This is a genomic window from Ruegeria sp. L11 (genome assembly GCF_056531755.1).
On record NZ_JBQFMI010000002.1, the window covers coordinates 1 to 650,930 of the forward strand.

Annotated in this window: 636 protein-coding genes, 12 tRNA genes, 1 other RNA gene, 6 pseudogenes and 2 riboswitches; of the genes and pseudogenes, 353 read left to right on the forward strand and 302 right to left on the reverse strand. The window is 58.6% G+C overall.

All coding sequences use genetic code 11. From position 1 onward, the window contains the following. Positions 1–14 precede the first annotated feature (14 nt). A tRNA-Met gene (locus tag ACR0CE_RS04890) sits at positions 15–91 on the forward strand. A gap of 242 nt (positions 92–333) precedes the next feature. Here the strand turns inward: ACR0CE_RS04890 and ACR0CE_RS04895 are convergent. From ACR0CE_RS04895 to ACR0CE_RS04905, 3 genes and pseudogenes are all read right to left on the reverse strand, one after another. Beyond that, a pseudogene (locus ACR0CE_RS04895) lies at positions 334–1,498 on the reverse strand (IS3 family transposase). A gap of 452 nt (positions 1,499–1,950) precedes the next feature. Beyond that, on the reverse strand, positions 1,951–2,865 hold the full coding sequence (locus ACR0CE_RS04900) for an ATP-binding protein (RefSeq protein WP_480484836.1): 915 nt from the start codon (positions 2,863–2,865) through the stop codon (positions 1,951–1,953). Between the two features lie 80 nt (positions 2,866–2,945). Further along, positions 2,946–3,582: pseudogene (locus ACR0CE_RS04905) on the reverse strand (IS5 family transposase); the annotation flags it as partial. A 340-nt stretch (positions 3,583–3,922) separates the two neighbouring features. Here ACR0CE_RS04905 and ACR0CE_RS04910 point away from each other — a divergent pair. Next, entirely contained in the window at positions 3,923–4,675 is a 753-nt protein-coding gene (locus tag ACR0CE_RS04910; protein WP_480831237.1) for a hypothetical protein, read from the forward strand. 74 nt (positions 4,676–4,749) lie between these two features. On the opposite strand, the gene ACR0CE_RS04915 is transcribed toward ACR0CE_RS04910, so the two are convergent. The 3 genes from ACR0CE_RS04915 to ACR0CE_RS04925 all read right to left on the reverse strand — a co-directional run bounded on the left by ACR0CE_RS04915 (position 4,750) and on the right by ACR0CE_RS04925 (position 7,911). Continuing rightward, a complete protein-coding gene (locus ACR0CE_RS04915) occupies positions 4,750–5,397 on the reverse strand; it encodes a response regulator (protein ID WP_480540016.1) in 648 nt (215 codons plus the stop codon). Further along, positions 5,394–6,719: a sensor histidine kinase gene (locus tag ACR0CE_RS04920; protein ID WP_480831239.1), complete on the reverse strand. Its 1,326-nt coding sequence runs from the start codon at positions 6,717–6,719 to the stop codon at positions 5,394–5,396. The genes ACR0CE_RS04915 and ACR0CE_RS04920 overlap by 4 nt, the downstream gene beginning before the upstream one ends. Positions 6,720–6,948: 229 nt before the next feature. After that, positions 6,949–7,911, reverse strand: a complete 963-nt coding sequence (locus tag ACR0CE_RS04925) for a zinc ABC transporter substrate-binding protein (protein WP_480540018.1) — start codon at positions 7,909–7,911, stop codon at positions 6,949–6,951. A gap of 57 nt (positions 7,912–7,968) precedes the next feature. On the opposite strand from ACR0CE_RS04925, the gene ACR0CE_RS04930 reads away from it, so the two are divergent. The 3 genes from ACR0CE_RS04930 to ACR0CE_RS04940 are packed head-to-tail and all read left to right on the forward strand — an operon-like array spanning position 7,969 to position 10,027. Continuing rightward, positions 7,969–8,481 (forward strand): Fur family transcriptional regulator, encoded by a 513-nt coding sequence (locus tag ACR0CE_RS04930; RefSeq protein ID WP_480484831.1) that lies wholly within the window; start codon positions 7,969–7,971, stop codon positions 8,479–8,481. Positions 8,482–8,483: 2 nt separating this feature from the next. Continuing rightward, positions 8,484–9,230: a metal ABC transporter ATP-binding protein gene (locus ACR0CE_RS04935; protein WP_480831241.1), complete on the forward strand. Its 747-nt coding sequence runs from the start codon at positions 8,484–8,486 to the stop codon at positions 9,228–9,230. Next, entirely contained in the window at positions 9,230–10,027 is a 798-nt protein-coding gene (locus ACR0CE_RS04940) for a metal ABC transporter permease (protein ID WP_209598077.1), read from the forward strand. The genes ACR0CE_RS04935 and ACR0CE_RS04940 overlap by 1 nt, the downstream gene beginning before the upstream one ends. 120 nt (positions 10,028–10,147) lie before the next feature. Here the strand turns inward: ACR0CE_RS04940 and ACR0CE_RS04945 are convergent, their stop codons facing one another. From ACR0CE_RS04945 to xdhA, 7 genes are all read right to left on the reverse strand, one after another. Next, positions 10,148–11,221, reverse strand: coding sequence for a BMP family ABC transporter substrate-binding protein (locus ACR0CE_RS04945; RefSeq protein ID WP_480488997.1), 1,074 nt, complete (start codon positions 11,219–11,221; stop codon positions 10,148–10,150). Between the two features lie 32 nt (positions 11,222–11,253). Further along, positions 11,254–12,174, reverse strand: coding sequence for an ABC transporter permease (locus ACR0CE_RS04950; protein WP_209598075.1), 921 nt, complete (start codon positions 12,172–12,174; stop codon positions 11,254–11,256). 2 nt (positions 12,175–12,176) lie between these two features. Next, on the reverse strand, positions 12,177–13,259 hold the full coding sequence (locus ACR0CE_RS04955) for an ABC transporter permease (RefSeq protein ID WP_480831244.1): 1,083 nt from the start codon (positions 13,257–13,259) through the stop codon (positions 12,177–12,179). 63 nt (positions 13,260–13,322) lie between these two features. Beyond that, on the reverse strand, positions 13,323–14,840 hold the full coding sequence (locus tag ACR0CE_RS04960) for an ABC transporter ATP-binding protein (protein WP_480488998.1): 1,518 nt from the start codon (positions 14,838–14,840) through the stop codon (positions 13,323–13,325). Then, positions 14,837–15,772 (reverse strand): xanthine dehydrogenase accessory protein XdhC, encoded by a 936-nt coding sequence (xdhC, locus tag ACR0CE_RS04965; RefSeq protein ID WP_480831246.1) that lies wholly within the window; start codon positions 15,770–15,772, stop codon positions 14,837–14,839. The genes ACR0CE_RS04960 and xdhC overlap by 4 nt, the downstream gene beginning before the upstream one ends. Continuing rightward, positions 15,772–18,174 carry a xanthine dehydrogenase molybdopterin binding subunit gene (gene xdhB / locus ACR0CE_RS04970; protein WP_480489002.1) on the reverse strand — a complete coding sequence of 801 codons (2,403 nt, stop codon included), beginning with the start codon at positions 18,172–18,174 and terminating at the stop codon, positions 15,772–15,774. Before xdhB ends, xdhC begins: the two co-directional genes overlap by 1 nt. Beyond that, positions 18,171–19,532, reverse strand: a complete 1,362-nt coding sequence (gene xdhA, locus ACR0CE_RS04975) for a xanthine dehydrogenase small subunit (protein WP_480831248.1) — start codon at positions 19,530–19,532, stop codon at positions 18,171–18,173. Before xdhA ends, xdhB begins: the two co-directional genes overlap by 4 nt. Positions 19,533–19,877: 345 nt before the next feature. Between xdhA and dnaE the strand changes: the two genes are divergently transcribed. From dnaE to ACR0CE_RS04990, 3 genes are all read left to right on the forward strand, one after another. Further along, positions 19,878–23,378, forward strand: coding sequence for a DNA polymerase III subunit alpha (gene dnaE / locus ACR0CE_RS04980; RefSeq protein ID WP_480560754.1), 3,501 nt, complete (start codon positions 19,878–19,880; stop codon positions 23,376–23,378). A gap of 85 nt (positions 23,379–23,463) precedes the next feature. Then, on the forward strand, positions 23,464–23,682 hold the full coding sequence (locus ACR0CE_RS04985) for a YMGG-like glycine zipper-containing protein (protein WP_480831250.1): 219 nt from the start codon (positions 23,464–23,466) through the stop codon (positions 23,680–23,682). Positions 23,683–23,693: 11 nt separating this feature from the next. After that, entirely contained in the window at positions 23,694–24,065 is a 372-nt protein-coding gene (locus ACR0CE_RS04990) for a hypothetical protein (RefSeq protein WP_480831252.1), read from the forward strand. Between the two features lie 4 nt (positions 24,066–24,069). Here ACR0CE_RS04990 and ACR0CE_RS04995 read toward each other — a convergent pair whose 3' ends face one another. Continuing rightward, positions 24,070–24,264 (reverse strand): SlyX family protein, encoded by a 195-nt coding sequence (locus ACR0CE_RS04995; protein WP_209504826.1) that lies wholly within the window; start codon positions 24,262–24,264, stop codon positions 24,070–24,072. Positions 24,265–24,395: 131 nt separating this feature from the next. Between ACR0CE_RS04995 and hisS the strand changes: the two genes are divergently transcribed. The 3 genes from hisS to hisG are packed head-to-tail and all read left to right on the forward strand — an operon-like array spanning position 24,396 to position 27,661. Beyond that, complete coding sequence (gene hisS, locus ACR0CE_RS05000) at positions 24,396–25,883, forward strand: histidine--tRNA ligase (protein WP_480831254.1); 1,488 nt, start codon at positions 24,396–24,398, stop codon at positions 25,881–25,883. Positions 25,884–25,886: 3 nt separating this feature from the next. Continuing rightward, complete coding sequence (locus ACR0CE_RS05005) at positions 25,887–26,975, forward strand: ATP phosphoribosyltransferase regulatory subunit (protein WP_480831255.1); 1,089 nt, start codon at positions 25,887–25,889, stop codon at positions 26,973–26,975. After that, complete coding sequence (gene hisG / locus ACR0CE_RS05010; protein WP_480484818.1) at positions 26,972–27,661, forward strand: ATP phosphoribosyltransferase; 690 nt, start codon at positions 26,972–26,974, stop codon at positions 27,659–27,661. The genes ACR0CE_RS05005 and hisG overlap by 4 nt, the downstream gene beginning before the upstream one ends. Here hisG and ACR0CE_RS05015 read toward each other — a convergent pair whose 3' ends face one another. Next, positions 27,662–28,093 carry a DUF1489 family protein gene (locus ACR0CE_RS05015; protein WP_480831258.1) on the reverse strand — a complete coding sequence of 144 codons (432 nt, stop codon included), beginning with the start codon at positions 28,091–28,093 and terminating at the stop codon, positions 27,662–27,664. A gap of 114 nt (positions 28,094–28,207) precedes the next feature. Here ACR0CE_RS05015 and ACR0CE_RS05020 point away from each other — a divergent pair, with 114 nt between their 5' ends. Then, entirely contained in the window at positions 28,208–30,490 is a 2,283-nt protein-coding gene (locus ACR0CE_RS05020; protein WP_480831259.1) for an adenosylcobalamin-dependent ribonucleoside-diphosphate reductase, read from the forward strand. 320 nt (positions 30,491–30,810) lie between these two features. On the opposite strand, the gene ACR0CE_RS05025 is transcribed toward ACR0CE_RS05020, so the two are convergent. Then, positions 30,811–31,197: a hydroxyisourate hydrolase gene (locus tag ACR0CE_RS05025; RefSeq protein WP_480482332.1), complete on the reverse strand. Its 387-nt coding sequence runs from the start codon at positions 31,195–31,197 to the stop codon at positions 30,811–30,813. A 201-nt stretch (positions 31,198–31,398) separates the two neighbouring features. On the opposite strand from ACR0CE_RS05025, the gene ACR0CE_RS05030 reads away from it, so the two are divergent. The 6 genes from ACR0CE_RS05030 (at position 31,399) to uraH (ending at position 36,569) form a co-directional block, all read left to right on the forward strand. Next, positions 31,399–32,328: a LysR family transcriptional regulator gene (locus ACR0CE_RS05030; RefSeq protein WP_480831261.1), complete on the forward strand. Its 930-nt coding sequence runs from the start codon at positions 31,399–31,401 to the stop codon at positions 32,326–32,328. A gap of 131 nt (positions 32,329–32,459) precedes the next feature. Next, on the forward strand, positions 32,460–33,029 hold the full coding sequence (gene uraD / locus ACR0CE_RS05035) for a 2-oxo-4-hydroxy-4-carboxy-5-ureidoimidazoline decarboxylase (protein ID WP_480831263.1): 570 nt from the start codon (positions 32,460–32,462) through the stop codon (positions 33,027–33,029). Next, positions 33,019–33,516, forward strand: coding sequence for a tripartite tricarboxylate transporter TctB family protein (locus ACR0CE_RS05040; RefSeq protein WP_480831264.1), 498 nt, complete (start codon positions 33,019–33,021; stop codon positions 33,514–33,516). Before uraD ends, ACR0CE_RS05040 begins: the two co-directional genes overlap by 11 nt. Before the next feature lie 2 nt (positions 33,517–33,518). Next, complete coding sequence (locus tag ACR0CE_RS05045) at positions 33,519–35,048, forward strand: tripartite tricarboxylate transporter permease (protein WP_480831266.1); 1,530 nt, start codon at positions 33,519–33,521, stop codon at positions 35,046–35,048. 20 nt (positions 35,049–35,068) lie between these two features. Next, positions 35,069–36,019, forward strand: a complete 951-nt coding sequence (locus ACR0CE_RS05050) for a Bug family tripartite tricarboxylate transporter substrate binding protein (protein WP_480831267.1) — start codon at positions 35,069–35,071, stop codon at positions 36,017–36,019. 196 nt (positions 36,020–36,215) lie between these two features. Continuing rightward, the gene (gene uraH / locus ACR0CE_RS05055) at positions 36,216–36,569 is read left to right on the forward strand and encodes a hydroxyisourate hydrolase (RefSeq protein ID WP_480831269.1); all 354 of its coding nucleotides are present in this window, start codon (positions 36,216–36,218) and stop codon (positions 36,567–36,569) included. 420 nt (positions 36,570–36,989) lie between these two features. Here the strand turns inward: uraH and ACR0CE_RS05060 are convergent, their stop codons facing one another. Continuing rightward, complete coding sequence (locus ACR0CE_RS05060) at positions 36,990–37,484, reverse strand: MarR family winged helix-turn-helix transcriptional regulator (protein WP_480482318.1); 495 nt, start codon at positions 37,482–37,484, stop codon at positions 36,990–36,992. 78 nt (positions 37,485–37,562) lie between these two features. Between ACR0CE_RS05060 and ACR0CE_RS05065 the strand changes: the two genes are divergently transcribed. Next, a complete protein-coding gene (locus tag ACR0CE_RS05065; RefSeq protein WP_480831270.1) occupies positions 37,563–38,471 on the forward strand; it encodes an EamA family transporter in 909 nt (302 codons plus the stop codon). Further along, positions 38,468–39,109, forward strand: a complete 642-nt coding sequence (locus ACR0CE_RS05070; RefSeq protein WP_480546154.1) for an NAD(P)-dependent oxidoreductase — start codon at positions 38,468–38,470, stop codon at positions 39,107–39,109. Before ACR0CE_RS05065 ends, ACR0CE_RS05070 begins: the two co-directional genes overlap by 4 nt. Positions 39,110–39,121: 12 nt before the next feature. Here ACR0CE_RS05070 and ACR0CE_RS05075 read toward each other — a convergent pair whose 3' ends face one another. Next, a complete protein-coding gene (locus tag ACR0CE_RS05075) occupies positions 39,122–39,565 on the reverse strand; it encodes a hypothetical protein (protein ID WP_480831272.1) in 444 nt (147 codons plus the stop codon). Positions 39,566–39,843: 278 nt separating this feature from the next. On the opposite strand from ACR0CE_RS05075, the gene ACR0CE_RS05080 reads away from it, so the two are divergent. Continuing rightward, on the forward strand, positions 39,844–40,287 hold the full coding sequence (locus ACR0CE_RS05080) for a hypothetical protein (RefSeq protein ID WP_209504820.1): 444 nt from the start codon (positions 39,844–39,846) through the stop codon (positions 40,285–40,287). Between the two features lie 271 nt (positions 40,288–40,558). Further along, entirely contained in the window at positions 40,559–41,179 is a 621-nt protein-coding gene (rpsD, locus tag ACR0CE_RS05085) for a 30S ribosomal protein S4 (RefSeq protein WP_170374584.1), read from the forward strand. Positions 41,180–41,237: 58 nt separating this feature from the next. Here the strand turns inward: rpsD and ACR0CE_RS05090 are convergent, their stop codons facing one another. Then, positions 41,238–41,519 (reverse strand): DUF1330 domain-containing protein, encoded by a 282-nt coding sequence (locus ACR0CE_RS05090; protein WP_480482308.1) that lies wholly within the window; start codon positions 41,517–41,519, stop codon positions 41,238–41,240. A 93-nt stretch (positions 41,520–41,612) separates the two neighbouring features. Here ACR0CE_RS05090 and ACR0CE_RS05095 point away from each other — a divergent pair, with 93 nt between their 5' ends. Beyond that, complete coding sequence (locus ACR0CE_RS05095) at positions 41,613–42,485, forward strand: LysR family transcriptional regulator (RefSeq protein ID WP_480831274.1); 873 nt, start codon at positions 41,613–41,615, stop codon at positions 42,483–42,485. Here the strand turns inward: ACR0CE_RS05095 and ACR0CE_RS05100 are convergent, their stop codons facing one another. Then, positions 42,486–42,947: an Lrp/AsnC family transcriptional regulator gene (locus ACR0CE_RS05100; RefSeq protein WP_209504817.1), complete on the reverse strand. Its 462-nt coding sequence runs from the start codon at positions 42,945–42,947 to the stop codon at positions 42,486–42,488. A gap of 102 nt (positions 42,948–43,049) precedes the next feature. Here ACR0CE_RS05100 and ACR0CE_RS05105 point away from each other — a divergent pair, with 102 nt between their 5' ends. The 4 genes from ACR0CE_RS05105 to ACR0CE_RS05120 all read left to right on the forward strand — a co-directional run bounded on the left by ACR0CE_RS05105 (position 43,050) and on the right by ACR0CE_RS05120 (position 47,380). Next, on the forward strand, positions 43,050–44,465 hold the full coding sequence (locus ACR0CE_RS05105; RefSeq protein WP_480831277.1) for an aminotransferase class V-fold PLP-dependent enzyme: 1,416 nt from the start codon (positions 43,050–43,052) through the stop codon (positions 44,463–44,465). Between the two features lie 64 nt (positions 44,466–44,529). Further along, a complete protein-coding gene (hisC, locus tag ACR0CE_RS05110; RefSeq protein WP_480831279.1) occupies positions 44,530–45,615 on the forward strand; it encodes a histidinol-phosphate transaminase in 1,086 nt (361 codons plus the stop codon). Beyond that, complete coding sequence (locus ACR0CE_RS05115) at positions 45,612–46,532, forward strand: prephenate/arogenate dehydrogenase family protein (protein WP_480475416.1); 921 nt, start codon at positions 45,612–45,614, stop codon at positions 46,530–46,532. Before hisC ends, ACR0CE_RS05115 begins: the two co-directional genes overlap by 4 nt. After that, entirely contained in the window at positions 46,529–47,380 is an 852-nt protein-coding gene (locus ACR0CE_RS05120) for an extensin-like domain-containing protein (protein ID WP_480519183.1), read from the forward strand. The genes ACR0CE_RS05115 and ACR0CE_RS05120 overlap by 4 nt, the downstream gene beginning before the upstream one ends. On the opposite strand, the gene ACR0CE_RS05125 is transcribed toward ACR0CE_RS05120, so the two are convergent. Further along, positions 47,377–48,378: a DUF2125 domain-containing protein gene (locus ACR0CE_RS05125; protein ID WP_480831281.1), complete on the reverse strand. Its 1,002-nt coding sequence runs from the start codon at positions 48,376–48,378 to the stop codon at positions 47,377–47,379. The genes ACR0CE_RS05120 and ACR0CE_RS05125 overlap by 4 nt on opposite strands. A gap of 67 nt (positions 48,379–48,445) precedes the next feature. Here ACR0CE_RS05125 and ACR0CE_RS05130 point away from each other — a divergent pair, with 67 nt between their 5' ends. The 3 genes from ACR0CE_RS05130 (at position 48,446) to ACR0CE_RS05140 (ending at position 51,970) form a co-directional block, all read left to right on the forward strand. Beyond that, on the forward strand, positions 48,446–48,976 hold the full coding sequence (locus tag ACR0CE_RS05130) for a gamma-glutamylcyclotransferase (RefSeq protein ID WP_480487542.1): 531 nt from the start codon (positions 48,446–48,448) through the stop codon (positions 48,974–48,976). A gap of 69 nt (positions 48,977–49,045) precedes the next feature. Further along, positions 49,046–50,224: a biopolymer transporter ExbB gene (locus tag ACR0CE_RS05135; protein ID WP_480505885.1), complete on the forward strand. Its 1,179-nt coding sequence runs from the start codon at positions 49,046–49,048 to the stop codon at positions 50,222–50,224. A 3-nt stretch (positions 50,225–50,227) separates the two neighbouring features. Next, positions 50,228–51,970 carry a peptidoglycan -binding protein gene (locus ACR0CE_RS05140; protein ID WP_480831284.1) on the forward strand — a complete coding sequence of 581 codons (1,743 nt, stop codon included), beginning with the start codon at positions 50,228–50,230 and terminating at the stop codon, positions 51,968–51,970. Positions 51,971–52,216: 246 nt separating this feature from the next. On the opposite strand, the gene clpA is transcribed toward ACR0CE_RS05140, so the two are convergent. Continuing rightward, positions 52,217–54,541: an ATP-dependent Clp protease ATP-binding subunit ClpA gene (clpA, locus tag ACR0CE_RS05145; RefSeq protein WP_480493588.1), complete on the reverse strand. Its 2,325-nt coding sequence runs from the start codon at positions 54,539–54,541 to the stop codon at positions 52,217–52,219. 174 nt (positions 54,542–54,715) lie between these two features. After that, positions 54,716–55,483 carry a hydroxyacylglutathione hydrolase gene (gloB, locus tag ACR0CE_RS05150; protein WP_480505889.1) on the reverse strand — a complete coding sequence of 256 codons (768 nt, stop codon included), beginning with the start codon at positions 55,481–55,483 and terminating at the stop codon, positions 54,716–54,718. A gap of 61 nt (positions 55,484–55,544) precedes the next feature. Here gloB and ACR0CE_RS05155 point away from each other — a divergent pair, with 61 nt between their 5' ends. The 7 genes from ACR0CE_RS05155 (at position 55,545) to ACR0CE_RS05185 (ending at position 61,902) form a co-directional block, all read left to right on the forward strand. Further along, positions 55,545–56,279, forward strand: coding sequence for a class I SAM-dependent methyltransferase (locus ACR0CE_RS05155; protein ID WP_480831821.1), 735 nt, complete (start codon positions 55,545–55,547; stop codon positions 56,277–56,279). A gap of 302 nt (positions 56,280–56,581) precedes the next feature. Beyond that, the gene (locus tag ACR0CE_RS05160; RefSeq protein ID WP_209598051.1) at positions 56,582–57,142 is read left to right on the forward strand and encodes a F0F1 ATP synthase subunit delta; all 561 of its coding nucleotides are present in this window, start codon (positions 56,582–56,584) and stop codon (positions 57,140–57,142) included. Continuing rightward, on the forward strand, positions 57,143–58,681 hold the full coding sequence (atpA, locus tag ACR0CE_RS05165; RefSeq protein WP_209504804.1) for a F0F1 ATP synthase subunit alpha: 1,539 nt from the start codon (positions 57,143–57,145) through the stop codon (positions 58,679–58,681). It begins immediately after the preceding gene. A 12-nt stretch (positions 58,682–58,693) separates the two neighbouring features. After that, entirely contained in the window at positions 58,694–59,569 is an 876-nt protein-coding gene (locus ACR0CE_RS05170) for a F0F1 ATP synthase subunit gamma (protein WP_480487549.1), read from the forward strand. A 20-nt stretch (positions 59,570–59,589) separates the two neighbouring features. After that, positions 59,590–61,014 carry a F0F1 ATP synthase subunit beta gene (gene atpD / locus ACR0CE_RS05175; RefSeq protein ID WP_209504802.1) on the forward strand — a complete coding sequence of 475 codons (1,425 nt, stop codon included), beginning with the start codon at positions 59,590–59,592 and terminating at the stop codon, positions 61,012–61,014. A 12-nt stretch (positions 61,015–61,026) separates the two neighbouring features. Beyond that, positions 61,027–61,437 (forward strand): F0F1 ATP synthase subunit epsilon, encoded by a 411-nt coding sequence (locus tag ACR0CE_RS05180; protein WP_209504801.1) that lies wholly within the window; start codon positions 61,027–61,029, stop codon positions 61,435–61,437. Positions 61,438–61,551: 114 nt separating this feature from the next. Further along, complete coding sequence (locus ACR0CE_RS05185) at positions 61,552–61,902, forward strand: H-type lectin domain-containing protein (protein ID WP_480831286.1); 351 nt, start codon at positions 61,552–61,554, stop codon at positions 61,900–61,902. Positions 61,903–61,930: 28 nt separating this feature from the next. On the opposite strand, the gene rpiB is transcribed toward ACR0CE_RS05185, so the two are convergent. Beyond that, a complete protein-coding gene (gene rpiB / locus ACR0CE_RS05190) occupies positions 61,931–62,380 on the reverse strand; it encodes a ribose 5-phosphate isomerase B (RefSeq protein ID WP_480482278.1) in 450 nt (149 codons plus the stop codon). A 105-nt stretch (positions 62,381–62,485) separates the two neighbouring features. Then, positions 62,486–63,505, reverse strand: coding sequence for a ribose-phosphate pyrophosphokinase (locus ACR0CE_RS05195; RefSeq protein WP_209504798.1), 1,020 nt, complete (start codon positions 63,503–63,505; stop codon positions 62,486–62,488). 107 nt (positions 63,506–63,612) lie between these two features. Here ACR0CE_RS05195 and ACR0CE_RS05200 point away from each other — a divergent pair, with 107 nt between their 5' ends. Beyond that, on the forward strand, positions 63,613–64,215 hold the full coding sequence (locus ACR0CE_RS05200) for a DsbA family protein (RefSeq protein ID WP_480487552.1): 603 nt from the start codon (positions 63,613–63,615) through the stop codon (positions 64,213–64,215). Positions 64,216–64,229: 14 nt separating this feature from the next. Next, positions 64,230–65,045 (forward strand): alpha/beta fold hydrolase, encoded by an 816-nt coding sequence (locus ACR0CE_RS05205; RefSeq protein ID WP_480528837.1) that lies wholly within the window; start codon positions 64,230–64,232, stop codon positions 65,043–65,045. On the opposite strand, the gene ACR0CE_RS05210 is transcribed toward ACR0CE_RS05205, so the two are convergent. From ACR0CE_RS05210 to ACR0CE_RS05220, 3 genes are read right to left on the reverse strand one after another with little or no spacing between them, the layout of a single operon-like run. Then, positions 65,032–66,066, reverse strand: coding sequence for a threonine aldolase family protein (locus tag ACR0CE_RS05210; RefSeq protein WP_480831289.1), 1,035 nt, complete (start codon positions 66,064–66,066; stop codon positions 65,032–65,034). The genes ACR0CE_RS05205 and ACR0CE_RS05210 overlap by 14 nt on opposite strands. Continuing rightward, positions 66,066–66,539: a YcgN family cysteine cluster protein gene (locus tag ACR0CE_RS05215; protein ID WP_209504795.1), complete on the reverse strand. Its 474-nt coding sequence runs from the start codon at positions 66,537–66,539 to the stop codon at positions 66,066–66,068. The genes ACR0CE_RS05210 and ACR0CE_RS05215 overlap by 1 nt, the downstream gene beginning before the upstream one ends. Further along, entirely contained in the window at positions 66,536–67,468 is a 933-nt protein-coding gene (locus ACR0CE_RS05220; RefSeq protein WP_480475451.1) for a bifunctional riboflavin kinase/FAD synthetase, read from the reverse strand. Before ACR0CE_RS05220 ends, ACR0CE_RS05215 begins: the two co-directional genes overlap by 4 nt. A 261-nt stretch (positions 67,469–67,729) precedes the next feature. Here ACR0CE_RS05220 and ACR0CE_RS05225 point away from each other — a divergent pair, with 261 nt between their 5' ends. Both ACR0CE_RS05225 and ACR0CE_RS05230 read left to right on the forward strand, forming a co-directional pair. Further along, entirely contained in the window at positions 67,730–68,311 is a 582-nt protein-coding gene (locus tag ACR0CE_RS05225) for a methylenetetrahydrofolate reductase C-terminal domain-containing protein (RefSeq protein ID WP_480519165.1), read from the forward strand. Continuing rightward, on the forward strand, positions 68,308–69,297 hold the full coding sequence (locus tag ACR0CE_RS05230; protein ID WP_480475455.1) for a methylenetetrahydrofolate reductase: 990 nt from the start codon (positions 68,308–68,310) through the stop codon (positions 69,295–69,297). The genes ACR0CE_RS05225 and ACR0CE_RS05230 overlap by 4 nt, the downstream gene beginning before the upstream one ends. Positions 69,298–69,372: 75 nt before the next feature. On the opposite strand, the gene ACR0CE_RS05235 is transcribed toward ACR0CE_RS05230, so the two are convergent. The 5 genes from ACR0CE_RS05235 to ACR0CE_RS05255 all read right to left on the reverse strand — a co-directional run bounded on the left by ACR0CE_RS05235 (position 69,373) and on the right by ACR0CE_RS05255 (position 73,419). Further along, positions 69,373–69,816, reverse strand: a complete 444-nt coding sequence (locus ACR0CE_RS05235) for a MaoC family dehydratase (protein WP_267362989.1) — start codon at positions 69,814–69,816, stop codon at positions 69,373–69,375. Positions 69,817–69,917: 101 nt separating this feature from the next. Continuing rightward, entirely contained in the window at positions 69,918–70,793 is an 876-nt protein-coding gene (locus ACR0CE_RS05240) for a TIGR01459 family HAD-type hydrolase (RefSeq protein ID WP_267362988.1), read from the reverse strand. A 97-nt stretch (positions 70,794–70,890) separates the two neighbouring features. Next, positions 70,891–71,268 (reverse strand): hypothetical protein, encoded by a 378-nt coding sequence (locus tag ACR0CE_RS05245; RefSeq protein ID WP_480831292.1) that lies wholly within the window; start codon positions 71,266–71,268, stop codon positions 70,891–70,893. A gap of 139 nt (positions 71,269–71,407) precedes the next feature. Further along, positions 71,408–72,328 (reverse strand): manganese-dependent inorganic pyrophosphatase, encoded by a 921-nt coding sequence (locus ACR0CE_RS05250; RefSeq protein ID WP_480539337.1) that lies wholly within the window; start codon positions 72,326–72,328, stop codon positions 71,408–71,410. A 110-nt stretch (positions 72,329–72,438) separates the two neighbouring features. Next, on the reverse strand, positions 72,439–73,419 hold the full coding sequence (locus ACR0CE_RS05255; protein ID WP_480482262.1) for a TraB/GumN family protein: 981 nt from the start codon (positions 73,417–73,419) through the stop codon (positions 72,439–72,441). Between the two features lie 110 nt (positions 73,420–73,529). Between ACR0CE_RS05255 and ACR0CE_RS05260 the strand changes: the two genes are divergently transcribed. From ACR0CE_RS05260 to ACR0CE_RS05285, 6 genes are all read left to right on the forward strand, one after another. Further along, positions 73,530–74,204: a DUF2161 domain-containing phosphodiesterase gene (locus ACR0CE_RS05260; RefSeq protein ID WP_480482260.1), complete on the forward strand. Its 675-nt coding sequence runs from the start codon at positions 73,530–73,532 to the stop codon at positions 74,202–74,204. Positions 74,205–74,356: 152 nt separating this feature from the next. Beyond that, positions 74,357–74,644 (forward strand): co-chaperone GroES, encoded by a 288-nt coding sequence (gene groES / locus ACR0CE_RS05265; RefSeq protein WP_170536247.1) that lies wholly within the window; start codon positions 74,357–74,359, stop codon positions 74,642–74,644. 53 nt (positions 74,645–74,697) lie between these two features. Continuing rightward, entirely contained in the window at positions 74,698–76,335 is a 1,638-nt protein-coding gene (gene groL, locus ACR0CE_RS05270) for a chaperonin GroEL (protein ID WP_267362982.1), read from the forward strand. Between the two features lie 245 nt (positions 76,336–76,580). Beyond that, a complete protein-coding gene (locus ACR0CE_RS05275) occupies positions 76,581–77,432 on the forward strand; it encodes a DMT family transporter (protein WP_480482255.1) in 852 nt (283 codons plus the stop codon). A gap of 29 nt (positions 77,433–77,461) precedes the next feature. Beyond that, positions 77,462–78,235, forward strand: coding sequence for an alpha/beta fold hydrolase (locus ACR0CE_RS05280; protein ID WP_480831294.1), 774 nt, complete (start codon positions 77,462–77,464; stop codon positions 78,233–78,235). Next, the gene (locus ACR0CE_RS05285) at positions 78,232–79,383 is read left to right on the forward strand and encodes an alpha-D-ribose 1-methylphosphonate 5-triphosphate diphosphatase (RefSeq protein WP_480831296.1); all 1,152 of its coding nucleotides are present in this window, start codon (positions 78,232–78,234) and stop codon (positions 79,381–79,383) included. The genes ACR0CE_RS05280 and ACR0CE_RS05285 overlap by 4 nt, the downstream gene beginning before the upstream one ends. 65 nt (positions 79,384–79,448) lie before the next feature. Here ACR0CE_RS05285 and ACR0CE_RS05290 read toward each other — a convergent pair whose 3' ends face one another. The 4 genes from ACR0CE_RS05290 to ACR0CE_RS05305 all read right to left on the reverse strand — a co-directional run bounded on the left by ACR0CE_RS05290 (position 79,449) and on the right by ACR0CE_RS05305 (position 82,057). Continuing rightward, positions 79,449–80,516, reverse strand: coding sequence for a 5-(carboxyamino)imidazole ribonucleotide synthase (locus ACR0CE_RS05290; protein ID WP_480622114.1), 1,068 nt, complete (start codon positions 80,514–80,516; stop codon positions 79,449–79,451). 2 nt (positions 80,517–80,518) lie between these two features. Beyond that, positions 80,519–81,274, reverse strand: a complete 756-nt coding sequence (locus tag ACR0CE_RS05295; RefSeq protein ID WP_480487573.1) for an NAD(P)-binding domain-containing protein — start codon at positions 81,272–81,274, stop codon at positions 80,519–80,521. Beyond that, on the reverse strand, positions 81,271–81,756 hold the full coding sequence (purE, locus tag ACR0CE_RS05300; RefSeq protein ID WP_480831298.1) for a 5-(carboxyamino)imidazole ribonucleotide mutase: 486 nt from the start codon (positions 81,754–81,756) through the stop codon (positions 81,271–81,273). The genes ACR0CE_RS05295 and purE overlap by 4 nt, the downstream gene beginning before the upstream one ends. A 76-nt stretch (positions 81,757–81,832) precedes the next feature. Continuing rightward, positions 81,833–82,057 carry a YdcH family protein gene (locus tag ACR0CE_RS05305; RefSeq protein ID WP_267362973.1) on the reverse strand — a complete coding sequence of 75 codons (225 nt, stop codon included), beginning with the start codon at positions 82,055–82,057 and terminating at the stop codon, positions 81,833–81,835. A gap of 163 nt (positions 82,058–82,220) precedes the next feature. Here ACR0CE_RS05305 and ACR0CE_RS05310 point away from each other — a divergent pair, with 163 nt between their 5' ends. The 3 genes from ACR0CE_RS05310 to ACR0CE_RS05320 all read left to right on the forward strand — a co-directional run bounded on the left by ACR0CE_RS05310 (position 82,221) and on the right by ACR0CE_RS05320 (position 83,844). After that, entirely contained in the window at positions 82,221–82,634 is a 414-nt protein-coding gene (locus ACR0CE_RS05310; RefSeq protein WP_058275530.1) for an Hsp20 family protein, read from the forward strand. 5 nt (positions 82,635–82,639) lie between these two features. Beyond that, the gene (locus tag ACR0CE_RS05315; RefSeq protein ID WP_209504776.1) at positions 82,640–82,864 is read left to right on the forward strand and encodes a DUF1150 family protein; all 225 of its coding nucleotides are present in this window, start codon (positions 82,640–82,642) and stop codon (positions 82,862–82,864) included. A gap of 92 nt (positions 82,865–82,956) precedes the next feature. Continuing rightward, on the forward strand, positions 82,957–83,844 hold the full coding sequence (locus ACR0CE_RS05320; protein WP_480831300.1) for a PhzF family phenazine biosynthesis protein: 888 nt from the start codon (positions 82,957–82,959) through the stop codon (positions 83,842–83,844). A 102-nt stretch (positions 83,845–83,946) separates the two neighbouring features. Here the strand turns inward: ACR0CE_RS05320 and ACR0CE_RS05325 are convergent, their stop codons facing one another. From ACR0CE_RS05325 to trxB, 4 genes are all read right to left on the reverse strand, one after another. Beyond that, positions 83,947–85,665 carry a bifunctional sulfate adenylyltransferase/adenylylsulfate kinase gene (locus ACR0CE_RS05325; RefSeq protein WP_480831301.1) on the reverse strand — a complete coding sequence of 573 codons (1,719 nt, stop codon included), beginning with the start codon at positions 85,663–85,665 and terminating at the stop codon, positions 83,947–83,949. A gap of 196 nt (positions 85,666–85,861) precedes the next feature. Then, entirely contained in the window at positions 85,862–87,553 is a 1,692-nt protein-coding gene (locus ACR0CE_RS05330; protein WP_480831302.1) for an adenylate/guanylate cyclase domain-containing protein, read from the reverse strand. An 80-nt stretch (positions 87,554–87,633) separates the two neighbouring features. After that, positions 87,634–88,083, reverse strand: coding sequence for an RES family NAD+ phosphorylase (locus tag ACR0CE_RS05335; RefSeq protein WP_480505925.1), 450 nt, complete (start codon positions 88,081–88,083; stop codon positions 87,634–87,636). A gap of 3 nt (positions 88,084–88,086) precedes the next feature. Continuing rightward, a complete protein-coding gene (gene trxB / locus ACR0CE_RS05340) occupies positions 88,087–89,028 on the reverse strand; it encodes a thioredoxin-disulfide reductase (protein WP_480553929.1) in 942 nt (313 codons plus the stop codon). Positions 89,029–89,255: 227 nt separating this feature from the next. Between trxB and ACR0CE_RS05345 the strand changes: the two genes are divergently transcribed. Next, positions 89,256–89,756: an Lrp/AsnC family transcriptional regulator gene (locus ACR0CE_RS05345; RefSeq protein ID WP_209504770.1), complete on the forward strand. Its 501-nt coding sequence runs from the start codon at positions 89,256–89,258 to the stop codon at positions 89,754–89,756. Positions 89,757–89,875: 119 nt separating this feature from the next. On the opposite strand, the gene ACR0CE_RS05350 is transcribed toward ACR0CE_RS05345, so the two are convergent. From ACR0CE_RS05350 to lgt, 5 genes are all read right to left on the reverse strand, one after another. Further along, positions 89,876–90,658, reverse strand: a complete 783-nt coding sequence (locus ACR0CE_RS05350) for a Hint domain-containing protein (RefSeq protein WP_480475489.1) — start codon at positions 90,656–90,658, stop codon at positions 89,876–89,878. A 329-nt stretch (positions 90,659–90,987) separates the two neighbouring features. Continuing rightward, complete coding sequence (locus ACR0CE_RS05355; RefSeq protein ID WP_267362961.1) at positions 90,988–91,116, reverse strand: hypothetical protein; 129 nt, start codon at positions 91,114–91,116, stop codon at positions 90,988–90,990. Positions 91,117–91,386: 270 nt separating this feature from the next. Further along, on the reverse strand, positions 91,387–92,145 hold the full coding sequence (gene pgeF / locus ACR0CE_RS05360) for a peptidoglycan editing factor PgeF (protein WP_209504768.1): 759 nt from the start codon (positions 92,143–92,145) through the stop codon (positions 91,387–91,389). Beyond that, a complete protein-coding gene (locus tag ACR0CE_RS05365; RefSeq protein WP_480475493.1) occupies positions 92,142–93,209 on the reverse strand; it encodes a class I SAM-dependent methyltransferase in 1,068 nt (355 codons plus the stop codon). Before ACR0CE_RS05365 ends, pgeF begins: the two co-directional genes overlap by 4 nt. Continuing rightward, positions 93,206–94,096, reverse strand: coding sequence for a prolipoprotein diacylglyceryl transferase (lgt, locus tag ACR0CE_RS05370; protein ID WP_209598029.1), 891 nt, complete (start codon positions 94,094–94,096; stop codon positions 93,206–93,208). Before lgt ends, ACR0CE_RS05365 begins: the two co-directional genes overlap by 4 nt. Before the next feature lie 97 nt (positions 94,097–94,193). Between lgt and ACR0CE_RS05375 the strand changes: the two genes are divergently transcribed. From ACR0CE_RS05375 to ACR0CE_RS05395, 5 genes are all read left to right on the forward strand, one after another. Further along, entirely contained in the window at positions 94,194–94,442 is a 249-nt protein-coding gene (locus ACR0CE_RS05375) for an accessory factor UbiK family protein (RefSeq protein ID WP_050604795.1), read from the forward strand. A gap of 321 nt (positions 94,443–94,763) precedes the next feature. Continuing rightward, positions 94,764–95,264 (forward strand): type III secretion system chaperone family protein, encoded by a 501-nt coding sequence (locus ACR0CE_RS05380; RefSeq protein ID WP_209598027.1) that lies wholly within the window; start codon positions 94,764–94,766, stop codon positions 95,262–95,264. Between the two features lie 39 nt (positions 95,265–95,303). After that, positions 95,304–96,119: a pyrroline-5-carboxylate reductase gene (gene proC / locus ACR0CE_RS05385; protein WP_480831306.1), complete on the forward strand. Its 816-nt coding sequence runs from the start codon at positions 95,304–95,306 to the stop codon at positions 96,117–96,119. Further along, the gene (locus tag ACR0CE_RS05390) at positions 96,112–96,450 is read left to right on the forward strand and encodes a tRNA-binding protein (RefSeq protein WP_267362951.1); all 339 of its coding nucleotides are present in this window, start codon (positions 96,112–96,114) and stop codon (positions 96,448–96,450) included. The genes proC and ACR0CE_RS05390 overlap by 8 nt, the downstream gene beginning before the upstream one ends. Next, positions 96,450–97,400: a 2-hydroxyacid dehydrogenase gene (locus ACR0CE_RS05395; protein ID WP_480831309.1), complete on the forward strand. Its 951-nt coding sequence runs from the start codon at positions 96,450–96,452 to the stop codon at positions 97,398–97,400. The genes ACR0CE_RS05390 and ACR0CE_RS05395 overlap by 1 nt, the downstream gene beginning before the upstream one ends. Here ACR0CE_RS05395 and ACR0CE_RS05400 read toward each other — a convergent pair. Continuing rightward, positions 97,397–97,975: a thymidine kinase gene (locus ACR0CE_RS05400; protein ID WP_480475503.1), complete on the reverse strand. Its 579-nt coding sequence runs from the start codon at positions 97,973–97,975 to the stop codon at positions 97,397–97,399. The two genes, ACR0CE_RS05395 and ACR0CE_RS05400, sit on opposite strands and share 4 nt — an antisense overlap. A 355-nt stretch (positions 97,976–98,330) precedes the next feature. On the opposite strand from ACR0CE_RS05400, the gene ACR0CE_RS05405 reads away from it, so the two are divergent. Then, the gene (locus tag ACR0CE_RS05405; protein WP_480475505.1) at positions 98,331–98,792 is read left to right on the forward strand and encodes a hypothetical protein; all 462 of its coding nucleotides are present in this window, start codon (positions 98,331–98,333) and stop codon (positions 98,790–98,792) included. A gap of 159 nt (positions 98,793–98,951) precedes the next feature. Continuing rightward, entirely contained in the window at positions 98,952–100,754 is a 1,803-nt protein-coding gene (locus ACR0CE_RS05410; protein WP_480831311.1) for a hypothetical protein, read from the forward strand. Positions 100,755–100,780: 26 nt separating this feature from the next. Here ACR0CE_RS05410 and ACR0CE_RS05415 read toward each other — a convergent pair whose 3' ends face one another. Beyond that, entirely contained in the window at positions 100,781–101,905 is a 1,125-nt protein-coding gene (locus tag ACR0CE_RS05415; protein WP_480482230.1) for a beta-ketoacyl-ACP synthase III, read from the reverse strand. A 159-nt stretch (positions 101,906–102,064) separates the two neighbouring features. Here ACR0CE_RS05415 and ACR0CE_RS05420 point away from each other — a divergent pair, with 159 nt between their 5' ends. Genes ACR0CE_RS05420 through ACR0CE_RS05430 form a run of 3 tightly spaced genes read left to right on the forward strand, consistent with a single transcriptional unit; the run spans position 102,065 to position 106,625 of the window. Next, positions 102,065–102,532, forward strand: coding sequence for a MarR family winged helix-turn-helix transcriptional regulator (locus ACR0CE_RS05420; protein ID WP_480831313.1), 468 nt, complete (start codon positions 102,065–102,067; stop codon positions 102,530–102,532). Next, complete coding sequence (locus ACR0CE_RS05425; protein ID WP_480831315.1) at positions 102,529–103,566, forward strand: efflux RND transporter periplasmic adaptor subunit; 1,038 nt, start codon at positions 102,529–102,531, stop codon at positions 103,564–103,566. Before ACR0CE_RS05420 ends, ACR0CE_RS05425 begins: the two co-directional genes overlap by 4 nt. A gap of 11 nt (positions 103,567–103,577) precedes the next feature. Further along, positions 103,578–106,625, forward strand: coding sequence for an efflux RND transporter permease subunit (locus ACR0CE_RS05430; protein ID WP_480831317.1), 3,048 nt, complete (start codon positions 103,578–103,580; stop codon positions 106,623–106,625). 65 nt (positions 106,626–106,690) lie between these two features. Here ACR0CE_RS05430 and carB read toward each other — a convergent pair whose 3' ends face one another. Next, the gene (gene carB, locus ACR0CE_RS05435) at positions 106,691–110,044 is read right to left on the reverse strand and encodes a carbamoyl-phosphate synthase large subunit (protein WP_480831319.1); all 3,354 of its coding nucleotides are present in this window, start codon (positions 110,042–110,044) and stop codon (positions 106,691–106,693) included. A 178-nt stretch (positions 110,045–110,222) separates the two neighbouring features. Between carB and ACR0CE_RS05440 the strand changes: the two genes are divergently transcribed. The 4 genes from ACR0CE_RS05440 to aspS all read left to right on the forward strand — a co-directional run bounded on the left by ACR0CE_RS05440 (position 110,223) and on the right by aspS (position 114,475). Beyond that, positions 110,223–111,350, forward strand: coding sequence for an aminodeoxychorismate synthase component I (locus ACR0CE_RS05440; RefSeq protein WP_480831321.1), 1,128 nt, complete (start codon positions 110,223–110,225; stop codon positions 111,348–111,350). Then, complete coding sequence (locus ACR0CE_RS05445) at positions 111,305–111,952, forward strand: aminotransferase class IV family protein (RefSeq protein WP_480831322.1); 648 nt, start codon at positions 111,305–111,307, stop codon at positions 111,950–111,952. The genes ACR0CE_RS05440 and ACR0CE_RS05445 overlap by 46 nt, the downstream gene beginning before the upstream one ends. Beyond that, positions 111,949–112,620 (forward strand): CPBP family intramembrane glutamic endopeptidase, encoded by a 672-nt coding sequence (locus tag ACR0CE_RS05450; protein ID WP_480831324.1) that lies wholly within the window; start codon positions 111,949–111,951, stop codon positions 112,618–112,620. Before ACR0CE_RS05445 ends, ACR0CE_RS05450 begins: the two co-directional genes overlap by 4 nt. 79 nt (positions 112,621–112,699) lie before the next feature. Continuing rightward, positions 112,700–114,475: an aspartate--tRNA ligase gene (gene aspS / locus ACR0CE_RS05455; RefSeq protein ID WP_480546128.1), complete on the forward strand. Its 1,776-nt coding sequence runs from the start codon at positions 112,700–112,702 to the stop codon at positions 114,473–114,475. 180 nt (positions 114,476–114,655) lie between these two features. Here the strand turns inward: aspS and ACR0CE_RS05460 are convergent, their stop codons facing one another. Continuing rightward, positions 114,656–115,375: a response regulator gene (locus ACR0CE_RS05460; RefSeq protein ID WP_480505952.1), complete on the reverse strand. Its 720-nt coding sequence runs from the start codon at positions 115,373–115,375 to the stop codon at positions 114,656–114,658. A 136-nt stretch (positions 115,376–115,511) separates the two neighbouring features. Here ACR0CE_RS05460 and mce point away from each other — a divergent pair, with 136 nt between their 5' ends. Continuing rightward, on the forward strand, positions 115,512–115,916 hold the full coding sequence (mce, locus tag ACR0CE_RS05465; protein ID WP_480519118.1) for a methylmalonyl-CoA epimerase: 405 nt from the start codon (positions 115,512–115,514) through the stop codon (positions 115,914–115,916). Between the two features lie 24 nt (positions 115,917–115,940). After that, positions 115,941–116,213 (forward strand): DUF1467 family protein, encoded by a 273-nt coding sequence (locus tag ACR0CE_RS05470; RefSeq protein WP_480487606.1) that lies wholly within the window; start codon positions 115,941–115,943, stop codon positions 116,211–116,213. A 6-nt stretch (positions 116,214–116,219) separates the two neighbouring features. Here ACR0CE_RS05470 and ACR0CE_RS05475 read toward each other — a convergent pair whose 3' ends face one another. Beyond that, positions 116,220–116,918: an EI24 domain-containing protein gene (locus tag ACR0CE_RS05475; protein ID WP_480831326.1), complete on the reverse strand. Its 699-nt coding sequence runs from the start codon at positions 116,916–116,918 to the stop codon at positions 116,220–116,222. Continuing rightward, positions 116,915–117,493 (reverse strand): nitroreductase family protein, encoded by a 579-nt coding sequence (locus tag ACR0CE_RS05480; protein ID WP_480831328.1) that lies wholly within the window; start codon positions 117,491–117,493, stop codon positions 116,915–116,917. The genes ACR0CE_RS05475 and ACR0CE_RS05480 overlap by 4 nt, the downstream gene beginning before the upstream one ends. Before the next feature lie 134 nt (positions 117,494–117,627). On the opposite strand from ACR0CE_RS05480, the gene ACR0CE_RS05485 reads away from it, so the two are divergent. Further along, positions 117,628–117,903, forward strand: coding sequence for a DUF167 domain-containing protein (locus ACR0CE_RS05485; protein WP_480482204.1), 276 nt, complete (start codon positions 117,628–117,630; stop codon positions 117,901–117,903). Here ACR0CE_RS05485 and ACR0CE_RS05490 read toward each other — a convergent pair. Continuing rightward, entirely contained in the window at positions 117,900–118,139 is a 240-nt protein-coding gene (locus tag ACR0CE_RS05490) for a hypothetical protein (protein WP_480539288.1), read from the reverse strand. The genes ACR0CE_RS05485 and ACR0CE_RS05490 overlap by 4 nt on opposite strands. A gap of 121 nt (positions 118,140–118,260) precedes the next feature. Here ACR0CE_RS05490 and ACR0CE_RS05495 point away from each other — a divergent pair, with 121 nt between their 5' ends. The 5 genes from ACR0CE_RS05495 to ACR0CE_RS05515 all read left to right on the forward strand — a co-directional run bounded on the left by ACR0CE_RS05495 (position 118,261) and on the right by ACR0CE_RS05515 (position 120,197). Next, entirely contained in the window at positions 118,261–118,968 is a 708-nt protein-coding gene (locus ACR0CE_RS05495) for a M48 family metallopeptidase (protein WP_480831330.1), read from the forward strand. After that, positions 118,965–119,333: a YigZ family protein gene (locus tag ACR0CE_RS05500; protein ID WP_480831332.1), complete on the forward strand. Its 369-nt coding sequence runs from the start codon at positions 118,965–118,967 to the stop codon at positions 119,331–119,333. Before ACR0CE_RS05495 ends, ACR0CE_RS05500 begins: the two co-directional genes overlap by 4 nt. A gap of 68 nt (positions 119,334–119,401) precedes the next feature. Further along, the gene (locus tag ACR0CE_RS05505) at positions 119,402–119,653 is read left to right on the forward strand and encodes a DUF6455 family protein (RefSeq protein WP_267366457.1); all 252 of its coding nucleotides are present in this window, start codon (positions 119,402–119,404) and stop codon (positions 119,651–119,653) included. Between the two features lie 14 nt (positions 119,654–119,667). Next, positions 119,668–119,937: a DUF6455 family protein gene (locus tag ACR0CE_RS05510; protein ID WP_267366459.1), complete on the forward strand. Its 270-nt coding sequence runs from the start codon at positions 119,668–119,670 to the stop codon at positions 119,935–119,937. Beyond that, a complete protein-coding gene (locus ACR0CE_RS05515; protein WP_480539282.1) occupies positions 119,937–120,197 on the forward strand; it encodes a DUF6455 family protein in 261 nt (86 codons plus the stop codon). Before ACR0CE_RS05510 ends, ACR0CE_RS05515 begins: the two co-directional genes overlap by 1 nt. On the opposite strand, the gene ACR0CE_RS05520 is transcribed toward ACR0CE_RS05515, so the two are convergent. Next, a complete protein-coding gene (locus ACR0CE_RS05520) occupies positions 120,198–120,440 on the reverse strand; it encodes a CDGSH iron-sulfur domain-containing protein (RefSeq protein ID WP_480539280.1) in 243 nt (80 codons plus the stop codon). Between the two features lie 226 nt (positions 120,441–120,666). Here ACR0CE_RS05520 and ACR0CE_RS05525 point away from each other — a divergent pair, with 226 nt between their 5' ends. Beyond that, complete coding sequence (locus ACR0CE_RS05525) at positions 120,667–120,855, forward strand: hypothetical protein (protein ID WP_209504738.1); 189 nt, start codon at positions 120,667–120,669, stop codon at positions 120,853–120,855. A gap of 137 nt (positions 120,856–120,992) precedes the next feature. Here the strand turns inward: ACR0CE_RS05525 and rimO are convergent, their stop codons facing one another. Then, positions 120,993–122,381: a 30S ribosomal protein S12 methylthiotransferase RimO gene (rimO, locus tag ACR0CE_RS05530; RefSeq protein ID WP_480831334.1), complete on the reverse strand. Its 1,389-nt coding sequence runs from the start codon at positions 122,379–122,381 to the stop codon at positions 120,993–120,995. Between the two features lie 95 nt (positions 122,382–122,476). Between rimO and ACR0CE_RS05535 the strand changes: the two genes are divergently transcribed. Beyond that, positions 122,477–124,432, forward strand: coding sequence for an AsmA family protein (locus ACR0CE_RS05535; protein ID WP_480831336.1), 1,956 nt, complete (start codon positions 122,477–122,479; stop codon positions 124,430–124,432). Positions 124,433–124,479: 47 nt separating this feature from the next. Here ACR0CE_RS05535 and ACR0CE_RS05540 read toward each other — a convergent pair whose 3' ends face one another. The 4 genes from ACR0CE_RS05540 to ACR0CE_RS05555 are packed head-to-tail and all read right to left on the reverse strand — an operon-like array spanning position 124,480 to position 129,051. Then, complete coding sequence (locus ACR0CE_RS05540) at positions 124,480–125,976, reverse strand: phosphomannomutase/phosphoglucomutase (protein WP_480831338.1); 1,497 nt, start codon at positions 125,974–125,976, stop codon at positions 124,480–124,482. Positions 125,977–125,991: 15 nt separating this feature from the next. Then, complete coding sequence (kdsA, locus tag ACR0CE_RS05545; RefSeq protein ID WP_480557762.1) at positions 125,992–126,825, reverse strand: 3-deoxy-8-phosphooctulonate synthase; 834 nt, start codon at positions 126,823–126,825, stop codon at positions 125,992–125,994. A 5-nt stretch (positions 126,826–126,830) separates the two neighbouring features. Further along, entirely contained in the window at positions 126,831–128,414 is a 1,584-nt protein-coding gene (locus ACR0CE_RS05550) for a KpsE/RkpR family capsule polysaccharide export protein (protein ID WP_480831341.1), read from the reverse strand. Next, positions 128,392–129,051 (reverse strand): ABC transporter ATP-binding protein, encoded by a 660-nt coding sequence (locus ACR0CE_RS05555; protein WP_209504732.1) that lies wholly within the window; start codon positions 129,049–129,051, stop codon positions 128,392–128,394. Before ACR0CE_RS05555 ends, ACR0CE_RS05550 begins: the two co-directional genes overlap by 23 nt. Positions 129,052–129,299: 248 nt before the next feature. Between ACR0CE_RS05555 and ACR0CE_RS05560 the strand changes: the two genes are divergently transcribed. Beyond that, entirely contained in the window at positions 129,300–129,887 is a 588-nt protein-coding gene (locus ACR0CE_RS05560; protein WP_480831343.1) for a uracil-DNA glycosylase family protein, read from the forward strand. Further along, positions 129,880–130,668: an SseB family protein gene (locus ACR0CE_RS05565; protein WP_480831345.1), complete on the forward strand. Its 789-nt coding sequence runs from the start codon at positions 129,880–129,882 to the stop codon at positions 130,666–130,668. Before ACR0CE_RS05560 ends, ACR0CE_RS05565 begins: the two co-directional genes overlap by 8 nt. Positions 130,669–130,727: 59 nt before the next feature. Here ACR0CE_RS05565 and yghU read toward each other — a convergent pair whose 3' ends face one another. Further along, positions 130,728–131,606: a glutathione-dependent disulfide-bond oxidoreductase gene (gene yghU, locus ACR0CE_RS05570; RefSeq protein ID WP_480831347.1), complete on the reverse strand. Its 879-nt coding sequence runs from the start codon at positions 131,604–131,606 to the stop codon at positions 130,728–130,730. Positions 131,607–131,854: 248 nt separating this feature from the next. Between yghU and ACR0CE_RS05575 the strand changes: the two genes are divergently transcribed. Then, positions 131,855–132,373: a YHS domain-containing (seleno)protein gene (locus tag ACR0CE_RS05575; RefSeq protein ID WP_480475567.1), complete on the forward strand. Its 519-nt coding sequence runs from the start codon at positions 131,855–131,857 to the stop codon at positions 132,371–132,373. 49 nt (positions 132,374–132,422) lie between these two features. Here the strand turns inward: ACR0CE_RS05575 and ACR0CE_RS05580 are convergent, their stop codons facing one another. After that, entirely contained in the window at positions 132,423–133,088 is a 666-nt protein-coding gene (locus ACR0CE_RS05580) for a DnaJ domain-containing protein (protein ID WP_480831349.1), read from the reverse strand. Positions 133,089–133,317: 229 nt separating this feature from the next. Next, positions 133,318–134,184: a methylenetetrahydrofolate reductase [NAD(P)H] gene (metF, locus tag ACR0CE_RS05585; protein WP_480831351.1), complete on the reverse strand. Its 867-nt coding sequence runs from the start codon at positions 134,182–134,184 to the stop codon at positions 133,318–133,320. Between the two features lie 94 nt (positions 134,185–134,278). On the opposite strand from metF, the gene ACR0CE_RS05590 reads away from it, so the two are divergent. Together ACR0CE_RS05590 and ACR0CE_RS05595 are read left to right on the forward strand one after the other, a co-directional pair. Beyond that, a complete protein-coding gene (locus tag ACR0CE_RS05590) occupies positions 134,279–135,184 on the forward strand; it encodes a LysR family transcriptional regulator (RefSeq protein ID WP_480482174.1) in 906 nt (301 codons plus the stop codon). A gap of 98 nt (positions 135,185–135,282) precedes the next feature. Beyond that, positions 135,283–136,068, forward strand: coding sequence for an inositol monophosphatase family protein (locus ACR0CE_RS05595; protein WP_209598002.1), 786 nt, complete (start codon positions 135,283–135,285; stop codon positions 136,066–136,068). 18 nt (positions 136,069–136,086) lie between these two features. Here the strand turns inward: ACR0CE_RS05595 and ACR0CE_RS05600 are convergent, their stop codons facing one another. Together ACR0CE_RS05600 and putA are read right to left on the reverse strand one after the other, a co-directional pair. Then, a complete protein-coding gene (locus tag ACR0CE_RS05600) occupies positions 136,087–136,830 on the reverse strand; it encodes a rhomboid family intramembrane serine protease (protein WP_480519086.1) in 744 nt (247 codons plus the stop codon). A gap of 42 nt (positions 136,831–136,872) precedes the next feature. Next, a complete protein-coding gene (gene putA, locus ACR0CE_RS05605; protein ID WP_480831354.1) occupies positions 136,873–140,271 on the reverse strand; it encodes a bifunctional proline dehydrogenase/L-glutamate gamma-semialdehyde dehydrogenase PutA in 3,399 nt (1,132 codons plus the stop codon). 108 nt (positions 140,272–140,379) lie between these two features. Between putA and ACR0CE_RS05610 the strand changes: the two genes are divergently transcribed. From ACR0CE_RS05610 to ACR0CE_RS05625, 4 genes and pseudogenes are all read left to right on the forward strand, one after another. Next, complete coding sequence (locus tag ACR0CE_RS05610; protein WP_480475581.1) at positions 140,380–140,862, forward strand: Lrp/AsnC family transcriptional regulator; 483 nt, start codon at positions 140,380–140,382, stop codon at positions 140,860–140,862. 30 nt (positions 140,863–140,892) lie between these two features. Further along, the gene (locus tag ACR0CE_RS05615) at positions 140,893–141,459 is read left to right on the forward strand and encodes a tetratricopeptide repeat protein (RefSeq protein ID WP_480773740.1); all 567 of its coding nucleotides are present in this window, start codon (positions 140,893–140,895) and stop codon (positions 141,457–141,459) included. 197 nt (positions 141,460–141,656) lie between these two features. Next, positions 141,657–141,860, forward strand: a pseudogene (locus ACR0CE_RS05620) (integrase core domain-containing protein); the annotation flags it as partial. A gap of 58 nt (positions 141,861–141,918) precedes the next feature. Next, positions 141,919–142,056: pseudogene (locus ACR0CE_RS05625) on the forward strand (hypothetical protein); the annotation flags it as partial. Positions 142,057–142,061: 5 nt separating this feature from the next. Here ACR0CE_RS05625 and ACR0CE_RS05630 read toward each other — a convergent pair. Both ACR0CE_RS05630 and gph read right to left on the reverse strand, forming a co-directional pair. Beyond that, positions 142,062–143,675: a SulP family inorganic anion transporter gene (locus tag ACR0CE_RS05630; protein WP_480831356.1), complete on the reverse strand. Its 1,614-nt coding sequence runs from the start codon at positions 143,673–143,675 to the stop codon at positions 142,062–142,064. Between the two features lie 416 nt (positions 143,676–144,091). After that, complete coding sequence (gph, locus tag ACR0CE_RS05635; protein WP_480831358.1) at positions 144,092–144,751, reverse strand: phosphoglycolate phosphatase; 660 nt, start codon at positions 144,749–144,751, stop codon at positions 144,092–144,094. 217 nt (positions 144,752–144,968) lie between these two features. On the opposite strand from gph, the gene hemP reads away from it, so the two are divergent. Both hemP and ACR0CE_RS05645 read left to right on the forward strand, forming a co-directional pair. Next, the gene (gene hemP, locus ACR0CE_RS05640; RefSeq protein ID WP_209504713.1) at positions 144,969–145,136 is read left to right on the forward strand and encodes a hemin uptake protein HemP; all 168 of its coding nucleotides are present in this window, start codon (positions 144,969–144,971) and stop codon (positions 145,134–145,136) included. Beyond that, positions 145,133–145,609 (forward strand): hypothetical protein, encoded by a 477-nt coding sequence (locus ACR0CE_RS05645; protein ID WP_480475589.1) that lies wholly within the window; start codon positions 145,133–145,135, stop codon positions 145,607–145,609. Before hemP ends, ACR0CE_RS05645 begins: the two co-directional genes overlap by 4 nt. Positions 145,610–145,658: 49 nt before the next feature. Here the strand turns inward: ACR0CE_RS05645 and ACR0CE_RS05650 are convergent, their stop codons facing one another. From ACR0CE_RS05650 to ACR0CE_RS05685, 8 genes and pseudogenes are all read right to left on the reverse strand, one after another. Next, the gene (locus ACR0CE_RS05650; RefSeq protein WP_480831823.1) at positions 145,659–148,724 is read right to left on the reverse strand and encodes an aminotransferase class III-fold pyridoxal phosphate-dependent enzyme; all 3,066 of its coding nucleotides are present in this window, start codon (positions 148,722–148,724) and stop codon (positions 145,659–145,661) included. A 107-nt stretch (positions 148,725–148,831) separates the two neighbouring features. Beyond that, positions 148,832–149,710: pseudogene (locus tag ACR0CE_RS05655) on the reverse strand (NAD(P)-dependent oxidoreductase); the annotation flags it as partial. 95 nt (positions 149,711–149,805) lie between these two features. Then, positions 149,806–150,195, reverse strand: coding sequence for a Cu(I)-responsive transcriptional regulator (gene cueR, locus ACR0CE_RS05660; protein WP_480831360.1), 390 nt, complete (start codon positions 150,193–150,195; stop codon positions 149,806–149,808). Further along, positions 150,192–152,660 (reverse strand): heavy metal translocating P-type ATPase, encoded by a 2,469-nt coding sequence (locus tag ACR0CE_RS05665; RefSeq protein ID WP_480831362.1) that lies wholly within the window; start codon positions 152,658–152,660, stop codon positions 150,192–150,194. The genes cueR and ACR0CE_RS05665 overlap by 4 nt, the downstream gene beginning before the upstream one ends. 79 nt (positions 152,661–152,739) lie before the next feature. Beyond that, on the reverse strand, positions 152,740–153,504 hold the full coding sequence (locus ACR0CE_RS05670) for an SDR family NAD(P)-dependent oxidoreductase (RefSeq protein WP_480831364.1): 765 nt from the start codon (positions 153,502–153,504) through the stop codon (positions 152,740–152,742). Beyond that, positions 153,501–154,433: an SDR family oxidoreductase gene (locus tag ACR0CE_RS05675; RefSeq protein ID WP_480831366.1), complete on the reverse strand. Its 933-nt coding sequence runs from the start codon at positions 154,431–154,433 to the stop codon at positions 153,501–153,503. Before ACR0CE_RS05675 ends, ACR0CE_RS05670 begins: the two co-directional genes overlap by 4 nt. Beyond that, the gene (locus ACR0CE_RS05680) at positions 154,430–155,332 is read right to left on the reverse strand and encodes a bile acid:sodium symporter family protein (RefSeq protein ID WP_480831368.1); all 903 of its coding nucleotides are present in this window, start codon (positions 155,330–155,332) and stop codon (positions 154,430–154,432) included. The genes ACR0CE_RS05675 and ACR0CE_RS05680 overlap by 4 nt, the downstream gene beginning before the upstream one ends. Continuing rightward, positions 155,329–156,645 (reverse strand): flavin-containing monooxygenase, encoded by a 1,317-nt coding sequence (locus ACR0CE_RS05685; protein WP_480831370.1) that lies wholly within the window; start codon positions 156,643–156,645, stop codon positions 155,329–155,331. The genes ACR0CE_RS05680 and ACR0CE_RS05685 overlap by 4 nt, the downstream gene beginning before the upstream one ends. Positions 156,646–156,710: 65 nt before the next feature. Here ACR0CE_RS05685 and ACR0CE_RS05690 point away from each other — a divergent pair, with 65 nt between their 5' ends. After that, complete coding sequence (locus ACR0CE_RS05690) at positions 156,711–157,373, forward strand: TetR/AcrR family transcriptional regulator (RefSeq protein ID WP_480487655.1); 663 nt, start codon at positions 156,711–156,713, stop codon at positions 157,371–157,373. A gap of 13 nt (positions 157,374–157,386) precedes the next feature. On the opposite strand, the gene ACR0CE_RS05695 is transcribed toward ACR0CE_RS05690, so the two are convergent. From ACR0CE_RS05695 to ACR0CE_RS05705, 3 genes are read right to left on the reverse strand one after another with little or no spacing between them, the layout of a single operon-like run. Then, a complete protein-coding gene (locus ACR0CE_RS05695; RefSeq protein WP_480487657.1) occupies positions 157,387–157,545 on the reverse strand; it encodes a hypothetical protein in 159 nt (52 codons plus the stop codon). A 48-nt stretch (positions 157,546–157,593) separates the two neighbouring features. After that, on the reverse strand, positions 157,594–158,214 hold the full coding sequence (locus ACR0CE_RS05700) for a pyridoxamine 5'-phosphate oxidase family protein (RefSeq protein WP_480587823.1): 621 nt from the start codon (positions 158,212–158,214) through the stop codon (positions 157,594–157,596). Between the two features lie 11 nt (positions 158,215–158,225). Then, positions 158,226–158,690, reverse strand: coding sequence for a nuclear transport factor 2 family protein (locus tag ACR0CE_RS05705; RefSeq protein ID WP_480831373.1), 465 nt, complete (start codon positions 158,688–158,690; stop codon positions 158,226–158,228). Between the two features lie 303 nt (positions 158,691–158,993). Here ACR0CE_RS05705 and ACR0CE_RS05710 point away from each other — a divergent pair, with 303 nt between their 5' ends. The 3 genes from ACR0CE_RS05710 (at position 158,994) to ACR0CE_RS05720 (ending at position 162,305) form a co-directional block, all read left to right on the forward strand. After that, on the forward strand, positions 158,994–159,557 hold the full coding sequence (locus ACR0CE_RS05710) for a TetR/AcrR family transcriptional regulator (RefSeq protein WP_480831375.1): 564 nt from the start codon (positions 158,994–158,996) through the stop codon (positions 159,555–159,557). Positions 159,558–159,699: 142 nt separating this feature from the next. Then, positions 159,700–160,857 carry an acyl-CoA dehydrogenase family protein gene (locus ACR0CE_RS05715; RefSeq protein ID WP_480831377.1) on the forward strand — a complete coding sequence of 386 codons (1,158 nt, stop codon included), beginning with the start codon at positions 159,700–159,702 and terminating at the stop codon, positions 160,855–160,857. A gap of 176 nt (positions 160,858–161,033) precedes the next feature. Next, complete coding sequence (locus ACR0CE_RS05720) at positions 161,034–162,305, forward strand: NAD(P)/FAD-dependent oxidoreductase (RefSeq protein WP_480831378.1); 1,272 nt, start codon at positions 161,034–161,036, stop codon at positions 162,303–162,305. 2 nt (positions 162,306–162,307) lie between these two features. Here ACR0CE_RS05720 and ACR0CE_RS05725 read toward each other — a convergent pair whose 3' ends face one another. Both ACR0CE_RS05725 and ACR0CE_RS05730 read right to left on the reverse strand, forming a co-directional pair. After that, on the reverse strand, positions 162,308–163,009 hold the full coding sequence (locus ACR0CE_RS05725; protein ID WP_480482134.1) for an SDR family oxidoreductase: 702 nt from the start codon (positions 163,007–163,009) through the stop codon (positions 162,308–162,310). A gap of 131 nt (positions 163,010–163,140) precedes the next feature. Continuing rightward, the gene (locus ACR0CE_RS05730) at positions 163,141–164,043 is read right to left on the reverse strand and encodes a LysR family transcriptional regulator (RefSeq protein WP_480831380.1); all 903 of its coding nucleotides are present in this window, start codon (positions 164,041–164,043) and stop codon (positions 163,141–163,143) included. A 75-nt stretch (positions 164,044–164,118) separates the two neighbouring features. Here ACR0CE_RS05730 and ACR0CE_RS05735 point away from each other — a divergent pair, with 75 nt between their 5' ends. From ACR0CE_RS05735 to ACR0CE_RS05755, 5 genes are all read left to right on the forward strand, one after another. Further along, positions 164,119–167,331: a reductive dehalogenase gene (locus ACR0CE_RS05735; RefSeq protein ID WP_480831825.1), complete on the forward strand. Its 3,213-nt coding sequence runs from the start codon at positions 164,119–164,121 to the stop codon at positions 167,329–167,331. A gap of 125 nt (positions 167,332–167,456) precedes the next feature. After that, complete coding sequence (locus ACR0CE_RS05740) at positions 167,457–168,323, forward strand: FAD binding domain-containing protein (protein WP_480831382.1); 867 nt, start codon at positions 167,457–167,459, stop codon at positions 168,321–168,323. After that, a complete protein-coding gene (locus tag ACR0CE_RS05745; RefSeq protein ID WP_209597982.1) occupies positions 168,320–168,799 on the forward strand; it encodes a (2Fe-2S)-binding protein in 480 nt (159 codons plus the stop codon). Before ACR0CE_RS05740 ends, ACR0CE_RS05745 begins: the two co-directional genes overlap by 4 nt. Continuing rightward, positions 168,799–171,054, forward strand: coding sequence for a xanthine dehydrogenase family protein molybdopterin-binding subunit (locus ACR0CE_RS05750; protein ID WP_480831384.1), 2,256 nt, complete (start codon positions 168,799–168,801; stop codon positions 171,052–171,054). Before ACR0CE_RS05745 ends, ACR0CE_RS05750 begins: the two co-directional genes overlap by 1 nt. Further along, the gene (locus ACR0CE_RS05755) at positions 171,047–171,292 is read left to right on the forward strand and encodes a MoaD/ThiS family protein (RefSeq protein ID WP_170346142.1); all 246 of its coding nucleotides are present in this window, start codon (positions 171,047–171,049) and stop codon (positions 171,290–171,292) included. Before ACR0CE_RS05750 ends, ACR0CE_RS05755 begins: the two co-directional genes overlap by 8 nt. Here the strand turns inward: ACR0CE_RS05755 and ACR0CE_RS05760 are convergent. After that, positions 171,289–171,993, reverse strand: a complete 705-nt coding sequence (locus tag ACR0CE_RS05760) for a lysophospholipid acyltransferase family protein (RefSeq protein ID WP_480831386.1) — start codon at positions 171,991–171,993, stop codon at positions 171,289–171,291. The genes ACR0CE_RS05755 and ACR0CE_RS05760 overlap by 4 nt on opposite strands. 141 nt (positions 171,994–172,134) lie before the next feature. Between ACR0CE_RS05760 and ACR0CE_RS05765 the strand changes: the two genes are divergently transcribed. Beyond that, positions 172,135–172,210: transfer RNA gene (locus tag ACR0CE_RS05765), tRNA-Trp, on the forward strand. A 164-nt stretch (positions 172,211–172,374) separates the two neighbouring features. On the opposite strand, the gene ACR0CE_RS05770 is transcribed toward ACR0CE_RS05765, so the two are convergent. After that, positions 172,375–172,593 carry a hypothetical protein gene (locus ACR0CE_RS05770; protein ID WP_480514514.1) on the reverse strand — a complete coding sequence of 73 codons (219 nt, stop codon included), beginning with the start codon at positions 172,591–172,593 and terminating at the stop codon, positions 172,375–172,377. A 437-nt stretch (positions 172,594–173,030) separates the two neighbouring features. Between ACR0CE_RS05770 and lptF the strand changes: the two genes are divergently transcribed. Continuing rightward, positions 173,031–174,170, forward strand: coding sequence for an LPS export ABC transporter permease LptF (lptF, locus tag ACR0CE_RS05775; protein WP_480831389.1), 1,140 nt, complete (start codon positions 173,031–173,033; stop codon positions 174,168–174,170). Between the two features lie 2 nt (positions 174,171–174,172). Here lptF and ACR0CE_RS05780 read toward each other — a convergent pair whose 3' ends face one another. After that, entirely contained in the window at positions 174,173–175,006 is an 834-nt protein-coding gene (locus ACR0CE_RS05780) for a LysR family transcriptional regulator (protein WP_480831391.1), read from the reverse strand. A gap of 101 nt (positions 175,007–175,107) precedes the next feature. Here ACR0CE_RS05780 and ACR0CE_RS05785 point away from each other — a divergent pair, with 101 nt between their 5' ends. After that, positions 175,108–175,698, forward strand: coding sequence for an HD domain-containing protein (locus ACR0CE_RS05785; RefSeq protein ID WP_480605317.1), 591 nt, complete (start codon positions 175,108–175,110; stop codon positions 175,696–175,698). On the opposite strand, the gene speB (ACR0CE_RS05790) is transcribed toward ACR0CE_RS05785, so the two are convergent. The 10 genes from speB (ACR0CE_RS05790) to ACR0CE_RS05835 all read right to left on the reverse strand — a co-directional run bounded on the left by speB (ACR0CE_RS05790) (position 175,695) and on the right by ACR0CE_RS05835 (position 186,726). Beyond that, positions 175,695–176,537 (reverse strand): agmatinase, encoded by an 843-nt coding sequence (gene speB / locus ACR0CE_RS05790; protein ID WP_480831393.1) that lies wholly within the window; start codon positions 176,535–176,537, stop codon positions 175,695–175,697. The two genes, ACR0CE_RS05785 and speB (ACR0CE_RS05790), sit on opposite strands and share 4 nt — an antisense overlap. Further along, positions 176,534–177,703, reverse strand: coding sequence for a carboxynorspermidine decarboxylase (gene nspC, locus ACR0CE_RS05795; protein WP_480831395.1), 1,170 nt, complete (start codon positions 177,701–177,703; stop codon positions 176,534–176,536). The genes speB (ACR0CE_RS05790) and nspC overlap by 4 nt, the downstream gene beginning before the upstream one ends. Before the next feature lie 85 nt (positions 177,704–177,788). Further along, positions 177,789–179,012 carry a saccharopine dehydrogenase family protein gene (locus ACR0CE_RS05800; RefSeq protein ID WP_480831397.1) on the reverse strand — a complete coding sequence of 408 codons (1,224 nt, stop codon included), beginning with the start codon at positions 179,010–179,012 and terminating at the stop codon, positions 177,789–177,791. A gap of 22 nt (positions 179,013–179,034) precedes the next feature. Continuing rightward, positions 179,035–180,924, reverse strand: coding sequence for a biosynthetic arginine decarboxylase (speA, locus tag ACR0CE_RS05805; protein ID WP_480831399.1), 1,890 nt, complete (start codon positions 180,922–180,924; stop codon positions 179,035–179,037). Positions 180,925–181,024: 100 nt separating this feature from the next. Then, entirely contained in the window at positions 181,025–182,110 is a 1,086-nt protein-coding gene (locus tag ACR0CE_RS05810) for a DUF1513 domain-containing protein (protein WP_480831401.1), read from the reverse strand. Between the two features lie 3 nt (positions 182,111–182,113). Next, positions 182,114–183,124, reverse strand: coding sequence for an imelysin family protein (locus ACR0CE_RS05815; RefSeq protein ID WP_480831403.1), 1,011 nt, complete (start codon positions 183,122–183,124; stop codon positions 182,114–182,116). Positions 183,125–183,127: 3 nt separating this feature from the next. Further along, on the reverse strand, positions 183,128–184,675 hold the full coding sequence (locus ACR0CE_RS05820; protein ID WP_480831405.1) for a di-heme oxidoreductase family protein: 1,548 nt from the start codon (positions 184,673–184,675) through the stop codon (positions 183,128–183,130). Next, a complete protein-coding gene (gene bfr / locus ACR0CE_RS05825) occupies positions 184,635–185,120 on the reverse strand; it encodes a bacterioferritin (RefSeq protein WP_267365109.1) in 486 nt (161 codons plus the stop codon). The genes ACR0CE_RS05820 and bfr overlap by 41 nt, the downstream gene beginning before the upstream one ends. Further along, the gene (locus tag ACR0CE_RS05830; protein WP_480831407.1) at positions 185,068–185,361 is read right to left on the reverse strand and encodes a (2Fe-2S)-binding protein; all 294 of its coding nucleotides are present in this window, start codon (positions 185,359–185,361) and stop codon (positions 185,068–185,070) included. Before ACR0CE_RS05830 ends, bfr begins: the two co-directional genes overlap by 53 nt. A 93-nt stretch (positions 185,362–185,454) precedes the next feature. Further along, positions 185,455–186,726, reverse strand: a complete 1,272-nt coding sequence (locus ACR0CE_RS05835; protein WP_480831408.1) for an imelysin family protein — start codon at positions 186,724–186,726, stop codon at positions 185,455–185,457. A 248-nt stretch (positions 186,727–186,974) separates the two neighbouring features. Between ACR0CE_RS05835 and ACR0CE_RS05840 the strand changes: the two genes are divergently transcribed. Then, complete coding sequence (locus ACR0CE_RS05840; protein WP_480831410.1) at positions 186,975–187,532, forward strand: ZrgA family zinc uptake protein; 558 nt, start codon at positions 186,975–186,977, stop codon at positions 187,530–187,532. 68 nt (positions 187,533–187,600) lie between these two features. On the opposite strand, the gene ACR0CE_RS05845 is transcribed toward ACR0CE_RS05840, so the two are convergent. The 3 genes from ACR0CE_RS05845 to ACR0CE_RS05855 all read right to left on the reverse strand — a co-directional run bounded on the left by ACR0CE_RS05845 (position 187,601) and on the right by ACR0CE_RS05855 (position 190,201). Continuing rightward, positions 187,601–187,677: transfer RNA gene (locus ACR0CE_RS05845), tRNA-Met, on the reverse strand. A gap of 55 nt (positions 187,678–187,732) precedes the next feature. Continuing rightward, positions 187,733–188,734 (reverse strand): alpha/beta fold hydrolase, encoded by a 1,002-nt coding sequence (locus ACR0CE_RS05850; RefSeq protein ID WP_480831412.1) that lies wholly within the window; start codon positions 188,732–188,734, stop codon positions 187,733–187,735. Continuing rightward, positions 188,735–190,201, reverse strand: coding sequence for a flavin-containing monooxygenase (locus tag ACR0CE_RS05855; protein ID WP_480831414.1), 1,467 nt, complete (start codon positions 190,199–190,201; stop codon positions 188,735–188,737). It abuts the gene before it with no gap. Between the two features lie 228 nt (positions 190,202–190,429). Between ACR0CE_RS05855 and ACR0CE_RS05860 the strand changes: the two genes are divergently transcribed. The 4 genes from ACR0CE_RS05860 (at position 190,430) to ACR0CE_RS05875 (ending at position 194,629) form a co-directional block, all read left to right on the forward strand. Continuing rightward, positions 190,430–191,977 (forward strand): trimethylamine methyltransferase family protein, encoded by a 1,548-nt coding sequence (locus tag ACR0CE_RS05860; protein ID WP_480831416.1) that lies wholly within the window; start codon positions 190,430–190,432, stop codon positions 191,975–191,977. 71 nt (positions 191,978–192,048) lie between these two features. After that, a complete protein-coding gene (locus tag ACR0CE_RS05865) occupies positions 192,049–193,152 on the forward strand; it encodes a mandelate racemase/muconate lactonizing enzyme family protein (protein WP_480831418.1) in 1,104 nt (367 codons plus the stop codon). A 14-nt stretch (positions 193,153–193,166) separates the two neighbouring features. Further along, positions 193,167–193,898, forward strand: coding sequence for an SDR family NAD(P)-dependent oxidoreductase (locus tag ACR0CE_RS05870; RefSeq protein ID WP_480831420.1), 732 nt, complete (start codon positions 193,167–193,169; stop codon positions 193,896–193,898). Then, complete coding sequence (locus ACR0CE_RS05875; RefSeq protein WP_480831422.1) at positions 193,895–194,629, forward strand: SDR family NAD(P)-dependent oxidoreductase; 735 nt, start codon at positions 193,895–193,897, stop codon at positions 194,627–194,629. Before ACR0CE_RS05870 ends, ACR0CE_RS05875 begins: the two co-directional genes overlap by 4 nt. Before the next feature lie 2 nt (positions 194,630–194,631). Here ACR0CE_RS05875 and ACR0CE_RS05880 read toward each other — a convergent pair whose 3' ends face one another. The 4 genes from ACR0CE_RS05880 to ACR0CE_RS05895 are packed head-to-tail and all read right to left on the reverse strand — an operon-like array spanning position 194,632 to position 199,106. Continuing rightward, positions 194,632–195,972, reverse strand: a complete 1,341-nt coding sequence (locus ACR0CE_RS05880) for an NAD(P)/FAD-dependent oxidoreductase (RefSeq protein ID WP_480831424.1) — start codon at positions 195,970–195,972, stop codon at positions 194,632–194,634. Further along, positions 195,969–197,465: an aldehyde dehydrogenase gene (locus tag ACR0CE_RS05885; RefSeq protein WP_480475664.1), complete on the reverse strand. Its 1,497-nt coding sequence runs from the start codon at positions 197,463–197,465 to the stop codon at positions 195,969–195,971. Before ACR0CE_RS05885 ends, ACR0CE_RS05880 begins: the two co-directional genes overlap by 4 nt. Positions 197,466–197,470: 5 nt before the next feature. Further along, complete coding sequence (locus ACR0CE_RS05890; RefSeq protein WP_480831426.1) at positions 197,471–198,388, reverse strand: dihydrodipicolinate synthase family protein; 918 nt, start codon at positions 198,386–198,388, stop codon at positions 197,471–197,473. Positions 198,389–198,395: 7 nt separating this feature from the next. Beyond that, positions 198,396–199,106, reverse strand: a complete 711-nt coding sequence (locus tag ACR0CE_RS05895; RefSeq protein WP_480557693.1) for a GntR family transcriptional regulator — start codon at positions 199,104–199,106, stop codon at positions 198,396–198,398. 166 nt (positions 199,107–199,272) lie between these two features. Between ACR0CE_RS05895 and ACR0CE_RS05900 the strand changes: the two genes are divergently transcribed. Then, positions 199,273–200,223 carry a GlxA family transcriptional regulator gene (locus ACR0CE_RS05900; RefSeq protein ID WP_267365279.1) on the forward strand — a complete coding sequence of 317 codons (951 nt, stop codon included), beginning with the start codon at positions 199,273–199,275 and terminating at the stop codon, positions 200,221–200,223. 890 nt (positions 200,224–201,113) lie between these two features. Here ACR0CE_RS05900 and ACR0CE_RS05905 read toward each other — a convergent pair. The 6 genes and pseudogenes from ACR0CE_RS05905 to ACR0CE_RS05930 form a co-directional block, all read right to left on the reverse strand. Further along, positions 201,114–201,623: pseudogene (locus tag ACR0CE_RS05905) on the reverse strand (ABC transporter ATP-binding protein); the annotation flags it as partial. Next, entirely contained in the window at positions 201,620–202,651 is a 1,032-nt protein-coding gene (locus tag ACR0CE_RS05910) for a FecCD family ABC transporter permease (RefSeq protein ID WP_480831827.1), read from the reverse strand. The gene ACR0CE_RS05910 and the pseudogene ACR0CE_RS05905, both read right to left, overlap by 4 nt. A 14-nt stretch (positions 202,652–202,665) precedes the next feature. After that, entirely contained in the window at positions 202,666–203,670 is a 1,005-nt protein-coding gene (locus ACR0CE_RS05915) for an ABC transporter substrate-binding protein (RefSeq protein WP_480831429.1), read from the reverse strand. A 153-nt stretch (positions 203,671–203,823) separates the two neighbouring features. Next, positions 203,824–204,016: riboswitch (cobalamin riboswitch) on the reverse strand. 161 nt (positions 204,017–204,177) lie between these two features. After that, positions 204,178–204,252, reverse strand: a tRNA-Gln gene (locus tag ACR0CE_RS05920). Positions 204,253–204,342: 90 nt separating this feature from the next. Continuing rightward, positions 204,343–205,332: an NADPH:quinone reductase gene (locus tag ACR0CE_RS05925; RefSeq protein WP_480831431.1), complete on the reverse strand. Its 990-nt coding sequence runs from the start codon at positions 205,330–205,332 to the stop codon at positions 204,343–204,345. A gap of 111 nt (positions 205,333–205,443) precedes the next feature. After that, positions 205,444–205,905 (reverse strand): SH3 domain-containing protein, encoded by a 462-nt coding sequence (locus ACR0CE_RS05930; protein ID WP_480482350.1) that lies wholly within the window; start codon positions 205,903–205,905, stop codon positions 205,444–205,446. A 198-nt stretch (positions 205,906–206,103) separates the two neighbouring features. On the opposite strand from ACR0CE_RS05930, the gene ACR0CE_RS05935 reads away from it, so the two are divergent. From ACR0CE_RS05935 to ACR0CE_RS05960, 6 genes are all read left to right on the forward strand, one after another. Beyond that, positions 206,104–207,090 (forward strand): 2-hydroxyacid dehydrogenase, encoded by a 987-nt coding sequence (locus tag ACR0CE_RS05935; protein ID WP_480482079.1) that lies wholly within the window; start codon positions 206,104–206,106, stop codon positions 207,088–207,090. Between the two features lie 20 nt (positions 207,091–207,110). Then, complete coding sequence (locus tag ACR0CE_RS05940) at positions 207,111–207,500, forward strand: GFA family protein (protein ID WP_480831433.1); 390 nt, start codon at positions 207,111–207,113, stop codon at positions 207,498–207,500. A 111-nt stretch (positions 207,501–207,611) separates the two neighbouring features. Next, entirely contained in the window at positions 207,612–209,402 is a 1,791-nt protein-coding gene (gene ggt / locus ACR0CE_RS05945; RefSeq protein ID WP_480831435.1) for a gamma-glutamyltransferase, read from the forward strand. Positions 209,403–209,495: 93 nt separating this feature from the next. Continuing rightward, positions 209,496–210,905 carry an FAD-binding oxidoreductase gene (locus ACR0CE_RS05950; RefSeq protein WP_480831437.1) on the forward strand — a complete coding sequence of 470 codons (1,410 nt, stop codon included), beginning with the start codon at positions 209,496–209,498 and terminating at the stop codon, positions 210,903–210,905. 86 nt (positions 210,906–210,991) lie between these two features. After that, positions 210,992–211,270 carry a hypothetical protein gene (locus tag ACR0CE_RS05955; RefSeq protein ID WP_480831439.1) on the forward strand — a complete coding sequence of 93 codons (279 nt, stop codon included), beginning with the start codon at positions 210,992–210,994 and terminating at the stop codon, positions 211,268–211,270. Positions 211,271–211,412: 142 nt separating this feature from the next. After that, complete coding sequence (locus ACR0CE_RS05960; protein WP_480831441.1) at positions 211,413–213,920, forward strand: GcvT family protein; 2,508 nt, start codon at positions 211,413–211,415, stop codon at positions 213,918–213,920. A 41-nt stretch (positions 213,921–213,961) separates the two neighbouring features. On the opposite strand, the gene ACR0CE_RS05965 is transcribed toward ACR0CE_RS05960, so the two are convergent. The 3 genes from ACR0CE_RS05965 to ACR0CE_RS05975 form a co-directional block, all read right to left on the reverse strand. Next, entirely contained in the window at positions 213,962–214,297 is a 336-nt protein-coding gene (locus ACR0CE_RS05965; RefSeq protein ID WP_209504659.1) for a carboxymuconolactone decarboxylase family protein, read from the reverse strand. Between the two features lie 69 nt (positions 214,298–214,366). After that, positions 214,367–215,020, reverse strand: coding sequence for a DUF938 domain-containing protein (locus ACR0CE_RS05970; protein ID WP_480831442.1), 654 nt, complete (start codon positions 215,018–215,020; stop codon positions 214,367–214,369). Continuing rightward, entirely contained in the window at positions 215,017–216,090 is a 1,074-nt protein-coding gene (locus tag ACR0CE_RS05975) for an NAD(P)/FAD-dependent oxidoreductase (RefSeq protein ID WP_480831444.1), read from the reverse strand. Before ACR0CE_RS05975 ends, ACR0CE_RS05970 begins: the two co-directional genes overlap by 4 nt. A gap of 162 nt (positions 216,091–216,252) precedes the next feature. Here ACR0CE_RS05975 and ACR0CE_RS05980 point away from each other — a divergent pair, with 162 nt between their 5' ends. Then, positions 216,253–216,681 (forward strand): hypothetical protein, encoded by a 429-nt coding sequence (locus ACR0CE_RS05980; RefSeq protein ID WP_267364708.1) that lies wholly within the window; start codon positions 216,253–216,255, stop codon positions 216,679–216,681. Next, positions 216,678–217,910, forward strand: a complete 1,233-nt coding sequence (locus ACR0CE_RS05985) for an HlyD family secretion protein (RefSeq protein ID WP_480506169.1) — start codon at positions 216,678–216,680, stop codon at positions 217,908–217,910. Before ACR0CE_RS05980 ends, ACR0CE_RS05985 begins: the two co-directional genes overlap by 4 nt. A 62-nt stretch (positions 217,911–217,972) precedes the next feature. On the opposite strand, the gene ACR0CE_RS05990 is transcribed toward ACR0CE_RS05985, so the two are convergent. From ACR0CE_RS05990 to ACR0CE_RS06020, 7 genes are all read right to left on the reverse strand, one after another. After that, entirely contained in the window at positions 217,973–219,118 is a 1,146-nt protein-coding gene (locus ACR0CE_RS05990; protein ID WP_480773132.1) for an iron-containing alcohol dehydrogenase, read from the reverse strand. A gap of 67 nt (positions 219,119–219,185) precedes the next feature. Next, on the reverse strand, positions 219,186–220,568 hold the full coding sequence (locus ACR0CE_RS05995; RefSeq protein WP_480831446.1) for an aldehyde dehydrogenase family protein: 1,383 nt from the start codon (positions 220,566–220,568) through the stop codon (positions 219,186–219,188). Between the two features lie 94 nt (positions 220,569–220,662). Continuing rightward, the gene (locus ACR0CE_RS06000; protein ID WP_267364712.1) at positions 220,663–222,024 is read right to left on the reverse strand and encodes a glutamine synthetase family protein; all 1,362 of its coding nucleotides are present in this window, start codon (positions 222,022–222,024) and stop codon (positions 220,663–220,665) included. A 57-nt stretch (positions 222,025–222,081) separates the two neighbouring features. Further along, complete coding sequence (locus tag ACR0CE_RS06005) at positions 222,082–223,119, reverse strand: TRAP transporter substrate-binding protein (protein WP_209504652.1); 1,038 nt, start codon at positions 223,117–223,119, stop codon at positions 222,082–222,084. Between the two features lie 57 nt (positions 223,120–223,176). Then, complete coding sequence (locus ACR0CE_RS06010) at positions 223,177–224,502, reverse strand: TRAP transporter large permease (protein WP_267367377.1); 1,326 nt, start codon at positions 224,500–224,502, stop codon at positions 223,177–223,179. Continuing rightward, positions 224,502–225,023, reverse strand: a complete 522-nt coding sequence (locus tag ACR0CE_RS06015) for a TRAP transporter small permease subunit (RefSeq protein WP_480831448.1) — start codon at positions 225,021–225,023, stop codon at positions 224,502–224,504. Before ACR0CE_RS06015 ends, ACR0CE_RS06010 begins: the two co-directional genes overlap by 1 nt. A gap of 16 nt (positions 225,024–225,039) precedes the next feature. Then, entirely contained in the window at positions 225,040–225,825 is a 786-nt protein-coding gene (locus ACR0CE_RS06020) for an N-formylglutamate amidohydrolase (protein WP_480831450.1), read from the reverse strand. Between the two features lie 103 nt (positions 225,826–225,928). Here ACR0CE_RS06020 and ACR0CE_RS06025 point away from each other — a divergent pair, with 103 nt between their 5' ends. The 5 genes from ACR0CE_RS06025 (at position 225,929) to ACR0CE_RS06045 (ending at position 231,911) form a co-directional block, all read left to right on the forward strand. Next, complete coding sequence (locus tag ACR0CE_RS06025; protein WP_480482048.1) at positions 225,929–226,801, forward strand: MurR/RpiR family transcriptional regulator; 873 nt, start codon at positions 225,929–225,931, stop codon at positions 226,799–226,801. Between the two features lie 103 nt (positions 226,802–226,904). Continuing rightward, positions 226,905–226,978 (forward strand) — tRNA-Gly (locus tag ACR0CE_RS06030). Positions 226,979–227,105: 127 nt separating this feature from the next. After that, complete coding sequence (locus ACR0CE_RS06035; RefSeq protein ID WP_480831452.1) at positions 227,106–228,926, forward strand: ABC transporter transmembrane domain-containing protein; 1,821 nt, start codon at positions 227,106–227,108, stop codon at positions 228,924–228,926. Between the two features lie 159 nt (positions 228,927–229,085). Beyond that, on the forward strand, positions 229,086–230,975 hold the full coding sequence (locus ACR0CE_RS06040) for an acyl-CoA synthetase (RefSeq protein WP_480773136.1): 1,890 nt from the start codon (positions 229,086–229,088) through the stop codon (positions 230,973–230,975). A 12-nt stretch (positions 230,976–230,987) separates the two neighbouring features. Then, positions 230,988–231,911 (forward strand): alpha/beta hydrolase, encoded by a 924-nt coding sequence (locus ACR0CE_RS06045; RefSeq protein ID WP_480831454.1) that lies wholly within the window; start codon positions 230,988–230,990, stop codon positions 231,909–231,911. Positions 231,912–231,921: 10 nt separating this feature from the next. Here ACR0CE_RS06045 and ACR0CE_RS06050 read toward each other — a convergent pair whose 3' ends face one another. The 14 genes from ACR0CE_RS06050 to ACR0CE_RS06115 form a co-directional block, all read right to left on the reverse strand. After that, positions 231,922–232,758 carry an alkaline phosphatase family protein gene (locus tag ACR0CE_RS06050; protein WP_267364868.1) on the reverse strand — a complete coding sequence of 279 codons (837 nt, stop codon included), beginning with the start codon at positions 232,756–232,758 and terminating at the stop codon, positions 231,922–231,924. Positions 232,759–232,914: 156 nt separating this feature from the next. Beyond that, positions 232,915–234,552: an ABC transporter ATP-binding protein gene (locus ACR0CE_RS06055; RefSeq protein WP_480506186.1), complete on the reverse strand. Its 1,638-nt coding sequence runs from the start codon at positions 234,550–234,552 to the stop codon at positions 232,915–232,917. Next, on the reverse strand, positions 234,549–235,364 hold the full coding sequence (locus ACR0CE_RS06060; protein ID WP_480831456.1) for an ABC transporter permease: 816 nt from the start codon (positions 235,362–235,364) through the stop codon (positions 234,549–234,551). Before ACR0CE_RS06060 ends, ACR0CE_RS06055 begins: the two co-directional genes overlap by 4 nt. After that, on the reverse strand, positions 235,364–236,320 hold the full coding sequence (locus ACR0CE_RS06065) for an ABC transporter permease (RefSeq protein WP_209504642.1): 957 nt from the start codon (positions 236,318–236,320) through the stop codon (positions 235,364–235,366). The genes ACR0CE_RS06060 and ACR0CE_RS06065 overlap by 1 nt, the downstream gene beginning before the upstream one ends. Before the next feature lie 15 nt (positions 236,321–236,335). Next, entirely contained in the window at positions 236,336–237,919 is a 1,584-nt protein-coding gene (locus ACR0CE_RS06070) for an ABC transporter substrate-binding protein (protein WP_267364865.1), read from the reverse strand. Positions 237,920–238,153: 234 nt separating this feature from the next. Next, positions 238,154–239,257, reverse strand: coding sequence for a glycerate kinase type-2 family protein (locus ACR0CE_RS06075; RefSeq protein ID WP_480831458.1), 1,104 nt, complete (start codon positions 239,255–239,257; stop codon positions 238,154–238,156). Next, positions 239,257–239,694 (reverse strand): D-aminoacyl-tRNA deacylase, encoded by a 438-nt coding sequence (dtd, locus tag ACR0CE_RS06080; protein WP_480831460.1) that lies wholly within the window; start codon positions 239,692–239,694, stop codon positions 239,257–239,259. The genes ACR0CE_RS06075 and dtd overlap by 1 nt, the downstream gene beginning before the upstream one ends. A 42-nt stretch (positions 239,695–239,736) precedes the next feature. Continuing rightward, positions 239,737–240,405, reverse strand: a complete 669-nt coding sequence (locus tag ACR0CE_RS06085) for a nitroreductase (protein ID WP_480831461.1) — start codon at positions 240,403–240,405, stop codon at positions 239,737–239,739. 65 nt (positions 240,406–240,470) lie between these two features. Next, a complete protein-coding gene (locus tag ACR0CE_RS06090; protein ID WP_480831463.1) occupies positions 240,471–241,574 on the reverse strand; it encodes a TFIIB-type zinc finger domain-containing protein in 1,104 nt (367 codons plus the stop codon). A 47-nt stretch (positions 241,575–241,621) separates the two neighbouring features. Continuing rightward, positions 241,622–242,767, reverse strand: coding sequence for an SPFH domain-containing protein (locus ACR0CE_RS06095; RefSeq protein ID WP_480831464.1), 1,146 nt, complete (start codon positions 242,765–242,767; stop codon positions 241,622–241,624). A 22-nt stretch (positions 242,768–242,789) separates the two neighbouring features. After that, positions 242,790–243,746, reverse strand: coding sequence for a DUF2927 domain-containing protein (locus ACR0CE_RS06100; RefSeq protein ID WP_480831465.1), 957 nt, complete (start codon positions 243,744–243,746; stop codon positions 242,790–242,792). Between the two features lie 13 nt (positions 243,747–243,759). After that, entirely contained in the window at positions 243,760–244,950 is a 1,191-nt protein-coding gene (locus ACR0CE_RS06105) for a toxic anion resistance protein (protein ID WP_267365964.1), read from the reverse strand. 30 nt (positions 244,951–244,980) lie between these two features. Continuing rightward, the gene (locus ACR0CE_RS06110) at positions 244,981–245,895 is read right to left on the reverse strand and encodes a 5-bromo-4-chloroindolyl phosphate hydrolysis family protein (protein WP_267365963.1); all 915 of its coding nucleotides are present in this window, start codon (positions 245,893–245,895) and stop codon (positions 244,981–244,983) included. Positions 245,896–246,070: 175 nt separating this feature from the next. Further along, positions 246,071–246,886 (reverse strand): pseudouridine synthase, encoded by an 816-nt coding sequence (locus tag ACR0CE_RS06115; protein ID WP_480831467.1) that lies wholly within the window; start codon positions 246,884–246,886, stop codon positions 246,071–246,073. 61 nt (positions 246,887–246,947) lie between these two features. Between ACR0CE_RS06115 and ACR0CE_RS06120 the strand changes: the two genes are divergently transcribed. After that, complete coding sequence (locus ACR0CE_RS06120; RefSeq protein ID WP_480831469.1) at positions 246,948–247,406, forward strand: nucleoside deaminase; 459 nt, start codon at positions 246,948–246,950, stop codon at positions 247,404–247,406. A gap of 25 nt (positions 247,407–247,431) precedes the next feature. On the opposite strand, the gene ACR0CE_RS06125 is transcribed toward ACR0CE_RS06120, so the two are convergent. Then, on the reverse strand, positions 247,432–248,403 hold the full coding sequence (locus ACR0CE_RS06125) for an adenylate/guanylate cyclase domain-containing protein (protein WP_480831471.1): 972 nt from the start codon (positions 248,401–248,403) through the stop codon (positions 247,432–247,434). 7 nt (positions 248,404–248,410) lie between these two features. Beyond that, positions 248,411–249,103 (reverse strand): metal-dependent hydrolase, encoded by a 693-nt coding sequence (locus tag ACR0CE_RS06130; protein WP_480486404.1) that lies wholly within the window; start codon positions 249,101–249,103, stop codon positions 248,411–248,413. Between the two features lie 59 nt (positions 249,104–249,162). On the opposite strand from ACR0CE_RS06130, the gene ACR0CE_RS06135 reads away from it, so the two are divergent. Then, on the forward strand, positions 249,163–249,834 hold the full coding sequence (locus ACR0CE_RS06135) for a ceramidase domain-containing protein (protein WP_480831473.1): 672 nt from the start codon (positions 249,163–249,165) through the stop codon (positions 249,832–249,834). A gap of 75 nt (positions 249,835–249,909) precedes the next feature. On the opposite strand, the gene ACR0CE_RS06140 is transcribed toward ACR0CE_RS06135, so the two are convergent. Both ACR0CE_RS06140 and ACR0CE_RS06145 read right to left on the reverse strand, forming a co-directional pair. Then, complete coding sequence (locus ACR0CE_RS06140; protein WP_480831475.1) at positions 249,910–250,473, reverse strand: DUF4202 domain-containing protein; 564 nt, start codon at positions 250,471–250,473, stop codon at positions 249,910–249,912. Positions 250,474–250,630: 157 nt separating this feature from the next. Next, a complete protein-coding gene (locus ACR0CE_RS06145) occupies positions 250,631–250,789 on the reverse strand; it encodes a hypothetical protein (protein WP_209504628.1) in 159 nt (52 codons plus the stop codon). A 228-nt stretch (positions 250,790–251,017) separates the two neighbouring features. Between ACR0CE_RS06145 and gatC the strand changes: the two genes are divergently transcribed. The 5 genes from gatC (at position 251,018) to rnpB (ending at position 254,732) form a co-directional block, all read left to right on the forward strand. After that, positions 251,018–251,305 (forward strand): Asp-tRNA(Asn)/Glu-tRNA(Gln) amidotransferase subunit GatC, encoded by a 288-nt coding sequence (gene gatC / locus ACR0CE_RS06150; RefSeq protein WP_267365979.1) that lies wholly within the window; start codon positions 251,018–251,020, stop codon positions 251,303–251,305. A gap of 3 nt (positions 251,306–251,308) precedes the next feature. After that, entirely contained in the window at positions 251,309–252,796 is a 1,488-nt protein-coding gene (gene gatA / locus ACR0CE_RS06155; protein ID WP_480831476.1) for an Asp-tRNA(Asn)/Glu-tRNA(Gln) amidotransferase subunit GatA, read from the forward strand. A 39-nt stretch (positions 252,797–252,835) separates the two neighbouring features. After that, a complete protein-coding gene (locus tag ACR0CE_RS06160) occupies positions 252,836–253,540 on the forward strand; it encodes a hypothetical protein (RefSeq protein WP_480831478.1) in 705 nt (234 codons plus the stop codon). After that, positions 253,497–254,210: an N-acetylmuramoyl-L-alanine amidase gene (locus ACR0CE_RS06165; RefSeq protein WP_480831480.1), complete on the forward strand. Its 714-nt coding sequence runs from the start codon at positions 253,497–253,499 to the stop codon at positions 254,208–254,210. Before ACR0CE_RS06160 ends, ACR0CE_RS06165 begins: the two co-directional genes overlap by 44 nt. A gap of 124 nt (positions 254,211–254,334) precedes the next feature. Next, positions 254,335–254,732: RNase P RNA component class A (rnpB, locus tag ACR0CE_RS06170), an RNA gene on the forward strand. 6 nt (positions 254,733–254,738) lie between these two features. On the opposite strand, the gene ACR0CE_RS06175 is transcribed toward rnpB, so the two are convergent. The 3 genes from ACR0CE_RS06175 to ACR0CE_RS06185 form a co-directional block, all read right to left on the reverse strand. Continuing rightward, positions 254,739–255,071, reverse strand: coding sequence for a GYD domain-containing protein (locus ACR0CE_RS06175; RefSeq protein WP_209504623.1), 333 nt, complete (start codon positions 255,069–255,071; stop codon positions 254,739–254,741). A gap of 66 nt (positions 255,072–255,137) precedes the next feature. Then, positions 255,138–255,980: a DUF2182 domain-containing protein gene (locus ACR0CE_RS06180; RefSeq protein WP_480831482.1), complete on the reverse strand. Its 843-nt coding sequence runs from the start codon at positions 255,978–255,980 to the stop codon at positions 255,138–255,140. Positions 255,981–255,994: 14 nt separating this feature from the next. After that, a complete protein-coding gene (locus ACR0CE_RS06185) occupies positions 255,995–256,630 on the reverse strand; it encodes a DUF1326 domain-containing protein (protein ID WP_480482006.1) in 636 nt (211 codons plus the stop codon). 278 nt (positions 256,631–256,908) lie between these two features. Here ACR0CE_RS06185 and ACR0CE_RS06190 point away from each other — a divergent pair, with 278 nt between their 5' ends. The 3 genes from ACR0CE_RS06190 to ACR0CE_RS06200 all read left to right on the forward strand — a co-directional run bounded on the left by ACR0CE_RS06190 (position 256,909) and on the right by ACR0CE_RS06200 (position 258,643). After that, positions 256,909–257,625, forward strand: coding sequence for a DUF533 domain-containing protein (locus ACR0CE_RS06190; RefSeq protein WP_480486393.1), 717 nt, complete (start codon positions 256,909–256,911; stop codon positions 257,623–257,625). 127 nt (positions 257,626–257,752) lie between these two features. Then, a complete protein-coding gene (gene rpmG, locus ACR0CE_RS06195; protein ID WP_037309480.1) occupies positions 257,753–257,920 on the forward strand; it encodes a 50S ribosomal protein L33 in 168 nt (55 codons plus the stop codon). Between the two features lie 216 nt (positions 257,921–258,136). Further along, positions 258,137–258,643 (forward strand): hypothetical protein, encoded by a 507-nt coding sequence (locus ACR0CE_RS06200; RefSeq protein ID WP_480486391.1) that lies wholly within the window; start codon positions 258,137–258,139, stop codon positions 258,641–258,643. 183 nt (positions 258,644–258,826) lie between these two features. Here the strand turns inward: ACR0CE_RS06200 and ACR0CE_RS06205 are convergent, their stop codons facing one another. Then, positions 258,827–259,603, reverse strand: a complete 777-nt coding sequence (locus ACR0CE_RS06205; RefSeq protein WP_209504618.1) for a Bax inhibitor-1/YccA family protein — start codon at positions 259,601–259,603, stop codon at positions 258,827–258,829. Positions 259,604–259,786: 183 nt separating this feature from the next. Next, the gene (locus ACR0CE_RS06210) at positions 259,787–259,996 is read right to left on the reverse strand and encodes a DUF1127 domain-containing protein (RefSeq protein ID WP_480831484.1); all 210 of its coding nucleotides are present in this window, start codon (positions 259,994–259,996) and stop codon (positions 259,787–259,789) included. A 127-nt stretch (positions 259,997–260,123) separates the two neighbouring features. Between ACR0CE_RS06210 and ACR0CE_RS06215 the strand changes: the two genes are divergently transcribed. Further along, a complete protein-coding gene (locus tag ACR0CE_RS06215) occupies positions 260,124–261,005 on the forward strand; it encodes a LysR family transcriptional regulator (RefSeq protein WP_480482000.1) in 882 nt (293 codons plus the stop codon). Positions 261,006–261,011: 6 nt separating this feature from the next. On the opposite strand, the gene ACR0CE_RS06220 is transcribed toward ACR0CE_RS06215, so the two are convergent. Beyond that, positions 261,012–261,968 carry an NADPH:quinone oxidoreductase family protein gene (locus ACR0CE_RS06220; protein WP_480481998.1) on the reverse strand — a complete coding sequence of 319 codons (957 nt, stop codon included), beginning with the start codon at positions 261,966–261,968 and terminating at the stop codon, positions 261,012–261,014. Positions 261,969–262,308: 340 nt separating this feature from the next. Between ACR0CE_RS06220 and ACR0CE_RS06225 the strand changes: the two genes are divergently transcribed. The 3 genes from ACR0CE_RS06225 (at position 262,309) to ACR0CE_RS06235 (ending at position 264,966) form a co-directional block, all read left to right on the forward strand. Continuing rightward, a complete protein-coding gene (locus ACR0CE_RS06225) occupies positions 262,309–262,680 on the forward strand; it encodes a helix-turn-helix domain-containing protein (RefSeq protein ID WP_267365354.1) in 372 nt (123 codons plus the stop codon). A gap of 45 nt (positions 262,681–262,725) precedes the next feature. Then, positions 262,726–263,517: a histidinol-phosphatase gene (hisN, locus tag ACR0CE_RS06230; protein WP_480481996.1), complete on the forward strand. Its 792-nt coding sequence runs from the start codon at positions 262,726–262,728 to the stop codon at positions 263,515–263,517. A gap of 114 nt (positions 263,518–263,631) precedes the next feature. Further along, positions 263,632–264,966, forward strand: coding sequence for an 8-oxoguanine deaminase (locus tag ACR0CE_RS06235; protein WP_480481994.1), 1,335 nt, complete (start codon positions 263,632–263,634; stop codon positions 264,964–264,966). Here the strand turns inward: ACR0CE_RS06235 and guaD are convergent. Then, the gene (gene guaD, locus ACR0CE_RS06240) at positions 264,963–266,249 is read right to left on the reverse strand and encodes a guanine deaminase (RefSeq protein ID WP_480831485.1); all 1,287 of its coding nucleotides are present in this window, start codon (positions 266,247–266,249) and stop codon (positions 264,963–264,965) included. The two genes, ACR0CE_RS06235 and guaD, sit on opposite strands and share 4 nt — an antisense overlap. Before the next feature lie 139 nt (positions 266,250–266,388). On the opposite strand from guaD, the gene mgtE reads away from it, so the two are divergent. Further along, complete coding sequence (mgtE, locus tag ACR0CE_RS06245; protein WP_267365362.1) at positions 266,389–267,783, forward strand: magnesium transporter; 1,395 nt, start codon at positions 266,389–266,391, stop codon at positions 267,781–267,783. After that, positions 267,780–268,337 (forward strand): 5-formyltetrahydrofolate cyclo-ligase, encoded by a 558-nt coding sequence (locus ACR0CE_RS06250; protein ID WP_480604533.1) that lies wholly within the window; start codon positions 267,780–267,782, stop codon positions 268,335–268,337. Before mgtE ends, ACR0CE_RS06250 begins: the two co-directional genes overlap by 4 nt. Before the next feature lie 3 nt (positions 268,338–268,340). On the opposite strand, the gene ACR0CE_RS06255 is transcribed toward ACR0CE_RS06250, so the two are convergent. Then, positions 268,341–268,568 (reverse strand): putative hemolysin, encoded by a 228-nt coding sequence (locus tag ACR0CE_RS06255; RefSeq protein ID WP_480475791.1) that lies wholly within the window; start codon positions 268,566–268,568, stop codon positions 268,341–268,343. A gap of 130 nt (positions 268,569–268,698) precedes the next feature. Between ACR0CE_RS06255 and ACR0CE_RS06260 the strand changes: the two genes are divergently transcribed. The 3 genes from ACR0CE_RS06260 to ACR0CE_RS06270 all read left to right on the forward strand — a co-directional run bounded on the left by ACR0CE_RS06260 (position 268,699) and on the right by ACR0CE_RS06270 (position 272,214). Next, a complete protein-coding gene (locus tag ACR0CE_RS06260) occupies positions 268,699–269,514 on the forward strand; it encodes a TIGR00282 family metallophosphoesterase (protein ID WP_209504607.1) in 816 nt (271 codons plus the stop codon). Between the two features lie 87 nt (positions 269,515–269,601). Next, the gene (locus tag ACR0CE_RS06265; protein ID WP_480481988.1) at positions 269,602–271,380 is read left to right on the forward strand and encodes an SLC13 family permease; all 1,779 of its coding nucleotides are present in this window, start codon (positions 269,602–269,604) and stop codon (positions 271,378–271,380) included. Between the two features lie 96 nt (positions 271,381–271,476). Further along, a complete protein-coding gene (locus ACR0CE_RS06270; protein ID WP_480831488.1) occupies positions 271,477–272,214 on the forward strand; it encodes a YbaY family lipoprotein in 738 nt (245 codons plus the stop codon). A gap of 13 nt (positions 272,215–272,227) precedes the next feature. Here ACR0CE_RS06270 and ACR0CE_RS06275 read toward each other — a convergent pair whose 3' ends face one another. The 4 genes from ACR0CE_RS06275 to ACR0CE_RS06290 form a co-directional block, all read right to left on the reverse strand. Continuing rightward, entirely contained in the window at positions 272,228–273,889 is a 1,662-nt protein-coding gene (locus ACR0CE_RS06275; RefSeq protein ID WP_480831489.1) for an FAD-binding dehydrogenase, read from the reverse strand. 11 nt (positions 273,890–273,900) lie between these two features. Beyond that, a complete protein-coding gene (locus tag ACR0CE_RS06280; RefSeq protein ID WP_480557642.1) occupies positions 273,901–274,026 on the reverse strand; it encodes a hypothetical protein in 126 nt (41 codons plus the stop codon). 67 nt (positions 274,027–274,093) lie between these two features. Further along, complete coding sequence (locus ACR0CE_RS06285; RefSeq protein ID WP_480557641.1) at positions 274,094–274,828, reverse strand: glutamine amidotransferase; 735 nt, start codon at positions 274,826–274,828, stop codon at positions 274,094–274,096. A 16-nt stretch (positions 274,829–274,844) separates the two neighbouring features. Beyond that, the gene (locus tag ACR0CE_RS06290; RefSeq protein ID WP_480773158.1) at positions 274,845–276,617 is read right to left on the reverse strand and encodes an SLC13 family permease; all 1,773 of its coding nucleotides are present in this window, start codon (positions 276,615–276,617) and stop codon (positions 274,845–274,847) included. Positions 276,618–276,727: 110 nt separating this feature from the next. Here ACR0CE_RS06290 and ACR0CE_RS06295 point away from each other — a divergent pair, with 110 nt between their 5' ends. After that, positions 276,728–277,468, forward strand: coding sequence for a YebC/PmpR family DNA-binding transcriptional regulator (locus tag ACR0CE_RS06295; protein WP_480481976.1), 741 nt, complete (start codon positions 276,728–276,730; stop codon positions 277,466–277,468). Positions 277,469–277,613: 145 nt separating this feature from the next. After that, positions 277,614–278,894 (forward strand): MFS transporter, encoded by a 1,281-nt coding sequence (locus ACR0CE_RS06300; RefSeq protein WP_480537391.1) that lies wholly within the window; start codon positions 277,614–277,616, stop codon positions 278,892–278,894. A 25-nt stretch (positions 278,895–278,919) separates the two neighbouring features. Here the strand turns inward: ACR0CE_RS06300 and ACR0CE_RS06305 are convergent, their stop codons facing one another. Together ACR0CE_RS06305 and ACR0CE_RS06310 are read right to left on the reverse strand one after the other, a co-directional pair. After that, positions 278,920–279,609, reverse strand: coding sequence for a nitroreductase family protein (locus ACR0CE_RS06305; RefSeq protein WP_480486373.1), 690 nt, complete (start codon positions 279,607–279,609; stop codon positions 278,920–278,922). 27 nt (positions 279,610–279,636) lie between these two features. Then, positions 279,637–280,530 (reverse strand): LysR family transcriptional regulator ArgP, encoded by an 894-nt coding sequence (locus ACR0CE_RS06310; RefSeq protein ID WP_480481970.1) that lies wholly within the window; start codon positions 280,528–280,530, stop codon positions 279,637–279,639. Between the two features lie 87 nt (positions 280,531–280,617). Between ACR0CE_RS06310 and ACR0CE_RS06315 the strand changes: the two genes are divergently transcribed. The 6 genes from ACR0CE_RS06315 (at position 280,618) to ACR0CE_RS06340 (ending at position 286,543) form a co-directional block, all read left to right on the forward strand. Further along, entirely contained in the window at positions 280,618–281,217 is a 600-nt protein-coding gene (locus tag ACR0CE_RS06315; RefSeq protein ID WP_480475813.1) for a LysE/ArgO family amino acid transporter, read from the forward strand. A gap of 40 nt (positions 281,218–281,257) precedes the next feature. After that, on the forward strand, positions 281,258–282,166 hold the full coding sequence (locus tag ACR0CE_RS06320; protein ID WP_480831492.1) for a DMT family transporter: 909 nt from the start codon (positions 281,258–281,260) through the stop codon (positions 282,164–282,166). A gap of 83 nt (positions 282,167–282,249) precedes the next feature. Beyond that, complete coding sequence (gene betI / locus ACR0CE_RS06325) at positions 282,250–282,822, forward strand: choline-binding transcriptional repressor BetI (RefSeq protein ID WP_480831494.1); 573 nt, start codon at positions 282,250–282,252, stop codon at positions 282,820–282,822. Then, complete coding sequence (gene betC / locus ACR0CE_RS06330; RefSeq protein WP_480486369.1) at positions 282,819–284,327, forward strand: choline-sulfatase; 1,509 nt, start codon at positions 282,819–282,821, stop codon at positions 284,325–284,327. The genes betI and betC overlap by 4 nt, the downstream gene beginning before the upstream one ends. A gap of 66 nt (positions 284,328–284,393) precedes the next feature. After that, positions 284,394–286,052, forward strand: coding sequence for a choline dehydrogenase (gene betA, locus ACR0CE_RS06335; protein WP_480481964.1), 1,659 nt, complete (start codon positions 284,394–284,396; stop codon positions 286,050–286,052). 251 nt (positions 286,053–286,303) lie between these two features. Next, a complete protein-coding gene (locus ACR0CE_RS06340) occupies positions 286,304–286,543 on the forward strand; it encodes an HP1242/YdcH family protein (RefSeq protein ID WP_480481962.1) in 240 nt (79 codons plus the stop codon). Positions 286,544–286,617: 74 nt separating this feature from the next. On the opposite strand, the gene ACR0CE_RS06345 is transcribed toward ACR0CE_RS06340, so the two are convergent. After that, on the reverse strand, positions 286,618–288,018 hold the full coding sequence (locus tag ACR0CE_RS06345; protein ID WP_480831496.1) for a helix-turn-helix domain-containing protein: 1,401 nt from the start codon (positions 288,016–288,018) through the stop codon (positions 286,618–286,620). Between the two features lie 63 nt (positions 288,019–288,081). After that, positions 288,082–289,287 (reverse strand): multidrug effflux MFS transporter, encoded by a 1,206-nt coding sequence (locus ACR0CE_RS06350; protein ID WP_480486367.1) that lies wholly within the window; start codon positions 289,285–289,287, stop codon positions 288,082–288,084. 183 nt (positions 289,288–289,470) lie between these two features. Here ACR0CE_RS06350 and ACR0CE_RS06355 point away from each other — a divergent pair, with 183 nt between their 5' ends. The 3 genes from ACR0CE_RS06355 to ACR0CE_RS06365 all read left to right on the forward strand — a co-directional run bounded on the left by ACR0CE_RS06355 (position 289,471) and on the right by ACR0CE_RS06365 (position 292,089). Next, a complete protein-coding gene (locus tag ACR0CE_RS06355; RefSeq protein ID WP_209597857.1) occupies positions 289,471–291,003 on the forward strand; it encodes an acyl-CoA carboxylase subunit beta in 1,533 nt (510 codons plus the stop codon). A gap of 113 nt (positions 291,004–291,116) precedes the next feature. After that, positions 291,117–291,602, forward strand: a complete 486-nt coding sequence (locus ACR0CE_RS06360; RefSeq protein WP_209504587.1) for a DUF6497 family protein — start codon at positions 291,117–291,119, stop codon at positions 291,600–291,602. A 133-nt stretch (positions 291,603–291,735) separates the two neighbouring features. Further along, positions 291,736–292,089, forward strand: a complete 354-nt coding sequence (locus ACR0CE_RS06365) for a hypothetical protein (protein ID WP_480831499.1) — start codon at positions 291,736–291,738, stop codon at positions 292,087–292,089. 86 nt (positions 292,090–292,175) lie between these two features. Here ACR0CE_RS06365 and ACR0CE_RS06370 read toward each other — a convergent pair whose 3' ends face one another. Next, positions 292,176–293,327, reverse strand: coding sequence for a DcaP family trimeric outer membrane transporter (locus tag ACR0CE_RS06370; protein WP_480582922.1), 1,152 nt, complete (start codon positions 293,325–293,327; stop codon positions 292,176–292,178). 650 nt (positions 293,328–293,977) lie between these two features. Here ACR0CE_RS06370 and ACR0CE_RS06375 point away from each other — a divergent pair. Together ACR0CE_RS06375 and ACR0CE_RS06380 are read left to right on the forward strand one after the other, a co-directional pair. Then, on the forward strand, positions 293,978–294,181 hold the full coding sequence (locus ACR0CE_RS06375) for a hypothetical protein (protein ID WP_480831500.1): 204 nt from the start codon (positions 293,978–293,980) through the stop codon (positions 294,179–294,181). A gap of 116 nt (positions 294,182–294,297) precedes the next feature. Beyond that, positions 294,298–296,343, forward strand: coding sequence for an ATP-binding protein (locus ACR0CE_RS06380; protein ID WP_480537393.1), 2,046 nt, complete (start codon positions 294,298–294,300; stop codon positions 296,341–296,343). A gap of 76 nt (positions 296,344–296,419) precedes the next feature. Here ACR0CE_RS06380 and ACR0CE_RS06385 read toward each other — a convergent pair whose 3' ends face one another. Further along, positions 296,420–296,866: a DUF4174 domain-containing protein gene (locus ACR0CE_RS06385; RefSeq protein ID WP_267365674.1), complete on the reverse strand. Its 447-nt coding sequence runs from the start codon at positions 296,864–296,866 to the stop codon at positions 296,420–296,422. A gap of 168 nt (positions 296,867–297,034) precedes the next feature. On the opposite strand from ACR0CE_RS06385, the gene scpA reads away from it, so the two are divergent. The 6 genes from scpA (at position 297,035) to ACR0CE_RS06415 (ending at position 302,496) form a co-directional block, all read left to right on the forward strand. Further along, the gene (gene scpA, locus ACR0CE_RS06390; protein WP_480831503.1) at positions 297,035–299,161 is read left to right on the forward strand and encodes a methylmalonyl-CoA mutase; all 2,127 of its coding nucleotides are present in this window, start codon (positions 297,035–297,037) and stop codon (positions 299,159–299,161) included. Between the two features lie 103 nt (positions 299,162–299,264). After that, positions 299,265–299,867 (forward strand): VOC family protein, encoded by a 603-nt coding sequence (locus ACR0CE_RS06395; RefSeq protein ID WP_480831505.1) that lies wholly within the window; start codon positions 299,265–299,267, stop codon positions 299,865–299,867. Beyond that, on the forward strand, positions 299,864–300,352 hold the full coding sequence (locus ACR0CE_RS06400) for an N-acetyltransferase family protein (RefSeq protein WP_480831507.1): 489 nt from the start codon (positions 299,864–299,866) through the stop codon (positions 300,350–300,352). Before ACR0CE_RS06395 ends, ACR0CE_RS06400 begins: the two co-directional genes overlap by 4 nt. A 45-nt stretch (positions 300,353–300,397) precedes the next feature. Beyond that, the gene (locus ACR0CE_RS06405) at positions 300,398–301,078 is read left to right on the forward strand and encodes a molecular chaperone DjiA (protein WP_267365678.1); all 681 of its coding nucleotides are present in this window, start codon (positions 300,398–300,400) and stop codon (positions 301,076–301,078) included. A gap of 4 nt (positions 301,079–301,082) precedes the next feature. Next, positions 301,083–302,084 carry an endonuclease/exonuclease/phosphatase family protein gene (locus ACR0CE_RS06410; protein ID WP_480831829.1) on the forward strand — a complete coding sequence of 334 codons (1,002 nt, stop codon included), beginning with the start codon at positions 301,083–301,085 and terminating at the stop codon, positions 302,082–302,084. A gap of 37 nt (positions 302,085–302,121) precedes the next feature. Next, positions 302,122–302,496, forward strand: coding sequence for a hypothetical protein (locus ACR0CE_RS06415; RefSeq protein WP_267366000.1), 375 nt, complete (start codon positions 302,122–302,124; stop codon positions 302,494–302,496). A gap of 12 nt (positions 302,497–302,508) precedes the next feature. Here the strand turns inward: ACR0CE_RS06415 and ACR0CE_RS06420 are convergent, their stop codons facing one another. From ACR0CE_RS06420 to ACR0CE_RS06440, 5 genes are all read right to left on the reverse strand, one after another. After that, positions 302,509–304,053, reverse strand: a complete 1,545-nt coding sequence (locus tag ACR0CE_RS06420; RefSeq protein WP_480481944.1) for a Ppx/GppA family phosphatase — start codon at positions 304,051–304,053, stop codon at positions 302,509–302,511. Between the two features lie 49 nt (positions 304,054–304,102). Beyond that, on the reverse strand, positions 304,103–304,792 hold the full coding sequence (locus tag ACR0CE_RS06425) for an HdaA/DnaA family protein (protein WP_480481942.1): 690 nt from the start codon (positions 304,790–304,792) through the stop codon (positions 304,103–304,105). Beyond that, positions 304,793–305,866: an AI-2E family transporter gene (locus ACR0CE_RS06430; protein ID WP_480481940.1), complete on the reverse strand. Its 1,074-nt coding sequence runs from the start codon at positions 305,864–305,866 to the stop codon at positions 304,793–304,795. Positions 305,867–305,955: 89 nt separating this feature from the next. Further along, positions 305,956–306,930 carry an isopenicillin N synthase family dioxygenase gene (locus ACR0CE_RS06435; protein ID WP_480831509.1) on the reverse strand — a complete coding sequence of 325 codons (975 nt, stop codon included), beginning with the start codon at positions 306,928–306,930 and terminating at the stop codon, positions 305,956–305,958. Next, a complete protein-coding gene (locus ACR0CE_RS06440; protein ID WP_480831510.1) occupies positions 306,930–308,294 on the reverse strand; it encodes an FAD-dependent oxidoreductase in 1,365 nt (454 codons plus the stop codon). The genes ACR0CE_RS06435 and ACR0CE_RS06440 overlap by 1 nt, the downstream gene beginning before the upstream one ends. Before the next feature lie 169 nt (positions 308,295–308,463). Here ACR0CE_RS06440 and proS point away from each other — a divergent pair, with 169 nt between their 5' ends. Continuing rightward, positions 308,464–309,804: a proline--tRNA ligase gene (proS, locus tag ACR0CE_RS06445; RefSeq protein ID WP_480537397.1), complete on the forward strand. Its 1,341-nt coding sequence runs from the start codon at positions 308,464–308,466 to the stop codon at positions 309,802–309,804. A 128-nt stretch (positions 309,805–309,932) separates the two neighbouring features. Here proS and ACR0CE_RS06450 read toward each other — a convergent pair whose 3' ends face one another. Continuing rightward, complete coding sequence (locus tag ACR0CE_RS06450) at positions 309,933–310,292, reverse strand: hypothetical protein (RefSeq protein WP_267366022.1); 360 nt, start codon at positions 310,290–310,292, stop codon at positions 309,933–309,935. A gap of 355 nt (positions 310,293–310,647) precedes the next feature. Between ACR0CE_RS06450 and ACR0CE_RS06455 the strand changes: the two genes are divergently transcribed. Both ACR0CE_RS06455 and ACR0CE_RS06460 read left to right on the forward strand, forming a co-directional pair. Then, positions 310,648–311,943 carry a lipoprotein-releasing ABC transporter permease subunit gene (locus ACR0CE_RS06455; protein WP_480545762.1) on the forward strand — a complete coding sequence of 432 codons (1,296 nt, stop codon included), beginning with the start codon at positions 310,648–310,650 and terminating at the stop codon, positions 311,941–311,943. Next, positions 311,936–312,622, forward strand: a complete 687-nt coding sequence (locus ACR0CE_RS06460) for an ABC transporter ATP-binding protein (protein WP_480831513.1) — start codon at positions 311,936–311,938, stop codon at positions 312,620–312,622. Before ACR0CE_RS06455 ends, ACR0CE_RS06460 begins: the two co-directional genes overlap by 8 nt. Here the strand turns inward: ACR0CE_RS06460 and ACR0CE_RS06465 are convergent. Then, positions 312,606–313,043, reverse strand: coding sequence for a DMT family transporter (locus ACR0CE_RS06465; protein ID WP_267366019.1), 438 nt, complete (start codon positions 313,041–313,043; stop codon positions 312,606–312,608). The two genes, ACR0CE_RS06460 and ACR0CE_RS06465, sit on opposite strands and share 17 nt — an antisense overlap. A 97-nt stretch (positions 313,044–313,140) precedes the next feature. On the opposite strand from ACR0CE_RS06465, the gene ACR0CE_RS06470 reads away from it, so the two are divergent. Next, a complete protein-coding gene (locus tag ACR0CE_RS06470; protein ID WP_267366018.1) occupies positions 313,141–313,554 on the forward strand; it encodes a c-type cytochrome in 414 nt (137 codons plus the stop codon). Here ACR0CE_RS06470 and ACR0CE_RS06475 read toward each other — a convergent pair. Both ACR0CE_RS06475 and ACR0CE_RS06480 read right to left on the reverse strand, forming a co-directional pair. Then, positions 313,551–314,237: a hypothetical protein gene (locus ACR0CE_RS06475; RefSeq protein WP_480831515.1), complete on the reverse strand. Its 687-nt coding sequence runs from the start codon at positions 314,235–314,237 to the stop codon at positions 313,551–313,553. The two genes, ACR0CE_RS06470 and ACR0CE_RS06475, sit on opposite strands and share 4 nt — an antisense overlap. Before the next feature lie 42 nt (positions 314,238–314,279). Further along, complete coding sequence (locus tag ACR0CE_RS06480; RefSeq protein ID WP_480831517.1) at positions 314,280–314,942, reverse strand: DNA-3-methyladenine glycosylase I; 663 nt, start codon at positions 314,940–314,942, stop codon at positions 314,280–314,282. A 418-nt stretch (positions 314,943–315,360) separates the two neighbouring features. On the opposite strand from ACR0CE_RS06480, the gene ACR0CE_RS06485 reads away from it, so the two are divergent. The 5 genes from ACR0CE_RS06485 to ACR0CE_RS06505 all read left to right on the forward strand — a co-directional run bounded on the left by ACR0CE_RS06485 (position 315,361) and on the right by ACR0CE_RS06505 (position 320,797). Next, the gene (locus tag ACR0CE_RS06485) at positions 315,361–316,311 is read left to right on the forward strand and encodes an ABC transporter substrate-binding protein (protein ID WP_209504562.1); all 951 of its coding nucleotides are present in this window, start codon (positions 315,361–315,363) and stop codon (positions 316,309–316,311) included. Positions 316,312–316,321: 10 nt separating this feature from the next. Next, on the forward strand, positions 316,322–317,371 hold the full coding sequence (locus ACR0CE_RS06490) for a quaternary amine ABC transporter ATP-binding protein (RefSeq protein ID WP_480537400.1): 1,050 nt from the start codon (positions 316,322–316,324) through the stop codon (positions 317,369–317,371). Then, complete coding sequence (locus tag ACR0CE_RS06495; protein WP_480831519.1) at positions 317,368–319,434, forward strand: ABC transporter permease; 2,067 nt, start codon at positions 317,368–317,370, stop codon at positions 319,432–319,434. The genes ACR0CE_RS06490 and ACR0CE_RS06495 overlap by 4 nt, the downstream gene beginning before the upstream one ends. Positions 319,435–319,539: 105 nt before the next feature. Then, on the forward strand, positions 319,540–320,205 hold the full coding sequence (locus ACR0CE_RS06500; protein WP_480831521.1) for an NnrU family protein: 666 nt from the start codon (positions 319,540–319,542) through the stop codon (positions 320,203–320,205). A 70-nt stretch (positions 320,206–320,275) separates the two neighbouring features. Beyond that, entirely contained in the window at positions 320,276–320,797 is a 522-nt protein-coding gene (locus ACR0CE_RS06505) for a DUF2478 domain-containing protein (protein WP_480831523.1), read from the forward strand. A gap of 231 nt (positions 320,798–321,028) precedes the next feature. On the opposite strand, the gene ACR0CE_RS06510 is transcribed toward ACR0CE_RS06505, so the two are convergent. After that, positions 321,029–321,112 (reverse strand) — tRNA-Tyr (locus tag ACR0CE_RS06510). Positions 321,113–321,228: 116 nt separating this feature from the next. Here ACR0CE_RS06510 and rlmB point away from each other — a divergent pair. From rlmB to ACR0CE_RS06530, 4 genes are all read left to right on the forward strand, one after another. Then, on the forward strand, positions 321,229–321,999 hold the full coding sequence (gene rlmB / locus ACR0CE_RS06515) for a 23S rRNA (guanosine(2251)-2'-O)-methyltransferase RlmB (RefSeq protein ID WP_480831524.1): 771 nt from the start codon (positions 321,229–321,231) through the stop codon (positions 321,997–321,999). A gap of 69 nt (positions 322,000–322,068) precedes the next feature. Then, positions 322,069–322,296 carry a hypothetical protein gene (locus ACR0CE_RS06520; protein ID WP_480831526.1) on the forward strand — a complete coding sequence of 76 codons (228 nt, stop codon included), beginning with the start codon at positions 322,069–322,071 and terminating at the stop codon, positions 322,294–322,296. Between the two features lie 98 nt (positions 322,297–322,394). Continuing rightward, the gene (locus ACR0CE_RS06525; RefSeq protein ID WP_480831528.1) at positions 322,395–322,853 is read left to right on the forward strand and encodes a YHS domain-containing (seleno)protein; all 459 of its coding nucleotides are present in this window, start codon (positions 322,395–322,397) and stop codon (positions 322,851–322,853) included. 196 nt (positions 322,854–323,049) lie between these two features. Further along, positions 323,050–323,520 (forward strand): CoA-binding protein, encoded by a 471-nt coding sequence (locus ACR0CE_RS06530; protein WP_480831529.1) that lies wholly within the window; start codon positions 323,050–323,052, stop codon positions 323,518–323,520. Here the strand turns inward: ACR0CE_RS06530 and ACR0CE_RS06535 are convergent. The 3 genes from ACR0CE_RS06535 to hisF all read right to left on the reverse strand — a co-directional run bounded on the left by ACR0CE_RS06535 (position 323,517) and on the right by hisF (position 325,234). After that, on the reverse strand, positions 323,517–324,089 hold the full coding sequence (locus ACR0CE_RS06535) for a hypothetical protein (protein WP_480481908.1): 573 nt from the start codon (positions 324,087–324,089) through the stop codon (positions 323,517–323,519). The genes ACR0CE_RS06530 and ACR0CE_RS06535 overlap by 4 nt on opposite strands. Positions 324,090–324,158: 69 nt before the next feature. Further along, a complete protein-coding gene (locus tag ACR0CE_RS06540) occupies positions 324,159–324,476 on the reverse strand; it encodes a phosphoribosyl-ATP diphosphatase (protein ID WP_480481906.1) in 318 nt (105 codons plus the stop codon). Next, positions 324,473–325,234, reverse strand: a complete 762-nt coding sequence (hisF, locus tag ACR0CE_RS06545) for an imidazole glycerol phosphate synthase subunit HisF (protein ID WP_209504552.1) — start codon at positions 325,232–325,234, stop codon at positions 324,473–324,475. Before hisF ends, ACR0CE_RS06540 begins: the two co-directional genes overlap by 4 nt. Positions 325,235–325,351: 117 nt before the next feature. On the opposite strand from hisF, the gene ACR0CE_RS06550 reads away from it, so the two are divergent. Continuing rightward, positions 325,352–325,798 (forward strand): DUF302 domain-containing protein, encoded by a 447-nt coding sequence (locus ACR0CE_RS06550; protein WP_267363290.1) that lies wholly within the window; start codon positions 325,352–325,354, stop codon positions 325,796–325,798. A 4-nt stretch (positions 325,799–325,802) separates the two neighbouring features. Here ACR0CE_RS06550 and hisA read toward each other — a convergent pair whose 3' ends face one another. Next, positions 325,803–326,522, reverse strand: a complete 720-nt coding sequence (gene hisA / locus ACR0CE_RS06555) for a 1-(5-phosphoribosyl)-5-[(5-phosphoribosylamino)methylideneamino]imidazole-4-carboxamide isomerase (protein ID WP_480773177.1) — start codon at positions 326,520–326,522, stop codon at positions 325,803–325,805. 134 nt (positions 326,523–326,656) lie between these two features. On the opposite strand from hisA, the gene ACR0CE_RS06560 reads away from it, so the two are divergent. Then, on the forward strand, positions 326,657–327,058 hold the full coding sequence (locus ACR0CE_RS06560; protein ID WP_209504550.1) for a DUF2147 domain-containing protein: 402 nt from the start codon (positions 326,657–326,659) through the stop codon (positions 327,056–327,058). Positions 327,059–327,061: 3 nt separating this feature from the next. On the opposite strand, the gene hisH is transcribed toward ACR0CE_RS06560, so the two are convergent. Both hisH and hisB read right to left on the reverse strand, forming a co-directional pair. Further along, positions 327,062–327,700 (reverse strand): imidazole glycerol phosphate synthase subunit HisH, encoded by a 639-nt coding sequence (hisH, locus tag ACR0CE_RS06565; RefSeq protein WP_480831531.1) that lies wholly within the window; start codon positions 327,698–327,700, stop codon positions 327,062–327,064. Then, positions 327,701–328,288, reverse strand: coding sequence for an imidazoleglycerol-phosphate dehydratase HisB (gene hisB / locus ACR0CE_RS06570; RefSeq protein WP_480831533.1), 588 nt, complete (start codon positions 328,286–328,288; stop codon positions 327,701–327,703). 154 nt (positions 328,289–328,442) lie between these two features. Between hisB and ACR0CE_RS06575 the strand changes: the two genes are divergently transcribed. Continuing rightward, the gene (locus ACR0CE_RS06575) at positions 328,443–328,682 is read left to right on the forward strand and encodes an Lrp/AsnC family transcriptional regulator (protein ID WP_480482339.1); all 240 of its coding nucleotides are present in this window, start codon (positions 328,443–328,445) and stop codon (positions 328,680–328,682) included. On the opposite strand, the gene ACR0CE_RS06580 is transcribed toward ACR0CE_RS06575, so the two are convergent. The 3 genes from ACR0CE_RS06580 to ACR0CE_RS06590 all read right to left on the reverse strand — a co-directional run bounded on the left by ACR0CE_RS06580 (position 328,679) and on the right by ACR0CE_RS06590 (position 329,813). Further along, the gene (locus tag ACR0CE_RS06580) at positions 328,679–329,608 is read right to left on the reverse strand and encodes a GNAT family N-acetyltransferase (protein WP_480528528.1); all 930 of its coding nucleotides are present in this window, start codon (positions 329,606–329,608) and stop codon (positions 328,679–328,681) included. The genes ACR0CE_RS06575 and ACR0CE_RS06580 overlap by 4 nt on opposite strands. 22 nt (positions 329,609–329,630) lie before the next feature. Continuing rightward, positions 329,631–329,705: transfer RNA gene (locus ACR0CE_RS06585), tRNA-Gly, on the reverse strand. A 33-nt stretch (positions 329,706–329,738) separates the two neighbouring features. Then, a tRNA-Gly gene (locus ACR0CE_RS06590) sits at positions 329,739–329,813 on the reverse strand. 150 nt (positions 329,814–329,963) lie between these two features. Here ACR0CE_RS06590 and ACR0CE_RS06595 point away from each other — a divergent pair. Further along, entirely contained in the window at positions 329,964–330,116 is a 153-nt protein-coding gene (locus tag ACR0CE_RS06595) for a hypothetical protein (RefSeq protein ID WP_209597812.1), read from the forward strand. Between the two features lie 15 nt (positions 330,117–330,131). Here the strand turns inward: ACR0CE_RS06595 and ACR0CE_RS06600 are convergent, their stop codons facing one another. The 4 genes from ACR0CE_RS06600 to ACR0CE_RS06615 form a co-directional block, all read right to left on the reverse strand. Continuing rightward, complete coding sequence (locus ACR0CE_RS06600) at positions 330,132–330,515, reverse strand: MAPEG family protein (protein WP_480773180.1); 384 nt, start codon at positions 330,513–330,515, stop codon at positions 330,132–330,134. A 78-nt stretch (positions 330,516–330,593) separates the two neighbouring features. Then, positions 330,594–334,031, reverse strand: a complete 3,438-nt coding sequence (locus tag ACR0CE_RS06605) for a pyruvate carboxylase (protein WP_480831534.1) — start codon at positions 334,029–334,031, stop codon at positions 330,594–330,596. Between the two features lie 154 nt (positions 334,032–334,185). After that, positions 334,186–335,313 carry an alpha-hydroxy acid oxidase gene (locus ACR0CE_RS06610; protein ID WP_480831536.1) on the reverse strand — a complete coding sequence of 376 codons (1,128 nt, stop codon included), beginning with the start codon at positions 335,311–335,313 and terminating at the stop codon, positions 334,186–334,188. Positions 335,314–335,352: 39 nt separating this feature from the next. After that, positions 335,353–337,128, reverse strand: coding sequence for a sensor domain-containing diguanylate cyclase (locus ACR0CE_RS06615; RefSeq protein ID WP_480831537.1), 1,776 nt, complete (start codon positions 337,126–337,128; stop codon positions 335,353–335,355). A 180-nt stretch (positions 337,129–337,308) separates the two neighbouring features. Between ACR0CE_RS06615 and ACR0CE_RS06620 the strand changes: the two genes are divergently transcribed. After that, positions 337,309–339,705 (forward strand): ATP-dependent helicase, encoded by a 2,397-nt coding sequence (locus ACR0CE_RS06620; protein WP_480831538.1) that lies wholly within the window; start codon positions 337,309–337,311, stop codon positions 339,703–339,705. A gap of 4 nt (positions 339,706–339,709) precedes the next feature. Here the strand turns inward: ACR0CE_RS06620 and ACR0CE_RS06625 are convergent, their stop codons facing one another. Further along, a complete protein-coding gene (locus ACR0CE_RS06625) occupies positions 339,710–340,000 on the reverse strand; it encodes a DUF1330 domain-containing protein (RefSeq protein WP_480831540.1) in 291 nt (96 codons plus the stop codon). Positions 340,001–340,370: 370 nt separating this feature from the next. Continuing rightward, positions 340,371–340,595: a DUF1127 domain-containing protein gene (locus ACR0CE_RS06630; RefSeq protein WP_480486302.1), complete on the reverse strand. Its 225-nt coding sequence runs from the start codon at positions 340,593–340,595 to the stop codon at positions 340,371–340,373. 924 nt (positions 340,596–341,519) lie between these two features. On the opposite strand from ACR0CE_RS06630, the gene mraZ reads away from it, so the two are divergent. The 10 genes from mraZ to ACR0CE_RS06680 all read left to right on the forward strand — a co-directional run bounded on the left by mraZ (position 341,520) and on the right by ACR0CE_RS06680 (position 351,585). Further along, the gene (mraZ, locus tag ACR0CE_RS06635; protein ID WP_480773186.1) at positions 341,520–341,987 is read left to right on the forward strand and encodes a division/cell wall cluster transcriptional repressor MraZ; all 468 of its coding nucleotides are present in this window, start codon (positions 341,520–341,522) and stop codon (positions 341,985–341,987) included. A gap of 4 nt (positions 341,988–341,991) precedes the next feature. Next, a complete protein-coding gene (rsmH, locus tag ACR0CE_RS06640; protein WP_209504536.1) occupies positions 341,992–342,984 on the forward strand; it encodes a 16S rRNA (cytosine(1402)-N(4))-methyltransferase RsmH in 993 nt (330 codons plus the stop codon). Continuing rightward, positions 342,981–343,349, forward strand: coding sequence for a cell division protein FtsL (gene ftsL / locus ACR0CE_RS06645; protein ID WP_209504535.1), 369 nt, complete (start codon positions 342,981–342,983; stop codon positions 343,347–343,349). Before rsmH ends, ftsL begins: the two co-directional genes overlap by 4 nt. After that, entirely contained in the window at positions 343,346–345,133 is a 1,788-nt protein-coding gene (locus ACR0CE_RS06650; RefSeq protein ID WP_480831542.1) for a peptidoglycan D,D-transpeptidase FtsI family protein, read from the forward strand. The genes ftsL and ACR0CE_RS06650 overlap by 4 nt, the downstream gene beginning before the upstream one ends. 22 nt (positions 345,134–345,155) lie before the next feature. Continuing rightward, positions 345,156–346,655, forward strand: a complete 1,500-nt coding sequence (locus ACR0CE_RS06655; protein ID WP_480831543.1) for a UDP-N-acetylmuramoyl-L-alanyl-D-glutamate--2,6-diaminopimelate ligase — start codon at positions 345,156–345,158, stop codon at positions 346,653–346,655. Further along, positions 346,652–348,046, forward strand: coding sequence for a UDP-N-acetylmuramoyl-tripeptide--D-alanyl-D-alanine ligase (locus ACR0CE_RS06660; protein WP_480831545.1), 1,395 nt, complete (start codon positions 346,652–346,654; stop codon positions 348,044–348,046). The genes ACR0CE_RS06655 and ACR0CE_RS06660 overlap by 4 nt, the downstream gene beginning before the upstream one ends. Positions 348,047–348,082: 36 nt before the next feature. After that, positions 348,083–349,165, forward strand: coding sequence for a phospho-N-acetylmuramoyl-pentapeptide-transferase (gene mraY / locus ACR0CE_RS06665; protein ID WP_480506250.1), 1,083 nt, complete (start codon positions 348,083–348,085; stop codon positions 349,163–349,165). Beyond that, positions 349,162–349,707: an AAA family ATPase gene (locus ACR0CE_RS06670; RefSeq protein ID WP_480481873.1), complete on the forward strand. Its 546-nt coding sequence runs from the start codon at positions 349,162–349,164 to the stop codon at positions 349,705–349,707. Before mraY ends, ACR0CE_RS06670 begins: the two co-directional genes overlap by 4 nt. Then, entirely contained in the window at positions 349,704–351,101 is a 1,398-nt protein-coding gene (murD, locus tag ACR0CE_RS06675; protein ID WP_480537417.1) for a UDP-N-acetylmuramoyl-L-alanine--D-glutamate ligase, read from the forward strand. Before ACR0CE_RS06670 ends, murD begins: the two co-directional genes overlap by 4 nt. A 109-nt stretch (positions 351,102–351,210) precedes the next feature. After that, entirely contained in the window at positions 351,211–351,585 is a 375-nt protein-coding gene (locus tag ACR0CE_RS06680; RefSeq protein WP_480475937.1) for a glycine zipper family protein, read from the forward strand. Between the two features lie 23 nt (positions 351,586–351,608). On the opposite strand, the gene ACR0CE_RS06685 is transcribed toward ACR0CE_RS06680, so the two are convergent. Next, complete coding sequence (locus tag ACR0CE_RS06685; RefSeq protein WP_480831547.1) at positions 351,609–352,790, reverse strand: BaiN/RdsA family NAD(P)/FAD-dependent oxidoreductase; 1,182 nt, start codon at positions 352,788–352,790, stop codon at positions 351,609–351,611. Between the two features lie 839 nt (positions 352,791–353,629). On the opposite strand from ACR0CE_RS06685, the gene ACR0CE_RS06690 reads away from it, so the two are divergent. The 19 genes from ACR0CE_RS06690 to ACR0CE_RS06780 all read left to right on the forward strand — a co-directional run bounded on the left by ACR0CE_RS06690 (position 353,630) and on the right by ACR0CE_RS06780 (position 375,281). Next, positions 353,630–355,453 carry an adenylate/guanylate cyclase domain-containing protein gene (locus tag ACR0CE_RS06690; protein WP_480831548.1) on the forward strand — a complete coding sequence of 608 codons (1,824 nt, stop codon included), beginning with the start codon at positions 353,630–353,632 and terminating at the stop codon, positions 355,451–355,453. Positions 355,454–355,481: 28 nt separating this feature from the next. Further along, on the forward strand, positions 355,482–356,645 hold the full coding sequence (locus tag ACR0CE_RS06695; protein ID WP_480481865.1) for a phosphatase PAP2 family protein: 1,164 nt from the start codon (positions 355,482–355,484) through the stop codon (positions 356,643–356,645). Positions 356,646–356,666: 21 nt separating this feature from the next. Beyond that, positions 356,667–358,268 carry a S8 family serine peptidase gene (locus ACR0CE_RS06700; RefSeq protein ID WP_480831550.1) on the forward strand — a complete coding sequence of 534 codons (1,602 nt, stop codon included), beginning with the start codon at positions 356,667–356,669 and terminating at the stop codon, positions 358,266–358,268. Between the two features lie 188 nt (positions 358,269–358,456). Next, positions 358,457–359,620, forward strand: a complete 1,164-nt coding sequence (ftsW, locus tag ACR0CE_RS06705; RefSeq protein ID WP_480475947.1) for a putative lipid II flippase FtsW — start codon at positions 358,457–358,459, stop codon at positions 359,618–359,620. Then, entirely contained in the window at positions 359,620–360,717 is a 1,098-nt protein-coding gene (locus tag ACR0CE_RS06710) for a UDP-N-acetylglucosamine--N-acetylmuramyl-(pentapeptide) pyrophosphoryl-undecaprenol N-acetylglucosamine transferase (protein WP_480831551.1), read from the forward strand. The genes ftsW and ACR0CE_RS06710 overlap by 1 nt, the downstream gene beginning before the upstream one ends. Further along, the gene (gene murC / locus ACR0CE_RS06715) at positions 360,714–362,123 is read left to right on the forward strand and encodes a UDP-N-acetylmuramate--L-alanine ligase (RefSeq protein WP_480831553.1); all 1,410 of its coding nucleotides are present in this window, start codon (positions 360,714–360,716) and stop codon (positions 362,121–362,123) included. The genes ACR0CE_RS06710 and murC overlap by 4 nt, the downstream gene beginning before the upstream one ends. A gap of 75 nt (positions 362,124–362,198) precedes the next feature. Next, positions 362,199–362,447 (forward strand): DUF2484 family protein, encoded by a 249-nt coding sequence (locus ACR0CE_RS06720; RefSeq protein WP_480537424.1) that lies wholly within the window; start codon positions 362,199–362,201, stop codon positions 362,445–362,447. After that, positions 362,444–362,710, forward strand: a complete 267-nt coding sequence (locus tag ACR0CE_RS06725; protein WP_209504520.1) for a DUF2484 family protein — start codon at positions 362,444–362,446, stop codon at positions 362,708–362,710. The genes ACR0CE_RS06720 and ACR0CE_RS06725 overlap by 4 nt, the downstream gene beginning before the upstream one ends. Before the next feature lie 24 nt (positions 362,711–362,734). Next, positions 362,735–363,028: a hypothetical protein gene (locus ACR0CE_RS06730; protein ID WP_209504519.1), complete on the forward strand. Its 294-nt coding sequence runs from the start codon at positions 362,735–362,737 to the stop codon at positions 363,026–363,028. Then, positions 363,025–363,963: a UDP-N-acetylmuramate dehydrogenase gene (murB, locus tag ACR0CE_RS06735; RefSeq protein WP_480831556.1), complete on the forward strand. Its 939-nt coding sequence runs from the start codon at positions 363,025–363,027 to the stop codon at positions 363,961–363,963. Before ACR0CE_RS06730 ends, murB begins: the two co-directional genes overlap by 4 nt. Before the next feature lie 108 nt (positions 363,964–364,071). Next, positions 364,072–364,989 carry a D-alanine--D-alanine ligase gene (locus tag ACR0CE_RS06740; RefSeq protein ID WP_245222549.1) on the forward strand — a complete coding sequence of 306 codons (918 nt, stop codon included), beginning with the start codon at positions 364,072–364,074 and terminating at the stop codon, positions 364,987–364,989. Further along, positions 364,977–365,984: a cell division protein FtsQ/DivIB gene (locus ACR0CE_RS06745; RefSeq protein WP_480831558.1), complete on the forward strand. Its 1,008-nt coding sequence runs from the start codon at positions 364,977–364,979 to the stop codon at positions 365,982–365,984. The genes ACR0CE_RS06740 and ACR0CE_RS06745 overlap by 13 nt, the downstream gene beginning before the upstream one ends. A gap of 8 nt (positions 365,985–365,992) precedes the next feature. Next, entirely contained in the window at positions 365,993–367,327 is a 1,335-nt protein-coding gene (gene ftsA / locus ACR0CE_RS06750; protein WP_480475961.1) for a cell division protein FtsA, read from the forward strand. Then, positions 367,314–367,733 (forward strand): hypothetical protein, encoded by a 420-nt coding sequence (locus ACR0CE_RS06755; RefSeq protein ID WP_480481847.1) that lies wholly within the window; start codon positions 367,314–367,316, stop codon positions 367,731–367,733. Before ftsA ends, ACR0CE_RS06755 begins: the two co-directional genes overlap by 14 nt. A 348-nt stretch (positions 367,734–368,081) precedes the next feature. Next, a complete protein-coding gene (gene ftsZ, locus ACR0CE_RS06760; protein WP_480831560.1) occupies positions 368,082–369,686 on the forward strand; it encodes a cell division protein FtsZ in 1,605 nt (534 codons plus the stop codon). 213 nt (positions 369,687–369,899) lie between these two features. Beyond that, positions 369,900–370,820 (forward strand): UDP-3-O-acyl-N-acetylglucosamine deacetylase, encoded by a 921-nt coding sequence (gene lpxC / locus ACR0CE_RS06765; RefSeq protein ID WP_480831562.1) that lies wholly within the window; start codon positions 369,900–369,902, stop codon positions 370,818–370,820. A gap of 126 nt (positions 370,821–370,946) precedes the next feature. Next, complete coding sequence (locus ACR0CE_RS06770) at positions 370,947–371,810, forward strand: outer membrane protein assembly factor BamD (RefSeq protein WP_267363885.1); 864 nt, start codon at positions 370,947–370,949, stop codon at positions 371,808–371,810. A 36-nt stretch (positions 371,811–371,846) separates the two neighbouring features. Then, positions 371,847–373,496, forward strand: coding sequence for a DNA repair protein RecN (gene recN, locus ACR0CE_RS06775; RefSeq protein WP_480831564.1), 1,650 nt, complete (start codon positions 371,847–371,849; stop codon positions 373,494–373,496). A 99-nt stretch (positions 373,497–373,595) separates the two neighbouring features. Further along, positions 373,596–375,281: a chloride channel protein gene (locus tag ACR0CE_RS06780; RefSeq protein WP_480831566.1), complete on the forward strand. Its 1,686-nt coding sequence runs from the start codon at positions 373,596–373,598 to the stop codon at positions 375,279–375,281. Positions 375,282–375,340: 59 nt separating this feature from the next. Here ACR0CE_RS06780 and ACR0CE_RS06785 read toward each other — a convergent pair whose 3' ends face one another. From ACR0CE_RS06785 to cobS, 5 genes are all read right to left on the reverse strand, one after another. Beyond that, positions 375,341–375,682 (reverse strand): DUF427 domain-containing protein, encoded by a 342-nt coding sequence (locus ACR0CE_RS06785; RefSeq protein WP_480831567.1) that lies wholly within the window; start codon positions 375,680–375,682, stop codon positions 375,341–375,343. 63 nt (positions 375,683–375,745) lie between these two features. Continuing rightward, positions 375,746–377,536 carry an aminopeptidase P family protein gene (locus ACR0CE_RS06790; protein WP_480831569.1) on the reverse strand — a complete coding sequence of 597 codons (1,791 nt, stop codon included), beginning with the start codon at positions 377,534–377,536 and terminating at the stop codon, positions 375,746–375,748. An 81-nt stretch (positions 377,537–377,617) separates the two neighbouring features. Then, entirely contained in the window at positions 377,618–379,495 is a 1,878-nt protein-coding gene (gene cobT, locus ACR0CE_RS06795) for a cobaltochelatase subunit CobT (RefSeq protein WP_267363892.1), read from the reverse strand. Positions 379,496–379,653: 158 nt separating this feature from the next. Then, positions 379,654–380,136 (reverse strand): hypothetical protein, encoded by a 483-nt coding sequence (locus ACR0CE_RS06800; RefSeq protein ID WP_480826228.1) that lies wholly within the window; start codon positions 380,134–380,136, stop codon positions 379,654–379,656. Between the two features lie 39 nt (positions 380,137–380,175). Next, positions 380,176–381,162: a cobaltochelatase subunit CobS gene (gene cobS / locus ACR0CE_RS06805; RefSeq protein WP_209504507.1), complete on the reverse strand. Its 987-nt coding sequence runs from the start codon at positions 381,160–381,162 to the stop codon at positions 380,176–380,178. 143 nt (positions 381,163–381,305) lie between these two features. Here cobS and ACR0CE_RS06810 point away from each other — a divergent pair, with 143 nt between their 5' ends. Continuing rightward, positions 381,306–381,470: a hypothetical protein gene (locus ACR0CE_RS06810; protein ID WP_480514522.1), complete on the forward strand. Its 165-nt coding sequence runs from the start codon at positions 381,306–381,308 to the stop codon at positions 381,468–381,470. A 139-nt stretch (positions 381,471–381,609) separates the two neighbouring features. After that, entirely contained in the window at positions 381,610–382,500 is an 891-nt protein-coding gene (locus ACR0CE_RS06815) for a Hint domain-containing protein (RefSeq protein ID WP_480831571.1), read from the forward strand. A gap of 157 nt (positions 382,501–382,657) precedes the next feature. On the opposite strand, the gene ACR0CE_RS06820 is transcribed toward ACR0CE_RS06815, so the two are convergent. The 3 genes from ACR0CE_RS06820 to ACR0CE_RS06830 form a co-directional block, all read right to left on the reverse strand. Then, positions 382,658–383,446: a hypothetical protein gene (locus ACR0CE_RS06820; RefSeq protein ID WP_480831572.1), complete on the reverse strand. Its 789-nt coding sequence runs from the start codon at positions 383,444–383,446 to the stop codon at positions 382,658–382,660. A 101-nt stretch (positions 383,447–383,547) separates the two neighbouring features. Further along, positions 383,548–384,096 (reverse strand): NYN domain-containing protein, encoded by a 549-nt coding sequence (locus ACR0CE_RS06825; protein ID WP_480482335.1) that lies wholly within the window; start codon positions 384,094–384,096, stop codon positions 383,548–383,550. A 131-nt stretch (positions 384,097–384,227) separates the two neighbouring features. After that, entirely contained in the window at positions 384,228–384,854 is a 627-nt protein-coding gene (locus ACR0CE_RS06830; RefSeq protein ID WP_480475989.1) for a J domain-containing protein, read from the reverse strand. 106 nt (positions 384,855–384,960) lie between these two features. Here ACR0CE_RS06830 and ACR0CE_RS06835 point away from each other — a divergent pair, with 106 nt between their 5' ends. Further along, entirely contained in the window at positions 384,961–385,215 is a 255-nt protein-coding gene (locus ACR0CE_RS06835; protein WP_209597754.1) for a BolA family protein, read from the forward strand. Between the two features lie 9 nt (positions 385,216–385,224). Here ACR0CE_RS06835 and ACR0CE_RS06840 read toward each other — a convergent pair whose 3' ends face one another. The 7 genes from ACR0CE_RS06840 to pepN all read right to left on the reverse strand — a co-directional run bounded on the left by ACR0CE_RS06840 (position 385,225) and on the right by pepN (position 394,338). After that, the gene (locus ACR0CE_RS06840; protein ID WP_480831574.1) at positions 385,225–386,301 is read right to left on the reverse strand and encodes a PLP-dependent cysteine synthase family protein; all 1,077 of its coding nucleotides are present in this window, start codon (positions 386,299–386,301) and stop codon (positions 385,225–385,227) included. Between the two features lie 161 nt (positions 386,302–386,462). Next, positions 386,463–386,894, reverse strand: a complete 432-nt coding sequence (locus ACR0CE_RS06845; protein ID WP_480557538.1) for a DUF4177 domain-containing protein — start codon at positions 386,892–386,894, stop codon at positions 386,463–386,465. A gap of 80 nt (positions 386,895–386,974) precedes the next feature. After that, the gene (gene pepT, locus ACR0CE_RS06850) at positions 386,975–388,231 is read right to left on the reverse strand and encodes a peptidase T (protein WP_480557536.1); all 1,257 of its coding nucleotides are present in this window, start codon (positions 388,229–388,231) and stop codon (positions 386,975–386,977) included. 147 nt (positions 388,232–388,378) lie between these two features. Next, positions 388,379–389,890, reverse strand: coding sequence for an Asp-tRNA(Asn)/Glu-tRNA(Gln) amidotransferase subunit GatB (gene gatB / locus ACR0CE_RS06855; RefSeq protein ID WP_480831577.1), 1,512 nt, complete (start codon positions 389,888–389,890; stop codon positions 388,379–388,381). Between the two features lie 81 nt (positions 389,891–389,971). Next, the gene (locus ACR0CE_RS06860; protein WP_480831579.1) at positions 389,972–391,231 is read right to left on the reverse strand and encodes a hypothetical protein; all 1,260 of its coding nucleotides are present in this window, start codon (positions 391,229–391,231) and stop codon (positions 389,972–389,974) included. A 129-nt stretch (positions 391,232–391,360) separates the two neighbouring features. Beyond that, on the reverse strand, positions 391,361–391,789 hold the full coding sequence (locus ACR0CE_RS06865) for a hypothetical protein (protein WP_480486259.1): 429 nt from the start codon (positions 391,787–391,789) through the stop codon (positions 391,361–391,363). Beyond that, entirely contained in the window at positions 391,786–394,338 is a 2,553-nt protein-coding gene (gene pepN, locus ACR0CE_RS06870; protein ID WP_480831581.1) for an aminopeptidase N, read from the reverse strand. The genes ACR0CE_RS06865 and pepN overlap by 4 nt, the downstream gene beginning before the upstream one ends. 206 nt (positions 394,339–394,544) lie before the next feature. Here pepN and ACR0CE_RS06875 point away from each other — a divergent pair, with 206 nt between their 5' ends. From ACR0CE_RS06875 to ACR0CE_RS06885, 3 genes are all read left to right on the forward strand, one after another. After that, entirely contained in the window at positions 394,545–396,680 is a 2,136-nt protein-coding gene (locus ACR0CE_RS06875; protein ID WP_480831583.1) for a malate synthase G, read from the forward strand. Positions 396,681–396,737: 57 nt separating this feature from the next. Then, positions 396,738–397,163: a GlcG/HbpS family heme-binding protein gene (locus tag ACR0CE_RS06880; protein WP_480476007.1), complete on the forward strand. Its 426-nt coding sequence runs from the start codon at positions 396,738–396,740 to the stop codon at positions 397,161–397,163. Positions 397,164–397,384: 221 nt separating this feature from the next. After that, positions 397,385–398,164, forward strand: a complete 780-nt coding sequence (locus ACR0CE_RS06885; protein ID WP_480476009.1) for a gamma-glutamyl-gamma-aminobutyrate hydrolase family protein — start codon at positions 397,385–397,387, stop codon at positions 398,162–398,164. Between the two features lie 59 nt (positions 398,165–398,223). Here ACR0CE_RS06885 and ACR0CE_RS06890 read toward each other — a convergent pair whose 3' ends face one another. Together ACR0CE_RS06890 and ACR0CE_RS06895 are read right to left on the reverse strand one after the other, a co-directional pair. Next, complete coding sequence (locus ACR0CE_RS06890) at positions 398,224–400,464, reverse strand: xanthine dehydrogenase family protein molybdopterin-binding subunit (protein ID WP_480831585.1); 2,241 nt, start codon at positions 400,462–400,464, stop codon at positions 398,224–398,226. A gap of 3 nt (positions 400,465–400,467) precedes the next feature. Next, positions 400,468–400,932, reverse strand: coding sequence for a (2Fe-2S)-binding protein (locus ACR0CE_RS06895; protein ID WP_480481813.1), 465 nt, complete (start codon positions 400,930–400,932; stop codon positions 400,468–400,470). A gap of 98 nt (positions 400,933–401,030) precedes the next feature. Between ACR0CE_RS06895 and ACR0CE_RS06900 the strand changes: the two genes are divergently transcribed. Further along, positions 401,031–401,609 carry a TetR/AcrR family transcriptional regulator gene (locus ACR0CE_RS06900; protein WP_480481812.1) on the forward strand — a complete coding sequence of 193 codons (579 nt, stop codon included), beginning with the start codon at positions 401,031–401,033 and terminating at the stop codon, positions 401,607–401,609. Here the strand turns inward: ACR0CE_RS06900 and kynU are convergent. Beyond that, positions 401,602–402,795 (reverse strand): kynureninase, encoded by a 1,194-nt coding sequence (gene kynU / locus ACR0CE_RS06905; RefSeq protein WP_480831587.1) that lies wholly within the window; start codon positions 402,793–402,795, stop codon positions 401,602–401,604. The genes ACR0CE_RS06900 and kynU overlap by 8 nt on opposite strands. A gap of 172 nt (positions 402,796–402,967) precedes the next feature. Between kynU and ACR0CE_RS06910 the strand changes: the two genes are divergently transcribed. The 6 genes from ACR0CE_RS06910 (at position 402,968) to ACR0CE_RS06935 (ending at position 409,690) form a co-directional block, all read left to right on the forward strand. Continuing rightward, positions 402,968–403,417 (forward strand): methyltransferase family protein, encoded by a 450-nt coding sequence (locus ACR0CE_RS06910; protein ID WP_267364290.1) that lies wholly within the window; start codon positions 402,968–402,970, stop codon positions 403,415–403,417. Between the two features lie 129 nt (positions 403,418–403,546). Continuing rightward, positions 403,547–405,118, forward strand: a complete 1,572-nt coding sequence (locus tag ACR0CE_RS06915) for a Re/Si-specific NAD(P)(+) transhydrogenase subunit alpha (RefSeq protein ID WP_480831589.1) — start codon at positions 403,547–403,549, stop codon at positions 405,116–405,118. Between the two features lie 13 nt (positions 405,119–405,131). Next, positions 405,132–406,586, forward strand: a complete 1,455-nt coding sequence (locus ACR0CE_RS06920) for an NAD(P)(+) transhydrogenase (Re/Si-specific) subunit beta (RefSeq protein ID WP_209504484.1) — start codon at positions 405,132–405,134, stop codon at positions 406,584–406,586. Between the two features lie 155 nt (positions 406,587–406,741). After that, on the forward strand, positions 406,742–407,098 hold the full coding sequence (locus ACR0CE_RS06925; RefSeq protein WP_209504483.1) for a VOC family protein: 357 nt from the start codon (positions 406,742–406,744) through the stop codon (positions 407,096–407,098). A 109-nt stretch (positions 407,099–407,207) separates the two neighbouring features. Beyond that, a complete protein-coding gene (locus tag ACR0CE_RS06930; protein ID WP_480831590.1) occupies positions 407,208–408,485 on the forward strand; it encodes a DUF3422 family protein in 1,278 nt (425 codons plus the stop codon). 107 nt (positions 408,486–408,592) lie between these two features. Further along, positions 408,593–409,690, forward strand: coding sequence for an MFS transporter (locus tag ACR0CE_RS06935; RefSeq protein ID WP_480831592.1), 1,098 nt, complete (start codon positions 408,593–408,595; stop codon positions 409,688–409,690). A gap of 6 nt (positions 409,691–409,696) precedes the next feature. Here the strand turns inward: ACR0CE_RS06935 and ACR0CE_RS06940 are convergent, their stop codons facing one another. The 3 genes from ACR0CE_RS06940 to ACR0CE_RS06950 form a co-directional block, all read right to left on the reverse strand. Beyond that, positions 409,697–410,677 carry an ABC transporter permease gene (locus ACR0CE_RS06940; protein WP_267366742.1) on the reverse strand — a complete coding sequence of 327 codons (981 nt, stop codon included), beginning with the start codon at positions 410,675–410,677 and terminating at the stop codon, positions 409,697–409,699. Further along, positions 410,670–411,677 carry an ABC transporter permease gene (locus tag ACR0CE_RS06945; RefSeq protein ID WP_209504480.1) on the reverse strand — a complete coding sequence of 336 codons (1,008 nt, stop codon included), beginning with the start codon at positions 411,675–411,677 and terminating at the stop codon, positions 410,670–410,672. The genes ACR0CE_RS06940 and ACR0CE_RS06945 overlap by 8 nt, the downstream gene beginning before the upstream one ends. 93 nt (positions 411,678–411,770) lie before the next feature. Next, complete coding sequence (locus tag ACR0CE_RS06950; protein ID WP_209504479.1) at positions 411,771–413,477, reverse strand: peptide ABC transporter substrate-binding protein; 1,707 nt, start codon at positions 413,475–413,477, stop codon at positions 411,771–411,773. A gap of 285 nt (positions 413,478–413,762) precedes the next feature. On the opposite strand from ACR0CE_RS06950, the gene ACR0CE_RS06955 reads away from it, so the two are divergent. The 5 genes from ACR0CE_RS06955 to ACR0CE_RS06975 are packed head-to-tail and all read left to right on the forward strand — an operon-like array spanning position 413,763 to position 420,331. After that, positions 413,763–415,583, forward strand: a complete 1,821-nt coding sequence (locus ACR0CE_RS06955) for an ABC transporter ATP-binding protein (protein ID WP_480583127.1) — start codon at positions 413,763–413,765, stop codon at positions 415,581–415,583. Positions 415,584–415,587: 4 nt separating this feature from the next. After that, positions 415,588–416,754 (forward strand): acetylornithine deacetylase, encoded by a 1,167-nt coding sequence (gene argE, locus ACR0CE_RS06960; RefSeq protein WP_480831594.1) that lies wholly within the window; start codon positions 415,588–415,590, stop codon positions 416,752–416,754. A 43-nt stretch (positions 416,755–416,797) separates the two neighbouring features. After that, positions 416,798–417,964, forward strand: coding sequence for a M20 aminoacylase family protein (locus tag ACR0CE_RS06965; RefSeq protein ID WP_267362903.1), 1,167 nt, complete (start codon positions 416,798–416,800; stop codon positions 417,962–417,964). Positions 417,965–417,979: 15 nt separating this feature from the next. Then, a complete protein-coding gene (locus tag ACR0CE_RS06970) occupies positions 417,980–419,143 on the forward strand; it encodes a M20 aminoacylase family protein (RefSeq protein ID WP_480481803.1) in 1,164 nt (387 codons plus the stop codon). A gap of 24 nt (positions 419,144–419,167) precedes the next feature. Then, entirely contained in the window at positions 419,168–420,331 is a 1,164-nt protein-coding gene (locus ACR0CE_RS06975) for a M20 aminoacylase family protein (RefSeq protein WP_267362899.1), read from the forward strand. A gap of 42 nt (positions 420,332–420,373) precedes the next feature. Here the strand turns inward: ACR0CE_RS06975 and ACR0CE_RS06980 are convergent, their stop codons facing one another. Both ACR0CE_RS06980 and moaA read right to left on the reverse strand, forming a co-directional pair. Then, positions 420,374–421,696, reverse strand: a complete 1,323-nt coding sequence (locus ACR0CE_RS06980) for a 3-deoxy-D-manno-octulosonic acid transferase (protein WP_480831597.1) — start codon at positions 421,694–421,696, stop codon at positions 420,374–420,376. A gap of 3 nt (positions 421,697–421,699) precedes the next feature. Continuing rightward, entirely contained in the window at positions 421,700–422,707 is a 1,008-nt protein-coding gene (moaA, locus tag ACR0CE_RS06985; protein WP_480831598.1) for a GTP 3',8-cyclase MoaA, read from the reverse strand. Positions 422,708–422,797: 90 nt separating this feature from the next. Here moaA and ACR0CE_RS06990 point away from each other — a divergent pair, with 90 nt between their 5' ends. After that, positions 422,798–423,229, forward strand: coding sequence for a hypothetical protein (locus ACR0CE_RS06990; RefSeq protein WP_480831600.1), 432 nt, complete (start codon positions 422,798–422,800; stop codon positions 423,227–423,229). Here ACR0CE_RS06990 and ACR0CE_RS06995 read toward each other — a convergent pair. From ACR0CE_RS06995 to glmU, 4 genes are read right to left on the reverse strand one after another with little or no spacing between them, the layout of a single operon-like run. After that, the gene (locus ACR0CE_RS06995; RefSeq protein WP_480831602.1) at positions 423,217–423,903 is read right to left on the reverse strand and encodes a DNA alkylation repair protein; all 687 of its coding nucleotides are present in this window, start codon (positions 423,901–423,903) and stop codon (positions 423,217–423,219) included. The genes ACR0CE_RS06990 and ACR0CE_RS06995 overlap by 13 nt on opposite strands. 5 nt (positions 423,904–423,908) lie before the next feature. Next, positions 423,909–424,451 carry a pyridoxamine 5'-phosphate oxidase family protein gene (locus ACR0CE_RS07000; RefSeq protein WP_480831604.1) on the reverse strand — a complete coding sequence of 181 codons (543 nt, stop codon included), beginning with the start codon at positions 424,449–424,451 and terminating at the stop codon, positions 423,909–423,911. A 3-nt stretch (positions 424,452–424,454) separates the two neighbouring features. Continuing rightward, on the reverse strand, positions 424,455–426,278 hold the full coding sequence (gene glmS, locus ACR0CE_RS07005; RefSeq protein WP_480506295.1) for a glutamine--fructose-6-phosphate transaminase (isomerizing): 1,824 nt from the start codon (positions 426,276–426,278) through the stop codon (positions 424,455–424,457). Between the two features lie 3 nt (positions 426,279–426,281). Further along, positions 426,282–427,634, reverse strand: a complete 1,353-nt coding sequence (gene glmU / locus ACR0CE_RS07010; RefSeq protein ID WP_480831606.1) for a bifunctional UDP-N-acetylglucosamine diphosphorylase/glucosamine-1-phosphate N-acetyltransferase GlmU — start codon at positions 427,632–427,634, stop codon at positions 426,282–426,284. A gap of 134 nt (positions 427,635–427,768) precedes the next feature. Here glmU and ACR0CE_RS07015 point away from each other — a divergent pair, with 134 nt between their 5' ends. From ACR0CE_RS07015 to ACR0CE_RS07025, 3 genes are all read left to right on the forward strand, one after another. Continuing rightward, complete coding sequence (locus tag ACR0CE_RS07015) at positions 427,769–428,440, forward strand: HAD-IA family hydrolase (RefSeq protein WP_480486227.1); 672 nt, start codon at positions 427,769–427,771, stop codon at positions 428,438–428,440. 39 nt (positions 428,441–428,479) lie between these two features. After that, positions 428,480–429,670: a DegT/DnrJ/EryC1/StrS family aminotransferase gene (locus ACR0CE_RS07020; RefSeq protein ID WP_480486225.1), complete on the forward strand. Its 1,191-nt coding sequence runs from the start codon at positions 428,480–428,482 to the stop codon at positions 429,668–429,670. A gap of 164 nt (positions 429,671–429,834) precedes the next feature. Further along, positions 429,835–430,998: an isovaleryl-CoA dehydrogenase gene (locus ACR0CE_RS07025; protein ID WP_267362877.1), complete on the forward strand. Its 1,164-nt coding sequence runs from the start codon at positions 429,835–429,837 to the stop codon at positions 430,996–430,998. 50 nt (positions 430,999–431,048) lie between these two features. Here ACR0CE_RS07025 and ACR0CE_RS07030 read toward each other — a convergent pair whose 3' ends face one another. Then, complete coding sequence (locus ACR0CE_RS07030) at positions 431,049–431,654, reverse strand: OmpW/AlkL family protein (RefSeq protein WP_209504463.1); 606 nt, start codon at positions 431,652–431,654, stop codon at positions 431,049–431,051. 136 nt (positions 431,655–431,790) lie between these two features. On the opposite strand from ACR0CE_RS07030, the gene ACR0CE_RS07035 reads away from it, so the two are divergent. The 33 genes from ACR0CE_RS07035 to ACR0CE_RS07195 all read left to right on the forward strand — a co-directional run bounded on the left by ACR0CE_RS07035 (position 431,791) and on the right by ACR0CE_RS07195 (position 460,542). Further along, on the forward strand, positions 431,791–433,314 hold the full coding sequence (locus tag ACR0CE_RS07035) for an AMP-binding protein (protein ID WP_480831608.1): 1,524 nt from the start codon (positions 431,791–431,793) through the stop codon (positions 433,312–433,314). Beyond that, positions 433,311–433,685: a hypothetical protein gene (locus ACR0CE_RS07040; RefSeq protein WP_480481792.1), complete on the forward strand. Its 375-nt coding sequence runs from the start codon at positions 433,311–433,313 to the stop codon at positions 433,683–433,685. Before ACR0CE_RS07035 ends, ACR0CE_RS07040 begins: the two co-directional genes overlap by 4 nt. Then, a complete protein-coding gene (locus ACR0CE_RS07045; protein ID WP_480831610.1) occupies positions 433,682–435,289 on the forward strand; it encodes a carboxyl transferase domain-containing protein in 1,608 nt (535 codons plus the stop codon). Before ACR0CE_RS07040 ends, ACR0CE_RS07045 begins: the two co-directional genes overlap by 4 nt. A gap of 1 nt (position 435,290) precedes the next feature. Further along, positions 435,291–435,716, forward strand: a complete 426-nt coding sequence (locus tag ACR0CE_RS07050; RefSeq protein WP_480831612.1) for an ASCH domain-containing protein — start codon at positions 435,291–435,293, stop codon at positions 435,714–435,716. Between the two features lie 3 nt (positions 435,717–435,719). Beyond that, on the forward strand, positions 435,720–437,651 hold the full coding sequence (locus tag ACR0CE_RS07055) for an acetyl/propionyl/methylcrotonyl-CoA carboxylase subunit alpha (protein WP_480831613.1): 1,932 nt from the start codon (positions 435,720–435,722) through the stop codon (positions 437,649–437,651). A gap of 78 nt (positions 437,652–437,729) precedes the next feature. Beyond that, the gene (locus ACR0CE_RS07060; RefSeq protein WP_267362861.1) at positions 437,730–438,581 is read left to right on the forward strand and encodes a hydroxymethylglutaryl-CoA lyase; all 852 of its coding nucleotides are present in this window, start codon (positions 437,730–437,732) and stop codon (positions 438,579–438,581) included. 1 nt (position 438,582) lies between these two features. Further along, on the forward strand, positions 438,583–439,365 hold the full coding sequence (locus ACR0CE_RS07065) for a crotonase/enoyl-CoA hydratase family protein (RefSeq protein WP_480831615.1): 783 nt from the start codon (positions 438,583–438,585) through the stop codon (positions 439,363–439,365). Positions 439,366–439,558: 193 nt separating this feature from the next. After that, positions 439,559–439,924, forward strand: a complete 366-nt coding sequence (locus ACR0CE_RS07070) for an NADH-quinone oxidoreductase subunit A (RefSeq protein ID WP_480831617.1) — start codon at positions 439,559–439,561, stop codon at positions 439,922–439,924. Next, positions 439,915–440,448: a NuoB/complex I 20 kDa subunit family protein gene (locus ACR0CE_RS07075; protein WP_209504454.1), complete on the forward strand. Its 534-nt coding sequence runs from the start codon at positions 439,915–439,917 to the stop codon at positions 440,446–440,448. The genes ACR0CE_RS07070 and ACR0CE_RS07075 overlap by 10 nt, the downstream gene beginning before the upstream one ends. A gap of 12 nt (positions 440,449–440,460) precedes the next feature. Then, positions 440,461–441,066 carry an NADH-quinone oxidoreductase subunit C gene (locus ACR0CE_RS07080; protein ID WP_267362853.1) on the forward strand — a complete coding sequence of 202 codons (606 nt, stop codon included), beginning with the start codon at positions 440,461–440,463 and terminating at the stop codon, positions 441,064–441,066. Then, positions 441,066–441,239 (forward strand): hypothetical protein, encoded by a 174-nt coding sequence (locus ACR0CE_RS07085; protein ID WP_010442775.1) that lies wholly within the window; start codon positions 441,066–441,068, stop codon positions 441,237–441,239. Before ACR0CE_RS07080 ends, ACR0CE_RS07085 begins: the two co-directional genes overlap by 1 nt. Before the next feature lies 1 nt (position 441,240). Then, a complete protein-coding gene (locus ACR0CE_RS07090; protein WP_267362849.1) occupies positions 441,241–441,363 on the forward strand; it encodes a hypothetical protein in 123 nt (40 codons plus the stop codon). Next, positions 441,363–442,586, forward strand: coding sequence for an NADH-quinone oxidoreductase subunit D (locus tag ACR0CE_RS07095; protein WP_171631140.1), 1,224 nt, complete (start codon positions 441,363–441,365; stop codon positions 442,584–442,586). The genes ACR0CE_RS07090 and ACR0CE_RS07095 overlap by 1 nt, the downstream gene beginning before the upstream one ends. After that, positions 442,586–443,686 carry an NADH-quinone oxidoreductase subunit NuoE gene (gene nuoE / locus ACR0CE_RS07100; protein WP_480831619.1) on the forward strand — a complete coding sequence of 367 codons (1,101 nt, stop codon included), beginning with the start codon at positions 442,586–442,588 and terminating at the stop codon, positions 443,684–443,686. The genes ACR0CE_RS07095 and nuoE overlap by 1 nt, the downstream gene beginning before the upstream one ends. A 30-nt stretch (positions 443,687–443,716) precedes the next feature. Further along, a complete protein-coding gene (locus tag ACR0CE_RS07105) occupies positions 443,717–443,938 on the forward strand; it encodes a DUF5337 domain-containing protein (protein ID WP_480831831.1) in 222 nt (73 codons plus the stop codon). Positions 443,939–443,950: 12 nt separating this feature from the next. Further along, positions 443,951–445,249: an NADH-quinone oxidoreductase subunit NuoF gene (nuoF, locus tag ACR0CE_RS07110; RefSeq protein WP_209504919.1), complete on the forward strand. Its 1,299-nt coding sequence runs from the start codon at positions 443,951–443,953 to the stop codon at positions 445,247–445,249. A 6-nt stretch (positions 445,250–445,255) separates the two neighbouring features. Next, on the forward strand, positions 445,256–445,672 hold the full coding sequence (locus tag ACR0CE_RS07115; RefSeq protein WP_480481785.1) for an MAPEG family protein: 417 nt from the start codon (positions 445,256–445,258) through the stop codon (positions 445,670–445,672). A 37-nt stretch (positions 445,673–445,709) separates the two neighbouring features. Beyond that, a complete protein-coding gene (locus tag ACR0CE_RS07120; RefSeq protein WP_267362834.1) occupies positions 445,710–446,060 on the forward strand; it encodes a hypothetical protein in 351 nt (116 codons plus the stop codon). Beyond that, a complete protein-coding gene (locus tag ACR0CE_RS07125) occupies positions 446,057–446,563 on the forward strand; it encodes a DUF5333 domain-containing protein (RefSeq protein WP_480831620.1) in 507 nt (168 codons plus the stop codon). Before ACR0CE_RS07120 ends, ACR0CE_RS07125 begins: the two co-directional genes overlap by 4 nt. 5 nt (positions 446,564–446,568) lie before the next feature. Then, positions 446,569–448,590, forward strand: a complete 2,022-nt coding sequence (gene nuoG / locus ACR0CE_RS07130) for an NADH-quinone oxidoreductase subunit NuoG (protein ID WP_480831622.1) — start codon at positions 446,569–446,571, stop codon at positions 448,588–448,590. Beyond that, a complete protein-coding gene (locus tag ACR0CE_RS07135) occupies positions 448,587–448,802 on the forward strand; it encodes a hypothetical protein (RefSeq protein WP_480831624.1) in 216 nt (71 codons plus the stop codon). The genes nuoG and ACR0CE_RS07135 overlap by 4 nt, the downstream gene beginning before the upstream one ends. After that, positions 448,795–449,832, forward strand: a complete 1,038-nt coding sequence (gene nuoH, locus ACR0CE_RS07140; protein WP_480557478.1) for an NADH-quinone oxidoreductase subunit NuoH — start codon at positions 448,795–448,797, stop codon at positions 449,830–449,832. The genes ACR0CE_RS07135 and nuoH overlap by 8 nt, the downstream gene beginning before the upstream one ends. A 1-nt stretch (position 449,833) precedes the next feature. After that, positions 449,834–450,328 (forward strand): NADH-quinone oxidoreductase subunit NuoI, encoded by a 495-nt coding sequence (nuoI, locus tag ACR0CE_RS07145; RefSeq protein ID WP_480506310.1) that lies wholly within the window; start codon positions 449,834–449,836, stop codon positions 450,326–450,328. Beyond that, positions 450,325–450,735 (forward strand): carboxymuconolactone decarboxylase family protein, encoded by a 411-nt coding sequence (locus tag ACR0CE_RS07150; protein ID WP_152458579.1) that lies wholly within the window; start codon positions 450,325–450,327, stop codon positions 450,733–450,735. Before nuoI ends, ACR0CE_RS07150 begins: the two co-directional genes overlap by 4 nt. Continuing rightward, positions 450,732–451,334, forward strand: coding sequence for an NADH-quinone oxidoreductase subunit J (locus ACR0CE_RS07155; protein ID WP_480476096.1), 603 nt, complete (start codon positions 450,732–450,734; stop codon positions 451,332–451,334). The genes ACR0CE_RS07150 and ACR0CE_RS07155 overlap by 4 nt, the downstream gene beginning before the upstream one ends. Positions 451,335–451,378: 44 nt before the next feature. After that, positions 451,379–451,822 carry a hypothetical protein gene (locus ACR0CE_RS07160; RefSeq protein WP_480831627.1) on the forward strand — a complete coding sequence of 148 codons (444 nt, stop codon included), beginning with the start codon at positions 451,379–451,381 and terminating at the stop codon, positions 451,820–451,822. After that, complete coding sequence (nuoK, locus tag ACR0CE_RS07165; RefSeq protein WP_005984024.1) at positions 451,819–452,124, forward strand: NADH-quinone oxidoreductase subunit NuoK; 306 nt, start codon at positions 451,819–451,821, stop codon at positions 452,122–452,124. Before ACR0CE_RS07160 ends, nuoK begins: the two co-directional genes overlap by 4 nt. Before the next feature lie 6 nt (positions 452,125–452,130). Next, positions 452,131–454,281, forward strand: coding sequence for an NADH-quinone oxidoreductase subunit L (gene nuoL / locus ACR0CE_RS07170; RefSeq protein WP_480831629.1), 2,151 nt, complete (start codon positions 452,131–452,133; stop codon positions 454,279–454,281). Further along, positions 454,281–455,825, forward strand: coding sequence for an NADH-quinone oxidoreductase subunit M (locus tag ACR0CE_RS07175; protein WP_480831631.1), 1,545 nt, complete (start codon positions 454,281–454,283; stop codon positions 455,823–455,825). Before nuoL ends, ACR0CE_RS07175 begins: the two co-directional genes overlap by 1 nt. A gap of 15 nt (positions 455,826–455,840) precedes the next feature. After that, positions 455,841–457,283: an NADH-quinone oxidoreductase subunit NuoN gene (gene nuoN / locus ACR0CE_RS07180; RefSeq protein WP_480476104.1), complete on the forward strand. Its 1,443-nt coding sequence runs from the start codon at positions 455,841–455,843 to the stop codon at positions 457,281–457,283. Positions 457,284–457,337: 54 nt separating this feature from the next. After that, positions 457,338–458,087 (forward strand): biotin--[acetyl-CoA-carboxylase] ligase, encoded by a 750-nt coding sequence (locus tag ACR0CE_RS07185; RefSeq protein WP_480831633.1) that lies wholly within the window; start codon positions 457,338–457,340, stop codon positions 458,085–458,087. Positions 458,088–458,098: 11 nt separating this feature from the next. After that, positions 458,099–458,878, forward strand: a complete 780-nt coding sequence (locus ACR0CE_RS07190) for a type III pantothenate kinase (protein WP_209504438.1) — start codon at positions 458,099–458,101, stop codon at positions 458,876–458,878. After that, positions 458,875–460,542 carry a ribonuclease J gene (locus ACR0CE_RS07195; RefSeq protein ID WP_480831635.1) on the forward strand — a complete coding sequence of 556 codons (1,668 nt, stop codon included), beginning with the start codon at positions 458,875–458,877 and terminating at the stop codon, positions 460,540–460,542. Before ACR0CE_RS07190 ends, ACR0CE_RS07195 begins: the two co-directional genes overlap by 4 nt. A gap of 10 nt (positions 460,543–460,552) precedes the next feature. Here ACR0CE_RS07195 and ACR0CE_RS07200 read toward each other — a convergent pair whose 3' ends face one another. Both ACR0CE_RS07200 and ACR0CE_RS07205 read right to left on the reverse strand, forming a co-directional pair. Beyond that, positions 460,553–461,254: an NUDIX hydrolase gene (locus ACR0CE_RS07200; protein ID WP_480476934.1), complete on the reverse strand. Its 702-nt coding sequence runs from the start codon at positions 461,252–461,254 to the stop codon at positions 460,553–460,555. 25 nt (positions 461,255–461,279) lie between these two features. Beyond that, positions 461,280–461,678, reverse strand: a complete 399-nt coding sequence (locus ACR0CE_RS07205) for a DUF983 domain-containing protein (RefSeq protein ID WP_480476112.1) — start codon at positions 461,676–461,678, stop codon at positions 461,280–461,282. A gap of 219 nt (positions 461,679–461,897) precedes the next feature. Between ACR0CE_RS07205 and ACR0CE_RS07210 the strand changes: the two genes are divergently transcribed. From ACR0CE_RS07210 to ACR0CE_RS07225, 4 genes are read left to right on the forward strand one after another with little or no spacing between them, the layout of a single operon-like run. After that, on the forward strand, positions 461,898–462,368 hold the full coding sequence (locus ACR0CE_RS07210; RefSeq protein WP_267362793.1) for an EF-hand domain-containing protein: 471 nt from the start codon (positions 461,898–461,900) through the stop codon (positions 462,366–462,368). Between the two features lie 6 nt (positions 462,369–462,374). Beyond that, positions 462,375–462,992: an RNA polymerase sigma factor gene (locus ACR0CE_RS07215; protein ID WP_480831637.1), complete on the forward strand. Its 618-nt coding sequence runs from the start codon at positions 462,375–462,377 to the stop codon at positions 462,990–462,992. Then, a complete protein-coding gene (locus ACR0CE_RS07220) occupies positions 462,982–463,335 on the forward strand; it encodes a hypothetical protein (protein ID WP_267362789.1) in 354 nt (117 codons plus the stop codon). Before ACR0CE_RS07215 ends, ACR0CE_RS07220 begins: the two co-directional genes overlap by 11 nt. Next, a complete protein-coding gene (locus ACR0CE_RS07225; protein WP_267362788.1) occupies positions 463,332–463,805 on the forward strand; it encodes a periplasmic heavy metal sensor in 474 nt (157 codons plus the stop codon). The genes ACR0CE_RS07220 and ACR0CE_RS07225 overlap by 4 nt, the downstream gene beginning before the upstream one ends. Positions 463,806–463,810: 5 nt before the next feature. On the opposite strand, the gene ACR0CE_RS07230 is transcribed toward ACR0CE_RS07225, so the two are convergent. After that, entirely contained in the window at positions 463,811–465,211 is a 1,401-nt protein-coding gene (locus ACR0CE_RS07230; RefSeq protein ID WP_480486188.1) for a diguanylate cyclase domain-containing protein, read from the reverse strand. An 89-nt stretch (positions 465,212–465,300) separates the two neighbouring features. Here ACR0CE_RS07230 and ACR0CE_RS07235 point away from each other — a divergent pair, with 89 nt between their 5' ends. From ACR0CE_RS07235 to ACR0CE_RS07255, 5 genes are all read left to right on the forward strand, one after another. Continuing rightward, positions 465,301–465,585 carry a DUF3572 domain-containing protein gene (locus ACR0CE_RS07235; RefSeq protein ID WP_480831639.1) on the forward strand — a complete coding sequence of 95 codons (285 nt, stop codon included), beginning with the start codon at positions 465,301–465,303 and terminating at the stop codon, positions 465,583–465,585. Positions 465,586–465,609: 24 nt separating this feature from the next. Beyond that, positions 465,610–466,302 (forward strand): HAD family hydrolase, encoded by a 693-nt coding sequence (locus tag ACR0CE_RS07240; protein ID WP_480481770.1) that lies wholly within the window; start codon positions 465,610–465,612, stop codon positions 466,300–466,302. A gap of 118 nt (positions 466,303–466,420) precedes the next feature. Then, positions 466,421–467,980, forward strand: a complete 1,560-nt coding sequence (locus tag ACR0CE_RS07245) for a trimethylamine methyltransferase family protein (protein ID WP_480481769.1) — start codon at positions 466,421–466,423, stop codon at positions 467,978–467,980. A 118-nt stretch (positions 467,981–468,098) separates the two neighbouring features. Continuing rightward, positions 468,099–468,686, forward strand: a complete 588-nt coding sequence (locus ACR0CE_RS07250) for a heme NO-binding domain-containing protein (protein WP_480831641.1) — start codon at positions 468,099–468,101, stop codon at positions 468,684–468,686. After that, positions 468,683–469,675, forward strand: coding sequence for a diguanylate cyclase domain-containing protein (locus ACR0CE_RS07255; RefSeq protein ID WP_480831643.1), 993 nt, complete (start codon positions 468,683–468,685; stop codon positions 469,673–469,675). The genes ACR0CE_RS07250 and ACR0CE_RS07255 overlap by 4 nt, the downstream gene beginning before the upstream one ends. A 38-nt stretch (positions 469,676–469,713) precedes the next feature. Here the strand turns inward: ACR0CE_RS07255 and ACR0CE_RS07260 are convergent, their stop codons facing one another. The 8 genes from ACR0CE_RS07260 to ACR0CE_RS07295 form a co-directional block, all read right to left on the reverse strand. Then, positions 469,714–470,412, reverse strand: a complete 699-nt coding sequence (locus ACR0CE_RS07260; protein WP_480831645.1) for a CbiX/SirB N-terminal domain-containing protein — start codon at positions 470,410–470,412, stop codon at positions 469,714–469,716. 61 nt (positions 470,413–470,473) lie between these two features. Beyond that, a complete protein-coding gene (locus tag ACR0CE_RS07265; protein ID WP_480831647.1) occupies positions 470,474–471,406 on the reverse strand; it encodes an AEC family transporter in 933 nt (310 codons plus the stop codon). Positions 471,407–471,439: 33 nt separating this feature from the next. Beyond that, positions 471,440–472,258, reverse strand: a complete 819-nt coding sequence (locus ACR0CE_RS07270; protein WP_480831649.1) for an MBL fold metallo-hydrolase — start codon at positions 472,256–472,258, stop codon at positions 471,440–471,442. Next, entirely contained in the window at positions 472,255–473,061 is an 807-nt protein-coding gene (locus ACR0CE_RS07275) for a TatD family hydrolase (protein WP_480831651.1), read from the reverse strand. The genes ACR0CE_RS07270 and ACR0CE_RS07275 overlap by 4 nt, the downstream gene beginning before the upstream one ends. Continuing rightward, positions 473,058–474,179 (reverse strand): DNA polymerase III subunit delta', encoded by a 1,122-nt coding sequence (locus ACR0CE_RS07280; protein ID WP_480831652.1) that lies wholly within the window; start codon positions 474,177–474,179, stop codon positions 473,058–473,060. The genes ACR0CE_RS07275 and ACR0CE_RS07280 overlap by 4 nt, the downstream gene beginning before the upstream one ends. Before the next feature lie 3 nt (positions 474,180–474,182). Then, positions 474,183–474,809, reverse strand: coding sequence for a dTMP kinase (gene tmk / locus ACR0CE_RS07285; RefSeq protein WP_480831654.1), 627 nt, complete (start codon positions 474,807–474,809; stop codon positions 474,183–474,185). Further along, positions 474,806–475,972 carry a D-alanyl-D-alanine carboxypeptidase family protein gene (locus tag ACR0CE_RS07290; protein WP_480831656.1) on the reverse strand — a complete coding sequence of 389 codons (1,167 nt, stop codon included), beginning with the start codon at positions 475,970–475,972 and terminating at the stop codon, positions 474,806–474,808. Before ACR0CE_RS07290 ends, tmk begins: the two co-directional genes overlap by 4 nt. Positions 475,973–475,988: 16 nt before the next feature. After that, positions 475,989–477,269: an SPOR domain-containing protein gene (locus tag ACR0CE_RS07295; protein ID WP_480537462.1), complete on the reverse strand. Its 1,281-nt coding sequence runs from the start codon at positions 477,267–477,269 to the stop codon at positions 475,989–475,991. A 202-nt stretch (positions 477,270–477,471) separates the two neighbouring features. On the opposite strand from ACR0CE_RS07295, the gene ACR0CE_RS07300 reads away from it, so the two are divergent. From ACR0CE_RS07300 to ACR0CE_RS07330, 7 genes are all read left to right on the forward strand, one after another. Beyond that, positions 477,472–477,561: transfer RNA gene (locus ACR0CE_RS07300), tRNA-Ser, on the forward strand. Positions 477,562–477,800: 239 nt separating this feature from the next. Beyond that, positions 477,801–478,271 (forward strand): Rrf2 family transcriptional regulator, encoded by a 471-nt coding sequence (locus ACR0CE_RS07305; RefSeq protein WP_480537509.1) that lies wholly within the window; start codon positions 477,801–477,803, stop codon positions 478,269–478,271. Next, a complete protein-coding gene (locus tag ACR0CE_RS07310) occupies positions 478,268–478,933 on the forward strand; it encodes a Crp/Fnr family transcriptional regulator (RefSeq protein ID WP_480481734.1) in 666 nt (221 codons plus the stop codon). Before ACR0CE_RS07305 ends, ACR0CE_RS07310 begins: the two co-directional genes overlap by 4 nt. 150 nt (positions 478,934–479,083) lie before the next feature. After that, positions 479,084–479,704: a hypothetical protein gene (locus tag ACR0CE_RS07315; RefSeq protein ID WP_480831659.1), complete on the forward strand. Its 621-nt coding sequence runs from the start codon at positions 479,084–479,086 to the stop codon at positions 479,702–479,704. Positions 479,705–479,796: 92 nt separating this feature from the next. Beyond that, on the forward strand, positions 479,797–480,681 hold the full coding sequence (locus ACR0CE_RS07320) for an MBL fold metallo-hydrolase (RefSeq protein WP_209504912.1): 885 nt from the start codon (positions 479,797–479,799) through the stop codon (positions 480,679–480,681). Between the two features lie 15 nt (positions 480,682–480,696). Further along, positions 480,697–482,379 carry a bifunctional protein tyrosine phosphatase family protein/NAD(P)/FAD-dependent oxidoreductase gene (locus ACR0CE_RS07325; protein ID WP_480831661.1) on the forward strand — a complete coding sequence of 561 codons (1,683 nt, stop codon included), beginning with the start codon at positions 480,697–480,699 and terminating at the stop codon, positions 482,377–482,379. A gap of 135 nt (positions 482,380–482,514) precedes the next feature. Continuing rightward, positions 482,515–484,251: a SulP family inorganic anion transporter gene (locus ACR0CE_RS07330; protein WP_480831663.1), complete on the forward strand. Its 1,737-nt coding sequence runs from the start codon at positions 482,515–482,517 to the stop codon at positions 484,249–484,251. 61 nt (positions 484,252–484,312) lie between these two features. Here the strand turns inward: ACR0CE_RS07330 and ACR0CE_RS07335 are convergent, their stop codons facing one another. Genes ACR0CE_RS07335 through ACR0CE_RS07355 form a run of 5 tightly spaced genes read right to left on the reverse strand, consistent with a single transcriptional unit; the run spans position 484,313 to position 489,112 of the window. Continuing rightward, on the reverse strand, positions 484,313–485,791 hold the full coding sequence (locus ACR0CE_RS07335) for an aldehyde dehydrogenase (RefSeq protein ID WP_480831665.1): 1,479 nt from the start codon (positions 485,789–485,791) through the stop codon (positions 484,313–484,315). Between the two features lie 9 nt (positions 485,792–485,800). Further along, positions 485,801–486,835: an LLM class flavin-dependent oxidoreductase gene (locus tag ACR0CE_RS07340; protein ID WP_480773523.1), complete on the reverse strand. Its 1,035-nt coding sequence runs from the start codon at positions 486,833–486,835 to the stop codon at positions 485,801–485,803. Positions 486,836–486,838: 3 nt separating this feature from the next. Continuing rightward, positions 486,839–487,756: a flavin reductase family protein gene (locus ACR0CE_RS07345; RefSeq protein ID WP_480481720.1), complete on the reverse strand. Its 918-nt coding sequence runs from the start codon at positions 487,754–487,756 to the stop codon at positions 486,839–486,841. After that, positions 487,753–488,541 (reverse strand): alpha/beta fold hydrolase, encoded by a 789-nt coding sequence (locus tag ACR0CE_RS07350; RefSeq protein WP_480481718.1) that lies wholly within the window; start codon positions 488,539–488,541, stop codon positions 487,753–487,755. Before ACR0CE_RS07350 ends, ACR0CE_RS07345 begins: the two co-directional genes overlap by 4 nt. Beyond that, positions 488,513–489,112 carry an amino acid synthesis family protein gene (locus ACR0CE_RS07355; RefSeq protein ID WP_480481716.1) on the reverse strand — a complete coding sequence of 200 codons (600 nt, stop codon included), beginning with the start codon at positions 489,110–489,112 and terminating at the stop codon, positions 488,513–488,515. The genes ACR0CE_RS07350 and ACR0CE_RS07355 overlap by 29 nt, the downstream gene beginning before the upstream one ends. A gap of 107 nt (positions 489,113–489,219) precedes the next feature. On the opposite strand from ACR0CE_RS07355, the gene ACR0CE_RS07360 reads away from it, so the two are divergent. The 9 genes from ACR0CE_RS07360 to ACR0CE_RS07400 all read left to right on the forward strand — a co-directional run bounded on the left by ACR0CE_RS07360 (position 489,220) and on the right by ACR0CE_RS07400 (position 499,431). Beyond that, the gene (locus ACR0CE_RS07360; RefSeq protein ID WP_480481714.1) at positions 489,220–490,092 is read left to right on the forward strand and encodes a LysR family transcriptional regulator; all 873 of its coding nucleotides are present in this window, start codon (positions 489,220–489,222) and stop codon (positions 490,090–490,092) included. A gap of 69 nt (positions 490,093–490,161) precedes the next feature. Continuing rightward, positions 490,162–491,205 (forward strand): pyridoxal-phosphate dependent enzyme, encoded by a 1,044-nt coding sequence (locus ACR0CE_RS07365; RefSeq protein WP_480831667.1) that lies wholly within the window; start codon positions 490,162–490,164, stop codon positions 491,203–491,205. Further along, positions 491,202–492,347, forward strand: coding sequence for a M24 family metallopeptidase (locus tag ACR0CE_RS07370; protein WP_480831669.1), 1,146 nt, complete (start codon positions 491,202–491,204; stop codon positions 492,345–492,347). The genes ACR0CE_RS07365 and ACR0CE_RS07370 overlap by 4 nt, the downstream gene beginning before the upstream one ends. After that, positions 492,344–493,054 carry a maleate cis-trans isomerase family protein gene (locus ACR0CE_RS07375; RefSeq protein ID WP_480545704.1) on the forward strand — a complete coding sequence of 237 codons (711 nt, stop codon included), beginning with the start codon at positions 492,344–492,346 and terminating at the stop codon, positions 493,052–493,054. Before ACR0CE_RS07370 ends, ACR0CE_RS07375 begins: the two co-directional genes overlap by 4 nt. Before the next feature lie 136 nt (positions 493,055–493,190). Next, positions 493,191–494,291 (forward strand): ABC transporter ATP-binding protein, encoded by a 1,101-nt coding sequence (locus tag ACR0CE_RS07380; RefSeq protein WP_480486135.1) that lies wholly within the window; start codon positions 493,191–493,193, stop codon positions 494,289–494,291. Positions 494,292–494,394: 103 nt separating this feature from the next. Then, positions 494,395–495,486: an extracellular solute-binding protein gene (locus ACR0CE_RS07385; RefSeq protein WP_480481704.1), complete on the forward strand. Its 1,092-nt coding sequence runs from the start codon at positions 494,395–494,397 to the stop codon at positions 495,484–495,486. 70 nt (positions 495,487–495,556) lie between these two features. Continuing rightward, the gene (locus ACR0CE_RS07390; protein WP_209504364.1) at positions 495,557–496,831 is read left to right on the forward strand and encodes an ABC transporter permease; all 1,275 of its coding nucleotides are present in this window, start codon (positions 495,557–495,559) and stop codon (positions 496,829–496,831) included. A 5-nt stretch (positions 496,832–496,836) separates the two neighbouring features. Further along, positions 496,837–498,048, forward strand: coding sequence for an ABC transporter permease (locus ACR0CE_RS07395; RefSeq protein ID WP_267365892.1), 1,212 nt, complete (start codon positions 496,837–496,839; stop codon positions 498,046–498,048). A gap of 162 nt (positions 498,049–498,210) precedes the next feature. Continuing rightward, the gene (locus ACR0CE_RS07400) at positions 498,211–499,431 is read left to right on the forward strand and encodes an aminopeptidase P family protein (protein WP_480831670.1); all 1,221 of its coding nucleotides are present in this window, start codon (positions 498,211–498,213) and stop codon (positions 499,429–499,431) included. 30 nt (positions 499,432–499,461) lie between these two features. On the opposite strand, the gene speB (ACR0CE_RS07405) is transcribed toward ACR0CE_RS07400, so the two are convergent. The 12 genes from speB (ACR0CE_RS07405) to ACR0CE_RS07460 all read right to left on the reverse strand — a co-directional run bounded on the left by speB (ACR0CE_RS07405) (position 499,462) and on the right by ACR0CE_RS07460 (position 512,343). After that, positions 499,462–500,439: an agmatinase gene (speB, locus tag ACR0CE_RS07405; RefSeq protein WP_480831672.1), complete on the reverse strand. Its 978-nt coding sequence runs from the start codon at positions 500,437–500,439 to the stop codon at positions 499,462–499,464. A 289-nt stretch (positions 500,440–500,728) separates the two neighbouring features. Further along, a complete protein-coding gene (locus ACR0CE_RS07410; protein WP_480831674.1) occupies positions 500,729–502,018 on the reverse strand; it encodes a flavin-dependent oxidoreductase in 1,290 nt (429 codons plus the stop codon). A gap of 69 nt (positions 502,019–502,087) precedes the next feature. Further along, positions 502,088–503,617 (reverse strand): acyl-CoA dehydrogenase family protein, encoded by a 1,530-nt coding sequence (locus tag ACR0CE_RS07415; RefSeq protein ID WP_480831675.1) that lies wholly within the window; start codon positions 503,615–503,617, stop codon positions 502,088–502,090. A 118-nt stretch (positions 503,618–503,735) separates the two neighbouring features. Next, complete coding sequence (locus ACR0CE_RS07420; RefSeq protein ID WP_480831677.1) at positions 503,736–504,611, reverse strand: amidohydrolase family protein; 876 nt, start codon at positions 504,609–504,611, stop codon at positions 503,736–503,738. A 15-nt stretch (positions 504,612–504,626) separates the two neighbouring features. Next, a complete protein-coding gene (locus ACR0CE_RS07425; RefSeq protein ID WP_480831679.1) occupies positions 504,627–506,444 on the reverse strand; it encodes a feruloyl-CoA synthase in 1,818 nt (605 codons plus the stop codon). A 2-nt stretch (positions 506,445–506,446) separates the two neighbouring features. Beyond that, complete coding sequence (locus ACR0CE_RS07430) at positions 506,447–506,929, reverse strand: MarR family winged helix-turn-helix transcriptional regulator (RefSeq protein WP_480831681.1); 483 nt, start codon at positions 506,927–506,929, stop codon at positions 506,447–506,449. 4 nt (positions 506,930–506,933) lie between these two features. After that, positions 506,934–507,701: a crotonase/enoyl-CoA hydratase family protein gene (locus ACR0CE_RS07435; protein WP_480773534.1), complete on the reverse strand. Its 768-nt coding sequence runs from the start codon at positions 507,699–507,701 to the stop codon at positions 506,934–506,936. 10 nt (positions 507,702–507,711) lie between these two features. Further along, the gene (locus tag ACR0CE_RS07440; RefSeq protein WP_480831683.1) at positions 507,712–508,476 is read right to left on the reverse strand and encodes an SDR family NAD(P)-dependent oxidoreductase; all 765 of its coding nucleotides are present in this window, start codon (positions 508,474–508,476) and stop codon (positions 507,712–507,714) included. Positions 508,477–508,567: 91 nt separating this feature from the next. After that, the gene (locus ACR0CE_RS07445) at positions 508,568–509,881 is read right to left on the reverse strand and encodes a TRAP transporter large permease (protein WP_209504353.1); all 1,314 of its coding nucleotides are present in this window, start codon (positions 509,879–509,881) and stop codon (positions 508,568–508,570) included. Further along, positions 509,878–510,462, reverse strand: coding sequence for a TRAP transporter small permease (locus ACR0CE_RS07450; protein ID WP_480831685.1), 585 nt, complete (start codon positions 510,460–510,462; stop codon positions 509,878–509,880). Before ACR0CE_RS07450 ends, ACR0CE_RS07445 begins: the two co-directional genes overlap by 4 nt. A 58-nt stretch (positions 510,463–510,520) precedes the next feature. Beyond that, positions 510,521–511,561: a TRAP transporter substrate-binding protein gene (locus tag ACR0CE_RS07455; RefSeq protein ID WP_480476338.1), complete on the reverse strand. Its 1,041-nt coding sequence runs from the start codon at positions 511,559–511,561 to the stop codon at positions 510,521–510,523. Between the two features lie 338 nt (positions 511,562–511,899). Beyond that, complete coding sequence (locus ACR0CE_RS07460; protein ID WP_480831687.1) at positions 511,900–512,343, reverse strand: MarR family winged helix-turn-helix transcriptional regulator; 444 nt, start codon at positions 512,341–512,343, stop codon at positions 511,900–511,902. Between the two features lie 135 nt (positions 512,344–512,478). On the opposite strand from ACR0CE_RS07460, the gene ACR0CE_RS07465 reads away from it, so the two are divergent. Further along, a complete protein-coding gene (locus tag ACR0CE_RS07465) occupies positions 512,479–514,404 on the forward strand; it encodes an FAD-dependent monooxygenase (RefSeq protein WP_480831689.1) in 1,926 nt (641 codons plus the stop codon). 167 nt (positions 514,405–514,571) lie between these two features. Here the strand turns inward: ACR0CE_RS07465 and ACR0CE_RS07470 are convergent, their stop codons facing one another. Both ACR0CE_RS07470 and ACR0CE_RS07475 read right to left on the reverse strand, forming a co-directional pair. Next, the gene (locus ACR0CE_RS07470; RefSeq protein ID WP_480831691.1) at positions 514,572–515,582 is read right to left on the reverse strand and encodes an Ldh family oxidoreductase; all 1,011 of its coding nucleotides are present in this window, start codon (positions 515,580–515,582) and stop codon (positions 514,572–514,574) included. Positions 515,583–515,613: 31 nt separating this feature from the next. Beyond that, a complete protein-coding gene (locus ACR0CE_RS07475; protein WP_480831693.1) occupies positions 515,614–518,043 on the reverse strand; it encodes a GcvT family protein in 2,430 nt (809 codons plus the stop codon). Between the two features lie 343 nt (positions 518,044–518,386). On the opposite strand from ACR0CE_RS07475, the gene xylB reads away from it, so the two are divergent. Genes xylB through ACR0CE_RS07490 form a run of 3 tightly spaced genes read left to right on the forward strand, consistent with a single transcriptional unit; the run spans position 518,387 to position 522,092 of the window. Beyond that, entirely contained in the window at positions 518,387–519,844 is a 1,458-nt protein-coding gene (gene xylB / locus ACR0CE_RS07480; RefSeq protein WP_480831833.1) for a xylulokinase, read from the forward strand. Further along, on the forward strand, positions 519,844–520,791 hold the full coding sequence (locus ACR0CE_RS07485; protein ID WP_480831695.1) for an aldose epimerase family protein: 948 nt from the start codon (positions 519,844–519,846) through the stop codon (positions 520,789–520,791). Before xylB ends, ACR0CE_RS07485 begins: the two co-directional genes overlap by 1 nt. Beyond that, complete coding sequence (locus ACR0CE_RS07490; protein ID WP_480831697.1) at positions 520,788–522,092, forward strand: cytochrome-c peroxidase; 1,305 nt, start codon at positions 520,788–520,790, stop codon at positions 522,090–522,092. The genes ACR0CE_RS07485 and ACR0CE_RS07490 overlap by 4 nt, the downstream gene beginning before the upstream one ends. Here ACR0CE_RS07490 and ACR0CE_RS07495 read toward each other — a convergent pair whose 3' ends face one another. Together ACR0CE_RS07495 and ACR0CE_RS07500 are read right to left on the reverse strand one after the other, a co-directional pair. Beyond that, positions 522,093–523,604, reverse strand: coding sequence for a CRTAC1 family protein (locus ACR0CE_RS07495; RefSeq protein ID WP_480831698.1), 1,512 nt, complete (start codon positions 523,602–523,604; stop codon positions 522,093–522,095). Further along, positions 523,594–524,811, reverse strand: coding sequence for an ROK family transcriptional regulator (locus ACR0CE_RS07500; protein ID WP_480831700.1), 1,218 nt, complete (start codon positions 524,809–524,811; stop codon positions 523,594–523,596). Before ACR0CE_RS07500 ends, ACR0CE_RS07495 begins: the two co-directional genes overlap by 11 nt. A 152-nt stretch (positions 524,812–524,963) precedes the next feature. On the opposite strand from ACR0CE_RS07500, the gene xylF reads away from it, so the two are divergent. From xylF to ACR0CE_RS07525, 5 genes are all read left to right on the forward strand, one after another. Then, positions 524,964–525,983, forward strand: a complete 1,020-nt coding sequence (gene xylF / locus ACR0CE_RS07505) for a D-xylose ABC transporter substrate-binding protein (protein WP_267364640.1) — start codon at positions 524,964–524,966, stop codon at positions 525,981–525,983. Between the two features lie 76 nt (positions 525,984–526,059). Then, on the forward strand, positions 526,060–527,358 hold the full coding sequence (locus ACR0CE_RS07510; RefSeq protein ID WP_267364641.1) for a sugar ABC transporter permease: 1,299 nt from the start codon (positions 526,060–526,062) through the stop codon (positions 527,356–527,358). Next, a complete protein-coding gene (locus tag ACR0CE_RS07515) occupies positions 527,358–528,155 on the forward strand; it encodes an ATP-binding cassette domain-containing protein (RefSeq protein WP_209504341.1) in 798 nt (265 codons plus the stop codon). The genes ACR0CE_RS07510 and ACR0CE_RS07515 overlap by 1 nt, the downstream gene beginning before the upstream one ends. A gap of 10 nt (positions 528,156–528,165) precedes the next feature. Further along, positions 528,166–529,473: a xylose isomerase gene (gene xylA / locus ACR0CE_RS07520; protein ID WP_480831702.1), complete on the forward strand. Its 1,308-nt coding sequence runs from the start codon at positions 528,166–528,168 to the stop codon at positions 529,471–529,473. A gap of 153 nt (positions 529,474–529,626) precedes the next feature. Next, positions 529,627–531,027: an MATE family efflux transporter gene (locus ACR0CE_RS07525; protein WP_480505710.1), complete on the forward strand. Its 1,401-nt coding sequence runs from the start codon at positions 529,627–529,629 to the stop codon at positions 531,025–531,027. Positions 531,028–531,036: 9 nt separating this feature from the next. Here the strand turns inward: ACR0CE_RS07525 and ACR0CE_RS07530 are convergent, their stop codons facing one another. From ACR0CE_RS07530 to ACR0CE_RS07565, 8 genes are all read right to left on the reverse strand, one after another. Then, the gene (locus tag ACR0CE_RS07530; RefSeq protein WP_480831704.1) at positions 531,037–532,134 is read right to left on the reverse strand and encodes a M56 family metallopeptidase; all 1,098 of its coding nucleotides are present in this window, start codon (positions 532,132–532,134) and stop codon (positions 531,037–531,039) included. Beyond that, positions 532,121–532,516: a BlaI/MecI/CopY family transcriptional regulator gene (locus ACR0CE_RS07535; protein WP_209504337.1), complete on the reverse strand. Its 396-nt coding sequence runs from the start codon at positions 532,514–532,516 to the stop codon at positions 532,121–532,123. The genes ACR0CE_RS07530 and ACR0CE_RS07535 overlap by 14 nt, the downstream gene beginning before the upstream one ends. A 65-nt stretch (positions 532,517–532,581) precedes the next feature. After that, positions 532,582–532,986 carry a DUF2160 domain-containing protein gene (locus tag ACR0CE_RS07540; protein ID WP_480831706.1) on the reverse strand — a complete coding sequence of 135 codons (405 nt, stop codon included), beginning with the start codon at positions 532,984–532,986 and terminating at the stop codon, positions 532,582–532,584. An 8-nt stretch (positions 532,987–532,994) separates the two neighbouring features. Further along, complete coding sequence (locus tag ACR0CE_RS07545; protein ID WP_155139158.1) at positions 532,995–533,792, reverse strand: carbohydrate ABC transporter permease; 798 nt, start codon at positions 533,790–533,792, stop codon at positions 532,995–532,997. Then, on the reverse strand, positions 533,789–534,652 hold the full coding sequence (locus ACR0CE_RS07550; RefSeq protein WP_209595792.1) for a carbohydrate ABC transporter permease: 864 nt from the start codon (positions 534,650–534,652) through the stop codon (positions 533,789–533,791). The genes ACR0CE_RS07545 and ACR0CE_RS07550 overlap by 4 nt, the downstream gene beginning before the upstream one ends. Next, positions 534,649–535,725, reverse strand: a complete 1,077-nt coding sequence (locus ACR0CE_RS07555) for an ABC transporter ATP-binding protein (protein WP_480831708.1) — start codon at positions 535,723–535,725, stop codon at positions 534,649–534,651. Before ACR0CE_RS07555 ends, ACR0CE_RS07550 begins: the two co-directional genes overlap by 4 nt. 1 nt (position 535,726) lies before the next feature. Next, positions 535,727–536,776, reverse strand: a complete 1,050-nt coding sequence (locus ACR0CE_RS07560) for an ABC transporter ATP-binding protein (protein WP_209595796.1) — start codon at positions 536,774–536,776, stop codon at positions 535,727–535,729. Positions 536,777–536,838: 62 nt separating this feature from the next. After that, positions 536,839–538,578 (reverse strand): ABC transporter substrate-binding protein, encoded by a 1,740-nt coding sequence (locus ACR0CE_RS07565; RefSeq protein ID WP_480476378.1) that lies wholly within the window; start codon positions 538,576–538,578, stop codon positions 536,839–536,841. A gap of 474 nt (positions 538,579–539,052) precedes the next feature. Here ACR0CE_RS07565 and ACR0CE_RS07570 point away from each other — a divergent pair, with 474 nt between their 5' ends. Then, positions 539,053–539,835: a DeoR/GlpR family DNA-binding transcription regulator gene (locus tag ACR0CE_RS07570; RefSeq protein ID WP_480773548.1), complete on the forward strand. Its 783-nt coding sequence runs from the start codon at positions 539,053–539,055 to the stop codon at positions 539,833–539,835. A gap of 65 nt (positions 539,836–539,900) precedes the next feature. On the opposite strand, the gene ACR0CE_RS07575 is transcribed toward ACR0CE_RS07570, so the two are convergent. The 6 genes from ACR0CE_RS07575 to ACR0CE_RS07600 form a co-directional block, all read right to left on the reverse strand. Continuing rightward, positions 539,901–539,975: transfer RNA gene (locus tag ACR0CE_RS07575), tRNA-Glu, on the reverse strand. A gap of 26 nt (positions 539,976–540,001) precedes the next feature. Further along, positions 540,002–540,076, reverse strand: a tRNA-Glu gene (locus tag ACR0CE_RS07580). A gap of 98 nt (positions 540,077–540,174) precedes the next feature. Beyond that, positions 540,175–541,917, reverse strand: coding sequence for a single-stranded-DNA-specific exonuclease RecJ (recJ, locus tag ACR0CE_RS07585; RefSeq protein ID WP_480831711.1), 1,743 nt, complete (start codon positions 541,915–541,917; stop codon positions 540,175–540,177). Between the two features lie 93 nt (positions 541,918–542,010). Then, a complete protein-coding gene (gene glpX / locus ACR0CE_RS07590) occupies positions 542,011–542,994 on the reverse strand; it encodes a class II fructose-bisphosphatase (protein WP_267366140.1) in 984 nt (327 codons plus the stop codon). Positions 542,995–543,063: 69 nt separating this feature from the next. Continuing rightward, entirely contained in the window at positions 543,064–544,350 is a 1,287-nt protein-coding gene (locus ACR0CE_RS07595) for a homoserine dehydrogenase (RefSeq protein ID WP_267366139.1), read from the reverse strand. A gap of 126 nt (positions 544,351–544,476) precedes the next feature. After that, entirely contained in the window at positions 544,477–544,779 is a 303-nt protein-coding gene (locus ACR0CE_RS07600; RefSeq protein ID WP_480528486.1) for a hypothetical protein, read from the reverse strand. A 48-nt stretch (positions 544,780–544,827) separates the two neighbouring features. Between ACR0CE_RS07600 and ACR0CE_RS07605 the strand changes: the two genes are divergently transcribed. Then, the gene (locus tag ACR0CE_RS07605; RefSeq protein ID WP_267366137.1) at positions 544,828–545,415 is read left to right on the forward strand and encodes a TetR/AcrR family transcriptional regulator; all 588 of its coding nucleotides are present in this window, start codon (positions 544,828–544,830) and stop codon (positions 545,413–545,415) included. Positions 545,416–545,436: 21 nt separating this feature from the next. On the opposite strand, the gene ACR0CE_RS07610 is transcribed toward ACR0CE_RS07605, so the two are convergent. Further along, complete coding sequence (locus ACR0CE_RS07610; protein ID WP_480831714.1) at positions 545,437–546,348, reverse strand: pirin family protein; 912 nt, start codon at positions 546,346–546,348, stop codon at positions 545,437–545,439. A gap of 157 nt (positions 546,349–546,505) precedes the next feature. On the opposite strand from ACR0CE_RS07610, the gene ACR0CE_RS07615 reads away from it, so the two are divergent. Beyond that, a complete protein-coding gene (locus ACR0CE_RS07615; RefSeq protein WP_480831716.1) occupies positions 546,506–546,985 on the forward strand; it encodes a hypothetical protein in 480 nt (159 codons plus the stop codon). Here the strand turns inward: ACR0CE_RS07615 and ACR0CE_RS07620 are convergent. From ACR0CE_RS07620 to ACR0CE_RS07630, 3 genes are read right to left on the reverse strand one after another with little or no spacing between them, the layout of a single operon-like run. Then, complete coding sequence (locus ACR0CE_RS07620) at positions 546,947–547,543, reverse strand: TadE/TadG family type IV pilus assembly protein (RefSeq protein ID WP_480481591.1); 597 nt, start codon at positions 547,541–547,543, stop codon at positions 546,947–546,949. The two genes, ACR0CE_RS07615 and ACR0CE_RS07620, sit on opposite strands and share 39 nt — an antisense overlap. Positions 547,544–547,547: 4 nt before the next feature. Beyond that, the gene (locus tag ACR0CE_RS07625; protein WP_480481589.1) at positions 547,548–548,078 is read right to left on the reverse strand and encodes a TadE/TadG family type IV pilus assembly protein; all 531 of its coding nucleotides are present in this window, start codon (positions 548,076–548,078) and stop codon (positions 547,548–547,550) included. Continuing rightward, positions 548,075–549,712, reverse strand: coding sequence for a pilus assembly protein TadG-related protein (locus ACR0CE_RS07630; protein WP_480481587.1), 1,638 nt, complete (start codon positions 549,710–549,712; stop codon positions 548,075–548,077). The genes ACR0CE_RS07625 and ACR0CE_RS07630 overlap by 4 nt, the downstream gene beginning before the upstream one ends. Positions 549,713–550,047: 335 nt before the next feature. On the opposite strand from ACR0CE_RS07630, the gene ACR0CE_RS07635 reads away from it, so the two are divergent. From ACR0CE_RS07635 to rpoD, 4 genes are all read left to right on the forward strand, one after another. Then, on the forward strand, positions 550,048–551,478 hold the full coding sequence (locus ACR0CE_RS07635) for a Glu/Leu/Phe/Val family dehydrogenase (RefSeq protein WP_480481585.1): 1,431 nt from the start codon (positions 550,048–550,050) through the stop codon (positions 551,476–551,478). A 119-nt stretch (positions 551,479–551,597) separates the two neighbouring features. Then, positions 551,598–551,894: a hypothetical protein gene (locus ACR0CE_RS07640; RefSeq protein WP_480493488.1), complete on the forward strand. Its 297-nt coding sequence runs from the start codon at positions 551,598–551,600 to the stop codon at positions 551,892–551,894. 80 nt (positions 551,895–551,974) lie between these two features. After that, positions 551,975–553,924, forward strand: coding sequence for a DNA primase (dnaG, locus tag ACR0CE_RS07645; protein ID WP_480505687.1), 1,950 nt, complete (start codon positions 551,975–551,977; stop codon positions 553,922–553,924). A gap of 114 nt (positions 553,925–554,038) precedes the next feature. Then, positions 554,039–556,021, forward strand: a complete 1,983-nt coding sequence (gene rpoD, locus ACR0CE_RS07650; RefSeq protein ID WP_209504318.1) for an RNA polymerase sigma factor RpoD — start codon at positions 554,039–554,041, stop codon at positions 556,019–556,021. 178 nt (positions 556,022–556,199) lie between these two features. Here the strand turns inward: rpoD and ACR0CE_RS07655 are convergent, their stop codons facing one another. Beyond that, positions 556,200–557,150 (reverse strand): helix-turn-helix domain-containing protein, encoded by a 951-nt coding sequence (locus ACR0CE_RS07655; RefSeq protein WP_480831718.1) that lies wholly within the window; start codon positions 557,148–557,150, stop codon positions 556,200–556,202. Positions 557,151–557,564: 414 nt separating this feature from the next. On the opposite strand from ACR0CE_RS07655, the gene ACR0CE_RS07660 reads away from it, so the two are divergent. The 6 genes from ACR0CE_RS07660 to ribD all read left to right on the forward strand — a co-directional run bounded on the left by ACR0CE_RS07660 (position 557,565) and on the right by ribD (position 561,156). After that, entirely contained in the window at positions 557,565–558,002 is a 438-nt protein-coding gene (locus ACR0CE_RS07660; protein WP_480831720.1) for a thiol-disulfide oxidoreductase DCC family protein, read from the forward strand. Between the two features lie 2 nt (positions 558,003–558,004). Continuing rightward, positions 558,005–558,550, forward strand: coding sequence for a DUF4166 domain-containing protein (locus tag ACR0CE_RS07665; RefSeq protein ID WP_480537531.1), 546 nt, complete (start codon positions 558,005–558,007; stop codon positions 558,548–558,550). Between the two features lie 78 nt (positions 558,551–558,628). Continuing rightward, a complete protein-coding gene (locus tag ACR0CE_RS07670) occupies positions 558,629–559,033 on the forward strand; it encodes a hypothetical protein (RefSeq protein WP_480486072.1) in 405 nt (134 codons plus the stop codon). A gap of 21 nt (positions 559,034–559,054) precedes the next feature. Further along, positions 559,055–559,468 carry a secondary thiamine-phosphate synthase enzyme YjbQ gene (locus ACR0CE_RS07675; protein ID WP_480486070.1) on the forward strand — a complete coding sequence of 138 codons (414 nt, stop codon included), beginning with the start codon at positions 559,055–559,057 and terminating at the stop codon, positions 559,466–559,468. Between the two features lie 120 nt (positions 559,469–559,588). Then, the gene (gene nrdR / locus ACR0CE_RS07680; protein WP_267367325.1) at positions 559,589–560,059 is read left to right on the forward strand and encodes a transcriptional regulator NrdR; all 471 of its coding nucleotides are present in this window, start codon (positions 559,589–559,591) and stop codon (positions 560,057–560,059) included. Further along, positions 560,056–561,156: a bifunctional diaminohydroxyphosphoribosylaminopyrimidine deaminase/5-amino-6-(5-phosphoribosylamino)uracil reductase RibD gene (gene ribD / locus ACR0CE_RS07685; RefSeq protein WP_480486068.1), complete on the forward strand. Its 1,101-nt coding sequence runs from the start codon at positions 560,056–560,058 to the stop codon at positions 561,154–561,156. The genes nrdR and ribD overlap by 4 nt, the downstream gene beginning before the upstream one ends. A 2-nt stretch (positions 561,157–561,158) precedes the next feature. Here the strand turns inward: ribD and ACR0CE_RS07690 are convergent, their stop codons facing one another. The 3 genes from ACR0CE_RS07690 to ACR0CE_RS07700 form a co-directional block, all read right to left on the reverse strand. Then, positions 561,159–563,159, reverse strand: coding sequence for a capsular polysaccharide biosynthesis protein (locus tag ACR0CE_RS07690; protein ID WP_480831722.1), 2,001 nt, complete (start codon positions 563,157–563,159; stop codon positions 561,159–561,161). 3 nt (positions 563,160–563,162) lie between these two features. Further along, positions 563,163–564,296, reverse strand: coding sequence for a polysaccharide biosynthesis/export family protein (locus ACR0CE_RS07695; RefSeq protein WP_480831723.1), 1,134 nt, complete (start codon positions 564,294–564,296; stop codon positions 563,163–563,165). Between the two features lie 80 nt (positions 564,297–564,376). Then, entirely contained in the window at positions 564,377–565,675 is a 1,299-nt protein-coding gene (locus ACR0CE_RS07700; RefSeq protein ID WP_480831725.1) for a capsule biosynthesis protein, read from the reverse strand. A gap of 141 nt (positions 565,676–565,816) precedes the next feature. Here ACR0CE_RS07700 and ACR0CE_RS07705 point away from each other — a divergent pair, with 141 nt between their 5' ends. From ACR0CE_RS07705 to ACR0CE_RS07730, 6 genes are all read left to right on the forward strand, one after another. After that, a complete protein-coding gene (locus ACR0CE_RS07705) occupies positions 565,817–566,404 on the forward strand; it encodes a riboflavin synthase (protein ID WP_480773566.1) in 588 nt (195 codons plus the stop codon). Between the two features lie 104 nt (positions 566,405–566,508). Further along, positions 566,509–567,630 carry a 3,4-dihydroxy-2-butanone-4-phosphate synthase gene (gene ribB, locus ACR0CE_RS07710; protein WP_209504308.1) on the forward strand — a complete coding sequence of 374 codons (1,122 nt, stop codon included), beginning with the start codon at positions 566,509–566,511 and terminating at the stop codon, positions 567,628–567,630. A 2-nt stretch (positions 567,631–567,632) separates the two neighbouring features. Next, on the forward strand, positions 567,633–568,184 hold the full coding sequence (locus ACR0CE_RS07715; protein WP_480831727.1) for a 6,7-dimethyl-8-ribityllumazine synthase: 552 nt from the start codon (positions 567,633–567,635) through the stop codon (positions 568,182–568,184). After that, positions 568,181–568,663: a transcription antitermination factor NusB gene (nusB, locus tag ACR0CE_RS07720; protein ID WP_480831729.1), complete on the forward strand. Its 483-nt coding sequence runs from the start codon at positions 568,181–568,183 to the stop codon at positions 568,661–568,663. The genes ACR0CE_RS07715 and nusB overlap by 4 nt, the downstream gene beginning before the upstream one ends. A 59-nt stretch (positions 568,664–568,722) precedes the next feature. Next, on the forward strand, positions 568,723–569,034 hold the full coding sequence (locus tag ACR0CE_RS07725; RefSeq protein WP_480831731.1) for a hypothetical protein: 312 nt from the start codon (positions 568,723–568,725) through the stop codon (positions 569,032–569,034). A gap of 259 nt (positions 569,035–569,293) precedes the next feature. Continuing rightward, positions 569,294–570,460, forward strand: coding sequence for an adenylate/guanylate cyclase domain-containing protein (locus ACR0CE_RS07730; RefSeq protein WP_480492680.1), 1,167 nt, complete (start codon positions 569,294–569,296; stop codon positions 570,458–570,460). A gap of 387 nt (positions 570,461–570,847) precedes the next feature. On the opposite strand, the gene ACR0CE_RS07735 is transcribed toward ACR0CE_RS07730, so the two are convergent. Next, positions 570,848–571,273 (reverse strand): SRPBCC family protein, encoded by a 426-nt coding sequence (locus ACR0CE_RS07735; protein WP_267365293.1) that lies wholly within the window; start codon positions 571,271–571,273, stop codon positions 570,848–570,850. Further along, entirely contained in the window at positions 571,270–571,590 is a 321-nt protein-coding gene (locus ACR0CE_RS07740; RefSeq protein ID WP_480476940.1) for an ArsR/SmtB family transcription factor, read from the reverse strand. Before ACR0CE_RS07740 ends, ACR0CE_RS07735 begins: the two co-directional genes overlap by 4 nt. Before the next feature lie 114 nt (positions 571,591–571,704). On the opposite strand from ACR0CE_RS07740, the gene ACR0CE_RS07745 reads away from it, so the two are divergent. Continuing rightward, the gene (locus ACR0CE_RS07745) at positions 571,705–572,136 is read left to right on the forward strand and encodes an MmcB family DNA repair protein (RefSeq protein ID WP_480481559.1); all 432 of its coding nucleotides are present in this window, start codon (positions 571,705–571,707) and stop codon (positions 572,134–572,136) included. Positions 572,137–572,140: 4 nt separating this feature from the next. On the opposite strand, the gene ACR0CE_RS07750 is transcribed toward ACR0CE_RS07745, so the two are convergent. Then, entirely contained in the window at positions 572,141–572,329 is a 189-nt protein-coding gene (locus tag ACR0CE_RS07750; protein WP_117869403.1) for a DUF6324 family protein, read from the reverse strand. A gap of 77 nt (positions 572,330–572,406) precedes the next feature. On the opposite strand from ACR0CE_RS07750, the gene ACR0CE_RS07755 reads away from it, so the two are divergent. Together ACR0CE_RS07755 and ACR0CE_RS07760 are read left to right on the forward strand one after the other, a co-directional pair. Next, a complete protein-coding gene (locus ACR0CE_RS07755) occupies positions 572,407–572,889 on the forward strand; it encodes an N-acetyltransferase family protein (protein ID WP_480583521.1) in 483 nt (160 codons plus the stop codon). A gap of 48 nt (positions 572,890–572,937) precedes the next feature. Next, positions 572,938–573,014 (forward strand) — tRNA-His (locus tag ACR0CE_RS07760). 92 nt (positions 573,015–573,106) lie between these two features. Here ACR0CE_RS07760 and ACR0CE_RS07765 read toward each other — a convergent pair. The 11 genes from ACR0CE_RS07765 to secG all read right to left on the reverse strand — a co-directional run bounded on the left by ACR0CE_RS07765 (position 573,107) and on the right by secG (position 582,187). After that, positions 573,107–573,913 carry an ABC transporter permease gene (locus ACR0CE_RS07765; protein WP_209595834.1) on the reverse strand — a complete coding sequence of 269 codons (807 nt, stop codon included), beginning with the start codon at positions 573,911–573,913 and terminating at the stop codon, positions 573,107–573,109. Positions 573,914–574,004: 91 nt separating this feature from the next. After that, the gene (locus tag ACR0CE_RS07770; protein WP_480476942.1) at positions 574,005–574,892 is read right to left on the reverse strand and encodes an ABC transporter permease; all 888 of its coding nucleotides are present in this window, start codon (positions 574,890–574,892) and stop codon (positions 574,005–574,007) included. 79 nt (positions 574,893–574,971) lie between these two features. Next, positions 574,972–575,721: a transporter substrate-binding domain-containing protein gene (locus ACR0CE_RS07775; RefSeq protein ID WP_480831735.1), complete on the reverse strand. Its 750-nt coding sequence runs from the start codon at positions 575,719–575,721 to the stop codon at positions 574,972–574,974. Positions 575,722–575,755: 34 nt separating this feature from the next. Then, positions 575,756–576,532, reverse strand: a complete 777-nt coding sequence (locus ACR0CE_RS07780; protein ID WP_209504298.1) for an ABC transporter ATP-binding protein — start codon at positions 576,530–576,532, stop codon at positions 575,756–575,758. Positions 576,533–576,660: 128 nt separating this feature from the next. After that, positions 576,661–577,410, reverse strand: coding sequence for a phosphate/phosphite/phosphonate ABC transporter substrate-binding protein (locus ACR0CE_RS07785; protein WP_480831737.1), 750 nt, complete (start codon positions 577,408–577,410; stop codon positions 576,661–576,663). Then, positions 577,407–577,844: a tellurite resistance TerB family protein gene (locus tag ACR0CE_RS07790; RefSeq protein WP_480505663.1), complete on the reverse strand. Its 438-nt coding sequence runs from the start codon at positions 577,842–577,844 to the stop codon at positions 577,407–577,409. Before ACR0CE_RS07790 ends, ACR0CE_RS07785 begins: the two co-directional genes overlap by 4 nt. A gap of 20 nt (positions 577,845–577,864) precedes the next feature. Beyond that, entirely contained in the window at positions 577,865–578,314 is a 450-nt protein-coding gene (locus ACR0CE_RS07795; protein ID WP_209504295.1) for a tellurite resistance TerB family protein, read from the reverse strand. A 180-nt stretch (positions 578,315–578,494) separates the two neighbouring features. Beyond that, a complete protein-coding gene (locus ACR0CE_RS07800) occupies positions 578,495–579,265 on the reverse strand; it encodes an isocitrate lyase/PEP mutase family protein (RefSeq protein ID WP_480831739.1) in 771 nt (256 codons plus the stop codon). Positions 579,266–579,425: 160 nt separating this feature from the next. Further along, on the reverse strand, positions 579,426–579,908 hold the full coding sequence (locus tag ACR0CE_RS07805; protein ID WP_209595838.1) for a bacterioferritin: 483 nt from the start codon (positions 579,906–579,908) through the stop codon (positions 579,426–579,428). 112 nt (positions 579,909–580,020) lie between these two features. Then, complete coding sequence (locus tag ACR0CE_RS07810; RefSeq protein WP_209504292.1) at positions 580,021–581,664, reverse strand: CTP synthase; 1,644 nt, start codon at positions 581,662–581,664, stop codon at positions 580,021–580,023. Between the two features lie 160 nt (positions 581,665–581,824). Next, on the reverse strand, positions 581,825–582,187 hold the full coding sequence (gene secG / locus ACR0CE_RS07815; protein ID WP_209504291.1) for a preprotein translocase subunit SecG: 363 nt from the start codon (positions 582,185–582,187) through the stop codon (positions 581,825–581,827). 150 nt (positions 582,188–582,337) lie between these two features. Here secG and nthA point away from each other — a divergent pair, with 150 nt between their 5' ends. From nthA to ACR0CE_RS07840, 5 genes are all read left to right on the forward strand, one after another. Further along, the gene (nthA, locus tag ACR0CE_RS07820; protein WP_209504290.1) at positions 582,338–582,952 is read left to right on the forward strand and encodes a nitrile hydratase subunit alpha; all 615 of its coding nucleotides are present in this window, start codon (positions 582,338–582,340) and stop codon (positions 582,950–582,952) included. Next, on the forward strand, positions 582,949–583,626 hold the full coding sequence (nthB, locus tag ACR0CE_RS07825) for a nitrile hydratase subunit beta (RefSeq protein WP_480831742.1): 678 nt from the start codon (positions 582,949–582,951) through the stop codon (positions 583,624–583,626). The genes nthA and nthB overlap by 4 nt, the downstream gene beginning before the upstream one ends. Further along, entirely contained in the window at positions 583,623–583,952 is a 330-nt protein-coding gene (locus ACR0CE_RS07830; RefSeq protein ID WP_480505660.1) for a nitrile hydratase accessory protein, read from the forward strand. Before nthB ends, ACR0CE_RS07830 begins: the two co-directional genes overlap by 4 nt. A 223-nt stretch (positions 583,953–584,175) precedes the next feature. Continuing rightward, entirely contained in the window at positions 584,176–585,471 is a 1,296-nt protein-coding gene (locus ACR0CE_RS07835) for an adenylosuccinate synthase (protein WP_209504287.1), read from the forward strand. After that, a complete protein-coding gene (locus tag ACR0CE_RS07840; protein WP_480481534.1) occupies positions 585,471–585,707 on the forward strand; it encodes a DUF2842 domain-containing protein in 237 nt (78 codons plus the stop codon). The genes ACR0CE_RS07835 and ACR0CE_RS07840 overlap by 1 nt, the downstream gene beginning before the upstream one ends. 200 nt (positions 585,708–585,907) lie before the next feature. Here the strand turns inward: ACR0CE_RS07840 and ACR0CE_RS07845 are convergent, their stop codons facing one another. Next, positions 585,908–587,527, reverse strand: coding sequence for an RNA polymerase sigma factor (locus ACR0CE_RS07845; RefSeq protein ID WP_480492681.1), 1,620 nt, complete (start codon positions 587,525–587,527; stop codon positions 585,908–585,910). 207 nt (positions 587,528–587,734) lie between these two features. Between ACR0CE_RS07845 and ACR0CE_RS07850 the strand changes: the two genes are divergently transcribed. Further along, on the forward strand, positions 587,735–588,442 hold the full coding sequence (locus tag ACR0CE_RS07850) for a thiamine diphosphokinase (RefSeq protein WP_480831744.1): 708 nt from the start codon (positions 587,735–587,737) through the stop codon (positions 588,440–588,442). On the opposite strand, the gene ACR0CE_RS07855 is transcribed toward ACR0CE_RS07850, so the two are convergent. The 4 genes from ACR0CE_RS07855 to ACR0CE_RS07870 are packed head-to-tail and all read right to left on the reverse strand — an operon-like array spanning position 588,387 to position 591,860. Beyond that, the gene (locus ACR0CE_RS07855; protein WP_480831746.1) at positions 588,387–589,301 is read right to left on the reverse strand and encodes a DMT family transporter; all 915 of its coding nucleotides are present in this window, start codon (positions 589,299–589,301) and stop codon (positions 588,387–588,389) included. The genes ACR0CE_RS07850 and ACR0CE_RS07855 overlap by 56 nt on opposite strands. Before the next feature lie 45 nt (positions 589,302–589,346). Next, on the reverse strand, positions 589,347–589,763 hold the full coding sequence (locus tag ACR0CE_RS07860) for a GFA family protein (protein ID WP_480831748.1): 417 nt from the start codon (positions 589,761–589,763) through the stop codon (positions 589,347–589,349). A gap of 20 nt (positions 589,764–589,783) precedes the next feature. Next, entirely contained in the window at positions 589,784–591,157 is a 1,374-nt protein-coding gene (locus ACR0CE_RS07865; RefSeq protein ID WP_480831750.1) for an L-serine ammonia-lyase, read from the reverse strand. Between the two features lies 1 nt (position 591,158). Further along, the gene (locus ACR0CE_RS07870) at positions 591,159–591,860 is read right to left on the reverse strand and encodes a glutathione S-transferase family protein (protein ID WP_480831752.1); all 702 of its coding nucleotides are present in this window, start codon (positions 591,858–591,860) and stop codon (positions 591,159–591,161) included. Between the two features lie 167 nt (positions 591,861–592,027). Here ACR0CE_RS07870 and rpiA point away from each other — a divergent pair, with 167 nt between their 5' ends. From rpiA to ACR0CE_RS07900, 6 genes are all read left to right on the forward strand, one after another. Next, positions 592,028–592,816 (forward strand): ribose-5-phosphate isomerase RpiA, encoded by a 789-nt coding sequence (gene rpiA, locus ACR0CE_RS07875; protein WP_209504279.1) that lies wholly within the window; start codon positions 592,028–592,030, stop codon positions 592,814–592,816. 124 nt (positions 592,817–592,940) lie between these two features. Then, positions 592,941–594,299, forward strand: coding sequence for a glutathione-disulfide reductase (gene gor / locus ACR0CE_RS07880; RefSeq protein WP_480773611.1), 1,359 nt, complete (start codon positions 592,941–592,943; stop codon positions 594,297–594,299). 72 nt (positions 594,300–594,371) lie between these two features. Continuing rightward, positions 594,372–595,514, forward strand: a complete 1,143-nt coding sequence (hflK, locus tag ACR0CE_RS07885) for an FtsH protease activity modulator HflK (protein ID WP_480831754.1) — start codon at positions 594,372–594,374, stop codon at positions 595,512–595,514. A gap of 3 nt (positions 595,515–595,517) precedes the next feature. Next, positions 595,518–596,414: a protease modulator HflC gene (hflC, locus tag ACR0CE_RS07890; protein WP_267363981.1), complete on the forward strand. Its 897-nt coding sequence runs from the start codon at positions 595,518–595,520 to the stop codon at positions 596,412–596,414. Then, complete coding sequence (locus ACR0CE_RS07895) at positions 596,414–596,608, forward strand: DUF2065 domain-containing protein (protein WP_480476484.1); 195 nt, start codon at positions 596,414–596,416, stop codon at positions 596,606–596,608. The genes hflC and ACR0CE_RS07895 overlap by 1 nt, the downstream gene beginning before the upstream one ends. A gap of 127 nt (positions 596,609–596,735) precedes the next feature. Then, positions 596,736–598,229 (forward strand): DegQ family serine endoprotease, encoded by a 1,494-nt coding sequence (locus ACR0CE_RS07900; RefSeq protein WP_480831756.1) that lies wholly within the window; start codon positions 596,736–596,738, stop codon positions 598,227–598,229. A 218-nt stretch (positions 598,230–598,447) separates the two neighbouring features. On the opposite strand, the gene ACR0CE_RS07905 is transcribed toward ACR0CE_RS07900, so the two are convergent. From ACR0CE_RS07905 to ACR0CE_RS07925, 5 genes are all read right to left on the reverse strand, one after another. Continuing rightward, positions 598,448–599,116: a Crp/Fnr family transcriptional regulator gene (locus ACR0CE_RS07905; RefSeq protein ID WP_480481510.1), complete on the reverse strand. Its 669-nt coding sequence runs from the start codon at positions 599,114–599,116 to the stop codon at positions 598,448–598,450. A 114-nt stretch (positions 599,117–599,230) separates the two neighbouring features. Then, positions 599,231–599,836 (reverse strand): inner membrane-spanning protein YciB, encoded by a 606-nt coding sequence (locus ACR0CE_RS07910; RefSeq protein ID WP_267363984.1) that lies wholly within the window; start codon positions 599,834–599,836, stop codon positions 599,231–599,233. A gap of 16 nt (positions 599,837–599,852) precedes the next feature. Beyond that, complete coding sequence (locus ACR0CE_RS07915) at positions 599,853–600,755, reverse strand: EamA family transporter (protein WP_480476492.1); 903 nt, start codon at positions 600,753–600,755, stop codon at positions 599,853–599,855. 88 nt (positions 600,756–600,843) lie between these two features. After that, a complete protein-coding gene (gene ftsY / locus ACR0CE_RS07920) occupies positions 600,844–601,986 on the reverse strand; it encodes a signal recognition particle-docking protein FtsY (protein WP_480831758.1) in 1,143 nt (380 codons plus the stop codon). Between the two features lie 58 nt (positions 601,987–602,044). Continuing rightward, positions 602,045–602,683, reverse strand: coding sequence for a lysoplasmalogenase family protein (locus ACR0CE_RS07925; protein ID WP_480831760.1), 639 nt, complete (start codon positions 602,681–602,683; stop codon positions 602,045–602,047). Positions 602,684–602,823: 140 nt separating this feature from the next. Here ACR0CE_RS07925 and ACR0CE_RS07930 point away from each other — a divergent pair, with 140 nt between their 5' ends. After that, entirely contained in the window at positions 602,824–603,219 is a 396-nt protein-coding gene (locus ACR0CE_RS07930) for a hypothetical protein (RefSeq protein WP_480831762.1), read from the forward strand. On the opposite strand, the gene ACR0CE_RS07935 is transcribed toward ACR0CE_RS07930, so the two are convergent. Then, positions 603,220–603,861, reverse strand: coding sequence for a glutathione S-transferase family protein (locus ACR0CE_RS07935; protein WP_480831764.1), 642 nt, complete (start codon positions 603,859–603,861; stop codon positions 603,220–603,222). A gap of 3 nt (positions 603,862–603,864) precedes the next feature. Then, complete coding sequence (gene xseA, locus ACR0CE_RS07940; protein ID WP_480831766.1) at positions 603,865–605,349, reverse strand: exodeoxyribonuclease VII large subunit; 1,485 nt, start codon at positions 605,347–605,349, stop codon at positions 603,865–603,867. Between the two features lie 76 nt (positions 605,350–605,425). Between xseA and purD the strand changes: the two genes are divergently transcribed. Then, positions 605,426–606,694: a phosphoribosylamine--glycine ligase gene (gene purD, locus ACR0CE_RS07945; protein WP_480831768.1), complete on the forward strand. Its 1,269-nt coding sequence runs from the start codon at positions 605,426–605,428 to the stop codon at positions 606,692–606,694. 134 nt (positions 606,695–606,828) lie between these two features. On the opposite strand, the gene ACR0CE_RS07950 is transcribed toward purD, so the two are convergent. Both ACR0CE_RS07950 and ACR0CE_RS07955 read right to left on the reverse strand, forming a co-directional pair. Beyond that, entirely contained in the window at positions 606,829–607,572 is a 744-nt protein-coding gene (locus ACR0CE_RS07950; protein ID WP_480831770.1) for an FG-GAP repeat domain-containing protein, read from the reverse strand. After that, entirely contained in the window at positions 607,572–607,895 is a 324-nt protein-coding gene (locus ACR0CE_RS07955; RefSeq protein WP_209504265.1) for a 2Fe-2S iron-sulfur cluster-binding protein, read from the reverse strand. Before ACR0CE_RS07955 ends, ACR0CE_RS07950 begins: the two co-directional genes overlap by 1 nt. A 127-nt stretch (positions 607,896–608,022) precedes the next feature. On the opposite strand from ACR0CE_RS07955, the gene ACR0CE_RS07960 reads away from it, so the two are divergent. Continuing rightward, positions 608,023–608,394, forward strand: a complete 372-nt coding sequence (locus ACR0CE_RS07960; RefSeq protein ID WP_480476508.1) for an OB-fold nucleic acid binding domain-containing protein — start codon at positions 608,023–608,025, stop codon at positions 608,392–608,394. 240 nt (positions 608,395–608,634) lie between these two features. Then, on the forward strand, positions 608,635–609,132 hold the full coding sequence (locus ACR0CE_RS07965; protein ID WP_480831773.1) for a hypothetical protein: 498 nt from the start codon (positions 608,635–608,637) through the stop codon (positions 609,130–609,132). Between the two features lie 298 nt (positions 609,133–609,430). Here the strand turns inward: ACR0CE_RS07965 and ACR0CE_RS07970 are convergent, their stop codons facing one another. Continuing rightward, complete coding sequence (locus ACR0CE_RS07970) at positions 609,431–610,120, reverse strand: YfbU family protein (protein WP_480831775.1); 690 nt, start codon at positions 610,118–610,120, stop codon at positions 609,431–609,433. A 299-nt stretch (positions 610,121–610,419) separates the two neighbouring features. Continuing rightward, positions 610,420–611,118, reverse strand: a complete 699-nt coding sequence (locus ACR0CE_RS07975) for a glutathione S-transferase N-terminal domain-containing protein (protein WP_480486013.1) — start codon at positions 611,116–611,118, stop codon at positions 610,420–610,422. 123 nt (positions 611,119–611,241) lie between these two features. Next, a riboswitch (SAM riboswitch) is annotated at positions 611,242–611,319 on the forward strand. Positions 611,320–611,379: 60 nt separating this feature from the next. On the opposite strand from ACR0CE_RS07975, the gene metZ reads away from it, so the two are divergent. The 5 genes from metZ (at position 611,380) to ACR0CE_RS08000 (ending at position 617,925) form a co-directional block, all read left to right on the forward strand. Continuing rightward, entirely contained in the window at positions 611,380–612,570 is a 1,191-nt protein-coding gene (metZ, locus tag ACR0CE_RS07980) for an O-succinylhomoserine sulfhydrylase (protein ID WP_480831777.1), read from the forward strand. A 246-nt stretch (positions 612,571–612,816) separates the two neighbouring features. Next, on the forward strand, positions 612,817–613,920 hold the full coding sequence (gene folE2 / locus ACR0CE_RS07985) for a GTP cyclohydrolase FolE2 (RefSeq protein WP_480481445.1): 1,104 nt from the start codon (positions 612,817–612,819) through the stop codon (positions 613,918–613,920). A gap of 284 nt (positions 613,921–614,204) precedes the next feature. Then, a complete protein-coding gene (locus ACR0CE_RS07990) occupies positions 614,205–614,843 on the forward strand; it encodes a hypothetical protein (protein ID WP_480831779.1) in 639 nt (212 codons plus the stop codon). A gap of 59 nt (positions 614,844–614,902) precedes the next feature. Then, the gene (locus ACR0CE_RS07995) at positions 614,903–616,351 is read left to right on the forward strand and encodes a TrkH family potassium uptake protein (protein WP_480773586.1); all 1,449 of its coding nucleotides are present in this window, start codon (positions 614,903–614,905) and stop codon (positions 616,349–616,351) included. Then, positions 616,351–617,925 (forward strand): thiamine pyrophosphate-binding protein, encoded by a 1,575-nt coding sequence (locus tag ACR0CE_RS08000; RefSeq protein WP_480831781.1) that lies wholly within the window; start codon positions 616,351–616,353, stop codon positions 617,923–617,925. Before ACR0CE_RS07995 ends, ACR0CE_RS08000 begins: the two co-directional genes overlap by 1 nt. 67 nt (positions 617,926–617,992) lie before the next feature. On the opposite strand, the gene ACR0CE_RS08005 is transcribed toward ACR0CE_RS08000, so the two are convergent. Then, positions 617,993–619,732: a serine protease gene (locus tag ACR0CE_RS08005; RefSeq protein ID WP_480831783.1), complete on the reverse strand. Its 1,740-nt coding sequence runs from the start codon at positions 619,730–619,732 to the stop codon at positions 617,993–617,995. A 207-nt stretch (positions 619,733–619,939) separates the two neighbouring features. Between ACR0CE_RS08005 and ACR0CE_RS08010 the strand changes: the two genes are divergently transcribed. Further along, positions 619,940–620,872, forward strand: coding sequence for a glycine--tRNA ligase subunit alpha (locus tag ACR0CE_RS08010; protein ID WP_480505635.1), 933 nt, complete (start codon positions 619,940–619,942; stop codon positions 620,870–620,872). Positions 620,873–620,877: 5 nt separating this feature from the next. Here ACR0CE_RS08010 and ACR0CE_RS08015 read toward each other — a convergent pair whose 3' ends face one another. Beyond that, entirely contained in the window at positions 620,878–621,510 is a 633-nt protein-coding gene (locus ACR0CE_RS08015; RefSeq protein WP_480831785.1) for a MarC family protein, read from the reverse strand. A gap of 78 nt (positions 621,511–621,588) precedes the next feature. Between ACR0CE_RS08015 and ACR0CE_RS08020 the strand changes: the two genes are divergently transcribed. The 9 genes from ACR0CE_RS08020 (at position 621,589) to glmM (ending at position 633,861) form a co-directional block, all read left to right on the forward strand. Next, positions 621,589–622,110 carry a DUF6446 family protein gene (locus ACR0CE_RS08020; RefSeq protein WP_480831787.1) on the forward strand — a complete coding sequence of 174 codons (522 nt, stop codon included), beginning with the start codon at positions 621,589–621,591 and terminating at the stop codon, positions 622,108–622,110. Then, entirely contained in the window at positions 622,086–623,333 is a 1,248-nt protein-coding gene (gene gltS, locus ACR0CE_RS08025; RefSeq protein ID WP_480831789.1) for a sodium/glutamate symporter, read from the forward strand. Before ACR0CE_RS08020 ends, gltS begins: the two co-directional genes overlap by 25 nt. A 9-nt stretch (positions 623,334–623,342) precedes the next feature. Further along, a complete protein-coding gene (gene glyS, locus ACR0CE_RS08030; RefSeq protein ID WP_480831791.1) occupies positions 623,343–625,562 on the forward strand; it encodes a glycine--tRNA ligase subunit beta in 2,220 nt (739 codons plus the stop codon). Positions 625,563–625,651: 89 nt separating this feature from the next. Then, a complete protein-coding gene (locus ACR0CE_RS08035; RefSeq protein WP_480773612.1) occupies positions 625,652–628,192 on the forward strand; it encodes a putative PEP-binding protein in 2,541 nt (846 codons plus the stop codon). A gap of 187 nt (positions 628,193–628,379) precedes the next feature. Then, entirely contained in the window at positions 628,380–629,021 is a 642-nt protein-coding gene (locus ACR0CE_RS08040; RefSeq protein ID WP_480485995.1) for a cell wall hydrolase, read from the forward strand. 73 nt (positions 629,022–629,094) lie between these two features. Continuing rightward, on the forward strand, positions 629,095–630,468 hold the full coding sequence (locus ACR0CE_RS08045) for a multicopper oxidase family protein (RefSeq protein WP_480831793.1): 1,374 nt from the start codon (positions 629,095–629,097) through the stop codon (positions 630,466–630,468). A gap of 100 nt (positions 630,469–630,568) precedes the next feature. Beyond that, the gene (locus tag ACR0CE_RS08050; protein WP_209504247.1) at positions 630,569–631,489 is read left to right on the forward strand and encodes a dihydroneopterin aldolase; all 921 of its coding nucleotides are present in this window, start codon (positions 630,569–630,571) and stop codon (positions 631,487–631,489) included. After that, entirely contained in the window at positions 631,486–632,484 is a 999-nt protein-coding gene (folP, locus tag ACR0CE_RS08055) for a dihydropteroate synthase (protein WP_480831796.1), read from the forward strand. The genes ACR0CE_RS08050 and folP overlap by 4 nt, the downstream gene beginning before the upstream one ends. A 33-nt stretch (positions 632,485–632,517) precedes the next feature. Continuing rightward, positions 632,518–633,861: a phosphoglucosamine mutase gene (gene glmM, locus ACR0CE_RS08060; protein ID WP_480831798.1), complete on the forward strand. Its 1,344-nt coding sequence runs from the start codon at positions 632,518–632,520 to the stop codon at positions 633,859–633,861. On the opposite strand, the gene ACR0CE_RS08065 is transcribed toward glmM, so the two are convergent. Continuing rightward, positions 633,858–634,760, reverse strand: a complete 903-nt coding sequence (locus ACR0CE_RS08065; protein ID WP_480831800.1) for a DMT family transporter — start codon at positions 634,758–634,760, stop codon at positions 633,858–633,860. The two genes, glmM and ACR0CE_RS08065, sit on opposite strands and share 4 nt — an antisense overlap. 78 nt (positions 634,761–634,838) lie before the next feature. Between ACR0CE_RS08065 and ACR0CE_RS08070 the strand changes: the two genes are divergently transcribed. Both ACR0CE_RS08070 and ACR0CE_RS08075 read left to right on the forward strand, forming a co-directional pair. Further along, on the forward strand, positions 634,839–635,150 hold the full coding sequence (locus tag ACR0CE_RS08070) for an ArsR/SmtB family transcription factor (protein WP_480831802.1): 312 nt from the start codon (positions 634,839–634,841) through the stop codon (positions 635,148–635,150). After that, positions 635,147–635,596, forward strand: a complete 450-nt coding sequence (locus tag ACR0CE_RS08075; protein ID WP_480831803.1) for an SRPBCC domain-containing protein — start codon at positions 635,147–635,149, stop codon at positions 635,594–635,596. The genes ACR0CE_RS08070 and ACR0CE_RS08075 overlap by 4 nt, the downstream gene beginning before the upstream one ends. Before the next feature lie 52 nt (positions 635,597–635,648). Here the strand turns inward: ACR0CE_RS08075 and ilvC are convergent, their stop codons facing one another. After that, positions 635,649–636,671: a ketol-acid reductoisomerase gene (gene ilvC, locus ACR0CE_RS08080; protein WP_267363386.1), complete on the reverse strand. Its 1,023-nt coding sequence runs from the start codon at positions 636,669–636,671 to the stop codon at positions 635,649–635,651. 131 nt (positions 636,672–636,802) lie between these two features. Between ilvC and ACR0CE_RS08085 the strand changes: the two genes are divergently transcribed. Together ACR0CE_RS08085 and ACR0CE_RS08090 are read left to right on the forward strand one after the other, a co-directional pair. Next, a complete protein-coding gene (locus ACR0CE_RS08085) occupies positions 636,803–637,258 on the forward strand; it encodes an Lrp/AsnC family transcriptional regulator (RefSeq protein ID WP_267363387.1) in 456 nt (151 codons plus the stop codon). Then, positions 637,255–637,713, forward strand: a complete 459-nt coding sequence (locus tag ACR0CE_RS08090; protein WP_480557285.1) for an Lrp/AsnC family transcriptional regulator — start codon at positions 637,255–637,257, stop codon at positions 637,711–637,713. Before ACR0CE_RS08085 ends, ACR0CE_RS08090 begins: the two co-directional genes overlap by 4 nt. 6 nt (positions 637,714–637,719) lie before the next feature. On the opposite strand, the gene ACR0CE_RS08095 is transcribed toward ACR0CE_RS08090, so the two are convergent. Further along, a complete protein-coding gene (locus ACR0CE_RS08095) occupies positions 637,720–638,352 on the reverse strand; it encodes a GntR family transcriptional regulator (protein ID WP_480831806.1) in 633 nt (210 codons plus the stop codon). Between the two features lie 299 nt (positions 638,353–638,651). Here ACR0CE_RS08095 and ACR0CE_RS08100 point away from each other — a divergent pair, with 299 nt between their 5' ends. After that, complete coding sequence (locus tag ACR0CE_RS08100; protein WP_480831836.1) at positions 638,652–639,779, forward strand: aminotransferase class V-fold PLP-dependent enzyme; 1,128 nt, start codon at positions 638,652–638,654, stop codon at positions 639,777–639,779. A gap of 12 nt (positions 639,780–639,791) precedes the next feature. Here ACR0CE_RS08100 and ACR0CE_RS08105 read toward each other — a convergent pair whose 3' ends face one another. From ACR0CE_RS08105 to ACR0CE_RS08115, 3 genes are all read right to left on the reverse strand, one after another. Continuing rightward, complete coding sequence (locus ACR0CE_RS08105; protein ID WP_480831808.1) at positions 639,792–640,988, reverse strand: UbiH/UbiF family hydroxylase; 1,197 nt, start codon at positions 640,986–640,988, stop codon at positions 639,792–639,794. A gap of 74 nt (positions 640,989–641,062) precedes the next feature. Then, complete coding sequence (locus ACR0CE_RS08110; RefSeq protein WP_209504235.1) at positions 641,063–641,311, reverse strand: hypothetical protein; 249 nt, start codon at positions 641,309–641,311, stop codon at positions 641,063–641,065. A gap of 86 nt (positions 641,312–641,397) precedes the next feature. Beyond that, complete coding sequence (locus ACR0CE_RS08115; protein ID WP_480831810.1) at positions 641,398–642,042, reverse strand: pyrimidine 5'-nucleotidase; 645 nt, start codon at positions 642,040–642,042, stop codon at positions 641,398–641,400. A 100-nt stretch (positions 642,043–642,142) separates the two neighbouring features. On the opposite strand from ACR0CE_RS08115, the gene ACR0CE_RS08120 reads away from it, so the two are divergent. Beyond that, the gene (locus ACR0CE_RS08120) at positions 642,143–642,790 is read left to right on the forward strand and encodes a GntR family transcriptional regulator (RefSeq protein WP_209504233.1); all 648 of its coding nucleotides are present in this window, start codon (positions 642,143–642,145) and stop codon (positions 642,788–642,790) included. A 3-nt stretch (positions 642,791–642,793) separates the two neighbouring features. On the opposite strand, the gene ACR0CE_RS08125 is transcribed toward ACR0CE_RS08120, so the two are convergent. Together ACR0CE_RS08125 and carA are read right to left on the reverse strand one after the other, a co-directional pair. Further along, positions 642,794–644,671, reverse strand: a complete 1,878-nt coding sequence (locus ACR0CE_RS08125) for a glycosyltransferase (protein WP_480831812.1) — start codon at positions 644,669–644,671, stop codon at positions 642,794–642,796. Positions 644,672–644,752: 81 nt separating this feature from the next. Beyond that, the gene (gene carA, locus ACR0CE_RS08130) at positions 644,753–645,919 is read right to left on the reverse strand and encodes a glutamine-hydrolyzing carbamoyl-phosphate synthase small subunit (protein WP_480831814.1); all 1,167 of its coding nucleotides are present in this window, start codon (positions 645,917–645,919) and stop codon (positions 644,753–644,755) included. Positions 645,920–646,102: 183 nt separating this feature from the next. Between carA and ACR0CE_RS08135 the strand changes: the two genes are divergently transcribed. Further along, on the forward strand, positions 646,103–646,588 hold the full coding sequence (locus tag ACR0CE_RS08135; protein WP_267366166.1) for a GatB/YqeY domain-containing protein: 486 nt from the start codon (positions 646,103–646,105) through the stop codon (positions 646,586–646,588). Between the two features lie 21 nt (positions 646,589–646,609). Here the strand turns inward: ACR0CE_RS08135 and ACR0CE_RS08140 are convergent, their stop codons facing one another. The 3 genes from ACR0CE_RS08140 to ctaD form a co-directional block, all read right to left on the reverse strand. Then, positions 646,610–647,101, reverse strand: a complete 492-nt coding sequence (locus tag ACR0CE_RS08140; RefSeq protein WP_209504230.1) for a DUF2244 domain-containing protein — start codon at positions 647,099–647,101, stop codon at positions 646,610–646,612. A 44-nt stretch (positions 647,102–647,145) separates the two neighbouring features. Further along, entirely contained in the window at positions 647,146–647,745 is a 600-nt protein-coding gene (locus ACR0CE_RS08145; protein WP_209504229.1) for a 2-hydroxychromene-2-carboxylate isomerase, read from the reverse strand. A 122-nt stretch (positions 647,746–647,867) separates the two neighbouring features. Beyond that, positions 647,868–649,526, reverse strand: coding sequence for a cytochrome c oxidase subunit I (gene ctaD, locus ACR0CE_RS08150; protein WP_480557275.1), 1,659 nt, complete (start codon positions 649,524–649,526; stop codon positions 647,868–647,870). Positions 649,527–649,932: 406 nt separating this feature from the next. Here ctaD and ACR0CE_RS08155 point away from each other — a divergent pair, with 406 nt between their 5' ends. After that, positions 649,933–650,139 carry a hypothetical protein gene (locus tag ACR0CE_RS08155; protein WP_480831817.1) on the forward strand — a complete coding sequence of 69 codons (207 nt, stop codon included), beginning with the start codon at positions 649,933–649,935 and terminating at the stop codon, positions 650,137–650,139. Positions 650,140–650,233: 94 nt separating this feature from the next. Then, positions 650,234–650,713, forward strand: coding sequence for a hypothetical protein (locus ACR0CE_RS08160; protein ID WP_480831819.1), 480 nt, complete (start codon positions 650,234–650,236; stop codon positions 650,711–650,713). Positions 650,714–650,930 lie beyond the last annotated feature (217 nt).

Sequence of the window (650,930 nt, forward strand, 5' to 3'; positions counted from 1 at the left end):
AAATCTGACTCTGACGCGGGATGGAGCAGCCCGGTAGCTCGTCAGGCTCATAACCTGAAGGTCGCAGGTTCAAATCCTGCTCCCGCAACCACTTCGGTCGAACAGAGTCTCGAACAAGCCGCCTCAGGGCGGCTTTGTTCATTCTGGGCCAACCCAATCATCGCTGCCAGGACACCCTCCAGTTCGATCTGGACGCCATCCCGTTCATGTTTGATCGTAACACGTTCAATCAGGCCCCGGATAATCTCCAAGGCCCCGGTGCGGATCGACGGATCCGATAGCGCCTGTGCCAGATCTGCTGAGCAGCCTCATCTGACTGGTCCAAGTTGATTGTTAGTGCATCATCGGCCTGTGATCCATCGGGATGATGGTTTCAGGTGCCGGCGGGTGATAGCCCAGTGCACTGTGGGGGCGTTTTGTATTGTAGTGCCTCCTCCATTGTTCGATCAGGATTTGTGCTTCGCGCAGGCTGTAGAAGATTTCGCCGTTGAGTAGTTCGTCCCTGAACCGGCCATTGAAACTTTCACAGTATCCGTTCTCCCACGGGCTGCCAGGTTCGATGTAAGCCGTCTTGGCGCCGACGGCGGCGATCCAGTCTCGGACGGCCTGGGCGACAAATTCCGGCCCGTTATCCGAACGTATGAAACCGGGTGCGCCACGAAGGATGAACAGATCCGTCAGGGCGTCGATCACGTCGACCGAGTTCAGCTTGCGCTTCACTCTAATCGCCAGGCACTCCCGGCTGTGCTCATCAAGGATGTTCAGCGTCCGAAAAGCTTTGCCATCGTCGGTTCGACAATGGACGAAATCATAGCTCCATACATGATTGCGATACTCCGGCCTCAGCCGAACACACGACCCATCCACTGCCCGGCAGTCGATACGCAGTATCGATGAGAAGGGTTCAGCCAAAGCCGTCCTTTCTTCGGTTGTTTCACTGGCACTTTCAGCCCCTCTCGTCGCCAAAGCCGTTCAATTCGCCCATCGCTAACAGACCACCCAGCCTCTCTCAGCTGCGCTGCGATCCTGCGATAGCCATATCGCCCGTATTGACGGGTCAGCTCGATCATGTCGGCCACCAGCCGGTCTTCGTCTGCGCGACCTTGTGGGACACGCCGTTGCGTGGACCGGTGTTGTCCAAGCACGCGGCAGGCGCGTCTCTCGGAAACGTTCAGTTGGTTGCGAACATGGTCAATACAAGCACGACGACGAGCGGGGCTCAGTAGTTTCCCTTTGCGGCTTCCGTCAGGATCAGTTTGTCCAACGTCAGATCTGAAACTGCGCGTCTAAGCCGCTCGTTCTCTTTCTGAAGCCGTTTCAGTTCTTTCAACTGATCTACGCCCATTCCGCCGTACTTTTTGCGCCAGCGGTAATAGGTCTGTTCAACAATTCCGATCTGCCTGATCGCATCAAGACGGGACATGCCTTGTCCCATCAGAACTTCAACCTGCCGTAACTTCGAGACAATCTCTTCGGGCTTCGGTCGCTTGTTTGCCATTCGTGGTCCTCCGTTTCCTAAACATAGCGGTGGACCAGTTCAGTTGGGGAGGCTCACTCATTCTAGCTGGATGTGGAGGGATGGTAGCTGGAGCAACACCTATCGCGCATTTGGTGCCGATGAAGAGTTGTCTGAGTTAAACGCCAATCTCACAAAGTTGGCGGATGAAATAACTCAGCAGGTATTGTTGATTGACCAGTTGGAGGAAAGGGTAAGAACGCAAACTGGAACTGAAAATGCAATGCAAACCCTCCTCGAAGAGTTTGAATGCTCCCTCGAATAGGATGCTAGATTTACTGCTTTGGCGTTAGTGCTCATTCTCCGGCCAAGTCCGATCCCTGGCAACAGCGCCAGTCGCTGCGTTATAGTAACCCGAAAGCAGATATCCGTCGGGTCAGCAAACCGGATTGTTCGTCAAGTTCAGACGCGCGCACAGCCTACCACTAGGCGTATCATTCTTTCCGCCAGCGACTTATCACATCCCCAAAAGTAAATTCGCGCCAAGGTTCCTGCCATTCTTTGTGGAAGCGAACGCCTTGGGATTGTGGCTCGGGATTCTGCATCGGCATCTGCACAATCGCTGGCAGCAACACAGCATCTCCGACAACGACACATTCACCAGGGGCAAGATTGGGTAAGATGTCCGTAATGCCGCTGGAGTTGTCCGGAAAGAGCCGCTTCACATAGTTTTGGTCGGTATTGTTGGTCAGCCGAAGCGCCAAAAAATTGTTGCATTGCGCGAAGATAGTCTCCGAAACCTCTGACGGTCGCTTGCTCACAACCATCAAACTGAGCCCGTACTTTCTTCCTTCTTTTGCAATGCGCTCCAACGATTTTCTAGAAGAACGATATGCAGCGTCGTCTCTCTGAGGGATGTAGTTATGAGCTTCCTCGCAGACAAGCATGACTGGTACATCATTCAGTAATTCTTGTCTTTGTAGCAGCTTCGAGTAGTGAAAACAGAAATCGAAGATCAGTCGAGAAACTAGGCTCACCGTAATACTCAACACCTCAAATGGTATGCCACTTAGGTCGACAATGGTGACATTGGATCGATTGAGGTAACCGATGAATTGCTTCATGATTTGTTCAAAGTCATCAGTCTGGAAACACTTCCCATCATCTTTCTTGGCTTGTAGCAAGAAGCGTAGGCGCTTGTCGGAGAGTTTGGTTTCAAGACGTGAGAGGAAGCGATTGAATTCTCCATAAAACGGACCGCTGGTTGCCTTATCCGCTTTGGCCGTGGATGTCGGGACGAAAGTACATGAGTTTTCGAAGTAATGAAGTTTTCGATCTTCTATTAGTGTTCCATCAGAAAGCTTGGGTTTGTTCTCGCCGTCCAGTCGACCGATGACCTCACGGTTCATGTTGTCGATGTACCGGTGTACCTCCGTGATCGAAAAGTAGACCGGTGTGTCGTAGGGTCAGGATTCATAACCAATAGATGACGGTTGCGTTGCTTTCGACCTGGGATGCAGGCGCTTATTCCTTTGTCTTTCAACGCGTCTCGGAACCGGTCTGCATCATAGCCGCGATCCCCGAGCAGCCAGTCGACTTCTGGTATGCTGCTCATTAGCGCTCGCGCACCGATGTAGTCACTGACTTGGCCAGCGGTGACAAAAAGGCTGATCGGTCGCCCTTGGCTGTCACAGATAGCATGCAGTTTAGTATTCATGCCGCCCTTGGTTCGGCCAATCAGGCGGCCACGCCCCCCTTTTTCGCGGCCCTGCTGGTCGCGGTGCGATGTGCTTTCAGATAGGTCGCGTCCACTGCCCGGCAGGGCATTGCGGAGCAATGTCCCGAGAGGGGATCATCACGGTCTTTTCCTCGCCGTGTTCGGCGGCCAGGCCGGTCATCATCCGCGCGAAGATGCCTTTCTCACTCCAACGCTTCCACCGGCTATAAAGCGTCTTGTGCGGTCCGTATTCTTTGGGAGCGTCTCGCCACCGCAACCCATTGCGATTGATGAAGATAATCCCGCTCAGCACCCTCTTGTCATCGACCCGTGGCTTGCCGTGCGACCGCGGGAAGAAAGGGGAAAATTTGGCCATCTGCTCGTCGGTCAGCCAGAAAAGGTCGCTCATATCACCACTCCATTTTTCGAGCCGTGAATCATGCAGCGCCTTGAGAATCAATGCATCCTGACCCTAATCGGGAAGAAAACGACAGCTGTCAAATCAAGACCCGCCAACCGCTGAAGCCGAGTTCCGCAAAACATGGAAAGCAACGCGGCAACACCTCATTGCCCAAGGCCTAAATTGGATCACCAGATCCATTTGAGCGATGGATATTTGAAACTCTCAATCCTCGGACCCGGACAATCGGCCGGAAAATCATCAGACCTAAGCCCGATGTAGCGAAGCCGGGCCCGGGATATTCTGCCTCCAATACAGGATAACGCCTCGAACAGGATTGGAGACGAAAATGAATACCCGGAAAAGAACTGGTCAGCTTCTCAATACGGTTGCGCTGGCGTCGCTGATTGTGATGACACCCTATGTGCCGGTTTTTGACGCAGACGGTCTTCTGCGGTTGGAACCTGCTTACGCATTTGCAAAGAGCGGGAAAGGGAGTGACGGCAACGGCGGGGATGATGACCATGACAGCAATTCCGGGTCGGGCAGCGGCGGTGATCGTGACGACAATTCCGGATCGGGTAAAGGTGGTCACGATGATGATGACGACGACGATGATGATGATGACGATGGTTCGTCACGCTCGGGCCGGGGCGATAAGAAGGACCGGTCCCAGTCTGGGGGGCAGTCATCGGGGTCGGCTGGAATAACAAAGGTCGAGACAAGCGCGAGCGGCATAGAAGTACGCTATGCTGACGGTACCAAGGAAGAGATTGAAAACGGCCGGTACGAAAGAAAGAACGCGCAGAACCGAACAGTCGAGGAACGACCGGCCACCGGTGCCGACGTTTCGCGCCTTCGGTCACTGGCAAACGGTATCTCAATCGACAGCGTGCGCTCGCCCGGGCAGAGTGGTGGCGCTGGAAGTAACCCGGCAAAAATCGAAATTCAGGGCAACAATATCGAAGTTAGTTACGCAAACGGCTGGAAAGAAGAGATCGAGGGCGGGCGTTACGAGTTGAAAGACCCGTTCAACCGGACCGTTGTAGAAAGAACCGCAACTGCGGCGGATCGCAGCAGACTTCAGGCGATTGCCAACTGAGTGACGAACTTTGGCGATTGTGCGGGGCGGTTTCTTTTCTTGAGAGACCGCCCCGGTCTTTGAGCGCCTGACCCCTAGTCTTTCTTGTTCCAGGCCTCATGCGCGATAAGAGCGGCCTCCACCCGGTTTCGCGCATGGAGCTTGGACAGGATCGCCGTCATGTAATGCTTGACGGTTTTCTCCTGTATTCCCAACTCATCGGCTATTTCCCGATTGCTCAGCCCTTTGGCGACGCGCCGAAGAATCTCCTCTTCGCGATGGGTAAGATCATCTATGGCGTCAGCTTCTTGCTGCGACCCGTTTCCGCGATTGATCTGAAGCAGCATACGCGAAGCAAGACCCGGCGAGACGAACCCTTCGCCCGAGGCGATACTGCGCAGCGAAGCTGTCAATTCGCGTGCTGTCACGCCCTTGACGATATAGCCAATGGCACCCGCCTCCAAAGCGTCTGCAACGTCACTGCTGTTTTCAGAGACCGTCAATATCGCAATGAAAGGCGGGTTTGCCATTTCAGCAATTCGACGGGTCGCGCTAATGCCGCCACCGGGCATCGACAGGTCGAGGATGGCGATGTCAGGCTGATGGGTTCGGACAAGGGAAACGGCCTCATCCGCATTTGATCCGGCGGCGAGAACCTTGAAGCCGTCGGCTTCCTCTAAAGTGCGGTGCAAACCGTCCCTGAAAATCGGGTGATCATCTGCGATAACGACGGATGTTGTCATGATGCACTCATCTTTCTGGGAAACAATGTCATAGCAACGGTGGTGCCCTTGCCCGGGGTTGATGTCACCTCGAACCGGCCACCGATGCTTTCGACCCGGTCACGCAAGCCGACAAGGCCCTGGCCCCCGTCCTCACGCAGAACCGTCTCGCCGGAGGGGGCGAACCCGGGGCCGTCGTCGCTGACCTGAACGGTGATGCGATCACCTTGTACGTTGCAGGTGACAGTGCACTGGGACGCGGGCGCATATCTTGCGGCATTGGAAAGCGTTTCCTGCAGGAACCGGAAAACGCACAACTTGCCCGAGATCGACAAGTCGGGCGACGGATTGCCCTGAAAGGAAATACCGGGGCGAAAAGGGCTGTGTTCAGAATGGTCCTCGACAGCTCTTTTTACCACATCAACGAGCGCCAGATTTTCGATGTCTGGCGCGAACAACCCCCGTGACAAGGCGCGAATTTCTGCCAAAGACTTCTGCAAAGATTGCTGAATTTCTTCGGCCTCGTTGGGCATCTCCGGCTTGTCGCCGAATGCGGCCTCCAATCGAAGGGCGGCGAGGGACAGGTATTGGGCAGGGCCGTCATGCAGTTCCGCGCCGAGTTTCCTGAGAAACCTGTCCGTTTGCGCAGCATATCTTTCCGATGCATCAATGACGCGCGACCGCAGCATGGCATTCTGTGCGGCCATCTTTTCACTTTCGGCAAGACGATCATTCAGAAGGCGCCCTTGCCGTCGAATGGTGTTGTCGCCGATTGCGACAATGGAAAACAGAACAATCGTGCTTGCCGCAAAGGCCGAGCCAACGATCAACCAGCTTGTTCTTCTGGCTCTGGCCATGTCCAGTTCCAGCTGATCGGCCTTTTCATAAAACTCGGCGACCGCGATGATTTTCCCCGACCAGATTTCGCGAATGGGGCTGTAGACTTCCAGCAATGGAATGCCAAGCGCAGCCTCTGCCGCGCTTTCTTCGTCGTCCAGCTCTTCAAATGAGCCCGAGATTTCTCCAGCCCATGCGCGTTTCAGGTCATCTGTCGGCTCGAAGCGGCGACCGATGATGGCGGAATCCGATGCGTATGCAATCTCGCCATCCTGTTTCCAGAACTTGTACGAGGCAATGCGTTCGCGCATCGGCTGGGTCATGAAAATCTCGTCCAGCGCCCGGCTGGCCTGTTCGGAAAGGCGGTCTCCATGCGCCAGCTCCTGGCTGAGTGGGGACAAAATGCTTTCCATGTACAATGCCGCAGAGTTGGCGGAATTTTGTACAACCGCATTTTCGATCCGGTTCGATACCCAGTGACCAACAAACACCGTTGCAGTCCCCATGACCACAACACTTGCCGCGAGAAATACGCGCGACAAAGACCAGTTGCCAATTGTCAGGTCGGTAATTTTGGGTCTCATTTCGCAATCGACTATGAACGACAATTGTTTGACGCGCTACAGACCATGGTCTGATGCGCTTCTCCAATGTTCCAAACCTGATGCGCAGATCGGGACTTGGCCCTTTTGGGTGCACCCCGGCAGGTTTCCGCGTCCCGATCCCAGTCCCGGTTCAACGGGTTTTCAAACACTCCGACAGGGTTTGCGCCATGTTACGAATGACTTGCGGGTACAGAGACGGCCCGGGTTCCAGAGCCGAGCCCAGTGGATCGATCACACCGGATTGTGCCGATGTTCCATCCAACACGGTTTCGACGATGCCCGGATTGAACTGTGGTTCAGACAATACGCAGTTGATGCCTTCGGCGTGAATGCGACCTTGAATGGCGGCAACTCGCGCGGGGCTTGGGTCGGACGCGTCGCTCAGGGAAATCGCGCCCGATGCAGGGAAACCAAACGCAACCTCAAAATACTGGTAGGCATCATGAAACACGATGAAGCTGCCGCCGCGAACCGGTTCAAGCAACTCTTCCACTTCTGCGGAAAGCACGTTCATTTCTTCGCGCGCCGCTTCGGCATTTGCTAAATACGCAGCGGCGTTGTCGGGATCCGCTGACGACAGTTGATCCGCGATCAGGGTCAGCCAGGCTTTGGCATTCGTTGGCGAAAGCCAGGCATGTGGGTCATGAGAGTCATGATCATCATGGCCTTCGTGATCGCCATGGTCGTCATGGTCTTCGTGACCCGCATCGTCCGCGTGATCATGCGCCTCAAACAATGCGTCTTCCCGGAACTCAAGAAGCCCCGTACCCTTTGCGTCCAATAGGGCTGTGGCGGTCGCACCTTGGGCAAGAGTTTCTATCGCACTTTCCAGCCAGGGTGTCAGGTCTTCTCCTACCCAGAACACCAGATCGGCGTTTTGCAACGCGGCTGCCTCGGACGGGCGCAGATTGTATTCATGCGGCGAGGCACCCGGTGCGACGATCAGGGCAGGTGTTCCCACACCCGCCATGACACGGGCCACCAGCGAATGAACCGGGGCAATGTCCGCGGCAACGTTTGGCGCATCTGCGCGGGCCGGTCCACCCAGCAGTGCAACTGTGATAGATAATGGAAGAAGAAGCGTTCTGGACATCGGGCCCTCTGTGTGATTTTATAACATTTCAAGCGGCAATACATGATATGTAATAACATGACAAGTGATGTGCACCCAGTTATTGGCAAAGACGCGGCTCCGGTCGGGTTTCAGGAACATGACCACCAGAGCTGCGTCGCAACGGCTCTGACATCCGCCGAAGTCCGGTGCAAAGCGGAAGGGCTGCGGCTGACGCCGGTTCGGCGCAAGGTTCTTGAGATGTTATTGCACGAACATCGCGCCCAAGGTGCCTATGCAATCCTTGACCGGTTGCGCGACGAAGGGTTCGGGTCCCAGCCTCCGGTCGCTTATCGGGCGCTGGAGTTTCTTGTACAAAACGGATTTGTCCACAAGATCGAGCGGCTGAACGCGTTTGTCGCCTGCTCTCATCCCGGTGCGGCGCATTCACCTGCTTTCATGATCTGCCGAAAATGCGACGCCGTAGCCGAGGCGCAATCTGCCCCGTCCAAAGGTGTTCTTGGCGCTGCCGCGCGCGCGGCGGGTTTCGAGATCGAGCGAACGGTTGTAGAGGCTGAAGGTCTCTGCCCCGACTGCACCGAAAAGGCATAAAGATGGCGCTGATCACTGTCGAGAAACTCAGCGTCCGCTATGGCGCGCATACCGTACTGCATCATGTGGACATGGTCATTGAGCCGGGTGAAATCGTAACCATCGTTGGCCCGAACGGATCAGGAAAGACCAGCCTGCTGCGCGCCATTATCGGTGCGACACGGCCTTGTGCCGGTAAAGTGTCACTGAAGCCCGGATTGAAAATCGGCTACGTGCCGCAGAAGTTGCATGTCGATCCGACATTGCCGATTTCTGTCGAACGGTTCATGCGTCTGACCGATCCTGTGTCGCGCAGGCAATGTGTCGAGGCGCTTGAATCGGCGGGTGTGCCGGATTTGTTGAAACGCCAGATGTCGCAACTGTCCGGTGGACAGTTCCAGCGGGTGCTGCTGGCTCGGGCTTTGATCAACCGCCCGGATATCTTGTTGCTGGACGAAGCGACACAGGGGTTGGACCAACGGGGGTCGGCCAGCTTTTACCAGCAGATCGAGGCTGTCCGGCGCGAGACCGGATGCGCCATTCTGATGATCAGCCACGAACTGCACGTGGTCATGAGTGCGTCGGACCGGGTGATATGCCTCAATGGGCATGTCTGTTGCGAAGGATCGCCGGCCGTGGTCGCCTCGGCACCAGAGTATCGGGCCTTGTTCGGAACCGGAACAGGCGGTGCGCTTGCCCTTTATCGTCATGAACATGATCACCATCATGATCATGACCATGATGCGAGTACACAGGAAGCGGCGGAATAATGCTGGATGATTTCATGATGCGGGCAACGCTCGCCGGTATTGGCGTGGCGTTTGCTGCGGCTCCGCTTGGATGTTTCGTCGTGTGGCGTCGCATGGCGTATTTCGGCGATGCAACCGCACATGCCGCAATTTTGGGCGTGGCCCTGTCCCTGACGTTTCAGATGTCGATCTTCACGGGCGCGTTGGCTGTCGCTTTGGTCATGGCGCTGACCGTTTCGCTTTTGGCCGGTCGCGGATATGCGATGGACACGCTGCTGGGCGTTCTGGCACATTCTGCGTTGGCCTTTGGGCTGGTTGCAGTTTCATTCCTGTCCGGTGTCCGGATTGACCTGATGGCATATCTGTTTGGGGATATTCTGGCAGTCTCCCGTTCGGATCTGGTCGTGATCTGGGGCGGTGCGGCGCTTGTCGTGGCGCTGATTGTCTGGCGTTGGTCGCAACTTCTGACCGCGACATTGAACGAAGAACTGGCCTATGCCAGCGGCTTCGATCCAAGGCGTGAACAACTGATCCTGACCCTGTCACTTGCCGTGACCGTAGCGGTGGCGATCAAGGTTGTGGGCGTATTGCTGATCGCCGCAATGCTGATCATTCCGGCGGCAGCGGCGCGTAACCTTGCGCGGTCACCAGAAACGATGGCCTTGATCGCAGCGGGAATAGGCGCGCTTTCAGCCATCACGGGGTTAAGGGCTGCGTATGTTTTCGACACTCCGGCAGGGCCTTCGATCGTCTGCGTTGCCGCGATCGTGTTTGCGTGCCTTAGCCTGATTGGATGGCGAACACAGGACAGGGCTTAATGGTTCCGTAGGTCTTCGCGGCCGTAGCATCCCGGTCATCCGGTAATGTGACCAAAGCGAAAACGCCACGAAAAAAGGCCCGCAAACCTGCGGGCCTTGATGCATTTCTACCCGCGTCGTTTACTGCGGGATATCGCCTTCCAGCCCTTCGACATAGAAGTTCATGCCAGCCAGCGTACCGTCGTCGGCCACTTCGCCCTCGGCCAGCCAGTCGCTGCCGTCCTGCTTCTTCAGCGGTCCGGTAAAGGCATGATAGCTGCCATCGGCCAGCGCCGCCTTCAGGGCCAGTGCCTCTTCTTTGATGTCCGCAGGAACTGCATCCGAAATCTCACCGATTTCTACCATGCCCGGCCCGATACCGTCCCAGGTATTGGACGAGGTCCAGGTGCCGTCCATCACAGCTCGCGTGCGCGCAATGTAATAGGGTCCCCAGTTGTCGATGATCGAGGAAACACGCGGTTTGGGGGCGTATTCGCTCATATCCGAAGCCTGACCGAAGGTGATCACGTTACCCGCCTCTTGTGCGGCGGCCTGCGGAGCGGTCGAGTCAGTGTGCTGCAGGATCACGTCGGCGCCCTGTTCGATCAGAACCGAGGCGGCGTCAGCCTCTTTTGCCGGGTCGAACCAGGTATAGGCCCAGACGATCTTGAACTGGACATCCGGGTTTGCCTTCTTGGCGTGGATATAGGCCGAGTTGATACCGCGGATCACCTCGGGGATCGGGTAGGACCCGATATAGCCGATGATGTTCGATTCGGTCATTCTACCCGCGATATGCCCCTGAACCGCGCGGCCTTCGTAGAAACGCGCTGAATAGACCGAGACGTTGTCGGCGGTCTTGTAGCCGGTCGCGTGCTCGAACTTCACGTTCGGGAATTTCTTGGCCACATTGATGGTTGGATCCATATAGCCGAACGAGGTGGTAAAGATCAGATCCGCGCCTTCCAGCGCCATCTGGGTCATCACGCGCTCGGCGTCGGGGCCTTCGGGTACTGATTCAACGAATACAGTCTCGACCTTGTCGCCGAACTCTTCTTCGATCGCCAAACGGCCTTTGTTGTGTTCATAGGTCCAGCCGCCGTCGCCGACAGGGCCGACATAGACAAAACCGACCTTGGTCTTGTCTTGCGCCACTGCGCCGGTCGCAAGACCAAGCGCTATCGCGGCAGTTGTCAGAAGTGATTTGAATTTCATGTAGTTACTCCCCAAGTTGGTTCAGTTGGCCCCTAGTGTGAGGCATGGAAGGTCCGGCCCAGTGAGGCAGGTGCGCTGCTCTTGTCGGCCGAAAGGATCACAAGCACAAGGATCGTGATGAGATAGGGTGACATTGCCAGATACTCGACGGGAATGGCAACGCCCGCTGCCTGCAAATTAAGCTGCAAGACGGTAATGCCGCCGAACAAATATGCACCCAGCAGGACCCGCCATGGTTTCCAGCTGGCAAACACCACCAGCGCCAGCGCGATCCAGCCGACACCTGCGGTCATGCCCTCGGTCCATTGCGGTACACGGATCAGGCTGATGTAAGCCCCACCCAGGCCCGCGCAGGCCCCGCCGAACAGGATCGCCATGATACGGATTTTGATAACCTTGTAGCCAAGCGCATGGGCGGCATCGTGGTTTTCACCAACCGCCCGCAGGATCAACCCGACGCGGGTGTATTTCAGGACGGCCCAGACCACAGCGGTCAGCGCAATGCCCAGATACAGGATGGGGTCGTGCCGAAACAGGATCGGGCCGATGACCGGAATATCGCTAATCAAAGGGATGTGGATATCGCCCATGCTGGGGGGTTTGACGCCTACATAGCTTTGCCCCATCAAGGCGCTGAACCCCAGTCCAAACAGGGTCAGCGCAAGGCCGCTGGCAACCTGGTTGGCCAATGCAAACTGTGTCAGCAGGACGAACAGCAGCGACAGGACGGCCCCGCCAATGGCGGCAGCAACAAAGCCCAGCCAGGGCGAGCCGGTTTCGACCGAGATCGCAAAACCGCTGATCGCGCCAACGATCATCATGCCCTCGACACCAAGGTTCAGAACGCCTGCCTTTTCCACGACAAGCTCTCCGATCGCGGCCAGCAGAAGGGGGGTTGCCGCCACCATAAGCGAGGCAACCAGAAGAACGGGATTGATTTGACCAAGGTCCATGATCACGCCACCTCGCTACGCGCCGCACGGATGCGGAAGTTTGTCAGAAGATCGAAGGCCAGCAGGAAAAACAGCAGCATTCCCTGAAACACCTGAATGGCAGCGGCAGGCAGACCCAGCTGCGATTGTGCAATTTCGCCACCAATATAGGTCAGCGCCATCAGGCCCCCGGCCAACAGGATACCCACCGGATGCAGGCGGCCCAGAAACGCGACGATGATCGCGGTAAAGCCATAGCCCACATTGAAATCGATGCTGATCTGACCGGACGGGCCGGACACCTCGAACATACCGGCCAGCCCGGCCAAAGCGCCCGAAATCCCAAGGCAGAACAGGATCAGGCGCGCCGGATTCACACCTGCAAACTTTGCGGCGCGGGGGGCCTCACCCGTCAGGCGGATATGGAAGCCCAGCATGTGACGGTTCAGCAATACATAGGCAAAGATCACCGCGATGAAGGCCGCGACAACACCCCAATGCATCCCGGAACCGGCAATCAGCTCGGCATTATACGCGCTTTCATAGGATTGCAGGTTGCGCGATCCGGGAAAGCCGAACCCTTCGGGGTTCTTGAGAAGACCCAGCGAGACCGAGGCCAGCATCTGCTCGGCCACGTAGACCAGCATCAGCGACACAAGGATTTCGTTGGTGCCGAAACGCACCTTCAGCAAAGCCGGGATCGTTGCCCACAGCCAACCGCCAAATGCGCCTGCGACCACCATGATCGGGAAGATGTACCAGGCATCAAGCGGATAGAAGGCCAGACCTGCGCCCGCGCCGAATATGGCGCCCATGATGTATTGTCCTTCGGCCCCGATATTCCAGATACCGGCCCGAAAACCCAGCGACAATCCGATTGCGATCAGCACTAGGGGCGCGCCTTTGACCAGCAATTGAGGGCGGTAATAGAATGCGAACTCGCCAAACAGCGGCTCCCAGAAGATGGTACCGATGGCTTCGACCGGATTTTTCCCCAAAATGGCAAACAGCAACCCGCCAAACACCATTGTTGCCAGCACCGCCACAAGGGGGGTCGCGTAAGACCAGGCCCTGGACGGCTGTGGCCGTTTCTCCAACACTATCATTTGCTCATCCCCCCAGATGTTTCATCTTTTCGCAAATACTCTCGCCGAAGGCGGCCTAGCAGATCACACATGTGCCACCTCCATGCCATGGGCGCCGCCCATCATCAGGCCAATCTCATCCACCGTCAGGCCGGTGGTCGGGCGCGGTGCGCTCAGTCTGCCTTCGTTCAAGGCCGCAAAACTGTCCGAGATTTCCATCAGCTCATCCAGATCCTGCGAGATGCAGATCACCGCTGTGCCTTTCGCCGCAAGATCGAGTATGGCTTGCCGGATCGACGCGGCCGCCGCGGCATCCACCCCCCAGGTTGGCTGGTTTACCACCAACACATCAGGGTTTTGCAGCACTTCGCGTCCAATCACGAATTTCTGCAGGTTACCGCCGGACAAGGACCGCGCTGCGTTTTCGGGCCCGGGCGTGCGAACGTCGAAGGCTTCGATGATCTTTTCGGCAAAACTCCGGGTTTCGGACCATTTCAAGAAGCCATTTTTCTCAAGCCCTTCCCGCACAGATCCGGTCAGCAAAGCGTTTTCGGTCAGGCTCATGTCGGGTGCCGCTGCGTGGCCTAACCGTTCCTCGGGCGCGGTCAGAACGCCCAGCTTACGGCGCGCTGTCGGGCCGAGCTTGCCGATCGCCTGACCGTTGAACTTGATTGCATCCGCCGATGTCAGGATTTCCCCGGACAACACGCCCAGCAACTCATCCTGCCCGTTTCCGGCAACGCCACCGATGCCCAGAACCTCGCCCTTGCGGACCGTCATGTGCACATTGCGCAATGCGGTGCCGAATTCCGAAGGCGAGGGGACTGACAGCCCGCTGACATCCAGCGCGACCTCGCCCAGTTCCCGGCCCGAGCGTTCGGGCGTCTGCAAGGTTGACCCGACCATCATCTCGGCCATGTCACGCGCCGAGGTTTCAGCGGGGACACATTCGCCCACGTTCTTGCCCAGACGCAGGATCGTAGCATGGTCGCATAGCGTTCGGATTTCCTCCAGTTTATGCGAGATATACAGGATCGAGGTTCCCTCGGAGCGTAGCTTGTTCAGCGTCTCAAACAGAATATCGACCTCTTGCGGGGTCAGAACCGAGGTCGGTTCGTCCATGATCAGCAGCTTGGGGTCCTGCAACAGGCAGCGGATGATCTCGACCCGCTGGCGTTCGCCTGCGGACAGGTCGCCAACCGTGCGAAACGGGTCCAGCGGAAGGCCATAAGTTTCCGAAACTTCGCGAATGCGCGATGCCAGATCCCCCATCGGGGGCGGGTTCTCCATCCCCAGCGCGATATTCTCGGCCACGTTCAGCGCGTCAAACAGCGAAAAATGCTGGAACACCATCGCGATCCCATCCGCACGGGCCGCGCGGGGTTCGGGCGGCGCAAACGGATTGCCGCGCAGTTTCATGGTGCCGCTGTCCGGCTTCACAAGCCCATAGATCATTTTTACCAGCGTGGATTTCCCCGCGCCGTTTTCACCCAGCAGCGCGTGCACTTCGCCTTCACCGATGTCAAAGGACACCTGATCATTGGCCACAACACCGGGGTAGGCTTTGGTCAGCCCTTGCAAGCTCAAAAGTGGAATGGTCACGCGCTCAGGTCCTTCTTCAACTTGTTTTGCAGGGCCGGGCGCAGCAATTGTGCAGCGACGCCCACGGCGATCATATGCGGATGCTTCCCCATCGACGGGTCACCGATCGGGCAGGTGATCCGGCTTATCCGTTCAGGCGGATGTCCAAGGGCGGCCAGCCGTGACCGGAATCGCGCCCATTTCGTAGCCGAGCCGATCAGCCCCGCAAAGCCAAAATCGTGCAAAAGCAGTCTGTTGCACAGTTCAAAGTCAAGATTATGCGAGTATGTAAGCACAAGATGTTCAGCGTCACATGGGGCATGGCGGACCAGCTCGGCCGGTTTTGCCGTCGGAACAATTGTCACGCCCGCTGGCACAGCGGCCGGAAAGCGCTGAGGGCTGGTATCCACCCAGGTGATCGCAAGATCGGGAAGCGGGGACAGCACATCCACCAGCGCCCGGCCGACATGGCCCGCGCCCCAGATCCACAGATTGCGCGTGGGCTTGTGAACGGGTTCAACCATCCAGCCGTCAATCAGCTGCGGTTCGGGCGCAATCCCCTGTCCGCGCGCCGTCGCCAGCATTCGCTTGACCGACAGGGGCATCGCGCCATCCTTGGTCGGGCGCGCGATGACCGCATCGTCCAGATCATTGACGGTCTTTGCGTCGTAAACCTCGCTCAGCAACGACACGGCACCGCCGCAGCATTGCCCCAACTCGGGTCCAAGCGCATGATGCGTCAGGCGGGTTGGCGTGGTTTGCAACCGCGCGGCATGTGCCGCCTGGTATTCCAGTGTTCCGCCGCCGATTGTGCCGCTTTGCCCGCCGTCCCAGACCAGCATGGCGGCACCAACTTCACGTGGAGACGACCCTTTGATCCCGGCGATGACCACCCGGACCACTTTGCCGTGGGTTTTGACCGCCTCCCTCAAAGCCTCAAGGTCAAATCCCATCAGATGCCTCCCTTCATCCTCTGGACGCCGCGCCAGACCTCTTCGGCGGTGGCGGGCGCGTTGAGCGCCGGATAAGTGTCCCCGCAGGCCGCTACCGCATTCGAAAGCGCCAGCCAGGCCGATATTCCCAGCATGAATGGGGGTTCCCCCACGGCTTTCGAGCGATAGATGGTGTCCTCTCGGTTCTCGCCATCCCAAAGTGCGACGTTGAAAATATCGGGCCGGTCGGAACAGGCCGGGATCTTGTAGGTCGAGGGTGCGTGCGTGCGCAGGTTGCCCTTCCCGTCCCAGACCAGTTCCTCGGTCGTCAGCCAGCCCGCACCCTGCACGTAACCGCCTTCGACCTGTCCGACATCCAGCGCCGGGTTCAGCGAAGCGCCCGCGTCATGCAGGATATCTGTGCGCAGAATGCGGTTCTCGCCCGTCAACGTGTCCACAGCGACCTCGGTGACCGAAGCGCCATAGGCGAAGTAGTAAAACGGGCGACCACGCCCCGCGATCCGGTCCCATTCGATCTTGGGCGTTTTATAGAAACCAGTGGCCGACAGGCTTATCCGACCCTGATAGGCCAGTGCGGCAGCTTCGGCGAACGTGTACCGTTCTTCACCAACCGAAACGTGGCCATCCGTGAACGTGACGGCAGAGGGGTCGGCCTGATGCCGTTCAGCCAGATAATCGGCCATCCGGTCGCGGATCGTATCGCAGGCCGCTTTCACCGCCATACCGTTCAGATCGCTGCCTGAAGACGCCGCCGTGGCCGAGGTATTGGGCACTTTTGCCGTATCCGTGGCGGTGATCTTGACCATCTCAAGCGGGATGCCGAAACGCGCCGCGGCCACTTGCGCGACCTTCTGGAACAGACCCTGACCCATCTCGGTGCCACCATGATTCAGGTGGACCGAACCATCCTGATACACATGCACCAGCGCACCGGCCTGATTCAGATGGGTCAGTGTGAAGGAAATACCGAACTTGACCGGAGAAAAGGCGATGCCCTTCTTGATCACGCTGTTTTCGGCATTCCATTTCTCGATGGCCGCTTTGCGCGCGGCATAGTTGCTGGACTTCATCAGCGCTTCGGTCATGCCATGCAGTTCGAAATCGCTGACCTCCATGCCGTAGGGCGTCGTGTTGCCACCAGCGGGCAGGGGGCGGACCGGGGCCGTCCCTGTTTCCACCGCGCCACGGCTGGTCAGGTCTTCGTGCGGGTCGGGATGACCCAGCGGTTTTTCGTGAGGTTGGACTTCGGCAACCTTATGCGCGGGCTCGTAATAGTTGCGACGGCGCAATTCCACCGGGTCCAGCCCAAGTTCATGCGCGGCGTGGTCCATCACACGTTCGATGGCAACCATCCCCTGCGGGCCACCAAACCCGCGATAGGCGGTGGCTGACTGCGTGTTGGTCTTCAACCGATGGCTTTCAATCCGGGCATTGGGCAACAGGTATGCATTGTCAGAATGCAGCATCGCACGGTCGGCGACGGGCAGGGACAGGTCCTGCGCCCAGCCGCAGATTGCGTATTGCAGAAAGGACACGCCCTGAATGTGACCCTGTTCGTCAAATCCCGCGCGATAGGAAATCCGGAAGGCGTGGCGTTTGCCGGTGATGATCATGTCATCATCGCGGTCATAGCGCATTTTGCAGGCTTTGCCGGTCGCCCGTGCAGCCACTGCGCAGGCAACGGCCAGCGCATTTCCCTGGCTTTCCTTGCCGCCGAACCCGCCACCCATGCGCCGGGTTTCGACGCGGATCGCATGCATGGGCAGGCCCAGAGCGTCCGCCACCTTGTGCTGTATCTCGGTCGGGTGCTGGGTCGAGCTGTGGACCAGCATGTCGCCGCCTTCATTCGGCACGGCAAGCGCAGCCTGACCTTCCAGATAGAAATGCTCCTGACCGCCGATCTCGAACGTCCCGTCGATGACGTGGGCGGCGCTTTCAATCGCGGCGTCCGCATCGCCCTTGGCATAGATGCGGGGCCCGTCTTCAAATCGGCTGTCTGCGGCCAGAGCTTCTTCAACCGTCAGGATCGGTGTTTCCTCGGCATAGTCGATCTTGCCCAACCGAACCGCCTTGCGGGCGGCCAGATGGCTGGTGGCAACCACCAGGAAAACAGGCTGGCCGATATAGTGAACCGTCCCGTCGGATAGCAAAGGCTCGTCATGGATCGAGGGCGAAACATCGTTGGCAAAGGGCAGGTCCTGTGCCGTCATGACCCTGACGACCCCGGGTGCCGCTTTCACGGCAGACAGGTCCATCGCGGTAATCGTGCCCTTGGCGATCGGGCTCAGGCCAAAGGCCAGATGCAATGTGCCCTTTGGCGTCGGGATGTCGTCCACATATCGGGCGGAACCGGATACGTGTAGCGGTGCCGCGTCATGGGGAAGGGGTTTGGTTACGCTCATGCCGATACCTCCAGCACGTTGGTCACTTGGCCCTGATCCTCAAGGAAGTACCGTTCCAGCATCGCTTTGGCGGTCTCAAGCCTGTACGTGGCCGAGGCGCGCATATCCGTAAGCGGTGAATAATCGTTGGCAAAAGCGGGCAGAGCGGCGTCAATCGCCTCGCGCGCCCACGGTTTGCCGATCAGCGCGGCCTCGACATGGGTTGCCCGTTTCGGAATGCCAGCCATACCGCCAAACGCGATGCGCGCATCCGCCACCCGCCCGTCCGAAATGGTAATGTTGAAACATCCGCACACGGCCGAGATATCCTGATCGAACCGTTTGCTCAGCTTGTAGCATTTCAGTCGGTCCGCCTGACGCGGGAAGCTGACGGCTTCGACAAACTCACCCGGTGCGCGGTCCTGTTTCCCGTAATCGATGAAGAAGTCTTCCAGCGGGACTGACCGGCGTTCATCACCTTTGCGCAGGTGCAGTGTCGCACCCAATGCGATCAGCGCGGGCGGGTTGTCTCCGATTGGCGAGCCATTGGCGATGTTGCCGCCCACAGTGGCCGCGTGACGGACCTGAACACTGGCATAGCGCCGGATCATTTCTGCATAGGATGGGTGAATGTCCGCCAAGGCTTCGCCCATACGGTTCATATCGACCATGGCACCGAAACGAATTTCTTCGTCGGTGATCGTGATCTCTTTCAGATCGTCACAGCGGTTCAGGAAGATCACCGGATCAAGATCGCGTAGTTGCTTGGTCACCCAAAGCCCAACGTCTGTTGCGCCCGCAACCAAAGTGGCATTCGGGTTCTCGGCATATACGGCAGCCAGCGCGTCGGACGAGCCCGGCAGCATGGGTGAGGTGGCGGGCGTTGCGACAGGCTTGTCTTTAACCCAGACAGGCACGGGCTGTTTCTCGGCCGCTTCGGCTGCGCGAATAATGGGAGCGTAACCCGTGCAACGGCACAGATTACCGGCAAGCTGTGTATCGTGATCCGTCGCGCCATTGGTGTGACCGGCCACCATCGACATGACAAAACCGGGCGTGCAAAAGCCGCATTGCGAACCGTGCAGGTCAACCATGGCCTGCTGAACCGGATGGACCTCGCCATCGGGGCTGCTGGCGCCTTCGACGGTTCGAACCGCCTTGCCATGCAGTTGCGGCAAGAAAAGGATGCACGAGTTCAGGGCCTTTGCACCACCCGCATCCGTCACCATGACAGTGCAGGCACCGCAATCGCCTTCGTTGCAGCCTTCCTTGGTGCCGGTCAGGCCACGATCTTCACGCAGCCAATCCAGCAGAGTGGCTGTCGGATCGATGTCCGTCAGCTCCACTGTCTCTCCGTTCAGAAGAAACGTGATGTCCATTCGAGAAACCCGTCGCCTTACCCGGTTGCGCCCTGGTGGTGCCCTCCTTCGATGCGACGTAGAAAGAGTGGCGGGCGGATAGCTTGCCAATGGATGTTAGAAACAGCATGCGTGATCTGGCAAGAAAAACTGCCTGTATGATGCATCATTACAGCCAATCGGCGTGGAATTGCGCACCCTGTGTAAATATCAGTTGTTTGAAACTAAAGCGTTTTTTTGTCAGTGAAGATGTCGCTTTCCGAAGCACCTTCTGGAAAATCCGAATAATCGAAAATGATTATTTTGCCAAACAACGGCGCAGGTTCCGGCTTTTGCATGCCTCGCGGCTAGGGTAGCCTGCCGTTCATGAGCAGTACCCCCCGATTCATTCACCTACGTGTTCACACCGAATATTCCCTTCTGGAAGGCGCTGTGCGGCTGAAAAAACTGCCCGCCCTGTGCGAGAAGATGGAGATGCCTGCCGTTGCAGTGACTGACACGAATTCCATGTTTTCGGCGCTGGAATTTTCGGTGACAGCCAGTCAGGCTGGTGTCCAGCCGATCATGGGATGTCAGGTTGATCTGACTTATGTGCAGTCGCAACCGGGGGAAAAACAAAAATCGCCCGCGCCGCTTGTTCTGCTGGCACAGTCCGAGGCGGGGTACGAGAACCTGATGAAGCTGAGCACGTGCCTTTACGTGGACAAGGGCGGGCAGTTGCCGCAGGTCACGCTGGACGAGCTTGCGGACCGCGCCGACGGGCTGATCTGCCTGTCCGGAGGGCCTGACGGGCCGGTGGGCCGCCTGTTGCAACAGGGGCAACGTCCGGCGGCCGAGGCGCTGGTGGATCGGTTGGCCGCGATTTTCCCGGATCGTCTGTATATCGAACTCCAGCGTCACCCAGGTGAAGACGGCCAACCCGAGGCCGAACGCCAGACCGAGCGCGGCCATATCGAGATGGCCTATGCCAAGAACCTGCCGCTGGTTGCCACCAATGACGTCTATTTCCCGACCTCGGATATGTACGAGGCCCATGATGCGCTGATCTGTATCGCCGAAGGGGCTTATGTCGACCAGCAGGAAGGTCGCCGCCGCCTGACCGCGCAGCATTATTTCAAGTCGCAGCAGGAAATGGTGACGCTGTTCGCTGATCTGCCCGAGGCCATTGAGAACACGGTCGAGATCGCGCGGCGTTGCGCCTTTATGGCTTATCGCCGCGATCCCATCCTGCCGAAATTCGCCGATGACGAGGTCGCTGAACTGCGCCGCATCGCGAATGAAGGCTTGCAGAAACGTTTGGCGGTAATCCCCCATGCGGTGACGCCCGAGGAGTATCAGGAGCGGTTGGATTTCGAACTTGGCATCATCGAAGGCATGGGCTTTCCTGGTTACTTCCTGATCGTTGCCGACTTTATCCAATGGGCCAAGGATCACGATATTCCGGTTGGACCGGGGCGGGGATCGGGTGCGGGCTCGCTGGTGGCTTATGCGCTGACAATTACCGACCTCGACCCGCTGCGTTATAGCCTGCTGTTTGAACGGTTCCTGAATCCCGAACGGGTTTCGATGCCCGACTTCGATATCGACTTCTGCATGGATCGCCGAGAAGAGGTGATCCGTTACGTGCAGCAGAAATACGGGCGCGACAAGGTGGGGCAGATCATCACTTTTGGTGCCTTGCTGTCAAAGGCCGCCGTGCGCGACATCGGGCGGGTGCTGCAAATGCCGTACGGGCAGGTGGACCGTCTGTCTAAGATGATCCCCGTGGAAGGTGTCAAACCGGTTTCCATCGAAAAAGCCCTGAAGGACGAGCCGCGCCTGCGGGAAGAAGCGCGCAACGAAGAGGTGGTGGATCGTCTGCTGACATACGGCCAGCAGGTCGAAGGGCTGCTGCGCAACGCCTCGACCCACGCGGCTGGGGTTGTGATTGGCGACCGGCCACTGGACGCGCTGGTGCCGATCTATCAGGACCCGCGATCCGACATGCCTGCGACCCAATTCAACATGAAATGGGTGGAACAGGCCGGGCTGGTAAAGTTCGACTTTCTGGGTCTGAAAACCCTGACCGTGATCCAGAACGCGATGGACCTGATCTTCAAGTCCGGACGGAAGCTGCATATCGCCGCCGATGGCACCGAGCTTTACGAACCTGCCGAGGGGGCCGAGAACCAGATCAACGCCATCCCGCTGGATGACGAGGCGACGTATAAGCTCTATTCAGCGGCCAAGACGGTCGCGGTGTTCCAGGTGGAAAGCTCGGGCATGATGGACGCGCTCAAGCGCATGAAACCCACCTGTATCGAGGATATCGTGGCCCTCGTCGCGCTCTATCGTCCCGGCCCGATGGAGAACATCCCGACCTATTGCGAGGTCAAGAACGGGCTGCGCGAGATCACATCCGTTCATCCGCTGATCGACCACATTCTTGAGGAAACCCAGGGCATCATCGTCTATCAGGAACAGGTGATGCAGATCGCACAGGTGATGGCCGGGTATTCCCTTGGCGGCGCGGACCTGCTGCGCCGCGCGATGGGTAAAAAGATCAAAGAGGCGATGGATGCCGAACGCCCCAAATTCGAAAAAGGCGCGGCAGAAAACGGGGTGGATGCCAAGAAAGCCAGCGAAGTCTTCGACCTGCTGGAAAAATTCGCCAATTACGGCTTCAACAAATCCCACGCCGCCGCCTATGCGGTGGTCAGCTATCAAACCGGCTGGTTGAAGGCGAACCATCCGGTCGAATTCATGGCGGGTGTCATGAATTGCGATATTCATCTGACCGACAAGCTGGCGATCTATTTCGAAGAGGTCCGAAAAGGGCTGGAACTGCCGTATATTCCACCTTGTGTGAACCGCTCTCAGGCCACGTTCGATGTTGATAACGGACATCTGGTCTATGCGCTGGGCGCGCTCAAGAATGTGGGTGTCGAGGCGATGAATCTGATCGTTGCGGGTCGCGCGGACAAGCCATTTGTCAACCTGTTCGATTTCGCCCGCCGCGTGGATTTGAAGAAAGTGGGCAAACGCCCGCTTGAGATGCTGGCCCGCGCCGGAGCCTTTGATGAGCTGGACCGAAACCGCCGCCGCGTGTTTGAAAGCCTAGATGCGCTGGTGCAGTATTCGGCAGCGATCCATGAACAGAAGAATTCGAACCAGGTGTCGCTGTTTGGCGAGGCCGGAGATGACCTGCCCGAACCACGCCTGTCGCCGACCCCCGACTGGCTGCCGGCTGAACGTCTGAGCGAAGAGTTCAAGGCCATCGGCTTCTACCTCTCTGGTCATCCGCTGGATGACTATATGCCGGCCTTGAAGCGTAAACAGGTTCTGACGCTGGACGAGGTGACCGAGAAAGCCCGTTCTGGCCCGCTGATTGCCAAGATGGCCGGAGTGGTTGCCGGGCGGCAGGAACGGAAATCGGCCAAGGGCAACCGGTTCGCCTTTGCCCAGCTTTCGGACCCGACCGGCGCTTATGAGGTCACGCTGTTTTCCGACACGCTGGAGAAATGCCGCGAGTTTCTGGAAACCGGCGCTCAGGTGGTTCTGACCGTCGAGGCGACGATGGAGTCCGATCAGCTCAAGCTGCTGGGTCGTTCGGTTGGACCAGCGGATTCTGTAGTGGCCGAAGCCGGGGCGACGGGACTGCGCATTTTTGTAGACGAAGCGCGGGCGGTGCCAACGATTGCAACGGTTCTTGAAGAAGCCGCAACCGCCGCCAAGGGTGCGGCCCGCGGCCCGATCCAACTGCTGTTGCTGGACCCCGGCCTGCCCGGCGACGTCGAAATCGACTTGGGGCGTGTGTTCCCGATCAATCCCCAGATCAAGGGCGCGATCAAATCGCTGGAAGGCGTGATGACCGTCGAAGAGATCTGACACCGCTTTGTTGCGAAACAGTTAGCGCACCGCTAGGCTGACCTTGCAAATATGTCTTCTGATCATGCCACGGGAGGGCGTTGATATGACGATTGCAGGTCTCAATTTCAGAACGATTGCATTGGGGGCGGCGGCATCGCTGGCTTTGGTTTCGGCGACAGCCACGCTTGCGGACGACAAGAAGAAAGAGAACACGATCAAAGGTGCTGTGATCGGGGCCGGGGTTGGGGCCTTGGTCGGCGACGGCAAAGGCGCCGCCGCAGGGGCAATTGTTGGTGCGCTGATCGGCGCGAACTCGAAATAAGCGGGGGCGGGATGATGCGTTTGAACGCGATGAAAGTGATCACAACCGCCGCGCTGCTTACAGGGCCCGGCTATGCCCTTGCGGACGAGGAAGCCGAACAGATGGTGCAAGCGGCGCTGCCGCTCATGTATCACACCTGCGCGTCGGTCATCGAAGAGGCTGACGGGAATGAAGAATACATTGTCGACGTGGTCGGCAAGATGACGGCGTTGTCACTTTATAACCGTCAGATCGACCTCGAAGCTCATGCCAGTTCGGACGAGGAAAAGGCCGCGCTGCGCGAAACATTTGTGGCGGCTCTGAAAGACGGCTGCGCCGGGGATGAAAACGCCCTGCTGGGTGGCGTCGTCGACAACGCGGTGAAATCAACGCTGGGGCTGTAAGCCGTCAGTAATGTGGCGGACGTTCGTCACCAAGGACAACGCCGCCTGACCCTTCCTGTGCGCGCTCGGCCTCGCGGTGCAGCAGCATCTCGACACGGCGGGTCAGCCGGTCAATCTCGGCCTGTTGCCGGGTGACAACCGCGTTCAGATCGTCAACCGTGCGGGTCAGATGGGCAATCTGTTCTTCCAGTTGCTGCATGGGATGCTCCTGTCTTTCAGGCTGCACATAGCGACCCTGTGACGCCTTGGCCAGAGAAAGCGCGCCTTGCCCAGATGCGGGCCATGGGATAGACCGCGCGCGGAACAGGTACACTCCCAAGGACGCCCCACATGGCCAAGCCCAAGAAACAGCCCCGCCCCAAGGCCGAAACGCCGAAAGGGTTCCGTGACTATTTCGGCGAGGAAGTCACGCAGCGCACCGAGATGCTGCGGACGATTGCGGGCGTCTATCATCGGTACGGGTTTGACGCGCTTGAGAGCAGTGCGGTCGAAACCGTCGAGGCGCTGGGCAAGTTCCTGCCCGACGTGGACCGCCCGAACGAAGGCGTCTTTGCGTGGCAGGAGTTTGACGAGGGCGGAAATGGCGACTGGATGGCCCTGCGCTATGACCTGACCGCGCCTCTGGCCCGGGTTTACGCCCAGCACCGCAACGACCTGCCGACGCCTTATCGCCGCTATGCGATGGGTCCGGTCTGGCGCAACGAAAAGCCGGGGCCGGGGCGGTATCGGCAGTTCTATCAATGCGATGCAGATACGGTTGGAACCGCCTCGATGGCTGCTGATGCCGAGATCTGTGCAATGCTGGCCGACACGCTGGAAGAGGTTGGCATCCCGCGCGGCGACTACATCATCCGGGTGAATAACCGGAAGGTTTTGAACGGTGTGCTGGAGGCGATGGGTCTTGGCGATGATCAAGCCGCACGAGACAACGTCCTTCGCACTATCGACAAATTCGACAAGGTGGGTGAGCAGGGTGTGCGCGAATTGCTGACCAAGGGCCGTCTGGACGCGTCGGGCGCGTTTATCGACGGCGTTGGTCTCAGCGATGATCAGGCAGACCCGGTGATCGCCTTTCTTACCTCCAAGGCCGTCGATACGGCCGGTACGCTGGCCAACCTCCGCATTGCCGTGGGCGACAGCAAGATCGGGGCGGATGGGATTGCTGAACTGGAACAGATCGCTGAACTTCTCTCCGCTGGCGGCTACGGCCCTGACCGCATTGTCATTGACCCCTCCGTCGTCCGTGGCCTGGGCTATTACACCGGTCCGGTCTACGAGGCCGAACTGACGTTCGAAATTTTCGACGAGAAAGGCCGCAAGCGGCAGTTCGGCTCGGTCGCGGGGGGCGGGCGCTATGACGATCTGGTCAAGCGGTTCACCGGGCAAGAAGTGCCCGCGACCGGCGTGTCCATCGGCGTCGATCGGTTGCTGGCCGCGCTGCGCGAAAAGGGCCGGATCAGCGCCCAGGCCAAAGGCCCCGTGGTCGTCACCGTCATGGATCGCGACCGGATGGCCGATTATCAGGCGATGGTGGCCGAGCTGCGCAACGCGGGCATCCGGGCCGAAGTGTATCTGGGCAATCCCAAGAACTTTGGCAATCAGTTGAAATACGCGGACAAGCGCAACTCTCCGGTTGCGGTGATCGAAGGCGGGGACGAAAAGGCAAAAGGCATCGTGCAGATCAAGGACCTGATCCTTGGGGCCAAGATCGCCGAAAGCGCCACGCTGGAGGAATGGAAAGAACGCCCCAGCCAGTTCGAAGTATCGCGCGCTGATCTGGTCGCGAAAGTGCGTGAAATTCTGGACAGTCAGGACTGACCCATGCCCAACCGTTCCCAGATACAGGCCCGTGCCGCGATGATGCGTGTCCGGTTCGAGGCTGCGGGCGCGCAGGTGGTGGATACGCCTCTGTTGCAACCCGCTGAAATGTTGCTGGACCTCTATGGCGAGGATATCCGCGCCCGTGCCTACGTCACCTCGGACGCGCTGCGGGGCGAGCAGATGCTGCGCCCGGATTTCACCCTGCCTGTTGTTCAGATGCACATGCGGGACGGGGCCGAGCCCGCGCGTTATACCTATTCAGGTGAGGTGTTCCGCCGCCAGGAACACGACCCGGACCGTTCGAACGAATATATTCAGGTGGGGTACGAGGTTTTTGACCGCGATGATCCCGCTGGTGCCGATGCCGAAGTGTTTTCGCTGATGGCGCTGCAGTTGCGCGGGCTGCCCCTGCGCGCAGCTACCGGGGATATTGGCATTCTGACCGCGGCTGTCGAAGGGCTTCGCACCACTGACCGCCGCAAGGCCGCGCTGATGCGGCACCTGTGGCGGCCGCGCCGGTTTCGTGCGCTGCTGGACCGGTTTGCAGGGCGTAAACCGGGGCCCGAAGGCCGTGACGCGCTTTTGGACGCGGACGACCCGATGGCGATTGATGTTCCGATGATCGGCAAGCGTCGCGCGCCCGAGATTGCCGACCGGATCAAAGCCCTGCGCGAAGATCGCGCTGCGCCGCCGATCTCTGACAATGAGCTGGCCGGGTTGGAAACGCTGCTGAATGTGCGTGAAACCATGCCCTTCGCGTTGGAACAGCTGAGGGATGTGGCAGTGGATCTGCCGCAGATCACCCCGGCTCTGGACCGGTTGGAGGCGCGGATCGCAGCCCTGCAGGCGCGTGGTGTCGATGTCGCACGGCTGGATTTCGAAGCGTCTTATGGCCGGACATCAATGGAATATTATGACGGGTTTGTCTTTGGGTTCTACGCCGAAGGCCGTCCCGACCTGCCGCCTGTCGCCACCGGTGGGCGCTATGATGCGCTGACGCGCCGCTTGGGCGATGGAGCCGAAATCCCCGCAATCGGTGGCGTGATCCGCCCGGACCTGATGCTTGAAATCGAGGAGGCCGCGCAATGAGTGTGAAACTGGGCGTGCCCTCGAAGGGCCGGTTGATGGAAAAGACCGTTTCATGGTTCGAAAAACATGGCATCATGCTGTCCCGCAACGGCTCGGACAGGGAATATGCGGGTAGGGTTGACGGGATTGACGGCGTCTCGCTGGTTCTGTTGTCGGCGGGTGAGATTCCGCGCGAACTTGCGTCGGGACGTATTCATCTGGGCGTCACCGGCATCGATCTGGTGCATGAGAAGCTGCCACGCTGGGAACAGCAGGTCGAAGAGATTGCGCAGCTGGGCTTTGGCAAAGCCGATCTGATCATTGCCACACCCGCCTGCTGGGTCGATGTGGACACGCTGGACGATCTCGATGCGGCGGCAGCAGCATTTCGCAACACCCATGGCCACCGGCTGCGGATCGCCACCAAATATCACCGACTGGTGCGGGAGTTCCTGACCGACGCGGGCGTGGCCGACTACACTCTGGTCGACAGCCAGGGGGCGACCGAAGGTACGGTCATGAACGAAACAGCCGAGGCAATTGCTGATATCACCTCCTCAGGTGAAACCCTGCGGGCAAACCACCTCAAGATCCTGTCGGACGGTCTGATCCTGCAATCGCAGGCCACGTTGTGGCGCAGCCGGGTTGCAAAGGTCGACGCGGCGGATAAGGCGGTTCTGACGGAATTGCTGGATCGGCTGCGGTAACTACAGCACACCGATATCCGCAAGGGCGCGGTTCAGATCATCGGGCAGGGTGTCATCCTGCGCGCGCCCTTTCGGCAAGTCGGCTGGTGTATCTTCGGGCTTCAGGTATCGCCACCCCTGAAACGGGCGTTTCAAGGCGTTCTGGGTCCGATGTACGTTACGGTCGAGAACGATGGCGCAGCGGCGGATACCGTCCTCGCCGATCACCTCGTCCAGGCGCAGAATGCGCTGACGGCACTGTACGACACCCTTGATGACCCAATAGATTGATCCGCCATTTAGAATCTCGGCATCACGTTTGGGCCACATGCGGGTTACGTGGCGCGGATATCCGTCCTCATAAAGCGGTTTGCGGCTGTCCTGCCACGCGATCAGAGAGTCCACGCTTTCCGAACCAACCGAAAGTTTGATGAGGTTCACGTACTTATCCACAGCTTTCCCACAGAGTCGTCCCTTTGCTATCTATCCATTGTAGCTCAGGATTGGCTTTCATCAAGGTGTAGTGGGTGTTAGTCTGGATACCTCTTTCAGCACAGGGAATCACCAATGAGCCGCTTTGCCGCCCCCATCGCCGAGCAGATCTGGGATATGAAATACCGCTTCAAACAGGCGGATGGCACGCCCATCGATCAGACGATTGAAGACAGCTGGCGACGCATCGCCCGTGACCTCGCGCGGGTCGAGGACGATCCGGATCATTGGGAAGACAGGTTTTACGAGGCACTGGAAGATTTCAAGTATCTGCCCGCCGGGCGCATCACCGCTGGCGCAGGCACCGCGCGGCAGGTGACGCTGTTCAACTGTTTCGTCATGGGCACCATCCCCGACAGCATGGGTGGTATCTTTGACATGCTGAAAGAGGCCGCGCTGACCATGCAGCAGGGGGGCGGGATCGGCTATGATTTCTCGACCATCCGCCCGCGCGGCGCGGATGTGAAGGGCGTGGCGGCAGATGCCTCGGGCCCGCTCAGCTTTATGGATGTGTGGGACGCAATGTGCCGGACGATCATGTCCGCGGGCTCGCGCCGGGGGGCGATGATGGCCACCATGCGCTGTGACCATCCCGATATCGAACAGTTCATCACCGCCAAATCTGACCCGGCCCGCCTACGCATGTTCAATATGTCGGTGCTGGTGACCGATCCCTTCATGGAGGCGGTCAAGGACGACGGCCCGTGGGAGTTGCAGTTCGACGGCAAGATCTATCACACCGTTCAGGCGCGTGATTTGTGGAACAAGATCATGCAGGCCACGTATGATTATGCCGAACCGGGCGTGATCTTCATCGACCGCATCAATCAGGCCAACAACCTGAGCTATGTTGAAACCATCGCCGCGACGAACCCCTGTGGCGAGCAGCCTCTGCCGCCTTACGGGGCTTGCCTGCTGGGCTCGATCAATCTGGCGCGGCTGGTTGCCGAACCGTTCGGGGATGCCGCGCATCTGGATGAACCGGCGTTGCAGGAACTGGTCGCGACAGCCGTGCGCATGATGGATAACGTCGTGGACGCCTCGAAATTCCCGCTGGCCGAGCAAGAGGCGGAAGCGCAGGACAAGCGCCGCATCGGGCTGGGCGTGACGGGTCTTGCGGATGCGTTGCTGATGCTGGGCCTGCGCTATGGGTCCGACGAGGCGGCGCGCCAGACGGAACGCTGGTTGCACGCAATCGCCCGCGCCGCATACCTGGCCTCGGTCGACCTGGCTAAGGAGAAAGGCGCGTTCCCCCTGTTCGACGCTGAGAAATATTTGGCCAGCGGCACGATGCAACAAATGGATGACGACGTCCGCGATGCGATCCGCGAACATGGTATCCGCAACGCTCTGCTGACCTCGATTGCGCCCACGGGCACGATTTCGCTTTATGCCGGGAATGTGTCGTCGGGGATTGAACCGGTCTTTGCCTATGCCTACACCCGCAAGGTTCTGCAAAAAGACGGCTCGCGCACCGAGGAAGAGGTTGTGGATTACGCCGTTCAGATGTGGCGCGACAAGTTCGGCGACGCAGCGCTGCCCGACTATTTCGTCAATGCCCAGACCCTGACGCCGTTGGATCATGTCAAGATGCAGGCGGCGGCGCAGAAATGGATCGACAGCTCGATCTCCAAGACCATCAACTGCCCGGAAGATATCAGCTTTGACGCCTTCAAGGACGTCTACATGCAGGCTTGGGATCAGGGCTGCAAAGGGTGCACGACCTATCGCCCCAACGATGTGACTGGCTCGGTTCTGACTGTTTCGGAAAGCGATGACAAGGTGCCGGGGGAAAGCGCGAATGCGCCACATGAAATTGAAGGCGGCGACGTCATCTACATGTCCGAACCGCTGGATCGCCCGCAATCGCTGGAGGGCTCGACCTACAAGCTGAAATGGCCCGATAGCGAGCACGCGATTTATCTGACCATCAACGACATCATCATCTCGGGCCGCCGCCGCCCGTTCGAGGTGTTCATCAACTCCAAGAACATGGAACATTACGCCTGGACACTGGCGCTGACGCGGATGATCTCGGCCGTGTTCCGTCGGGGTGGGGACGTGTCCTTTGTGGTCGAAGAGCTGAAAGCCGTTTTCGACCCGCGCGGCGGGGCGTGGGTCAAAGGCAAGTATATCCCATCGATCCTGGCCGCGATCGGGGGCGTGATCGAACAGCACATGGTTGCCATCGGCTTTCTGGAAGGCGAGGGGATGGGGTTGAAATCCGACCCCCAGGCGCAGGTGGTGAACCTGGACGCGCCACGCGGCAAAGCCTGCCCGTCCTGCGGTCAGTACGACATGGTCATGATCGAAGGCTGCATGACCTGCCGCAGCTGCGGTCATTCCAAATGCGGATAGGTATGAAGCGCTGCACAAATGTGTGTGGCGTGTCACGCGACATGACCTAAACGTTTTAATAGGTCATTTAAGGCAGGTGATATGAGGAACAGCCCCGGATTTCTTCTGGGGTTGTCCTGTGTCGAGACGCTTCTTCAGGATAGTGGGTATGCTAACAGATGCGCAAATCCTGATCATGCGATTGCAACAGCGCCACAAGACTGCCAGACCGCGCAGCTTTCTCGGCTGTCGACCACCTGTTCCCAAAGTGTTCATACGGGCTGAACAGCGTCAACTCAGGCATTAGCATTCAACCCGAGCTGCCCACTGGGGTCTGCTCTCTAGGCGCCGCCCCGAAACAGCGAGAACCCCCATGGGGTGAATTTGAATGGCAAATGGAAGTGTTCCTCAACACGTTCGATGCCAAAGCGAAAGACCGCGGTCTCGAGGAACGAGGGATCCGGCAGCAAGCGACCAGCTTGCCGATAGTAGTCACCGACCTCGAACTCGACCTCATAGAGGCCTGGCTGCACATCTTGGCCCGTGCTGACCGGATGGAGCAGCAGCCCGTCCGCACCACAGACTCCGGATGCGATTTCCGTTCTCGCAGGACGCACGTGCCATAGCCGAACAGCCAGGCCGGCAGCGGGTATGCCTTCGGCAACATCCACCGCATGAATTGAAATTCCTCCAGCATCCGGACCGGTTGGATTGGTCTGAGGTGTCACGGCGCAATTCTCCTCCTTTGCGGAGCTCCATGCAGATCGCAAGCTCCATCGATATGGTTCTGTCATTTCATTATCTGCCACAGAGAAGGAAGCGCCATTTCAAAATACAGAATAGGCTGTTAGCCTAGTCGAGACTACGCCGACCGGCTTTGGCGCAAAGCGTCGTCACGTTCTCCCATGCCTCGGAGGGGGTCTCAAGAAATGGCACTTCATCTGGTTCCGCGCGCACTTCAATATCTAGAGCAGGTCGCGCAATCTGGATCAATCCAGGCGGCGTCACGGGAACTCGGTATCTCTGCATCTGCCGTCCACCGGCAGATCGTGGCGATAGAGGAGGACTTGGGAGAGGCTCTGTTTGACAGAGATCCCAAGGGCCTGACTTTGACACCCACAGGCAAGCTTGTTCTGGACCTTGCACGCGGTTGGCGCCTCGACAACGCGCGCCTGTGGTCTACTGTCCAGGAAAATCGAGGCATCGAACAGGGACATTTCAGGCTCGCCGCTATGGATAGCATGGTCAACGGTTTCGTGCTTGAAGTGGTGCGAGCCGTCGCTTTGGATTTCCCGATGGTCACCGTCGATGTCGAAATCATGAGCCCGGACGCCGCCGTCAAAGGCGTTCTCAACGGCGACTTTGATCTCGCTGCTGTCGCAAATGCACCGCCCGTCGATACGCTCGACTTTCATTGGCGAAGAGAGTTTCCGCTGGGATGCATCGCCACGAAAGACCATCCGGTGGCGACCAAGTCCTCGATAAGTTTCTCGGAATTCGTGGCGAATCCCGTCGTGTTCCAGAGCTCGGCACTGTCCATCCGGAAACTTCTTGAGGTTCGTCATGGATGGCTCTTCGAGCAGGCTCGCACGCCAGTTGTCGTCAACTCCATTCAACTCATGAAGCTGCTTGTCGCGACAGGCAGGTATGTCGCTGTCACTTCGGAGATCGATGCAGGGCCGGAGATAAAGGACGGCCGGTTCGCCTTTGTCCCGATTAGCGACAAGGATGCGTTTCGTCAGAGCATCTCTCTGATATCCAACGCTCAGATGCCGATTTCAGCCCTCCGTCAGAAGATCCTCGACCTATCAGTCCGGTGTCTTGATGACCTCTCTGGAACGTCCGGTCACCCGATCTGACGTGGTGTTGAATCTCGGCGAGCCTCGAGAGAGATTTTCAGCTCATTCTAAAAATGCGAATGGATCGTAAACTTTTATTCTATGGACGACAATAGTGCCTCTGCCTACGCTGTACCGTAGGGGGACGTCACATGACATCATTGGAAGACTTAAATCATGCGGACGATCAGACGGCGCTTGGCTACATCGAACCCTTGATCGAACGAGCGCCCGAGGTGGCGAAACGGGTGGTCTCGCACCGGCCTTTTCGGGATTTGGATGCGCTGACGACGGCCATTCATCGAGAACTCATTGCCCTGAGCGAAGCGGACAGAATTACCCTGTTTTGCGCGCATCCCGAACTCGCGCCCGACAATCCCCTGACCATGACGGCGGAATCCCAAGTCGAGCAGGGGCGGTTCGATCTCACCTCTCCCAAAAGCGAATACCGAAACCGACTTGCATCGATGAATGCCGCGTACCGGCAACGCTTTGGTTTTCCATTCATTACCGCCCTGGCACGCCATACCGATTTGGACAGCGTAATCGCTGAGTTCACTGATCGTCTAAAGGCCGATCGCGCCTCCGAAATCCGCTCGGCAATCGACCAAATCTCTGCCGTAAGCGCAGCCCGCGTGCTTGCGATCTTCAGGCAGGCCTCGAAACCAGACATGCACGGAAAAGGGGGCGCAGTGACAAGAGGGACCGGGCATGCCAGTTGATCCCGAACATTTGGACGCCGACGACCGGGTGCCGGAAGGAAGCCACGGAGCGCTCGGTTGGGGCGGCGAGATCGGAGGGTTGGCGCTCTTCAGTCTGAGTATCACCTTCATGGTCGGTGGCTGGCAGTTGGGGCTCGGGGTCCCGACCCGCCTCGGAACCGGGGCCTTCCCATTTGTCACCGGAGCCATTCTTGCGATCCTGGCTCTGATCATCTGTGTGGAAGAGCGGCGCGGCGATGGCATCGCCGAGACACCGGACTGGATTGAGCTTTTCGCGATCTGCGGGGCTCTCGCCATGTTCGCGGTCACAGCCGATTGGCTTGGACTCGTTCCCGCAGTCTTCCTGACCGTGATCGTTGCCAGCCTGCCGGACCGCACACTTTCTTGGATCGGAAAACTGATCCTCGGGGTGGTCGTGGCGCTCGGATGCTGGGCAGTCTTCATCGAACTGCTGAATCTGCCTCTCCGGCCGTTTCCGGGAGGCTGACTATGGATGTCCTAACACTCTTTTACCAAGGCCTGCTGGTGGTTCTCGAGCCGCAGAACATGATGTACTGCTTCATCGGGGTGTTTCTTGGAACCTTCATCGGTGTTCTGCCGGGCATCGGGTCGATGGCGGCGATCGCGATGATTTTGCCGCTCACCTTCTATCTCGATCCGACACCCGCCTTGGTGATGATTGCCGGTGTCTTCTACGGCGCGGAATACGGCGGATCGACCGCTTCGATCCTGATGAACGTTCCAGGCACGCCGGCGGCCTCGATCACCGCGATCGAGGGGCACGCCCTCGCGAAGAAAGGCCGCGCAGGCGTTGCGCTCTTTTCGACAGCTACCGCTTCTTTCGGAGGCGGGATTATCGGTATGGTCGTGATCGCCGTCCTGTCGCCGTCCCTGGCGCAGATCGCGCTCAGTTTCGGACCACCTGACTATTTCTCTGTCCTTCTTCTAGGCCTGATCGCAGCCTCGGCCGTGAGCAACGGCGGTGCGTTGAAAGGAATCGCGATGGTGGTGACCGGCCTGATGCTTGGTACAATCGGCATCGACCTGACCACAGGAGACCTCAGGTTCACCATGGGCATTCCGGAACTGCGCGATGGCGTACACATCGTAATCGTGGCGATGGGTCTCTTCGGCGTGACCGAGGTCATCGCGTCGATCCGCACGGCGACCAGCGGAAAGGCGGCTCAGACCGTCGACTACAACGATTTCTATCCCTCAAAAGAAGAATGGAAATCACTGCCTGCACCGATCTTGCGTGGCGGTGCGATCGGATCCTTTATTGGTGCCCTGCCAGGCACCGGCCAGACCATTGCTGCGGCCCTTGCCTATGCGGTCGAGAAGCGGGTGAACCGCCGGCGGAAGGATTTTGGTACCGGTGTGGTTCCCGGCGTGGCGGTTCCCGAGGCAGCGAACAACTCGGCGACTCAAACGGCCTTCATTCCCACCCTCACCCTGGGGGTGCCCGGCAGCCCGCCAATGGCGATTGTTATTGGGGCACTGATGATCTACGGGATCACGCCAGGACCCCGTCTTCTCACTGAACAGCCCGACATGTTCTGGGGTCTGGTCGCGAGCTTTCTCGTGGGCAACATTATGCTGCTGGTCCTCAACGTACCCTTGATCGGCATGTGGGTTAGGCTTCTAAAAATTCCCTACAAGTATATGTACCCGACGATTATCGTTCTGATCTGCATGGGTGTCTACAGTCTGAACAACAACGTGTTCGACGTCTGGTTGACGCTGGTGATCGGTGCCGTCGGTTACGTCATGAGACTCTTCCGCTTCGAGCCTGCGCCCCTGCTCTTAGGGTTCGTTCTTGGCCCGCTCATGGAAGAACAGCTGCGACGCTCGATGCTTCTGTCTCGTGGCGACCCGATGGTGTTTCTTCAGAGACCCATCAGCGCGACGCTGATCGCAATCACTGTCGCCATTCTCGCATTTGCTCTGTTCAAGACAGAGCAGAACCGACGCCGCCGTCGCGCGGCCAAGAAAGCCAATCAGGGAGAAACATCAACATGAGAATTGACCGAAGACTACTTATGAGCACCGGAGCCGCAGCGGCCCTCTTTCTGCACGCACCTGCGGCACTGGCAGAACCCGGAGCCTGGAGCGATGAGCCGGTCAGGATCGTCGTGACGTTCCCGCCAGGCGGCACAAGCGACCTTGTCGCAAGACTGCTCGCCCAGCACCTCGATACCGATTTCGGGCAGAAGGCTGTGGTCGACAACCGTCCGGGGGCGGCAGGAACGGTTGCGGCCGACTACGTCGCGCAACAGGCTCCTGACGGCACGACGCTGATTCTGTCGAACAATGCGCCCTTCACGATCGCACCGACGCGGTTCCAGTCGATTCCCTATGAACCGCTCGATGGATTCACGCATGTCGCCTATATAGGCGCGTCGGCGCCCGGCCTCTTTGTTCAGCCCTCCTCCGGGATCACCTCGCTCGACGAGTATGTTGCGTTTGTCAAAGAGACCCCGATGACTTTTGGTTCGAGCGGCGTGGGCTCGATCTCCCACATTCTGGGAGTTGCCGTCGATCAGGCGCTCGGGGTGGAGTCGATCCACGTGCCTTACCAGGGTAGCTCTCCGGCGATCCAAGATTTTCGCGCCGGCGTGCTGGACAGTTTCTATGACATGGTCGTTCAGAACAGCGAGATGATCGAAGACAATGAAGCCGTCGCGATTGCGATCGCTTCACCTGAGCGGAACAAGGAAATTCCTGACGTCCCGACCTTTAAGGAGCAGGGCTACGACATCGTGATTGAGAACTGGGTCGGCCTGTCCGGACCGGCGGGCATCGACCCGGCAACCGCCGAGACAATTCACGACACCGTCCTTGCTGTTTTTGCCAGTCCCGATGTCCAGGAACGGCTAAAGGAACTCGGGATAACGCATGCGGCGATGTCGACCGAGGACTACACAGCCTTCGTTGCGAACTCGATCGAGGTCTGGGCGCCCCTGATCGAATCGGCCGGAATCAAGGAGTAGACCGCTTTGATTTGGTCGCCATGCTCATCTTGTATGGCGACCAGTCTCCTGCGGTTTATGCCGCGCAAGCCGATGAGATTCATCTGAGACTTTGGCCCGGCATCAACTCCCTTAGTTGCCCCGTCTGACAAGTTCAGTGGACTATGCAAAGTGAACATCAAAGTGCTTTAACGCTTCAGAACTTTGAGGAAAATCAATGTCTGGCTATCTCACGACCCATGTTCTCGACACCGCGCGCGGCCGCCCGGCAGAGGGAATGAAGATCGAACTGTTCCAGATCGAGGGCGACCGGCGCACGTATCTCAAGACGCTCACGACAAACGGTGACGGCCGTACCGATGAACAGGTGTTGCCGACTGAACGGTTTGCAAAAGGCGTCTATGAACTTGTCTTCCATGCCGGAGACTATCTGGACCTGGCTGGTGTTGCTCCCGAAACGCCTCGCTTCCTGGACGTCATCCCGCTTCGGTTCATCATGTCGGAAGCGATCCACTACCATGTACCGCTCCTGCTCTCGCCATTCAGCTACGCAACCTATCGCGGCAGCTGACCGCCCTACAGGTATCATGGACGGCGAAAAAGCCGCGCCCGAAAGTCGTAAACATAACCAGTCGCTAGAGTTGAAGCGGGTGAAAGGGTTCTGTCGCAAATTTCGTCCCAACCTGGCAGGTCGAACGCAGTTCTGGTAGCGCGTGCTGGAACTGACAGGAGTAGGTCGTGACGACCTCAGACGCGGGTGGCAACTATTCTGTGGCAGAACCGAGGACAAACTCGGCCAAGAATACCAAACTGCTGTACATTCCCGATCATCAGGTAATCAAGAACTGCGAAACAGAACCGAGCAATGTTCGCCTGTGTTTCACAAAATTGTAGCAATGAGAATCCTGCTAGAGCATTGGTGGTTAGTTCCAATGCAAAGTCGTATTCTGAGAGTGTGTTGGTTTCTCGGTACGCGCCAATTTTCCGGTACTTATTTCGCGTCTACGTCAATCGCCTCGCCAAGTGTTTTGAGCAATTCATTCAGGTTTTCGCGCTGCGTGGGTGATAACCCTCTCAAGAGCCGATGTTGTGTTTCAACGTGATCTGAAACGACATTTTCGATTTTTGAGAACCCGGCCTTGGTCAAACGTATCAAAAAACCCCGTTTATCTTCAGGATTTGGTACGCGCTCTACCAGACCTGCCTTGACGAGCTGGTCAATCCGGTTGGTCATTGTCCCGGACGTCACCATGGTCAGATCAAGCAGTTCCCCGGGCGACAAGCCTTCAGGCTTTCCGGATCTGCGCAGAGTCGCCAGTACATCAAAGCTGGCGAGGTTTAGCCCGTAAACCTTCCAGGTTTTGTCCATCTCTTTTCTGAGTTGAGCCACCAGGCGGGAGAGACGCCCAATCGTTTCCATCGGTCCGACATCAAGGTCGGGTCGGGCTTTGTTCCATTGCGAAATGATACGATCAATGTGGTCCATGGAAGCATATTGCGAAGATTTATCTTGACGTCAAGAGAATGAGCAATATCTTGACGTCAAGATAAATGGAGATTCCTCATGAAACATCATGTCGACATCGCGCTCACTGCAATCGCGCCGCTGGTCTGGGGCAGCACGTACTACGTTACGACTGAAATCCTTCCGGCTGGGTATCCAGTCACTATGGCTGCCCTGCGGGCTTTGCCCGCTGGCCTGCTATTGCTTGTTCTTGCCCGCCAATTGCCGCAGGGTATCTGGTGGATACGCGCCTTTGTTCTCGGTGCGCTCAACTTCACCGCGTTCTGGACATTGCTATTTGTGGCGGCATACCGGCTGCCTGGCGGTGTAGCCGCAACTGTTGGGGCGGTTCAGCCTTTGATTGTCGTATTCTTGGCCGGGGTGCTGATTGGTACGACGGTCAAGGTGTCTGCGGTGGTCGCGGCACTGATCGGTATCTTTGGGGTCGGACTTCTTGTTCTTGGTTCGGGGATTTCACTTGATCCGATTGGAGTGATTGCGGGCATCGGGGGCGCAGCCTCCATGGGGGCGGGCACAGTTCTGACCCGGAAGTGGCAAGCCCCTGTGCCCCTTTTGACTTTGGCGGCCTGGCAACTCACGGCAGGGGGGCTGTTGCTGGTACCTTTGGCGCTTCTGTTTGAGCCTGCGTTTCCACCATTGAATACGCAAAACATCACCGGCATCGTCTATCTCACTCTGATCGGGGCAGCGCTGACATACATCTTATGGTTCCGGGGCGTTTCCCGGATCGAACCCGGCGCCGTTTCAGCCCTTGGTTTTCTCAGCCCGCTTTCCGCAGTCATCATTGGATGGATGCTTCTTGGTCAGGCTTTGACGCCCACCCAGATCGCCGGAGCCGGGGTTGTGCTCACGGCAATCTGGCTTGGACAGCGTGCTGGGCAGATGGGCACTTCCGTACTTTCAAGAACTTCCAATTCACACCTCGTCTCAAAAGGAGAATGCTCATGAAACTTGTTGTATTTGGTGCCACTGGCGACGTCGGTTCTCGTGTCGTGACTGAGGCCATTTCGCGTGGCCATGAGGTTACTGCGGCAGTTCGAAATGAGGCGGGGCTCAAAAAACTACCCAAAGGTGCCAAGCCGGTTGTTGCAGATGTCGCAGACCCTGCGGCATTGGCCACTGCGATGGCTGGCCAGGATTTGGCCATAAGCGCTGTGCGTACACCGGCCGGGCGTGAAGGCGAAGTTGTTGCTTTGACCCGATCCATCCTGCATGTCGCATCTCTTGTCCGTCTTCGTGTAATTATTATTGGGGGTGCCGCTCGTCTGCATATGCCCGATGGCAGCCCGCACACTGTCTTATCAGATCCAGACTTTCTGCCTGAAAGCATAGTCCCAACCGCACGTGCATCCATGGCGCAGTGGGAACTCTGTTCATCGGATGCCTCAGCAAACTGGACCTATGCCAGCCCGTCCGCCTTATTGCAGCCCGGTGAACGCCTGGGCGTCTTCAGAACCGACACAGATAACCTGATTGTTGATGACGCCGGCAACTCAGAAATCTCCATGGAAGATTTTGCAGTGGCAATTGTAGATGAGGCTCAATCGCCCAAATATCCACGCGCCGCCTTTACCGTAGGCTATTGAACCCCCAACGACCTAGTCGTTTTGGCAAAGCGCCCCGTCTGCAGTTCGCAAGCGGGGTGTTTTATCGAATGCGGTCTCGTCACGTGACCTTACGAAAACGAACAGGCCGCGCCACGGCATCGACGGTCGCTGACGTAAGGCAGCTATGAGCCGATTCAACAGGGCGGTCCATGGCGGCTGGTGAAATACTGCAGGTGCACCAATGACCGAGAAAAGCCCTATCGCCACAGGGCAAGTAAATGTCTCACCCAGGATGGCCAGACCCGGCATCACACCGACACCGGCGCGCAGATACGCCTGGCTTGCGACGTCCATGGACCCTAGCGTGTGCACCAGTTTGAAATAGATCGGCAGGGCCACACCAGTGCACAAGGTCAAAAGAACGCTTGTTGCCGCCAATGCTGTTACACTCGGCGTCAAGGTCCATGGACGGTCCAGCAGCAGCTTAGCGCCCATCACCAAAACGCTCCGTCGGATCGCATGTCTGACTAAGGAAGTGTGACCACCACTCTCACGAGTGGGTTTTTCCATCTTGATCTCTGATCAGAAACCATTCCCTGGGTCGCCGCAGCAAGCTGATGCTCAGATAATCAGCTTGGATCAAGGCAAACACATATTTTTGATTCACTTCTGCAACATTCTTGTGAATGCTTCATTCCTGTCTCTTTTCCGCCGGATTTGGTGCTGATAAGCAATGATTGAATATCGGGATGTTAAATAGTGCGAGTGGGCAGATGAGAGCCGGAGTTAACGGTCAGGTAGCCATTTCATGGGATCAAACTGAAATTGACGGACTCGAGGACGCGCCTCTGGCGTGTCTGGCAGTTGGTGCGGCTTGGTCATGGCGCGGACAGGCAATAGTGCTGAGCGCAGAGGCCGAGAGCAGCGTCGAACAGATTGGATATGCGCGGGGAGCTGCAACCCGATTGCAGAACCGCTTTCCGATTGTCCGGGAAATCTCCGGCTACGTGACCGGAGCTTTGACGCTTACCAATGGGTCGCAGCGGTTTTCAGCCAACCTTGTTGCCGACACCAATGATGCAGCGCCGACCATTGTTTTCGATGGCGCTTGCCCGCCACGGGATGAAGAATTCTGGATCGTCGACGTGACCGAGGTTGTGATGGTGCACAAGGCGGGTGCTGAAGGCGGTGGGAACGTCGTTGCATTTCCGGCCTGAACGCGACCTGTATTTTTTTTGATGAAAGCAGTGTGACGGCAACCGTCGCTATGCGCGCAGGGGCCTGTGCTGCCTGCGGCGAACATATCTTTGCAGATATTCGAAACTGCGTTGAATGCCGTGTTGACTCTGCCGGCTTTGCGGATATAAGCGCGGCTTCATTGGTGTTGGTGGCCCCCGCAAGGGGAAGCCTGTCATGAGGGAAATCTCAAGAGGACAACGCCCTTCATAGTTGCCCGTTTGGGCATCGACCTAAAGAAGGAGATCAGCCGTGACCAAACGCACGTCTGCCAAGTACAAAATCGACCGCCGGATGGGCGAAAACATCTGGGGTCGTCCGAAATCCCCGGTCAACCGTCGTGAATACGGCCCCGGCCAGCACGGTCAGCGCCGCAAGGGCAAACTGTCGGACTTCGGTCTGCAGCTGCGTGCCAAGCAGAAGCTGAAAGGCTACTACGGCGACCTGACCGAAAAGCAGTTCCGCCGCATCTATGCCGAAGCCGAGCGTGTAAAAGGCGACACCGGTGAAAACCTGATCGGCCTGCTGGAGCGCCGTCTGGACGCCGTCGTCTATCGCGCCAAGTTCGTACCGACCGTCTTCGCTGCGCGTCAGTTCGTGAACCACGGCCACGTCAAAGTGAACGGCAAGCGGGTGAACATCCCCAGCTACCGCGTCAAAGAAGGCGACGTCATCGAAGTGCGTGACAAGTCCAAGCAACTGGCTGTTGTTCTGGAAGCTGTTGCCCTGGCCGAGCGTGATGTTCCTGACTACATCGATGCTGACCACTCGAAAATGACCGCAACGTTCGTTCGCGCACCAGGCCTGAGCGATGTGCCGTACCCGGTCATGATGGAACCGAACCTGGTCGTCGAATTCTACGCGAAGAACTGATCTTCGCATTCCGATCCGGAATTCAGAGCCGCACCTTTGGGTGCGGCTCTTTTCATTTTCAGCCCAGCAGAACGATATCTGACGCACCTGCGCTGCGACGCAGCTCGTGAATGTCTTTTAGTTCCGGGTCGTTGATCCATCCCAGCGCCGCGTCCCGGTTGGGAAAGGAAAGCAGGGCTGCAACGTCAGGCAAGTCCGGTGTGCCGTCCAGCGCGGTTGTTTCTTTGGTGGCGTGTTCGACCTTTCCGCCATGGCGGGCCAGTGCAGGCCCGGCCTGTTCGCGATAAGCGGCCAGCGCGTCGGGATTCTTTACGGTAAGTTTTGCGTAGGCATAGATCATGGCTTTGCTCCTTGATGTGTGGGCAAAAGCTAGGGTGTGATCTGCTTTGCGAAAACGCGTGTATTTGCATCAGTGATGTGCGAATTTGCATGTATGGATATTCATTGGGATGATTACCGGGCCGTACTCGCCGTGGTCCGCAGGCGTACCCTGTCCGCCGCGGCACAAGAGCTTGGCGTCAACTACACAACTGTTGCCCGCCGTATAGCCCGCGCCGAAGCTGCGACAGGCGAAGTGCTGTTCGAAAGGCTGACCGACGGGTATCGACCGACAGAAGCAGCGCACCTAGTCGCTGCGTATGCTGCCCGGATGGAAAGCGCAGAACACGCAATGCTGCGCGGTTTGTCAGGGCGGGATGCCCGGTTGGAAGGGCAGCTGACCTTAACCGCGCCGCAACTGTTAATTGCCCATGTGCTGGCCCCGGCGCTGGGCGAGTTTGCTCAAAGGCACCCTGCTGTGTCTTTGCAGGTGCGCGCGGCAAACGAGATTCTGGACCTTAATCGACGCGAAGCCGACATTGCGATCCGGATCAGCCGCAACCCCGGCGATACGTTGAAAGGTCTGCGCCTGACGCAACAGCACAGCGCTTGTTTTGCCACGTCGGAATGGGCCGCGCGAATGCAGCAAGATCCGAACGCGCCCGTGGATTGGTTGCTTTATGAAAAGCAGCCGAACCTGCCGGACGGCGTCGACAAAATCTATCCGAACTCGCGGATACATATGCGCTTTGATGACATGGTCGCGATGGCGGGTGCCGCACAATCAGGGTTGGGCGTTGTTCGTATGCCGGTGTTTCTGGGCCGCTCACTTCGGGGCTTGGTGCAGGTTCCGGTTCTTTCACCGCAACCCTACGCAGATATCTGGATCGTGGCGCACTCGGATGTTTGGCCTTCGGCAAGACTGGTCGCGTTCCGCGATATCATGGTGCCCTTTTTCAAACAAAAACGCCCGCTGTTTACGGCGTAATCAAATCGGCAAGGGCCGACCTTCGGCGATTGCTTCCATCGCGAAATACGACGTGACGCTGTCCAGCTCGACCTTTTCGATCAGCCGTTGATACACCTTGTCGTAAGACGCCATATCCTGTGTGACGACTTTCAGCTGATAATCGTAGTCACCGCCGATACGATGAAAATCCACGACCTCGGGGATCGTCAGAACGTGGCTGCGAAAGGCCTGTAGCCACTCGGCCGAATGATGCCGCGTGCGCAGCATGACAAAGACCACAAGGCTCAGCCCCAATTTCTCGCGTGCGATGCGGGCGGTTGAGCCGATCAGGACGCCATCTTCGTTCAAAGCCTTCAGACGCCGCCAGCAGGCGTTCTGCGAAAGCCCCACACGATCCGCTAACTCCCGTTGCGACAGGGTGGCGTCCTTCTGCAGTTCTTTCAAAAGGCGCGTGTCAATCTGATCTAATTTTTGTGCCATGTTTGATCATATGACACAAAGTTTTTAAAATCTACGCAATAATAGGTGAAGTTTTCACGCGATTAATAAATCACATTAGTTGGACAGTTAGGAGCCAACGCAATGTCCCTGTCCAAGTTTCGTGCGGAACTCTGTTCCACCGCTCACAATTCAAACCTGCGCGATGGGCTGATCGGAGAGAATGTTCTGATCCCGGGTCTGCATGGAGACGTGCCGCTTGTCTATGCGGATTACGTCGCTTCGGGTCGCGCCTTGCGGCAGGTCGAAGATTTTGTGGCGCAACGTGTGTTGCCGTTTTATGCGAACAGCCACACCGAGGCCTCTTACTGCGGATCCTACATGACACATCTGCGCCGCGAGGCGCGGGCGGAAATAGCCCGCATTGTTGGTGCCCAGGAAGAGGATGCGGTGATCTTCACCGGGTCTGGCGCTACTGCGGGGCTCAACCGGTTGGTCAGCCTGCTCGGGGTGGCAGAGGCCGACCAACCGGTTGTCTTGATTGGTCCGTACGAGCATCACTCGAACATCCTGCCGTGGCGGGAAAGCAAGGCACTTGTGGTTGAAATCCCCGAGGCCGAAGGCGGCGGGGTTGACCTGAGGGCGCTGGAAACCGCGCTGTTGACCCATGCAGGCGCAGATCTTCTGATCGGTTCCTTTTCGGCGGCGTCCAATGTAACCGGAATTGTCACGGACCCTGATCCGGTGACTCGGTTGCTCAAGGCGCACGGTGCCGTGGCGATTTGGGATTACGCCGGGGGCGGGCCTTACCTGCCGATGGATATGGGGCCGGTGGACGCGCGCAAGGATGCGATTGTCGTTTCCCCGCACAAGTTCCCGGGCGGTCCGGGGGCGTCGGGTGTTCTGATCGTAAACCGGGCTGCGGCCAAACGGAACTGCCCCAGCTGGCCGGGCGGCGGCACCGTCAGTTTCGTGTCACCGTGGCGGCATGACTACAGCGCGGACCTGTCTGCGCGGGAAGAGGCGGGAACGCCCAACGTGATTGGCGACATCCGCGCGGCGCTGGCCTTTATCGTCAAAGATGTCGTCGGCACGGAAGAAATTGCAAGGCGCGAGGCGCAGTACAACCAGATGGCGCTGGACGGGTGGAAGGATAATCCGAACCTGACCTTGCTTGGGGTCAATCACCCGCATCGCCTGCCGATCTTCTCTTTCCTCGTGCGCGACAACGCGGGACAGCCTGTGCATCAGCAGCTGTTTACCCGGATGCTCAGCGACGTCTACGGCATTCAGGCACGTGGCGGCTGTGCCTGCGCAGGGCCTTATGCCCACCGCCTTCTGGGGATTGATCGCCCCGCATCCGAGGCGCTGCACGCGGCCTTGTCTGCGGGCGAAGAGATGAAGAAACCCGGCTGGGTACGCCTGAATTTCTCGTACCTGATGAGCGAGGAAACAGTTCAATTCATCATCGACAGTGTCAATGACCTGTCCCGCCGTACCGAGGAATTCGTGCCATATTACAACGCCGACCCGGCGACTGCGCGCTTCAAGGCCGCATGATGGAATTGCCGCTTTTCTCAATCCGTTGAGACAGGTATGAGGGGCCCAATCAACGGAGCCTCTCATGACCAAGATCACCCCGCAACCCGGCATTATGGACATCGCGCTGTATCAGGGCGGTCAGTCGCATGTGGCGGGAGTAGAGCATGTGATCAAGCTGAGCTCAAACGAGAACCCGTTCGGCCCCAGCCCCAAGGCGATTGAGGCGGTGCGCGACAGCGCAGCCACTTTGCATCGGTACCCCAACACCGACCACGCCAGTTTGCGCGCGGCCATCGGCGCGCGTCACGGGCTGGACCCTGCGCAGATCATCTGCGGTGTCGGCAGCGACGAGGTGCTGCAATTCATCGCTCAGGCCTATGCGGGGCCGGGGGATGAGGTGGTCTATACCGAGCACGGGTTCTCCATGTACCCGATCATCGCCCGCATGGCAGGTGCCGCACCGGTCATGGTGGCCGAGCGCGACCGCAAAGTCGATGTGGATGCCATTCTGGCCGCCGTAACCAGCCAGACGCGGATCGTGTTTGTCACCAACCCCGGTAACCCGACCTCGACCATGATTTCGAACGACGAACTGGACCGTCTGGCGCAGGGTCTGCCTGATACCTGCCTGATGGTCTTGGACGGCGCCTATGCCGAATTCGTCGACGATTTCGATGGTGGCGCGTCTTTGGTGGATGCGTATGAGAACGTAATCATGACCCGCACATTCTCGAAAGTGTACGGGCTGGGCGGGATGCGGGTCGGCTGGGGGTATGCGCACCAATCGATTATCGATGTTCTGAACCGGGTGCGTCAGCCCTTCAACCTGTCTTTGACAGCCCTGGCCGCAGCCGAAGCAGCGATCAGCGACGTCGATTTCCTGACGTTCTGCCAATCTGAAAATGCGCGCCTGCGAGTGTGGCTGGCCGAGGCGCTGGACAAGATTGGCGTACCCTCGGACCCGTCCTGTACCAATTTCATCCTCGCGCGTTTTGCCGATAGGGCCGAGGCCGAGGCCTGTGATGACTATCTGAAAACGCAGGGTTTGATTGTCCGCCGGGTTGCAGGCTACAACCTGCCGAATGCCCTGCGGATCACCGTGGGCGATGAGGAAGCCTGCCGCCGCGTCGTTGCGGTGATTACAGCATTCAAAGAGGGCGCAGCATGAGCCAGATTTACGACCGGGTTGCGCTGATCGGGCTGGGCCTGATTGCCTCCTCCATGTTCTGGGCGATCAAGCGTGGGGGCTTGGCCGGGGAAGTGACCGGCTATGCCCGGTCCGAGGCGACACGTGACACCGCGCGCAGAATCGGGCTGTGCGACCGCGTCTGTGACACGGCGCGCGAAGCGGTCGAAGGTGCTGATCTTGTCGTTCTTTGCGTGCCTGTGGGGGCAATGGGGGCCGTCGCAGAAGACATCGCACCCGTGCTCAAGCCCGGCGCGACCCTGTCGGATGTGGGGTCAGTCAAGCGGCATGTCATTCACGCAGTTCAGCCGCATATCCCCGAAGGTGTGCATTTCATTCCCGCGCATCCTTTGGCAGGGACGGAACATTCCGGTCCGGAATCGGGATTTGCCAAATTGTTCGACAATCGCTGGTGCCTGCTGGTGCCCGTCGAAGGGACCGACCCGGATGCAATCGCCCGCCTTCGGGCGTTGTGGGAAGGTATGGGCTCCCATGTCGATGAGATGGACGCCGATCATCACGATCTGGTTCTGGCCGTCACGTCCCATGCGCCGCACCTGATCGCCTACACGATGGTTGGCGTGGCCGACGATCTGCGCCGGGTGACCGATAGCGAAGTGATCAAATACTCGGCCGCGGGTTTCCGGGACTTCACTCGCATCGCCGCATCCGACCCGACCATGTGGCGCGATGTGTTCCTGTCCAACAAAGACGCGACGCTGGAAATCCTGGGCCGGTTCACGGAAGAGCTGTTTGCGCTGCAACGTGCCATCCGGACCGGGGACGGGGAACATTTGTTTGACTACTTCACCCATACCCGTGCTATTCGTCGCGGCATCATCGACGCGGGGCAGGACACCGACGCACCGGATTTCGGGCGGGGAAAGGCAGGTTCATGAGGTTATACCGGGGGCAATTTCTGATCGGGATCATGGCGTTGTGCGCCGTGGCCACACAGGCAACTCCTCTGGAACGATCTCTGGTTCCTCCCGCACGTCCGATTCTGGACCAGCACAACGTTCAGGTTGTGTCTGCCATTGCCCCGGTTTCAGTGGCGGCTATAACTGATCTGCGCCCTATCTCACGCCCGGTTTCACCGCAGGTCACTGCCGCCTTGGCGCGACCATCGGAATTGCCACTGCTGGGGCCCGACACGTCGCTGATGCCTTACTTGAGACCTGAATCGCTTGAACAGCAGGTGCTTTTCAAGAAGCGCAAGCTGCGTAAAGGGTCAGTTTGCGGAGATATCGCCATTCAGGGCAAGCCCGTCGGCAGGGTCGGCAGCGACAACTCGGCCTGTGGCGTAAAAGATGCGGTGCAAATCACCTCTGTTTCCGGTGTGGCACTCAGCCGCCCGGCGACGATGGATTGCGGCACCGCAGTTGCGCTGAACAAATGGGTCGACAAAACGGTCAAACCCACCTTCAAACGCCGCGGCCCGGTGGTCGAATTGCAGGTGGCAGCCCATTATGCATGCCGAACTCGCAACAACCGCAAGGGCGCGCGGATTTCCGAGCACGGCAAAGGACGCGCCATCGATATTTCGGCCTTTAAGCTGGCCGATGGTGAAGTCGTGACCGTCCTGGAAGGGTGGCGCAAGAACCCGTCACAGAAGCAATTGCAGAAGATCTGGCGCGGTGCGTGTGGCCCGTTCGGCACGGTATTGGGGCCGAACTCGGACGGCTACCATCGCGATCATTTCCATCTGGATACGGCACGCTACCGCAGCGGAGCGTATTGCCGTTAACGCAGGATCAGCCGCGGGGCAGGGCCCAGCGGCACCGGCCCCAGGGCTACAAAACCATCCCGGAAGTTCAGCTGAAGGTCCAGCGCGTTGGGGTTGCCGCCCAACCCTGCCAGAAAATTCAGTGCACGGGTGACAGGATCAACCGCCTGATCGGGCAGGGCACCTGCCGCGTTTGCCATGTCGATCATATCGCGCCAGTTCTCGGCCTTGACGGCGATCTCACCGCTCGGAACACCCTGTGAGTCTACATCCAGCTTACCAGCCGCAAACAGGCGTAACCCACCCCATTTGATCTCGGCCAGTCGCAGGTCGATGGCCACGGGCTGCGGTCTGCTGTGTTCCAGCGCCGACCTGTCCCAGACTTTGCTGAACGTGGTGACCATGTCCAGTTCCAGCGTTTCGAAGGACTGCGGCAGCGACGCGGCCGAATTCATCAGGGCCCGCAACCGGTCACCGGGTGCGAACCCATCCGCGCGGGCGGTAATGGCATAAGCTTCGGGTTGGGATGTTTGCGCCATGATCAGGCTTAGGGTGTCACCAGCGGCCAGTGCTGTGGAGTTTTCGGTCACCGACCAAGCCCCTGCCGTCAGCGCCAGTTTCTCAAGCACAAGCGAAACGCCGGGTTGCAACTGTAGTTCGGCAATCAAATCATCTGCGACAATCGTTGACGTCTGATCGTAGTAGGACAGACGTTGGGGCGTCTCGGCAAACCGTAGCACCTGCCGGCCGGGCCAGATCGCTGGGCTTTCGAATTCGATCCAGTCCGCGCTCCAGGCTGTGCCATTCACCGGGTCGGCAAGGGCAGGGTTGTTCAGTCGGGTCACGTGATGGGTCGGATACCCTGCCGTTGCCACGTCCGAGAAATCAGCCAGCCAGCCGCGCGCCTGTTGTTGATCAAACCAGCCAGTGATTGCCGCGCGCAGACCATATCCGGCGACAAACCAATAGGCGCTCCAAAGGATGCCGATAAAAATGATCACTCGTATGACACGGCGCATGAGCTTTGGCCCTTTTTCCTGCCTCGGAATTGATGTTTATAGGCCCAAACGGGCAAGGACCAGTGCAATGACGATGTGGGTTTTCGGTTATGGATCGCTGCTGTGGAATCCGGGCTTTCCGGTCGCGCGCAGCGAACGCGCGACACTGCATGGCTATGCCCGGTCCTTCTGCATGAGCTCGATCCACCACCGGGGAACCGAGGAAGAACCGGGGCTGGTGCTGGCGCTGGACGAACAGGCAAACGCGACCTGCACCGGTCTGGCCCTTGCGGTTGAAACCGGTCACGAAGACCGCACCCTGCACGAACTGCGCGAGCGCGAGCTGATCTCGTCGGCCTATGTCGAACGTATGCTGGATGTGCATCTGGAAAATGGCGACATTGTCAACGCCGTGACCTATGTGATCGATGCCGACCATGTGCAGTATTGCGGCGGGATGCCGTTGGAGGATCAGGCCCGGATCATCGCCCATGCGGTTGGCGGGCGCGGCCCGAATGACGAATACCTGTACAATACCGCCGAACATCTGGCCGAGATCGGCCTGCGCGACGCCGATCTTGAGTGGTTGGCGCAACGGGTGCGCAGTATTACCGCATAAACTCTTGGCGTCACCAGTGGAATTTCGCTAGTTTCGACGCAGAGCAGGCAAATACCGGGAACCACGCGCATGGCGCAGGCACATCAGGGCGCGAGACCCCATTTCTCGCATCCAACACGGCAGATTCTGTTGATGTTGATGGCGATCGGCCTGTCCGGGCTGGGTGTGTTTCTGGCGCTGCCCTATGTGTTACCGGTTTTCTTCGCCAACCCGTACCTGAACGGCTTCATCCTGATGGTTTTTCTGATCGGCGTTCTTGCCTGTTTCTATCAGGTGACGCAACTGATCGGATCCGTACGCTGGATCGAGGCCTTTGTTGGCGGTGTAGTGCGCGAAGACGCCCGCACGCCGCAATTGCTTGCACCTTTGGCCTCGTTGCTGCGCGAACGGGGCGCGCGGTCGCAGATCAGCTCCACTTCAACCCGCTCGATTCTGGATTCCGTAGCCGAACGGGTCGAGGAAGAGCGGGAGATCACTCGCTATATCACCAATGTGCTGATCTATCTGGGTCTTTTGGGCACATTCTTCGGTTTGGCGACAACCGTACCTGCCATCGTCGATACGATCCGCAGCCTTAATCCGCAAGAGGGCGAAGAAGGGCTGGCCGTGTTCAACCGCCTGATGACCGGGCTCGAAGCGCAGTTGCAGGGAATGGGCGTTGCGTTCGGATCGTCTCTGCTGGGTCTGGCCGGGTCGCTGATCGTCGGTCTGCTCGAAGTTTTCGCAGGGCACGGGCAGAACCGCTTCTATCGCGAGCTTGAAGAATGGCTGTCTTCGATCACCCGTGTAGGTTTCGCGGGTGGAGAAGAAGGCGGTGCCGAAATTGCCGTGCTCACGCCGGTGCTGGACGCTATGTCCGAACAGATGGATGCGTTGCAGGATCTGTTTTCAGCGCAGGAAAGCGAGCGCGCCGAGGTTTCCGCCAAGTTGGGTTTGCTGGTCGATGTGATCGGTGAGATGAACAACCGTCAGGCCAATACCGAAGGCGTCACCTCGGCTTTGGAACGCGTGGCCCTAGGTCAGGAAGCCTTGCTGGATCACATGCGCGATCACGGTGCGGGTGAAGGTATCGACGCCGAAAGCCGGATGCGCCTGCGCTCGATGGATGTGCAGCTGCTGCGTATCCTCGAAGAGATATCGGCGGGCCGTCAGGAAAGCATGAACGAGTTCCGCAAGGATATTGAACTGCTGGTCAAGGCGCTGACCCTGCCGCGCGGTGCGGTACGCACCTCGCCGGAAGGAGAATAGCCCATGGCGCTGTCCCGCCGCACCGGTCAACGGTTCCAGGGCTCGGTCTGGCCCGGTTTCGTCGATGCGATGACGGGGCTGTTGATGGTGCTGACCTTTGTGCTGACCATCTTCATGGTGATCCAGTTTGTGCTGCGCGAAACCATCTCGGGTCAGGAAGACGAACTGACCACATTGGCCGACGAAATCGCAGCTCTGGCGGGCGCGCTGGGGCTGGAAGAACGCGAAAACAGCCGGTTGCAGGCGCGGCTTGGGGCGTTGAACACCACCCTGTCGCGGGCTGAAGACGATCTCGCGCAAGCCCAGTCACTGATCGCGTCACTGACCACCGAGCGCGACCGTCAGGCTGCCGCATTGGATCAGGCACAGACCCGGATCACCAACTTCGAAGCGCAAGTTGCCGCCCTGCTGGCCGAACAGGAACGGGCACTGGGCGATATTGCAGCGCTTGAAACGCAGCGCGCGCAACTGTTGACCGAGCAAGAGGCGCTGAACCTGGCGCTTGCCCAAAGCCGCGAGGAAATCGACGCGCAGACCGAAGCCGCCCGTTTGGCCGCTGCCCGTCGTGAAGCACTGGAAGCGCTGGTGGCGGATCTGGAGCAAGGCAGCGCCGACCGAGACGCCCAGATCACCTCCCTTGAACAGCAGCTCAGCGATGAAGAGGCCGCCCGTCTGGCCGAAGCCGCCGCCGCCGAGGCATTGCGTAACCGTCTTCAGGATGCCGATGCCGAACTGACGGCAATGACACTCGCACTCGAAGCGCAACGCAAAGAGGCTGAAGACACACTCACCCTGTTGGCCGCAGCACAGGCGGCGCGTGCCGCGTTGGAGCGTCAGTTAGGTGACGTGAATCCCGATGAACTGCGGGCCCAGCTTGAAGCCGCTTTGCAGGCGCAGACGCAAGCGCAGGCGGATGCTGATGCGCAACGCTCTCTGGCCGAGCAGCGGCAGGCCTTGTTGGACCTCGCCAATGCGACGCTTTCGGAAGAAAAAGAAATCTCTGTCGAAGCGCAGCGAGAAGCCGCACTGCTGAACCAGCAGATCGCCGCCTTGCGCGGGCAATTGGGCTCTTTGCAGGCTTTGCTTGATGATTTCGAAGAACGCAACGCCGCCGCCGAGGTGCAGATTCAGACGTTAGGGCAGGACCTGAACGCCGCACTGGCCCGTGCCGCATCCGAAGAACGCAGGCGCCGTCTGCTGGAAGAAGCGGAACGCCTGCGTCTTGAGGCCGAGGCCAAGGCTCTGGCCGGGCAGAACCAGGAACTGGCGGCACAGGCCGAGGACCTGCAACGCTATCGCTCGGAATTCTTCGGTCGCCTGCGGGACGTTCTTGGTGGTCAGGAGGGGGTGCGCATCGAAGGTGACCGGTTTGTATTCTCGTCCGAGGTTCTGTTCCCGACCGGGTCCGCCGTACTGTCCGCAGAAGGGCAGCAGGAAGTCGCCAAGGTGGCCAGCATCCTACGCAGTGTCGCCGCTGAAATCCCGACCGGTCTGAATTGGGTGATCCGGGTCGACGGCCATACCGACAACGTTCCTCTGGCCGGGTCGGGCCGGTATCGCGACAACTGGGAGCTCAGCCAGGGTCGCGCGCTGTCGGTTGTGCGCTATATGGTTGACGCGCTGGGCATTCCGCCCAACCGCCTTGCAGCCAACGGGTTTGGAGAATTCCAGCCCGTAAACCCCGCTGACACGCCCGAGGCACACGCGCAAAACCGCCGGATCGAGTTGAAGCTGACCGAAAGGTAAGGTCACTGGCCCTTAGCAGCCACGAAAACAAACAGCCGATCCGCAACCGGTTATTGGCGATACCGACCCCAGCGACCCGAACCGTTGGAAAATCAAGGCGGTGCATGTCCGCCAGACGTTTCACACGCAGCCTAACCGAGATAGCCAACGCGCCCCCGGTTGAGCAGATAAGTCCTTGCCTGTGCTGGGCGAAACAAAAAAAAACCCGCCTTGGTAGGCGGGTTTTCTGTTAAATGCGGCGGGCGATCAGTCCGCCGTCAGAAGCGGAGGCTTGTCACCCGAAATGCGCGGTTGATCCGGGCCAAGGATCTCAAGATCCAGATCACCTTTCTTGACCGAGACACGGACCACACCGCCTTTTGCCAGCTTGCCAAACAACAATTCTTCGGCCAGCGGTTTCTTGATGTATTCCTGAATGACGCGACCCAGCGGGCGCGCACCCATCTTGTCGTCATACCCTTTATCCGCCAGCCATTCGGCGGCTTTGGGTGTCAGATCAATGGTCACACCACGATCCAGCAACTGCGCTTCCAGTTGCAGGACGAATTTCTCGACCACCTGCAAAATGACCTCTTTCGGCAGCGGCGCGAACGAGATCACGGCATCCAGACGGTTGCGGAATTCCGGCGTGAACATGCGTTCAATCGCGGCGGTGTCTTCGCCCTCGCGACGGTCACGACCGAACCCGATCGCGGCCTTGGCCTGCTCTTGCGCCCCCGCGTTCGAGGTCATGATCAGCACCACGTTGCGGAAGTTCACTGTACGGCCGTTATGGTCGGTCAGTTCCCCATGGTCCATCACCTGCAACAGGATGTTGAACACGTCCGGGTGCGCCTTTTCAATCTCGTCCAGCAGCAACACACAATGTGGATGCTGGTCGACACCGTCGGTCAGCAGGCCGCCCTGATCGAACCCGACATAGCCCGGAGGCGCGCCGATCAGACGGCTGACCGCGTGTTTCTCCATGTATTCCGACATGTCGAAACGCAGCAGTTCAACGCCCAGCGTGTCCGCCAGCTGTTTCGCCACCTCGGTCTTGCCCACGCCGGTCGGGCCGGCAAACAGATAGTTGCCGATGGGCTTTTCGGGTTCCCGCAGGCCGGCGCGGGCCAGTTTGATTGCGCTGGCCAGCGCCTCGATCGCCAGATTCTGACCAAACACCACCCGTTTCAGCGAGGCTTCGAGGTCTTTCAGCACCTCGGCATCGTCCTTGGTGACGTTCTTGGGCGGGATGCGGGCGATCTTGGCAACCACGGCCTCAATCTCTTTGACACCAATGGTTTTGCGCCGTTTGCTTTCCGCCACCAGATGCTGCGCCGCGCCAGCCTCGTCAATCACGTCGATGGCCTTGTCGGGCAGCTTGCGGTCGTTGATGTAACGTGCCGACAGCTCGACTGCGGTTCTAATCGCATCAGCGGTGTATTTGATGTCGTGATGTTTCTCAAAATAGGGCTTCAGACCGCGCAGGATCTTGACGCTGTCTTCAACCGAAGGCTCGTTCACATCGATCTTCTGGAACCGGCGCGACAGGGCGCGGTCCTTTTCAAAATGCTGGCGAAACTCTTTGTAGGTGGTCGAGCCCATGGTGCGCAGCTTGCCGCCCTGCAACGCAGGTTTCAGCAGGTTCGACGCATCCATTGCCCCGCCCGAGGTTGCACCAGCACCGATCACGGTGTGAATTTCGTCGATGAACAGCACCGCGTCGGGGTGCTCTTCCAGCTCGGTTACAACCGCTTTCAGGCGTTCCTCGAAATCGCCGCGATAACGGGTCCCGGCCAGCAGCGCACCCATGTCCAGCGAGTAGATGGTGGTGTTTGCCAAGACATCCGGCGCCTCTCCGGCGACGATCTTGTGCGCCAGACCTTCGGCGATGGCGGTTTTGCCCACGCCCGGATCGCCCACCAGCAGCGGGTTGTTCTTGCGGCGGCGGCACAGCACCTGGATACAGCGTTCCACCTCATCCGCGCGCCCGATCAGAGGATCGACATCACCCGCACGCGATTTCGCGTTCAGGTCAATGCAATATTTCCCAAGCGCACTTTCCTTTTGTTCCGTGTCGCCGGAACCTGTCTGAGCTTCTTCTTCCACCTGATCCGCACCGGATACCGACCGGCTTTCGCCATACGCGGGGTCTTTGGCCACGCCATGGGCGATGAAATTGACCGCGTCATACCGGGTCATGTCCTGTTCCTGCAGGAAATAGGCGGCATTGCTTTCGCGTTCAGCGAATATCGCGACCAGCACATTGGCACCGGTCACTTCGGTCCGGCCCGAGCTTTGCACATGAATCGCGGCGCGTTGAATGACGCGCTGGAACGCTGCCGTTGGTACGGCTTCGGACCCGTCAATATCCGTGACCAGATTCGATAGGTCCTCGTCGATGAACTCAACCAGAGTGCTGCGCAACTCGTCCAGATCAACGCTGCACGCTTTCATGACGCGTACCGCATCGGGTTCTTCCAGAAGCGCCAGCAGCAAATGCTCCAGCGTTGCAAATTCGTGTCGCCGTTCATTCGCAGCCGCAAGGGCCGCGTGGATGGCTTGTTCCAGTGTGCTCGAGAATGAAGGCACGCGGGTGCTCCTCTGTCTTGGGTCAGAAGGGGGCGGGCTTTCGGCCGGAACCCCATCCCAACCATGTCCTCATACTATTAGAGTTTGGTTGATCGTGGCCCGGCTTCAAGGGTTTTCTTTCACTTGACAGTCACATTTGTTGTGACCGTGGCCGTGAAGAGGGGCAAATAAGCATCAGAACCTGTCTTTTCTACCCCGGATTTCGGCGAAAACCGCCGCAGGATCGGCGTTTACCATACCAAGATGGGCCTGAATCGCCGGATCAGTGGCCCTCAGAAACGGGTTGGTCGCTTTTTCAAGCGCCAAAATCGACGGAACAGTGGCTTCGCCAGCGGCACGGGCGCGGTCGATATCGGCAATTCGCTGTTTCAACGCGGTGTTCTCGGGATCGACGGTAATGGCAAATTTCGCGTTGGATTGTGTATATTCATGCCCCGAACAGACCAGAGTGTCATCCGGCAAAGCGGCCAGTTTGCTCAGTGACGCCCACATCTGCGCCGGGCTGCCTTCGAACAGACGCCCACAACCCAACGCCATCAGGCTGTCAGCGGTAAAGACGACCGCGCTTTGCGGAAGATAAAACGCGACATGACCAACCGTGTGCCCCGAAACGTCCAGCACCTCGACCGGTTCGCCACCGATCTCAAAGCTGTCGCCTTCGGCAACCTGCTGGTCCAGTGGGGGCAGGCGGTGCGCGTCGGCGGCCGCACCGATGACCCTTGCGGGGTGCTGGGTCAGAATTTCGGCCAGCCCTTCAACGTGATCCCAGTGATGATGGGTCAGCAGCACATGTGACAACGTCCATCCCCGATCTTCCAGCGCTGCAAGAATCGGCGCGGCCTCGGGCGCATCGATCAGCGCAGTCTGGCCATTGCCGCTGTCATGGGCCAGAAAGGCGTAATTGTCGCTGAGGCACGGGATTGTAACGATTTCAAGAGGCATGGCCTTTTGCCCTTTCATTGCTAGACTGCGCCCAGCTAAGCCGATTGACCGGATGTCCGCAATGCATCTTGATGTGCAGGATCTGAGGAACTTCTACTACCGCAGCACCCTTGGGCGCGCGGCGCAAGCGGCTATTCGCGGGCGGCTGACCCAGCTTTGGCCCGAAGCCAAAGGTCAGACCGTTGCCGGTTTTGGCTTTGCCGTGCCGCTGTTGCGCCCCTATCTGGCCGATGCGCGCCGGGTCATCGGGCTGATGCCCGGCCCGCAGGGTGTGATGCCCTGGCCTGCGGGGATGCCCAATGTCTCGGTTCTGACGGAAGAGACCCGGTGGCCCATTGAAACCGGTCACGTGGACAAGCTTGTGGTGATGCACGGGCTGGAAACGTCCGAGCGGCCAAACCAGCTGCTCGAGGAATGCTGGCGCGTTCTTGGCCCCGGTGGCAGGGCCGTGTTCATTGTTCCGAACCGGGCGGGTCTGTGGTCACGTACGGACAAAACGCCATTTGGCTTTGGTCGTCCCTATTCCGCCACCCAGCTGGAAAATCAGCTCAGATCACACTACTTCCTGCCCGAGGCGCATTGCTCGGCTCTTTACATGCCGCCATCCTTCCGGCGGTTCTGGTTGAAATCGGGCAGTCTGATCGAAAAAACCGGGCAGCGCATTCCAACTGTCATGGCAGGCGGGGTGTTGATGGTCGAGGTCACAAAGAACATTCACCCGCCTCGGGGTAATGTCACTAAAGATGCCATCAGGAAGCCGATCAAGGCGCTGGACGGTCTGCTAAAGCCTGCATGACAACCGCGTGCATCCCAAAGTGACAAATTCGCGAGAAAAAAGTCACAGGAATCGCAAAAACCTGCATATTCGTAACATTTTTCAACTGCCGCAACCGGTCCAAACGGTCGCACTTGATGTAAGTGTATGTAAATTAACATTTTGTGGATAAATCTGTTACCGCTATAGCGTATTGCTTGGTTGGTTCACCTCTGCTACATCCCCGGTGATTTTGATCCCCGACCGTCTGGCCGGGGTTTCCTCACGCCCCAAGGTAGCGGCCGCTACCCAAAATCGGGGCCTCAAATATCGGAAGGGTGGACGTGTCCGAACCAGCTTCGATTTCCACAGGCATCGCCGAGCGCTATGCCACCGCGATCTTCGAGATCGCAAAAGAGAATAATGACCTTGCGGGTCTGGAATCCGGCATCAATGATCTGGCAGCAGCACTGGGCGACAGTGCCGACCTGCGTGACCTGATCGCATCGCCTTTGATTTCGCGGGCCGAGCAAGAAGGAGCAATTGCCGCTGTTGCTGACAAGATGGGGCTGAACGCCATCCTGCGCAACACGCTGGCTCTGATGGCGCAGAAACGCCGCCTGTTTGTTGTGCCGCAACTGGTGCAGGTGCTGCGTGACATGCTGGCAGATGAGCGTGGCGAAGTGACCGCCGATGTCGCCTCGGCCAAGGCGCTGACCAAGACACAACTGGAAAAACTGTCCAAGACGCTGTCCGAGCGTGTGGGCAAGACCGTAACTATCAATGCGACCGTGGATGAAAGCCTCATCGGCGGTCTTGTCGTCAAAGTGGGCTCGAAAATGATCGACAGTTCGATCCGTTCGAAGCTGAACTCCCTACAGAATGCAATGAAAGAGGTCGGATAAATGGGAATCCAAGCTGCAGAGATTTCTGCAATCCTGAAGGACCAGATCAAGAATTTTGGTCAGGAAGCCGAAGTGGCCGAGATCGGTCGCGTGCTGAGCGTCGGTGACGGGATTGCCCGTGTATATGGCTTGGACAACGTTCAAGCCGGTGAGATGGTCGAATTCCCCGGCGGCATCATGGGTATGGCGCTGAACCTGGAAAGCGACAACGTCGGTGTCGTTATTTTCGGTTCTGACCGTGACATCAAAGAAGGTGACACTGTCAAGCGCACCAACTCGATCGTGGACGTTCCGATCGGTGACGAGCTGCTGGGCCGTGTTGTTGACGGTCTGGGCAACCCGCTGGATGGCAAAGGTCCGATCAATGCCACCAAGCGTGGCGTTGCAGACGTCAAGGCACCTGGCATCATCCCGCGTAAATCGGTGCACGAACCGATGGCAACCGGCCTGAAATCGGTTGACGCGATGATCCCGATTGGCCGTGGCCAGCGCGAGCTGATCATTGGTGACCGCCAGACCGGTAAAACCGCCGTGGCTCTGGACACCATCCTGAACCAGAAGGTCTATAACGAAGCAGCAGGCGACGACGAGTCGAAGAAACTGTACTGCGTTTACGTTGCGATCGGTCAGAAACGTTCGACCGTTGCCCAGCTGGTGAAGAAACTGGAAGAATCCGGTGCGATTGAATATTCGATCGTTGTCGCCGCAACCGCGTCCGACCCGGCACCGATGCAGTTCCTGGCACCCTATGCCGCAACCGCGATGGCGGAATATTTCCGTGACAATGGCCGCCACGCGCTGATCATCTATGATGACCTGTCGAAACAGGCCGTGTCCTATCGTCAGATGTCGCTGCTGCTGCGCCGCCCGCCGGGCCGCGAAGCCTATCCGGGTGACGTTTTCTACCTCCACTCCCGTCTGCTGGAACGTTCGGCGAAGCTGAACGAAGATTTCGGTGCCGGCTCGCTGACCGCTCTGCCGGTTATCGAAACCCAGGGTGGTGACGTTTCGGCCTTTATTCCGACCAACGTGATCTCGATCACGGACGGTCAGATCTTCCTGGAAACCGAACTGTTCTATCAGGGCATCCGTCCTGCCGTGAACACCGGTCTGTCGGTTTCGCGTGTGGGCTCGTCGGCTCAGACCGACGCGATGAAATCGGTTGCCGGTCCGGTCAAGCTGGAACTGGCTCAGTATCGCGAAATGGCGGCCTTTGCGCAGTTTGGGTCCGACCTCGACGCCGCAACCCAGCAGCTGCTGAACCGCGGTGCGCGCCTGACCGAGCTGATGAAGCAGCCGCAGTACTCACCGCTGACCAACGCGGAAATCGTCTGCGTCATCTTCGCGGGCACCAACGGTTACCTCGATAAGATCGACGTGTCGGATGTTGGCCGCTACGAGGCTGGCCTGCTGGCGCATCTGCGCGGCAAGCACGCTGACCTGCTGAAGTGGATCACCGACGAAGATCCGAAGATCAAAGGCGACGCGTCCGACAAACTCAAAGCAGCGATCGACGAATACGCCGCGACCTTCGCTTGATAGGAGGTTCCGATGCCTAGTCTGAAGGACCTTAAAAACAGGATCGAGTCGGTCAAATCGACCCGCAAGATCACCAAGGCCATGCAGATGGTCGCGGCCGCAAAACTGCGCCGCGCCCAGGAATCTGCCGAAGCCTCGCGCCCTTATGCCGAGCGGTTCAATGCCGTGATGGCCGGGCTGGCGGCGTCGGTCGGGGGCAGCGACAGCGCCCCCAAGCTGCTCCGTGGTTCGGGCAGTGATGATGTCCATCTGCTGGTTGTGTTGACAGCTGAACGCGGCCTGTGTGGCGGCTTCAACTCGAACATCGCCAAGCTGGCCCGCCAGAAGGCGGAAGAGCTGCGCGGCAAGGGCAAGACGGTCAAGATTCTGACCGTCGGCAAGAAAGGCCGCGACGCGCTCAAGCGTGATTTTGGCGATCTGTTCGTTGGGCATGTGGACCTGAGCGAGGTCAAGCGTCTGGGTTATTCCAACGCGCAGGACATCGCAAAGGACATCCTGTCCCGCTTCGACGGGGGCGAGTTCGACGTTGCCACGATCTTCTACTCGAAGTTCGTCAACGTTGTGACCCAGATCCCGACGGCACAGCAAGTCATCCCCGCCTCGTTCGAGGAATCGGAAGGTGACGACAGCGGTGCCATTTTCGACTACGAGCCCAGCGAAGAGGCCATTCTGGCCGACCTGCTGCCCAAGGGGGTTGCGACCGCGATCTTCTCGGCTCTGCTCGAAAACGGAGCGTCTGAACAGGGCGCGCGGATGTCCGCAATGGACAACGCGACACGCAACGCGGGTGAGATGATCGACAAGCTGACGATCCAGTTCAACCGCTCGCGTCAGGCCGTGATCACCAACGAGCTGATTGAAATTATTTCCGGCGCCGAGGCGCTGTAGAGACAAACCGGAGACGAAACATGGCGAATGCAAAAGGCAAAGTCACACAGATCATCGGGGCCGTCGTCGACGTGCACTTCGAAGATCAGCTGCCTGAAATTCTGAACGCGCTGGAAACCACCAACAACGGCAAGCGCCTGGTGTTGGAAGTTGCTCAGCACCTGGGTGAAAACACTGTCCGCACCATCGCGATGGACGCGACCGAAGGTCTGGTCCGTGGTGAAGTGGTCACCGACACCGGTGCACCGATCTCGGTTCCGGTTGGCAACGCCACCCTGGGCCGCATCCTGAACGTGGTCGGCGAGCCGATCGACGAAAAAGGCCCGGTTGAGGCAACCGAAGCGCGCGCGATCCACCAGCCCGCACCGACCTTTGCCGAACAGTCGACCGAGTCCGAAGTTCTGGTCACCGGCATCAAGGTGGTTGACCTGCTGGCCCCTTACGCCAAAGGCGGTAAGATCGGCCTGTTCGGCGGCGCCGGCGTTGGTAAAACCGTTCTGATCATGGAACTGATCAACAACATCGCAAAAGTGCACTCGGGCTTCTCGGTGTTTGCGGGTGTTGGTGAACGGACCCGTGAAGGCAACGACCTGTATCACGAGATGATCGAATCGAACGTGATCAAGCCGGACAACCTGTCGGAAAGTCAGGTGGCCCTGGTTTACGGTCAGATGAACGAGCCTCCGGGTGCGCGTGCGCGTGTTGCTCTGACCGGTCTGACCCTGGCCGAGCAGTTCCGCGACCAGTCCGGTACCGACGTTCTGTTCTTCGTCGACAACATCTTCCGCTTCACGCAGGCGGGTTCCGAGGTTTCGGCTCTGCTGGGTCGTATCCCGTCCGCTGTGGGCTACCAGCCGACACTGGCCACCGACATGGGCGCCCTGCAGGAACGCATCACCTCGACAAAGGCCGGATCGATCACTTCGGTGCAGGCGATCTACGTGCCTGCGGACGACTTGACCGACCCCGCGCCGGCAACCTCGTTTGCGCACCTCGACGCGACCACCGTTCTCAACCGTGCGATCTCGGAAAAGGGTATCTACCCTGCGGTTGACCCGCTCGACTCGACCTCGCGCCTGCTCGACCCGGCCATCGTCGGGGAAGAGCACTACAAGGTTGCGACCGACGTTCAGCAGATCCTCCAGCGCTACAAGTCGCTGCAGGACATCATCGCCATCCTCGGCATGGACGAACTGTCGGAAGAGGACAAGCTGACCGTGGCCCGTGCCCGTAAGATCGAACGCTTCCTGTCGCAACCGTTCGACGTGGCCGAGGTCTTCACCGGCTCGCCGGGTGTTCAGGTTCCTCTGGATGTCACCATCTCGTCGTTCAAGGCCGTTGTGGCTGGCGAATACGATCACCTGCCCGAGGCAGCCTTCCTGATGGTTGGCGGCATCGACGAAGTGATCGCCAAAGCCGAAAAAATGGCAGCAGCAGCCGCCTAAGGAGTATCCCTGATGGCAAACACGATGCATTTCGACCTCGTCAGCCCCGAGCGGAGCCTTGCTTCGCTCGAGGTCACCGCGGTCCAGATTCCCGGCGCGGACGGGGACATGACGGCGATGCCCGATCATGCCCCCACCATCACAACGCTGCGCCCCGGTCTGCTGAAGGTTGAGGCACCCGAAGGGTCCAGCGAATACCTGGTCACCGGCGGGTTTGCCCAGATCAACGGCGACAGCCTGTCGGTTCTGGCCGAAAAGGCGGTTCCGGTTTCGGAAATCACCCGTTCGCATATGGACGAGCTGATTGCCGAGGCGCGCGCCTCGCACGAAGCGGCAAAGGGCGGCGACGACATGTCGATCGTCGACGAAGCCGCGAAGCTGCTGGCCGATATGGAAGCCCTTGGGACACATATGAGCCTGTAATTGGCTTAACAGTGGAAAATTGGAACGGCCTCGCAATTGCGGGGCCGTTTTTTTGTCGTGCTTTTGCCAGAAAGCCGGGGTAAGTTGCGGAAATTCAAGTATAATGATGAAAACATGAAAAAATTTCTGACCCATCCCATTGGCATCGATCAGGGTGAAAGTGTTCTGTTTTCGGAATTTGCCGAAGGCGGGGACATGTGGACTGGCGAAGGCCCCCGCGAACGCCGGAAACCCATCCAATTCAAGGGCACGTTTCTTAGCCCGCCCATGGTTCAGATCGGGATTTCCCTTTGGGATGTCGACACATCATCAGCCCTGCGCGCCGAGGTTCAGGTAGAAAATATCACCTCGGAAGGGTTCGAAGCGGTGTTTCGGACATGGTCCGACACGCGGATTGCCCGCATCCGGATCAGCTGGACCGCGTTTGGAGAGGTAGCACACCCCGACGACTGGAACATTTCCTGATCCGGGGCTTGCAGGACAGGCGCGGGGCTCAGTCGTCCTGCGCTTCGATCATGTCCACCCGTGTGGCGTGGCGGCCGCCTTCGAATTCGGCCCCCAGAAACGCATCCACAATATCCAGCGCCTGACCTTCGCCGACGACACGCGCACCAATCGACAGCATGTTGGCATTGTTGTGCTGGCGGATCATCCGCGCAGAAAACGCATCCGAACAGACGCCGCAGCGAATGCCGGGTACCTTGTTTGCAGCCATCATGATGCCCTGACCCGTGCCGCAGAGGATAATACCCAATTCGCAATCACCCGATGCAACAGTCAGTGCCGCGGCCTTGCCGTGTTTGGGATAATGGGTGCTTTCAGAGGTCGTCGGGCCGATATCGACCACGTCCCAGCCTTGCTGCGCGATGTGGTTGGCCACGGCCTGACGCAGCTCGATTGCCGCGTGGTCGCTGGAAAGAACAATGCGTTTGTTGCCAGTCATGGAGATCGGTCCACTTGTGTCGCTGATCGCGCACATGGGTCAGGCTTGTGCGCAATCGATGGTTCAAAAAGAAAGGGACGACACATCCTGTCGCCCCGTCCAAACTCAATCCATCTGATACATGGATTCGTAGATCGGTGTCAGCGTCTTGTCTTCGAACAGGGATGACACGCTGGTTCCGTTCCAGATGTTCAGGATCGCCTGCGTAAAGATAGGCGCGGTCGGAACAATGCGGATGTTCTTGGCGCCCAAAATCTCTTTGGTCGGCTGGATGGTGTCGGTCAGCACCAGCGACTTCATCACCGAATTTGTCACCCGTTCCACCGCAGGGCCGCTCATGACGCCATGCGTGATGTAGGAATGAACCTCTTTCGCACCGTTATCCAGAAGCACCTGCGCCGCCTTGCACAGCGTTCCGGCGGTGTCGCACATGTCGTCGACGATCAGACAGATCTTGTCCTTCACATCCCCGATCACGGTCATCTCGGCGACTTCGCCCGCTTTCTCGCGGCGCTTGTCCACGATCGACAGAGGGGCGTTGATCCGCTTGGCCAGTTCGCGTGCGCGGGCCACGCCGCCCACGTCGGGTGAAACCACCATGATTTCATCCAGATTTCCCTTGAACTGATGCTTCACATCCAGCGCAAAGATGGGCGAGGCATAAAGGTTGTCCACGGGCATATCGAAAAAGCCCTGAATCTGGGCCGCGTGCAGGTCCATTGTCAGGATCCGTTCGATCCCGGCCCCGGTCAGCATGTTGGCCACCAGCTTGGCGCTGATGGGCGTGCGGGCCTTGGTGCGACGGTCCTGGCGGGCGTACCCGAAATACGGGATCACGGCGGTGATCCGCTGCGCGGACGACCGGCGCAGGGCATCTGCGATGATCAGCAGTTCCATCAGGTTGTCATTGGCCGGGTTCGAGGTCGGCTGGATAATGAACATATCCTCGCCGCGCACATTCTCGAACACTTCGACGAAAATCTCACCGTCGTTGAACCGTTCGACACGCGCATCGACCAGACCCTGATCAACGCCTCGGTACAGGCTCATGCGGCGTGCGATGGCTTGGGCAAGCGGAAGGTTGGCGTTCCCAGCGATAAGCTTGGGTTCGTGAAGTGTCGGCATCGGCTGAGGTCCCCGGGCAGCAATGGCAATGTGACAGAATCGTGATGTTGACACCGCTTAGCATGGCCTTACCGTCCCGCAAAGGTAACGCAGCGGAGAAAGTGCACATGACCCAGATTGACTACTTTTTTGCGACACTCTCACCCTATTCCTATCTGGCGGGGATGCGGCTGGAAGATATCGCGGCGAAACACGGCGCGACGATCAACTATAAACCGCTGGACATTATCGCCCTGTTCGCGCGCACCGGGGGAACCCCTCCGAAAGACCGGCATATCTCTCGTATCGAGTACCGCGCACAGGAGTTGCTGCGCCAATCGAAGAATCTGGGGATGGAGTTCAATCTGAAACCGGCGCACTGGCCGACCAACATGGCCCCGTCATCTTATGCGGTTATTGCCGCGATCAAGGACGGTTCGGGCGATGTGGGTAAGCTGTGTCATTCCTTCCTTCGCGCCTGCTGGGCCGAGGAAAAGGATATCGCACAGGACGATGTCATCCGCGAATGTCTGACGCAAGCCGGGTTTGATCCCGGTCTGGCAGACAGCGGCTTGCTGGTGGGGGCAGAAACCTATGCCGCCAACCTAGAGGAAGCCGTGGACCGGGGTGTCTTCGGCGCACCGTTCTATATCACGCCCGACGATCAGCGGTTCTGGGGTCAGGACAGGCTGGACGATCTGGACCGGCATCTGGCCAAGATGAACGGGTGACGGTCAGGGCCGTGATGCAATCCGTTTTCGTCAGGCACTTGGGTGAGGGGGAGCGGAAACTGCTCGCCCTCCATTGCACGATTGCGCATTCCGGTGCCTGGTCTGGTTTGGCCAGTGCGCTGGATGGCTGCGCGTCATTTATTGCCCCGGATATGTTGTCGCATGGGCGCAGCCCGGATTGGGACGGGCAGGGTGATTTCTTTGTCGCAGTGACCAAACCCGCCCTGGCTGAATTGACCGAACCCATGGATGTAATCGGGCATTCCTTTGGGGCGATGATCGCGCTCAGGCTGGCGATCGAACATCCCGACCGCGTGCGCAGCCTGATCCTGATCGAACCCGTGTTCTTTGCAGTTGCAAAACAGGATGCGCCGCTGTTGTTCGAACAGCACGAACGGGACTCCGAGCCGGTCAATGCGGCCTTCGCATCTGGTGACAAGGTTTTGGCGGCGCGCCTGTTCAACAGGGCGTGGAGCACGAAGATCAGCCCCAAATGGCCTGATTTGCCCGAACGCACGCGGGCAAATATGGTGCGTGGAATCGATGCGGTTCCGGCTGTGCAGCCTGTGCTCTACGATGATCAGGCAGGGTTGCTTGACGCCGATCAGCTTCGGCGTGCATCGATGCCGACCCTGCTGCTGAGCGGGTCAGAGACGCCGCCGGTGATCCACGCGATTTGCGCAGGGCTGAAACGGCGCCTGCCTGATGCACGCCATGAACGCATCAACGGCGCAGGGCACATGCTGCCGATTTCACACCCTGATGAAACCGGCGCTTTGCTGCGGGCGTTCTGGCAGGCCAACGCCCCGTTAGGCGTTAAAGCAGATTGAGAAACTGATCGATCTCCGCCGCTCCGATGGACCAGTCGCAAACCAGCCTGCACGCGAGGTTTTCGTTTTCATCCTCGCCGTCCAGCTCTGCCCCCCAAAGGTGATAAACCGCGCCGGCCTCATGCAGCTGCTTGTGCTTCGCGCGTGGGAATGAGGCAAAGATCATATTGGCCTGCGATTCGTGCAGAAACGCGGCCCCCTTGGCGCGCAAACCCTCGGCCAAGCGGGCGCAGTTGTCATTGGCCTGACGTGCCATCTTCAGCCACAGGTCGTCTTCCAGATAGGCCGCCATCTGAGCGGACAGATAGCGGTGCTTGGAAAACAGATGCGCCCCGCGCTTGCGCCGCAGCTCAAACTCCCAGGCTTTGCTTTCATCAAAGAACACCACCGCCTCGACACCCATCAGACCGTTCTTGGTGCCACCAAAACTGACAGCATCCACACCTGCTTTCCACGTCATATCCGCCGGGGAACAGTTCAGCGCAACCAACGCGTTGGTAAAGCGCGCGCCGTCCAGATGTACAGGCAGGCCGTACATCTTGGCGACCCCGCACAGGGCCTGCAACTCTGCCAGCGAATAAACCGATCCGCGCTCGGTCACTTGTGTGATCGACACGGGTCCGCGCTGCGGCCCATGTACGCCGCGTGTTTCTTCACCCAGAATTGACCCGCGCAGCGCCTCAGGGGTCATCTTGTCTCCGCCCGGAACCAGGGTCAGCTTGGCGCCGCTGTAAAACTCCGGTGCGTTGCATTCGTCCTCGTGGATATGCGCGACTGGGGAACAGAAAACCGTTTCCCAAGGCTTTGACAATGTTGCAAGGGCCAGAGAATTCGCGGCTGTCCCCGTCGCCACCAGATAGACCGCAGCACCCGGAGCCTCGAAGATGCTGCGGATACGGTCGCGCACCTCGTTCATCAGCGTATCCGCACCATAGGCCATCTGATAGCCCTGATTGACCTCGGCCAGCCTGGCCATGACCTGCGGATGAACCGGCCCGGAATTGTCAGACGCGAAATGCATCAGCTTGGCTCCTCGATTATGTAATCTTCCCACTCTTCCATGGGTGTCTCAAACTCGGACACTGTGCGCCCCTGAACCGAGACCCCGGCGGCATGCACACTGTCCGCTGTACCAGATATCAACGGGTGCCAGTCGTAAAGCGGTTTGCCTTCCCACAGCAACCGATACGCGCAGGTTTGTGGCAACCAATAGGCATGTTCGTCGATATTGTCGGGGGTCATGACGATGCATTCGGGCACGAATTGATGCCGGATGTCGTATTGTACGCAGCGGCAGCTTTCGTCATCCAACAGGCGGCACGCGACGCAGGTCAGGGCAACCTCGCCCGTGTCTTCATCTTCCAGCTTGTTCAGGCAGCATTTGCCGCAGCCATCACATAACGCCTCCCACTCGCGCTGGTTCATTTGGCGCAGGGGTTTGCGCTCCCAAAACCGGGCAGGCAGGCCCGTGCGTTCAATCGGATCAACACTCATAGGGTGGTCAATATACCGCGGGCCTGTTTGCAGTCGGCATCCATCTGCGTGATCAGACTCTCCAGCCCGTCAAATGTCATCTCGGGGCGCAGAAAGTCGATCAGACCCACCGACAGCGTCGCCCCGTACAGATCGCCCGAAAAGTCGAACAGGAAGGTTTCGATATTGGGCACCTGGCCGTTAAACATCGGACGTACCCCGATCGAGGCCGCGCCGTGATAGCTGCCTTTATGCGGCCCATCCAACACGTCCACCAATACGGCGTAGACACCGAACTTTGGCGGGTGCAGCCCTTCGATGGACATATTCGCGGTGGGAAAGCCCAACTCGCGCCCGCGCTGTTCGCCCCCGATCACTTCGCCCTCGATCCGGTGCCAGTGTCCCAGCATCGCGGCTGCGTCCCGTGGTCGGCCGTCGCTCAGCGCGGTGCGAATGGCGGTTGAGGACACAACGTTTTCCGACCGTTCCATCAAAGGCGCAATCGTCACGCCGAACCCCATGTCCCGCCCGAACCGCACCAGATCCTGCGCCGTGCCGCTGCGGCCCTTGCCAAAGCAGAAATCGGCCCCCACCACGACATGCGACAGGCCCAGCCCGTCGCAGATCACGTTGCGTGCAAACTCTTCCGGCGATAGCCCTGCCAGCGCGGCGTTGAACGGCAGTTCATACAGCTTCTCTACGCCCAGCTTTTCCAGCCGGTGCGCCCGCGCATTGCCCCGCATCAGGCGGAACGGAGGCGTGTCCGGCGCAAAATACTCCCGCGGATGCGGCTCGAAGGTCAACACACCCAGCGGCGCGTCTGGCGCAGCATTACGGGCCAGTTCGATGACCGACTGGTGCCCCAAATGAACGCCGTCGAAATTCCCGATTGCCACGCTGGCGCCGCGATCTTCTGGCTGGACGAACTGGATATCCCGGATGATGTGCATAGACGATTGCGTAGCGGCGCGAGTCAATTTGTTCAAGCGGCAGTTTGAATTCCAAGAATGCGATCCTGCGAATGAGCTTTGAACATTTCGCTTGGCCGGGAAAATGCACGAGGCCAATCCAAGTATTTCAGGTCAGGCGCCTCCAACCGCTTGATTCAAAAAAAACTCTGGGTTTAGACTGAAAATCCGGTCCCCTGGATTAAGGCGCACCGGATCAAAGCCCGGTGAGGTTCGAACGAACCCAGCACAGGAGGCAGACCCATGTACCGAATGCGACTGTTCGCGATTCGTCATGCCCGCACTTTCGAGTGGATCTATAAATGTGTCGAACGCGGCATGGTCGCGATGGACCCGATATTTGCAAAGATCGGATATAACCGCGTCGAACGCCCCATCGCACTGGTCGAGAAGGGCGTCAAAACCCTGTTGTTCGATTGCAAGATGTGCGGGCAATGCGTGTTGTCATCCACCGGAATGTCCTGCCCGATGAACTGCCCAAAGCAATTGCGCAATGGCCCATGTGGCGGCGTACGTCCCGGCGAGTTTTGCGAGGTGAAGCCGGATATGAAATGCGTCTGGGCCCTGGCCTGGAACGGAGCCAGCCGCATGCGGCACGGAGCCGACAAGATAAAAGAAGTTCTTCCGCCGGTGGAGCACACGTTGAAAGGCTCGTCATCCTGGCTGCGGGTCAGCCGCGAGATTGCGGCGCACGAGCGCGAGACCCGGGATGCAGCCCGGTTGGCGCTGGCCGAGGCATTCCCCGAAGCGCGCGAGAATGAACCTTCTGCGGCGCCACTGGCCGCCGAACCACCCAACGCGATCAACCGGGAACTGAAGAAATGAGTGATACCCATCGCAACGAGGTGGAGCCGATTGGCTATGTTCCGGTTCCCCAAGGATATGTGTCGCACAGCCGGTTGGAAAAGGTACTCCGTTCAGGCCGTTTCGCAGTCACCGCCGAATTGAACCCACCCGACAGTGCCGACCCCGAGGATGTTTTTCAGGCGGCCCAACCGCTTGGTGAAGTGGCTGACGCGATCAATGCAACCGATGCTTCGGGCGCGAACTGTCACATGTCCTCGATTGGGATTTGTGCCTTGCTGACGCGCGCGGGTTATTCTCCGGTCTATCAGATTTCCTGCCGCGACCGGAACCGGATTGCCATTCAGGGCGATGTTCTGGGGGCTGCGGCGTTGGGCGTCAGTAACGTGCTGTGCCTGACCGGCGACGGCGTCGGCGTCGGGGATCAGCCAGGGGCAAAACCGGTTTTCGATTTCGATTCCCTGACCCTGCTGCGGACGATCCGCACGATGCGCGATCAGGGAATGTTCCTTTCTGGTCGTAAGATCACGCGCCCGCCGCAACTGTTCCTTGGTGCTGCCGAAAACCCCTGTATCCCGCCTTATGACTGGCGACCTGACCGTCTGGCAAAGAAGGTTGAGGCCGGGGCCGAGTATATTCAGACCAATTACATCTACGACATTCCGCTGTTCGAGAAATTCATGGCGCGGGTGCGCGATGCGGGACTGGACAAGAAAGTGTTCATCATCGCGGGCGTCGGCCCCATCGCGTCAGCGCGTGCGGCACGCTGGATGCGCAGCAATGTTCCCGGCATTCACATCCCCGATCAGGTCATCGAGCGGATGGAGAAAGCCGAAAAGCCAGCTGACGAGGGCAAGAAGATCTGTATCGAACTGATCCAGCAGATCCGCGATATCGCGGGGGTGTCCGGTGTTCATGTGATGGCTTACAGGCGCGAGCACGTGGTGTCAGAGATCATTCTGGAATCCGGTGCGTTGAAAGGGCGAAAACGCGCCCGCCCGTCCTGAAAGGCACAGGCAAAAAACAGCGTCCAAACAAAAAAGGCGCCGGTCGGGCGCCTTTTGCATGGAAGTGTTCGCCGATCAGTCGAACTTGCGCGACGGGGCCAGTACCATGGCTTCACCGATCAGAACCTTCTTGCCCTCGACCGAGCAATGGCAATCCAGTTTGACGCGACGCTTGGAAAAGTCGATGTCGATAACTTTGACCTCGGCGTAAACCATGTCACCGGGGCGCACGGGGGCCAGGAACTTCAGTGACTGCCCCATATAGACCGTGCCATGGCCCGGCAGTTGTTCGCCAATCACGGCCGAAATCAGCCCAGCTGTCAGCATCCCGTGCGCGATGCGCCCTTCGAAGATTGTATCGCGGGCATAATCATCATCCAGATGCACCGGATTGCGGTCTGTCGAGATCTGCGCAAACATCTCGATATCTTCGTCCGTCACCACTTTGCGCAGGTGGCGGGACATGCCCATTTCGATGTCTTCGATACAGATCGTTCCGCGTGGAAGATTGTCCAACATGTTGCCCTCACTCGAAATCGACCGAGAAAGAAAAAACCACTATCCGGCCTAGGTTGGCAACTTTATTACTTCGCAGTTGCAGAAAATCAAGTCTTTTCTTGCTATCTCAATCGACCGATTGTGTAGGTCGGGTTGATCTTTTCCCTTTCGATATAAGCTGTTAGGGATTCGTGATCCGGATGGTGCGACGTTTTTGTCTCGGCCGCCGCCAGCCCGCCCGAAATGAACAGGGAATCAATGCCTTCACCCATGCCCCCCAGAATGTCCGTATGGGGGCCGTCGCCGATCACCAGAATGTCGCTATCCGGGATATCATGGCCCAGTTCCTGCAACCTGCGGCGCGCCAGATCGTAGATCGGCGGGTGCGGTTTGCCGAAATACAGGCTCTCGCCGCCCATCTCGGTATAGAGCTTTGCCAAAGCGCCGGCACACCATTCGCGCACCTCGCCGCGATCGACAACAATATCGGGGTTTGCGCATAGCAGCTTCATGCCCATCTGCTTGGCATAGAGGAAATCGGGGCGGTTCACGTCCGGGTCAGCCATCGGATCAAAGGGACCACAGCAGACGATCCCTTCGGCCTCTCTTAGCGGGACACGTTCGATATGGATCGGGTGGTGCAGCAGTTTCAGTGGCTCGAAAAAGCCCGCATCGCGCTGCCATTCCCCCATGAAGTAAACCTTGTGCCCGACAGCGCCACGGAACATCGCCGACCGCGCGGAATCGCCGCTGGTGGCAATGGTGTCATAGGCGTCTGCGGGAACATTGAACTGCACCAGTTGCTCGGCCACACCCGCGCGGGGTTTGGGCGAGTTCGTGACCAGCACGACAAGCCCCCCGTCCGCGCGATAGGCTTGAAGGGCTGCGACAGCTTCGGGATAGGCCGTGATCCCGTTGTGAACGCACCCCCACAGATCGACAAACAACGCTTTGTAGCGGGCAGAAATTTCGGACAGCGCGTGAACGATCTGGGTCATATGTGGCCTCAAGCTGAAACTGCACGAGCCTTATGACCGATTGGCAAGGGATTGGCCACCAATCGATCGGTGGTCAGCCAGTTTTCCTAGCGTGGTTTTACTTGGGTTTCACGGCAATCCCGGATCCTGTTCGCGCGCCCCAACTCAATGGTGTGGGTTGCACCGCTGAAATCTTGGCAGCGACAACTGCGGTCGCGCCTAGTTTTGCGGCATCTTCGCGAAGCTTCCTTTCGACTTGCTCTACTGTGGGGTCAGCATTGAAAACCGTAGTTTTGCTGATTGTAACCTCCAGATCACCCAATTTAATATGGGTGGCGGGGTCAAAGGCCGCGCTGCTCAACTCTATCTCGCTAGCAGCAACTTGGTTCACCTTCTGCTTCTTAGACGCACTGTCGAGATTTGTAGTCTCCCAGGATGGTGAGCACGCTGTGAGAGAAAGTGCGAAAAAACTGAAAAGCGTTACTTTGTTGATCAAGGGTAGCCTCCGTTCTTCTCGTAGTATGCGGAGGCACCTTCGTCGGATTCAATCAGAGGCGCAACAAGGATTGAATGCTAGCGTATAAATTGTAGTGCGAGGCCCGTTTTTTTCAAAACGACGGACCTCGCTTTTTTCTTCAGACCTTCAGGTTCGGAATGATCTGCTTTTTACGGCTCATGATGCCCGGCAGAACTACAGCGTCGCCATCGACGGATGCGCCAAAGCTTTTCTCGGCAACGGTTTTGACCAGATCGTTGGGCACAAGCAGGGTGGCTTCCTCGTTCAGGATATCGACGACGAACAGCAGCACCTGATCGACACCGTCTTCCTTGGCGACATCCACCATCGAACCCGCCAGGCTTGCCTTGCGGTCCAGAATGACGCCCGGCGCAGTGGTTTCCAGAACCGAGACACGGAATTTGGTGCCATCGACCTCGTATTCCTTGCTGTCCATGCGGATCAGTTCGGCATCCGAGAAGGACGAGACATCCGATTTCGCCGCAAACATGTCTGCCGCGTAAGCCGAGATATCCAGCTCCAGCTCGGCTGCCAGCCGCTCAGCAACCTCGCGGTCATGGGGCGTGGTGGTGGGCGAGCGGAATTCCAGCGTGTCCGACAGGATGCAGGTCAGTGCCGCGCCCTTGATGGCGTCAGGCATCTTGGCCGCATCGTCGCCCATCAGGTCGACCATGATGGTGGCCGTGCAGGCCAGCGGGCGCACGGTGATGTCGATCGGGCCTTTGGTTTCCAGACCACCGACCAGCTTGTGGTGGTCGATAATGGCGCGGATGTCTGCGTCATTGACGTTGGCGGGCAGTTCGGCGGGGTTGTTGGTGTCGACGATGACCACCGGAGTGTCCGCGGCCAGATCGTTCAGGATACGTGGCTTCGGCAGATCCCAGTTGTCCAGCATGAATGCCGCTTCGGTGTTGGGTTCGCCCAACAGCACGGGCTCGGCCTGCACACCTTTGATTTCGTTAAGGTACCACGACCACAGGATCGGCGAGCCTGTGGAATCGGTGTCGGGGGATTTGTGACCAAATACGAGCGTTGTCATGTCAGCGTCCTGCGGAATGGAAATTTGCGCGCCTTATAGGGCGGACAAACGTCCTTGTCACGCCACAGCAGCCCGTCTGCGACGCTTGGTCTGAAAACCGCTGAACCGGCTTAGAAAGAGGCGCGTGTCAGCGTGTATCCGGCCTGCTCCAGCTGGTTCAGCAAACCGTGGTCGTCACTCAGATGACCTGCGCCGACCGCGATCACCGCTGTCTGATCCGTGATGGCCAGAATATGCTCCATCCACAGGGCATTCCGCTGGACCAGCATCTGCTGCTCGAACCCGTTCCATTCCTCATCGAAGACGTCCCGGCTCAGCCCGGATTCTTCGAACCCCTGCAGGCGGGCAAATTGTATGATCTCGGCGTGCTTTTCTTCCAGATATCCATTGGCCATGGTGGCCAGTTGATCGTTGCTTCCCATCATCGCCCCGGACAGGCGCACCAGTGACTCGACCTGCTGTTCCAGCGGGTGACTGTCGAACATGGCGATCAGGTCGTCGATACGTTCCAGCGAGTGTTGCGGAATGCCGTTTTCTGCGGCCAGATCGTTCAGGCGGGCGTCCATGCCGTAGGTCCCGTTCGGATCTTCCATCATGCAGGGCGGGATGCTCAGCATCATGCTCAAGAACCACGGTCGCATTTTGGCCGCCATCCAGCCGGGAATGCCGCGCTGGTTCAACGCGGTCGAGAATGCGGCCCAGTCTTCATCTCCCATCAGGTCGATCAGGGTCGGCCCGGATGTGATCATTACAGCGCTGAGATTATTGGCCAGGTTTTTTTCGAATGCGTCCATGTCAGTCTGTGTGACTTCGAAATAGAACGCGTCAGCCTGGCTCAGGTCCGGAGACAGGCGTTCAACCACCTTTTCCATACGTTCGTCATACGTGTGCAGGGTGCCAATGATGTGCAGAACCGTGTCATCCTTGCGCGCAATCCAGTGGTTGCCTTCCGGAAAGGGGATGTCCGCCACGGCGCGTTGCAACTCGGCCCGCGCGTCATCTGACAGCAGTGGGCGCAGGTCCTGCCCATCGCACGCAGCCTTAGCCGTGATCGGGGCCAGTAGAAAAGCAAGAAATGTCAGCAGGCGCATGAACCCATCCGGTGTTGTGTCATCAAGGTGTTCCAGACATAGCCATGCCTGCGACCCATGTTCAAGCAACCCGTCTGGTATTCCTCAACAATCTGCGTAGCATAGGCCCCATGAACCGCGAGCAGGACCTCTATCCCCCGATCAAGGCGCTTTTGGAGCGTCAGGGATACACCGTCAAAGGAGAAGTGGGCGCTGCCGATATCGTCGCGATGCGCGAAGACGAGCCGCCTGTGATTGTCGAGCTCAAGCTCAGGTTCACGCTGTCCCTGTTCCATCAGGCAATTGCCCGCCTGAAACTCACGGATCAGGTCTATATCGGGGTCAGCAAACCCACCGGGCGCACGGCCCGGCGGGCGCTCAGGGACAATCTGGCGCTGTGCCGCAGGCTTGGTCTGGGTCTGATCACCGTACGTACCGATGGCACGGTCGAGGTGCAATGCGATCCGGGCCCCTATGCGCCGCGCAAGGACAAGGCCAGGGCAGCGCGGCTGCTGCGCGAATTCGATCGGCTGGAGGGCGACCCCAATTCCGGGGGCGCGACACGCCATGGGATCGTGACGGCCTACCGTCAGGATGCGTTGAAATGCGCCGCCTTTCTGGCCGAACACGGCCCGGCCAAAGGGGCCGAAGTTGCCAGATCGGTGGGTGTCCCGGTTGCCACCCGGTTGATGCGGGAAAATCACTATGGCTGGTTCGAGAAGGTTGAAAAAGGCGTCTACGCTCTTACGTCTGACGGAACAGATGGCTTGAAACACTGGGCCTACAGCTGGGAACAGTCCGACTAGGCCGTTCTCAAAAAAATCCCAAACACCTTGTTGACTCGGCGTTTTAGACTCCCTAGCTATGCGTCGTTATCACTCACACACACCGAGTGCTAACGCCTCGTCGAATGGCGAGGGGAGGATAAACAAAACTTTGAGCCCAAGGAGCTGCAAAGATGGCATTGAAACCGCTTCATGACCGTGTGCTGGTTCGCCGTACCGAAAGCGATGAAAAAACCGCCGGCGGACTGATCATTCCTGACAGCGCAAAAGAAAAGCCCAGCGAAGGCGAAGTCGTCGCAACCGGCGAAGGCGCGCGCAAGGACAGCGGCGAGCTGATCGCAATGGCGGTCAAGGCTGGCGACAAGATCCTGTTCGGCAAATGGTCGGGCACCGAGGTCCAGGTCGACGGCGAAGAGCTGCTGATGATGAAAGAAAGCGACATCATGGGGATCATCGAGTAAGCCCGCGCTTTCTCTGATCTTCCACTAAACACATTTTCTCAAGGAGAAACGACATGGCTGCAAAGGACGTCAAGTTCGACACCGATGCCCGCAACAAGATGCTGAAAGGCGTCAACATTCTGGCGGATGCTGTCAAAGTGACCCTGGGCCCCAAAGGCCGCAACGTGGTTCTGGACAAATCCTTCGGCGCACCGCGCATCACCAAAGACGGTGTTTCGGTTGCCAAGGAAATCGAACTGGAAGACAAGTTCGAAAACATGGGCGCGCAGATGGTGAAAGAAGTCGCCAGCCGCACCAATGACGAAGCCGGTGACGGCACCACCACCGCGACCGTTCTGGCGCAGGCCATCGTAAAAGAAGGCCTGAAGCAGGTTGCAGCGGGCCTGAACCCGATGGACCTGAAGCGCGGCATCGACCTGGCAACCGCCAAAGTTGTCGAAGGCATCCGTGCTGCTTCGCGCGAAGTCAAAGACTCGGCAGAAGTTGCTCAGGTTGGCACCATCTCGGCCAACGGCGAAGCTGAAATTGGCCAGCAGATCGCGGACGCGATGCAGAAGGTTGGCAACGAAGGCGTCATCACCGTCGAAGAAAACAAAGGTCTGGAAACCGAGACCGATGTTGTCGAAGGTATGCAGTTCGACCGCGGCTACCTGTCGCCTTACTTCGTCACCAACGCAGACAAGATGATCGCAGAACTCGACGACTGCATGATCCTGCTGCACGAAAAGAAACTGTCCTCGCTGCAGCCGATGGTTCCTCTGCTCGAGCAGGTGATCCAGTCGCAAAAGCCGCTGCTGATCATTGCAGAAGACGTTGAAGGTGAAGCGCTGGCAACTCTGGTTGTCAACAAACTGCGCGGCGGCCTGAAAATTGCTGCTGTCAAGGCACCGGGCTTCGGCGATCGCCGTAAGGCCATGCTGCAGGACATCGCAATCCTGACCGGCGGTCAGGTGATCAGCGAAGATCTGGGCATGAAGCTTGAGAATGTCACCATGGACATGCTGGGCACCGCCAAGAAGATCGAGATCAGCAAAGACGAAACCACCATCGTCGACGGTGCTGGCGAGAAAGCCGAGATCGAAGCACGTGTTGCTCAGATCCGCACCCAGATCGAAGAAACCTCGTCGGATTACGACCGTGAGAAGCTGCAGGAACGCGTTGCCAAACTGGCAGGCGGTGTTGCCGTTATCCGCGTCGGCGGCATGACCGAAGTTGAAGTGAAAGAGCGTAAGGACCGTGTGGACGATGCTCTGAACGCAACACGCGCAGCCGTTCAGGAAGGCGTCGTTGTAGGCGGTGGTGTTGCTCTGGTTCAGGCCGGTAAAGCACTGGAATCGCTGAAAGGCGCAAACGCTGATCAGGACGCAGGCATCAACATCGTGCGCAAGGCCATCGAAGCGCCGCTGCGCCAGATCGCCGAAAACGCAGGCGTTGACGGTGCGGTTGTTGCAGGCAAAGTGCGCGAATCTTCGGATCCGGCCTTTGGCTTCAACGCTCAGACCGAAGAATATGGCGACATGTTCTCGTTCGGCGTGATCGACCCGGCCAAAGTTGTCCGTACCGCTCTGGAAGATGCGGCATCGGTTGCCGGCCTGCTGGTCACCACCGAAGCGATGGTTGCAGACAAACCGCAAAAAGATGCACCTGCTGGCGGCATGCCCGACATGGGCGGCATGGGCGGCATGATGTAAGCACGTCGAATTCGCCTAAGCGAATTCCGACGACCCCTGACAGGCGTTTGGCTGCAAGGTCAAGCTGTCGAGAGGGGAAGCAAAGTGCTAACGGACGGGGTCGCCTTTTGGCGGCCCCGTTTCATTTCCGATGGCCGCAATGCGGCCATGCCTCCGGCGGGAGTATTTTGTAAAAGATGAAGGCTGGGCCGCGTGTGCCCGAATTGTGAGTGTCCAACGCGCCGCCAAGTCGGTATGTGGTTGAAATGCGACTGTTCCTTCTGACCGCCCTGACCATGTGCGCCTTTGCGGCGAACTCCATTCTGAACCGGCTGGCTATCGACAGCGGGTCCAGTGATCCTGCGGGGTTTGCCATTATCCGGGTTCTGGCGGGGGCGTTGGTTCTGGCCGCACTGATCCTGCTGCGTAGAGGACATTTGCCCCTTCGCAACCGCAGGCGCGTCATCGGGGCCGGGTCGCTTTCCCTGTATATGATCGGGTTTTCCATTGCCTATCTGACGTTGGATGCGGGGCTGGGCGCACTTATCCTGTTTGCCGTTGTGCAGATCACTATGTTCGCCGCCACCGCCCTTGCCGGGGTCAAACCCACCCGACGACAGCTGGCCGGGGCAGCGATTGCACTGGGTGGTCTGGCCTGTGTCCTGTGGCCCACAGGAACAGTGCAGGTCGATCCAACCGGAACCGTTTTGATGATTGCAGCCGGGATCGGCTGGGCAGCCTATTCACTGGTCGGGCGGTCCGAGCCTGATGCGTTGCAGGGCACGGCCGCAAATTTCATCGTCGCGCTGCCGGTAACCGCGCTGGCCCTGATGGCCACAGGGGCAGAGTGGCACATGACCGGATTGGGCTATCTCCTTGCGGCCTTGTCAGGTGGCGTGACCTCGGGTCTGGGATACGCCTTGTGGTATCGCGTTCTGCCCCGGCTGGCACCTTCAACGGCGGCGGTCGTCCAGCTCAGCGTGCCGGTGATCGCGATTGTGGGCGGCGTGGTACTGTTGGGGGAAAGCGCGGGTGTGCGGCTGCTTGTTGGTGCGGCACTGGTTTTGGGCGGTATCGCGCTGGCTGTCCTGCGACGTCAACGTGGGAAGGGCTTTTAACGCAGGCGCACAGGCTTTATCTGGCGGGTATGAGAATTCTGATCGCCCTGCTTTGTTGCCTTTTTCCCGCCGTGGCCAGCGCGAAATGCGTTGTCCTGCTGCACGGTCTGGCCCGGACCGAGGCGTCATTCAGCGTGATGGAGCAACTGTTCAAAGCGAATGGCTATTCCGTCGTGCGCCCCGGTTACCCATCGACCGAAATCGGTATCCCCGAACTGGCCGAACAAACCATCCCGCAAGCATTTGCAGCCTGCGGCAGTGACACCGTCAATGTCGTTGCGCATTCCATGGGTGGCATCCTGTTGCGATACTGGTTACAGGACCACAGCCCTGAAAACATGGGCCGTGTCGTCATGCTGGGGCCACCCAATCAGGGTAGCCAGCTGGTCGATGAACTCAGTGCGTGGGAGGTGTTCGGATACCTGAACGGCCCGGCCGGACTGCAACTGGGCACGGGCCCGGATGGAATTCCCAGCCGCCTGCCGCCTGTGGATTTCGAACTGGGTGTCATCGCAGGTGACCAGTCCCTGAACCTTGTGTTTTCGTCTCTGATCGACGGTCCTGACGATGGCAAGGTGTCGGTCGAATCCACCAAGGTCGAAGGCATGGCCGATCATCTTGTCTTGCCGGTGACACACACCTTCATGATGAACAACCCGCAGGTCATGGCGCAGGTGCTGCACTTCATTGAGTTTGGCCGGTTTGATCCGCAGATCACTTGGCTGGATGGTGTGATGGACGTAATAGACGAGATCTGTATTGGGCAAAACTGCTCGGAACCGGGGGCGGAGCCATCAGAATGACCACATTGGATCTGACATTGACCGGTGCCGAGGTTCTGCTACCGGATGAAGGGCTGTCACGCGCAGACCTCTCCATTGCGGATGGGGTCATTCAGAAAGAGGCTACCGGGCGGCGGATTGACCTGACCGGGTTTCTTGTTCTGCCAGGTATTGTCGACTTGCACGGCGATGGGTTCGAACGCCACATCGCCCCACGTCGCGGCGCGATGAAGCAGATGAATGAGGGCATTCTGTCGGTCGAGGCCGAACTGGCCGCCAACGGCATCACCACCGCCGTTCTGGCGCAGTTTTACAGCTGGGAAGGCGGCGTGCGCGGCCCGGACTTTGCCGCGCAGGTGTTTGCGGCCATCGCAGCGGTCAAGGGCAGCACGGTCACCGATCTGATCCCGCAATTGCGGTTCGAGACCAATATGCTCGCGGATTACGACGGGCTGGCCCGTCGCATCGCCGATTGGCAGGTGCCATACGTGGTCTTCAATGATCACCTGCCGCATGATCGTTTGGCACAGGGCAAGAAACCACCGCGCCTGACCGGGCAGGCATTGAAGGCCGGACGCAATCCGGAAGCGCATTTTGCGATGCTGCTCGGCATGCACGCCCGCAAGGCTGAGGTTCCGGCCGCGCTAGAAGCGCTCTGTTCGGACCTTGCGGACATGGGCGTGCGTCTGGGCAGCCACGATGACGCAACTGCCGAGGCGCGCGCTTGGTGGCGCAGCCAAGGGGTGCGTATTGCCGAGTTTCCCGAAACGCTTGAAGCCGCCGAGGCCGCGCGCGCTGCCGGGGATCACGTCATTCTCGGCTCGCCCAATGTAGTCCGCGGCGGCTCGCATAAGGGTAACGCCAGCGCGGTAGAGCTGATTGCGATGGGGCTCTGTGATGCGCTGGCCTCGGATTACCATTATCCCAGTCCACGCCGCGCGGCGCTGATGCTGGCCAAAACCGGGCTGCTGGATCTGGCCGGTGCCTGGGCGCTGATCTCATCCGGCCCCGCGCGGGTGCTGGACTTGCAGGACCGGGGCACGCTTGCCGCGGGCAAACGCGCCGATCTGGTAATCCTTGATGCAACCACTCATCGGGTCGCCGCGACATTGGCGGGCGGGCGCGTCAGCTACATGTCAGGGGATATCGCGGCGCGCTTTGTGGGGTGAAACCAGACCGGCTTCACCTTTTTCCAAATACTCTCGCCGAAGGCATCGCGCCGCAGCGCGATATTCTACCGCTTGATCCGGTTGAAATGTCCCATCTTGCGACCAGCCTTGACCTCGGCCTTGCCGTAAAGATGCAGCGCGACGTCCCGTTCGCGCGCCAGCTCGGGCACACGGTCCATATCGTCGCCAATCAGGTTCTCCATCACCACATCCGAGTGGCGCTGCCCGTCGCCCAACGGCCAACCCGCCACCGCGCGGATGTGCTGTTCGAACTGATCCACGGCGCAGCCATTCTGCGTCCAGTGGCCCGAATTATGCACGCGCGGCGCGATCTCGTTCACGATCAGCCCGCCGGGTGTCACGAACAGCTCAACGCCCATGACACCGACATATTCCAGCGCGTTCAGGATATTGGCCGCCAGCAGGATGGCATCGGTGCGCTGGGCAGGGGACAGTCGGGCAGGGATGGTGGTGGTGTGCAGGATGCCGTCGCGGTGCACATTCTCACCCGGGTCGAAACAGGCCACCTGACCGTCCAGTCCCCGCGCTGCAATGATCGAAACCTCGTGTGAGAAATCAACAAAACCCTCCAGAAGGGCAGGCGCACCAGCCATATCGGCCAGCGCGGCCTCGGCATCCCCGGGGCTGCGCAATCTGGCTTGTCCTTTGCCGTCATAGCCAAAGCGGCGGGTCTTCAGGATGGCGGGCGTGCCGATTTCTTCGATGGCCGCATTCAGGCTGTCCAGATCGGTGATATCCGCAAACGGAGCCGTTTTCAGGCCAAGCCCCTGCAGGAACGTCTTCTCGGTCAGGCGGTCCTGACTGACCCTCAATGCCTCACGCCCGGGACGAATGGGGCGATGGGCTTCCAGAATATCCAATGCCTCGGTCGGGATGTTCTCGAACTCATAGGTGATGACGTCCACCGCATCGGCGAAGGCCGTCAAGGCGTCGATATCGTCGTAGGCCGCTGTCGTAACCCGATCCGCAACCTGCCCGGCAGGCGGGTTTGCGCCCGGCTCGTAGATGTGGCTGACAAACCCCAGCCGAGAGGCCGCCACCGACAGCATCCGGCCCAGCTGGCCGCCACCCAGAATCCCGATCACTGCACCTTGGGCGAGCATCTCCGCCATCGTCAATTCTCCAAACGTTTTCCAATTGCGCCAAGCGCCGCTCTCAGCGCCTCATGCGCGCCCTGTTCGATCAGGGTGCCCGTCATTTGCAGGCTCAAAGTACCTTCGGTCGCCAAAGCGTCGCGCTCCTGTGCCAACCGCCCGGCTGTGCCTTTTTCCATCGCGGCGAGAAAACCCGCCATCAACTGCGTGGTATAGAACTCGGCCCCGTCCGCATCGCCGGTTACGTCACCCAGCCATTCGGCCCCGGTGGCCATCAGATCCAGAATGCCGGGAACCATGGCACAAATGGCAAAATGCGCGTTCAGCGCCACCTCATCCGCAACCTTGACCACGGGGTTTTCCGGCTCAAACAGCTCGGCCAGCAAGCGGTCATTGCCGAACGCCGCCATCGGACAGCCACCGGACTGCAAGAACCCCAGTGGGATGGTTTGGACGAAATCCGACGCAGGGGCGCAAAGCTTGGCCAAATCTTCGGCGGAAACGGCCGCCATAACCGAAACAACCTGCTGATCGGCGCGAAAGGTCAGGGGGGCCAGAACCTCGGCCGCGATATGCGGGCGCAGGCACAGAAACACGATGTCCGAGGCGTCAATCACCGCTTGCGGCGGCGCGATAGTCACGCCCAGTTCGGCCTTCAGGGCGGCCGAGACCTCGGCGTTGCGTTCTGTCACGCTGATCTCATGCCCTTTGGCGGCCATCAGCCGCGCAATCGGCGCGGCGATATGCCCGGTGCCGATAAACCCAATCCGGCTCATCTCTGCGGTTCCTCGGGGATCGAGGCGGACAACGCGTCACGCCAGGCATCCAGCCGCGCGGCCAGGGCTTCATCCTGCAAGGCCAGAATGCCCGCGGCCATCAGGCCCGCATTGGCCCCGCCAGCCGACCCGATTGCCATGGTCGCCACCGGAAAGCCTTTGGGCATCTGCACAATGGAATACAGTGAATCCACCCCCGACAAGGCCCGCGTCTGCACAGGCACGCCAATCACCGGTACGCGTGTTTTCGAGGCCATCATGCCCGGCAGATGTGCCGCTCCGCCAGCGCCCGCGATGATCACCTGCAACCCGCGCGACACGGCGGTCTTGCCATAGTCCCACAACCGGTCCGGGGTGCGATGGGCCGAAACGATACGCGCCTCATAAGCGATGCCCAGTTCATCCAGAATATCTGCGGCTTCCTTCATCGTGGGCCAGTCCGACTGGCTGCCCATGATGATCCCCACTGTCACATCGCTCATCCGCTTACGTCTCCGCGCTCAGAAAGAGCGCGCACTATAGCCAAATCCGCTTTTGTGGCAATGCGGTACAGGGCGTTCAGGCAATGATATCGGGGGTCAGGCGATCTTCGATCAGGCGGATGAAGTCTTTCAGGCGCAGTTTTTCCTTTTTCAGACGCCGAAGGGTCAACTGATCAGCCGTTCCTTTTTCATGCAGCGCCTCGATCGCCTCATCAAGGTCGCGGTGCTGGCGGCGGAAAACCTCCAACTCAACCCGCAGAACTTCTTCGGTTTTCATCGAAAGGTCGGTGGGCGCGTTCATTGGCGACTCGGGCTTGTTGTGGTGCTTGCCCAACAAGATAGTGTGTCAGACGTTATCGCGCCAGACCTTGTGGACATCCTGGTTTCTTCCCATATTCTATAACAAGCGGTTGCCGGAACGGGACCGCGCACCACGTCGCTTTGACAATAAAGGACGAAAATACGTGTCGAAACTTACTCTTGGCTCATACCCGCATCTTTTGGGGTTCGAGCAGCTGGAACGCCTTCTGGAACGGTCTGCAAAGGCCGGTAACGAAGGATACCCGCCCTATAACATCGAACAGACCTCGGACTTTTCCTACCGCATCACCCTTGCGGTGGCCGGGTTCGCCGAAGAGGATCTGTCGATCACCATCGAGGATCGCCAACTGGTGATCCGGGGCCGTCAGCGCGACGACAGCGAGGGGCGCATCTTCCTGCACCGTGGCATCGCGGCGCGTCAGTTTCAGCGCATGTTCGTGCTGGCCGACGGGGTCGAGGTGGGCGAGGCGATCATGGAAAACGGTCTGCTGCACGTGGATCTGACCCGCGCCGTGCCGGAAACCGTGGTTCAGACAATCAACATACGGAAGGGGTAAGAGCAATGAATACACCGATTGAAATCAACACCGAAGGCGATCGTATCGTCTATGTGAAAACAGTCGACGTTGCCGATCTGCCGCGTGATCTGCGCGATCAGGCAGGTGATCTGGATCACCTTTATGCCGTGCACGATTCCGATGGGCAGCAACTGGCGCTTGTGGCCGACCGCAAGCTGGCCTTCGTTCTGGCCCGTCAGCACGACCTTTCACCTGTGGCCGTTCACTGAACGGCCCCTTTGTCCGGTGGGGCTGAAACGTTCCCCGCAACACACGCGCATCGGCGAAACTGCCGCTTTTAACCTGTAACGGAGCCGACTGCATGAGCTGGTTTGAATTCGACTGGGTAGACGCCTTCACCAATCGTGCATTTGGCGGCAACGGTTGTGCCGTGGTCCACGGCGGCGCGGGTCTCTCGGCCGAGGTCTGCATGGCCTATGTGCGCGAAACCTCTCTGGTCGAATGCACATTCACCGGCCCGTCCGACGTGGCCGACATCCGCGTCCGTTATTTTCTGGCCAGCCGTGAAATTCCCTTTGCCGGTCATCCGACGATTGCCACCGTAGCGGCGATGCGGTCGCGCGGCATGATCTCCGGCGATAACCTGACGCTGGAAACCGGCGCTGGCATCGTTTCGATCGGATCGCAGGGCGAACAGATTGAAATGACGCAGGTCGCCCCGCAATTTGGTGCGCATGTGCCTGCCGATCTGGTGGCAAAGGCGATCAGCCTGCCGCAAGAAGCCATCATCTCGCCACCCCGGATGGTTTCAACCGGCTTGCCCTTCTGTATTACCGTTCTGCGCGATCATGACGCTTTGCGCGCGGCCCTCCTGTCCGAGGACGCGCTGCGCAAAGTGGCTGCGACGGCAGGGTATTCCGGCTCGGACATGGCCGAGCCTTTCCTCGTGACGCTCAAAGGGGCCACCGACGCGGGCGATACGTTCTCGCGCTTGCTTATGGCTCCGCCCAGCCCGCCCGAAGATCCGTTTACCGGGTCTGCCACCGGGGCCATGGCGGCTTATCTGTGGAAATACGGGCTGATGACCAAAGACAGTTTCGTTGCGGAACAGGGTCACGATATGGGTCGCCCCGGTCAGGCCGTTGTCACGCGCGTTGGCCCCACCGACGCGATGACGGGAATCAAGGTAGCCGGTCAGGGGCATATCCTGATGCGCGGGCAGGTGGATCTGCCACAAGCCACCCAGTAGCCGAACCGTTCCCGTCCCCAGGGACTGCCCGGAACACCTCAGCCTATAAAAACAAAAAACGGCCCCCGAAAACCGGAGGCCGCTGTGTTTCATTCATCTGGTTCAGCCTGCTGCGATCAGGCCCATGCTTTCCAGCTTCAGCAGCACCTGATGAGCGCAGTTGTCGACCTCGACATTTTCGGTCTCGACACGCAATTCAGGGTTCTGAGGCACGTCATACGGGTCCGAGATACCGGTGAATTCCTTGATCTTGCCTTCGCGCGCCAGCTTGTACAGACCCTTGCGGTCGCGCCGCTCACACTCTTCGATGGTGGTCGCAACATGCACTTCGCAGAAGGCACCGAACTGCTCGATCTCTTCGCGTACTGCGCGGCGCGTGGTGGCATAGGGTGCGATCGGCGCGCAGATGGCGATGCCACCGTTCTTGGTGATCTCGGATGCCACATAGCCGATCCGGCGGATGTTCAGGTCGCGATGCTCTTTCGAGAAACCCAGTTCGGATGACAGGTTTTTCCGCACGATATCGCCATCCAGCAACGTGACCGGACGGCCCCCCATCTCCATCAGCTTGACCATAAGCGCGTTGGCGATGGTGGACTTGCCCGAGCCCGAGAAGCCGGTGAAGAACACGGTAAAGCCCTGCTGGCTGCGTGGCGGCTTGGTCTTGCGCAGCTCTGCCACCACTTCGGGAAAGCTGAACCATTCGGGGATTTCCAGACCCTCGGCCAGACGGCGGCGCAGCTCGGTGCCCGAGATGTTCAGGATCGTGACATTGTCCTTGTCCAGAATCTCGTCATTCGGCTCGTATTGCGCGCGTTCCTGCACATAGACCATGTGTTTGAAATCGACCATCTCGACGCCGATCTCGTCCTGGAACTGGCGGAACAGATCCTGCGCGTCATAGGGGCCATAGAAATCTTCACCTGCCGAGTTCTTGCCCGGGCCCGCGTGATCGCGGCCAACGATGAAATGAGTGCAGCCATGGTTGGCACGGATCAGCCCGTGCCAGACCGCCTCGCGCGGGCCAGCCATGCGCATCGCCAGATTCAGCAGGCTCATCGAGGTGGTGGATGCGGGATACTTGTCCAGCACCGCCTCATAGCAGCGCACGCGGGTAAAGTGGTCCACGTCGCCCGGCTTGGTCATGCCGACGACCGGGTGGATCAGCAGGTTGGCCTGCGCTTCCTTGGCGGCGCGGAAGGTCAGCTCCTGATGCGCACGGTGCAAGGGGTTGCGGGTCTGGAAGGCCACGATCCGGCGCCAGCCCAGCTTGCGGAAATAGGCGCGCAGCTCGTTCGGCGTATCGCGGCGACCGCGGAAGTCATAGTGAACAGGCTGCTGGATGCCCACGACAGGGCCACCCAGATAGACCTTGCCCGCCACATTGTGCAGATAATTCACAGCCGGGTGGGCATCGTCATCGGCACCAAAAACCTTCTCGGCCTCGCGGGCCTTGTTCGGGGTCCAGCGGTCAGTGACCGTCATGGTGCCCAGAATCACGCCTTCCTGATCGCGCAGCGCGATATCCTGACCCAGTTCGATCTTGTCCGCAAAGTCTTCGCTGACGTCCAGCGTGATGGGCATCGGCCAAAGCGTGCCATCAGCCAGACGCATGTTTTCGACGACATTGTCGTAATCGGCTTCGCTCAGGAAACCTTTGAGCGGGTTGAAACCGCCATTCATCAGCAGCTCCAGATCACAGATCTGGCGCGGGCTCAGATCCCAACTGGTCAGGTTGGCGGCTTCAACCTTCAGTTTCTGGGCCGAGTCATACGACACATAAAGTTCGGGAATGGGGGCCAGATTGCTTAACATCGTCATCTGAATACTCTTATCGCAGTGTTGTGTTGCCAATGATTCAAGGGCGTTTTCGGGGCATTTGCACCGACTGTTGGGCGAAGTCCACTGGCGTCAATGAAACAAAGGACGATATGCGCTGATTTCTCGCGGATTGGAAGGAATTTCCAACTCTGAAATCAAAATGATGATCTGGTTCTTTGGTGAGCAGATAATCCGATCATGCAAAGTATGACTGTTCCTGTTTTTGCGTGTGCGGCGCAAGCCCGGATGCGCGGGTGACTGGCAGGGCGGGAATCGGATCGGCAACGCCGCGCAGCTGGAACATCCGGATACCCTCCGGCGGCAGGTCCATACCCGCAGCCTTCAACACCTCTTGCGAGACCAGCAACTCGACCCTCAAGGCCTTGGTTTCGCTTTCCAGTCGGCTGGCCACATTGACGGCGTCGCCGATGATCGTTCTCGCGGCATGTCCCTGCGCGCCAATCTCACCCAGCACCAGATCACCAAGGTGCAGGCCCATTCCGATGCGAATGCCGGGGCTGCCTTCGGCCTCAAGCTGCTCGTTGAACCGGTCGAGGGCATGGCTGATATCTATCGCAGCCTTCAACCCCGCGCTGGCGGATGCGGCCGCATCGGGTTTCTCGAAAACCGCCAGCAACCCGTCGCCCATATACTTGTCCACGACACCGCCGTCCTTGGTGATGGCAGGTACGACGGCGTCGAAGAACCGGTTCAGCAGGAACACGATATCATAGGGCAGCTGACCCGTCGTGCGGGCGGTAAATCCGCGCATGTCCAGAAACAGCACGGCCAGTTTCCGTTCCTGCCCCTGACTGGCATGCCCGCGAACGCGCCCGCCATCCGGTTGAAAAACGCGGAAAACGGTGGTCGGTTCCGTCGGGCGGATCTGGCAGGCCAGCCGTGTCTGCGGTGAGGCGCCGACAGCGGCCAGGCTGCGGGCCTCGACATCGCCGGGCGGGGGCAGGGCGTTGGCGCCTTCCTCGATGATGACGCGGCATGTGGTGCAGCGTCCCTTCCCGCCGCACAAGGCCGTATGGGGCACACTATGTGCCTGCGAAATCTCAAGCAGTGTCATGCCCTTTTCGGCATCCACCTCGGGCCCGTTGCTGTAACTTACCCGCACCGAATGCCTGCGCCGCCACAGCTTGCGCCCGATATACACAAGACCCGTGGCCGCCAAGGCGAGCCAGAACGCCAAAAGGGCATTATCCTTGACGGTGAACATGGTCTGGAACGCCTCGGGCGAGGGCCAGTTGTAATGCTCGATATATTGTTCCCGCAGAAACTCATCCGCGAATTCCAACCAAATGCGGCGGCCCTCGGTCAGCAGACCGGCCAAGGCGAACATGGGGATGAAGACGGCAACACCGATCAGATAGGGTACGGCGCTGGACCACCATTTCGTCAGCCGTAACCACATATGCAGCCCGATACAGCCATGCACCCAGACGATCAGCAACAGTGCGCTTTGCATCCAAATCACGGTGCTGGGCCACATCAGGATGATGATATACCCCATCTCGTCATTGACGTCATAGATCTCGTGCGCGACCCGCGTCTGGATGACATGCGAGATCAGCTGCAAAGGTATCAGCAGACCCAGAACAATCTGCAACGCCGTGCTGAACGGCATGCGCAGGGTCCGGCGTTGTGCGATCGAAGCTAGCGCCAGACCGGCATGAGTGAACAACGCCGCATAAAGCAGCAGGCTCATAAAACTGTGCCGCGTCACCGCTGTTCGACCGTCCTGCATCCCGTGCAGATAATCGGTGTGAAACAGGCCCAGTCCGATGTTGATGAAATGGAAGAAAGCGAAAGCAAACAGAACCAACCCGCTGCCGATCCGAAGCCGGGCTGCCCAACCGCCACGCCACAAAGCGCTCTTCAAGAATACCACCTGTATCGCTGTTCGCCGTGGTTGGACTTTGCGAGGACGTTCGCGGTCAGGTCAAGGCTTCGGGTGCAAATCTAGGCCTGCCAATGGGTGGCGGGGTGTTGGGATTGAATTGATATCTTGTCCGCACAAAACAGCACCAGATGGCTGAGGTCAGGGCGCGAGCGCGAGCTGTAGATCAAGCCGTCCGCCCCCAGTGCCCGCGCTTTATCTGAAAAAGACCATGTCGGGGAAGGGGCCCCCGTCGCGCGAATATCCTGCCAGATCACCGATGCAGCCGTCTGCCCGCGGTAGTCCACCAATCGCGCGTTTTCCACCAGAAACCTTTGAACCACCCGGTCGGGATCATCACCCGAGATGTAGCGGCGGATGGCGACCGAAGCGCCCTCGGCGCTGAGCGAGGCATAAAGCGCGAATTGTCCGGAATGATGAAAGCGCCCCTCGGGCGCGCGGGCAGGCAGCAATGGGGCTGCTGCCTGCGACGCAAACAGAATTCTCCAGACAGGGCCAGAGAATTCAAGCATGTGTCAGTCCTGTTCGGCCAGGAACCGTTCGGCATCCAGTGCCGCCATACAGCCCATTCCCGCGCTTGTTACCGCCTGACGATAGACATGGTCGGTCAGATCGCCCGCTGCGAACACGCCGGGAATCGACGTTTCGGTGCTGCCCGGTTTGGTGACGACATAACCACCCATATGGGTTTCCAGCGTGTCCTTGACCAACTCGTTCGCAGGGGCGTGGCCGATGGCGACAAAGACACCTTTGCACGGGATCTCGGTGATCTCGCCGGTTTTAACATGTTTGACCCGAACACCTTCGACGCCCAATGGCGCATCGGTGCCGATCACTTCTTCCAGCTGGTGGAACCACAGCGGTTCGATCTTTTCATTCTTCAACAGGCGATCCTGAAGGATCTTTTCCGCCCGCAACTCATCGCGGCGGTGGATCAGGGTCACCTTGCTGGCGAAATTGGTCAGGAACAGGGCTTCTTCCACGGCTGTGTTACCGCCACCGATCACCACGATTTCCTGCCCGCGATAGAAGAACCCGTCACAGGTGGCGCAGGCCGAGACGCCAAAGCCCTTGAACTTCTCTTCCGAGGGCAGACCCAGCCATTTCGCACGCGCGCCTGTGGCCAGAATGACCGCATCAGCGGTATAGGCGGTGCCGCTGTCGCCCTTGGCGGTGAAGGGGCGCTTGCTGAGGTCCAGATCGCTGATGATATCGCCAATCACCTCACATCCCATGGCCTTCGCATGGTCCTGCATCCGCACCATCAGGTCCGGGCCCTGCACCTCGGTGTCGCCGGGCCAGTTTTCGACCTCGGTCGTCGTTGTCAGCTGACCACCGGGTTCGATGCCCTGTACCAGAATGGGTTCCAGCATGGCGCGGCTTGCATATACGCCTGCGGTGTATCCTGCGGGCCCTGACCCGATGATCAGAACCTTGGTGTGTCTTGTGTCGGCCATGGTGCCCCCGCTCGAATTGCCTGAATTGGGCCCGCGGCCCGTCGCCCCGATATAGCGACCGACTGGCCCGGCTTAAAGCCCCTTACTGTTAAGCCCCCTTCGGGCCGGGGTGCCTTGGGTTTTCGGGAAGAAGGCGAAAAGGAAACAAAGAAAATTGCGCATCTGCGAAACATTATTGCGCGCGTGTGGGGTGCTGATATAAGAACCGAAAAAATCAGGAGCATTTGATGGTCACGACTCGGCTGGATGATATTGATCGCAAGATTCTGGCGGAACTGCAGGCGGACGGTCGTATGACCAATGTCGAGCTGGCAAAACGGGTCGGAATCTCGGCCCCGCCCTGTCTGCGCCGGGTGCGCACACTCGAAGAATCCGGCTTCATCACCGGCTATCACGCCGAGGTCAACTCACGCGAGTTGGGGTTCGAGGTTCAGGTATTTGCCATGGTCGGTCTGGACAGCCAGGCCGAAGTCGAACTGCGCGCGTTCGAAGGCCGCTGCCGTGAATGGCCATTGGTCCGCGAATGCCACATGCTGAACGGCGAAGTGGACTTCATCCTGAAATGCGTCGCACCTGACCTGAGCAGCTTTCAGCAGTTTCTGACGGGCGAGTTGCTGACCACGCCAAACGTGGCCAGCGTCAAGACATCGCTCGTTATTCGCGGCGCAAAAGACGAGCCAGGCGTACCGTTCGACGTTCTGGAAGAACGTATGAACCGGACGGCGTAACGCCAACACGTTTTGGTTGCGCGGTGATTGGTGGCAACAGTGCTGCCACCGCAAGGGATAGAACCCAACTTATTACCAGCTGCATGATGCCCCCCATAATGCAGTAATCACAATCATGCTCAGGCCGTCATCGCGTCGATCTCACCATCTCCGGCGCGCGGCATCAGCAGCGGGCCAAAATCGTTCAGCGACTCGATATGCGCGAACAGGTTCAGATAGATCGACCGAAGCGAGTGGCTGATCATGCGAACCGCATTCACACCTGGATGATATGTTTCGAACTGTAATCCATCTACGCGAATAACGGAATGGCGTTTTAAACAAATGTGAAACAGTTCAACGGGGGTAGGCGGCATTGTTTCAATGACACCCATCCCGTCCTGAAATTCGGACACGGGTGTAAGAATCGGCTGTCCCCCATGCAGGTGCCGCAAATGCGCAGGTGTTCCCACGATTCGCGCCGCCGGGCCGGCAATGACACCCGACATTGGCTTTTGCATCCCGAACGTATCCGCCATGATCCGCGTCAGCGGTCGCGTCCGGCCACGTGAATCCGCGCGTCCCGGGATCAACGTGACAGATCCCTTCCACAACACGGTTTCCGATGCGCCATTCTGCGTCAGGACCGTATCCCCAGGCATCAAATCCTCGATTGCCATCGGTCCATGTTCTGTTTCCACTAAAGATCCACGTGTGAAGGCACAAAACGCGTCTTCAAACATCGGCAAGGCGGGCGCGATATGGCGGGTCTGAACCACATCTCCATTCTTTAGCAGGCTGCTGACTTCATAGCGGCGCAGCTGGGCCTTTGGCTTTGAAACTGGCCGCGGTATTTCTCGCAGCATGGCCGAAGTTTCGATTGCATTTCTGGCCGCGCGGGCCAGTGAATTTGGAATAGTCATTAATATTCCGTCCCCTCAAAATGTTCGGTCAGGCGCGGCGTACCCCCGTACAGACGCGCCCGGCGAACTGGTTCTTTGTCTTGAAACAAATGGGTGACCCCCGGGCGATGACCGGAACGGTCCCGCAACGCGACTAAATCTCGCTTTCCAATGGTCAACACATTGACCCCCCAGACAAACTCGTACTTCACGGGCGAAATTGCCCGCACACACAACTCCGTAAAAGTCACGAACCCCTCGTTCGTGACGCGCGATACATCAGGCCGGAGCAAACCTGATACGCGTTGACCCAGATAAGACCGGCAGCTTGGTCTCTGGGTTTTTCTGTCTCAGCGTCGTGCCGCGATGCGACTGGCGACCCTGACAGAATTGCTTGTTACCCGCTTCCACGGCATTTCCAGGTTCTGGTCCCGAGTGGCCTCGACCATGGCTTTCAGAAAGCGTGATTTGGTTTTCATTTTTTGGTCCTGCTCCGAGCGGGGCGTATTTCCCCACATCCTCTGTAAACCTTTTGTGACGCGGGTTTGCGGCAGGGATAAGGCTTATCCGGGATGATTTGCGGACAGAAAAATGAAGCCAGACGGACCTCCCACTCAACACGCCAGCGCCCGATTTTCGAACGTCAGATACCGATCTGATGACTGGCAAAAACTCGTTACGATTCTGATGCCCAATCAACACAAAAAATGTGGCGGAAAAGTGGCAGGGCACCTAAATCTGGACGAAGATCACAATCTTATGACAGAAATCAGCCGCCCGTAATCGACCTCGTTCGCGTGTGTTGACCGGCGATAGGAATAGAACCTGTCGGGGTCGGAATATGTGCAGTGCCGGGTCCACTCGGCCTGTCCGATTCCCGCCTGCCGCAGCCGGTGCAGCCCGAAGGCGGGCAGATCAAATTGCAGGCGGTCACTTTCACCATTGGCAAAAAAGCGGCTGTTGTCCGGCGAATCCGCAAGGAACGCGTCCAGAAACTCTGGCCCCACCTCGTACGCGCGCTGGGAAATACTGGGTCCGATCACGGCGCAGATATTGCTGCGGTCGGCTCCCAGCGCCTCCATCGCGTCCAGCGTTGCCTCCAGAACACCGTCCAGCGCGCCGCGCCACCCGGCATGGGCGGCACCGATCACATGCGCGTCGGGATCGGCGAACAGAACCGGCTGGCAATCGGCCGTCAGGATCGTCAGGGCCAGACCGGGTGTTGCTGTGACAATGGCATCCGCTTTGGGTTTTTCGCCTTCAACAGGGGCTTTGACTGTCAGAACCGTTGGGGAATGAACCTGATGTACCGCGACCATTGCCTCGGGGTCCACCTCCATCGCGTCGGCCACTCGCCGCCGGTTCAGCGCGACAATCTCGGTTTGATCCGAGGACCCCTGACCACAGTTCAACCCGCTGAAAATTCCTGAAGACGCGCCGCCACGACGGGTAAAGAACCCATGGCGAAATGGCGACAGCAGGTCCGAGGTCAGAATTTCCAGCGTCATGGTTCCAATCCTGGTGGTGGGGCTGCATAGGCCGGGAAAAGGCCCATCACCTTGAACAGATTTCCCATTTCATCAGGATGCGTCAACCGCCGATGCGCGGCAATCAGCGCATCCAGCTCGGAACCGCTCAGCGCCTTTGACAAAGCTTGCGCGCGGGCGGTGATCCCCAGTCGTTCGAGGAAGACGCCCTGCGGTGTCAAGCGCGTATGCCTGCAACCACAGGCGCGGGTCGCAACGGCCAAAGGTTCAAAATCCACATGCGCTGTCAAATCGGCCTGACCGGGCGATGCCAGAGGATCGGTATGTTCGTGGTTTTGCAGAGCCTGCAAGGTATCGCCCATCGAATGCCAGTCACCATAGTCGGTAATTAGCGCTGCGCCGCCATGGCTGGCGATCCGCCCCGCGATCACGGTCAGAATGGGAATTGCAGCAGCGCACAGTTCGACCAGATCACCGTCCTTGGTGTCCGACAGCCTGTCATTCAACGCCACCTGCGGCCCGTTCGGACCGAGCCCGAACATCAACGCGCCGTCGCGTTCGCCCACCAGACGCTCGCGCCAACCCGTACCGTCACGCTGGAACTGGCGGATGGGCAGGGCATCAAAGAACTCGTTAGCAACCAGCAACAGCGGCTGGTCGGGCAGGTAGGCGATCGTGTCGATCCAGACCGCCTCGTAATCCTTCAGCGTTGCCGCCTGCACCTGTTTCAATACAGGCGATGCTTCAACCAGTACAACCTGCGCTGCCTCGTGAAATCCGGGTACAGCCCGTGTGGCGCGCAGAATATCGGCCATCAATGTACCGCGCCCCGGCCCCAGCTCGCACAGGGTAAACGGTGCAGGCCGTCCCTGATCCATCCAGCTTTGCGCCAGAGACAGCCCGACCAGCTCCCCGAACATCTGGCTGATTTCCGGCGCTGTGGTGAAATCCCCCGCTGCTCCCAGCGGATCACGGGTCGTGTAATAGCCCAGCGTCGGATGCAGCAGGCATTCGCCCATAAAATCCGCCACGCTCAGCGGTCCATCCTGCCGGATGCGGGCGATCAGGTGATCGGTCAGGCTCATGCCGCCCGCCGCCGCGCCCGCAGGGCAAACCACAGACCAAGCGCGATCATCGGCAGCGACAGGAACTGCCCCATGGTCAGCCCGTACCCGCCCACATGCCAGGCCAGCCCCAGTGGATTGCCGGGCGATACGAACTGCGCATCCGGCTGGCGAAAGAACTCGACGATAAAGCGCGACGCGCCGTAGCCCGCAAGGAACGTCCCCATGACTAGGCCCGGTGTGCGAAAACCGCCGCGCCGATAGACCAGCCACAGCAGTACCGCCCCCAGCAACACACCCTCCAGCGCGGCCTCATACAGCTGCGACGGGTGCCGGGCGCACATGCCTGCGACCACGCCGGGGCAATCCTGCGCAGCATATCCAGGAAAGATGACAGCCCAGGGCAGCTCGCTCGGGCGGCCCCACAGCTCGGCATTGACGAAATTGGCCAGCCGCCCCAGCAGCAATCCGGGCGGAACGGTGTAGGCGACCAGATCCCCCAGCGACAGGGCGGGGATACGGTGCCGTCGTGCAAACAGGTACGACGCAAGGATCACGCCCAGCAATCCGCCATGAAAGGCCATGCCGCCTTGCCAGACCTTCACGATCTCCAGCGGGTGCGACAGGTAATAAGCCGGTTGATAGAACAGCACAAAGCCCAGCCGCCCACCCAGAATGACACCCAGAATGATCCAGGTGACCAGATCCTCCAGCTGCTCGGGCTTCATCGGCGGGCCATCCGCAGGCCAGAGCGCTGGGCGGCGCAACGCCACAACAGCCAGCCGCCACGCGATCAGGATGCCCGCGATATAGGCCAGCGCATACCACCTTAACGCGAACTCCATCCCGAACAGCGGGATCGAGAACAGTTCGGGCGACAGATCGGGGAAATTCAGAACAGCCTGCATGTGCGTCTCATTGCCCGGGGTTTGCAGGTCAAGTCAACCTTGAGCCCGCGCCATTCTTTGCCCATATACAGGTAAACCGCGAAATCGGAGAACAGATATGCAGACCCGCAACAAGATCCTGGATGACGTGTCCCAACTGATGACCAACGCCATGGGCGTGGCGCAGGGCGCGCGGGAAGAGGCTGAAAACGCGATGAAGTCGATGATCGACCGCTGGCTGGCCGACCGCGATTTCGTCACCCGCGAAGAATTCGACGCCGTGCGCGCCATGGCTCAGAAGGCGCGCGAAGAAAATGCGGCACTCGAAGCCCGCATCGCCGCGCTCGAGGCGAAACTGGACAAATAACGCCCCGGCGTTCCCTTTATTCACAATTTTCGGACAAAGCATTCCGCCGCGCAATCCAGCCCGGATTGTGCGGTGCTGTGTATTCTGACGTGTCGCAGAATTTATTCAAGACAAAGCTGACTCTGGCGCCAATATTTTGATCGCCGTTGCCTTCTGTCCACAACTTATTGCTGTTATCCCCAATAATTAGGGTTGCCAGAACTTACGCCACATCGCACCATATTTAGTACAGGCCTATGGGGGAAGCCCGGTTTGTAGAGCAGGCAACTAGCGCTGGGGCGCTGCCAGCCCCGAAATGCTAGAGATTAGTGAGGTGGCATTATGGCCCTTTCCGAGCAGTATCTCGAAGAAGACATTCATCCGATCGACATTGTTGAGCATCTGGCCGAACATCACGACTGGGATTTTGATCGCATTGGGGACGATCAGATTGCCATGGCCGTTGAAGGGCAGTGGCGCACTTACTCGATCACGCTGGCCTGGTCCAACTATGACGAAACGCTGCGCATGGTGTGCAGCTTCGAAATGGAACCACCGGCCGAGCGTGAAATGCAGCTCTATGAGCTGCTCAACAAGATGAACGACCAGTGCTGGGCAGGCGCGTTTACCTATTGGGCAAACCAGAAGCTGATGGTCTATCGCTATGGTCTGGTCCTTGCAGGCGGGCAAACGGCCAGCGCTGACCAGATCGACACGATGATCAATGCCGCCGTCATGAGCGCCGAGCGGTACTACCCCGCGATCCAATTGGTGACCTGGGGCAACAGAGGGCCAGAAGAAGCCATGCAAGTGGCCATTGCAGAGGCCTACGGCCGCGCGTAAACCTTTGCCCCGAACCGATATGTAAAGCGGGAGGGGCAAATGGACATGACGCGAGTGGCCGAACAGGGGCTTGTGCTTCTGGGGTGCGGAAAGATGGGGTCCGCAATGCTGGCGGGATGGCTGGAACACGGTCTTCCGCCAGCTTCCGTTTGGGTCATCGATCCCTACCCGTCAGATTGGCTGAAGGCGCAGGGCGTCAATATCAACGCACCCTTGCCCGAATCCACCGCCGTGGTGCTGGTTGCGGTCAAACCGCAGATGATGGGCGAAGCCCTGCCTGCCCTTCAGGCGCTGGGCGGTGGGTCCAGCCTGTTCATTTCCGTTGCGGCTGGTACCTCGATTGCCACCTTCGAATCCGTTCTGGGCCAAGACACCCCGATCATTCGCGCAATGCCCAACACACCCGCCGCTATCCGTCAGGGCATCACGGCACTGATCGGCAACGCACACGCCTCCGAGACCGATATGGAACAGGCCGAAAACCTGCTGGCGGCAGTGGGCCAGACCGTTCGCCTCGAGGATGAGGCACAGATGGACGCCGTCACCGGGCTCAGCGGGTCCGGCCCGGCCTATGTGTTCCATCTGATCGAAACCCTGGCCGCTGCGGGCGAGGCGCATGGCTTGCCTGCCGAGCTTGCGATGAAACTGGCCAAGTCCACAGTGGCCGGTGCCGGGGCGCTGGCCATGGCGTCCGACGAAGACCCGGCGCAGCTGCGCATCAACGTGACCTCTCCGAACGGTACCACACAGGCCGCGCTTGAGGTGCTGATGCATCAGGAAACCGGCTTTCCTGACCTGCTGCACCGTGCCGTCAAGGCCGCAACCGACCGATCCAAGGAGCTCTCGCGTGAGTGAAATTTCGTTCGACGACTTTCTCAAGGTCGATATTCGCGTGGGCGAGGTGATCCGCGCCGAGCCCTATCCCGAGGCCCGCAAACCCGCGATCAAGATGTGGATCGACTTTGGTGACGAGATCGGCGAGCGCAAGACCTCGGCCCAGATCACCGCGCATTACGATCCGGCCACTCTGGTTGGCAAACAGGTCATGGCTGTCGTCAACTTCCCTCCGCGCCAGATCGGCAAGTTCATGTCCGAAGTTCTGGTGCTGGGTCTTCCCGATGACAGCGGCGAGATCGTTCTGATCGGCCCCGACGGCAAGGTTCCTACAGGCGGGCGGATGCACTGATGAAACTGCTGATCACGCGCCCGATGACCCCGGCAGTCGAATCGCGCGCCCGCGCCGATTTCGATGTGACCATCCGGGAAAACACCCTGCCCATGTCACGGCAGGAGATGCTGGCCGCTCTGGCCGATTACGACGTGGTCGTCCCGACGCTGGGTGATCAGTTTTCGTCGCAGATTTTTGCAGAAGCCGGTCCACCGCGCTGCAAGCTGCTGGCCAATTTCGGTGTTGGCTTCAACCATATCGACGTGGATGCGGCACGCGCGGCCGGGATTGACGTAACCAATACCCCCGGCGCCGTCACCGATGCCACGGCTGATATCGCCATGACCCTGCTGCTGACCACAGCCCGGCGCGCCGGTGAGGGTGAGCGGCTGGTGCGGTCGGGTCAGTGGCAGGGCTGGCACCCGACGCAGATGCTGGGCCATCACGTGACCGGCAAGCGCGTGGGCATCGTCGGCATGGGCCGCATCGGGCAGGCCATCGCGCGCCGCTGTCATTTCGGGTTTGCCATGCAGGTGGCCTATCAATCCCGCAATCCAAAAGATCTGGATTTCCCGGCAGAATTCACACCTGACCTTGAAACACTCGCCGCTTCGGTCGATTTCCTTGTGCTTGCGGTTCCCGGTGGTGCGGAAACCCGCCACCTGATCAATGCGCAGGTTCTTGAGGCGATGAACCCCTCGGCTATTCTGGTCAACATCGCCCGTGGCGAGGTGGTGGACGAGGCCGCGCTGATCACGGCGCTGCAAACCGGTCAGATCGCGGGGGCGGGGCTGGACGTCTACGAGTTCGAACCCAAAGTGCCGCAATCCCTGTGCGATATGGAAAACGTCACCCTGCTGCCCCATCTGGGCACCGCCACCGAAGAGGTGCGCAGCAGCATGGGGCACATGGCGCTGGATAACGTGGCGGCCTTTGTCGCGGGCAGGGCGCTGCCCAACCCGGTCTAGTCGCCCACCGCCTCGCGCCAGTGTTTGCGGCAGAGCGAGACATACGTCTCGTTCCCGCCGATCTGTACCTGCGCCCCTTCAGTGATGGCCTTGCCGGTCTCGTCGCGACGAATCACCATCGTGGCCTTGCGGCCGCATTCACAGATCGTGCGCACCTCGCGCATTTCGTCGGCAAGGGCCAGCAGGGCGGCAGAACCGGGGAACAGCTTGCCCTGAAAATCCACGCGCAGCCCATAGGCCAGCACCGGCACATCCAGATCGTCCACCGCACGGGCCAGTTGCCAGACCTGCGCCTCGGACAGGAACTGCGCCTCATCAATGAAAACGCAGGCCACGGAACCTTTGTCCAGCCGGGACCGGATCATGGCGAAGACATCATCTTCGGGTGTGAACGTGTCAGCCTGCTCCGATATGCCGATGCGCGATGCAATCCGCCCCGCACCCGCCCGCCCGTCAAGGGCGGCGGTCATCAGATAGGTCTGCATCCCGCGCTCGCGATAGTTGTGCGACGCCTGTAGCAACACGGTCGACTTGCCCGCGTTCATGGTGGAATAGTTGAAATACAGCTTTGCCATGGCGTGGGTCTAAAACGCCCGGCCAAAAGGAACAAGAGAGCAAAGGGATGTAAGAAGCGACGTCGCCATTGCGTGTGCAGAGGCCGAGCTGGGCTCGTAGGGGATGGAACCCCCGCGTCTGCAACAGCGACGCCGTCGGCCAACATGTGGCCAAAACAAAGCAAGGCCCAACAATACCGCCCCGCAATCACTCTTTACCGGCTTGAACTGCCGCCACTCACTCACAAAATCCCCCGCTTATCTGAGGGATAGTCAATGTATGACATTTCAATTATGACTCAGGTATGGGAAATTTCCCGACGCTTTCCCCGGTTTGGACACCGGGCGGGCGTTTGCAGGTAATAAAGGTAAATCAATGGCAGATATCGGGGCCTATCTGAAGAAACACACAGAAGCGCTGGTCAAAGATGTCGGAATAGAAGCTGCTTGTGAAATCACCGGAAAATCCAAGGCGACCCTGGGCCGGTATTATTCGGACAATGCCGAACACGCGGACAGGTTCATGCCCGTGGATGCAGTGGCCCGGCTTGAAAACGCAGCAACTTATCCGCATGTGACATCCGCGCTGGCGGATCTGAAAAACATCACCTTGTCCTACAGCGAACGCAACACCGAGGATCCTCGCACAGGCGGGGTGAATTCGGATGTCATCGCGCTCAGCCAGCGGTTTGCAATGTTGATGACTGAATATCAGTCCGCTATCGAAGATGGCATCATCACGGTGAACGAAGCCAAAAGGCTGCTGAAAGAAACCAGTTTGCTTCAGCAGGTCCTGATAGAAATGAAACTGCACCTGGAAGAAGAAAGCGTCAGCTAGGCTTGGTGGCGGCCAGCTATCGGCCAAAAACCGCCTGCCCGGATCGCCGCAGATGTCGTGCGCTTTGTGGCATGATCATCAACCGGACTCTGCGCCTCAATTCAGTCACGTCTTTCAGATAAGCTGCGGCGCAGGCAAGATCGTCAAGGGCAGTAAACCATGCAGAAAATGCAGGGAAATTACAGCGTTCTCGCAGACCATATGGTTTGGCGGTCGTTCCTGTTTGTCTATACGCTTTTTCTGGCCACGGTGCTGTTTGGTGCTTATCAGGAAGGCCCCGATGACGCGATGCGCTGGGTCATGGTGCAGGACCTGCTGGCGGGGCAGGGCTGGTTTGACGCCTATCAGCATCGGCTGGGGCCGGGTGACGGCACGCTGATGCACTGGTCCCGGCTTGTCGATGCGCCGATTGCCGGGCTCTACACACTGTCCGCGATGGTCGTGCCACCCGACAGCGCCTTGCAAGTGACTGCGTTTGTCTGGCCGGTGCTGCTGGCGGGGCTGACCCTGTGGGCCTTTGCTGTCACCGGTGGAGCTTTGGGCGGGCGCAATGGCGCGGTTTCGGCACTGGTGGTCGGCGTACTGACGCTCGAACATTATCGGAAGTTCGACTATTTCTCGTTTGACCACCACAATGTTCAGATTCTGCTGTTTGCAGCGGCCCTCATGTTCTTTGTCCTGCGCAAGGCCAAACCCTCTGCTGCGGGGTGGCTGGGTGCCTGCCTCGCCCTTTCGGTGTCCGTCGGCACCGAATCGATCGTGCAGATCGCGGTTATCGCGGTGTTCCTTGCGATTGACTGGATCGTGACCGGCACAGCCGCCCGCCGCAACACCATGGTGTTTGGAGCCGGGCTGGCGCTGACCCTGTTGCTGGCCAGCGTTGCAACAACGGGACGTCAGGGCTTTCTGTTTCCAAGCTGCGATGCCCTGACGATCAGTGTGGCCCTGCCGGCCGGGATCGCGGCCCTGTGCCTGTGTGCAGCAGCCTGGGTCGGGTCGGGCTGGTCCTATTGGGGGCGTATCGGCGCGTGTCTTGTGGTCGGCGCTGTAACACTTGGCTGTGCTTACGCATTTGCACCCCACTGCCTTGAAAACCCGATTGCGGATCTGCCTCAGGACATGCGCGACTTCTGGCTCAGCCAGGTCGCTGAAGCACAGAATATCACCGTCGTTCTGGAACGGCATCTGGGCGAGGCTGCGGCCCTGATCGCCATGTCTGTCATCACGGCGGTGGCGGCCTTGATCTTTGCCCGCCAGTCACAAGACAAAATGGATTACCTCCTGTTTCTGGCGCTGATTGTGACCGGGTTTTCCATGTTTCTGTACCAGTCCCGGATGATGACGTTTCTGGGCGTGTCCCTCGTGGCTGTTCAGGCTCAGATGCTGCGGGCCCTTTACGTCAGTTACAGAACCCATGGCCGCACGCTCTCCGGCTTGGCTATGATAGGCTTTATCGTCTGCGTCTCGCCAAAGATCGGTAGCAGCGTGGAAAAACAGCTGGGACGGTTTGCGCGCCCATCCCTTGCGGCACCCGTCGCCGAGGTTGCGCGGGATTCGCAAAACGTCGGCGCCCCCTGCAAAGCGCCCGAGGCCTACGCGACCCTGCAAGACCTGCCAGCCGGAATGGTTCTGGTCGATTTCGATTATGCGGCAGAGGTGCTGCGCTATACTGATCATTCGGTTCTGGCTGGGAATTATCACCGCAACCGGGCCGGAATTCAGGCGCAGATCGCGGTTTTGCGTGTGGATGCGTCCCAGGCCGGTCCGCGTCTTGCTGCACTGGGTGTAAGCTATGTGCTGCTGTGCACCGCTGCGCCCCGTGCCGAATTCTGGGACTGGGCGTCTCAGGGGCGCGGGCTGCAATCCCAACTGGCAAAAGGTGAAACCCCCGCCTATCTCAGCCGGATTGATCGTGGGGAAGGGGCCGCGTTCCAGGTTTTTCAGCTGGCGGCCGATCTCTAGGCCGTCAGCGCTTTGCGGAATGCAGATCAGGCGTGACGCTTCACGATCACCGATCCAACCGAATACCCGGCCCCAAAAGAACAGATCAGGCCCAGATCGCCCTCTTGCAGATCGTCAGAGTATTTCGAAAACGCAATGATCGACCCTGCGGATGAGGTGTTCGCATAATCCTGAAGGATATTGGGTTGCTCGCCCGCTTCGGGTTCGCGGCCCAGAACCTTCTTGCCGATGAAGTCGTTCATCGTCTTGTTGGCCTGATGCAGCCACAGGCGTTTGAGGTCGGTATTGCTGACCCCTTCGGCCTCCATATGGTCGCTGATATGCTTGCTGACCATCGGCAACACTTCCTTGAACACCTTCCGGCCGTTCTGCATGAACTGCATGTCGCGGCGGTCAATCACACCATCGGGGCGCGACCGGCGCAGGAAACCGTTATTGTTGCGGATATTGTTGGAAAAGGCGGTGGCACAGCGGGTCGACAGGATTTCGAAATGCGGGCCTTTTGCGTCTTCGATCCGCTCGATCAGCGTTGCCGTTGCCACATCGCCAAAGATAAAGTGACAATCCCGGTCGCGCCATTCCAGATGGCCCGAGCAGATTTCAGGGTTCACCACCAACGCCGCGCGCACCGACCCGGACCGCACCATATCCGCCGCCGCCTGAATGCCGAACGTGGCCGAAGAACAGGCGACATTCATGTCAAAGCCGAACCCGTCGATACCCAGTTCCTGCTGAATCTCGATTGCAATCGCCGGATAGGCGCGCTCGTGGTTCGAGGCCGCACAGATCACCAGATCGACATCCGCCGCCGTGCGCCCCGCCTGCGCCAGCGCCTTCTTGCAGGCATCCACTGCCATCTCGGTCATGATCCCGGGCTCGTCATCGTTGCGCTGGCGCAGCGTCGGGTGCATCACGTCGGGGTTCAGCACCCCGGACTTGTCCATCACGTAGCGGTTCTGAATGCCCGACGCCTTGACGATGAACTCTTCCGAGGAATGCTGCATCGCCTCCATCTGCCCGGCTGCGATGGCCTCGGCATTCTTCGCGTTCTGCTTGTCGGCATAAGCGTTGAACGCTTCGACAAGCTCGGCGTTGGTGATGACGTTCTCCGGCGTGAAGACACCGGTACCGGTGATGGCGGGGGTATACATGGCGGGTCCTGAATGTTTCGGATTCGCCCAAAATGCAGTCATGGCGTGATTTGATCAAGATATGTTGACCCAAGGGAATCCGTTCCGGGGTGCAGTTTCATATCTTGAATAGTTCATAAATTGAAGTATATCGCCCCGTAACCCGCGCGGAGACCCCCAATGCCCGACGATATCAGTGCCAGACTGGGCCGCCTCAGCCCCGAGATTCAGGCGATCATGGGCGTCTATGCCCTGTACTGGAAACTGGAAGAGACCTTCGACTGTATCGAAACCGACCTGAGCCACCCGGAATGCCACATGCTGATCAAGCTGGATCAGCCCAAGCGCATGGGCGTTCTGGCCGCCGATATGTTAAGCGTACCATCAACGATCACCGCCACTGCGGATGCCCTTGAAAAAGCGGGCTATCTGATGCGGCGGCGTGACCCCGAAGACCGCCGCGCCTGGTTGCTGGTGCTGACAGAGCAGGGCGAAGAGGCCCGCAACATGCTGGTCGCCGCCGCCGGGGACCTGTTTCACCGGGCCTCGGGCCTCAACGAACAAGAAACTGCCGAATTCGCGCGACTGGCGCGCAAAATCCGCGACAACGTATTGAAAACGGGAATTCCCGAGGGATTGAAGAAATGAAACTCCTGACCTCTCTGGGCCTTGCACTGGCCATTCTGGCAACCCCGATTGCCGCTCAAGAGACCCCGAAACCGGTGAAACTCATGCAGGTGCGTGAAACCGCGCCCGGTTTCACGCGGCAGTTTTTCGGCCGCGTCGCCGCGCGCCAGACCGTTGATCTGGCCTTTCAGGTTGCGGGGCAGATTGTCGAAATGCCCATCAACGAAGGCTTCGTGATTCCCAAGGATGGCCTGATTGCCCGTCTGGATCAGGAACCGTTCGAGCTGCGCCTTGATCGGGCGCGGCTGCAAAAGGAACAGGCCGACCGCACCGTCGCCCGCCTGTCGCGCCTGCGCGGTACAACCGCCAGCCAGGTGGCCGTGGACGATGCCGAGACCGAGGCGCAACTGGCCGCGATCGCCCTGCGCGACGCGGAATATGAACTGGAACACGCCACGCTGACCGCGCCCTTTGACGCGCTGGTCTCAAGCCGTTCGGTCGAGGCGTTTACGACCGTCTCGGCAGGCACGCCCATCGTCCGCATTCACGACATGTCCGAATTGCGCATCGTGGTCGACGTGCCCGAGATCCTGTTTCAACGCTCCGGCCAGAATGATCAAAGAACGATCACTGCCAAATTTCCTGCCAGTGACGAAGTCTTCCCGCTGGAAATCCGGGAATTCGACGCGGAAACCTCCAGCGTCGGTCAAACCTTCCGCATCCAGTTCGGCCTGACCCCGCCCAAGGGGCTGCAAATTCTTCCCGGTTCTTCCGTTACCGTCAACGTTCAGGTGCAGGACAACCGCACAGGCATCATCGTACCGGCGACCGCTGTTGTCGCCGACGCAAACGGCGCGCTGAACGTCATGGTGTTTTCCCCGGTCGGGGCGGATGAGGGCACCGTGCGCCGCGTCCCGGTGACCATCGAGCCCACGCAAACCGGCGATGTCCGGGTGCTGACGGGCCTCTCTGACGGGGATGAGGTCGTCGTGGCCGGGGGCGCTGTGCTGACGGATGGTCAGACGGTGCGCCGGTTCGCCGGTTTCGCGAACTGAGGGGCTGACAGATGAACATCGCCCGCGCCTCAATCGACCGGCCGCTTTACACATGGCTGGTCATTCTCATTGCCCTTGTTGGGGGCATCTGGGGGTTCACATCGCTTGGCCGTCTGGAAGACCCGGCCTTTACAATCAAGAACGCGGTTGTCATCACGCAATACCCGGGCGCCACCGCCGAACAGGTGGCGCTGGAAGTATCGGAACCGCTGGAATCCGCCATACAGCAGATGGGCGAGGTGGACGTCATCACCTCGGTCAATCAACCCGGACGGTCCCTGATCGAGGTTGAGATCAAGTCGACATACGACGGCACCGAACTGCCCGCCATCTGGACCCGGCTCAGGGCCAAGGTGCGCGACGCCGCGCGCGGCCTGCCATCGGGCGTCGGCCAACCGTTTGTGAATGACGGGTTCGGCGACGTGTTCGGCCTGTTCTATGCGGTGACCGCCCAAGGGTTCTCGGACGCTGAAAAGCACGAACTGGCAACCTTCCTGCGGCGGGAACTGCTGACCGTGGACGGGGTTGCGGATGTCGAGGTTCAGGGCCTGCCGGACGAGGCGATCTTTGTCGAACCCGATCTGGCGATTTCCGTGAACCAGAATGTCCCGCTGCAAGCGATCAACCAGGCCATCGCCAATGCGGATTCGGTCAATTCCTCAGGGTCCTTGCGCTCTGATAACGACCGCACCACCATTCTGACGGCCGAAGGGTCGGACAGTGTGTCGGCCATTGCGGGCCTGTCTGTCGGTTCGCAAGGGCAGGTGATCAACCTCTTTGACATGTCCGATGTCTATCGTGCCCGTCAGAACGACCCCGACATCATTATCCGCTACAACGGGACCGAGGCCTTCACCTTGGGCATCGCGGGTCTGGCCACCGAAAACATTGTCGAAGTCGGCAAACGCGCTGACGCCAAATTCGCGGAGTTGAACACAAGCATTCCCTTCGGTGTCGAAATCCTGCCGGTCTATCAGCAACATGTGGTGGTCGAGCAGGCCTCGAACGACTTTCTCGTGAACCTTGCCATGTCGGTGGCCATCGTGGTCGCCGTGCTGGGCATCTTCATGGGCTGGCGCGCGGCCATTGTCGTCGGCTCGACCCTGCTGCTGACCGTGGTCGGCACGCTTCTGTTCATGTCGCTCTTCTCAATCGAGATGGAACGAATCTCATTGGGTGCCCTGATCATCGCCATGGGGATGCTGGTGGACAACGCCATCGTCGTGGCCGAAGGGATGCAGATATCCATGCTGCGCGGCCAGTCCTCGCGCGATGCGGCCGAGGATGTGGCGTCAAAAACCCAGATCCCGCTGCTGGGGGCGACCGTGATTGGCATCATGGCCTTCGCGGGCATTGGCCTCAGCCCTGACGCAACCGGAGAATTCCTGTTCTCTCTGTTCGCCGTGATCGGCATTTCACTGTTGCTCAGCTGGGTTTTGGCGATCACCGTCACGCCGCTTTTGGGGCATTACTTCTTCAAACAGGGCAAAGCAGGCGAGATCGACGCATACGGCGGCCTCCTGTTCCGCACCTATGGTGCGATCCTGCGCTTTGCGCTGCGCTTCCGCTGGCTGGTTGTTGCTGGTCTCGTCGGCGTAACCGTGGTGTGTTATGCCGGGTTTGGGCTGATGAAACAGCAGTTCTTCCCCAACTCCAACACGCCTTTGTTCTTTGTGCACTACAAACTGCCGCAGGGCACACCGATTGCACGAACCGCCGAAGACATGGCGGTGTTCGAAGAGTGGTTGGCAGCCCGCGACGACGTGGTCTCGGTCGCGACCTTTGTCGGCCAGGGGGCTACTCGTTTCATGCTGACGTATTCAGCCGAAAAGCCGAACCCCAGCTATGGGCATATGGTCATCCGCACAGCAAGCCTGGACGACATCCCGGCGCTGCAAGCGGACCTTGAGGCGTTTGGGTCCGTCCAATTCCCCGAAGGTGAGTTCGGCACTAAGCGCCTGGTTTTTGGCCCCGGCGGTGGTGATCCGATTCAGGCCCGGTTCTCGGGCAGCGATCCGGTCGTGCTGCGCCAGCTTGCTGATGAGGCGGTGCAGCGCATGGCAGCCGCATCCCCGAACGCGCTGCTGGTTCACCACGATTGGCGCGAACAGGAACTGGCGCTGCAACCGATCTATGCCACCGAACGGGCGCAGACAGCCGGTGTCACACGCGAAGACATCGCCGCCACCCTGCAATTCTCGACCGACGGCATTACGGGTGGTGTGTTCCGCGAGCGCGACCGCCTGATCCCGATCATCCTGCGCCGACCTGCGGACGGAGATTACTCGATCGTCGATCAGGTCGTGTACTCGGACCAGTCGGAAAAGTTTGTACCAATTGAACAAATGGTGGATGGATTCGAGTACAAAACGCTCAATACGCTGGTTCACCGTCGTGATCGGGTTCTGACCATCACCGTCGGCGCGGACATCCCGCCCGACCTGACTGCGGCGCAGGTCCACGCCGAAGTTCGGGACGCCATCGAGGCCATCGAATTGCCGCCCGGCTACAAGATGGAATGGGGTGGAGAGTTCGAAAACTCGCGCAAAGCGCAGGCAAGCCTGGGCAGACAATTGCCGCTGAGCCTGCTGATCATGGTGTTGATTTCGGTCCTGTTGTTCAACGCAATCCGCCAGCCGATCATCATCTGGCTGCTGGTGCCGATGTCCGTGAACGGCGTGGTGATCGGCCTGCTGGGAACAGGACTGCCCTTCACCTTTACGGCACTTCTGGGCCTGCTCAGCCTGTCGGGTATGCTGATCAAGAACGGCATTGTTCTGGTCGAGGAAATCGATCTGGTCCGCGCCACCGGCAAGCCCCTGCGCGAGGCAATCATCGAAGCATCCGTGTCGCGTTTGCGGCCCGTCATGCTGGCGGCTGTCACGACCATTCTGGGCATGGCGCCACTGCTGACGGATGCGTTCTTTGTCTCGATGGCAGTGACGATCATGGGCGGTCTGGCATTTGCCACCGTGCTGACAATGGTCGCGGCACCGGTGTTTTACCTGCTGTTCTTCGCCCGTGACGAACGAAAGAAAACGATGGAAATACCTGCGTAAAATATTGAAAATAAGGAAAAGCCCCAGAGTTTCCTCTGGGGCTTTTCTGTTTGGTTCATGGGTCTTTACCCCTGTAGCGATTTCACCTCAACGTCGCCCTCAGCTTGTGCCTTGATCGCCAGTGCTGCGGCATTGGCCCCAGCTGCGGTGGTGAAATACGGGATCTTGTCGTACAGCGCGATCGAGCGGATGGCCTTGCTGTCCTCAACCGCCTGCGCACCTTCGGTGGTGTTCATCACCAGCTGCACCTGACCGTCTTTCAGCATGTCCACCACATCCGGGCGGCCTTCGTACACCTTGTTCACCACGTCACAGGCAACACCCTGTTCGTCCAGCCAGCCTTGGGTGCCGCGCGTGGCCACAAGCGTGAAGCCCTGATCAACCAGAACCTGCGCCGCTTCCAGCATGGCTTTGCCCTTGTCGGCATCCTTGATCGAAATGAACGCACGGCCTGAGGACGGCAGCACCATGCCCGCGCCCATCTGCGCCTTGAGGAACGCGCGTGGGAAGTCACGGTCCCAGCCCATCACCTCGCCGGTCGAGCGCATTTCCGGGCCAAGGATGGTGTCGACGCCGGGGAAACGGGCGAAGGGCATGACGGCCTCTTTCACCGAGAACCACGGCATATCCGGATCGGCCAGCGTCATCTGGTCCGCGATCTTGGTGTCCTTGCCTTCCTGATAGGGCGGGCGCATCGGGAAATTGGCCAGTTTCTCGCCCGCCATGATGCGCGCCGCAATCGACGCAATCGCACTGTCGGTGGCCTTGGCAACAAACGGCACGGTGCGCGAGGCGCGCGGGTTCACTTCGATCAGATAGATCTCATCATCCTTGATCGCGAATTGCACATTCATCAGGCCAACAACATTCAGCGCCTTGGCCAGCTTGAACGCCTGTTCCTTGATCTGCCCGATGATCTCTTTCGACAGCGAATAGGGCGGCAGCGAACAGGCGGAATCGCCCGAGTGAACGCCCGCTTCTTCGATGTGCTGCATGATGCCCGCCACGTGAACGTCGGTGCCGTCACACAGCGCATCTACGTCCAGCTCGACCGCGCCCGCCAGATAGCTGTCCAGCAGTACGGGGCTGTCGCCCGAGACCACAACGGCCTCGTTGATATAGCGTCGCAGCTGATCCATATCGCGCACGATTTCCATCGCACGACCGCCCAGAACGTAAGAGGGGCGAATGACCAGCGGGAAACCGATCTCTTCGGCAATCTCCAGCGCCTTTTCATCGGTCGAGGCAATACCGTTTCTGGGCTGTTTCAGGCCCAGTTCATTGACCAGCGCCTGGAACCGTTCACGGTCTTCGGCCAGGTCAATTGCGTCCGGTGTGGTACCCAGAATCGGAATGCCCTCGGCCTCAAGCGCGTTGGCCAGCTTCAACGGAGTTTGCCCACCGAACTGAACGATCACGCCGTGCAGCGTACCGTTTTCCTGTTCTTTCGTCAGGATTTCCATGACGTGTTCAAAGGTCAGCGGCTCAAAATACAGACGGTCCGAGGTGTCATAGTCGGTCGAGACCGTCTCGGGGTTGCAATTGACCATGATGGTTTCGTACCCGGCCTCGGTTAGCGCATAGCAGGCGTGGCAGCAGCAATAATCGAACTCGATCCCCTGACCGATCCGGTTCGGGCCACCACCAAGAATAACGACCTTCTTGCGGTCGCTTGGGCGTGCCTCGCATTCGACATCTCCCATCATCGGGGCTTCGTAAGTCGAGTACATATAGGGTGTCTGCGCTTCGAACTCAGCAGCGCAGGTATCAATGCGTTTAAAGACCGCGGTGACGCCCAGATTGTGGCGGGCGCGGCGCACGTTATCTTCGCTGCGGCCTGACAGGTTGCCCAGACGCGCATCGGTGAAGCCCAGCATCTTGAGCTTGCGGATGCCTTCTTCGGTCACTGGCAGACCATCCTTACGCACGGTGCGTTCTGCTTCGATGATCTCGCGAATGCGGGCCAGGAACCAGGGGTCAAACTTGGTGACGCCAAAGATTTCATCGTCGCTCAGGCCATGACGCATGGCTTGGGCGATGGTGCGCAGGCGGTCGGGGGTCTGCTTGCTGATCGCCTTGATGACATGCGCTTTGTCGTCGCTGCTTTCGACCTCATCCCACAGGCCGATGCTCAGCCCCGGAATTTCGATCTCATCAAACCCGGTCAGGCCGGATTCCATCGATGCCAGCGCCTTCTGCATGGATTCGTGGATGGTGCGCCCGATGGACATCGCCTCACCCACTGACTTCATTGCAGTGGTCAGGTAGGGTTCAGAGCCGGGGAATTTTTCAAACGCGAATTTCGGGATCTTGGTGACGACATAGTCGATGGTAGGTTCGAACGACGCAGGCGTGACCTTGGTGATGTCATTGTCCAGCTCGTCCAGCGTGTAGCCGACGGCCAGTTTCGCGGCGATCTTGGCAATAGGGAAACCCGTCGCCTTGGAGGCCAGCGCCGATGAACGCGACACGCGCGGGTTCATTTCGATCACAACCATGCGGCCATCATCGGGGTTGATTGCCCATTGCACGTTCGAGCCACCGGTTTCCACCCCGATCTCGCGCAGGACGGCAATCGAGCCGTTGCGCATGATCTGGTATTCCTTGTCGGTCAGCGTCAGGGCAGGGGCCACGGTAATCGAGTCACCCGTGTGCACGCCCATTGGGTCGACGTTTTCGATGGAGCAGACGATAATGGCGTTGTCGGCGGTGTCGCGCACCACTTCCATCTCGTATTCTTTCCAGCCCAGCAGGCTTTCATCGACCAGGATCTGGTTGACAGGCGAGGCATCCATGCCCGAGCGGCAGAAATGGATATAATCCTCGCGGTTATAGGCCACGCCGCCGCCTGTGCCGCCCAAGGTAAAGGCCGGGCGGATGATGGCAGGCAGGCCGATTTCCTCCAGCTCGTCCAGAGCGATCTGAACACCTGCGTCCAGATCGGCAGAGCCGTCGGCCTTCTTGGGGGCGGTCACGATGGTGGCTTTGGGGTTTTCCAGCCCCAGCCGATCCATCGCCTCGCGGAACAATTTTCGGTCCTCGGCCATCTCGATGGCGTCGCGTTTGGCACCGATCATCTCGACACCGAACTTGTCCAACACCCCCATCTCTTCCAGCGCGAGCGAGGTGTTCAGACCGGTTTGCCCGCCCATTGTGGGCAGCAGGGCGTCAGGGCGTTCCTTTTCGATGATCTTGGCGACGACCTCGGGCGTGATCGGCTCGATATAGGTGGCATCGGCAAGTCCGGGGTCAGTCATGATTGTCGCCGGGTTCGAGTTGACCAGAATAACCCGGTAACCTTCTTCGCGCAGGGCCTTGCAGGCCTGAGCGCCGGAATAGTCGAACTCGCAGGCCTGACCGATAACAATGGGACCCGCCCCGATGATCATGATCGACTTGATGTCGGTTCTCTTCGGCATGGCCTGGCCCCTTCGATTTTGTACGAGTCGCGGGCGCCGCCCAAGCGCCCAAATTGTCGTGCGTTATAGGGACCACGCAGAAAGGTTCAAGGGGTATCGGAAACAGAAGCGAAATTGCCGCTTTCCCCCCTTTCCCCTGCCAGAGTATTCTCTATATCGCCCTTCACGGCAAAAGAGGATGCAGTTGCGTATTCGTTTTGATCAGGGACCAGCCGGTCGCGGAACCCGGTTTCAGCGCCCGTCTCGGATTATCCGCGCGGATACGGCGGAGGACGTGCCCCAGGCTCTGGCGGCGCTGGATGAGGCGCGCGCGCGCGGGGCCTGGCTGGCTGGCTATGCCAGTTATGAACTGGGATATGTGCTTGAACCTCGGCTGATCAATCTTTTGCGGGACTCGCGTCGGCTTCCCTTGTTGTGCTTTGGAGTTTACGGCGCGCCGGATCGGGTTTCTTTACCGACACCCGCAGGCGAGGTGCGCGCGTTTCAGCCGCGCTGGGACGAGGCGCGCTATGGCGAAGCCTTTCAAGTGGTGCATGATGCCATCGGTGCCGGTGATATCTATCAGGCGAACCTGACCTTTCCGATTGACCTGACCGTCTCGGGCAGCAGTGAAACCCTTTATGCGGCACTGGCAGCGGGGCAGCCCGTTGGGCATGGCGCGCTGGTGCAGCAGGTCGGGTTACCGGATTTGCTCAGCCGCTCGCCAGAGTTGTTCTTCCGCACAGACGCGGATGGAAAGATCGAGACACGACCGATGAAGGGCACCCAGCCGCGCAGCGAAGACCCGGACGAGGATATGCGGCGCCGGGCGTTTCTGACCACGGACGAAAAGAACCGGGCGGAAAACCTGATGATCGTCGATCTTCTGCGCAACGATATCAGCCGTGTCGCGTTGCCCGGTTCCGTTCATGTCCCTGAACTGTTCAAGGTGGAAACCTATGCGACAGTGCATCAGATGGTTTCACTTGTCCGTGCCCAGTTGCTCAAATGCGCAGGGCTCAGCGATATACTGACGGCTCTGTTTCCCTGCGGCTCGATCACGGGCGCCCCCAAAATTCGCGCCATGGAAATTCTGGCCGGGCTGGAACCCTGGCTGCGCGACATCTATTGTGGCACCATCGGCTGGGCCGCGCCTGATGGCCGGTCCGAGTTCAACGTGGCCATCCGTACGCTGATGCTGGAAGACGATCAGGCCACCCTGAACGTGGGCGGGGGCCTTGTCTGGGACAGCACCGCCCCGGCAGAATATGAGGAGGCGCTATGGAAAGCCCGCTTCGCCCGCCAGCTGAGCCTGATTTCCGCCTGATCGAAACGCTGGCGTTTCGGCCAGGTCAGGGCTTTCTCCGAAAAGACCGTCACCTTGCGCGCATGGCCCGAACCGCTGCGGCCTTTGGCCTTCCCTTCAACCCGGATTCAGCGACCGCCGCGCTGGATGGCGCGTTGGGCGACACCCCCTTGCGGTGCCGCCTTACACTGGACGCATCGGGTGCATTCGAATTGACCACCGGGGTTCTGGCCAGCAACCCTCCGGTCTGGCGCATCGCCCTGTCTGATCAGCGACTGGCTTCCAATGATCTTTGGCTGCGTCACAAGACAAGCCGCCGCGCCCTTTATGACAATACTCGCGCCGCGCTGACGGATGGCATAGACGAGGTGTTATTCCTGAATGAGCTTGATGAGCTGTGTGAGGGCACCATCAGCAACCTTTTCGTCGAAAAACAGGACGGTCGTATTCTGACACCTGCGCTGTCCAGCGGTCTGTTGCCTGGCATATTGCGCGAAGAAATACTGGATAAAGGAACGGTGTCTGAGGCCGTGCTGACCTTGAGCGATCTAAAAAACGCACAAACTGCCTACATGGGCAATTCATTGCGCGGGCTGATCCGGGTGGAGCTGATAGACACGTGACCAAAGACAGCACGATGGTCGGACCGCCAGATGCATTGCCGCGGTTAAGGGTTGAGTTCGGCTTGTTCTATGTTGTCCTGCCGCTGATCATCGCGGTTTTGTTTCCACCGAACTGGATGTTTCCGGCTCTGTTTGCCCTGACCGGGCTGGGGATCACGCTGCTGCATTGGACACCGGGCTTTCAATGGGCCGAGTTGCGCTATGATTGGGCCAACTGGTCGCTTCGCGAAGTTGTGCTGTTTACCGCTTTCATGTCCGTGTTTTGCGTTGGGCTGATTCAGGTGACACGCCCCGACGCCGCGTTTTTTCTGCTAGTACACCGCCCTGAGATGCTGGCGTTTATCTGGATCGGTTATCCTGTTTTGTCTGCACTGCCACAGGAACTTCTGTTCCGCCCACTGTTCTTCCGTCGCTATCACGCGATCCTGCCAGAAGGGCGCGCGGCTTATGTGCTGAATGCTGCCATCTTCTCGTTCGCGCATCTGATGTATTGGAGTTGGATTGTCGCCCTCATGACATTTGCGGGCGGGCTGCTGTTTACATGGGCCTACAGGCAGCGCGGTTCGTTCTTCTACGCGGTGCTGCTGCACGCGATTGCGGGCAATATCATCTTTGCGGTCGGGCTGGGTGCCTATTTCTACTCAGGCAACGTGCAAAGGCCGTTTTGACAGGGCGACCCGCCTTGACTTTCCGGGCCTGACAGGGTGTATCGGCGCGACGAATTCTGCGCCCGAAGGGATATGATCCATGCACGCCTATCGCAGCCACACCTGCGCCGCACTGACCGCCGCTAATGTCGGTGAAACCGTTCGCCTGTCCGGTTGGGTGCATCGGGTCCGAGATCACGGGGGCGTCCTGTTCATCGACCTGCGCGACCATTTCGGCGTAACCCAGATCCTGTGTGACGGCGACAGCGCCGCTTTTGCTGCGCTTGAAAAGGTGCGTTCCGAATGGTGCATCCGCATCGACGGAACCGTCAAGGCGCGTGCCGCCGAACTGGTGAACCCGAAACTGCCCACCGGTGAGATCGAGGTTTACGTGCGCGAACTGGAAGTTCTGGGGGCCGCCGAGGAACTGCCGCTAATGGTGTTCGGCGATCAGGAATACCCCGAGGAAACCCGCCTGCGCTATCGTTACCTCGACCTGCGACGCGAGGCGATGCAGCGCAACATGACCTTGCGCTCGGACGTGGTGGCCTCCATGCGCAAGCGTATGTGGGATCAGGGGTTCCGCGAGTACCAGACGCCGATCATCACCGCGTCCTCACCCGAAGGCGCGCGTGACTTCCTTGTGCCGTCGCGCCTGCATCCGGGTAAGTTCTACGCGTTGCCGCAAGCCCCGCAGCAGTTCAAGCAGCTGATTATGGTGTCGGGTTTCGACAAGTATTTCCAGATTGCGCCCTGCTTCCGCGACGAAGACCCGCGCGCCGACCGCTCACCCACCGATTTCTACCAGCTTGACCTCGAGATGTCCTTTGTCGAGCAGCAGGACGTGTTCGACACGATCCAGCCCGTTTTGACCGGTGTGTTCGAAGAGTTCGGTGGTGGTCGCAAGGTCGATCAGGACTGGCCGCAGATTTCCTACAAGGATTCGGCGCTGTGGTACGGCACGGACAAGCCCGACCTGCGGAACCCTATTAAGATGCAGGTGGTCTCTGACCACTTCCGCGGGTCTGGTTTTGCTATTTTCGCAAAGCTGCTCGAACAGGAAGGCACCGAAATTCGCGCTATCCCCGCGCCAACCGGTGGCAGCCGCAAGTTCTGTGACCGCATGAACGCCTTTGCCCAGAAAGAGGGTCTGCCCGGTATGGGCTACATCTTCTGGCGCGATCAGGGCGAAGGGATGGAAGCCGCAGGCCCGCTGGCCAAGAACATCGGCCCCGAGCGGACCGAGGCTATCCGTCAGCAATTGGGTCTGGGTGTCGGCGATGCGGCGTTTTTCCTGGGCGGCAAGCCGAAAGCCTTTGAAAAGGTTGCAGGCAAGGCGCGCGATGTGATCGGCGACGAGCTTGGCCTGACCGAGAAAGACCGCTTTGCCTTTGCCTGGATCGTTGATTTCCCGATCTACGAGCAAGACGAAGAAACCGGCGCGATCGACTTTGAGCACAACCCGTTTTCGATGCCGCAGGGCGGCATGGAAGCGCTACAGGGCAATCCGCTGGATGTGCGCGGGTATCAGTATGACCTCGCGTGCAATGGATATGAGCTGGTGTCGGGTGCGATCCGGAACCACAAGCCGGAAATCATGCTGAAGGCCTTTGAACTGGCAGGCTATGGCGAGGATGAAGTGAAATCCCGCTTTGGTGCTCTGTTCAACGCCTTCCACTACGGTGCGCCGCCGCACGGTGGCTGCGCTGCTGGGATCGACCGGATCGTGATGCTGTTGGCGGATGAGGCCAATATCCGCGAGGTCATGATGTTCCCGATGAACCAGCGGGCCGAAGATCTGATGATGCATGCGCCGTCAGACCCGACCTCGGATCAGCTGATGGAACTGGGCTTGCGCCTCATCCCGCAGGACTGAACGAGAGCCGCCCGCATCAAGCGGGCGGTTTAATTTTGGTGCCGGTGCGTATTCGCCGGTCAGTCCAGTGGGTTGTTCAAATCGCCTCGGTTGACACGAATTGAGCGTGCAGTCTGCCGTGTTTGGCGATAGACCCAGATGCACAGAAGCGTTGCAGTGATGAAATAAGCTGCAATCACGTCAAATCGCCTTTCTTTGTTCCAAACGGTTCTGCACCATGCCGGCGACCTGCGCTGCCTGCGCGGTGATCGGTGCGCCGTTCGCCCGTGACAGCGCCAGCTTTCGGGCGGCTTCTGCCAACGGTCTGTCATCGGCTTCCCGTGCGACCCCTTGCAGGAACTGGGCGGCGTAATCCCATGTGCGATGATCGTTGGGCCCGGTTAGGACATCGGCGATATGCGCCATGTCGTCCTGATAAGCCATCGGGTCGGGGCGGATGACTTCGTCGCGAACCGAGTGGAGCCCGCTTGGGCGTCGATCCTCGGGCAGGCGCTCCAGAATGGACTTCTGAAAATAAGACAATGATTTTATCGGCTTGGACAGAAATCCATCCGCCCCGGCTGCGTGGGCCAGACCTTCGGTGGCGTCATCGCCCGACAGGCCCATGATTACGCTGATCCGTGGTGAAGCGTCGGCCAGTTCGGCGATCAGGTCAGCTCCGGATCCGTCAGGCAGGCCCATATCGACCAGAATGACCGACGGGCGATAGATCTGCAGGTGTCGCCGTGCCGATTTCAGGCAGTCAGCGCGTCGGATACGTGCACCGCTATGCAGGCACATCAGGCGGATCGCATCGCAGGCATATCGGCTGTCTTCAACAACCAGAATTGTCTGTCCCAGCAAGGGCCGCGTTGCGGTGGGCGTGGCGGCGGTGGTGGCAATGAGGCCCGAATCGTCCATGGCAGCTCTCCTATCCAGCAGATGCTTCACGCTAGGAACTTCTGGCTAACACGACGTTAACGCGCGATTTGGCGCACTTGTTCTTTCGCAGAGCAGCCCCCATAACCCACGCAACGCAGGACATCAGGAGTGAGACATGATTGGACGTCTGAACCACGTTGCCATCGCCGTACCCGACCTTGAGGCGGCATCCGAGCAATACCGCAATGCGCTGGGCGCCAAGGTTGGCGCGCCGCAGGACGAACCGGATCATGGCGTCACGGTTGTGTTCATCGAACTGCCCAACACCAAGATCGAACTTTTGTACCCGCTGGGCGACGACAGCCCGATCAACGGGTTTCTGGAAAAGAACCCGGCAGGCGGTATTCATCACGTATGCTATGAGGTCGACGACATCATCGCCGCCCGTGATCATCTAAAAGCGACTGGCGCCCGTGTTCTGGGGTCGGGGGAGCCCAAGATCGGCGCGCATGGCAAGCCGGTGCTGTTCCTGCATCCCAAGGACTTCAACGGCTGCCTTGTCGAGCTGGAACAGGTTTGATCCGCAAAACCCGGAGGGCCTGAAGTGACCATTACCGCTGCATTGGTGCTGTTCGCCGTCATCTGGTTTATGACGTTGCTTGTGGTTCTGCCCATTCGCATCAAAACTCAGGGTGACCTGAACGATATCGTTCCGGGCACCCATGCGGGCGCGCCGGAAGTCCATCATCTGAAGGCTAAGATGTGGATCACCACCGCCATTGCAGTGGTTTTGTGGGCTATCATTGCCGGGATCATCATATCTGGTGCAATTTCAGTGCGGGACTTCGACTGGTTGAACCAACTGGAGCCGCGCTAATCTGTGTCAGACCTTTTGGCCTGACACAGCATGAAAAATATGGGTGAATGTCGCCGCGCCAAGGATCGGGATCACCAGATTCAACATCGGTATCGACAGCGGAATGGCCATCAGCGTTCCAGCGACCCAGATCGTGGTCGAATGCCTGGCCCGCAACTGGCGTGCGCCATCCCGCCCGATCCGGCGCATTGCAGCCAGCGTGAAGTATTCTCGCCCCAACAAGAACCCGTTCATGGCCCAGAAGATGAAGGGCGCAAACGGGGTGAAGATCGCATAAAGGATCAGCGCCAGCAGGTTTGCGACAATCAGCACGCCAAGAAAGCTGAGGCCGTCCATCAGGGCCTCTGACACCGGGATGCGTCGTGCAGGTGGTAAGGCTGGAAAATGCTTGTCCTCGACCGCCTGTGCCACTTCGTCCAGAAAGATCGATGTGATGGCTGACGCCACCGGCACCATCAGGAAAACAGGCAGGATCAGGACGAGAACGATACCTGAATAGTTCAGAACGTCGTTCAGCCATGGAACTGCGCCGACGAACGGCAGAGAGATTTCACTGCCCGACAACCAGTTGATCAAACTGATCGCACCCGCACAGGCAAGACCCAGCAACAGGATGGTCAAACCTACACCGCGCAGCAGAACGGCGCGGAACTTAGGATCTCCGATCTGGCTTAGCGCGCTGAAGAAGGCGTTCAGGATGATCATTCTGTGATCCATTCCGTTATGGCCGTCACATCGGGCCGCGGGCGCTCGGGTGGGGCTGTTCCTTCGGTGGCGATATGTATCAGCCCGGCTACGCGTTCGTTGTCAGCAAGCCCAAAGGCGTCGACGCAGAAGTCGTGGTCATGGGTTTGCCAACCCGATAGCCAGTTTGCACCCCAGCCTGCGGCCAGCGCGGCATTCAGCAGGGCCAGACAGACCGCGCCCGCTGAATAGGTTTGTTCAATCGCGGGTATTTTCTCGGACGGTTTTTGTACTTCGATTACGGCTACGGCCAGATGTCCCATGTCAAATTGGCTGCGTGCTTTTGCAATATCTTCCGGACTTTTCTTAAGTCTTTGCCCGCAGGTCTCGGTCAGGGTTGCCAGTCTTGCCATGGCCCCCTGTTCCAGAACGATAAATCGCCAGGGTTCCAGTTTTCCGTGATCGGGGCTGCGTGCTGCGGCCGTCAGCAATGGCAGCAATTCCTCCCGGGTCGGAGCCGGGGCAACCAGTGTCTTGGCAGGTCGGGACCGGCGCGACTGCAAAAACTCCAGAGCAGCGGGGTTTTTCATGGACATATGTTAACTTCCTTTACATCACGTCTCTGTATCTTGGTCGGCATGCCGAGGGTTTCAAGGGCGCGGCGACGGATCGCGTGGATCAATTTCATTCCACCGCCCATCATGCAAGACTATTGAGGGAAGGGGCGACAATGGCGAAATCCAAACTACGAGATCTGCCGGATCTCAGCGCGCAGGCGCACGCCGGGACAACGTTTCATCTGAAAGTAACTCCCAAGGCTGCACGCGACCGGGTGGTTGTGGAAGACGGGCAGATCAGGGTATTTGTCACGGCACCGCCTGACAGTGGTAAAGCCAACCATGCGGTTCAGGTAATTCTTGCGAAATGTCTTGGCGTCGCGCCTTCGACACTGTCACTCAAGCAGGGGCAAACTTCGCGCAGCAAGGTTTTTGTCTATGCGCCCTAAGATCCCGTTTCACGGATCTGGTAAACTCCCTCGGGCAGGTCCAGCGCTGCGGCCAGATCGCGGACCTGTTCCGGCGACAAGGTGATCTTTTGCACCTGTTCGGTTCGCGGATCAAACTGTTCCAGCGTGACGCATTCGGCGAAATTGTTGATCACAACATCTTCCTGCAAAGGTTTTTCACCTTCGTCCACAAGCGTTATGACCGTCGAGTCGAATTCATGCTCAATCGAAAACATAACGACAGAGTGCAAGCCGTCGACGCGCAATGCAAGACGTTCGTTTCAAAGCCTTGTGTGGTCACGCCGAACGGCACGTACTATGTTGAAATCACGGTCAGACCGAGCCGAAGGATGTAACATGCGCAGACGCTTTGTTTTGGTGCTTCCCCTGCTGCTTGCGGCCTGTGCGGAAGGTGGATTGCGCGTGCAACCTGCTGCGGATTGGCTGGGTGAAGGGCCGGGTTCTGAGGATGTTGCCCAGACCTTTCGCGAAGTCAGTCAGAACATCGGGGCCGAGGCCCGTAGCCAGTGCTTGAAGCAATCAAGACCTCAGAGATGCGATTTCCGGATTCTCGTTGATCTGAACCCACGTGCGCCAGCCAATGCGTTTCAGACGTTGGACGACCAGCGGCAACCCACCATCATTTTTACCCTTGCGATGATCCGTTCCGCGCAAAACGCAGATGAACTGGCTTTTGTCATGGGGCATGAGGCGGCCCATCACGTGCTGGGGCACATCGCACGGCAAAGCGAAAATGCCAGCGCAAGCGCCACCGAGTTCGGAAAGGCCGAGAAGCTGCGCGGGGGCGACGCCGCCGACATAGAAGAGGCTCAGAAAGTGGGTGCGCAAGTTGGTGTTCAGGCTTATGTAAAGGCTTTTGAGCTTGAAGCTGACGAGATGGGCACGATCATTACGCATAACGCGGGCTACAACCCGCTGATTGGGGCAAAGTTCTTTGATCGGATTCCGGATCCCGGCGACAGGTTTCTTGGCACCCACCCGCCAAACGCACAGCGCGTGCACATCGTGATTGAAACCGCGGCGCAACTGGGACTGACGCAATGACCGATCTTGTGCGCCTTGGCGTGATTTTGACGGATCGCGGGTCGAAATATGCGGTATCTGGCTCGCCTGTGGCGTCACGCGCGGACGTTGACGCGGTTTTGGACCAACTGAAGTCCGATAAATCCTATGCCAAGGCCACACATAACACCTGGGCCGCCTCTTTGCCGACCGGCGCGCTGAAGGCTGATGACGGGGAGAGCGGCGCTGGTATGGTAATCCTGCGGATGATCGAACGTGCAGGGCTGGACAATCACGTGATCATCGTCACCCGCTGGTACGGAGGCAAAAAGCTGGGTGGGGACCGTTTTCGCCGCGTTCAGGATGCAACCCGGGCCTATCTGGACCACATCGGCGCCCAATCTTGACCTGTATCAAAGTCTGACCTTCCGGATGCGCTAGGATTTCGTAAAGCGCGAAAGGGAAAGGATACAGCATGCCCACCCGAGAGTCCTTGCGGCTTCATGCCGGATTGGTGGACGATATGGCCAGAATGCTGGACATCGATCTTGAGGAAGCAGCCATTGGCGGCAAGCTATCTGTCGACCAGATTTCTGACGCAGTTCTGCGATGTACCGATTGTCCGAATCCGGATCATTGTCAGGATCTGCTTAAGAAAATGGCGACCGCTGGGCGGACACCTGAATATTGCCGTAACCAGGAGTTACTGCACAAATTGATGCCTTAACTGTCAGGTTCGCCATGCCACGTCTCGGTGAAATCATGGCCCACCTGCGCTTGGTACTGCGGATGGGCGAGGTCACAGGAACCGACCTGGCCGCAGCCTATCGGGACGGTCACCTGAAACATGAGGATTGGGCCGAGATCGTGCAGCAATGCCGAGGCTGTGCCTGGGCCAGAACCTGCCCAGAGTGGCTGGAACGGCGCGAACAGATTGATCATGCCCCATGCACATGCCCGAACCGTGAGCGTTTCAAGGCCATCAAAGCTTTGCAAGCGGAGGACGCGTGATGCCTCGGGATATTCTGGGTGAGGTCGAAAAGCACTTTTGGTTGACGCGCTCTGTCTCGCGAAGCATGGGAATTTCACTGAGCGAAGCCATGGCCGAAGGGCGGCTGTCGCCCGAAGAATACGCCGAACTGGTCACGCGCTGTCGCGCATCGGGTTGTGATGCGCAATGCACCAGCTGGCTGGCTCAGCGGCAGCATCCAGCGGACACGGCCCCGGATTTCTGTGCAAATTCAGAGACACTGAACAGATTAAAAGGTTGATCAAAGGTCTTTATGCGTTCCATCGCATAGCGGCGCGTTTGCACTGTGTTTGCACCCGCAAAAGTAGACCTTTTTGCTGGTCTCGGCCGTGTATTTCACCGGTTCGAACCCGCTACCTTTATGTGAGCCATCGCAAAAGGGTTGCCGGTTCGACTTTCCACACGCGCACCAGAAATAGGTTTTCCCTTCGACAACCTCGACTGAAAAAGGGGTTTTCTGGGCAATAACGGGTGTGTCTGACATGTGGCTTCTCCGTCTTTGGCTGAAACGTCGCACAGTTTAGGACGATGCAGACAAAAAGGTAGCTGTAATGCCGCAAGGATCATCATTTGGGCTTCGAACTGGCATGGAATCGCTCTTCCTCACGAGGAAGTGACCGTTTCAGTTGCCAGATTGCCGTTCAGCCCGTACTCTGGAAACGGCCCGAAAAGCTGGGCAATATCAGAAAAGTAATAGAGGATTGACGGACATGAAACTGAAACTTGCAGCCGTTGGCGCATTTGCTCTGGTCCTGACCGCTTGTGCGCAGCAGGAAGAACCGACCCCTGTTTACGTACAACCCGACTACGACAAGTATGGCTCGGCCAGCTGCTCGGCAGGCTATGAACTGGCAACAACCGAAGCAGGTCAGACTGTCTGCAACCCGGTTTCTCAGTAAGCTTATCGCAGGCGGTCTGATTGCGGACCGCCTGCACCATTTTCAGGAATTATCGCCGCCATTCATGGCGGTTTATTTCTACCTGCGCTGTAAGGGGTAACTATTCACCCGAGGGCATTATGGGCAGGTTACTGGCGTCAAACGGGTTTCCCCCACAGATCGTATTCCCCCGCCTCGTCCACTTCGACCGTGACGATATCGCCGGGTTTGAGGCTTTCGAAGCCCTCGTCAATGAACAGGTTGCCGTCGATCTCGGGCGCGTCCGATTTGGTGCGGCAGGTGGCGGCTTCGTCATCCACTTCATCGACGATTACTTGAAGCGTTTGTCCGACTTTAGCTTGCAACTTGGCTTCTGAAATGGCCTGGGCCTTTTCCATGAAGCGATCCCACCGCTCTTGCTTGATTTCGGCCGGGACGTGATCGGGCAGGTCGTTTGAGCGCGCACCATCCACGTTTTCGTATTGAAAACAGCCGACACGATCCAGTTGCGCCTCGTCCATCCAGTCCAGCAGGGTTTGGAATTCGGCCTCGGATTCACCCGGATAGCCAACGATAAAGGTCGAACGCAGGGTGATATCGGGGCAGATTGCGCGCCAGGCCTGAATTTCGTCCAGAGTTTTGGCCGCTGCGGCGGGGCGTGCCATCCGTTTCAGAACATCCGGGTGGGCGTGCTGGAATGGGATATCCAGATACGGCAGTATGTTGGACCCGGCATCCGCCATCAGGGGGATCAACTCGCGCACATGAGGATAGGGATAGACATAGTGCAGCCGCACCCAGGCATCCAACTGACCCAGTTCTCGGGCCAGATCGGTGATGTGGCTGCGCACATGGCGGTCTTTCCACGGGTTCACATCGTATTTCCGGTCCAGCCCATAGGCAGACGTGTCCTGTGAGATTACCAACAGTTCGCGCACGCCGCTATCGACCAGCTTTTCCGCCTCGCGCAGAACCGCATGGGCCGGACGGCTGGCCAGTTTTCCTCGCATATCGGGGATGATGCAGAACTTGCATTTGTGGTTACAGCCCTCGGAAATCTTCAGATAGCTGTAGTGGCGGGGGGTCAGTCGCACACTGCTGGCGGGCAGCAGATCGACGAACGGGTCAGGGTCAGGGGGAACGGCGGCGTGAACCGCATCCAGTACCTGTTCGTACTGATGCGGACCGGTGACCGCCATGATGCGGGGGTGGTGTTCGCGGATGTAATCCGGTTCGGCCCCCAAACAGCCGGTGACGATGACCTTGCCGTTTTCAACCAGTGCCTCTCCGATTGCGTCCAGCGATTCCGCCTTGGCGCTGTCGAGGAACCCGCAGGTGTTCACAATGACGGCATCGGCCCCGGCATAATCGGGCGAAATGCCGTATCCTTCAGCACGAAGCCGGGTCAGAATGCGTTCGCTGTCGACCAAAGCTTTTGGACAGCCCAGCGACACCATACCGATCGTCGGCTGGTTTGAACGGGGTGTCTCGGTGATCCGGGCGGCCGGAGCCAGGTCAGGGCGGAGGTTTGGCGGGTTCGTCGTCATGGCGCGGCATATAGTGGGGAAAGCTTCCCCTTGCAAATGTGACGTGCGATTTGAATGATCGCGGCAAAGACAAGCCAAAAGGCGGAGAGCAGATCATGAAATGGCTGATACGCATCCTGTTTATTGTTGTGGCGGTGGTTGGGCTGGTCATTGGCGCGCTATTGCTGATGCCCGGCGACAAGCTTGGCGCGATTCTGGCTGAGCAGGTCAAAGCCCAGACAGGGCGCGAACTGACATTGAGCGGCGATGTGCGCCTGTCGTTCTGGCCGGTACTTGGGATGGAAACCGGGCCTGTGCGTTTTGGGAACGCCAGCTGGGCCGGGCCAGAGCCGATGTTGAGCGCTGATAGCCTTGCCGTGGGCGTGGATGCTGCTGCGCTTTTGAATGGGGATCTGCGGATCAAACGCGTTTTCGCGGAAAACCCGGTGCTGCGGCTGGAACGTTCGCAAGGGCGCGGAAACTGGGAGCTGAGCGCGCCTGTGACCACCGCGACTGCCACACCGTCTGCGGGGACGGTTCCGGCAGGCGCATCGTCGACCGTAACTTTGGAAGAGTTGCAGCTAAATAATGCGCGACTTATCTATGTGGAAGACGGTGCCACGCAGATGGATTTTCCTGATGTCACCTTGTCGGCCAGTTGGCCTCAGGTCACTGCGCCGATGGTAATGGAAGCATCAATGCCTGTACCCGGAGGTGCTGTTCAGGTTGATTTGAAGATCCCGGACTTGCCAGCTTTTGCCGCAGGGTCCGTAACCGCGCTTGAACTGGCCCTGACTGCACCGGGTGGTGAGATAGGCTTTGACGGCCACGTCAATCTGGCCGGAGAGATGGACGGGACCACAAAGATCACCACCCGAGATACGGAAAAGATGCTGGCGGCCTTCGGTCAGGCGGGTGTGGCTGTGCCGTGGGGATTGGGTAACGTTGCCGATATCTCTGCGCAAATGACCTATACGCGGGACGGTCGGATTTCCCTGCGGAACATGACAGCGCAGTTGGATGGCAACCGGTTCGTCGGAGAGGCGGATATCACCATTTCCGATCCCCCTCAGATCGTCGCACGGTTGGATGCGGGCGATCTTGACCTGTCAAAGATATCCGAAACCGGCGCCGGGTCGGGTGGCGCGTCTCAACCTGCGTCACCAGTTCAGGAAGGCTGGTCAAAAGACCCAATCGACGCATCCGCATTGGCTTTGGCGAATGGCAATATTCGCCTGACGGCCAACTCAATCGCGGTTCCCGGCATGACCTTTGGGAAAAGTGACCTGACACTGACACTGGATCGCGCGCGGGCGGTTCTTGCGATGCATCCGGCGACGTTGTTTTCGGGTCAGTTGAACGGACAGGTGGTTGCCAACAATCGCAATGGCTTGTCCGTGGGCGGCAAGGTAACGGCAAGTGAGATTGATCTGAAACAGGCGTTGTCGACACTGGCCGGTGTCGAACGCCTGTCGGGAACCGCGGCAGGAACCATTGAGTTTCTGGGTGTCGGTCGGTCTGAGGATCAGATCATGCGGTCTCTCAGCGGTAAGGGAAATCTGGATGTCGGGACGGGGGTAATATCCGGTTTCGATCTGGATCGACTTATGGGGCAGGGGACCGGATCGGGCGGAACAACGGTGTTCAACAGCCTGTCGGCCAGCTTCACCATCGATCAGGGTGTGTTGACGAATAACGATCTGCTTATGTCGCTTAAGAATTTCCGCGCCGATGGTCAGGGGGTCGTGGGGCTGGGTGCGCGCAATATCGATTATCTGTTCACGCCCGTAGCTTTGCGGGCCAATTCGGGGCAGGGCATATCGGTGCCTGTGCGTATCGTTGGCCCGTGGAGCAACCCGTCAATCAAGCCGGATCTGACCAAGGTCATCGAAGCAGCGGCAGATGTGAAGGTCAAAGAGCTGGAAAACGACGCGAAACAGAAAGTTTTCGAGAAGGTTGGAAACGAGCTGGATACCACCATCACGGACAGCGATCAGATCGAAGATGCGCTTAAGAACAAGCTTGAAGAAGAGGCGAAGAAAGGGCTGCTCAAACTGTTTGGCGGCAACTGAGCAAGTGTTGCGCTTGGGGCAATCAGATATGCCCCAAGCAGTTTTCTTCAGATGGTTTGATCGTAATCTCCAACACCGGGTTCGGTTCGGATCACTGCATCGATATCGGCAAAGATCGCACGCATCTCAGCTTCGCTTTCGCTGCTTTCACACACGACCACCAGATTGGGTGTGTTGGATGAAGCCCGCACCAGCCCCCAGCTGCCATTGTCCAGAATCACACGTGCGCCGTTCACCGTAACGACCTCCTTGATCGCGCGGCCAGCAAATGTCTCACTAGCTTCGCTTTTGGCAACCAGCTTGTCGACCAGTCGCTGCAGGATATCGTATTTTTCGGTATCTGCTGCATAGGGTGACATCGTGGGCGTCGACCAGGTCTTGGGCAGAGCTTTGCGCAGGTCGGACATGCTTTGATCCGGGTTGCGGTCCATCAGTTTACAGATCTCGACCGCGACGCGCATTCCGCAGTCATAACCGCGCCCGACCGGCTCGGCCAGAAAGTAATGGCCCGACTTTTCAAACCCAGCCAGCGCACCGATTTCTTTGACGCGCCGTTTCATGTGGCTGTGGCCGGTTTTCCAGTAATCTGCCTTGACGCCAAGGGCCTGTAGCTCGGGATCGCTGGCAAACAGGCCGGTAGATTTCACATCTGCGACAAAGGTCGATCCGGGGTGCAGCTTGGCCAGATCGCGGGCCATGATCACGCCCACCTTGTCGGCAAAGATTTCTTCACCTTCATCATCGACGACGCCGCAACGATCACCGTCACCGTCAAACCCAAGTGCCAGATCGGCACCGCTGGATTTTACCGTCGCCGCCATGTCATGCAGCATTTCCATCGCTTCGGGGTTCGGGTTGTAATTCGGGAAAGTGTAATCCAGCCGGTTATGGCTGGGGACGACCTCAACTCCCATCCGTTCGAAGATTTCGGGCGCAAAGGCCGAAGCGGTGCCGTTTCCGGTTGCGCAGACAACCTTTAGCGGGCGGGACACTTTGAAATCGCCGACGAGGTCGTCGATATACGCTTCTTTCACGCCCTCGACGAATTCCCAAGATCCACCCGCATGCGTCTGACCTTCGCCATTCAGAACGATGTCGCGCAATTCAGACATCTCGTCGGGGCCGTGTGTCAAGGGGCGGTCAAAGCCCATTTTGACCCCAGTCCAGCCGTTTGGATTGTGGCTGGCCGTAACCATCGCCACGGCCGGTACATCCAGGTGAAACTGTGCGAAATAGGCCATCGGGCTAAGCGCAGGGCCAATGTCTTTCACGCGGATACCGGCCTGTATCAATCCCAGGATCAGGGCGTTTTTGATCGCCAGTGAATAGTCACGGTAATCGTTTCCTACAGCGATCACGGGCTCGATCCCGCGCCTGCGCATTTGCGTGCCAAGTCCTAGGCCAAGCGCCGTCATGCCCGGCAGGTTAATCTCTTCCGGATATTTCCATCGGGCGTCATATTCGCGAAACCCGGTGGGTTTGATCATTGCATCGCGGAGAAAGCTCCAGGTGTTTGGTGTTACCTCGGGAATCGGTTTGGTCATAACAAGTCTCAATCGTTAAATCTGAATAGGATCAGCTTTGGCCAGCGCATCGAAGCGCATCAAAGTGTCAATGAGTTGGGGCATCTGATCCAACGGAATCATGTTGGGCCCATCCGAAGGGGCATTGTCCGGATCCTGGTGTGTTTCAATGAACACCGCGCCAATACCCAGCGACACGGCGGCGCGCGCCATGACCGGTGCAAATTCGCGTTGCCCGCCCGAGGAGCCACCTTTTCCTCCCGGTTGCTGCACGGAATGGGTCGCATCCATCACCACCGGGTATCCGGTTTGGGCCATTTGCGGCAGGGACCGCATATCAGCCACCAGCGTGTTATAGCCGAACGAAGTGCCACGTTCGGTCAGCAGGATATTCGTGTTGCCTGTGCTTTCGATCTTGGACACGATATTGGGCATCTCCCACGGCGCAAGAAACTGACCCTTTTTCACATTGACCACTGCTCCCGTATTGCCCGCAGCCAGCAGCATATCCGTCTGGCGGCACAAGAACGCCGGGATTTGCAGGACATCTACCGCCTTGGCAGCGATGGCGCACTGCGCTTCGGTATGAACATCGGTCAGGACCGGTATGCCCATTGTCTTGCGGATACCGTCCAGAACCTGCAACCCCGCATCAATGCCCATGCCGCGCTTGCCGGACAGCGAGGTCCGGTTCGCCTTGTCATAAGATGCCTTGAAGACATATTGCGCACCGGCTGCATCGCAGGCCTCTTTCATCTTGCCAGCAATCATCTGTGCGTGGTCTGCCGTTTCAAGCTGGCAAGGGCCTGCAATGATGGTCAGCGGAAGGTCGTTGCCGACTGTCAGGTCGGAGATTTTTACATGTTTCATGAGTCTTATGAGGATACCTGTTCACGAAGGACCGACGCGGTAAGCGAGATCATGAGGTAGATACCAGCAAACAACAGGAATGCCAAAATCGTATTTTCGAACTTGCGCGGATAGCTGGGTTCCTGACTTGGGATCGGGTTCACCGAGACGGTCAGGTAACGCACCTGCCGGTTAGCTTCGGATCGGGTCGATTCCATTTGCTGCATTGCCGTTTGCAGCATCATGTCCCGTGCCGCCAGATCCGCCTGAGCGATCTGGATGCGCACGCTCAACCGCGCCAGCGAATTTTCGCCATCGGAAGCATCCTGCATCTCGGCATTTAGTTGTTCCAGCACCTTTTCAAGCCGGGCAATGTCAGCCTTGACGCCGTCGACCTTGGCTTTGTTCGGACGCAGGTTGTCTTGCAGGGCGGCAAGTTCAAGCTCTTTGTCCTGCACCAATATCTCGATCTCGTTGATGCGGGCGCGGAGGCTGGCAATGACATTCTCGGGGTCCAGTACCGCCCCTTGAAGCTGAAGCTCGATCAATTCCTCCTGCGCCTGCCGCCGCGCCTCCTGCGCCGCTTCAAAGCTTTCCAATGCGTCGCGCATCTGGTCTTCGCGCTTCTTGCCGGACAGGGCATTCACCCGGGCTTCGGCGTAAGAAATCAAACGCTCCGAGAACTCGGTCGAGGTCTGTGCGTCTGGTGCAACAACCTCCATCCGGATGACCCCTTCGGTTGGATCATACCCGATTGTAATCATGCGTTTGAACAGCTTGTATGCGTCTTCCAGCGTGGCGTCGGGTGATAGCCTTTGAATCGGATCAATCACTTCCTGCTTGAAGACATCAGAAAAACCGGCGTCTCGATCCAGCAGCAACAAGGCCTCTTTCGATTCCAGGAAAGATTGAACCGAGATTGAATCCTGCGTGGTGGCGAATTGCGTCCCGGCAAGCAGCCCGCCGATGGAACCCGGCCCGCCATCGGCTTGCAGGATCAGAAACTCGGAATCGCTGGCATACATCGGGGTGGCGATGCGATAGAAATAGAACCCCACAACAAAGGTCGGAAGGAACACAAAGGCGGCCAGACGCGCGAACAGGCCAAACAGTTTACGTCTGCGTCGGCGCGCGATGTCCTTCTGAATCTGACCGATTTCAAGGTTGCGCCGCTCAGCCGGGCTGAGCTCGGGTCCCGGAAGGTTCGGTGTGCTTGTGCCTACAGATTGCGGCAACTGAATGCTGATCTTGTCTTTGACCTTCGAATTGTCGCCCTGTGCCGAGGGCTTTGCCGCGGCAAGATCAAGAAGGTTCGTGCGCTGAAACGGATCAATGCCTTTCTTGCGCAGCAAGCGCACCGCATCATAGTCCGATGTTGCTGCCAGTCCGTGTTTCTGCGCGAGTTTACGCGCAATACGCAACTGGCGGCCTGTCAGGCCTTCGCGCTTGATGTCGTCAATTTGCGTGCCTGGCTGGGCCTCGGCCGCCGGCGCCTGACCTTGCGTCGCGCCCCGTATGCGCGAGATTGCATCCGCTCGCGCCTCGGCCGAATCGTCCACCTGTCGATTGCTGCGCCAGTTGTACTTTCTAACCTTGGGTTTCGTAGTCATATAGCTGCTTTGCCTCTTCCAAGGAGTCAAACATGTACAATTGCCCGTCCAGCAGAACGGCGGCCTGCTGCGCGAATTTTTCCAATACAGTCGGGCTGTGCGACACGATCACCAATGTCGTAGTGCGCAACCTTTCCTTCAGGATCGCCCCTGCCTTTTCGTTGAATTCAACATCTGTAGATGCTGGCATCCCTTCATCGACAAGATACATGTCGAAATCCAGCGCAAGCATCAAAGAAAACGTGAATCGCGACCGCATCCCCGACGAATAGGTGGACAGCGGCTGTTCGAAATATTCACCCAAGCCGCAGAGCCATTTGCAATACGCCTCAACATAGTCCGGGTCCATGCCGTAAATCTTGGCGATGTATCGCGCGTTCTCAAGCGCTGACAACTTGCCGGTCACACCCCCGGTGAATCCCATTGGAAACGAGACCCGGCATTCGCGGCGGATTACACCCTCGTCGGGCTTTTCCAGCCCGGCCATCATGTTGATCAGTGTGGTTTTGCCAGTACCATTCGGGGCCAGAACGCCCAGCGACGTGCCCAGTTCGACACGGAATGAGACCCTGTCCAGGATCACCTTACGGCGCGTCCCGGTCCAGAAGGACTTGCTGACATTGTCGAATTCCAGCATTCGCAGCCTGCTGCTCGTTTCCGTTGTGTTGCCGCGTTTTTGGCGGTTAGAAAGGATGGTTTTTACCGATCCATGTTGGCTACATTATGTCGAATTATGAAACAAATGTTCAATGCGTTGCTGCCGAACCCGCAAACAACTGATCGGTTGTCGGCAATTCCGCTGCACTTCTGGTAATCTGCTGCACCTATATTATGTGGTTTCAGGCCTGATCTTTGCAAAACAGCTTTGGGAGGTTTCGCAACCAGATGAAAGATTTAGATGGCGAAATCCGCGCGTGTCGCCTGTGCGCCGCGTCCTTTGCGCAAACCAAAACTGCCCATGAACCCCGCCCGGTGGTCTGGTTTCGGCGCGGAACACCCATCCTGGTCGCGGGGCAGGCACCGGGTGCGCGCGTGCACGAGTCAGGACGGCCCTTTACAGACCCGTCAGGCGACAGGCTGCGCCACTGGCTTGGGGTCGATGAACCTGTTTTTTATGATCGTGATCTTGTGTCGATTGTGCCCATGGCATTCTGTTTCCCCGGCTATGATGCCCGCGGCGCGGACCTTCCTCCGCCCGCGATATGCGGCAAAACCTGGCATGACAGGGTGATGCAGGAACTGGGGCAGGTGCCGTTGACGGTGTTGGTCGGTGGTCATGCGCATAAATATCATCTGGGCGCGCGAGGGTCGGTGACGGATACCGTTCGGAACTGGCAGGACCATGCGCCGCGGGTCTTTGCCTTGCCTCATCCGTCCTGGCGGAATACGGCATGGGTAAAGAAAAACCCGTGGTTCGAGGCAGAACTGCTGCCGGTTCTGCGCGCGCGGGTCCAAGAGGTGCTGAATGACTGAAACCACAGCGTTGGACACGGCGCATGCCGCGATGCTGGCAGATCCGCAGAACGATGCTGCCCGTCTGCGGTTTTTTGAACGGCTTGCAGATAGTGAGCTGTTTTTGATGCTGACCGAGGAAGCGATGGGCGAAAACATCTCGCCCGAGGTGTTCGATGTGGCCGACGGGCGCTTTGTGTTGGCGTTCGACCGCGAGGAACGATTGGCGCAGTTTGCCGGGAGGCCTGTGCCTTATGTTGCGCTGTCGGGGCGTGTGTTGTCGGGGATGCTGGCAGGGCAGGGTATCGGGCTGGGCCTGAACCTGGAAACTGCGCCATCATCCATGCTGGTGCCTGCCGAGGCCCTGGGCTGGCTGGCCGAAACGTTGCAGCATGGCCCCAAAGAGGTCGAGGAAAAGCTTGCCGAGTTCATGCCGCCCTCCTGTCTGCCGGACAGCCTGTTGACCGCCCTTGATGCAAAGCTGGCAACTGCTGGCGGGCTTGCCAGTGCGGCCTATCTGGTCGCCACGAAATCCGAGGCGGGCGCTCAGGGTCATTTGCTGGGGTTTGTCGGTGCGGTCGAAGGGGCCGAGCCAGCGCTGGCCAAGGCAGCTTCAGAGGCGCTGACGTTTTCGGGGATCGAAGCGGGGGCGATGGATGTCGGGTTCTTTGCCACAGATGACGCCGCTGCCGCGCTGCTGGCGAAGACGGGGCTTCGCTTTGACCTGCCCGAACCGCAGGTTGCAGATCTGGTGCGCGAGGTTCCGGGCAGCAATCCCGCGAAACCGCCAATTCTGAAGTAACGGCCAAAACGCAAACACGCGGCGCACAATGCACCGCGTGTCACTAGGATGGGACTCTGCTATTCCGCAGCAGCTTCCAGTTTGTCCTGCGTACGTGTTTCGAAATCACTGGCGTCGTGACGCTCGTGAAGCTGCGTGTGCGGCTCGCCAAAGGCGCGGTTGACCATACGGCCACGCTGAACCGCAGGCCGCGCGTCAATCGCTTTGGCCCAGCGTACAACGTTCTTGTAGGATTCCGCGTCAAGGAACTCTGCCGCGCTATACAGACGGCCCAGAACCAGCTGACCGTACCACGGCCAGATCGCCATGTCGGCAATCGTATATTCCTCGCCCGCGATATAGGTCTTGTTCGCCAGTTCCCTGTCCAGAACGTCCAGCTGGCGTTTTGCCTCCATCGCAAAGCGGTTGATCGGGTATTCCCACTTTTCGGGCGCGTAGGCGTAGAAATGGCCAAACCCGCCGCCCAGATAAGGGGCGCTGCCCATTTGCCAGAATAGCCAGTTCATGACTTCGGTCCGTTCCGGCCCGGACGCGGGCAGAAACTCTCCGAACTTCTCAGCCAGATGAAACAGGATCGAGGCACTTTCAAACACCCGAACCGGCTTGTCGCCAGAGCGATCCCAAAGGGCGGGGATTTTCGAGTTTGGGTTGACCTCGACAAACCTTGAACCGAACTGGTCGCCCTCGCCGATGTTGATCAGCCACGCGTTGTATTCAGCGCCTTCGTGACCCAATGCCAGCAACTCTTCCAGCATTACGGTGACTTTGACACCGTTGGGCGTGGCAAGGGAATACAACTGCAATGGGTGACGTCCAACCGGCAAGTCCTTGTCATGGGTTGCGCCGGCAATAGGTCGGTTAATGTTGGCGAACTGTCCGCCACTTTCACTGTCCCATGTCCAGACTGCTGGTGGGGTATACGAAGATTGGTCGCTCATGTCTTGCCTTTCATGCCTTTGTCCGGGCCGCGTTCGATGCAGTCTTACAGGTAGTGTTGCAATCCGCCGAGTCCAACCCAGCCTTTCCGGCATAATTTGTAATAATCCGCGACCAAACTCTCACGTTTGCTCGAGAGGGGTCACAGCGGCGCGAGGAGGGCTACGAACAGAATGGGAATCGCATATTGTTTTGCCAGACCTGCCATCACGGCGTCACCGATACCGCTGGAACGAAAAGGATAAACTACATGAAACGCTTTGCTTTGACCTTTGCTGCGGCCATGGCCCTGGCCGTTCCGGCATTTGCCGGGCCGCAATATATTGACGGCACAGGGTTTGCCGTTTCGGGGTATGATGTTGTCGCCTATCGCAACCTGGATCAGGTACCGGTAGGTCAGCCACAGCACGAAGGCGTGCGTGGCAATGCCAGCATTACTGCCGAATACAATGGTGCAACCTGGGCATTCTCGTCCGAGGAAAACCGCGACAAATTTCTGGAAAACCCGGCCTATTATGCGCCGCAATATGATGGGCACTGCGCCTATGGCGTGTCGCGCGGTGGCAAGGTTCCGGCAAACCCGAACTTGTGGCGGATCGTTGACGACAAGCTGTATCTCAACATCACGGATGTGGTCGTCGGGTTCTTCGAAGAAGACATTCCGGGCAACATCAACCTTGCTGAAGGCAACTGGCCGGGTATCGAGCCGTCTGACGCCTCGACCAGCGTGATCCCGAAATTTACCTCGGAAGGTCCGGTGAAAAACTGACCCGGCCAAAATTGCACAAAGCCCGGCTTACCCAGCCGGGCTTTTTCGTTCAGCCAGCAAGCCAGAACTGATCCCGTATCGTCTGGTCGGCGTCAAACCGGATCCTGACGCTCTTGGCACCCGGAAATTTGCGTTCTCGGATCGTATCGGGAATGACGACTTCCCCAGAGCCCGTATCGCTGGATTGAAAGCTCAGGATTTCCGCTGTGGTGTGCCGCGCACTGGTCAGAACGGTCGTTGGCAAAGCCACACGATTTGCGCCTTGATTGACGGGTGTCGTGACGAAGTAAGTCAGGTGCCGCCCAAAGCATCCGACCGCGTCGGGAACATGGTCAGCAACACCGCTGCCGCATTTGGGTTGAATACCAGTCTGACTGTTCATATGCGACAGCGCTTGCCCCGGATTCAGCATTGCCTCACAGGCGGCAATATCTTCCTGCGGAAGCTCGATGATACGTTTCTTCAACCGTGCCCGACGTGGTTGTGGCGGGCCAGCAGCGGCACCGCCCTTTGTCGCCAGCCCTTCTTTGCGTAGAAAATCATAGGCTGCCTTGGCGCGCGAAAACCCGGAACTGTCGCCTTCCTTGTGATCAGGATGCGTGTGAAAGGCGATGTGACGCCAGGCCTCTCGTATTTCACTGGAATTGGCAGACGGGTTCAGGCCCAGATCTGCCAGGGCATCCGTGCGTGCCCTAACCTTATCGACAGGTTCCATACTCAAAACACTCATTAAAAACTACACAGCCCTAGTGTTGCCGAGGGCATGGTTTTGTCAAATTTCATGGTTGATTGAGAGGGAAGCTGACAACAATCGCGATGCGAAGATTCCATTGTTCCGCAAAGGCGTGAATTCGCGGATGTAACTGTGAAACAGGTCACGCATAAGAAAAGGAAAACGCCCGGGAAAATTCGTAACCCGGGCGAATCATTGAATTTTTCAGTTGTCAGGCGACGTTTTGAAGATCGACTTGTGGCGTAATTCCAAGGGCAAAGCACACATCGCGCGTCAATTCCGGGCGGTTGAGGGTATAGAAATGCAGCTTGTCCACGCCACCTTCGATCAGGTCCGAGCACAACTCGGTGCAGATCGCAGTTGCCAGCAGATCCTCACGCCCGTCGCGCACGGCCTTTTCAAAGGCTTGTTCGACCCAATCGGGAATATGCGTGCCGCAACTTCTGGCGAACTTGCGCGCACCTGCCCAGTTTTCTATCGGCAGAATGCCCGGAACGATCGGTTTGTCGATACCCGCCTTTGCGCAGGCATCACGGAAACGGAAGAAGGTTTCGGCCTCGAAAAAGAATTGCGTCAGCGCTTCGTCAGCGCCCGCGTCAAGTTTGGCCTTCAGCCAGTCCACGTCTGCTGACATGTCGGCAGCTTCAGGGTGCTTGTCAGGATAAGCCCCGACACGGATGCTGAACATTTCGGTTTCAGCCAGCGCCTCAATCAACTCAATCGAACTGTTAAAGCCGTCGGGGTGCGGTACGAACCGATCATGCCCTTTTGGCGGGTCGCCCCGCAGGGCCACGATGTCCTGCACGCCCGCACGTGCGAATGTGTCGGCGATTTCCAGCGTTTCCTGCCGCGAAGCGTCAACACAGGTCAGATGCGCAGCGACGTTCAAACCAGAGGATTTATGCAGGGTTGCGACCGCGTCGCGCGTCAGTTCCCGGGTCGTACCGCCTGCACCGTAGGTGACGGATACAAAACGGGGCTCCAGCGGTGCCAATGTCTGGACCGTATCCCAAAGGCGGAAAGAAGCCTCCAGAGTTTTGGGCGGAAAGAACTCGAATGAAATTTCGGGTTTGGACATGGCTGCCTCACTGGATCAACTGACTATCTTGTGCCATGACGGGCATTGTGAGACAAACTCATATTATTCAACAACAACATGAACGATACTTGAGATGCACATTGAATTCCGCCACCTGCGTACCATCAAGGCGATCCATGAATGCGGTGGGTTGGCGCGCGCTGCCGACCAGTTGAACATCACTCAATCCGCATTGAGTCATCAGATCAAAGGGTTGGAGGATCAGGCCGGGGTCGAGCTGTTTCTGCGACGTTCAAAGCCGATGAAGCTGTCAGCCGCCGGTTTGCGTCTGCTGCGGTTGGCCGAGCAGATCCTGCCGCAGGTCGAGGCGGCACAGAATGAGTTTTCATCGCTGCGGGACGGGCGTACCGGGCGGATGCATATCGCCATCGAATGCCACGCGTGTTTCGAATGGCTGTTTCCGGTTCTTGAATCCTTCAGGAAATCCTGGGGCGACGTGGATGTCGATATCCGACCCGGTCTGGCCTTCGACGCCCTGCCAGCCTTGCAGAAGGAAGAGGTTGATCTGGTGGTCTCATCCGATCCCGAAGACCTGCCGGGTGTCGAGTTTGTGGAGCTGTTTGACTACAACCCCGTCTTTGTCGCTGCATCAGCCCATCCACTGGCGGAAAAAGCCTATGTCGAGGCTGAGGATTTCCGAGGCCAGACCCTGATCACCTACCCGGTGGAACGCACACGTCTGGATGTGTTCAGCCAATTGTTGATCCCTGCACGGGTCGAACCCGCCTCGATCAGGCAGGTGGAACTGACAGCTGTCATCCTGCTTCTGGTAGCATCAAACCGAGGCATCTCGGTTCTGCCGGATTGGGTCGTGCGCGAGGTCAAATACAACTCGGACTATGTGACCCGCCCCCTGACCAAAGAGGGGATCACGCGTCGCCTTTATGCAGCGGTCCGATCAGAAGATCTGGACAAGCCCTATGTGCAGGAACTGGTAAAACTGGCCCGCGAAGAGGCGCGCAAGCTGCAATCCCGGTAGAGGCGTTTTCTGCGGGTCTGTTATGCACATCATTCCTCTTGGCAAGGAAGCCTTGCGGCAGTATACGCGCGGTTTGACCGGACAGGAGCCTTTTTACAATGGTTGGCAGTGCAAATCTCAACATCATGATCAAGGCCGCGCGCAAGGCGGGGCGTTCTTTGGTCAAGGATTTCCGTGAAGTCGAGAATTTGCAGGTGTCGATGAAGGGCGCTGGTGACTTTGTGTCGAAGGCCGATATCGCGGCCGAAGCCATCCTGAAGGACGAATTGCTGGGCGCACGCCCAACCTATGGCTGGCTGGCCGAAGAGGGCGGTTCCATCGACGGAGAAGACCCGACCCGCCGCTGGATCGTAGATCCGCTGGACGGCACCACCAATTTTCTGCATGGCCTGCCGCATTGGGCAATTTCGATTGCACTGGAACATAAGGGCAAGATCGTTGCCGGCGTGATCTATGATGCTGCCAAGGATGAGATGTTCTTTGCCGAAAAAGGCGAAGGTGCGTGGATGAACGACACCCGAATTCGTGTGTCGGGGCGTCACCGCATGATTGAATCGATCTTTGCAACCGGCCTGCCTTTTGGGGGTCGTTCTGACCTGCCTGCAACCCTGCAGGATCTGGCGCGTCTGATGCCCGCCTGCGCCGGTGTGCGCCGTTGGGGTGCTGCGGCGCTTGACATGGCATATGTGGCTGCGGGCAGGTACGAAGGTTTCTGGGAACGCCGCCTGAACGCGTGGGATATCGCCGCCGGTATCATCATCGTGAAAGAGGCGGGCGGCTTCGTGCAGGCCCTGAACCCTGAAGGCAACGCGCTGGAAGATGGTGAAGTGATCTGTTCGAATGAACCGATCTTTGATCAATTCTCCAAAGTCATCCGGGGCTGATCGCCCCTCAGCCCAGCTTTATCGACGCGGAACGCGCGGTATACGAGACTGCGACAGCTTGTACTTTGTCTCTGGGTGGGGCGGGTGCCCATGCGTGCGGTTCCAGAATTGCACGCCGCCGCGCCGCAGCCACAATGGTACGCATAAGATCAACCCCACAGCAAACCCGCCGGTATGGGCCCAGTAGGCGATACCGCCTTCGTCCGGGTTGCTGGTGACGCTGCCAAAGAACTGAATCGCCAGCCATACGCCCAGCATGATGAAGGCGGGGATGGTAAAGACCCTGAAATAGACAACCAGGATCAGCAGAATATCCACACGCGCCTTAGGAAACAGCAGCAGGTATCCCCCCATGACACCCGCAATCGCGCCCGAGGCGCCGACGGTAGGCACCTGAGAGTCCGGTCCTGTAACCACATGGATCAGACCTGCGCCGATACCTGCGACCAGGTAGAACAGCAAAAAGGGCAGATGGCCCATTTCGTCTTCCAGATTGTCGCCGAATATCCATAAGAACAGCATGTTCCCGGCCAGATGCATCCAGCCCCCATGCAGGAACATGGATGTCACAAGGGTTTCCAGACCAACCCCGTCGCTGACCCGCGCCGGGATGATGGCGTAATCGAAGAACAGCCGGTTGATAAGTGGCGCATCATTCATGATCCCCACATAGCTGAGGAAGATCAGGATGTTGGCCGCCAATAAGACGTAGACAACATAAGGCGTGCGCCCCGAGGGGTTATGGTCACGTATCGGAAACATGAGGTGACGCTGGGCTTTTGCGCGCCCAGCGTCAAGGCAAGCTTATGCCGCACCTCCCAACAACGCAGCGTTTCCGCCAGCTGCGGTCGTATCGACACACACATGGCGCTCACCCAGCACGCGCGCGCGGTTGGGTCTGCCCGGAATCAGGGGAAGAATGGGGCCGTCCCGACGGGCCAGATGCTGTTCGATCTGCTGCGCGGTTTCAGCATCGCCCCACCAAAGAACACCAGAGATACCGGTCAGGTTCTCCAACCGGTGAAGGTCAAGCATTCCGGTTGCCTGAATGGCCGTGCCACCCAGCGCCTGTACGGCTTCAGCCTGTGCGCGCGCCGCCGTTTCCCCCGGCCCCATGCACAGAAGTGGTGGGCGGGGATATTCGCTCAGCCGGTTCGATTCTCCGGTTGGGCCGGGCAGAGAACGGGTTTGGATTGGGGCAGGCTGGCCTTGAGGGGCAGGTAGGTCTGCCAAATGTTCCCAGATTTCTGTCGTGGTTTGCCGATCAGGTGCACAGAACCTGGCCATGTAATTCGGACCGCCCGCCTTTGGGCCGGTGCCTGACAGCCCTTCACCGCCAAAAGGTTGGGAGCCAACGATGGCACCAATCTGATTGCGGTTTACATAGATGTTTCCGGCATGGATAGCTTCGGTCACATGCTGCACCCGGTCGTCGATCCGGGTTTGCAGGCCAAAGGTCAGCCCGTATCCGGTTGCGTTGATATCCGCGATGACCTTGTCGATCTCCTGCGCTTTGAACCTTGCCACGTGCAATACGGGGCCAAATATTTCGCGCTCCAGCGCGGCAATGCCCGAGATTTCGATCAACGTGGGGGCAACAAAGATACCTTCGGGTGGTAGCGGCAGCTCTTTCAGAACGCGCCCTTCGGCCCGTGCAATAGCGACGTGATCGGCGATGACCTGCCGGGCCTGCGCGTCAATCACCGGGCCGCAATCGGTAGAGATCAGCCAGGGGTCCCCGATGCGCAGGGCGTCCATTGCCCCTTTGAGCATGGTCAGCACGTCATCTGCGATATCCTGTTGCAGGTACAGGCATCGCAGTGCGGAACACCGCTGACCCGCGGACTGAAAAGCGCTTTCAATGATCGATTGCACGGCCTGTTCGGGAAGTGCGGTGCTGTCGACGATCATGGCGTTCAGGCCGCCAGTTTCTGCGATCAACGGCGTGCCGGGGCGCATGGCCCCAGCCATTGCCGACCGGATTCTGAGAGCGGTCGTTGTCGAGCCGGTGAAGGCCACGCCCGAGACGCGCGCATCCGATGTCAGCGCCGCGCCCACGGCCGGACCACCCGGCAGCAATTGCAGCGCGTCGCGCGGCACACCAGCCTCATGCAGCAATTGAATGGCGCGGTGCGCGATCAGGGGTGTCTGCGGCGCAGGCTTGGCCAAAACGGCGTTCCCGGTCGCCAAAGCTGCCGATATCTGCCCTGAGAAAATCGCCAGCGGGAAGTTCCAAGGGCTGATGCAGGTGAATACGCCAGCGGGCTCGGCATCAGGTATGTTGGCGGCGTAGTAGCGCAGGAAATCCACCGCCTCACGCAGTTCCGCCACGGCGTCAGGCAGCGATTTGCCAGCCTCGCGCGCCAGCAGGGCGAACAACTCGCCGTAATGCGATTCATAAAGATCGGCAGCAGAGTTCAGGATGCGGGCACGTTCGGCTGCCGGGGCCTGCCACGGCTTTGCCGAAGCCAGCGCCAGTTCAACATCCGCGTCACTTGCCGAGGCGACCGCACCTGGTTTGTCGGCAGGATTTGCCGGGTTGACTACCGGCTCATCCACCCGGGGTTTTGCAGCGTCAGCCAGCAAGGGCTGTGCATACCAGTGATATGCACGGAACTGGTCCCGCGCTGCATCAACCTTGTCCAGCGTCGGAGTGTGGTGAAGATCGAATCCCATGGAATTGGGGCGATCCGGCTGGAACAGTTCGGGGCCGGTGGGCAAAGGGGGTGGGGGCGTTTGAACAGTAACAAACGGATCTGCGGCAACCACTTCCGGCGGGACGTTTTCGTCGACAATCTGGTTGACGAAGGATGAGTTTGCCCCGTTTTCCAGCAGACGCCGCACAAGGTAGGCCAGCAAGTCACGATGCGCACCAACCGGTGCGTAGATGCGACAGCGCGTTTTCTGCCTGTTCATCACAAGCTGATGCAATGTCTCGCCCATGCCATGCAGGCGCTGGAACTCAAAAGGCTGACCTTCGGCCATGTGCAGGATGGCGCTGACTGTATGGGCGTTGTGGGTGGCGAATTGCGGATAGATCCGGTTTGTCATGCCCAGCAATTTGCGCGCATTGGCGATATAGGACACGTCCGTGACCGCCTTGTGCGTGAAGACGGGAAAGCCATCCACGCCTTCGACCTGCGCGCGTTTGATCTCGGTGTCCCAATAGGCGCCTTTGACCAGACGCACCATCAGCTTGCGATCGTGGCGTTCAGCCATGTCATAGAGCGTGTCCAGAACCAGCGAAGCGCGTGGCCCATAGGCCTGAACCACGATGCCAAACCCCTCCCAGCCGGCCAGAGCCGGATCGGACATCACCGCCTCAATCACCTGCAATGACAAAGACAGGCGATCCGCCTCTTCCGCGTCGACGTTTAGCCCCATACCAGCGGCCTTGGCCAAAAGGGCCAGCGCCCGCAGTCGGGGAACCAGTTCATCCATCACGCGCTTTTCCTGCGCCAGTTCATAACGGGGATGCAGGGCTGACAACTTGACTGAAATTCCCGGGTTGGCGCGGATATCCTCATGGGTGCAGGCTTCGGCGATGACCGAGATGGCGCGTGAATACGACAGGTGATATCGTGCGGCGTCCGCCTCGGTTCGCGCGGCCTCTCCCAGCATGTCGTAGGAGTAGGTATATCCCTTGTTTTCCATCCCGCGCGCACGCTCCATCGCGGCGTTGATGGACTCACCTAACACGAATTGCCGCCCCATTTCCTTCATCGCACGCGACACGGCGGTACGGATCACGGGTTCACCCAATCGCTTGATGGCCCCGCGCAGGGCGCCAACAGGCGAGGCCTTGCCTTCGTCCAGAACCTTGCCCGTCAGCATCAGGGCCCAGGTTGAGGCGTTAACCAAGGATGAAGACGAGTGCCCAAGATGCTTGCCCCAGTCCGAAGGGGCAATTTTGTCTTCAATCAACGCGTCAATCGTGTCGGCATCCGGCACGCGCAACAGCGCTTCGGCCAGGCACATCAGGGCGACGCCTTCGTCGGTGGACAGGCCGTATTCGGCAAGAAACACCTCCATCAACCCCGGAGACGTGCTGGAGCGGATGTCGCGCACAAGCTGCGCGGCGGCGGCGCTGATGGCGCCGCGGTCCGTGGCGCTCAGGCTGGCCTGAGAGATCAGGGTTTCAAGGATCGCCGACTGGTCAGCATAGGTTGAGGTGTCGATTAATGTACGCAGGGTATGAGACATGAGTCCTCCGGTCTTTGTGCCAATATACCTGCGAAAACTCAGGACAATCGCCTGAGTTTACGATAATTGAAGGCGGAACACCTGAAATTTCGCCAGAGAGCAGCGCAAATGAACTTTCCTGACCTGGACCGGTTTGACCGGTCGATTCTGAGAATTCTGGCCGAGGATGGGCGCATTTCGGTCGCCGATCTTGCGCGCGAAATTGGTCTGTCGAAATCACCGACACAGGCGCGCCTGAAACGGCTTGAAGCAAGCGGGGTGATCAAAGGATACCGGGCGATGCTGGATCCGATCAGACTGGGGCTGGACCACGTTGCCTTTGTCGAAGTGCGCCTGACCGATACCCGCGAAAAGGCACTGGCCGAGTTCAATGCGGCTGTCCGAAAAACTGCCGAGGTCGAGCAAGCCCATATGATTGCTTCGAATTTCGACTATTTGTTGAAGGTCCGCACAGCCACGATGTCAGAGTATCGTCGTGTTCTGGCCGAAAAGATTTCATCCATGCCGCATGTCGCCAGCACCTCGACCTTTGTGGCGATGGAGGCGGTTAAGGAAGCCGGCAGTTTGGGTGGGTTCGAGCATCAGGCTTGACGGATCAGGATTACGAGCCATCCTTGGTACATGACACACGCTTTCCTCTTTGCTCTTTCTGTTGTTGCCTTGTCTTGTGCGGCGCACGCCCAGTCCTGCCCTGATGCTCCGGATCATTCAGAAGGTGTGGATGCGCTAATCAATCAGGTTCGGAAGGCAGAATCGCAAAGTGATGCGCGCGCCATTTCCAACCAGATGTGGGAGCTTTGGACGGACGCGCCGGATGCGCGTGCGCAAGGCTTGCTGGACCGGGGAATGGCACGGCGGGAGGCTTGGGATTTACTGGGCGCGTTGGAAGAGCTTGACCAGCTTGTCGATTACTGCCCGAACTACGCCGAAGGCTACAATCAGCGTGCGTTTGTGAACTATCTCAGACAAGACTTCGCTGCTGCCTTGCAGGATCTGAATGTCACGATCGAGTTGTCGCCGAACCATATAGGTGCGCTGAGCGGTCGCGCCTTGTCATTGTTGGGTCTGAAGCGCCTTGACGACGCGCGCGCTGCCCTTGCCGCGGCGCTAGAACTTAACCCATGGCTGTCAGAGCGGGCATTGTTAGAACCCGGCGGTCTTTTGGAACCGCCCGGTCAAGATATTTGACGCCGGGTTTTCGAAAGAACCGAAAGGGAAACCTAACCTTTTTGCGGGCAAACTGGTTGTGTTGGACCCATCCGAGTTGTTCACTGGCTATCATATGGCATGACTACTGGCTGACGGACGCGTCTATCGACGCTGAGCATCATTGGCGAATACACCAGCGAGGCGCTGATGATCCGTGTCGATCGCAAGTTCAACTCAACCGATGCGCTGAATGCTTCAACGCCCGGTTCCGGGATGAGCTGCTCAACGGTGAAATCTTCTACAGCCTAAGGAAGGCGCAAATCCTGATTGAGCAATGTCGTGTCCACTATCACTCCGTCAGGCCGCACAGCGCGTTGGGCTACCGCCGGCCTGCGCCCGAAAGCATCGTCCCGATAGACCAGAGGCCCACGGTGCAGTAACAAACAAACCGGACCACCCGATAGGGGCTGACCCGAAGGCGCTGAAGGCGGCAATGTTGAATATCCTGCCGAACACAATGTGGGCCACTTGTACATAGCCAAACCCGATTTGGCGGCGCATTACAAATGCTGTGATCCGACCAACTCTTTCATTCCGGGGGTCGGGAAGATGTCCAAGGCGCGAACCTACCGGTGACTATGTCAGATGGGATTTGGGCGCGTGTGATAGGCATCCAGCAGAGCTTTGCCGTTTTCATAGAACGCAGTTTCGCCAACCAGTTCTGTTACACCGTAGCGATCCAAATCGGCTTTCACGTCTGGCTCGACCAGCGTGAAAACCAGCCGTATCCCCTTGGATTGCAGGAAATTGGCGATACTGCGCAACGTGAACCCGGCTGTGAAATCGACAACGTCAATTGCCGAGGCGTCGATGCAGAACCATGTCAGTTTTCCGTCTGCGTTCTGAACGATTGTTGTGACTTCCTCGGTGAATATCTGCATGTTCGCGTAGTACATGCCGTGGGAAAACCGGTAGATTACCAGACCGGGCTCGAATTGGTTTGGTGCTTCCAATCCCTTTGAACGCCAGCCACCGGACTCGGTACGCAATACTACCGAATTCTTTGGGTGGTATCCCCGGCGTGTGTGGTCGACCAAAGACAGGACCATGGCAAAAATGACGCCTTGCTCGACACCAACCAGAACAACCACGGTGGCGGTTGCCGTGGCAACCCAGAACTCGGACCGGGCCTGCCTGTAAATTGTTGCCATTCCGTGCAGGTCGATCAGCTTGAGACCGATCAGGAAAACGATGGCCGAAAGTGCTGCTGTGGGAAGATAGGCTAAAGGCTTGGTCAGAAACAGGATAACCAACAGGACTATTACCACTGTTGTCAGTTGCGCCACCTGGCTGCGCCCTCCGGCGCTGGCGACCATCTCGGTCTTTGTGGGGCTGCCATTGACCACGAATGTCCCCGTGAATGCGGCTCCGAAATTCGCAAGACCCAGTCCGATCAGGTCCGTGTTTTCGTTGAAAGTCTCATCATATCTCGAGGCGTATGCCCGCGATGTGGCGGCGCTTTGTGCCAGAATAACAACGAAGATGGACAAGGCCGTGGGGAGCAATTGTTTGAACAAGGTCCAGCTCCACTGCACGTCCGGGATCGAGAACGAGGGCAAACCGCCGGCAACCTCTCCCAACACCGAAATTCCGGAAGTGTTGAATGAAAAGGCCCAACTGCACAGGATCACCCCGACAATGGCAACCAACGGCCCCGGGATTTTGCGCGACAGTCTTGTGCATCCCAGGACAATGCCCAACACGGCTGATGTGACGATCACGGTTGGCCAGTTGACGTTGGATATGTTGAAGTAAACGTCCTTCAACCTTGCAAGTGTTCCGTGCCCAGCGGATTCGATGCCCAACAATCCGGGGATTTGACCCGTTGCAACCTGAATGCCCACGCCGGTCAGAAAGCCGACCAATACCGTTCTGGACAGAAAATCAGCCAGAAACCCCAGCCCGATGACACGCGCGGCAATCAAAAGCATAGCAGCCATAAGCGCCAGCAAGGACGCCAGTGCCAGATACTCAGACGTTCCGGACATCGCCAAGCCCGCCAGTCCCGAGGCGGTGATGGCTGCAGTCGCCGAATCGGCGCCGACAACAAGGTGTCGGGACGATCCGAACAGCGCAAACAGAGCCATGGGAATCAGGATCGTATACAGCCCGGACATGACCGGAGTGCCGGCGATTTTGGTGTAACCCATGACTTCAGGGATCGCGAGGCAGGCAAAACTCAGACCAGCCAGCATTTCCGCCGGAAGGCGCGCGCGGTCAACAGGCAGAATGCCCTGCAGGATTTGCAGACGCGCCGCTCTCTGATTTCTGTCCTTTTTTCCATGGGTTACCCTATACCCATTCAACCAGCGAACCGAATGTTCGAACCGTCGGGCTATCTTACAGGCAAATTATCACAGGTAAATTGGGTGGTCTGACGTGCTGCTTTTTCCAGTTTTTCAGTTATTTTCGCCGAACTACGGGAATCCCCCAATTTCGCAAACTGCCGATCAGGGGTAAACATGACTTACCGTACTTACCACACACAAACACGGTATTTACTTTCCCCGATGAGGGGCTGGTCACACCCCCTCGGCCGGCCCCTCTTAACTTTTAGGGGTTCACGAAGGCCCAAATCACTCGTTTTAAAACTGACATCGTGTGAACGTACTTAGTTTTGGATCAATTTGGTCACGAGTGACGGCAGTGTTTCCGACGCACTGTAAGCAACGGTGTGCGGTATGCTGGCCACCGGGGTTTTGCGGTACCCTTCCGTGAACAGCAGAAACGGTATCTTGGCGTTTACAGCTGTTTCTGCGTCGACCTCGCTGTCGCCGACATACAAGCGTGTGCCCGAGGTCCCAAGTGCTTTGAAGCTTTCCAGCAGGTGGCCCGGATCCGGTTTGCGAATTGGCAATGTATCACCGCCGAAAACAACGTCGAAGAATCGGGATAGGTTGAGCGCCTCCAGCACGTGACGTGCGGGTGCTTCGGGTTTGTTGGTGCAGATACCAAGAACGCAACCCATCTGTTTCAGTGTTTCCAGGGCTTCGGGAACTCCGGGGTAAGGCTCTGTCGTTGCACTGACCGCCGCATTGTAATGCTTCAGTGTCTGTTGGGTCAGTTCCGCGTGGCGATCCATGGGCAAATCACAGTGTCGCATCAAACGCTCGACCAGTTTGGGAAGGCCATTGCCAACAAACCCTCTGATCACATCAACGGGCACAGGATCGTGACCCAGACCGTTCAGCGTTTTATTGGCCGCTGCTGCCAGGTCCCCGACGCTGTCGACCAACGTTCCATCCAGATCAAAAACAACTGCTGCGGTCACGTTTTGCTTGCCTTTCAACACCCGCCCCAAGTCTTAACCCGTCGTTTTCAGGGGCGCAATCGGCTCAATGACGCCTGATTTGAAACAGCGCTTGACATTCCTTACTAAAATAATCAGATTTAATGACAGGAACGGAAAGCCAACCCTCTCGGGTCAGCCAGATAAAACGAAACGCAACAGGTATGGCACCATGCCGACTCGCTCTGGAGATGCCCCGATGAACGTACAGAACCCGACCCCAACCCAAGGTTATGCTGTCTCGATGCTGCCTGCGCACAAGGCCGAGGATTTGACCAAAGGTGGCCACCTGGCCCATATCGAGTTGGGTGACCAATTGTATACCCTGCGCATCACCCGTGCAGGTAAACTGATCCTGACGAAATGAGCGCGCATTCATTGCGCGGCGGTGCCGCGGTCGGCCGTCTGGCGGATCTTGATCCAGTCGAAGCGGGTGCGGTGATGTATCTGCGGATGTGGAGCCAGGGTGAAAGCGGTCGCGCTGATATCGCGAGCGATTTTTGCATAGCGCTGGGATCAGATTATGGGCGTGCCGCCATGCTGACGCTGGATCGTCTGTGTTCGCTTTGCGCAACGCATTGTCGACGCCCGCTAATCAGGCACGGTCTGGGGTGTGCATGTCTGGGCGCGGATGAGAATTGTTTTGCCCAAATGGTTGCCGCCGCATCCGAAGGGGCACGCGAAGACGCGATGATGATGGCGTCACTGATCGTGCGCCCGGATTTTGCGCCTGCTCTGGCATCCCTGTCGGAGGAACTGGGCCTGACGCTCCGGCGTATGACGACGGGAAATGCGATTCCGACGACAGGCCACGATACCCGCACTGCCGTTTTGCATTGACTGTGCTTGCAGGACGGTCAAACCCCGGCAAAGCGCCGGGGTCAATCCTTCAGCAGCACCCGCATCCCGCGTGGTGATGGTCGTGACCGCAAACCGGAGCAGGAGAGAAGTCACCGACCTCGGACAGCACGTCCCTTAGCGCCCACAGGATCATGTCCACATCCTCGGCCTCAATCGTCAGCGGTGGGCGGATTTTCAGGATGTTGTCCTTTGGTCCCTCACTGCCGATCAGAATTCGGTGATCACGCATCCGATTTTTGACATAGCTGCAAATCTCGGTTCCTTCGGTTCCGTCGGGATTGATCAGCTCAACACCCAGAAACAGTCCCATGCCCCGTACGTCGCCAACGCAACCAAAGTCGGCTTCGATCTGGCGCAGCCCCGCCATCAGGCGCTCACCCATCTGACGCGCATTGTCCTGCAGGCCTTCGTCATCGACGATGTCCAATACTTCCTTGCCGATCCGGCAAGACAGCGTTGATCCGCCAAAGGTCGAGAAGAATTCTATCCCGTTATTGAAGCTGTCGGCAATCGCCCGCGTCGTCACCAGCACACCCAGAGGGTGCCCGTTACCAATGGGTTTACCCATCACCACGATATCAGGAAGCGCGCCCTGATGTTCAAATCCAAAGTAATACTCACCCAGGCGACCCAGACCAGTCTGCACCTCATCTGCTATGCAGACACCCCCGGCGGCACGGATTTTTTCATAAACCGCTGGCAGGTAACCTTTGGGCGGAATGATTTGTCCACCGACAGACGGGAAAGTTTCGGCGATGAACCCGGCCAGACCCTGACCCCGGTCCTGCAAGGCAGCAATGGCCGGGTCCACAAGATCAGCAAATTTCTGCGCCCGATCCGCATCGTCACGCTTGAACGAACCGCGATAGTCGTCTGCAACTTCAACCAGTTCAACCCAGTCGGCTTTCCCGATGCCGCCCGGTTTGTTGAACTTGTAAGCCGATATCGCCACAGCCGCATTCGTATTGCCGTGATAGCCATGGTCTGGCGTCACGATCCCCTTGGTCCCGGTATGGGCACGGGCAAGCCGCAGGGCCAGTTCGTTGGCTTCAGTTCCGGAATTGACGAAGAAGCAGACCTCGAAGTGATCGGGCAGTTTGGACAGGATCCTGTCGGCAAAAGCTGTCTGTGCCGGATGCAGGTATCGTGTATTCGAGTTCATCCGCTTCAACTGATCCGACGCTACGGCCTGAATGCGGGGATGCGCATGACCCACATGAGGGACGTTGTTATAGGCGTCCAGATAGGGGCGGCCCCATTCGTCAAACAGGTGATGTTTCCACCCGCGTACCAGCATGACAGGGTCATCATATGTCAGCGACAGGTTGCCGCCAAAGTGGTCGCGGCGGCCCTGCAGGATCGCCTGCTTGTCGGTGGGTTGGTAGAAAACCTTGTAATCCGACAGGTTCAGCAAGGCCGCCGGGTTCGGGCAGATCGCGTGCCATAGCTCCATCTCATCCGGGTCGCCGACACCGGGCCAATCCGCTTCCATGCCATCGGTGGTCAGCGCTAGCTGGAAATGCACATGCGGGGCCCATCCGCCATTCTGGTTGGCGTCGCCCAATCGGGCAAACGCTGCCCCTTGTGCCACCGGATCACCGGGTTTCAACCGGTCACAGCATTCCGGGTCCAGATGACCATAGAGTGTGTAGAACGGATCGCCCTCGGGCGTTTCATGGTGCAGGATAATTACCCCACCGTAATCGAGGTGCTGATCTCGGTTCTCGACCACCTCGACCCGCCCGCTCATTGGCGCGTGCAGCACCGTCCCTGCGGGTGCAAACACATCCACCGCCAGATGCACTGTTCGCCGGTCCGAGGCTTTCCATGGCCCTTTGCGAAATCCTGGCTCGGCATAGATCAGGCGGGGTTCGTTGTAATAGCCCAGCCACAGCCCTTCGCCGTATTCCTCGCCAACACGTGCGGCCTCGGCCAATGGCATGTGGAAAGGGTTCTGGGGCCACACGCAATTTTCAACCGACAACGACCCCATCGGAATATCGCTTAGGTCCTGACCGAACATCTGGGAAAACCGGCCGCGATGTCCTTGCAGATACGCATGGATGCGTTCTGCGCCGTCCACGACCGGCAGCCCGCACGCTGCCCGAAGACGCGCAGACATCAGCCCGCCATTGACGGATGCATTCTCAAGAAACCGCCACGCAGGTGCCTGAGAGATTGTCACATATGGGTCGTCCGGGTTTTCGACTGCCATCAGGGTCGAGTTGAGGACAGACACTGCCAATCGCATCCGCAGCAGCGGCCAGATCAGGTCGATCTCCTCGGCTTGCAGCCGGTTTGCGGCATGGTATCCCCGCACAAGGGCAGTCAATGCCCGCTCGGGTCTGGCATGATCTAGCACCACATAGGCCCCGGCGATCGCAAGATCACAGACGCGCGGTGCCGCACACATGTCACCCAGATCAATCAGGCCGGAAACCTGCCTCGGCTCACCCAATTCGCCTTTAACCAGAATGTTATAGTCATTGGCGTCGTTGTGAATGGCCTGTTTCGGCAGGCGCCCCAGCCTATCCGTGATCACCGTGAATTCGTTGCAGATATCCCGAAGCAACGCCCGACGCGCGGGATCGCTGATGGCGCCCAGCTTGTCACTGATCCAACCCGCTTGCGTCAGGTCCCATTTGAAATCTGGGCGGTGCAAAGCTTCATGCTGAAACCCCTTCAGAGCGCGATCCGTTGCGCCCAGAACACGACCCAATTTCAGGATCAGTTCTTCGGATTTCGGGTTCGCTTGTGCATAGCAGCGCCCGGGCAGGCGTTCCTGCAACCACACCAGCCGCGATTTCCCTTCGGAATCGGAAATTTCCGGCAACATTGCGCCGTTCAACGCCGGGAACACCTTTGGAAACGGCAACCCGGGAGCTTCCGAGGCGATATGCGCAAGTGCTTCGATCTGAAGATCTACCAGACCCGCATCGCACCCCGCGCGCATGACTTTCAGCACATAGTCCTGACCATTTGTGGCTTGCGCCAGAAAGTTCAGATCATATTCGCCATCCAGCCGGGTCAACCGTGCGTCCAGCCCCCAGTTTAGGCGCAGCGCGTCCGCCCAGAAGTTCACCAAATCGTTCATGCCTTTCTCCGTCCCGCTCATCCGGGATCCTCTTCATCTGGCCGAAAATATCCTCGGGGGTGAATTGGCCCAAAGGGACAAGAGGGGGCAGACAGCCCCCCGACCCCTTAATCCAAGGCACGCAAACGTTTGAACAGCGATGACGTGTCCCATCGCCCGCCGCCCAGTTTCTGCACGTCCTTGTAGAACTGATCGACCAGAGCGGTCACCGGCAGAGACGCACCGGTTTCATTGGCCGTATCCAGACAAATCCCCAGATCCTTGCGCATCCAGTCCACAGCAAAGCCATGTTCGAACTGATCATTCAGCATGGTTTCATACCGGTTTGACATCTGCCAGCTGCCAGCCGCACCCTGGCTGATCACCTCAACAACGGCCTTCCCGTCCAGGCCCGCTTTTTCGGCAAAGTGCAAGGCTTCGCTGAGACCCTGAACCAGACCGGCAATCGCGATCTGGTTGCACATCTTGGTCATCTGGCCCGCGCCGCTGGCTCCGAGTCGACGGCAGATTTTGGAATAGACATTCATCACCGGCTCAGCCGCATCATAAGCTGCCTGATCACCGCCACACATTATCGAGAGAACGCCGTTTTCAGCACCTGCCTGACCACCCGAAACAGGGGCGTCTACAAAAGCGATACCCTGAGATTGGCCAGCAGCGTAGAGCTCGCGTGTGACCTTTGCTGAAACTGTCGTGTGGTCGACAAAAATGGCCCCGTCGGACATGCCCTGAAACGCGCCGCCCTCTCCGGTGCAAACCGCGCGAAGGTCGTCGTCATTGCCGACGCAGGCCATGACAAACTCAGCACTCTTGACGGCGCCTTTCGGAGTGGTCGCCATCGCGCCGCCATGCTGCGCGACCCAGGCCTCGGCCTTGGTGGTCGTACGGTTGTAAACGGTGACGTCATGGCCTGCGGCTTGCAGATGTCCGGCCATGGGATAGCCCATGACACCAAGGCCAAGGAACGCGACTTTTGCCATTTTGTGATCCTCTCCGCTGTTCGGTCGGCTTTAGCGAAACAGGCCTGACCGAAATCTCTGGCGAAGACAAAGCAAAGCTGCGCCCAAAGGGCAACCCCAAGTCAGCCTTTCCCGCCCAGATCTCGCAGGATTGGGCAATCGGGCCGGTCGTCCCCCGCGCAGGCCTCGATCAGATGGCTCAGCGTATCGCGCATGGCGTTCAGGTCAGAGATCTTGGTTTCAATCTGAACAAGATGATCGCGTGCAACCTGTTTCACGTCGGCACTGGCACGGGTTTCATCTTCGTAGAGTGCCAGCAGGGTCCGGCAATCCTCGATGGTGAACCCAAGCGCCCGGGCGCGGCCCAGAAAGTTCAGCTTGTGCACGTCCTGGTCGCGAAACCGGCGGTAGCCATTGTCGTCGCGCATTGGTTTGATCAGGTTGATGTCCTCATAATACCGGATCGTCTTGGCGGGCAGGCCGGTGCGCGTGGAAACATCTCCGATATTCATGCGCGCACCTCTTTGGTGGCCGTACCTGAGGCTTCCGGCACGCTAGCGCGAATACGGCGCAGGCGCAGCGCATTCGAGACCACAAAAACGCTCGATAGTGCCATTGCACCAGCTGCCAGCGCCGGGGACAGCAGATAGCCGCCAAACGGGTACAGCGCACCGGCAGCCACCGGTATCAGAAGGACATTGTATCCGAAGGCCCAGCCCAAATTCTGGCGAATATTCCTCATTGTCCGGCGGCTGATCTCGGTCGCATTCGCGACGCCCCGCAAATCACCGGACATGAGGACAACGTCGGCTGTTTCGATGGCCACATCCGTGCCGGTTCCGATGGCGATGCCGATATCAGCCGCCGCCAGAGCGGGGGCGTCGTTGATCCCGTCACCGACAAAGGCCAGCACTCCGAACCGGTCCCTTAAGGCCGTGATTGCGTCTACCTTGCCATCAGGCAGTACCTCGGCAGTGACATGATCAATCCCCAGCCGGTCGGCCAGAGCCCGCGCCGTGCGTGCGTTGTCACCCGTGATCATGGCCACGGTCAAACCCATCTGGTGCAACCGTTCCAGCGCTTCCACTGTGCCGGGCTTGATCGGGTCGGAAACGGACAAAGTGGCCGCTGCCTGCCCACCCAGAGCGACGAACAGAGGGGTTGCCCCCTGTGCGGCACGGGCTTCTGCCTCATCCGCCAGGGCTCCAAGGGTGATCCCACGCTGCTGCATCAACCGGTGCGACCCGATCAACACGTCGCGGCTTTCAACCAACCCTTGCAGGCCAAGCCCGGTAAGCGAACGGACATCCGATACCTCTGGCAGTGTCGCGGGCCCCGCGCGGGTGATGGCGGATGCGATCGGGTGTTCCGACCGTGCCTCAAGGGCTGCAGTCAGCCGCAGAACCTCCTCCCGGTCAAATCCTTTCGCCGTAGTCACGCTGTCCAGTTCGGGGCGCCCCAGCGTCAGGGTTCCGGTCTTGTCCAACGCAATGACGCGCGCCTGCTGAAGCTGTTGCAACGCATCCCCCTTGCGGAACAAAACCCCGAGTTCTGCCGCACGCCCGGTGCCCACCATGATCGAGGTTGGGGTCGCCAACCCCATAGCGCAGGGGCAGGCGATGATCAGAACTGAAACACCTGCGACAAGCGCCAGGGGAAGGGCCGGGCTGGGGCCGAAGATCAGCCAGAGCGCGACGGTGATCACCGCAACAGCGATGACCGCAGGAACAAAGCGATAGGTAATCCGATCCACCAACCCCTGGATCGGCAGCTTCGCGCCCTGCGCCTGCTGCACCATTCGAATGATCTGTGCCAGAGCCGTGTCGCCGCCGACGCGGGTAGCGCTTACCCGTAAAGCGCCGGTGCCATTCACGGTGCCGCCGACAACAGGCGCGCCTGCCGACTTGCCAACAGGCACTGGTTCGCCCGTGATCATGCTTTCATCGACGTAAGAGGTGCCTTCAAGCACTTCGGCATCCACCGGTACACGCTCGCCGGGGCGGATGTGCAGGATATCTCCGACAACAATTTCGGCGATTGGCCGGTCCTGTATCTGTCCATCCAGTTCGACCCGCGCGGTTTTTGGTTGCAAACCCACCAGTTTTCGGATCGCAGCTCCTGTTTTGCCTTTGGCGCGCGCCTCCATCAACCGGCCGAGCAGGATCAGAACCACGATCACCGCGGCCGCTTCGAAATAGACATTGGCGGTACCTTGCGGCAGCAGGCCGGGCGCGAATGTGGCCGTGACCGAATACAGATAAGCCGCGCCGGTCCCAAGCGCTACCAACGCGTTCATGTCCGGCGTGCCTTGCAACAGCGACGGGATACCTTTGCGGTAAAACACACGGCCCGGTCCGATCAGCAAAGCCGAGGTCAGGGCAAACTGAATCAAATGGCTCGTCTGCGTTCCAATGGTCGCCTGTATCCAATGGTGGAAGGCGGGGATCATGTGCCCGCCCATCTCAAGAATGAATACGGGCAGGGCTAGTGCCGCTGCCAGTATTGTGGAACGGACCAGCCGCTGAATTTCACCGTCTTCCCGGCTTTCTGGTTCCGCAACGCCTTGGATACGCGCGGGGTATCCAATTTCGGTAACAACCTGAGCCAGCGCCTCGGGTGTAGTTGCCGCTATAGCATAAGTTACCGTGGCCGTCCGAGTTGCCAGATTGACCTGTGCTTCGATCACGCCAGCGGTGGATGCCAACGCGCGCTCGATCTTGCCAACGCAGGATGCGCAGTTCATGCCCTCGAAACTCAGATCCGCTTCACTAGTTTCAGCCGGATAGCCAGCTGCATCCAGCGCCGCTGTCAGTGCCGAGACCGGCCCGTCAAATGCCACCTGCGCTGTTTTGGTCGCGAAATTGACCGAGGCCGCATCAACACCAGACACATCACGCAGTGCAGCCTCGACACGGCCCACACAGGATGCGCATCCCATGCCGGTGATTTTCAGTTCTGTCAGTGCTTCTTGCGCCATGCGACTCATCCCAAGTGGTTTTCTGCCCTCCAGATGGGGGTTCCAGTGACGGGAAGGTCAAGGGGGTCGCGGCGAAATTCTACGACCCGGGCCCGCGCATGTTACGCTCCATTAAGCGCTGATACAGGCGTGGTGACAGTCGGTTGAACCACCACGATATGTGTGCAACGCGACCGACCGGGATCATGGGCTGCGATTTGTCCAGTCCGCGCAGGATTGCCATGGCGGCACTCTCGGGGCTCATTTCGTCCATTCCGTCCTTGGCCGATCCGGGGCGCGCGGTTCCATCGGGTTGCTCCATTGCGTTGCCGGGGTTGGTGGCCACAAAAGACGGCGCTGCAATCTGAACCTGAACGCCATGTGGCTTTTCTTCGGATCGAAGCGATTTGAAAAAACCCTCAAGCGCGTGTTTTGAGGCTGCATAAGCCGTGCGATGGCAGAGCGGAGCGAAACCAGCCACCGACGAGATCGCCAGATGTGTTCCCTTTGACGCGCGGAGAGGCTGCAAGAATACGCGAGCCATCTCAACAGCTGCAAAATAGTTGATATCAAACAGTGCACGGTGACTGGCCGTGTCAGACCGGTCAAACCCCCGAATTTGCGTAACCCCGGCGTTGTAGATGACCAGATCAATGCTGCCGCTTGACGTGATCGCCCTTTGAGCTGCGTTGGCAAGCTGTTCGGGGTCAGTCAGATCACAGGCAATTGGCAGTTGGTTCTGTTCTGTTTGCAGGCCGGACACATCAAGATCCAACAGCACCACCCGCCACCCACGGGCTTGCAGTGCACGGCTCAAAGCTTGTCCCAAACCGCCCGCACCGCCAGAGATGACTGCGGTCTTCATAACCCGGCCTGCCGTTGCCAGAGCGCAAAAACCTCGGCGCTGGATTTTTCGGGCACATAGCCGAATTCAGATTTCAGGGCGGAATTATCCAGAACTGGCCGATATTGAAGGAACCGTACCTGTTCCGGCCCATAGCGAGATAAACTCAGTGGGCGCGCCACGGCTAGGGCCGCTTTCAGCACCCATGCGGGCAGACGCAGAACCGGTTTTCCCATAGCGTAGGCCAGGTCGGTCACGCCCATCGTTCCGTCACCGGCGACGTTGTAAATCCCGGCTGGCCCGTCGGTTGCTGCGCGCTGAAGGATGCGTGCCAGATCCTGGGTCCAGATAAAGACAAACGGGCTTTCGCTGCCGGACACCGCCAGCAAACGGGGTTTGCGAAACAGGGCGGTGATCTGGTTTTCGGTTCCAGCCCCCAGAACCGTTCCAACGCGCAAAACAACCTGCTCAAGATCCGGGGCGGCACTGCGGGCTTCGGCCAAAATCTCTTCGACCTGACGCTTGTGATCTGAATAGGGAAACTCGGGGTTGCCGCGCAATGGGTCGTCTTCGCGCAACGGCACAGGACTGTCTGCATGATAGCCATAAGCGGCACCGGAAGACGTAACGACCAGTCTGCGCACCCCGTTTGCGATGGCGGCATTCACCACATTTCGCGTGCCTTCGACATCGACAGCATAGGCTGTCGCGCGCCCCATCTTCGGCGGCGGCGTTACGACAGAAGCCAAATGCACAATCACATCCGGATTCACCTTGGCAATCACACGTGCAGGAGCGTCGGTTGTAACATCCATGGACAAAAATGAGGCGTCTTCCGGCAGGTTAACCGGGCGTTTCAGATCGGTTGCAAAGACCTCGTGCCCAACAAATGCGGGCAACAGCGCTTGCCCGACCATCCCGGCAGCGCCGGTAATCAGGATGCGGGTCATCGCGCGGCCTCGGTTCGTGCCATGACCGAAGCCAAAGCCAGGCCCGAAATAGCGTGCCATACTCCCCAGAATGCAGCGACCACGGCCATGCCGCCAAGACCGTTGAAGAATGCAAAGATCAGGACGAGCCCAAGTCCGGAGTTTTGAATGCCGGTCTCAATGGTGATGGCGCGGCGATCAAAGGGGGACAACCCGGTCAGAGTGGCCACAACCCAACCACCCCCCAGCGCCAGGGCATTGTGAAGGATTACAAGCCCGGCAACAGCCCCGGCAAACCCAAGGAAAAACCCCCAGTTGGCAGCCAGAGCAAGTACGATAAACCCAGCAAAGATACCCATCGACAGAAGTTGCAGCGGTGCGCGCAACCGTGCCGTCAAGGCGGGGAGGTGTTGATTCAGCGTAATTCCCAGAACCAGCGGCAGGATCAGCATCAGACCGACCAGGATTGCGATCTGCATTGGGTCGATCTGGGTCTGTTGCAGGATTGCGCGGGTCGGAGGGTAAAGCCCACCCCAAAGCGCAATATTGAAAGGTGTCATGAAGATCGCACAGATGGTGGCGAAGGCTGTCATCGACACCGAAAGCGCTGCATTCCCGCCCGCGCGGTGGGTGATGAAGTTCGAGATATTGCCCCCTGGGCAGGCCGCGACAAGGATCAGGCCAAGCGCAATTGACGGTTGCGGTGTGGTAATCCACACCATCACAAAGGTCAGCGCAGGCAGGACGACGAGTTGTGAAAACAATCCGACAACCACTGGTTTGGGTGCGCGCCTTAAACGGTCAAAATCCCGAGGCGTAAGGTCGATGGCAATCGAGAACATCACGATTGCCAGAATAGCATTCAACAGCGTCAGAGACGCCGGACTGAAATTCAGTGTGATCTGGTCAATACCACTCATGCGGCTGCCTTCCGCAGCCGGTCGATCCAGCCGGTGACAGCCTTTCTGTAGGTATTCTTGTCCACGTAATAGGCCATGCGGGGCAGGTCGATATAGTTCATGCCTCCGGTGGCGCGCGCATAGTCTTTTTGCTTTTCTGCGTGCAGATCGGCTGCCACGGGGCAGCCGTGTCGAAGCCCTTTGATGTAGCGCGCCACCATCTCGGCCTGCTCGTGCCTTCCCTGCCAGCCCAGGCCCGTGGCCTCGACCATGCCCAGCACGAACAGATCGTCCCGTTCGGGATGTATCGTGTTCAAATACAGATGCGGGGCGTCGCCCTGCCAGTTCAGCAGGCCCTTGTCGATGAACGGGTAATGCAGTTTGTATCCGGTCGCGGCGAGGATCATGTCATAGTCGTCGCAGGAGCCGTCCTTGAAATGCACGGTGAGGCCCTTCAGCCGGGCGATATCCGGGCGGATGCTCAGATCGCCATGGCCTGCGTGATACAGAACCAGCGAATTCACCACGGGGTGGCTTTCGTACAGCTTGTAACCCGGTTTGGGAAAGCCGTATTTCTGTGGATCGCCGACAAACCAGCCAAGGATCAGGCTGTCGACCTTACGCTTCAGCCACATCGGCAGACGGATCTTTCCACCTATTGTGTCAGCGGGTTTGCCAAAGACGTATTTCGGGACGAAATAATACCCGCGCCGCATCGACAGATCGCAGCGTTTCGCGTGGTGGATGGCGTCGACTGCGATGTCACAGCCGGAATTGCCTGCGCCCACGACCAGCACACGCTTGCCGTCGAATTGGCTTGGGTACCGATATTGCGAGGCATGGATCAACTCGCCGTCAAATGTACCCGGAAAGCTGGGTACATTCGGTTCCGACAGGGTACCGTTCGCAATGAGTACGCCGGCATATTCGGCCTGATGGTCGCCATCTTGGTCTCGCCAGCACACGCGCCAACCGTCACCCGGATTGCCCAGCGGAGCGACCTGAGTGACTTCTGCATTGAATTTGTAACCCTCACGCAACCCGAAACGGTCCGCAAATGCGCGGAAATAGTCGCGCATCGCCCGGTGCGAGGGGTACTCGGCAACCGCGTCATCCATGGGGAAATCCGCAAATTCGGTCATACGCTTGGATGAGATCAGGTGCGCCGACTCGTACATGGTTGATCTTGGGGCATCGATATCCCACAAACCGCCCACATCCGAATGCAACTCAAACCCCTGAAATGCGATTCCCTGTTCTTTCAGCACCTTGGCCGCGGCCAAACCCATTGGCCCCGCCCCAATCAGGGCGAATGTGTCGCGCGTTTCTGTCATGAACCCTCCCAAAGTTCGTGAGGTTTAAATTGAACGAACGACCAAAATAAGGCAAGGTGAATTTTATGACGCTGAAAAACGTAGAAAAGCCAAGACAAAGAGCACCGTCCAAGCGGTCTTTGGAAACCAAAGCGCGGATCATGGACGCGGCCGAAACAGTCTTTGCCGAACGCGGATTCGAAGGCGCGTCGATCCGCGATATCGCTGCGCTTGCAGGGGTTCAGGTTGGCCTTGTTCATCACCATGGCGGCGGCAAGGAAGAGCTGTTTTTTCGAGCGATCGAACGCCGTGCGGGCAAGCTGGCACAAATCAGAACCGATGCGCTGGCCAAGGCAAGAAAAGCAGGTCCGCTAACATTGCGCAGCATTCTGGACAGTTTTATCCGGCCTTATGTGGAACTGGCAGAAACAGGCGGTTCGGGATGGATGGCGTATGGGCGCCTTGTGGCGCATGTCTCGGTCGATCCCCGCTGGCGCGATATCGCGGCTGAGTGTTTCGACCCGACCGCCCGGCATTTTATCGACGAAATCGCTGCGCTTTATCCGGATGTTGACCCTGCGCTGCTGGCCAGCGGCCAGGTCTATTCCGTGTCGGCAATGCTGGCGCATCTCAACAGTGGTTGGCGGGTCGGGGCCCTGTCGCATGGCGGCGGAGTGTCAGAGGTGGAACGCCTGATCGAATTTTGTGCAGCCGGTATCGAAGCGATGGTTCAGACCAGTCGCGGTTGAACGCGCAGCATTGCTATTGCTGCAAATGGTTGAACAGGATGGTGCTGAACACAGAAGGTGGTGACGTCCGGACGGCGCTGGGTGAAGCAAAGAAACCAAACATCATGATCATAAGGATCAGGGCTGCTCCGGCAAGGAACGCCGCAGAAAGCTGAAAGACCGAACGAACCATTGGATTATTCCCTGTAAATACTCAACAAAGTTTGCGGTGTCTTGCGCATCACGAGAGCTTTGACAGTTCTTGTCTCAGCCTTTCATTTTCGGCCTGCAACTGGGCCAGTTGCTGGCCTAAACTGTTTAGATGCGGGCGCAGTTCGGCTTCGGTGAAACGCGGCGTGATGTGGCGTGGGCAGTTCCAGTCAAGCGCCTCAACTCGAATGATCGCGGCCCGCTCTGCGGGGGCTTCGGCCCCCTCCGGATACAAGCTGGCTGCCGCTGCTTGACCTTCCGTGAATTCGACACGCCCCAGGATCTTCAAACGGTGTTGATTGGCATAATCCATCAGGATCATCGCGACCCGATCGTTGCCATCCAGATTTCCGCGCGAGATATACTGTTTGTTGCCTGAAAAATCGGCATATCCGATGGTTTGCGGCCCCAGCACCTTAAGAAACCCGACCGGCCCGCCGCGATACTGCACATAAGGCCAGCCTGTTTCAGACACCGAGGATTGATAAAACCCGTCGCGCGCCTGAATGAACTGTTTTTCGGGTTCGCCGATCAGATGGCCCTGTTGCGGGCCACCTTCAATGAATTTGGCATAGGTTTTTGCCGATCCCATCCGCTCCTGATGGGCGCGGACGGTTGGGGTGAAGGTCAGTTCTGAAAACGCACGCGGCACAGTATGTCCTTTCAAAGACCCAGATCAGACAACTCGGGATGGTCATCGGGGCGTTCACCCAATGGCCAATGAAACAAGCGGTCGCTTTCGGCTATGGGGTGATCATTCAGCGAGGCATGCCGATGCGACATGCGTCCGTCTTCGGCAAATTCCCAATTCTCGTTGCCATATGACCGGAACCACTGACCGCTATCGTCGTGCCACTCGTAAGCGTAACGCACTGCGATGCGATTACCGGTAAAGGCCCAGAGTTCCTTGATCAGCCGATACTCCAGTTCCTTGTGCCATTTACGGCTTAGGAAGGCGTGAATTTCGTCATGCCCTGATAGAAATTCCGCCCGGTTTCTCCACTGACTGTCATCTGTGTATGCGGGGGTGACGCGGTCGGGATCGCGGCTGTTCCAGGCATTCTCTGCCATGCGCACTTTTTGCGTGGCAGTTTCCAACGTGAACGGGGGAAGAGGGGGTCGAGACATGGTGCAGGGGGCTTTCAGGTCAGAGAAGCGGCAAGAATGGCCAGTGTCAGAAGAAATGGAACGTACTGAGGGGGGAAAATGCTGGCGCGACGTTTCATCGGTCAAATCCTCTGGTGTACTGATCGGTTAACTTTGCAATAAGGTGTACCGATCTGTTAACTTTTGCAAGAGGAAAAGCAGAAAATTTTTCGCGCGGTTCAGGGCGAGTCGTGAGTTCTAATGAAAACAATGCTTTGTGTGAGGCCGGTTGTACTTCATGTTTCGGGGCAATATGTACAGAACGGTACACCATGGAGCCGAATCATGCGTCCAAACAAACGGGATGAACTTGTCAGCAAAGCCCTGAAGGTTTTTTACCGCGACGGGTTTCACGCGACCGGCATGGATAAGCTGGTGGCGGAAACGGGCGTTTCGAAAACGTCGATGTACAAACATTTCCGCACTAAAGAAGACCTGATTGTAGCCGCTCTGCGTCTGCGGGATGAGAATTTTCGCGAGTGGTTCTATCGGCGCATCGAAGAGATGGCAGAAACACCGGCCGGGCAACTCATCGCTAGTTTTGATGCCTTGAAGGAATGGTTCGAAGAGGATGGGTTCCGGGGCTGCATGTTCATCAAGGCCGGGGCAGAATATCAGGAAACAGACCATCCGATCCATGTGCAGGCAGCCGAACATAAACAGCTGTTGCTGGAGCATTTCACTTCCGTCGCCGAACAGGCTGGTGCGCGTGATCCTCAGAAACTCGCCAGCCAAATCGTGTTGTTGCAGGAAGGGGCAATCGTGTCTGCGGTTTTGCTCAAGAATTGTGATCCTGCGGAAGACGCCAGAGATGCGGCACAGCATTTGCTGGCATTGGCGCTGAGTTAATTTCCTTTAAAACAAGCAGGTTCTTAAAGTTACCTAGCAAAGAAACGTTGCGTTGTTCGAAGTCGGAACGCCACGTCACGTGGATTGGCGGGAATCGGGCTGAACGCTAGGCTTTCGCGAAAGACAGATTGGAGAGCCTTTGATGTCACTTTTCACTTCGACCGCGGCATGGATCACTGACGAACACCGCATGTTTGCGGATATGGCTGGCCGATTCATGGATGATGAACTGTCACCGAATATCGAAGCCTGGATTGAAAACGGGGCCGTTGATCGCGACTTCTGGCGCAAGGCTGGTGAAACCGGCCTGATGGCTGGTGCAATCCCCGAAGAATATGGCGGCGTCGGCGGCGGTATGGGCTTTGACGCCATCACCGCGTACGAACAGGGTGCACGGGGCGACGCTGGCTGGGGCTATGGTATTCAGTCGATCGTGACCCACTATCTTACCGCCTATGGCAGCGAAGATCAGAAACGGAAATGGCTGCCCAAACTGGCTTCGGGTGAGGTGGTCGGCGCACTTGCCATGACGGAACCCAGCACCGGCTCGGATGTTCAGGCTGTGCGCACAACGGCCGAGAAGGACGGAAACTCCTACCGGCTGAATGGCTCGAAAATCTTCATCACGAATGGCCAGACGGCGGATCTGATCATCGTGGCCGCCAAGACTGACAAGTCCGAGGGCGCGCGGGGTGTGTCATTGATCGCGGTCGAAACCGAAGGGGCCGAGGGGTTTCGCAGGGGGCGCAACCTCAAGAAACTGGGGATGAAGGGCAACGACACGGCCGAGCTGTTCTTCGAAGATGTCAAAGTGCCGATGACAAACCTGTTGGGCCCCGAGGAAGGGCAGGGGTTTTACCAGCTGATGAAGCAACTGCCGTGGGAACGGCTGAACATCGCGATCATGGCGCTGGGTTCGATCGATTTTGCCATTGCCGAAACGGTAAAGTACGTGCAGGAGCGCAAAGCGTTCGGTCAGCGGGTGATGGATTTCCAGAACACGCGTTTCAAGCTTGCAGAATGCAAGACCAAGGCCGAGGTGCTGCGCAGTTTCGTCAATGACTGTATAGGCAAGCTGGAGGCAGGCGAACTGGACGCGGCAACCGCCTCGATGGCCAAATACTGGGGCTCGGAGGTGCAGAACGAAATCATGCACGAATGCCTGCAGCTGTTCGGCGGTTACGGTTTTATGATGGAGTATCCGATTGCCCGCCTCTACGCAGACGCGCGCGTGCAGATGATTTACGGCGGCACGAACGAGGTCATGAAAGAGGTGATTGCAAGGTCGCTCGACGTCTGAAGGTATCCGGGCAGCCTCTTGCCGGATGTCATCATTCCTGACGGAATGTTCGCTTCTGTTGGACCCCGCAAGCCCGTGTTTACGGGGTTTTTTCGTTGCTGACCCGACCGCAGTTGCCCACTTGCAAAGGACGTGCAGCGGTATGATGATCCGCCGAAAAGACTCAGAGGTCTGACGTGAACGATCCCGAACAAGCCCTGTGGCGGACTACATGTACCGAAGCAGTCATAGCTCTGCCGCTGGGTAGTGATACAACCGTTGATCTGGCTATCATAGGTGGCGGATATACAGGGTGTTCAGCTGCCTTGACGGCAGCCCGGTCCGGCGCTTCGGTCTGTTTGGTGGAAGCGCAGAAGATCGGGTTTGGCGGGTCGGGGCGCAATGTCGGTCTGGTCAATGCCGGGCTGTGGCTGCCACCGGATGACATCCGCGCGCATATCGGTGCAGAGGCTGGCGATCGCCTGATCGATCTGCTGGGCAAGGCACCGTCGGACGTTTTTTCCCTGATCGAAGAACACGGCATCACATGCGAACCCATTCGCAACGGAACCCTGCATTGCGCGCATTCCGCCTCGGGGCTGAAGGACCTGCAAACGCGCCATGCCCAGCTAAGCGAGACTGGCGCGCCGGTAGCGCTGCTGTCGGTGGATCAGGCCCGTGACCGGACCGGTAGCGATGCTTTCCATGGGGCGTTGTTCGATCCTCGCGCAGGAACCATACAACCCTTGGCTTATGTCATGGGATTGGCGCGTGCCGCGTCTCAGGCCGGGGCGCAGATCCATGAACAAAGCCCGGTACAGACCCTTCGGCACGAAGGTGGGCAATGGGTATTGACGACACCGGGCGGGAACGTACGGGCGAGGTCCGTCATTCAGGCAACCAACGCCTATCACCTTGGCTTGCCAGATACTGCGCCTGCCTATGTTCCCGTTTATTACTTTCAATACGCAACGACCCCGTTGTCGCATAATCTGCGCGCCAGCATCCTGCCGCAGGCAGAAGGGTGCTGGGATACCGGGCTGATCATGACGTCGTTCCGGCTGGATCAGGCGGGGCGGATGATCATTGGCGGCATGGGCGATCTGGGGAATGCGGGTCGCAGTGTGCATGTCAGCTGGGTCCGACGCAAACTGGCCGAGCTTTATCCTCAGCTTGCAGATCAGCCGTTTGAACAGGGTTGGCACGGGCGGATTGCCATGACCTCGGACCATATCCCGAAAATCACGCAGATTGGCCCCAACGCTCTAGCCGCGCACGGATATTCCGGCCGTGGTATTGGCCCCGGCACGGTGTTCGGTCGAATGATGGCCAAAAGTCTTCTTGCAGGTGAGCTTTCGCTTTTGCCCGTTCCTGCGGTGCATGAGCATCGCGAAAGCTGGACGCGCGTGCGCCGCGCCTTTTTTGAATCCGGCGCGGCGCTGACGCATCTGATAAAGGCGCGGATCTGAATTCAGACCGAGCGGGTGATGCCACCATCAACCCGGATATTCTGCCCGGTGATGTAGCCACCGCCTTCGGATGCCAGCAGGGCAACGACCGAGGCGACCTCGTCATAACTGCGCCCATAGCGCCCCATGGGAATGCGCGCGCGGAATTCTTCTTTTTCGGGCAGGCTGTCAATGAAACCGGGCAGGATGTTGTTCATGCGGATGTTTTCGGCAGCGTATTTGTCCGAGAACAGTTTGGTGAACGCGGCCAGCCCGGCGCGAAACACGCCTGAGGTCGGGAAAACCGGGTCAGGTTCGAATGCAGCGAAGGTTGAGATATTGATGATCGATCCACCGCCCTGCGCTTGCATGATCGGCGTCACAAGCCGCGAGGGGCGGACGGCATTCATGAAATAGACATCCATACCGGTGTGCCAATCTTCGTCCGTCAACTCAAGGATCGGGGCACGGGGGCCGTGACCAGCGGAATTGACCAGAACGTCAATACGCCCCCAATGGGCCATGGCCGCATCAACAAGCTTTTGCAGATCCTCCGTGGACTGGTTCGAGCCGGTTACACCGACGCCTCCCAACTCATGCGCCAGCGCTTCGCCCTTGCCCGAGGATGACAGAATCCCGACCTTGAAACCGTCCGCGGCCAGCCGCCTCGCGGAATCCGCGCCCATGCCGCTGCCGCCTGCTGTGATCAGTGCTACTTTCTCCATCTGACGTCTCCGTTTTGATTTGGTTTCAGGATGGCGAATGAATTGCGGTTTGACCAATCCGTTTTGTTGAGTACTCGTAACCGTGTCCCGCAGCCGAACCTGGCCTTTGTTATGCGCAGCTGACGGCTGTCTCAGGTCTGAAGGGACGCTGCGATGGCTTCTATCCGGTCGCGTAACCAGCGGTGGGCGGGGTCATTGGCCGATCTTTGATGCCAGACCATGTAGATGGACACAGGGGGACAGGCGAAGGGTAAAGGTGCGCAATCCAGCGCGGCAAGTGGGCCCTGTTTCATCAGTGCCGTATCTGTCGAGATCAGGTCGCTGCCCTGCACAAAGGCCGGGATCGCGTTGAAATGCGGCAGGGTTACAACCGCAGGATTGATCTGGCTTTGATCAACGCCGCGCATAACGGCACGGGCGTTTCGGCCATCGGCAAAGCGCACTTCGACATGGTCGCTGTGGCAATAGTCCTGCCAGCTGTCCGGGGGCGTGCGTTGCGTGGCGTCGTAGAACACCATCAGCGGGCTTTCGATCAGTCTTTTCTGGAAAATATCCGGTCCGTCGGGCGGCAGCGGGGTTAGCATCAACTGGCACCGGTCGCTGCGCAACAATTCGGGGTCGGGCACACCCGATGGGATGAACTCCAACCGCAGGCGCACGCCCTCGGCGCGGGTGTCACGCAGCAGCTGTGGAAAGATCAGTTCTCGTGGCATGTCATTGGTGGCGATGCGGATGTGGATCTGTTCCGACAACGGGTCGAACGGTCGGCCGTCGGTCAGCGCCCGCATTCCGTCCAGCACCTTTTGCGCGGGCTCCTTCAGGGACAAGGCGCGCTCGGTCGGGGTCAGGCCCTGACCGGACCGGACAAACAACGGATCGCCCAGCACCAGCCGGAGCTTGGCCAGCGTGTGGCTGATGGCCGATTGCGTAACCCCCAGCCGATCTGCGGCTTTCGAGACCGAGCTTTCCTCGAGTATCGTCAAAAAAGTGCGTAGAACCTTGCCGTCGAGGTCAATGAAATCGAATTTGCTCATACTATTTATGACTAGTCATGAATGGATTTGCTGTCCATGGCGGGGTACGGGACGGACATCAACAGGAGATATGCGATGGGGATCCGCTTTTTCTCGGACAGAAACCGGCCCGTTCATATGGGCGGCTACCCGCTGGAGCGTTTGGCCCGGCAAGATGACATGCCGGACCTGTCGCTTGTGCCCCCTATGGCCGAGCTGAGTTTCCACCGACCGGAACACCCTGACAGCATCGTCAATGCGATGCGTGAGTTTCAGGCGATGATGGACGCCATCCGTGACGGAATGGTGAACCCGGTTGCATCCGAGGTTCCATCGAATCCGCAGGACCGGGCCAACCACATTAAAGCGTTCGGCTATTTCAACGATGCGTCGATGCTGGGGTGCGGACCGCTGCCATCTGACGCCCTGTTGCCCGAGGCCCGCCGCAATCCCGATATCGACCGGCTTGCCCACGCGTTGCGCACACGTCAGACCAAAACGCTGGCATCCGGGATCGACGTCATCATGGCTGATCTGAAAGACAGTATGGAGGCCGCGCCCAAGCCGATCGACAGCCATCGGCACAGCATCGTCTTTCTTTACGAACACAACCGCAATCCCGACCCGTCCGAACCCGGCGCTGATTGGATTGTCGGCGCGCAGGATCATCGTGCCTGTCTGCTGGCGACCGAGAACGCGGTGGTCATTGCCAATTACATCCGCCTTTTGGGCTTTGACGCGCGGGCGCACAGCCTGATGTCGACCGACGTGGATTTGGGTAAGCTGGCGGTGGCCGCCGGGTTGGCTTCGGTCGAAGATGGAGCGGTCGTCGTGCCCTGGCTGGGCAAGCGCTTTGGTTTGGCCGCTGTGACGACTGACATGCCGATCGCCCATGAAAAACCGCTGAAGCCTATGGCCGATCAGCCTTGGTTTCAGACGCAGGGGCCAGCATGGTGGTTGGGAACGGGGTTTGCCAAGAACGCCCTCAACCGTGATACATACGCCAAACGACGCTATGTGGACGGGGCCCATCCCTTCGAAAAGCTCAAACGGGTCGAGGCCCCGACAACCTATATCGACGAAGAGAACGTTGCCCGCGTTCCCAAGCGCGCCGACATGTTCGCCCGCGCCCAGTTCGGCGACATGGGGAAGCCATTGCAGGACGCCGCGAAAGGCGGGTACTACGTGCGCAAGGCCGCGCCCAGCTTTGCCCAACGCCGTGCTTTGGGTGCGTTTGTACTGTTGCAGGACGGTGAAAGTGCTGACGCGACCAAGCCATCTGACGCGCAACGCAACGCAGCAAACATCAAGGCTGCGACCTATTTTCTTGGGGTCGATGCGGTGGGTCTCAGCCGGTGCCCAGAATGGGCCTGGTATTCCCATGACGCGACAGGCGAAGAAATCGTGCCGCCCCATGATCAGGCCGTCAGCATGATCATCGATCAGGGATATGAGACGATGGAGGGTGCCAGCGGTGATGACTGGATCAGCGTCGCCCAATCGATGCGTGCCTATCTAAGGTTTTCTTTGCTGGGTGGCGTGATTGCACAGCAGATCCGCAATCTGGGCTACAATGCCAAGGCGCACACGGTGATGGATGGCGAGGTTCTGCAACCTCCGCTTTTGTTGCTGTCCGGTCTGGGCGAGGTCAGCCGGATCGGCGAAGTGATCCTGAACCCTTATCTGGGACCGCGCCTGAAATCAGGCGTGGTGACCACGGACATGCCGATCACGCATGACAGGCCCATTGATTTCGGTCTGCAAAGCTTTTGCGAATCTTGCAACAAATGCGCGCGCGAATGCCCATCGGGCGCGATCACGGCTGGGCCAAAGCTGATGTTCAACGGCTATGAAATCTGGAAATCCGACAGCCAGAAATGCGCGACCTATCGCGTGACCACTCTGGGAGGCGCGATGTGCGGGCGGTGCATGAAGACCTGCCCCTGGAACCTAGAGGGTATCTTCAAGGAGCGCCCATTTCGCTGGGCTGCGATGAACATCCCCTCGGCGGCACCGGTATTGGCCAAGCTGGATGATGCGGTTGGCAATGGTGGTTTGAACGACACCAAGAAATGGTGGTGGGATATCGAGTTGCAGCCCGACGGGGCGTATCGGCCAACTACACACCCATTGAACCGGCGCGATCTGCAAAAGGAACTGGACCTTAGATACGAGGATCAGACATTGGCGGTCTACCCCGCCTATCTGGCCCCGCACCCCTGGCCCTATCCGTTTGCAATGGATCGCGAGGCAGGAATTGCCGCCTATGAGGCTTTGGTGACAGCCGAAGAGTACAAGGCGCGTAAAGCTGCGGGGGATATGTCGATCATTCATCGCTATCAGGTCGCAGGTGACGCGCCGGTGATGCGGGTCGCTGTGACCAAGGTCGACAAGATGACCTCGGATGTCACCAAGTATGAGTTTTCCTCCCTTGACGGTGCGCCGCTTCCTGAATGGTCCGCAGGTGCGCATCTGGATGTGCTTGTCGCGCCAGAGTTCCTGCGCCAATACTCCATGTCTGGCGACCCGTCGGAACGGGGGTCTTATCAGATCGGTGTTCTGCGCGAGGATGAAGGGCGGGGTGGCTCGGCTTTGCTGCACCGAATTTTCAACGAAGGGCGCAAAGTTTTCATCTCGAAACCCATCAACCATTTCGAACTGAACGAAAAGGCGTCCAAAACCTTTTTGATGGGGGGAGGTATCGGAATCACTCCGATGATCGCATTTGCTCATCGCCTGCATTCATTGGGCATGGATTTCGAGTTGCACTACTCGGCCAGCACGCGGGGTGGGGCGGGGTATCTGGATGATCTGGCGGGGATGCCCTGGGCGAACCGCGTCCACTACCATTTCTCGGATGAAGGCTCGCGCGCTGATCTGGATGCGATCCTGTCGGGGTATCAGCAGGGATGGCACGTCTATACATGCGGGCCTGATCGGTACATGGAAGGAGTCATGCAGGCCGCGGAACATCAGGGTTTCCCCGAAGAGGTCCGACATCTTGAATATTTCTCGGTCCCGGAAACCCCGGACTACGAAAACCATCCATTTACCCTGAAACTCGCGCGTTCAGGTAAAACGTTGCCTGTGCCCGCAGACAAGGATGCCGCGCAGGTTCTGAACGAGGCGGGTTTCCACGTGGATGTGAAATGCGCCGATGGTATCTGTGGTGTGTGCAAATGTGGCGTCCTTTCGGGCGAGGTCGAGCATCGGGATTTCGTGCTGTCCAAAAAGCAGCGCCAAGGGGCGATGATTCTGTGCCAAAGCCGCGCTGCGGAGCCGGATGGTGTGATCGAGCTCGATCTGTAAGCATGGTCAGAAAGCGACCTTTGGACGGTTAAATTTGGTCGCTCGGCCCATGGACGTCAGGTGGGTGGTGAATTAACGTCGCCCCGAACCCAGATATCCCTGACCAACAGGTGCGAGGTAGCATTATGGATTATCACAGCCCCGCCAGCTTTGCCGAGGCTTCGGCTCTGGCCGCAAATGCGACGGGCATCACGCGCTTTCTGGCGGGCGGCACCGACGTTTTGGTGCAGCTGCGCTCGGAGTTGGTGACGCCTGATACGCTGATCGACATCAAGAAAATCAACGGTGTACACGACATTACCCACAAGGCTGATGGAAGCTGGACATTGGGAATTGCCGCAACCGGTGCCGAAATGAGCGAGCATCCCGAGTTGGGTCGTGACTGGCCCGGTGTGGTCGAGGCGATGGACCTGATCGGATCAACCCAGGTGCAGGGGCGCGCAACACCGACCGGTAACCTGTGTAACGGCTCACCTGCGGCTGATTCCGTGCCCGCCATGGTCGCAGCTGGTGTGACTGTTACCGTGACCGGCCCGGACGGCACTCGCGAAGTCGCGGTCGAGGATATTCCGACCGGCCCCGGCAAAACCTCGCTGGCCAAAGGCGAACTGATCTCGGCGGTCAATATCCCTGCGCGTGGTGAAAACGGCGGCGATGCCTATCTGCGGTTTATCCCCCGCACCGAAATGGACATCGCGGTGGTTGGCGTTGGTGTGAACCTGCGTCTTGACGGCGACACCATCACCGAGGCCCGCGTATCACTGGGCGCTGTGGCCCCGACCGTTCTGCTGGTCGAAGACTGTGCCAAGGCCATTATCGGCAGCGCGCTGGATGATGCGGCCCTGGATGCGCTGGCCGCCGCCGCCTCTGTCGCCTGTAACCCGATTGACGACAAGCGCGGCACGATCGCGTTCCGTACCGAGGTCGCAGGCGTTCTGGCCAAGCGCGCCGCGAAAATTGCCTATGCCCGCGCGAAGGGAGAAAACGCATGAAAAAGCTCCACGTAACCACCACCGTGAATGGCGATGCGGTCGAATACCTGTGTGATCCGCGTGAAACCCTGCTGGATTGTCTGCGCGACAAGCTGAACCTGACAGGCGCGAAAGAGGGCTGTGGCACCGGCGATTGCGGCGCGTGCTCGGTCACCGTTGATGGCCGTCTGGTCTGTTCATGTCTGATGCTGGGTGTCGAGGCCGAAGGTAAGCAGATCGAAACGGTCGAAGGCATTGCCGACGGTGATATTCTGCACCCGCTGCAAAAGAAGATGATCGAATACGCCGCCCTGCAATGCGGCATCTGCACGCCGGGCATTCTGGTGGCGGCCAAGTCGTTGCTGGAGAAAAACCCGAACCCGACCGAGGAAGAGACGCGGTATTGGCTGGCAGGCAACCTCTGCCGCTGTACTGGGTATGACAAGATCATTCGCGCCGTGATGGATACGGCGGCTGAGATGCGGGAGGCGTCGTAATGGCTCTGGACGATCGTAAATCAGACTTCACTTTTGTCGGCACCCGCCCCAACCGTCCCGACGGTCTGGACAAGGTGACCGGCCGCGCCAAATTCGGAGCGGATGCCTACGCCCCGGGAATGCTGCATGGCGCGATCCTGCGCTCACCTCATGCTCATGCGCGGATCGTGAAAATCGACACGTCGAAAGCCGAGGCGCACAAGGATGTCAAAGCTGTTGTGACGCGTGCCGACTTTGCTGAAGTGCCGTTCAAGCCCGGTCTGGAAGGTGAATTCTACAACGTTCTGGAAAACGTTATGGCCGGTGAGAAAGCGCTATATGACGGGCACGCGGTTGCAGCGGTCGCTGCGACTTCGGCATTGGCGGCGCGTGACGCGCTCAAGCTGATCGAGGTCGAATACGAAGTTCTGCCCCACGTCACCGATGTGGATAAGGCGATGGCACCGGACGCGCCTGTGATCCGCGAAGGGGCAGCGGATTATTCCGTGCCGGAAGGAATGCACCCGAACGTTGTCCGCTATCATGAAAGTGGTCACGGCGATGTCGAGGCCGGATTTGCCGAAGCGGATCTGGTCATTGAAGACAGTTTCGTCACTGAAGCGACGCATCAGGGTTATATCGAACCGCACGCCTGTCTGGCCATATTGGGTAATGACGGCAAAGGTGAGTTGTGGTGCACGACACAAGGGCATTGGATTGCGCAGAAAACCTGTGCCGCGCTTCTGGGAATTGAAACCTCGCAGTTGCGCGTCACTGCGTCTGAGATTGGCGGAGGGTTTGGCGGTAAGACAACCGTTTTCATCGAACCCGTCGCACTAGCGCTCAGCCGTAAGGCCAATCGCCCGGTCAAGCTTGTGATGACCCGGTCCGAGGTGTTCCGGGCCACTGGTCCGACTTCGTCTGCCTCGATGGACGTCAAGATCGGCATGAAGAAAGACGGCACGATCTCGGCGGCCCAGGGTGTTTTCCGCTTGCAGGGCGGGGCCTTTCCCGGTGCGCCGGGCGACATGACAGCCATGTGTGCCTTTGCGCCGTACAACCTGACCAACGTCAAGCAGATCGGCTATGACGTTATGTCCAACCGCCCAAAGCAGGCAGCGTACCGCGCGCCGGGTGCACCAATGGGCGCCTTTGCAGTCGAGTCCGTGATTGACGAGTTGTGCAACAAGCTGGGTCTCGACCCCGTTGAGGTGCGCCTGAAGAACGCCGCGCATGAGGGCACGAAAGCCAGCTATGGACCTACCTACGAGCGCATCGGTCTTGTCGAAACGCTGGAGGCAGCCAAGGCGCATCCTCATTATTCAGCTCCGCTGAAGCCGGGGCAGGGGCGCGGTATTTCCTGTGGCTTCTGGTTTAACCATGGTGGCGAGACCAGCGTTTCGCTTGCCTTGTCCGAGGATGGCTCGGCTCAGGTGATGGTCGGAACGCCTGATATCGGTGGCTCGCGCGCGTCGATGGCCCTGATGGCGGCCGAGGTTCTGGGCATCCCGTATGAAAACATCCGGGTGACCATCGCCGATACGGCCACGCTGGGCTACAATGACGTAAGCCATGGCTCTCGCGTGACCTACGCGTCAGGGCTGGCGACGATCAAAGCTGCGAGACACGCGGTTGAGAAACTGTGCGAACGGGCCGCGGCCAAATGGGGCATCCCGGTTGATGCGGTGAAATGGGAAAACGGCTGTGCGGTGCCCTCAGGCCCGAATGCAGGCGATTTCGATCCGATGCCGCTGGCCGATATCACCGCTGATATGGGCCGCACGGGTGGTCCGATCTCGGGCCATTTCGAGGCAACCCCCGAAGGTGCCGGCGTGTCTTTTGGCACCCATATCGTCGATGCCGAGGTTGACCCGGAAACCGGTAAGACCAATGTGACCCGCTACACGGTCATTCAGGACGCGGGCAAGGCGATCCACCCGACCTATGTCGAAGGCCAGTATCAGGGCGGTGCAGCGCAAGGTATCGGTTGGGCCCTGAACGAGGAATATATCTACGGCGAAGACGGTCGCTTGCAGAACTCGATCTTTCTCGACTACCGCATCCCGGTGGCCAGCGACCTGCCGATGATCGACACCGTGATCGTCGAGGTTCCGAATCCGGGCCACCCGTTTGGCGTTCGCGGTGTGGGTGAGACGGGTATCGTGCCGCCACTGGCCGCCATTGCCAACGCTGTGTCCAACGCGGCTGGCGTGCGGATGAAGCGGTTGCCGATGTCGCCGCCACGTATTCTGGCCGCTCTCAAGGACAATGGTTGAGGTTCACCTCTGGTCCGGCCTCCGGTCACTGACCGGGGGTCAGCAGGTGGTTGAGGTCGAGGCCAAAACCACTGGCGAGTTGCTGCGCGCGCTCGTGCGTGCACATCCGCAGCTTCAGGCACCCATCGACGCTGGCGTGTCTATCGCTGTCGACGGGCGCGTGATCGCGACCGGACTGACCGAACCAATTCCAGAGGGTAGTGAAGTCTATCTGATGCAAAGGCTGAGGGGCGGTTAAGCGTCAGGCGACCAAGGTTCGCGCCCGACCAATCGGTCTGCCTCGGCCGTGATATCGTTCATATGCTGCTCAAGGCTTTGGCGCAGGGTTTCGATTTCGTCTTCACTGGCTTTGCGCGGAACTGTTTCTGTCCATTCCCGGCACAGAAACACCCCCTCGTTACCCCATGGGCGGGGCATCAATAGATGATCCCATGTTCCTGCTTCGCGCCCATGTTTCGCCGAAAAGGTAATACCAAACACGCGTTTGCCTGATGTGCGCGCCCAGACCAGCGGAACCGTTGACAAAACCCGCTCTGGTCCACGGGGTCCGTCCGCCGCTATGCCAATGGATATTCCCTGTTTCATCTTTCCAAGCACTTCGCGTGATAACGCCACGTGGCGCTGATGACTGGACATGGCAATCGTGTCCATTCCGAACAGCTTTTGCACGCGACCCACCATGCTGCCAGCCCGCGCAGACGATGTAATCGAACAGATGCGCCCCTTGTCGAGTGGGAAGAAATAGGGCGACTGCGCCAGCCGTTGATGCCAGAGAACAACGATGACCGGCTCACCCTGTTCGGCCAACTGGTCCAGCTCTTCATAGCCGATGCGCTGCCAGCGTGTATTGCGGTGTACCAGCCGAATATAGTTTGCAATCCGACGCGCCACCCAGTTTAGCACAGCTTCGCTGTCTACAATCTTCTTACGGAGGTTCACGCCGGGTTCCTTCTGCTAACCGGTCCTTGTCTTAGCGCACCACGCGGTTTGCGCAACTTGTTTGTCCGGGCATTTCGTGGCTCGGAATCTGAAAAAGCCTCTTGAGTCCGCCGCGCGGCTGGCATATCTGGGGCTCACTACAGGGGTATAGCTCAGTTGGTAGAGCGACGGTCTCCAAAACCGTAGGTCGCGGGTTCGAACCCTGCTGCCCCTGCCATTGAAATCGTCCGAATACTAAGTTGTGATATCAAAGGGTGAATGGGTTTCAGCCTTTGAGTTCGCTTTGCCTGTCTTCAGCCAATTCGCGCTTGGGTCATTACTGGTCGCAGAATTGGCTTCGGCAACACTGCTACAATGGTGCGAGGCCATCGTGCCCTGTTATTATCTTTTGTTGGCACCTGTGTTTTCGTGCGGACCTACGGCATCCAGCTTTTCAGCCCACATATGCTGATATTCTTGAAACACCGCCGGCTTGTTTGAGTGGAGCGCCATCAATGCACACGCGGCCCACATAGCGACATCGTAATCCGAGTCGGTCTTTTTCAGTAATTGCGCATTCAGTGCAGCGGCTTCTGATGTCGAAGGTTTATGCATTGCCATCGGACCCCTTGTGCCAACTGATACTGTTACTCGCAATCGTCCTGCCCCGGACACTCACCAAAACCAACAGATTTCATTATGTGGGTAGAACAGTGAATGGGCTGGAAACAAGACGTTAACGTGTCATTAACTTTTTGCTGGGGCAGATGTCTACAAGAGTGTTCATGCGAACGGTCCAAAGGTGAACTAAGTCACAGACCAATCACTAGAATCCCGCTTTACTTACAATTGTTACGAGTTGGCGCTCACGTTCGGTACATGACGCTGTTTTGTTTTTCCCACCTGTGGCTGGGGCGCGCTTGTGGTTGAGCGCGCCCTTCCCATGTCCGAATAACTAGGTTACCGCCGATGCCAGTTCTGAGGCGGTAATCGAGGTTTCCTTGGGTGGGCGATTGACTTATTGTCCGGCCACGACGCAATCAGCCGGATGAGGATACATGTCGCGTTTTGATGGATATTTCCTGCGGCAATTGCTGGTTTTATTCGGCTTCTTCACCCTTGTCCTGGTGGGTGTGTTCTGGATCACCCGTTCCGTCAGCCTGTTTGACAAAGTCATCAGCGGTGGCCAGTCCGCTATGGTGTTTCTTGAATTCACCGCGCTTACCCTGCCGACGCTGGTTCGTACGGTTATGCCGATGGCGGTGTTTGCGGCTGCTGTCTATGCGACCAACAGATTGAGCCGCGAAAGCGAGATGACAGTGATGCTGGCAACCGGGTCAAGCCCGTGGCGACTGGCGCGTGCCGTAGTTTTGTTCGGTGTGATCACCGGTCTGATGATGGCCGCCATCAGCGTGTTCCTGCGCCCGGCCTCGGTCCAACAACTGGAATTCCGGCAAGCCGAAGTTGCAGGAGATGTGACAGCGCAGTTGTTGAATGAAGGTGAATTTCTGCACCCTGCCGAAGATGTTACGGTTTACATCGGTGGCATCGATCTGGACGGTACGTTGCACGAGGTGTTCGTATCGGATCGCCGCGACCCGGAAAACGCGGTCAGCTATTCCAGCGTGACAGCCTATCTGGTCAATAACGACGCGGGAATTCATCTGGTGATGGTCGATGGGGTGGCGCTGCGTTTGAACAAGGCGGGCAGGGTTCTGTCCTCGACCCTGTTTCAGGACGCATCATATGACATTTCGCAACTGACGAACGCAAGCCCGTTGGCAAACCGCAGCCTCGAAGCCATTCCAACCTCTGATCTGATCCTCAACCGGGATGCGATTTCTGAAACCGAGGGGTTCAGCCAGGGTAAATTGATCGAAGAACTGCATCAGCGATTTTCCTGGATAGCCATTTGCATCGCCGTATCGCTGGCGGGTTATTCAACCCTGATGTTAGGCAGCTTTTCACGGTTTGGATTGTGGCCTCAGATTTTGGGTGCCTTTACCATTCTTGTACTGCTTGAAGGTGTTCGCGGGTTTGTGTCCCCGGTTGTGATCGATGACCCGAAGCTTTGGGTGCTGCTTTACCTTCCTGCCGTTATGGGTGTGTTGATCTCGTGCTGTTTTCTGCTTGTCGCAGGTCGTCCACTTATGCGGAAACGTGCGCGCAGGTCCGAGGTCATCCCAACACCCGCTTGATTTCAGGTTCGAAGTTCTTCCAGACAACAACGAATGTCGTCGAATTCTTCGCGATCACTACGGGCGACCAGATACATCGGCAGCCGCAGGCTCACACTGTCCTCTACCGGTTCGAGTGCACCCGAAGCCAGATGTTGCGAAATGACGTAATCGGGGAAGTAGCCGCATCCGCCTCTATGCAAGACATAACGTAGCGCCATCATGCAATTTCCCAGAAACAAGATCTGCCCCGAGGCGCGTCGCACGGCCGATCTGACGTGGTCTTGGTAAATCTCTCCAAGTTCAAGGTTGACGAAGACCAAATCGTTTTCTGCTGTTGCTGCTTGCGGGGTTTTGACCAGGGTTAGAAGCTCCGGTTCCAGCTCGTGGTAGGTGACGCGTCGGTCTGATGGCGTTTCATGCGTGATCGCCACGTCCAGCACATGGGTCGCCACAGCTTCAACCATGTTCAGATCGTGGTCGTAATTCAGTGTCAGCAGCAGTTTGTCAAAGCGCTGTTCAAACCGAACAGCCAGATCCACAAGCAAAGGGTCCCAGATGCTAAGCTGACTACCCAACCGAAGCGCTGGACGGTTCTGTGTCTGCAACGGTAAATCCCGCGACGCGAAGGCCCAAAGGGACAGAATTTGTTCTGCATATGGTTTGAATTGTCTGCCAAACTCGGTCAGCGCCGTGCCACCGGCTCCGCGGGTAAACAGTGGTCTGCCGGTTTCTTCTTCGATCAAATGAATGCGCGCGCTGACGGCCGTTTGAGTCACATTCAGCTTGCGGGCAGCGGCATGAAAACCACCTGTCTCGGCCACACATAGAAAGGTTTCCAAAGCTTTGGTTCGCATACCGAGAGTATTTTTTGATCATTGTGATAAAATCAATTCATTTTTTTGAAGTTGCGACTCGTAATATTGTCGGCTTCGGGAAACACGCCAAAGGATCAGCCATGCTGGACAAAAGCCACAAACCGACCTGGACCAGTTTTGAGAATGCCACCAAGGCCGACTGGGACGCCGTTATGGATTATGAAGAGGCGTATAATGCCGCCTTGCCGGATCGCATTCTGGACGCCATTCGGTCACTGGACGAGGAATGGACACCCTATCCGGTCAACCGGTATCAGCACAGCCTTCAGGCCGCGACCCGGGCTTATGAGGATGGCGCGGATGAGGAGTTGGTGGTCGCCGCTTTGATCCACGATACCGGCGACATTCTGTCACCCTACAACCATGGAGAGCTGTCAGCGGCGATGATGAAGCCCTATGTCAGCGAGAAAACCTATTGGATACTTAAGCACCATTGCGTGTTTCAGGGTTACTACTACAACCACCACCTTGGAGGAGACCGCAACGCGCGCGACAAGTATCGCGACAGCCCCCATTGGGAGGACTGCCGCTATTTCTGCCATGAATACGATCAGAAGGCGTTTGACCCAGACTATCCGACGAAACCGCTGGAGTTTTTTGAACCCATGCTGCGCCGCATCCTGAGCAAGGGCGAAGGCCATATGGAACTGAACGAAACTGCCGAAGATTAACAGGCAGCCATCAGGCGATAGACAATCTGAGCTGTGGTGAAGTCCCAGGCGGAATTGCCGTCCGGGGCCAGCTCAACCACATCGAAGCCCACGCATCTGCGCCCCTTGAGCGCGTGCTCGACCAGCCGCAGTGCCTGGTAATAGCCCAACCCACCGGGCACCGGTGTTCCGGTGGCGGGCATCAGCGATGGATCCAGCCCGTCGACGTCGAAACTGACATAGACCAGCTCGGGGAAGTCTGCAGGCAGGTCGACCGAATGGATGTTACCTGTCACCAGTTCCTCGGCATCCACGTGAAAGACGTGGTTTCTCAGTCGGCTTTGGGCCTCTTCAGTTGAAAAAGCGCGAACACCGAACTGGGCGAGCCGAACGCCTTCTTCGGCAAGCAGGTGCATCACTGAGGCGTGAGAGTGTTTTTCGCCCTGATAAGCGTTGCGCAGGTCGGCATGGGCGTCGATTTGGACGATGCCGATGGGTTGGTTTAGCGCACGGGCCACACCTATCACTGCGCCATAGCTGAGGGAATGCTCGCCGCCCAAAGTGACCGGTACCTTTCCAGCCCGAATTGCAGCCTCGGTGCGGTGCGCAAGGCGTTCCATTACCTCGGGCAACGGGCCGTCACAATTTAGCGGTTCTTCGGTGAAAATTCCTTCGACACAGGGCTCCGCGTGACCGGTGATGCGTTCCAGTTCATTACTGGCCTCGATAATTGCCTCGGGGCCTTTGGCCGTGCCGGACCCGTAAGAGACCGTGCGCTCCAAAGGCACCGGGACCACGCGAAAGCGGGCATCTTCGGTGCGTTCGGATGCGGTCAATTCGCTGTCGAGAAAAATGCTCATGAGAGTCTGTCCTTGAAGTCGTCATATCCGAACTGCCGGATGATCTTCAGCTCGTCCGTTTCGCTGTTCCACAGGGCGATTGTGGGCAGGGGGACGCCATTGAAAGTGTTTGTCTTGACCATCGAGTAATGTGCCTGATCGAGGAAGGCAAAACGCTGTCCGATCTCCAGCGGCTTGTCCCAAGTGTAGTCGCCAATCACGTCACCCGCCAGACAGGACGGGCCGCCAAGGCGATAGGTATGGCCTGTTTTGGCTTCATCCATAAGGGCAGGGCGATAGGGGGCCTCGATCACGTCGGGCATGTGACATGTGGCCGAGATATCAGTGATCGCGAGGTTCATGCCGTTGGTCGGCAGGTCGAGGATTTCACCGATCAGAATACCTGCGTCCAGCGCCACAGCCTCACCGGGTTCAAGGTAAACATCAATGCCATAGGTTTCGCGAATGTCCTTGAGGAAGGCCACCAGCCCGTCGCGGTCATAATCATCGCGGGTGACGTGGTGGCCACCGCCGAAGTTCAGCCACTTGAGCTGATCAAGGTAGGGTTTGAGCTTCGGTTCGATGGCGGTCCACGTGCGTTGCAGCGGTTCGAACCCCTGTTCGCAAAGCGTATGCATGTGCAAGCCGTCAACGCCGCGCAACGTGTCGGCGGTCAGTTGGCTGACTGGTGTGCCAAGGCGCGAGCACGGGGCGCAGGGATCGTATTTCGGAACCTCGCCTTCGGAATGTTCCGGATTGATGCGCAGGCCAACCTGCACTTTGGCGGTTTGGGCTTTGGCGAGAAACCGGTCCTTTTGGGCAGCGGAGTTGAAGATGACGTGATCGGACAGCAACAGGATTTCGTCGATATCCGCGTCTTTGTACCCGGCGCAGAAGGTGGCGACCTCTCCGCCATATTCCTCGCGTCCCAGCCGGGCTTCATAGATACCCGAGGCGCAGGTGCCCACAAGGTGTCGGCGTACCAACGGGGCGAGCGAAAACATCGAAAACGCCTTGAGCGCGCTGAGAACACGCGCGCCGGAGCGGGTTCTTACATCGGCGAGGATTTTCAGGTTCCGTTCAACCGCTTTTTCGTCGACCACAAAGCAAGGGCTGGGTACACGGGAGAGGTTGAAATTGCGGAAGGCGCCGGCGTCTCCGGCCTGTGTGGTCATCATGTCGGACATAACCGGCGTCTCCGTTTGGTGGAGAGGCCGGGGGCGCTGCCCCCGGACCCCCGGGATATTTAGGGCCAGATGAAGCTGAAGCGGATCAGAAGGTGACCGGGCCGTCGAGTTCATGGACCTGCCACGGCAGGCCATGTTCGTTCAGCATGGCCATGAAGTCGTCCGGGTCGAGTTGTTCCATGTTCCAAACGCCGGGCTCGGTCCAGTTGCCTTTCAGCACCTGCGCCGCGCCGATCATGGCGGGGACACCGGTGGTGTAGCTGACAGCCTGGCTGCCGACTTCCGCGTAGCATTCCTGATGATCGCAGATATTGTAGATGTAATAGGTCTTTTCGCCCGAGCCATCCTTGGCCTGACCTGTGGCGATATCGCCGATGCAGGCCTTGCCCTTGGTTTCCGCGCCCAGATCACCGGGATCGGGCAGGAGGGTTTTCAGGAACTGGATCGGGATGATTTCCTTGCCGTCATGCATCACCGGGTCGATGCGGGTCATGCCGACATTTTCCAGAACCTTGGCGTGGGTGATGTAGGCGTCACCGAAGGTCATCCAGAAGCGGGCGCGCTCGATCTCGGGGAAGTGAGTGCTGAGAGACTCCAGTTCCTCGTGATACATCAGGTACATGTTCTTGGGGCCGATGGCGGGGAAGTCGAATTCGACCTTGTGGGTCATGGCGGGAGAGTGCTTCCATTCGCCGTTTTCCCAGTGGCGCACTTCGGCCAGCACTTCGCGCAGGTTGATTTCGGGGTTGAAGTTGGTGGCAAATTCCTGATCGTTCGAACCACCATTGGCATCAAGCACGTCGATCTGGCGGATGGTGTCCAGCTTGTGCTTTTTCAACCATTTGGCAAAGACGGATGTAACACCGGGATCGAAGCCCGAACCAAGGATGGCGGTCAGGCCGGCCGCCTTGAACCGCTCCTTGTAGGCCCACTGCCAGTGGTATTCGAACTTCGCCTCGTCCTCGGGCTCATAGTTCGCGGTGTCAAGGTAATGAATGCCCGCCTCAAGGCATGCGTCCATCAGCACCAGATCCTGATAGGGCAGGGCGAGGTTTACGAGGATTTCAGCACCGGTTTCCTTGATCAGCTTTACTGTGTCTTCGACCTTGTAGGCGTCCAGTTCGGCGGTCGCGATATCAACGCCCACACGGTCTTTCACCGATCTGGCGATGGCGTCGCATTTAGATTTCGTGCGGCTGGCCAGCGTGATTTCGGTGAAGATATCCGAATTCATTGCCATCTTGTGCACGGCAGCGTGGGATACGCCGCCCGCGCCGACAACCAGTGTTTTGCCACTCAAAGTGCCCATGGGGGTGATCTCCTCTCAGGGGTTATTCGTAATAGGTGTAACCGTTGATCGAGTCGCGGTAAGCGCTCATCAGGGTTTTGCGGTCCTTGGCTTTCAGGGTGCCAGTCGAAATCGCCTCATCCACCATTTTGCGGAAGGCGGCGACGCAATCCTGCGGGACGAACTCGACATATGACAGAACCTGGCTGATCGTGTCGCCCTCTTGTTCGTGCAGCAGGTCAAAGCCGCCATCCGGGCGCAGGTCGATGGTGACCACGTTGGTGTCACCAAAGAGATTGTGTAGATCTCCCAGCGTTTCCTGATAGGCGCCAACGAAGAAGACGCCCATGAAATATTCGTCCTCTTCAGGCAGGGAATGCACCGGCAGGCTGGGGGACACACCGTCGGCCAGAATAAACCGGTCAATCTTGCCGTCGCTGTCGCAGGTGATGTCGGACAGCACGGCGCGACGGTCGGGGATCTGGTTCAGATATTGCAGCGGCACGATCGGGTGCAACTGGTCGATGGCCCAGACATCTGGCAGCGACTGGAACAGCGAGAAGTTGCAGTGATAGATATCAGCAACCTTTTCAAGCTGGTCATTCAGGTCCGTTTCCAGATCCTCTGACGCGGCCAACGCCTTGAGCCGCGCCATCAGCGACAGGTATATCCGTTCGGCCCGGGCCATCTGACGCAGGTCGACATAGCCGCGACGAAACAGGGCGCGCAGCTCGTTACGATAGAAGGTGGCGTCGTTCCAGCATTCCTGCAGGCGGTCGCGAGAGAGGTATCCGTGCACCGCGGCGAGGTCCGAGACCAAGTGGTGGTCATCCGGATCAACCTCGGGGCCATTGGGCGCATCGTAAAGCGTGCTTTCGAGCACGTTGAAGACCAGCATCGAGGACGTCGCCACCACGGCACGCCCACTTTCCGTGACCAGTGTCGGGTGGTCCACCTCTGCCTCGTCCATGGCGTAGGCCACGGTTTCGACGACATTGGCACAGTATTCTTCGACCGTGTAGTTGATCGAGTTTTCGGCGGCTTTCTTTTCGCCGGTGTAATCGACCCCCATGCCGCCACCCAGATCCAGGTGGGTCAATGGCACGCCTTCGCGCGTAAGCTCGGTGTAATAGCGACAGGCTTCGCCCACAGCACGGCGCACATCGTTGACATCCTGAACCTGGCTGCCCAGATGTGAATGCTGCAGCTTGAGGCAGTGCAGCAACCCCGCGTCTTTCAGCTTGTCTACGGTGGCGATAAGCTGATCAGTGTTCATCCCAAAGGCCGAGCGGTCGCCCGAGCTTTCTTCCCATTTGCCGCTGATCTGGTTGGTCAGCTTCACCCGAACACCGATCAGGGGCTCGATGCCCAGTTCGTTGTAAACTTCGATTACCGTGTCGGCCTCTTTCGGGCTTTCCAAAACGATGACCGTGTTGAACCCGATCTTGCGGCTTAGAATAGCCAGTTGGATGAATTCGGCATCTTTGACACCGTTACACACGATCAACGCTTCGGGGGCCAGACGATGCGCCAGCGCAATCACCAGTTCGGGTTTGGAGCCGGCCTCGAGCCCATAGTTGTATTTCTTTCCAAACTCGACGATCCGGTCAACAACCTGCGCCTGCTGGTTCACCTTGATCGGGAATACGCCGCGATAGCTGCCTGTGTAGCCCACGCGCGCAATCGCATCACGAAAGCTCTCGTTCAGATGGGCAATTTCGTGTTCCAGATAAGACGCGACGCGCAGAACCATCGGTGCTTTGATGCCACGGTCGTCCAGATCGCTGAGGATACCGGGCAGGCTGATCGCCGCTGCCTCGGGGGCCATGGGATTGCGCAGACCGATCTCGCCCTGTTCGGTCACCTCGATGAGGCCTTTGCCCCATTTCTCAACTCCGTAGATGGAATGCGGTGCGTCGGGCGTCTGTTTCAATCAAGTCGGTCCTTAACGTAGGGTGCCAGTTTCGCGCCCGCCAATACGGCAGCAGTTTGATTCTTCCAAGTGTAAACTATCTGATTGGGGATTCCGAATGTTACGCGGACGGGTGGATCGGGATCAGATGATTGTCCCATTGGCATTCGGCGCGGGTTCGAACAGTTGGGCGCGCGCCCGTCAATGTCCCGAAGGCGCCTGTTCCCGTGGTAAAGACCAACCCGCCCGCCCCGGCCCCAAGCCCGCAGACATCCTCAAGCGCGAAGGCGCCGGTGAGTGTGCCGCTGGTTATGTCGAACTGGTGCAGCGCATTGCCGCGCGGACAGGTTATTGCGATCATATCGGCGTCGGCTGAAAACGCGACGCTGCCAGCGTATCCCTGCAACATGCTTTGTTCGTGATCCGGTGCCGCCAGCAGGCGTGGGGCTTCACCCTGACAATGCAAGCCCAACAGGGGCGGGTGTTCGGACTTGCTGCCCTGCCATTGCATGGCAAAGCCAACCAGACCGTCGCTCCGCACCGCCAGATGGCGGATCGAGTTCTTGTGAAGCTGGTGAGGTAACGACACCTGCTCTTGGATCCTACCCGACAGGGTGAGATAGCTCAGGTTGGGTGCCATCGTCGGCAGGTTCAGCTTTGTGCGCCCGGTTTCGGGGTGGGTTTCGATCCCGCCATTGGCAATCACCAGCGTTTCCCCGTCGGGCATCAGGCGCATGTCATGCGGGCCTATTCCGCCAGATGAAAACTCACCCAGACGCGAAAAGCTTTCAGCGTCCCAGACACTGATAATACCTGTCCCGGCTTCGTAGTCGTTCTCGGTGGCATAAAAATACGCGCCATCTGCCGAGAATGTGCCGTGGCCGTAGAAGTGTCGGCTTTCAGGGGCATTTAGCTGCGCAATCTGCGCGCCGGTTGCGCAATCGATGACGATGGCAAAGGTGCCCGGACGTCTGGCAAACGCGACCGCAAAGGCCTTGTGCGGATGGGCTGCGGCCGCATGTCCGCGTCCGGGTAGAGGCACGGAGAACACGATTTTCCCCAATGTGCTCAACCCGGCAAGTCGAAAGGACCCGTCGGGAAACAGCCCTGCGGCCAGAAAATCAGGCGAACCGGCCGAGGCCCACCCGCGGACCGGGGAAATCGCGGCTGCGGCAAGACCGGCAAGAAAATGGCGGCGTGACGTCACGGGTTAGTCTCCGTCCAGCGAGTTGAATCCTGCGCTGATCCCCAATGTCGGACCCAGCTCGGTCACGGCGATGGTGCGGATATCGTGGATCGACTGTTGAAGCGCCTCGATCCGGAACCGGGCTTGGGGATCTGAAACCCCGGCCAGCGAGGGATCGTCAATGGATTGAGCGTTCTGGATGGCACGTGCAAACGCAGCGTCCAGTTCCGACGCGATTTCGGGGTGATCAAAAGACAGCCGTGCGGCTAAATCCCGCAAGGATATCAGCGAAAGTTCCACATGGCGCAAAGACCGCCCGGACCGCCACGCTTCGGCCCGGTTCGGACGGGGGCGGTCGAATGTCTCCATGGGGCGACCCAGCCGAGTGTCCGCCGTGAACTCAAGACCGGTAGACAGGGCCTTGAACAACTCCTGCATCGCTTCGTCCTGCGTCCGGTAGCGGCTGTTCTCTCCGGGTAGGGTAAGGCTTGGGGCATAGCTGTGCCAGTCCTGCGCCATCGCGCGGGCATTGGCATCGATATCCGCCGTGATCGCCCTGATCAGCGCGCAGCGATATTCGGCATTGCCCTGTTCCGCGTAATTGGGATCGAACAGCATCCGTTCGAGAGCAAAGAACCCGCGCCCTGCTATGGACGTTTCGGCATAGGTCTCCGGGCTTTGCACGGTGTCATCCTCGGTTGCGATATGCTGGGATAGCGCTTTGGATGTGAACCCTTTCGTGTCGGGCCAAAAAGCCATGGCGAAAGCGCGGTCATCGATCTCGGTCGGACCAAACCGCAGGTGGCTGGCGGATATCCAGCTGTCAAAAGCCGCATCGTAGGCCGCGCGCAGCGCCGGTGAGGTCGGATCGCACTCAACCAGGGATGCGCTGACCAGCGCGCCCGTCGTTTCCGGGAGCGTGTCGAACCGGGGCAGGATATGGGTTTCAGTCACATCCATCAGGATCGGCGCGCGATCCTGTGCCTGCGCGGCAAGTGGCATGATCAACACTGCAACAAGGGTAAAAACTCGCATGGGTCAGAGGCTCTCCAGAAATTGGATCAGGGCGTCACGGTCTGCCTTGGGCATCGAGACAACGGTGTCGCGGGTAGACTGCGCTTCACCGCCATGCCACAGGATTGCTTCAAGCAAGGTGCGCGCCCGCCCGTCATGCAGAAATTCTGTGTGGCCCGAGACGCGTTTCGTCAGGCCAACGCCCCACAAAGGCGGCGTGCGCCATTCCCGGCCTGTCGCTCGGGCCTCGGGGCGATTGTCGGCCAGACCTTCGCCCAGGTCATGCAGCAACAGGTCGGTGTAGGGCCAAATCAGCTGAAAACTGTGCTCGGGCCGATCTTCCATCCGATGAGTGACATGTGACGGTGTGTGGCATGACGCGCAGCCGGTCGCATGAAATACCTCTTTCCCGCGCAACACCTTGGGGTTATCCACGTCGCGGCGACCCGGCACCCCCAGATTGCGGCTGTAGAAAGCGACCAGGTCCATACCCTGATGATCGATCTCAAAGCCGCGCTCATCATTGTCGCCGTGCGGGGCTTTGATGCAGTTCACCTGCACATTGGTGCAATCCCCGTGCGGAACAGGGTAGAGCGGGTTCGATATGCCGATATCCCCGGCAAAAGCAGCAGCCGATTGTTCCATAACTGTCGGCATCCCAGCCTTGTGACCGAACCGGCCCATCATCGGCGTGTCAAACTCGACCGACCAGACGATATTCGGGCGACCTGATATGCCATCCCCATCCAAATCGTCCGGGTCGGCCCTGGCAAGCAGGTCTTCGACCGGGATCGCTTCCAACAGGCCAAGCCCGATCATCTGCGGCGCGACCCGTGGGCTTAGCATCGCGTTGGGGTGCAGCGGGCCATAACCCAGATCGGCTGCCTGATAAGTCGGGCGGCGCAATGAGGCGGTTTCACCGTCAGAAAGCTCCACCGGGATTTCTTCGTACGAGATGTCCAGCCGGTATTCCGCTGGATGACCTGCCAGTGCGAAATCCTGCATCTGCCCACCATAGGTAGGCTCGGGCAGAGTGGCGATGTAATCTTCTATCGCTGCATAGCCATCTTCCGACGTGCCGGGGATCGAGACCCGCAGAAACATCGAAACCGCGTTGTCATCGGGCCCGTTTGGCGTGTGTCCGCGCCCATCCTTGATGTGGCAGCGCTGGCACGACCGCGCGTTATAGAGCGGCCCCAACCCGTCAGAGGCGAGCGTCGATGAGGGCGACGAAACCCAGACCTTCTTGAACAGCCCGTTTCCGACTTTGAAATTCAGCTCCTGTTCAAAGCTCAGGTTGTCTGACGGTTGCGAGAACGCATCCGCGTCAGTACGGACCCGAACAGTCGCAGCCCCGGCGGGCAGTTCTTCAAACTGCTGCGGTGCGCTGAAATCCTGGGGCGGTGCTGTGACAACGGCAATTCGGGCGCGTTCATCGTCAGTGCGGGGGGTGAAGTTCAGATGCAGGTCCTGTAGCTCGGCTGACAGGGAAGGGGTGGCCGCAAAGGCGACCACCGACAGGGCGACAAGGCTATTCGCCTTCGTCCATTTTCGATGCGTTGAGTTGCGCATAATTGGCTTCGCCGATCCTTTCATAGAGGTCGAGCTGCGTTTCGAGAAAGTCGATATGGCCCTCTTCATCGGACATCAACTGCTCGAACAGCGACATCGAGACATAGTCGCCGGCATCCCGACAATATTCGCGCGCTTCCTTGTACAAGGCCCGTGCATCGATCTCGGCCGCAAGGTCACATTCCAGCGTTTCCTTTGGTGTTTGACCGATCCGAAGCGGGTCCAGCTTCTGAAGGTTGGGGTGGCCTTCCAGAAAGATGATCCGTTCGATCAGCTTGTCCGCGTGGCCCATCTCTTCGATGCTTTCCTCGCGGCTTTTCTTGGCCATGTGGCCAAGCCCCCAGTCTTCCTGCAACCGGTAGTGCAGCCAGTATTGGCTGACTGCAGTCAGTTCATGCCGCAGAGATTTGTTGAGATATTCGATGACTTTTGGATCGCCCTTCATCTGCACTCTCCTGTGATACTGCCGCGCGCAGGGCGCGGAGTTGCATGGGTACTTCGAGATTATCGCTTGACCGCATCGTGTCCAGAAACAGAGGCATGCATCCGCCGCAATCCGCCGATTTTCCAAGAGCATGGTAAACCTTGCCGGGGGTGATGATGGTTTGGGGGTCGGCTGTCCGCATCCAGTCGATGGCGGCGCGGATGTCGTGGTCCGAGATATTGGTGCAGTGGCAGACAATCATGAATGTTGGCTTGGGTTTGTGTGGTTCAAAGGGCTGACGGGTCAGTGTGCTGAGTGTGCCGGGGGCAGGCAAGCCCCCGGCACGCGATCTTGTTTAGTGGAATACCGCGTCGGGGTTATCCAGACTGTCTGATCCTTCAAATTCAATCTGGTCCAGTTCCAGTGCGGTCACGATGCGCTCGATTGTCTTGGTCTGGTCGATCAGGCCGTTGACGCCGGCCATGATTAGGGTTTCACCGCCTTCGTTGCCGCGTTCCAGCATTTGGTCATAGGCAAACCCTGCTTCCGCGGTCGATTTGATCCTGCCAAGGGCTTGCATCGTGACGGCCAGTTTCGCCTTCATCTCGGCGTCCAGTGCCGGATCAGTTGCGATTACCAGATCGGCCAGCGATGCGCCTGATACAGGTGTGCCATCGATGCGGGTATAGCTGCCCAGATAGACGTTCAGAACGCCCAGTCCATCGTAGTAATGGCTGTTGTGGGTGTTGTCCGAAAAGCAATCATGTTCTTCTTCCGGGTCGTTCAGCATCAGGCCCAGACGCATCCGCTCACCCGCTTGTTCACCGTAAGACAGTGAACCCATACCGGTCAGGATCGCACTGACACCCGCCGTTTCATTTTCCATCAGCGCCGTGCGCGCCGCGCCGCCTTGTTTCCACTGATCGGCCATCCAGGTCAGATCGCTGACCAGCAGGTCGGTTGCGGCGCTCAGATACTGGGCACGACGGTCGCAATTGCCACCAGTGCAGGTATCGCCGTTTGCATAATCAGTGGCTGGACGGTTGCCTGCACCGGCGCCGTGGCCGTTCATGTCCTGACCCCACAGCAGGAACTCGATAGCGTGGTAGCCGGTCGCGACATTGGCTTCGATACCATCAGCTTCGTGCAGGGTTTCGCTCAGCAGTTCCGGAGTAATCTCGCTGGCGTCAATGGTTTCGCCCGACAGTTCGAAGCTAGGGTTGGCGATGACATTCAGAACCGCAAACTCGTTCTCATCCGTCGCGCCACCATAGGCCGCGTCGACATAATCAATCAGACCTTCATCCAGTGGCCAACCGTTTACTTTGCCTTCCCAGTCATCAACGATTGCGTTGCCAAAACGATAAACTTCGGTCTGTTGATAAGGCACACGCGCTGCAACCCATGCTGCCCGTGCCGCATTCAGGGTCGCGTCCGAGGGTTCGGCAATCAGCACACCGACTGCGTCCCGCAAAACCTTTGCCGCAGTCAGGCTGTCGTCATACTTGGCTTCGGCAATATCGGCATAGGTTTCCAGAATATCCGCTTTTGTCGGCACATCACCGGCAAAAGCAAAAGTGGCTGTCGCAAATGTCAAAGCGCTGGCTGTTGCAAACAACTTGGTCATAGGGGTCGTTACTTTCTTGTCTGAACTGTCAAATCAGGCGGGTTTGTTCCCGCGGCGGCTTTCGTTGAAATAACTGAGTTAAAAAGTCAACATTGTCAATCTGAGTTTTTTTGTCGGATAATGAAACCGCTGACTCGGTTGCCACTATCCCCATATCTGGCGGGGGCTCGGTCCGGCGGATCACATTGTGCGGTACATGTTTCGGGCTAAAATCAGCCAAGTGATTCTTTGTAGGTGGTTTGTTGTTCATGAAGCGCGTGGTTCTGGCCTTGTTCCTGTTTCTTGCGGCACTTGCGGCGCAAGCAACGCAGGTTTCCACGCCTCATCACCATGGTTCGGCCCAGATCGACATCGTGTTTTCTGACACCGGGTTCGCCTTGGCGCTGAGGGTGCCAAGCATGGACATCGTCGGGTTTGAAACCCCGGTTGAAAACGATGACAGCCGCACACGTGTGGCCATAGCAATGTCAAAACTTTCCGACCCGCTGAACCTGTTCGTAACCCCGCCCGAAGCTGGGTGCTCTACGGTGGCCGCCCATGTGGTTCTGACATATGGCATCACACTGCAGAGTGGAGAGGCGAACGCAGTCACAGGCTCCACAACGGCGGAGAGTCACTCGGAGTTTCAGGCGGACTATGTCATTCAGTGTCACGATATGAGTGCGCTGAACATGATCGAGTTCGCCTATTTCGCGCAGTTCAGTGGGACCGACCAGCTGAACATCCAGTTGAAAACGGGCGGGGCACAGGACGCGGTCGACATCACACGCGCGGCACCATATCTCGATCTTCCGCCGGATCGATGAGCGCTGAAATCAGCTGAAATCAAAAGGAAAACCAAAAGTGGTGTTCCGGTTTGATGCTTTGGGGATTTTGGTAGCGGAGGAGGGACTTGAACCCCCGACACGCGGATTATGATTCCGCTGCTCTAACCAACTGAGCTACTCCGCCGTGAGTGAGAGGCGATGTAAGCGAGGGGCCGGGAAGGGTCAAGAGGGAAATCGCCCTAACCGGGGAATTCTTTCACGGGCTCTGTCACCGGGTCCTGCAAGGGCGTCTGACGGAATATCGTGGCGTCCACCATCCTGCGGATAAACGCGGCGCATATCTCCGGTTCTGTGATCAGGATCATATGACCCAGACCGTCAAGCTCTTCATAGCTCAGACCATATTTGGCCATCGGCGGTCCGTGAAGGGCAGGGGACAGAAGCGCGTCCTGGCGGCCATACAATATCCCGCCGGGGACCGACAGCTCGGGGTATCTGGCCACCAGCGCATCGCAGCTGGCATCCAACCCGATAACGTCCTGCGAGGCCGTGACAAAGGCCGACGGGCGCAGCCCTAGCGCACCACCCGCACGGTCCAGAAAGTCATGTGGAGGGGTTTCAGGGTCAAATGCCACACCCAGACTGTGCGGTGCTGTTTTTGAGGCCATGGGAACCGCAATCGTGTTGGCAATCAGGCTGCGCAGCCATTTGGTCCGGATCTCGAGCGGTTTGAAGATCACCGGTGTTTCAGGCAGCCTGTGCGTCAGTGGCGCCAGCAGAGCGAGGCCGGATACCCGCTCGGGGTGGTCCAAAGCCAGTGCCAGCGACACCGCACCGCCCAGTGAATGCCCCACCAGCACGACCTGATCCACGCCCTTAGTTTCAAGAAATTCAGCAATCATCGCGGCCTGCTGCGGCAATTGTGCGAGTTCTGCCGTATCCCGGGTTGAGTATCCACAACCGGGGCGATCCAACGCGATGACGTGGTAATCCTCGGCCAGTTGATCCGCCAACGCGTAGGTAAAATGCTGTAACTGCCCAGCCAGGCCATGAATCAGAACAACCGTCTGCGCGTCCGGATTGCCCATTTCCACATAGTGGATGCTGCCGCCCTGCACGGGCACGATCTGGCCCATCTGCGGCACGGTTTTAAGCCCCTGACGGGTTATCCGCCGGGTCCACAGGGCCATGGCCAGAAGAAAGACGGCAAAGGCCGTAACCACGCTAAGAATAAATGTCATCTAGCTGTCTCCGGTCCTAACGGGGTTGTATTGCTCCAATCCCGATTGTGACATGCGTTTCTGAAACTCGGCAACTGTTCCGGGCCAAAGCGTCGTGTTTTGCCCTTCCGCATCAATGTACCAGGATGTGCAGCCTCCGGTCTGCCAGACACTGTCCGCGTGGCGGTCATGCATTTCCTGCGTAAAGGCCGCCTGTTTCACCGCATCGGGAGTGATCACCGACAGTTCCTTGCGTTGCATCTCGCTTAGAACCCGGCCGATATGCCCGACCTGAGCTTCAATCATCAGCACGACCGAATTATGCCCCAACCCGGTATGAGGCCCCAGAAGGATGAAAAAGTTGGGAAAACCGGCTATCGCTGTACCCAGATGTGCACACATCCCATTCGCCCAGGCCGACCGCAGCGTTAGCCCATCTGTGCCGGTGATATCCAACCTTTCTACGACATTGGTGACCTGAAACCCGGTGCCCCAGATCAGCGCGTCTGCCTCTGTCCTGGTGCCATCTGTCGCTAGGATGCTGTTTCCATCGATACTGGCCACGCCGTGCGGAATGACGCTGACATTGTCGCGGGCCAGGGTCGGATACCAGTCATTTGAACTGAGAATGCGTTTGCACCCAATTCGATAGTCCGGGGTCAGAATGCGCCGATCTTTGGGGTCCGCAATCGCGCCTTCCAGTGACTTGCGCCACATTTTTAGGGCAAAGTTCATCGCGCGTTCCTCGCCCCTGAACACGCGGTGACGGAACTCGAAGAACATGAAAATCAGTTTGCGCCGGATGCGGGGAAGCTGGGGAAGGTAGGCATAAAGTTTGCGCACCCATGGCGCGATCGGGCCGTCAGGGCGCGGCATAACGTAAGGCGCGCTGCGTTGAAAAACGGTGACGTGGCCCGCAACCTTGGCAATCTCGGGCACGAACTGAACGGCTGACGCCCCGGTGCCGACAACAGCCACATGCTTTCCGGTCAGATCGACGGTGTGATCCCATTCGGCCGAATGAAAACAGGGGCCGGGAAAACTGCCCGCGCCGGGAATGTCCGGAATGCTGGGATGATGCAGCGCGCCGATGGCCGAGACCAGAAACCGGGCCGACCAGAACTGGCCATCCATGGTTTCGACCTGCCAAAGCGTGCCATCCCATTTTGCCGATTTCAGCGCCTGCCCAAAGTGGCAAAGATCATACAACCCTTCCTGATGCGCGACATTTTGCAGATATTTCTGTATCTCTGCGCCACCGGCATAGGCGCGGCTCCAGTGCGGATTAGGGTGGGTCGCCATGGAATACAGATGCGAAGGAACATCGCAGGCGACGCCAGGATAGGTGTTCTCGCGCCACGTGCCACCGATATCTTCGGCCTTTTCCAGAATGGCGATATCTTTGATGCCACGCTTGCGCGCCTCAAGCGCCATCGTCAGCCCCGAGAACCCGGCACCGATGATCAGCATCTCTGTCGTGTGGTGCATTGAAGCGCCCCTCCTGAAACAACTTTATGGATATCTGTTGCAGATGTCTGCACGTGATTGGCAGTGAAGTAGGTCACACAAGGTAAATTGACCGAACGACCTTACGTGAACAGACATGGCGAAAAACCGTCATCAGGGCGGTGTCGCTTCCTGCAAACACATATCGCAATCAGAGAGGTGAACGCGGCGTAATTCCGCCAGTCTGATTCAAAACAGGAGGATTGCCCCTTGTCGACCCGTACTCTTACACGCGCTGGTGGGCGTTCCGCGCGCCGCGCTCTTCGCACTGCGCCGAATTTTGACATGCTGCCGGGTCTGACCCGCGGCATCCCGCATTGCGAAGTTATGGACGGACGTCAGGTTGAGCTTATCGACAAGGCCGCCATGGATATTCTGGAGAATGTCGGTGTCCAGTTCCGCGACCCGACCGCAGTGGAAGACTGGAAGAAAGCGGGCGCGAAGGTTGACGGAGAGCTGGTCTTTCTGGATCGCAACATGGTGCGCGAGCTGATCGCGACCGTTCCGACGCAATTCACCTATCACGCGCGCGATCCGCAAAAGAACCTCGCACTCGGCGGCAAGCACTCGATCTTCGTGCCGATGACCGGCGCGCCGTTTCTTCGTGATCTTGACGACGTGCGCCGGAACCCGACGCTGGACGATCTGGCGATGTTTCACAAACTGTCGCACATGATGCCCGCACTGCACAGTTCGGCCCATCATATCGTCGAACCTTACGATCACCCGATCAGCCAGCGGCACTTGCGCATCACTTTTTCGTCGATGAAATACTCCGACAAGACCTTCATGGGTATGACCACCTCGCCCAGGAATGCCGAAGACGTGATGGACATGTGCGACATCCTGTTCGGCGAAGGTTTCATCGATGACCACCCGGTTACAACAGGCAACTGCAACGGCAACAGCCCATTGGTCTGGGATGAAACCATGCTGGGTGCAATGCGTGCCTTCTGCCGCCGGAACCAGCCGGTCTTGTGCTCGCCCTTCGTTCTGGGCGGTGCCAATACGCCCGCATCGGTACCCGCAACCGTGGCACAGCTGACCGCCGAGGCGCTTTCGGCGCTGGCCTATACGCAGGTGATCCGCAAGGGCTGTCCGGCGATCTGGGGGCACTACCTGTCAACCGTTTCGATGAAATCCGGTGCACCGATGGCAGGGACGCCTGAAATCAGTCTGATGAATTTCATGATTGGTCAGATGGCGCGTTTTTACGATGTGCCATGGCGCACTTCGAACACGCTGGGCGGGGCCAAGACGTTTGACGCGCAGGCCGGGTACGAATCCGCGACAACTCTGGGCGCTGTTCTGCATGCAGGGGCCCATTACATCTGGCATTCGGCAGGCTGGAACGAGGCGGGGATGCATTGTTCGGTCGCAAAGTTTGTGGTGGACGCGGAACAATGCGCGATGGCCTATCGGATGGCGGAAGGTCCTAAATGGCACGATTTCGATCAGGCGTTGGCGGCGGTTTCTGATGTGGGTCCCGGCGGACACTATCTGGGTCATCCGCACACGCAGGACAATTTCCAGACTGCGTTCTTCATGCCGGAACTGTTCGACAACAACTCGATCGAACAGTGGGTGGCGGAAGGTGAAGTTGAAATCACCGAACGCGCTCTGAAATACGCGAGGAAGCTTTTAGCCGAGTATCAGGAACCAAAGCTGGACGAGGCCAAGAACGACGCCCTTCTGGACTATGTCGCCCGCCGTGAGAGAGAAATTCCGGCAGCAGATGAGCTAAACCAGACATACTGATGCAAACTCCCCGTGCTGGCCTGCCCGAAACACCGGGCGGGTTCTTTTTCGTTCAAGACCAAGAGACCAAAATGAAGATCGCCGAATTGCACATCTACAGCCACGACCTGTCGGTCAAAAACGGACCCTACACCATGGCCAATGCACAGGTCTGGTCCTTGGATACCACGCTGGTGAAAGTTGTGGCGGACAACGGTCTGGTTGGCTGGGGGGAAACCTGCCCAGTTGGGCCAACATATGCCGAGGCGCACGCAGCAGGTGCCCGCGCAGCGCTTGCCGAAATGGCCCCTGGCTTGATCGGGGTCGAGGTGCTGCCCCTGTCCCTGCATCGCCGGATGGATAGGCTGCTGAACGGGCATGCCTATGCTAAGGCGGCCATCGATATCGCGGTGCATGACCTGCTGGGCAAGCATCTGGGCGTTCCGGTCTGTGACCTGCTGGGCGGTGCGACCACGAACAAGGTACCATCCTACTACGCCACTGGCGTCGGCGCGCCCGATGACATTGCCCGGCTGGCAGGCGAAAAGCTGGCAGAAGGCTACCCCCGTCTGCAGATCAAAGTTGGGGGTCGCCCGGTCGAGATCGACATCGAAACCATCCGAAAAGTCTGGGATGTGGTCAAAGGATCAGGCATGCGACTTGCCGTCGACGGCAACCGGGGCTGGACCACGCGCGACGCCCTGCGTGTTAGCCGCGAATGCCCCGAAATCCCGTTCATCATGGAACAGCCCTGCAACACCATCGAAGACTTGCAGAAGATCCGGCCTCAGGTCGCACACGGTATATACATGGATGAAAACAGCACCAGCTTGAACATCGTGATTTCGGCAGCGGGCACCGGTTTGGTCGATGGGTTCGGCATGAAGGTCACCCGCATCGGCGGTCTGCATCCGATGCGCGCTTTCCGCGACATCTGCGAGGCGCGCAACCTGCCACACACCTGCGATGACAGCTGGGGAGGAGACATCATCGCTGCCGCCAGTACTCATATCGGTGCCACCGTTCGGCCCGACCTGCTGGAAGGGGTCTGGCTGGCCGCGCCTTATATCGAGGGAAACTACGACCCTGAAAACGGCATCCGGATCAAAGGTGGGCATATTGAACTGCCAACCGGGCCGGGGTTGGGCGTGGTTCCTGATGAAGGCCAATTCGGTGCTCCGGTTGCATCGTTCTAACAATGGATGACTTTATGAACCTGAATGGAAAATCGGCTCTGGTTACTGGCGCAGCCGGTGGTATCGGGGCGTCAATCGTTCAACGCTTGCGCAACGCGGGGGTGCGGGTCGCCGTCGCAGACCGGTCGGTCGGTGGCATCGAGGCTGAGGCACATCTGCCCGGCGATTTACTTGATCCCGCCTATTCTGATTGCTTACCTCAGGCTGCGGCTTCGGCGCTGGGTGGGCTCGATATCGTGATCAACAATGCAGGCGTCATCACGCGCGGGTCGGTCACGGAAACGTCTGATGCGGATTGGTCTCTGTCACTGGGGGTCAACGTTGAAGCGCCCTTTCGTATCTGCCGTGCCGCGATTCCAATCATGGCCGAAGCAGGGAGTGGGGCCATCGTCAACACCGCGTCCTGCTGGGGGTTGCGTCCGGGCCCTAACCACGCCGTGTATTGTATGACCAAAGCGGCCATTGCGTCCTTGACCCAGTGCATGGGCATGGACCACGCCCATCAGGGCATTCGCATCAACGCAGTATGCCCGAACGAAGTGAATACTCCGATGCTGCGCTCGGGCTTTGAAAAGCGGGGTTTTGATCCCGATTCCGCGGTGGCTTCTCTGGGCCAAACCGTACCGCTGGGCCGGATCGCCGAACCGGAAGACATCGCCGACGTGATCATGTTCCTTGTCTCGGACGCATCGCGCTATGTTTGCGGTACGTTGGTCGAGGTCAACGGAGGGAAGCCCGTTTCATGAGGCGTTTCGATGGAAAAGTAGCGCTGGTCACCGGCGGGCGTAGCGGCATCGGTCAGGCCATCGCCCGACGTTTGCAAGACGAAGGTGCACAGGTCTTTACCGCCCAACGCGGCGAGGACAGCGAATTCCATGGAATCGCTGCTGATTTCACCGATCCCAACAGCCCCGAGCAGGTGGTCGGCAATGTGATCGCTGAAGCCAAGCGTCTGGACGTGTTGGTCAACAACGCCGGCATGATGCAGGAAGCCTCGGTCGAGGAAATGAGCCTTGAGGACTGGCAGCGTATCCTGACGGTCAACCTCACCGCACCGTTCCTGATGATCAAGGCCGCACTGCCCTACTTGCGCAAAACCAAAGGCACCATCGTCAACACCGGATCCATCGAAGGTTTGGGCAGCAATCCCGGCCACGCCGCTTACTGCGCGTCCAAAGCAGGGTTGCACGGCCTGACCCGCGCCGTTGCCGTGGATCACGGGGCCGAAGGCATCCGATGCAATGCGGTTGCGCCGGGATGGGTCGATACCGAGCTGAATGAGGATTTCATTGAATCCATGCCCGACCCGGCTGCATTCCGTCGCGACATTGCCAAAATCCACCCTGTCACCCGGACGGGACGTCCTGAAGAAGTTGCGGCGCTCGTCGCGTTTCTGGCATCAAAGGATGCAGCTTTTGTCACCGGGCAGGTCTATACGGTGGATGGAGGGCGCATGGCGAAGCTCAGCTTGCCTTGACCTCATTCCTTGCCTGACCGCCATTCTTTCCAGATCAGATAGCTGTTTACTCCAAACGAGGCGAACGGTTCGGGTGGCAATCGCGGCAGGTCCGGTTGCGCCAGAAAATGATCTGCAATCTCTGATCCACCTTGCAGTACCAGTTCTGCCACCCCTATTCCCTGCAAGGTGCCTCGAGCGATACCCAGACCGTTCTGACAACAGGCCGAGAACACATCATCCTTCAATTCGCCGAACGCCGCCGATCCGTTGCGGCTGAGGCACAGCATACCGGCCCAGCGGTGCTCCATCTGCACATCTGACAGATGCGGGAAACGTTCCCTGAACTTTCTGTCATGCACCCAGCCTGCATTGCGCAGTCGCATTGGACTGGTTTCGATCGTTGGATGAAAGCTTGAGCAGGTGCGAATCAGGATGCGATCCCCGTAGCTGCCGGAAATGCGCCGTACCGACGTCCCCATTGGGTTCGCAGGCGTCACGGACCAACGCGACTGCCCGCCCATTGTCTTGATCTGCGTGTCGGTCAGCGGCGCTGTGAGCGAGGCATAGAGGCATATGTGCATCAATTGCCGCTGGTAGAACCCAAAGCTTTCCAGATGACCGTTATTGGCCAGAATGATCCGCCCGGTGCTGACCTTGGCCTTGTTGGTGCTGACCGCCCAGCCTGCGCCTTGTTGTTCAATACGGATGACGGGTGAATGCTCGAATACATTCATCTGCCCGGCCAGACGGGCAGACAGCGCCCGCACATATGCCGCAGGCTGGATCATCACTGTCCCCGGCGCATAAAGCCCCGAGGTATAGTGTGGGCTGCCTGTGATCTCTTGCATCTGCTGCTGATCATAAAGCGTATGCGGCTCGCCCAGTTTGGTCAGGTGCGCGGCAAAGGCGCGGTTATGGGCGTCGCCCGCTTTGGTGGCGGCGGCATTGTATTTGCCGCAAGGGTCGAACATTTCCTGTGGCAGCCCGCAATCGGAGGCCACTTCGGTCGCAAAGGCAATGGCCTTGCGGTTCATCGCAATGGTGGCGCGATCTGCCTCTGATCCCTTGCCCGCGTAGTTATCCGAGGCCAAATCATGGGGCAAGTCGATCAGGAACCCCGAATTCCGGCCTGCCGAGCTCTCCGCGAAGCGATCGGCTTCCAGCAGAACGATTTTCAGCGAAGAATCCAATTGATGCAGCCGCCGTGCCGCGCTGAGCCCGGCAAACCCGCCGCCAACTATTGTGATATCCGCGGTAAGGTTCCGTTCCAGCACCGCCAGAGGTGTTTGGGGCGGCAGAATCGCTTTCCATCCCGACGGACCTGTCTGCCGGGGTAGCCTTTTGGCGTCATGTCGGCTCAACCGACGGCCTCATCCGCGTCATCGGCCAGATCGATCCAGATGGTTTTCAACTGGGTGTACTGATCATGCGCGTGTATCGAGTTATCACGACCCCCAAAGCCCGATTGCTTGTAACCACCGAAGGGTGTCGTGATGTCACCTTCGCCGAAGCTGTTCACTGTCACGGTGCCTGCGCGGATCATCCGCGCACCTCGAATGGCGCGTTTGACATTGGCCGTGAAGATCGAGGCGCATAAGCCATAGTCGGTGTCGTTCGCGATCTGGATCGCTTCATCGAAGCCCGAGACTTCAATTACCGACAAGACAGGGCCAAAGATTTCCTCGCGCGCCAATGCAGCGTCGTTGCCGGGCACTTCGACCACGGTGGCCTCGACAAACCCGTTGTCTGCCTTGCCACCGATCACCACGTTCTCGGCCTGATCCAGATAGCCACAAACCTTGGTGTAGTGATCTTCGCTCACCAGTGCGCCCATGCGGGTTTCGGGGTCGAGCGGGTCGCCGGTGTTCCATTGTTTGGCGTGATGCGCGATGCGCTCCAGCAACTCGGCCTTCACTTTCTTATGTACGATCAGGCGTGACGAGGCCGAGCAGTTTTCACCCATGTTCCAGAATGCGCCATTGACGATATGCGCCGCCACCCTGTCCAGGTTTTCGGCATCGTCCATCACGATGGCTGGGTTCTTGCCGCCCATCTCCAAGACCACCTCTTTGGCGTTGCTTTCCGCCGAATAGGTCAGAAAGCGTTTGCCGGTCACGGTTGAGCCTGTGAAGGATACCATGTCGATATCCATGTGCCGCCCAATGGGTTCGCCCACCTCGGCCCCGCCACCGGGAACGATGTTCAATACTCCGCGTGGCAAACCTGCCTCCATCGCCAATTCAGCAAGGCGCAGGGCCGTCAAAGTGGTTTCAATCGCCGGTTTCACAACAACAGAACAGCCTGCCGCCAGTGCTGGCCCTATCTTCCATGCCAGCATCAGCAGCGGAAAGTTCCACGGCAGCACCAGACCGACGACGCCGATTGGCTCGCGCACCACCATAGCGATGTGATCGTCGCCGGCGGGCGAAACCTGATCGTAAATTTTGTCAATCGCCTCGGCGTGCCACTTCAGGCAGTGGATCGTCTCGGGCACATCAACAGTTTCGCAGTCAAAGATCGTCTTGCCGCTGTCGATGCTCTCCATCACGGCCAGTTCACGGGCGTTGCGGGTTATCAGCTTGCACAACCTGATCAATATATCCTTGCGATCAGACGGATGCAGCTTGCTCCAGCGGCCATCGTCAAACGCCTCACGAGCTTTCGCGACCGCAAAATCCACATCCGCCCCATCGCAGGATGCGATATCGGTCAGCTTTTCACCGGTTGCAGGGTTCTCTGTCGCAAAGGTCTGGCCCGAGAACGACGGACGGAATGCGCCGTCGATAAAGGCACCTGTCGGCAGGTTCAGACCTGCGGCGATGGATTTGTACTCGTCCTGTGTCAGCAGATCCATGTTTGTCACCCCTCAGCCACGATGTCAGCGATTGTCTTCGTCAGCACGCGCGTCACCTGTTCCAGCGCGCGCTTGTCATCTTTGTTCAGGCCCTTCAGTGGAGGCCGCATGATACCCGCGTCGATCCCGTTCATGGTGACGCCATGCTTGATGGTCTGGATGAACTTGCCACCCTGTTCCAGCACCCGCATCAGCGGCATCATCGCAGACATGATCCGGCGCCCTTTGGCAAAGTTGCCTTCGATCACGCAGGCCTGATATAGAGCCATATGTTCCGCTGGCAGGAAGTTCGAACCGCCGCAAACCCAGAATGGTGCGCCCCAGGCGAAAAACTCTAGTGCCTGATCGTCCATGCCACAGCCCAGCTGGATATGCGGATAATCCCGCGCCAACAGATGCACCCGGTTGATATCGCCCGAGCTTTCCTTGATGCCGCAGAAATTTCGGCTCCGACCCACGCGGTCAAGGAACTCTTCCCCCATCATTGTGCCGGTACGGTGCGGATAGTTGTAAAGCATCACCGGCAGGTCGGCGGCCTTGTCGATGGCCAGCGCGTTCAGCGCGTTTTCGCGATCCGTCGGTACCGAATAGGGCGGGCTTGCCAACAGGATGGCGTCCGCGCCGATGTCGCGCGCGCCCGCGGCCAACGCAATTGAGTCCGAAGTCAGCATCGCGCCCGTGCCAACCACCAAGGGCAACCGCCCTTTCAGGCGCTGATGCGTGAATTTGGCCAGTTCCAGCCGCTCCGGCACGGTCTGGGCATAATTCTCACCTGTGGATCCGCCGGAAATCAGGCCGTGCACACTATTTTCGATCAGGTATTCGATCACGTCGGACAGGGCGTCCCAGTTCACGCTGCCATCGTCGTGATAGGGGGTGACCACAGGGGTATATATCCCTTCAAACTTGAAAATCGGGTTCATTCCGTCCTCATGCGGGTTTCGAAAATGGTGGGATACCCATCGGCACATCCAGCGCGTCAGGCATCACGAACATCCCGATCTGATCCCGGGACAGGTTCCAGTGATCCTCGGCCAGTTTCGCCGCCGCGGCTTCATCGCGTGCCTCGATGGCTGCGATGATCGCGTCATGCTGTTGGCTGGCCAGCGACAGGTTTTCGGACATTTCAACTGTCTGTGGCCGGTAGAATGTCATGCCAATCCGTGCATGATCGATCAGCAGCCGGTTGAATGACGGCAGCAGGTAGACATTGCCGGACATCTCTCCAGTCACGTCATGAAAACGGTTGTTGGCAAGTGCGCGATCTTCGGCCGACCCTGAACGAAGGGCAGCTTTGAATGCTTGCTGAGCCGCTTTCAGTTCTTCGATTTGCGCGTTAGTCGCGTTCACTGCCGCCAGACGCAGGATGGCCCCGTAAACCATCGGCGCGGCAAGGAAGAAATCGCGCAGTGTGGTGTAGGACATTTCCGAAACACGGGCACTGCGGTTTTTTCGCAGATCCAGATAGCCTTCGCCAGCCAGTTGACGAAACACTTCGCGCAGAGGCGTGCGCGACAGGCCGAATTCATCGGACAGATGCGCCTCATCCAGATCGTCACCTGGACGAAGGCGCAGCGTCAGGATGGACATCTTCAGGTGTTCTCTGAGCGCATTTTTGCGCGACTTGGCTTCGTCTTTCATCCTTTGGCCTCACTATGTCCTGTGGCCGCCGCGTTCGAATCGCGGAGGTCACAGTTTTGTATTTCTAAAAAATACAAGTTGTATACAAAAAAATCTCGTGCAGCATGGATGTCTGCAAAATAGACTCACGTTCGGGCGTCGGCCCAGTTTGGAAATGGTCCTGCTCATGCCTCAGACGCAGCACTTCGCCTTCATCCTGGTCGAGGAGTTTTCGCACCTCGCCTTTTCCTGTGCGGTCGAGCCGCTGAGAATCGCCAACCTTGTAAGTGGCGAAGAGCTGTATCGCTGGTCATTTGTATCCGAACAGGGCGAGCAGGCCGTGTCTTCCAATGGGTCCGTCACCCTTGTGCATTCCGGACTTGAGGAACTGTCCAAGTGCGATCAGCTCTTTGTTTTGTCGGGCATTCACATGCGTGACCACGTGACCCGTTCCCTTCTGGCCACACTGCGGCGCGAACGAGCGCGTGGAACGCGGATCGGGGCATTGTGTTCCGGCGCGTGGCTGCTGGCCGAGGCCGGGTTCCTCAATGGTATGCAGGCGGCGATCCATTGGGAATACCACGACGCGTTCATGGAAGCCTTTCCGGATATCAATCTGGTGCGCAGCGTCTTTGTCGCCGACGAAAAACACATTACCGCATCAGGTGGGACCGCGACCGCAGACCTGATGCTGCATCTGATTGAACGCGACCATGGCGAAGAGCTGGCCACCGATGTTGCGGATCAAATGGTCTATAACACGGTGCGTAATGCGACCGCCAAGCAGCGCGTTTCGCTGCAATCGCGCAATGGAATGCGCAATGCCCATCTGGCAAAGGCGATAGACATTATGCAGGACAGCCTGGAAACCCCAGTTTCCCCATCCTTCATTGCAGACAAATTGGGTATTTCCACCCGTCAACTTGAACGGTTGTTTGGCAAATACTTAAACACTTCCCCTAAAAGGTACTTTATGGAAATGCGGCTGGAACGGGCCCGGAAGCTGCTTTTGCAAACCGAGGCGTCGGTCACCGAAGTCGCCGTGGCCTGCGGCTTCGAAAATCCGGGTCATTTCTCTAGGGTGTACAGATCCAGTTTCGGCATCACGCCGCACGCGCAACGCAACAAGATCAACTGAAAAAGATGGGTTGCTGGTTCGCGCTTACCGGCGGGGGTGCCGCGATCTGTTGGCCTCGAACTGGCCTGATCTGGCACCCCCTGATCCTGCCGGGATACCCCCTCGTTAAAAACTGGACTAGTCAACAGACCGGCAGGATTACCCACCAATAAATCTCGATATAGGCATAAGTATATCAAGAACTTGTCATCCAGAGATTTGTTGTGCCCTGTTTCGTTAATCTACCGTTAATTTAAGGCTCAGATTGAGGCTTTGATTGTGGGTAATCTGCAATATCGACATGCGGTCGCCGCAATCTGTTCAACCTGATGGCGTGTCGTGATTTGTGTCAGGCCTCAGAGGTTTCTAAAAGGAATCTGTTTCACGGTTCAAAACAAGTAGTGAACATATCACTGAGGTTTGGTCGACCCACGCTCGGACAACGCGCCTGCCGATCATCTTTGAAGGCAAAAAACGAACGAATCCAATCCAGGTCAGAATCAAGACAGCATTCGACGGGCAACTTGACGGGTTGTGAGGAAACCCAGGTCAAGATTGCGCGCCGTTGGAATATGGCTTTGAGGCCGTAGATTGTACGTATCTGGCATGCTGCGCTGACGACACTGATATCCAGTACGACCAGAAGCGATCGGAAGCCGTCAGTCCAGATGATAGGACAGAAACCGTTCTGTCCCGCCGGTACTATACCCCCACTGTGCTTTGACACCGAAAACTTCTGAAACGGTTTCCAAAGACAGGGCATGTTCGGGCGGGCCAAGAGAGACCAGCCGCCCTTTTGACAAAACAGCCACCCGGTCACAGGCCATCGCCTGATTCAGATCGTGCAGCGCCATCACTGTCGTCACTTTTAGAATTCGAACACAGTTCAGGATCGACAGTTGGTGATGAATGTCCAGATGGTTGGTCGGTTCGTCCAAAAGCAAGAGTCCCGGTTGCTGAGCCAAAGCGCGTGCGATGTGCAGTCGCTGGCGCTCTCCTCCCGACAATGTCGCCCATTCTCTGTGTGCCATATCGGCCATTTCCACGGTTTGCAGGGCTTTGTCGACTTGCCAGGTGTCCTCGGCGCGCCACGGCCGTAAGGCCGACAGCCAGGGCGTGCGGCCCAGTTCGACCACGGATCGTGCAGTCACGCGTTCGGCCGTATCAGCCTGTTGTTCAACGATGGCAATCCGTTGGGCAATTTGTCTGCGCGACAAATGCGAAACGGGATGACCCGCTATGACGACTTTTCCTGAAACCGGACGTACCAACCCCGCCAGCAGGCGCATCAGCGTTGATTTTCCCGAACCGTTGGGTCCGACCAAAGCAAGTGTTTCGCCGGGCTCCACGACAAAGGATACGTCTGACAGCAAAGTCTTGCCGCGAACGGAATATGTCAGGTTTTGCGCCTCGATCTTCATCGGGCGCTCCTCTGGCCGCGCACCAAAATTACGGCAAAGGCAGGCGCACCGATCAGAGCGGTGACCACCCCAATCGGCAGAACCTGACCCGGGATGATGATGCGCGACACGATATCTGCGCCGATCAGGAAGACCGCTCCGATCAAGGCGGCTGTTGGGATAAGCCTGCGATGTCCCGACCCCACAAGGAACCGAGCGGCATGAGGGATGACCAGCCCGACAAAGCCAATGGATCCGACGATCGAGACCATGACAGCTGTTGTAAGTGCGGTCGCAAAGATCAGGGTTGCCTGCACCCGCCGGACTGGAACGCCCAGCGAGGCCGCTGAATCAGAGCCGAAAATAAAGGCGTCCAGTGCTCTGGCGTGAAAGCGGCAAATGAGCCAACCGACAAGGGCCACCGGAATGGCCAGATACACATCCGGCCAGCGCACGCCGCTGAGGTTTCCCATCAGCCAGAACATGATCCCGCGCGCCTGATCGGCATTGGCGGATTTGGCGATGATGAAGGCCGTCAGCGCATTGAACAACTGAGACCCGGCAATTCCCGCCAGGACGATCTGTGCCGTCGCAACCCGTCCGCCCCCTGCGCCAGCGGCTCGGGCCAGCAACGCGACAAAACCAAAAGCCAAAAGCGCGCCATTGAACGCGCCAAAAGACAGCGACAAAGCCCCCCCGCCCAAACCTGCGATGGTAACAGCCACGGCACCCGTCGAGGCCCCGGCAGAAATGCCCAAAATGTAAGGGTCGGCCAACGGGTTTCGCAGCAAAGCCTGCAACACGACCCCCGCGACGGCCAGACCAGCGCCGCAGGACGCCGCGACCAGAGCGCGAGGAAGCCGGTAACTCCAGATAATACCCTGATCAATGGGGTCGACGGGCAGGTCCGCTCCGGCCAGCTTGTTGGCCAGAACGGACAGAACCAAATCGGGCGACAGCGAGGTTTCCCCGATCATCGCGCCCGCAAGGACCGCCGCAATCAACAATGGCACAGTAAGGCACGCAGCCTTGAAACCCTGCCGTAAGATTGCGGCGACCTCGTTCACAAGTTGTTTCCGATAGTATCCAGCTTCTCGGCCAGATCCTCCAGTGCCGGGATTGCGCGGATGGTGGCGTCCATGGCCTGCGCATCCATAACGACGATCCGGTCATTCTTGACCGCATCCATCTGGCTGGTCACCGAATCAGCGCGCAGGAACTCCAGCTTTTTCAGGTAGTCGTCCGCAGCAAAGCGACGGCGGTCCATCTTGGCAATCACAATCACTGTCGGATTGGCCTTGGCAATGGTTTCCCAGCCCACTGTTGGCCATTCTTCATCCGTCTCGATGACGTTGCGGATGCCCAATGTGCTCATCATGTATCCCGGTGCGCCTTTTTGTCCGGCCACAAACGGATCGCTTTCCATCTCAGGAGAGGAAAACCAGAACACGGCTGACACGTCGTCCAGCTTCACGGCTTGCGCCTTGGCGACGGCTGCGGCTTCGCGGGCCTTGTACTCGGCAACCAGGTCCGTGCCGCGTTCGGACACATCAAAAGCTGCGGCCAGTTCTTCGATACCCTGATACAGCGTATCGGTCGAGAACGCTTGCAGGCGGGTGCCATCGCCGCCGACCGTATTGTCTTTGCCGACGCAATCTGCAGGCATTACGTACGTTGGAATGCCCAGTTCATGAAATTGCTCACGCGTGGCGACGATGCCCTCGGGCCCGACATGCCATTCATATTGCGCTGCGACCAGTCCCGGCCGCTTGGCAACCACGCTTTCAAAGCTGGGATCATTATCTGCCAGACGCTCGACCTTGGCATTCACCTCGGCATATTCAGGCAGCACCTCGTTGAACCAGACCGAAGTTCCAAGAACCTGCTCGCCCAGACCCAGCGCATAAAGCACCTCGGTCGCGGCCTGGCCGACCGTGACTGACGACGTCACAGGCGCGTCAAACGTGACCGAGTGACCGCAGTTTTCGATGGTTAGGGGAAAGTTTCCTTCGGCGGCAGCGCTGGTAGCCAGCAAGGAAAGGCCAATCAGGCCAGTGCGTAGAAACATGACAATCGATCTCCATGTGTCAATGACCAGAGAACGGGTGAATGGGCATTTACCGAAGCAACAGACGCTTTTCTGCCTGCTGTAAGCGCAGAGTGGAATACAGCCCGCCCAGCGCGTTTCTTCGGCAACCTCCCCGGACAACCCCGCCCGGTGTGTTTCGGTTTCATACCGGCAGGTCTCCTGACTGACGGGTCTTTGTCTGTCCTGTCTTCCCAGACCAAAATGGCCCAGTGACGGAAATGGACAGCGCTCGCCGCCTACAGTTGCGGGGGCAGTTCCGGTTGGCACCAAAAGGCACCTCGGATTCCCTCTTAGCCACATCGGGACCGGTAAAACGCGGGTACCTTAACACTTACCCTGCGGCAAGAAAAAACTCCGGGGTCTTTCCTATTTTCTCGCAAGAGCATGCACCTGCGCGTCTCAACATGGCGCTGATATCAGAAAAGCCGCTGAGAACGCGCCAAAATCCGGACCCAGATTCATAGTGTGTGATATTAGGGAAAATCATGGCTGGGGTGGTAGGATTCGAACCTACGATACACGGTACCAAAAACCGCTGCCTTACCACTTGGCTACACCCCAACGGTGAGCGGCTATCTACGATTGTTGATGGCAGGGTTCAAGAGCGTTTTGCAAAAAAAGCGAGCGCCGTAAAATTTTTTTGAAGGCCCCTCATTTGGTGTCGATCAACACCGCTCCGGTACGGTTGCCTTCCTGTACCATCGCATGGGCGGCAGCGCATTCTTCCAGTGTAAAGACCTTATGTACGGGGCAGATCAATGCGCCATCAGCCAGTGCCTTGTGTAGAGTCTCTATTGCGGCGGCGCGCAAATCTGCGGGCAGCAGGTAGATCAGGACTGCCTCGAGTGTCACGGCCTTGAACATCATGGGTCCAAAGGGAAAGACAGGTGTCATATTCCGGGCAGATCCATATGCGTTGATACGGCCGTTCTCGGCGATGACGGCAATGTTGGTGTCAAGGTTCTGTCCAAATTCGACATCGACGATTCGACCAATTGTACGTCCATCATTTGCGTCGAGAATCTGATCCGAAAGGTGTTCACCGGAGTAGTCGAGAACGACATCTGCACCGGCTGCCTTGACCCGGTCAAAGCTGCGGGTGCTGGCCGTTGCGATCACATTGGCTCCGGCCCATTTGGCAAGCTGGACAGCCAGATACCCGACAGTACCCGCCCCACCATGGATCAAAATGGTTTGCCCGCGCGGCGTGCCGCCCGAGAACACTGCGTGGCTTGCGGTAAGGCCCGGAATTCCAAGAATCGCTCCGGTTTCAAGTGACACCGTCTCGGGCAGTTCTACAGCCTGAGATTCAGGCAGGGTGATGTGGCTGGCAGCTGTACCGAACGCGCGTTGCCATTGCCCGTTCCAAATCCACACGCGCTGACCAATCCGCGTCGCGGGTACGCCATCGCCAACCGCTGTGATGACTCCAGCCCCGTCGCTGTGCGGAACGATCAGCGGAAACGGAGGTTCTGTGACACCTGGCCGGGTTCCCGCGCGGGCCTTGACGTCCGAGGGATTTACGCCGGAATAAGACAACTCGACCGTGACTTCACCCGGTCCAGGCGGAACCGGGGGAATATCCTGAACACGCAAGACATCGACAGCGTCTCCGAAGGCTGAATAGGTGACTGCGCGCATAGGGTCCTCCGTTTAGGTCGAGTTAAGCGGCGATTGGGCCGGTAACTCAAACAGCTTGTCGCGCTTTTTCGGGGCGATGCGCAACCGCGGATACCGGAAATTGTCTTTCGCCTATTCCCGAATTTCGGAAGAATCGACGCCCCAAAGGTTCGATTTCAGTGTCCAGCCACGGTATCCGCCGGCGGTGATCCTGCACCAGTCCAGCGAACAGGCTCCAAGGCGCGCCACCACTCCGGTCTCGAAATGGGCATTCACGGGCGAGGTCGGGTCGGGGCGGGCATAAACAGGCAGCATCTCGGATTCGATCAGCACCGTTCGGACGCCAGACAACAAGGCATAGTGAACCCAGCCACCCGCGCCGTCGCGGTCTTGGACCTTGCGCCAGTTGCCGTATTCGGCAGTGACCTGCAGCGGCATGCCACGCCTTTTGAATACCCAATCGATTCGGTGGGTTAGGGATGGTCCGCGCCGCACGTTCCCTTCGGCTGCCTTCATCGACACATATCGGGGCAGGGGCAGGTTGGTGACCGATCCGCGTTTGACTTCGGCATGTGCGGCGCAGGCACCGAACATGACCAGAAATGCGGAAACTACCGCCAGAAATCGGCGTTTTACCGGTCGAATACCACTCACTGACTGCCCGCTCTTATGCCTGTTGATCCGGTTTTGAAAAAAGGTCGACTCAATGCCATTGGGGTTCTTGTGCCCCGCCTTATCCTGCGCCACGATGCCATGGCGCGCGTCCGTTTGCAAAGCAGTGGGAGAGCCGAGGTGCCAAGAGAACGTTTAAGTGTTGTCGTTACGCGACGGTTGCCTGAGGCAGTAGAAACCCGGTTAAGCGAATTGTTTGACGTGCGCCTGCGCGACGACGACACCCCAATGACGCGTGAAGAATTAGTAGCAGCGGTGCAGGATGCCGATGTGCTGGTGCCTACGGTGACCGATACCATTGATGGCGGGCTATTGGGTCAGGCAGGTGAAAAGCTGCGGCTGATCGCCAATTACGGGGCCGGTGTCGATAATATCGATGTGGCGACGGCGCGGCAGCGCGGCATATTGGTGTCCAACACGCCCGGTGTGCTGACCGACGACACGGCAGATATGACCATGGCCCTGATTCTCGCTGTCACACGGCGCATTCCCGAAGGGTTGAGCGTCATGCAGCAAGGCGACTGGACCGGGTGGGCCCCCACCGCGTTTCTGGGTGGTCGCATTGGCGGGCGGCGTTTGGGTATTCTGGGCATGGGCCGGATCGGACAGGCCGTGGCCCGCCGCGCCAAGGCGTTTGGTATGCAGATCCATTATCACAACCGCCGCAGATTGCGCCCAGAGATTGAGCAAGAACTAGAGGCGACCTATTGGGAAAGCCTGGATCAGATGGTGGCGCGTATGGACGTGATATCAATCAACTGCCCATCGACGCCGTCGACCTTCCACCTGATGAACGCGCGCCGCCTAAAGCTGATGAAACCCTCGGCGGTGATCGTGAATACTTCGCGGGGTGAGGTTATTGACGAGAACGCTTTGACCCGGATGATCCGCGCGGGTGAAATTGCGGGCGCGGGGCTGGATGTCTACGAACAGGGAACCGGTGTGAACCCGCGCTTGCGGCAGTTGCCCAACGTGGTTCTGCTGCCGCATATGGGGTCGGCCACGCTGGAGGGCCGGGTTGAGATGGGTGAAAAGGTCATCATCAACATCAAAACCTTCGAAGATGGCCACCGCCCACCGGATCAGGTTGTGCCTGCGATGCTCTGACGCGTCGGAAAGGATCATGGATGGACGTGTTTGAAGGGGGATGCCGTTGTGGAAAACTGCGCGTCACGGCTTCGGGTTGTCCTCTTCGCGTCGGGATTTTCCATTGTCTGGACTGCCGCAAACACCACGGCGCGTTGTTTTATGCGGTGGCTATTTTTCCGGCGGATGCGGTTAAGATCACCGGAAATGTGAAAGGTTATTCTGACCGGTACTTTTGCCCTGATTGCGGATCTCCGGTATTTGCCCGAAGCGGTGCCGAAGTCGAAGTGCATCTGGGCTGTCTTGACGCGCCTGACCAATTCATACCGACATATGAATGCTGGACCAAACGGCGCGAGGCGTGGCTACCCGAATTTGCCGAGACAACCCGCTATGATCAGGATCGTCGCGCCGAAGAAACCGAACCGTAGGGGAAATGGCGAAACTTCGCTGTGATAACACGCTGCCATGCCTGATCGTTGCAGAGGGGGCAAAATCCTTACAGGATTGAAAATAAAGATTGTATTGGAGGGTTAGAACAGATGAGACATGTTTCAGCACTGCTGCTTACTACCGCACTTGCTATTTCGACACCGGGGTTCGCGCAGGAAACAGCCGATGCCGTTGCACCCGAAGCCGCGACAGAAGGGCAGGTTCAGGCGATGACCGACGAGGTTATTGCGGCCCTCGAAGCCAAGCTTGAGGGAGTCCCGGTCACATCCGAAAACTGGATGATAGCTGCGGCCAATCCGCTGGCGGTCGAGGCCGGGGCCAAAGTGCTGCGCGCGGGCGGGTCTGCCGCGGATGCGATGGTTGCCGTGCAGGTCGTGCTGGGGCTGGTCGAGCCGCAATCTTCTGGTCTGGGCGGGGGTGCGTTTCTGGTTTGGTACGACGCGGCCAGCGGGCAGATGACAACGCTGGACGGGCGCGAAACGGCCCCCCTTGCCGCTACCCCGACGCTGTTTCAGGATGAAAACGGCGAGCCGCTGAAATTCTTCGATGCGGTGGTGGGCGGATTGTCGGTGGGTACACCGGGTACGCCTGCACTGCTGGAAGAGGCGCATCGAAGATGGGGGCGCGCGTCTTGGCCCGGACTGTTTGCCGACGGAATCCGATTGGCGGATGAAGGGTTTCTGGTTTCCCCGCGTCTGGCCAGCCTTGTAGAAAACGATGCTGACCGCCTGTCGCGCTTTCCCGAAACAGCCGCATATTTTCTGCCTGACGGTCAGCCGTTGCAGCAGGGGCAGCGGTTGATGAACCCGGATTATGCCGAAACATTGCGCGTGCTGGCCAGCGATGGCGCTGCCGGTTTTTACGGAGGTGAGATCGCTGCGGATATCGTGCGAACTGTTCGCAATGCCCCAGGAAATCCCGGCGTTCTTGCAGGGGTGGATTTGGCGCTCTACCAGGTGATCGAACGTGAACCGGTCTGTGCCGAATACCGCGCCTACGAGGTTTGCGGCATGGGCCCGCCGTCGTCGGGTGCGCTGACCGTCGGGCAGATTCTGGGGATGTTGAACAGCTATGATCTTGCAGCAATGGGCGCTGAGAGCGCCGAGGCATGGCGCCTGATCGGCGATGCTTCGCGCCTCGCCTTTGCGGATCGTGGGCGGTACATGGCCGATAGCGATTTCATACCCATGCCCACCAAGGGGCTGGTTGATCCGGGTTATTTGACCCAGCGGGCAGCCTTGCTGGAAAGCGAGGTGGCCTTGTCCGAGGTCGCACCGGGCCAACCGGAATTTGACCATGCTTTGATTTGGGCGGACGACGTGTCGCTGGAGCTGCCGTCAACCTCGCATATCTCGATCGTGGACAGCTATGGCAATGTGCTGTCGATGACGACGACGATCGAGAATGGTTTTGGGTCGCGCCTGATGACAAACGGGTTCCTGCTGAACAACGAGCTTACTGATTTCTCGTTCAAGACACACAGCGACGGTGTGCCGATTGCCAACCGGCTGGAGCCTGGCAAGCGTCCGCGCTCATCCATGAGCCCGACCATCGTGTTGCAGGATGGCGAGCCGGTTCTGGCTATCGGGTCTCCGGGCGGCAGCCGGATTATCGGCTATGTCGCCAAGTCCATCATCGCCTGGGCCGATTGGGGATTGGACGTGCAGCAGGCGGTTTCCCTGCCTCATCTGGTCAACCGGTTCGGAACATATGATGTCGAGGCTGCGACTTCTGCGGAAGGATTTACAGACGCGCTTGCTCAGCTGGGTTTTGAAGTCAACGCACGCGACCTGACTTCGGGGCTGCACGCCATCGAAATCGGTGACGGGCTGAGCGGTGGTGCCGACCCGCGCCGCGAAGGGATTGCGCTGGGCGAATAGACCCTCGGTATTAGTGGGGATTGCCTGCTTTCAACGGGCCTTTTAGTCATAGGCTGAAAGGCCCGAAATGTTTTGGGGCAGGGGAGGATGACAATGGTGCAGGCAACCGCATTGCCAAGGAATGAAGCTGGTATTGAAACCGTCATAAGCATTCTCAAGCAGCGCTTTGGCGACAGGTTGCAAACGGGTGCCGCTGTCCGTGAACAACATGGGCACACCACGACCTGGATCGAAAACCAAAGCCCCGATGCCGTGGTTTTCCCGCATTCGACGCAGGATGTTTCGGACATCGTCAAAACCTGCGCGGCGCACCGGGTGCCAGTGATCCCGTTCGGAACAGGAACATCACTGGAAGGGCATGTAAATGCGCCGGCGGGGGGCGTCTCGGTCGATCTGACACAAATGGATAGTGTGCTTGCAGTTCATGCCCAGGATCTGGATTGTGTCGTGCAGCCCGGTGTCACGCGCGAAGCGTTGAATACCCATCTGCGCGATCTGGGCCTGTTCTTTCCGATTGATCCCGGGGCGAATGCGTCGCTGGGTGGAATGGCTGCCACTCGCGCGTCGGGCACCAATGCGGTGCGCTATGGGACGATGAAGGACAACGTTCTCAGCCTTGAAGCCGTGATGCCAGACGGTCAGATCATCCGTACCGGGCACCGGGCCAAGAAATCTTCGGCCGGCTATGATCTGGCCCGTCTTCTGATCGGGGCGGAAGGCACGCTGGGAATCATCACCGAGCTGACATTGCGGTTGCAGGGTATCCCCGAAGCGATCAGTTCGGCCCGGTGTTCCTTTCCGACTGTCGATGCCGCGTGCCGTGCGGTGATGATGACGATTCAGTATGGCATCCCGGTTGCCCGGATCGAGTTGCTGGACGAGTTGTCGGTTCAGGCCGCCAACGCCTATTCCGGGCTGAGTCTGCCGGATACACCGTTGTTGTTGCTGGAGTTTCACGGCTCGGAAAGCGGTGCCACAGAGCAAGCTGAAACCTTTGGTCAGATCGCCGAAGAGTTTGGCGGCACGGATTTTGCAGCGACTTCGACCACCGAAGAACGGAACAAACTTTGGCAGGCACGGCACGATATGTATTGGGCGTGTCTGCAACTGCGCCCCGGTGCGCGGGGCATCTCGACCGATGTCTGCGTACCGATCTCGCGCCTGGCCGAGTGTGTGACCGAGACGCAGAAGAAAGCTGCCGGCCTCGGCTTGCTGGCCCCAATCGTGGGCCATGTGGGGGACGGCAATTTCCATACGCTGCTGCTGATCGACATGGAAAACGTCGAAGAAATTGCCAAGGCCGAGGCGTTTGTCGGCTGGCTGAACGACATGGCGATATCCATGGAAGGCACATGTACCGGTGAACATGGCATCGGGCAGGGAAAGCGACCGTATCTGAACAGAGAACTGGGCGCTGCCACGCGGTACATGGCTGCGATCAAGGCCGCGCTGGACCCAGACAACATCATGAACCCCGGCAAGATCTTGTCGGACGACACGTAGCCGTATTCGCCCTCTAGTCCGTATTTGCGCCCTCAAAACGTCCACATGTCATGGTTTCAAAGGGTTGATGACAGAGGATGGTCGACATGAGCGTAAAGTATCTGGCGGGGTTTGTAGCCATCTGCGGGTTGGCCGTTGCAGGGCTGGACTATGTTCAGCAAGCCAAAGCATCGGAAGGTGGTTTGGGCGTAAAAGATTATCTTGCCTCGGTATCCTCGCGTGCCGGTCTTTCTGACGGCTGGTTCACGGCAGAGGCGCAGCCTTCGCCATCACAGGAACCGGCGGTGAAGAATCCCTCGGAAGAAAGTGGCAAATTGGTTTGCGTCTCGGTCGGAACAAGCAAACGTTGCCGTTCCGGTGGTTGAGGGCAGCGGTCCAACGATTGAATTGCGACCCGCTTTCGATATTCGGGTCGTTTTTTTCATATCACTGGTCGGATGAATGTCGCGCTTTCCCCCTTAAGTGCGCCATATGGTGTCAACTGATTTCAAGGGGAGACGCCCGGTTATGAAAACCCAAGTCAAAGCATTGGTCGTAGGCGGCGGCGCCGTCGGGACCTCGATTGCCTATCACCTGGCCAAAGCAGGCTGGGACGATGTGATGTTGATCGAACGGGACGAACTGACGTCCGGGTCCACCTGGCACGCCGCGGGCCTGTTGCCGCTGTTCAACATGTCCTATGCGACGACCCATATCCACAAGTATTCGGTGGATTTCTACAAGACGCTTGAGGAAGAAACCGGCCTGAATGCAGGCTTCGCGGTTGTGGGCAACCTGCGCATGGCACAGACGCAAGAGCGTATGGACGAATACATGCTCTATGCCTCGACCGCCGAGACCTGTGATGTGAAATACGAGTGGCTGACCCCAGACCAGATCAAAGAACGCTGGCCGCTGATCGAGACATCGGATCTGAAGGGCGCGATCTATCACACCGAGGACGGTTATATTAACCCTGCCGACGTGACCCAAGCGATGGCCAAGGGGGCCCGTCAGCGTGGCGTCGAAATCGTGCGCAAGATGCAGGCTGACGCGTTCCTCTGGAACGGCACGCACTGGGAAGTGACTTGCACCAAGATGGTCGAAAAGGGAGGCAACCTGGTGCCTTCCGACGAACAGGTCGTAATCACCGCCGAACATGTTGTGACCGCGTCGGGCAACCACGCGCAGCGCACTGCCAAGATGCTGGGCATCAAAATGCCTGCAATCCCGGTCGAACACACCTTTATCGTCATGGACAAAGACCCCGAGTTGGTCAAATGGCGCGAAGCAGGCAACCCAGAGCACCCCGTTGTCCGCGATGCCGACAACGAATCCTATGCACGTGAAGAACGCGGTGGCTGGATTCTTGGTATCTACGAACACGGCGCCCCTGCGCAGTTCGAATTCGGCGTTCCGGACAGCTTCCGCGCCGACCTGTTCCCGCTGGATCTGGACCGGATCGCCGAGCAGTACATGGCAATGGCCGAGCGCGTGCCGTCCTGTGCCGAATCCGGCCTGAAGGACGATTTCAACGGCCCGATCTGCTATACACCGGATGGCAACCCGCTGGTTGGTCCGGCCCCGGGTTTGCGCAACATGTGGCTGGCTGAGGGTTTCAGCTTTGGCATCACCGCTGCGGGCGGCACCGGCTATTATCTGGCACAGATGATGGTCGATGGCGAAGCCGAGATCGACATGGCATCGCTGGACCCTAAGCGTTACAGCAGCAACTGGATGACCACCGAGTTCGCGGCACGCAAGAATGAAGAATGCTACGAGCATGTCTACATCCTGCACCACCCGGATGAAGAGCGTGAAGCCTGCCGTCCGCTACGGACCGTTCCGGCCTATGATCGCCAGAAAGCCCGCGGTGCTCAATTCGGCTGGGTCAATGGCTGGGAACGCCCGAACTATTTCGGCCCGCTGGACGCGCCCGAGAATTTCGACAAGGAAGCACGCTCGTTCCGCCGTGGCGGCTGGTGGCAATATGCTGTCGAAGAAGCCAAGGCGATCCGCGAAGGTGTTGGTCTGATCGACGCGTCGGCCTTCACCAAGCATGTCGTCAAAGGCCCCGGTGCCACGCAGTTCCTGGATTGGTTCACCTGCAACAAGCTGCCCAAGGTCGGTCGTATCAACCTGACCTACGCGCTGACCTCGAATGGCACCACCCGCACCGAATACACCATCGTCCGCAATGGCGAGAACAACTACTACATCGTCTCTGCCGGTGCATGGACTGAGTACGACGCCGACTACCTGCGTAAAGCAGCCGAGGACAAGATGGGGGAGTTCGGTTACATCGAAATCCAGGACGTGACCACGCAATGGGGCGTCTTCGCTATCGCCGGACCCAAGTCGCGTGATGTTCTGAAAGAAGTCATCAAGGACGCCGACCCGGAAACCGCGCTGTCCAACAAACGCTTCCCGTGGCTGTCGGCCCGTCAGATCGAGCTGGGCATGTGCCCGGTCAACGCGATCCGCGTGGCCTATACCGGTGAGCTGGGCTGGGAACTGCACCATCCGATCGAGATGCAGAACTACCTGTTCGATTTGCTGGAAAAGGCCGGTGAGAAGCACGGCATGAAGCTGGTTGGTGCCCGTGCCCAGAACTGGCTGCGTCAGGAGAAATCTTACCGCGCCTTTGGCACCGAACTGGGCCGCGATGCGACCCCGTTGGAAGCCGACCTGCCGCGCTTTGTCGACCTGTCCAAGGACTTCCACGGCAAGGCCAAGCTGGAGGAGACCGGTGTGCGCGCCAAGTGCTGCACCTTGTTGATCGACGGTCCAGCCGATGCTGACCCGTGGGGCCGCGAGGCGCTGTACACGCCAGAAGGCGAGCGTGTAGGCCGTCTGACCTCGGGCGGCTATTCGGTCGCGTTCGAGAAGTCGATCGGGATGGGCTATGTGAAGCCTGATCTGGCAGTCGAAGGCACCAAGCTGAAGGTCAAGATGCAGGACAAGCTGTGGGATGCTGTCGTGACATGCGACAGCCCCTATGATCCGAAAAACGAAACCATCCGCAAGGACGGTTGATCAATCTAAGGCCCCGGAATTTCCGGGGCCTTTTCTGTTGGTTACGCGGATAGTTCGTCGAAACATTCCAACGCCTTGGCAGCATACATCATGGCTGGTCCACCACCCATCTGAATGGCCATACCCAAAACGTCGGACACCTCTTCACGCGTTGCGCCTGCTTTGACCAACGCGTCGGTGTGCAGGGTAATGCAGGGCTCGCAGCGGAGCGACACCGACATGCCCAACGCTATAAATTCCTTTGTTTTATAGTCGAGCGTTCCGCCTTCCTTCACAGCCTTCCCAAGTGCGCCGAATGCGCGCGACGTGTCGGGAATGGCCCCGTTGAGATTGCGCAAACTTGTACGAGTTGCCGAGAGCTTTTCTTGCCAAGCCATTTTGAGTGCCTTTTTCATATAAGATAACGGGAATATGTGCGGGCAGTGGTAAGTTGACCTTGATCTCGATCAGTTGGCAGGGCGCTCGGAAACAAATGCAAGGTTGTTTGCGGGCATGTCGATGGTTTTCAGCACGCGCAACCCTACCTGCTGGAACAGGCCAAGCATATCTTTGTCGTTCTTGTAGCCAATGTCGGGATCTTGTCCGATCAGAGCCTCGTGAAACCTTTTGTCCCCGTCGCTTGTCAATTGGCCCGAGCGTTTGAATGGGCCGTAAAAAACGAACCTCCCGTTTTCAGTCAGGGACTGAGCGATTTCGGCGAAAATGGTTCTGGTATCCTGCCAACTGATCAAATGTATCAGGTTGATCAAGACGATCAGGTCCTGCGATGGGAAGCGCGCATGCCAGCCCGAATTCGTTGCGTCCAGATGTTCGGCGCTTGCCACGTTGGGTAAGGCGCTGGCATAGGCGTCGATGCTATTGCGGCGTTCAGGGTCAGGTTCGGTGGGATGCCACGTCAGATCGGGCAGCAAATCAGCAAACGCACAGACATGCTGACCGGTTCCGCTTGCAATCTCCAATGCGTGCCCGCGGCGCGGTGCCCAGTCTTGTAGCACCGCACAAAGCGCATCGGAGTTCCGCGTTGCTGCCGGGGCAACAAGTTTACCATCCTCCCCCACGTTGGCGACACTCGCAGAGGGCGGTAGATAGCGTTTGATCATCTGTTCAACCTGTTTGTGGTCAGCGATTTGACACTGTCAGGATCCAGCACCGGCGCGTTTCCAACGACCAGATCACACAACAACTGCGAAGCTGCTGGTGCTGTTTGGAAACCATACCCGCCTTGACCCGCAGACCAGATAAACGACGGGTCAATCGGGTCGGGCCCAAGCACCAAGGTTCCGTCCGGTGCGAAACTGCGCAAACCTGCCCAGTTCGTTTCGACTCGTGTTACTGCCTCGGTCATCAATTCTTCATAGCGCGCCAGACCTTCGGCCAGCACCATGTCGTCGACATAGGCGTCCTGAGGTGGTACGGGGTCGGCTTCGGCAGGCGAAACAAGCAGCTTGCCCGCGTCCGGTTTGGCGTACCATGTTTCGCCTGTGCCCAGCATCATGGGCCATCCGGATACATCATGGCCTCCGGGGGCGGGCAGCCGCGCCATTGATCGGCGGCGAGGAGAGATGCCGATAGGTGGTACCCCGGCAAGCATGGCGATTTCGTCCACCCATGCACCGGCCGCATTCACCAGGTTGCGGGCTTCGAAGATCTGCCCGGCCTCGACCAGCCAATGCCGCTCTTTTCGAATGCCGGTTACTTTGCTTTTTGTTGCAACGGTTCCACCGTTCTTGCGAATGGTCCGCGCGAAATCCTGCAACAGACGATCAGTATCGATGTCAAATGCGGCTTCACTGATTGCCGCGAAACCCACCTTGGCCGGGTTCAGGATCGGAACGCTCGAAACCGCCTGATCGATGGGAATTCTTTCCATGTTCAGATCCTTGCGGTCGGCTTCGAAAACCTCGCTTTGGTCAAACGAACCGATCAACATCAGTCCGCGCCGTGTCAGGTACCCACCGTTCTGTGTGTGCAGGAACGCGGCCCCAGCCGTGTTCAGCGCCACCACGGATGGCGGACCATAGCTTTGCTCAAACAGGGCTGCCGAGCGACCCGACGCGTGATACCCCAAGGCGTCTTCGGCCTCCAAAACCATCACGGTTCCATGTTCCGACAAGCGCGCGCCCGCACTCAACCCGGCAATTCCGCCCCCGATGACGAGGAAATCGATCATTATTTGTGTTCCTTCCGCAGCAGGTTCGCCACAAGTTTTCTGGGTTTCATTTAGCTCTCTGGGTCAAGCATTTGGCATTTCGAAGAATCTCCAAAATATATGCAGCCTTGAATTTGGGCTTCAACCCGTTCAAAGAAGTATCAAAACGAACAGGAGGGCAAGGTGACCGCAGCAGATCTTCATCCAATGGCCACTGGGCACATTCCCCGATACGTCGTCGCAGCTGACGGAAGCGATTACCTTTTTTCGGCTATGGTCGTCTTCTTTGTCATTCTCGTGGTGCTGATCGGTGTTGGGTACCTGACGCTTCATTCGGTTCCGGAAAAAATGGCGCACGAGAACAACCATCCGCAATTTCAGTTGGTGGGCATTCTGGCACTGCTGGCCCTGTTTACACATAACGGGATTTTCTGGATTGCCGCCGTACTGGTCGCAGGATTCCAGTTTCCGGATTTCGCCTCCCCGCTTAGAAACATCGCCGATGCCATTCGTTCTCTTGGAGGTGCAAGTGCTCCGGAACCGGTGCCCGAGGCACCTGTGCCAACCCCTGGCGTTTCAGAAGTCACCGACGTGCAGGAGCAAAACACATGATTGAAACCCTGCTTTGCGCCCTGATCACGGTGCTGCCCGATTATCTGTTCCGCCGGTTTGTTCAGGGCAAACGTATCGGTCACGAGATCACCCTTTTCACCATGTGGTACGAATTGCGCTGGGGCCTTACGACCTGTGCCATTCTGGCGCTGACGGTAATCACCACGCTGTTCTATTTTCACCCAGCCAGTAAAACCGCAGCGTCCTATTTTCGAACCGTGACGATCCTGCCGCAACTTGGCGGGCGCGTTTCGGAAATATTCGTCAAGAATAACGAGTTGGTAACCGCTGGTCAGCCGATTTTCAGGATCGAAGATTTCAGCCAGGCAGCGCAGGTTCAGGCGGCAAATGCACAGATTGCACAGGTTCAGGCCTCGCTGCGCGTGGCTGAAACTGATCTGGCCGAGGCTGATGCCGGTATTGCCGGTGCCAAGGCGGCTTTGGCGCAGTCCTTGGACGATCTTGAAAGAAATACGACCCTGCGCGACCAAGGTTCAAGCGCTGTCCGACTGACCGAGATTGAGCGGTTGGAAAACCTTGTTGCCGAGCGTGAGGCGCAGGTTGTTGCGGCCGAATCCAGACGTGCGGCAGTTGAACAGCAGATCGAGGAGCTGATCCCCGCGCAACTGGCCAGTGCCATTGCACAGCTGGACGCCGCGCAGACCGAGTTGGACAAAACACTGATTGTCGCCGGTGTTACCGGACGGGTCGAGCAGTTTAGCCTGCAAGTCGGTGATTACGTGAGCCCCTTGTTGCGCCCTGCTGGCATCCTCGTTCCATCGCATACCGGACATGACCGTTTTCAGGCGGCTTTCAACCAACTGTCTGCTCAGGTGATCAAGCCAGGTATGATCGGTGAGTTGGGCTGCATGACCAAGCCTTTCACCGTTATCCCCACTGTGGTGGTCGAGGTGCAGGATGTCATACCGTCCGGCCAGATCCGTCCATCAGATGAATTGCGGGATGTACAGAACAATACTAATCCCGGATCAATTCTGGTCTTTATGGAGCCGCTGTATAAAGGTATGGCCGATGACATTCCTCCAGGCAGCAACTGTCTGGCCAATGTCTACACCGACAACCATGACCGTCTGGAACACGAGGATTTGGGCTTTTGGCAAGCTGCTTTCCTGCATGTGGTTGACACAATTGGCGTGGTCCATGCGGCAGGTTTGCGTTTGCGCCTGATCCTGATGCCGGTCAACACTCTGGTACTGACCGGGCATTGATCCGGCACCAGTAGAACAGTTCTTAAAGCGCCCGGCAGGTTCCTTGCCGGGCGCTTGTTTTTTTACAGTGCTGCTTTGAACAGCTGTGTCAGGTTTTCTTTGGTCAACTCAATCGGGTTCCCGCCGCATGAAGGGTCGATGATTGCGCCTTCGACGAGGGTTGGGACTGAGGTTTCGGTCACGCCGAGGTCTGCCAGCTTTCGCGGGATACCAAGGCTGTCGTTGAATTCCTGCACAAAGGCGCGGAAGCCATCGAACCCTCCGTTGATGCCCAGATAGGCGGCAGCGTTCTGGAACCGGTCGGCGATGGCGGGGGCGTTAAAGTCCAGCACGGCAGGCATACAGACCGCGTTTGTGGTGCCGTGATGGGTGTTAAAGTGCGCGCCAACCGGGTGGCTCATGGCGTGGATCGCACCCAGTCCCTTCTGGAACGCGGTCGCGCCCATGGCCGCCGCGCTCATCATCTGGGCGCGGGCCTCAATGTCGCTGCCATCTGCGTAGGCGCGCGGAAGATAGTCTTTCACCAAACGCATGCCTTCCAGTGCGATGCCCTGGCTCATCGGGTGATAATGCGGGCTCGAATAGGCTTCGACACAATGCGCGAAGGCGTCCAGGCCGGTGCCTGCGGTGATGAATTTGGGCATCCCAACCGTCAGTTCAGGATCGCAGATCACCACCGTTGGCAGGACCTTGGGGTGGAAGATGATCTTCTTGGCGTGGGTCTCGGAATTGGTGATGACACTGGCACGACCAACCTCGGACCCGGTCCCCGCAGTCGTTGGAACCGCAATGATCGGCGCGATTGCATCCGCGTCGGCGCGGGTCCACCAGTCACCGATATCCTCAAAGTCCCATACCGGGCGCGTCTGGCCGCACATGAAGGCGACCATCTTGCCCAGATCCAGCCCCGAGCCGCCGCCAAAGGCAATCACACCATCGTGCCCACCGGCCTTGTATGCCGCAACGCCCGCGTCGAGGTTTTTCTCATTTGGGTTTGGGTCCACATCACTGAATACACCGCGGCCCAGACCGGCCGCCTCCATGATATCCAGCGTCGCCGATGTGATCGGCAGATCGGCCAACCCTTTGTCCGTGACCAGCAGGGGTTTCTTCATCCCGGCTGCGGCACAGGCTGCGGGCATTTCCTTGATGCGCCCGGCACCAAATTTGATTGCGGTCGGATAGGACCAGTTTCCAACAAGTGACATGTCAGGTTTCCTTTGTGATTTGAGACCTGCTCGGGCGAGGGGGTCAGACCCGAGCAGGCCGTCGTCCTTAGCCCGTGACCTTCTTCAGGTGGTAGGATTTTGGACGGGTGAGATTGTGATAGCCGATGACCGAAAGACCACCGCCGCGTCCGGTATTCTTGCAACCGGTCCAGCACAGCCCAGGATCCAGATAGTCGGCCCGGTTCATGAAGACGGTGCCGGTCTCGATCTGGTCGCCCACACGCGCCGCGCGATCCACATCGCGGGTCCAAAGGCTGGCAGTCAGGCCAAATTCGCTGTCATTCATCAGCGCGATGGCCTCGGCATCCGAGGACACTTTCATGATGCCCACAACTGGGCCAAAGCTTTCGTCCCGCATCACCCGCATATCATGGGTGACATTGGTCAGGATCTGCGGCGTCAGATACGCGCCGCCATCATCCTCGGGGAAGGGGTCGATATGCGCGACCGCGCCGTCCTCAACCGCTTCGGCAATTTGTGCGCGCACCTCGTCAGCGAAACGGACATTTGCCATTGGGCCTATCGTGGTTTCGGTGTCCAGCGGATTGCCCAGCTTGTAGCCTTTCACGATTTCTACGGCCTTGGCGACAAAGTCGTCATAAAGGCTTTCGTGAACGTAAATCCGCTCGATCCCACAGCAGCATTGGCCCGAATTGAACATTGCGCCGTCGATCAGCGTGTCAACCGCCGCGTCCAGATCGGCGTCGTCCATGACATAACCCGGATCCTTGCCGCCCAATTCTGTGCCGACGCCTGTAAAAGTCCCCGCCGCCGCACGCTCCATGGCCTGACCACCACCAACCGAACCGGTGAAGTTCACAAAGTCGAACGCGTTGCCCGCGATCAGATCATTGGTCACGTCGTGGCTGAGGAACACGTTCTGGAACACGTCTTCAGGCACACCCGCCGAATGGAACGCCTGCGCCATCCGCTCACCAACCAACAAGGTCTGGGTCGCGTGCTTCAGAACAACGGTGTTGCCCGCGATCAAAGCGGGGGCCACCGTGTTGATCGCCGTCATGTAGGGGTAGTTCCAGGGCGCAACTACAAAGACCACCCCATGCGGAATGCGCTTGATATAGCGTTTGAAGGTTTCATCCTCGCCCACGGCAATATCTGCCAGTGACGTCTCGGCGATCTTTGCCATATGGCTGGCGCGTTCGTTGAATCCCCCAAACTCGCCGCCATAGCGCACCGGGCGGCCCATCATATGGGCCAGTTCCGGAACAATCTCATCATTCATTGCGCCGACGGCCGCGACGCCCGCCATCACCAGATCAATCCGCTCCTGCAACGGTCGCGCTGCCCATCCGGCCTGCGCCGCCCGCGCACGGTCAGCAATCTCAAACGCTGCATCCCGAGACAGTACTTCTCGTTCGGCAAATACCGATCCATCGATCGGCGAGACACATTGCAACATCTGCCCCATAGTCACTCCATCTCTAAAGAGAGCAGGATCCCTGCTTCATCTGGCCATAAATATCCCGGGGTGCGCGAGGGGCCGGCCCCTCGCTTCCTCCATCTCAAGCCCGCTCAAACCCGCGGGCAATTTCCCAATCGGTTACCACGCGTTCGAATTCCTCGATTTCGACCTCAGCCGCGCGGGTATAGTGATCGACAACGTCATCGCCCATGGCCGCGCGCAGCATCTGTGATCCGTGCAAAGCGTTGCGTGCATCCTTCAAAGTACCCGGGATCTTTCCCGTCTCTCCCTGATAGACATCGCCTTTGGTCGGCGGCTGCAACTCCAGCCCTTCTTCGATCCCCGCGATCCCGGCCGCCAGCATCCCTGCAATCGCCAGATAAGGGTTCATGTCCGATCCCGGAATACGGCACTCGACCCGTATCGCCTTGGTGCCATCCCCGCACAGGCGGTACCCTGCCGTACGGTTGTCTACCGACCAGATGATCCGCGTCGGCGCAAAGGTGCCCTTCATGAACCGCTTGTAGCTGTTGATGTACGGCGCCATGAAATACGTGTAATCAGCGGCGTATTTCAGCAGGCCGGCCATATAGCTTTTCATCAGCGCCGACATGCCCAGTTCATCCCCGGCATCATAGAAGGCAGGTTTGCCATCCGCCCAAAGCGACTGATGCACGTGCGACGAGCTGCCAACCCTTTCATGATGCCATTTCGGCAGGAAGGTCGCCGCATGACCCTGCTGCCAGGCGATCTCTTTCACCGCGTTCTTGGCGATCGAGTGATACTCTGCCGTGTCCATCGCAGGCGCGTATTTGATATTCAGTTCTTCCTGTCCGGCCTCGGCTTCACCTTTGGTGTTCTCGACCGGAATACCCGCATCCCACAGGTGGTTCCGGATCGGACGCATCACATGCTCTTCCTTGGTGGTCTGCAGAATGTGATAATCTTCGTTATACCCCGAGATCGGCTCCAGATCGCGGAACCCTTCCTTGCGGATCGCATCAAAGCTTTTCGCGAACAGGAAGAATTCCAGCTCGGTGGCGCACATCGCCTCATACCCCATCGCCTTCAGGCGGTTCACCTGCTTTTTCAGGATCGAGCGCGGCGCATGTGGCACTTCCTCATGGGTGTGGTGATCCAGCATATCGCACATCACCATCGCGGTGCCCTCCAGCCAGGGCACCGGGCGCAATGTGCTCAGGTCTGGCTTCATCACATAGTCGCCATAACCCCGCTCCCAACTGGTCGAGGCATACCCATCCGGCGTCGCCATCTCGAGATCCGTGGCCAGCAGGTAATTACAGCAATGGGTCTCTTCCCACGCGCCAGCCACAAAATGACCTGCATGAAAACGCTTGCCCATCAACCGACCCTGCATGTCAACCATGCAAACCAATACTGTGTCGATCGCGCCGTCTGCGACAAGCGATTTCAGGGTTTCGAAAGTCAGAGTTGCGGTCATGAAACAAACCTCATGCGTTGAGTAGGGGCGCCGCATGACAGCGCCCCTGTTTTGATATCAATCGAATGTGTAAGGAGCGCCGGCCTGGTTGATGACCGAGTTGTACTCACGGAAGATGCCAACGATCTTCTGGTGAATTTCGCCCTCCTGTGCGACCTCGTCCCAGAATTCGATAGCGGCATTTTCCACTTCTTTCCATTCTGCCGCCGGAACCTGTCGCAGCTGCAGTTTGTCACCATTCGCGCGCAAGGCCGCTTCGCCGCCCCAATACCACTGGTTACGATAGGTGTGGCCTGCTTCGACACCTGCCATCACAACCGATTTCAGGTGGTCGGGCAGCTCGGCCCAGCGTTCCTGGTTTGCAAACCAGGACCCGATCCACGCGCCTGAGATGTTGTTGGTCAGGAAATAGTCGGTCACATTGGCCCAGCCAACAGTGTAATCTTCAGTGATGCCCGACCAGGCCATTCCGTCCAACTCACCGGTTTGCACGGCCACTTCCGCGTCTTCGTAGGGAATATTGACTGGTACAACACCAAACTTGGCCAGAAAACGCCCGGCCGTCGGGAAGGTATAGAGCTTCAGCCCATCCAGGTCGCCAAGGCTTTTGATTTCCTTTTTGGTGTTGAAGTTGCAGGGGTCCTGACCCGCTGCCGACAGCCACGTCACACCAACCTTCTCATATTCCGAGCGCCAGATATCAGCCAGACCATACTGGTTGAACAGCACCGGAACATCCAGAATATGCTTGGTCGCGAAGGGGAAATAACCACCGAATTGACGCAGCGGAGTAGGCGAAGCCATGGAATCGTCGTCTGAATGCACACCGTCAATCGTGCCGCGTTGCAGGGCCTGGAACAGTTCACCTGTCGGAACGATTTGGTCCGCATAGAACAGTTCGATCTCAAGTTCGCCATTGGCATTGGCGTTGATGTAATCGATGGCTGGCTTGGTCACATGTTCGCCCAATGCGCCACCGGCATAGGTCTGGAACCGCCACTTGATGGCGGATTGCGCTTTGACGATCGCAGGAGAGGCCAATGTGGCGGCCCCCGCCAGACCGGCGGAACTTAGAAATCTGCGTCTTGTAGTCATTGTCTTTCTCCTCTGTTTAGTCTTGCTGAACTTCGCCCCTTGCCGGGGTCTTGTGACTTAATTTCCATAGACATAATTCGGCAGCCAAAGCGCGATTTCAGGAAAGATGATGATTATGGCCAAGGCGCAGACCATCACCAGAACAAAAGGAACGATCGAACTGTAGATATCGCGCAGCGAAATCTCCGGGGGGGCCATCGCGCGCATCAGGAACAGGTTATAGCCGAATGGCGGCGTCATGTATGCGATCTGCGTGGTGATCGTATAAAGCACGCCGTACCAGATAAGATCAAAACCAAGCGCACCCACCAGCGGAACGTAAAGCGGTGCGACGATAACCAGCATGGCAGTATCGTCCAGAAACGTACCCATCAGGATAAAGCTGAGCTGCATGAGAACCAGGATCATCCACGGGGAAAGACCCAGTTTTTCGGTGAACAGGCTTTCGATTGCCTTGACCGCACCCAACCCGTCGAAGACAGCGCCAAAAGCCAGAGCCGCCAGAATGATCCACATGAACATACACGAGATGCCCAGGGTGTGCCGAATTGAATTCTCGAAAACCGTGCGTGTCAGCCGCCCTTTCAGAAAGGCAGCCAGCATGGCCGTAGTGGCGCCGATGGCGGAGGATTCCACCAACGAAGTCCAGCCGTTAACAAAAGGGACCATCATCACCATGAAAATGCCCAAGGGTAACAATCCGGCTTGCAACAGCAGCAGCTTTTCTCGCAACGGAATGTCGCGGTCTTCCGCGGGCAGGACCGGGCCGAGCGACGGGTTGATGCGGCAGCGGATGACAATGTAGATGATGAACATGGCCGCCATCATCAGCCCGGGTATCACTCCGGCAAGCCATAGCTGGCCAACGGGTTGCCGCGCGATCATGGCATAAAGAACCAGAACAACGGATGGTGGCACCAGAATCCCAAGGGATGATCCGGCCTGAATGACGCCGGTCACCATGCGCTTGTCATAGTTCCGGCGCAGCAATTCCGGCAAGGCGATCGTAGCGCCGATTGCCATACCTGCAACGGACAGCCCGTTCATTGCCGAGATCAGAACCATCAGCCCGATGGTTCCGACAGCCAGACCACCGGACAAGCCGCCCATCCAGACATGGAACATCTTGTAAAGGTCATCTGCGATCCGACTTTCGGAAAGGATGTATCCCATGAAGATGAACATGGGCAGTGTCAGCAGCGGGTACCACTTCATGACTTTGATCGCAGCGGCAAAACCCAAGTCGTAGCCGCCCCGATCCCCCCATAGGAACAAGGCCGAAACCACGGCGACACAGCCGATTGCACCAAAGACGCGCTGGCCGGTCAGCATCATAAGCATCATTGATGCGAACATCAGCAAGGCAATCATCTCGTATGACATCAGATTACCTCACGCGGGATATCGTCGCCGCACAGGCGCAAGATATCCTTAAACAACTCGGAAACGGCCTGCAGCAACATCAGGAAGATGCCGATAACCATGATCAGCTTGACCGGCCACAGGTAGGGCCGCCAGATCGTCGCGCTGCGCTCTCCACCATATTGGAAGGAATACATCAGGCTGTCCCATCCCCCCCACAGCAAGATGACCAGATAGATGATCAGGAATACGACTGTGAAGGCATCCGTCCAGGCCTTGCGGCGATGCGACCATTCGCCATAAAGCAGGTCCATTCGCACGTTTGACCCCATCTGGATCGAATAAGGGCCACCAAGCATGTAGTAGGCCACCATGGCGAACTGAGCCATCTCGAGCGTCCAGAGCGACGGCACGAAAAAGGTTTTCGAGACCGAAGACCAGAACAGAATACCCATCATGACGAATATGCCGTACATGACGACGCGCCCGATCCAGCGGTTCGTTCGATCAATGACCGCCACGTAGCCCCGCAAGAACTTCATCTCGATACCTCAGCTCTCATTGTTTCGCCTCTGTGTGCGAATACGCATCAATTACCGTTTGCAGGATCGGCGTCAGAATCCCGGCAATACGGTCTACTCCCGTTGGTGTGTCAATAAGATCGTTTCGAACTTCGACCATGACATTCGGAAGCCCCCGACTGATCGCATGTTCCTGCAACGTATGCGTGACGCCATCCGTGGCAGAGTAAGGTTCGTTCAACGCGGCTTTCAGACCCGAGTCCTTGGCGCAGCGCAACATAAGTTGGGCCGCCCTGTCGTCTTCGTCATGAAGAATGCCCAGTTCGACTGATCGGGTCTTTCCGTTGTAGACGGGCGTGAAGCTGTGCATCGTGACTATGACAGGCGGCCGGTCCCGTGCGTCCAAAGTGGACGACAACAGTTGTTTGAACGGCTCATAAACCTCGCGGATCCTTTGGGCACGTTGAGCGTCCGTCAGGTTTTTGTTGCCGGGAATGGAAAATACTTCGCTTACCTGCGGCATTGCATCTGCACGTTCAGGTGAGCGGTTGCAGTCGTAAACAAGTCGGCTGATGCAGGAATGAACCAGCGGCGCGTCCAAGGCCTTCGTCAGTTCGACTGAAAGCGCCAATGCACCAATATCCCATGCTGCATGAGACAATGCAGCGTCTTCAGTCAGGCCCAATCCGTTCAGTGACGCCGGGATGAGTCGGCTAGCATGTTCGCATACCAAAACGCACTGTGCCCGACCGCTGGCATTCTGCACGCGGGCTGCCGGAGCTTCGGTTGGTAGTAGCATTGATGTCTCGGAATCGTGGTGCATAGGTAGCATTTGTTACAGCAACCTCAGACCTGTCAAGAAAATTACTGTAGACAAAATTACAAACGAACATATCCTGTAGAAAATTTGAGAAACGAAGGTGCCGATGGCCACCGTTGCGAAACTTGTCAAACAGCGGATCCAGGAAGAGCTTGACGATCTGACACGGTCAGAACGGCAGCTGGCCTCGGTACTTTTGCAGGATTATCCAATGACCGGCTTGCAATCGATCACCAAGCTGGCCGCTGCCGCGCAGGTCTCGACCCCGACGGTCATACGTATGGCACGCAAGCTGGGTTTCGACGGTTTTCCCGCCCTGCAGGACGCCCTGCGAGAAGAGGTGGCGGCACAGATCAAAAAGCCGATCTCGAAACGGGATGCCTGGGTTGTGGATGACGCGGCGGAGCATCCCACAACGCGGTTTGCGCAGGCTGTTTGGACAAATATGCGCCACACGCTGGAACGTCTGGACAAAGAGATGTTCGACACCGTTGCCCAGCTTCTGGCAAATACGGATCGCCATCTTTACGTCGTGGGCGGGCGTATCACGCGTTCAAATGCGGACTATCTGTTCAATCACATGCAGATTATTCGACCCAATGTGACGATGCTGGGCAATTCGGCAAACGTTTGGCCGCAGTACCTGCTTGATATGGATGAAACCTCGGTTCTGGTGATTTTTGATATCCGCCGATACGAGGCCTATCTCGAGAAATTGGCGCAGGTCGCATCAAGCCGCGGTGTGACGGTTATCCTGTTCACCGACCAATGGGGATCACCGATAGGCAAGACCGCCAACTACACCTTTCACGCACTGGTCGAGGCGCCATCCAGCTGGGATTCAACAATAGCGCTACAGCTGATATCGGAGACCCTGATCGCTGAAGTGCAAGAGGCACGGTGGGAAGAAAGCAAGGAACGCATCGAGGAACTTGAGCGGTTTTTCTCCTCGACGCGGATATTCCGCAGTCACGATTGAAGGCCGTACATCCACCGGGAAATATCACGGTTTTGGTCGCGCGAATTTTCACACTTCCCGCTTGACGCGCCCCGGCGCATGACTTAACCAGCGCAAACCATTTGCGGGTATAGCTTAATGGTAAAGCCCCTGCCTTCCAAGCAGGCTATGTCGGTTCGATTCCGTCTACCCGCTCCAATCCCCACTGATTTCTGCGTCAAATGGCCCTTATGGTTGGCTGTTTCTGGCAGGAATGCTTGACCGGAACGGCGGCTGGGGCCAAGAAAGCGTTCACTTTGTAGCGTTCAATACACAAGGGCCGGACATGGCAAGACAGACCGCCAATAAACCAGCACAATCAGCGGCTCCTGGCGCTAGCGAAGAGCGGGCCCGCTCAAGGAAGATCGGGGTGCTGCGGTCGCTCTGGCCTTTCATGAAACCCTACAGGCTATTGATGATCGGGGCGACACTGGCGCTGATCCTGACAGCCAGCATGACGCTGACCCTGCCATTGGCCGTGCGACGCGTTGTCGACAATTTCCGCATTCAGGACGGTGAATTGCTGGACTGGTACTTTTTGGCAGCGTTGGGCATTGCCGCTGTTCTGGCTGCGGGAACCGGTATCAGATATGCGTTGGTCACACGGTTGGGGGAACGTGTGGTTGCTGACATCCGCAAGGCTGTATTTGATCGTGTGATCGGCATGAGCCCCGAATTCTACGAACGCATCATGACCGGTGAAGTGTTGAGCAGGATCACCACCGACACGACACTCATCCAATCGGTTCTTGGCTCATCCGTTTCCATCGCGCTGCGCAATATGCTGATGTTTATCGGCGGGCTGGTTCTGATGCTGTTGACCTCGGCCAAGCTGACCGGCCTTGTCTTGCTGCTTATCCCCGTGGTGGTGGTGCCGATATTGATTCTGGGGCGGCGTTTGCGCGTGATCAGCCGCGAAAACCAGGATTGGATTGCGGCGTCTTCCGGAAACGCGGGCGAGGCATTGGGGGCGGTACAGACGGTGCAGGCCTTTACCCACGAACAGGCCAGCCGCCAGCAATTTGATGAGATGACCGAGATGTCCTATACCGTTTCGCTGCGTCGGATTCAGACGCGCGCGGTGCTGACGGTGATTGTGATATTTCTGGTATTTTCAGGCATCGTTGGCGTTCTGTGGATGGGTGCAAATGACGTGCGCAACGGTGTGATGACCGAGGGCGTTCTGATTCAATTCGTGATCTACTCGATCATCATGGCGGGTTCAGTTGCGGCCCTGTCCGAGATTTGGAGCGAGCTTCAGCGCGCCGCCGGAGCCACCGAGCGACTTGTCGAGTTGCTGAATGCCGAAGATACGGTTTCTGACCCCGTTAACTCGGCTCCTTTGCCAAAGGACGTCCGGGGCGAAATCCGGTTCGAAGATGTAAGTTTTCGCTATCCAGCGCGCCCCGATACAATCGCGCTGGATCACTTGTCGCTTCAGGTAAACCCGGGCGAGACCGTTGCCTTTGTCGGACCGTCAGGGGCGGGCAAGACGACGATCATTCAATTGATTCAACGGTTCTATGACCCAAATTCGGGCCGAGTGATGCTGGATGGCCATGATCTGCGGGAATTGGATCGCACAGATTTCCGGAAGTTTATGTCTTTGGTGCCTCAGGATCCGGTGATCTTTGCCGCCTCAGCCCGCGAAAACATTCGCTTCGGTCGTCTGGACGCAACGGATGCCGAAGTAGAAGCCGCAGCCCGTGCCGCCATCGCACATGATTTCATTGCCGCCTTGCCCGATGGGTATGACAGTTTTGTCGGCGAACGCGGTGTCATGCTGTCGGGTGGGCAAAAACAGCGTATCGCAATCGCCCGCGCCATTTTACGCGACGCACCCGTGCTGCTGCTGGACGAGGCGACCTCGGCTCTTGATGCGGAGAGTGAACGTGCGGTGCAGGGCGCCGTGGATCAGATGCGTGCCGGTCGCACGACCCTGATCGTCGCGCACAGATTGGCGACTGTAAAGAAAGCCGACCGTATTGTCGTGCTGGAAGAAGGCCGTATCGTGGCGCAGGGCAGCCATGATGATCTGGTGTCCCAAGATGGGCTATATGCGCGCCTTGCACGACTGCAGTTCACAGATGGCGTTGCGGCAGAATAGGAGTGACGCGCGGGCATTTGTGAATTCGCCGTAGCGTCATTCTACATTTTACCCCCTTTGAAGGCTAAGGCCTCGCTTGCGCGAGGGTTGTTTTGCTTCCATCTTGGTTGCGAACAACAAGCTCGTGCAAAAACACGGGAGAAAAACGGGAGGAACCACATGGCCTTTGTGGGATTGGAAGACAAGACGCGCATGGAACAGGAAATGTCGTGGGAGGATCGGGATCTGCCTGTCACCTTCCATCAGCTCCTGTCGCGCACGGCGGGGAAGTTCCCGAACCACAATGCCATCAGTTTTCAGCTTTTTTCTGGCCCCAATGACAAAGCCGAAACCCTGACCTGGTCTGAACTCCTGGGCAAGGTCAATCAGGCGGCAAACCTGTTTCGTTCGCTGGGTGTGGGTGAAAAAGACGTGGTGGCCTATGTGCTGCCAAACTGTAACGAAACACTGATTACCATGATGGGCGGTGCAGTTGCGGGGATTGTGAACCCGATCAATCCGCTGCTGGAGCCCGAGCAGATTGCGGCGATCCTGCGTGAGACAGGCGCCAAAGTGGTTGTTACATTGAAGTCTTTCCCGAAAACGGATGTTGCCCAGAAGGTGGAAGAGGCGGTGCGCCACGCGCCCAAGGTCAACACCATTCTGGAAATTGACCTGAATCGGTACCTGACGCCGCCCAAATCGTGGCTGGTTCCCTTCCTGCGCCCCAAGATGGGCGAAAAGGAAAAACTGGCACATGCGGACTACAAGAGTTTCAACAAGGAACTCGCTAAGCAACCAACGACGCTGACATTCGAGGACAGCAAGGACGATCGCGTTGCTTGTTTCTTCCACACTGGTGGGACCACCGGGATGCCCAAGGTGGCGCAGCATAAATACTCGGGCCTGATCTACAACGGCTGGCTGGGCAAAACACTGTTGTTTGACGAGAATGACGTCATCATGTGCCCGCTGCCGATGTTCCACGTCTTTGCAGTGCATGTGATCGTTATGGCCGCCGTGTCGTCGGGTGCGCATGTGATATTCCCGACACCTGCAGGTTATCGCGGTGACGGTGTATTCGACAATTTCTGGAAGCTGATCGAGCGCTGGAAGGTGAGCTTTATCATCACTGTTCCAACCGCGATATCAGCCAAGATGCAACGCCCGGTGGACGCAGATATCTCAAGTGTGAAAACCGCCTTTTCGGGTTCGGCGCCGCTGCCGGTGGAGTTGTTCCGCCGCTTCGAAGAGGCGACGGGCGTCACCATCGTCGAAGGCTACGGCCTGACCGAGGCCACCTGTCTGGTCTCGTGCAACCCCGTGGATGGCGAGAAAAAGATCGGTTCGATCGGTATTCCGTTCCCCTATACGGATGTCAAAATCCTGCTGGATGGGCCGGATGGGCCGACAGAGTGCGGCACTGATCAGATTGGTGAGATCTGCATCTCGAACCCCGGTGTGTACGCAGGCAACACGTATACTGAGGCCGACAAGAACATTGGTCTTTATCACTTTGACAAATACCTGCGTACGGGCGATCTGGGACGGTTTGACGAAGACGGCTACCTTTGGATCACTGGTCGCGCCAAGGACCTGATCATTCGCGGTGGTCACAATATCGATCCTGCCGAAATCGAAGAGGCGCTGCTGGGTCACAATGCGGTTGCCTTCGCGGGGGCGATCGGCCAGCCGGACGCGCATTCGGGCGAAGTGCCCTGCGCCTATGTCGAATTGGTCGATGGGGCGTCGGTCACTGAAAATGAGCTGCTGGAATATTGCAAGGTTCACGTGCATGAGCGTGCCGCGCAACCCAAGCACATTACCATTCTTGATGAGTTGCCGAAAACAGCCGTCGGCAAGGTGTTCAAGCCGGACCTGCGCAAACAGGCCATCACCCGCATATACAATGGCGCTCTTGAAGCTGCGGGCCTCGCTTCGCGGGTTGTTCTGGTGATCGACGATAAGAAGCGTGGCCTTGTCGCGCAGCTTGACGCGAACGGATCTTCGGAAGACGATGTCGCGAAAGTCCTGGGCGCATATACCCGACCCTGGGAGTGGTCCGAATAAGTTGGAGGAACAATGGACTATGAACGCCTGATCGACGAAGAAACCTGGGCGTTCATACGCCGCACGGCTGAAAGCTATCCCGATGATGCGGTCGATTTGTCCATCGAGGACCAGCGTCGCGTCTATGACGCGATGTGCAAGAAATTTCGCCAACCGCGCCCTGCCGGTGTCGAAACTCAGGACCTGTTCGCCGATGGGGTGCCGGTCCGCCATTATACATCCGGGCAACCGACCCGAACGATCGTCTATTTCCACGGCGGCGGGTTTGTTGTTGGCGGGCTGGACAGCCATGATGATGTCTGTGCCGAGTTCTGTGCCCAAACGGGATACCGCGTCGTTTCAGTTGACTACAGGCTGTGCCCTGAACATGTGCATCCGGCGCAGTTCCGGGATTGCTGGACGGCTGTGAAATGGGCGGTGGCTGAGTATGGCGACCCGCTTGTCCTGGCCGGGGATAGTGCGGGAGGAAATCTGGCAGCAGCTATCGCCCACCATGCGCGCGGGCGGCTGGACAATATACTGGGGCAGGTGCTGATCTACCCCGGTTTTGGCGGAGACCAATCGCGCGGTTCATATCTTGAGCACGCCCATGCTCCTTTACTGACACTGGACGATATTAAATTCTACGAAACCGTCCGATACGCAGGTACCCCGCCTCAGGGCGATTCGACTTACGCGCCCTTACAGGACAATGATTTCTCGGAACTGCCGCCTACTGTTGTGATTACCGCTGATTGTGATCCGCTCCGTGATGACGGGAAGGACTATTGCGAGCGGATCAGCGCAGCTGGTGGTCTGGCCCATTGGATCAACGAACCTGGCCTTGTCCATGGGTACCTGCGCGCGCGAACCTCGGTAATGCGCGCTGCAGACAGTTTCGAACGGATTTCGATCGCAATCGAAGCGCTTGGGCAAGAAATCTGGCCCTACGACTGACGCCAGCCAGTTACTTCAGGAAAGGCTTAGCCTTCATCGTCTCTGCGAGGGGCGCACCCAAACGGTTCAGAATGGTCGGGGCCAATTGGACCTGGTCTATCACGGTTTCAGCGTCAGGCCCGTCGGCATCGCCGAAGTAATAAAGCGCGGTTTCCTGTTGCAGTGGGCTGCGCCCACCGTGGTGTCCGCGCTCGTCCTGACCGTGATCGGCGGTGACGATCACCTCATACCCTAGTTGGCGCCAGCGTGGGATGAACGGGGCCAGCATCTCGTCTGCAACAAAACAGGCATGATCCATTTCCTCGCAGTCGTGATAGAAACGGTGACCCATGCTGTCCAGTGTGCAGGTGTGCAGGATTCCATAGTCCAACCCAAAGCGCAGACACAGATTGGTCAGGGTCGCAAATAGATCGACGTCGGACGGGGTCATCTGATTGTCTTTGCCGTAACCGGTCATGCTGTGAAAGCGACCGTGATTGATGGTCTGGCTCTCTGGCTCGTCATATTCGACGTCCCGCACATAGTCGAACGGGTGACGGTTGAAGAACTGCGACCAAAAACTGTGCGTTACTGCCCCAGTCACGCCGCCGGCCTCACGTACCTGGCTAAAGATATCCTTGTGGCTCAGGCGAAAAACGTTGCCGTTTCCGGTGCAGCCGTGTTCTTGCGGGGTTACGCCCGTATGGATCGATGCATAGCAACTGGCCGAAGTTGAAGGCAGCACCGCGCGGTGCTTCCACACCCGAGCTTCGCCGCTGTCGACCCAGCCTTCGAGGTTGCCGAACAGGCGGCGGAAATTCCGGTATGGTACTCCGTCAAGGATGATCAATAGTAGTTTACGGTCCATGGTTCGGCCTTTTGATCTGAGTATTTCATGGGGACGATACGCGAGTTGAAACCACGCGCCTGTCAAATCGCGTCCCAAATAATAAATTCCCGACGTCAGCCAAGATGCAAAACGCCGGGAATCCATTTCTTCAAAGTGATGTTACAGGCGCAGAGATCAGTTCCCCGCGCTTTCCATTTTGCGATGGGCAACGACCTCTTCCAGCCAACCCAGATGCATCTCGGGCACCGAGCTCAGCAGCAGGTCTGTATAGTCGTCGAATGGCGGGCTGAGCACCTGGCTCTTTGGGCCATAGCGCGCCACGCGTCCCTGATACATCACCGCAATGCTGTCGCTGATCGCCCGAACCGTCGCCAGATCGTGGGTGATAAACAGGTAGGCCACATCCTCGATCTTCTGCAAATCCAGCAGCAGCTTGAGGATACCGTCCGCCACAAGCGGGTCGAGTGCCGATGTCACCTCGTCACAAATGATCATCTTGGGCTTGGCCGCCAAAGACCGCGCGATACACACGCGTTGCTTCTGGCCACCGGACAACTCGGCTGGGTAACGGTCGATGAACTTCTCGCCCAACTCGATCTCGTCCAGCAACTCGACAACCCGTTTGCGTTTTTCGGCACCGCGCATGTTGAAGTAGAACTCCAGCGGGCGCCCGATGATCGTGCCGACGGTCTGGCGCGGGTTCATTGCCACGTCAGCCATCTGATAGATCATCTGCAACTCGCGCAGGTCCTCGCGGGATCGTCCGGCAAGATCAGGCGAAAGCTTGCGTCCGGCAAACGTAATCTCGCCATCGCGCGGCGGCAACAGGCCGGTGATCACCCGGGCGAGTGTCGACTTACCAGAACCGGATTCGCCCACAACTGCCAGCGTCTGCCCCGGATGAAGCTCGACATTGACGTTGTGCAGCACGTCGAAATTCAATCCCTTGTAGCGCGCGGTGATACCGTCAACGCTCAGCAGCGGTTCCGCTGTGGGCTGTTTTTCCTCGTGCTCGATCGAACGGACCGAGACCAGAGCTTGCGTGTACTCTTCCTGCGGGTTGTTGATGATCTGATCGGTTGACCCGTATTCAACCGTATTTCCCATCCGCAGAACCATGATTTCGTCGCTGACCTGCGCCACGACCGCAAGGTCGTGCGTGATGTAAAGAGCAGCAACACCGGTATCGCGAATGGCTTCTTTGATCGCCATCAGCACGTCGATCTGCGTGGTCACGTCCAGCGCCGTGGTAGGTTCATCGAACACAACCAGATCGGGTTCGGGGCACAGCGCCAGCGCAGTCATGCATCGCTGCAACTGTCCGCCTGAAACCTGGTGCGGGTAGCGGTCACCGATATTATCCGGGTCGGGTAGGCCTAGTTTGGCGAAAAGTTCCCGCGCGCGGCCTTCGGCCTCTCTTCGCGAAAACTTCTTGTGCTCAACCGCAGCTTCGACAACCTGATCCATGATCTTCTTGGCCGGGTTGAACGACGCGGCAGCGGATTGCGACACATACGCAACCTCACCCCCGCGCAGATTGCGGATATCGCCATGTGACGATTTCAGGATATCGCGCCCATTTACCCAAACCTCGCCGCCGGTGATTTCAACACCACCCCGGCCATAGGCCATGGAAGCGAGGCCGATGGTGGACTTACCGGCACCGGATTCTCCGATCAGCCCCAGCACCTTGCCGCGTTCGAGGTCAAAACTGACCCCGTGCACGATTTCGATGTCATGGGGTTTTTCACCCGGTGGGTAAACGGTTGCACCGATCTTGAGGTCACGGACCTTGAGAAGGGTATCACTCATCCCCGGCCTCCTTTCAGCGATGTGGTTCTGTTCAGGACCCAGTCAGCAACAAGGTTGACCGAGATCGCGAGCGTCGCGATGGCCACAGCCGGGTACAAAGCTGCGCCGATGCCATACACGATGCCGTCCTTGTTTTCCTTCACGATGCCGCCCCAGTCGGCCAGCGGTGGCTGAACGCCCAGCCCCAGAAACGAAAGGGTCGAGATGAAGAGGACCATAAAGATGAACCGCAGCCCGAACTCGGCCACCAGCGGTGACAGGGCGTTCGGCAGGATTTCACGGAAGATGATCCAGGCACGGCCTTCGCCGCGCAATTTGGCGGCCTCGACATAATCCATCACGTTGATGTCGACAGCAACCGATCGCGACAGACGATACGGGCGTGTCGCGTCCAGAAGGCCCATCACCAGGATCAGGATCGGGACCGTCACTGGGACGATGGCAAGAATGACAAGTGCCAGGATCAGCGTCGGGATCGACATGACCAGGTCAACCGCCCGGCTGAGAACCTGATCAGCCCAACCGCCCAGAACCGCAGCCAGCAAACCCAGCGACGTGCCGGTTACAAAGCTGAGGATCGTAGCCGCGGCCGCAATGAAGATCGTCGTGCGCCCTCCGTAGATCATGCGTGTGAGCAGATCCCGTCCAATATTGTCTGTGCCCAACAGATGTTCTGCGCTTGATGGCTCCCACACATCGCCAACCACTTCGGCCATACCGTAGGGCGCAATAAGCGGTGCAGCCAAGGCGACAAAGAAATAGAGACCTGTGAACAACAGACCGATCATTGCCGAAATTGGAATATTTTTCATCATTTCGGATGCCTCAGTCTTGGGTTGGCCAGGATCGATACGATATCGGCCACCATGTTCAGCCCGATATAGACGGCGGCAAAGACCACACCACACGCCAGCACGACCGGCACGTCACGTTTGGTTACCGAGTCCACCAGGTATTGCCCCATGCCGGGATAAACGAACACCACTTCGACCACGACAACGCCCACGACCAGATAGGCCAGGTTCAGCATCACCACGTTTACAATGGGCGAGATCGCGTTCGGAAAGGCGTGTCGCGCAATGACCTGAAAGTTTGACAACCCCTTCAGTTCCGCCGTTTCGATATAGGCCGACTGCATTAGGTTGAGGATCGCCGCGCGGGTCATGCGCATCATCTGCGCCAAGACCACCAGCGTCAGCACGAAAGCGGGCAACGCGATCGCATTGAGTTTTTGCCCGAATGACATCGAGTCATTGATCATCGCAAGCGAGGAAAACCAGCCCAGCTTTACCGAGACATAGTAGATCACCACGTAGCCGATCAGAAACTCTGGTATCGACACTGTCGTAAGCGTGATGGCAGAGATCAGCTTGTCCGGCCAGCGGTTGCGGTAGCGGACTGCCAGCAGGCCCAGGAAGATGGCCAGCGGAACCGAAACCACGGCTGCGGCGCATGCCAGAAACAACGTGTTGCCCAACCGTTTGCCAATGCTTTCCGCAATGTCCAGCTTGTTGGTCAGGGACTGACCCAGATCACCCTGAACGATACCGCCCAGCCATTCGAAATAGCGCGTCAGGGCAGGCCGGTTCAGGCCCATTTCTTCGCGCAGGTTTGCAAGGGCCTCGGGGGTTGCGGACTGCCCCAGGACGGCTTGCGCTGCGTCTCCGGGAAGGGCTTCGGTCAGGCCAAAAATCAGGGCCGAAGCGCCAAACAGCAATAGGAGTCCCAGCGCTAAGCGCTGGGAAACCAGTTTGATGATAGGATGCATGATCCGTGGCCTGCTTTACGCGAACCACAACTTGCGCGACACTTGGCCGTTCATCATCTCGCCGTTGGGATCTTCTTCCCAGCCTGCCAGAACATTGCTGGATGCATCGACGAAGTTGTTGAACATCGGGCAGATCAGGCCACCTTCATCGCGGACCATTTGGCCCATCTGACTGTAAATACCTTTTCGTTTCTCCGTGTCCAACTCGGCACGGGCCGCGAAAAGCATGTCATCAAAGGCCTGAACCTTGAAGCGTGTGTCGTTCCAGTCTGCGGTCGACAGGTACGCAGTCGCATACATCTGGTCCTGCACCGGACGGCCACCCCAATACGAGGCACAGAAGGGCTGCACGTTCCAGACCTCGGACCAGTAGCCATCATTGGGCTCGCGCTTGATTTCCAGTGGGATGCCAGCCTGAGCGGCCGTCTGTTGGAACAGTGCCGCAGCGTCTACTGCGCCAGGGAAGGCCCCGTCTGCAACTCGAAGGATGATCGGCGATCCGTCGTGGCCCGAGTTTTTGTAGTGCTCGGCCGCTTTTTCAACGCTGAACTCGCGCTGGGCGATGGAGGCGTCGAACAACGGGTAGGCCGCGTTTACCGGCATGTCATTCCCGACCGATCCATAGCCGCGCAGAACCTTGTCCACCAGTTCTTGCCGGTTGATGGCATATTTCAAAGCCAAACGCAGTTCGTTGCTGTCGAATGGCGCGGTGTCGCAATGCATGATGAACACATAATGGCCACGACCCGGAGTTGAGTTCACGGTGATATTGGGTGCACGACCCAGCAGGTCGGCAACTTTGGGCTCGATCCGGTTCGCAAGATGGACCTGACCACCTTGCAGCGCGGCTGTCCGGGCGGTTGCGTCGTTGATCACCACGTTTTCGACACTGTCGAAATGCGCGTCATCGTTCCAATAGTTCGCAAACTTGGTGAACACGTGGCGGATCCCAGGTTCATCGACCTCAAGCTGATAGGGGCCAGTACTGATACCCGCTGCGGGATTGTCGATGCCACCATCAGGCTGAATGACCAGGTGGTAATCCGACATCAGATAGGGCAGGTCTGCGTTCGCCTCGACCAGCGTCACTTGGAAAGTGTCGCCATCTGCCTTCATGGACTCGATGCCCTTCATGACGCCCAGAGCACCAGACTTGGAGTCCTCGTTCGAGTGACGCTGCATGGTTTTCAGCACGTCTTCGCTGGTCAAGGTCTTGCCGTTGTGGAATTCGACACCCTGACGCAACTTGAAAGTCCAAACCTTGGCATCTGCGCTGCCTTCGACGCTTTCCGCCAGACGTGGCTCGATCGAGCCATCGGGCGCGACCTCAACCAGCGTGTCGCCAAAGTGACGGCCGTTCATATATGGGACCGAGCTGGCATAGGTTGCCGGGTCCAGTGAGTTTGTGGATTCACCGCCAAACAAACCCAGCTTCAGGTCACCACCCTTTTTCGGGCCAGCAGCCCGAGCGGCGTCTGCGAACATTGTGCTGGCCATCGCAGCCGAAACACCCAGCGCCGCGGCTTTCCCCATGAATTCGCGGCGGGTCATTTTTCCGGCTGTGACCTGACCGGCCATATGCGTGATTTGTTCGTTCATCGAGTATTCTCCCTATCGAGTGGTTTTAACCCTTTTCGGGTTTTTGTTGACGCATGAGTCAACGTTGACTTATTTCGGCGGACCGGGCAAGGATATTTCTCCTTGATGCCGAAGGCCGAAGCGCAAGTAACTTTGTTTGGCGCGATGCCCTTTCCACAAGAATATTATGATACAGTTCTGTTTCAGGCCAGTTTCCGGGCCTTTACGGTCTGGGGTGGTGTGATATGCGTCAGTTCATCCACGTATTGCGACAACCAAGTCCATGACATTGGTGCCAGTTGGCCCGGTTGTCAGCAAGGCTTGTGCTTTGTCCAGAAACGACCCGCTGTCAGCATTTATAAGCGCAGTCATCCCGCTGTCGTTCCATGTTGCACCGGTAATGATTCCCCCTGCCGCATTGGTCGGTCCGTCTGTGCCGTCCGTTCCGCCGACAACAACTGTCAGGTTTGACTGCCCGGCAATCTCCTGCGCCAGCGCAAGTGCCAGTGCTTGGTTTCGTCCACCGCGCCCAGGGTGATCCGGCAAGACCACAGTCGGTTCCCCACCGAAGACCATCACGCCTTTTTCCATTCCGCGCAGCAGTTGGCCGAGATGTGCGGCAACCTTCAGATAGTCGTCATGCAGCGCCTCTTCATCGGCCCAAACCTTTAGCCCAGCCGCTTCGGCGGCTTGTACAACCGCACTGCGGGCATGGGCGTTCGAGGCCACGATCCGCGTGACGGCCTCAAATGTGTGGCTGGAAGGCAAAGCGCCGACACCCGATCCAATGACATTGAGGTCGTCGCCCGGTACGTCCGAGATGGCCAGAACGGTCGCGCGCGCGCCCGCAAAGTGCGACAGCAACCCCCCGCCTTTGATGCGGGACAGTTTGCGCCGCTCAGCGTTCATAGCGCCGATGTCCATTCCCTCTGACAGTAACTTGCGGTTCAACGCTTCAAGATCGCTCAGCGATTTTCCGGGCAAAAGGTCCTCGGCCAACGAAGACGCGCCACCCGACACCAGAAGCAGCACATGTGATCCGGGTTCCATCTGCTCCAGCGCAGCACGCAGAGCGCGCCCGCCTGCAAGGCTGCGGTTGTCCGGAACCGGGTGCGAGGCTTCGATCACCTCGACAGTGTTAGGCAAGTCCCGACCGTGATCGTCCTTGGTCACGACAAGCGTGGGCACCGCGCCGAACTGCTCCAACGCCGCCCGTGCCATGGCGGCGGCAGGCTTGCCAACGGCCAGAATACGATCCGGTTTCGGGATGTCGTGCAGGGCGGCCTCGGTGGCGGTGTATCCGTCAACGGCCTCAACTCCGGCGCGCCAAAGTTGAACGGCTTGCTTTTCAGTATCCATCAAGTCTCCACCCAGATTGTGACCGGTCCGTCGTTGACAAGTTCAACGGCCATGTCGGCCCCGAATTGTCCAGTTTCCACCGCTACACCTTGCGCAGCAAGGTGGTCTGCGAAGGTGTTATACAGATGCTCGCCCAGTTCGGGCGGTGCTGCAGTTGAAAACCCCGGCCTGTTACCGCTTGTTGTATCTGCCGCCAATGTAAACTGGCTGATCACCAAGGCTGACCCTTTTACATCCAGAAGCGAGCGGTTCATCTTGCCCGCGTCGTCCTTGAAGATCCTGAGTCTGGCGGTTTTCCGGGCCAGTTTTTCAGCCTGAGCCTCATCGTCCCCCTGCATGGCGCAGACAAGAATCAAAAGCCCCGGACCGGATGCGCCAATGACGTTGCCATCGACCGATACTTTGGCTTGCGAAACTCTTTGCAGCAACGCGCGCACGTGGTTCCCCCCTCTTGGCGATTATCTTGCCTGAGCGATGGTTTAGCCGCGCCAGTCGACAAAGTCACCCAGCGCGGCACGATCTGTGCGAAAGTTATTTGCGGGGTGCTTTCTGTCCGAATACCCAAAGGAAATCGCGCACAGGATCAGGCGGTCTTCCGGGATCCGAAAATATCTGTGCAGGAAAGGGCCATACGCGGCTAATGCGGCCTGAGGAATGGTTGCCACTCCCAACGCCTGCGCTGCCAACGAAAAAGCCGTAACAAACCCTCCGCAATCCATTGCGCCATATGGCCCAAGTTCCGCCGGGCTTGAGACGATGGCGCAATGCGGTGCATCGAACAGAGCGAAATTGCGCATCATTTGTTGGGCCGATCCTGCCCGGTCCCCGCGTTCCACACCGACTGCTTCATAGAGCGCCCAACCGCACGCGCGGCGGCGGTCTTGATAGACGCCTGAATATGACGCGGGAAACGGAAGATCGGGGGCCGGTGCGCCTGTTTCAGCTTCGTTTTGCATCGCCGCGCGGAACCTGTCGGTCTCTGCGCCGCTTGTGATCACCAATTGCCACGGCTGCGCGTTACACCAGCTTGGGACCCGGGCCGCGCTGGCCACGATTTGTTCGATCTGCTCCTTTGGTACAGGGTCGGGCAGGAAGGCCCGGCAGGATTGGCGTTTCTCCAGAAGGTTATTCAGTTCTGCGAATGACACTAGCGCCTCGTTGTTATGTTCCGACCCTCAGGATGATCATGCCGCGCGAGATGTACAAGCAGTTGCTATTGCTGCCCGTTGGCTGCCAGATACCCGACAACCCCGGCAACAAGCAGGCCCAGAACAACGGCAATCGTGATCTTGATGGCTGACCAGGGACGTTCCCCCTGAACCCGCCCGGTTCGACCGTTCACCACAAATCGATAGGTCTGCCCGCGATATTTGTAAGCCGCCATCCAGATCGGCAGCAGAATATGTTTGAAGGTGACATCGCGCACCTCGGTGTCCACCGCGTGGATACGCTGCTTGTCACCCCCAATATCGAAGCGAACATCCCGTTCGATCACGCGCGCCATATGCGCGCGGGCCTCGCTGTAGCCATCTTTCAATTCGACCGTATACGCTTCGGCGCGAAACCCGGCGAGGTATTCTGGCTGGTAAGGCTCCAGCGCAGGCAGATCCCAAGGCTGCAGCGCGTCGGTGTAAGCCTTGGGCAGCGACCGCGAGGCCAGCACCAGGACGTCATCAAAAAATCGCGCAACACGACCCGATTTGGGCGACCAGCGCACCTTTGGTACTTGTTTCTGAACCCGTTTACCGTCGCGCATAACGGTGTGGGTTTCATAGTATATCACGCCGCGCTCACCACGGTAGGCGGATTTGGTGTCGGCATCAAAGGTCCAGTACGGCACATAAATGCCCTGCATCTTGCGGCCCTTGCGGGCATAGTCCTTCAACCCGTTGGGCGCGAACCATAACCGACCCAGCCAATCACTCATCGCCTTGTGCGCCTCGCGCTCGTCGAAAGCAAAAGGCAGAACACCCTTTGGCTTGATATGCCGGTTCACGCCGGTGTCGGTTACCACCGGCGTGGCACAGAACGGGCATTCCGCAGCGTGCGTGTTGGGGTCGAATTCAACCTGCGCCGCGCAGTTCGGGCAGGACAGAACGCGCGTCTGTTCCAGCTCGCTGTCAGGCAGACGGTCCGCAATGGCCGCGTCAAAATCCAGTTCGCGCAGGCTGGCACCTTGCCAGGGGCCCGATCCGATTGGTTCCGAATGACCACAATGATCACATGTCAGCGTACCATTGCTAGGGCTGAACCGATAATCCGCACCGCATTGCTGGCAGGGAAAGCGGTGCTCTGCAAGGTCAGGGGCGTGTGTCATACGTTACCCAATAGTGTCAGGTCAGATGGAGGAGTCTCGCGCTTCGGTCAGGCCCCCGGCGGCGGTGGCGGCAGAATGGTGAACAGTTGCGCCAGTTCCTGAACGTCACCGGCCTTTCTCCAGCCGTCCTGGCCCGCGGTCCAGACATAAGTGTCGCGCGTCAGATCGCCCTCGCTGGCCATTCGGCCCATCCTGGCTTTGGAGTATGGGCCGCTGGTCTGCCCATCCACGGCGATATGCCAAACATGCTCGACCGGTGGCGGCGGCGGGGCCGCATGAGTTGACGGTCGTGGGGCAGCGGGGGCGGGCGATCCCCACGGGCCGCTTGGCTGGGCCGCTGCCATGTTTGACATCTGCTGTGCCATCGCCATGCCCATTCCCATGCCAAGACCTGCGCCCATGCCACCGCCTTGGCTGGGGTTGCTGGCCGCAGCCGTCATTGCCTCTGCTGCGGAATACTGTGTGAATTTGCCCAGATCTCCGGCCAATCCCATCGAGGTCCGCTTGTCCAATGCGGCCTCGACCGCCGGAGGAAGCGAAATATTCTCGATGTAGAATTCCGGCATCTCCAGCCCATAGCCTTCCAGCACTGGGGAAACTTCGGCCGCGATCAATTTGCCCAGATCAGCCGTGTTCGCTGCCATGTCCAACACGGGAATGCCAGACCCCGAAATAACGCGGCTGAACTCCTGCACGATGATGTTGCGCACCTGAAAGCTGATCTCGCTCATGGTGAATTCGCCGTCAGTTCCAACGATTTCCACAAGGAACCTAGCCGGGTCTTTGACCCGAACGGTATAGGTGCCATAGGCGCGAATGCGGGTCGGACCAAACTCGGGGTCGCGCAGCATGATTGGGTTCTTGGTCCCCCATTTCAGGTCGTTGAACCGGGTCGTATTGACGAAGTAGATCTCGGACTTGAACGGCGACTGAAAGCCATGATCCCAGTGCTGTAATGTGGTCAGGATCGGCATGTTGTTGGTCTCAAGCATATAGAGACCTGGCGTGAACACATCTGCCAATTGCCCTTCGTGCACAAATACAGCCGCCTGACCTTCGCGCACCGTCAGCTTGGCACCGTATTTGATTTCATGGCCTTCACGCTCGAACCGCCAGACCATGGTGTCGCGAGTGTCGTCAACCCAATGGATGACGTCAATGAATTCTCCGGTCAGAAAATCGAATATTCCCATTTGGGTTCTCCTGTCCTTGGGGTCAGAGCGGCTGCCCCATCAATTCCTGGGCAATGACATGCACGATGGGGCGGGCCTGATCGACTGTCTCGCCGGGCTCAAGCCGCTTATCATAAAGCATTGTCAGCAGTTTTTCGTCATGGCTCGTCAGCAGGGCAAACTCGTCATCATCATTGAAGATCGATGGGCGCGCTGCCGGGCTATCGTTAGACAATCCCAGCCCCTGTGCGATTTCTTCGTGGATACAACTGCGACGGACCAGATCAGTCAACTCGGCCCGGATCAACGCAACGGCGCGTACATATTTATACGGAGACGCCGTTGTCGCCGAGGCAAAAACAAAACAATCGAAATTCGATCTCGGATTTGCGACCAGATCAAGCGAAGCCTGACTGATATTCGGGATCAGCTGTTTCAGTCGTGACACCACATAGGTGCTGTCGTCCTTGCCCGCGAAGAAGACGTGGAAATTTGCGTTTCGGGAGACCACGGAAATCGGATGATCCGTCAGCCTCGCCAGGCGCGAGGCAAAGGACTGAACCCGTTCCGCATCCTGTTCCCGTACAGCAGGCAGCACGGAAGGCCCAAACTCAGTCTGGATGCGCACCGGCCCCGACCAACGGCTGAGCTGCCCGTCTGTCTGGCGCGACCCGATGGAAACGTTTTGGGTCGGATATTCGCTGTAGAACGCAATCGCTTCGAAATTTCGCGCCAGATCCTGGGCGTCATAGGGCGTATCGGGCCCGCCCCCGTCTGTCCGCAATAACCCCCGCACCAAGAGGTCGCGTTCGACACGCTGGTAAAACCGCGCCAGATCCTGACTTGCGGCAGAGGGCGGTACATAGGCATTCGCCGCAACAGAAACAGGCGCCGGGCGCGCTTGCGGCGCAATCGAGGATGTCAGTGTTTCATCGCAATTGGCCAAAGCCAAAAACGCCGCCATCCCCAGCGCCTTTTTCAGATATGTAATATCCCGCACGCCCAGTTCAGCCTCAGCCGGGGACAGCGGTTCCGGCGTTGTCGCCGGTCCCGTCTCGTCGCGCCTTGGCGGATGCCAGAGTGTCGCGCAGTTCCGCCTCCATCTTCTGCAACTCGGCCTCAGCGGCAGCACGTTTGGCTTTTCCTTCATCCGCAATGGCCAGGCTTTCGTTGATGGTGCCGATCAGGTCTGCGTTGGCCTTTTTGACAGCTTCGATATCGAACACGCCGCGTTCCATTTCCTCGCGGATCATCTTGTTCGACTGGCGCAGATTGGCAGCATTCGAAGTCAAAAGCTCGTTGGTCAAATCGTTGGCGTCGCGCACCGCGGCGGCAGCTTCGGCGCTGCGCTGAATGGTGACGGCCTGTGCCAGTTGCGTTTCCCACAGCGGCACGGTGTTCACCAGCGTCGAGTTGATCTTCGTGACCAGCGACTTGTCGTTCTCCTGCACCAGCCGGATCGACGGCAGCGACTGCATCGTGACCTGACGCGTCAGTTTCAGATCATGCACGCGGCGCTCCAGATCGTCACGCGCGGCGCGCATGTCACGCAGTTCCTGCGCTTTCATCACCTGTTCTTCTTCTGGCGCGGCCTGAACGGCGGCTTCCCTTTCGGGGATGTCATGGCTGTCCAACTCGGTCAGCTTTTCTTCACCCGCCGCGATGTACAGCGCCAGTTCATCGTAGAAACCCAGAGTTTTTTCATAAAGCAGGTCCAGCGATTTGATGTCCTTGAGCAGTGTATGCTCATGCCCCAGAAGATCGTCGGTTATGCGGTCGATCTGCCCCTGAACTTCTTCAAACTGAGCGGTGAATTTCGCAAATGGCGCGGCCCTGCCCAGCAGCCTTTCCCACCAGCTACGCTCGCGGCGCACGTCCAGCTCACTGACCGAAAATCCGCGGATCGTGGTCACGATATTGCGCAGGCTGTCGCCTGCCGGGCCAACATCCTTGTTGCGCACATCCGCAAGCATGGCCTGACTGATTTCCTGCAATTCGGCCTGAGCGGAAGACCCGAAAGCAACAATCGAGTTGGTGTTGCCCATGTCAATCTCGTCCATGCGCTTGCGGATCTCGGCACTCACGGGTTCATCGGCTTCTTCAAGCGAGATAACCTCGGCCTTTGGTTCGGGCAGGGCAACTGCGGTGACTTCCTGCACCAGTGTTTCGGCCTGAGCCGCCTTGTTTTTGATCTCATCGGACATGGGGATGTTCCTCGCTCAAATAATGGCCGGTCAGTCCAACCGGACGCCTTCGCGCTGCAATCTTTCGCGCAGCACGTCGATTTCGACCGTCAGATCACTGCGGTCATCCAATAGCATTTTCCGCGTACGCGCGGCGAAATTCTGTTCCAGATCATCCAGCAAGGCGACGTAGTCTGTCATCGCCTGCGCATCGCGGGTCCGGGCATAGACATCGGCGAACTTGACCGTCGCATCACGCGCGCCCTGTAGATAAACCGTCATGTATTTTCGCGCGCCCGCCAGATCGCGGGGGTCTTCCTCGACCGTTCGAAAAAGGTCACGTGCGGTGTCCTGAAACCGTTCCAGACGGGCTTCGATCCGGCGATCACCCGCGCGTTTGATGGCGTCCGTCATCTCGGAAAGACGGTTTTCCGCATCCTCAACGACCCGGGCAACGCGATCTTGCTGAAAGGTGTCAATTCCTTCCATGCCCTTGTCCTTCATCGGGTCAAACCCGAAGGAGGCCGAATGCAGCACCGTTGCTGCCACGCCGAACAAGACGGGGGCTAGCAGGCTGACTTGCGATACCGCTTCCGCATTCAGAAACTCGGTCCGGTAGGACGCAAGAGCGGCGCCCAGACCTGTCAGAAGGCTGGCAAAGATTTTACGGGGAAACGCAGGCCGGCGGGCAGCCTTACGGGCGTTAAACGCGGCTTCGGCCCGCAGACCTTCGCGCAGCAAGAACGCAGCTGCCGTCAGCAGGCCAGCTGCGATCAGACCTATGGTCATGCCAATCGCGCCGTCGTTCAGCGACAGAAATACCAATGGGATGGCCGGTATGAACAGGACATTGGCACGCGCGCCCGCAGGTTCGACCCGCGCGCCATCGAATTGCCCACGGGGCTGAAGAGTGTCGCCGGACGTATCATCCTGAGGGCTGTACTTGCCGCCAAATCGCTTTGCCATGCGTTACAAGCCCCCAAGCACGCCTGTGCACACGCCAAACAAGAGCGCCAGCAATACGGCGTAGGCGAATTTTTGCACTCCGCTTCCGGACATCACGCTCCCCAATTAGCAGCAATCACAGAAAATTTAGGGGATACGCAGGCTTGGCGCTAGGGGGAAGGTTGCCGAACCTGCATCACTTGCGGGGATTCTTGCCGATGGGCGGGCGTTTTCTTTGTGGTCGCGTCGGGCGTTTGGGGGCCGCTTCGGGTTTGGCATCCGAATCCAGCCCAAGTTGATCGCGCATAACGCGGCGGCGGATTTCTTCGACTTCGCCCGGCTTCAGATTGCCCAATTGGAACGGGCCGTAAGAAACCCGCAACAAACGGTTCACATTAAAACCGATATCTTCGATGGCCCGACGGATTTCTCGGTTCTTTCCTTCGCGCAGACCGATGGTCAGCCAGGCATTGGCCCCTTGCTGGCGATCCAGCGTGACGGTCATCGGCTGGAACCGCTCTCCCTCAATCACCAGACCTTTGCGCAGAGGTTCGAAATTTTCGTCTTTCGGGCGGCCGTTTACCCGCACACGGTATTTGCGCAACCAGCCGGTCGCGGGCAGTTCAAGCTTGCGCTTGATAGCACCGTCATTAGTCAGCAGCAGCAGACCTTCGGAATTCAGGTCAAGCCGGCCAACGCTCATCACCCGCGGCATGTCTTCGGGCAGCTTGTCGAAAATCGTATCGCGCCCTTTTTCGTCGCGGGTTGTCGTAACCAGCCCAGCGGGCTTGTGATACAGCCACAGGCGCGAGGGTTCCGGTTCCGAGACCGGTTTGCCGTCGACCACGATCTTGTCTTTCGCCGTCACGTTCAGGGCGGGGCTGTCGATGGTCTTGCCATTCACGGCCACGCGGCCAGCTTCGATCATGCGCTCGGCCTCGCGCCGCGACGCGACGCCAGCGCGGGCCAGGACTTTGGCGATCCGGTCGCCGGGAGGAGGGGTCTTGTTCATGTCTGGGCCATACCCTATCCCGCGCGCTTGCGAAAGGCAGGTTTCTGATGCAGTCAGGGGCATGGTATTCAAATCGCATATGGAACAGGCGCTGCGTGAGGCGCGCGCAGCAGCGGATCGCGGCGAAGTGCCCGTTGGCGCGGTCATTGTCGGGCCGGATGGCTCTGTTGTGGCGCAGGCAGGAAACCGGACGCGTGAGTTGAACGATCCTACTGCGCATGCAGAAATCTTGGCTTTGCGCGCGGCCTGTACCTATGCCGGATCTGAAAGACTGCCCGGATATGATATCTATGTGACACTGGAACCCTGCGCCATGTGTGCAGCGGCACTGGCGGCCGCGCGCATCCGGCGCGTTTACTATGGGGCGTCCGATCCCAAATCCGGCGGCGTGGCCCATGGCGCGCGGGTTTTTTCCCACCCGCAAGCACATCACAAGCCCGAGGTCTATGACGGCATAGCCGCCAAAGAATGTGAAAACCTGCTGCTGGATTTTTTCGCGGAAAAACGAATAGAAAAATGACCGTGATCTGACAGGACGGCCACTGTCAATTCCAGTCCAGGCGATACACTGTCTGCTGCCCGCCGAACCCTTTCAGTGCAACCGATTTTGGCGAACTGAACCTCAGACCGCCCTCCGGGTTGACCAGCAATCTGGTCACGTCGGTGACATGAATTTCATTCGGGCCACTTACGTCTGTCACGCGCGCGGCCTTATTGACGACGGACCCGAAGAAATCCTCATCTTTCTGTATGACGTCGCCGGTATGAATTCCAATCCGCAGACCCAGAGGTGTTTCGGAATTTGCCAATGCGTTCTTTCTTTGCAGCTCGATTGCTGCCTGAATCGCATCCTGGACCGTCGGGAAGATCGACATCGTGCCATCCCCAAGGGATTTGACCAGCCGTCCCTGATGGGCTTGGATAAGGTGTTCAGCCAGATCAAAATGACCGGAAATAAGCTGGGCCCATTTTTTGTCACCCAAGTGCCGGGTGATATCTGACGACCCGACAATGTCAGTGAACATGACCGAAGCGGTTCCCTCGGTCTGATCCTGTGTGAACTCCTGTTTTGCGGCTTCGATCAGTGCATTCAACACCGAATGCTCGATGCCGATCTTTTCCATGTTCGAGGTCGGGTTAGACACATGCAGCTGCACCATTTTCCAGACGCCGTCTTCCAGATGCAGAACAAATGTAAAGCGGTGCCAGGCTGAATTGCCGTTCGAATGAAAGGTCAGCGTCGCTTCGCAAAATGCCCAGCCTACATCCCCACATTCAAACGCTTCCAGCGAATGTTCCTGCCAGTCATAGTCCGGGATTTCGTTGGTGTGATCGGCGAAGCCACGCCGAAACACCTGCCCGGACCATGCCTCTTCATCCGCCGAGCCCTGATACCGCAGGTGTTCCGAGGATGACAGCATATTGACCAGCACAGCCCGATCCTTGTCATGAACGGCCTGATTCCATCGCCGTACAACTGCGATCAGTTCCGGTGAAGGGACAATGTCGCTGGTCATATCATCCCTACAGCTTTATCGCCTGCATAACCTGCGGTTCGATGACGTCTACACCCGGCAAAGCACCTGCCAGAGCCTGAGCGGATTGCTCAAGAATCGGGAAGGTCTTGTAGTGGCAGGGAATTACCGTCTTGAAGTTGAAGTATCTTTTGGCGGCGTAGGCGGCAGCTTTCATATCCATGGTGAAATGCCCGCCCGCTGACAGGATGCCGATATCGGGTTTGTAGTAATCCCCCATCCAGTCCATGTCGGCCATGATGTCGGTATCACCTGAAACATAAAGCATGCGCCCCTCGGCACTGATCATAAAGCCGACCTCGCTGCCGCCTGTGCGCAGGCCGTCCGGTGTCGAAAAGGTCGAGCTGTGAGAGGCCGGGACCATTGTTACCTTGACCCCGTTCAGGTTGACCGTGCCGCCCTTGTTGAAACCAATGGTCTCGATGCTTTCGGCTTCGGCCCAGTACCCCATCAGGTCATATTGTCCCACAACCGGAATCTTCAGGTGTTTGGCCAAAGGCAGAACGTCGACGACATGGTCAAAATGCGTATGGGTCAGAAGGATGTGGGTGGCGCCATCAACGGCGGCGTCATGCTGTTCCTCGGGCAAGACCGGGTTGCCGGTCAGCCAGGGGTCGATTAGCAGCACCTGTCCCTGGGTTTCGATACGGAAACTTCCATGGCCCAACCAGATAATGTTCATAATTATTTCCTCCCAATCATTCTGTTGGCGGCAGCCTAACATCGGATAAGTAAATTTCCATGGATTGGTTTCGTGAAATAGACGGGTACTGCGAGCGGCTGTCTCCAGCCTACTGGGCCGAGCCCGTTAACGCGGTCACAAACGCTGCTTTTCTGATTTGCGCATGGGTCATGTGGCGGCGCGTGCGCAATCAGAACATGCCGCTGGCCAAGGTTCTGGTGGCGCTTCTGGCGATCATCGGGTTTGGCAGTTACCTGTTCCACACGCATGCGCAGGTATGGGCGGCTTTGGCGGATGTCGCGCCCATACTGTCGTTCATTTTGGTCTATATCTTTGCGGTGAACAAAAACATCTGGAAGATGCCTTCGGGGTTGGCGTTCGGGGGAATGCTTCTTTTTCTTCCCTATGCGACGGCTGCTGTCTCACTGTTCCAAATGGTCCCGGGGCTTGGAGGGTCGGCGGTTTATGCGCCGGTCGCTTTGCTGATCCTGATCTATGCTGTTGCGTTGCGCGACCGTGATCCGATTCTGGCCAAAGGGCTGAAAATCGGGGCGTTGATCCTGATCCTGTCGATTGCCTTCCGTGCCCTCGATATGCGTCTCTGTGCTCAATGGCCGGTGGGGACACATTTCATGTGGCATATCCTGAATGCCATTACACTGGGCTGGATGATCGAAGTGTATCATGCGGCCCTCATCAGGGGCCGCTTCACCCAAACTCGTGGATCATGAGCATATGTCGTGGAGGCCTGTCGTGACCATCCTTCAGACTTATGATTCGGTCGGTGAAACGGCGCGGCCCTTTTCTCAGTCTTGAAAGGCCGCGGCCAGATGATCCGGCAGGTCGAATTCGCTTAAAACCCGTGCGCGGCCCTCGGGCGACATCTTGCGGGCAGTCTTTTCAACAATGCTCTGGATTTTCTCGGCTGAGTGTTTCGCCGCAAAGGGCTGGAAATACCATTTCAGAAACACAAAGCAGATCACATCTTCCAGCGCCTGCACCTCTGCATCGCGTTTGATGCCTTGCTTGCGCAACATGCGACCCGCGGCTTCGGCCTGCTCAGCGTCATAGCCTTCTTGGGTCATCAAACTCATCACCACGTCCGCGTGATGCACACCTTGCGCCTTGCGCCAGGCCAGATAACCCGCCCGACCTTCCGGGAATTCATTGCGGGCAAGCTTCCACCGCTCCACATGTTGACCACGCGCCGCGATCTGCAAAGCGTCGGACGCGCCTGGAAACAGGCGGTCAAGCTCTGCGCTCATGCGCTCGCCGTAAAGCTGCGCTTCGGGGCGGCCATCATCGCGGTTGGGGTCATTTGCATTCGCCGCATCGATGGCATCCAGGACCGCTTGTTTTTGCGTGTTCATCAACTGCTCCACTTGCTTGTCAGAACCGCAAGCGCCCTATGCAGTTCCTTTTTGGTATTTGCAGCAATGCTAACGACTCGCTTTGGGCTGTGCACCCTCGAATATGCGCTTTGGCCGGGTCGGAGAGGGGAAATCCGACCCGGCCGTAACCTGCGCATCACTTTGCAGGTTTAACCTTGTCCTGAGTGACCGGTTCCGTCACGGGCGAGGGGAAGGTCAAAGTGCGTGTCAGGTTGCTTGTGTCGATACCCAAGGCCATGGCCGGTGCGGCCAAAAAGGTGGCGGACAAGACTGCGGCAATCATCAGGGGTTTCATGTTTTTCTCCGGTTTGCGTTGTGTCGCACAACTAGAAATGAACAGTACAGTTCAGTTTTCAAGGTCAATATTGAACTAATTAGTTTACTTTTTTGCATACCACTCATTCAGTTTTGAATGGCGGGTGTCATGCGGCGGAACTTAAACTCGGGACGGCCCATGGCGCAGCGGTCTTGCGACTGCCGCGACAGACAGGTAAACGCCCCATAACGTAGATGAGGGAAGCCGATGTCGATTGACCAAAGCACCGCCGCCAAAGTGGCCAAACTGGCCCGGATCAAGGTCGAGGATGACGCGCTGCCGGCGCTGGCATCCGAGTTCAACACCATCCTCGGATTCATCGAACAGCTGAACGAAGTGGATGTCGAAGGTGTCGAGCCGATGGTCTCGGTCACGCCGATGCGGCTGAAACGCCGTAAGGACGAGGTGACCGACGGCAACCAGCAGGGCAAGGTGCTGGCCAACGCCCCTGACGCCCGCGAAGGGTTCTTCGCAGTTCCCAAAGTGGTGGAGTAAGACATGAGCGAGCTGAACAAACTGGGTCTGGCCGAGGCGCGCGATGCGCTGCGCTCAGGTGACGTCACTTCTGTCGAGCTGACCGACGCCTGCCTGAAAGCCATTGACGAGGCAGATGCGCTGAACGCCTTTGTCCACAAGACACCCGAACTTGCAATGGAGCGCGCCAAGGCTGCGGATGAGCGGATCCAGCGTGGCGACGCACCGTCGATGTGTGGCCTGCCGATCGGCATCAAGGATCTGTTTTGCACCAAGGGTGTGCCGTCGCAGGCGGCGTCGAAAATCCTGGAAGGGTTCAAGCCGGAATACGAATCCACCGTTTCTCAGCAACTGGCCGACGCAGGCGCGGTGATGCTGGGAAAACTGAACATGGACGAATTCGCCATGGGATCGTCCAATGAAACATCGACCTATGGCAATGCGGTCAGCCCGTGGCGCCGTGGCAACGATGATGCGCAACTGACACCGGGCGGCTCGTCTGGCGGGTCTGCGTCTGCCGTGGCTGCTGATTTGTGCCTGGCTGCGACAGGTACCGACACCGGAGGCTCGATCCGCCAGCCTGCGGCCTTCGTTGGCATCACGGGCATCAAACCCACCTATGGTCGTTGCTCGCGGTGGGGTATCGTCGCCTTTGCGTCCTCGCTGGATCAGGCAGGACCAATGACCAAGAACGTGCGTGATGCAGCGATCATGCTGGAAACCATGTGCGGACATGACCCCAAGGATTCGACCAGTGCCGAACTGGCGGTCCCGAATTTCGAGGCCATGCTGACCGGTGACATCAAGGGCAAGAAGATCGGTATCCCGAAAGAGTACCGTATGGACGGTATGCCCGCCGAGATCGAAAAACTCTGGGCCGATGGCGCAGCGATGCTGAAAGCCGCGGGGGCCGAGATTGTCGACATCTCGCTTCCGCACACCAAATACGCGCTGCCCGCCTATTACGTGATTGCTCCGGCCGAGGCATCTTCGAACCTCGCCCGCTATGACGGTGTTCGCTATGGTCGCCGTGCACAGCTCGCGCAGGGCGATGGCATCACCGAGATGTACGAAAAGACCCGCGCCGAAGGTTTTGGCCCCGAGGTGCAGCGCCGCGTGATGGTCGGCACATATGTGCTGTCCGCAGGTTTCTATGACGCCTATTACAATCGCGCGCGCCGGGTCCGGACCCTGATCAAGAAAGACTTCGAAGACGTGTTCGCCGCAGGCATCGATGCCATTCTGACACCGGCAACCCCTTCGGCGGCTTTCGGTCTGGGGGAAATGACCGAGGCGGACCCTGTTCAAATGTATTTGAACGACGTCTTTACGGTTACCGTGAACCTCGCTGGCTTGCCCGGTATCTCGGTCCCCGCAGGGCTGGATGCACAAGGTCTTCCCTTGGGGTTGCAGCTGATCGGGCGCCCGTGGGAAGAAGGTGACTTGCTCAATACCGCTTATGCGCTGGAAAACGCAGCCGGTTTTGTGGCCAAGCCCGGCAAATGGTGGTAAGCCTTCGGGCAAGTGAATTACTGAAGACGGAGCCAAACAATGCGTGTTTTGCTTTTGGTCCCGGCCCTGACACTGGCTGCGGCCTGCACCAATGTCGCGCCGTTGACCAGCACGGGTTTCAACACGCCTGAATATCAGGCGCAGCGCGAGGTTCAATTGGCGGGTCAGGGCGGGGCGGTCAATCCGCTGCTGGCTCCGGTCGATGTTTCCCAGCAACCACTGGGCACACCGGGTTCATCGACCTTTGCAACAGGTGAGAATGCGGACATCGCCAACCAGACCGCCGCAGCGTTGGCCAGCACGTCCGGGCAATCCTCGGTCTCCGCGTCGCCGTCTTCCGGCTCCAACAGCAGCGCAATCTCTGACGAGCAGGACTTCGCGGCCGTGTCCGAGAGGCGCAGCATCCAATCCGATGCCGCCCGGATTGAGCAAAACCGCCAGACCTACGAAGTCGTCGCTCCAACCGCCGTGCCTGAGCGCACGGCGAGCGGCCAACCGAATATCGTACAATATGCGCTGAGCACCTCCAATCCGGTGGGCACACAACTCTACAGCCGTTCCGGTTTCAACCTGCAAGCCAAGTCACAGCGGAACTGCGCGCAATTCCCGTCACCGGATCAGGCTCAGATCGAATTCCTGTCCAACGGCGGTCCGCAACGTGACCGCAAGGGTCTGGACCCGGATGGCGACGGCTATGCCTGTGGCTGGGACCCCAGCCCGTTCCGCAGTGCCGTTAACAACTGACACCTTAACGCCGATCTGGCATCCGTCTCCGAATTTCGGCAAGCGTCGGGGCGGGATGGTGCCATCCTTGATCGTGATCCACTATACGGCCATGGACGGTGCGCAGGCGGCTCTGGATCGCCTATGCGACCCGGCTTCCGAAGTTTCGGCTCATTACCTGATCGGCAATGACGGCACCCTTTGGCAAATGGTGCGTGAAGAAGATCGCGCCTGGCATGCCGGGGCAGGGGAATGGGACGGCAAGGACGACATCAACTCGCGCTCGGTTGGGATCGAACTGGATAACACCGGCAAACATCCGTTCTCGCAGCCGCAAATGGCGGTGCTGGAACAGTTGTTGCCCCTGATCATGACCCGCTGGTCCATTGCGTCGTCCGGGGTCATTGGACATTCCGATATGGCGCCTGGTCGTAAATGCGATCCTGGGCCGCGCTTCGACTGGAACAGGCTCGAAAAGCAAGCGCTGGCCAAACCGCGCGGCACAGGAGTTGATCCGATGTCACCCGATGCAGAAGCATTTCGCGCCTCTGCTCGGATGGCAGGTTTCACCGCCCCCGTGGACGATGCAAAACTGCTGGCCGCTGTCCGGTTGCGATTTCGCCCCTGGGCGAAAGGTCCGCTGGACATGGCGGATATGAATGCGGTCACCCCGTCGGACACAACAACCTGATCCGCTCTTCATCTGGCCAAAAATATCCCGAGGTTGAATTGGCCGCAGGCCAAGAAGGGGCTGGCCCCTTCTCGGGCCTGTCAGCTCTTGACGCCGCAGACCACAAAGCCTACCCAGCCCGGGCGCGGAGGGCCGGATGGCCGCTGGGGCGTATGCCCGAGAGGAAAGTCCGGACTCCACAAGACAACGGTGCCGGGTAACGCCCGGGCGGGGCAACCCGACGGAAAGCGCCACAGAAATCAGACCGCCCAGGGCCTCGGCCCCGGGTAAGGGTGAAACGGTGGGGTAAGAGCCCACCGCGCCGCTGGCAACAGGGGCGGCACGGCAAGCCCCACCGGGAGCAATGCCAAATAGGGTCCCCGCGCGGGCCGGTCGGCGCAAGCCGATACCGCCGCTAAGCGCGTCTTGGCCGAGAGGGACCGGGTTGGCAGCTTGAGCCGTGCAGCAATGCACGGCCTAGAGGAATGGTCATCGAAGGGGGCAACCCCGGAACAAGATCCGGCTTACAGGCCCTCCGCGCGTATCTACTTATCCTCCGGGTGGCGTGTAAGTCCCCGCCAATCTTGCGGCTTTCTCAGTGACCGAAACGAACTCGTCCGCAGTCCAGGCCCGAACCGTTTCTATGTTCGTGACCGCACCCGATGCCGCGACCGCCATGCCGACCGCCACAGCATCTGTTCCGTCCGGCGCTTCGCTGATCACGACCACGTCATTGCTGCCGGTTGTCATGTAAAAGGATAGCAGTCGACCGCCGACTTTCTCCAGCAATGCTTTCACTGGGCCGGTTCGGTTCTCGGGCTTTTGCAACATGCCTTTGACACCAGCTTGCGAATAAGTTGCGTAGGTAATGAAAACAGGCATTGGTACCTCCTTTTTAACGAGAAATCACAGGGCCTTTCAGTCAGCCGCCCCGGGGGCCGTCTTGCGTCAGATGCCGGAGATCAGCGGTGCCGCGATGTGCCAAAGACCTGCTCCGATAAGCGCCACACCTGACACCGGCACCAGCCACCGGGCTGTCAGCAGAAGCTTTTCCAGCGCGACATAGGCGGCAATGCCAACAATCCAGTGGAGGTTCATGATCCCTCCGACGAACAGCAGCAGCATCAATGCCCAGCAGCAGCCCAGGCAATACGTGCCGTGCAGGGCTCCGGTTCTGAGCGCGCCGAAGGGTCCGGGCCGGTTGTGACCGGCCAGAAACCTTGCGGGGCTTTGGCAGTAACGAAGGCACGCATTCTTCAAACTTGAAAACTGATAGAACCCGGCAGCCAGCAGAACACATCCCGCGAAGGGGCCAGAGCGGATTGTCATCATCGGCCCGCTCGACAGCCCGATATGTTCCAACCCCCACTGCAATGCCGTTGCCGTCAGGCTGAACGCACCCCAGGTCACCAGATAGCCCAACAGGAAACACAGGCTGAACGTTGCGGCGCGCTCTTTCTCAGGGCCCATGCGCTTTGTCGCTGCAAACAAAAGCACGGCTGGCGCGGCACTTGGGGTCATCATGGCAATCATCATGATCCACCACATCAGGAAGATGAGCAGAGTGTAACCGAGGCTCCAGGCGGTTGCGGAACCCATCTGCATGGGCTCCCCAACCGGGCCTGCCATGCGGGTCATTTCGACCGCAGACATTTTCATCCCGACGCCGGCAACTGTGTACCAGGTGGCAGCAAGAATGATCAGAAGGACGCTGCCCAACACGATTGCATTGTCCTGCCTCAACAGCCGCTCAATCGCCCCGGCAGGGGCTGTCGCACTCTGTCTGGTCATGAGAGGGTCTCCGGCTACGCGCCCAGAACACCGTGACCCGAGAGGTTCAGATGTGCGAGATGGGCGTGCGTGGCATCAAAGGTAAGGCTGATTTCGCCGCCCGTTGTTTTGGCCGACCCCGAGGCAGCCTCGGCGTGGCGGTACTCAAAGCCGTTCGGCAACTGGATCGATGCCCTGTGCGCGGCGCCCGATACGATATGTGGAATCGGGCTGACCTCGACGTCGAAGACCCCCGGAACATTGGCGTAGCCGCTACGATCATCGCGGTTCCAGTTCAATTCGATTGGGACAAAAAGCGTATCATATTTCGTCGGGGCCATCGCACTGTAAACGTACCACATGGTTGCCATTTCATCGGTGTCTTCGCCGGTCATGATGGCCTGCAATGCTGCGCGCTGTTCGGCTGTAGCACTTTCGTCAATGATCAGTTGCATCTGACCATTGCCTTCGTGGATCGGTCCCGGCCAGTGATAAACACCTGCTGCCCGCAAACCGGCCAGATCAGTATCGCCATAATGCCCGCTTTCGATGTCGAAAACGACAACAGCCTCGCAATTTCCGTGTGATGGAAGAACGCTGAATTGGCAGGGACAGCCGAAATTGCAATTACAATTGGCCAGTTCTTCGCCCTGAATAACCCATTCTGTCATGATAGCCCCCCAAGAAAAGCTGCGTAAAACAACACTGCTCCGCGCGGGCATTACCTGTTCACACTGCCTTGGTCGTCGAGCCTGAAGTTGGCCTCTTGGACGTATCAGTTGCGGCAAACCTATCACGATATCGTGATATGTACAAACTTACTCACTGTCTTTTGGTCCTCATCGGCTTGGAAATTCAGTCCGGAATCCCGTGGGGGTTGAACGTGGTATTCGCCTTTGCAATCCTTTGATAGAACTGGGGCGTATTTTGAAAAACCGGGAGGATTGTCATGAGCTTTATGAAGACACTTGCGTCCGTTGCAGTTGGTTTCGCGGCTGCGAAGGGGATGGAGAAATACCAGAAAATGGGCGGAATGGCTGGCTTGCAGGACATGATGCAAGGCGCAGGCGGCGGCCTTGGTATGGATCAGCTTGGCAAAATGGCCGAACAGTTCGGCCTTCCCGGAGGTGCGACAGGCCTTCAGGACATGATGGGTAAGATGGGGCTGGGTGGCAGTGCCGCAGGTGCCGCAGGTGCCGCCGGTCTTGGCGGGCTTTTGAATGCGATGCAGGGGGCGGCCAGAACTGGCAGCCAGCAGACCACCGACATGATGGAGACGGTGTTTGGCGGAACACCAGCCGGGGCTGCCATGGAAGCTCAGGCCAAGCTCATGTTGCGGGCGATGATCCAGGCGGCAAAGGCAGACGGCGAGCTGGACGAGCACGAGAAAGAAACGATCCTCGGAGAGTTGGGCGATGACATCAGTGACGAGGAACGCGCATTCGTGCAGGAACAACTGAACGCACCTGTCGACGTCATGGGTCTGGCAGCTGATTCTGGGGCACCGCTCAGAACGCAGATTTATGCGACATCTCTGGCGGCAATACGGTTGGACAATGATCGTGAGGCCGCATATTTGCGGCAATTGTCCACTGCGCTGGGTCTTTCGGACAGTGAAAGGGACCAGATTCACAGCTATATGGGTGCGCCAACGTTACCGGGTTGAACCTGTGCCCGATTCCTGGGCTGGGATCGTCCGATTGGCCTTGACATGCACGGCGTAGCGCGTAAAAGCGCACGCTCATAGGAATTCAACCGAAAGGCCCCTGCCTTTCCGGACGCAGGAGATAACCATGGCGAAGCCGACGACAATCAAGATCCGTCTGAACTCGACCGCGGGCACGGGCCACTTCTACGTGACCAAAAAGAACGCGCGCACCATGACCGAGAAAATGACCATTCGTAAATACGATCCGGTCGTTCGCAAGCATGTCGAGTACAAGGAAGGCAAGATCAAGTAATCTTGCCGTTCCATTTGGACTTTCCAAAAGGGCTCTGCTTGGCAGAGCCTTTTTTTGTGTTGAGTTCCGGTGGTTTGTTGCCAAGAATGTCAGCATGCCCACCTGGGGCCGTTGCAGGAGCGCATCAGCCACCGATGCAATCGCATGGCCTGTGGCTTGCTTTTTGTGCCGACCTGCAAGTACGCTTGAGCAAACCGCCACAAAATGTTGACCGCCATGAAAAAAATCTTGTTATCCACAATTGCCGTTCTGACTTTGGCGGCCTGTGAAGACCCGTTTAACCGCAAAGGTGTTGGGTTTACCGGAATCGATGGCGAACCCCGCACGATTTCCGACGTTCCCGGAGCCGTCGCATTTCTGCCGCCTGAAACGAATGTCCCGGCCGAGCTGGCAGAACTTCAGACCGTTACTCTCTTGGCTGATGAAGTGGACCCCTCCAAGGTGGCAGCCGTTGCTATCGACAATGGCGGGCGGACGCCGGACAATGCGGTCCAGCTACAGGGCAGCGATACGAATCTGTTCCTGAGCACCGTCAGCGTCAACGGAACCTTGTATGGTGTCCTTCGCACACCGACGAACAGCGTAAAGGTCGACAACTCGGTCGGCGTTGGTTTCGCGCAAGAGGCTGAGCGTTTCACCGGGTGTCTGCCTGCCGGCGATGTGTTCCGCAAAGGCACGTCCGAGCGTAGTTCGGGCTTTGCTGTACCGTTGAATTGCAGCTAAGTCTTGCACCTTCTAATGTATCAAGCCCTCGCTGATCTAGCGGGGGCTTTTTCTTTGCGGGGTACGCGGACGTCGTCGCCTTGTCCGCTAGGATTCATGTACCGGGCAAGCGCGATCGCAGCTGGTTCAAAACGAAAAAAGGCCGGTCTGATGACCGGCCTTTTCCCTTACATAGGTTTGCAATTACTCGCGGTTACCTAAGAATTGCAGCAGGAACATGAACAGGTTGATGAAGTCCAGGTACAGGTTCAACGCGCCCATGATAGCGGCCTTGCCCAGCCATTCCTGATCGCCACTATGGGCCATTTGCAGGTATGTGTTCTTGATATTCTGGGTGTCATAGGCGGTCAGGCCCGCGAAGATCAGAACGCCGATGGCCGAGATTGCAAAGGCAACCGCCGAAGACGCCAGAAAGATGTTCACAACCATCGCGACAATCAGGCCGATCAGGCCCATCATCAGGAAAGTGCCCATGGCGGACAAGTCTTTCTTGGTTGTGTAACCATAAAGGGAAAGGCCCGCAAACGCGATTGCGGTGATCAGGAAGACCTGAATGACCGACTCACCGGTGAAAACAAGGAAGATCCAGCTGATCGAAACGCCCATCACCGCCGCAAAAACGTAGAACACCAGCTGTGCGGCAGCCGCCGACATACGGTTGATCCCGGCGCTGAAGCCGAAGACAAACAGCAGAGGTGCAAACATGATGACCCAGCGCAGGGGCGACGCGTAAATGCTATAGCCCAGCGATGTCAGATAGGTATCGGCATTCAACTGTGCCGCTGCGGCTGACGGATCGCTTGTGGTTGCCAGGCCTGCGATGGCCCAGGCTGCTGCGAATGTGATGAGCATGCCTACGGACATAGTGCCATAGACTTTGTTCATATGGGCGCGCAGGCCCTCATCAATCTCGGCAGCGCGCGCGCCGGCCGCCGTCCGGATCGTGTCGAATTGTGCCATCAAAGGGTCTCCCTTTACATAATTATTCAGCCCCCCGGCTGTGCGGGAAGCGTTCTAGGTAAATATCGGCAACTCTGGGCAGTGTTTCAAGTATTTACCGTGGAAAACCAACTAATTTACGCAACAAAAGTGACGGTCCGCATCAGCCGACCGCCACTCATGAAGTTACTATTTGATTTTGCATCACTTCTGCCAGAATTCCGGCGCGTCCCAGACGAAACGGCTGGCTTCGGCATCAGCCTCTGATCTGGAGACTCCGATGTCCTGAAGGGCGCGATCATCAAGCCGTGCCAGTTGGCGGCGTTGACGCTTCAGGAAAACAGCACGCCTGATGATAGTGCCGAGCGATTGCTTTTGGGGCTTGCAAGGGCGATGAATGGCAATTTGGGTCATACTTATTGTCCTTTCGTGTGTTTACGATGGTTTCTCTCGTCTTTATCAATTTCCTTGATTGATATGGGGGAGTATGACATATATTGAAAACGAATATTTTTGATGAAACACATAAGGAATCGTGAAGGTGCGGAATCTGGACATTACAACCCTGCGTTCATTTGTTGCTGTGGCGGATCAGGGTGGGGTGACGCGCGCTGCAGGGTTCCTGCATCTGACGCAATCTGCGGTCTCGATGCAGTTGAAACGGCTGGAGGAGCTGCTTGGCCTTCAGCTGTTGGACCGCAGTGGCAGAACGATTGCCCTGACCGCGTCCGGTGAACAATTGCTGGCTTATGCGCGCCGTATGATCGCGTTGAATGATGAGGTCATCTCGAAACTGACTGATCAGGCCTTTGAAGGTGAGGTGGTATTGGGGGTTCCTCACGACATAGTTTACCCGGCCATCCCACGGGTCCTGCAACGGTTCAACGCGGATTTCCCGCGAGTCCGAGTTCAGTTGGTGTCGTCGTATTCATTGCAGTTGAAAGAGATGTACAAACGCGGCGAATGTGACGTGATCCTGACCACGGAACCGTCGTCGGTGGATGGTGCGGAAACCATTGCAGAGCTGCCCTTGCGCTGGATAGGTGCTCCGGGTGGATCGGCCTGGCGCAAGCGTCCGCTGCCTTTGGCACTTGGACGTCGCTGTTTGTTTCGACCACAGGTGATATCGGCGCTGGATGCAGCCGGTATCCCCTGGGAGCTGTCGGTGGAAACTGAAAACGACCGCACAATCGAGGCCACGGTCAGTGCTGATCTGGCAGTGTATGCAGCACTGGAAGGTACCGAAGCCGCACATCTTGAACAGATCGAAGGCGGGGGTGCGCTACCGGACCTGCCTGCGCATATGATCAACCTGTATGGTGGCGAACCGGGGCGAGACGCGGTTGTCGAAGCGCTGGCGCAGTTAGTGCGTCAGAACTTCCGCCTGCTTGGGGGGGCACAGCTGCGTGCCGTGGTGGGCTGATTGCGGTCAGGGGGTGATCACGATTTTGCCTGTCGATTTACGCTCTTTCAGCAACCGCATGCCCTGCGCGACCTCATCAAGAGGCAAGACGTGGCTGATGTGTGGATTGATGCGGCCCTCGGTGTGCCAGCGGAAAAGTGTGTCAAAACTTTCGCGCACGGCTTCTGGCCTGAATTTCAGATACCCGCCAATGTAAAAGCCGATCACGGTCAGGTTCTTGACCAGCAGATGATTGGCGGGGATTTGCGGAACTTCCCCGCCGGCAAACCCGATGGGCAGCAGACGGCCTTCGGGATTGGTGGCGCGGAAGGCCGCCTTGAACACATCGCCGCCGATTGCGTCATAAACGACATCCGCGCCGCCAAGCGATCTAACCCGCTCCCTCAGGTCCTCTGCGGCATCAATCAGGTGATCGGCCCCTGCGGCGCGGGCAACGGCCAGCTTTTCGGGGCCGCGGGCCTGAGCGATGACGGTGGCACCCATGAGCTTGCCGATTTCAACCGCGGTCAGCCCGACGCCCCCGGCTGCGCCGGTGACCAGAAGCGTCTCACCGGGTTGCAGCCGGGCACGGTGGTCAAGGGCCATGTGACTGGTGCCATAGGCTATCTGGATCGCTGCCGCGTCTTCGAAACGGGTCGTGTCCGGCAGCGGGATCGCGCGATCGGCGTCGAAAACGCCATATTCTGCCAGACCGCCCTGACCGGAATAGACGGCGATCCGATCGCCCGGTTTCAGGGTGGACACACCTGGACCGATGGTATCCACGACACCGGCGATTTCCATACCCAAAGTAAACGGCGCAGGCGGTGTATCCTGATACGTGCCTTTCTGCATCAGCAGATCAGCGAAATTCAACCCGCAGGCTTTGATCGCAACCCGTACCTGACCCTCACCCGGCTCGGGTTTCGGTACATCGCACAGCTGGGCAACTGCCCCGTCAGATCTAATACAATAGGCCTTCATTTGGTTCCTCACGTGCTTGGGGCATAGGCACGTGAGCTGTGCGAGATGTCAATTCCTTATGCGCGGCGTCATGAAACGCCTGAAAATCTGTCGCATGTCCAGCCGGGCCACGCGAACAGCGGGCAGGGCATTTGACGCATACAACCACAGCCCTTGTGAGGGGGGATCGACTCAACCAGCTTGAAAAAAAATTCAAAACCGGCAATATTGGCAAGCAGTGCTGGTAACGGGGGACGGCACAGTCCGGATCTGGGGGCGGTTAAGGAAGCCCCTATTGGTATTGCGATCTCGGACGTCGCACGATCCCGTACAAATGTGTGTGTAGTAGAGGAGAATACCAATGACTCATCACGTCGATGTCCATGTGGGCAAGCGCGTTCGGCATCGCCGCTGGCTGATTGGGATGACCCAGCAACAATTGGCGCAGCAAGTTGGTATCAAGTTTCAGCAAATCCAGAAATATGAGACCGGAGCCAACCGAATCAGCGCGTCCCGCCTGTGGGACATTGCCGAGGCATTGGACGTACCGGTCAGCTTCTTCTTTGAAGGTCTGGAAGAGGCCCAGAAAAGCAGCGCGGAAAAGAAATCTGTTCCAGCCGATCTGATGGGCGATAAAGAAGCCCTGGATCTAGTTCGCTCTTACTACGCAATTCCGGAAAACCAGCGCCGCCGCCTGTTTGAACTTGCACGTGTCCTCAGCGACGTCGCCTGATCAGACCGGCTTGACTTTGTCAGGTAATGCACGCACCAGAGCGCCATGCATCCGGCGAGTTTAAGCGACATTGAAATTGCAGAAGAAATGGCCGAAGCGGCACGCGCGGCCATTCTTCCTTTTTTTCGTCAGACCAACCTGGAAACTGCGAACAAGCTGACCGTAGGGTTTGACCCCGTCACCGTGGCGGATCGGGCCGCTGAAAAAGCCATGCGAGAGGTGCTGTCCCGATTGCGCCCTGAAGATGGCGTATTGGGTGAAGAATACGGTGCGCACAAGGGCAGCAGTGGCCGAACCTGGGTTCTGGACCCCATCGACGGCACGCGCGGGTTTATCAGTGGCACACCAACCTGGGGCGTTCTGATCGCGCTCAGCACAGCAGACGGGCCGGTCATGGGGGTGATTGATCAGCCCTACATTGGCGAACGCTTTGTCGGATCGACAGCTGGTGCGCACCTTACAGGGCCACTGGGGACCAGTAAGCTGCAAACACGGGGGACGAAGTCTCTGGCGCAAGCGACGCTGTTCACCACTTTTCCTGAAGTCGGCACCCCGGATGACCGGGCCGGGTTTCAGGCCGTATCGGAGCAGGTGCAACTGACCCGATATGGAATGGACTGCTACGCTTATGCCTTGTTGGCCGCTGGGCAGGCAGATCTGGTGATCGAAGCAGGGCTGAACGCGTATGACATTCAGGCGCCTATCGCGGTTATTCAGGCGGCAGGCGGAATTGTGACCGATTGGCAAGGCGGCCCGGCGCATGAGGGCGGTCGGGCATTGGCCGCAGCCAACGCAGAAATACATGCAGAGGCACTTAATATCCTGCGTCGGTTCTGAAACCAGTTGTCGCAGATACCGATGGCGGGTACATAATACCCGGTCGGTTCTTAAGCCCGTTTTCCGCCGACCTTCGCACTCCTTGCAAGAGACGGGCAGATGCAGGAGCGCGACATGACAGAAATCCTACTCAAAAACGCTGATCTGATCCTGACGATGGACGAGTCCCGGCAGGAACTCCCCGCGGCGGACATTCTGATCCGCGACGGCCAGATCGCGGGGATCGGGCACGGATTGCAGACACAAGGCGAGGTTCACGATGTTTCGGGCTGTCTGGTGACACCCGGGTTAGTGAACACCCATCACCATCTTTACCAAACGTTGACCCGCGCGGTGCCGGGCGGGCAGGACGCATTGCTGTTCGGGTGGCTTCAAACACTTTATTCGATTTGGGAGAAGTTCGGACCGGACGAGATGTTCACCTCGGCCCAGATCGGTTTGGCAGAGCTGGCGCTGTCAGGCTGTACGCTCAGTTCCGATCACCTGTACCTCTACCCCAATAGTTCGCGTCTGGAGGACACGATTGCTGCCGCATCCGAGTTGGGGATGCGATTTCACCCGACACGTGGCGCGATGAGCATTGGTGAAAGCGATGGCGGCCTGCCTCCGGACAGTCTGGTGGAAGAAGAAACTGCCATTCTGGACGACATGATCCGCGTCGTGGATGCTTTTCACGATCCGTCAGAAGGGTCGATGTGCCGCGTAGGTCTTGCCCCGTGTTCACCGTTTTCCGTCAGCCGGGACCTGATGCGAGATGCAGCCCTTCTGGCACGGGACAAAGGCGTGATGTTGCATACACATCTGGCTGAAAACGATGAAGATATCGCCTATTCACAGGCTCAGTTCGGTTGTCGGCCCGGTCAATACGCCGAAGATCTGGGTTGGACTGGCCCGGATGTCTGGCACGCTCATTGCGTCAAGTTGGACGGGGCCGAGATTGATCTGTTTTCACGTACGAAAACTGGTGTCGCTCATTGCCCATGTTCGAACTGCCGTCTGGGATCAGGCATCGCGCCGGTGCGGACGATGCGCGATGCGGGGGTAAAGGTAGGCCTCGGCGCTGATGGCTCGGCCAGTAATGACAACGGTAATCTGATGCTTGAGGCCCGGCAGGCGCTGCTGTTGCAACGGGTGGTCAATGGGGCGGATGCGATGTCGGCCCGCGAAGCATTGGAGATTGCAACACGTGGCGGGGCCGATGTGCTGGGGCGTCCCGACTGCGGGCGGCTTATGCCGGGAAAACGCGCGGATGTCGCTGTCTGGGATATGCGCAGTATCGAATGCGCAGGCAGCTGGGACCCGGCAGCTCTGCTTCTGGCCGGTCCGATGCAAGTAAAGCACCTGTTTGTCGAAGGCCGCCAGATCGTGCGGGATGGGCATATCACGACGATTGACCTGCCCCGCGTGATTGAGCGTCAAAACAGTCTTGCCAAGGGGTTGCAGGCCTAGGCGGCCTGCCGCCCACCAATCCAGACCTCGGCCACAGCCCGATCATCACCCATCATGATGGTCGGGAAGATTGCCTCCCAAACATCGTTTGCACAAGCTTCGCGCTGGGCGATGGCCGGGGTCGAGGCGAGATCAATCACGACCAGATCCGCCTCCATTCCCGGAGCAATGTTGCCGATGCAATCATCCATCCGCAGGCTGCGCGCCGACCCGACTGTACCCAGCCACAGCAATTGCGCCGGATGCAGGGGGCGCCCACGCAACTGACCGATTTCATATGCGGCAGCCATGGTGCGAAGCATTGAAAAACTTGATCCGCCACCGGTATCCGTTGCCAAACCGATCCGGTGGCCATCGTGGATCAAGCCGTTCATGTCGAACAGACCCGACCCTATGAAGGTGTTCGAGGTGGGGCAGTGGATCAGCGACGCATCAACCTCGCGCAGACGATCGCGTTCCCGGTCTTCCAGATGGATGACATGCCCATAAAGTCCGTTCTGCCCCAGCAGCCCGAACTTTTCGTAAGTGTCCAGATAGTCCCGCGCATCGGGAAACAGGGAGCGGACCCACTCGATTTCGTCTGTCTGCTCGCTCAGGTGTGTTTGCATCAGGCAATGGGGATGCTCCGCCCAAAGCGCGCCCATGGCCTCAAGCTGTTCAGGGGTGGACGTCGGTGAAAACCGGGGCGTGATGGCATAGGACAGGCGGTCGACACGGTGCCATTTCTCAAGCAGCGCGGCAGATTGGTCATAGGCGGTCTGGGCTGTGTCACGCAGACCTTCAGGCGCATTGCGATCCATGCAGGTCTTGCCCGCGACCACGCGCTGTCCCCGTTGCAGCGCGGCAGTGAAAAAGGCATCCACGCTTTCGGGGTGGATGGTGCAAAAACTGCACATCGTCGTGGTGCCATGGGCGGCAGTCAGATCCAGATAAAGGTTGGCGATTTCAGAGGCGTATTCAGGATCACCAAACTTCATCTCTTCCGGGAAGGTGTAGGTGTTCAGCCAGTCGATCAACCGCTTACCCCAACTGGCAATCATGGCCGTCTGTGGGTAGTGCACATGCGGGTCAACGAAACCTGCAATGATCAGGTGATTGCCATGGTCCTTGATGACGGCATCAGGGTGACGCCGCATCAGCGCATCAGACGCGCCGACATCGGCAACGCGCCCTTTGTCAATCACGACAGCTTCGTCCAATCGGGTCGCTTCGGTTGGCTCTCCGTCAAAGGGTGAGCCTGTGAAACTCAGAACGCGCCCTTTCAAAAGCGTCTTTTGCGCCATTTGCCCTGTTCTCCACCTGTTTGGGACCGCGCTGTAGCATAGGCAGACGAAAGAAGTGGGTAAATCGGCGCATTGTCATTGTTTTCTGGTAGCTGCTTCTTCTATTTAGGGGCCAATCGCCGAAAGAAGGGGGCAGCGCATGACGACAGGCAGTGATCAAGCCGAACACGATCTGCCCCACGACGAAGACGCGTATGCACTGGATCGCCGGACAGTGGCGGCGATCCTATACGCCGTCGATGTGGATGATCGCGACAAGCTGATTGAGCTGATGGAGCCACTGCACGCGGCTGATATCGCTGACCTTCTGGAGCAGATCAATCCTTATGACCGGGCGCGGCTGATCCGGCTTTATGACAAGGAATTTGACGGTGACATCCTGTCTGAACTGGACGAAGCGGTCCGCGAGGAAATCATCGCCGTCCTGACCCCCGAGGTTCTGGCGGAAGCCGTGCGCGAGATGGAAAGCGACGACGTCGTTGACCTTCTGGAAGATCTTGAGGAACCGCAGCAGGAAGCCATTCTGGGCGCGCTCGAAGATTCCGAGCGGCTAGCGGCGCAACAGGCGCTTGCTTACCCCGAGAATTCGGCTGGTCGTTTGATGCAGCGCGAGGTCGTCATGGCGCCCGAGCATTGGACCGTCGGTCAGGCCATCGACTTCATGCGTGCCAATGACGATCTGCCCGAGCAGTTCTATCATGTTGTTCTGGTCGATCCGCGCCTGAAACCAACAGCGCAGGTGACATTGGGCAAGCTGATGGCGTCCCGTCGTGAGGTGCCGTTGCGCGATCTGGCGGAAGAGGAGTTTCACATCATCCCCGTTGATCAGGACGAGGAGGACGTGGCTTACGCCTTCAACCAGTATCACCTGATCTCGGCCCCTGTAGTGGATGCCGATGGGCGTCTGGTTGGTGTGATCACCATCGATGACGCGATGGTCGTTCTGGATGAAGAGCACGAAGAAGACATCCTGCGCCTTGCCGGTGTGAGCGACGAAAGCTCTCTGTCCGACAGTGTCGCGGCGACCAGTCGGCGACGGTTGCCGTGGCTGGCGGTAAACCTGTGCACAGCGATATGTGCTTCGTTGGTAATCTCGCAATTTGCGGCGGCAATTGACCAGCTTGTCGCGCTGGCCATCCTGATGCCGATTGTTGCATCCATGGGGGGCAATGCGGGTACTCAGTCGCTGACCGTTGCAGTGCGCGCACTGGCGACGCGCGACCTGACCAATTCAAACGTGATGCGCGTTATCAGGCGGGAACTGCTGGTGGGCATGTTGAACGGGCTCTGTTTTGCCATTGTACTGGGGACCGTGGGAATGCTGTGGTTCGGTTCACCTTGGCTGGGTGTCGTGATTGGGTCAGCCTTGGTCGTGAACATGATCATCGCGGGCTTTGCAGGTACGGTAGTACCGGTGGTGCTGGATCGTCTGGGAATTGACCCGGCTCTGGCGTCAGGAACCTTTGTGACAACCACAACCGATGTCATGGGGTTCTTCATCTTTCTTGGGCTTGCCAGTGTGGTGCTATTGTGACCGATCTGACTGAAATCAAAGCAGCTGCACGCAAAGCGGCATTTGCGCGCCGCAAGGTCGCGTTCGACACGCGTGTTCCCGGTGCAGCCGGACGTTTGTCCGAGGTTCTGGCGGGTTATCGCGGCGTGCCCTTGTCAGGCTACATGCCAATCCGAACCGAGATCGACCCGGTGTCTGCCATGGCTGAAGCTGCGGCTTATGGACCTGTCGGTGTTCCCGTGATACAAGCCGCTGGAAAACCTCTGAAATTTTCGCGCTGGACGCCAGAAGGACCGCTGAAAGACGGCCCATTCGGTGCCAGAGTGCCCGAGGTCGATGATTATTTCGACCCCGAAATCCTGATTGTGCCGCTGGTGGCTTTTGATGCCCACGGCGGGCGTTTGGGATATGGTGGTGGATTTTATGACCGCACGCTGGAAGGATTGCGAGGCAAGCGCGCGACACTGGCAATCGGTTTCGCTTTTGACGCGCAAGAGGCGCAGAAACTGCCGCTGGAGCCGACCGATCAGCCGCTGAACATGGTTATCACCGAAAGCCGGGTGCTGACGTTCTAAGCCTCATTGCTGAAAGTGGCTGCGTAAATAGTCCCAGGCATCCACCTCGGTACCGTCTTTCAGGATGCAGATACCAAAGACGCTTCCGTCTTCGTTCTTCCGAAGTTGGTAAACTCCATCATTCTCGACGCAAAAGGTTGCCGCGGGATTGGGCATGGATGTCTTTGTGCCTTGCGCCATAACGCCCGAAGCGACCACAAGGCCGAATGTCAATATTGCCAATAACTTCACAACATGTCCTTTTGATATAAGCGCATGGCTAAGACTTTGCCACGCCTGCAAGCAATTTCAAGTTCGGGCTCAACTTAAATTTCACGGTTCCGCCTTGTTATTGCCCAGCACAGCCCCTACGACCCGGATCATGAGGATTTTGTTTCTTGGTGATGTCATGGGGCGCGCGGGGCGCGCGGCCGTTCAGCAGCATTTGCCGCGCCTGCGCGATGAATGGCGGCTGGATTTCGTTGTAGTCAATGGCGAAAACGCATCGAACGGCATGGGGTTGAGCGGCGATCACGCCAAGCTGCTGCTGGATGCCGGTGCAGATTGCCTGACATTGGGTGACCATGCGTTCGACCAGAAGGACATGCTGCAATATATCGAGAAAGAACAGCGCATCGTGCGCCCGGTGAACTATGCCAAGGGCGCGCCGGGGCGGGGGCACCGGCTGTTCAACGCACCCGGAGGGCGCAAGGTTCTGGTGGTGCAGGTGTTGGGGCAGGTTTTTATGAAACGGCCATTCGACGACCCGTTCTCGGCCATAGAGCCCATCCTGAAATCGCACCCCAGGGGCGGGCAGGCACAAGCCATCATTGTCGATATGCATTGTGAGGCGACGTCCGAGAAGATGGCCATGGGTCACTATTGCGACAAGCGCGCCAGCCTTGTGGTGGGCACACATACCCATGTACCGACAGCGGATTCGCAGATTCTGCCGGGCGGCACAGGCTATCTGACGGATGCGGGCATGTGCGGCGACTATGACTCGGTCATTGGTATGGACAAGCAGGAACCGATGCGCCGGTTCATAACCGGGATGCCCAAGACCCGGTTTACCCCTGCCAATGGCGAGGCCACGCTGAGCGGAGTGTTCGTCGAAACGGATGATCGCGACGGTCAGGCCAAATCTGTTCGCATGGTGCGCGTTGGTGGGCGTTTGGAACAAGCCGGGCCTGATTAACGAACGTCGGGCTTGCCCTGCCACGCGCAATGCGTGAAACTGCATGTCATCAGGCGCTTGGGCCAGGGTTCGGACAGAATACCACGAATGAATTTCCTTTCACTGACAGAGACGGGCAGCGCAATTCTGGCGCTGCTGATTGTTGCGAGCATGTTCGTCATGTTCCTGCGCGAGGTTTATCCGACCGAGGTCGTGGCCATCGGCGGTGTCTCACTGATGCTGGTCACAGGGATATTGCCCTATCAAAGCGCGCTGGCGGTCTTGTCCAATCCCGCGCCCTGGACGATTGGGGCGATGTTCATCATCATGGGGGCCTTGGTGCGGACCGGGGCCTTGGACGCCTTCACGTCGACCGCGCAAAGGCAGGCGCAGGTCAACCCGCGCATTGCCATCGGATTGCTGATGGGGTTTGTCGTTCTGGCCTCGGCTTTTGTGTCTAACACGCCCGTTGTTGTGGTCATGATCCCGGTCTTTGTTCAGATCGCCCGCACCCTGAACGTTCCCGCGTCAAAGCTGCTAATTCCGCTCAGCTATGCCGCCATTCTTGGCGGGACACTGACATTGATCGGAACGTCCACCAACCTGCTGGTGGATGGTGTGGCCCGCGCGCAGGGGATGAAAGCCTTTTCGATATTCGAGGTCACGCCGCTGGGGATTGCACTGGTGATCTACGGCATGGTCTATCTGCGCTTCATCGCCCCCAGATTACTGCCCGAGCGGGACAGCATGGCCTCGCTGCTCAGCGACCGGTCCAGAATGAAGTTTTTCACCGAAGCGGTCATTCCGCCCGACAGCAACCTGATCGGGCGTGAAGTGACCGGCGTTCAGTTGTTCAAACGTCCCGGCGTGCGTCTGATCGATGTGGTCCGGGGCGATGAATCGCTGCGGCGCAATCTGAAGGGCGTTGAATTGCAGGTCGGTGACCGCGTAGTTCTGCGCACCGAGATGACCGAACTTCTGAGCCTACAGAGCAACAAAGAGCTGAAGCGTGTGGATCAGGTTTCTGCTGTCGAGACCAAGACGGTCGAGGTGCTGATCACACCCGGATGCCGTTTGGTGGGTCGGACCCTTGGAATGATGCGACTTCGGCGTCGGTATGGTGTCTATGTGCTGGCCGTTCACCGTCGCAATCAGAATATCGGTCGCCAGTTGGATGATCTGGTGGTTCGGGTAGGGGATACATTACTGCTGGAGGGCGCCCCGGCAGATATCCAGCGCCTTGCGGCGGACATGGACATGGTGGATGTCAGCCAACCTTCTGCACGCGCCTTCCGTCGCAGCCATGCGCCAATTGCAATTGGCGCGCTGGTCGGGATCGTCGTCCTTGCAGCGCTGGGTGTCGCGCCGATCCTGCTGTTATCGATTGTGGCCGTAGCCGTGGTTCTTCTGACCCGCTGCATCGACGCGGACGAGGCGTTCTCCTTTGTCGAAGGTCGCCTGTTGGCGCTGATCTTCGCGATGCTCGCCATCGGTGCGTCACTGGACAGCTCTGGTGCGGTTTCACTGATTGTCGAGGCCGTGGCACCGGGATTAAGCGCTCTGCCGCCCTTCCTGATCATCTGGGCGATCTATCTGCTGACCTCGGTGCTGACCGAACTGGTTTCCAACAATGCGGTTGCGGTTGTGGTCACGCCTATAGCCATCGGGCTGGCCCAGGCCGTCGGAATGGACCCGCGCCCGTTGGTGGTTGCGGTTATGGTGGCGGCTTCGGCGTCCTTTGCAACACCGATCGGATACCAGACTAACATGATGGTCTACGGCCCTGGCGGTTACAGGTTCACCGATTTCATGAAGGTGGGTGTTCCGCTTAACCTGACGGTCGGATTGTTGGCATCCCTTCTTATTCCATTGATCTGGCCTTTGTGATTTCGGCGCAGAATCGCCACTTTGTCGAAGCGCATCTTGCAAAGATCCAAGGGCACACGATCTTTTGCGAAGAGGGTTTGCAAAAGGATTTGACCGATGCAGCATTTGGGTCGCGCAATATGGGCGGGTGCAGCAACTTGGGCAGCTTTAAGCGGTGTCGCTATTGCCGGTATTGTTGAAGGGACCGCCACATACCGAGAGCGCATTGCACTGCCACCGGACGCAACCCTTTATGTCGAGCTTCAGGATATCTCGCTGGCCGATGCTCCCGCTGTCACGCTTGCCGCGCAACGGTATGCGCTGAGCGGGGTGCCCGCGCAGTTCAAATTGACCTATGACGATGCACTGATCATGGATGCTCATCGCTATAGCGTTCGGGCATCTGTGATGCAGGGGCAAAACCTGCTGTTCACCACAGATACCGTTTACCCCGTTCTGACGAATGGGGCAGAAAATGCCGCTGATCTTCTGTTGGTTCAGGTCCAGGGGCAGGGGGCGGCAACGCTGGACAACACCCAATGGGCCGCCTCGGGCCTGAATGGTGCGCCTGTCGAATCCGAGAAACGCCCCGAGCTTGTTTTTGGTCAGGATGGGGTTTTTTCAGGAAGCAGCGGCTGCAACCGGTTCAGCGGTCAGGCCGAGATTTCCGGTAATCGCATTGCGTTTCCAGACAACATGGCTGCAACACTCATGGCGTGCCCGCCCCCGCTGGACGCGGTTGAGCGGCAATTCCTGCAAGCCTTGCAGAACGTCACGACATTCGCGATGCAGGGCAACGCTCTGGCTCTGCTGGATGCGCAGGGCCAACCGGTGATCAAACTGTTGCGCAAGTAACAGGGAAAGTGCGTCAGGCGACGGCCCTTGAACGCCCGGCATTGCGACCGGAAAAGATGCAGCCGCCCAGGAATGTGCCCTCCAGCGCGTTGTAGCCGTGATAGCCGCCACCGCCGAATCCGGCGACTTCGCCAGCAGCGAACAGGCCCGGTACGACATTGCCGTCTGATCCAATCATCTGACTGTCCAGATTGGTCTGCAACCCACCCAGAGATTTGCGTGTCAGAATATGCAGCTTGACGGCAATCAGCGGGCCGTTGGCCGGATCCAGAAACTTATGCGGTTTGGCTGTGCGGATCAGTTTATCTCCGCGGTAATTGCGCGCGGCAAGGATCGCCATCATCTGCGCATCTTTCGAAAAGGGGTTGTCGACCTGAGAATCCCGGGCTTCGATCTGGGCACGCATTTGAGCCTCGTCTATCGGAGTGTCGCCCAGATGGTTCATGCCGTTGACCAGTTCAGTCAGCGTTTTTGCAACAACAAAGTCCTCACCCTTTTCCTTGAACGCCTCAACCGGAGCAGTTGCGCTGGAACCTGACAGAATGCGTTGGCGGATAACCTCTTTCCAGCTGCCCGAAGTGAAGTCGGGGTTTTGTTCCGACCCGGACAGCGCAAATTCCTTTTTGATCACCTTCTGGGTCAGAACAAACCAGCTGTATTCATACCCGGTTTTCAGAATCTCACGCAGTGTCCCCAAAGTGTCGAACCCGGGCAGGCACGGCGGAGCAAGGCGGTTACCCCTGGCGTCAAACCACATTGAGCTTGGGCCGGGCAGGATACGAATACCGTGGGCGGGCCAGATCGGGTCCCAGTTGCGCACGCCTTCGGTGTAGTGCCACATCCGATCACCGTTGATGACATGGCCGCCCGCCTTTTCGCTGATTGCGATCATGCGGCCATCGACGTGAAAGGGTGCCCCTGCAACCATATCTTTGGGCGGCTCACCCAAACGGTCCCGTGGCCAGTTTTGACGCACCATGTCAAAATTGCCGCCAATACCGCCGGACGTGACAATGATTGATGGGGCATAAACTTCGAACTCGCCAACCTCATCGCGGTTGGTTTTGCTACCGCGCTGGGCGGTGTCATCGGCCAGAATTTCTCCGGACACACCTTTGGCGGTTCCGTTCTGCATGATGATATGGCTGACCTGGTGGCGGAACTTCATCTGGATCAATCCGGCGCTGACATGGTCGCGGACGCGTCGGATAAATTGTTCCAGAACGCCGGGGCCAGTGCCCCATGTGATATGAAAGCGCGGGACCGAGTTACCATGCCCAGTCGCATAAGACCCGCCACGTTCGGCCCAGCCAACGACCGGAAACCAGCGCAGGCCCATTTCGTGCAGCCATGGCCGCATTTCGCCAGCGGCAAACTCTATATAGGCTTCGGCCCATTTGCGGGGCCATGCGTCTTCGCCACGGTCAAATTGGGCGCTGCCCATCCAGTCGCGTAGCGCCAATTCGTGGCTGTCGCGTATACCCATGCGGCGCTGTTCGGGGGTGTCGACCATGAACAGGCCTCCAAGGCTCCAGAACGCCTGACCGCCCAAAAAGGTTTCGGGTTCCTGATCGACAATGATCACCTTCTTGCCCCGGTCGCCCAGTTCCGCCGCAGCGGCCAGCCCGGCCAACCCGGAACCGACGATAATCGCATCTGCAGTATTGTTTGTCATGAACACTCCTTTCAGCGGCGGCGGAACAATGCGGTGAACGGCAGATCCACGGCAGGCAATATGATGCCAAAGATGGCCGAAAGCAGTGCCAGCAAAACAAGGCGGCCGGCAATGGCAACCTGATGATCCGCAATCATCCCCTCGCAAAGTTGAGTCAGATCAGCCTAAGCGAGGCGGAATGGCGCAGGCAACCGCGCCGTTGGGTCACTCGTATCGCTGGACGAAACGGCGCAGGATTTCGCCGGGCTGCGTAACCTCTGCCGAATGGCAGTGGTCGATCAGTTTCTGCGCGTCCTCGGGCGGGAAGTAACCGTGGTTCCTGTAGATGTTGATGCGCTGTTCAAAGTCTTTGGCATCGGCTTCCGGATGGAACTGAGTGGCATAGACGTTCCGGCCCCAGCGGATCATCTGAAACGGGCAGGGGTCGGACGCAACAAGGTGAACGCAGCCCTCGGGCAGGGTTTGAACCGCTTCTTTGTGGCCAACAAACGCATCAAAGGTGGCGTCCAATTCTGCGGTCAATGGGTCTTGTTGTCCTTCGGGGGTCAGGCGGCACCTGGACGGTCCCACAGGCTCGCCATACCGGGCTTTGCTGACGTTGCCATCCAAATGTACCGCCAGAATACCAAGGCCATAGCAGCACCCCATGAAGGGATGATCCTGCGCGGTAATCTGCGGCATCAAACCCAGGATTGCGGCTTCGATCCGCGCATCCGTCGCGGATTTGGTTGCGGGGTCATCACTGACGCATCCCGGCCCACCGCCTACAATTACCCCCGCATAGTCCGCGACTTTCAGCCCTTCTGGCAGGTCTTCGCGATCCAGACGGATGCGATGCGTGCGTTCGGGCGACAACCCGCTGCGGTTCAGGATCGAAGCAAATTCTGCGTCGGAGGCATCCGTTTCCGGGCGCAGTTGCAGGATCAAAAAGCGTTTCATGATCAGCCTTTACCCGTCACAGCGGCCAAAAGACAAGGATGGCGGGGACGGAAACCGCGATGATCAGAGCCTCCAGCGGCAGGCCCATGCGCCAGTAGTCGCCAAAATGATAGCCGCCGGGGCCCAGAACCAGCGTGTTGTTCTTGTGACCGATAGGCGTCAGGAACGCAGCCGAAGCCGCAACGGCAACGGTCATCAGGAAAGGGTCGGGCGACACCCCGAGCGTTTGGGCCATCTGGATGCCCACCGGGGCCGCGACGATGGCGGTGGCGGTGTTGTTCAGTACATCCGACAAGGTCATCGTCACGACCATCAGTACCGTCAGGATCGCCCATGCAGGCAGACCGTCGGTCAGCTGAATCAGCGCATTGGCAATCAGCTCGGTGCCGCCGGATGTTTCCAAAGCGCTGCCCAGTGGGATCATCGAACCCAGCAGCACGACAACGGGCCATTCGATGTGGTTATAGATCTCCGTGATTGGCATGACCTTGGTCAGCACATAGGCAATGACGACAAGCCCCAATGCGACTGGAAGGTAAATCAACCCGACGCTGGCCGCAAAGACGGCAGCGGCAAACAGACCGATGGCCAACCAGGCCTTATCGTTTGCCGTCACGTTCAATCCGCGTTCGGCCAGTGGCAGACACCCCAGCCAATCGGTCACATCAGCGCTGCGATCACGAGGGCAAAGCAGCAGAAGGATGTCTCCCGGTTGAACCTCGGTCTTGCGAACCTGTTCGGTGATCTGACGACCCTGACGCGAGATGCCCATCAGGACGGTACTTTGGCGCCAGGCCAACCCGATACCCTGCGCAGTACGGCCGGTTATGCGCGCGCTTTCGGGAACGACCACTTCGATTACTTCCAGACCTTCGCCTTCAGCCGTCAGCAGCTCCTGCCGTCGCGTGTCCGAAAAATCCAGTTTCAGCGCAGAACGGAATTCGTCCAGTGCTTCGGGGCGCGCTTCAAGCACCAGCGCGTCGCCATCGTTCAATGTGGCATGGGTTGACCGGCCATATCGCCGTTTCCCATCCCGGATCAGGCCGATGATAGCCACGTCGGATTTTTCGGCCGTTTCATAAAGCTCGCTGACCCGTTTGCCGATATGGGCAGAGCCCGGCGGGATCGTCAGTTCGGCAATGTATTCGGCCAGTACCTCGGATGTTTCTTGTTGCACGCCGCGATTGGGGATCAATCGCCATCCGATCAGCGCGACAAATGCCAGACCGGCAATCGCTGCTATTCCACCAACAGGGGCGAAATCGAACATGTGAAACGGCTCGCCCAGCGTTTCCTGCCGGATCGAAGCGATGATGATATTCGGCGGGGTGCCGATCAGGGTGACCATGCCCCCCAGAATGGTAGCAAAGCTCAGCGGCATCAGGGACAGGCCGGGGGGGCGACCCGCTTTGCGCGCGGTCTGAATATCCACGGGCATCAGCAGGGCAAGCGCCGCGACATTGTTCATGAAGGCCGACAGAATCGCACTGATCCCGCCCATCAGGGCAATATGCGCGCCCAGCCCGCGTGACGCATCAACCAGAGTGCGGGTGATCAGAAAGACCGCACCCGACCTGACCAAACCGGCAGAGACCACAAGCACCAGCGCGACGATAATGGTCGCCGGGTGGCCAAAGCCCGCAAAGGCGCCACCCACCGGCACAACACCCAGCACGACGCCGATCATAAGCGCGGCAAAAGCCACAAGGTCGTATCGAAACCGACCCCAAAGCAGCATTCCGAAGACAGTGATGAAAAGGGCAAAAAGTATGATCTGATCTGTCGTCATGCCGTCACCATACAAGGCGGAGAGGTCGTCGCAAGCCGCTCTCTTGATCCTGCCCCCCGCAAACGTCTATATGAGCGCCGAACACGCAAACATGATGACGAGGACGCACTATGGCAGGCCACTCCAAATGGGCCAACATCCAGCACCGCAAGGGGCGTCAGGACGCCGCGCGGTCCAAACTGTTTTCCAAACTGTCGAAAGAGATCACCGTGGCCGCCAAGATGGGCGACCCCGATCCCGACAAGAACCCGCGCCTGCGTCTGGCGGTGAAAGAAGCCAAGTCGAACTCGGTCCCCAAGGACGTGATCGACCGTGCGATCAAGAAATCCCAAGCGGGTGAAGGCGACGATTACGAAGAAATCCGCTATGAGGGCTATGGGCCCAATGGTGTTGCGGTAATTGTCGAAACCATGACCGACAACCGCAACCGGACCGCATCGACCGTTCGTTCCACGTTCTCGAAGAACGGTGGCAATCTGGGCGAGACCGGCTCGGTTGGGTTCATGTTTGACCGCAAGGGTGAGGTCATTTACCCGGCAGATGCTGGTGATGCCGACACGATTTTTGAGGCCGCCATCGAGGCCGGAGCCGAAGACGTCGAAAGCTCGGAAGACGGTCACATCATCTGGTGCGCGGATACTGATCTGAACGATGTCTCCTCTGCATTGGAAACCGCGCTTGGAGAATCGGAATCCACCAAGTTGGTCTGGAAACCGACCACAACGACGGAACTGGGCCTTGAGGACATGCAAAAGTTGATGAAGCTGGTCGATGCGCTGGAAGACGATGACGATGTGCAGCGTGTCACGACCAACTTCGAAGCCACCGATGAGGTCATGGCGCAGCTTTAAGCTGACCCATACCAGCTCATTGAAACCCGGTCGCAACGGCCGGGTTTTTTGGTTTTTGATGGTTTTATTGAATTATTGGCTGAAACAGTCGATGCGCTTAGGCTGAAAGTGCGGGAAATACAGAAAACACGAAGACACAGTACGAATGACATCCGAAACTTCCGATCAGACCAAGCGCAACGTGCCCGTCCTGGCCGGGCAAAGTATCCTGTCTCAGGTCGCGTGGACGCTCGGCAGCCCGTCGGTTGTTTTGCCGTTTTTAGCCGTTTCCTTCGAGTTGCCGATGTTTGTGGCGGGGGCGCTGGTGTCGGTGCGGATGGTCGGTTGTTTAATTGCGGACTTCTTTTTAGCGCAACCCGTTGCGGCAAGAAGCAAGAAGAAACGTGCAATTGCGCTGACCGAAGCGGTCATTGGCGCCTGTCTGGTTCTGGCAATCGCTGCGGCCGCAACCGGGGCTGTCCCATTGATCGCGGCGGTTTTCCTGTCTGTATTTCTGGTGATCGGGCTTGTCAGCGAAGTGCAGACCCTGATGCTTACGGATCTGCTCGGGGACCACGTTCAGGCGCGTTCGCGCATGGTCATGCAATACCTGCAACTTGGTGCCGGGGGGCTATGTGCCATTGGCCTTGCGTTGCTGGTGCATCAGTTCACCAAGGATAATCCACCCTTTTCGCGCCATTCAGTCATGATTGGCGTTTCGGTTTTATTCTTCCTGCTGTCGGGTCTGTTCATGCTGGCGATGACGGAAACCGTGCGTGAGGGTGCACCGACGACGCCGCAGAAGTCCGAAAGGGGCATTTCGATTAAGGCGAATATCAAGGGTATTCTGGACATGTTCGAATACCAATGGTTCCGGCGGTATATGATCATGCGTCTGCCCTTGGTTGCTGTGTCGCTGTCTGTTCCGTTCTTCGCTCTCATCGCAGCCGAAGCGCATCACAGCTCGACACAGGGATTGACCGCGATGATCGTTTCTTCCGCTTCGGGATATCTTGTATCGGGTCCTCTGTGGCAAACCATCAACATGAAATCCCATCGTGCGGTCATGGTGGTCGGGACATTGATGGTCGCCGCAACAGGCAGTGTCCTTTTGGTGTTCCACTATTTGGGCATTGACCATCAGGTTCATTTGCATGCAATTGCGCTGTTCATTGTCACCGTTGCGGTGACCGGGATCAGCAGTGCGCGCAAGCTCTATTTTCTGGATGTGGCACCCAAAGAGCAGCGGGTGCGGGGATCGGCGGCGGTCAAGGCGTTCGCGCGTTTAACCGCGGTGTTGTTGTCTGCGGGCCTTGCCGCTGTCGCCCATATGCACGAGGTCGCGATGGCCGTCGCATTCATCGTCGTCGCCAGTCTGGTGTCCTGTATAAACTGCTACCGCATGATGCAACCAGAACGGAAAAAGGCGGAACAGCCCTCGAATTGAGTTTTTGGCGAGCGTCGCGAAAGCCTCAGAAGAAGGATGAAATCTCTTCCAGGGGTTTCTTGAGTTTTGCCACAGCAGGCACAGTCGCTCCTTCTGACGGGTGTCCCACCGCGATAATCATGGTTGGTTTTTCCGACGCGGGCCGGTCCAGCGCGTCGTTCAGAAACCGCATCGGGTTTGGGGTGTGGGTCAGGGTGCTGAGGCCCGCGTGATGCAGCGCGGCAATCAGAAAGCCGGTGGCAATGTTCACACTTTCCGGGACGTAGTAGTTCTTGTACCGCGTTCCATCCTCGAATTGCCCCCAGCGCTGGGCAAAAACCACGATCAGCCAGGGGGCGATTGTCAGATGTTCTTTGACCGCGTTGGTGCCGATGGGCTCCAGCGCCTTGATCCATTCATCCCCGGCGCCACCTGCGTAGAACCGGCGTTCTTCTTCTTCGGCTTCTTCCCGGATGCGGTGTTTCAGGGCAGGGTCCGAGATGGCTGCAAAATGCCAGGGTTGGTGATTGGCGCCTGACGGGGCGGTACCCGCAGTGCGCAGACTGGTTTCGATTACCTCACGGGCAACGGGGCGGGGGCTGAAATCCCGGATAGTATGACGCTGACGCATCTTTTCATAAAATGCCTGCGCCGCGCCCAGCATGTCTGTATCGCTGATGTCGCATCGGTCTGGCAGGGGAATAGGGTCATAGCCAAGAGCGTCACGTGAGAACATCGGTCCCTCCGAAAATGTCGTGTCTGTTTAGCTGCTTTGAGGCGGAAGCAAAATCCGTTCTGATGCACGTTTGACAGCCTGGGTCAGAGGTTTGAGTGCGGGCGCAAGAACACGCCCAACCTGCCAGCTCAGCGCGACATCCAGCGGTGCATCGGGCACGATGGGGCGCAACAGCCCTTGTTTCAGAACCTCCCGCACCAGAGCCGCGGGGTTCATGCCCCACCCAAGCCCGGCAATCGCCGCGTCCACAAATCCGTGTGAAGAAGGCAGGAAATGAGACGGGGGGGAAAGGCGTTTGCCAGTGTGCTGAACAATCCATGCCCTTTGCAGCCCGTCCTTTTGGTTGAAAACCAGGCAGGGTGCCTTGCCCAGTTCTGCCTCGGTCACTTTGTCCCGAAACCAGGTGTTGATGAATTCCGGGCTGGCCGTTGGCAGGTACCGCAACACGCCCAATGGGATCGCGTCGCACCCGGTCACTGTCTGGCCGCCAACGGTGACGGCGGCGCTTACCTCGCCCCGCCGCAGCCAGTCTGCGGAGTGATCCTGATCGTCGATCACCAGATCGAACAGCATGTCAGGCACCTGCGCCATCGCATCAACAAACCAGGTGGCCAGACTGTCTGCCGGTACGGCAATGCGGACGCGGGCGGACCTTGATTCCTGCTCCAGCGTAAGCTCTCGAACCAGCTGTGCCTCAAGCAGTCCGACATCTTCCGCGTAACGGGCGATGCGCAGCCCGGCGGGCGTTCCGGTGCAAGGGGTGCTCCGATGTATCAGGGTGGCTCCAATCCGATCCTCAAGCGCCCTGATCCGCTGGGATATCGCCGAGGGCGTCACCGCCAGCTCTGCCGCAGCCGCATCAAAGCTGCCATGACGCAGAATGGCAGACAAAGCGGACAGGTGAAGAGGATCCAGCAACATTAGTCAGGCTTAACTCGGGATAACATCTTTAATTTGATAGATCGCACCGACGATCTTAGTCAACGTCTTGCAATAGCAGGAGGTCCCATGCCCACGTCCATGATCGCCGGTTTCGCGCTGGGTTTCAGTCTGATCCTCGCCATCGGGGCACAGAACGCCTTTATTCTCCGACAGGGGTTGCGGCGTGAACATGTGTTTCTTCTGTGCCTGACCTGCTCAATGTCTGACGCGGTTTTGATTGTTGCAGGCGTCACAGGGTTCGGGACTCTGGCGCATTCAGCCCCCTGGTTTGAACCTGTACTGCGATTTGGCGGGGCCGCTTTTCTGACGTGGTATGGGCTGCGCAGTTTCGGGTCTGCCCTGCGGGGTGGCGCGGTAATGGAAACGGGCAACGGCCCGCGAACCAGCCTTAAAACCGCAATGCTTACCGTTCTCGCCTTCACCTGGCTGAACCCGCATGTCTATCTGGATACAGTGGTTCTGATCGGTTCCATCTCGGCACAGTATGATGACCGGGTCGGATTTGCCATCGGGGCGGTCACGTCCAGCTTTGCCTTCTTCTTTTCACTTGGATACGGCGCAGGTGTTCTGTCTCCGGTGTTTGCGCGCCCGCGCGCCTGGCAGGTGCTGGATGCAGTGATCGGTGTCGTAATGCTGGGTATCGCACTGAAACTTGTTGTCATGTGAAGGGTTGTTCCCGGCAGGGTTTCGGTGTTCAACCTAAGCCATGACATCGCTTGCCGTTTCGTCGCGCCCGCTTGCCGCTATGTTCTGGATGTTTGCCGCCGGGCTGTCCTTTGTTGTGATGACCGCATTGGTCAAATCTCTGGGCACGACGATGAATCCGGTCCAGGCCGCATTCCTGCGTTATGCGCTGGGATTGGTGTTTCTGTTACCGGCCTTGCGGTCGATCATGGCGACCCGGCTGACACCCCGCCTGCTGACGTTGTTCGGTTTGCGTGGTGTCGTACACGCGATAGCTGTCATGCTTTGGTTTTTCGCCATGACACAAATCCCCTTGGCCGAAGTCACTGCCATGAACTACATGACGCCGGTTTATGTCACCTTGGGCGCAGCTCTGTTTCTGGGCGAGAAGCTGGCTTTTCGCAGGGTTGCCGCCATTCTGGTCGCCTTGGTGGGCGTGCTGGTTATCCTGCGCCCCGGGTTTCGCGAGGTCTCACAAGGTCACCTTGCCATGCTCGGAACGGCCCTGATGCTAAGCGGGTCCTATTTGCTGGCCAAGCTTCTTGTCCGCGATGTTCCACCTTCGGTTGTTGTGGCGCATCTGTCCATCTGGGTAACCATCGCCTTGATCCCCTTTGCGGTTGCCGTCTGGACCCGGCCCAGTATGCAAGAACTCGAGGTTCTGTTTCTGGTGGCCAGCTTTGCGACCGCAGGTCATTACTTCATGACATTGGCGTTGCAGGCCGCGCCTGTGGCCGTCACACAACCCGTTACATTCCTGCAGTTGATCTGGGCCACGCTTGTGGGTGCAGCGATCTTCCACGAAAGTGTCGACCTATGGGTCGTGGCTGGCGGAACCCTGATACTGGGCGCTGTAAGCTTCATCTCATGGCGCGAGTTCATGTTGAACCGTCGGGACTTGACGCCTCCCAGTATTGCGCCGAAGCTGTGAAGTGACATCTCTGCGCTTACATTGATTGACGAGTCAATAAAAACATCCTAGCTTGGTCGCATGACACCTGTATGGGGAAAGCGATGCCAAAAGTTGGAATGGAGCCGATCCGCAAGGACGCGATTGTTCGAGCGACGATTGCTGAACTGGGTGTCAAGAAATCCCTGGATGTAACTGTCAGCCAGATTGCCAAACGCGCGGGCATGTCCAGCGCATTGGCCCACCATTATTTTGGCGGAAAGGATCAGATATTTCTGGCCGCAATGCGTCAGATCCTCGCCGACTTCAGCGACGAAGCCAGGGCCCAGTTGAAAGCGGCCAAACCGGGCAACCGGGCAGAGGCGATTATCCACGCCTGTTTTGCCCCGTCGTGTTTCACACCTGACGTGACTGCCGCCTGGATGACGTTTTATGTGTTGGCGCAAACCAACAGTGACGCGCTGCGATTGTGGCAGATCTATCAGGCGCGCATCAGATCGAATCTGGTTTATGCCCTGCGTCCAAGGATGCTGGATCCGGTTGAGGCTGCCGAGAACATGATTGCCCTGATTGACGGGCTCTATATTCGCGCAGCGCTCAGCGCCCCGGAAGAACCGCAATTGGCCGTGAACCACGCTATGCGCGTGCTCGATACTCTGCTCGAGGCTGAAAAATGACAAAACCGAACATTCTGATCCTGATGGTGGATCAGCTGAACGGAACCCTCTTTCCCGACGGTCCCGCTGACTGGCTTCATGCTCCGAACCTGAAGAAACTGGCCGAACGGTCGACCCGCTTTGCCAACGCTTATACTGCGTCGCCGCTTTGCGCGCCGGGGCGGGCCAGCTTCATGTCCGGTCAATTACCCTCACGCACCGGCGTCTACGACAACGCGGCTGAGTTCCGCAGCGATATCCCAACTTACGCACACCATTTGCGCAGGGCCGGCTATTACACCTGTCTGTCAGGCAAAATGCACTTTGTCGGCCCGGACCAGATGCACGGGTTTGAGGATCGCCTGACAACTGATATCTACCCGGCCGATTTTGGCTGGACACCGGATTACCGCAAACCGGGCGAGCGGATCGACTGGTGGTATCACAACATGGGATCGGTGACCGGCGCGGGTGTTGCCGAGATTTCCAACCAGATGGAGTATGATGACGAGGTCGCCTATAACGCCAAGGCCAAACTGTATGACCTTGCGCGCGGCAAGGATGACCGCCCATGGTGCGTGACGGTCAGCTTCACCCATCCGCATGATCCCTATGTCGCCCGTCGCAAATACTGGGACCTTTACGAGGATTGCGCGCATCTGCTGCCCGAAATCGCTGATATCGGCTATGACAACCAGGATCCTCACGCCAAGCGGATCTTCGATGCCAACGACTGGCGTAGCTTCGACATCACCCAAGAAGATATCCGAAAGTCGCGCCGCGCCTATTTCGCCAATATTTCCTATCTGGACGACAAGATCGGTGAAATCCTCGAAGTGCTCGAAACGACACGGCAAGAGGCGATCATCCTGTTCGTCTCGGATCACGGTGACATGCTGGGCGAACGTGGCCTTTGGTTCAAAATGAACTTCTACGAAGGCTCGGCGCGCGTTCCTTTGATGATTTCATCCCCGGACTTGCCTGCCGGGCGGATCGATACGCCAGTTTCCACCATCGATGTCACACCCACACTCGGGGCTCTGGCAGGTGTTGACATGGCCGAGATCGCCCCATGGACGGACGGTGAAAACCTGGTGCCGCTGGCGCAAGGCGGGGAACGAACCGCACCTGTGGCCATGGAATACGCGGCCGAGGCATCGTATGCGCCGCTGGTGTCGCTGCGCTATGGCAAGTGGAAATACAATCGATGCGCGCTGGACCCGGATCAATTGTTTGATCTCGAGGCAGACCCGCATGAACTGACCAATCTGGCAGACAGCCCCGAACATGCGGGCACGCTGCAAACCCTGCGCGCAAAGTCCGAGACCCGCTGGGATTTGGAGCGCTTCGACGCGGATGTCCGTGCCAGTCAGGCGCGACGCTGGGTCGTGTACGAGGCACTGCGGCAAGGCGGATATTACCCATGGGATTATCAGCCGCTGCAAAAGGCGTCCGAACGCTACATGCGCAATCATATGGATCTGAACATCGTCGAGGAAAACGCCCGGTTCCCACGCGGCGAGTAACCTCTTCATCTTTTTAAAAATACTCCCGCCGGAGGCGTCATACCCGGCGGGCGAGGAGTTGTGAATATGGAAGCAGATTTTGTCATCGTTGGCGCAGGGTCCGCAGGCTGCGCAATGGCATATCGTCTGAGCGAAGGTGGGGCCTCGGTCCTTGTGATCGAGCACGGTGGCACCGACATGGGGCCGTTTATCCAGATGCCTGCCGCGCTCAGCTATCCGATGAACATGTCGCGCTATGACTGGGGATATCAGTCCGAGCCCGAACCGCATCTGAACAACCGCCGTCTGGCCTGCCCGCGCGGCAAGGTGATCGGCGGGTCGTCGTCGATCAACGGCATGGTCTATGTGCGCGGTCACGCACGCGATTTCGACACCTGGGCCGAGATGGGGGCTGACGGTTGGTCCTATGCGGATGTGCTGCCCTATTACAAACGCATGGAGACATGGCATGACGGCGGCCATGGGGGCGATCCGGCCTGGCGCGGCACTGACGGCCCATTGCACGTGTCGCGCGGTCCACGCGCAAACCCACTGTTTCAGGCCTTTGTCGATGCAGGCCAGCAAGCGGGATACGAGGTCACCGGCGACTATAACGGAGAAAAGCAGGAAGGCTTTGGCCCGATGGAGCAGACCGTCTGGAAAGGGCGGCGCTGGTCGGCGGCAAATGCCTATCTGAAGCCCGCGCTCAAACGCGACAATTGTGATATCGTGCGGGGTCTTGCGTCTCGGGTTGTTATGGAAAGCGGTCGCGCCACTGGTGTGGAATTGATCCGTGGCGGCAAGAAAGAGATCATCAAGGCCCGGCGCGAGGTCGTTCTGGCTGCGTCCTCGATCAACTCGCCCAAACTGCTTATGCTGTCTGGTATCGGCCCGGGCGCACATCTGGCGGAACATGGGATCAACGTCGTTGCGGATCGTCCGGGGGTGGGTGCGAACCTTCAGGATCATCTGGAGCTGTATATTCAACAGGCTTCGCTACAGCCGATTACGCTCTACAAGCACTGGAACCTGTTCAGCAAGGGTCTGATCGGGGCGCAATGGCTGTTTACCAAGACAGGTTTGGGCGCATCGAACCAGTTTGAAAGCGCGGCATTCATCCGGTCTAAGCCGGGTGTGGAGTATCCTGACATTCAGTACCACTTCCTGCCGATCGCAGTTCGCTATGACGGACAGGCGGCGGCAGAGGGGCACGGGTTCCAGGCGCATGTCGGCCCGATGCGGTCCCCGTCACGCGGGGCGGTCACATTGCGATCTGCGCAAGCCGCAGACGCGCCGGTGATCAAGTTCAACTACATGAGCCATGAAGAGGATTGGGAAGACTTCCGCACCTGTATCCGGCTGACCCGCGAAATCTTTGGACAAAACGCTTTCAAACCCTATGCGGGCAAGGAAATTCAGCCGGGTGCCGCTGTGCAAACCGATGAAGAGCTGAACGCCTTTATCGCGGAACATGCTGAAAGCGCCTATCACCCCTGTGGCACCTGCCGGATGGGGCGTGCGGATGACAAAGGTGCGGTGGTCGATCCCGAGGGTCGCGTCATCGGCGTGGACGGGCTGCGCGTCGCGGACAGTTCGATTTTCCCGCAGATCACCAACGGCAATCTCAACGCGCCCTCGATCATGGTGGGCGAGAAAGTATCGGATTCTCTGCTGGGCAAAGACCCGTTACCCAAGGCCAATGATCGCCCGTGGATCCACCCCGGCTGGGCAACCGCGCAGCGATAATGATACTTAACTGCTCCCGGTTGAATACGCTATTCAGCGCTTGCCGGGGGCATGTTAGGAAAAGGTTCAGCGTTCTTGTCCAGATAAGGTTGAGCCACGTTTCAGCACAACTTGCCCTCTGCACGGCAGGATGCGCGTGGCGCTTTATTGAAATTCGCGGGATTATTGCGGGTAGTTGATCCCGGTCAAAGCGATAACCCGGTCACGCTTCTATCACTGGTTTGCAACGATAAATGAAGGAGCGAACAGAGATGTCTCACACCCCGCATGAACTGGCCGAAGAGTTTCCGGACAAAGTTGAACTGATGAGCCAGCTCAAGCAGTCGGATGCGCATTTCGCCCGGCTGGCCGATGAATATCATGAGGTCAACCGCGAAGTGCACCGCGCCGAGACCAATGTCGAACCCATGGAGGAACTGGCCGAGGTTGACCTGCGCAAAAAACGCGCGGCGCTGAAGGATGAGATCTGGGCGATCCTGTCCAAGACTTAAATTCATTGGCGGGGGCTATGCCCCCGTCGTGCCCAGAGACGTGACGCTGATAGGGCTTAGTCGCCAGACTAAGATCAGGTCACTTCATAGGGCAGGGTGCCGCGAATATGGGTGTCGATGCTTAGACGGCGTTCCAGCGGCGGAACCGAACGCTGGTGACAGGTTTGCCGCTCGCAGATGCGGCAGGAAATTCCAATGGGCTCGTAAGCGCTGGCATTGTTGATGTCGAGGTTATCAGCATAAACAAGCGCCGGGGCATGGCGGACCTCGCACCCCAACGCAATGGCGTACCGTCTGACGGGCGCACCAAACGAACCCCCCGATTTTGAGACATCCCGCGCCAGCGAGATATAGCGAACGCCATCTGGTGTTTCCGCCAGCTGTCGCAGGAAATGCCCGGGCGTTTCAAAGGCCCGATGCACGTTCCAAAGCGGGCAAGCGCCACCAAAGCGTGCAAATTGCAGGCGTGTGGCCGAGTGCCGCTTGGTGATCGTCCCCGCCTGATCAACCCGGACGAAGAAGAACGGGATACCCTTGGCGCCGGGACGCTGTAGTGTCGACAGCCGATGTGCAACCTGCTCGACCGACGCCCCGAACCGGTTGCTGAGCAGCTCCAGATCGTGACGCTCTTCCTGAGCAGCAGTCAAAAACGCGGTATAAGGCATCAGAGAGGCACCAGCGAAATAGTTGGCAAGACCGATCTTGGCGATGGCGCGGGCTTCGTCACTTTGGAACTTGGCGAAGTCCAGCGTTGCCTCCAGCAGCTGGTCCTGACTGATCAGCGCAACCTGTAACAGAAGCTGGAACACCTGCGTCTGCGGCGCTGCACGGGAGGACAGGCGCAGAATTTTGCTGTCGACATCATAAGCGCGCAAGGGGCCCATATCTGAAAAAACCACCTGAATTCCGCGTTCTGAAAGGCTGCTCAGGGCGGCTTGCCGGATACCGCCGGGGCCGTCGGCGCGGTTGGCAAACAGTTCCGCTGCCCTGTCCACGGCGTCGATGTAGTTGTCGCAATAGTGGAAGAAATCACGCACTTCTTCCCACGGGCTGGCCTGAATACGTGCATCTTCACGCCCCAAAGCCTCGTCCAGCGAGGCAAGGCGTTCATGTGTCTGCCGGTAGGTTTTGTGCAATTCGATAAACGCGCGCGCCAGGGTCGGGGCGTTGGAAGCTGTCAGGCGCAGATCGGCCAGAGGGGGCTGTATGTCGGCAAAAACAGGATCGGCCAGCGCCTCGCGCATGTCTGAAACAAGACGTTCGCTGTCGCCGGTGCTGAGTTCGGTAACATCCATTCCGAATTCCTGCGCCAGAGCCAGCACAACCGTGGTCGAGATCGGCCGGTTGTTGTTCTCCATCTGGTTCAGATAAGGCAGTGAAACGCCCAGTTTGGCGGCAAATTCGCGCTGCGTCAGGGTCAGGCGAGTCCGCATTTCGCGCAGTTTCGCGCCCGCATAGAGCTTTTGGGTGGCCATAGGGTGCCTTTGCAAGTTTTCCAATTTCCGAGGTTAACTTTGCAAAGTCATTGGGGCAAGCGGTTACAGCCCCAATTGCCGTTCTCTTCGTACGACAGTTGAAATTGCGACGATCGCCAGAACGGCTGTTGCCAGCATCAGCCAAAGCAGCGGCATCGCGCCGGTTTCACGTGTCAGCAAGGCACCTGCCAAGGCGCTCAGCCCGGCGCCGCCACCTAACATAATGGCGCCACTCAGGCCCGAGGCGGTTGCAGCCAGTCGAGGGCGCACTGATAGCGCGCCCGAGGTTGCGTTGGGGATGACCATGCCATTGCCGACGCCCACAAATGTCATGAACCCAAAGAAACTGAGTGCGGTTCCACGGTCGGCCAGAAACAGCAATGCCGACACAGCGACGCCAAACGCATTGAGCAGGCTTCCCCATAGCACCATGCGGTTCACACCGAACCGCACTGAAAAACGCCCGCTCATGAAGTTGCCGACAAAATACCCAACTGCTGGTGCGCCAAAATAAATGCCAACCTGCGCCGCGCTCAACCCGAACAATTCTGTGCCAATGAAAGGTGCGCCGCCGAGATAGGCGAAAAACGAACCCGATGAGAAGGCGCAAGCCAGTGAGTATCCCCAGAACCGTGGCGAGGTCAAAAGTTCGGGGTATTCCTTGAACTGCTGGACAAGCGTTTTGCCGCTCTTTGCCGATGTTTCCCCAAAGTCCGAATAGGTCAGTGCCATAGTCAGCAAACCTACGGCAAAGGGCAGCCAGAAATTCGCTTTCCAGCCGAAACTCACTTCTAGCAAGCCGCCGATGGCAGGGCCAATCATCGGAACCACGGCCATGCCCATCGTCACATAACCGATCATCGAGGCAGCTTGGTCCTGATCGTACATATCCCGCACCGCTGCGCGGCTGAGAACCATACCGACGACCACTACCGCCTGACACATCCTGAACGCCAGAAAAACCGTGGCATTGGGGGCGAAGATGCACCCAAGGGTCGCCATCAGGAACAGGCCAAGGCCCCACAGTAAAACTGGTCTGCGTCCTGCCTGATCCGCAATTGGACCTATAAGAATTTGCAGAATGGCATTGATCAGCAGATAAAGCGCAATCGACAGCTGCATGACCTTGTAATCGGTTTCGAAATACTCGGCCATGTTTGGCAGGCTGGGCAGAAACAGGTTCATGCTCAGGGCGGACAGGCCCGAGAGTAAAACAAGCGTCGCCAATGTGGGTGGTGTGCGGTGGACCGCGTCAGAGCTGAACTGCATGGTTCACATGTATAGCCGTGGATTTACGGAATGCCAGCCATTCGCAAAATTGCCTGCGAGAATTCGCAGTTTTGCAATTATCCAAATTACTGTTGCTGAAATTTTGCAAATTTGCCGAAAATAGCTTTGGATGAGCGGCCCAAACAGGTAGGGTCCCGTCAAATTTATAAGGGGATAGTCGTCATGAAAGACATTCTTTCCGAGTTGGAAGGCCGCCGCGATAACGCGCGTCTGGGCGGTGGGCAGAAACGGATCGATGCCCAGCACGCTCGCGGCAAACTGACCGCGCGTGAACGGATCGAACTGCTGTTGGACGAGGGCAGCTTTGAAGAGTTTGACATGTTCGTCAGCCACCGCTGCACCGATTTCGGGATGGAAAAACAAAAGCCTGCGGGTGACGGTGTTGTCACCGGTTGGGGCACGATCAACGGGCGCATGGTTTATGTGTTCAGCCAGGATTTTACCGTCTTTGGCGGATCGCTGTCGGAAACCCATGCTCAGAAGATTTGCAAGATTATGGACATGGCGGTCCAGAACGGTGCGCCGGTGATTGGCATCAACGATTCGGGCGGCGCGCGCATTCAGGAAGGTGTGGCTTCGCTGGCGGGGTATGCCGAAGTGTTCCAGCGCAACATCATGGCCTCGGGTGTGGTGCCGCAGATCAGCGTTATCATGGGCCCCTGTGCGGGTGGCGCGGTGTACAGCCCGGCGATGACCGACTTTATCTTCATGGTCAAAGACACCTCTTACATGTTCGTGACCGGCCCGGATGTGGTGAAGACCGTAACCAACGAAGTGGTGACTGCCGAGGAACTGGGGGGGGCCTCGACCCATACCAAGAAATCCTCGGTCGCTGATGGCGCGTTCGAAAACGACGTCGAAGCTTTGGCCGAGGTGCGGCGCCTGGTGGATTTCCTGCCCCTCAACAACCGCGAAAAGCCGCCCGTGCGCCCGTTCTTTGACGAACCCGGCCGGATCGAGGCTTCGCTGGACACTCTTGTGCCAGAAAATCCGAACACGCCCTACGATATGAAGGAACTCATCGCCAAAGTGGCGGACGAGGGCGATTTCTATGAAATTCAGGAAGATTTTGCGAAGAACATCATTACCGGGTTCATCCGGCTGGAAGGTCAGACCGTAGGCGTCGTCGCAAACCAGCCGATGGTGCTGGCCGGGTGTCTGGATATCGACTCCTCGCGCAAGGCTGCGCGCTTTGTACGCTTCTGTGACTGCTTCGAAATCCCGATCCTGACACTGGTCGATGTTCCTGGCTTCCTGCCGGGAACAAGCCAGGAATATGGCGGCGTCATCAAACATGGGGCCAAGTTGCTGTTTGCCTATGGCGAGGCAACCGTGCCGAAGGTGACGGTGATTACCCGAAAGGCTTATGGTGGTGCTTACGACGTTATGGCCTCCAAGCATTTGCGCGGTGATTTCAACTATGCCTGGCCCACCGCCGAAATTGCGGTCATGGGGGCCAAAGGGGCGACCGAGATCATTCACCGCGCCGATCTGGGGGATGCGGACAAGATCGCATCTCACACCAAGGATTACGAAGACCGATTTGCAAATCCCTTCGTGGCAGCCGAGCGCGGCTTCATCGATGAGGTGATCATGCCGCATTCGACCCGCCGTCGTGTATCCCGGGCATTTGCCAGCTTGCGCGGCAAACAGCTGAAGAACCCGTGGAAAAAGCACGACAATATCCCGCTGTGATCCTTCTGGGGGCGGGGTGGCCCGCCCCGCTCAATCTTAGACTGCCACAGCGGCTCTGAGACTAAAACGCCCTCAAATTGAGGCGGAATTGACAAAAACCGGCAAATAGTTGAATGATCCGACCCGTCAGACATAGAACCGCGCAGACCAATCGTACTGCGCGCGCGACCCCGGAAGGAGGAGCTCGCCGCTGGTGGGTCCGGGGTCGCGCCATTTGTCTGGTTGCTCTCGCCTTCAGCCATCCTGCTTTTGCAGACTCCGATACTTTGCTGCCGGTTCCGTCGGGCCAGCCAGTGCAACTGAGCGATGTCCTGCTGGACAACAATCCCGGCGAGCTTTGGCTGCGCTTTCGCTTTATCGCGCCCAGAATTGGCGCGTCAGTGGGACGGATCGGGTATGATGTTGCGTCGAAGGATATGGAGCATCTGTGCCAGATTCTGGCCGTTCCATATGTCGCGCAGCATGAATTGCATCCGGCGCGGGTCGTGATCTCTTTGTCCGATCGCCCGGTAGAGTTTGGTGATGCCGCCCCTGATGCGACCCAGTTTTTTGAGGCCTACCGGCTGGAGCAGTCCCAGTGTATCTGGGAGGGGCTTTGACCATGACCGCAGGAATCCATGAGTACAAAGCGTCTCAGACCAACTGTGCGGCTTTGGAGGTGCGCATCATGACCCCATCCCTTTTCGGGCTCGAATTGCTTTTGTCTGCAAGTTTGACACAAGAGGGCCTTTCATGCTGAAGCATCGTGGTTTCCCCGGTCGCCTTTCAGGCACTGACTTTCAGTTCACCATTCGTCGCGCCAACCCAAAGGGCGCTACACCGTTAACGCGGCGCGAGCGGTTTCGGGACCGTAAACCTGCGGACAGGCGCGCTGATATTGCGTTCATGGAGGCCCTTTGGGCCCATTTCGGCGACCAGCCGTTCGAACGGGGCAATCTGGATGCGGGGCGTTTGAGCTGGCTGTTCGGGCGCGAAGTCATCCCGGCAGAAGATCCCTTTGATCCGGCCAGTTATGATGCCTTGCTCGTTATCGACGTAAACGCTGCGCGCGCATCCTTCCCGGACATCATCGACGGGATGGACTGATTGTGACACTCGCAGCCGCACATAATCCAATCCCTGCCGGTTTCGGGAAGATCCTGCCCGAAACCGGGCAGGATGTATGTGTGGTCTCAGAAGTTCAACTGGGCCGCAAGCTGAACGCGGCTGCCGTCAAAGGTTCTGCCGGTGGGCGCGTCATTCCGCTCGCCATAGATGTATTCGGCGCTGAGCGTCAGACTGTCTGTCGCCTTGTAGAACGCGTTGACATGGATCGTTTCCAGCTCGGTGAAGGACAGCGTGCCGGTCGAGGTCGGCAGATCATAGTCTTCACGACCGTAAGCAATGCCGACATTCCATTTTGCACCGATGTCCTGCCTGAATTCCACGGTATAGCCATCCACATCGTTGGCCTGCCCACCGACAATGGCATCGCCGAGACCGATCAGGTACGGGCCAAGCGCCTCACCCGTGACGTAGTTGACCTGGAACAACCCGCCTTGCCAGGGGCGGATGCCGCCGGAAAGCGTAAAGCCGGTTTGATCCACTTCGACATTGCCGGAATTGGCTTTACCGTACAAAACGGCACCACGGGCAATGTACGTACCGTCGTTATATTCCGCCGAGGCCGTCAGGACGGGATCATCGGAATTCGACCCGCTGACGTTCTCTTCGATCGAGACCGCAAACTGTGCATTGCTGCCAAGCTGTCCGGTGTATCTCAGCTGTGGGACACGAGCGAATGCGATACCCACCGGGCCGTTGAATTCGACAGTGGTCGGGTAGGTGTCCAATGGTTGGAAGTTGGTCCAGTACTGACCAATCAGGAACTGATCGCCGATGGTGATGTTGGCATGGCGAATGCGCAATTCAGCCGTGCCGCCGGAACCGAACAGGTCAAGCTCAAGCTGTCCGCCAATGTCACCGATCCCGCTTGGGGTGGTGGTGCGCAGTCCGATCCGCGATTGGCGAACGGTTGCCCCGAAGGTGCCGTCGGTTGCGGCCGAGGGTTCACCGATAACATTCACGAACGCCGTATCCCCCTGATCGTAGTCGAAGTCATAGAAGAAATCGGCCTTCACGTATCCGTAAACGTCCAGAACGGTGTTGCCGATGCGGAAATCTCCGTTGGCGGGGCTGCTTTTGGCGGCTTCCAGCGCCTCGACCCGGGCGCGCAAAGCGTCGAGTTCGGCTTGAGTCTGGGCGTCCTGAGCGAAAGCAAACGTGCCGGTCACACTGAGCGCAGAGGCAGCGAGCAGGAGTGCCTTTTTTCTAGTCATAGTCATGTGGGTGTTCCTTTGAGTGCGAGTGTGCCCAAGGACCGTTTCACGCAGCAGAAATCTTTGGAAATCACGAGAAAGAGAATTGAACCGACTGATTTCTCAAGAAAATGTGCCTTTTTTGGCTCCTTGAATCACGGCGTCTTGAACCTGTCATCTAACGCGCTGCTGCGCCGTAATTCCTTCGCCGGTGGAGTGGCGGCGATTCGTGATGCTGCAACTGCAGAAAACATCGGAAGCGGTCCGTTTTGTAACGAAACTGTGACGGTGAACGGGTCTGTCGCGCTGGTATTTCACTTGAATGCTGTCGGCACGAAGTTGCGCGCCATTTTGCGGCTTGGGCAGAAACCAGCCGAGTTGTCCCGGGGAAACAATACTGTGTTTGCTCAACAGATTGTGCCGTGCAAACTGAATGGGCCGTGCGGCTCTACTTTGCCTGCGCCGCACATGCACCTACTATTCCGTACCCCTTCCTTGCGCGGGCAGGCTTGTGTTCCCCACATAGACCTGTCCGCGTTTTTCTTTTTGGCCTCCACGGCCAAAGAGAAGCGAAAACCTGCACAAAACCTGCCTGCAGCTGCATTGATATTGAATAACAGGCCCCATTTCGCGCATCTGATCCCAAAGGAACCAAGAAACCTAAAAGGGCAGACACAATGCGATTCTCGAAACTCATCCTTGTTGCGGCGACCTATGCGGGTCTGGCCGCGTGCGGTGACACCACGGGCGAACAGGCACTCCTCGGCGGTGGTGCCGGGGCTGTGGGGGCCGCGGTCCTCAATGCCGACCCGCTGTTTGGCGCGGCCGTCGGTGCAGCGGGCAACGTGCTGTACTGCAAGACACAGAACACCTGTAACTAACGCATATCCTTCGGGGCGCCTGGCGCCTCAGCCATCATTGCGCATCACGCCGTCGTGGGGATCGTACCCTGCGGCGGCGTTTTGCGTTTCCGGAACACCAAGCCAAAGGACGTTTCATGTTCAATAAGATCCTGATCGCCAACCGGGGCGAGATCGCCTGCCGGGTCATCAAGACCGCCCGCAAGATGGGTATCGGCACCGTTGCCATTTATTCGGACGCGGACAAGAACGCGCTGCATGTGTCGATGGCCGACGAAGCCGTGCATATCGGTCCGCCCCCGGCGAACCAGTCCTACATTGTGATCGACAAGGTCATGGATGCCATCCGTCAAAGCGGTGCGCAGGCGGTTCATCCCGGCTATGGCTTCCTGTCGGAGAACTCGAAATTCGCCGAGGCGCTCGAGGCCGAAGGTGTTGCCTTTGTCGGCCCCCCTGTCGGTGCAATCGAAAGCATGGGCGACAAGATCACGTCGAAGAAGATCGCACAGGAGGCCGGAGTTTCGACGGTTCCGGGTTACATGGGGCTGATCGAAGACACGGACGAGGCGGTCAGGATCTCGAACGACATCGGTTATCCGGTCATGATCAAGGCCAGCGCCGGTGGTGGTGGCAAGGGTATGCGCATCGCGTGGAGCGATGAAGAGGCGCGCGAAGGCTTTCAGTCGTCCAAGAACGAAGCCGCAAACTCGTTCGGAGATGACCGGATCTTCATCGAAAAATTCGTAACCCAACCGCGCCATATCGAAATTCAGGTTCTGTGCGACAGTCACGGAAATGGCATCTACCTGGGCGAGCGTGAATGCTCGATCCAGCGCCGGAACCAGAAAGTGGTGGAAGAGGCACCGTCACCCTTCCTTGATCCTGAAACCCGCAAGGCGATGGGTGAACAGGCTGTCGCTCTGGCCAAGGCCGTGAACTACGCAAGTGCAGGTACGGTCGAGTTCATCGTGGACGGAAACAAGAATTTCTACTTCCTCGAAATGAACACGCGCCTGCAGGTGGAACACCCTGTTACGGAACTGATCACTGGCGTCGATCTGGTCGAGCAGATGATCCGCGTTGCAGCGGGTGAAAAGCTTTCGATAACGCAGGATGACGTGACCCTGACCGGCTGGGCGATTGAAAACCGTCTGTATGCGGAAGACCCGTATCGCAACTTCCTGCCGTCGATCGGTCGTCTGACCCGGTATCGCCCACCGCAGGAAACCGCGGCCGGTCCGTTGCTGGTCAACGGCAAATGGCAGGGTGAAGCACCCGATGGTGAAACCGCCGTGCGCAACGATACCGGCGTCTACGAGGGCGGCGAGATCAGCATGTATTACGATCCGATGATCGCCAAGCTCTGCACTTGGGCGCCGACCCGCGAAAAAGCAATCGAGGCGATGCGCGTGGCGCTGGACAGTTTCGAAGTGGAAGGCATCGGTCACAACTTGCCGTTCCTGTCGGCAGTGATGGATCACCCAAAATTTGTCAGCGGTGACATGACAACGGCCTTTATCGCTGAAGAATATCCAGACGGGTTCGAGGGCGTCACGTTGCCCGAAGTGGATCTGCGCCGGATTGCTGCGTCCTGCGCGGCCATGCACCGCGTCGCCGAAATCCGGCGCACCCGCGTGTCGGGCCGGATGGACAATCACGAACGCAAAGTAGGCAAGCGCTGGGTTGTGACATTGCAGGGGCAGGATTTCGCCGTGCAGGTCAATGCCGACAAAGAGGGGTCAACGGTCAAGTTTGAGGACGGACCGTCCTTGCGTGTCGCCTCGGACTGGACACCGGGCGATCAACTGGCGGTTCTGGACGTGGATGGAAGCCCGCTGGTTCTGAAAATCGGCAAGGTCTCGGGCGGTTTCCGCGTTCGCAACCGCGGCGCGGACTTGAAAGTGCATGTGCGCCGCCCACGGCAGGCGGAACTGGCCAAGCTGATGCCGGAAAAACTGCCACCAGATACCTCGAAATTGCTGCTCTGTCCGATGCCTGGCCTTGTCGTGAAGGTCAATGTCGAAGTGGGGCAGGAAGTGCAGGAAGGTCAGGCGCTTTGCACAATTGAAGCGATGAAGATGGAAAACATCCTGCGCGCCGAAAAGAGGGGCGTGGTGGCCAAGGTCAATGCAGGCCCCGGTGACAGCCTTGCTGTGGACGACGTGATCATCGAGTTCGAGTGACCATGTTGGCGCTTTCGACATACATTCCAACGTTTCCAGCGCATCGCGCCGGGGCCTTTGGACATGGCGAAAGCGTTCAGCCCCCTTCGCGCCGTTCGCGAATCTCGCGTTCGCGCAGGGGGGTCTTGTCGATAGACCTGCCAATCTCACGCACGCTCCACGGGCTGGGTTTGCGCAGTTTGACCACGCCGTCCTTGTCGACGAACACCATCTGGAAGCCACGCGGCCGCAGCTTGGTCCGGATCGGAGACCGGGCAGACGGGTCCGTGTCTGTCAGCACGATGACATCACGGTCGCGCATGGCTGCTTCTTCTGCGACAAGCATATCGATCTGCTGCTGGAACCGCGGATCGGCAGGCGTGTCAGCGAAAACCACAATGGGGCGTTTGACCCACAAAAATTCGCTGAGTTCACTTTCACCCACCGGGCGGACAAAACTGTCATCAGACGGCGCGGTTCCGTCTGCCGCCAAGGCGGCCAGAGGGATTAGTGCCGAGAAAACAAAGGCAAGCGTGCGTGTCATGTGGCCTCCTGTTCTTTCGAATATAGCCCCTGTGCCCGCGATTGCGACCGGCGATTTGTGCCGGGTGACCACATTTTCGCGCTTGTGCCTGAAAGAACAGGCCAAGTGCAGGACCTTGGCGCGGACGCTTTCAGCGACCGCCATCCGTATTGACGAGAGGAAATCGAAATGACCGACACAAAGGACTGGAAAGCGCTTGCCGAGAAAGAGCTGCGCGGACGTCCGTTGGGCGACCTGACCAAGGAAACGCTGGAAGGTATCGCGGTCAAACCGCTTTACACCCAGGAAGACACCGCCGATCTGCCGCATATGGGGTCTTTGCCGGGGTTTGGCCCGTTTACCCGCGGTGTCAAGGCCACTATGTATGCCGGGCGTCCATGGACGATCCGCCAGTATGCGGGCTTTTCGACCGCCGAGGAATCGAACGCGTTCTACCGACGCAATCTGGCAGCAGGCCAGCAGGGCGTTTCGGTTGCCTTCGATCTGGCGACACATCGCGGCTATGACAGTGATCACCCGCGCGTTGTGGGCGATGTCGGTAAGGCAGGTGTTGCCATCGACAGTGTCGAAGATATGAAAATACTGTTCGATGGCATCCCGCTCGACAAGGTCTCGGTCTCGATGACCATGAACGGCGCGGTTGTTCCGATCCTGGCCAGTTTCATTGTTGCGGGTGAAGAACAGGGTCACGACAAATCTGTCCTGTCCGGCACCATTCAGAACGACATTCTGAAAGAATTCATGGTGCGCAACACCTATATCTACCCGCCTGAACCGTCGATGAAGATCATCTCGGACATCATCGAATACACGTCGAACGAGATGCCCAAGTTCAACTCGATCTCGATCTCGGGCTATCACATGCAAGAGGCCGGGGCGAACCTTGTACAGGAACTGGCCTATACGCTGGCTGATGGGCGTGAATACGTCCGTGCCGCGACTGAGGCCGGGATGGACGTGGACAAGTTCGCGGGCCGTTTGTCGTTCTTCTTTGCCATCGGCATGAATTTCTTCATGGAGATCGCCAAACTGCGCGCCGCTCGCACGCTATGGCACCGGGTAATGACCGAGTTCGGGGCAAAGTCCGAACGGTCGAAAATGCTGCGCACCCATTGCCAGACTTCCGGCGTTTCGCTTCAGGAACAGGACCCTTACAACAATGTTATCCGCACCGCCTATGAAGCGATGAGCGCAGTTCTGGGTGGCACCCAATCGTTGCATACAAATGCTCTGGACGAGGCAATTGCGCTGCCCACCGATTTTTCGGCCCGCATCGCGCGGAACACACAGCTCGTGCTTCAGGAAGAAACCGGTGTAACTGATGTGGTCGATCCGCTGGCCGGTTCCTACTATGTCGAAAGCCTGACCAATGAACTGGTCGAAAAAGCCTGGGCCCTGATGCAAGAGGTCGAGGAGATGGGTGGCATGACCAAGGCGGTTGCCTCGGGTATGCCCAAGCTGCGGATCGAGGAAAGCGCAGCCCGCCGTCAGGCCATGATCGACCGGGGCGACGAAGTGATCGTCGGCGTCAACAAGTACCGCAAGGAACAGGAAGACCCGATCGACATTCTGGATGTCGACAACGTCGCCGTGCGCGAGGCGCAAGTGGCGCGGCTGGAACGCATTCGCGCAACCCGTGATGAAGCCGCGTGCCAAGCCGCGCTGGACGCCCTGACCAAGACCGCCCAGGAGGGCGGAAACCTGCTGGCCGCTGCGGTCGAAGCCGCCCGCGCCCGTGCATCCGTAGGAGAGATCAGCATGGCAATGGAGAAAGAATTCGGCCGCCATCGCGCCGAGGTGAAAACCCTGGCCGGTGTCTATGGCGCTGCTTATGAAGGCGACGAAGGCTTTGCCGCGATCCAGAAATCCATCGAGGACTTTGCCGAGGCCGAGGGCCGCCGCCCCCGTCTGCTGGTGGTCAAGATGGGGCAGGACGGGCATGATCGCGGTGCCAAGGTTATCGCCACGGCCTTTGCCGATATCGGGTTCGACGTGGACGTTGGCCCGCTGTTCCAGACACCTGCCGAGGCCGCGCAGGACGCGGTGGACAATGACGTACATGTGGTCGGCATTTCCTCACAGGCGGCGGGGCATAAAACACTGGCACCGCAGCTGGTGGAAGAGCTGAAGAAAGCAGGGGCCGACGATATCATCGTGATCTGTGGTGGGGTGATCCCGCAACAGGATTACCAGTTCCTGTATGACCATGGGGTCAAGGCTATCTTTGGTCCGGGCACCAACATTCCCGAGGCCGCTCAGGACATTCTGCGCCTGATCCGCGAAGCGCGGCCCTGACACAAGGCAAGTCTTTCAACGAAAGCTCTTGTGATCCTGCGCCAATGGCGAAAACATGCGGCCGGATCCCTTTGGGTCCGGTCGTTTTCGCAGGAGGGTGCACATGTTACTCGATCATCTGGCCGTCGCGGGCGAAACGCTTGAAGAAGCGTCTGCGCATATCGAACAGGCGCTTGGTGTTGCACTGCAACCCGGTGGGAAACACGAAAAATTCGGGACACATAACAGGCTGCTGGGGCTCAGAGACGGGCTCTATCTGGAAGCGATTGCCATCGATCCGCAGGCGCAGCCTCCGGGTAGGCCGCGATGGTTCGATCTGGACAATTTTCAGGGCGGCCCGCGTTTGACGAACTGGATATGCCGGGTCGAGGATATCGAGGCCACACTGTCGATCTTTCCCGATGGCACCGGAGAGCCCATCGACCTGACCCGCGGCGCGTTGCAATGGCGCATGGCGGTTCCGCCAACGGGGCGTTTGCCGTTCGACAATCTGTTTCCCGCCCTTATCGAATGGCAGGGCGACCTGCACCCGGCAAACATGTTGCAGGACAGCGCGTGCCGGTTGCGGCGTCTGGTTGTCTACCACCCCGACGCCCTGACACTGGCCCGTCAACTGGGTGAACTGGATCATGTGGTGTTCGATACCGGCCCCGCCGCTTTGCAGGCAGAGATCGAGACACCTCATGGACTTCGGGTGCTGGAATGAACATACGCCCGGCCACAGCGTCAGATGCACCAGCCATTGCCCGGATCACCAATGCGATCATCCGGGACACTTTGGTCACTTTCACGACGGACGAACGCAGCGCCGCCCAGATTGCCGAAGATATCAAGGCACGCGCGCCCGGTTATCTGGTTGCCGAGCACGACAGCCACGTTATCGGCTTTGCCACATATGGCCCTTTCCGCACCGGGCCCGGTTATGCGCAAACCTGCGAACATACGATCCAGCTGTCACCGAATGCGTGGGGCAAAGGGCTGGGACGTGCGTTGATGTCAGAACTGGAGGAAATCGCGCAAGCCCAAGGCGTTCATGTTCTGGTCGCGGGCATATCCTCGGCCAATCCGGGGGCTGAGGCGTTTCATGCCGCACTTGGCTATTCGAAAGTCGGGGTGATGCCCGAAGTCGGATTTAAGTTCGGCCAGCGGCTGGACCTTGTGCTGATGCAGAAAATTCTTGGTGCTGAATGACCTGTTGCACCTGACAGTCCCGAATTGTGACGCTAGGGTGCGGTCATGTCGATCTGGACCCGCATATCCGATGCGCTCAGCGCGCTTGCCCAGGGCGAAAGCCTGACCGCAGTTTTTGAAAAACTACGCTCGCCACCGGAACGGTCCGTCGCCTTTACGATTGCGGTCATCGCACTGGGTGCCAAAATGGCCAAGGCAGACGGTCAGGTGACCCGTGATGAGGTCACCGCCTTTCGCGACGTGTTTCAGATCGCGCGCGAAGATGAGGAAGGTGCAGCCCGCGTCTTCAACATGGCCCGTACGGACGTGGCGGGATATCAGGACTACGCCCGCAAAATTGCCCGCATGTTTTCCGAAGACAGTACAACCCTGTGTGACCTGATGGAGGGGCTTTTTCACATCGCGATGGCGGATGGTTTCTATCATCCGAACGAAAACGCATTTCTCGAAGATGTCAGCCAGATTTTCGGGCAAACCGACGCGCAGTTCAAAGCACTGCGGGCGCGTTTTGTCCCGGATGCGCCAAACGATCCTTACACGGTTCTGGGCGTTCCACATGACATGCCGCTGCCCGACATTCGCAATGTCTGGCGGCAGCTGGTTCGGGAAACGCACCCCGACGCCATGATGGCCCGGGGTGTCCCCGAAGAGGCGATCCGGTTGGCCGAGAAAAAGATGATCGACATCAATCGCGCCTGGGATGAAATCAACGGCGCGCGGGCCTGATCAGATGCGGCTGGCGACCTATAATATCGAATGGTTCGCCAATCTGTTTGACCAGAAAGACAGGCTGATCGTCGATGACAGCTGGTCTGGCAGGCACGACGTCACCAAAGCGCAGCAAATCGAAGCGATTGCCAAGGTTTTGACCGCAATTGACGCTGATGCGATTGTAATCGTCGAGGCGCCCAACACGGGCAGACGCCAGAACACGGTTCGGGCCCTGCAAGCCTTTGCCGAAGCGTTCGGCTTGCGCACGTCTGATGCGGTGATGGGCTATGCAAACGACACGCATCAGGAACTGGCATTGCTCTATGACAGAACGGTGCTGAGTGTTCACCACGATCCCAAGGGAGATATTGCAGATACCACAGCCCCCCGGTTCGATGGTGTATTCAAAATCGACCTCGACATTGATGCGACCGAGGATGTCGTGCGGTTCTCCAAACCGCCGATGGAACTGGCGGTGACGACGCAAGCGGGGCACAACATCCGTCTGATCGGGGCACATCTGAAATCCAAGGCACCGCACGGTGCCGAATCGCGGGATGAGGCGATCCGGATTTCGATTGCCAATCGCCGCAAACAGCTGGCGCAAGCGATCTGGCTTGCACGGCGCGTCGAATGGCATGTTGCGCAAAAACAGCCCGTCATTTTGCTGGGCGATCTGAACGATGGCCCCGGGCTGGATGAGTTTGAGCACCTCTTTGGCCGCTCGTCGGTCGAGGTGTTGCTGCAAGCCGGATTGTTCGACCCGAACGCCGTCACAGCCTACAGGTTTCGGCCCGGGCCGGTGCCTGCCACTGCGCGCTTTGCCCGCCCGGAAGAAGGTAAATTTCTGGACGCATTACTGGATTACATAATGATTACCACGGACCTGCAAGCATATCGCCCGTCCTGGCGTATCTGGCACCCGTTTCAGGATGCCGCCTGTTGGGCTGAACCGGAATTGCGGCAGGCGCTTTTGACGGCCTCCGATCATTTTCCGGTCACGCTTGATATTGAACTGTGACCTTTCCAGCCTGCCACACGGGCCTTATATGTCAGGTATGAAACGCATCTTGCTGATCAGTACGATCTCAGTGTTCCTTGCCGCGCCTGCAATGGCACAGGAAGACAGCGAAAAATCCCTGATGGAACAGGGGGCCGAACTGTTTTTCGAAGGTCTGCGCAAGGAAATGGAACCGGCATTGGAAAACTTGCTGGGTCTGGCGGAAGAGCTTGGCCCGGCGATGCAGTCATTCTTGCAGCAGATGGGCCCGGCGCTTGCTGAACTGGCGGCTGAGGTCAAGGACTGGAGCGTTTATGAGCCGCCCGAGATCCTGCCCAATGGCGATATCATTATCCGCAGAAAACCGACCCAAGAGCCATCTGAGCCTGAAAAGCGGGATATCGAGGTGCCCGAAGGACCTACAGATATCTGACCCGCTCAAATGTCAGCCTTTGACAATCACGCGAGTCTGAGATTTCAGCGCTGCTGCCAAGGCGCTTAACCGGGCTTCTGCCACTTCGCTGAACAGGGGGGCTGCGGCCTCGGGCAGATACAGTTCCAGCTCTCGCTTTTTGGGGAAAAACTTGAGCTGCCCCATATTGGCATCGTTGTGCATCCACAGCATCGCGCCAAACCGCATGGCCTTGCCCAAAATCTCGGCCTGTTTCTGGCTTTTTTCATCCAGCAATTCGTAAAGCCGAGAGAACCGATTGCCTTCCCGTTTGTTGCGATAGCGGTGTTGCAGTGCCAATCCGATGAAGACACGCTCGGAATGCTTCAAACCACCCAGATTGGCGCGCGTGACGTTGTCGAAACACACCTCGGCCCGATAGTCGGGATGCGCGCGCCAGCTTACATCGTGCAGCAGGCAGGCCGCCTTGATCAGGCGCACTCTGCTGGGCGGTGCCGATCTAAACAGCGGGATGACAAAATCATAGAGGTTGCTGCCAAATCCCGGCAGGCGGGCGTCCTTGGCTTCCGAGAACCGGCTGGCTTCGATCAGCGGGTCGCGGTCGCGCACTTCCTGCGGCATCTGCTCATACAGCAACCCCTCGCGGATACCATAGCTTGAGATGGCGATATCTTTGGGTTTGAACGTACGGATCAGCCGTGCCAGAACATCCATCGCGTAAGGGATAAGCGCCATGCGCGAGCTCGACACGCCCGCCTGAGCACGCAGCTTTTCACCATCGTGTTTTTCGATGTATTTGATCGTCTCGCGCACCTGTTTGGTGGTCATGCGGTATTCATGCAGAACGTTCAGCGGATAGCCCCGCCGCAGCATGTCCAGCCGCGCAAAGGCGCGCCAGCTGCCGCCGACCAGAAACAAACGGTCTCGCTGCTGGCCCATCTGATTGCGCAGATCCTCCATCGTTTCCTTGATATGCGCTTTTCGCGCGCGCCGCCCGCCTTTGATGTCGCGCAGTTTCAGCGGCCCAAGTGGCGAGGTCACTCGGCGGCCGACCTGACCACCGCCGATTTCGGCCAATTCCATCGACGACCCGCCGATATCGCAGATCAGCCCATAAGCTCCGGGCCATCCCAACAGGACACCCTGTGCCGACAGGCGGGCTTCTTCGTCACCGTCAATGATGGCCACCTGCAAACCGGTTTCAGCCTGCACCTGATCGCAGAACTCGGGCCCATCCGAGGCTTCTCGCACAGCGGCGGTGGCCACAACATGCAAACCGGGCAAGTCCAGATCCATTGCCAGGTGCTGGAAGCGCCGCAATGCCGCCAGGGCGCGTTCGCGGCCACGCGGGTTCAGCCGTCCGGTTTCGGACAGGCCCGCCCCCAGTTCGCACATGACCTTTTCATTGTAGAAATAAGCCGGTGATCGGGCCGCCCCGTCGAAAATAACCATCCGGACCGAGTTCGACCCGACATCGACAACCCCGACGCGCGACAGCGCCCGTGCGTCCGGTTTGTCAAACAGAGGCTTTCCGATTGTTCCCCAGTCCGGGATATCGGTTTCGACGGTCTGATCCATGTGCCTTCCAGATTGTTCTTTTTGAGGATGCGAAATTGACGTCAGCGGGTCAATCATTGGTCTCGACCTCATCCGGGGCCGTGTTCAGTACGCGAATGGCCAGAGCGCGTGTGATGTCGCGTTTTTCCGCCAGGGCCAATTGGTCCAGTTGGGATACTACGTCGGCTGCGCTTTCAAACCGCCGGTCCATATGCTTGACAAGATAGGCGATGACATCGGGGCCGGGGTTGAGCTGCCTGTCAACAAACAACTTGGCAAGAACCGCGCCCAGCAATGCGTCGTCGGGCGGGTCCAGAGCGACGTGATGCGCGCCTTCGACCCGGCTTTGCAGATCGGCCAGCGGCAACGCCCAGAATTTGGGCGCAAGACGGCCGGTCATCAGCAGGGGGTGCCCTTCGGCCAGTACTAGATTATGCAGGTGGAACAGCGTTTTTTGCTGCTCGAGATCACCGGCAATCAAAGGCACGTCTTCGACCGCAATCGGCATACGCGCCAGGTCTGGCACATCGTCATATCGCAGGTCGCTGGCCTGAAGGATACGCCCGCCGGTTTCAGCGGCCCAGACATGGGCCAGATGGGTTTTGCCCGCACCGGCAGGTCCGCTCAGCACCAGTTTGTTGCCAGGCCAGGACGTGGCCGAGATCATTGCCACCGCCAGCGCATTTGCCGGTGACACAAAGAAATCCTCTCGCCCGAGCGCAGTTTTGGCGGGCAGATCAAAGCTGAGTTGTCGGGCCATTTACTCGGTTTCCTGATCCAGACCTTCAAGACCAGTGTACAATCTGCTGTCGAGGTATAGCGATGTGGCAAAGCGGGCCAGCACGCCCAATGCTGCGGCGACCGGGACAGCGATTAGCATGCCGACGAAGCCGAACAGCGCGCCAAAGACCGACAGGGCCAGCAGGAGCCAAACCGGGTGCAGCCCGACAGAGCTGCCGACCAGCTTGGGTGTCAGGAAATTGCCCTCGGTGACCTGCCCAATGGCAAAGATACCCGCGATAAGCCCGATATGAGCCCAGTCGCCCCAGAACTGAAACAGCGCAAGCCCAATGGCCAGCGAGCCTCCGATAAGGGCGCCCAGATAGGGTATGAACGTGACCAAGCCCGCGATAAAGCCCACAATCAGACCGAATTGCAGACCAGCAAGCATTAGTGCAACCGCGTAATAGGTGCCAAGGATCAAGCAGACCGTTCCCATGCCGCGCACGAACGAGGCCAGAACCGCGTCGATCTCACCCGCCAGCCGCCTGATGATGGGGGCGTGGTCACGTGGCAGCAGCTCTCCGATGCGGGCGGTCATGCGATCCCAGTCCAACAGCAAGTAGACGGCCACAACCGGCACAATGACCAACAGAACAACGATGTTGATCGCGGAACCCAGCGAGGACAGCACCGTCTGCATAACGTCCCCGGTCTTGGATTTCAGCGTTTCGCCAAAGGACACCAGCATCGCGTGCGTGCTCGATTCCCGGTCAAGCAAGGACGGGAACTGTTTTTCTATGAAACTGCGCAACTGTTTGAACAGATCAGGCAGTACATCGACAAGATCCAACAACTGGGTGATCAGCGCAGGGACCACCATCAGAATTGCCAGTACAAACCCCAGAACACCGACGACCGTGATGACCGCCGTAGCGGCCATACGCGACAGGCCCAGCCGCTCCAGCCGGTCAGCGACCGGATCCAGAAAATAGGCAATGGCCCCACCGATGACAAAAGGCAACAAGACATCGCCAAGGGCCCACAGGATCAACGCGAAAACCGCAGCGGCGATGCTCCAGTATCTCAGCTGATCCTTAACCGGCAAAGCCATGGCGATCCCCTTGTTCAGGCCCTTGCAGGTGTTCTTGGCGCATCAAAGCCCATGATGCAAGCGGTTCATGGCGCTTGGGTTTGCAGGGGTCAGCCGCGCAAGGTTCCCAATTCAGGCGTGTCTTTGGTGGCGGTCTCATCGGGCCAGTTGGTGCGCCAAATCTCGGCCGACCAGTGCCCGCAATGAACCGCCGGGCGGTCAAAGCCGGGCAGGGGTGGCAGCAAAGGCGCGACGACGACGTCGTGACGGGGCACCGCGAAATAGGGAAAAGAGTACCGTTCCCGCCCCGACCGGTTCACAACCCGATGGGGCGTGGATTTCAACCGCCCGCCCGACCACAGCTCCAGCATGTCACCGATATTCACCACGAAACCACTGGGCGGGCAATCGGGCGAGATCCAGCCACCGCTGCGGGTCTGCACCTCAAGCCCGCCCACCGGATCGGGGGCAATGATGGTCAAGGCGTCGGTATCCTTGTGCGGATGGATGCCATAGCCTGCCTCATCTTCGGCCTGAGGCGGGTAATGCAACAGGGTCATGTTGGTCATCGGGTCCCGGAATGCACCGCGCAGCGAGTCGGCTTTCAAATCCAACCCTGCTTCTAACGCGCCCAGCAACAGATCGGTGACGCGATCCAGTTGCCGCCAGTAACCCAGAATGACCTCTTTCGCACCGGGTACACCGTCGGGCCAGAGGTTTGGCCCGTATAACGCGCAATCCTCACGCACCGGGTCGTCTGCTGCGACCTCGTGATGCAGTTTGTACCCCTCGTACTTGTCAGCCTTGCCCGAGCCATCATTGGGTGTGAAAAACCCCATGGGTATATAGCCGCGATAGTTGGCGCGGGTGATGGCCTGATCCCATTTTTGCGCGTCATCGACGGCAAAAATCTCTCGGGTGATCTGGCGTACCTGATCCACGGTCTGCCGGGATACGCCTGTCCCGGTGATCGACAAAAAGCCGATCCCCTGACAGGCCGCAAGGATGTCTCGGACCGTCGCGTCATAGGCTGCGGTTCCCGGGGCAGTCAAAGGCGCGATATCAATCGTTGGGATACTGTCCATCAGTGAATCCTCACCCCCTGACGTTGCAATTCAGCGCGAACCGGTGCCAGATTCAGCTGGTCCAGCTCCTGATTGCTTTTCAGTGAGACCGCAGCGGCGATGCCCGCGCCCTGACCCATGACCGCGCAACAAGCCATGTTTCGGGTTGCGGCATGTGCCACCCGGTCCGCGCCATGCGACCGTCCTGCAACCAGCAGGCCTTTGATGCCCTTGGGCAGCATCGAACGATAAGGAATTTGCATGTACCGCCCCGTAGTTGGCAGGATCAGAATGCCATAGCCGTCGATGAACTCGGGATAGATGCCGATCGTATCCTCGAACCGGCCCTGATGGCGGGCATCGTTTTCGGTCATGTTGTAGACCGCGTCGATCTTGCGGGTGTCGCGGATGCCGATGGTCATACCGAAATTCCGCAAACGTGCGTTTTCGCAACCGGGCATGAACCGTCGCAGCGCCTCGATGGCCAGCATGGTCTGGCGGCGACCTTCAATCTCGCCGCGCGTCAGGCTGTCGGGATCGGTGCCGTCAACCTCGGCCAGATGGATGAGGTTCATGTATGTCAGCTCGCCCGTGTCATGCATCGCGCCCCAGGTGCCGGCGATGGTGTTCAGATGCGGCGGGATCAGCCCCTGATCGATTGCTTGCTGGAACGGTTTGTGCACGAAGGGTGAGAACATGTCGTCCTCTTTACCCGAGGTCTCAATGTTCCACTCTCCGCCACCGCCCCAGTCCTTGTAGGTCTGCGGGTCAGCTTTCACACCTTCCATGAAGGCGCGTTTATCTACGCCCGCCAGATGGAACATGACCGAAGCCGCCATCATGTCCTCGCGCGGAGTTTTGTGGGTCGGCGCGCCCGAACGATGGGCCACATCCGCGTCGCCGGTGGCATCGATGACGACCTTGGCCAAAATCGCTTCGCGCCCGGCTTTGGATTCTGTGATGACGCCGGTGATCCGGTCGCCTTCCAGGATCGGGGCCACGAAATGCCGATGCAACATCGGATGCACACCCGCTTCTTCGACCAGCTTGTCGGCGACCAGTTTGAAGCCTTCGCTGTCCAGCTCATAGCTCAGCGACTGGCTTTCCGGAACGGCGGCCCCCATCTCCTTGGCGCGGGTCTCGAATTCCATCCCGATGCCACCTGCCTCGACGGTTTGCTCGTGCCGGTACCAGGCAAATCCTTCGACGCCGACGGCAGTGATGTTGCCACCCATGCAGCCAAACCGATCAATCAAAGATACCTCGGCCCCCGCACGTGCCGCTGCAAGCGCCGCTGCCAACCCGGCAGGGCCAGAGCCCACGACCAGGACATCGGTTTGATGAATGACGGGGATTTGGCGTGCGGGTTCCTGAATGGTTTGCATCAGCGCCTCATGGAATTTGCGTTTCCGCTACCATTGGGTTTCCCGATTGGCGGGTCAATCAAAAAACCGACTGCCGCAAGGTCGGAAAAACACCAATGCGCGATTGCCCCCGGCGGGGCTTTGGCATAATCACCTGTCCAGTCGAATTCTTACCTTTGAAGGTCCGTCCATGCGCCTGAGCCGTTACTTTCTGCCCGTTCTCAAGGAAACCCCGTCCGAGGCTCAGATTGTCAGCCACCGGCTGATGCTGCGTGCAGGGATGATCAAGCAGGCCTCTGCCGGGATTTATTCCTGGTTGCCGCTGGGCTTCAAAGTGCTGCGCAAGCTGGAAAACATCGTCCACGAGGAACAGGCGCGGGCCGGTCACATCGCGATCCAGATGCCCATCATCCAGTCGGCGGATCTGTGGCGTGAATCCGGGCGCTATGACGATTACGGTCAGGAGATGCTGCGGATGAAGGACCGGCATGACCGGGACATGCTGTTCACGCCCACGGCCGAAGAACTGGTGACCGATATCTTCCGCGGCCACGTGAACAGCTACAAAGACCTGCCGCTGACGCTCTACCAGATCCAGTGGAAGTTTCGCGATGAAATCCGCCCGCGTTTCGGCGTGATGCGGGGCCGTGAATTCTACATGAAGGACGGATACAATTTCGACCTGACCAAGGAAGATGCGCTGCACGCCTATAACCGCCATCTGGTCAGCTATCTGCGCACTTATGAACGGATGGGACTTCAGGCGATTCCGATGCGCGCCGATTCCGGCCCCATCGGTGGCGATGACACGCATGAGTTCCTGGTTCTGGCCGATACCGGCGAATCCGAAGTTTTCTATGACAGTGCTGTCACTGACCTGACCTTTGGCGACCGTGACATCGATTATGACAACCGCGAACAGTGTCAGGCCATTCTGGAAGAGTTCACTTCGAAATACGCCCGCACTGATGAAACCCATGACGAGGCGCTGTTCAATCAGATCCCCGAAGAACGTCGCCGCGTGGCGCGTGGCATCGAGGTGGGTCAAATCTTTTACTTTGGCACCAAATACTCCGATCCCTTGGGCGCGACTGTCCAAGGCCCGGATGGCAAACCGGTTCCGGTTCACATGGGCAGCCATGGTATCGGTGTCAGCCGCCTTGTAGGAGCAATCATCGAGGCCAGCCATGACGACAAGGGCATCATCTGGCCCGAGGGCGTGACCCCATTCCATTGCGGTATCGTCAACCTCAAGCAGGGCGATGAAGAAGCCGATGCAGCCTGTGACAAGATCTACACGGCGCTGACAGCTTTGGGTCTGGAGCCGCTCTATGACGACCGCAACGAACGCGCAGGCGGCAAATTCGCCACGATGGACCTGATCGGTCTGCCCTGGCGCATCACGGTTGGCCCGCGTGGTCTGAAGAATGGTGTGGTTGAACTGACCTGCCGCCGTACCGGCGAAAGCGAGGAACTGAGCCCCGAGGCGGCCGTTACCAAAGTTGCTGAGATTTACCAGCAGATCGCCTGAGCGACCATCAGTTGCTGCATGAAGCGGGCGTTGAAACACGCCCCGTGATCCGGAAGGGGTGCCGAAGGCTCAGACCTGGCGGCCCTTCCCAGGCTACCTGAAGGCCGACCGCGTCAGTCGGTCGGTTCTCAGTTTTGATCCGACGTCGGGCGCTCGGCCAGGACGTCTCCGTTGGCTCCGTCACCTGTGGCCACAACAATCGGGCGGCCAAGGCGGCTGATCAGTTCGCGAAACTCGATATCCAGAAAGCGCAATCCGCAAATCCGCGCATCGGTTGCCCGATCCGTGATACACAAACGGCCCTGCCGGAACACCAGACGATATCCTTTGTCTTTCAGGATGTCTGCCAGATTGCCCCAGCTTGCTGCGGTGACAAAGATCGGCCGGATGGCCGCGCGCAGCAAGGCTGCGGTCTCACAATCCAATTCTGTTGAAGCCTGACGGGTCGAAATTGCACCCGCGCCATTGGTTGAAATTCGTAAATTCATTGAGCGACCCCCGCTCTTTAAATGTGTTCCCCCATGGTTAGGGTGGCAAAGTTTCTGAAAATAATCAAAAAGAGTAATAAAATTTCGCACTTATTGTTGCCTTTACGATTCAGTGGCTCACGATGTGCGATGATTAACGTCATACCTGAAACAATCACCTTCTGTCTGTGATGCGCTTCACAACTCATGGTGTAGCGCCCGAATTAGAAGACACCTGTTTTGCACGTGTATTTTGGTCATGTCCTGCAACGATTCGGCTCATTCAGGCTGAGGAGCCAGTTCAGAGTGACAACCGGCTTGACCATTGGGCGAAATGCCGAAAGGGTCGCCGCAAACAAGAAAACCCGGAGCAGGCATGGCCAAGACACCCCCGCCCTTTGCCCCTTTTGAATGGAAAATCGCCTGGCGATATCTGCGCGCGCGCAGGGCCGAAGGCGGTGTCAGCGTGATGACATGGATCTCTTTGATCGGGATCACGCTTGCCGTGTTTGCGCTGATTGCAACGCTGGCTGTCCGTTCAGGTTTTCGCTCTGAATTCGTCGGCACCATTCTGGGTGCCAATGCGCATGTGACGGTCTATTCCTCGGGTGAATTTGACGCGCAGGGCCGGGTGGATCGAACAATTGCCGACTACAAGGAACGCACCGACCGCATAGCGCAGGTGCCCGGAGTTGAGCGTGCCGCACCGCTGGTGAAGGGGCAGGTGCTGATCACCAACCGCGACAGCAGCAGCGGGGTCGAGGTGTTTGGCATCCGACCCGACGATCTGCTCGACTTGCCGGGTATCGCGCAGGCGGAACAGGCGGCGGGGGACCTGTCGGACTTCCAGACGGGTGAGGATGTCATCGCCATTGGATCGGGTGTGGCTCGCAGCATCGGGGTCACTGTCGGGGATGTGGTCAAACTGACCTCGCCCAACGGGGTCAAAACCGCCTTTGGCACGTCGCCGCGCGTGAATGCCTATCGCGTTGTCTATGTGTTTTCGGCCGGTCGCTATGACATCGACCGCACCCGCGTCTACATGCCGTTTTCGCAGGCGCAGGGCTTTTTCAACCGTGAAGGTGTGGCGGATGAGATAGAAGTGATGGTGGACAAGCCCGAAGATCTTGGCCCGATCCTGATTCCCATTCTTGAGGCGTCGGGCGAGCGCAGCCAGATCTGGACATGGCAGGACGCATCCGGCGGCTTTCTGCGCGCGCTCGAGGTTGAGGATAATGTGATGTTCATCATCCTGTCGATCCTCGTTCTGATTGCTGCGATGAACATCGTTTCGGGCCTGATCATGCTGGTCAAGAACAAGGGGCGCGATATCGGTATCCTGCGCACAATCGGCCTGAGCGAAGGATCGGTTCTGCGCGTCTTTTTCATCTGCGGTGCGTTCACCGGCCTGATCGGCACTGCAATGGGGGTTATCCTGGGATGCCTCTTTGCAATCTATATTGATCCGATCTTCTCATTCGTGAACTACGTGATGGGCGGCGGCGTATGGGATCCGTCGATCCGTGGCATCTACGCCCTGCCGGCCGAACTGCATCTGAGCGATGTGCTCAAGGCGACGGGCTTGTCGCTTGGCCTGTCTTTCATCGTCACCTATTTCCCCGCCCGCCGCGCGGCGCGGCTGAACCCGGTCGAGGCGCTGCGCTATGAATGATGTCACCTTGCGACTGAACGGTCTGACCAAGACCTACCTCAAAGGCACACCGGGCGAGGTGCAGGTTCTGCGTGGGGTCGATCTGGAGCTGCGCGCGGGTGAGGCCGTGGCCATGGTTGCGCCGTCAGGGGCGGGCAAATCAACGCTTTTGCACATTGCCGGTCTGCTGGATCGGCCTGACGACGGAACCGTCGAAATCGGGGGGCAGAATGTGAACGGCAAGGGCGACCGAACCAGAACGGCGTTGCGTCGGCAGGATATCGGGTTCGTATATCAGTTCCATCACCTGCTGCCCGAGTTCACGGCGCTGGAAAACATCACATTGCCGCAACTGGCCAATGGCGCGTCCGAAAAAGCTGCTCAGGCACGGGCATTGGATCTGCTGGACCGTGTGGGCGTCGCCCCGCGCGCCAGCCACCGTCCTGCGGCGCTGTCAGGCGGTGAACAACAACGCGTGGCTTTTTGTCGGGCGCTTGCCAACGCGCCTCGTGTTTTGTTGGCGGACGAACCGACAGGCAATCTGGACCCTGAAACTTCGGATCAGGTGTTCGATGCGCTGATGAAACTTGTGAGGGACGACGGTTTGTCGGCGTTGATCGCGACCCACAACCTCGAACTGGCGGCGCGCATGGATCGCATGGTCCGGCTTGAGGGTGGCGTGCTCAGGCCAGTTGAGTGATTGCAACACCGATGGCCATGACCGCGATACCACCCGCCCGCATCAGGGTGAGGGGTGCCACCTGTGCGCCGAACAGGCCGAAGTGATCGATTGCCGCGGCACTGATCAATTGCCCCAACAGGACAAAGAACACGGCGTTTCCCACACCGAAATGCGGGGCGACATGGGTGATCGACAACACATAGAATGCAATCAGGATGCCAGCGAACAACAGGTGTTTCGGGGCCTGCGCAACCTTGGACAAGGCTGCAAAACCGGGAAACAACAGCATGGTCAGAACCGAGGCGGCCAGGGCAATTGCAAACAGCACCACAGCTGCCGTTGTCGGTGATCCGATGACCTTGCCAAGGGCCGCGTTAAGAGCGGCCAGTATCGGAATTCCAAATCCGGCGGCCAGCATGATGGCTGCGTATTGTGTCATTGCCCGAACCCTCTGCACCTGTTTCGTTGATCTGGATCATTGCGCCCATATGCCTGTCGGGCAACCCTGCAAATGTCAATTGTGACAGGAGGATACGATGTTCAAGGCAACGATCGGTATGCTGGTTCTCGGGGTCTCGGCTGCTGCCGCACAAGCTGCTTGGGCGCAGGATGCCGCGACCGGAGAGGAACTCTATTTGCATTACTGCGCGACCTGTCACGGGATTGACGCAACCGGGCAGGGGCCGATGGCCAGTGTGCTGGTTGTTCAGCCGTCCGATCTGACCGCATTGTCCAGCGAAAGCGGGGTGTTCCCGACCGCCCGCGTTGTCGCCCGCATCGACGGCAGGGATCCGCTGGTCAGCCATGGCAGCCCGATGCCGGTCTATGGCCCTTATTTCGACGGGCAGGACACATCCATGAAAACACCGGAAGGTCAGCCGATCCTGACCAGCCAGCCGATCGTTGATCTGGTGGCATATCTGGAAACCCTGCAGCGCGCCCGGAACTAACTGCAAATCCCTTCGATCCTGGCTTCGCTCCACGGGATCAGGACCGGGCGCTCGCGCCCCTGTTCCGGCAAGGGCGACAGATCAAAATGGGCACCCAGCATGTCGTGTAGTCTTTTGGTGCGCTTTGCCTGAGGGGCCAGCGCGCGACAGCACACGTATTCCTCGACGATCGCGCCCTGCTGTTCGAACCCGTAGGTCAGAAAATCCGGAGAAGTTTCGAGGTCGAACAGATACGGATCCCTTCGGCCCCCATGTTCCGCCGCAGCGCGCAGGGGGTGGTAACCCGTGGTCCGGCGATTCTGCCATTGCCAGACATGCGTCAGCTCATGGGCCAAAAGCATCGCGGCCAGCAGGTTCATCTGATCCGGAAAGTCGGACATATAGTCCTCCAGATACCAGTCGCGGGCAAAGTAGACTTTGTTGAAGAGGGCCACGGCGGCGGGTTTGCCCGTCACCGGCCCGGGGTCCACCGGGGGCAGAATGCGATCGCGGCAGGCCAGTCGCGGGCGTTCTTCGCGGAAATACGTCACGTTTGCCACCGGGGCACCTTCGACCAGACGGATGTGATCCAGATTCAGGGTTCCCCCCTGAATGGTTTCCGCAAAACCGCGCTCCTGTTCGGTCAACTGACGACCGCAGGCGGCCAGCAACAAAAAAGAAGCAAAGAATATACGCAGAACCATAAGTTGAATCTTATTCCGCTCCGGGTATTCCGCAAACCGTTTTCACAGACTCATGGCCAGAACCCGGCTGATTTCCGTAAGTGATCGCCCGGACTGACCCATCCATGTATTAAAGGCGTTCTGAACCGCCTCCATCGCTTTCTTCGAGGTGGCAGGCTTGTCGATCACACCTTCGGCAATCAGGCGGGCGGTGACATCCTGGGACAGAATGAAGCTGTCCCGCCCGGCAAACCGCATCGCGTACTGTGCCGAAGCGCCGCCCAGTCGGGCCCCGCGTTTGGCCAACATGGCCAGAAGATTGACGTAGTCATCAGATGGCCAGCCGCCCAGCACTTTACCCACGCCGCCTTCCTCGCGCAGCTCAAGCAGGAACGCAGCGTTATCCCGTACAGCCGCGATCTTGGTTCCATTCCTGACGATGCGCGTATCCTGCAACAGGGTGTCAAACTTCTCATCATCCATGATCGCGCATCGCCCCACGTCGAACCTGTCAAAGGCTGTTTCGAACCCGTCCCATTTGTTTTCGATGACTTTCCAGTTGAAACCGGCCTGAAAGATGCATTTCGTGATGACCGACAGCCAGCGGTCCTCAGGCATCGCTGCCAGTTCCGCGGGGGTTTTCGGTTTGCTCAGTTTTGCGTCCAGTGCTTCTGGACCGCCGTGGCGCGCGGCTGCGATTTCAAAGATTTCGTCAAACGTTCGCATCTGTCTAACCTTGATGTTGCCCGACATTGAATGTTTATCTTTTGTTCTTGTTTGGCAACGAAAAATCTGACCTCTCCCAGATTTGATGCAGTCCCCCGAATAATAGGATTCGCAGAAAAATGCGGATTTTTGAAAGAAGTTCTCGACAAAAGGTGGCAAAATGTTTTCTGATTGACTCGTCAGTCAACGTCCCGTCTTAGCGAAATGGAACAAGGGCAAGCCGGGTTGGATGCATAAAGAGAGCCGGGAGGGGGAAACAAACTGGCAGCAAGATCTTTTCCACAATTTGGAAACGGATCACTGTTCTTTTCCAGCCAAATTTGTGCATGCTGCGGCATGGCATTGTCATCAGACAGAAAGACCGGCGGGGAAAACCTTGCCGGGATGGGCAAAACAAATATGACAGGGAGTTAAGTCCATGAAAAAACTAAGTGTAAGCCTAATGGCTCTGAGCGTTGCAGGCGCAGCGCAGGCGGCGGATATGGGTGCCGTGGATGAACCGATCAAACTGGCGATCAACGAATGGACCGGCCAGCACGTGACCACGCATGTGGCGGGTGAGATGCTCAAGGCAGCCGGGTACAACGTCGAATATGTGACCGCGGGTATGATGAACCAGTTCCAGGCGCTGGCCGATGGCGACATCGACGCGACACTGGAAATCTGGTCTTCCAACGTTTCCGATGAATACGCCAAGAAAATCGGTGAAGGTACTGTGGTCGAAATCGGTGATCTGGGTCTGGATGCCAAGGAAGGCATCGCATACCCGGCGCATGTGGCCGATCTGTGCCCGGGCCTGCCCGCATGGGAAGCGCTGAAAGATTGCGCGCAGGTCTTTGCGACGGCGGAAACTCTGCCCGGTGGTCGTCTGGTCGACTACCCGGCCGATTGGGGTACTCCGGGCGCGGATCGCATGACCGGTTTGGAATTGCCGTTCAAAGCCGTACCAGCAGGGTCCGAAGGGGCGCTGATCGCGGAATTGCGCGCCTCGACCGAACGCAAATCGCCGCTGCTGATCACTTTCTGGCAGCCGCATTGGGCGATGTCGGCCTATGACGTTCAATTCGTTGAACTGCCCGCCGGTGAAGAGGCGTGCTTTAGTGATCCGGCCTGGGGCCCGAACCCGAACGCTGTCAATGACTGCGACTTCTCGCCCTCGCGCATCTTCAAAGCTGGCTGGAGCGGTATGGAAGAGAAATGGCCAGCAGCCTTTGAAATCCTGACCAATTATCAGCTGGCGGTTGAAGACCAGCAGCCGATGATGGGCGCGATCGACGTTGACGGTGGAAAGGTCGAAGAAGTTGTCGCCGCATGGATGGCCGAAAACGAAGGCAAGTGGCGTCCGGTTGTTGACGCGGCAACCCAGTGAGCCCGCGTAAGTGACGGACACGACCATGCCAGCCATCGCCTGCCGGAGTCTCTGGCAGGTGTTTGGCCCCGGCGCTGACAAAGCCCTGACCGACGCGCTGTCTCGGTCAGGGAATGACGCAGACACGGCTGCCGCCGCCCTTCGGGAACAGGGGCTGATTCCCGCAGTTCAGGATGCCAATTTCGAAGTTCAGGAGGGCGAGCTTTTCGTCATCATGGGCCTGTCGGGCTCGGGCAAATCCACGCTGATCCGCTGCATCTCGCAGCTGCTGCCCGGCACGGGCGGCGAGATTCGGGTGGACGGCGAAAATGTCATCGGAGCCTCGAAGAAGGCGCTGACAGAGTTGCGCCGCAAAAAACTGGGCATGGTGTTCCAGCATTTCGGCCTGTTCCCGCATATGACCGTTTCCGAAAACGTGGCCTATCCGCTGCGCGTGCAGGGTGTGGGCAAGAAGGAACGGCTGGCGCGCGCACAGGAGGTGATCTCACTGGTCGGTCTGGAAGGGCGCGAAGACAGCTTTCCGCGCCAGCTTTCAGGTGGCCAGCGCCAGCGTGTGGGCATTGCCCGCAGCCTCGCCGTAAATCCCGATATCTGGTTTCTGGATGAACCGTTCTCGGCCCTCGACCCATTGATCCGCCGCCAGTTGCAGGATGAATTCCTGCGCATTCAGGCGACGCTGAAGAAATCCATCGTCTTTATCACCCATGACATTCAAGAGGCGCTGAAGCTGGCCGACCGCATTGCAATCATGCGCGACGGCAAGATTGTTCAGATCGGAACGCCCACAGATATCGTGTTGCGCCCGGTGGATGATTACGTGCGCGAATTCTCGAAGGATGTCGCCAAAGGTCAGCACGCCAAAGTCGCCTCGGTGATGCGGAGCAAGGCGGAATGTGGCCCGGATGATCCCGGCCTCACCACCTCGATGACGCTGGACGCAGCCCTTGCGCATTGCATGGAGCTGTATGAACCCGTGCCCGTGCGGGATGAGGCGGGCAATGTCGTTGGCACGGTGCATCCGTCCGATCTGGCCGCAGCTCTTCAGGTGGACGAGACATGACCGCCATAACCGACCTCCCGACACGGCGCAGCGCGCAGTTGACGGCAGGTGCGAAAGCCGCCCTGATAACGGTTATCGTCGGTGCAGTTTGCCTTGCGCTCGAGGGTATCGCCCCGTGGCTGGTCAAATGGCCCGCCGCGTGGGAACTGCCTGCAACCCAATGGGTTGGCGCGTTTCTGGACTGGTTTCTGAACCTGATTAAACCGGCAATGCGGCTGTTTTCGGACCTGATGACCCACCCAATGAACTGGGCGAATTTCGTGCTGGGCAATACGCCATGGCCCATCCTGATCGGGATCGTAACCGCGTTGGGCTGGTATCTGGGCGGCTTGTCCATGGCCGCACTTGGCTTTCTGGGCCTCAGCTTTGTTTTGGCCTCGGGCTATTGGGCCGAAAGCATGAATACGCTGGCGCTTGTCGCCGTGTCTGTCCCTGTGGCGCTGGTCATTGGGGGCGGCATCGGCATCCTCGCCAACGAAGTGCCAAAGGTGAAAACCTTTGTACAGGCCGTGCTGGACATCATGCAGACGGTGCCGACCTTTGCCTATCTGACACCGCTGCTGCTGCTGTTTGGATTTGGTCCTGTTGTTGGTCTGATTGCTTCGGCCATCTATGCCGCACCGCCCATGGCGCGCAATGTGATGCTGGGATTGGAACGGGTGGAGCCCGAGATCAAAGAGGCGGCCATCATGTCCGGCGGCACTCGGTTCCAGCAACTGTTCCAGGTCGAAATCCCTGCCGCCACCACTCAGATCATGGTCGGTGTGAACCAATGCCTGATGGCTGCTCTGTCGATGGTTATCATCGCCGCCGTCATCGGCGGGTTCAACGATATCGGCTGGGAGGTTCTGCTGACCATGCGCAAGGCGCAGTTCGGCGAATCGCTGATGGCGGGTCTGGTTATCGTGGTCTTTGCGGTGGTGATCGACCGGATGAGCGGTACTTTGGCGACCGAGCGTAAACGCTATGACAGCCGCGTTGTCTGGGCGATGCTGGGCTTTGCTGTTGTCTTCACTGCGGCCTTCCGGGCGTGGTTGCCAAACCCTGCGGAATTGACCCTGCTGGACCCGATGGCCGAGATCGTGGACAGCGGCCTGACCGCGTTCACGCAGGCCAACGGCCAGTGGCTGGACGCCCTCAAGAACAACTCATTGTTCTATGTACTGCTACCGCTTCGGATCGGGCTGGATCAGGCGGTGCTGCCCTTCACATGGGGTTTCCAGTGGACGTCGAGCATGAGCTATGGCCTGTTCGCGGCCGGTGCCGGGATTGCACTTTTGATGGCGTGGCGCGGACGGCTGACTGGTGGGCTGGTCGTTCTGATTCTGATTGGAATGCTGGAAACCGGTATCGCGAACCTGCCGTGGCCCTTTGTCCTGACTGGCGCTGCCGCGCTGGGCTGGGTTGCCGGGGGCTGGCGTCTGGCCGCGCTCTGCGTGGGGCTGCTCTGCACCATCCTCGTCTCGGGCCTGTGGGAAAGGGCGCTGCTGTCGCTTTATCTCAGCGGTGCAGCGGTGTTTACCTGCGCTTTGGCGGGTGGGCTGATCGGCCTTGCCAGCGCGGTATGGCGGCCTGTGTGGAACGTGGTTCGCCCGATCTGTGACATGTTGCAGACGATCCCCCTTTTCGTGTTCCTGATCCCGGTGCTGATGGTGTTCCAGATTGGCGAGTTCTCGGCCTTTCTGGCCATCTGTGCCTATGCGATTGTCCCGATGATCCGCTACACGCGGCACGGGCTGGTCAATACACCGGATGAGATGATGGAGGCCGCAATTTCAAGCGGCGCGACTGAGTGGCAGATCATGCGCGATGTGAGGGCGCCTTATGCGGCCCCGACCATCCTGCTTGGGCTGAACCAGACCATCCTTTATGCCTTTGCCATGCTGGTCATCGCGGCACTGATCGGGACCACCGGTCTGGGCCAGTCGATATATCTGGCGCTGGGTCAGGCGGATGTAGGATTGGGCATATCTGCCGGTGCCGCGATGGCGATTCTGGCACTGATCGCCGACCGCATCGTGCAGGGCTTTGCCGAAGAACGCCGCGCGGCGCTTGGGCTGTAATACAGGGCAGGGGCGGTGTATTCGCCCCTGTGACCCAACTTGATTTCGGGCAAGGAAGTCGCTGCCCTCTCACTCTAGACCGACCCCAACACGTTGGAGAATATCATGACCGGTTGGGGCCTGTTTCTTGCAGCACTCATCGCTTTCCTACTCAGCCATGCAATTCCTGTACGGCCCACCGTGCGGGGCTGGCTGATCGGCGCGCTCGGGCGCCGGGGGTATTTCGCTGCCTATTCACTTCTGTCTTTGGCCGTGCTGGCCTGGCTGATTGTCGCCGCGGCAAACGCCCCCTATGTCGAGGTCATTCCACCGTTCGCAGTCTTGCGCTGGGTGCCGATACTGATCATGCCAGTGGTGTGCTGGCTGGCTGTGGCCGGGCTTGCGATCCAGAACCCGTTTTCTTTCGGAGGGATGGGCAAAAGGCCCTTTGACCCCGAACACCCCGGTATTCTGCGCACCACCCGCCACCCGATCCTTGCCGCGCTGCTGTTGTGGTCTTTGGCGCATCTTCTGGCCAATGGAAGCCTGTCACATGTGATCCTGTTTGGCCTGTTTGCCGGATTTTCTGTTATGGGCACGACCCTGATCGACAGGCGTAAGTCGCGTGAGATGGGCTTTGAATGGGTTCGGTTGTCCCGAAATACGGCGCGGTTCTCACTGTGCTCACCGCGTCCCTGGCCACGCCCTTGGGTCTGGCTGACCGCACTGGCCGCTTATGCGGTTCTTCTTCACCTGCACGCACCTGTGATTGGTCTGTCACCGCTGCCTTGACTGGGGGAGTGGTCGGGCAGCACCTTGCGTGCTATTTGAAACGTCACAATCGAATTACAAGAGGTCCAAGATGCATCTGGCCTATGTCACCACCACCGACCGCGGCGCGACGGATCGCCTGCTGAGCGCTGTTGCTGAGCGGCTGCTGGCATCCGGCGCGAAACTGGCCGGTGTTGTCCAGACGAATACGGAATGTACCGACAGCAGCAAATGCGACATGGATGTCCGCGTGTTGCCGGATGGGGATACCATCCGTATCTCGCAATCGCTGGGCTCGCAGTCGCGCGGCTGCCGTCTGGACCCCGCTGCGCTGGAACAGGCGGTTGGGTATGTGACTGCCTCGCTTGCGAACGCACCAGACCTGCTGATTATCAACAAATTCGGTAAACATGAATCCGATGGGCGGGGGTTCCGCCCGGTGATCGGCGAAGCGCTGGCGCTGGATATTCCGGTGCTGGTCGGCGTGAACGGGCTGAACGCCGAAAAGTTCAACACCTTCGCCGAAGGTGCGGCCGAAGAGCTGCCTGCGGATTTGGACGACATCATAGGCTGGTTCAACCGCATAGCGCAGATGCGCCCGGCTGCGGAATAGGTGCGCAATCGACCGGCGCATTGATCTGAACGTCATGACATGTGGTGGCGAAGGCCACGCGGCACCCTTCGTTCACAATCCGGTCGCGTTAGCGCCGGTTTAAGATGTGTAAAACGGATCAGGTCTGTCGCATCTGAGAATGGGGGCAGACCAACAGCAATAACATAGCTGCCAGACAATAACGCAGTGCGGGACACGAGTCCTGACCATCTTCGGAATACGCTGGAAAGATGGTGGGCGACCCTGGAATCGAACCAGGCGTGCGTCTCCGCGAGGGAGTTACAGTCCCCTGCCACACCTTGCGGCCTGTCGCCCACTGTCAGGCGTTGCACCTGACGTGGAGGCGTGATTACTAGCGCACCAAAGGAGCGTCAACAGGAAAATTTCCCTTTGGCGCAGGAAACCGAATTCCCGGCCCGGAGGCCCTTGAAATGAAGAAACCCAAATGGGTCGTCGAAAAGGAACAGGCGCGCAAAGCTGCTGCTGCGGAAACAGTCTGGCTGTTTGGCCTGCACGCGGTTCGCGATGCGCTGATGAACCCAAAACGGCAAAAACTACGCCTGATGGTGACGCGGAATGCGTGTGACAAACTGGCGGAAGCTATTGAATTTGCTGGGATCGAGGCCGAGATAGTCGACCCGCGAAAGTTTTCTGCCCCCATCGATGCCGGATCAGTACATCAGGGCGCAGCGCTAGAGGTCAAGCCGTTGGAATGGGGTAGTCTGGCCGATAACTGCATCGGTCGTGAAAACCCTCGTGTCATTCTGCTGGACCGGGTCACAGACCCGCACAATGTTGGGGCGATTCTGCGCTCGGCCGAAGTTCTGGGGGCCAGTGCTGTGATTGGCACACGCCACCATTCCGCGCCCGAGACCGGAGCACTGGCAAAAACCGCCAGCGGCGCGCTTGAACGGCAGCCCTATCTGCGGGTGCGCAACCTTTCGGACGCGATTGTCGAGCTTCAGGGCATGGGCTTTCTGGTTCTTGGGCTGGACGGAGAAGCCGACGTGACAATCGAAGGCGCTTTGGGCACTGGCCGGAACCGCCCAGTCGCGCTTGTGCTGGGTGCGGAAGGTCCAGGATTGCGGCAGAAGACAAAGGAAACCGTGGATCAGTTGGTTAAAATTGACGCAGCCGGGGGATTTGGTTCCCTGAACGTCTCAAATGCTGCGGCAATCGCCTTATATGCATCGCGACCCTGAATAAAGGAGAGCGTCATTCCCGGTCCTGCCAAAATCGCGACCTGCTGCTATTGCGGTACCCGGGCTGCCTTGATCCTGAAAGGCAAGGAACGGCACGAGCTTAGCTGCTCCAACTGTGGAGCGCCGCTGCACAACCTGAAGATGCTGCCCGCGCGGAAAGTACACAAACCCGAACCGCTGCGCGTAGCTGTGTCTCATGCTGCCCCTCGGAAAGCAAAGCGCAAAAAGAGGAAGAAGACCATGCTTGCGCGCGTGTTCGACGAAGCATGGGACGTGATCGAAGACATCTTTGACTAAGTTTCAACTGGCGAACACTCGTTCACATCCGCGTCAACAGGGGTTCCGAAAAACGCGAAAAGTTGCATCTTGATGGTCTTGAATGTGCAGATTCCCATATGACGATGCTGAACCGACGTACTTTTATGAGCTCGCTGAGCACTGTATTGCTGGCTCCTGCCGTGTTTGCGCAGGACAACCCCGTGTATTACGCCACTGACGGTGTGGCGTTGGCAGGGTATGATCCCGTGTCCTATTTTGACAGCGACGCGCCTTCAAAAGGGGCACCCGAAAACGCGGTCATGTGGAAGGGCGCCCGGTGGCATTTCAAATCGCAGGCAAATCGCGAGCTCTTTGAAGGCAACCCGCGCGCCTTTGCGCCGCAGTTCGGTGGTTATTGCTCGTACGGGATGGCGATGGGTGTGTTGAAAAGCACGGATCCGAATGCGTGGCAGGTGGTCGATGGGCGTCTTTACCTGACGCATTCACCCGCGGTCGAGGAAATCTGGCAGCAGAATCAAACAGGATACATTGCGATGGCAGAAGAAAACTGGCCCGCAATTCTCTATGGGGAGTAGGCAAGGTTCAGCTGATTGTGAAAAGTCATCACAAAAATGCGCCACCCCTCTTTTTTTTAACGGATCCATGCTTAAATGTCACAGTGACCGCGGAACGGAACTGCCGCGGGTCATTTCACTGTCCCTCGTTCCAACAACTGGCGCCCAAGCATTCTTGGGCGCTTTTTTCTTTTTGGAACCCTGTTAAGGATAGGGCATGCCAGACTATTCCGATCAGTACCTCAAGGCCATTTTGCAACGCACCAAGACGGTGGCCGTTGTCGGCGTTTCCATGAACCCGGTGCGACCCAGCTATTACGTGGCGCGCTATTTGTCGCTGAAAGGGTTCAAGGTGATTCCCGTCAATCCGGGCCACGCGGGCAAAGACCTGTTTGGTCAGACGGTTCGCGGCAGCCTGTCAGAGATCTCCGAGCCTGTGGACATGGTGGACATTTTCCGGCGGTCCGAGGCTGTGCCACCCATTGTGGATGAGGCGCTGGAAGCTTTCCCGTCGCTTGGTACGATCTGGATGCAGATTGGCGTGGAACACCCTGAAGCGGCGGCAAAGGCCCAGGCCCGTGGCGTGGATGTGGTGATGAACCGCTGCCCCAAGATCGAATATCAACGCCTGTTTGGCGAATTGCGCATGGGCGGATTTTCGACCGGGATCATTTCGTCCAAGCTTTAGGGTTTGGCGGGGACGTAAGGTTTCAGACGGGCGACCTGTTCCTTCCGCCGCTTTTCCAGCACCACGTCGCGCGGAACCCAGTCATACCGGGTATCCTCGACCAGCGGAGACCAGAACAACACGCCGCCATAACGCCACGGGTCCAATACGACACCGTCATACAGCGTCGCACCTTTACCGCTGATGATTGCGGTGCTGTGGTCGATCCGCGTCGGGTTGTCCGCGTTTGCAATGGCACGGTGCAGCTCCAGTGTCCGGAAGTTTTCCTGTTTCAGCCGCCGCTCGATATCCTCGGCCCAATGCCAGCACAGCCCACGCGGGCGCAGCCCCTTGTTGACCTTCATGTTATGGATCAGGGGCGGGTCTGTGATCTGGTATTCCTCGACCAGCTGAGCGGTATAGGCGTAAGCAATTCCCGCTGCGCGTCGGGCCTCCTCAGGGTCGATATCCGGGCCAAGGCCCTGAATCTCCGTGGCGAGCCGCTGCACCTCATCCCCGGTCGAGCGCGGCGGCGCGGCGCAGCCAGCGACGATGGCAAGGGTTGCCACAAGCATCAAAATTCGGATCATAACGCGCCTTCGCCCTGACAGTCTGGCATCCGAGTATAACGGCCCAGGAGCCAGTGCGGAACCCGGACGTTACCCTTTGGGGCGGGCAGCTTTTTCGGCGATACCGCTGGTGCCCTGACGGCGGTCCAGCTCGGCCAGAACATCATCCAGCGCCACGTCCCGCGCGGCCAGCATGACCAGAAGGTGATACAACACGTCCGCCGCTTCCGAGGTCAGCTTAACCTGATCCCCTTTTACGGCTTCGATGATGGCCTCTATGGCCTCTTCACCGAATTTCTCGGCGCATTTCTCAGGGCCTTTCGCAAGCAGCTTGGCCGTCCAGCTGCTTTCGGGATCAGCCCCCTTGCGTGCCTCGATCGTGGCGGCCAGATCGTGCAAGATGCTCATGTTAGCCTCATGGGGATGCCAGCTGCGGCCATATGTTCCTTGGCCTCGCGGATGGTGTATTCGCCGAAATGGAAAATCGATGCCGCCAACACGGCGCTTGCACCGCCCTTGGTGACGCCCTCGACCAGATGGTCCAAAGTACCAACACCGCCCGAGGCGATCACGGGCACATCCACCGCGTCGGAAATGGCGCGGGTCAGCGGCAGGTTGAACCCGGATTTGGTGCCGTCGCGGTCCATCGAGGTCAGCAGGATTTCACCGGCCCCCTTGGAGACCACGGTTCTTGCAAAGGCAACCGCGTCAATGCCGGTGGGTTTGCGCCCACCATGGGTAAAGATCTCCCACTTGCCGGGGCTGACGGTCTTGGCGTCGATGGCGCAGACAATGCACTGACTGCCGAACTGATCTGCCGCTTCGGCAATCACATCCGGATTGGCAACCGCGGCCGAGTTGAAGCTGACCTTGTCCGCCCCCGCCAGCAGCAAGGCGCGCACATCGTCTTTTGTTCGCACCCCACCGCCCACGGTCAGTGGCACGAAACACTGTTCCGCCGTACGCTGCACCACATCGAACATGGTGCCGCGATTCTCATGGGTCGCGTGAATGTCGAGAAAGCAGATCTCGTCCGCTCCGGCAGCATCATAGGCCTTGGCCGATTCCACCGGGTCGCCTGCATCGCGCAGGCCCACGAAATTTACGCCTTTGACCACTCGGCCATCGGCAACATCAAGGCAGGGAATGATCCGGGTTTTCAGCATAGGATATCCTTTATGGGCGCACCTCTAGCGGCAAAGCCCTGCCGATGCCAGACTTGTGATTGTGAGAGGTCTCTATTCTGTGAAAACTGGGGTGAATTTCACAGAAGGAATATCGATATGCGTAGACTGATACTGGCTTGTGTTTTTTCAATCGGAGGCGCGCTGACCGCAATGGCAGATGATCTGATCAAGGTTCAAACCGACAAATCCGTGGCCGAGGCGCTGGACGCGCTGGAAGCCGCCGTCGGAAATGCAGGCGCAACCGTGTTTGCCCGCATCGACCACGCGGCCGGGGCGGAAAAGATCGGTACGTCCATTCCTGCCAATCAGGTGCTGATCTTCGGCAACCCGGCGCTGGGTACGCCAGCCATGCAGATCGACCCGCGCGCCGGGCTGTTTCTGCCTCTCAAGGTGCAGGCGTACGAAGACTCCAATGGCCAGGTCTGGCTGATCTATGAAGACCCGAAAGAGACATTGGACGACCTGAACGATGTCGACAAATCACCGGTCATCGAAAAGATGCGCGGTGCACTGGCCAAGCTGACCGCCGCAGCCGCGCAATAACCGATCACGACAGGGCGCGGATGGCCTCGGCCAGGTCAATTGCGCCATCATAAAGCGCCCGGCCTGAAATCGCGCCGTTCAGCGCAACGCCGCAATCGCGAAGGGCGATCAGGTCGTCCAGCGAACTGACACCGCCCGAGGCGATCACAGGGATGGAAACGGCCTGTGCCAGGGCAGCGGTCGCTTCGATGTTCGGGCCCTGCATGGCACCGTCGCGATTGATATCGGTGTAGATGATTGCCGCAACGCCCGCGTCTTCGAAACTACGGGCCAGATCGGTGACCTGAACATTGGTCTCTTCGGCCCAGCCCTTGGTGGCCACCATGCCATTGCGTGCGTCGATGCCGACAGCGACCTTGCCGGGAAAGGCTTTGGCTGCTTCGCGCACCAGATCTGGATTTTCGACAGCGACAGTGCCCAAAATGACCCGCGCCAGCCCCTTCTCGATCCATGTTTCGATTGTGGCCATGTCGCGGATGCCACCACCCAGTTGCGCAGGCACCTTGCACGCTTTCAGAATTGCCTCAACCGGTGCTGCGTTGACCGGCTCGCCTGCGAATGCACCGTTCAGGTCGACCAGATGCAGCCATTCGCACCCCGCCTCGACAAAGGCACGGGCCTGAGCGGCCGGGTCTTCGTTGAACACGGTGGCCTTGTCCATTTCACCACGCAGCAGGCGTACGGCCTGGCCGTCTTTGAGGTCGATGGCGGGGTAGAGGATCATGTCGGGCGGCCCTATATCACTGTTACACGCGCGGGATATCGCACAAGCAGGGCAGGGGATGCAACGCGACGCTGGGTCATTCTTGCCCGCCGCACAATAGCGGGTCAGACTGCCCACAAAACAGGGAGAAAATCATGAAGACTTTTACTCTTTCAGCGGGCCTGATGCTGCTTGCTACAGCTGCTTTTGCCGACGATCCGGTTGACGGCCTGTGGAAAACCGCGCCGGGCGACACGGGTGGCTATCTGCATGTGACGATTTCCGAATGCGGCAGTGCGATCTGCGGCACCATCGACAGCGCGTTCGACGCCGATGGCAACCAGCAGCTGGAATATGAGAACCTTGGCAAAAAGATCATCTGGGACATGGTCCCCGAAGGGGGCGGCAGCTATGACAGCGGTAAGATCTGGGCCCCCGACCGCGACAAAACCTACAACTCGAAAATGTCTCTGGACGGCCAGAACAAGCTGACCGTCAAGGGCTGCGTAGCGGGCGGCCTGATCTGCCGCGGTCAAACCTGGACGCGGGTTCAGTAAGCCTCAGGGATTCCAGGTCAGGAAGTTGCCTAGCATGCGCAGGCCAACATCCTGGCTTTTCTCGGGGTGAAACTGCATCCCAACCATCGTGTCGCGGCCAATCACGGCCGTGACGTCCTGCCCATAGTCCACATAAGCCAACCGCTGTGCCGGGTTGTTTACACGAAAGTGGTAGGAATGGACGAAATAGGTGTGATCGCCTGATTTCACCCCGTTGAAAACTGGATGATCGCTTTCCAGAACCAGATCGTTCCAGCCCATATGCGGCACTTTCAGCGCGGCATCTGACGGTTCGATCCGAACGACGTCGCCTGCCACCCAGCCCAGACCATCGGTCTCGGTGTATTCATGGCCCTTGGTTGCCATAAGCTGCATGCCAACGCAGATGCCCAGAAAAGGGCGGCCCTTCTGTTCGACCGCTTCGACCATCGCGTCATAAATACCCTTGTGGCCGCGCAGCTCGGCGGCACAGGCCGGGAAGGCACCATCTCCGGGCAGAACCAGTCGGTCCGCACGCGCAACCACATCCGCGTCCGAGGTGACAACAACGTCACCTGCGCCGACTTCTTGCGCCATGCGTTGAAACGCCTTTTCCGCTGAATGCAGATTGCCGCTTTCGTAATCAATTATGGCGGTGAGCATTTACAGCGCACCCTTGGTCGACGGAATCGCATCCGCCTTGCGCGGATCGGTTTCAACTGCATCCCGCAGGGCACGCGCGACTGCCTTGAACGCGGCCTCGACGATGTGGTGGCTGTTGAAGCCGTGCAACTGGTCAATATGCAAGGTGATGCCGCCATGGGTGCTGAGCGCCTGAAAAAACTCGCGCACCAGTTCTGTGTCGAACGTACCGATCTTTTGCGTCGGTAGATCGACATTCCAGATCAGGAACGGGCGGCCCGAAAGGTCCAGCGAACAGCGTACCTGCGCGTCATCCATCGGAAGATGGCATTCGCCATAGCGCCGGATACCCTTCTTGTCGCCCAATGCCTGTGCCAAAGCCTGACCCAGCGCGATGCCGGTATCCTCGACCGTGTGGTGATCGTCGATGTGATAGTCACCCTTGGCGCGGATTGTCATATCGATCAACGAGTGGCGCGCCAGCTGGTCCAGCATATGGTCAAAGAACCCGACGCCGGTCTGATTGTCATATGTGCCGGTGCCATCCAGATTGACCTTGACCGAAATATCGGTTTCGGCGGTCTTGCGGCTGATCGAAGCGGTGCGCATGGGCGAAATCCTTTTGCTACAGGCGCGCTTATAGACGGGGTGGGGCGGGTTGATCCAGACCATGCGTTGCAATCGCTGCAAACTGTTGCAAGGGATTGCACCCGGCCCGGCACCATGTCAGCTTGCAGACAACACGAACCAACAGGGCCACGCCATGTCCACCTGCGTATTCATCCAGATCCGCTGCAAACCCGGCACCACCTACAAGGTCGCCGAGGAAATCGCCCTGCGCGAAATACACTCAGAGCTTTATTCTACCAGCGGTGAGTTTGATCTGATGCTCAAGCTCTACATCCCCGAAACCGAGGATGTGGGCCATTTCATCAACGAACACCTGCTGGTGATTCCCAATATCGAACGCTCGCTGACGACGATGACGTTCAAGGCGTTTTAACCCAGTTCAAAGGTGGTCACGCCATAGATGCGGGACAGGTCGATATCCGGCTGATCGCCGGAATACATCCGGGCGGTTTCGAACACTTTCGTAAGACCCAGCGCATCCGCCAAAGCAAAAGCAGCCGCGTTGGGCTGTGGCATGTCGATGAAAACCGCTTGGTCGCTGGCTGTTGCTGATACGGCAGTCAAAAGACTGGCAAGCAGGCCCCGTGCGACACCGGCGTCATCTGCGAAAAGCGGCCCGATCTTGTACCCTGTCTTACACGGTCTCAAGGTGGCATATCCCCTGATCTGCTCCTCCACTGTACACACCCGTGAGATATGATTCGGCGCACTCAGCCAACCTGTTAGAAACGCGTCGCGCTGCGCAGGGAAGAGTTGCCGGTCATAGGCGAACAGCTCCGGCGATGGCTGACTGAGCGGGCTGATTGATGCGTCATCGCTCTGCCCTAGAGTGTCGAGAATGCCTCTGACAGTGCCGGTGAAGCGGTAATTGTTATAGGCAAAGGTGAAACCAGACTTGCGGTAATTGTGTTGCTGATCAACGACCCCGTCGAGCCCGATATTGCGCCCGGTTCGTTGCGCCAAAGCCTGATGCCAGATTTTCAGCCCGTAACCCGACCCCCGAAATTCCGGACGTACAATGTAAAATCCCAGAAACGAAAACGCATCACCATAGTCCACCACAGACACTGATGCGATCATCTCATCGTCCAGAAACCCGCCCAGAAACCCGTTGGGGTCGGTGCCGTAGAAACAGGCGGCGTCGTGGTGGCCGGGGTTCCAGCCCTCTTGGCCTGCCCAGTCGACAGCGGTCTGCATTTCATCCGCAGTCAGGGGGCGAATGACATAGTCGGACATAAGCATTTCCCGTGCGTGATTGAAACCATAGCCACAATGGCGCAATGCCAACGAAAGAACCATATGTTTGGGAAAACTTGGTATCTGGAGCGGGCGAGGCGATTCGAACGCCCGACCCTAACCTTGGCAAGGTTATGCTCTACCCCTGAGCTACGCCCGCATCAGATACATATGTGGTCCGAAGACCTCTCAATGGAGCGGGCGAGGCGATTCGAACGCCCGACCCTAACCTTGGCAAGGTTATGCTCTACCCCTGAGCTACGCCCGCGCCGTTGAGTGAGGAGGGATGTATAAATTCCCACGCGGGGCTGCAAGCGGAAAAACACAAAAAGCGGGAAAAATCTTTTCGACGGAATCCGGCCCGTGACCCGTTCAACCCGTAACTCAAATCAACAAAACACAGGCAGGAGGTGCCGTCATGATATCCGTTGCAGACCTGAAGATCGTGATGCTTGCCGCGATGATTCTGATCGGCGCTGCCATCCTGAAACCGGATCGGCATGAACATGACCGGTTCACACCGGTTCTGCTGGGCGCACCGCAGATCGAAACAACCGTTCTGGCAGGGTAACACCCGCCAGATTGCCTAAAGCGCCAGAATCAAGTTTGCAAAAGCCGCACCCAGAATGGCGAGGAAGGTCAGGCTCATGCCGGCCTGCCGCAGGATGACGATCTGTGGCGTCCGTCCAAATCCGTACGCATGCAAAAGACGCCCCGCCAGCAACATCAGCCCCAGCAGATGGACCAAAACCCCGGCCGCGCCCTGCAACTCGACCATAGCAATCAGCAGCAGGGAAATCGGGGCGTATTCGGCGCAGTTCGAGTGTGTCCGTATCGCCTTGATCATCAGCTTGCTGCCACCATCCCCGACCGAGATTCTGTCGCTGCGCCGTTGCAGGATCACTTTGACGCTGAGTGTGACGTAGAGAAGTGCGACCAAGGCCGCATAGATCGGGGTGATTGCAAGCATAATGGGTCTCCGCTCAATCATAGAAAAAGGCCGTGCGGTCTCCCACACGGCCTGATGAACATTAGGTTGTTTTCCGACTTATTCCAGTTCGATCAGAAGGTCCTTTGCGTCAATCTGGCCGCCGGGCTGGATATGCACCGCTTTGACGGTCGCGTCGCGTTCGGCGTGGATGCCGGTTTCCATCTTCATCGCCTCGATGGTCAGCAGCATATCGCCTTCCTTGACCTGCTGGCCCGCGGTCACAGTGACTGTGGCCACAACACCGGGCATCGGCGCACCGACATGATCGGGGTTGCCGACCTCGGCCTTGGGGCGCGCCTGAGTGGTTGATGTGACCATCCGGTTCGGCACCCGGATCACACGCGGCTGGCCGTTGAGCTCAAAGAACACTTTGACCTCGCCTTTTTCGTCCGTCTCGCCGATGGCCTGACACCGGATTTCCAGCGTCTTGCCGGGGTCGATTTCGGCCGTGATCTCTTCGCCGGGCTCCATACCGTAGAAGAAGGTGCGCGTGGGCAGGGTGCGGACCGGGCCGTAAATCCGGTGACGGCCCATGTAATCCAGAAACACCTTGGGATACATCAGGTACCCGTTCAGATCCTCGTCATCGACCTCTTTGCCTTCCAACTGCTTGGACAGCTCGGCGCGGGTGGCCTCAAGATCGACGGCAGGCACGTCCTTGCCGGGGCGCTGCGTGTTGGGGGCCTCGTCTTTCAGCACCTTCTTGATGATGGTGTTCGGGAAGCCGCCCGGAGGCTGACCCAGATTGCCGCGCATCATGTCGACGACCGAGTCGGGGAAGGCCACATCTGTCGCCGGATCCTCGACCTGCTCGCGGGTCAGGCCCTGACTGACCATCATCAGGGCCATGTCGCCAACAACTTTCGACGACGGCGTTACCTTTACGATATCGCCGAACATCTGGTTCACATCGGCGTACATCTGCGCGACCTCGTGCCAGCGCTCTTCCAGACCCAGACTGCGCGCCTGTGCCTTGAGGTTGGTGAACTGACCGCCCGGCATCTCGTGCAGATACACCTCGGACGCCGGGGCCTGCAGGCTCGATTCGAAGGCCGCATATTGACCGCGCACTGCCTCGAAGTAATCGCTGATCTCGCGGATGGCCTTGATGTCCAGCCCGGTGTCACGGTCGGTGTGGCGCAGGGCCTCGACCACGGTGCCCAGCGTCGCCTGGGAGGTGTTGCCGCTGAAGCTGTCCATTGCGCAATCCACCGCGTCCACACCCGCCTCAGAGGCGGCAAGGATGGTGGCGCTGGCGATGCCGGCCGTGTCATGGGTGTGGAAGTGGATCGGCAGTCCAACCTCTTCCTTCAGCGCCCGGATCAGAATCTTGGCCGAGGCTGGTTTCAACAGGCCCGCCATATCCTTCAGACCCAGAATATGCGCGCCTGCGTCGCGCAGTTCCTTGGCCATGCCGACATAGTATTTCAGGTTATATTTGGCGCGATCAGGATCCAGAATATCGCCGGTATAACAAACGGTGCCCTCGCAGATCTTGCCGCTGTCGATTACAGCATCCATCGCAACGCGCATGTTCTCGACCCAGTTCAGCGAGTCGAAGACGCGGAAGACGTCGATGTTTTTCGATGCCTGGCGCACGAACTCCTGCACCACGTTGTCGGGATAATTGGTGTACCCAACCCCGTTTGCGCCCCGCAGCAGCATCTGTGTCATCAGGTTCGGCATTGCCTCGCGCAGGTCGCGCAGACGCTGCCATGGGCATTCCTGCAGGAACCGGTAGGCCACGTCGAACGTCGCACCGCCCCAGCACTCGACCGAGAACAGCTGCGGCAGGTTCGCGGCATAGGTTGGCGCCACCTTGATCATGTCGATCGACCGCATCCGGGTCGCCAACAGCGACTGGTGCCCGTCGCGCATGGTGGTGTCGGTGATCAGCAGCTGCCGCTGCGCTTTCATCCAGTCCGCCACGGCCTGCGGGCCTTTCTGCTCCAGCAGGTTGCGCGTGCCCATCCGCGGCTCGGCCTTCTGCGCGGGGGGCTTGGCGACTTTCAGGTCGGCGCGCGGCTCGGGGCGGTCCTTGGTTTCGGGATGACCATTCACCGTGATATCGGCGATATAGGTCAGAACCTTGGTGCCCCGGTCGCGGCGGCGCTTGAAGGCAAACAGATCCGGCGTCGTGTCGATGAATTTGGTGGTGTATTCATTCGACAGGAAGGTTGGGTGCTTCAGCAGGTTGATAACGAAATCGATATTGGTGCTGACGCCGCGAATACGGAACTCGCGCAGGGCGCGGTCCATCCGGCTGATCGCCTTCTCGGGCGTCGGCGCCCAGGCGGTGACCTTTGTCAGCAGCGAGTCGTAATACCGCGTAATGACACCGCCCGCATAGGCCGTGCCGCCATCCAGACGAATGCCCATGCCCGTGGCCGAGCGATAAGCGGTGATCCGGCCATAATCGGGGATGAAGTTGTTCTGCGGGTCTTCTGTGGTGATCCGTGTTTGCAGCGCGTGACCGTTCAGATGCACCTCGGCCTGGCTGGCGGCGCCGGTGGCTTCGGCCAACGTTTTGCCCTCGGCGATCAGGATCTGCGCCTGAACGATGTCGATGCCGGTGACCTCTTCGGTGACCGTGTGTTCGACCTGTACGCGGGGGTTTACCTCGATGAAGTAGAACTTGCCCGTCTCCATATCCATCAGGAACTCGACAGTGCCCGCGCATTCGTAATTCACATGGGCGCAGATCTTGCGGCCCAGTTCGCAAATCTCGGCGCGCTGTTCTTCGCTCAGGTAAGGGGCAGGGGCGCGTTCGACGACCTTCTGGTTCCGGCGCTGGACCGAACAGTCGCGTTCATAAAGGTGATAAATCTCACCATGCTTGTCGCCCAGAATCTGCACCTCGACATGGCGGGCACGGGTGATCATCTTTTCCAGATAGCCTTCGCCATTGCCAAAAGCGGCCTCAGCCTCGCGGCGGCCTTCCAGAACCTTTTCTTCCAGTTCATCCTCCGATTGGATCGGGCGCATCCCGCGCCCGCCGCCACCCCAGGACGCCTTGAGCATCAGCGGGTATCCGATCTCGGCGGCCTCCCTGCGGATCGCGTCCATGTCATCACCCAGGACCTCGGTGGCTGGAATGACAGGCACACCGGCCGCGATGGCCACGCGCCGCGCGCTGGCCTTGTCACCCAATGCGCGCATGGTCTCGGCCCGGGGGCCGATGAAGGTGATGCCGTTCTTGACACAGGCATCCACGAAATCCGGGTTTTCGGACAGCAGGCCATAGCCCGGATGGATCGCATCCGCTCCGCAGTGTTTGGCCACGCGGATGATCTCGTCAATCGACAGATACGCCGCGACCGGACCCATGCCCTCGCCAATCTGATAGGCCTCATCCGCCTTGAACCGGTGCAGGCCCAGTTTGTCTTCTTCAGCGTAAACAGCGACGGTGCGTTTGCCCATCTCGTTTGCTGCGCGCATGACGCGGATGGCAATCTCGCCGCGATTGGCGATCAGGATCTTGTTGAAGTCTGTCATATCAGGTCCCGGTCTTTGGTGTTTGGGCGTCTTATTGGGCGGAGAATACGCACAGGTACATCCGTTCTTCTGGGTAGAACCGGCATGTTATCGCTCGCAAACGCCCTTTGGCCTCGGCACACTTATAGGGATGCCGCGTTGCAGCATCAATAATTTAGCGTTTCGTCTCAAACTGACACAGATCGGCCAGTCCCATCTGGCCCATATTTGCGAGCAGATCCTGCCTCAGGATATCGATCACATGCGCCGGGCCTTTAGCGCCAAGTGCCGCAAGACCGTACAGAAATGCACGCCCCAGCATGACAAAGTCCGCGCCCAGCGACAGCGCACGCAGGATATCCAGCCCGCCTTCGACACCGCTGTCGAAGATCAGCGGCAGGCGGGTTGTGCTCCGGATTGCGGGAAGAACCTCGATGCTGGCCGGGGCCGCGTCGAACTGTCGGCCCCCGTGATTCGACACCCACAGGGCGTCCACACCCACCTGTTCCAGCCTGTCCGTGTCCTCGGGGCGCAGGATGCCTTTCACGACGAACGGCCCATCCCAATGATCGCGCAGCCATTTGACGTAATCCAGATCCGGCGAGGTCCGCAGCAGGTATCCGACATGGGCCGTCGGCGGCAGATCACCAGGGTCATCGATATACTTGTCCAGTGTGCGCATGTGCGGAACGCCGCTGCGCAGCATACCCAGGGCCCATGCAGGTTTTTTGGCGATCTGTGCCAGCAGGCGCGGTGTCAGTTTCGGCGGCTGCCGCAGGCCCGAGCGCGTCTGCCGTTCCCTACGCGAGGCGACAGGGACGTCAGCGGTCAGAACCAGAGTTCGAAATCCCGCCCCGCGCGCCCGGTTCAGCATGTCCATGCGAATTTCTGGGTCCCTTGGCGGATACAGCTGGAACCACGCGGTCTCGCCCAGATAGGGGGCCAGGTCTTCGGGGCTCTGACTGGCCACCGTCGATAGCGAATAGGGAATGCCTGCCTTGGCGGCGGCCTGCGCCAGCAGTCGCTCTGCATCAGGCCAGACAAGCCCGGACATCCCGATCGGCGCAATACCGAAGGGCAAAGGACAGGTGCCGTCCAGGATTTTCACCGACGTATCGAATTCAAGGTCCCCATGCAGGATCGAGGGGCTCAGACGGACATCATCCAGTGCCTTGCGATTGCGATGCCGCGTCGTTTCAATCCCGGTGCCACTGTCGATATATTCCCACACGAAGTGCGGCAGCCGACGGCGTGCGCGGCGTTTCAGATCGGGAATACCGGGATAGGTACTGTGCAGGTCCATAAGGATTGATCCGGCCTGCGGGGCGATTCGGCAAGGTTTTCAAGCGGCTTCCGGCGATGGGCGTTTACCCGTTGCGGGAACGCGCCTGGCCTGCTCCAGCGCCCCGGCGGCGACGTGAACCTGATTGCGCCCCTTGTCCTTGGCGACATACAGCGCATCATCCGCGGCTCGCATCAGATCCTGCGGCATGGTGCCGTGGGCGGGGTAATGCGCGACCCCGACCGAGATTGTGATACGGGGCAGGGCCTTTTCGCCATAGCGGACAATGACCGCCTCGACCGACTGGCGCAACTGCTCGGCCCGGGTCATGGCATCTTCGGGGCTGTTGTCGGGCAGGATCAGCATGAATTCCTCACCGCCGATGCGGCAGGCGATCTCGTCCCGGTCGCAGCCCTGTTCCAGCGCCGCGCCGACCGCGCGCAACACCATGTCTCCGGCGTCATGACCATGCGTGTCGTTGAATTTCTTGAAGTGATCGACGTCCACGGCAATCAGGCTCAGCGCGGCGCCGGTCTGCTGGCTGCGGCTGATGGCCTTGCGCAATGTCTCGGTCATGTGGCGGCGGTTGAACAGCCCGGTCAGCGGGTCGCGCACCGATTGGTCATGCAGCTGATCGCGCATACGGACATTGGCGATTGCCATGCTGATCTGTTCGGCGCACAGCTGCGCCAGCTTGCGGCTTTTATGGAAACAGGCCTCTCGCCCCTCAGCCGCGCGGAGATGCAACAGACCAACGGTTTCCCCGTGGGCCAGAATGGGAAAACAGAAATAGGGCCGCCCGTCATGCGGTTCGGCATGTTCGCAGACAAAATCGATCTCAGAGGCACCGAACTCATAAGTCCGGCCGCGCCTCAAACCCCAGCATCCTTCCGGATGGATATGAGATTTATGCGTTCCCCCGTTCCAGCTGGCACACCCGTCCAGCACATCGCGCGAGTTGGAATAGACGTACACGCTCCCCTCGGCCTCGGGCAGGATATGGGTCATGAAGCGCGCCACCATGTCGAAAAGCTCATCCAGTGAGCGGCTTGATTGCAGCCACTCGTTCAACTCGCCCAGCAGGCGTACCTCACGCGCCAGGCGAAGCTGCTCTCCCATCAGTTCGCGTTCTTTCACGGCGCGCTTGTGTAGATCACGCATCTGACGGCGGTTGGTGCGGTGGACAATCAGGATGACCGTGGCCAGCGCCAGCAACGCGACGCTGCTCAGCAACGCCAGCGACAGACGCACGCGCGTGATGAACAGGGTTCTGAGATTGGTGATGTCCGAATAAAACTCGATAGCGCCAAGGAAAACGCCGTCTTTGATGATCGGTGTATAAACTTCGGCCACATGTCGGGTGATTGGGCCCGCATGTCCGGCGGGGTCATTGTCAATCGACTCAACCTCTGCCGCGGGTTTTTCCTCGTGGTTGTAAAAAACCCTTCCGGCGGCGACGACTGAATGGAAGTAATGTTTTGTGTTCACGGCCCCGACATCGCTGGCACGGGTCGACCAGAACACCTGACCGGACGCATCAAACAGTTTGAACCGGTAGATGTCCGAGGTTTCGGGCAGCAGCATCAGGAATTCCGCGTCATGCTCGTGCAGCTCATGGTACCGAAACGTTGCTTCCAGATTGTCCAGATGGCTTTCGACCTGACGGCTTAGCTGCATGGCGTCTTTTCGCAAATCCGATTCCAACATGCGGTCCACAACCGGGGCAGGGGCCGCATAGATGCCCCATCCTGCTGCCGCTGTCAGCGCGATCAGAATCAGGGTAACGCCCACAAGTTTCAGCCGTGACGACCCGCCCGTCAGTTCCTTCGCTTCCATCTGTTCCACTCCCGCAGCAATGGGGCCAGCATCCGGGCCAGGACTTGACAGAGGGTTAACAGCCCCACAGGGCAGCGGCATCTTTGTTTAGAATTGAATGCAAAAAGACGTCAAAAATCCTTGCGAACAAGCCGTGAACAAACTCTTTCCCTCGGCCTCCATCCGGCGTAGTTTGGGGTCATGAGCAGTTTTGACGAAATGGACGCCTTCGAAGGCGCATCCCTGTCGGCGCGGGCTATGGCCGTGCGCCCTTCGCCCTATCTGGATGAACTGAACCCGGCGCAACGTGACGCGGTCGAACGTCTGGACGGCCCGGTTCTGATGTTGGCCGGGGCGGGGACGGGCAAGACCAAGGCGCTGACGGCCCGGATTGCGCATCTGCTCAACACGGCGCGCGCGCGTCCGAACGAGATTCTGTCGGTGACTTTCACCAACAAGGCCGCGCGCGAGATGAAGGAACGAGTGGGCCGCCTGCTTGGCCAGCCCGCCGAGGGGATGCCATGGCTGGGCACCTTCCATTCCATTTGCGTCAAATTGCTGCGCCGCCACGCGGAACTGGTCGATCTGAAATCGAACTTCACCATTCTGGACAGCGACGATCAGCTGCGCCTGCTCAAGCAACTGGTTCGGGCTGCCAACATCGATGACAAACGCTGGCCCGCGCGGATGCTGGCGGGGATCATCGACGACTGGAAAAACCGTGCGCTGACGCCCGACAAGGTGCCTGTGGCGGATGCCGGGACCTATAACAACAAGGGCATTGAACTTTACGCCCAATACCAGACTCGCCTGCGCGAGCTGAATGCGGTGGATTTCGGCGACCTGCTGTTGCACATGGTCACGATTTTTCAGACCCATCCGGATGTTCTGGAACAATACCAGCGCTGGTTCCGCTACATCCTTGTGGATGAGTATCAGGATACCAACGTTGCCCAGTACCTGTGGTTGCGCCTGCTGGCCGGGGGGCACAAGAACATCTGCTGCGTGGGCGATGACGACCAGTCGATCTATGGCTGGCGCGGGGCCGAGGTCGGCAACATCCTGCGGTTCGAAAAGGACTTTCCCGGTGCCTACGTGGTGCGGCTGGAACAAAACTACCGCTCGACCCCACATATTCTGGCAGCAGCTTCCAACGTCATTCGGGGCAACGAAAGCCGTTTGGGTAAAGAGCTGTGGACCGATGCCAAAGACGGCCACAAGGTCAACCTGATCGGCCATTGGGATGGCGAGGAAGAGGCCCGCTGGATCGGTGAGGAAATCGACGCGATGCAGGGCGGGACGCGCGGTATCCGTCCGATGAATCTTGATGAGATGGCGATTCTCGTCCGTGCCTCGCACCAGATGCGCGCGTTCGAGGACCGGTTCCTGACCATCGGTCTGCCCTATAAGGTGATCGGCGGCCCGCGTTTCTACGAGCGGATGGAGATCCGCGATGCCATGGCTTATTTCCGGCTGGTGACCAGCCCCGAGGATGATCTGGCGTTCGAGCGGATCGTGAATACGCCTAAACGCGGATTGGGCGACAAGGCGCAGCAGACCATTCAGATTGTGGCGCGCGAGAACGGCGTGTCTCTGGTCGAAGGTGCCCGGATCGCAGTCGACAATGGGCTGATCAAGGGCAAGGGCGGCAAAGCGCTGCGCGAATTGATCGACGGGTTGGTGCGCTGGAATGCGATGACACGCGCTCCCCGGATTGAGGTCGATGATGACACTGTTATCGATGATGGGGTTTCGCCGATCCGATATGGCGCGCCCGAGCATACCCATATCGAACTGGCCCAGATCATTCTCGACGAATCCGGCTATACGGCCCATTGGCAGAACGACAAGACCCCCGAAGCGCCGGGGCGTCTGGAAAACCTCAAGGAACTGGTCAACCAACTGGACAATTTCGAAAACCTGCAAGGGTTTCTGGAACATGTCAGCCTGGTCATGGACAATGAGCAGGATGGTGACGGCGCTAAAGTCTCGATCATGACCCTGCACGCGGCCAAGGGGCTGGAGTTTCCCGTCGTTTTCCTGCCGGGGTGGGAAGACGGGCTGTTCCCCTCGCAGCGGTCGATGGACGAAACCGGCCTCAAAGGGCTCGAGGAAGAACGCCGTCTGGCCTATGTTGGCATCACCCGCGCCGAAGAGGTTTGTACGATTTCCTTCGCCGCCAACCGGCGTGTATTCGGGCAATGGCAGAACTCGATGCCGTCACGGTTCATTGACGAGTTGCCCGAGGACCATGTCGAGGTGCTGACACCTCCGGGCCTTTATGGTGGCGGTCATCAGACGGCGGGCATAGAAACCCGCGCGGCCGAAGCCAATGTCTATAATTCACCGGGCTGGAGACGGCTGCAGGCGCGGCAGGGCCAATATGGCATGTCGCAACCCCGCGAAAGCCGCAACACGGTGATCGACGCCACCGCACTAGCCAGTTTCACGCTGGGCGAGCGGGTGTTTCACCAGAAATTCGGTTATGGCGCGGTGATCGGGATCGAAGGTGACAAGGTCGAGGTCGATTTCGACAAGGCGGGCATCAAGAAAGTGGTCTCGCGTTTTCTGACCAACAAGGATGACGTCCCGTTCTGAGGCGTCATATCCCGTCGACCAGAACCAGATTGGTGGTTGCGGTGGCCTTTCGGATCTTCGCCAGTTCGGTGTAATCCGGGTCGTCCTTCCAGGCTTTCGCCGCTGCAAGATCCGGAAACTCCATCAACACAATCCCGCCTTCGGGCCAATCGCCTTCAATCCGTTCGACCGGTTTGGATGAGACCGTCAGCAGGCGACCGCCGTGGCGGTCGAAGATCGGCATGAAACCCGCCAGATAGGCCTGGTACCCGTCCGGGTCGTGAATGTTGATCTGCGCAATAAAATAGGCGGCCATGGCATCCTCCGCATCAGAAATCAGGACGCCACCCTACACCAGTGTCCGAAAAACAAAAAACGGCGGTTCCCAGGGAGGAGGAGAGGGAACCGCCGTCTTGTCAACATCAGAGCAGGGAGGAGGAGAGCCCTGATGTATGCGAGCCCGGGTTTGAACCCGGTATGAGGAAGACGCGGCGATGTCAGGGAGGAGGAAGACATCGCCGCGCGCTTTCAACATCAAGGCAGGGAGGAGGACGCCCCGATGTATCCGTGTCCGGCGGGTTGAGGCCGGTATAAGGTGCGGCAACGTCAGGGAGGAGGAAGACGTTGCCGCTGATTACAGACCCTAAGGGAGGAGGAAGGGCCTGATCTCAGTATGCGTGTCGCGCTTATCGCGCGGTTTGTTCGTTTGCCGCCTGCAGGGCAACGCGGCGGATCATCGAGCGGTGCAGGCCAAGATCGGCCAACTCGTGGTTCGACAGGGCGGACAGTTCATTGACCGTCTGGCGATACATGCGATAGCGCACGAACCGGGTCTTTGCGTTTTCCAGAACTGCGCCAAAACCGAACGCCGGTGCGTTCTTTACTGCTGTATGCGTGCTTGCGACTGCCATGCTCATCATCCGTATCTTTTTGTCTTGCCGGTATCGTCCGGCCCTTGCTTGAGACTGAAGATAGGCAAATGCTGCAATTGCACAATAGGTCGCGACATCAATGCTGCTATGCAGCAAATGCATAGATTGGCTCAGTTTTTTCATTTCGCAGCGATGCGCCTTGAAAATATGGGGTCGACCCTAGGTCAGCTTTGACAGGGGCATTTGGCCCTTCCCGGTGGCCTGCCTTTGAATTGAGCGCACTCGGCGGGAAAATGGGCAAAACATATCCGTTCTGATGTTGACAAGGCTTGGGTGAATCGCTCGTGGGAAATCATGGGGCGATGTGGTCGCGTGGGGGAGATTGCTGGAAAACGACCCGAAATTCTGAACGATTCGAAGGGCGGATTGTGCATTTGAGGCCAATATTTCCAGTCCAAATGAAAAGAAGTCAAAATTCCTGGGAAATCGCGGGAAAAAAACTGACCGAAAATTTCCCCATATATAGGGGTGTGTTATTCGCCACCCGCTAAAACTGGTGTCACGAAGCTCGAATCCTTCAGTGACAATCCAGTCTGGCCGTGTTCCTCATGACACGTTGCGCAAAATTCCTATTGATTTCCATGAATTCCCATGTCATCCCTTATACATCCGATGAGGACGAGGCAGCAGGGGCACCAAACGACCCCGACCAAAAATATTCAGGTTTCATACAGGCATCTCGCTTTCATCAACCAAGAGATCCGGCGCGCGGGCGAGCAGACATCCCCCCAGGTGGCGCGCGCAGCTGGACATCCCGCAAAGCGGGTCAATGCGGCGGGTTGATCAGTGGCAGCAGATCAACCCGCCGTTTTTCATCCGGGGGGAACGTGAATTCAAGGTGGGGCGCAAGCGAAAGGGACAGTCGTCTTGGCGCGCAGGTTTAGAGGTGAAAGCCACCACAAGGTGGATACGAAGGGCAGGGTGTCGATCCCGGCCTCGTTTCGCCGTGTGCTTGAATCGTCCGATCCCAACTGGCAGCCCGGTGACAACCCCGAACTGGTGATTGTCTATGGTGACCACCGCCGCAAATACCTTGAATGTTATACCATGCAGGCGATTGACGAGGTTGATGCCAAGATCGATGCCCTGCCGCGCGGCTCGATGCAGCGGCGGATGTTGCAGCGCATGTTCCATGGTCAGTCCTTCCCGACCAACGTGGACGAAACCGGGCGTCTTGTGCTGCCCGCCAAGCTGCGCAGCAAGATCGGCCTCGAAGGCGAGGCGTTCTTTATCGCCGCAGGCGACACCTTTCAGATCTGGAAGCCCGAGACCTACGAGGTCGAGGAACTGGCCAAGACCGAAGAATGGATGGATGATCTGCCGGACGATTTTGACCCGATGCAGTTCCTAGACGGCACCGGGGATGCGTAACGGCATGGCCGGCGCTGCGTCCTCATCTGAAAAACCACATATCCCCGTTCTGCTGCGCCCCTTGCTGGCTGCGGTTGCGCCGGTCACGGGCATCTGGCTGGACGGCACGTTTGGCGCGGGCGGCTATACGCGCGGGCTGTTGGAGGCCGGGGCAGACAAGGTCATCGGTGTAGACCGTGACCCGCTGGCCTTTGAAATGGCGGCAGATTGGGCGCAGGATTACGGCGACCGGCTGGTGATGCAGCCCGGCGTATTCTCGCGCATGGACGAATACGCGCAGGATCTGGATGGCGTTGTGCTGGATCTTGGCGTGTCCTCGATGCAGCTGGATCAGGCCGAGCGCGGGTTTTCCTTCATGAAGGACGGTCCGCTGGATATGCGGATGAGCCAGCAAGGCGAAAGCGCCGCCGATCTGGTAAACACAGCGACCGAGGCGCAACTGGCCGATATCCTGTTCCACTATGGCGAAGAACGCGCCAGCCGCCGGATTGCCAAGGCGATTGTCCGGGCGCGAACCGAGGCGCCGATCACAACCACCCTGCGACTGGCCGAGATTGTCGAATCCTGTCTGCCGCGCCCGAAACCGGGGCAATCGCATCCCGCAACGCGCAGTTTTCAGGGTCTGCGGATCGCGGTGAATGCCGAGTATGAAGAGCTGTTTCAGGGCCTTATGGCCGCCGAACGTGCGCTGAAACCCGGTGGGCAGCTGGCTGTTGTCACCTTCCATTCCATCGAGGACCGGATGGTCAAACGGTTCTTTCAGTCGCGCGCGGGCAAAACAGGGCGTGCGAACCGCTATGCGCCCGAGATGGAACAGGACCAGCCGCAATTCACGCTGAAGACCCGCAAGGCTGTTGGGCCCGACGAACAGGAATTGCAGGAAAACCCGCGCGCGCGCTCGGCCAAGCTGCGTGTCGCGATCCGCACCGATGCTCCGGCGGGGGAAATTGAGGCCCGCGCCATTGGAATGCCTCAACTTGGGGGAAGGGCAAGATGAAGAGTGTTTTGTATGTGTTGACTGCTCTGTCCGTGTTCGGATTGGCGCTTTGGGCCTATCAGGAGAATTATCGCACCCAACAGGTGGTGAAGGAAACGCAATCCCTGCAACGCGAGATCGGCATGGCGCAGGTGCGGCTGGCGGTCCTGAACGCAGAATGGGCTTATTTGAACCGCCCCGACCGGCTGCGAGAACTGGCGGACCTGAATTTTGAACGCCTTGGTCTGCTGCCTCTGCGGGCCGAACAGTTCGGGCGCGCCGATCAGATTGCCTTTGCCGAAGACCCGGACCTGCCCATCGTTGACCCGATTGAATTGCAGGCCATCACCGACATTCAGGCATTGGGCGAGGTGCAGATCCCATGACACGCACGCCCCTTCGTCCACTGGCCCGTATCCTTGACGCCCGCGCCCGTGGCGAAAACCCAAAGGCGATCGAGCGTGAAAACATCCGCAAGCGCCACGAAGACATGAAAGACCGCGCCCGCGCCCGCGCCGAAGGGCGTCTGCTGGTGCTGGGGCTGTTCTTCTTCTGCGCATTCTCGGTGGTTGGCGTCCGCATGGGCATGTTGGCAACGTCCGAGGTGCAGGAGCCACTGGCCAATGCGCCGGGGGCCGCGATTGCTATGCAGCGCGCCAATATCGTCGACCGCGAAGGGCGCATTCTGGCCACCAATCTGGATACCTATTCCGTCTACGCGCAGCCGCCACTGATGATCGATCCGATTGCGGCAGCAGATCAGCTGGTCGCGATCTTCCCCGATCTGGATAAAGAGCGTCTGGTCAAGGATTTCACTGGCAAGCGCAAGTTCCTGTGGATCAAGAAACGCATTTCGCCCGAACAGAAACAGGCCGTGCACGACATCGGTGATCCCGGCATCCTGTTTGGCCCGCGCGAGATGCGCCTCTATCCCAACGGCAAGTTGGCCGCGCACATCCTGGGCGGCTCCGGTTTTGGCCGCGAGGGCGTCAGCGCCGCCGAGGTGATCGGTGTGGCCGGGGTGGAAAAGCAGTTTGACGACTATCTGCGCGACCCAGCCAATGGCAACAAGCCGCTGCAACTGTCGCTGGACCTGACCATTCAGGCCGCGGTCGAACAGGTGCTCTACGGCGGTATGAAGATCATGAACGCCAAGGGCGCATCGGCGGTTCTGATGAATGCGCATACGGGCGAGGTTGTGTCCGCCGCCTCGCTGCCCTCATTCGATCCCAATGATCGCCCACGCCCGCCGACCTCGGGGTTTGATCCCTCGGACAGCCCGCTGTTCAACCGCTATGTGCAGGGCGTGTACGAACTGGGTTCGGTCTTCAAGATTTTCACCGCCGCGCAGGCGGTTGAACTTGGGCTGGTAAACTCGAACACCATCATCGATACATCCGGCCCGATGAAGATCGGGCGCTTCCCGATCGGAGAGTTCAACGGCAAGAATTACGGCAAGATCAGCGTGGCGGATGTGATCGTCCACAGCTCGAACCGTGGCACCGGGCGTCTGGCGTTGCAGATCGGCGCGCAGCGCCAACAGGATTTTCTGAATGCGCTCGGCATGTTCGACCCGACCCCGTTCGAGATTGTCGAGGCCACGGGCGGTGTGCCGCTGAAGCCAAAGAAATGGGGCGAGTTGAGCACTGTGACCATTTCCTACGGCCATGGCCTGTCAACCAGCCCGATGCATCTGGCGGCGGGATATGCGGCGATTGCCAATGGCGGGCACTATGTCAGCCCGACCATCCTGCGCCAGAACGGTCCACAATATGGCCCCCGCGTGATGTCGCAGGGAACCGCGCGTCAGGCGCAGAAGATGCTGCGCAAAGTGGTGACGGATGGCACCGCCAGCTTTGGCGAGGTGAAAGGGTATGACGTGGCTGGCAAGACCGGCACGGCAGACAAGCCCAAGCCACGCGGCGGGTATTACGAAGACAAGGTCATCGCCACTTTCGCAACGATCTTCCCGGCTTATGATCCGAAATATGTGCTGATCGTCACGCTGGATGAACCCTCAATCGTGGCATACGGCGAAAAACGCCGCACCGCAGGCTGGACCGCGGTGCCTGTAGCTGCCGAACTTATTGGTCGCGTGGCACCTCTGCTGGGCTTGCGTCCCCGGCTTGAGCCTGAGGCGGGCGCTGCTATAACGCTGACCTCAAACTAGGCTGTCCGGCAAGAGGTGGGTCATGGGCACAAGGACAAAGAAACTCAGCCAACTGGCCCTGACCGCGCGAGGCGGGGTTAACCCCGAGATCACCGGTCTGGCCGTTGACAGCCGCGAGGTGAAAGACGGTTTCCTGTTTGCAGCTCTTCCCGGCACGCGGGTTCATGGCGGCACGTTCATTCAATACGCCCTGCGCATGGGGGCCGCCGCCATCCTGACCGATGCCGAAGGGGCGAATATCGCAACAACTGAACTTGCGGCGTCGGATGCGGCGCTGGTGGTTGTCGAAGACCCGCGTCAGGCACTGGCCGGGGCCGCCGCCCTATGGTTCGGTGCGATGCCGCAGACGATTGTCGCGGTCACGGGAACCAACGGTAAAACCTCGGTTGCCACCTTTGTGCGCCAGATCTGGACCGAACTGGGCCATGCCGCCGTCAACCTTGGGACAACCGGTGTCGAAGGGGCATGGACCGCACCGCTGGCCCATACCACTCCCGAGCCAATCACCCTGCATCGCTGTATGGCGGAAGCCGCCGAAAACGGCGTGACCCACGCCGCGATGGAGGCCTCGTCCCACGGCCTCGAACAGCGCCGCCTGGATGGCGTGCACCTGACCGCTGCCGGGTTTTCGAACTTCACGCAGGATCATCTGGATTACCACGAGACTTTTGAAGCGTATTTCGCAGCCAAGGCCGGGTTGTTCGACCGCGTTCTGCCGCAGGATGGCACGGCTGTTATCAACCTGAGCGATCCCAAGGGGTCTCGGGTCCGCCGGATCGCCGAGGCACGCAGTCAATCGGTGCTGACCGTCGGGTTGGGCGACGCCGATCTGTGCCTGATCAACCAGCGGTTCGATGCTACCGGGCAGGATCTGCGATTTGCGTGGCAGGGCCGGACCTTCCAGACCCGCCTGAACCTGATCGGAGGGTTCCAGGCCGAAAACATCCTGCTGGCCTGCGGGCTGGTGATTGCTGCGGGCGACAGCCCCGAACGGGTCTTTGAAACGCTGCCGCACCTGACCACCGTGCGCGGGCGTATGCAACTGGCCGCTACCCGCGACAACGGCGCGACGGTTTTTGTGGATTACGCGCACACCCCCGACGCCGTGGCCACCGCCCTCAAGGCGCTGCGTCCGCATGTGATGGGTCGTTTGATCGCCATTGTCGGCGCGGGCGGCGACCGCGATGCCACGAAACGCCCGCTGATGGGAAAGGCAGCCGCCAACCACGCAGATATGGTTTTCGTCACCGACGACAACCCACGCAGCGAAGACCCCGCCGCCATCCGCGCCGCCGTCATGGCAGGTGCGCTCGAGGCAGCGGGCGACGTCAGCGTGACCGAGGTCGGCGACCGCGCCGAAGCCATTCTGCGCGGCATCGATGCCCTGCAACCCGGCGACGCACTGCTGATTGCGGGCAAGGGCCACGAAACCGGTCAGGTCGTCGGCGATCAGGTGCTGCCCTTCGATGATGTCGAACAAGCCAGCATTTCCGTCGCCGCGTTGGACGGGAGGGTCGCATGACGCTCTGGACAGAATCCGAGGCCGCTCAGGCAACGGGGGGGCGGGTCACGGCCGATTGGACCGCTGATGGTGTCTCCATCGACACGCGCACCCTTCAACCCGGTGATCTGTTTGTGGCGCTGAAAGCGGCGCGGGACGGGCATGAATTCGTGGCTCAGGCGCTTGAGAAAGGCGCAGGCGCGGCTTTGGTCTCGCATATTCCCGACAACGTATCGCCAGACGCACCACTGCTGATCGTTGATGATGTGCAGGCGGCGCTCGAGGCTTTGGGGCAGGCGGCTCGCGCCAGAACGAATGCGCGTGTGGTGGGGGTGACCGGCAGTGTCGGCAAGACGTCGACCAAGGAAATGCTGGCTGTGATCCTTGAAACACAAGGCAAAACCCATGCCAGCGTGGCCAGCTATAACAACCACTGGGGCGTTCCGCTGACCCTTGCACGGATGCCGCGCGACACTGAATTCGCGGTGATCGAGATTGGCATGAACCATCCGGGCGAGATTGCCCCGCTGGCCCGGCAGGCCCGCCCGCATGTGGCGCTGGTCACGACCGTGGCGGCGGTGCATCTGGAAGCCTTCGAGTCAGTCGCGGGCATCGCCCATGAAAAAGCAGCGATCTTTGAAGGGCTCGAACCCGGTGGCGCGGCAATCGTCAACGCAGACATCGACGACGCGGACATCCTGCGCCAAACGGCGCTTGGGCAGGGGGCCGGGATTGTTGATTTCGGCCAAGGCGCAACGGATTACCGGCTGACCGACGTTCAGCAGGGGGCGAACACCGTGACTGCCGAAGCTGCCGTTGGTGATCAGGTATTCCGTTTTGAGGTGAACTCTGCCGGTACGCATTTCGCCATGAACGCGCTCGGGGCTATGGCTGCCTGCGTTGAACTGGGTGTCGATCTGGATGACGCTATCGCGGGTCTGCGCGCATGGTCCCCGGTCAAGGGGCGTGGCGTTCGGGAAAGCATTCCTCTGCCCGGCGGCGGGCAGATCGAACTGCTGGATGACAGCTATAACGCCAACCCGACCTCGATGGAGGCCGCGCTGGATGTGCTCGCCGCCTCACAAGGCAAACGCCGCATCGCCTTTCTGGGCGATATGAAAGAGCTGGGCGTGCAGGAAGAGGCGATGCACGCCGCCATAGCCGATGCCAAAGCGATGGCACATGTTGATCAGGTGCATTGTATAGGCCCGTTGATGCGGGCACTGCACCACGCGCTGCCCCCGGCAAAACGCGGCCTCTGGTCTGAAACCAGCACCGAGATGGCCGAACGGTTGCCTTCGCTGGTCAGGGATGGCGATACTGTGCTGGCCAAGGGCTCCCTCAGCATGGGATTGGCCTCGATTGTTGACGGTCTGCGCAAAATGGGGCAAGGGGGCGCGCTTGATGGGTGATCACGCCCATGCGCCTCGTGTGAGAAAGGTATTGTCATGCTGTACTGGTTGACCGCCCTGTCGGATGGCGGGGATTTCTGGAACCTCTTCCGGTATATCACCTTCCGCGCAGGCGGTGCCTTCATGACGGCACTGATCTTTGGGTTCATCTTCGGAAAACCGCTGATCAACGTGCTGCGCAGAAAGCAGGGCAAGGGCCAGCCGATCCGCAATGATGGCCCCGAGGGGCATTTTTCCAAGGCAGGCACGCCAACGATGGGCGGGTTGCTGATTGTCGGGGCACTTGTGACCTCGACCCTTGTCTGGGCGCGTCTGGACAACCCGTATGTCTGGATGGTGCTTTTCGTGACCCTGTCTTATGCGGCCATCGGATTCGCGGATGACTACGCGAAGGTCTCAAAACAGAACACGCAGGGGGTTTCAGGCAGGATGCGCCTCGCATTGGGCGTGATTATTGCCGTGCTGGCATCGCTTTGGGCGACTTTGCACCACCCCGAAGCGTTGCAGAACCAGCTGGCTGTACCCGTATTCAAGGACACGCTGGTCAATCTGGGCATCTTCTATATCCCGTTTGCGATTGTCGTGATCGTAGGGGCCGCCAACGCAGTAAACCTGACCGACGGTCTGGACGGGCTGGCCATCATGCCAGCGATGATCGCCGCCTCGACGCTGGGCGTGATTGCCTATGCGGTGGGCCGCGTCGACTTTACCGAATATCTCGACGTGCATTACGTGCCGGGCACCGGTGAGATCTTTATCTTTACCTCAGCGCTCTTTGGTGCGGGTCTGGGGTTCCTTTGGTACAACGCCCCCCCGGCGGCGGTCTTCATGGGCGACACCGGATCGCTGGCGCTGGGCGGCGCGCTGGGCGCCATTGCCGTTGCCACCAAGCACGAGCTGGTTCTGGCCGTCGTCGGCGGGCTGTTCGTGGTCGAGGCGCTGAGCGTGATCATTCAGGTCCTCTACTTCAAACGCACCGGCAAACGGGTCTTCCTGATGGCCCCGATCCATCACCATTATGAGAAAAAAGGCTGGGCCGAGCCGACCATCGTCATCCGCTTCTGGATCATCTCGCTGATCCTGGCGATGATCGGTCTTGCAACGCTGAAGGTGCGGTGACCAACCGCCGAATTGTTTTGTCAGGATGTTCCAGCGGAGGTAAGTCAACCCTGCTGCAGGAAATGGCGAAACGTGGCTACGCAACGGTTCCTGAACCTGGTCGACGTGTGGTCAGGGCCGAGCAGGATAGCGGTGGGAACGCGTTACCGTGGAATGACCCCGAGGCGTTTTGCAGAAAGGTGATCGGCACGGCTTTTGACGACATGGCCCATGCTCCAGCTGGTCTGGTTCTGTTTGACAGGTCGGCGCTGGATGCTCTGATCTGGTTCGAGCGCACGGGCACAAATCTTGAAAATGCACTGCGTGATAAGATTCTGCGGCTTGACTATGATTGCCGGGTGTTCCTGTTTCCACCATGGCCTGAAATCTATGTTCAGGACAGCGAGCGACAGCATGATCTGTCTGACGCTCTTGCGGAATATGAAGCTTTGTGCGACCGCTTACCGAAACTTGGTTTCCAGACAGTCCTTGTCCCGAAACGGCCCGTGGTCGAGCGGGCAGACTGGCTTGAAGCGCAGCTAGGCAAAGGACACATGAAATGATCCCGGTCAAAGGCTTTTCAGGGCAGAAAGTTGCGGTTCTGGGATTGGGCCGGTCCGGTCTTGCAACCGCACGCGCCTTGCGCGCAGGCGGGGCGGAACCGGTCTGCTGGGATGACAACCCCACAGCCCGCGCCAACGCCGAGGGCGAAGGGTTCTCCTGTGCCGACCTGCGCAAACAGGGGGCGTTTGACACGATTGCCACGCTCATCGTTTCACCGGGCATTCCGCATCTTTATCCCGAACCCAACCCCGTGGTTGCCGCAGCTTTGGATGCAGGCGTGCCGGTCGACAATGATATCGGCCTGTTCTTCCGCTCTTTTGCGGGGCCGGAATGGAGCAACTATGACACTCCGCCACGGGTCATCGCGGTCACCGGCTCGAACGGGAAATCCACCACCGCGGCGCTGATCCATCACATCCTGACCGAGGCCGGGCGCGAGGCGCAGTTGGCCGGAAATATAGGGCGCGGTGTTTTGGATATCGATCCGGGTGGCGATGGCTCGGTCGTGGTGCTGGAACTTTCCAGCTATCAGACGGAACTGGCCCGTGCGCTGACCCCGGATGTGGCGGTGTTCACCAACCTTTCGCCAGATCACCTGGATCGCCACGGTGGCATGGGCGGATACTTCGCGGCCAAACGAAGGTTGTTTGCCGAAGGCGGCCCGGACCGCGCGATCGTTGGCATCGATGAAACCGAAGGCGCCTTTCTGGCTGGCCAGCTGGCCGAAGGGCCGGCGGATGATCGGGTGATCCGTATCTCGGTAACGCGAAAGCTGACCGGGCCGGGATGGCAGGTCTTCGCGCGCAAGGGGTTTTTGTCGGAATACCGCAAGGGGCGGCAGGCCGGGTCTATCGACCTGCGCGCGATCAAAGGCCTTCCCGGTGCCCACAACCACCAGAACGCCTGTGCGGCTTATGCGGCCTGCCGGTCGCTGGGCCTAGCGCCGCGCGTGATCGAGGATGCGCTGCACGCGTTCCCGGGCCTGCCGCACCGCAGCCAGATCATCGCCGAGGCGGACGGGGTAACCTATGTCAACGACTCCAAGGCGACCAATGTCGATAGCGCCCTGAAGGCGCTGACTGCGTTCAAACAGATCCGCTGGATCTGTGGCGGGCTTGAGAAAGAAGGCGGCGTCGCAGCCCTGAACGCAGCAGCGGATCAAGTGATAAAAGCCTATGTCATCGGTCGTGAGGCGGCGGGCTTTGCGATGCAGCTGACGGTCGACGCGCAGGTCTGTACCACGATGGAGGCAGCAGTGGCGCATGCCATGGCGGAAGCCCAGGCGGGGGAGACCGTTCTGCTCGCTCCGGCGGCGGCAAGTTTCGATCAATATGACAATTTCGAACAGCGTGGCGACGACTTCACGGCGCAGGTGCAAAAACGGCTGTGCTAAGGCCGCACCTGCAACAGCCCGCCGGTAGATGTGGACATTTTTCAATCAGATTGACACTTTGTGGGAATTGAGGTTGCGTCACCTCCAGGTCAATAAAGAGGAAGCGGAAATGTCTGCACGCAAAATTCTCTCCATCCTTCCCGTCGTTGCGCTGGCCGGGGCCTGCGCCAATAGCGGGGCGAATTATGTTCCTATCATCGACGGGCCTGTGGGTCCGAACTACCAGTCCGATCTGGCCAATTGTCAGGCGCTGGCCCGGTCTCGCCCGACGCTGGACAGCAACACCGCGGGCGCTGCCGCCATCGGCGCGGCTGGTGCGGCGGCAACCACAGCGATTATCGACAACAGCGCCAGCGATCTGGGCCGTGCGGCGGCCGCCGGTGCTCTGGTCGGTGTGGGTGCCAGTGCGATCAGCAATACCCAGAATCAGGAAGTGATCGTGCGCAACTGCATGCGCGGTCGCGGCTACAACGTCGTAGGTTAATGCCGCGCAAACGGAAGTGTAGGTTAATGCCTGGCGGCAATGGCAACACCTGCGGCATGGCCTGATGACCACGCCCATTGAAAGTTGTAGCCGCCAAGCCACCCGGTGACATCCACCGCTTCGCCAATCGCATAGAGGCCAGGGACATCCTTGGCCTCCATCGTTTTCGACGACAGATCATCGGTATCTATTCCGCCCAGTGTGACCTCGGCAGTGCGATACCCTTCGGTTCCCGACGGTACCAGCCGCCAGTCAGACAGGGCCGCGACCAGTTCAGACAGCTTCGCGTCCGACTGATCGGCCAGATTGCCGGACATCGGAATGACTTGGCTCAGATACTCGACCAGCCGGGACGGCAGATGCCGCGCAAGTTCCGTTGTCAGCGCCTTGCGCCCGGCGTTTTGCCGTTGCGCACGCAGCAGATCGAACAGGGGCAGTTCGGGGATCAGGTTCACGCCGATCTCCTCACCTTCGCGCCAATAAGAGGACAGCTGCAAAACGGACGGCCCGCTGAGGCCGCGATGGGTGAACAACAGCGCTTCGTCAAAACTTGTGCGTTCGTTAGAAAGCCGCACGGGCAGGGAAACACCGGACAGGTCCTTGAACCGGCCATCCGAAAAGGTGAACGGCACCAGCGCCGCGCGGGTGTCGGTCACCCGCAGGCCAAACTGCCGGGCAATGTCATAGGCCAGCCCGGTCGCGCCCATCTTGGGGATGGATTTGCCCCCCGTGGCCAGCACCAGATTGGCGCAGGTCAGATGCAGGCGCTGCCCCTCACGCTCGACCTCCAGCGCGAATCCGGTGTCCTCCTTGCGCAGATCACGCAGCGCGGTCTGCACCCAAAACTCGGCGCCGGTGCGGCTCATCTCGTCCAGCAACATCTGGATGATCTGCTTCGAGGAGCCGTCGCAGAACAACTGCCCCAGCGTTTTCTCATGCCATTTGATGCCGTGCCGGTTCACCAGGTCAACAAAATCCCACTGCGTAAACCGGGCCAGCGCGGATTTGCAGAAATGCGGGTTTTGCGACAGGAAGTTGCCCGGCCCCGCATACATGTTGGTAAAATTGCACCGCCCTCCGCCCGAGATGCGGATTTTCTCGCCCGGCGCCTTGGCGTGGTCGATTACCAGCACCCGCCCACCGCAACGGGCCGCACACATCATGCCTGCCGCTCCGGCGCCCAATATGATCGTATCGAACCTCATGCACCGCCCTTGGCGTGGATTTTCGGCGATGACAAGGGTGAAACCCGGCGCACCGGGCCTGAGGCAAAGGATTTAGTTGTCAGGTGAATGATTCCCGGAAAATCGGGGCCTGCGGGCGGTGACACCCTTGCACGGGGGCCGGTTTGGGCTGGTTGTCGGGATTATGCGCGCGCGTCGCGGGGCGGGGTTGGAAGGGTGCAGATCACAGAAAACCACGCTCTGGTCCGGTCAAATTGCGGCACCGTTCAGGTTGTGCAGGGCACCTGGTCCCGCCAAATGTTGGGCCACCGAACAGGGTGGTGGCAGGCATGTCTGGCAGAAACGGCGAGGGCCGGGCAACGTTCAGATACTTTTTGGAGAATCGATTTCCGGTACCAGTCAGCCGCTGTCGTGTCATGCCGTCCGCCCGGTTTAGCGGCAACAGGAAGCTCCAATGCCAAAGGCTTGACCGGGGTCAGCCCTCGCGCACTCCTAACGGGAAGTCTTGCCGCGTCAGCCCGTCTTTCCCGCCAAGCACAAAGCGCCACAGATGCCGGGTAAATTCGCCAAATTGCACCGAAAAATATGTGCAAAAATAAAAATATGTCGACGGAAGTTCACTAAAACAATACAATAACCCTTATTATTTTGAACTTAACGCATTTTAGAAACCAAATCTCATCAGCGGGCCGATTAATGCCTCGTGATTTCCATTCAGGCCCGTGGCCCGTCCCGCGCAATGCAGCGCCATTCACACCCGTCGGCTGCATCTGCAATCACAACACGCCTCTGATGCGTGCCAGCCCGCCTGTTTTCGGGGTGGCACATTTCAACAAGTTAAAGAGTTCCGAGACACGATCATGGGTATTACTCTGAATTTGAACAATCCAAGCGACCTTCCCAAGGCGCGGCTCAGGGCGATCCTGTTCCTTGATGCATGTGATTACTCTGCCGCCGTCCGCGAGGCCGAGCTTGAAACACTGGCCAGAATCCGCCGCGATCTGAATTGCGTCAGCGATCTGGTTAACAGCTTTCGGGGCCGGGTGACCGGCCTGACCGGTGACGGGCTGTGCGCCGTTTTCCCAAGCGCGCGTGCCGCCGTCGAAACTGCGCTGGGGATGCAGGATGTCCTGACCCATGCCCCCGACCGGTACGCCAAAGGGTATCGAATTGGGATACATCTGGGCGACACGTTCGAGGTTGACCAGCAGATCATCGGCGACGCTGTGAATACGGCGGCCCGGATCGAAAGCGTCGGCTCATCCGGCGAGGTTCTGGTCTCAAGCGTTGTGCGCAATGCGCTGCGCGGACGACAGGATTTCCTGTTCAACTCGATCGGGCGGCCCAATCTCAAGAATATCGGTGCCACGCTCGAACTGTTCAAAGTGGCCCGCGCAACCATCGACGTCCCCTATGAGAAGGACGGAAAAGCACAGCCGGTTCCCGTTCCCACCAATCCAACAGCCTTCCGGTCCGAGCAGATGTCGTTCTCCGTACCGCGCCCGAATTTCGTGATAGGTCTGTTGTCTCCGGATGTCGGTGGCAGTTCCGAAACCGCGACATTCGTGTCCAACATCGTCGCGGAACAGCTGTCCAAATCCCTTACCGAAACCGAAGCGCTCGAGGTTCAGGATTACCGGGTGCCGCAGGTCGCGCTTCCAAAGGAACCACTGTCGGCTGGACCTGATCTTTTCCTTCAGTGTCGCGCTTCGACCTGTGGCAGCATGTTACAAGTGTCCGCCACCGCAATGCGGTCGGAAGACAGAAAAGTGATCTGGAGCCAGAATGTGGTGGCGGATCAGGGTGACTTTCTGGGGCAAAACTGCTCGGGACTGACATCGTTCATCAGCTATGCCACCGACGCTTTGCTGACGGCTTTGCTGAACGGGCGTCACATGCGCGATCCGGCCTCCCATCACGCGGCGAAGACGGCTCTTGCAGCCGTGCATCATCTGCTGACCATGACAGGGCCGGGAGTCGATGAGTTGGAGGCGGACATTCTGGCTGCCTACGAGCTTGATCCCAAACCAGCCTACCTAGCGTGGCTGGCTTATGTCACGACCTTCAAGGTCGGTGAACGGTACGGTACCTGGGATGCCACACTGGAAGCGCAAGCACGCGATCTGGCCCGCCGCGCGGTCGAGGCTGACCCGGATAACGGCACTGTTCTGGGCCTTGTCGCCCACGTGCATTCCTACGTGTTCCGAGAGTTTTCGGTGGCGCAGGATCTGGTCGACCGCGCGCTCGAGCTCAGCCCTTATCGGGCGATGAGCTGGGATTCAGCCGCCATGCTTTATTGCTACACAGATCGCCCCGCGCTGGCGGTGGAAGCCGCGCAGAAGGCCCGGCTTCTGGGTCGGCACAACCCGTACCGGCACCTGTTTGACGGGGCAGGATGCGTCGCCGCGCTGGTCAATGGCGAGTTCGAGAAATCCATCAGGTTCGGAGAATCCGTGATGGAGGTTCAGCCGCAATTCAAAGCGGTCATGCGTTACCTAGCAGCGGCCTATGGGCACGCAGGCGATCGGCAACTTGGTAAAAGCGCTTTGAAACGGTTGATCGAATTAGAACCGGACATGTCGCTGGCCTGCATCCAGCAGGACCGGTTCCCGGTGCCAACACGGTTCAGCGCGCAACTGATGGAAAGCGGCCTGTCCAGGATCGGATTGCCGCAACACGCTTAAAGCAGGGGTAAAAGTAGGGGGTTTACTTATGTCTTACGTTTCCACGCTCAACGGTTTCGGAATGATGGTCCGACGTGGTGAGCTGATCTCGTGCAAAGTGGTGAAACTGATGAACCTTGCCGGAACCGGTGGTCTCGGTACCTCATTGGGGGCGAACCAATCTGAGCTGAACAATTTCATTTTCGATGCCCAGAGAGAGAGTTACCTGCAATACAGTAAAGCGATCAACGCGCTGGACCCAGAGGTGTTGGACGATGAAACGCTGCGCAAACTCAGCGATTTCATGCAGGACGAGCGGTTTATCGATCCGCTCAAGGCTGACGCAGGCGTAATGGATTCGATAGACGGTGAGATCGGGAAACGCTCTGCCCTCGGCGCGGCCTCAATCGCGATGAGCGCATCTTCGGCGTTTGCTTTGAATCGAAACAGGAATCGCAACAGAAACCGCAATCGCAACAGAAACCGCAACCGAAACAGAAATCGCAATCGCAACCGGAACCGCAGCGATTTTGACTTTGGCGGTAGTGATGCCTCCTTCGGCTGGCGCGAGATGCGCGATCTGTGCCGGATCGGAATGCTGCCCGCATCCGGTCTGCTGGGCAAGGTCTGGGAAAACATCGACCTTCTGCCGCCACCGGGCCCTGACGAAAGCATGAAGGAAACCGAATACTTGCTGATCCTGCAAGGTCGGCTCAAGTGGTCAAATCAGGCGACACGGCGCGAGGAAATCGTGGCGCAGGCTGGCTTTGGTATTGATGACTATCTCAGCCCGCTGGGCATTGACGAGCAGGGCGGCTTTGATGCGACACGTGCACTGATGACGATCCTGCTGGAACTGACGAATGAAATCGGCCTGACCTACAAGAACCGTTTCAGCCGACCCAGACCCAATATCATCCAGCCGCTGATCCGGCCCTTTATCCCGGTGCCTTTTCATGCGGCTTACCCCTCGAACCACTCCTACCAATCCTTCGCGATTGCCGAACTGTTCTCGCGGCTGATCCCTGAACATCCGGGCACTGTCGCTTTGTTCCACCGCGCCCAGCGGATTGCTGAAAACCGCGAATGGGCTGGTCTGCACTACCCAAGCGACACAGCCGCCGGGCGAAGTCTGGCCAGAAAAACCGTGGCTTACCTGACCGAGGTTCTGGACGAACTGATGGACGAAGCACAAGACGAATGGCTGGGTTAAGGATCAACGCGAGGTGACGAAATGACCGCAGGAAACGAAGACTACGCACGATATTACTATCTCTGGCATCTGGTCGCGATCAAAGCCTTGACCGTCAAGGCGCCCCCGCCCGCTGACGGAGAGACTTGCCCGGAAATCGACAGCGCGATCTGGGATTTCACAGGCCCTGCTCTGGCCGAGGCGAAGATCGCCCTGATCGACATGGGCGTGGCCCCGCATCACCCAAACCTGAAAGCGCCGGACACCGGACCGGTTCCGGCGGACAGGGTCATTCGGGACGAAGCCCTTGATCTGGCCAGCCACCCGTTCGGTGTCAAATACATCGACCGGTCGGCCGTTGGGGCAGGGGCAGAACATATCGAAGAACATGTGCAACATCTGTCGGGCATTCAGAACCCCTTGGGCATTCCGGGCCTGACGTCGCAGGAACAGCGGGTGATTGCCGGATTGAGATCGGGGTTCGGTGTCAAGCGTTACATCGATGCTTATGACGATCGCTATGCCGGGCACGGCACCAGCTGTGCCGGGCTGGCCTGCGGAACCAGCTTTGCGGCGGATCAATTCGGCAATACCGGCAATATCGCGGCGTATTACGGGGTTGATCCCAAAAGCAGGGTTATTCCGATCACGACGTCGATCTCACCCAGCCCGGAAGAGTTGATTGCGGCGTTTCTTTATGCCCTCCACAAAGGCGCGCATGTCATCCTGTTTCCGCGCGATGCCGCGAACCCTGCTCATTGGCCGGGATATAGATTTCGCCCTGCCACTGGCACCGAGCCGTTCTATCCGGGTCTGGACTCGCACGAAAAGACGCGCCTGCACGAGACGAGGCGCGACGAACCCGACGGCGACGCGCGCGACATCTCGGTGGCATGGTCGGCGCTGGACAAGATCATCAAATGGGTCAGCACGAGAATTCCGGTGGTCTGCGCGGCTGGCAATGACGGTCGAAGTGAACTGATTTACCCTGCCAGCCTGTCCGGTGATCCAACCAACGGGATCATCTCGGTGGGGGCCGTCAACTATAATGGCACCCGGTCCGGGTATTCAAACCACTCTGCTGATCTGACCGTGTCCGCCCCCTCGGATGACGGTGAGATCTACAACCGCTATCAAATTCGTCTGGACCGTGATGCAGCCTCGGCCACTGACTTCCATCTGGAAAACCCGAAACATCACCTGAAACGCGACGGCAGTGGTGACGCGATCCCGATTGTCGAATTCGCGCCTCAACGGTTGGTGACCTTGGATGTGCCGGGCCCGCGGGGCTATGTCGAAGGCAGCCTTGCCGCGGCGGTCAAAACCCGAAAAAAGGCGGTGGACGATCCTGCCGGGCTGTATACTGAATTCGGCGGCACTTCGGGGGCTTCGGCCCTTGTTGCCGGGGCAATAGCGATGATGCAGCGAAAGTCGCCCAATGTTCTCAACGGGGTGCAGATCAAAGCCATCTTCAAGAACCTCGAAACATCTGCAACGCGTTTCAATAACGCCCACTGGTATTGGTCCTCTGCCGCAGGAACCCTGCAAGCTGATGCGATCAACGGGTACACGCCACCCCCCAGGGCCGAACTGTTCGGTCTGGCGGGGTTGCTCGATGTGCCGCTGCTGCTAAGCAAGGTCTGATGCCCACCTCCTCCCGTCCGGTGGCCGTCGTAAAACGGCTGACCGGCGATCCGGGCGTGCGGCGCGGGTCTTGGGCGGGAAATCCCGATTTGCTCCTGAACAGGCTGGCCTGATCGCCAAATTGCATGTAGACTCTCAGCCAGATCCCGAAAACGGGGCGTTAACGAGGCAGAGAGTGGCGGTATCTCATGACTGAGATGGTGTATGGCGCGGTCCAGGACCAGCGCGGAGAACCGATTCTACCGAAGTGGTGGCGTACTATCGATCGCTGGACGATGTCCTGCGTTCTGATCCTGTTTACCATCGGGCTGTTGCTGGGGCTGGCCTCTTCGCCGCCACTGGCCGGTCGCAACGGGTTCGACCCCTTCCATTATGTCGAGCGTCAGGCCTTCTTTGGCGGATTGGCGCTGATCGCGATGCTGCTGACCTCGATGATGTCTCCAACCTTGGTGCGGCGTCTGGCCGTTCTGGGTTTTCTGGGGGCCTTCGTCGCTCTGGTCTTCCTGCCGGTGTTTGGAACGGATTTCGGCAAAGGCGCGGTGCGCTGGTATTCACTGGGCTTTGCCTCGCTGCAACCATCCGAGTTTCTGAAACCCGGCTTTGTCGTCGTGGCTGCATGGCTGCTGGCCGCCTCGCAGGAAATCAACGGTCCTCCGGGGCGGTTGTGGTCCTTTGCGCTCTGCATGGCCATCGTGGCCATGTTGGTGATGCAACCCGATTTCGGTCAGGCCTGCCTGATCCTGTTCGGCTGGGGCGTCATGTATTTCGTGGCCGGGGCCCCGATGCTGCTGTTGCTGGGCATGGCCGGTGTTGTCGTTCTGGGCGGGATGTTGGCCTATTCGAATTCCGAACACTTTGCCCGCCGCATCGACGGCTTTCTAAATCAAGAGGTCGATCCGACCACCCAGCTTGGCTATGCCACCAACGCCATCCGCGAAGGTGGCTTGTTCGGCGTCGGCGTAGGGGAGGGGCAGGTGAAATGGTCGCTGCCCGATGCCCATACCGATTTCATCATCGCCGTCGCGGCCGAGGAATACGGCCTGATCCTTGTCATGATCATCATTGCGCTGTATGCGCTGATCGTCGTGCGCTCGCTGCTGCGGCTGATGCGCGAACGCGACATGTTCATTCGTCTGGCCGGTACCGGTCTGGCCTGCATGTTTGGCGTTCAGGCGATGATCAACATGGGTGTTGCGGTACGTCTGTTGCCCGCCAAAGGCATGACTTTGCCGTTCGTCAGCTATGGCGGCTCGTCGCTGATTGCAGGCGGTATTGCCGTCGGCATGCTGCTGGCCTTCACCCGAAACCGCCCACAGGGCGAACTAGGCGATATTCTGCGCGGACGAGGATAATGGGGAACCCTTACCTGTTGATTGCGGCTGGCGGCACCGGGGGCCATATGTTCCCCGCTCAGGCGCTGGCCGAGGCGATGCTGCACAAGGGCTGGCGCGTGCGCCTGTCCACCGACCCGCGCGGTGCGCGCTATACCGGCGGCTTTCCCCATTCGACTGAAATTGTCGAGGCGTCCTCGGCCACCTTCGCCCGTGGCGGTCTGGCGGCCAAGGCGATGGTTGGCCCGATTATCGCTGGTGGTGTCACCAGCATGGTCTTCCAGATGATGCGCGACAAACCCGATGTTGTCGTAGGCTTTGGCGGTTATCCCTCGATCCCGGCGCTGGGCGCAGCGACCCTGCTGAAAGTTCCGCGGATGATCCATGAACAGAACGGGGTACTGGGCCGCGTGAATCAGCTGTTTGCAACCCGCGTTGCACAGGTGGCCTGCGGCGTCTGGCCGACGGATCTGCCTGAAGGCGCGCATGGCATCCACACTGGCAACCCGGTACGTGCCGCGGTTCTGGACCGCGCCGCCGCCGGGTATGTCCCGCCGGGTGACTATCCGATGTCGGTTCTGGTGATGGGCGGCTCGCAGGGTGCGCGCATCCTCAGCGATATGGTGCCGGGTGCGATTGCCGCGCTGCCCCAAGACCTTCGCGCGCATATCCGTGTCTCGCATCAGGCGCGGGATGAAGATGGCGAACGGGTCAGCGCATTCTACCAAGATCATGGTATCCGCGCCGACGTTCAGCCCTTCTTCGATGACATTCCCCGCCGCATGTCGGATGCGCAGCTTGTGATCTCGCGCTCGGGCGCGTCCAGCGTGGCCGATATCTCGGTCATCGGTCGCCCTTCGATCCTGATCCCGTTTGCTGCCGCCGCCGGGGATCATCAGACCGCCAACGCGCGCGGGCTGGTGCAGGCCGGCGGGGCCATCATGATCCCGGAAAATGCGCTTGACGTTCCCACGCTGACACAGCAAATCACCACGGTTCTTACGAACCCCGAAGCCGCACAGAAAATGGCCCATGGTGCCCTGTCGGTCGGGGCGCCCGATGCCACCCAGCGTCTGGTCGCTCTGGTCGAGCAGCTGGCGCAGAAGGAGACCACATGAACCCAGCAACCAAACTGCCGCAGGACGTAGGGCCGATCCACTTCGTGGGCATCGGTGGGATTGGCATGTCGGGCATCGCCGAGGTGCTGCTGAACCTGGGGTATCAGGTGCAGGGCTCGGACCTGAAAGCCTCGAAGATCACTGACCGTCTGGCCAGTTTGGGGGCCGAGATTTTCGTCGGCCAGAGCGCCGAAAACCTTGAAAACGCCGCCGTCGTGGTTGTCTCGACCGCGATCAAACCGGGCAACCCGGAACTGGACCAAGCCCGCGCCCAAGGTCTGCCCGTTGTCCGCCGCGCCGACATGCTGGCCGAACTCATGCGTCTGCGCTCAAACATTGCCATTGCCGGAACACACGGCAAGACCACCACGACGACCATGATGGCCGAACTGATGGTGGCAGGCGATTTCGATCCGACCGTGATCAATGGCGGCATCATCCACGCCTATGGATCGAACGCGCGGATGGGGCAGGGCGAATGGATGGTGGTCGAAGCCGACGAGAGCGATGGCTCGTTCAACCGCCTGCCCGCAACCATTGCCATTGTCACCAATATCGACCCCGAGCATATGGAACATTGGGGTGATTTCGACAGGCTGCGGGACGGCTTTTACGAATTCGTCTCGAACCTGCCATTCTACGGTCTGGCCGTCTGCTGCACCGATCATGCCGAGGTTCAGGCCCTTGTCGGCCGCATCACCGACCGCCGTGTGCGAACCTATGGGTTCAACGCGCAGGCGGATGTGCGGGCTGTGAACCTGACCTACAAAGGCGGCGTGGCGCATTTCGACATCCATCTGCAATACGAAGACAAGATGATCGAAGGCTGCACCCTGCCGATGCCCGGCGATCACAACGTCTCAAACGCGCTGTCCGCCGCTGCCGTCGCCCGTCATCTGGGCATGAAAGCTGCGGAAATCCGCGACGCGCTGGCCAATTTCGGCGGCGTCAACCGTCGCTTTACAAAGGTCGGAGAAATCGATGGCGTCACCATCATCGACGATTACGGCCACCACCCCGTCGAAATCGCAGCCGTTCTCAAGGCCGCCCGTCAGGCGACCGAAGGTCGCGTGATCGCCGTGCATCAGCCGCACCGCTATTCGCGCCTGTCCAACCTGTTTGACGATTTCTGCACCTGTTTCAACGACGCCGATGTCGTGGCCATTGCTGAGGTTTTTGCCGCTGGTGAAGACCCGATCGAAGGCGCGTCACGCGACGATCTGGTGCAGGGCCTGATCCGTCACGGCCACCGCCACGCCCGCGCGCTGCTGGATGAAGACGACCTTGAACGCCTCGTCCGCGAACAGGCCCGTTCCGGCGATATGGTCGTCTGCCTCGGCGCCGGTACGATCAGCGCCTGGGCCAATGGCCTGCCCGAGAGATTGCAAAGAAAACAAGCTGTTTGACGCGTCATTTGTTTGTCGCACAACTTAAAAGTGTGATATTCTGACCGCAACAGTCGCGTGTCCTCGGAGGGGCGAATGGACTATTCGATGATCTTTGCAGCGCTTTGGGTGATCTGCGCCACCATCGTGGCAATGCTGCCGATGCGGCTGCAATTCCCACCGGGGTTTGTCCTGTTGGTCTGCGCACCAGTGCTGGTCGTATGGCTTGGATATGTCCACGGCTGGTTCTGGTCGGTCGCGGCATTTGCCGGGTTCGTGTCGATGTTCCGCAACCCCATCCGGTATTACTGGCGCAAATTGACAGGGCGCGAGGTCGCAGAATGACGTGGTCTATCGCTCTGGCAGCCCTGTGGGGCATTGCCGCCAACGTTCTTGCGCTGATCCCCAGCACCGACAACCACTGGACGCGCGCCTATATCCTGATCATCGTGGGCATTCCCATCGTCGGCTATGTCACCTATGAAAATGGCCCCTGGATCGGGCTGCTGGTGCTGGCAATGGGCATGTCCGTGCTGCGCTGGCCGGTGATTTATCTGACCCGTTGGACAAAGGTGAAAATGCAGGGCATGAAGGCGGCCAAAGAATAACCGGCCAACTTCAGGAGGTCTGTCATGGCGACAATCGCCACATTTGCCTATCTGCCGCTTGTTTCCTTCGTTCTGGGTGCCGCTGCCGGGTTTACAGCGGGCCGCTGGCTTGGCCTGCGCAGTCTATTGTGGCTGATCGGGCTGACATCCGCGGTTGGTCTGGGGCTGATCGTCGTGCTGGCTGGTGTCGGAACGGGTGAAGAAGACAAGGCGTTCGGCCCGCTGGTCTGGTTGACTGCCGGTGTTCTTCCCTTCCTTTTCGCCGCAATCATGGGCGGGGTCGGTGGGCGCAGCCTGGCGGTGCGCGCGACTACATGACTCTGCTTCCCCCTGTTCTTCCCGATGTCCGGGGCCGCCTGTCCAAAGCGCGCAACCTGTCTGACCTCACATGGCTCCGCGTTGGTGGGCCGGCGGATTACCTGTTTCAACCTGCCGATATCGAAGACTTGCAGGCCTTCCTGCGCGATCTGCCGGATGGTGTGCCGGTCTTCCCGATGGGGGTCGGCTCGAACCTCATCGTGCGCGATGGTGGCTTGCGGGCCGTGGTGATCCGGCTGGGGCGCGGGTTCAACGCCATCTCGGTTGAGGGCAATACGGTCATCGCGGGCGCTGCCGCACTGGACGCGCATGTTGCGCGCAAGGCCGCGGATGCGGGTGTGGACCTGACCTTTCTGCGCACCATCCCCGGCTCGATCGGGGGCGCGGTGCGGATGAATGCGGGCTGTTACGGCAGCTACACGGCGGACGTGCTGCGCAAGGCCACCATTGTCACCCGGCAGGGCGACCTGCGGGACCTGACGACCGAGGATCTGAACTTTCGCTATCGCCAGTCCGACCTGCCCGAAGGCGCCGTTCTGATTTCGGCCACGTTCGAAGGCCCGTCCGGCGATCCCTATGACCTTCATGCCCGAATGGAAGCGCAACTGAAAAAGCGTGACGAAACCCAGCCCACCAAGGACCGCAGCGCCGGATCGACCTTCCGCAACCCGGCCGGTTTTTCCTCGACCGGGCAGGCTGATGACGTGCATGACCTCAAGGCGTGGAAAGTGATCGACGATGCCGGAATGCGCGGCGCGACACGCGGCGGGGCACAGATGAGCCCGAAACACTCGAACTTCCTGATCAATACCGGCACCGCCACCGCTGACGACCTCGAAGGTCTGGGCGAAGAGGTGCGAAAAAAGGTTTACGAAACAAGCGGCATCACGCTAGAGTGGGAAATCATGCGGGTCGGTGATCCGCTAAAAGAATAAAGCCCCGACCGTCAGACCAAAACAGGCAAATTCAGGCGACGGATCAAAGGCATAAACGCAGTACGGACCACCACATAAGGTCCGGGGACATTGAGGCGCACATTGGGTATGTCGAGCAGGACAAACCCCAAAGTGGCGGTATTGATGGGCGGCCCCTCGGCGGAACGCGAGGTGTCTCTCAGCTCTGGGCGCGAATGCGCGGCCGCCCTTGTGGGAGAAGGTATTGAAGTGGTCGAACTGGACGCAGGTCCCGACCTCTATGCGCGCCTGTTGGATATTCAGCCGGATGTGGTTTTCAACGCCCTGCATGGCCGCTGGGGCGAGGATGGCTGCGTGCAGGGGATGCTGGAATGGATGCGTATCCCCTATACCCATTCGGGTGTTCTGGCCTCGGCCCTTGCGATGGACAAGCAACGCAGCAAGGACGTCTATCAGGCCGAAGGTCTGCCCGTTGTCCCCAGTGTGATCGTCCCGCGTGCCGAGGTGACTCGCGCCCACGTGATGGAACCGCCCTATGTAGCCAAACCCAATAACGAAGGGTCCAGCGTCGGTATCTACATTGTCCACGAAAACGCCAATGGCCCGCCGCAGCTGTCCGAAGACATGCCCGACCAGATCATGGTCGAGAAATACGTGGCCGGACGCGAGCTGACCGTGACCGTGATGGGCGACCGCGCCCTGACCGTGACCGAGATCATGACCGATGGCGGCTGGTACGACTATGACGCCAAGTACAAACCCGGCGGATCATGGCACGTGGTCCCTGCCGATATCCCACAGGACATCTTTGATCGCTGCATGGATTATGCCCTGCGCGCGCATGATGCTTTGGGCTGCAGGGGCGTTAGCCGCACCGATTTTCGCTGGGATGACAGCGCGGGTGCTGATGGTTTGTTTCTGTTGGAAACCAACACCCAGCCGGGCATGACACCCACTTCGCTGGCCCCGGAACAAGCCGCGCATCTGGGCATGACATTTGGCCAGCTCTGCGCCTGGATGGTTGAGGACGCCTCATGCAACCGTTAATCGCCAGCCGCTCTCTGGAAATCCATCGCACCAAACCCCTTGCCGGGCCGGATGCCGATTTTGCCTCGGCCGATACGGAGCCGCATGACACCCAGCCCATTCTGCGTCTGCGCGGGGCGCGGGTGTTTTCCCGCACCGCACGCCGCAGTGATCCGGCCCCGTCGCGCCTCAGCTATCGTCTTCAGCGCTGGATGCTGACACCGGGTATCCGTCTGGGCGTCAAGCTTGGCCTGCCGATCTGCGCCATTGCCGCAGCAGTTGGCGTCTATTTTGCCTCTCAGGACCGGCGCGAAGCGCTTGGTACCTATATCGCCGATATTCGCACCTCGATTCAGGAACGCCCCGAGTTCATGGTTAACCTGATGGCCATCGACGGGGCAGGCACCAGCCTGTCCGATGATATTCGCGAGGTCGTGCCTCTGGATTTCCCGATCAGTTCATGGGATCTGGACGTCGAACAGATGCGCGACACGATCACAGGGCTTGATCCGGTGAAATCGGCAACCGTCCGCATCCGTCCGGGCGGCATCCTTCAGGTCAACGTGGTCGAGCGTCAGCCCGTGATTGTCTGGCGGACGCATGACGGGCTCGAACTGCTCGACGAGACCGGCGCGCATGTCAAGGAAACCACCTCTCGCAAGGACCATGCCGACCTGCCTTTGATCGCGGGCGCGGGCGCGGATGCCCATGTGGCGCAGGCGCTCGAGATTTTTCAGACCGCCCGCAGCCTGGGCAATCGTGTGCGCGGGCTGGTGCGCGTGGGTGAACGGCGCTGGGATCTGGTCCTGGACCGTGGCCAGCGCATCATGCTGCCGACCGAGCGCCCGGTGCGCGCGCTGGAGCGCGTGCTTGCGGTGAACGAGGTGCAGGACCTTCTGGAACGCGACGTGGCCGTGGTCGACATGCGCCTTGGCCAGCGTCCCACCATCCGAATGACCAAAGCCGCCAGCGAAGACTGGTGGAATACAAAAGTGACACTGAGTAACGGGCAGTAACGAGCATGATGACCGATCTTTATCAGTCCCAACGCGCCATGCGCCAAATGCGGCGCCAGGCATTGCAACGCGGTGTGATCGCGATTCTGGATGTGGGCAGTTCCAAGATTGCCTGCCTCGTTCTGCGTTTTGACGGATCGGGCCGGCTGAGTGAAGATAACACCATCGGCTCAATGGCGGGGCAGACGGGGTTTCGGGTGATCGGGGCCGCAACGACACGTTCGCGCGGCGTACAGTTTGGCGAAGTCACCGCCATGCAGGAAACCGAACGCGCCATCCGCACCGCGCTTCAGGCCGCACAGAAGATGGCCGATATCCGTGTCGATCACGTCATCGCCTGTTTCTCGGGGGCCAACCCGCGCTCTTACGGGCTGGACGCACAGGTTGATCTGGATGGCCAGCTGGTGACCGAGGCCGAAGTGGGTCGTGTTCTGAACGCATGCGACGTGCCGGATTACGGCGACGGGCGCGAGGTGCTGCACGCACAGCCGGTCAACTTTGCGCTCGACAACCGCTCGGGCCTGATCGACCCGCGCGGGCAGATGGGCCAAAGCCTTGCGGTCGATATGCACATGCTGACCGTCGATGCGATGGCGATCCAGAACATCGTGCGCTGTATCAAACGCTGCGATCTGGAACTCGCCGGGATTGCGAACTCGGCCTATGTCTCGGGAATTTCCGCGCTGGTCGAAGATGAGCAGGAACTCGGCGCGGCCTGTATCGACATGGGCGGCGGTACCACCAGCGTTTCGATCTTCATGAAGAAACACATGATCTATGCCGATTGCGTGCGTATGGGCGGCGATCACGTGACCGCCGATATCTCGATGGGGTTGGGTGTGCCCGCAGCAGTTGCGGAGCGGATCAAGACATTCAATGGCGGCGTTCATGCGACCGGCGCTGATGACCGCGACATGATCGATATCGGCGGCGATACCGGTGACTGGGAACACGACCGCCGCACAGTCAGTCGGGCCGAACTGATCGGCATTATGCGTCCGCGCGTCGAGGAAATTCTAGAAGAGGTCCGCGTGCGTCTGGATGCGGCCGGGTTTGAACACATGCCAAGCCAGCAGATCGTTCTGACCGGTGGCGGCAGTCAGATCATGGGGCTGGACGGTCTGGCGACCCGCATCCTTGGTCAACGCGTGCGTCTGGGCCGCCCGCTGCGGGTGCATGGCCTGCCGCAATCGGCGACAGGTCCGGCGTTCTCGTCCTCCGTGGGGCTCAGCCTGTTTGCGGCGCACCCGCAGGACGAATGGTGGGATTTCGAAATCCCGGTCGACACCTACGCCGCGCGCCCGTTCAAGCGGGCCGTTCGGTGGTTCCGTGACAACTGGTAGCCCCCTGTGCCGGGCCGCTTTGTGTGCGGCCCTGTTGCCGGGATGGGTTTCGGCCCAGACCATCATCACGCCTGAGGCATTTCTGGATGCCGCCGTCGGCAAAACGCTCACCTTCCATGAGATTCGCAGCAACGATCTGGTCGGGACCGAGCAGTTTCTGAACCGTCACATCTCGGTCTGGCGGCAAGAGGGGCAGGGGTGTGTCTATGGGCAGATCACCACGCCAAACGGTCAGATCTGCTTTCTCTATGACAACGATCCGGATGGTATTCCCGTCTGCTGGTGGCCCTTCCTGCACGAAGGCCGTCTGATGGTGCGTCTGGCCTCGTTTGCAGATGGCGAAATCCAGGAGGTGCGCAGCATCACCGAAACCAGCCTCAACTGTCCAAGTGCACCGCTCAGTTGAAAAATCCGGTTGCAGCGCGTCGATTTATCCCTCAAGATATCCACAAGGCCCGGCAGAGGCCTCGCGGCAGGACCTGAGCAGTTTTCCGCAGTGTAAATGATGGTCGACGAAAGCGTGACGAACGGCTGAGTCCTCGCGCCGGGGTCGTCTGGCTTGTGATGGTCGCCGCTGTTTCCGCTATATCTGGCAGTACCTGCGAAATGCCGCCGGTTTCTGCCTTATTTCCTCCATATTTTGTGGTGAATCGCGATTTTTGACGTGACCTTTTCGCATCAGCCCGCTAGAATCGAGCAAGGATAGGTAAGAAAAACACCGCTTTGGCGGAACATAAATACAGGCGGACAGAGCATGACATTGAATCTTTCGATGCCCGGGCAAGACGAACTGAAGCCTCGGATTACAGTATTTGGCGTTGGCGGTGCGGGCGGTAACGCTGTCAACAACATGATTGAAAAACAGCTGGACGGCGTCGATTTTGTCGTCGCCAACACCGACGCGCAGGCGCTGCAGCAAAGCCAGTCCTCGGCGCGGGTGCAACTGGGTGTGAAGGTCACCGAAGGTCTGGGGGCGGGGGCCCGTCCGGCCGTGGGTGCCGCAGCTGCCGAAGAAAGCATCGAACAGATCGTCGATCATCTGGCAGGCGCGCATATGTGCTTTATCACCGCAGGCATGGGCGGCGGCACCGGCACCGGCGCTGCTCCGATCATCGCGCAGGCCGCGCGTGAGCTGGGTGTGCTGACCGTGGGTGTCGTGACCAAGCCCTTCCAGTTTGAAGGTGCCAAGCGGATGCGTCAGGCCGAAGACGGCGTTGAGGCGCTGCAAAGGGTCGTCGACACGCTGATCATCATTCCGAACCAGAACCTGTTCCGCCTCGCCAATGAAAAGACCACCTTTACCGAGGCGTTCTCAATGGCCGACGATGTCCTGTATCAGGGTGTCAAAGGCGTAACCGACCTGATGGTGCGTCCGGGCCTGATCAACCTCGACTTTGCGGATGTGCGCGCCGTAATGGACGAGATGGGCAAAGCCATGATGGGCACCGGTGAGGCAACCGGCGAAGACCGTGCCATCCAGGCGGCGGAAAAAGCCATTGCAAACCCGCTGCTGGACGAAATCAGCCTCAAGGGCGCCAAAGGCGTTCTGATCAACATCACCGGTTCGCACGACCTGACCCTGTTCGAGCTGGACGAAGCCGCCAACCGCATCCGCGAGGAAGTGGACCCCGAGGCGAACATCATCGTCGGCTCGACGCTGGATACTGCCATGGAAGGCGGTATGCGCGTGTCGGTTGTTGCAACCGGCATCGACGCCACCGAAAAAACGGCTGACATTCCGGTCGCGCGCCGCTCGATGTCCGAGCCGCTGACCCGCACCGTTTCGGCCGAAGAATACGGTCGCGAAGAAGCGCCCGCAGCCGCCGAAATGGCAGAGCCCGCGCCGCAGATGGAAGAAAACCGCGAACCTTCTCTGTTTGAAGCCGCGGAAGAGCCCGCCCAGCCGCAGTTCCAGCCGTTCGACGAGCGGGATGAGGACGATCTGCCGCCCCCGGCCTATCAGCCGCGCGTCGCCGAATTCGAGCCGCAGCCCGAGCACGTCGAACCGACACCCGAGGCTTTTGTTGCCCCGCGCGCGCCTGTCGCAGGCACCCCGTCGCCCGAAGCGCTCCAGCGTTTGCAGGCAGCGGTTCAGAAGGTTCCCACGGCAGCTCAGCGCGCCGCAGCACCCCGCCCACAAGCGGCGGTTTCGCATCACGAACCCGAAGAACGCTCGCGGTTTGGCTTCAATCGGCTGATCGACCGGATGACCGGGCACGCCTCTGACACACCGGCTCAACCGCCGCGTCAGCAGCCCGTTCTGCGCCAGTCCGAGGCCACGGCACCGATTCACGATGAGGCCGACCCGGATCAGGATCGTATCGAAATTCCGGCCTTCCTGCGCCGTCAGGCCAACTGATCGCGGTAACAAAATCCACTCATGGGGTCGCCATTTGGCGGCCCTAATTCTTTTTAAAACAGTGGCTTACGAATAGGTAAGCAGGGTTTTGCCGATCTGTTACATACATGTTTCATTCGGTTACAAAGAGTGAGTTGAGCCTTGACGCAGGCTTCCTTAACTCAGTGTTCAACACAGCCCGAGAAGGCTGGACACCACTCGCTGAGGCCCATTTTGCAACATACGCTCAAATCTCCGGTCACGTTTAAAGGCGTCGGGCTGCACAGCGGCAAGCCTGCGACGATGATCCTGAAACCGGCTGCAGCTGGTCATGGCATCTGGTTCAAACGGACGGATATCCATCTGGGCGATGCGATGATCCCGGCGATCTATCACGTGGTCGAACGGACCCCGCTTTGCACCCGTCTGGTGAATGACGCCGGGGTGTCGGTATCCACCATCGAACATATCATGGCTGCTCTGGCCGGGTGCGGCGTTCACAACGCACTGATTGAAATCGACGGCCCCGAAGTTCCGATCATGGACGGGTCTTCGATCGATTTCGTACGCGGTATCATGGCCCGAGGCGTGCGTCGTCAGGCCAGCCCGGTGCTGGCCTATGAGGTGCTGAAGACCGTCACCGCATCGCGTGAAGGGGCCAGCGCAAGCATCGCGCCCGCGGATGGGCTGATCATCGACTTTCACATCGATTTCGAAGACAGCGCAATCGGCAGCCAGACCAAGACGCTGGATATGCGCAACGGGTCGTTCGCGAGCGAACTCAGCGATTGCCGCACCTTCTGCCGCCGCATTGATGTCGAAGCCATGCGCGAAAACGGGCTGGCCCTTGGCGGTACCCTGGATAACGCCGTGGTCGTGCAGGGCAACGAGGTGCTGACACCCGGCGGGTTCCGCCGCGCCGACGAAGCTGTGCGCCACAAGATGCTGGATGCTCTGGGTGATCTCTATCTGGCAGGCGGGCCGATTCTGGGCCATTTCACGGGCGACAAGTCGGGTCATTCGCTGACCAACACATTGCTGCGCAATCTGTTTGAAACACCCGGCGCGGTGCGTCCGGTTCTGTGCACGCCGGAACAGGCCGCACGCCTGCCGGGGCAGGGCCTGATCGTAAACGAAATTCCCGAAGTCGCCTGATCAGATCAACTCTGACGACATTTGCGCCAGATGTTGCATAAGGCGTTTTGCACCGGAATTTTCTGTGCTAGACCATGGCTCAATTCGGGGCGAACCCCCTTAAGTAAGACGACAAGGATGGGCGGTATGGTTGGCAGCAAAGCGGCAGTCAGATTCGCAGGCGCGGTTCTTCTGGCAGCAGTTTTGACGGCATGTGGAAACGCAGGCGGCCTTTTTGGCAACAAGGGCGCGGACCGGGATCAGAATCTGGAAGGGTTCACACCGGAACAGATCTACACCCGTGGCGAATACGAACTGTCGCAGAATCGCTCGGATGACGCGGCCTGGTATTTCTCCGAGGTCGAGCGTCTGTATCCCTATTCCGACTGGGCCAAGCGTGCGCTGATCATGCAGGCGTTCTCTTTCCATTCCGACAAGAACTACGAAGAAAGCCGGGCCGCGGCCCAGCGGTATATCGACTTCTATCCAACGGACGAAGACGCGGCCTATGCCCAGTATCTGCTGGCGCTCAGCTATTATGACCAGATTGACGAGGTCGGGCGCGATCAGGGGCTGACTTTTCAGGCGCTGCAATCGCTGCGCACCGTGATCGAGGTTTATCCCGACAGCGAATATGCCACCTCGGCAGTGCTCAAATTCGATCTGGCCTTTGACCATCTGGCCGGCAAAGAGATGGAGATCGGGCGATACTACCTGCGTCAGGATCACTTTGTCGCCGCCATCAACCGCTTCCGCGTCGTGGTCGAGGATTTCCAGACCACATCCCACACCGCCGAAGCGCTTTATCGTCTGGTCGAGGCTTATCTGTCCCTCGGCCTGCTGGATGAGGCGCAAACCGCAGGTGCCATCCTTGGCTACAACTACCAATCCTCGGAATGGTATGACGATGCCTACAAGCTGCTGACCTCACGCGGGCTCCAGCTCAAGAGCCGTGGCAACAACTGGCTCAGCACGATCTATCGTCAGACCATCAAGGGTGAGTGGTTGTAATCGCCATGGCATTAGGCTTGGGACGCTGAAGACCCGATGCTGCGCGCCCTTGATATCCGCGACATGCTGATCATCGACCGGCTGGAACTCAGTTTTCAGCCGGGCCTGAATGCGTTGACCGGCGAAACCGGCGCGGGCAAATCGATCCTTCTGGATTCTCTGGGGTTTGTTCTGGGCTGGCGCGGGCGGGCCGAACTGGTGCGGCAGGGTGCGGCGCAGGGCGAGGTTGTGGCCGAGTTCGAACTTTCCCCCGATCATCCCGCACATGCGATACTGGCCGAAGCGGGCTTGCCGGGCGGGGATGAGCTGATCCTGCGCCGGATCAACACCGCCGAGGGGCGCAAGACCGCCTGGGTCAATGACCGCCGCTGCTCGGGCGATGTGCTGCGGGCGCTGTCGGAAACCCTGATCGAACTGCATGGCCAGCATGATGACCGCGGGTTGCTGAACCCGCGTGGCCACCGGGCCATGCTGGACGATTTCGCCGGGGTTTCGGACGGGCTGACATCCGTTCGTGCGGCCTGGACCGACATGTCACGCGCCCGCAAGGCACTGGCCGAGACCGAGGCCGCTCTGGCTGCCGTCCGAAGTGAGGAAGATTTCCTGCGCCACGCGGTTGCCGAGCTGGATCAGCTTGATCCTCAGCCCGGTGAGGATGCCGAACTTGATGCCCGCCGCCGCATGATGCAGGGGGCCGAGCGTATCCGCGATGATGTCGCCCGCGCCTATGCCATGCTGACCGGGGACGGTGCCGAAGGGGCGATGTCCGACGCTATCCGCTGGCTGGAAGGTGTGTCCGGCAACGCAGGTGGTCAGCTGGACGAACCGATTGCCGCGCTGGGGCGCGCGATGATTGAGCTAGGCGAGGCGCAGGATGGCGTGAACGCCTGCCTTCAGGCGCTGGACTTCAACCCCTCGGAACTGGAACAGGCCGAGGAACGCCTGTTTGCCATCCGCGCACTGGCCCGCAAACATGACGTGGCCCCGGATGATCTGGGCGCGTTTGCCGACACTCTGCGCACCCGCCTCAACCAGTTGGAAGCAGGCGATGCCGACCTGGCAGACAGGCGTGCCGCCGTGGACGCCGCGCAGAAGGCTTATGATAATGCCGCCGCCGACCTCAGCGCGGCCCGCGCGACGGCTGCCGGGCAGCTGGATGCCGCCGTCATGGCGGAACTGGCCCCGCTCAAGATGGAACGCGCGGTGTTTCGGACCGAACTCAGCCCAGCCGAACCCGGCCCCGAAGGAACCGACGCGGTGGCCTTTACCGTGGCCACCAACCCCGGTGCACCTGCCGGGCCTCTGAACAAGATCGCGTCAGGGGGTGAACTCAGTCGCTTCCTGCTGGCACTCAAAGTGTGCCTGTCGGGCGATGACAGCGCCCGCACGATGATCTTTGACGAGATTGACCGCGGCGTCGGCGGGGCCACTGCCGACGCGGTCGGGCGCAGGCTCGCGTCATTGGCGCAGGGCGGGCAGGTGCTGGTTGTCACCCATTCCCCGCAGGTCGCCGCCCGTGCGGCGCATCACTGGCGGGTGCAGAAACAGGTCACGGACGGGCAAACCCTGTCCACCGTCATCCCTCTGGCCCAACCCGACCGGGTGGACGAGATTGCGCGCATGGTGGCGGGCGACACCATCACGGACGAGGCCCGCGCCGCCGCCCGGGCCCTGCTGCAGGCCTGATGCGCCCGTGGCACGAATTGGCCTCACACTGTCGCTATCTCACTTTTATTAGGGTGCTCCGTGGCTTACTAAGGGTTACGTGATGATCCCCGAGGGACAATGACCCAGTCGACCCGCACCGTTCTGCGCAACCAGCTCAATCAGGCTCTGGCCGCGATCAGGGATGCGTGGCGGGTGATGCTGCGCAGGGGACCAAGCCAGATACAGTTCTGGTTCATCGCGCTGGTCATCGGTATCGCTGCCGGTTTCATGGCGCTTGGATTCCGCAAGGCCATCCGCGCGTTGCAGGCCTATCTCTACGACACCGACGACGTTCTGCTGCTGCACAGCCATGCCGAGAAACTGCCGTGGTTCATGATCCTGATCATCCCGATCATCGGTGGGCTGGTCGTGGGCCTGATCCTGAACCGGTTCACCAATGACGGGCGCGTCAGGTCTGTCGCTGATGTGATCGAAGGATCCGCCATCACCGACGGGCGGGTCGAGGTCAAGGCCGGCATCGCCTCGTTCTTTGCCTCGCTGATCACGCTCAGTTCCGGGGGGTCAACGGGCCGTGAAGGCCCCGTGGTGCATATGGCCGGGGTGATTTCCACCTGGGTCAGCAACCGCATCCATGCCGACGGGATCACGGGCCGCGACCTGCTGGGCTGTGCTGTCGCCGCCGCCGTATCAGCCAGCTTCAACGCCCCCATCGCCGGGGCCCTGTTCGCGCTCGAAGTCGTGCTGCGCCACTTCGCCGTGCATGCCTTTGCCCCGATCGTCATCGCCTCGGTCGCCGGAACGGTAATCAACCGCCTCGAATATGGCGACGTTACCGAGTTCACGCTGGAAACGCCCGGATCGCTGCAATTCTATGTCGAACTTCCCGCCTTCCTGATCCTCGGCCTGATCTGCGGCTTTGTCGCCCTGCTGCTGATGCGATCGATCTTCTTTGCTGAAGATATCGGCAGCCATATCCAGAACCGCCTGTCCATTCCGGGCTGGCTGCGCCCGGCCGTGTCCGGCGCGATGCTGGGGCTGATGGCAATCTGGTTCCCGCATATCATTGGTGTCGGCTACCAGACCACGATCCGCGCCCTGACCGGTGATCTGGTGCTGACTACCGCGATCCTGTTTGCGGTGACCAAGACAGTGGCTGTGGCGATCACCATGGGCGGGCGCATGGGGGGCGGGGTGTTTTCACCGTCCCTGATGATCGGCGCGCTGACCGGGCTGGCGTTCGGACTGATCGCCACTGGGCTGCTGCCGGAAGTGTCCGGCACGCATACGCTTTATGCCTTTGCCGGAATGGGCGCGGTGGCTGCTGCCGTTCTGGGCGCGCCCATCTCGACCACTCTGATCGTCTTTGAACTGACCGGAGACTGGCAGATCGGCCTTGCCGTGATGGTGACTGTATCCATATCCACCGCATTGGCGTCGCGCCTTGTGGACCGGTCGTTCTTTCTGACCCAGCTGGAACGCCGCGATGTCCACCTGGCCGCCGGGCCGCAGGCTTATCTGCTGGCGATGCTGCGCGCCGGGGCGGTGATGCGCCCTATCGGGGATGACCGCTCAATCACTGCGGACGAGGCGCACGCCCTGATCGAACAGGGCCTGTGCGTTCAGGCCAGCGCCACGCTTGAGGCCGCGATGCCCTATTTCGACCGTGACGACATACCCTGCATTCCGGTTATCGTTCTGGAACAGGACGGGTCCGAGACACCCGTCGGCGCGCTCTACCATGTCGACGCGCTCAAGGCTTACAACCGGGCCCTCGCAGCCACCGCAGCCGAGGAACATTCATAAGGCTTCCGCCGTCAGGGCAAGCGTTCCGGAAGCCTCCGTTGAAACCCTGTCCGGTGCCCTTAAATCTGTTCCACCTTCACCGAGTCCACCGGATAAAACGCCAGGTATCCCTTGATCTCGGCCATGGCGGAAACCGGGTCCTCATAGCTCCAGACCGCGTTTTCGGTCACCGAGGATTTGTTGACGATGGAAAAGTGCGTCGCGTCACCCTTGCCGGCGCAATGCGTCACCTTGTCGGTCTGGTCCAGAAACGCCATCGCAACATCGCCGCGCGGAAAGTAAATCACCGGAGCTTTGTCGCCTTCGTGCAGTTCCAGCGCGTTGCTCGTTTCGCCCAGAATCGCACCGCCCGAACGGACAGTCCATTTGCCCGGTGCTTTTTGGATCGTGATCTCAGTCATCTCTGGTCCTTCCGTCGACGTATTGGGGCCTCTCCTCTGCCCGTTCTATGTAACAGGCGGGTGTCAGATCGGCGCAGTTGCGGCATCCAACCACAGTTGCGCGTCATGTCCCAGCCTTGGGCGGATTTTTTCCGCGACGTCGCGATGATAGGCGTTCAGCCAGCCGCGCTCGTCAGGCGTCAACATATCCACCATGATCAGCCTGCGGTCAATTGGCACAAATGTCAGGGTGCGCCAGCACAGCATCGCGCGTTCCGCATCGCCACCGGGCAGGGCCGGAGCTTCTTCCACCACCACTAGGTTTTCAATGCGGATGCCAAAAGCGCCCTCGCGGTAATATCCCGGCTCATTCGACAAGATCATGCCGGGTTGCAGCGGGACATGGCTGACCTTCGACAGGCGTTGCGGCCCCTCATGCACGCTCAGATAGGCCCCGACGCCGTGTCCGACACCATGGTTGAAATCCTGCCCCGCCGCCCATAGCGGCGTGCGGGCCACGCATTCGATATCGCGCCCGGCCAGCCCTGCGGGCCAGCGCAGCATCGACATGGCAATCATGCCCTTCAGCACGCGGGTGAAGCAGGTCTTTTCCTCCGCCCCGACAGAGCCGATGGCAAGCGTCCGCGTGATATCGGTGGTGCCATCCAGATATTGTCCGCCACTGTCCAGCACCAGCAGATGACCGTCCTGCAACCGGCTGTCGGTCTCGTCCGTCACGCGGTAATGCATGATCGCGCCGTTCGGACCCGTCCCGGCAATGGTATCGAACGAGATATCCTGCAACACATTGTCCCTGCGGCGGTTTTCTTCCAGCCGCGTGACCACCTGCGTCTCGGACAGGCTGCCGGGGGGCTGTGCGTCCAGCCAGCACAGGGTCTCGACCACCGCCACCGCATCGCGCAAATGCGCCTCGGCGCTGCCCGCGATTTCGGCCGGGTTCTTGCAGGCCTTGGGCAGGGCACAGGGGTCGCCGCCATCCACCATGGCATCGCCCAACGCGTCCGCCACGATCTGCGGCACCGTGCTCAGGTCCACCTGTACCGCACCGTCCAGCGCTGCCACCGCGTCCAGAAACTCCGCAGGGTTGTGCACCGTCACCTTCGGGTCCAGATGATCCTGCACCTCCAACAGTTTTGCCGCTGCCATGAACAGATCGACCCGGCCGTCGTCATGCAGGGTCGCAAACCCGTGGGCCACGGGGTTGTAAGCGATATCCGACCCCCGAACGTTCAGCAGCCACATGATCGAATCCGGCAACGTGATCACCGCGGCCTTTCGCCCGGCCTGCCGCAGGTCTGCGGCCAGTCTGGCAATCTTGCTGTCAGCGGTTTCGCCCGCAAACTCGATCGGATGCGCCTTGACGGCCTGCATCGGCGGTTCAGGCTGATCCGCCCAAATGCGGTCCACCAGATTGCCGCAGCGCACCAGTTCGATGCCTGCGCCCTCAAGCTCGCCCAGCGTGGACGAGATCTGCCCTGCCGCGTGCAACCACGGATCAAAGCCCACCTTACCACCACCGGGCAACTGCGCTTTCAGCCATGTACTCAGGCTGATATCAGGCCACGGCACCGGCGTGAACACATCCGCGACCTGCGCCTTGACCTGCGTGCGATACCGCCCGTCGATGAACACACCAGCCATGCCGGTCAGCGCAGCACAGAACCCGGCCGATCCCGTAAACCCGGTTAACCAGGCCAGACGCTCATCCCGCGGGGCCACATACTCGCCCTGATGCGCATCCGCACGCGGGATCAAAAACCCGTCCAACCCTTCGCGCACCAGCTCAGCGCGCAACGCAGCCAGACGCGGCGGCCCCTGCTCGGGCCGCGCGGTCACCTCAAAGGATTGGAACATACTACACCTCCCTCAGCCGGGCGGTCGAAATCGCCGCCTTTTCATCTTTTGGGAAATACTCCCGCCGGAGGCAAGGCCAGCCTAGCTGACCTTCTTCATCCCCATCACCCGCGCCCGCGCGCGCGGATCACTGTCGAACAGGGCCGCCAGTTGTTCCGTCATCGCACCGGCCAGCTGTTCCACATCGGTGATTGTCACCGCACGGTCGTAATACCGGGTCACATCATGACCGATGCCAATCGCCAGCAGCTCGACCATTTTGCGCTTTTCCACCATGGCAATCACATCGCGCAGGTGCTTTTCCAGATAGTTGGCGGGGTTCACGCTCAGGGTTGAATCATCAACCGGAGCCCCATCCGAAATCACCATCAAAATCTTGCGCTGCTCGCGCCGCGCGATCATCCGGCGATGCGCCCATTCCAGCGCCTCACCGTCGATGTTTTCCTTCAGCAGGCCCTCTTTCATCATCAGGCCCAGATTGGGCCGCGCCCGCCGCCACGGCGCATCGGCGCCCTTGTAGATGATGTGGCGCAGGTCGTTCAGACGGCCGGGTTGCTGCGGGCGGCCATCGTTCAGCCATGCCTCGCGCGCCTGTCCGCCTTTCCACGCCCGCGTGGTAAAGCCCAGTATCTCGACCTTCACATTGCAGCGTTCCAGCGTCCGCGCCAGAACATCGGCACAGATGGCCGCGATCGAGATCGGACGCCCCCGCATCGACCCCGAATTGTCCAGCAGCAGCGTGACAACCGTATCGCGGAACTCGGTGTCTTTTTCGACCTTGAAACTCAGCGGAGTGGTGGGGTTGGCGACAACGCGCGCCAGACGGCCCGCATCCAGAATGCCTTCCTCGCGGTCGAATTCCCAACTGCGGTTCTGTTGCGCCTGCAACCGGCGCTGCAACTTGTTGGCAAGGCGCGAAACCGCCCCTTTCAAAGGCTCAAGCTGCTGATCCAGATAGGCCCGCAGACGTTCCAGCTCGGCCGGTTCCGCCAAATCCTCAGCGGCAATCTCTTCATCATGCGTGCTCAGATAGACTTTGTAATCCGGATCGGCCTCGGATGCGGGCGGCGGGGCAGGCGGCTCCAGCGGCGCTTCGCCATCAGGCATCTCGGCCTCGTCACCCAGCTCATCCTCGGCCATCTCATCCATCGAGACCTGCGCCTGAGATTGATCCTGCTGCTCTTCCTGCGTCTGCTCAGGCGTCGCATCCGCGTCCTGCTCGTCCTGATCATCCTGACCGGTGCTGTCGGGATCGGGTTGTTCCTCGGCGTCGTCCTCGGCCTGATCCTCCTGCTCGTCGTCCAGCTCGTCGGGGTCATCGCCCAGCTGGTCGCCATAGCCCAGATCCTTGATCATCTGCCGCGCGAACTTGGCGAACTCCGCCTGATCCGACAGCACGTCATCAAGGTTTTCCAACACGCCACCGGCCTGTTCCTCGATGAACCCGCGCCACAGGTTCATGATATTCTCGGCCGCAGGCGGCAGATCGCGCCCGGTGGCCAGATGCCGGATCAGATATCCCGCCGCCACCGACAAGGGCGCGTCGGCAGGCTGCTTGCACTGGTCATATCCGCGCCGGATCGCCTCATGCCCGATCTTGACGTCGATATTGCTGGCGGTGCCGGGCATATCCCGCGCGCCCATCGCCTCGCAGCGCGCCGTTTCCATCGCCTCGTACAAGTCCCGCGCCATATCCCCCGGAGGCGCATAGCGCGCATGGGTTGCGTCATCATGATACCGGCGCTGCAACGCCAAAGCGTCCGCCGTGCCGCGCGCCAGCAGAACCTCTTCCCGCGTCATACGCCGAGACACCTGCGGCAGCCGCATCGACTCACCCGACAGGCCCGATGGATCGACCGTGTACGAGATGTTCAGCTCAGGATCATCAGCCATGACCTTGGTGGCCTCGGCCAGCGCTTTCTTGAACGGATCAGCGGGGTTGTCGTTGGGTTTGCTCATCAGGCAGGTCCGGTCTTGTTCTGTCCCGGCAACCTAGTGCTATTCAGGGGCCTTGACCATAGGGCCAACCCCCTTTTCCCATCGAACCAGCACACCTGTACAGCAGGTTCTTATGCAATCAGATGCACTTGCCCCATTTAACTTATAGTCCCAGCTAATCACTCACCAGTTGGGAGATACTCAGGTAGCGAAACTTCCTGGGTGTTTTTCGAGTAGAAATCGCGACCATACTTAATAGTGATAGCGTGCGTGAATTCCGCACATGCAATTGTGTGGGCAGCGAGAAGTCTGCCTTCGTGAACATTGTAAGGTTCGCCATCGTTAAGTTTGATTGGTGCCCAGTAGGTTTCGCCTTGGCTTCGCCAGTTTTTTTCCCAGCCGAGTGCTACTTTTTGCGCATCTGCTAAAACCGACATTCCTCCTATGGCCTCAAGTATCCAGTCGGCGGGTAGGTTGGTCTGAACTGTGTCGCCAAAGTAGATTTCGCGTGGCTTGGAGGACAAGTTGGCTATCTCCGAACCAACTAGTCCAGCTAGTGCGTTGGCATAGTTCACAGCCACACAGTGTTTGATCTTCTCGATTTCTGAAGCACCGGTCGGAAAAACGCTTGAAGATAGTTCGGCGTGCGCCAGAGTGGGCAACGAAATTAACGCTGCACCTATCGTTAGTCGTATCACCAATTAGCCCAAGCTCGCGCTCGCGGCGCTCTCCGGCAGCTCTTCATCAAAACAGCGCTGATAGAACTCGGCCACGGTCTGACGTTCCAACTCGTCGCACTTGTTCAGGAACGACAGGCGGAACGCATAACCCACATTGCGGAAAATCTCGGCATTCTGGGCCCAGTTGATCACGGTTCGCGGGCTCATAACCGTCGACAGGTCGCCATTCATGAAGGCGGTCCGGGTCAGGTCGGCCACGGTGACCATCTGGCTGACGGTCTTGCGGCCCTCGGCGGTGTTGTAATGCGGCGCCTTCGACAACACGATCATCGTCTCGGCGTCATGGCTCAGATAGTTCAGGGTCGAGACCAGCGACCAGCGGTCCATCTGCGCCTGGTTGATCTGCTGCGTGCCGTGATACAGACCCGTGGTATCGCCCAGACCCACGGTGTTTGCAGTGGCAAACAGGCGGAAACACGGGTTCGGCGTGATGATCTCATTCTGGTCCAGCAGGGTCAGCTTGCCATCATGTTCCAGCACCCGCTGGATCACGAACATCACGTCGGCACGGCCCGCGTCATATTCGTCGAACACGATGGCGACGGGGTTGCGCAGGGCCCAGGGCAGGATGCCCTCGTGGAATTCGGTCACCTGCTTGCCGTCGCGCAGTTTGATCGCGTCCTTGCCGATCAGGTCGATCCGGCTGATGTGGCTGTCCAGGTTCACGCGCACAGCGGGCCAGTTCAGGCGGGCGGCGACCTGCTCGATATGGGTCGATTTGCCGGTGCCGTGATAGCCCTGAATCATCACCCGGCGATTATGGGCAAAGCCCGCCAGGATCGCCAATGTTGTCTCGGGGTCAAACTTGTAGGTCGGGTCGATGACGGGCACACGGTCGGTGGCTTCGGCAAACCCTTTGACCTTCATATCCGTCTCAATGCCAAATACGTCACGGACCGAGATATCTTCGGTGGGTTTTGCGTTTACATCGATCGATCCGTCAGCCATTCGCCTTGTCCTTATCCTTTGGCCCGTATTGCCGGGTTTGAACCCGTGTGTGGTGCAACATATTGCGGGCAAGGGCAAGGGAAAGCCGCCCGCTCGGAAAGGTGAGCAGGTTTTTCTTTCAAACTGGCCCTATTGACGCGCGGGTGATCCTCAACTGCGACGGGTACAAGGCACAGATCACGCCGCGTTTCTCAATGACAGCGCGGCCTGATCGGATGCAGATGCCGAACCATGTGTCCGAAATGCTGCATGCAGGTGGGCATTCGGCAAACTATATGTTGTGGAAAGTGACCTTATCAGACATATAAAATGGTCTTATGGGGCGTTTTATAAGTGATCGGGTGTTGGTGAAACGGGAATGCCGGGTGCGGCTCCGTCTGCAATGTTGCTCTGGGTCGAGTGATCAGCAGGCGTCGATATCTGCCAACATGGCCTTGGTGACGCCAGGTGGCATTTAGCGTTCTTCTCCATACGGCCAAGACAACGGGCCAGAACGATCTCATCGTCCAGAACACGACACAATCCGCGATCATCAGCGGATCGATGGTGTCGTTTGACGGGGGCGCGACTTTCCAGCCTTACACCTATCTGGGGCAAGGAAACTACCGCGGAACCGGGGAAACCGGAGAATTCATTCAGGTCGGCGGGCAAATCTACGCCTGGGATGCCAATAACCCAACCGGTCCGATGACCACTGGCAACTGGAAAATCACCCCGAGTGATCTGAACCCGACCGATCCGCCCTGTTTTGTTTCGGGCACCCTGATCGAAACGGATCGCGGCCCGCGCCCGGTCGAAGATCTGACCGTGGGCGACCGGGTTTGCGTGGCCGGTGGGACCCCGCTGCCCATCGAATGGATCGGCAAACGAACACTCAGCGCGCAAATCCTGCGCGTCTGGCCCCAATTCAACCCGGTCTGCATCCGGCGCGATGCGTTGGGCAAGGGTCTTCCCGACAGGGATCTTTACCTTTCTCCGCAACACCGCGTCGTTCTGGGGGGCTGGCGGGCCGAGCTTTATTTTGGCGCGCCAAGCGTGTTCTGCGCGGCCATTCATCTGGTCAACGATGATACCATCCGGCAGGTGACGACGGACGAGGCGGTGACATACTACCATATCGCCTGCGCCGAACATGTGATCCTCACCTCGCACGGTCTGCAAAGCGAAAGCCTGTTTCCGGGCGACATGGCGCTGAAATCACTGCACCGCGACGATGTAGAGGAACTGCGCGCGCTCTTTCCGGGGTTGCTTTCAGACGCAGGACCGCCCTCCCAAACGCACCTAAGCTGCCTGACCGGGCGCGAGGCGCGCGCGTTGCGAGACGTGTTCGCAGATTAGTCCCGCGTTGCGGAAATCGTGGCGCCACTGATAGGCGCGCGTACCCCGACAATACCTCGCTGTTGGATGCTATAGTGCAGTAGTTGCTAATCAGGGACCAATCAAACATGGATTGACGTCTTCATCCGCCGGGGATCACACCGGCATGGCACAGGTTTCAAGACCCGCTCATCCCACCCATTGCCCAATCGGCATGGGTCTCGATAACACTGGCTACGGCCAGCGCCTTTTCCGCGATATCCTCCGGTGTGACCTCGGCGAACGCGATGCGGGTCATCCTGTCGTGCATCGCTTCCGAGGTGTAGAACTCAAAGGCCCGCGTATTGCCGGGGCTGTTCCAGAATGCGGTAATCCAGATCGAGTCCCGCCCCGGAACGCAATATGCGCACCAATCGCGCCACAGGCGCAGCACCAATTCGGTATCCGGGCTTGCGGCGACCTGTTCGAACAGCGACTCCAGCGGCCACCCCGCCAGGGCGAACATGCACAGTGTATCGTCCAGACAGCCGCGTTCCCGTGCCATCTCGCGTTTCAGATACGCGCGCTGGAACCGGTCCAGAACCCGCCATTCCTCGGGTGACCAGTTCTTCGGGTTGCCGGTTTCATACCGGTTCAGGCTCACCTCCAGCCCAACGCTGGCAGGGTCTTCGTCCACGGCCAGAATCTCAAGGATCCGGGGCAGCAGGTACCCCCATGTGTCGCGGGCTATCCCCGCAGGATCACAAGCGGCAAAGAACCAGTCCTGGACGTAATGCAGGGGAAGCTCGGCAATGGGCGGCGTAAAGAAATCCGCCTCAATGTCGGCGTCCATGCAGCAGCCTTCGCAAACCTCGATGCTGCTCGGCTTTGGATAGGCAAAAACCCGGTACGCATCGCTGATGATGTCAGAAAACGGATGATCCGGCGGGATCTTGGCTTTTGGCGGGTTCTGCTCTTTGCGTGCCACGGTCCTTGCATCCAAAACTGTTCTGCCGGGGCAGGGTCCCGTCAGTGTCATCCCTGAACGCTACGAAACCCGGATCGTTGCGTAAAGCTGTGGTCGCGTGGTCAAAGCGAAAACCAAAGCTCGTCCTTGCGAAAACCACCTTTCACAAGGCGATCCGCTTTCAACACATCCGGAAACTCGTCCTCCCAGTCACGGAACCTGTCATTTGTCACGATACGTGCCTTGCTGTCGCGCGCCGCCTGCAAGATCAGCGGATCTGCCGGCGTGCCTTTGGGCGCGACCATGACCCGTTTGGCCCGCAAGCCCAGGGCGCGGCTCAGCGCCCGGTCGTTCATGTATTCCCCTTCGACCTTGTACCCGACATTCGCATCGAACACGACGCCCGGTTTGAACCCGGCTTGCTTCAGGCTGGCCAGAACCTGCCGCAACGTAGCCAGATCCGGTGCGCCGTCTTTCCAGTGCATCACGTTCGACCCGTCCACGATGATCCATGTGTTGGCCCTGCGCCAGCCGAACCAGGCCCGGATCAGAAGGATCGTACTGGCGAACACACAAAGCAGGGCCAAAAGGAACAGCCAGTCCATCTCGGTTGGATAGAACTGCGCCACGACCAGCCCGCAAAGTGAGGCAAGCAGCAAAAAGAAAGGCATACGCACAGCGGTTGCTCCGGGAAAAGCACTGTTTCAATTCCCACTACTATTGCGGGAATTGAAACAGGTTTCCAGACAGCATCCTCACAATCCGTTCAAACTGTGTAAACAGCTGGCGACTGACGGCGGCCCTACTTGAAATTCCGGCTGTCCTTGATCTGGTCCCAGGCCCAGACGACCTCTTGCAACTGCTCTTCCTGCGACCGGTCGCCGCCGTTCATGTCCGGATGCAGCACCTTGATCAGCTTCTTGTACGCCTTGCGCACTTCGGTTTTGGACCAGCTGTCATGGGCTTCCAGAATCTCGATTGCACGGCGTTCAGTGGGGGGCAGGCGACGTCCGCCACCACCCGAGGTGCGCCCCTTGTTCTGCGTGCTGTTGGCGCCCAGAACCTGATGCGGGTCCTCAATGCCCAGACGGGCCCAGGCGCGCGCCTCCGGGTCTCCCATCGGCTTGGTCTCACGTTCCCAAACCTTGTCCTTCGAGCGTTGCGCGTTCAGCTCGGCCTCAGTGGTGCCATCGAAGAAGTTCCACTTCTGGTTATACTCACGCACGTGCTGCTGGCAGAACCAGAAATAGTCATCCAGAACATCCGGTGCCTTTGGCGCGCGGAACTTGCCCGGCTCGTCACACCCGTCGTGATCGCAGATCCGGACCGAGGTCTCGGACGCGCCCGACATGCCCCGGCGCCCACGCGGGTTCTTTTTCTTGGCGCTGGAAACGGACATATCGAATCCGAAGGGGTCTGATTTCGCCATGCTCTATCCTCACGAACGCATCTTTTCGACTCGGAGGCAGCAGTTTAGTCTAAGCAGCCGAAAGTAGAAGAGGGGGGCGGCAAAAATTTTGCCGCTGAGCAAAAAAATGAGCGTGACCGACGAAATCCGAACCCGCCTGCAAGCCGCCTTTGACCCGCATGAACTAGACGTGATCGACGACAGCGAAAGCCATCGCGGCCATGCAGGCCACAGGGAAGGCGGCGAAAGCCATTTCAACGTCCGCATCCGCGCCGCCGCATTCGCCGGTCAATCCCGCGTCGCCCGCCACCGGGCCGTGCACAAGGCGCTGGGCGATATCGTGCCCCGCATCCACGCGCTGGCGCTGGATATCGGAACCTGACGCTGCGCCCTATTCAGCGCTCATCTGTGCCGACGGGGTCGAGGCCGAGATCGCATATTCCTCATCCGTCATGACGTCTTCGATCCCCTCGAACAGAGGCGTCGACAGATAACGCTCGCCCGTATCCGGCAGCATCACCAGCATGACCGATCCTGGCGCTGCGGTTTCGGCCAGTTTCATCGCCACCGCAAAGGTCGACCCGCCCGAGATGCCAGTGAATATCCCCTCTTCCGAGGCCAGGCGGCGCGACCATTCAATCCCTTGCGGCCCCGGAACAGGGATCAGCTGGTCGTAATAGGAATTGTCGATGGCTTCCTGAAGGACCCATGGAATGAAATCCGGCGTCCAGCCCTGAATCGGGTGGGGCTCGAAATTGGGGTGGCTTTCGGTGGGCTGGTGATCGTCGTTGCGCGTGTTCACATAGCCTGACGACACGATGGCGGCATTAGCTGGTTCGGTCAGGATAATTTTCGTATCGGGCCGCTCTTTGCGCAACATGCGCGACACCCCGGCGACCGTGCCACCGGTGCCATAGCCCGTCACCCAGTAATCCAGCTGCTTGCCTTCGAAATCCGCAAGGATTTCCCGCGCGGTCGTATTCTCGTGAATATCGGCATTGGCGGCAGTCTCGAACTGGCTGGCCAGAAACCACCCGTTTTCCTCGGCCAGTTCCTTGGCCTTGGTATACATGCCGAACCCCTTTTGTGCCTTGGGGGTCAGAACAACCTTCGCGCCCAGAAAGCGCATCAGCTTGCGCCGCTCGACCGAAAAGCTTTCGGCCATCGTCACAACCAGCGGATATCCCTTGGCCGCACAGACCATGGCAAGCCCGATCCCGGTATTGCCCGATGTCGCCTCGACAACCGTCTGGCCGGGTTTCAGCCGCCCATCCCGTTCTGCCGCCTCAATGATATTCAGCGCCAGCCTGTCCTTGACCGACCCCGCCGGATTGAACGCTTCGAACTTCACATAAACGGTCACATGCTCCGGCGCGATCCGGTTGATCCGGATACAGGGCGTGTCGCCGACTGTATCAAGGATGCTGTCATACAGGCGTGCCCGCCCCTGTGTCTGCCGAATACCCATTTCAAAGTCCCTCCCGGTTGTCCAGTTAACATGCCACAGATTTCGCTGGGTTGATAAGCACATATCGCGCCCGCAGCGCCAAACCTGCCCGCGGGCGGGCTGCTCAAACTGCGGTGCACACCGTGTTGCAGGTGTAACCGCACGTCAAACCCTGATCCGTCTCAGGCGTCTTTCTTGTCGCCCGCGGTGTCAGTGTCCTGGTCAACCTGTTCCCGGCTTTTCAACGACAAAGGCGGCTCATTCGCGTCTTCCGAAATTGGTTTCGGCGCGGCCACCACATCGGGGCCGGGGATCGGTTGGGCCAATGGGGTGTCGTCAAACTCGGGTACGTCTCCGATCACCGACGCATCGACTTCCTCGGCCACGACCCGCCGGAACACCAGCACATTGCGCCAGTTTGTGGTCGATCCGGTCAGGCCCGAGCGTTCCTCGCTGGGCAGCAGCTCGGCGCGCTGGTATTCCCAGCCGTCCTGCGCCATCTGGTTCAGAACCTGTTCGACCGAGACCGCAAAGCGGCCCTCGGCCGTTTTCACGCCCTTGGCTTTCACGCCCTTTTGCGGCGCGGGGACGACCTTGTATTCAAAAAGCTGCATCAAGTGTTCCTAAATACCTGTTCGCGCCAACTTACCACGCTGACCCCCGGGTGAAAGAGCCGTCGCCCGACCGGCGGTTATCAGCCCTGATTATTGCCGCCAGCCTGTGCCGCCTTTGTCACAACCGACAGGCACAGCTCGGTCGCCACTGCCATGTCCTGTACCGAAATCCACTCCAGTGGCCCGTGAATGCACTGCATTCCGGTGAACAGGTTGGGGCAGGGGGTACCGAACTCGGTCAGGCGCGACCCGTCGGTGCCGCCGCGGATCGGGACCGACAGCGGCTCGATCCCCAGCTCGCGACAGGCGTCGCGCGCCAGATCAACAGGTGTCATGTCGTTTTCCAGCCAATAGCGCATGTTCCGGTATTGGTGGCTGATGTCGCAGGTGATGGTCGCGCGCGGTTCCGTGGCCTGCACGGCGGCACAGACCTGCCGTACGATGTCACGTTGCGCCTCAAGGCCCTCCATCTCGAAATCGCGCAGGATCAGCTTGATTTCCATCTCGGACGATCCGCCGCTCATGTCGGTGACATGGATGAACCCGTCGCGGCCATCGGTTGTTTCGGGCGTCATGGTGGCCTGCGGCAAAGTCTGCACGATCTTCGCCGCCAGATGGGCTGCGTTCACCATCTTGTCCTTGGCCAGTCCGGGGTGGATCGATACCCCCTCGATCCGGATCACGGCACGGTCGGCCGAAAAGCTTTCATATTCGATCTCGCCCACTTCGGCACCGTCCAGAGTATAGGCGAAATCCGCCCCCAGATCCTTGGGCAGCTGTTCGGTAACGCCGCGCCCGATCTCTTCATCCGGGGTAAAGGCAATGCGGATAGGCCCGTGCGGGATATCCGGGTTTTCGATCAGATGCCGGGCCATAGTCATCAGGATCGACACCCCGGCCTTGTCATCCGCGCCCAGCAGGGTGGTGCCCGATGCCGTGATCAGATCATGTCCGATCTTTTCGGCCAGATAGGGGTTCTCGTCCGGAGACAGCACCAGATCCGGGTCGTCCGGAAAGGAAATGTCGCCACCGTTATACCCCTTGATCACCCGCGGCTTGACGCCCGTTGCATTGAACTGGGGGGCCGTATCCACATGCGCAAGAAAGCCCACCGTCGGGCCGGGTGCGGTGCCGGGGATGGTCGCGACGACCACGCTGTCACCCGTCAGCGTCACATCCTTGGCGCCGATCTCGGTCAGTTCCTGCTTCAGCAGGTTCAGCATGTCGAACTGTATCGGGGTGCTCGGCGTGGTCGCCGAGGTCTCGTCGCTCTGACTGTCGATCGCCGCGTAACGCACCAGCCGATCTTCGAGTTCCTGATCAAATCTGTTCTGCATGATACCTCACCTCTCTGGGTCGGAAGAAAGGGTGCAATCACAGGCGAAGTCAAGCCGATGAGCTGACCCCATTTCTTAAGAAATCGTGGAAATCTGATTGTACAAACCTGACAATTGCCACTGGCAGGCTTGTACAAAATGTAAGGTTCAGGAACTCAGCTTCTTGCTGACCAAATCGTTAACGGCCTTCGGGTTGGCCTTGCCGCCGGTCGCTTTCATCACCTGACCCACGAACCAGCCAGCCAGCTTGGGGTTTACCTTGGCCTTTTCGACCTGGGCCGGATTGGCCGCGATGATCTCGTCCAGTGCGGCCTCGATCGCACCGGTGTCGGTGACCTGTTTCATCCCGCGATCCTCGACGATCTGCGCCGGATCACCGCCTTCGGTATAGACGATTTCAAACAGGTCCTTGGCGATCTTTCCCGAGATAGCATCAGAGGAAATCAGGTCGATAATCCCACCCAGCTGCGCCGGAGAAACCGGCGAATCCGTGATGTCGTGGTCTTCTTTTTTCAGACGTCCGAACAGCTCGTTGATCACCCAGTTCGCGGCCAGTTTGCCATTGCGGCCCTGCGCGACTTCTTCGAAATAGGCCGCCGATTCAACTTCGGCAGTCAGTACCGAGGCGTCATAGTCGGTCAGGCCGAACTCACTGATAAAGCGCGCTTTTTTGTCGTCAGGCAGCTCTGGAAGATGGGCGGCGATATCGTCCACCCATGCCTGTTCGATCTCCAGCGGCAGCAGGTCAGGATCGGGGAAATAGCGGTAATCATGCGCTTCTTCCTTGGACCGCATCGACCGGGTTTCGCCCTTGTCTGGATCATACAGGCGGGTTTCCTGCTCGACCTTGCCACCGGCTTCGACAATGGCGATCTGGCGGCGGGCTTCGACCTCAATGGCCTGCTGGATGAACCGCATCGAGTTCATGTTCTTGATCTCGCAACGGGTGCCTAGATGCGAAAAGTCCTGTGTTTTCTGATACTTCTCATAAGCGCCCGGCAAACAGATCGAGACGTTCACATCCGCCCGCAGGTTGCCGTTCTGCATGTTGCCGTCACAGGTGCCCAGATAGCGCATGATCTGGCGCAGCTTGGCAATGTATGCAGCGGCCTCTTCCGGCCCGCGAATATCAGGGCGGCTGACGATCTCCATCAGGCAAACACCGGTCCGGTTCAGGTCGACAAAGGACATGTGCGGGTCCATGTCGTGGATCGATTTGCCGGCGTCCTGCTCCATGTGAATGCGTTCGATCCGCACCATGCGCGCAGTGCCGTCACCCATCTCGACCAGAACCTCGCCTTCGCCCACAATCGGATGATAAAGCTGGGAAATCTGGTAACCTTGCGGCAGGTCAGGGTAGAAATAGTTCTTGCGGTCAAAGGCCGATTTCAGATTGATATCCGCCTTCAGGCCCAGCCCGGTGCGCACTGCCTGTTCCACGCAGAACTCGTTGATCACCGGCAGCATTCCCGGCATTGCCGCATCCACGAAAGCCACGTTCGAATTCGGCTCGGCCCCGAATTTTGTGGACGCGCCCGAGAACAGCTTGGCATTGGATGACACCTGCGCATGCACCTCCATCCCGATCACCAGTTCCCAATCGTGCTTGGCCCCGGCAATGGTTTTGGGTTTGGGCATTTCGTATGTCAGGTCGAGCATGGCGCGCCTCATTTCCGCAGAAGTCTAAACCTGCGTATTAGGCCCGGCAGGGCCTAGGGGCAAGGGGGAATCCTGACGCGTTCAGTTCTTGGAAAACTGCAGACCGGACGGTGTGAAGGTTACATCCTTACCGCTGCGTAGTTCATCCCGGAACAAATCCGAGATGGCGCGCAGCGCGTCGCGCTGACCGCGCGCAGCAAACCGCTCGGGCGAGTTGATGCGGACCGAGTTGTTGAACCCGTTGGCGGCATGGGCCCAGATCAGGGGGTGAAGCTCGGTCAGGTGATCGCGGATCAGCCAGTTTGCGGTGTCGCGCATTTGGGCGCGGACATTGTCTGCCTTTTCGTTCAGCCCGCGACCATTCTGAATGGTGATTGCACAATAGGCCGACAACATATTGATCATCTGCTGGTCAGGGCGCAGGCCTACGATATCGCGCAATCCTTCAAGGAAATATTCGACATCGACCTGCGCGCAGGCCTCTTCGTCCAAAGCGATGGCATCGAATTGCACCCACGTATATCCACCTGCGCCCCAGATATCCTGTGTCCGGACGGCATTGCGCAAGGCCTGCAATTCAAGTTCTGCGTAGCTGCCGAACCACCGGGGCAAAAGATGGCTGCCCATCGCGCGCATGTGACGCTGATTGCGCGGGTCCAGTGTGATCAGGCGCTCGTACTCATCGGCAACGCGGGCGTTTGACTTGCGCTGCCCGGCCAACAGGGCACAACCGGCGGCCGCAATCAGAGGGCTGTCCGGTGCATCCGCCTTGCACTTGGGCAGGATCGCAGCGGCCCGGTCGAAATGAGCGGCACAGCGCGAACGGTGCAAGGGCGGCAAGGCCGTGTCCGCGGCATTCCCGCGCCAGGCCCAGGCCAGGTCGATATGGGCCAACGCCACAACGGCAGCGATCATCGGATCACCGGGGTTGTCTGACAACTCGCCTTCCAGTTCCGAAATACCACCCAGCAAATCGTAATCGGATATGGCCTTGCCGTCCGACAGCGCATGTTCCGCAGCCAGAACCACGTCAGATCTGGCCCCGAACGCCAAAAGATCGGCAATCGGCATACCATCCGACACGGCAGCACGATCCTGATCCGCTGCACGCATTTCATCGGACAACTCGGTCCAGCGATCCTGTCTGGCCAGATAGCGCCCATGTTCGATTGTAGAATGTCCAATCAGATTGTCGCAATTCGACGTTGCAACAGGAATGTTGAGCTGCCCATGTTCAGGCAGGGCAGCGGCCAGCGCAGATTTCGTTGCGCACAGATCTTCTGAGGCGTCCGTGGGATTGGATATGGGCTGGGCAAACAGCGCCCTTAACGACCGAAACATGGTAAAACTCAAAACTGTAAAAACACTTAACTGAGTCTGAAGTCTGGCGAGGTATCAGGCTCAATTCAAGTAATTTGCTTAATAAACTTTGTTTTTTGTGTCCAATGCGCCCTTAGATCACGCAGTGTTTCAGAAAACAGTGAAATGATGACGGTTTACGCGAAAACCTGCCTGTTTCAGAATGGTTTCCAGATCCCGATGCGGCGGCAGAGACTCATCTGGCAGCCGGATTCGTTTCCCGGATTTCAGGACGATGGATACGCGAACGGAGAAGTCCCACCGGGTGTCAAATCGGAAATGGTCGATATCCCGCATCGGGATATCTCCCTTACGATTGCCCGTGAACCAGCGCACCGCATCCCGGTCCAGATGCACGCCAGCGCTGGTGTTCTGGATCACGTCCCAGATCGCGGGGAGAGTGGCAAGAGACAGCAGGCCGACAACCCACCAAGCGGCGTCGAGCAGGATGACCAGCGCCAGCAGTGCCACGTAGACAATAGCCAGAATGATCAGTGTTCGTGTGTTCCGGTTGCGGCGGGTAAAGCTGTAGGGTGTCATGCGCCGAGGATGCGGGATACCATTTCCGTCGTGTCGCGCGACAGGTTCGGCGTTTCCGCAATGCGAGAAAGCTGCGTGCGCATCAGGTTCTGACGCCCGGTGTCGTACCGTTTCCAGGCCTGGAAGGCAGAACACATCCGTGCCGTGGTTTGCGGGTTCACAGGATCAAGGCGGATCAGCCAATCGGCCAGCAGGCTGTACCCGGCGCCATCCGACTGGTGGAACCCCGCGTGGTTCATCGCCAGAGCGCCCATGACAGCGCGGAACCGGTTCGGGTTCTTCCAGTTGAAATCGGGATGCCCGGTCAACGTCTTTGCCGTTTCCGGTGTCGCCTCGGGTGCGGCCATGGTCACCTGCAAGCCAAACCATTTGTCCATGACCAGCCGGTCATGATGCCATTGGTCATAGAAGGCGGCCAGCTGCGCCTCGCCCTTGCGGGCGCGCAGCAGGCAGGACAGGGCTGTCAGTTGCAGGGTCATGTTATCCGCGTTGGCATACACATTGGCCGCCATTGCCCCCCCGTCCAGCCGAGAGGTCAGCGCCAATGCCGCGCTGCCAAGGGCGCGTTTGCCGGATTGCTCGGCATCCGGGCTGTAGGGGCCATCAACCAACGCCTCGCTGTGCAGGCGGGGCAGCAGATCCTGCACGTGCTGTGCCGTGGCCTGCCGCAGCGTTTCGACCGCCGACCAGATTGCCATCGGATCGGGCGTCTGGCCGCGTTCATGCAACGCCGCAGCCAGTTCGGATTGCGTCGGCAGCCCAAGCATCAAGGCGCGATAGGCCGGGTCCAGCGTGTCGTCGCGCAGCACAGCCAGCAGCCCGTCAAGGTAATCGGCGTCCGGGGTTGCCTCGTCCAAGATCATCCGCAGCAAGGTGTCTTGCGCCAGCGATCTACCAGCCTGCCAGCGGTTGAACGGATCTGTGTCATGCGCCAGCAGAAACGCGCGTTCGGCGTTTGAATGATCGTGTTCCAGAATGACCGGTGCCGAGAAATCGCGCAGGATCGAGGCTGTGGGTTTTGTCGCAAGCCCGGTGAACTGAAAACTCTGCTCGGCCTCTGTCAGTTCCAGCACTTCTGTCGTGCGGACCTCATCCCCGTTTGGCCCCAGCAGGCCAACAGCGACCGGGATCACCTGGGGCAGTTTCTCTGCCTGACCCGGTGTGGGATCGGTGCGCTGTTTCAGCGTCAGGGTATAGGTCCCGTCGGCCCAATCTTCAGATACGGTCAAACGCGGTGTGCCCGACTGGCTGTACCAACGTTTGAACTGGGTCAGGTCGCGGCCCGTGGTGTCTTCGAACACTTTCAGCCAATCCTCGATCGTGCAGGCCTGCCCGTCATGGCGGTCAAAATAGAGGTCCAGCGCCTTTGCATAGGCCTCATCCCCGACCAGCCGCTTTAACATGCCGATGACTTCGGCACCTTTTTCGTAAACCGTGGCCGTGTAGAAATTGTTGATTTCCTGAAAGCTTTCGGGCCGGACCGGGTGCGAGAGCGGGCCGTTATCCTCGGGGAATTGCCGCGCGCGCAGGTCGATGGCGTCGTGAATGCGTTTCACAGGGCCCGAGCGCATGTCGGATGTGAACTGTGCATCGCGGAAGACGGTCAGACCTTCTTTCAGACACAGCTGGAACCAGTCGCGGCAGGTGATGCGGTTGCCCGTCCAGTTGTGAAAATACTCATGCGCGATGATCGCCTCGATCCGTTCGAAATTGGCATCGGTCGAGGTTTCAGGACTGGCCAGAACAGCCGAAGAGTTAAAGATGTTCAGCCCCTTGTTTTCCATCGCGCCCATGTTGAAGTCATCGACGGCGACGATGTTGAAGACGTCCAGATCGTATTCCCGGCCATAGACATCTTCGTCCCATTTCATGGACTTCTTCAGCGCCTCCATGCCGAAGGCGCACTTGCCCTCATCCCCCGGACGCACCCACAGGTTCAACGCCACATCCCGGCCTGATCTGGTGGTGAACCGGTCGGGATGGGCCAAAAGATCCCCAGCGACAAGCGCAAACAGATAAGCAGGCTTGGGCCACGGGTCGGTCCATTCGGCCCATCCTTCGCCTTTGCCCGAAGGGTTGCCATTCGACAGCAGAACCGGCAGGTCGCCATTGATACGCACGGTAAAGGTGGACATGACATCGGGGCGATCCGGGTAATATGTGATCTTGCGGAAACCTTCTGCCTCGCACTGGGTGCAATACATGCCGTTCGACATATAAAGCCCCTCCAACGCCGTGTTGTTGCCCGGATCGATCTCAACTTCGGCTTCCCAGATGAACGGAGCGTCGGGAACATCGGCGGTCAGGCCCTTGTCCGTGACGTCAGGCGAAACTTCGGATCCGTTGATGGACGCGCGGATCAGGTTCAGATCCTCGCCATGCAGGAAAAAGGTGCGATCGGTCGCGTCGGGATTTGGACGAAACGCGATACGCGACGTGACCCGTGTTGCATGTGCGGACAGATCGAAGGTCAGGTGTACGCTGTCCAGCAGATAACCAAACGGAGTGTAGTCTTTCAGGAAGATCGTGGTGGGGGCAGCGTCGCGCATGGGGGCCTCGCATCGGTTCGTGTCTGGCGCGACGTTAGGGGCATCGTTCCAGAGCTGCAACTGGCCCCCGCCATTCCCTTGTTGTTTTTGAAACAGCTTCCCTTCGATCCGAATAACCCTAACGCAAAGTCGAAAGTTGCCTATCGGAAACTTTCGGCCTAAGTCACTTACGCATACAATGGCACACAATCGCGGAGAGCAGGAAGATGAGTCGCAGACAAACCCTGAGCGGGCTGCAGATCGATCCAATACTGGCAGAGTTTATCGAGACGCAGGCATTGCCGGGTACGGGTGTGTCGGCACAGGATTTCTGGGCGGGTCTGGCGCGACTGGTGTCTGAACTGGGGCCGAAGAACCGCGCGCTTTTGGCCAAGAGGGCCGATATTCAAGGGCGCATCGACAGCTGGCATATAGCGCGCAAGGGGCAGAGCATTGATCCCACTGACTATCAGGCTTTTCTAAAGGAAATCGGTTATTTGGTCGAGGAAGGCGACGGGTTTCAGATCGACACGACGCATGTCGACCCCGAGATTGCGCTGACGCCGGGTCCGCAACTGGTTGTGCCGATCACCAACGCGCGCTTTGCGCTGAACGCGGCGAACGCGCGATGGGGCAGCCTGTATGATGCGCTTTATGGCACCGATGCGATAGGCGATCTGCCAACAGGCGGTGAGTATGATGCGGCGCGCGGTGCACGGGTGATAGTCTGGGCGAAAGCCTTTCTGGATGACTCTGTACCTCTGGCTGGTGGGTCTTGGGTCGACGTGTCGGGACTGCATGTCGAAGAAGGTGTTCTTTCCCCAGCACTGGCAAACCCTGCTCAATTTGTTGGTTTCGGTGGCGCGGCAGACAAGCCGGATTTTGTGCTTCTGAAAAACAATGGTCTGCATATTCAGATCATGATCGATCCGACTGGCGCCATCGGCGCCACTGATCGCGCAGGTATCGCCGATGTCCGGCTGGAATCCGCCCTTTCAACGATTATGGACTGCGAGGACTCGGTCGCTTGTGTTGATGCAGCGGATAAGGTCGTGGCCTATGGCAACTGGCTGGGCCTGATGAAGGGTGATCTGACCGAAGACGTCACCAAGGGCGACACCACATTTACCCGCAAGCTGGCAGAGGATCTGACCTTCACTACACCGACAGGTGAGCAGGCGACCTTGAAGGGTCGTTCGCTGATGCTGGTGAGGAATGTCGGCCACCTGATGATGAACCCGGCCGTTCTGGATGCTGAAGGGCGCGAGATTGGCGAAGGGTTGATGGACGCGCTCTGCACCACTCTGATCGCAATGCATGACCTGCGACGGGATGGGGGTAACTCAGTCGAAGGGTCGGTCTACGTGGTAAAGCCCAAGATGCACGGGCCGGAAGAGGTTGCCTTTGCGGTCGAGATTTTCGACATGGTCGAAGACATCCTTGGCTTGCCGCGCAACACCGTAAAGCTGGGGATCATGGATGAGGAACGCCGCACGTCGGTGAACCTGAAAGAGTGCATTCGCGCCGCGAAATCGCGCGTGGCTTTCATCAATACCGGTTTTCTGGATCGCACTGGCGATGAAATTCACACTTCGATGGAGGCTGGGCCGATGCTGCCCAAGGGCGACATCAAGAACACGCCCTGGATTGCGTCTTATGAAGACCGCAACGTCGATATCGGTTTGGCCTGCGGCCTGAAAGGCAAGGCGCAGATCGGCAAAGGCATGTGGGCGATGCCGGACCGGATGGGCGATATGCTGGAGCAAAAGATTAGCCATCCGCAATCTGGCGCCACCTGCGCCTGGGTGCCGTCGCCTACAGCTGCAACGCTGCACGCCACACATTACCACAAGGTCAACGTACTGGCCCGTCAGGACGAGATCGCAGCGGCGGGTGCCCGAGGAACGCTTGACGATTTGCTGACCATTCCTCTGCTGGGGGGGCGCAATCTTGGTGAGGCGGAAATCTCGCGCGAGGTCGAGAATAATGCACAAGGCATTCTGGGCTATGTCGTGCGTTGGGTCGATCAGGGCGTAGGATGTTCCAAAGTCCCCGACATCAACGACATCGGGTTGATGGAAGACCGTGCGACCTGCCGGATTTCGTCTCAGGCGCTGGCCAACTGGTTGCATCATGGCATTGTCGACGAGGCACAGGTGATGGCTGCGATGCAGAAAATGGCGGCCGTCGTGGATCGCCAGAATGCAAGTGATCCGGGTTATGTCCCGATGGCGCCGGGCTTTAACGGAATTGCTTTTCAGGCGGCTTGTGACCTTGTGTTCAAAGGCCGTGTGCAGCCCTCGGGCTACACCGAGCCGGTCCTGCACGCACGCCGTCTGGAATTGAAGGCAGCCACAGCGTAAAACGAAGGGGGCGATCCGCCCCCTTTCTTCTTTCGACATGCAGACACAGGAATGCACATGGAAGTTTCCCTTCGCAAAGCCCGCACCATTATCCGCAAAGCGCTTGAGAAAGGCCGCGAGATGGAGCTGAAGCCACTTTCGGTGGTTGTTCTGGACGCAGGCGGCCACGTCATCGCGTTCGAGCGTGAGGATGATGCAGCACCGGGCCGCTTTGCGATTGCGCATGGCAAGGCATATGGCTCTGTCATGCTGGGCATGGCGGGCACGGCACAGATGCAACGGGCCGAGGCGCAAGCCTACTTTATGGCGGCTGTAAACGGAGTGTATGGCGGGCAGGTCGTACCAGTTCCGGGCGGGGTCTTGATACGGGGTCGAAAGGGCGACGTGATCGGTGCCGTTGGGGTAACCGGCGACACGTCAGAAAACGATGCTGCCGTTGCGATGGCGGGAATTGAGGCCGCTGGGTTGGACGGCGAGATTTAAGTCCGACCATTGAGAGCAGCTCCGTCAAAGCAATGACTTGGCGCATGTTTCCGACTTGAAGTTTTAGGCGGGGAAAACGAGCCGTGACTTGACTGATCGCGGGGGGTATTTGTGCACCCCTGAACACGTCCCTGCGCTGTCACGCAGGAGGTGTATTCTTGCACGACTGTGAAGCTGCGGTTAGCTTCCTTTTCAAGGGGATGTATAACAAGGAAAGCGGAATGTCTCGACCCGTTGTTGGTATTATCGGCAACTCATACCTCATGAACGATCAATACCCGACCCATGCAGGGGGGACGATGAATTCGGACGCTGTGGCGAACGTATCGGGATGTTTGCCGCTGCTGATCCCCGCCGATCCCCGTTATGTGTCGGTTGAGGAGTTGCTGGAGGTTTGCGACGGCTTTCTTCTGACCGGCGGTCGCCCCAATGTGCATCCCGAAGAATATGGTGAACCGGCTACCGAGGCGCATGGAGAGTTTGACCGCGCGCGTGACGCGATCACCCTGCCGCTGGTTCGGGCCTGTGTGGAACGGGGTCAGCCGTTTCTGGGCATTTGCCGCGGATTTCAAGAGGTCAACGTGGCCATGGGCGGAACACTCTATCCGGAAATTCGTGATCTGCCGGGGCGGATGAACCACCGGATGCCGCCCGATGGTACACTTGAGGAAAAATTTGCGCTGCGCCACGTGGTGAAACTGACGGAAAACGGTGTGTTCCACGACTTGTTTGGTGCGCAGGAGGTCATGACAAACACGCTGCACGGGCAGGGGATCAAGTGCATCGGACAGCGTGTGGTGATCGATGGGCATGCGCCGGACGGAACGCCCGAGGCGATCTACATCAAGGACGCGCCCGGATTTACGCTGTCCGTGCAATGGCATCCCGAATGGGATGCGATCAACGACCCGGTTTCACGCCCCTTGTTCGAAGCCTTCGGCATGGCTGTGCGGGGATGGGCGGCGGGGATTGCCTGTCAGGCAGTTCAGAAATCAGCCTGACTAGGGCACCGGACCGTGCGGGCGCGCGACGGACCGGTGCAGGGGAAGGTAAATGGCAATCAGACCAGCAGGTTGAACTGATTGACCAGCGGCAGGCTGCGCGCACGTTTTCCGGTTAAATCAAACAGAGCGTTACCCAGTGCGGGCATCGAGGGGGGGGTGCCGGGCTCACCAGCGCCGCCCATATGGCGATTGGTCTCCAGAACGCGCACCTCGACTTGTGGCGCAGTATGCATACGAAGGGCGTCATAGTCGGGAAAGTTGAACTGCTCGACTTCCCCGTCGGCAAAGGTGATCGCGCCGAAACACGCAGCCGACAGGCCATACATCATGCCGCCAAACATCTGTGCCTTGACGTTTTCCGGGTCCAGCGCCAGCCCCATGTCGCAGGCGATCCAGGCCTTGTGGATGCGGATGGCACCGTCTTCGTCGACCACTTCGATAACCTGAGCCACCGGAGTGCCGAAGCTGTAGGTGAAGGCTACGCCACGGCCCACACCGTCAGGTGTTTTTCCGGTCCAGTTGGACATTTCCCTGACCGCCTCCAGACATCCAGCAGACGGGGCATGTTCGGTTCTCATCAGCTCTAGCCGGAAGTCCAGCGGGTCGCGCCCTGCGGCATGGGCCAATTCGTCCATGAAGGTCTCGTGGAAAAAGCCGTTGTGGCTGTTGCCGACCGAACGCCAGAAGCCCACCGGGACAGCCAGATCAGCGACGTGGCCGCTCATCCAGTAGTTTGGCACGGCGTAAGGCTGGTTGAAGAACCCTTCGACCAGCACTTTGTCGGGTCCGCCTCCGGGGAAGCCGGTGTAACGCTCGACCGCCTGTTGCGTGCAGGACTGCGCTGCAACCTTGCCGTCAATAAGAACCGCCTTGCCGTCCTGAACAGCGCCGCGCATCCGGGCGATGGCGCCGGGGCGGAAGTAGTCATGGCGCATGTCTTCTTCGCGGCTCCAGGTTGTCTGGACCGGTGTGCCAGGCATGGCCATGGCGACCTTGGTGGCGATTTCCCCGAAATCCAGTTCGCCCCGGCGGCCAAACCCACCCCCCAGATAGGTGGTGTGAATCTGAACAGCCTCAGTGTCCAGATTTGCGGTATTCGCAACGCGAAAACGGATCAGCGTCGGGGCCTGATTGCCGCACCACAGATCCAGAGCGTTTCCGGTATAGAGCGCGGTGGCATTCATCGGCTCCATCGTGGCGTGCGCCAGATAGGGCACTTGGTATTCGGCAGTGACCTGGGTTGCGCCATCCGGCGTCACGCTGACATCGCCATCATCGCGCATGGTCGAGTTCGGCGCGCCGTCAAACGCCTCGGCAATCTTTGAGAAAATGCCATCGGTATCAGGTGGATATGGCGCATCGCCCCAGTCGATCTCAACAGCCTCAACCGCCTGATTGGCCAGCCATGTGTTGTTCGCGATCACGGCAACACCTGTGCCCAGATCAACAACCTTCTCGACCCCGGGCATGGATATTGCAGCACTGTCGTCAAAGCTGTTCATCGCGCCGCCAAGTTTGGGGTTCATGCGCACGGCAGCAAATTTCATACCGGGCAGGCGAACATCGATGCCAAACTCGGCAGTGCCTGTCACTTTGCCCACCATGTCCAGTCGCGGTTGTGTCCGTCCCAGATAACGCCATTCGGACGGGTCTCGCAAAGGTACCTCGACGGGTTCCAGTCCGGCCGCTTCCACTGCAAGATCGGTATAAGCGATCTTGTCACCGTTTGGCGTGATGACATGGCCTGAAGCTGTTTTCAGATCCGAGGGGTCGATACCCAACCGATCAGCGGCGGCGCGTTTCAGCGTTTCACGGGCCGAAGCACCGGCTTGCCGCATCCTCTCGAACCCGTCCTTCATCGAGGTGGAGCCGCCTGTGACTTGCAGGCTAAGGGCCTTGCCAAGAACCCCCAGAGCTTCACCTAAGTTGTGTTGGAAGTCCGAGATGTCGTAGCCCTTGTTTGGCAGTCCCTCGCCCATCATGGCTGAGTTGTAATAGGCGGCGGCTGCTGGACCGTGCAGAACGGTGATCTGATCCAGATCGACGTCCAGTTCTTCGGCGATCAGCGCGGCCCACGTGGTTTTCACGCCCTGTCCCATCTCGGCACGGGGCGCGAACAGGGTGATGCCATTCTGATCGATCAGCACGAAGGGGTTCAGGGCCGCTTCACCTTCTTTCGGTTTCAGCGGGTTGGGGGCAGGGCGGGTGACATAATACGCGCCAAAGGCGACGCCACCGACGATCGCGGCCGAGCCGATCAGGAACGTGCGGCGGATAATTTTGCCAACAGAAGCCATCTCTTACGCCTCCTTCAACTTCGATGCTGCGTCGTGGATCGCGGCCCGGATGCGGGGGTAGGTGCCACAGCGGCACAGGTTTCCCTGCATCGCCTCATCGATCTCTGCGTCCGTGGGCGCAGGGTTTTCCGCAAGCAGGGCAGCGGCCTGCATGATCTGGCCCGACTGGCAATAGCCACATTGCGCCACCTGATGATCAGCCCAGGATTGCTGGATAGTAGCCAGTGCTTCTGGCGTGCCAACGCCTTCGATTGTGGTCACGTCACCCCAGACATCCGACAGCGCCACTTGGCACGAACGTACCGCCTCGCCATTGATATGAACCGTACAGGCGCCGCAAGCGGCGACGCCACAGCCAAACTTGGTGCCGGTCAGGCCAACCTCATCCCTCAGAACCCAAAGCAGGGGGACATCATCCGGCAGGTCGATCTGATGAGGGGTTCCGTTAATCTTCAGGGCCGTCGCCATGGCGCACCTTTTGTAACTGTGGCAGGTTCTGACATAATGATTGCAAAGTGTCAGTCTGTCAATTGACAAATTAAACAAAAAATGTCAGAGATTTGCGCATGAAAGATACGAGTGACGAATCCCGGCAGAAAGCGATCCTAGCATCTGCTTTTCAGGCCTTTTCCGCATACGGGTTCCGCAAGACCTCGATGGATGACATTGCGCGCGGTGCGGGGATGTCACGGCCAGCGGTTTATCTGTATTACAGGAACAAGGAAGCGATCGTTCGCAAGCTGACCGAACGGCATTACGAGGAAAAGACCGCAGCGGTGGCCGAGGCGCTGAACGGTGAAGGCTCGGTTTCGGACATTGCCAGAAAGGCGATCCACGCCCAGACCGAGGGCATGGCTGCGATTTTGGCGTCGCCGCATGGGCTTGAGATGCTGGACACGACCAAATCCATGGCCATCGACATTGTCGAACGGGGCGAAGGGGAACTTGCCGCGCTTTATGCCGAATGGCTGAGGCGAGAGCAGGGTGCTGGCCGCGTTCGTCTGTTCGACACGCCTGAAGAAACGGCGAAAACACTTACGGTCACGCTGAAGGGGATCAAGCTGACTGCGTCAGACGCCGAGGAATTTGAAAGGCGCACCAACCAGTTGGCGGCCCTGATCGGGGCCGGGCTGGAAATCAGGTAACGCGCTGCCGGGTTTTGTACTCGGGCGTGTCCCAAAGCTTGTTCTGCATGACATCCGCCAGAATCCCGACTGCACGCTCGACATCGCTTTCATCGATATACAGCGGCGTGAAACCAAACCGCATTGTGTCAGGTGCGCGGAAATCTCCGACGACACCACGCGCGATCAGCGCTTGCATCGCGGCGTAGCCTTCCTTGAAGCGGAATGAAACCTGACTGCCACGCTGCTCGGGCGCGCGCGGACTGTCCAATTGCAAGTCTGGGCAGGTCGCCTCGACCTGACGAATGAAAAGCTCGGTCAATTCAATGGACTTGGCGCGCACATCCGCCATGTCGGCCATATCCCAGATGTCCATGGCCGCCGAAAGTGCGGTCATTTGGATGATCGGAGGTGTTCCCACGCGCATACGCTCAATCCCGCTTCCGGGGCGATAGTCCAGGTCAAAGGCAAAGGGCGCTTCGTGCCCCAGCCAACCAGACAGGGCCGGGCGCACACTATCTGCAAGTCGGGGCGCAACATAAATGAACGCGGGCGCACCGGGGCCGCCATTGAGGTATTTATAAGTACACCCGACTGCGAAATCTGCATTGCACCCTGCAAGGTCAACGGGGATGGCCCCTGCGGAATGCGCCAGATCCCAAACCGCCACGACACCGTTGGCGTGGGCCAGTTCCGTCAGTGCCTTCATGTCGTGCATCCGGCCCGTGCGGTAATCCACTTCGGTCAGCATCAGGACTGCGACCTCTTCGGTGATTGCATCTGCGACGTCCTGCGGGTCGACGACGCGCAGTTCGTATGGGCTCCCAAGGGATCGCAGCAGGCCATCGACCATGTACAGGTCTGACGGAAAGTTCCCATTGTCAGAAAGCACAACCTTGCGGGCCGGGTTCAGTTCAAGGGCAGAGGACACGGCCTGATAAACCTTGATCGACAGGGTATCGCCGGTCACGACGCTGCCTGGCTCGGCTCCGATCAGGCGGCCAATTCGATCTCCAAGCCCTGTGGGAAGGCCCATCCAACCGGCTTTGTTCCAGCCGGTGATCAGCATTTGCCCCCATTCCTCGGTCAGCATGTTCTGCACACGGGACGCAGCCGTTTTAGGCAGCGGGCCCAAAGAGTTGCCGTCCAGATAAATCACGCCCTCGGGCAGGTCGAACATGGCTTTGGTTGCTGCAAAATCGGTCATGAAGGCTCACTCACTTGTGTGGTCGTCTTTTGTTGCATTTGGGGTAGCCGATCCTGACATGTCTGTCTATCGATGCGACATACTGGTCTTTTGCTAATCTGGCCGAAAAACGGTAGGACGTCGGTCAGAAGCGACACACACCCGACACCGTCGTCGTTCATGAGGGCTTAGAATGCGCTGGATAGATGTACCGCCAGTTTGGTTGATCGCTTTTGCGGTGCTGGCATGGGCACAAGCCAGATACATGGCGCTGGGCCTGTCACTAGAGAGCGGCCTGACCGACCTTCTCAGTGGAGTTCTGATCGGCGGTGGCGTTCTGATGGCCGTTCTGGCCATTGTCGAGTTTCGCCGCCATAAAACAACCGTCATTCCCCATGAGACACCGACCGCGATGGTGCAAACGGGCATCTACAAACGCAGTCGAAACCCGATCTACGTCGGGGACGTACTGATTCTTGCGGGTTTGATTCTGCGGTTTGACGCCGTGTTGTCACTGGTTTTGGTTCCGGTCTTCGTCTGGGTGCTGGAGCGCCGGTTTATCCTGCCGGAAGAAGACCGCCTGCGCCGGCAGTTCCGCACGGATTTCGCACGCTATGAACGCAAGACGCGGCGTTGGATCTAAGGTGGCTGATTTTGTGATGTTACGTAAAAAATGCTGCGCTTGCGAAATAATGTTGCGCAGGATACATCTTTGCTTAACAAAGAATACCGACCACCCGCTCGGACAGAGTAAAAATTAGGGGGACTGCCAGTGAAGATAGGCACGCCAAAGGAAATACTGGACGGTGAGAACCGGGTTGCAATGACGCCCGACTCGGCCGTGCAATTGCAGAAACTGGGCTATGAGTGCCTGATCGAGAAAGGCGCGGGCGCGGCTGCCGGTTTTTCGGATGCCGCATACGAGGCCGTAGGCGTTGAGGTGGTCAAGACCGCAGCGTCGCTGTGGAAGACTGCAGATATCATTGCCAAGGTTCGTATCCCGACTGAGGCCGAACTGAAACGGTTGACCAAGGGCAAGACCCTGATTTCGTTCTTCAATCCTGCGGGCAACGAAGAAGGAATGGAGCTGGCCAAATCCAAGGGCGCCAACGTGATCGCCATGGAGATGGTGCCACGCATCTCGCGCGCGCAGAAGATGGACGCGCTGTCGTCGATGGCAAATATCGCAGGCTATCGCGCCGTGATCGAAGCAGGCAACAACTTTGGCCGTTTCTTCACCGGCCAGGTGACCGCCGCCGGTAAAGTTCCTCCTGCCAAGGTGCTGATCGTTGGGGCCGGTGTGGCCGGTCTGGCCGCAATCGGGACGTCCACGTCGCTGGGCGCGATCACCTACGCGTTCGACGTGCGCCCTGAAGTGGCCGAACAGGTCGAATCGATGGGGGCTGAGTTCGTCTATCTGGACTTCGAGGAAGAGCAGCAGGACGGCGCGGCCACAGGCGGGTATGCCTCGGTCCAGTCGGAAGAATTCCGCAACGCGCAGCTGGCCAAGTTCCGCGAACTTGCACCCGAGATGGACATTGTTATCACCACCGCCCTGATCCCCAACCGTCCGGCGCCCAAGCTGTGGCTCGAGGATATGGTCAAGGCGATGAAGCCGGGTTCGGTCATCATCGACCTTGCAGCCGAGCGAGGCGGGAACGTCGAAGGCACCGTGCCGGATGAGAAAGTTGTCACCAACAATGGCGTGACCATAATCGGTTATACCGACTTCCCCAGCCGAATGGCGACACAATCCTCGTCGCTTTATGCCACCAACATCCGTCACATGATGACAGACCTGACGCCCGAAAAGGACGGTCAGATCAATCACAACATGGAAGACGATGTGATCCGCGGCGCGACCGTGACGCATGAAGGTGAAATCACCTTCCCACCGCCACCGCCCAAGATTCAGGCGATCGCCGCGCAGAAGAAGCCCGAGGTCAAGGAACTGACCCCGGAAGAGAAAAAGGCGCAGGAGATTGCGGCCTTCAAGGCGCAGACCAAGCAGCAGTTCACCCTTTTGGGTGTTGGTGGCGCGCTGATGCTGCTGGTGGGGCTGGTTGCCCCGGCCAGCTTCATGCAGCATTTCATCGTCTTCGTGCTGGCCATTTTCGTAGGCTTCCAGGTGATCTGGAATGTCTCGCACAGCCTGCACACGCCGCTGATGGCGATCACCAACGCGATCTCGTCGATCATTATCGTTGGGGCGTTGATGCAGATCGGATCGGGGTCGTTCCTGGTCATTCTGCTGGCGGCGCTGTCCGTCTTCATGGCCGGGATCAACATCTTCGGCGGCTTCCTCGTAACCCGGCGCATGCTCGCCATGTTCCAGAAATCTTAAGGAGGCCGGGCACATGGAATTTGGCTTCACCACTGCCGCCTACGTTGTTGCGGCTGTTTTATTCATCCTTTCCCTTGGCGGGTTGTCGAACCAGGAAAGCGCCAAGCGCGCGGTCTGGTACGGCATCGTCGGTATGGCGTTGGCGGTCTTTGCCACGCTGGTTGGCCCCGGTTCTGGCCTGTGGCTTTTGTCGATCCTGCTGATCATTGGCGGCGGTCTGATCGGTCAATACGTGGCGCAGCGCGTCCAGATGACCGAGATGCCGCAACTTGTGGCCGCGATGCATTCGCTGGTAGGTCTGGCCGCGGTGTTTGTGGGTTTCAATGCGCATTTTGAGATCGGCAACGTGGCGCAGGTCCTGGCGATTGCGGATACGGCGAAAGAGGCGGATCTGCATGATCTGGGCACCTTTGCCAAACTGATTGCCAAGAAGACGCCGGCCGAGCTGGCAATCCTTCATGTAGAACTGTTCCTGGGCATCTTTATCGGTGCGATCACCTTTACCGGTTCGGTCGTGGCCTATGGCAAGTTGGCGGGCAAAGTGACCTCGGCGGCGACAAAGTTGCCCGGTGGTCATGCGCTGAACGCAGCGGCGGCGGGTCTCTCGCTGATCTGCTTGATCTGGTATACCTCGTCCGGTGGGCTGCTGCCGCTGATCCTAATGACCCTGGCCGCGCTGTTCATCGGTTATCACCTGATCATGGGCATCGGTGGCGCGGACATGCCGGTGGTTGTGTCGATGCTGAACAGCTATTCGGGCTGGGCCGCGGCGGCGATTGGTTTCTCGCTGGGCAATGACTTGCTGATCGTGGTCGGTGCGCTGGTGGGCTCAAGCGGTGCAATCCTGTCCTACATCATGTGCAAGGCGATGAACCGTCACTTTGTCAGCGTGATCCTGGGCGGCTTTGGTGGCCCGCAGGGTGAACAGATGGCCGTTGAGGGCGAGCAGGTGGCCATCGAGGCGGATGGCGTTGCTGCAGCCCTGAACGATGCCGACAGCGTTATCATCATTCCCGGTTATGGTATGGCGGTGGCGCAGGCACAGCAATCGGTCAGTGAACTGGTCCGTAAGCTGCGCGCCAAGGGTAAAGAGGTGCGTTTTGCGATCCACCCGGTCGCGGGCCGTTTGCCGGGCCATATGAACGTGCTGCTGGCCGAGGCGAAGGTGCCCTATGATATCGTTCTGGAAATGGACGAGATCAATGACGACTTCCCGGATACGGATGTGGCCATCGTCATCGGCTCGAATGACATCGTGAACCCTGCGGCGCAGGAAGATCCCAACAGCCCGATTGCCGGTATGCCGGTTCTGGAATGCTGGAAGGCCAAGCAGGTCTTCGTGTCAAAACGTGGTCAGGGTACAGGGTATTCGGGTATCGAAAACCCGCTGTTCTTCAAGGAAAATACCCGCATGTTCTATGGCGACGCCAAAGCATCGCTGGACAAGCTGCTGCCGATGATCGATTGATCCACCGGTCTGATCCAATTGCAAAGGGCGCCTTTGGGCGCCCTTTTCTTTACTTGTACCATTGGGGGCTTTGCCCCCAAACCCCCAGGATATTTATGGCCAGATGAAGCGGGCGGGTTGTGGTATGATAGACATGCGTATTGTTGGAGCGAAGCATGGAGAAAGTGAACGGTATAGGGGGCGTATTTTTTCGGGCCAGTGATCCTGAGGCATTGAGCCGCTGGTACGAAGAACATCTGGGTGTAAACCACTATGATCCGGTACCCTGGAAGCAGCGCGAAGGGTATACGGTGTTTGCACCGTTCGCGAAAGACACTGAGTATTTCGGAAACCCGGATCAGCAATGGATGATCAATTTTCGGGTCGACGATCTGGGCGCGATGATACAGCAGCTTGAAGCTGCCGGAATTGCTGTTGAGACTCGCCCCGACTGGGACAGTGAGATCGGAAAGTTCGCGCGGCTTCACGATCCGGAAGGTAATCCGATCGAGCTGTGGCAGCCAAATCAATGAGATAGTCGGTTTGTATACCTTTGTATTCGTGTAAGTATATGAAATAAAATAAGAATTGATGTATCCGAGTTGTGACGTATAGTGCGGACACCGCTATCGGAGCCTCGGAATGACGCCAATCGATGATCACCCGCTGCGCTATGCGCTGGCCAATGAACTTCATGCCCGCCCGTTTCCGGCCGCCGATACGCCGTGCACGGTCGCCTTTCTTGCGATCAAGAAGCCGGAAGCAGCCGTCGCTCGGGACCGCAGTCAGGATATCGCCCACCTGATTGATCTGCTTGACCGACATGGGGCGCAACATCCGCAGCCGGGGGCCACGCATTATGCCGGGCAGATCGGACGCCATTGGCTGAAATGGGAGCAGCACACAGAGTTTGTCACGTATACGGCGATTGTGCCGAACGTCAGCGGCCGCCCCTTCAACCCGGCTGATTTCGAGGTTTTTCCCCCGGATTGGCTGATGGCCAGTCCGGGCCAGAGGATCACTTCGCTGCTGATGCGGGTGGTACCGCGCCCGGAAGATGCGACGGTAAAGGTCGCTCTGGCTGATTGGTTCGAACCTGAAAGTCTTGCCGTGTCGCGGGTGTTGGATGCTTCGGCGATTTGCGCCAGTGATTTCCGCATCGACCCGGCTGGTCACATGCGTTTTGCCCTGTTCGTGACCGAAGGCACGGGCACGCGCCGCACAGGGCGTATTATCCAGCGGCTGTGCGAGATCGAGACATACAAGGCGATGTCGATGCTTGGCTTTGCCCGCGTCAAACAATTGGCCCCCCGGATCGAGGAACTGGACGCCCAGTTGGCGAAGCTGATGGTTGAAATGACGGATGACACCACACCACCAGAAGCGCTGTTACCTCAATTGCTGGCCACATCGACTGAGCTCGAGACCATTTCGGCCCGCAGTTCGTTCCGATTTGGGGCAACCGGCGCTTACGAGGCGCTGGTGAACCAGCGGATCGATGTCCTGCGCGAGGAAAGGTTCGAAGGCGGCCAAAGCTTTGCCGATTTCATGATGCGCCGTTATGACCCTGCGATCCGTACCGTGAAATCAACCGAACGCCGCCTGCAGGCGCTGTCTGACCGGGCGATCCGTGCGGGTGAGTTGCTGCGCACAAGGGTGGACGTCGAGCGGAGTGCACAAAATCAGGCCCTGTTGGAAAGCATGGATCGTCGGGCTGATCTTGCCTTGCGCTTGCAACACACGGTCGAGGGGCTTTCTGTGGTGGCCATCAGTTATTACGCGGTCTCACTGGTTGGCTACCTTCTGTATCCGTTGACGGCCACAGGGATAAGCAAGGGAATGCTGACGGCGGCGGCGACGATCCCGGTTGTAGCGGGCGTATGGTTCGCCGTTCGGCGTATCCGCAAACGCCTCGGGTAAGCTGCAATTGCTAATTTGCGCCCAACCTGTAGAACGGGTGGGGCGGGCAGACAGCACGAGGTTCTCTGTTGATTGGCGTTTTCTCGGCATGGCGGGCAGTTGCCGCCATGTTCATCCTGAACGGGGCCTTGTTTGGTATCTGGGCTTCGCGCATTCCGGCCGTGCGCGACCGGTTGGAGCTGTCCCATGACGCGTTGGGGTACGGGTTGTTGTTCATGGCGGCCGGGGCTGTCTGTTCGTTTCCGGTCACAGGGCGGTTGACGGATCGGTATGGCGCAGTCGCGGTAACCCGGATAGTGGCCGTTCTGTACACGCTGTCGCTGGTTCTGCTTGCTGTTGCTGGCGGGTTTTGGGCGCTGGCGTATTGTTTGTTTGTTTTCGGCGCGTTCCACGGATCGATGGATGTGGCAATGAATGCCTGGGCCGCCGAGGTCGAGCAGGCATATGACAAACCCGTAATGTCGTCATTCCACGCCATGTGGAGCCTTGGGGCCGGTCTTGGCGCGCTCAGCGGGTATGTGGCAGTTCAGATAGGGCTTACGGTTCTGGTGCACTTCCTAGTGGCGGGTGGCGCGGTTGTTGCCTTCGCGCTGGCCTCGTCGTGGGTGCGCTGGGCGTCGAAACGGTCCGAGCGGTCGCAAAGCTCGGTTTTTGCTTTGCCCTCGGGCGCGCTGATACTGGTCGGATTCGCCGCCATGTGTGGTGCATTGGGTGAAGGCGCCGTCGCGGACTGGAGCGCGATTTTCCTGCGAGACGTGTCCGGTGCGCCCGAAAGTGTTGCCGCATTGGGCTATGCCGTGTTTTCCGTGGCGATGGTTGCGTTTCGACTTGCAGGTGCTGTTGTCATCACTTGGTTTGGTCCTGCCGCCACGGCTCGGTTTGGCGGGATCTGCGCGGCACTGGGCGTTTTCGTTGTGGTTTCTTCGGTCGTGCCCTTGCCCGCATTGGCGGGGTTTGCGCTGATGGGTATAGGGTATGCGGTGATCATGCCGCTGGCGTTCAGCCGTGCAGCCAGCGATCCGCATGTGCCGCCGGGGCAAGCCATCGCGAGTGTAGCTACGCTGGGATATGGCGGGCTGTTGATTGGGCCGCCGCTGATCGGATTTTTGGCGGAACTGTTCGGCCTGCGTCTGGCGTTCGCCGTGCTGTTGCCATTGGCCGTTCTGATCGTGCTGTTGGCCGGCGCGCTGAAGCGCGCCGACTAACTTGTTTCAGCGTCCGCGAATGCGGGGATCCAGCGCGTCGCGCAGACCATCACCCAGATAGTTGACGCTCAGAACAGTCAGCGAGATTGCCAGACCGGGCCAGAATACACGCTCGGGGTATTGCTGAAGATAGTCGACACCATCAAACAACAGGCGGCCCCATGTCGGGAAGTCGGGCGGGAAGCCCAGCCCAAGGAAGGACAGCGCGCTTTCGGTGATGATCGCTGTGGCAATCCCCAGTGTTGCCGACACCATGATCGGCGAAAGAACGTTCGGCAGGATATGCCGCGTGATGATCTGGCTGTTGCTGGTGCCGATGGAGCGTGCGGCCAGAACGAATTCACGTTCCTTGATGGCCAGGACGTCACCGCGCACGATCCGTGCAGTCGGCATCCATGAGGTGATGCCGATGGCGCAGACGATCAGGATGAAGATCCCGCGCTCCAGCCCGAAAGCCGCTGACAGGGGCTCGCGGAACAGAAGCATCATGACCAGCAGCAAAGGCAGCAGGGGCAGGGCCAGAAACAGGTCGGTCAGGCGCATCAGCGGCCCATCGAGCCGCCTGAAGAATCCCGCCAGAACGCCGATGAACGAACCCAGAAACAGCGCCAGCAACATTGCGGTTATGCCAACCGAGACTGAGGTTTGACCACCCGACATCATGCGCGCAAGAATGTCGCGACCCAATTGGTCGGTGCCAAAGGGATGCGCCCAACTGGGCCCCTGATTGCGCGACCGGATATCGATCTGGGTTGGATCAATGCTCCACAGATACGGGCCCAGATAGACACCGGCAACGATGATGATAAACAGGATCGCCCCGACCATTGCGCCTTTGTGGGTCTTGAACTGATCCCAAACATCGCGCCATTGGCTGCGGGGAGGGGTGGCCAGTTCTTCCATCACGTCGGCTGTCGGCAAGGCGGTTGAAGCTGGTGCAAGTCCTTCGTCCGGGACCAGCGTATCGGTACGATCATGATCAGTCATATCGAATCCTCGGGTCCAGAATGCCATAAAGTACGTCAGCGATCAGGTTGAACAACACGATCAGTACGGCGAAAATAAAGGTCAGGGTTTGCACCATCGGCAGATCATTGGCCTGAATCGCGCCGATCAGCAACTGCCCGATTCCGTTCACCTTGAACACCTGCTCGGTGATGATGGCGCCACCAAAGATGGACGGAATACCCAGCGCGATCACGGTGACCACCGGGATCATCGAGTTTCGCAGGACGTGAACCATGACCACGGTATATTCGCTGAGACCCTTGGCGCGGGCGGTGCGAACGTAATCCTGATTGAGGTTATCCAGCATGGACGCGCGCATGAACCGGCTGAGCTGCGCGGTGATCTGCAAGGCCAGAACCATGACCGGCATGATCATCTGTTTGAGCTGTACAACAAAGCTGTCCCAGCTGTTGACCACCAGCGTTGTGTCATAGATCGACGGAAACCAGCCCAACTGAACCGAAAAGATCACGATCACCAGCACGCCCGAGAAAAACGGCGGGACCGAGAAGCCGACCATCGAGACGAAGGTACCCATCTGGTCGAACCAGGAATATTGGCGGTAAGCCGAGTAGATGCCGATGGGCAGCGCGATCAGGATGGCGACCACATAGGCGGTGCCGACAACCCACAAGGTCTGCGGGATACGCTGAACGACGATGTCCATGACCGGCGAGCGGGTCTGCCATGAAATCACGCGCAGGTCGCCTTCGGAGAAGGTTGTACCGAATACAGAATCGACCAATACCTGCGGTTCTATCCAGAAGAACTGCACAATCCATTTCCAGAATCGGATATGCATCGGTTGGCCGAGGCCAAGCGCCTCGCGCATCTTCTCTTTGACTTCCGGGGGAACGGTGAGTGGAACCTGTGCCATCGGGTCGCCAGGGGCAAGCTCGAGCAGCAGGAAAATGACGAGGCTGATGAACAGCAATGTGGGCACCGCCAACACCAGTCGTCTGATTGTAAAGTTGAGCATTCAAAGGCGCCTTTGTTGATGCGTCTTCTTGTTGGAGCGGCCTGCAAATGACCGCGCCCCGAAGATCGGGGCGCGGCTTGGCAGGTTTAACGCTTAGGAGCCGGTCTTGCGGTACCAGTCCGCAACGTTCCAAAGCTCGCTGTCCCAAGTGTTCAGGATTACGCCACCCAATGTGTTGGAATGTGCAGAGACCCGTCCACGATCAACCAGCGGAACCACGACATAGCTGTCCTTGGTCAGCATATCGTTGAGTTTACGGGCAATTTCGCCACGCTTTTCAAGCTCGCCAGTGCGGCCCAGTTCGGCCACCAACTTGTCATACTCGGCATCACAGTAGCGGTTGATGTTCTCACCCTGCCACTGGCTTTCCGGTTTGGGTGCCTTGTCACAGGTGTGCTGCGCAAGATAGCTTTCCGGATCGGTGCCATCGAAGTTGTTGGCGTACATTTCAACGTCTGCATAGAAACGCTGGAACGTGTCCGGGCTGCCCGGGTCACCGCCGAAAAAGACCGACGCGTTGATGTTGCGCAACTCGGTTTCAACACCGATCTGGCTCCACCATTCCTTAATCAGCGCCTGGAAGTCCTGACGAACAGCGTTGGTCGAGGTTTGATAGACCAGCGACAGTCTTACACCATCCTTGGCGCGGACACCGTCAGCACCTTTCACCCAACCGGCTTCATCCAGCATCTGGTTCGCGCCGTCGATGTCCTGCGTCAGACACTCGGTGTTGTCGCTTGCGTACAATGCCGGGGCCGGTACCAGGTTGCAGGTCGGGCGACCGGCTTGACCGTAGCCAATCTCAACCAGCAGATCACGGTCGATTGCCATCGACAGTGCCTTGCGAACCGCCAGCTCCGACAAGGCCGGGTGCGGATGTTTGGCGGTTGAACGTTCGCCTTCAGGCAGGCTGGGGGACGGATCTGTCATGTTCATTTCGATCCGTTCGACCAAGGTTCCGAACGCCGCGATCGGAGTACCCTTGCCGCCTTCCTTCATCTGCTCGATGACTTCGGGCGCCAGTTGCAGGTTCCACGCATAGTCGAATTCGCCGGTTTCCATCACAGCACGGCCAGCCGCTGTCGCATCACCGCCACCTTTAAAGGTCAGCGTGGCAAAAGCGGGCTTGTTCGGGTCACGATAGTTCGGGTTGGCCGACATGGTGATCACGTCGTTTGGCTTGAATTCGTCTACCACAAACGGGCCGGTTCCGATCGGACCAAAGTTTTGATCTGTACATTCAGGCGCCTTGGAGCCCATGCAGTTCTGAAACTGGGCCATCTGGATAATTGGCGACTGGCCACCCATGAATGGGCCGTAGGGGTTCGGCTTTGGTTCGGCAAAGTTGACCTTGATGGTCAGATCGTCGATTGCCTCGACGCTTTCGACGCCTTCAAACTTGGCAAGCTGGGCGCAACCACCTTCCGGATGCATGCAATAATCTGCGGTGAACTTTACGTCGGCCGACGTCACGGGCGACCCATCGGACCAGACCAAACCGGATTTCAGCTTCCACGTGATCGATTTCAGATCCGACGAAACACCACCGTTTTCCACGGTCGGGATATCCTCGGCGAGATAGGCTACCAGATTCCCGTCTTGGTCATAGCGACCGAGCGGTTCAATCACCAACGAAGCCGATTCGATATCTTTGGTGCCCGAGGACAGGTACGGGTTCAGGATCGACGGAGCCTGCCAGTAAATGATGCTGACATTGCCGTCCGATCCACGCTCGGCCATAGCCACAGGGGCCATCGCCGTGCTTGCAATCGCACCAAGCAAAAGGGTTTTGATTTTCATAAGTTACTCCCAAGTTGGACACGTTCGTGTCTCGATTATCTCCGCAAGGCCTGCGGGTTTGGCGTTGCCGCCCCAAGGTAAGGTTCTGATCAACAAAGATAATAGCGCTAACGATTTCGGTCTGCGCCGCCTCCCCAGGTCGGTTACATGGCGTATCGAAACAGAACCTGAGAAAAATGCAAGTAGTGCCGTCGCGAAAATGTGTAATGGGTTTGACTTTTCCCGGCGGCCCGCCTTAGCGTTCGGAATTCAGAAAAAGAATACCGTCGTCAAGGGAGCGCGCGCGTGCTGGATCAGCCTATTGCACAGATTAAAAAACTGCGGGTGGAGTTTCAGACGAAGGATGGCCCCGTTGTCGGTGTTGAGGATGTCTCGTTCGAGGTCAAACCGGGTGAAACCGTTTGTATCGTTGGCGAATCGGGGTCTGGAAAATCGGTGTCGTCGCTGTCGCTGATGCGGTTGGTCGAGTTCGGTGGGGGTGAAATCGCGGGTGGTGAACTTCTGTTTGATCGCCGCGATGGGGGCGAGATGGACCTGTCCAAAGCCGATCCGGATCTGATGAAACAGATTCGCGGCAACGAGATCGGGATGATTTTTCAGGAGCCGATGACGGCGCTTAATCCGGTTTTTACCGTTGGTCGCCAGTTGACCGAAGGTCTGCGCATCCACAAGCAGATGTCAAAGGCACAGGCCGAGGACCGGGCGCTTGAGTTGCTGCGCCAGGTTCGCATCCCCGAGCCCGAGCGTCGTCTGAAACAATACCCGCACGAGCTGTCGGGCGGGATGCGCCAGCGTGTCGTCATCGCGATGGCCATGGCCTGCGAACCCCGCCTGCTGATCGCCGATGAACCAACCACAGCGCTGGACGTGACCATTCAGGCCGAGATCCTGGCCCTGATGGATCGCCTCAAGCGCGAAACCGGAACTGCGGTGATGTTCATCACCCACGACATGGCCGTGGTTGCCCAGATGGCTGACCGTGTTGTTGTCATGTATCGCGGCAACAAGGTCGAAGAGGGGACCGTCAAGGAAATCTTTGAAAACCCGCAGCATGATTACACCAAGGCCCTTTTGGCCGCAGTACCGAAGCTGGGTGAAATGCAGGGCAAGTCGGCACCTGAACCGATGAAGTTGCTGGGTGTCGAGGGGCAGAAAATTGCGCCCATTCCCGGAACCGAAGAAGTTTTGTTGACCGTAAAGAACCTGACCACGCGGTTCCCGGTCAAAGGTGGTCTTCTGCGGCGCACGATCTCGAACGTTCATGCGGTCGAGGATGTGTCATTCACACTGAACAAAGGTCAGACACTCAGCCTTGTGGGCGAATCCGGGTGCGGAAAGTCCTCGGCCGGGCGTTCGATCCTGCGGCTGGTCGAGCCGATGGCGGGCGAGGTCAATCTGGACGGTGTCGATATCATGAAGCTGGACCCGTCCGGCCTGCGCAAGGCGCGGCTGGACATGCAGATGATCTTTCAGGACCCGTTCGCCTCGCTGAACCCACAGATGCAGCTGGTCGATCAGGTTGCCGAGCCGATGCGCAACTATGGCGTGGCGTCGGGATCCGAATTGCAGGACCGCGTCGCGCAATTGTTCGACAAGGTGCAGCTGCCGCGCAGCTTCATGCGTCGTTTCCCGCATGAAATGTCCGGGGGACAGCGTCAGCGGATCGCGATTGCCCGCGCACTGGCCCTGAACCCCAAGCTGATCATCGCGGATGAGGCGGTCTCGGCCCTCGACGTGTCGGTTCAGGCGCAGGTTCTGAACCTGATGATGGAGCTGCAGTCCGATCTGGGGCTGTCCTATCTGTTCATCAGTCATGACATGGCCGTGGTTGAACGTGTCAGCCACTATGTCGGCGTTATGTATCTGGGCCGCATTGTGGAACTGGGCCCGCGTGCACGTGTGTTTGAAAACCCGCAACACCCCTATACGCAGGCGTTGATGAAGGCAGTTCCAATTGCTGACCCAAACAAGCGAAAGACTGAAAAAGACCTGAACTTCAAACCGATCCCGTCACCGATCCACCCTGTCGACTACAAACCGGAACCCTCGCAATATCAAGAGGTTGAACCGGGTCACTTTATCCTGACCACAGACAGTGGGTACTGACACGATGGCCAAGCGCCTGACGCCGCTTGAGATCATGACCAAGCTGATCTCATTCCCAACCGTGAGTCGTGACACCAACCTGCCGTTGGTCGACTGGGTGGAAGAATACCTGCAAAGCCATGGGATCACGTCGCACCGCTGGCCTGATCCGGATCAGCCGCATAAGGCGGCGATCTTTGCGCATGTTGGCCCTTTGGAAGAAGGCGCAGTTGTGCTGTCCGGGCACACGGATGTCGTACCGGTTGACGGGCAACCCTGGGACACCGACCCCTTCACCGTGACCGAGGAGGACGGCAAATATTTCGGGCGCGGCACCTGTGACATGAAGGGATTTGATGCGCTTGCCATCTGGGCGCTGGTCGAGGCGCATTACGCACGTGTGAAACGACCGCTCCAACTTGCGCTGAGTTTTGATGAGGAAGTCGGGTGTACCGGGGCGCCGCCGATGATCGAGGCGATGCAGGGCGTTCTTCCCAAAGGCTCGGCGGTGGTTGTGGGCGAACCATCGATGATGCAGGCGGTGACGGGTCACAAGGGTGGGTTCGGCTTTGACACCCATATGGTCGGGTTCGAAGTTCACAGCTCGATCATGCACACAGGCGTCAACGCCATCATGGCGGCGGCCCCGTTGATCGACTGGGCCAACCAACAGAACGCGCGAAACATGGCGGCGCAACCCAGTACCGTTGCTGCCGTGTTCGATCCACCCTGGACAACCTGCCATGTCGGTATGATTGAAGGCGGAACGGCCCATAACATTACCGCCAAAGACTGCCGGTTCATGATGGATTTCCGGACTGTGCCCGATGAAACGCAGGCCCAATGGCGCGATGCCTATTTCGAACAGGTTCGGCAAGTTGAGGCTCAGATGCAGGCCGTTCACCCGGATACCCGCATCGAACTGACTGAAAATTTCGCGATTCCGGGGTTGATCCCGGAAGAGGATGGTGAAGCCGAAGCACTGGTACGCGCCCTGACCGGAGACAACGCAAGCCATGTGGTCAGTTACGGGACCGAGGCAGGTCAATTTCAGGAGGCCGGGTATTCTGCCGTGATATGCGGACCCGGAGACATAGCGCAGGCCCATCAGCCGAATGAGTTCATTACGATTGAACAATTCGAAGCCGGTCATAAATTCATGCAGAGATTGGTTGAAAAACTATGCGCCTAGCCCGGTCAAAAATGGTGCCAGCGGTTGAGAGAAAGGTCTTGAGATGCCCGTAAAAAACAGACTTGCGGAAATGCACGGCGAGATCACCGAATGGCGTCGCCACCTGCACGCCCATCCGGAGCTGATGTATGACGTCCATGAAACTGCGGCGTTTGTCGCTGCCCGTCTGAAAGAATTCGGAGTGGACGAGATCACTCCGGGCGTTGGCAAAACGGGCGTTGTCGGGGTGATCAAAGGGCGCACGGATACGCAGGGGCGCGTCATCGGCCTGCGTGCAGACATGGACGCGCTTCCGATTGAAGAGGCGACAGGGCTGGACTATGCCTCGACCGTGTCGGGCAAGATGCACGCCTGTGGACATGACGGGCATACTTCGATGCTGCTTGGGGCCGCGCAGTACCTTTCCGAAACGCGCAATTTCGATGGCACCGTGGTTCTGATCTTCCAGCCTGCCGAGGAAGGCGGGGCCGGCGGTCTGGCCATGTGTCAGGACGGGTTGATGGACCGCTGGGGCATTCACGAGGTCTATGGCATGCACAATATGCCCGGTCTTCCGGTGGGAGAGTTCGCAATTCGCCCCGGCGCGTTGCTGGCCTCGTCCGATGAGTTTGAAATCACCGTCACTGGCAAGGGCGGACACGCCGCTGCGCCGCATGAGGCGGTGGATACGACACTGGTGGCCTCGCACATCGTTGTTGCCTTGCAATCGGTGGTGTCCCGGACCGTTGACCCGATCAAGCGAGTTGTCCTCACCGTTGGTACGTTTGTGACTGACAGTGTTGCGTCAAACGTGATCGCTCATACGGTTCGTTTGCAGGGAACCGTGCGGACACTTGACCCCGAGTATCGCACAATCGCCGAAGAACGCGTGCGCCGGATCGCCGAGGATACGGCCTCGGCCTTTGGCGCGAAGGCGGAGGTTATCTGGACACCAGGATACCCGGTGACAGTGAATTCCGAGGCCGAAACAGGCTATGCCGCCGAGGCGGCAGCTGCGGTTGCGGGCAAGGTCAACGACAGCACGGACCCGATCATGCCGTCCGAAGATTTTGCCTATATGCTTGAAGAACGCCCCGGCGCGTACATCTTTATCGGGAACGGGGATACGGCCATGTGCCATCACCCGCAATACAACTTTGACGACGACGCGATCCCCGCCGGTTGCAGCTGGTTTGCCGAGCTTGTGGAACGACGATTGCCTGTCGCATGAAACAGGGAGAATGACATGCCGATCAAGAACCGTCTCGCAGAGATGCATGATGAGATCACCGGTTGGCGGCGTGACATTCACCAACACCCGGAAATTCTGTACGACACCCACCGCACCAGTGCGCTGGTTGCGGAAAAGCTGAACGAGTTTGGTTGCGACGAGGTCGTGACCGGCATCGGTCGCACCGGTGTCGTCGGGGTCATTCGCGGCAAAAGCGACACGCGGGGCCGTGTGATTGGCTTGCGCGCCGATATGGATGCCCTGCCGATGCAGGAACAAACCGGGTTGGACTATGCCTCAGAAATACCGAATGCGATGCATGCCTGTGGTCATGACGGGCATACTGCGATGGTTTTGGGGGCCGCCAAGTATCTGGCGGAAACCCGCAACTTTGATGGCACGGCAATTGTGATCTTTCAGCCTGCCGAAGAGGGTGGGAATGGCGCCGAGGCCATGTGCAAGGACGGTCTGATGGATCGGTTCGGCATTCAGGAAATCTATGCGATGCACAATGTGCCGGGTGTTCCCACCGGGCAGTTTGCCATTCGCTCAGGCCCGTTGCTGGCAGCGGCGGACGAGTTTGACATCCAACTTGAAGGGCGCGGCGGCCACGCGGCAAAACCTCATCAGACGATTGATACAACGGTGATGCTGTCGCAGCTGATCGTGGCGTTGCAGACGATCGTGTCGCGCAACGCGGATCCGATTTTGCAGGCCGTGCTGTCTGTGACCTCGGTCGAGACATCTTCGAAAGCGTTCAACGTGATCCCGCAATCGGCGCGGATACGCGGCACCGTTCGGACCCATTCCAACGAGTTGCGCGACCTGATCGAACAACGGCTGAAGGAAGTCTCGGAAGGGACCGCTGCAACATTTGGCGGGTCCGTGAACCTCACCTATACGCGCGGTGTTCCGGTGACGATCAATGCCGAAGCCCAGACGGGATATGCAGCAGAGGCTGCGGTGTCGGTTGGGGGCAGTTGCATTGAAGCGCCGATGGTGATGGGGGGCGAGGATTTCTCGTTCATGCTGGAAGAGAGGCCCGGGGCATTCATCGTTTTGGGCAACGGTGACAGTGCCGGGCTGCATCACCCCGAATACAATTTCAATGACGAGATCATCCCCATTGGGTGCTCGTGGTTTGCGGAAATGGTCGAGCGCCGGATGCCGGCGGCTTGACCTGAATCAGGAGAGAGAAAAGACATGCCAGTTAAGAATCGCTTTGCCGAATTGCAGAATGAAATCACAGAATGGCGAAGGGATTTGCACGAGAATCCAGAGATCCTGTTTGAGACCCACCGCACCAGCGCGAAGGTGGCCGAGAAGCTGAAGGAGTTCGGATGCGATGAGGTTGTGACCGGTATCGGACGTACCGGCGTTGTGGGGGTGATCAAAGGCAAGTCGGACAGCAAGGGAAAGGTGATCGGCCTGCGCGCAGATATGGATGCGTTGCCGATACATGAGGCAACGGGGCTGGACTATGCCTCGAAAACGCCGGGTGCGATGCATGCCTGTGGCCATGATGGGCACACCGCGATGCTGCTGGGGGCGGCAAAGTACCTGTCGGAAACCCGCAACTTTGACGGCACCGTTGTCGTGATCTTCCAACCTGCTGAGGAAGGGGGCGGCGGGGGCCGCGAAATGTGCGAAGACGGCATGATGGACCGCTGGAACATTCAGGAAGTCTACGGCATGCATAACTGGCCGGGACAGCCTGTCGGCAAGTTCGCAATCCGACCGGGGTCGTTCTTTGCGGCAACCGATCAGTTCGACATCACCTTTGAGGGTCGCGGCGGACATGCGGCCAAACCGCATGAGACCGTGGATACCACAGTTCTGGCAGCGCAGGCTGTCCTTACGTTGCAAACGATTTCTTCGCGCAATGCCGACCCGATTGATCAGGTTGTGGTGTCAGTGACATCGTTCGAGACGTCATCCAAGGCATTCAATGTGATCCCTCAGACCGTGCAGATCAAAGGCACGGTGCGCACCATGAGCAAGGGCATGCGGGATCTGGCTGAAAAGCGGATCAACGAGATTTGCAACGGTGTTGCGGCCACGTTTGGCGGCACCGCTGACGTGACCTACATTCGTGGATATCCGGTGATGGTGAACAGCGACGAGCAAACAGAGTTTGCGGCGGACGTGGCCCGGTCGGTGTCCGGTGATTGCGACGAGGCACCTTTGGTCATGGGGGGCGAAGATTTTGCCTTCATGCTGGAGGAACGCCCAGGCGCTTATATTCTTGTGGGCAACGGTGACACCGCAATGGTTCATCACCCGGAATACAATTTCAACGACGAAGCCATTCCGGCCGGATGCAGCTGGTGGGCGGAGATTGTCGAACAGCGGATGCCAGCTGCCTGATGGAGAGGGTGGGGGCTCTGCCCCCACACCCCCGGGATATTTCTAGCCAGATGAAGCGGGATCCTCTGCTTGCAGATCAAGCACCGTGCAGAGGGTTTCGACGACGGCATCCAAGGCGGTCGATTGCGTATTGACGCAGGATTGTGCAGCCCTTCGGGCCGCTTGAAGGGCATTCTGGTCCGACAACCAATGTGAAACGGCCTCAGAGAGGTCAGCGGATGTCTGGACCTCGACAGCGCCCTTGGCGTCGATCAGCGGGGCAAAGGTTTCTGCAAAGTTGAAATACCCCGGGCCGGTGATCACGGCGGCCCCGACCTGTGCCGGTTCAAATGGGTTGTGTCCGCCAATTTCTTTCAGTGACCCCCCAAGGAAAACGATCGGGCAAAGCGCGTACCAGGTTCCGGTTTCGCCCAGTGTGTCGGCAACATACACCTGCGTCGTATCTGTGATCGGTGCGTTTTTTGACCGGAAGGACGCCTTGAGCCCCGCGTTGTTCAGAAGATCTGCGACCTCACCGCGTCGTTCGGGGTGGCGTGGGATCAGTAGCAGCAGAAGGTCGGGCCAATGCTGCAACAATGCTTTGTGGGCTGCCAGAACGCTGTCTTCTTCTCCGGCATGGGTGGAACTGGCGATCCAGACCGGTCTGGCAGCTAATTGCGCGCGAATGTCGTCCAGCGTATTCTGGTCCACAGGCAAAGGGTCGGACATGGCCTTGAGGTTGGTACCCGGCTGCACGCGTTGGGCAGGGGCGCCCATGGCAATCAGGTTGGAAGCTGTTTTGTCGTTTTGCGTCAGGAACAGGCGAAATTTATTCAGGATAAACCTTGCTGTTTTAGGGCGCTTCTTCCATCCGGCGACAGATTTGTCCGACAATCGTGCATTCAGCAGAGCCAGCGGAATGTCGCGCGCCGCGCTTTCGACAATCAGCCGCGGCCAGATCTCGCTTTCGACGAAGATCCCGGCATCGGGTTGCCAATGGTCCAGAAAGCGTTGGACCGAGTTGGCTGTGTCAAGCGGCGGGTACTGGTGCCGGGTGCGGGGCGGCAAGCGCTTTTCGATCAGGGCCGCTGAGGTTGGCGTGCCTGAGGTGATCAGAAACTCGGATTTGGGAAGGCAGGTGCCCAGCCGATTGATCAGAGTGAGGACCGACAGGCTTTCGCCGACGCTGGCGGCGTGGAACCAGATCAACTGCCCTGCGGGGCGGGGCTGACTGGCATGGCCAAGACGCTCGTGCTGGCGGTTGGCTGCTACGCCCGCAGCCTCAAGTTTCTTTCGGACGGTTCTCCAGACCAGAGGTGCGGCCAGAGAGATCAGGGCGCAGTACAGGTAGTACAGCGCTGTGGGTCGGTCTTGGTGATCCGGCATGTATCAGCCGCCTGTATGGCTCATATGGCGGCTCATCCGGCCATCGACGGACTGGCGGGAATAGTCGAAGTCGTGACCTTTTGGTTTCAGGTTGATCGCCGCGCGGATGGCATCTTCAAGCGGCTGTTCTGTATCGGGGTGATTCCGCAATGCGCCGCGCAGATCCGCCATGTCCTCCTGCCCAAGACACAAATAAAGCTCGCCAGTACAGGTCAGGCGCACGCGGTTGCAGCTTTCGCAGAAATTGTGGGACAGGGGCGTGATGAAGCCGATCTTCTGACCGGTTTCTTCCAGCCTGATATAGCGGGCCGGGCCGCCAGTGCGTTCGGCCAGATCCGTGATTGTGTAATGGTTTTCGTACTCTTTGCGCACGTCCTTGAGCGACCAGTACTGGTCCAGGCGATCCTCGTTGCCGATATCGCCCATCGGCATGACCTCGATCCAGGTCAGGTCCATGTCGCGCTCGGCGCACCATTCAGTGATCTTGGGCAATTCGGGTTCGTTGAACCCCTTGAGCGCAACAGCGTTGATCTTGATCCGCAGCCCTGCCTTTTGCGCCGCGTCGATGCCGTTCAGTACCTGTTTGAGGCGGCCCCAGCGTGTGACTTTAGCAAATTTGTCGTCATCCAGAGTATCCAGGGATACATTCACACGGCGCACACCGGCGGCATAAAGATCTTCGGAAAAGCGATGCAATTGCGAACCGTTTGTCGTCAGCGTCAGCTCTTTCAACGCACCGCTGTCCAAGTGGCGAGTCATGGCGTTGAAGAAAGTCATGATATTGCGACGAACCAATGGCTCACCGCCGGTAATGCGCAATTTCTCGACGCCCATTCTTACAAAGGTCGAGCACATGCGATCCAGCTCTTCCAGCGTAAGAAGGTCTTTCTTGGGCAGAAAGGTCATGTTTTCGGACATGCAGTAGACGCAACGAAAATCACAGCGGTCCGTAACGGAGACGCGGAGATATGTGATGGCGCGGGCAAACGGGTCGATGAGCGGAGCAGACATGCGACATAGGTAAAGCTGTAACCTGCCTGCGACAAGTGCGAACTGCGCTTTGCACTGGATCACGCCAGCATGGGATTGTAGTTTCCGGGCATGAAAAAGACATTTGTATTTCTATGCGTTGTTTTGACCGGGTGCGACACTGTCCGGGCAACGACGGAACGTGTATTCGGGTCCGGGGGTGAGGCGGCTGAGGCCGTATCGGATGTCGAAACTGCGCCGGTTGTCGCTGAGGAGGTTCTTCAGCCCGAACCGGTTGCGGCACGCCCCAGTTGGGTCGGGGCCAAAACAACCATTGCCGGGCTTGGTGATCCGACCACGCCAGGACGCTGGATGCAGACGCCGCTGGTCGATAGCGAGGTAACGGCGCGGGTTGTTGTGCCCAGAACCGGCGCGCAGGCCTATATCACTCTGGTTCCTGCCGCAGGCCCGGAAAGTAGCGGCAGTCGCTTGTCGCTGGATGCCATGCGGGCCCTTCTGGTGCCATTGGACGAACTGGTCGAAGTCGCGGTTTATGCCGACTGACTTTTCAGGTATTTGGCTGCTTCGCGGCGGGCAAACGGCTTCATGGCACCACCATGTCTGTCCAAAAACGCGATCACGCGTTCGGGGTCGTGTTTGGACAGTTCCCGCAGCCACCAGGCGATTGATTTCTGAATAAACCAGTCGCGGTCAGGGACATATCCGGCGGCCCAGCCGAGGATACAGTCGCGACGTTGCAGGTCTTCGGGCTTGGGGTGGTTCTGTTTGGTCCAGGGCAGTGTTGCGACAAGGGCCGCGCGCCGGGTCCACATGTGATCGGACTGAGTCCACTGTTCGACGACAATCAGTCTCTCGGGGTCGGCCATCAGTCGTTTTTGCATCGCCATGCAGGCATGATCGGCGACGGCCCAGGCGTCAAAATCCGGTAGCCAGCTTTGAAGCAGGTCCCAAACCTGATCGTCGGGCCGGATGCGGGCCTGGGTCAGAACCTTGGCCGCGGCAAGGCGCGCTTCGTGGATATCGGTTTGCCACAGCGCCTTGGCCAGCGTAACGCGTTTGTTCACATCCAGCTCTTGCCGCCATGTTTTGGTCAGATCGTTGAGAACCGGATTGGCAACACCCAGATAGACGCGATCCGCCTTGTGATAACTGGCCATCTGACCCGCACGTTCGGGGTCGGCATGGGCTTTGATCTGATCAAGAAAAGGGGTCAGCATCGGGGTCAGACCGGAACACCTGTTGGTTCGCCGTCAATCGTCTGGCTGTTCTTTTCGGCCCAATAAGACCGGATGTCGCCGTCCGTTTTGCCATCGACCCATTTCTGCATCGTGTCGCGGTCGGACTGGAATGCCATGAACGGCACTGCATACCCGCAAGAGGTCTGAACCATTTCGATCGACTGGTCGTAGATCTGCCGGGCGCTGCGGTGGTTGGGGAAAAGATTGGCCAGTTCATCCCAGCCCTCATCTCCGACGTGCAGAGTGCGGGCAGTGCCATATGTGCGCAGGATCAGTGGGCGCGTGGTGAAGGAGCACCACATCAGTGTCATCCTGTTGACCTGCATCAGATGCCCCGCCGTCTCGTTGCCGCTGCCAGTCAGGTTCATCCAGACGATGCGGTTTGGCCCCAGCACCCGCAGCGAGTCCATACCTTTGGGCGAGATATTGACCTTTCCCTCGGTCCCGGCGGTGCCGACGAAGAACATATGCTGATCTTCGATGAACTTTTGATGCGCGTCATCAAGCCGGGGAAACTGTTTGGACATGGGTCACTCTACCGTCACTGATTTTGCCAGATTGCGCGGCTGGTCCACATCCGTCCCTTTGGCTACAGCCGTGTGATAGGCCAGCAACTGTGCGGGAACCGAATAAAGGATCGGCGCAAGACTGGTGTGAACATGCGGCATCCGGATTGTGCTCCAGACGCCGTCTCCGGCCTCGTCAATTCCATCATCATCAGACACAAGGATCACTTTGCCCTTGCGCGCCATCACTTCCTGCATGTTTGACACGGTCTTGTCGAACACCGTGTCACGGGGCGCCATGACGACAACAGGCATATGCTTGTCGATCAAGGCGATGGGGCCATGTTTCAACTCGCCCGATGCATAGCCTTCGGCGTGGATATAGCTGATTTCCTTGAGCTTCAGCGCCCCTTCCATTGCCAGCGGATACATCAGGCCTCGGCCCAGGAACAGAACGTCGCGCGCCTCGGACAGGCGTTGGGCTGCTTTGCGGATCGCCCGGTTCTGATCCAGTGCCGTGTTCAGCACGGTCGGCAATCCGCGCAGCGCAGCGGCATGATCGGCGATTTCCTCATCCGTCAGGGTGCCGCGATCTGTCGCCGCCTTGAGCGCGAGCATCAGCAAAACGCTTAGTTGACAGGTGAAGGCTTTGGTCGAAGCCACACCGATTTCAACGCCAGCATGGATCGGCAGGGCGATATCGCTTTCCCGAGCAATCGAACTTTCAGGGACATTGACGACAGAAACGATCTTGTCCGCCTTGCCCTCGCAATAGCGCAGCGCGGCCAGGGTGTCGGCGGTTTCTCCTGACTGGCTGACAAACAGCGCCAGTGTGCGACCCGTGATCGGAGGTTCGCGATAGCGAAACTCGCTGGCGATATCGACCTCAACCGGCATCTTGGCCAGTTGTTCGAACCAGTATTTCGCGGTCAGGCAGGCGTAAAACGCGGTGCCGCAGGCGACCATGGTCAGACGGTCCAGTTTGCTGAAATCCAGCTCGGCGTCGGGGAACACCACTCGATCACCGCCCGTGGGCAGGTAGGATCGGATGGCCTCGGCCACGACGATAGGCTGCTCAGCGATTTCCTTGGCCATGAAATGCTTGTGCTCGCCCTTGTCGGCGCGCGCATGATCCAGCTTGATCTTGCGCTTTTCCCGGTTGGCCAGTTCACCGGCTTCGTTGCGGATTTCCAGCGATGTTCGGGTCAGAACTGCGCGGTCGCCTTCCTCAAGATAAGTGATCTGGTTGGTTAGTGGCGCAAGGGCAATGGCGTCCGAGCCCACATACATTTCACCATCGCCGTGGCCGATGGCCAGGGGTGATCCTTTGCGGGCCGCTACAATCAGGTCATCCTCACCATCGAAAAGGAATGCAAGGGCGAAGGCACCTTCCAACTTGTCGATGGTCTTGAAAGCGGCCTCGACAGGGGACATGCCTGTGTTGAGGTGATGTTCCGTCATCAGCGCGACGGTTTCAGTGTCGGTTTCGGTCTTGAAGGCGACACCGTGTTTGGCCAGTTCCGCCCTCAGGTCGCGGTAGTTTTCGACAATTCCGTTGTGAACCACGGCCACCGGGCCCGCCTTGTGGGGATGCGCGTTGTTGACGGAAGGCGCACCATGTGTGGCCCATCGGGTGTGACCAATGCCGGATTTACCGGGCAGCGGATCATGCACCAACAGATCGCTGAGGTTGACCAGTTTGCCGACCGCACGCCGACGACCCAGGACACCGTCATTAACGGTTGCAATCCCGGCACTGTCATAGCCGCGATATTCCAGCCGTTTCAGGGCTTCTACCAGAATAGGGGCCGCTTCATGCTGGCCCAAGACACCTACAATTCCACACATATCTCAGGCCTCGTTATCGCGGCGAGCCTTCTTCGCCTTCAACATATCAAACAGTTTTCGCGCGTAGCCGGGTTTGTTTTCCTGCTTGGCGCGCGCCACGGCCAACGCCTCGGGTGCTACGTCTTTGGTCACCACGGTGCCTGTCGCTGTCATTGCGCCATCGCCCACCGTGACCGGGGCCACGAGCATGGTGTTGGAGCCGATAAAGACATTCGCACCTATGTTGGTCTTGTGCTTCATCACACCATCATAGTTGCAGGTGATTGTTCCCGCGCCGATATTTGTCGCAGCACCCACCGATGCGTCCCCGATATAGCTGAGGTGGTTGACCTTCGCGCCTTCGGCGATTTCGGCATTCTTGATTTCAACGAAATTGCCGACCCGCGTGTTTTCGGCCAATTCTGCGCCCGGACGCAGCCGCGCGTAGGGGCCGACGATGGCGCCGCGACTGACATGGCACCCTTCCAGATGGGAAAAGGCCCGGATGGTTGCACCGCTTTCGACGGTCACTCCGGGGCCGAAGACCACGTTGGGTTCGATTACTGTGTCACGCCCAATCACAGTGTCTGCGGACAAGTATACCGTATCCGGTGCCATCAATGTGACACCCATATCCAGCAGTTCTGCCCGCGCGCGCGCCTGAAACACCGCGTCGGCGGCGGCCAGATCAGCGCGTGAGTTCACGCCCAGCGTCTGGGCCTCGTCACAGGCGACGGCGGTTACGTTCAGACCGCGGTTGCGGGCGATCTCAACTACGTCTGTCAGGTAGTATTCACCTGAGGCATTGTTGTTTTCAACGGCGTCAATCAGCGAAAAAAGCAACTGGGCATTACAAGCTAAAAGGCCCGAGTTGCAAAATGTTATGGCGCGCTCTTCATCTGATGCGTCTTTGAATTCGACAATGCGTTCCAACGTGTCGCCATTCATGACCAACCGGCCATAGCGGGCCGGATCAGCCGCATCGAACCCAAGGATGACCAGGTCATTTCGGGATCGAGCCTCGACCATCCGTTCCAGCGTGTCGGGTTGTAAAAACGGGGTGTCGCCGTAAAGAACCACGATATCACCGTCGAACCCGTCCAGTGCTGTCCTGGCCTGACCGACCGCATGGGCCGTACCCAACTGTTCTTCCTGAACGGCTATCCGGGCATCTTCGTCTTCGTCCTGAGCAACCTTTGCTACAGCCTCGAACCCGTGGCCGGTAACGATCACCGTACGTTCGGGCGACAGGACAGACCCGGCGCGCATCGCGTGAACAAGCATCGGAGCCTGAGCGATGGGATGCAGGACTTTGGGAAGATCCGAATTCATCCTGGTGCCTTTTCCGGCGGCAAGGATGACAAGGGCAATGGTCATGAAATCGTTTTCTCTTTGTGTTTTGTTGCCGACCGTTTTATCCGCTGAGGGCAAAGGCGCAAGCTGTTCGGCCATCAAACAAGATTGCCGATTGAAACAGGACACGGCGAAAACCTGCCGAAACAGGAGGCAACATGCGGACCGTCATCTTCGATCTGGACGGCACATTGGCGGATACATCGGGCGATTTGCTGACAGCGGCGAACCATTGTTTTCGCGAAATGGGGTATGGTGATGTCCTGGTTCATGGGCAGGATGCAGGCATCGCGCTGCGTGGCGGTCGCATGATGTTAACCCAAGGGCTGAAACGCGTCGGAGCTTACGATGAGGACACCGTTCAGGCCTATTACCCGGTTCTGCTTGAGGCTTATGCGCAGGATATCGACACCCACACAAGTTTCTATCCGGGAGCGTTGCAGGCCGTCGAGATGCTGAGTAACGCGGGCTACGGTGTCGGCATTTGCACCAACAAGCCGGAACATCTGGCCGAATTGTTACTGACACGCATGGGAGTGCGGGATCGTTTTGCCTCGTTGGTCGGGGCGGATACGCTGCCAGTGCGCAAGCCGGACCCGGCCCCTCTGCGCGAGGCTGCGCGACGGGCCGGGGGGGATCCGGCTTGGTGCGTGCTGATCGGAGACTCGGATACCGACCGCAATACCGCCCGAGCGGCAGGGGTCCCATCGGTTTTGGTGACTTTCGGACCGTCAGGAGAGGACATGGCAGCGCTGGAGCCCGAAGCCCTGCTGCATCACTTTGACGACTTGCCTGATCTTGTGCCTGATCTGATCGGTGCGGCAGCCTGAAACCTTGACCGGAACCTGTCGGAGATCCAGAAAAAGACCATGACGGAAACATTCACTGGTAATTTCACACAGCAGGAACCCCTTCCAGACGACGCTATCGAGGCAGCGCTGGCTGTTCTGCGTCACGGGCGGCTGCATCGCTATAACGTGGTCCCCGGTGAGTTGGGGGAAACGGCCCTGCTAGAGCAGGAATTTGCTGCACAGATGGGGTCCAAGTATTGCCTGGCGGTTTCCTCTGGCGGGTATGCGCTTGCCACCGCGTTGCGGGCCGTCGGTGTGCAGCCGGGCGACCCGGTTCTGACCAACGCGTTCACTCTGGCCCCGGTGCCGGGATCAATTGCCTCGGTCGGGGCGCGTGCGATCTTTGTCGGCGTCTCCGAAAACCTGACCATCGATCTGGAGGATCTTGAGGGCAAACTGGATCAGGCCCGTGTCCTGATGCTCAGCCATATGCGCGGGCATCTGTGCGACATGGATCGTCTGATGCAGATGTGTGACGCGGCAGGCGTTATCGTGATCGAGGATTGCGCACACACGATGGGCGCGGCTTGGCGCGGTCAGTTGTCGGGACGGCAGGGCGCGGTCGGGTGTTATTCCTGCCAGACCTATAAGCACGTAAACTCGGGCGAGGGCGGTTTGCTGGTTACTGATGACGCGGAACTGGCGGCCAAGGCTACAATGCTGTCGGGCTCATACATGCTGTATGAACGCCATCTGGCGGCGCCGGGACCTGAAGTGTTCGAGCGGATAAAGTACACCACACCCAATGTGTCCGGTCGCATGGACAATTTGCGTGCCGCCATCCTGCGCCCTCAGTTGCGGGATCTGGACCGGCAGGTGAAACGGTGGAACGAGCGCTATCGCGAGATCGAGACCGGGCTGCGCGGCACTCCGGGCCTGACGATAGTCGAGCGACCCGAAGAGGAAACCTATGTCGGGTCTTCGATCCAGTTCCTGCTTTTGGATTGGTCGCCTGAGCGGATAGCGGACGTTATCAGCCGCTGCGCCGCGCGTGGGGTCGAGATCAAATGGTTTGGCGGGGCTGAGCCAACAGGGTTCACGTCGCGCTATGACAGCTGGAGATATTTCGAAAGCGAACGGATGCCGGAAAGTGACCGTGTTCTGGCAGGCATCATGGATATGCGTGTGCCGCTGACCTTTTCGCTGGAGGATTGCCGGGTTATCGCGCGCATCATCCGAGCCGAAGTGGGCGCAGTTTATCAATCCTAGCCGAACAGAGTGCGCTTTCAGCGCACGCTCGACCCTTGAGAGCGCCGCCCGGTCCGGGCGGCGTTTTGTGTTTTGGTCCAGGCTTTCACAAAGATTGACCGGAGACAGATTCGCTGTTAGAGATTTATTGAACACTTGTTCATTAATGCGGAGGGAGGACACAGATGTTCATGGCCACGATGAAGTTTGATCTGGGTGAGGATGTGAACGCCCTGCGCGAAATGGTACATCGGTGGGCGCAGGAGCGCGTCAAGCCGATGGCGGCTGAGATTGATGCCAAGAACAGCTTTCCGAATGAACTGTGGAAAGAAATGGGAGAGCTTGGGCTATTGGGTGTCACCGTGCCAGAAGAATACGGCGGTGCGGGCATGTCCTATTTGGCGCATACAATTGCCGTCGAAGAGGTCGCGCGCGCCTCGGCCTCGGTTTCGTTGTCTTATGGGGCGCATTCCAACCTGTGTGTGAACCAGATCAAGCTGAACGGTACGGAAGAGCAGAAACAGAAATACCTGCCGCGCCTGGTCTCGGGCGAACATGTAGGCGCGCTGGCAATGTCGGAACCTTCCGCAGGTTCGGACGTGGTGTCGATGAAGCTGCGGGCGGAAAAACGCAACGACCATTACCGCCTGAACGGCAACAAGTACTGGATCACAAACGGGCCGGACGCGGATACACTGGTGGTTTATGCCAAGACGGACCCCGATGCCGGATCGAAGGGTATTACCGCATTTCTGATCGAAAAAGAGATGAAGGGTTTTTCGACCTCACCCCATTTCGACAAGTTGGGGATGCGCGGGTCGAACACGGCTGAACTGATCTTTGAAGATGTTGAAGTGCCGTTCGAGAACGTACTGGGTGAAGAGGGCAAGGGCGTAGCCGTGCTCATGTCAGGTCTGGACTATGAGCGCGTGGTTCTGGCCGGGATCGGCACCGGCATCATGGCCGCCTGTCTGGATGAGGTGATGCCGTATCTGGCCGAGCGCAAGCAATTCGGCAAACCGATTGGCAGCTTCCAACTGATGCAGGGCAAGATTGCCGACATGTATACCGCGATGAACTCGGCCCGGGCCTATGTCTATGAGGTGGCTAAGGCCTGTGATCGTGGGGACGTCACCCGGCAGGATGCAGCGGCGTGCTGTCTTTACGCATCCGAACAGGCGATGGTTCAGGCGCATCAGGCGGTTCAGGCGCTGGGCGGGGCAGGGTTTCTGTCTGACGCACCGGTTAGCCGGATCTTCCGGGACGCCAAGCTGATGGAGATCGGCGCAGGCACCAGCGAGATTCGACGGATGCTGATCGGCCGGGAAATGATGAACGAAATGCGCTGAATGAAGACGCCCCGCAGACGAGGTTACAGCGGGGCGTTTCGATCAAAGGATCAGAAGCGATGAACGTAGGATATACCGACCAGCCAAGGGTCGATGTTCGCAGTGCCAATATCGGCTCCGTTCAGCGTGACGTCCGAGTCGATGTCGAACCAGCGTACATTCAGACGGACCGCACCTTTGTCGGTGATCATGTAGTCGAGACCGGCTTGCAGCGAAACGCCGAAGGAATCATCGACCTTGAGGTTGCCAAGGGCAGATTGCTCGTCAAAGAAGATGGTATAGTTCAGACCGGCACCGACATAGGGCTTCCAGGCGCTATTGGTCGGGAAGTGATAGTTCAGCGACAAGGTGGGCGGCAGATGCTTGACGCTGCCAGCGTCCACGCTTCCGCCCAAGGTGACGTTATGTTTGAACGGGGTCGCGGCCAGCAGCTCGATCCCCAGGTTGTCCTGGATGAAATACTCGGCGGTGAAGATCGGGCGCGTATCCGAGTCGATATCGGCGCTCAGGCCGGCCAGTGTTCCGTTGTTGGATTTCGGGTCCAGGTACCCCACACCGATTCCGAGCGTCCAATCCCCCTGAGACTGGGCAAACGCAGGAGCAGCCAGAGCCACCAACGCGGTGGAAAGGGTCAATGCGGCGAGTTTCTTGGTCATTGTATTGCCTTTGGTTCTGTTGATGACCTTGGTGTTGCAGCGATTGGAACTGCCCACTCTGATCTGCATCAAGTTTATGTGAAGGAGTTGGGTGCAGTTGAACCGCGAAGCGCAGGAAATATAGGGAAAATTCGCCGTGCTAACCGCTGAGCGCATACCGGGTTTGCGCCCGGATGGAGGCTGGGATCTGCCGGACAGGCTGAACATGGCGCAGCAGTGCCTGCGGCATGCGGGGGACCAGGTCGCGCTGATCGATTTGACCGGACCTGACCCGCAGCACATCAGCTTTGCGCAGCTGTCGCAAATGACAGACGGAATAGCCCGCGCATTATTGCGCCATGTGCAACCCGGTGATCGCGTCGGAGTGTTGCTGAGCCAGTCGCCATGGTGCGCGGCGGCCCATCTGGCGATCTGGAAGATCGGGGCTGTGTCGGTCCCTTTGTTCAAACTGTTCAAGCAGGACGCGCTGCGGTCGCGGGTCAGTGACGCTGGTGCCCGGATTGTACTGACCGACGCCGAAGGGGCTGATCTGTTGGGTGATCTGGCCACGCCCTTGATTGCATCGGTGATTGGCGAAGATGGCCCCGCTGTAACATTCGCCACGACCGGCCCTGACGATCCGGCTGTGTTGATCTATACCTCGGGCACAACCGGCAGCCCGAAGGGCGCGCTGCATGGACACCGGGTCCTGACCGGTCATTTGCCAGGCGTTTCGATCAGCCATAATCACTTGCGCGAAGGCGACTGTCTTTGGACCCCGGCGGATTGGGCGTGGATCGGCGGGTTGTTCGACGTGCTGATGCCGGGTCTTGCGCTGGGCATTCCTGTTGTCGCGGCACGGCTTGAGAAATTCACCCCCAAGGCCTGCGCTGACATCATCGCGCGTGGCGGGGTGCGGAACGTCTTTTTCCCACCAACGGCGCTGCGAATGCTCAAGGCAGCAGATCAGGTGATCCCCGGTCTGCGCTCGGTCGCGTCCGGGGGTGAACCGCTGGGTGCCGAAATGCTGGCATGGGGACAGAAGGCCTTTGGTCTGACGATCAACGAGTTTTACGGCCAGACCGAGTGCAACATGGTCGTATCCTCCTGCGCCGAAGATTTCCCTGTGCGCCCCGGCTGTATCGGCCAACCGGTGCCGGGGCATGAGGTTGCGGTGATTGATGAGGACGGAAACCCGACCGGGGACGAGGGCGACGTCGCCATCCGGCACGGCTCGGCCTCGATGCTGCTGGAATACTGGAACCGCCCCGAAGCGACCGCAGACAAGTTTCGCGGCGACTGGCTGATCACCGGCGACCGCGGCGTGTGGGAGGGCGACTATCTGCGATTTGTCGGTCGGGACGATGACGTGATTACCTCCGCCGGGTATCGCATTGGCCCAGCTGAGATCGAGGATTGCCTGCTGACCCACCCGGCGGTGGCGACGGTAGGCGTGGTCGGAAAACCTGACCAGCTGCGGACCGAGATCGTCAAGGCTTATGTAGTGTTGAAGACGGGTGCTGAGGCCACGGAGCGCGAGTTGCAGGACTGGGTCAAAGACCGTCTGGCGCATTATTCGTATCCGCGCGAGGTGGCGTTTCTGGAGGAGCTGCCGATGACGGTGACGGGGAAGGTGATCCGAAAGGAACTGAAGGCGCGGGCGGCGGGGGAATTGAAATGAATAAGATTCTGCGGCGTCTGTCAGGGTTAAAGTGCCCTAAATGTGGGGTGCCGCAGCCCTTGAGTGTTTTGAACACTATGGTTGGCAGTGAGGAGTACGTGCCAGCTGTAAGGTGTGGTAACTGCGAAGCTTGGCTGCGCGTTAAGTCCAAGAATGGGGTTTTTCATTTCTTACTATTGCTTTTTCTGATGACGCTGCCTTTGCCATTCTTGGCACTGGATGAGATTAGTATCAATTTGAACAACCCTGAAGGGCTGTTCAATTGGCCCCTCTCGTCTTCTGCAAAGAGCGTAATCTTCTACATAATTTACTTCGCAGTGGTGGTCTTGCCCATAAGTAATCGGGCATTGAAGGTGGATATCTACAAATGAAACTCACATCCAAAGCCATGCCCGGCTCCGAGGGCTTCAAGACAAACCGCACCGCTCATCTCGATGCGCTGGCGCAAATCTCTGCTGCTGCCGAAGCAGCCCGCATGGGCGGGGGCGAGAAATCCCGCGCGCGGCATGAATCCCGAGGCAAGATGTTGCCGCGCAGGCGGGTGGCGAACCTGCTTGATCCGGGGTCTCCGTTCCTTGAAATCGGGGCGACGGCGGCGCATGGGATGTATGGCGATGCAGCACCCTGTGCCGGGGTGATCGCGGGCATTGGTCGGGTCCAGGGGCGTGAGGTCATGGTGGTGTGTAACGATGCCACCGTGAAGGGCGGCACCTATTATCCGATGACCGTCAAGAAGCACCTGCGCGCGCAGGAGATTGCCGAGGAAAACCATCTGCCCTGCATCTATCTGGTCGACAGCGGCGGCGCGAACCTGCCCAATCAGGATGAGGTGTTCCCAGACCGCGACCACTTTGGGCGTATTTTCTACAATCAGGCGCGGATGAGCGCGAAGGGTATCCCTCAGATCGCCGTTGTCATGGGATCATGCACGGCGGGTGGGGCTTATGTTCCTGCGATGTCCGATGTGACGATCATCGTAAAGGAACAGGGCACGATCTTTCTGGCCGGGCCGCCGCTGGTCAAGGCTGCGACGGGTGAGGTTGTCAGCGCCGAGGATCTGGGTGGCGGCGATGTGCACACACGCCTGTCGGGTGTGGCGGATTATCTGGCCGAAGATGATGCACATGCGCTGGCATTGGCGCGGCGGGCTGTCGGGTCATTGGGGGGTGCCGGGCTGAAGCCCGGCCTACGGTTCGAAGCACCCGAGGAGCCTGCTTATGATCCGGATGAAATTCTGGGTGTCGTTCCTGCCGACTTGCGCACGCCCTATGACATCCGTGAAGTGATCGCACGGCTGGTCGATGGCTCTCGGTTTGATGAGTTCAAACCCCGCTTTGGCGAGACACTGGTAACCGGCTTTGCCCATGTCAAAGGGTGTCCCGTCGGGATCATTGCCAACAATGGGGTGTTGTTCTCGGAGGCCGCGCAAAAGGGCGCGCATTTCGTTGAGCTGTGTTCGCAGCGCAAAACGCCCCTGGTCTTCTTGCAGAACATCACCGGCTTCATGGTCGGCCGCAAATACGAGAACGAGGGGATCGCCCGCCACGGCGCCAAGATGGTGACGGCAGTTGCAACGACGAGCGTTCCCAAGATCACGATGCTGGTGGGCGGCTCGTTCGGGGCCGGGAACTATGGCATGGCTGGACGCGCCTATCAGCCGCGGTTCCTGTGGACATGGCCGAATTCGCGGATTTCGGTGATGGGGGGCGAGCAGGCAGCTGGTGTTCTGGCCACCGTCAGGCGCGATGGGATCGAACGACAGGGCGGCACCTGGTCGGCCGAGGAAGAGGCCGAGTTCAAACGTCCGACGTTGGAGATGTTCGAAGAGCAATCGCACCCGCTTTATGCCTCGGCCCGTCTCTGGGATGACGGTATCATCGACCCGCGCAAAAGTCGCGATGTGCTCGCCTTGTCTCTGAGCGCCGCACTGAACGCCCCGATAGAGGAGACACGTTTCGGCGTGTTCAGGATGTAAGATGAACATTTCATTGAATGACGTCATGGCACGCTATCCGGGTGCCCAGACTTTCAAGTTTGGTGACAATGCCCGGCTGAGTGCTGAGCTGCTGGCTCTGGTACGATCAGGGCGGAAAACGGCAACCTGCGGTGCGTTGCGCGACTATCCCGAAGGTAGCCCTGACACTCCTGTGGTCGGTCGGAGAGATATTGCGCTGGAATGGGACGACCGTCCGGCCTTGGTGATCGAAACGGTCGAGGTCTCGACCTGCCGATACTGCGACGTAACCGAGGATTTCGCGTTGGCAGAGGGCGAAAATGAAACGCTTGAGGGATGGAGAGAGGGGCATCGCCAGTATTTCGAACGCAATGGCGGATTTGATCCGGAGATGGAGCTGCTATGCGAGCGATTTCGACTTGTCGAAGATCTGGCGGTTGAGGGGTAAGCTATGTTCAACAAAATCCTGATTGCCAACCGGGGCGAAATTGCTTGCCGCGTTATGGAAACCGCTCAGAAGATGGGCGTATCTTGCGTGGCTGTTTATTCCGATGCGGACGCGGCGGCCAAGCATGTGCAGATGGCGGATGAGGCCATTCATATCGGCGGCCCCGCCCCGGCGGAAAGCTATCTGAAGGGCGATGTAATTATTCAGGCTGCGCTGGATACCGGCGCGCAGGCTATTCATCCCGGCTATGGATTCCTGTCAGAGAACCCCGATTTTGTCGACGCGGTCGAGGCCGCGGGTTTGACCTTTATCGGCCCATCAGAGGATGCGATCCGCAAAATGGGCCTCAAGGATGCGGCCAAGGTGTTGATGGAACAGGCTGGCGTGCCCGTGGTGCCCGGCTATCACGGCGAAAATCAGGATCCCGAACACCTGGCGGGGGCGGCTGACGCCATCGGCTATCCGGTTCTGATCAAGGCCGTTGCGGGCGGTGGCGGCAAGGGAATGCGCCTTGTTGAACGGCCTCAGGATTTCGCCGCCGCGCTCGACAGCGCGCGGGGCGAGGCCAAGACCGCTTTTGGCAACGACGCCGTGCTGGTCGAGAAATTCGTGGCCAAACCCCGCCATATCGAAGTGCAGGTGTTTGGCGATGGTAAACATGCCGTGCATCTGTTCGAACGCGACTGCTCGTTGCAACGCCGCCATCAGAAGGTGATCGAAGAGGCTCCGGCGCCGGGTATGACGGCTGAGATGCGCGAGGCGATGGGGCAGGCGGGCGTGCGCGCAGCCGAGGCGATAGGTTATAAGGGTGCAGGCACGGTTGAGTTCATTGTCGATGCCTCAGACGGGCTGCGCCCCGACAGGTTCTGGTTCATGGAGATGAACACGCGCCTACAGGTGGAACATCCGGTAACAGAGGCCATCACCGGCGTCGATCTGGTCGAATGGCAGTTGCGCGTTGCAGCAGGAGAGAGCCTTCCCAGGCAACAGGATGATCTGTCGATCTCGGGTCACGCCTTCGAGGCCCGGCTTTATGCCGAAGATGTGCCAAAAGGGTTTTTACCCGCGACGGGAACGCTCACTCATCTGGTTTTCCCGGCCAATTGCCGTGCGGATAGTGGTGTTCGCACAGGTGACACCATCAGCCCGTGGTATGACCCGATGATTGCCAAAGTGGTGGTGCACGGTCCAACCCGCGCCGTCGCGCTTGAGACGTTGCACCGAGTGCTGCGGGAGACCGAAGTGGCGGGCACCGTTACGAATCTCGCCTTTCTGGGCGCGCTGACCCGCCATGATGGATTTGCCTCGGGCGATGTGGATACGGGCCTGATCGGGCGCGATCTTGACGGGTTGGTGCAGGAATCGCCGACGTCTGCCGCTACCGCTGTTGCGGCCGCGATGACCGCGCTGGATTTGGTTGATGTCACACCTGACACCGGGTTTTCCCTCTGGGCTCTGTTGCATCGGGCGGTGAAATTGTCCGATCAAGGAGAGGTTCTTGATCTGGACGTGCAGGTCGACGGGCCGGATCGCCAACTTTGGCAGCTGGGCGAACACCGTGTCGTGGCCGAGCGGATCTCGGGGCAGTGGACGCTGAACGGCGCACCGATACCCCGGGTCGCTGTCAGCGGAACAACTTTGACCGTATTTACTGACTATGGTCGCAGTTTCGACGTTATAGATCCGCTTGACCGGGATGCCAGCGCGACGGGTGACACCAACGTGATTGAGGCGCCGATGCCGGGTCTGGTCAAGGCAGTCTTTGCCACCGCGAGGCAGACCGTTCAAGAAGGCGACCGTTTGGCTATTCTCGAAGCGATGAAGATGGAGCATTCGTTACTAGCCGCGCGAGATGGTGTGGTGGCCGAGGTGCTGGTCGAAGATGGCGCGCAGGTCGAGGCTGGGGCGGCTTTGGTGCGTTTGGAAGAAGAGTGATCTGTACCCGCGCGGTTTGACGTGGCACGGTCGCGCGATCCGTATTTGGAATGAGAACAAGCCATAAGGGGTTCTGACATGGGTGATCTGGTCGAAATCTACGAAGTTGGACCGCGCGACGGGCTACAAAACGAAACACGTGAGATACCGGTTGCCGACAAGGTGGCGCTGATCAATTGCCTTAGCCGCGCCGGGTTCCGTCGGATCGAAGTTGCAAGCTTTGTCTCTCCCAAATGGGTTCCTCAAATGGCGGGGTCGGCGCAGGTTCTGGCCGGTATTACCCGCGCGGACGGAGTGCGTTACGCGGCGTTGACGCCGAATATGCGCGGATACGAGGATGCGCTGGCCGCCAAAGCGGATGAGATTGCCATTTTTGCGTCTGCTTCCGAGGGGTTTTCCAAGGCAAACATCAATGCCTCGATCGCCGAGTCAATCGAACGGTTCACGCCGATTCTCGAAGCTGCGCGCCATATCGACCTTCCGGTTCGCGGCTATGTCTCTTGCGTGACGGATTGCCCCTATGACGGCCCGACCCCGCCCGAGAAAGTGGCCGAAGTTGCCGACCGGCTGTTTGCGTTGGGCTGTTACGAGGTGTCATTGGGGGACACGATCGGGCAAGGCACGCCAGACAAGATCGCTCATATGCTTCTGGCGGTGCGGGAAAGGGTTCCTGTGACGCGACTTGCCGGGCATTTTCATGACACCAATGGGCGTGCAATCGACAATATCGATGCGGCACTTTCGCTGGGGGTGCGCGTGTTCGATGCGGCAGTGGGTGGGCTTGGCGGTTGCCCGTATGCTCCGGGGGCTGCGGGCAATGTCGCGACTGAAACCGTTGCAGCGCATTTGCACCGGTTGGGCTATCAAACCGGTCTGGATATCGATGTGGTCGAAGAGGCCGCGCAGATGGCCAAGGCGTTGAGAGGCTAACATGTTCGAAACAATCTCGATTTCAGCAGACGAACGCGGTGTTGCCACGTTAACTCTGGACCGGGCGGAAAAGCACAACGCGCTGTCGGGTCAAATGATTACCGAGCTGACGCAGGCCGCGTCGCAACTGGGTCAGGATGGCTCTGTCAGGGTGGTCGTTCTGGCCGCTGAGGGAAAGACGTTTTGCGCCGGTGGTGATCTGGGGTGGATGCAGGACCAGATGGCGGCCGACAAGGCGACGCGATTTGTCGAAGCGCGCAAGCTGGCCGAGATGTTGCAGGCGTTGAACACAATGCCCAAACCCCTGATCGGGGCGCTGCAAGGCAACGCCTTTGGCGGAGGTGTTGGAATGGCCGCCGTGTGCGATGTTGCCATCGGTGTAGATAGTCTGAAGATGGGACTGACCGAGACCCGGCTGGGGCTGATTCCGGCGACAATCGGCCCTTATGTTATCGCTCGTATGGGTGAGGCACGGGCACGGCGTGTGTTCATGTCGGCCCGGTTGTTCGATGCGCCCGAAGCGGTTGATCTGGGGTTGCTGGCAAAGGCTGTGCCCCCCGAGCAGCTTGCGGCCGCGATAGAAGATGAAGTCCGGCCCTACCTTTCGTGCGCGCCGGGGGCGGTTGCATCTGCCAAGGCACTGGTTCGAACTCTGGGACCTCGTATTGATGATGCCACAATCGACCAGACCATCAACGAACTGGTCGAACGCTGGGAAACGGAAGAGGCGCGTGAAGGGATCGCGGCGTTCTTCGAAAAACGTAAACCTGCATGGAATAAGTAAGTTTACCAAGTTTCCGCAAGCCAATGCAAAACGCGCGAAATGCGATTCTATGCCGCGCTGTCAAGCGTATGTTTGATGGTGAACGGGGCTGTGTTCGGTTGACCCTCTGACCCGGCGGGGATAGAGAATGTCCAGTCAACACGCCAATTGACGGCGCACCCGACAAGATGCGTGCGCAAGAAAGGAGCTATTCGTGGAAGACCTGCTGCGGGAGTACCTCCCGATTCTGGTGTTTCTGACCGTTGCCGTGGGCCTTGGAATCGTCCTGATTCTTGCCGCCGTTGTACTGGCTGTCCGCAATCCCGACCCCGAAAAGGTCAGCGCATATGAATGTGGCTTCAACGCCTTCGACGATGCGCGAATGAAATTTGACGTCCGATTCTATCTGGTCTCGATTCTCTTCATCATCTTCGATCTTGAGATCGCATTCCTGTTTCCCTGGGCCGTCGGGTTCCGCGATATCAGCGATGTCGGCTTCTGGTCGATGATGGTGTTTCTGGCCGTGCTGACCATCGGCTTTGCCTATGAGTGGAAGAAAGGGGCCCTGGAATGGGAGTGATGACCGGTGCAAACACCGCTGGCGTCGACAAGGAAGTCGCCACCCAGGCCCTGAATGCCGAGTTGCAGGACAAAGGTTTTCTGCTGACCTCGAGCGAGGATATCATCAACTGGGCTCGTACCGGTTCGCTGCACTGGATGACTTTTGGTCTGGCCTGCTGCGCGGTTGAAATGATGCACACCTCGATGCCGCGCTATGATGCGGAACGTTTCGGCATCGCCCCGCGCGCCTCTCCGCGCCAATCTGACGTGATGATCGTGGCCGGCACGCTGACCAACAAGATGGCCCCTGCGTTGCGCAAGGTTTACGACCAGATGCCCGAGCCGCGCTATGTGATCTCGATGGGGTCCTGCGCGAATGGCGGTGGTTACTACCACTATTCCTATTCTGTCGTGCGTGGCTGTGACCGGGTAGTTCCGGTGGATATCTATGTGCCCGGCTGCCCTCCGACCGCCGAGGCGCTGCTTTACGGTCTGCTACAGCTACAACGCAAAATCCGCCGCACCGGCACAATTGTACGCTGAGGGGAAGGGTAGATGAGCGAAGCACTCAAAGAACTCGGCACCCAGCTTGAACTGAAACGAGCCGATTGTGTTCTGTCCTGGGATGTGACCCATGGTGAGCTGAACGTCGATGTGGCGCCGTCGAACCTCGTGGAATTCGTAGAATTCCTGCGGTCGGACCAAAATTGCAAGTTCTCGACACTGGTGGATATCACCGGCGTCGATTACCCCGAACGCGCCAAGCGGTTCGACGTGGTGTATCACTTCCTGTCGATGTACCAGAACCAGCGCATCCGTCTGCGGGTTTCGATCCGCGAAGATGACATGGTGCCTTCGATAGTCGATATCCACCCCTCGGCCAACTGGTTCGAGCGTGAGGTGTTCGACATGTTCGGCATCCTGTTCTCGGGCCATCCAGACTTGCGGCGCATCCTGACGGATTATGGCTTCCGTGGCCATCCGCTGCGCAAAGATTTCCCGACCACGGGCTACACCGAGGTGCGTTATGACGAGGCGCAGAAACGCGTCGTCTACGAGCCGGTCAGTCTGGTGCAGGAGTACCGTCAGTTTGATTTCATGTCCCCATGGGAAGGTGCGAATTACATTCTGCCAGGGGATGAGAAACAGGAGACCGAATAATGGGTGGCATCTGGTGGCTGATCCTGTCTGCGCTGACCATCATTCCGATGGTGAAGATTTTGCCGTTCTTCGGGATCAACAAATACTGGTGCCTGCTGTGTCTGGTTCCCTTTGGCACGATCGCATTGCTGTGGTGGGTCGGGCTGAAACTGCAAGAGTTGGAGCGCCGCTGAGATGATAGGTGAGTTGATCATTCTGGGCGCGTTTGGGGTTCTACTGGCCGGGTCTGCGGTCAAGGCGGTCGAGGCCGAAAAGGTCCGGGTTCGGGCCGAAGCAAAGAAGAAACGAGGGCGTTGATGGACGGCTCAAGATATGATGACGGCAGCACGGACGCGCTGAGCGGCGAGCAGAAGATCCGCAACTTCAACATCAACTTCGGCCCGCAACACCCCGCGGCGCACGGAGTTTTGCGTCTGGTGCTCGAGTTGGACGGCGAGATTGTCGAACGTTGCGACCCGCATATCGGCCTGCTGCATCGTGGCACCGAAAAGCTGATGGAAAGCCGGACGTATCTGCAAAACCTGCCGTATTTCGACCGTCTGGACTATGTGGCACCGATGAACCAGGAACATGCCTGGTGTCTGGCCATCGAAAAGCTGACCGGGGTCGAGGTGCCGCGCCGGGGCTCGCTGATCCGGGTGCTGTATTCCGAAATCGGACGCATCCTGAATCACCTGTTGAACGTGACCACGCAGGCGATGGATGTGGGCGCTCTGACCCCGCCGCTGTGGGGTTTTGAAGAACGCGAAAAGCTGATGGTGTTTTATGAGCGTGCCTGTGGCGCCCGCCTGCACGCCGCTTATTTCCGCCCCGGTGGTGTCCATCAGGACCTGCCGCCCGAACTGCTGGACGATATCGAGGCCTGGAGTCACGAATTCCCAAGCGTTCTTGATGACATTGACGGGCTGCTGACCGAAAACCGCATCTTCAAGCAGCGCAACGCCGATATCGGCGTGGTGACCGAGGATGACATCCAGAAATACGGCTTCTCGGGCGTGATGGTGCGTGGATCGGGTCTGGCCTGGGACCTGCGTCGCGCGCAGCCCTACGAGTGCTATGATGAGTTTGAATTCCAGATTCCCGTCGGCAAGAACGGCGATTGCTATGACCGCTATCTTGTCCGCATGGAGGAAATGCGCCAGTCGCTGCTGATCATCCGTCAGGCCATCGCCAAAATCCGCGAGTGTCCCGGTGACGTTCTGGCCCGCGGCAAGATCACTCCACCGAAACGCTCGGACATGAAGACCTCGATGGAGAGCCTGATCCATCACTTCAAGCTGTATACCGAAGGCTTCCACGTGCCTGCCGGTGAGGTCTATGCTGCCGTCGAAGCCCCCAAGGGCGAGTTCGGCGTCTATCTGGTCGCCGACGGCACCAACAAACCCTACCGCGCCAAACTGCGCGCGCCGGGTTTCCTGCACCTGCAAGCCATGGACCACGTTGCCAAGGGCCACCAACTGGCCGACGTCGCCGCAATCATCGGCACCATGGACGTCGTATTTGGAGAGATTGACCGCTAATGCTCCGCCGTCTTCACCCCGAACAACCCGATAGCTTTGCCTTCACCACTGCCAACCAGCAATGGGCCGAAGCGCAGATCACCAAATACCCCGAAGGCCGTCAGGCCAGCGCGGTCATTCCGCTTCTGTGGCGCGCGCAGGAACAAGAGGGATGGCTGAGCCGTCCGGCGATTGAATCCGTCGCCGACATGCTGGGTATGGCCTATATCCGTGTGCTTGAGGTTGCTTCGTTTTACTTCATGTTCCAACTGCAACCCGTTGGGTCGGCTGCGCATATTCAGGTTTGTGGTACGACCTCCTGCATGATCTGCGGAGCAGAGGACCTGATTGCGGTCTGTAAGGAAAAGATCTCGGCGAAACCGCACGAACTGTCGGCTGATGGCAAGCTGAGTTGGGAAGAGGTCGAATGCCTTGGCTCCTGCACCAATGCGCCGATGGCGCAGATCGGCAAGGATTACTACGAAGACCTGACCGTCGAGAGCTTTGGCAAGATCCTCGATGATCTGGTGGCGGGGAAAGTTCCGACGCCGGGCCCACAAAACGGACGTTATGCTGCTGAACCGCTCAAAGGGCTGACCAGTCTGACCGATTATGAGGCCGGAAAGGCCCGGTATAACGCCAGCGTCGAACTGGCCACCGGTATTGGCGATACGGTCAAACGCATCGACGGGACCGAGGTTCCGATCCTGACCCCTTGGTTGGGCAAGGATGGCAAAGCGGCTGCGACCAAAGCGGCACCGAAACCGCCCAAAGCGCCAGCCCCGGCGAAACCTGCTGCGAAACAGGCCGCTGAGGCGAAGGCAGCGAAAGAGGACCAGCCCGAAACACTGGCAGGCGCGCGCGACGGCAAGGCAGATAACCTGAAACTGTTGAAAGGCGTAGGCCCCAAGCTGGAGCAGACCCTGAACGAGCTGGGCTTCTTCCACTATGATCAGATCGCTGCCTGGACACCGGAACAGGTCGCCTGGGTCGATGCACGGTTGAAGTTCAAGGGCCGGATCGAGCGCGATGGCTGGATTGAACAAGCAGCCAAGCTTGCGGCGAGTGAGGAAACCGAATTTGCCAAACGTGCCAAGGAAGATGGCACCTACAAAGACTAAACGGGTGCCCCATCGGGGCATCGGGGGATGATGGACAAGGACAAGGATCAGGCTATAGCCCGAAAGGGCCGACATATCGGCATCGTCATTGCGGTGACGATGGTGATCTGGCTTGGCATGAACCTGTTCATTGGCCCCGCGCTGGGTTTGACAGCCCGGCACGCGCTGCTGTTTGATTTTGCCGCTCTGGCGGCATTCATTTATGCGGGTGTGAACATTTTTCAACTCTGGCGCATGCGTCAGGACAGCTGAAGGTAACGAATGATGCTGAAGGATCAGGACCGGATCTTTACCAACATCTACGGGATGCACGAACGCACGCTGAAAGGCGCGCAAGCCCGCGGGCATTGGGACGGCACCGCTGGCCTGATTGAAAAGGGCCGGGACTGGATCATTCAGACAATGAAGGATTCCGGGCTGCGCGGACGCGGCGGTGCCGGCTTCCCAACTGGCCTGAAATGGTCGTTCATGCCAAAGGAAAGCGACGGTCGCCCTTCCTATCTGGTTGTGAATGCCGATGAATCCGAGCCCGGCACCTGCAAGGACCGTGAGATCATGCGCCATGATCCCCACACGTTGATTGAAGGGTGTCTGATCGCCTCTTTCGCGATGAACGCACATACCTGCTATATCTACCTGCGCGGCGAATACATCCGCGAGCGTGAGGCATTGCAGGCTGCGATTGATGAGGCCTATGACGCGGGGCTTCTTGGCAAAAATGCCGCTGGTTCGGGCTGGGATTTCGATCTTTTCCTTCATCACGGGGCAGGGGCCTATATTTGTGGCGAGGAAACCGCCCTGATTGAAAGCCTTGAGGGCAAAAAGGGCATGCCGCGGATGAAACCTCCGTTCCCGGCGGGTGCCGGGCTGTACGGATGTCCAACCACTGTGAACAACGTGGAATCCATCGCGGTGGTGCCGACCATTCTGCGTCGGGGTGCGGATTGGTTCGCTGGATTTGGTCGCCAGAACAACGCCGGTACCAAGCTGTTTGCGATCTCGGGCCACGTGAACAACCCATGTGTCGTCGAAGAGGCGATGTCGATCCCGTTCGAACAGCTGATCGAAACCCATTGCGGCGGCATTCGCGGCGGGTGGGATAATCTTCTGGCGGTTATCCCTGGTGGATCCTCGGTTCCCTGCGTGCGCGGTGAAAACATGCGCGACGCGATCATGGATTTCGATTACCTGCGCAACGACCTGGGGTCGGGTCTGGGTACGGCAGCGGTGATTGTGATGGACAAATCCACCGACATCATCAAGGCGATCTGGCGCCTGTCGAAGTTTTACAAGCATGAAAGCTGTGGCCAGTGTACGCCGTGTCGCGAAGGCACCGGCTGGATGATGCGTGTGATGGATCGTCTGGTGCGCGGCGAGGCTGAACTGGAAGAGATCGACATGTTGTTTGACGTGACCAAACAGGTCGAAGGACACACTATCTGCGCTTTGGGCGATGCGGCCGCCTGGCCGATCCAAGGCCTGATCCGCAATTTCCGGGAAGAGATCGAAGACCGCATCAAGGCTCAGAAATCGGGCCGTATGGGTGCGATGGCAGCGGAGTGAACGAAGATGGAAGTGTTTGCTGAATATAGCCACGCGATTGCGTCGGTTGTGCTATTCACGCTGGTTGTATTGTTTCTGGCGCCGTTTTCGGCACTGGCCAAACAAGCCAAAGGGCTGGCACCCGGTGCGACACCCGAGCAGGACTATGCCGACAAGGCGTATCGTCTGAACCGGGCCTATCTGAATGGAACGGAAACACTTCCTGCGTTTGTGACTGTCATAACAGCGGCGATTTTGCTGGGCGTCAGCCCGTTCTGGGTAAACCTGCTGGCCTCAGTGGCGTTGGTTGCGCGCTTGGCGATGCTGGTTGTGCACCTGAAAGGGATTGGCAAGCCAAGCAGCGGTCCGCGGACAATTCTGTATGTGATCGGCTGGGTGTGCATGGTCGTGATCGGGCTTATGGCATTGGTGGCGGCGTTTTGATGGCGACGCAGCGGAACAGAAAACAAAGAGGGAAAGTATGAAGGCCCCCAAAGCCCTTATTGTTGTGTTGGCGCTGGCTGGTGTTTCTGCATGCGGTCTGGTGAAGCCGTCGGCAGACCGGCTTTTGTTCGACGGCAAGTCGTTCAGGGCCAAGGCGAAGGTGGTCAACAAGAAAACCTCGCCCGCGGACTTTACGGTTGTCGTCAAAGGCGTCTCTGCTTCACTCGATGGTGCGCGCGAGGCCGGACGTCATGAAGGTACCAAATTCTGCATCCAGAACTTCGGATCGTCTCGGATTGCTTGGAAGGTGGGTCCGGATACTGACCCGCAGAACCTCAGCGTCAGCAATGATCAATTGACATTTGCAGGAACCTGCCAGCGGCCATGACCGGTGTTTTTCCATATCTTCGGTGGGCGGGCAGGGTGTTATTGCCTAGCAGCCGCAAACCGCTTCGTCTTGGACAGTCCAAGACGAAAGGAAAACCCATGTCTGTTACAAAACTAGTCGCCCTCGCATCGCTGATGGCCTTGCCGACGGTGACAGAAGCAAAGCCGCCCTTGAGGGATGTCAAAGAGATCGACAACGAACTCTACTACATCGCCATTGCAAATGAGATTTCCGAGTTCTGCCCGTCGATCAGCGGGCGGCGATTGAAAGCGATCAGTGTGATGTGGGGACTCCGGTCCAAAGCGAATAATCTGGGGTACTCGGACACGGAAATCCGCTCCTATGTCGAGTCGGATGCTGAAAAGGATCGGATGCGGGCCAAGGGCGAGGCTTATCTGGCGAAAAACGGCGTGTCCTACGACAACCCCAAAACATTCTGCTCTCTGGGGCAGAAAGAAATCCAAAGAAACAGCGCCATTGGCGTTTATTTGAGAGCGAATTGAGAGCCATGTCTGACCTCCGCAAGATCAATATCGACGGGCAGGAAATCGAAGTCGATGGTGCGATGACCTTGATTCAGGCTTGTGAACAAGCCGGGGTCGAGGTACCGCGTTTCTGCTATCACGAGCGTTTGTCGATTGCGGGAAACTGCCGGATGTGTCTGGTTGAGGTAGTGGGCGGTCCGCCGAAACCGGCTGCCTCGTGCGCGATGCAGGTGCGCGATCTGCGCCCGGGGCCGGAAGGGCAGCCGCCGGTAGTCAAGACGAACTCTCCCATGGTCAAGAAGGCCCGCGAAGGGGTGATGGAGTTCCTGCTGATCAACCATCCATTGGATTGCCCGATCTGTGATCAGGGCGGAGAGTGCGATCTTCAGGACCAGGCGATGGCTTATGGCCTGTCCGGTTCGCGGTTCAAGGAAGCCAAACGCGCGGTTGATGATCTGGATCTGGGACCGCTTGTGGGCACCGCAATGACCCGCTGTATCAGTTGCACCCGCTGCGTGCGCTTCACCACCGAAGTCGCCGGGATCACTCAGATGGGTCAGACAGGGCGCGGTGAGGATGCCGAGATTACCTCGTATCTGAATCAGACGCTGGATTCGAACCTGCAGGGCAACATTATCGACCTGTGCCCGGTTGGGGCACTGACCTCGAAACCTTATGCGTTTACCGCCCGCCCGTGGGAATTGACCAAAATCGAAAGCATCGACGTCATGGACGCGCTGGGATCGAACATTCGTGTCGATACCAAAGGGCGCGAGGTGATGCGCTTCCTTCCTCGCAATCATGACGGAGTGAACGAGGAGTGGATCAGTGACAAAACCCGCTTTGTCTGGGACGGGTTGCGGCGTCAGCGTCTGGACAAGCCTTACATCCGTGAAAACGGCAAGCTGCGCCCGGCCTCATGGTCCGAAGCACTGACCAAGGCCGCAGAGGCGCTGAAAAGCGCTGAGAAGCCAGCCGGTATCGTCGGTGATCTGGCGCCGGTCGAGGCTGCGTTCGCTTTGAAGCAGATGATCGAAGGGCAGGGCGGTGTTGTCGAATGCCGCACCGATGGAGCCAAGCTTCCGGCCGGGAACCGTGGCGCATATGCCGGGACCGCCGCGATTGAAGACATCGATACGGCCGAGCGTATTCTTCTGATTGGCACCAACCCGCGCGATGAAGCACCGGTTTTGAACGCGCGTATCCGCAAGGCGTGGGCGCACGGGGCCGAAGTCGCTTTGGTAGGTCCAGCGGTCGATCTGACTTATGCGTACCATCATGTGGGCGATGACCGCGCGGCGCTGCAAAAGGTTGTCGACATGGGGGGCGACGATGAAATCAGGGGCAAACGCTCGCTGGTCATCATCGGGCAGGGAGCGCTGCAGGAGGCGGATGGTGCCGCTGTTCTGGCTGCCGCGCAAACAATTGCCGCAAATACGAAAAGCGGCCTGATCATTCTGCACACAGCGGCGTCGCGCGTGGGCGCGATGGATGCGGACGCCACCAACGATGGCGGCATGGAAGCAATTAATGCTGCGGATGTGATCTATAACCTTGGTGCGGACGAGGTCGAGATCGGCGAAGGCGCCTTTGTGATCTACCAGGGCAGCCACGGTGATCGGGGCGCGCACCGCGCAGATGTGATCCTGCCGGGCGCGGCCTATACTGAGGAAAATGGTCTGTTCGTGAATACGGAAGGCCGTCCGCAACTGGCGATGCGTGCCGGGTTTGCACCGGGTGAGGCCAAGGAAAACTGGGCGATCCTGCGTGCGCTGTCGGCCGAACTGGGGGCGACGCTCCCCTATGACTCGCTGGCGCAGTTGCGTACAGCCTTGATCGAGGCGGTTCCGCATCTGGCCCGCATCGACGAAGTGATCGAGAATGAGGTTCAGGCGCTTGAGGCCGGATCTTTAGGCCAGGCGACCTTCCGCAATGCGATCAAGGATTTCTATCTGACCAACCCGATCGCACGGGCCTCGCAACTGATGGCCGAGCTGTCGGCGCAGGCGCAGGCCCGCAAAGCTGAGAAGATTGCGGCGGAATGAACTATAGCAGTTTCATATCGCAAGCCAGCGCTGTGGTTGGATGGCACCTGACTGCGCCGGAAATGTGCGGGAAACGAAAGAAAAAGGGTGGCGCTATGGCGGCAGATGCTGTTTACACCAACGCGCCGACCCAGCCGCAGTTTGCGCAGGCATCTGGCCTTTGCATCGCGCGCGAAAAACGGAATACCCACGGTGTGAGGACCAATGGCTGAATTCTTTAACACCCCCGGCGGAATAGCCATCATCATTCTGGCGCAAGTGCTTGCTGTTGTTGCCTTTGTGATGATCTCGCTGTTGTTCCTTGTTTATGGCGACCGCAAAATCTGGGCCGCTGTCCAGATGCGCCGCGGCCCTAACGTGGTCGGCGTCTACGGTCTGCTGCAATCGGTGGCGGATGCGTTGAAATACGTCGTCAAAGAGGTCGTTATCCCCGCAGGAGCCGACCGCACGGTTTTCATACTCGCGCCGCTCACCTCTTTCGTGCTGGCGATGATCGCCTGGGCGGTGATCCCGTTCAACGACGGCTGGGTCCTGTCGGATATCAACGTCGCAATCCTCTATGTCTTCGCCGTATCCTCGCTTGAGGTTTATGGCGTGATCATGGGCGGTTGGGCGTCGAACTCAAAGTACCCGTTCCTCGGCTCGTTGCGCTCTGCCGCGCAGATGATTTCGTACGAGGTTTCCATCGGCCTGATCATCATCGGTGTGATCCTCTCGACCGGGTCGATGAACTTTGGCGATATCGTGCGGGCGCAAGATGGGTCGTTCGGGTTCTTCAGCTGGTACTGGCTGCCGCACTTCCCGATGGTCTTTCTGTTCTTCATCTCGGCGCTGGCTGAGACAAACCGGCCACCGTTTGACTTGCCCGAAGCGGAATCGGAACTTGTGGCGGGTTATCAGGTCGAATATTCGGCCACACCCTTCCTGCTGTTCATGGCCGGTGAATACATCGCAATTTTCCTGATGTGCGCGCTGACCTCGCTGCTGTTCTTCGGCGGCTGGCTGTCGCCAATCCCGGGCCTGCCCGATGGCGTGTTGTGGATGGTCGCCAAGATGGCGTTCTTCTTCTTCATCTTCGCGATGGTCAAGGCCATCACGCCTCGCTACCGCTATGACCAGCTGATGCGGTTGGGCTGGAAAGTGTTCCTGCCGTTCAGCCTCGTTTGGGTGGTTTTTGTAGCCTTCGCGGCAAAATTCGACTGGTTCTGGGGCGCGTTTGCGCGTTGGAGCGTAGGAGGCTGATATGACCCAAATCGACTACACCCGCGCTGCCAAGTATTTCTTGCTGCAGGATTTCTGGGTCGGCTTCAAACTTGGCATGAAGTACTTCTTCGCTCCCAAAGCCACCGTGAACTACCCACACGAAAAGGGCCCCCTGTCCCCGCGCTTTCGCGGCGAACACGCCTTGCGCCGGTATCCCAATGGCGAAGAACGCTGCATCGCCTGCAAACTGTGCGAAGCGATCTGCCCGGCGCAGGCCATCACCATCGACGCCGAGCCGCGCGAGGACGGCAGCCGCCGCACCACCCGCTATGACATCGACATGACCAAGTGCATCTATTGCGGCTTCTGTCAGGAAGCATGCCCGGTTGATGCCATCGTCGAAGGCCCGAACTTTGAATTCGCGACAGAAACCCGGGAAGAGCTGTTCTACGACAAGGAAAAACTCCTGTCGAACGGCGAGCGCTGGGAAGCCGAGATCGCGCGCAATCTGGAACTGGACGCACCGTACCGATGACTGACAGCCCGACAAATCCGTTCGAGCTGATGATGAAGCAGGCTCAGGACATGGCCAAGGCGATGAACCCGGCGATGGAAAGCTTCTCGCCCAAAGGGTTCGAGGCGCTATGGCCGACCATGCCGAAAGAGGTCATGGAGATGATGTTCGGCAACACCGTCAACAAGGACGGGCTGGATGCCAAAACGCGCCTGTTGCTGACGCTGGCCGGGCTGACCTGTCAGGGCGCGCAGGCGGATTCGGCCGTGCGCCAGACCGTGCGTCATGCGCTGGAAGCGGGTGCCAAGAAACAAGAGATCGTGGAAACGATCGGTCAGATGTCGGTCTTTGCCGGCATCCCGGCCATGACCCGCGCGCTGGATCTGGCGCAAGAGGTCATGGGCGACAACGAGGATGAGGATCAATGACCGTCTTTGCCTTCTACCTGTTTGCCATCAGCGCCATCACCGGCGGGCTGTTCACGGTGATCAGCCGCCAGCCGGTGCACTCGGTCCTGTGGTTGATCCTGGCGTTTCTGTCCTCGGCAGGGCTGTTCGTGCTGCTGGGGGCCGAGTTCGTGGCGATGCTGCTGGTCATCGTCTATGTCGGCGCGGTCGCGGTTCTGTTCCTCTTCGTGGTGATGATGCTGGACGTGGACTTTGCCGAGCTCAAGGCCGAAATGGCGCGCTATATGCCGCTGGCCCTGCTGATTGGTCTGATCATTCTGATGCAGTTTGTCATGGCCTTCGGTGCATGGGACAGCGCGCAGGGCGCGGCAGCCAATCTGGCCCAGCCGGTCCCGGCAGACCGCCACAACACCGAGGCGCTTGGCCTCATCCTTTACGATCAATATTTCCTTCTGTTCCAACTGGCGGGCCTGATCCTGCTGGTGGCCATGATCGGAGCCATCGTTCTGACTCTGCGCCACCGCAAAGACATCAAGCGTCAGGACATTATCGGCCAGATGATGCGCGACCCGGCCAAGGCGATGGAGCTGAAGGACGTGAAACCGGGGCAGGGGTTGTGAGAGCTGGAATTCTTCATATCGCTCTGCTTGCCCTTCTGCCGCAAATGAGTTTTGCGTTTCAATTGGACGACTGCGCGCGCTCAATCGACGGTCATCACTTTGGAGAAAGTGGGCATTTCGATGCTGGCGACGGGGTGGTGGTGTTCACCACCTGGGCTTCGACCCCGATAGGTTCCGCGGAAGACTACGTTGTTTCTGATTGCAGCACCGGGCAGCGCTTCAGGGTTTCTGCCTATCTGACGCAAATCACCGACGATGGGCGTGAAATCGTGAGCTATGATGATCGAACGTCTTTCTCAGCAAAAATTGAGGAGATGGTCGGTTCAGAAGACACTTATGAGTTTGCGGAGCTTGGAAACGCGTTTCAGGTATCCGAGAAACGAGTTTCTTTCGATGAGTCGACGGAAGAAAACTGCGCCTGCCGCTCGCTTTATCCTGACCTATTGAACAAGAAGCAGCGCTTCAAAATGGAGCCTTGGAACGAATGATCGGACTTGAACACTATCTTACGGTCGCGGCGACGCTGTTCGTCATCGGCATCTTCGGTCTCTTCCTGAACCGCAAGAACGTCATCATCCTGCTGATGAGCATCGAACTGATGCTGCTGGCGGTGAATATCAACCTCGTGGCGTTTTCCAGTTTCCTCGGCGATCTGGTCGGGCAGGTCTTCACGCTGTTCGTGCTGACCGTCGCGGCGGCTGAGGCGGCGATTGGTCTGGCCATTCTGGTCTGCTTCTTCCGCAACCGCGGCACCATCGCGGTTGAAGACGTCAATATGATGAAGGGGTAAGGGAACATGGAAACCACCATCCTCTTTGCCCCGCTGGTGGGCGCGCTGATTTGCGGGTTCGGCTGGAAGTTCATTGGCGAGAAAGCCGCCATGTGGACCGCCACGGGCCTGCTGTTTCTGGCCTGTCTGCTGTCCTGGATCGTGTTCTTTGCCTTCGACGGCCACACGCAGCAGATCGAGATCATGCGCTGGATCGAGAGCGGCTCGCTTTCGACAAGCTGGGCCGTCCGTCTGGACCGACTGACGGCAATCATGCTGATCGTTGTGACGACCGTCTCGGCGCTCGTGCACCTGTATTCCTTCGGCTACATGGATCACGACCCGCAATGGCGCGAAGGCGAAAGCTATAAACCGCGCTTCTTTGCCTATCTGTCCTTCTTCACTTTCGCCATGCTGATGCTGGTGACTGCGGACAATCTGGTGCAGATGTTCTTTGGCTGGGAAGGCGTGGGTGTCGCGTCATACCTGCTGATCGGGTTCTATTATCGCAAGCCTTCGGCCAATGCGGCGGCAATCAAGGCTTTCGTGGTCAACCGGGTTGGCGATTTTGGGTTTGCTCTGGGCATCTTCGCGCTGTTCTTCCTGACCGACAGTATCAACTTCTCGGACATCTTCGCCTCTGCCCCTGCCTTGGCCGAAGAAAAGCTGCATTTCCTGTGGGGGGAATGGACCGCGATCGAAGTGATCTGCGTTCTGCTCTTCATCGGCGCGATGGGTAAATCGGCGCAGTTGATCCTGCACACATGGTTGCCGGACGCGATGGAGGGCCCGACGCCTGTGTCAGCGCTGATCCACGCTGCGACCATGGTGACCGCAGGTGTCTTTTTGGTCTGCCGCATGTCCCCGCTGATGGAGTTCGCACCGGGCGCAACAGGGTTCATCACTGTTCTTGGGGCCTCGACTGCGTTCTTCGCTGCTACTGTTGGTCTGGTTCAGACCGATATCAAACGTGTCATCGCGTATTCGACCTGTTCGCAGCTGGGCTACATGTTTGTGGCGGCGGGCGTCGGCATGTATTCGGCGGCGATGTTCCACCTGTTCACGCATGCCTTCTTCAAGGCGCTGTTGTTCCTTGGGGCCGGTTCGGTGATCCACGCGATGCATCACGAGCAGGAGATGACCGAGTATGGCGGTCTGCGCAAAAAGATTCCCTATACCTTCTGGGCGATGATGATCGGTACCCTGGCGATTACCGGTGTTGGCATCCCGCTGACCACCTTTGGGTTTGCCGGTTTCCTGTCAAAGGACGCAATTATCGAAAGCGCCTATGCGGGCGGATCAAGCTATGGCTTCTGGTTGCTGGTCGTCGCTGCCGCGTTCACCTCGTTCTACAGCTGGCGTCTGATCTTCCTGACCTTCTATGGCGAGCCGCGCGGCGACAAGCACACGCATGATCACGCACATGAAAGCCCGATGGTAATGCTGGTGCCGCTGGGTGTTCTGTCGCTGGGAGCGGTGTTCGCGGGCATGATCTGGTACGGAAACTTCTTTGGCCATGCGGACAAGGTTGGCAAATTCTACGGTATTCCGGTTGCAGAAGCTTCAGAGCATGCCGAGGCCGGTGATCACGCGGCGGTGGATGCGTCGCACGGCGAAGACAGCCATGCCGATGAAAGCCGTGCGGCTGACAGCCATGCTGATGAAGGTCATGGTGAGAAGGATGCCAAGGGTGGCGATCATCACTATGTCTTTGTGGGCGAGCCGGGTGAAGGTGCGCTTTATATGGCGCCGGACAACCACATTCTGGACGATGCGCATGCGGCTCCGAAATGGGTCAAGGTTTCGCCATTTGTTGCGATGGTGCTTGGCTTTGTCGTGGCCTATTGGTTCTACATCGTGAACACATCGCTGCCGGCACGTCTGGCCGCCAACCAGCGTCCGCTGTACCTGTTCTTACTGAACAAATGGTATTTCGACGAAATCTACGACGCGATCTTTGTCAAACCCACTGTCGCCCTTGGCCGGTTCCTGTGGAAACGCGGTGACGGCAACACGATTGACGGCTTCCTGAACGGGGTTGCAATGGGCGTTGTTCCCTTCTTCACCCGCCTCGCAGGCAAGGCGCAGACCGGGTACATCTTTACTTACGCCTTCTGGATGGTTTTGGGCATTGCGGCCCTTGTCACCTGGATGTCGATCGGCGGAGGCGCACACTAATGGACAATATCCTATCTATTGTCACCTTTATCCCCGCCATCGCAGCAAGCATTCTGGCGCTGTTCCTGCACGGCAGCGACGTCGCTGCTCAGCGCAACGCCAAGTGGATTGCATTGCTGGCAACAACTGTGACGTTTCTGGTGTCAATTGGCATCTACACGGGCTTTGATCCTTCGAACACCGGCTTCCAGATGGTGGAAGAGGGTGAATGGCTGATGGGCCTGAAATACAAGATGGGTGTGGATGGCATTAGCGTTCTGTTCGTGCTGCTGACCACTTTCATCATGCCGCTGACCATTCTGGCCAGTTGGAATGTGACAGACCGCGTCAAGGAATACATGATTGCTTTCTTGCTGCTGGAAACGCTGATGCTGGGCGTGTTCATGGCGCTGGATCTTGTGCTGTTCTACCTGTTCTTCGAGGCGGGTCTGATCCCGATGTTTCTGATCATCGGTATCTGGGGCGGCAAGGATCGTATCTATGCCAGCTTCAAGTTTTTCCTTTACACCTTCCTTGGCTCGGTGCTGATGCTGGTGGCCATGGTCGCGATGTATGCTGACGCGGGCACCACGGATATCGAAGCTCTGATGGCCCATCAGTTCGCATCCGAGAGTTTCAGCGTGTTGGGTGTCTATGTCACCGGCGGTATGCAGACGTTGATGTTCCTGGCCTTCTTTGCATCTTTTGCGGTGAAAATGCCGATGTGGCCGGTGCACACCTGGTTGCCCGATGCGCACGTTCAGGCGCCGACGGCGGGCTCGGTTGTGCTGGCGGCGATCCTGTTGAAGATGGGCGGCTACGGCTTTCTGCGGTTCAGCCTGCCGATGTTCCCGGTTGGCTCGGCGGTGATGACTGATCTTGTGCTGTGGATGTCAGCCATAGCGGTTGTCTACACCTCGCTGGTGGCATTGGTGCAGGAAGACATGAAAAAGCTGATCGCGTATTCCTCTGTCGCGCATATGGGCTTTGTCACGATGGGCATCTTTGCTGCGAACCAGCAAGGCATTGACGGCGCGATTTTCCAGATGCTGAGCCACGGGTTTATTTCGGCCGCGCTCTTCCTCTGTGTCGGCGTGATCTATGACCGGATGCACACCCGCGATATCGATGCCTATGGCGGTCTGGTCATCCGGATGCCCGCCTATGCACTGGTCTTCATGCTGTTCACCATGGCCAATGTCGGACTGCCGGGCACCAGCGGGTTTGTTGGTGAGTTCCTGACACTCATGGGCACATTTCAGGTCAACACCTGGGTGACTGCAGTTGCGGCGACCGGTGTGATCTTTTCGGCAGCCTACGCGCTGTGGCTCTATCGCCGGGTCGTGTTTGGGGACCTGATCAAGGAAAGCCTGAAGGCGATGACCGACATGAGCTCTCGCGAGCGGCTGATTTTTGCCCCGCTGATCGTAATGACGATCCTGTTGGGGGTCTACCCGTCGCTGGTGACCGATGTGATCGGGCAATCGACGACGGCACTCATTTCGAACTATGACACGGCTCTGGCCGCGGCTGAGGCTGCGACCCAGACTGCCGCTTCGCATTAAGGGAGCTTTGGAGACATGATCCAGGCTGATCTGACAATTATCCTGCCGGAAATCGTTCTGGCGATCTATGCGATGGTGGCTCTGTTGGGGGCAGTCTACACGTCGAAAGACGGGCTGGCTTCGGTTCTGGTCTGGACCACGGCGGGCCTGATGGCGGTCCTGGCGATCTGGATCGCCACCCAGGGCAGTGGCACCAACGTGGCCTTCAACGGCATGTTCGTAGATGACGGGTTCGCGCGTTTTGCCAAAGTTGCCATCCTTTTGTCGGCAGGTGCCGTTCTGGTGATGAGCCAGGAATACATGGCGCGCCGGGGTCTTCTGCGCTTTGAATATCCGCTGCTGGTGGCGCTTGCTGCCGTTGGTATGATGATGATGGTCAGCGCGGGCGATCTGATGTCTCTTTACATGGGGCTCGAGCTGCAATCCCTTGCGCTGTATGTTGTTGCCGCGCTGCGTCGTGACAGTGCGAAATCAACCGAAGCAGGGCTGAAATACTTTGTTCTGGGCGCTCTCAGTTCAGGTCTGCTGCTGTATGGTGCGTCGCTGGTCTATGGGTTCACCGGCACGACACTGTTCTCGGGCATTATTCAGACGGTCCATCATGGGGACGTCTCGGTTGGTCTGTTGTTTGGCCTGATCTTCCTGATCTCGGGTCTGGCATTCAAGGTGTCGGCGGTTCCGTTCCATATGTGGACGCCAGATGTCTATGAAGGGTCGCCGACGCCAATTACGGCTTTCTTTGCCACCGCGCCGAAAGTCGCAGCAATGGCCTTGTTTGCACGTCTTCTGCATGACGCCTTCGGAGGCGTGGTCAAAGACTGGCAGCAAGTGATTGTTTTGCTGTCGGTGCTGTCGATGCTGCTGGGGGCGGTTGCCGCAATTGGTCAGCGCGACATCAAGCGACTGATGGCGTTCTCGTCGATTGCCCATATGGGCTATGCGCTGATCGGTCTGGCGGCTGGTACCGAGTTGGGTATTCAGGCGATGCTGATGTATCTGGCGATTTACGTGACCATGAACATTGGCACGTTTGCGTTTATCCTGATGATGGAACGCGACGGCAAACCCGTCACTGACATTGATGCGCTGCGCCAGTATTCCAAACGTGATCCGGGCAAGGCCCTTGCTGTTCTGATCCTGATGTTCTCGCTTGCCGGTGTCCCACCGATGCTGGGTTTCTTTGCGAAGTTTGGTGTTTGGCGGGCTGGTGTAAGTGCCGATTTGACCGGCCTTGTTGTGGTCTCAGCCATCGCATCGGTAATTGGCGCCTTCTATTACCTGCGGATCGTGTTCTACATGTATTTCGGGGCCGAGAACGAGGACCCGATCGAAACGCGGTCGACACCCGTTCTATGGGTCGCCCTGATGGGATCCGCGGCGCTGATGCTGATCGGGGTCTTCTATCAGTTCGGGATCGAGGGCGCGGCCGCTGCCGCGGCGGCGACTCTTGTCAACTGAACGTTTTGCACAATCTGAGAGAGGGGCTCGGTCGCGTGACCGGGCCTTTTTGATATGACCAAGTGGCCACAAGGCTATGGTCTGCACGAAGTGCAGGAAGTCGATAGCACGCTCAACGAAGCGGCGCGGATTGCCCCCAATGCCCGTGGTCCTGTCTGGATCATGGCGCATCATCAGACGGCTGCGCGTGGACGACGCGGACGGTCATGGGCCAACCCCATGGGCAACCTTGCAGCGACCCTTCTGATGCGCCCCGAAGGTGCGCCAGAACAGGCGGCACTGCGCAGTTTTGTTGCGGCACTGGCTCTGTTTGACGCTTGCGTCTCTGTGACAGGGCGTGCGGCGGGGCTGTCGTTGAAATGGCCCAATGACGTACTGCTGAACGGTGGTAAGCTTGCTGGTATTTTGCTGGAAAGCGCCGGTCAGGGGCGCGGTGTAACGCATCTGTCGATCGGTATTGGCGTGAATTTGGCCAACGCCCCAGACGCCGACGTGGTAGAACCGGGCGCGATCCGTCCCGTCTCGCTGTTGTCGGAAACCGGTGCAAACGTCACGCCCGAGGATTTTCTGACCGAGCTTGCCTCGGCCTATGCCAAATATGAAACTCAGTTTGTTACCTACGGGTTCGAACCCATTCGCACTGCGTGGCTGTCCCGTGCTGCCCGGCTGGGCGAGGTTATCACGGCCCGTACCGGCACGTCCGAGACGGTTGGGACCTTCGAAACGGTAGACGCAAGCGGTAACCTTGTCTTAAACACCGCCAAAGGCCGCGTAAGCATTCCTGCGGCGGATGTCTATTTCTGAAAGGGGCGCAAATGCTTCTGGCCATTGATTGCGGCAATACCAATACAGTCTTCTCAATCTGGGACGGTCAGGAATTTCTGTGCACCCTGCGTACCTCGACCCATCACGCACGCACGGCGGACGCCTATTTCACCTGGTATTCGACGCTGGTGAAACATTACGGGATCGAGGCGAATATCTCGGATGTCATCATTGCCTCGACTGTGCCGCGCGTCGTGTTTAACCTGCGCATCTTTGCTGATCGCTTTTTTGGGTGCAGGCCGCTGGTGGTAGGAAGGCCGGATTGCCTGTTGCCCGTGCCGCCGCGTGTGGATCAAGGAACTGTGCCGGGCCCGGATCGACTGGCCAACGCGGTCGGCGCATTTGACCGTCATGGCGGCAATGTCGTCGTGGTGGACTTTGGTACCGCAACAAATTTCGACGTTGTCGCCGCGGACGGTGCCTATGTGGGGGGCGTCATCGCTCCGGGTGTTAACCTCAGCCTTGAGGCTTTGCATCAGGGCGCAGCCGCACTGCCGCATATCGACATCACGCGTCCCGAGAAGGTGATCGGTACAAATACGGTTGGTTGTATCCAGTCGGGCGTGTATTGGGGATATTCCGGCCTGATCGAAGGGCTGATCGCGCGGATCAAGGCCGAATATGGAATGCCGATGAAAGTCGTGGGAACCGGAGGGTTGGCCCCCTTGTTCGATCAGGCCGACGTGGGGTTCGACGTAATCGAGGATGATTTGACGATGCACGGCTTGACCGTGATTCATCGCTACAACAAGGAAAATGGCTCGATATGAGCAGTGAAAGATTGATCTACCTGCCGCTGGGTGGCGCGGGCGAAATTGGCATGAATGCCTATGTGTACGGATATGGTCAGCCCGGGCAGGAACGCCTGATCCTGGTGGATCTGGGCGTCACCTTTCCCGATATGGACACAACACCGGGCGTCGACCTGATCTACGCGGATATTTCATGGTTGAAAGAACGGGCCGACCGGCTGGATGGCGTTTTCATCACCCATGCGCATGAAGACCATGTCGGCGCGGTGGCTCATTGCTATGAGGCTCTGGGAGCTCCGATCTATGCCCGGGCTTTCACGGCCAATATCGCGCGTCGCAAGATGGAAGAATACGCGCACCCGACCGATGCGGTGACAACCGTGTCCGCTTGGCCTGAAACGGTTTCAGTCGGACCGTTTACCGTCGGTTTCCTTCCGGTTTCACACTCGATCCCGGAAAGTGCTGCGTTGGTCATCGACACGCCCGCAGGACGCGTGGTGCACTCGGGTGATTTCAAGCTGGATGCAAACCCGGTCGTGGGCGAACCCTTCGATCCCGACCTGTGGGCCGAGATTGCCAAGCCGGGTGTCAAGGCGTTGGTTTGCGACAGCACGAATGTTTTCTCGGCGCATCCGGGCCGTTCGGAATCCGAGGTCGGGCCAGAGATTACAAGGCTAGTCGAAAGCGCCGAGGGCATGGTTGTGGCTACCACCTTTGCGTCGAACGTGGCACGGGTCAAAACATTGGCCGAGGCGGGCGCACGCGCGGGGCGTTCAGTTGTGTTGCTGGGGCGCGCAATGCGGCGGATGATCGAGGCCGCGACCGAAACGGGTATCCTGTCGGACTTCCCCAAGGTGATCAGCGCGGAAGAGGCGCTGGACCTGCCGCGCCAGAACCTGATGCTGATCGTGACCGGCAGCCAGGGCGAACGCCGTGCGGCAAGCGCGCAACTGGCCCGCGGCAAGTACCGTGGTCTGGAACTGTCCGAAGGCGACCTGTTCCTGTTCTCGTCAAAAACCATTCCCGGAAATGAACGTGGCGTGATTTTCATCATGAACCAGCTCAGTGAAAAGGGCGTGGATGTGGTGGATGACAGCTCGGGCCTCTATCATGTCTCTGGCCATGCGAACCGGCCCGATCTTGAGAAGGTGCACGCGCTGATCGATCCGCAAGTTGTGATCCCAATGCATGGAGAGCACCGGCACCTGCGCGAGCATGTCAAACTGGCCGAGCAGGGTGGCAGAACGGGCGTGCTGGCCGTGAACGGCACCATGCTGGATCTCAGCGGCAATGCACCCGTGGTGGTCGACTATGTCGAAACCGGGCGTACCTATCTGGACGGTACGGTGAAAATCGGTGCGATGGACGGTGTGGTACGGGACCGTATTCGCATGGCGCTGAACGGCCACGTAACTGTGACAGTCGTTCTGGACGAAGAAGACGAGCCGCTGGGCGAACCGTGGTGCGATACGATGGGTCTGCCCGAGGTTGGAACGTCCCGGGCCGGATTGGTCGAGGTGTTGGAAGAAGACCTGAACCAGTTCCTGATGCGGGCGGCAGCCAAGACCCTACGGGATGACGACAAGCTGGAAGACGAAATGCGCCGGATTGTGCGTCAGACGGCAAAAGCGGAAATCGGCAAAAAACCCGAAGTGACGGTGGTTGTCAGCCGGATGCGGTGAAACTGATCGGTCAGTCGTGCTCGGGCATCGGATAGCCTCTGAGTCGCAGGAACAGATTGGCTTCTTCGTTGTTCTGATAGAACGGAACCGATACTGGCGGCTCGGGTGAGGTCACCCGGGCCGCGACCTCGGCCAGAACAACCTCGGTGATAAACGGCAAATCTAGGTCGCGCGCCCGATCCAGTTCCACCCATTGCAGATGCGACAGCTCGTCCGAGGCATGGCTGAAATCATCCAGATCGCCCTGCAGCGCATCGGCATCGACCAGAAAAAACCGCGCATCGAACCGGCGGGGGCGGCCGGGCGGTGTGACTGCGCGAAAAACAAATTGTAGCGCAGCTGCCGACGGCACGTAACCCATGGCGGAAAAGCTCTGCCAGTCGTCGGGAATGCTGCCCGGCCAGTGTCCTGTCTGGCCAAGGACAAGTCCTGTCTCTTCCCAAAGCTCGCGAATTGCTGCGGCGGCAAGGGCGTGTTGTTTTCCGGATTCCGCCTGTTCCGCCAACCGCTCAGAACACAGGTCAGGCAGTGCGGTCGCAAGCGGTACATCCGCATCCGCCGGATCGACCGCTCCACCGGGGAACACGAATTTGTTGGGCATGAACACGGCCTTGGACCCACGTTGACCCATCAGGATCGACGGATTGGTCCACCTGTTCCGCAAAACGATGACGGTTGCGGCGTCGCGGATGGCGGTTTTGTCGGTCATCATGCCTAAAACAATCGCTTCTTCCGGCTCATGAATCGTTGCCAAAACCGTGCATACGACGCGCCCACTGATAGGCGACCACAGCGCCTTTCAAACGGGGGAGCAAAAACAGCGACAGTGCAATGCAAGCAATGGAAAACCCGATGGCCATTACCCATGGGTCCGGGCGCCAGTTCACATACGAGACGTGCAGGGCCGGGGCCAACAAATGCCCGACCAGCAGGATCGTCAGATAGGCGGGCCCATCATCGGCGCGATGATGAAACAGTTCCTGTCCACAGTTCGAGCAGGTGTCATTCACTTTCAGGTAGCTGTGCAACAGCTTGCCTTCGCCGCAACTAGGGCACTTGCACCGAAACCCTTTGACCAAAGCGGGCCAGGTTTCACGCTCGCTCTGGGTTGTGGTGTCGATCGTCTGATCCGTCATAATATAACTCGCGCAGTAATCTTTGGCGGATAATGCGCCTGAACGGGTGGTTTTTAAAGGGGGGTGCGTCGCTTTGCAACGCACCTAGGGTGAACCACGTTGTGAAATACCGAGATGGTTCAAAAAAAGTTGCTGACACTGCGACGGAATTCCCTGCCTCGCGCGTTTGAATGGATATGAGCAGCGGCACTCAGGCCGCGTCAACAAGGGAAAACCGAAATGAAAAACGCAAAGTTCATCACGGCGATTGTCCTGTCGGGTGTTGCAATCACCGGCACGTCTGTTCTGGCGGCTGGCCCGGGTGGTCGTGAGCCAGTGTCCTTTCAGGAATTGGATGCCAATGGCGACGGTCAAGTGACACAGCAGGAAATGGAAGCACATCGCACCGAGCGTTTCTCGGCCGCTGATACTGATGGGGACGGCCAGCTCAGCCTTGAGGAGATGCAGGCCGCCGCTCAGAAAAAAGCAAACGACCGCGTCACCAAAATGTTCGAAAACAACGATGCGAACAAAGACGGGTTCCTAAGCCAGGACGAGTTGCCGAAACCGCGCCGGGGTGACAAGATGTTTGACCGGATGGATGCAGATAACAGTGGTGGAATATCGGAACAGGAATTTGCCGATGCCAAAGACCGGATGGGACGGCACCATAAGAAAAAGCACCACAAGTCGGGTGCAATCGACAACTGATGCAGGGTGGAGGACCTGACCTCCCACCTACACGATGTTCGCGGTGCGGGTTGCACCGCGAGCTCTCTCAGCGACGATGTGTTGCTGAGCCAATTTGCTGAGGGTGACGCACAGGCTGCGCGGGTCTTAACCGATCGCCTTGGGCCGCTTTGTTATTCCGTCGCGTTGCGTATGTTGGGCAATCGGGCCGAGGCAGAAGACGTAACGCAGGAGGCGATGATGCGGATGTGGCAGATGGCGCCGGAATGGGTGCCGGGTCAGGCCAAAGTGTCGACATGGCTGTATCGCGTGACGTTGAATCTGTGTGTGGACATTCGGCGCAGGAAGTCCCCCGGCAGGTTGTCGGATATTCCTGAGCCAGAAGATGGCAAAGCCAGCGTAGCCGACCGACTGCAGAATGAGGCCCGCGTGGATGCGTTGCAGCTTGCCCTGTCTCAGCTGCCCGAAAGGCAGAGGCAGGCAGTGATTCTGCGCCACATCGAAGAGTTGCCCAACCCTGAAATTGCCGGGATCATGGGAATTTCAGTAGAAGCGGTCGAAAGCTTGACCGCGCGGGGCAAACGAAGTCTGACCGCGATACTGGCCGGGCGACGTGAAGAACTGGGGTATGACGATGACGGATGAAAACCTGGAACTGGATCATTTGTTTGCGCAGGCTCGGCAAAACCGACCGGCGCTGCCCGACGATCTGGCCGTGCGCATTCAGACAGATGCTGAAAAACTCCGCCTCAGTCGCCTAAGGCCTGAACCGCGTCCTCAATCTTCGATCTGGCATCGAATGATGGACAACGTAGGTGGCTGGCAGGGGTTGGGCGGTTTGATCGCCGCCAGTGCGGCGGGGCTCTGGATCGGCTTTTCCGCGCCGGGGTTCCTGCCTGATCCCGCCAATCTGCTGGCATCGCAGGAGACGGTCCTTTTTGTGGCGGACCTTGGATATGACACGAGTTTTCTGGAGAGCACTGAATGAATGCTGCCCCTAAACCGAAACGCCGGTGGATGACGGTTTTGCTGGTTTCGTCATTGGCACTGAACCTGTTGGTTGTCGGTGTTGCAGTCGGAACCGTGCTGCGCCTGAAGGATGGAGATCACACCGAGGCACCGCCGGGATTCGGTCCTGCGCTGTATCGCGCTTTGCCGAAAGATGACCGCAAAGCGATGCGAGGGGAACTGTCTGCGCTGCGCGAAAAAGACTTAAGGGGGCGCAGACAGGACTTTCAAGCCCTGAGCCTGGCGCTGCGCAGGGTGCCCTTCGATCCGGTCGCCGTTGAAGTGTTGTTGCAGCAACAGTCGCAGGCGACGGCAGAACTGCAACTAGCATTGCAGACACAATGGCTGGCTCGCGTCACCGCCATGAGTGACGCAGAGCGGCAGTCTTATGCGGACAGGTTGCAAAAGATCGTCGAACGCGGGCCGCATGGGCACAAGAAAAAGGATTGACGGGTTCAGGCTGCGCTTTGCCTGATACTCACCTGATTGCGCCCCGCTTTTTTTGCCGCGTAAAGTGCTTTGTCGGCGGCTTTCAGGATATCTTCTACAGGAACGGGTGTGCGTTCTTTTCCCGGCGTACCCGATTGCGGCATCTCCAGCCCAATGCTGATCGTGACGTTAACCTGCAAACCTTGGTCCGATAGTCGAAACGGGGCGCGACAAATGCTGTCGCAGATGGTCTCAGCCAGTTTTCTGGCTTGCTTTTGTGACACATCAGGCACCGCAAACATGAACTCTTCACCGCCGATACGGGCGACAAAACCTTTGGATCCAAGTGCGCTTTGCATGCGTTTTGCGGCCTGCGTCAGAACACAATCACCGGCGCCATGGCCATGGCAGTCATTGATGGTCTTGAAGTGGTCCAGATCCGCCAGCATGACGGCAAAGCCACGTCCGGTACGGGCAGACTGGCGCGCGATCTGATCCAATGCCCGCATGGCGTAACGACGATTGTGCAGCCCGGTCAGCGGGTCAATCCAGGACTCGGCGATCCCTTTTCTCAGTGATACGCGCAAGTGATCAAGCCGTGCCTTGCGCGCAATCTGATTGTTCAGCCGCAACAGGATCTCTTGCGCGCAGAACCCCCCCAGGCACACGGCGTCCGCTCCTCTGTCCAGCGCTTCCGAGGCCTGCACGGCGTCGTTGTCCTGCAGGATGCCAATCAGGACAGTGTTCCGGGTTGCTGCGCGTGACCTGAGATCCGCAAGGATATTCAGCGCGGACGGGGGCGAGCCCAGTTCGACCACAATCGCGTCCGGTATCGGCCCGGACAAAACGCCTTGCAGGTTCGATTGAAGATGCCAGGACAGATCGAAATGGTGGTGGCCTTGCAAGGCCTTGTGCCAAAGGGCACCAGTTCGGACAGTATCGGTCAAGATATCAACCCGGGCCGCGTTCGGTGGGCTGATCATGACAGGGGCGGGTTCCCCAAACCCAATAGGTTGCGATCCGTTGCTGACCTGCAAATCTTGAGTAGCTGCACGCGCGCGCAAAAGGCTGCGAATGCGTGCCAGTAGCAACGTATCTTTGAAAGGGTGCGTCAACACATCGTCCAGCCCGTCTTTCAGGGCACGCAAGCGCGCGTTTTTGTCATTCTGTGCTGCCAGTACGACAACGGGCACGTCATCAAGGCCTGATACTTCGGCGAGGGCTTTCTTGACATCTGCGGCTGTTCCATCGGGCAATGTCTGGGCCGTCAGAACAAGGTCTGGCTGCACGCGGCGGGCAAGGGCTTGTAGCCCTTCAAGTTTTCCACCCTGCACCACGTGGTACCAGGCAGCAGTCAGTTGAACCTTCAGCATTATGCGGTTGGTTGATACCCCGTCGAGGACAAGGATGGTGCCTTGCACAGACATAGTCGTTCACCGTTGATTGCATGCGTGAACAAATTGTTTATGAGTCTGGTTAACAAACTCTTTCCAACACCATTTTCTGAGCGCAGTTTATGCCCCTATCGCCCGATTTAGCCGAGACTCTTGCTCTGACAGCCCTGGGGTGGCTGGTCAGCAATGACGAGCTTTTGCCTGTATTTCGTGGCTCGACAGGTGCTTCGATCGGGGATGTTCGCAATCGGGCCGGTGATCGGGACTTTCTGGCTTCGGTTCTCGATTTTCTGGTGCTTGACGATTCGTGGGTCATGGCGTTTTGTGACGCCAACTCGATCGCCTATGATCACCCGGCCCAAGCGCGGGCCGTTCTGTCAGGCGGTGGCGATGTACACTGGACCTGAACACCTTTTCCGCAGGAGCACGCGATGCCAATAGAAGCAATCGTCTTCGACAAGGATGGCACTTTGTTCGATTTTGCCAAAACCTGGGGAACCTTCGGGCGCTCGTTGCTGATGCGTCTGACAAAGGGGGATGTAGACCGGGCGGTGGAACTCGGGAGCGTCATCGGGTTTGACTACGAGCAAGAGCGGTATGCCACAGATAGCATTGTGATCGCCGCAACGGTCGAAGAAATCGCCGAAGTGCTTATTGCGCATGTTGACGATGTGACATTGCAGGAAGTTGTGGACATGATGAATGCTGAGGCCGCAGCCGCTCCTCAATCCCCTGCCGTGCCGTTGGGCCCATTCCTGAAAGGGTTGCAGCAATCCGGGATCAAACTGGGCGTTGCGACAAATGACAGCGAGCATCCGGCATTGCAGCATCTGGAATCTGCTGGAATACGCGAACACTTCGATTTTATCGCCGGGTATGACAGTGGTCATGGGTTCAAACCGGGGCCCGGTCAGTTGCTGGCCTTTGCCGCACAGGTCGGGGTCGAGCCGTCGCGCATTGCAATGGTGGGTGACAGTGTTCATGACCTGCAAGCGGGGCGCGCAGCCGGGATGATCACCATTGGCGTTTTGACCGGATTGGCAGAAGCAGATGCGCTGGCACCGATGGCGGATGTGGTCTTGCCGGATATCGGTCACATTCCTGCATGGCTGGCCGAAAAATGATGCGTTGATCCGGAAAATCGACGCTCAATTATAGAAAACCGACAAGCTCTGTCGCAGATGGAGCGGCCAGAAATGCGTCTTCGGGTCTTGCTTGTATCAAGCCAGAACGGAGGCAACCATGGCCGAGACCAACACACGCAAACGCCGCGGCGGAGGACGCGCAGGTGCGGCAGCACGCAGGGGCAGCGCGGTGATTGACCAGATGCCGTGGGACCCACCCATCAATATAGATCGCCCGACTGAACCGCTGGATCAGGCCGGGATCGAAGCGATCCATGAAGGGGCCATGCGAATTCTGGAAGAAATCGGGATCGAATTCTACAACGAAGAGGCAATCGGCATCCTGCGCGAGGCGGGGTGCACGATCGATGGTGACAACGTCCGCATGGGGCGCGATTTCGTCATGGAGATGATCGCCAAGGCGCCCAGCCAGTTTTCCATCACGCCCCGCAATGTTGACCACAGGATCGAGATCGGTGGAAAGAACATCCTGTTCGGCAACGTTTCGTCGCCGCCTAATTACTGGGACATGGAGATTGGAAAGAAAGTGCCCGGCAATCGCGAGATGTGCCAGAATCTTCTGAAACTGACGCAGTACTTCAACTGTATTCACTTCGCAGGCGGATATCCTGTAGAACCCGTCGATATTCATGCCAGCGTCCGGCATCTGGATGTGCTGTATGACAAGCTGACCCTGACCGACAAGGCGATGCACGCCTATTCGTTGGGTAAGGAACGTGTCGAAGATGTGATGGAAATGGTGCGCATCGCGGGCGGTCTCAGCCATGAGGAATTCGAGGCCTCGCCACGGATGTACACCAACATCAACTCGACCTCGCCGCTGAAGCATGACCATCCGATGATTGATGGCTGCCTGAGATTGGCGCGGCGCGGGCAGGCGATTGTCGTAACCCCCTTTACGCTGGCGGGGGCAATGGCACCGGTAACGATGGCGGGGGCGGTTGCCCAGTCCCTAGCCGAAGCCTTATGCGCTATCGCTTTGTTCCAATATGTGCGCCCCGGTATTCCCTGCGTAATCGGAACGTTCACGTCGAACGTGGACATGAAATCAGGCGCGCCCGCTTTCGGGACGCCGGAATACATGCGCTCGACCCAGATGACCGGGCAGATGGCGCGATATTATGGGCTGCCGCTGCGTTCATCCGGTGTGTGTGCGGCCAATGTGCCAGACGGGCAATCCGTGTGGGAAACCTCGAATTCGCTCTGGGCGGCCGTGCAGTCGGGCACCAACATGGTGTACCACGCCGCCGGTTGGTTGGAAGGCGGCCTGATCGCAAGCCCGGAAAAATTCATTATGGATTGCGAGGTTTTGCAGCAAATTCAGCGCTATATGAACCCTGATCTGACCGCGACCGGGCCGGATGAGATTGCTTTGGATGCCATCCGCGCGGTTGGCAATGACGGTCACTTTTTTGGAATCCAGCATACACAGGACCGCTACACCACGGCCTTCTACCAGCCTTTCCTGAGCGACTGGAAGAACTATGAAGGCTGGGAGGCCGCAGGCGGCATCTGGACGGCTGAGCGTGCGCATCACATGTTCAAAGAGATCATCTCGAGCTTTGAGGCCCCTCCGATGGACGATGGTATCCGCGAGGAACTGGCCGAGTTTGTCGAACGCCGCAAGGCTGAAGGCGGTGCGCCGACAGACTTCTGACAGGGTGGGTAGTGTCGGTTTGATACTCCGTTGCATTCACAGCAACTCGGGGCGGATTTTGGCTATTTGTTAAGGTTTCTCAGACCACAGTGCCAAGGACACCAATCTGAGGCATCCGATGCATGGTCTGATCAACCGGGCGATACAGTCCTTTGTCGGCGCAACCTACGGGCAATCCTGTTGGGTACGCGTGACCGAAGGTGCGCGGCTGGGGTTTGTCGAGTTTGAAGCCATGCTCATCTATGATGATGAAATGACGACCCGTGTGCTCGAGGCCCTGAGTATTGATCTCAACCGACCGCAGGCGGAAATTCTTGAAGATCTGGGAACATACTTGGTGTCCCACCCGAATATGGAAGGGCTGCGCCGACTGCTCAGGTTTGGGGGTGTCACCTATGTCGAGTTCCTTCATTCCCTCGATGATCTTGCGGATCGTGTAAGACTGGCTGTCTTTGATCTGAGTTTGCCTGCGCTTGAGTTGAGAGAGCTTTCAGCCACGGAATACCAGTTGTGCTGCCTTCCGGATTTGCCGGGATTTTCCAGTGTTATGGTCGGGGTCCTGCGCGCGATGGCCGATGATTATGGCGCGCTGGTGATGCTGTCGCATGAGGGTCGGCAGGAGTGTTGTGAAATCATTTCAATCATTTTGGTCGAAAGCGCCTTTGCCGAGGGGCGCCATTTTGATCTGGGGGCTCGGAACAGATGACACATACTCAGGAACTGGCAGACCTTCTGGAAACGCTTTGCCCGATGTTTTTGTTGGTGGACCGCAGCGGATGCATTCAACAAGCGGGCCCGACATTGCAAAAGTTGCGGCCCGAGTTGCCTTTGGTCGGGCTGGGGGTTCTGGACGTGTTCGAACTGATCCGCCCCAGAACAGTCACCACCCTTCCCGCGTTGATGTCGATGGCCGGTGCCAAACTGCATCTGAGATTTCGCGATGAACCGCGTACGACCCTGAAAGGCCTGGTCGCACCCTTGCCCGAGTCAGGCGGTGCAGTCATCAATCTGTCATTCGGTATTTCGATTTTGGACGCGGTTCGGGATTACGCCCTGACGAGCGCGGATTTTTCCGGCACCGACCTGGCGATCGAGCTGCTGTATCTGGTCGAAGCCAAATCCGCCGCGATGGAAGCATCCCGTTCACTTAATCTCAGGCTTCAGGGGGCAATGCTGGCCGCGGAAGAGCAGGCATATACCGATACATTGACGGGATTGAAGAACCGCCGAGCGATGGATCATTTGCTGGGGCATCTGATCCTGGCAAATTCTACATTTGCCCTTATGCATCTGGATTTAGACTTCTTTAAATCCGTGAATGATCGGCTGGGCCATGCCGCCGGGGATTACGTTCTGCAACAGGCGGCCCGCATCATGCTTGAAGAGACGCGTGGAGACGATACGGTTGCCCGGGTTGGTGGGGATGAGTTTGTCATAATTTTCAAGGGCCTGACGCGGGAAGAAACTCTGGAGTCCATCGCCGGCCGTCTGATCGCAAGGTTGAATGAACCCATGATGTTTCAGGACCAACCGTGCTGTATCTCTGCAAGTATCGGAACGGCCTTGTCCACCCAGTTCAAGGTTCCCAAAGCCGCCGACATCCTTCACGCCGCCGACGTCGCCCTTTATCAGGCCAAGCGAGACGGCCGGTCCTGCCACCGCCTGTATTCCACGCTGATCAAAGCGCAAACCTGAGTTTTCCTGCTTCCGGGTCAAAGATTTCAGGCGAATTTTCAAGCGAGCTGAACGGCCTTTGTTAACTGCTTGGCAATCTGGTGCCGGATGGGTGGCAGTTCCCCTACCACTGGCAGCAGAACGCCTTTGAACCCTGCTTGGCTCAATCCGGCGGGCACGTCGTCCACTGCGTGCCCCCCGGTGCAGGCAAAGAACGGAAGGCACAGTGCCTGGGCCCCCGTGCCGGTTGCGGCATCGGAAATGGATGGCGGCTCTTCAACAAACCCAACGCGGACAGATTTGAAAACCAGCATTTCCTCAAGTTGAGATGCGAAGTTCAGTGCCACGGCCGACGGGTTTCGGCTACGCCCCGACCCATGTGCGGCAATGACCAGATCGGTCGACGCTGTTACCCAATTTCTTACGGACAACTCAGATTGCAGGGCGTGCGCGGTCAATTCCGGTAGCTCTGGGTCAACACCCAATGGGTCTAGGATGCGCGCTTTGTGATCCCCTAACCGCTTGGGCAAAGCGCTGGTGACAAACCACCCATTTGCCATGAAAAGCGGATAGATGACCGTGTTCTCCGGCAGGCTGTTCAGCTTAGCCTCGAACGCGCCGGGCGCAGCCAGAGTTGCTGAATGCACCGTTACATGCTTGGTCAGGGCGTCGACTGTAGCCGCAAATGCAGCCAGGGCAGCCTCGGCCGGTTCCGGATCGGACGGCTGGCCATGAGCGACGATGATGGCATGTGGCATTTGGATCTCCTGACACGACATGCGTTAGGTGTCTCTGTGCGAACCGAAGTCAACACTACAGTTAGCCCAGAACCGTTAGCCAAAGCCAGACAGTCAGAATGGATGTGGCTGTCCCAATGAGAACAGCCGAAGCTGCCACCCGCTTGGCGCGGCCATACATGTTTGCAAAGATATAAGCGTTGAACCCCGGCGCCATCGCCGCGTTCAACACGCCCGAGCGGAACAGATCCTGTGGCAGCCCTGTGGATTTGCCGAATATCCACACAAGGCTGGGATGCAGCATCAGCGAGATACAGCAAACAAAAGCGATGGTGCGCAGATCACCTTCGGGTTTGTATTTGACTAGTACCCCGCCCAGTGCAAACAGGGCGCCGGGCAGGGCGGCCCGCGTGATCAGACCAAGGGCTTCGTCCACCACAGCCGGGATGGCCAACCCGGACAGATTAACCACGAATCCCAGTGCAATACCAAGGATCAGCGCGTTCTTGAACATTGCCGACAGAACAGAACGCGCCATGCGTACGCCACCGTTTCCGCGATTCCGGACAACCTCCATCACCGTGATCCCTACGCCGTAACAAAACGGGGAATGGAAGGCGATAATCGCATAGTTGCCTGTCAGGTTCTCGGGACCATAAGCGCGTTCGGTAATCGGCAATCCCAGCAGAACCGAGTTAGAGAACAGGCAACAAAACCCGATTGCCACGCAGTCTTCCCATTCGCGGCCGAAAATGATGCGTGCACCAAAAAGACCAGCGATGAAACACAAGGCGGCGGCGGAATAGAAACTGGCCAAAAGCCGGGGATCGAAACTGGCGCTGAGGTCCAGATGCGCGATGGCAAGAAACAACAGGCATGGGATCGCGAAACCTTGAGTAAATCTCATCAGCCCGTCGACATGGTATTCTTTGAAATATCCTGTTCGTGTTGCCGTGTAACCGGCGCCGATCACAAGAAAGACAGGAAGAATGACGTCAATCAGGCTTTGTAGCATTTGGCCCCCGTGCAACGGCCACGTTGCGATATCTTATGCAAAAGGAACAGGGGTCTGAAACGCGTGATGTATCACCATACCGTCATAGGCGGGGGTGATATTGTCCGGCGTTTCCGCATCGACAGTCGCATAGTCAAGATCGATATGCATGTTGGTCAGTATCGCCTGATTTGGTTGCAGCTTCTCAATCCACTCAAGCGTTTTTTCCAGATGTGCATGTGTGGGATGTGGGCTTCGGCGTAGGGCGTCGATGATGAGATATTCCAACCCTTCCATTTCAGGCCATGCCTCGTCGTAAATTTCGGCAACATCCGGCAAATAGGCGAGCTGCCCCATTCGAAAGCCCAGAGAATCTATCGAGCCGTGATTGACCTTGAATGGACGAAACGGAATCGGTCCTCCAGGTCCTTCGATTTCGAACGGACCGTCAATGGACTTGAGGTCGAGGATCGGAGGATAAGGTGACCCTTCGGGCTGAATGAAGGCGTATCCAAACCGCCCCAGCAGAGCGTTCTGGGTATCACCATCAGCCCAGACCGGAACGCGGGTTTTCATGTTGAACACGATCATGCGCAGGTCGTCGATCCCATGGACATGATCCGCGTGAGAGTGGGTATAGACCACACCATCAAGCCGCCCGGTGCCCGTGTCCAGCAACTGGCTACGCATATCCGGGGTTGTGTCAATCAACACGGAGGTTCTGCCGCCGGGGCCGTCACGCTCAACAAGCAAGGAACAGCGCCGGCGAATGTTCCTGGGGTTTGCAGGATCGCAAGCACCCCAGTGACCACCCAACCGGGGTACACCGCCCGACGATCCGCAGCCCAGAATGGTAAATCGCAATTCGGTCATGCAGCGGCCCTGTACGTTGCCGCCTTGCTGAACAGCCGGTCAAAATTCGCCTGAGTTTGGGCGGCAAAAGCCGGATACTCCAGCCCGAACAGCTCGGCGCCTTTTCGGGCTGTATGCGCGGTATAGGCCGGTTCGTTTCGCTTGCCACGATAAGGGGGCGGCGCCAGATAGGGCGCGTCGGTTTCCACCAGAATGCGGTCCACCGGCGCGCTTGCGAAAATGGCGCGCAACTCCTGGCTTTTGGGAAAGGCCGCAATGCCGGACATGGACAGATAAAACCCAAGATCCAGCGCGGCTTTGGCCAACTCGGCCGAGGACGAGAAACAGTGCATCACGCAGGAATAGGGCGCGTTGCGATACTCTTCGGCCAGAATTTGGGCCATATCGTCGTCTGCCGCGCGGGCATGAATGATCAAAGGCAACCCTGTGCGCTGGGCGGCTTCGATATGAATGCGCAGAGATTGCTTCTGAAGCTCAGCGCTGTCGGCGGTATAGTGGTAATCCAGACCTGATTCACCGATGCCCACAAATTTGGGATGTTGTGCCAGCGCAACCAATTCATCGACCGAGACCATAGGCTCGTCAGCGGCGCTCATCGGATGGGTGCCTGCGGCGTAGAATACCGGTGCATGGGCTTCGGCAATTGCGCGGACTGCGGGTTCATTGCGCAGCTTGGTGCAAATCGTCACCATCCGGGTCACGCCAGCATCGGCCGCGCGCGAGATGATGTCGTCCAACTGACCGTCAAAATCCGGGAAGTCCAGATGGCAGTGACTGTCGGTGATCTGGGGGGTGTCGCTCATCTGACCTGGCCGGCGGTTTCCTGTATCTTGAACACCGTATCTAGGACCAGAGCGACAGGGTCAAGGTTCACCGCCTGACCATGTCGCGTGCGGGCTGTGATTGTCGCTGCGACTTCGGCCCAGCGACGGGCCTGATCCGAAGAATCTGACAGTCTGGCCAGCGTTTCAGCTTCGTTCGGGGCGGCCTCAGAGGTCGGCGGTGCTCCGGTTGCCCCAGTCAGGGCCAGCCGAGACAAGGCGATATCGATCAGTGTCAGCAGCAGATCAAAGCGCTCGGCCGCGCCACGTTGTGCCGCAGCCTCGGCCAGGGCCAGCGCGCGCTGCCGGTCCAGGCGGGGCAGGGTGCCCAGAATGGCAATCAGTTCGGCATAGATTTCAAGCCCGCCCAGATTGATCAGGCGAACGGCGTCCCCGACCGAGCCAGCGGCCAATGCGGCGAGATATTCGGGATGCGTCGGTAAGGACGTCCCGGTTTGCGACAGCGCGTCCTGCATATCCCCGGCACTCAGGGGCCCAAGACGCAAGGTCCGGCACCGAGAGCGGATGGTCGGCAACAAGCGCGAGGGTTGGTGCGATACCAGCAAAAGAGTTGTACGCGCCGGAGGCTCTTCCAGCATCTTCAGCAAAGCATTGGCGGCGCTGACATTCATCTCATCCGCCGAATCCACGATTACGACCCGGCGCCCACCATCGGCAGAGGACAGGCCAAAGAACTTTCCCAGCTTTCGGATGTCGTCCACAACGATTTCGTTGCGCAGCCGCCCCTGATCATTCAGCGACCGGGCTATCGCGGCCAATCCCGGCTCGGCCCCGGCCAGAATGCGACGTGACACCGGGTGGTCGCGATCAATGTCGAGCGTCTCTGGCGGTGGCGGCGCGCCAAACAGCCCACCGTCGTTTGCCAAAGGTGTAGCCAGCAAGAACCGCGCAATCCGCCAGGCCAACGTTGCCTTGCCGACGCCACGCGGCCCGGTCAGCAACCAGCCGTGGTGCAGCCGGTCCGAGTTGTAGGCGGTCAGAAACGCCTGTTCCGCCGCATCCTGACCAAAAAGCCGGACAGTCTCGCGGGGATGCGGCGCACCGGGCACCTGATCCGGAGAGGGGATTTCGTCATTCATCGTCTATCGCAAAGCAGCCTGGACGATTTCTGTCACATCCTGCGCAACGCTGTCCATGTCCCGGTTACCGTCCACCACGCGGAAACGGTCGGAAAACTCATGGGCCAGTGCCAGAAAGCCCGCCCGCATTTTCCTTTGTAGGTCCGGGCCGAAATCTTCGAACCGCTCTTCCGCGCCTTGCCGCCCTTTGGCGCGGGACAGACCGGTATCGGGGTCCATGTCGATCAGCAGCGTCAAGTCCGGCTCGCGCTTGATCATCAGGCTGTGCAGCTGATCAACAAGGCCGCGCAGATCGCCCCGCGACAGGCCCTGATACATACGTGTGCTGTCGGCAAAGCGGTCGCAGATCACCACTTGCCCTGCGGCAAGTGCGGGTTCGATCGTACGTTCCAGATGGTCGCGGCGGGCGGCCGTGAAAAGCAGAATTTCCGTTTCTGCCGACCAGCGGTCGGGATCACCTTCCAACACCAGACTACGAATTTCTTCCGCGCCAGGCGAGCCGCCCGGTTCACGCGTCAAAACGACCTCATGACCCTGCGCGCGCAGTTGATCTGCCAGCATCCGCGCCTGAGTTGACTTGCCTGATCCGTCAATGCCTTCGAAAGTCAGAAATAACCCAGCCCTGGTCACATCGACTCCAGCGGGTTATTGATCACGTCTTTCAGAACAATGCCACCAACGGTCAGCATACGAACGACAAATCCACCAATTGCAACGTCTTCCGCTGCCACCAGCGGACGTCGTATTTCAGGCAATCCTTCAGGCTTGATGACAAGCTCGGCCAGTTGCTGGCCTTTCTTGACCGGCGCATTGACGGGACCCTGATACACAACTTCGGCCTTGACGTTCTGTGTGCCCAGAACCGGAAACAGAACCGTCAGATCGCCGTCAGGTACAAGACCAACAGTCTTTTTCTCGCCCATCCACAGCTTGGCTTCAGCTATCGGCGTTTCCGCGTTGGCAACTGTCCTCTCGACAAAATTTCGAAACGACCAATTAACCACGGCCTCAGCCTCCTCTGCCCGTTGGCCGGTGCTGTCCAGCCCGCTGAGGACAAAGATGACACGGCGGTCGCCTTGTTTGGCAGACCCGACCAGGCCGTATCCGGCCTCTTGCGTGTGGCCGGTTTTCAGGCCATCCGCGCCGATGCTCAGTTTCAGCAATGGATTGCGGTTCCGGGCATTCGACGGCGCACGGCCATCGAATTCGAATACCTCTTCTGAAAACAGAGGGTAATATTCTGGGAAGTCGGTAATCAACCTGTCGGCCAGAACCGCCAAGTCATGAACCGACATCATATGTCCGGCGGCAGGCCACCCATTCGAATTCGCAAAGTTCGAGTTGTTCATACCCATCTGCTTGGCGCGTTGGGTCATATATCGGGCAAACCCGGCCTCTGTGCCGTCAGGGCTTAGCGCCTCGGCGAGGACCACGCAGGCGTCGTTGCCTGACAGAACGATGATGCCGCGCAGCAGGTCTTCGACCCGAACCCGGTCCTGCGTGTTCAGAAACATGGTCGAGCCGCCATAGCTCATCGCGTGTTCGGACACGGGCAGGGTTTCGTCCAGCGTCAGTCTTCCGTCACGCAGCGCTTCGAAAGCTACATACAGCGTCATGAGCTTGGACATGGATGCAGGCGGCAAGGGCTGATCGGCGTCTTTTGCCAAAAGCACCGTACCGGTGGTCTGATCGATCACATAAGCCGCGCGGGCAGATGTATCAAAAGCCTGAGCCGGGATTGCCAGTACAGCAAGCCCAATGGCCAGAACAGATGTTCGCAATGAGGATAGCATGTTATGCCTCCTTGTATCAGTCGGACACGGTGAACGCATCTTTGAAACCAAGGTCCTTTACATCTTTTTGAATGGCCTTGCGTTCGGCCCGGGTTGCGGCAGGGCCAACCAGGACCCGCCATACTGTTTTGTTTTCGGTTTTCAGTTCCCGCACAACAGTCGACATGCCATTCCGGCGCACTTTCTCGGCGGCGGCATTCGCATTTGCTTCGACGCTGAACGTGCCGATCTGCACAAATGGTTTGCTCAGCGGAGACGCAGCGCCTGTTGCCGCCGCTGCGGCAGGAACCGCTTCGGTCGCGTCAATCGCGGATGCAGCGCCTTCGATGGGATCCAGTGGCGTTTCGGTGATCTCAGTGGGGTCTTTCTTTTGCCACCACTTCCGTTTTGCAGGCTTTTCAGCGGGGGCTTCGACCGGCGCGTCCGACAACGCCGGTGCAGCTGCGGCTGCCGCAACATCTGCGGCCACATCAGCACCGCCTGTTGCTGCACCCGCCGCAGCCACGGTGGCTCCCGCCGCTGCCGCTGCTGGCTCTTTTTTCTGCCACCACTTCCGCTTGGCGGGTTTTTCTTCAGCGGGCTCTGTTGGGTCCTCAGTGGCTGATGCCGCAGCTGTGGTCGTGTCCGTACCTTCGGTCGCTGCGTTGGCAGAACTTGCCGCATCCGCCGCAACCGCTGCCGAACCGGCTGCTGCCGCTGGCGCCTTCTTTTGCCACCATTTCGGCTTGGCCGGTTTTTCGGTATCTGCCGCGGATGGATCGCCGGTGGCCGCGGTGTCCGACACCGCAGCCGTATCTGCCGCCTCGTCTTCCGGTGTGGGCGCGTCCTCTGGTGGTGATTCCTTTACAGCTTCACGGCGCAAAGCGACCACACTGACCTTTGTCGGCGCGCCCGCCAGCATTCCGAGCTGTTCCGCAGCAGCAGATGACACCTGAAGCGCCGGGCCGGGCAGGTTGCGTTCACGTCGGAACAGGGCCCCTGTTACAGACTTGTTGTTTGCGGTGTTCGTAATTACGACACGCTCGGGCTGGGATACTTCCGGGTAGGCAACCCAGATCCCGCCCAGCGAGGGCCTGCCATCCCAAAGCCCCGCTTCGGTGACCTGAAAAACCTCGGGAGCTTCGACGTCACGCTGCGAGCCCGAGGCTACCTCGGGAAGGAGTTCGGTTTTGTTTGAGTTTTCTTCAGGTTTTTCAGCCTCTTGAAGAATATCTTCACACCCGCTTAAAACTGTCAAAGTCAACGCCAGATACGCCAACCGTTTCGGTCCCGGGCGTGTCATGATCGCTCGCTTCATCTGCTTATCCCTTGCCTGAAGGGGTCTCGTCCTCGGAACCCCGCTGCCGGTCTGCTGGTTCTGCTTGCCAGCCTGTTTCGGTCTATTTCGGGGATCATAACGCGGCTGAAGAGTCATGGAAAGACCGCTGCGCGGGCTTCGGCAAGAAATCCCGATTTCGACTTGCCTCTGGCCGAACTTGCGCTTAGACCCTGCCTTCGACGGGGAGGTGGCAGAGTGGTCGAATGCGGCGGTCTTGAAAACCGTTGGGCGTGAGAGCGTCCCCAGGGTTCGAATCCCTGTCTCCCCGCCACTCATACCGTCTTTGTTCAGCGGTTTTTGCAGAGAATTGAACTGCCGTTCCGGTCAGATGCCGACAGCTTCCCGAGCAAAGATGACGCGATGCACGCGGGGTCCCAGTCATCCACTCAGTCCACGTGAAGTTCGGGTATGTTGGCCTGACTTCACCCTCTGCAAAACACATGGTCCGTGAAAACACACAGAAATTGCAAATAAGTTATATTGCGCCTACAGCTTTTGCCGGAGGCACGCATGAAACTGACATCCTATTCCAACTATGCGCTGCGGTCTTTGCAGCTGGCCGCGCTCAAGGCCCCAGATCGCATTCGCGTTGACGATGTCGTGCGGGTGCATGGCCTTGCCCGGCCGCATATCGTAAAAATCGTGCACGAGTTGGGTCGGGCCGGGTATCTGGAAACAGCACGCGGCAGAGGCGGCGGTTTCCGGTTGGCGAAACCGGCGGAACAGATCAAAATCGGCGATGTAATTCGCCTGACTGAAGGGCCCCTGGATGTGGTCGAATGCTTTAACCCTGAAAAAAACACCTGCCCTTTGATCGGGATATGTAAACTGTCTCAAGCGATCCAAAAGGCAACACGGGCATTCATGGCTGTGCTTGATGATCTGACGCTGGCTGACATCGCCTCAAATAGAAACGAGTTGTTGAACCGTATCGCGCCGATTGAGGAGGGCATCGTGGCACCCATGCGCAACGCAAGATGACAATTTTGGACTGGACTGAGCGATTTCACGGGACAAGTCGCCTTCCGAAAGCTGTGCGGGATAGGTTGCGTACGGCGGCCCGTATCGTGCGGTGTCCTAAAGGTGGCCAGGTTTTCGGACCAGACAACGTTCCGGACAGCCTACTGTTCTTGTACGACGGACGGATTCGCGTGTCTCAAAGTTCGGATTCGGGCCGCGAGATCGTGCTCTATCGGGTCGAGGCGGGGGAAAGCTGTGTGTTGACGACGGCCTGTATGCTGGCAGAAGAAGCATATAACGCTGAAGGTATTGCCGAAACCGACGTAACGGCGGTGACCTTGCCGAAACATGCTTTCGATCGTCTGGTCTCGGAAGAAGACGCATTTCGCGAGTTTGTGTTTGAGGCCTACTCACGCCGGCTGATTGATCTGTTGCGGGTGGTGGATGACGTGGCATTCGGGCACTTGGATATTCGCCTTGCTGAACGTCTTCTGGTTCTGGCCGGGGGGCGGGAAGATATTCAGGCAACGCATCAGCAACTCGCCAGCGAACTGGGCACCGCGCGTGAAGTTGTTTCGCGGATATTGCAGGACTTTCAAAAGCGCGAGATGATTACCCAATCGCGGGGGCGCATTGCGATAACCGACAAGGCGGCTTTGGAACAGTTGGCGCAAAGCACCTGACCATTTCGGGAAATTTTCCGGTTTCGTGACTTTGTCACTGAAGTCGGGGTTTCAAAGTTATATTTACTCCTCAACTTTTCATGCCGCCACGATGATTGCAGGTCTCACGCGAAGGCCGAATGTGGGCTGGCAGAAACGGAGGAGACGAAGATGAATGACCGCAATCCCGCCCGGACGTTCGGCGGCATCGCCATTGCGTTGCTTGTTGCTGCTTTGGTCGGCGCGGCTGGCAGTTACATCTTTCTGACGTTCGGGCACGGGCATCGCCAGGGCATGGCCGGTGATCGGGCAGAGCATCGTCATGGTGCAGACGGGCAAGGCCACGACGAGGTCAACATGCCGGGGCTGCGGGGCGAGAACGCAACGCCCGAGGAAAGCGCCGAGCTGGCTGTGATGTTCCGCAATTTCGATACGATCACGCGCGAGGTTGAAAACCTTCCCAATGGTATTCGCACTGTCACGAGATCTTCCGACCCGGATGTCATGGATGCTCTGGTCTCCCATGTTGCCGGGATGATCGATCGGGTGGGCCGCAAGGATGATCCGATGATCATCATTCAGAGCCCGACCCTCGACATATTTTTTGAACATGGCGACAAGATCACCTCGGATATCGAAGTGACCTCTGAAGGGATCGTAGTGGTGCAAACATCCGACGATCCGGAAATAGCCAAAGCCATGCATATCCATGCGGCCGAAGTGAGCGCGATGGCGGATCGCGGCATGGACGCCGTCCACGAAATGATGATGACACGCGGCGGAAACGGGTAACGGATCCGCGCCAGTTAGGAGGCAAGATCATGAATGATCAGAAGTCTATCGAGATACACAACCAAAAGATGGCCGACGCGATAGCGACGCCGATTGGAAGCTACCCAGTGGATCTGAGCGTGAAACCCGATGTTCAGGGTTTTTACGACGAGGCAACGGCGACAATCAGTTATATCGTTGCGGACCCGACCTCGAATTCCTGTGCGATTATCGACAGTGTCATGGACATCGATTATGCCGCTGGCCGCATTACGTTTGGCCATGCCGACATGCTGATTGCCGAGGTTGAGAAGAGGGGCCTCAAGCTGGAATGGATCATTGAGACCCACGCCCATGCCGACCACCTGTCAGCCGCGCCTTACATCCAGCAAAAGCTGGGCGGCAAGATCGGCATCGGTGAAAACATCAAGATCGTGCAAGACGTGTTTGGCAAGATCTTCAATGAAGGCACCGAATTTCAGCGGGACGGCAGCCAGTTTGACGCCCTGTTCGTCGATGGCATGACCTACAAGATCGGCAACATGACCGCCTTTACCATGCATACACCGGGCCACACACCTGCCTGCATGGTGCATGTTGTCGGGGATGCAGCCTTTGTGGGCGACACGTTGTTCATGCCTGACGGTGGCTCGGCGCGGGCCGATTTCCCCGGTGGCGACGCGGGGACATTATTTGACTCGATCCACAAAGTGCTCAGCCTGCCGGACGAAACCCGGCTGTTCATGTGTCACGATTATGGTCCCAACGGGCGTGACATCCAGTGGGAAACCACGGTGGCCGAGGAGAAGGCCCACAACATTCACGTGGGCGGTGGCAAGACTAGGGACGAGTTCATCAAGATGCGGTCCGAGCGCGACGCGACGCTGGCGATGCCGACGCTGATCGTACCTTCGATTCAGGTCAACATCCGGGCGGGCGGCATTCCAACGGACCAGGATGGGAACCAGATGCTCAAAGTTCCAGTCAACAAGCTCTGAACGCAAGAGGCACCCATGGACATCAGAAAGATATCAGGCTCAGTTTCGGTGTCGCCGCAGGTTACGCCAAATGACATCGAGGCGATAAAAGGCGCGGGCTTTCGTGCCATCATTTGCAACCGCCCCGATGGCGAAGGTGCCGATCAGCCGACATTCGAGGAAATCGAGATAGCAGCGGAGAAACTGGGTCTCGAGGTACGCTATGTTCCAGTGCAAACCGGGATCGTCAGGGACGAAGACGCCGATGCCTTTGGCCGCGCGCTGACCGAGTTGCCGGGGCCGGTTCTGGCCTATTGCCGGACCGGCACGCGTTCGGCCACTCTGTGGTCGCTGAACGAGGCGGCGCACAAGCGTCCGGTGTCCGAGATCCTGTCAGCCACCAAGGTCGCCGGTTATGACATGAGCGGCGTTGCCCGCCGCATTGCCAATGGTGGGAAAACGCCGACCGACACGGGCGACGCATCCTTCGACGTGGTTATCGTGGGCGGTGGGGCTGGCGGTATTGCCACTGCGGCCAGCCTGCACGAGCGCAAATCCGACCTGTCGATCGCCATCATTGATCCGTCTGACGTGCATTATTATCAGCCCGGCTGGACGTTGGTGGGCGGGGGTGTCTTCTCGGCAGAACAGACCGCCAAGACGATGGGATCCCTGATCCCGCGCGGTGTTAAGTGGATCAAGGCGGCAGTTGCGGCCTTCGAGCCGCAAAACAATGCAGTTATTCTGGATGGCTGTCGCGTGGTGAAATACGACCGTCTTGTCGTGTCTCCGGGGCTCAAGCTGGATTGGGGCGCGGTCGAAGGGCTGGAAGAAACCTTGGGCCGTAACGGGGTGACCTCGAACTACCGCTATGATCTGGCGCCCTACACATGGCAGCTTGTCGAAGGGCTTAAGGAAGGCCGGGCGCTGTTCACGCAGCCGCCGATGCCAATCAAATGCGCGGGCGCGCCACAAAAAGCGCTGTACCTGTCGGGTGATGCATGGTTCCGGCGCGGCGTTCTGAAGGATATCGACATTCAGTTCATGAACGCGGGCGGCGTGCTGTTCGGGGTCAAGGACTATGTCCCGGCGCTGATGGAATACGTCACAAAATACGACGCCTCACTGAATTTCTTTCACAATCTGGTGTCGGTAGATGGGGCGGCGAAAAAAGCGACCTTTAAGGTTGCAATGCCGGATGCCGAGCCCGAGTTGGTCACAGTCGAGTTTGACATGATGCATGTCTGCCCACCACAGGTCGCGCCGGACTTTATTCGCGTGTCGCCGCTGGCGGATGCGGGTGGCTGGGTCGATGTTGATCAGGCGACGCTGCGCCACAAGAGCTTTGACAATATCTGGTCGCTGGGCGACGTGATGAACGCGCCCAACGCCAAAACCGCGGCGGCGGCGCGTAAACAGGCACCGACCGTGGCCGATAATATCGTAGCAGACATTCAGGGCCGTGGCCCGGTTGCCGCCTATGACGGCTACGGTTCGTGCCCGTTGACGGTCGAGCGCGGCAAGATCGTTCTGGCCGAGTTCGCCTATGGTGGGGTGATGACGCCCAGTTTCCCGAAATTCCTGATCGATGGAACCAAACCCAGCCGGTTGGCGTGGCTGTTGAAGGAGAAGTTGCTGCCGCCGATCTACTGGTCTGCGATGCTGAAGGGCAAAGAGTGGTTGGCCAAGCCCGAACCATTGAAGGTGGCGACCGATTAACTCCTTTCGAAACTGACACCGGAAGAACCGGCGTAAGTTCTGGCCTGTCCCGCCTTCACCAAAAGTGCGACCGGCCAAGGTATGGCGGTCAGAGCCTCCCACGCTCTGGCCGCCGCTTTCTCAGGACGTGAACCCATGCAGAGCCTTTTACGTTTCCTTCCTATTCTTGACTGGGGTCGCCGGTATAGCCGTGCGTCGCTGTCGAATGATCTGATCGCGGCTGTAATCGTCACGATCATGCTGATCCCACAGTCCTTGGCCTATGCCTTGCTGGCAGGGCTGCCGCCCGAGGCCGGGATCTATGCTTCGATATTGCCGATCGTCCTTTATGCGGTTTTTGGCACCAGTCGGGCGTTGGCGGTGGGGCCTGTCGCGGTAGTGTCACTGCTGACAGCCAGCGCTGTGGGGCAGGTGGCCGAGCAGGGCACAGCTGGATACATGGTGGCGGCACTGACGCTGGCTTTCCTGTCGGGTGGGTTTCTGGTGCTGCTGGGCGTTTTTCGACTGGGCTTTCTGGCCAATTTCCTCAGCCATCCTGTCATCGCAGGTTTCATTACCGCATCGGGCATCCTGATCGCGACCAGCCAGTTAAAGCACATTCTGGGTGTCAGCGCCCATGGGCATACTCTGCCAGGGATGCTGGGCTCAATCTTCGAAAACCTCGGGCAAACCAATTGGCTGACGGTAATCATCGGCGTGCTGGCCACTGCGTTCCTGTTTTGGGTGCGCAAGAACCTTAAGCCCGCGTTGCGGCGCATGGGGGTGCCGCCCCTGCTGGCTGACGTGCTGACCAAGGCTGGACCAGTTGCCGCCGTGGTGGTGACCACGGTTGTCGTCTGGGGCTTCGGGCTGGATGCGCAGGGCGTCAAGATCGTCGGCGAAGTGCCTCAGAACCTGCCGCCGCTGACTTTGCCGGGGCTGTCCCCGGACCTCATCGGTGCATTGCTGGTGCCAGCGATCCTGATCTCGATCATCGGTTTCGTCGAAAGCATCTCGGTTGCGCAGACGCTGGCTGCCAAGAAACGCCAGCGCGTGGACCCCGATCAGGAGTTGATCGGTCTGGGCGCAGCCAACCTGGGCGCGGCATTTACCGGCGGCTTTCCGGTCACCGGTGGGTTCTCACGCTCGGTCGTAAACTTCGATGCGGGGGCGGAAACCCCGGCGGCAGGCATCTATACCGCTGGTGGTCTGGCGATCGCCGCACTGTTCCTGACACCGCTGGTGTACTTTTTGCCCAAAGCCACGCTGGCCGCGACGATCATTGTTGCGGTGCTGAGCCTTGTGGACCTGTCAATCCTGAAAAAGACCTGGGGATATTCGCGCGCCGATTTTACAGCGGTGGCCGCCACCATCGTCCTGACTTTGTTGGCCGGGGTCGAAACCGGCGTGGCCAGCGGCGTGGCAATTTCGATCCTTCTGCATCTCTACAAAACCTCGCGCCCACATGTGGCCGAGGTCGGGCTTGTGCCGGGTACGCAACACTTCCGCAACATCAATCGCCACAAGGTCGACACCGAGCCGTCACTGGTGACGCTGCGGGTGGATGAAAGCCTGTATTTCGTGAACGCCCGTTTCCTCGAAGACCTGATTCAGGCGCGTGTGACCGAGGGCTGCGAAATCCGCAACGTGGTTTTGATGTTCTCAGCGGTGAACGAAGTCGACTTTTCGGCCCTCGAAAGCCTTGAGGCCATCAACCACCGCCTGCGTGACATGGGCGTTGGTCTGCACCTGTCCGAAGTCAAAGGCCCCGTCATGGACCGCTTGAAACAATCGCATTTCCTCGACGACCTCAACGGGCAGATCTTTCTGGCCCAGTACGACGCTTGGCAGCGGTTGACCGCGCCGGAGAGGGTGAGAACGGCGGCAGAGTAACAGGAGCCGCCGCATTCAGATAAGCGCCCCTTGGGTTATGCTGATCGTGGTGCAGATCACCTCAGCGCATAACAAAGGGGTTCGACATCGGTTTGTCCGATGTATTCAGCCAAACGGTCTTGGTCCGCGTGTAATCGTGAATGGCCTCTATTCCCGCTTCCCTGCCATAACCGGATTGATTGAAGCCGCCAAAGGGCGCGATGGGTGAGACCGCGCGGTAGGTGTTGATCCAGCAGATGCCCGATTTCAGGCGGGATGAAACACGGTGAGCACGGGCGACATTTTCGGTGAAGATACCCGAGCCAAGCCCGAACGGTGTGTCATTGGCCAGTGTGATTGCCTCTTCCTCGGTGTCGAAGGGCAGCAATGACATGACGGGGCCGAACATTTCCACTTTCAGAGTCTCTGTCTCGGCACTGGCGCATTCCACCAGCGTTGGGGCCATGAAATGACCTGACCGATCCAGTGGCGCGCCCCCGAAACGAATACGGGCACCCTGTTCCCTGGCCTTGGCCAGTGTCGCCTGAATTCTGACAATCTGGGCATTGGTGCACAGCGGGCCAATATGGGTTTCAGGTTCCAATGGATCGCCGATGACTATACCCGTCATCTTTTCTTCGATTTTGGCGATAAGAGATTCCATAAGAGGACGATGGATCAGCCCGCGCGATCCTGCGACGCAGCTTTGACCTGAGGCGCCGAAATTGCCCGCGATCAGTCCGTTGGCCGCACCATCCAGATTGGCATCATCGAATACTATGATCGGGGATTTTCCACCCAATTCCAACGTGGTTACGGCAAAGTTCTCAGCCGAGTTGCGCACCACATGACGCGCCGTTTCCGGGCCGCCAGTGAATGCGATCCGGTCTACGTCAGGATGTCGGGTGAGAGGGATCGCACAGTTTTCTGCGTCCCCGGTAATGACGGAAACGACGCCGGGTGGGAATCCCGCTTTGTCGATCAAGCGGGCAAATTCCAGCATTGGGGCGGGCGCAACCTCTGACGCCTTCAGCACAACAGAGCACCCCGCGGCCAGAGCTGGCCCAAGCTTGGTAGCCGTGAGAAACATCTGCGCGTTCCAAGGGACAATTGCGACCACCACGCCAATGGGCTCGCGCCGCGTAAAGACATGCATGTCCGGTTTGTCGATCGGCAGGACCGCGCCTTCGATTTTGTCCGCCAACCCCGCATAGTAGCGGTAGTAATCGCCGACATATGCCGTTTGGGTCGCGGTTTCCGCTAGCAGCTTGCCGCTGTCCTTCGTCTCGATCTCACCAAGGCGTCCTGCGTTCTGTTCGATCAGTTCTGCAAGCCGGAACAACAGTTTGCCACGTGCAGTTTGTGTCATGTCCCGCCACGCCGGATCATCAAGTGACCGGCGCGCCGCGGAAACGGCGCGCTCTACGTCTTCGGGTGCGGCACAGGCGAAACTGGCCCATTCCTCACCCGTTGCCGGATTCAACGAGGCCATCACTTGCCCACGTGCGCCTTCGGTCCAAGTGCCGTCGATAAATAGCTGGTAATGTGGCTTCTGGTGCATTGCGGCCCCTCACTGAAACTTTGGCATTACATCGTCGATGAAACGGGCAAGGGATGCGCGTTTGCGTTCGAAGCTCATGCCGCTGTCAATCCAAAACGAGTATTCATCATATCCAAGGTCTTCATAGCGTTTCAGACGTTCTGTTACCCCGTCCGCCGTGCCGATTGTCAGATCGCGCGCCAGATTTTCGGGTGCCATCATTGCGTTGGCTGCCATTTCTTCTTCGGTTAGCGCCTGAATCAATCCCTGTCGGACTGGTCGCTTGTTTTGGAACCACGCGCCGAAATAGTTGTAAAACCGGGACAAATCCCGCGCAGCCTGATCCAGTTCAGTGTCATCGCGCCCGACATAGGTGTGGTGAAGCAGCATGATCTTGGGGCGCGCTCCGCCGTGATTGGCGCAGGCGGTCTCAAAGCGAGTCATCAGTGTCTCAATTTCTTCGATACCTTGCCACAGCGGGGTGACCTGAATGTTGAACCCGTTCTGAACGCCGAACTCGTGGCTGTTCGGATCCCGCGCGGCAATCCAGATGGGCGGGCCGCCGGGTTGCACCGGCTTTGGGGCCGAACTGGTGGCGGGAAACTGAAAGAACTCTCCGTCATGCGCGCAGTCGCCTTCCCACAATTTGGGCAGCAGAGGAGCTATCTCTCGCATTCGTTGACCGGCGGTCCATGCGTCCAGACCGGGCATAAGCCGCTCGTATTCATAAGAGTAGGCACCGCGCGCTATGCCCAGCTCGATCCGGCCACCGGTCATGATATCTGCTGCGGCTGCTTCGCCCGCCAGTTTGATCGGATGCCAGAACGGCGCGATCACAGTGCCGGTGCCAAGGCGCACGTTTTTGGTATGATGCGCGATATCCACCAGCGACATCAGCGGGTTGGGTGCGATGGTGAAATCCATCCCGTGATGTTCGCCAGTCCAGACCGCACGCATCCCTGCCTGATCCGCCATCTTGCACAGCTCGATGAACTCTTCATACAATTTCTCATGCGGCTCTTCGGGGCCCAGCCGTTCCATATGGGCAAAAAGGGAAAACTCCATTCTTCAGGTCCTTTCCGACAGGCTGTGCACATCGCCCCGCTGGGCGTCACCCAGATAAAGCGAGAAATTGCGGGTTCGGCTTTCCAGCGCAAAACGAGCCATCATTGTGGCGATGGGTGCTGACGCGTATGGCAGGGTCGCCAGTTCTTTGATTGCGATCTCCTGAAGCGTGCCATGCCGGGGCAGGGACGGCGCAGACGCAAGAATGTAAACATGATGCGTGTTGGCATCGTCATAGACGGAATACGCAACCCCAAGGCGTGCATCGACACCTTTAGCCGTCAGGTCTTGCACAAGGCTGTTTCGCAAATCTTGCCGATCTGACAGCGTGACTTGCGGCGGACGGAAACCGGCTTCTGTTCTCTCCAGCAAGACGTGCCCGTCCTGTTCGATGATTGCGCCGCAGACCACGTTTCGCCCGGATGGTTCCAGCGCGCCACGTTCCAGCCCGAGGCTGAAATACTGCCCGTTCGCATAGCCAAGCCCGGGGGCATCGTCCTGAGAATACGTTTCGACCTGACCGATCAAAACGCAATGGTCCCCGGCTTCGACAACCTGATGAGTACGGCAGGAAAACGTTGCGACTGCCCCTCTGATCAAAGGGACGTCGTGCGTATCAAAGCAGTGATCGACTTTGGCAAATCGATCACCTTTGAACCCGGCAAACGTATTGGATACATCTTCCTGCCCCTCGGCCAGAATGTTCACCGCGAAACGGGCGCAGGTTGCGAATTCGTGATAAGAAGACAGGTTTTTTCCCGGACAAACCAAAAGCAGCGGCGGGTCGAGAGAAACCGAAGTGAAGGAATTGGCCGTGAAGCCGAGTGGATTGCCTGTGTCATCGCGCGTCGTCACAACCGTCACACCGGTCATGAACCGTCCAAAAGCACGACGAAGGTCACGAGGATCAAGCGCGGTCATTGGCGCAGCTCACTCAGAAAGCTGGAAATGGCGGCGTTGACCTGAGGTGCATGCGTCATTGGCATCATATGTGCAGCGCCTTCAATGATTTGCGCGCGTCCGTTCATTGCGGTGTCCGCCATGGCGCGTGACATCTCCGGGGTCGAATTGGGTTCAAGACTGCCGGTTAGAAAAAGCGCCGGGCAGCTTAGTTTCTCCAACGCGTCGCGCTGAGGGCTCTGACTGTGGGCGAAGACGGAATAGGCCGTTTTATACGCAGCCGGGTCCATCGCCGTCAGCCAACTACGGCAGGCATCGCGCTCGGCCGAGGCGACGTCTCCGAACCATCGATGCAATGTGCTGGTGGGATCAGCGATCGTCTTGCCATCCAGCTGCGCCGCACGGTCGCGCACGGTCTGTGCCGCATTCGCGTCTCTCTCAAAAACCGCGTTCAATGCGACGATCCCACATACCCGGTCTGACGCTTTGGCGGCAAGATCCAGCGCGATCATGGTCCCCATCGAGTGGCCCACCAAAACGACCGGACCACTCAGGCAGTCCAGAACACCCCGTGCCGCTTCGGTGTACGCCGACAACCCCAACCTCATGTCAGCCAAAGGGCTGTTTCCATGTCCGGGCATGTCCGGAGCGGTCATGCAACCTTCAGAAGCCAGCCCGTCCAATTGCGCGCCCCAGGCTTCAGCCCGCAAGCCAACACCATGCAACAGAAGGATATTCTGACCCGAACCGGTCTGGATGGCCGCCAGCCCGCCGATCTCAGACCGCGGCCGGGTTGTCCAGGTCATGGCCCAAATCCTTAAGATCCTGATAGCGGTCACCGATACGGTGGTGCGGTCTGCCCGAGGTTGCTGCGCCTAATACGACCACAACTTCGTCATCGCGCGGTGCGTCAGAAATCGAGAACTGAATTGTCAGGTAGTGCGACCTCCGCCCAGCATCGTTTTTATCCATCAACGGCACCATGATCGGTGCGTTTGCCGGGCCACGTGTGTTGGTGAACGCCAGATAGGATTTCGCGCCGACGGCCTCTCGGTAGTGATTACCAAATCGCAAGGTGTGAATAAGGCCCGAAGCGTGCTCGACCTCACCATTCAGCCCGACCACAGCGGCTTTGCCATAGGCTTCGATTGCCTCTCCACTCCCGGCCAGTTTGATCATGCGTTTCGTCATCATCTCACCCAGAACAGGGCCATAGGCTTGTATCTCGGGTTTAAGGTCTTCCACAAACCGTCCTGCCCAGGGGTTGTGAACCACTGCGGCCACGGCAAACATGCGCCATGGGGTTTTGGCGGCTTGGAAGCCCTCGACAAGGACCTCCTCATCGTAGGTGACAATCTTACGTATTTCCGGTTGCATCAAAGCTCTCCTGTCGCGCTCGCAAACGTTAAAAACGGACAGGGTTTTTGACAAATGATTGAATTATGTGCTTTGCCATTAAAAAGACTAATGGACAGCTTGACCAAATGGGTAAATCTCTTCCACCACTGACCTGGTTCCGATCCTTCGAGGCGGCTGCACGAACGCTTAGCTTTACGGCGGCTGCCGAAGAGATTGGGTTGACGCAATCGGCGGTCAGTCAGCAGGTGAAATCGCTCGAAATGCGTTTGGGGACAGCTCTTTTTGTGAGGCACCCCAGAAGCTTGGCGCTGACGGATGCGGGGCGTAAACTATTGCCCGAGGTTGGCAGCGCGCTTGAAGCGCTTGCCGCGGCTGCCGGGCGCGTGGACGCCAGTGCCTCCGGAGACATCTTGACTGTCGCCACGTCTGTTAGCATCGCTCATTGGGTTATTGCCCCATACCTGTCAGATTTTACCAGACGCCATCCTGAAGTACGCGTTCGGCTTCTCAGTGCGATCTGGCCCGATGATTTCCACGCGTCTCACGCTGATGTTCAGGTTCGGTTCGGGTCAAAGAAACAGGTAGGGCATGGCGCTGTCCGACTGATACCTGACCGGCTGGTTGCTGTGAAATCCCCGGCAGTCGCAGGAGACGTGTTTGACCTGCCGCTGATCGAGGCTGTCGGGACATCAAGTGGGTGGGGCACATGGTTTGAAAAACAGGGCTTGCGCCGCCAACCCGGTGTTTTTGTCGATACATTTGGGATGGCCCTGCAACTGGCCGTTCATGGTAGCGGTGTCGCCTTGGTCAGCGAATTACTGACGACCCATGCGATTGCCGCGGGTCTGGTCGTACGCGTGCATGAATGTTCGGTGGACAGCAACGAAGGGTACTACCTTTCGTCCAACGCTGCCAATCCGGCTGCCCGGTTGTTTCACGACTGGCTGTTGGCGTTGGTTGCAGAACAGGCCTCGAATACCGTCAACGTCCCTGATTGACGTCAGACGTTGGTTGACAGTGTTCCACCGATGGGATCACGTCAACGGGCCTAAACTCAGGGGAGAAGTATGCAGGTCATCACCAATCCACATCGGGCGGGCCAAAAGCTTGCACCGTCTGCGCCGTATCCTTCTACAAACGCTGCCCGTGTTGAAGATTTGCTTTGGCAGTGCCCTGTCGCGAAAGAAACGCCGTTGGTTGATGCCAGGAAACTGGCCCCTGTCGCCCAGCTTTGGGTGAAGGATGAGCGGGCGCGGATGAACCTTGGTTCGTTCAAAGCTTTAGGGGCGGCCTATGTAATTGCGCGTCATGCGGCCGAGAGGACAGGTGAGCCGGGTGAACAAACTCTGGCAGGCGCAACCTATGTGACCGCCAGCGCCGGGAACCATGGCATGAGTGTTGCGGCTGGCGCCAGAATTTTCGGTGCGAAAGCTGTTGTTTACATTGCTGAAACTGTGCCCGAAACCTTTGCGGAACGTCTGAAAGGCCAAAAAGCCGAAGTTGTTCGAAGTGGTGCTGACTATGCCGCCAGCATGGAGGCCGCGAGAATGGCTGCCGACGAAAACGGTTGGATATTGCTGTCGGACAGTTCGTGGGAAGGATATTATGACCTGCCATGGACGCTTATGGAAGGCTATCTGCAAATGGCGGCAGAGGCTGTCAGGCAGTGTCCCGTGGTTCCGACGCATATTCTGTTGCAGGCAGGCGTGGGCGGGCTGGCCGGTGCCGTTGCTGCCTATGCACGACAGATCTGGGGCGACGCACCGAAGATCGTAGTGGTTGAACCCGAAGCGGCACCCGCGTTGCAGGCCAGCATAGCCGCCGGAAAATGTGTTTTCGCGGATGGCCCAGACAGCATCATGGGGCGTCTGGACTGCAAGGAACCATCGTTGATCGCGTTAAACGGATTGGCCCGCGACGCAGACCTGTTCCTGACCCTGTCAGACGACGATGTGGCGGCAAAGCTTGACGCGATGGCAAAGGCCGGGCTGGCCACCACGGCGTCCGGCGGGGCAGGCCTTGCGGCAGTGATGAACGAAACCGCGCGGAAAGCCATAGGGATCGACGAATACTCACGCGTTTTGTGCTTTCTGTCGGAGATCGCGGAATGAGGGGGTTCGATCAGGCAGAATTCGAGGCGCGTACCAAACGCGCGCAGGAGTTGATGCGAGTCGCGGATTTATCGGCGCTGCTGCTGACGACAGAAACTGATGTGCGCTACTTTACCGGCTATCTCACCCGATTTTGGGAAAGCCCAACCCGGCCATGGTTTCTGGTCGTGCCTGCCGCGGGCAAACCGGTGGCCGTGATCCCTTCGATCGGGGCCGCGCTCATGGGGCAGACCTGGATCGATGACATCCGAACCTGGAGTGCGCCCGACTTGCAGGACGACGGTATCTCGCTTCTGGCCGACGTCCTGGCCGAACTGACGCCCGTTTCGGGCAATATCGGGGTGCCGGATGGTCATGAGACACATGTGCGGATGCCCATGGCGGACATTGAACGCTTGCGCGGCGCTCTCGGTTCGCGTCGCATTACCGGTGATCAGAGTATCCTGCGCCGGTTGCGCATGATCAAATCCGAGGCTGAAATTGCGAAGATCCAAACAGCCTGCGATATCGCTGGACGCGCGTTCGCCCGCGTTCCCGAGGTTGCCCGCGCAGGAGTGCCTTTGGACATGGTTTTTCGCCGGTTCCAGATGCTCTGCCTTGAGGAAGGGGCCGATTGGGTGCCGTATCTTGCAGGCGGGGCAGAGCAGGGCGGCTACAGTGATGTAATATCACCTGCAACTTCGGCGCCGTTGGAACCTGGCGACGTGCTTATGCTGGATACAGGTCTGGTTTGGGATGGCTACTTCTGTGATTTTGATCGCAATTGGTCCGTCGGCCCAGCCCGGCCCGAGGTGAGATCAGCGCACGCCAGACTGGTAGAAGCCTCGGATGCCGCGTTCGAGATCGCACGGCCCGGTGCTACTGCCTCGGATTTGTTTCATGCCATGAACACGGTTCTGACCAAGGAGGCCGAAGGCACAGATGCGGGGCGGTTGGGTCATGGGTTGGGGATGTCACTGACAGAGTGGCCGTCCCTTATCCCGGCAGACCAGACCGTGCTGGAACCCGGCATGGTTTTGACGTTGGAGCCAGGCATCGCCGTTGGTACAAAAATACTTGTCCATGAAGAAAACATTGTCATCACCGAGGGCACCCCACGTTTTCTAAGCCCACGCATCGGGCCAGAGGTGATCGAGATATGACCCGGATCCATTACGCCCTTGATGAAGACGATCCCAAGGCCACCCCGCTTGGTCTGATCGTGTTGCAGACAGATGAAACGTTGGAGCCCGAATTCAGCTCGTATTTTTCGGACCGCAAGTATCCAATTTACGTGACGCGAATTCCCAGCGGGATCGAGGTGACGACGGAAAGCCTTGCGGAAATGGAGAAGGCGCTGCCGGCCGCCGCCGGATTGCTGCCCAGCGCGCGACCTTATCGCGTTGTCGGGTACGGGTGCACGTCTGCAAGCTCGGTTATCGGGTCCGACCGCGTGGCAGAACTTGTCAAACAGACATGCCAGACCGCCGAGGTTACAAACCCTTTGCGTGCGGCAACGGCCTGTGCGCGACACTTGGGCGTTTCGAAATTCGCGCTGCTGTCGCCCTATATTGAAGAGGTAAACCTTCCCCTGCGCCGGGCCTTTGCCCAAGGCGGAGTGGAGATGGATGTTTTTGGGACATTCGGGGAATCAGAAGAGGCCAAAGTTGTTCGGATTTCGGTGCAATCCGTCATTGACGCTGCCACAAAACTGGGCTCGGACCCGTCGGTTGATGCGGTTTTTTTAAGTTGCACAAACCTTCGCACGCAACAGGCTATTCCCGAGATTCGCGCGCGTATCGGCAAGCCGGTTCTGTCCAGTAATCAAAGTCTTGCGTGGCATATGCGTGCTCTGAACGAAGCCGGGTGAGCTGTTAAATCCCGATATTGTGTAACAAAATCAGGATTCACTGTTGCAATGTGAACATCGCTTGGTCTTAACTAACGGCTACAGATCAATGAAATCCGCAGAAGACGGATAATCATTTGACGTAACAGGGGGTCTTGTGGCCGATACAATGAACGACGCCGCGTTTGTCGAATTCCAACGCGTACAGAAGTCTTATGACGGCGAGAACCTCGTCGTAAAAGACTTAAACCTTGCAATGCCCAAAGGTGAGTTTCTGACAATGCTTGGGCCGTCAGGCTCGGGCAAGACGACTTGCCTTATGATGCTCGCCGGATTTGAAACCGCCACGCACGGTGAAATCCTCCTGGGCGGCAAGCCCATCAACAATATCCCGCCGCACAAGCGCGGTATTGGCATGGTTTTTCAGAACTACGCTTTGTTCCCGCATATGACGGTGGCCGAAAACCTGTCGTTTCCACTGGAAGTCCGTAAACTGGGCAAGTCGGAGCGGGATGAAAAGGTCAAGCGCGCACTGGATATGGTTCAGATGGGCGCCTTTGGTGGCCGACGTCCTGCTCAGCTGTCGGGCGGGCAACAACAGCGGATTGCTCTGGCTCGTGCCTTGGTATTCGAACCCGAACTGGTCTTGATGGACGAGCCATTGGGGGCATTGGACAAGCAGCTGCGTGAACATATGCAGTTCGAAATCACGCGTCTGGCCCATGAGCTTGGGATCACAACAGTCTACGTGACCCACGACCAGACCGAAGCGCTGACCATGTCAGATCGGGTGGCTGTATTTGATGACGGCCGCATTCAACAGCTGGCGCCGCCTGATCAGCTTTACGAAGAGCCGGAAAACAGTTTTGTCGCGCAATTCATTGGTGAAAACAACACGTTGGAAGGTGTTGTTAAATCAATTGACGGCGACACTTGCGTCGTACGTCTGGATGATGGCTCGGAAATCGACGCGGTTCCGATCAACGTCCACAGCGCAGGCGACCGGACCAAAGTTTCGATCCGCCCTGAACGTGTGGAATTCAACAAAGACCGACTGCATGCTGACGCACATACTTTGAAAGCAAGGGTCGAAGAGTTCATTTACATGGGCGACGTATTCCGGTTCCGCATGTCCGTTGCCGGAAACAACGAATTCATCGCCAAAACTCGAAATGCGCCTGACGCCGTACGCCTGACCCCAGGTCAAGAGATCGAGATCGGCTGGCTGGCACAGGATTGTCGTGCGCTCGACGCATAGACCAAACCGCGCGGGACAAGCGCGGTTAAGCTGAGGGACCGGCCGGTGAAAACCCGTGCATCGGCTGACCACCACATAAAACGGGATGAACTGGGAGTAACACATGAAACCAACCAAGATCATGCTCACTGCGGCTGCGATTGCGACGGCTGCGGGCACTGTTTCAGCCGAGGAGATGACCATCGTTTCCTGGGGCGGTGCCTATTCAAAGTCGCAGTTGAAGGCGTATCACGAGCCCTATTCGGAAAAGACCGGCATCACCATTCTGAACGATGACAGCTCGGCCGAAGCCGTTGCCAAACTGCGCGCAATGAACGAAGCGGGCAACATCACATGGGATGTGGTAGATGTTGTGGCCGCTGACGCGATCCGTCTTTGCGACGAAGGTCTGGCCCTCGAGATCGATTTCGACAGCCAGTTGGCCGCAGCTCCGGATGGCACGCCCGCCTCTGAGGATTTCGGCGACCTGCTGGTCAGCGACTGCTTTATCCCGCAGATCGTCTATTCGACCACATTCGGCTACCGCACTGATCTGGTCGGTGACACCCCGCCGACCGACATCTGTGCAGTGTTCGATCTGGAAACCTATCCGGGCAAACGTTCGCTGGAGAAGCGTCCGATCAACAACATGGAATGGGCGCTGCTATGTGATGGTGTCGCCAAGGATGATGTCTATGACGTTCTGGCGACTTCGGAAGGTCAGGATCAGGCCTTGGCCAAGCTGGGCACCATCAAAGACAGCGTTGTCTGGTGGTCTGCTGGTGCGGACACGCCACAACTGCTGGCTGACGGCGAAGTCATCATGGGTTCGACCTATAACGGCCGTCTGTTCAGCGTGATTGAAGAGCAGAAACAGCCGGTTGCAATGCTGTGGGACGCGCAGGTGTTCGATCTGGATGGCTGGATCATTCCTGCCGGTCTGAGTGATGAGCGCAAGCAGCGCGCGCTGGACTATATCATGTTCGCAACCGACACTCAGCGTCTGGCGGATCAGGCCAAGTACATCTCGTACGGTCCGGCCCGCGCCTCGTCGGCTCCGCTGGTAGGTCAGCACGCCGATCTGGGGATCGACATGGCCCCGCATATGCCGACCGATCCGGAAAACGCCAAGAACACGTTCTTGTATAACTACGAGTTCTGGGCAGATTACCGTGATGACATCGACGCCAAATTCCAGGCGTGGCTGGCGCAATGAGCGTCTGATTTCATGACACAGTCGGGGGCGGTGCGCCGCCCCTGAACCAAGACAGATCCAAGGGGCTCCAATGACTGACGCAAGCCAAAATGCCGGACCCATGCTGGCAGCGGATGGAACACCGCTCAAGCTATCGCTGGCACGCTCGTTGCGGCGGCAAAAGCTGCGTGCCTTGCTGTTGATCGCTCCTTTGCTTCTGTTCGTTCTGTTTTCCTTTATTGTTCCAATAGCTGCGATGCTATTCCGTTCAGTAGAAAACAACATCGTCTCTGACACTCTGCCTCTTACCGTCGAGGCGCTTCAAAACTGGGATGAACAGTCTGGAGAATTGCCGGGCGAGGGCGTGTATGATGCCTTTGTGCGGGACATGATTGTTGCGATTGACAATAAAGAGCACACACGGCTTGGTTCGCGTTTGAACTACGAAGAAACCGGTATGTCTTCGATGTTCCGCAAGTCAGGTCGTCAGATCAAGAAACTGGATCCTGAAACGGATGGTCCGTTTAAAGAGCAACTAATAGATATTCACGACGGATGGGGCGATACACAAACGTGGCGCGTGATCAAAACCCATTCGCCGAAGATCACCAACGGGTATTTTCTCAATGCAGTAGATATGCGCAGAACCCCCGACGGCGCGCAGGCACAACCCGAAGACAAGCAAATCCTTGTTAAGCTGTTCGGTCGAACGCTGTTTATGTCTCTGGTAATAACGGGTGCCTGTATCCTACTGGCTTATCCGGTCAGCTATTTGCTGGCGACGTTGCCGATGCGTGTCTCAAATCTGCTGATGATCCTTGTGCTTCTGCCGTTCTGGACGTCACTGTTGGTGCGGACGTCGGCGTGGAAGGTGATGCTGCAACAGCAAGGCGTGATCAACGAAACGCTGGTCTGGCTGGGGTTGGTGGCTGACGATGCACGACTGGTGATCATCAATAACCAGATCGGTACGATCACCGCAATGACGCATATCCTGCTGCCATTCATGATCCTGCCCATGTATTCGGTGATGCAGACCATTCCGGAATCCTACACGCGTGCCGCGAAATCCATGGGTGCGACCAACTGGACGACGTTCTGGCGCATCTACTTCCCGCAATCTATTCCGGGTATCGGCGCGGGTTCAATCCTCGTGTTCATTTTGGCGATTGGCTACTACATCACGCCTGAAATCGTGGGCGGTACCAAAGGTGTCTTCATCTCGAACCGGATCGCCTATCACATCTCGTCCTCACTGAACTGGGGACTGGCGGCGGCGCTGGGAACGATACTTCTGGCGGTCGTTCTGCTGCTCTACTGGGTCTACGACAAGATCGTGGGCATTGATAACGTGAAGCTGGGATAATCGACATGGCCGCACTTACTCCGATATCCCGTAAACCTATGTCTATGGTTCTGCCCAGCGTTGCATTGGCCGGAGCGTTCGCTGGAATCTTTGTCGGCGCCGGAAACGGCTCGGTCCTGCTAGGGATCGTTGGCGGTGCCATCGTGATTGCCGGACTGGCATGGATTTACATCAACATTCTAAAGAATGAGCAGTTGGCCCGCTGGATCAATATCCTCGGCTTTGGCATCGCGGGCTTTTTGATGTCCGGCCCAATGGGGGGAGTACTTGGCCTGCTGGGGGGCTGGTTCTTCGCCTGGTTTACTTATTGGTTGTACGAAGGGCGATACCGGCGCAAGCTGTTGCCGTACCTGACCGCGCAGCAGGTGTTTTACCACTACCTGTTCCGGGTGATCTGCGGTGCGATCTTCGTCTTCCTGATCACACCGATCCTTGTGGTCTTGCCGCTGTCGTTCAACGCACAGGACTTTTTTACCTTCACGCCCGAGATGTTGCGGCTTGACCCTGAAGGGTATTCGCTGAAGCACTACCGCGATTTCTTTACCAACAATGAATGGCAACGCAGCTTCAAGAACTCGCTGATCATTGCCCCGATTGCCACAATCATCTCGGTCTCGCTTGGCACCTTGGCGGCCATTGGCCTCAGCCAGAGCCACGTCCCCGGCCGCCGTGCTATCATGGGAATCCTGATTTCGCCGATGATCGTTCCGCTGATCATCTCGGCCACTGGCATGTTCTTTTTCTACAGCGATATCGGTCGGTTCCTTGAAGGGACCCTGGGCATGAACAAGAACTTTGTGGGCTATCTGAAAGTCATCCTGGCGCACGCCGTACTGGGTATCCCGTTCGTGATCATCACTGTGACCGCCACGCTTGTGAGCTTTGATCGTTCACTGACGCGTGCGGCTGCCAACATGGGGGCAGGGCCGGTGCGGACCTTCTTCAAGATCCAGATGCCGCTGATCCTGCCGGGTGTGATTTCGGGTGGTCTGTTCGCCTTCATCACCTCGTTCGACGAAGTTGTGGTGGTTCTGTTCGTGGGCTCGGCCAGTCAGAAGACTCTGCCGTGGCAGATGTTCACGGGCCTGCGGGAACAGATTAGCCCGACCATTCTGGCGGTTGCGACGATCCTTGTGGTTCTGTCGATTGCGTTACTGACCACGGTTGAGTTGCTGCGTCGTCGGTCCGAACGTTTGCGGGGGCTTTCACCCGCTTGACGGAGCATTCTGTCTGATCTAACGATTCTCGTGTTCATCTCCGCTGCGATGGCGTCGCGGCGTTTAAGGGGATGATCGGCTCTCGGACCCCGAGACCGCCTGTCCTGAACGCCGGGACATGTGGCCGGGATTTGTCGCCCGGCAAAGATGAGAGACCAAGTGATGACCGACACAACAAAACGCCCCGAATTCTTTACCTGTCACAATGGTGACAAAGCGCCTTTGCCGTTCAGCAAGGGTGAGTATGATCGCCGTCTCAGCAGGCTTCGCAGCATTATGGCCGCACGTGATATTCCTGCGGTTCTGCTGACATCAATGCAAAATATCGCCTACTACTCGGGCTTTCTGTATTGTTCCTTTGGCCGTCCGTATGGCTGCGTGGTCACCCAAGAGGCCTGCACCACCGTTTCGGCCAACATCGACGCCGGGCAACCGTGGCGCCGGTCGGTCGAAGACAACGTGATTTATACTGACTGGAGGCGCGACAACTATTGGCGTGCGGTTGCAAGTCTGATCGGCAACGCCAAGCGGATCGGCATTGAAGGCGACCACATGACGCTGGCCGCTCGCGACACTGCCCTGCGGATGCTGGGTACCCCCGAGCTGGTAGACATCGCGTCGGATACAATGACCGCGCGCATGGTCAAATCCGCTGAAGAGATTGAATTGATCAAGGGTGGGGCACGCACCGCGGATGTTGGCGGGGCGGCGATCCATGCCGCCATCCGTGAAGGCGCAACTGAGATCGAGATTGCCATGGCGGGCCGTGACGCAATGGAAGAGGAAATCGCGCGCGCTTATCCAGACGCCGAATATCGCGACACCTGGGTTTGGTTCCAGTCCGGGCTGAACACCGATGGCGCACATAACCCGGTTACAAAACGCGCTCTGCAAAAAGGCGATATCCTGTCGCTGAACACTTTCCCGATGATCTCGGGCTATTACACCGCGCTGGAACGTACCCTGTTTCTGGGTGAGCCGGACGCTGACAGCCTGCGCCTTTGGAAGGCCAATGTGGCGGCCCATGAACTGGGCCTGAGCCTGATCAAACCCGGTGCGACCTGTTCAGGCATCACCGCCGAGATCAACCGTTTCTTTGCCGATGAGGGGCTACTGCAATACCGCTCGTTCGGGTATGGCCACTCGTTCGGCATTCTCAGCCACTATTACGGGCGTGAGGCGGGTCTGGAACTGCGCGAGGATATCGACACCGTGCTGGAACCTGGAATGGTCGTTTCAATCGAGCCCATGCTGTGGATCCCCGAAGGGCAACCCGGTGCAGGGGGCTACCGCGAGCATGATATTCTGGTGGTGGGCGAAGACGGGGTCGAGAACATCACCGGCTTCCCATATGGGCCCGGCCACAACATCATCGGTGCCTGATACAAAGAAGGGGGAGCAAACGCTCCCCCTTCATTTTTCGCGACCGGCGCGTTCGTGAAAGATAAAACCCAGGAAATTCAACAATAGCTGCGCGGCCAATATCTGCGTGCTTTCGCTGGGGTCATAGGCTGGTGCCACTTCGACAAGGTCGATGCCGACGACATTGCCGCGTTTAGCGAGGCCCTGAAGGATTTCCAGAACGTCATAATACAAAAATCCCCCATGGCTTGGCGTCCCGGTCCCCGCCGCGATAGAGGGGCAAAAGGCGTCGATATCTATTGTCACATAGTACCGAGCACCTTCAGGAATGCGTTCAAGAACGCCCCCGGTTCCCAGCTTTCTCACCTGACGCACGGACAGGATGTCTGAGCCACGTGCGCGTGCGTCCTCGTATCCTTCCTTGGCGGTTGACGAGACGTTTCGAATGCCCAACTGGGTCATCCCCGAGACATAGTCTTTCTCGATCGCCCGTCGCATGGGGTTGCCGTGGCCATTGGTGACACCGTGACGCTCGTCTACGAAATCCAGATGCGCATCGATTTGAACCACGTGGATCGGGCCATTTTGTGCACAATCATCTTCAAACGCGGAAATGCAGGGAATGTTGACAGAGTGATCGCCACCGATCACAAGCGGCAGCGCTCCGGCGGACAGAATTTTGCGAACACCATAGGCGATGTTTTCGTGGCTGACCTCGGTCTTTGTGTGGACGATATCCGCATCCCCCAAATCCACGATGCGCACGGAACTGTCCAGATAGGTTGCGTCGTCTTCGTGGTCATATGCTCCAGCATGTCCAAAACTGAACAGGGTCGAGGCCTCGCGCACGGCCCGAGGGCCGAATCTTGCCCCGGCGCGCCATTGGGTGCCGAAATCAAAGGGGGCACCTAGGACACAAACATCCGCATCAATTTTGTCCCAATCCTCGACATACGGAGATTTTCCAAAGGTCGATATTCCAACGAAAGGTAGGTTCAGTCGTCCTGACGCATATCCATGATCCTGCATATTCAATCCTTTCAATGGCCCTGTCGCCTTGCGTGCAATTGAACATGAGAAGGCGGTGCAATGATATTAATTTTCTTCGATCAAACCATGTCTGGCGTTCAGACAGGTTTGATCCGGTGCATTCTTTCCGATTAGCTGTTGGTCCTTTCGCCACAAACGAAAATTCAGAGGGGCAAGCTGTGGTACCGCAAAATCGTTCACGGCAGCGCGTGATTTTGCGGGCGATACACGGGTCCGGAGAAGCGGTGTTTTCATGGGTGCAGATGTTCAATCCCCGAAGGCTTTTACATCATGCCTGCCGCACAAGTTGCGAGCCGGGCGCAATCGTTGGCGGTGCACTGTTCAGGGCATCACGCGCGAAACCGGCGGCAGCTTTGTATTTGGCCATGAAACTGGCCCTTTCAGCCAAGGGAATGACCGTTTCAATATCGTCGAACACACCGGCACAGCGGTCGTTGACCAAATTCAACAGGCCAAAAGGCCCGGAACCCCGATTGCGAAGGACAAGGTCTGACACCGGACCGCACAGCGTGTCATCATAAGCCACCAGCGCGGTTGAACCCACGCCATGCTTGAGCAAGCTGGCCCCCAAAACGCGGGCGTCCATGATCGCCTGGCTGGCCCCATTCGAACCGGTGGGGTACATCGGATGGGCGGCGTCTCCGATCAAGGCAACCGGCCCGTCAACCCACGTTTCAACCGGATCGCGGTCGATCATCGGGTTTTCGTATGTCACACCCGCACCGCGGATCAGAGCTGGAACATCCAGCCAGTCATAGGTCCATCCGTCAAAATGGTGCGCAAAATCCTTGGCCTCAACCTGCCGGAACCATCCGGTTGCCGCATGCGCGGCCGGGTCATCGTGGGTGACTTCGGCAATCCAGTTTATCAGCGCCAAGCCGGTTTCGGGGTCGGGGTGCGAGATCGGGTAGATCACCATTCGTTTCTTATGCGTACCCAGTCCGACAAAGGAGGAACCCGTGCGCACAGGCTTTGCCAGTGTTGTGCCGCGCCACATGACGGCACCTCCCCAATGGATCGGAGGTTGGCTTGGATGCATTTGGGCGCGGATGGCTGAATGGATACCGTCGGCACCGATCAGAATGGCACCGGTTTCGCGGTTAGCCCCCTCGTCAGTTTGCAGCCGCACTGTAACCGTCCCGTCCGCATTGATCTGGTACCCAGTGGCCCGAGCGCCAAGGCGTACGGCATCCGGGCCTGCGCGTTCGACAAACCGCTTGTAAAGCGCCATGTGAAACGCGCCGCGATGCACCGCGTATTGCGGCCAGTTGTAACCGGCAAAAGTTCCGCGCGGTTCCGAATAAATCTCATGCCCATTCAAACCAACAAGCGCCCATTCCCGCGCTGGGACGCCAAACTCGTCCAAATCCCGAGCCGTGAAACCCAGATCGTACAACTCACGCACGGCGTTGGGTTGCAGGTTTATCCCGACACCCAGGGGGCGCGGGTGCCTAACGCTTTCAAAGACGGTGCAGTCGATGCCAATCTGATGCAGTGTCAGCGCCAGCGACAACCCGGCAATACCACCGCCCGCGATCAGCACTTTTGGATTTGTCATGTTGCCTGCCTTTCTGTCCGACTGGCGATGGGTATTGGTTGTCGATAATCGGCGCGTGTGGATCAAGCCTCAACCGCAAATGCGTTTGATCCGTTTCGGGGATGGATGAAGGCTCGCGGCGTTGCGCAGCCGCGCCCGTAGGCAGATCAGAGCGGTATCAATCGTCGTTTGCATGAACCCATGCGCCATCGCCGCGCTGTCACCCTGTTTCAGCTTTCGGCGAGCGGATTGCCAAGTGTTCAGTGCGTCCGAAATCGCATTGCATGTCCAATGCTCGGCTTCTTGTGCAACAAATTCGGCGATGGCGTCACCCGCAGGCCCTGCGGCCAGACGTGTTGCCAGCATACGCGCGTGTATGCCGTTGGCCCCTTCGTAAATCGAGGTAATTCGGGCATCACGATAGGTCTGCTCCAGCCGGTATTCGCGCAAATAGCCATAGCCGCCCAGAACCTGCATACCCAATTCGGCGGCCTTGATACCGGCGTCGGAGCAATAGACCTTGGCAACCGGGGTCAGAAAATCGACCAGGTCAGGCGATGTGCCCCGTTCCATTGTGACAAATGCAAGATGTGCAAGACTGCGGCTACTGACCGCCAGCCAATCGATTTGATCCAGCATGCGGCGGATGTCGGCATGTTGATCCAGTGTTGCCGGTTTACCGTCGGGATTGCGTCCCTGCACCCTTTCACTGGCATAAGTACTGGCAATGTCATAAGCCCGCGCGGCGTGCGCGACGCCCTGTAGGGCGACATCAAGCCGGGCGTGGTTCATCATGGTGAACATGGCCATCAGACCTTCACCCTCGGCCCCAATCAATTCGGCTTTGGCACCATCAAATGCCAGCTGGCACGTGGGCGAGGCATGCAGGCCCATCTTTTCCTCGATGCGCGTTACGGTAGCTTGGTTGCGGCTGCCGTCTGTGCAGGAGCTGGGGCATAGAAACAGCGATAAACCTCTGACGCCGTCATCGGACGTGCGCGCAAGCACAAGATGCAGGATGTGATCGCTCATGTCCTGGTCACCGCCAGAGATAAAGATTTTTCCGCCCGTGACCTTCCAGCCATCCTCGGCAGGTTCCGCCCGGCAGCGCACGCGTGAAAGGTCAGATCCGGCCCCGGGTTCGGTCAGGCACATGGTGGCCAGAGTTTCACCCGAGGCCAGAGACGGAATGTACCGGTATTGCTGATCCTCTGTGCCAAAGCGCAACAAGGTACGCACCGCGCCCGGAACCAACCCCGTAACCATCTGAAGGCTGTGGTTTGCGCCCGAAAAAACCTCGGACGTGATGGCCAGCATCAGGGCTCCAAGCCCTTGACCGCCATATTCTTCAGGCACAGTGAGAGAGGGCCAGCCCTGTTCCGAATACGTGGCATAAACTTGGGCAAAGCCAGCGGGCATGGAAACACGACCGTTTTCCAGCGAGCATCCCTGCCTGTCTCCCGGCTCGTCCAGCGGGGCAATTTCACCTTGTGCGAAGGCGGCAAAATGTTCGCCGATCTCACCAGCCAGGTCAGCGTCCCAGTCTGGAAGCTCGGTAGCCCGGGCTACGTGGTTCAACGTGAATAAGATGTCCGCAAGCGGGGCTTCGAATGGCTTCATGGTCATATCACCCCACAGTTAGCGATTCCGACGGCCACGACGCGGCCCGGTTCTGGCGGTTTGGCACTGTCGAAGCTCAAAGTGACTGGGTAGGGACGCGATGGGGCAGGGGGCAGCATCACGGGATCAGTCCCAGCAGGCGCGCGGCATTGCCTTTGATGATGTCCGGGCGCAGTTCGTCCTTGATATTGATCTTCTCGAAATCCGACAGCCAGCGTTCAGGAGTGATCATTGGCCAGTCGGACCCAAACAGGACCTTTTTCCTGAGGATCGAGTTGCAGTATTTCACCAGGATCTCGGGGAAGTACTTTGGTGACCAACCGGACAGGTCGATATAGACATTGGGCTTGTGCTGTGCCACGGACAGAGCCTCTTCCTGCCAGGGAAACGACGGATGGGCGAGGATGATCTTCATATCCGGAAAATCGACGGCGACGTCATCCATGAACATCGGATTCGAGTATTTAAGCCGCATTCCGTTACCGCCGCGCATGCCCGAACCGACACCGGTCTGGCCTGTGTGAAACAGGGCGATGCAGCCTTCCTCGACGATTGCCTCGTAAAGGTCATAAGCCATACGGTCATTGGGGTAGAACCCCTGCATCGTCGGATGAAACTTGAACCCTTTGATACCAAATTCGCGGATCAGGCGGCGCGCCTCGCGTGCGCCCATCTTGCCCTTGTGCGGATCGATTGACGCAAACGGGATGAGCACATCGTCATTTTCCGCCGCCAAAGCGGCAACTTCTTCGTTCTTGTAGCGCCGATAGCCGGTCTCCCGCTCGGCATCGACCGGGAAGATCACCGCGGCTATGTTTTGCTCGCGATAGTGCTGTGCAGTTTCGGGAATCGTGGGCGGGTGGCTCCACGGGGCGCCAAAGTAATTGGCCATGGTTGCCTGCAGGTCGTCATAGCCATCGTCCGAGTGGCACCCGCAGGGTTCTTCAGCGTGGGTGTGAATGTCGATTGCGCGAACCTTGGTGATATCGACCATCTGTTCGTTCCTTTCTCAGATCTTTACGATTGCCGGGTCGGCATCGTCATAAAGGCGCTCAAGTAAATTTTGCCTACGTGTCAGTATCTTGCGGAAATTGAGGTTCCCCTTGGCGGTCATTTCGCCCTCGGGCATCGAGGCGGGCTCGCTAAGGACAATGGCGCGCCCGACCCGTGTGGAACTGCCCGATAACTCGCGTGCGCGCTCTGTCAGGCGGCGGTGGATTTCGCCTTGCAACAGTGCGCAGCGGTAGGCGCCACCGTCGTCGCTCAGGTCAAATCCTTCCCGCTTCAGCTCGGCAACATCGGGAAAGACCATGACGCCGATCTCATTTCTGTCGGCACCTGTAATGACCAGATCTGAGGCAAGAGGCGCAAGGCAGGTCAATAAGTCCATCCGCAATTGCGCGGCACGCACCCATGTTCCGGTCAGCAACTTGAAATCTTCAGAAATCCGGCCATCGAATTTCATACCTTTGTTTACGTCCTGCGGGTCGATGAACCGCATGGCGTCGCCGGTAATGAAAAACCCTTCTTCATCGAAAACACTGGCCGTCTTTTCGGGTTCGTTGAAATACCCGGGCATCACGTTTGGCCCTTTGATGCGCATTTCGCACCGCATGTCTTCATCCGGTATCAGCTTGAGTGTCACGCCGTTCATCGGAACGCCAACAACCCCGGAACGATCAATGGGCTCGGACTGCATCATTGTGGCGGGCGCTGTCTCGGTCAGTCCCCAGGACGAGGTCATCAGCGGTATCTCACCTTTGACATCCAGCGCCATCTGTTCAAATCCAGACCAGATGTCCTGAGGCAGTGAAGCGCCCGCATAAAAGATCAGATCAAGTTCTTCGAAGAACCGCCGCCGCAAATTGCCATCCCGCTGCAATGCGCCCAGCAGCATGCCGTAACCTACGGGAACATTGAAGCTGAGCGTGCCGGTGACCATGGACAGGTTTTCCAGCGTCCTCTCAAACAGACCAGCTACCGGTTTGCCGTCGTCGATGTAGAAGCTTCCGCCGTTGGCGAGCATCATGTTGAAATTATGTGATCCGCCAAAGACGTGGTTCCATGGCAGCCAATCGACCACTCGGGGCGGACGCGTGCGCAGAAATGGCAACGCGTCGGCCAGCATGGTTTGGTTCACACACATCATGCGTTGGGTCGTGATGACCCCTTTCGGGGCCGAGGTTGAACCGCTGGTCATCAGGATCTTGGCGACGGAGGCGGGGCCAACCAGTTCATAGGCGGCCCCAAGATCGACACTGACATCCCCTTTGAGAAGTTCGTCGAACGCTGTGACCTGACTGTTCCTGCCTTGTCGGCTGGCTACGATTTCGACCCCTTGAAGCGCATCCAGTTCCAGCGCCTCTCGGTATTTATCCGCATCGACGACATAGGCCATCTTCGGGCGCGCCAGTTCGATGGCATGGCGCAGGCGGCCGTGCGCGCCATGGATCAACGCGTATTGCTCAGCCACGGGGGCTGTTGGTATGCCGATATACTGAGCAGCCAGACTCAGAAGGCCATGATCCAAGCCGTTACCGCTCATGATCAGGATCGGTGTGTCTGGCCCCATCCCACGCCCCAATAGCGAGCTTGCGATGGCTCGCACCTTTTCAAGCGTGGTCGCATAGCATTCCTTGCGCCATCCCGCGCCGCTGCGTTCAGCAATGAACGTGCGGTCAGGCGCGTCCGAGGCCCAGGCGTGCAGCCAGACACCGGTTTTGTCGACGACAGGACCAAGAGTGTGGTTCGATTTTAGCAGGATGGAGCCGTCGGCCCGATCTTCGCGCGAAACAGAATGCACCAGGTATTCCGATGTGCGTTGCATGATCAGCCCCTTTTCCTCGCTTTTTCGATCGTCCTGAGGGCATCGAAAACGGTGGTGATGGTTGCGTCATCCAAACCGGCCAGCAGCTTGCCTTCGTGGGCGGTAACCGCGGCGACGGCCTTTTCATATAATTGCCTTCCCGCCAATGTCGTCCTGAGGGCATAGGCGCGCCGGTCGGTGGGTACCCGGTCGCGGACGATCAGTTCCCTGCGCTCCAGTTCATCAATGATAACGACAAGGTTCGGGCGCTCGATATCCATTGCATCAGCCAGTTGGGACTGCCGCAATCCGGGGTTATCGACGATGAGAACCAGTGCCGTATACGTCAGCATTCGCAGATCAAAGGGGCGCAGAGTTGTTGTCAGATCTTCCTGCACCACATTGAAGGCCCGTTTCATGCGATACCCGACAAACCCCCGCAGCGTAGCATCGCTAATCGTGTTTGGCGCGCCGTCTTCTGGCGTGTGTTCATGTTTCCTTTTCATGTGTTCACCTGAAGTTCGGGGCGCGCTTTTCAAGAAAGGCCCGCAGCCCCTCCTGCGCATCGGGTGTTGTTTGCGACAGGGCCGCAGCCAGAGATTCAGTAAACAGCCCGTCGTTTTGCGACATTTCATTGATCCGTGCGACCGCCTGAATCATCAGATAGTTTGACAGTGGCGCGTTTCGGGAAATCTTACCTGCCAGCGTTTGGGCCAGCGCCAAAGCCTCGCCTTCACCAACGCTATAATGTGCCAGCCCCAGCGATACCCCTTCATCGGCACCATATTTGCGGCCGGTCAGCATCATCTCGGTCATCCGATCGGCCCCCAGCAGGCGACCGACCCGCGCGGTCGCACCGCCGCCGACAAATATTCCGCGGCGGCCTTCGGGAAGCTGAAAGATCGTCGAAGGTTCAGCGATGCGAACATGTGTTGCCGCTGCAAGCTCCAGCCCGCCGCCGATCACGGCACCAAACATGGCCGAGACAACCGCAAGCCCACCAAACTGGATCTTGTCCATGACGCTGTGCCAGTGACGGGAATGATGCAGGTTTTCCTCGGCTGTACGATGAACATGCTCGGACAGGTCCAACCCGGAACAATAGTGCCCTTCAGTTCCGGTCAGGATCACCACACGCACATTTTTGGGTGGTGCAGAAAAGAAATCATCCAGCGCGCCCAACAGTTCCTCGCACATCGCGTTTCGCTTGTCTGGGCGGTTCATGGTCAGGGTCGCGATGGATCCGTTGACCTCAATGTTCAGGATTTGGCTGTCCATGGGGAACTCCTTACCGGGGCGGCAGACGAACGGCGCCGTCAAGTCGAATAGTGGTGCCATTCAAAAACGGGTTTTCAACGATCTGTTCGGCGAGCATTGCGAACTCGCGCGCTTCGCCAAGGCGGGCAGGGAAAGGAATGTTCGCAGTGATCTTGGCAGTGACCTCTTCCGGCAAGCCTTCCATCATTGGCGTGTGGAACAGGCCGGGTGCGATGGCCATCACCCGAATACCCGACTGTGCGAGTTCCCGCGCGGCAGGCAGGCACATCGAAGCGATTGCCCCTTTGGACGCGGCATAAGCGGCTTGACCCAATTGACCGTCCTGCCACGCAACCGACGCCGTGTTGATGATCACACCGCGTTCACCGTCAGCCAACGGGTCGAGACCGGCCATGTGTCTCGCCGCGTGGCTCATCACGTTGTAGGTGCCAAAAAGGTTCACGCGCAGAGTTTTCTCGAACACGTCGAATGACAGCTTGCCTTCGCGTCCAACGATCCTGGCCGCCATGCCGACGCCTGCACAACTGACGGCGATTCTGGGCGCCGACCCGAAATGGGATACTGCCGTCTCAAACGCGGCACTGACGGAGGCCTCGTCACTGACATCGGCTTGCAGGGCAAGGCCACCAATTTCGTCAGCGACTGCCTTCGCACCGTCAGCATTGAAATCCAAAACGGCAACCTTTGCTCCGCTGGTGGCGAAATGCCGTGCCGTTGCAGCGCCCAACCCGCTTCCGCCGCCGGTGACCAGCGCGACACATCCACTTAACTGCATGGTGCTCTCTCCAATTTAGTATGCTCAATCATTGTTGTATCTCATACCTATTTTCGGATGGGCCTGCTCCGGACCGCTGTTGGTGTCTAAGCTAGGGGATCAGGAACAGGGTAATGGCTGGAAACAGCACCAGGATCATGACCCGAATGATGTCAGAGGTGACGAACCACATCACTGCCTTGTAAGTTTGGGTCATCGGGGTTGAACGATCCATAGCGTTGATAATGAACAGATTCATTCCGACCGGAGGGGTGATCAGCCCGACCTCGACAACGATCAGAACCAGAATACCGAACCAGATGGCCACATGTTCGGGGCTCATGCCGAAATCCAGTGCGCTGATGACCGGAAAGAAGATCGGGATTGTCAGCAGGATCATTGACAGGCTGTCCATCAGACACCCGAAGATCAGATAGAACACCAGGATCAGGCACAACACCATCCACGGGCTGAGCCCAAGTCCAACGACCCAGCCAGACAGTTCCTGCGGTACCTGAGTGAGCGCTAGGAAACTGTTATACAGCCCTGCGCCCAACACGATGAAGAAGATCATCGCCGTGCTTGAGGCCGTGGCAATGATGCTTTCGACGAAGACCTGCCAGTTCAGATTGCCCGAGATCAGAGCGATCAACCCGGTTCCCGCCGCCCCCACGGCTGCGCCTTCGGTTGGGGTGAACCAGCCAAGATAGATGCCACCAACAACAAGGCCAAAAACCAGCAGGACAGGCCAGACATCCAGCAGTGCCCGTACGCGTTCAGGATATGGGATCGCTTCGCGGGTGCCGGCGGCGTCAGGATACATGCGCACATAGATCGAAATCGTGATGATATAGCCGAGCGCTGCCAGAATGCCGGGGACAAAGGCCGCGAGAAACAGCTTGGCGATATTCTGTTCCGTCAGGATCGCATAGATCACAAGGATCACCGAAGGCGGGATCAGAATGCCCAATGTGCCGCCAGCAGCAAGCGTTGCGGTCGAAAACCCGCCGGAATAGCCGTAGCGGCGCAGTTCGGGCAGCGCGACACGGCTCATCGTCGCGGCGGTGGCCAGGGAGGACCCGCATATTGCGCCAAATCCGGCACAAGCGCCAACTGCCGCCATGGCGACGCCTCCTTTGCGGTGGCCCAACCAGCTTTCAGCCGCTTTGAACAAGGCCGAAGACATGCCCGACAATGTCGCGAACTGCCCCATCAGCAGGAACATCGGAATGATCGTCAGCGAATAGCTGGAGAAGGTAGAGTAGGTTTCGGTTTTAAGCTTGGCCATGAACATGCTGGTGCCACCCATGGCAAAATACAGCCCGCCAATCCCGCACAGCAACATGGCAAGGCCAATCGGTGCGCGCAGGAAAATCATTATAAGAAGTACGGGAAAGGACACGTAGCCCAGTTCGAGCATGGTCAATGTGCGGCCTCCCCGCGATAGGGCAGGATATGACGCCCGGTGACAAGCTCGATGACCTGCGCGACGGCGCAATAGACAGCAACAAGTGATGCGACAAGGGCGGCAACAAAGCTTAGCCCATAGGCCCACCAAACAGGAAATTGCAGCAGAAAGGTCGTTTCACCATAGTCCAGCTTGTTTTGCATGCCGACAAACAGGCGCCATGTAATCAAAAGGATGACAAGCGACAGGACGATTTCCCAGAACGTGATGATCACCTTGTTCACCTTAGCCGGAAGGGCGTTTGTGAATACATCGACCGTGGCGTGAGAGCCGTAGAGCTGGCAGATCGGCAGGAACGAGAATATGGCGAATGCAACGCCGGCTTCGACCAGTTCAAAATCGCCATTCACCGGCCCGACGCCCGATGCAATCAGCGTATTTGCCGCTGCTTCCGACAGTGACGTCAGAATGTCCGAGTGACCCAGCGTGTTCAAGCCGCGCCCCAGCACGCTGACACAGGTCAGCAGGACCAGCGCAGTCAGAACCACACCGCCGAGAACGGCCATGAAGCGCGCGATGCGCTCAACCAGTTTCTGCATGATCAACTCCAAAGGGATTGCTCTCCCAGCGGGAAATAGCGCCGGAAGAGCGACCGGATCAGTTGCCGGAGTATTGCGAAATCAGTTCGAGCGCGCGGGCGCGCAAGCCGGTTCCGTCCAGACCTTTTTCATCCATCTCGGCGATCCAGGCGTCAGTGGTCGGCTGTGATGCTGCCTTCCATTCCGCAACCTGTTCCGGGCTCAGCGTGATGATGTTGTTGCCGCGTTCCATCGCCTGCTTGTGTGGCCCGTCATCATCGGCCTGCATCTGCTTGCCTGCGAAGGCCGAGAATTCAGCGCCCGAGTTGGCGTCGATGACGGCCTTCAGATCATCCGGCAATGCATCCCAGCGGTCCTTGTTCATCGCGAAGATGAAGGTGGTGGTATATAGCGTGTCGTCGCCAAAGGTCGTGTGGTTCCCGACCAGCTCGTTGACCTTCAGGGCGCCTGTCACTTCCCAGGGAATCACAGTTGCGTCGATCACGCCTTTAGACAGCGCTTCAGGTACCGCGGGAACAGGCATGCCAACGGGGGTTGCCCCAAGCGAGCTGAAAAGGCCGTTCGTTACGCGTGTCGGTGCGCGCAGCTTTACACCGTTCAGATCTTCGATGCTTTCGATCGGCTCCTTTGAATGGATTAGACCGGGCCCGTGCACCCAGAGCCCGAGAACTTTGAACTGCTTGAAGTCATCGTCCATCATGGTTTCTTCGGCCAGATCCCAATAGGCGCGTGAGACGGCTTCTGCATTCGTCATGGTGAACGGCAGTTCGAACACTTCGGTCCGGGGAAAGCGGCCCGGCGTATATCCGGACACCGTCCAGACAATGTCGGCCACACCATCAATGGCCTGGTCGATCAGTTCGGGGGGTTTGCCCCCAAGCTGCATGGACGGAAACCTTTGAATTTCGATCCGGCCATCCGAATCCGCTTCGACCTTGTCGGCCCAGACATCCAGAACGTTCTTGGGTACGTTGGCTTGTGCTGGCAGGAATTGGTGCATCCGCAGTGTCACTTCGGCCGCAATGGCAGTGGTTGACATGGCGCCAAAAGCAATCGCCGCCACTGCAGATTTGAGTATGGTTCTGCGCAAGTTGGTCATGGTCTCCTCCCTAGATGACCTATGAGTATCATCCCCTGTTCATGATTGCTCATATTAGTTATGTTTTATAACGATTTTGATCCACTTTCTTAGTGTTTGGTTTCAGGTCCTTTTCGGAAAACAGAATGCTCACACATGTGAACCTTTTCGTCGAAACGCTACGCAACAGACAGGTTATGCGCGGACGCCAAGTTATCCTCTCAGGATTACATTGCCCTCGGTTGGCTCAAAGGTAAATTGAGATTTCTTAGATTTTAGTTTCTGTTTTCGATAACTAAAGCGCGAAAACGGTGGATTTGCTTTCCCTGTTTCAATTGGACCAGCGCCCGCGGTGGAATTCAAGACCGTGTGTTATCGTCGGTGACAGCTTCAACTGCCTTGCCTGCGAGCTTCAGGAAAGTTTCGCGTTCATTCGGAGTTAGCCCTTCGAGTATCTCGTTTTGCAGGTCAATTACGACTGGCGCAGCTGCCGCTAGGATGTCTTTTCCTTTTTCGGATAAGGTGACCTCTCGCGCGCGTCTGTCACGTTGACTGACCGAGCGTTTGACGTAGTTTTTCTGCTCCAGCCGGTCGATAACCCCGCCGATTGTTGCGCGGTCATAGGCGATTTTCGCTGCGACTGTCGCCTGATCAATGCCGGGTTCGGCGCGAATTGTTTCAAGTGCTGCGTACTGAACGGATGTAAGGTCGATCCCGGCCTCCTGCATCCGGGCCGAGAACACGTGGGTTGAAATCTGATTGAGCCTGCGGATGAGGTGGCCCGCCATTCCGTAAATACTCATTCAAAACCTCCGAAATCACTTTACGCCGTCACTTTTCCAGAATTACCGCGGCAATTAGTGAGTGTACATATCTTTGTTGACAAGAAATAGTAAGTATAGTTATTAAAATTACATGAACCTGCGGAGGAGGGGGCAATGCAATATTACGTTGATGGATTTCGTCCGGGTGATCCGGATATCAAACCGGCTGCGTTCGGTCACCACAACCACCCCACAACCCTCCCCGAAAAGGTTGATGTTCTGATCGCGGGTTGTGGACCGGCCGGGCTTTGCCTTGCGGCGCAACTGGCCGGGTTCGCCGAAATTTCGACAATGATCGTGGATCAAAAACCGGGTCCGATGGAGAAAGGCCAGGCGGACGGTGTCAACGTCCGTTCGATGGAGATGTTTCAGGCGTTTGGTTTCGCTGAGAAAGTGAAGCGCGAAGCGTATTGGGTCAACCAAACGGCATTCTGGACGCCCAATCCCGCAAACCCGGACCACATCCGCCGGGCGGGCACGGTGCAGGACGTGGCCGACGATCAATCCGAGATGCCACATACCTTGATGAATCAGGCCCGGATTCATGAGCTGTTTATGGACGTGATGAGAAACGCTCCAACGCGGCTGCAACCCCATTACGGGCTTCGTGTCAGCGATTTGACGATTGATACCGGTTCCACGGATCACCCTGTCACGGCCGAGCTTGAACACTTGGGCGATGATGGTGACGTCGTTGAACGGCTTACAGTACGTGCGAACTATGTCGTAGGCTGTGACGGTGCACGCAGCAATGTGCGCAGGGCTATCGGGGGTAAGCTGCAAGGCGACGCCGCACACCAGGCGTGGGGCGTTATGGACATATTGGCGAATTCCGATTTCCCCGATTTGCGACGGAAATGCCTTGTTCAATCGGCTTCGGAAGGAAACGTTCTGATCCTTCCGCGCGAAGGCGGATACCTGTTCCGAATGTATGTCGAGCTTGACAAACTGAACCCGGATGAGCGGGTCGCCAACCGCAATCTGACGGCTGACCATATCATCGCTGCCGCGAACCGGATCATGCGTCCTTATTCCATCAACGTAAAAGAAGTCGTTTGGTGGTCGGTCTACGAGATTGGCCACAGGTTGACCGACAAGTTCGACGATGTCCCGCAGCGTGAAATTGCAACACGCACCCCGCGCGTGTTCACGGCGGGCGACGCCTGCCACACCCATAGCCCCAAGGCGGGTCAGGGGATGAACGTGTCGATGGGCGATACATTCAACCTGGGCTGGAAACTGGTGCATGTGCTGACAGGAAGATCAAAGCCTGATCTTCTTCACAGCTACTCGGCCGAGCGTTTGCAAGAGGCCAAAAGACTGGTCGAAACCGACCATAATTGGGCCCGGATCATGAGTGCGCCACCGGGCGAGTCAGAGCTTGACGGCACCGACATGCCCCGATTTCAAAAACAGTTTATCGAAAATCTGGAATTTACCGGCGGGCTTTCGGTTCATTATGGGCCTTCGGACTTGGTCGCCGAACCGGTTCACCAGCATCTGGCGCGTGGGCTGGTCATAGGCAAGCGATTTCATTCCGCACCAGTTGTCCGGCTTGCGGATGCCATGCCTATGCAATTGGGACATGTGGCCGAAGCGGATGCGCGCTGGAGGCTCTATGCCTTCGCAGAACAGGGAGACGCAGGTAGGCAAGACGGATCGATCCATCACCTTTGCGAGGCTTTGCAAAGCGATCCGAACTCTCCTCTGCGACGGTTTACGCGCCCTGACGAAGACATCGACGGTTTGATAGATCTACGGGCCATCTTCCCACAGGATTTCAAATCGCTGGCCTATGAGGATATGCCGTCTCTTTTGAAACCCGAGAAAGGCAGGTATGGTCTGCGCGACTTCGAGAAGGTTTTTTGCGTTGATCACAAGAGGCGCGAAGACATCTACGAAATGCGCGGAATTGACCGGATAAAGGGCTGTATGGTCGTCGTCAGGCCGGACCAATATGTGGCGCATATCCTGCCATTAGAGTGTCACGCTGACCTGTTTGACTTCTTCTCCAGACTATTTGTTTCGGGCGGCGGTTGATAAGTGCGACGTCTTAGACCGCAATGGACAGAGGCTCCGGGGGGAGAATGGTTTGTCGCATCCGTGCTTGGTTCTGCAGGATTGCCGCCTGGGCAAATCTGGATTGGCGCTTGAAGCCGCCCGTGTCGCAGGAAGGCTCTCTAGCCAGTCAGCTAAGCGCGGGTATTTCAGGACGCGTTTAACGCGGCCAGAACCTCGGTGCTCACCACAACACCGTCAGCCTCGGCTGCCGCCCGTTTGGCCAGACGCCCATCACCCGGAACACGGGCGTTCCCATTGCCGACAATTTCTGCGCAAATGCGCGTGATAAATTGATTGAAGGCCGCGTTGCCGAACCGCGTCGGATCAATCGCTATCAGTGTCGCACCGCCTTTGATGTTAAGGGCTCCGAACGTCTCGCGTTCTTGATTGTCCACGGAAAGGGTTCCACCAGCCAGGGCGGCACCCAACACCTCAACCATGAAAGCGATTGCGGCGCCCTTGTGCTCGCCAAAAGGTAACAGGCTGCGGGTTTCCAGGATGGCGTTCGGGTCCGTACTGGGTGCGCCGTCAGGGTCCAGACCGGCAGGGTGGGGCAGGTCGTGCCCCTCGGCTGCGGCCATGCGGATATCCATCAAAGCAACCATTGAAGACGCCTGATCCCAGACTATCGGCGCACCGCCCTCGCGCGGACAGGCAAAAGACATCGGGTTGGTGCCAAATACCGGGCGCACCCCGCCTTGCGGCACCACCATGGACAATGAGTTGATCACGGCGAAAGCCACCAGACCAGCTTCGGCAAGCGGTTCGGTGTCAAACCTTAACGCGCCCAGATGGTGGCAATTTGCGCAGGTGAAAGCGGCAATGCCGTTTTCCCGCGTCATTTCGATCAACATGTCGCGGGCTTCGGCTGCCGCGACCTGATAATACCCGTTATCGGCGTCACAGCGCAGAACGCCCGGGGCAGCCTTTTCTATCTTTGGCTTCGCATTGCCGTTTGCATAGCCCGAGGTGAAGCTTTGGACATAGACCGGCAGCATACGCAATCCGTGGCTGCGCGGGCCGTCCCGCTCGGACCGGGTAACAATGTCGGCCAGAATATCGCTGCCCTGTGCATTAACTCCGGCAGAAACAAGTACGGCTTTCGCCAGCGCCCGAACCTCGGCAAGAGAAAGCGTTTTGATCGAGTGTTCGGTCATCTTTTCAAATCCAGTCTTTTTACTTCAGGGGTCAGGCACGCGCACGCGCGCTGGTGGGATCAACGGCGCAAGTATCGATCACCTCGGCATCACGCATTTCGTTATGGACCAACACCTGCATCCTTGTACCCGGCGCGGTCATATCGTTTGGTACAAGTGCCATCGCTATGTCGTGGTTGCAATAATAAGAGAATCCACCCGACGTAACGCGCCCGATCAGTTCACCGTTTGCATAAACACCCTCATCGAACATCACCGAAGTTTCGCCAAAGGGAAGTTTCAACGTGACCAGCCGTTTGTGATTGCCCTCGCTTCTCTGCTTCTCCAGCGCCGCTTTTCCGATGAACTCTCGCCCCTCGGTGACGACAAACCGATCAAGGCTGGCCTCATACGGTGTCATGTCCTTGCAAATCTCGCGGTTGATGGCGCGATAGGATTTTTCAAGGCGCATGGACTCCAATGCCTCAAGACCGAAGGGTTTTACACCGGCTTTCAAAAGCAGGTCGACAAGGTGTCGGTTATACCCGACAGGATGGTGCAGTTCCCAACCCAGCTCGCCTGTGTAAGATACCCGAAGCAGGTGTACGTCTTTGGCATAGCCCACTTCACCCTTTTGCGCAGAGAGCCAGGGAAAAGCAGCATTCGACAAATCGTTGTCGGTCAGCGGTTGCAAAATCTCGCGCGCCTTGGGACCGGCCAGAGCGATCACACCCAACTGTTCCGAAACGTCTTCAAGGATAACCGATTGATCTTGTGGTAACAGACGTTGCAGCTGATCCCAGTTATAGGCGCGCCAATTCGGGGTCGAGACCAGATAGAAATCATTCTCGGCATAGCGGACAACTGTGTATTCCGCATCCATGCCACCATTGGGGTTTAGCAAAAGCGACAGGCTCATCCGGCCCACCTTGGGCATTTTGTTTGCCATCAGACCGCCCAGCCACCGCGCTGCGCCGGGTCCGCGTACAGTAAACTTGGTCATCGGCGACATCTCGATGAACCCGGCCTCTTCGCGGGTGGTGTGCACTTCCTCCTGAACGCGTTCCAAGTGGTTGGTGCGGCGGAAAGAATGTTCGGGGATCGCCTCTTGCGGCGATTTGGCGAACCAGCGCGGGAATTCATAGCCGTTGAAGCTGGTCCAGACTGCGCCATGCGCCGTCAGCAGATCGTAAGACCCCACGGTTTTCATCGGACGCGCGTTCGGGAAATCTTCGCCGGGGATATGCGCGTTCATATGCGTGCCCCAGGTTTCGCGAACCTTGTCCATGGTCCAGCGTTTGGAGGCGTAGTCAGAGAAACGGCGCGGATCCAGCTCCGACATGTCCATGCCCGGATCACCATCGACGATCCAGCGAGCCAGCCGTTCGCCCACGGTGCCGCCCCACAGAATGCCACCGGGCATCCCTTCGGCCAGCCACAGGTTTTTGTGCCCCGGAGCTGGCCCGGCAAGTGGCAATTCGTCCGGCGTCATTTGGAAGGGGCCGCGCGTGTTGGCCTTGATGCCCACCTCGCCAAGAACCGGCACCCGTTCGATTGCCCGTTCCCATTGGGTTTCCACGGCATCGAAATCCTCGGGCAAGAGGTCTGCGCCAAAGTCAGGCGGCACGCGGTCTTCGGCAAACAGTTTTAGGTCCTTGGTGAATTCATAGGGCCCGAACTGAATGCCACCGACATCTTCGCGCATATATGCGCCGTAATCTTCATCCCGCAGGATCGGGAACTCGGGCAAACCCTGCGCACGACGTTCCTTGAGCAGCGGAACGGTTTCCGTGGTCCAGTACTGGTGAACGATGGGTATGCAGGGCAGGTCCAGCCCAACGCGCCGGGCATTTTCACGGGCATAGTTGCCGGTGGCAAAAACCAGATGCTCGCACGTGATCTCTCCCTGATTGGTGGTCACTTTCCAATGACCGCTTTCCAGCTTTTCATACGCCTGTGCTTCGGTGTTCTGATAGACTGTGGCGCCCGCATCCCGCGCCAGCTTTGCCATTGCCATGGTGATGTCGGCCGGGTTCACATAGCCGTCCTCGGTATGCAGGATACCGCCGCGAATATGCTCGGACTGGTTCAGAAGGGGATGAACATCGGCAATTTCCGCGGGCGTCAGCAGTTTGCAGGGCACACCTGCAGCCTCGGCAATCGAGATATATGACTGGAATTCATCCCAACGTTTCTGGGTGTTGGCAACGCGCAGCTGACCCACTTTGCGCAAGCCTACGGACGTACCCATCTTCTGTTCGACTTCTGAATAGATGCGGATGGTTTCCATCGTCATCTTCGACACGTTTCGGGACCGCACGAAGGTGACCAGCAGACCTGCGGCGTGCCAGGTCGAGCCTGAGGTCAGCGTGGTCCGTTCCAGCATCACCGCATCGCTACAGCCGTGCTGTGTCAGCCCATACAGAATGGACGAGCCCACACATCCGCCGCCAACGACAACAACTTTGGCATGTGATTTCATTCGCCGATTTCCTTCTTGCGACTGATCATGGTGTCAGACGCTCTGCCTGCCCGAAATCAGTAAGATGAGAACGTTCCGAAGTTTTTACGGAAACATGGCGCCAGGCAATCGCAAAAAATTTCTCCTGCGGCTTAGTTCAGGTCACCTCTTACCAGGCACCTTCGAATTGGTCGCTGTCTGGTTCCCAGTCATTCAGTGCCGTCCAGAACGGCATCAATTTTTATGTGCCTTGTCTTGTTTCACCCTGTTATGTTAGCGCAAACTGTGCCAGTGAAACCTGATGCCTTTGCAAAACTGGGTTTCTGTTGCCTACAGTATTGCGGCTTACAAGTGGGAGGAACAGGTGTATCTCGGTCTTGATTTGGGGACGTCAGGTCTTCGGGGAATTGTGGTCAGTGAAGACGGCGACGTCGTTGCCGAGGCCGAAGCGAACGTGAACACATCGACACCGCATCCGGGCTGGTCAGAGCAGGAACCTGCGGATTGGGTTGAAGCGTGTCAAAAGGTCGTTGCCCAGTTGCGCGGGCAAAACGGCGCTGCGTTTTCGGCAGTGCGGGGCATTGGTCTGAGCGGACATATGCATGGCGCAACGCTTCTGGACCGACAGGGTCGCGTCTTGAGGCCCTGTATCCTTTGGAACGACACAAGGTCTGCCCGTGAAGCTGCCGAACTGGATGCGCTTTCCGCGATGCGATCGATCACCGGAAACATCGTTTTTCCCGGCTTCACTGCGCCCAAACTGGAATGGGTGCGCAGGCATGAACCTGACGTTTTTGAAAAGACTGCCAAAGTCTTGCTCCCCAAAGATTATTTGCGCTTCTGGCTGACCGGAGAATACATCAGCGACATGTCCGACAGCGCGGGTACCGCGTGGTTGGACGTCGGATGCCGCGAATGGTCGGAAACAGCGCTTGAACTCAGCCACATGCGTCGGGATCAGATGCCCGAACTGGTCGAAGGCAGCGCCGCCGGGGGCGAGCTGAGGGCGGAGATTTTGCAGCACTGGGGCCTGACCGGACCCGTTGTTGTTGCCGGCGGGGCAGGCGACAACGCGGCGGCGGCCTGTGGTATTGGAAGCATCGCCGAAGGCAGCGGTTTTCTATCGCTGGGAACGTCGGGTGTGCTGCTGGTTGCCAAGGATAGTTACGCGCCCGCACCGGAAACGGCGGTTCATTGCTTCTGCCACGCGGTGCCGGAGCGCTGGATTCAAATGGGCGTCATCCTGTCGGCGACCAACAGCCTGAACTGGCTGTCCCGGAACCTCGGCCAATCCGTTGGCGCACTCGCATCGGCGTTGCCGGATACCGTCACCGGGCCGTCGAAGACAATGTTCCTGCCATACCTGTCGGGGGAACGTACCCCTCATAATGACAGCGCCATCCGGGGGGCATTCATGGGGCTGGATATTGCGTCAGATCCAGCGGATCTTGCACAGTCCGTGATGGAAGGTGTCTCGTTCGCGCTGCGTGATTGCCTTGAAGCCCTCAGGAGCACGGGAACAAAGCCTGAAAGCCTGATGGTCGTCGGCGGGGGCGTACGATCCCGGTTCTGGGTCGAGACGCTGGCAACTGTTCTGAGTGTCCCGCTTGCCTTGCCCAAAGGCAGTGAATTCGGAGCCGCCATCGGCGCGGCGCGCCTTGCTGCCTGTGCAGTAAACGGCGCAGACCCGGTGGAACTCATGACATCGCCAGAAATCTCTGAAATTGTTCAGCCGCGCGCGGGGTTATTCGATGCCTATGAGGCTGAATATCAAAGATACCGCCAGTTTTATGCGGCACTATCCCCCTTGTCTGCGCCATGATGAAGGGCGTCACTTCCCTACCCATCGAACAGGTTGTTCTGGAAGATGGTGCGATGTCGGTTTCCCTGCTGAGCTATGGGGCGATCACACAAGGGTGGTGGATCGGTGAAACGCCCTTGATCCTGGGCTATCCAAACCCGCAGGAATACTTGGCGGACCCGTATTACATAGGTGCAATCGTGGGTCGCGTCGCCAATCGGATCGGTGGCGCAAAGTTTAATATGCGGGATGCCGCTTATCGCTTGACGGCGAATGAGGGGGAAAACACGCTGCATGGCGGTGCGCTCGGGCTGTCGCGCAGCCACTGGATTATCAGGAAGACCAAGTCGAACCGTGCGGTTCTGTCCTTGACGTCACCTGACGGCGCTGACGGTTTTCCCGGAGAAATCAGGTTCGAGATTCATGTCGAGCTGGCTTTTCCACGGCTGACTTACACGATCACCGCATGGCCGGACCGGCCTACGCCGATCAGCATTGCGCAGCACAATTACTATACTCTTGGGTGCCAAAGCGGTATTCTTGACAGCCGATTGACCCTGAATTCCAAGCGGGTACTGGAACTGGACGACAGCTCCACTCCGACAGGCGTCGTGGATGAGATCGAAAACCAAACGCTGGATTTCTCATCCCCGCGCGTTATCGGTGATGAGGGGCGTGGCATTGACCACTACTTCGTGTTTGAAGAGGCGGGCAATTTCGATCGACCGGTTGCCACAGTCGAAACACCGTCAGGTTTGCGCATGAATACCTACTCTGATCAGCCCGGCGCGCAGGTCTATTCCGCCGCGCACCTGTCCGATCCTTTCACGCCATGCGCAGGGCTTTGCATTGAACCGTCCGGTTACACGGACGCTGTGAACCACCCCTTGTTTCCGTCCGTCATCTATTCTCCGGACAATCCGTATAAACAAGTTCTGACGTTGGAAATCGCAGAGGATCAGGCATGAAAGTTGCGATATCGGTGTATGCTCTGGCCCTTTGCGTGACATTGTCGGCGGCGCAGGCGCAGGCGCAGGACCTCGGGCCGCTTCCTCAATTTGTAGAACCGGACCTTGCCAAGGTCGAACTGGGACAGTTGCTGTTTTACGACCCGATCCTGTCGGGGAACAAAAACATCAGCTGCGCCACTTGTCATCATCCGAAACTGGGAACGTCAGACGCGCTGTCTCTGGGTATCGGCGAAGGCGGTGTGGGGCTGGGGGCAACGCGCAGGCTTGATCAGGAAAACATGCCCGAGCAGCGCATTCCCCGAAATGCACCGGGGCTGTGGAACCTTGGGGCGCTGGAATTCACCACCTTCTTTCATGACGGGCGTCTTGAAGCCGACCCGTCACAGCCTGACGGGTTCAGAACGCCCTTGGGCACAGATATGAGGCCGGGCTTCCAATCTGCACTGGCCGCGCAGGCGATGTTCCCGGTCTTGTCGGCTGACGAAATGGCCGGCCACTATTCGGAAAACGAAGTGAGCAAAGCCGTACGTCTTGGGTTGCTGACCCAAAAGGACGGCGCATGGGACCTTATCGCGGCGCGTGTTGCCGCAATCCCGGAATACAGGGCGCGCTTTGACCAGCTCGCGCCCGGAGAAGAGATTACTTTTACCGCAATCGCCAATATCATTGCCGATTTCATCGCCTTTGAATGGCGCGCTGACAACAGCCTGTTTGATCGCGCGATGCAGGGGAAAGAAGTGCTGCCCGAGCAGGCACAAATGGGGCTCGACCTTTTTTTCGGCAAGGCCGGGTGCAGCACCTGCCATTCCGGCTGGTTCCAGACGGATCATGGGTTTCATTCTATCGCCATGCCGCAAATCGGGCCGGGAAAAGCCGCCCGGTTCGAGAACCATGTTCGCGATGACGGGCGATTGCGTGTGACGGGCAATGCGGATGACGCCTTCACATTTCGCACGCCATCCTTGCGTAATGTAACCCTGACGGCACCCTATGGTCACAACGGAGCCTATGCGCGGCTTGAAGATGTTGTCCGTCATCATCTGGATCCGGTCGCAGCTTTGCGCAGCTACTCGATCGAAAAAGCAGCGTTGCCAGAGTTTCCGGGCGCGGAAGATCAAAAAGCCTTGCTCGACCCCACGCTGACCGAGGCGATTGCAGCGTCGAATGAACTGGCCCCAATCAGCTTGAGTGATGACGAGGTGAACGCCATTCTGAGTTTCCTCAGTACACTGGAAGACCCGGCAGTCCGGCTGGGTGTGCCTGCGCATGTGCCCAGCGGTTTGCCTGTTGATCAATGATCATCGGTCGATGCGAAGCACCTGATTGCTTCTGAAGGTCTGCCAATCACCAACTGTGCCGTCTGGCCAGATAACCCGCAGCTCCAGTTCGTCCGCGTTGCCCAGGCCAAAGTGGTGAAGCCCGGAGATGCCGCTTACATGGCCGCCACCAATGGTCACTTCCCGCGTTTGAATTCCGTCGGTGGTTTTAACCTCGATGAAGCTTCCGACAGCTGTGCGGTTGGGTCGATCCTGGCCAAGATCAACCTGAATCCAGTTTCCAAGCTGTTGTTCGTTCTGAAATACCTCAAGCGCTGACCCGCGATTGACCACGACCAGATCAAGCGATCCATCCCCGTTCAGGTCCGCCAGGGCGCCACCGCGGGACTTTCCCATTGAGGCGACACCCGCCGCTGAGGCAGCTTCGAAAAACTGACCATTTGCGGATTGCAGCAACAGGTTGTTGGGGTCGGTTTGCGCCGCATCAGGCATCTGTTCGACATTGCCCTTGGCGACAAATATGTCGTCGCGCGCGTCGTTATTGACGTCGCCGAACTGCGCATGCCAGCCGGTTGACGGGCGACCATCGCCACCGACATGCGGCCTGTGCGCCGTTATCCCCCGGTCATAAGTCGCGTCGCGCCATGTCGGCCCCTCGGCCGTGGGATCAAAGATCTGAAACTTCTGATCCCCCATCGAGGTCAGGTAAACATCAGGGAAGCCGTCCCCTGATATATCCCTTGATGCAATCCCCATGCCCCAGATCGAATAGGGCAGCCACCCATCTTCCGGCGCGTAAAGGCGTGGCGTGTCTTCCATAGCCCAAAGCTGCTCTTGCCCGCCGCGCACATAGTAATGGCGGTCGTTACTGACACGCAAGTCCGCGCGCCCGGTGCGCGCCCAGTCGGAAAACAGAATGGACAAGGAACAATGTCCCGGTACCAGGTGGAGAGGCGGGCCATAGGCCGTCCCTTCGGGGCGATACAAAAGCGTCGGCCCGCAGGTTTCAAACGGGCCATTGGGATTGGTTCGGTCGACATATGTTCCAAAAGCCAGTGTCGGCAGGGTTTGACCACTTTCCCAGGTGGCGGAAAAACCGGTGGTCCAGTGATCCTGAGACTGGAATTTCAACGAGGTGAACGGTTCAAATGCGCAATTCGCTTTGCCACGCAACAAAACGTCCTCGCCAACGCGCAAAACCGCCAGATCCAGAAACCCGTCCCCATCGATATCCACTGGGTAGGCGCCAGTCACGCCGGTCAGGGACAGTGCGCTTGGCGTTTCTGACCGAAAACTGACATCGGGTCCTGATGTGTTGACAAACAATTGCGCCGGGTTGGTTCCCCCTGCGGCAAACAGGTCGGACCGATCATCGCCATTGCAGTCGAAAACGGCGATGCCTCCGCCCACGAAGTGCTCCCACCCGCCGTCGTAAACATGGCTGGGGACGTCGATGCTGTGAAACTGCGGAAGGTTGATGTCGGCCGTGGCGGCAGACGCTGTCGCTAGCAGGATCGTCAGTTCAACTCGCATTTTCCGCCAGTTCCCTGACTTTCAGGATCGAGACTTGTTCGATCCCATAGGCTGCTGCCCCTTTTGCCCACATTGAATCCCCCCAATGGTTCACGTTGATTTCAGGCAGTGGCGCGTCAACGCTGACGACACCGTTTTTGATACGGGTCATCACTGCCTCAGAATGCAGGTATTCAAAGCTGCCTCGGGTGCCGGACAGGATGATACATTCCGGATCGAACAGATTGATCAAGTTGGAAAGCCCCATTCCAAACATCTGGCCAGCGCGGAACAGAACTGAATTGGACCGGGCATCACCGGATTGGGCGGCGGCGTGAATATCAGCAAGAGTGTGCGGGTCAGTTGCCTGGCTGGCAATGGTTGCCTCGCGGATCAGGGCATATTCCCCAACATAAGCTTCAAGGCATCCGCGTTGCCCGCACTGGCACAATGCGCCATCCAGCTGAACTTTGACATGCCCGAATTCCGCGCCGCAACCGCGCTCACCGCGATAAAGCTTGCCATCCAACACAATGCCCAGACCAATGCCGTGTTCTATCGTGACAACCAGAAAGTTCTTCAACCCCTTGCCAAGACCGAAAAGCTGTTCGGCCTTTGCAACCAGATTGGCGTCATTCTCGATAAACGCAGGGCAGGGGAGCGCTTGGGACAGAAGCGGGCTCAGATCCACGTTGCGCTCTGTCAGCGAAGATGACCAATGTACAAAATTCCGCTCTGCGTCGACCAGTCCGGCAATTCCGATGCAGACACCGGAAACCTCTGTCAGGGACCTGCTTGCAGAGGTGCAGGCCTGTTCCAGCGCCGCGTATATCTTTTTTGCAAACGCCTCCGGGGCCATCCGGGCCTCTTCCAACGGATGTGTGTAAGAGGTGATCTCAGTGCCTTCAAAATCGACCAGGATGACTGAAATCTGGTGCCGGGCCACTTTCACGCCGGCAATCAGGTGACATCCGCCATGCAGTTTCAGCAACACACGTGGTCTGCCGCGGCGCGCGGATTTTGACGGTGTTTCGCTTTCGATTTCCTGAATCAAACCAGCTGAAAGCAGGTCTGACGTTGCCGCTGTCACTGTCGCCGGGCTGGTCTCAAGAGCGCTTGCAATGTCGATCCGCGATATCGATCCGGTCGATCGGATTTGTTCCAGCACGCGCAAACGGGTGATGTTTCGTTGATCCGTAGCGTTTGAAGAAACCTTGCTTTTCAGCATCCTGCCCTCGCGAATCTGATGATTTCCCAAGCGTAAGCGGTTTTTCTTCTTTCGGGTAGCATAAATATTTTACTGACTGAAATAAATATGCTACTCAGAATTGTGAGAGCCACGAATCATGAAGCGATGGCTCGATAAACCGGGAGGAAATCATGAAACGAATTCTCAGCGCTTCTGCTGTGGCCGTCCTGATGGGGACGGTTGCGTTTGCAGAAACCACGGTCGGTGTCAGCTGGTCGAACTTCCAGGAAGAGCGCTGGAAAACCGACGAAGCGGCAATCAAAGCCGCGCTTGAGGCGGGCGGTGCCGAATATATTTCGGCAGATGCGCAATCGTCGTCGGCCAAGCAGTTGTCGGATATTGAAAGTCTGATCGCCCAGGGCGTTGATGCGCTGATCATTCTGGCGCAGGATTCCCAGGCCATCGGTCCAGCTGTTCAGGCAGCGGCCGACGAAGGTATCCCAGTCATCGCGTATGACCGTCTGATCGAAGATGATCGGGCCTTCTACCTGACCTTTGACAATGTCGAAGTCGGTCGTATGCAGGCGCGCGCGGTGTTCGACGCCATGCCCAAGGGCAACTATGTGATGATCAAGGGCTCGCCCACCGACCCGAACGCGGATTTCCTGCGCGGTGGTCAGCAGGAGATCATTCAGGGCGCTGTTGACAGTGGTGACATTGTGATCGTGGGCGAAGCCTATACCGACGGCTGGCTGCCTGCGAACGCGCAGCGCAACATGGAACAGATCCTGACCGCCAACGAAAACAAAGTTGATGCTGTGGTCGCGTCAAATGACGGAACCGCAGGCGGTGTAGTTGCTGCACTGACCGCACAAGGTATGGACGGCATTCCGGTGTCGGGTCAGGATGGCGACCATGCGGCGCTGAACCGGGTGGCCAAAGGCACGCAAACCGTTTCGGTCTGGAAAGACGCACGTGAGCTGGGCAAGGCCGCAGGTGAAATCGCGGTCGCGCTGAGCGGTGGAACGGCTGCGGCGGACGTCGAAGGCGCGGTCAGTTGGACTTCGCCCGGTGGGACTGAGATGACGTCTGTCTTCCTGGCGCCTGTGCCGATCACAAAAGACAACCTTTCCGTTGTGGTCGATGCTGGCTGGATTCCGCTGGAAGACCTGTGCCAGGGCGTCGAAAACGGCCCTGCACCCTGCAACTAAGTCAAGTCTCCAAACCATAACGTCTCTGGCCCGCAAGGCCGGGCCAGAGACCATAGCTGAACATGAAAGATCGGATATGACCGAAACTTCGTCTCAGCCGGTACCCCAAAAAGCAAAGGCCAACCTGTTCCAGCAACTGGAACTGGACATGCGGCTATTGGGCATGATCGGCGCCTTTATCATCCTTTGCATCGGCTTCAACATCGTAACGGATGGCCGTTTTCTGACGCCCAGAAACCTGTTCAACCTGTCGATCCAGACCGTCTCGGTCGCGATAATGGCCTGCGGCATGGTGTTCATTATCGTGATGCGCCACATTGATCTTTCGGTCGGCGCGCTGCTGGCGACCACATCCGCCGTCATGGCGATGACACAAACCGAGCTTTTGCCGAACGTGCTGGGGTTAGGTTTAAATCACCCGGCGACTTGGGCAATCACCCTTGTTGTCGGTCTCGCAGTCGGAACCTTGATCGGCGCATTCCACGGTTGGATGGTAGGCTATCTGACGATACCGGCCTTTATCGTGACGCTTGGCGGTTTTCTGGTCTGGCGCAACGTCGCCTGGTACATGACAGACGGCCAGACAATCGGCCCGCTGGACAGCACGTTCCTGATATTTGGCGGAACCAACGGGACGTTGGGAACAACGGTCAGCCTTCTGTTCGGCCTTGCCGCCACCGCTATTGCGGTCTGGGCGTTGTGGAGCGGACGCCGCTCCAAGGCTGCCCATGGGTTCCCTGTGAAACCGGTTTGGGCCGAAACAACTTTGGCGGGGATCATTGGCATCGCCATTATGGGCTATGTCTTGATCGTCAACAGTTACTCGATCCCCACACGCAGGCTGGAACGTATGTTCGAAGCGCGGGGCGAGACCATGCCTGAAGGGCTTGTTGTGGGTTATGGTATCCCGATCTCGGTTCTGATCCTGATCCTTGTTGCAGTAACCTTGACTGTTGTCGCCCGCAAAACCCGATTTGGCCGCTATATCTTTGCCACGGGGGGCAACCCGGATGCGGCGGAACTGTCGGGCATCAATACCCGCATGATGACCGTCAAGATCTTTGCGCTGATGGGGTTCCTGTGTGCGCTGTCGGCGGTCGTGGCCTCGGCCCGTCTGGCCAACCACTCGAACGATATCGGCACATTGGATGAGCTTCGCGTGATTGCTGCGGCCGTGATCGGCGGCACCGCCTTGTCCGGCGGTATTGGTACGATCTACGGCGCGATCCTAGGCGCGCTGATCATGCAGGCGCTGCAATCGGGCATGGCCATGGTTGGCGTGGACGCACCCTTTCAGAACATCGTCGTGGGCACCGTTCTGGTTTTGGCCGTCTATATCGACATCGTCTATCGCAAACGTCTGGGAGCGAAATGATGCAAGCACAAGAAACACAGAACCAAACTTCGGGCCGTGGGTCCGGCCAGCCTCCGCTTGTCGAAATGCGCGATATCTCGATTTCGTTCGGCGGCATCAAGGCGGTGGACCGTGTCTCGGTCGATCTGTACCCGGGCGAGGTTGTGGGCCTTCTGGGCCACAACGGGGCCGGTAAATCTACGCTGATCAAGGTGCTTTCGGGTGCCTATCAGAAGGACCACGGAGAGATCCTGATCGACGGCAAGAAGGTTGAGATCAACAACCCCCGCGATGCGCGTGCCAACAATATCGAGACGATCTATCAGACGCTGGCCTTGGCGGACAATCTGGATGCAAGTTCGAACCTTTTCCTGGGGCGGGAAATGGTAACGCCTTTCGGGCTGGTCAACGATGCTGCGATGGAGGCAGAATGCCGCAAGATCATGGCACAGTTGAACCCGAACTTTCAGAAGTTCAACGACCCGGTCTCGGCGCTATCCGGTGGTCAGCGGCAGTCGGTGGCCATCGCGCGTGCGGTATATTTCAATGCGCGCATCCTGATCATGGACGAGCCCACAGCCGCGCTTGGCCCGCACGAAACACAGATGGTGGCGGACCTGATCCAGCAGCTCAAGGCGCAAGGGATCGGAATTTTCCTGATCGACCACGATGTGCATGCAGTAATGGAGTTGTGCGACCGGGCTTCGGTCATGAAAAACGGGCAACTGGTTGGCACAGTCGACATCGCCGATGTCACGGATGACGATTTGCTGTCGATGATCATTCTGGGCAAGAAACCTGGTGAAAAGACGGAATGAGGTAAAATAGATGACGAGCGGTTTCTTTCAGGGGATCGAGCAGGTCCAATTCGAGGGCGAAAACAGTAAGAACCCGCTCGCATTCCGTCACTACAACCCGGACGAGATCGTCATGGGTAAGCGCATGGAGGATCACCTGCGTTTTGCCGTGGCGTGGTGGCACTCGTTTGCCTGGGAAGGCGGGGATCCGTTTGGTAGCTCGACTTTTGAACGCCCATGGCATCCGCAAGACGACATGGGCCGCGCTAAGATGAAGGCCGATATCGCCTTTGAGATGTTTCAGATCCTGGGACAGCCCTATTTCTGCTGGCATGACGCGGATATCCGCCCTGAGCATGGGAACTTCGCCGACAATCTGCGCACGCTGAATGAGATCACCGATTATATCGGTGAAAAGATGCAGGCATCCGGCACCAAGCTGTTGTGGGGAACGGCCAACATGTTCAGCCACCGTCGCTGGATGGGGGGTGCCAGCACCAACCCCGACCCCGACGTCTTTGCTTTCGCTGCCGCCACGGTGAAATCCTGTTTGGACGCGACCCACAAACTGGGCGGCGAGAACTATGTGCTTTGGGGTGGACGCGAGGGCTACGAGACGCTGCTCAATACCGACATGAAGGCCGAACTGGATCATATGGGCCGGTTCCTGAACATGGTGGTCGAGTACAAGCACAAGATCGGCTTCAAAGGCACGATCCTCGTCGAACCCAAACCGCAGGAGCCGTCCAAGCATCAATATGATTTCGATGCGGCAACCTGTATCGGTTTCCTGCGCAAGTACGGCCTCGAGGATGAGGTCAAGCTGAACCTGGAACAAGGGCACGCAATCCTGGCAGGACACAGTTTCGAACATGAGATCGCTGTTGCTGCGGCTGAGGGTATGCTTGGGTCCATCGACATGAACCGGAACGATTACCAGTCCGGGTGGGATACGGATCAGTTCCCCAACAACACGCCCGAAGTCGCGCTGGCTTATTACCACATCCTGAAAGCGGGCGGGTTTACCACGGGTGGCACCAACTTCGACGCTAAACTTCGCAGGCAATCCATCGACGCCGAAGACCTGATCGCTGCGCATGTGGGCGGGATGGATATCTGTGCCCGGGGCCTGAAAGCGGCAGCTGCGATGCTTGAAGATGGTGGTCTGGAACAGGCGCTGGCCGACCGGTATGCAGGCTGGAAAACGCCCAAGGCTCAGGCGATGCTGAATTCCGACCTCGACGAGATTGCGGCACGGGTGCTTGCCGAAGACCTCAATCCTCAGCCGCGCTCGGGGCGTCAGGAAGTGCTTGAGAATTACGTGAACCGCTTTGTGTAATTCCGGCCGGCTCAGCCAGAACTCAAAATAATCGGTGTACAAAGCCCCGGAAACGCGTGAGTTTACTTAGGCGTTGCCCGGGGCTTTCCCTTGTCGAACGCAGTGGCATCATGGGCCCGTCTGGGTCGCGCAGGTGGGACGACCAGAGTATTGGTGGAAAAATCATCAGGTAAGGCAATCTTTCTAAGTGGCAACCTGATGCTGCATGTGACGCGCATGTCGCTGACCACGAGCATTGGATTGATGGCGATCTTTGCTGTCGATTTTGTCGATATGGTCTTTATCTCGATGCTGGGCAACGACGCGCTGGCCGCAGCGGTAGGTTATGCCGGGACGCTGCTGTTTTTTACGAACGCCATCAATATCGGTCTGTCGATTTCTGCCGGGGCGCTGGTCGCGCGTGAGTTGGGCGGCGGGCGGGTCGAACAGGCAAGGCAATACGCGTCCAGTGTCGCCGTGCTGGGGCTGATCGTCGGGTTGGTAACCTCCGTTTTGGTGCTGCTGAACGTCAGCTTTCTGCTGTCGCTGCTTGGCGCAAAGGGCGAGGTTTTGCGGCTGGCGACGCGCTATGTGTCGATCATTCTGCCGACTATGTGGGTGATGTCGATTGCGATGGCGGCGATGGCTGTGCTGCGCGCCCACGGCGATGCGCGCCGATCAATGATGGCAACGATTTACGGCGGCGTTGTGAATGCAGTTCTTGACCCGATTTTGATATTTGCCGTTGGACTGGGGTTGGATGGGGCCGCGATAGCCTCAGTTCTGGCGCGGCTATGTATGTTGGGCGCAGCCTTATGGCCCGCGCTGCGGGTGCATCAGGGGTTTGCACGCCCATCGATGAAACAGGTGGCACAGGATTTTCGGCCCGTGCGGGCCATCGCAATCCCTGCTGTTCTGACGAACGTCGCCACGCCGATCGGGAATGCCATCGTTGTTCGGGAAATCGCGCAGTTCGGAACGGATGCAGTTGCGGGTATGGCGGTGATCGGGCGGCTGTTGCCGGTGGCGTTTTCGGTCATCTTTGCGCTGTCCGGCGCGATAGGGCCAATCATCGGGCAGAATTTCGGGGCAGAAAAATTTGATCGCGTGCGCACTGCGTTTCTGGCCGGGATCAAGTTCACCGCAATCTATGTTCTTTGCATGTCGGCTATTTTGTTTTTGCTGCGGTCCCCAATTGCAAATTTGTTCGCAGCCCAGGGGGAAACGCGCGTACTGATTTATCTGTTCTGCGGCCCGCTGGCATTGGCGTCGTTCTTCAATGGTGTGATTTTTGTGACAAATGCCAGTTTCAACAATCTGGGCCATCCGGTCTATTCCACATGGATAAACTGGGGTCGTCACACTATTGGCACATGGGTGTTTGCCATGATTGGATCACAAATCGCCGGGGCCTCGGGCGTTCTGCTGGGTCAGGCTTTTGGGGGCGTCATCTTTGCTGTCATAGGATGGGTTCTTGTCGCGCGCGTAGTGGCACGGCTGGAACGCGTGCAAACGCCCGAGCCTTTTGCCGATCAGGGGCGGCTTCACTCGCTGTTCGGGCGTCGCGGCTGGTAAGCGATCAGGTCAGTTCCCCTGATTGCGCGCTTCCAGCCGTTCCAGGTTGACCACTGTCGACAGCATCAGGCGGTCATGGCTCCAATCCCGTGTCTGCTGGATTGAGGCCGACCCCAGAGCCAAAAGCGCACCAAAGATCAGCGTCATTCCAAGGAACACTCCCGGTAGGGCAGGTACCGATGGCTGAACATCGGTCAGCGCGATTACACGTTGCCGCAACACGCGTTTTGCCTTGCCGCCAGTCACAAAAGCAACATTCAGAACGCGTGGGCTGTTGGTTGAGATTGTCCGGGCGCAATAGTCCAGCAGGCACGCCGTGTATTCCCGCGCATCAATCCGTTTGCGCGCAACAACCGACTGGTCGCAGGCCAACTCGCGCAGCCGGCCGAACTGATACTTGAGCATCAGATAGGCCGGGTTCCAGAACAACAGCGGACGCAGCAGCTCAAACCCCAGTTCCCATTCGACGTCACCCGTACGGATATGCTGAAACTCGTGGGCAAGTGCAAAACGCAACTCGCGCGGGGTGTCCAGAAGATGGCTGGGTAGAACGACGTGGCGGCGGCGAAGTCCTCGCACGGCAAAGGGCACAGTGATGCGATCGGAAAGCCGAATATCCACCTTGGCGGACCGCCGCCAAAGAAAACTGGAATTGACAGTCTGACGGATCGTCATTGCGTCCCGCAAGGCACGCGCAGCGTACACGGCTGCGATACAGGCAAGTATGGCGGCAACGAGGGTGATCACAGGCTGCTGTCCGGACAATGCCAGATCAACCCACCTTTCGCGGGTGTTCAGCAGTGCTTCGAACTGCGTGGCAGGCATTGCGATGTCACCGCGCAGATAGGCTGCAACGGCGATATCGCCAAGGGCCACGGCACTGCCCGGCCAAGCGTAAGTCGCCAGCGACGACACGCAAACCGCGAGAAACGGACTGGCAAGAACACAAATGCTCAAGGTCTTGAGCACCCGCAACTGTGCGACATAGCCATTGCGTAGGACGGTGTGGCTTAGGGCCGTGCGGGTCACCAGCCAGATGACCGCCGAAAATGCCAGCACGATGTTGAGTTCGATGAATGCGTCGAGAACCGGTCTAACCGCTGTCATTTTGCAGTCTCCTCTCTACCAGTGCTCGAATTTCCTCCAGGTCGGCTTCGCTCAGCCCCGCATCGTCGACCAGCCGCGCCACCAGTGTGGCGGGGGTGTCGTCGAAAAGCGTGCGCGACAGATTTTGAAGCGAACGGGCCTGATATCTGTCCTTTTCCAGAAGCGGCGTATAGATCAGGGTCTTTCCCGACTTGTGGCTTTCCACAAAACCCTTCTCGTCCAGAATGCGCAGGATCGTGGCCCCGGATGTATAGGCCAGGTTGCGTTCTGATGGCAGGCGGTCCAGGACATCACGCACCGAGCCTTGCCCGAGGGCCCAGAGCTCGTTCATGAACTCCAGTTCGACCTCGGTCAGCAGATTTGTTGTCTTTTTCTTTCGCATTGGTCTCGGTGTCGTCATGGTTAGTATGCCTGACAGACAAGCATCCTTTCGCGATTTCTCAAAGTCTAAACTTTCCAGAAAACAAAAATGCCCCAGCCAATGGACAGGAACAGCGGTGTCCAGACGGGTTGCCCGACCAGCCCAAGCCACGCCAGGAAAATATATGCGGACCCCAGAAGGGTGATGAACAGGCGATCCCCCAGTGTGGTTGTCAGCCCCAGAACCCCGCGCCGTTCAATTCCGTCGCGGAATTTGAAGCCTTCCAGCAAGCCAATGCATGCTATGGCCGAGAAGATACCGACAAAGACGGCCAGCGTGGCAGGTGTCCATGCCATCCAGAAATCGGGCCACAGGGGGTCCGTCCACGAGAACCCTTTTTCGGCCTCCTGTCCGACATTGCCCCATCCGGCCTTGGCCTGGGCAAAGGCTGTTGAGGGCAGGAAGGGGAGGGTGAGAAGCAGTTTTCGCATGTCGAACCTCACACACGTCCCATCGCGAAGCCACGCGCGATGTAGTTGCGAACAAACCAGATGACGATGGCTCCGGGGATGATGGTCAGGGTGCCCGCGGCGGCCAGCAGACCCAACTCGTACCCGGCACTGGATGCTGTACGGGTCATCACGGCAGCGATCGGTTTGGCCTCGACCGCGGTCAGGGTCTTGGCCAGCAGCATTTCCACCCATGAGAACATGAAGCAGAAGAATGCTGCGACACCGACACCTGCCTTGATGTTGGGCAGGAAGATTGTCACGAAGAAGCGCGGGAACGAATATCCATCCACATAGGCGGTTTCATCCAGCTCCTTTGGGATGCCACGCATGAAACCTTCCAGAATCCACACCGCCAGCGGCACGTTGAACAGTGTATGGGCCAAAGCCACGGCCAGATAGGTGTCGAAAAGGTGGATCGATGAATAGAGCTGGAAAAACGGCAGGGCGAACACCGCCGCTGGGGCCATGCGGTTGGTCAACAGCCAAAAGAACAGTTGCTTGTCCCCGAGGAACCGATAGCGCGAGAAGGCGTAAGCCGCAGGCAGGGCAACGCAGACGGAAAGTACTGTGTTCAGAGTCACATAGGTGATCGAGTTGATGTAACCCCAGTACCAGGTTGGGTCTGTGAAGATTGTAATATAGTTTTCCAGCGTAAAAGTCTGGGGAAACAGGGAAAAGCCCGACAGGATCTCGTTCGTTGTCTTGAAGGACATCGCCACCAGCCAATAGATCGGCAGCATCAGGAACGCGATATAGAGGATCGGGATGATGGACCGCTTTTTCATTCTGCGTCGTCCTTTGTCATCAGAGTGTAGAAGAGCCACGACACCAGCAGCGTGATGGCGAAGTAGATCAGGCTCATCGCTGCCGCCGGGCCAAGGTCGAACTGCCCCAGTGCGATCTTCACAAGGTCAATCGACAGCAGGGTGGTCGAGTTGCCGGGACCGCCGCCGGTCAGCACGAATGGCTCAGTATAGATGTTGAAGCTGTCCATAAACCGCAGCAGAACAGCGATGGTCAGAACCGTCTTCATCTTGGGCAACTGGATATAGCGGAACACCGACCACGGGCTGGCGCCGTCGATCTTGGCGGCCTGATAATAGGCGTCGGGAATCGACACGAGGCCAGCATAGCACAGCAGCACGACCAGCGACGTCCAGTGCCACACATCCATGACGATGACGGTGATCCAGGCCGAAAGCGGCTGTTGCGTCATGTCATAGTTGATGCCCAGCACGTCATTCAGGAAATATCCCAGCAATCCGATTTTGGGCAGAGTGAAGATGTTCCACATCGAACCCACAACGTTCCATGGGATCAACATCGGCAAAGCCATCAGCACCAAACAGACCGGCACCCAAAAGCCCTTGCGCGGCATAGACAGGGCAACGATGATGCCCAAGGGCACCTCGATCAGCAGGATCAGGAAGGTAAACAGGAATTGCCGTCCAAGTGCTGCCTGAAAACGGTCGGATCGCAGGATCTGTTCGAACCAGCCCAAACCTTCCCAGAAGAACTGGTTGTTGCCGAAGGTTTCCTGCACCGAGTAGTTGACCACCGTCATCATGGGCACCAGCGCGTTGAACGCCACCAGTGCAAGAACGGGCAGGACAAAGAACCATGCTTTTTGGTTTTCCGTTCTCATTGCGCCCGCTCCTGAGTTGCAATCCAGCCGTCGCGGTAGACGCGGGATTGTTCGGGTTTGAATTGCAAAAAGACCTGTGATCCCGGTTCCGGTACACTGTGTTCGGTCACGACCTTGAGGGCGGTGTTGCCGACCACTGCGCTGACCACATAGTGGCGGCCGATATCGGCGACCTTGGTCACATGCGCCAGAATGCCAGTGTCGCCGAAACCAACATATTCCGGGCGGATACCCAGATCGGTGCGTCCGCCGTTACCATGTGTGGGACCTTCCAGCATGACCTCGTGCCCTTCAAAAACGGCGCGGTCGCCTTTGGCTTCACATGGAAGGACATTCATGCCCGGCGAGCCGATGAAATGGCCGACAAATGTGTGCTGGGGCCGTTCAAACAATTCGACAGGTGTTCCGATCTGAACCACTTCACCGTCTTGCATTACCACCACCTCGTCGGCGAAGGTCAGCGCCTCGGTCTGGTCATGTGTCACGTAGATCATTGTGGCCTGCACGCGCTGGTGCAGCTCTTTAAGCTTGGACCGCAGTTTCCATTTCAGGTGCGGGTCGATCACGGTCAGCGGTTCATCGAACATCACCGCATTCACGTCGTCGCGAACAAGGCCGCGACCCATCGAGATCTTCTGCTTGTTGTCCGGGCTCAGGCCTGATGCGCGGGTGTTCAGCATATCCGTGACGTCCAGCATCTCGGCGATTTCCAGAACACGGCGCTTGATGGTTTCGGCGTCGACACCCCGGTTCTTCAACGGGAAGGCCAGATTCTCGCCCACGGTCATCGTGTCGTAGATCACCGGAAACTGGAAAACCTGCGCGATGTTGCGTTGGTCCGGGGGCAGGGCGGTGACGTCCTGATCATCGAACAGAATCCGGCCTTCCGAGGGGGTAAGAAGACCGGATATGATGTTCAGCAGCGTGGACTTGCCACAACCTGACGGCCCCAACAGCGCATAGGCCCCGCCATCACGCCATGTCACGTCGATTTCCTTAAGGGCATAGTCCTCGGAGCCTTTTGGCGATGGCATATAGCTGTGTCGAAGGTTTGAAAGCTTGATCTGTGCCATGTCAGGCCACCCTTTTGCCGTCTTGGCTGAAGTACCGGCAATGCGCCGGGTTCATGTAGAAACTGTGATCTTCGCCGACCTGATAAGGATGCACACCAGCGGCGAGTGAAACCCAGGCTTCGTCACCATGCTGGAAATGCGCGCTGGAATCCGAACCTGACAGTTCGGTCACGATCACACGTCCGGTCAATTCGACATCGGCGTCAGACGTACGGAATGGCGTCACGCGATGAGGGCGAACGGCGATCATATATTCCCCGTCGGCCATGCCCGAGGCTGCCCAGCCGACATTGCCTGCCAATTGCGCCCGGGCGCTGGAAACAGTGATACGGGCCACATTGATAGGCGGGTCCGAGAATACACGCGCCGCGGCGATGTTTTCCGGATTGCGATAGATTTCGGTGGTTGGGCCGAACTGGGTCACGCGGCCGTCTTCCATCAGCGCGGTGTAGCCTCCCAGCAGCAATGCCTCTTCAGGTTCCGAGGTGGCGTAGACAACGACGGCCCCGCGACCAGCGAACAGATCGGGCAGTTGTTCGCGCAACTCTTCGCGCAGTTTATAATCAAGGTTCGCCAGCGGCTCATCCAGGAAGACGGCGCGGCTTTCTTTTGCGATGGCACGCGCCAGCGCGGTTCGTTGTTGTTGCCCGCCCGACAGCTCGTGTGGGCGGCGGTGCAGCATGGGGCGCAGTTGCAGCAAATCGGCGGCCTCTTCCACGCGGCCATCGATTTCCGATTTAGCCATGCCAGCCACGCGCAGGGGCGAGGCGATATTGTCGAATACGGTCATATGCGGGTAGTTCACGAAAAACTGGTGTACCAGGCTGATCTGCCGCTTTTGCGTGTTCAACCGTGTCACGTCCTGTCCGTCCATCAGGACCTTGCCCGAGGCGATCGGGTCCAACCCGGCCATCATCTTGATCAGTGACGTTTTTCCGGAACCTGTCGCGCCCAATAGCACGTTGAAATGGCCGGTTTGCAGCGTCAGGTTGGTTGGCTTGATATGGATGACGTTGCCGACCCGTTTGGTCGCGTCTTGAAGTTCGATCATCTGGGAAACTCGCGGGGCATTCAGGGGTAGGCCGGGCTTTAGCCCGGCCTACGATGTTGCATTTACTGGGACTGCCAGCGCTTAACCAGTTCGTCATAGTTGACGGTCTGGCCCTGCGGCTTTTCGTTTTCCAGCTTGGCCTTGGGCGAACCCGCTTTTTCCAGCCAGAATGCGTCATCCTGCGGTTCATTCAAACGCGGGCCACAGCCACCGTAGACACCGGCGCTTTCATCCGCGGCCTGCATACGGGCCATGGTGATGTCCATCTCTTCGGCCAGACGGTCCATCGCCTCTTGCGGTGTGAAGGCGCCCGAGTTCACGTCACCGATCTGCTGCCACCAGATCTGTGCCAGCTTTGGATAGTCCGGTACGTTGATGCCGGTTGGCGACCATGCCACGCGGTCAGGCGAGCGATAGAATTCGACCAGACCACCCAGCTTGGATGCGCGTTCCGTGAACGACTCGTGGTTGACCGAGCTGTCGCGGATGAAGGTCAGACCCACATGGGACTTCTTCACATCAACAGTCTTGGATGTCACGAACTGAGCATAAAGCCAAGCTGCCTGCGCACGATCCGAGGGGGTCGATTTCAGGAACGTCCAGGAACCCACGTCCTGATAGCCAACCTTCTGGCCTTCTTCCCAGTAGGGGCCGTGCGGGCTGGGCGCCATCCGCCACAGCGGCGTGCCTTCGTCATCCACGGTGTTGTTGCCTTCGGACTTCGGCTTCACCATGTCGGCGGTAAAGGCGGTGTACCAGAAAATCTGCTGGGCCACGTTGCCCTGGCTCAGTGCCGGCAGCGACTGATAGAAGTCATAAGACGCCGCACCCGGAGGCGCGTAGGCCCGCAGCCATTCGTCCCATTTGCGGATCGCATAGACCGCAGCCGGACCGTTTGCAGCACCACCGCGCGACACCGAGGCGCCGACCGGGTTACAGGTGCCCGCTTCCATGCGGATGCCCCATTCGTCAACCGGAATACCGTTCGGCTCGCCCTTGTCACCAGCACCGGCCATCGAAAGCCAGGCGTCGGTCATGCGCCAGCCAAGGTCGGGCGCGCGCTTGCCGTAATCCATGTGGCCGTAGATCGCCACGCCGTCGACTTCTTTCACGTCATTGGTGAAGAACTCGGCGATGTCTTCATAGGCCGACCAGTTGACCGGAACGCCCAGATCATAGCCGTATTTCTCTTTGAACGCGGCCTTGTTGGCCTCGTCATCGAACCAGTCCTTGCGGAACCAGTAAAGGTTCGCAAACTGCTGGTCGGGCAGCTGATACAGCTTGCCGTCCGGCCCGGTGGTGAACTGAATGCCCATGAAGTCATCCAGATCGATTGTCGGCGAGGTTGTCGCCGCCCAGTCGCCGCCCATCATGTCGGTCAGCGGATAGGCCAGTTGCAGACGCGAGTGGGTACCAATCAGGTCACTGTCGTTGACATAGCCGTCATACAGGTTCCGACCTGTCTGCATCTGGGTCTGAACAGCCTGGACCACTTCGCCTTCGCCAAGGATCTGGTGATTGACCTTGATGCCGGTGATTTCTTCAAACGCCTTGGTCAGAACCTCCGACTCGTAGGAATGCGTCGGAATACCTTCGGACAGGACGTTGATTTCCATGCCAGCGTAGGGCTGTGCAGCTTGGATAAACCATTGCATCTCGGCCATCTGTTCGTCTTTCGACAAGGTCGATGGCTGGAATTCGTCGTCGATCCAACGTTGTGCTGCGGCTTCGTCGGCCCAAGCGGACCCGTGCCCCGCAATGACGGCAGCCGCCGCCACTGCGGAAAGTAGATGTCTCCGCATCTGTCTCCTCCCAAAAATTATGGTTCTCCGGCGGGAACCGGATGCAGAACAGCATCAGCGATTTTTTGCGTATGTGTCAAACTAAATTTTTAGTAATTGACGTTCAGGTATTCTGGAGCCGCGTGAAATGAATTTGTATCCAACGCTGTAAACGGTTGTAACTACCTAATTCTGTTATCGAAATTTCAAAATTTCTCCGCGAGGGAAATAGGGAACTCCACTGAGACCCATTGCAAGCAAGAGATGACAGAGGGTGCGTTGAATTGCATTCGCGTTGCGAGAGGCATGGACACTGATCCGGCACTCGTGAGAAGTCAGGCAAACCAGCTTCCCGGATCACTACTGCTGAAACTCAGTGCTCACATGGCACCAATCCGTTCCGACAAAAGGCCAGTTGTGGCAATGCGGATGTAGCACTGCCTTGCCGTTCACGGTATTCCGTGTCCATATAAAGAAAATCTCCGGAGCCGGTTCGTGAAGAAGAATACCCTCAACACCCATCGTGAGCTGGAATTGCTTGATGCCCTCAGACGTTTGGGTGGAACGGCCCGGAATTCGGATTTGGCGAATATGCTCGGCGTATCCGAAGAGACGGTGCGCCGAACGATCAAAGCCTTGTCAAAGGCGGGTACGGTCGAACGCGTTCATGGCGGAGCTTACCTTGCCGGAGTGCAGGGTGCCCCCAACTTCTTTCACCGGATATCACAAGACGCGGATGAAAAGCGTTTGATTGCCGGGCATACCGCGAAACTGGTTCGCGATCAGATGACCGTTTTCCTGGATGTGGGATCGACAACCGCTTTCGTCGCTGAAGAGCTGCGCCAGGTCAGCAACCTCACGGTTGTCAGCAACTCCGTCGGTGTCGTTCAGACCTTGGCCGGGGTCAACGGAAACCGGGTGCACCTTTTGGGGGGTGAGTTGCAGATCGATGAAAGGGGGACGTTTGGTCACGTCACCCACAAGCAGCTGCAACGCTATGCCTTTGACATCGTGATCCTGAGCACGGACGCGATTTCCGACAGCAAAGGGTTTCTCTACCACAGCGCGGTCGAAGCGGATCTTGCATCGGTGGTGGTCAGGTGTGCGGACCAGGTTGTCATGGCTGCAGCACATTCCAAGTTTGGTGAAAGGGCACCTTATGTGGGGCCGGATCCTCGGCTGGTGCATTCGCTGGTCACGGATGCTGTGCCAAAGGGTGGGGTGGCCAGATTCCTTGACCGTTGGGGCATCGAAATTCAGATCGCTGATGACAGCTAGGTTGCTGATTCCAGACGCGGCCCGGATGATCTTGCTGCTTTGGGATGGAAGAAGCTAAGGAAGAGTGGCAGCCCGTAGGGGAATCGAACCCCTCTTTCCAGGTTGAAAACCTGGCGTCCTAACCGATAGACGAACGGGCCACTTGGTATAAGGTCACAAGCGCAAATGGCAGCCCGTAGGGGAATCGAACCCCTCTTTCCAGGTTGAAAACCTGGCGTCCTAACCGATAGACGAACGGGCCACGCTGGCTTGTGGAGGGCCTTTTACGGTTTCGCCGTGACCCCCGCAAGCGTAAAAACGCAGGGACGGGAAAGTTTTTTAGCACACCAAAGCCGCGTGTTAACGGGCTTCTGCCGCGTCCTCCAGCCTGAGCTGCACAGATTGGCGCCCGCCCCAGGTGTTGACCTCAAGCCGACCCGCAAAATGAAAGCGCGCACCGCCGTGATTTGACAGTTTTTCGCCCATCGGCCCGTCAAAAGCACCAAAGGCAATCGCATCCAGCCCGCCGCCCATTCCATCGGTCAGCGACAGTTTCAGATGCGATTCACCGACCCGCTTGGCAAAGCGAACCTGCAGGTCAGGCAACGCATAGCGCGGGGCCGGGGCACCGGCGCCAAACGGTCCGGCCTGTTCGATCTGCTCGATCAGTTCCACGGTTGCCGCGCCGGGCATCAACGCGCCATCCAATTTCAGATCCGCAGGCCCACCCTGGCCCGCCCCTTGTCTGGCCAGCAACTCGCTCAGGCGTTCCATTGCGGGTTCCAACTGATTGCGCATGACGGTCAAACCTGCGGCCATCTTGTGACCGCCTCCTTTGACCAGCAACCCTTCGGCCGCCAGACGCTGGATCGAAGCCCCAAGATCGACGCCGGAAACCGAGCGGCCCGAACCTTTGCCCTCATCCCCGTCAAAGCCAATCACAATCGCCGGTCGATCGGCTGTCTCCTTCAGCCGAGAGGCCACGATACCAACGACACCGGGGTGCCAGCCTTCGCCTGCTGCCCAGACCAAAGGGGCGTCCAAGCCACGCGCCTCGGCTTGCTCCAGCGCGGCGGCACGTACCGTGTTTTCAATGTCACGGCGCTCAGTGTTCAAGGCATCCAGACGTTCGGACAACGCCTGCGCCTCTTGCTGGGAATCGGTGCTCAGCAAGCGCGCGCCCAGATCGGCCTGACCGATCCGTCCACCGGCATTCACGCGGGGCCCAAGCAGAAACCCGAGGTGATAACAGTTCGGCGCGGTATCCATGCGCGAGATATCGGACAGCGCGACAAGGCCGGGGCGCTGCCGCTGTGCCATCACTTTCAGCCCCTGTCGCACCAGGGCGCGGTTGGCCTCGATCAGTGGTGCCACATCGGCAACGGTCGCCAGGGCCACCAGATCCAGAAGGGCCATCAGGTCCGGTCCCCTTGCGCCCGCGTCACGCAGCTGCCGACCGGCCTCGACCAGCATCAGGAACACAACGCCCGCCGCGCAAAGATAACCAAGATCGCCGCTTTCATCCTGTCGGTTTGGGTTCACCACCGCGACGCAATCGGGCAGCGTCTCGCCCCCCAGATGGTGGTCCAGAACGATCACATCCGCCCCCGTAGCCGCCGCAATCGGATCATGGCTGAGCGTGCCGCAATCAACGCAGATGATCAGATCATGCGTAGCCGCAAGCTCCTGCATCGCGGGAACGTTGGGGCCATACCCTTCGTCGATCCGGTCCGGCACATAAAGCGTCGCCTGCACGCCCATCTGCCGCAGCCAGACCAGCAGCAACGCGGCAGAGCTGCCGCCATCGACATCGTAATCCGCAAACACCGCAATTTTTTGACGATTGCGGACGGCTTCCAGAAAGCGCGTGGCGGCAACTTCCATATCCTTGATGGCCCGCGGATCAGGCAGCAATTCCTTCAGCTTTGGGTCAAGAAAGCCGGGCGCCTCCGATACCGGCACGCCGCGCCGGGCCAGAACCTGGCAAACGGCACGGGGCAGGTCGGTTTGTTGCGCCATCATCTCGGCCGCCCGCTCAATCTCCGGGCTGGGTCCAACCCAAAGCCGTCCCGTCAGTGATTGCTCGACTCCAAGAAAACTCATTGCTCGCCTCTCATGCGCCAAGGCCGGACCCTTGCGGACCCGGCCTCTTCACCTTTTCAGAAATACTCTCGCCGAAGGCAACGGCGCAAGCCGTTACGTGTTGTCATGCGGCCATGTCGGCGTGCGGTAGGACATGCGGCGCACCGACCCGGTCTTGGACCGCATCAGCAGCGTCGTGGTTTCCACCCAGCCGGGCTCGCGCTTGATCCGGGGCAACAAAGAGCCACCGGTCACACCGGTGGCGGCAAAGATCACATCCGCCGTCACCATCTCATCGCGTGCATAAACACGGTCCAGATCGGTGATGCCTGCCTTTGCGGCCCGGCCACGTTCGTCATCGTTACGGAACAACAAGCGACCAAAGATCTGCCCACCCATACATTTCAGCGCAGCGGCGGCCAGCACACCCTCGGGCGCGCCACCCTGACCCATATACATGTCGATGCCGGTTACTTCGCTTTCAGCGCAATGCATGACACCCGCCACGTCACCATCAGTGATCAGACGGATCGCGGCACCGGTTTCGCGCACTTCGGCAATCATCGCTTCGTGGCGCGGGCGTTCCAGAATGCAGACGGTGATGTCAGCGGCTTTACATCCCTTGGCCTTGGCCAGCGCTTCGACACGCTCGCGTGGCGACATGTCCAGGTTGACGACACCTTCAGGCAGCCCCGGGCCAACCGCCAGTTTGTCCATATACACATCCGGCGCGTGCAGCATCGAGCCGCGCGGGCCCATGGCGATGACGGTCAGTGCGTTCGGCATGTCCTTGGCAGTCAGCGTGGTGCCTTCCAGCGGATCCAGTGCAATATCCACACCGGGGCCATTGCCGGTGCCAACCTCTTCGCCGATATACAGCATCGGCGCCTCATCGCGCTCGCCTTCACCGATGACAACGACACCTGCGATATCCAGCAGGTTCAGCTGTTCGCGCATTGCGTTCACAGCGGCCTGATCCGCGGCTTTCTCATCGCCCCGGCCTACCAGCGAAGCCGAGGCCAGTGCAGCCTGTTCCGCCACCCTGGCCAGCCCCAGAGACAGCAGGCGGTCATTGAAATCGGTCTTGGCAGCACTCATGTTTCTGTATCCTCTGGTCAGTATAGCCGTGTCTTCCGGCATAGCTTGCGTTTCATGCAGGCCGCAAGGTCAAACCGCTTCAATCCGCAATGCAACTGGGTCGCCTGCAACCACATCGGTTTCGCGGAAACCCTCCAATGCGACGTCCAGCGCCGTTCGGGTGGTCTTATGGGTGACGATCAGCACAGGCGCTGTGCTTTCGGCATGTGCATATTGGCGCATCCGGTCGATTGACACCCCGGCATTGCCCAGAATGGCCGCAACCTTGGCCAATGCACCAGGTTTATCCAGCAGGCCCAGCCGCAGATAATACGGCGCAGGTCGACCGGTGACGGCGGGAACTGCGGTTTCAAGCGTGGTGGCTGGGCGGCCAAAGGTCGGGATCTGCAATCCACGCGCCAGATCGCAGACATCGCCCATCACAGCGCTGGCTGTCGGACCTTCGCCTGCGCCGGGGCCGCGCAGAACAACCTGCTCAACCGCGTCGCCTTCGATCACGACCATATTGGTGCCGCCTTCCAGCTGGCCCAGTGGCGAGTCGCTGGGTACCAGGCAAGGCTGCATGCGTTGCTCCAGCCCGCGCGCGGTGCGCTGCGCCACGCCAAGCAATTTAATGCGAAAGCCCATGTCTTCGGCCTGATCAATGTCGTCCAGGCTGATCTGCTGAATACCCTCAATCTCGATCCCGTCGAAATTCGGCTTGGTCCCAAACGCAATCGAGGATAGCAGAGCCAGCTTGTGCGCAGCGTCGATACCTCCGACATCCAGATTGGGGTCGGCCTCAAGGTATCCCAATTCGGCGCATTCATCGAAAAGGGCATTGTAGCCCTGACGCTGCGATTGCATCCGGGTCAGGATGTAGTTGCACGTTCCGTTCATGACACCCATCACGCGGGTGATCTCGTTCCCCGCCAGACCTTCGGTCAGGGATTTGATTACCGGGATACCACCAGCGACAGCGGCCTCAAACCGGATCACACGACCGGCGGCCTCGGCCTTTTCAGCCAGTTCCTGCCCGTGGATGGCCAGCAACGCCTTGTTGGCGGTGACCACATCCTTGCCACTGGCCAACGCTGCTTCGACCGAGGCTTTGGCAGGACCGTTCTCGCCACCCATCAATTCGACGTAAACGTCTATGTCGTCGCGTTTTGCCAGTGCAACCGGATCGGTTTCCCAGGCATAATCCGACAGATTCACGCCACGGTCCTTGTTCGGGTCGCGCGCGGATACAGCCACGATTTCAATCGAACGGCCTGTGCGGGCCTGCAACAATTCTGCATGGCGGCGGACGATCTTGACGACACCCACGCCGACCGTTCCCAAGCCCGCAATTCCCAGCCGCAGTGCCTGTGTCATGTCGTGGGTCCTCTTCCGCTCGAATTCTTCTGGTGTCGGATGCTTGTCCAATCAGCGCTGCCTTAGCGGGTTCAGGCCAAGGGTGCAATCCGTCACCGGGGGATAGTGGGGGTGATTTATGACGCGTCAGTTGGTTTGCGCGTTTTGTAGCGCCTGCGCCTTTTGGGCCAAGGCATTGCTGCGTTGGGTCAGATCGTCTTCGACTGCTGCTGCCTGATGGATCGGGTCCACCGGTGGCCCTAAGGTTTCCTGCAACGGAATAAGGCGCGGGTAGGGGGCGGATCTGACTGCAGCCGGTTCGCTGCCTTCCAACTCGGGAATGTCCGCACAGGCGGCGCAAAATAGAATAAGGGGCAAAACAGGCAGCAGTTTCATGTCGCAGGCTTTTCGGTCTTTGTTGCCCCATCGTGATGCACGTTTTGACGACATCGTTCAAGCGGGGTTCTATATGAACATCTGTTCATATACTGTAGACCCATGGCACGCACTCAAGGCTCACATTCCGACATAACCGGCCCGCGAATCCGCAAGGCCGCGCTGCACCTGTTTGCCCGCTATGGGTATGCCGCTGTCTCGATGCGGCAGATCGCAAAAGAGGTCGGCGTACAGGCAGGCGCGCTTTATAACTATACGCCCGACAAACAGAGCCTTTTGCACCGGTTGATGCGCGAACACATGCAGGACCTGCTTGAGGCGCTTGATGCAATGGGCCGTTGCGACGATGCTGAAGACGCCTTGCGCCAGTTTATCGGCTTTCACATCCGCTTCCATTTGCAACGCCCCGACGAAGTTTTCATCGCCTATATGGAGTTGCGCAATCTTTCGCCCGAAAACTTTGCTGAAATCGAAGACTTGCGGCGCCAATACGAAAACGTGCTGGAAAGCATCCTTGACTCAGGGCAGCAGGCCGGACAATTCGCAATTTCGGACACGAAGATTGCAACGCTGGCCGTGATTGCCATGCTGAACGGCGTGATGACCTGGTACCGTTCGGGTGGTCGCCTGTCACTGGACGAAGTCGAAGAGATCTATTGGAACATGGTGCACAAGGCCGTGACGGCCTGACAAGGTCAAACCGTCACGCTGTTAGTGCGCGGGGCGAATGAACGTGCCATTGCGCAGCTCGCGAAATGCCTGTTCCAGTTCTGCCCGCGTGTTCATCACGATGGGGCCATGCCAGGCGACGGGTTCATTGATCGGAGCCCCAGAGATCAGCAAAAACCGCACGCCTTGGGGGCCAGCCTGAACGGTGATTTCATCGCCCGTGCCAAAACGGACAAGCGTGCGATCCCCTGACATGTCGCGGATATTGACCTCTTGCCCGGCGATTTCCTTTTCCAGCAGCACACCTGTCGGCTGCGAGGCATCGGCAAAGGCGGCCTGACCCTGAAACACATAGGCGAAGGCACGGCGGTACGTATCGATCCGGAGGGTTTTCTTCACACCTGCCGGGACATAGATATCCAGATACTGCGGGTCAGCAGCTATCCCGTCTACGGGTCCGGTCTTACCCCAGAACTCACCTACGATCACCCGCACTGTGGTGCCATCGTCATCGGTGATTTCGGGGATGTCCTTGCTTTGAACGTCCTGATAGCGCGGGGCGGTCATCTTCTGATCCGAGGGCAGGTTGCCCCACAACTGGAAGCCGTGCATCTGGCCCGAGATGTTGCCGCTTGGCATTTCCTGATGCAGGATACCGGATCCTGCGGTCATCCATTGCACATCGCCGGCGCCAAGCGTGCCGGTGTTACCCAGCGAATCCGAATGCTCGACCGTGCCGGTCAGAACGTAAGTGATCGTTTCAATTCCCCGGTGCGGGTGCCAGGGAAACCCGGCCTGGTAATCCTGCAGGCGTTCATTTCTGAAATCATCGAACAGCAGAAAAGGATCCAGTTCGGACGGATCCTGAAACCCGAATGCACGGTGAAGTTTGACACCAGCCCCTTCCATTGTGGGGATGGCTTTGCGTGCTTCCAACGTCGGTCTAAGGGACATGTTCACCTCCGTTTCATCCGGGCAGCATGTAATCTCTGCGCCACGGCAGTCAATTTGCATGAAATAACCGGACCTGTGCGAAATTGTTTTGCGGCCAAGCCTCTGTTGTTTCCGGCGCAAAATGGCTAGATCGAAGCGGATCAGACAGGAGACTTCCATGCAGGACGACGTGTTGGCAACGATTCAGGCCTCATCCCCCAGACGATGGACCGGGGTAGGGATGCTGACAACGGTTGGAATGCTGGTTACCTATGTCGCGCTGGCATCGCCACCCGAACCGGTTTGGCAGGTGTTTCTGTTTGTCGTTGGCGGTGCATCGCTTTGGCTGGCGCTTCGTGTCTGGCGCGCCACAGAAGACTGGATCGAACTGACGCGGACCGAGTTGCGAACGGGGTCGGGTCAGATCATCGCAGAAGTGGCCGATATTGAAACGGTAGATCGGGGTGTGTTCGCGTTCAAACCGTCAAACGGCTTTCTGATCCATACGCGAAACAAAGCAGCGAACCGCTGGGCTCCGGGATTGTGGTGGCGGGTTGGTCACCGGGTTGGCGTGGGCGGCATGACATCTGCCGCCGAAGCCAAGTTCATGTCCGAAATTCTATCCGCTATTTGTGCAGACGAACGGGGTCTGGGTTAAGTTACAAGCAACTTCGTTTGTAAAGCGGGGACGGGTAAAGATGAAGTTCTCAAAGGTGATACCTGTCGCAAAATCCCAGCCCGGTCGGAACGTGGGGATGTATTCATTGGACGTTTCAACCAGAATAACGGTGTCCTGATTGGGCATTGGCGGCAGGCGGTCTTCGATTTCATCGATCCTGTTGTCATCCCATTCCTGATCAAAGCCGCGTACGGTCGACCAGCGCACATAATGGCGTTTATCGTCCTCATCGTAAACGATAAGAGAAACCCGCATTTTCACGTCTGACCGGTTATTGATCATCTTGCCCGCCAAATCGTGCAACGAGTCGATATACACATCGGTCACGGCCTGCGTTTCACGCGAAATCAGGTCGCTGATCGTATAAGCTGCCTTCAGATTGGATGCGCTTTGACGAAACCCCTCGAATGCTGTGAACGTGAACGTGATCGTCCATAACATCAGCGGAAAAATCATGAGGGCTTCTACGGTCAGAATGCCACTTTCGTCTTTCTTGAAGACTTTGAAGCGCTTCTTCAGGTTTCGGAATACAGACATGATCTTACAGTGGCTCCTGTACGAATGCCGTCGTTGCGGTCACCGCGTAGTGACCGGTAGCGTCCGGGACAAGCTTGGCAATGGCTGAGGTCTCAAGAACCGGATCTATGCGCAAACAGGCCCGCAAGATCATCAACTCGTTGGATTGGCCGCTTTTGAAATCCAGAACCGGTTTGGGATCTTCGGAACTGTCCGTGCAGGGGATGCTGTCTGAAAGCACGATACCAGCGAACGCGTCCTGCTTGACCATTTGCAGTCGCAAATTCCCTGTACAATCCTTGATTCCGGACACTTCGCAAATCCGATTTCTGATTACGTCGTGATCCCAGTTCGTACCGGTGCCCAGCCGAATATCCCTTACGATCAGGTCTACCCCACGCTCCAAAGCAGCATGCCGCATTGTGATGATGGACAGTTCGGCTCCTGCCACGAGAAGCGCCAGGAAGAAGGGTACGAGCATGATGAACTCGATTGTCGCATTGCCTGCCTCGGATTGTCGAAACAGGCGGAGCATCGACAGCTTTCTGCTGATCATTGGGTTAGCCTCAGCTTGCGGATCGACGATGCGATGGATTCAAAGGCTTTCTCAAGGTTCAGGCCACTTACGTCATAGACGTGGCTGTCAGAGCTGGCACAGTCTTTGAGGGTCCTGTACCCGCTTCTGGGCGCCTCGAACGCGATACCGTAAACGATGATGCCCTGATCCTTGGCCGCATCACAAATGTGCTTGGTGCGCTGGTTCTTGGCCGACGTTTCAACTTTCGCGTAGGCCTTGGAATACCATTCCGCCCAACCGCTGGACTGCCAGTAATAGTTGTACCGTGCGTTCCATGCCAAAGATACTCGGTTAAACAGTTCGGGATATGACAACCGAACGGCTGTTCCAGGTTCTTCGTTCAGCTGCGTCTCAGGTTCCGGGTTTCCGTAGGGATGATCCGCCCAAACGTCTTGCTGAGGCCAGAAAAAATTCGGACGACCCTGAGAATGGTACACGGTGTATTCATCAGCTTCCGGGTTGTACCAAACGTCTGACATACCTTCGCGCAGCGATGGGTTAAGCATGTATTGATCGGTGTTCTGACCATCGGTCATAACAATGGCGATCTTCAGAACGTCGGTGCCATAGTCCGAGGGACGGACCGAGAATTTTGATGGCACAATTGTTGTACCTGCATAGGATGGATCCTGTTCCAGCGACAGGTCGCGAACAATTCCGCGCATGCTCGGGTCCAGCAGGGCAGTTCCCCACTTCATCCCAATATCGATCGACGTGTTCCCACCGGGGGTGAGGGACGCAATCTGAGCAAGCAGTTTGTTCATATTGTCGGTGACAGGGGTGATTGCACTTCCTGCGCGGACCGGACAAACGGGCAGGTCGATTGACCCTTCAGAATAGGTGAAAGGATCGAAATGGGCGGTGCGCTCCAACGTGTCATCGCGTTCCAGATCAGAATCGCTGTACTGTTCCGGAATGAAGTTTACGCAGTGCGAATAGCTGTGTTCCTGCGTGACATTTGTGAACTTGTCCAGGATTGGCGCACCCGCGTTGACCTGCGTTGCATAAGGAACAATCGAGATTGAAATCTGTGTTTCATCAGGTTTGTCCAGCATGAGCCTTACAAATTCCGACGCAGCTTCTCTCAACACTGCGATTTTTGTCTTCGATGGTGTGGCAGACGAGCGCGACATAGAGCCGGAAATGTCGAGAACCAACGAGATTTCTACAGCGCCAATGGATTCTTCAGCCGCACTGCTGGCAACAAGGCCCAGTTCAGTGACTTTGCCGAACCTCAGATAGCGGGTCGGAACAACCGCTTCGGCTGTAGCACTTACTTTTTTAGAGCCGAACCCTTCAACAACCGTCGTAATGGCGTTCAGATTGCCCAGCCCGGCCTTGTCCATGTAAGAATCGACAACCGCCTTGGCAGGAAGATCCTGGTCAAGGTCAGCGGCAGCAAGCACAGCGCGGTCCAGGGTGGATTGCAGGCTGGCGCGGTCACGCTCATACTTCATGACATCCATGGCCATGCCGGTAATTGCCAGCATCAGGACCACCATGAACAATACGAAGATAGTGAAGACGCCATCTTCGTTCCGAGCGAACTGCTCTAACTTGAACGTTTTGCGCTTCGGTTTCGAGCCGTCGTTACAAAGCAAGGAATTAAGCATTCTGGTTACTCCGCTTCACACGTCGAATTCGTGCGTCAAAGAAAAAGAGATTTGGGACAAAGTTAATTTTCAAACGTGGCGTGAATTGGGCGAAAAAGGCTTGGTTTTGGCCTTTTTACGCGCCGAAGGGGTATAATTCGGACCGTTTCAGGTGATCTGTCGATGAAATGAAAACAATTCGTTAAGGAGTTGGCCGATCTGAGCGACTCACCCTAGGGCAACTAAGCATGCGTTCATAAAATGATTAAAAAAAGTGCATTGTTTGATTGCAGCATGCCGCCAGTGGTGCGACAAAACGTCGTGACGTATCGTCATGTACCGCTACGGAGGATTTTATGACCGGCATCAAAGAACCCAGCTTTCGTGAAAGTGTTGACCTGATGTTCAACAGGGCAGCCGCCCTTATGGAGCTGCCGCCGGGGTTGGAGCAAAAGATCCGTGTCTGCAACGCAACCTACACAGTTCGATTTGGCGTGCGGCTGCGTGGTGAAATCCATACCTTCACTGGTTACAGGTCTGTCCACTCGGAGCATATGGAACCGGTCAAGGGCGGTATTCGATATGCCACTGCGGTTAACCAGGACGAAGTCGAAGCTCTGGCTGCGCTGATGACGTATAAGTGCGCACTTGTCGAAACACCGTTTGGTGGCTCCAAGGGTGGGCTTTGCATTGATCCACGAGAATACGAAGAACATGAACTGGAACAAATCACGCGGCGCTTTGCCTATGAGCTTGCAAAGCGAGACTTGATCAACCCATCGCAAAACGTGCCTGCGCCCGATATGGGCACTGGGGAGCGTGAAATGGCTTGGATGGCTGACCAATACGCGCGGATGAACACAACGGACATCAATGCGCGCGCCTGTGTGACAGGAAAGCCGCTGAATGCCGGTGGTATCGCGGGGCGGGTCGAAGCGACTGGGCGCGGTGTTCAATACGCGTTGCGCGAGTTTTTCCGCCACCCTGAAGACATCCAGAAAGCAGGCTTGTCAGGTAAACTGGATGGTAAGCGCATTATCGTGCAGGGGCTTGGTAATGTAGGTTATCACGCTGCAAAGTTCCTCAGCGAGGAAGATGGCGCGCGCATCACCGGAATCATCGAATGGGACGGTGCGCTATTTAATCCCGACGGGATTGACGTCGAAGCCGTGCGTCAGTGGATTGTCAAACACGGTGGCGTAAAGGACTATCCCGATGCGACCCATTCCGCTGAAGGCGCGGCAGTGCTGGAGGCTGAATGCGACATTTTGATCCCGGCGGCTTTGGAAGGTGTCATCAACCTGTCGAACGCCGATCGGATCAAGGCACCGCTGATTATCGAAGCTGCCAATGGTCCGGTAACCGCTGGCGCGGATGAAGTCCTGCGTAAGAAGGGCACAGTGATCATCCCCGACATGTATGCCAACGCAGGCGGTGTGACAGTATCCTATTTCGAATGGGTCAAGAACCTTAGCCATATCCGCTTTGGCCGGATGCAGCGTCGTCAGGAAGAGTCGCGTCACGAACTGATCGTCAGCGAGCTGGAAAGGCTGGACCGGTACCTGGGGGATGCGTGGTCGATGTCGCCGGACTTCAAGGCCAAGTACCTCAAAGGCGCGGATGAGCTTGAGTTGGTGCGCTCGGGTCTCGATGACACAATGCGTATTGCTTATCAGTCGATGCGTGAGGTTTGGCACAGCCGTGATGATGTCGAGGACCTGCGTACGGCGGCTTATATCGTGGCGATTGACCGCGTTGCGAAAAGCTACCGCGCCAAGGGGCTGTGAATTAGGTGGGCGGGGTGATCATTTCATCCCGCCAGTACGCGCTGCGGCTTGAATGTCCATGACAGCCCGTTAGGTTGACGGGCAATCTACTTCAAAGAAACGAATCTCCGGAGAATTCCATGTTGCGTATCGCTTTTGTCGCGGCTCTGTTGGCCACCCCTTTGGCCGCTCAGGAAACCAAGGAACAAAGCTGCAAGTACCAAGCTGATGTGGTGGCAGCGATCCAAAAGGCGCGGCTGGACCGCGTAAAAGAACGCGATGTGGCGCAAGCCGTGGCGGATAGCGGCCCGACATGGCCCGAAAACTACAATGCTGCAATCCCGCTGATCACGCCTTGGGTTTATGAGCAAAAGATGCGGGACGTGCGCAAGAAAGACCTGGGCGCGGCGTGGCTTGAACTGTGCCTGCAACAATAATCCACAACCCGGCAATTTCCCTGTGGACAACCGCGCGCCATCCCCTTGGCGCGCGTTCCTGTTTCTGTCAGGTTTGACTCATGTCATTGCCCCCCGGATTTCTGGACGAATTGCGCACGCGGCTCAGCCTGTCTCAGGTTGTCGGGCGCAAGGTTATGTGGGATCAACGCAAGTCCAATCAGGGCAAAGGGGACATGTGGGCGCCTTGCCCGTTTCATCACGAAAAGACGGCCTCATTCCATGTCGATGATCAGAAGGGGTTTTATTACTGTTTTGGCTGTCATGCCAAAGGGGACGCGATCAGTTTTGTGAAAGAGACCGAGAATGTCTCGTTCATCGAAGCTGTCGAGATTCTGGCCCGCGAAGCCGGGATGCCGATGCCTGCGCGCGACCCGAAGGCGCAGGAAAAACAGGACCACCGCACACAGCTGGCTGATGTGATGGAACAGGCTGTGCAGTTCTTTCGCCTGCAACTCAAAACCGGGGCAGGAGCCGCCGCACGAGACTACCTCGCGCGCCGCGGGTTGAACGCGCAAGCGCTGGATCGGTGGGAGATTGGATTTGCTCCGGACGATTGGCAGGCGCTGTGGGACCATCTTCGCGGCAAGAACGTGGCCGAGGATCTGATCCTTGGGGCCGGGCTGGCCAAGCCTTCAAACAAAGGCAAAAAGCCCTACGACACCTTCCGCAACCGCATCATGTACCCGATCCGCGACCCGCGCGGACGTTGCATCGCGTTTGGCGGGCGGGCGATGGACCCCAATGACAACGCGAAATACCTGAACTCACCCGAGACCGAGCTGTTCGACAAAGGGCGCAGCCTTTACAATCAAGGCCCGGCACGACAGGCGGCAGGTAAGGGTCAGCCGCTGATCGTGGCCGAAGGCTATATGGACGTGATCGCGCTGGCCGAAGCAGGTTTTGGCGCGTCGGTTGCCCCTTTGGGAACGGCCATCACCGAACATCAATTGCAACTGCTGTGGCGGATCTCGGACGAGCCGATCATTGCGCTGGACGGCGACACGGCAGGTCTGCGCGCTGCGATGCGGGCGGTTGATCTGGCTTTGCCGCTTCTCGAAGCTGGAAAGTCGCTGCGGTTTGCCCTGATGCCAGAAGGCAGAGACCCCGACGACCTGCTGCGCGCCGAAGGGGCAGGCGCTGTGAAGGCCGTGCTGGATGGTGCCATTCCGATGGTCAAGTTGCTTTGGCGGCGCGAGACCGACGGCAAGGTGTTCGACAGTCCTGAACGTAAGGCGGCTTTGGACAAGTCCCTGCGCGAGAAAATCAAGCTGATCCGCGACCCATCAATACGGGCGCATTATGGGCAAGAGATCAAGGACCTGCGCTGGCAATTGTTCCGCCCGCAACGGCAGCAGCAATCCCGGCAATGGCAACCGCGCGGCAAATGGGTGCCGCCAAAACAGCCTGCCACGCCCGGCGCGCGGTCCTCGTTTCTGGCCTCGTCCGAGAATGCCGAGATTCAACTGCGCGAAGCGGCCATTCTGGCGATTGCCGCGCTTAACCCCCGAGTCGTCGTGCAGTTCGAACACCAACTGGAAGAGATGGAATGCCGCGACCCCGATCACGCCGCATTGCGAACTGCAATCCTGCGCCACGCGATCGATGACCCGGACAATCTGAAGGACCATATTGCCGAAACTTTAGGGCCAGAGGCCCTTGAAAACCTGCTGACCCTTCGCCATGTCGCCGTAATCCCCTGTGTGTTCAAACCAGGCGACGTTGAGAAGGCCGAGATGACACTGGCCGAAGAACTCGCGAAAATCAAAGCGCTCCGGGGGTTGGATGCTGAGATTGCCGAAGCCGCCGAGGAGATGTCCGATCTGGCCGATGAGGCACTGACATATCGGCTGGCGCAAGCGGCAGAAGAACGCAACCGGACAAGCCGAAGCCAGAATGAAGACAGGGCCATATTCGACATCGCCGACAACGGGGCGCGAATCAACCGCGACGAGAAAGACGCGTTCGAGGCGATTATGTCCGGCATCAAATTCGAGCGGAAACGCCGGTAAAATGGTGTTTTCGTAAGGCACTGGAAAAGAAAAACGGGTAAACGGGTGGCCGAATCACTTCTACGCGCTAATGATTCGGTTCAATCGAATCACCCATCCCTGCAGGAGCATTGAATGGCCGCCAAAGACACGACCGAAGATCGCAAATCCGACGAGCAGGACCAGGAAATCTCGCTGGACATGAGCCAGGCCAACGTCAAGAAGATGATCGCCGAGGCCCGCGAGAAAGGTTACATCACCTACGATCAGCTCAATCAGGTTTTACCGCCCGATCAGGTCAGCTCGGAACAGATCGAAGACGTTATGTCTATGCTCTCCGAGATGGGCATCAACATCATCGAAGATGAAGAGGCTGAAGAAGAAGAGAACAAGGGCTCGACCGAACTGACGACCACCGAAAGCAACCGCGAGGTTGCGTTGGCCGGGGCCGCCACCGAAAAGCTGGACCGCACCGACGATCCCGTACGCATGTATCTGCGCGAGATGGGTTCGGTCGAACTGCTGAGCCGTGAGGGCGAGATTGCCATCGCCAAGCGGATCGAAGCAGGGCGCAATACCATGATTGCCGGCCTGTGCGAAAGCCCGCTGACCTTTCAGGCGATCACCATCTGGCATGACGAATTGCTGTCCGAGGATATTCTGCTGCGGGATGTCATCGATCTGGAAACCACATTCGGCAACCAGCTGGACGAAGATGGCGACGCGCCAGTCGTTGACGCGTCTGCCGTGCAGGCTGCGAAACCCGCGAAAGAGGCTGGGCCGGAACTGGATGCCGATGGCAACCCGATCACCAGCGACGACGACGATGACGAAGACGATCAGGCCAACATGTCGCTGGCTGCGATGGAAGCGGCATTGAAGGATCAGGTTCTGACCACGCTGGAGCGGATCTCAACCGATTTCGCGATGCTGTCCGAAATGCAGGACAGCCGCATTTCGGCCACCTTGAACGAGGATGGCACGTTCAGCGAAAAAGACGAAGAGACTTATCAGAAGTTGCGGGCCGAGATTGTGCAGCTGGTGAATGGTCTTCACCTGCACAACAACCGGATCGAAGCGCTGATCGACCAACTTTACGGTATCAACCGTCGCGTCATGTCGCTGGACAGTTCGATGGTGAAGCTGGCCGATCAGGCAAGGATCAACCGTCGCGAGTTCATCGACGAATACCGCGGCCGTGAACTGGACCCCAACTGGCTGGCCGAAATGGCGGAAAAGCCGGGCCGGGGCTGGCAGATGTTCATCGAACGCTCGACCGCGAAGGTCGAAGAGCTGCGCAACGACATGGCTCAGGTCGGCCAATATGTGGGTCTGGACATCAGCGAATTCCGCCGCATCGTTCAGCAGGTCCAGAAGGGCGAAAAAGAGGCGCGGCAGGCCAAGAAAGAAATGGTCGAAGCCAACCTGCGTCTGGTGATTTCGATCGCCAAGAAGTACACGAACCGCGGCCTGCAATTCCTTGATCTTATTCAGGAAGGTAATATCGGCCTGATGAAGGCGGTAGACAAGTTCGAATACCGCCGCGGCTATAAATTCTCGACTTATGCGACGTGGTGGATTCGTCAGGCTATCACGCGTTCAATCGCGGATCAGGCGCGCACAATCCGTATTCCGGTTCATATGATCGAAACGATCAACAAGCTGGTCCGGACCGGTCGCCAGATGTTGCACGAGATCGGCCGCGAACCGACACCTGAGGAACTGGCCGAAAAGCTGCAAATGCCGCTTGAGAAGGTTCGCAAGGTGATGAAGATCGCCAAAGAGCCTATTTCACTGGAAACTCCGATTGGTGACGAAGAAGACAGCCAGCTGGGTGATTTCATCGAGGATAAGAATGCCGTACTGCCTTTGGACAGCGCCATTCAGGAAAACCTTAAGGAAACTACCACACGGGTCCTGGCCTCACTCACCCCGCGTGAAGAACGCGTGCTGCGGATGCGTTTCGGCATCGGTATGAACACCGACCACACGCTGGAAGAGGTGGGTCAGCAGTTCAGCGTGACCCGCGAACGTATCCGCCAGATCGAAGCAAAGGCGCTGCGGAAGCTGAAGCACCCCAGCCGATCCCGAAAACTTCGGTCCTTCCTGGATCAATAAATATCAAGGCGCCTCACCCGAGGCGCCTTTTTTCATTCCGGATACACTTCACGATGGCCTGTTCTCCCATCACATTGGCGGGAACGCACAAGGGCTGGACCTTCTGTCCTTCTATATCCGTTCTGTCCACTCATGGGACGGGCCGGGGCGAGGTTTTTCAAGCTGATGACCCCCGGTCTCACGTCCGTATCGGGTGTTCCAATCGCGTCTTGAACGCGCTGGGCGGCTGGCCTGTCCAACGTTTGAAAGCGGTCGAAAATGCGGCCTGATCGGCATAGCCCAGCGAATAGGCGATTTCGGACAAGGGCATTTCATTCTTGATAAAGGTCTGCGCCAGGTCGCACCGCAGATCGTCGACAACATCGCGATAGCTGGTGCCTTCGTCCCTGAGGCGCCTGCTGAAGGTTCTAAGGCTCATCCCCAAATCAGCCGCGAGGCTTTCGGCCTGCGGGATTGCGCCGGGCAGGGAACGGGTAACCAGCCCTTCGACCTTGGCGCGGGTCAGATGTTTGGGCGCGCCTCTCTCAGAAAGCAGGCGATCTGCATATTCCAGCAAATGCTCTCTGAGTTGGGGGTCATAAGTCGGTACGGGCAGGTCCAGCGCTGAAAGAGGCAGGATCATCTCGAGGTTCTCAGCCCCAAAGGTCACGGGAAAACCGGCAAGCTTTTCAAATCTTCGGGCGTGGTCGCCGACCCTGTGCTGAAACCGAATTTCTATCGGATAGAGATTGACTTGCGTCAGGTTCCGCATTCTGGCCAGGGCAGCAAAAATCAGGAATTCGGTGCGTCTGTGATACCGCGCATACCCGGGATCTTTCCACTCGGCTTCCAAGGTCGCAAAATTACCCGCGACGCGCAGGTTAAGCGCGATGGCAGGGTCGATGATGCCGTGAAAGCGCGTGAGGTTCTCCATCACCTGTTTCAGGTCGCGGGAATACTTGCTGATATAGGCGGTCACGGTCGAGGCTGACGTAACCTCAAGCCCCGTGCGGGCAGCAAATGTGATGTCGTGGGTGGCGTCACATGCATAACGGATAAACAAAGCCTCGCTTTGTACGCTGTAGGTAGTGACCGGCGGTGCGATATCCTGAGGGCGCAGCCCCGCCATTTTCAGGACATCGCGGGACATGTCGCCATTACCGGAATGGCGGTCCAGTGCTTGAATAAACAAATGAAGACGGCCGATATCGACATCCATCGCGAAACAGTACCTCAAATTTTCAAATACATAGGCAGACTATCAGAGAATTTTCTTTCATGATCGACGGTGCTGACAAGTGGGTTCTTCACTAAAACAAGCCATCTCTGGCGGTATCTCGAAAATTTTTGACCAATATGGACAAGCGTCGCCACGTGCAACGAACCACTTCAGCAGTGTTGCCGGGTCCAGACCTTTATGGGGATGAGGTCAGAGCCTCGGGGAAATCACCAGCCTCTGGTCAAGGCTCCCCGGCACGCCCCCACACTTTTCGTACATGTCGCATTGCTTCGCTCAGGTGGTTTTGTCAGGCTGGCTTTAAGTCAATAATTCCGGTGTAAAACCTTGCAAGATATTTTCAAGAATACAGGGGTTTATGACCAAAACCTGATTGTGTTTGACGGCGAATGCGTGCTGTGTTCGGGGTTTTTCCAGTTTATGCTGAAACGTGACGGGCGCCAAGTTTTCCAGTTTGCAACGGCGCAATCCCCGCTTGGGCAAAAACTATATCGTGATCTTGGCCTTCCCACACAGGATTTTCAAACAAATCTGGTCGTTGTGGATGGCGCTGTTTTTCAGCGTCTGGATGCGTTTGCAGCGGCGATGAAACAGTTGCGCGGCCCGTGGTCGCTGTTCTCAATGTGCCGGTTTCTGCCTCGGCTTATCAAGGATCCCGCCTATCGCCTGATCGCACGAAACAGATACGCGTTCTTCGGGCGTTCCGAGATATGTCTGGTTCCCGGTCCCGATATCAGGGTTCGTTTTGCCGAAAACGGGTACTAGCGATGGGCGATCCCTTTCTTATGGCGATAGGATCGACCGAAAGGTTGCCAAAGGCGGTTCGAGATCTGCACATGAGCGAGGGCTGCTTTGCAGGACGCTGCGACATCGAACGCGGCAAAGGGATATGGGTTGCCTTTGTAACACGTCTGGCCGGGTTTCCGCAAAACGGCAAAGACGTCCCCGTTTCCCTGCAGATTGATGCAAATGGCGAAATCTGGTCATGGGACCGGAATTTCGCGGGCCACAAAACCCGATCAACTCTGAAATATGATACGAAAAGAGAGTGTGTTCGGGAATCTTTCGGCGCGGTCTCGATTTGGTTGCAGCCCATTTGGCAGGAAAACGGGATGCATATCAAAATTCTCCGCCTGACCGTGTTTGGCATCCCGATGCCATCTTTTTCCTTGCCGCGTTCAAGAACGCACGAATGGCAGGACAAAGCGGGGCGCTTTCGGTTTGATGTGTCTGCGGACGCGCCGGGACTGGGGTTGTTGATCAGGTACCAGGGATGGCTCACGCCGGTTCACGCAACGCATGAGACGGATTAAACAGAACGTGAGCGACCCTGTGCCGACGAAGCTTATGGCCTAACCTTTTTGAGACACACAATCAGGGAAGAAATGACAATGAAACATACACGGACATTTGCCGCGATTGCCGCCCTGGCGTTCAGCATTCCAATGACGGCTGACGCGGCACCGCACGGGTACCGGACCGAGCCGATAAACGCCACCGATTTCGAAGTTATTCCGCGCGGCGACCAGCGTACCGAAGGATACTGGTGCGCGGCAGCGGATTATGCACGGCGTACATTGGGCGCGGGCTGGCGCGATCGGATCTACGTGTTGCGCGGGTATGGGCCAAGCGTCACCACCGGTCGTAAAACGGCGGTTCAGTTCTCGACCAAGCCGCCCCAGAATGTGGGTGCACAGCCAAGCAGCTTTGTTACAATCGGTTTTCAACCTGGCACCAGCATGTCTGTACAAGGCGCGAATGCCAGGTGTAACTATCGACCGTTCTATAACGACTGACAAAACGGCGAGACACCGCGAATGCAGACTGAATTTGTAATCCGGACCCAAGGATCAGGTCTTTACGAATTCACGTCCGAGGTGACGCAGTGGCTGGGGCAGGTGGCGACGGATGGCTTACTGACGCTTTTTGTTCGCCACACCTCCTGTTCATTGCTTGTTCAGGAAAACGCAGACCCCGAAGTTCAAACTGATCTTCGGGCGTTTTTCGAAAGGCTGGTGCCGCCGTCCAATCACCCGGCAATGTCGTATCTTCGGCATACTTATGAAGGCCCCGACGACATGCCAGCGCATATAAAGGCTGCGCTGTTGCCGGTATCCTTGTCGATACCTGTGGTGCAGGGTCGCCCATGCCTTGGAACATGGCAGGGAATATATCTGTTTGAACACCGCACGGCACCACACCAGAGACGGATTGCAGCGCACCTTGTCTGACCCTTTATCTAGCGGTTGAAATTTCCGACTACCCAAACTCTAGTTGCTGCCCTATAGTTGTGGATAAGTAAGTCGCAGCGCTTACAAAAAGAGGCGGAACAAGGGACGAGGAGACGGCGGATGCGCTGCCCGTTTTGCGGAAATATCGATACTCAGGTAAAAGATTCACGTCCGGCAGAGGACCACGTGGCAATCCGCCGACGTCGGTTTTGCCCAGCATGTGGCGGGCGGTTCACGACCTATGAGCGTGTGCAGCTGCGTGATCTGGTTGTCATAAAGACCAATGGTAAACGCGAAGATTTCGACCGCGATAAACTGGAACGTTCGATCCGCATCTCGATGCAGAAACGGCCAGTTGATCCCGAGCGGATCGATCAGATGATTTCGGGTATTGTGCGCCGGCTGGAAAGCATGGGCGACACGGATATCCCGTCCCACAAGATCGGTGAGATCGTTATGGAAGCTCTGGCGCGGATCGATACCGTCGCTTATGTTCGCTTTGCGAGTGTGTACAAGAATTTCCAGGCGGCCGATGATTTTGAGGAGTTTGTCCACGAACTGCGCCCGCCGCAGCCACCGACGGACGAGTGAGCGAAAAAGATAAGCGTTTCATGGCGCTGGCCCTGTCACTGGGGCGGCGCGGTCAGGGGATGTGCTGGCCAAACCCTGCGGTGGGGTGTGTTATCGTGCGCAAAGGCCGGATTGTCGGGCGCGGTTGGACCCAGCCGGGCGGCCGCCCCCATGCCGAAACCGAGGCTTTGGCGCAAGCCGGGCAGGCCGCACATGGCGCGACCGCCTATGTGACTTTGGAACCCTGCGCCCACCACGGCAAAACACCCCCCTGTGCCGAGGCTTTGATTGCTGCGGGTGTCGCCCGTGTCGTGGCAGCCGTGGAAGACAGCGATCCGCGTGTCGCGGGGCAGGGCTTTGCCAAGTTGCGCGAGGCCGGAATTAAGGTCGTAACCGGTGTCCTCGCAGAGCAGGCGGAACGTGATCTGGCGGGCTTCTTTCTGAAGACCGAACAGGGCCGACCTTTCGTGACCCTCAAGCTGGCCAGCAGTTTTGACGGGCGGATCGCAACCTCGACCGGGCACAGCCAATGGATTACCGGGCCACAGGCGCGCCGCGTTGTCCATGCCATGCGTGCGCGACACGACGCGGTGATGGTCGGAGCGGGTACAGCGCGGGCTGACGATCCCTCACTGACAGTTCGGGATCTTGGCATTGATCATCAGCCCGTGCGCGTTGTGGTTTCGCGCCATATGGATATATCCCTGATGGGGCATTTGGCCCGCACGGCATCAAAGACACCTGTGTGGCTCTGCCATGCGCATCACCCGGATGCCGAGCGCGCGAAAGCCTGGGAAGGATTGGGCGCAAAGCTGATCCCCTGTGCTTTGAAAGATCATCAGGTTGACGCGGTCGATCTGCTCCAACAGTTGGGGCAAGCCGGTCTGACCAGCGTCTTCTGCGAAGGTGGGGCGGCGCTGGCAGCGTCGCTGCTGGCCGAGGATCTGGTGGATGAACTGGTCGGATTTACCGCTGGATTGACCATCGGAGCCGAAGGTCTGGCTGCCGTGGGAACATTGGCTTTAACGACACTGGACGCCGCGCCACGGTTCGAACTGGTTGAAGCGAAAGTGGTGGGTGGGGATATCCTGCACCGTTGGCGCAGGGCGTCGGACTAGGTTTAGCGCCACAAGTGCGCATGTGTCGCAAACGCGCCCTGAAGTTTTGACAGAACTCGATTGAACGGACCGGTCGGAGCACAAGTGCCCTGCGCCAGACGTTCAACTGCAACCTCGACCGGGCAGGGTTGCCCCGTGACCGGGTCGAAATAACGAGGGTAATCAATCAGGGTGGCATGGACGAGGCCCATCAACGTTGGTCGTGCGCCACGCCGGGCGGGAACAACCCCCAGATCCGTGGTCAGCCCCCAACCCGCATAAAAGGGCGCGCCCAGAGTTGTAACCTTCACGCCGCGCAGCAAAGCCTCGAACCCCAGAAGCGATGTCATGGTCCATACTTCCTGCACGTGCGGCAACAATGACGCGGGGTCTGTTTGGGTTAAAACAATGTCTGCAATCGCCTCGGCATCGATCCTGCCTTCGCGCAGACCCGCTTCGACATCGGGGTGGGGTTTGTAAATCAGGATCGCGTCGGGATTGGCATCGCGCACAGTTTTCAGCAGGTCCAGATTGTTGCGGACCGCGCTGGTACCCAACAGGATCGAGGCGTCGTCCTCGACCTGTCCGGGCACAAGAATACGATGGCCTTCGGGCAGGGGGCTGGTCGGATTGCCGGTATTGTATTTGCTCAGGCCGGCGGCCAAAAGGTTTTCGACAAGACGTTCCGCGCGCAGGTCCTGATCCGGCCTCAACGTTTCACGCAAAGTGATCAGCTCTTCCAACTGGCTGGGTTTTGTCGGGTCGTAATAAATTCCGATTTCGTCCGTCACCAGCGACAATGGCGGGACCAGTGCCGCCCCAAGCCCGCGTGAACGCAGGAACCCGTCTTCGACCCGAACCGCCCGTTCGGTGTTCCTTGCCTGGCTGGCCCAGACCATGTGGGGGCGGTCCGGTGTGCCGGGTTGAGATGCCGTAAAGCGCAGCTTTCCATGTTGCCCGAAAAACTGTTGCAGATGCCTGCGTTTCCACAAGCGCATCCCGGATGCCGTCCAGCCGTTCTTGTCCTGTCGCCAGGCGCGGGTCTTTGCCTCTAACGTGTCCAGTACCGTTTCCAGCTCGCACAGCTGATCGCGATAGGGGTCATACCAAGTCGGGTACAGCAGCATGGCGGCCGCGAACAATTGCGCCCGTGTCAGGCTGCGCTGGCGGCGCGGAACGGGTCTGTCATCCTGCGTCAGGCCCCATCCGGCATAGAAAGGTTGGCCGAACACACGCGGTTTGTGGCCTGCCAGAATTGCCTCGAACCCCAGTTGCGAGGACACGGTGTAGACAGCAACAGCCCCTTCAAGCAACGGCCATGGGCTGATCGGGTCGCTGAACTGCGTTATCCGGTCTGACAGGTCCTGATCGGTAAAATGCCCCTGACGGTGACCCGCCAGTGTTTCAGGATGCGTCTTGATCAGGATACGTGCGCCGGGGTTTTCCTCCTGCGCCAAGACAAGCATTTCAAGAAACCGGGCGCGGTCCGCTCCGCTTGCTGTTACCGACGCATCGCCGACCGTCTGATCGATCACCAGAACATAACCCGGATCGGGTGGTTCAAGATCGAGATCGAAGGCGGAATACTTGCTGAGGTTAAGCTCTCTGATCCGCGTGATTGCGGCGCGGGCACGGTTCAGCTGGGCCGTGTCATCCAGAGGGTGTGTGGCCAGCACTGTTTCAAGTTCAGACGGCGTGGCGGCATCGAAATGCAGGCCGGAACGATCCAGCAACAGCCCCAAAGGAGGCTCGCCATTCCGGCCCGGGTGCAGAGATCTGAGAAAGGCGTCCTCGACCCGCAGAATCGGGGCAGCGTGTTTTTCAGCAATCTTAAGACCGCGATGTGCTGTCGGGCTGTTGCCCCAGACGCCTACGCAATCGCCTTCTTTCGGAAATCCCAGTCGAATGTCGTAACCCGAAAGCGACAGAATTCGTCTCAGACGTTTCTGGGTCAGAAAGCCGCCGTTATAAACAAACAGCCGATTTTGCCCGCTCCCGGCTGACGTGTCGGGATCGGGCCGCATGCATCAATTGCCGGTTAGCGTGGCAACGTTTGCAACGGGAGTCAGACCGCCTGCGATAAGTGAGATCGACTTGCTCCACTGCGCATAGGGCGCTTCGGTTACGTAGATCGTATCATCGTCTCGGATCACGAAATCGCGTGCAATGAACAGGCCGTTGGGGGCTGTCAGGTTCAGCAGGTAGATCATGCGCTGATCCCCTTTGAGGTCGGCCCGTCCGGTGACACTGCGGGCGACATCCTGACGTTCCTTGCGCAGAATGAAGATACCCGTTGGATCCGAGGACAGCGTCAGCAGACCGCCGACCTGCGCCAAGGCTTCCAGTGCCGACAGATCCTGACTTTCAAACGCCACGCGCGACTGGCCCCCGGTTGCGCCAAGGGCGATATACGATCTGCTGTCCTCTTCCACCAGAATGCGGTCACCACCGCGCAGGGCGACGTCCAGCTTGGGGTTGCGAAACAGGTCCTCGTACCAGACGGTACCCTTCTGATCGCCCCGGATCAGGGTCACCAGCGCAATGTCAGACGCGACCGAGACTCCGCCCGCTTGGGACAACATACCCAGCAGCGACCGGGTTGGCCGTTCAATCGGATAAATGCCCGGCGCGGCGACCGTGCCCGTCAGCGAGACGGTGGACCCGTCACCAGCGACGCGACGCACTTCGACCTGCGGGTCCGGCGTTTGTTCCTGAAGCTTGTCTGTGATCAGAACGCGCAGCTGTTCCGGCGTGTTTCCTGCCGCCCGAATCCGGCCTGCATAAGGGACAAAGATAAATCCGTCGCTGTCGACCTGAACCTCGTTCAACGCGGTCGCAAGACCAGTTTCGCCGGACAGCAAGCCATCGTCGACGTTTTCCCAGATGGTCAGCCCCAGCACGTCTCCAGGGCGAACGGTATCTGCGGTCAATGTCTGGGCACTGCTGAAGGAGGAAGAAAAGCCATACTGAGGAATGGCGGACGTCGCGCGTGTGACGTTGTCGTCAACTTCAACGACATATGCGTTGCCCCCGTTTTGAACTGAACCGGCCAGAATTTCGGATTTGTTCGGTCCGGATTTTGGCAGCTGGCACGCGGCCAGCAGGCCAATTGCAGCCACAAGGGACACACCCCGCATCCATCGCCTAGGAGAGACTTTCACCGCCCGATATCCTCAGTCTTTTGTAGTTGCGTGCAGACTAGCTGGTAAGTTGCTTAACTTCCAGTCAGACACCACCCGTTTCATTCGACGACTTTCAACTGTGTCGTTCGCGCCTCGTTCGTGTTCAGAACCGATTGGTAGGGGTCGTTGGTGTCCAAAAGCATATCCACGGCGCGGCGCAGCAGCTGACGGCGGCCGCGCCTTGAATAGAACCCGCCGGGTACCTGACTGGTTTCCAGAAGAAATTGACGATAACAGCGATAGGCTTCGGCATCCGGGTGATGGGGATCGGCGAAAAACGCCGCGATTGGCTGCTGCGAGACGAAATCGGGCTTGTCATAAACCGAACGCCCGAAAATGCGCAATGGAATGCCTCGCCACAAAACCTGCTGTCCGGCGGTGGAATTCACGGTGACGGCCGAATTCGCCTCATCCAGCAATCTGGCCAGTTTGCCGCCCGGCACATAATGAACCCGGTCGCCGATGCCATGTTTTCCGGCTATCTCGCGGGCCCGGCGTCGCAACGGTTCGCGATGGTTTTCCAACGGGTGTTCCTTTACCACCAGCCTGTGATGGGCAGGCGCGCCCTGCGCAAATCCTTCGATTACCAGCTCAAGAAATTCACACATGCCCGAAAAGCTGGAATGAGCCTGCACCGAGCTGTCATGCCCAAGCTGCAACAGTACCAGATGATAGGGGTATCCGCCCCATCTGACCCGCGCCGTTGCCACACTTCGTTGAAGGCGATGAAAAGGCATCAAAAACAGGCGCTTGAGGTACAATCTGAATTCTTGCGAGACAGGTAATTCCCTGTGCGGTTGAAAGTTGCGGTAGCGGCTGTTCAGGGCCATCACGAACCAATGATAAAGGGCGCCATAGAAGATATGGTGCCGCATGTCTCCCCAATGCGACGGTGGCGGCGGCGCCTTTCGGTCGGACAGGGCCAAGGCCTGGCGCATCTGCTGAACGTCCAGCGACATCAGCCGGGAATTTCCGTTTGATCCGTCCCGCTCATAAGTCACCCACCATGGGCGCAGATACCCCTCCTCGAATACATGAACGGTAACTCCGCAAGACCGCGCGATTTCGACCGCACACGCATGTATGGGTCTGGTGTCGCCATATAGAACAATATCCGTAACAGCTTTTTCAGCGATCAAAGAGGACAGTGTTGCGGGCCAGTTTTCCGGTTTGTCCTGAAACGGGATGTAGCTTGCCTTGTCAAACCAGAACGCCTGATCGCCTGCATTGAACCCAACCCGCCAGACCCGAGCCCCCGTGGCGCGCAACATACGCCCCAAGGCCGGGAAAAAAGGTCCGTGCGGGCCCTGAAGGAACAGGAAGACCCGATCATGAGACCTTGAAGGCGGGTGCGGCATCCGAACTGCTCGTATTGTTGTTGTTGCCAAAACTATGCCCGTTTGGTCGGTGTACGGCAAGGCAGGGCTTGCCCGCGCGGCCCGTTGGCCTTACCTCGACGGTGATAGTCAGGCACAGGTTAGGAACTGAGGGTTAACGGAATGTTTACAGGGATCGTCACCGACATGGGCACCGTCGCCGAGCTGGAGCAGCAGGGAGACCTGCGTGCGCGGATCAGGACTGCGTATGACACTGCGGGCATCGATATCGGGGCCTCGATTGCCAGTGACGGTGTTTGTCTGACCGTGATCGCGCTGGGCGACGATTGGTATGACGTCCAGATCAGCGCGGAAACCGTCTCGAAAACCAATCTCGACACCTGGACTGTCGGCAAGCGTGTCAATCTTGAACGTGCCCTGAAGGTTGGTGACGAATTGGGCGGTCACATCGTCTCGGGCCATGTGGATGGCGTAGCCGAGGTGATCGCGATTAAGGAAGACGGCGACAGCACACGCGTCACCTTGCGCGCGCCAAAGGATCTTGCACGGTTCATCGCGCCCAAAGGATCGGTGGCATTGAATGGCACATCCCTGACGGTCAATGACGTGACAGATTGCGATTTCGGCATCAACTTCATTCCACACACCAAAGAGGTCACCACCTGGGGCCACGTGCAGGTCGGGGACCGGGTCAATCTTGAGATCGATACACTGGCCCGTTATGTGGCGCGTCTGGCCGAGATGTCCTGATACCATACGTCGCGTCGGAGCAGACCTGCGCCGTTTGTGGACTGGTCTTTGTGCCCTCAGTGGTCTATTCCGCCGTTCAAACATGCCATGCGAAAGGCTGCCCAATGAGCTTTGAGACACCCGGCCCGGTCGAGGCCCGGCTGCGCGACGCGATCAGCCCGATCGAAGACATTATTGAAGAGGCGCGAGCCGGCCGGATGTATATTCTGGTCGATCACGAGGATCGCGAAAACGAGGGCGATCTGGTGATTGCTGCCGAGTTCGCGGATGCCGAGGCCATTAACTTTATGGCCACCCATGGCCGTGGCCTGATCTGTCTGCCTATGACGGCAGAACGGGTCGAAGCGCTTGGGCTGCCGATGATGGCGGTGAACAACTCGTCCCGGCACGAAACCGCATTCACCGTGTCCATCGAGGCGCGCGAAGGGGTCAGCACCGGGATCTCTGCCGCCGATCGTGCGCTGACCGTGGCGACTGCGATCAATGAGCAGAACACAATGGCCCATATCGCAACACCAGGCCACGTCTTCCCCTTGCGCGCCAAGCGGGGTGGGGTGCTGGTGCGTGCTGGTCATACCGAGGCTGCCGTTGATATCTCGCGTCTGGCCGGTCTAAACCCCTCGGGCGTGATCTGCGAGATCATGAAACCCGACGGCACCATGGCGCGTCTGCCTGATCTGGTTGAGTTTGCGCAAGAGCACAACATGAAGATCGGCACGATCAGTGACCTGATTGCCTACCGGTCGCGCAACGACAATCTGGTGGTTGAAACCTCGCGTCAGATGGTGACGTCAGAATATGGCGGCGAGTGGGAGATGCGGCTGTTCACCGATCAGACCCATGGCATCGAACATGTGGTCATGATCAAGGGCGACATCACCACACCCGAACCGGTGTTGACCCGTACCCATGCTCTGCACGAGGCCCCCGATATTCTGGGTCTTGGTCCGAAATCCTCGCGCGAACTGCCGCGCGCCATGGAAAAGATTGCTGAAGAAGGACGGGGCGTGGTCTGCCTGTTCCGTCAACCGCGCAACTCGCTATATGCCACGGGGGACGAAGGGCCGCGCACAATCAAACAAACCGGTCTGGGGGCGCAGATCCTGTCCAAGATGGGAATTCAGGAACTGGTTCTGCTGACCGACTCGCCGCAAACCGTATATCTGGGGCTTGACGCGTTTGGCCTGTCCATCGTCGGCACCCGTTCGATCCTGAAGGAAGACTGATCATGGCTGCTCAAGACGAACATGGCGTTCTGCCGACACCGAAATTTGACAAGCCGGTCAAGCTGCTGATCGTGGCAGCGCCGTTTTATCGTGCGATTGCCGATAACCTGATCACGGGCGCGAAGGCCGAAATCGAAGCCGCGGGCGGAACCTGCGAAGTGGTCGAGGTTCCCGGCGCGCTGGAAATCCCGACCGCTATCGCAATGGCCGATCGTCAGTGCAACTTTGACGGCTACGTCGCGCTCGGCTGCGTCATTCGTGGCGAGACAACGCATTACGAAACCGTTTGCAACGACTCCAGCCGGGCCATCCAGTTGATGGGCCTGCAGGGCCTGTGCATCGGTAACGGTATTCTGACCGTAGAAAATGACGCGCAGGCCGAAGTCCGCGCGAACCCCAAAAAGATGAATAAAGGGGGTGGGGCTGCTGCTGCGGCCTTGCATCTGATCGCGCTCAGCCGTAAGTGGGGCTCTTCCAAAAAGGGCGTTGGTTTCAAACCGCCGTCCGAGTCCATCCTCGTGGCGGGCGACAGCAACGGATCCTCGACAGCATGACCAAGACAGACGCGCCGAAACCGGCAAACCAGAAACGCCAGATGAAATCCGCCGCCCGGCTTTATGCCGTGCAGGCGCTGTTCCAGATGGAACAGTCCGGGCAAACGACCGAAGCTGTCGTGAACGAGTTTCTGGATCACCGGTTCGGCGCCATCTATGAGGGCGAGGAGATGCTGGACGGGGACATCGCGGTTTTCCGGTCCCTGGTTGACAATGCGGTGAACTATCAGGCGGCCATCGACCAGATGACCGACCGTGCACTGGTGGCCAAATGGCCGATTGCGCGCATCGATCCAACCCTTCGTGCGGTGTTCCGTGCCGCAGGTGCCGAGCTGACCCAAAGCGACACGCCGCCAAAGGTTGTCATCACTGAATTTGTTGACGTTGCGCGTGCGTTTTTCCCGGAAGGCAAAGAGCCGAAATTCGTCAATGCTGTGCTGGATCACATGGCCCGCGATGCACAGCCCGAGGCATTCTGACGCCTTTACGAGAACCAGATATGCGCTAACTTGAATGTCATAGCGCAAAGAGGTTCGCCATGCCCAAACTGATCCGCCTTTATATCACGCAAGTTGCCTGGGGCTTTGTCATTTCGGCTGTGTTTGTCGGCGTCCTGTTGGCGCTGAATATCGCAAACCTGCGCCATCTGATAACCAGTTCGGAAATCGGTCTTATCGCTTTGGTGATGATCTGGTTCATGAACGGCATTGTCTTTGCCGGTGTCCAGTTCGCCTACAAGATCATGAGCATGGCAGAAAAGCCGCAAGGCCCGCGCCGGGGAACACCGGTTTTAGATGATTTGAAACCAGTTGCGATCAAGCAAGAGGCGAGTGTTTCACGCCAATTTTGATACCAGGCTTTATCACACCAAGCCTCTTATGGGTTCTCTGGCATATCGTGAGATGGTTGCGCCGACATTGACTGTTGCAGCTTCAAAGCAGATGCAGCCGCTGTCACGTTTGTATGCGGTTGATTTCAGCCTATCGCGGATATTCAGAATGGCGTATCTGGGGCCTTGGTCTGAACATATTCCTTCAATATAGCGCTTTGAATAACCTGCTAATAGGAAGGGACTTTGATCATCTTGTCCAAGCGACTAGTTTGACAACATGGCCTCCGTACCACAATTAACCGACTGGATGATTACCGAAGGACGCCGCTCAGGCGACCCCGTGAAAGTAGTTTCTCATTTCTGCTCGTCATTAGTTGACGAAGGCGTTCCACTCTGGCGAGTCAATATTGGTCAGCGGTTCGCCAATCCGTTACTTATTGCATGGGGGATAGTCTGGACCCCTGACCGGACCGACAGCTACGACGTAACTCATGAAACGATGTCGACAGACGGGTATGTTGGCAGCTCATTTGAGTACATTCTGGAGCACAGAAAGCCACTTCATAAAAGTCTGCGACAACTTGATCCAAGGACCGAGCATTCATCGTATCTTGAATTCGCTGAGTCGGGTGGCACAGACTACTATGCCACCCTTATGTATTATGGTGATGGATCTCTGCACGGCTGTACATTTGTTACACAGGACCCAGACGGTTTTTCACCGCAACATCTGGAATTGATTGAGGAAGCTCTGCCTGCTCTATCGTCCGCCTTGGAACCCGTCACAATGCGCAAGTCAGCCAAGGGGCTGCTACGAACATATCTTGGTGATGGGCCCTCTGATGCGGTTTGGAATGGGCGGATCAAGCGGGGCGAACGAACGACAGTTGATGCAGTTGTCATGTTTTCTGATTTGCGAGGTTTCACGGCTCTTTCGGAAGCCGCTCCCGAGGTGGATGTTTTTGACGCGCTGAGCGGTTACTTTGATCTGGTTGTGCAATCCGTAGAAGAGAACGGCGGCGATGTTCTCAAGTTTATGGGTGACGGTATTCTCTCGATCTTCACCATCGCAACTCAGGTTGACCACGCCGACCGATGCCGAAAGGCTGCGCAAGCCGCACAAAGTGTATTGGCCGGTTTGACGACGCTCAACAGTCGCCGCGTTGAGGCTAATAAGTCGTCTTTGGATGTAGGAATCGGGATCAATGTTGGGCAAGTCAGCTATGGCAATATCGGCAGTCCGGGAAGGCTTGATTTCACGGTTCTCGGGGGCGCAGTGAACGTTGCCAGTCGCATAGAAGGTCTAACCAAGTCTATCGGTCACAGAGTGCTGGTAACATCAGCGATTGCTGGGACCTCACCTGATCTGTTTTTGCCTTGTGGGGTTCACGAAGTTCGTGGCCTTGCTAATCCAATCGAATTGTTTTCTCTCATCGAAGGATAGCCTTGAACCAGTTTGCATGAATATTCTTGGGGCCAGGGAATGGGTGCTATGTTTCAACAGGAAGGCTGGTACACTAAGTCAGCATTGCTTTTGGAAGAATTGGGCTATCAGAGCGGATTAATTTGATCTGCATGGCATCCAGGCGTGTAAAGACCGACGTTGGTGGTGCTCTGAGCCAATTCAGCAATGTGGCGGGACCACCAAACAACCGTGTGGTTTGATTCCCGAGGACCTGTATATACAGGTGGGCGCCAGGTAATCAGGCCAAGACCTGAACAGAGCCAGCCCCCTCGGAATTGCTTAAGGCCACCAGAATGCTACCTGTCACAAGAAGGGCAGAACCCGCCACGCGCTTAAGTAGGGCGTCTGACGGGTTCGCACAAGGGGTCAGGCATCAACAGTTTCGTGCAATGCCGTGCGCATCTTGCCAAAGTGCTCGTCCCAACCCTTGTCCAGTGCCAGGATCAGGCCAAAGGCATCGGCCCCCTGCGGCAGGCCTTCATGCCGCAGGTCAAGGCGCGTCCCGCCTGCGACGGGTTCCAGGGTCCACTTGACGACGCTCACCGCGTCGCCCATCGGTTTTACGGTGAACGTGTATTCCAGATATTTGGGAGGGTTGGCAACGCGAACCTCACCCCAGATCAACAGGTCGCCGCTTGTTGTGCCAAACATCTCCAGCTTTTGACCCGCGGTCAGAGGATGTTTCGGTTTGTGGAACCATTCCGCCAGGCGATCCGGGTCTGTAAGATAAGCCCAAACCGTTTCCGGCTCGGCCCTCAGAAAGATCGATTTCTTCAGAACTGCATCGGTCATTTCGATTTCCTTTCAACAGCTTCCTTGAGAGAGTTGAGGCGATCGTCCCAGAACTGGTCAAAATATCTGAGCCAGTCCAGAACGGGGGCCATGCCTTGTGGTTCAAGTCGGTTAATGCGTTCGCGGCCACGGGTTTCAACGGTGATCAAGCCGCCGTCGGATAGCACGGTCAGATGCTTTTTGACCGCGGCCCGGGTCATGTCGAACCGGTCTGTCAACTGCCCGATGGTCATGTCCTGAGACGAGAGCAATTGTACAATGTCCCTACGTGTGGGATCGGCCAGCGCACGGAACGCGTTTTGAGTTCGGTTATCCATAAGCAACCCCAGAACAGATACCATTTGGTATCATATTAATGCGATACCAAATGGTACCATGTCAAGCGCGATGCAGTACTTTACTTTTGTTCACCAATTGTTCACATTTGGGGTATGTTGTTAGATTTGCAGCCCGGACAGAAGCTCGCGCGTGGCGTCGCACGCCACCTTGCCGCGCATGGTTTTGTTTCTGTTGAAGAATTCGTTCCGGCACGTGGTCTGCGTGTCGATGTGATGGGGCTGGGTCCCAAAGGTGAGCTTTGGGTGATCGAATGCAAATCCAGCCGTGCCGATTATCAATCGGATGCCAAATGGCAGGGCTATCTGGAATGGTGTGACCGATTCTTCTGGGCCGTGGATACCGAGTTTCCGACCGATCTGTTACCTGACGAAACAGGATTGATTATTGCTGACGCCTATGATGCCGAGATCGTGCGCATGGCGCCCGAGGACAAGCTTGCCCCGGCGCGGCGCAAGAAGATGATCCAGAAATTTGCAACAGATGCAGCACGCCGTCTGCATGCGCTGCGCGATCCGCGCTTGTAAAACCTCAGCCTTTGACGGCGAGGGCGGCCTGTATCGCGGCGCGGATCTCGTCGGCGATTTCTTCGGCTTCCTCGGGGTCGAAATCCATCGGAATCTCGATGCCGTCGGCTTCGATGAACAAGCGTACCATCCCCTGATCGGTCGGGCCGATTTGCAGGTTGGCCTGAATATCGCGTTCGGTATTGATGCCCATCTGTGCCTCCGAGACTGAGCGTTCGTGCTAGCGCGCACGGGGTTGAGAATCAAGTCACCTTTGCGGTCAGATAAGACATGGAAGAAGTGATTCTCAGAACGTTTCGCCCCGATGATGCCGCGTGGCTGGTTGAACAGCACGGGTTGCTCTATGCGCACGACGAAGGATTTGATGACAGCTTTGCCCCGTTGGTTGCGCGCATCCTAGAGGAGTTCATTGCCGACAATGACCCGTCCTTTGAAAAAGGCTGGATTGCTGAACGGGCTGGGCAAAGACTGGGTAGCATCTTCTGCGTGCGTGTTGACCAGACAACCGCCAAACTGCGCCTCTTCCTGCTTGTCCCCGAGGCGCGCGGACTTGGGTTGGGGAAACGGCTGTTACAGACCTGTACAGACTTCGCACGCGAGGCTGGATATCGGGAAATGGTTTTGTGGACCCATGAAAGCCATACGGCTGCCTGCGCGCTTTACAGGGCGTTTGGCTGGGAACTGATCGACAGCAAACCGGTGCATTCCTTTGGCGTCGATCTTGTCGAACAAAGCTGGAGAATTCGGCTTTAATCCTCTTGCATTCCCCCGGCGCGTTCGGTACATCGCCCCTCACAAAGTGCCGCCTTAGCTCAGTTGGTTAGAGCGCTGGATTGTGGATCCAGAGGTCCCCTGTTCAAGCCAGGGAGGCGGTACCATTCCCCCCAAATCGACTGTCCGTGCTCGCATCACCAAGCGTATTACAAGCGTAGTGTAGGCTTGAACGCCGGAAATTGCGGCGCGCCGTCTTTTAGCGCGCCAGGTTCAGTTTGAACCGCATTTTTGCCCGTTTGGCGGTGGGCAGGTGACGGTTCAGGCGTTTGTTGATCAGGCCAAATCCCCCGACAATCACCAATGTCAGCAGGATGAAATAGAACGCCAGAATTGGATAGGGGATGAAGGGGTTGAACGTTTTGTCCGCGAAATAGCTGGCGTAATAGAGCGCGTCGCCACGTTGTTGCCAGGCCGGAAAGGCCGAGAAGAAGACCAGCGTGGTGGCATGGAACAGAAAGATCGCTTCGTTCGTATAGGCCGGCCAGGCCAGACGCAGCATGGTGGGCCAGACGATCCGCCGAAACCGCGACCAGCCGGACATGCCATAGGCATCTGCCGCTTCGATATCTCCCTTGGGGATCGAGCGCAGGGCACCGTAAAAAATCTCACCCGAATAGGCTGCGGTGTTCAGGAACAGCACGATCAGCGCCCCCAGCCAGGCCGAGGTGAAGGCGTCGAACATCGGATATGTTTTCTTCAGCGACAGGAAGAAGAAATAAGCAAAGAAGAACTGGATAAAGAGAGGCGAGCCCCGGAACAGAAAGATGAACCATTCGGCAGGTTTGCGCAGCCATTTGTTGGTCGAGGCTTTGCCGACGGCCAGCGCGGTGGCCAGAAAGAACCCGGTCGCCAGCGCCATGACGCCGAAATAGATGTTCCAGATCATGCCCGAGCCGATCAGGGTGAACTGTTCGCACAGGGTGAAATCGGTCTTGGGCAGCAGGCGTTCGCCAAAGCCAAGCGACCGCAGGCCGTAATCCTGAATGGTCTGGATGCAGCTCATGCTCGGGCTCCTTGGAAAGGAGATTGCGGGCGCGAAAGAGATTGCTGTGCAATCGCGTGCGACACCCGGTTGCGGTCTTGAACGCGGATCATCATGCCGTGGTCTCCTTGCGCAGAAGCTCTCCGCCAGAAGTGGCCTGTCCGTGTGACAATCGCCGCATCAGTTTTTCAAGCCCAAGTTCCGAGAAACGGGTCATGCCAAGGTAGAAGATCAGCAGGAACAGGAAATACCACATGCGCCAGTCACCATGCGGGTATTGCGTGAATTTCGAGGTTTTGGTGCCGCCCAGTTCGCGCGCCCAATACACGATATCTTCGACGCCCAGCAGGAAGAGCAGGGGTGTCGCCTTGATCAGCACCATCCACAGATTGGACAGGCCGGGCAGCGCGTAAACCCACATCTGAGGCACAAGGATACGCCAGAAGGTCTGGCGGCGATTCATGCCATAAGCTTCGGCCGTTTCCAGTTGCGCATGTGGTACGGCGCGCATTCCGCCGAACAGGACATTGGCCGCAAAGGCGCCAAAAACGATAGAGAAGGTGATGACCGCAAGGAAAAACCCATAGGTTTCATGCACCCATTCAGGCGCGGTTCCGAGTGGCAGCTTGGCGGCCTGACAAACGAGGAAGTCATTGCCCTGGCGGATTGGGTCGGTCCAGTCCGGGCACAAGATCTTATGCCGCGTCCACTCGAACGCCTGATCCAGCGCGATGACGAAAAACAGGAAAAACGCAATGTCGGGCACGCCGCGCACAATCGCGATATACCCTTTGCCCAACCAGCTGAGCGGGGGGAAATGCGAGCGCGCCGCCATGGCACCTGCAAACCCGAAGCCAAGAGCGACGGGTGCGGTCACAGCCAGCAAGGCCAAAACCTTGATGAAAGACAGGTAGAACGACCAGTGGACGCCATTGGTCAGGTAGCATGAAAACCAGCGGAACGTGCCCAGCGTGTCAGGATCAGCGCAGTACGAGAACATATGGCGTCTTTCCAACGTCTGTTCCGGCTAGGCCGGAAGCGGCCCGGTGCCAAAGCACCGGACCGGGATTGGTCAGGTCTTAGTTGGTGACGACCGAACCGTCAGTACCGTATGTGGCGGTGCCTTCACCGAACCACTTGATCAGCATCTCGTTCAGCGTGCCGTCAGCTTTCATCGAAGTGATGGCTTCGTCGAATTTGCCGCGCAGTTCACCGTCGCTTTCACGCAGGCCCATGCCGACGCCGCCGCCCAGCGGAACCGGATCGCCGACAAAGGCCAGCTCACCGCCCGATTCCTCGACCAGCGGCACCAGATAGTCGCGGTCGGCCAGAACTGCATCGGCTTCGCCGTTACGGACGGCTGCAATGGTTTCTTCCGGGGTCGCGAATTCGACCAGGGTTGCACCGGATTCGGCAACGTGGCCTGCCTGGATCGTGGCGGTTTGCGCCGCAACGACACCACCAGTTACGTCTGCCGAGCCAGAGGTCGCAACATAGGCCGACGCGGTCGGCGGGTAATAGTCTTGGGTAAAGTCGATGACCTCATCACGTTCGGCAGTGATCGACATACCGGCGATGATGGTGTCGTAGTTGCCCGAGACCAGGTTCGGAATGATCGAATCCCAGTCGTTCTTGACCCATTCACACTCCAGGTTAGCGCGTTTGCACAGCTCGTCGCCGACTTCACGCTCGAACCCGTCGATTTCACCTGCATCGTTGATGAAGTTGTACGGAGGGTAGGCGCCCTCGGTGCCCATGCGGACCGTGTCGGCCATCGCGATACCAGCAGTCAGCGCCAGGGCTGCAGTGGACAGAATCAGGTTTTTCATTGGTTACTCCCCAGTTTTGGTTCTGTTCTTGAAGTTAAGCCGCTTGAGTAGCGGAGAGAAAGCCCCGAAGCCGTTCGGATTCGGGTGACGTAAAGATATCCTCGGGCAAACCTTCTTCCTCGATCAGGCCCTGATGAAGAAATACCACGTGGCTCGAGATATCTGCCGCCATTTTCATGTCATGTGTCACGATGATCATGGTGCGCCCTTCCGCTGCCAGATCCTTGATCACCTTGATCACTTCCTGTTCCAGTTCGGGATCCAGCGCTGAGGTCGGTTCGTCGAACAACAACGCCTGCGGTTCCATGCACAGCCCCCGTGCGATCGCGGCGCGCTGTTGCTGACCGCCGGACAATTGTGCCGGATAGGCGTCGCATTTGTCACCAATACCAACTTTCTCAAGGTATTTGCGCGCGCTGTCTTCCACTTCGGCCTTGTCGCGGCCCAGAACGGTCACAGGGGCTTCCATCACATTTTGTAGTATGGTCATATGCGCCCACAGATTGAACTGTTGAAACACCATCGACAGGTTGGTGCGGATGCGCAGAACCTGCTTGGGGTCCGCGGGGCGACGCCCATGGCTATCGCCCGACCATTTGACAGGCTCGCCTTTGAACAGGATTTCACCCTGCTGGCTGTCTTCCAGCAGATTGCAGCAGCGCAGCAAAGTTGATTTTCCTGACCCCGATGACCCGATCAGCGAGACCACGTCGCCGCCATGTGCTGTGATATCCACCCCCTTCAACACTTCCAGATTGCCGAAGCTTTTGTGAAGGTTTTTGATTTCGATGACGGGAGCGGTTTCTGTCACGGGCAGTCCAGTAGTTTGTAGTGTTGGTGCGGTACTAGGGCCGAAAAATCTGCTCAATGCAATGCGCAATTCGCAAATTCAGGGTCGGAAACAACCAAATTGACCAAATGCACCCGACAATTTGGTCATCAGATTATCCGCTGTGCGCATGGCGGTGGCGGGGTCGGTACGGACAGGTACTCCTCCGCCGGGATGTCGACCAGCCCGTGAATGTGCAGCGTTTTGCGGTCGTGTTCGGTAAGGCTGTTTATCGCAGCTCGAACTGCGTCTGCGACCTGATCAACGTTTTGGTCGGGTCCGGTAATATAGGGCAGGGTCGGTGTCGGAGAGGTTTTTGCCAGTTCGCGCAGGCTTTCGCCCAGATCGGTATGTTCCTGCAACATCATCCAGGTCAACGCATCCAGCGCGGCGAAATCTGCCTTCCCGTCCGAGACCGCCTGCGCCGACAACGCGTGACCGCCTGTCTCCAACAGCGACACAGGATGCAGGTTCTCCCGGGATAGATGCGTGATCGGTGCCGCCCAGCCGGACTGAGACAGCGCTTCGTTATACGCGAAGATACCGTCTGTCATGCCCGCCAGCGTGCGGTCGTCGTCGCGCCGCGCCACAAAGACCGAGCAATAATGCCCGGCAGGACAACCGGGAAGGCCGTAATCCGGGGTGCCCACCAGTTGAACCCGATCATGCAAGCGTGTGCGATAGGGCATTCCACAGGTCTGTGCCAGCACCAGATCGGGATCAAGCCAGACCTGCCAAACATCGGCGCCTCGGGTCAACTGTTCCGGACCATGTCCCAGATGCGTGCGAATCAACCCCCAGAACCGGTCATTGGCGGCCTGAACCTCGGGCATGTCATACATGCCAAGCATGGCTATCAAGATTTGGCGGCCTTTTGCCGGGCCAAAGCCGAATCTACGTCGCTGACCCCCAGCAGGCTGACAACCAGACGCAGCAGCGAGTCCTCCTCACCCGTACGGTGGCCATCAGCCAGGGCCACCGACCACAGCGCCTGAACCACCGCCAGCCGGTTTTCATAAGCGACAGCTTCTTTGATGGCACGGGTAAAACGGACCGTGTCGGGGGCCTCGGCCTCCAGATCTTCGGCACGGGCGCGCAAAGCCGCGCTTTCGAACGGGGACAAACCGTATCGTTCAGCCGAGATGCGGTCGATGCGTGCCATCTCGGAATCAGAATAATCGTTGTCAGATCGTGCCAGACGCACCAGCAAGGCCGTCAGGGCCAGGCGGGCATCATCTTCGACAAGCGGTTCGGGCTTGGGCTGTGTGAGCCTGGAAAGAAAGTCACTGAACATGGGTAAGATATAGCGGGCGCTTAACTCACATCCAAGCGGCTTTGGACGCGCTCGCGCGCTGCCTGACTGTCATTATAGCTCAGGCCCATGGCAATGCGGGCTTCTTCGACGATCTTTATCTCGCCTTCGTCCGAACTGCCATCCGCCAGAACAATTTCCCACAACGCGTCAAGGGCTGCTAGCCGCTCTTTCAGATCCGTGGTTTCCCGGATCAGTTTGCCGAACGTATCAGTTTCCGGTGCCGCAGCATGGAGCTTTTCACAGGTGGCACGCACCTTGGCTGCCTCAATCGCGTTATGCTGGTACAGACGGGCCAGTATCTTGTCGATCAGACTGATCTCTTCCAGCTTGTAATCGCGATCTGCCTGCGCGACGCGCACCATGAGGGCGCCCAGAGCAAGTTCTGCATCCGGGTCCGGCAACTGTTCATGATGAGGCGGTCTGAGCGCCTTAAAGAACCTTTTCAACATAACAAACACCTAGACGACAGGTCGTGATCGGCCAAGCACGAAATGCCGGTCTTGCTATAGTATTGCGTGTGTCCCGCGCTGAATCAGAGCTGCGCGGCACCGGGTACACACCGGCCAACATTCAATCATTGCCCAATATCCATGGGTTTCAATTTGTCCTTAAGAAACAAAGGCCTGCGTTTACCAGGTCAGCGCCTCTTTGGCTGCGTTCTGCAACCAGGCCAGCATCTGGCGATAGGGGACTGGACCGTAGCTGATCCGCGCGACCCCGAGCTTTGCCAGAGTGGGCGTATCCGGCGTGCCGGGCAGGGCGATGATATTGACCGGTAAGGTCGTGGATTCGCAAAGCCGGGCGATCAGGGCTTCGTTCTTTAGCCCGGGTGCAAAGAATCCGCTGGCGCCGGCGTCAGCATAGGCATTGGCACGGGCAATGGCCTCATCCAGCATCGTGTCGTCATGGGTGTCCGCTGCGGCCTTCAGGAAGATATCTGTGCGCGCATTGACATAGGCGGGAATGCTTGCGCGCGCGCAAGCGTCGCACATCGCTTCAACGCGTTTGGCCTGAGTGGCGATATCGTAGAGACCGTCGCCACCGATGATCTGGTCTTCAAAGTTGAACCCGACAACACCGCAGTCAAGTGCGCGCCGAACGTTTTGCGCGATCCCTTGCGGGTCTTCGGCATAAGCCCCCTCGAAATCCAGTGTTACCGGCAGATCAACCGCCGCAACGATACGACGTGCATTGTCCAACGCGGCCTCAAGTGGAATGTTCTGCCCGTCGCCATAACCTTGCGCCATGGCAACAGGGGCACTGCCGGTCGCGATGGCCTGGGCACCGGCGTCCCGAACAGCACCAGCGCTGCCAGCGTCCCAGATATTGAACAGAATGACAGGATCGCCCTTCTTGTGAAGGCTGGTAAAGGTCACGGCTTTCTGGGATTGGCTGGTCATCGGAACTCTCCTGTTGTCGCGAATCCTACAGCTAACGCTGCGACAATGACCCGGCCAGAGTTTTTGCGACCAGCCAGGTCATTTTGAGGTGACGGCACAGGCACAGATTGCGTCAGCATCGCACAGCACCTGTGACTTCCATCGGTTTGAAACCAAGGTCTCAGGCTTCGCCCGCGGCGCCAGAGACGAATTTCGCGCTAAACGCAGATTCGCCAAGACGTTGCAGAAGACTCAGCTGTGTCTCCAGCCAGGCTTTGTGACCTTCTTCTTCCATCAGGATGCGTTCAAACAGTGTACGCGAACCAACATCACCGGCCTCAGCCGCCTGTTGCGCTGCATTGGTGTAGAAGTCGACGGCCTCACTCTCGTCTTTGAGATCAGAGGCGAACATCTCTTCCAGCGTGCCCGCTGCGGCCGGGCTTTTCTGAAACGCAAGCTCGGGGGTTCCACCCAGAAACAGGATACGTTCGATAAAGGCGTCAGAATGAACCAACTCTTCCTGCATCTCGCCCCGCATTTTCTCAGCCAGAATATCAAGGCCCCAGTCGTCCAGAACATGCGCGTGCAACTGGTATTGGTGCGCGGCAGTAAGCTCCATATGAAGCGCTTGCTGAAGGTTGGTGATCGTTGTTGCGTTGCTCATCGGAAATCTCCTGAAACCGTGAAATGCAAAAGCAGAAAACCTGCCTCTCCACTCAGTTAAGAGGTCAGTCCCCACGAAACAACGTGGGGTGACAGTCCGACACAGTCAGGGATCAAACCAGGCGCGAGGTGTCTTTCGCGGCCCGCACAAATTCGCGAAACAGCGGATGCGGGTCAAACGGCTTGGACTTCAGTTCCGGATGGTACTGAACGCCGATGAACCACGGGTGATCCGCCCATTCCACGATTTCGGGCAGACGTCCGTCCGGCGACATGCCCGAAAACTTCAGGCCCGCTTTTTCAAGTTTGTCGCGATACTTGATGTCCACCTCATAGCGGTGGCGGTGACGTTCCTCGATCTGCGTGCCGCCATAGACCTCGGCCACTTTGGATCCGTCCGCCAATACTGCGTTGTAAGCGCCAAGGCGCATTGTGCCGCCCTTGTCATCGCCGACCTTGCGCTCGACCTTGTGGTTGCCCTGTACCCACTCCTTGAGGTGATAGACCACCGGTTCAAACCGTTTCTTCCCGGCCTCATGGTCGAATTCCTCGGACCCGGCTTCGGTGATGCCCGCAGCGTTTCGTGCGGCCTCGATCACCGCCATCTGCATGCCAAGACAAATGCCCAGATAGGGAACCTTGTGCTCGCGCGCATATTGCGCCGCCTTGATCTTGCCTTCGGTGCCACGCTCGCCAAAACCACCGGGGACAAGGATGGCGTGGAAGCCTTCCAGATGCGGGGCTGCGTCTTCGGTATCGAAAACCTCGGCATCCACCCACTCGATCTTGACCTTCACGCGGTTGGCCATACCGCCATGGGTCAGCGCCTCGGCAATCGACTTATAGGCGTCTTCAAGTTGCGTGTATTTGCCGACAATTGCCACTTTCACTTCGCCTTCGGCGTTGTGGATGCGGTCGCTGACATCTTCCCATTTGGCCAGATCGGGCTTGGGGGCGGGGCTGATCTGGAAGGCATCCAGAACGGCCTGATCCAGCCCCTCGCGGTGATAGGCCAGCGGCGCGTCGTAAATGGTGGACAGGTCCTGTGCCGCGATCACGCTGTCTGGACGCACGTTGCAGAACAGGGCCAGCTTTTCCCGTTCCTTGGTCGGGATCGGCCCTTCAGACCGGCAGACCAGAATATCGGGTGCCAGACCGATCGAGCGCAGTTCTTTCACCGAGTGCTGGGTCGGCTTGGTCTTCAACTCACCCGACGCTTTGATGTAGGGCAGCAACGTCAAATGCATAAAGATACACTGGCCGCGTGGTTTGTCCTGACTGAACTGTCGGATGGCTTCAAAGAAGGGCAGGCCTTCGATGTCACCCACAGTACCGCCAATCTCACACAGCATGAAATCAACCTCATCCTCGCCGATGGCGATGAAATCCTTGATCTCGTTGGTGACGTGCGGGATCACCTGAATGGTCTTGCCGAGGTAATCGCCGCGGCGCTCTTTCTCCAGAACATTGGAATAAATCCGGCCCGAGCTGACCGAGTCGGTCTTGCGTGCCGCGACACCGGTGAACCGTTCGTAATGGCCAAGGTCCAGATCGGTCTCGGCGCCATCATCAGTGACAAATACTTCGCCATGCTCAAAGGGCGACATCGTGCCGGGATCGACGTTCAGATAGGGGTCCAGCTTGCGCAGACGCACCGAATAACCGCGGGCCTGCAACAAAGCGCCCAAAGCTGCCGAAGCCAGCCCTTTGCCCAAGGACGAAACCACACCACCGGTGATGAAAATAAAACGTGCCATAGTTTTTCGGCTGCTCCCGTGAGACGTCAAAATCAGCTGCCCGGCGGCTCCGAAAAACCGCTGCATCACGGGACTTCACGTATAAAGGATTCGCGCCAAAAGCGCAAGAGAACCGCAAGATGCTGTTGCAGTCCTCTCTCAGGTTTCTAGGTTTTGTGGATCAATCCGCCTGCGGGATCAGCGGCGCGTTGTCGTCCTGTGCCGGCGGCAGAAGATCATCAACCGACGGAATAGCCGGTGCGCTTTCCTCGGTCGAAGCCGGTGCCGGAACGCCCAGACGGTCGATTACCGAGCTGCCCGAAGATTTCTGAGCCGCAAGAATGGTCAGCGTGATCGAGGTGACGATGAAACACGCTGCAAGTATCCAGGTCAGCTTGCCCAAAGCCGTCGCTGCCGCGCGACCGGTCATCGCACCACCGCCACCGCCCATGCCAAGGCCACCGCCTTCAGACCGCTGCATCAGGACAACGGCGATCAGGCCCAGAGCCAGAAGAAGATGGATGATGAGAACGACGTTTTCCATGGTGGTCCTGTACAGCGTGGCGTGTATCGCGTGGTACTTATGCAAGTTTGCCAGCGGGGGCAAGTCAGGAGTTGGCATCAACTTCCTTGATGTATCCCATCACGTCAAAGGGACTGGACAGTGCGTTGAGTTGTGACGCAGGCTGCGGCCATGCCACATGACGATCACGACCACCCGCATGCCCTGTTGCCACCCGAACCCGCATTGCGCGTCAAAGCGCTTGAGACGATTCTGACTCGCAAAGGGCTGATCGATCCGGCGGCTCTGGATGAGATCATCGACACCTATCAGAACAGGATCGGGCCGCAAAACGGTGCGCGCGTCGTTGCCAAAGCCTGGAGCGACCCTGCCTTCAAAGCCGCCCTGCTTGAAGACGCCACTCCGGTCGTAGCCGACCTTGGCTACTATGGCCGCCAGGGCGAACATATGGTGGTTGTCGAGAACACACCGGATCGGCACAACATGGTCGTCTGCACCCTGTGCAGCTGTTACCCTTGGCCACTGCTGGGTATCCCGCCCGGATGGTACAAGTCCGACGCCTACCGAGCCCGCGCGGTGCGAGAACCGCGCAAGGTGCTGGCCGAGTTCGGCGTCACCTTGCCCCAAGACACCTCTGTACGGGTTTGGGATTCGACGGCCGAAATTCGCTACCTTGTCTTGCCCATGCGCCCTGAAGGCACAGACGGGATGAACGAAGATGAACTAACCGCGCTTGTGACGCGCGACAGCATGATCGGCACGGGCCTTCCGAGGGTGCCCGCATGACCCGCGTTCACGATATGGGAGGCCGTTTCGGTGATGGTCCGATACGTCCAGAGGCAGAGGATGCGCCGGTCTTTGCCGAAGACTGGCACGCCCGCGCTCTTGCGGTCACACTTGCATCTGGGTTTCTGGGGCAGTGGAACATCGACGTTTCACGCCACGCGCGCGAACGCCTGTCCCCGAAGGACTACACCCGGTTTTCGTATTATGAGAAATGGATATCCGGTCTGGCCGATCTGCTTGTCGAAAAGAGTGTTCTGACATTGGAAGATCTGCGTGGCGTACGTGGCGACAAACCGCACCCCTTGGCAGACAGAGCGCTCAAGGCGGAAGCGGTGTCCGCAGCGCTGGCCAAAGGCGGGCCCGCGGACAGGCCTTCCAATGTTGCGGCGCTGTTTTCTGTGGGGCAAGAGGTTGTCACGGTCCGACCGGCAGCAAATCGCCTCGTGGATGGGGGGCACACGCGCCTGCCTGTTTATGCATCCGGTGCCAGGGGCCGAATCCTGCGCCTGCACGGAACCCATGTTCTGCCCGATTCCAATGCGCATGGGTTGGGTGAAGCGCCAGAGCCGATTTATGCAGTGGCCTTTGCGGCATCAGAGCTCTGGGCCGCCCCCGAACATCCCGCCGACCAGGTGGTTCTGGACCTCTGGCAAAGCTACTTGGAACTGGTATGAATGATTGTATCTCATACGGAGCCCCCGAGCCGGTTTTTGCTGAGCCCTGGCACGCTCAGGTTTTTGCCGTCACCGTCGCGCTGAACGAGGCCGGGCGGTTCGAATGGTCGGATTGGGCGGCGCGCTTTTCAGCGATACTGAAACGCAATGGACTTGCCCGGGAACTGGATGGCGGTGACGATTACTTCCACGCATGGCTGGAAACGCTTGAGACATTGCTGGCCGAACAGGGCGCTGCCATGCCGAAAGATGTGCAGGATGTGCATCAGGCCTGGGAAGAGGCTTACCTGACCACTCCGCACGGGCAACCTGTCCACTTACGATGACAGGGTAGGGGGCTCTGCCCCCGCCGCCCGTTCCGGGCGCCTCCCCCGGGATATTTACAGCCAGATGAAGCAAGGGATCCGCTCTTCATCTGGCTACAAATATCCCCGCCGGAGGCATCGCGCGCCCGCGCGATTTTCCTCTGCGGCGAAATATCGGTTTCCCTGCGGTTTTTGCCCCGCTATATGAGCCGGGTTTGATCACTCAGCACGAAAAGGACCGGATATGGCCAACGTGGTTGTTGTCGGCGCCCAATGGGGCGACGAAGGAAAAGGCAAGATTGTCGACTGGCTCAGCGAAAGGGCGGACGTAATCGCGCGTTTTCAGGGCGGTCACAATGCCGGTCACACGCTGGTGATCGACGGCGAGGTCTATAAGCTGCACGCGCTTCCTTCGGGTGTGGTACGCGGCGGCAAGCTGAGCGTTATCGGCAATGGTGTGGTTCTGGACCCCTGGCATCTGGTCAATGAGATCGCAACCATCCGGGCGCAGGGTGTTGAAATCACTCCCGACACGCTGATGATTGCCGAAAACACGCCGCTGATTCTGCCGATTCACGGCGAGTTGGATCGTGCGCGCGAGGAAGCTGCGAGCAAAGGCACCAAGATCGGAACAACCGGTCGCGGAATTGGCCCGGCCTATGAAGACAAGGTTGGGCGGCGTTCCGTTCGCGTTGCCGATCTGGCGGACGAAGCCACGCTGGAGGCCCGCGTGGACCGAGCATTGCAACACCACGATCCGTTGCGCAAGGGTCTGGGTATCGAGCCGGTTGACCGCGACGCGCTGATTGCTCAGCTCAAAGAGATCGCGCAACAAATTCTGCCGTTTGCGGCACCTGTCTGGAAAGTGCTGAACGAAAAGCGCAAAGCCGGGAAACGCATCCTGTTTGAAGGAGCGCAGGGCGCGCTGCTGGATATCGATTTCGGCACCTATCCCTTTGTGACGTCGTCAAACGTGATTGCGGGGCAGGCGGCAACCGGTGTTGGTATCGGCCCAGGCTCGATCAATTTCGTGCTTGGCATTGTTAAGGCCTATACCACCCGTGTTGGAGAAGGGCCGTTCCCGACCGAGTTGGAAGACGCAGACGGTCAGCGTCTGGGTGAACGCGGGCACGAATTCGGGACGACAACAGGCCGCAAGCGCCGCTGCGGCTGGTTCGACGCCTGTCTGGTGCGCCAGACCTGCGCCACCAGCGGCGTGAACGGTATCTCGCTGACCAAGCTGGATGTTCTGGACGGGTTTGAGACCCTTAAGATCTGCACCGGGTATGAGCTGGATGGCGAGCGTTTGGATTACCTTCCAACCGCAGCTGATCAGCAAGCCCGCTGTACCCCGATTTATGAAGAAATGCCGGGGTGGAGCGAATCGACCGAAGGCGCGCGCAGCTGGGCCGATTTACCTGCAAATGCGATCAAATATGTACGTCGGGTCGAAGAACTGATCGAATGCCCGGTGGCACTTTTGTCCACCAGCCCGGAGCGGGATGACACCATTCTGGTGACAGACCCCTTTGCCGACTGATGAGCGAAAAACAGAAGACAGGGTTGAGTTACAAGGCACGCCGGCGCTGGTCGCTGGTGATCCTTGTGCTTGGCCTTCCGCTGTACATCATCGCTGTTGTGACGATCGTGAACTTGCTGGGGCGTCCTCCGATCTGGATTGAGTTGCTGGTTTATATCGTGCTGGGCATCCTTTGGGCCCTGCCGTTCAAGTTTGTGTTTCGCGGCGTCGGTAAAGAAGACCCCGATCAGTCCTAGCGCTCGTCAGGTACGTGTAAATGACCGGGCCTGCTGAGCACTGCGCAGGATTACGCGCGGTCCTCGGAGGTATTTTGTCGGCTGTCTGGTATCAGTCGAAACGCTCGGGCTTTGTCATTCAGGGCAGGAGTATGGTCCAACGGCAAAAAGCAAAAAGGCCGGGGGTAAACCCGGCCTCGCTTGTGAACCTTCCAGTGTGATCAGCCAACGGCACGCTCGTCATCGGGGCGAAAACCGATCAGGTTGGACGCCGCGAAACGCCCGCCTCCGGCTTTCTCGATCTTGCCATCGCGCAGCAACTGTCCAAAAGAACGCAGGCTTTCTTCGCGATTGAACTCGTCCTGTTTCAGTGAACGCACCTTGTTCATCAGCTGCGGGCGCGAAAACTGCTCCTGACCTTCGATGAAGGACAGATATGCGGCAGCCGCTTCCAGAAGATCAGGCAGCGATTGCGCACCCTGTTCCTGTGCAAACTGTGCGAAACCGCCTTCCTCCGATCCGGTTGCTTCCTGGTCTGCGGTGACACGACGTGGCGAGACCGGGCTTGCGGATGTTCCGTGTTCATCCACCCGCTGCTCGGCCACCAGCTTGAGCGGCGCTGGAGCTTCCGGTGCCGGACGCATGCTGGTTACCTTGATTTCGGGTCGCCGTGGGCTGACCACGGATGCCAGATCGCCGCGATATTCCCGGTCGGCCGCCTCTTCCGAGCGTGCCTGACCGTCGCGGTCGGCTTCGGTGGCTGCGACGGCGGTGCGCAAGTGCGAATAGGTTTCGCGCGCATCGCTGCTGCTGGGGTCATCCATATGCTCGCCGGTCTTTGCCATCAGGCGCGACATATCCTGATCGGGATCCGCATCGTCCGCCAGTTTTTGGCTCGAACGACCGGACAGGTGCTGTTCGATCTCGGAAATTTCGGTCAGCAGGTGCATTTCGTCGTCTGCCGTCAAAACACCCTGCGCCAGGTCTTCCTCGACCGGTTCATCGTCGGATTCAATTGCTACGTCTTCTACGTTGAGGATGTTGGGGGCATCCTCTTCGTCGAAATCGTCTTCGGCAACGTCTGCAAGATCAGCGAACAGAGGCTCGGCGGCGGTCTGATCCGCCACCGGTGTGTCTTCGATCTCGTCGATTTGCAAGGGCTGGGGGGTCAGGGGCGCCTGCAGGTCAACGTCTTCTTCGATCTGAGTTTCAGCAACTTCGGGGATCAGCGCATCAGCTGTCTCAGCCGCTTGCGGTTCTTCAGCTTCCTGATCCTGCATCTCGTCAATCGCAGGTGCCGCAGGCACTTCGGTTTCCTGGGCTTCAGGCTCTGTGGGCTCGGCAAAGTCTTCCGCGCTGAGCGCACCGGCCTCAAACGCGGCGGCCACTGCATCTACCGGGGGGGCGGTATTGGCCAACAGCGGTGAGTCTTCGTCTTCGGAATACTCGGCCGCGGGCACATCGGAATGAGAGACGACTGCGCGAATGCGTTGCAGTTTCGCCGCGATGCTGTCAGCGGCCGGGGGTGGGGTGTCCGCGACAGGTTCCGCTTCGGCGAACCCGGTCTGCGCAGGGGCCGGTTGTGGCTGAACGTGAGCGGGAGTTTCGGCAACATTGATCGTGGCCGTGTGCGGGGCCGGCTCTTCAGCAGCGACAGGGGTTTCGGTTGTCTGAGTGGCGCGCAGCAACAGGCCGGATTCGTTCTGACGGGCTTCGACGCGCTGCGACGCATCGCGCCGGGCGATGCGGGTCAGCATTTCGGCATCAGGTTGCGGGGGTTCCGAGCCGAAGTAACGATCATCCGCTGCGAGATCGCGGAAATACTCGGCGATGGCTTTCATCGTTTCAAAGGAATCATCAAATCCTTCCAAAGTGCAGGAGAAGGTTCCATATGAAACGGTTAATACCTTGTTATTCTGTACCATCAGACGCACGTCCTTTACAAACTACGAGAGCCCACTTACCCGGAATCGGGAGCACACGAAGGCTCTGAACTTTATGCATGAACCTATCATTTTGTGGTCTTAATGTGTCCAAATCCGGGAAAAATGGCCAATCTTAGGAAAATCGAGCCAATTGTACGCTCTATCGATCCAATCGGGCTGTTCGGAGGGGGATTTATCGGATCTGGAGACCTGAATCTGGTGCTGAATCGCGTCAATTCGGTCGTTGCCGCCGATGGCGGAGCGGACATTTTGACAGAATCAGGCCGGATTCCCGATGCGGTGATTGGTGACTTCGATTCGCTGAGCAAAGCGACGCAAGCTAAAATTCCCACGGATCGCCTGTTTGCCATCCGCGAACAGGACAGCACCGATTTCGACAAGGCCCTGCGCAATCTGCACGCTCCGCTGGTTCTGGGGGCTGGGTTTCTTGGCGGGCGACTTGATCATCAACTGGCCGTTCTGAACGTTCTGGTCCGGCGGCAGGATCAGGCCTGCATATTGCTGGGCGAACGTGAACTGGTTTTTCATGCGCCGCCAGAGATCAAGCTGCCGGTTGCGCCCGGCGATGTGGTCTCGCTGTTTCCGATGCAGCCGGTGACGGGGTGCAGTACCGGGCTGGAATGGCCGATTGATAATCTGGCCTTTCAGCCGGACGGGCAGGTGGGAACATCCAACCGTGCACTGGCGCCTGTCGAGCTGAAGATGGATGGGCCGGGCCTGCTGGTGATGATCCCGCGCACAGCACTTGATCCGCTTATGCAGGTGTTTCTGTCGGGGCAGACCGGGCGCTGGCCCGCTCGCGCAGAATGACATACAGGCCTGCGGCAATGGTTATGACGATGCCAACCGCAGCCAATCCATCGGGCAGGTCGCTGAAAATCACCCATCCGATCAGGGTTGCAACCGGGATTTCCAGATACTGCATCGGGGCCAGTGTGGCAGAGGGCGCATAGCGCAGCGACCACGTCATCAGCAGATGCGCGACCGTACCCAACACCCCGATCGCAATCAGCAGCCAGTTCAAATCGCTGGATGGCAGGGTCATCGAGAGCTCTTGAATGTTCATTTGCGTGCCAATCAGAAGGAGCGGAGCCAGAAGGATCGTCGCAAATACGCCGGACACGGCTTGCAACGACACCGGATCGGTCTCTTTCGCGACTTGCCGGGTGACCAGCATGAACAAGGCAAAAACCACGGCAACGATCAGTGGCAGCAACGCAGGTGCACCCACCTCGGCAAAGCTGGGTTGAATGACCAGTAACGTGCCAATGAACCCGACGATGCAGGCAGCAAGACGGCGGGAACCGACCTCTTCCTCCAGAACATATTTGCCCAGCAGCAGCATGATGAATGGCATGACGAAGGCAATTGCAACGGCATCCGCCAATGGCAGGAATTGCAGCGCACTGAACATGGCCGAAATGCCGATGATATGCAGCAGCGTCCGTAGCAGGGTCAGCCGCAGGATCCGTCCGCGCATCCGCCAGGGTCGCCCCGTCACCGCAACCAGCGGGATCAGGATCACCGCTTGCACCGCGAAACGGACCATGACCAGCAGACCCAGCGGTGTGGTTTCACCCAACAGCTTCGCCATCGCATCCCCCAAGGGTGCGAGCACGCAAAAACCAAGCATCAAAAAGATGCCAAAGACGGGTCTGTCCTGGGTCATGAGCGCGACGCTATCTGTTTCGCGACGCAGAGGGAAGCGCTGTTGTCAGCGGTCGGGCAGGGGCTGAACCTTGGTGTAATCCGGCCCGTTGCAGGTGGGCAGACCATCCTCCAATTTCAGCCATTTCAGCTTTTCTTCATGCGCGACATGCAACGTTGGTTCCAGCGCTTCAGGAGCGCCCAGCGTCGCGACATATAGGTGCACCACATCCGACATGGCGGTTGACCGGAAGGACATCGGCGTGCCGCAGTGCGGGCAGAAGCTGCGCTCGATACCGGGAGAGGAGTTAAAGCGCTTGGGCTCTTCACCGATCCACCGCCAATGACCATCGCGAACTCCGAAATACGTTGTCATCGGCGCTGCGCATTGGCGGCGGCAACTGTCGCAATGGCAGGTGACGCATGAAAGTACCGGAGGGTCGACCTCGAACCGGATCTTGCCGCACAGACAATGCCCACGCATGTCGCCCCTCGCTTTCTGTTTCAACAGTTCGGTACGTTCACAGCCAGACCACCCAGCGAGGTTTCCTTGTATTTCTCATGCATGTCATGGCCGGTTTGGCGCATCGTCTCAATCACCGCGTCCAGCGGCACGAAATGCTGACCGTCCCCGCGCAAGGCCAGTGAGGCGGCTGAAACTGCTTTGATAGCGCCTAACCCGTTTCGTTCGATACAAGGAACCTGAACCAGTCCGGCAACAGGGTCGCAGGTCATGCCCAGATGATGCTCCAGCGCGATCTCAGCGGCATTTTCCACTTGCTCGGGGGTTCCCCCCATCACGGCGCAAAGCCCGGCTGCCGCCATGGCAGCCGCGCTGCCAACTTCGGCCTGACATCCCGCTTCGGCACCCGAGATCGAGGCGTTGTATTTCACCAACCCGCCAATGGCCGCTGCGGTCAGCAGGAAATCTTCGATATGGCTTTCGGACGCGCCCGGTACGTGATCCAGGTAATAGCGCAGAACAGCGGGCAGAACACCTGCGGCCCCGTTGGTGGGCGCGGTGACAACCTGCCCGCCCGCCGCGTTTTCCTCGTTGACCGCCATGGCATAGACGCTCATCCAGTCGTTGATCGTGTGCGGCGCGGTCAGGTTCATGCCGCGCTCGGCCATCAGCGCATCATAGATGCCTTTCGCGCGGCGGCGCACTTTCAAACCGCCGGGAAGGATGCCGTCAGTGGTCAAGCCACGTTCGATACAGGCATTCATGACGTCCCACAAACGGGCCGATCCTTTCGCGAAACTGTCGGCGCAGCCCCGCGCGATCTCGTTTGCGCGCTTCATCCCGGCTATGGTCTTGCCACTGGATTTGGCCATCTCAAGCATTTCTGCGGCGGATTTGAATGGGAACGGGACCGGGTCGCCTTCATCGGTATCTTTCCCCTCGGCCAGTTCTTCCTCGGTCAGGACAAAACCGCCGCCGATCGAATAATACACCTGCCGCAGGATCACATCGCCCTGTGCGTCGGTGGCCATCAGGATCATCCCGTTGGCGTGCCCGGGCAAATTGTTGTCGTAGTCAAAGATCAGATCCGCCTTGGGATCGAACTGAAGCGTCGGCAGGCCTTCGGGCGTTACGGTGTGCGTGCGGGCGATATCGGCCAGCGCGGCCTCGGCCTTTTCGTTGTCATAGGTGTCGGGAACAAAGCCCGCCAGACCCAGAATGGTCGCCCGATCGGTCGCGTGGCCGACGCCGGTGAAGGCAAGCGAGCCGTGCAGCGATCCTTTCAGACCGGTAAATTCAAAGGGGGACGCGCGCATCATGTCCAGAAAGCGCGCCGCGGCCACCATCGGGCCCATTGTGTGCGATGAAGACGGGCCAATGCCCACTTTGAACATATCGAAGACAGATAGGAACATATCAGATAGCCGAGCCTTCCGGGGGATTAGCGTAAGTAGGGGATGTGAAGGGTGTAACGCCCAAACCTTCCGCAGCGATTGCCGAACGGGTGGCAGGGCGTGTCTCAAGGTGCAGAAGCATTTTCAGCAGATGCGGCGTGTCGGCCTGTTGATACCAGCTGCGGTCAGCACTTACTGGGTACAGGGCCATCCAGCGCATCATGCAGGCGACATAATAGGTCAGAACCGATGGGACACCTGCGCGAAACCACTCAGGTCCGCGTTGCGCCAGCGCATCCAGCAGCCGCAGGTGCTGCTGCAACCGGGGTCGGATGCCCGCGCGCAGCGTGTCGGCCTGTGAGGCGTCTATGTATTTTTCAGCGTAGAACAGGATGCGCAGATCCGCATGCAACGTGTTGGACGCGAAGAACAGCCATTTCAGAAATCCGGCGCGTTCAGGATCATCCGCCGCCGGGGCCAGTTGACCATGGCGCTCTGTCAGCCAAAGCAGGATCGCCGCGGTTTCAAAGATCGGGCCCTGCGGCGTTTCCAGTACCGGGATCAGCCCGTTGGGATTAAGCGACCGGTACGCGTCGCTGTCCTGCTCGTTCTGGCGGCGGTCCACCACCACGGTTTCATAAGCTACGCCCATCTCGTTCAGTGCCAGCCGGATCACCAGCGAGGCGTTGTCAGGGGCGTAATGCAGGCGGTACCGGGTCAACATGCGCGCAACTTACAGCGCAAAGATGTGGGTGTAAGACATGATTGCGACTTTTCCGACAGGAAACGCGTAGTCCTGAGACATCTTAACACCTGTCGGATCGCAAAATGGGGTCGCAGTCGCCTGACGCATTCCCTATAACTCCGTCAGAATAAACTGGGAAAGCTGCCATGACCAGAGATCTGTCGCCAATCGACACCGCGAAATATGTTGCCGCGTACCGTGCCGCCGACATGGTTGAAGACGGGATGCGTGTCGGTCTTGGAACAGGATCGACAGCCGCCTGGCTGGTGCGCCGTCTGGGTGAACGGGTGCGCGAAGACGGCCTGCGGATCAAGGGTGTTCCGACCTCGACCCGCACGGCGCAGCTTGCCCGCGAGGTTGGTATCGACGTCATTTCACTGGATCAGGCCGGTTGGCTGGACATGACCATCGATGGCGCGGATGAGTTCGATCAGGACCTGAACCTGATCAAGGGCGGTGGCGGTGCGCATCTGCAGGAAAAGATTGTGGCCACGGCCAGCGACCAGATGATCGTCATCGCCGATGCAGGCAAAGAAGTTGAAACTCTGGGGGCCTTTCCGCTGCCTGTCGAGGTCATTCCCTTTGGCTGGCAGACAACGCGCACATTGATCGAGGAAGCCCTGGATACGATGGATGTGCTTGGGACATCCTCGGCGCTGCGCATGAATGGCGAGGCGCCGTTTGTGACCGATGAGGGCAACCACATCCTTGACCTGCACCTCAAGCGCATCGGCAACCCGCGCCAGATGGCGCTGATCCTGAACCAGGTGCCCGGTGTTGTGGAAAATGGCCTGTTCATCGACATCTGCGACAAGGTCGTGATCGGCCATGGCGATGGCCGGGTCGAGCTGCGTGATATCAACGCGGGCACGGTCGAACTGGATCAGCTGCTCAGCGGGTCGCGCGATAACCTGTTTTCCGATTTTTCGGACTGAGTATCGTGCAGGTCCCTTCGGCAAGTGGCTATGAAAGTTCGAATTTTCCGCGCCGGGGGTTGGCACAGGGTTTTTTACGCCCAGATATCCAGAGAATTTTGCAAGTTGAATGAAGGAACCCGGCATGAGCTTTGACTATGATCTTTTTGTCATCGGCGGAGGTTCGGGCGGGGTCCGCGCGGCGCGTGTTGCGGCGGGCGAAACCGGTGCCAAGGTCGCGCTGGCCGAAGAAGACCGGTATGGCGGCACCTGTGTGATCCGGGGCTGCGTGCCAAAGAAGCTGATGGTCTTTGCCAGCGAATACTCGGGCATGGTCGGGGATGCGCAGGCCTATGGCTGGGACATTCAGCCCGGCGCGTTCAACTGGAACACTTTCCACGGCAAGCTGGTGGCCGAGCTTGATCGGTTGGAAGGGATATATCGCAATATCCTGAAGAACAACGGCGTCGAAAGCTTTGACCAGCGTGCGCGCCTTGTGGATGCCCACACGGTCGAGCTGGCCGACGGAACCCGCAAAACGGCCAAACACATTCTGGTCGCCACCGGCGGTCGCCCGGTTGTTCCGGATTTCCCGGGCTCGGAACTGGCGATTACGTCGAACGAGATATTCCACCTGGACAAGCTGCCTGAAAGCATCCTGATCGTAGGGGGCGGTTATATCGCCTGTGAATTTGCCGGGATCATGAACGGGCTGGGGGTCAGGACGACTCAGTTCTATCGCGGCGCACAGATCCTTCGGGGGTTTGATGACGAGGCGCGTGGACTGATCAGCGAAGAAATGTGTCAGAACGGCATCGACCTGCATCTGGGCACCAATGTGCTCGAGATGAAAAAGCAGGGCGACAAGATCTGGGTCAAGGCCACCAACGGCTCCGAGCAGAGTTTTGATGTGGTAATGTATGCCACGGGCCGTGCGCCGAATGCCGATAACCTTGGGCTGGAGGCTTTGGGCGTTGAACGCGGCCGTAAGGGCGAGATCATCGTGGATGAATACAGCCAGACCGCTGTGCCTTCGATCTTTGCCATTGGCGATGTGACGGACCGGGTGAACCTGACACCGGTTGCGATCCGCGAGGGGATGGCCTTTGTGGAAACCGTGTTCAAGGGCAATCCGACACCGGTGGATCACGACTTGATTCCGACCGCGATCTTCACTCAGCCTGAGATGGGAACTGTCGGCCTCAGCGAAGAAGAGGCAGCAGAACAGGAACCGATTGAGGTTTATGCCACATCTTTCAAGCCGATGCAGAAATCCTTTGCTGGCGGCACGCAGCGGGTACTGATGAAACTCATCGTCTCTCAGGCCACGCGCAAGGTGCTGGGTTGCCATATTGTCGCCCCCGGTGCCGGCGAGATGATCCAGCTGGCGGGAATCGCCGTAAAGATGGGCGCGACCAAGGAAGATTTTGACCGCACGGTTGCAGTTCACCCGGTCATGGCCGAAGAACTGGTGACAATGCGGCAACCTGTGCGCACGGCTTGATTTGCAAGCGCGCGCACACAGGTTACAAGGGAACCCGTGATCACACGGTCCAAAACGAAGGAAAAGATACATATGGCGGGCAACAGCGGCGGCCCCTGGGGGGGCGGAGGCTCATCCGGTGGCGGAGGAAATCAGGGTAACAACGGGAACGGGCGCAAGCCTCCCGAAAGCGATGGCCCGCATATTCCCGAGATCGATGAACTGATGAAAAAAGGCCAGGAGCAGCTGCGCGTCCTCATGGGCGGCCGTGGCGGCGGTGGCCGTGGCGGTAGCGGTGATCAGGGCGGTGGCGGTCCGGCCTTTACCAAGGGCACCCTGCTGCTGGGTGGCGTCGCCGCTCTGGTGATGTGGGGCGTGGCCAGCGCCTATACGGTCAAACCCGAAGAGCAATCAGTTGAACTGCTGTTTGGCCGCTTCTCGGGGATCGGTACAGAAGGTCTCAACTTTGCCCCATGGCCGGTTGTGACGGCCGAAGTTATTCCGGTGAAGGTCGAACAGACGGAAACCATCGGCTCGGGTGGTCGTGGAAGCGATGCGGGTCTGATGCTGACGGGTGATGAAAACATCGTCGATATCGATTTTCAGGTGGTCTGGAACATCTCCAATCCGGCAGATTTCCTCTTCAACCTGCGCGATCCCAGACAAACGATTCAGGCGGTTTCGGAATCCGCGATGCGCGAAATTATCGCGCAATCTTCGCTTGCGCCGATCCTGAACCGCGACCGTGCGGTTATCGCGGAACGGCTTGAGGAACTGATCCAATCCACGCTCGACAGCTATAGTTCAGGCATCAATATTGTTCGTGTGAACTTTGATGGTGCCGACCCGCCAGAACCGGTCAAGGACGCATTCCGTGAGGTACAGTCAGCGGGTCAGGAACGTGACCGGCTTGAAAAGCAGGCTGATGCCTATGCCAACCGGGTTCTCGCCGGTGCCCGTGGTGAAGCGGCGCAGGTTCTGGAAGAAGCCGAAGCCTATCGCGCCCAGGTCGTGAACGAGGCGCAGGGTGAGGCCAGCCGCTTCAGCGCGGTTTTGGCCGAATACGCCAAAGCGCCGGACGTGACGCGCAAGCGTCTGTATCTTGAGCGGATGGAGCAGGTCCTTGGCGACGTAAACAAGATCATTCTGGATGAGAATGCCGGTGGGCAGGGGCAGGGCGTGGTCCCGTATCTGCCGCTGAACGAATTGCGCCGCAACTCGGGCGAGGGGAACTAAAAGATGCGTAAATCAACTTTTGTTCTGCCCATCATTTTTGTTCTTGTGGTGGCTGCGCTGTCCTCGATCTTCATCGTCGATGAACGTGAAAAAGCACTGGTTCTGCAATTCGGTCGCGTCATTGATGTCAAGGAAGATCCGGGTCTTGCGTTCAAGATTCCGGTCATTCAAGAAGTCGTCCGCTATGACGACCGTATTCTGAGCCGCGAGGTCGGACCACTGGAGGTGACACCTCTGGATGACCGCCGTCTGGTGGTTGACGCATTTGCACGTTATAGGATTACCGATGTGCGCCAGTTCCGCGAAGCGGTGGGTGCGGGCGGTATCGATACCGCAGAACAGCGGCTGGATTCCATTTTGCGGGCGAAAACGCGCGAAGTTTTGGGTTCCGTCAGCTCGAACGATATCCTCAGCTCGGACCGGGCGGCGCTAATGCTGCGCATCCGCAATGGGGCCATTACCGAAGCGCGTGATCTGGGGCTCGAGGTGATCGACGTCCGGCTCAAACGCACTGACCTGCCGCAAGCCAACCTCGAAGCCACCTTTGCGCGTATGCGTGCCGAACGCGAGCGTGAAGCGGCAGATGAAGTGGCCCGTGGTGAGGAAGCTGCACAGCGTATCCGCGCGCAAGCCGATCGTACAGTGGTGGAACTGGTGTCGGATGCCCGTCGCGAATCTGAAATTGTTCGCGGTGAGGCCGACGCCGAACGCAACGCGATCTTTGCGGATGCCTACGGAGCAGACCCCGAGTTCTTTGAGTTCTACCGCTCTCTGTCAGCCTATGAAAATGCGCTTCAGGGCGGAAACAGCTCGTTGGTGCTAAGCCCGGATTCGGACTTCTTCAACTACCTCAGTTCGCCATCAGGTCGGCGGGCACCGGTGGCGGCGCCGTCCGAATGATGGGCATGATCCTTCTGGCCTTCGGGCTGGTACTGATTGTCGAGGGGCTGGCCTATGCGCTGGCCCCTTCGCTTATCGAACGGATGCTGGAGGCGCTGCGCGCCATGCCCGTACAGGCCCGGCGTCTGGCCGGGTTGCTTTGTGTTGTCAGTGGTTTGATCCTGCTCTGGGGGGCATATCAACTGGGCTTTTGACGGGGCGGTTTCACGTGCGGGTGATTTCGCTGCGATCCCGAGTTGCTCACCGGGTTAAACTGACTACATTGGAAACTAAGAAAGGCCGATACAGGCCTTGGCAAGATTGTCGACAAGGAGAGCTCAAGTGCAGGCAAAAGCGCGCAGTTTATCCGTCCGATGGGACGACGTGAGTGTTTGGATGCGGCTAATGTGGCTGGCCTTTGCTGGTACACTGCTTGTGCTGGCGCAGTCGGTTTCCGCTCAGGCCAGAAGCGAAAGCCTTGCGCCCTTGGCGGAAAAGATCAGCCCGGCCGTGGTGAACATCACCACAAGCACCCTGATCGAAGGTCAGACAGGTCCGCAGGGCATCGTGCCCGAGGGGTCTCCGTTCGAGGATTTCTTTCGCGAGTTTCAGGATCGCAACGGCGGCAATGACAACGGCCCGCCCCGACGCAGCAACGCCCTTGGGTCGGGTTTTGTGATCTCTGAAGATGGCTACATTGTCACCAACAATCACGTCATTGCGGAAGCTGATGAAATCCTTGTGGAGTTCTTCCCCGGCGACGGGCAGCCCAAAAAAGAACTGGTGGCCAAGGTCATCGGAACCGATGAGAAAACCGACATTGCACTGCTCAAGGTCGAGGCATCCGGCCCCTTGAAATACGTGCAATTTGGCGACAGCGACGTGGCGCGTGTGGGTGACTGGGTTATTGCCATGGGCAACCCGCTGGGCCAGGGCTTTTCTGTGTCCGCTGGTATCGTATCGGCCCGCAACCGGGCGCTCAGCGGATCTTATGACGATTACATCCAGACAGATGCGGCGATCAACCGGGGCAACTCGGGTGGTCCGTTGTTCAACATGGACGGCGAAGTGATCGGCGTGAACACCGCGATCCTGTCGCCCAACGGTGGCTCGATCGGCATCGGCTTTTCGATGGCGTCGAACGTGGTAGTGAAGGTTGTCGATCAGCTGCGCGAGTTTGGTGAAACCCGGCGCGGCTGGCTGGGTGTCCGCATTCAGGACGTGACCGAGGACATGGCCGAGGCCATGGGGCTGGAAAAGCCCGGTGGCGCGCTGATCAGCGATGTTCCGGAAGGCCCCGCCCAGGAGGCCGGTCTGAAAGCAGGCGACGTGATCATCAGCTTTGACGGTGTCGAGGTCGAAGACACCCGTGGTCTGGTCCGTCAGGTTGGCGAAACAGAAGTCGGCAAAGCTGTCCGGGTCATTGTGCATCGCGATGGCGGCACGCAGACAATTCTGGTCACGCTGGGACGCCGCGAAGACGCAGAAAGCAAAGAAGATGACGAAGAAGAAACGCAGGATGCTCCGGTCGAAGAAAACGCCGATATTCTCGGGCTGACCATCTCCCCGCTCACAGATACGCTGCGTGCGGATATGGGATTGGATGCAGATGCCCAAGGTCTGGTGATTTCGAGTGTTGACGAAGCGTCTGAGGCTTACGCGAAAGGGTTGCGCGCGGGTGACCTGATTACGGAAGCGGGTCAGCAAAAGGTGGAAACCATCGCGGACCTGGAAGCCCGAATGGACCAATCGCGAGAGGCTGGGCGGAAATCCCTGCTGCTTTTGGTCCGCAGGGGGGGCGAGCCGCGATTTGTGGCGCTAAGCCTGGAAGAGTGATTTGAAAAGGCCGGGACAAGCGCCCGGCCTTTTTCATTGCCTGAACACCTGAAGAGGCATGCAGAAAGAAAATGAGCCATACGCAGTAATTGCGTATGGCTCAGATACAGGGAGAGATCAGTGGACAGATATCGGGGATGATTCTCTGACCTCCTACGGTAACAACTTCACCTTAGGTCAACACGAACCCTCTCGTATGTGAACCAGATCACACTGGTTCAGATAAGTTCGGAATCGGCCAGTTCCCGCAATGCGTCGAAATCCTGAATCAGCAATCCGCCGCGCGAGGATTCGACAATATTGTCGCGTTTCCAGATCGAGATTGTCTTGGAAACGGCCTCGCGCGTAGCCCCGACAAATTCGGCAAGCTCGCTCTGCGACAGGGTGATGCGCTGCGTTGGGTCGTCCTGCAATTCCGACAGATGCAGCAGCTTTCGGGCCAGTCGAATGGGCATGGGCAAAAAGACCTGCTCGTTCAGCTGCAACCCCATCCATCGCATCCGCAGCCCGGCCAACCGGATCAGATCCACGGCAAGGTCAGGCTGTTTTCTGATCTGGTTCATGACGTCATTGCGACGCACACGCAGGACGCGCGATGGCTCGGCCGCGGCAATAGTCGCCGTACGCGGGCCGTTGTCAAACAGAGCGATCTCGCCAAAAACTTCACCTGGGCGCATCAGCGTCAATGTCAGTTTCCGGCCGCTCATCGCCAGAAAGGACACTTCAAGCGTGCCTTCCAGAATGGCATAGAGCGAATCCCCTTCATCGCCTTGTTCGAAAAGGGTTTCTCCTTGAGCCAGCGAGATGTCGGTCGCTTGCGCCGAAAGCATCTCTCTAAGCCCGTCGGAGGCTTCGGAAAGGAAGCCGCTGGTGGGAAAGGCCGTCATGTATACACCGATCTTGGGCAAGGTGTGAGTGTGGGTGGTGATACAACTTCCCATAGCTCGGCGGCTAAGCCAAGAATTTTGTTTGTTTTTGCAGGTATGGCGACGTCAGGGCAGTTATTTCTGTTCCGGGTCGTCCATGTAGCGTTGCAAGATGCTGAATTGCAGCATCAGGAAGGCCATCAGCGCGATGGGAAATCCGAAGGTTTCGATCTTGACCCAAAGGTCGGTCGACATGGTGCGCCAGACAAACTCGTTTGCGGCGGCCAGAACAGCGAAACAGGCGCATAGGCGGCGCGTCAGAATCATCCAGCCCTCGTGCTTCATCGGCAGCATTTCATCCAATACGTAGGCCAGATAAGATTTCTTTTGCAGCAAGCCGATGCCAAGGATCAGGGCGAACAGGCCATAGACAAGCGTGGTTTTCATCTTGAAAAACCGCTCGTCATTGAACCATGCGGTCAGGCCGCCAAAGAAAATGACCATGAAGGCCGTGAAAATCTGCATCCGGCTGAGTTGGCCGGTGAGGTACCACAGGATACCCATTGCCCCCAGCATCAGGGGGACGAAGATAATCGTGGCGATGATAAAGCCGGAATATTCGGTACCACCGATCAGAAAGCTGTCATCACGCAAGCGCAGGTAGATGAAGAAGAAGGCCAGCGGCGGGCCAAGCTCCAGCACCTGTTTCAGAAATGGGTTGATGTCTTTTTTGCCTGTCATCGGTATGTCCTGCTGCTTACCCGCCCATTTCAACTATTACTGCGCCGAGTGCAATCAATGCCATCAATGCAATGCGTCTTGGGCCAACGGTCTCCTTCAGGACAAGCCAGCCGATCAGCGCCGCAAAGACGGTTGAGGTTTCGCGCAGCACGGCGGCTTCGCCGACTTTGTCCAGCCGCGTGGCCAGCATGATCGACCCGAAGGACAAAGGCGCGATGATGCCGCCAGCCAGACCCCGCAGCATCAGCGGGCCGGGCGCAGGGCGATGTGTCATCGCGCGCCATCTGAGGAAGGCGTAGACCGGCATCGCCGCGCCGTCGATCATGAAGAACCAGGCCAGAAATGTGAACGGGTCGGCGGTGGCGCGAATGCCATAGGCGTCATAGGTGGTGTAGAGGGCGACAAACAGGCCCGTGATGATCGCCAGGACCAGCGCAATTCCCAGCGTGTCCCGGTTGGTTTCAAGAAACCGGAAATTATAGGCGGCCAGGCCGAATATCCCGGCCAGCAGGGTTGCGACGCCCAGCCACTGCACGGTCGAGAATGTTTCACCGAACAGAAGATAGGCACCAATGACCGTAAACAGCGGGCCTGTCCCGCGCACGACGGGATAGACGACCGTGTAGGACCCTTTGGTGTACGCCGCGGCCTGCAGCGTCTTGTAGGCAATGTGGATCAGCCAGACGAGGGCGAAGATCGGCCACATATGAGGTTCAGGCCAGGGCACCACGAAAAAGGCAAACGGGGCGGCCATCAGACCATAGCTGGCGTCAATGGCACCGCGGGACAGCCATGGATCATGACGGCCTTTCTGCAGCGCCCCGAACGCGGCGTGCAGGAAGGCGGCCATCAACGCCAGTGCCAGCGCCAGTTGGTGACCGGCTTCGGTGCCTTCAAGTGAGATCAGCCAGTCGCTCAAATACGCAGACCTTTTGTAGGGCGGAGAGGGGTGGGGGCTGTCTGCCCCCACACCCCCGAGGATATTTAGGGCCAGATGAAGAGGCGGATCAGCCTTTGTCGAGCCCGGTCAGGGCGGCGGCGAATTCTTCGGGGTCGAAGGGGGCAAGGTCATCGATTTGCTCGCCCACACCGATAGCGTGGATCGGCAGGCCGAACTTGTCGGCCAGAGCGACCAGCACGCCGCCCTTGGCGGTTCCGTCCAGCTTGGTCATGATCAGGCCCGAGACATCGGCCAGCTTGCGAAAGGTTTCCACCTGGCTCAGCGCGTTCTGGCCTGTGGTGGCGTCGAGGACCAGCAAGGTGTTGTGCGGCGCGGTCTCGTCAACCTTGCGGATGACGCGGACGATCTTGGCCAGTTCCTCCATCAGGTCGGTGCGGTTTTGCAGGCGTCCGGCGGTGTCGATCATCAGCAGATCCGCGCCTTCGGCCTGAGCCCGGGTCAGCGCGTCAAAGGCGAGGCTGGCTGGGTCCGAGCCCTCGGGCGCTGTCAGAACCGGAACCCCGGCGCGGTCGCCCCAGACTTGCAGCTGTTCGACGGCCGCAGCACGAAAGGTATCACCGGCGGCGATGACGACTTTTTTGCCAGCCTGCTTGAACTGGCTGGCCAGTTTGCCGATGGTCGTGGTCTTGCCCGAGCCGTTGACACCGACGACCAGCACCACTTGTGGACGTTTGGGATAGATCGGCAGAGGCCTGGCCACGGGTTCCATCACGCGGGCCACTTCCTGCGCCAGCAACTGTTTGATTTCCCGGGTCGAAAGTTTGCGCCCAAAGCGCCCCTCGGCCATGTTCGAGGTGACACGCAGGGCGGTGTCGACGCCCATGTCAGAAGCAATCAGCAGCTCTTCGAGTTGCTCGAGCATGTCGTCATCCAGCGTGCGTCGCATTTCTGTGGCAGGGCTGCCACGGCTGAACAAGCGGTTCAGGATGCCTTTGGATTCAGGGATTTCTGGTGGCGGGGCAGCTGGTGTGGGATCCGCCGGGGCGGGGGCAGGTTGTTCAGCCGGTTCCTGCGCCGGTTCAGGGGTCGGGATTTCGGGAACCGGTTGCGGCTCGGGCTCAGGTTCGGGGAGGACAGGGTCGGGTGCGGCGGTTTCCTCGCCACCATCCTCGACGATGGCGTCCAGCCCCTGTTCGAGGCGGGATGAGGATTTGAACAGCTTGTCCTTTAGCTTTGAGAAAAACGCCATATTTGGTCTCCGCAGGTGTTCCTTTCACCTAATGCGGATTTGCGGCAGTTGCAAAGGGTCACGCAAAAGCGAAGACGAACCCAAATTGCGCGCCCCAGTAGAGCGGCCAGATCAGATAGGGAGTCAGCTTGTGGGCGGGATGGTTCGCAGGCAGCAGGAACTTTTCCGTTGCAAGGATCAGGTCGGACGCGATGAAGGCGATTGCAGCCGGAAACGCCCATCGCAGGGCACCTGTCTGGGGCAGCGCCAGCACGGTGATCCCCATGCCAAGGATGATCGGTATATAGGCCAGAACAGGGCCTTTGAGATCTCCGGCCCGAGAGGCAAGCAAGGTGGCCATGACAATGCCCAGAATGATCAGAGACCACACGATCGCGGGGGCGTCCCAGATCAGGCTGGCGGAACTGGCGGGATGCGAAAGAAACAAGGCGATATAGGCCAGATGCCCGGCGGCAAAAGCGGCAATACCAGCCATGAACGTGGCATCCGTTTCACGCGACAACAGCGCGTCCCCGGTCGCGCACAGTGCAAGCGCAACGGCCAGCATCCATGGGCCGCCCTGCAGAACCGCAATGACTGCCAACACGGCGACCGAGGTGGTTTTCAGCACAGTGCGCAAGGAACTGGCTGGTCGGGCCGTCAGGGGCAGGTATCCCAATGCGCAGCCTAGGGCGATCCAGAAGAGAAGGGTTGTCATGTCACCTCACCGCGGTTTTCGAATACCATCATCCCGAGTGGGGCAAATAATCAAGCGCTTACGTGGAGTTAAGCGTGTTTCGCCAACCCTCGGCCAAAGGGTGAATGGCATAGCGGGATCGCATCTGACACAATGGGCATATGTTCCGAGCGCTGATGATTCTCGCCTGCTTTGCCACGCCGCCCGCTGCGGCCCAGACCCCTTTGTCCGGCCCCGAATTCGACACCTATACGCAGGGCAAGACCCTGTTTTACGGGTTCGAAGGGCAGGTCTACGGGGTCGAACGTTATTTGCCCAACCGCCGCGTGATCTGGTCTTTTCTGGATGGCGATTGCAAGGAAGGTGTATGGTATCAGCAGGAAGAGCAGATTTGTTTCATCTACGAAGACCGGTTTGATCCGCAATGCTGGGTCTTTACGCGATCCGGTGGTGGCCTTGTCGCGCAGTTTGAAGGCGACCCGCAGGCGACCGAGCTGTACGAGGCGGAAGATATCGGGGAAGAAATGGTGTGTTATGGCCCCGACGTCGGTGTCTGACTAGGTTACCCGAAGCTCATCATAGCTGAGCATGACATGCTCCTGATATGCAGGTCTTTCTGTCAGCCTATCGTAATAGCGCCGCAGGTTGGGCAGGACCGCGCGGGATGTCGCGATGTCGTAATAGCGATAAAGGATATGTCCCAGCTGAATATCGGCCAGCGTCAGATCGGGCCCGCACAGGTAGGTGTTTTCTGACAGCCGGGTATCGGCAAGTGCCAGTTTGCTATCCAGCGCGGCAACGGCCTGCTCAATCGCGTTTTGGTCTTGCTGCGCCGGGGCGGTCCGGACAACCTGCCAGAACACAGGCACCGTGAAATCCATCGCAACGTTGATCTTGGCCCATTCCGCCCATTTGTCGACTTCGGCCCGTTGAACCGGGTCGCGTGGCCAGAACGCATTCCCGCCATAGGCATTCGCCAGATAGCGCAGGATTGCGCCGGTTTCCCACAGCGGTGGGTGATTGTCATCCTGTAGTACTGGGATGGTGCCGTTCGGGTTCAGCTTGCGAAAGGCATCGGTGTCCAGCCCGCCGAACCTGTGCCCTGCATCGTGGCGGTGAAAGCGCAGATCCAGCTCTCCGACGCACCACATCAGGGCCTGAACATTCGATGACGTTTTGCGGCCCCAGATTGTCAGCATGGCTTAGAATAACGATCCCTGATCTGGTGCATCCGGTTTGGATTTCCGGTTGGTCTGCTTTGCGGCTGTCCCGGTGCCAAGAATGCCATCGGCGAACTCGATGTCCAGCACCGTGTGTTTTGCGGCCTCGGCCTTGGTCGTGATGACATTCCCATCTGCGCGGACCACAGCATATCCGCGTTCCAGCGTCGCCTTGTAGCTGAGCGTTTCGCGCAGGCGGTCGGTGGCCTCCAACTGATGTTTCAGACGATCCAGCCGCGTGGTCTGCGCCGCGTTCATCCGGTCACCAAGCCGGGCAAGGTTTTGCGCGTGCAGGCCGATCTCGCGTTGAATCGGGCGCAGGGACAGGCGCGACGACAGGTTGCGCAGTGATTCCTGCCGGGCCGAGACCAGACCGCGCAGAGTTGACGGGCGCAGATGGGCTGACAGTTCCACCACTTGCAGGCGGCGGTTTTGCACTCCTCGCGTCAAAGCCGGGGTCAGGCGATCCGCAATCAAATCAAGGCGTTGCCGGGGGGAGTTCAACAGGCTGTCTGGGCGCGGCAGGGCGCGGGACAAATCGCGCAGCCTTTGCGAACGGCGCTGCACCGTGTCCGTTGCCGCGCGCGACAAGCGGGCGCCTTGCTCGCCGGTCCAGGCCAGCAGTTCGATGCGGACCGGCACGGCCAGCTCTGCCGCAGCTGTGGGTGTAGGCGCGCGGCGGTCCGAGACGAAATCGATCAGGGTCGTGTCGGTTTCATGCCCAACGGCCGAAATCAGCGGTATGTCCGATGCGGCGGCGGCGCGCGCGACACTCTCTTCGTTGAAGCCCCAAAGATCTTCGATCGACCCACCGCCACGGGCCACGATGATCAGGTCAGGACGGGGCAGTGCGCCGCCGGGTGTCAACTGGTTGAACCCTTCGATGGCGCGGGAAACCTCGGGGGCGCAGTTTGCGCCCTGCACGGCCACGGGCCAGATCAGCACCTTTCGCGGGAACCTGTCCCGAAGCCGGTGCAGAATGTCACGGATCACCGCGCCCGAAGGCGATGTCACGACGCCGATGATCTGCGGCAGATACGGCAGGGGCTTCTTGCGCTCGGGCGCAAACAGACCTTCGGCCTCAAGCTGTTTCTTGCGCTTTTCCAGCAAGGCCATAAGTGCGCCCTGACCGGCAACGGCAACTTCATCGACATTCAGGTTGTATTTGGACTGTGCGCCAAAAGCGGTCAGGCGACCGGTGACGACAACCTCCAGCCCTTCCTCTGGCACGACCGAGAGGCTGGAAACCTGACCTTTCCATGTCGTGCAGGCCAAAACGTTACGGTCGTCCTTGATGTCGTAGTACAGGTGCCCGGACCGGGCCTTGAACACGCGCCCGACTTCGCCGCGCACGCGGATTCGCCCGAACGCGCCTTCCAGCGTGCGCTTCACCTCGCCCGATACCTCGGAAACCGTGTATTCAGGGGTGTTTTGGCCCGGAATCGGGTCATCAAGCAGGTCGGACATTTCAGCGCCTTGTTTCAATTGCTCACCCAGCTTAGAACGCCGCGCAGGCGAGGCCAAGCAGATCGGAGACGACCCCATGAACATCCTTATTCTCGGCAGCGGCGGGCGCGAACACAGCCTGGCCTGGGCAGTGATGCAAAACCCAAAATGCGACCGACTGATCGTGGCGCCGGGCAATGCCGGGATCGCTCAGATCGCGGATTGTGCCGCTCTGGATATCGAAAACGGCGGGGCCGTTGTCAGCTTTGCCGAGGAAAACGCGATTGATTTCGTGATTGTTGGCCCCGAGGCGCCTTTGGCGGCCGGAGTGGCGGATCGCCTGCGCGAAGCCGGGGTGCTGGTTTTCGGACCGTCCGCCGAAGCGGCCCGGCTTGAGGCCTCGAAAAGCTTTACCAAGGAAATCTGCGACGCGGCACATGCGCCCACCGCTGCCTATGCGCGGTTCACCGCGCCCGAACCCGCCAAGGCCTATATCCGCGAACAGGGCGCGCCCATCGTGGTCAAGGCCGATGGTCTGGCCGCGGGCAAGGGCGTGATCGTGGCCATGGACGAAGACACGGCGCTTGACGCCATTGACGACATGTTCGGCGGTGCCTTTGGTGGCGCGGGGGCCGAGGTCGTGATCGAAGAGTTTATGGACGGCGAAGAAGCGTCTTTGTTTGTTCTGTGCGACGGCCAAGACATCCTGTCCATCGGCACGGCACAAGACCACAAGCGGGTGGGTGATGGTGACACGGGCCTGAACACCGGGGGGATGGGTGCCTATTCTCCGGCGCCGGTTCTGAGTGCGGAAGTTGAAGCGCGCGCGATGGAAGAAATCGTGCGCCCCACCATTGCCGAAATGAAGCGCCGGGGCACACCGTTTCAGGGAATTCTCTATGCGGGGCTGATGATCAAGGACGGCCAGCCGCGCCTTGTGGAATACAACGTCCGTTTCGGGGACCCGGAATGTCAGGTCCTGATGATGCGTCTGGGCGCGCAGGCGATGGACCTGTTGCATGCCACCGCCGAAGGGCGGCTGGGCGAGATGCGGGTCAACTGGGCCGATGATCACGCGATGACGGTCGTGATGGCGGCCAAAGGTTATCCGGGAACCTACGAGAAGGGCACGGTCATCAAAGGATTGGACGGCTTGCCCGAGGACAGCAGCAACATGGTGTTTCATGCCGGCACTAGCGAGGCTGCGGGGCAGGTGCAGGCTGTCGGCGGGCGCGTTCTGAACGTGACCGCGCGCGGAAAAACGCTGCAAGAGGCGCGCGACCGGGCGTATCAGATGGTTGATGCCGTGGATTGGCCCGAAGGGTTCTATCGCAGCGATATCGGCTGGCGCGCTTTGGAGGGATGATCGGGCAGGGGGCTTTGCCCCCTCGGCCTTGCGGCCTCCCGGCGCTGCGCGCGTTTGCGGTCGAAATCGTCCGCTGGACGATTTCTTTTCAACCACTCACCCTCCAGGATCTTTTGGCCAGATGAAGAAGCGGATCAGCAATTCAGGGCTGATGTGAGATTGTCGCGGTGTTTGAGCGGACCGAGGTCCGTCAGATGCCAGCCATCCTGATAGGAAACACGGATGATCCGCGACCAGTCTGCGCTGGCGAGGATCATTTCGGGATGGTCGCCACAGCTCCTCAGGCCGCCGGAAATGAAATCCTCACCGATCTTGTGGTTGGTCAGGCCGGGCAGAGCAGCGATTTCGGTCAGTCCACCATCTTTGAAGCGCCAGATGCGCAGGGTTTTGGCCAGGTGGGGGCGATCAATATAGGCGATCTCGATATTGCCGTCACCATCCAGATCAGCAGCACCGACCGGGGCGAGCCAGCGGAATCGTGCGCCGATATGAGGTGTGGCTGCGATTTTTTCTCCAGCGGCGTTGTAGATCGCAAGCTGAGCGCCGGTTGTGTCCTGCGTTTCAACGACAATTGTTTCAACCGCGCCGTCCCTGTCGATGTCTGCCAGACGCGGCGCGAGGTCTTCGAATACACGGTCCTGTGGCAGGCGAACCGTTACGACTGTGTCATTGACCACAAGTTCCAGCGCGCCGTATTCGATATTGTCACCCAAAACGCCATGCGCGTATCGCGTGGTTGGTTCCGTGAAGCGGGCGTCGGTGATGGTATCCGCCGCGACGGCGATTGGCAGCGCGCACCACAGGCCAAAAGGGAGCAAAGCGCTGCGCACCCGACATTGCCACAGGCGGGCGGGCTGACGCGGCGCTTTGTTGGGCATCAGATCTGCTTTTCAGGCATCTGGACAATCAGGCCGTCCAGCGCGTCGGTCACCTTGATCTGGCAGGTCAGGCGCGAGCGGGCCGGGTCGGGCTCATAGGCGAAATCCAGCATGTCCTCTTCCATGTCGTCCTTGGCCGGGATTTTCTCGACCCAGTCGGGGTGAACATAGACATGGCAGGTCGAGCAGGCGCAGGCACCGCCGCAATCGGCCTCGATGCCGGGAATGTTGTTGTCACGGGCCCCTTCCATGACGGTCAGTCCGTTGGCGACCTCGACAGTGTGCTCGGTACCGCCATGCTCGACATAGGTGATCTTTGCCATTGCGTGCGTCTTCCTTTTGCGATGTTCGAAACCTTCCTTAGTGAAGGGAGTTAGGTGTTTCCAGCCTCATTTGCGACTCCTTACGCCGTGTCTGGACTTTCCTGTATTTTGTTCTATTTTTGTTCTTATGTTTACTGCCCCTTTTCACCGCGCGATTTCAAACCGGGACTGGCCGCGACCGCCGTCCTGTCTGCCCTCCGCCCAGCTGGAGGCCCCGCCCGAAGGGGCGCGTGTGGCCGTGGCCGGGCTGGTGATCCTGCGGCAGCGGCCGGGGACGGCCAAAGGCGTGATCTTTCTGACGCTTGAGGATGAGACCGGGATCGTCAACGTGGTGGTCTGGCGCAAGATCTACGAACGCTTCCGCCGTGCGGTGATCTCGGGGCGGTTGCTGAAGGTGACAGGCCGGATGCAGCGGGCGCATTCGGTGACCCACGTGATCGCGGAAGAGATCGAGGATATCTCGGGCATGCTGGACCTACTGGTGCAGGGGCAGGGTTAGGTCTGTCGTGCGGATCAATCCTAAACTGCCCGTCGCAGTGCCGCAAACCCGCGCCTGAAGAACGGGCGATATGTTTTCTTTGCCTCAAATGTGTGTTTAAGGCGCTTTTCCGCCACTTGAACGCGGGATGGTCGACTCTCCGGCGCCGGGCGCGTAGTGACACGCATCTTTGCGCATCGGCTTGCGTCAAAGCTCGGGCCGGATTGCGCATCACTCAACGTCTTTTCAGAGTCAGTTCGGATGCCCAACGCAACACACCAAGGATCGCTCGAAAAAACCGTCTCACGGGACGAAAGCCGGATTTCCGACCGTCTGGCAGAGCTCTCGGAACTCACACGTTCTGCGGGGTATGTTCACACCGCCCGAATGATTGATGAGGCGTTAAGCGCTTATTCCTTTGAACGCAGGCAGGTTGAGACTGCAAAAAAGCTTCGGTCGGAGTTGCAGCAACTCAAGCGGATTGAAGCGTCGCGCTCGTCTGACGAAACGGATCGAAAGCCGCATTTGGTTCCGAACTTTCGGTCCCGGCGGTCGGCAAAACCCGATGGTATGCTTTTCGACGGGGCCGAGCGTTCTGACGGCGCAGCCCAGAAAGCCGGAGCGAACAAAGGGCAGGCCGCATTTGTCCTGACAACCCGGATGCGTGTTGACGGGCGGAACGTTGCAAGGCTGCGCAATGGGCACTGGACAGGTATTTCCATGTCTTTCCCCGCGGAACCTGAATTCCAGTTTCGCTGATAAGTCGCGCCGCCGCCACGGATCCGCCGCCGGGGGCGTTGCAGGGCCGGATGCAGAGGGCGCATTTGGTAACCCATGCGATCGCGGCAAGGATCGAGGATATTCCGGAGATGCCGGGCCTGTTGGCGCGGGGGAGGAGTAATCTGGGATGGGGCCAAAGTGTGAATTCGCTTCTGCTACGCCAAGGCGACTTTCGGATGGTCAAGAAGAAACGGTCCCTTTTGGGAAGGCGCTGGGGTCTATCCACGAGGCCAAGGATAACCTCGGGGGCATTCAGCCCCCAACGGAGCTGAGGATATTAATCTCTCTTGAGAACTTCGATTATCTCTTCGACAGTCATTTCACGTCCAACCAGCTTGGCGCGGATAGGTTCAAAGACCTGATACATCTTTGCGTACCTCTGGACCTTCGGCATGTGTGAGTTGAGTTCACGAGAGTTGAAGTTTGTGAAGCGCTCCATCTGATGGATGAGGAACATGGCGATCCCCATGTAGTCGGTTTCATTGTTGCCATCAAAACCGATGAACTTTGGGTCTTTGCCAATGTAAGGAACTTCTTTTTCGAGCTTGGCCTTGTCAGCGTCCGATAGCTTGTCAAAGGCGCGCTCGATGAAAGTCCACATATCCAGTACATTGACAACGAACTTCACATCCTCAGGTTTATCTGTGTTAGAATGCATGAGACCTGTCAGTTCCCAATCGAGTGCCCACAGATGCCCGCCATATATGGCCTCTTGGATGAGAGAGATACGGTGTCTGTCCCCACAGCCTTCTTGGGTTTTGAGTATCTCCGTGAGGAGCCAAACCATCAGGCGCTGAGGTTTGTCGAGCTGAGTTTCCTTTTTTAAGGTGCCCGACAGAGCGTACTCCAAAAGCTGACGCACCGCCTCGGCGCGGGACGGTGCGTCGGACTGAAGATCTCTCCATTCGTCAATCTGATCCAAGAGCGCGCTGTCCAAGCGCATTTCAAAGCGTTCGTTTCTTGCCATTTTTTGCCTCCATTGCGGTTTGTTGTCTTGATTACGTACATTTTACCGTACATTAATACATTTGTACGTATTTGGCAATGGGCGTAAAGGGGCGCTAGATGGTGTCTCATCGTTTATTGCTGGACTTTGGGGTACTATTGACGCTGTGTGGGGGCGCAGGTGCTCAACCTAAACCCGTTTCACTTAACGGTCGTTTTCTCCAAGCTGCGCTGAGCGCCCAATCGCAAGAGACATCTTGGACACATTCCTTTCGCAAAACCTTCACAAGTATTGATACGGTTTTGGTATATCGAACATACCTACCGCTTGAACAAAACGCTCTGCGCCTGCTTGTCCCGGTGATCCCCTCGCAACTCGGCATACAGCGCGCGTCCGGCCTGAACGGCTGGGCGGGCGCTGACGGTCTCCAGCCAGCGGGCAAAGTGCGGTTTGTCCTCCAGCACCTGCTGCTGGCCTTCCCACAGGCTGGCCCAGCCCCAGATCGACATGTCGGCGATGGAATAGAAATCGCCCGCGACATACTCGTTTTCGGCCAGCCGCCTGTCCAGTACGCCGTACAGGCGCGCGACCTCGGCGCGGTAGCGGTCCTTGGCATAGGGCAGGTCCTGCGGCGGGTCCAGTTGCGGGGCGTATTTCAGGAAGTGATGCGCCTGACCGGCCATCGGGCCAACGCCGCCCATCTGCCACATCAGCCATTCCTCGACCGCGATCCGGTCGCGTTCGGTCGTGCCATAGAACCGCCCGGTCTTGCGGGCCAGATACATCAGGATCGCGCCGCTTTCGAAAACCGAAACAGGTGCGCCGTCCGGCCCGTCGGGATCGACGATGGCGGGCATCCGGTTGTTGGGCGCGATTTTCAGGAACGCGGGGTCGAACTGGTCACCCTTGCCGATATTGATCAGATGGGTGGTGTAGGGCAGCTCCATCTCCTCCAGGGCGATGGAAACTTTCCAGCCATTCGGTGTCGGCCAGAAATACAGATCAATCGGGTCAGCCATGCATTCTCCTGATGTTGACAGGGATCATGCGGGTTTCTGCCGGTTCGGCAAGTACCGCTTACGAAAGCGTGACCGAAGCGCAGGCCGGGCTTGACCGCGAACCGCCCGAGGCGTATTGCGATCCTGAAGCTACGTGGCGATTTGTTACCGGATTGCGGGCCACGCTAAACAACACCGCTAAAAGGTCAGGATGAAAGACCCCTTTCGCTTGGCCGCGTCTGGGGTTTTTTGTTTGCCTCCCCCGAGGCTGAAAGGAATGAGATGAGCGAGAACTGGAACAAACGCACCCAAGCCGTCCATGGCGGCATCCGTCGCAGCCAGTATAACGAGGTGAGCGAGGCGATTTTCCTGACGCAGGGTTTCGTCTACGAAAGCGCGGAACAGGCCGAGGCCCGGTTTCTGGAATGTGGCCCCGACGAGTTCATCTATGCCCGTTACGGCAACCCGACCGTGTCCATGTTCGAGCAACGCATCGCGGCGCTGGAAGGCGGCGAAGATGCCTTTGCGACGGCCTCGGGCATGGCTGCCGTCAACGGCGCGCTGACCTCGATGCTGAAGGCCGGGGACCATGTTGTTTCGGCCAAGGCGCTGTTCGGTTCGTGCCTCTATATCCTTGAAAACATCCTGAGCCGCTATGGCGTGGAGGTGAGCTTTGTGGACGGCACCGATCTTGAGCAGTGGAAGGCTGCGATCCGCCCGGACACCAAGGCCGTTTTCTTTGAATCCATGTCGAACCCCACGCTAGAGGTGATCGATATCGCTTCTGTGGCCGATCTGGCCCATGCGGTCGGAGCCGTTGTCGTGGTGGACAACGTGTTCTCGACCCCGGTGTTCTCGCGCGCGATCCAGCAGGGTGCGGATGTGGTCGTCTACTCAGCGACCAAGCATATCGACGGGCAGGGCCGTGCGCTGGGCGGTGTGATCATCGGAACCAAGGACTTCATCCGCGGAACAGTTGAACCCTATCTCAAGCATACCGGTGGCGCGCTGAGCCCGTTCAATGCGTGGATCATGCTCAAGGGCCTTGAGACGATGGCGCTGCGGGTCAATGCACAGGCCGAAAGCGCGCAAAAGATTGCCGAGGCGCTGGAAGGGCACCCGGCATTGGAACGGACGCTTTACCCCGGTTTGAAAACCCACGCCCAGAACGCACTGGTTCAGACCCAGTTGGGCGGCAAGGGCGGGACTGTGCTATCGCTGGACATCAAGGGCGGCAAGGATGCGGCGTTTGCCTTCCTGAACGCGATGACCATCCCGGTGATTTCGAACAATCTGGGCGATGCCAAATCCATCGCGACGCACCCGGCGACAACAACGCACCAGCGTCTCAGCGACGCGCAGAAGGACCAGCTGGGCATTACACCGGGCCTGATCCGCTTTTCCGTCGGGCTTGAGGATGCCGGTGACTTGCTGGCCGACATTCAGCAAGCGTTGGAAGCCTCGCAGAAATAAACCAAAGCCCCCCGCGCCCTTTTCGTGCGTGGGGGGCAGGTTGCCTGCCCACGCGGCCATTTTGTTTCGGGCGGCTGACAGGCGTGCCACCCGCTGTTCCCACCTTCAAAAGGCGCTAACTGTTGCGAGATGACGGTTTTGCGCCGGATTTTTCAATCCGGGCTGCTATTGCCGACGTATCGGGTTAGACTGGTAATAGACCATCAGTCATATATAGTCCGACGACCAACCAAGGAACTGCCGCTGATGAATGTTCACCCGCGCGACATTGATGAAAAACCGGATCGGGACAAGGCTGCCGAGGCTTTGAACGTTTTGCGGCAATGGGCCAAATCTGCCTCGGAAGCCGAGATAAACCAGCTTGACCCGGCTGTGGCCCGGCTGCTGCCCGGTCTGGCGGCGGGCAACTATCCGCCCTTTTCGCGCGCTTACCCCGATGACTTTACCGTCGATGCGGCGTACCGCGCATCCTTGCCGGATTTGCAGAACGGCCCGTCCAGCCTGATCCGTGGGGCCAAACAGCAGATCCAACATGTGGGTATTTCGAACTTCCGCCTGCCGATCCGGTTCCACCGGAAAGAGGGCGAAGACCTGACGCTGGAAACCTCGATCACCGGTACCGTCAGCCTCGAGGCCGAGAAAAAGGGCATCAACATGTCCCGGATCATGCGGTCTTTCTACAAACATGCGGAACGGACCTTCAGCTTTGAGGTCATGGAATCCGCCCTGGACGATTACATGTCCGATCTGGACAGCTTCGACGCCCGTATCCAGATGCGCTTTTCCTACCCGGACAGGATCAAAAGCCTGCGCTCGGGCCTTGAGGGGTATCAGTATTACGATATCGCGCTGGAACTGGTCGAACAGAACGGTGTGCGTCAGAAGATCATGCACCTTGACTATGTCTATTCCTCGACCTGCCCCTGTTCGCTGGAACTCAGCGAACATGCCCGGTCGATGCGCGGTCAGCTGGCGACGCCGCATTCGCAGCGCTCCGTCGCACGGATCTCGGTTGTCGTGGACTGTGATGCGGATTGCCTTTGGTTTGAAGACCTGATTGCGCTGTGCCGCCGTGCGGTTCCGACGGAAACGCAGGTGATGGTGAAGCGCGAAGATGAACAGGCTTTTGCCGAATTGAACGCAGCCAATCCGATCTTCGTCGAAGATGCCGCGCGCCTGTTCTGCGCCGAGTTGCTGGCAGATCATCACGTCGGTGATTTTCGCGTTGTCGCAAGCCATCAGGAAAGCCTGCACAGCCATGACGCCGTGTCGATTCTGACCGAGGGCCCAACCTTCGCCGCGTCCAGCCTTGACCCGAAACTGTTCACGACCCTGTTTCACGTTGGCTGAACGTCTCGGGTAAGTGGCTAGAATTTAATCAGAGATTTTCCTGATCGGCGCTCATTCGCCGCAGCGCAGCAAAAATGCTGCACTTGCGTGAAAAACTCCTGTATCCTGACGGGGAATGCAGCTTCGGCACACCGGCGCGCTCAATGGTGTGTCACCCCGAAAGGAAGCCGAGACGTGAGACGCCTTGGACTGCAAGACCCCAACCTCCGCCCGGACCACCCGAGCGGGCAGGGCGCTTTACCCTCTCTCTCCGGGCTGCATCGTTTTCACAGGAGATCTATGGAATGAATCCGATTACCCAACCGCTGGAGCTTCAGGCCGCGGCTATACGCATGGCTGGCTATGCGATCGTCAACCAGATCAAGATCGCACAGATCATGACCCGTTCGGCACTTGAACTGCCGATGGTGCCGGTCCATGCCCTGCACTTGGCAGCATCAGCACCGGGTCCAGTGGTGAAAGCTCCGGCGGAAAAACCGGCGGCCAAACCCAAACCCGCCGCGACGCGCACGAAACGCGTACCGGCGAAATCGTCAACGGCCAAGAAAAAGCTGGCCCGCAAACCTGCGCCGGCCAAGCCGACGGCCAAATCGGTTGAGTTTTCAGCCAGTCCGCGGCCCAAGGCAGCACCCCCGGCGGCAGCCAAACCGACACCAGCGGTTAGTGATGAAAAAGCAGTAAAACCTGTTGAATCCGCGGCGACACCTGCGACCGAAAGCGTGTCGCCCGTAACGCCCAAGCCCGCCCCTGCGACACCGGCGCCTGTTCAGGCAGCGCAGGTCAGGCCGACACAGGCCGATCCTGCCCCGGCCAAGGTGCAGGCGAAACCAGCCCCGGCGACGGAACTGCGCAAACCGCAGGCGCGAAAATCACGCGCCCCGTCCAAACCGCCTGTGATGCCCGGAACAGATGTCAAAAACTGACAGGTAAACCGGGATCATCTGCTTGACACGGTCGGGTTGGCACGCCAACCCTGCGCGTCATGATGGATCTTCGCCCGGTCGGATATGTGATTGGCTTGCTGGTCGCCATTCTTGGGGCGACCATGCTGCTGCCTATGCTCGCGGACCTGATCGAGGGGCGCGGCGAATGGCCGGTATTTCTGGAAAGCGCCATTATCACGACGCTGACCGGGACCGTTCTGGCGATGAGCTGCTCGAACGGTGTGGGCGAAGGGCTGACCATCCGCCAGACCTTCCTGTTGACAACCGGTGTTTGGGCGGCGCTGCCCCTGTTTGGGGCAATTCCGTTTCTGTTCGGTGAAACCGAGCTGCGCTTTGTCGACGCGTATTTCGAGGCGATGTCCGGCCTGACAACAACAGGTTCAACGGTGATTTCCGGGTTGGATACCCTGCCGCAGGGGCTATTGCTGTGGCGTGGTATCCTGCAATGGCTGGGGGGTATCGGGATCATCGTTGTCGCCATGGTGTTCCTGCCCGAACTGCGTGTCGGCGGCATGCAGATCTTCCGCTCGGAAGGCTTTGAAACAATGGGTAAAATCCTGCCTCGCGCGCAAGAGATCGCGGGTCAGATTTCGCTCATCTATGTTTTCCTGACACTGGTTTGCGCGCTGGTTTACGCCGGTCTGGGAATGAACTTTTTCGATGCGCTGGTACATGCGTTGACAACGCTTTCGACCGGTGGATTCTCGAACTATGACGCTTCGTTCGGAACCTTCTCAGGCCCCGCTGAATATGCGGCGTCGGTGTTCATGATTTTGGCGGCGCTTCCTTTTGTGCGCTATGTCCAGCTGGCAAACGGCCATACAGCGTCCCTGTGGAAAGACAGTCAAATTCGCGCGTTTCTGGCGACCATTCTGGTTCTGGTCATCATCATGTCGATTTTCCTGACATCGGTCTTTCCGCATCACTGGGAACAGGCGTTTCGGGAATCTCTGTTCAACATCACCTCGATCATCTCGGGCACCGGCTATGCCAGTGTCGATTACATGGGCTGGGGCAGCTTTCCGATCATGATGTTCTTCCTGATCGGCCTGATTGGCGGCTGCGCGGGTTCGACCGCATGCTCGATCAAGATATTCCGCTATCAACTGCTGTTTGCCTCGATCAAAAGTCAGATCAAACGGATCAGGTCTCCGCATGGCGTGTTCGTGCCGCTCTATGATGGGCGGCCCGTGGGGCAGGGTGTTCTGACCTCGGTGATGAGCTTTTTCATGTTCTTCGTCCTGTCGATGGGCGTGCTGTCCTGGGCGCTGGCGCTGACCGGTCTGGACTTCATCACAGCCGTTTCAGGGGCGGCGACCGCGCTGGCCAATGTCGGCCCCGGTCTGGGCGATCAGATCGGACCAGCGGGCAATTTCGCAAATCTCAACGACACGGCCAAATGGTTTCTGACAATCGGGATGCTGGTCGGGCGGCTCGAGCTGTTGGCCGTTTACGCGATCTTCACCGTTCAATTCTGGAGAGGCTGATGAAAAGACCCCTTGGCGCGCAGATTTCGCATATGCTCAAGGATCGTGGCGTGGACGTGATTTTTGGCATACCCGGCGTTCACAATCAGGAAATGTACCGCGGCATCGAAGAGGCTGGCATCCAACATGTTCTGGCCCGTCACGAACAGGGGGCGGGGTTCATGGCCGATGGGTATGCCCGCGCAACCGGCAAGCCGGGGGTTGCCTATGTGATCACCGGGCCCGGCCTGTGCAACATCATGACGCCGATCGGGCAAGCCTACAGCGACTCGGTGCCGATGCTGGTGGTGTCGTCCTGCCTTGATGAAACACAGGCCTTGCGCGGCCAGTTGCACCAGATGAAGGACCAGCGCCTTGCGGCCGGAACCGTTGCCGACTGGTCGGCACAGGCCAATACGGCCGAGGCCGCCTATGCACTGGTCGAACGCGCTTTTGAAGAATTCGAGCTGTCGCGCCCGCGTCCCAAGCATATTCAGGTGACTATCGCGCAGTTGCAGGCCGAGGCTGACCCGGCACCTTTCCCCATCCAGCCCGCGTTGCGCACCAAGGCGTTGCCACCCGACGTATCGCCGGTTGTCTCGATGCTGAACCTTGCGCGCAGGCCGCTGTTCATTCTGGGGGGCGGTTGCAAATCCAATGACTGGCGGCAGATTCTGACACAGCTAGGGGCGGCCTGCTTTACCACATACGCAGGGCGCGGGTTGCCGGGCGCAAACTATCCGCTGGATTTCGGCGCGTCGCTGCCGCGCCCCGGCAGCGCCGAGGTTATCGCCTCGGCGGATCTGGTCATCGCGGTCGGCGCCGAACTGGGCGAGGTCGATCTGTGGCGCAGCGACCTTGGGCATTCGGCAACATTGATCCGGGTTGACCTTGATCCCGAAGTCCTGTCCGACCACCATCGCGCCGCGATCAAACTGCAAACTGACAGCGAAAGCTTTGCCCGCGCTTTGTGGCAGGCGACCGAAAACCTGAAACCGGCAACCGGCTGGTCGCCCGATGAAATTTCCGAAACCCGTGCCCGGTGGCGGGCCGAGGTGGATGCCGAACGGCCCGGAATTGTAGCAGTGGCCGATGCGCTGCGCGCGGCGATGCCCGCAGATACCATGATCTATTCCGACATGACCCAATTCGCCTATGTCGCGAAAGAGGTGTGGGACATGGCCTATCCGCATCACTGGCACCATCCGACCGGGTTCGGAACGCTGGGCTATGGTTTGCCAGCCGGAATTGGCGGCGCAGTGGCGCGGCGCGGCAAACCAACGGCGGTAATCGCCGGGGATTTCGGGTTCCACTATACGATGCAGGAACTGGGTGTTGCGGTCGAACTGGGATTGTCGCTGCCGATCATCCTGTGGGACAATGGCAAGCTGAAAGAAATCGAAGACAGCATGGTCCGCAGCCAGATCGCGCCCAATGCGGTGGTGGCGCATAACCCGGATTTCTGCAAACTGGCCGAGGCTTTTGGCGCGCTTTCCTCAGCCCCTTCATCTCTGGCTGAGATGCAGAGTGCGGTTCGCGCGGCGTTTGATGCACCTGTCCCGACCTTGATCCACGTGACCCCGGACATTCTGTAACAAAAAGCGCCGCATGGTCATGCGGCGCTTTGGTGTTTCAACGTCTGGTTTCAATGTCTGCGCGGGCTTAGTCCCAGCAGTGCACCAGAACCGTCATTCCGGTCGCGCGCCGGTTCAGCTCGTTGGGGGAAATCCGGGTGGTTTCCTCGCTCGACTGCCCGGAAACACCGGCTTTCGTCAGGATTTCTGTCAACCGCTCGACCGTTGCCGCAAGGCTGACAGACGCGGGCAGGGTGCGCCCCTCGGACGGTGTGGGCAGCAGCATACCAACCACGTTGCCGCTGTCGTTGAAGACCGGCCCGCCCGCATCGCCGGGCTGTGCGTTCAGCGCCAGCCGTTTGACACTTGTCTCGCCGTTCAGGCCGCGGATATCCGCGATTTGGCCGTAGGTCAGCGTCGGTGCGCCCAAAGCCCCCTGATAGGAAAAGCCGGATACGGCCACTTCGGACTGGATGCGCGGCTGGGTGGTACTGAAAGCAGCAACACTCATCGGTGCAAGGGCTTTTGCAGGGCGCAGGACCGAAACACCAAGCTCCGGGTCGGTCAGCGCCAGCTGAACCTCCTGATCCCCCTCCAGGGTGATCCGGGTGCAGCTTTCGGCGGCTTCAGATACCGTCAGAACCGTACCGTCCGCGCCAGCGAAAAAGCCCGACCGCGACAACCGGGGCTTGCGGATCTGAAGACCCGAGACCAGATCGATGCGCTGTTCCGCATCCGCACCGGCGGCGGCATCCAGAACCGCGTCCGTTGTGCTCAGGCTGGTCGCCATCGCAGCCAGAACACGCAGGCGGCGCGCCTCGTCCCCTTCGGGCCAGACCAGCGTAAAGCCCTTGATTTTCCCATCGGCCAGCCGCGCCTGCGTGAATGACACGATCCCATTGCCGCGCCCTTCAAGGGTGAACTGGTCGCGGCCCAGCTCGCGCGGGCCGTTCAACGGTACAATCTCAAGCGACTGCATCACCTCGTAAAGGGCGCGCAACGTGTTCTTGTTACCCTCCTGACTGATCAAAAGGGCCTGGGCGTTCATATCCGAGGCGCTTTTGAAATGCACGAACGGTGCCTCATAGCGGTCAAAGCTGACTGTACCCAACGGCATGTCCAGCGCAATTCCGGCCGCGTCATCGGAATACCGGTCCATCCCGGCCGAGATCAGCGGCGCGTTGTATTCATCCATCAGGGCCTTGCGCTGAGCCGTGGTCAGAACGCCCGTCGCCTCATATCCGTTGAACCGCTGCCAATCGCCCATCGACCGGCGGGTTCCCTGACCGAAAGCACCATCAATGGTCGAATTATAGAACCCAGCCGCTTGCAGGGCCGTTTGCAGGTCTTTCCGTTCCTGCGCGGTCAAAAGACGCTCGGACTGCAATGCTTGTGCGCGGGTTTCATCCGAAACCTGTGGGGTCGCGATTGTCAGGGTTTCTTGCGGCTGCGCTGCCGGTTCCGTCGGCGCGCTTACAGCGTCGCGGTTCAGGGTGTTTTCGCCGACGGGCCAGAACTGTTGCCCCAACGCGCTTGAAAACGCGACAAAGCTGTCACGCGGGATCTGCCCCTCGGCCCGGTATACGCGCAATACCTGCTCGGCATCCCCGCGTGCATAAGGGCCGATCACGATGGCATACCAGCCACTGTTCAGCCGAAACCCGTTCACGTCGGGCAGGGTGCTGGCATAGGCTTGCGCCCGGTCCTGCGCTTCGCGCAGCGACGGCTGCGCCTCGACCTGAACCCAGACGCCGGGGTCTTGTTGAGCGGTCGCGGCGCGCAGGCCGACCAGAAGAAACAAAAGAATTGCTGAAAATACGCGTGTCATAGTCTGCCCGTGTTATGCGGTGTTTGTACTGAGGGGCAGAATACGCGATTTCATTTGCCAAATACCATGCTGTGAATGCGGGGAATTTGTGGTGTGGCCGCGCAGATACAGCCGCAGCCCAAAGCCCCGTTGACGCCCCTCGGCCCCTTGCATAGGAAGGGCCAAACCGACCGGAACCGGGCGCACGGGGCGCCCAGAGGGAATGTCATGACCGAACCGACCAGCGCACCGCGTTCATTTCAGGAAATCATCCTCAGGCTTCAGTCCTACTGGGCCTCGAAAGGCTGCGCGATTCTGCAACCCTATGACATGGAGGTCGGGGCAGGAACGTTCCATCCCGCAACCACCTTGCGGGCGCTGGGATCCAAGGCATGGGCCGCAGCCTATGTTCAGCCGTCGCGCCGCCCCACGGACGGGCGCTATGGCGAAAACCCCAACCGGCTCCAGCATTACTACCAGTATCAGGTGCTGATCAAACCCAGCCCGCCGGATTTGCAGGATCTGTATCTGGGCAGCCTTCAGGCTATCGGCATCGACATGGATCTGCACGACATCCGCTTTGTCGAAGACGACTGGGAAAGCCCGACACTCGGCGCGTGGGGGCTTGGCTGGGAGGTTTGGTGTGACGGAATGGAAGTCAGCCAGTTCACCTACTTCCAGCAGGTCGGCGGCCATGACTGCGCGCCTGTCTCGGGCGAGCTGACCTATGGGCTCGAGCGTCTGGCCATGTATGTGCTGGGCATCGACCACGTGATGGACATGCCGTTTAACGATCCGCAATCCCCCAGCGCTTTGACCTATGGCGACATCTTCAAACAGACCGAAGAGGAATACGCCCGCTGGAACTTTGACGTCGCCAATACCGAGGTTCTGCTGCGCCATTTCGAAGAGGCCGAGGCTGAATGCGCCACGATCCTGGCGCAGGCGCATGACGACCCGAAAACCGGCAAGCGCATCATCATGGCGCATCCGGCCTATGACCAGTGCATCAAGGCGTCACACATCTTCAATCTGCTGGATGCACGGGGTGTGATCTCGGTCACCGAACGGCAGGCCTATATCGGGCGCGTGCGGGCGCTGGCCAAGCAATGCGCGGATGCCTTTGTGCAGACCGAGGCCGCCGGGTTCAGCGCCGGATGAGGCGATCAGGCCAGTCCCGGCAACAGGGCTTTCAGGCCGTCCGCGATCATGCTGACGGCGATAGCCGCAAGAATCATCCCCATAAAGCGGCTCATGATCACGCGCGCGGTGTCGGACAGGCGTTGGGCCAGCCAGGCCGCATTCCAGAACGTGATCAGAAGCAGGCCAACAACGGCAAGGAATACGCCTGCATAAACAAAGGCTTCTACGGGCTTCTTGATCTGGTGTGCATACAGGATCAGCGTGGTGATGGTGCCGGGGCCTACCAGAATGGGAAAGGCCAGCGGATAAAAGGCGACGGTGTCGGCTTCGGGGTAAGCGTCCTTCTCCCCCTTCGTCCCGTGGTGAGAGGTGCTTTCGTGCCCGTTCAGCATGTTCAGACCGATCATCATGACAACCAGACCACCGGCGACGCGCAGATGATTGACGCTGATGCCAAAAAGGCCAAGCGCCTGACTGCCGACCAGGGCAAAGGCACCGCCAAGGATCAGGCAGTAGATCACGGTTTTGACCGCAATCTTGCGCTGTTCGGCGGCAGACAGGTCCTGAGTGACGCTCAGAAACACCGGCAGGTTGGTGACCGGGTTCATGATCGCAAACAATGCGCCGAAAAATCCGACGGCAAGGGTGGATTCCATCGTGTAGACCTCGTTTCTGCCTGTTCCCCGATGAAACCTGTCCCATTTTACAAGAACTTGAAAGAGGCGGCCTGAAAGATGACGGGAAAACTGCTGGCAATTCTTCTGCTGCTGTCGGCCATCGTGGCAGGCGTCGGCATGTATTATCTACAGGTCTACGGCTATTATTATGAGGTCGAACCGCAACCGGGGCAGGACGTTGCCCTGATGACGGATGCAGGCGGTGTGCCGGAACCCATCGCCTATTCCGGGTTTCAGGCAATCGACGCCGACAGTTCGCCTATCCGGTATCGCGCCTGTTTCGAGACCGAATTGTCGCCGGACCAGATGGCTGGATACGTGCCTGTCGAAAACTCCGAACCCCTGACCGCACCGGGATGGTTTGATTGCTACGATGCGGTGTCTTTGGCGGAAGCGCTTGAATCCGGGCAGGCGCGGGCGTTCATGGGGGTGAAGAACATCCATTTCGGTGTCGACCGGATTGTGGCGATCACCGCGGATGGCAAGGGCTATGTCTGGCATGCGTTGAACAATTGCGGTGAAAAAGCCTATGACGGTACCGTCGTGGGCGAGGAATGTCCGCCGCGCCCGGAAAACTGAAGGAGCAGACCGTGGGCCATGTCATAGAAATCCCCGATTTCCTGACGGCCACTCTGGGGTTTGCGGTCTATCTGATCGGGGCCGAGATCAACGCACGTGTGACAACCCTGCGCAATTTCAACATCCCCGAACCCGTGACAGGGGGCCTGCTGGCCTCGCTGGTGGTTCTGACGCTCTATCTGGTCTTCGGGATCGAACTGTCCTTTGGCCTGACAGCCCGCGATTTCCTGCTGGTCCTGTTTTTTGCCGGGATCGGCCTGAACGCCCGTCTGTCTGACCTCATTGCGGGCGGTAAGCCGTTAATCTTGCTTTTGATTCTCACTCTGACGACGATAGTCTTTCAGAATGTGATTGGCGCGGCTGGGGCGGTGATCTTCGGCTATCCCGCACAGGCCGGTGTGTTGTTCGGATCGGCGGCCCTGATCGGTGGGCACGGTACGGCAATCGCATGGGCGCCGGATGTGGCGCAGGCAACGGGGCTTGACGGCGCGACCGAACTGGGTGTGGCCGTCGCCACCCTTGGATTGGTGCTTGCCGCGCTGGTTGGCGGCCCGATCGCGCGCCTGCTGGTCGAACGGCGCGGCCTGACGCCTGACCGCCCTGACGAAGAACCCAGCGTCGGATTGCCGGATGAGCATGACGGGCACACCACAAGCATCGATCATCTGACCGTCATGCGCGTCCTGCTGCACCTGAACCTGGCGATCATCTTGGGATATGCACTGAATGAATCAATTGCCGCCGCCGGGCTGAAACTGCCGCTGTTCGTGCCCTGCCTGATCATGGGCATCGTGATCGCCAATCTGCGGGACGCGCTGTTTCCCGATGCTCCGAAAGTGTCGCGCACACCATCGCTGGCGCTGATTTCGGAATTTGCGCTGGGCGCGTTTCTGGCAATGTCGCTGATGAGCCTGCAACTCTGGACCATTGCGCAGCTTGGCATGGCCATTGCCGTGATCATGACAGCGCAGACGGTGTTCGCGGTGCTGTTCGTCCTCTGGGTGCTGTTCCCGGTCATGGGGTCCAACTATCGCGCTGCTGTACTGGCCGCCGGGTTTGGCGGCTTTGCGTTGGGGGCCACACCCACCGCAATCGCAAATATGACAGCCGTGACCAAGCGATATGGCCCATCGCCTATTGCCTTTATCGTGCTGCCCCTTGTATCCGCCTTCTTTGTGGATATCGCCAATGCCATCGTCATTCAGACGATCGTCAATTTCTAAGGACCGACAATGCCCGACCTGCTGATCGAACTGTTCTCCGAAGAGATCCCTGCACGGATGCAAGCCCGTGCCGGCGAGGATCTGAAAAAGCGGATTACCGATGGTCTGGTCGAGGCCGGTTTGACCTATGCAAACGCAGCCGCTCTGACCACGCCCCGCCGCCTGACGCTGGCGGTCGAAGGGCTGCTGGCGAAAAGCCCCACCATCCGGGAAGAACGCAAGGGTCCAAAGGTCGGCGCGCCTGATAAAGCAATCGAAGGGTTCCTGCGCGGCGCGGGCCTGACACGTGATCAGCTGGAAGAACGCGAAACGCCCAAGGGGGCCATCTATTTCGCCACCATCGAAAAGGCCGGTCGCCCCGCGGCCGAGATCATTGCCGAAGTGCTCGAAACCACCATCCGCAATTTCCCTTGGCCAAAATCCATGCGCTGGGGCAGTGGCAGCTTGCGCTGGGTGCGTCCGCTGCATTCGATCCTGTGCATTCTGACGGATGAGGCCGGGGCGCAGGTCGTGCCAATGGATGTCGATGGCATTTCGTCCGGCGATACCACAGCAGGACACCGCTTCATGGCGCCCAGCCGCTTTTCGGTCACGTCCTTCGACGATTACGCGGCCAAGCTGAAGCGGGCTTTTGTCGTCCTGTCCCCCGAGGAACGCGCCCGGCACATCTGGAACGACGCCCAGAACATGGCCTTTGCCGCCGGTCTTGAACTGGTCGAAGATCAGGGCCTGCTGGCCGAGGTCGCCGGTCTGGTCGAATGGCCGGTCGTCCTGATGGGGCGGATCGACGACGAATTCCTCGACCTGCCACCCGAGGTGCTGCAAACCTCGATGAAAGAACACCAAAAGTTCTTCTCGGTCCGCAATCCCAAAACGGGCCGGATTGAACGGTTCGTCACTGTTGCGAACCGCGAAACGGCTGACGATGGCGCGACCATTCTGGCGGGCAATCAGAAAGTGCTGTCGGCCCGTCTGGCCGACGCCAAGTTCTTTTGGGAAAATGACCTGCGCATTGCCAAATCGGACATTGCACAATGGACCCGCGCGCTGGAAAACGTCACCTTCCACAACAAACTGGGAACGCAGGCCGACCGGATCGGGCGCATCGCCGCCCTGGCCCGCGAACTGGCCCCAGTGACTGGAGCCGATGCCGATCAGGCTGAAAAAGCCGCGCGCCTGGCCAAGGCCGACCTCAGCTCGGAAATGGTCTACGAATTCCCCGAACTTCAGGGCCTTATGGGGCGGTATTACATCGAAGCGGCAGGCGAAGATGCCGCCGTGGCCGCCGTCGCGCAAGAGCACTACTCGCCTTTGGGGCCATCAGACGACGTGCCCACGGCTCCGCTGTCGGTAACCGTTGCATTGGCCGACAAGCTGGACACTCTGGCGGGGTTCTGGGCGATTGATGAAAAGCCTACCGGCTCAAAAGACCCGTTTGCCCTGCGCCGTGCTGCGTTGGGGGTTATTCGGTTGGTGCTCGACAATGACCTGCGCCTGCATCTGGATCGGTTTTTCGACGGACAGCTGCTGCGTGCTGAAAGCGCTGCAAACGAGGCGCTGGCGGCGGAAAACGTTGACGAACTTTTGGATGAAATCGCAGATCACGGCGTGTTTGGCGCAGCCTTCCAGACTGTCAAGGAAAGGCTGGGCGAAGTGTCGGGTGCCGATTTCCTGAGCCTTGAAAAGAAGATCCCCGACGCATCCGACGATCTCCTCTCGTTCTTCCACGACCGCCTCAAGGTCTTCCTCCGCGACGAAGGCATCCGCCACGACGTCATCGATGCCTGTATCGCGATGGACGGCAATGATGACCTCAATCTGCTGGTCAAACGCGCCCGCGCGCTGAACGCGGTGATCGCGACTGAAGATGGCGAAAACCTCGTGCAGGGCTTCAAGCGCGCCAACAACATCCTGACCCAGGCCGAGGAAAAGGACGGGGTGGAGTATTCCTACGGTGCGGATGTGAAATTCGCCGAAACCGACAGCGAAAAGGCATTGTTTGCGGCCTTGGGTGCAGCACAGGCGCAAATCGAACCCGCGCTGACATCCGAAGATTTCCCCACGGCCATGGCCGCCATGGCGGGGCTGCGCGGGCCGGTGGATGCGTTCTTTGAGGATGTGCAGGTCAACACCGACAATGATATTGTTCGCCGCAACCGGCTGAACCTGCTCAGCCAGATCCGGCAGATCTGCTCCAGCGTGGCCGATCTGACCCGGATCGAAGGGTAAACGACCGGGCGCGCTGGCAGGCGCGCCCACAACGCTCTTGCGTGAAGGGCGCAAGCGCTTATGCTGCAGGCAAACCAAAAGGTGCTGCAGTGCAGAATAATCCGAATACGACGCTCATCACATCCGACGCGCCTGTCACCGCCCATAGGCATGGCGGGCGGGCCAAATGCCTGCAACGTCTGGTCCGGCTGGACCTGCCGGTGCCCCGAACAGTTGCGTTGTCATTTGATGCCGTTCACCAGATCGCAGAAGGGACAACCCCGGATATTGCGGCGATCCTCGAACAGTTCGATCCGACCTCGTTGCTATGCGTCCGGCCCAGTTCCGAAGACCCCGATTGGGGTGGTCCCGGCGCGGTTCTCAATATCGGAATGAACGATGCCCGTTATGTCGACCTGTCCGACACCATGGGGGCCGAGGCCGCCGCAGCCCTGTATCTGAGGTTCGTTCAAAGCTATGCGATCCACGTGGCGCGGCTGGATGCGGATGTGTTTGATGACATTGACGCCGACGGCCGCGAAGGGCTGCGCCATTCGCTGCGCGCCTACGAGGACGAAACCGACGAGGTCTTTCCGCAGGACAGGGGCGAACAGCTGATCGGTGTTCTGCGCTCGATGGCACGTGCATGGGACGGGACGTCCGCGCGCTTGCTGCGGCAGGCCAAGGGGGCACCCGCTGATGCCGGGCTTGGGTTGGTCATCCAAGAGATGATCCCCGGCGTCGGCAAAGGGGAATGCGGATCGGGCGTTCTGCAACTGGTTGATTCCACAACCGGAATGCCACAGATCACCGGTCGCTACCTCAGCCAGAGCCAGGGGCGCGATGCACTGGGCAAAGATGTGGCCGCCCTGTTTCTGGAAAAAGACCCACGCGGCCCCTCGCTGGAAGAGGTCGCGCCCAATGCTTTCGCCGATGTCAAAACGCATGCTGCCCTGATGCGCGAGAAACTGCGCGAAGAGATGCAGGTCGAATTCGTCATTCAGGACGGCACTGTGCATATTCTGGATGGTGTCCGGGTGCAGCGATCGGCCCGCGCGGCCATGCGCATTGCCGTACGTCTTGCCGAAGACGGTATCATCCCGCCGCAAGAGGCGGTGATGCGTGTCGACCCGCACGCGCTGAACGAACTTCTGCACCGTCAGGTACACCCCGATGCACGCCGCGACGTGCTGACCACGGCCATTGGTGCCAGCCCCGGTGCCTCGACCGGCAAGATCGTGTTCACCTCGGCCGAAGCACAGGCCAGTGCCGCTCGGGGCGAGGCGTGTGTTCTGGTGCGCCGGGAAACCTCGCCCGAGGATGTGCGCGGGATGCACGCCGCTGTAGCGGTTCTGACGGAAAAGGGCGGCATGACCAGCCACGCGGCCGTGATCGGGCGCGGATTGGGCCTGCCCTGTATCGTCGGGGCCTCGGAAATGCGGTTTCAGACGAAAGACAAGATGCTGACCGCACCGGATGGGCGGGTGTTTAAAACCGGCGATATTGTCACCATTGATGGCAGCTCGGGTCAGGTACTGGCCGGTCAGCCCGCCATGCTCGAGGCCGCGTTGGATGACTGTTTCCAGACGCTGATGGGCTGGGCCGATGCCGAGCGTGACATCGACATCCGCGCCAATGCTGACACACCGGCTGACGCGCAGACGGCCCGGAACTTTCAGGCTCAGGGGATCGGTCTGTGCCGGACCGAACATATGTTCTTTGATCCCGGTCGTCTGATCGTGATGCGCGAAATGATCTTTGCGCAAACCTCGGCGGGCAGGGCGGCAGTGCTGGAACGCCTGCTTCCGATGCAGCGCGAGGATTTTGTTCAGCTGTTCAGGATCATGGAAGGCCAGCCTGTCTGCATCCGCCTGTTCGATCCCCCCTTGCATGAGTTTCTGCCGACAACGCGCACCGGGCAACGGGAACTGGCCGAGGCGCTGGACCTGCCCGTGTCTGACGTCGAACGCCGGGTTGAGGCGATGACCGAATACAACCCCATGCTTGGCCTGCGCGGCGTTCGTCTGGGTGTCACCGTGCCCGAGATCTACGACATGCAGGCGCGTGCGATTTTCGAAGCCACGCTTGAGGCCCGAAAAAACGGTGCCCCGGTGGTACCCGAAGTGATGATCCCGCTGGTTTCCGCCAAGCGCGAGGTTGAACTTGTCAAATCCCGCATCGACTCGGTTGCCGCCGCCGTTGAATCGGAACGGGGGCAGAAGTTCGAATACCGGCTAGGCGTCATGGTCGAAACGCCACGCGCCTGTCTGCGCGCGGAAGAGATCGCGCCGCAGACCGCCTTCATGAGTTTTGGTACAAACGACCTGACACAGATGACTTATGGTCTGTCCCGCGACGATGCCGGTCGTTTCATGTCCGCTTACGTGCGGCAGGGGGTCTTTACCGAAGATCCGTTCCACGTCCTTGATCCGGACGGGGTGGGTGAGTTGCTGAAACTCGGGGCGGAACGCGGACGTGCCGCGAAGCCGGATGTGACCCTTTCGGTCTGTGGCGAACACGGTGGAAACCCCGAATCAATCGCCATCTGTCGCGATCTTGGATTCGACTATGTGTCGTGCTCACCGTTCCGGGTTCCGGTCGCTCGGCTGGCTGCCGCTCAACTGGCGATTTCCTCCAGACTTGGGGGTTGACACTGCGCTGAACCCCAAGGAATAGTGGGTTATCCGGTCACTCGTAGGCGAAAAATATTTTCGCTACGGGCGATTTTCCACTTGCTTTTTTCAAGATACTGGACCTTTGCCTCAGTCTGGGGTATCAGCCTCGTCGCGCCCGCCGGGGGAGGGTATGGCGCGTGATGTGCCTGTGCGAGGTTATCTGATGCTACGTTACATATTGGCTGTTGCCGCAGTGGCGGCAACCGTGCTGCCGAGTGCGTCCTTCGCCGAGAAGGAAGCGACTGATACTGCAAAACAAGAACTTGTCGCCCGCAGTGAACTGCCGGCGCAAAGTTTTCGGGACTATTTCAAGCTGTTCCAGCCCCGTAAGGCGGCTGAACCTGTCGAAGTGTCCTTCTCCAAAGACTGGCTTGACCAGCAACCAAAGGCCTCTGGTGGTGAAAACTGGAAATGCCTGTCCGAAGCCCTGTACTTCGAGGCGCGCGGCGAAAGCGTGCGCGGCCAGTTCGCGGTTGCCGAAGTGATCCTGAACCGGGTCAAAAGCAGCCGTTTCCCGGATTCCCTGTGCGGGGTGATCCATCAGGGGACCGGCAAGAAATACCAGTGCCAGTTCACATACACCTGCGATGGCCGCAAAGAGGTCATCCACGAGAAAACGGCGTATGAGCGTGTGGCAAAAGTCGCGCGGGCAGCCATTGATGGTGTGGCGGATGAGTTGACCGAAGGGGCGACGCACTATCACACGACGTCGGTTCGCCCATCCTGGTCGCGGGTCTATAAACAGACGGCGAAAATCGGCGTGCATGTTTTTTACCGCCACAACTACCGGACAGCGAGCAACTGATTGACGCACCCGCGCTGGAAGCTTGCTGGCGCGGGGCAGGTTGCATCCTATATTGCGGGCCAGGAGGCCCGTAATGAATTTGAACCGCAGACACCTTTTGCAAACGGCTGCAGCAGCACTGCTGATGCCGCGTGTGGCCAGTGCGGGTTTTGCACCGCTTAATGCGCGTGTAACCAAACACCCGATCGCGCCGGCAAGTTATCCTGAAACGGCAGTCTGGACATATGACGGGTCTGTCCCTGGCGTTGAACTGCGCGTCAGGCAGGGCGGCCGCATCCAGCGCACCCTGATGAACCAGCTTCCGCAGGCCACGTCGGTCCATTGGCACGGTATTCGCATCGAAAACGCCATGGACGGTGTACCCGGCCTGACGCAGGACGCGGTCGAGACGGGCGCAAGCTTTGATTACTCCTTCGTCGTTCCCGACGCAGGGACCTATTGGTATCATGCGCATAACCAGTCGATGGAACAGGTTGCGCGCGGGCTTTACGGGCCGCTGATCGTCGAAGAAACTGCTGCCCCCGATGTGGATCAGGATCTGGTGCTGATGCTGGACGACTGGCGGCTTGATCCGGAAACCGCCCAGATCACGGATGATTTCGACAATGGTCATGACCTCAGCCACGCTGGTCGGCTGGGGAATATCATCACTGTCAACGGATCCCTTGACCCGCGTGTTCAGGTGCGACGGAACGACCGTCTTCGGCTGCGCCTGATCAACGCCTCCAACGCGCGAATTTTTGACCTGGATCTCGACGGATTGTCGGGTTGGATCGTCGCCCTTGACGGTATGCCACTGGAAACGCCGATCCCATTGTCGGGGGCTTTCCCAATCGCCCCCGCACAACGTATCGATCTGGTTGTGGATGTCGTGGCTGCGGGCGATACGGCAAGTCTGGTGAGTGTTGAACGCGACGGTGCCTTTGGCATCGTTCGGTTCGATGTCGACGAACCTCTCGCACCCGCGCCACGACAAGGCGTGGCGGCGCTGCCGCCCAACCCTTTGCCAGTCATCGAGGATGTCTCATCCGCACCATTGCACCGGATGTCCCTGCAAGGCGGGGCGATGCGCTGGCTGGACAACGCCCGGATCGGGGACACTGAATTGTCAGGCCAGGAACTGGCGCAGTTGGGCCGGTTCTGGGCCCTTAACGGTTATGCGGAACGCCCGTCCGACCCGTTTCTGGACGCCCGGACTGGCGGCCTTCACAGGATCGAGTTTGTCAATGAAACAGTCTTTCCACATGCCATGCATTTGCACGGCCACCACTTCCGACTGATCCAGCCGGACGGATCGCTTGGCCCGTGGCGCGACACTGTTTTGGTTGATCGCGGACAAACCCGCCAGATCGCGCTGGTCACGGATAATCCGGGGGACTGGCTGTTGCATTGCCATATGCTGGGACATGCCGCTTCGGGTATGATGAGCTGGTTTCGCGTCACCTGACGCCGCATTCGGCGGTTGGAATGGCGTTTGTTTGAATGTTATAGGCCCTTGCAACGCCTATAGTGGGCAAGCCCTGCAACAAGCCGAAAAGGCCGGACCCATGAGTTCTGAAATCCGACTGGCATTTGCGCACCCGTCCGAACGGTCCGAGGCGACCTCGCCCCGAGGGCCGCTGGACCGCATTTCCCTGCGCGACCATATTGTCGAGGTTGAAATCGGTGCGTTTCAGGCCGAGCGGGGAACAACCCAGCGGATCTGTTTCAATATCGTGGTCGAAGTCCGGCCTCTGACCGACCCGATTGACGACGATGTGGATCGCATCCTGTCTTATGACCGGGTAACGGAATCCATTGCCTATGAGCTCGCGGCCGAGCGTCTGAACCTGCTTGAAACCCTGGCCGAGCGTGTGGCCGAACGTATCTTGCATGAACCTCAGGCTGTAAGGGTCTTTGTTCGCATCGAAAAACTGGATCGCGGTCCGGGCGCTCTTGGGGTCGAGATCGTGCGCGGGAAAGACTCGGTTCATCACGACGTGACCGAGGAAGACCGCCCGCATCCCCGTCTGGTCTACCTGTCGAACGACGCCATCGCCTCGGACAATCTGACCGGGTGGATCGACCAGTTGCAGAACCGCCAACGCCCGCTGATCCTGTGTGTGGGGGCGTCAGACCTGGCTGCACCGCAAACCGGCCACGCAATGACACAGCGCCGGATTGACCTGCTTGCGATCGAGCAAAACGCGTGGGTTCTGGCCGCACGCGATCACCGCTGCAAGGTGGTTTCAACTCGGACGGAACTGGACTGGGCCATGAAGAACGGCCAGATCTGTGTTTGGGCCCCGTCCAAGATCGTTCTGGACGCGGTGGATGGTCCGTCCGCCGCGCCCTCCGACGCCGTGGCTCTGGCCGCATGGTTTGCCGCGACCTTTGAAGCCAGTGAGATGATGGTCATCGGCGGCGAATTGCCGAAAGCGCCCAAAACCCCCCTGCGGGCTGTGGCCGTGGATCAGGCCCAATTGTGAGCATCTATTTCAGACCGCTGGTTCAGCACGGCCAGACCCGGCCCGCTGGCGCGTTTTCTCTGGCAGGTCAACCCCTGTGGTTTACCCATGTCGAAGCGCTTGGGCGCGATACCGCTCCGCAGGTCATGGCGGCATCGGACATTCCCGGTGGGGCGTTGGAGCGCTTGACCGGCCCGCGCGCACCCATCGCCGGGCTGGATATGCAGGTGCCGCATATCATGGGCATTCTCAACGCCACGCCTGACAGTTTCTCGGACGGGGGCGTTCACAGCTCGGTCGAGGCCGCCCGCGATGCCGCCGCCCGGATGGTGGCGCATGGGGCCACCATTCTGGATGTCGGCGGGGAATCAACGCGCCCGGGTGCGGATTTCATTCCGGCAGATCAGGAAATTGCCCGCACCCGCCCGGTGATCGAGGCGATTCGCGCGCAAACGGATGCCCTGATTTCAATCGACACCCGCAAAGCCAGCGTCGCTAAAGCGGCGTGTGCGGCGGGCGCGGGGCTGGTCAACGACGTCTCGGGGTTCACCTTCGATCACGAACTGGCACCGTTTTGCGCCGCCAAGGGCACACCGGTCTGCGTCATGCATATGCAGGGCGATCCGGCCACGATGCAGGAAAACCCCAGCTACGACAACGTGTTGCTGGATGTTTACGACTTCCTCGAAACCCAGATCGCTCTGCTGGAGAACCTGGGGCTTCGGCGCGACCTGATCATGGTCGATCCGGGCATCGGTTTCGGCAAGACCGAAGACCATAACTTGACCTTGCTGCGCAATCTCAGCCTGTTTCACGGGCTTGGCTGCCCGATCCTGCTGGGCGTGTCCCGCAAGGGCTTTATCGGAACAATTGGACGGGAACCGGACAAGACTGCCCGCGCTCCGGGTTCAATTGCCGTGGCTTTGGCCGGATTGTCCCAGGGCGTGCAGATCATTCGCGTTCACGACGTCGCCGAGACTGCTCAGGCCTTGCGCCTATGGGCTGCTGTCCGGTAATCCGGTCTCACGGAAAATCACGGAGTGACACCAATGCGCAAGCTGTTCGGAACCGATGGGGTGCGGGGCACGGCCAACACGCATCCGATGACAGCGGAAATGGCGTTGCGCATCGGGGCTGCGGTGGGGCGCTATTTCCGGCGTGATGCGACCGGTGTGCACCGGGTCGTCATCGGCAAGGACACGCGCCTGTCCGGCTATATGCTGGAAAACGCGCTGACCGCCGGTTTGACGTCGACGGGAATGAATGTGCTGTTGCTGGGGCCGGTCCCCACGCCTGCGGTGGGTTTGATGACCCGGTCGATGCGGGCCGATCTGGGTGTCATGATCTCGGCCAGCCACAACCCGGCAGAGGACAACGGCATCAAGTTCTTTGGCCCCGACGGCTATAAACTGTCCGATCAGGCCGAGATCGACATCGAAAAGCTGATCGACGAAGGTGTCCGGCCTGCTCAGGCCCAGAATATCGGACGGGCGCGTCGTGTTGATGACGCCCGGTTCAGATATGGCGAGCGTGTGAAATCCTCGCTGCCGCGCGATGTGCGTCTGGATGGCCTGAAGGTGGTGATCGACTGTGCCAATGGCGCCGCCCACCGCACCGCGCCCGAGGTTCTTTGGGAACTGGGCGCAGACGTGATCCCGATCGGGATTTCGCCCAACGGGAAGAACATCAACCTCAACTGCGGATCGACCAAGCCGCAACTGGCTGCCGAAACCGTCGTGGCGCATGGCGCTGACGTTGGTGTCTGTCTGGACGGCGACGCGGATCGGGTCGTTATCGTCGACGAAACCGGTCAGGTCGCTGATGGCGATCAGCTTATGGCACTGCTGGCGACGGCCTGGAAAAAATCCGGGCAGTTGAAAGGCGATGCCCTAGTGGCCACCGTGATGTCCAATTTGGGGCTCGAACGGCACCTCTCGTCACACGGTATGCGGCTGGAGCGCACAGCCGTCGGCGACCGCTATGTGGTCGAACGTATGCGCGAAGGCGGCTTCAACCTGGGTGGTGAACAATCCGGCCATATCGTGATGAGCGATTATGCCACCACCGGCGATGGCCTGATGGCCGGTCTGCATTTCCTGGCCGAGATGGTTCTGTCCGGTCGCAAAGCCTCGGACTTGTCCAAGCAATTCGAAACTGTGCCGCAGCTGTTGAAGAACGTCCGCTATGCCAACGGTCAAACTCCGCTTGAAGTTCAAAGCGTTAAAGCCGCCATTGCCGATGCCGAGGCGCGGCTGAACGGGCAGGGCCGGTTGCTGATCCGCAAATCCGGCACCGAACCGCTGATCCGTGTTATGGCCGAATGCGAGGATGACGCGCTGCTGGTACAGGTCGTCGACAGCATCGTGGCCGAGGTCGAAGCCGCCGCAGGCTAGCGCCCGAACAGAACCTTGCGCAGGCTGAACCACTGGCTGATGGCCATGCCCGTCAGGATCAGGGCCAGGGCGACGTAGAACCGCAGGGGCAGGGCCTCGGACAGGATCCAGGCCCCGAACACCATCGACCAGATCGGCACCTGATAATTCACCAGTGTCAAAAACACCGATCCGGCGCTGCGGGTGATCGAAACCCGCAGTAAGTTGGCGAATGCTGTGGGGATCAGGCCAAGCACGATCAGGGCCAGCGATGGGCGGTTGCCCTGCCACGTGGGAACACCTTCGATCAGCAGCATGATGGGCACCAGCAGAACAGCGCCGACCAGCAGGGTCAGCGCGGCCAGCGCCAGCGGCTCGACCGGCGGGCAGCGTCGTGTCAGAATCGACGTCGAGGCATAGCAGAGGGCAGCCGAGACACAGGCCAGCTGCGCCAGCGGCTCGGTCCCCTGACCCAGCTTTGCCAGACCGGGTCCGATCAGGACCAATGCGCCGGAAAACCCAAGGCACACGCCCAGAAACCGACGCAGGTTCAGCGGCTCATCTGAAAAGAAATGCGCCAGCGGCAACACCATCAGCGGAATTGCAGCCATGGACAACCCTGCAAAAGCCGAGGGTACATATTGCTGCCCCCAGCTGAGCAGCATGAAAGGCACCGCAGTCGACAGCACGCCAATCAGCAGGATTGATGTAGTCAGCGCGGGTGTCAAAACCGGCATGCGGCGCCCGGTGATCCGCATCAGGACAAGCAACGTCACCGCCCCCAATGTGGTGCGCGATGTCGCCACGGTAATCGGGCCATAGCCTTCCAAAGCCATCGCGACGACCATGAATGTGCCGCCCCAAATAAGCCCCAGCGTGAAAACGCCGCTCCAGTCCTGCTTCGTGGGTTGTTCAACCATTCCATCCCCTTATCCCGCGTGCGCGCCGGTGTCACGGGCTGATCTTGACTTAACGTTAGTTTGAACTTACCGTAAGCAATGACTTACGATTCGACATTTTCAGCTTTGGGCGATGCGACCCGCAGGCAAGTGTTCGAGGCCGTCGCCAGCCAGCCTCAGGCAGTGGGTGAGCTTGCGTCAAAGCTGCCGGTAAGCCGACCGGCCGTCTCACAACATCTCAAGGTGCTGTCGGATGCCGGACTGGTGACATGCCACGCGAAAGGGACGCGCCGGATCTATGCGGTGCGCACCGAGGGGCTGGCAGAGCTGCGCGCATGGCTCGACCGGTACTGGACCGACGTGATGAACAGCTTTGCAGATGAGGTGAACAGAGCCGGAGAGGGGCCATGACAGACCCGATTGTCAAAACAATTGTCGTAAGTGCCTCAGCTGCGCGTGCGTTCGACATCTTCGTCAACCGCATCGGTACATGGTGGCCGCTGGACAGCCACGCGGTGTCCGCATCGCAGGGACAACCGGCAAGGGACGTGGTTATTGAACCCCGGATCGGTGGCGCGGTTTATGAGGTCATGTTCGACGGAACCCGTGCCGACTGGGGTCAGGTGCTGGCGATCGAGCCCGGCCGATCCGTGGCATTCACCTGGCATCCGGGCACCAACAGCGGGTCTCCAACGCGCGTCGATGTGCGTTTTGAGGATTGCGGTTCGGGGCAGGCCAAAGTCACCCTGACGCATTCCGGCTGGGACGTCTGGGCAGATGAAGCGCCCCAAAAGCGCGGCGGCTACGATACGGGATGGGATTTCGTACTGGGCGAATGCTTTGCCAATACGGTCTAGAAACGAAAAAGGGCGACCGCTTAGGCCGCCCTTTGACTGACATCCGTCAGGTTTAGTTCTTTTCTTTGTCGACCATCTTGCCGGCCGAGATCCACGGCATCATGCCGCGCAGCTTAGCGCCGGTCTCTTCGATCATATGCTCGTCATTGGCGCGGCGCGACGCTTTGATGGTCGGCTGGCCAACGGCGTTTTCCAGCATGAAGTCACGGACGAATTTGCCCTGCTGGATGTCGTCCAGAACCGCTTTCATGCGGGCCTTGGTCTCGTCGTATTTCAGGATGCGCGGACCGGTGACATACTGGCCATACTCAGCCGTGTTCGAGATCGAGTAATCCATGTTGGCAATGCCGCCTTCATAGATCAGGTCAACGATCAGCTTCACTTCGTGCAGACACTCGAAATAGGCCATCTCGGGTGCGTAACCGGCCTCGACCAGAGTTTCAAAGCCGCAGCGGATCAGTTCGACCAGACCACCGCACAGAACGGCCTGTTCGCCGAACAGGTCGGTTTCGCATTCTTCGCGGAAGTTGGTCTCGATGATGCCCGAGCGGCCGCCACCGATGGCCGAGCAGTAGGACAGGCCGATTTCCAGCGCCTTGCCGGTTGCATCGTTGTGAACCGCGACCAGGCAGGGCACGCCGCCGCCTTTGGTGTATTCGCCGCGCACGGTGTGGCCAGGGCCTTTGGGGGCCATCATGATGACGTCAACGCCGTCTTTTGGCTCGATCAGGCCGAAATGGACGTTCAGGCCGTGGGCAAACGCGATGGCGGCACCGGGCTTGATGTTGTCATGGACGTATTTCTTGTAGGTCTCGGCCTGCAACTCGTCGGGCATGGTGAACATGATGACGTCGCACCAGGCAGCCGCTTCGGCGATGCCCATCACTGCCAGACCTTCCGCTTCGGCTTTCTTGGCCGAGGGCGAGCCTTCGCGCAGGGCGATGACCAGGTTCTTGGCGCCCGAGTCGCGCAGGTTCAGCGCGTGGGCGTGACCCTGGCTGCCATAGCCCAGGATAGCCACTTTCTTGTCTTTGATCAGGTTGATGTCGCAATCGCGATCGTAATAGACGCGCATTTTGCCGGTCCTTTCTGGTTTGGTTGGGGCGGTTCTACCTGCCGCGCGTCGGATTGGCGATAGGGTTGGGCTTGAGTATTTGTAAAAAAGATGAAGAATAATTCTTGAAAACGGAAAATACTGAAAAAATCATGCTTGATGATATCGACCGGCGCATTTTGCGTCACTTTCAGGCGAACCCCAGCCTGACCACCGCGGAACTTGCCGATCTGTGCCGGATCAGCGCAGGTGTTTGTTGGCGCAGGCTGGAAAAGATGCAGGCAGCCGGGATCATCGAAGGGCAGGAGGCGGTGATCGACTGGACCGCGATGGGCTATGCTGTCGAAGTCTCGCTTCGGATCACCCTGGACAAGACACAGGCCCGCGCCTTTGACGAGTTTATGGAAGAGGCCCGCAACGTGGCCGAGGTGATCGAAATCCAGACATTTCTGGGCCGGGTGGATGTCCGCCTGTCGGTGATAGCGCGGGATATGAAGCACTATCAGCAGCTTTATCGGGACCGGATCCTGACCCTGCCGCATATCGCCGATATCGAAGCGCTGATGCATATCGCGCGGGTCAAGCGGGACGAGGTGTTACCGGTATGATCGAGCTGGACGAGATTGACCGCCGTCTGCTGCGCGCGCTGCAACAGGACGCCACCCAAAGCGCAGGTGCCCTGGGTCGGAGGTTCAACCTGTCTCAGCCCGCCACCTGGCGGCGTATCCGCAGGTTGGAGGACGTCGGGATCATCAAGGGCCGAAGGCTGCGTCTGAATGCCGAGGCGCTGGGGTTCGGCGTGACCGTGTTTCTGGGGGTCAAGCTGGCGCGCAAGGGACAGATCAGCCTTGAGGATTTCGAACGCGCCGTAAGTGCCATCCCCGAAGTGCAGACCGTCGAGCACGTTCTGGGATTGTACGATTACCGCTTGCGCGTTGTGGCGCGGGACCTGTCCGATTTCGAACGCGTGTTGCGGCGCCGGATCATGACGCTGCCCGGCGCTGGCGATGTCGAAGCGAACGTCCTGCTGAGCGAGGAACGGCTGCCCGGACCGATTGGATGACCTGCCTTAGTATCTGGTGCGGATGTAATACCCGGGATGATGGGTCAGGCGGGCAAACGTGATCGGTTTGTCTTCTTTCCAGGTGGTACGCTCCATCTGGATCATCGACGCGCCCGCCGTGGTGCCCATGAATTCCGCCAGCCTTGCGTCAGCGGAAATAGCGCAGAACGCGACCTCGGCATCGTTGAACGGAGCGGCATTCAGCAGCCACTCATGCGGTCCTTGCTGGGTCAGGTCGGCGTTTTCCACATCGGGGACGGTTTCGATATTGATCCAGCGCTCTTCAAGTTGGAACGGGCGGTTGTCCGCGTAATGCATACAGACGACATGCAGAACCCGCGTCTCGGCGGGGACATCAAGCTGAGAGGACAGCCAGCGGGGGCAGGGCTCGACAGTCCGTTCCACCAGCGCATAGCGATAGGCGGCATTCTGGCTTTCGACCATCTGTCTCGCCAGTGAGAATTCCAGCTTGGCGTGTTTGCTGGGCTCTTTCTTGACCCGCGTCCCGCTTTTGCGCTTGCGTTCGATGAAACCCTGATCGGCCAGTTCCCTGAGGGCACGGTTCACCGTCGCGCGGGCGCAATTGAATTCTTCGGCCAGTTGCGTTTCGGTCGGCAGTAATGATCCCTGAGGCCACACGCGGCTTTCAATACGTCGTTTTACTTCATCTCGAACGGACTGGAAGTTAATACGCTTTTGTATCGTCACAGGAAAAATATCCCTTCAAGTAAAAAGTGTGCGCATCTGTTCAGAAGCAAGCAGAAGTGTAAAGGGGAAGTGACACTGGTTGGCGTCATTTTCTTGTGTTCCCAGTGTTATACAGCACCGAATGGGTCGATTTTACCCGCATTCCGTCGCGTCACTTTTTGTCGCGAAATGGCTTTACTGGCCAAGGTAAAGAGACCAAGACTGCACTGACGATATTGAAAGGACGCCATATGCCTGCCTTGCTGAAGAACGTTGACCCGAACGGGCTCGAAGAATTCTCGGTCGTATTCACCGATCGCTCGCTGAACCACATGTCCCAAAAGTTTCAGGGGGTAATGCGCGACATCTCGGCCATGCTGAAAGAGGTGTACAAGGCAGACGGGGTGGCCATCATTCCGGGCGGCGGTACCTATGCGATGGAGGCGGTTGCCCGGCAATTCGCGCGCGGGGCGGATGTTCTTGTGGTCCGGAACGGGTGGTTTTCGTACCGCTGGAGCCAGATCATCGAAAGCGGCGCCCTGACCAGCTCGACCACCGTGATGAAGGCGCGCGAGACCGGAAATGCCAGCCCGTCCCCCTTTGCGCCCGCACCGATTGACGAAGTCGTCGCAACGATTCGCGAACAGAAACCCGGCGTTGTGTTCGCACCGCATGTTGAAACGGCGGCGGGTGTCATCCTGCCGGATGACTATGTGACCGCCCTGGCCAGCGCGGCGCATGAGGTGGGTGCATTGATGGTGCTGGATTGCATCGCATCCGGGTGTGCCTGGGTGGATATGAAAGCCACCGGCGTCGACGTCCTGATCTCGGCCCCGCAAAAGGGCTGGAGCGCATCGCCTTGCGCCGGTCTGGTCATGCTGTCCGAACGGGGCGAGGCGCGTCTGGAACAGACGAGCTCGGACAGTTTCGCCATCGACCTGAAGAAGTGGCGCCAGATCATGCAGGCCTATGAAAACGGTGGTCACGCCTATCACGCCACAATGCCCACCGATGCGCTGCTGGCTTTCCGCGATACCATGGCAGAAACCAGGGGGTACGGGTTCGAAAAGCTGCGCAAGGCGCAATGGGCATTGGGCGACGGCGTGCGGGCGATGTTGAAGGAGTATGGTATTGTCTCGGTGGCTGCTGACGGTTTCGGCGCGCCCGGCGTTGTGGTCAGCTACACCTCGGACCCCGAAATCCAGAACGGCAAGAAATTTGCCGCTCTGGGGATGCAGATCGCGGCCGGGGTGCCGCTGCAATGTGACGAACCCGAAGGCTTCAGCACCTTCCGTCTGGGCCTGTTCGGATTGGACAAGCTTTATGATGTGGACGCCACCATCGCGCGCCTGAAGCGTGTGCTGGATCAGGTTCTGTAAACGGGCCGGGCCTTAGCGAACGCCAAGGCCCATCTGCATCAGCGTCTTGCGCACAGGCGGCAGGGAATACAGCGCGCTCAGCCCCATTGCGCGCGCATCCCGCAGCGGGCGCGCCTCGATCATCGAGGCGCGGTTCAGCAGATCAATCCCTTTGACCCGCATCTCGATCTCGGTGTGGCGCGCCTTGTGATAGGCGTCCAGCATCTGCGCGTCGCCCAGATCTTCGGGCCGGGACTGCGCCAGATCCAGCAGGCAGCGCAGATCGCCCAATGACATGTTCAGCCCCTGCGCGCCGATCGGTGGCACCACATGCGCGGCCTCGGCCATCAGGGCAATGCGCTCACCCGCCAGCCGTTCCGCGGACTGGCTGATGATCGGCCAGATCGTCCGGCGCGATGCCAGCCTCAAGGGGCCAAACAGGCCACAGGACCGTTCCGTCATCGCAGCCTCAAACGCTTCGGCATCAAGGGTCAACAGGTCAACGGCATTCGGCCCGCGTTCCATCCAGACAATGGCGGACGAAGGCTGCCCCTGCCAATCGGGCAGCGGAACCAGCGTGAACGGCCCGCCAGACCTGTGTATCTCGGTCGAGACATTCTCGTGCGGAATAGGATGCGTCACCGCAAACGCCAGCGCTTTCTGCCCATACCGTGTTGTATGCACATTGATACCGGCGGCCTCGCGCATGGGTGAGTTGCGCCCATCTGCGGCCAGCACCAGCTTGCAGCGGATGCGGCTGCCGTCGCTCAGGCCAACGCGGGCTTCGGCAGTGCGGGTGAACAGGCTGACGGTCCCGGTGCCGGGGCGGAAATCGACATTCGGCAGCTCTGCCAGCCGTGCGACCATCTCCCGGCGCAACAGCCAGTTGGGCAGGTTCCAGCCAAACGGTTGCTCGGAAATGTCGGCTGCGTTGAAATCGCGTATGACGCGGGGTTCGGGCACGTCTCCCCCGGCATCGACAATACGCATGATCTGCAAGGGGGCCGCATGGGCATCCAGCCGCGCCCACAGGCCGCATTGCTCCAGCAGGCCGCGCGCAGGTTGCAGAAAGGCGGTGGTGCGCAGGTCGGACCCGTCCACATCCCGTTCGGTGATCGGTGGCGCGGGATCTACGCACACCACGTCAAACCCGGCGGTTCCAAACGCCGCCGCTGCGGTCAGACCGGCGATTCCACCGCCGGAAATCAGGATGTCACAACGGTCAGTCATGGCGCCTCTCATCAGTTCGGGCAGACCCTAGTTCGGTTCCACTCCCTGTGCCAAGTGACATCCTGTCCCGTATCTCAGCCGCGTGAGATCAGTATCAGGACCAGGAACATCACCGGCACCATCATCAGGGCAGGGATGTAAAGGCCGGGAAGACCAAACACCATGGCCGAACAGCCCCACATGCTGAGGACCGCGCCGACGGTATAATACAGGTCCTCCGCCTTGGCGTTGGCGGCGTCGCGGGCCAGCCACCCGAAAACCGGAATTGCAAAGAATAGGCGCTGCCAAACCGGCAGGCGTCCGGGCATCTCGATCGCACTCATGGGGCTCTCCGTTCTGTTCGTCGCTCCAGCGCATATAGGGCTGCGCATGCGGGTGCAGAACGTACGGATCGTCGCAGTGTGACAGGCTACCGCAGGCGGGCCAGAAATGCGGTCAGATCATCCGTGTGATGGTGGATGTGATCGGCCTCATGCGGGTCCGGGGCGACGTGAACCGTGCGCATGCCCATCTCATGCGGGGCGGCCAGATTACGCGGGTCATCCTCGAACATCGCGGCCTTGTCAGCCTGAATGCCATCCTGTGCAAAGATGGCTTCAAAGGCGACTTTCTCGGGCTTTGGCCGATACCCGGCATGTTCGACGCCATAGATTGCATCAAACAGCCCCGAAAGCCCGCGCGCCTGCAAAACCCGCTCGGCGTAGGGTGCGCTGCCATTGGTGTAGACGATGCGCCGTCCGGGCAGGGCGCGAATGTGATCGGCCAGCTCTGCATCCGGGTCCATATGGCTCATGTCCACCTGATGCACCGCGTGCAGATAGGGCTCGGGGTCCAGATCATGTTCGGCCATCAACCCGGCCAGCGTAGTGCCGTATTGGCGCCAGTACTGCCCGCGCAGCCTGTCGGCCTCGGCCCGGTCCACGCCGATGGCCTGCACCACGTAATCCGTCATCAGAACTTCGATCTGATCGAACAGCTGCATATGCGGCGGATAGAGGGTGTTATCCAGATCGAACACCCATTGCGTGACATGACTGAAGGACGGTTTGACCATGGCTTGGGTTTAGGGCGCGGGCGGGGTGTTTTCAATGCCGTACTTGATTGACGCCCCCAGAGACGGATAGACATGTCCGAACGAGGAGACAGAATACCCCATGAGCCAGACCCGATCCCCCACCAAGGATGCCTATAGCCTGATACTTGAAGCCATTGATGTCGGCGTCTACAAGCCCGGCGATCGTCTGGTTGAAAGCGAGTTGGCAGAACGGTTCGGCGTGTCGCGCACCCCGATCCGCGAAGCGCTGCAACGCCTGGAAACCCAGTCTCTGCTGGAACGGGACGGGCGGTCGCTGATCGTGGCGTCGCTGGACCACAACCAGATGGCCGAGCTTTATATCGTGCGCCGCGAACTGGAAGGGCTCGCCGCGCGGCTGGCCGCCAAACACGCCACCGAGGAAGAGATCAGGGTTCTTCACGACATGGTCCTCGAAGATGACAAGCTGGTGGGTGATCCGATGGCGCTGTCACGTGCCAATCGGCGCTTTCACGAACAGATCCATCTGGCCTCGCACAACCGCTACCTTGTCCAACAGCTTGATCTGGTGCACCGGACTATGGCCTTGATGGCGACCACGTCGCTGGCCGTGCAGGGGCGCGGAGAAATTGCCCAGAGCGAACATAAAGGCATCGTCGAAGCCATTGCCGCGCGCGATGAGGAGGCGGCGGGGCGGGCGCTCAAGGACCATATCTCGATCGCGTTCATGACGCGCCTGAAACAGGACGCAAGCCGCCGCGACAAGTGATTATCAGGCCAGCGGCTCGTCTTCGCTGGCCTGTCCGTGCTGGGTCTTGTCCCAGAAAAACGGGTTGGTCGCCAATTCCCACAGCGCCTTGTAACCGGCAAGCACGCCCAGCGGGAAATATAGAAACATCGTCGGAACCCAAGGCAAAAGAAACCGCCGCTCGCGTGCGGATACAGCGATCAGACCAACACCGATACTCAGCCCCTCTGCCATCAAAAACAGCCCGATCAGCGCGGTAGAGGTTGAATGCGGCACGATATTATCCATCGGATTGGCCAGCCCCAGGCTTGACAGCCAGAATACCCAGAGAACGGGCGCCAGCAGAAATTGCCCCAACGTGCCCAGAAAGAACGCCTGAAGGCCCAGAAATCTGGCACCTCCAAGGTCACGCCACAGCTTTTGCGGGCTGCGCATATGCACCAGATACGTGACCATGAACCCCTTGAGCCAGCGCGAGCGCTGTTTGACCCAGGGCCAGGCCCGGAAATTCGCCTCTTCATATGTTGTGGTATCCACCATTTCGGTCCGGTACCCGGCCCGGCACAGCCTTACGCCCAGATCAGCATCCTCGGTGACGTTATGGGCATCCCAACCGCCAAGTTCCAACAGCTTGTCGCGACGGAAAAAGAACGTGGTGCCCCCAAGTGGCACCACCAGCCCCATGCGGGCGATCCCCGGCAGGATCACGCGGAACCAGCTGTTGTATTCGATGGTAAAGCAGCGTGACCGCCAGTTGGTGCGCGGGTTGTAGTAATCCAGAACTCCTTGCAGGCACACCACATCCGGCGCGGCCTGGGTGAAATGCGCCACCACGCGCTCGATCTGATCCGGTTGTGGAGCGTCCTCTGCGTCCCATACGCCGACGAAGTCGCCCCGGCAGAAATCCAGCGCGTAATTCATGGCGCGGGGTTTGGTGGTCAACCCGTTCAGCTCGGGCACCTCGACGATGCGAAACCAGCTGGGCAGGCTCACCTGCGCAAGGGCATTGCGCGTCACGTCATCCTTTTCCTCAAGCACAAGGATGAGATCCAGCAACGCCTTGGGATAGGTCAGCCGCTGTAGTCTCTGCACCAGAGCGTTCGCGATCTCGCGCTCCTTGTACAATGGCACCATGATCGATACGCAGGGTTGCCGCAATGTGATGGCAGCTTCGGTGTGGTCCGGCTGCGTTCTCAGGCGATGCCAAAGGTAAGCCAGCGTGCCAGCCATCCGAAAGGCTGCAAAAAGCGCCAGAGTTCCCACAGCCATGCCCAGCACCGCCAGCAGGCCAAACGCCGGGAACATGGCAAACAGCCCCAGCACACACAACAGGGCCACCGAAGGTCCCACGCGTGACCTAAGGGTCCAGTTGCGGCAGCTTTGCGCGGGATCAACCCGCGTTTCCGCCGATCTGGCCAAAGACCCCGAGAATTGCCGTGCAATCGTGCGGTCGATCTGATCAGAGGCCGCCAGCACCGGGATCACGGCATATTCGCATTCGCGCATTTCGGCGGTCACGGTTGCGAACCGGTCGGGCCGGGCCGTGGCCACCAGAACAAGGGGGCCAATCCGCATCCAGGGGATGACATTGTGTTTCAGCCAGAAGTCGACCGGCATCAGCCCGCTCAGTTCCGGCATCGGCGGGATTTGTTCAAGATCTGCAATCTGCCAGCCGGATTGCGCGGACAGCGCGCTCAACACGTCCTGCCGGGTGGCATAACCTTCGCCGACCAGTATCTCTCCCAGCGGAGCGTTCTGTCTGGTTTGCTGGCTTAGCGCATGGTCCAGCTGGGATCGGGTGATGGTTCCGGTTTCCAGCAGGCAGGTGCCCAGTGGTTTCCGATACCCGGGCGCAGGGATCGGTGCGGCGGACGTGAAATCCAGAAGATCAAGCTCAGCCATAACAAAACCCTGGCGCAGTTACCTGCGCTCAGGGTTGTTCGATCAGGGTTAACACCCGGTTAACACTGCACAGACAAGCAGTTATGCCTGAATTTTCTTCTTTTCCATGGCCTCGGCGAAACGCTCGAACAGATAGAAACTGTCCTGCGGTCCGGGCGATGCCTCGGGGTGGTATTGCACCGAATAAACCGGCCTATCCGCCATGCGGATACCGCAGTTCGAACCGTCAAACAGCGACCGGTGGGTTTCCACGACGCCATCCGGCAGGGATTGCGCATCGACAGCAAAACCGTGGTTCATCGACGTGATCTCGACTTTGCCGGTGTCCAGATCCTTGACCGGGTGGTTCGCGCCATGGTGGCCATGGTTCATCTTGACCGTCTGACCTCCCAGCGCCAGCGCCAGCATCTGGTGTCCAAGGCAGATGCCGAACACAGGCAGGTCTGTCGTCTCCAGAATCTCTTTGATCATCGGCACGGCGTATTCGCCTGTTGCTGCCGGATCGCCGGGACCGTTCGACAGGAACACACCGTCGGGCTGATGTGCCAGCACGTCGGCTGCGGTCGCGGTTGCGGGCAGAACGGTAACATCACATCCGGCGGATGCGAGGCAGCGCAGGATGTTGCGCTTGGCGCCATAGTCTACGGCAACAACCTTGTGGGCAGGGGCCTTCTGACGCTGGTACCCATCCGGCCAGGCCCACCGCATCTCATCCCAGCGATAGCTTTGGGCGCAGGTGACTTCCTTGGCCAGGTCCATGCCCTCCAGCCCGGCAAAACCGCGCGCGGCGGCGACCAGCGCCTCGATGTCGAAATTTCCCTCGGGGTCATGGGCCAGCGCCACATGCGGCGCACCTTGCTGGCGGATTGCCCGGGTCAGGCGGCGGGTATCGGCACCCCCGATGGCGATGCGCCCCCGGCGGGCCAGCCAATCCTTGAGCTCCTCGGCCGAGCGCCAGTTCGATGGCTCGGTCGGATCCCATTTCACAACCATGCCAGCGGCGACCGGATCACCGGTTTCGTCATCCTCGGGGTTCACGCCGACATTGCCGATATGAGGGAAGGTGAAGGTCACGATCTGCCCGGCATAAGACGGGTCGGTCATGATCTCCTGATATCCGGTCATCGCCGTGTTAAAGCACAGCTCGGCCACGGTTTGCCCGGTCGCGCCGAAGCCTGCGCCGTAAAACAGGGTTCCATCGGCCAAAGCCAGACATGCGGTGGGCTTGGACGGGGCATTCGGGGCCATGGCGCGACTCTCCTGTAGGGTAAATCGGCGCATACCTAAGGGGGTTGCGCGTCTGGGTCAAGTCTGTTCAATTTTTGGGCTATTGTTGTTTTTCAATAGGTTAGCTGTATTCACCCCCGGTTGTGTCAGGCTTTTTGTTTCGATATGGTCGGGGTTCCGTTGTCATGGGGATGGACAAACCGAATGGACATGCGATCACGGGTGAATGCCGCCCTGAAGCAAGCAATGAAAGACAAAGCAGCCGAGCGTCTGTCGACGCTGCGGTTGATCAACGCCGCCATCAAAGACCGCGACATCGCGGCACGTGCGTCCGACAATGAAGAAGCAAAGGGATGCAGCGACGCAGAGGTTCTTGAAATCCTTGGTAAAATGACCAAGCAGCGCAAGGAAAGCGCCCGCGCCTACGAAGAGGGTGGTCGCCTGGATCTGGCCGAACGCGAGATTCGCGAAGTCGAGGTGATCGAGGAATTTCTACCCAAACAGCTAGACGACGATGAGGTCAGCAAGGCCATTCAAACCGCCATCACGGCAACCGGCGCGGGTTCGATCCGCGATATGGGTAAGGTGATGGGCGAGTTGAAGACGCGCTATACCGGCCGGATGGATTTCGGCAAGGTCGGTCCGATGGTCAAGGATCATCTGTGCGCAGCCTCAAACGGCGATTGCTGAGGCACTGGGCCCCGTGAATTGCTACTGTGCGACTGGCTCGCGCAGTCTTAGGACCAGTTCGTCATAAAGCGTGATCCGCTCATCTTCGGACAGAAACGCCCCGATTTCGACCTCGCGCCCGTCTCCGACAAGGGTGACATAATGCGGAACCGGGCCGCCTTTCTCGTGCATCGCCGGCCGCGCCCAATAACGGTTGCAAGACCATTCGTGCTGCTCTTTGCCGGGGGTGTGGTGCACCAGCCGCGCATGTGTGCCCGACAGGGTCAGTACCTCGAACACACTGCGGGCGCGGTAGTTGGTCTTGATGGCCAGCCACAGCCCCAGCACAGTGATCAGCAGAAACGGCAGCAGCCCCCACAGGATCACGGAACCAAGCGTGGCCAGCAGCGGGATCAGGCCAAACAGGAACACCGACAATATCGTGATCATCGCCCCCCGCGGCGGCAGCGAGTTATGCGGCCAAAGCCGCAGTTCCTGTTCGGTTTCCGAGGTCTGATTCCACGTATAGGGCATACCGCGAACATAGCGCAGCGCCGCCTCATGTCGACGGGTTTTGATCAGACGACGTGGCCGACCCGAGACCAGGACAGGGCGTCATCCAGACGATCGTCACCCCAGAACACCTCTTGCCGGACAACAAAGCTGGGGGCGCCGAAAACACCCAGTTTGACGGCGGTTTCGGTTTCCGCCTCAAGGGCCGCGACGATGTCGTCGCCCTGCGCGCGTGCCAGGGTCAGTCGGGGGTCCTGCTGACACCGCAAAAGCGCCTCGGACAGCGCACTTTCGCGACCGGCTTCCACCCCTTCCTCGAACCAGATGCGATAGAGCGTTTGGGTGAACGTCACGCCCCAGCCATCCATCATTCCAAGCAACGCAACCTGATTGGCCAGTGGCAGATTGGAAATCGGATAGGGCGCGGGCAGGTTGGCGTGGATGTGGTACTTGGCACAGCGGCGTTCGATATCGCGCCACATGTAAGCCGATTTCACAGGCTTTCCGGCAAAAGGGATGTTCTGCTGGGCCGACATCACCGTACGCACGTTGAACGGGCGCCAGTTCACCGTGGCGTCATGCTGGGCGCACCATTCCTCCAGACGCATCACGGTCAGGAAGCTGTACGTGCTGCCAATGGAATACCAAAAGTCGATCTCGGGCATTGCCGACCCTCCGACTGTTCCGTCCGCACATCATAGCCGATTTCGTCGCACTTGGCGAACGCAGGGTGAGGGCAAAGAAAAACCCCGCCACGTGGGCGGGGTTTTCTTGGTTCAGATCGGGATCAGTGCGCGTGGCCCTTGTCCCAGTCTTCCTGCTTGGGCAGTTGCTCGAACGTGTGCTCGGGCGGCGGGGTGGGCAGGGTCCATTCCAGCGTATCGGCATACTCGTTCCAGTAGTTGGGCCGTGTCTCGCGTGCGCCACGCAGCAGGGCGTAGATCACGATGCCGAAGAACAGCAGGAACGAGGCGAACGAGATGAACGCGCCGATCGACGAAACATAGTTCCACTGCGCGAACGCTTCGGGATAGTCGATGTAGCGGCGCGGCATGCCCTGACGACCCAGGAAGTGCTGCGGGAAGAAGGTCAGGTTGGCGCCGATGAAGAACATCCAGAAGTGAACCTTGCCCCAGAACTCGGAATACTGGCGACCGGTCATTTTTGCGAAGTAGAAATACATCCCCGCAAAGATCGCAAAGACAGCACCCAAGCTCATCACATAGTGGAAGTGTGCCACCACATAGTAGGTGTCGTGATAGGCACGGTCCACGCCAGCCTGCGACAGCACCACACCGGTCACACCGCCAACGGTGAACAGGAACAGGAAGCCAAAGGCAAACAGCATCGGTGTCTTGAACTCGATGGAACCGCCCCACATGGTCGCGATCCACGAGAAGACCTTAACACCTGTCGGAACCGCGATGACCATCGTGGCCAGCATGAAATAGGCCTGCTGACGCAGCGACATGCCAACGGTGTACATGTGGTGCGCCCACACGACAAAGCCCAGAACACCGATAGCGATAATCGCCCAGACCATCGGCAGATAGCCAAAGATCGGCTTGCGCGAGAAGGTCGCGATGACATGGCTGATGATGCCGAAACCGGGCAGGATCACGATATACACTTCCGGGTGGCCAAAGAACCACAGGATGTGCTGATACAGGATCGGGTCACCGCCACCGGCCGGATCAAAGAAGGTAAAGCCAAAGTTGCGGTCCATCAGCAACATGGTGATCGCGCCCGCCAGAACCGGCAGCGACAGCAGAATCAGCCACGAGGTGACGAAGATCGACCAGCTGAACAGCGGCACCTTGAACAGGGTCATGCCGGGGGCACGCATGTTCAGGAAGGTGGTGATCATGTTGATCGCGCCGAGGATCGAGGAGGCGCCCGATACGTGCACGGCAAAGATCGCAAGGTCCATGGACATGCCGCCCTCGGTCGTGGACAGCGGCGGGTACAGAACCCAGCCCACGCCCGAACCAAGCTGATCGTTACCCCCGGGGCTGAGCAGCGAGGCCACACCCAGCGAGGTACCGGCAACATAAAGCCAGAAGGACAGGTTGTTCATCCGCGGGAACGCCATATCCGGCGCGCCGATCTGCAACGGCATGAAATAGTTGCCAAATCCGCCGAACAGGGCAGGGATGACAACAAAGAACATCATCAGAACACCGTGATAGGTGATCATCACGTTCCACAGATGCCCGTTGGGCGTACACGGGTCGGCCATGAAGCCTTCCAGGCACATGTACTGAACACCGGGGTGCATCAGTTCAAGCCGCATGTAAACGGTCATCAGAACCGAGATCAGACCGGCCAGAGCCGAAACGATCAGGTACAGAATCCCGATGTCCTTGTGGTTGGTCGACATGAACCAGCGCTGGAAAAAGCTGCGCTGGTCTTCATGGTCGTGACCATGAATGGCTGCGTCTGCCATTATAGGTGCCTCCTGTTGCAACTACACCGCGTAGCCGGACCTCTCCAACGCGCGGGATTCCTGCTGGTTTTAGAATGCGTAGGGGCGACCTTCAATGGCCGAGTTTGATCTGGATCAAGATAAATGGCCGCACCCCCCTTGAAAACGGGTGTTCGAGAAGCCGGGATCTGAGCGTTCGGGGGGGCTGGTGATACAGCGGGCCTAGCGCCTGTGTTCAGGTCGCCCGCAATGGGTCCGGCTCTCAAAGCTGACCCGGCAGGCGTGAACCTTTGCCTCTAGCCCACCCCTCAGGATCAAGGACAGGGAAGGGGGGTGTTGAGGCCCGAGTAACAATTGCTGCTCCCTGTCTGATTGACGGGAAAGGAGCTTTACGAGTTCTAGGTGTCGGGGCGAATTGGGTTTGTCGATGAAACTCGTGGAAACAGAGGTTGTGAAGTGGTCAGGTAAGGTAAACCCGACTGGTAGCACAATGATTTGTGCCCATAAGGAGAACATGAATCAGGCGCACCGCCTGTGGTTGAGTGAGTGTTTTTATGACAAAGCAATGGGCTGGATATTTGGTGGTCGCATCGTCACTCGTGTGGTTTTGCTCCGGGTATGCGGCTTTGTCTGAGAGCGCCCCTGTTGACGTTTGGGAGCATTGCCGGTCTGACGATAGCTGTACGATTGAGTATGACCGTTTATCCACCCAAGGAGACGAGCCATACATGTTTCTCGGATATGTAATGGACTCTGAACAAGCTCGATGGAACCAGTTTCGAAAGGCAATTCACGCATATCCAGATGTGCAGAGTTGCCTCGTAGAAGAAGAACGAAACAAAAAACAACCAAACCTACTTAAGTTTGATTGGGACAGTGTTGGTACGGGGCAGGAAGCCGCAGTCTGTGTATTTCGGATAGCTAGAAGCCTGTCAAATCAAGATAGGATTCAAAACTGGTTTGCATACCATCAATTTGAGGTTGCAGGACCTCATAGGTATCGAAGCAAAAGCTTCGTGCCGACTAGAGAAAATCAACCGGTGGCATCAATGACCGGCTATTGGACGGTAGAGCAGTACCGCAAACAAACACCATCAATGATTAGAACCTTTACCGGTTTTGACACGGTAATAAGGTACGAAGTGATATTGAGCTTTTCTGAAGAAAATCAAACTGTTGGTGCATCAGTGCTTGCGACAACCAAGTAATTTTTCGGAGGGAAACCCATAGCAAACCTCCAACTTAGCCTTGAACCATATTGAGTTGACCTAAACGGGCGGTTTTCCTTACTTCTTGTAATGCGAACACTTAGGCAACTCGTAGAATACTGAGCAACTCCCCAATGTTTGGACAGATTTCGGTGTAATTTAAGCTACTTTTTGCTCCTGCTGATCGGTTTGGATTTCTTCTTTTCTCAGCCAATAG

What these genes read in the sequence shown, in the direction of transcription:
- ACR0CE_RS04900 (WP_480484836.1), bottom strand. Translation starts at nt 2,865, where the DNA reads ATGAACCGTGAGGTCATCGGTCGACTGGACGGCGAGAACAAACCCAAG.
- ACR0CE_RS04910 (WP_480831237.1), top strand. Translation starts at nt 3,923, where the DNA reads ATGAATACCCGGAAAAGAACTGGTCAGCTTCTCAATACGGTTGCGCTG.
- ACR0CE_RS04915 (WP_480540016.1), bottom strand. Translation starts at nt 5,397, where the DNA reads ATGACAACATCCGTCGTTATCGCAGATGATCACCCGATTTTCAGGGAC.
- ACR0CE_RS04920 (WP_480831239.1), bottom strand. Translation starts at nt 6,719, where the DNA reads ATGGGGACTGCAACGGTGTTTGTTGGTCACTGGGTATCGAACCGGATC.
- ACR0CE_RS04925 (WP_480540018.1), bottom strand. Translation starts at nt 7,911, where the DNA reads ATGTCCAGAACGCTTCTTCTTCCATTATCTATCACAGTTGCACTGCTG.
- ACR0CE_RS04930 (WP_480484831.1), top strand. Translation starts at nt 7,969, where the DNA reads ATGACAAGTGATGTGCACCCAGTTATTGGCAAAGACGCGGCTCCGGTC.
- ACR0CE_RS04935 (WP_480831241.1), top strand. Translation starts at nt 8,484, where the DNA reads ATGGCGCTGATCACTGTCGAGAAACTCAGCGTCCGCTATGGCGCGCAT.
- ACR0CE_RS04940 (WP_209598077.1), top strand. Translation starts at nt 9,230, where the DNA reads ATGCTGGATGATTTCATGATGCGGGCAACGCTCGCCGGTATTGGCGTG.
- ACR0CE_RS04945 (WP_480488997.1), bottom strand. Translation starts at nt 11,221, where the DNA reads ATGAAATTCAAATCACTTCTGACAACTGCCGCGATAGCGCTTGGTCTT.
- ACR0CE_RS04950 (WP_209598075.1), bottom strand. Translation starts at nt 12,174, where the DNA reads ATGGACCTTGGTCAAATCAATCCCGTTCTTCTGGTTGCCTCGCTTATG.
- ACR0CE_RS04955 (WP_480831244.1), bottom strand. Translation starts at nt 13,259, where the DNA reads ATGATAGTGTTGGAGAAACGGCCACAGCCGTCCAGGGCCTGGTCTTAC.
- xdhC (WP_480831246.1), bottom strand. Translation starts at nt 15,772, where the DNA reads ATGGGATTTGACCTTGAGGCTTTGAGGGAGGCGGTCAAAACCCACGGC.
- xdhB (WP_480489002.1), bottom strand. Translation starts at nt 18,174, where the DNA reads ATGAGCGTAACCAAACCCCTTCCCCATGACGCGGCACCGCTACACGTA.
- xdhA (WP_480831248.1), bottom strand. Translation starts at nt 19,532, where the DNA reads ATGGACATCACGTTTCTTCTGAACGGAGAGACAGTGGAGCTGACGGAC.
- dnaE (WP_480560754.1), top strand. Translation starts at nt 19,878, where the DNA reads ATGAGCAGTACCCCCCGATTCATTCACCTACGTGTTCACACCGAATAT.
- ACR0CE_RS04985 (WP_480831250.1), top strand. Translation starts at nt 23,464, where the DNA reads ATGACGATTGCAGGTCTCAATTTCAGAACGATTGCATTGGGGGCGGCG.
- ACR0CE_RS04990 (WP_480831252.1), top strand. Translation starts at nt 23,694, where the DNA reads ATGATGCGTTTGAACGCGATGAAAGTGATCACAACCGCCGCGCTGCTT.
- ACR0CE_RS04995 (WP_209504826.1), bottom strand. Translation starts at nt 24,264, where the DNA reads ATGCAGCAACTGGAAGAACAGATTGCCCATCTGACCCGCACGGTTGAC.
- hisS (WP_480831254.1), top strand. Translation starts at nt 24,396, where the DNA reads ATGGCCAAGCCCAAGAAACAGCCCCGCCCCAAGGCCGAAACGCCGAAA.
- ACR0CE_RS05005 (WP_480831255.1), top strand. Translation starts at nt 25,887, where the DNA reads ATGCCCAACCGTTCCCAGATACAGGCCCGTGCCGCGATGATGCGTGTC.
- hisG (WP_480484818.1), top strand. Translation starts at nt 26,972, where the DNA reads ATGAGTGTGAAACTGGGCGTGCCCTCGAAGGGCCGGTTGATGGAAAAG.
- ACR0CE_RS05020 (WP_480831259.1), top strand. Translation starts at nt 28,208, where the DNA reads ATGAGCCGCTTTGCCGCCCCCATCGCCGAGCAGATCTGGGATATGAAA.
- ACR0CE_RS05030 (WP_480831261.1), top strand. Translation starts at nt 31,399, where the DNA reads ATGGCACTTCATCTGGTTCCGCGCGCACTTCAATATCTAGAGCAGGTC.
- uraD (WP_480831263.1), top strand. Translation starts at nt 32,460, where the DNA reads ATGACATCATTGGAAGACTTAAATCATGCGGACGATCAGACGGCGCTT.
- ACR0CE_RS05040 (WP_480831264.1), top strand. Translation starts at nt 33,019, where the DNA reads ATGCCAGTTGATCCCGAACATTTGGACGCCGACGACCGGGTGCCGGAA.
- ACR0CE_RS05045 (WP_480831266.1), top strand. Translation starts at nt 33,519, where the DNA reads ATGGATGTCCTAACACTCTTTTACCAAGGCCTGCTGGTGGTTCTCGAG.
- ACR0CE_RS05050 (WP_480831267.1), top strand. Translation starts at nt 35,069, where the DNA reads ATGAGCACCGGAGCCGCAGCGGCCCTCTTTCTGCACGCACCTGCGGCA.
- uraH (WP_480831269.1), top strand. Translation starts at nt 36,216, where the DNA reads ATGTCTGGCTATCTCACGACCCATGTTCTCGACACCGCGCGCGGCCGC.
- ACR0CE_RS05060 (WP_480482318.1), bottom strand. Translation starts at nt 37,484, where the DNA reads ATGGACCACATTGATCGTATCATTTCGCAATGGAACAAAGCCCGACCC.
- ACR0CE_RS05065 (WP_480831270.1), top strand. Translation starts at nt 37,563, where the DNA reads ATGAAACATCATGTCGACATCGCGCTCACTGCAATCGCGCCGCTGGTC.
- ACR0CE_RS05070 (WP_480546154.1), top strand. Translation starts at nt 38,468, where the DNA reads ATGAAACTTGTTGTATTTGGTGCCACTGGCGACGTCGGTTCTCGTGTC.
- ACR0CE_RS05075 (WP_480831272.1), bottom strand. Translation starts at nt 39,565, where the DNA reads ATGGGCGCTAAGCTGCTGCTGGACCGTCCATGGACCTTGACGCCGAGT.
- ACR0CE_RS05080 (WP_209504820.1), top strand. Translation starts at nt 39,844, where the DNA reads ATGAGAGCCGGAGTTAACGGTCAGGTAGCCATTTCATGGGATCAAACT.
- ACR0CE_RS05090 (WP_480482308.1), bottom strand. Translation starts at nt 41,519, where the DNA reads ATGATCTATGCCTACGCAAAACTTACCGTAAAGAATCCCGACGCGCTG.
- ACR0CE_RS05095 (WP_480831274.1), top strand. Translation starts at nt 41,613, where the DNA reads ATGGATATTCATTGGGATGATTACCGGGCCGTACTCGCCGTGGTCCGC.
- ACR0CE_RS05100 (WP_209504817.1), bottom strand. Translation starts at nt 42,947, where the DNA reads ATGGCACAAAAATTAGATCAGATTGACACGCGCCTTTTGAAAGAACTG.
- ACR0CE_RS05105 (WP_480831277.1), top strand. Translation starts at nt 43,050, where the DNA reads ATGTCCCTGTCCAAGTTTCGTGCGGAACTCTGTTCCACCGCTCACAAT.
- hisC (WP_480831279.1), top strand. Translation starts at nt 44,530, where the DNA reads ATGACCAAGATCACCCCGCAACCCGGCATTATGGACATCGCGCTGTAT.
- ACR0CE_RS05115 (WP_480475416.1), top strand. Translation starts at nt 45,612, where the DNA reads ATGAGCCAGATTTACGACCGGGTTGCGCTGATCGGGCTGGGCCTGATT.
- ACR0CE_RS05120 (WP_480519183.1), top strand. Translation starts at nt 46,529, where the DNA reads ATGAGGTTATACCGGGGGCAATTTCTGATCGGGATCATGGCGTTGTGC.
- ACR0CE_RS05125 (WP_480831281.1), bottom strand. Translation starts at nt 48,378, where the DNA reads ATGCGCCGTGTCATACGAGTGATCATTTTTATCGGCATCCTTTGGAGC.
- ACR0CE_RS05130 (WP_480487542.1), top strand. Translation starts at nt 48,446, where the DNA reads ATGACGATGTGGGTTTTCGGTTATGGATCGCTGCTGTGGAATCCGGGC.
- ACR0CE_RS05135 (WP_480505885.1), top strand. Translation starts at nt 49,046, where the DNA reads ATGGCGCAGGCACATCAGGGCGCGAGACCCCATTTCTCGCATCCAACA.
- ACR0CE_RS05140 (WP_480831284.1), top strand. Translation starts at nt 50,228, where the DNA reads ATGGCGCTGTCCCGCCGCACCGGTCAACGGTTCCAGGGCTCGGTCTGG.
- gloB (WP_480505889.1), bottom strand. Translation starts at nt 55,483, where the DNA reads ATGCCTCTTGAAATCGTTACAATCCCGTGCCTCAGCGACAATTACGCC.
- ACR0CE_RS05155 (WP_480831821.1), top strand. Translation starts at nt 55,545, where the DNA reads ATGCATCTTGATGTGCAGGATCTGAGGAACTTCTACTACCGCAGCACC.
- atpA (WP_209504804.1), top strand. Translation starts at nt 57,143, where the DNA reads ATGGGAATCCAAGCTGCAGAGATTTCTGCAATCCTGAAGGACCAGATC.
- ACR0CE_RS05170 (WP_480487549.1), top strand. Translation starts at nt 58,694, where the DNA reads ATGCCTAGTCTGAAGGACCTTAAAAACAGGATCGAGTCGGTCAAATCG.
- atpD (WP_209504802.1), top strand. Translation starts at nt 59,590, where the DNA reads ATGGCGAATGCAAAAGGCAAAGTCACACAGATCATCGGGGCCGTCGTC.
- ACR0CE_RS05180 (WP_209504801.1), top strand. Translation starts at nt 61,027, where the DNA reads ATGGCAAACACGATGCATTTCGACCTCGTCAGCCCCGAGCGGAGCCTT.
- ACR0CE_RS05185 (WP_480831286.1), top strand. Translation starts at nt 61,552, where the DNA reads ATGAAAAAATTTCTGACCCATCCCATTGGCATCGATCAGGGTGAAAGT.
- rpiB (WP_480482278.1), bottom strand. Translation starts at nt 62,380, where the DNA reads ATGACTGGCAACAAACGCATTGTTCTTTCCAGCGACCACGCGGCAATC.
- ACR0CE_RS05195 (WP_209504798.1), bottom strand. Translation starts at nt 63,505, where the DNA reads ATGCCGACACTTCACGAACCCAAGCTTATCGCTGGGAACGCCAACCTT.
- ACR0CE_RS05200 (WP_480487552.1), top strand. Translation starts at nt 63,613, where the DNA reads ATGACCCAGATTGACTACTTTTTTGCGACACTCTCACCCTATTCCTAT.
- ACR0CE_RS05205 (WP_480528837.1), top strand. Translation starts at nt 64,230, where the DNA reads ATGCAATCCGTTTTCGTCAGGCACTTGGGTGAGGGGGAGCGGAAACTG.
- ACR0CE_RS05210 (WP_480831289.1), bottom strand. Translation starts at nt 66,066, where the DNA reads ATGCATTTCGCGTCTGACAATTCCGGGCCGGTTCATCCGCAGGTCATG.
- ACR0CE_RS05215 (WP_209504795.1), bottom strand. Translation starts at nt 66,539, where the DNA reads ATGAGTGTTGATCCGATTGAACGCACGGGCCTGCCTGCCCGGTTTTGG.
- ACR0CE_RS05220 (WP_480475451.1), bottom strand. Translation starts at nt 67,468, where the DNA reads ATGCACATCATCCGGGATATCCAGTTCGTCCAGCCAGAAGATCGCGGC.
- ACR0CE_RS05225 (WP_480519165.1), top strand. Translation starts at nt 67,730, where the DNA reads ATGTACCGAATGCGACTGTTCGCGATTCGTCATGCCCGCACTTTCGAG.
- ACR0CE_RS05230 (WP_480475455.1), top strand. Translation starts at nt 68,308, where the DNA reads ATGAGTGATACCCATCGCAACGAGGTGGAGCCGATTGGCTATGTTCCG.
- ACR0CE_RS05235 (WP_267362989.1), bottom strand. Translation starts at nt 69,816, where the DNA reads ATGTTGGACAATCTTCCACGCGGAACGATCTGTATCGAAGACATCGAA.
- ACR0CE_RS05240 (WP_267362988.1), bottom strand. Translation starts at nt 70,793, where the DNA reads ATGACCCAGATCGTTCACGCGCTGTCCGAAATTTCTGCCCGCTACAAA.
- ACR0CE_RS05250 (WP_480539337.1), bottom strand. Translation starts at nt 72,328, where the DNA reads ATGACAACGCTCGTATTTGGTCACAAATCCCCCGACACCGATTCCACA.
- ACR0CE_RS05255 (WP_480482262.1), bottom strand. Translation starts at nt 73,419, where the DNA reads ATGCGCCTGCTGACATTTCTTGCTTTTCTACTGGCCCCGATCACGGCT.
- ACR0CE_RS05260 (WP_480482260.1), top strand. Translation starts at nt 73,530, where the DNA reads ATGAACCGCGAGCAGGACCTCTATCCCCCGATCAAGGCGCTTTTGGAG.
- groES (WP_170536247.1), top strand. Translation starts at nt 74,357, where the DNA reads ATGGCATTGAAACCGCTTCATGACCGTGTGCTGGTTCGCCGTACCGAA.
- groL (WP_267362982.1), top strand. Translation starts at nt 74,698, where the DNA reads ATGGCTGCAAAGGACGTCAAGTTCGACACCGATGCCCGCAACAAGATG.
- ACR0CE_RS05275 (WP_480482255.1), top strand. Translation starts at nt 76,581, where the DNA reads ATGCGACTGTTCCTTCTGACCGCCCTGACCATGTGCGCCTTTGCGGCG.
- ACR0CE_RS05280 (WP_480831294.1), top strand. Translation starts at nt 77,462, where the DNA reads ATGAGAATTCTGATCGCCCTGCTTTGTTGCCTTTTTCCCGCCGTGGCC.
- ACR0CE_RS05285 (WP_480831296.1), top strand. Translation starts at nt 78,232, where the DNA reads ATGACCACATTGGATCTGACATTGACCGGTGCCGAGGTTCTGCTACCG.
- ACR0CE_RS05290 (WP_480622114.1), bottom strand. Translation starts at nt 80,516, where the DNA reads ATGGCGGAGATGCTCGCCCAAGGTGCAGTGATCGGGATTCTGGGTGGC.
- ACR0CE_RS05295 (WP_480487573.1), bottom strand. Translation starts at nt 81,274, where the DNA reads ATGAGCCGGATTGGGTTTATCGGCACCGGGCATATCGCCGCGCCGATT.
- purE (WP_480831298.1), bottom strand. Translation starts at nt 81,756, where the DNA reads ATGAGCGATGTGACAGTGGGGATCATCATGGGCAGCCAGTCGGACTGG.
- ACR0CE_RS05305 (WP_267362973.1), bottom strand. Translation starts at nt 82,057, where the DNA reads ATGAACGCGCCCACCGACCTTTCGATGAAAACCGAAGAAGTTCTGCGG.
- ACR0CE_RS05315 (WP_209504776.1), top strand. Translation starts at nt 82,640, where the DNA reads ATGAATACACCGATTGAAATCAACACCGAAGGCGATCGTATCGTCTAT.
- ACR0CE_RS05320 (WP_480831300.1), top strand. Translation starts at nt 82,957, where the DNA reads ATGAGCTGGTTTGAATTCGACTGGGTAGACGCCTTCACCAATCGTGCA.
- ACR0CE_RS05325 (WP_480831301.1), bottom strand. Translation starts at nt 85,665, where the DNA reads ATGACGATGTTAAGCAATCTGGCCCCCATTCCCGAACTTTATGTGTCG.
- ACR0CE_RS05335 (WP_480505925.1), bottom strand. Translation starts at nt 88,083, where the DNA reads ATGCTTGAATTCTCTGGCCCTGTCTGGAGAATTCTGTTTGCGTCGCAG.
- trxB (WP_480553929.1), bottom strand. Translation starts at nt 89,028, where the DNA reads ATGGCCGACACAAGACACACCAAGGTTCTGATCATCGGGTCAGGGCCC.
- ACR0CE_RS05345 (WP_209504770.1), top strand. Translation starts at nt 89,256, where the DNA reads ATGGTCACGACTCGGCTGGATGATATTGATCGCAAGATTCTGGCGGAA.
- ACR0CE_RS05350 (WP_480475489.1), bottom strand. Translation starts at nt 90,658, where the DNA reads ATGACTATTCCAAATTCACTGGCCCGCGCGGCCAGAAATGCAATCGAA.
- ACR0CE_RS05355 (WP_267362961.1), bottom strand. Translation starts at nt 91,116, where the DNA reads ATGAAAACCAAATCACGCTTTCTGAAAGCCATGGTCGAGGCCACTCGG.
- pgeF (WP_209504768.1), bottom strand. Translation starts at nt 92,145, where the DNA reads ATGACGCTGGAAATTCTGACCTCGGACCTGCTGTCGCCATTTCGCCAT.
- ACR0CE_RS05365 (WP_480475493.1), bottom strand. Translation starts at nt 93,209, where the DNA reads ATGAGCCTGACCGATCACCTGATCGCCCGCATCCGGCAGGATGGACCG.
- lgt (WP_209598029.1), bottom strand. Translation starts at nt 94,096, where the DNA reads ATGCAGGCTGTTCTGAATTTCCCCGATCTGTCGCCCGAACTGTTCTCG.
- ACR0CE_RS05375 (WP_050604795.1), top strand. Translation starts at nt 94,194, where the DNA reads ATGCAGACCCGCAACAAGATCCTGGATGACGTGTCCCAACTGATGACC.
- ACR0CE_RS05380 (WP_209598027.1), top strand. Translation starts at nt 94,764, where the DNA reads ATGGCCCTTTCCGAGCAGTATCTCGAAGAAGACATTCATCCGATCGAC.
- proC (WP_480831306.1), top strand. Translation starts at nt 95,304, where the DNA reads ATGGACATGACGCGAGTGGCCGAACAGGGGCTTGTGCTTCTGGGGTGC.
- ACR0CE_RS05395 (WP_480831309.1), top strand. Translation starts at nt 96,450, where the DNA reads ATGAAACTGCTGATCACGCGCCCGATGACCCCGGCAGTCGAATCGCGC.
- ACR0CE_RS05400 (WP_480475503.1), bottom strand. Translation starts at nt 97,975, where the DNA reads ATGGCAAAGCTGTATTTCAACTATTCCACCATGAACGCGGGCAAGTCG.
- ACR0CE_RS05405 (WP_480475505.1), top strand. Translation starts at nt 98,331, where the DNA reads ATGGCAGATATCGGGGCCTATCTGAAGAAACACACAGAAGCGCTGGTC.
- ACR0CE_RS05410 (WP_480831311.1), top strand. Translation starts at nt 98,952, where the DNA reads ATGCAGAAAATGCAGGGAAATTACAGCGTTCTCGCAGACCATATGGTT.
- ACR0CE_RS05415 (WP_480482230.1), bottom strand. Translation starts at nt 101,905, where the DNA reads ATGTATACCCCCGCCATCACCGGTACCGGTGTCTTCACGCCGGAGAAC.
- ACR0CE_RS05420 (WP_480831313.1), top strand. Translation starts at nt 102,065, where the DNA reads ATGCCCGACGATATCAGTGCCAGACTGGGCCGCCTCAGCCCCGAGATT.
- ACR0CE_RS05425 (WP_480831315.1), top strand. Translation starts at nt 102,529, where the DNA reads ATGAAACTCCTGACCTCTCTGGGCCTTGCACTGGCCATTCTGGCAACC.
- ACR0CE_RS05430 (WP_480831317.1), top strand. Translation starts at nt 103,578, where the DNA reads ATGAACATCGCCCGCGCCTCAATCGACCGGCCGCTTTACACATGGCTG.
- carB (WP_480831319.1), bottom strand. Translation starts at nt 110,044, where the DNA reads ATGCCGAAGAGAACCGACATCAAGTCGATCATGATCATCGGGGCGGGT.
- ACR0CE_RS05440 (WP_480831321.1), top strand. Translation starts at nt 110,223, where the DNA reads ATGCAGTTGCGTATTCGTTTTGATCAGGGACCAGCCGGTCGCGGAACC.
- ACR0CE_RS05445 (WP_480831322.1), top strand. Translation starts at nt 111,305, where the DNA reads ATGGAAAGCCCGCTTCGCCCGCCAGCTGAGCCTGATTTCCGCCTGATC.
- aspS (WP_480546128.1), top strand. Translation starts at nt 112,700, where the DNA reads ATGCACGCCTATCGCAGCCACACCTGCGCCGCACTGACCGCCGCTAAT.
- ACR0CE_RS05460 (WP_480505952.1), bottom strand. Translation starts at nt 115,375, where the DNA reads ATGGACGATTCGGGCCTCATTGCCACCACCGCCGCCACGCCCACCGCA.
- mce (WP_480519118.1), top strand. Translation starts at nt 115,512, where the DNA reads ATGATTGGACGTCTGAACCACGTTGCCATCGCCGTACCCGACCTTGAG.
- ACR0CE_RS05475 (WP_480831326.1), bottom strand. Translation starts at nt 116,918, where the DNA reads ATGATCATCCTGAACGCCTTCTTCAGCGCGCTAAGCCAGATCGGAGAT.
- ACR0CE_RS05480 (WP_480831328.1), bottom strand. Translation starts at nt 117,493, where the DNA reads ATGTCCATGAAAAACCCCGCTGCTCTGGAGTTTTTGCAGTCGCGCCGG.
- ACR0CE_RS05485 (WP_480482204.1), top strand. Translation starts at nt 117,628, where the DNA reads ATGGCGAAATCCAAACTACGAGATCTGCCGGATCTCAGCGCGCAGGCG.
- ACR0CE_RS05490 (WP_480539288.1), bottom strand. Translation starts at nt 118,139, where the DNA reads ATGTTTTCGATTGAGCATGAATTCGACTCGACGGTCATAACGCTTGTG.
- ACR0CE_RS05495 (WP_480831330.1), top strand. Translation starts at nt 118,261, where the DNA reads ATGCGCAGACGCTTTGTTTTGGTGCTTCCCCTGCTGCTTGCGGCCTGT.
- ACR0CE_RS05500 (WP_480831332.1), top strand. Translation starts at nt 118,965, where the DNA reads ATGACCGATCTTGTGCGCCTTGGCGTGATTTTGACGGATCGCGGGTCG.
- ACR0CE_RS05505 (WP_267366457.1), top strand. Translation starts at nt 119,402, where the DNA reads ATGCCCACCCGAGAGTCCTTGCGGCTTCATGCCGGATTGGTGGACGAT.
- ACR0CE_RS05510 (WP_267366459.1), top strand. Translation starts at nt 119,668, where the DNA reads ATGCCACGTCTCGGTGAAATCATGGCCCACCTGCGCTTGGTACTGCGG.
- ACR0CE_RS05515 (WP_480539282.1), top strand. Translation starts at nt 119,937, where the DNA reads ATGCCTCGGGATATTCTGGGTGAGGTCGAAAAGCACTTTTGGTTGACG.
- ACR0CE_RS05520 (WP_480539280.1), bottom strand. Translation starts at nt 120,440, where the DNA reads ATGTCAGACACACCCGTTATTGCCCAGAAAACCCCTTTTTCAGTCGAG.
- ACR0CE_RS05525 (WP_209504738.1), top strand. Translation starts at nt 120,667, where the DNA reads ATGAAACTGAAACTTGCAGCCGTTGGCGCATTTGCTCTGGTCCTGACC.
- rimO (WP_480831334.1), bottom strand. Translation starts at nt 122,381, where the DNA reads ATGACGACGAACCCGCCAAACCTCCGCCCTGACCTGGCTCCGGCCGCC.
- ACR0CE_RS05535 (WP_480831336.1), top strand. Translation starts at nt 122,477, where the DNA reads ATGAAATGGCTGATACGCATCCTGTTTATTGTTGTGGCGGTGGTTGGG.
- ACR0CE_RS05540 (WP_480831338.1), bottom strand. Translation starts at nt 125,976, where the DNA reads ATGACCAAACCGATTCCCGAGGTAACACCAAACACCTGGAGCTTTCTC.
- kdsA (WP_480557762.1), bottom strand. Translation starts at nt 126,825, where the DNA reads ATGAAACATGTAAAAATCTCCGACCTGACAGTCGGCAACGACCTTCCG.
- ACR0CE_RS05550 (WP_480831341.1), bottom strand. Translation starts at nt 128,414, where the DNA reads ATGACTACGAAACCCAAGGTTAGAAAGTACAACTGGCGCAGCAATCGA.
- ACR0CE_RS05555 (WP_209504732.1), bottom strand. Translation starts at nt 129,051, where the DNA reads ATGCTGGAATTCGACAATGTCAGCAAGTCCTTCTGGACCGGGACGCGC.
- ACR0CE_RS05560 (WP_480831343.1), top strand. Translation starts at nt 129,300, where the DNA reads ATGAAAGATTTAGATGGCGAAATCCGCGCGTGTCGCCTGTGCGCCGCG.
- ACR0CE_RS05565 (WP_480831345.1), top strand. Translation starts at nt 129,880, where the DNA reads ATGACTGAAACCACAGCGTTGGACACGGCGCATGCCGCGATGCTGGCA.
- yghU (WP_480831347.1), bottom strand. Translation starts at nt 131,606, where the DNA reads ATGAGCGACCAATCTTCGTATACCCCACCAGCAGTCTGGACATGGGAC.
- ACR0CE_RS05575 (WP_480475567.1), top strand. Translation starts at nt 131,855, where the DNA reads ATGAAACGCTTTGCTTTGACCTTTGCTGCGGCCATGGCCCTGGCCGTT.
- ACR0CE_RS05580 (WP_480831349.1), bottom strand. Translation starts at nt 133,088, where the DNA reads ATGGAACCTGTCGATAAGGTTAGGGCACGCACGGATGCCCTGGCAGAT.
- metF (WP_480831351.1), bottom strand. Translation starts at nt 134,184, where the DNA reads ATGTCCAAACCCGAAATTTCATTCGAGTTCTTTCCGCCCAAAACTCTG.
- ACR0CE_RS05590 (WP_480482174.1), top strand. Translation starts at nt 134,279, where the DNA reads ATGCACATTGAATTCCGCCACCTGCGTACCATCAAGGCGATCCATGAA.
- ACR0CE_RS05595 (WP_209598002.1), top strand. Translation starts at nt 135,283, where the DNA reads ATGGTTGGCAGTGCAAATCTCAACATCATGATCAAGGCCGCGCGCAAG.
- ACR0CE_RS05600 (WP_480519086.1), bottom strand. Translation starts at nt 136,830, where the DNA reads ATGTTTCCGATACGTGACCATAACCCCTCGGGGCGCACGCCTTATGTT.
- putA (WP_480831354.1), bottom strand. Translation starts at nt 140,271, where the DNA reads ATGTCTCATACCCTGCGTACATTAATCGACACCTCAACCTATGCTGAC.
- ACR0CE_RS05610 (WP_480475581.1), top strand. Translation starts at nt 140,380, where the DNA reads ATGAACTTTCCTGACCTGGACCGGTTTGACCGGTCGATTCTGAGAATT.
- ACR0CE_RS05615 (WP_480773740.1), top strand. Translation starts at nt 140,893, where the DNA reads ATGACACACGCTTTCCTCTTTGCTCTTTCTGTTGTTGCCTTGTCTTGT.
- ACR0CE_RS05630 (WP_480831356.1), bottom strand. Translation starts at nt 143,675, where the DNA reads ATGCTGGCTGGTCTGAGTTTTGCCTGCCTCGCGATCCCTGAAGTCATG.
- hemP (WP_209504713.1), top strand. Translation starts at nt 144,969, where the DNA reads ATGAACGTACAGAACCCGACCCCAACCCAAGGTTATGCTGTCTCGATG.
- ACR0CE_RS05645 (WP_480475589.1), top strand. Translation starts at nt 145,133, where the DNA reads ATGAGCGCGCATTCATTGCGCGGCGGTGCCGCGGTCGGCCGTCTGGCG.
- ACR0CE_RS05650 (WP_480831823.1), bottom strand. Translation starts at nt 148,724, where the DNA reads ATGAACGATTTGGTGAACTTCTGGGCGGACGCGCTGCGCCTAAACTGG.
- cueR (WP_480831360.1), bottom strand. Translation starts at nt 150,195, where the DNA reads ATGAATATCGGAGATGTTTCCACGCGCACCGGCCTGCCCGCCAAGACG.
- ACR0CE_RS05665 (WP_480831362.1), bottom strand. Translation starts at nt 152,660, where the DNA reads ATGGCGCAAGAAGCACTGACAGAACTGAAAATCACCGGCATGGGATGC.
- ACR0CE_RS05670 (WP_480831364.1), bottom strand. Translation starts at nt 153,504, where the DNA reads ATGAAGACCGCAGTCATCTCTGGCGGTGCGGGCGGTTTGGGACAAGCT.
- ACR0CE_RS05675 (WP_480831366.1), bottom strand. Translation starts at nt 154,433, where the DNA reads ATGACCCGCATCCTGATTACCGGCGCTGCCGGGATGGTCGGGCAAGCG.
- ACR0CE_RS05680 (WP_480831368.1), bottom strand. Translation starts at nt 155,332, where the DNA reads ATGAGTGGTATTGACCAGATCACACTGAATTTCAGTCCGGCGTCTCTG.
- ACR0CE_RS05685 (WP_480831370.1), bottom strand. Translation starts at nt 156,645, where the DNA reads ATGACAGAAACGCGCGACACATTCGCCCTGATTGGGGCGGGGCCAATG.
- ACR0CE_RS05690 (WP_480487655.1), top strand. Translation starts at nt 156,711, where the DNA reads ATGACGCTGAAAAACGTAGAAAAGCCAAGACAAAGAGCACCGTCCAAG.
- ACR0CE_RS05695 (WP_480487657.1), bottom strand. Translation starts at nt 157,545, where the DNA reads ATGGTTCGTTCGGTCTTTCAGCTTTCTGCGGCGTTCCTTGCCGGAGCA.
- ACR0CE_RS05705 (WP_480831373.1), bottom strand. Translation starts at nt 158,690, where the DNA reads ATGTCTCGACCCCCTCTTCCCCCGTTCACGTTGGAAACTGCCACGCAA.
- ACR0CE_RS05710 (WP_480831375.1), top strand. Translation starts at nt 158,994, where the DNA reads ATGCGTCCAAACAAACGGGATGAACTTGTCAGCAAAGCCCTGAAGGTT.
- ACR0CE_RS05715 (WP_480831377.1), top strand. Translation starts at nt 159,700, where the DNA reads ATGTCACTTTTCACTTCGACCGCGGCATGGATCACTGACGAACACCGC.
- ACR0CE_RS05725 (WP_480482134.1), bottom strand. Translation starts at nt 163,009, where the DNA reads ATGGAGAAAGTAGCACTGATCACAGCAGGCGGCAGCGGCATGGGCGCG.
- ACR0CE_RS05730 (WP_480831380.1), bottom strand. Translation starts at nt 164,043, where the DNA reads ATGAGCAAATTCGATTTCATTGACCTCGACGGCAAGGTTCTACGCACT.
- ACR0CE_RS05735 (WP_480831825.1), top strand. Translation starts at nt 164,119, where the DNA reads ATGGGGATCCGCTTTTTCTCGGACAGAAACCGGCCCGTTCATATGGGC.
- ACR0CE_RS05740 (WP_480831382.1), top strand. Translation starts at nt 167,457, where the DNA reads ATGGATTATCACAGCCCCGCCAGCTTTGCCGAGGCTTCGGCTCTGGCC.
- ACR0CE_RS05745 (WP_209597982.1), top strand. Translation starts at nt 168,320, where the DNA reads ATGAAAAAGCTCCACGTAACCACCACCGTGAATGGCGATGCGGTCGAA.
- ACR0CE_RS05750 (WP_480831384.1), top strand. Translation starts at nt 168,799, where the DNA reads ATGGCTCTGGACGATCGTAAATCAGACTTCACTTTTGTCGGCACCCGC.
- ACR0CE_RS05755 (WP_170346142.1), top strand. Translation starts at nt 171,047, where the DNA reads ATGGTTGAGGTTCACCTCTGGTCCGGCCTCCGGTCACTGACCGGGGGT.
- ACR0CE_RS05770 (WP_480514514.1), bottom strand. Translation starts at nt 172,593, where the DNA reads ATGGCAATGCATAAACCTTCGACATCAGAAGCCGCTGCACTGAATGCG.
- lptF (WP_480831389.1), top strand. Translation starts at nt 173,031, where the DNA reads ATGTCGCGTTTTGATGGATATTTCCTGCGGCAATTGCTGGTTTTATTC.
- ACR0CE_RS05780 (WP_480831391.1), bottom strand. Translation starts at nt 175,006, where the DNA reads ATGCGAACCAAAGCTTTGGAAACCTTTCTATGTGTGGCCGAGACAGGT.
- ACR0CE_RS05785 (WP_480605317.1), top strand. Translation starts at nt 175,108, where the DNA reads ATGCTGGACAAAAGCCACAAACCGACCTGGACCAGTTTTGAGAATGCC.
- speB (WP_480831393.1), bottom strand. Translation starts at nt 176,537, where the DNA reads ATGAGCATTTTTCTCGACAGCGAATTGACCGCATCCGAACGCACCGAA.
- nspC (WP_480831395.1), bottom strand. Translation starts at nt 177,703, where the DNA reads ATGTCCGACATGATGACCACACAGGCCGGAGACGCCGGCGCCTTCCGC.
- ACR0CE_RS05800 (WP_480831397.1), bottom strand. Translation starts at nt 179,012, where the DNA reads ATGGGCACTTTGAGTGGCAAAACACTGGTTGTCGGCGCGGGCGGCGTA.
- ACR0CE_RS05815 (WP_480831403.1), bottom strand. Translation starts at nt 183,124, where the DNA reads ATGCGAGTTTTTACCCTTGTTGCAGTGTTGATCATGCCACTTGCCGCG.
- ACR0CE_RS05820 (WP_480831405.1), bottom strand. Translation starts at nt 184,675, where the DNA reads ATGCGCAACTCAACGCATCGAAAATGGACGAAGGCGAATAGCCTTGTC.
- bfr (WP_267365109.1), bottom strand. Translation starts at nt 185,120, where the DNA reads ATGAAGGGCGATCCAAAAGTCATCGAATATCTCAACAAATCTCTGCGG.
- ACR0CE_RS05830 (WP_480831407.1), bottom strand. Translation starts at nt 185,361, where the DNA reads ATGATTGTCTGCCACTGCACCAATATCTCGGACCACGACATCCGCGCC.
- ACR0CE_RS05835 (WP_480831408.1), bottom strand. Translation starts at nt 186,726, where the DNA reads ATGACCAAGTTGTTTGCAACAGCCAGCGCTTTGACATTTGCGACAGCC.
- ACR0CE_RS05840 (WP_480831410.1), top strand. Translation starts at nt 186,975, where the DNA reads ATGAAGCGCGTGGTTCTGGCCTTGTTCCTGTTTCTTGCGGCACTTGCG.
- ACR0CE_RS05850 (WP_480831412.1), bottom strand. Translation starts at nt 188,734, where the DNA reads ATGACATTTATTCTTAGCGTGGTTACGGCCTTTGCCGTCTTTCTTCTG.
- ACR0CE_RS05855 (WP_480831414.1), bottom strand. Translation starts at nt 190,201, where the DNA reads ATGCACCACACGACAGAGATGCTGATCATCGGTGCCGGGTTCTCGGGG.
- ACR0CE_RS05865 (WP_480831418.1), top strand. Translation starts at nt 192,049, where the DNA reads ATGAAGATCGCCGAATTGCACATCTACAGCCACGACCTGTCGGTCAAA.
- ACR0CE_RS05870 (WP_480831420.1), top strand. Translation starts at nt 193,167, where the DNA reads ATGAACCTGAATGGAAAATCGGCTCTGGTTACTGGCGCAGCCGGTGGT.
- ACR0CE_RS05875 (WP_480831422.1), top strand. Translation starts at nt 193,895, where the DNA reads ATGAGGCGTTTCGATGGAAAAGTAGCGCTGGTCACCGGCGGGCGTAGC.
- ACR0CE_RS05885 (WP_480475664.1), bottom strand. Translation starts at nt 197,465, where the DNA reads ATGGATCTGCTGACACAGGACGAGTACAAATCCATCGCCGCAGGTCTG.
- ACR0CE_RS05890 (WP_480831426.1), bottom strand. Translation starts at nt 198,388, where the DNA reads ATGAACCCGATTTTCAAGTTTGAAGGGATATATACCCCTGTGGTCACC.
- ACR0CE_RS05895 (WP_480557693.1), bottom strand. Translation starts at nt 199,106, where the DNA reads ATGAAAGACGAAGCCAAGTCGCGCAAAAATGCGCTCAGAGAACACCTG.
- ACR0CE_RS05900 (WP_267365279.1), top strand. Translation starts at nt 199,273, where the DNA reads ATGCCTCAGACGCAGCACTTCGCCTTCATCCTGGTCGAGGAGTTTTCG.
- ACR0CE_RS05915 (WP_480831429.1), bottom strand. Translation starts at nt 203,670, where the DNA reads ATGTTTCTACGCACTGGCCTGATTGGCCTTTCCTTGCTGGCTACCAGC.
- ACR0CE_RS05925 (WP_480831431.1), bottom strand. Translation starts at nt 205,332, where the DNA reads ATGCGCGCAGTCACCTATTCAGCCTTCGGAGACGCTGTCGATGTCTTG.
- ACR0CE_RS05930 (WP_480482350.1), bottom strand. Translation starts at nt 205,905, where the DNA reads ATGTTCGGTGCCTGCGCCGCACATGCCGAAGTCAAACGCGGATCGGTC.
- ACR0CE_RS05940 (WP_480831433.1), top strand. Translation starts at nt 207,111, where the DNA reads ATGGACGTGTTTGAAGGGGGATGCCGTTGTGGAAAACTGCGCGTCACG.
- ggt (WP_480831435.1), top strand. Translation starts at nt 207,612, where the DNA reads ATGAGACATGTTTCAGCACTGCTGCTTACTACCGCACTTGCTATTTCG.
- ACR0CE_RS05950 (WP_480831437.1), top strand. Translation starts at nt 209,496, where the DNA reads ATGGTGCAGGCAACCGCATTGCCAAGGAATGAAGCTGGTATTGAAACC.
- ACR0CE_RS05955 (WP_480831439.1), top strand. Translation starts at nt 210,992, where the DNA reads ATGAGCGTAAAGTATCTGGCGGGGTTTGTAGCCATCTGCGGGTTGGCC.
- ACR0CE_RS05960 (WP_480831441.1), top strand. Translation starts at nt 211,413, where the DNA reads ATGAAAACCCAAGTCAAAGCATTGGTCGTAGGCGGCGGCGCCGTCGGG.
- ACR0CE_RS05965 (WP_209504659.1), bottom strand. Translation starts at nt 214,297, where the DNA reads ATGGCTTGGCAAGAAAAGCTCTCGGCAACTCGTACAAGTTTGCGCAAT.
- ACR0CE_RS05970 (WP_480831442.1), bottom strand. Translation starts at nt 215,020, where the DNA reads ATGATCAAACGCTATCTACCGCCCTCTGCGAGTGTCGCCAACGTGGGG.
- ACR0CE_RS05975 (WP_480831444.1), bottom strand. Translation starts at nt 216,090, where the DNA reads ATGATCGATTTCCTCGTCATCGGGGGCGGAATTGCCGGGTTGAGTGCG.
- ACR0CE_RS05985 (WP_480506169.1), top strand. Translation starts at nt 216,678, where the DNA reads ATGATTGAAACCCTGCTTTGCGCCCTGATCACGGTGCTGCCCGATTAT.
- ACR0CE_RS05990 (WP_480773132.1), bottom strand. Translation starts at nt 219,118, where the DNA reads ATGTCACTTGTTGGAAACTGGTCCTATCCGACCGCAATCAAATTTGGT.
- ACR0CE_RS05995 (WP_480831446.1), bottom strand. Translation starts at nt 220,568, where the DNA reads ATGGGGCAGATGTTGCAATGTGTCTCGCCGATCGATGGATCGGTATTT.
- ACR0CE_RS06000 (WP_267364712.1), bottom strand. Translation starts at nt 222,024, where the DNA reads ATGACCGCAACTCTGACTTTCGAAACCCTGAAATCGCTTGTCGCAGAC.
- ACR0CE_RS06005 (WP_209504652.1), bottom strand. Translation starts at nt 223,119, where the DNA reads ATGACTACAAGACGCAGATTTCTAAGTTCCGCCGGTCTGGCGGGGGCC.
- ACR0CE_RS06010 (WP_267367377.1), bottom strand. Translation starts at nt 224,502, where the DNA reads ATGTCATACGAGATGATTGCCTTGCTGATGTTCGCATCAATGATGCTT.
- ACR0CE_RS06015 (WP_480831448.1), bottom strand. Translation starts at nt 225,023, where the DNA reads ATGAAGTTCTTGCGGGGCTACGTGGCGGTCATTGATCGAACGAACCGC.
- ACR0CE_RS06020 (WP_480831450.1), bottom strand. Translation starts at nt 225,825, where the DNA reads ATGCACCACGATTCCGAGACATCAATGCTACTACCAACCGAAGCTCCG.
- ACR0CE_RS06025 (WP_480482048.1), top strand. Translation starts at nt 225,929, where the DNA reads ATGGCCACCGTTGCGAAACTTGTCAAACAGCGGATCCAGGAAGAGCTT.
- ACR0CE_RS06035 (WP_480831452.1), top strand. Translation starts at nt 227,106, where the DNA reads ATGGCAAGACAGACCGCCAATAAACCAGCACAATCAGCGGCTCCTGGC.
- ACR0CE_RS06040 (WP_480773136.1), top strand. Translation starts at nt 229,086, where the DNA reads ATGGCCTTTGTGGGATTGGAAGACAAGACGCGCATGGAACAGGAAATG.
- ACR0CE_RS06045 (WP_480831454.1), top strand. Translation starts at nt 230,988, where the DNA reads ATGGACTATGAACGCCTGATCGACGAAGAAACCTGGGCGTTCATACGC.
- ACR0CE_RS06050 (WP_267364868.1), bottom strand. Translation starts at nt 232,758, where the DNA reads ATGGACCGTAAACTACTATTGATCATCCTTGACGGAGTACCATACCGG.
- ACR0CE_RS06055 (WP_480506186.1), bottom strand. Translation starts at nt 234,552, where the DNA reads ATGAGTGATACCCTTCTCAAGGTCCGTGACCTCAAGATCGGTGCAACC.
- ACR0CE_RS06060 (WP_480831456.1), bottom strand. Translation starts at nt 235,364, where the DNA reads ATGAAAAATATTCCAATTTCGGCAATGATCGGTCTGTTGTTCACAGGT.
- ACR0CE_RS06065 (WP_209504642.1), bottom strand. Translation starts at nt 236,320, where the DNA reads ATGCATCCTATCATCAAACTGGTTTCCCAGCGCTTAGCGCTGGGACTC.
- ACR0CE_RS06070 (WP_267364865.1), bottom strand. Translation starts at nt 237,919, where the DNA reads ATGAACGAACAAATCACGCATATGGCCGGTCAGGTCACAGCCGGAAAA.
- ACR0CE_RS06075 (WP_480831458.1), bottom strand. Translation starts at nt 239,257, where the DNA reads ATGGATACTGAAAAGCAAGCCGTTCAACTTTGGCGCGCCGGAGTTGAG.
- ACR0CE_RS06090 (WP_480831463.1), bottom strand. Translation starts at nt 241,574, where the DNA reads ATGACACACGCCCCTGACCTTGCAGAGCACCGCTTTCCCTGCCAGCAA.
- ACR0CE_RS06095 (WP_480831464.1), bottom strand. Translation starts at nt 242,767, where the DNA reads ATGGGAATATTCGATTTTCTGACCGGAGAATTCATTGACGTCATCCAT.
- ACR0CE_RS06105 (WP_267365964.1), bottom strand. Translation starts at nt 244,950, where the DNA reads ATGTCCGATGAGATCAAAAACAAGGCGGCTCAGGCCGAAACACTGGTG.
- ACR0CE_RS06110 (WP_267365963.1), bottom strand. Translation starts at nt 245,895, where the DNA reads ATGGCAAAGCGATTTGGCGGCAAGTACAGCCCTCAGGATGATACGTCC.
- ACR0CE_RS06115 (WP_480831467.1), bottom strand. Translation starts at nt 246,886, where the DNA reads ATGAACAAGACCCCTCCTCCCGGCGACCGGATCGCCAAAGTCCTGGCC.
- ACR0CE_RS06120 (WP_480831469.1), top strand. Translation starts at nt 246,948, where the DNA reads ATGGTATTCAAATCGCATATGGAACAGGCGCTGCGTGAGGCGCGCGCA.
- ACR0CE_RS06125 (WP_480831471.1), bottom strand. Translation starts at nt 248,403, where the DNA reads ATGACCAGCGACATTGTCCCTTCACCGGAACTGATCGCAGTTGTACGG.
- ACR0CE_RS06130 (WP_480486404.1), bottom strand. Translation starts at nt 249,103, where the DNA reads ATGAACATTATCTGGTTGGGCCATGGAAGTTTCCGTATCGAAACCCAG.
- ACR0CE_RS06135 (WP_480831473.1), top strand. Translation starts at nt 249,163, where the DNA reads ATGGATTGGTTTCGTGAAATAGACGGGTACTGCGAGCGGCTGTCTCCA.
- ACR0CE_RS06140 (WP_480831475.1), bottom strand. Translation starts at nt 250,473, where the DNA reads ATGAACACGCAAAAACAAGCGGTCCTGGATGCCATCGATGCGGCGAAT.
- ACR0CE_RS06145 (WP_209504628.1), bottom strand. Translation starts at nt 250,789, where the DNA reads ATGAAACCCCTGATGATTGCCGCAGTCTTGTCCGCCACCTTTTTGGCC.
- gatC (WP_267365979.1), top strand. Translation starts at nt 251,018, where the DNA reads ATGTCGATTGACCAAAGCACCGCCGCCAAAGTGGCCAAACTGGCCCGG.
- gatA (WP_480831476.1), top strand. Translation starts at nt 251,309, where the DNA reads ATGAGCGAGCTGAACAAACTGGGTCTGGCCGAGGCGCGCGATGCGCTG.
- ACR0CE_RS06160 (WP_480831478.1), top strand. Translation starts at nt 252,836, where the DNA reads ATGCGTGTTTTGCTTTTGGTCCCGGCCCTGACACTGGCTGCGGCCTGC.
- ACR0CE_RS06175 (WP_209504623.1), bottom strand. Translation starts at nt 255,071, where the DNA reads ATGCCTGTTTTCATTACCTACGCAACTTATTCGCAAGCTGGTGTCAAA.
- ACR0CE_RS06180 (WP_480831482.1), bottom strand. Translation starts at nt 255,980, where the DNA reads ATGACCAGACAGAGTGCGACAGCCCCTGCCGGGGCGATTGAGCGGCTG.
- ACR0CE_RS06185 (WP_480482006.1), bottom strand. Translation starts at nt 256,630, where the DNA reads ATGACAGAATGGGTTATTCAGGGCGAAGAACTGGCCAATTGTAATTGC.
- ACR0CE_RS06190 (WP_480486393.1), top strand. Translation starts at nt 256,909, where the DNA reads ATGAGCTTTATGAAGACACTTGCGTCCGTTGCAGTTGGTTTCGCGGCT.
- rpmG (WP_037309480.1), top strand. Translation starts at nt 257,753, where the DNA reads ATGGCGAAGCCGACGACAATCAAGATCCGTCTGAACTCGACCGCGGGC.
- ACR0CE_RS06200 (WP_480486391.1), top strand. Translation starts at nt 258,137, where the DNA reads ATGAAAAAAATCTTGTTATCCACAATTGCCGTTCTGACTTTGGCGGCC.
- ACR0CE_RS06205 (WP_209504618.1), bottom strand. Translation starts at nt 259,603, where the DNA reads ATGGCACAATTCGACACGATCCGGACGGCGGCCGGCGCGCGCGCTGCC.
- ACR0CE_RS06210 (WP_480831484.1), bottom strand. Translation starts at nt 259,996, where the DNA reads ATGACCCAAATTGCCATTCATCGCCCTTGCAAGCCCCAAAAGCAATCG.
- ACR0CE_RS06220 (WP_480481998.1), bottom strand. Translation starts at nt 261,968, where the DNA reads ATGAAGGCCTATTGTATTAGATCTGACGGGGCAGTTGCCCAGCTGTGC.
- ACR0CE_RS06225 (WP_267365354.1), top strand. Translation starts at nt 262,309, where the DNA reads ATGACTCATCACGTCGATGTCCATGTGGGCAAGCGCGTTCGGCATCGC.
- hisN (WP_480481996.1), top strand. Translation starts at nt 262,726, where the DNA reads ATGCATCCGGCGAGTTTAAGCGACATTGAAATTGCAGAAGAAATGGCC.
- ACR0CE_RS06235 (WP_480481994.1), top strand. Translation starts at nt 263,632, where the DNA reads ATGACAGAAATCCTACTCAAAAACGCTGATCTGATCCTGACGATGGAC.
- guaD (WP_480831485.1), bottom strand. Translation starts at nt 266,249, where the DNA reads ATGGCGCAAAAGACGCTTTTGAAAGGGCGCGTTCTGAGTTTCACAGGC.
- mgtE (WP_267365362.1), top strand. Translation starts at nt 266,389, where the DNA reads ATGACGACAGGCAGTGATCAAGCCGAACACGATCTGCCCCACGACGAA.
- ACR0CE_RS06260 (WP_209504607.1), top strand. Translation starts at nt 268,699, where the DNA reads ATGAGGATTTTGTTTCTTGGTGATGTCATGGGGCGCGCGGGGCGCGCG.
- ACR0CE_RS06265 (WP_480481988.1), top strand. Translation starts at nt 269,602, where the DNA reads ATGAATTTCCTTTCACTGACAGAGACGGGCAGCGCAATTCTGGCGCTG.
- ACR0CE_RS06270 (WP_480831488.1), top strand. Translation starts at nt 271,477, where the DNA reads ATGCAGCATTTGGGTCGCGCAATATGGGCGGGTGCAGCAACTTGGGCA.
- ACR0CE_RS06275 (WP_480831489.1), bottom strand. Translation starts at nt 273,889, where the DNA reads ATGACAAACAATACTGCAGATGCGATTATCGTCGGTTCCGGGTTGGCC.
- ACR0CE_RS06280 (WP_480557642.1), bottom strand. Translation starts at nt 274,026, where the DNA reads ATGATTGCGGATCATCAGGTTGCCATTGCCGGCCGCCTTGTTTTGCTG.
- ACR0CE_RS06285 (WP_480557641.1), bottom strand. Translation starts at nt 274,828, where the DNA reads ATGAAACGCTTTTTGATCCTGCAACTGCGCCCGGAAACGGATGCCTCC.
- ACR0CE_RS06290 (WP_480773158.1), bottom strand. Translation starts at nt 276,617, where the DNA reads ATGACGACAGATCAGATCATACTTTTTGCCCTTTTCATCACTGTCTTC.
- ACR0CE_RS06295 (WP_480481976.1), top strand. Translation starts at nt 276,728, where the DNA reads ATGGCAGGCCACTCCAAATGGGCCAACATCCAGCACCGCAAGGGGCGT.
- ACR0CE_RS06300 (WP_480537391.1), top strand. Translation starts at nt 277,614, where the DNA reads ATGACATCCGAAACTTCCGATCAGACCAAGCGCAACGTGCCCGTCCTG.
- ACR0CE_RS06305 (WP_480486373.1), bottom strand. Translation starts at nt 279,609, where the DNA reads ATGTTCTCACGTGACGCTCTTGGCTATGACCCTATTCCCCTGCCAGAC.
- ACR0CE_RS06310 (WP_480481970.1), bottom strand. Translation starts at nt 280,530, where the DNA reads ATGTTGCTGGATCCTCTTCACCTGTCCGCTTTGTCTGCCATTCTGCGT.
- ACR0CE_RS06315 (WP_480475813.1), top strand. Translation starts at nt 280,618, where the DNA reads ATGCCCACGTCCATGATCGCCGGTTTCGCGCTGGGTTTCAGTCTGATC.
- ACR0CE_RS06320 (WP_480831492.1), top strand. Translation starts at nt 281,258, where the DNA reads ATGACATCGCTTGCCGTTTCGTCGCGCCCGCTTGCCGCTATGTTCTGG.
- betI (WP_480831494.1), top strand. Translation starts at nt 282,250, where the DNA reads ATGCCAAAAGTTGGAATGGAGCCGATCCGCAAGGACGCGATTGTTCGA.
- betC (WP_480486369.1), top strand. Translation starts at nt 282,819, where the DNA reads ATGACAAAACCGAACATTCTGATCCTGATGGTGGATCAGCTGAACGGA.
- betA (WP_480481964.1), top strand. Translation starts at nt 284,394, where the DNA reads ATGGAAGCAGATTTTGTCATCGTTGGCGCAGGGTCCGCAGGCTGCGCA.
- ACR0CE_RS06340 (WP_480481962.1), top strand. Translation starts at nt 286,304, where the DNA reads ATGTCTCACACCCCGCATGAACTGGCCGAAGAGTTTCCGGACAAAGTT.
- ACR0CE_RS06345 (WP_480831496.1), bottom strand. Translation starts at nt 288,018, where the DNA reads ATGGCCACCCAAAAGCTCTATGCGGGCGCGAAACTGCGCGAAATGCGG.
- ACR0CE_RS06350 (WP_480486367.1), bottom strand. Translation starts at nt 289,287, where the DNA reads ATGCAGTTCAGCTCTGACGCGGTCCACCGCACACCACCCACATTGGCG.
- ACR0CE_RS06355 (WP_209597857.1), top strand. Translation starts at nt 289,471, where the DNA reads ATGAAAGACATTCTTTCCGAGTTGGAAGGCCGCCGCGATAACGCGCGT.
- ACR0CE_RS06360 (WP_209504587.1), top strand. Translation starts at nt 291,117, where the DNA reads ATGATCCGACCCGTCAGACATAGAACCGCGCAGACCAATCGTACTGCG.
- ACR0CE_RS06365 (WP_480831499.1), top strand. Translation starts at nt 291,736, where the DNA reads ATGCTGAAGCATCGTGGTTTCCCCGGTCGCCTTTCAGGCACTGACTTT.
- ACR0CE_RS06370 (WP_480582922.1), bottom strand. Translation starts at nt 293,327, where the DNA reads ATGACTATGACTAGAAAAAAGGCACTCCTGCTCGCTGCCTCTGCGCTC.
- ACR0CE_RS06375 (WP_480831500.1), top strand. Translation starts at nt 293,978, where the DNA reads ATGCGATTCTCGAAACTCATCCTTGTTGCGGCGACCTATGCGGGTCTG.
- ACR0CE_RS06380 (WP_480537393.1), top strand. Translation starts at nt 294,298, where the DNA reads ATGTTCAATAAGATCCTGATCGCCAACCGGGGCGAGATCGCCTGCCGG.
- ACR0CE_RS06385 (WP_267365674.1), bottom strand. Translation starts at nt 296,866, where the DNA reads ATGACACGCACGCTTGCCTTTGTTTTCTCGGCACTAATCCCTCTGGCC.
- scpA (WP_480831503.1), top strand. Translation starts at nt 297,035, where the DNA reads ATGACCGACACAAAGGACTGGAAAGCGCTTGCCGAGAAAGAGCTGCGC.
- ACR0CE_RS06395 (WP_480831505.1), top strand. Translation starts at nt 299,265, where the DNA reads ATGTTACTCGATCATCTGGCCGTCGCGGGCGAAACGCTTGAAGAAGCG.
- ACR0CE_RS06400 (WP_480831507.1), top strand. Translation starts at nt 299,864, where the DNA reads ATGAACATACGCCCGGCCACAGCGTCAGATGCACCAGCCATTGCCCGG.
- ACR0CE_RS06405 (WP_267365678.1), top strand. Translation starts at nt 300,398, where the DNA reads ATGTCGATCTGGACCCGCATATCCGATGCGCTCAGCGCGCTTGCCCAG.
- ACR0CE_RS06410 (WP_480831829.1), top strand. Translation starts at nt 301,083, where the DNA reads ATGCGGCTGGCGACCTATAATATCGAATGGTTCGCCAATCTGTTTGAC.
- ACR0CE_RS06415 (WP_267366000.1), top strand. Translation starts at nt 302,122, where the DNA reads ATGAAACGCATCTTGCTGATCAGTACGATCTCAGTGTTCCTTGCCGCG.
- ACR0CE_RS06420 (WP_480481944.1), bottom strand. Translation starts at nt 304,053, where the DNA reads ATGGATCAGACCGTCGAAACCGATATCCCGGACTGGGGAACAATCGGA.
- ACR0CE_RS06425 (WP_480481942.1), bottom strand. Translation starts at nt 304,792, where the DNA reads ATGGCCCGACAACTCAGCTTTGATCTGCCCGCCAAAACTGCGCTCGGG.
- ACR0CE_RS06430 (WP_480481940.1), bottom strand. Translation starts at nt 305,866, where the DNA reads ATGGCTTTGCCGGTTAAGGATCAGCTGAGATACTGGAGCATCGCCGCT.
- ACR0CE_RS06435 (WP_480831509.1), bottom strand. Translation starts at nt 306,930, where the DNA reads ATGGACAGTATCCCAACGATTGATATCGCGCCTTTGACTGCCCCGGGA.
- ACR0CE_RS06440 (WP_480831510.1), bottom strand. Translation starts at nt 308,294, where the DNA reads ATGCAAACCATTCAGGAACCCGCACGCCAAATCCCCGTCATTCATCAA.
- proS (WP_480537397.1), top strand. Translation starts at nt 308,464, where the DNA reads ATGCGCCTGAGCCGTTACTTTCTGCCCGTTCTCAAGGAAACCCCGTCC.
- ACR0CE_RS06450 (WP_267366022.1), bottom strand. Translation starts at nt 310,292, where the DNA reads ATGAATTTACGAATTTCAACCAATGGCGCGGGTGCAATTTCGACCCGT.
- ACR0CE_RS06455 (WP_480545762.1), top strand. Translation starts at nt 310,648, where the DNA reads ATGGCCAAGACACCCCCGCCCTTTGCCCCTTTTGAATGGAAAATCGCC.
- ACR0CE_RS06460 (WP_480831513.1), top strand. Translation starts at nt 311,936, where the DNA reads ATGAATGATGTCACCTTGCGACTGAACGGTCTGACCAAGACCTACCTC.
- ACR0CE_RS06465 (WP_267366019.1), bottom strand. Translation starts at nt 313,043, where the DNA reads ATGACACAATACGCAGCCATCATGCTGGCCGCCGGATTTGGAATTCCG.
- ACR0CE_RS06470 (WP_267366018.1), top strand. Translation starts at nt 313,141, where the DNA reads ATGTTCAAGGCAACGATCGGTATGCTGGTTCTCGGGGTCTCGGCTGCT.
- ACR0CE_RS06475 (WP_480831515.1), bottom strand. Translation starts at nt 314,237, where the DNA reads ATGGTTCTGCGTATATTCTTTGCTTCTTTTTTGTTGCTGGCCGCCTGC.
- ACR0CE_RS06480 (WP_480831517.1), bottom strand. Translation starts at nt 314,942, where the DNA reads ATGCGAACGTTTGACGAAATCTTTGAAATCGCAGCCGCGCGCCACGGC.
- ACR0CE_RS06485 (WP_209504562.1), top strand. Translation starts at nt 315,361, where the DNA reads ATGAAAAAACTAAGTGTAAGCCTAATGGCTCTGAGCGTTGCAGGCGCA.
- ACR0CE_RS06495 (WP_480831519.1), top strand. Translation starts at nt 317,368, where the DNA reads ATGACCGCCATAACCGACCTCCCGACACGGCGCAGCGCGCAGTTGACG.
- ACR0CE_RS06500 (WP_480831521.1), top strand. Translation starts at nt 319,540, where the DNA reads ATGACCGGTTGGGGCCTGTTTCTTGCAGCACTCATCGCTTTCCTACTC.
- ACR0CE_RS06505 (WP_480831523.1), top strand. Translation starts at nt 320,276, where the DNA reads ATGCATCTGGCCTATGTCACCACCACCGACCGCGGCGCGACGGATCGC.
- rlmB (WP_480831524.1), top strand. Translation starts at nt 321,229, where the DNA reads ATGAAGAAACCCAAATGGGTCGTCGAAAAGGAACAGGCGCGCAAAGCT.
- ACR0CE_RS06525 (WP_480831528.1), top strand. Translation starts at nt 322,395, where the DNA reads ATGACGATGCTGAACCGACGTACTTTTATGAGCTCGCTGAGCACTGTA.
- ACR0CE_RS06530 (WP_480831529.1), top strand. Translation starts at nt 323,050, where the DNA reads ATGCCAGACTATTCCGATCAGTACCTCAAGGCCATTTTGCAACGCACC.
- ACR0CE_RS06535 (WP_480481908.1), bottom strand. Translation starts at nt 324,089, where the DNA reads ATGATCCGAATTTTGATGCTTGTGGCAACCCTTGCCATCGTCGCTGGC.
- ACR0CE_RS06540 (WP_480481906.1), bottom strand. Translation starts at nt 324,476, where the DNA reads ATGAGCATCTTGCACGATCTGGCCGCCACGATCGAGGCACGCAAGGGG.
- hisF (WP_209504552.1), bottom strand. Translation starts at nt 325,234, where the DNA reads ATGCTGAAAACCCGGATCATTCCCTGCCTTGATGTTGCCGATGGCCGA.
- ACR0CE_RS06550 (WP_267363290.1), top strand. Translation starts at nt 325,352, where the DNA reads ATGCGTAGACTGATACTGGCTTGTGTTTTTTCAATCGGAGGCGCGCTG.
- hisA (WP_480773177.1), bottom strand. Translation starts at nt 326,522, where the DNA reads ATGATCCTCTACCCCGCCATCGACCTCAAAGACGGCCAGGCCGTACGC.
- ACR0CE_RS06560 (WP_209504550.1), top strand. Translation starts at nt 326,657, where the DNA reads ATGAAGACTTTTACTCTTTCAGCGGGCCTGATGCTGCTTGCTACAGCT.
- hisH (WP_480831531.1), bottom strand. Translation starts at nt 327,700, where the DNA reads ATGCTCACCGCCATAATTGATTACGAAAGCGGCAATCTGCATTCAGCG.
- hisB (WP_480831533.1), bottom strand. Translation starts at nt 328,288, where the DNA reads ATGCGCACCGCTTCGATCAGCCGCAAGACCGCCGAAACCGATATTTCG.
- ACR0CE_RS06575 (WP_480482339.1), top strand. Translation starts at nt 328,443, where the DNA reads ATGTCCACCTGCGTATTCATCCAGATCCGCTGCAAACCCGGCACCACC.
- ACR0CE_RS06580 (WP_480528528.1), bottom strand. Translation starts at nt 329,608, where the DNA reads ATGGTTCTTTCGTTGGCATTGCGCCATTGTGGCTATGGTTTCAATCAC.
- ACR0CE_RS06595 (WP_209597812.1), top strand. Translation starts at nt 329,964, where the DNA reads ATGATATCCGTTGCAGACCTGAAGATCGTGATGCTTGCCGCGATGATT.
- ACR0CE_RS06600 (WP_480773180.1), bottom strand. Translation starts at nt 330,515, where the DNA reads ATGCTTGCAATCACCCCGATCTATGCGGCCTTGGTCGCACTTCTCTAC.
- ACR0CE_RS06605 (WP_480831534.1), bottom strand. Translation starts at nt 334,031, where the DNA reads ATGACAGACTTCAACAAGATCCTGATCGCCAATCGCGGCGAGATTGCC.
- ACR0CE_RS06610 (WP_480831536.1), bottom strand. Translation starts at nt 335,313, where the DNA reads ATGGACCTGCACAGTACCTATCCCGGTATTCCCGATCTGAAACGCCGC.
- ACR0CE_RS06615 (WP_480831537.1), bottom strand. Translation starts at nt 337,128, where the DNA reads ATGGAAGCGAAGGAACTGACGGGCGGGTCGTCACGGCTGAAACTTGTG.
- ACR0CE_RS06620 (WP_480831538.1), top strand. Translation starts at nt 337,309, where the DNA reads ATGAGCAGTTTTGACGAAATGGACGCCTTCGAAGGCGCATCCCTGTCG.
- ACR0CE_RS06625 (WP_480831540.1), bottom strand. Translation starts at nt 340,000, where the DNA reads ATGGCCGCCTATTTTATTGCGCAGATCAACATTCACGACCCGGACGGG.
- ACR0CE_RS06630 (WP_480486302.1), bottom strand. Translation starts at nt 340,595, where the DNA reads ATGGCAGTCGCAAGCACGCATACAGCAGTAAAGAACGCACCGGCGTTC.
- rsmH (WP_209504536.1), top strand. Translation starts at nt 341,992, where the DNA reads ATGGCCGGCGCTGCGTCCTCATCTGAAAAACCACATATCCCCGTTCTG.
- ftsL (WP_209504535.1), top strand. Translation starts at nt 342,981, where the DNA reads ATGAAGAGTGTTTTGTATGTGTTGACTGCTCTGTCCGTGTTCGGATTG.
- ACR0CE_RS06650 (WP_480831542.1), top strand. Translation starts at nt 343,346, where the DNA reads ATGACACGCACGCCCCTTCGTCCACTGGCCCGTATCCTTGACGCCCGC.
- ACR0CE_RS06655 (WP_480831543.1), top strand. Translation starts at nt 345,156, where the DNA reads ATGGGCACAAGGACAAAGAAACTCAGCCAACTGGCCCTGACCGCGCGA.
- ACR0CE_RS06660 (WP_480831545.1), top strand. Translation starts at nt 346,652, where the DNA reads ATGACGCTCTGGACAGAATCCGAGGCCGCTCAGGCAACGGGGGGGCGG.
- mraY (WP_480506250.1), top strand. Translation starts at nt 348,083, where the DNA reads ATGCTGTACTGGTTGACCGCCCTGTCGGATGGCGGGGATTTCTGGAAC.
- murD (WP_480537417.1), top strand. Translation starts at nt 349,704, where the DNA reads ATGATCCCGGTCAAAGGCTTTTCAGGGCAGAAAGTTGCGGTTCTGGGA.
- ACR0CE_RS06680 (WP_480475937.1), top strand. Translation starts at nt 351,211, where the DNA reads ATGTCTGCACGCAAAATTCTCTCCATCCTTCCCGTCGTTGCGCTGGCC.
- ACR0CE_RS06685 (WP_480831547.1), bottom strand. Translation starts at nt 352,790, where the DNA reads ATGAGGTTCGATACGATCATATTGGGCGCCGGAGCGGCAGGCATGATG.
- ACR0CE_RS06690 (WP_480831548.1), top strand. Translation starts at nt 353,630, where the DNA reads ATGGGTATTACTCTGAATTTGAACAATCCAAGCGACCTTCCCAAGGCG.
- ACR0CE_RS06695 (WP_480481865.1), top strand. Translation starts at nt 355,482, where the DNA reads ATGTCTTACGTTTCCACGCTCAACGGTTTCGGAATGATGGTCCGACGT.
- ACR0CE_RS06700 (WP_480831550.1), top strand. Translation starts at nt 356,667, where the DNA reads ATGACCGCAGGAAACGAAGACTACGCACGATATTACTATCTCTGGCAT.
- ftsW (WP_480475947.1), top strand. Translation starts at nt 358,457, where the DNA reads ATGACTGAGATGGTGTATGGCGCGGTCCAGGACCAGCGCGGAGAACCG.
- ACR0CE_RS06710 (WP_480831551.1), top strand. Translation starts at nt 359,620, where the DNA reads ATGGGGAACCCTTACCTGTTGATTGCGGCTGGCGGCACCGGGGGCCAT.
- murC (WP_480831553.1), top strand. Translation starts at nt 360,714, where the DNA reads ATGAACCCAGCAACCAAACTGCCGCAGGACGTAGGGCCGATCCACTTC.
- ACR0CE_RS06720 (WP_480537424.1), top strand. Translation starts at nt 362,199, where the DNA reads ATGGACTATTCGATGATCTTTGCAGCGCTTTGGGTGATCTGCGCCACC.
- ACR0CE_RS06725 (WP_209504520.1), top strand. Translation starts at nt 362,444, where the DNA reads ATGACGTGGTCTATCGCTCTGGCAGCCCTGTGGGGCATTGCCGCCAAC.
- ACR0CE_RS06730 (WP_209504519.1), top strand. Translation starts at nt 362,735, where the DNA reads ATGGCGACAATCGCCACATTTGCCTATCTGCCGCTTGTTTCCTTCGTT.
- murB (WP_480831556.1), top strand. Translation starts at nt 363,025, where the DNA reads ATGACTCTGCTTCCCCCTGTTCTTCCCGATGTCCGGGGCCGCCTGTCC.
- ACR0CE_RS06740 (WP_245222549.1), top strand. Translation starts at nt 364,072, where the DNA reads ATGTCGAGCAGGACAAACCCCAAAGTGGCGGTATTGATGGGCGGCCCC.
- ACR0CE_RS06745 (WP_480831558.1), top strand. Translation starts at nt 364,977, where the DNA reads ATGCAACCGTTAATCGCCAGCCGCTCTCTGGAAATCCATCGCACCAAA.
- ftsA (WP_480475961.1), top strand. Translation starts at nt 365,993, where the DNA reads ATGACCGATCTTTATCAGTCCCAACGCGCCATGCGCCAAATGCGGCGC.
- ftsZ (WP_480831560.1), top strand. Translation starts at nt 368,082, where the DNA reads ATGACATTGAATCTTTCGATGCCCGGGCAAGACGAACTGAAGCCTCGG.
- ACR0CE_RS06770 (WP_267363885.1), top strand. Translation starts at nt 370,947, where the DNA reads ATGGTTGGCAGCAAAGCGGCAGTCAGATTCGCAGGCGCGGTTCTTCTG.
- recN (WP_480831564.1), top strand. Translation starts at nt 371,847, where the DNA reads ATGCTGCGCGCCCTTGATATCCGCGACATGCTGATCATCGACCGGCTG.
- ACR0CE_RS06780 (WP_480831566.1), top strand. Translation starts at nt 373,596, where the DNA reads ATGACCCAGTCGACCCGCACCGTTCTGCGCAACCAGCTCAATCAGGCT.
- ACR0CE_RS06785 (WP_480831567.1), bottom strand. Translation starts at nt 375,682, where the DNA reads ATGACTGAGATCACGATCCAAAAAGCACCGGGCAAATGGACTGTCCGT.
- ACR0CE_RS06790 (WP_480831569.1), bottom strand. Translation starts at nt 377,536, where the DNA reads ATGTTCCAATCCTTTGAGGTGACCGCGCGGCCCGAGCAGGGGCCGCCG.
- cobT (WP_267363892.1), bottom strand. Translation starts at nt 379,495, where the DNA reads ATGAGCAAACCCAACGACAACCCCGCTGATCCGTTCAAGAAAGCGCTG.
- cobS (WP_209504507.1), bottom strand. Translation starts at nt 381,162, where the DNA reads ATGGCTGACGGATCGATCGATGTAAACGCAAAACCCACCGAAGATATC.
- ACR0CE_RS06825 (WP_480482335.1), bottom strand. Translation starts at nt 384,096, where the DNA reads ATGCCTTTCTTTTTGCTGCTTGCCTCACTTTGCGGGCTGGTCGTGGCG.
- ACR0CE_RS06830 (WP_480475989.1), bottom strand. Translation starts at nt 384,854, where the DNA reads ATGGCGAAATCAGACCCCTTCGGATTCGATATGTCCGTTTCCAGCGCC.
- ACR0CE_RS06835 (WP_209597754.1), top strand. Translation starts at nt 384,961, where the DNA reads ATGAGCGTGACCGACGAAATCCGAACCCGCCTGCAAGCCGCCTTTGAC.
- ACR0CE_RS06840 (WP_480831574.1), bottom strand. Translation starts at nt 386,301, where the DNA reads ATGGGTATTCGGCAGACACAGGGGCGGGCACGCCTGTATGACAGCATC.
- ACR0CE_RS06845 (WP_480557538.1), bottom strand. Translation starts at nt 386,894, where the DNA reads ATGCAGCTTTTTGAATACAAGGTCGTCCCCGCGCCGCAAAAGGGCGTG.
- pepT (WP_480557536.1), bottom strand. Translation starts at nt 388,231, where the DNA reads ATGCAGAACAGATTTGATCAGGAACTCGAAGATCGGCTGGTGCGTTAC.
- gatB (WP_480831577.1), bottom strand. Translation starts at nt 389,890, where the DNA reads ATGCTCGACCTGACATACGAAATGCCCAAACCCAAAACCATTGCCGGG.
- ACR0CE_RS06860 (WP_480831579.1), bottom strand. Translation starts at nt 391,231, where the DNA reads ATGTTTCGGTCGTTAAGGGCGCTGTTTGCCCAGCCCATATCCAATCCC.
- ACR0CE_RS06865 (WP_480486259.1), bottom strand. Translation starts at nt 391,789, where the DNA reads ATGACACCCTACAGCTTTACCCGCCGCAACCGGAACACACGAACACTG.
- pepN (WP_480831581.1), bottom strand. Translation starts at nt 394,338, where the DNA reads ATGCGCGACGCTGCCCCCACCACGATCTTCCTGAAAGACTACACTCCG.
- ACR0CE_RS06875 (WP_480831583.1), top strand. Translation starts at nt 394,545, where the DNA reads ATGAGTCGCAGACAAACCCTGAGCGGGCTGCAGATCGATCCAATACTG.
- ACR0CE_RS06880 (WP_480476007.1), top strand. Translation starts at nt 396,738, where the DNA reads ATGGAAGTTTCCCTTCGCAAAGCCCGCACCATTATCCGCAAAGCGCTT.
- ACR0CE_RS06885 (WP_480476009.1), top strand. Translation starts at nt 397,385, where the DNA reads ATGTCTCGACCCGTTGTTGGTATTATCGGCAACTCATACCTCATGAAC.
- ACR0CE_RS06890 (WP_480831585.1), bottom strand. Translation starts at nt 400,464, where the DNA reads ATGGCTTCTGTTGGCAAAATTATCCGCCGCACGTTCCTGATCGGCTCG.
- ACR0CE_RS06895 (WP_480481813.1), bottom strand. Translation starts at nt 400,932, where the DNA reads ATGGCGACGGCCCTGAAGATTAACGGAACCCCTCATCAGATCGACCTG.
- ACR0CE_RS06900 (WP_480481812.1), top strand. Translation starts at nt 401,031, where the DNA reads ATGAAAGATACGAGTGACGAATCCCGGCAGAAAGCGATCCTAGCATCT.
- kynU (WP_480831587.1), bottom strand. Translation starts at nt 402,795, where the DNA reads ATGACCGATTTTGCAGCAACCAAAGCCATGTTCGACCTGCCCGAGGGC.
- ACR0CE_RS06910 (WP_267364290.1), top strand. Translation starts at nt 402,968, where the DNA reads ATGCGCTGGATAGATGTACCGCCAGTTTGGTTGATCGCTTTTGCGGTG.
- ACR0CE_RS06920 (WP_209504484.1), top strand. Translation starts at nt 405,132, where the DNA reads ATGGAATTTGGCTTCACCACTGCCGCCTACGTTGTTGCGGCTGTTTTA.
- ACR0CE_RS06925 (WP_209504483.1), top strand. Translation starts at nt 406,742, where the DNA reads ATGGAGAAAGTGAACGGTATAGGGGGCGTATTTTTTCGGGCCAGTGAT.
- ACR0CE_RS06930 (WP_480831590.1), top strand. Translation starts at nt 407,208, where the DNA reads ATGACGCCAATCGATGATCACCCGCTGCGCTATGCGCTGGCCAATGAA.
- ACR0CE_RS06935 (WP_480831592.1), top strand. Translation starts at nt 408,593, where the DNA reads ATGTTCATCCTGAACGGGGCCTTGTTTGGTATCTGGGCTTCGCGCATT.
- ACR0CE_RS06940 (WP_267366742.1), bottom strand. Translation starts at nt 410,677, where the DNA reads ATGACTGATCATGATCGTACCGATACGCTGGTCCCGGACGAAGGACTT.
- ACR0CE_RS06945 (WP_209504480.1), bottom strand. Translation starts at nt 411,677, where the DNA reads ATGCTCAACTTTACAATCAGACGACTGGTGTTGGCGGTGCCCACATTG.
- ACR0CE_RS06950 (WP_209504479.1), bottom strand. Translation starts at nt 413,477, where the DNA reads ATGAAAATCAAAACCCTTTTGCTTGGTGCGATTGCAAGCACGGCGATG.
- argE (WP_480831594.1), top strand. Translation starts at nt 415,588, where the DNA reads ATGGCCAAGCGCCTGACGCCGCTTGAGATCATGACCAAGCTGATCTCA.
- ACR0CE_RS06965 (WP_267362903.1), top strand. Translation starts at nt 416,798, where the DNA reads ATGCCCGTAAAAAACAGACTTGCGGAAATGCACGGCGAGATCACCGAA.
- ACR0CE_RS06970 (WP_480481803.1), top strand. Translation starts at nt 417,980, where the DNA reads ATGCCGATCAAGAACCGTCTCGCAGAGATGCATGATGAGATCACCGGT.
- ACR0CE_RS06975 (WP_267362899.1), top strand. Translation starts at nt 419,168, where the DNA reads ATGCCAGTTAAGAATCGCTTTGCCGAATTGCAGAATGAAATCACAGAA.
- ACR0CE_RS06980 (WP_480831597.1), bottom strand. Translation starts at nt 421,696, where the DNA reads ATGCCGGATCACCAAGACCGACCCACAGCGCTGTACTACCTGTACTGC.
- moaA (WP_480831598.1), bottom strand. Translation starts at nt 422,707, where the DNA reads ATGTCTGCTCCGCTCATCGACCCGTTTGCCCGCGCCATCACATATCTC.
- ACR0CE_RS06990 (WP_480831600.1), top strand. Translation starts at nt 422,798, where the DNA reads ATGAAAAAGACATTTGTATTTCTATGCGTTGTTTTGACCGGGTGCGAC.
- ACR0CE_RS06995 (WP_480831602.1), bottom strand. Translation starts at nt 423,903, where the DNA reads ATGCTGACCCCTTTTCTTGATCAGATCAAAGCCCATGCCGACCCCGAA.
- ACR0CE_RS07000 (WP_480831604.1), bottom strand. Translation starts at nt 424,451, where the DNA reads ATGTCCAAACAGTTTCCCCGGCTTGATGACGCGCATCAAAAGTTCATC.
- glmS (WP_480506295.1), bottom strand. Translation starts at nt 426,278, where the DNA reads ATGTGTGGAATTGTAGGTGTCTTGGGCCAGCATGAAGCGGCCCCTATT.
- glmU (WP_480831606.1), bottom strand. Translation starts at nt 427,634, where the DNA reads ATGACCATTGCCCTTGTCATCCTTGCCGCCGGAAAAGGCACCAGGATG.
- ACR0CE_RS07015 (WP_480486227.1), top strand. Translation starts at nt 427,769, where the DNA reads ATGCGGACCGTCATCTTCGATCTGGACGGCACATTGGCGGATACATCG.
- ACR0CE_RS07020 (WP_480486225.1), top strand. Translation starts at nt 428,480, where the DNA reads ATGACGGAAACATTCACTGGTAATTTCACACAGCAGGAACCCCTTCCA.
- ACR0CE_RS07025 (WP_267362877.1), top strand. Translation starts at nt 429,835, where the DNA reads ATGTTCATGGCCACGATGAAGTTTGATCTGGGTGAGGATGTGAACGCC.
- ACR0CE_RS07030 (WP_209504463.1), bottom strand. Translation starts at nt 431,654, where the DNA reads ATGACCAAGAAACTCGCCGCATTGACCCTTTCCACCGCGTTGGTGGCT.
- ACR0CE_RS07040 (WP_480481792.1), top strand. Translation starts at nt 433,311, where the DNA reads ATGAATAAGATTCTGCGGCGTCTGTCAGGGTTAAAGTGCCCTAAATGT.
- ACR0CE_RS07045 (WP_480831610.1), top strand. Translation starts at nt 433,682, where the DNA reads ATGAAACTCACATCCAAAGCCATGCCCGGCTCCGAGGGCTTCAAGACA.
- ACR0CE_RS07050 (WP_480831612.1), top strand. Translation starts at nt 435,291, where the DNA reads ATGAACATTTCATTGAATGACGTCATGGCACGCTATCCGGGTGCCCAG.
- ACR0CE_RS07055 (WP_480831613.1), top strand. Translation starts at nt 435,720, where the DNA reads ATGTTCAACAAAATCCTGATTGCCAACCGGGGCGAAATTGCTTGCCGC.
- ACR0CE_RS07060 (WP_267362861.1), top strand. Translation starts at nt 437,730, where the DNA reads ATGGGTGATCTGGTCGAAATCTACGAAGTTGGACCGCGCGACGGGCTA.
- ACR0CE_RS07065 (WP_480831615.1), top strand. Translation starts at nt 438,583, where the DNA reads ATGTTCGAAACAATCTCGATTTCAGCAGACGAACGCGGTGTTGCCACG.
- ACR0CE_RS07075 (WP_209504454.1), top strand. Translation starts at nt 439,915, where the DNA reads ATGGGAGTGATGACCGGTGCAAACACCGCTGGCGTCGACAAGGAAGTC.
- ACR0CE_RS07080 (WP_267362853.1), top strand. Translation starts at nt 440,461, where the DNA reads ATGAGCGAAGCACTCAAAGAACTCGGCACCCAGCTTGAACTGAAACGA.
- ACR0CE_RS07085 (WP_010442775.1), top strand. Translation starts at nt 441,066, where the DNA reads ATGGGTGGCATCTGGTGGCTGATCCTGTCTGCGCTGACCATCATTCCG.
- ACR0CE_RS07090 (WP_267362849.1), top strand. Translation starts at nt 441,241, where the DNA reads ATGATAGGTGAGTTGATCATTCTGGGCGCGTTTGGGGTTCTACTGGCC.
- ACR0CE_RS07095 (WP_171631140.1), top strand. Translation starts at nt 441,363, where the DNA reads ATGGACGGCTCAAGATATGATGACGGCAGCACGGACGCGCTGAGCGGC.
- nuoE (WP_480831619.1), top strand. Translation starts at nt 442,586, where the DNA reads ATGCTCCGCCGTCTTCACCCCGAACAACCCGATAGCTTTGCCTTCACC.
- ACR0CE_RS07105 (WP_480831831.1), top strand. Translation starts at nt 443,717, where the DNA reads ATGGACAAGGACAAGGATCAGGCTATAGCCCGAAAGGGCCGACATATC.
- nuoF (WP_209504919.1), top strand. Translation starts at nt 443,951, where the DNA reads ATGCTGAAGGATCAGGACCGGATCTTTACCAACATCTACGGGATGCAC.
- ACR0CE_RS07115 (WP_480481785.1), top strand. Translation starts at nt 445,256, where the DNA reads ATGGAAGTGTTTGCTGAATATAGCCACGCGATTGCGTCGGTTGTGCTA.
- ACR0CE_RS07120 (WP_267362834.1), top strand. Translation starts at nt 445,710, where the DNA reads ATGAAGGCCCCCAAAGCCCTTATTGTTGTGTTGGCGCTGGCTGGTGTT.
- ACR0CE_RS07125 (WP_480831620.1), top strand. Translation starts at nt 446,057, where the DNA reads ATGACCGGTGTTTTTCCATATCTTCGGTGGGCGGGCAGGGTGTTATTG.
- nuoG (WP_480831622.1), top strand. Translation starts at nt 446,569, where the DNA reads ATGTCTGACCTCCGCAAGATCAATATCGACGGGCAGGAAATCGAAGTC.
- ACR0CE_RS07135 (WP_480831624.1), top strand. Translation starts at nt 448,587, where the DNA reads ATGAACTATAGCAGTTTCATATCGCAAGCCAGCGCTGTGGTTGGATGG.
- nuoH (WP_480557478.1), top strand. Translation starts at nt 448,795, where the DNA reads ATGGCTGAATTCTTTAACACCCCCGGCGGAATAGCCATCATCATTCTG.
- nuoI (WP_480506310.1), top strand. Translation starts at nt 449,834, where the DNA reads ATGACCCAAATCGACTACACCCGCGCTGCCAAGTATTTCTTGCTGCAG.
- ACR0CE_RS07150 (WP_152458579.1), top strand. Translation starts at nt 450,325, where the DNA reads ATGACTGACAGCCCGACAAATCCGTTCGAGCTGATGATGAAGCAGGCT.
- ACR0CE_RS07155 (WP_480476096.1), top strand. Translation starts at nt 450,732, where the DNA reads ATGACCGTCTTTGCCTTCTACCTGTTTGCCATCAGCGCCATCACCGGC.
- ACR0CE_RS07160 (WP_480831627.1), top strand. Translation starts at nt 451,379, where the DNA reads ATGAGTTTTGCGTTTCAATTGGACGACTGCGCGCGCTCAATCGACGGT.
- nuoK (WP_005984024.1), top strand. Translation starts at nt 451,819, where the DNA reads ATGATCGGACTTGAACACTATCTTACGGTCGCGGCGACGCTGTTCGTC.
- nuoL (WP_480831629.1), top strand. Translation starts at nt 452,131, where the DNA reads ATGGAAACCACCATCCTCTTTGCCCCGCTGGTGGGCGCGCTGATTTGC.
- ACR0CE_RS07175 (WP_480831631.1), top strand. Translation starts at nt 454,281, where the DNA reads ATGGACAATATCCTATCTATTGTCACCTTTATCCCCGCCATCGCAGCA.
- nuoN (WP_480476104.1), top strand. Translation starts at nt 455,841, where the DNA reads ATGATCCAGGCTGATCTGACAATTATCCTGCCGGAAATCGTTCTGGCG.
- ACR0CE_RS07185 (WP_480831633.1), top strand. Translation starts at nt 457,338, where the DNA reads ATGACCAAGTGGCCACAAGGCTATGGTCTGCACGAAGTGCAGGAAGTC.
- ACR0CE_RS07190 (WP_209504438.1), top strand. Translation starts at nt 458,099, where the DNA reads ATGCTTCTGGCCATTGATTGCGGCAATACCAATACAGTCTTCTCAATC.
- ACR0CE_RS07195 (WP_480831635.1), top strand. Translation starts at nt 458,875, where the DNA reads ATGAGCAGTGAAAGATTGATCTACCTGCCGCTGGGTGGCGCGGGCGAA.
- ACR0CE_RS07200 (WP_480476934.1), bottom strand. Translation starts at nt 461,254, where the DNA reads ATGATGACCGACAAAACCGCCATCCGCGACGCCGCAACCGTCATCGTT.
- ACR0CE_RS07205 (WP_480476112.1), bottom strand. Translation starts at nt 461,678, where the DNA reads ATGACGGATCAGACGATCGACACCACAACCCAGAGCGAGCGTGAAACC.
- ACR0CE_RS07210 (WP_267362793.1), top strand. Translation starts at nt 461,898, where the DNA reads ATGAAAAACGCAAAGTTCATCACGGCGATTGTCCTGTCGGGTGTTGCA.
- ACR0CE_RS07220 (WP_267362789.1), top strand. Translation starts at nt 462,982, where the DNA reads ATGACGGATGAAAACCTGGAACTGGATCATTTGTTTGCGCAGGCTCGG.
- ACR0CE_RS07225 (WP_267362788.1), top strand. Translation starts at nt 463,332, where the DNA reads ATGAATGCTGCCCCTAAACCGAAACGCCGGTGGATGACGGTTTTGCTG.
- ACR0CE_RS07230 (WP_480486188.1), bottom strand. Translation starts at nt 465,211, where the DNA reads ATGTCTGTGCAAGGCACCATCCTTGTCCTCGACGGGGTATCAACCAAC.
- ACR0CE_RS07235 (WP_480831639.1), top strand. Translation starts at nt 465,301, where the DNA reads ATGCCCCTATCGCCCGATTTAGCCGAGACTCTTGCTCTGACAGCCCTG.
- ACR0CE_RS07240 (WP_480481770.1), top strand. Translation starts at nt 465,610, where the DNA reads ATGCCAATAGAAGCAATCGTCTTCGACAAGGATGGCACTTTGTTCGAT.
- ACR0CE_RS07245 (WP_480481769.1), top strand. Translation starts at nt 466,421, where the DNA reads ATGGCCGAGACCAACACACGCAAACGCCGCGGCGGAGGACGCGCAGGT.
- ACR0CE_RS07250 (WP_480831641.1), top strand. Translation starts at nt 468,099, where the DNA reads ATGCATGGTCTGATCAACCGGGCGATACAGTCCTTTGTCGGCGCAACC.
- ACR0CE_RS07255 (WP_480831643.1), top strand. Translation starts at nt 468,683, where the DNA reads ATGACACATACTCAGGAACTGGCAGACCTTCTGGAAACGCTTTGCCCG.
- ACR0CE_RS07260 (WP_480831645.1), bottom strand. Translation starts at nt 470,412, where the DNA reads ATGCCACATGCCATCATCGTCGCTCATGGCCAGCCGTCCGATCCGGAA.
- ACR0CE_RS07265 (WP_480831647.1), bottom strand. Translation starts at nt 471,406, where the DNA reads ATGCTACAAAGCCTGATTGACGTCATTCTTCCTGTCTTTCTTGTGATC.
- ACR0CE_RS07270 (WP_480831649.1), bottom strand. Translation starts at nt 472,258, where the DNA reads ATGACCGAATTGCGATTTACCATTCTGGGCTGCGGATCGTCGGGCGGT.
- ACR0CE_RS07275 (WP_480831651.1), bottom strand. Translation starts at nt 473,061, where the DNA reads ATGAGCGACACCCCCCAGATCACCGACAGTCACTGCCATCTGGACTTC.
- ACR0CE_RS07280 (WP_480831652.1), bottom strand. Translation starts at nt 474,179, where the DNA reads ATGAATGACGAAATCCCCTCTCCGGATCAGGTGCCCGGTGCGCCGCAT.
- ACR0CE_RS07290 (WP_480831656.1), bottom strand. Translation starts at nt 475,972, where the DNA reads ATGCTATCCTCATTGCGAACATCTGTTCTGGCCATTGGGCTTGCTGTA.
- ACR0CE_RS07295 (WP_480537462.1), bottom strand. Translation starts at nt 477,269, where the DNA reads ATGAAGCGAGCGATCATGACACGCCCGGGACCGAAACGGTTGGCGTAT.
- ACR0CE_RS07305 (WP_480537509.1), top strand. Translation starts at nt 477,801, where the DNA reads ATGAAACTGACATCCTATTCCAACTATGCGCTGCGGTCTTTGCAGCTG.
- ACR0CE_RS07310 (WP_480481734.1), top strand. Translation starts at nt 478,268, where the DNA reads ATGACAATTTTGGACTGGACTGAGCGATTTCACGGGACAAGTCGCCTT.
- ACR0CE_RS07315 (WP_480831659.1), top strand. Translation starts at nt 479,084, where the DNA reads ATGAATGACCGCAATCCCGCCCGGACGTTCGGCGGCATCGCCATTGCG.
- ACR0CE_RS07325 (WP_480831661.1), top strand. Translation starts at nt 480,697, where the DNA reads ATGGACATCAGAAAGATATCAGGCTCAGTTTCGGTGTCGCCGCAGGTT.
- ACR0CE_RS07330 (WP_480831663.1), top strand. Translation starts at nt 482,515, where the DNA reads ATGCAGAGCCTTTTACGTTTCCTTCCTATTCTTGACTGGGGTCGCCGG.
- ACR0CE_RS07335 (WP_480831665.1), bottom strand. Translation starts at nt 485,791, where the DNA reads ATGCACCAGAAGCCACATTACCAGCTATTTATCGACGGCACTTGGACC.
- ACR0CE_RS07340 (WP_480773523.1), bottom strand. Translation starts at nt 486,835, where the DNA reads ATGGAGTTTTCCCTTTTTGCCCATATGGAACGGCTGGGCCCCGAAGAG.
- ACR0CE_RS07345 (WP_480481720.1), bottom strand. Translation starts at nt 487,756, where the DNA reads ATGACCGCGCTTGATCCTCGTGACCTTCGTCGTGCTTTTGGACGGTTC.
- ACR0CE_RS07350 (WP_480481718.1), bottom strand. Translation starts at nt 488,541, where the DNA reads ATGACCTGGACAACCCGGCCGCGGTCTGAGATCGGCGGGCTGGCGGCC.
- ACR0CE_RS07355 (WP_480481716.1), bottom strand. Translation starts at nt 489,112, where the DNA reads ATGCAACCGGAAATACGTAAGATTGTCACCTACGATGAGGAGGTCCTT.
- ACR0CE_RS07360 (WP_480481714.1), top strand. Translation starts at nt 489,220, where the DNA reads ATGGGTAAATCTCTTCCACCACTGACCTGGTTCCGATCCTTCGAGGCG.
- ACR0CE_RS07365 (WP_480831667.1), top strand. Translation starts at nt 490,162, where the DNA reads ATGCAGGTCATCACCAATCCACATCGGGCGGGCCAAAAGCTTGCACCG.
- ACR0CE_RS07370 (WP_480831669.1), top strand. Translation starts at nt 491,202, where the DNA reads ATGAGGGGGTTCGATCAGGCAGAATTCGAGGCGCGTACCAAACGCGCG.
- ACR0CE_RS07375 (WP_480545704.1), top strand. Translation starts at nt 492,344, where the DNA reads ATGACCCGGATCCATTACGCCCTTGATGAAGACGATCCCAAGGCCACC.
- ACR0CE_RS07385 (WP_480481704.1), top strand. Translation starts at nt 494,395, where the DNA reads ATGAAACCAACCAAGATCATGCTCACTGCGGCTGCGATTGCGACGGCT.
- ACR0CE_RS07390 (WP_209504364.1), top strand. Translation starts at nt 495,557, where the DNA reads ATGACTGACGCAAGCCAAAATGCCGGACCCATGCTGGCAGCGGATGGA.
- ACR0CE_RS07395 (WP_267365892.1), top strand. Translation starts at nt 496,837, where the DNA reads ATGGCCGCACTTACTCCGATATCCCGTAAACCTATGTCTATGGTTCTG.
- ACR0CE_RS07400 (WP_480831670.1), top strand. Translation starts at nt 498,211, where the DNA reads ATGACCGACACAACAAAACGCCCCGAATTCTTTACCTGTCACAATGGT.
- speB (WP_480831672.1), bottom strand. Translation starts at nt 500,439, where the DNA reads ATGCAGGATCATGGATATGCGTCAGGACGACTGAACCTACCTTTCGTT.
- ACR0CE_RS07410 (WP_480831674.1), bottom strand. Translation starts at nt 502,018, where the DNA reads ATGACAAATCCAAAAGTGCTGATCGCGGGCGGTGGTATTGCCGGGTTG.
- ACR0CE_RS07415 (WP_480831675.1), bottom strand. Translation starts at nt 503,617, where the DNA reads ATGAAGCCATTCGAAGCCCCGCTTGCGGACATCTTATTCACGTTGAAC.
- ACR0CE_RS07420 (WP_480831677.1), bottom strand. Translation starts at nt 504,611, where the DNA reads ATGGTCGATATCACCAAGGTTCGCGCAATCGACATTCACACCCACGCT.
- ACR0CE_RS07425 (WP_480831679.1), bottom strand. Translation starts at nt 506,444, where the DNA reads ATGCAACGCACATCGGAATACCTGGTGCATTCTGTTTCGCGCGAAGAT.
- ACR0CE_RS07430 (WP_480831681.1), bottom strand. Translation starts at nt 506,929, where the DNA reads ATGAAAAGGAAACATGAACACACGCCAGAAGACGGCGCGCCAAACACG.
- ACR0CE_RS07435 (WP_480773534.1), bottom strand. Translation starts at nt 507,701, where the DNA reads ATGGACAGCCAAATCCTGAACATTGAGGTCAACGGATCCATCGCGACC.
- ACR0CE_RS07440 (WP_480831683.1), bottom strand. Translation starts at nt 508,476, where the DNA reads ATGCAGTTAAGTGGATGTGTCGCGCTGGTCACCGGCGGCGGAAGCGGG.
- ACR0CE_RS07450 (WP_480831685.1), bottom strand. Translation starts at nt 510,462, where the DNA reads ATGCAGAAACTGGTTGAGCGCATCGCGCGCTTCATGGCCGTTCTCGGC.
- ACR0CE_RS07455 (WP_480476338.1), bottom strand. Translation starts at nt 511,561, where the DNA reads ATGACCAACTTGCGCAGAACCATACTCAAATCTGCAGTGGCGGCGATT.
- ACR0CE_RS07460 (WP_480831687.1), bottom strand. Translation starts at nt 512,343, where the DNA reads ATGAGTATTTACGGAATGGCGGGCCACCTCATCCGCAGGCTCAATCAG.
- ACR0CE_RS07465 (WP_480831689.1), top strand. Translation starts at nt 512,479, where the DNA reads ATGCAATATTACGTTGATGGATTTCGTCCGGGTGATCCGGATATCAAA.
- ACR0CE_RS07470 (WP_480831691.1), bottom strand. Translation starts at nt 515,582, where the DNA reads ATGACCGAACACTCGATCAAAACGCTTTCTCTTGCCGAGGTTCGGGCG.
- ACR0CE_RS07475 (WP_480831693.1), bottom strand. Translation starts at nt 518,043, where the DNA reads ATGAAATCACATGCCAAAGTTGTTGTCGTTGGCGGCGGATGTGTGGGC.
- ACR0CE_RS07485 (WP_480831695.1), top strand. Translation starts at nt 519,844, where the DNA reads ATGAAGGGCGTCACTTCCCTACCCATCGAACAGGTTGTTCTGGAAGAT.
- ACR0CE_RS07490 (WP_480831697.1), top strand. Translation starts at nt 520,788, where the DNA reads ATGAAAGTTGCGATATCGGTGTATGCTCTGGCCCTTTGCGTGACATTG.
- ACR0CE_RS07495 (WP_480831698.1), bottom strand. Translation starts at nt 523,604, where the DNA reads ATGCGAGTTGAACTGACGATCCTGCTAGCGACAGCGTCTGCCGCCACG.
- ACR0CE_RS07500 (WP_480831700.1), bottom strand. Translation starts at nt 524,811, where the DNA reads ATGCTGAAAAGCAAGGTTTCTTCAAACGCTACGGATCAACGAAACATC.
- xylF (WP_267364640.1), top strand. Translation starts at nt 524,964, where the DNA reads ATGAAACGAATTCTCAGCGCTTCTGCTGTGGCCGTCCTGATGGGGACG.
- ACR0CE_RS07510 (WP_267364641.1), top strand. Translation starts at nt 526,060, where the DNA reads ATGACCGAAACTTCGTCTCAGCCGGTACCCCAAAAAGCAAAGGCCAAC.
- ACR0CE_RS07515 (WP_209504341.1), top strand. Translation starts at nt 527,358, where the DNA reads ATGCAAGCACAAGAAACACAGAACCAAACTTCGGGCCGTGGGTCCGGC.
- xylA (WP_480831702.1), top strand. Translation starts at nt 528,166, where the DNA reads ATGACGAGCGGTTTCTTTCAGGGGATCGAGCAGGTCCAATTCGAGGGC.
- ACR0CE_RS07530 (WP_480831704.1), bottom strand. Translation starts at nt 532,134, where the DNA reads ATGACAGCGGTTAGACCGGTTCTCGACGCATTCATCGAACTCAACATC.
- ACR0CE_RS07535 (WP_209504337.1), bottom strand. Translation starts at nt 532,516, where the DNA reads ATGCGAAAGAAAAAGACAACAAATCTGCTGACCGAGGTCGAACTGGAG.
- ACR0CE_RS07540 (WP_480831706.1), bottom strand. Translation starts at nt 532,986, where the DNA reads ATGCGAAAACTGCTTCTCACCCTCCCCTTCCTGCCCTCAACAGCCTTT.
- ACR0CE_RS07545 (WP_155139158.1), bottom strand. Translation starts at nt 533,792, where the DNA reads ATGAAAAAGCGGTCCATCATCCCGATCCTCTATATCGCGTTCCTGATG.
- ACR0CE_RS07550 (WP_209595792.1), bottom strand. Translation starts at nt 534,652, where the DNA reads ATGAGAACGGAAAACCAAAAAGCATGGTTCTTTGTCCTGCCCGTTCTT.
- ACR0CE_RS07555 (WP_480831708.1), bottom strand. Translation starts at nt 535,725, where the DNA reads ATGGCACAGATCAAGCTTTCAAACCTTCGACACAGCTATATGCCATCG.
- ACR0CE_RS07560 (WP_209595796.1), bottom strand. Translation starts at nt 536,776, where the DNA reads ATGATCGAACTTCAAGACGCGACCAAACGGGTCGGCAACGTCATCCAT.
- ACR0CE_RS07565 (WP_480476378.1), bottom strand. Translation starts at nt 538,578, where the DNA reads ATGCGGAGACATCTACTTTCCGCAGTGGCGGCGGCTGCCGTCATTGCG.
- recJ (WP_480831711.1), bottom strand. Translation starts at nt 541,917, where the DNA reads ATGAGTTTTCTTGGAGTCGAGCAATCACTGACGGGACGGCTTTGGGTT.
- glpX (WP_267366140.1), bottom strand. Translation starts at nt 542,994, where the DNA reads ATGAGTGCTGCCAAGACCGATTTCAATGACCGCCTGCTGTCTCTGGGG.
- ACR0CE_RS07595 (WP_267366139.1), bottom strand. Translation starts at nt 544,350, where the DNA reads ATGACACAGGCACTGCGGCTGGGAATTGCGGGCTTGGGAACGGTCGGC.
- ACR0CE_RS07600 (WP_480528486.1), bottom strand. Translation starts at nt 544,779, where the DNA reads ATGTCGTCAAAACGTGCATCACGATGGGGCAACAAAGACCGAAAAGCC.
- ACR0CE_RS07605 (WP_267366137.1), top strand. Translation starts at nt 544,828, where the DNA reads ATGGCACGCACTCAAGGCTCACATTCCGACATAACCGGCCCGCGAATC.
- ACR0CE_RS07610 (WP_480831714.1), bottom strand. Translation starts at nt 546,348, where the DNA reads ATGTCCCTTAGACCGACGTTGGAAGCACGCAAAGCCATCCCCACAATG.
- ACR0CE_RS07615 (WP_480831716.1), top strand. Translation starts at nt 546,506, where the DNA reads ATGCAGGACGACGTGTTGGCAACGATTCAGGCCTCATCCCCCAGACGA.
- ACR0CE_RS07620 (WP_480481591.1), bottom strand. Translation starts at nt 547,543, where the DNA reads ATGTCTGTATTCCGAAACCTGAAGAAGCGCTTCAAAGTCTTCAAGAAA.
- ACR0CE_RS07625 (WP_480481589.1), bottom strand. Translation starts at nt 548,078, where the DNA reads ATGATCAGCAGAAAGCTGTCGATGCTCCGCCTGTTTCGACAATCCGAG.
- ACR0CE_RS07630 (WP_480481587.1), bottom strand. Translation starts at nt 549,712, where the DNA reads ATGCTTAATTCCTTGCTTTGTAACGACGGCTCGAAACCGAAGCGCAAA.
- ACR0CE_RS07635 (WP_480481585.1), top strand. Translation starts at nt 550,048, where the DNA reads ATGACCGGCATCAAAGAACCCAGCTTTCGTGAAAGTGTTGACCTGATG.
- ACR0CE_RS07640 (WP_480493488.1), top strand. Translation starts at nt 551,598, where the DNA reads ATGTTGCGTATCGCTTTTGTCGCGGCTCTGTTGGCCACCCCTTTGGCC.
- dnaG (WP_480505687.1), top strand. Translation starts at nt 551,975, where the DNA reads ATGTCATTGCCCCCCGGATTTCTGGACGAATTGCGCACGCGGCTCAGC.
- rpoD (WP_209504318.1), top strand. Translation starts at nt 554,039, where the DNA reads ATGGCCGCCAAAGACACGACCGAAGATCGCAAATCCGACGAGCAGGAC.
- ACR0CE_RS07655 (WP_480831718.1), bottom strand. Translation starts at nt 557,150, where the DNA reads ATGTCCCGCGATGTCCTGAAAATGGCGGGGCTGCGCCCTCAGGATATC.
- ACR0CE_RS07665 (WP_480537531.1), top strand. Translation starts at nt 558,005, where the DNA reads ATGGGCGATCCCTTTCTTATGGCGATAGGATCGACCGAAAGGTTGCCA.
- ACR0CE_RS07670 (WP_480486072.1), top strand. Translation starts at nt 558,629, where the DNA reads ATGAAACATACACGGACATTTGCCGCGATTGCCGCCCTGGCGTTCAGC.
- ACR0CE_RS07675 (WP_480486070.1), top strand. Translation starts at nt 559,055, where the DNA reads ATGCAGACTGAATTTGTAATCCGGACCCAAGGATCAGGTCTTTACGAA.
- nrdR (WP_267367325.1), top strand. Translation starts at nt 559,589, where the DNA reads ATGCGCTGCCCGTTTTGCGGAAATATCGATACTCAGGTAAAAGATTCA.
- ACR0CE_RS07690 (WP_480831722.1), bottom strand. Translation starts at nt 563,159, where the DNA reads ATGCGGCCCGATCCCGACACGTCAGCCGGGAGCGGGCAAAATCGGCTG.
- ACR0CE_RS07700 (WP_480831725.1), bottom strand. Translation starts at nt 565,675, where the DNA reads ATGCCGCACCCGCCTTCAAGGTCTCATGATCGGGTCTTCCTGTTCCTT.
- ACR0CE_RS07705 (WP_480773566.1), top strand. Translation starts at nt 565,817, where the DNA reads ATGTTTACAGGGATCGTCACCGACATGGGCACCGTCGCCGAGCTGGAG.
- ribB (WP_209504308.1), top strand. Translation starts at nt 566,509, where the DNA reads ATGAGCTTTGAGACACCCGGCCCGGTCGAGGCCCGGCTGCGCGACGCG.
- ACR0CE_RS07715 (WP_480831727.1), top strand. Translation starts at nt 567,633, where the DNA reads ATGGCTGCTCAAGACGAACATGGCGTTCTGCCGACACCGAAATTTGAC.
- nusB (WP_480831729.1), top strand. Translation starts at nt 568,181, where the DNA reads ATGACCAAGACAGACGCGCCGAAACCGGCAAACCAGAAACGCCAGATG.
- ACR0CE_RS07725 (WP_480831731.1), top strand. Translation starts at nt 568,723, where the DNA reads ATGCCCAAACTGATCCGCCTTTATATCACGCAAGTTGCCTGGGGCTTT.
- ACR0CE_RS07730 (WP_480492680.1), top strand. Translation starts at nt 569,294, where the DNA reads ATGGCCTCCGTACCACAATTAACCGACTGGATGATTACCGAAGGACGC.
- ACR0CE_RS07735 (WP_267365293.1), bottom strand. Translation starts at nt 571,273, where the DNA reads ATGACCGATGCAGTTCTGAAGAAATCGATCTTTCTGAGGGCCGAGCCG.
- ACR0CE_RS07740 (WP_480476940.1), bottom strand. Translation starts at nt 571,590, where the DNA reads ATGGATAACCGAACTCAAAACGCGTTCCGTGCGCTGGCCGATCCCACA.
- ACR0CE_RS07745 (WP_480481559.1), top strand. Translation starts at nt 571,705, where the DNA reads ATGTTGTTAGATTTGCAGCCCGGACAGAAGCTCGCGCGTGGCGTCGCA.
- ACR0CE_RS07750 (WP_117869403.1), bottom strand. Translation starts at nt 572,329, where the DNA reads ATGGGCATCAATACCGAACGCGATATTCAGGCCAACCTGCAAATCGGC.
- ACR0CE_RS07755 (WP_480583521.1), top strand. Translation starts at nt 572,407, where the DNA reads ATGGAAGAAGTGATTCTCAGAACGTTTCGCCCCGATGATGCCGCGTGG.
- ACR0CE_RS07765 (WP_209595834.1), bottom strand. Translation starts at nt 573,913, where the DNA reads ATGAGCTGCATCCAGACCATTCAGGATTACGGCCTGCGGTCGCTTGGC.
- ACR0CE_RS07770 (WP_480476942.1), bottom strand. Translation starts at nt 574,892, where the DNA reads ATGTTCTCGTACTGCGCTGATCCTGACACGCTGGGCACGTTCCGCTGG.
- ACR0CE_RS07775 (WP_480831735.1), bottom strand. Translation starts at nt 575,721, where the DNA reads ATGAAAAACCTGATTCTGTCCACTGCAGCCCTGGCGCTGACTGCTGGT.
- ACR0CE_RS07790 (WP_480505663.1), bottom strand. Translation starts at nt 577,844, where the DNA reads ATGTTCAGTGACTTTCTTTCCAGGCTCACACAGCCCAAGCCCGAACCG.
- ACR0CE_RS07795 (WP_209504295.1), bottom strand. Translation starts at nt 578,314, where the DNA reads ATGTTGAAAAGGTTCTTTAAGGCGCTCAGACCGCCTCATCATGAACAG.
- ACR0CE_RS07800 (WP_480831739.1), bottom strand. Translation starts at nt 579,265, where the DNA reads ATGACCAGCCAATCCCAGAAAGCCGTGACCTTTACCAGCCTTCACAAG.
- ACR0CE_RS07805 (WP_209595838.1), bottom strand. Translation starts at nt 579,908, where the DNA reads ATGAGCAACGCAACAACGATCACCAACCTTCAGCAAGCGCTTCATATG.
- ACR0CE_RS07810 (WP_209504292.1), bottom strand. Translation starts at nt 581,664, where the DNA reads ATGGCACGTTTTATTTTCATCACCGGTGGTGTGGTTTCGTCCTTGGGC.
- secG (WP_209504291.1), bottom strand. Translation starts at nt 582,187, where the DNA reads ATGGAAAACGTCGTTCTCATCATCCATCTTCTTCTGGCTCTGGGCCTG.
- nthA (WP_209504290.1), top strand. Translation starts at nt 582,338, where the DNA reads ATGCCACATGACGATCACGACCACCCGCATGCCCTGTTGCCACCCGAA.
- nthB (WP_480831742.1), top strand. Translation starts at nt 582,949, where the DNA reads ATGACCCGCGTTCACGATATGGGAGGCCGTTTCGGTGATGGTCCGATA.
- ACR0CE_RS07830 (WP_480505660.1), top strand. Translation starts at nt 583,623, where the DNA reads ATGAATGATTGTATCTCATACGGAGCCCCCGAGCCGGTTTTTGCTGAG.
- ACR0CE_RS07835 (WP_209504287.1), top strand. Translation starts at nt 584,176, where the DNA reads ATGGCCAACGTGGTTGTTGTCGGCGCCCAATGGGGCGACGAAGGAAAA.
- ACR0CE_RS07840 (WP_480481534.1), top strand. Translation starts at nt 585,471, where the DNA reads ATGAGCGAAAAACAGAAGACAGGGTTGAGTTACAAGGCACGCCGGCGC.
- ACR0CE_RS07845 (WP_480492681.1), bottom strand. Translation starts at nt 587,527, where the DNA reads ATGAAAGCCATCGCCGAGTATTTCCGCGATCTCGCAGCGGATGATCGT.
- ACR0CE_RS07850 (WP_480831744.1), top strand. Translation starts at nt 587,735, where the DNA reads ATGGCCAATCTTAGGAAAATCGAGCCAATTGTACGCTCTATCGATCCA.
- ACR0CE_RS07855 (WP_480831746.1), bottom strand. Translation starts at nt 589,301, where the DNA reads ATGACCCAGGACAGACCCGTCTTTGGCATCTTTTTGATGCTTGGTTTT.
- ACR0CE_RS07860 (WP_480831748.1), bottom strand. Translation starts at nt 589,763, where the DNA reads ATGCGTGGGCATTGTCTGTGCGGCAAGATCCGGTTCGAGGTCGACCCT.
- ACR0CE_RS07865 (WP_480831750.1), bottom strand. Translation starts at nt 591,157, where the DNA reads ATGTTCCTATCTGTCTTCGATATGTTCAAAGTGGGCATTGGCCCGTCT.
- ACR0CE_RS07870 (WP_480831752.1), bottom strand. Translation starts at nt 591,860, where the DNA reads ATGTTGACCCGGTACCGCCTGCATTACGCCCCTGACAACGCCTCGCTG.
- rpiA (WP_209504279.1), top strand. Translation starts at nt 592,028, where the DNA reads ATGACCAGAGATCTGTCGCCAATCGACACCGCGAAATATGTTGCCGCG.
- gor (WP_480773611.1), top strand. Translation starts at nt 592,941, where the DNA reads ATGAGCTTTGACTATGATCTTTTTGTCATCGGCGGAGGTTCGGGCGGG.
- hflK (WP_480831754.1), top strand. Translation starts at nt 594,372, where the DNA reads ATGGCGGGCAACAGCGGCGGCCCCTGGGGGGGCGGAGGCTCATCCGGT.
- hflC (WP_267363981.1), top strand. Translation starts at nt 595,518, where the DNA reads ATGCGTAAATCAACTTTTGTTCTGCCCATCATTTTTGTTCTTGTGGTG.
- ACR0CE_RS07895 (WP_480476484.1), top strand. Translation starts at nt 596,414, where the DNA reads ATGGGCATGATCCTTCTGGCCTTCGGGCTGGTACTGATTGTCGAGGGG.
- ACR0CE_RS07905 (WP_480481510.1), bottom strand. Translation starts at nt 599,116, where the DNA reads ATGACGGCCTTTCCCACCAGCGGCTTCCTTTCCGAAGCCTCCGACGGG.
- ACR0CE_RS07910 (WP_267363984.1), bottom strand. Translation starts at nt 599,836, where the DNA reads ATGACAGGCAAAAAAGACATCAACCCATTTCTGAAACAGGTGCTGGAG.
- ftsY (WP_480831758.1), bottom strand. Translation starts at nt 601,986, where the DNA reads ATGGCGTTTTTCTCAAAGCTAAAGGACAAGCTGTTCAAATCCTCATCC.
- ACR0CE_RS07925 (WP_480831760.1), bottom strand. Translation starts at nt 602,683, where the DNA reads ATGACAACCCTTCTCTTCTGGATCGCCCTAGGCTGCGCATTGGGATAC.
- ACR0CE_RS07930 (WP_480831762.1), top strand. Translation starts at nt 602,824, where the DNA reads ATGTTCCGAGCGCTGATGATTCTCGCCTGCTTTGCCACGCCGCCCGCT.
- ACR0CE_RS07935 (WP_480831764.1), bottom strand. Translation starts at nt 603,861, where the DNA reads ATGCTGACAATCTGGGGCCGCAAAACGTCATCGAATGTTCAGGCCCTG.
- xseA (WP_480831766.1), bottom strand. Translation starts at nt 605,349, where the DNA reads ATGTCCGACCTGCTTGATGACCCGATTCCGGGCCAAAACACCCCTGAA.
- purD (WP_480831768.1), top strand. Translation starts at nt 605,426, where the DNA reads ATGAACATCCTTATTCTCGGCAGCGGCGGGCGCGAACACAGCCTGGCC.
- ACR0CE_RS07950 (WP_480831770.1), bottom strand. Translation starts at nt 607,572, where the DNA reads ATGCCCAACAAAGCGCCGCGTCAGCCCGCCCGCCTGTGGCAATGTCGG.
- ACR0CE_RS07955 (WP_209504265.1), bottom strand. Translation starts at nt 607,895, where the DNA reads ATGGCAAAGATCACCTATGTCGAGCATGGCGGTACCGAGCACACTGTC.
- ACR0CE_RS07960 (WP_480476508.1), top strand. Translation starts at nt 608,023, where the DNA reads ATGTTTACTGCCCCTTTTCACCGCGCGATTTCAAACCGGGACTGGCCG.
- ACR0CE_RS07965 (WP_480831773.1), top strand. Translation starts at nt 608,635, where the DNA reads ATGCCCAACGCAACACACCAAGGATCGCTCGAAAAAACCGTCTCACGG.
- ACR0CE_RS07970 (WP_480831775.1), bottom strand. Translation starts at nt 610,120, where the DNA reads ATGGCAAGAAACGAACGCTTTGAAATGCGCTTGGACAGCGCGCTCTTG.
- ACR0CE_RS07975 (WP_480486013.1), bottom strand. Translation starts at nt 611,118, where the DNA reads ATGGCTGACCCGATTGATCTGTATTTCTGGCCGACACCGAATGGCTGG.
- metZ (WP_480831777.1), top strand. Translation starts at nt 611,380, where the DNA reads ATGAGCGAGAACTGGAACAAACGCACCCAAGCCGTCCATGGCGGCATC.
- folE2 (WP_480481445.1), top strand. Translation starts at nt 612,817, where the DNA reads ATGAATGTTCACCCGCGCGACATTGATGAAAAACCGGATCGGGACAAG.
- ACR0CE_RS07990 (WP_480831779.1), top strand. Translation starts at nt 614,205, where the DNA reads ATGAATCCGATTACCCAACCGCTGGAGCTTCAGGCCGCGGCTATACGC.
- ACR0CE_RS07995 (WP_480773586.1), top strand. Translation starts at nt 614,903, where the DNA reads ATGATGGATCTTCGCCCGGTCGGATATGTGATTGGCTTGCTGGTCGCC.
- ACR0CE_RS08000 (WP_480831781.1), top strand. Translation starts at nt 616,351, where the DNA reads ATGAAAAGACCCCTTGGCGCGCAGATTTCGCATATGCTCAAGGATCGT.
- ACR0CE_RS08005 (WP_480831783.1), bottom strand. Translation starts at nt 619,732, where the DNA reads ATGACACGCGTATTTTCAGCAATTCTTTTGTTTCTTCTGGTCGGCCTG.
- ACR0CE_RS08010 (WP_480505635.1), top strand. Translation starts at nt 619,940, where the DNA reads ATGACCGAACCGACCAGCGCACCGCGTTCATTTCAGGAAATCATCCTC.
- ACR0CE_RS08015 (WP_480831785.1), bottom strand. Translation starts at nt 621,510, where the DNA reads ATGGAATCCACCCTTGCCGTCGGATTTTTCGGCGCATTGTTTGCGATC.
- ACR0CE_RS08020 (WP_480831787.1), top strand. Translation starts at nt 621,589, where the DNA reads ATGACGGGAAAACTGCTGGCAATTCTTCTGCTGCTGTCGGCCATCGTG.
- gltS (WP_480831789.1), top strand. Translation starts at nt 622,086, where the DNA reads ATGTCCGCCGCGCCCGGAAAACTGAAGGAGCAGACCGTGGGCCATGTC.
- glyS (WP_480831791.1), top strand. Translation starts at nt 623,343, where the DNA reads ATGCCCGACCTGCTGATCGAACTGTTCTCCGAAGAGATCCCTGCACGG.
- ACR0CE_RS08040 (WP_480485995.1), top strand. Translation starts at nt 628,380, where the DNA reads ATGCTACGTTACATATTGGCTGTTGCCGCAGTGGCGGCAACCGTGCTG.
- ACR0CE_RS08045 (WP_480831793.1), top strand. Translation starts at nt 629,095, where the DNA reads ATGAATTTGAACCGCAGACACCTTTTGCAAACGGCTGCAGCAGCACTG.
- ACR0CE_RS08050 (WP_209504247.1), top strand. Translation starts at nt 630,569, where the DNA reads ATGAGTTCTGAAATCCGACTGGCATTTGCGCACCCGTCCGAACGGTCC.
- glmM (WP_480831798.1), top strand. Translation starts at nt 632,518, where the DNA reads ATGCGCAAGCTGTTCGGAACCGATGGGGTGCGGGGCACGGCCAACACG.
- ACR0CE_RS08065 (WP_480831800.1), bottom strand. Translation starts at nt 634,760, where the DNA reads ATGGTTGAACAACCCACGAAGCAGGACTGGAGCGGCGTTTTCACGCTG.
- ACR0CE_RS08070 (WP_480831802.1), top strand. Translation starts at nt 634,839, where the DNA reads ATGACTTACGATTCGACATTTTCAGCTTTGGGCGATGCGACCCGCAGG.
- ACR0CE_RS08075 (WP_480831803.1), top strand. Translation starts at nt 635,147, where the DNA reads ATGACAGACCCGATTGTCAAAACAATTGTCGTAAGTGCCTCAGCTGCG.
- ilvC (WP_267363386.1), bottom strand. Translation starts at nt 636,671, where the DNA reads ATGCGCGTCTATTACGATCGCGATTGCGACATCAACCTGATCAAAGAC.
- ACR0CE_RS08085 (WP_267363387.1), top strand. Translation starts at nt 636,803, where the DNA reads ATGCTTGATGATATCGACCGGCGCATTTTGCGTCACTTTCAGGCGAAC.
- ACR0CE_RS08090 (WP_480557285.1), top strand. Translation starts at nt 637,255, where the DNA reads ATGATCGAGCTGGACGAGATTGACCGCCGTCTGCTGCGCGCGCTGCAA.
- ACR0CE_RS08100 (WP_480831836.1), top strand. Translation starts at nt 638,652, where the DNA reads ATGCCTGCCTTGCTGAAGAACGTTGACCCGAACGGGCTCGAAGAATTC.
- ACR0CE_RS08105 (WP_480831808.1), bottom strand. Translation starts at nt 640,988, where the DNA reads ATGACTGACCGTTGTGACATCCTGATTTCCGGCGGTGGAATCGCCGGT.
- ACR0CE_RS08110 (WP_209504235.1), bottom strand. Translation starts at nt 641,311, where the DNA reads ATGAGTGCGATCGAGATGCCCGGACGCCTGCCGGTTTGGCAGCGCCTA.
- ACR0CE_RS08115 (WP_480831810.1), bottom strand. Translation starts at nt 642,042, where the DNA reads ATGGTCAAACCGTCCTTCAGTCATGTCACGCAATGGGTGTTCGATCTG.
- ACR0CE_RS08120 (WP_209504233.1), top strand. Translation starts at nt 642,143, where the DNA reads ATGAGCCAGACCCGATCCCCCACCAAGGATGCCTATAGCCTGATACTT.
- ACR0CE_RS08125 (WP_480831812.1), bottom strand. Translation starts at nt 644,671, where the DNA reads ATGGCTGAGCTTGATCTTCTGGATTTCACGTCCGCCGCACCGATCCCT.
- carA (WP_480831814.1), bottom strand. Translation starts at nt 645,919, where the DNA reads ATGGCCCCGAATGCCCCGTCCAAGCCCACCGCATGTCTGGCTTTGGCC.
- ACR0CE_RS08135 (WP_267366166.1), top strand. Translation starts at nt 646,103, where the DNA reads ATGGACATGCGATCACGGGTGAATGCCGCCCTGAAGCAAGCAATGAAA.
- ACR0CE_RS08140 (WP_209504230.1), bottom strand. Translation starts at nt 647,101, where the DNA reads ATGCCCTATACGTGGAATCAGACCTCGGAAACCGAACAGGAACTGCGG.
- ACR0CE_RS08145 (WP_209504229.1), bottom strand. Translation starts at nt 647,745, where the DNA reads ATGCCCGAGATCGACTTTTGGTATTCCATTGGCAGCACGTACAGCTTC.
- ctaD (WP_480557275.1), bottom strand. Translation starts at nt 649,526, where the DNA reads ATGGCAGACGCAGCCATTCATGGTCACGACCATGAAGACCAGCGCAGC.
- ACR0CE_RS08155 (WP_480831817.1), top strand. Translation starts at nt 649,933, where the DNA reads ATGAAACTCGTGGAAACAGAGGTTGTGAAGTGGTCAGGTAAGGTAAAC.
- ACR0CE_RS08160 (WP_480831819.1), top strand. Translation starts at nt 650,234, where the DNA reads ATGTTTCTCGGATATGTAATGGACTCTGAACAAGCTCGATGGAACCAG.